Source organism: Mycobacterium spongiae (genome assembly GCF_018278905.1).
GTDB classification, from domain to species: Bacteria; Actinomycetota; Actinomycetes; order Mycobacteriales; family Mycobacteriaceae; genus Mycobacterium; species Mycobacterium spongiae.
Genome location: NZ_CP046600.1, coordinates 2,592,601 through 3,515,346 on the forward strand (window position 1 = coordinate 2,592,601; position 922,746 = coordinate 3,515,346).

General features: G+C 65.8%; 725 protein-coding genes, 2 tRNA genes, 1 other RNA gene, 24 pseudogenes and 3 riboswitches (1 of these 755 only partly in view). Of the genes and pseudogenes, 370 read left to right on the forward strand and 382 right to left on the reverse strand.

The window, feature by feature from the left end; genetic code table 11:
• Positions 1–97: 97 nt before the first annotated feature.
• Positions 98–292 carry a hypothetical protein gene (locus F6B93_RS10555; RefSeq protein ID WP_211699052.1) on the forward strand — a complete coding sequence of 65 codons (195 nt, stop codon included), beginning with the start codon at positions 98–100 and terminating at the stop codon, positions 290–292.
• Positions 293–514: 222 nt separating this feature from the next.
• Here F6B93_RS10555 and F6B93_RS10560 read toward each other — a convergent pair whose 3' ends face one another.
• The 5 genes from F6B93_RS10560 to F6B93_RS23390 all read right to left on the reverse strand — a co-directional run bounded on the left by F6B93_RS10560 (position 515) and on the right by F6B93_RS23390 (position 7,587).
• Positions 515–2,809 (reverse strand): FHA domain-containing protein, encoded by a 2,295-nt coding sequence (locus F6B93_RS10560; protein ID WP_211699053.1) that lies wholly within the window; start codon positions 2,807–2,809, stop codon positions 515–517.
• A gap of 207 nt (positions 2,810–3,016) precedes the next feature.
• Complete coding sequence (locus F6B93_RS10565) at positions 3,017–4,756, reverse strand: sugar phosphorylase (RefSeq protein ID WP_211699054.1); 1,740 nt, start codon at positions 4,754–4,756, stop codon at positions 3,017–3,019.
• A gap of 17 nt (positions 4,757–4,773) precedes the next feature.
• Positions 4,774–5,997 carry a glycosyltransferase family protein gene (locus tag F6B93_RS10570; protein WP_211699055.1) on the reverse strand — a complete coding sequence of 408 codons (1,224 nt, stop codon included), beginning with the start codon at positions 5,995–5,997 and terminating at the stop codon, positions 4,774–4,776.
• On the reverse strand, positions 5,990–6,814 hold the full coding sequence (locus tag F6B93_RS10575) for an HAD-IIB family hydrolase (protein WP_211699056.1): 825 nt from the start codon (positions 6,812–6,814) through the stop codon (positions 5,990–5,992). Before F6B93_RS10575 ends, F6B93_RS10570 begins: the two co-directional genes overlap by 8 nt.
• A 647-nt stretch (positions 6,815–7,461) precedes the next feature.
• Positions 7,462–7,587: a hypothetical protein gene (locus F6B93_RS23390; protein ID WP_281426146.1), complete on the reverse strand. Its 126-nt coding sequence runs from the start codon at positions 7,585–7,587 to the stop codon at positions 7,462–7,464.
• A 103-nt stretch (positions 7,588–7,690) separates the two neighbouring features.
• On the opposite strand from F6B93_RS23390, the gene F6B93_RS10580 reads away from it, so the two are divergent.
• The gene (locus F6B93_RS10580; protein ID WP_211699057.1) at positions 7,691–8,461 is read left to right on the forward strand and encodes an alpha/beta hydrolase; all 771 of its coding nucleotides are present in this window, start codon (positions 7,691–7,693) and stop codon (positions 8,459–8,461) included.
• 729 nt (positions 8,462–9,190) lie between these two features.
• The gene (locus F6B93_RS10585; protein ID WP_211699058.1) at positions 9,191–10,447 is read left to right on the forward strand and encodes an MFS transporter; all 1,257 of its coding nucleotides are present in this window, start codon (positions 9,191–9,193) and stop codon (positions 10,445–10,447) included.
• A 157-nt stretch (positions 10,448–10,604) separates the two neighbouring features.
• On the opposite strand, the gene F6B93_RS10590 is transcribed toward F6B93_RS10585, so the two are convergent.
• Positions 10,605–12,158 (reverse strand): MFS transporter, encoded by a 1,554-nt coding sequence (locus F6B93_RS10590; RefSeq protein ID WP_211699059.1) that lies wholly within the window; start codon positions 12,156–12,158, stop codon positions 10,605–10,607.
• A gap of 354 nt (positions 12,159–12,512) precedes the next feature.
• Here F6B93_RS10590 and F6B93_RS10595 point away from each other — a divergent pair, with 354 nt between their 5' ends.
• Positions 12,513–13,769 (forward strand): FAD-dependent oxidoreductase, encoded by a 1,257-nt coding sequence (locus F6B93_RS10595; RefSeq protein WP_211699060.1) that lies wholly within the window; start codon positions 12,513–12,515, stop codon positions 13,767–13,769.
• A 149-nt stretch (positions 13,770–13,918) separates the two neighbouring features.
• Here F6B93_RS10595 and F6B93_RS10600 read toward each other — a convergent pair.
• Positions 13,919–15,715, reverse strand: a pseudogene (locus tag F6B93_RS10600) (AMP-binding protein); the annotation flags it as partial.
• Between the two features lie 245 nt (positions 15,716–15,960).
• On the opposite strand from F6B93_RS10600, the gene F6B93_RS10605 reads away from it, so the two are divergent.
• Positions 15,961–17,019: a cytochrome P450 gene (locus F6B93_RS10605; protein ID WP_211699062.1), complete on the forward strand. Its 1,059-nt coding sequence runs from the start codon at positions 15,961–15,963 to the stop codon at positions 17,017–17,019.
• Positions 17,020–17,224: 205 nt separating this feature from the next.
• Here the strand turns inward: F6B93_RS10605 and F6B93_RS10610 are convergent, their stop codons facing one another.
• Positions 17,225–18,625: a cytochrome P450 gene (locus F6B93_RS10610; RefSeq protein WP_211699063.1), complete on the reverse strand. Its 1,401-nt coding sequence runs from the start codon at positions 18,623–18,625 to the stop codon at positions 17,225–17,227.
• Between the two features lie 96 nt (positions 18,626–18,721).
• Here F6B93_RS10610 and F6B93_RS10615 point away from each other — a divergent pair, with 96 nt between their 5' ends.
• From F6B93_RS10615 to F6B93_RS10625, 3 genes are all read left to right on the forward strand, one after another.
• Complete coding sequence (locus F6B93_RS10615; RefSeq protein WP_211699400.1) at positions 18,722–19,735, forward strand: helix-turn-helix domain-containing protein; 1,014 nt, start codon at positions 18,722–18,724, stop codon at positions 19,733–19,735.
• Positions 19,736–19,854: 119 nt separating this feature from the next.
• Positions 19,855–22,206 carry a sulfatase-like hydrolase/transferase gene (locus tag F6B93_RS10620; protein WP_211699064.1) on the forward strand — a complete coding sequence of 784 codons (2,352 nt, stop codon included), beginning with the start codon at positions 19,855–19,857 and terminating at the stop codon, positions 22,204–22,206.
• Positions 22,207–22,499: 293 nt separating this feature from the next.
• On the forward strand, positions 22,500–23,966 hold the full coding sequence (locus F6B93_RS10625; RefSeq protein ID WP_211699065.1) for a PE family protein: 1,467 nt from the start codon (positions 22,500–22,502) through the stop codon (positions 23,964–23,966).
• Between the two features lie 57 nt (positions 23,967–24,023).
• On the opposite strand, the gene F6B93_RS10630 is transcribed toward F6B93_RS10625, so the two are convergent.
• Positions 24,024–24,185, reverse strand: coding sequence for a hypothetical protein (locus F6B93_RS10630; protein WP_211699066.1), 162 nt, complete (start codon positions 24,183–24,185; stop codon positions 24,024–24,026).
• A gap of 225 nt (positions 24,186–24,410) precedes the next feature.
• On the opposite strand from F6B93_RS10630, the gene F6B93_RS10635 reads away from it, so the two are divergent.
• Complete coding sequence (locus F6B93_RS10635) at positions 24,411–26,987, forward strand: PE family protein (RefSeq protein ID WP_211699067.1); 2,577 nt, start codon at positions 24,411–24,413, stop codon at positions 26,985–26,987.
• Between the two features lie 49 nt (positions 26,988–27,036).
• Here F6B93_RS10635 and F6B93_RS10640 read toward each other — a convergent pair whose 3' ends face one another.
• From F6B93_RS10640 to F6B93_RS10705, 14 genes are all read right to left on the reverse strand, one after another.
• Positions 27,037–28,470, reverse strand: a complete 1,434-nt coding sequence (locus F6B93_RS10640; RefSeq protein WP_343232731.1) for an MFS transporter — start codon at positions 28,468–28,470, stop codon at positions 27,037–27,039.
• The gene (locus F6B93_RS10645) at positions 28,430–29,128 is read right to left on the reverse strand and encodes an MSMEG_1061 family FMN-dependent PPOX-type flavoprotein (RefSeq protein ID WP_343232732.1); all 699 of its coding nucleotides are present in this window, start codon (positions 29,126–29,128) and stop codon (positions 28,430–28,432) included. Before F6B93_RS10645 ends, F6B93_RS10640 begins: the two co-directional genes overlap by 41 nt.
• 81 nt (positions 29,129–29,209) lie before the next feature.
• A complete protein-coding gene (locus F6B93_RS10650) occupies positions 29,210–29,752 on the reverse strand; it encodes a hypothetical protein (protein WP_211699070.1) in 543 nt (180 codons plus the stop codon).
• A complete protein-coding gene (locus F6B93_RS10655) occupies positions 29,749–31,536 on the reverse strand; it encodes an FAD-dependent monooxygenase (RefSeq protein ID WP_211699071.1) in 1,788 nt (595 codons plus the stop codon). Before F6B93_RS10655 ends, F6B93_RS10650 begins: the two co-directional genes overlap by 4 nt.
• A gap of 101 nt (positions 31,537–31,637) precedes the next feature.
• Positions 31,638–32,726 carry a methyltransferase gene (locus F6B93_RS10660; RefSeq protein WP_211699072.1) on the reverse strand — a complete coding sequence of 363 codons (1,089 nt, stop codon included), beginning with the start codon at positions 32,724–32,726 and terminating at the stop codon, positions 31,638–31,640.
• A gap of 8 nt (positions 32,727–32,734) precedes the next feature.
• Positions 32,735–34,384 (reverse strand): fatty acyl-AMP ligase, encoded by a 1,650-nt coding sequence (locus F6B93_RS10665; protein WP_211699073.1) that lies wholly within the window; start codon positions 34,382–34,384, stop codon positions 32,735–32,737.
• Positions 34,381–35,115 carry a thioesterase II family protein gene (locus tag F6B93_RS10670; RefSeq protein ID WP_211699074.1) on the reverse strand — a complete coding sequence of 245 codons (735 nt, stop codon included), beginning with the start codon at positions 35,113–35,115 and terminating at the stop codon, positions 34,381–34,383. The genes F6B93_RS10665 and F6B93_RS10670 overlap by 4 nt, the downstream gene beginning before the upstream one ends.
• On the reverse strand, positions 35,112–38,057 hold the full coding sequence (locus F6B93_RS10675; protein WP_246541064.1) for a type I polyketide synthase: 2,946 nt from the start codon (positions 38,055–38,057) through the stop codon (positions 35,112–35,114). The genes F6B93_RS10670 and F6B93_RS10675 overlap by 4 nt, the downstream gene beginning before the upstream one ends.
• Positions 38,058–38,068: 11 nt before the next feature.
• Entirely contained in the window at positions 38,069–38,392 is a 324-nt protein-coding gene (locus F6B93_RS10680; protein ID WP_211699076.1) for an acyl carrier protein, read from the reverse strand.
• Positions 38,389–39,345, reverse strand: coding sequence for a hypothetical protein (locus F6B93_RS10685; RefSeq protein ID WP_211699077.1), 957 nt, complete (start codon positions 39,343–39,345; stop codon positions 38,389–38,391). The genes F6B93_RS10680 and F6B93_RS10685 overlap by 4 nt, the downstream gene beginning before the upstream one ends.
• On the reverse strand, positions 39,345–40,496 hold the full coding sequence (locus tag F6B93_RS10690; protein ID WP_246541065.1) for a 3-oxoacyl-ACP synthase: 1,152 nt from the start codon (positions 40,494–40,496) through the stop codon (positions 39,345–39,347). Before F6B93_RS10690 ends, F6B93_RS10685 begins: the two co-directional genes overlap by 1 nt.
• Positions 40,497–40,677: 181 nt before the next feature.
• On the reverse strand, positions 40,678–40,935 hold the full coding sequence (locus F6B93_RS10695; RefSeq protein ID WP_246541066.1) for a DUF6457 domain-containing protein: 258 nt from the start codon (positions 40,933–40,935) through the stop codon (positions 40,678–40,680).
• A gap of 123 nt (positions 40,936–41,058) precedes the next feature.
• Positions 41,059–41,778: a VldE C-terminal domain-containing protein gene (locus tag F6B93_RS10700; protein ID WP_425518540.1), complete on the reverse strand. Its 720-nt coding sequence runs from the start codon at positions 41,776–41,778 to the stop codon at positions 41,059–41,061.
• A gap of 53 nt (positions 41,779–41,831) precedes the next feature.
• The gene (locus F6B93_RS10705) at positions 41,832–42,824 is read right to left on the reverse strand and encodes an Acg family FMN-binding oxidoreductase (RefSeq protein WP_211699078.1); all 993 of its coding nucleotides are present in this window, start codon (positions 42,822–42,824) and stop codon (positions 41,832–41,834) included.
• Positions 42,825–42,987: 163 nt separating this feature from the next.
• On the opposite strand from F6B93_RS10705, the gene F6B93_RS10710 reads away from it, so the two are divergent.
• The 10 genes from F6B93_RS10710 (at position 42,988) to F6B93_RS10755 (ending at position 55,575) form a co-directional block, all read left to right on the forward strand.
• A complete protein-coding gene (locus F6B93_RS10710; RefSeq protein WP_211699079.1) occupies positions 42,988–43,632 on the forward strand; it encodes a class I SAM-dependent methyltransferase in 645 nt (214 codons plus the stop codon).
• Between the two features lie 167 nt (positions 43,633–43,799).
• Positions 43,800–45,356 carry a succinic semialdehyde dehydrogenase gene (locus tag F6B93_RS10715; protein WP_211699404.1) on the forward strand — a complete coding sequence of 519 codons (1,557 nt, stop codon included), beginning with the start codon at positions 43,800–43,802 and terminating at the stop codon, positions 45,354–45,356.
• Between the two features lie 105 nt (positions 45,357–45,461).
• The gene (locus tag F6B93_RS10720; protein ID WP_211699080.1) at positions 45,462–47,402 is read left to right on the forward strand and encodes a multicopper oxidase family protein; all 1,941 of its coding nucleotides are present in this window, start codon (positions 45,462–45,464) and stop codon (positions 47,400–47,402) included.
• Between the two features lie 146 nt (positions 47,403–47,548).
• On the forward strand, positions 47,549–49,084 hold the full coding sequence (locus F6B93_RS10725; RefSeq protein WP_211699081.1) for an aldehyde dehydrogenase family protein: 1,536 nt from the start codon (positions 47,549–47,551) through the stop codon (positions 49,082–49,084).
• Between the two features lie 24 nt (positions 49,085–49,108).
• Positions 49,109–49,747: a DUF4245 domain-containing protein gene (locus tag F6B93_RS10730; RefSeq protein ID WP_211699082.1), complete on the forward strand. Its 639-nt coding sequence runs from the start codon at positions 49,109–49,111 to the stop codon at positions 49,745–49,747.
• A 126-nt stretch (positions 49,748–49,873) separates the two neighbouring features.
• The gene (locus F6B93_RS10735) at positions 49,874–50,290 is read left to right on the forward strand and encodes a hypothetical protein (RefSeq protein WP_211699083.1); all 417 of its coding nucleotides are present in this window, start codon (positions 49,874–49,876) and stop codon (positions 50,288–50,290) included.
• Between the two features lie 111 nt (positions 50,291–50,401).
• Positions 50,402–51,139 carry a hypothetical protein gene (locus F6B93_RS10740; RefSeq protein WP_211699084.1) on the forward strand — a complete coding sequence of 246 codons (738 nt, stop codon included), beginning with the start codon at positions 50,402–50,404 and terminating at the stop codon, positions 51,137–51,139.
• Between the two features lie 161 nt (positions 51,140–51,300).
• Complete coding sequence (locus F6B93_RS10745) at positions 51,301–53,127, forward strand: serine/threonine protein kinase PknE (protein WP_211699085.1); 1,827 nt, start codon at positions 51,301–51,303, stop codon at positions 53,125–53,127.
• Between the two features lie 168 nt (positions 53,128–53,295).
• Positions 53,296–54,159, forward strand: coding sequence for a cyclopropane mycolic acid synthase MmaA2 (gene mmaA2 / locus F6B93_RS10750; protein WP_211699405.1), 864 nt, complete (start codon positions 53,296–53,298; stop codon positions 54,157–54,159).
• An 87-nt stretch (positions 54,160–54,246) separates the two neighbouring features.
• A complete protein-coding gene (locus tag F6B93_RS10755) occupies positions 54,247–55,575 on the forward strand; it encodes an acyltransferase family protein (protein ID WP_211699086.1) in 1,329 nt (442 codons plus the stop codon).
• On the opposite strand, the gene F6B93_RS10760 is transcribed toward F6B93_RS10755, so the two are convergent.
• Entirely contained in the window at positions 55,534–55,989 is a 456-nt protein-coding gene (locus tag F6B93_RS10760) for a hypothetical protein (RefSeq protein WP_246541068.1), read from the reverse strand. The two genes, F6B93_RS10755 and F6B93_RS10760, sit on opposite strands and share 42 nt — an antisense overlap.
• A gap of 116 nt (positions 55,990–56,105) precedes the next feature.
• Positions 56,106–58,916, reverse strand: coding sequence for a PE family protein (locus F6B93_RS10765; RefSeq protein WP_211699087.1), 2,811 nt, complete (start codon positions 58,914–58,916; stop codon positions 56,106–56,108).
• 147 nt (positions 58,917–59,063) lie between these two features.
• Here F6B93_RS10765 and F6B93_RS10770 point away from each other — a divergent pair, with 147 nt between their 5' ends.
• On the forward strand, positions 59,064–59,225 hold the full coding sequence (locus tag F6B93_RS10770) for a hypothetical protein (RefSeq protein WP_211699088.1): 162 nt from the start codon (positions 59,064–59,066) through the stop codon (positions 59,223–59,225).
• 82 nt (positions 59,226–59,307) lie between these two features.
• Here F6B93_RS10770 and F6B93_RS10775 read toward each other — a convergent pair whose 3' ends face one another.
• Positions 59,308–62,070: a PE family protein gene (locus tag F6B93_RS10775; RefSeq protein ID WP_211699089.1), complete on the reverse strand. Its 2,763-nt coding sequence runs from the start codon at positions 62,068–62,070 to the stop codon at positions 59,308–59,310.
• A gap of 112 nt (positions 62,071–62,182) precedes the next feature.
• Positions 62,183–63,679 carry a potassium/proton antiporter gene (locus tag F6B93_RS10780; RefSeq protein ID WP_211699090.1) on the reverse strand — a complete coding sequence of 499 codons (1,497 nt, stop codon included), beginning with the start codon at positions 63,677–63,679 and terminating at the stop codon, positions 62,183–62,185.
• Positions 63,680–63,861: 182 nt separating this feature from the next.
• Here F6B93_RS10780 and F6B93_RS10785 point away from each other — a divergent pair, with 182 nt between their 5' ends.
• Both F6B93_RS10785 and F6B93_RS10790 read left to right on the forward strand, forming a co-directional pair.
• A complete protein-coding gene (locus F6B93_RS10785) occupies positions 63,862–64,554 on the forward strand; it encodes a potassium channel family protein (RefSeq protein WP_211699407.1) in 693 nt (230 codons plus the stop codon).
• 153 nt (positions 64,555–64,707) lie between these two features.
• Positions 64,708–67,332: an FHA domain-containing protein gene (locus F6B93_RS10790; protein WP_211699408.1), complete on the forward strand. Its 2,625-nt coding sequence runs from the start codon at positions 64,708–64,710 to the stop codon at positions 67,330–67,332.
• On the opposite strand, the gene F6B93_RS10795 is transcribed toward F6B93_RS10790, so the two are convergent.
• Positions 67,319–67,852 carry a GNAT family N-acetyltransferase gene (locus F6B93_RS10795; protein WP_211699409.1) on the reverse strand — a complete coding sequence of 178 codons (534 nt, stop codon included), beginning with the start codon at positions 67,850–67,852 and terminating at the stop codon, positions 67,319–67,321. The two genes, F6B93_RS10790 and F6B93_RS10795, sit on opposite strands and share 14 nt — an antisense overlap.
• 218 nt (positions 67,853–68,070) lie before the next feature.
• On the opposite strand from F6B93_RS10795, the gene F6B93_RS10800 reads away from it, so the two are divergent.
• Positions 68,071–69,684: a class I adenylate-forming enzyme family protein gene (locus tag F6B93_RS10800; RefSeq protein ID WP_211699091.1), complete on the forward strand. Its 1,614-nt coding sequence runs from the start codon at positions 68,071–68,073 to the stop codon at positions 69,682–69,684.
• Between the two features lie 58 nt (positions 69,685–69,742).
• Here F6B93_RS10800 and F6B93_RS10805 read toward each other — a convergent pair whose 3' ends face one another.
• On the reverse strand, positions 69,743–70,171 hold the full coding sequence (locus tag F6B93_RS10805; protein ID WP_211699092.1) for a CBS domain-containing protein: 429 nt from the start codon (positions 70,169–70,171) through the stop codon (positions 69,743–69,745).
• Between the two features lie 129 nt (positions 70,172–70,300).
• On the opposite strand from F6B93_RS10805, the gene F6B93_RS10810 reads away from it, so the two are divergent.
• Both F6B93_RS10810 and F6B93_RS10815 read left to right on the forward strand, forming a co-directional pair.
• On the forward strand, positions 70,301–71,098 hold the full coding sequence (locus F6B93_RS10810) for an SDR family NAD(P)-dependent oxidoreductase (RefSeq protein WP_211699093.1): 798 nt from the start codon (positions 70,301–70,303) through the stop codon (positions 71,096–71,098).
• A gap of 43 nt (positions 71,099–71,141) precedes the next feature.
• Positions 71,142–71,813: a hypothetical protein gene (locus F6B93_RS10815; RefSeq protein ID WP_211699094.1), complete on the forward strand. Its 672-nt coding sequence runs from the start codon at positions 71,142–71,144 to the stop codon at positions 71,811–71,813.
• 8 nt (positions 71,814–71,821) lie between these two features.
• On the opposite strand, the gene F6B93_RS10820 is transcribed toward F6B93_RS10815, so the two are convergent.
• Both F6B93_RS10820 and fadD1 read right to left on the reverse strand, forming a co-directional pair.
• Complete coding sequence (locus F6B93_RS10820) at positions 71,822–72,718, reverse strand: NYN domain-containing protein (RefSeq protein WP_211699095.1); 897 nt, start codon at positions 72,716–72,718, stop codon at positions 71,822–71,824.
• A 91-nt stretch (positions 72,719–72,809) separates the two neighbouring features.
• A complete protein-coding gene (fadD1, locus tag F6B93_RS10825) occupies positions 72,810–74,396 on the reverse strand; it encodes a fatty-acid--CoA ligase FadD1 (protein ID WP_211699096.1) in 1,587 nt (528 codons plus the stop codon).
• Between the two features lie 210 nt (positions 74,397–74,606).
• On the opposite strand from fadD1, the gene F6B93_RS10830 reads away from it, so the two are divergent.
• The 6 genes from F6B93_RS10830 to F6B93_RS10855 all read left to right on the forward strand — a co-directional run bounded on the left by F6B93_RS10830 (position 74,607) and on the right by F6B93_RS10855 (position 80,744).
• Positions 74,607–75,839, forward strand: coding sequence for an FAD-dependent oxidoreductase (locus tag F6B93_RS10830; RefSeq protein ID WP_211699097.1), 1,233 nt, complete (start codon positions 74,607–74,609; stop codon positions 75,837–75,839).
• Positions 75,840–75,887: 48 nt separating this feature from the next.
• Positions 75,888–76,886 carry a Gfo/Idh/MocA family protein gene (locus tag F6B93_RS10835; RefSeq protein ID WP_211699098.1) on the forward strand — a complete coding sequence of 333 codons (999 nt, stop codon included), beginning with the start codon at positions 75,888–75,890 and terminating at the stop codon, positions 76,884–76,886.
• A gap of 556 nt (positions 76,887–77,442) precedes the next feature.
• Positions 77,443–77,655, forward strand: a riboswitch (cobalamin riboswitch).
• 243 nt (positions 77,656–77,898) lie between these two features.
• Positions 77,899–79,692 carry a PPE family protein gene (locus F6B93_RS10840; protein WP_246541126.1) on the forward strand — a complete coding sequence of 598 codons (1,794 nt, stop codon included), beginning with the start codon at positions 77,899–77,901 and terminating at the stop codon, positions 79,690–79,692.
• Positions 79,689–79,997, forward strand: a complete 309-nt coding sequence (locus F6B93_RS10845) for a PE family protein (protein WP_211699100.1) — start codon at positions 79,689–79,691, stop codon at positions 79,995–79,997. Before F6B93_RS10840 ends, F6B93_RS10845 begins: the two co-directional genes overlap by 4 nt.
• Before the next feature lie 137 nt (positions 79,998–80,134).
• Positions 80,135–80,428 carry a type VII secretion system protein EsxG gene (gene esxG, locus F6B93_RS10850; protein WP_211699101.1) on the forward strand — a complete coding sequence of 98 codons (294 nt, stop codon included), beginning with the start codon at positions 80,135–80,137 and terminating at the stop codon, positions 80,426–80,428.
• 25 nt (positions 80,429–80,453) lie between these two features.
• Positions 80,454–80,744, forward strand: a complete 291-nt coding sequence (locus F6B93_RS10855; RefSeq protein ID WP_211699102.1) for a WXG100 family type VII secretion target — start codon at positions 80,454–80,456, stop codon at positions 80,742–80,744.
• 222 nt (positions 80,745–80,966) lie between these two features.
• On the opposite strand, the gene F6B93_RS10860 is transcribed toward F6B93_RS10855, so the two are convergent.
• From F6B93_RS10860 to F6B93_RS10870, 3 genes are all read right to left on the reverse strand, one after another.
• Entirely contained in the window at positions 80,967–81,137 is a 171-nt protein-coding gene (locus F6B93_RS10860; protein WP_211699103.1) for a hypothetical protein, read from the reverse strand.
• Between the two features lie 228 nt (positions 81,138–81,365).
• Entirely contained in the window at positions 81,366–82,511 is a 1,146-nt protein-coding gene (locus F6B93_RS10865; RefSeq protein ID WP_211699104.1) for a glycosyltransferase, read from the reverse strand.
• 118 nt (positions 82,512–82,629) lie between these two features.
• A complete protein-coding gene (locus F6B93_RS10870; RefSeq protein WP_211699105.1) occupies positions 82,630–83,574 on the reverse strand; it encodes a LysR family transcriptional regulator in 945 nt (314 codons plus the stop codon).
• Positions 83,575–83,805: 231 nt separating this feature from the next.
• Between F6B93_RS10870 and F6B93_RS10875 the strand changes: the two genes are divergently transcribed.
• On the forward strand, positions 83,806–84,870 hold the full coding sequence (locus F6B93_RS10875; RefSeq protein ID WP_246541127.1) for a sulfite oxidase: 1,065 nt from the start codon (positions 83,806–83,808) through the stop codon (positions 84,868–84,870).
• 260 nt (positions 84,871–85,130) lie between these two features.
• On the forward strand, positions 85,131–88,010 hold the full coding sequence (locus tag F6B93_RS10880; RefSeq protein ID WP_211699106.1) for an MMPL/RND family transporter: 2,880 nt from the start codon (positions 85,131–85,133) through the stop codon (positions 88,008–88,010).
• A gap of 8 nt (positions 88,011–88,018) precedes the next feature.
• On the opposite strand, the gene F6B93_RS10885 is transcribed toward F6B93_RS10880, so the two are convergent.
• Positions 88,019–88,948 carry an antibiotic biosynthesis monooxygenase gene (locus F6B93_RS10885; protein ID WP_211699107.1) on the reverse strand — a complete coding sequence of 310 codons (930 nt, stop codon included), beginning with the start codon at positions 88,946–88,948 and terminating at the stop codon, positions 88,019–88,021.
• A gap of 439 nt (positions 88,949–89,387) precedes the next feature.
• Between F6B93_RS10885 and F6B93_RS10890 the strand changes: the two genes are divergently transcribed.
• On the forward strand, positions 89,388–90,071 hold the full coding sequence (locus F6B93_RS10890) for a cutinase family protein (protein ID WP_425518520.1): 684 nt from the start codon (positions 89,388–89,390) through the stop codon (positions 90,069–90,071).
• 17 nt (positions 90,072–90,088) lie between these two features.
• On the opposite strand, the gene F6B93_RS10895 is transcribed toward F6B93_RS10890, so the two are convergent.
• Together F6B93_RS10895 and F6B93_RS10900 are read right to left on the reverse strand one after the other, a co-directional pair.
• Positions 90,089–90,472, reverse strand: a complete 384-nt coding sequence (locus tag F6B93_RS10895; RefSeq protein WP_211699108.1) for a DUF5073 family protein — start codon at positions 90,470–90,472, stop codon at positions 90,089–90,091.
• Entirely contained in the window at positions 90,472–91,266 is a 795-nt protein-coding gene (locus tag F6B93_RS10900) for a heavy metal-binding domain-containing protein (protein ID WP_211699109.1), read from the reverse strand. Before F6B93_RS10900 ends, F6B93_RS10895 begins: the two co-directional genes overlap by 1 nt.
• 368 nt (positions 91,267–91,634) lie before the next feature.
• Between F6B93_RS10900 and F6B93_RS10905 the strand changes: the two genes are divergently transcribed.
• The 5 genes from F6B93_RS10905 (at position 91,635) to F6B93_RS10925 (ending at position 98,197) form a co-directional block, all read left to right on the forward strand.
• A complete protein-coding gene (locus F6B93_RS10905) occupies positions 91,635–93,149 on the forward strand; it encodes a glycoside hydrolase family 183 protein (protein WP_211699110.1) in 1,515 nt (504 codons plus the stop codon).
• 365 nt (positions 93,150–93,514) lie between these two features.
• On the forward strand, positions 93,515–95,197 hold the full coding sequence (locus F6B93_RS10910; protein ID WP_211699412.1) for a fatty acyl-AMP ligase: 1,683 nt from the start codon (positions 93,515–93,517) through the stop codon (positions 95,195–95,197).
• A 33-nt stretch (positions 95,198–95,230) separates the two neighbouring features.
• The gene (locus F6B93_RS10915) at positions 95,231–97,066 is read left to right on the forward strand and encodes a PPE family protein (protein WP_211699111.1); all 1,836 of its coding nucleotides are present in this window, start codon (positions 95,231–95,233) and stop codon (positions 97,064–97,066) included.
• Entirely contained in the window at positions 97,045–97,494 is a 450-nt protein-coding gene (locus tag F6B93_RS10920) for a YbaB/EbfC family nucleoid-associated protein (RefSeq protein WP_211699112.1), read from the forward strand. Before F6B93_RS10915 ends, F6B93_RS10920 begins: the two co-directional genes overlap by 22 nt.
• A gap of 157 nt (positions 97,495–97,651) precedes the next feature.
• Positions 97,652–98,197: an SAM-dependent methyltransferase gene (locus F6B93_RS10925; protein WP_211699113.1), complete on the forward strand. Its 546-nt coding sequence runs from the start codon at positions 97,652–97,654 to the stop codon at positions 98,195–98,197.
• Positions 98,198–98,262: 65 nt separating this feature from the next.
• On the opposite strand, the gene F6B93_RS10930 is transcribed toward F6B93_RS10925, so the two are convergent.
• Complete coding sequence (locus F6B93_RS10930; protein WP_211699114.1) at positions 98,263–98,634, reverse strand: thioredoxin family protein; 372 nt, start codon at positions 98,632–98,634, stop codon at positions 98,263–98,265.
• Positions 98,635–98,768: 134 nt separating this feature from the next.
• Here F6B93_RS10930 and F6B93_RS10935 point away from each other — a divergent pair, with 134 nt between their 5' ends.
• From F6B93_RS10935 to F6B93_RS22805, 8 genes are all read left to right on the forward strand, one after another.
• The gene (locus F6B93_RS10935; RefSeq protein ID WP_211699115.1) at positions 98,769–99,038 is read left to right on the forward strand and encodes a metal-sensitive transcriptional regulator; all 270 of its coding nucleotides are present in this window, start codon (positions 98,769–98,771) and stop codon (positions 99,036–99,038) included.
• Between the two features lie 59 nt (positions 99,039–99,097).
• Positions 99,098–99,529, forward strand: coding sequence for a DUF302 domain-containing protein (locus tag F6B93_RS10940; protein WP_211699116.1), 432 nt, complete (start codon positions 99,098–99,100; stop codon positions 99,527–99,529).
• 231 nt (positions 99,530–99,760) lie between these two features.
• Entirely contained in the window at positions 99,761–101,644 is a 1,884-nt protein-coding gene (locus F6B93_RS10945) for a PE family protein (protein ID WP_211699117.1), read from the forward strand.
• Between the two features lie 145 nt (positions 101,645–101,789).
• On the forward strand, positions 101,790–103,034 hold the full coding sequence (locus tag F6B93_RS10950; protein WP_211699118.1) for an amino acid deaminase/aldolase: 1,245 nt from the start codon (positions 101,790–101,792) through the stop codon (positions 103,032–103,034).
• A gap of 85 nt (positions 103,035–103,119) precedes the next feature.
• Entirely contained in the window at positions 103,120–104,325 is a 1,206-nt protein-coding gene (locus F6B93_RS10955) for a M28 family peptidase (RefSeq protein ID WP_211699119.1), read from the forward strand.
• Positions 104,322–105,608, forward strand: a complete 1,287-nt coding sequence (locus tag F6B93_RS10960; protein WP_211699120.1) for a D-arabinono-1,4-lactone oxidase — start codon at positions 104,322–104,324, stop codon at positions 105,606–105,608. The genes F6B93_RS10955 and F6B93_RS10960 overlap by 4 nt, the downstream gene beginning before the upstream one ends.
• A 110-nt stretch (positions 105,609–105,718) precedes the next feature.
• Positions 105,719–107,083 (forward strand): wax ester/triacylglycerol synthase domain-containing protein, encoded by a 1,365-nt coding sequence (locus F6B93_RS10965; RefSeq protein WP_211699121.1) that lies wholly within the window; start codon positions 105,719–105,721, stop codon positions 107,081–107,083.
• Between the two features lie 231 nt (positions 107,084–107,314).
• The gene (locus F6B93_RS22805) at positions 107,315–107,608 is read left to right on the forward strand and encodes an ANTAR domain-containing protein (RefSeq protein WP_246541069.1); all 294 of its coding nucleotides are present in this window, start codon (positions 107,315–107,317) and stop codon (positions 107,606–107,608) included.
• Here F6B93_RS22805 and F6B93_RS10970 read toward each other — a convergent pair whose 3' ends face one another.
• From F6B93_RS10970 to F6B93_RS10980, 3 genes are all read right to left on the reverse strand, one after another.
• Positions 107,609–108,973: an aldehyde dehydrogenase family protein gene (locus F6B93_RS10970; protein ID WP_211699413.1), complete on the reverse strand. Its 1,365-nt coding sequence runs from the start codon at positions 108,971–108,973 to the stop codon at positions 107,609–107,611. It lies immediately after the preceding gene.
• Between the two features lie 44 nt (positions 108,974–109,017).
• Positions 109,018–110,103 carry an acyl-CoA synthetase family protein gene (locus tag F6B93_RS10975; protein ID WP_211699122.1) on the reverse strand — a complete coding sequence of 362 codons (1,086 nt, stop codon included), beginning with the start codon at positions 110,101–110,103 and terminating at the stop codon, positions 109,018–109,020.
• Positions 110,104–110,221: 118 nt separating this feature from the next.
• A complete protein-coding gene (locus F6B93_RS10980) occupies positions 110,222–110,776 on the reverse strand; it encodes a TetR/AcrR family transcriptional regulator (protein ID WP_211699123.1) in 555 nt (184 codons plus the stop codon).
• An 808-nt stretch (positions 110,777–111,584) separates the two neighbouring features.
• On the opposite strand from F6B93_RS10980, the gene F6B93_RS10985 reads away from it, so the two are divergent.
• The gene (locus F6B93_RS10985) at positions 111,585–117,083 is read left to right on the forward strand and encodes a PE family protein (protein ID WP_211699124.1); all 5,499 of its coding nucleotides are present in this window, start codon (positions 111,585–111,587) and stop codon (positions 117,081–117,083) included.
• Between the two features lie 212 nt (positions 117,084–117,295).
• On the forward strand, positions 117,296–118,510 hold the full coding sequence (locus F6B93_RS10990) for a cytochrome P450 (protein WP_211699125.1): 1,215 nt from the start codon (positions 117,296–117,298) through the stop codon (positions 118,508–118,510).
• A gap of 89 nt (positions 118,511–118,599) precedes the next feature.
• Here F6B93_RS10990 and F6B93_RS10995 read toward each other — a convergent pair whose 3' ends face one another.
• Both F6B93_RS10995 and F6B93_RS11000 read right to left on the reverse strand, forming a co-directional pair.
• Positions 118,600–119,049 carry a DUF6941 family protein gene (locus tag F6B93_RS10995; protein ID WP_211699126.1) on the reverse strand — a complete coding sequence of 150 codons (450 nt, stop codon included), beginning with the start codon at positions 119,047–119,049 and terminating at the stop codon, positions 118,600–118,602.
• 253 nt (positions 119,050–119,302) lie between these two features.
• On the reverse strand, positions 119,303–121,165 hold the full coding sequence (locus tag F6B93_RS11000) for a DUF4407 domain-containing protein (RefSeq protein WP_211699127.1): 1,863 nt from the start codon (positions 121,163–121,165) through the stop codon (positions 119,303–119,305).
• 231 nt (positions 121,166–121,396) lie between these two features.
• Here F6B93_RS11000 and F6B93_RS11005 point away from each other — a divergent pair, with 231 nt between their 5' ends.
• Complete coding sequence (locus tag F6B93_RS11005; RefSeq protein ID WP_211699414.1) at positions 121,397–121,960, forward strand: hypothetical protein; 564 nt, start codon at positions 121,397–121,399, stop codon at positions 121,958–121,960.
• A 10-nt stretch (positions 121,961–121,970) separates the two neighbouring features.
• Here the strand turns inward: F6B93_RS11005 and malQ are convergent, their stop codons facing one another.
• Complete coding sequence (gene malQ / locus F6B93_RS11010; RefSeq protein WP_211699128.1) at positions 121,971–124,133, reverse strand: 4-alpha-glucanotransferase; 2,163 nt, start codon at positions 124,131–124,133, stop codon at positions 121,971–121,973.
• Positions 124,134–124,509: 376 nt separating this feature from the next.
• On the opposite strand from malQ, the gene eccB reads away from it, so the two are divergent.
• Both eccB and eccCa read left to right on the forward strand, forming a co-directional pair.
• Positions 124,510–126,030 carry a type VII secretion protein EccB gene (gene eccB, locus F6B93_RS11015; RefSeq protein ID WP_211699129.1) on the forward strand — a complete coding sequence of 507 codons (1,521 nt, stop codon included), beginning with the start codon at positions 124,510–124,512 and terminating at the stop codon, positions 126,028–126,030.
• Complete coding sequence (gene eccCa / locus F6B93_RS11020; protein WP_211699130.1) at positions 126,027–130,232, forward strand: type VII secretion protein EccCa; 4,206 nt, start codon at positions 126,027–126,029, stop codon at positions 130,230–130,232. Before eccB ends, eccCa begins: the two co-directional genes overlap by 4 nt.
• A 69-nt stretch (positions 130,233–130,301) precedes the next feature.
• Here eccCa and F6B93_RS11025 read toward each other — a convergent pair whose 3' ends face one another.
• A complete protein-coding gene (locus F6B93_RS11025; protein WP_211699131.1) occupies positions 130,302–131,501 on the reverse strand; it encodes a cytochrome P450 in 1,200 nt (399 codons plus the stop codon).
• A gap of 185 nt (positions 131,502–131,686) precedes the next feature.
• On the opposite strand from F6B93_RS11025, the gene F6B93_RS11030 reads away from it, so the two are divergent.
• The 23 genes from F6B93_RS11030 (at position 131,687) to F6B93_RS11140 (ending at position 156,417) form a co-directional block, all read left to right on the forward strand.
• Positions 131,687–131,881, forward strand: a complete 195-nt coding sequence (locus F6B93_RS11030; RefSeq protein ID WP_211699132.1) for a ferredoxin — start codon at positions 131,687–131,689, stop codon at positions 131,879–131,881.
• A gap of 579 nt (positions 131,882–132,460) precedes the next feature.
• Entirely contained in the window at positions 132,461–133,675 is a 1,215-nt protein-coding gene (locus F6B93_RS11035) for a PPE family protein (RefSeq protein WP_281426163.1), read from the forward strand.
• A gap of 184 nt (positions 133,676–133,859) precedes the next feature.
• Positions 133,860–134,159 carry a PE family protein gene (locus F6B93_RS11040; RefSeq protein ID WP_211699134.1) on the forward strand — a complete coding sequence of 100 codons (300 nt, stop codon included), beginning with the start codon at positions 133,860–133,862 and terminating at the stop codon, positions 134,157–134,159.
• Positions 134,160–134,170: 11 nt separating this feature from the next.
• On the forward strand, positions 134,171–135,394 hold the full coding sequence (locus tag F6B93_RS11045) for a PPE family protein (protein ID WP_281426149.1): 1,224 nt from the start codon (positions 134,171–134,173) through the stop codon (positions 135,392–135,394).
• Between the two features lie 84 nt (positions 135,395–135,478).
• On the forward strand, positions 135,479–135,823 hold the full coding sequence (locus tag F6B93_RS11050) for a DUF732 domain-containing protein (protein WP_211699135.1): 345 nt from the start codon (positions 135,479–135,481) through the stop codon (positions 135,821–135,823).
• Between the two features lie 380 nt (positions 135,824–136,203).
• Positions 136,204–136,503, forward strand: a complete 300-nt coding sequence (locus F6B93_RS11055; protein ID WP_211699136.1) for a type VII secretion system ESX-5 target PE19 — start codon at positions 136,204–136,206, stop codon at positions 136,501–136,503.
• Positions 136,504–136,796: 293 nt separating this feature from the next.
• On the forward strand, positions 136,797–137,093 hold the full coding sequence (locus F6B93_RS11060) for a WXG100 family type VII secretion target (protein WP_211699137.1): 297 nt from the start codon (positions 136,797–136,799) through the stop codon (positions 137,091–137,093).
• A 50-nt stretch (positions 137,094–137,143) separates the two neighbouring features.
• Complete coding sequence (locus F6B93_RS11065) at positions 137,144–137,428, forward strand: WXG100 family type VII secretion target (protein WP_211696241.1); 285 nt, start codon at positions 137,144–137,146, stop codon at positions 137,426–137,428.
• A 121-nt stretch (positions 137,429–137,549) separates the two neighbouring features.
• The gene (locus tag F6B93_RS11070) at positions 137,550–138,452 is read left to right on the forward strand and encodes an ESX secretion-associated protein EspG (protein ID WP_211699138.1); all 903 of its coding nucleotides are present in this window, start codon (positions 137,550–137,552) and stop codon (positions 138,450–138,452) included.
• A 283-nt stretch (positions 138,453–138,735) separates the two neighbouring features.
• On the forward strand, positions 138,736–140,244 hold the full coding sequence (gene eccD / locus F6B93_RS11075; RefSeq protein WP_211699139.1) for a type VII secretion integral membrane protein EccD: 1,509 nt from the start codon (positions 138,736–138,738) through the stop codon (positions 140,242–140,244).
• A complete protein-coding gene (gene mycP / locus F6B93_RS11080; RefSeq protein WP_211699140.1) occupies positions 140,222–141,979 on the forward strand; it encodes a type VII secretion-associated serine protease mycosin in 1,758 nt (585 codons plus the stop codon). The genes eccD and mycP overlap by 23 nt, the downstream gene beginning before the upstream one ends.
• A complete protein-coding gene (gene eccE, locus F6B93_RS11085; protein WP_211699141.1) occupies positions 141,976–143,196 on the forward strand; it encodes a type VII secretion protein EccE in 1,221 nt (406 codons plus the stop codon). Before mycP ends, eccE begins: the two co-directional genes overlap by 4 nt.
• Positions 143,193–145,031 (forward strand): type VII secretion system ESX-5 AAA family ATPase EccA5, encoded by a 1,839-nt coding sequence (eccA5, locus tag F6B93_RS11090; RefSeq protein ID WP_211699142.1) that lies wholly within the window; start codon positions 143,193–143,195, stop codon positions 145,029–145,031. The genes eccE and eccA5 overlap by 4 nt, the downstream gene beginning before the upstream one ends.
• Before the next feature lie 91 nt (positions 145,032–145,122).
• A riboswitch (M-box (ykoK) riboswitch) is annotated at positions 145,123–145,296 on the forward strand.
• A gap of 339 nt (positions 145,297–145,635) precedes the next feature.
• Positions 145,636–146,781 carry a PPE family protein gene (locus tag F6B93_RS11095; protein WP_211699143.1) on the forward strand — a complete coding sequence of 382 codons (1,146 nt, stop codon included), beginning with the start codon at positions 145,636–145,638 and terminating at the stop codon, positions 146,779–146,781.
• 734 nt (positions 146,782–147,515) lie between these two features.
• The gene (locus F6B93_RS11100) at positions 147,516–148,802 is read left to right on the forward strand and encodes a PPE family protein (RefSeq protein ID WP_211699144.1); all 1,287 of its coding nucleotides are present in this window, start codon (positions 147,516–147,518) and stop codon (positions 148,800–148,802) included.
• Positions 148,803–148,884: 82 nt separating this feature from the next.
• Complete coding sequence (locus F6B93_RS11105; RefSeq protein WP_211699145.1) at positions 148,885–150,291, forward strand: PPE family protein; 1,407 nt, start codon at positions 148,885–148,887, stop codon at positions 150,289–150,291.
• Between the two features lie 105 nt (positions 150,292–150,396).
• Positions 150,397–150,717, forward strand: a complete 321-nt coding sequence (locus F6B93_RS11110) for a DUF732 domain-containing protein (protein ID WP_211699146.1) — start codon at positions 150,397–150,399, stop codon at positions 150,715–150,717.
• A gap of 252 nt (positions 150,718–150,969) precedes the next feature.
• Positions 150,970–151,677, forward strand: coding sequence for an MgtC/SapB family protein (locus F6B93_RS11115; protein WP_211699147.1), 708 nt, complete (start codon positions 150,970–150,972; stop codon positions 151,675–151,677).
• A gap of 100 nt (positions 151,678–151,777) precedes the next feature.
• Positions 151,778–152,731: a sterol desaturase family protein gene (locus F6B93_RS11120; protein ID WP_211699148.1), complete on the forward strand. Its 954-nt coding sequence runs from the start codon at positions 151,778–151,780 to the stop codon at positions 152,729–152,731.
• Between the two features lie 162 nt (positions 152,732–152,893).
• Positions 152,894–153,532, forward strand: coding sequence for an Rv1815 family serine proteinase (locus F6B93_RS11125; RefSeq protein ID WP_425518541.1), 639 nt, complete (start codon positions 152,894–152,896; stop codon positions 153,530–153,532).
• Positions 153,533–153,617: 85 nt separating this feature from the next.
• Positions 153,618–154,337, forward strand: coding sequence for a TetR/AcrR family transcriptional regulator (locus F6B93_RS11130; RefSeq protein ID WP_211699150.1), 720 nt, complete (start codon positions 153,618–153,620; stop codon positions 154,335–154,337).
• Positions 154,338–154,447: 110 nt separating this feature from the next.
• Positions 154,448–154,948, forward strand: a complete 501-nt coding sequence (locus F6B93_RS11135; RefSeq protein ID WP_211699151.1) for a VOC family protein — start codon at positions 154,448–154,450, stop codon at positions 154,946–154,948.
• Positions 154,945–156,417 carry an FAD-binding protein gene (locus F6B93_RS11140; protein WP_211699152.1) on the forward strand — a complete coding sequence of 491 codons (1,473 nt, stop codon included), beginning with the start codon at positions 154,945–154,947 and terminating at the stop codon, positions 156,415–156,417. Before F6B93_RS11135 ends, F6B93_RS11140 begins: the two co-directional genes overlap by 4 nt.
• A gap of 55 nt (positions 156,418–156,472) precedes the next feature.
• Here F6B93_RS11140 and bacA read toward each other — a convergent pair whose 3' ends face one another.
• On the reverse strand, positions 156,473–158,392 hold the full coding sequence (bacA, locus tag F6B93_RS11145; protein ID WP_211699153.1) for a vitamin B12 ABC transporter pemease/ATP-binding protein BacA: 1,920 nt from the start codon (positions 158,390–158,392) through the stop codon (positions 156,473–156,475).
• Positions 158,393–158,462: 70 nt separating this feature from the next.
• Between bacA and F6B93_RS11150 the strand changes: the two genes are divergently transcribed.
• The 12 genes from F6B93_RS11150 (at position 158,463) to gcvP (ending at position 172,238) form a co-directional block, all read left to right on the forward strand.
• A complete protein-coding gene (locus tag F6B93_RS11150) occupies positions 158,463–160,106 on the forward strand; it encodes an acetolactate synthase (protein WP_211699154.1) in 1,644 nt (547 codons plus the stop codon).
• A 34-nt stretch (positions 160,107–160,140) separates the two neighbouring features.
• The gene (secA2, locus tag F6B93_RS11155; RefSeq protein WP_211699155.1) at positions 160,141–162,477 is read left to right on the forward strand and encodes an accessory Sec system translocase SecA2; all 2,337 of its coding nucleotides are present in this window, start codon (positions 160,141–160,143) and stop codon (positions 162,475–162,477) included.
• Between the two features lie 262 nt (positions 162,478–162,739).
• Positions 162,740–163,369, forward strand: coding sequence for a CDP-alcohol phosphatidyltransferase family protein (locus tag F6B93_RS11160; RefSeq protein ID WP_211699156.1), 630 nt, complete (start codon positions 162,740–162,742; stop codon positions 163,367–163,369).
• Positions 163,362–164,285 carry a DUF881 domain-containing protein gene (locus F6B93_RS11165; protein ID WP_211699157.1) on the forward strand — a complete coding sequence of 308 codons (924 nt, stop codon included), beginning with the start codon at positions 163,362–163,364 and terminating at the stop codon, positions 164,283–164,285. Before F6B93_RS11160 ends, F6B93_RS11165 begins: the two co-directional genes overlap by 8 nt.
• 139 nt (positions 164,286–164,424) lie before the next feature.
• A complete protein-coding gene (locus tag F6B93_RS11170; protein ID WP_211699158.1) occupies positions 164,425–164,757 on the forward strand; it encodes a small basic family protein in 333 nt (110 codons plus the stop codon).
• 5 nt (positions 164,758–164,762) lie between these two features.
• Positions 164,763–165,587: a DUF881 domain-containing protein gene (locus F6B93_RS11175; RefSeq protein WP_211699159.1), complete on the forward strand. Its 825-nt coding sequence runs from the start codon at positions 164,763–164,765 to the stop codon at positions 165,585–165,587.
• 36 nt (positions 165,588–165,623) lie between these two features.
• Positions 165,624–166,019 (forward strand): glycine cleavage system protein GcvH, encoded by a 396-nt coding sequence (gene gcvH / locus F6B93_RS11180; protein WP_211699160.1) that lies wholly within the window; start codon positions 165,624–165,626, stop codon positions 166,017–166,019.
• A 197-nt stretch (positions 166,020–166,216) separates the two neighbouring features.
• Positions 166,217–166,684, forward strand: coding sequence for a glycogen accumulation regulator GarA (gene garA / locus F6B93_RS11185; RefSeq protein ID WP_425518542.1), 468 nt, complete (start codon positions 166,217–166,219; stop codon positions 166,682–166,684).
• The gene (gene ftsR / locus F6B93_RS11190; RefSeq protein ID WP_211699162.1) at positions 166,681–167,424 is read left to right on the forward strand and encodes a transcriptional regulator FtsR; all 744 of its coding nucleotides are present in this window, start codon (positions 166,681–166,683) and stop codon (positions 167,422–167,424) included. The genes garA and ftsR overlap by 4 nt, the downstream gene beginning before the upstream one ends.
• 126 nt (positions 167,425–167,550) lie before the next feature.
• Positions 167,551–168,045: a bifunctional nuclease family protein gene (locus tag F6B93_RS11195; protein WP_211699416.1), complete on the forward strand. Its 495-nt coding sequence runs from the start codon at positions 167,551–167,553 to the stop codon at positions 168,043–168,045.
• A 294-nt stretch (positions 168,046–168,339) separates the two neighbouring features.
• Positions 168,340–168,972: a MerR family transcriptional regulator gene (locus tag F6B93_RS11200; RefSeq protein WP_211699163.1), complete on the forward strand. Its 633-nt coding sequence runs from the start codon at positions 168,340–168,342 to the stop codon at positions 168,970–168,972.
• A 94-nt stretch (positions 168,973–169,066) separates the two neighbouring features.
• Positions 169,067–169,165: riboswitch (glycine riboswitch) on the forward strand.
• Positions 169,166–169,388: 223 nt separating this feature from the next.
• Positions 169,389–172,238 (forward strand): aminomethyl-transferring glycine dehydrogenase, encoded by a 2,850-nt coding sequence (gene gcvP / locus F6B93_RS11205; protein ID WP_211699417.1) that lies wholly within the window; start codon positions 169,389–169,391, stop codon positions 172,236–172,238.
• A gap of 40 nt (positions 172,239–172,278) precedes the next feature.
• Here gcvP and pstS read toward each other — a convergent pair whose 3' ends face one another.
• Complete coding sequence (gene pstS / locus F6B93_RS11210) at positions 172,279–173,391, reverse strand: phosphate ABC transporter substrate-binding protein PstS (RefSeq protein ID WP_211699164.1); 1,113 nt, start codon at positions 173,389–173,391, stop codon at positions 172,279–172,281.
• A gap of 444 nt (positions 173,392–173,835) precedes the next feature.
• Between pstS and F6B93_RS11215 the strand changes: the two genes are divergently transcribed.
• Positions 173,836–174,141 (forward strand): DUF732 domain-containing protein, encoded by a 306-nt coding sequence (locus F6B93_RS11215; protein ID WP_246541070.1) that lies wholly within the window; start codon positions 173,836–173,838, stop codon positions 174,139–174,141.
• A gap of 56 nt (positions 174,142–174,197) precedes the next feature.
• Here F6B93_RS11215 and F6B93_RS11220 read toward each other — a convergent pair whose 3' ends face one another.
• Complete coding sequence (locus F6B93_RS11220) at positions 174,198–175,076, reverse strand: haloalkane dehalogenase (RefSeq protein WP_211699166.1); 879 nt, start codon at positions 175,074–175,076, stop codon at positions 174,198–174,200.
• A 181-nt stretch (positions 175,077–175,257) separates the two neighbouring features.
• On the opposite strand from F6B93_RS11220, the gene F6B93_RS11225 reads away from it, so the two are divergent.
• Positions 175,258–175,824: a TetR/AcrR family transcriptional regulator gene (locus F6B93_RS11225; protein WP_211699418.1), complete on the forward strand. Its 567-nt coding sequence runs from the start codon at positions 175,258–175,260 to the stop codon at positions 175,822–175,824.
• Positions 175,825–175,862: 38 nt separating this feature from the next.
• Positions 175,863–176,729 (forward strand): alpha/beta fold hydrolase, encoded by an 867-nt coding sequence (locus F6B93_RS11230; RefSeq protein WP_211699167.1) that lies wholly within the window; start codon positions 175,863–175,865, stop codon positions 176,727–176,729.
• A gap of 44 nt (positions 176,730–176,773) precedes the next feature.
• Here the strand turns inward: F6B93_RS11230 and F6B93_RS11235 are convergent, their stop codons facing one another.
• The 11 genes from F6B93_RS11235 to F6B93_RS11285 all read right to left on the reverse strand — a co-directional run bounded on the left by F6B93_RS11235 (position 176,774) and on the right by F6B93_RS11285 (position 195,089).
• Positions 176,774–178,660 (reverse strand): CocE/NonD family hydrolase, encoded by a 1,887-nt coding sequence (locus tag F6B93_RS11235; RefSeq protein WP_211699168.1) that lies wholly within the window; start codon positions 178,658–178,660, stop codon positions 176,774–176,776.
• A gap of 17 nt (positions 178,661–178,677) precedes the next feature.
• Positions 178,678–180,840, reverse strand: a complete 2,163-nt coding sequence (locus F6B93_RS11240; RefSeq protein WP_211699169.1) for a substrate-binding domain-containing protein — start codon at positions 180,838–180,840, stop codon at positions 178,678–178,680.
• Between the two features lie 33 nt (positions 180,841–180,873).
• A complete protein-coding gene (locus tag F6B93_RS11245; protein ID WP_211699170.1) occupies positions 180,874–183,090 on the reverse strand; it encodes a malate synthase G in 2,217 nt (738 codons plus the stop codon).
• A 248-nt stretch (positions 183,091–183,338) separates the two neighbouring features.
• Positions 183,339–186,122 (reverse strand): PE family protein, encoded by a 2,784-nt coding sequence (locus F6B93_RS11250; RefSeq protein WP_211699171.1) that lies wholly within the window; start codon positions 186,120–186,122, stop codon positions 183,339–183,341.
• 173 nt (positions 186,123–186,295) lie between these two features.
• Positions 186,296–187,975: a PE family protein gene (locus F6B93_RS11255; protein ID WP_211699172.1), complete on the reverse strand. Its 1,680-nt coding sequence runs from the start codon at positions 187,973–187,975 to the stop codon at positions 186,296–186,298.
• 180 nt (positions 187,976–188,155) lie between these two features.
• Positions 188,156–189,205, reverse strand: coding sequence for a hemolysin family protein (locus tag F6B93_RS11260; RefSeq protein WP_211699419.1), 1,050 nt, complete (start codon positions 189,203–189,205; stop codon positions 188,156–188,158).
• Entirely contained in the window at positions 189,205–190,584 is a 1,380-nt protein-coding gene (locus tag F6B93_RS11265) for a hemolysin family protein (RefSeq protein ID WP_211699173.1), read from the reverse strand. Before F6B93_RS11265 ends, F6B93_RS11260 begins: the two co-directional genes overlap by 1 nt.
• A gap of 96 nt (positions 190,585–190,680) precedes the next feature.
• Positions 190,681–192,117 carry a GuaB1 family IMP dehydrogenase-related protein gene (locus tag F6B93_RS11270; protein ID WP_211699174.1) on the reverse strand — a complete coding sequence of 479 codons (1,437 nt, stop codon included), beginning with the start codon at positions 192,115–192,117 and terminating at the stop codon, positions 190,681–190,683.
• A 23-nt stretch (positions 192,118–192,140) separates the two neighbouring features.
• Positions 192,141–193,592 carry an NADP-dependent phosphogluconate dehydrogenase gene (gene gndA, locus F6B93_RS11275; RefSeq protein ID WP_211699175.1) on the reverse strand — a complete coding sequence of 484 codons (1,452 nt, stop codon included), beginning with the start codon at positions 193,590–193,592 and terminating at the stop codon, positions 192,141–192,143.
• A 115-nt stretch (positions 193,593–193,707) separates the two neighbouring features.
• Positions 193,708–194,658 carry a M56 family metallopeptidase gene (locus F6B93_RS11280; protein WP_211699176.1) on the reverse strand — a complete coding sequence of 317 codons (951 nt, stop codon included), beginning with the start codon at positions 194,656–194,658 and terminating at the stop codon, positions 193,708–193,710.
• A gap of 14 nt (positions 194,659–194,672) precedes the next feature.
• Positions 194,673–195,089, reverse strand: a complete 417-nt coding sequence (locus F6B93_RS11285) for a BlaI/MecI/CopY family transcriptional regulator (RefSeq protein ID WP_211699177.1) — start codon at positions 195,087–195,089, stop codon at positions 194,673–194,675.
• A gap of 316 nt (positions 195,090–195,405) precedes the next feature.
• On the opposite strand from F6B93_RS11285, the gene F6B93_RS11290 reads away from it, so the two are divergent.
• The 7 genes from F6B93_RS11290 (at position 195,406) to F6B93_RS11320 (ending at position 200,189) form a co-directional block, all read left to right on the forward strand.
• On the forward strand, positions 195,406–195,813 hold the full coding sequence (locus F6B93_RS11290; RefSeq protein WP_211699420.1) for a PaaI family thioesterase: 408 nt from the start codon (positions 195,406–195,408) through the stop codon (positions 195,811–195,813).
• Positions 195,814–195,882: 69 nt separating this feature from the next.
• Positions 195,883–196,185 (forward strand): urease subunit gamma, encoded by a 303-nt coding sequence (locus F6B93_RS11295; RefSeq protein ID WP_211699178.1) that lies wholly within the window; start codon positions 195,883–195,885, stop codon positions 196,183–196,185.
• Positions 196,182–196,493: an urease subunit beta gene (locus F6B93_RS11300; RefSeq protein ID WP_211699179.1), complete on the forward strand. Its 312-nt coding sequence runs from the start codon at positions 196,182–196,184 to the stop codon at positions 196,491–196,493. Before F6B93_RS11295 ends, F6B93_RS11300 begins: the two co-directional genes overlap by 4 nt.
• The gene (locus F6B93_RS11305) at positions 196,493–198,214 is read left to right on the forward strand and encodes an urease subunit alpha (protein ID WP_211699180.1); all 1,722 of its coding nucleotides are present in this window, start codon (positions 196,493–196,495) and stop codon (positions 198,212–198,214) included. Before F6B93_RS11300 ends, F6B93_RS11305 begins: the two co-directional genes overlap by 1 nt.
• Positions 198,214–198,849: an urease accessory protein UreF gene (locus F6B93_RS11310; protein WP_211695086.1), complete on the forward strand. Its 636-nt coding sequence runs from the start codon at positions 198,214–198,216 to the stop codon at positions 198,847–198,849. The genes F6B93_RS11305 and F6B93_RS11310 overlap by 1 nt, the downstream gene beginning before the upstream one ends.
• 10 nt (positions 198,850–198,859) lie before the next feature.
• Positions 198,860–199,537: an urease accessory protein UreG gene (gene ureG, locus F6B93_RS11315; RefSeq protein ID WP_211695089.1), complete on the forward strand. Its 678-nt coding sequence runs from the start codon at positions 198,860–198,862 to the stop codon at positions 199,535–199,537.
• Positions 199,527–200,189 carry an urease accessory protein UreD gene (locus F6B93_RS11320; RefSeq protein ID WP_211695091.1) on the forward strand — a complete coding sequence of 221 codons (663 nt, stop codon included), beginning with the start codon at positions 199,527–199,529 and terminating at the stop codon, positions 200,187–200,189. The genes ureG and F6B93_RS11320 overlap by 11 nt, the downstream gene beginning before the upstream one ends.
• Here F6B93_RS11320 and F6B93_RS11325 read toward each other — a convergent pair.
• From F6B93_RS11325 to F6B93_RS11335, 3 genes are all read right to left on the reverse strand, one after another.
• The gene (locus tag F6B93_RS11325; protein WP_211695093.1) at positions 200,186–201,571 is read right to left on the reverse strand and encodes an NAD(P)/FAD-dependent oxidoreductase; all 1,386 of its coding nucleotides are present in this window, start codon (positions 201,569–201,571) and stop codon (positions 200,186–200,188) included. The two genes, F6B93_RS11320 and F6B93_RS11325, sit on opposite strands and share 4 nt — an antisense overlap.
• 153 nt (positions 201,572–201,724) lie before the next feature.
• A complete protein-coding gene (locus F6B93_RS11330) occupies positions 201,725–202,648 on the reverse strand; it encodes an LLM class F420-dependent oxidoreductase (RefSeq protein WP_211695095.1) in 924 nt (307 codons plus the stop codon).
• Between the two features lie 40 nt (positions 202,649–202,688).
• Entirely contained in the window at positions 202,689–203,366 is a 678-nt protein-coding gene (locus tag F6B93_RS11335) for an SDR family oxidoreductase (RefSeq protein WP_211695102.1), read from the reverse strand.
• Between the two features lie 313 nt (positions 203,367–203,679).
• On the opposite strand from F6B93_RS11335, the gene modA reads away from it, so the two are divergent.
• The 6 genes from modA to F6B93_RS11365 all read left to right on the forward strand — a co-directional run bounded on the left by modA (position 203,680) and on the right by F6B93_RS11365 (position 209,079).
• Complete coding sequence (gene modA / locus F6B93_RS11340; protein ID WP_211695104.1) at positions 203,680–204,459, forward strand: molybdate ABC transporter substrate-binding protein; 780 nt, start codon at positions 203,680–203,682, stop codon at positions 204,457–204,459.
• A gap of 9 nt (positions 204,460–204,468) precedes the next feature.
• Positions 204,469–205,263 (forward strand): ABC transporter permease, encoded by a 795-nt coding sequence (locus tag F6B93_RS11345; protein ID WP_211695106.1) that lies wholly within the window; start codon positions 204,469–204,471, stop codon positions 205,261–205,263.
• A 6-nt stretch (positions 205,264–205,269) separates the two neighbouring features.
• Positions 205,270–206,406: a sulfate/molybdate ABC transporter ATP-binding protein gene (locus F6B93_RS11350; protein ID WP_211695108.1), complete on the forward strand. Its 1,137-nt coding sequence runs from the start codon at positions 205,270–205,272 to the stop codon at positions 206,404–206,406.
• 56 nt (positions 206,407–206,462) lie between these two features.
• On the forward strand, positions 206,463–207,548 hold the full coding sequence (locus F6B93_RS11355) for an alanine and proline-rich secreted protein Apa (RefSeq protein WP_211695110.1): 1,086 nt from the start codon (positions 206,463–206,465) through the stop codon (positions 207,546–207,548).
• A 138-nt stretch (positions 207,549–207,686) separates the two neighbouring features.
• Entirely contained in the window at positions 207,687–207,992 is a 306-nt protein-coding gene (locus tag F6B93_RS11360) for a GlsB/YeaQ/YmgE family stress response membrane protein (RefSeq protein WP_211695112.1), read from the forward strand.
• 58 nt (positions 207,993–208,050) lie between these two features.
• Positions 208,051–209,079, forward strand: coding sequence for a zinc-binding alcohol dehydrogenase family protein (locus F6B93_RS11365; protein ID WP_211695114.1), 1,029 nt, complete (start codon positions 208,051–208,053; stop codon positions 209,077–209,079).
• 6 nt (positions 209,080–209,085) lie between these two features.
• On the opposite strand, the gene F6B93_RS11370 is transcribed toward F6B93_RS11365, so the two are convergent.
• The 3 genes from F6B93_RS11370 to F6B93_RS11380 all read right to left on the reverse strand — a co-directional run bounded on the left by F6B93_RS11370 (position 209,086) and on the right by F6B93_RS11380 (position 211,516).
• Positions 209,086–209,859 carry a CPBP family intramembrane glutamic endopeptidase gene (locus F6B93_RS11370; protein ID WP_211695123.1) on the reverse strand — a complete coding sequence of 258 codons (774 nt, stop codon included), beginning with the start codon at positions 209,857–209,859 and terminating at the stop codon, positions 209,086–209,088.
• A gap of 78 nt (positions 209,860–209,937) precedes the next feature.
• Positions 209,938–210,603 carry an MOSC domain-containing protein gene (locus tag F6B93_RS11375; RefSeq protein ID WP_211699421.1) on the reverse strand — a complete coding sequence of 222 codons (666 nt, stop codon included), beginning with the start codon at positions 210,601–210,603 and terminating at the stop codon, positions 209,938–209,940.
• Between the two features lie 64 nt (positions 210,604–210,667).
• Positions 210,668–211,516, reverse strand: coding sequence for an SDR family oxidoreductase (locus tag F6B93_RS11380; RefSeq protein WP_211695125.1), 849 nt, complete (start codon positions 211,514–211,516; stop codon positions 210,668–210,670).
• Positions 211,517–211,591: 75 nt separating this feature from the next.
• On the opposite strand from F6B93_RS11380, the gene F6B93_RS11385 reads away from it, so the two are divergent.
• Positions 211,592–212,101 (forward strand): GNAT family N-acetyltransferase, encoded by a 510-nt coding sequence (locus F6B93_RS11385; protein WP_211695127.1) that lies wholly within the window; start codon positions 211,592–211,594, stop codon positions 212,099–212,101.
• A gap of 21 nt (positions 212,102–212,122) precedes the next feature.
• On the opposite strand, the gene F6B93_RS11390 is transcribed toward F6B93_RS11385, so the two are convergent.
• Entirely contained in the window at positions 212,123–213,130 is a 1,008-nt protein-coding gene (locus F6B93_RS11390) for a class I SAM-dependent methyltransferase (protein ID WP_211695129.1), read from the reverse strand.
• A gap of 142 nt (positions 213,131–213,272) precedes the next feature.
• Between F6B93_RS11390 and F6B93_RS11395 the strand changes: the two genes are divergently transcribed.
• Complete coding sequence (locus F6B93_RS11395; protein WP_211695131.1) at positions 213,273–214,766, forward strand: acetyl-CoA acetyltransferase; 1,494 nt, start codon at positions 213,273–213,275, stop codon at positions 214,764–214,766.
• A gap of 134 nt (positions 214,767–214,900) precedes the next feature.
• Positions 214,901–217,000, forward strand: a complete 2,100-nt coding sequence (locus F6B93_RS11400) for a Rossmann-fold NAD(P)-binding domain-containing protein (RefSeq protein ID WP_211695133.1) — start codon at positions 214,901–214,903, stop codon at positions 216,998–217,000.
• Positions 217,001–217,011: 11 nt separating this feature from the next.
• Here F6B93_RS11400 and F6B93_RS11405 read toward each other — a convergent pair whose 3' ends face one another.
• Positions 217,012–217,401, reverse strand: a complete 390-nt coding sequence (locus F6B93_RS11405) for a nitroreductase family deazaflavin-dependent oxidoreductase (RefSeq protein WP_211695135.1) — start codon at positions 217,399–217,401, stop codon at positions 217,012–217,014.
• A 67-nt stretch (positions 217,402–217,468) separates the two neighbouring features.
• Here F6B93_RS11405 and F6B93_RS11410 point away from each other — a divergent pair, with 67 nt between their 5' ends.
• On the forward strand, positions 217,469–218,143 hold the full coding sequence (locus F6B93_RS11410; protein WP_211695137.1) for a class I SAM-dependent methyltransferase: 675 nt from the start codon (positions 217,469–217,471) through the stop codon (positions 218,141–218,143).
• Between the two features lie 11 nt (positions 218,144–218,154).
• Here F6B93_RS11410 and lon read toward each other — a convergent pair whose 3' ends face one another.
• Complete coding sequence (gene lon / locus F6B93_RS11415) at positions 218,155–220,497, reverse strand: endopeptidase La (RefSeq protein WP_211695139.1); 2,343 nt, start codon at positions 220,495–220,497, stop codon at positions 218,155–218,157.
• A 120-nt stretch (positions 220,498–220,617) separates the two neighbouring features.
• Positions 220,618–221,862, reverse strand: a complete 1,245-nt coding sequence (locus F6B93_RS11420) for an alpha-hydroxy acid oxidase (RefSeq protein WP_211695141.1) — start codon at positions 221,860–221,862, stop codon at positions 220,618–220,620.
• 33 nt (positions 221,863–221,895) lie between these two features.
• On the opposite strand from F6B93_RS11420, the gene F6B93_RS11425 reads away from it, so the two are divergent.
• From F6B93_RS11425 to F6B93_RS11440, 4 genes are read left to right on the forward strand one after another with little or no spacing between them, the layout of a single operon-like run.
• Positions 221,896–222,333, forward strand: coding sequence for a DUF1810 domain-containing protein (locus F6B93_RS11425; protein ID WP_211695143.1), 438 nt, complete (start codon positions 221,896–221,898; stop codon positions 222,331–222,333).
• 49 nt (positions 222,334–222,382) lie between these two features.
• Positions 222,383–223,084, forward strand: a complete 702-nt coding sequence (locus F6B93_RS11430; protein ID WP_211695145.1) for an EthD domain-containing protein — start codon at positions 222,383–222,385, stop codon at positions 223,082–223,084.
• Between the two features lie 9 nt (positions 223,085–223,093).
• A complete protein-coding gene (locus F6B93_RS11435; protein WP_211695147.1) occupies positions 223,094–223,537 on the forward strand; it encodes a TIGR03618 family F420-dependent PPOX class oxidoreductase in 444 nt (147 codons plus the stop codon).
• A gap of 37 nt (positions 223,538–223,574) precedes the next feature.
• A complete protein-coding gene (locus F6B93_RS11440) occupies positions 223,575–224,348 on the forward strand; it encodes an enoyl-CoA hydratase/isomerase family protein (RefSeq protein WP_211695150.1) in 774 nt (257 codons plus the stop codon).
• A gap of 22 nt (positions 224,349–224,370) precedes the next feature.
• On the opposite strand, the gene F6B93_RS11445 is transcribed toward F6B93_RS11440, so the two are convergent.
• Positions 224,371–224,556, reverse strand: coding sequence for a (2Fe-2S)-binding protein (locus F6B93_RS11445; RefSeq protein ID WP_211699422.1), 186 nt, complete (start codon positions 224,554–224,556; stop codon positions 224,371–224,373).
• Between the two features lie 329 nt (positions 224,557–224,885).
• Between F6B93_RS11445 and bfrA the strand changes: the two genes are divergently transcribed.
• The 6 genes and pseudogenes from bfrA to F6B93_RS22815 all read left to right on the forward strand — a co-directional run bounded on the left by bfrA (position 224,886) and on the right by F6B93_RS22815 (position 229,457).
• Entirely contained in the window at positions 224,886–225,365 is a 480-nt protein-coding gene (gene bfrA / locus F6B93_RS11450; protein ID WP_211695152.1) for a bacterioferritin BfrA, read from the forward strand.
• Between the two features lie 49 nt (positions 225,366–225,414).
• Positions 225,415–225,909: a carboxymuconolactone decarboxylase family protein gene (locus F6B93_RS11455; RefSeq protein ID WP_211695161.1), complete on the forward strand. Its 495-nt coding sequence runs from the start codon at positions 225,415–225,417 to the stop codon at positions 225,907–225,909.
• Between the two features lie 47 nt (positions 225,910–225,956).
• Positions 225,957–227,309, forward strand: a complete 1,353-nt coding sequence (locus tag F6B93_RS11460; protein ID WP_211695163.1) for a type I glutamate--ammonia ligase — start codon at positions 225,957–225,959, stop codon at positions 227,307–227,309.
• A 20-nt stretch (positions 227,310–227,329) separates the two neighbouring features.
• The gene (locus F6B93_RS11465; RefSeq protein WP_211699423.1) at positions 227,330–228,454 is read left to right on the forward strand and encodes an amidohydrolase family protein; all 1,125 of its coding nucleotides are present in this window, start codon (positions 227,330–227,332) and stop codon (positions 228,452–228,454) included.
• A 174-nt stretch (positions 228,455–228,628) separates the two neighbouring features.
• Positions 228,629–228,934 (forward strand): annotated as a pseudogene (locus F6B93_RS22810) (amidase family protein); the annotation flags it as partial.
• Positions 228,935–229,112: 178 nt separating this feature from the next.
• Positions 229,113–229,457 carry an amidase family protein gene (locus F6B93_RS22815; protein WP_246540724.1) on the forward strand — a complete coding sequence of 115 codons (345 nt, stop codon included), beginning with the start codon at positions 229,113–229,115 and terminating at the stop codon, positions 229,455–229,457.
• Between the two features lie 20 nt (positions 229,458–229,477).
• Here F6B93_RS22815 and F6B93_RS11475 read toward each other — a convergent pair whose 3' ends face one another.
• The gene (locus F6B93_RS11475) at positions 229,478–229,939 is read right to left on the reverse strand and encodes a nuclear transport factor 2 family protein (RefSeq protein WP_211695165.1); all 462 of its coding nucleotides are present in this window, start codon (positions 229,937–229,939) and stop codon (positions 229,478–229,480) included.
• Between the two features lie 66 nt (positions 229,940–230,005).
• Positions 230,006–231,322 (reverse strand): cytochrome P450, encoded by a 1,317-nt coding sequence (locus F6B93_RS11480; RefSeq protein WP_211695167.1) that lies wholly within the window; start codon positions 231,320–231,322, stop codon positions 230,006–230,008.
• Positions 231,323–231,443: 121 nt separating this feature from the next.
• On the opposite strand from F6B93_RS11480, the gene F6B93_RS11485 reads away from it, so the two are divergent.
• The gene (locus F6B93_RS11485) at positions 231,444–232,004 is read left to right on the forward strand and encodes a TetR/AcrR family transcriptional regulator (RefSeq protein ID WP_211695169.1); all 561 of its coding nucleotides are present in this window, start codon (positions 231,444–231,446) and stop codon (positions 232,002–232,004) included.
• 13 nt (positions 232,005–232,017) lie between these two features.
• Here F6B93_RS11485 and F6B93_RS11490 read toward each other — a convergent pair whose 3' ends face one another.
• The 7 genes from F6B93_RS11490 to ag85B form a co-directional block, all read right to left on the reverse strand.
• Positions 232,018–232,440, reverse strand: a complete 423-nt coding sequence (locus F6B93_RS11490; protein ID WP_211695172.1) for a lipoprotein LpqH — start codon at positions 232,438–232,440, stop codon at positions 232,018–232,020.
• A gap of 43 nt (positions 232,441–232,483) precedes the next feature.
• Positions 232,484–233,311 carry an SDR family oxidoreductase gene (locus tag F6B93_RS11495; protein WP_211695174.1) on the reverse strand — a complete coding sequence of 276 codons (828 nt, stop codon included), beginning with the start codon at positions 233,309–233,311 and terminating at the stop codon, positions 232,484–232,486.
• Between the two features lie 20 nt (positions 233,312–233,331).
• Positions 233,332–233,790, reverse strand: coding sequence for an SRPBCC family protein (locus tag F6B93_RS11500; protein WP_211695176.1), 459 nt, complete (start codon positions 233,788–233,790; stop codon positions 233,332–233,334).
• A 54-nt stretch (positions 233,791–233,844) separates the two neighbouring features.
• Positions 233,845–234,261: a transglycosylase family protein gene (locus tag F6B93_RS11505; RefSeq protein WP_211695178.1), complete on the reverse strand. Its 417-nt coding sequence runs from the start codon at positions 234,259–234,261 to the stop codon at positions 233,845–233,847.
• A 107-nt stretch (positions 234,262–234,368) separates the two neighbouring features.
• Positions 234,369–235,010 carry a chorismate mutase gene (locus F6B93_RS11510; RefSeq protein WP_211695181.1) on the reverse strand — a complete coding sequence of 214 codons (642 nt, stop codon included), beginning with the start codon at positions 235,008–235,010 and terminating at the stop codon, positions 234,369–234,371.
• 17 nt (positions 235,011–235,027) lie between these two features.
• The gene (locus F6B93_RS11515) at positions 235,028–235,873 is read right to left on the reverse strand and encodes an alpha/beta fold hydrolase (protein ID WP_211695183.1); all 846 of its coding nucleotides are present in this window, start codon (positions 235,871–235,873) and stop codon (positions 235,028–235,030) included.
• A 171-nt stretch (positions 235,874–236,044) separates the two neighbouring features.
• The gene (gene ag85B, locus F6B93_RS11520; RefSeq protein WP_211695185.1) at positions 236,045–237,022 is read right to left on the reverse strand and encodes a diacylglycerol acyltransferase/mycolyltransferase Ag85B; all 978 of its coding nucleotides are present in this window, start codon (positions 237,020–237,022) and stop codon (positions 236,045–236,047) included.
• Positions 237,023–237,436: 414 nt separating this feature from the next.
• On the opposite strand from ag85B, the gene F6B93_RS11525 reads away from it, so the two are divergent.
• Positions 237,437–238,558 (forward strand): DUF7159 family protein, encoded by a 1,122-nt coding sequence (locus F6B93_RS11525; RefSeq protein ID WP_211695187.1) that lies wholly within the window; start codon positions 237,437–237,439, stop codon positions 238,556–238,558.
• A gap of 24 nt (positions 238,559–238,582) precedes the next feature.
• Here F6B93_RS11525 and F6B93_RS11530 read toward each other — a convergent pair whose 3' ends face one another.
• On the reverse strand, positions 238,583–239,122 hold the full coding sequence (locus tag F6B93_RS11530) for a YceI family protein (protein WP_211699424.1): 540 nt from the start codon (positions 239,120–239,122) through the stop codon (positions 238,583–238,585).
• Between the two features lie 26 nt (positions 239,123–239,148).
• Entirely contained in the window at positions 239,149–240,423 is a 1,275-nt protein-coding gene (locus tag F6B93_RS11535; RefSeq protein ID WP_211695190.1) for a cytochrome P450, read from the reverse strand.
• 258 nt (positions 240,424–240,681) lie between these two features.
• Between F6B93_RS11535 and F6B93_RS11540 the strand changes: the two genes are divergently transcribed.
• The 3 genes from F6B93_RS11540 to F6B93_RS11550 all read left to right on the forward strand — a co-directional run bounded on the left by F6B93_RS11540 (position 240,682) and on the right by F6B93_RS11550 (position 241,728).
• Complete coding sequence (locus tag F6B93_RS11540) at positions 240,682–241,089, forward strand: hypothetical protein (RefSeq protein ID WP_211695192.1); 408 nt, start codon at positions 240,682–240,684, stop codon at positions 241,087–241,089.
• 19 nt (positions 241,090–241,108) lie between these two features.
• Complete coding sequence (locus F6B93_RS11545; RefSeq protein ID WP_211695194.1) at positions 241,109–241,408, forward strand: hypothetical protein; 300 nt, start codon at positions 241,109–241,111, stop codon at positions 241,406–241,408.
• Positions 241,409–241,509: 101 nt separating this feature from the next.
• The gene (locus F6B93_RS11550; RefSeq protein ID WP_211695196.1) at positions 241,510–241,728 is read left to right on the forward strand and encodes an Rv1893 family protein; all 219 of its coding nucleotides are present in this window, start codon (positions 241,510–241,512) and stop codon (positions 241,726–241,728) included.
• Positions 241,729–241,767: 39 nt separating this feature from the next.
• Here the strand turns inward: F6B93_RS11550 and F6B93_RS11555 are convergent, their stop codons facing one another.
• Together F6B93_RS11555 and F6B93_RS11560 are read right to left on the reverse strand one after the other, a co-directional pair.
• Entirely contained in the window at positions 241,768–242,898 is a 1,131-nt protein-coding gene (locus tag F6B93_RS11555) for a nitronate monooxygenase (protein ID WP_211695198.1), read from the reverse strand.
• Positions 242,899–243,102: 204 nt separating this feature from the next.
• Positions 243,103–244,632: an HNH endonuclease signature motif containing protein gene (locus F6B93_RS11560; RefSeq protein WP_211695199.1), complete on the reverse strand. Its 1,530-nt coding sequence runs from the start codon at positions 244,630–244,632 to the stop codon at positions 243,103–243,105.
• Positions 244,633–244,795: 163 nt separating this feature from the next.
• On the opposite strand from F6B93_RS11560, the gene F6B93_RS11565 reads away from it, so the two are divergent.
• Both F6B93_RS11565 and F6B93_RS11570 read left to right on the forward strand, forming a co-directional pair.
• A complete protein-coding gene (locus tag F6B93_RS11565; RefSeq protein WP_211695201.1) occupies positions 244,796–246,721 on the forward strand; it encodes a flavin-containing monooxygenase in 1,926 nt (641 codons plus the stop codon).
• Between the two features lie 10 nt (positions 246,722–246,731).
• Positions 246,732–247,757 carry a zinc-binding dehydrogenase gene (locus F6B93_RS11570; RefSeq protein ID WP_211695203.1) on the forward strand — a complete coding sequence of 342 codons (1,026 nt, stop codon included), beginning with the start codon at positions 246,732–246,734 and terminating at the stop codon, positions 247,755–247,757.
• On the opposite strand, the gene F6B93_RS11575 is transcribed toward F6B93_RS11570, so the two are convergent.
• Both F6B93_RS11575 and dtd read right to left on the reverse strand, forming a co-directional pair.
• Positions 247,747–248,658: a class I SAM-dependent methyltransferase gene (locus tag F6B93_RS11575; protein WP_211695205.1), complete on the reverse strand. Its 912-nt coding sequence runs from the start codon at positions 248,656–248,658 to the stop codon at positions 247,747–247,749. The genes F6B93_RS11570 and F6B93_RS11575 overlap by 11 nt on opposite strands.
• A gap of 55 nt (positions 248,659–248,713) precedes the next feature.
• A complete protein-coding gene (dtd, locus tag F6B93_RS11580; RefSeq protein ID WP_211695213.1) occupies positions 248,714–249,145 on the reverse strand; it encodes a D-aminoacyl-tRNA deacylase in 432 nt (143 codons plus the stop codon).
• A 57-nt stretch (positions 249,146–249,202) separates the two neighbouring features.
• Here dtd and F6B93_RS11585 point away from each other — a divergent pair, with 57 nt between their 5' ends.
• Positions 249,203–249,520 carry an MTH1187 family thiamine-binding protein gene (locus tag F6B93_RS11585; RefSeq protein WP_211695215.1) on the forward strand — a complete coding sequence of 106 codons (318 nt, stop codon included), beginning with the start codon at positions 249,203–249,205 and terminating at the stop codon, positions 249,518–249,520.
• Here the strand turns inward: F6B93_RS11585 and F6B93_RS11590 are convergent.
• Positions 249,498–249,992: a macro domain-containing protein gene (locus tag F6B93_RS11590; protein WP_211699425.1), complete on the reverse strand. Its 495-nt coding sequence runs from the start codon at positions 249,990–249,992 to the stop codon at positions 249,498–249,500. The genes F6B93_RS11585 and F6B93_RS11590 overlap by 23 nt on opposite strands.
• A 31-nt stretch (positions 249,993–250,023) precedes the next feature.
• Positions 250,024–251,412, reverse strand: a complete 1,389-nt coding sequence (locus F6B93_RS11595) for an adenylate/guanylate cyclase domain-containing protein (RefSeq protein ID WP_211695217.1) — start codon at positions 251,410–251,412, stop codon at positions 250,024–250,026.
• Between the two features lie 40 nt (positions 251,413–251,452).
• Here F6B93_RS11595 and F6B93_RS11600 point away from each other — a divergent pair, with 40 nt between their 5' ends.
• Entirely contained in the window at positions 251,453–252,733 is a 1,281-nt protein-coding gene (locus F6B93_RS11600; RefSeq protein WP_485020622.1) for a competence/damage-inducible protein A, read from the forward strand.
• A gap of 1 nt (position 252,734) precedes the next feature.
• On the opposite strand, the gene F6B93_RS11605 is transcribed toward F6B93_RS11600, so the two are convergent.
• Entirely contained in the window at positions 252,735–253,997 is a 1,263-nt protein-coding gene (locus tag F6B93_RS11605; RefSeq protein WP_211695222.1) for an MFS transporter, read from the reverse strand.
• A gap of 70 nt (positions 253,998–254,067) precedes the next feature.
• On the opposite strand from F6B93_RS11605, the gene F6B93_RS11610 reads away from it, so the two are divergent.
• From F6B93_RS11610 to F6B93_RS11620, 3 genes are all read left to right on the forward strand, one after another.
• Positions 254,068–255,135 (forward strand): amidohydrolase family protein, encoded by a 1,068-nt coding sequence (locus F6B93_RS11610; RefSeq protein WP_211695224.1) that lies wholly within the window; start codon positions 254,068–254,070, stop codon positions 255,133–255,135.
• Positions 255,136–255,159: 24 nt separating this feature from the next.
• A complete protein-coding gene (locus tag F6B93_RS11615) occupies positions 255,160–255,561 on the forward strand; it encodes a phage holin family protein (RefSeq protein ID WP_211695226.1) in 402 nt (133 codons plus the stop codon).
• Between the two features lie 247 nt (positions 255,562–255,808).
• On the forward strand, positions 255,809–256,231 hold the full coding sequence (locus F6B93_RS11620) for an anti-sigma factor antagonist (RefSeq protein WP_211695228.1): 423 nt from the start codon (positions 255,809–255,811) through the stop codon (positions 256,229–256,231).
• A gap of 17 nt (positions 256,232–256,248) precedes the next feature.
• Here F6B93_RS11620 and F6B93_RS11625 read toward each other — a convergent pair whose 3' ends face one another.
• The 6 genes from F6B93_RS11625 to F6B93_RS11650 all read right to left on the reverse strand — a co-directional run bounded on the left by F6B93_RS11625 (position 256,249) and on the right by F6B93_RS11650 (position 262,581).
• Positions 256,249–257,214 carry an FAD-dependent oxidoreductase gene (locus tag F6B93_RS11625; RefSeq protein WP_211695230.1) on the reverse strand — a complete coding sequence of 322 codons (966 nt, stop codon included), beginning with the start codon at positions 257,212–257,214 and terminating at the stop codon, positions 256,249–256,251.
• Positions 257,215–257,246: 32 nt separating this feature from the next.
• Entirely contained in the window at positions 257,247–257,711 is a 465-nt protein-coding gene (locus tag F6B93_RS11630) for an Rv1352/Rv1906c domain-containing protein (protein ID WP_211695239.1), read from the reverse strand.
• A 166-nt stretch (positions 257,712–257,877) separates the two neighbouring features.
• Positions 257,878–260,031 carry a catalase/peroxidase HPI gene (gene katG / locus F6B93_RS11635; protein WP_211699426.1) on the reverse strand — a complete coding sequence of 718 codons (2,154 nt, stop codon included), beginning with the start codon at positions 260,029–260,031 and terminating at the stop codon, positions 257,878–257,880.
• A 114-nt stretch (positions 260,032–260,145) separates the two neighbouring features.
• Positions 260,146–260,574, reverse strand: coding sequence for a Fur family transcriptional regulator (locus F6B93_RS11640; protein WP_211699427.1), 429 nt, complete (start codon positions 260,572–260,574; stop codon positions 260,146–260,148).
• Between the two features lie 252 nt (positions 260,575–260,826).
• Positions 260,827–261,411, reverse strand: coding sequence for a YbhB/YbcL family Raf kinase inhibitor-like protein (locus F6B93_RS11645; RefSeq protein ID WP_425518444.1), 585 nt, complete (start codon positions 261,409–261,411; stop codon positions 260,827–260,829).
• A 165-nt stretch (positions 261,412–261,576) separates the two neighbouring features.
• On the reverse strand, positions 261,577–262,581 hold the full coding sequence (locus F6B93_RS11650; RefSeq protein ID WP_211695242.1) for a zinc-binding dehydrogenase: 1,005 nt from the start codon (positions 262,579–262,581) through the stop codon (positions 261,577–261,579).
• Positions 262,582–262,664: 83 nt separating this feature from the next.
• Between F6B93_RS11650 and F6B93_RS11655 the strand changes: the two genes are divergently transcribed.
• Complete coding sequence (locus tag F6B93_RS11655) at positions 262,665–263,417, forward strand: MBL fold metallo-hydrolase (RefSeq protein ID WP_211695243.1); 753 nt, start codon at positions 262,665–262,667, stop codon at positions 263,415–263,417.
• Here F6B93_RS11655 and F6B93_RS11660 read toward each other — a convergent pair.
• On the reverse strand, positions 263,403–263,777 hold the full coding sequence (locus tag F6B93_RS11660; RefSeq protein ID WP_211695244.1) for a hypothetical protein: 375 nt from the start codon (positions 263,775–263,777) through the stop codon (positions 263,403–263,405). The two genes, F6B93_RS11655 and F6B93_RS11660, sit on opposite strands and share 15 nt — an antisense overlap.
• A gap of 180 nt (positions 263,778–263,957) precedes the next feature.
• Here F6B93_RS11660 and aceA point away from each other — a divergent pair, with 180 nt between their 5' ends.
• Positions 263,958–266,258 carry an isocitrate lyase ICL2 gene (aceA, locus tag F6B93_RS11665; RefSeq protein ID WP_211695245.1) on the forward strand — a complete coding sequence of 767 codons (2,301 nt, stop codon included), beginning with the start codon at positions 263,958–263,960 and terminating at the stop codon, positions 266,256–266,258.
• A gap of 26 nt (positions 266,259–266,284) precedes the next feature.
• On the opposite strand, the gene F6B93_RS11670 is transcribed toward aceA, so the two are convergent.
• A complete protein-coding gene (locus F6B93_RS11670) occupies positions 266,285–269,215 on the reverse strand; it encodes a PPE family protein (RefSeq protein WP_211695246.1) in 2,931 nt (976 codons plus the stop codon).
• Positions 269,216–269,627: 412 nt separating this feature from the next.
• Here F6B93_RS11670 and F6B93_RS11675 point away from each other — a divergent pair, with 412 nt between their 5' ends.
• A complete protein-coding gene (locus F6B93_RS11675; protein WP_211695247.1) occupies positions 269,628–270,791 on the forward strand; it encodes an LLM class flavin-dependent oxidoreductase in 1,164 nt (387 codons plus the stop codon).
• A gap of 42 nt (positions 270,792–270,833) precedes the next feature.
• Here the strand turns inward: F6B93_RS11675 and F6B93_RS11680 are convergent, their stop codons facing one another.
• The gene (locus tag F6B93_RS11680) at positions 270,834–271,301 is read right to left on the reverse strand and encodes an SRPBCC family protein (protein ID WP_211695248.1); all 468 of its coding nucleotides are present in this window, start codon (positions 271,299–271,301) and stop codon (positions 270,834–270,836) included.
• 107 nt (positions 271,302–271,408) lie between these two features.
• Between F6B93_RS11680 and F6B93_RS11685 the strand changes: the two genes are divergently transcribed.
• Positions 271,409–272,269, forward strand: coding sequence for a lysophospholipid acyltransferase family protein (locus F6B93_RS11685; RefSeq protein WP_211699428.1), 861 nt, complete (start codon positions 271,409–271,411; stop codon positions 272,267–272,269).
• Here the strand turns inward: F6B93_RS11685 and F6B93_RS11690 are convergent.
• A pseudogene (locus F6B93_RS11690) lies at positions 272,266–272,505 on the reverse strand (haloacid dehalogenase-like hydrolase); the annotation flags it as partial. The gene F6B93_RS11685 and the pseudogene F6B93_RS11690 overlap by 4 nt on opposite strands.
• 33 nt (positions 272,506–272,538) lie before the next feature.
• The gene (locus tag F6B93_RS11695; protein WP_211699429.1) at positions 272,539–273,177 is read right to left on the reverse strand and encodes a YoaK family protein; all 639 of its coding nucleotides are present in this window, start codon (positions 273,175–273,177) and stop codon (positions 272,539–272,541) included.
• Between the two features lie 236 nt (positions 273,178–273,413).
• On the opposite strand from F6B93_RS11695, the gene F6B93_RS11700 reads away from it, so the two are divergent.
• The 4 genes from F6B93_RS11700 (at position 273,414) to F6B93_RS11715 (ending at position 278,961) form a co-directional block, all read left to right on the forward strand.
• Complete coding sequence (locus F6B93_RS11700; protein WP_211695249.1) at positions 273,414–273,677, forward strand: hypothetical protein; 264 nt, start codon at positions 273,414–273,416, stop codon at positions 273,675–273,677.
• A 222-nt stretch (positions 273,678–273,899) separates the two neighbouring features.
• Positions 273,900–275,111 (forward strand): IS110 family RNA-guided transposase, encoded by a 1,212-nt coding sequence (locus F6B93_RS11705; RefSeq protein ID WP_211695250.1) that lies wholly within the window; start codon positions 273,900–273,902, stop codon positions 275,109–275,111.
• A 261-nt stretch (positions 275,112–275,372) separates the two neighbouring features.
• Positions 275,373–276,650 carry a lipase LipD gene (gene lipD, locus F6B93_RS11710; RefSeq protein WP_211695251.1) on the forward strand — a complete coding sequence of 426 codons (1,278 nt, stop codon included), beginning with the start codon at positions 275,373–275,375 and terminating at the stop codon, positions 276,648–276,650.
• A gap of 436 nt (positions 276,651–277,086) precedes the next feature.
• Complete coding sequence (locus tag F6B93_RS11715; RefSeq protein WP_211695252.1) at positions 277,087–278,961, forward strand: fatty acyl-AMP ligase; 1,875 nt, start codon at positions 277,087–277,089, stop codon at positions 278,959–278,961.
• Here F6B93_RS11715 and F6B93_RS11720 read toward each other — a convergent pair.
• A complete protein-coding gene (locus tag F6B93_RS11720; RefSeq protein WP_211695253.1) occupies positions 278,958–279,602 on the reverse strand; it encodes a hypothetical protein in 645 nt (214 codons plus the stop codon). The genes F6B93_RS11715 and F6B93_RS11720 overlap by 4 nt on opposite strands.
• Before the next feature lie 127 nt (positions 279,603–279,729).
• Positions 279,730–280,209 (reverse strand): MPT63 family protein, encoded by a 480-nt coding sequence (locus tag F6B93_RS11725; protein ID WP_211695254.1) that lies wholly within the window; start codon positions 280,207–280,209, stop codon positions 279,730–279,732.
• Between the two features lie 459 nt (positions 280,210–280,668).
• On the opposite strand from F6B93_RS11725, the gene F6B93_RS11730 reads away from it, so the two are divergent.
• From F6B93_RS11730 to F6B93_RS11740, 3 genes are all read left to right on the forward strand, one after another.
• Positions 280,669–282,993, forward strand: coding sequence for an arylsulfatase (locus F6B93_RS11730; protein ID WP_211695255.1), 2,325 nt, complete (start codon positions 280,669–280,671; stop codon positions 282,991–282,993).
• A gap of 41 nt (positions 282,994–283,034) precedes the next feature.
• A complete protein-coding gene (locus F6B93_RS11735; RefSeq protein WP_211699430.1) occupies positions 283,035–283,706 on the forward strand; it encodes a GAP family protein in 672 nt (223 codons plus the stop codon).
• A gap of 529 nt (positions 283,707–284,235) precedes the next feature.
• Positions 284,236–288,654: a PPE family protein gene (locus F6B93_RS11740; protein WP_211695256.1), complete on the forward strand. Its 4,419-nt coding sequence runs from the start codon at positions 284,236–284,238 to the stop codon at positions 288,652–288,654.
• A gap of 13 nt (positions 288,655–288,667) precedes the next feature.
• On the opposite strand, the gene F6B93_RS11745 is transcribed toward F6B93_RS11740, so the two are convergent.
• Positions 288,668–288,868: a hypothetical protein gene (locus tag F6B93_RS11745; RefSeq protein WP_211695257.1), complete on the reverse strand. Its 201-nt coding sequence runs from the start codon at positions 288,866–288,868 to the stop codon at positions 288,668–288,670.
• Positions 288,869–289,002: 134 nt separating this feature from the next.
• Here F6B93_RS11745 and F6B93_RS11750 point away from each other — a divergent pair, with 134 nt between their 5' ends.
• Together F6B93_RS11750 and F6B93_RS11755 are read left to right on the forward strand one after the other, a co-directional pair.
• Positions 289,003–290,481, forward strand: coding sequence for an alpha-L-fucosidase (locus tag F6B93_RS11750; RefSeq protein WP_211695258.1), 1,479 nt, complete (start codon positions 289,003–289,005; stop codon positions 290,479–290,481).
• Between the two features lie 39 nt (positions 290,482–290,520).
• A complete protein-coding gene (locus F6B93_RS11755) occupies positions 290,521–291,294 on the forward strand; it encodes a YqjF family protein (protein WP_211695259.1) in 774 nt (257 codons plus the stop codon).
• Positions 291,295–291,321: 27 nt separating this feature from the next.
• On the opposite strand, the gene F6B93_RS11760 is transcribed toward F6B93_RS11755, so the two are convergent.
• From F6B93_RS11760 to F6B93_RS11775, 4 genes are all read right to left on the reverse strand, one after another.
• Positions 291,322–292,089 (reverse strand): SDR family oxidoreductase, encoded by a 768-nt coding sequence (locus tag F6B93_RS11760; protein ID WP_211695260.1) that lies wholly within the window; start codon positions 292,087–292,089, stop codon positions 291,322–291,324.
• Positions 292,086–292,403 carry a hypothetical protein gene (locus F6B93_RS11765; RefSeq protein ID WP_211695261.1) on the reverse strand — a complete coding sequence of 106 codons (318 nt, stop codon included), beginning with the start codon at positions 292,401–292,403 and terminating at the stop codon, positions 292,086–292,088. Before F6B93_RS11765 ends, F6B93_RS11760 begins: the two co-directional genes overlap by 4 nt.
• Positions 292,404–292,655: 252 nt before the next feature.
• Positions 292,656–293,390: a DJ-1/PfpI family protein gene (locus tag F6B93_RS11770; RefSeq protein ID WP_211695262.1), complete on the reverse strand. Its 735-nt coding sequence runs from the start codon at positions 293,388–293,390 to the stop codon at positions 292,656–292,658.
• Between the two features lie 38 nt (positions 293,391–293,428).
• Entirely contained in the window at positions 293,429–294,379 is a 951-nt protein-coding gene (locus tag F6B93_RS11775; RefSeq protein WP_211695263.1) for a GlxA family transcriptional regulator, read from the reverse strand.
• Positions 294,380–294,629: 250 nt separating this feature from the next.
• Between F6B93_RS11775 and F6B93_RS11780 the strand changes: the two genes are divergently transcribed.
• Positions 294,630–296,537: a serine/threonine-protein kinase PknD gene (locus F6B93_RS11780; RefSeq protein WP_281426082.1), complete on the forward strand. Its 1,908-nt coding sequence runs from the start codon at positions 294,630–294,632 to the stop codon at positions 296,535–296,537.
• A gap of 82 nt (positions 296,538–296,619) precedes the next feature.
• Positions 296,620–297,117 (forward strand): thiol peroxidase, encoded by a 498-nt coding sequence (gene tpx, locus F6B93_RS11785; protein WP_211695264.1) that lies wholly within the window; start codon positions 296,620–296,622, stop codon positions 297,115–297,117.
• A 12-nt stretch (positions 297,118–297,129) separates the two neighbouring features.
• Here tpx and F6B93_RS11790 read toward each other — a convergent pair whose 3' ends face one another.
• Positions 297,130–298,317, reverse strand: coding sequence for a LuxR C-terminal-related transcriptional regulator (locus tag F6B93_RS11790; protein WP_211695265.1), 1,188 nt, complete (start codon positions 298,315–298,317; stop codon positions 297,130–297,132).
• A 124-nt stretch (positions 298,318–298,441) separates the two neighbouring features.
• Between F6B93_RS11790 and F6B93_RS11795 the strand changes: the two genes are divergently transcribed.
• From F6B93_RS11795 to F6B93_RS11865, 15 genes are all read left to right on the forward strand, one after another.
• Positions 298,442–299,713 carry a cytochrome P450 gene (locus F6B93_RS11795; RefSeq protein ID WP_211695266.1) on the forward strand — a complete coding sequence of 424 codons (1,272 nt, stop codon included), beginning with the start codon at positions 298,442–298,444 and terminating at the stop codon, positions 299,711–299,713.
• Positions 299,710–300,117, forward strand: coding sequence for a nuclear transport factor 2 family protein (locus tag F6B93_RS11800; RefSeq protein WP_211695267.1), 408 nt, complete (start codon positions 299,710–299,712; stop codon positions 300,115–300,117). Before F6B93_RS11795 ends, F6B93_RS11800 begins: the two co-directional genes overlap by 4 nt.
• A gap of 7 nt (positions 300,118–300,124) precedes the next feature.
• Positions 300,125–300,319, forward strand: a complete 195-nt coding sequence (locus F6B93_RS11805; RefSeq protein WP_211695268.1) for a ferredoxin — start codon at positions 300,125–300,127, stop codon at positions 300,317–300,319.
• Positions 300,320–300,398: 79 nt separating this feature from the next.
• Entirely contained in the window at positions 300,399–301,130 is a 732-nt protein-coding gene (locus F6B93_RS11810) for an MlaE family ABC transporter permease (RefSeq protein WP_246541131.1), read from the forward strand.
• 9 nt (positions 301,131–301,139) lie between these two features.
• Positions 301,140–301,991, forward strand: a complete 852-nt coding sequence (locus F6B93_RS11815) for an ABC transporter permease (RefSeq protein WP_425518445.1) — start codon at positions 301,140–301,142, stop codon at positions 301,989–301,991.
• A 4-nt stretch (positions 301,992–301,995) separates the two neighbouring features.
• Positions 301,996–303,276 (forward strand): MCE family protein, encoded by a 1,281-nt coding sequence (locus tag F6B93_RS11820; protein WP_211695270.1) that lies wholly within the window; start codon positions 301,996–301,998, stop codon positions 303,274–303,276.
• The gene (locus F6B93_RS11825) at positions 303,273–304,289 is read left to right on the forward strand and encodes a virulence factor Mce family protein (protein WP_211695271.1); all 1,017 of its coding nucleotides are present in this window, start codon (positions 303,273–303,275) and stop codon (positions 304,287–304,289) included. Before F6B93_RS11820 ends, F6B93_RS11825 begins: the two co-directional genes overlap by 4 nt.
• Complete coding sequence (locus tag F6B93_RS11830) at positions 304,286–305,539, forward strand: MCE family protein (protein ID WP_211695272.1); 1,254 nt, start codon at positions 304,286–304,288, stop codon at positions 305,537–305,539. The genes F6B93_RS11825 and F6B93_RS11830 overlap by 4 nt, the downstream gene beginning before the upstream one ends.
• A complete protein-coding gene (locus F6B93_RS11835; protein ID WP_211695273.1) occupies positions 305,536–306,798 on the forward strand; it encodes an MCE family protein in 1,263 nt (420 codons plus the stop codon). The genes F6B93_RS11830 and F6B93_RS11835 overlap by 4 nt, the downstream gene beginning before the upstream one ends.
• Positions 306,799–306,848: 50 nt before the next feature.
• Positions 306,849–307,952 (forward strand): virulence factor Mce family protein, encoded by a 1,104-nt coding sequence (locus F6B93_RS11840; RefSeq protein WP_211699433.1) that lies wholly within the window; start codon positions 306,849–306,851, stop codon positions 307,950–307,952.
• On the forward strand, positions 307,953–309,431 hold the full coding sequence (locus tag F6B93_RS11845) for an MCE family protein (protein WP_211695274.1): 1,479 nt from the start codon (positions 307,953–307,955) through the stop codon (positions 309,429–309,431).
• 97 nt (positions 309,432–309,528) lie between these two features.
• Positions 309,529–310,092, forward strand: coding sequence for a mammalian cell entry protein (locus tag F6B93_RS11850; RefSeq protein ID WP_211699434.1), 564 nt, complete (start codon positions 309,529–309,531; stop codon positions 310,090–310,092).
• Positions 310,089–310,574: a hypothetical protein gene (locus tag F6B93_RS11855; protein ID WP_211695275.1), complete on the forward strand. Its 486-nt coding sequence runs from the start codon at positions 310,089–310,091 to the stop codon at positions 310,572–310,574. Before F6B93_RS11850 ends, F6B93_RS11855 begins: the two co-directional genes overlap by 4 nt.
• Before the next feature lie 34 nt (positions 310,575–310,608).
• Positions 310,609–310,956 (forward strand): DUF732 domain-containing protein, encoded by a 348-nt coding sequence (locus F6B93_RS11860; protein ID WP_211699435.1) that lies wholly within the window; start codon positions 310,609–310,611, stop codon positions 310,954–310,956.
• 25 nt (positions 310,957–310,981) lie between these two features.
• Positions 310,982–311,644, forward strand: coding sequence for a CAP domain-containing protein (locus tag F6B93_RS11865; RefSeq protein ID WP_211695276.1), 663 nt, complete (start codon positions 310,982–310,984; stop codon positions 311,642–311,644).
• Positions 311,645–311,663: 19 nt separating this feature from the next.
• On the opposite strand, the gene F6B93_RS11870 is transcribed toward F6B93_RS11865, so the two are convergent.
• The 6 genes from F6B93_RS11870 to F6B93_RS11895 all read right to left on the reverse strand — a co-directional run bounded on the left by F6B93_RS11870 (position 311,664) and on the right by F6B93_RS11895 (position 315,651).
• Positions 311,664–312,059 (reverse strand): NYN domain-containing protein, encoded by a 396-nt coding sequence (locus F6B93_RS11870; RefSeq protein WP_211695277.1) that lies wholly within the window; start codon positions 312,057–312,059, stop codon positions 311,664–311,666.
• Between the two features lie 46 nt (positions 312,060–312,105).
• Positions 312,106–312,390 carry a hypothetical protein gene (locus F6B93_RS11875; RefSeq protein WP_246540727.1) on the reverse strand — a complete coding sequence of 95 codons (285 nt, stop codon included), beginning with the start codon at positions 312,388–312,390 and terminating at the stop codon, positions 312,106–312,108.
• An 87-nt stretch (positions 312,391–312,477) separates the two neighbouring features.
• Positions 312,478–313,131, reverse strand: coding sequence for a PE family protein (locus F6B93_RS23740; RefSeq protein WP_211695278.1), 654 nt, complete (start codon positions 313,129–313,131; stop codon positions 312,478–312,480).
• Between the two features lie 242 nt (positions 313,132–313,373).
• Entirely contained in the window at positions 313,374–314,195 is an 822-nt protein-coding gene (locus F6B93_RS11885; RefSeq protein ID WP_211695279.1) for an alpha/beta fold hydrolase, read from the reverse strand.
• A 54-nt stretch (positions 314,196–314,249) separates the two neighbouring features.
• Positions 314,250–314,993: a class I SAM-dependent methyltransferase gene (locus F6B93_RS11890; RefSeq protein WP_211695280.1), complete on the reverse strand. Its 744-nt coding sequence runs from the start codon at positions 314,991–314,993 to the stop codon at positions 314,250–314,252.
• A 52-nt stretch (positions 314,994–315,045) separates the two neighbouring features.
• Positions 315,046–315,651, reverse strand: coding sequence for a 3'-5' exonuclease family protein (locus F6B93_RS11895; protein ID WP_211695281.1), 606 nt, complete (start codon positions 315,649–315,651; stop codon positions 315,046–315,048).
• A gap of 278 nt (positions 315,652–315,929) precedes the next feature.
• Between F6B93_RS11895 and F6B93_RS11900 the strand changes: the two genes are divergently transcribed.
• A complete protein-coding gene (locus F6B93_RS11900; RefSeq protein ID WP_246540728.1) occupies positions 315,930–316,748 on the forward strand; it encodes a hypothetical protein in 819 nt (272 codons plus the stop codon).
• Positions 316,745–317,497, forward strand: coding sequence for a hypothetical protein (locus F6B93_RS11905; RefSeq protein WP_211695282.1), 753 nt, complete (start codon positions 316,745–316,747; stop codon positions 317,495–317,497). The genes F6B93_RS11900 and F6B93_RS11905 overlap by 4 nt, the downstream gene beginning before the upstream one ends.
• A 25-nt stretch (positions 317,498–317,522) precedes the next feature.
• Here F6B93_RS11905 and F6B93_RS11910 read toward each other — a convergent pair whose 3' ends face one another.
• From F6B93_RS11910 to F6B93_RS11920, 3 genes are all read right to left on the reverse strand, one after another.
• On the reverse strand, positions 317,523–319,007 hold the full coding sequence (locus tag F6B93_RS11910; protein WP_211695283.1) for an amino acid permease: 1,485 nt from the start codon (positions 319,005–319,007) through the stop codon (positions 317,523–317,525).
• Positions 319,008–319,223: 216 nt separating this feature from the next.
• Positions 319,224–319,511, reverse strand: coding sequence for an EF-Tu/IF-2/RF-3 family GTPase (locus F6B93_RS11915; protein WP_211695284.1), 288 nt, complete (start codon positions 319,509–319,511; stop codon positions 319,224–319,226).
• Between the two features lie 33 nt (positions 319,512–319,544).
• Complete coding sequence (locus F6B93_RS11920; protein ID WP_211695285.1) at positions 319,545–320,552, reverse strand: NADP-dependent oxidoreductase; 1,008 nt, start codon at positions 320,550–320,552, stop codon at positions 319,545–319,547.
• Between the two features lie 148 nt (positions 320,553–320,700).
• Here F6B93_RS11920 and F6B93_RS11925 point away from each other — a divergent pair, with 148 nt between their 5' ends.
• Both F6B93_RS11925 and F6B93_RS11930 read left to right on the forward strand, forming a co-directional pair.
• On the forward strand, positions 320,701–321,747 hold the full coding sequence (locus F6B93_RS11925; RefSeq protein WP_211695286.1) for a M48 family metallopeptidase: 1,047 nt from the start codon (positions 320,701–320,703) through the stop codon (positions 321,745–321,747).
• 284 nt (positions 321,748–322,031) lie between these two features.
• On the forward strand, positions 322,032–322,244 hold the full coding sequence (locus tag F6B93_RS11930; protein ID WP_211695287.1) for a hypothetical protein: 213 nt from the start codon (positions 322,032–322,034) through the stop codon (positions 322,242–322,244).
• Positions 322,245–322,715: 471 nt separating this feature from the next.
• Here the strand turns inward: F6B93_RS11930 and F6B93_RS11935 are convergent, their stop codons facing one another.
• Entirely contained in the window at positions 322,716–323,264 is a 549-nt protein-coding gene (locus F6B93_RS11935) for a thioredoxin family protein (protein ID WP_211695288.1), read from the reverse strand.
• 191 nt (positions 323,265–323,455) lie between these two features.
• On the opposite strand from F6B93_RS11935, the gene F6B93_RS11940 reads away from it, so the two are divergent.
• Positions 323,456–325,126: a PecA family PE domain-processing aspartic protease gene (locus F6B93_RS11940; RefSeq protein ID WP_211695289.1), complete on the forward strand. Its 1,671-nt coding sequence runs from the start codon at positions 323,456–323,458 to the stop codon at positions 325,124–325,126.
• Between the two features lie 11 nt (positions 325,127–325,137).
• Here F6B93_RS11940 and F6B93_RS11945 read toward each other — a convergent pair whose 3' ends face one another.
• Positions 325,138–325,905, reverse strand: coding sequence for a fructosamine kinase family protein (locus F6B93_RS11945; RefSeq protein WP_211695290.1), 768 nt, complete (start codon positions 325,903–325,905; stop codon positions 325,138–325,140).
• Positions 325,906–325,951: 46 nt separating this feature from the next.
• On the reverse strand, positions 325,952–326,596 hold the full coding sequence (locus tag F6B93_RS11950) for a cutinase family protein (RefSeq protein WP_211695291.1): 645 nt from the start codon (positions 326,594–326,596) through the stop codon (positions 325,952–325,954).
• 202 nt (positions 326,597–326,798) lie between these two features.
• Here F6B93_RS11950 and F6B93_RS11955 point away from each other — a divergent pair, with 202 nt between their 5' ends.
• Positions 326,799–327,629, forward strand: coding sequence for an oxidoreductase (locus F6B93_RS11955; RefSeq protein ID WP_246540729.1), 831 nt, complete (start codon positions 326,799–326,801; stop codon positions 327,627–327,629).
• A gap of 16 nt (positions 327,630–327,645) precedes the next feature.
• Positions 327,646–328,677, forward strand: a complete 1,032-nt coding sequence (locus F6B93_RS11960; RefSeq protein WP_211695292.1) for a helix-turn-helix domain-containing protein — start codon at positions 327,646–327,648, stop codon at positions 328,675–328,677.
• A 44-nt stretch (positions 328,678–328,721) separates the two neighbouring features.
• On the opposite strand, the gene F6B93_RS11965 is transcribed toward F6B93_RS11960, so the two are convergent.
• Positions 328,722–329,483, reverse strand: a complete 762-nt coding sequence (locus tag F6B93_RS11965; protein WP_211695293.1) for a hypothetical protein — start codon at positions 329,481–329,483, stop codon at positions 328,722–328,724.
• On the reverse strand, positions 329,480–330,163 hold the full coding sequence (locus F6B93_RS11970; RefSeq protein WP_211695294.1) for a TetR/AcrR family transcriptional regulator: 684 nt from the start codon (positions 330,161–330,163) through the stop codon (positions 329,480–329,482). Before F6B93_RS11970 ends, F6B93_RS11965 begins: the two co-directional genes overlap by 4 nt.
• A gap of 106 nt (positions 330,164–330,269) precedes the next feature.
• Between F6B93_RS11970 and F6B93_RS11975 the strand changes: the two genes are divergently transcribed.
• From F6B93_RS11975 to F6B93_RS11985, 3 genes are all read left to right on the forward strand, one after another.
• Positions 330,270–331,433 carry a cytochrome P450 gene (locus F6B93_RS11975; RefSeq protein ID WP_211695295.1) on the forward strand — a complete coding sequence of 388 codons (1,164 nt, stop codon included), beginning with the start codon at positions 330,270–330,272 and terminating at the stop codon, positions 331,431–331,433.
• A gap of 68 nt (positions 331,434–331,501) precedes the next feature.
• Entirely contained in the window at positions 331,502–332,308 is an 807-nt protein-coding gene (locus F6B93_RS11980) for an N-acyl homoserine lactonase family protein (protein WP_211695296.1), read from the forward strand.
• Positions 332,309–332,346: 38 nt separating this feature from the next.
• Positions 332,347–333,096, forward strand: a complete 750-nt coding sequence (locus tag F6B93_RS11985) for a class I SAM-dependent methyltransferase (protein ID WP_211695297.1) — start codon at positions 332,347–332,349, stop codon at positions 333,094–333,096.
• Positions 333,097–333,126: 30 nt separating this feature from the next.
• On the opposite strand, the gene F6B93_RS11990 is transcribed toward F6B93_RS11985, so the two are convergent.
• Positions 333,127–333,906, reverse strand: a complete 780-nt coding sequence (locus tag F6B93_RS11990; RefSeq protein WP_211695298.1) for an enoyl-CoA hydratase/isomerase family protein — start codon at positions 333,904–333,906, stop codon at positions 333,127–333,129.
• A 124-nt stretch (positions 333,907–334,030) separates the two neighbouring features.
• Between F6B93_RS11990 and F6B93_RS11995 the strand changes: the two genes are divergently transcribed.
• From F6B93_RS11995 to F6B93_RS12010, 4 genes are all read left to right on the forward strand, one after another.
• Positions 334,031–335,383, forward strand: coding sequence for a cytochrome P450 (locus tag F6B93_RS11995; RefSeq protein WP_211699439.1), 1,353 nt, complete (start codon positions 334,031–334,033; stop codon positions 335,381–335,383).
• A gap of 75 nt (positions 335,384–335,458) precedes the next feature.
• The gene (locus tag F6B93_RS12000; protein ID WP_211695299.1) at positions 335,459–336,862 is read left to right on the forward strand and encodes a PE family protein; all 1,404 of its coding nucleotides are present in this window, start codon (positions 335,459–335,461) and stop codon (positions 336,860–336,862) included.
• 171 nt (positions 336,863–337,033) lie between these two features.
• A complete protein-coding gene (locus F6B93_RS12005) occupies positions 337,034–337,774 on the forward strand; it encodes an SDR family NAD(P)-dependent oxidoreductase (RefSeq protein WP_211699440.1) in 741 nt (246 codons plus the stop codon).
• 59 nt (positions 337,775–337,833) lie between these two features.
• Positions 337,834–339,774: a serine/threonine-protein kinase gene (locus F6B93_RS12010; protein ID WP_211695300.1), complete on the forward strand. Its 1,941-nt coding sequence runs from the start codon at positions 337,834–337,836 to the stop codon at positions 339,772–339,774.
• Between the two features lie 12 nt (positions 339,775–339,786).
• Here F6B93_RS12010 and F6B93_RS12015 read toward each other — a convergent pair whose 3' ends face one another.
• Together F6B93_RS12015 and F6B93_RS12020 are read right to left on the reverse strand one after the other, a co-directional pair.
• Entirely contained in the window at positions 339,787–341,658 is a 1,872-nt protein-coding gene (locus F6B93_RS12015; protein WP_211695301.1) for a GMC family oxidoreductase N-terminal domain-containing protein, read from the reverse strand.
• Positions 341,655–341,984: a hypothetical protein gene (locus tag F6B93_RS12020; RefSeq protein WP_211695302.1), complete on the reverse strand. Its 330-nt coding sequence runs from the start codon at positions 341,982–341,984 to the stop codon at positions 341,655–341,657. The genes F6B93_RS12015 and F6B93_RS12020 overlap by 4 nt, the downstream gene beginning before the upstream one ends.
• Before the next feature lie 109 nt (positions 341,985–342,093).
• Here F6B93_RS12020 and F6B93_RS12025 point away from each other — a divergent pair, with 109 nt between their 5' ends.
• From F6B93_RS12025 to F6B93_RS12040, 4 genes are read left to right on the forward strand one after another with little or no spacing between them, the layout of a single operon-like run.
• Positions 342,094–343,197 (forward strand): zinc-dependent alcohol dehydrogenase, encoded by a 1,104-nt coding sequence (locus F6B93_RS12025; RefSeq protein WP_211695303.1) that lies wholly within the window; start codon positions 342,094–342,096, stop codon positions 343,195–343,197.
• A gap of 46 nt (positions 343,198–343,243) precedes the next feature.
• Entirely contained in the window at positions 343,244–344,092 is an 849-nt protein-coding gene (locus F6B93_RS12030) for an acyl-CoA thioesterase domain-containing protein (RefSeq protein WP_211695304.1), read from the forward strand.
• On the forward strand, positions 344,089–346,458 hold the full coding sequence (locus tag F6B93_RS12035; RefSeq protein WP_211695305.1) for a CaiB/BaiF CoA transferase family protein: 2,370 nt from the start codon (positions 344,089–344,091) through the stop codon (positions 346,456–346,458). Before F6B93_RS12030 ends, F6B93_RS12035 begins: the two co-directional genes overlap by 4 nt.
• Complete coding sequence (locus F6B93_RS12040) at positions 346,458–347,930, forward strand: acetyl-CoA acetyltransferase (RefSeq protein ID WP_211695306.1); 1,473 nt, start codon at positions 346,458–346,460, stop codon at positions 347,928–347,930. The genes F6B93_RS12035 and F6B93_RS12040 overlap by 1 nt, the downstream gene beginning before the upstream one ends.
• Before the next feature lie 9 nt (positions 347,931–347,939).
• On the opposite strand, the gene F6B93_RS12045 is transcribed toward F6B93_RS12040, so the two are convergent.
• Complete coding sequence (locus tag F6B93_RS12045) at positions 347,940–348,446, reverse strand: hypothetical protein (protein ID WP_211695307.1); 507 nt, start codon at positions 348,444–348,446, stop codon at positions 347,940–347,942.
• A gap of 260 nt (positions 348,447–348,706) precedes the next feature.
• On the opposite strand from F6B93_RS12045, the gene F6B93_RS12050 reads away from it, so the two are divergent.
• The 3 genes from F6B93_RS12050 to F6B93_RS12060 are packed head-to-tail and all read left to right on the forward strand — an operon-like array spanning position 348,707 to position 352,169.
• Positions 348,707–350,218 (forward strand): flavin-containing monooxygenase, encoded by a 1,512-nt coding sequence (locus F6B93_RS12050; RefSeq protein ID WP_281426083.1) that lies wholly within the window; start codon positions 348,707–348,709, stop codon positions 350,216–350,218.
• Entirely contained in the window at positions 350,218–351,126 is a 909-nt protein-coding gene (locus F6B93_RS12055) for a short-chain dehydrogenase/reductase (protein WP_211695308.1), read from the forward strand. Before F6B93_RS12050 ends, F6B93_RS12055 begins: the two co-directional genes overlap by 1 nt.
• Positions 351,123–352,169 (forward strand): alpha/beta hydrolase, encoded by a 1,047-nt coding sequence (locus F6B93_RS12060; RefSeq protein WP_211695309.1) that lies wholly within the window; start codon positions 351,123–351,125, stop codon positions 352,167–352,169. The genes F6B93_RS12055 and F6B93_RS12060 overlap by 4 nt, the downstream gene beginning before the upstream one ends.
• Here the strand turns inward: F6B93_RS12060 and F6B93_RS12065 are convergent.
• Entirely contained in the window at positions 352,121–352,498 is a 378-nt protein-coding gene (locus tag F6B93_RS12065; RefSeq protein ID WP_211695310.1) for a metal-sensitive transcriptional regulator, read from the reverse strand. The two genes, F6B93_RS12060 and F6B93_RS12065, sit on opposite strands and share 49 nt — an antisense overlap.
• 96 nt (positions 352,499–352,594) lie before the next feature.
• On the opposite strand from F6B93_RS12065, the gene F6B93_RS12070 reads away from it, so the two are divergent.
• Positions 352,595–353,368: a DUF2182 domain-containing protein gene (locus tag F6B93_RS12070; protein WP_246540730.1), complete on the forward strand. Its 774-nt coding sequence runs from the start codon at positions 352,595–352,597 to the stop codon at positions 353,366–353,368.
• Between the two features lie 14 nt (positions 353,369–353,382).
• On the opposite strand, the gene F6B93_RS12075 is transcribed toward F6B93_RS12070, so the two are convergent.
• Positions 353,383–354,774: a multicopper oxidase family protein gene (locus tag F6B93_RS12075; RefSeq protein ID WP_211695312.1), complete on the reverse strand. Its 1,392-nt coding sequence runs from the start codon at positions 354,772–354,774 to the stop codon at positions 353,383–353,385.
• A 291-nt stretch (positions 354,775–355,065) separates the two neighbouring features.
• The gene (locus tag F6B93_RS12080; protein WP_211695313.1) at positions 355,066–356,151 is read right to left on the reverse strand and encodes an AraC family transcriptional regulator; all 1,086 of its coding nucleotides are present in this window, start codon (positions 356,149–356,151) and stop codon (positions 355,066–355,068) included.
• Positions 356,152–356,374: 223 nt separating this feature from the next.
• On the opposite strand from F6B93_RS12080, the gene F6B93_RS12085 reads away from it, so the two are divergent.
• Complete coding sequence (locus tag F6B93_RS12085) at positions 356,375–358,324, forward strand: flavin-containing monooxygenase (protein ID WP_246540731.1); 1,950 nt, start codon at positions 356,375–356,377, stop codon at positions 358,322–358,324.
• 4 nt (positions 358,325–358,328) lie between these two features.
• Here F6B93_RS12085 and F6B93_RS12090 read toward each other — a convergent pair whose 3' ends face one another.
• From F6B93_RS12090 to F6B93_RS12165, 16 genes are all read right to left on the reverse strand, one after another.
• Entirely contained in the window at positions 358,329–359,120 is a 792-nt protein-coding gene (locus F6B93_RS12090; protein ID WP_211695314.1) for a mannan-binding lectin, read from the reverse strand.
• Between the two features lie 4 nt (positions 359,121–359,124).
• The gene (locus F6B93_RS12095) at positions 359,125–359,706 is read right to left on the reverse strand and encodes a hypothetical protein (protein ID WP_211695315.1); all 582 of its coding nucleotides are present in this window, start codon (positions 359,704–359,706) and stop codon (positions 359,125–359,127) included.
• A 37-nt stretch (positions 359,707–359,743) separates the two neighbouring features.
• Positions 359,744–360,403: an Mce protein gene (locus F6B93_RS12100; protein WP_211695316.1), complete on the reverse strand. Its 660-nt coding sequence runs from the start codon at positions 360,401–360,403 to the stop codon at positions 359,744–359,746.
• A gap of 28 nt (positions 360,404–360,431) precedes the next feature.
• Entirely contained in the window at positions 360,432–361,694 is a 1,263-nt protein-coding gene (locus tag F6B93_RS12105; RefSeq protein WP_211695317.1) for an MlaD family protein, read from the reverse strand.
• On the reverse strand, positions 361,691–362,806 hold the full coding sequence (locus F6B93_RS12110) for an MCE family protein (protein ID WP_211695318.1): 1,116 nt from the start codon (positions 362,804–362,806) through the stop codon (positions 361,691–361,693). Before F6B93_RS12110 ends, F6B93_RS12105 begins: the two co-directional genes overlap by 4 nt.
• On the reverse strand, positions 362,803–363,915 hold the full coding sequence (locus F6B93_RS12115; protein WP_211695319.1) for an MCE family protein: 1,113 nt from the start codon (positions 363,913–363,915) through the stop codon (positions 362,803–362,805). The genes F6B93_RS12110 and F6B93_RS12115 overlap by 4 nt, the downstream gene beginning before the upstream one ends.
• The gene (locus F6B93_RS12120) at positions 363,912–364,934 is read right to left on the reverse strand and encodes an MCE family protein (protein WP_211695320.1); all 1,023 of its coding nucleotides are present in this window, start codon (positions 364,932–364,934) and stop codon (positions 363,912–363,914) included. Before F6B93_RS12120 ends, F6B93_RS12115 begins: the two co-directional genes overlap by 4 nt.
• A 2-nt stretch (positions 364,935–364,936) precedes the next feature.
• Positions 364,937–365,986 (reverse strand): MlaD family protein, encoded by a 1,050-nt coding sequence (locus F6B93_RS12125; protein WP_211695321.1) that lies wholly within the window; start codon positions 365,984–365,986, stop codon positions 364,937–364,939.
• Positions 365,983–367,458, reverse strand: a complete 1,476-nt coding sequence (locus F6B93_RS12130; protein ID WP_211695322.1) for an MlaD family protein — start codon at positions 367,456–367,458, stop codon at positions 365,983–365,985. Before F6B93_RS12130 ends, F6B93_RS12125 begins: the two co-directional genes overlap by 4 nt.
• Before the next feature lie 2 nt (positions 367,459–367,460).
• On the reverse strand, positions 367,461–368,318 hold the full coding sequence (locus tag F6B93_RS12135; RefSeq protein ID WP_425518446.1) for an MlaE family ABC transporter permease: 858 nt from the start codon (positions 368,316–368,318) through the stop codon (positions 367,461–367,463).
• 2 nt (positions 368,319–368,320) lie between these two features.
• Positions 368,321–369,187 (reverse strand): MlaE family ABC transporter permease, encoded by an 867-nt coding sequence (locus tag F6B93_RS12140; protein WP_211695323.1) that lies wholly within the window; start codon positions 369,185–369,187, stop codon positions 368,321–368,323.
• 301 nt (positions 369,188–369,488) lie between these two features.
• Positions 369,489–370,634, reverse strand: coding sequence for an MBL fold metallo-hydrolase (locus F6B93_RS12145; protein WP_211695324.1), 1,146 nt, complete (start codon positions 370,632–370,634; stop codon positions 369,489–369,491).
• A gap of 138 nt (positions 370,635–370,772) precedes the next feature.
• Positions 370,773–371,768: an SMP-30/gluconolactonase/LRE family protein gene (locus tag F6B93_RS12150; protein WP_211699444.1), complete on the reverse strand. Its 996-nt coding sequence runs from the start codon at positions 371,766–371,768 to the stop codon at positions 370,773–370,775.
• Positions 371,769–371,809: 41 nt separating this feature from the next.
• Positions 371,810–372,505 carry a dTDP-4-amino-4,6-dideoxyglucose formyltransferase gene (locus F6B93_RS12155; protein WP_211695325.1) on the reverse strand — a complete coding sequence of 232 codons (696 nt, stop codon included), beginning with the start codon at positions 372,503–372,505 and terminating at the stop codon, positions 371,810–371,812.
• A 143-nt stretch (positions 372,506–372,648) separates the two neighbouring features.
• On the reverse strand, positions 372,649–373,620 hold the full coding sequence (locus tag F6B93_RS12160) for a hypothetical protein (protein ID WP_211695326.1): 972 nt from the start codon (positions 373,618–373,620) through the stop codon (positions 372,649–372,651).
• Between the two features lie 218 nt (positions 373,621–373,838).
• On the reverse strand, positions 373,839–374,120 hold the full coding sequence (locus F6B93_RS12165) for a hypothetical protein (RefSeq protein ID WP_211695327.1): 282 nt from the start codon (positions 374,118–374,120) through the stop codon (positions 373,839–373,841).
• Here F6B93_RS12165 and F6B93_RS12170 point away from each other — a divergent pair.
• The gene (locus tag F6B93_RS12170) at positions 374,119–375,018 is read left to right on the forward strand and encodes an enoyl-CoA hydratase/isomerase family protein (RefSeq protein ID WP_211695328.1); all 900 of its coding nucleotides are present in this window, start codon (positions 374,119–374,121) and stop codon (positions 375,016–375,018) included. The two genes, F6B93_RS12165 and F6B93_RS12170, sit on opposite strands and share 2 nt — an antisense overlap.
• Entirely contained in the window at positions 375,015–376,472 is a 1,458-nt protein-coding gene (locus tag F6B93_RS12175) for an amidase (protein ID WP_425518543.1), read from the forward strand. The genes F6B93_RS12170 and F6B93_RS12175 overlap by 4 nt, the downstream gene beginning before the upstream one ends.
• Here the strand turns inward: F6B93_RS12175 and F6B93_RS12180 are convergent.
• Both F6B93_RS12180 and F6B93_RS12185 read right to left on the reverse strand, forming a co-directional pair.
• Complete coding sequence (locus F6B93_RS12180) at positions 376,453–377,190, reverse strand: deiodinase-like protein (RefSeq protein ID WP_211695330.1); 738 nt, start codon at positions 377,188–377,190, stop codon at positions 376,453–376,455. The genes F6B93_RS12175 and F6B93_RS12180 overlap by 20 nt on opposite strands.
• Positions 377,191–377,421: 231 nt before the next feature.
• Positions 377,422–378,138, reverse strand: a complete 717-nt coding sequence (locus F6B93_RS12185; RefSeq protein ID WP_211695331.1) for a fasciclin domain-containing protein — start codon at positions 378,136–378,138, stop codon at positions 377,422–377,424.
• A 201-nt stretch (positions 378,139–378,339) separates the two neighbouring features.
• Between F6B93_RS12185 and F6B93_RS12190 the strand changes: the two genes are divergently transcribed.
• Entirely contained in the window at positions 378,340–379,344 is a 1,005-nt protein-coding gene (locus tag F6B93_RS12190) for an NAD-dependent epimerase/dehydratase family protein (RefSeq protein WP_211695332.1), read from the forward strand.
• Between the two features lie 31 nt (positions 379,345–379,375).
• Here the strand turns inward: F6B93_RS12190 and F6B93_RS12195 are convergent, their stop codons facing one another.
• Together F6B93_RS12195 and F6B93_RS12200 are read right to left on the reverse strand one after the other, a co-directional pair.
• The gene (locus tag F6B93_RS12195; protein ID WP_211695333.1) at positions 379,376–380,584 is read right to left on the reverse strand and encodes a serine hydrolase domain-containing protein; all 1,209 of its coding nucleotides are present in this window, start codon (positions 380,582–380,584) and stop codon (positions 379,376–379,378) included.
• Between the two features lie 6 nt (positions 380,585–380,590).
• Positions 380,591–382,075, reverse strand: coding sequence for a biotin carboxylase (locus tag F6B93_RS12200; RefSeq protein WP_211695334.1), 1,485 nt, complete (start codon positions 382,073–382,075; stop codon positions 380,591–380,593).
• A gap of 280 nt (positions 382,076–382,355) precedes the next feature.
• Here F6B93_RS12200 and F6B93_RS12205 point away from each other — a divergent pair, with 280 nt between their 5' ends.
• The 6 genes from F6B93_RS12205 to F6B93_RS12230 all read left to right on the forward strand — a co-directional run bounded on the left by F6B93_RS12205 (position 382,356) and on the right by F6B93_RS12230 (position 389,162).
• A complete protein-coding gene (locus tag F6B93_RS12205; protein ID WP_211695335.1) occupies positions 382,356–383,486 on the forward strand; it encodes an FAD-dependent oxidoreductase in 1,131 nt (376 codons plus the stop codon).
• Between the two features lie 150 nt (positions 383,487–383,636).
• On the forward strand, positions 383,637–384,251 hold the full coding sequence (locus F6B93_RS12210) for a TetR/AcrR family transcriptional regulator (protein WP_211695336.1): 615 nt from the start codon (positions 383,637–383,639) through the stop codon (positions 384,249–384,251).
• Positions 384,248–384,826, forward strand: a complete 579-nt coding sequence (locus F6B93_RS12215; protein ID WP_211695337.1) for a DinB family protein — start codon at positions 384,248–384,250, stop codon at positions 384,824–384,826. The genes F6B93_RS12210 and F6B93_RS12215 overlap by 4 nt, the downstream gene beginning before the upstream one ends.
• Positions 384,823–386,055, forward strand: a complete 1,233-nt coding sequence (locus tag F6B93_RS12220; protein ID WP_246540732.1) for a cytochrome P450 — start codon at positions 384,823–384,825, stop codon at positions 386,053–386,055. Before F6B93_RS12215 ends, F6B93_RS12220 begins: the two co-directional genes overlap by 4 nt.
• 213 nt (positions 386,056–386,268) lie before the next feature.
• Entirely contained in the window at positions 386,269–388,011 is a 1,743-nt protein-coding gene (locus F6B93_RS12225; protein ID WP_211695338.1) for a PE family protein, read from the forward strand.
• A gap of 134 nt (positions 388,012–388,145) precedes the next feature.
• Positions 388,146–389,162: a carbon-nitrogen hydrolase family protein gene (locus F6B93_RS12230; RefSeq protein ID WP_211695339.1), complete on the forward strand. Its 1,017-nt coding sequence runs from the start codon at positions 388,146–388,148 to the stop codon at positions 389,160–389,162.
• A 218-nt stretch (positions 389,163–389,380) separates the two neighbouring features.
• On the opposite strand, the gene F6B93_RS23745 is transcribed toward F6B93_RS12230, so the two are convergent.
• Positions 389,381–399,862, reverse strand: coding sequence for a PPE family protein (locus F6B93_RS23745; protein WP_211695340.1), 10,482 nt, complete (start codon positions 399,860–399,862; stop codon positions 389,381–389,383).
• A 381-nt stretch (positions 399,863–400,243) separates the two neighbouring features.
• Between F6B93_RS23745 and F6B93_RS12240 the strand changes: the two genes are divergently transcribed.
• The 3 genes from F6B93_RS12240 to F6B93_RS12250 are packed head-to-tail and all read left to right on the forward strand — an operon-like array spanning position 400,244 to position 405,265.
• Positions 400,244–401,692: an MmgE/PrpD family protein gene (locus F6B93_RS12240; RefSeq protein ID WP_211695341.1), complete on the forward strand. Its 1,449-nt coding sequence runs from the start codon at positions 400,244–400,246 to the stop codon at positions 401,690–401,692.
• 45 nt (positions 401,693–401,737) lie between these two features.
• Positions 401,738–402,502, forward strand: a complete 765-nt coding sequence (locus tag F6B93_RS12245; protein ID WP_211695342.1) for a hypothetical protein — start codon at positions 401,738–401,740, stop codon at positions 402,500–402,502.
• Between the two features lie 60 nt (positions 402,503–402,562).
• Positions 402,563–405,265: a cation-translocating P-type ATPase gene (locus F6B93_RS12250; protein WP_246540733.1), complete on the forward strand. Its 2,703-nt coding sequence runs from the start codon at positions 402,563–402,565 to the stop codon at positions 405,263–405,265.
• A gap of 15 nt (positions 405,266–405,280) precedes the next feature.
• Here F6B93_RS12250 and F6B93_RS12255 read toward each other — a convergent pair whose 3' ends face one another.
• Positions 405,281–406,252 (reverse strand): NAD(P)-dependent alcohol dehydrogenase, encoded by a 972-nt coding sequence (locus F6B93_RS12255; protein ID WP_211695343.1) that lies wholly within the window; start codon positions 406,250–406,252, stop codon positions 405,281–405,283.
• Between the two features lie 95 nt (positions 406,253–406,347).
• Here F6B93_RS12255 and F6B93_RS12260 point away from each other — a divergent pair, with 95 nt between their 5' ends.
• On the forward strand, positions 406,348–407,022 hold the full coding sequence (locus F6B93_RS12260; protein WP_211695344.1) for a phosphoribosylanthranilate isomerase: 675 nt from the start codon (positions 406,348–406,350) through the stop codon (positions 407,020–407,022).
• A gap of 12 nt (positions 407,023–407,034) precedes the next feature.
• Here F6B93_RS12260 and F6B93_RS12265 read toward each other — a convergent pair whose 3' ends face one another.
• The 3 genes from F6B93_RS12265 to F6B93_RS12275 form a co-directional block, all read right to left on the reverse strand.
• Entirely contained in the window at positions 407,035–407,649 is a 615-nt protein-coding gene (locus tag F6B93_RS12265) for a TetR/AcrR family transcriptional regulator (protein ID WP_211695345.1), read from the reverse strand.
• Positions 407,650–407,830: 181 nt separating this feature from the next.
• Positions 407,831–417,307 (reverse strand): PPE family protein, encoded by a 9,477-nt coding sequence (locus F6B93_RS12270; protein ID WP_211695346.1) that lies wholly within the window; start codon positions 417,305–417,307, stop codon positions 407,831–407,833.
• Between the two features lie 71 nt (positions 417,308–417,378).
• Complete coding sequence (locus F6B93_RS12275) at positions 417,379–419,151, reverse strand: PE family protein (RefSeq protein WP_211695347.1); 1,773 nt, start codon at positions 419,149–419,151, stop codon at positions 417,379–417,381.
• A 452-nt stretch (positions 419,152–419,603) separates the two neighbouring features.
• On the opposite strand from F6B93_RS12275, the gene F6B93_RS12280 reads away from it, so the two are divergent.
• Positions 419,604–422,177, forward strand: a complete 2,574-nt coding sequence (locus tag F6B93_RS12280) for a PE family protein (protein ID WP_211695348.1) — start codon at positions 419,604–419,606, stop codon at positions 422,175–422,177.
• A 16-nt stretch (positions 422,178–422,193) separates the two neighbouring features.
• Here the strand turns inward: F6B93_RS12280 and F6B93_RS12285 are convergent, their stop codons facing one another.
• Positions 422,194–423,219: a methyltransferase gene (locus F6B93_RS12285; protein ID WP_211695349.1), complete on the reverse strand. Its 1,026-nt coding sequence runs from the start codon at positions 423,217–423,219 to the stop codon at positions 422,194–422,196.
• Positions 423,220–423,645: 426 nt separating this feature from the next.
• Between F6B93_RS12285 and F6B93_RS12290 the strand changes: the two genes are divergently transcribed.
• The 4 genes and pseudogenes from F6B93_RS12290 to F6B93_RS12305 form a co-directional block, all read left to right on the forward strand.
• Positions 423,646–425,076, forward strand: coding sequence for a PE family protein (locus tag F6B93_RS12290; RefSeq protein ID WP_211695350.1), 1,431 nt, complete (start codon positions 423,646–423,648; stop codon positions 425,074–425,076).
• A 173-nt stretch (positions 425,077–425,249) separates the two neighbouring features.
• Entirely contained in the window at positions 425,250–425,696 is a 447-nt protein-coding gene (locus tag F6B93_RS12295; RefSeq protein WP_211699447.1) for a cellulose-binding domain-containing protein, read from the forward strand.
• Between the two features lie 411 nt (positions 425,697–426,107).
• Positions 426,108–427,505 (forward strand): wax ester/triacylglycerol synthase domain-containing protein, encoded by a 1,398-nt coding sequence (locus F6B93_RS12300; protein ID WP_211695351.1) that lies wholly within the window; start codon positions 426,108–426,110, stop codon positions 427,503–427,505.
• Positions 427,506–427,546: 41 nt separating this feature from the next.
• Positions 427,547–428,140, forward strand: a pseudogene (locus F6B93_RS12305) (phosphatase PAP2 family protein); the annotation flags it as partial.
• 292 nt (positions 428,141–428,432) lie between these two features.
• Here the strand turns inward: F6B93_RS12305 and F6B93_RS12310 are convergent.
• Both F6B93_RS12310 and ykgO read right to left on the reverse strand, forming a co-directional pair.
• Entirely contained in the window at positions 428,433–429,341 is a 909-nt protein-coding gene (locus F6B93_RS12310; protein ID WP_211695353.1) for an LLM class flavin-dependent oxidoreductase, read from the reverse strand.
• A 1,024-nt stretch (positions 429,342–430,365) separates the two neighbouring features.
• Positions 430,366–430,488, reverse strand: coding sequence for a type B 50S ribosomal protein L36 (gene ykgO, locus F6B93_RS12315; RefSeq protein WP_068914732.1), 123 nt, complete (start codon positions 430,486–430,488; stop codon positions 430,366–430,368).
• Between the two features lie 218 nt (positions 430,489–430,706).
• On the opposite strand from ykgO, the gene F6B93_RS12320 reads away from it, so the two are divergent.
• The 5 genes from F6B93_RS12320 (at position 430,707) to F6B93_RS12340 (ending at position 435,016) form a co-directional block, all read left to right on the forward strand.
• Positions 430,707–431,567, forward strand: coding sequence for a mycofactocin-coupled SDR family oxidoreductase (locus F6B93_RS12320; RefSeq protein WP_211695354.1), 861 nt, complete (start codon positions 430,707–430,709; stop codon positions 431,565–431,567).
• Positions 431,568–431,888: 321 nt separating this feature from the next.
• Positions 431,889–432,806 (forward strand): hypothetical protein, encoded by a 918-nt coding sequence (locus tag F6B93_RS12325; RefSeq protein ID WP_211695355.1) that lies wholly within the window; start codon positions 431,889–431,891, stop codon positions 432,804–432,806.
• Positions 432,807–432,940: 134 nt separating this feature from the next.
• Positions 432,941–433,786, forward strand: coding sequence for a sugar phosphate isomerase/epimerase family protein (locus F6B93_RS12330; RefSeq protein WP_211695356.1), 846 nt, complete (start codon positions 432,941–432,943; stop codon positions 433,784–433,786).
• A gap of 694 nt (positions 433,787–434,480) precedes the next feature.
• Positions 434,481–434,687 (forward strand): antitoxin MazE-like protein, encoded by a 207-nt coding sequence (locus F6B93_RS12335; RefSeq protein WP_211695357.1) that lies wholly within the window; start codon positions 434,481–434,483, stop codon positions 434,685–434,687.
• A complete protein-coding gene (locus F6B93_RS12340; RefSeq protein ID WP_211695358.1) occupies positions 434,684–435,016 on the forward strand; it encodes a type II toxin-antitoxin system PemK/MazF family toxin in 333 nt (110 codons plus the stop codon). The genes F6B93_RS12335 and F6B93_RS12340 overlap by 4 nt, the downstream gene beginning before the upstream one ends.
• A 192-nt stretch (positions 435,017–435,208) precedes the next feature.
• On the opposite strand, the gene F6B93_RS12345 is transcribed toward F6B93_RS12340, so the two are convergent.
• Positions 435,209–436,558: a multidrug effflux MFS transporter gene (locus F6B93_RS12345; protein WP_211695359.1), complete on the reverse strand. Its 1,350-nt coding sequence runs from the start codon at positions 436,556–436,558 to the stop codon at positions 435,209–435,211.
• A 70-nt stretch (positions 436,559–436,628) separates the two neighbouring features.
• Between F6B93_RS12345 and F6B93_RS12350 the strand changes: the two genes are divergently transcribed.
• Positions 436,629–437,087: a MarR family winged helix-turn-helix transcriptional regulator gene (locus tag F6B93_RS12350; protein WP_211695360.1), complete on the forward strand. Its 459-nt coding sequence runs from the start codon at positions 436,629–436,631 to the stop codon at positions 437,085–437,087.
• A 601-nt stretch (positions 437,088–437,688) separates the two neighbouring features.
• On the opposite strand, the gene F6B93_RS12355 is transcribed toward F6B93_RS12350, so the two are convergent.
• The 3 genes from F6B93_RS12355 to F6B93_RS12365 form a co-directional block, all read right to left on the reverse strand.
• The gene (locus F6B93_RS12355) at positions 437,689–437,928 is read right to left on the reverse strand and encodes a hypothetical protein (RefSeq protein WP_211695361.1); all 240 of its coding nucleotides are present in this window, start codon (positions 437,926–437,928) and stop codon (positions 437,689–437,691) included.
• Positions 437,929–438,139: 211 nt separating this feature from the next.
• Positions 438,140–438,439 carry a type II toxin-antitoxin system RelE/ParE family toxin gene (locus F6B93_RS12360; protein ID WP_211695362.1) on the reverse strand — a complete coding sequence of 100 codons (300 nt, stop codon included), beginning with the start codon at positions 438,437–438,439 and terminating at the stop codon, positions 438,140–438,142.
• A complete protein-coding gene (locus F6B93_RS12365; protein WP_211695363.1) occupies positions 438,436–438,687 on the reverse strand; it encodes a type II toxin-antitoxin system ParD family antitoxin in 252 nt (83 codons plus the stop codon). The genes F6B93_RS12360 and F6B93_RS12365 overlap by 4 nt, the downstream gene beginning before the upstream one ends.
• A gap of 778 nt (positions 438,688–439,465) precedes the next feature.
• Between F6B93_RS12365 and F6B93_RS12370 the strand changes: the two genes are divergently transcribed.
• Positions 439,466–441,667: a PE family protein gene (locus tag F6B93_RS12370; RefSeq protein ID WP_211695364.1), complete on the forward strand. Its 2,202-nt coding sequence runs from the start codon at positions 439,466–439,468 to the stop codon at positions 441,665–441,667.
• 588 nt (positions 441,668–442,255) lie between these two features.
• On the opposite strand, the gene F6B93_RS23395 is transcribed toward F6B93_RS12370, so the two are convergent.
• Positions 442,256–444,445 carry a PE family protein gene (locus tag F6B93_RS23395; protein WP_211695365.1) on the reverse strand — a complete coding sequence of 730 codons (2,190 nt, stop codon included), beginning with the start codon at positions 444,443–444,445 and terminating at the stop codon, positions 442,256–442,258.
• 318 nt (positions 444,446–444,763) lie between these two features.
• Here F6B93_RS23395 and F6B93_RS12380 point away from each other — a divergent pair.
• Both F6B93_RS12380 and F6B93_RS12385 read left to right on the forward strand, forming a co-directional pair.
• Positions 444,764–445,220, forward strand: a pseudogene (locus F6B93_RS12380) (MaoC family dehydratase).
• Between the two features lie 106 nt (positions 445,221–445,326).
• Positions 445,327–445,837: pseudogene (locus F6B93_RS12385) on the forward strand (transposase); the annotation flags it as partial.
• Positions 445,838–446,432: 595 nt separating this feature from the next.
• Here F6B93_RS12385 and F6B93_RS12390 read toward each other — a convergent pair.
• Positions 446,433–447,071 (reverse strand): class I SAM-dependent methyltransferase, encoded by a 639-nt coding sequence (locus tag F6B93_RS12390; protein WP_211695366.1) that lies wholly within the window; start codon positions 447,069–447,071, stop codon positions 446,433–446,435.
• Between the two features lie 460 nt (positions 447,072–447,531).
• Here F6B93_RS12390 and F6B93_RS12395 point away from each other — a divergent pair, with 460 nt between their 5' ends.
• From F6B93_RS12395 to F6B93_RS22870, 3 genes and pseudogenes are all read left to right on the forward strand, one after another.
• On the forward strand, positions 447,532–448,197 hold the full coding sequence (locus tag F6B93_RS12395; protein ID WP_211695367.1) for a TetR/AcrR family transcriptional regulator: 666 nt from the start codon (positions 447,532–447,534) through the stop codon (positions 448,195–448,197).
• Between the two features lie 918 nt (positions 448,198–449,115).
• Positions 449,116–451,968: pseudogene (locus F6B93_RS12400) on the forward strand (MMPL/RND family transporter); the annotation flags it as partial.
• Between the two features lie 696 nt (positions 451,969–452,664).
• Positions 452,665–453,198: a glycosyltransferase gene (locus F6B93_RS22870; protein WP_246541137.1), complete on the forward strand. Its 534-nt coding sequence runs from the start codon at positions 452,665–452,667 to the stop codon at positions 453,196–453,198.
• Between the two features lie 367 nt (positions 453,199–453,565).
• Here the strand turns inward: F6B93_RS22870 and F6B93_RS12405 are convergent, their stop codons facing one another.
• The gene (locus F6B93_RS12405) at positions 453,566–454,399 is read right to left on the reverse strand and encodes a mycofactocin-coupled SDR family oxidoreductase (protein WP_211695369.1); all 834 of its coding nucleotides are present in this window, start codon (positions 454,397–454,399) and stop codon (positions 453,566–453,568) included.
• Between the two features lie 71 nt (positions 454,400–454,470).
• Complete coding sequence (locus tag F6B93_RS23400; RefSeq protein ID WP_281426084.1) at positions 454,471–454,593, reverse strand: hypothetical protein; 123 nt, start codon at positions 454,591–454,593, stop codon at positions 454,471–454,473.
• Between the two features lie 180 nt (positions 454,594–454,773).
• Between F6B93_RS23400 and F6B93_RS12410 the strand changes: the two genes are divergently transcribed.
• Entirely contained in the window at positions 454,774–457,515 is a 2,742-nt protein-coding gene (locus tag F6B93_RS12410) for a PE family protein (protein WP_211695370.1), read from the forward strand.
• 116 nt (positions 457,516–457,631) lie between these two features.
• On the opposite strand, the gene F6B93_RS12415 is transcribed toward F6B93_RS12410, so the two are convergent.
• The 8 genes from F6B93_RS12415 to F6B93_RS12450 form a co-directional block, all read right to left on the reverse strand.
• Positions 457,632–457,958 (reverse strand): cupin domain-containing protein, encoded by a 327-nt coding sequence (locus tag F6B93_RS12415; protein WP_211695371.1) that lies wholly within the window; start codon positions 457,956–457,958, stop codon positions 457,632–457,634.
• A gap of 104 nt (positions 457,959–458,062) precedes the next feature.
• Positions 458,063–459,163: an acyl-CoA dehydrogenase family protein gene (locus F6B93_RS12420; RefSeq protein WP_211695372.1), complete on the reverse strand. Its 1,101-nt coding sequence runs from the start codon at positions 459,161–459,163 to the stop codon at positions 458,063–458,065.
• A complete protein-coding gene (locus F6B93_RS12425; protein WP_211695373.1) occupies positions 459,160–460,314 on the reverse strand; it encodes an acyl-CoA dehydrogenase family protein in 1,155 nt (384 codons plus the stop codon). Before F6B93_RS12425 ends, F6B93_RS12420 begins: the two co-directional genes overlap by 4 nt.
• A gap of 5 nt (positions 460,315–460,319) precedes the next feature.
• Positions 460,320–461,348, reverse strand: a complete 1,029-nt coding sequence (locus F6B93_RS12430; RefSeq protein ID WP_211695374.1) for an aromatic ring-hydroxylating dioxygenase subunit alpha — start codon at positions 461,346–461,348, stop codon at positions 460,320–460,322.
• Between the two features lie 22 nt (positions 461,349–461,370).
• A complete protein-coding gene (locus tag F6B93_RS12435) occupies positions 461,371–462,186 on the reverse strand; it encodes a thiamine pyrophosphate-dependent enzyme (protein WP_211695375.1) in 816 nt (271 codons plus the stop codon).
• On the reverse strand, positions 462,183–463,298 hold the full coding sequence (locus F6B93_RS12440; protein ID WP_211695376.1) for a thiamine pyrophosphate-binding protein: 1,116 nt from the start codon (positions 463,296–463,298) through the stop codon (positions 462,183–462,185). Before F6B93_RS12440 ends, F6B93_RS12435 begins: the two co-directional genes overlap by 4 nt.
• The gene (locus F6B93_RS12445; RefSeq protein WP_246540735.1) at positions 463,295–463,576 is read right to left on the reverse strand and encodes a 4Fe-4S dicluster domain-containing protein; all 282 of its coding nucleotides are present in this window, start codon (positions 463,574–463,576) and stop codon (positions 463,295–463,297) included. Before F6B93_RS12445 ends, F6B93_RS12440 begins: the two co-directional genes overlap by 4 nt.
• The gene (locus F6B93_RS12450; RefSeq protein WP_211695377.1) at positions 463,573–464,148 is read right to left on the reverse strand and encodes a 2-oxoacid:ferredoxin oxidoreductase subunit gamma family protein; all 576 of its coding nucleotides are present in this window, start codon (positions 464,146–464,148) and stop codon (positions 463,573–463,575) included. Before F6B93_RS12450 ends, F6B93_RS12445 begins: the two co-directional genes overlap by 4 nt.
• Positions 464,149–464,247: 99 nt before the next feature.
• On the opposite strand from F6B93_RS12450, the gene F6B93_RS12455 reads away from it, so the two are divergent.
• The 5 genes from F6B93_RS12455 (at position 464,248) to F6B93_RS12475 (ending at position 469,031) form a co-directional block, all read left to right on the forward strand.
• The gene (locus F6B93_RS12455; RefSeq protein ID WP_211695378.1) at positions 464,248–464,907 is read left to right on the forward strand and encodes a TetR/AcrR family transcriptional regulator; all 660 of its coding nucleotides are present in this window, start codon (positions 464,248–464,250) and stop codon (positions 464,905–464,907) included.
• Between the two features lie 19 nt (positions 464,908–464,926).
• Positions 464,927–466,381, forward strand: a complete 1,455-nt coding sequence (locus tag F6B93_RS12460; RefSeq protein ID WP_211695379.1) for a class I adenylate-forming enzyme family protein — start codon at positions 464,927–464,929, stop codon at positions 466,379–466,381.
• 6 nt (positions 466,382–466,387) lie between these two features.
• Entirely contained in the window at positions 466,388–467,443 is a 1,056-nt protein-coding gene (locus F6B93_RS12465) for a D-2-hydroxyacid dehydrogenase (RefSeq protein ID WP_211695380.1), read from the forward strand.
• A gap of 73 nt (positions 467,444–467,516) precedes the next feature.
• A complete protein-coding gene (locus F6B93_RS12470) occupies positions 467,517–468,155 on the forward strand; it encodes a TetR/AcrR family transcriptional regulator (protein ID WP_211695381.1) in 639 nt (212 codons plus the stop codon).
• Positions 468,156–468,167: 12 nt separating this feature from the next.
• Positions 468,168–469,031 carry an alpha/beta fold hydrolase gene (locus F6B93_RS12475; RefSeq protein ID WP_211695382.1) on the forward strand — a complete coding sequence of 288 codons (864 nt, stop codon included), beginning with the start codon at positions 468,168–468,170 and terminating at the stop codon, positions 469,029–469,031.
• Between the two features lie 23 nt (positions 469,032–469,054).
• On the opposite strand, the gene F6B93_RS12480 is transcribed toward F6B93_RS12475, so the two are convergent.
• The gene (locus tag F6B93_RS12480) at positions 469,055–469,768 is read right to left on the reverse strand and encodes a TetR/AcrR family transcriptional regulator (protein WP_211695383.1); all 714 of its coding nucleotides are present in this window, start codon (positions 469,766–469,768) and stop codon (positions 469,055–469,057) included.
• Between the two features lie 112 nt (positions 469,769–469,880).
• Here F6B93_RS12480 and F6B93_RS12485 point away from each other — a divergent pair, with 112 nt between their 5' ends.
• A complete protein-coding gene (locus F6B93_RS12485) occupies positions 469,881–470,936 on the forward strand; it encodes a carbon-nitrogen hydrolase family protein (protein WP_211695384.1) in 1,056 nt (351 codons plus the stop codon).
• 19 nt (positions 470,937–470,955) lie between these two features.
• A complete protein-coding gene (locus F6B93_RS12490; protein WP_211695385.1) occupies positions 470,956–472,326 on the forward strand; it encodes an NAD(P)/FAD-dependent oxidoreductase in 1,371 nt (456 codons plus the stop codon).
• A gap of 24 nt (positions 472,327–472,350) precedes the next feature.
• Here the strand turns inward: F6B93_RS12490 and F6B93_RS12495 are convergent, their stop codons facing one another.
• The 4 genes from F6B93_RS12495 to F6B93_RS12510 form a co-directional block, all read right to left on the reverse strand.
• Positions 472,351–473,217 carry a class I SAM-dependent methyltransferase gene (locus tag F6B93_RS12495; RefSeq protein WP_211695386.1) on the reverse strand — a complete coding sequence of 289 codons (867 nt, stop codon included), beginning with the start codon at positions 473,215–473,217 and terminating at the stop codon, positions 472,351–472,353.
• Positions 473,218–473,294: 77 nt separating this feature from the next.
• A complete protein-coding gene (locus F6B93_RS12500; protein WP_211695387.1) occupies positions 473,295–474,002 on the reverse strand; it encodes a VOC family protein in 708 nt (235 codons plus the stop codon).
• A gap of 76 nt (positions 474,003–474,078) precedes the next feature.
• A complete protein-coding gene (locus tag F6B93_RS12505; protein WP_211695388.1) occupies positions 474,079–475,431 on the reverse strand; it encodes a flavin monoamine oxidase family protein in 1,353 nt (450 codons plus the stop codon).
• 89 nt (positions 475,432–475,520) lie between these two features.
• A complete protein-coding gene (locus F6B93_RS12510; RefSeq protein ID WP_211695389.1) occupies positions 475,521–476,078 on the reverse strand; it encodes a 2,4'-dihydroxyacetophenone dioxygenase family protein in 558 nt (185 codons plus the stop codon).
• A 98-nt stretch (positions 476,079–476,176) separates the two neighbouring features.
• Between F6B93_RS12510 and F6B93_RS12515 the strand changes: the two genes are divergently transcribed.
• The 3 genes from F6B93_RS12515 (at position 476,177) to F6B93_RS12525 (ending at position 479,819) form a co-directional block, all read left to right on the forward strand.
• Positions 476,177–477,181, forward strand: a complete 1,005-nt coding sequence (locus tag F6B93_RS12515; RefSeq protein WP_211695390.1) for an AraC family transcriptional regulator — start codon at positions 476,177–476,179, stop codon at positions 477,179–477,181.
• 101 nt (positions 477,182–477,282) lie between these two features.
• Positions 477,283–478,650, forward strand: coding sequence for a flavin monoamine oxidase family protein (locus F6B93_RS12520; RefSeq protein WP_211695391.1), 1,368 nt, complete (start codon positions 477,283–477,285; stop codon positions 478,648–478,650).
• Between the two features lie 149 nt (positions 478,651–478,799).
• A complete protein-coding gene (locus F6B93_RS12525; RefSeq protein ID WP_211695392.1) occupies positions 478,800–479,819 on the forward strand; it encodes a zinc-binding dehydrogenase in 1,020 nt (339 codons plus the stop codon).
• Positions 479,820–479,849: 30 nt separating this feature from the next.
• Here F6B93_RS12525 and F6B93_RS12530 read toward each other — a convergent pair whose 3' ends face one another.
• The gene (locus F6B93_RS12530; protein WP_211695393.1) at positions 479,850–481,136 is read right to left on the reverse strand and encodes a cytochrome P450; all 1,287 of its coding nucleotides are present in this window, start codon (positions 481,134–481,136) and stop codon (positions 479,850–479,852) included.
• A gap of 224 nt (positions 481,137–481,360) precedes the next feature.
• Between F6B93_RS12530 and F6B93_RS12535 the strand changes: the two genes are divergently transcribed.
• The 5 genes from F6B93_RS12535 to F6B93_RS12555 all read left to right on the forward strand — a co-directional run bounded on the left by F6B93_RS12535 (position 481,361) and on the right by F6B93_RS12555 (position 487,603).
• Positions 481,361–483,127, forward strand: coding sequence for an N-acyl-D-amino-acid deacylase family protein (locus F6B93_RS12535; protein ID WP_211695394.1), 1,767 nt, complete (start codon positions 481,361–481,363; stop codon positions 483,125–483,127).
• A 136-nt stretch (positions 483,128–483,263) separates the two neighbouring features.
• A complete protein-coding gene (locus F6B93_RS12540; RefSeq protein ID WP_211695395.1) occupies positions 483,264–483,935 on the forward strand; it encodes a TetR/AcrR family transcriptional regulator in 672 nt (223 codons plus the stop codon).
• Between the two features lie 116 nt (positions 483,936–484,051).
• Positions 484,052–485,281 carry a M23 family metallopeptidase gene (locus tag F6B93_RS12545; RefSeq protein ID WP_211695396.1) on the forward strand — a complete coding sequence of 410 codons (1,230 nt, stop codon included), beginning with the start codon at positions 484,052–484,054 and terminating at the stop codon, positions 485,279–485,281.
• A gap of 113 nt (positions 485,282–485,394) precedes the next feature.
• Positions 485,395–486,300: an LLM class flavin-dependent oxidoreductase gene (locus F6B93_RS12550; protein ID WP_211695397.1), complete on the forward strand. Its 906-nt coding sequence runs from the start codon at positions 485,395–485,397 to the stop codon at positions 486,298–486,300.
• 55 nt (positions 486,301–486,355) lie between these two features.
• Positions 486,356–487,603 carry an HNH endonuclease signature motif containing protein gene (locus F6B93_RS12555; protein ID WP_211695398.1) on the forward strand — a complete coding sequence of 416 codons (1,248 nt, stop codon included), beginning with the start codon at positions 486,356–486,358 and terminating at the stop codon, positions 487,601–487,603.
• On the opposite strand, the gene F6B93_RS12560 is transcribed toward F6B93_RS12555, so the two are convergent.
• The 3 genes from F6B93_RS12560 to cmtR form a co-directional block, all read right to left on the reverse strand.
• Entirely contained in the window at positions 487,600–489,936 is a 2,337-nt protein-coding gene (locus F6B93_RS12560) for a heavy metal translocating P-type ATPase (RefSeq protein ID WP_211695399.1), read from the reverse strand. The two genes, F6B93_RS12555 and F6B93_RS12560, sit on opposite strands and share 4 nt — an antisense overlap.
• Positions 489,920–490,204, reverse strand: a complete 285-nt coding sequence (locus F6B93_RS12565; RefSeq protein ID WP_211695400.1) for a DUF1490 family protein — start codon at positions 490,202–490,204, stop codon at positions 489,920–489,922. Before F6B93_RS12565 ends, F6B93_RS12560 begins: the two co-directional genes overlap by 17 nt.
• A gap of 81 nt (positions 490,205–490,285) precedes the next feature.
• A complete protein-coding gene (gene cmtR, locus F6B93_RS12570) occupies positions 490,286–490,645 on the reverse strand; it encodes a Cd(II)/Pb(II)-sensing metalloregulatory transcriptional regulator CmtR (RefSeq protein ID WP_211695401.1) in 360 nt (119 codons plus the stop codon).
• Positions 490,646–490,822: 177 nt separating this feature from the next.
• On the opposite strand from cmtR, the gene F6B93_RS12575 reads away from it, so the two are divergent.
• The gene (locus F6B93_RS12575) at positions 490,823–493,183 is read left to right on the forward strand and encodes an arylsulfatase (protein ID WP_211695402.1); all 2,361 of its coding nucleotides are present in this window, start codon (positions 490,823–490,825) and stop codon (positions 493,181–493,183) included.
• Between the two features lie 27 nt (positions 493,184–493,210).
• Positions 493,211–493,939, forward strand: a complete 729-nt coding sequence (locus tag F6B93_RS12580; protein ID WP_211695403.1) for a hemerythrin domain-containing protein — start codon at positions 493,211–493,213, stop codon at positions 493,937–493,939.
• Here the strand turns inward: F6B93_RS12580 and F6B93_RS12585 are convergent.
• The 3 genes from F6B93_RS12585 to F6B93_RS12595 all read right to left on the reverse strand — a co-directional run bounded on the left by F6B93_RS12585 (position 493,936) and on the right by F6B93_RS12595 (position 497,249).
• A complete protein-coding gene (locus F6B93_RS12585) occupies positions 493,936–495,507 on the reverse strand; it encodes a PE family protein (protein WP_211695404.1) in 1,572 nt (523 codons plus the stop codon). The two genes, F6B93_RS12580 and F6B93_RS12585, sit on opposite strands and share 4 nt — an antisense overlap.
• A gap of 207 nt (positions 495,508–495,714) precedes the next feature.
• Positions 495,715–496,344 carry a TetR/AcrR family transcriptional regulator gene (locus F6B93_RS12590; RefSeq protein ID WP_211695405.1) on the reverse strand — a complete coding sequence of 210 codons (630 nt, stop codon included), beginning with the start codon at positions 496,342–496,344 and terminating at the stop codon, positions 495,715–495,717.
• Positions 496,344–497,249, reverse strand: a complete 906-nt coding sequence (locus F6B93_RS12595; protein WP_246540736.1) for an oxygenase MpaB family protein — start codon at positions 497,247–497,249, stop codon at positions 496,344–496,346. The genes F6B93_RS12590 and F6B93_RS12595 overlap by 1 nt, the downstream gene beginning before the upstream one ends.
• 304 nt (positions 497,250–497,553) lie before the next feature.
• On the opposite strand from F6B93_RS12595, the gene F6B93_RS12600 reads away from it, so the two are divergent.
• On the forward strand, positions 497,554–498,435 hold the full coding sequence (locus tag F6B93_RS12600; protein WP_211695407.1) for a universal stress protein: 882 nt from the start codon (positions 497,554–497,556) through the stop codon (positions 498,433–498,435).
• Positions 498,436–498,580: 145 nt separating this feature from the next.
• Positions 498,581–501,313 (forward strand): cation-transporting P-type ATPase, encoded by a 2,733-nt coding sequence (locus tag F6B93_RS12605; protein WP_211695408.1) that lies wholly within the window; start codon positions 498,581–498,583, stop codon positions 501,311–501,313.
• A gap of 21 nt (positions 501,314–501,334) precedes the next feature.
• Here F6B93_RS12605 and F6B93_RS12610 read toward each other — a convergent pair whose 3' ends face one another.
• The 4 genes from F6B93_RS12610 to F6B93_RS12625 all read right to left on the reverse strand — a co-directional run bounded on the left by F6B93_RS12610 (position 501,335) and on the right by F6B93_RS12625 (position 504,234).
• Positions 501,335–501,721 carry a hypothetical protein gene (locus F6B93_RS12610; protein ID WP_211695409.1) on the reverse strand — a complete coding sequence of 129 codons (387 nt, stop codon included), beginning with the start codon at positions 501,719–501,721 and terminating at the stop codon, positions 501,335–501,337.
• Complete coding sequence (locus tag F6B93_RS12615) at positions 501,718–502,461, reverse strand: methyltransferase domain-containing protein (protein ID WP_211695410.1); 744 nt, start codon at positions 502,459–502,461, stop codon at positions 501,718–501,720. The genes F6B93_RS12610 and F6B93_RS12615 overlap by 4 nt, the downstream gene beginning before the upstream one ends.
• A gap of 42 nt (positions 502,462–502,503) precedes the next feature.
• Complete coding sequence (locus F6B93_RS12620) at positions 502,504–502,845, reverse strand: ArsR/SmtB family transcription factor (protein ID WP_211695411.1); 342 nt, start codon at positions 502,843–502,845, stop codon at positions 502,504–502,506.
• 123 nt (positions 502,846–502,968) lie between these two features.
• A complete protein-coding gene (locus F6B93_RS12625; protein ID WP_211695412.1) occupies positions 502,969–504,234 on the reverse strand; it encodes an APC family permease in 1,266 nt (421 codons plus the stop codon).
• A 154-nt stretch (positions 504,235–504,388) separates the two neighbouring features.
• Between F6B93_RS12625 and F6B93_RS12630 the strand changes: the two genes are divergently transcribed.
• From F6B93_RS12630 to F6B93_RS12650, 5 genes are all read left to right on the forward strand, one after another.
• Positions 504,389–505,831, forward strand: a complete 1,443-nt coding sequence (locus F6B93_RS12630; RefSeq protein ID WP_211695413.1) for an NAD(P)/FAD-dependent oxidoreductase — start codon at positions 504,389–504,391, stop codon at positions 505,829–505,831.
• A gap of 48 nt (positions 505,832–505,879) precedes the next feature.
• Positions 505,880–506,614: an acyl-[acyl-carrier-protein] thioesterase gene (locus F6B93_RS12635; RefSeq protein WP_425518544.1), complete on the forward strand. Its 735-nt coding sequence runs from the start codon at positions 505,880–505,882 to the stop codon at positions 506,612–506,614.
• Between the two features lie 98 nt (positions 506,615–506,712).
• A complete protein-coding gene (locus tag F6B93_RS12640; protein WP_211695415.1) occupies positions 506,713–507,495 on the forward strand; it encodes a glucose 1-dehydrogenase in 783 nt (260 codons plus the stop codon).
• Positions 507,483–508,808 (forward strand): acyltransferase family protein, encoded by a 1,326-nt coding sequence (locus tag F6B93_RS12645; protein WP_211695416.1) that lies wholly within the window; start codon positions 507,483–507,485, stop codon positions 508,806–508,808. The genes F6B93_RS12640 and F6B93_RS12645 overlap by 13 nt, the downstream gene beginning before the upstream one ends.
• Positions 508,809–509,185: 377 nt before the next feature.
• Positions 509,186–509,815, forward strand: coding sequence for a hypothetical protein (locus tag F6B93_RS12650; RefSeq protein ID WP_211695417.1), 630 nt, complete (start codon positions 509,186–509,188; stop codon positions 509,813–509,815).
• Positions 509,816–509,830: 15 nt separating this feature from the next.
• Here F6B93_RS12650 and F6B93_RS12655 read toward each other — a convergent pair whose 3' ends face one another.
• Together F6B93_RS12655 and F6B93_RS12660 are read right to left on the reverse strand one after the other, a co-directional pair.
• On the reverse strand, positions 509,831–512,605 hold the full coding sequence (locus tag F6B93_RS12655) for a PPE family protein (RefSeq protein WP_211695418.1): 2,775 nt from the start codon (positions 512,603–512,605) through the stop codon (positions 509,831–509,833).
• A 247-nt stretch (positions 512,606–512,852) separates the two neighbouring features.
• Positions 512,853–516,098 carry a LuxR C-terminal-related transcriptional regulator gene (locus tag F6B93_RS12660; RefSeq protein WP_211695419.1) on the reverse strand — a complete coding sequence of 1,082 codons (3,246 nt, stop codon included), beginning with the start codon at positions 516,096–516,098 and terminating at the stop codon, positions 512,853–512,855.
• Positions 516,099–516,373: 275 nt separating this feature from the next.
• On the opposite strand from F6B93_RS12660, the gene F6B93_RS12665 reads away from it, so the two are divergent.
• The 3 genes from F6B93_RS12665 (at position 516,374) to F6B93_RS12675 (ending at position 524,051) form a co-directional block, all read left to right on the forward strand.
• A complete protein-coding gene (locus F6B93_RS12665) occupies positions 516,374–518,398 on the forward strand; it encodes a PE family protein (protein WP_211695420.1) in 2,025 nt (674 codons plus the stop codon).
• Positions 518,399–518,705: 307 nt separating this feature from the next.
• Positions 518,706–520,574, forward strand: coding sequence for a PE family protein (locus F6B93_RS12670; protein ID WP_211695421.1), 1,869 nt, complete (start codon positions 518,706–518,708; stop codon positions 520,572–520,574).
• A gap of 72 nt (positions 520,575–520,646) precedes the next feature.
• The gene (locus F6B93_RS12675) at positions 520,647–524,051 is read left to right on the forward strand and encodes a PPE family protein (RefSeq protein WP_211699449.1); all 3,405 of its coding nucleotides are present in this window, start codon (positions 520,647–520,649) and stop codon (positions 524,049–524,051) included.
• Between the two features lie 36 nt (positions 524,052–524,087).
• Here the strand turns inward: F6B93_RS12675 and ppsA are convergent, their stop codons facing one another.
• Genes ppsA through F6B93_RS12690 form a run of 3 tightly spaced genes read right to left on the reverse strand, consistent with a single transcriptional unit; the run spans position 524,088 to position 528,816 of the window.
• A complete protein-coding gene (ppsA, locus tag F6B93_RS12680) occupies positions 524,088–526,376 on the reverse strand; it encodes a phosphoenolpyruvate synthase (RefSeq protein ID WP_211695422.1) in 2,289 nt (762 codons plus the stop codon).
• 19 nt (positions 526,377–526,395) lie between these two features.
• A complete protein-coding gene (locus tag F6B93_RS12685) occupies positions 526,396–527,868 on the reverse strand; it encodes a bifunctional aminoglycoside phosphotransferase/ATP-binding protein (RefSeq protein WP_211695423.1) in 1,473 nt (490 codons plus the stop codon).
• A gap of 60 nt (positions 527,869–527,928) precedes the next feature.
• A complete protein-coding gene (locus F6B93_RS12690) occupies positions 527,929–528,816 on the reverse strand; it encodes a universal stress protein (protein WP_211695424.1) in 888 nt (295 codons plus the stop codon).
• A 131-nt stretch (positions 528,817–528,947) separates the two neighbouring features.
• Here F6B93_RS12690 and otsB point away from each other — a divergent pair, with 131 nt between their 5' ends.
• On the forward strand, positions 528,948–532,850 hold the full coding sequence (gene otsB, locus F6B93_RS12695; RefSeq protein WP_211699450.1) for a trehalose-phosphatase: 3,903 nt from the start codon (positions 528,948–528,950) through the stop codon (positions 532,848–532,850).
• 31 nt (positions 532,851–532,881) lie between these two features.
• On the opposite strand, the gene fdxA is transcribed toward otsB, so the two are convergent.
• The 4 genes from fdxA to F6B93_RS12715 form a co-directional block, all read right to left on the reverse strand.
• On the reverse strand, positions 532,882–533,226 hold the full coding sequence (gene fdxA, locus F6B93_RS12700; RefSeq protein ID WP_211695425.1) for a ferredoxin: 345 nt from the start codon (positions 533,224–533,226) through the stop codon (positions 532,882–532,884).
• A gap of 79 nt (positions 533,227–533,305) precedes the next feature.
• Positions 533,306–534,202, reverse strand: coding sequence for a universal stress protein (locus tag F6B93_RS12705; RefSeq protein ID WP_211695426.1), 897 nt, complete (start codon positions 534,200–534,202; stop codon positions 533,306–533,308).
• A gap of 175 nt (positions 534,203–534,377) precedes the next feature.
• Entirely contained in the window at positions 534,378–536,054 is a 1,677-nt protein-coding gene (locus F6B93_RS12710; protein ID WP_425518545.1) for a GAF domain-containing sensor histidine kinase, read from the reverse strand.
• A 135-nt stretch (positions 536,055–536,189) separates the two neighbouring features.
• Complete coding sequence (locus F6B93_RS12715) at positions 536,190–536,627, reverse strand: Hsp20/alpha crystallin family protein (protein WP_211695428.1); 438 nt, start codon at positions 536,625–536,627, stop codon at positions 536,190–536,192.
• Positions 536,628–536,792: 165 nt separating this feature from the next.
• Between F6B93_RS12715 and F6B93_RS12720 the strand changes: the two genes are divergently transcribed.
• Positions 536,793–537,305 carry an SRPBCC family protein gene (locus F6B93_RS12720; protein ID WP_211695429.1) on the forward strand — a complete coding sequence of 171 codons (513 nt, stop codon included), beginning with the start codon at positions 536,793–536,795 and terminating at the stop codon, positions 537,303–537,305.
• Positions 537,302–538,105: a helix-turn-helix domain-containing protein gene (locus F6B93_RS12725; protein ID WP_281426085.1), complete on the forward strand. Its 804-nt coding sequence runs from the start codon at positions 537,302–537,304 to the stop codon at positions 538,103–538,105. Before F6B93_RS12720 ends, F6B93_RS12725 begins: the two co-directional genes overlap by 4 nt.
• Positions 538,106–538,179: 74 nt before the next feature.
• Here F6B93_RS12725 and F6B93_RS12730 read toward each other — a convergent pair whose 3' ends face one another.
• The 3 genes and pseudogenes from F6B93_RS12730 to F6B93_RS12740 form a co-directional block, all read right to left on the reverse strand.
• Positions 538,180–538,953, reverse strand: a complete 774-nt coding sequence (locus tag F6B93_RS12730) for an enoyl-CoA hydratase/isomerase family protein (RefSeq protein WP_211695431.1) — start codon at positions 538,951–538,953, stop codon at positions 538,180–538,182.
• A gap of 86 nt (positions 538,954–539,039) precedes the next feature.
• Complete coding sequence (locus tag F6B93_RS12735; protein WP_211695432.1) at positions 539,040–540,065, reverse strand: methyltransferase; 1,026 nt, start codon at positions 540,063–540,065, stop codon at positions 539,040–539,042.
• A 78-nt stretch (positions 540,066–540,143) separates the two neighbouring features.
• A pseudogene (locus tag F6B93_RS12740) lies at positions 540,144–540,376 on the reverse strand (integrase core domain-containing protein); the annotation flags it as partial.
• Positions 540,377–540,834: 458 nt separating this feature from the next.
• Between F6B93_RS12740 and F6B93_RS12745 the strand changes: the two are divergent.
• Positions 540,835–541,200: pseudogene (locus tag F6B93_RS12745) on the forward strand (PE family protein); the annotation flags it as partial.
• A gap of 173 nt (positions 541,201–541,373) precedes the next feature.
• On the opposite strand, the gene F6B93_RS12750 reads toward F6B93_RS12745, so the two are convergent.
• Positions 541,374–547,229, reverse strand: coding sequence for a PE family protein (locus tag F6B93_RS12750; RefSeq protein WP_211695434.1), 5,856 nt, complete (start codon positions 547,227–547,229; stop codon positions 541,374–541,376).
• Between the two features lie 252 nt (positions 547,230–547,481).
• Between F6B93_RS12750 and F6B93_RS12755 the strand changes: the two are divergent.
• Positions 547,482–548,404 (forward strand): annotated as a pseudogene (locus F6B93_RS12755) (transposase); the annotation flags it as partial.
• Positions 548,405–548,757: 353 nt separating this feature from the next.
• Here F6B93_RS12755 and F6B93_RS12760 read toward each other — a convergent pair.
• The 3 genes and pseudogenes from F6B93_RS12760 to F6B93_RS22880 all read right to left on the reverse strand — a co-directional run bounded on the left by F6B93_RS12760 (position 548,758) and on the right by F6B93_RS22880 (position 553,426).
• Positions 548,758–549,492, reverse strand: a pseudogene (locus F6B93_RS12760) (beta-ketoacyl [acyl carrier protein] synthase domain-containing protein).
• 357 nt (positions 549,493–549,849) lie between these two features.
• Positions 549,850–550,794: a hypothetical protein gene (locus F6B93_RS22875; RefSeq protein ID WP_246541186.1), complete on the reverse strand. Its 945-nt coding sequence runs from the start codon at positions 550,792–550,794 to the stop codon at positions 549,850–549,852.
• 523 nt (positions 550,795–551,317) lie between these two features.
• The gene (locus F6B93_RS22880; RefSeq protein WP_425518447.1) at positions 551,318–553,426 is read right to left on the reverse strand and encodes a PPE family protein; all 2,109 of its coding nucleotides are present in this window, start codon (positions 553,424–553,426) and stop codon (positions 551,318–551,320) included.
• Between the two features lie 523 nt (positions 553,427–553,949).
• Between F6B93_RS22880 and F6B93_RS12770 the strand changes: the two genes are divergently transcribed.
• Complete coding sequence (locus F6B93_RS12770) at positions 553,950–554,252, forward strand: PE family protein (RefSeq protein WP_425518448.1); 303 nt, start codon at positions 553,950–553,952, stop codon at positions 554,250–554,252.
• A 25-nt stretch (positions 554,253–554,277) separates the two neighbouring features.
• On the opposite strand, the pseudogene F6B93_RS23405 reads toward F6B93_RS12770, so the two are convergent.
• Positions 554,278–555,635, reverse strand: a pseudogene (locus F6B93_RS23405) (PE family protein); the annotation flags it as partial.
• A gap of 398 nt (positions 555,636–556,033) precedes the next feature.
• Here F6B93_RS23405 and F6B93_RS12795 point away from each other — a divergent pair.
• On the forward strand, positions 556,034–557,647 hold the full coding sequence (locus F6B93_RS12795) for a PE family protein (RefSeq protein ID WP_211695439.1): 1,614 nt from the start codon (positions 556,034–556,036) through the stop codon (positions 557,645–557,647).
• A 460-nt stretch (positions 557,648–558,107) separates the two neighbouring features.
• Here F6B93_RS12795 and F6B93_RS12800 read toward each other — a convergent pair whose 3' ends face one another.
• From F6B93_RS12800 to F6B93_RS12810, 3 genes are all read right to left on the reverse strand, one after another.
• Entirely contained in the window at positions 558,108–561,431 is a 3,324-nt protein-coding gene (locus tag F6B93_RS12800; RefSeq protein ID WP_246540737.1) for a helix-turn-helix transcriptional regulator, read from the reverse strand.
• 323 nt (positions 561,432–561,754) lie between these two features.
• A complete protein-coding gene (locus F6B93_RS12805; RefSeq protein WP_211695440.1) occupies positions 561,755–562,939 on the reverse strand; it encodes an erythromycin esterase family protein in 1,185 nt (394 codons plus the stop codon).
• A 365-nt stretch (positions 562,940–563,304) separates the two neighbouring features.
• A complete protein-coding gene (locus F6B93_RS12810; protein WP_211695441.1) occupies positions 563,305–564,495 on the reverse strand; it encodes a lipase family protein in 1,191 nt (396 codons plus the stop codon).
• Positions 564,496–564,674: 179 nt separating this feature from the next.
• On the opposite strand from F6B93_RS12810, the gene F6B93_RS12815 reads away from it, so the two are divergent.
• Positions 564,675–565,922 carry an HNH endonuclease signature motif containing protein gene (locus F6B93_RS12815; RefSeq protein ID WP_211695442.1) on the forward strand — a complete coding sequence of 416 codons (1,248 nt, stop codon included), beginning with the start codon at positions 564,675–564,677 and terminating at the stop codon, positions 565,920–565,922.
• Between the two features lie 31 nt (positions 565,923–565,953).
• Here F6B93_RS12815 and F6B93_RS12820 read toward each other — a convergent pair whose 3' ends face one another.
• From F6B93_RS12820 to F6B93_RS12855, 8 genes are all read right to left on the reverse strand, one after another.
• The gene (locus tag F6B93_RS12820) at positions 565,954–566,457 is read right to left on the reverse strand and encodes a hydrogenase maturation protease (protein ID WP_211695443.1); all 504 of its coding nucleotides are present in this window, start codon (positions 566,455–566,457) and stop codon (positions 565,954–565,956) included.
• Positions 566,454–567,743, reverse strand: a complete 1,290-nt coding sequence (locus F6B93_RS12825; RefSeq protein ID WP_211695444.1) for a Ni/Fe hydrogenase subunit alpha — start codon at positions 567,741–567,743, stop codon at positions 566,454–566,456. Before F6B93_RS12825 ends, F6B93_RS12820 begins: the two co-directional genes overlap by 4 nt.
• Positions 567,740–568,498 carry an NADH-quinone oxidoreductase subunit B family protein gene (locus F6B93_RS12830; protein WP_211695445.1) on the reverse strand — a complete coding sequence of 253 codons (759 nt, stop codon included), beginning with the start codon at positions 568,496–568,498 and terminating at the stop codon, positions 567,740–567,742. The genes F6B93_RS12825 and F6B93_RS12830 overlap by 4 nt, the downstream gene beginning before the upstream one ends.
• Positions 568,499–569,362: an FAD/NAD(P)-binding protein gene (locus F6B93_RS12835; protein WP_211695446.1), complete on the reverse strand. Its 864-nt coding sequence runs from the start codon at positions 569,360–569,362 to the stop codon at positions 568,499–568,501.
• The gene (locus F6B93_RS12840) at positions 569,355–570,488 is read right to left on the reverse strand and encodes a 4Fe-4S dicluster domain-containing protein (RefSeq protein ID WP_211695447.1); all 1,134 of its coding nucleotides are present in this window, start codon (positions 570,486–570,488) and stop codon (positions 569,355–569,357) included. The genes F6B93_RS12835 and F6B93_RS12840 overlap by 8 nt, the downstream gene beginning before the upstream one ends.
• Before the next feature lie 115 nt (positions 570,489–570,603).
• Positions 570,604–571,035 (reverse strand): DUF4383 domain-containing protein, encoded by a 432-nt coding sequence (locus tag F6B93_RS12845; RefSeq protein WP_281426086.1) that lies wholly within the window; start codon positions 571,033–571,035, stop codon positions 570,604–570,606.
• Between the two features lie 89 nt (positions 571,036–571,124).
• A complete protein-coding gene (locus F6B93_RS12850) occupies positions 571,125–571,403 on the reverse strand; it encodes a zf-HC2 domain-containing protein (protein ID WP_211695449.1) in 279 nt (92 codons plus the stop codon).
• A complete protein-coding gene (locus F6B93_RS12855) occupies positions 571,393–572,046 on the reverse strand; it encodes an RNA polymerase sigma factor (RefSeq protein ID WP_211695450.1) in 654 nt (217 codons plus the stop codon). The genes F6B93_RS12850 and F6B93_RS12855 overlap by 11 nt, the downstream gene beginning before the upstream one ends.
• Before the next feature lie 137 nt (positions 572,047–572,183).
• Here F6B93_RS12855 and F6B93_RS12860 point away from each other — a divergent pair, with 137 nt between their 5' ends.
• The gene (locus F6B93_RS12860; RefSeq protein WP_211695451.1) at positions 572,184–572,720 is read left to right on the forward strand and encodes a carboxymuconolactone decarboxylase family protein; all 537 of its coding nucleotides are present in this window, start codon (positions 572,184–572,186) and stop codon (positions 572,718–572,720) included.
• Between the two features lie 61 nt (positions 572,721–572,781).
• Here F6B93_RS12860 and F6B93_RS12865 read toward each other — a convergent pair whose 3' ends face one another.
• The 10 genes and pseudogenes from F6B93_RS12865 to F6B93_RS12905 all read right to left on the reverse strand — a co-directional run bounded on the left by F6B93_RS12865 (position 572,782) and on the right by F6B93_RS12905 (position 581,258).
• Positions 572,782–573,612 carry an enoyl-CoA hydratase/isomerase family protein gene (locus F6B93_RS12865; RefSeq protein WP_425518449.1) on the reverse strand — a complete coding sequence of 277 codons (831 nt, stop codon included), beginning with the start codon at positions 573,610–573,612 and terminating at the stop codon, positions 572,782–572,784.
• Entirely contained in the window at positions 573,575–574,342 is a 768-nt protein-coding gene (locus F6B93_RS12870) for an SDR family NAD(P)-dependent oxidoreductase (protein ID WP_211695453.1), read from the reverse strand. Before F6B93_RS12870 ends, F6B93_RS12865 begins: the two co-directional genes overlap by 38 nt.
• A 57-nt stretch (positions 574,343–574,399) precedes the next feature.
• Positions 574,400–575,374 (reverse strand): patatin-like phospholipase family protein, encoded by a 975-nt coding sequence (locus F6B93_RS12875; protein WP_211699452.1) that lies wholly within the window; start codon positions 575,372–575,374, stop codon positions 574,400–574,402.
• A gap of 52 nt (positions 575,375–575,426) precedes the next feature.
• A pseudogene (locus tag F6B93_RS12880) lies at positions 575,427–575,751 on the reverse strand (TOBE domain-containing protein); the annotation flags it as partial.
• Between the two features lie 117 nt (positions 575,752–575,868).
• A complete protein-coding gene (locus F6B93_RS12885) occupies positions 575,869–576,660 on the reverse strand; it encodes a ketosteroid isomerase family protein (protein WP_211695454.1) in 792 nt (263 codons plus the stop codon).
• Positions 576,660–577,220 (reverse strand): pyrazinamidase PncA, encoded by a 561-nt coding sequence (gene pncA / locus F6B93_RS12890; RefSeq protein WP_211695455.1) that lies wholly within the window; start codon positions 577,218–577,220, stop codon positions 576,660–576,662. Before pncA ends, F6B93_RS12885 begins: the two co-directional genes overlap by 1 nt.
• 16 nt (positions 577,221–577,236) lie before the next feature.
• Entirely contained in the window at positions 577,237–577,629 is a 393-nt protein-coding gene (locus F6B93_RS12895; RefSeq protein ID WP_211695456.1) for a DUF2784 domain-containing protein, read from the reverse strand.
• A 13-nt stretch (positions 577,630–577,642) separates the two neighbouring features.
• Positions 577,643–577,744: pseudogene (locus tag F6B93_RS22895) on the reverse strand (gluconokinase); the annotation flags it as partial.
• Between the two features lie 6 nt (positions 577,745–577,750).
• Positions 577,751–579,751: a DUF7064 domain-containing protein gene (locus F6B93_RS12900; RefSeq protein WP_211695457.1), complete on the reverse strand. Its 2,001-nt coding sequence runs from the start codon at positions 579,749–579,751 to the stop codon at positions 577,751–577,753.
• 1 nt (position 579,752) lies between these two features.
• The gene (locus F6B93_RS12905; protein ID WP_211695458.1) at positions 579,753–581,258 is read right to left on the reverse strand and encodes a carboxylesterase/lipase family protein; all 1,506 of its coding nucleotides are present in this window, start codon (positions 581,256–581,258) and stop codon (positions 579,753–579,755) included.
• Positions 581,259–581,337: 79 nt separating this feature from the next.
• On the opposite strand from F6B93_RS12905, the gene F6B93_RS12910 reads away from it, so the two are divergent.
• Positions 581,338–582,018, forward strand: a complete 681-nt coding sequence (locus tag F6B93_RS12910; protein ID WP_211695459.1) for a hypothetical protein — start codon at positions 581,338–581,340, stop codon at positions 582,016–582,018.
• A gap of 19 nt (positions 582,019–582,037) precedes the next feature.
• Here F6B93_RS12910 and F6B93_RS12915 read toward each other — a convergent pair whose 3' ends face one another.
• The 5 genes from F6B93_RS12915 to F6B93_RS12935 form a co-directional block, all read right to left on the reverse strand.
• Positions 582,038–583,591, reverse strand: a complete 1,554-nt coding sequence (locus tag F6B93_RS12915; protein ID WP_211695460.1) for a phospholipase C — start codon at positions 583,589–583,591, stop codon at positions 582,038–582,040.
• 379 nt (positions 583,592–583,970) lie between these two features.
• On the reverse strand, positions 583,971–585,332 hold the full coding sequence (locus tag F6B93_RS12920) for an HNH endonuclease signature motif containing protein (protein ID WP_211695461.1): 1,362 nt from the start codon (positions 585,330–585,332) through the stop codon (positions 583,971–583,973).
• Positions 585,333–585,407: 75 nt separating this feature from the next.
• Positions 585,408–588,071 (reverse strand): sugar epimerase family protein, encoded by a 2,664-nt coding sequence (locus F6B93_RS12925; RefSeq protein WP_211695462.1) that lies wholly within the window; start codon positions 588,069–588,071, stop codon positions 585,408–585,410.
• Between the two features lie 24 nt (positions 588,072–588,095).
• On the reverse strand, positions 588,096–600,713 hold the full coding sequence (locus tag F6B93_RS12930) for a type I polyketide synthase (protein ID WP_211695463.1): 12,618 nt from the start codon (positions 600,711–600,713) through the stop codon (positions 588,096–588,098).
• A 356-nt stretch (positions 600,714–601,069) separates the two neighbouring features.
• A complete protein-coding gene (locus tag F6B93_RS12935; RefSeq protein WP_211695464.1) occupies positions 601,070–601,429 on the reverse strand; it encodes a hypothetical protein in 360 nt (119 codons plus the stop codon).
• Positions 601,430–601,610: 181 nt separating this feature from the next.
• On the opposite strand from F6B93_RS12935, the gene rbpA reads away from it, so the two are divergent.
• Entirely contained in the window at positions 601,611–601,946 is a 336-nt protein-coding gene (gene rbpA / locus F6B93_RS12940; RefSeq protein ID WP_211699453.1) for an RNA polymerase-binding protein RbpA, read from the forward strand.
• Position 601,947: 1 nt separating this feature from the next.
• On the opposite strand, the pseudogene F6B93_RS23750 reads toward rbpA, so the two are convergent.
• The 4 genes and pseudogenes from F6B93_RS23750 to F6B93_RS12960 form a co-directional block, all read right to left on the reverse strand.
• Positions 601,948–602,754: pseudogene (locus F6B93_RS23750) on the reverse strand (polyprenol monophosphomannose synthase); the annotation flags it as partial.
• 124 nt (positions 602,755–602,878) lie between these two features.
• Positions 602,879–604,453: pseudogene (gene lnt, locus F6B93_RS23755) on the reverse strand (apolipoprotein N-acyltransferase); the annotation flags it as partial.
• 385 nt (positions 604,454–604,838) lie between these two features.
• Positions 604,839–606,434, reverse strand: a complete 1,596-nt coding sequence (locus tag F6B93_RS12955; protein ID WP_425518547.1) for an amidohydrolase — start codon at positions 606,432–606,434, stop codon at positions 604,839–604,841.
• 43 nt (positions 606,435–606,477) lie between these two features.
• Positions 606,478–606,999: an FxsA family protein gene (locus F6B93_RS12960; protein ID WP_211695467.1), complete on the reverse strand. Its 522-nt coding sequence runs from the start codon at positions 606,997–606,999 to the stop codon at positions 606,478–606,480.
• Positions 607,000–607,071: 72 nt separating this feature from the next.
• Between F6B93_RS12960 and F6B93_RS12965 the strand changes: the two genes are divergently transcribed.
• A complete protein-coding gene (locus F6B93_RS12965) occupies positions 607,072–607,770 on the forward strand; it encodes a dienelactone hydrolase family protein (protein WP_211695468.1) in 699 nt (232 codons plus the stop codon).
• A gap of 7 nt (positions 607,771–607,777) precedes the next feature.
• On the opposite strand, the gene F6B93_RS12970 is transcribed toward F6B93_RS12965, so the two are convergent.
• On the reverse strand, positions 607,778–608,173 hold the full coding sequence (locus tag F6B93_RS12970) for a PPOX class F420-dependent oxidoreductase (RefSeq protein ID WP_211695469.1): 396 nt from the start codon (positions 608,171–608,173) through the stop codon (positions 607,778–607,780).
• Positions 608,174–608,193: 20 nt separating this feature from the next.
• The gene (cobN, locus tag F6B93_RS12975) at positions 608,194–611,790 is read right to left on the reverse strand and encodes a cobaltochelatase subunit CobN (RefSeq protein ID WP_211695470.1); all 3,597 of its coding nucleotides are present in this window, start codon (positions 611,788–611,790) and stop codon (positions 608,194–608,196) included.
• A 195-nt stretch (positions 611,791–611,985) separates the two neighbouring features.
• Here cobN and cobG point away from each other — a divergent pair, with 195 nt between their 5' ends.
• The 3 genes from cobG to F6B93_RS12990 all read left to right on the forward strand — a co-directional run bounded on the left by cobG (position 611,986) and on the right by F6B93_RS12990 (position 615,329).
• Positions 611,986–613,089, forward strand: a complete 1,104-nt coding sequence (gene cobG / locus F6B93_RS12980; protein WP_211695471.1) for a precorrin-3B synthase — start codon at positions 611,986–611,988, stop codon at positions 613,087–613,089.
• A 129-nt stretch (positions 613,090–613,218) separates the two neighbouring features.
• Positions 613,219–613,845 (forward strand): precorrin-8X methylmutase, encoded by a 627-nt coding sequence (locus tag F6B93_RS12985; RefSeq protein WP_211695472.1) that lies wholly within the window; start codon positions 613,219–613,221, stop codon positions 613,843–613,845.
• Positions 613,842–615,329 (forward strand): precorrin-2 C(20)-methyltransferase, encoded by a 1,488-nt coding sequence (locus tag F6B93_RS12990; protein WP_211695473.1) that lies wholly within the window; start codon positions 613,842–613,844, stop codon positions 615,327–615,329. The genes F6B93_RS12985 and F6B93_RS12990 overlap by 4 nt, the downstream gene beginning before the upstream one ends.
• 37 nt (positions 615,330–615,366) lie before the next feature.
• Here the strand turns inward: F6B93_RS12990 and F6B93_RS12995 are convergent, their stop codons facing one another.
• The 5 genes from F6B93_RS12995 to F6B93_RS13015 all read right to left on the reverse strand — a co-directional run bounded on the left by F6B93_RS12995 (position 615,367) and on the right by F6B93_RS13015 (position 624,106).
• Complete coding sequence (locus tag F6B93_RS12995; protein WP_211695474.1) at positions 615,367–618,276, reverse strand: PPE family protein; 2,910 nt, start codon at positions 618,274–618,276, stop codon at positions 615,367–615,369.
• Between the two features lie 323 nt (positions 618,277–618,599).
• Positions 618,600–619,850 carry a class I SAM-dependent methyltransferase gene (locus F6B93_RS13000; RefSeq protein WP_211695475.1) on the reverse strand — a complete coding sequence of 417 codons (1,251 nt, stop codon included), beginning with the start codon at positions 619,848–619,850 and terminating at the stop codon, positions 618,600–618,602.
• 47 nt (positions 619,851–619,897) lie between these two features.
• Positions 619,898–622,804: an MMPL/RND family transporter gene (locus F6B93_RS13005; protein ID WP_211695476.1), complete on the reverse strand. Its 2,907-nt coding sequence runs from the start codon at positions 622,802–622,804 to the stop codon at positions 619,898–619,900.
• Positions 622,801–623,232, reverse strand: a complete 432-nt coding sequence (locus tag F6B93_RS13010) for an MmpS family transport accessory protein (RefSeq protein WP_211699455.1) — start codon at positions 623,230–623,232, stop codon at positions 622,801–622,803. Before F6B93_RS13010 ends, F6B93_RS13005 begins: the two co-directional genes overlap by 4 nt.
• A 205-nt stretch (positions 623,233–623,437) precedes the next feature.
• Complete coding sequence (locus F6B93_RS13015) at positions 623,438–624,106, reverse strand: hypothetical protein (RefSeq protein ID WP_246540738.1); 669 nt, start codon at positions 624,104–624,106, stop codon at positions 623,438–623,440.
• Positions 624,107–624,284: 178 nt separating this feature from the next.
• On the opposite strand from F6B93_RS13015, the gene F6B93_RS13020 reads away from it, so the two are divergent.
• Both F6B93_RS13020 and F6B93_RS13025 read left to right on the forward strand, forming a co-directional pair.
• Positions 624,285–624,617 (forward strand): heme-binding protein, encoded by a 333-nt coding sequence (locus F6B93_RS13020; RefSeq protein ID WP_211699457.1) that lies wholly within the window; start codon positions 624,285–624,287, stop codon positions 624,615–624,617.
• A 67-nt stretch (positions 624,618–624,684) separates the two neighbouring features.
• Positions 624,685–624,966 (forward strand): hypothetical protein, encoded by a 282-nt coding sequence (locus tag F6B93_RS13025; protein WP_211695477.1) that lies wholly within the window; start codon positions 624,685–624,687, stop codon positions 624,964–624,966.
• Positions 624,967–624,976: 10 nt separating this feature from the next.
• Here F6B93_RS13025 and F6B93_RS13030 read toward each other — a convergent pair whose 3' ends face one another.
• Together F6B93_RS13030 and bla are read right to left on the reverse strand one after the other, a co-directional pair.
• Positions 624,977–625,603: a cysteine hydrolase family protein gene (locus F6B93_RS13030; RefSeq protein ID WP_211695478.1), complete on the reverse strand. Its 627-nt coding sequence runs from the start codon at positions 625,601–625,603 to the stop codon at positions 624,977–624,979.
• 74 nt (positions 625,604–625,677) lie between these two features.
• A complete protein-coding gene (gene bla, locus F6B93_RS13035) occupies positions 625,678–626,607 on the reverse strand; it encodes a class A beta-lactamase (RefSeq protein WP_211695479.1) in 930 nt (309 codons plus the stop codon).
• 138 nt (positions 626,608–626,745) lie between these two features.
• On the opposite strand from bla, the pseudogene F6B93_RS22900 reads away from it, so the two are divergent.
• Together F6B93_RS22900 and sigC are read left to right on the forward strand one after the other, a co-directional pair.
• Positions 626,746–627,375 (forward strand): annotated as a pseudogene (locus F6B93_RS22900) (DUF2275 domain-containing protein); the annotation flags it as partial.
• A gap of 180 nt (positions 627,376–627,555) precedes the next feature.
• Complete coding sequence (sigC, locus tag F6B93_RS22905; RefSeq protein ID WP_246541139.1) at positions 627,556–628,110, forward strand: RNA polymerase sigma factor SigC; 555 nt, start codon at positions 627,556–627,558, stop codon at positions 628,108–628,110.
• 5 nt (positions 628,111–628,115) lie between these two features.
• Here sigC and F6B93_RS13045 read toward each other — a convergent pair whose 3' ends face one another.
• From F6B93_RS13045 to dprE2, 4 genes are read right to left on the reverse strand one after another with little or no spacing between them, the layout of a single operon-like run.
• Entirely contained in the window at positions 628,116–628,850 is a 735-nt protein-coding gene (locus F6B93_RS13045; RefSeq protein WP_211695480.1) for a cobalt-precorrin-6A reductase, read from the reverse strand.
• Complete coding sequence (cobM, locus tag F6B93_RS13050) at positions 628,847–629,602, reverse strand: precorrin-4 C(11)-methyltransferase (protein WP_211695481.1); 756 nt, start codon at positions 629,600–629,602, stop codon at positions 628,847–628,849. Before cobM ends, F6B93_RS13045 begins: the two co-directional genes overlap by 4 nt.
• Positions 629,599–630,780, reverse strand: coding sequence for a precorrin-6y C5,15-methyltransferase (decarboxylating) subunit CbiE (cbiE, locus tag F6B93_RS13055; protein ID WP_211695482.1), 1,182 nt, complete (start codon positions 630,778–630,780; stop codon positions 629,599–629,601). Before cbiE ends, cobM begins: the two co-directional genes overlap by 4 nt.
• A 49-nt stretch (positions 630,781–630,829) precedes the next feature.
• Complete coding sequence (gene dprE2 / locus F6B93_RS13060; protein ID WP_211699459.1) at positions 630,830–631,579, reverse strand: decaprenylphospho-beta-D-erythro-pentofuranosid-2-ulose 2-reductase; 750 nt, start codon at positions 631,577–631,579, stop codon at positions 630,830–630,832.
• A 35-nt stretch (positions 631,580–631,614) separates the two neighbouring features.
• Here dprE2 and F6B93_RS13065 point away from each other — a divergent pair, with 35 nt between their 5' ends.
• Together F6B93_RS13065 and F6B93_RS13070 are read left to right on the forward strand one after the other, a co-directional pair.
• The gene (locus F6B93_RS13065) at positions 631,615–632,028 is read left to right on the forward strand and encodes a F420-dependent biliverdin reductase (protein ID WP_211695483.1); all 414 of its coding nucleotides are present in this window, start codon (positions 631,615–631,617) and stop codon (positions 632,026–632,028) included.
• 175 nt (positions 632,029–632,203) lie between these two features.
• Positions 632,204–632,359: a hypothetical protein gene (locus tag F6B93_RS13070; protein WP_211695484.1), complete on the forward strand. Its 156-nt coding sequence runs from the start codon at positions 632,204–632,206 to the stop codon at positions 632,357–632,359.
• Positions 632,360–632,519: 160 nt separating this feature from the next.
• Here F6B93_RS13070 and F6B93_RS13075 read toward each other — a convergent pair whose 3' ends face one another.
• The gene (locus tag F6B93_RS13075; RefSeq protein ID WP_211695485.1) at positions 632,520–633,983 is read right to left on the reverse strand and encodes a hypothetical protein; all 1,464 of its coding nucleotides are present in this window, start codon (positions 633,981–633,983) and stop codon (positions 632,520–632,522) included.
• A gap of 492 nt (positions 633,984–634,475) precedes the next feature.
• Between F6B93_RS13075 and F6B93_RS13080 the strand changes: the two genes are divergently transcribed.
• From F6B93_RS13080 to F6B93_RS13110, 8 genes and pseudogenes are all read left to right on the forward strand, one after another.
• Entirely contained in the window at positions 634,476–634,997 is a 522-nt protein-coding gene (locus F6B93_RS13080) for a hypothetical protein (RefSeq protein ID WP_211695486.1), read from the forward strand.
• Positions 634,987–635,379, forward strand: a pseudogene (locus F6B93_RS13085) (DUF5631 domain-containing protein); the annotation flags it as partial. The gene F6B93_RS13080 and the pseudogene F6B93_RS13085, both read left to right, overlap by 11 nt.
• Before the next feature lie 42 nt (positions 635,380–635,421).
• Entirely contained in the window at positions 635,422–635,982 is a 561-nt protein-coding gene (locus F6B93_RS13090; RefSeq protein WP_211695487.1) for a hypothetical protein, read from the forward strand.
• Positions 635,972–636,217, forward strand: a pseudogene (locus tag F6B93_RS22910) (DUF5631 domain-containing protein); the annotation flags it as partial. The gene F6B93_RS13090 and the pseudogene F6B93_RS22910, both read left to right, overlap by 11 nt.
• 467 nt (positions 636,218–636,684) lie before the next feature.
• Positions 636,685–637,203: a hypothetical protein gene (locus tag F6B93_RS13095; protein ID WP_211695488.1), complete on the forward strand. Its 519-nt coding sequence runs from the start codon at positions 636,685–636,687 to the stop codon at positions 637,201–637,203.
• Positions 637,204–638,206: 1,003 nt separating this feature from the next.
• Positions 638,207–638,494, forward strand: a complete 288-nt coding sequence (locus F6B93_RS22915) for a hypothetical protein (protein ID WP_246540740.1) — start codon at positions 638,207–638,209, stop codon at positions 638,492–638,494.
• Entirely contained in the window at positions 638,484–640,643 is a 2,160-nt protein-coding gene (locus F6B93_RS13105; RefSeq protein WP_211695489.1) for a DUF5631 domain-containing protein, read from the forward strand. Before F6B93_RS22915 ends, F6B93_RS13105 begins: the two co-directional genes overlap by 11 nt.
• Positions 640,640–641,599, forward strand: coding sequence for a hypothetical protein (locus F6B93_RS13110; protein ID WP_211695490.1), 960 nt, complete (start codon positions 640,640–640,642; stop codon positions 641,597–641,599). The genes F6B93_RS13105 and F6B93_RS13110 overlap by 4 nt, the downstream gene beginning before the upstream one ends.
• Positions 641,600–641,733: 134 nt before the next feature.
• On the opposite strand, the gene F6B93_RS13115 is transcribed toward F6B93_RS13110, so the two are convergent.
• A complete protein-coding gene (locus tag F6B93_RS13115; protein ID WP_211695491.1) occupies positions 641,734–642,252 on the reverse strand; it encodes a TNT antitoxin family protein in 519 nt (172 codons plus the stop codon).
• A complete protein-coding gene (locus tag F6B93_RS13120) occupies positions 642,249–644,966 on the reverse strand; it encodes a TNT domain-containing protein (protein ID WP_246540741.1) in 2,718 nt (905 codons plus the stop codon). The genes F6B93_RS13115 and F6B93_RS13120 overlap by 4 nt, the downstream gene beginning before the upstream one ends.
• 183 nt (positions 644,967–645,149) lie before the next feature.
• Between F6B93_RS13120 and F6B93_RS13125 the strand changes: the two genes are divergently transcribed.
• The 3 genes from F6B93_RS13125 to F6B93_RS13135 are packed head-to-tail and all read left to right on the forward strand — an operon-like array spanning position 645,150 to position 649,490.
• Positions 645,150–647,102: a putative alpha/beta hydrolase gene (locus tag F6B93_RS13125; protein WP_211695492.1), complete on the forward strand. Its 1,953-nt coding sequence runs from the start codon at positions 645,150–645,152 to the stop codon at positions 647,100–647,102.
• 28 nt (positions 647,103–647,130) lie between these two features.
• Positions 647,131–647,673 (forward strand): hypothetical protein, encoded by a 543-nt coding sequence (locus F6B93_RS13130; protein WP_246540742.1) that lies wholly within the window; start codon positions 647,131–647,133, stop codon positions 647,671–647,673.
• Between the two features lie 47 nt (positions 647,674–647,720).
• Positions 647,721–649,490: a serine/threonine-protein kinase PknH/PknJ gene (locus F6B93_RS13135; RefSeq protein ID WP_211695493.1), complete on the forward strand. Its 1,770-nt coding sequence runs from the start codon at positions 647,721–647,723 to the stop codon at positions 649,488–649,490.
• A 7-nt stretch (positions 649,491–649,497) separates the two neighbouring features.
• Here F6B93_RS13135 and F6B93_RS13140 read toward each other — a convergent pair whose 3' ends face one another.
• Positions 649,498–650,625 (reverse strand): M24 family metallopeptidase, encoded by a 1,128-nt coding sequence (locus F6B93_RS13140; protein WP_211695494.1) that lies wholly within the window; start codon positions 650,623–650,625, stop codon positions 649,498–649,500.
• Between the two features lie 103 nt (positions 650,626–650,728).
• On the opposite strand from F6B93_RS13140, the gene F6B93_RS13145 reads away from it, so the two are divergent.
• Positions 650,729–651,703, forward strand: a complete 975-nt coding sequence (locus F6B93_RS13145) for a 5'-3' exonuclease (RefSeq protein ID WP_211695495.1) — start codon at positions 650,729–650,731, stop codon at positions 651,701–651,703.
• 11 nt (positions 651,704–651,714) lie between these two features.
• Here F6B93_RS13145 and F6B93_RS13150 read toward each other — a convergent pair whose 3' ends face one another.
• From F6B93_RS13150 to pafA, 7 genes are all read right to left on the reverse strand, one after another.
• Complete coding sequence (locus tag F6B93_RS13150) at positions 651,715–652,464, reverse strand: DUF4333 domain-containing protein (RefSeq protein ID WP_211695496.1); 750 nt, start codon at positions 652,462–652,464, stop codon at positions 651,715–651,717.
• A 59-nt stretch (positions 652,465–652,523) separates the two neighbouring features.
• On the reverse strand, positions 652,524–655,304 hold the full coding sequence (locus tag F6B93_RS13155; protein WP_211695497.1) for a DEAD/DEAH box helicase: 2,781 nt from the start codon (positions 655,302–655,304) through the stop codon (positions 652,524–652,526).
• 24 nt (positions 655,305–655,328) lie between these two features.
• Positions 655,329–656,186 carry a twin-arginine translocase subunit TatC gene (gene tatC, locus F6B93_RS13160; RefSeq protein ID WP_425518450.1) on the reverse strand — a complete coding sequence of 286 codons (858 nt, stop codon included), beginning with the start codon at positions 656,184–656,186 and terminating at the stop codon, positions 655,329–655,331.
• Positions 656,187–656,303: 117 nt separating this feature from the next.
• The gene (gene tatA / locus F6B93_RS13165; protein ID WP_211695499.1) at positions 656,304–656,555 is read right to left on the reverse strand and encodes a Sec-independent protein translocase subunit TatA; all 252 of its coding nucleotides are present in this window, start codon (positions 656,553–656,555) and stop codon (positions 656,304–656,306) included.
• Positions 656,556–656,631: 76 nt separating this feature from the next.
• Complete coding sequence (locus F6B93_RS13170; protein WP_211695500.1) at positions 656,632–657,618, reverse strand: helix-turn-helix transcriptional regulator; 987 nt, start codon at positions 657,616–657,618, stop codon at positions 656,632–656,634.
• A 49-nt stretch (positions 657,619–657,667) separates the two neighbouring features.
• Positions 657,668–658,678 carry a helix-turn-helix transcriptional regulator gene (locus F6B93_RS13175; RefSeq protein ID WP_211695501.1) on the reverse strand — a complete coding sequence of 337 codons (1,011 nt, stop codon included), beginning with the start codon at positions 658,676–658,678 and terminating at the stop codon, positions 657,668–657,670.
• A gap of 17 nt (positions 658,679–658,695) precedes the next feature.
• Positions 658,696–660,054, reverse strand: a complete 1,359-nt coding sequence (gene pafA, locus F6B93_RS13180) for a Pup--protein ligase (protein ID WP_211695502.1) — start codon at positions 660,052–660,054, stop codon at positions 658,696–658,698.
• A 273-nt stretch (positions 660,055–660,327) separates the two neighbouring features.
• Between pafA and F6B93_RS13185 the strand changes: the two genes are divergently transcribed.
• Positions 660,328–660,621, forward strand: a complete 294-nt coding sequence (locus F6B93_RS13185) for a CDGP domain-containing protein (RefSeq protein ID WP_211695503.1) — start codon at positions 660,328–660,330, stop codon at positions 660,619–660,621.
• 154 nt (positions 660,622–660,775) lie between these two features.
• Here F6B93_RS13185 and prcA read toward each other — a convergent pair whose 3' ends face one another.
• From prcA to dop, 4 genes are all read right to left on the reverse strand, one after another.
• On the reverse strand, positions 660,776–661,570 hold the full coding sequence (gene prcA / locus F6B93_RS13190) for a proteasome subunit alpha (protein ID WP_211695504.1): 795 nt from the start codon (positions 661,568–661,570) through the stop codon (positions 660,776–660,778).
• Entirely contained in the window at positions 661,567–662,445 is an 879-nt protein-coding gene (gene prcB / locus F6B93_RS13195; protein WP_211695505.1) for a proteasome subunit beta, read from the reverse strand. The genes prcA and prcB overlap by 4 nt, the downstream gene beginning before the upstream one ends.
• A complete protein-coding gene (locus F6B93_RS13200; protein WP_070351488.1) occupies positions 662,442–662,636 on the reverse strand; it encodes a ubiquitin-like protein Pup in 195 nt (64 codons plus the stop codon). Before F6B93_RS13200 ends, prcB begins: the two co-directional genes overlap by 4 nt.
• 110 nt (positions 662,637–662,746) lie before the next feature.
• Complete coding sequence (gene dop / locus F6B93_RS13205) at positions 662,747–664,243, reverse strand: pup deamidase/depupylase (protein ID WP_211695506.1); 1,497 nt, start codon at positions 664,241–664,243, stop codon at positions 662,747–662,749.
• 251 nt (positions 664,244–664,494) lie between these two features.
• Here dop and F6B93_RS13210 point away from each other — a divergent pair, with 251 nt between their 5' ends.
• Positions 664,495–665,679 (forward strand): hypothetical protein, encoded by a 1,185-nt coding sequence (locus F6B93_RS13210; RefSeq protein ID WP_211695507.1) that lies wholly within the window; start codon positions 664,495–664,497, stop codon positions 665,677–665,679.
• A gap of 10 nt (positions 665,680–665,689) precedes the next feature.
• Positions 665,690–666,313 carry a hypothetical protein gene (locus F6B93_RS13215; RefSeq protein ID WP_211695508.1) on the forward strand — a complete coding sequence of 208 codons (624 nt, stop codon included), beginning with the start codon at positions 665,690–665,692 and terminating at the stop codon, positions 666,311–666,313.
• 18 nt (positions 666,314–666,331) lie between these two features.
• Here the strand turns inward: F6B93_RS13215 and arc are convergent, their stop codons facing one another.
• Positions 666,332–668,161 (reverse strand): proteasome ATPase, encoded by a 1,830-nt coding sequence (arc, locus tag F6B93_RS13220; RefSeq protein ID WP_211695509.1) that lies wholly within the window; start codon positions 668,159–668,161, stop codon positions 666,332–666,334.
• Between the two features lie 246 nt (positions 668,162–668,407).
• Here arc and lppK point away from each other — a divergent pair, with 246 nt between their 5' ends.
• Both lppK and F6B93_RS13230 read left to right on the forward strand, forming a co-directional pair.
• Positions 668,408–668,980, forward strand: coding sequence for a lipoprotein LppK (lppK, locus tag F6B93_RS13225; protein ID WP_211695510.1), 573 nt, complete (start codon positions 668,408–668,410; stop codon positions 668,978–668,980).
• Between the two features lie 6 nt (positions 668,981–668,986).
• Positions 668,987–669,280: a DUF503 domain-containing protein gene (locus F6B93_RS13230; RefSeq protein ID WP_211695511.1), complete on the forward strand. Its 294-nt coding sequence runs from the start codon at positions 668,987–668,989 to the stop codon at positions 669,278–669,280.
• An 18-nt stretch (positions 669,281–669,298) separates the two neighbouring features.
• Here the strand turns inward: F6B93_RS13230 and trmI are convergent, their stop codons facing one another.
• On the reverse strand, positions 669,299–670,162 hold the full coding sequence (gene trmI / locus F6B93_RS13235; RefSeq protein ID WP_211695512.1) for a tRNA (adenine(58)-N(1))-methyltransferase TrmI: 864 nt from the start codon (positions 670,160–670,162) through the stop codon (positions 669,299–669,301).
• A 73-nt stretch (positions 670,163–670,235) separates the two neighbouring features.
• Here trmI and F6B93_RS13240 point away from each other — a divergent pair, with 73 nt between their 5' ends.
• Positions 670,236–671,054 (forward strand): RecB family exonuclease, encoded by an 819-nt coding sequence (locus tag F6B93_RS13240; RefSeq protein ID WP_211695513.1) that lies wholly within the window; start codon positions 670,236–670,238, stop codon positions 671,052–671,054.
• Positions 671,051–671,827, forward strand: coding sequence for a thioesterase family protein (locus F6B93_RS13245; protein ID WP_211695514.1), 777 nt, complete (start codon positions 671,051–671,053; stop codon positions 671,825–671,827). Before F6B93_RS13240 ends, F6B93_RS13245 begins: the two co-directional genes overlap by 4 nt.
• A gap of 161 nt (positions 671,828–671,988) precedes the next feature.
• Here the strand turns inward: F6B93_RS13245 and F6B93_RS13250 are convergent, their stop codons facing one another.
• The 5 genes from F6B93_RS13250 to metH form a co-directional block, all read right to left on the reverse strand.
• On the reverse strand, positions 671,989–673,371 hold the full coding sequence (locus F6B93_RS13250; protein WP_211695515.1) for an FAD-containing oxidoreductase: 1,383 nt from the start codon (positions 673,369–673,371) through the stop codon (positions 671,989–671,991).
• Positions 673,368–673,850 (reverse strand): glycine zipper 2TM domain-containing protein, encoded by a 483-nt coding sequence (locus tag F6B93_RS13255; protein ID WP_211695516.1) that lies wholly within the window; start codon positions 673,848–673,850, stop codon positions 673,368–673,370. Before F6B93_RS13255 ends, F6B93_RS13250 begins: the two co-directional genes overlap by 4 nt.
• A 64-nt stretch (positions 673,851–673,914) precedes the next feature.
• On the reverse strand, positions 673,915–674,772 hold the full coding sequence (gene hisG / locus F6B93_RS13260) for an ATP phosphoribosyltransferase (RefSeq protein WP_211695517.1): 858 nt from the start codon (positions 674,770–674,772) through the stop codon (positions 673,915–673,917).
• A gap of 2 nt (positions 674,773–674,774) precedes the next feature.
• Positions 674,775–675,056, reverse strand: coding sequence for a phosphoribosyl-ATP diphosphatase (locus F6B93_RS13265; protein ID WP_211695518.1), 282 nt, complete (start codon positions 675,054–675,056; stop codon positions 674,775–674,777).
• A gap of 74 nt (positions 675,057–675,130) precedes the next feature.
• Entirely contained in the window at positions 675,131–678,877 is a 3,747-nt protein-coding gene (gene metH / locus F6B93_RS13270; protein ID WP_211695519.1) for a methionine synthase, read from the reverse strand.
• A gap of 342 nt (positions 678,878–679,219) precedes the next feature.
• Between metH and F6B93_RS13275 the strand changes: the two genes are divergently transcribed.
• The gene (locus F6B93_RS13275; RefSeq protein ID WP_211699463.1) at positions 679,220–680,101 is read left to right on the forward strand and encodes a PAC2 family protein; all 882 of its coding nucleotides are present in this window, start codon (positions 679,220–679,222) and stop codon (positions 680,099–680,101) included.
• A gap of 79 nt (positions 680,102–680,180) precedes the next feature.
• Here the strand turns inward: F6B93_RS13275 and F6B93_RS13280 are convergent, their stop codons facing one another.
• From F6B93_RS13280 to F6B93_RS13315, 8 genes are all read right to left on the reverse strand, one after another.
• Positions 680,181–681,062, reverse strand: a complete 882-nt coding sequence (locus F6B93_RS13280) for an SDR family oxidoreductase (protein ID WP_211695520.1) — start codon at positions 681,060–681,062, stop codon at positions 680,181–680,183.
• 24 nt (positions 681,063–681,086) lie between these two features.
• Positions 681,087–682,343 (reverse strand): cysteine--1-D-myo-inosityl 2-amino-2-deoxy-alpha-D-glucopyranoside ligase, encoded by a 1,257-nt coding sequence (gene mshC, locus F6B93_RS13285; protein ID WP_211695521.1) that lies wholly within the window; start codon positions 682,341–682,343, stop codon positions 681,087–681,089.
• A gap of 216 nt (positions 682,344–682,559) precedes the next feature.
• Entirely contained in the window at positions 682,560–683,360 is an 801-nt protein-coding gene (locus tag F6B93_RS13290; protein WP_211695522.1) for a 3'(2'),5'-bisphosphate nucleotidase CysQ, read from the reverse strand.
• Positions 683,361–683,404: 44 nt separating this feature from the next.
• Positions 683,405–684,220 (reverse strand): SCO1664 family protein, encoded by an 816-nt coding sequence (locus F6B93_RS13295; RefSeq protein ID WP_211695523.1) that lies wholly within the window; start codon positions 684,218–684,220, stop codon positions 683,405–683,407.
• Positions 684,204–684,791, reverse strand: coding sequence for a DUF3090 domain-containing protein (locus F6B93_RS13300; protein ID WP_211695524.1), 588 nt, complete (start codon positions 684,789–684,791; stop codon positions 684,204–684,206). The genes F6B93_RS13295 and F6B93_RS13300 overlap by 17 nt, the downstream gene beginning before the upstream one ends.
• Positions 684,792–684,874: 83 nt before the next feature.
• A complete protein-coding gene (locus tag F6B93_RS13305) occupies positions 684,875–685,627 on the reverse strand; it encodes a histidine phosphatase family protein (protein WP_211695525.1) in 753 nt (250 codons plus the stop codon).
• Complete coding sequence (locus F6B93_RS13310) at positions 685,624–686,454, reverse strand: undecaprenyl-diphosphate phosphatase (protein WP_211699464.1); 831 nt, start codon at positions 686,452–686,454, stop codon at positions 685,624–685,626. The genes F6B93_RS13305 and F6B93_RS13310 overlap by 4 nt, the downstream gene beginning before the upstream one ends.
• A gap of 72 nt (positions 686,455–686,526) precedes the next feature.
• On the reverse strand, positions 686,527–686,835 hold the full coding sequence (locus F6B93_RS13315) for a hypothetical protein (RefSeq protein WP_211695526.1): 309 nt from the start codon (positions 686,833–686,835) through the stop codon (positions 686,527–686,529).
• A gap of 182 nt (positions 686,836–687,017) precedes the next feature.
• Between F6B93_RS13315 and F6B93_RS13320 the strand changes: the two genes are divergently transcribed.
• Genes F6B93_RS13320 through F6B93_RS13330 form a run of 3 tightly spaced genes read left to right on the forward strand, consistent with a single transcriptional unit; the run spans position 687,018 to position 689,436 of the window.
• Positions 687,018–688,022, forward strand: coding sequence for a YncE family protein (locus tag F6B93_RS13320; RefSeq protein ID WP_211699465.1), 1,005 nt, complete (start codon positions 687,018–687,020; stop codon positions 688,020–688,022).
• A 53-nt stretch (positions 688,023–688,075) separates the two neighbouring features.
• Positions 688,076–688,294, forward strand: a complete 219-nt coding sequence (locus F6B93_RS13325) for a DUF5703 family protein (RefSeq protein ID WP_211695527.1) — start codon at positions 688,076–688,078, stop codon at positions 688,292–688,294.
• A 44-nt stretch (positions 688,295–688,338) separates the two neighbouring features.
• A complete protein-coding gene (locus tag F6B93_RS13330) occupies positions 688,339–689,436 on the forward strand; it encodes a quinone-dependent dihydroorotate dehydrogenase (protein WP_211699466.1) in 1,098 nt (365 codons plus the stop codon).
• A 22-nt stretch (positions 689,437–689,458) separates the two neighbouring features.
• Here F6B93_RS13330 and F6B93_RS13335 read toward each other — a convergent pair whose 3' ends face one another.
• Both F6B93_RS13335 and F6B93_RS13340 read right to left on the reverse strand, forming a co-directional pair.
• A complete protein-coding gene (locus F6B93_RS13335) occupies positions 689,459–689,989 on the reverse strand; it encodes a YbhB/YbcL family Raf kinase inhibitor-like protein (protein ID WP_211695528.1) in 531 nt (176 codons plus the stop codon).
• Positions 689,990–690,049: 60 nt separating this feature from the next.
• Positions 690,050–691,426 carry a M20/M25/M40 family metallo-hydrolase gene (locus F6B93_RS13340; RefSeq protein ID WP_211695529.1) on the reverse strand — a complete coding sequence of 459 codons (1,377 nt, stop codon included), beginning with the start codon at positions 691,424–691,426 and terminating at the stop codon, positions 690,050–690,052.
• A 139-nt stretch (positions 691,427–691,565) separates the two neighbouring features.
• Here F6B93_RS13340 and F6B93_RS13345 point away from each other — a divergent pair.
• Positions 691,566–691,651 (forward strand) — tRNA-Leu (locus F6B93_RS13345).
• A 334-nt stretch (positions 691,652–691,985) separates the two neighbouring features.
• Here F6B93_RS13345 and F6B93_RS23760 read toward each other — a convergent pair.
• From F6B93_RS23760 to F6B93_RS13355, 3 genes are all read right to left on the reverse strand, one after another.
• Complete coding sequence (locus tag F6B93_RS23760) at positions 691,986–692,099, reverse strand: hypothetical protein (RefSeq protein WP_425518451.1); 114 nt, start codon at positions 692,097–692,099, stop codon at positions 691,986–691,988.
• A 104-nt stretch (positions 692,100–692,203) separates the two neighbouring features.
• Positions 692,204–693,565 carry a PPE family protein gene (locus tag F6B93_RS13350; RefSeq protein ID WP_211695530.1) on the reverse strand — a complete coding sequence of 454 codons (1,362 nt, stop codon included), beginning with the start codon at positions 693,563–693,565 and terminating at the stop codon, positions 692,204–692,206.
• Between the two features lie 50 nt (positions 693,566–693,615).
• Complete coding sequence (locus F6B93_RS13355; protein ID WP_211695531.1) at positions 693,616–695,025, reverse strand: PPE family protein, SVP subgroup; 1,410 nt, start codon at positions 695,023–695,025, stop codon at positions 693,616–693,618.
• Positions 695,026–695,250: 225 nt separating this feature from the next.
• On the opposite strand from F6B93_RS13355, the pseudogene F6B93_RS13360 reads away from it, so the two are divergent.
• Positions 695,251–695,593, forward strand: a pseudogene (locus F6B93_RS13360) (type II toxin-antitoxin system Phd/YefM family antitoxin); the annotation flags it as partial.
• 3 nt (positions 695,594–695,596) lie between these two features.
• Complete coding sequence (locus F6B93_RS13365; protein WP_211695532.1) at positions 695,597–696,031, forward strand: type II toxin-antitoxin system VapC family toxin; 435 nt, start codon at positions 695,597–695,599, stop codon at positions 696,029–696,031.
• A gap of 64 nt (positions 696,032–696,095) precedes the next feature.
• Here F6B93_RS13365 and F6B93_RS13370 read toward each other — a convergent pair whose 3' ends face one another.
• The 21 genes and pseudogenes from F6B93_RS13370 to F6B93_RS13470 all read right to left on the reverse strand — a co-directional run bounded on the left by F6B93_RS13370 (position 696,096) and on the right by F6B93_RS13470 (position 720,895).
• Positions 696,096–697,652, reverse strand: coding sequence for a PPE family protein (locus tag F6B93_RS13370; protein WP_246540744.1), 1,557 nt, complete (start codon positions 697,650–697,652; stop codon positions 696,096–696,098).
• Positions 697,653–698,192: 540 nt separating this feature from the next.
• Positions 698,193–698,609 carry a hypothetical protein gene (locus F6B93_RS13375; RefSeq protein WP_211695533.1) on the reverse strand — a complete coding sequence of 139 codons (417 nt, stop codon included), beginning with the start codon at positions 698,607–698,609 and terminating at the stop codon, positions 698,193–698,195.
• Positions 698,610–698,703: 94 nt separating this feature from the next.
• The gene (wag31, locus tag F6B93_RS13380) at positions 698,704–699,474 is read right to left on the reverse strand and encodes a DivIVA-like cell division protein Wag31 (RefSeq protein WP_211695534.1); all 771 of its coding nucleotides are present in this window, start codon (positions 699,472–699,474) and stop codon (positions 698,704–698,706) included.
• Positions 699,475–699,740: 266 nt separating this feature from the next.
• Complete coding sequence (locus F6B93_RS13385; RefSeq protein WP_211695535.1) at positions 699,741–700,031, reverse strand: YggT family protein; 291 nt, start codon at positions 700,029–700,031, stop codon at positions 699,741–699,743.
• 167 nt (positions 700,032–700,198) lie between these two features.
• On the reverse strand, positions 700,199–700,867 hold the full coding sequence (locus tag F6B93_RS13390; RefSeq protein ID WP_211695536.1) for a cell division protein SepF: 669 nt from the start codon (positions 700,865–700,867) through the stop codon (positions 700,199–700,201).
• A 65-nt stretch (positions 700,868–700,932) separates the two neighbouring features.
• The gene (locus tag F6B93_RS13395; RefSeq protein ID WP_211695537.1) at positions 700,933–701,775 is read right to left on the reverse strand and encodes a YggS family pyridoxal phosphate enzyme; all 843 of its coding nucleotides are present in this window, start codon (positions 701,773–701,775) and stop codon (positions 700,933–700,935) included.
• Positions 701,763–702,470 carry a peptidoglycan editing factor PgeF gene (gene pgeF, locus F6B93_RS13400; RefSeq protein WP_211695538.1) on the reverse strand — a complete coding sequence of 236 codons (708 nt, stop codon included), beginning with the start codon at positions 702,468–702,470 and terminating at the stop codon, positions 701,763–701,765. The genes F6B93_RS13395 and pgeF overlap by 13 nt, the downstream gene beginning before the upstream one ends.
• Positions 702,471–702,505: 35 nt before the next feature.
• Positions 702,506–703,657: a cell division protein FtsZ gene (ftsZ, locus tag F6B93_RS13405; RefSeq protein ID WP_211695539.1), complete on the reverse strand. Its 1,152-nt coding sequence runs from the start codon at positions 703,655–703,657 to the stop codon at positions 702,506–702,508.
• A gap of 190 nt (positions 703,658–703,847) precedes the next feature.
• Positions 703,848–704,726 (reverse strand): cell division protein FtsQ/DivIB, encoded by an 879-nt coding sequence (locus F6B93_RS13410; RefSeq protein WP_211699469.1) that lies wholly within the window; start codon positions 704,724–704,726, stop codon positions 703,848–703,850.
• A gap of 83 nt (positions 704,727–704,809) precedes the next feature.
• Entirely contained in the window at positions 704,810–706,300 is a 1,491-nt protein-coding gene (gene murC, locus F6B93_RS13415) for a UDP-N-acetylmuramate--L-alanine ligase (RefSeq protein ID WP_211695540.1), read from the reverse strand.
• An 18-nt stretch (positions 706,301–706,318) separates the two neighbouring features.
• Positions 706,319–707,505: pseudogene (gene murG, locus F6B93_RS13420) on the reverse strand (undecaprenyldiphospho-muramoylpentapeptide beta-N-acetylglucosaminyltransferase); the annotation flags it as partial.
• Positions 707,502–709,220 (reverse strand): putative lipid II flippase FtsW, encoded by a 1,719-nt coding sequence (gene ftsW / locus F6B93_RS13425; RefSeq protein WP_425518548.1) that lies wholly within the window; start codon positions 709,218–709,220, stop codon positions 707,502–707,504. The pseudogene murG and the gene ftsW, both read right to left, overlap by 4 nt.
• Before the next feature lie 18 nt (positions 709,221–709,238).
• Complete coding sequence (gene murD / locus F6B93_RS13430; protein WP_211695542.1) at positions 709,239–710,699, reverse strand: UDP-N-acetylmuramoyl-L-alanine--D-glutamate ligase; 1,461 nt, start codon at positions 710,697–710,699, stop codon at positions 709,239–709,241.
• A complete protein-coding gene (gene mraY / locus F6B93_RS13435) occupies positions 710,692–711,771 on the reverse strand; it encodes a phospho-N-acetylmuramoyl-pentapeptide-transferase (RefSeq protein WP_211695543.1) in 1,080 nt (359 codons plus the stop codon). Before mraY ends, murD begins: the two co-directional genes overlap by 8 nt.
• Positions 711,768–713,336, reverse strand: a complete 1,569-nt coding sequence (locus F6B93_RS13440; protein ID WP_211695544.1) for a UDP-N-acetylmuramoyl-tripeptide--D-alanyl-D-alanine ligase — start codon at positions 713,334–713,336, stop codon at positions 711,768–711,770. The genes mraY and F6B93_RS13440 overlap by 4 nt, the downstream gene beginning before the upstream one ends.
• Entirely contained in the window at positions 713,333–714,928 is a 1,596-nt protein-coding gene (locus F6B93_RS13445) for a UDP-N-acetylmuramoyl-L-alanyl-D-glutamate--2,6-diaminopimelate ligase (RefSeq protein ID WP_246540746.1), read from the reverse strand. The genes F6B93_RS13440 and F6B93_RS13445 overlap by 4 nt, the downstream gene beginning before the upstream one ends.
• Before the next feature lie 245 nt (positions 714,929–715,173).
• On the reverse strand, positions 715,174–717,246 hold the full coding sequence (locus F6B93_RS13450) for a peptidoglycan D,D-transpeptidase FtsI family protein (protein WP_211695545.1): 2,073 nt from the start codon (positions 717,244–717,246) through the stop codon (positions 715,174–715,176).
• Complete coding sequence (ftsL, locus tag F6B93_RS13455; protein WP_211695546.1) at positions 717,243–718,448, reverse strand: cell division protein FtsL; 1,206 nt, start codon at positions 718,446–718,448, stop codon at positions 717,243–717,245. The genes F6B93_RS13450 and ftsL overlap by 4 nt, the downstream gene beginning before the upstream one ends.
• On the reverse strand, positions 718,445–719,683 hold the full coding sequence (gene rsmH / locus F6B93_RS13460) for a 16S rRNA (cytosine(1402)-N(4))-methyltransferase RsmH (RefSeq protein ID WP_211699473.1): 1,239 nt from the start codon (positions 719,681–719,683) through the stop codon (positions 718,445–718,447). The genes ftsL and rsmH overlap by 4 nt, the downstream gene beginning before the upstream one ends.
• Positions 719,658–720,089: a division/cell wall cluster transcriptional repressor MraZ gene (mraZ, locus tag F6B93_RS13465; RefSeq protein WP_211699472.1), complete on the reverse strand. Its 432-nt coding sequence runs from the start codon at positions 720,087–720,089 to the stop codon at positions 719,658–719,660. Before mraZ ends, rsmH begins: the two co-directional genes overlap by 26 nt.
• A 401-nt stretch (positions 720,090–720,490) precedes the next feature.
• Complete coding sequence (locus F6B93_RS13470; protein WP_211695547.1) at positions 720,491–720,895, reverse strand: DUF3040 domain-containing protein; 405 nt, start codon at positions 720,893–720,895, stop codon at positions 720,491–720,493.
• A 425-nt stretch (positions 720,896–721,320) separates the two neighbouring features.
• On the opposite strand from F6B93_RS13470, the gene F6B93_RS13475 reads away from it, so the two are divergent.
• Positions 721,321–721,941 (forward strand): GNAT family N-acetyltransferase, encoded by a 621-nt coding sequence (locus tag F6B93_RS13475; protein ID WP_211695548.1) that lies wholly within the window; start codon positions 721,321–721,323, stop codon positions 721,939–721,941.
• Positions 721,942–722,088: 147 nt separating this feature from the next.
• Entirely contained in the window at positions 722,089–722,730 is a 642-nt protein-coding gene (lppM, locus tag F6B93_RS13480; RefSeq protein ID WP_211699474.1) for a lipoprotein LppM, read from the forward strand.
• 15 nt (positions 722,731–722,745) lie between these two features.
• Here the strand turns inward: lppM and F6B93_RS13485 are convergent, their stop codons facing one another.
• Positions 722,746–723,642 carry a mycobacterial-type methylenetetrahydrofolate reductase gene (locus F6B93_RS13485; RefSeq protein ID WP_211699475.1) on the reverse strand — a complete coding sequence of 299 codons (897 nt, stop codon included), beginning with the start codon at positions 723,640–723,642 and terminating at the stop codon, positions 722,746–722,748.
• 293 nt (positions 723,643–723,935) lie between these two features.
• Between F6B93_RS13485 and idsA2 the strand changes: the two genes are divergently transcribed.
• Positions 723,936–725,006: a bifunctional (2E,6E)-farnesyl/geranyl diphosphate synthase gene (gene idsA2, locus F6B93_RS13490; RefSeq protein ID WP_211699476.1), complete on the forward strand. Its 1,071-nt coding sequence runs from the start codon at positions 723,936–723,938 to the stop codon at positions 725,004–725,006.
• 4 nt (positions 725,007–725,010) lie between these two features.
• On the forward strand, positions 725,011–726,564 hold the full coding sequence (locus F6B93_RS13495) for an alpha-(1->6)-mannopyranosyltransferase A (protein WP_211695549.1): 1,554 nt from the start codon (positions 725,011–725,013) through the stop codon (positions 726,562–726,564).
• 49 nt (positions 726,565–726,613) lie between these two features.
• Here F6B93_RS13495 and F6B93_RS13500 read toward each other — a convergent pair whose 3' ends face one another.
• Positions 726,614–727,018 (reverse strand): Rv2175c family DNA-binding protein, encoded by a 405-nt coding sequence (locus tag F6B93_RS13500; RefSeq protein WP_211695550.1) that lies wholly within the window; start codon positions 727,016–727,018, stop codon positions 726,614–726,616.
• A 93-nt stretch (positions 727,019–727,111) separates the two neighbouring features.
• On the opposite strand from F6B93_RS13500, the gene F6B93_RS13505 reads away from it, so the two are divergent.
• Positions 727,112–728,359, forward strand: a complete 1,248-nt coding sequence (locus F6B93_RS13505) for a protein kinase domain-containing protein (RefSeq protein WP_211695551.1) — start codon at positions 727,112–727,114, stop codon at positions 728,357–728,359.
• Here the strand turns inward: F6B93_RS13505 and F6B93_RS13510 are convergent.
• Both F6B93_RS13510 and F6B93_RS13515 read right to left on the reverse strand, forming a co-directional pair.
• Positions 728,356–729,753: a class II 3-deoxy-7-phosphoheptulonate synthase gene (locus F6B93_RS13510; protein ID WP_211695552.1), complete on the reverse strand. Its 1,398-nt coding sequence runs from the start codon at positions 729,751–729,753 to the stop codon at positions 728,356–728,358. The genes F6B93_RS13505 and F6B93_RS13510 overlap by 4 nt on opposite strands.
• 35 nt (positions 729,754–729,788) lie before the next feature.
• A complete protein-coding gene (locus F6B93_RS13515; protein ID WP_211695553.1) occupies positions 729,789–730,337 on the reverse strand; it encodes a polyadenylate-specific 3'-exoribonuclease AS in 549 nt (182 codons plus the stop codon).
• 175 nt (positions 730,338–730,512) lie between these two features.
• Here F6B93_RS13515 and F6B93_RS13520 point away from each other — a divergent pair, with 175 nt between their 5' ends.
• The gene (locus F6B93_RS13520) at positions 730,513–731,796 is read left to right on the forward strand and encodes a glycosyltransferase 87 family protein (RefSeq protein WP_211695554.1); all 1,284 of its coding nucleotides are present in this window, start codon (positions 730,513–730,515) and stop codon (positions 731,794–731,796) included.
• Here F6B93_RS13520 and F6B93_RS13525 read toward each other — a convergent pair whose 3' ends face one another.
• From F6B93_RS13525 to F6B93_RS13545, 5 genes are all read right to left on the reverse strand, one after another.
• Complete coding sequence (locus F6B93_RS13525; protein WP_211695555.1) at positions 731,797–732,552, reverse strand: lysophospholipid acyltransferase family protein; 756 nt, start codon at positions 732,550–732,552, stop codon at positions 731,797–731,799. It abuts the gene before it with no gap.
• Between the two features lie 87 nt (positions 732,553–732,639).
• Positions 732,640–733,053 (reverse strand): hypothetical protein, encoded by a 414-nt coding sequence (locus tag F6B93_RS13530; RefSeq protein WP_211695556.1) that lies wholly within the window; start codon positions 733,051–733,053, stop codon positions 732,640–732,642.
• Positions 733,050–734,312 carry an ArsA family ATPase gene (locus F6B93_RS13535; RefSeq protein ID WP_211699477.1) on the reverse strand — a complete coding sequence of 421 codons (1,263 nt, stop codon included), beginning with the start codon at positions 734,310–734,312 and terminating at the stop codon, positions 733,050–733,052. Before F6B93_RS13535 ends, F6B93_RS13530 begins: the two co-directional genes overlap by 4 nt.
• Positions 734,305–734,742, reverse strand: coding sequence for an SRPBCC family protein (locus F6B93_RS13540; protein ID WP_211695557.1), 438 nt, complete (start codon positions 734,740–734,742; stop codon positions 734,305–734,307). Before F6B93_RS13540 ends, F6B93_RS13535 begins: the two co-directional genes overlap by 8 nt.
• A 103-nt stretch (positions 734,743–734,845) precedes the next feature.
• A complete protein-coding gene (locus F6B93_RS13545; RefSeq protein ID WP_211695558.1) occupies positions 734,846–735,235 on the reverse strand; it encodes a polyketide cyclase / dehydrase and lipid transport in 390 nt (129 codons plus the stop codon).
• 134 nt (positions 735,236–735,369) lie between these two features.
• Between F6B93_RS13545 and F6B93_RS13550 the strand changes: the two genes are divergently transcribed.
• Entirely contained in the window at positions 735,370–737,172 is a 1,803-nt protein-coding gene (locus tag F6B93_RS13550; protein WP_211695559.1) for an AMP-dependent synthetase/ligase, read from the forward strand.
• Here the strand turns inward: F6B93_RS13550 and F6B93_RS13555 are convergent.
• From F6B93_RS13555 to F6B93_RS22920, 5 genes are all read right to left on the reverse strand, one after another.
• Entirely contained in the window at positions 737,162–737,392 is a 231-nt protein-coding gene (locus F6B93_RS13555) for a hypothetical protein (RefSeq protein ID WP_211695560.1), read from the reverse strand. The genes F6B93_RS13550 and F6B93_RS13555 overlap by 11 nt on opposite strands.
• The gene (gene pimB / locus F6B93_RS13560; RefSeq protein WP_211695561.1) at positions 737,379–738,536 is read right to left on the reverse strand and encodes a GDP-mannose-dependent alpha-(1-6)-phosphatidylinositol monomannoside mannosyltransferase; all 1,158 of its coding nucleotides are present in this window, start codon (positions 738,534–738,536) and stop codon (positions 737,379–737,381) included. Before pimB ends, F6B93_RS13555 begins: the two co-directional genes overlap by 14 nt.
• Positions 738,537–738,578: 42 nt before the next feature.
• Entirely contained in the window at positions 738,579–739,394 is an 816-nt protein-coding gene (locus F6B93_RS13565) for an eCIS core domain-containing protein (protein WP_211695562.1), read from the reverse strand.
• An 82-nt stretch (positions 739,395–739,476) separates the two neighbouring features.
• Positions 739,477–740,673 carry a peptidoglycan hydrolase RipC gene (gene ripC, locus F6B93_RS13570; RefSeq protein ID WP_211695563.1) on the reverse strand — a complete coding sequence of 399 codons (1,197 nt, stop codon included), beginning with the start codon at positions 740,671–740,673 and terminating at the stop codon, positions 739,477–739,479.
• 193 nt (positions 740,674–740,866) lie between these two features.
• Positions 740,867–741,121 carry a hypothetical protein gene (locus F6B93_RS22920; protein WP_246540747.1) on the reverse strand — a complete coding sequence of 85 codons (255 nt, stop codon included), beginning with the start codon at positions 741,119–741,121 and terminating at the stop codon, positions 740,867–740,869.
• Positions 741,122–741,377: 256 nt separating this feature from the next.
• Between F6B93_RS22920 and F6B93_RS13575 the strand changes: the two are divergent.
• A pseudogene (locus F6B93_RS13575) lies at positions 741,378–743,246 on the forward strand (DEDD exonuclease domain-containing protein); the annotation flags it as partial.
• On the opposite strand, the gene trpD reads toward F6B93_RS13575, so the two are convergent.
• Entirely contained in the window at positions 743,184–744,299 is a 1,116-nt protein-coding gene (gene trpD, locus F6B93_RS22925; protein WP_246540749.1) for an anthranilate phosphoribosyltransferase, read from the reverse strand. The pseudogene F6B93_RS13575 and the gene trpD overlap by 63 nt on opposite strands.
• A gap of 139 nt (positions 744,300–744,438) precedes the next feature.
• On the opposite strand from trpD, the gene ctaE reads away from it, so the two are divergent.
• The 5 genes from ctaE to qcrB (F6B93_RS13600) all read left to right on the forward strand — a co-directional run bounded on the left by ctaE (position 744,439) and on the right by qcrB (F6B93_RS13600) (position 750,647).
• Positions 744,439–745,050 carry an aa3-type cytochrome oxidase subunit III gene (gene ctaE / locus F6B93_RS13580; RefSeq protein WP_211695564.1) on the forward strand — a complete coding sequence of 204 codons (612 nt, stop codon included), beginning with the start codon at positions 744,439–744,441 and terminating at the stop codon, positions 745,048–745,050.
• A gap of 58 nt (positions 745,051–745,108) precedes the next feature.
• Positions 745,109–745,984, forward strand: coding sequence for a cytochrome bc1 complex diheme cytochrome c subunit (qcrC, locus tag F6B93_RS13585; RefSeq protein WP_425518452.1), 876 nt, complete (start codon positions 745,109–745,111; stop codon positions 745,982–745,984).
• On the forward strand, positions 745,981–747,186 hold the full coding sequence (gene qcrA, locus F6B93_RS13590) for a cytochrome bc1 complex Rieske iron-sulfur subunit (protein WP_211695565.1): 1,206 nt from the start codon (positions 745,981–745,983) through the stop codon (positions 747,184–747,186). The genes qcrC and qcrA overlap by 4 nt, the downstream gene beginning before the upstream one ends.
• Entirely contained in the window at positions 747,183–748,826 is a 1,644-nt protein-coding gene (gene qcrB / locus F6B93_RS13595; protein ID WP_211695566.1) for a cytochrome bc1 complex cytochrome b subunit, read from the forward strand. Before qcrA ends, qcrB (F6B93_RS13595) begins: the two co-directional genes overlap by 4 nt.
• Positions 748,827–749,024: 198 nt before the next feature.
• Entirely contained in the window at positions 749,025–750,647 is a 1,623-nt protein-coding gene (gene qcrB, locus F6B93_RS13600) for a cytochrome bc1 complex cytochrome b subunit (RefSeq protein ID WP_425518549.1), read from the forward strand.
• Between the two features lie 147 nt (positions 750,648–750,794).
• Here the strand turns inward: qcrB (F6B93_RS13600) and F6B93_RS13605 are convergent, their stop codons facing one another.
• From F6B93_RS13605 to ctaC, 4 genes are all read right to left on the reverse strand, one after another.
• Positions 750,795–751,433, reverse strand: coding sequence for a DUF2561 family protein (locus F6B93_RS13605; protein WP_211695568.1), 639 nt, complete (start codon positions 751,431–751,433; stop codon positions 750,795–750,797).
• Positions 751,433–752,374, reverse strand: coding sequence for an MmpS family transport accessory protein (locus F6B93_RS13610; RefSeq protein WP_211695569.1), 942 nt, complete (start codon positions 752,372–752,374; stop codon positions 751,433–751,435). Before F6B93_RS13610 ends, F6B93_RS13605 begins: the two co-directional genes overlap by 1 nt.
• A gap of 180 nt (positions 752,375–752,554) precedes the next feature.
• The gene (locus F6B93_RS13615; RefSeq protein ID WP_211695570.1) at positions 752,555–752,974 is read right to left on the reverse strand and encodes a cytochrome c oxidase subunit 4; all 420 of its coding nucleotides are present in this window, start codon (positions 752,972–752,974) and stop codon (positions 752,555–752,557) included.
• 12 nt (positions 752,975–752,986) lie between these two features.
• Positions 752,987–754,093: an aa3-type cytochrome oxidase subunit II gene (gene ctaC / locus F6B93_RS13620; RefSeq protein ID WP_211695571.1), complete on the reverse strand. Its 1,107-nt coding sequence runs from the start codon at positions 754,091–754,093 to the stop codon at positions 752,987–752,989.
• 197 nt (positions 754,094–754,290) lie between these two features.
• Between ctaC and asnB the strand changes: the two genes are divergently transcribed.
• Positions 754,291–756,279: an asparagine synthase (glutamine-hydrolyzing) gene (gene asnB, locus F6B93_RS13625; protein WP_211695572.1), complete on the forward strand. Its 1,989-nt coding sequence runs from the start codon at positions 754,291–754,293 to the stop codon at positions 756,277–756,279.
• A gap of 84 nt (positions 756,280–756,363) precedes the next feature.
• On the opposite strand, the gene F6B93_RS13630 is transcribed toward asnB, so the two are convergent.
• A complete protein-coding gene (locus F6B93_RS13630) occupies positions 756,364–757,338 on the reverse strand; it encodes a carbohydrate kinase family protein (RefSeq protein WP_211695573.1) in 975 nt (324 codons plus the stop codon).
• Between the two features lie 187 nt (positions 757,339–757,525).
• On the opposite strand from F6B93_RS13630, the gene F6B93_RS13635 reads away from it, so the two are divergent.
• Entirely contained in the window at positions 757,526–758,176 is a 651-nt protein-coding gene (locus F6B93_RS13635; protein WP_211695574.1) for an Rv0361 family membrane protein, read from the forward strand.
• Between the two features lie 42 nt (positions 758,177–758,218).
• Here F6B93_RS13635 and F6B93_RS13640 read toward each other — a convergent pair whose 3' ends face one another.
• Together F6B93_RS13640 and F6B93_RS13645 are read right to left on the reverse strand one after the other, a co-directional pair.
• Complete coding sequence (locus F6B93_RS13640) at positions 758,219–758,575, reverse strand: HesB/IscA family protein (protein ID WP_211695575.1); 357 nt, start codon at positions 758,573–758,575, stop codon at positions 758,219–758,221.
• 84 nt (positions 758,576–758,659) lie between these two features.
• Positions 758,660–759,736, reverse strand: coding sequence for a glycerate kinase family protein (locus tag F6B93_RS13645; protein WP_211699480.1), 1,077 nt, complete (start codon positions 759,734–759,736; stop codon positions 758,660–758,662).
• Positions 759,737–759,893: 157 nt separating this feature from the next.
• On the opposite strand from F6B93_RS13645, the gene F6B93_RS13650 reads away from it, so the two are divergent.
• The 4 genes from F6B93_RS13650 to idsB all read left to right on the forward strand — a co-directional run bounded on the left by F6B93_RS13650 (position 759,894) and on the right by idsB (position 763,866).
• Positions 759,894–760,598, forward strand: coding sequence for a DUF3043 domain-containing protein (locus F6B93_RS13650; protein WP_211695576.1), 705 nt, complete (start codon positions 759,894–759,896; stop codon positions 760,596–760,598).
• Between the two features lie 116 nt (positions 760,599–760,714).
• Entirely contained in the window at positions 760,715–761,818 is a 1,104-nt protein-coding gene (cobT, locus tag F6B93_RS13655) for a nicotinate-nucleotide--dimethylbenzimidazole phosphoribosyltransferase (protein ID WP_211695577.1), read from the forward strand.
• Positions 761,815–762,573, forward strand: coding sequence for an adenosylcobinamide-GDP ribazoletransferase (locus F6B93_RS13660; RefSeq protein WP_211695578.1), 759 nt, complete (start codon positions 761,815–761,817; stop codon positions 762,571–762,573). The genes cobT and F6B93_RS13660 overlap by 4 nt, the downstream gene beginning before the upstream one ends.
• Positions 762,574–762,831: 258 nt before the next feature.
• Positions 762,832–763,866 (forward strand): geranylgeranyl diphosphate synthase IdsB, encoded by a 1,035-nt coding sequence (gene idsB / locus F6B93_RS13665; protein ID WP_211695579.1) that lies wholly within the window; start codon positions 762,832–762,834, stop codon positions 763,864–763,866.
• A gap of 58 nt (positions 763,867–763,924) precedes the next feature.
• Here idsB and F6B93_RS13670 read toward each other — a convergent pair whose 3' ends face one another.
• Together F6B93_RS13670 and gcvT are read right to left on the reverse strand one after the other, a co-directional pair.
• The gene (locus tag F6B93_RS13670; RefSeq protein ID WP_211695580.1) at positions 763,925–765,031 is read right to left on the reverse strand and encodes a branched-chain amino acid aminotransferase; all 1,107 of its coding nucleotides are present in this window, start codon (positions 765,029–765,031) and stop codon (positions 763,925–763,927) included.
• A gap of 65 nt (positions 765,032–765,096) precedes the next feature.
• Positions 765,097–766,200 (reverse strand): glycine cleavage system aminomethyltransferase GcvT, encoded by a 1,104-nt coding sequence (gene gcvT, locus F6B93_RS13675; RefSeq protein WP_211695581.1) that lies wholly within the window; start codon positions 766,198–766,200, stop codon positions 765,097–765,099.
• A gap of 44 nt (positions 766,201–766,244) precedes the next feature.
• Here gcvT and F6B93_RS13680 point away from each other — a divergent pair, with 44 nt between their 5' ends.
• Both F6B93_RS13680 and F6B93_RS13685 read left to right on the forward strand, forming a co-directional pair.
• Complete coding sequence (locus tag F6B93_RS13680) at positions 766,245–767,345, forward strand: adenylate/guanylate cyclase domain-containing protein (protein ID WP_211695582.1); 1,101 nt, start codon at positions 766,245–766,247, stop codon at positions 767,343–767,345.
• 41 nt (positions 767,346–767,386) lie between these two features.
• Positions 767,387–768,970 (forward strand): leucyl aminopeptidase, encoded by a 1,584-nt coding sequence (locus tag F6B93_RS13685; protein ID WP_425518453.1) that lies wholly within the window; start codon positions 767,387–767,389, stop codon positions 768,968–768,970.
• 19 nt (positions 768,971–768,989) lie between these two features.
• On the opposite strand, the gene F6B93_RS13690 is transcribed toward F6B93_RS13685, so the two are convergent.
• Positions 768,990–770,774 carry an SDR family oxidoreductase gene (locus tag F6B93_RS13690; RefSeq protein ID WP_211695584.1) on the reverse strand — a complete coding sequence of 595 codons (1,785 nt, stop codon included), beginning with the start codon at positions 770,772–770,774 and terminating at the stop codon, positions 768,990–768,992.
• A gap of 291 nt (positions 770,775–771,065) precedes the next feature.
• Between F6B93_RS13690 and sucB the strand changes: the two genes are divergently transcribed.
• The 5 genes from sucB to F6B93_RS13715 all read left to right on the forward strand — a co-directional run bounded on the left by sucB (position 771,066) and on the right by F6B93_RS13715 (position 776,231).
• The gene (gene sucB / locus F6B93_RS13695) at positions 771,066–772,811 is read left to right on the forward strand and encodes a 2-oxoglutarate dehydrogenase, E2 component, dihydrolipoamide succinyltransferase (protein WP_211695585.1); all 1,746 of its coding nucleotides are present in this window, start codon (positions 771,066–771,068) and stop codon (positions 772,809–772,811) included.
• Positions 772,812–772,815: 4 nt separating this feature from the next.
• A complete protein-coding gene (locus tag F6B93_RS13700; protein ID WP_211699481.1) occupies positions 772,816–773,727 on the forward strand; it encodes a TIGR01777 family oxidoreductase in 912 nt (303 codons plus the stop codon).
• A gap of 70 nt (positions 773,728–773,797) precedes the next feature.
• Complete coding sequence (gene lipB / locus F6B93_RS13705) at positions 773,798–774,496, forward strand: lipoyl(octanoyl) transferase LipB (RefSeq protein ID WP_211695586.1); 699 nt, start codon at positions 773,798–773,800, stop codon at positions 774,494–774,496.
• Entirely contained in the window at positions 774,493–775,452 is a 960-nt protein-coding gene (gene lipA / locus F6B93_RS13710; RefSeq protein WP_211695587.1) for a lipoyl synthase, read from the forward strand. Before lipB ends, lipA begins: the two co-directional genes overlap by 4 nt.
• Before the next feature lie 26 nt (positions 775,453–775,478).
• Positions 775,479–776,231 (forward strand): DUF4191 domain-containing protein, encoded by a 753-nt coding sequence (locus F6B93_RS13715; protein ID WP_211695588.1) that lies wholly within the window; start codon positions 775,479–775,481, stop codon positions 776,229–776,231.
• 8 nt (positions 776,232–776,239) lie between these two features.
• Here the strand turns inward: F6B93_RS13715 and F6B93_RS13720 are convergent, their stop codons facing one another.
• Positions 776,240–776,662 (reverse strand): RDD family protein, encoded by a 423-nt coding sequence (locus tag F6B93_RS13720; protein ID WP_211695589.1) that lies wholly within the window; start codon positions 776,660–776,662, stop codon positions 776,240–776,242.
• A gap of 236 nt (positions 776,663–776,898) precedes the next feature.
• On the opposite strand from F6B93_RS13720, the gene glnA (F6B93_RS13725) reads away from it, so the two are divergent.
• Positions 776,899–778,335, forward strand: coding sequence for a type I glutamate--ammonia ligase (gene glnA / locus F6B93_RS13725; protein WP_211695590.1), 1,437 nt, complete (start codon positions 776,899–776,901; stop codon positions 778,333–778,335).
• Between the two features lie 126 nt (positions 778,336–778,461).
• On the opposite strand, the gene F6B93_RS13730 is transcribed toward glnA (F6B93_RS13725), so the two are convergent.
• From F6B93_RS13730 to glnA (F6B93_RS13745), 4 genes are all read right to left on the reverse strand, one after another.
• The gene (locus tag F6B93_RS13730; RefSeq protein ID WP_211695591.1) at positions 778,462–779,322 is read right to left on the reverse strand and encodes a TIGR03619 family F420-dependent LLM class oxidoreductase; all 861 of its coding nucleotides are present in this window, start codon (positions 779,320–779,322) and stop codon (positions 778,462–778,464) included.
• Positions 779,319–779,945: a PaaI family thioesterase gene (locus F6B93_RS13735; protein ID WP_211695592.1), complete on the reverse strand. Its 627-nt coding sequence runs from the start codon at positions 779,943–779,945 to the stop codon at positions 779,319–779,321. The genes F6B93_RS13730 and F6B93_RS13735 overlap by 4 nt, the downstream gene beginning before the upstream one ends.
• An 18-nt stretch (positions 779,946–779,963) precedes the next feature.
• Positions 779,964–782,885: a bifunctional [glutamine synthetase] adenylyltransferase/[glutamine synthetase]-adenylyl-L-tyrosine phosphorylase gene (locus tag F6B93_RS13740; protein WP_425518550.1), complete on the reverse strand. Its 2,922-nt coding sequence runs from the start codon at positions 782,883–782,885 to the stop codon at positions 779,964–779,966.
• Between the two features lie 123 nt (positions 782,886–783,008).
• Positions 783,009–784,349, reverse strand: a complete 1,341-nt coding sequence (glnA, locus tag F6B93_RS13745; protein ID WP_211695593.1) for a type I glutamate--ammonia ligase — start codon at positions 784,347–784,349, stop codon at positions 783,009–783,011.
• A gap of 333 nt (positions 784,350–784,682) precedes the next feature.
• Between glnA (F6B93_RS13745) and F6B93_RS13750 the strand changes: the two genes are divergently transcribed.
• Positions 784,683–786,440, forward strand: a complete 1,758-nt coding sequence (locus F6B93_RS13750) for a PE family protein (protein ID WP_211695594.1) — start codon at positions 784,683–784,685, stop codon at positions 786,438–786,440.
• Positions 786,441–786,456: 16 nt separating this feature from the next.
• On the opposite strand, the gene F6B93_RS13755 is transcribed toward F6B93_RS13750, so the two are convergent.
• Positions 786,457–788,025: an alpha/beta hydrolase gene (locus F6B93_RS13755; RefSeq protein WP_211699483.1), complete on the reverse strand. Its 1,569-nt coding sequence runs from the start codon at positions 788,023–788,025 to the stop codon at positions 786,457–786,459.
• A gap of 895 nt (positions 788,026–788,920) precedes the next feature.
• The gene (locus F6B93_RS13760; protein ID WP_211695595.1) at positions 788,921–790,483 is read right to left on the reverse strand and encodes an alpha/beta hydrolase; all 1,563 of its coding nucleotides are present in this window, start codon (positions 790,481–790,483) and stop codon (positions 788,921–788,923) included.
• Between the two features lie 199 nt (positions 790,484–790,682).
• Here F6B93_RS13760 and panB point away from each other — a divergent pair, with 199 nt between their 5' ends.
• The 6 genes from panB to F6B93_RS22930 all read left to right on the forward strand — a co-directional run bounded on the left by panB (position 790,683) and on the right by F6B93_RS22930 (position 818,878).
• On the forward strand, positions 790,683–791,531 hold the full coding sequence (gene panB, locus F6B93_RS13765) for a 3-methyl-2-oxobutanoate hydroxymethyltransferase (RefSeq protein ID WP_211695596.1): 849 nt from the start codon (positions 790,683–790,685) through the stop codon (positions 791,529–791,531).
• A gap of 384 nt (positions 791,532–791,915) precedes the next feature.
• A complete protein-coding gene (locus F6B93_RS13770; RefSeq protein ID WP_211695597.1) occupies positions 791,916–797,870 on the forward strand; it encodes a PE family protein in 5,955 nt (1,984 codons plus the stop codon).
• Positions 797,871–798,015: 145 nt separating this feature from the next.
• Positions 798,016–798,990 (forward strand): IS481 family transposase, encoded by a 975-nt coding sequence (locus F6B93_RS13775; protein WP_211695598.1) that lies wholly within the window; start codon positions 798,016–798,018, stop codon positions 798,988–798,990.
• A gap of 354 nt (positions 798,991–799,344) precedes the next feature.
• A complete protein-coding gene (locus F6B93_RS13780) occupies positions 799,345–816,354 on the forward strand; it encodes a PE family protein (RefSeq protein WP_211699673.1) in 17,010 nt (5,669 codons plus the stop codon).
• A gap of 1,116 nt (positions 816,355–817,470) precedes the next feature.
• Positions 817,471–818,430 (forward strand): SAM-dependent methyltransferase, encoded by a 960-nt coding sequence (locus tag F6B93_RS13785; protein WP_211695599.1) that lies wholly within the window; start codon positions 817,471–817,473, stop codon positions 818,428–818,430.
• Between the two features lie 169 nt (positions 818,431–818,599).
• A complete protein-coding gene (locus tag F6B93_RS22930; RefSeq protein ID WP_425518454.1) occupies positions 818,600–818,878 on the forward strand; it encodes a class I SAM-dependent methyltransferase in 279 nt (92 codons plus the stop codon).
• Positions 818,879–819,209: 331 nt separating this feature from the next.
• Here the strand turns inward: F6B93_RS22930 and F6B93_RS23410 are convergent, their stop codons facing one another.
• A complete protein-coding gene (locus F6B93_RS23410; protein WP_211695600.1) occupies positions 819,210–820,730 on the reverse strand; it encodes a PE domain-containing protein in 1,521 nt (506 codons plus the stop codon).
• A gap of 239 nt (positions 820,731–820,969) precedes the next feature.
• On the opposite strand from F6B93_RS23410, the gene F6B93_RS13800 reads away from it, so the two are divergent.
• Together F6B93_RS13800 and F6B93_RS13805 are read left to right on the forward strand one after the other, a co-directional pair.
• Positions 820,970–821,593: a TetR/AcrR family transcriptional regulator gene (locus F6B93_RS13800; protein ID WP_211695601.1), complete on the forward strand. Its 624-nt coding sequence runs from the start codon at positions 820,970–820,972 to the stop codon at positions 821,591–821,593.
• A 204-nt stretch (positions 821,594–821,797) separates the two neighbouring features.
• Positions 821,798–823,354 carry a CYTH and CHAD domain-containing protein gene (locus F6B93_RS13805; RefSeq protein ID WP_211695602.1) on the forward strand — a complete coding sequence of 519 codons (1,557 nt, stop codon included), beginning with the start codon at positions 821,798–821,800 and terminating at the stop codon, positions 823,352–823,354.
• A 15-nt stretch (positions 823,355–823,369) separates the two neighbouring features.
• On the opposite strand, the gene rnpB is transcribed toward F6B93_RS13805, so the two are convergent.
• An RNA gene (rnpB, locus tag F6B93_RS13810) (RNase P RNA component class A) lies at positions 823,370–823,785 on the reverse strand.
• Positions 823,786–823,975: 190 nt separating this feature from the next.
• Between rnpB and F6B93_RS13815 the strand changes: the two genes are divergently transcribed.
• Together F6B93_RS13815 and F6B93_RS13820 are read left to right on the forward strand one after the other, a co-directional pair.
• A complete protein-coding gene (locus tag F6B93_RS13815) occupies positions 823,976–824,686 on the forward strand; it encodes a 2OG-Fe(II) oxygenase (RefSeq protein ID WP_211695603.1) in 711 nt (236 codons plus the stop codon).
• Positions 824,687–824,857: 171 nt separating this feature from the next.
• Positions 824,858–826,453 carry a phospholipase C gene (locus tag F6B93_RS13820; RefSeq protein ID WP_425518455.1) on the forward strand — a complete coding sequence of 532 codons (1,596 nt, stop codon included), beginning with the start codon at positions 824,858–824,860 and terminating at the stop codon, positions 826,451–826,453.
• 22 nt (positions 826,454–826,475) lie between these two features.
• On the opposite strand, the gene F6B93_RS13825 is transcribed toward F6B93_RS13820, so the two are convergent.
• The 5 genes from F6B93_RS13825 to F6B93_RS13845 form a co-directional block, all read right to left on the reverse strand.
• Complete coding sequence (locus F6B93_RS13825; RefSeq protein ID WP_211695604.1) at positions 826,476–827,585, reverse strand: bifunctional RNase H/acid phosphatase; 1,110 nt, start codon at positions 827,583–827,585, stop codon at positions 826,476–826,478.
• A complete protein-coding gene (locus F6B93_RS13830) occupies positions 827,582–828,319 on the reverse strand; it encodes a zinc ribbon domain-containing protein (protein WP_211695605.1) in 738 nt (245 codons plus the stop codon). Before F6B93_RS13830 ends, F6B93_RS13825 begins: the two co-directional genes overlap by 4 nt.
• A complete protein-coding gene (locus F6B93_RS13835; RefSeq protein ID WP_211695606.1) occupies positions 828,309–829,466 on the reverse strand; it encodes a Nif3-like dinuclear metal center hexameric protein in 1,158 nt (385 codons plus the stop codon). The genes F6B93_RS13830 and F6B93_RS13835 overlap by 11 nt, the downstream gene beginning before the upstream one ends.
• The gene (gene cobC, locus F6B93_RS13840) at positions 829,466–830,518 is read right to left on the reverse strand and encodes an Rv2231c family histidinol phosphate aminotransferase CobC (RefSeq protein ID WP_246540755.1); all 1,053 of its coding nucleotides are present in this window, start codon (positions 830,516–830,518) and stop codon (positions 829,466–829,468) included. The genes F6B93_RS13835 and cobC overlap by 1 nt, the downstream gene beginning before the upstream one ends.
• Positions 830,519–830,591: 73 nt before the next feature.
• On the reverse strand, positions 830,592–832,244 hold the full coding sequence (locus F6B93_RS13845) for a PE family protein (RefSeq protein ID WP_246540757.1): 1,653 nt from the start codon (positions 832,242–832,244) through the stop codon (positions 830,592–830,594).
• A 220-nt stretch (positions 832,245–832,464) separates the two neighbouring features.
• On the opposite strand from F6B93_RS13845, the gene F6B93_RS13850 reads away from it, so the two are divergent.
• The 3 genes from F6B93_RS13850 to F6B93_RS13860 are packed head-to-tail and all read left to right on the forward strand — an operon-like array spanning position 832,465 to position 834,444.
• A complete protein-coding gene (locus F6B93_RS13850) occupies positions 832,465–833,097 on the forward strand; it encodes an HAD-IA family hydrolase (RefSeq protein WP_281426164.1) in 633 nt (210 codons plus the stop codon).
• On the forward strand, positions 833,090–833,617 hold the full coding sequence (locus F6B93_RS13855; protein ID WP_211695609.1) for a low molecular weight protein-tyrosine-phosphatase: 528 nt from the start codon (positions 833,090–833,092) through the stop codon (positions 833,615–833,617). Before F6B93_RS13850 ends, F6B93_RS13855 begins: the two co-directional genes overlap by 8 nt.
• A gap of 11 nt (positions 833,618–833,628) precedes the next feature.
• Positions 833,629–834,444, forward strand: a complete 816-nt coding sequence (locus tag F6B93_RS13860) for an SURF1 family cytochrome oxidase biogenesis protein (protein ID WP_211699487.1) — start codon at positions 833,629–833,631, stop codon at positions 834,442–834,444.
• Here the strand turns inward: F6B93_RS13860 and F6B93_RS13865 are convergent.
• The 5 genes from F6B93_RS13865 to F6B93_RS13885 all read right to left on the reverse strand — a co-directional run bounded on the left by F6B93_RS13865 (position 834,432) and on the right by F6B93_RS13885 (position 839,481).
• On the reverse strand, positions 834,432–835,370 hold the full coding sequence (locus tag F6B93_RS13865) for a cobalamin biosynthesis protein (RefSeq protein WP_211699486.1): 939 nt from the start codon (positions 835,368–835,370) through the stop codon (positions 834,432–834,434). The two genes, F6B93_RS13860 and F6B93_RS13865, sit on opposite strands and share 13 nt — an antisense overlap.
• A gap of 95 nt (positions 835,371–835,465) precedes the next feature.
• Positions 835,466–836,962 (reverse strand): PE family protein, encoded by a 1,497-nt coding sequence (locus tag F6B93_RS13870; protein ID WP_211695610.1) that lies wholly within the window; start codon positions 836,960–836,962, stop codon positions 835,466–835,468.
• Positions 836,963–837,116: 154 nt separating this feature from the next.
• Entirely contained in the window at positions 837,117–837,914 is a 798-nt protein-coding gene (locus tag F6B93_RS13875; protein WP_211695611.1) for an ABC transporter permease subunit, read from the reverse strand.
• Entirely contained in the window at positions 837,904–838,836 is a 933-nt protein-coding gene (locus F6B93_RS13880) for an ABC transporter ATP-binding protein (RefSeq protein ID WP_211695612.1), read from the reverse strand. Before F6B93_RS13880 ends, F6B93_RS13875 begins: the two co-directional genes overlap by 11 nt.
• A gap of 6 nt (positions 838,837–838,842) precedes the next feature.
• Complete coding sequence (locus F6B93_RS13885) at positions 838,843–839,481, reverse strand: TetR/AcrR family transcriptional regulator (protein ID WP_211695613.1); 639 nt, start codon at positions 839,479–839,481, stop codon at positions 838,843–838,845.
• 138 nt (positions 839,482–839,619) lie between these two features.
• Between F6B93_RS13885 and F6B93_RS13890 the strand changes: the two genes are divergently transcribed.
• Entirely contained in the window at positions 839,620–840,435 is an 816-nt protein-coding gene (locus tag F6B93_RS13890; RefSeq protein ID WP_211695614.1) for an oxygenase MpaB family protein, read from the forward strand.
• A 4-nt stretch (positions 840,436–840,439) separates the two neighbouring features.
• On the opposite strand, the gene F6B93_RS13895 is transcribed toward F6B93_RS13890, so the two are convergent.
• The gene (locus tag F6B93_RS13895; RefSeq protein WP_211695615.1) at positions 840,440–841,555 is read right to left on the reverse strand and encodes an epoxide hydrolase family protein; all 1,116 of its coding nucleotides are present in this window, start codon (positions 841,553–841,555) and stop codon (positions 840,440–840,442) included.
• A gap of 643 nt (positions 841,556–842,198) precedes the next feature.
• Between F6B93_RS13895 and F6B93_RS13900 the strand changes: the two genes are divergently transcribed.
• On the forward strand, positions 842,199–845,738 hold the full coding sequence (locus tag F6B93_RS13900) for a PE family protein (protein WP_246540758.1): 3,540 nt from the start codon (positions 842,199–842,201) through the stop codon (positions 845,736–845,738).
• Positions 845,739–845,831: 93 nt separating this feature from the next.
• Here the strand turns inward: F6B93_RS13900 and F6B93_RS13905 are convergent.
• The 4 genes from F6B93_RS13905 to F6B93_RS13920 form a co-directional block, all read right to left on the reverse strand.
• Positions 845,832–845,903: transfer RNA gene (locus F6B93_RS13905), tRNA-Val, on the reverse strand.
• Positions 845,904–845,960: 57 nt separating this feature from the next.
• On the reverse strand, positions 845,961–846,422 hold the full coding sequence (locus F6B93_RS13910; RefSeq protein ID WP_211695616.1) for a peroxiredoxin: 462 nt from the start codon (positions 846,420–846,422) through the stop codon (positions 845,961–845,963).
• Positions 846,422–846,844: a DUF3052 domain-containing protein gene (locus F6B93_RS13915; RefSeq protein WP_211695617.1), complete on the reverse strand. Its 423-nt coding sequence runs from the start codon at positions 846,842–846,844 to the stop codon at positions 846,422–846,424. The genes F6B93_RS13910 and F6B93_RS13915 overlap by 1 nt, the downstream gene beginning before the upstream one ends.
• 96 nt (positions 846,845–846,940) lie before the next feature.
• Positions 846,941–847,543, reverse strand: coding sequence for a hypothetical protein (locus F6B93_RS13920; protein WP_211695618.1), 603 nt, complete (start codon positions 847,541–847,543; stop codon positions 846,941–846,943).
• Between the two features lie 187 nt (positions 847,544–847,730).
• Here F6B93_RS13920 and aceE point away from each other — a divergent pair, with 187 nt between their 5' ends.
• The 7 genes from aceE (at position 847,731) to F6B93_RS13955 (ending at position 857,463) form a co-directional block, all read left to right on the forward strand.
• The gene (gene aceE, locus F6B93_RS13925) at positions 847,731–850,520 is read left to right on the forward strand and encodes a pyruvate dehydrogenase (acetyl-transferring), homodimeric type (RefSeq protein ID WP_211695619.1); all 2,790 of its coding nucleotides are present in this window, start codon (positions 847,731–847,733) and stop codon (positions 850,518–850,520) included.
• A gap of 73 nt (positions 850,521–850,593) precedes the next feature.
• A complete protein-coding gene (locus F6B93_RS13930) occupies positions 850,594–851,925 on the forward strand; it encodes a PucR family transcriptional regulator (RefSeq protein ID WP_246540760.1) in 1,332 nt (443 codons plus the stop codon).
• A gap of 157 nt (positions 851,926–852,082) precedes the next feature.
• Positions 852,083–853,003, forward strand: coding sequence for an ACP S-malonyltransferase (locus tag F6B93_RS13935; RefSeq protein ID WP_211695620.1), 921 nt, complete (start codon positions 852,083–852,085; stop codon positions 853,001–853,003).
• A gap of 74 nt (positions 853,004–853,077) precedes the next feature.
• Positions 853,078–853,425, forward strand: coding sequence for a meromycolate extension acyl carrier protein AcpM (gene acpM, locus F6B93_RS13940; RefSeq protein WP_211695621.1), 348 nt, complete (start codon positions 853,078–853,080; stop codon positions 853,423–853,425).
• On the forward strand, positions 853,422–854,672 hold the full coding sequence (gene kasA / locus F6B93_RS13945) for a 3-oxoacyl-ACP synthase KasA (RefSeq protein ID WP_211695622.1): 1,251 nt from the start codon (positions 853,422–853,424) through the stop codon (positions 854,670–854,672). The genes acpM and kasA overlap by 4 nt, the downstream gene beginning before the upstream one ends.
• A gap of 83 nt (positions 854,673–854,755) precedes the next feature.
• Complete coding sequence (kasB, locus tag F6B93_RS13950) at positions 854,756–856,009, forward strand: 3-oxoacyl-ACP synthase KasB (protein ID WP_211695623.1); 1,254 nt, start codon at positions 854,756–854,758, stop codon at positions 856,007–856,009.
• A 32-nt stretch (positions 856,010–856,041) separates the two neighbouring features.
• Positions 856,042–857,463, forward strand: coding sequence for an acyl-CoA carboxylase subunit beta (locus F6B93_RS13955; RefSeq protein ID WP_211695624.1), 1,422 nt, complete (start codon positions 856,042–856,044; stop codon positions 857,461–857,463).
• 19 nt (positions 857,464–857,482) lie between these two features.
• On the opposite strand, the gene F6B93_RS13960 is transcribed toward F6B93_RS13955, so the two are convergent.
• Complete coding sequence (locus F6B93_RS13960) at positions 857,483–859,027, reverse strand: glycerol-3-phosphate dehydrogenase/oxidase (RefSeq protein ID WP_211695625.1); 1,545 nt, start codon at positions 859,025–859,027, stop codon at positions 857,483–857,485.
• The gene (locus F6B93_RS13965) at positions 859,027–859,596 is read right to left on the reverse strand and encodes a TetR/AcrR family transcriptional regulator (RefSeq protein WP_211695626.1); all 570 of its coding nucleotides are present in this window, start codon (positions 859,594–859,596) and stop codon (positions 859,027–859,029) included. The genes F6B93_RS13960 and F6B93_RS13965 overlap by 1 nt, the downstream gene beginning before the upstream one ends.
• A gap of 47 nt (positions 859,597–859,643) precedes the next feature.
• On the opposite strand from F6B93_RS13965, the gene F6B93_RS13970 reads away from it, so the two are divergent.
• From F6B93_RS13970 to F6B93_RS13980, 3 genes are all read left to right on the forward strand, one after another.
• Entirely contained in the window at positions 859,644–861,233 is a 1,590-nt protein-coding gene (locus F6B93_RS13970; protein WP_211699490.1) for an FAD-binding oxidoreductase, read from the forward strand.
• A gap of 17 nt (positions 861,234–861,250) precedes the next feature.
• Positions 861,251–862,195 carry a diacylglycerol kinase gene (locus F6B93_RS13975; RefSeq protein ID WP_211699491.1) on the forward strand — a complete coding sequence of 315 codons (945 nt, stop codon included), beginning with the start codon at positions 861,251–861,253 and terminating at the stop codon, positions 862,193–862,195.
• A 68-nt stretch (positions 862,196–862,263) separates the two neighbouring features.
• Complete coding sequence (locus F6B93_RS13980) at positions 862,264–862,785, forward strand: Rv2253 family sensor-like surface protein (RefSeq protein WP_211695627.1); 522 nt, start codon at positions 862,264–862,266, stop codon at positions 862,783–862,785.
• Between the two features lie 46 nt (positions 862,786–862,831).
• Here the strand turns inward: F6B93_RS13980 and F6B93_RS13985 are convergent, their stop codons facing one another.
• The 3 genes from F6B93_RS13985 to F6B93_RS13995 form a co-directional block, all read right to left on the reverse strand.
• Positions 862,832–863,344 carry a DUF3145 domain-containing protein gene (locus F6B93_RS13985; RefSeq protein ID WP_211695628.1) on the reverse strand — a complete coding sequence of 171 codons (513 nt, stop codon included), beginning with the start codon at positions 863,342–863,344 and terminating at the stop codon, positions 862,832–862,834.
• Positions 863,345–863,481: 137 nt separating this feature from the next.
• Positions 863,482–864,318, reverse strand: a complete 837-nt coding sequence (locus F6B93_RS13990) for a serine hydrolase domain-containing protein (RefSeq protein WP_211695629.1) — start codon at positions 864,316–864,318, stop codon at positions 863,482–863,484.
• 13 nt (positions 864,319–864,331) lie between these two features.
• Positions 864,332–865,414, reverse strand: coding sequence for a class I SAM-dependent methyltransferase (locus F6B93_RS13995; RefSeq protein ID WP_211695630.1), 1,083 nt, complete (start codon positions 865,412–865,414; stop codon positions 864,332–864,334).
• Between the two features lie 115 nt (positions 865,415–865,529).
• Here F6B93_RS13995 and F6B93_RS14000 point away from each other — a divergent pair, with 115 nt between their 5' ends.
• A complete protein-coding gene (locus F6B93_RS14000; protein WP_211695631.1) occupies positions 865,530–866,615 on the forward strand; it encodes an S-(hydroxymethyl)mycothiol dehydrogenase in 1,086 nt (361 codons plus the stop codon).
• Positions 866,616–866,635: 20 nt separating this feature from the next.
• Positions 866,636–867,262: an MBL fold metallo-hydrolase gene (locus tag F6B93_RS14005; RefSeq protein ID WP_211699492.1), complete on the forward strand. Its 627-nt coding sequence runs from the start codon at positions 866,636–866,638 to the stop codon at positions 867,260–867,262.
• A 65-nt stretch (positions 867,263–867,327) separates the two neighbouring features.
• Here the strand turns inward: F6B93_RS14005 and F6B93_RS14010 are convergent, their stop codons facing one another.
• Together F6B93_RS14010 and lnt (F6B93_RS14015) are read right to left on the reverse strand one after the other, a co-directional pair.
• Entirely contained in the window at positions 867,328–867,915 is a 588-nt protein-coding gene (locus F6B93_RS14010) for an SHOCT domain-containing protein (RefSeq protein WP_246540761.1), read from the reverse strand.
• Positions 867,908–869,416 carry an apolipoprotein N-acyltransferase gene (gene lnt, locus F6B93_RS14015; RefSeq protein ID WP_211699493.1) on the reverse strand — a complete coding sequence of 503 codons (1,509 nt, stop codon included), beginning with the start codon at positions 869,414–869,416 and terminating at the stop codon, positions 867,908–867,910. The genes F6B93_RS14010 and lnt (F6B93_RS14015) overlap by 8 nt, the downstream gene beginning before the upstream one ends.
• Before the next feature lie 91 nt (positions 869,417–869,507).
• On the opposite strand from lnt (F6B93_RS14015), the gene F6B93_RS14020 reads away from it, so the two are divergent.
• Together F6B93_RS14020 and F6B93_RS14025 are read left to right on the forward strand one after the other, a co-directional pair.
• Complete coding sequence (locus F6B93_RS14020) at positions 869,508–870,461, forward strand: SDR family oxidoreductase (RefSeq protein ID WP_211695632.1); 954 nt, start codon at positions 869,508–869,510, stop codon at positions 870,459–870,461.
• Positions 870,462–870,499: 38 nt separating this feature from the next.
• The gene (locus F6B93_RS14025; protein WP_211695633.1) at positions 870,500–871,582 is read left to right on the forward strand and encodes a class I SAM-dependent methyltransferase; all 1,083 of its coding nucleotides are present in this window, start codon (positions 870,500–870,502) and stop codon (positions 871,580–871,582) included.
• An 18-nt stretch (positions 871,583–871,600) separates the two neighbouring features.
• Here the strand turns inward: F6B93_RS14025 and F6B93_RS14030 are convergent, their stop codons facing one another.
• Entirely contained in the window at positions 871,601–872,707 is a 1,107-nt protein-coding gene (locus F6B93_RS14030; RefSeq protein WP_211695634.1) for an NAD(P)H-dependent amine dehydrogenase family protein, read from the reverse strand.
• Positions 872,708–872,840: 133 nt separating this feature from the next.
• On the opposite strand from F6B93_RS14030, the gene F6B93_RS14035 reads away from it, so the two are divergent.
• From F6B93_RS14035 to F6B93_RS14045, 3 genes are all read left to right on the forward strand, one after another.
• Positions 872,841–873,299, forward strand: a complete 459-nt coding sequence (locus F6B93_RS14035; protein WP_246540763.1) for an MmpS family transport accessory protein — start codon at positions 872,841–872,843, stop codon at positions 873,297–873,299.
• Positions 873,300–873,395: 96 nt separating this feature from the next.
• Entirely contained in the window at positions 873,396–874,703 is a 1,308-nt protein-coding gene (locus F6B93_RS14040; protein WP_211695635.1) for a cytochrome P450, read from the forward strand.
• 45 nt (positions 874,704–874,748) lie between these two features.
• Positions 874,749–875,144: a hypothetical protein gene (locus F6B93_RS14045; RefSeq protein ID WP_211695636.1), complete on the forward strand. Its 396-nt coding sequence runs from the start codon at positions 874,749–874,751 to the stop codon at positions 875,142–875,144.
• 23 nt (positions 875,145–875,167) lie between these two features.
• Here the strand turns inward: F6B93_RS14045 and F6B93_RS14050 are convergent, their stop codons facing one another.
• Positions 875,168–875,782 (reverse strand): class I SAM-dependent methyltransferase, encoded by a 615-nt coding sequence (locus F6B93_RS14050; protein WP_211695637.1) that lies wholly within the window; start codon positions 875,780–875,782, stop codon positions 875,168–875,170.
• Positions 875,783–876,490: a TetR/AcrR family transcriptional regulator C-terminal domain-containing protein gene (locus F6B93_RS14055; protein ID WP_211695638.1), complete on the reverse strand. Its 708-nt coding sequence runs from the start codon at positions 876,488–876,490 to the stop codon at positions 875,783–875,785.
• Between the two features lie 79 nt (positions 876,491–876,569).
• On the opposite strand from F6B93_RS14055, the gene F6B93_RS14060 reads away from it, so the two are divergent.
• The 5 genes from F6B93_RS14060 (at position 876,570) to F6B93_RS14080 (ending at position 880,936) form a co-directional block, all read left to right on the forward strand.
• Entirely contained in the window at positions 876,570–877,136 is a 567-nt protein-coding gene (locus tag F6B93_RS14060) for an ester cyclase (RefSeq protein ID WP_246540764.1), read from the forward strand.
• Between the two features lie 86 nt (positions 877,137–877,222).
• Entirely contained in the window at positions 877,223–877,744 is a 522-nt protein-coding gene (locus F6B93_RS14065; RefSeq protein ID WP_211695640.1) for a hypothetical protein, read from the forward strand.
• 275 nt (positions 877,745–878,019) lie between these two features.
• A complete protein-coding gene (locus F6B93_RS14070) occupies positions 878,020–879,999 on the forward strand; it encodes a PE domain-containing protein (protein WP_211695641.1) in 1,980 nt (659 codons plus the stop codon).
• A gap of 215 nt (positions 880,000–880,214) precedes the next feature.
• Positions 880,215–880,601: a YidH family protein gene (locus F6B93_RS14075; protein WP_211695642.1), complete on the forward strand. Its 387-nt coding sequence runs from the start codon at positions 880,215–880,217 to the stop codon at positions 880,599–880,601.
• Positions 880,598–880,936 carry a DUF202 domain-containing protein gene (locus F6B93_RS14080; protein ID WP_211695643.1) on the forward strand — a complete coding sequence of 113 codons (339 nt, stop codon included), beginning with the start codon at positions 880,598–880,600 and terminating at the stop codon, positions 880,934–880,936. Before F6B93_RS14075 ends, F6B93_RS14080 begins: the two co-directional genes overlap by 4 nt.
• Positions 880,937–880,999: 63 nt before the next feature.
• Here the strand turns inward: F6B93_RS14080 and F6B93_RS14085 are convergent, their stop codons facing one another.
• Positions 881,000–881,713: a potassium channel family protein gene (locus F6B93_RS14085; RefSeq protein WP_211695644.1), complete on the reverse strand. Its 714-nt coding sequence runs from the start codon at positions 881,711–881,713 to the stop codon at positions 881,000–881,002.
• Between the two features lie 442 nt (positions 881,714–882,155).
• On the opposite strand from F6B93_RS14085, the gene F6B93_RS14090 reads away from it, so the two are divergent.
• Both F6B93_RS14090 and F6B93_RS14095 read left to right on the forward strand, forming a co-directional pair.
• Entirely contained in the window at positions 882,156–882,575 is a 420-nt protein-coding gene (locus F6B93_RS14090) for a nitroreductase family deazaflavin-dependent oxidoreductase (protein ID WP_246540766.1), read from the forward strand.
• Positions 882,576–882,898: 323 nt separating this feature from the next.
• Positions 882,899–884,503 carry a PLL family lectin gene (locus F6B93_RS14095; RefSeq protein ID WP_211695646.1) on the forward strand — a complete coding sequence of 535 codons (1,605 nt, stop codon included), beginning with the start codon at positions 882,899–882,901 and terminating at the stop codon, positions 884,501–884,503.
• A gap of 468 nt (positions 884,504–884,971) precedes the next feature.
• Here F6B93_RS14095 and F6B93_RS14100 read toward each other — a convergent pair whose 3' ends face one another.
• Positions 884,972–886,051, reverse strand: a complete 1,080-nt coding sequence (locus F6B93_RS14100) for a peptidoglycan-binding protein (RefSeq protein WP_211695647.1) — start codon at positions 886,049–886,051, stop codon at positions 884,972–884,974.
• Complete coding sequence (locus F6B93_RS14105) at positions 886,044–887,498, reverse strand: N-acetylmuramoyl-L-alanine amidase (protein ID WP_211695648.1); 1,455 nt, start codon at positions 887,496–887,498, stop codon at positions 886,044–886,046. Before F6B93_RS14105 ends, F6B93_RS14100 begins: the two co-directional genes overlap by 8 nt.
• A 429-nt stretch (positions 887,499–887,927) precedes the next feature.
• On the opposite strand from F6B93_RS14105, the pseudogene F6B93_RS22940 reads away from it, so the two are divergent.
• A pseudogene (locus F6B93_RS22940) lies at positions 887,928–888,079 on the forward strand (PPE domain-containing protein); the annotation flags it as partial.
• Positions 888,080–888,140: 61 nt separating this feature from the next.
• Here F6B93_RS22940 and F6B93_RS23765 read toward each other — a convergent pair.
• The 3 genes and pseudogenes from F6B93_RS23765 to F6B93_RS14115 all read right to left on the reverse strand — a co-directional run bounded on the left by F6B93_RS23765 (position 888,141) and on the right by F6B93_RS14115 (position 891,620).
• Positions 888,141–889,256 (reverse strand): PE family protein, encoded by a 1,116-nt coding sequence (locus tag F6B93_RS23765; protein ID WP_425518551.1) that lies wholly within the window; start codon positions 889,254–889,256, stop codon positions 888,141–888,143.
• A gap of 885 nt (positions 889,257–890,141) precedes the next feature.
• Positions 890,142–890,657 (reverse strand): annotated as a pseudogene (locus F6B93_RS23770) (PE family protein); the annotation flags it as partial.
• 147 nt (positions 890,658–890,804) lie between these two features.
• Entirely contained in the window at positions 890,805–891,620 is an 816-nt protein-coding gene (locus F6B93_RS14115; RefSeq protein ID WP_211695650.1) for an SDR family NAD(P)-dependent oxidoreductase, read from the reverse strand.
• A gap of 279 nt (positions 891,621–891,899) precedes the next feature.
• On the opposite strand from F6B93_RS14115, the gene F6B93_RS23415 reads away from it, so the two are divergent.
• Both F6B93_RS23415 and F6B93_RS14120 read left to right on the forward strand, forming a co-directional pair.
• Complete coding sequence (locus tag F6B93_RS23415) at positions 891,900–892,034, forward strand: hypothetical protein (RefSeq protein WP_281426087.1); 135 nt, start codon at positions 891,900–891,902, stop codon at positions 892,032–892,034.
• A 301-nt stretch (positions 892,035–892,335) separates the two neighbouring features.
• Positions 892,336–893,925, forward strand: coding sequence for a PPE family protein (locus F6B93_RS14120; protein ID WP_211695651.1), 1,590 nt, complete (start codon positions 892,336–892,338; stop codon positions 893,923–893,925).
• A 68-nt stretch (positions 893,926–893,993) separates the two neighbouring features.
• Here the strand turns inward: F6B93_RS14120 and F6B93_RS14125 are convergent, their stop codons facing one another.
• From F6B93_RS14125 to F6B93_RS14145, 5 genes are all read right to left on the reverse strand, one after another.
• Positions 893,994–894,791: an ABC transporter permease gene (locus tag F6B93_RS14125; protein WP_211695652.1), complete on the reverse strand. Its 798-nt coding sequence runs from the start codon at positions 894,789–894,791 to the stop codon at positions 893,994–893,996.
• Positions 894,791–895,675 carry a 2-aminoethylphosphonate ABC transporter permease subunit gene (locus F6B93_RS14130; protein ID WP_211695653.1) on the reverse strand — a complete coding sequence of 295 codons (885 nt, stop codon included), beginning with the start codon at positions 895,673–895,675 and terminating at the stop codon, positions 894,791–894,793. Before F6B93_RS14130 ends, F6B93_RS14125 begins: the two co-directional genes overlap by 1 nt.
• Positions 895,672–896,835: an ABC transporter ATP-binding protein gene (locus F6B93_RS14135; RefSeq protein ID WP_246540768.1), complete on the reverse strand. Its 1,164-nt coding sequence runs from the start codon at positions 896,833–896,835 to the stop codon at positions 895,672–895,674. The genes F6B93_RS14130 and F6B93_RS14135 overlap by 4 nt, the downstream gene beginning before the upstream one ends.
• A complete protein-coding gene (locus tag F6B93_RS14140) occupies positions 896,832–897,857 on the reverse strand; it encodes a 2-aminoethylphosphonate ABC transporter substrate-binding protein (protein WP_211695654.1) in 1,026 nt (341 codons plus the stop codon). The genes F6B93_RS14135 and F6B93_RS14140 overlap by 4 nt, the downstream gene beginning before the upstream one ends.
• A gap of 114 nt (positions 897,858–897,971) precedes the next feature.
• Complete coding sequence (locus tag F6B93_RS14145) at positions 897,972–899,111, reverse strand: TIGR03364 family FAD-dependent oxidoreductase (RefSeq protein ID WP_246540770.1); 1,140 nt, start codon at positions 899,109–899,111, stop codon at positions 897,972–897,974.
• A 61-nt stretch (positions 899,112–899,172) separates the two neighbouring features.
• Here F6B93_RS14145 and F6B93_RS14150 point away from each other — a divergent pair, with 61 nt between their 5' ends.
• Positions 899,173–899,856, forward strand: a complete 684-nt coding sequence (locus F6B93_RS14150; RefSeq protein ID WP_211695656.1) for a phosphonatase-like hydrolase — start codon at positions 899,173–899,175, stop codon at positions 899,854–899,856.
• A gap of 125 nt (positions 899,857–899,981) precedes the next feature.
• Here F6B93_RS14150 and F6B93_RS14155 read toward each other — a convergent pair whose 3' ends face one another.
• The 4 genes from F6B93_RS14155 to F6B93_RS14170 all read right to left on the reverse strand — a co-directional run bounded on the left by F6B93_RS14155 (position 899,982) and on the right by F6B93_RS14170 (position 903,557).
• Positions 899,982–901,517, reverse strand: a complete 1,536-nt coding sequence (locus F6B93_RS14155; protein WP_211695657.1) for a phospholipase C — start codon at positions 901,515–901,517, stop codon at positions 899,982–899,984.
• A 146-nt stretch (positions 901,518–901,663) separates the two neighbouring features.
• Positions 901,664–901,876: a hypothetical protein gene (locus tag F6B93_RS14160; RefSeq protein ID WP_246540772.1), complete on the reverse strand. Its 213-nt coding sequence runs from the start codon at positions 901,874–901,876 to the stop codon at positions 901,664–901,666.
• Positions 901,877–902,276: 400 nt separating this feature from the next.
• Positions 902,277–903,038, reverse strand: a complete 762-nt coding sequence (locus tag F6B93_RS14165; RefSeq protein ID WP_211695658.1) for a hypothetical protein — start codon at positions 903,036–903,038, stop codon at positions 902,277–902,279.
• A 117-nt stretch (positions 903,039–903,155) separates the two neighbouring features.
• Positions 903,156–903,557: a nitroreductase family deazaflavin-dependent oxidoreductase gene (locus tag F6B93_RS14170; protein WP_211695659.1), complete on the reverse strand. Its 402-nt coding sequence runs from the start codon at positions 903,555–903,557 to the stop codon at positions 903,156–903,158.
• Positions 903,558–903,642: 85 nt separating this feature from the next.
• Between F6B93_RS14170 and F6B93_RS14175 the strand changes: the two genes are divergently transcribed.
• Both F6B93_RS14175 and F6B93_RS14180 read left to right on the forward strand, forming a co-directional pair.
• On the forward strand, positions 903,643–904,224 hold the full coding sequence (locus tag F6B93_RS14175; RefSeq protein WP_211695660.1) for a TetR/AcrR family transcriptional regulator: 582 nt from the start codon (positions 903,643–903,645) through the stop codon (positions 904,222–904,224).
• Between the two features lie 126 nt (positions 904,225–904,350).
• The gene (locus F6B93_RS14180; RefSeq protein ID WP_211695661.1) at positions 904,351–905,730 is read left to right on the forward strand and encodes an FAD-binding oxidoreductase; all 1,380 of its coding nucleotides are present in this window, start codon (positions 904,351–904,353) and stop codon (positions 905,728–905,730) included.
• 100 nt (positions 905,731–905,830) lie between these two features.
• Here F6B93_RS14180 and F6B93_RS14185 read toward each other — a convergent pair whose 3' ends face one another.
• Both F6B93_RS14185 and F6B93_RS14190 read right to left on the reverse strand, forming a co-directional pair.
• The gene (locus F6B93_RS14185) at positions 905,831–907,393 is read right to left on the reverse strand and encodes a phospholipase C (protein ID WP_211699496.1); all 1,563 of its coding nucleotides are present in this window, start codon (positions 907,391–907,393) and stop codon (positions 905,831–905,833) included.
• Positions 907,394–907,636: 243 nt separating this feature from the next.
• The gene (locus F6B93_RS14190) at positions 907,637–909,202 is read right to left on the reverse strand and encodes a phospholipase C (RefSeq protein ID WP_211695662.1); all 1,566 of its coding nucleotides are present in this window, start codon (positions 909,200–909,202) and stop codon (positions 907,637–907,639) included.
• A gap of 365 nt (positions 909,203–909,567) precedes the next feature.
• Between F6B93_RS14190 and F6B93_RS14195 the strand changes: the two genes are divergently transcribed.
• The 4 genes from F6B93_RS14195 to F6B93_RS14210 all read left to right on the forward strand — a co-directional run bounded on the left by F6B93_RS14195 (position 909,568) and on the right by F6B93_RS14210 (position 915,365).
• Positions 909,568–911,226: an inorganic phosphate transporter gene (locus F6B93_RS14195; RefSeq protein ID WP_211695663.1), complete on the forward strand. Its 1,659-nt coding sequence runs from the start codon at positions 909,568–909,570 to the stop codon at positions 911,224–911,226.
• Between the two features lie 246 nt (positions 911,227–911,472).
• Positions 911,473–912,690 carry an alpha/beta hydrolase family protein gene (locus tag F6B93_RS14200; RefSeq protein ID WP_425518552.1) on the forward strand — a complete coding sequence of 406 codons (1,218 nt, stop codon included), beginning with the start codon at positions 911,473–911,475 and terminating at the stop codon, positions 912,688–912,690.
• Positions 912,691–912,724: 34 nt separating this feature from the next.
• The gene (locus F6B93_RS14205) at positions 912,725–914,002 is read left to right on the forward strand and encodes an alpha/beta hydrolase (RefSeq protein ID WP_211695665.1); all 1,278 of its coding nucleotides are present in this window, start codon (positions 912,725–912,727) and stop codon (positions 914,000–914,002) included.
• 22 nt (positions 914,003–914,024) lie between these two features.
• Positions 914,025–915,365 carry a WS/DGAT/MGAT family O-acyltransferase gene (locus F6B93_RS14210; protein ID WP_211695666.1) on the forward strand — a complete coding sequence of 447 codons (1,341 nt, stop codon included), beginning with the start codon at positions 914,025–914,027 and terminating at the stop codon, positions 915,363–915,365.
• Between the two features lie 17 nt (positions 915,366–915,382).
• Here F6B93_RS14210 and F6B93_RS14215 read toward each other — a convergent pair whose 3' ends face one another.
• Positions 915,383–915,973: a TetR/AcrR family transcriptional regulator gene (locus tag F6B93_RS14215; protein ID WP_211695667.1), complete on the reverse strand. Its 591-nt coding sequence runs from the start codon at positions 915,971–915,973 to the stop codon at positions 915,383–915,385.
• A gap of 123 nt (positions 915,974–916,096) precedes the next feature.
• On the opposite strand from F6B93_RS14215, the gene F6B93_RS14220 reads away from it, so the two are divergent.
• On the forward strand, positions 916,097–917,254 hold the full coding sequence (locus F6B93_RS14220; protein WP_211695668.1) for an acyl-CoA dehydrogenase family protein: 1,158 nt from the start codon (positions 916,097–916,099) through the stop codon (positions 917,252–917,254).
• A gap of 1 nt (position 917,255) precedes the next feature.
• Here the strand turns inward: F6B93_RS14220 and F6B93_RS14225 are convergent, their stop codons facing one another.
• Positions 917,256–917,948 carry a mycothiol-dependent nitroreductase Rv2466c family protein gene (locus F6B93_RS14225; RefSeq protein ID WP_211695669.1) on the reverse strand — a complete coding sequence of 231 codons (693 nt, stop codon included), beginning with the start codon at positions 917,946–917,948 and terminating at the stop codon, positions 917,256–917,258.
• Between the two features lie 183 nt (positions 917,949–918,131).
• Between F6B93_RS14225 and F6B93_RS14230 the strand changes: the two genes are divergently transcribed.
• The 5 genes from F6B93_RS14230 to F6B93_RS22945 all read left to right on the forward strand — a co-directional run.
• Entirely contained in the window at positions 918,132–919,733 is a 1,602-nt protein-coding gene (locus F6B93_RS14230; RefSeq protein ID WP_211695670.1) for a Na+/H+ antiporter, read from the forward strand.
• A gap of 162 nt (positions 919,734–919,895) precedes the next feature.
• On the forward strand, positions 919,896–920,762 hold the full coding sequence (locus F6B93_RS14235; RefSeq protein WP_211695671.1) for a TIGR03619 family F420-dependent LLM class oxidoreductase: 867 nt from the start codon (positions 919,896–919,898) through the stop codon (positions 920,760–920,762).
• 142 nt (positions 920,763–920,904) lie between these two features.
• Entirely contained in the window at positions 920,905–921,420 is a 516-nt protein-coding gene (locus tag F6B93_RS14240) for a lipoprotein LpqH (protein ID WP_211695672.1), read from the forward strand.
• Positions 921,421–921,458: 38 nt separating this feature from the next.
• A complete protein-coding gene (locus F6B93_RS14245) occupies positions 921,459–922,325 on the forward strand; it encodes a sulfurtransferase (RefSeq protein ID WP_211695673.1) in 867 nt (288 codons plus the stop codon).
• A 193-nt stretch (positions 922,326–922,518) separates the two neighbouring features.
• Positions 922,519–922,746, forward strand: the start of a protein-coding gene (locus tag F6B93_RS22945) for a hypothetical protein (protein WP_246540774.1). Its footprint extends 360 nt past the window's final position; the window shows 228 of its 588 coding nt (coding positions 1–228); the start codon lies at positions 922,519–922,521; its stop codon lies beyond the right edge, outside the window.

Below are 922,746 nucleotides of genomic sequence, written 5' to 3' on the forward strand. Positions count from 1 at the left end.
TCCGCCACCGCAGGTGACGGTGAGGTGGGATCATCCGATAACGTCCGCCTTCGTGTCGATGGCGAACGTGCCTGACGGGTCTACGGTCGGATGCCGGATGTCAGTGGTGCCGATCGCGGGTCTCGCCGCGTCAGTCGGCTACACGCAGCCTGATTTCAATTTCACTTTGGTCGGCTCGCAGGAGGCGGTGCTGCCGGCCGGTAGCAGCCTGGGGCCCGCGACCGGTTCGACCTGGCGCAATACCGTGACGTGCGACAATGGTGCGTCGGTGACCGTGGACGAGGTCTACTGACTGACCGCCTGAACGGTGCTGGACGTCCGAGATGGGCGACCTGTTCTACCCTGATCGCCACCGGTGCCATCCTTCCCTCAAAGGAAGGTGCGCATAAGACCCGCGAGGCTTCTCTGTCTGCGGTCGGTCGATGCACTGAAGGGCCGACCACCACCCTGGCGGCCGACACTGGGCCGCGGACAGCGACTGCGACACGGTCTAACTGGTCGTTGTCCCGCGGCGCTAACCCTTGAGCCGAATCTTCCAGCGTACGAATGCGGCGTAGGCCACACAGATCACCGCGAGCATCGCCATGTCGAACATCCATGCCGACGGTGTGTGCTCCCAGTGCGCGTCTTTCGGCGTCAGCGGACCGGCCAGTTTGATGAGGTCCACTGTCGACGCCGATGCGGCGTAACCCCACCGAGCCGGTGTCGCCCACGACATTTGGTCCAGCAGAGGGCGATCGGTCACCGGGGTCATGCCGCCGGACAACACCAGCTGCGACATGACCGTGACCACCAGCAGCGGCAAGATCTGCTCGTTCGACCGGGCCAGCGCCGAAAGCGCAAGCCCGACCATCGCCGCGGCCACACAAGTGAATGCGATGTCGACGAACAATTCCAGGGCCGGGTTCTTGAGCATTACCGCGCCCTGAGTCGGAGCTCCCTTGCCCCACACCGCGATAGCCGTCACGATCGCCGACTGCAGGACTGCGAACACCGTGAAGACGAAGATCTTGGCCAGAAGATACGCGGTCGTCGAAAGACCCACGGCCTGCTCGCGCAGGAAGATGGCCCGCTCCCCGATCAGGGCCCGAATCGTCAGTGCCGTGCCCATGAAGATCGCGCCGATGTTCAGCATGACCAGAGTCTGTACCGGTTCATTCGGCGCGAGGGAATCCGGGTTGGGGGGGCCGAAGCCGATATCACCGGGCTGGGCCAACGACAGCACTCCCATGATGAATGGCAGCAGCAACAGGAAGATGAAGTAGCCGCGATCGGACACGATCAGCCGCATCTGTCGTCGTGCGATCGTCGAGAACTGCCGCCACAGGCTGGTGTGCACCGGCTTACCCAGCTGCGAGGGTGTCGCGGTCTCGGCGGGCTCCTTGGGCGGGGCGGCGCGTTCGAGGAATCGGCGGTGAACCGCATCCGGATCCGTGCCCACCTTGGTGAAGATGTCCGCCCAGTTGGTGGTGCCCATCGCCGGGCCGATCTGGCCCGGCGGCCCGCAGAACGCGGTCTTGCCACCGGGCGCAAGCAGCAACACCTGGTCGCACACGTCGAGGTATGTCAGTGAGTGCGTCACCACTACCACGACGCGACCGGCATCGGCGAGCTGGCGCAGCATCGTCATGACCTGCCGGTCAAGCGCCGGGTCGAGGCCCGACGTGGGCTCATCGAGGATCAGCAGCGACGGACTGGTCAGTAACTCCATCGCCACCGAGACGCGCTTGCGCTGACCACCCGACAGCTTGTCCACCCGCTTGTCTGCGTGCTGGGTCAACTCGAGTTCCTCGAGCACCCGCGCGATCACCTGGCATCGGTCGTCCTTGCTGGTGTCCGGCGGCAGCCGCAACTCGGCAGCATAACCCAGCGCCTGGTTGACGGTGAGCTGGCTATGCACGACGTCGTCCTGCGGAACCATCCCGATCCGGCTGCGCAGCGACGCATACTCGGCGTGGATGTCGTGACCCTCGAACGCCACCATGCCGGTGTTCGGTTGGGTCGTCCCGACGACCACCTTGGCCAGTGTCGACTTGCCCGCACCTGACGGCCCGATCACCGCCGTGAGCGTTCCCGGCTGGGCGGCCAAAGAAATCTCGTCGAGCAGGGTGGGGCCGTTCTCGACCGACAAGCTGATGTCTCGGACCTCCAAACCGACTGTGCGGGTTGCGGCTTCGGTCTCCGTGCGCAGGATCAGCATGCCAGCCGAGAAGATGAGGTCGACGTTGCCGATCGTCACCACGTCGCCTTCGCTCAGTACTGCCGAGTCGACGCGGGTTCCGTTGACGAATGTCCCGTTGATGCCGCGCGCATCGCGGATCTCCACACCTTGCGGCGTCGGCACCAGCGTGGCGTGGTGACGTGATGCAAGCACGTCGGGGATCACAATGTCGTTGCCGGCGACGCGGCCAATCGTGGTCGACCCCGGCGGGGGCGGCGGAGGTCCGCCACGCAGGATTCGCACCACGCTCGTGGCGATGTTCGATACCTCGCCGCGCGGCCGCTGGCCCACCGCAAAGGTCAGGCGAGGTCCGTCGGGGCCACCGATCGTGATGCGCTGGCCGTCGTGAATGTCGACCATCGACACTCGCCGATCGTCGACGAACATCCCGTTGCGGCTGCCGTTGTCGACGGCGATCCACCCGCCGCGCCTAAACCGCAGGACTACATGCATCCTCGACACCCGTGGATGCGTGATGCGCACGTCGGCGCGCAGATCACGGCCGATGACCACGTCGTGACCCGGCGCGAAGGTGCGGTGTGTCCCGTCCGTGCGAACGGTCAGCGCGGGCGGCGGTGGCTGGTTCATCGGCACCAACCCTATCGAGACTTGCCCTGCCATCCCGGAGTTCCCGCGATGCACGTGACGACGCTGCGGGTGCGGCCGTCGGCGGTGACCCTATAGGCTCCCGCGACGAACACGTCCGCGACATCGGCCAGAACCGGCTGTTCCGCTTCATGTCGAGCATCAACTGAGCGGCTGATGCGGAGGGCCGCTGCGGTTTCCGGGGCGGGCTCAGGCGTTGCTAAGCCAGACTGACTGGTAGGGCTCCAGGCGGAGTTCACGCTGCCCTTTGCGAATTGCCTGTCCCGATATCAGGTCACGCCAGGCGACGGTACTGACCAGATTTACATTGTCGAGCGACACTGTCTGTGGCTCGTCGGATACGTTGCTGATACTGAACACATCCTGTTGGCGATCGATGGATTGCCGCCAGACGCCGAATATTTCGAGACCCAGATGCAACGTGAACTGAACGGCATTCGGATGGAATGCTTTTTGTTTACGCCGCAGTTTGAGCAACTCTGTCAGCCGTGCGAGCACTATCGCAGCTTCGGAATTCTCGTTCGCCAGCAGCGCTTCGATCTCGTCGAAAACCCAAACGCGGCGATTGATGGATCGTTGCTGTCCTGTCTCCGCCACGGCCTCGAGGTCGTTGCGAGTTCCCAGGAGACTATGAATATATAACGCCGGAATGCCTTCGAGTGACAGCATGATTGCATGGGCGCACACAAAGCGGTTCATCTGATGTGAATCGCTGCCATCGATCGTTCCGGCAAGCGCATCGAACAAGCTGATGTTGACCTCGTACGGATGCGCCTCTCCGTCGGGACCGGTGCGCATCGAGAGGCGTCCGCCAAACCCCGTCAGCGCATCGAGCAGCCGCGTCCGTTCATTCAGCGACAGCAAACCGTCCGCTGGTCTTAGCCCGATACCGTCGTGCGATGCGATGAAGTTCAGATACGCCGTTCCGTGACGCGCGGGCGGCATGCTCATCATCCAGGTCTTCAGGTGCCGGCAGTCACCGGTCAGCAGTGTATGGACGAGCAGCGGCGGCAACGAGAAATTGTAGATCGCATGCGCCTCGTTCGCGTTGCCGAAGTAGGTCAGGTTATCCCGATTCGGAACGTTGGTTTCCGTAATGAGAAGCACATCGTGCTCGCAGAATTCTACGAGCGTGCGCAGCAGCTTCACGACCTCATGAGTGCGCTGATCGTGCACGCACGTCGTACCCGGCTCCTTCCAGAGAAATGCCACTGCGTCGAGCCGCAGGACCCGAATTCCGTGATCGATGTAGAACCGAATGATCTCGATGAAGCGCAGCAGGACTTCGGGGTTGCTGAAATCGAAATCGATCTGATCGTGTCCGAAGGTGCACCAGACCCATCGAACGCCGTCAGCCGTTTCGACCCTCTTGCGCAGCGGATTAGAACGTGGCCGCACGACAAGGCTCAGGTCATCGGATGGCGAGGCTTCCTTGAAGTAATCCTTACCAGGGTCCTTTCGCTCGATGAAGTTGTTGAACCAGGTCGACTGGCTCGAACCGTGATTGATGACGAGATCAACCATGAGGCGATAGCGTTCCGCGATGGCACGAACGTCCTTCCACGTGCCGGCCCTGCGGTCGACTTCCTTGTAGTCGATGACGGCGAATCCATCATCGGAACTGTAGGGGAAGAACGGCAGCACGTGGACGCCGTTGATCGACTCGGCAAGATGCCGGTCGAGAAAATCGAGCAACGTCTGCAAACCCGGTCGCTCTGGATCTTCGATGCTGCCTGCGTAGGTAATGACCCAGCAGTCCGTTTCGTCCCAGTAGTTGGTGAACGGTTCTGGCGCACTGACCTTGTCCGCATAGTTCATCGCCTCGAGCACCGGCGTCACGAGACGCCGGGCGCGCGGCACGCCGTAGATTACTTCGAGGTGCTGACGGACGCGCGCACGCAACGCGCGAGTGCCACTACTGCCGGCCATTGATCAGAAGCTCCATGTCAGGCTGATATTTCTGCGCGATCTTCTTCGACCGCCGAGAGCAGGTCGTCCAGCACATTCGGCACGGCGCTGATGACTCGATTCCACGCCGGAATGAACGGTTGGTCCATTGGGTTTTCGAGGAACTGGGCGCCCGCCTTCACGACGTTGCTGGCGAACAGCTCGACTGCCTGCTCTTCGGTGTGTCGATCGTACTTCAGCCCGTTGATCGAGGCATCCGCTGCGAACGCTTCGACGAAATCGAGCGCGACGCGATAGTAGGTCGCCTTGATCGTCCGAATCTTGTCGATCGAAAAACTGTGTCCCTGAATCGCGAGTTTGCGAAACATCGCCTTCGCGATATCCAGACTCATCTTCGATAGTCCGCGGCTTGCGTCGTCCGGACTCAGACCCTGGTGCTTGTGATCGTAGCGATCAGCAATGTCGACCTGGCAAATGCGGTTGTTTGCATAGTTGCGTTGCATCTCGCTCAGAACGCCGATTTCGAGACCCCAGTCAGAGGGGATCCGCAGGTCGTTGATGACGTCACGGCGAATTGCGAATTCCCCGGCCAGCGGATAGCGGAAGCTGTCGAGGAAATCGAGAAACTCGCTGTGCCCGCAGACGATCGACATCGATCGGATGAGAGGCGTGACGAGCAATCGCGCTACACGACCGCCGATATTCGTGTCAGTCACCCGGGCGTAGTAGCCCTTGCAGAATTCAAAACTGAACTTGTTGTTCGCGATCGGATAGATCAGCCGTGCCAGCAGATCGCGCTGATACGTCTTGATGTCGCAGTCGTGCAACGCGATTCCGTCGGCGCGACGCGACGCCAGCGCATACCCGTAGCAGTACCAGACGTTGCGGCCTTTGCCGGGCCGCGACGGTGCAAGTCCTGCTGCAGCCAGCTTCCTGTCGAGCTCGCGCAGGCGAGGCCCATCCTGCCAGAGGATTCGGCAGTGCTGCGGCAAGCGGCTGAAATACTCATGCGCATGGCGAAACTGCTCGCGATCTGCGGCGTCGAGACCGATGATGATCTCGTTCAGATACGGCACTTTGCACAGCTCCTGGACGATCGTCTCGAGCGCCGGCGTCTGCAGTTCGGAATACAGTGACGGCAGCACGAGCCCCAGGGGCCGCTGCCTCGAGAAATCGATCAGTTCCCGTTCGAGCTCGGCGACCGGTCGCTGTGTCAGGTTGTGCAACGTTGTTACGACGCCGTTTTGATGAAAGTCACCCACGCGTTCTCGTCTCCAACAGATCGAAAAGTGCATTTTGCCATCCGGGCGGGCCTTCCTGCTCGGTGCGGATGACATGAGGATGATCGCCGAGGTCGATGCTGTGCCCGTGCCGCGCGCGGACCACGACCGCAATATCGGCGGCGGCCAGCATCGCGGCATCGTTCGGGCCGTCCCCGAGCGCGATGCAGGTCAGCGTCTCATCGGGTGATTCCTTTCGAAAGGCTGCCATCAGGCTCATCATTGCGCTGGCCTTGTCGACCTGACCCATGACGTGAGTGAAGCGTCCGCCGCGCAGGCAACGCAGACCGTGCGCTTCGATCGCTGCGCAAAATGCTTCGTAACGTTGCGGTATATCCCGCCAAAGCACTGGCTCCGTCGCTCGGCGTTCGTTTGCCAGGTGCGCAGCCGCCGGGTCGAGTCCCGTCGCGGCAACGATGCCCGCTTCCCCCATCTCGAAGAAGGCCTCACAGCGATAGTCGCCGCCGCGCCTGACGACGCGGTAGACGCGCTGCAGGACGGCTCGTTCGGCAGGCGTTTGGCGCACCGCCAGTTCCCCGCTGAAGTAGTTGTCAGGCACGTCGATGACCGCGCCATTTTCTGCGATGACCGGATGCTCGAGACCGAGCTCAGCACGCAGCGGCGTCAGTTCGGCAAGCGTCTTGCTGCTGTTCAGGACGACTGGGATTCGCCGACGCTTGAGTTCATCGAGTGCTACGGCTGCGCCCGCCCACGAATAGGTATCGCTATCGAGCAGCGTGCCGTCGAGGTCGGTGAAAATGACAGGATTTGAGATGGCGCCGATCTTAGCGTCGTGCACGCGGTTCCACCGCTCGACAATCCAGGACGAGACGCTGCTGTCACGCAGATGTCACAACATGGGTGCAACGAGACAATAGCCGCGGGAGACGCCGTGAGGCAGATTGCCCAGCCCAGCGCAACATTGGGGCACCAAAGAGACAACCAGCCCATGGCCGACCGGGAGTCGCGTGGTCACAGGTTCAACTCCTGTCAGCCCGACGCAGGTCTTGTCGATTCGGTGCATGAACAACGCCTCATGCTGCAGTCATCCCGGTCTCACTTCGGCCCCTGACTCTGAGACATGACCGCGAGAGACGCGGTTCAACAAACGTATGAGGAGTTCCTGATCAATGATGGTCGACCATGTCAAACCCAGCTTGAAGGTACTGATCGCGAGCCTCGGGATAGTTGGCCTTGGCGTTGTCGCTGCCCCGACCGCGATGGCCGACGACGGCTCGGACGACCGCCTAACTTGTCGTTCTATGTGTAGGTAGCCAGGCCGCGTCTGACGCCAACGACGACGAGCGGTTTCGCGTCATGTCGTTAGCGCAGGCGATGACGGCTCAGATGAGCGGCCTGGCATAACCGTTCCCGATCAACAAGTCGGATAACGACGACGGCCGGTTGTACTCGACCCGGCCGCTCTGCCGTGGCATGTCGGATGGGCTAGCCATCTTCGCTCTTCCGGTGGACTACTCCGAGGTGGGCGTACGGCCAACCGCCGAGTAGGACGCCGGTAGCGGTGACGAGAGTCGTGATCACGGTGGTGTTCTCCTGAGGTTTGGTGTTCATTGAAAAGCCGAGGACCGGCCCGCCGAAGTGGGCCGGCCCAAACCACACGATCGCCGCCGTATGGCTCTTGTGTGGCGATCGGACGGCCGAGTTGAGGTGACTGTTGGATACACCGATTGTCCTGGTTCATGGGACCAATGCCGGCCCGTGGACTATGGCGAACTTGATCGAGCACTTTTCCGATCTCGGCTGGCCATGCCTAGGCCCCGCATATCGGCATCACGACGCATCGCCGTCCGTTGACACCGCGGAACTGCTCACCGGAATCAGCATCGCCGACTATGTCGACGACATCGCCGCGGCCATCGACCCGTTGGACACCAAGCCGATCATCATCGGCCACTCGCTCGGCGGCGTGATCGCCCAGAAGCTCGCGGCCGCTGGTAAGGCACAGGCGATCGTGTTGCTCAATGGCAGCGTCAACTGGGGCATTCTGCCCACAACCGTGGGGGAGCGCGCCCTTGCCAGAGCACTAATGTCCGCCGGTCCGTTCTGGGAGCGCACACTGCTGCCCGACTTCGACACAATGTCCACCTTCGGGCTCAACATGCTCGACCCGGCCGTCCAGCGCGACGTCTTTGACCGCCTCGCACCAGAATCGGGTCGCGCTATCTTCGAGCTTTTCCTGTGGATGTTCGATGACAACGAAACGACCAGAATCGACTATCGGAGCATCACCTGTCCGGTCCTGGTGCTGTCGGGCAGCGAGGATTTGGCCGTCCCACCGTCGACGGCTCGCCTCATCGCCCAGCGGCACGGTAGCTTCGCGACGTTTCACGAGGCCGAAGGCTTCGGACATTATCTGACACTGGAGCCGCGCTGGCGGCAGATCGCCGACGTGTGCGCGCGATGGTTGCAAACCGTGGCCGCATGATCACGGTGATATCGCCGAATCGTGTCCGGGCAGCACTACCGTTCTTGCCCTGGCTGCGGCGATGGGATGAGTTCTGGACGCCTGTGGAATCGGTTATTCCCTCCGATAGCAGTAATTGTTAAAGCGTCGGCCGATTTGTTTCAGGCCACGTCGGTTCCGTTTTGTTGGTGGTTGTTTGGGCATTTTCTGCAATGACCGGATGCGCGAGACCGAGCTCAGCACGCAGCGGCGTCAGTTCGGCGAGCGTGTTGCTGCTGTTCAGGACACTGGGATTCGCCGACGCTTGAGTTCATCGACTGCTACTGCTGCGCCCGCCCACGAATAGGTATCGCTACCGACAGCGTGCCGTCGAGGTCGGTGAAAATGACAGGATTCAAGACAGCGCCGATCTTCATGTCCTGCACGCGGCTGCCCGTCATCGAAGCGCAGACACGCTGTACGAGGTGAGGTCTCGGCGTGGAGCCGCGCTGCGAATGCCCCCAGCAACACTCCAGATCTGGCTGAGCAGAACGCCTAAGAAGATCAGCCTTCCAGTTCGGACATCGATCTCGAGCGCGCAACGCCAAGAATCTCCCCGCGCGAAGGCTCAGTTGAGGCCCACGACCACGTCGGTCACGATGCCGGTGTTCGCCAGCAAGGACAGCTAGGCCGACACGCCGTGACGCCGATGCGGCGCGCAGACGTTGTTCACGGTGGCGGGCTGGCGGGCTTCAGTAGGATGTCTGCCCAATGAGGATGGCTAGGTTCGCTCTGACGTGGGTGGTGCTGGTCGACGTCATGGGCCAAGGGCTGGCGTTTCCCATCTTCAACACCCTGGTGACCGATCCGTCGGCTGGCTTCGTGCAGCAGAACATCACCGCCAGCGCGGCGGGGATGGACTACAGCGTGCTGGTTGCAGCGTTTTTTCTCACCTGGTTCATGGGTGTGGTCATCATCAGCCGGCTGTCCGACTCGGTGGGGCGACGCTGGGGCATTCTCATCTGCCTCGGCGGGGCGTTCACCGGCTATGTCCTGACGATCGTCGCAGTTTTCATCGATAGCTTTGCGCTGTTGCTGATCAGCCGCGCTATCACCGGGTTCACCGCTGGCACCCAGCCGATCGCGCAGGCCGCCATGGTCGACCTGTCGACGAACGAGAACGAGAAGGCGCGCAACATGGGCCTGATCACGCTGGGAATCAGCGGCGGGCTTGTTGCCGGTCCACTGATCGGTGGCGTCTTCTCCGACAAGTCGCTGATCGGTGACATCGCCACGTTGTGGCTCCCGTTCTTGATCGGCGGTGCGCTCAATCTCGTGGCCATGATCTTCGTCTTCGTCTGGTTTCACGACCGCAAGACCTACCACGCTCCATTGCGGGTCAACCCGCTAGACATCTTTCGCTTGCTGTGGGAGGTCAAAGACCACCCGGCGGTGATGCGCGTCTCCGGTGCGTTCTTCTTCTTCCAGCTGTCGCTGCTGGGCGCGTGGATCTTCATCGCGACCTATCTCACCGACACCTTCGGCCTCAAGACCGGCGGAACCAGTCTCGGAATGCTGGTTTTCGGCGTAGGGCTGGGCTTCGCGAGCGTCGTGCTCGTCGGGCCGGTGACTGCCCGGTTCCCGCGTTGGGCGATCGTCGCCGCGGCGCAGGTTGGCATCATCGCCTCGATCGCGTTGTTCATCGGTGCGCAAACGCCGCTCATCGCCTACGTTGCCCTCGTGCCGATGGCGGTCTGCTTCGGGCTGGCGTACCCAGCGATCCTCACGGTCTTTTCGGCAACCGCCGGCGAGGACCGGCAGGGCTGGGTGATGGGCGTGCAGACGGCGCTGGCCACGCTCTCTGCCGGGTCTGTCTCGCTCCTCAGCGGTGAGCTACTCGGGCTCGGTCCGCGCGCGCCCTTCTACGTCGCGATCCTTGGCGGCGTCATCGCGCTCTTGATAATGGCGATGTTCTGGCGGGCGCCAACGATGCGGACCCCGATCGGTTCCGCCTCGGCACAACCGTGATGTGAGAAAGACCCGTCCGCGATGCTCAACAACCAAGACCAAGCCATACCCAGCGCGGCTTTGTCCTAACTTCCACAGGTGTTGGCACGCGGATCGCCGGATTTCTATTGCCCCCACCCAAGCTGTCCTTGAGCCCGCTCGGTTGGGTCGGGGAGGATCAGGGCCGCGAAGCCGGCCCGATAGTGGGAATACTTGTGCCGCCATCACGCTGCCGCGCGGTAGGCATGGGTGGTTCGGCGTCGCCGATCTGCTCCAGGTTCACCCCAGTGGTCTCGATCCGGTAGACGATGGTGACAACCGCGCCGAGCAGAAAGCCGGCGACCAGGATGGCGAGCAGAGTAGCCGTGCCGATCTCGTCGAGCAGAACAGGAAACAAGAACGCGGTCAGCACCGCGCCGACTTTGGCGAAGGATGCGGCAAACCCGGCGCCCTTGCCGCGCAGATGGGTGGGGAAGACCTCGCCCGCCAGCAGGTAGGTCATCGAGTTGGGCCCCAGGTTCGTCATGAAGTAGAACAGCATGAAACCGGCGAAGAGCAGCACCATGTTGTGCCCGCCATCCGGTCTGATGGACAGCGCAGCCAATCCGAGGCCAGCCGCACAGCTGATGAAGCCGAGGGCCTGGAGCTTGATGCGGCCAATCTTGTCCACGAGGAAAATGGCGACAAGGATGCCGATGACGAACAAGACGTTCATGATCGCCGATCCTTCAGCCGCAAGCAGGTCGTTATGGACCGTGTCGGCCAACGTGTGTGACGCGGATTTGGCCCCGATCACAGCCACCAGAATCGTCGGAGTGAAGATGCCGATCCCGTAGGTCCCCAGGTCCTGAAGGAACCACGGAACGGAGGCGAAGATCGTGGCCCGTCGGTGTCTTCGCCCGAATAACGCTGCGTAGCCGCTGTCGTCGGGAGCAGCCGGTCCGCTCTCCGCCGAGCGCTTGAGGGACACCCTCTTGGGGTACGGAGGGTGGCGTCGCAGGAGTCGGCCGGTCGCACGCTCGGCCTCCGCGGTTCGCCCCTGAGAGGCGAGCCAGTGCGGGCTGTCGGTGACGAAGAACCGCCCGATGATGACCAGGATTGCCGGGACGATCGCGGTGGCATACATCCACCTCCAGGCACCCACGTCGGGTTCCTCGTGGAGGACGACGAACCCCACCAGCGTGCCGAAGAGCGCCCCCACTGCCTGAAACGCGAAGGCGCTCAGCACCAAGCGACCGCGCTTCCGCGTCGGGATGCTCTCCGAGATCACCATGTGCGCCGTTGGATAGTCGCATCCCAACGCCAAACCGGCCCCGAACAGGAAGATGACCAGCAAGGTGAAGCTCGGTGTCAGCGTCAGCGCTACCAGGAAAACGGTGAAGATAATCATTTCCACGATGAACATCCGCTTGCGCCCGTAGGCGTCCGCCAACCCACCGAGGGCGGTTGCCCCCACGAGGATGCCGGCCAGGGATGCCGCTGTGACAAGACCCTGGGCGGAAGCCTTGAGGTCGAACTCGATGGCGAGCAGTGGTAGTGCCACGCCGGTCATGAAGACGACCATGCCCTCGAAGAACTTGCCCGCACAGGCCAGCGACCAGATGCGCCACTGCATGGACGTCATTGGCGTGGAGGCCGTGTTGGTGCCGTCTGCCCAAATCGGTCGCTCGTCGATGTATTCCTGGACGGTCCTCGGGGTGGTGGTGGTGGTTGTCGGGTTCTCCTCGGTCATGGCACCTCCGTTTTGGCTTAGCGGAATGCGACCGTGCGCAGCCGTAGTATCGCCGCGGGCATGGGCGCCGAGCTTTCGATGTTCGAGTGTTTACGTGCTCTTAACCTTCCATTCGAAATTTGCGATGCGCCACGTGCACGGTCACCGGCAACACAGCGGGAGGCCCTACGCACCTTCCCGGGACTTGTTGCGAGGGGTGCATTCTGTGTCTGGCCTGCCGATGGCCCCGGAACCTGCGGCAGCTGCGAACGCCGACAATCTGTCCCTGCCCCAAACTAGAATTTCCTGCGGATCGACAGTCGGGTTCCCCGAACCTCTAGTAGGCACGATCGCGTGACGGGAGGCTCAAAGTCTATGCCAAGTGACAAGTTTGACGTGCTGGTGATTGGTGCCGGACTTGCCGGTTTGCGTTGTGCCCGTGTGCTAGCCGCGGCTGGACGCGACGTGCAAGTGTGGGAAGCCGCTGATGAGGTTGGCGGCCGCATTCGCACCCGCGCCATCGATGGATTCCTCTGCGACCGCGGTTTTCAAGTGTTGAATCCGGCCTATCCCGAACTCAAGCGCGCCATCGATATATCCGATCTGCGTTTGCAGCCATTTGGTGCAGGCGTCGCTGTGCGGCGCCAGTCCGGTTCGGCGGTGTGGGTTCATCCGCTGCGGGAACCGGCGCGCGTGCCCAGCATGCTGGCGCACGGGGGAGTGCGGCCAGCGGGAGTGCTTGCGTTGCTGCGGTGGTCCCTGCCGGCGCTGCGACCCAGAGCTCTCAAATCCTCACAGCGTCAAGACCGCAGTTTGCGAGAAGGCCTGGACCGGCAGGGCGTGCGCGGTGAACTGCGCCGCGTGATCGACCAATTCCTGGCCGGTGTCGTCCTCGACGACACCGGCGCTACCTCCAACGCATTCGCGCTATTGCTGGCCCGCGTGTTCCTGCTCGGTGTCCCAGCGCTGCCTTCGGATGGCATGCGCAGCCTGCCCCGCCAACTAGCCGCACCACTCGGCGACCGAATCGTATTGCAACGCAGCGCACTTCACGTCGAGTCTGACGCGGACGGTTGGCAGGTGCACAGTCCTGACGGCGTGGTCCACGCGACCCACGTCGTCGTTGCGACCGACCCGGCTGCTGCTGCGGCGTTAACGGATGTGGCGACGCCGCCTGCGCATGGAGTCGTGACTGATTGGTGGGCCACCGATCAGATGCCGCCGGGGCCCGCCATGCTATGGATCGACAGCCGCACCGATAAACCTGGGCCAGTGATCAATACCGCTGTCATCAGCGCGGCCGCGCCCACCTATGCACCCCGAGGGCACCATTTGATCGCGGCCACAGCGCTGCTGGCGCCGACCGCGACGCCACCGCCGGAAGACGCGACGCGACAACACGCCGCAGACATCTTGGGCGCGGACGGCCGCAGCTGGACCTTGCTGACACGCGACGTCATCCCGGAGGCCTTGCCGGCGCAACTGCCGCCGCTCCGTGTGCGCCAATCGGTACGCCTGGCGGCGGGACTGTGGTGCTGTGGGGATCACCGCGATACGGCCTCGATCCAGGGTGCACTGGTCAGCGGACGCCGCACCGGCGAAGCGATTCTGCGGAGCCCTGCCCGAATCTAGATGGCACTTGGCGCAGCGGTTCTTGCCCGGAGAATAGCTCTGCGTTCGGTGCGTCAAGGATGCTGATTCTGCGTTCTTGGGCCGCTCACGGTGCGGGAGCCCACACGTGTACGTCGATCAGAACCATCCCACAGTTCACGGACGTCGCGGCTCGGCTGGTGGACGGTTGGGCCGGGCTCGGCTGAGTACAGCTCGGCGATGTCGGCAGCGTATTTGTGCGCTACGGGTTTGCGTCTGAGCTTCATGGTGAGCGTGATTTCGTCGCCGCCGGCTTCCCAGAAGACTGGTAGTAGCTTGAACCGCCGGACCTGCTCGGCGCTGGAAAGCTTGGTGTTGCCCCGCCCGAGGCCAGCCGCGACGTGCGCAACGATATCCGGGTCGGCGGCGAGCGCCCTCGGGGATGCGTCGGGGAGGCTTCTACGGGTCGCGTAGGCAGTGGCGCTTTGTGGGTCGAGCACGACAAGAGCGGTGTTATACGGGCGAGCATCACCGACGGCCATGATCACCCCGATCAACGGGCACGCAGCCTTCATGGCCTTCTCGATGGTGCAGGGCGATATTGTCTCGCCGGCCGCATTGACGATCAGTTCTTCCTTGCGGTCGACAATCCAGACATTGCCGTCGTCGTCAACTTTCACGATATCGCCGGTGTGCAGCCAGCCGGAGGCGTCGATGGTTGCGGCCGTCTTCTCCGGCTGCCGGCGGTAACCCTTCATCAGCAGCGGCCCACGGACGAGAAGCTCACCGTCGGCAGCCACCTTGGTTTCCAATCCGGGCAGCGGTTTTCCGACCGAACCCAGCACGGCGTCGCGAGGATGGCACACGGTCGCGATACCCGACAGTTCAGACATACCCCAAACCTCAGTCATCGGAAGGCCCAAGGCGGCGAAGAACGCCAGCGTCTCCTGGGCGATAGGCGCGTCCCCGCAGATCAACCACCGGGCCTGGTCCAGGCCGATCGCGGCTCTGATCTTTGCGAGCACCAACCGATCTGCGACCGCGTACCGCAGGCGCTCGCCTCGACCCGGCTCGGTACCGTCGAGCATCGCACGCGCGCGCGTCCGCACGGTGTCGAGCGCCCACTCACACAGGGTTTTCATGACGAACCCGTGGGCGGCGGCGTCGGCTTCGATTCCTGCCTTGAGGTTTTCCCATATTCGAGGCATCCCGCCCCAGATCGCCGGCCTCACATCCGGCAACGCGCCTACGATGGCCCCGATATCCGCGACGACGGTCACCTGGGTGCCGATTATCTCCTGGAGATACAGCCCAGTCAGCCGGTCGGCGGTGTGCGCGGTCGGCAGAAACGAGGTGACCCGATCCCCGTAGTGCAAGCCGAGCACCTGATCGAGGCCGAACACCTCCCACAACAAGCTGGCGTGCGTGGTCTCAACGCCTTTGGGGGTGCCGGTCGTCCCGGAGGTGTACATCAACGTCGCGACATCCTCGGGCCGCACGGCCTGCCACGTCGGCTCGAATTCGAAATCCGGGGAGCCATGGGCGAGCAGGTCCTGGACCGAGATCGTGCCGTCGTGGGAACCGTCGATGCACACGATGGTGTCGATCGCTGCTCCGCTCGCCTTGATCCGGCCCACGTATTGCTCCTCGCAGAACACCAGCTTGGGGCCGGCATTGGCGAACACGCCGCGCAGTTGTTCGGGCGTCAACGTGTTGTACACGGAGAACGCGGTTGCGCCGACGTGCTGCGCGCCGACCTCCAAGGGATAGAACTCGATCCGGTTCGCCATCATCAGGGCCACCGTGTCGCCGCGACCGACACCGAGCGCGGCCAGCCCGGCGGCCACGTGCCGAACCCGGGCCGCGTATTGGCGCCACGTCAGCGTCTGTGTGCCGCCGACAGTTCGCAGGGCTACCGCATCGGGCGCGACCTGTGCGGTGCGCTGAAAAGCTCCGGGGAGCGTGACCGGACGGCCGGTGACAGCCATCGGGAACTCCTTGGTCGATCGGGGTCAGCCGTGCAGCCAATGGGATTGTTGCATCCCGAAGGACGAACTCTCCGCTACAACCACCGTTTCCGTCAAGGGCAGGCCGTCGGCGCATAGTTCGCGAGCCCCGTCGCCACCCGGACCCACCAACCCGCTCGCTGCTGGGCCGACACGGGGATAGAATTGCCCTCAATCGAACCAATCTTGATGGGGCCGAGGTCATGAAATCCTTTCTGGGACAGTAGATGCGCCAACCCCAGCTCTTCGGTACGGACATGTTGGAGGATCCCTACCCCCGCTATCGCGCGCTGCGTGCCGAGGGACCCATTGACTGGGACCACGACCTGCAGGCCTGGATCGTGTTGGGTCATGAGCGGGTCACCGCGGTGCTCAAGGATCCGCGGTTTTCCGCAGACAAGCCCAGCATCGCCAGGGCGAACTTCCCAGAGCCCGAGCTGCAGCCGCTCTTCGACCTCATCTCGCTGAACATGGCCAACCGCGACGAACCTGGCCACCGCCGCATCCGCAAGCTGGTCTCGCACGCCTTTCAACGCACCGCCGTCGAGCGCTATGAGGTCGACATTAGGAGACGAGTCGATAGCCTGATCGACGCCGGCTTGGCGCGCGGCCGGATGGACTTTGTCACCGACTTCGCCGTTCCCCTGCCGGTGATGGTGATTGGCGACATCGTCGGCATTCCGGAAGCCGATCGGGCGAAACTCAAGAGCTGGTGCGACGACTACAGCTTCGTGGTGAACAATCTCTTTGCCAGCATCACCAAGGAGCGCCTGCTGCAAGGCTTGGACAGCACCCTGACTTTCCGCGAGTATCTGCGCACGCAAGTCGAGCGGCTGAGGAGAGCGCCGGAAGAGAGCTTGTTATCTCATCTGGTCACCACGGAGGACGCGGGCGATCGGTTGAGCCTCGACGAGCTCCTCATGAATAGCTTGCTCCTACTCAACGCCGGCAACGAGACCACCACTTCGCTCCTGTCCAACGGTCTTCTCGCGCTGCTGCACCATCGCGACGAGATGGCGAGATTACGTGACGATCCATCCTTGGTCGCGAGCGCTGTCGAGGAATTTCTCCGCTACGACCCTCCGGTCCAGTTCCTCGGCAGGATCGCCACGGAAGACCTGGAGCTACAAGGGAAGAAAATCGCCAAGGGCGATCTCGTGATTGCCGTCATCGCCGCCGCCGACCGCGACCCCGAGCGCTTTCAGGAGCCGGACCGGCTGGACATCTCACGCTCGGACAATCCTCACTTGGCCTTCGGCCTTTACCCAACTGCTGGAGCGGCTTGAGCTCATCGAGTTGGACTCCGCTGCAGTCGTGCACAAGGACAACTTCAACATGCGGTGTCCGGCTCACTTGCCGATCCGCATCGCTGCCGAGCGCGACGCCTAGACGGAATCTGATTCTGGTCGGGCTGTCTCCGGTGCGCCCCACAGTGCAAGCAATGCCTATACCAACGACCAATGGGTCGGTAGGCGTAGGTGATTGTTACGTTCATGCGACGCGGGCGTTCGCGATGACGGCGATGCCGTGTTTGGGCCGCAGCGTCAGCGTCGCTTCCAATTCCACCGGATGTCCGGGCGTGAGGTCGAAGGCGAAGCGTTGGCTCATGATCGCGGCCATCAACACCATTTCCATCAGGGCGAAGCTTTGTCCGATGCAGATCCTGCGTCCGCCACCGAACGGCAAATACGCTGAGCGGGGTCGCCCCTTGCCGGCACCGGGCAGGAAGCGTCTCGGGTCGAATTCCTCCGGTTTGTCCCACCAGCGTGAGTCGTGGTGGATGTGGTGAATAGGGATGATCACCGTAGTGCCCGCCCGGATCAGGTGTCCGTCGATCACGTCGTCGGCAAGTGCTTCGCGCCCGAGTATCCACGCCGCCGAGTAATAGCGTTGTGCTTCCTGCACGCACGCCGTTGTCCACGACAGCCGCGCCAGATCGTCCACCGTGGGGCGGCGGCTGCCGAGCGTAGTGTCGATCTCGTCGAACATCGCCGCGCGGGCCTCGCCGTGTCGTGCCATGAGATACCAAAACCATGACATCGCATTGGCCGTGGTTTCGTGACCGGCGAGCATAAAGGTGAGTGCCTCGTCACGCAGCCGCTTTCGCGTCCACGAGCCACCGTCGGCGCGTATCAACACGTTGAGGAGATCATCGCCGGTCGTGGGATGTGCCAGGCGCTCCTCGATCACGGCATTGACAGCCTTGTCGAGGGCCAGCGCGATCTTCTGGCTCTCCCGCAGCGGCGGCGGCAACGGCACGCCAGAAAGCGTGCACCACTCGATGGCGTCGTAGACCCGTCGCGGCATGAGCCCCAGCAAGGCCACTCGTTCGAGCTTGGCCGAGCGGCGCAGAGCACGGGTGGCGAGATCGTGCATGCTTCCAACTAGCGGGCCGAAGTCTTGGGAGAATAGCGCATTCGCCACGACCCGTAGCGTCGCCTCGACCATCGTCGCGTGCATGTCGAATTCGACTCGATCGCCCCGCGCCGCCAGCTCGTCGCAGACATCGACGATCGGGTCGATCATCAGGTCGACAATGTTGTTCAGATGGCGTCTGGCAAAGCTGGGGTTGAGTGCGGCCCGGTGTCTGGCCCATGAGTCGCCATCGTCGGTGAGCAAGTTGGTACCGGCGGCGATGCGGATGGGTTCGTACTCGTTGGATTTGATGTAGTTCAGCCGGGCCCGGTGCAACACGTGATCGACGTAGTCCGGGTGACTCAATGACACGAACCTGCGACCGCCGGAGCGGAACTCGGCAATGTCGGCGCCCCGCACCCGGCCAAGAAACCGATCGCCGACGTCGAAACCGACCCGCAGTGCCTCGGTGGTCATGGTCCAGGTGCTCAGCCGCCTGATGGGCTTGGTTTCCTGCAGCGCAGGTGCCTCTGTCATAAAACGAGCCTATGAGACGGCGGTATCACCGGTAATGTCCAAGGAGGACTTTCATTTGCGATTTTAGGACAGCCCGTGACAGCGTGGTCAACCACGATGCGGCACTCGGTGTTCGCAACGCGAATGCTGTGCGACGTGGCCAACGAACGCGGTATCGCTACGCAGGATCTGTTGGCCGGTACGACTATTCGTCCTGTTGACCTGGACGATCCAACGGCCACGATCGGTGCGGCCGACGAGATCGTGGTCGCGCGAACGCTGCTGGATCGGCTGCCCGAAACCGCCGGGGTCGGCGTGGAGGTGGGTGGTCGGTTCACTCTGACGCACGTGGGTCTGCTGGGTTTCGCCGCGATGTCGTGTGCGACGTTGCGCGAGCTGCTGCGCATCGCGGTCCGGTACTTCTCGCTCACCATGCTCCACATCGACATCAAGGTGTTTGAAGGCACCGAGGATTGCTTGCTGCAGTTCGATGTCGACCATCTTCCGGACGACGTGCGGGGATTCTTCCTCGAACGCGACGTGGCCATCATCACCGCCACGGTAAGCGGCTTCGTCTACCCAGTGGTGCAGCGATACGCCGAGAACATGGCTATCGAGGTGGCCGCCGACGAGGAGGCTGTGCGTCCCTTGCTCGATTTGCTACCGATCCCCACAATCGCATTCGGGCGCGCGCACACCCGAGTGCATTTTCCCCGCGCCATGCTCGATGAGCCACTGCCGCAAGCGGATCGGCACACACTGGAGTTATGTCTCGCCCAATGTGACGTCCTGATGCAACGCACCGGGCAACGGCAGGGGACGACCGCGGTGGTGCGCACGATGCTGTTCCGCGATTCGGGTGGCTTCCCGAGTCTGCCCCAAGTCGCTGCGGAACTCGGTCTGCATCCGCGCACGCTGCGGCGCCGCCTGGCCGAGGACAACACCAGCTTTCGCCAGCTGCTCAACGAAGCGCGTGCCGCCCTGGCGATCGACCTCTTGCACAACGTGGGTCTGACGGTGGAGGAAGTGGCGAAGCGGTTGGACTACACCGAGGTGTCGGCGTTCTCGCACGCATTCAAGCGATGGCACGGTGTGGCGCCGAGCAGCTATCGGCCTACGCCTCCCTGCTAGCGAGCGCGATTCCGGCCGATCGCGATTCGCCAGTGTTCGAGGTATCGCGCGACTCAGATCGGGTCCGTAGGGTTGGGCACAACACACCAAGGCACGGTCGGCGAGCGGAGCGAAACACGATGGCTAACGAGTTCCGGGGCAAGATTGAGCTGGATATCCGTGATTCTGAACCGGATTGGGGACCTTTCGCTGCCCCGAGCGCGCCCGATGGCTCGCCCAATGTGCTCTATCTCGTGTGGGATGACGTTGGCATCGCAACTTGGGACTGCTTCGGCGGACTCGTGGAGATGCCGGCCATGCGCCGCATCGTCGAGCGCGGTGTGCGGCTCACCCAGTTCCACACCACGGCGATGTGCTCACCGACGCGGGCTTCGCTGCTGACCGGGCGCAACGCCACCACCGTCGGCATGGCGACCATCGAGGAGTTCACCGATGGTTTCCCGAACTGTAGCGGCCGGATTCCGGCGGACAGCGCGCTGCTCTCCGAGGTGCTCGCCGAGCGCGGGTGGAACACCTACTGCGTCGGCAAGTGGCATCTGACTCCGTTGGAGGAATCCAATATGGCCGCGACCAAACGGCATTGGCCGCTGGCACGCGGGTTCGAACGGTTCTACGGTTTCCTGGGCGCCGAGATCGACCAGTGGTATCCCGACCTCGTCTACGACAACCATCCGGTCGACCCACCGGCCACCCCGGAGGACGGCTACCACCTGTCCAAGGACATCGCCGACAAGATCATCGAATTCATCAGGGATGCCAAGGTGATTGCGCCCGACAAACCCTGGTTTTCCTACGTCGCGCCCGGCGCGGGCCACGCGCCCCACCACGTGTCGAAGCAGTGGGCGGAGAAGTACCGCGGCCGCTTTGACATGGGGTACGAGCGCTACCGCGAGATCGTGTTCGAGAACCAAAAGCGGATGGGCGTTGTTCCGGAGGGCACCGAATTGTCGCCACTGAATCCCTATCTGGACGTCAAGGGTCCCAACGGCGAGCCATGGCCGTGGCAAGACACCGTGCGACCGTGGGATGAGCTCAGCGACGAGGAGAAAAAGCTGTTCTGCCGGATGGCCGAGGTGTTCGCCGGGTTCCTGAGCTACACCGACGCCCAGATCGGGCGGATCCTGGACTACCTGGAGGAGTCCGGCCAGCTTGACAACACCATCATCGTTGTCGTGTCGGACAACGGGGCCAGCGGTGAAGGTGGGCCGAACGGCTCGGTCAACGAGGCCAAGTTCTTCAACGGCTACATCGACACCGTTGAAGAGAGCATGCGCTACTACGACGACCTGGGCGGCCCGCAGACCTACAACCACTATCCAATCGGGTGGGCGATGGCGTTCAACACGCCGTACAAACTCTGCAAGCGCTACGCATCCCATGAGGGCGGCATCGCCGACCCCGCGATCATTTCCTGGCCCAAAGGCATTGCGGCCCAAGGCGAACTGCGGGACAACTACATCAATGTCTGCGACGTCACCCCAACGATCTATGACCTGCTGAACATCGAGGCGGCGGCGACGGTCAAGGGAGTATCCCAGAAGCCGCTTGACGGGGTGAGCTTCAAAGCCGCCTTGAACGATCCGAATGCTGACACCGGAAAGACGACACAGTTCTACACCATGCTGGGCACCCGCGGCATCTGGCACAACGGCTGGTTCGCCAACACCATCCACGCCGCAATGCCTTCGGGCTGGGGCCATTTCGACCAGGACCGCTGGGAGCTGTTCCACATCGAGTCGGATCGCAGCCAAGTACACGACCTCGCCGCCGAGCAGCCCGACAAGCTCGACGAACTGAAGACCCTATGGTTCAGCGAGGCCGCCAAGTACAACGGGTTACCGCTGGGCGATCTGAGCATCCTGGAGAACATGGGCCGGGCCAGACCCTTCCTGGTCGTCAATCGAACATCGTTCACGTATTACCCAGGGATCGCCGGCGTCGGCCTCGGTGCGGCCGCCGAGCTGCTCGGCCAATCCTTCTCGGTGGCTGCCGAGGTCGACATCACCACCACCGAGGCACAGGGCGTGCTATTCAAGCACGGCTCGGCACACGGCGGGCACGTGCTGTTCATCCAGGATGGCCGCCTGCATTACGTGTACAACTTCCTCGGCGAAGAGGAGCAGCAGCTGTCCTCGCCTGCTGCCGTGCCGACGGGTGAACACATCTTCGGCCTGGCCTACGAGCGGACCGGCACCGTGGAAGGGAGCCACACCCCCCTGGGCAACGCCACGCTCTGGGTTGACCACACGCCAGTCGCGACACTGAAGGGCATGAAGATTCAGCCGGGCACGTTCGGGCTATCCGGCGGTGGCATCACCGTTGGGCGGAACACCGGGCAAGGCGTGTCGCGCGCCTACACCGCACCGTTTGCCTTCTCCGGGGGCGCCATCGCGAAGGTGACCGTCAACGTGTCCGGCGCCGCCAACCCCGACCCGGAAAGACAGGTCGCGGCCGCCTTCGCAAAGGACTGACCACCACCGCACATCCCCACCGCGGTCGACAGATTGCGGGGCGACGCCTGCCCGTGGTCCATGTGGCCCAGCGCGTGGTTGGCGCCCTCGGCGAAAGAGAGCGGCTCGGTGGTCAGCCGATCGACACATGCGGCCGGTGCGGGGGGCCGGCGACCGGGTGGGCCTGCCGCGCGGCCGGACTTTGCCGCGTTGGCTAGCGAAGGTCCCGAAAACAGCCCCTTGGTCTCCAACCTAGGTACCATCGTGTAGCTGACCTAATCTGATTGTCAGGCTACGGGGGATGGGAGCCGCCGATGTCGTCGTTCGTGAGCGTGGCACCCGAGGCGTTTGCCGCCGCGACGGGAGACTTGATCGGGATCGGAGAGGCGATCAACAGGGCGGCCGCATCCGCGGCGCCCTCGACCACGGCGATTGTCGCGGCGGCAGGTGATGAGGTATCGGCGGCTATCGCGGGTTTCTTGGGCAGCCACGCCCAAGAGTTTCAGACGCTGAGCGCACGGATGACGTTGCTTCACACCCAGTTCGTGCGTGCGCTGAGCGAGGCTGGAGCCGCGTACGCGGCTGCCGAGGCCGCGAATGTGTCGCCGCTGCAAGCGCTGCTGCGGCAGGCCGAAGGACTGGGGCTGGTGTCCCCTCTGGAACGGCTGGTGGGGCCGCTGTTCGGTAGCGGCGCCGGCGGGGTTGCGGCATCCGAACCGGTTGGCCTTGATGGGTCCGGCGCGCTGCTTGGCGCGGCGGCGACCAATGAGGCGGGCCTCGGCGGCTCGATGAACTATGCCGCCACCGAAGCTCTGAGCGCGCCGGCCACCGGTGAAGTGACTGGGGTCAAGACCGGGTTCTCTTTCCTGAAGATTCCGATTGGCCCGTCCTCTTTCTTCGGAATACCGATCGAGCAGTTCAACTATCCCGCCCCCGCACACTGGTACTTCCCGACGCAGGCAGATGGTTCGGTGAACGCCAACGGCGTCATCTATCTGCAGCACGGCTTCGGGGCCATTGGTTGGTTCTATCAGCCGCTGGCCATGGAGCTGGCGCAGCAGACCAACAGCATTGTCGTCACCCCCACCGTGCCGTCACTTCCGTTGCCGTTCGGCATGTGGATCGGCGGTGCGGAGTTGCAGCAGGGCGTGGGCTCGCTGTTCCTCGGCAGCCAGACGGCGCTGAACATCAGCGCGAACCAGGCCGGCTATCTCGGCCCGCTGCCGGAACACTTCGTCTTGAGTGGACACTCCGCTGGTGGTGGCCTCGCCACGGCCGCCGGCGGCTATTACGTCGCGGGCCTTGGCGGGAACGCAGCTGCCAACAACCTTCTCGGTGTGCTGATGTTCGACGGGGTCTCCTCCAACGCCTCCGTCTTCGCGGCCTCGATAGCCAACCTGCAAACCTTGGATATCCCCGTTTACACAGTGGCCGCGCCGCCGCAGCCGTTCAACGCCTTCGGTGTCACCACGAATCAGTTGGTCAGCCTGTACCCCGGACAGTTCGTTGGGGCCGAGATTGTCAACGGCTCGCATGTGGATTCGATGCTCGGTGGCAATCCTCTTGTCGACTTCGCTGCCCAGCTGCTGACAGGATTCTCTCCGCCCGGGGCCACTGCGGCGGTGTACACCCTGTCCTCGGGCTGGATCAACGACATGTACGCCGGTGGGAGTCCGACCAACCCGATGTTCGGCATCTACGGGCCTAACGGCGGTTACGTGCCGCCCGGCGGCCAGGCGATCATCCTGGGCCCGGCGGCCGCGATCGTATTGCCCACGTAGTCGATAGCGCCCAGAAGACGGGGCGCCGCTCCGGGCAGATGCAGTTCGGTGGAGTGCTCACTGTGGTCGCAGGATGGAATGCGACCAGTCGCGCGTACGCAGGGCACCCCAATACTTGCAGAGCCGCGACGGGCTGACGGTGCGGATCTCGCCGTCGGCGTACTTGAACGTGGAATGTTTGACCGTCGGCTGAAGGTACTCAAGCGGCAGCTCCGTCACGAGTTCAGCAAAGCATGCGAGGCATCACCGCGTAGCTCATGGCGAACGCCTCGGAGACGGTGCGCAGGTGGGTGCGCCAGGTCGATGCCGGCGGGCGAGCGGTGACCGCGAGCGTCAACAGAGACCCAATCTCCCGATTTTTCTGCGTCGACGTTAATTATGTGCAGAATGGGTTCTTGGGAATTGGACGCTAGCTGTGTTCGTGCCCTGTTCGGGAGGTTCCAGATGTCGTTTGTGATTGCGGTGCCTGAGGTGGTTGGGGCAGCGGCAACGGATGTGGCCAGGATCGGCTCGACGCTGAGCGCAGCCAATGCGGCCGCGGCGGGCCAGACGACGGCGGTGCTGGCCGCCGCCGAAGACGAGGTGTCGGCGGCGATTGCGGCGTTGTTCTCCGCCCACGGCCAGGCCTATCAGGCTGCCAGCACGCAGGTGACGGCGTTTGAAGCCCAGTTCGTTCAGGCCCTATCGGCGAGTGCGGGGGCCTACGCCCATGCTGAGGCCGCCAGCGCGGCGTCGGTCGCTGGACCGCTACTCGACGCGGTCAACGCGCCCGTTCTGGCGCTCACCGGACGCCCGTTGATCGGCAATGGCGCTAACGGTGCCCCAGGGACCGGGGCTAACGGGGCAGCTGGCGGGTGGTTGATCGGCAATGGCGGAGCCGGCGGGTCGGGTGCTGCGATGACGGGCCAAAACGGCGGGTCCGGCGGGGCGGCCGGGCTGATCGGCGCCGGTGGGGCGGGTGGGACCGGAGGGAGTTCTGCGGGTGCCGGTGGAGCCGGTGGCGCTGGTGGGTCCGGCGGATGGCTGTTGGGCGTCGGTGGGACCGGCGGAGCCGGCGGGTTCGGCAACACTGCAGGTGGGGTCGGGGGTGCCGGTGGCGCCGGCGGCCTGTTCAGTGCCGGCGGGGCCGGCGGGGCCGGCGGAATCAACTTTGGCGGGGTCGGCGGGGTCGGTGGAGTAGGCGGCGGTGGCGGGGTGCTGGCCGGGCTGGTCGGCGGCGGCGGCGGTGACGGAGGGGTCGGGGGACTCGGCGCTTTGGGCGGGGGTGCCGGAGGGGCCGGCGGCGATACTGGCCTGCTTGGCCGCGGCGGCGCCGGTGGCGCTGGTGGAGTCGGCGCTTTCGGCGCCGGGGGTGACGGCGGCGCGGGCGGCAACGCCGGGCTCCTGGTGGGTAGCGGCGGCGCCGGCGGCATCGGAGGCGCCAGCGATAACGGCGGGGGCGGCGGGGCCGGCGGGGCCGGCGGCAATGCCGGGCTCCTGTTCGGCAGCGGCGGCTCCGGAGGGGCGGGCGGAACCAGCAATATCGAAGGGGGTGCCGGGGGGGCGGGCGGCGACGCCGGCTGGGTTGGCAATGGCGGAATCGGCGGGGACGGCGGATTCAGCCGGTCCGACAACGGCGGCACCGGCGGGACGGGCGGCCGGGCCGGTCTGCTGGTGGGCAACGGCGGCGCCGGCGGCACCGGCGGCGCCGCCGCCGCGGCAAGTGGTGTCGGTGGGGACGGCGGCAACGGCGGCGGCGGTGTGTTGATCGGCAACGGCGGCAACGCTGGCATCGGAGGGGTCGGCCTAGCCACCGGCAGCACCGGCACCGGAGGCACCAGCGGGCTGCTGTTGGGCCTAGACGGATTCAACGCCCCGGCGAGCACCTCGCCACTTCACACCCTGCAACAACAGGCGCTGGCTGCGATCAACGCACCCATCGGGGACCTGACCGGGCGACCACTGATCGGCAACGGCACACCCGGGCAAGCCGGCACCGGCGGGCACGGCACACCCGGCGGCTGGCTACTGGGCGACGGCGGAGCCGGTGGATCCGGCGCGGCAGAATTGGGCCTGCCCGGCGGACGCGGCGGGGCCGCCGGTCTGTGGGGCACCGGCGGCACCGGCGGCACTGGCGGCGACTCGCCCTTCGGCACCGGCGGGGCCGGCGGGGCTGCCGGTGCCGGCGGGTCGCTGTTCGGCGCCGGTGGTAGCGGTGGTGTTGGCGGGTTCGGTGGCGTCGCAGGCGGGGCAGGCGGCGCCGGCGGGGCCGGCGGGCTGGTGAGTAGCGGAGGTCAGGGCGGAGCCGGGGGTGCCGGCGTTAGCACCGGCCCCGCCGGTGGTGGCGCCGGTGGTGCTGGTGGTGCCGGTGGGCTGCTCGGCGGGCTCGTCGGCGCCGGGGGCGGGGCCGGCGGGGCCGGCGGATACAACAACAGCCCTGGCGGTACCGGTGGCGACGGTGGGGCCGGTGGCAACGCCGGCCCGCTCGGCGGGCCCGGGGGCACCGGCGGAACCGGCGGGCCCAACATCAGTGGCTTGGCAGGCGGAACCGGCGGGTCCGGCGGTAATGCCGGGCTCCTGTTCGGCAGCGGCGGCGCCGGCGGCGCTGGTGGAGCCGGCGCTTTCGGCGGCGGGGGTGACGGCGGCGCGGGCGGTAATGCCGGGCTGCTGTTCTCCAGCGCCGGAACCGGGGGTGACGGCGGGGCCGGCGGGACTGACGGCGGGGACGGCGGGGACGGCGGCACCGTTGGCCTGGCTACCGTCGGCGGCGCCGGTGGCGCTGGTGGAGCAGGCACCGGTGGGGGAGGTGACGGCGGAGTTGGTGGTATTGGCGGACAGTTGTTGGGCACCGGCGGCGCCGGCGGTGCGGGTGGGGAAGGCGGCGTCAACGGTGGGGACGGTGGCAACGGCGGCGACGTCGTGACGATCGGCACCGGCGGCAACGGCGGCAACGGCGGCGATGGCACAACCATGGGCAGCCCTGGTACCGGCGGAGAAGGCGGGCTGCTGTTAGGCGAAGACGGGATCGAAGGCCTGCCCTAGTCGCGGCAATCGAGCGAAGGTACCTGTGGGGTCAGGGTTGAGACCCCACTCACGTGCGGGCCGGCACGAGATTTTGTGGGTACTCGTCGGGAACGGTGTGGTGCGCCAGGATGTGTCGCAGCACAGCGGCACCGCCGAGCAGCGCCGCCACCGATCCCACGGCCATCGCGGCGCGAGGCCCGCCGTAGTCGGCGATCGCACCCATGATCGGTCCCCCAATGGGCAGCCCACCGGCGAACACCATTGCATGCAGCGCCATCACCCGGCCACGCATCGTCGGTGCGCAGCGCTGCTGAAGCAGGACCGTCGCCGACGTGACGAACAAGAAGGCGGTGGTCCCGGTAGCGACGCTGGCGGCCAGAGCCATCATCAGATTGGGCGAGATCGCGATCAGGCCGTTCGCCACCCCGAAGGCGATGATGGCCGCGGTGAGCAAGCGCAGGTCGATCTCGCGGCGGCGGGCTGCTGCTACGGCACCGAAGACGGAGCCGACGCTAAGAGCGGTATAGAGCAGCGTGTAGACCACGACGTCGCCCCCGAAATCCTGCTCGACGAGTAGCGGGATGACGACCTGCTGGTTGAACCCGAAGGTGGTGAGGATCGCGGTCAGCAACAGCGCGATGCGAAGCTCGGGGATGCGCCAAACGTAGCGAAGGCCTGCGCGCACGGCTCCGGTTTCCTGTGCCGGCTCAGCGGCGTGCATCGCGTCGCGACGGATCGCATGCAGGGCGCTCAGCGCAACCACATAACTGACGGCGGTAGTGATGAAACACCAGCCGATACCCACCGACGCGATCAACGCGCCGGCGGAAACAGGGCCGAGGATCCGGCCCACGGCGCTGACCACGTGGCTGATGCTCACCGCGCGTGGAAGTTGGTCGTGGTCGACGAGTTCGGCCAGCAGGGCTCGACGGGTGGGGGTTTCGACCGCATAGAGCATTCCGTAGGCCAACGTCAGCCCGAACACCACGGTCATCGTGGTGGTTGCGGTCAGTACCACCGCACCGAGAGCGGCCGCCTGGCCGACGATCAGCAGCTGCATGGTGCGTAGCAGGCGAAGCTTGTCCATGCGGTCGGCTAGCGCGCCGGTCCATGGCCCGAGTATCAACAGCGGTCCGAACGCCGCGACCGCGATCCAGCCCAGGGTGCTGCCGCTGCCCGTCATTTCGGCGGCCATCCACGCCAACGCCACCAACTGGAGCCATTGGCCGAACTGCGATGTGACGTGGCTCGTCATGAAGAGCCGGAAGTTGCCAGACTGTGGGGAGCGCAAAGCGCGTCGACGAGTTGTTCGTGTTTTACCCATAGCAATCGATCGTGCGCAGCCCGGATGGACTAGCGATGAGAGGTAGATGAGCAGCTTCTCATCATCGTGATGGGTTGAGTGCGCCCCTGCGGCTGCGGCTGCGGCTGCGGGTGCGGCGCGGGGCGAGCGTGCCGCCTCAATACAGCTGAGTAAGGCCTGCTCGTTGGGCGTCCTCATACATCTGCTCGGGGGTTTTGTCGAGCTTTCCGTGCGCGATCATCGCCGCGCCGATATCCGCCAGGTCGTCGCTGTCCGGCCACTGCTGTGGCTGCCAGATCCCACTACGGACCATGCATTTCGGACAATGCATGAACGCGTGGACGACGTAGACAACCAAGGCCAGCACCGGGACTTTGCCCTTCACCTGCAGCGATCGCAGCAGCGCGGCATCGCGAACCACGCGCGCTTCCCCGGCGATACGCAGCGTCTCGCCCCTGCCGGGGATGATGAAAATAAGCCCGACACGTGGGTCGCGCATCAGGTTGCGGAACGTGTCGATTCGTCTGTTGCCCGGACGATCGGGGATGACCAGCCGATGCTCATCGAGCACACGCACGAAGCCCGGCGGGTCACCTTTGGGCGAGAGGTCAATTGTGCCCGACGGATCCGACGAAGCGACAACGCAGAATGGCGACTTCGCAATGAATTCGGTACAGATGCTGTCGAGCCGGTCGGTGACTTTTGCGATCACCTGCGGCGTCGGGGTTCCGATGATGCTTCGCAGCTCATCGTCCGAAGTGACGATTCCGTCGATACCCCCGAAACGGTCATCCGGTGCCAACACAGTCGCTTCTTTCGCTCGACATGCCAGAGAACGTCGACTGGCAGACGGCACCCAAGGGTAGCCACGGCCTACCCGGCTCGCAATGCGCAGGCCGTCAGCCTTCTGACCCCGACAGCCGCCCCACCTGCCGACTCACTCTCCGCGAACGAGCCAGAGGCGATGGCGCTCGCGTACAGAGTTGATCCTTCGCCGATCGCGTTGGCCAACGGCGGAGTCGCTGGTCGTGCGGCCAATGTAGGCAAGCACCGCCGCGGGGTCCAACTCCTCGTACAGCGCGTCGGTTGTCGCGGTGTGATCGGCAACAGACGCGGGAAGGTGCAGGGCCACCTCGGTGCCGTTGGGGTCGTGGAACCACAGAGCTGCACACCGGCCTTGGCGGGTGGCTCGGTGCGTGTAGGAATTCAGTCGCGCCAATCGGTTAACCGTGCGGTGGACCTCCCGCAGGTTGGGCAAGGCCAGACTGATGGCGGTAACGCCGCTGGCCTCCGGATGGTAGTCGAGCGCGATCTGGGAACACTCGACCACGACCCGCAGGGAGGCTCCGCCGATGGTCGTCGTCGTGGCGCTCAGTGACCTGGCCGTCGCGTCGAGCAGCGCCGCCCACCACTTCGTCACTTCGGCGGGGCGGTGGGTGAGCAGTCGCAACTCAACTGCCGGTGCGGCGCCATTATTCATGCGGTTGAGCCTTTCTGGACCGGCGACGATGCGCTGATGACCTGTACTGCCTGCCGCAGCAGGTCAGTTCCGTCTCGTCCCGAGCGCAACACCGCCGCGACGTGCCCGTCCGGGCGAACCACGACAGCGTCCGGGTCGGCCCCTGCGGCGCCGGTATGGAAGACGTGATTCGCGTCGGCGGCTACCGGCACGACCGATAGCGGTAGGTCTTGGGCCGCAAGCGACCACGCGGTGCGGCCCGCGGCGCGGACCAGCAGCGTCAGTTCGTCGCGGCTGACCTGATCGAGGGTCGAGACGCGCCGGCCGCCATCGGTCACCCAAGCGTGGGGCAGTCGCCCGCCGGCGCGCACGCATGGGTCATAGAACTCCGGATCGGACCGCGGCGCGGGCAGACCATCTCCGACCATGGCTCCGTGCTCGTAGCGCACCCCGAGGTCGCGTCCCCAACTGCGGTAGTGGGGGCCCTGCCCAGCGACTGCGGCGGCGGCGCGGCGCCGGATCCGCCGACCGATCGCGCCCGGAAGCGCCGCCAGACGGAACCGCTGATATGCCAACGCGGTCAACGTCCGGATAGCGGCGCGCACTGGGCGCCGCGGAAGCCACGATGGCAAGCTGGCGACGATGCGGGGCAACAGATCTATTGCTCGACGTGGCAATCCAAGTGCGGCAACAACTTCGAAAAGACCCTCGAAGTTGGCCACCGAATCGACCGCGGCGGCCACGCCGACCGGGCGGCGTTCGGGGGCGTAGGTGTCAAGCAGATCCGCACGGGCGCGGCCGGTGAGGACCCACGCCAGCTTCCACGCCAGGTTGTGCACATCGGCCACGCCGGTGTTGAGCCCCAGCCCGCCCGTCGGCGGGAATCGGTGCGCGGCATCTCCGGCCAGGAACGTACGACCCACCTGGTAGTCGGTGGCGACTTGGGCATGCATCGCCCACGACTGGATGGACTTGATGTTGATGTGGACGTTGGGGTCACCGATGGCGTTGGCAATGTAGCAACGGCATACCTCGGCGGTGAAGTCGTCGGCGGACTCAAACGGTGGGAAGTAGGGAATTTGGAAAACCAGGTCCTGTGGGGGCCGATGCATGATGAAGACTCCGAGGCCCTTGGGGGCGTGCGTCCACATCACTGGGCCGCGGCGGTTGCGGCGGAATTTTTCCAGATCGGCGGAGAAATGCACGCTGATCACGTGCCGAAGGGCCGAGCCCGCCATGGCGATCCCGAGTTCGCGGCGCACCGTGCTGGCCGCGCCGTCGGCGGCAATGAGGTAGCGCGCCGAGATTGTTCGGCTGGCGCCCGCAGCGTCGGTGATCCTGACAGCAACGTCGTCGGTGCGGTCGACGTGCGAGCGATACCGCCACCCGGTGCGTAGATCGATACGCTTACTGTCCCGCACGTGCTTCCACAGCAGCGGCTCGAGCGCATTCTGGGAGAGGTGCGCGTTGCGGGTGGGGCTTAGCGCTTCGATTGCAGCGAGCCGGGCGCTGGGCAGATCGGTGATCGGCACCCGCCCAAGCTCGGGACCTGCCAACGTGGTGCAGTACGTGATGCACCGCAGCTCGTGCATTGGGGCGCTCAAGCGGCGGATCTCGCGGTCGAGGCCGATTTCACGCCAAATCTCCAGCGACCGCGTCGATAGCACATGCGCGGCCGGGTGAGTTTGTGGCTGGTCGCGGGCCTCTACCACGATGCAGTTGATGCCATAGTCGGCAAGAAGCAATGCCGCTGTTGCGCCGACCGGCCCGGCGCCGATGATGATCACATCACAGGTATCGCTCACGCTTTCTCCACCTCACGCGAAATAGATTGTTGGACAACGTGCCAACTAGGCTGGCATCGCTGAAATCTGAAATCTGAAATCTGAAATCTGAAACTGATCCGCTACACAGCTCTGGCTTCGACAAGACTGAGCGGCGATGCGGTAGCGAGCAGGCGCGTCATCTCGAACCCAGCGTCGCCGAGCAGCGCGCGATGCTCCGCAATAGTGCGCTCGCGGCCCGCCTGCATCAGCAACATCTCCAGATCGGTCCAGTGACCCAAGAATTCGCGACCATGGTCGGGTATCACATATTCGATCAGCAGGATCGTTGTGCCGACTTGCGCCGCGGCGCGAACGTTGCGGAGAATCTCAACGGCCTTGTCGTCGGGCCAATCGTGAATGACGTTCTTGAGCACGTAGATGTCTCCCCCAGCAGGGACCCCGTCAAAGAACGACCCCTCCGTCACCCGCACTCGCTCTGCGACCTGGTGCTGACGCATCAGCTCCGGGGCCTCGGCAACAGCATGGCGGAGGTCATAGAGAACGCCCCGCGAGGTTGGTGTCGCCGCCAAGATGGCGGCCAGGAGTTGGCCGACTCCGCCGCCGACGTCGACCACGGTGGGGTAGGCGTCGAACCGGTAGGCGGCCAACAGGGGGCCTACGGTCATCTCACTGGTTTCGGCCATGGCGCGGTTGAACACCTCGCTGAGCTCGGGCTCTTGATCGAGATAGTCGAAGGGCCGCTCTACGCCGTGCAGGGCCGGAACGACCGCGCGGCCGGTTCTGACCGCATCTGCCAAATGGCTCCAATGCTCGCGGTGTTGGCGCGAGCCCAACAACCGGGCGATACCCGCAACCGATAGCGGCGCATCGGAACGCAGCGGGCCGGCAAGCGAGTTCAGCTCGTAACTACCGTCGGCGCGCTGCCGGAATATGCCGCGGCCGATCAAGGCCCGCAGCAGTCGGCGCACGGCGTCGGGATTCGCGTCGACCCGAGTCGCCAACTCGTCGAGTTGCAGCGGCCCGTCGCGGAGCGCGTCGGGGATCCCGAGTTCGACGGCAGTACTGATCGCCTGCGCGGTCCAGGCGTTGACCATGAACTCCATCATCGCCGCGTAGGGCGGGACTGTTCGTTGATGCAGTTGTGTGAGCCGATGGCGCGTCCGATCGACGAAGTGAGCCATCTTTGGGTGTGGGACTCGTGTTGGCATGATTGCCCTCATTTCTCCAACAGTTTTCGAGCACAGCTTCGGCGCAGCTTGCCGGACGAAGTCTTCGGCAAGGTGCCCGCCGGGAAGAGCCGTACCTCACTCGGAAGATGTCCGACACGGCGGCTCACCCGGGCGGTGATGTCGCGGCTGATCCGCGCTGCCCGGTCGTCGTCGTCGGCGTCGCGCACTTCCGCAAGGACCGCGAAGCCTTCTCGATCGCCGTCGATACGCAATGCGATCACACAGCCGGTTCGCACGCCGTCGACATCCTCGGCCGCACGCTCGATGTCGTGCGGGTAGAGGTTTCTGCCGGCCAGCACGATCAGATCCTTGGTGCGGCCGCACACATAGATTCGTCCCCGCTCATCGACGTAGCCGAGGTCTCCGCTGTCGAACCAGCCATCAGCGGAGGCCAGCGGCATCACGCCGTCGGACGTGATGTAGCTCTTGGCGACCGCCGGTCCGCGCAACTCAATGGCACCGATCTCCCTGGGCGCTTGAGGTATTCCGTCTCGGACGATCCGTACATCCATGCCCATAGCCGGTGAGCCCAGCGACACGAGGTGCCGCACGTCCTCGGGGTCCTCGGGGGCACCGTGCACCGGCTGCGCCCGACGCGCCTCCGACATGGTCCGCCGGGAAACCCGGTCGACGAGCGGTTCCTCGTGCGCCGACGCCAGCGACACCACCAAGGTGGCTTCGGCGAGCCCGTATGCGGGCATCATCGCTGTCGGCCGCAGACCGAAACGTGCACCGACGGCGGCGAAGTCGGCCACGTCGCGATGGTCGATGGGTTCGGCCCCGTTCACCGCGACCCGCAGCGATGACAGGTCGATATCGTTGGGCTCGGCACGTTGCAACACCCGCGCGAGCACGGAATAGGCGAAATTGGGACCCGCGGTGATAGTGGCGCGATGCCGGCTGATCAGCTCCGCCCAGCTGAGCGGTCGGGTCAGAAACTCGTGCGGTGGGACGACGACGGCTTCGATACCTACCTGCATCGGAAGGCAAATGAACCCAATCATCCCCATGTCGTGGGCGAGCGGCAGCCAACTTGCCATCACGTCGGTGTCCGCGTTGAGGTCTAGTCCATCGCGGGCCGCGACCGCGTTCGCGGCGAGGTTACCGTGGCTGATCTCGACGGCTTTCGGTGCACCGGTCGACCCGGATGTCAACTGCCGCAGCGCGATATCGCTCTCATCGGCATCATCGAAGGAGCCGGGTGCGGCCGCCGCGTTGTCGCTGAGCGCCTCGATCGTGCACGCCGCGAGGTCGTGATCTGCTAGGCGATCCACGACCTCCAAGAACGGCTCGCCCACGACAACCAGATCGGCCTTGATAGTCCGGATCGCCCGCACCGTGTCGGCCAGCCAGACGCCAAGGTCGGTGCGCGGCGTCGGTTGCTGCAGCATTGTCAGTGCGGCTCGACGTAGCCAGAGAGCCTGTGCGAGCGGCGCGACATGGGCGGCGTCGGACGCCAAGACCGCGACCGAGCCGTGGTGGCCGACTCCCTGCGCGGCCAGGCCAGTAGCCATCCGCGTGGCTCGCTCGTGAACTTCCTGCCAGCTCAACCGGGTCGGGTCGCTGAACGCGCCGGCGGTCAATTGCTTGGGCGAGGATGCTGCTGCGGCGAGCATGCCGCGCGTTAATTCGCTCATGCGACGACGCTCCTCTCCCGTGCCGCGTCCGCGACAACATGCGCAACCGCTGCCACCAATTCCGGTTCCGGCGAACGGAAGAGGAAGTGACCGCCGTAGTAGAGGCGGACCGGCTGCGGCTGCAGCGAATGAGCGGCCCAGCGGGCCAACGTGGGTGGTGGCACCAGTGGATCCGTCAGACCGCCGAAGATATGCAGCGGGCATGGCAGGGGCTGCCCGCCGGTGTGCCGGTACGACCGGACGATGCGCAGATCGTCACGAACGGTGGGGAGCAACAACGCCAGCCAATCGGGACGGTCGAGAATCTCGGCCGGCAGCCCACCGTAGTTGACGAGCTCCACGGCCAACGCGTGATCGTCGGCCAGTGGCAGATCATGCAGGGGCGTGGGCATGCTGGGGGCTCGGCAGGCCGCGACGATGACGGCCTCCGGTGCCCTCATTCCACGCGAGATCCGCAGTTGGGTGAGCAGATACGCCAGCATTGCGCCCATGCTGTGTCCGAGCAGAACGTGCGGCCGGGCAAGGAGGTCGTCGAGTTCGTCGGCCAGTGCCCGCACGCACGTCCAGGCGTCGACATGGCGGGGTTCGTCGCGGCGCGTCTCCCGTCCCGGGAGGTTCACCGCCGTGAAGGCCACCTCGGAGCCCATGGCCTGCAGCCCGCGGCGCAGCGGATGGAACGACGCCGCACTGCCACCGGCGTGGTGCAGGCACACCAATTCGACTGGCTTCATGCGCTCATCCCATTGTGTTTCCCATTGTGTTCGAGCCGCTGTACGGCGAAATCGACCAGATCGCCGACGTTGTGAATCCGGGGCAGTAGTTCGTCGACGGTGACGTGCCGCAACTGTGGATACTGCTGGCGAAGTCGATCCAGCAGGCGAAGCTGCAGCAACGAGTCGTAGCCCAAGTCGTCGGCCAGGCGCTGCGATCGGGTGAGCGTATCGAGCTGATAGCCACCTACCTCGGCGATCAGCGACATGATCCCGTCCGCTATGCCGCGCCGGGCATACTCGGTCGGCTCATGCCGTGCCGCCGCGGTATTCAACTGCGCCGGGGCAATCGGCACCACCCGGCGATCGGACGCAACCTGGCCGTCTGACCAGTACCGGTTTGAGCTGTCAAAAACATAGGGCGGAAGTCGATGCAGGGGGCCGGCCTCCCCGCCGTAAAGCGTCGAGAGGTCGGGCGAGTACCCGTCACGCATCAGCGTCGCGGCCACGGACAGTAGCTCCGTGCCGTCGGACTCCGGGCCGCGGCACAAGGCCAGCGCGCGGGTGCGTGCGGGTACTTCGCATTGCCTGGCGAGAGTGAGGAGCGCGGTTTTCGGGCCAGCTTCGGCGATGTAGTCCGGACTCGTCGAACGCACCGCGGCCTGCACCGCGTCGGCGAACCGCACCGGCGCACCGACATGGTGTGCCCAGTAATCGGCGGTCAACTCATCGCCGGTGACTTCTCTGCCAAGGACCGTGGAGAACAGCGGAAACTCGGCCGGTCCCGGTGTGAGCCCGGCCAGCTCGTGCCGCAGCGCTGCCACTACCGGCTCCATCAGCGGCGAGTGAAAGGCATGGGACACCGCCAAGTTCACTACCTTGCCCCCGCGACGCCGGATCATGGTTTCAGCTCGTGCCACCGCTTCGGTGGTGCCCGAGATCGTTTGTGACCGTGGCCCGTTGACGGCCGCGATTGAGCATCGCGGCTCGGCCGCGACCAAGGCCTCGGCCTCCTCGACAGTGAGATCGACAGCGATCATGGCCCCATCCCGGGGCAGCGAGCCCATCAGCCGCCCCCTGGCGACGACGACCTTGGCGGCAGTGTCGACGGTGAGCGCACCGGCCAGGCAAGCGGCCGTCACCTCACCCAAACTGTGGCCGATTCCGAATAGCGGGCGGATTCCACTCTCTTGCAGTGTCTTTCCCAACGCGTAGGACACGGCAAATAGTGCCGGTTGTGCGACGCTGGTGTGCTCGAGGCGACCGTCGTCGCCGAAGATCGCGGCACGCGGATCTGAGTGCAGGTGCTGCTCCACGGTGGCCGCCACGGTGTCCAAGTTCTTCCGGTAGATCGCGTGAGTGGCATAGAGCCGCCGCGTCATGCCCGGGTAGTGACTTGCCTGTCCCGTGAACAGCAGTCCGACTCCGGCCGGTTGCTTGTGAGACGGGACCGATGACGTCAGATCGCCACGGGCGCCGCTGGCGAACTGCCGTAGGCCATCGGCCAAGGTATCGCGGGTGCCTTCCACAACAAGGCGATGCGGATGCGACCGCTTGACAACGTTGGTCGACCGGCACCACGATCTGACTTGCGCGGGGTCGAGGGTGCGCAGCGCGGAAGCGATCGATGTGGCGTTGTGCCGCAGGGCCTGTGGCGACGGTGCTGAGATCGTCAACACCCCGTTGCGGCCCAGCCTGCACGGCGTCGCGGCGGGTGCCGACTGCACGATCGCGTGTGCGTTGCTGCCGCCCAAGCCAAACGAACTCACCGCGCCCAGTGCCCCGGTTGCTCGGAGTTCGCGCCGATCATCGGCCAGTTGCAGTCCGTTCTCCTCGAGCCGCAGGCCGGGATCGGCGGCATCGCCGAACACCGTGGGCGGCAACACGCGATGATGCAGCGCTAGGCACGTCTTGATGAACGCCGCGATGCCCGCACTGCCTTCGGTGTGCCCGATGTTCCCTTTCACCGAGCCGAGCAGACATGGTTGGCCGCTTCGGGTCTTGTGGACGTCGCCCAACGCGTTGGCTTCGATTCGGTCGCCGAGCACCGTTCCGGTGCCGTGGGCTTCGACAAAACTGAGCTGTTCGGCGGCGATCTCGGCGAGGCTCAGCGCGCGGCGCATGAGGTCCACCTGCGATCGGCGGCTTGGGGCGGTGATTCCGTTGCTGCGGCCGTCGTGGTTGGCGACCGAACTCTTCACGACCGCATAGATCGGCTGGCCGGCGGCCAGCGCATCGTCGAGTCGGCGCAACACCACGGTGCCGACGCCCTCGCCGCGGCCGATGCCGTCAGCGCGTCGGCCGAACGGTTTACACCGGCCGTCGGGTGCGGACAGACCGGCCTGGGTGTAGAAGATCGAAAGCGCCGGCGTCATAATCAGATTGGTGCCAGCCGCGATCGCGGTGTCGGCCTCACCCGAGCGCAGCGCCGCACAGGCTTGGTGTACGGCGGTCAGCGACGACGAGCATGCCGAATCGATGGCCACGCTCGGTCCGCGCAGGCCGAGGTGGTAGGAGATCCGATTGGCAGTCATGAAGTAGCCGGTGCCGGTGCCGCGCACTGAGGTAAGCCCGGGCAGGTCGAAGATCTGCAGGTTGCTCCACTCGCTGGACATGATCCCGACAAAGACCCCAGTCTGCGTGCCGGCCAGGGACCGCGGATCGATTCCGGCGTCTTCGATTGCGCGCCATGATGACTCCAGGAGCATTCGCTGCTGCGGGTCGAGCGCGGCGGCCTCGACCGGCGCAATGCCAAAGAAGCTGTTGTCGAAGGCGTCCGCGTTGTCGATGAAATGGGCTCGGCGGGTGTTTGTGGTGCCGGGGCCGCCGCCGGCGCTGTAGTAGGCGTCGATGTCCCAGCGCTGCTTCGGCACCTCGGTGTCGGTGACGACGCCATCCATGAGCAGCCGCCAGAACGCGTCCCGGTCGGGCGCGCCCGGGAAGCGGCAGTCGATGCCGGTCACTGCGACGGGTATCACGGGGACGCGTCCGGGTCGGCCAGATGCTCAGCGATGGCATCAATGGTTGCGTAGTCGTACATGATGGTGGTTTCCACGGCGATGCCCTTCTCGTACTCGAGATCGGCGCACAGTTGCAGGCTCGCTGCGGAGTCGAGCCCGTAGTCGGCCAGCGGCGTGTCGAGGCCGATGGCTTCCGGTGCCATGTTGATATGCCGGGCCACTTTTGCGGTGAACCAGTCGGTGAGTTCTTGGTAACCGGGTGGGCAGCCGATGAGCGGACGTGATGTGTCGGCGGTAGCCGGCACCTGCTTCCTGCTGTCGGTGTCGATGACGGTCATGATGTGGCCCCCTCCGATATCGCTGCTTGATCGATCGCTGGTCGACCGAAAGAGATCCGTCGTTGGACGACCCGGCGCAGGTGCCCGGAGAACCGGGCTCCGCCGGCGAGTGCGGCCACTGCGGTCAGTGGCAGACCGAGCACGATCGCGATCCCGAGGCTCAGTGCGAACGTGACCAGGCTCGCGGAGTACGCCACGGTGCCGTACCCGCGCGCGGACCGTACCGTCGCTCCCCAGACCCGGAAAATCTTTCCGGCGATCAAATCCGCCGCGGCCAACGCGGGAACGATCGGCGCCGCGGTCGGTGGGCACGGTTGGAACTCGGCGATGTCGCGACCGACTGCGGCCACCCTGGCCAGCTCGTCGTCGCCCACGCCGGCCCGGCCGAACCAGAGGAACCGCTCGCGGTTGCCGGTCAGTAGCCAGCGAAGAGTGGTCACCAGGGTCGTTGACGACCGTCGAGTGTCGGTGGCTGCGATCACCTCGACGCTGTTCGCGCCGGCGGCCCGCAACAGTGCCGAAGCCTCGGCGGCGGCCGAGTACCACATGTTGCGGCAGGCGATCAGCGAGATGACGCGACGCCCTCGGACGGCCTCGGGATGCCTTTTCAGCAGCGACCGGATGGGTAGCGACGGTGCCAAGTACCAGACCTGGTAGGCGAGGATGACCAGTTCGTTGTCGGCGGATTCGAAGCTCTCCGCCGGCGGGAGGAGCTCCACGACTGCATCCGGATCCACGGCCTGCGGGAACACCCCGAAGAATTGCCTTATCGGCCACGGAAACGGGAACCTCTCGCGCGGCGCCACGTCGACCCATCGAAGATCCCACCCGCGGGCTTGCAGCGGTGCGGTCAAGGCCTCGGCGACCTCGCCCAGCTGGCCGGTCTGGGTGTAGAGGTACACGACCGCCCGAGGGCGCTGCCGCTGCCTCTGGCTGAGCGTCGGCGCTCCCATCAGCCACGCGCCTCCGACGCGGAGGCCGCCGACACGGCGGTCAGGTGCATGAAGGAGATCGCGAACCGGCCCGACTCGGGAACCATGCACAGCAGTGTGTCGCCCTCGGCGATCAGCCCCTGCTGCATCATCTCGTCGAGAATCACGTAGATCGACGCGCAGCCGATGTTTCCGACGCTGGTCAAGTTGCTGTACCAGATTTCGGGGCGGTCCACACCCAGGCCGCGCCGAGAGAACTCTTTGAACACAATGTCTTTCATCCGCTCGCTGGAGTAGTGCGCGGGGATCCAGGTCAATGTCGACGGATCGAACTTGCCTAGCCGGCGCAGCCGCTCGTACTCATCGGCTCCGACGCTCACCAGGTGCGGTAACAGGGTCAGGTCCTGCCGCAGCACGAGCGCCCCGTCTGCCGAGGCCGCCCCCGCGGCCGGGTAGTCAAGCCACGTTGTGCCACACGTGCGGTCGTTGCTGCCGAGGTACATGCACGCCTGCTCGGTATGGGCGTACGACGTGAGCGAAATCCAGTCGATGCGCAGGCTGACGCCGGAGGTGGCGGGCTGGTCTTCGATCACCACTGCGCCGGCCCCGTCGGAGAGCATGTAGCGCAGGAATGCAGCCTCCAGGGGCAGCGAACCATCCTCCGCGGCCGCGCCCATCTCGTCGTACCGGGAGCTCTTGAATAGCCGGGAGGCGAACTCGCTGGCCACGCTGATCGCGTTGCGCTTCTCGCCGATCGCCACCTGTAGGTAAGCGTTCTTCAGCGCCATCATCCCCGAACTGCAGACGCCATGAGCGGTGGAGATTTCCAGCGGTCCGTAGCCCAGCTCGCCATGCACCATGCTGGCGTGTCCGGGCGCCATCACGTCGGGAAGTGTGGTTGCCGCCGACAGCAGTTGGATGTCGTTGGGTCCGAGTCGGGTGCGTTCCACGGCGCTGCGGACAGCGCCGGCGGCCATGGCGGCGCCCGAGATGACCGTTTGCTGGTTCTTGTCGATGGCGTAGTGGCGCGTCTTGATGCCGCAGTTGGCGAGGGTCACGGCCTTCAGGTCGGAGGTCGAGCGCCCGGCCTTTCCGATGTAGTCCTCGATCGCGTCGTTGGGCACCGGGTCGCCGGGAAGGAAGCTGCCCGTCGCTGTGATGTATGCGTTCACGATGTCGCTCCGCTCGTCTGGGCTATACGTGAAGTGACACGGCCGATGCCCAAGAGTCGTTCGGGCGAGAATGCGTAGAGTTCCCTGTGCGCAACCTTGCGGTTAGCGGAGTATGCAGCGAACGCCCAGGCCAGCACGCTGGCTGGACGCTTGCCGGGGGAGTGGCGTCAGGGTGTCAATGTCAGCCGGGTGCGGACTCGTCCGGCAGCTCGGCCCGGAGCCGGTCTACGGTCCTGGGCAGCGTATCGGTTCGACTAGCTCCGGCCGCCAACTCGCGCCCGACTACACAGCCGGCGAGGAAAGTGGTGAGTGGGGTCATCTTGCGCTCGACTCGATGAGCGACGTCGCGCGCCACCTCGAGGAGTCGCGCGGTTTCTGCGGGCGTCAGCGGCTCCTCGCCAAGCGCGCGCGCCACATCGTCGATCCAGTCGGCCATCATTCCTCCCTCATTCCGGCATCATTCCGCCGCGCGGCCGAGGTACCCGTGCTCGGCCCGCGCCAGGGCATGCTGCGACCCTATCCCGCCCCCTACAACGATGGATGCAGCTAACGATCCGATGAGTCAATTCTGCGGCGACGGGCTCATGGACCCGATGTAGTAGTTTTCGTTTCCGGTCGGGTATCCGCCGCCATTGGTGGCGATGTGAACGTGGTCGTAGTGGTTCAACGTCGGTGAGCCGTAGTCTGCCGTCCAACTCGGTGCGCCAATGCCCGGGTAGAACCCGCGCCGCCAGATCACATGAATGACCCCCCAGCGTTTCGCGTTCGCCAAGGCCAACCCAGCGATTTGGTTGCCGAGCTCGATGCCCTGGTCGCTGCCATAGTCCGGGATCATCACGTCAATGGCCAACCCGTTGGGATGCCACTTCAACGGATCGTGTCGGAATCCGCCGATAGTGGTGATCTCGGGGAACAGCACGCTGATGGCCCGGGCCACCCAGATAGTCCTGACCTGCAACCCGTTTTCGGGTGCGACGCCGGCCGGTAACGCGAACTTGTATTCCTGGGCGGCGACGGGCGCGCTGGCCGCCAGCAATTCCGCCTCGGTGGGGCTGGGAACGTGCGCGCCGCCCTCCGGCGCCGACTCCGGTTCAGCCTGGGTTGCTGCCGGAATGTCCATGCAGCAGGGAGGCTCATGGGTTTTCGCGTAGACCATGCCCGCGGAGACGACGAGCGAGACTGCCAACGCCAACAGGCGGCCCCAGCTCTTGGCGGAGCCGTCTCTGCCCAGAAATCTGCCCACGAACAGCACTGTAGTGGCGTCTGCGACGCGTGTGGCGATCTTGGTTGCTTGTGTTGGCGCGAGCTTCGCGGTCTGTCTGCGCCAGGAGCCGGTTACTGCTCTTGGACCCGAACCTGGAATACCTCATCGATCGGGCGCCGTGGCGTTGCCGGTTGCGGATCTTCGGTGTCCGGGACGAGACCAACGCGAACCAACACCTGGGGAGTGGTCGTCTGCTCAATGAGCGTTGCGACAAGATCCCGGCTTGCGTGCAGTTCGGTGATGTGGGTCAGCGTGCATGTGGCAAGCCCGCCCATGGTGGCGTCGAGCAATACCGCGGAAAGCGCCTCGCCACACTGCAGCACGCTGGCGCGTTCGGCATCGTCTGTGGACAGCACCACGATCTTGGAATGGTCGCGACCGTACTGGGGGCGCCGATCGGTGTCGGAGGCGACGGGGAAGGGGCGTCCCACATCGACGCGGTCACTTTCTGCGGTCGAGGCCAACGAACTATTGGGGATACCGTCGGAAACTTCGAAATCCCCTGTCCACCAAGAGAGTTCGTCATGATAGGAAGAATCATACAGACGTAGCGATTCGGTGAGCTGAGATGCCTTGGCCAGTTCGGGACGCAGATCGTCGGCGACGACGTCGACGCGAACGTGGTGGGCGGCTACGGTCCTGCGAAACTGCGACTCCATCGAGTCCCAATCCGGCGGCTCGGCGAACGGCAGCCGGTCGGTACGGCGTCGCCTCATTGCGTCCGCGCGCAACTGGTGGCCCTCGGTGACGAACTCCAACGGGCTGAACTCAATCGACGCCAGATGCAATGGATCGTTCGGGTTGGGAAACCGGTCGACTCTCGTGGTCCAGCCGCCAGCCGCCATCGCCACGCGGAAGTGGTCGAGCACGGCACCGCAACCAAGCAGCGCTTCGCGCCCCGAATGGTCGGTCGAGTACAGCACCCGATCCTTGTCGAGTCGCAGTTCCACCGAATTGTCCACGGATATCCACCGCCACGGTTGGCTGTTGTGCAGCGACGGCGCGCGGCACGCCAACTGCACCGCGTTCTTGATGACTTCGGTATTCACCAGGGTGTCCGGCACGATCATCCTCCGCTATTGGTCGTACCCCAATCGTTGCGGACATCGTCGAAGACCACCAGGGTCAATGGTCACCTAGCCGACTCCGCACCGGAACCAATTCGGCCGGCGTCTCGTGTTACCTGGTGGTGCGACGAATCGCGTCGTGAGTGGAGGCAGGAAAATCATGACAGGCAAACAAGCCAGCGTTGACAATCCCGTCTTCGCGCGAGTGTGGACATTTCTCACGCGCCACGAACCAGCGGCCGTGCGAGCGCTGCGGCAACAGAATCTCGCCGGACTGACGGGACGCGTGCTCGAGGTGGGCGCGGGCACCGGCACCAACTTCATGCTGTACCCCGAATCGGTCGGCGAGGTCGTAGCCCTCGAGCCGGAATCCCGGCTAGCCGACGTCGCGCGGGAGACCGCAGCCGGCGCGCCGGTACCAGTGACGGTGACCGAATGCACCATCGAAGCATTGCCACCCGACGACGAGTTCGACGCGGTGGTGTGCTCATTGGTGCTGTGCTCGGTCGACGACCCGGATACGGTGCTTCGGCAGTTGCTGGCAAGGCTGCGGCCGGGCGGGCAGCTCAGGTACCTCGAGCACGTGGCCAGCCCCGGCCTGCGCGGACGGCTGCAGCGGTTGGCGGACGCCACTGTCTGGCCCCGCATCGCTGGCAACTGCCACACCCACCGCGACACCGAACGGAGGATCGCTGCGGCCGGCTTCACGCCACAAACCGCGCGCCACGAGTTGCTGTTTCCGTCATGGGTGCCTGTGCCGGTGTCGGAAGTCGCCCTGGGAGAGGCGATTCGTCCTGCCGCCTGATGTCCCGGCTGCCACGCCGCGACCCGCCGACGCGACCGCGACGGATGCCGGCCCGACAGCTCAGCTCACGCCCGGCGGATGAGCCGACCAGCTTCGGCCGGGTTCTAGACCCCGGCAGGGCGATAGTCTGGTGCCCTAGACGCCCGCACTCGTCGAGAGGTAAAGCCATGCCTGCACCCTCAGCCGAGGTCTTCGATCGCCTGCGCAATCTGGCAGCGATCAAGGATGCCACTGGACGGGAGACCCGAACGATCGATGAGGTCTTCACCGGCAAGCCCCTGACCACGATCCCCGTTGGCACGGCCGCCGACGTGGATGCGGCATTCGCCGAAGCTCGCGCCGCACAGGTCGACTGGGCGAGGCGTCCGGTCGCCGACCGGGCCGAAGTCGTCCGGCGCTACCGCGACCTGGTTATCGAGAACCGCGAGTTCCTGATGGATCTGCTGCAGGCCGAGGCGGGCAAAGCCCGATGGGCGGCGCAGGAAGAGATCGTCGATCTGATCGCCAACGCGAACTACTATGCCCGCGTCTGCGCGGACCTGTTGAAGCCCCGCACCGTGCAGCCGCTCCTGCCCGGGATCGGCAAGACCACCGTCGTGTATCAGCCCAAGGGCGTGGTCGGGGTGATTTCGCCGTGGAACTATCCGATGACGCTCACGGCGTCCGACTCGGTGCCGGCGCTTCTCGCGGGCAATGCGGTCGTACTCAAGCCGGACAGCCAGACGCCGTATTGCGCGCTCGCCTGCGCGGAGCTGCTGTACCGGGCCGGGCTGCCGCGGCCGCTGTACGCGATCGTGCCGGGTCCGGGCTCGGTGGTTGGCACCGCAATCACCGACAACTGCGACTACCTCATGTTCACCGGGTCGTCGGAAACTGGCAGCCGGCTCGCCGAACACGCCGGCCGTCGGCTCATTGGCTTTTCGGCCGAACTCGGCGGCAAGAACGCAATGATCGTCGCGCGCGGCGCCAACCTCGACAAAGTCGCCAAGGCCGCCACCCGAGCATGCTTCTCCAACGCCGGGCAGCTGTGCATCTCCATTGAGCGCATCTACGTCGAGAAGGACATCGCCGACGAGTTCACCCGCAAGCTCGGCGAAGCCGTGCGAAACATGAAGCTCGGCACCGAATACGACTTCTCGGTTGACATGGGTAGCCTGATATCGGCGAGCCAATTGAAAACTGTTTCGGGACACGTGGACGACGCAACAGCCAAGGGCGCCAGGGTGATTGCGGGAGCCAAGGCTCGGCCCGACATCGGACCCCTGTTCTACGAAGCGACCGTGCTCACCGACGTCACCCACGAAATGGAGTGCGCCGCCAACGAGACGTTCGGCCCGCTCGTTTCGATCTACCCGGTGGCCGATGTCGACGAAGCCGTCGACAAAGCCAACGACACCGAATACGGGCTCAACGCCAGCGTGTGGGCGGGCTCCACCGCTGCGGGGGAGAAGATCGCCGCCAGGTTGCGATCGGGGACAGTGAACGTCGATGAGGGTTACGCCTTCGCCTGGGGCAGCCTCAGCGCCCCGATGGGCGGAATGGGCCTGTCGGGCGTCGGCCGCCGACACGGCGCCGAGGGCCTGCTGAAGTACACCGAGTCACAAACCATCGCGACCGCCCGCGTGTTCAATCTGGACCCACCGTTTGGCATGTCACCGACACTGTGGCAGAAGTCGCTGCTGCCCATCGTGCGCGCCGTGATGAAGCTTCCCGGCAGGAAGTGATCGTCTTCGCCGCCCGTTTGCGAGAGCCAGGCGCCAATGACACACCACTCGAGCCGTGAAACCGCCGACCCCATGGCTTCGCGACGCACCTTCCTGAGAGCATCGGTGTCCACCGGCGCGCTGCTGGGGCTCAATCTTGGCGGTGCTCTGGCCGGGTGCGCCCGCACTGAGCAGCACGCGAGGGCCGTCACCCTGCTGGATCCGGCAAGCCAGGAGAAATTCCGCAATCCACTACCCAGGCCAGCGAGAATCCAACCCGACCCCGATGCCATCCTCACCCTGTCGATGGCAGAGGCGCGCCAGTGGATGGGGCTACGAGCGCCCGATGGTAGCCGGCTCTTGACCACGGTGTACGGCTTTGCGCATGAGGATCAGGTGGCCACGCCGGGCCCCACGATCATCGCCCGGTCACGGGAAACCGTTGCGGTCGAATGGCAGAACCAGCTGCCCACCGACAAACCCCACATTCTGCCCATAGACCTGACCCTGCATATTCCGGACCTTGGCGATTCAGGAGATTCAGGCGATCCAGGCGATTCAGGCGATTCAGGCGATTCAGGGGACCAGTTCATCACCCAGAAGCCACTTGTCATCCACTTGCACGGTGGCCACACGAATCCGGAAAGCGACGGGAGTCCCGAAGCGTGGTATACGCAGGATTACCACACCATCGGGCCAGAGTGGACCACGCGGACCTACCGCTACGACAACACCCAGGAAGCAGCGGGTTTGTGGTACCACGATCACACGGTGGGCATGACGCGACTCAACGTGTACGCGGGCCTGGCCGGCATGTACCTCGTCAAAGACGAGAATGAGGACCGGCTGATCGAGCAAGCGATCCTGCCCGACGATGACCATATGATCGAAATCGTCATCCACGACGCCTTATTTGACGACAGCGGGAACCTGTATCTTCCCGGCCGGCATGGTGAACCGATCGATCCGATCGGCGAGAAAGAGATCGCTGATAATTGGCCGAATCCCACCGTGCTCGATGAGTTTTTCGGCACGCACATTCTGGTCAATGGCATGGCCTGGCCCAAGGTGGATTTACCACCGAACAGGTACCGGCTCCGTCTTCTGAACGGGTCCGTCTCGCGGAGCTATGTTCTGGAGTTCGATAACGGAATGGAATTCTTCCAAGTCGGCTCAGACGGCGGATTCTTGAATTCTCCGGTTAGGCTGACGCAGTTGGTGGTTGCGCCGGCTGAGCGGATGGATATCGTGGTGGACTTCAGCGCGCACGCCGGCGAGAAAATGGTCCTAAGAAACCTTGGCCCAGAATTGCCGTTCCGCGGTTACGTTGACCCCGCCGACCCCGACAACTTCATGAAACTGGTTTACAATGCCGGCGGAGATCTGCAAATCACTAACGGCCTCGGCGGGCTCGCCACCATCGCCGATCCCGAGACAACCGGTTTGATCATGCGCTTCGATATCGGCGACGCAGACACGGCGGGGGATTTGCAGGCTCCCAACTTCGGTCCGGCGGCGATGCTGCGGGAGCCGCGGCAGTTGCTTCCCCGGGACAATCCGCACAAGGTGCGGCAACTAGTGCTGTTCAACCTGCGCGACGACATGGACAGAACGTTGGTGTTGTTGGGTTCGATGGAGTCCGGTTCCCTGTTCTATTCAGATGAAATCACCGAGATCATCGACCAGGGGTCGACGGAGATCTGGGAGATCTACAATACGACGAATTCGGCGCACCCGATTCATCTTCACCAAGTGCAGTTCGAGGTTATTAATCGTCAGCAGTTTGATGGCGATGTCGTTCATCGGACCCAGCAATTCATGCACGATCCGCAGCGGACTTTTCAAGGAGCCAAACTCGAGCTTCACGGTCTGAAAGGGGATCCCGTATTTCCGCAGCCCAATGAGCAGGGCAGAAAAGATACGACGTTGGCCCTGGCCGGTCAGGTTACCCGCCTCATCGCTCATTTCGACCTGGTCGGAACATATGTCTGGCATTGTCACATCATTAGCCACGAGGACTACGACATGATGCGCAAATTTCTGGTCCAGCCGAATCCGTCGGAGTGAGGCGTGGCGAAGGTTGGCCGCATAGGCGACAGCACCATGCCCGGCGAGGCAGAATAACCAAAGCGCATCGAGATCCCGCCGGGCAGCGGACACGCCGAATCCACAACCGACACCACACACCGCGCCGAGTTACCGAGGAGACTGAGATGGACAGCATCGCAACAGAACCGACGGCGAAGCGCGCTGACGGCCAGACGCAGATCGCGGTCGAGAATCCGGCCACGGGAGAAGTCATTGGGCATGTGCCCGACATGACCGCTGGCGAAGTTGCCGAGCTTGCCCGGAGCGGGCGGGCCGCGCAGCCGGGCTGGGAGGCCATGGGCTTCGACGGTCGCGGAATCATTCTGCGGCGGATGCAGCGATGGCTCATCGACAACGCCGACCGAGTGATCGGCACGATTTGTGCGGAAACGGGGAAAGCCTACGAGGATGCCCAGATCGCCGAACTCACCTACGGCGCAGCGGCGTTCGGGTTCTGGGCGGACAAAGCGTCGCAGTACCTCGCCGACGAACGGGTCCGAACGTCGTCGGTGTTCGTCAAGGGCAAACGGCTGGTGTTGCGATACCGGCCCTTGGGCCTCATCGGGGTCATCGGCCCGTGGAACTACCCGCTGACGAACTCATTCGGGGACTGCATCCCCGCACTCGCGGCCGGCAACAGCGTGCTGCTCAAACCTTCGGAGGTCACGCCGTTGACGTCAATCCTTCTCGCGGAGGGGCTGGCCGCCTGCGGCCTGCCCGACGATGTGTTCGCCGTAGCCACCGGTCGCGGCGCGACCGGTGCCGCGGTCATCGACGAGGTCGACATGATCATGTTCACCGGTTCAACGGCCACGGGGCGCAAGGTCGGCGTGCGAGCCGCGGAGCGACTGATACCCGCGTCACTAGAACTCGGCGGCAAGGACCCGATGATCGTGCTCGCCGACGCCAACATCGAGCGCGCGGCGAACCATGCTGCCTACTACGCGATGTTCAACTGCGGCCAAACCTGTATCTCGATCGAACGCTGCTACGTGGAGGCCCCGATCTACGACGAGTTCGTTACGCGCGTCACCGAGAAGGTCAACGCGATCCGCCAAGGGGTGCCCGCCGGACCGGGCAGCATCGACGTCGGATCGCTCACGTTCCCGCCGCAAGTCGAGACGGTGGAGCGCCACGTCGCCGAGGCGCGCGACCGCGGAGCGAAGGTGCTCACCGGGGGACACCGCGGGCGCTCCACCGGGTATTGGTTCGAACCCACGGTCCTCGTCGACGTCGACCATGACATGGCCTGCATGCAGGAAGAGACCTTCGGTCCGACACTGCCGATCATGAAGGTCGACGACGTCGAACAGGCCATTCGGCTGGCCAACGACTCACAGTATGGGCTGGGCGCGGCGGTGTTTTCCCGCGACTTGGCGCGCGCCGAGGCGGTCGCGCGGCGGGTGAACGCCGGCGTGGTCACCGTCAACGACGCGATCATCAACTACACCGCGCTGGAACTGCCGATGGGCGGCGCCAAGCCTGGCTCGGGGGTCGGCTATCGCCACGGTCCAGGCGGAATCCGCAAGTACTGTCGCCAGCAGGCGCTGCTAATCTCCCGCTTCCACCCGCATCGCGACATCCATATGCACCCTTATCGAGCCAGGCGAACCCGCCTCTTGGGCCGGCTGCTTGGCCTGCTGTATCGCGGACGCCGGTGACGGCGGTTGAGCGAGAACGGGGGAATGTCCTCGAAGCAGCGAGATGAAAGACTGCGACTGTTGCGGCGCCGCCGCCGTGTGATCGTGTCGATCGCGCCGCTGGCCCTGGCATGCATCGTCGGGGCGGTATTCAGCGGGTGCTCGGTCCAGCTGGGCCAGCACACCAGTGCGCCGCCGAGTGTTGACGTCGCTGCTGCCCTCCGGGACGATGCCGCCGAGTTGGGCATCCCGCTGCGGCTGCCACAACTGCCCGAAGATTGGCACACCACCGCCGCACGCCGCGAGACCCTCCGCTGGGGCCGCACTATCGGGCCGCCTGGCCGCGGGTTCGAACCAGCTGTCGTATCGATCATTGACTACCTGGCTCCTGGAGAAATGCGCATGAGACTCGCCCAGAGCAATGCCGACGTGAGATCCCTCATCGACTATCTGGACACAGCGGTATCCCTCGAAACAGCGCTCGGCCGGGCTGGCGAGCGGGACGTCGAGGGCGTCACGTGGGAGGTCTATACGGGGGAGGCCCACGAAGAGCCGGTGTGGACCACGCGGCTGGCCGGTCCGAGCGCACCGGTTCAGATTGCGATAACCGGCGCCGGCGACGTTGACGAGTACCGAACGCTGGCGGCCGCAACACAGACGCAGTCGCCGCTGCCCACCCGCTAGGCCACGCGGCCGACGTCAGCATGTGTCGAGCACCTCGCAAGCGCGTGTGTTGTCGGCAAATACCGCGCAGCGACGCCGGTCCCCGCGTCTGCCGTGTGCCTCTTACACAAGGCCTATTCTTTCCCCATGAACAGTGGGTCGCCACCGAACAAGGGGCCTGCGAACGCGCACGACCCAGAAAATCTGGTCGCGTCCGGCCCGCGGCGCACCCGGGTTGGCATCGCGTCGCTTGTCTTGGCGGTCATCGCGGCGGTCGCAACGGGGCTGGGAATCGGCTTGGCGGCCGCGAGAGATCTGACAGCGTCGGAATGCCTTACCCAGGCGAGCCACATCGATGCCCCGGCGGTAGCGGCCGGGATCGGCGTCATCGCGGGAGGTGCTGCCGCCGTGATCGGCTGGATCGGGTTGACCGGGCCTCGTTGGACGTGGGGTCTCGGGCGGATATCGGCAGTTGCCGGGCTGGCGCTGGGTTGCTTGTCGTTGCTGGTTTCTACCGGAATATTCTGGCTCGCCACCTCCCCGTGCCTACCGAGCCCGATCTAGCTTGCATGCCACGTCGCAGCAGCGTCCGTCCGGCCGGGGAATTAGGCACGACGATGGTGTTCAATTGCTTCAGTGAGTACCGACCAGCTTCTGCCCAGGGAGCCCTGAGCCATGAGCACCCTGCTCGACGAGGTGTTAGACGCTCACGGAGGGCTGGCGCAGTGGCGGCGCGCCGATACGATTCACGCGCGGGTGCGCACGGGCGGGCTGCTCCTGCGAACGCGGGTGCCGGGCAACCGCCTCGCCGACTACCGCATCACGGTGCACGTTCGACAGGCCCGCACAGTCCTGGACCCGTTCCCACGTGACGGTCAGCGGGGGGTCTTCGAGAACGGGCAGGTCCGCATCGAGAGTCACGACGGGCCGGTCATCAGCTCTCGGGCAAACCCACGCGCCGCGTTCTTCGGTCGCTCCGGCCTGCGCCGGAACCTCCGATGGGACCCATTGGATTCCGTCTACTTTGCCGGCTATGCCATGTGGAACTACCTCACGACGCCATACCTTCTGACACGCGAGGGTGTCGCGGTCGAAGAGGGACAGACGTGGCGCGAGGGGGAGGAGACGTGGCGGCGCTTGAATGTCAGCTTCCCTTGGGCCCTGGACACCCACTCGCCGCGTCAAAGCTTCTACTTTGACGGCAGTGGTTTCCTGCGCCGCCACGACTACGCACCCGAGGTGGTCGGACGCTGGGCACGGGCCGCGCACTATTGCGTGGACCCGATTTCCGCGGGCGGCTTGGTGTTCCCAACTCGTCGCTGGGTCCACCCGATCGGCCCAGGCAACCGGTCGCTGCCCTTCCCGACGCTGGTGTCGATCCAGCTGACCGACGTGCGGGTCGAGACCGAATAGGATTCGACACCCCGGTCACCGCGCCCGCATTTGTCCCAGCCATTAGCCTTATGCCTGGCACGCCACCGTGGCTGGTCTCCGGTTGCAGGCTTTGGCCGAAGGTGCGAAGGCGCTGCGCGCCGGTTTGCTGCACGCGGTTTGGCGGGGTGAGGAGTCGGGCGATGGGTGAGACCGCGGATTCGCGGGCGGGTTCGCAGTTCGGGCCGTACCGGTTGCGGCGGCTGGTGGGTCGCGGCGGCATGGGCGACGTCTATGAGGCCGAAGACACCGTGCGCGAGCGGGTCGTCGCGCTGAAGCTGATGTCGGAGACACTGTCGCGTGATCCCGTCTTCCGCGCCCGTATGCAGCGCGAGGCCCGCACCGCCGGGCGGCTGCAGGAACCCCACGTCGTTCCCATTCACGACTACGGGGAGATCGACGGGCAACTCTATGTCGACATGCGTCTGATCGACGGCCGGGACCTCGCGACCATGTTGAGCCGGTACGGACCGCTGACCCCGCCGCGCGCGGTAGCCATCTTGCGCCAAATCGGCTCGGCCCTGGACGCCGCGCACGCCGCGGGCGTGACGCATCGCGACGTAAAGCCGGAGAACATCCTGGTCAGCGCGGACGACTTTGCCTATCTCGTCGATTTCGGGATCGCCTGCGCCACCACGGACGAGAAGCTCACTCAGCTCGGCAACACCGTGGGCACGATCAAGTACATGGCCCCGGAGCGGTTCAGCGACTCCGAAGTGACCTATCGTGCCGACATTTACGCGTTGGCGTGCGTGTTGTACGAATCGTTGACCGGCTCCCCGCCGTACCGCGGCGATCAGCTCAGCGTGATGGGTGCTCACGTGAGCCAGCCGATCCCGCGGGCCAGCGCCGCTCGCCAGACAATTCCGGTCGCGTTCGATGGCGTGATCGCGTGTGGCATGGCCAAGGATCCCGCCGACCGCTATCCGACCTGCGGTGACTTGGCAGCGGCGGCCTACGCCGCGTTGGCCACGCCGGATCAGGATCGCGCCACTGACATTTTGGAGCGCAGTCAAGTGGCAAAGCTACCGGCCGCGCCGGCCAGCAAGCCCCCCAACGGCTATGTGCCGGCGCCACCCACGCCCTCGACCCCCGTAGGGGGCCAGCGCGCGGCATGGCCGGCGCCCTCGACAACCGGGCCGCCGATTCCACCGAGCGGACCAACGCCGACGCACGCGCCGTGGGGTGGCGCTACCGGGTGGGGCACTGGCCAGGTGGGCGGCGCCGGCGCGCCGCATTGGGGGCACCCGTCGGCGGCGCCGGTCAGCCGAAAACCTTGGCTGTGGGTGGGTGTTGCCGCTGCCGTCGTGGTGGCACTCGCCGTCACCCTGGGTGTCCTTGTTGCCCGTCCCTGGCAATCGTCGGCGCCGTCTGCGGCGCCCTCGACGTCGGCCGTGCCCGCCGATGCGGTTGAGCTGCGTGTCCTCAACGACGGGGTGTTTGTCGGTAGCTCGGTAGCACCAACAACGATCGACATCTTCAACGAACCCATCTGCCCGCCCTGTGGCAGCTTCATCAGGTCGTATGCCAGCGATATTGACACCGCGGTGGCCGACAAGCGGCTGGCGGTGCGTTACCACCTACTCAGCTTCCTCGACGACCAGTCGCACAGCAAGAACTACTCGACACGCGCGGTAGCGGCCACCTACTGCGTCGCAGCCCAGAACGACCCGAAGGTCTATATGGACTTTTACGCGGCCCTGTTCGCCAGCGACTTTCAGCCTCAAGAGGGGGCGGCGTCCGATCGCACCGATGCCGAGATCGCCCATCTGGCTCAAACCGTGGGTGCCAATTCCACCGCGATCGGCTGCATCAAGTCCGGAAATGACATCAGCACCGCGCAAACGAAGTCGGCAAACGCGGATGCCAAGCTGACCGGGCTCAGTGCCTCCGGCACGCCGTTCGTGTGGGACGGTACCAAGCCGGTGAATTACCAGGACCCCAGCTGGCTCACGGAGCTCATCGGATGACCCTAGGGTGACGGCACCGAACCCCTGTCGTTGAACTCGGCACGTCTTCCCCTGAAGCTCGTGTCCGGGCATCGGATAACATGCGTCGAGCACGCTTAGGGAACGCTCAGTGCCGTTCGTGGAGGTACCTTGGTGGCCGTCTCCGGGCCGGAAAGGCATCACAAACTCATGGCAGACAAGCTCACGCCGCACTTCGACGATGTGCAGGCGCACTACGACCTGTCCGACGACTTCTTCCGGCTGTTCTTGGACCCGACCCAGACCTACAGTTGCGCCTATTTCGAACGTGACGACATGACGCTGGAAGAGGCTCAGATCGCCAAGATCGACCTGGCGTTGGGCAAGCTTGGCTTGCAGGCAGGCATGACGATGCTGGACGTCGGCTGCGGTTGGGGCGCCACCATGCGGCGAGCGATCGAGAAGTACGACGTCAACGTGGTCGGCTTGACGTTGTCGAAAAACCAGGCCGCTCATGTGCAGAGATCGTTCGACGAGATGGATAGCCCGCGGGAACGGCGGGTGTTGCTGCAGGGCTGGGAACAGTTCGACCAGCCCGTCGATCGCATCGTGTCCATCGGTGCGTTCGAACACTTCCGTCACGACCGCTACGACGACTTCTTCGCGCTGGCGCACAAAATCCTGCCCGGCGACGGGGTGATGTTGCTGCACACGATCACCGGCTTGACCAAACAGCAGATGATCGACGCGGGCTTGCCGCTGACCTTGTGGCTGGCCCGCTTCTTCAAGTTCATCATGACCGAGATCTTCCCGGGCGGTCAGCCGCCGACGATCGAGATGGTGGAGGACCACTCAGCGAAAGCGGGCTTCACGCTGACCCGCCGCCAGTCGCTGCAGCCGCACTACGCACGGACCCTCGACGTGTGGGCCGAGACGTTGGAGTCGCACAAGGACGAGGCCATCGCGGTGCAATCCGACGAGGTCTACGAGCGCTACATGAAGTACCTCACCGGCTGCGCCAAGTTGTTCCGAGCCGGCTACATCGACGTGAACCAGTTCACGCTGCAGAAGTAAGCGCGGGCAACCGCGGAATTGCCGCTGCGGGCAAGAACGCGTAGTCCTACTCATTCGCAGCGTTGCCGTAGCCAACATCCTGGATGCATGCCTCGTGCCAAGCCCACGCGCGATCCACACCTAGTTGCTCACGACACGCCCCCTGGGCGTGATCGCGCCGTCGATGTCGCGCGACTGGCCGCCCTCGTCGTCGTGATGTTCGGTCACTGTGCGCTGCTGCTGGCCACCATAGATGCCCATGGTTTGCGCATCGGCAACCTGTTGGGCGCGCTGCCGCTGCTCGCTCCGGTGACCTGGCTCGTGCAGGTCATGCCGTTGTTCTTCCTGGCGGGAGGCGCCGCGGGAGCCTACGGTTGGCATGCCACCGGGCCGTCAGCTAGGTCGTGGGGTAGCTGGCTGTTCACCCGGGCGCAGCGCTTATGCCGGCCGGTGTTCTGGTATCTGGCGGTATGCCTGATCGCCGCGCTGATGGTGCGAGTGATTCTCGGCGAGGATTCATCGGCGGCGTTCGGGCGAGAGTGCGTCGCGCTGCTGTGGTTTCTCGGTGTCTACCTGGTCGTACTCGCCTTTGTGCCGGCATTGACGCGGCTACGGACGGGCCGTGCGGTCGCGGTCACGGCCGCTTGCCTGCTCGGAGCCGCTGCCGCCGCCGACGGAATGCGTCTTGCCCTCGGCACGCCCGTAGCCGGCATCACCAACGTCATCATCGTGTGGCTGATCCCGATGACGATCGGCGTCGCGTATGCCCGTCGACTGATCAATCCACGCCTAGCGCTGGCCGCAGCGGCAACCGCGCTCACCGCGCAGATCCTGCTCGCCATCGCCGGGCCGTACGAGGTCTCTCTCGTCGTCACCGGCGCCGAGCGACTGTCCAATGTGTCGCCGCCGACGCTGCTGCTCGGGCTGCAGTGCACCTGGATGTCGTGCGCATTCGTGGCGGCCGCCGGCGCGATCCGGACATGGGCGGCGCGCCCACGCGTCTGGCGGGTCGTCGCCGTGGGCAACGCGGGAGCGATGACCCTCTACCTGTGGCACATCCCTGCGATCGCGGTTGCCGCGTTCGGGCTGCACGCCCTCGGCTTGGACGCATACCACGTTGATGCGCCGGGGTTTTGGGGGCTGCTTGCGCTGCGGGCACTGGTTTTTGCCGCCGTGATGGCGTTGGTGTTCCGGTTGCTCTTGCCTCTCGAACACCGTCCGCTGCCGTGGTGGGACGCGCCGGTCCCGGCCGCGGGGGCGTGGTCGATCGCTACGGGCGCCCTGGTCTGCGGCGCGGGCGTCGCGCTCGTACTGCTGGCCAAGGATGGGCTGGGCGGGACTGCGGGTTGGGCCGCACTGGGGGGCTTCCTCGTTGCGGCCGCGGCGGCGCGTCGGTCAGTCCACCCGAAGGTTCCGCGCGCCCTTGACGTTTCGTAGCCCCGAACAATTCACGCAGCCGACACACCCCACACAGTCGGTGCAACGCACACACGCGACGCAGGCCACGCACCGGGTACATGCGACGCAGGCCAGACACGCCACGCATTCTTTGACGGCGGCGCACAGCGCCGTCAACACGCACGCGATGACGCCGACCCCGCCCGCGGTCGCTACCGATCCGGCGACGGCGACGCTGCCCGCGGTTGCTGCCGATCCGGCGACGGCGACGCTGCCCGCGGTTGCTGCCGATCCGGCGACGGCGACGCTGCCCGCGGTTGCTGCCGATCCGGCGACGGCGACGCTGCCCGCGGTCGCCACCGATCCCGCGACAGCGACGTTGTTGATACCGGGAATCACATCCACTACCGCTCGGTCATCGACGACTGATGGCAACTTCTGCGCAACTGCCATGCGCTCAATCATGTCACGGCGAGCCGTTTGACCCGTTTTGGCCAGATAGGGATCCGCCGGATCCCCCGGTGCCGCCGGGTCCACCGGAGTCGCCGGGCCCGCCGTTGGCCAGGGTTCTAGGCTCCGTTGGATCCGTTCTGACCGAATAGGGATCCGCCGGTGCCGCCGGTGCCGCCGGGGTCGCCGGGCCCGCCGTTGCCGCCATTGCCGATCCGATTGGCGTTGCCGCCGTTGCCGCCGTTGCCGCCGTTGTTGCCGGCCCCGCCGGCCCCGCCGTCGCCGATCAGCGCGGCGTTGCCGCCGTTGCCGCCGTCGCCGAAGGCGCCGCCGCCTCCGCCGGTGCCGCCGTCGCCGAACAGGCCAATACTGTCACCGCCCCTACCGCCGGTGCCGCCGTCGGCCCCGCCGGTTCCGCCGGCGCCGCCGTCGCCGAACAGGCCAAGACTGTCACCGCCCCTACCGCCGCCACCGCCGCTACCGCCGCCGCTGACGGGGGCCGCACCGGTTCCGCCGTCCCCGCCGTTGCCGAACAGGCCAAGACTGTCACCGCCCCTACCGCCGGTAGCGCCGCCGCCCGACCGCGCTTGCAGGGCGTTGCCGCCGTCACCGCCATTGCCGGACAGCGCCCCGCCGATTCCACCGTCACCGCCGCCGCTGTCGAGAATGCCCCAGCCGCCGGCACCGCCGTCGCCGAAGAACCCGGCGTCGCCGCCCGCACCGCCTTGCCCGCCATCGCTGGCGGCGCCGCCGTCACCACCGCCGCCGAACAGCAACCCGCCGTTGCCGCCATTACCGCCAGGGCTACCTACTGTAAAGCCGCCGTGGCCGCCGCGGCCGATCAGCCGGGCATCACCGCCGTCGCCGCCACCGATGTTGTTGACACCGAAGGAGTTGCCGCCGTCGCCGCCGTTGCCGAACATCCACCCGCCGACACCGCCGTTCCCCCCAGGTCCCGCAAATGTCGAAGTCGCAAGCAAGCCCCCGCCGACCCCGCCGGCCCCGCCGTGACCGAACCAACCCAGCGCGGCCCCGCCATCACCGCCGGCGCCGATCGTAGCGGTGCTGTTGAAACCTAGCCCGCCGATCCCGCCGGTACCGCCGTCACCGAGCAGCCAGCCGCCGGAACCGCCGGCCCCACCGGCACCAGCGAGAGTAAGAGGGCCTGGGCTGAGCCCTCCGATGCCGCCGTTGCCGCCGTTGCCGATCAACCCCGCGGCCCCACCGGCCCCGCCGGGCTGGCCGGGCAGACCGTTACCGCCGTTGCCGCCATCGCCGTAGAGCAACCCGCCGGCGCCACCGGGCTGCCCGGGCGCCCCATCGGCGCCATCGCCGATCAGCGGGCGCCCCAACAGCGCCTGGGTGGGCGCATTCACCACATCAAGGGGATCCCCGAGCAGCGATCCGCCCTGCCCGGTGGCGCCGTTAGGGCCACCGGAGGTGCCGGGTCCACCGGCGCCGCCATCGCCGATCAGCTGGGCGGCGCCGCCGGCACCGCCGCTACCCGCTGTGCCGCTACCGCTGATGCCGGCGGCGCCGCCGGCACCGCCGTTGCCGATCAACGCGGCCGTACCACCGTTACCACCGGTGCCGGGCGTTTGGGAGGTCCCGGTAGACCCGCCGGATCCACCGGCCCCGCCGTTGCCGAATAGCAGAGCGCCGTTGCCGCCATTACCACCATTGCCACCGGGCCCTAAGCCGACACCCATCGCGCCGATGCCGCCGTCGCCACCGTCACCGATCAGCCCGATGGCGTTGCCGCCGTTACCGCCGGTGCCCACGAGGCCAAAGCCACCCGTGCCACGGTTGCCGAAGCTGTTGCCGCCATGGCCACCGTTGCCGATCAACGTGCCGCCGGACCCACCATCGCCACCGTCGCTGCCGATGATGCCCCAACCGCCGTCACCGCCGTTGCCGAACAACCCCGCATTACCGCCGCGACCACCACTCCCCGCTACGCTCGTAAGGCCGGCGCTGGCGTCGCCGCCGTCACCGCCGTGGCCGAACAGCCACCCGCCGTTGCCCCCATTGCCGCCGCTACCGCCGCCTAGAAAGTCGGCACCGAGGGCGCCGCCATTGCCGCCATGGCCGATCAGCCGAGCATCACCACCGGACCCCGCGGCTGCGCCGCCACCCCAATTGGCACCACCGTCACCACCGTTGCCGTACACCAACCCGCCGACACCGCCGACTCCGCCGGCCCCACCGGTCCCGCCCGCAGAAGAGACAAAGCCGGGCCCGCCGGCCCCACCGGTCCCGCCATGGCCGAACAACCCCACAGCGGCACCGCCCGCGCCGCCGACCCCACCGACGCCGCCCCCGCCGGTGCCGAACCCACCCATGCCACCGTGACCCCCGTTGCCGAACAGCCACCCGCCCGCACCGCCGGCACCGCCGGCCGCACCGGTTGTCCCCTGCCCGCCGATCCCCCCGTTACCGCCGTTACCGATCAACCCCGCCGCCCCACCGGCGCCACCGGCCTGACCGAGCCCGCCGTTGCCACCGTTGCCGCCGTTGCCGAACAACAACCCACCGGCACCACCAGCCTGCCCGGGCGCCCCATCGGCGCCATCACCAATCAACGGGCGCCCGAAAATCGCCTGCGTAGGCCCATTGATCACATCCAGGGCGGCCGCCATGGGCGACGCATTGGCCGCCTCGGCGGCGGCATACGCGCTGCTGCCGGTGGTCAAGGCTTGCACAAACTGGGCATGAAACGCCGCCGCCTGCACACTCAGAGACTGATACGCCTCACCATGCGCGGAGAACAGCGCCGCGATGGCCGCCGATACCTCATCGGCACCGGCAGCGAGCACCGCCGACGTCTGTGCCGCCGCGGCCGCGTTGGCCGAACCCAGCGTCGAGCCCAGACCAGCAAGATCGGCGGCCGCCGCTGCCAACATCTCTGGTCCCGCGATGACAAACGACATGACGCACCTCCAGCAACCGGGCAAGAACGGTGGTAATTATGAGACTGATTTAAACCTATAAATACCACATATCCCAGACGCTGGGGTGCGCATTTCGGCAGCTATTCGCGCCCGACGGCGTGCTCAACGATCGGGGGTCAGCACGAGATGGGCGAAGCGGCGAAGCTCGCCCTCGTTACCGACATCCGGATCGGTCGGCGGCATCGCACCACGATCCACGCCGAGGACGCACGGCGGGGACCCGATCTGCTGGACCGCGACTTCAAAGCGCTGATGATCGACTGTTATTCGCGGGCCATCGTCGGCTGACACGTGGTCACCGCTAAGGACACCGCATTGGTCACCACCGCAGTTTTCGCCGACAAGGATCCCACTACCGATGACCCGGGTTTTAGGCTCCGTTGGATCCGTTCTGACCGAACAGGGATCCGCCGGATCCCCCGGTGCCGCCGGGGCCACCGGAGTCGCCCGGCCCGCCGTTGCCGCCGTTGCCGATCCGTTGGGCGTTGCCGCCATTGCCGCCGGTGGCGGGGTCGCCGGTGGTGCTGACGCCGGCGGCGCCGCCGGCGCCGCCGTTGCCGATCAGCGCGGCGTTGCCGCCGGTGCCGCCGGTGCCGCCGGGGCCGACATCGCTGGACCCGCCGGCCCCGCCGGCGCCGCCGGCGCCGAACACGCCGAAACTGTCTCCGCCCGCGCCGCCGGCACCGCCACCACCACCGCCGTCGACCGCACCGGTTCCCCCGGCCCCGCCGTTGCCGAACAGCCCGGCCGAATCGCCGCCGCTGCCGCCGGTGCGGCTGAAGCCGACGCCTCGCGATTGCACGGAGCTGCCGCCGTCACCGCCATCGCCGGACACTGCCCCGCCGGCTCCGCCGTCACCGCCGTCGGTGTCGCGGATGCCCCAGCCGCCGGCACCGCCGTCACCGAAGAACCCGGCGTTGCCGCCGGCACCGCCTTGGCCCCCAAGAGTGGCCGCACCGCCGTTACCGCCGTCCCCGAACAGCAACCCGCCGCTGCCGCCGTTACCGCCATTCACACCTACGCTTCCGTCTCGGCCTTGAAAGCCGCCGTTGCCGCCGTGGCCGATCAGCCGGGCGTCACCGCCGTCGCCGCCGCTGCTTTGGCCCGCAAAGGCGCTGCCCCCGTCCCCGCCGTTGCCAAACAGCAACCCGCCGACACCGCCGGCCCCACCGGGTCCACCGCCAATCAGACTTCGCAGACTGGCCCCGCCGGCCCCGCCGGCCCCGCCGTGGCCGAACCACCCCACCGCGGCCCCGCCGGCCCCGCCAGCGGCCCTACCCGGGAGGTTGTTGTCGAGCCCGCCGATTCCGCCATTACCGCCGTTGCCCAGCAGCCAGCCGCCGGAACCGCCGGCACCGCCGGCGCCAGGGGGATTAGCAGCGTCTGACCCGAGCCCCCCGATGCCACCGTTGCCGCCGTTGCCGATCAACCCCGCGGCCCCACCGGCCCCGCCGGGCTGGCCGAGCAAACCGTTGCCGCCGTGGCCGCCATTGCCGTAGAGCAACCCGCCGGCGCCACCCGGCTGCCCGGGTGCCCCATCGGCGCCGTCGCCGATCAGCGGGCGCCCCAACAGCGCCTGGGTGGGCGCATTCACCACGTCGAGGGGATCCCCGAGCAGCAGTCCGCGCTGCCCGGTGGCGCCGTTGGGACCACCGGACGTACCGAGTCCGCCGGCGCCGCCATCGCCGATCAGCTGGGCGCTGCCGCCGGCACCGCCGGTTGCCGGTATGCCGGCCAAACTGGTGCCGGCGGCGCCGCCGGCACCGCCGTTGCCGATCAGCCCGGCGGTACCGCCGGTACCACCGGCGCCGGCTGCGGCCCCGTTGGACCCGCCGGATCCACCGGCCCCACCGTTGCCGAACAGGAAGGCGCCGTTGCCACCATTGCCACCGTCGCCACTGACGACTGCGAAGTCGACGCCCGCCGCGCCGATGCCGCCGTCGCCACCGTCACCGATCAGCCCAATGGCGTTGCCGCCGTTACCGCCGGTTCCCAGGCCGGTCGCGTTGTTGGCGCTGAAGCTGTTGCCGCCGTGGCCACCGTCGCCGATCAGCGTGCCGCCGGACCCGCCATCGCCACCGTCGCTGTCGTGGATGCCCCAACCGCCGTCACCGCCGTTGCCGAACAACCCCGCGTTGCCGCCCCGACCGCCGCTGCTCGCTACGTCGGTAGTGCCGCCGGTGGCGTCGCCGCCGTCACCGCCGTGGCCGAACAGCCACCCGCCGTTGCCCCCATTGCCGCCGTTACCGCCGCCTTCAATGTCGGCACCCAGCGCTCCGCCGTTGCCACCGTGGCCGATCAGCCGGGCATCACCGCCGGCGCCGGCGTTGGCGCCGCCACCCCAATTGGCACCGCCGTCACCACCGTTGCCATATACCAACCCGCCGACACCACCGACTCCGCCGGCCCCACCGGTCCCGACCACAGAGAGATCGCCGGGCCCACCGGCCCCACCGGTCCCGCCATGGCCGAACCACCCCACAGCGGCCCCACCCGCACCGCCGACCCCACCGACACCGCCCCCGCCGGTGCCGAACCCACCCATGCCACCGCGACCCCCGTTGCCGAACAACCACCCGCCCGCACCGCCGGCACCGCCGGCCGCGCCGGTGGCCCCCGGCCCACCGATGCCCCCGTTGCCGCCGTTGCCGATCAACCCCGCGGCCCCACCGGCACCACCGGCCTGCCCGATCCCGCCGTTGCCCCCGTTGCCGCCGTTGCCGAACAGCAACCCCCCGGCGCCACCGGGCTGTCCGGGTGCCCCGTCGGCGCCATTGCCGATCAGCGGGCGCCCGAAAATCGCCTGTGTCGGCCCATTGATCACATCCAGGGCGGCCGCCATGGGCGATGCATTGGCCGCCTCGGCGGCGGCATACGCGTTGCCACCGGCGGTCAGGGCCTGCACAAACTGGGCATGAAACGCCGCCGCCTGGGCGCTGAGCGCCTGATAGGACTCACCGTGGGCAGAAAACAGCGCCGCGATTGCCGCCGACACTTCATCGGCACCGGCGGCCAACACGGCCGTCGTCTGTGCCGCCGCGGCGGCATTAGCCGAACCCAGCGTCGAGGCCACACCAGAAAGATCGGCAGCCGCGACCCCCACCGCTTCGGGCATTGCGATCACAAACGACATGACGTACCTCCCGGAATGGCCTAGTACTTCGTGGTAATCATGAGACTTCTTGCCACTTACTAGTACCACACGTTATTGACGTGTGGTACTAATTTTGCGGGACCGGGGGACATCAGTCTGCTGCGCCGTACTCGTCGAACCAATACGCGAGTTTGCCCCGCCTACTCACCGCGCGGAGTCTCGACTCGGCCAAGTCGCGGGTCTTGCTGGTGGTCACGATCAGCAATTCGTCGCCGGTCTCAATTCGAGTGTCGGGCATAGGCACGAAGGTGTGGCCGTCGCGGATGATCAGCGTGATCACCGCCGGGTCGGGTAGCCGCAGTTCCAGGATCGTGACGTTGTGCAGTCGGGACGTCGGTTGCACCGTCATGGTCAGCAGTTCCGCGTCGAGCATGTCGAGCGGCGCAGCTTCGACTTGGATCTCGCGGGTTGTTTCACGTGAGATGAGGCCTAGCCGCTGAGCGATCGGGCGGAGGCTGGGGCCCTGCACCAAGGTGAACACGACGACGAGGACGAACACCATGTTGAGCAGTTGAGAACTGCCGGGAACGCCGGCGACGACCGGAAAGGTCGCCAACACGATGGGCACCGCACCGCGCAGCCCCGCCCACGACAGAAAGACCTGATCGCGCCACCGAACGCGAAACCACGACAGCGCCGCAACTACCGACAGTGGCCGGGATACCAGCAGCAAGACGAGGCCGACACCGATCGCAGGGGCCACATCGGCGGCGAGTTCGCTCGGGGTCACCAACAGTCCGAGGAGCACGAACAGTCCGATCTGGGCCAGCCAACCGAGTCCTTCGGCGAACGATCGGGTCGCCGACCGATGCGGCAGGCCGGAGTTGGCCAGCACCACCGCGGCCAGATACGCCGCAATAAATCCGCTGGCACGGGCGCTGCCCGCGGCGCCGAAGGCGACCAGTCCCAGCCCGAAGGTGGCGATCGGGTACAGCCCGGACGCCGGCAAGGCGATCCGCCGCAGGGCGAACGCGCCGAGGTATCCCACGGTCAACCCAATGACGGAGCCGCCGAGAAGTTCATACAGCACATTGGCGATGGCCGCCTGCGGCGTGAATACGAAGGGCACCACGCTGAACATGAGTACGAGAATCACCACCGGCGCATCGTTGAAGCCGGACTCGGCCTCGAGGATTCCCGCGATGCGCCGGGGCAACGGAATCACGCGGAGCACCGAGAACACGGCGGCCGCGTCGGTCGAGGAGACGATGGCGCCGAGCAGCAGGGCGAGTTGCCAGTCGATGCCCAGCAACCAATGCGCGCCGAGCGCGGTCACCAGGGTGCTGGTGAGCACCCCGATCGTGGCCAGCGCGCCCGCTGGTGCCAACGCTTTGCGGATGTCGGCGAACCTGGTCGTCAAACCGCCCTCGATCAGGATCACGGCCAGCGCCGCCGTGCCCAGGTTTCTGCCCAGTTCCACATTGTCGAAGCTCAACCCGAGCCCGTCTTCGCCGACCGCGACGCCGACCAGCAAGAAGAACAGCAGGCTGGGAAATCCGACACCGGTGGCCACCCGAGTACCGACAATGCTGGCCAGCAGCACAAAGCCGCCGATCAGCAGAGTCAGATACAGCTGCTCCAGGCTCACGTCGTTTCCCGTTCGGAGTTGGTCTTGGCTGGGGTCGCTGCTTCGTGCACCGGGTACCCGAAGTCGCCGCATTGGCGTGCTGCCAGTAAATCAGCACGGCCCCGAGTGCTCGACATACAGCGGGAAGTGGCCGCGCACCGGGTACCCGGATAGGACAAGATGACTGGGTGGCTGGGCGACGAATGCGCATCGGGATTGCCGGCGCGGGAAATGTCGGACGCTCCGTCGCGCAGGAGTTGCTGGACTACGGCCACAAGATCTTGTTGATCGAACGACAGCGGAACAACTTTGAGCCGCACACGGTGCCCGAAGCGGACTGGCTCAATGCCGACGCGTGTGAGCTGACCTCGTTGCACGAGGCGGGCGTGGAGACCTGCGACGTCTTGATCGCCGCGACCGGGGACGACAAGGCGAATCTGGTGGTGGGCCTGCTCGCCAAGTCCGAGTTCGGGGTGCCCCGGGTGGTGGCCCGGATCAACGACATTCGCAACGAGTGGCTGTTCACTCAGGCATGGGGGATCGATGTGGCGGTGTCGACGCCCAGCGCGATGGTCGCCGGAATTGAGGGTGCTATCGATGTGGGCCACCTCGTGCGGTTGATGGGGCTTCGAGAGGGCAAGGCGGATCTGACGAAATTGACGCTGCCGGAAGACAATCCACTCGTTGGACAGCAAGTCCGCGAGTTGGATCTACCGGAAAACACCGCTTTGGTCACCGTGCTTCGCGGCGACGATGTGATCGTTCCGCAGCCCGGCGATGTCCTTGAGGCCGGAGACGAGATGCTCTTCGTTGCCGATAGTTCCGTGGAGGGTTCCATCCAGGATGCTTTCCGGGGCGCCAGCGTGGCGCGTGCGCCGACTCACCGCGACGCCTGATCGGGACCGGGCAACAGCGACCGCCAGGGTGTGTGCCGGCGGCCCTGGGTACTGGCTGGCTGGGCTCTCGCGGGATGGGCTCGGCGTTGACCGACATCGGATACGCCGTGCCGCCGGTATCCGTTGTTGTCGGCGCGCGTGCCGTTACAGTTGGTGCCGATGAGCCAAGCAGCCGCCCCGCCCGCGCTGACCGTGCGGTACCAGGGATCGGAGCGCACGTTCGCCGCAGGCCATGATGTCGCCGTTGGACGTGACCTACGGGCGGACGTCCGGGTGGCGCACCCATTGATCTCCCGGGTGCACCTCTTGCTGCGTTTCGACCAGGGCCGCTGGGTCGCCATCGACAACGGCAGCCTCAACGGGCTGTTTGTCAACAACTATCGCGTGCCGTTGGTCGAGATCCACGATGGGCAGCTGGTCAATATCGGTAACCCCGACGGTCCAGCGCTCACCTTCGAGGTGGGTCGTCACCAGGGTTCGGCGGGGCGTCCTCCGCCGACGGCGTCGATTCAGTTGCCCCACATGCCCACCGGGTCGGGGCCGGCCGAAGGCCCGCGGCCGCCTGGACCGCAGCGGCCCGGTCAAGCTCAACAGCCAGTGCCGACGACGCGGATACCTGCGCAACCGCCCAGCGGCCCGCCGGCAACCCACGGATCGGGGCCCCAGCCGCGATTCCCGACCGGCGGGCAACCGGTGCGGCAGTCCGGCGCATTTCAACAGGCGCCGCAGATTTATCGCCCACCGACGGGGGCGGCGCCCGCTGCCACGGGCGTCCCCGCCGCCGGTGAGACCGGAAACATCGCGACGTCGGTGCTGAAGATGTTGCGTCCGAGCAGGTCGGCGGTGGGGGAGTTGCCGCCCGGTGCGTTAAAGATCGGCCGTGCCAGCGACAATGACATCGTTATTCCCGAGGTGCTGGCATCGCGACATCACGCGACTCTGATCCCGACCCCCGCTGGCACCGAAATCCGGGACAACCGGAGCATCAACGGCACCTTCGTCAACGGCGCCCGGATCGACTCGGCGTTGTTGCGCGACGGCGACGTGGTCACCATCGGGAACATCGACCTGGTCTTCGCCGACGGCGCCTTGGCCCGGCGCGAAGAGAACCTGCTGGAAACGCGGGTCGGCGGCTTGGACGTGCGCGGGGTGACCTGGACCATTGACAACGACAAGATCCTGCTGGACAACATCTCGTTGATCGCGCGCCCGGGAATGCTCACCGCCGTCATCGGTCCGTCGGGCGCCGGCAAGTCGACGCTGGCCCGGTTGGTAGCGGGGTATACGCACCCGACGGACGGCACGGTGACGTTCGAGGGCCACAACGTCCACGCCGAATATGCCTCGCTACGTAGCCGGATCGGGATGGTGCCCCAGGACGACGTGGTGCACGGACAGCTCACCGTCAAACAGGCGCTGATGTATGCCGCTGAACTGCGGTTGCCGCCAGACACCACCAGGGAGGACCGCGCCCAAGTGGTTGGCCGGGTGCTCGAGGAATTGGAGATGTCTGACCACATCGAGACGCGGGTCGACAAGCTGTCGGGCGGCCAGCGCAAGCGTGCCTCGGTAGCGTTGGAGTTGCTGACCGGTCCGTCGCTGCTGATTCTCGATGAACCAACCTCTGGTCTGGACCCGGCGCTGGATCGCCAGGTCATGACCATGTTGCGGCAGCTGGCCGACGCCGGTCGGGTGGTGCTCGTGGTCACCCACTCGCTGACCTACCTCGACGTGTGCGATCAGGTCTTGCTGCTGGCACCCGGCGGTAAGACCGCGTTTTGTGGTCCACCCAGCCAGATCGGCCCCGCCATGGGGACCACGAACTGGGCCGACATTTTCAGCACCGTGGCCGAGGACCCGGACGCGGCCAAAGCCCGCTACCTCGCCCATACTGGTCCGCCCCCGCCGGCCCCACCGGTGGAGCGGGCCGCCGAGTTGGGAGATCCATCGCACACCAGCTTGTTCCGGCAGTTCTCCACCATCGCCAGGCGGCAGATCCGGTTGATCGTCTCCGACCGAGGATATTTCGTCTTCCTGGCGATGTTGCCGTTCATCATGGGCGCGTTATCGATGACCGTGCCCGGCGAAGCCGGCTTCGGGTTCCCCAACCCACGGGGCGAGTCACCCAACGAGCCCGGAACGATCCTCGTACTGCTTAACGTCGGCGCAATCTTCATGGGGACCGCGTTGACAATTCGCGACCTCATCGGCGAGCGGGCCATCTTCCGCCGCGAACAGGCGGTCGGGCTGTCCACCACGGCGTATCTCAGTGCGAAGGTCTGCGTCTACACCGTGTTCGCGGTCGTGCAGTCGGCGATCGTGACCGTCATCGTCTTGCTGGGCAAGGGCGGCCCAACTCAGGGCGCAGTCGTGTTGGGCAAGCCTGGTCTGGAGCTGTTCGTCGACGTGGCATTGACCTGCATCGCCTCGGCGATGCTGGGGCTCGCCCTGTCGGCCATCGCCAAGTCCAATGAACAGATCATGCCGCTGCTCGTGGTCGCCGTCATGTCGCAGCTGGTGTTCTCGGGCGGCATGATTCCCGTGACGGGACGTCCCGGACTCGACCAGCTGTCCTGGGTCACGCCGGCACGATGGGGTTTCGCGGCGTCAGCCTCCACAGTCGACCTGACGACATTGGTGCCCGGTCCTGTTACCCCCAAGGATTCACACTGGCGCCACACTCCCAGCGCATGGTGGCTCGACATCGGAATGCTGGTGGCGCTGAGCGTTTTCTACGCCAGCTTCGTGCGCTGGAAGATTCGCCTCAGGGGCGGCTGACCGTTTCGGCCGGTGCCCGACGCAGGGTAAACCCCAACTGGGGTATGCCGATGAGGCCCGGCACCAATGTCCAGGTGAATGACCGCCCGTCGAGCTGGAAGCCCTTTTTCTGATAGAAGCGGCGCGCTCGGAAGTTCCTCTCGGCGCACCACACCACCGCGTCATGGGAGGGCTCCGAGCTGAGCGCATGATCGAGCAGGAGCCCACCAATACCGCGACGCTCACTTCCGGCCGCGACATAGAGCGAGTCGACTTCGAGGTGGTCCGGGTTGTCGATCTCGGGTCCGAAGATGCTCATGCCGATGATTCGGCCCTGCGCCTCGGCGAGCCACATGGCCCAACCGGGTCTGGTGAGCCGTTGCGGGTATTCCTCGTCGATCCACTTTTGCGTATCGAACAGGTCGAGCATTTGCGGAGTCATGATTCCCCGGTAGGACGAGCGCCAACTCGGGTAATGCATCTCCGCGACATTCTCGTAGTCCGCCGGCCCAGCTTGCCGGAGCGAGATACCGTCGGGCATCTCCGTCACGCTTGCTCCAGTACGTCGCTTGAACGAGTGTTTAGAACGGACACAAGTCGCCCTGTTCCCGCTGCACGACTTCGATTATCCGCGAAATCTGCAGTGCCACGGTCCTAGGGAGACTAGCGCAAACCGGCGAAGGGCCGTCGGCATCCCCACCTCCCGCCGGGCATGACGGCGCGGTATGCGACGACGGGCTTTCTCCCTATCATCTGATTATGGGTGCCGCTGAGCTGGATATCGGGGCGTCGCCCGCATTCAGCGCCGAGGACGCGGCCCGGTACCGAGCGGCCGGCTGGTGGTCGGACACCACACTTTCCGATGCGGTGCGACGCAACGCCGAGCGCATTCCCGGCCGCGTCGCCTATATCGACCATCCCAGCGGCGCGCTCACCTGGCATGAATTCGATTGCACGGCAGACGCGCTCGCGCAGCAGCTGGCCGGCCTCGGGGTGGCCCGGGGTGACCGGATCGCGGTGTGGCACGGCGACTCCGCGGCCATCCATGTCTTGTTCGTCGCGGTCGAACGCTGCGGCGCCGTGGTCGTCGGCATCGGCGCGCGTGCCGGCATTCAGGAGGTCACCCAGATCCTGCACAGCGCCCAGCCCACCCTGCTGATCAGCGACCAGCAGCGCAGCAGTTCAGCAGCGGCCGCCACCGCTCAATATCCGGTGACATTGCTGGCACTGAGTGCGGACGGCGGCATCCTGAGCCTGGACGTCACTGCCAAGCCCGGGGTTGTGCGGGAGGAGGCCCAGCTCGGGCCCGACGACGTCTTCCTGATCAACTCCACCTCGGGCACCACGGGCGTGCCCAAGTGTGTCCTGCACACCCAAAACCGTTGGTACTACTTTCACCAGAAGGCCGTCGCCAACGGCGTGCTGCGGTCGGAGGACGTATTCCTCCCCGCGATCCCCGCCCCATTCGGCTTCGGGATATGGACCAGCCATACCACCCCGATCTATCTGGGGGCCACCGCGGTAATTCTGCAGCGCTTCGCCACTGAGGCGGCCTATCAAGCGATAGCCCGTCATCGGGTCTCGGTATTATGCTGTGTCAGTACACAATTGACGATGATGATGGCCGATCCGGGTCGTGCGGGCTACGACCTGAGTTCGCTGCGTGTCGTTTTCACCGGCGGTGAGGCGCTGCCATATCGAACCGCGGCGGAATTCGAGGAACTCACCGGCGCCACGATCCTGCAGTTCTACGGCTCGAACGAGACCGGGCTGTTGAGCGGGACCACGGTGGGTGACTCGCGGCAGCGCAGACTCCGCACCGCCGGCCGGATTGCGCCGGAAATGGCGGTTCGGCTCTTCGACGGAGACCGCGATGTCACCGAAGAGGGGCGAGGCCAACCCGCGTGCCGAGGTCCGGCGACCAGCCTCGGCTACCTGGGCGCTGCCGACCACGACACATTGTTCACCGGGGACGGATGGATGCGCATCGGCGACATTTGCGAGATCGATGCGGATGGATATCTCACCGTCACCGGCCGCACATCGGATTTCATCCTTCGCGGTGGCAAGAACATCAGCGCGCCACAGGTCGAAGCTGCCGCCATGACCCATCCCGCGATCGTGGTGGCCGCGGCGGTCGCGATGCCCGACCAGACGTTCGGCGAGAAGGTATGCCTCTACGCAGAGCTTGCTGACCATCACACCGTCGATCTGGCTGGGCTGGTCGACTACCTGATGGCCCAGGGCGTTTCCAAGGAAATCCTGCCGGAACGACTCATTGCAATCGACGAACTCCCACGATCACCGGGCGGCAAGATCGCCAAAGGCCGGCTTCGCGACGATATTCGTGTGAGGACGCAGACCGGCAGGTGAAGGCGGGCACCGGGCGCGGCCGTTCGGCGGGCTGCATCGGCCGCGCGCGGTTAGGCGGTCAGCCGATCGTGGGCTCCGCGTCGGCGCTGTATACGCCGAGCAGGTCGCGGGCCGAGACGATGCCAACAAGCGCGCCATCGCGCTCCACCAGGATATGGCGGATATAGCGGTCCATCATCCGGGTCGCCACTTCGTCGACGGTGGCGTCAGCGTCACACCACACCAACGTGGTGCTGGCCACGTCGGCGGCTCGGACGGCGGCAACGTCCCTCCCGGCAGCCACGACCCGAACGATGTCGCGCTCGCTGACCAGCGCAGTGGGTGGGTCGTCGTCGCCGACGACGACGGCGCCGATGTTGTCGGCGACCATCGCGTTGGCAATCTCGACGACGGTCGCGCCAGCATCGACACGCACGACAGGGTCGCCGGTGACGGTGTCGATCGGGATGGATCCGGCAGCGGGGAAAGCAGAGGAAGAAGCGGTCACGCGGTCATGCTCACCCAGACCCACACGCGCGCTCTAGTGACTTGGGTCCTCAATTCAGGTGGCCTTTGTTGGTCGACGGCTGACCCCGACGCATGCTGGAACCCCGAACGATCGACTACCGTCGCCGACATGGAGTTGATGGGAAAGACTGTTCTGCTCACGGGTGCAACTGGTGGTCTCGGGCGTGCGATCGCCACCGCGCTGGCTGGCCGCGGGGCGCACCTTATCGTGAGCTCGCGCAAGCCCCAGGAGCTCGACGAGCTGGCCGCCGCGCTGGCTGGCGATGGCCACCGAACGATCGTCAGCGACCTTGCGGAGCCAGATGCGGCCCCTCGGCTGCTTACCGCAGCGGGCCAGATCGACATTCTGGTCGCCAATGCGGCATTGCCCGCCTCCGGCAAGCTGGACAGCTTCACCGCCGGAGAAACCGCGCGCGCACTGCGAGTCAACCTCGAGGCACCGATACAGATGACGCGGGAGCTGATCCCGAGGTTCACCGAGCGCGGATCCGGGCACTTCGTCTACATTTCCTCGCTCTCGGGCAAGACAGCGACGGCACGAGCCTCGCTCTACGCCGCGACAAAATTTGGCATCCGTGGCTTCGCGCTGTGCCTGCGCGATGACCTGCGGCCGGCCGGCGTGGGAGTTTCGGTAGTGAGTCCCGGAGCGATCAGCGGTGCCGGGATGTTCGCCGACTCCGGAGCCGACGCGCCGCCGTTGATCGGCACCGGCACGCCCGAGCAGGTGGGCGCGGCGGTCGTCACCGCGATTGAGCGCAATCGCAGCGAGGTTACCGTGGCGCCGATGCGCCAAAAGGTGTTGGCGCGAGTCGCCGCGAACGCGCCGGAGGTCATGTCGCGTCTTTCCGCCGGCATCGCGGTCAGGTTCGCCGACCAAGTGGCCGCTGGCCAGATCCAGAAGCGGTAGGCGCAAGGATCCTTCGCCTCGGCAATGGTGGCATCCTGGCCTGGTGGGGCTGTTGTTTCGGTTGGCCGAGTTGCTGGTCGTGATCGTGCCGCTGATCGGCGTGCTCTACGCCGGCTTCAAAGCGTTCTCTTCGTACGCTCGACGCGTGGGAGAGGCGCCCGCGAGCCCAGCGCCGGAAAAGACTTCGGAGTTCGACCGTCCCGCCGGCGGAGACGACGCGGCGCGGTGGCGGGCGATTGCGCGCGCGGTCGGCGCCCATGAGGGAACCGACGCACGCTGGCTCGAGTACGAGCTCGACACCGCCAAGCTGTTGGACTTCCCTGTCATGACGGACATGCGGGAACCGCTGACGATGGGCTTCCACAAGGCCAAACTGCGGGCCGAATTTCACAAGCCACCGCGTGCTGAGGATCTGCTCGACGACCCGGAGGCAGCTCGCCAGTATTTGGATGCGGTCGAACACTATGTGACGGCGTTCGATGCCGCCGAAGCCGAGGCGGTGCGCAGGCGCCGAGCCGACTTCTCCCGTGACGAACAGCAGCGGATAGCGCGCGCCCAGAACCTGCTGCGGCTAGCAGCCGATGCCGCGGCGACACCGCAGGAACGTGAGCGGGCCTACGGTTTGGCGCGCCAGGAACTCGAGGGTCTTATCGTCTTGCCGGACAGCACCCGAGCTGCCATCGAGCGTGGAATCGCCGGCGAGATCGACAAGTAACGCAAACTCTAGGAATCCGCGTCGCTCTTCAAGCGCACCAGCCGGGTTGTGCTGCTCTCGTCGAGGTCGACGAGGTCGTTGCGCGAGCGCAGGAAGTCGCTGAATGACTTGAAGCCCAGTGACTTCTCGCTGAAGGACGGGTCCATCCGCTTCATCTGCGCCTTGACCACGGAATTGTGCAGCCAGTCGGCGTCATCCTTTTCCTGGGCCATGCGAAGCGCGCGTTCGAGCAATCCGGTGGCGGCAGCCTGTGGGTCCGGCTGCGCTGGCTCTTCGTCGAGTTCGGCGGCGGTCGCGCGGCGTCGGCGCTTCTTCAGCTGCGGCGCTGTGGGAATCGGCGAGATTCCCGGGAGCGCGTCATAGGTCACAAACTCGTCGCACGCGGCGGCCAGCGACTGGCTGCTGGCGCCAGCTATGCCAATGCCGACAACGTATCGGCCGAGGCGCTTGCAGCGCTGAGCGAGTGCGATGTAGTCGGAATCTCCGCCGACGATGACCGCGTGCGTCAGGTCGGGCAGCCGGAACATGTCCTCGACCGCGTCGACGGCCAAACGAATGTCGGCGCCGTTTTTCCCGTAGACCGTTGCCGGGAACAATTGCACGAGATCGACCGCGCGGGCGACGAGCTGCCCGTGATAGGACGCATTGACGTCGGCGGACCAATCCGCATACGCGCGGGTGAGCACGAGGGTGCCGAACGAGGAGGCGAAGTCCATGATTGCGCTGAGGTCAACCGTCGCTTGCCGCAGCCGTTCTTTGTCCAAACCCTTTGCCTTGTCCCGCTGGAACGTGTTGCGGCCGTGCACCTGGTCGTAGCGGGAGATGACGATATTGTCGAAGTCGAAGTAGACGGCCACCCGGGTGGTACTCGGTTCGGTCCTGGATTCGGTCGTAGAGTCGGTCATAGTCGTCATCGTGCGCCACTGAAGCGTCAATCATCGACGAAACGCCGAGGATAGCCCAAACTCGCATTCCCGGGCGAGACCACTAGCGTTGCTAAGCTGAACCTTCCTGGCGGTAGGCGGTGCCGCGCACGTCGCGCACCCACAATGTTTCGTCCTTGCCCACGACCGTGCCTTGCGCGGCGAGCTCGCGCTTGAGCACCTTGTGTGTCACCGTGCTGGGCAAGTCGCCGGCGATGCGGATGTATCGCGGGCGGGCCTTGGGGGACAGGTCGGGCTGAGCGTCGAGGAATGCGCAAAACGAGTCTGGTTCCAGAGTGCAGCCCGCATTGAGAACGATCGCGGCCATGACCTGATCGCCCACGTGTTCGTCCGGGACGGCGTATACGGCTACACGATTGACAGCATTGTGGCGCAATAAGATTCGCTCGATCGGTGCGGCCGCCATGTTCTCGCCGTCCACCCGCATCCAATCGGCGGTGCGCCCGGCGAGATAGATCCATCCCTCGGCGTCTCGGTACGCCAGGTCCCCGGACCAATACATGCCGTGACGCAGCCGTTCGGCGTTGGCCTCGGGGTCGTTGTAGTAGCCGGTGAAGAAGCCCGATCCGACCGTGTTGACCAGTTCTCCCACGGCGTCGTCGGCGTTGGCCAGCGCCCCGTTGTCGTCAAAACGCGCAACAGCGCACTCGGTGACCGTGTCACTGTTGTACACCGCGACACCGTCGGCGCCCTTGCCGATCGAACCGCGGGGTGTGCCGGGCTCGCGAATCACGATGACCGCATTCTCGGTGGAGCCGAAACCATCCTCGACCTGCACGGCGAACCGGCGCGAGAACTCCTCGATGTCTTTGTCGTTGGCCTCGTTGCCGAATGCGGCTCGCAGCGGGTTATCGGCGTCATCGTGTCGTTCCGGTGTGGCAAGAATGTAGGCGAGAGGTTTGCCGACATAGTTCATGTAGGTGGCGTCGTACCGCCGGATGTCGGCGAGGAAGTTGGTCGCCGAGAACTTGGCCGGCGCGATCGCGGCGCCGGAGACCACGGCGGGCGCCCACCCCGCCACGACCGCGTTGGAATGAAACAGCGGCATCGACACATAGCAGGTGTCCTGTGCGGTGAGGGCGAAGCGTTCGGTCAGCCTGCGGCCGGCGAACACCGCCATCAAGTGCGACACCTGCACCGCCTTGGGATTGCCCGAGGTTCCGGAGGTGAAGATCATCATGAACGGGTCCATCATCTCGACCAGTCGATGCGGAACCAAGGGTCCAGCACCGGCGACGAGTTCCGACCAGTGCGCCGCCGAGGTGTCAATGATCCGAGCGTCCGCGACGTCCACGCCGTCCAACAGCGCCCGGTGGTCGGCATCGGTCACGACGATCTGGCAATCGGCTCGTGTGATGTCGTCGGCCAGCGCCTGGCCTCGGCGCGTGGTGTTCAGACCGCACAGCACGTAGCCGCCCAGCCCGGCCGCGGCGATCTGGGCCACCATTTCGGGGGTATTGCCCAGCAGCGTGCCGATGTGCATCGGGCGGCCCGGATCGGCGGCAGCAATCAGGGTCGCGGCCCGGGCGGTCGACTCCGCCAGATACTGCTGCCAGGTCCAGCGCACATCACGATATTTCACCGCGATCGCGGGATCTGATAGGCGCTGTCGTAAGAGCGCTTGAATCGTGTCCGTCATGAATCCGATCCCCTCCGCGTAGCAGGTCGCGGCCGTGACTTCGGGCCCAGTCTTTTGCGGGCCGCTGCGTGACAACAAGATCACCACAATGGCTTGCCCGCCCGGTGGCCAGGCTCGGCGGCCGACGCGGCCTCAAGGCTCGCCGACGCCGGCCGGACCGATGATGGCGTGTTGGGGAGGCGCGTTGCGGGCCCCTATGCTTGAGCAACCATGAGTGAGACAACCACATGCGCGATCGTTGGTGGCGGCCCGGCTGGGATGGTCCTCGGGCTGTTGCTGGCTCGGGCCGGCGTAGAGGTCACCCTCCTGGAGAAGCATGGTGACTTTCTGCGCGACTTTCGTGGCGACACCGTGCACCCCACCACGATGCGACTCCTCGATCAGCTGGGTCTATGGGAGCGCTTTTCGGCCCTGAACTACAGCGAGGTGCACAAAGGGACGCTGGATTCGAACGGGCGCTCGGTGACCTACATCGACTTCGGCCGTCTGCGACGCCAACCCCATCCCTATATCGCGATGGTGCCGCAATGGGACCTGCTGAACTTGCTCGCCGAAGCTGCCCAAGCCGAGCCGACCTTCACGCTGCGGATGAAGACCGAGGTGACCGGGCTGCTCCACGAGGGCGGCAAGGTTACCGGAGTGCGTTATCAGGGCACCGACGGTCCGGGTGAGTTGCGCGCTGAGTTGACTGTGGCCTGCGACGGTCGGTGGTCGATCGCCCGACACGAAGCCGGCCTCAAGGCGCATGACTATCCCGTGGACTTCGATGTGTGGTGGTTCAAATTGCCGCACGAAGGCGAAGGGCACTTCTCTTTCTTGCCGCGCTATGGCCCCGGCAAAGGGCTCGGCGTAATACCCCGCGAAGGGTACTTCCAGATCGCGTATATCGGGCCGAAGGGCAGTGACGCCGAGCTGCGCGAGCGGGGTATCGAGCAGTTTCGTAACGAAGTTCTTGCGCTGTTGCCCGAAGCGGCCGAGTCGGTGGCCGGTCTCACGTCGATGGATGAGGTCAAGCACCTTAACGTCCAGGTGAATCGATTGCGTCGGTGGCACGTTGATGGGTTGTTGTGCATCGGCGACGCGGCGCACGCGATGTCCCCGGTCGGAGGGGTCGGCATCAACCTGGCCGTGCAAGATGCCGTCGCGGCGGCGACCGTGTTGGCCGATCCGCTGCGCAGGCACCGGGTGACATGTCGCGACCTGGCGGCGGTCCGTCGTCGTCGGGTGGTTCCCACCGCGGTGACCCAAGCGGTGCAACGGATGTTGCACCGCAGGTTGCTCGGCCCGCTGCTGCGTGGTGCGGACCCCACCCCTCCGGCGATGCTGCTTCGCCTGGTCGAGCGGCTGCCGTGGCTCTCGGGGCTACCTGCCTACTTCGTCGGTGTCGGGGTGCGGCCCGAGAACGCCCCGGCGTTCGCCCGTCGCGGCGGCCCTACCAGCTAGCCTGCTCAGGCGGCGGCGACCGGTCCGCTTAGGTGCTAGCGTCTGTGCGTGACTGGACACGGGGCACCGGTGCGGATCGGCATTCTGGGCGCGGCCAACATCGCGCCGGCGGCGGTCATCAAGCCGGCCGCGGGCCACGTCGAGGCCCTTGTCGCCGCGGTGGCAGCACGCGACCCGTCACGGGCGCAGGCCTTTGCCACCAAACACGGGATCGCCCGGGTCCACGACAGCTACGAGGCACTGATCGCCGACCCGGCCCTCGACGCCGTCTACATTCCGCTGCCCAATGGCTTGCACGGCGAATGGACTCGGGCTGCATTGGCGGCCGGTAAGCACGTGCTGTGCGAAAAACCGTTTACCGCCAATGCCGCCGAAGCTGCTGAGATCGCCGAACTGGCCGCCGCCTCGGATCGGGTAGTGATGGAGGCCTTCCATTACCGCTACCATCCGCTGACGTTGCGCATCGAACAGATCATCGGGTCCGGCGAACTGGGCACGCTGCAGCGGGTGGAGACGGCGATGTGCTTCCCGCTGCCAAAGTTCTCCGACATCCGCTACAACTACTCGCTTGCCGGCGGCGCGACGATGGATGCCGGTTGCTACGCGGTTCATATGGCCCGCCTGTTCGGCGGAGAGAGCCCGGAAGTGGTTTCGGCACAGGCGAAGACGCGCGATCAACAGGTGGACCGTGCCATGACGGCCGAGCTGCGTTTTGCTGGTGGGCACACGGGCCAGGTCCGTTGCTCGATGTGGTCGTCGGACCTGCTCAACATCAGCGCCAGGGTGGTTGGCGATCGCGGCGAGCTGAGAGTGCTCAATCCCGTTGTTCCCCAGTTTTTCCACCGGCTGACGGTGCGGGCAGCACGCGGCAAAAGGGTGGAACGTTTTCCACGTCGGCCGTCCTACGCCTATCAACTCGACGCATTTGCCGGCGCTGTGTTGCACGGGCGAGCGGTCACGACGACGCCGGAGGATGCGGTCAAGAACATGACCGTCATCGATGCGATCTACCAAGCCGCCGGGCTCCCACTGCGCAACCCGAGTTAACACCCTGCCCAGTGCGGCTTTGACACCGAGCACGCTCGTGGCAAAGGCGAGTGGCCGGATCGAGAACGACGCTCCTGCAACGCGAGTACCGTGGAAGTCACGCGCGGTCGGTGGCGGTTCGGATTAAACGCCAGTGCGATGTTGGTTGGGCCGCTCGTTAGGGGGATCAGTGATGAATATCAAGAAAATCGGAGGGACGGTCGGACTCGCCGGCCTGCTGGGTGCCGTATCGCTGGGGCTCGGTCCGGGCATCGCGCAGGCCGATCCCGGGCCGCGAATCCCACGACCACCGGGACCGCATGTCGACCATCCGATCAACCCGCGTCCGTTATCGCCGGGGCACATCAAGCAGGTCTGCCCCTGGCACTCACCGCCGGGCCACTGGATTGGGGGGCCGCACGGGATACCCTGCACCTGAACAGATTCGCTGCGAACACCACCGGGAAGGCGCGCCGTGGCTGGCTGAGCGTTCCCTGTGACTCACCTGTGACGGCTGGGCTGAATATGCGGCGTCGACTAGCGTAAAGCCCGCAGCTGGTTTGCTGGCGGCATCTGCGTGTCGTCAGCATCAATCGGCGACCGCTTATTCAGGTTCGCCGTGAGAGGGAACCCGGTGTGAATCCGGGACTGTCCCGCAGCGGTATGCAGGAACGAACGCCGTCATCGGCACTGGCCCACAGCTCTGGGGCCGGGAAGCGACGGCCAGTAGGCGCAGCGTTTTGGCTGCGTGCCTGTGAGTCCGAAGACCTGCCAGTTGCGCCGGGCGAGTGTCGCCCGGCGCGCGTCGCCTCGTGGATCGGGCGGACGGCCATCGCGAAGAGCAGGGTTGCGCTGATTGGAGCGCCGGTGATCAGCTCTCGCGGCTGCAACGTCCCATCGGGCGGCGGGCATCCCGTCGTATCGGAGGACGTTTGATGGTAGGCCGAGCCCCGAGAGGCCATGCAGCGAGCTGCGATGGCCTATGCGGCGTCGACCGGCATCCGGGTGCTGGCGGTGGTCGATGACCGCACCGATGTGGCTGGCGTCGCCGCCGGAGGTGCATTCGGTGCTGCTGAGTAGCGGCCCCGGACCCGGCCCGCTGCTGGCCTCGGCGGCGCAGTGGAGTTCGCTCAGCGTCACCTACACCGACGCAGCTGACGAGTTGGCCATTTTGCTCGGTGATGTGGCGGCCGGCGCCTGGGAGGGGCCGACATCTGGGTCCTATGTGGCGGCCCACGCGCCGTATCTCGCGTGGCTCATGCAGGCCGGCGCCGACAGCGCCGCGATGGCCGCCCAACAACAAGCCACGGCCGTCGCCTACTCCACTGCCTTGGCCGCGATGCCGACGATGGCGGAGCTGGCCGGCAATCACGCCACTCACGCAGTGCTGACGGCCACGAACTTCTTTGGTATCAACACCATCCCAATCGCGCTCAACGAAGCCGACTACGTCCGGATGTGGATTCAGGCCGCCACCGTCATGGGTACCTACCAGGTAGCCTCGACCGCGGCTGTTGCCGCCACACCGCAGACCACACCGGCCCCCCCGATCGTGAAAGTCGACGGGCAGGCGGTCGCAGCCGCCCAAGCAGCAACGTCGCCCGCCGACAATCTCAGTCCGTTCGAACAATGGCTGCTGCGGATCTACACCGAGTTCTACAACGCGGTACTACAACCGTTTGTTGACTGGGTGGCGAACATCCCGTTTCTGCAAGCCATGTTTTCTGGCATCGATCCTTTTCTGCTCATTCTCGGTAATCCGCTGACCTACCTCAGCCCGGCGAACATCGCGTTCGCCCTCGGCTTCCCGATGGATATCGGTACCTACGTGGCTCTGCTGTCGCAAACATTCGCCTTCATCGCTGCGGACCTGGCTGCTGCGTTCGCCACCGGTAACCCGGTCACCATCGGCTTCACCATCCTGTTCACCGGCGTCGAAGCCGTTGGGACGATCATCACCGATACGATCGCGTTGCTGAAGACCCTGCTCGAACAGACCGTTGGGCTGCTCCCGGCGCTGCTGCCGCTGCTGACCTCGCCGTTACTGGCGTCGGGTGCGGTGCTCGCACCGATCGGCGCCAAGGGTGTGGCGGCGCTGGTTGCCGTGCCGCCACCGCCGCCACCGGTCGCGCCCGCCGCACCGCCGCTGGCAGCGCTTGCGCCAAGCGGACCCACGTCGGCGCCAGCCCCGACGCCGGCCCCCGTCGAGGCGACCGCCGCGGCACCGGCGCCGGGCCCGCCACCGCCAGCGGCTACCGCTCCACCCTCGGTGACCGGTGCCGGCGTGGGCGCGCACATGAACGGCCTTGCCTACCTGGTGGGCGACCTGGATTCGGCAGCTAAGCGGGCCGCGGGCACCGCCGCCAGGAGAAAGGCACCGCAACCGGACAGCGCCGAGGTACCCGAGGCCGCGGCGACCCCTCAGGAGCAGCAGCCGCGTCGCCCACCGCGCCGGCGGGCGAAGGCCCAGAAGCTCGGTCGCGGCTACGAGTATGCCGACTTGGAGGACGACGCCGACGTGCCAGCTGCCGCGGCTTGCTCCGCGAACAAAGACCGGTTGGCCGCGGTGGTCGCCTCCGATGACTGCGCCGGAATCCTGGGGTTTGCTGGGGTGGCGCAGAAGAACGGTGCCGGCCCCCCGGCAGGGTTGATCTCACGTGCCGGCGACGCGTTCGATCGTAGGCCTCGCATGCCCATGGTTCCCGGCACCTGGGAAGCCGAGCCAGCGCGGCCCCAGAATGCCTCCGGTGAGTCGGGCAGTCGAGCGGGCCATGAAGAAACTCGTTCGGCTGACGGTTGGCGAAGGCAGCAAAGGAGTGTGTCATGACGTTGCGAGTGGTTCCTGAGGGTTTGGCCGGCGCCAGCGCCGCAGTGGAGGCTTTGACGGCGCGGCTGGCGGCTGCGCAGGCCGCGGCTGCTCCGCTGACTGCCGTGGTGGTGCCGCCAGCGGCGGACCCGGTGTCCGTGGAAACCGCCGCGGGGTTTAGTGCCAGCGGCGAGGAGCACGCCGTGGTTGCTGCCCAGGGTGTTGAAGAGCTTGGGCGCGCGGGTGTCGGGGTCGGCGAATCTGGCGCAAGCTATCTCGCCGGCGATGTGGCCGCAGCCGCGACCTACGGGATCTCTGGCGGCTGACTGGTTCGACGGGTCGCGACACGGCTTTTTACGACAGTCAATGACCGAGTTTTGTATCGAGTGGACCCGAAAGGGTCAAAAGGACCGACAGGACCGAAAGGACCGAAAGGACCGAAAGGACCGAAAGGAAAGGTGCAATGAGTCTTCTCGACGCTCATATTCCGCAATTGGTGGCGTCGCAATCGGCGTTCGCCGCCAAGGCTGGGCTGATGCGACACACCGTTGGCCAGGCCGAGCAGGCGGCGATGTCGGCCCAGGCCTTCCACCAGGGCGAGGCCGCCGCCGCATTTCAGGGTGCCCATGCGCGTTTTGTGGCGGCAGCGGCCAAGGTGAACACCTTGTTGGACGTCGCTCAGGCGAACTTGGGTGAGGCTGCCGGTACCTACGTCGCCGCCGACGCGGCGGCCGCATCCAGCTACACCGGCTTCTGACCACCACAGCCGAAAGGGGTTTCTGATGTCACAGATCATGTACAACTACCCGGCCATGCTGGCTCACGCCGGAGACATGTCGGGCTACGCCGGAACGTTGCAGGGGCTGGGTGCGGACATCGCGGCGGAACAGGCCGCGCTGCAGAACGCCTGGCAGGGCGATACCGGGATTACCTACCAGGCATGGCAAGCCCAGTGGAACCAGGCAATGGAAGACCTGGTGCGGGCCTACCAGGCAATGGCCACCACCCACGAAGCCAACACCATGTCCATGATGGCTCGCGACCAGGCCGAGGCCGCCAAGTGGGGCGGCTAGCCTGCGGCGCACCATCGCTTGCGGCGAACCGCGCTCTTCGGTCGTCGGCGCGGAGCCACGACTCCGTGGCGATAGCCCTGGATAACACTGGGTGGGTGAATTGTTCGCTCGCCCAATCAATTCCAGCGGCTGCGATAGACGCGAACCTGCAGGGTTTGCCCGCGATGCTGCCCGGTTTCCCTCGTCGTAATGAGCGAAAGCGCTTGGCTGGGAACTCTTATGCTAGACGGCACCCTTGTGCGCAACGACGAGGTCGGCGGCGGCGCGCATCCGATCGGACAATTGCAGTAGATCGTGCTCGCACACCCCATTGGGGACGGTGTAGGCGAGTTGCCGCAACTCCACGGCGTAGTGGCGCAGATCCTGGCGGAGTTGTATTTCAGCTGTAGGCATACTTCTCTCCGTCGACAGATGTTAGGTGCCCGACTTGCTGACAGACACACTTCGAATTTAGGTAGTCGGGTGCCGGTCGGCGACGTACACAAGCCGTTTCTACGGACTTTGACAAACTGTTCACAGCCCATCAAGCGTGCTTCTGTGGCACATTGGGCGCGCCTACGAGCGCTCCGGTAGGCGTCTACTGTCGGGTTTGCCGCATGATGCGGCTGCCTTTGTGCAGCGCTACGCAATGTGGTGAGCTTCGGTGCAACCGTGGGTCGGGGTCATTGCGCCCAATGTCGTCAGCATCGCGGCGCCAGCGTGCCGCCACGTGAACATCTCAGCGCGGCGCCGTGCACTGCGGCGGCGCTCGTTCTCGGGTCGGCTGATGATGGTGCGGACCGATTCGGCGATCGCCGGCGCGTGGTTGTCGGCCCACGCGCCGCAGTCGGACGTGATGATCTCGGTCAGGGCCGAGGTGCGTGATACCACCGCCGGGGTGCCGCAGGCCAACGATTCCAAAGCCGCCAGCCCGAAGGTCTCGTGCGGCCCCGGTGCGAGCATCACGTCGGCCGAGGCCAGTAATCCCGCGACTGTGAGCCGATCGGACACGAAGCCGGTGAAATCGACCGGCAGCCCGGTGGCCTGTCGCTGCAACCTTGATCTGAGCGGGCCGTCGCCGACGACGACCAGACGGGCGTCGATGCCGGCGTCGCAGAGCGCGGCGAGCGCGTCGACACTGCGGTCGGCGCGCTTTTCCACCGACAGTCGGCCGCAGTGGACCAGCAGGACTTGCGACGGGGCGGCCCAGCGCGCCCGCACGCGGGTGGATCGGCGTCGTGGGTGGAAGATCTCCAGGTCCACGCCCAACGCAACCGTGACCGTATTCGCAGCGCCGATGCGGTCGAATTCTTCACGCGCGAAGCTAGTGGTGCATACCACGGTGTCGTAGTTCGCGGCCGTGCGCGCGTTGGCGAAGTCTGCGAATCCCCGCGCGGCTCGACGCGGAAGCACATGACCGACAAAGCGATCAAGGCGCTCGTGGGAGATCATCACCGTTCTCACCCCGTGCTGGCGACCCCACCGGCCGAGCGATCTCAGGGTGAGTCGGTCAGAGACCTCCAGAGCGTCGGGCTCGAGTGCTTCCAGCAGTTCCCGCACCGGTGCCGGCATCACGGCGCGATAGCCACCGGTACAGGGAAGTGGCCTGGCGGGCAAAGTGATCCGCGTGACACCGGTTCGCAGGCGGGTTTGTTCGGCGCTGCGACCCGGCACGATCAAGAACACCTCGTGTCCGGCGGCGCAGTATTCCGCCCCGAGGCGGTCCACTGCGGTACGGAGGCCGCCCGATCGTGGTCCGTAGAAGTTGGCGACCTGAACAACACGCATACGGTGAGAACAACGGGCACCGGTGTGCTTTCGACGACATGGCATCGACGGCGCACTGAACAGTCTATGAACTCCTCCTCAGTTGGCGTTCACGTCGCCGATGAACCCACGACAGGCGCTAACCGGTAGTGCGACTGGTGATGTGAGCCAGCAATTCGCGGGCTGCTCCGGCGGGCGGGTTTCGACCACCCATCCAGACGGCGCGTAGGTCGCGGCTCAAGTCCAGTTCAAGCACGGGTACCGCGCGCAGCCGCCCGATTTCCAGGTCGTCGGCGACCGCCAATCGGCTCATGACTGCCGGACCCGCACCGGCTACGACCGCGGCGCGGACCGCTGCGGCAGAAGACAATTCAAGCAACGGTGGCGTCTGCCGCAGCGCGTCTCCCAAGGTTCGCTGTAGAGCCGCGGTCAGTGAATCTCGGGTCCCGGAACCGGGTTCGCGGGTGACCAGGGCCGTTTGGCTCAGTTCCACTGGGGTCACGGGGCGTTGGCGGCGTGCCCACGCGTGGCTGGTGGGCACGACCAGCACCAACTCATCGTTGGCGATCACTCTGCTGCGCAACCCGGTTGGTGCGGAGGGGGTTTCGATGAAACCGAGGTCCGCGGATCCATCGCGCACTGCCGTGATCGCCTGGTCACTGTTGGTGGCGGTCATGATGACGTGGGGACTGGCTACACCGCGTTGACTCGCCGCAACCTGGAGCGAGACCAGCCAACGCGGCATGAGCTGTTCGGCGATGGTCAGGCTCGCTGCCACTCTGACGCGCGTGCGCTGTTCGGATAGCAGCGCGGCCAGTCCGGCGTCCACTGAATAGGCGACATCGAGCAAGCGATCGGCCCACTCGGCGACTACCGCTCCGGAAGGTGTCAGTTGTGAACCTCGTGGCGTCCGGACGATGAGTGCTACGCCTGTCTGGGCCTCAATCGATGCCAAACGCGCCGACACAGCCTGTTGGGTAAGACCGAATTCTCGGCTCGCCGCACCGATACTGCCTGTTCGCGCGATCGCGAGGAAGACTTCGAGCGCAGACAGTTCGGGCATGCGGGCGCTAAGGGTTGCCATGACGAACCTCCGGCGGTAAGCGTACAAGCCAGCCTTGTGGGGTGGTCGGAAGCCACAAGACAGACTTGTGTGTCCACAAAGCGAAGCGCTCTACCCGAGTCCCCCGAAATGGGCAACCATCGACACCATCGCCGCGCAACCGAAGAGAAGAGGGTGACTATCGTGGCCAGCACAGACTCGGAGACAGAACCCGGGACAGATTCCCCAGCGACGTGGGGCAAGCGCGATGACATGATTGTGCGGGCGCGCTCGCCGTATAACGCTGAGCCGCCGGCTGCGGTGCTGGCCAGCAGCGACATCACCCCGGTCGAGGCGTTCTATGCCCGCAATCACGGCGCGATCCCGGATATCGCGGCTCAGCAGTGGCGCCTGCAGGTCAGCGGGTGCGTGGATACGCCGCTCACCCTGACGTACGACCAGTTGAGGCACGAATTCGAGCAACACGAGGTGGTGGCGACGTTGGCGTGCGCCGGTAATCGGCGTGCGGAGATGCTGCGGGTGCAACCGATTCCGGGTAAGGAGCCATGGGAGCACGGCGCGATATCGACCGCGCGGTGGGGAGGCGTGCGTCTCGCTGATTTCCTTCAGGCCGCCGGAACGCAACACTCGGAAGGTCTGCACGTGGCGTTTGAGGCCCCAGACGTCGCTCCTGAGGCCCGGCCCGTGCAAACCTACGGCAGCTCGATCCCGCTCAGTAAGGCCATGTCATCGGAAGTGCTGCTGGCGTGGCAGATGAACTCCGAGCCCCTGCCGCCCGCCCATGGCGGTCCTGTCCGGGTCGTCGTGCCTGGATACGTCGGCGCCCGCAGCGTCAAGTGGATTACCGCGGTCACCGTGCAGCCCGGCCCCTCGGAAAACTATTTCCAGGCCCGCGACTACCGGATCCTGCCTCCGGAGGCCGACCCCGACAGCGTCACGTCGGGGGAGGGGATTGCGCTATCGTCGCTGACGCTGAGCTGTGACATCCTCGATCCCACCGACGGCGATCACGTACCGCCCGGCGCGTTGACCATCCGTGGCTACGGGTTGGCCGGCGATGGCCGCAGCGTGGAGCGCATCGACGTATCCGTCGATGACGGGCTCACCTGGCAGCAGGCGGTCCTGCAGTCCCCGGCCAGTGCATGGTCGTGGCGGCCATGGTCGCTGACGGTTGACGTCGAATCGGGACCTTTGCATATCATCGCGCGCGCCTGGGACGACACGGGCGCGCTGCAACCCGAATCAGTTGCATCCCTGTGGAATCCGCGCGGGTATGGGAATAACGCCTGGGCCCGCGCCGCGTTGTGCGTGCAATGACGGCCGCACCCACCACGGCCCGAGTGCTCTGTCAGGCAGGTGTTCGAGACTGCCTGGTGGCCACCGACATCGTCACTTAGCGCTCCGCGGGTCACGCTGAGTTGGTCTGCTAAATCAGCTGCCGAGCCCGTGGCTGAGATGGTTGAATGAGCCAATTCGGTCGGAGGCTAGAACGCGATGGTGGATGAGACAGAGGCGATGCATGAACGTGGCACTGCCCAGCAGCGTGCTCGCTGACTGGTGCTCCTGAGGCCGATGCAGTGACCACGATCGCACGATTCATCTACCGGTTCGCGCCGCTGGTCATTGGTGCCTGGATCCTCGCTGCGGTCGTGGCCAACCTCGTCGCACCGCGACTTGAGCAGCTCATCACCAGTGGTGACCAACCGTACTTGCCTGCTGGCACCCCCACTGCGCTTGCCGTGCAACGGTCGGCTGAGGCATTCTCGCAGGTCCCCACCGACAACGTCGGCTACCTCGTCCTCCAGCGATACGGCGGTCTCGACGAGCGCGACCGGTCGTTCTACGACCACCTGGTAGTGGCTCTACGCGCTGACTCGCGCCATGTCCACGAGGTCGTGGACTGGTGGGGAGTGCCAACCATCGCCAAGGCGGCCGTGAGCGAAGATCAGCACGTGGCGACGGCCGCGGTGCGGTTTTCCGGCATGGTCGGAACCACGCAAGCAAGCGAGTCGATCACTGCGGCGCGCGCCATCGCGGCGGGACTGGACCCGCCCGACGGTCTGCAGATATTCATCACCGGTCCGGGCGCAACGATCATGGACGAATTCGCGGCCATCGACCGGCAGACGCAGCTCATCACGGCGACGACGTTGGCGGCGCTGTTCATCCTGTTGTTGGTTCTGTACCGATCACTGATCACACCGATGGTGCCCTTGCTGTCAGTAGTTGGGGCGTTCGCACTGGTCAAGCCGGTCGTTTCGGTTCTCATCCAGCAAGGCTTCGTCGGCGTATCACTGTTCTCCCTCTGGCTCAGCGTTGCGGTCGTTGTCGGAGTGGGCACCGGCTTCTCGATCTTTCTCATCGGCCGCTATCACGAGCGGCGCCGACAAGATTTCGCGCCGTCGGAGGCGTTGGCGGACGCGTACCGTGGCGTGGCGCCAGCCATCGTGGGCTCGACCCTCATCGTGGTCACCGCCTTGGGCGCGGTGGGTTGGCTCAGCCTCGCCCGCATCGGCATGTTCGCCACCACGGGTGTCTTGTGTTCTATCGGCGTGCTGGCGGTGGGATTGGCCGTACTCACCCTGACACCGGCCCTCATCGCGCTCGCCAGCCGCGCCGGCCTCGCCAAACCGCCCCATCGCAAACGCACGCTGCGGCGGTTTCGGCGCCTCGGCACCGTTGTGGCCCGCTGGCCGGCGCCGATTCTGGTAGGCAGTGGCGTATTCGTACTCATCTTGTTGATAGCCCTACAGGGAGTGCCAATCGGTTGGGACGAGGCCAAGGCGACCCCACGCTGGGCGGAGTCCAACCGCGGCTACCAGGCGGTTGACGACCACTTCCCACCGAACCAGTTGCTGCCCGATACGGTCACAATCGAGACCGACCACGACATCCGCAACCCCGCCGGTCTGACCGCAATCGAACGAATCACCGCTGCGATCATGGCGATTCGCGGTGTGCGCATGGTCCAATCGGCGAGCCACCCCACCGGACTGGTGTCCAAACAAGCCGCCATGAACCCGTCGGCAGGGAATATCGGTGATCGGTTGGACGAGTTCTCCGACCAGCTCGCATCGCGGTCGGAAACGTTCGACAACCTCGAAACCGCAGCGAATAGCATGTTGAACGCGGTCGATCTGCTCCAGGCTGGCATCCAACAGGGCACCTACGGCGTTGGTCAGGCAAGTCTGGCCGTTCGATTGATGCAGGAAGCGGTGAAAGAGCTTCGGGCCGCGACAGGTGACGTCATCGATATTTTCGACCCGCTGCGGAGATTCACCGGCGCGATACCGGACTGCCCGACAAACGCGGTGTGTTCGGCAGCCGACGAGGTGGTGCAGTGGGCAAACAAGGTCGTTGAGCGGTCGGAGGGCTTGGCCGATTCGGCCAGGCAGCTGGGACAGGGAATCGCCGATGCCGCCTTGGCGCCAGCCAACGGCCCCGGCGTCCCCACCGATCTGCAGGCCGCGTTGGACGGCGCCAGCGCTCAGCTAGATCAGATGCGCGCGTCGGCGGCTGGCTTGAAAGCGATGCTCAACGATGTAGGTGAAGCATCGATACGGGAGCTCCCCGGCTATTTGCACGAACTTGCCGCGGTGTCCCAGAGTGGTCCCGGCGTAGACCTCTACGCTGCCCGGCGGATCCTGAACGATCCGAAAATGCGGCCGGTCCTCAAAGACTTCATCTCGCAGGACGGACGTGCGACGCGCCTGCTCGTTTATGGCGATGGGCAGGAGTGGGGCAGTGATGGCGCCGAACGTGCTCGTGCCATCGTGGCCGCGGTGGCAGCGGCGACCAAGGGTGGCAGCCTGCAACCGACCGCGGTTGAACTAACCGGCGTTGGACCGCTCACCCGGGACTTGCAGGATCTCGTTGGCAGCGATCTGAGCAAACTGGCGATCATCACGTTCGCTGTCATCTTCGTGATATCAGCGCTGTTCCTGAGGAGTCCGGTGGCCGGGCTCATCCTGGTTGGCACCGCTGGCACGTCGTACCTGTGCGCGCTTGGCGCCAGTATGCTGATCTGGCGGCACATACTCGGCCGCGATCTGCATTGGTCGGTGCCTCCCATCGCGTTTGTCCTCGTGGTCGCCGTGGGTTCAACGTGCAACCTGCTCTTGACGCTGCGCATCCGCGAAGAGGTTCCTGCAGGACCGCGCACCGCCATCATCCGGGCATTCGCCACGACCGGGGCATTGGCGACCATCGCTGGAATGGTGGTCGGGCTAGCGGTAGCCGCACTGGCCGCAAGCAGTGTGCTGAGCGTGGCACAGATCGGGGTCGCTGTCGGCGTTGGCTTGGTGTTGGACGCCCTGGTCGTGCGCAACCTCGTCCTACCCGCCCTGCTCGTTGTGTTGGGTCGTTGGTCCTGGTGGCCCGGCAGCCCTGGCTACTCCCTGCAGGACGTCGAAAGCCCGGACAGGTCAAGCGAAGTCGTGGCGACCTCGGCCATGTGATCCTGGGGCTAGCTTGTTGTGAGTGCGAAAAGAAGCACCAGCGCGGCGTAGGCAAGAACGACCATCGCGACGCCGACCAGAGTCACGCGGGCCGTTGCGCCGTCTATCGGGTCGAGCCAACGCCGAAACGGGCGCGACACCGCCGGGACGAGGATCCATTGCAGCAGGGCAACGCTGGTGACGTTGCCCACGAACATGGTCAAGGCCTGGTGGAGACCAAGACGGTTGAGTGCTGGAGACAGTTCCATGGTGATCACCGTCGCGGTCGGGTACAGGCAGAGCAGCACTAGCATGGCAGTCTTCCATGCCGGGGTGATCCTGGTCTGACCGTCGGCAACGCGAACGGTTGATCCGAATGGCGCACTGCTTGAGAGCTCGGCGAAATCCCGGGTCAGTTTGTCCCGCAGTTGCGGCAACGCGTCTCGGCGTTCAGGTGACTGGACCCATGCGGTCAGCTGGCCCGCGGTGCGAAAGCGAATCACCGTCATCCACTGACCGGATGAATCCGCCGGAAAGATCGCTGTGCCTTGGTATCCGAGGAACGCCGACGTAGCGAGCTTCAGATCACCGTGGGCCGCAACGAATTCAGCTTCCTTGCCAGGTGCCACGCTATGCAGGAAGACCGCAACGTTGGCCGGTGGTAGTTCGCCTTCGGCGATGATCAGATCCGGGGCGGATCGCCAGTATCCTTGTGCTTGACCTTCGATCAGTAAGGCTTGTCGTTCGGCGCTGTCGAGCCATGATTCGAGCAGCTCGGCGCTGGCGAAAGAAACCTTGAGAGCCCAATCGAGGTATTCGGTCGCGTGAACTGATTCGAGAGCGCCCACGTATCCATGGGCGCGACGCGCTGCGGCACGGTATTCGGCGACCCACGTGGCGAAGCCCTCGGGATCACTGGGCGGATGAAAAAGCGTGATCGCCGTAGGGTCAAACGCCATGTCAGTTGTATACCATCCTGGTTCGAGCCTGGTTCTCGCCTTGTTCGAGCCTCGTGTGTCGTGTTTCACAGCGATCTTGTTGCTTGCCACCGCCGCTGGGACCGCGGGTTGGACTCGCGGGGACCGGATCGCTTCGGATTGTTGTAGTGGGCGCGGCCCGGACTGACGATGACGGGCTGATTGCCAGGTGCATGTCCTCGCTGGCGGGCTTGTCTGCGCTGGTGGGCGCATTCTCGTCGGTTTGCCTACGCCCACACCGGTGGCGATTCGCCGGGAGGCGCGCTGGTTGGTGCGCCGCTGCGACGGCCTGCGCCCGCCGATGAAACGATATGCAGGGACGCGATATGGGGGATAGTTGCCCGGTCGGCGATGGCCCGACGCCGGGAAATCTGACGCCCGTCAGGGTGTGAAAGTCGGTTACCGCAGGCATCATTGACACGTGAACGTATTGACTATCGGACGATTCGCCGGTGCCGCGCTGGTTGCGGCCTGGGCATTCCTGGCCGTGCCGGCCCCATCTGCAGCTGCCGCCCCATCAGCTGCCGGCGCGTCTTGTCCGGACGTCGAGGTCGTGTTTGCCCGCGGCACCGGCGAGCCTCCCGGAGTGGGTGGGATCGGACAAGACTTCGTGAACGCGCTGCGGTCGAAAGTGGGAGCGAAGTCGGTGAGCGTATACGGGGTCAACTACCCGGCGACCACAGATTTTCCTACGGCCATGGCCGGCATCAATGATGCGGGATCGCATGTCGAACAAACGGCGGCAAACTGTTCCACTACGAGAATGGTGTTGGGCGGTTTCTCCCAGGGAGCGGCCGTGATGGGGTTTGTTACGTCTGCCGCGGTACCTGATGGAGCGCCTTCCGACGCACCCAGGCCCATGCCGCCCCAGGTTGCCGACCACGTCGCGGCGGTGGCCCTCTTCGGGAAGCCGTCCGAACAATTCATGAGCCAGATCGGTGTGCCGCCGGTTGTCATCGGGCCGTTGTATGCGGGCAAGACCATCGATTTGTGTGCGCCTGGCGACCCCGTCTGTTCTAACGGAGGCAATTGGGCCGCGCACAATGGCTACGGTGTCGACGGAATGGTTGACCAGGCGGCGGCCTTCGCTGCGAACCACCTTTAGGCTGACCTGCAGCCGATTCAGGGGCGGTAGCCGGTGCTGGTCCCAAGAACCTCAATCGCCGCGTCGATGGTGGGAACGACCGTTGGGCCATACCTGGTGACTACCTGCCCGAGTGCCCGGGCGACATGTGGACCAACCGCGTCCGCGGCGAGGATGTCCTCGGCGATGACGACGCCATTCACCAAGTGCGCGGCCGAGAGCCGGCCGTCCTGGGCGACCTCGTAGCGCCAGTCGCCGATCTGGATCCGCTCGGGCCGAGATCGGAAAACGCCACGTCGTGCTGGGGTGTGAACCACTCCGGTGAGTCCTGCGAACACTTTGACCACCAATGCGACACCGCCGGGACCGGACAGGGCAGCGCCAATGGTTCGGCTTACCCGCTGAGAATCGAAATCCGACATCAGGTATCCATTGGCAGGACGAACGACGGCGTGATGGTTTCCCCGCTCCCGCTCCCGCTGCGGCGCACGGCGGTTCCGGCCGTATAGAACTCCACGGTGTGTGTTCCCCACCCGTAGTTCGAGATGGCGAAGTGCACACCGACCACACCGGTTGCGCCGTCGCGCTCGGCCTCGCTTTGCATGCGCGACATGGCCAACTCGCGCGCTTGGTAGTTGCCTTGCGTCCACTGGGGCATCTCGATATTTCGGCCAATCTGGCGAAGTGTTTGCATGAACCCCTGCACGGCGATGTGGAACACGCAATTACCCATCACGAAGGCCACCGGCGCAAACCCGGATCGCAGCAGCGTCACCATATCCTGGCCGGACAGGTGGCTGGAGAACGCTTGTCCGTTGGGGCGCCGAAATGTTCCGGGCTTGGCCGTGTAGCGCACCGCGGTACCGACGGCCAGAAACTCGAGGTGGTCGCCGCCCTCGCCGTGGTGACGCCACTCGAGCCGGACGCCGACGATGCCATCCGCTTTGAGTGCGTCGGCTTCGGCCTGCATGCGCGCCATCGCGTTCCAACGCGCCCGGTAGGTCGCCTCGGTGAGAACGCCCAATTCCTGCTGCTGTCGCATACCACTGAATTGGAATCCGACATGGTAGACCGAGACACCCATGACGAGCTCGATGGGTTCGAACCCGGCCCCATGCAGCAGCGCGAATTCGTTGATGGACAGGTCGGAGGTGAACGACTTCTCAGCGTGCGATAGCCGTTCGCTGGCTACGGGATCGAGCGAGCTTGGTTGCATCGTTGAGCGTCCCTTCTGTGGTTTGCGTCAGCGTACGACGCGCATGCTGCGAACGGCAGACCTATTCGCCCGATCCGGCGCTTGTCGTGTACCGCGACGGGTCGCATGCCGGCAAGAGCACATCGGGGGACATCGTGAGATGGCCAATTCCATTGCTTGGGAATCTATCTCAGGGATGCACGGCGCTCGCTTGGTCCGGCGTTGGTCCGTGAGTGCTGCGTCGAGTGTGAGGCCGACAGCCGGGTCGCGACACTGTCACGGATGCATACCCATTGCGAATCGGCGATCCCATCTACCCCATAGATCACTATCGTCACATCAGCGAACTGCGGAGGTCAACCCAGCGCTCCGCCCTCGAAAGGTGTGACATGTCGCCGCTTCCTCGAACAGTGTCCATCGTGATGGCGTCGGCGGCCGTTACCGGACTCAGCGTTGCGATAGGCCTCGCGGCGCCGGCGACGGCCGTGCCATGCACGGGGGACGCCGCGCATGGTCCGCCGCCACCCAACGCGGTGGTGACCGCGCCCGAGTCCACCACGCTCGGCCCGGTACCGTCGCGTCGGCGACCGCTACCCACCGGGCGCAGGCCTCGAGGTGCCAATGAGCGCGCGCCGTTGCCCAAGTTGGGCCCGCTGATATCTGCTCTGATCAACCCTCATGCTCCGCAGTCCGCGCCGCTGCAACATCAGGCGGCGGTACCCCAGCGCCAAGCGGCGGTGCCCCGCCCCAGTCCGCCCGCCCCGGCGCACCAACCTCCGCCGGTTGCTGCTGCGCCCAGTCCGAACGCGGCCCCAGCTCCGGCGCCACCACCGCCCCCGCCGCCGGCAGACCCGCCCCCCCCGATCGGCGGTGCGCCGACATCGCTCGTTGGCTGGGTGAGCGGACCGGAAAGCCCCAACCACACCCTGGAACGTTTCGGTATCTCCGGCACTGACCTCGGGGTTATGTGGGACAACGGCGATCCCGCCAACAAGCAGGTACTCATGGCCTTCGGTGACACAGTCGGCTATTGCAGCGTCGACGGCCACCAGTGGCGTTACAACACGCTGTTCCGAAGCAGAGACCGCGATCTGGAGCACGGAATCACGATCGAGCCCGGACATGCTTCCAACAGGTACTCGGGCTCCCCGCTGCGGCAGCCGGGTTTCTCCAAACAGATCATCAACAGCATCAAGTTCGCACCGAATGAGACGGGAATCATTCCCACCTCGGGGATATCCGTCGGGAAAACCCAGTTCGTCAATTTCATGTCCATCAGGGACTGGCTTCGTGACGGTGAGTGGACGACGAACTATTCGGCGATCGCGGTGTCCCGCGACAACGGCCAGAACTGGGGGGTCTATCCCGGCACCATCCGCACTTCCAGGCCCGACGGCGCCGCGAAAGCCAAATTCGTTCCAGGAAACGAGAACTTCCAGATGGGGGCGTTCGTCAAAGGCACCGACGGCTACCTCTACTCGTTCGGGACGCCGGGCGGACGAGGTGGCCCGGCCCACGTCGCCCGAGTTCCGCAGCGCTTTGTGCCGGACCTGACCAAGTACGAATACTGGAATGGGGAATCCAACTCGTGGGCTCCCAAGAATCCGGGCGCAGCGACGCCCGTCATCCCGGGGCCGGTGGCCGAGATGTCGGTCCAATACAACACCTATCTCAAGCAATACCTGGCGATGTATACCAACGGCGCGAACGACGTCGTGGCAAGGACCGCGCCGGCTCCGCAGGGACCGTGGAGTCCCGAACAACTGCTCGTATCGTCCTTCCAGATACCCGGCGGCATCTACGCGCCGATGATGCACCCATGGTCGACCGGTAAAGACGTGTACTTCAACTTATCGCTGTGGTCGGCATACAACGTGATGTTGATGCACACCGTGCTGCCATAGCAAACCCCGGCTTCTCCGTCTTGCTGACGGGTGTCCCCGATCGCCCAAAAATGAAGGGCGAGTGTATGAAACATCAAGGGCGAGTAAAGCGCACGCCGGGTAGCTGTGAGAAGGCTCCAAGGATGCTGCGTATTGGCGGGGAGTCCGAATGGATCCCGCGAAAACGCACGTCGACGCCATAAACTTCGCGTCAGCTAGTTGCCGTTTCGACGTGATCGCTTTGTCCGCCCAATTGTGTTGGCGGCTTTGGGATTTCAGTCGACGACGGTGTGTTGCGTTGTGCGCTCTGGCGATTCTATGCGGACGCCGCAACGAGTTCCAAACTGGCGGTGATGTCAGTCGGCGCCGAGGCCGAGGAGGTAGTTGTGAGCCGGTTTACCGACACGATGATTCGCAATGCCTGTGAGAGCACCAGGGGCATGGTGACTGGTGAACCACACACCCCGGTCCGGCACACCTGGCGTGAGGTCCACGAGCGTGCTCGTCGGGTGGCGGGAGGGCTGGCCGCCGCCGGTATCGGCCACGACGACACCATCGGTGTCCTGGTCGAGGCGCCAGTGGAGATCGCCCCGATCGCCCAGGGGCTGTGGATACGCGGAGCGGCCGTGTCCATGCTGCACCAGCCCCCACCGCGCACCGACCTGATGGAGTGGGCCGACCACACCAGCGCAGCCATCGAGACGATCAAGTGCAGCACCGTCATTGTCTCCGAGCGGTTCTTCGCGACTGTGTCCATGCTGGAGGAACGCGGAGTCAAGGTGCTTCTGGTCGATCACCTGCTGGCCTCCGATCCGGCCGATCCAAGCGACATCGACGAGGACGATCTTGCGCTGATACAGCTGACCTCCGGGTCTACCGGGCGACCCAAGGCGGTTCTGATCACCCACCGCAACCTGTACTCCAATATCGCCGCGATGTTCGCCGCCGCTGGGTTCGGCGCCGACGTCGACAACGAGGTCATGGTCAGCTGGTTGCCATGCGCCCATGACATGGGGATGATCGGCTTCTTGACACTGCCGATGTGTTTCGGCCTCGAATTGGTCAAGGTCACCCCGATGGATTTCCTACGGGACGCCCTGCTCTGGGCCACGTTGATCGACAAATACCAGGCGACGATGACCGGCGCCCCCAACCGCTTTTATGCGCTGTTCGCGAGACGGCTACGCGAGCAGGCCAAGCCGGGCCAGTTCGACCTGTCGACGTTGCGCTTCGCGCTTTCCGGTTCCGAGCCGGTGGAGCCGGGCGATATCGAGGATCTGATCGACGCGGGCGCGCCGTTCGGGCTTAAGCCACAGGCGATCTTGGCGGCCTACGGGATGGCGGAGGCCACGTTGGCGGTGTCGTTCTCCGAATACGGTGTGGGCCTGGTGGTCGATGAGGTGGACGCCGACCTGCTGTCAGCGTCGCGCCGTGCCGTACCGACCACCGCGGGTAACGTCCGCAGGCTGGCCGCGCTGGGACCGCCATTGCAGGGACTGGAGGTTCGTGTCGTCGACGAGAACGGCACGGTGTTACCCACCCGGGACGTCGGGGTGATTGAGCTGCGTGGCGAATCGCTGACCCCGGGCTATGTCACGACGAAAGGTTTCGTCCGGGCGCGAAATGAGCAGGGCTGGTATGACACCGGCGACCTGGGTTACCGGATGGAGAACGGCCACATCGTGGTGTGCGACCGGGTCGCAGACGTCATCACCACGACAAGTGGTGCCGTCTATCCCACCGCCATCGAGCGGGCCGCAGGCCGAGTAGCCGGCGTCCGCTCGGGCTGCGCGGTGGCTGTGCGGCTCAACGCGGGGCATCTGTGGGAGAGTTTCGCGGTCGCGGTCGAGTCCAACGTCTTCGAGGACCGCAACCAGGCCCATCGCATCGAGCGGCAGGTGGCCGACGAGGTTCTCAGCGAGGTCCACGTACGACCGCGCGACGTCGTCGTCCTCGGTCCTGGAACCATTCCCAAGACGCCGTCAGGCAAATTGCAGCGAACGGCTTCGGCTGCACTCATCCGTAATGATCACCGGCAGGCACCGGTATCAGTACTTGAAAACAGGTAAGTAAAACTAGTAGAAGAGGAGCGGGGTAAGGTAATGGGCGGTCTTCCCGGGGGAAATATTCACTTAGATGTCAACGGTTCGCTCGACGATCTTGTCAAGCTTATCAATGGTGTCTTTCCACAGCTCGTTGACGTCTTTTTTGACCTGGATCTTCCGGGGTTGTTCGCCGGTTTGGGCACCTTGCTCGGCAGCACTGATCAGCTCTTGGATATTCTTGCCGCCGCCGGTCCCGCATTTCAGGAGATTGCCGACAGCGCAGGCTCCCTCGCCACATTGGCGGCCGACGCTGTGGGCAGCTTCGGGCCTGCCGTTATTGGCGTGGGCGACTTTATGTCGTCCCTGGTGAGCAATTCTCTCGTTCCATTGATACCGCTCATCGACGCGGTAGGGCCGCTCATGGATAATGTGATCGGTGGATTCCTTACCTTCTCCAGCACCGTCTCCGATGTTATTATTCCCCTAGAATCGGCGATGTTCGACAACATAATAACTTCGATCGCATCCCTGGATGATTTGTCTATAGGACTCAGCGCTTTCGTGCGGGCACTGGGCATTCGGATGGACCAGACAATGCTTGCGCTCAGCCAAGATCTCGGTTCTTTCTTCCAAAACCTCGCAAACATGATCGCTGGCGAACCCGTTTCCGGCGTCCCGATGATGCCAGCCGCGGCCGCCACCGATTTTGGAGCAGTGCCCCCCGAGATCACGTCGGCCCAGATGCACACGGGTCCGGGGCCCGAGCCGATGATGACCGCCGCGGCGGCCTGGGACGGGGTGGCCGCCGATGCGGACTCCACGGCCGTTTCCATCCAGTCGGTGGTCTCCGAGTTGCCGGATGAGTCGTGGCAGGGGCCGACGGCGGGTGCGATGGCAGCCGCGGCCGAGCCGTTTGTGGCCTGGCTCAATGGTGTGTCCGCGCAAGCTCAACAGGCAGCGGCCCAGGCGCAGGCGGCGGTGAGCGCCTTTGCGTCCGCGTTCGCGGCGATAGTGCCCCCGCCGGCGATCGCGGCCAACCGCGCTCAGCTAGCGGCGCTGGTCGCTACCAACATCTTCGGACAGAACACTGCGGCGATTATGGCCACCGAGGCCGAGTACTCCGAGATGTGGGCACAGGATGCCACCGCGATGTACGGGTATGCCGGCGCCGCTGCTGCCGCGACCGCGCTGAGCCCGTTCACCTCGCCGCCGCCGACCACCACATCGACCGGGCCGCAAGATCAGGCCGACGCGGTCAACCAGGCCATGCAGACCCTCGGCGCTGCCGGCAGCGCCCCAATGATGGGTGCAACCGCGCTCTTCCAGGCGGTACCTCAGGCGTTGCAAGGGCTCGCCCAGCCAGCATCGATGGCACCGCAATCGGTGGGGTCGCTGATGCAGCCCGCAATAGGGCCGGCATCGTCTGCGGCGATGGTCGCTCCTGGTTTGGCGTCGATGGGCGCGTCGAGCCCGGGCATGGGATCGGTGGCGCCGGCCATGGGACCGGTGGCGCCGGCAGCTTCGTCTTTCGTCATGCCACCAGCCGCACCAGCGGGCGCTGGCCTAACTGGCGGGCTCGGCACGTCGGGCTTGGGCTCCGGCGGGGCGGGCGCGATGTCGGCGAGCATGGGTCGAGCGGGATCCATGGGCGGGTTGTCGGTGCCGCCAGCCTGGGCAACCGGCGCATCGACAGCGGGCCCGGCGGCCTCGGTGATGCCGGGCACCGGAATGGCCGGACTGGGCGCCGCCCCGGCGGCTTCAGCCGCTTCGGAGCCTGCGGCGAGCACCGCTGCGGGGGTCCGCATGCCCGGTCTGACGCCCGTACCGGCAAACGCGAAAGTGTCCTGGTCGCAACCATATGAGGGGGCGTTGTGGAATCCAAAGCTGGCCTGAACGGCCTCAGCACCGAGTCGGCTGCTGACGAAGAGCTCACGGAGAAGGTCGAGCTCGCGCGGAGTGTTATCAACAACACGCACCAAAAGCTCCTCGGTGTAAGAGAGCAACTCAGCGCGCGAACCGCCACTATGGACTTCCATTCCAATCTCGAGCTGACCAAGAATCTGCTCGAGAGTCTGAGGACTAGTATTGGCAGCTGGCATAACACGGTTGCTCAATCAGTGTTCACATCCAAGAGCGACGAAGATCTGGTGCAGATCTCCGTAACCGGTGGCGGTGAAGTGCGGTCCGTAAAGCTTGCCCGCGAAATCGTCAATCCAGACGATATTGCTACCCTGGAAGACTTCATAGCCCTCGTTATCGCGGATTTATTTCAGCAAATCCACTATTTTGCGAAAAACCACCTTGAATACCGCGATCTCTAGAGTGCGCGTGCGAGGAATGGATCATTGAGACGCTATCCAGTGTAACGGTGAATGTGTGCCGGGCAGCTAACGTCTGAAACTCAGACTGGGGCGCCCCAGATCGCCACTGCGATGCCCGCCTCAGGTCTCAGCGCGCCATCGTCGTAGGGTGGCGCCCGTGGCCGAGCAGGACGGGCGCCACTGGGACGAGCACTATGCGAATCTGGGACCGGCACCGGTTCGCGGGGTCGTCGCGCCCGGTTTCCTGGCGTCCCACTCGGCCGTAATCCCAATCGCGGGAACGGCTCTCGATCTGGCCTGTGGCCGGGGAATGTCGACGGTCTGGCTGGCACGGCGCGGCCTGGACGTTGTGGGAGTAGATGTCTCGCCAGTGGCCGTTGATCAAGCACGAGATCTGGCGCGGCGCGCTGGTGTCGGCGATCGATGTCGGTTTGCGGTCGCCGACCTCGACGATGGTTTGCCGCCCGGCCCGCAAGTTGACGTTGTCGTGTGTCAAAAATTCCGCGACCCGCGGCTCCACCAGGCGATCATCGACCGGCTGTCGCCTGGCGGGTTGCTCGCCATGGAGGTATTGAGCGAAGTGGGAGCCGCTCCTGGGCCGTTCCGTGCACGGCCCGGTGAGCTCCTCGCCGCGTTCGCGCACCTCGATCTGGTGGCCTCCGGAGAGGGGAGCGGTTGCGCATGGCTGCTGGCGCGCCGTTAGCTCCATGACAGTGCCGCGCCCTCAGAGCACCGCCAACGACCCGAAAGCCGACTGCTCTTCGACGATCAGGCCACGACGCCTCTTCGGGCGGCAATCTTGGCGCGTACCACCCTCATATCCAGCGATTTTATCTGGCTGACGAGGTTATCCAGCACGGCCTGCGTCATCGCACCGGCTTGGCTGTAGACCAGCACTCCATCTCGGAACGCCATGATGGTCGGGATCGAGCGGATGCCCACCATGGCCGCCAGTTCAGGCTCCGCCTGGGTGTCGACCTTGGCGTGCACAACATCCGGGTGGGCGCGCGCCGACGCTTCATAGATGGGCGCAAAGGCCTGGCAGGGTCGACAGTAGGAAGCCCAAAAATCCACCAGTACAAGCGGATTGTTTACGACAGCGGACTCGAACGTCGCAAGCGTCAGATCGGTCGTGGTCATGGTCCGTCCTTTCGATTGGCGCTGTACCTTCCTCAACAGATACCCCATAGGGTATATTCCTCACCGATGTGTGGTGCGCAGAGATACCCCCCTGGGTACTATGGGATGAGGTTGACCAGACGAGAGGATCCACCGTGATTGGTGATCAAGACAGTATCGCCGCCGTACTGAACAGGCTGCGGCGTGCGCAAGGACAGCTTGCCGGGGTGATTTCGATGATCGAGGAGGGCCGCGACTGCAAGGAAGTGGTCACCCAGCTCGCCGCGGTGTCGCGTGCGCTGGACCGGGCCGGCTTCAAGATTGTCGCGACGGGATTGAAGGAATGCGTCGCTGGTTCCGCAGACGGTGGTGCGGCGACGCTCAATGAAGCCGAACTGGAGAAGCTGTTTCTCGCTCTTGCCTGAAAGGCACTGGGGCGACTCGAAACCACCGGAGAGAATCGAAAAGACGGAGGATGACAAGCATGGACATCGCATTGTCGACAACGCTGCACACCACTTTCGAGGACGCGGTCACCCGCACCCGTGAGGCGTTGGCGGAGCAGGGCTTTGGTGTGTTGACCGAGATCGACGTGAAGGCAACCCTGAAGGCCAAACTGGGCGAGGACATCGAGGACTATCTCATCCTCGGCGCGTGTAACCCGCCGTTGGCGCATCGCGCCGTGGACGTGAATCGCCAGATCGGCCTACTGCTGCCCTGCAACGTCGTGGTGCGCGCCGACCCGCAGCGTGCCGACGCGGTGCTCGTCGAGGCAATGAATCCGCAGCTACTGGTGCAGGTGACCGAGGAAGCCAAGCTTGTTCCAATCGCCGAGGAGGTTTCCGCCCGGCTGCGTACCGCGGTCGAGTCTCTGGAAGGCTCCCACACGCCGGCGGTCGAACAGCTGCACGGCTGAGCTACACAGGCCGAGGCTGCACGCACACCGCACTGTGCGAATCCGCCGAACGCAGCCCGGCCTGACGCGCCCGATACCCCCGCCCTGAAACGTTCCGGACCCGCAAGGCGAAACGGATAGTAGGACACGCGGAAATGCGGGGTGTGCTGGCCAGATGGCGATACCCTTTGTCGAGGGTTCGTCGGCGCCCGGGCACCCGCCGGGTTTCCATGAGCTGGTGGGAGGTCCCTGATGTCGTATCTGATCGCTGCGCCGGAACTGTTGGTGGCTGCGGCCGCGGACCTGGCCAGCGTGGGTTCGTCGATCAGCGAGGCAAACGCGGCCGCGGCCGCCCCGACAACGGCCCTGGTCGCTGCCGGTGCCGACGAGGTATCGCTGGCCATTGCGGCGTTGTTCGGCGCGCATGCTCAGACCTATCAGTCGCTGAGCACCCAAGCGGCGTTCTTTCACGAGCAATTCGTGCGCACCCTGACAGCGGGCGCGGGTTCATACGCTGCTGCCGAGGCTGCCAGTGCCGTGCCCCTGCAAGCAGTCCAGCAAGACGTGCTCAACGTCATCAATGCGCCGTTCCTGGCGTTGCTGGGCCGCCCACTGATCGGCAACGGCGCCGACGGCCTGGCAGGGACCGGCCAGAACGGCGGTGACGGCGGGATCTTGTTCGGTAACGGCGGCAACGGCGGTTCCGGTGCGGACAACCAGGGCGGTGGCAATGGCGGCAGTGCCGGGTTGTGGGGCAATGGCGGCGCGGGCGGCGCCGGCGGAAACTCCATTACCGCCGGCGTCAACGGCTTCGCCGGGGGCGTCGGAGGAAGCGGCGGTCTGCTGTGGGGTAACGGCGGCGCCGGCGGGATCGGTGGCAACGGCGGTCCCGCTCCGCTCGTGGGCGGAGTGGGCACCACGGGCGGGGCCGGCGGGAACGGCGGCAGCGCGGGGCTGCTCTACGGGTTCGGCGGCGCTGGCGGGACCGGCGGCATCGGCGGAGCCGCCCCGACCACGGGCCCCTCGCCCGGCATCCTGCCCGCCGGCGGGATCGGCGGGATCGGTGGGGCGGGCGGCTCGAGCGCGCTTCTCGCGGGCATCGGCGGCGTCGGCGGGACCGGCGGTGCCGGCGGGACTACCGATGGGACCGTCCAGGGTGTAGGTGGTTTCGGTGGCCAGGGTGGCAACGGTGGCCAGAGCGGCTTGTTGTTCGGCGACGCGGGAAGCGGCGGGGCCGGTGGTGGCGGCGGTGCCGGACTGGGTGACGACTTAGAGAGCTTCGGCGGCCACGGTGGTTCGGGCGGCGATGGCGGCGCTACCGGGCTAGCCGGAAACGGTGGGGGCGGCGGTAACGGCGGGACCGGCGGGGCCGGGTCGGCCGCCGTTGCTGGCATCGGCGGAAATGGTGGTGTCGGCGGGCTCGGTGGCACGGGCAGCCGCGCGGGTCTGCTGTTCGGCACCGGTGGCGCCGGCGGCAACGGCGGGATGGGCGGAGACGGCGGCACCGGCGGCGCCACCGACGGCTTAGTCGGTTCGGGTGGATTCGGCGGCGCCGGCGGCAATTCCCCGCTGATCGGCACCGGTGGCATGGGCGGCAGCGGCGGTGGCATCGGAACCACCGGCCTGCAGGATCCGACGTTGGTGGGTGGCATCGGTGGCAACGGCGGACGTGCCGGGCTGCTCTTCGGTACCGGCGGCATGGGCGGCAACGGCGGTGCCACGAGTTCCGGGGGCTTGTTCTTCGCCCAGGGCGGCGCCGGCGGAAACGGCGGCGTTGTCTGGGGCAACGGCGGCACCGGGGGTAGTGGCGGCGCCGGCGGGGGCGGAAGTGTCGGTAATGGTGGTGCCGGAGGCAACGCTGCGTTCTTGTTCGGCAACGGCGGCGCCGGCGGGTCCGGTGGTGGGGGCGGTGCCGGCGTGGGAGGTTCCGGCGGTCTCGGTGCCGTCGTGTTCGGCAATGGGGGCGCCGGTGGCAGCGGCGCCCCGGGCGGCACGGGCGTAGGCGGCAATGGCGGCAACGCGCAGCTCATCGGTGATGGCGGCAACGGCGGCAACGGTAGTGGCGGGGCGAGCGGCGGCCTTGGCGGCAGCGGCGGTTTGCTGTTCGGCCAAGACGGTGCCCCGGGGCAGCCCTAGAAACCCGGCCACCACCGGCGGTAGTGGGCAGTCTGCACACTACGTGGTGATTTCGACGTCAAAACGCACACGCTTCGGGCCGCTCGACCCGCCGTGCTACGACAAACCGCCTGTACGGACCAGCGACGTTCAGTAGGGTGACGGCGTGCACGAGGTGGCGGGTCGCGAGCAACGTTCGGACGAGCCGGTGCGGCTGGATGCGCCGGGCCGGTTGAAACGCTATGAAGACGCGTTCGCCGACCATGAAGCGCCGTTCGCGTTCGTAGACCTCGACGCGATGTGGAGCAACGCCGAGCACATGCGCAAGCGTGCGGGCGACAAACCGATCCGCGTTGCCTCGAAATCGCTGCGTTGCCGGCCCCTACTGCGTGAAATCCTCGACGCCAGTGAGCGATTCGAAGGACTGATGACATTCACGCTGCGCGAGACGCTGTGGCTGGCGGGGCACGGCTTTACTAATCTCCTGCTTGCTTACCCGACCACCGACCGCGTCGCGCTGCGCGAGCTAGGCGCGATAACCGCCGAGAATCCAGAAGGGGCACCGGTCGTGATGGTCGACAGCGTCGAGCATCTCGACATCATCGAGAGCGCGACCGACCGGCCGGTGCGCTTGTGTCTCGATCTCGACGCCGGCTACTGGCGAGCCGGCGGGCGGGTGAAAATCGGTCCCAAGCGTTCGCCGCTACACACCCCTGAGCAGGCTCGCGCACTCGCGGTGGAGATCTCGCGGCGGCCCGCGCTGAAGCTGGTTGCGCTGATGTCCTACGAGGGCCATATCGCGGGATTCGGCGATCAGGTTGCCGGAAAGCGTGCGCAGAACGCTGTCGTGGGGTGGATGCAGCGCAAGTCGTTCGCGGAGTTACGTGAGCGCCGCGCCCGCGCTGTCGAACTCGTGCGCGAGGTGGCGGACCTGACGATCGTCAACGCCGGCGGAACCGGTGACTTGCAGCTGGTTGCCCAGGAACCGGCGATCACCGAGGCCACGGCCGGATCCGGCTTCTACGCGCCGACCCTGTTCGATTCGTATTCCACGTTCACGTTGCAGCCGGCCGCGATGTTCGCGCTGCCGATATGTCGCCGGCCCAACGAAAAAACCGTGACCGCGCTCGGCGGTGGCTACCTGGCCAGCGGGGTCGGTGCCAAGGATCGCATGCCGACCCCCTACCTGCCCACCGGGCTGAAACTCGACCCCATAGAAGGCACCGGTGAGGTGCAAACGCCGCTGTCCGGCGACGGGATCCGGCACTTGGCAATCGGTGATCGGGTCTACTTCCGCCACACGAAGGCCGGTGAATTGTGTGAGCGGTTCGACCGCCTGCACCTGGTTCAGGGCGCCACGATCATCGACACCGTCCCGACGTATCGCGGCGAGGGGCAGACCTTTCTGTGATGCCGCCTCGCCGACTAGGATGCCCACGGGGCAGATGCGGCGCCCGCTCAGTGACCCAGTTCAAGGCACCCGAAAAGGAGCCGGCATGACCGCGATAACCCCGCTGCCGACTGAGCTCGCCACCCTGCGCGACGTCGTCGAGACGTTGGCGCCGATCGAACGCGTCGCCGGCGCGCCCGGCGAGCTGGAGGCAGCCAGCTGGATCGTGGAAAGGCTGCGCTCGGCGGGAGCCCACAATGCCCGCATCGAAGAGGAAGAATACTTCGATGGCTACCCGCGCCTGCAGGTCAAGCTGTCGGCGATCGGAGTGGCGGCAGGAATGGCGGGACTGGTCAGCCGGCGCTTGCGCGTCCCGGCTGCGTTGGCGGGCATTGCTGCGGGACTGGCGATCGCCGACGACTGCTCCAACGGGCCGCGCGTCGCACGAAAATGGACCGAGAAGCCCGGGACGACATGGAATGCGGTAGCCGAGGCCGGCGATCTGGCGGGCGACCGGACCGTCGTCGTGTGTGCTCACCACGACGCCGCGCACAGCGGCAAATTCTTCGAGACCCACATAGAGGAAGTTCTCGTTGAGCACATCCCGGGGATAGTCGAACGCGTCGACACCCAGCTGCCCAACTGGTGGGGGCCAATTCTGGCGCCAGCGCTCGCCGGGGTCGGTGCTCTGCGCCGGAGTCGCGGGATGATGTTCGCGGGAACGGTCGGTAGCGCCCTGGCGACCGCATTGTTCGCGGACATCGCACGTAGTCCGGTCGTTCCCGGTGCCAACGACAATCTTTCCGCGGTCGCCGCGCTGGTAGCTCTGGCCGAGCGGCTGCGCGAGCGACCCGTGCAGGGCGTGCGCGTCCTGCTCGTGTCTCTTGGCGCCGAGGAAGTGTTGCAGGGTGGGATCTATGGCTTCATGGCACGCCATACGCCGGAGCTCGACCGCGACCGAACGTACTTTCTGAACTGCGACACGGTCGGCTCACCCGAGCTCATCATGCTCGAGGGTGAGGGCACGACGATCATGGAAGACTACTTCCATCGTCCGTTCCGCGACCTGGTTGCACGCGCCGCCGAGCGCGCTGACGCGCCGCTGCGTCGGGGCATGCGAGCCCGCAATAGCACCGATGCAGTGCTGATGAGCCGTGCCCGCTACCCGACCGCATGCCTGGTATCGATCAACCGCCACAAGTCAATACCGAACTACCATCAAATGTCCGACATACCCGAGTATCTGAGCTACGAGACGGTGGCCCATGCGGTCACCGTCGCTGAATCTGTCATTAAGGAGTTGGCGCGATGAGCCCTGTGTGGACCAATTGGCCCGGTGAGCAGATCTGCTCACCGTCGGCGATCGTTCGGCCAACCACTGAGGACGAACTCGCCGACGTCATCGCCCGGGCCGCGCAGCGAGGTGAACGCGTCCGCGCGGTCGGTAGCGGGCACTCGTTCACCGACTGTGCCTGCACCGACGGAGTGATGATCGACATGACTGGCTTGCAGCGCCTTGTCGACGCCGACTCGGCTAGTTGTCGGGTGACAGTCGAGGGCGGCGCGAAACTGCGGGCGCTGGGACCCCTGCTGGCAGAGCGCGGGCTGGGGCTGGAAAACCAGGGTGACGTCGATCCGCAATCGATCACGGGCGCGACCGCGACCGCCACGCACGGAACGGGCGCACGCTTTCAGAACGTGTCGGCGAATATCGAATCGCTGCGGCTGGTGACCGCGAGCGGGGACATCCTGACGTTGTCGGAGGGCGACGACTATCTGGCAGCTCGGGTGGCCATTGGTTCCCTCGGGGTGATCTCGCAGGTCACTCTGCGGGTGGTGCCGTTGTATACCCTGCATCGCCATGACGAGAAACGCTCGATGGCGGAAACCCTGGACCGCCTTGACGAGTTCGTCGACGGCAACGACCATTTCGAATTCTTTGTATTCCCTTATGCGGATGAGGCTTTGACCCGGATCATGCGCCGCAGCGACGAGGCGCCCAAGCCCACGCCGAAATGGAAGCGCACCATCGGCGAGGACTTCGAAAACGCCGGGTTGAGTCTGATCTGCCAGACCGGCCGGCGCTTCGGAGGAATGGCCCCGCGACTGAACCGCCTCATGACGAGCTTGATGTCGTCGTCGGACGTGCAAGACCGCGCCTACAAAGTCTTTGCGACCCAACGCAAGGTCCGGTTCACCGAGATGGAGTACGCCATCCCGCGCGAGCATGGACGCGAGGCTGTGCAGCGGGTCATCGACCTTGTCCGCCGGCGTGATCTGCCGGTCATGTTCCCGCTCGAGGTGCGGTTCTCGGCTCCCGACGACGCGTTGCTGTCCACCGCCCACGGCCGGGACACCTGCTACATCGCCGTTCACCAGTACACCGGGATGGAGTTCGAGACCTACTTCCGCGCTGTCGAAGAAATCATGGACGAGTACGCGGGGCGGCCGCATTGGGGCAAACGCCATTATCAGACCGCTGCCACGCTCCGCGAGCGCTACCCACACTGGGATCGCTTCGCCGCGGTTCGCGATCGTCTCGATCCAGACCGCGTCTTTCGCAACGACTACACGCGCCGGGTCCTCGGCGACTGACACGGCGGCTCCGCGCCGAAGGGCCCCTTTTCCGGGGACCAAAGTCCTTGGCTGCCAATAAACCTGTGACCTTTGCCGCCGGCGGTCCTAGGTTGGTGGCGGGAGCAAACATGACGGCATTCATGCGCAACAGTGACGCATTCACGTGGGCGATGGAAAGTGACCCACGCCTGAGATCCACCGTGGTCAGCATCGTGCTGCTGGAGCGAGCACCGGACTGGGATGAGGTGCGCGCACGATTCGACCTGATGAGCCGTACGATGCCCATGTTTCGGCAGCGGGTGGTGGCATCGCCGCCGCCGGCCCCGCCGCGCTGGGAGCCCGATGTCGACTTCGACTTGGACTACCACATGCGCCGAGCCGCCGCTCCAGGATCGGGCACGCTTGACGATCTGCTCGAGATGGCCCGGTTGGCCGCGATGCAAGATTTCGATCGGGCGCGGGCGCTCTGGGAGACGACGCTGATCGATGGCCTCGACGATGGCGGCGCCGCCGTGATACTCAAGTTTCACCATGCCCTCACCGACGGCATCGGGGGCGTGCAGATCGCGATGAAACTCTTCGACGTGTCCCCCCGGGTGGATGCACGCGAACCAGGGCCGCCGGAGCCCCGGTCGCCGAGACCATCGTGGTTCAGCGGGTACCGGGATGCCTGGCGGTATGACCGCGGCGTGTTGGGCAGCGCGGTGACGGGAGCGGTCACGGGGGTGCCACGGCTGCTGTATGACGGCGTTCGACGGCCCATCGCGACGCTCCGATCGGCGGCGGCCACCGCCGAATCGGTCTACCGGACTGTCCGTCCGATCAATCGTGCCGGGTCGCCGCTGATTAAGGAGCGTGGCCTGATCCGCCGCCTCGGAGTACACGAGATACCGATGCCGCAGCTGCGCGAGGCGGCGCACCGCCACGGGGGAGCGCTCAACGACGCGTTCGTTGCCGGGGTGGCTGGTGGGCTGCGCCACTACCACGAGAAACATGACGTCACCGTTGGCGACCTGCACTTATCGATGCCGATCAGCCTGCGGACCGAAACCGACGCAATGGGTGGGAATCGGATCACGCTGATGCGGTTCGATGTGCCCGTGGGCGAAGCCGATCCGGCACAACGGATCAGGGCGATCCATGAACGGGTCAGCACCGTCCGCCAGGAGAGGTCGCTGCCCTACACGCAGTTGATTGCCGGCGTTCTCAACCTGGTGCCGCGGTGGTACATCGGTTCGGTGCTGCGCCACGTCGATTTTCTGGCCAGCGACGTGCCGGGGATTCCGGTGCCGGTGTTCCTCGGTGGCGCTGCGGTACGCGGGCAGTACGCTTTTGGCCCAACAATTGGTTCCGCCGTCAACGTCACGCTGCTGACCTACGTCGATACCTGTTTTCTCGGAATCGATGTCGACAGCGCGGCGATACCCGACTACGAGGTGTTCCACGCCTCGCTGGTCGACGGCTTTGACGAGGTGTTGGCCGCCACGATGTGACATGCCCGCTGTGGGCAGGAGATGGTGACGACCAAATGGTGGCGGTGGTGTCTGGTCGATACCGACACGGTCACAGCGGTATACCGATAGCAACAATGCTCTGGCGCCGGAGGCCATAGGCGCAAATCATGGCACGGTACGCCTTCCGGGCCACCGCCGCGAACGGTGCGTGCCGTGGCCGCTACGAGAGCTTGGCGGAATGGCTGGGATTCACAAGGAGGTATCGATAGCGTGACGGCGAATTGGGGGGTCAGTCCGATCTCACGCGGCACGAATTCTGGGCGCATCCTCGACACGGCGCGCGGCATTCTCATTGGTCTTCGACGGTGTCCATCTGAACTCGCGCTTGACGAGCTGCACAGCGCGGCACAACGCCATGGTGTGTCACTCTTCGAAATTTCTTGGGCACTCGTGCATTTAGCGGTCGATAACGGCACGACGTGTCAGAGTTTTCTTGAGGCTCAGGTGGCGGCCCGCCGGGAGTGGGGTGAGCTGCTCGTCGACTCGGCAATGGCGGTGTGTTGATCAGTCGGAGATGAAGCCCTTGCCGCGCATGAGGAAGTCGGCCAGAAACCCATCGTGCGGGATATCAGGTGTCGTGTAGTGGGTTGGGTAGTTGCCGCGGAACACGTTTGCGACGGTCGGCTCGGCCAGCAGGTCATCGATCAGGTCATCGTCGTGGGTAATCGCGTTCACGACGAGGGAATGACGCAGCGGTTTCAGACCATCGTCGCGTGACCATGGAGCCACCCAGACGCACGGAAACGCCAGTTCGACGTTGAGGGTGTCGGCCTCGGGCGTGGCCAACAGGTGTACGGCTGGGCGCAGAGCGGCGGAGCCGTCGCCAAGGTCGGCCACAACCTGATCGGCCTCGAGGACCGGTGTGGTCGTCATTGCCGTGGCCTTCAGATAATTCGCGATCGCTAACGCCTCGTCAATCCTTCGAGTGGGCAGGATCGCCCGCTCGTCTTCGGCGGGCAGCGGCTCGATCGCGGACAACCGGTCGGCTATCGCATGAGCCAGCGGCACGGGATCGCCCTCGAAAAACACCGCCGTGGCGTTGACGCACGCCATCCCGCCAAGGTTGGCGATCGAATCGACGACGATGTCGAGATGGTCGCGCCAATCCCGGTCGGCCGTGATCAGTACCTTCGCGCATCCGGGTCCGTTGACGAATACCGTTGGGCTGTGGCCGTATTTCCTAGCCACGTCCTGGCCGCCATAGACCATGGCCAGATCGGCCGCCCGGATGATCTCGTCGGCTCCGCGATGGTCAGTGGGCAGGTATACCGCGTCTGCAGGGCGAAACCCCCCGTGGCGCAGGGCATGCACCAGTCGGTGTGCGGTCAATGGTTCGCGGCGAGACGGGCGCACAGCGACGCGGTATCCCAGCGCCAACGCCTGCGGCCAGAGGCCATGAACGCCCGGACCGTTGCCCGCGGCGAGCACCGCGAAGACCTGCCCACGCCGGGCCCACACCGCGCCGCCCGTGCCGGTGTGCACGTCGCGCCAGTCGAATGCCGCGCCCACCGGCCGGGCCGGCCGCACCGCGTCGAACGCCGAACCAACGGCGTCGGCCACACCGCGGGCCCCGGCCCGCATCGCCGCGATCGGCAACCCCGACATCCGGCTGGCTAGGCCTACGTAGGTGCCGAAGTCCAACCCGGCGATGTCCGCGGTCGCGAAAACCTGGGCGGCGTGTGCCAGCGCCTGCTGACGGTGTGCCGCCGCCAGCGGACCCGACTTGCGTTGTGCGCTCAGGGTGCGCGAAACATACAGCGGTGGCACGATGCTCAGCTCGGCAAGCGATATCCCGGATGTGTCGGCGATAGTGTCACGGTTGCGGGTCCGGTAGGCGCCGTCAGTGCCCAGCGCTTCGATGGGGGCCAAATCCGCTGTGGGAATTGTTTTCTCGTGCCCCGTGGAGGTCATGGTCAGTAGACGCCTTCGATCACGGTCGTGCCCTCGAAGGTGGCCACAGGTTGCACCTGGCTGATCGAATCGCCCACTTGTCCTTGGAGCCCACGCATCCGGATCGCGCTGTCACGTTCTAGGTTGTTGGGTAGGAACATTGCCTTACTGATGTGGTTCATCACCACCTGGCCACGTTCGCCGATATCCACGGCTTCGCCGCTGTCCGGATCGACCACCCGAAAAACCACGTATGGTGTGCGCGGATCAAAAACGTACGTTTCATCGACACTGCGGGTGGCCGCTTGGGACAGGATCATCGTGCTGCCGAAAACCATGGTGATTGGTGTGTTCGGAAAGATTACGTGCAGCAGATCACGTGTGTCGGCGTCCAGGTGTGCCCCGCTGAGCAGCACGTAGCGGATCTTCTCGTTGACGAGGTCGCAGACGCGCTCGTTGCGGGCCATCGCCTCAAACAGCGGGGGTGTGGTCTGTAGATTCGCGACGTTCTGGGTTTGAAGAATGAATCTGGCTTGCTCGATAACGTGGTCGACGTAGGCCGACGTGTCGGCGTTGCGGGCGGCAATCTTCTTGACCCAGCGGGGATCTAGGTCGATCGGAAAGAACATGGAGCCTAGCCGCAGGGAAACCAACCGAGAGAAGTAACCTACCCCATGCGGGCCGCTCGGCATCAGGCACAGGAAGCCGCGACCAGGCAGGAAGCCGCCCGCGGCAAAGTCCTCGGTTTGCCACCGGAGGACTTGTTCAATCCAATCCGGCATCTGCACGGTTCGTTTGGGAAGCCCGGTGGTGCCGCCGGACTCAAATATCTGGGGCAGCGGCGCCGGCGATCCGTAGCCCCGGGGAATCAGGTCCTCGACGGGTACGCTTCGCAGTTCGTTGAGGAGATTGGGAAACAATCGCAGATCATCGAAGCTGGTCACGTCCGTTAACGGGTTGAAGGTCAGTGTCTTGGCTGCGCGCAACCAGAATGCGGAACCTGTGTCTGCGCCGAAGTGCCAGGCGATCGCGGTACGCAAGTAGGCCTCCGGGTCTGCAACCGGCGCCGATCGTGGCACGTCGAGTACCGAGAAATCGATATCGGTCATGGGACCGATCCTGGCGCGTCGGGGGGCGACCAGACAACAACCGGGACCTGAACATTGCCCCGCCTAGCCCGTCTGACCGCAGAGCTGCTGGTGGGCAAATCGGCGCTGCCGCCGCGGGCTACTCGGCAAAGGCGGGGCCGACGAATCGTTCCACCAGCTGCCGCTCGGCCTTGTCATTGTCGGCCGGCCAAAACATGAGCGACATCACCACGCGAACGATCCATAGTGCAGCTTGGCGATCACCGCCGCCTATTCCGCTGGCATCGCTCGCAAAGTCGGCAAGCAGCCCCGACTCTGCTAGCCAGGCCACTTCGTGGGCGCCGCCGTGGATGGAGGTGATCAAGATCTGGCCCAGCGGATCGGACCGGATTCGCTGCAGGGCCACCAAGATTGCGGTGACGACGCGTTCCCGCCCGCGCAACTGGGCGACCGCCGAACCCACGGCATCGACAATCCGAGCCGCGGCTCGGGCCACCACGACGTTGCGGATCTGAGCTTTGCCACCGACGTAGCGGTAGATGGTCGCTCGTGAGCAGTGGACGCGGGTCGCCAACTTGTCGATGTCGAGCGCGTTCATTCCGTCGCGGGCGATGAGGTCAGTTGCGGCGTCATAGATACGTTCGGCCGCAACTGCGCGGCGATCGCCTCCGACAAGCCAATCGTCACTAGCCACTGTTGAGAAGTCCTTCTTCGCCTGGAACTGGCGCCCGTCCTTGTTGTTGAGACACAGGCTTTAGAGTGTCTCACACAGCACCTGTTGACACCAGAAGCACAGTTTCTTATGAATGAGACAATAGGCCTGTGATGTCGCAGCATCGTTGCTGGTAGTGGCGTCTCGGTGAGAAACGCCAGGGCTGCAGCTGTGCGATGGTGCTATTCAACTTGTTGCAACCCCCTTTGAGCTGCGGATTTTCGGTGTTGAGGGTAGTTAGCGGAGCTAGCCGTAGACAGTCCGCGCGGAGGTGGCGGAGGTCGTTTGTGCCCAGCGTCAACGCCTGCGCCCGGAGGCCATGAACCTCCCCGGCGGGCCAAAGGCACCGAGTGGCGGGACTCCGAGAGCGGGATGGCGGTTACTCGTCGCTCTCGCCCGGCCGCCGACGTGACGGTAGCTGGCTGCTCGGGAACAGTGGGCTTAGCTGGCTAACTTGTGTGCTGAGTCCGTCGCGGGTGATGAGGTCGGCTGCGGCGGCATAGACACGTTCAGCGGCGGTGGTGCGGCAACCGGATCCGACGAGTCAATCGTCGGCACGCACGTCGGGTGTCCCGTCCGGGCAAGAGTGAAGTTATTTCTTCTCTGGGTGAGACGCGAGCACCGAGGTTTTGCCGCATCGGTGCAGGTTGAGATCTCACGTGAGATACCCCGGGAAGCATGGCGGACAACTGCCGTTGTCAACCTGTGCTGATCCGGTTGACCGGCATATTGTCGCAGGTCACGCTTCTTTTTGGAGAGTCTTTTGAGTGCGTTGACTGGAGGCTGCGAGATGTCGTTTGTGAGTGTGGCGCCCGAGCTCCTGGACGCGGCGGCGTCGGATTTGGCCCGGATCGGGTCCGCGATCAGCGCGGCCAACGCCGCCGCGGCGGATTCGACCACAACGGTGCTGGCCGCTGCCGAGGATGAGGTTTCGGCAGCGATCGCGGCGTTGTTCGGGACCCATGCCCGCGAATATCAGGCGATCAGTGTTCAGGTGGCGGAGTTTCACGACCGGCTTGCGCAAACGTTAACTGCCGGTGCGGGCTCCTATTTGTGGACCGAGCTGGCAAACGTTGAGCAGAATGTCCTCAACGCGGTCAATGCACCGACCCTAGCGTTGTTGGGCCGGCCATTAATCGGTGACGGCGCCAGTGGGGCGGCGGGTACCGGGCAGGCCGGCAGGGCCGGCGGGATCCTGTGGGGCAACGGTGGCGACGGCGGATCTGGTGGGGTGGGACAGGCTGGCGGGGCCGGAGGGGCCGCGGGGCTGATCGGCAACGGAGGTGCCGGAGGTGCCGGCGGGACAGCGGGGCTGGGTCAGGCCGCGGGTGCCGGTGGGGCTGGTGGCCGCGCGGGGATTTTGTACGGTCGCGGCGGTGTCGGTGGGGCCGGTGGCGCCGCGGCCGGCGGTCTTGGGGGTGTGGGTGGGGTTGGCGGTCGCGGCGGGTTGATCGGCGACGGCGGTGCCGGCGGTGTCGGCGGGACCGGTGCGCAGGGCGGCGGGGTCGGTGGTGCCGGCGGCAACGCCTGGGTGGTGGGTTCTGGCGGTGTCGGCGGTGTCGGGGGTGCCGGTGCGGGTTCGGGCAACGGCGCGGCCGGCGGGGATGGCGGACTTGGCGGGCAGTGGTTCGGCAACGGTGGTGCTGGTGGTGCTGGCGGCGAGGGTCCGGCGGGCGGTACTGGCGGCAACGGCGGAGACGGCGGTGCGGCTGGGTTGTGGGGCGCCGGCGGGCAGGGCGGTGCCGGCGCGCACGGCGCTGGTGGTGTCGCCGGTGCTGGCGGGGTGTCGGGCGGTGCCGGTGAGGCCGGGGGTGTCGGCGGCGACGCAGGCGATGGCGGTGCAGGCGGCCGCGGTGGGTGGTTGATCGGTGCCGGCGGTGCCGGCGGTGCTGGCGGCGTCGGAGGGGCCGGCGGTGGCGGTGGTGCCGGTGCCAACGGAGTTGCTTTGGGCAGTGTCGGCGGCCAGGGCGGAAACGGTGCCACCGGTGGGGCCGGCGGAGTCGGTGGCGCTGGCGGTCGGGGCGGGCTGATCAGTTTCTTGGGCGGCCAGGGTGCCGGCGGAGACGGTGGCGCGGGTGGGGTCGGCGGGGTTGCCGGTGACGGCGGAGCTGGTGCGCTGGGCACCTTTGATGGTGGTGGCAGTGGTGTCGGCGGGGCCGGTGGGCGCGGCGGTGACCCGGGTATGGGTGGAGCCGGTGGGACCGGCGGCACCGGTGCTACCACGGGTGCGACCGGTGCCGCCGGAGCCGGCCCGACTAGTGGTGGTCACGGCGGTGCGGGGGGCCGCGGCGCTGATGCACCCGGGGGCGGCGTATCGGGTGCGGCCGGCGGGCGCGGCGGTGACGGCGGGTTGGTCGGCAACGGCGGGACCGGCGGTGACGGCGGCAACGGCTACGCCGGCACCGACGCGGGCCTGCTGGGTACGTCCGGCCAGGCTGGCGGGGGTGGCGGTGGCGGTGGGGCGGGCGGCATGGGTGGGGCCAACGCCGGCCACGGCGGCGCCGGGGGTGCAGGTGGTGCGGGCGGCGACGGAGGCGGTGGCGCTGCCGGCAGTCGGGGCGTTGACGGCGATCCGGGCGCCGACCTCAACGGGGGTGACGGTGGAAACGGTGGGGCCGGCGGTAACGGCGGGTCCGGTGGTAACGGCGGGGCCGGCGGCCATGCGCAGGCGACCGGATACGCCGATGGCAGCCACGGTGCGGGTGGGGCCGGCGGCAATGGAGGGGCCGGTGGGATCGCTGGTGACGGCGGCCGGGGCGCCGATGCCGCCGCGGGCTCTGGGGCGGCCGGCGGCAAGGGCGGCCATGGCGGTGACAACGGCCAGGGCGGGACCGGCGGGACCGGGGGCAGCGGTTCCAGCACAGGTGCACAGGGTGCGAACGGGGCCAGCCCCACCAGCGGCGGTAACGGCGGCGATGGCGGCAACGGTGGTAGCGGCGGAACCGGTCAGATCGGCGGGACCGGCGGGGCCGGCGGCAACGGCGGGCTGGTCGGCGACGGCGGCCGCGGTGGAGCCGGTGGCGCTGGCGGGCAGGGCCAAACCGGTAGCTTCCCCAGCTTCCCGGGCAATCCTGGTGGCACCGGCGGTGTCGGCGCGGCCGGCGGGGCCGGCGGGGCCGGCGGCATGGGTGGGGCGGCAGCGGGCACTGGCGGTGACGGTGGCGCTGGTGGTGTCGGCGGGACCGGTGGTGCGGGCGCTATCGGCGGGACCGGCAGCACCGCCGTGGCCGGTGGGCACGGTGGTAGCGGCGGTAATGGCGGGGTCGGGGGGACCGGTGGCCAGGGTGGGGCCGGTGGCCTTGCGCAGGCGATCGGGTACAGCGACGGGGCGGGCGGTGACGGCGGTGCTGGCGGGACCGGTGGGATCGCTGGTGACGGCGGCCGGGGCGCCGATGCCGCCGCGGGCTCTGGGGCGGCCGGCGGCAAGGGCGGCCATGGCGGTGACAACGGCCAGGGCGGGACCGGCGGGACCGGGGGCAGCGGTTCCAGCACAGGTGCACAGGGTGCGAACGGGGCCAGCCCCACCAGCGGCGGTAACGGCGGCGATGGCGGCAACGGTGGTAGCGGCGGAACCGGTCAGATCGGCGGGACCGGCGGGGCCGGCGGCAACGGCGGGCTGGTCGGCGACGGCGGCCGCGGTGGAGCCGGTGGCGCTGGCGGGCAGGGCCAAACCGGTAGCTTCCCCAGCTTCCCGGGCAATCCTGGTGGCACCGGCGGTGTCGGCGCGGCCGGCGGGGCCGGCGGGGCCGGCGGCATGGGTGGGGCGGCAGCGGGCACTGGCGGTGACGGTGGCGCTGGTGGTGTCGGCGGGACCGGTGGTGCGGGCGCTATCGGCGGGACCGGCAGCACCGCCGTGGCCGGTGGGCACGGTGGTAGCGGCGGTAATGGCGGGGTCGGGGGGACCGGTGGCCAGGGTGGGGCCGGTGGCCTTGCGCAGGCGATCGGGTACAGCGACGGCGCGGGCGGTGACGGCGGTGCTGGCGGGACCGGTGGGATCGCTGGTGACGGTGGCCGGGGCGCCGATGCCGCCGCGGGCTCTGGGGCGGCCGGCGGCAACGGCGGCAACGGCGGTAACCCCGGCAACGGGGGAGCCGGGGGAGCGGGAGGCACCGGTGCCACGACGGGTTCCCAGGGCGCTACCGGCAGCATGGGGGGCGGCGGCGATGGCGGCGATGGCGGCACCGGCGGCAGCGGCGATACCGGCCAGGTCGGCGGGACCGGCGGAGACGGTGGCAACGGCGGACTGGTCGGCAACGGCGGCGACGGCGGTTCCGGCGGCGCCGGCGGTCACGGCTCAGCTGGCGACCCCGGCACCCCTCCGGGCGATTTTGGACTCGGCGGCCCCGGTGGTGACGGCGCGACCGGCGCGGCCGGCGGTACCGGCGGCAATGGTGGTATGGGCGGACTGAACGCTGGCAACGGCGGTGCCGGTGGGGCCGGTGGCACCGGCGGCACCGGCGGCAACGGTGGTGACGGCGCCGATGGCGCCGACGCGCAAACCGCAGGGAACAGCACCCTGCTAGGCGGAAGCGGCGGCAGCGGCGGCCACGGCGGAACCGGCGGGTCCGGTGGCGATGGTGGGAGCGGCGGCCTCGCACAGGCGGCCGGGTACGACACCGGCGATGGCGGCGACGGCGGCATCGGCGGCGCCGGCGGGGTTGCTGGTAACGGCGGCAACGGAGGAGACACCGCCGCGGGCACCGGCGCGGCCGGTGGCAGGGGAGGCAACGGCGGTAACAACGGGGCCGGAGGGGCAGGCGGGAACGGCGGGGGCGGCTCCACCCACGGTTTGGACGGCGCGACCGGGGCCACGCCCACCACAGGCGGTAACGGCGGAAACGGCGGCACTGGCGGTAGTGGTGTGACCACGGGCGACGGCAGCCCGGGCGGGGCCGGCGGGGCCGGCGGTCAGGGCGGGCTGTACGGCAACGGCGGCAGCGGCGGCAACGGCGGTAACGGCGCCCAACATCTCAGTGGCGGCACCGGCGGCACGGGCGGGTCCGGCGGGGCCGGCGGCAACGCCGGACTGTACGGCGACGGCGGAGCCGGCGGAAAGGGTGGAAACGGCGGGATCGGCGCCGCAGGTGCCGCGGGCTCGAGCTCGGGTGTTGTTGGAGAGGACGGCAACCCCGGCGGGGCTGGTGGTGTCGGCGGGGCCGGCGGCATGGGCGGCACCGAAGCGGGCAACGGCGGCGCCGGCGGGGACGGTGGAACCGGCGGGCAGGGTGGGGCCGGCGGCAACGGCGCCAATGGCTCCCCCGGCTCGAATCCGGGCGACAACGGCGTTGCGGGTGGGTGGAGCGGTATCGGCGGTGACGGTGGAAACGGCGGTGATGGCGGCCTCGGCGGCGCTGCCGCCAATGGTGACGCCGGCACCCAAGGTGCTGGCGGGGACGGCGGGGCCGGCGGACAGAATGGTGACGGCGGTAACGGCGGAGACGGCGCCGACGGCGCGGATGGCACAGTGTTTGACGTCGCGACCCCTGGCGGTAGTGGCGGTCGAGGCGGCAACAGCTCCCCCTTCATAGCCGCCGGTGGGGCGGGTGGCGCCGGCTCCGACCCGGGTGAAGCCGGTGCCCCCGGCACCCGAGGCGCTGGCGGTGACGGTGGCAGCGGTGGCAACGGCGGCAGCGCTGGCAGCGGACTGTTGGACACCATCCAGGGCGCGGATGGCGGTGACGGCGGAAGCGGCGGCTCTGGCGCCACCGGTGGTGTCGGAGGCGACGGCGGTGACGGCGGTTCTTCCAAGGCAAACGGTTCCAGAGGCGACGGTGGCAACGGCGGCAACGGCGGTTCTGGTTCGAGTGGTGACGGTGGTAGTGGCGGTAGCGGCGGTAACGGCGGCAACGGCGCGGGCGGGCCCGACACTGGAGTTGGCGGCCGCGGCGGTGATGGGGGCGACGGCGTCATCGGCGGCACCGGCGGCGACGGCGGCGACGGCGGCAACGGCCGTGACATCGCCCTCGGGCAATCGCCCACCAACGGCGGCGACGGTGGCGACGGCGGTTTTGGCGGCGACAGCAGCGACGGAACCGGTGGCAACGGCGGTAGCGGTGGCGACGGTGGCGACGGTGGCGACGGTGTCCCTCCGGCGCCGCCATTCGCCGGCGAATCGGGTGGCTTCGGTGGTGACGGCGGTGACGGTGGCCAAGGTGGCCGCGGGAGCGGGATCATCAGCATCATTGGCGCCGGGCAGCCCGGCGACCCCGGCAACGCCCCCACCGGTGTTGGTTTGAGCGACGGCGGCACCGGCGGTGACGGCGGTGACGGCGGCTCCGGCGGCAACTAGTCGAACCCACCCGAATCTTCGGACACCGGAGTTTCAGGGTGAAAGGTGCGCGCATCCTTTCTCGCCATGAGACGCAAGTGACGTCTATTCTGACCGTTCTCGCAGGTCTGTCGTGCGCGGTGAGACGAGCCGACGGCGCATTGCCGCAACGGAGGTCTTGACTTACCGCGCTGTCGTTGACGTGTAGCTGTGGGCCCGATCAGGCTGGAGAAATGCCAGCCGCTAGCGAGACTGTCACGTTTTTTGGTGCGGAATCTATACAGGATCCGTACCCGCTCTACGAGCGCATGCGCGCCGCGGGTCCCGTCCAGCGCATCGCAGACTCGGACTTCTATGCCGCGTGCGGTTGGGATGCGGTCCACGAGGCCGTCAATCGTGCCGAGGACTTTTCGTCGAATCTGACCGCCACGATGACGTACACGGCCGAGGGCAAGGTTGAGCCGTTCGAGATGGACCGACTGGGCGGGTCAACCCACGTGCTGGCCACCGCCGACGATCCGGCCCACGCGGTGCATCGCAAGCTTCTGGTGCGTCACCTGGCCGCCAAGCGGATCCGCGTCATGGAGCGGTTCGCCACCGAGACCGCTGAGCGGCTTTGGGTCGACGGCCTCGAACTTGGGCGCATCGAGTGGATGGGCGCCATGGCCAACCGCCTGCCCATGATGGTGGTTGCTCAACTGATCGGCGTGCCCTCCGCCGACGTCGACCAGTTGGTCAAGTGGGGATACGCGGCCACCCAGCTACTCGAAGGCCTGGTCGATGAGGATCAGCTCGCTGCCGCGGGCGTCGCTGCGCTAGAGCTCAGCGGTTACATCACCGAGCAACTGGGTCGGGCCGCTGCCGATCCCCAGGACAACCTGCTGGGCGAGCTGGCGAGAGCCTGCGCATCGGGGGAGGTAGACGCTCTCACAGCCACCCTGATCATGGTCACCTTGTTCGCCGCAGGGGGTGAGTCCACTGCATCCCTGCTGGGCAGCGCGGCGTGGATTCTGGCAACCCGTCCCGATATCCAGCAACGGGTGCGCAGCGATCCGGAGCTGCTCGGACCATTCATCGAGGAAACTCTGCGCTACGAATCGCCGTTTCGCGGCCACTACCGCCACGTGCGAAATGACACCATCCTCGGTGGCGTCGAGCTGTCCGCGGGCTCGCACCTTTTGTTGTTGTGGGGGGCGGCCAACCGGGATCCCGCACAGTTCGAGACGCCGGAGGAGTTCCGCCTCGACCGCCCCGGAGGCAAGGGCCACATCAGTTTCGGGAAAGGGGCACACTTCTGCGTCGGCGCTGCGCTCGCCCGTTTGGAGGCTCAGATCGTCTTGCGGCTGCTGCTCGATCGCACGTCAGTGATCGAGGTAGCCGAACGGGGACGCTGGCTGCCGAGCATTCTGGTGCGCCGCCTCGCGTCCCTGGAGTTGGCGGTACGGTAGCTGGGCGTTGACCGGAACGATTCCACCCGCAGGACAGCAGATTTCAGGGGTGGAAGTGACCTGAGTGCTGAGGTGGCTCGATTGGTGCGCTATTCGGGTGGTGGGGGCGCGGCGGCCGCGTTCGCCACAACAAACGCCTCGACAGCCGTGGCCATCGCGAAACCTTCCACCTCGACCCGCCACTCGTAAATCCCTGGCTCCAAGGGGATCCCGGCCGGAATGTTGAGTGTGAGAGGCATTCGCACCGACGTGCCATGGATTGCCCCCGGCGCGCGGCCGGCTTCGGCTGCCGCTTCGAAGAGGATCCGCTGTGGCCCCTGTGGTCCAGACACTATTACAGGCTCGCCATCGGTGGTCAGAAGTTGGCATGTCAGCTTGTGCGGTTTGTTGGTCTCGTCCCAGTCGATATCCAGAAACACCACCAAAGCGAAAGGGGGAGTGGGCGTCTGGCATTGCCGCCAACCTAGCCCGAGAGCATGGATCTTGCCCGAATTGCCCTCTGCTTGGGCTGCGTCCGCGAGAAAGATGTTGACCTTCATATCGCCGCCGACGCCGCGATTGACCGTTCGGATGCCACCGCGAGCTTCTGCCCTGGAATTGCTGCTGTCACGAGACCCACAAGATCCTTGTCCTGCTCCCAATCCATGTGCAACTAGTCGAAATGCAACTACTCGAAAGGCCGCTCGGGACCCCACCCCGCCGATTGATTCCCTACCGTCGGCAGATCATACGCGGTGACCGGAAGGAGACCCCGGTGACTCCAACGCACTCTCGTACACGTTGCGGACGCCGCTACGTCGAAGGAGGCAACTCGCGCGGACCCTCGGGTGACCGTAACTCCTGTGGTCCGTCGTGTTTGCTCAGCTCGCGTCGGCTGTCGCGCCCGGCCGACGCCAGCGAAAGGCCCGTCACATCGTTCGCGGTCACCTGCCCTAAGCGCCGTTCCTCACGCGCGTCCAGGCGGCTATGCTCGCCGGTGCTGGCCTGGCCGCGTGATGATTCGATCCGGTTGGAGCGAACAGGGGACTCGACAGCCGGGGATGTCGCTGACGGCTCATCACCGGCGTCGGAGCTCTCAGAATTGACTGTCACCTTGTGGGTTCGCTTCAAGGAAAACGCGATCTCTTCGACCTCCTCGAACACCTGCCGGGCGGAACGGAACGGGGCCGTCGTGTTGTCGATGACCCGCGCGACGAACGGCGGCACCAGTGGACGCATCCAGCGGGCGGCGGCCTTGGTGGCGTCCGGAATCGAAGGAATGGCGAGTGCCCCCCGGTCGGCACGGGGCTCAACCTCGCCCTCGGACTCGATCTGTGCCGGAAGGTTCTCCGCCACGTCGGCACAGGCGTCGTGTGTCCCAGCAGGCAATGCGGCCACTTCCCGGCTGGCTGCCTCCGCTTCGGCGGCGATGGGCAGATACATCTCTTCCTCCACTGGGTCCACGTCTTCCTCCACTGGGTCGACGGCACGCTGCGACACGGCGCGCACGGGGCCTTCGAGCGCTTCCACGACTCGACGGCGTTGCTCTTCGCGGTCGATTTCCACCTGAGCTTCGATGGCGAGGCGGGTCTGGGCGAGTTGGTGCTCGGCCCACATGATTTCGGCGGCGCGGCGCACTTCGGCCCGCTTGACCGCGATCGCCGTGTCGGCCTCTAGCTCCGCCCGTTCGCGCTCCGCACGCGCGGTCGCGTGCCGATCGTGGGTCGTCTCGCCGCGCCAGAGTCGCAGAATCAGCGGCAGTAGGTAGAGCAGTACAAAGAAGGCGATCGTCAGCAGCCGCAACATCAAGGCGCCCGCGCTGCCGGCCTGATCCCCGCCACGACCGGTCGTCAGGTCGTTCATCGCGACCCAGCGTGCGCCCAAGCCGCGACCCGCATTCGCCACCACGGCATCGCGCGCCTCGGCCAGGGCCTGCTCATCGTGGGCTGCTTTGAAGTCCAACGCGGGCACTTCGCGATCACGAGCCGCCATCGCGTTGTCCAGTTCATTGCGTGCATCGGCGAGAAGCTCATTCGCCGTTCGGGTTTCGGGCCCTCGGCCCGGAACGCCGGTGATGCGGGTTTGCGGACAGGCCGGTGTCGGATGGTATTCGCAGCGTGCGACGACGAGGGCTTGGTCCAGGTGCTCGCGGGCTTGGTCGACAGCGTTGTCCAGGGAAGCGCGCACTTCGCGCGTCTGGTCGAGGGCGGCCGACGCCTGCGCGACTGCGGGCGTCGAGTCGGCACTATGCAGGGCTTGCTCGTCGAGACGGCGGTCGATCGAACCGGAAAAGATGACCAGCGAAGCGAACTCGCCGACGATGACACCGACAGCCGCGGCGACCGCAGCACGTCCTGCGAGGCCAAGCCAGCCGCGAGCAGCGCCACTAGCCGTTCCACGGGCTATCGCCCCCACCAGCAAGCCGAAGACGAGGGTCAGCGCGACGATCAACAACATGGGGACCGACGTCGGCCCGTGGGTCGACTCACTCACCGCCAGGCTGGCGACCAGCCAGGCCAGCGCGGCGCCGAGGAGCACAACCGCGCCTGTCACGGCATGAGTGGACCGCTCGTGGCGCTCGCCGAGCTCGCGCCAGTGTCCGCCGCCGAGCCAGGCGAGTACGCCCTCGGCCCGGGATGCGGCCGAGCGCCGCTCAGGAAATTCGTGGGCGCACATGAGACTCCAACACCTCCAATTACCCACAGCCTGGCAGGCTGTCGGCCGACACACCGAATCGAAGCGGCAGCTTGTGGTGTTGTTCACAACTCGGCGCCAGACGGCGCAGATCACAGTGCGCGACGAGACGCGTTCGTCACGCGGTTTCCGATTTCGGATTCGGGGTCAAATTCGGGCGACGCGAGCAGATCAGCAGCCCATTTGGCGGCTGGCATGAGACGGTATAAGCCTATGCAAAATCACGACTACCTCTCTTACGAAGAATTCGGCCGCAGATTCTTCGAGGTGGCCGTCACTCCTGACCGCGTCGGAGCAGCGTTGGCCGACGTCGCCGGCAGTGAGTTTGCGATGGAGCCGATTGCTCAGGGGCCCGGCAAAATCGCCAAGGTCAGCGCAAATGTCAAGATCCGAGAGCCGCGCGTGACGCGAAAACTCGGCGACCTCATTACCTTCACCATTCACATCCCGTTGTCGATCGATCTGCTCCTCGACCTGCGGCTCGACAAACAGCGCTTTGTCGTCGCCGGAGACATTGCGCTACGCGCTACCGCACGCGCGGCAGAGCCGCTGCTGCTTATTGTCGATGTTTCCAAACCCAGGCCCTCCGACATCACCGTCAACGTGTCGTCGAAGTCCATTCGCGGCGAGGTATTGCGCATCATCGCCGGGGTCGACGGCGAGATCCGGCGGTTCATCGCCCAGTACGTCGCCGAAGAGATCGATTCGCCGCACTCGCAAGCCGCCCAGATCATCGACGTGGCCGAGCAATTGGACGCCACGTGGGGCGCCTCCTAGGGTTCTGCGGCTAGGGTTCTGCGGCACAGCCGGACCGGCGTCGGACAGCCGCGGGGGCGGTGTTGACCCGCATTGCCTCGGCCAGGGTGGCCGCTCGGGGATCGGAGAAGATGTCCTCGAGCAGCATCGGCCGGCCATCGGGGCCGGTCAGCGGCACCCGCCAGTTCGGGTACTCATCGGTGGTGCCCGGCTGATTCTGTGTCCGGCGGTCGCCGACCGCGTCGGTAAGTGCCACTGCGAGCAACCGCGACGGCGTGCGACCCAGGTAGCGGTAGAGAGCCAGTACGGTCTCGTCCGCACTGGGCTCGGCACCGGCTGCCAGCAGGCCGACTCGGCGCAGCTCGGCGATCCAGGCTGCCCGCTCGGCCCGGTCGGATTCGAGTTCGGTGTCCACCGGGCGGGTCAACAACCCCAGGGCTTCCCGCAACCGCACATGGTCGCCGGCCAGGTAGCCGGCAGTCGGCGGCAGGTCGTGAGTGGTAACCGACGACAAGCAGTACTCCCGCCAGCGTTCGGCCGCCAGCGGAGCCCCCTGTGCCAACTCAAACCACAGAATCGAGGTGCCCAGCAAGCCGCGCGACATCAGGTAGTCGCGGACCCACGGCTCGACCGTGCCGAGGTCCTCGCCGACCACCACTGCCCCCGCTCGGTGCGCTTCGAGGGCAACGATGCCGATCATCGCTTCGTGGTCGTAGCGCACATATGTACCTTCGGTGGGCGCAACACCATCGGGTATCCACCACAACCGGAACATTCCCATGATGTGGTCGATGCGTACCCCGCCGGCGTGCCGTAGCACCGCCTGGATCAGTGAACGGAAGGGGCGATACTCCTGCTCATCGAGCCGGTCCGGCCGCCACGGCGGTTGTGACCAGTTCTGGCCCAATTGGTTGAACTCGTCGGGCGGGGCGCCGGCGGTCACACCCGACGCCAGCGCGTCCTGCAGAGCCCAGGCATCGGCACCATTAGGGTGCACTCCGACCGCGAGGTCTCCCATGATGCCCAGCGACATCCCCGCGCGCACCGCATGTGACTGTGCCGCAGCGAGCTGCTCGTCGAGCTGCCACTGCAGCCAACGGTGGAAATCGACCGCATCGGCATATTTGTCGACGAACTCACCGACACCCTCGGCATCGGGGTGCCGCAGCGATGTGGGCCACCCGTGCCAGTCGTCGCCGTGTCTCTCGGCTAGGGCGCACCAGGTAGCAAAGTCGTCAAGCGCGCGACCCTCGCGGGCACGGAAGGCCGCATACGCCAGCTCGCGACCTGCCGACCGCGGCACACCATGTATCAGCTTGAGGGCCTCGCGCTTGGCCGCCCACGCGCTATCGCGATCGATGGTGTCAAGGTCCTCGGCCCGCTCTCGTGCTCGCGCGCGCAACCGCCGCACGCGGCCACGCTTGGGTAGATCGGTGAACTCGGGGATTGCCTCGACCCGCAGGTAGAGCGGGTTGACGAAGCGGCGCGACGTGGGCAGGTACGGCGACGGTTCCATGGGTGTTGTGGGCGCCGCCGCGTGCAACGGATTGACCAGCACATAGTCGGCGCCGTGTTGGCTGGCTGACCACAGCGCAAGGTCGGCCAGATCGGTGAGATCGCCGATTCCCCATGACTGTCGCGAACGCACGCTGTAAAGCTGGGTGCTCAGGCCCCAGGCGCGACCGGTTCCCAGGCGTTTCGGCAGCCCGAGCCAATCCGGCGCCACAATGAGGGCACTGCTGGTCTGATAGTCGCCGGAACGTAGATGCACGCGGTGATAGCCGAGCGGCAGGTCATGGGGGAGGACAAAGCTGGCTTCGCCGATCCAGCGTCCGTCAAGATCGAACGGAGGGGTGAAGTTGTCGACCTGCGCCACATCTGTGCGTTCGGTGCCGTCCTCGAGACGCAACCATACTTCGGCGGGTGCTCCGTGAGTGACATGTGCCCAGAAGCTGGTCTGTTCGCCGCGCCCCACAATGGTGGGCGGCAACGGACGCGACCAATAGGCCCTCAGCTGCGCCGCAAGGGCTGCATCGCGTTGCTCTTCGGTCCGCGCGGAAACGCCGAGAGCAGCGAGAACAGCCACCAGCGTGCTCTCGGAGACGCGCACCTGGCGACCGGTCCAATCCGCGTACTCGGTGGCGATACCGAATCGCCGGACCAGTTCGACCAACGATCCAGCGAGCTCAGTCATGTCGCCCATCTTGCGTACCGGAGCCGCTGGGCGCTGACCCGGCCCATCACGGGTCCGGTTTTCGGGGCACCTGTGCGGCCGGCCGGAGGCCGAGCACGCCAAACCGCGGGCGACTTCGCCGGTCGAGGCCGGTGGTTGCTTCACAGCTCACGGCGATATCGGTGAGATAGAGGGGTGAGTTAGCCACTCGGCACGCCCGTGTGGCAAATCGAAGCTACGATGCCCTGTATAGACACGATGAATCCTTGGGGGACCCGGCTCGATCCCGTGTCAGATGGCGGTGTCTGTGCGGGTGCCCTACGGTTTTTGACGTGATTGGCGCTGTGCAAAAAATGCAAGTCAATATTCGGGCATCCTGACCGGAAGGTGATTTAACGTGGCTGAAGAGAGCCGCGGACAGCGGGGGTCTGGCTATGGCCTCGGGTTGTCGACGCGGACCCAGGTAACGGGTTACCAGTTCCTGGCGCGTCGAACCGCAATGGCCTTGACCCGTTGGCGTGTGCGTATGGAGATCGAGCCGGGCCGGCGGCAAACGTTAGCTGTGGTGGCCTCGGTGTCAGCCGCGTTGGTGATTTGCCTGGGGGCGCTGCTGTGGTCGTTCATCAGCCCGTCCGGCCAGATAGATGATTCACCGATAATCGCTGACCGCAGCTCCGGCGCTCTCTACGTCCGGGTGGGTGACAGGTTGTACCCGGCGCTGAATTTGGCCTCGGCCCGCCTGATTACCGGACGGGCCGACAATCCCCACCAGGTTCGGACAAGCCAGATCGATACCTTGCCGCACGGACCGCTGGTAGGCATCCCAGGTGCCCCGTCAGAATTCGCCCCGAAGAGCCCACCTGCGTCGTCGTGGCTGGTGTGCGACACCGTGGCCACCTCCTCGGGTGTCGGAGCACCGCAGGGCGTGACGGTGACGGTTATCGATGGAACCCCGGACCTCACCGGCCATCGCCACCAGTTGATCGGTTCGGACGCGGTGGTGTTGCGCTACGGCGGTGATGCCTGGGTCATCCGGGAGGGGCGCCGCTCGCGCATCGAGCCGACCAACCGCTCGGTGCTGTTGCCGCTGGGTTTGACACCGGAGCAGGTCAGCCAGGCGAAGCCAATGAGCCGGGCGCTCTACGATGCCGTGCCCGTGGGGCCCGAATTGCTGGTACCCCAAGTACCGGATGTGGGAGATCCGGCGACCTTCCCGGGTGCGCCCGGCCCGGTCGGGACGATCCTCGTCACACCGCAAATCAGTGGGCCGCAACAGTATTCGTTGGTGCTGGCCGACGGCGTGCAAACGCTTCCGCCGTTGGTCGCCCAGGTCATGCAGAACGCCGGTGGCCCGGGCAACGCCAAACCGTTGACGGTCGAGCCCTCAGCCCTGGCAAAGATGCCGGTGGTCAATCATCTGGATCTGTCTGCATATCCCGACGAGCCGTTGAACGTGCTCGACATCCGGGAGAATCCGTCGACCTGCTGGTGGTGGGAACGGACCGGCGGGGAGAACCGAGCCCGTGTGAAAGTGGTGTCTGGGCCGACTCTTCCGATCGCACAATCGGAGATGAACAAGATCGTCACGCTGGTGAAGGCCGACACGACCGGCCGCCAGGCCGACCAGGTCTACTTCGGCCCCGACTATGGGAACTTCGTGGCCGTTACCGGCAACCATCCGGGCGCCCAAACAATGGAATCTCTGTGGTGGCTGACCTATGCGGGCGCCCGGTTCGGGGTGGAAGATACAAGAGAGTCACGCGAGGCGCTGGGTCTGACCCTGTCGCCGAGCTTGGCGCCCTGGGTGGCGCTGCGGCTGTTGCCGCAGGGCCCGACGCTTTCGCGAGCAGATGCATTGGTGGAACACGACACGCTACCGATAGACATGACCCCTTCAGAGTTGGTGGTACCAAAGTGAAACGTGGTTTTGCGCGCCCGACACCGCAAAAGGCTCCAGTAGTCAAGCCGGAGAACGTCGTCCTGCCGACGCCGTTGAGCATCCCGCCACCTGAGGGAAAGCCATGGTGGATGATCGTGGTTGGTGTCGTGGTGATCGGCCTGTTGGGTGGCATGATCGCCATGACCTTCGCCAGCGGTTCACGGGTGTTCGGCGGCGTCGGCTCGATCTTCCCCATCTTCATGATGGGCGGGATCATGATGATGATGTTCCGCGGCATGGGCGGTGGCCAGCAGCAAATGAGCCGGCCGAAGCTGGATTCGATGCGCGCCCAGTTCATGCTGATGTTGGACATGCTGCGCGAGACCGCCCAGGAGTCGGCGGACAGCATGGACGACAACTACCGATGGTTCCACCCGGCACCCACCACACTCGCGGCCGCAGTGGGATCGTCGCGCATGTGGGAGCGCAAACCTGACGGCAAAGACCTCAACTTCGGCGTCGTCCGCGTCGGCGTGGGTATGACGCGCCCCGAGGTCACGTGGGGTGAGCCGCAGAACATGCCGACCGACATCGAGCTGGAACCGGTGACGGGCAAGGCACTGCAGGAATTCGGCCGCTACCAAAGCGTCGTCTACAACTTGCCGAAGATGATCTCGCTGCTGGTCGAACCGTGGTATGCGCTCGTCGGGGGGCGCGAGCAAGTTCTGGGACTGATGCGGGCCATCATCTGCCAGTTGGCGTTCTCGCATGGTCCGGACCATGTGCAGATGGTTGTTGTCAGTTCCGATCTGGACGAGTGGGACTGGGTGAAGTGGCTTCCGCATTTCGGTGATTCACGGCGCTATGACGCAGCCGGCAACGCGAGGATGGTCTACAGCTCCGTGCGGGAATTTGCCGCGGAACAGGCCGAGCTCTTCGCCGGCCGTGGTTCGTTCACACCCCGCCACGCCAGTTCGTCGGCACAGACTCCCACACCCCACCACGTGATCATCGCCGACGTCGACGATCCGCAATGGGAGTACGTGATCAGCGCCGAAGGTGTCGACGGGGTGACGTTCTTCGACTTGACCGGCGCCCCGATGTGGACCGAGGTCGGCGAGCGGAAGTTGGAGTTCGACGAAATGGGCATCATCGAGGCGCTGCCCCGCGACCGGGACACCTGGATGGTGATCGATGACAAGGCCTGGTTCTTCGCGCTCACCGACCATTTCAGCGCCGCCGAGGCCGAAGAGTTTGGGCAGAAATTGGCGCAGTGGCGGCTGGCCGAGGCCTACGAAGAGATCGGTCAGCGGGTGGCCCATATCGGTGCCCGAGACATCATGGCCTACTACGGAGTTGACGACCCGGGCAACATCGACTTCGACGCGCTGTGGGGCAGGCGCACCGACACGATGGGTCGGGCGCGATTACGCGTACCGTTTGGAATCCGTTCCGACAACAGCGAATTGCTGTTTTTGGACATGAAGTCGCTCGACGAGGGCGGCGATGGCCCACACGGCGTCATGTCTGGGACAACGGGTTCCGGGAAGTCGACCCTGGTGCGAACCGTGATCGAATCATTGATGCTCGGCCACCCCCCGGAGGAATTGCAGTTCGTTCTGGCTGACCTCAAGGGCGGTTCGGCGGTCAAGCCGTTTGCCGGCGTGCCGCACGTATCGCGAATCATCACCGACCTCGAAGAAGACCAGGCGTTGATGGAGCGCTTCCTCGACGCACTGTGGGGCGAGATCGCACGCCGCAAAGCGGTCTGCGACAGCGCCGGCGTCGACGACGCCAAGGAGTACAACTCGGTGCGCGGCCGCATGCGGGCGCGTGGCCAAGACATGGAACCGTTGCCGATGCTCGTCGTGGTCATCGACGAGTTCTACGAGTGGTTCCGGATCATGCCCACCGCGGTCGACGTCCTCGACTCGATCGGTCGACAGGGCCGCGCCTATTGGATCCACTTGATGATGGCGTCGCAGACGATCGAGAGCCGAGCCGAAAAACTCATGGAGAACATGGGTTATCGCTTGGTGCTCAAAGCCCGTACCGCCGGGGCGGCACAGGCAGCCGGGGTGCCCAATGCCGTGAACCTGCCGGCACAGGCCGGGCTCGGCTACTTCCGGAGGAGTCTGGAAGACATCACCCGGTTCCAAGCCGAGTTCCTGTGGCGGGACTACCATCAACCCGGCGTCAACATCGACGGCGAGGAAGCACCGGTGTTGGCGCACAGCATCGATTACATTCGCCCGCAACTGTTTACCAACTCCTTCACCCCTCTCGAGGTGAGTGTGGGCGGACCGGAGATCGACAAGGTCGTCGCACACGCCAACGGCGAAGTGGTCGAACCCGAGGACTTCGACGCCGAGGAAGACGAGGAAGAAGAAGCCCTGCGGACGCCGAAGGTCGGCACGGTGATCATCGATCAGCTGCGCAACATCAAGTTCGAGCCCTACCGGCTGTGGCAGCCACCGCTGACCCAACCCGTCGCGATCGACGATCTGATCAATCGCTTCCTGGGACACCCATGGCACAAGGACTACGGCTCGGCACGGAATCTGATCTTCCCGATCGGGATCATCGACCGCCCGTTCAAGCATGACCAACCACCGTGGACGGTCGACACTTCCGGACCTGGCGCCAATGTGCTGATTCTGGGTGCTGGCGGTTCGGGCAAGACCACCGCACTGCAGACACTGATCTGTTCGGCGGCACTGACTCACACACCGGAGCAACTCCAGTTCTATTGCCTGGCCTACAGCAGCACCGCGTTGACCACGGTGGCCCGCTTGCCGCACGTGGGCGAGGTCGCGGGTCCGACCGATCCGTACGGTGTACGCCGGACGGTGGCCGAGTTGCTGGCGCTGGTGCGTGAGCGCAAACGCAGCTTCCTCGAATGCGGAATCGCGTCGATGGAAATGTTCCGGCGGCGCAAGTTCGGCGGTGAGTCAGGCCCCGTGCCCAACGACGGGTTCGGCGATGTCTTCTTGGTCGTTGACAACTACCGGGCACTCGCCGAGGAGAACGAGGTGTTGATCGATCAGGTAAACGTGATCATCAACCAGGGCCCGTCGTTTGGGGTGCACGTTGTGGTCACCGCTGATCGCGAATCGGAGCTGCGTCCACCCGTCCGCAGCGGCTTCGGGTCACGTGTCGAGCTGCGGCTCGCCGCGGTCGAGGATGCCAAGCTGGTGCGCTCCCGATTCGCCAAGGACGTTCCGGTCAAGCCGGGACGCGGCATGGTTGCGGTCAACTACGTCCGACTGGACAGCGACCCGCAGGCAGGTCTGCATACCCTGGTGGCTCGGCCGGCTCTGGCCAGCACGCCCGACAACGTCTTCGAGTGCGACAGCGTGGTCGCGGCGGTCAGCCGGCTCACAAGCACCCAGGCCCCCCCAGTTCGCCGGTTGCCGGCGAAATTCGGTGTGGAACAAGTGCGGGAGTTGGCGGCGCGCGACACCCGCCAGGGCGTCGGGGCAGGCGGAATTGCCTGGGCTATATCGGAATTGGACCTGCAGCCCGTCTACCTCAATTTTGCCGAGAACTCCCATCTCATGGTGACCGGTCGACGCGAATGTGGGCGTACGACGGCGCTGGCCACCATCATGTCCGAGATTGGCCGGCTGTACGCCCCGGGCGCGAGCAGCGCACCGCCGACGTCGCAACGGTCGGCGCAGGTTTGGCTGATCGACCCGCGTCGACAATTGCTGACGACGCTGGGCTCGGAGTACATGGAGAAGTTCGCCTACAACCTCGACGGCGTGCAGGCGATGATGGGCGAACTCGCTGCGGCGTTGTCCGGTCGTGAGCCGCCACCCGGGTTGTCCGCCGAGGAGTTGTTGTCTCGGTCGTGGTGGAGCGGTCCGGAGATCTTCTTGCTCGTTGACGACATCCAGCAGCTGCCGCCGGGATTCGATTCGCCCCTTCACAAGGCTGTTGCCTGGGTGAACAGGGCTGCGGATGTCGGCTTGCACGTGATCGTCACGCGCACCTTCGGTGGCTGGTCGTCGGCGGGCAGCGATCCGATGCTGCGAGCTCTGCACCAGGCCAATGCGCCGTTGCTGGTGATGGACGCCGACCCGGATGAGGGCTTCATTCGCGGCAAGATGAAGGGCGGGCCGCTGCCCCGTGGTCGCGGGCTGCTGATGGCCGAAGATACTGGCGTGTTCGTGCAGGTCGCGGCGACCGATATTCGCCGGCAACCCGGTGGTGGGCAAGCGAACGCCCCGACGACGTAGTCGGCCAGCTCATTGGGGCGGTGTCGGTAGCCTGCTGGACCGCCGGAAAGGCGCTCCGCCGACCAGACATCAACTCGGTGCAGCCACTGGGGTAACCGGATACCGCAGAGGCAGCGATTTGAGCGCGAAGGTCTTTGCCGGGAAACCGATTTCGGGAACGTAGTCCGGAGCCAGTTCGAACTCGGGGATCGTCTTCAACCATTCCGCGACGATCACGGTCAGTTCGATCCGCGCCAGATGCGATCCCAGACAGCGGTGGGGTCCGCCGCCAAAGCCCCAGTGCCGGTGCACCTTTCCGTCCATGACCAACTCATCGCCGGACATCGCGTCGCTGCCGTCGCGGTTGATTGCGGCCATGCACAACCGCACCTGCGAGCCCGGCGGTAGCGTCATGCCGCCAACGTTGACGAAATCGGTAGTGATCCGGGGGGCTACCGGCGCTGACGGCTCTAGGCGAACGATCTCCTCGATAAAGACCCTGATCTGCTTGGGATTGTCGCGAAGCTCCGCGCGCAGTTGCGGCCTGCGAGCCAGCTCGAGAAGACAGAACCCGATTGCCGCCGTCACCGTGTCCAGACCTGCGAGGAGCAAGAGGTGGCTCATGCCGAGCAACTCAAGATCGGTGAAGCCGCCCGGGTCGGCGATCACCCGTGACAACATGTCCGTACCTGGGTTTTGCCGCCGGTCTTGAACCGCTTTCATGAGGTATTCGAGCAGTTCGAGCTGCCATTTTCCGATTTCCTCCCCGGTGAGATAGGGCTTGTCACCGACAATCGCGTCCTTCCATGCGATCACCCGGTCGCGATCCTCGAGTGGCAGACCATAGAGGTCGAGGAAGACCTGGAACGGGTACAGCCGCGCGAAGTCGGCCATCGCCTCGCACTGGCCCTGGCTGGCGAGGCCAGCGATCATGTCCGCGGCGTGGTGTTCCAGCACTGGCCGGGATTTGCTCAATGCGTGCGGGCTGAAGTAGGGCTGCAGGATCCTGCGGTAGTGGGTGTGCTCCGGCGGGTCGAAAGCCAAGGGCAGCACAGGAAGCGGATTGCCGGGCGGCTGCAGTATTCGCGATGAGAACACCGTCGGATTGCGCAGCGCCGCAAGGACGTCTTCGCGACGGGTCAAGTAGTAGTGGCCATTCATAAACACCACGGGCCCGGCATCTCGCAATGTCTTCCATCCGACCCCGCGATCGGCACCCAACGGCAACGTCGAATACTCAAGTCGTGGTAGGTAAAACGCGTTGTCCTGGCCTTGGCTCGGGGTACTCATCGGCTCACGTCTTCCATCGGGGGGTTCCCACCACACGGCGGCGGCGATGGTGCGCACGTGCGAACATCGTGGCGGCTGCAGAAACCGGCGAGGGTCTTTTCGGCCTTCATCGCCGAGTTAATCTACCTAGGATCGATCTGTCTGGTCCCAACCGGCTGTGCCACTCGGTCGAGGGAGGAAGTCCGATGAACATTCGACTCGAACGTTCCAAGTGCGTGGGTCATGCCCAGTGCTATGCGGTCGATCCGGACCTGTTCCCGATCGACGCCTCGGGCTACTCGATCCTCGAGGAGCACACGGTGCGGGCCGAGGATGCACAGCTTGCTCGCGACGGGGTGGCCGCTTGTCCCGAGATGGCACTCATCCTCGAGGAGGACTGACGGGGATGGCCGCCCGCGTGGCCGGTGCGCGTTTTTAGGTGCGGGGCCGGCCAGCAATCTCGGCGAGAAGATTAACGGTCGCTTAACGGCGATTTACGCGGAATGAATAGTTGGCGTCGTCTGAGTGCGACCTTGACTCGTGATCTACCGTGTCTGGCAAGCGACGGGGTTGCAACGAGGCAGCCGTCGCGTGCGGGCACCCAGATGCGAGTTGTCGGTGGCTGAAAGCACATTCGCCGATAACCACGTACTTCGACGTGGCTGTTGCGTTACCGGCTGGCGATTTCGATTTTGCCGCGAAGACAAACCGCAGGATGAATTTGCGGTTACCGCAATTGCGCTCTTAGCGGAAGCGGGTCAACCGATTCCGGCCCGCGCACAGCAACTTCGCAGTTACGCTACGTATGGTCCACGAAGCTGGTTGGGGGTCAGGGGTGATGGTTTCCCAGGCGGGGTCGTTTCCTCGCTGATCGCTGCCAGCGGCCAACGCTGTAACCCGGTCGCGAGCGCGATCATGGTCCGCCTAGGAGGGTTGAGTTGGACTTCGGTGTCTTGCCGCCCGAGATCAATTCGAGCCGGATGTACGCCGGTCCTGGCTCAGGGCCGATGATGGCCGCCGCTTCGGCCTGGGACGGGCTAGCGGCCGAATTGAGCACGGCCGCAATGGGCTACAGCTCGGTGATTGCCGAGCTGACGGGCATGCCGTGGCTGGGTCCGGCGTCGCAGTCGATGATGATGGCGGTCGCGCCATATGTGAGCTGGCTCAGCGATGCGGCCGCACAGACGGAGGAGGCCGCCAGCAACGCGCGCGCGGCCGCGGCCGCCTTCGAGGCGGCGTTTGTGATGACGGTGCCACCCCCGGTGGTCGCAGCCAACCGGGTTCTCCTGATGACATTGGTCGCAACGAACTTCTTCGGGCAGAACACCCCGGCGATCGCGGTGACCGAAGCTCACTACATGGAAATGTGGGCACAGGACGCCGCGGCCATGTACGACTATGCCGGCGCTTCGGCGGTCGCCACGAATCTGCCGCGGTTTACGTCACCGCCCAATACCGCGTCGCCCGCCGCGATGGGTAACCAGTCAGCTGCTGTCGCCCAAGCCGTGGCCGCTCCGGCGGGGGACTCCGCGCAGAGCGCCGCGGCGACGATCCCCCAGCTGCTGTCTTCGGCCGCCGCACCGCAGGCGGCGGCCCAGCAACTTGCAGTGTCACCGGCTGCCGCGTCCTCGCCCGGCGTATGGGAGATACTGCAGAACCAGGTTCGGAATTTCATGACGTACGGCTTGCCTACGCCTAACAACAATTACGCCGGGCTTAACCCCGAGATGTACAACACGCTCAGGCAAACGCTGCAGGCGTACTTCGGGGTGGGTTTGGGAAACTTCGGTTGGTCTATTGCGCAGCAGCTGCAAACCGGCCTGGGAACAACGGCCGGTTCGAGCGGTGCCTGGTACCCGACACCGGAATTTGCCGCATTGGGTGCCGGTGGTTGGAATTGGCACCCGTCGGCGAGCTTCGCGTCGTCCACTCAAGTCGGCGGTCTGTCAGTACCGTCGAGCTGGGGCAACCCTTCGACTCTGGTGAGCGCGCCCGGGGCTGCCGAGCAGGCGGCCACCAAGGTAGTGAGCACCAAGTTCGTGACCGCGCCCGGGGAAGCGGCGCCGGCGGGCGGGACGAACCAGATGCTGCACGGATTGCCGGTCGGATCGCGCGGCTCCCAACGTGCCGGCTACCTGGGTGTGCGGTATGGCTTCCGTTACACCGTGCTCACCCGCCCACCGTCGGCAGGGTAAGGCCATGCCTGCAGCGATGGTCCCGTCGATCGAGGTGAAGCAAACGAGGCTAACGAGTGAACAGAAGGTGTCCGATCAAGCGTATTTCGCGGCCACGGTGTGGTGTGCAGCGCAATCGACTTAGTGTTGATAGCAACCAAATCCCCAGGCTCGGCGAGCGGAGGGGTGTTGAAAAGGAGATCACATGTCCTATGTGACGGCGCAGCCAGAGGCACTGGCTGCCGCGGCCGCCACCTTGCAGGGGATCGGCTCGGCGATGAGTTCCCAGAACGCCGCCGCGGCCGCGCCTACGACAGGCGTCGTGCCGGCGGCAGCCGATGAGGTGTCTGCTCTGACCGCGGCACAGTTCGCCGCGCACGCCCAGATGTATCAGGCGGTCAGTGCGCAAGCTGCGGCAGTTCATGAATTGTTCGTCAACACCTTGGGCGTCAGCTCGGGTTCGTACGCAGCGACCGAGGCGGCCAACGCGGCCTCAGCCGGCTAGGAGGTCAGGACATGCCGATCGATTTTGGTGCGTTACCGCCCGAGGTCACCTCGGGCATGATGTACGCCGGTCCGGGTTCAGCCTCCATGGTGGCTGCCGCGTCGGCCTGGAGCGCGCTGGCCGCCGAACTCGGGTCGGCAGCACAGGGCTACGCCAACGTTGTCGCTGCGCTAGCCAGCGAAGAATGGATCGGGCCGGCTTCGGCGGAGATGGCCCAGGCCATTGAGCCCTATGTGGCCTGGATGGCGACGACCGCCGTCCAAGCCGAGCGTGCGGGCGTCCAGGCCCGGTCGGCCGCGGCAGCATTCGATGCGGCGTTCGCCGGGGTCGTGCCCCCACCACTGATCGCGGCCAATCGCGCGGAGCTGGCCCAAGCGCTACAGACCAACATGTTGGGTCTGAACAATGGTGTGATCGCGCAGCTGGAAGCGCAGTACGCGGAAATGTGGGCGCAAGACGCCGCGACCATGTATAGCTATGCCGGGTCGTCGGCGACGGCAACGCAGGTCGACCCGTTTACTGCGGCTCCGCAGGTAGCCAACCCGGCGGGGACGACCACTCAGGCGGCCGCAGTCGCTGCGGCTCAGGCCGCTCCGGCGGCCTCGGCGCAGAGCACGCTGCAGGGTTTCCTCTCCCAGATCACCAACCAGCTCGGACAGCTCGCGTCGCCGAGCGGGCTATCGCAACTTACGTCCGGCAATCCGATTTTGACCGAGATCTGGTTCCTGTTGACCGGGCAGACCTCGCTGCCGAGCAACATGGGCACACTCATCGACGGCTACGCTCCGTACGCGGGCCTGTTCTATAACTCCGAGGGACTGCCGTACTTCAGCGTTGGTATGGGCAACTTTGGTGTTCAGATGGCCAAAACGGCGGGGTTGCTCGATGGCCCGGCGGCGGCGGCCGCAGCGGCGCTCCCGGCAGCTCCTCCGATCGGCGGAGCGCTCGGTGCCGTTGGCGCCGGCAGCCAAGTGGCGGCCGGTCTGGGTGCCGGAGCCCACGTCGGACAACTCGCGGTGCCGGCGTCGTGGCCAGGAACCTTAACCGCGCAGACAGTGCGCCCAGCAGTACAGGCCGTTAGTGAGCCCATCACCGCGGCGGCCGAGTCCGGAGGAGGCTCCAACGTGCTGGGCGGTATGCCCGTGGGCGGCGCGGGTACCGGGCGCGGGCTCGGCGCCGGTCCTCGCTACGGGATCAAGCCCACCATCATGGCCCGTCCGCTTCCGGCGGGCTGACCGCTGCGACCCACATGGCGCGACCGTCGCGTAGCTTAGTGATCGAAGGGCCGCCACGGAGGCACAGTTAGGGGGAGTACCGACATGTTTGTCCGCCTGCGAGTCGTGCTGGTCGCGTTGCTGAGCTTGCTTGGAGGTGCGGTTGGAGCTGCGTCGACGGCCGCTGCCGACCCTGTTGACGACAACTTCTTGGCGGAATTGCAGGCCCAGGGAGTCCACTACCACGTAACTCCTGAACAGGCGATCGAGGGCGCCCACCTCGTCTGCCAGAAGCTCGACAACGGCATGACGCCTACCCAGGTGGCCTACGATGTGCTGGAGACCAGCACGATGCCTGGCTATCGGTCGGGCTATTTCGTTGGTGCGGCCATTCACGCATATTGCCCGCAGCACCGGCCTGAAGAGGCGGAGCTTGGCCTTGGCGATTGACCTCTGGGATGACCTCTGGAATGACCTCCGGAAGTGGGACCGGTAGCCGATCGAGCAACTGTCTCATTACTGCTGGACTAGTCTTGCGCCGTTCTTGTGGTAGCGCACCACATGCGCTGGCCGGTCGCTGAAAGTAGCCGGCCCACCGAGCCTTTGAAGTCTATGGTGGGCGCTCTCAGCATTTACACAGCCACTACTCTCCCGACTGACCCACCAACCGACGAAAACGCTGTTACTGTGGCGTTACCACAGGTGAATTCGCAGCTCCGGTAGGTGAACACTTGTGAACAGGTGACGTCGAACGCTACTTGGCGCGAGACAGTCATCTAATCTCTCTGCAGAGAGTCGTTGCTGGGGATACCACTAGGGAGGAGAACACCATGTCGTTCGTGACCACACAGCCAGAGGCGCTGGCTGCTGCGGCCGCAAACTTGCAAGGCATCGGCACGACAATGAACGCTCAGAACGCGGCTGCTGCCGCCCCGACGACCGGGGTCGTGCCCGCAGCCGCTGATGAAGTGTCAGCGCTGACCGCAGCTCAGTTCGCTGCGCATGCGCAGATGTACCAGGCCGTCAGTGCCCAAGCCGCGGCTATCCACGAAATGTTCGTCAACACGCTCGCGACAAGTTCCGGCTCGTACGCGGCCACCGAGGCGGCCAACGCGTCCTCTGCGGGCTGACCGGATTGGCGGTCTTAGGCGCGTTCGGGTTCATGACGGACGGGCGCTGCACAGCATCGGCGGGCACACGCTTATTTCGAGGTCTGTTTCTTTAGCGCGGCTCGGTTTCGACGTCTACGCGATGTTTGGCACCCGGTACACGCCGGTTTGCGGAAGGGGGATCATCCGTAGTTTTTCGGTCGGCGGTTGCGCTGGCGCGTAGCCGATGCGGCCACCGCCAACACACGAAACTGAGTGATGTAGGCATTCAGTGATTTTCCGATTTAGGCATTCGTAGCAAGGAGACAGCCAACATGGCAACGCGTTTTATGACGGACCCGCATGCGATGCGGGATATGGCGGGCCGCTTTGAGGTGCACGCCCAGACAGTGGAGGACGAGGCCCGCCGGATGTGGGCATCCGCGCAGAATATCTCGGGTGCGGGATGGCGCGGTCTGGCCGAGGCGACGTCGATGGACACCATGACGCAGATGAACACCGCCTTCCGCAACATCGTGAACATGCTCCACGGCGTGCGCGACGGTCTGGTTCGCGACGCGAACCACTACGAGCAGCAAGAGCAGTCGTCCCAGCAAATCCTCGGCAGCTAGCGCCCAACCGCACAGCTGCGTACGCTTTCTAACGTTAGGAGCACACCGACATGACGATTAATTATCAGTTCGGGGATGTTGACGCCCACGGCGCCCTCATCCGCGCGCAGGCCGCATCGTTGGAAGCCGAGCACCAGGCCATCGTTCGCGATGTGCTGGCTGCTGGTGACTTTTGGGGCGGCGCTGGTTCAGTGGCTTGCCAGGAGTTCATCGCCCAGTTGGGTCGTAACTTCGCGGTGATCTACCAGCAGGCCAACGCCCACGGCCAGAAGGTGCAAGCCGCCGGCAACAACATGGCGAGCACCGACAGTGCCGTAGGCTCCAGCTGGGCCTAAAACCGAACTTCAGGCGCGGCAGCACACCAAGGAGTGGGTGTGCTGCCGTCTCCTGCAGTCAACAAATGCTCGAAAATAATCGAAAAATACTCGAAACAACCGAGGACCTCTGGGGATAGGGATGGATCAGCAGAGCACCCGCACTGACATCACCGTCAACGTCGATGGCTTCTGGATGCTTCAGGCGCTGCTAGACATTCGGCACGTTGCGCCTGAGCTCCGCTGCCGGCCGTATGTGTCCACTGACAACAACGACTGGCTCAATGAGCACCCCGGGATGGCGGTGATGCGCGAGCAGGGCATTGTCGTTGACGACGAGGTCAATGAACAGGTCGCCGCTCGGATGCGAGTGCTCGCCGCGCCTGATCTGGAAGTCGTCTCGCTGCTATCGCGCGGCAAACTGCTTTATGGAGTTGTCGAGGACGACGACCAGCCCCCGGGCTCGCGGGATATCCCGGACAATGAGTTCAGGGTGGTGCTAGCCCGCCGAAATCAGCACTGGGTATCAGCGGTTCGGGTTGGCAACGACATCACTGTCGACGACGTGGCCGTCACGGATTCCTCCTCGATCGCCGCACTGGTCATGGACGGCCTGGAATCGATTCACCACGCCGACGCGGCCGCGATCAACGCGGTCAACGTGCCGCTGGAGGAGATGCTGGAAGCCACGAAGGAGTGGCAGGAATCCGGCTTTAACGTCTTCTCGGGTGGCGACCTGCGGCGAATGGGCATCAGCGCCGCGACCGTGGCCGCGCTCGGACAGGCGTTGTCGGATCCCGCGGCTGAGGTCGCGGTGTACGCGCGCCAGTACCGAGACGACGCTAAAGGCCCGAGCGCCTCGGTGTTGTCGCTCAAGGACGGCTCGGGTGGGCGAATCGCGCTGTACCAGCAGGCTCGAACGGCGGGCTCCGGCGAGGCTTGGTTGGCCATCTGTCCGGCGACCCCGCAGTTGGTGCAAGTGGGCGTGAAGACTGTGTTGGACACTCTGCCTTATGGCGAGTGGAAAACTCACAGCAGGGTGTGAACGTGCCCGACGAAACACGAAGTGCGACAACATATTTGCGTAGATAATACGTCCGAGATGCGAAGCCGGCATATTGCTCTAAAATCGGCAGCAAAACTAAAAAGCAATGTCCACCACAACTAATTAGTCGCGAGGCGAGGCAAATGAGATCCGAGTCAGTGCAGCCGGAGCTTCCAGGGAGCTGCGGCGCATCGGGGGGTATAACAACGGAGCCTCTCGCGCCGTTGGCCCCACGGGGTGAGACCGATAAGACCTACGCCGCCATGGCAGGGGGTGGGAGACGATGACGGCGGTCGCTGACGCGCCACAGGCCGATATTGAGGGTGTCGCTACACCCCAGGCCGTCGTGGTGGGCATCATGGCCGAGGGTGTGCAGATCGGCGTCCTGCTGGACGCCAATGCCCCGGTTTCGGTGATGACCGATCCATTGTTGAAAGTCGTGAACAGCCGACTGAGGGAACTGGGCGAGACGGCCCTGGAACCTACGGGGCGCGGCCGATGGGCGTTGTGCCTGGTTGACGGCACGCCGTTGCGCGTCGCCCAGTCGTTGACCGAACAAGACGTCTATGACGGCGATCGGCTCTGGATTCGGTTCATCCCCGACACCGAACATCGATCGCAGGTCATCGAGCACATCTCCACCGCGGTCTCGTCGAATCTCAGCAAACGGTTCGCCTCGATCGACCCGATCGTGGCGGTGCAGGTCGGCGCGTCCATGGTGGCCACTGGAGTGCTCATTGCCACCGGGGTGCTGGGTTGGTGGCGCTGGCATCACAGCACATGGTTGACGACGATCTATGCAGCGATAATCGGCGTTTTGATGCTCACGGTAGCCATGCTGCTGTTGATGCGAGCCAAGACTGACGCGGATCGACGGGTCGCCGACATCATGCTGCTGAGCGGGATAGTGCCCGTGACGATAGCGGCCGCAGCCGCACCGCCGGGGCCCGTGGGCTCTCCCCAGGCTGTGCTGGGCTTCGGGGTTCTCGGCGTCGCCACCACGCTGGCCCTGCGCTTTACGGGCCGGCGGTTGGGGATCTACACCGCGATCATCACCGTTAGCGGGCTGACCACGCTGGCTGCGCTGTGGCGGATGGTCTCGGCGAGCAGTGCGGTGACGCTGCTGTCGTGCGTGGTGCTTACCTGCGTGATTCTCTACCACGCCGCCCCGGCGCTGTCGCGTCGGTTTTCCGGTATCCGGCTGCCGGTATTTCCATCGGCCACCAGCCGATGGGTTTTCGAGGCGCGGCCCGACCTGCCGACGACCGTGGCCCGCACCCCCGGCTCCTCTCCCGTTTTGGAAGGTCCGGCGTCGGTGCGTGATGTACTGCTGCAGGCTGAACGCGCTCGGTCTTTCTTGAGCGGATTGTTGGTGGGGCTTGGTGTGCTGATGGTGGTGTGCTTGACCTCGTTGAGCAATCCACACACCAGTGAGCGTTGGCTGCCGCTGATACTCACCGGTTTCGTGTCCGGTTTTCTCCTGTTGCGCGGTCGGTCGTACGTCGACCGCTGGCAGTCGATCACCTTGGCCAGCACTGCCGTGATCATCGTCGCCGCTGTGGTCGTTCGGTACGCGGTGGAATTGTCCTCACCCTGGTCGGTGTCGATCGGCGCGGCGATCTTGGTGCTGCTGCCGGCAGCGGGCATGACAGCGGCGGCTGTGGTGCCCAACACCATCTACAGTCCGTTGTTCCGCAAGTTTGTGGAGTGGATTGAATACCTGTGCCTGATGCCGATCTTCCCGCTGGCATTGTGGCTAATGAACGTCTATGCAGCGATTCGGTACCGGTAGCAGCAGGTTGTGGCGTGGTCGCACGGTTAGGGCGACCATCGCCGCAATCCTGCTCGCCTCAGGTGCGTTAGCCGGCCTGCCGCCGGCCTATGCGATTTCGCCTCCGACGATCGATCCGGACGCGTTGCCACCTGATGACGAACCGGGCCCGGTGGCGCCAATGAAGCAGAACTCGTACTGCACCGAGGTAGGGGTGCTACCCGGCAGCGACTTTCGGCTGAAGCCACGCTACATGGACATGCTGAACCTGAACGAGGCATGGCAATTCGCTCGCGGCGACGGGGTGACGGTCGCGGTCATCGACACCGGCGTCACGCCACATCCGCGGTTGCCACGCCTCATCGCCGGCGGCGACTACGTGATGTCGGGTGATGGCCTCCAGGATTGCGACGCGCACGGCACCATCGTGGCGTCGGTGATCGCTGCGGTCCCTGCGGACGGGGCAGTGCCGCTTCCCTCGGTACCGCGTCGGCCGGTCACGATTCCTACGACCGAAAAGCCGCCGCCGCCCAAGACGGTGACCGTTTCACCGTTACCCCAGACCGTCACCGTGGTTCCAGGCCCGCCCCCCGAGGAAGGACTTCCGCCGGGTGCGCCGTTGCCAGAACCGCCGCCGCCACCGCCACCGCCATTCCCTGCCCCTCCTGCACCTGCGGGCAACCACGGTGGCGGGACGGTCACCATACCCAGCTACTCCGGCGGTGGGCAGGTAGTCGCCATCGACAACCCGCTCAACCCGGGTAGCCCGCTTCCGAGTGCGCCGCCGCCGCTGCCCGACGCGTTCAGCGGTATCGCCCCGGGCGTCGAGGTGATCGCGATCCGCCAGTCGAGCGAGGCCTTCGGGCTCAAGGATCCGTATACCGGTGACGAAGATCCGCAGACGCAACAAAAGATCGACAACATCGAGACCATGGCCCGAGCGATCGTCCATGCGGCCAACATGGGGGCCTCGGTGATCAACATCTCCGACGTCATGTGCATGAGTGCCCGCAATGTGATCGATCAGCGCGCTCTAGGGGCCGCAGTCCACTACGCAGCGGTCGACAAGAACGTGGTCATCGTTGCAGCGGCCGGCGACAGCAGCAAGAAAGACTGCAAGCAAAACCCGATATTCGATCCCCTGGAGCCCGATGACCCGCGCGATTGGAACGCCGTCACCACGGTGGTGACCCCTTCCTGGTTCCATGACTATGTCCTGACGGTCGGGGCGGTGGACTCCAACGGCCAACCGATGACCAAAATGACCATCCCGGGGCCGTGGGTGTCGATCTCGGCGCCGGGAACCGATGTCGTCGGACTTTCGCCCCGCGACGACGGACTGATCAATGCGATTGATGGCCCGGACAATCAATTGTTGGTTCCCGCCGGCACCAGCTTTTCGGCTGCCATCGTCTCCGGTGTAGCTGCGCTCGTGCGCTCCAAATTCCCCGACTTAACGGCGTTCCAGGTGATCAACCGGTTGATTCACACGGCCCGGCCACCCGCTCGCGGCGTAGACAACCAGGTCGGCTACGGTGTGGTTGACCCGGTGGCTGCATTGACATGGGACGTGCCCAGGGGCCCGGCTGAGCCGCCGAAACAGCTATCAGCGCCGCTGGTTCTCCCGGAACCGCCCGCTGAACGCAATATGGTGCCAGTGTGGGTGGCCGCCGGGGGATTGACCGGAGCACTATTGATAGGCGGCGCGGTGTTCGGTACGGCAACATTGATGCGGCGATCACGGAAGCAGCGATGAAGGCTCAGCGACGGTTGGGTCTGGCGTTGTCGTGGCCGCGCTTGACTGCAGTGTTTTTGGTCGACGTGGTGGTCTTGGTGGTGGCCAGCCACGCCCCAGCGTCGTGGCAGGGCGAGAATCGGGTGGCGTGGTGGGTCGGTGTCGGCCTCGCGGCGTTGGTGACGTTGTTGTCGCTGGTCAGCTATCGTGGCCTCACCCTCATGTCGGGCGTTGCTGCGTGGGTGTGGGACTGGTCAGCCGATCCGGGTACGTCGTTGGGGGCCGGCTGCACACCCGCCACCGATCACGAGCGTCGTCTGGGCCGCGACCCGGTGGGGGTGCGCGAGTATCGGGGCCAGTTGGTCTCGGTGATTGGCGTCGACGGTGGCGAGGAGGATGCGTCGGGGCGTCATCGACACCGGATGGCGACTTCGGCGGTGGTCCCGGTGGCCGCCGTCGCTGAAGGGCTGCGACAGTTCGATATTCGCCTGGACGGCATCGACATCGTGTCGGTGGTGGTACGTGGTGCATCCGATGCCGCCAGAGCCTCGGCTTCCCTGGACGAGTGGGGGCCTGAGGGATGGCGTTCTGAGGAGCCCGGAGGCGCTCCGCTAGCCACCGATCGGCGTCGCACCTGGATGGTTTTGCGGATGAATCCGCAGCGCAACGTGGCCGCCGTGGCGTGTCGTGATTCGGTGGCGTCGACATTGGCGGTGGCTACCGAGCGGCTTGCCCAGGATTTGGATGGGCAAAGCTGTGTTGCCAAACCGCTCACTGCCGAGGAGCTGGCCGACGTCGATACCGCGGTACTGGCTGATCTGGAGCCAACGTGGAGTCGCCCGGGCTGGCGTCGCCTCAAGCACTTCAACGGGTACGTGACCAGCTTCTGGGTGACGCCGTCGGATATCACGTCGGAGACGCTGCATCAGCTATTGCTGGCCGACATCCCCGAAGTTGGGACGGCTGTGGTCGCACTGCGGCTGACCACCCGAGATGGGCGTCCCGCAGTGTCGGCATGGGTGCGCTATCACAGTGACGCCCCGCTGCCGAAGGAGGCCACGACCGGGCTCAACCGGCTCACCGGCCGCCAGTTGGATGCGGTGCGAGCCAGCTTGCCGGCACCCGTGGCTCGTCCCCTGCTGGTGATACCGAGCCGGGAACTGCGTGAGCAGGACGAGCTGGTGCTTCCAGTGACCCAGGACCTGGAGCACGCGACAAGTTCGTCCCCGGGGCAATGACACGCCCGCAAGCAGCCGGTGAAGACGCCCGCAATGCCATGGTTGCCGGCCTGTTGGCATCGGGGATTTCAGTCAATGGACTACAGCCCAGCCACAATCCCCAGGTGGCGGCTCAGATGTTCACCACCGCCACCACACTGGATCCTGGGATGTGCGATGCCTGGCTGGCACGCATATTGGCGGGTGACCAAAGCATCGAAGTACTCGCCGGCGCGTGGGCAGCAGTAAGAACCTTCGGTTGGGAGACCCGTCGTCTCGGAGTCACCGATCTACAGTTCCGGCCCGAAGTTTCCGATGGCTTGTTTCTGCGACTCGCGGTGACCAGCGTGGAATCCCTAGCCTGCGCGTATGCCGCGGTTCTCGCAGAGGCCAAACGCTATCAGGAGGCAGCGGAACTGCTCGATGCCACCGAACCGCGCCATCCCTTCGATTCCGAGTTGGTCAGCTATGTGCGTGGGGTGCTGTACTTCCGCACAAAACGCTGGCCGGACGTACTGTCCCAGTTTCCCGAAGCAACAACGTGGCGCCATCCCGAGCTGAAGGCCGCCGGCGCGGCAATGGCCACCACGGCGTTGGCCTCGCTCGGAGTGTTCGAGGAGGCCTTCCGGCGGGCACAGGAGGCCATCGAGGGTGACCGGGTGCCCGGCGCCGCGAACATCGCCTTGTACACCCAAGGCATGTGTCTACGGCACGTCGGGCGCGAGGAGGAAGGCGTTGAGCTCCTGCGCCGTGTGTACTCACGCGACGCGAAGTTCACCCCAGCCCGTGAGGCGTTGGACAATCCCAATTTCCGGCTGGTGTTGACCGATCCGGAAACTATTGAGGCGCGCAAAGATCCATGGGACCCGGACAGTGCCCCGACGCGCGCCCAGACCGAGGCTGCGCGGCACGCCGAGATGGCCGCGAAGTACTTGGCGGAAGGCGATGCCGAACTCAACGCAATGCTCGGCATGGAACAAGCCAAGCGGGAAATCAAACTCATCAAGTCGACGACCAAGGTGAATCTGGCGCGCGAAAAGATGGGTCTCCCGGTACCGGTGACGTCGCGGCATACCTTGCTGCTGGGGCCGCCGGGCACCGGCAAGACGTCGGTGGCGCGTGCATTCACCAAGCAACTGTGTGGGTTGACCGTGTTGCGCAAGCCACTGGTGGTGGAGACGAGCCGTACCAAGCTATTGGGCCGGTATATGGCGGATGCGGAGAAGAACACCGAGGAGATGCTCGACGGCGCGTTGGGTGGCGCTGTCTTCTTCGACGAGATGCACACTCTGCACGAGAAGGGCTACTCTCAGGGCGACCCGTACGGCAACGCCATCATCAACACGTTGCTGTTGTACATGGAGAATCATCGGGACGAGTTGGTGGTGTTCGGCGCCGGCTACGCCAAAGCGATGGAAAAGATGCTCGAGGTGAATCAGGGTCTGCGACGGCGGTTTTCGACGGTGATCGAGTTCTTCAGCTACACCCCGGAAGAGCTCATCGCACTGACCCGGCTCATGGGGCGGGAGAATGAGGACGTCATCACCGACGAACAGGCTCAGGTGTTGTTGCCGTCCTACACAAAGTTCTACAACGATCAGAACTACTCCGAGGATGGCGATCTGATCCGGGGTATTGATCTGCTGGGCAACGCCGGCTTTGTGCGGAACGTGGTAGAGAAGGCTCGTGACCACCGTAGCTTTCGACTCGACGATTCGGACCTCGATGCGGTCCTGTCTGGCGACCTGACCGAGTTCAGCGAAGTTCAACTCCGCCGGTTCAGGGAATTGACGAGCGAAGACCTCGCCGAAGGGCTCCGCGCCGCGGTGGCGGAGAAGAAACCGTCTTCTGCATAGCGGGTCACCTGCGGCGAGTACCTCGCCGCCGTCGTGCGATTGCCGCCAGTTGAGTTGACTCACAACGGTTTGGGTGCCACCATGGCCTCTGCAAGCACCTCGCTAGGTGAGGCGTCTGCACGGATACAGGCCACTGACCTCGAACGTCGAAAGACGCCCAGGGTCAGGACAGCTCTTCCCGGCTTAAGGGTTGAGCCCAAGTGGCTTCCGGCCTTGCGGCCGGATACGCCGTGTGGTGCCAAAGCTCAGACGAGAGGGGTGCCGCGCTCGGTGGTTCGCCGGGCTCTCATCCCAGCGTGCAGTGTGTCGGCATCCCCGCATGCCCCGGCCGCGAGGAGGTGAGAGCGAAGTGAGTCCCAGCGATAGACCGCATGCGAGATCGACGACCATTCCGCCTCGATCCGCGCCCGGCAGCATTCCTGCCGTCTGAATCGGCTTACCCCAAAAACCTTTTCGCAACGCACCGCGGGTTCGCGGACGCGTGCGATTGATTCTGGGCGGTCAACGTTTGCAGTGACCGGTCCAGTGGCGCTGGCCCGCGCCGGCTCCCACCGGGTCATCGAGGCCGCCTACGCGCCGACAACCAGCTAGCGAGGAACCAATCATGACCACCGCACTTAATTTCGCTACGTTTCCGCCCGAAATCAATTCCGCACGTATGCATTCCGGACCGGGCGCGGCGCCAATGCTGGCCGCCGCATCAGCCTGGAGCGGATTGGCCGCAGAATTGCGCGCCACCGCGCTGTCGTATGGCTCGATTCTTTCGTCGCTGTCCAGCGAGGAATGGCACGGACCCGCATCGGCATCGATGGCGGCGTCCGCCGCACCCTACGTGGCTTGGATGAGTAGCACCGCCGCTGCGGCCGAGCAGACCGCCGCACAGGCCATGGCTGCCGCCGGAGCCTACGAAAGCGCATTCGCCGCAACAGTTCCGCCGGCGGTCATCGCAGCAAACCGTGCCCAGCTGATGACTCTGATCGCCACCAACATCTGTGGCCAGAACACCGCCGCGATCGCGGCGAACGAGGCCCAGTACGCCGACATGTGGGCACAGGACGCGATGGCGATGTTTGGCTACGCGGGTGCTTCGGCCAGCACGACCCGGTTGCGCCGGTTCTGCGAGCCGCGGCAGATGACCAACCTCGCGGGGGTGGCCGCCCAGTCCACCGCGGTTGCGCAATCCCGCGGCGGGTCGGCTGCCAGCGGGCACACATCGCTATCCCAGTTGCTCTCCGCGGTACCCACCACGCTGGAACAGCTCGCGTCGGGGTCTTCGTGGCTGGACAAGTTGTGGGCGGAATGGGGGCCCAACGCCAACATCTGGAACACGGTCGCTTCGTCTGGACTCTACTTGCCGAGCAACACCATTGCGCCGTTCCTCGGTATGCTCGCCGCCGATGCCGCCGAGGACGCGACTGCGGCGGGCGCGCTAGGTGCGGCCAGCGGTGCGCTGACAAGCCCCCTCGGGTCTACACTCGGGCTCGGCGGCGCTGGCAGCGCCGTGGCTGCCGGATTGGGTAAGGCCGCAGCGGTGGGCACTCTCTCGGTGCCGCCTACCTGGACCGCCACGGCGCCATCGGCTAGCCCGCTGGCCGCGTCTCTGGGAGGCACGCCGATGGTTGCTCCCCCGGGTGCAGCCGGAATGCCCGGCATGCCTCTGGGCGCCTTCGGCAAACAAAGTTTCGGGCGCGCTGTGCCCCAGTACGGGTTCCGCCCGCGCTTCGTTGCTCACCCGCCAGCCGCCGGCTGACAAGCTGCTCGAGCCATCATCCGACCCCGGGCCGTAGGTCGGGTCGCTGTGCCTGCATGTATAGCCGAGTGCCCAAATTCCGGCACCGGGTTACGGCGATTTGCGCGGTGACGACGATGGATCTCGATTAGGATGTTCGGTGCGCGCAGTAGCAGGCGCTGCGCCACAATCACCTTCGTTGCGGATATTTGGGACCGAGAATGTTGTAACAATGGCGTAAAAAGAATGTACAAGCGCCGGTAAAGCCGCAGAAAAGATTATCGAACTCACCTTCTCGGCACTGAGAAATACGAATGGTCGGCCAACAATTCAAGCCGGTTTTCACAAAATTGCCACAGCCGCAAAACCGCGACATCATCTGCAGGTTTACCTGAATTTTACGTTAGCTGAGCGGAGTTCTCACAGTATGTCTGGGAGGGGCGAGACGTATATTTTACGTCGCTATTACCTGGGTGGAACGCTGCACAAATAATTGCTTCGCAGGATGCGAGCTACATCCGAAACGGGGAACCGCACGAGACAGAGTCGTCGAAGCTGCAACAAATCTTATCGGTGGGTATTTGATGGTTTTTCATAGAGGGGGCGTAAGGTCAATTGTATTGGGCATGGGGATCCGATAGGGGGTACGCATTGGGATATCTGGTGAAGTTCATAAGAGCTGGACTGGTTCACCCGCGGAACTACGAGGGTGTGATTACCATGGCGGCCATCGAGGGGACCACGAGGTAACTGATATGGATTATGGGCTACTCCCGCCGGAGATTAACTCGGGACGCATGTATGTCGGTGCGGGTTCCGGACCGATGCTGGCCGCGGCGGCGGCCTGGGACGCGTTGGCTATGGAGTTGCTGTCCACCGCGGCCTCCTATAGCTCAATTGTTGATGGGCTGACCGTCGGTCAATGGATCGGTCCGTCGGCCATCGCGATGGCGGCCGCGGCCGCACCGTTTGTCACCTGGCTCAACGCCACCGGCGCTCAGGCAGAGCAGGCGGCGACCCAGGCCAAGCTCGCCGCGGGTGCCTATGAGGCGGCCTTCGCCGCCACAGTGCCGCCGCCGGTGATCGAGGCCAACCGCGCATTGTTGATGTCGCTGATTGCCACCAACATTTTTGGCCAGAACACCCCGGCGATCGCGGCCACCGAAGCCCATTACATGGAAATGTGGGCCCAAGATGCTGCGGCGATGTACGCCTACGCCGGGTCTTCGGCAACCGCGTCGGAGTTGACGCCGTTCGCCGAGCCGCCTCAGACCACCAACTCCGCGGCGATGGCGACTCAGTCGGCGGCAGTGGCCGAGGCCACCGGCGCCGCCGCCAGCACGGAGGTCGCCAACCAACTGGCCCAAGTGATGGCAGCCGTGCCGACGACGTTGCAAAACCTGGCGACAACCCTCACGTCGGGGTCCGCGTCCCTCTTGCCGCAAGCGACATTGCCAACCTCAATCGCGAACGACATCGAAAACTGGACCACAATCTGGAGCACCCTGTCGGGGCCGTTCTCCATCCAAGGGCTCAGCTCCATACCCGGTGGCCCCTTCCTGGCGTTCGGGCAGCTCTACGCCTTCACCAACAACATGGTTGGCGCCAACGCATTCTTCGCCCCGCCGAAGCTGATTACCGGGGGATTAGCGCCGCTGGCGGGTGAGGCAAATCTGGGCTCCGCCGGCTTGTTCAGTGCAACATCGGAACTTGGTGGCGCGCCGGTGTCCGGCGCCATGGGCAGGGCGGCGCTGGTGGGAAGTATGTCGGTACCGCAGGGCTGGACGGAGGCCGCCCCGGCACTTCGATCGCTCGCCTCAGTGCTACCTGCCAACGTCGCAGCCGCGCCAACGGCGACGGCCCCGCTAGCCGCCGAAGGCAACGTGTTCGGCCAGATGGCAGCGGCCAGCATGGCCGGGCGTGCCCTCGCCGCAACCACCGTCCGCTCAGGCAGTGCCGGATCGGGCTCCCTCGGCGGCGTCGTTGCCGAGGCCGACCCCGCCGCGGCCACCATCATCGTGATCCCGGCGATCGAGGAGTGACTCCGATGACCGCCGCATCGACCAACACCACTCGAGTGCAGATCACCCAGGCGCTAACCACCCAGATAGAAGGGCAATAACGATGTTGTATGCAGCCTTTCCCCCTGAGATCAACTCCGGCAGGATCTACATGGGCCCAGGCGCAGCGCCGATGCTGGCTGCCGCGACCGCCTGGGAAGCACTGGCCGCCGAACTGCAGGCCACGGCGGCCGGGTATTCGTCGATCGTCGCGACACTGACCAGCGGTCCGTGGGTGGGCCCCTCGTCGCTGGCCATGGCCGCCGCGGTTGCCCCGTATCTGACGTGGATGAACGCCACCGCCGAGCAAGCCGCTGAGGCTGGGGCACAGGCCGCCGCCGCGGCAACCGCCTATGAAGCGGCCTTCGCCGCCCACGTGCCCCCGGCCGAGGTCGCAGCCAACCGCGCCGAAGAGGCGCTGCTGGTGGCGACCAATATTTTCGGGCAGAACACGCCGGCGATCGCGGCTGCCGAAGCCCAATACGCCGAAATGTGGGTTCAAGATGCCATCGCGATGGACACCTACACCGGGGCCTCGGCTGCCGCCAGCCGGGTGACACCCTTCACCGAGCCCCCGCAGGTCGCCAACGGGGCCGGGCTGGTCGGTCAAGCCGCCGCGGCCGGCGTCGCCGCCGCCGCCCCGGCCGCCAGCCTAGAATCGCTGCTGACAGTCGGCCCAATCTCGACACTCCTGCAGTTGGGTGCGGACATCGCCACGGGCTACACCGATGCCGTGACCTTCATCCTGGACTCCCTGATCGGGACCGGCGCAACCGATGCCTATCTGGCCCTATACGGCGCCCTGAAGGCCCCTTCGAGCGTTCTGGCGGCGTTCAACGACGAGGGGCTGCTGGTCAACTTCCCGATATCTCACGTCCTCAAGTACGCCCCGCACCCACACGGACTTGGTGCAATTCCCCGAGACGCGTTGGGCGGTGGCCTTGGCGTTTCGCCACGCTTTGGCCTAAGTAGCCTGTTCAACGCGGTATCGCCCGGTGACGTTGCGGCGGATTATGGCCGCGGCATGTTGGTCGGAAAGATGTCGGTTCCGCCAAGCTGGGCCGCGGCCACCCCGGATATCCGGACCGTGGCCGCTGCCTTGTCGGCCACCGGGCCCGATGCCGTGTCGGCGGCCGCGCTGGGCGAGGGAAGCCTGTTGAGTTCGGCGTCCATGGCGGGTATGGCCGGAGCCGCCTTCGGCTCCGCGGCTCCGACCGCCCTGGCCGGTGCGGGTGCGAAAGGCCGCCGCACCTCCATGAAAGACCTCAAGGACGGCCACTCGCCTGAGCAGCTCAAACGTCTGGTCGCCCAGATCTCGGAGAAGCCCGAAAGCGTGCAGCATCACAGCGTCGATCAGGAAGGGCTTGACAGCTTGCTCGAACAGTTGTCGAAGAAGCCCGGGATCCACGCGGTGCACCTGTCCAAACGTGACAAGGTCAAGGTGGTGCCGTCCGATGCGCAGTTGGGATAGCGCCATCGAGGACCGGCACTCACTGCTGAATGCCTTGGGACCACGGGGCTTTGGACAACATACGACTCCTGCAAGAATTGTCGCGACATGGAAGAATGGTGAGTTATGAAGGCTCTGCTCGCAGTGCTGAGCGTTGCAACCATGGTTGGCCTCGCCGCGCCGGCGTATGGCCATCCGGGCGACGGCACGGGCGACGACGCAGGCTTCCTCGCTGCTCTGGACGGAGCCGGAATAACCTACGGTGACCCAGCTCGAGCCATTGGGTCCGCCCAGGCAGTATGCACGTGTTTGAACAACGGTGAATCAGGCCTAGAGCTGGTCCACGACGTGAAGGTTCGCAATCCGGGACTCGATATGGAGGCCGCGTCACAGTTCGCGGTGCTCTCGGCGACGTACTACTGCCCCCATCACCTCACCGAAGCCTAGGTCGATGATCATGCGGCGGTAGCCGTTGGGCGCGCTCTAGACGTCGCTGTGGTGCGGGCGCACACCGTTTCACCGGGGCGCGGTTCGGGAGGCGATGGCCGGAAACTCGCTCGGTTCGGCCCGGCGCCATCTGTTGTTTACCTCATCGTGGTTAGCTGCCGGCCGACCGGGGCCGCCGCGTGGCGACTATCCCGGTCGTCCTGAATCGGTGGCTGATAGCTTGGCCCGCGATCGGGAAAGGAGGGCGCCGCCATGCAGACGCTGAGCGTCGCAGATTTCGCGCTCCGGCTGGCCGTGGGGGTCGGTTGCGGCGCCCTTATCGGGCTCGAGCGGCAGTGGCGTGCCCGCATGGCCGGCCTACGCACCAACGCGCTGGTGGCCACTGGTGCGACGCTATTCGTGCTGTATGCGGAAACCGCGAATGACAGCAGCCCCACGCGGGTGGCGTCGTACGTGGTTTCCGGCATCGGGTTTCTCGGCGGAGGGGTAATCCTGCGCGAGGGATTCAACGTGCGCGGGCTCAACACCGCAGCCACCCTGTGGTGTTCGGCCGCGGTCGGGGTGCTGGCCGCTTCGGGGCACCTGGTGTTCACCATCATCGCCACCGGCACTGTCGTCGGTATCCACTTCCTGGGGCGCCCGTTGGGCCGGCTGATCGACCACGACAACACCGTCGAAGAGGACGAGGGGCTGGCCCCTTACCAAGTGCAGGTGATCTGTCGCCGGAAATCTGCAAAATACGCACGCGCCCAAATCGTGCAACACACCAGCAACAACGACATGATTCTCCGGGGTATCCACAGCAGCGAGGCGGGCGACGACAAGGTTACGTTGACCGCGCACCTGCTGATGGGAGGCCATACACCGGCCCGGCTCGAGCGGATGGTGGCCGAACTATCCCTGCAACCAGGGATGCACGCGGTCCACTGGTATGCGGGCGAGCCCGCACCAGCGGACTGATTACCCGCGCACTCTGTTCCGGCGCTTCACTCGGCAATGTTGGGCCAAGCGCCCGGTGCGCAGCTCGCCGGCCGGGCACGGCGGCCGTACTCTGTCTGATGTGAGTGCCGTGACGGGTTTCTTTTCCGCGCTACCCGCGGAAATGCAGGATCCCGTGCTGTTTGCCATCCCGTTTTTCCTGTTATTGCTGATCCTCGAATGGACGGCAGCGCGCAAACTGGAACGAATCGAAGCGGCCCACGAAAGCAGCGCTGCCCGACGGTCCCGGCCGGTATCCGGCGCCTACCTCACTCGCGACTCGGTGGCTAGCATCTCGATGGGTCTGGTGTCGATAGCCACGACCGCCGCGTGGAAGGCGCTAGCGCTACTGGGGTATTCGGCAATTTATGCCTATGTTGCGCCCTGGCACCTTTCCGCACACCGGTGGTACACCTGGATCATCGCGATTCTGGGCGTGGACCTGACGTACTACGCCTATCACCGCATGGCCCATCGGGTCCGGCTGATCTGGGCCACCCACCAGGCACACCACTCCAGCGTGTACTTCAATTTCGCCACCGCGCTCCGCCAAAAATGGAACAACAGTGGCGAGATTCTCATGTGGGTCCCCTTGCCGCTCCTCGGACTACCGCCGTGGATGGTGTTCTTCAGCTGGTCGCTGAACTTGATCTACCAGTTCTGGGTGCACACCGAGCGGATCGACAAGCTGCCTAGGCCTATCGAGTTTCTGTTCAATACCCCGTCGCACCACCGCGTGCATCACGGGATGGACCAGGTGTATCTGGACAAGAACTACGGCGGCATCCTCATCATCTGGGACAGGTTGTTCGGCAGCTTCCAGCCGGAGCTGTTCCGGCCGCACTACGGTCTCACCAAGCCGGTCGACACGTTCAACATCTGGAAGCTGCAGACACGTGAATACGTCGCGATCGCCCGGGATTGGCAGGCAGCACAGCGGCTGCGGGATCGGCTGGGCTACGTGTTCGGACCCCCGGGCTGGGAACCGCGCCCAGCCGCCAACGCCAGCGGCTCCGTCGGGCTGGCGAGATCGTAAGTAACACCGCGAGCGTCTAAACCGAAAAGGTCAACGTCGGGCGGGTTAACCCCTAACCCCAAGCTCCGGTCGACACCGTTACCTTTTCGGTGACCTTTCGGTGTCGGCCCCGACCGATCGGAGGCCATGGTGCGCCGTCTGGCAACGCGCGTAGCGACCGCAATGGGCATGCTCGCCCTCGCTCTCAGCTTGCCGCCGGCGCCGGCCGGCGCCGATCCGACCTTGGTCTTCCCCGGAATGGAAATCCGCCAGGACAACCATGTCTGCACACTGGGCTATGTCGACCCAGGCCTGCGGATCGCCTTCACCGCGGGGCACTGCCGGGGCGGGGGAGCGGTGACCGATGCGAACTTCAACCTCATCGGCCACCTGGCGACGTTCCGGGACAACACCCCCAGTGGTTCGACGGTGGCGACCGACCAGTTGATCGCCGACTACGAGGCGATTGTTCTGGTCGACTCGGTGACTCCCAGCAACATCCTGCCCGGTGGCCGTCCGCTGGAGTCCATACCGGGCGTGGCGGTTGCGCCCGGACAGGCCGTGTGCCATTTCGGCGTGATCACTGGCGAAACGTGCGGAACCGTCGAAGGTGTCAACAATGGATGGTTCACCATGTCCCATGGTGTTCTCAGCAAGCAAGGCGATTCTGGTGGACCGGTGTACCTGGCGCCCAATAATGGGGGTCCCGCTCAACTCGTCGGGATCTTCAACAGCGTCTGGGGAGACTTTCCCGCCGCGGTGTCGTGGCGGTCCGCGTCCGACCAGGTCCTCGAGGATCTCGGCGTGACCATCCTCAGCTAACAACCGCCCCGTCTCTCTCAGATCGAGTGGGCGCCAGCCTCGAGAAAACAAGAGCGGTGATCTCGGTTTGTGCCAGACTGGCCGCGTGGGCAAGCGCCGGGACTCGCTGGAGCACCGAGAGCGCATTGAGGCGAAGATTATCGAATTGGGTCGACGCCAGCTGGTAGACCGGGGTGCGGCCGGAGTATCGCTCCGCGCGATAGCTCGCGAACTCGGGATGGTGTCGTCGGCCGTCTATCGCTATGTGTCCGGCCGCGATCAGCTGCTGGCATTGCTCCTGGTCGACGCCGACTCAGACCTAGCAGACGCCGTCGACCGTGCTCGTGACGGAGTCGTCGCCGACTCCTGGAGCGACGACGTCATCGCCATTGCTCATGTGGCTCGCCGCTGGGCAATCGCCCACCCGGAGCGATGGGCCTTGCTGTACGGCAGCCCGATTCCCGACCACCACTCACAATCCGACCGCCCTGCCGGGGTCGGCACCCGGGTCGTCGGGGCCCTCTTCGACGCGATCGATGCAGGTATCGCCATCGGAGATATCCGGCTGACCAATGACGTTGCACCACAACCGATGTCATCGGATTTCGAGCGAATTCGCCATGAATTCGGGTTCCCGGGCGATGACCACGTCATCGCCAAGTGCTTTCTGTTGTGGGCAGGCCTGGTGGGGGCGATCAGCCTGGAGGTGTTCGGGCAATACGGGACCGACACAGTGTCTGATCCCGAGGGATTGTTCGAGACTCAGGTTCGCCTCCTGACAGACATCCTGGCCCAGCATTCATGGGGATCTGGCGAACAGAATTAGAACGTGTTCAGCCGGCCCTTCGGGCCCAGTCCGTGCCGACCACGGCAAAGCTTTCCTCGTCATGCCGAGCCCTTTCTGGCGCCCAGCGGGCTGGGCTATCCTGCGAGACGATGCACCTCCCCGTTCAGTCACCGACACAGATCGCGTGGGTAACCCCGGACCTAGACGCCACCGAAATGGCCCTCACCGGGCTGTTAGGCGTCCGTAAGTGGGTGCGGATACCCGACGTGCACTTCGCTCCGGACACCTGCAGCTATCAGGGCGAGCCCGCCGACTTCGTCGCAAGCATCTCACTGAGCTATCTCGGCGATATGCAGTTGGAGCTGATCTGCCCGGTCCGCGGCGAGAATATCTATAGTGACTTCCTGCGCCGCTGCGGGCCTGGTCTACATCACATCTGTATGGAAGCTGACAGCCCGGAGGGATTCGAGGCCGCACTTGCGGAGGCGGCTGACCACGGCGCCGCGGTGGTACAGCGGGGTGTGATGCCCGGTGGAATTCAGTTCGGCTATGTGGCAGCGCCACAGGCTGGCGTGCCGTTCGTGGAGATTGCCTATTTCTCACCCGAGATCAAGGCGTTCTACGACTACATCAAACAGGAGCAGCGGTGAACGCCGACATACCCGCGACGGTCGAGGCGCAAACGGTGACAGCCTGGTCGGACGAGGTCGACGTGGTGGTGATCGGGTTCGGCATTGCCGGCGGCTGTGCCGCGGTGACCGCAGCGGCAGCCGGCGCGCGAGTCCTCGTGCTGGAGCGCGCAGCCGCGGCAGGCGGCACCACTTCGCTTGCGGGAGGGCACTTTTACCTGGGCGGCGGTACCGCGGTCCAGGAGGCGACCGGGCATCCCGACTCTCCCGAGGAGATGTACAAGTACCTGGTGGCGGTGTCGCGGCAGCCGGATCACACGAAGATTCGCGCCTATTGTGACGGCAGCGTGGAGCATTTCAATTGGCTGGAAGACCTCGGTTTCCAGTTCGAGCGCAGTTACTTCCCGGGCAAAGCGGTGATCCAGCCCAACACCGAGGGTCTGATGTTCACCGGCAACGAGAAGGTCTGGCCGTTTCTCCAGGAGGCGGTGCCGGCGCCGCGCGGCCACAAGGTGCCGGTCCCTGGTGACACCGGTGGCGCCAGCATGGTGATCGACCTGCTCCTGAAACGAGCCGCGCTTCTCGGGGTGCAGATCCGCTACGAGACGGGCGCCACGGGGCTCATCGTCGAGGGGTCGGGCGCGAATACCCGCGTGGCCGGAGTGCGATGGAAGAAGTTCTCCGAAACCGGTGCCATCAAATCGGACGCGGTGATCATCGCTGCCGGAGGATTTGTGATGAACCCCGACATGGTCGCGAGGTACACACCGAAGCTGGCCGAGAAGCCGTTCGTGCTCGGCAACACCTACGACGACGGCTTGGGTATCCGGATGGGTGTCTCGGCCGGCGGCGCCACCGAGCACATGGATCAGATCTTCGTTACCGCTCCGCCGTATCCGCCGCCAGTCTTGCTGACCGGGATCATCGTCAACAAGCTCGGACAGCGCTTCGTCGCGGAGGACTCTTACCATTCGCGAACCGCCGGGTTCATCATGGATCAGCCAGACAGTGCGGCGTACCTGATCGTCGACGAGAGCCATTTGGAGCACCCGACAATGCCGCTGGTCCCGTTCATCGACGGTTGGGAAACCGTGGCCGAAATGGAAGCCGGGCTGTCAATCGCGCACGGCAACCTCAGCGCGACGCTGGATCGCTACAACGCCCATGCCGCCCGCGGCGCGGATCCTGACTTCCACAAACAACCGGAATTCCTTGCCCCGCAGGACAAAGGGCCGTGGGGGGCATTCGACATGTCGCTGGGCAAGGCAATGTACGCCGGGTTCACCCTGGGCGGGCTGACCACGTCGGTGGACGGGCAGGTGTTGCGGGCCGACGGTACGGCGGTGGCGGGTTTGTACGCAGCTGGGGCGTGCGCGTCGAACATCGCGCAGGATGGCAAGGGGTACGCCAGCGGGACCCAGCTGGGTGAGGGGTCGTTTTTCGGTCGGCGTGCCGGGGCGCACGCCGCGGCGGGGGCGCATCCGCGATAGGGGTCCAGCGGCGGTGCCTCGGGGTCGCGGGCGCTGCGGCCGTGTTCGGAGGAAATTAAACGCTGGCCGGTGCGGCCCCAGCCCGCATCAGCCGCCACTGGCCCTCGCCGAGCAGTTCGAGTTGGTGTTCGTGGTGCTGCTCGACGGTGGACCGATGGCTAACGCTGACCACCACACAGTCTGGCAATTCGGCGCGCACCAGCTGATAGAGGGCGAATTCGAGCCCTTCGTCGAGGGCCGCGGTGGATTCGTCAAGAAAAACCGCCTTGGGTTTGGTGAGCAGTATGCGGGCGAACGCGACGCGCTGCTGCTCACCGGGCGAGAGCACCTTGGCCCAATCCTGTTCCTCATCAAGGCGATTGACCAGCGGGGCCAGTGCCACTTTGGTCAGCGCGTCACGCAGTTCCTCGTCGGAGAGCACTCCCGACGATTGCGGGTAGGAGACCACCGTGCGGAGATCGCCCAGCGGAACATAGGGCAGCTGGGACAAGAACATCGTGTCGTTGTCGCCCCCAGGCCGTCGCAGGGTGCCCGTCGCGTACGGCCACAGTTGCGCCAGGCTGCGCAGCAGCGTGGTCTTGCCAGCACCCGAGCGGCCAGTGATCACCAGCGAGTCGCCGCTGCCCAACTGCAGGTCAAGCGGGTCGATCAGCCGGTCACCGGTCGGCGTGCGTACCTCGACATTCTCGATATGAACCGACCCGTCATCGGTCGGCTCAGCCGCAACGGCCGGCAACGCGCGACCCTTTTCGTTCGCGTCGACCAGTCCGTGCAACCGGATGATGGCCGCGCGGAAGGAGGCGAACGCGTCGTAGTTGTTCCGGAAGAACGACAGCGAGTCGAAGATGTTTCCAAACGCCATCGCCGTCTGTGTGACGTCACCGAAGTGGATTTGATCGGCAAACAGTCGGGGTGCCTGGATCACCCACGGTAGCGGGACGATGGTCTGGCTCACCGACAGATTCCATCCGTTGAACCCGATGCTGCGGCGCACATAGCGGCGATAGTTGGCGATGACCGGGTTGAACCGGCGCGACAGCTGAGCGCGCTCCACGCGCTCGCCGCGATAGAAGCCCACCGCCTCGGCCGCATCCCGCAGGCGCACCAAGGCATAGCGGAAAGCCGCGTTGAGCTTCTCGTTGCGGAAGCTGAGCCAGATAAGTGGGCGCCCGATGATGAACGAGATGATCGTGGCCACGAATACGTAGATCAGCACCGTCCAGAACATTGCCCGGGGGAAGGTGAAACCGAGGATGTTCAGCGGGCCCGAGAGATTCCACAGGATCGCCGTAAAGGAAATGACCGAAATGATCGATTGCACGGCCCCGAATAACAGCGTGGTACCTGTGCCGTTGGAGGGTGCGTTCGGGGTGCCACCGGCACCGGCGGTGAAGATGTCGACGTCTTGTTGGATGCGCTGGTCCGGGTTGTCGATGGTTTCGTCGATGAACAGGTCCCGGTAGTAGGCCCTGCCGTGGAGCCAGTCCTCGGTGAGGTGGTCGGTCAGCCAGACGCGCCAAGCGATGATGAAGCGCTGCGTGAGGTAGATGTCGGCCATGACCCGCGCTACGTGCAGCACCGCCATCACGCTGAATACCCCGATCGACATCCAAAATCCATGCACACCTGAGCGTTTGACCGCGTCGTCGTCGGCGGCGATACCCTCGAAGGCCTTCTGCAAGGCCGTGTACATGTCGTTGCCCTGGTAGCTGAACAAGACGTTCAGGCGCACGGCCAGCACGACCGAGAACAACAGCACACCGAGCATCAGCCACACTCGAACGCTGTCGGGGCCTACAAAGTACTCGCGGGTGATGCGCCAAAACTGCTTGCCCCACGGTGTCAGGTATCTGAACAAAGCCAGCGCGACGAGCACGCTGATGGCGCTGATCGTCCAGGCTTTACCGATCCAATACAGAGAATCCAGGGGTGCCCCGGACCAGTCGATGGATGGCGTAAAAGGTGTCGGGCCCAAGGTCGATATCTCCTCACACAACGGAAATCCTTCGGCGAAGGTACCCGACGATTGTCGCTAGGCTGCCGATATGAGCATCGACGCCGTACCCACCGAGACCATGCATGCGGGCCGACTCATCGCGCGCCGGCTTAAGGCCAGCGGCATCGACACGCTATTCACCCTGTCGGGTGGCCACTTGTTCTCCATCTACGACGGCTGTCGCGACGAGGGCATCCGGCTGATCGATACCCGCCACGAGCAGACCGCCGCCTTCGCCGCAGAGGGCTGGTCGAAGGTGACCCGGGTGCCCGGAGTCGCCGCGCTCACCGCGGGACCGGGCGTCACGAACGGGATGAGTGCGATGGCCGCCGCACAGCAGAACCAGTCACCACTGGTGGTGCTCGGCGGTCGCGCGCCGGCGGCGCGCTGGGGGATGGGCTCACTACAAGAGATCGACCACGTGCCGTTTGTCGCGCCGTTGTGCCGCTTGGCAGCGACCGCGCAGTCAGCCGACGACGCGGGTCGGCTCATAGACCACGCGTTGCAGGCCGCCGTCGCGGCCCCCTCCGGTGTGGCGTTCGTCGACTTCCCGATTGACCACGTGTTTTCCCTGTCGACTGATGACGGGCGCCCCGGCGCGCTGGCGGACCTGCCGGCGGCGGCAGGTGCCGATCACCAAGCGCTCGATCGGGCAGCTGACCTGCTATCGGCGGCGCGCCGGCCAGTGATCATGGCCGGCACCAATGTCTGGTGGGGCCACGGGGAGCAGGCTTTGCTGCGTCTCGCGGAGGCGATGCGGATTCCGGTGCTCATGAATGGGATGGCTCGTGGTGTGGTGCCCGCCGACCACGAGTTGGCGTTTTCGCGGGCGCGGGCAAAAGCGTTGGGGGAGGCCGACGTTGCCGTGGTGGTTGGAGTCCCGATGGACTTCCGACTGGGCTTCGGCAAGGTGTTCGGAGAGCATACTCAGCTTGTTGTGGCTGACCGCGCCGAACCGCAGCGCCAACCTCCGCGGCCCATCGCCGCGGGGCTCTACGGCGACCTGACGGCGATCCTGTCGGCGCTGGCCGAACCGGGCGGCACCAACCATGAGGACTGGATTGACGAGTTGCGGACGACGGAGACCGCGGCCAGAGACCAGGAGCGCTCCGAGCTCGCCGATGACCGGTCTCCACTGCATCCGCTGCGCGTTTACGCCGAGCTGGCGCCGCTGCTGGACCGTGACGCCGTGGTTGTGATCGATGCTGGCGATTTCGGCTCCTACGCCGGGCGGGTCATCGACAGCTATCTGCCCGGTTGCTGGTTGGATAGTGGCCCGTTTGGCTGCCTTGGGTCGGGTCCTGGATATGCCTTGGCCGCCAAACTGGCGCAACCGCAGCGACAGGTTGTGCTGCTGCAGGGCGACGGCGCCTTCGGTTTCAGTGGCATGGAATGGGACACCCTGGCCCGGCACCACGTGCCGGTCGTGTCGGTGGTGGGCAACAACGGCATCTGGGGGTTGGAAAAGCATCCGATGGAGGCGCTGTACGGCTATTCGGTGGTAGCCGAACTACGTCCGGAAACCCGCTACGACGAGGTGGTGCGTGCTCTCGGTGGGCACGGCGAGCTGGTGTCGGCGCCCGGCGAACTTCGCCCGGCGCTAGAACGTGCCTTCGCCAGCGGTCTTCCCGCAGTCGTCAACGTGCTCACCGAGCCAAGCATCGCCTACCCGCGCCGATCGAATCTCGCCTGACGGGCCTCGCCGGAAGGTCGCGTACCGTTGGGCTGTGCCCAAGACCAGCCATACCCAACCGGGCCGCCTGAGCAGCCGATTCTGGCGGCTTCTCGGCGCAAGTACGGAAAAGACCCGAAGTCGTTCCATGGCGGAGGTATCCGCGTCGGCCGAGTACGACAAGGAAGCTGCCGATCTGGACGACGAGAAGCTAGTCAAAGCAGCCCGGCTGCTCAACCTCGACCAGCTCGCCCAGTCCCCCGACGTCCCCCAGTTCCTCGCGATTGCCCGCGAGGCCGCCGAGCGGACGACCGGGTTGCGTCCGTTTGAAGTGCAGCTACTGGGCGCACTGCGCATGCTCGATGGCGACGTGATCGAGATGGCGACCGGTGAGGGCAAGACCCTCGCCGGTGCGATCGCCGCCGCCGGCTACGCCCTGGCTGGTCGGCACGTGCACGTCGTGACCATCAATGACTATTTGGCCCACCGCGACGCGGAGTGGATGGGCCCGCTGCTCGAGGCGATGGGCCTGACGGTCGGGTGGATCACTGCAGAATCGACGCGGGCGGATCGCAGTGCCGCTTATGACTGTGATGTCACCTACGCCTCGATCAACGAAATTGGCTTTGACGTACTGCGCGACCAGCTGGTGACCAACGTCGACGATCTGGTATCCCCGAACCCGGATGTAGCTCTCATCGACGAAGCCGATTCCGTCCTGGTCGACGAGGCGCTGGTGCCGCTGGTGCTGGCGGGAACTACCCACCGGGAGACACCGCGGCTAGAGATCATTCAGCTGGTCGGTCAGCTCGTTGGGGCCTCCGACACCGACGAATACTTTGCCACCGACGCCGATAGCCGCAACGTCCACTTGACCGATGCCGGGGCGCGGAAAGTGGAAAAAGCCCTCGGTGGCATCGACTTGTACTCCGAGGAACATGTTGGCACCACGCTGACCGAGGTGAACGTCGCGCTGCACGCCCATGTGCTGTTGCAACGCGACGTGCACTACATCGTCCGGGACGACGCGGTGCACCTGATCAACGCCTCGCGGGGCCGCATCGCGCAACTGCAGCGCTGGCCCGATGGCCTGCAAGCAGCGGTCGAAGCCAAGGAAGGCATCGAGACCACCGAAACGGGCGAGGTCCTCGACACCATCACGGTGCAGGCATTGGTCAACCGGTACGCGACCGTGTGCGGGATGACCGGGACCGCGCTGGCCGCCGGCGAGCAGCTGCGCCAGTTCTACAAGTTAAGCGTTTCACCGATACCGCCCAATACCCCGAACATTCGCGAAGACGAATCCGATCGGGTGTACATCACCGCTGCGGCCAAGAACGACGCGATCGTCGAACACATCGCCGAGGTGCATGAAACGGGGCAGCCAGTCCTCGTCGGCACGCGCGACGTTGCCGAATCCGAGGAGCTGCACGAGAGGCTGCAGCATCGCGGCGTGTCCGCCGCGGTGCTCAACGCAAAGAACGATGCCGAGGAGGCCCGGGTGATCGCCGAGGCCGGCAAATTCGGCACGGTCACGGTGTCCACCCAGATGGCTGGGCGTGGCACCGATATTCGGCTGGGTGGATCAGACGAGGCCGACCATGACCGCGTCGCCGAACTGGGCGGACTCCATGTGGTTGGCACTGGCCGGCATCACACCGAGCGGCTGGACAACCAGCTGCGCGGCCGGGCCGGGCGCCAGGGCGACCCAGGGTCATCGGTGTTCTTCTCGAGTTGGGAGGACGATGTCGCCGAGGCGAACCTCGATAGCAACAAGTTGCCTGCGGAAACCGACGAAGACGGCCGGATTGTCAGCTCGAAGGCAAGTAGTCTGCTCGACCACGCCCAGCGCGTCGCCGAAGGTCGGCTCCTGGACGTGCACGCCAACACGTGGCGGTACAACCAACTCATAGCTCAGCAGCGCGCCATCATCGTGGACCGGCGTAACACGTTGCTACGCACCGCAACCGCGCTCGAGGAGCTCACCGAACTGGCGCCGGAGCGGTACCAGGAGCTGTCTGACGAGGTGTCCGACGAGCGCCTCGAAGAGATCTGCCGGTTGATCATGCTGTATCACCTCGACCGTGGCTGGGCAGATCACCTCGCCTACCTGGCTGATATTCGGGAAAGTATCCATTTGCGGGCGCTGGGCCGGCAGAATCCGCTCGACGAGTTCCACCGGCTTGCGGTCGACGCGTTCGCGTCCCTGGCCGCTGATGCGATCGAGGCAGCCCAACAGACCTTCGAGACCGCCAATGTCCTTGAAGACGAGGCGGGACTTGATCTATCCAAGCTGGCCCGGCCGACATCGACATGGACGTACATGGTCAACGACAACCCGCTGTCCGACGACACCTTGTCGACCCTGAGCCTGCCCGGGGTGTTCCGCTGAGACCACCTCCGTCGGCCCGCGCGCGGACCGCATCGTCACCGGGCTGGGCTGGATTGCCCGGCTCGCCCCCTCGCCGCGATGCGGCTGGGGGTGCCCCCACCTCGGTCCGCGCGCGGACCGCATCGTCACCGGGCTGGGCTGGATTGCCCGGCTCCTCCTCGGTCCGCGCGCGGACCGCATCGTCACCGGGTCTGGCTCAATTGCCCGGGTCCCTCTCAGTCCGCGCGCGGGCCGTAACGTCGCCGAGCTAGGGTCACAGCTCATGGAGCCGGTGCCCGCACAGAATCGTGTGTTGACGGTGCCCAACGCGCTGAGCATCGTCCGCCTGGCCCTGATTCCGGTGTTGGTTTACGCGATGCTTTTTGCCCACGCAAACGGCTGGGCTGTGGCGATTCTGATGTTCAGTGGTGTCTCCGATTGGGCGGACGGCAAGATCGCACGGCTGCTCAATCAGTCGTCGCGGTTGGGCGTGCTCCTCGACCCCGCCGTCGATCGCCTCTACATGGTCACGATCCCGATCGTTTTTGGGCTGAGCGGGATTCTGCCGTGGTGGATTGTTGTCACGCTGCTGGCGCGCGACGTGGCTCTGGCAGCGACCCTGCCGCTCTTGTTGAGCCGCGGAATCTCGGCACTACCGGTGACCTACGTTGGCAAGGCCGCGACCTTCGCCCTCATGGTGGCCTTTCCCATCATCCTGCTTGGACAATGGGACGCACTGTGGAGTCGCGTGGTGGGGGCCTTTGGTTGGGCATTCTTGATCTGGGGTATGTACATGTACCTCTGGGCATTTGTGCTGTATGCGGTGCAGATGACCCTGGTGGTGCGGCGCATGCCCAGGGTCCACGACCGGACTCGTCGGCAGGTCGCGCGAAACGCAGGTGAACATGGTTGAACCTGATCGGCGCCTCGGCGGGTACGACCCCAATGCGGGTTACCGCGCCCACGCCGCTCGCCCGCAGCGCATCGCGGTGCCGTCCTTACTGCGTGCTTTGCTGTCAGAGCATTTGGATCCCGGCTATGCCGCCGCAGCAGCCGACCGGGCTCGCTCCGGCACCCCTCGGGGTGGGCGCGCCCGTGCTATCGGCTGGATGTGGCAGGCATTGGCGGCGACTCTGGTCGCCACGGTATTTGCTGCTGCGGTAGCCCAAGCACGTACGGTGGCCCCCGGCGTGCATGCCGCCCAACAGGTGCTGGCAAAAAACGTGCGTTCGACGCAGGCCGCCGCGACCGAATTGACTCAACGCCGGCGCGCCTTGTCGGCGGAAGTCGACGACATGCGACGGCGCACACTCGCCGACGACGCCACTGGACAACGGCTGTTGAACCGGCTGGACGCGCTCAGTTTGGCGGCCGCGAGTACCGCGGTGATCGGCCCTGGCGTGACGGTGACGGTGACGGATCCAGGTGCCGGTCCGAACCTTTCCGATATGTCCAAGCAGCGGGTGACCGGTAGCCAGCAGATCATCCTGGATCGCGATTTGCAGCTCGTTGTCAACTCGTTGTGGGCGAGCGGTGCTGAGGCCATATCGGTCGATGGGGTCCGGATCGGGCCGAACGTCACGATCCGGCAGGCTGGCGGAGCGATCCTGGTCGACAACAACCCCACCACGAGCCCGTATACAGTCCGTGCGATCGGTCCGCCGCATCTGATGCGCGATGCTTTTGACCGCAGTCCTGGTCTACACCGACTGCGGCTCCTGGAGATCTCCTATGGTGTGGGGGTCAGCGTCGACATTGGTGACGGGCTGGCATTGCCGGCCGGATCGATCCGGGATATCAAGTTCGCCAAAGAGATTGGGCCGCCCTAGTGAGAGAGATCCTGCCCTCGTGAGAGAGATCCTGCCCTCGTGATAGAGATCCTGCCCTCGTGAGAGAGATCCTGGTGGTGCAGATACGGTTCGAAGGAGCGCGTCAAATGCTGGACATGCGGACGGGGATGCGGAGCACATGATCGGTATCGCGGCTCTGGCCGTTGGTATTGTGCTCGGCCTGGTGTTTCATCCCAGCGTGCCTGACGCGATCGAGCCTTACTTGCCGATCGCGGTGGTCGCCGCCCTCGACGCGGTGTTCGGTGGGCTGCGCGCCTACCTCGAGGGGATCTTTGACCCGAAGGTCTTCGTCGTCTCGTTCGTATTCAACGTCTTGGTCGCAGCACTGATCGTCTATGTTGGCGACCAGTTGGGCGTTGGCACGCAATTGTCCACCGCCATCATCGTCGTCCTGGGCATCCGCATCTTTGGCAACACCGCCGCGCTGCGGCGGCGGTTATTCGGAGCATGACGGCAATGAGTCAGATTCCTCAGGACCCCGCATCAGATGCTCCGACGGCCGCGCAGCATGGTCGTCACGAACTCGTGGGGGACCAGTCTCGCAGCGAGATCGGGCGCCAGACAAGGCTCTCCGCGATGCTGCGGGGTGGTCGCTCACGACTGGTGTTTGGGATGTTGGCGATCGCATTGTGCGTGCTGCTCGGGGCTGCATTAGCTACCCAGGTCCGCCAGACCGAGTCCGGTGACTCGCTGGACACGGCGCGCCCGGCCGACCTGCTCGTGCTGTTGGATTCGCTGCGGCGGCGGGAGGCCACCCTGAATAGCGAAGTGACCGAGTTGCAGAACACCCTGAACTCGCTTCAGGCCTCCGGGGACAACGACCAGGCGGCCATAGAAAACGCCCAGGCCAGATTGGCCGCGCTGTCCATCCTGGTCGGCGCCGTGGGCGCCACCGGTCCGGGCGTCATGGTCACGATCGACGATCCCGGGCCAGGCGTTGCACCCGAAGTCATGCTCGATGTGATCAATGAGTTGCGGGCCGCCGGTGCCGAGGCGATCCAGATCAACGATGCTCATAGTGCCGTGCGGGTCGGAGTCGATACGTGGGTAGCGGGTAGTCCCGGTGAGCTGACCATCGACGGCAAGGGTCTGTCCCCGCCGTATTCAATTCTGGCGATTGGTGATCCACCGACCCTGGCCGCGGCGATGAAGATTCCCGGCGGAGCGGTTGACAGCGTCAAACGTGTCGGCGGACGGATGTCCGTGGAACAGGCCGACCGGCTAGACGTGACCAGCTTGCGACAACCAAAACCACACCAATACGCTCAGCCCGTCAAATGAACGAATCCGACCGAAACCAACCAGAATAGGATCAACGTGACCGATATCCCAGCCGATCTGCAGTACACCTCCGACCACGAGTGGATTCGCCGGAGCGCGGCGGACACGGTGCGGGTCGGGATCACCGACTTTGCCCAGTCGGCACTCGGCGACGTCGTCTTCGTTCAGCTGCCGACGGTGGGCGACGATGTCACCGCCGGCGAATCCTTTGGCGAAGTGGAATCGACGAAATCGGTGTCAGACCTTTATGCGCCTCTGTCGGGCACTGTGTCTGCGGTCAACGCGGATCTGGAAGGCAACCCACAACTAGTGAACTCCGACCCCTACGGAGCGGGCTGGCTGCTTGAGATCCAGGTCGACGGCTCGGGTCTGGAGTCCGCCCTCAAGGACTTCCTCGACGCCGAGGCCTACCGCGGCACGCTTACCGAGTGACTGTTGCTAAGGTCCCAGCCAGCATCGTGTGCGACGATGCGGGGCTGCAACTGACCTGCGCACCCGTGCGCGGTACGGTCGAGAAACTAGGACCGAAGGCAGTTGGGCAATAATAGGCAGCAAATCGTAGGAGAATCCGGCGAGCGGCGCGGTCAGACAACGCCACAGCGGTCAGTGAGGAGCAGCGGGTGACGGATATGGAGAAGGACCAGACCTCGAACGAAGTCACCGTGGAGACGACCTCCGTCTTCCGCGCGGACTTCCTCAGCGAGCTGGACGCCCCTGCACAGGCGGGCTCGGAAAGCGCAGTCTCCGGTGTGGAAGGGCTCCCAGCGGGTTCGGCGTTGCTGGTCGTCAAACGCGGGCCCAACGCCGGATCTCGCTTCCTGCTCGACCAGGCGATCACGTCAGCTGGCCGCCATCCCGACAGCGATATTTTTCTCGACGACGTTACGGTGAGCCGTCGCCACGCCGAATTCAGATTGGAGAATAACGAATTCAGCGTGGTCGACGTCGGGAGCCTCAATGGCACCTACGTCAACCGTGAGCCCGTGGATTCGGCGGTGCTGGCCAACGGCGACGAAGTCCAGATCGGCAAGTTCCGCTTGGTGTTCTTGACCGGTCCCAAGCAGGGCGGCGACGACGGGGGCACCGGAAGCCAGTGAGCGCACCCGATGGCCCCGCGCTGGCCGGGATGTCGATCGGGGCGGTCTTGGACTTGCTACGACCGGATTTTCCGGATGTCACCATCTCCAAGATTCGTTTCCTGGAGGCCGAGGGGTTGGTGACGCCACAGCGGGCCGCATCGGGATACCGCAGATTCGCCGCGTACGACTGCGCACGGCTGCGCTTCATCCTCACCGCCCAGCGCGATCACTATCTGCCACTGAAGGTGATTCGAGCACAGCTGGACGCCCAGCCGGACGGGGAACTGCCGCCGTTCGGTTCGTCCTACGGCATGCCGCGATTGGTGTCGGTGGGCGACACCGAGGCCGATGACACCAGATCCGACACTGCGGCGGTGTCGCCCACCAGCGTCCGGCTCAGTCGAGAGGATCTGCTGGAACGCTCCGGAGTGGACGACGACCTGCTTACGGCCTTGCTCAAGGCCGGGGTGATCACTACCGGACCAGGGGGGTTCTTCGACGAACATGCCGTGGTGATTCTGCAATGTGCACGGGCACTGGCTGACTACGGTGTAGAACCACGACATCTACGGGCTTTCCGCTCCGCGGCGGACCGCCAGTCCGACCTGATCGCCCAGATTGCGGGCCCGTTGGTCAAAGCGGGCAAGGCCGGCGCCCGTGACCGTGCTGACGACTTGGCACGGGAGGTGGCCGCGCTTGCCATCACTTTGCACACCTCGTTGATCAAGGCCGCCGTTCGCGACGTTCTGCATCGCTGAGGACTAGACTTTCCTCGACAGCTTGGTGTTCGACAACGTGAGCAAACGCATGGTGTTCACCGCGTCGTCGTGCCGAGTGGGAGTGGGACACGGTGGCATGTGCGCATGTGCGGAGGGCAGACGCAGATGAGTGAAGTTCGTGTTGTCGGCATTCGCGTCGAGCAACCGCAGAACCAGCCGGTGCTGTTACTGCGCGAAGCCAACGGTGACCGGTACCTGCCGATCTGGATAGGCCAGTCGGAGGCGGCCGCGATTGCCCTGGAGCAGCAGGGCGTCGAACCGCCACGTCCGTTGACCCATGATCTCATTCGGGATCTCATTGCGGCACTGGGGCATTCGCTTAAAGAGGTGCGCATTGTCGATCTGCAGGAAGGCACGTTCTATGCGGATCTGATCTTTGATCGCGATGTCAAGGTGTCCGCGCGGCCGTCGGACTCGGTGGCGATCGCGCTGCGGGTCGGTGTGCCGATCTATGTCGAGGAGGCTGTGCTTGCCCAAGCCGGCCTGTTGATCCCGGACGAGGGCGACGAGGAATCCAACAGCGCCGTTCGCGAGGACGAGGTGGAGAAATTCAAGGAGTTCCTCGACAGCGTGTCGCCCGACGATTTCAAGGCCACCTAACGGCGGGCGGTGCAGTTGCGGGGCGGCCCACGTCGGTGCCACCGCGCCTTTTGCGAGCGTCGCCTGGGCTTTTTGCGGTAGGCCAGCAACGTCACGGATACGTCTCATCTCAGACTGCGATGTCGACACGCCTGCCGCTTAGCGCCGCCCGATCCCAGCGACCGCCATACTTTGATCACGACGTGATGGTTAACCGGCAGCATCGAACAGCGTATGCTTCTAGCACTCGGGCCCGAGCAAACATGGCAGTCGGGGCAGCCAGTGACAAGCGCGCGATCGGCGAGAGGAAGCAACGTGAGCGAGCAGCCACGCCAAGACCAGCTGGACCTTGCTGACCACCCCGATTCCGCTGCCACCGGCCCCCACGGCGTCACCCCATCGAGCCAGCCGATGCAGCCGGGACTCTTCCCTGACGACTCCGTTCCCGATGAGCTGGTCGGCTACCGCGGACCGAGCGCGTGCCAGATCGCCGGAATCACCTACCGCCAGCTGGACTACTGGGCACGCACATCGCTGGTGGTCCCGTCGATCCGCAGTGCCGCAGGCTCCGGCAGTCAGCGGCTCTACTCCTTCAAGGACATCCTGGTTCTCAAGATCGTCAAACGATTGCTCGATACCGGTATCTCGCTGCACAACATCCGGGTCGCCGTCGATCACCTGCGTCAGCGCGGCGTCGAGGATCTGGCCAACATCACTTTGTTCTCCGACGGCACAACCGTCTACGAGTGCACGTCGGCCGAGGAAGTTGTCGACCTGCTGCAGGGTGGACAGGGAGTCTTCGGCATCGCTGTGTCCGGCGCGATGCGTGAGCTGACCGGCGTTATCGCCGACTTCCGCGGGGAGCGCGCTGACGGCGGCGAGTCGATCGCGACACCGGAAGACGAACTCGCTTCCCGACGCAAGAATCGCGACCGCAAGATCGGCTAGCGGCGTGCCGCGTACGGTCACCGTGCCGGCCGGACGGACTCGCCCACCTCGATTAGTCTCCGCCCAGGTAATCCGGGTAAACTCGGATGCGCATCGCCCACGTGCGGGAGAGTTCCGTGACCGCCAGTTACGGACGCCGAAGGAGCAACACCTCTCCGTCAACCTCTCAGGCACCCCGGACCGCGCGGGCCCCGATGCCTCTGGAAAGCGGTGAGCCGATCCGTCGGTTCACCCGCCCATGGGGAAAGGCAGCCGTATTCCGTTGCGGTGAACCGGTTGTCGAATCTCTCAGGCGCCCGACTCGGGTGGACGACAGAGGGAGAGGACCACAACGTCAAACTCGGCGACACGGCGGGCCGCCCGAATCCCGAGGACGTTGCGGCTCCACCCAACCTCAGGAGTCCGGAGTGCCCGAACTGAACACGACCCCCAGCCAGCCGAGCTTCCAAGACCGCCACATCGGCCTTGACAGCCGGGCCATCGCAACCATGCTCGCGGTCATCGGCGTCGACTCGCTTGATGACCTGGCAGCCAAGGCAGTCCCGGCGGGCATCCTCGATACCCTCACCGCCACCGGCGCCGCCCCGGGGCTCGACGGGCTCCCGCCGGCCGCTAGCGAAGCCGAAGCCTTGGCCGAGCTGCGGGAGCTGGCCGACGCCAACACCGTTGCGGCGTCGATGATCGGGCAGGGCTACTACGACACGATTACCCCCGCCGTGCTGGTGCGCAACGTGTTGGAGAACCCGGGCTGGTACACGGCCTACACCCCCTATCAACCCGAGATCAGTCAAGGTCGGTTGGAAGCGCTGCTGAATTTCCAAACCATGGTCAGTGATCTCACCGGCTTCGAGATCGCAAACGCATCGATGCTCGACGAGGGCACCGCGGCCGCCGAAGCCATGACATTGATGCACCGCGCGGCTCGGGGCTCGGCGAACCGGCTGGCGGTCGACGCCGACCTGTTCACCCAGACGGCGGCAGTGTTGGCTACTCGCGCCCAGCCGCTGGGCATCGAGATCGTCACGGCCGACCTGCGCGAGGGTCTGCCCGCCGGCGAGTTTTTCGGTGTCATCACGCAGCTACCCGGCGCCAGCGGCCGCATCACGGACTGGTCGGCGCTGGTGGAGCAGGCCCACGACCGCGGCGCACTGGTTGCCATCGGGGCGGACTTGTTGGCGCTGACCTTGCTGACGCCGCCCGGCGAGATCGGCGCCGATGTCGCGTTCGGCACCACGCAACGGTTCGGTGTCCCAATGGGATTCGGCGGCCCGCACGCTGGATATTTGGCGGTGCACGACAAGCATGCCCGCCAGCTTCCCGGCCGCCTGGTCGGTATATCCGTCGACAGCGACGGCACGAGCGCGTACCGCTTGGCGCTGCAGACTCGCGAGCAGCACATCCGCCGCGACAAGGCCACCAGCAACATCTGTACCGCGCAGGCGCTGCTGGCGGTGATGGCCGCGATGTACGCCAGCTACCACGGCGCCGACGGTCTGACTGCTATCGCGCGGCAGGTGCATTCCCACGCACGTAACGTGGCGGCCGGTCTGGCCAGCGCCGGCGTCGAGGTGGTGCACTCGGCGTTTTTCGACACCGTACTCGCCAGGGTGCCCGGCCGGGCACTGCACGTTCAGGCCGCCGCCAAAGAACGCGGCATCAATGTGTGGCGCGTCGATGACGACCACATTGGCGTCGCCTGCGACGAAACGACCACCGACGACCACGTTGCGGCCGTCCTGTCGGCATTTGCGGCGACACCGGCTCCCGACAGCTTCGAGGGCCCGGATATCGCAACGCGCACATCGGAGTTCCTGACGCACCCCGCGTTTACGCAATACCGCACCGAGACGTCGATGATGCGCTACCTTCGTGCGCTCGCAGACAAAGATATTGCGTTGGACCGCAGCATGATTCCGCTTGGCTCGTGCACGATGAAGCTGAACGCCGCCGCGGAGATGGAGTCGATTACGTGGCCGGAATTCGCGAGTCAGCATCCTTTCGCGCCGGCAGCTGACACTCCGGGACTGCGCAAGCTCATTGCTGATCTGGAGAGCTGGTTGGTTCTGCTCACTGGGTACGACGCGGTTTCGGTGCAACCCAACGCCGGATCGCAGGGCGAGTACGCCGGCTTGTTGGCGATCCACGAGTATCACGCCAGCCGGGGCGAACCGCACCGGGATGTTTGCCTGATCCCGTCGAGCGCCCATGGCACCAACGCGGCTTCGGCGGCGTTGGCTGGGATGCGGGTGGTCGTGGTGGGCTGCCATGACAACGGCGATGTCGATCTCGACGAGCTGCGCGCCAAAGTCGACCAACACCGCGACCGGCTTTCTGCCTTGATGATCACCTACCCGTCCACTCACGGGGTATACGAGCACGACATCGCCGACATCTGCGCCGCGGTGCACGACGCCGGCGGCCAGGTATACGTCGATGGTGCCAACCTCAACGCGTTGGTCGGACTGGCCCGGCCGGGCAAGTTCGGCGGCGACGTCAGCCACCTGAACCTGCACAAGACGTTCTGCATTCCGCACGGTGGTGGCGGGCCCGGCGTCGGACCGATCGGGGTGCGCTCGCATTTGGCCCCGTTCCTGCCGGGGCACCCGTTTGCTCCGGAACTGCCGCACGGTCATCCGGTGGCTTCGGCACCGTATGGGTCGGCGTCAATTCTGCCGATCACCTGGGCCTACCTGCGGATGATGGGCGCTGAAGGGCTGCGGAAGGCATCGTTGACCGCGATTACGTCGGCGAACTACATCGCGCGTCGCCTCGACGAGTACTTCCCGGTGCTCTACACGGGCGAGAATGGCATGGTCGCCCACGAATGCATCCTGGATCTGCGCGGTATCACGAAGTCGACCGGTGTGACCGTCGACGACGTCGCGAAACGTCTAGCGGATTACGGATTTCATGCTCCAACCATGAGCTTCCCGGTTGCCGGCACGCTGATGGTCGAGCCCACCGAGAGCGAAAGCCTGGCCGAGGTGGACGCCTTCTGCGATGCCATGATCGGCATCCGTGCCGAGATCGATCGAGTCGGCTCGGGGCAATGGCCCGCAGACGACAATCCGCTGCGCGGTGCTCCGCACACCGCCGAATGCCTGGTGGTCTCCGACTGGAATCACGCCTACACCCGTGAGGAGGCCGCTTACCCGCTCGGCGCAGCGTTTCGGCCCAAGGTCTGGCCCGCTGTGCGTCGCATCGACGGCGCCCACGGCGATCGCAACCTGATTTGCTCGTGCCCGCCGTTGGAGGCTTTCGCCTGAGTTATCGCCTGGCCCAGGGACCTACCACGCCGGAGGTTGATCACGAGATTGCGTTCACCGCGGTCGACAAACGCGAATTGAACGACTCCGGAATAGGCACATACCCGTGCTCCGCCAAACCATCCTGGCCTGCGCCGATGGTGCTTTGCAGGAAGGCCTTTACCGCCGCGCCGACCTCGGGATCTGGATACTTCGAGCACACAATCTCATAGACCGCGAGCACGATCGGGTAGGAGCCGGACTCGCTTGGCCGGTAGAACGAGATGGTGTCGAGGACGAGGTCGTTGCCTTTGTTGATGATCCCCGCCGAGGCAATCGTCTTCGCCACCGACTCGGTGCTGATCGTCACCGGATCCGGACCCGCTGACGTGATGATCTTGGCCATGTCCAGCTGTTCTTGCTGGGCGAAGGACCATTCGGTGTAGCTGATCGATCCCGGGGTGCCTTTGACAGCCGAGGCGGCGCCGGCGTTGCCCAAGGCGCCGGAGCCGACACCGCCGCTGAACGTCTTTCCGGCGCCCTTACCCCACGCACCGTCGCCAGCGGTGTCGAGGTATCGCTGGAAGTTATCCGTGGTCCCGGACAGATCGCTACGGAACACGACACGAATGGGATCAGCGGGCAAGGTGACACCGGAATTCAACGCCTGGATCGCAGGATCGTTCCAGGTGGTAATGCCACCGTTGAAGATCTTCGCGGCCGTGCGACCGTCGAGGGTCAATGCGGTCACGCCGTCGACGTTGTAGGTAATGGCGACCGGTCCGAACACCACCGGCAGGTTCCACGCCGGCGAACCGCAGCGCTGCTGGGCAGCGGCGTACTCCTCCGGGATCAACGGCGAGTCCGAGCCACCAAAATCGGTCGTGTTGCCCGTGAAGTCGGCGATGCCGGCGCCCGACCCGTTGGCCGTGTAATTCAGCCTATGCCCCGCACAAGCGTGCTCGAAGGCTTCGACGAACCGAACCATCGCGTTGGCCTGGGCCGTCGACCCGCTGGCGGTGAGCGTCTTCGTTCCGCCGCAACTCACACTCGCCGACAAAGCGCCCGTCGACACACTTGGTTCGCTTGCCTTGTTGTCGCTGTTGCAGGCCGACAGCACCAGCGCAGCCGTAACCAGACAACCTGGCAGGGCGCTAAATCGGTTGATCTTCAATGGAGTTCCTTTGAACTAGTTCCCCTGATCGAAAGCGGAACTAGGACCGCCGTCAGCAGGGTGCAACACTACTGCAGCATAGGCGCACCGGACCTTAATGGCCGGTGACATCGCGGCGTCCTGATAGTGAACTGGAACCAATCACGGCCGCCGCAGCGCCAACCGGTACTCCGTGCGGTCCGGGGCCGCCCGAGGGGCCTTCGCCGCGCGGCCGGCACCGGGATTGTTTACCATAATCCGTGCCGGCTCCCAGTTGGCTGGCATGTGAACAAAACATGTACAACTACCGACCAACCTGGAACCGCAGGCATGGTGCCCGCCAAAATTGGACTAGTAGCCGAACCGCCAGCGTCGGCGGCGTATTGGCGTCCACACGACATCGCCCTTCGGCACGACATCTCACTTCAGCTTCAGGGGGCACCCCACATGGTTAACCGCCTTTTTATGGCTATGGCGGTCGCATGGATTGGCCTTCTCATACCACTGGCAACAGCACAGGCCGACACCATCGACGACAATTTTCTGGCAACGCTGCGGTCGGAGGGCATTACCGACCACATCTCTACCTCACACGCTATCCAGGCTGGTCATGTTGTCTGCGTGAAACTGGACAACGGCCTGAGCCCAGGAGATGTGGTGCGTGACGTGTTGCTGAGCAGCAGCATGCCCGCGTATCACTCCGGCTTCTTCGTCGGCGCGAGCATCGACGCGTACTGCCCACGGCACAAGGCCGAGATTCCCACCGGCTAGGCCCCCGGGAGAGCGGCGTGCCGCCGCAGCGATCTGGTTAGGGTTGCCGTGGCCGGCTAGACGGTGCCGAACCGATCGACGATTGCCGTGGCGATCCGGTCGGGGGCATCTTCCTGGATGAAGTGCTTGGCGTCGGGCAGTTCGACCAGGACATGATCGGGGAATGTCGCGCGCATCCGCGGGATCATGGGTCCGGGTTTGAATGCGAAGTCCTTCATTCCCCAAATCAGCAGGGTGCGTTTGGCGCCCAGCGTCGCTGGTACCTCCCGGGCCAGCCGCTGAAGGAGGGGTCTGGCGGCCAGTATCTGTTTCGGCATTTCGGCTACGCCCACTCGGGCTGCAGGGTTGGGCTGCACCGCTCGGTAGTGCTCCATGACTGCCGAGCTGAGTTGGTGTTGGGTTCCGACCGGTATCAGTCGCTCCACGAAGAAGTTGCGCTGCAGAATCGCGTACTGCAAAGGCGGGCTGGACATCACCTTGCTGAACGCCTTCATGGTCAGCGCGTCCGTGGGCCAGAACCACGTGTTGCCCAACACGACGCCGCGCACTCGATCGGCGCGCTCCACCGCGACCGCCATGCTGACCGGTCCACCCCAGTCCTGGCCCATCGTCAGGTAGCCGTCGAGGCCAAGGTGATCGACAAACTCGCCGACAACCCGCGCGTGCTCTTCGATCGTGTATCCGAATCCCGAGGGCCGCTCCGAAAGCCCAAAACCGAGATAATCGGGCGCGATACAGCGGAAGCGGTCCCGCAACGCCGCGATGATGTCCCGGTACAGGAAGCTCCAGGTCGGGTTGCCGTGGCAGAACAGGATCGGCGGGCCTGTGGCGCTCGTGGGGCCCTCGTCGATGAAGTGGATCCGGCCGCGTGAGCTGTCGAACCAGCGCGACTCGAACGGGTACAGCAGGGGATCCGGGGTGAATTCGAGGCTCATGGCACTCCTTATGATCGCGCTCCCGATGCTAGCCGCCATGGTCGCGATCGGCGGCCGCGGGCCTGACACGCACGTATAGCGGTCAAACACGCTCAAACCTTGGACTAGCATCCCTGGGGTGACAGCTGCGGACGCGGACCGGCGACGCTCCAATCGGCGCGGCCTCGCGACGCGTGAAAGTATGCTGGAGGCCGCACTCCAGTCGTTGGCATCCGGCGATCCAGGGGCAGCGTCAGCAAATCGTATCGCCAAGGAAATCGGCGCCACGTGGGGAGTGGTCAAGTACCAATTCGGCGGCGTTGACGGATTCTGGGCCGCGGTATTGCACCGTACCGCGGTGCGCTGCCAAGCGTTACCGTCGCCCGCGGTCTCGGCGGGTCAGTTGCATGAGCGAGTTTCGGTGATCATCGACATCTTGTACGAAGGCCTGACGTCCACCGATTCCCGTGCCATCGAGACCTTGCGCAAAGCGCTACCGAACGATCGCGTCGAACTTGAGCAGCATTACCCAAAGACCGCAGTCGCACTGTCGAAATGGCAGCATGGCTGGGCGCGCGCCTGTCAGGAGGCATTTGCGGGTCTACACGTCGACCCCAACCGCGTTCGTGAAGTCGCAGCGTTCATCCCAGGAGCGATGCGGGGAATTACCTCCGAGAAGCAGCTGGGCACCTACACCGACCTGGACCAGGCCCGCCGCGGACTCACCAACGCGATCGTCGCCTATTTGGAGAATTCGGATTCGAGCTAGTACTCGCCGTCGCGCGCTCGCGATGGTATGCCCGAAGTGTGAGATCAGCGAGTGTCCGGCAGTGGTGCGACGGTGGACGATGGGTGCAGACAGATCTGGGCAAGGTCTTCGTTCGGTCGGGACCGGGCGAATCGCCGACGGTCCTTCTGCTGCACGGCTATCCCTCGAGTTGCTACGACTTCCGCCAGGTGGTCGAGCACCTGGGCGGCCGAGCCTGGGTGACGATGGACTTTCTCGGCTTCGGTTTGTCGGACAAACCCCGCCCGCACCGCTACAGCTTGCTGGAGCAGGCCGACCTGGTGCAGACCGTGATCGCCGCAGCCACGATCGGCCCAGTTGTGCTGCTCGCCCACGACATGGGCACGTCGGTGACCACCGAGTTGCTCGCGCGCGATCTGCAGGGTCGCCTGCCATTCGAGCTGCGCCGCGTCGTGTTGAGCAACGGCAGCGTGATCTTGGAGCGGGCTAGCCTGCGGCCGATCCAGAAGGTCCTGCGCAGCCCGCTGGGTCCGGTTGCTGCGCGGTTGATCAGCCGTGGCGGCTTCAACCGGGGGTTCGGCAAGCTGTTCTCGGCCGAGCACCCACTGGCGCTGGAGGAAGCACAGGCCCAGTGGGAGTTGTTGTGCTACAACGACGGCAACCGCATACCCCACCTGCTGATCAGCTACCTCGAAGAGCGGGTGCAATACGCGCAGCGCTGGCACGGGGCGGTGCGCGACTGGCCCAAACCGCTCGGGTTCGTCTGGGGACTCGCCGATCCTGTGGCGACGACGAACGTGCTGGCTGGATTGCGGGAGCTGCGCCCGAGTGCTGACGTCGTGGAGCTGCCGGGGTTGGGGCACTACCCGCAGATCGAGGATCCCAAGGCGTACGCTGACGCCGCGCTGGCGCTGCTCGTCGAATGACGATCAGCTCATAGCGGTGAGAGCCGAGGGGCCGGCTGCCCCGGCTAGCGCCGCACGACCGGTAGATCGACCCGGGAAGCGCGTAGCCGGCTGCGGTGGACGTGCAGCACCGGTGGTCCGCCGGGCAGGATCGCGAAGTGGCTGGCGTCGGCGCCGGCGATGGCGACACGGATCTGGTGCCCCGGTTGGAACAGGTACGAGGTGGGCAGCAGGTCGAACGTCAGCTCCGCGATCTCGCCCGCGACAAGAGCCTGCGCGTCGCTGCGCTTGAACGTTCTGTAGGGGACCGGCTGGCGGTACCGTGGCGGCGCTTCGCTGAGCCGACGGTTGATGGCGCGCAACTGACCCTCGGTGATGTAGACGACGTGGCCACGCTCATCGACGTCCTCGAGATAGACAAAAAACGTGCCGTCGCTGGTGGTCGAGGTGACAAACAGGGTGACGACAGGATGGCCGGTGACTTCGACGGGATGACGAAGCGGCGCGGACGTATAGGTCAACAGCTTGGCGTCCTGGATGTTGCGGTCCGGGTAGCGAACGTGTCCACCGATGCCGACTTGCGCGCGCCAGCGGGAGTGCTCACCGGTTCCGGCCGTCCGGTCCACGACATAGTCGTCGGCGCCGGCATCGGAATCGGGCGCATCCAGACTCAGCTGTCGCGCTGGGGCGAAGTAGTAGCTTTGCATGGTGGCGGGCGGCGGCCAGGAATCGGCCGATTTCCAACGGTCTTCCACCATGGTGAAGTAGTGCACCGGCGGTTCCGAACCGATGCCGGTGTCACGGCCCCTGAGGTGATAGTCGCAGAACCGCAGTAACTCGCCGTCGTGATCAAAACCTGGCTTGCTCAGCCCGCGGAGGGGATCGACGTGCCAGCCGCCAGTATGGTTCCACGGTCCCAGCGTCAGCCGGCTGCCCGAGTTGGAGAGGGTAAGAAAGCGCTTGACCGCGGAATGGGCATACCCGCCGTCGAACCAGCCGCTATAGCTGTAGACAGCGGCTCCCGACGCCTCGATGTCGTGCCAATAGTTGTGCGGACTGATCAGATTGATGCTGCCCGACTCATCGATGGGCGCCCCGATAGGCTCGAAGCCGCTGCCGAGTTGGCGATGGTAGGGATCCGATGGGGCTATGTCGTCACGAAACGTCAACGACAACGCTTGCTCATGGACGTCGTAGTTGTCGCGATGCGCGGCGATAGCCTCCGCCCGCAGCGAGCGGTCACGGTCGCCTTGCACCGGCGCAACGCCAGTGAGCGGGAGCTTCGCCCACCACCCGACGACCTCATGCAGCGCGTTGCGGTCGAGGGCTTCGTTGTAGCGCCCCCATGTTTCGGTGAACCAGGTGGCGTGAATGCCGCCGGGGAAGGCGATATCGGTGAAGGCGTCGAACAGCGCGAAACACGGCGCGATCACCTCCACCGCTGGGTGCTGGTTCACCAGCAGGAGCTCAGCCGCCGTGCCGTCGTACGAGTTTCCCAGCGCGGCAACCTTTCCGTTGCACCACGGCTGGCGCACGATCCAGTCGACAATGTGGGCGCCGTCACGGATCTCGTCCGGTGACCACTCACAGACGCGGGCACCATAGGACGCACCCGACCCGCGTACGTCCACGTCGACCCACGCATAGCCGCCGGCAACGAAGCGTCGTCGGCGCCGTTTGTCTCCGGCGATGTGCTGAAAAGGCAAGCCTGCGAAGACCATCCGCAGAGGCCAGCGTAGTTGCATCGACCGGTAGTAGCGGGTCTGGTGCAGGATCGCCGGTACCCGGACGCCGTTGGTGAGGCCCGCGGGAAGATAGAGGTCGATGGCGATCCGCACGCCGTCACGCATCGTCACATAGCAAGAGGAATAACGCATTCCCCGATACTTTGGGCGCCTGGGTTCTGGTGGTTGTGGGGGGTACCAGGCCGCATCCGAGCCGCTGTACGCCATCAGGGGTAGCCCGGCGATCAGCCCAACAGGATGGTGACTGCGGTAGCGAGGTCGGGGGAGGCCGACGTGCTCAAGTTTTGGTAGGTGCCCCCACTGAGCTGCGCGACGGCTTCCCAGGTTGCCCGGTCTGGGTCGTCGCCAAAGTCAATGATGTTGACCGCGATCGGTTTTGCCGGGTCGGCGCTCGTCCGGATGAAATCTTGTAGCCCCGGCCCATCGAGGGTTTGATCGGTGTGCGGCCCCGCTGTAATGACGAGAATTGAATTAGCTTGGCCGTCATGGTAATTGGCCAGCATGTCCTGATAGATCAACCGCAAGGTGGTGAACGACACCGCGCCGCCGTTAGAGGAATACTGTTTGTTCAGCGCCGCTGTCAGGGCCTCTGAGCGGGGCTGCCCGTCGACGGGGTCGGCCAACGGCCCGGCCGGCACCTCGGTTCGTCCCTCCTGACCGTCGAATGTCCACAAGCCGACGACCGCACTGGGCGGCATTCCGCGAATCCGGTTCTCCAGCGCCGCAATGACATTGTCGAGCCGGGACTTGCCGCCTTCGTCCTGGGGCATCGACTGGTCGAGCATGATGGTGGCGGCCACGCCGTTCGATGGTGCGCCCATACTGTCGGCCAGCGTGGCGCGGGTGGCCTCGTCACCGACCGACAGTGTCGAAGACAACGCCGGAAAGCTGGTCACGGGGCTGGCGGGCGGTTCCACATCGTTAACGCGGAAACCCGCCTCGGCGAGCTTCGCGAGTTGCTCTGGCTTATGCATATACCGGGAAAACGCACTGGCCGCAGTGGTCTGCTCTTGCGACAGCCACGAACCGCCAAGCAACACCGTCGGATAGTCGGCGACCGCAACTGGCCCGGGCGGTAGCCAGAAGCTCAACGTGTTCTTGGCGTCCGACAGCGACTGGCCGCGCTCGAACAGCGCTTGCTCCGTGGTCACCACTGCATGCACCGGTGCCGCCGCCGAATCACCCGGTTTGAGTAGCGCGTTCATCGCTTCCGTGAGGGAGTCATCGGCGAGCTTGGGTTGCGCGCTCATCAGGGTGCGAACTGCACCTATGCCGGCCGTCGGCGACGCACCCGCCGGGGCGGACGCGGCCGCTATTGCTTCGCCGGCCAGCAACGACGCGTCTGCATTGCCGGCGATCGGCAGTGCCAGGCGCAGCGAGCCCCACGTTGGCAGGTCCAGGGCGGCCAGCGAGTCGGGGGTGGACTGCAGGCCGGGTAGTGCCGCCCAGTCCTGATTGGCCAGTGCCGGCTGCAATTCCGGCCGAACGGCCACGAGCACCGGCGATGTCACCAGTGGGCGGCTGTCGCTAATCGTTTGCGGACCTGCCGCAGCGGACAGCCGCGCGGCGGAGATCGAGCTGGCGGGGATCCACAATCCCGGTCGGCTGCCAAGGTCGCTCGGCCATTCGCCGATGAATCCGCCGACGACGGCGTCGGAGCCCGCAGGTTTCACGGCCACTGCGACGCAGCGGTCACCGATCGGACCGGCCGACGCGTTGTAGCTGTCGGCAAAGTCCTTGACGTAGCCGGCAATCGACGCGTCAGCGATGACCGCGACGGTGTCGTTGCCTCCGACGCAGCTCGCCGCGGCCGTGTGCGAACGGTTGGACAACGCGTCACCGAAGAAACTCCACAGGATCACCCCTGCGACCACCACGATGACGGTCACAAAGGCCACGATTACGCCGATGCTGACGCCACGTCGTCCGCCGACACCGCGGTGACCGCCCTGAGATTCACCGAGTCCCCGATGGCCGGCGCGCAACGGCGGCGGCGCGATCGCTGACGGATCCGGACCCGCTGGTTCCGAGCCTGCCGGGGGCGATGAAAAATCGGGGTACTCGCCCGCGCCCGCGGGCGCGTAGGCGCCAGCGGCAGGGTAGTGGCCCGCGTCGGTGGGGTGGGTCGCATCCGGGTACGACCCGTAACCGCTCTGCTGCGGGGACGTCGGGGGCTCGTCGCCGGCCCGGACGTTGTTGTCGGTCAGGGGGTCGGTCAGCTGGTCGGTCGCGGTTGGTTCAGCAGCCGCCTCGTCGAACCCGCTGCCGGCCTGGAGGTCAGCACCGTGATCGTCTAGCTGGTAGCCCCGGTCGTGTTGTTCTGCGGGATCTTCGTCAGAAGGTTCATCGGCGGAATCCTCAGGGTCGGGCTTGCTGTGCCTACCCATACCAGTCTCTGCGTCCTCTCCGTCCCAGATTGCCTAGCGGCCGTCACCGTCGCCGGCCTGGGCCTTAAACTCGCGCCGTCGGCGATGCAGGATCGGTTCGGTGTAGCCGTTGGGCTGCTGCCCCCCGGACAGGATCAGCTCTTCGGCGGCCAGGAAGGCGATGCTGTCATCGAAGTTCGGCGCCATCGGTCGATACGCCGAGTCTGCAGCGTTTTGCTGATCCACCAGCGGCGCCATTCGCTCCAGGCTGGCGCGAACGTCCTCACTGGTAATCACCCCATGGCGCAACCAGTTGGCCAGGAGCTGGCTGGCGATGCGCAACGTCGCGCGGTCCTCCATCAGCGCCACGTCGTGGATGTCGGGCACCTTCGAGCATCCGACGCCCTGGTCGATCCAGCGGACCACATAGCCCAGGATGGACTGGCAGTTGTTGTCGACTTCCTCACGGATCTCGTCCGGAGCCCACGCCAGTTCCTTCGCCAGCGGGATCGTCAACAGCTGTTCGATGGTGGCGCGTTTTTTGCCGGCCAGCTCCTGTTGCACCGCGACCACGCTGACCTGGTGGTAGTGCATCGCGTGCAGAGTGGCCGCCGTGGGCGAGGGGACCCACGCGGTGCTGGCGCCGGCGCGGGGTTGGGCGATCTTGGTGTCGACCATGTCGGCCATGAGCTCGGTCATCGTCCACATGCCCTTGCCGATCTGGGCGCGGCCGCTGAATCCGGCAGCCAGGCCGGCATCGACGTTGTTGTCCTCGTAGGCCAGGATCCACGGCTGGCTCTTCATAATGCCTTTGCGCACCATGGGGCCGGCCTCCATCGAGGTGTGGATTTCGTCGCCGGTGCGATCCAGGAATCCCGTGTTGATGAACACGACGCGGTCGGCGGCGGCCTTGATGCACGACCGCAGGTTAAGAGTCGTGCGTCGCTCCTCATCCATAATGCCGATCTTCAGGGTGCCCTGGGGCAACCCCAGAACGTCCTCTACCCGGCTGAACAGCTCACACGTGAATGTCACTTCGGCCGGACCGTGCATCTTCGGCTTGACGATGTAGATCGAGCCGGTGCGGCTATTCACCAGCGGACCGTTGCCCTTGCTGGCTTTCAGCCCGTGAATCGCGGCCAGGCCAGTGAACAGCGCATCCATGATGCCCTCAAACACCTCGTTGCCGTCGGCCCCACCGTTGTCCACGAGGATCGCGTCATTAGTCATTAGGTGACCCACGTTGCGGACGAACATCAGGCTGCGTCCGGGCAACGTGAACTGGCTCCCGTCGGGCGCGATGTAGTCGCGATCCTGGTTGAGCACCCGGGTGAACGCCGAGCCATCTTTGTCGACTCCGGTGGACAGATCGCCCTTGTTGAGTCCGAGCCAGTTGCGGTACCCCAGGACCTTGTCCGCAGCGTCGACGGCGGATACCGAGTCTTCGAAGTCCATGATCGTGGTGATCGCAGATTCCAGGATCACGTCCTTGACACCGGCGCGGTCGGTAGCGCCGATCGGTGACTCGCGATCGATCTGGATCTCGATGTGCAGGCCATGGTTGACCAATAGCACCGACGTCGGCGACTGAGCATCGCCGGTATAGCCCACGAATTGGCCAGGGTCGGCCAACAGTCCGGTGGATAGCTCGTCACCGGGCAAATAGACCAGCAGCTGGCCGTCATCGACGCGGAAACCGGTGGCGTCGGCGTAGGAACCTGACGACAGCGGCACGGAGTTGTCGAGAAATTGGCGAGCGTAGGCGATCACTTTGTCGCCGCGAACCGTGTTGTAGCTCGTGCCCTTGTCGGCACCGTCGCTTTCGCTGATGACGTCGGTGCCGTAGAGGGCGTCGTACAGAGAGCCCCAGCGCGCGTTGGCCGCGTTCAGCGCAAACCGCGCGTTGAGCACCGGGACCACCAGCTGCGGGCCGGCGGTTGTGGTGATCTCCGCGTCAACACCCGACGTGGTGATGGTGAAGTCGTCGGGTTCCGGGAGCAGATAGCCGATCTCGGTGAGGAATTGGCGGTACGCATCCACGTCGATGGGCTCGATCACCCGATGCCGGTGCCACTTATCGATCTGCGCCTGCAGCTCATCGCGGGCGGCGAGCAGAGTCTGGTTCAGCGGGGTCAAGTCGGCGACAACCTTGTCGACGCCGGCCCAAAAGCTGTCGCGGTCGATATCGGTGCCAGGCAGGGCCTCCTTGTTCACGAAGTCGTAGAGCACCCGGGCGACGCGCAAGTTGCCCACCGACACGCGGTTTTTCATTACTTCCTCCCTTACTGGCAATTCGCATAGCGTACCGGCCGACAGCGCGACTACCGCATCGGGCGACCCACAACAGCAGGTCACGCCGCCGAGCGACGCCGACAGCAGTACCGCGACGCGCTGCGCGCTTGCTCGCTGGCAACAAAGGCCCGGTGTCGGCAGCTATCCGGAGGTCACCGTAGCCGCTGCGATCATACGGGCCGGTGCTGATGGCCGCCTTCGGGGCGGTCCAGGTTGGGCGGCTCGGACTACGCCCCGTTCGATCCGTTCTGGCCCAGCAGCGTTCCGCCGGTACCGCCGGTGCCACCGAACCCACCGGTATCGCCGTTGCCGCCGTTGCCGCCGTTGCCGATCAACTGCGCATCGCCACCGTTACCGCCGGCTCCGCTCGGGAGTACGCCGCCGCCGGCAGTGCCGCCGGGGCCGCCGTCACCGATCAATGCGCCCATGCCGCCGTTGCCGCCGCCCCCGCCCGAGCCGAGCGTGCTGGCTCCGCCGGCTCCGCCGGATCCGCCGTGACCGAACCACCCGGCACCGTTGCCGCCGTCGCCGCCGACGCCGCCTCCGGCCGCGCTGGGGCCCCCGGAGCCACCCGACCCGCCGTGACCGAACCACTGGCCGCCGTGGCCGCCGTTACCGCCGGTGCCACCGGCAGTAATGCCAAAGGCCGCGGCGCCGGTGCCGCCGGCTCCGCCGCCGCCGATCAGCCCGACGGCGTTGCCGCCATGACCGCCGGTGCCGGCGGTGCCGTTGGTCGCACTGCTGTCGCCACCCCTGCCGCCGTCGCCGGCCAGGGTTCCACCAGTACCGCCGTCACCACCATCGCCGTTGTTGAAGCTAAAGCCACCGTGACCGCCGTGACCGAACAGCCCGGCGTTGCCGCCGTCACCACCGTCGGCCATCGAGTCGAAAGTGCCGCCACCGTGGCCACCCTGGCCCAACAGCCACCCGCCGGCGCCACCAGTACCGCCGTTACCGCCACCGACGCCGTTGAGCCCGCCCGCGAAGCCGCCGGTGCCGCCATGGCCGATCAGCCGAGCAGCCCCGCCCGCGCCGCCGCTGGCGCCGCCCAACGGCACCGAACCACCATCGCCGCCGCTGCCGTACAACAGCCCGCCGGTGCCGCCGGTCCCGCCTCCGGCACCGATGAACACATCGCTGGCCCCGCTGGCCCCGCCGGCTCCGCCGTTGCCGAACAGCCCGACGGCATTGCCGCCGGACCCACCGACTCCCGCGGGACCCGCGGTGCCGAGGCCGCCGACGCCGCCGGCGCCGCCATCGCCGAAGAACCATCCACCCGACCCACCGGCGCCGCCGGCAAGTCCGGTTGCGCCCGGCCCGCCGACTCCTCCCGCGCCGCCGTTGCCGATCAATCCCGCAGCCCCGCCGGCACTGCCAGGCTGGCCGGCCAGACCGTTTCCACCGTTGCCGCCATTGCCGTACAACAACCCGCCGGCGCCACCAGGTTGCCCGGGTGCCCCGTCGACACCGTCGCCGATCAACGGGCGCCCCAACAGCGCCTGGGTGGGTGCGTTCACCAGGTCAAGTGGATCCCCAAAGAGAGCCCCGCCCGCGCCGTTGGTGCCGGCAGGGCCTAGGGAATCCCCAGGTCCACCAGTGCCGCCGTCGCCAATCAGCCGGGCGTTGCCGCCGTTGCCGCCGGTGCTGGCGGCGGTGCCGACGCCGGCCGCTCCGCCATTCCCGCCATTGCCGAACAGTGCGGCGTTGCCACCGTTTCCGCCTGTGCCGCCCGCTCCGGCACTGGATCCGCCGGCCCCGCCGGCCCCGCCGTTGCCGAAGAATTGGGCGCCACTTCCGCCGTTGCCACCCGTGCCGCCGGCGAAGCCGCCCACGCCGACTCCGCCGGTTCCGCCAACCCCACCGTCGCCGATCAGCCCGACCGCGGCGCCGCCGTTGCCGCCGGCACCATTGGCACTGCTGTTGCCGCCGTCACCGCCGTTGCCGAACAGCGTTCCGCCAGTGCCGCCGTCACCTCCGTTACCACCCCGGACCGCGAGCCCGCCGTCGCCGCCGTTGCCGAACAGCCCGGCATTGCCGCCAGTGCCGGCGCTGTCGCCAGCGCTGAAGGCGGAGCCACCGCTACCACCGTCGCCGTACAGCCAGCCACCGGTGCCGCCGTGGCCACCCTCGCCCCCACCTGGGCCGGCGATGCCGACAAAGCCGCCGTGGCCGCCGTGGCCGATCAGGCGTGCATCCCCACCGGCCCCGCCGGCGGTTCCGCCCCAGGGAACGTAGCCGCCGTCGCCGCCGTTGCCATACAGCAGCCCGCCGGTGCCGCCGGCCCCGCCCGCACCACCGGCAATGAAGCTCGTGTTGGACCCTCCGGCCCCGCCGGTCCCGCCGTTCCCGAACAGCCCGACGGCGTGGCCACCTGCCCCACCGGACCCGCCTGGGCTGCCCGCGCCAGTGCCGAGGCCGCCAATGCCGCCATTGCCACCATTGCCGAACAGCCACCCGCCGGCTCCACCGGACCCGCCGGCAAGGCCGGTTGCGCCCGCTCCACCGATGCCACCATTGCCGCCGTTGCCGAACAATCCGGCATCCCCACCAGCACCACCGGGCAGGCCGACACCGCCATTGCCCCCGTTGCCGCCGTTACCGAACAACAACCCCCCTGGCCCGCCCGGCTGTCCCGGCCCGCCATCGGCGCCATCGCCGATCAACGGGCGCCCCAACAGGGCTTGCACCGGCGCGTTCACCACATCGAGTGCGGCCGCCATCGGTGACGCGTTGGCCGCCTCCGCGCTGGCGTAGGCCCCAGCACCTGCGGTCATTGCCTGCACAAAGTGTTCGTGAAACACCGCGGCCTGCGCGCTGAGCGCTTGATAGGCCTGGGCGTGTGCGCCGAACAGCCCGGCAATCGCAGCCGACACCTCATCGGCCCCGGCAGCCAGGACGCCCGTCGTGGGAATCGCTGCCGCGTGATTTGCGACGGTGATCATGGATCCGATGCTGGCCAAGTCGGCGGCCGCCGCTACCACCATCTCCGGGGCCGCCACCACGAACGCCATCATGGGCTCCTCTCGGGTCAGTAGCCGACTGTGCCTGGGCAGCGCTGTCGCGACGAAACCCGCCACGAACATCCAACCATGCATTTAGCTGCGATTGTGTCTCTTTGTTATCCGGAGCGAGATCACCGCCCCCGCAATCACTCGAACCGGCGTCCAGCCGCCAAGCTGGGCGGCTACCCCCCGTTGGATCCGTTCTGACCGAGAAGCGTTCCGCCGGCGCCGCCGTCGCCGCCGGGCCCACCGGAATCGCCGGGCCCGCCATCTCCGCCGTCGCCGATCAGCTGGGCATTGCCGCCGTCGCCGCCGGTACCCGGGGTGTTGCTGAGGCTCGCTCCGGCGGCGCCCCCGTCGCCGCCGTTCCCGATCAAGGCGGCGTTGCCACCGTGGCCCCCGTTGCCACCGGCACCGGTGCCGCCGGCACCGCCGACCCCACCGGATCCGCCCGCCCCACCGTCGCCGAACAGGAGGGCGCCGTGGCCGCCGTTGCCCCCGTTGCCCCCGGCGCTGGTTGAAAAGCCGGTCCCGCCCGTCCCGCCGACGCCGCCGCTGCCAATCAACCCGATGGCATTTCCGCCGTGACCACCAGTGCCGACACCACCGATGGCACGGGCGGTACTGCCACCGTTTCCGCCATTGCCGATCAGCATCCCACCGGTGCCGCCGATGCCACCGACTCCCTCGGACCCGTTCCAGCCGCCGTTACCCCCGTTACCGAACAGCCCGGCGTTGCCGCCTGCGCCGCCCGCGCTGTTCGGACCGCCGAAGGCAACGGAGCCGCCGTGGCCGCCATGACCGAACAGCAGCCCGCCGTTGCCGCCAGCCCCGCCCACGCCATCAATGTGCTCCAGGCCGCCATGACCCCCGTTGCCGATGAGCCCGGCGTTGCCGCCGGCGCCAGCAGCGCTGCCGACTCCGCCCCCGTCGGCGCCGCCGCGACCGCCGTTCCCGTACAGCCAGCCGCCATTGCCGCCGCGGCCACCGCTGCCGTCCGGGCCGCCTGCCTCCACACCGCCGATGCCGCCGTCGCCGATGAGCCGCGCGTGGCCGCCGTCTCCACCCTGGGCGCCGCCCCCGATGTCGAAGCCGCCGGCACCCCCGTTGCCGTACAACAACCCGCCGGTGCCGCCATTGCCGCCGGCGCCGCCGCTGCCGGAATTGCTCAAGCCGCCCGCTCCGCCGTCTCCGCCGTGGCCGAACAGGCCCACCGCGGTGCCTCCGACACCGCCTGGACCCGCGGCGCCGCTGCCCGTAGCGGCTCCGCCGCCTCCGCCGTTGCCGCCATGGCCGAACAGCCATCCGCCAGCCCCGCCGGCCCCGCCGGCAAAGCCGGTCGCCCCGGGCCCGCCGATCCCACCGTTGCCACCGTTGCCGAACAACCCCGCATCACCGCCGGCACCGCCGGGCTGACCGGCCACCCCGTTGCCCCCGTTACCGCCATTGCCATACACCAACCCGCCGTCGCCGCCGGCCTGGCCCGGCGCCCCGTCTGGGCCGTCACCGATCAACGGCCGTCCCAGCAACGCCTGCGTATGCCCGTTGACCGTGTCGAGTGCAGCCTGCAGCGGTGACACGTTGGCGGCTTCAGCACTCGCGTAAGCACCCGCACCGACGGTCATGGTCTGGACAAAGTGGGCGTGAAATGCTGCGGCCTGCGCGCTGAGGGCCTGATACGCCTGACCGTGAGCGTCGAACAATGCCGCGATCGCCGCCGACACCTCGTCCGCTCCGGCGGCCAACGCCCCCGTTGTCGGAACCGCCACGGCCGCGTTGGCCATGCTGATCGTCGACCCGATACTGGCTAGATCCGACGCCGCGGCCGCTACCGCGTCCGGGGCCGCCAGCACGAACGACATTAGGGGCTCCTCTCGCCGCTGCCGAAAACCCAGTAGACCGACGACCGGCTACCGTGCGATCCCCGCCCCGCGGATGCACGAGTGCGGTCCAGACCACAATGTATCGGCACCTATCCACGTCGGTGGGAGGTTCGACTCGTCGAGTCGCGTTGGCTCCTGTGGGTCCCGGACCCGACCCGCCTAGGGACGCGTCTCGTCTCGAATGGTGCCCACGAGGTCCTCCACCAGGTCTTCCAACGCCACCATCGCCACGACCGACCCGTCGTCGGCAGTCACCAATGCCAGGTGGCTATTGCTGCGCCGCATCAGGGACAGCGCGTCGGCAAGTGGCAAAGTCTGCGGAATCTGGCGCAGCGGGCGCACCACAGCCAGCTCGATCACGGTGTCCGGATCGTCGTCCAGCGTCAGCACGTCCTTGATATGCAGATATCCAATGAACCGTCCACCACCATCCACGACCGGAAACCGCGAGTAGCCCGTCTTCTCGAGTGCTTGTTCCACCGCACCGATCGTGGGCCCTGAGCCCATCGCGGCCACCGGCACCGCCCGGATATCGGGCAGCGGCACCGCGACGTCGGCGACCACCCGGGTGCGAATTCGCAATGCCCGCGTCAACCTGGTGTGCTCCTCGCGATCCAGCAGGCCTTTAGATCCCGATTCGGCGATCATCTCGGACAGCTCTGCCATCGAGACTGTGCTGTCGAGCTCGTCTTTGGGCTCGACCCCAATTGCGCGCAGGATCGCGTTTGCGCACATGTTGTAAAACACGATGAACGGGCGGGCAAGGCGCACGTAGACCAGATACGGGGGGACTAGGAGCATCGCCGTGCGCTCCGGGCCCGCCAGTGCGATGTTCTTGGGCACCATCTCGCCGAGCAGCACATGCAGGATCACCACAATCGCCAGCGCCACCGCGAAAGACACGGTGTGTCGTAGCGCCGGCGGTATGCCGGTGAGCTCAAACGGGGTCTCCAACAGCGCGGCCACCGCCGGTTCACCGATGCGGCCGAGCAGGATCGAGGAGACGGTGACGCCCAGCTGTGCGCCTGCCAGCATCGCGGGGAGCCGTTCGCCAGCCCGGATGACCGTGATCGCCCTAGCCTTGCCCTGCTCGGCGAGTGCTTCGAGACGATCACGGCGGGCCGAGATCAGCGCGAATTCCGATCCGACGAAGAACGCGTTGGCAGCGATCAGCACCAGCGCCAGGAGCACCGCCGGCAGCGAGTCCATCACGATGCCCGCTCCGACCCGGACTCAGCACCGGACTCACCGGCGGGGCCTTGCTCGACCAACTCCAGCAGGTCGATACGGCGACCATCCATCTGAACCACTGTGGCTCGCCAGCGGGCCGAGGAGGCCGCGAGTCCGTCCTTATTGGACGCTGGCAGCTCAACGGTTTCGCCCGCCGCCGGTATGTGACCCAGTGCACGCAGTACCAGACCACCGATTGTCTCGTAGGGCCCCTCGGGTGCCCGGTAGCCGGTCGCGTTGGCCACCTCATCGATCCGGAGCAAGCCCGAGACCCGCCAGCCACTGCCCGCCACCATCACGTGGGGGGTGGCATCATCGTGCTCGTCGCGGACATCGCCGACGATCTCCTCGATCAAATCCTCAAAGGTGACCATCCCCGCGGTACCGCCGTACTCGTCGACCACCATCGCGGCATGCAAGGTATTGGCGCGGATTTGCGCCATCACGGCATCGCCGTCAAGCGTGGAGGGCACCACCGTAACCGGCTTGGCGACGGTGGTCAGCAGCGTGTGAGCGCGCTCGCACCGCGAAACCTCGAACGCCTGTTTCACGTGCACCATGCCGATGGTCTGATCGAGGTCGCCCTCGACGATGGGGAACCGAGAGAACCCCGACGTGGCGGCTGCCGCGGCCAGATCGGCGACGGTGTCATCGGTTTGCAACGCCACGATCTTCGACCGCGGCGTCATGAGCTCTTCGGCGGTAAGGGCGCCGAACTGCAGCGAGCGTCGCATCAGCCACGCGGTGGCGTCGTCCAGGGAGCCGCTGCGCGCGGAGCTGCGCACCAACGACACCAGCTCTTGCGGGGTGCGCGCCGAGCGCAGCTCTTCGGCCGGCTCGATGCCTAACCGGCGCACGATCCAGTTCGCCGCACCGTTGGTCAGGCGGATGGCCGGAGTGAACAGCGCCGAAAATGCGACCTGGGGGATCACGACCGCACGTGCGGTCCCCAGCGGACGCGCGACGCCGACATACTTGGGGACCAGCTCCCCGAACACCATCGACACCGACGTCACGGCCGCCAGGGCCAGGAAGGCCGTGAGGCCGTCGGCCACCCGTTCCGACATACCGATGGCGCCCAGTCCCGGATGGGGCAACTCGGATACCAGGGGTTCGGTCAGGTAGCCGATCGCCAGCGTGGTCACCGAGATACCCAACTGAGCTCCGGAGAGCTGAAACGACAGCCGGCGATGGGCGCGCCGGATGAAACGGTCCCGGGTGGTGCCGCGGCGGGCGTTGGCTTCGACCGTGCTGCGGTCCAGCGCGGTCAACGAAAATTCGGCCGCGACGAACACGGCGGTGCCGGCGGTGAGCGCCAAGATCGCTAGCCAGCTGGCGAGGGTGCCGGTGAGGTTCATGGGCGAATCGGTTGTGGCACTATGTCGCAGCGCGGTGCTGCGGGTTGGAAGTTCACATGGTAGCGGGGTGTGTGCCGGGCACCCTCACCAACCGGGTCACCAGCCGTACGGCAGCGGATGGCCCTCGGCGAAGCCCGCTGCGGACTGCACGCCCACGACGGCTCGCTCGTGTAGTTCGGCCAGGTTGGAGGCGCCGACATACGTGCAGGTGCTGCGCACCCCGGAGGTGATGTGGTCGACGAGGTCTTCGACGCCGCCGCGGTCTGGGTCAAGACCCATTCGCGAGGTCGAGATGCCTTCCTCGAACAATGCCTTGCGGGCACGCTCGAAGGGGCTGTCGGCGGCCGTCCGGGCGACCACTGCCCGCTTGGAGGCCATGCCGTAGCTCTCCTTGTACGGCTGATCGTCGCTGTCGCGCATGAGGTCTCCGGGGGACTCGTAGGTACCGGCGAACCAGGACCCGATCATCACGTTGGATGCGCCGGCCGCCAGCGCCAGTGCCACGTCTCGCGGATGGCGGATTCCGCCGTCCGCCCACACGTGTCCGCCGAGCTGCTTTGCAGCGGCGGCGCAGTCGAGCACCGCAGAGAATTGTGGGCGGCCGACCGCGGTCATCATCCGGGTGGTGCACATGGCCCCGGGGCCGACACCGACTTTGACGATGTTCGCTCCGGCCTCCAGCAGGTCACGGGTGCCCACCGCGGACACCACGTTGCCGGCGACCAGTGGCAGACCCAAGTCCAGCGCAGAGATGGCCTTGATCGCGTCGAGAATCTTGACCTGGTGTCCGTGTGCGGTATCGATGACCAGCACGTCGATGCCGGTCTCGACAAGGGCGCGGGCCTTGGCGGCTACGTCGCCGGTGATGCCGACAGCCGCGCCGACGCGCAACCGGCCCGCGGAGTCGGTGGCCGGGGTGTAGATGCCCGCGCGGATCGCTCCGGTGCGCGTCAACACGCCCGCCAACGCGCCGTCGGGCGTCGTCAAGACCGCGACGTCGATCGGCGCATGCTCAAGGAGGTCGAAGATCGTGCGCAGGTCAGTGCCGACCGGGGCAGTCACGTAATCGGTGGAGACAGTGTCGAGCACTCGAGTGAAGCGATCCACGCCGGTGCAGGACGCTTCCCGCACCAAACCGATTGGGCGGCCGTCGGAGACCACCACCGCGGCGCCGTGAGCGCGCTTGTGGATCAGGGCGGTCGCGTCGGACACCGAATCGTCGGGCGCCAGCATCACCGGGGTATCGAGCACCAGGTCCCGGCTCTTGACGAACCCGACCGTCTGTTGCACCGCCGCGATGGGCAGGTCCTGCGGCAAGATCACCATTCCGCCGCGGCGGGCGACGGTCTCGGCCATCCGGCGTCCGGCCACCGCGGTCATGTTGGCGACCACCACGGGAATGGTCGTGCCTGAGCCGTCGGTGGTGGACAAATCGACATCGAACCGCGACGCCACGTCGGAACGGTTCGGGACGATGAAAACGTCGTTGTACGTCAGGTCGTAGCTGGGCCGGTGCCCGTCGAGAAATCTCATCGCTGCCCCTTGCGGTTACCCGGCTAGACCGGTACTTCGCTGCGGTCGCCACTCCACAGCGTGTGGAATTTCCCCGGCTCGTCGATGCGTCCGTAGGTGTGTGCACCGAAAAAGTCGCGCTGTGCCTGGGTCAGCGCCGCGGGCAGGCGTTCGGTGCGCAGGGCGTCGTAGTAGGACAGCGCCGAGGAGAATCCGGGAGTGGGGATCCCCAACTGCGCGGCGGTGCACACGACGCGTCGCCAGCTGTCGATCGCTGCTTCAACAGCGCTGCGAAAATAGGGCGCAACGATCAGAGTGGCCAGATCCGGTTCGGCGGCGTAAGCCTCCTTGATGTGGTTGAGGAACTTTGCCCTGATGATGCAGCCGCCGCGCCAGATGGTCGCCAGATCGCCCGGCGTGATGCCCCAACCGAATTCGGCGCTGCCGGCCTGGATCTGATTGAAACCCTGCGCGTAGGCCACAATCTTCGAGGCGTACAGCGCCTGTCGGACGTCTTCGGTGAACGTATCGCGGTCGGCGGGCTTGTCGCCGAGCTTGCCACCGGCCAGCCCTTGGGCGGCCTTGCGCTGCGCGACGGAACCTGACAGTGCGCGGGCGAAGACGGCCTCGGCGATCCCCGTGACCGGCACACCGAGATCGAGCGCCGACTTGACTGTCCAGCGACCGGTGCCCTTTTGTTCGGCCTCATCGAGGATGATGTCCACCAGCGGTTTCCCGGTCTTGGCGTCGGTCTGGCGCAAGACTTCGGCGGTGATCTCCACGAGATAGCTGTCCAGGTCGCCCTTGTTCCACTCGGTGAACACCGCCGCGATCTGGGGTGAGGTCATACCTAGCCCGTCACGCAGCAGCTGGTAGGCCTCGCCGATGAGCTGCATGTCCGAGTACTCGATCCCGTTGTGGACCATCTTGACGAAATGGCCGGAGCCGTCCGGGCCAATATGTGTGCAGCATGGAACGCCGTCGACATGCGCAGAGATCTCCTCGAGCAGCGGGCCCAGCGATTCGTAGGATGCCGCCGGGCCGCCCGGCATGATCGAGGGGCCGAGGAGGGCGCCCTCCTCGCCGCCGGAAATCCCGGCGCCGACAAAATGTAATGCGCGCTCGCGCATCGCTTTCTCGCGGCGCATCGTGTCGGTGTACAAGGCATTGCCGCCATCGATGATGATGTCACCGGGTTCCATCGCGTCGGCGAGTTCGTTGATGACGGCATCGGTCGGCTCGCCGGCTTTCACCATGATCAGCACTCGCCGCGGGGTCTGCAGCGAGGCGAGAAACTCGGCGATCGTTTCGCTGCGGACGAATTTTCCCTCGGAACCGTGCTCCGCCAGCAGCGCATCGGTCTTGGCGATGGACCGATTGTGCAGCGCAACGGTGTAGCCGTGCCGGGCGAAGTTCCGGGCGATGTTCGAACCCATCACGGCCAGGCCGGTAACTCCGATCTGCGCGGTGGCCGACTGCGATTCCGACGAACTCATGTTCTGCCTCTCGGTTGGGCCTCGTAGGTTGGGGAACTGCTGTGGCCTGGGGAACTGCTAGAACCACGTCTTTTCGAAAGGTATCTGACCCCCGGGTGCTTGTCTCCGCACCGGGCTAGGCGGCGACCAACCGCTGCAGCTCCGTGAGCCACGGCACGGCCAGCGCCACAGTCGGGACCACGAATACCGCGGCGGCGGCCAAGTAGGCGGCCGTCGACAGCAACAGGCTGTTGCCACCGCCGGAGAGCCGTCGTACCCGCACCACCGTGCTGGGACCGCCCGCCGCGAGTGCCCCCGAGGGCGCAGGTCCGGATGCGCAGGCAACCAGCGCCCGGGCCAGCGGAGTGCGCCCCGCCGCACGCACCGCGGCGTCATCGGCGAGCAGCTCGACCAGCAAGTGAACGGCACGCAGGACGTTGACACGGCGCACCAGCCGCGGAAAGGCGGCGTGCACGGCGGTGAACGCCTCGAGCACCAGATCGTGGCGAGCCCGAAGATGCGCCCGCTCGTGGGTCAAGATGGCCGCCAGCTCTGTCTCGGTCAGCGCCGTGAGCGTGCCTTCGCTGACCACGACCCGGCTCCGCACCCCGGGCAGGCAGTAGGCAAGCGGCTCGGCCACATCCAGCACGCGCAGAGCCCGCGTGCTGGCGCACGGTTGGGCCAGGGCACCGTCGTGTCCAACCCCCACCAGATCCACCACCATCCGGTGGTGAGCCCGCCGCCGCCGAGTGGCGATCGCCCCCCTCACCACCGCGACCGCCAGTCGGGCACCCACGAGAACCGTCAGCGCGAAGACGGCGACGTATGCCGCCCATAGCGGCCAACCTAGGCGTCCAACGGCGCCAAGGATGCTTGCGGTGGGACGGCCGTCGGGGCCGGGCATGAGGAGTCGGCTGGCGATGGCGATGCCGGCGCTGAATGCTGACAGCACCGCAGCCAGGGCGATGGCCTGCCAGAGCACCAGCGCGGCACGCGGGGCGCGTAGCGGCCACCGCGCTCGAGCCAACAGGGCCGGGGCCGGGCCAGCCAAGACCACCGCGAGGAGGGTGAAGGCCAGCGCGGACACGTGGCTAGTCTTCCCTAGTCGTCCGCACCAGCGCCAGCCGACGGCGGATTCCGATGGCTCGCTTCCATCTCGGCCAGCGCGCGCCGCAATGCATCCGCCTCGTCAGCACCGACGCGCTCCACGAAATGGACCAGCGCTGCCTGTCTGCCCCCGGAATCCTCGGCCTGAGCGAGCGCGTCGACCATCAGCCCGGCTACCAGCTCGTCGCGGCCATGCACGGGCGCATAGCGGTGGGCACGGTCATCGCGAATCTGGGAGACGAGGTTCTTCTTCGCCAACCGCTGCAAGACGGTCATCACTGTCGTGTAGGCAAGGTCGCGTCGTACCGACAATGCGTCATGGACCTGGCGTACCGTCTGGGGTTCTGGGACGGACCACAAGTGGTCCATGACGGCGCGTTCGAGATCCCCCAGCCGCGTCAGCTTGGCCATAGTTCGTTCATCTCCTGCGGGTTGAAACCAGTTTACTCCGGCTTACTACCGACCGTCGTACCCCACGACACGCGCCAAGACCTTGCGATGTTAGGGCAGCCTTGCCTACTATAGGCCCGATCGAGCTGCAACGGCCGCGGAAGTGTCCTGAGGGCTGCAGAGACCCCCGGTCTACTCGATCGGCGAACCCCGTGCCACGTGCACGGGGTTCGCCCGTTTCCGGACCGGGCGACGCCAGGTGATTCTGCCCACACCGAGCGGTGGGATTCGCCGATGGTGTAGACACAAGGACGTGCAACCGCCGCCGGGCGCCGCCATGCCGCCGCTTTCTACCGCGCCGTTCGACAGCGAGTTGGGTCTGCAATTCACCGAGTTGACCCCGGACAAGGCCCGAGCACAACTTGAGGTCACGCCCAACCTGCTACAGCCTATGGGCCTCGTGCATGGAGGTGTCTATTGCTCGATGATCGAGAGTTTGGCGAGCGTGGCAGCGTTTACCTGGCTGTGTGCGCGCGGCAACGGCGGCCATGTTGTGGGCGTCAACAACAACACCGATTTCCTGCGTTCCATCAGCTCGGGGATGGTGTACGGCACTGCCGAACCGCTGCACCGTGGTCGACGCCAGCAGCTGTGGTTGGTCACGATCACCGATGAGGGAGACCGAGTGGTCGCGCGGGGTCAGGTGCGGCTGCAGAACCTGGAAAGCCAAAACAGCAGCGGCTAAGCGCATTCGCCCCCGTTCGCCGCTTTTGCACCGAGCCGGAATCGCCCTGGCGTGGCAGGATCGCACACCATGCGCTTGACGCCGCACGAACAGGAGCGATTGCTGCTGTCCTACGCCGCCGATTTGGCACGCCGTCGCCGCGCCCGCGGCTTACGGCTCAATCACCCGGAGGCCGTGGCCCTCATCACCGACCACATCCTTGAGGGCGCACGCGACGGCCGCACCGTAGCGGAGCTCATGGCCAGCGGGTGCGAGGTGCTCTGCCGCGACGACGTGATGGAAGGAGTGCCCGAGATGCTCGACGATGTGCAGGTGGAGGCGACGTTCCCGGACGGCACCAAGTTGGTCACCGTCCATCACCCGATTCCATGATTCCCGGCGAAATCCGCTACGGCAGCGGCGATATCGAGATCAACGAGGGTGCGGAGCGGCTGGAGATGCAGATCGTCAACACCGGCGATCGTCCCGTGCAGGTCGGCAGTCATGTCCACCTTGTCCAGGCCAACGCGGCGCTGTCGTTCGATCGCGACGTGGCCCGGGGTTACCGCCTGGATATCCCGGCGGCCACCGCTGTTCGCTTCGAACCGGGAGTGCCTCGGACCGTCGCCTTGGTCCCGTTGCGGGGACGGCGCGAGGTACCCGGCCTGACCCTCAATCCGCCTGGGCAGCTGGACGTCTGATGACGAGACTATCCAGGGCCGGCTACGCGCAGCTGTTCGGCCCCACGACTGGCGACCGGGTCAGACTGGCCGACACCGACCTGCTGGTGGAGATCACCGAGGACCGCAGCGGGGGACCGGGCCTGGCCGGCGACGAGGCGGTATTCGGCGGTGGCAAGGTGCTGCGCGAGTCGATGGGCCAAGGGCGGGCCACCCGGGCGCAGGGCGCGCCCGACACGGTGATCACCGGGGCGGTGATCATCGACTATTGGGGAATCATCAAGGCAGATATCGGGATTCGCGATGGCCGTATCGTGGCGATCGGCAAGGCCGGTAACCCCGACATCATGGCGGGGGTGGATCCAGGCCTGGTGGTCGGCCCGTCCACCGAGATCATCGGCGGTAACGGGCGAATCGTCACCGCGGGCGCTATCGATTGTCACGTGCACCTGATCTGTCCGCAGGTCATTGCCGAAGCCCTGGGCGCGGGGACCACGACAATGGTCGGCGGTGGCACCGGTCCCGCGGAGGGCACCAAGGCCACCACCGTCACTCCAGGCGAATGGCACCTGGCCCGAATGTTGGAGTCGCTGGATTCCTGGCCGGTGAATTTCGCGCTCCTGGGCAAGGGAAACACTGTGAGCGCCGACGCGTTGTGGGAGCAATTACGCGGCGGTGCAGCGGGTTTCAAGCTGCATGAGGACTGGGGCTGCACGCCCGCGGCCATCGACGCGTGTTTGACGGTCGCCGAGGCCGCCGGAGTGCAGGTGGCCCTGCATTCCGACACCCTCAACGAGATGGGGTTCGTCGAGGACACGATTGGCGCCATCGGTGGGCGCTCGATTCACGCCTACCACACCGAGGGCGCCGGCGGCGGCCATGCACCCGACATCATCACCGTTGCGTCCCACCCGAATGTGCTACCCAGCTCGACCAACCCGACCCTCCCGCATACGGTGAACACCCTCGACGAGCACCTGGACATGTTGATGGTCTGTCACCACCTCAACCCGCGGATACCGGAGGACTTGGCGTTCGCCGAAAGCCGGATCCGCCCGTCGACCATGGCGGCCGAGGACCTCCTGCACGACATGGGCGCGATCTCGATGATCGGCAGCGACTCGCAGGCCATGGGCCGCGTCGGCGAGGTAGTGCTGCGCACCTGGCAGACCGCGCACGTGATGAAAGCGCTCCGCGGGTCGCTGGCGGGCGACGGCGCGGCCGACAACAACAGGGTGCGCCGCTACATCGCGAAATACACCATCTGCCCGGCGGTGGCACATGGCCTGGACGGTGAGGTCGGGTCGGTGGAAGTAGGCAAGCTTGCTGACCTGGTGCTGTGGGAGCCCGCGTTTTTCGGCGTCCGCCCGCACGCCGTTCTCAAGGGCGGGGTGATCGCTTGGGGGGCGATGGGTGACGCCAACGCGTCGATACCGACGCCTCAGCCGGTGCTGCCGAGACCGATGTTCGGCGCAGCTCCCACCGCGACCGCTGCTACGTCCGTGCACTTCGTGGCGCCCCAGGCCATCGATGCCGGCCTGGCAGACCGGATCGCGGTCAACCGGCGGCTGCTTGCGGTCACCGACGTGCGCTCCATCGGCAAGGCCGATCTGCCACTCAACGATGCGGTTCCGCGGATCGAGGTCGAGCCCGACACCTTCACCGTGCGCGTCGAGGGACAGGTGTGGCCAGACCGGCCTGCCGCCGAACTGCCCATGGCGCAGCGATATTTCCTGTTCTGATGTCGTCCCTCGCGGTGCTTCTCACGCTGGCCGACTCGCGGCTGCCCACCGGTTCCTACGTGCACTCCGGTGGTATGGAGGAAGCCGTCAGCACCGGCTTGGTCACGAACCTCGCCACGGTCGAGGCATTCCTGCGGCGGCGAATCCGCACCCACGGTCTGGTCACGGCCTCGATCGGGGTTGCAGTGCACCGGGGTGAGCTGACCGTCGAGGACGCCGACCAGGAAACCGACGCGCGAACACCGGCTCCGGCAGCGAGACACGCCTCGCGTCGTCAGGGCCGGGGGCTGACCCGGCTGGCACGGCTGGTCTGGCCAGGCGCCGGCTGGGACCAACTAGGGGCGCGGCCGCATCTGGCGGTGGCCGCTGGACGCATCGGGGCGATCAGCGGAATCGACCCCGAGCACAGCGCGTTGCACCTCGTCTACACCACGATGACCGCCTCGGCTACCGCCGCACAGCGGCTGTTGGCGCTGGATCCCGCTGACATCGCTGTACTGACTTTCCGGCTAGCCGGGCTCTGCGAAGACATCGCGGCCGAAGCGGCCGCCGGACTGGCAGACTTGTCCGACCCGTTGCTCGACACGCTGGCACAATGGCACGCCGAGCGCGAACGTCCCCTATTCGCCTCCTGAGAGGTATTCCGTGACAACACATTCCCACGATCACCCGCACTCGCATACCGATCGCCCGCGACGGGTCCGCGCACCAGGCGAGCCGTTGCGCATCGGCGTCGGTGGTCCGGTCGGCTCCGGCAAAACCGCGCTGGTCGCAGCGCTGTGCCGGCAATTGCGCGACGACCTGTCTGTGGCGGTGCTGACCAACGATATCTACACCACCGAAGACGCCGACTTCTTGCGCAAGCATGCGGTTCTACCTGATGACCGCATCGCGGCCGTGCAGACGGGCGGGTGCCCGCACACCGCGATCCGCGACGACATCACTGCGAACTTGGATGCGATAGATGACCTGATCGCGGCGCACGACGGGCTGAAGCTGATATTGGTCGAATCCGGTGGGGACAACCTGACCGCCACTTTTTCGCTGGGCTTGGTGGACGCACAAGTCTTCGTCATCGACGTCGCCGGCGGCGACAAGGTGCCGCGCAAGGGTGGGCCCGGCGTGACCTACTCGGACTTGTTGGTTGTCAACAAGACGGATCTGGCGCCGCTGGTGGGGGCCGATCTTCAGGTAATGGCACGTGACGCGGCCTTGGTGCGCGACGGGCGTCCGACGGTGTTGCAATCGCTGACCGAGGACCCCGCCGCCACTGAGGTGCTGGGATGGGTTCGTAGCCAACTGGCCGAAGCAGATGCTGTCTGAGGTACTGCTAGTGGCCGCACCCAGCCGGCTGCCGCGCATCGACTGCCGCGGCGGCATCCAGGCACGGTGCACCGCACCCGATACCGTCCATCTCGTGTCTGCGGCCGCCACCCCGCTCGGCGGCGACACTATCGAGATCCGGGTGGTCGTTGAACGCGGGGCTCGCCTGCGGCTGCGCAGCGCGGCCGCCACCCTGGCCCTGCCAGGCGCTCGCACCCCGACGTCGGATACGAGTTGGCAGGTTGACGTGGCCGGGGCGCTGGACGTAGATCTGCAGCCCACCGTCGTCGCCGGCGCCGCCCGGCACCTGTCGACCGTGGCCATGAACGTGCACGCCGAGGGCAGGGTCCGTTTCTGCGAGCGGGTGCAAATCGGTCGATCCGGCGAACGTGCGGGATTCTGGTCCGGAACGCTGCACGTCGACCAGCGGGAACGCCCCTTGCTGCGCCATCGCGTCGAGCTGGGTGCCGGATCCCTGGCGGACGACGACCTCGGAGCGCCGCGGGCAACTGTCAGCGAATTACGCTATCCAACAACCGCTTTCGCGATCGACAGCAGCTTCGCGATCGACAGCAGCCAACGGCCGACGGTGCTGGCGTTGGCCGGTGGGGGAGCGCTGCGCACGTGGCAGGGCGAGCGGCTGACCGGCTAACTCGCTCTCTTGCCGGCCGGACGGTGCGCCTCGGCCGCCAGTACCTCGAGCTGCTCGAGGCGGGTCCGGGCGAAGGCCTGCTGCTCGGTGATGGTCAGCTGCCCACGTCGGGTGCTGAGGAAGGTCACTGTCCACGACAACAAGGTGCTGAGCTTGGTTTTGAACCCAACCAGATAAACCAGGTGCAACACCAGCCAGGCCAGCCAAGCAATGAAGCCGCTGAACTCCAGCGGACCGATCTTGGCTACCGCGGAGAACCGCGACACCGTCGCCATCGAGCCTTTGTCGAAGTACTGGAATGGCTCGCGTGCCGTCGGATCGGCGCCGGCGAGTTCGGTCTTGATCGTGTTCGCGACGTACTTGGCGCCTTGGATAGCGCCCTGCGCCACGCCCGGCACGCCCTCGACGGCAGCCATGTCACCAATCACGAAGACGTTTGGGTGGCCCGGGACCGACAGGTCAGGCAATACCTTGACCCTGCCAGCCCGGTCGAGCTCGACCGACGACTGCTCAGCAAGGACTGCTCCCAGTGAGCTGGCCGAGACCCCTGCGGACCAGACCTTGCACGCTGATTCGATGCGCCGGATCGTGCCGTCGGACTCCTTGACCGTGACGCCGTTGCGATCGACATCGGTAACCATCGCGCCAAGCTCGATCTGGACGCCCATCTTCTCCAGCCGCGTCGCGGCCCGCCGGCCCAGCTCTTGACCCATGGGCGGCAGCACCGTGGGTGCGGCGTCGAGCAGGATTACTCGCGCTCTCGTGGAATCGATTTTGCGAAAGGCGCCCTTTAACGTGTAGTCGGCCAGTTCGGCGATCTGTCCGGCCATCTCCACGCCGGTGGGGCCGGCGCCAATCACCGTGAAGGTCAGCAGCTTCGCCCGTCGTTCGGGATCGCCGGATCGCTCCGCCTGTTCGAAGGCGCTCAGAATCCGCCCACGCAGTTCCAATGCGTCATCGATCGATTTCATGCCCGGCGCAAACTCTGCGAAATGGTCATTGCCGAAGTACGACTGGCCGGCGCCGGCGGCAACGATCAGGCTGTCGTAGGGAGTTTCGTAGGTGTGGCCGAGCAAGTCCGACACGACGAATCCACCTGCCAGATCGATATGCGTCACGTCGCCGAGCAGCACCTGAACATTGCGCTGTCTGCGCAAGACGACCCGGGTGGTCGGGGCGATGTCGCCTTCCGAGACGATGCCGGTCGCCACCTGGTACAACAGCGGCTGAAAAAGGTGATGGGTGGTGCGCGCGATCAGCTTGATGTCGACGTCGGCCCGCTTGAGCTTCTTTGCCGCGTTGAGCCCGCCGAACCCCGAACCGATAATCACGACCCGGTGCCGGCGCCGCGGCTCAGCTGTGGGTTCTTGCTGGGTGTTCATGTGTAGTTGTTCCTGACAGAGTCCGTGTGACGGGCGAGCGTAGTTAGCTGCGACCCATTTTCAGAGTAGTCAACCCGACGTCGGTAATCCCAGCCGCGAGCCTGTGTCATCAGCCACACCGTCGGATCCACGCAGCTCCGCGGGCGCACTCGGCTACAGAGCGAGTAGCGGCCGTAGCGCCTCGGCCGCGGTCGTGATGATTCCGGGGGTGTAGCCGTGGGCGGCCAGGTTGATGATCAACCCGTCAATGCCGGCGTCGAGCACTTTGGCCTGGACTTGCTCGGCGATCTGCGCCGGGCTGCCGACCACGGCGCGCGTGCTCACGTCCGGCGGAAGTTGATCCAGGGCGAGGTCCTCGTTGACGATCACGGTCAGCATGAGACTGGTCTCCAGTGTCGAGGGGTCTCGGCCGGCTTCTTCGCACCGAGCGGCGACCGCGTCCATTTTGCGCGGTAGTTCGTCGAGCCCGGCGATCACGTTGAGGTGGTCGGCGCAGCGAGCGGCGATCGCGAAGGTCTTCTTTTCGCCGCCGCCGCCGATCATGATCGGGACGCGGTCGCGGTAGCGGGGCTCGGCCATCGCGGATTCGGTCGTGTACCAGCTGCCGGAGAAGGTTGGCCGTTCACCTTTGATCATGGGTTCGAGGATTTGGAGGGCTTCCTCGAGCCGCTTGAACCGTTCGGTGAAAGTGCCGAACTCGAAGCCGAGCTGGCGGTGTTCGAGCTCGAACCATCCGGCACCGATGCCGAGGATCGCCCTGCCGGCGCTGACGACATCCAGCGTGGTGATGATTTTTGCCAGCAAGGTCGGGTTGCGATAGGTGTTGCCGGTGACCAACGTGCCCAATTGCACACGTTCGGTGGCGGTCGCCAACGCACCCAGGGCCGTGTAGGCCTCCAGCATCGGCTGGTCGGGCGTTCCTAGCGCGGGCAGTTGATAGAAGTGGTCCATCACGAAGACCGAGTCGTAACCAGCTGCCTCGGCCTCGCGTGCCTGAGCGATGACCGACGGGAAAAGTTCCGCCACGCCAGTTCCGTAGGAGAAATTGGGAATCTGCAGACCAAACCGAATAGCCACGGCCTCTACCGTAGCCGGCTGCGGGGAAAGCGAAAGGGGCTCAGCCGAAGTGAGCTAAGGCGCCGTGACTGACGTGCAGCGTCTGGCCGGTGATGTGCCGGGCCGCGGCGGTGGTGAGGAACAACGCCAGCCGCGCGATCTCCGCCGCGACGGGTGCCGGTGTGCGGGAGAGCCCTTCGTAACCGGCCTGCACGCTGCGCCCGCAGGCGACGGCATTGATGGTGATTCCACGCGTTCCGAAAACGTCCGCCTGTCCCGCGATCCAATTCGAGAGGGCGGCCTTGATCGCCGCGTCAGCGCTACCGGCGGGCGGGTTTTCGGCCACCACGCCGATGATGGAACCACCGGAGCGCAGATGGTCACCCACCGATTGCACGATCAACACAGCCGAGAGCACCGTGGCATCGAGCGTGTTGCGCCATGCGTTGGACGTGTCCGACACCGAGTAGGTGCGTGGGTCCCCGGCGTCCCACGTCGGTGCCGGCACATTGACAATGGTGTCCAAGTGATGGGGAAACAGCCCGCGAGCTTCCTTGAGGCTGGTGGGGTCGGTGGTGTCGCACACAATGGCATCTACGTCGAGTTCCTTGGCGACGACTTCGAGGTCGCCGCGGCGCGCGCCCACCAGGGTCACGCTGTGCCCGTCGTCGCGAAAGCCTTCGGCTACTGTGCGCCCCAGCTCGGTGTCCCCGCCGGTGACCAGCACCTCCACTGCCATGACCTCCTCGTGTTCAACGTTGAACCCAGACCCTGGCAGTTCACCAGTGCTTATGCTTCCGCTCGGCGCGTCAAACACCGCTACGATGGTCGCACACCATAGGACCGTTGCCTGGGATCTCCGCGTGTTATGGCATTAGTCGCCGTAGATGTTACTGGACAGTAGCTATCTGGCGAAACTCTGGGCCGGCACGACACAACGATGATTTGCATAACATTTTCGCTGTGGCTCTGCGCCAGGTCGTCACCGATGCGGCGGATAGGCCTCGATGGAGCGGGGCAACGACGTGATCGGCGACCGGTACGTTTGACGAATGCGTCGCGTCGGGGTGCTGGCCGTTCTTGTCTCGACGCTCGCGGTCGCGGGACTGGTGGCCTGCGCGTCGAATCCGCTATCACCGTCGGGTACGGTGCGCGGAGCCCGGCCGATCGTCGTTTTCGCGGCGGCCTCGCTGCAGCGGCCGTTCACCGAAATCAGTGAGCAGTTCCACCGGAATAACCCCGGAGTCGATGTCGACTTCGATTTCGCGGGTTCGTCCGAATTGGCGACCCGACTGACCCAAGGGGCGAGCGCTGACATTTTCGCGTCCGCGGACGTCGCGCAAATGGATGCGGTCGCCCGCGCTGGGTTGCTCGCGGGAAATCCTACGAACTTCGCTGCCAACACGCTGGTCATCGTCACCGGCGCGGGAAACCCGAAGAAGATTCGATCTTTCCCGGATCTGACTCGGCCCGGGGTCGACGTCGTGGTGTGTCAGCAGCCGGTGCCCTGCGGATCAGCGACACGGCGGCTCGAAGACACCACGGGCATTCATCTCGACCCGGTCAGTGAGGAGCTGAGCGTGACCGATGTCCTCAACAAGGTCACCACCGGACAAGCCGATGCCGGAATCGTCTACATCACCGATGCGCTCAGCGCCGGGAACACCGTGGCAACAGTCACGTTCCCCGCCAGCGAGGGCGTGGTCAATGTGTATCCCATCGCAGTCCTGAAGGAGGCGTCGGAACCGACATTGGCGCAGAAATTCGTGGCCGCCGTTACGGCTGAATCAGGTCAGCAGATCCTGGATCAGTCGGGCTTCGCCAGGCCCTGACAGCCGCCCGTGGACCGGCCTACGGATCTGCCGCGCTGGGTGTACCTGCCCGCGGCCGCCGGGATAGTCTTCGTGGCACTGCCGCTGGCCGCGATCGCGATCAAGGTGGATTGGCCGCGTTTTTGGTTGCTGATCACCAGCCCGTCTTCCCAAACTGCGCTGCTGCTGAGCCTGCGGACCGCCGGTCTGAGCACACTGCTGTGTGTGCTGTTCGGAGTCCCGATGGCGTTGGTCCTGGCTCGCAGCCGCGCGCGGCTGGTGCGATTGCTCCGAGGGCTCATCCTGCTGCCGCTGGTGCTGCCGCCGGTGGTCGGTGGCATTGCGCTGCTCTACGCGTTCGGTCGGTTCGGGTTGATCGGGCGCTATGTGGAGGCCTGGAATATCCGCATCGCGTTCACCACGACCGCCGTAGTGCTGGCACAAACCTTCGTCTCGTTGCCGTTTCTGGTGATCTCCCTGGAGGGAGCTGCCCGCACCGCGGGAGCCGATTTCGAGATGGTCGCGGCGACGCTGGGGGCGCGGCCCAGCACCGTCTGGTGGCGCGTCACCCTGCCGCTACTGATTCCAGGCATGGTGTCCGGGACCGTGCTGGCATTCGCCCGCTCACTCGGGGAATTCGGGGCGACATTGACCTTTGCCGGTTCCCGGCAAGGGGTCACGCGCACACTTCCCTTAGAGATTTACTTGCAGCGGGTCACTGACCCGCAGGCGGCGGTGGCGCTATCGGTCCTGCTTGTCGCGGTGGCTGCGGTGGTGGTGCTGGGCCTCGGAGCTCGCAGGCTGAGCAGCACCGAGGCGAGGTAGCCAGCCATGAGCGAGCTGCAGCTGCGCGCGGTCGTCGCAGCACGCCGCCTGGATGTTGAGTTCGTCGTGCCCGCAGGCGAGGTACTTGCGATCCTCGGGCCCAACGGCGCGGGCAAGTCCACCGTTCTTCATGTCATCGCGGGGTTGGTCCGCCCCGACACGGGTCTGGTGCGGCTGGGGGATCGGGTGCTGACCGACACCGAAACCGGTGTCAGGGTGGCCGCCCACGACCGGCGAGTCGGGCTGCTCCTCCAGGAGCCGTTGCTTTTTCCACACTTGAGCGTGGCCGCCAACGTGGCCTTCGGACCTCATTGCCGGCACACGATGTCGCGCATCCTGCAGCGCTCCCGCCACCGTGAAACGGCGCTGCGCTGGCTACGCGAGGTCGACGCCGAGCAGTGTGCCGATCGCAAGCCGCGTCAGTTGTCAGGTGGCCAGGCCCAGCGGGTCGCCATCGCCCGAGCTTTGGCGGCGCAACCGGACGTGCTGTTGCTTGATGAGCCGCTCACTGGACTCGACGTCGCCGCGGCCGCGGCAGTCCGCTCGGTGCTGCAGACGGTCGTGACCCATAGCGGCTGCTCGGTCATCCTGATCACTCACGATCTGTTGGACGTGGTCACCCTCGCCGACCGGGTCGTGGTGCTCGAGTCCGGACGGATTTCCGAGGTCGGCTCGGTTTCCGAGGTGCTCACCGCTCCGCGCAGTCAATTCGGTGCCCGCGTCGCGGGCGTCAACCTGGTCAAGGGAACCATCGGCCCAGACGGCTCATTGCGCACCCGGTCCGGCGGGCGATGGTACGGTAGCCCCGCCCAGACACTGGGCGCTGGGCAGGATGCCGTCGCAGTGTTCCCACCGACAGCGGTGGCCGTGTATGGCGAACCGCCACATGGGAGCCCCCGCAACATGGTCGCGCTGTCGGTGTCGGGACTGGAGACCCGTGGACCCGCCGTCCTGGTGCGCGGCCACGATCAACAAGAAGGGGCGCCAGGTTTGGCGGCAAGCATCACCGCCGATGCGGCCGCGGAGCTCCGGCTGACCCCAGGCGCGCGGGTGTGGTTCGGCGTCAAGGCCCACGAAGTGGCGCTACATCCGGCACGACACCCGGGCGCCGCAGTTGGTCCGGCGACAAGCGCGAAACCGTAGCGCATCATCAGCACGCCATCCTTGCGTCACGGCCGTAACACGGTAGGTTCGTCGCCATGCATCAGGTGGACCCGAACTCAACACGCCGCCAAGGCCTGTGGGCGGCGCTGGCGGTCGCCGCGGTGACCAGCGCCATTGTCGTCACCATTGCGGCACCGGCAACCTCGAGCGCTGACCCGGAGCCCGCCCCTGCGCCTACGACGGCGGCGGCGCCACCACCGGTCGATCCGAACGCACCGCCACCGCCGGCTGACCCGAACGCACCACCACCACCGGCTGACCCGAACGCACCTCCTCCGCCGGCTGACCCGAACGCACCACCACCACCACCGATCGACCCGAACGCGCCACCACCACCGGTCGACCCGAACGCGCCACCACCACCGGTCGACCCGAACGCGCCACCTCCGCCGGGCGTCGACCCGAACCTTCCCGAGCCCGGCCGGGTCGACAACGCTGTCGGTGGATTCAGCTTTGTGCTGCCCCCCGGATGGGTCGAGTCTGACGCATCCCACCTCGACTACGGTTCAGCTTTGCTCAGCAGGACGATCGGCCCGCCGCCCTTCCCCGGACAGCCGCCACCGGTCGCCAACGACACCCGCATCGTCCTCGGCCGGCTCGACCAAAAGCTCTACGCCAGCGCCGAAGCCACCAACCCCAAGGCAGCGATCCGCCTGGGCTCCGATATGGGCGAGTTCTTCATGCCCTATCCGGGCACCCGGATCAACCAGGAAACCACTCCTCTGGACGCCAATGGGATTTCCGGAAGCGCCTCGTACTACGAAGTCAAGTTCAGCGATCCGAGCAAACCCAGCGGCCAGATCTGGACGGGTGTCGTTGGGTCACCCGCGGCAAATGCGCCCGACGCCGGCCCTCCCCAACGCTGGTTTGTGGTGTGGCTCGGTACGGCGAACAACCCGGTGGACAAGATTGCAGCCAAGGTGCTGGCCGAGTCGATCCGACCCTGGACTCCGCCACCAGCACCCCCGGCGGAGCTGGCGCCGGGGATGCCGCCACCCGCTCCTTTCCCCTTCCCAGCACCAGCCCCGCCCCCGGCGCCCGCACCACCTCCGGCCCCTGCCCCCGCTGGTGAAGTCACTCCGCCGCCACTGCCGGTACCACAGCCGATCGTCCCGGCCTGACAACGCGACAGGTGCGGTACTTGGCTCGGTCAGCCAAATACCGCCAACCGAGGGTCAAATCGTTACTTAGACGCGGTATACCCATATGACGGCCCAGTAGTTGCGCAGGGCACGGCCAGGGAATGCAAGGAGATCCGCATGGACGTCATCGCAGCAGCCGACTATCTTGCCCTCAACCTCGACGGCAAGACGGGCATAGGTTGGCTTGGCTACATCATCATCGGCGGCATTGCCGGCTACTTCGCTAGCAAGATCGTCAAAGGTAGCGGTTCAGGCATCATGATGAACATCGTGATCGGCGTCGCCGGCGCATTCGGCGCTGGCGTGGCGCTCAACGCCCTGGGAGTCGACGTCAACGATGGCGGCTACTGGTTCACCTTCTTCGTCGCGCTGGGCGGGGCCGTCGTGCTGCTGTGGCTCGTCAGCATGGTCCGGAAAACCTAGCGGGTCAGCTGTCGCGGCCGTTGGAGCTTGGGCGGCCGACAACAGGCATGATGGAGTGATGGTCTCCGGGACGACCACCACGACCATGAGTGCGTGGCAGGTGCGACGGCCCGGACCGGTCGAGGATGGCCCGCTCGAGCGCGTGACCACCGAGGTGCCCCGCCCTGGGCCGTCCGAGCTCTTGGTGGGTGTGCATGCCTGCGGCGTGTGTCGCACCGACCTGCATGTGACCGAAGGCGACCTTCCTGTGCACCGCGATCGGGTCATTCCCGGCCACGAGGTGGTGGGGGAGGTCGTGCAGGCGGGCTCGGCTGCCGGTCGCGAGTTCGATGTGGGAGACCGGGTCGGCATCGCGTGGCTGCGCCACACCTGCGGGATGTGCACGTACTGCCGGCGCGGGGCCGAAAACCTGTGTCCGGAGTCGCGCTACACCGGGTGGGACCATGACGGTGGATACGCCGAATTCGCCACGGTTCCTGCGGCTTTCGCCCATCACTTGCCGACCGGCTACAGTGCCAGCGAACTGGCACCTCTGCTGTGCGCGGGCATCATCGGATACCGGTCGCTGCTACGTGCCGAACTACCCCCAGGCGGTCGGTTGGGTCTGTACGGCTTTGGCGGCAGCGCACACATCACCGCCCAGGTCGCGTTGGCACAAGGCGCGGAGGTGCACGTGATGACCCGCGGATCCGAAGCACGTGAGCTGGCGCTGGAATTGGGCGCCGCGTCGGCTCAGGGTGCTGCCGATCCGCCGCCGGTGCCGCTCGATGCCGCGATTCTGTTCGCCCCGGTCGGCGATCTGGTCTTGCCCGCGCTTGAGGCGCTTGATCGGGGCGGCACCTTGGCGATTGCCGGGATCCACCTCACCGATATCCCAGCACTGAACTATCAACGCCACGTCTTCCAGGAGCGTCAGATCCGGTCGGTGACCTCCAACACCCGCGCCGATGCGCGTGCGTTTCTTGACTTCGCCGGCCAGCACCACATCAAAGTCACCACGCCGGAGTACCCGCTGGCGCAGGCCGATCGCGCGCTGGGCGACCTCAGCGCGGGCCGAATCGCTGGCGCCGCCGTGCTGTTGGTGTGAGCCGGGTCAGGTCGACAAGTGCCAGACCAAGGCGGCAGCCAGGGCACCCAAACCATTCAGTGACCAATGCAGGGCAATCGGTGCGATCAGGCTGCCGCTGCGCCGACGCAGCCAGCTGAATACGAACCCAGCGGCCCCGGTGGCCAACACCGCCAGCGTGACACCGGCCACCATACCGATGATCCCGCCGCCGAACAGCCGGGTGAAACCGACGTTGTTGCTGGTCAGTCCTAGCGACGTCGCGACATGCCACAGGCCGAACAGCAACGAACCGGCCAGCGCGACACCCCGGAATCCCCACGCTCGATTCAGCGCCCCCTGCAGCACACCCCGAAAGGCCAGTTCCTCGGGAATGACGGTTTGCAGCGGGATAATGACCATCGAGGCGATCACGGCCCCGGAGATCGTCGCATAGTGGTGGTTGAGGAACATCGGCCGCGTGACCGGCAGCAGGACGCCTACCGAGATCACCGCGACGACCAGGGCAACCGCGCCCAGCGCGTATACCAGCCCGGACTTCCAATGTTCGCGGCCGAGTCCCAGTTCGGCCCAGCCGAGGCCGCGACTGCGCACCAGGATCAGCAGCCCGGCCGCGGCCACCGGAACGGTGGCGATGCTGGCCCATGGCGTGGTGAAGTGCGCAATGAGGTTCGTCGCTACCAACACCACGACGACGACGGCGACATCGACATGGATCCGCAGCCGGTGCAATGCCGACAGCCGCGCCGCCAGCGGATCGAGGTGTAACGCGGCGGTGGCCGTCATCGGATGGTCACGCATGCTGAGGGAGTCTACCTGCGTGACGCGGTCCAACTCGCCGATCGCGGCCCCGGGGACACCGATTCGGTCGGCTCAGCCTTAGCCTGCGTCCGAGCCAAGCCTGCGGCGCACTTCGGCCTGGATTTCGGCCGCGAGCGCGTCGGCCGCCAACAATTGGGGAAGCAACTCCGGTTCAGACATCCGGGCGCGAAACACCAGCCCGACGGTCACGTCATGATCGGGACGGTATTCGACGGTGATGGCGTCTCCGCGGCGCACCGACCCGGAAGAAATGACCCGCAGGTAGGCGCCGGGTTTGCGGGCTTCGGTGAAGGTCTTTATCCACTGTCTGATATCCAAGAACGCCGCGAACGTCCGACAGGGCATCCGGGGCGCCGAGACTTCCAACAGCAAGCCATCGCTGCCAATCCGCCAGCGTTCACCAATCCGCGCCTGTGTGAGATCGATGCCTGAGGTGGTCAGATTCTCGCCGAAAACTCCGTTGCGGAGCGTGCGCTGAAGTTGGGTCTCCCACGCGTCGAGGTCTTCTCGCGCGTACGCATACACGGCCTGGTCGTCACCGCCGTGAACGTGCTGATCACCGATGGTGTCGCCGACAAGTCCGCTGCCAAGACCCTCAAGCATCGGCCCGGGAGCGCGCACTGTGACAGCCTCGGCTGTCGCGACTTTATCGATGCCGGTCAACTTCGACCGCGCACGCGGATCAGGGTTCGCTCGGACACGGGCCACGTTGACCGACAGCACATCCGCCACCTGAGAATGCTAACGCCGCGGCTGGCGCTCATTCATGCAGGTTTTTGGTCGGAGCTCACTGCTCCCCGCGCGCTCGAGCTTCGTATTGACGGCGTTTCTCGACGTCTACGTCATCGGTGAAGACCTGGTCGCCGCCGAGGAGCCGGTTTAGGCCTTCGGAAACCCGGCGCGGGATAAACCTTTGGGCCACCACCATCGCGCCGGCCGCTCTGGTCACCCGCACCCGCGGCTTGGGATGAGCGATGAGACCGACGATCGCGTCGGCGATGTCGGCCGGCTCGGCATTCTTGAAGCCTTTGATCCCGGCGGTGCCGGCGATGAGTTCGGTGTTCACAAACGACGGCGACACCATCGAGAACATCACCCCGGTCGAGCGGTGCTCGAGCCTGGCCGAATCGGTGAAGGCAACGACCGCGTGTTTGCTGGCGCAGTAGGTGGCCAAACCGGCGGCGTAGACCTCCCCGGCAAGCGAGGCGACGTTGATGACGTGTCCTCGGCGGCGGGGGACCATGCGCTGTGCTGCCAGTTTGCTGCCGGTGATCACGCCGTAGACGTTGATGTCCAGGATGCGCCGAGTAACGACGTCGGGCTCGTCCACAATCCGTCCCACCGGCATGATGCCGGCGTTGTTGATCAGCACGTCGATCGGACCAAGCTGGCGCTCAACCCTGTCCAGGAATTCCGAAAACGAGTCCCGGTCGGTGACATCAAGTTTGCCGTAGACATCGAGGCCAAGGTCGGCGCCCGACTCTTTGGCCTTCGCCTCGTCGATGTCGCCAATAGCGACCTTGGCACCCAATCTGTGTAGTGCGGTGGCGGTTGCCAGGCCGATACCGCGTGCCCCGCCGGTGATCACCACGACCTTGCCCGCAACCTTGACGCCGACCGCGGTTTTGTCTGCCATAGTTGCACCTTCGGGGTCGGAAGCGGCCACTGCCGAACCAGTGTAGGCCGCACGACGATGGTCGATACTGCAACGATGCCAGAAGTGCGGGCGGCGGTCCCCGATGATGCTGTCGCGGTGGCCAGAGTGCACGTTCGATCCTGGCAGGCGGCATTTCGCGGACTCATCGCCCAGGACTACCTCGATAACCTCGACCCTGAACTTTGGGCGGCCGGGTACACGTTTGGACGCATGGGACTTCGGCTGCCGTCCACGATCGTCGCCGTGGACGGTTCACAGATCTGTGGCCTTGCTACTACGGGTCTGTGCCGAGACAAAGATTTAGCCAATTTCGGTGAACTGATGGCCATTTACGTCGATCCAGAGTATCTGCATACCGGTGTCGGTCGTTTGCTGATTGCGACCGCACGGCAGCGCCTGGGTCAGCTCGGTGTCCGTGGCGCCGTGCTGTGGGTCCTGGACGGGAATGTCCGCGCTCGGCAGTTCTACGAACGCGACGCGTGGAGGTGCGACGGGACCCGCCGCGCGAGGGTCATCGGCCCGACGCCGGTCGCAGAAGTGCGCTATCGGCGCACGCCCGTGTAGGCGCCTCTCGCTCGTGGTTCGTCACCCACCGTTGCGGCGCACCCGAGTGACCCACTGCGGAGCCGACACGCTCCACATGCCGATGCGTGGCCCGTCCGTCTCGATGCGAAGGCCGATCTCTTCGGATCGGTCGCGCAGTGTCTTGGCGGCAATCTCGAAGTTGAGTGGGCTTGCGACGTCGGCGAGGTTGAGTTTGGCCAACGCCAGCAGGTCGGCGAGTGTGTGACCGTAGTGGCGACTGGGCTGGCGCACGGCGCTGACTGCCACATCGATGCCCGCGGCGCGAAGCGCCGGAGCGAGGCCGCCGCCGCCCTCCTCCTGCGGAGCCAACAGGCGTCGGCGCTCATCGAGGATCGCGAGCTGTCGTTCGCCGTCTCTGGGGTCGCCACCGGCTTTGATGAATTCCCGCTGCACTACTCCGGCGAAACCCGTCAATTCGTCGGTGATGACGTTGAAGAAGACTCCACCGGTGGCGACCAACCGCAGGATGCCTTCGAGGCTGACCTGCGGGTCTGCGGCGAAGTAGAGCATGTGCAGACCCAGTGCCAGATCCACAGTCTGTTCCGCGGGAGGTTCGGTGGCGCTGTCGGTCGCCCCGTGGTCCAGGTGCTCCACGCCCCCTTGGAGGGCGACGCCGAGGTGCAGATGCGGCTGCCTTTCGAGAAACGACACGTAGTCGGCCAGGTAGCCAGGGTTGGGCTCGGCTATCGACACGGTGGTGCCCTGCGGCACGGCGTCTGCCACGAACGCAAAGGTCTGCCCGTCCCCGGCGCCGATATCGAAGATATGGCCGCCGACCGGAACATGCTCGACGATTGTTTGCCGCAGCAGTGGTATGAAGAGATCACGCTGATCGGTGCCCATCATCATGACGCGGTCGAGCGGGTCGGGCTTCAGCACTCGCGAGAAGGCGTTGCGATACTGCTGATGCGTGTCGAGCCCCGCAAATTCATTGCAGACAATCTCCAGCGCCTCGTCGATTCGAGGTGATAGCTCGTGGGCACGATTGCGGTCGATCTGGTGTGGCATCCGTCTCGCTTCCTGACCTCAGTGTGTGTTCCGGGTCTTGCGGGTTCGACCCAATCGCATTTCGTGGTCTGGATCAACGTGCTCGGTCGGTGCCGCCCGCCTCGCCGCTAGTCGAAAATCCTCGGCGCGCTAGGTTCGACCCATGCCCGTCGATCCCCGGACACCGGTGCTGGTCGGGTATGGCCAGGTCAACCATCGCGACGAGATTGATCCTGACAAGCGGTCGGTCGAACCGGTCGACCTGATGGTTACGGCGGCTCGGCACGCTGCAGATCCCCGGGTGCTTGAGGTCGTGGACTCGATCCGCGTGGTCCACATCCTGTCGGCGCGCTATCGGAATCCGGGGCTGCTGCTCGGTAAACGCATTGGTGTTCCCGATGCCGAGACCTGCTACAGCACCGTCGGTGGAAACATGCCCCAGTCGCTGGTCAACCAGGCGTGTCTGGATATCCAGCGGGGGCGGGCCGATGTGGTGTTGGTCGCCGGCGCCGAGACCTGGCGCTCCAGGACCGGGCTGCGGGCCAAGGGCAGCAGACTGGCGTGGACGGTCCAGGATGAATCCGTTCCGCTGCCCAGGGTCGCCGGCGAAGACGTCGCGATGTTCGGTGAGGCTCAGGCGAGAATCCAGCTGGACCGGCCGACCCACGTCTACCCGATGTTCGAGCAGGCGCTGCGGATCGCCAACGGAGAGTCGGTTGCCGACAACCGCAGACGAGTCGGCGAGCTGTGGGCCCGATTCAATGCGGTCGCGGTTGACAATCCGCACGCGTGGATCCGCGCACCGATATCCGCCGAAGAGATCTGGGCGCCGGGCGCACAGAACCGGATGATCAGCTTTCCCTACACGAAGTTGATGAACGCCAACAACATGGTCGACCAGGGCGCCGCGCTGGTCCTCACGTCGGTCGAGCGGGCCACCGCTCTGCGAATCCCCACCGAGCGCTGGGTCTATCCGCAGGCCGGCACCGACGCCCACGACACACTAGCCGTCGTCGAGCGCGCGGAGCTGCATCGATCTCCAGCGATCCGCATCGCGGGGGCACGCGTGCAACAGCTTGCCGACGTGGGGCTCGATGACATCGATTTTGTCGATCTCTATTCGTGCTTTCCCTCCGCGGTTCAGGTCGCAGGGATCGAACTCGGACTGGGTATCGAGGACCCCGGGCGCCCGCTGACCGTCACGGGCGGCCTCACCTTCGCCGGGGGCCCGTGGAGCAACTACGTCACTCATTCGATCGCCACCATGGCCGAACTGCTGGCAGCCAATCCGGGGCGGCGAGGACTGATCAGCGCGAACGGTGGCTATCTGACCAAACACAGCTTCGGGGTCTACGGCACCGAACCGCCCGCGGCATTCCGCTGGGAGAACCTGCAGTCTGCGGTGGACCGCGAGCCCACCACCCGCGGATTGGTCCAGTGGGAAGGAATTGGCACTGTGGAAGCCTGGACAACGCCGTTCACCAGGGACGCACAGCCGGAGAAGGCGTTTCTGGCGGTTCGCACGCCCGACGGGTCGCGCAGCTTGGCGGTGATCCTCGACCCCGCTTCGGTCGAAGCGACGGTGCGGGAAGACGGAGAGGACCTTGCCGGCGCGAAGGTTGCCGTCGCTGCCGACGGCAGCGCAACTCTGAAGTAACCGGCGGGCAGGCCGCTGCGCTGGCCGGGTCCCCGATTCAGGGTCACGTTCAAGCACCATCAAGACTCAACTGTCGCGCAAGTCAGGCGAGATGCCTATTGTCATGGGGGAGACGTTGGGGGAGGTGAGCCCAGGTGCAGGTCCTGGTTACCGACGCCACGAGTGCGATCGGGCGGTTGGTTGCGCGACAACTCATCGCTGCCGGGCACAGCGTCAGCGGCATCGCCAAGCACCCGCACGACTATCTGGATGACGGCGTTGATTTTGTTTGCGCGTCGTTGCGCGACCCGGTGCTCCATGAGTTAGCCGCAGATGCCGACACCGTGATCCATCTAGCCCCGATCGAAGCCGGCGCGCCGGGGAGCGTCGGCATCAAGGGCCTCGCGCATGTGGCCAATGTGGCCACCCGCGCGGGTGCCCGATTACTGTTCGTGTCCCAGGCCGCAGGACCACCCGACCTGTATCAGCAGGCCGAGACGTTGGTGTCGACCAGTTGGGCGCCGAGCTTGGTCGTCCGGATAGCGCCACCCGTCGGCCGCCAACTCGATTGGATGGTGTGCCGGACCGTCGCCACACTGCTGCACCACAAGGTCTCGGCCCGGCCGATGCGAGTACTCCATCTCGATGATCTGGTCCGCTTCTTGGTAGTAGCGGTCGACACCGACCGCAACGGTGCTGTGGACTTGGCTACCCCGGATACCACCAACTTGGTCACCGCCTGGCGACTGCTGCGATCGGCTGACCCACGTTTGCGACGGCACCGGGTTCCTACGTGGGTGGACCTCGTTCCCAAGGTGGATATTGCTGCTGCACAGGAAGATTGGGATTTCGAATGCGGTTGGCGGGCAACCGAGGCGATGGTCGACACCGGCCGTGGACTGCTCGGCCGCAGACTTGCGCCGGCCGGAGCCGTTGGTGGGTTGGGTCAGCTGGCGCTGCCAGTCGAGCCACAACCACGCTTGGAGCCCTCGGACGGCGCCCCGCTGCGCTGCGCAGCGCCAGACGGGCTGGAAGGTGAGTTCGACGATCGGATCGACGAGCGGTTCCCCGTGTTCGCCGCCGGCAGGCTCGACGAAGCGCTGCCGGGACCGCTCACCCCGATGACACTGGATGTCCAGTTGAGTGGACTGCGCGCCGCCGGCCGCACGATGGGTCGGGTGCTTGCACTAGGTGGGGTGGTTTCCAACGAGTGGGCGAGCAGGGCCATCGCCGTGTTCGGGCATCGCCCATACGAGGGGGTGTCGGCCAACGTGGTGGTCGCCGCTGCGCTGCCCGGCTGGGACGCTCACGCGGTAACCCAGCGCACATTGGGCGAGCTGTCGCCAATCACCGACCTGTTGCCGTTCGGTCAACCTCAGCTGACAGCCGGACCGCTCGGCTCGGTCACCAAGGCGGTCGTCGCGGCGCGATCACTAGCCATGCTGCGCCACCTCCGAGCCGACACCCGAACCTACGTTGCGGCCGCAGCCGCCGAGCATCTCGATGCCGGGCAGCTCAGTTTGCTTCCGGAGGCCAGTCTGGAGGTGCGGATCGGGCTGTTGCGGGATCGGATTCACCAGGGGTGGATGATCACGGCGCTGTGGTTGATCGATGCGGGAGTCACCGCGGCGAGCCTGGCGCACACTCGCGCGGCGGGCCGTGTGTCGGGGATCGGCGCGATCGTGGAAAGTGACCGGATCGCGGTAGAGACCGCTTCGCTCGCTGCACTGTTGCGTGCTGATCAGCCGCTGTGCGCGTTGGCCCGCGAAGGCAACGTCGATAGTCTGCGCGCTTTGTCACCGGAGGCCGCTGGCGCTGTCGATGGCGCTGTTGCCCAGCTTGGGTACCGGGGTCCGGGTGAGGCCGAGCTGGCCAGCCTGACCTTCGGCGACGATCCGGCCATCCTGCTGAAGGCCGCTGCCCAAGCCGCTGCAGCACCCGCGCCGGTGACGCCGCCGCAGCGGCTGGCCGATCGGTTGGCCGCCAGCGCGCGTGGTTCTCGGGAATTGGCCTATGACACGACCATCCGCTTCACGCATCAACTGCGGATGACACTGCGTGAACTCGGATCTCGTCGGGTCGCAGCGGATCTGATGGATAGCGCCGACGATGTGTATTACCTCACGTGCGACGAGCTTGTGACCATGCCAGCCGATGCCCGGCTCCGGATCAAGCGTCGCCGAACCGAGCGAGAACGGTTGCAGGTTCAGCGTCCGCCCGAGGTTGTCGCCCAAGCCTGGAATCCCGCGGACTAGCCGCCAATCCCTCAGTCGAGATCCACCCGGATGGTCAGCAGGTCGGTGCCCATAGCCCGCACGGCCGCGCTGTTGAGCCGGGGTAGGTTGCGCAGCCGCTGCTTCGGGTCGTCGTCGGGCAGCAGATGTGCGGTTCCGTTGCGCCATTGACCGCCGATGCGAACCCGCACCGCGGGGTCGGCCTTGATGTTGCGGACATAGTCCGAATGTTCGCCGTGCTCGGAAACCATCCAGAACTGGTTCTTGACGATGCGTCCGCCCACTGCGGTGCGGCGGGGCTGTCCGGTCTTGCGCCCGATGGTTTCGAGCATGGTCACCGGCAGCTGCCGGCCGACCGGATTGACCACGAGCCGTTGCGCTCGGTGGACTACCTGCCGCTTGAGATCCCAAAAATCGGCCATACGGCCGATTCTCCACGATCTTTCCAGGATCCTGGGAGGACTTGCTCCGGCAACGCAAAATATCGATATGGCAGGAGAAGTCGATAGGGCGGAAGAACGGCTGGAGCGGCAACGGCGGCACTGGGACGCCACCTACGTGGCGCACCCGGTCATGTACGGCGATGGTCCCTCGGACCCAGCCATCTATGCTGCCGAGGCATTCAGAAGCGCGGCCGCGCACGATGTGGTTGAGCTTGGGGCCGGTCACGGCCGCGATGCGCTGTTTTTCGCGCGCGAGGGTTTCACGGTCCGTGCGCTGGATTTCAGCTCCACCGCGTTGCAGCAGCTCAGTGCGGCCGCGCAGGCTTCGGCAGTGGGTGAACGTGTCATCACAGCCGTCCATGACGTTCGCGCACCGCTGCCCCTGCCGGACATGTCGGCCGATGCAGTCTTCGCGCACATGCTGCTGTGTATGGCGCTGTCCACAGACCAGATCTGCGCGGCGGTCGGTGAAGTCCACCGGGTGCTTCGACCCGGTGGGGTGTTCGTCTACACCGTGCGGCACACCGGCGACGCACACTACGGTGCCGGTACCTCACACGGTGACGACATCTACGAACACGGAGGCTTCGCGGTGCACTTCTTCACTCGCGACCTGGTGACCGCTTTGGCCGACGGCTGGACGTTGGCCGAGGTCCACAGCTTCTCCGAAGGAGAACTGCCGCGCCAGCTGTGGCGAGTCACCCAAGTGGCAACCCCCTAGCTGCTGCCACCTCAGGCGGCCGCCTGCGTTGACTCGGCTGCGGGCTGCAGCGCTTGCGAGACGATGTCGGCGACGTCGGCGATCGGTGTCACGGAGAGCGCCTCGAGCACTTCGGCGGGGACGTCGTCGAGATCCGGCTCGTTTCGCGATGGGATGAAAACCGTTGACAAGCCAGCACGTTGGGCGGCTAGCAATTTCTGCTTGACGCCACCGATCGGCAAAACCCGGCCGTTGAGGGTGACTTCGCCGGTCATGCCGACATCGGAGCGGACCTGACGCCCGGTGGCCATCGAGACCAGCGCAGTCACCATGGTGACCCCCGCAGATGGGCCGTCCTTGGGCACCGCGCCCGCTGGCACGTGAACGTGGATGCGCCCGTTGAGCGCCTTCGAGTCGATGCCAAGCTCCTCGGCGTGCGAGCGCACGTACGACAGGGCGATCTGGGCTGACTCCTTCATCACATCGCCCAGCTGCCCGGTCAATTGCAAGGACCCATCGCCTGGCCCGTCTGATCCAGCTGAACCGACTTCGATGTAGAGCACATCGCCCCCCAGCCCGGTCACGGCAAGACCAGTGGCAACGCCGGGCACCGCCGTACGTTCGGCCGACTCAGCCGTGAACCGAGGGCGACCAAGATAACCAACCAGATCGGTCTCATCAATGATCGTGGGAGTCGTCGGCACTGGATCCTCGGCGAGCTTGGTGGTCACCTTGCGCAGCGCCTTGGCCAACAACCTTTCGAACTGCCGCACACCCGGCTCCCGGGTGTAATCCGCAGCGATCTTGCGTAGGGCCGCGTCGGTGACGGTGACCTCGTCGTCGCTTAGCGCCGCCCGCTGCCGTTGCCGGGGCAGTAGGTAGTCGCGTGCGATGGCGACCTTGTCGTCTTCGGTGTAGCCATCAAGCTGCACCAGCTCCATCCGGTCCAGTAACGCCGAGGGAATGTTCTCGATGACGTTGGCGGTAGCCAGAAACACCACATCGGAGAGGTCTAGGTCCAAATCCAGGTAGTGGTCGCGGAACGTGTGGTTCTGTGCGGGGTCAAGCACCTCCAGCAGCGCCGCGCTCGGGTCGCCGCGATAGTCGGACCCGACCTTGTCGATTTCGTCAAGCAGTACAACGGGATTCATTGCACCTGCTTCGCCGATCGCGCGCACGATCCGGCCCGGCAATGCGCCGACGTAGGTGCGCCGGTGTCCCCGGATCTCGGCTTCGTCGCGTACACCGCCAAGTGAAACCCGCACGAAGGTGCGTCCCAGCGCCCGAGCCACACTCTCGCCCAACGAGGTCTTGCCCACCCCGGGGGGACCAGCCAGGGCCATCACGGCACCCGAGCCGCGACCGCCAACGACCTGTAGCCCGCGCCGCGCACGCCTGGTGCGCACCGCCAGGTATTCAACGATGCGGTCCTTGACATCGTCGAGTCCGTGGTGGTCGGCGTCCAGGATCGCCCGCGCTGCAACCAGATCCGTAGAATCCTCGGTCCGTACGTTCCAGGGCAGGTCGAGCACGGTGTCCAGCCAAGTCCGGATCCAGCCGCTCTCCGGGCTTTGATCGCTGGCCCGTTCCAGCTTGCCGACCTCGCGCAGCGCCGCCTCCTGGACCTTCTCGGGCAGGTCGGCGGATTCGACGCGAGCGCGGTAGTCATCAGAGCCGTCGGGTTCGCCCTCGCCCAACTCCTTGCGGATGGCCGCCAGCTGTTGGCGGAGCAGAAATTCCTTCTGCGTCTTCTCCATGCCGTCTCGCACGTCCTCGGCGATCTTGTCGGTGACCTCAACCTCGGCCAAATGCTCGCCGGTCCAGTCGATGAGCACGCGCAGCCGCTCACCGACATCCGTGGTCTCCAGCAGCTGTCGCTTCTGCTGATCGGTGAGGTAGGACGCGTACCCCGAGGTATCGGCCAGCGCCGAGGGATCGGTCAAGCTATTGACATAGTCGACGATCTGCCAGGCCTCGCGCCGTTGCAGCATGGCCAGCAGCAGCTTCTTGTATTCGCTTGCCAGCGCCTTGACCTCGACGGTCACCTCCGCGGGAGGCACCTCGGTCACCTCCACCCACAAGGCTGCGCCCGGCCCGTTGGCTCCCACTCCGATCTGCGCCCTGCGCTCACCGCGCACGACGGCCGCGGTACCGCCGCCGGCAATGCGCCCGATCTGCAGGATCTTCGCCACCACACCGTGGGACGGATAGCGGTCCTCCAGGCGAGGGGCAATCAGCAGCTGTCCGGAGTCGCTCGCCTGCGCGGCGTCGATCGCCGCCCGCGCGGCCTCGTCCAGAGCGATCGGCACCACCATTCCGGGCAGAACGATGTTGTCGGTGACAAACAGCACTGGCAGTGAGGTGGATTCAGCCATCAGCCCTCCTACAGCTAAGTTCGCTGGACTCAACCGAACTCGCGGCTGGTTTGTTCCGGGCGCGGTTTCGCCGCGAGCGTAACGTCGCAGTCCCACAGGACGGCGAGCCTGACGCTGTCGTCACGCTGGCGGCTGAATGGGTCCCAGCCGTCGCAATTGCGTCACGTGAGTGGGTGAAAGCTCCTCGAGGCACGTCACGCCGAGCAGCCGCATGGTCCGGATCACCCCCGCCTTCAAGATGTCGATCGCGCGCCGTACGCCGGCCTCACCGCCGGCCATCAGCCCGTACAGATATGCGCGACCCACCAGCGTGCACCGCGCTCCCAGAGCGATCGCCGCCACGATATCGGCGCCCGACATGATGCCGGTGTCCACCAGAACCTCAGCGTCCTTGCCGAGTTCGCGCGCCACCGTGGGCAGCAGGTGGAAGGGAACGGGGGCGCGATCGAGTTGGCGGCCTCCGTGATTGGACAACACGATGCCATCGACGCCGCGATCGACGACGGCGCATGCGTCGTCGAGTGTCTGGATCCCCTTGACGACGAGCTTGCCGGGCCACTGGTCCTTGATCCACCCAAGGTCATCGAAGGTGACGCTCGGGTCGAACATGCTGTTCAGGTACTCGCCGACAGTGCCCGACCAACGATCCAGTGACGCGAATGCCAGCGGCTCGGTCGTCAGGAGATCAAACCACCAGTGTGGGTGGCTCGCTGCGTCAAGCACGGTCCGTAGCGTCAAGGCTGGCGGGATGGTCATCCCATTGCGCACATCGCGCCACCGCGCACCGGCAACGGGAACATCGACGGTGACCAGCATGGTGTCGAACCCGGCCTGGGCAGCTCGTTGCACCAGCGCCATCGAGCGGTCCCGGTCGCGCCACATGTATAGCTGAAACCATTTGCGGCCCTGTGGAACTGCCGCAACCACATCTTCGATGGAGCAGGTCGCCAAGGTGGACAGCGAGAACGGGATCCCGGCCGCTGCCGCCGCTCGTGCGCCGGCCATCTCACCCTCGGTGTGCATCAACCGGGTGAATCCAGTCGGCGCGATCCCGAATGGCAGCGCAACCGGGTGCCCCAACAGATTCCGGCTGGTGCCCACGGTGGTGACGTCACGCAGGATCGTCGGGTGAAACTCGATATCGCGGAAAGCTTGTCGGGCACGCTGGATGGACAGCTCGTCTTCGGCGGCGCCGTCTGTGTAGTCGAACGCGGCCTTAGGCGTGCGTCGCTTGGCGATGCGCCGCAGATCATCAATGGTCATCGCGGCGTCGAGGCGGCGTCTGGTGCGGTCAAGCTGGGGCCTGGTGAACTGAATGAGCGGCGCCAGGTCACGCACTCTGGGCACCCGACGTTTGATGGCCATCAATTCATCTAACCAGTGTGCAACGGTGGTGCGATGCGATCGAGCGGCGATCCCTTCGACCTCAACCGCTTCGCCGCGGCGCAAGCCCCGGTCTATGCCAGCGTGGTGCAAGAGCTGCGGGGCGGGCGTAAGCGCGGTCATTGGATGTGGTTTGTCTTTCCGCAGCTGCGCGGACTCGGCAGCAGCCTCATGGCGGCCCGCTTCGGCATCTCGTCCCTGGACGAGGCGCGCGCGTACTTGTCCCATGAGCTGCTCGGGCCGCGCCTGCACGAGTGCACCCAGTTGGTCAATCAGGTCAGTGGCAGGTCAGTAAGGGAGATATTCGGCACGCCCGACGACCTCAAGCTGTGTTCGTCGATGACCCTCTTCGCCCATGCCATCAACGAGAACCAGGACTTCGTCGCGCTGCTGGACAAGTATTACGGCGGCCAGCAGGATCGCTTGACCCTCGCGCGGCTCGATGTCCCATAGCCCGCCCGCCACCTCGGCTGTCTGCCGCGCCGGATGTATGTTCGGCCTTGTGGAGAAGGTAATCGCCGTGCTGATGCGACCCGAACCCGATGACGAGTGGTGTGCGCTGCAACGGGGTGAAATCGCCGACGCTTTGGCCGGGCTGGGCATTGCGGGGTTGTCGGTGAACGTCCGAGACAGCGCGGTTCGCGACTCGCTGATGACGTTGACAACACTGGACCCGCCCGTCGCGGCGGTGGTGAGCCTATGGACCCAGCAATGTTACGGCGAGCAAACCACCTCGGCTCTTGATCTGCTCAGCCGGCAATGCGATCGGCTCGGTGCGTACGTGGTCACGGAATCGGTCCCGCTCAGTGGGCCAGTTGTCGCACCAGCGGCACGCACACCGGGTCTGGCCAATATCGCGCTGCTGCGCCGGCCTGCCAACCTGGACCAGGCGGCCTGGCTGAATCGGTGGCAGCTCAACCACACGCCGGTGGCCATCGAGACGCAGGCGACATTCGGCTATACCCAGAACTGGGTGGTGCGAACCCTCACCCCAGACTTGCCGGGAATCTCGGGCATCGTCGAGGAGTTGTTCCCGATGGAGGCGATTTCCGATCTGAAAGCCTTCTTCGGGGCCGCCGACGACAGCGACCTACAGGACCGGATAAGCCGGATGGTCGCCAGCACAACTGCATTCGGCGCCAACGAAAACATCGATACGGTGCCGACCAGCCGATACGTGTTCAGCACGCCATTCAAGGATTGAGGGCCGAGCATGACAACACTCCACCACGCCGTGGCGCTCGCAGCGGCCGAACACGGCCTGGCGGTGGTCTCAACCGTCCGTGCCGACCACACCGTGCAGGCTTCGCTGGTCAATGTCGGGTTGTTGCGGCATCCGGCTGGCGGCGAACACGTCCTGGGTTTCACCACGTATGGCAAGGTCAAACTCGCCAACCTGCGGGCTCGCCCGCAGCTGGCTGTCACCTTCCGCAACGGCTGGCAGTGGGCAACTGTCGAAGGCCGGGCAATCCTGGTGGGCCCTGACGACCCGCAGCCATGGCTGGCCGACTCCGACCAGGTGCGCCTGCTGCTTCGAGAGGTCTTCACAGCGGCCGGCGGCAGCCACGATGACTGGGACGAATACGACCGGGTCATGGCCAAAGAGCGACGTGCCGTTGTGTTGATCGCGCCCACTCGCGTCTACAGCAACGGATGAGCACAAACCCGTCGTAGGACCGGGCTAGGCTGCAGCCGTGACGCTCAAGATCAACGATGAAAACCGGGTGCGTACCCTCACGCTGAACCGGCCGGAAGCGCTCAACGCCTTCAACGAAGCGCTGTACGACGCTACTGCGCAGGCACTATTCGATGCCGCCGACGATCCCGAAGTGGCCGTCGTCGTGCTGACCGGTGCCGGACGAGGTTTTAGCGCCGGCACGGATCTCGCCGAGATGCAGGCAAGCATCACCGATCCCGACTTCACACGTGGACGCTACGGGTTCCCGGGCCTGATCAAGGCGCTCAGCGCGTTTACCAAACCGCTGATCTGCGCTGTAAACGGTGTAGGTGTCGGCATCGGCACCACAATCCTCGGTTACGCCGACCTGGCGTTCATGTCCTCAACGGCGCGCCTGAAGTGTCCATTCACCAGCCTGGGCGTAGCCCCGGAAGCGGCGTCGTCGTATCTGCTGCCGCAGCTGGTCGGTCGCCAGAACGCCGCCTGGTTGTTGATGTCCTCGGAGTGGATTGGTGCCGAGGAGGCCTTGCGGATGGGGCTGGTCTGGCGCGTGTGCGATCCGGAACTGTTGATGCCCGAAGCCCGCCGACACGCTGAGATCCTCGCGGCCCGTCCCCTCGCCAGCCTCATGGCGGTCAAGCACGCGATGGTTGAACCGATTCGTCCAGAGATCGCGGCCGCTACTGCCCGCGAAAACGCCCACTTCGCTGAACTCATGGGGGGGCAGGCCAACGCCGCCGCGTTGGCGGATTTCACCGAGCGACGGCGGACGTCACCAGCCGATGCATGAGCGGTGCCGCGCGCCGGCGCAGTCAGTGAGACGGGGCAGTGTCGCGTCGGGATGCGGCGGCGATAATGGCCCTTAGAGTTCGCCGACAACGTCCACAGTCACGCCCGGCCCCGCACGCTGCCGCAACTTCTCTAGAGGTCGATGCGCCGCGCGCAACGGCCTCGCACACGGTCTGATTCGTAGCCCCGGTACACAGGCATACGTACATCAGCAAACCCCCGACACGTGCGCGCTCAGCATGCCGCGCGGCGTTGGACATCCTTGGCGAGAGTTCAAACGACCGCGTCGCATATTAGCGGAGTCTAACCTAAGTTTCTTAGCGGAGTCTAACCTAACTCGCGGAGATTCTGCTTTATCGCCACCTCTACGTGACGCGCCGACCATGCAACAGACCGAGCCGACGCCGAGCGGCTGCACTAGATTGAGATTGGCATTCACGATGCCGCCATCAGCCCAGGTCCGAGCCCGCGCGGGTGCGCTTCAGCCCAGCCATCCGTCACGGTTCGACATAGCAGCCCTGACACCGTAGGAGTGGCCATGCAAGGGGATCCGGATGTTTTGCGCCTCCTCAACGAGCAGTTGACCAGCGAACTCACAGCTATCAACCAATATTTTCTGCACTCCAAAATGCAGGACAACTGGGGTTTTACCGAGCTGGCCGAGCACACCCGCGCGGAATCTTTCGACGAGATGCGCCACGCCGAGGCGATCACCGATCGCATTTTGTTGCTGGATGGACTGCCGAACTACCAGCGCATCGGGTCACTGCGGGTCGGCCAGACGCTGCGCGAGCAATTCGAAGCCGATCTCGCGATCGAATACGACGTGCTGAACCGCCTGAAGCCGGGAATCATCATGTGCCGCGAGAAGCAGGACAGCACCAGCGCGATACTCCTCGAGAAGATCGTGGCCGACGAGGAAGAACACGTGGACTACCTGGAGACCCAACTGGAGCTGATGGACAAGCTAGGGGAGGAACTGTACTCAGCGCAGTGTGTCTCCCGGCCGCCGAGCTAACGCCGGCGCCGACCCCGCCCGGGCGCACTGCGGGCGTACCATCACGCTCATGAGCCGAATCGGAACATTCGCCGACGACGACGTGGCTGGCTGGGTCCTGAAATCCCCAGAACTCGGGGGCGCGCTCGCCGCCTTTAGCCGGGCGGTGTACACCACCAACCGGTTGCCGATGCGCACGCGAGAACTCGCGAGGGCGGTGATCGCGCATAACAACGAATGCACAGTCTGCGTCAACACCCGCGACGCCGACGGGCCGGCAGCCGGGGTCGATGAGGAGCTGTACGCCCACGCACCTCAATGGCGCACCTGGCCGGGATACAGCGACCAGGAGCGGCTTGCGGCCGAATTCGCTCACCGGTTTGCCACCGAACACACCCTGTTACGCGAGGACGAAGACTTTTGGAACCGGTGCGCGGATCACTTTTCGGAAGAATTGCTCGCCGATCTGGCACTGTCCTGCGCGTTGTGGGTTGGCATGGGTCGGGTGCTGCGCACCCTGGACATCGGCCAGGCTTGCAAGCTCACGTTGCCTAGCCGGGCCTAGCAGGGCGGCGGCGGTCTCGGGGTGGACTCGCGCTGCACAATGGCGCCATGACAGCAACACCCCTCGCCGCCGCGGCGATTGCGCAACTGGAAGCAGAGGGCGTCGACACCGTAATCGGCACCGTGGTGAATCCCGCCGGTCTCACGCACGCCAAGACCGTGCCGATACGCCGGACCAACACGTTCGCCGATCCCGGCCTGGGTGCTAGCCCGTTGTGGCACGGCTTCGCTATCGACCAGACCGGCATCGCCTTCACCGAAGCGGTCGGCTCGGTCGGCGACCAACGCCTTCGCATCGACCTATCAGCGTTGCGCATCATCGGCGACGGGTTGGCGTGGGCGCCCGCCGCGTTCTTCGACCAGGACGGCACGCCGGTTCTCGCATGCAGCCGGGGAACGCTGGGCCGGGTTGAGGCGAAGCTCGCTGACGCTGGTATCGACGCGGCAGTCGGCCATGAGATCGAATTCGTTGTGGTCGACGCGGAAGGTGGTCGGCTGCCCTCGGCGCTATGGGCGCAATACGGCCTGGCCGGTGTGCTCGAGCACGAAGAGTTCGTCCGGGATGTCAATGCCGCGGCCGCAGCGGCCGGTGTTGCGATCGAGCAGTTCCATCCTGAATACGCGGCCAACCAATTCGAGATCTCGTTGGCGCCGCAATCTCCGGTGGCGGCTGCCGACCAGCTGGTGCTCATCCGCCTCATCATGGCCCGGGCTGCGCGCCGGCACGGGCTGCGCATCAGCCTGTCTCCAACCCCGTTCGCAGGCAGCGCCGGATCCGGCGCCCATCAACATTTTTCACTGACCACGCCGGACGGAACCCTGTTTTCCGACGGTCCCGGCCCGGCCGGTATGCGCCCGTCAGGAGAGGCCGCGGTGGCCGGGGTGCTGCACGGACTGCCTGAGGCCCAGGGCATTCTGTGCGGATCGATCGTGTCCGGCCTGCGGCTGCGCCCCGGCAATTGGGCGGGGGTATACGCCTGCTGGGGGACCGAAAACCGGGAGGCCGCAGTTCGATTCGTGAAAGGCGGCCACGGCAGTCCCCATGGCGGCAACGTCGAAGTCAAAGTCGTGGATCCGTCGGCCAACCCGTACCTCGCGTCAGCCGCGATCCTGGGGTTAGCACTCTATGGAATCGAGCACAAAGTGCAGTTGCCGCCCGAAGTAACGATAGATCCGGCGACGCTTTCCGCTTCGGACCGCGACGCCGCCGGCATCCTACGCCTTACCGGGGTACAGGCTGAAGCGATTGCTGCACTGGATAACTCACAGCTACTGCGAGGGATCTTGGGCGATCCGGCAGTGGACATGGTGGTTGCGGTCCGGAGCCTAGAACGTGAACGATATGGGGAACTTGACCCCGAGCAGTTGGCCGACAAATTCCGGATGGCCTGGAGCGTATGACCGAGCCGATGAGCAAGCCGATGCCGGCCAGGTCGGCCCTGGCGCAGCACATCGACGAAGTCGGATTGATCGATCAGCACGTGCACGGTTTCTGGTTGACCACAGGGGACCGGCGGCGGTTCGAGAACGCGCTCAACGAGGCCAACACCGAGCCACTTGCGAAGTTCGACTCGGGGTTCGACTCACAGCTGGGCTTCGCGGTGCGCAACCACTGCAGTCCGCTGCTCGGACTACCCAGACATAGTGATCCGCAAGCATATTGGGAATATCGAAGCCAATTGAGTGAGGCCGAGTTGGCCGGCTTGTTTCTGCCGGCTGCGGGCGTGACCGATTGGTTGGTGGATACCGGGATCAACGGTGTCGCCGACGTTGCCGAGCTGAGTCGACTCTCTGGCGGGCGCGCCTACGAGGTGGTCCGCCTCGAGCAGGTCGCCGAGCAAGCCGCGAACTCGCCCGGCGACTACGCGTCGGCATTCGAGGACATCCTGCGCCGGCGCGGGTCCGCGGCCGTCGGCACCAAGTCGATCCTCGCCTACCGGGGCGGATTCGAGGGAGATCTCACCGAGCCGGCGCCGACCGAGGTGGCCCTGGCGGCTGAACGGTGGCGCGAGGAGGGCGGCACCCGATTGCGCGATCGGACTCTGCTGCGCTTCGGGCTGCACCAGGCACTGCGCCTCGGCAAGCCACTGCAGTTCCACGTCGGCTTCGGCGATCGTGACTGTGATCTCCACAAGACCAATCCGCTGTATTTGCTGGACTTCCTGCGGCAGACAGGAGATACCCCGATCGTGTTGCTGCACTGCTATCCGTACGAGCGCGAGGCCGGCTATCTTGCGCAGGCCTTCAACAACGTCTACGTCGACGCCGGATTGAGTGTGAACCATCTTGGAGCCCGGTCGGCTGATTTCATCGCCCGCCTCTTGGAGCTGGCACCTTTTCGCAAGATCCTCTACTCATCGGACGGATTCGGCCCAGTGGAACTGCATTTTCTCGGTGCACGCCTGTGGCGCAACGGTATTCATCGAGTATTGTGCGATGCTGTCGACCGGGACGACTGGAGCGAGTCCGACGCAATCCGGGTGGTCGACCTGATCGCCCGCGACAATGCGGCCCGCATCTACCAGCTTGGAGATGTGCCCGGCTAGGGGTGACCACTGTGACCGACTTGTGCCACCTGCCCGCCCATGAACTAGTCCGGTCGATGAGGACCGGATCCGTCTCGTGCCCGGAGGTCATGCAAGAGCACCTAACCCGGATTGACGCCGTCAATCCCATGCTCAATGCGCTCGTCGAAGCGACCGGTCGCGAGCGAGGACGTGATGCGGGTGGCGGGCCTGGTGGGCTCCGGTGGCAGCCCCGCGCTACGGACGGTCGCAGACGTCGACGCGACGGTGGTGTCCAGGCTTCGGGCGCAAGCGGCCATTGTCCTCGGGCTGACGAACGTCCCCGAGATGGGTCGAGGCGGCGAATCCAACAACAGCCTTTGTGGCCGCACCAACAACCCGTACGACTTGTCCCGGACACCTGGGGGCAGTAGCGGTGGTTCTGCGGCGCTGATAGACGCCGGTGGTGCGGCATTCAGTGTCGGCTCCGACGGCGGTGGCAGTATCCGCCAGCCGTGTCACAACACCGGCATCGCTGGGCTCAAGCCCACGCACGGCCGCATCCCGCGCACCGGCAGCGTTTTTGGCGACGCGCTGGGCCTATTCGGGCCCCGCTGGGCAGTCCCGATGACGTCGACCTTGCCGCGCTTCGCATCGCCACCTACCTCGATGACGGCATTTCGCCACCCTCGGACGAGCGATGGGAACCACACGCCCCTCCGAAGAACTCGCCGAGTTCCTCACGCAGGCGCGCGACACCGAATTCTCGGTGACCGAGGCACGAAACCGCTTGGTCGACATCGACGCCTACCGCATGGAAATGCTCGCGTTCATGGCCGACTACGACATCATCGTCGGCCCGGCCATGCCCGGTCCGGCCAAGGCGCACCATCACGGTCTGGTGGAGATCAGCGACTTCTCACATCTGATGGTGCACAACCTGACTGGGTGGCCTGCCGCCGTCGTTCGCTGCGGAACCTCGCGCAATGGGCTGCCCATCGGAGTGCGGATCGCGGCCCGGCCGTGGCACGACGCCGCGCGCTAAGGGCAGCCCTTGAGGCAACGTCAGATTCGGCCAGTTGCGTCGAAGATCCACGACGTGTCGGCCGCGGCCAGGTCATCCATCCAGGTGGGCGGAGCCTGGTTCACCAAGGAACCCATGTCCCAGTAGTCTTTCCACAGCGTCACTTTGCCATCGATCGCGCGGTGCACCGAAACAAACTGCAGCACAGCGGTTTCGCCGCTATCCCACCGCCAGGTTTCGGAGTGCTCGTACATGACGTCGGAGCCGTTGGCCACCAGCAGACCGTCGTGGTTCTGATAGCCGGCCAGCGGCTCGAGCCCGACCTTGAGTCGCTTCACGATGTCGTCGGGACCGCGGGCTGCCGCCGTCGCACCCACGGGCATGTCGACATAGATACAGTCCGCCGACAAGAAGGTCTTGACCGCATCCCAATCCCGCTTGGAGAGGGCCGCCCAGAGCCCGAGTACGGTATCGCGGGCGCCGGCGGTCGAATCGTCTGCCATAGCCGCCATGACACCCGGTCGCGACACCGGTGTCAACCTGCCCGCCGACTTCGCGGAGTAAGCCGGCTACGAGGTGGCCATCGACCGTGCTCGCCCCAGGTTCACCGGCAACGTTGACCAACCACGAAGCACCCGGGTGTCCCTCCTAGTTCCGAGACCCGCGGCCCGCACCTCGGGGAATCGCTCGAAGAACGTGCGTAGCCCCACTTCGCCTTCGGCGCGAGCAAGAGCGGCCCCCAAACAGAAGTGGCGACCGGTGGAGAACGCGAGATGTTTTCCCGCATTGGCGCGCTGAATGTCGAAGCGGTGCGGATCGACAAAAACGGACGGATCCCGGTTGGCAGCGGCCAGATAGATCACGACTACTGCGCCGCTGGTGAGTCTGGTACCCGCTACCTCAACATCGTTGCGTGCCACGCGGGCGGTGAGCTGAACCGGCGAATCCAACCGCAGGATTTCTTCGACCGCGTTTGTCCATAGCTCGGGCTGCCGGCTCAGCAGTTCCAGCTGCTCGGGGTTATCCAATAACAGTCGAATCCCGTTGCCCAACAAGTTCACTGTAGTTTCGAATCCGGCGACCAACACCAAACCCGCAACCGCCCGAAGTTCGTCATCATCGAGGTATGTCTGGGCGTCACCGCTTTGCGTTGTGCGGATCAACTGACTCATCAGATCGTCGCCGGGCGCCCGCCGTAGCTGCTCAAGATGCGCGACCAGCCAGGCGTTGAACCCCACTATTCCCCGCTGAACGCGGGCGTACTGTTGCCATGGCAGCCCCATATCCAAACTGGGCGCGGCCAACTCACCGAACTCCAACACGCGCCGCCGGTCATGGTCCGGGACTCCCAACATATCGCTGATGACGGCGATCGGGAGTTGCGAGCAGTATCGCCCTACAACATCGACGACGCCCGACTGCTCGGCGAGCCGGTCCAAGATGCTGATCGCGGTTTGTTCAACGCGATCGCGCAGCGCGGTGACCGCCCTGGAGGTGAATACTGCCGACACCGTTTTTCGATACCGCGTGTGGTCGGGCGGCTCAACGGCGAGCAGTGACGGTGCCAGCAGCGGGTGGAGCTGATGGTCGCGGGTATGTCGCTCCAGCCAGGCCAGCGGTGCGGGCAGCCTCTCGCCATACGAGATCACGCGGAAGTCATCGGATCGCAACAGTTCATGGGCGAGCTGGTGGTCTGCGGTCATGTAGGTGACGCGGTTGCGAACTAGCGGGCCGCGGGAGCGGACTTCCTCATAGAACGGCACTGGGTTGGCCGCGACGGCCGGGTCGGCGATCAGACGGGCGTGCATGTCGCCCCGCCGCTTACCGATCGTGGCTCCACAGCGGATAACACCGTGCATAGCGAACCAGTGCAGTCTGTCTTTCACCGTTCCTCCGCGGGTCGAGTGCCGATTCCTCAACACTAGGCCCAGTCAGTGGTGCCTGTCGGCAACGTATGTCAACCATCGGCGACTCAAAAGTCTCCAGGCGATGACTTAAGCTGGCGAGGTGGCCGCTCAACGACCCCGCAACGCCGCCGGAACCCGCGCCGACATCCTTCGTGCCGCGCGTCTGCGCTTCGGTGCCGATGGCTACGAACGCACCACCCTGAGGGCTGTTGCGGCGGACGTTGGCGTCGATGCGGCCCTGGTAATCCGCTATTTCGGCAGTAAGCAAGATCTCTTCGCCGCGGCCGCCGACTTCACCGTCGGGCTACCCGACCTGGCCGACACCGACCCCGCTGACGTCGCGGCTGCGCTGCTGCCGAAGTTCTTCGCAGTATGGGAGAACGACACAACCTTCGTCGCCCTGCTGCGCGCGGCCATGACCAGCCCCATCGCCGCAGACAAGATGCGACAAGTCTTCGCCGAGCAGATCGCGCCCAAGCTCGCCACGATCACCCCCGACCACCCGGCTCAACGCGCGGGTCTGCTGAGTGCTCTCATCATCGGCCTGGCGACGACCCGCTATGTCCTGGCCACCCCCGCGGTCGCCGACCTGACCCACGAGGAAATCACCGCATGGATCAGCCCGGTGATCCGGCAGCTTCTCGTCGGCCCGGCGCCCTAGGCAACAATGGCCCTCAGCACTCCGCCATGATCGCGAAGTTGGTCGTCACGACCTTGTTGGGATTGCTGCTGTTGATGCCGTACGCACTGCCGCTGATTGTGTACTTGCGCCCGCTACGTTCGACGGTGGCCTCGCCCACCCCGCCTGACCAGTAGCTGCCGGTGAAACCGTCGACGTTGCGGATCTTCACCCACTGGGGGATGGCCCTCTCGCCGGTGATGAGCACGACGGCTTGGACGTGGCCGTCGCGGTCGCGGATATCGATGGTCCGGTAGGACTGCTCTTGGCTGCAGGCCGGTGGAGGCATCGTTTGAGGATCGCCGTCAATGGTCAGCTGTGCTGCTTTGCGCGGCACGCTCTTGGCCGTCGAGCACCCCGCGAGCGCGACACCAATGACGATTGCGAACCCTGCCACCGCGATCAACCGGTTCGACACCAGCCACCTCCACTTCGGGCTCCACGCGCTGTGCTTCGAAACTCTACTGTTTCGGCTCCAACCTCGGCAGAGACTTAATGATGCGACTTCGGACAAATTCTGGACTGATGGCCTTGAGCCGGTCGATCCAGCGGATGCTTCGAGGCACGTACCAATGCAGCCGCGTTGGATGATGGTAGGCCTGCCACGCCGCTGCTGCCACGCTGTCCGCCGGCATCAGCCGAAACATGCCTCTCTTGGGTGCGGCGGCGCGGATGTCTTCGGCAGACATCGTAGGCGCGGCCTGCTCGGAATGGTTGGGCGTCTGCGTCAGGATCGCGGTGTCGATCAACCCGGGCAGGACGTCGGCAACTCGGACACCGTGGCGTTGCCACTCCACACTCAGCGCCTCGGTCAAGCCCTTGACCGCGTGCTTAGTCGCCGAGTAAACGGCCAGGCGCGGCATGCCGTAGGTCCCCGATGACGACGACGTGGAGAACATCAAGCTCCCCGGTGCCTTCTTCAGGTAAGGCAGTGCCCCATACGCGCCGGTGAGCACGGCTTTGAGGTTCACGTCGATGACACGCATCGCGGCGTCGTACGGCACGTCCTCGAACCAGCCGCTCTCGCCGATGCCCGCGTTGTTCCACATCATGTCGAGCCCGCCGGCTTCGTTGTCCGCACAGAAATCGGCGAGCGCGCCGTCAAGTGCTGCCTTGTCGGTTACGTCGACCACGCGGGTCCATAGCCGGACGCCAAGCTCTGCCCTTAGCGACTCCAGACCGTCCTCGTTGTGATCTACGGCGCCGACTCGCCAACCCTTGGCGTGAAACAGCGTCGCGCCTTCACGGCCCATCCCGCTGGCAGCGCCAGTGATGAAAATCGCTTTCATCGATCTGATCGAGCCGCCCCTCAGCCTGCTTCGACCACATCTTTGATGCGCTGCAGCGTCTTCGTCATGTCACGGATGTTGTTGCGCTGGCGTCGCCAGCCGCCGAAGACCCAGTAATACACCGTGGTGAGCATCGACGGCGCAAGCCGAAATGACTCGGTGACGTCGGTGCCGTCGCCGGCCGGCGCCAATCGGTAGTGCCAGTTGTTCACTGGCTTGTCACCGACCAGCACAGCAAATCCGAACTCACGTCCAGGTTCGCATGCGGTCACCTCACATTCCGACCAGTAGACGGGTCCGATGCCGTTGCGCCGGACGTGCCCGCGGAAGCGGGCTCCGAGCTCGGGGCCGGTCGCTCCGCCGAGCCACTCGGCCTCGAATGTTTCCGGTGAGAACCGTCCGGTATTTCGAATGTCTGCGATTAATTCCCAAATCTTGTCCGCTGGCGCCGCCATATGGACCGTTGCTGAACCCTCCATAGGAGGATCCAAACACGTTCCCTGTAACGAAACCAGCGGAACCGACGATATTCCCTACTTGGGCGTAAACATCGAGACGATGTCCTTGACGGTCCGCTCCAGCTGACGCACCGGCTTCGGCAACGAGACGTGCACGGGCGCCATACCGCCGGCACTGCTGCATTTCGGCCATGCACCCGGCCCCTGGTTGGCCAAGACCCGGTTGGCTACAGCGATTTGTTGCTGCTTAGAGGCGTGCGCGGGGTTTCCGACACCCCCGTGCTCTTCCCACGTGGTCTGCTTGAACTGCAACCCGCCGAAGTGCCCGTTGCCGGTGTCGGCGGTCCAGTCTCCGCCTGACTCGCACTGCGCGACGGCCTCCCAGTTCATGTCAGCGTGGGCATGTGCGACACCGGTGGATAGCGACATAGAGGCTGCGATGAAACCTGCGGCGACTGCGGACTTGATGAGGGGCTTTGTGATGTTCGTCATGTCCGGGATTTCGCCGGCCGTAGTCGAAGCGTTACCGATTGGAAAAAGTTGTGAGATCGGTTATCTATCGCATCGAGATTGGCGCAAACGGCGCTGCGACGGGTGAATCAAGCGGGCGCTGGAACCTCGCAGTACGACCGAGTCGCGGCTTCCAGGGCACGTTGATACAGGTTGTCGAAGCCGCGAGTCCGGACCGTCTCGGCGCGGGCCCGCTCGAGTTGGCTGGCGCACGCCGGAGATCCCAGCAAACTCCAGTCGACCGTAATCTGAGACAAAATCTTATGGTTGAGGGCATCGATCTTCAACCGCGACGCCGCCAGATTCTGGGGTGCGGCGGGCGCCTGGGCGGGGTCGAGCTTCCAATCCGAGAACCGCTGGTACTGGATTGCCTCACTGGCAGTGATCTGGTCACGGAAGACCCTGACTATGTAGTCGGGGTAGTCGGGGTAGTCGGGGTAGTCCGGGTAGTCGGGGTCGAGCTGTTTTCTGCGCGCCTCGTCGGCCAATTCCGCGAGTTGTTGCTCCACACGATCTGGGTCCTCGATAGCACGGTGAGCACCCCACTTGAAGGCGGCCACCGACTCGGCGACCTCGAGCCGTTGTGCGGTCGCGTCAACCAACTCGGCCAACGAACCGCTGCTGTCGGCTCCCGCCCGCACCGAGCCCGCGATCAGAGCCACAACCAGCGTCACCAGCCCACCAACGAACACCAGTGACGCGAGCCAGGGTCGGTAAGCCGGACGGCACATGCGGGTGTGGCCGGGGTTCAGCCGCTGTGGGCCCCGACGGTCGCGATCGCGTCAATCACCATCGACGGATTATCCAGAGCGACGAACGTCTTGGCTCCGGGCACCTCGATCATTGTCGAGTTTGCGAAGAGCGCCGCCAAACGTCGGGCCAAGGCGGGGGTAAAGCATCGGTCGCCCGTGCCCCAGACCAGCGTGACCGGTTTAATGAATCGTGGGAAACGCGTTGACACGTCGGTCAGATCGGTTTCCGCGACGTGACGCAGCAGCGTCGCGAGATCGCGGCGGATTCTCTTGTCTTTGGCGCAGGGTTCGAGCCAGGACGCCGTGAGTGCCGGATCCGGGTCACCGACCAGCAGGCCATAACCGAGCGGCGAGTGCCGCAGCGGGGTCCACCGCATGGTCGTAAGCAATGCCTTGATGGACATCGGCCCCCGAAGCAGCGCGAAGACCACGGTGAACGGGAACGGGGGGAAGCTGTCGAACGCGTCGCAGTTGGTGAGCAGCAGGCGCCCGACCCGATCCGGGTGGGCGTCGATCACAAGCTGGCAGAGACCACCTCCGGTGTCGTTGCCAACCAGAGTCACCTCGGTGAGGTCGAGGGCGGCCATGAACTCGTCGATCATCGTGGCAATCCCCGCTGGGGACAGGTCAGCGCCGTCGTTGGCGGGGATCAGGTGCGAGCCCAGCGGCCAGGTCGGCAAGATGCACCGAAACCCCTTGCGAGCAAGCCCTTCTGCGACTCGATCCCACAGGCGTTCGTCGACAAGGATGCCATGGACGAACAGCACCGGAGGGTGCAGCGAGTCTCGGGGCCCGACCTCGCGATACTCGATTGTTGCCTGTTCTAGCGTTACCTGGGCCATCCCAGCACCCTTCCGCCGTAACTTACAAACTCTCAGTACGGAAGTTACGTGCAGCTTGTACGAAAGTCAATGCCCCGTGATCAGCGATAGTGTCCGCAAAAAACACTACTGGGCTTGACGGGCACGTATATGGCTCGTCAAGCCCAGTAGTGGGCGCCTAGTGCGGTCCTGTCAGGCAGCGCCCAGAGCGCCCTGCAGGTCACCCTTCATGGCGTTGAGCTGAGCGCCCCAGTACTCCCAGCTATGCGTTCCGTTGGCGTTGAAATTGAACACGGCGTTGTGGCCGCCTGCGGCGTTGTAGGCCTCCTCGAACTTGAGGTTGCTGCTCCGCACGAAGTTCTCTAGGAACTCGGCGGGCAGGTTCGCACCGCCCAACTCGGACGGGGTGCCATTACCGCAGTAGACCCAAAGGCGAGTGTTGTTGGCAACCAGCTTGGGGATCTGCAGCGTCGGGTCGTTGCGCTGCCACGCTGGGTCGCTGGACGGCCCCCACATGTCCTCGGCCTTGTAACCGCCGGCGTCGCCCATCGCGAGGCCGATCAGCGTGGGCCCCATCTCCTGCGAGGGGTCCATCAATGCGGACAGCGAGCCCGCGTAGACGAATTGCTGCGGGTGGTAGGCCGCCAGGATCAACGCTGACGAGCCAGCCATCGAGATGCCGACAGCGGCGCTTCCGTTGGGCTTCACGCTCCGGTTGGCAGAGAGCCACTGCGGCAGCTCACTGGTCACGAAGGTTTCCCACTTATAGGTAGTGCAGCCATTGTTGCCGCAGGCAGGTCGGTACCAGTCGCTGTAGAAGCTCGACTGTCCGCCGACCGGCATAACAATCGACAGGCCCGACTGGTAGTACCACTCGAACGCGGCCGTGTTGATGTCCCAGCCGTTGTAGTCCTCCTGCGCGCGCAGGCCGTCGAGCAGGTACACCGCAGGCGAATTGTCCCCGCCGCTTTGGAACTGCACTTTGATGTCGCGGCCCATCGACGGCGACGGCACCTGCAGGTACTCCACCGGCAGACCCGGCCGGGAGAACGCTCCCGCGGTTGCCGCTCCGCCGGCGAGTCCGACCAGGCCAGGCAGCATTACTGCTGCGGCCGCGCCGACGATAAGTCGGCGGCCCCAGGCCCGTATCTTCCCGCTCACGTCTTTCATTCCTGTGCCCCTTGTTGTTCGTGAAGTCAACGTGCTCCGGCAGAACATACCGTGCGAATAGACCAAATGTCGATCTGGACGCGAAGTCATTTCAGTTCTGTATCGGTTTCCGCTACCGATACAGCAACTGTGCTAAAGGACCCGCGACGGCAGCATACCTGCAGGAACCGGGGGAGTAACCAGGGGAGTATGGAAACTGCCGACGAGATACAAAGACTAGCTAACGGAGGCCGATCCCACACCAGGGGAGGCCGAATTTGCGTCGAACGCGTAGGCTCGCTCCAAGCAAGCCGACGGAGACCACGCTATCCCGGTCCGTTCCGGCGCTCACGCACCACCGCACTAGGGCTTCCCTGTAGGCGATGGTGCTGGTCAAGGGCATCGGAGGTCTGGGAACGATTGAGGTGCGAGATTTTGGACACGGTACTGGGGCTATCTGTAACACCAACGACCGTTGGGTGGGTGCTCGCGGAAGGCCATAGTGCCGACGGCGCAATCCTGGACCACAACGAGTCGCATCTCAGCGGCGGCCGTGGCATCAGTGCCGTGCATGCCGCAGAGCAGACAGCAGCCGAAGTACTGCGCGCCATCGAGGGGGCAACCGCGGGCGATGATCGGCTTCGGGTAATCGGATTGACCTGGAACGACGAAGCTTCCGCGCAGGCCGCCGTGGTGTTGGAGTCATTGGCCCGCGCCGGCCTAGACAACGTGGTGCCGGTTCGGCAGCTCGATGCGGTCGAGACGCTGGCGCGAGCCATCGCTCCCGTCATTGGCTACGAGCGAACTGCGGTGTGCCTTCTCGATCGGGAGTGGGCGACGGTCGTCATGGTCAACACCCACGATGGCGAAACACAAAGCGCCGTCAAGCATGTGCGTGGCGGCTACGAGGGATTGACGTCATGGCTGACAGGAATGTTCGACCGCAATGCCTGGCGTCCCGCCGGGGTGGTTGTGGTTGGCTCTGACAGCAACATCAACAGATTCTCGGTGCAGCTGGAGAAGGTCCTGCCAGTACCGGTCTTCGCACAAACGATGGCGCAGGTCACGGTCGCGCGGGGCGCGGCGCTCGCGGCAGCTCAACGCACCGAGTTCACCGACACGCAGCTGTTGGCGAGTACCAGCGAGCCGACTGTCGCACCCAAGCGGTCCCGGCACTACGCCGGTGCCGCGGCCGTGCTGGCCGCGGCTTCGGTGACCTTCGTGGGTTCGCTGTCTCTCGCCCTTGGCCTGCAGCTAGTTCCCGAGAAGGATCCGGCAACGCCGAGGCGCGCGGTGCACGGTTCGACGCCACGGGTCGCCGAGGCGGTGACACCCGCCATGCCGTCATCCGTCAGCGCCACGCCGCCGGCAGCGCCGCAACCTGCACCCCAGCGCGAGCCCGTCCAGCCCGCGTCCGATAGTGACCAGATCGCGCCAGACGACAAACCGAACTCCATGTTCCAACAGGACTCCACCGACCGCGCGCCCCTGCTGACCCGGGTGCTTCAGCACATACCGGGCGACTATCGCGACCCGGCGTCGCCCCCGCCCGAATAGCCGCCGAGCGGGACGCCGGCGCGATCAAACGTCTTTGGCTCGAACGGCGGCGAAGGACACCGACACTTCATCGGCCACCTGCAGCGAGCCCATCAGCAGCGAGTAGGGCTTGACGCCATAGTCGGACTGCCGCAGCCTCGATTCGGCAGACATACGCCATGAATCACCGAGATCCTCTGTGCCTAAATCGATTACATGATCTCGCGACTTTCCGCGGATATTCAGGGTCCCGGCCAGCCGGTACCCGTCACCGGTCTTGTCGACGGTGTCGGAGGTGAAACGGATCTCGGGGTAACGGCCGGCGTTCAGAGATCTCAGCGCGTTGGACCGCACCAAGGCCTTCTCCGTCGCGGACAACCCCTTGACGCCACCCTCGCCGCGCAGTACCTCGAAGGAATCCACTTCGACAGAAAGCTCCGCGGCAACAGGCGCAGTGCCGGCCCACGTCACCGTGGCCCGCCATCGCGTCATCGCAATAGTCAGACGATGGCCCATGCGCGCGGCCCGTCCCCGGACTCCAGTGCGAACGGTCAAATCGCCGTCGGATTCGTCAAGGGTCCACATCTCGGTCACAGACCCGCCCACCCGACCTAGTGCGCGACAGGGCATTTCGCTGCCCCGCCGCTGTGGTAGTCAACCTGCCAATGCTTGATCCCATTCAGCCAGCCAGACCGTAGCCGCTCCGGCTTGCCGACCGGTTCCAGATCCGGTGTGGTGTCGGCGATCGCATCGAACATCAGGTCGATCGTCATGCGTGCCAGGTTCGCTCCGATGCAATAGTGCGCTCCGGTGCCACCGAATCCCACGTGTGGGTTCGGACTACGAAGGATGTTGAAAGTGAACGGGTCGTCGAATACGTCTTCGTCGAAGTTGGCCGAGCGGTAGATCATCACCACTCGTTGACCTTTCTTGATCCGTACCCCGGACAACTCATAGTCCTGAAGCGCCGTGCGCTGGAACGACGTGACCGGGGTGGCCCACCGGACGATCTCATCAGCGGTGGTGTCGGGGCGCTCCCTCTTGTACAACTCCCACTGATCGGGGAATTCGGTGAAGGCCATCATGCCCTGGGTGATGGAGTTGCGAGTGGTCTCGTTCCCGGCGACCGCCAACAGAAGGACAAAGAATCCGAACTCGTCTTCGGAGAGCTTGTGACCGTCGATGTCGGCTTCGACCAGCTTCGTCACGATGTCGTGCCCAGGATTCTTAGCGCGGTCGGCCGCCATTTGCATCGCATACATGATCAGTTCGACCGACGCCGTGATGGCGTCGTTGGTGGCAAACTCTGGATCCTCGTCGCCAACCATCTGGTTAGACCAGTGGAACAGTTTCATCCGGTCCTGCTGGGGTACGCCCAGTAGCCCGGCGATCGCCTGCAGCGGAAGTTCGCAGGACACCTGCTCGACGAAGTCGCCGGAACCCTCCACTGCCGCAGCTTCGACAATGCGCCGGGCACGCTCATGAAGGTCCGCGCGCAGACGCTCGATGGCCCGAGGAGTAAAGCCACGCGAAACGATGTTCCGCAGCCGGGTGTGCTGCGGATCATCCATGTTCAGCAGGACGAACTTGCCTCGCTCGATCTGCTCCTGAACGGTGCCCTCCTTGTAACGCGGTAGCGCGCTCTTCTGCAGGCTGGAGAAGACATCGCTACGCAGCGATATCTCCTTGACGTCCTTGTGTTTGGACACGACCCAGAAGCCACCGTCATCGAAACCGCCCGTCCCGGCAGGCTGCTCGTTCCACCAGATCGGTGCCGTTTGTCGCAGTTCGCCCAGTTCTTCCACCGGCAACCGCTCCGCGTAGATATCCGGGTCGGTGAAATCGAACCTGGGTGGGAGATTGGGGATCGGCTTCGCGGTCGGCATGAGCCCACTCCTCGATACGAAATCCTCTAGTGGTCGTCTGTTCCCATAATCCATTGCCACACCTCAGTTGGGAAGCACCAACGCACGATTCCAAGCCCGAATTAGAACGTGTTCGGCTGACCCAGGTGAACGCCCGCCACCAGGGGGGGTTTGTGGCCCATGCCACAATCGTTATGCTTTGGTGCAGGTCACCAGCCCAGCAACGGGGCCTTGGTGGAGCAACGTTGGACGACGTGACCGTAACGCGAAGGGTGGAGCATGATTCGCGAGCTATTCACTGCCGTTGCAATCGCAGGTGCAGCCATCGGCGCGGCGCCCAGCGCGGTCGCCGACAACGGGCACTATGACAGCGACGTGCCGGGCATGAACTATGAAGCATCGCTAGGGGCGCCGTGCTTTAGCTGGGAGCGCTTCATCTTTGGACGTGGCCCCAGCGGCCAAGCGGAAGCCTGCCATTTCCCGCCTCCGAACCAATTTCCGCCGGCCGAAACCGGATATTGGGTTATCTCCTACCCGCTTCACGGGGTCCAAGAGGTGGGTGCGCCATGTCCAGGTCCACAAGCGGCGGCACAAGCCCCGGACGGACTCCCGATGCTCTGCCGGGGGGCCGAAGGCTGGCAAACCGGATGGTTTACCGGGGCTGGGTTCTTTCCACCGACACCCTGATTGACCACCGGAGGCCATCATGGGGGGCGTGGACCCGACTGAATCGCCTACATCCCCGATCCCGCGGTGGTTGCGGTTCGTGTTGATGTCTGACCGCGCCGGCTCAGCATGGTACATCGGCACGGGCTTCTTCTTCGCACCAGTCCTTGCGATGCTCTCACCCTGGCCAACCGCCACCGCAGTGCTCTGGTGGCTCATCGGGCTGGCTGGCTTGTGGCTCGGCCTCCTCGGAATCGCGATGGCCACCGGTCTGGCCCGGGTGCTGCATTCCGGCGCTGAGATACCGGAGAAGTACTGGCGCTCGCTCGTCGACTACTGACGAGGACCCTAACTAGGACCTCGTACGGCGAATCTGCGGGGTCTACAGTCGTATCAACCGTCCCCCATGAAATACCGTCCACCATGAATTAGGAGACTCCGATGAGCTTCAATCCCAAAGATGCGCTCGACGCGGTGCGGGACATCGCCACCAATGCCGTCGAGAAGGCCTCGGACATCGTCGAAAACGCCGCCGACATCATCCGCGGCGACATCAAGGGCGGCACCAGCGCCATCGTCGCGAACTCGATCGACATCGCTACCCACGCCGTCGACAGAACAAAAGAGGTCTTCACCGGCGAAGACGACGACGAGGACTAGAACGCGCCGAAGAGTTAGGGATCAGCGACCGCTCGGCTATTACACGCCGGCGGCGGCGTTGAGTTCGTCCAGCCTGGTCGTCGCCTCGAGGTATTCCTGCACCCACCGCTCGATGACCGAAGAAGTTCTCTCCACCTTGGTGAATTGACCGACCACCTGGCCGACGGGATTGAACGCGACATCGACGGTCTCGTTCGGGTACCTATTCGTCGCCCGCACAGCCATACCGGAGACCATGTACTGCAAGGGCATTCCGAGCGGTTTCGGGTTGTCCGGCTCCTCCCAGGCCTCGGTCCAATCGTTGCGCAGCATCCGAGCAGGCTTGCCAGTGAACGAACGGCTGCGGACGGTGTCCCGGCTCGTCGCCTTGGCATATGCTGCCTGCTGAACCGGGGTGTTCTGCGCTTCCTCGACCATCAGCCACTGTGAGCCAGTCCATGCACCTTGAGCTCCCAATGCCAATGCCGCAGCGATCTGCTCGCCGCTGCCGATGCCGCCGGCGGCCAGCACCGGAACGGGGGCAACCTCCTTAATGACCTGCGGCCACAACACGATTGAGCCCACTTCGCCGCAGTGACCGCCGGCCTCGCCGCCCTGGGCGATGATGATGTCGACGCCCGCGTCGGCATGTTTGCGCGCCTGGGAGGGCGAGCCACAGAGTGCGGCTACCTTCCGGCCGGCGGCGTGCACATGCGTGATCATGTCCGCCGGCGGCGTGCCAAGCGCGTTGGCGATCATGCCGACCTTGGGATGCCGCAGTGCGACCTCGACCTGGGGGGTTGCCGTCGCCTCGGTCCATCCGAGGAGCTGCAGGCTGTCCCCGTCGGCGTCCTCGATCGGGACACCATGATCGGCGAGGATCTTGCGCGCGAAATCCAGGTGCTCCTGCGGGACCATCGATCGCAACGAGCTCGCAAGCTCCTCGGCCGAGAGATGCGAATCCATGCCCTCGTACTTGTTCGGGATCACAATGTCGACCCCGTAGGGGTGGTCACCGATGTGCTGATCGATCCAGTCGAGTTCGATCTCAAGCTGCTCGGGGCTGAACCCGACCGCCCCGAGAACGCCAAACCCTCCGGCCTTGCTGACCGCGGCGACCACATCGCGGCAGTGGGTGAAAGCGAAGATCGGAAACTCGATACCTAGCTCATCGCAAATGGCAGTGTGCATGCCTGCTCCCGGAAAGCTCACGGACACTAACGGAATTGAAACGTGTTCTAGTTTAATACGCATCGTGGCGGCGCGGCCAGCGGCCCAGGTTCCGGCTGGATTTCGGCCGGCAAGCCCACGCGTCACTGTGCGGCGAGGGCTTCGAACGGCTACGACGTGTCGTGAGCGACCCACGGGACTTGGATCAGAACATGCCGCTTTGCGTCAGAACGGTGGGGGGTCGTTGTTGTTGGGTGGGGCCGGGCCGGTGGAGGTGGCGGATTCGACGAGGTGGGCGGTGCGGGTGTTGCGGGTGCGGGTGTTGCGATTGTGGCGGCGCTCGGTCGCGATGCGGTGGGCGCGGTCGTCGGCGCGGGTGCGGCGGCGGCGGGGCATCCTCGCGGTGCGGCCGGCAGGGTCGTCGGGCGGTGGGTCGGCCTCGGGTGCTGGTAGCGCACCGGTGGCCCGGCACAGGCTGGGAAACAATAATGCGCTGGCGGGGGTGGTGACATAGGTCCGTCCCGCCGGTGACGTCACGATCACGGTCCCGTCGGACAACGGCTGATCACGCCAACCCCAAAAAGTCTTGACGAGGTGATGGGTGCGGCAATAACACTTCAGGTTGGCGGCGTGGGTGGGCCCGCCGTCGGCATACGGGATCGTGTGGTCGAGATCACAATCAGCTGCGGGCTGGTCGCAGCCGGGCCAGCGGCAGGTCATATCCCGACAACGCACAAAATCGGCCAGCGCCGTCGACGGCACATACCCCGGCTCGGGCGGGGCATCGGCCGGATGAACCAGCGGCACCATCTTGGCTGATGCGGCCAGTTCGGCCACCAGGTCGGCGGTGATGAGCCCGTCGGCGCCGATCTCGGAAGCCGGTGCGCTGCCGGTGCCGTTGATCGTGGCCTGCTCGGCAATCACGTGGATCACCACCGGAGTGGCCGAGGGTCGCTGTCCGGCGGAGCAGGCGGCTCGCCCGCAGCGACAGCCCAGCCGGTCGGCTCCGGCCGCCAGGGCGCCGAGCGCATCCGCGCGGCGCTGCTCCCGGCTGCGGGGATCGCGCTCGCACACCGTGGCTGCCAAGGCGGTCAACCGCTTGTCAAGGGCATTGGCGTCGGGGGTGAACAAACTGCCGTGGATTTCCGAGGTGCCACCCTCATTCGCCCCGATCCAGATCTCCCGGTCGGTCTGATTCTTCTTGTGTCGCCGCACCGCATCCGCGTCGGCGCGGGCCACGATCTTGTCGATTTGCCCGCCCAGCCGACTGCGGGTCATCGACGGCCAGCGGGTCACCTTGGCGGCCAACTCGGCGTCCACGGCGGCCAGCACGTCGCGGTCGGTGATCAGATCGGTGCGATACACGATCGTCTGAAACATCCGATAGTCGATCTCACCGGTGTTGAAGACCTCGCCCACCCGCGGCAGCCGCTCGCGCATCGCCCGGGCATACCGCAGCCGGCTGCTGGCCAGTCCCTGACTGATCCGCAGGGCTGCGGCCACCTCCGCGCTCACCGCCGCCATGGTGTCGATCGCCCAGTCTTCGGTGTCCGAACAGCGTGTCAGCCGATAGGCGAACAACTCGCCAATCGCCACCAGCTGCGCGGCCGCGCCCCGATTCTCCGCGCGCGCCGCCGCGCAGATCGCATCCACCAACACCCCCGACCGCACGGTCGACGAGGGATAGCACCGCTCGACCAACTCATCACACCGAGACTGCACCTCGTCACACCCGGACAGCACCTCATCGAACATACTTGCGATGATTTCACAGGGGTCCGACGCGTTGACTCGTCAGAAATGCGCGCGCAGCGGTAGCCAACCGCCCTTGATCCGCTCCCGCGCCGCAGGTAGCGTGGTGCCCCTAATTACGAAACGGCACGTAGCGTAATTGGGTGCAGTGAAAGGAATGCCCGCAATGCGCAGTCCCTATTCCGGCCTGCCGTTTACGACGTCTACACCCGCGATTGCCGCCGCTCTGCAGGACGTGAGTATCCCGACCTTGCTGCTGTCGCTGGTGCACATCACCGGCGATCCTCGTTTCATCCGCGACTTCAAGCCCATGGGCATCTTCCTCAACGAGGTCCAGGGCTTCATGTCCGACGAAGACAAGGCTCGCGCCCGCGAGGCGGCGCTACCAGTGATTGCCGACTATCGAGACCGCGGCTGCCCTGATCCGAAACCGCTGAGCGGCGAGCTGATCCGAGAAATGTTGGACTGGTTGGCCTGCGAACATGTTCCCGACGACTATCTGCCGTTGATCTCCGAAGAGCTGGACCTCGACGGCGTCGACCCACGGCGACCCGCGGCGCTCGAGGCAGCGAACGGGTTTCCGGTCGTCGTGATCGGCTGCGGCGAATCGGGCATCTTGGCCGGAATCCGGCTCAAACAGGCGAACATCCCGTTCACCATCGTGGAGAAGAACGCGGGGCCCGGCGGAACGTGGTGGGAGAACAGCTATCCCGGCGCCCGGGTGGACGTGGCGAACCACTTCTATTGTTACAGCTTCGAGCCCAATAACGACTGGACCCACTTCTTCGCCGAACAACACGAATTACAAGGCTATTTCACCCAGGTCATGAACAAGCACGAGCTGGCTGACCGGGTGCGATGGAACACCGAGGTGCTCTCGGCCGAGTGGAACGACGACGAGGGTGTCTGGGGCGTCTCGGTACGTTCGGTTGATGGCCAGAGGAGCACGCTGTACGCACGAGCGGTCATCACCGCCGTGGGACAGCTAAATCGGCCTAATATTCCCGAATTCGACGGAATCGACACGTTCGAAGGGCCATCGTTTCACTCGGCAACGTGGGATCACCGCGTTGATCTGACCGGCAAGCGCGTCGCCCTGGTCGGGGCTGGCGCCAGCGGATTTCAGATCGCGCCGGCCATCGCGCCGGACGTCGGGCACCTCACCGTGTTCCAGCGCACCGCCCAATGGATGTTTCCCAACGCGATGTATCACGACCGGGTTGGTGACGGTGTGCGTTGGGCGATGCGGCATCTGCCGTTCTACGGCCGGTGGTATCGCTTCCTGCTGCTCTGGCCAGGTGCCGACAAGGGCCTCGAGGCGGCTCGGAGCGACCCGAGTTATGCCGACCAGGACTATGCCGTCAGTGACCTCAACGCAGCCGCGCGAATGATGTTCACCCAATGGATCAGCAGCCAAGTCGGCGACGGCACCGATCTGTTGGCCAAGGTGATGCCGGACTATCCCGCCACGGGCAAACGCACGCTGCAGGACAATGGCAGCTGGCTGCAGACCCTACAGCGGGACAACGTCGAGTTGGTACGGACACCGATCCAGCGGATCGCGCCGCGCGGCGTCGTCACAGCAGATGGGGCAGCTCACGACGTTGACATCATCATCTACGCCACCGGGTTCCGGCACACGGACGTGTTGTGGCCGTTGACAATCACCGGTCGCAACGGGATCGACCTGCGCGACATGTGGGGAACTCGCCCCTATGCGTACCTGGGCATCACGATCCCGGCATTCCCCAACCTGTTTCTCCTCTACGGGCCTGGAACTCACCTTGCCCACGGCGGGAGCCTGATCTTCCAGTCCGAACTGCAGATGCGCTATATCAACCTGTGTTTGCAGCGGCTGGCACAGCCCGATGCGCTTTCCCTGGAACCCACTTCACGCGCGGCAACCGAATGGCATCAACGCTCGCAAGCCGAAATCAAGAAGATGGTGTGGTCACACCCCGCCGTCGAACACTCCTACTTCAAGAACGCCGACGGGGAGATTCACACCGTCAGCCCGTGGCGTCTCAACGAATACTGGGCCGCGGTCCGCGAGCCCGACTTCTCCCAATTTGTTCTGCGCCAACGAAAGTGAGCCCGCCAGCATGCGCACGGTAGTCATCGACGCGCCCGGCAGTGTCCGGGTCGATACCCAGCCGGATCCCGCTCTTCCCGGGGACGACGCAGTGATCGTCGCGGTCACGGCCGCCGGGATCTGCGGCTCCGATCTGCATTTCTATGAGGGTGAATACCCGTTGGCGCAGCCGGTGGCTCTCGGCCACGAGGCGGTCGGCACCGTCGTCGAAGCCGGGAGACAGGTGCGCACCGTTGGGGTGGGCGATCTGGTCCTGGTGTCGTCGGTCGCCGGCTGCGGCAGCTGCCCGGGGTGTGCAACCCGCGACCCGGTGAGGTGCTTCTCCGGGCCGCGGGTTTTCGGCTCCGGTGCGCTGGGTGGCGCCCAGGCGGACCTGCTCGCCGTGCCGGCCGCCGACTTCCAGGTGCTGAAGATCCCCGACGGCATCACCACCGAGCAGGCGCTGCTTCTCACCGACAACCTGGCCACCGGCTGGGCAGCAGCACAGCGCGCCGACATATCCTTCGGCGACACTGCGGCCGTGATCGGCCTGGGTGCGGTCGGGCTGTGCGCACTGCGTAGCGCGTTTGTCCACGGTGCTGCAACGGTTTTCGGCGTCGACCGGGTTGACGGGCGCTTGCAACGCGCGGCCACCTGGGGTGGTACCCCGGTCGTGCCGCCGGCGGCCGAGGCCATCCTCGCCGCAACGGGCGGGCGCGGGGCCGACGCGGTGATCGACGCCGTCGGCACCGACGCCTCGATGACCGACGCGCTCAACATGGTGCGGCCTGGCGGCACCGTCTCCGTTGTCGGTGTGCATGACCTGCAACCGTTTCCGTTTCCGGCCCTCAGTTGTCTGTTGCGCAGCGTGACGCTGCGCATGACGACCGCCCCCGTGCAACGCACCTGGGCGCAATTGATTCCGCTGCTTCAGGCTGGCCGGCTCGACGTCGACGGCATCTTCACCACCACGCTGCCGTTGGACGAAGCGGCCAGAGGGTATGCCACCGCGGAGTCCCGGTCGGGCGATCAGGTGAAGATCTTGCTCACTCCTTAACCGCGGTGATGTATTGGGAGTGCATGAAACTGTCGATAGCTACGTCGACATCCGGCGGTGTCCTGCCGTAGCTGGTCTGCAACTCCAGTGTGCTGCGGACGGGTTCCACCGCCCATCCGCGCTCGGCCAACCACTGGTCCGGGTTGGTTTTGTCGTCGTAGGTCAGAGCTGAGAAGTCCACGCCACCGGACATATCGACTCCGGGATGGGCCGATTCCAGGGCGGTAAGCCGCTCGTGGTCCAGACGCGACCCCAGAGCACCAACGGCAACTCGACTGGTCGGCGTCGAAAGCCCATCGATGCGCGCGAAGAGCTGATGTTGGGCATCGCCGGTGAGGTAGGGCAGCACGCCCTCGACCGACCATGCGCTGGGCCGCTGCGGATCGAAACCCGCCTTCGTCAGGGGCACCGCCCAGTCCGTGCGCAGATCTGCTGCCACCGCAACCCTGTGGGCTTTCGGCATGGCACCGCGCTCGCCAAGCACCCGAGTCTTGAAATCCAGGACTTTCGGCAGATCGACCTCGTAAACCGTTGTTCCGGCTGGCCATTCAAGACGGTAGGCGCGGGAGTCCAAACCTGCGGCGACGATCACTGCTTGGCGTATGCCAGCCTGGGTCGCGGAGGCGAAGAAGTCGTCGAAGAAGCGGGTCTGCACTCCGTAGAGCCGCGGAAAGGCGGTTTCATCTTCGGAGGTTCCTGGGCCGCCAAGCAGCCCGGTGAGGTAGGGGTCGGCGGACGCGTGGATGAAGTACTCGGCGTATTCGTCCCTGGCCACCGGCTCAGGGTCCGCGGCGTGCAGCGCACGCCAACCCGCAACCAGCAAGGCGGTGTACCCGACGCTGCTGACGATGTCCCAGTGGTCGTCGTCGGACCGCAGCGATCCATAGTCAGGTGGACTCATCGATACCCCTTCCAGGTCCCTTCCAGCCAGCCGCCAACCTACCCGCGGCGACGCGTCAGAGTTGCAGCATGACGGTTACCGGACCGTCATTGATCAGTTCCACCTGCATGTGGGCACCGAACAAACCGGTCTCTACGTGGGCACCGAAGCCTCGCAATGCTTCGGCAAACTCCGCGACCAGGGGCTGGGCCACCGAACCCGGTGCCGCCGCGTTCCACGAGGGACGTCGACCCTTCGCGGTGTCGGCATAGAGGGTGAATTGGCTGATCACCAGGATTGGTGCGTTGACCTCGGCAGCGGATTTCTCATCGGCGAGAATTCGCAAGTTCCACAGCTTGTCGGCGAGACGCCGCGCGGTGTCGCGATCGTCGCCATGGGTCACACCGACGAACGCGAGCAAGCCCTGCCCGTCGGATCGGATCGCGCCGACCACGTTGCCATCGACGGCTACCGACGCTGATGAGACCCGTTGCACCAGAACTCGCATGAGGCTCGATGCTGCCAGGCCGGCCGGGCAAGCTCCTGGGCTGGGTAGGCTCGTTGCGTGTCTGTGCTGGTTGCGTTTTCCGTGACCCCGTTGGGGGTGGGGGAGGGCGTTGGCGAAATCGTCGCCGACGCGATTCGCGTGGTCCGCGATTCCGGGCTACCCAATAAGACGGATTCCATGTTCACCACGATCGAAGGCGATAGCTGGGAAGAAGTGATGGCAGTCGTGCAACGCGCGGTGGAGGCCGTGGCCGCTCGGGCACCCCGCGTCAGCACCGTGATCAAAGCTGACGTGCGTCCCGGCGTTACCGACGCGATGACCCAGAAAGTCGCTGCCGTCGAGCGCTATCTTGTCAAGGCTGAACAGCAGCCTTAAAGGCCCGCGCGGCAGCATCCCCATGGACGGCAAACACCACGCGCTCCAGCGAAGCGGGCTGGTGCCGGCGCACAGCCCCGACCATCAGTCGCGCAGCCTCCTCGATTGGGAAGCCGCCGACGCCGGTACCAAACGCCACCAGCGCCAGCGAGCGGCAACCAAGGTCATCGGCCTTGCGCAAGGCCGAGTCGGTAGCACGCGCGATGATCTCGGGTGAGGTCTCACCACCCAGCTCCATCGTTGCCGCGTGGATCACGTAGCGAGCCGGCATGTTGCCGGCGGTGGTCTCGACAGCCTCCCCAAGCCCAATCGGCGCTTTGGCGCTGGATTCACGCTGCACCTCGGGCCCCCCGGCGCGGGCTATCGCCGCGGCGACTCCGCCAGCATGCCGGAGTTGGGTATTGGCCGCGTTGGCAATCGCGTCGAGCTCGAGCTCGGTCACGTCAGCTTGGAGTACCTCCACCGCGATCACCGACACATTCTCTCGCACGCTCGAATAGACCTCAGGACCGCGTGGCGGCCGTATGCTCGCGCACCAGCGCGTAGATCCGCCAGCGGCCCGGGACTCCCGGGAGTTCGCGCTCACCGCGGTCGGCGAACTTTCGCCGCGATCCGGTGACGATGTCGCGAACCGTCGAGGACACCAGCACCTCGCTGGGTGCAGCCAAGGCCGCCACCCGCGCACCGATGTGCACAGCCATGCCGACGACATCCCGACTCACCGCGCCACGCGCCTCGATCTCGCCAGCGTGAATACCTACGCGCACCGCAATGCCGAGCACACCGACCGCATCGACGATCGAGTCGGCACACTCGATGGCGGCACTGGGGCTGGTGAACGTGGCCATGAAACCGTCACCGGCGGTGTTGACTTCGCGACCGCGAAACCGATCGAGTTCGTGACGCACGACGTTGTCGTGGTTATCCAAAAGATCTCGCCAGTGATCATCGCCAAGGGCGGCCGCGTGCTCGGTGGAGCCAACGATGTCGGTGAACACCATGGTGGCCAGCTCACGCTCGATCATGCCGCCGCGCACCCCGGTGATGAATTCCTCGATCTCGTCGAGCATGGGCCCGGTGTCGCCAACCCAGTACAGGGCATCGCTGCCCGGAAGTTCTACGTATTCGGCCCCGGCGATGTGATCAGCCAGGTAGCGGCCATGCGCGACCGGGATGAATGACGAGCTATCCCGATGCAGGATCAGCGTCGGAGCCACAACGCGTGCCAGCGTGTCGCGCGCGTCCGCCGCTGTGACGACTTTGCTCACCGCGCGGGCCATGGAGGGTGATGCTGCGCGGTTCCCGGCCAGGTCCCACCACGAGCGGAATGCGTCATCGTCGGCAACACTGGGCGCAACGACGCGCAAGACGTCAAAGCCCTGTTCGACCGCATCCGGTTCCAGCGCGACCGTCATAAACGGATCGGCGTTGCTCTCGGGGACTCCCAACGGATAGTCCGGCGCCCAGAAGACCCGTGCCGTGCCGTTGACGATGACCAGACTTCGCACCCGCTCGGGATAGTCGGATGCCAGCACCAACCCGATCGCCGCGTTGTAGACCGGTGCAAGGATCGACGCCCGTGTGCACCCGACCGCATCCATGACCGCGATCGCGTCCTGCGCCCAGATCGCGGGCCCGATCGCGTCGGGCGAGGCAACACGAGACGACAGACCCATCCCACGCAAATCGAATCGGATCACGCGGCTGAAGGACGCCAAGCGCCGATGGAAACGATACATCGACGGTTCGGCGTCAATGGTATCGATCGGGATGGATGCGCCCGGCAGCACGAGCAGGTCGATGGGGCCAACGCCGAGGACCTGATACGCAATGTCCAGGGTGTGATCTGAGTCGCCGCACTTGGCGTAGCGAGTCCGCGGAGCCTGCGCCACAGCCACAGGCTAGTTCAGCCGGGTGCGTAGGCTCATGTCGGTGAGCGCACGCGCGGGCATCGTGGTCACCGGAACCGAGGTTCTCACCGGGCGGATCCAGGACCGCAACGGTCCCTGGATCGCCGATCGTCTCCTGGAGCTGGGCGTCGATCTTGCACACATCACGATCTGCCGTGACCGCCCAGCGGATATCGAGGCTCAGCTGCGTTTCCTCGCGGACCAACGCGTGGACCTGATCGTGACGACCGGCGGCCTGGGGCCCACTGCCGACGATATGACCGTCGAGGTCGTGGCCCGCTTCTTCGGGCGCGAGCTGATCCTGGATGTCGAGCTCGAAGACAGGATCGCGGCCATCCTCAAGTCCCTGATGAGGCGCAACCCGGTTTTTGATCTCGGCAACTTCGATTCGATACGCGCCGCCAACCGCAAGCAGGCGATGATCCCGGCCGGATCACAGGTGATCGATCCCGTGGGCACCGCACCCGGCCTCGTCGTAGCGGGAACGCCAGTGGTGATGGTGCTTCCGGGGCCACCACGCGAGCTTCAGCCGATGTGGCACAAAGCCATTCAGACGTCCGCGGCCCAAGAGGCGATCGCAGGCCGAACGACATACCGGCAAGAAACCATCCGGATGTTCGGGTTACCCGAGTCCGGATTGGCCGAGACGCTACGCGCCGCAGAGCAAGCCATCCCAGGATTCGACGCGCTCGAGATCACCACGTGCCTGCGCCGCGGCGAAATCGAGATGGTCACCCGCTACGAGCCGGACGCCGCCGAGGTGTACACCCAGCTGACCCGGCAGCTCCGTGACCGCCACGGCCGGCAGGTCTTCTCCGAAGACGGTTCACGCGTGGATGACCTGGTGGCACAGTTGCTCGGCGGCCGTCGCATAGCGACCGCGGAATCCTGCACCGCGGGGATGTTGGCGGCGCGGCTCACCGATCGGCCCGGTTCATCGGACTACATGGCCGGCGGTGTCGTGGCCTATTCCAACGAGGCGAAGGCACACTTGCTCGGCGTTGATGAGGCACTGATCGAAACGCACGGGGCGGTGTCCGAGCCCGTCGCGGACGCGATGGCGGCCGGAGCTCTGCGGCGCTTCGATGCCGACACGGCGGTCGCGATCACCGGGATCGCCGGTCCGGGCGGGGGAACGGCGGACAAGCCGGTGGGAACGGTGTGCTTCACGGTGCTGCTCTCCGGTAACGCGCCTGCCAGCCAGAGCCTGCGGCTTCCCGGCAACCGCTCTGACATTCGGGAACGCTCCACGACCGTGGCGATGCATCTGCTGCGGCGCGCCCTCAGCGACAGCCCGGCCTAGATCAGGTCGAATTGCCGCTCAGGAAAGCGGTTTCGGCTGTTCCAAACCGGATACCAGTGGCGTCCTTGCCAATCAGGGACAGGATGGTGATCAAGACCAGCACTGGCACGATCGTTGCCGCCAACGCGAAAGGATAGCCGTGAGATTCGGCCAAGCGTTCCTGAATCGGCAAATTGAACGCCGCCAGCAGGTTACCGAGCTGGTAAGTCACGCCCGGGTACAAGCCGCGTATCGCATCCGGCGACATCTCGGTCAGATGCGCTGGGACGACACCCCACGCGCCCTGAACACACACTTGCATCAAGAACGAACCCAGGCACAACATCGCCGCGGTGCGCGAGTAAGCGAAGATCGGCACCAGCGGCAGGCCCAACAGCGCACAGAGCACGATGGTGTGACGTCGGCCGACCCGCTGCGAGAGCGTGCCGAAGGAGAGCCCCCCAATGATGGCTCCGACGTTGTAAGCCACCACGATCCACCGTGCCGTCACGCTGGACAGGCCAGCGCCCTGATTCGTGGTCGCGGTCAGGAACGTCGGATACACATCCTGCGTGCCATGGCTCATCCAGTTGAAGAGGGTCATCAGCAACACCAGGTAGAAAAACCGGCGGACGATCGCACCGTCGCGCAGCACATCGCGGACTCTGGTCTTGGTGAGCCGCATTCGGTCCTGTACGGCTTCCCATACCTCCGATTCCTCCACCCGATATCGGACAATCAGGCTGATAAACGCCGGGACGATGCTCAGGCCGAATAGCCAGCGCCACGACAACCCCAGCCAATTCATCACCACCAGTGATGCCAAGCTGGCCAACAGATAACCGAACGCGTAGCCCTCCTGGAGCAATCCGGAGAAGAAGCCGCGCCGGTTCGGCGGAATCTTCTCCATTGCCAGTGCTGCGCCCAGCCCCCATTCACCGCCCATGCCGATGCCGTAGAGCAGTCTCAAGACCACCAGCACGGTGAAGTTGGGCGCGAACGCACACAGGAATCCGACGACCGAATAGAACATGACGTCGACCATCAACGGTACCCGCCGGCCGACCCGATCGGCCCACATTCCGAACAGCAACGCACCGACTGGGCGCATCGCCAGGGTGGCCGTCGTAACGAAGGCGACTTCGGTCTTGCTGCGCCCGAAAGTCATTGCGATGTCGGAATAGACCAGCACCACGAGGAAGTAGTCGAACGCATCCATCGTCCAGCCCAGGAAGGCCGCGATCACTGCGTTGCGCTGGTCACCCGTCAACCGCTCTGTTTGCACGTGTGCATCGTGGCGCACCAGTCCCAGAACCGCGAACTCGGGGGCAGGCGCGCGAGTACATTTGGCGAACATGCACATCATCGATGCCGATGGGCATGTCGCCGAGAACCCATCACTGGTGATCGAAGCACTCGAACGTTGGCCGGACCTTGTTCGGCGCAGCTCCGACGGGCGGCCCGGGCTCACGATAGAAGGCCGCCGCTATCCCGAGGACCAGGGACCTGGAGCGGGGTGTCCGCCCGAGCATGGGATTTCGGCGGCACCCGGCATCAACTGCCGTTCGGCAGCAGGAGTGATGCGCGACGCCGACCGCGATCACATCGACACCATGGTCTTGTATCCCAGCCTGGGGTTGTGCGTACCCAGCTTGCAGGAACCCGAGTTGGCCGCCGGATTCGCGCGACTGTACAACCAGTGGATCGCGGACTATTGCTCGCAGAGCAACGGCCGGTTGCGCGGCGTCGGTGTGACCCCCGTGGAACACGGGGAGGTGGCCATCGACATCATGGCCGAAGCCAAGAATCTAAGTCTGGTCGCGACCTTGGTTCCTCCGGCGCTCACGACGCGCAACCTCGACCATCCCGACCTGGATCCGTTCTATGCCGCCGCCGTGGAGCTTGGGATGCCACTGGGCATCCATGGTGCGCCAGGCATCCATCTGCCGCAGATTGGCGTGGACCGGTTCACCAACTACATCCAGGTGCACTGCATCAGCTTCCCGTTCGACCAGATGACCGCGATGACGGCGCTCGTGTCCGGCGGCGTCTTCGAACGGCATCCACAGTTGCAGGTCGCGTTCCTCGAGGCAGGCGTGGGCTGGGTCCCGTTCTTCATCGATCGCCTCCACGAGCACTATGAAAAGCGGGGCGATTGGATCGAATGCGGATGGCGGCGCGATCCTCACGACTACCTTCGGGCCGGAAACATCTGGGTGACGTGTGAACCCGAGGAGCCCATCCTTCCCGGAGTGATCGATGTGCTTGGCGACGACTTCATCATGTTCGCCAGCGACTACCCGCACTGGGACGGCGAGTGGCCGCAAAGCACCAAGCATCTGCGCACCCGCACTGACATCTCCGACGAAACACGCGAAAAAATTGGCGGGTCGAATGCGCAGCGCTTCTACAGCCTGAACTGAAAGGCGCATGGCAGGATTCGACCAATGGGGCCTTTTCTCGTGCGCGCAGCCTTGACCGGGTTCGCCTTGTGGGTGGTCACGCTTCTCGTTCCCGGCCTGCGCTTTGTCGGCGGCGCCACCACGTTGGCGAAGATCGCCATCATCTTCGTCGTCGCAGTGATTTTCGGCCTGGTGAACGCGTTCATAAAACCCATCGTGCAGATCCTGTCGATCCCGCTCTACATTGTGACGCTGGGCTTGTTCCATGTGGTCATCAACGCATTCATGCTGTGGATTACCGCGCAGATCACCAAGAACACCACCCACTGGGGATTGCAGATCGACCACTTCTGGTGGACTGCGATCTGGGCCGCGATCGTGCTGTCGATCGTGAGCTGGATCCTGTCGCTCTTGACCCGAGACTTCCGCCGGGTTACCCGCGCCTAGCGGAGCTGAACCGGCCCGCCGCCTGGTCCGGGTGGCAAGTGCCGAACCAACGAATTTGGCACCACACCCTTTATTGTCTGGACCTCTTGCACTTATGCTTAGCACCACTGCTCACCAACACCGTCACAGACAGGACCTTTCTTCACCCATCACGACGACACGCCCCTGCCTTCCGCTCGCCAGGAAGGCTTTCCCTAACCGCCCGCCAACCCCCCCAACCGCCAACGACGACGGGACATTGCCAAAGATGAACACAGTCGCGGTCAGATCCTTTCCCGGTCCTTCGAACGCGCGGCTGAGTTCGCAACCCAATGACACCCATAGCGGTCTACGGGCGGTCACGGAATGCACCGGCTCGGCAGTGGTCGTTCACGTCGGCGGCGATATTGACGCCAGCAACGAAGCCGCATGGCAGCGCTTGGTGAATAGGAGCGCCGCCATCGCCATCGCGCCCGGCCCATTCGTCATCGACATTCGTGACCTGGAGTTTATGGGGTCTTGCGCCTACGCGGTATTGGCTCAAGAGTCGGTGCGCTGTCGTCGTCGCGGGGTAAGCCTGCGGCTGGTCACCAGCCAGCCGATCGTGGCCCGCACCATCGCCGCGTGCGGATTGCGCCGCCTGGTGCCGATGTACCCAACGGTCGAGACAGCGCTGGCACCGCCGGCCTGAGGGCTGTCCAGCCGGCGCTATTGCGGGGCACCGACCAGCTGCGCCACCTCCCACGCGCAACCCCACGACAGGGTGACGCCATTGCTGCTGTGGCCATAGTTGTGGATGCACCGCCCTGAACCGAGCCGTTCTTCCGTCAGCCGCACCGATGGACGGTCCGGGCGCAGCCCGGTGATCGTCTCGATGACCTCTGCCTGGCCGAGGAGCGGCTCGATCTGGCGGCAGCGTTGCATGATCCGCTCAGACACCTCGGGGTCTGGGGTGGTGTCCCAACGGTCGGCGATACTGATGCCGCCGCACACCACGCGCTGCGGATGCGGAAAGTAGCAGACCCACTCCGAGGAGCTGCGGAGTTCGAGGAATATCTGCTGTAGGCCGGGATTCGTGAGGACCACATGCTGACCAAACAGCGGGCGCAGGGTGGTGTCGCCGGCCAACTCTCGGGCTCCCAGACCGGCACAGTTGACCACGATCGGTGCGACGTCGACCGCCTCGGTCAGCGACCGCACGGAACGAATCTCGATCTCGCAGCCGGCGGCAGCGAGGCGCTGTGTCAGATAGTCGAGGTATTGCGGCATATCGATCATCGGCATGGTGGCGCGAGACCCGGTTGCAAAGCCCGCGGGCAGGTCAGCGGGGTCGGCCGGTCGCAATTCCGGGATTAGCTGGACCTGGGGCGGCAGGTTGTCGGCAGCGGTTGGGTCACCGACAGTGATCGCCGGCGCCATCCGGACCCCCGTGGCGGGGTCCTTGGCAAGTTCGCGGAACTCCCGCAACGAGCGCTTCATCCAGGCGAGCGTGCGGGCAACCGGCTCGGTGAACACCGGCCCCCAGACGGCTCCCGCGACGACTGAGGTCGTCTCGTGCGGTGGCGCGGCAGCCCATACCCGAACCGGCCACCCTGCTTCGGCCAGGCACAGGGCGGACGTCAATCCGCTCACGCCGGCACCGATCACAACGATGTGTTGCATGCTGTTGGCCACAGCAGGCACGGTAGCCCGAAATCCGGCCTTCGTCAGGGCTGGGGTAGTTGCTGACCGTTCGCACCCAGCAGCCCGTTGAGGATGCCGAGGTTGATATGCAGCTGGGCGCCCGCGATTGGTCCCGGAACCTCAGCCGGGGCTCCGTCGCCATCCGTCAGCTGCCACGGCTGACACCCATCGGTCTTGAAAGCTTTGTCGGTCGGCTCGATCCGCACGACTTGGGGCTTCTTGGTCATGGCGTTGTCGAGGAGAGCGCCGTCGGGGTTGCCCATGCGCTTCCAGTAGCAGGTGTGGCCTTCGGCCGGCCCCGCGGAGCTGTATGTACCTGGAACGATGTCGGTCCCCACGGCATAGGTGCCGTCCTGGTCGATGGTGGTCTTGGGCTCGGGCGGCGGCTCTGGATCCGCACTGGCAGTACCTGACGATGCTGCCCAACCCGTCAGAATCAGGCTCGCGGCGACCAGTCTCGCCGCGATAGGTGCTGACATCGTCGCCATACGACAGCAGCGTACCGGCGCGATCAACCGATTTCGATATGTCCATACCCGAATCAGGGCGCGCAGTACGCACAGTGCCCTGCGAGCTGTCGTTACTCGCAGGGCACTGTGGCAGGTTGTCGCGGTCAGATCCGGCCGGGCCGACTACACCGCAGCGGGTTTTCGATCAGGACAAATCGAAACGGTCGAGGTTCATCACCTTGTTCCACGCGGCGACGAAGTCCTCCGCGAACTTCTGCTTCGCGTCATCAGCGCCGTAGACCTCGGCGAGAGCACGCAACTCCGAGTTCGACCCGAAGACCAGGTCGACGCGGCTGCCGGTCCACTTCACCGCGCCCGTAGCGTCTTTGCCCTCGTAGGTCCCGTCGTCCGCGGCCGACGGCTCCCAGGTGATCCCCATGTCGAGCAAGTTCACGAAGAAGTCGTTGGTCAGCGAGGGTGACGCTCCGGATGCCCCGGTGAAGACACCCAACGATGACCCCTTGTAGTTCGCACCCAAGGCGCGCAAGCCACCGACCAGCACCGTCATCTCCGGAGCACTCAGTGTTAGCAGGTTTGCCTTGTCGAGCAGCATGAACTCGGCTGGCAACGGGTTGCCCTTTCCGACGTAGTTGCGGAATCCGTCTGCCTTGGGCTCGAGGACGGCGAACGACTCGACATCGGTCTGTTCCTGCGCCGCATCCGTGCGTCCCGGAGAGAACGGCACCGTGATGTCGTGGCCGGCAGCCTTCGCCGCCTGTTCGACGGCGGCACAACCCCCGAGAACCACGAGATCGGCGAACGACACCTTGGTGTTCCCCGATGCCGAGGAGTTGAAGGACTCTTGGATCCCCTCCAGCGTGCGCACCACCTGGGCCAGCTCGTCGGGCTCGTTGACTTCCCACCCGGCTTGCGGTTGCAGTCGGATGCGACCGCCGTTGGCTCCGCCTCGTTTGTCGCTGCCGCGGAACGACGACGCCGCCGCCCAGGCCGCGGAAACCAGCTGCGAGACAGTCAAACCCGACGCCAGGATCTGGCTCTTGAGCGCTGCGATATCAGCTGCAGCGATCAGGTCGTGGGAGACCGCGGGGACCGGGTCCTGCCACAGCAGGGTCTCGGCGGGGACCAGCGGCCCGAGGTAGCGGGATTTGGGACCCATATCGCGGTGGATCAGCTTGTACCAGGCCTTGGCGAACTCCTCGGCCAATTCCTGCGGGTGATCCAACCAGCGGCGAGTTATCCGCTCGTAGATAGGGTCCATCCGCATCGAGAGGTCGGTGGTCAGCATCGAAGGATGGGTCTTGCCGGTGCCGAAGGCTTCCGGCACTGAATTCGCCCAGCCATCGTCCTTCGGCTTCCACTGATGGGCGCCCGCAGGGCTCTTGGTGAGCTCCCATTCGTTGCTGTAGAGAATCTCCAGGAAGCTGTTGTCCCACTTGGTCGGCGTGTGCGTCCACACGACCTCGAGGCCGCTGGTAATTGCGTCCTTGCCCACGCCGGTGCCAAACGAGCTCTTCCAGCCCAGACCCATCTGCTCCAATGGAGCGGCCTCGGGCTCGGGGCCGACCAGATCGGCGTCGCCGGCGCCATGGGTCTTACCGAACGTGTGACCGCCGACGATCAGTGCCGCGGTTTCGACATCGTTCATCGCCATGCGGGCGAATGTCTCGCGGATGTCCACGGCCGCGGCAATCGGGTCCGGGTTGGCGTTGGGGCCCTCCGGGTTGACGTAGATCAGCCCCATCTGCACTGCGGCCAGCGGGTTTTCGAGATCACGCTTGCCGCTGTAGCGCTCGTCGCCGAGCCAGGTGGTCTCCTTGCCCCAGTAGACCTCGTCGGGCTCCCACTCGTCGACCCGGCCGAACCCGAAACCGAATGTCTTCAAGCCCATCGATTCCAGCGCATAGTCACCGGCGAAGACGATCAAATCGGCCCACGACAGCTTCTTGCCGTACTTTTTCTTGATCGGCCACAGCAGCCGACGAGCCTTGTCCAGACTGGCGTTGTCGGGCCAGCTGTTGAGCGGCGCGAACCGCTGCATACCTGCGCCCGCACCACCGCGGCCGTCATTGATCCGGTAGGTGCCGGCGGCGTGCCATGCCATCCGGATGAACAGGGGCCCATAGTGGCCGTAGTCCGCTGGCCACCAGGGCTGCGAGGTTGTCATGACTTCCTCGACATCGCGCTTCAAGGCGTCGACGTCGAGGGTCTTGACCTCGGCGGCGTAGTCATACGCTGCACCCATCGGGTCGGCGACCGCGGGGTTCTGATGCAGCATCTTCAGGTTGAGCTGGTTCGGCCACCAGTCCCGGTTCCCGCCCCCCTCGACGGGATACTTCATGACCGGGCAACCGCTTGGCGCGGCTTCGGTGTTGGCTTCAGCGGTGGGGGATTGTTCTTCGGGCACGGCATTCCTTCCAGGAGTGGGTGAATCGGGCTGTGATCACGGGTGTGATCAGGTATCTGTTGTCGAGCAATCGGGGCACCGGCCCCAATAGATGACCTCCGCTTCGTCGAGCAGGAAACCGTTGTTGTCTGCGGCGGTCAGACAGGGTGCCTCGCCGACCGCGCAGTCGACGTCCGCGATCACCCCGCACGACCTGCAGACGATGTGATGGTGGTTGTCACCAACCCGGGACTCGTAGCGAGCAACCGACCCCGAAGGCTGGATCTTTCGCACCAGGCCGGCAGCGGTCAGCGCATGCAGGACGTCGTAGACGGCCTGCCGGGACACATCGTCCAGGATGTCGCGAACGGCCCCGAAAATCGTCTCTGTGTCGGCATGCGGATGCGCGTCCACTGCCTCGAGAACCGCCATGCGCGGACGGGTCACGCGGAGTTCCACCGTACGCAGCTGCTCGGCGTAGTCCGGCATCTCCGGCATCTCCGGAATCGAGGACACACCTACAATATGCCTCGCTTTTCTGGAATCAGTCAAGACTTTGTGCCGACACGCCGTGATACGCCGCATTGCGGCTACGCCGAGGCGCGGTTCAGGACGCACCTGCAGGCAAATTCTGCCACGGGCTGCCGCACCTGAGCACGAAGGGCCTAAATCGTCCTGTTCTCAAGGGATTTCTCCACTTCTGTGCCGCCGCGTGCACATCGGCGGCAGGGCCGGGCCGTCGTGGCTGCGTCAGCCTTTGAGGGTGGCGATCAGCTGGGCTTGTGCATTAGCGGCCTGCACGATCGCGTTGGCTGCCCGCGCCCCGGCCAATCCCGCGAGCGGCGGCGCGCTCGGAAGGTGATACAGGGTGAACCGGTAGTGGTGCGTACCCGTGCCCGCCGGCGGACAGGGTCCGGCGTATCCGAGCTGGCCGCTCGAATTCGGCAAGCTAATTCCTCCGTCGGGAGTCTCGCCCTCGGCGGTGCTACCCGCGCCGGGGGCGATCCCGATCACGATCCAGTGGATGTACGGTCCGCGAGGAGCGTCTGGATCGTCGACAACCAAGGCGGCGCCCAACGGCGCCGACCATGTCAGCGGAGGCGCGATATTGGCCCCTTTGCAGGTGTACTGCACGGGCATCGGTGCACCGTCGGCGAACGCGGGACTGCTGATTTCTAAGGGCCCGCCGGCGGGAGCGGCCTGATAAGCACCAGCAGTCAGCGTCAACGCCACCGGCGACGTTCGAACCGCCGCGTTGCCGCCGTGGCCGGCCACCGCCAGCACCAGGGCCGGCGCGGCAATGGCCATGGTGATTCGCTGAAGTGTGCTTGCCATAGTGAATTCCATAGCGAGACGGTCGCGCCGGTTGTTCGGTAAAATGCCATTATATAGACAAAACAGCGACTCATCGGCCGGACGCACGGTCATGGCGTCGGGCTCCGCTTTGCACTCAGCCGGGTTTGCTGGATGACCCAACCCTGCCTACTCTCGGCTCAACGGTCAAGGCACCAGCACGACCTTGCCAACGTTCTCCCGCGCCGCGAGGATGCGGTGCGCCTCCGGCGCCTGCGCGAAGGGCACCGCCGCGTGAACGATCGGCGTGATCGTCTTGTCGTGCAGCGCCTCTTCCAACGGTGTGATCCATGACTCGAGCGTGCCGCGATCGTCCCACAGCCGCAGCATGTTCAAGCCGATCACCGCTTTGGACTCCTGGAGCTGGTCAAGCAGGTTGAACCCCCGCAGCATCGACGCCGCGTGCGGAGCCGCGCGACGCAGCGATCGCTTCTCACCGTGCTGCATATTCGAAATTCCGTAGCCGACAAGCCTTCCGCCGGGCCGTAGCAGATCGTAGGACCGCCGCAACGATGTGCCGCCGAGCGCGTCCAGCACGATGTCGTAGGGACCCAGGCCCTTCCACCAGCCGTCGCGGCGGTAGTCGATCGCACGGTCGACCCCGAACTCGGCAAGCTTCTCGTGTTTTGCCTGCGACGCCGTACCGTGCACTTCCGCCCCGGCTGCCTTGGCGAACTGAACGGCCGCGATGCCCACGCCGCCCGCTGCTGCGTGCACCAGCACCCGCTCGCCCGCTCGCAGGGACCCGTAGCCGTGCAGCGCGGCCCAGGCGGTTGCATAGTTCACCGGGACCGCCGCGCCCTGTTCGAAGCTCAGCGCGTCGGGGAGCACTACCGCGTCAGTCGCTGTCACGTTGACGACTTCGGCGTACCCACCGAAACGCGTGCCGGCCAGGACTCGTTGGCCGACACGGGTCGAATCCACGCCTTCGCCCACGGCCTCAACAACCCCGGCAACCTCGTAACCAACCACGGCTGGCAGTTTCGGCGCATCGGGGTACAAGCCAACACGGGCAAGGTGATCAGCGAAGTTCACACCCGCGGCAGCGACGGCGACCCGCAGCTGGCCGGGGCCGGGCGGCGGGGGGTCGGGCCGCTGCTGCAGTTGCAGGACCGATGGGTCGCCGTGCTTGGTGATGACGACTGTCCGCATAGTTTCCTCCTCGTAAGGACTGGTGAGCACTCGTGAGCTACTCGGGCACTCGTTGACCTGCCTGCGGGCGGTACCTTGCGATTGTGCACTTCGACTGGGAACGGCTGACCGACAGTGTGCATCGGTGCCGGCTGCCGTTCTGCGACGTCACGGTCGGGCTGGTGAGCGGCCGTGGCGGAGCGCTGCTGATCGACGCCGGGACCACCCTCGTCGAAGCGGCCGCGATCGGCGACGATGTCCACCGGATCGCGGGTTGCCGGGTGACGCATGTGGTATTGACGCACAAGCACTTCGACCACGTCCTGGGTGCCTCCGCGTTTGCCGACGCGGTCGTGCTGTGCACACCCGAAGTCGTCGACTACCTGTCGTCGGCCACCGACCAGATTCGCGATCAGGCCCTGAGCTACGGCGCCGACGCCGACCAGATAGACCGTGCCATCGACGCCCTGAAACCGCCCGCGCAGGGGATCTCGCACACCGCGCTCCATCTCGGCGATCGCACCGTAACGGTCCTGCACCCGGGCCGCGGTCACACCACCGCAGACCTCATCGTCGTCGCGCCAGCCGCCGGTGACGGAGATGACCCAGTCGTGGTCTTCACTGGCGACCTCGTGGAGGAATCCGCCGACCCGAGCATCGACGCCGATTCCGATGTGGCAGCGTGGCCCGCCACGCTTGATCGGGTGCTTGCCATCGGCGGACCCGACGCCGTCTACGTACCCGGCCACGGCAACGTCGTCGACGCGGAGTTCGTCCGCCGCCAACGCGATTGGTTGCTCGCGAGCGCGGACCACCGACCCGCTAGCAAGCCCAGGAGCAAGCTAGGTTGTCGTTGACATGCACGCGGCGACGAACGCGTCCGGGTCCGTCACGCTAAGCCGCAAGTGGCGCACCGTCAACGACTTCTTCCACATCGTGGCTTGCGCGGGTGGATCGATCGTCAGGTCCACTAGCCCCTTACGCGATCCGTTGACCAACCAGTGGCCGAATCCAAAGTGTACGCCGGCCGCGTAGACCCGGGCGTTGGTCGCCTCGGCCTTGGTGATCGACGTCAAGGGGATGTCGGCGGCAAAAGCCCATCCCATTTTGACGTGCAGGTGACCAGACTCGAAGCGCAGATCGCTGTTGTTGGGACCGAGTCCGAGCGGCACCGCCAGGGGAAGAAACCAACGGTCATAGCGGATTCCTGGTGCCATGCCGGCTACCTTACCCAGTGTGCGGTCGCACCATTGGCCATGGCCGGCCCCGCGATGGCCCCGAGATGGCCCCAGCCCCGACGGGAAAGGCCCGCGCCGGCTGCCCATGCGGTAGCCGCCGGGCCCGGGGATAGACTCTGTTCGTCAAGCGAATCGGGGCTGCAGAGGAGCGTGAAGCCGATGGCCATCGCCGAAACGGACACTGAGGTCCACACACCGTTCGAGCACGACGTCCACAAGGACGCCTCCGCCACCCAGCGATACTTTGACAGCGCACGCTTCTCCGGGATTACCCGGCTCTACACCGCGCGCCAAGTGGTGGCCCAGCGCGGCACCATCCCCAACGACTACACCGTTGCGCGAGAGGCCGCGGCCGCGTTCTACGACCGCCTCCGCGAGCTCTTCGCTGCACGCAAAAGCATCACCACGTTTGGGCCCTACTCGCCCGGTCAGGCCGTGAGCATGAAGAGGATGGGCATCGAGGCGATCTACCTCGGTGGTTGGGCAACCTCAGCCAAGGGCTCCACCACTGAAGATCCCGGACCCGACCTCGCCAGCTACCCGCTGAGCCAGGTGCCCGACGACGCCGCTGTCTTGGTACGCGCCCTGCTCACCGCCGACCGCAATCAGGAATACCTGCGACTGCACATGAGCGAGTCGCAGCGTGCCGCAGCCCCGGCTTATGACTTCCGGCCCTTCATCATCGCCGACGCCGACACCGGCCACGGCGGTGATCCGCACGTACGCAACCTGATTCGCCGCTTCGTTGAGGTCGGCGTGCCCGGATACCACATCGAGGACCAGCGCCCTGGCACGAAGAAGTGCGGCCACCAGGGCGGCAAGGTCCTGGTGCCGTCCGACGAACAGATCAAACGCCTGAACGCCGCCCGCTTCCAACTCGACGTCATGCGGGTTCCCGGGATCATCGTGGCCCGCACCGACGCCGAGGCCGCCAACCTCCTGGACAGCCGCGCCGACGAGCGCGACCAGCCGTTCCTGCTTGGCGCCACCAAACTCGACATTCCCTCCTACAAGTCGTGCTTCTTGGCCATGGTGCGGCGCTTCCACGAGCTGGGCGTCAAGGAACTCAATGGCCATCTTCTCTACGCCCTCAGCGACGGCGAGTACGCGGCGGCCAGCGCTTGGCTTGAGCGCCAAGGCATCATGGGCCTCGTCGCCGACGCTGTCACTGCCTGGCGGGAGAACGGGCAACAATCGATCGATGACCTCTTCGACCAGGTCGAGTCACGGTTCGTTGCCGCCTGGGAGGACGACGCCGGGCTGATGACCTACGGCGAGGCGGTGGCCGAAGTGCTCGCCTTCAACGAGAGCGAGGGCCAACCGATCGACATGAGCCCGCAGGAGTGGCGGCAGTTCGCCGGGCGCACGTCGCTGTTCGCCGCCCGGGCAAAGGCGAAGGAGCTGGGCGTCGACCCCGGATGGGACTGTGAGCTGGCCAAGACGCCGGAAGGCTACTACCAGATTCGCGGCGGAATACCGTACGCCATCGCCAAGTCGCTGGCTGCGGCACCCTTCGCCGACATCCTCTGGATGGAAACCAAGACCGCGGACCTCGCCGATGCCCGGCAGTTCGCCGAGGCGATACACGCCGAATTTCCGGACCAAATGCTGGCCTACAACCTTTCGCCGTCGTTCAACTGGGACACCACCGGCATGACCGACGAGGAGATGAAGCGCTTCCCCGAGGAGCTCGCCCAGATGGGTTTCGTCTTCAACTTCATCACCTACGGTGGACATCAGATCGACGGGGTCGCCGCCGAGGAATTCGCCACCGCGCTGCGGCAGGACGGCATGCTGGCGCTGGCTCGGCTACAACGCAAGATGCGGCTGGTCGAGTCGCCGTATCGCACTCCGCAGACCCTGGTCGGCGGGCCACGCAGCGACGCGGCGTTGCAGGCCTCCTCGGGTCGCACAGCGACGACCAAGGCGATGGGCAAGGGCTCCACGCAGCACCAGCATCTGGTGCAGACCGAAGTGCCGAAGAAGCTGTTGGAGGAGTGGCTCGCGCTGTGGAGCGACCACTACCAGCTCGGCGAAAAGCTCCATGTGCAGCTGCGGCCACGCCGCCCCGGTTCGGATGTGCTCGAGCTTGGGATCTATGGCGATGGCGACGAGCAACTGGCCAACGTCGTCGTCGATCCCATCAAGGATCGGCACGGCCGCAGCATCCTCCAAGTCCGCGATCAGAACACCTTCGCCGAGAAGCTGCGGCAGAAGCGGCTGATGACCCTCATCCATCTCTGGTTGGTACATCGATTCAAGGCCCAAGCGGTCTACTACGTCACCCCGACCGAGGACAACCAGTATCAGACGTCCAAGATGAAGTCCCACGGCATTTTCAGCGAGGTCTATCAAGAGGTGGGCGAGATCATCGTCGCCGAGGTGAACCACCCGCGCATCGCCGAACTGCTGACACCGGACCGCGTCGCCCTGCGGAAGTTGATCACCAAGGAAGCGTAGAAGTTTCCTTCGCTGTGTGGCGGCCGCTACCGCGTGGTGCTCTGGAAGAAGAAGCCGGACAGGTTCTTGCCGATGTTGGCGATGCCCGAGACCACATTGGCCGCGCTAAACGGCAGCATGCCGGTGTTCGCTATGCCGGAAACGCCGCTGCCCAAGTTCAGGAAACCGGAGGATAGGCCGCCGAAGTTCTGATAGCCGGAGCCGCCTAGCAGGCCCGCGGGATTCGTGTTGGACCATCCCGATAGACCCGAGCCATTGTTGCCGAACCCCGAATTGCCGCCCCCGCCGGTGTTGAAGAAGCCTGACGAGGGCGCGGCGCTGGAGTTGAAGTAGCCAGGCCCCCCCGGGACACCGAATCCGCCGATGGTTGTGGTGGGCAGGTGAATGCTGGGGATGCTGAGCGGGGGCGTCGTGAAGGCGGCCAGGGCGACCGGCGGGATGGTGAATTCCGGCGTGGTGAATTCCGGGGTGTTGATCTGCGGGAGAGTAAATCCTTCGACGGCGATCGGGTCGATTCTCAGCGGTGCAGTGGTGATCTCCGGGAGCCCGATCTGCGGAAGGGTGAAGCCACCCAGGCTAATCGGATCGATGGTCAACGGTGGCGTCGTGATCTCCGGCGTGGCGACCTGCAGAAGGGTGAAGCCACCCAGCCCAATCGGATCAATCGCGAACGGCGGCGTCGCAATCTCCGGAGTCGAGACCTGCGGAAGAGTAAAGCCACCCAGGCCAATCGGATCAATAGTCAACGGCGGCGTGGTGATCGCCGGGGTAAGGATTCCGGGAAGGATGAAGCTATCGACGGCGATCGGCGCGATGTTCAGGCCCGGAATGGTGAAGTTGGGGAGGGTGAACCCCGGCACCGTGATCGGGGTGGTCAAGGTATAGGGCCGAATTGAGATGGTGGCTAGGGTGAACGGATCAATGTTGACACCAATTATCGTAAAGTCAGCTGTAGTATCAAGAGGATTAGAAATATCAAAACCTTGAAGAGCAAGAACATTGGTGGTCCACGATAAGGATATTCGACCGAGTGATACACCGCCAACATCTATAGTGGGCGCGGTTATGGGTTGTGACCAACCGATACCGGGCAAGGTAAACCCTCCCGTGGTAATACCGTCGACGAATATCGGTGGAGTTTGCATCCCGGGTAAGCTAAAGCTACCAACAAAAGTACCAGCGGATATCACGGCAGGGGGAATGCTTATCGACGGAATAGTCAACGCCAGATCAAACCCACCCACCGTGATATTTGCCGGCGTCGTCGCCGCCGGAATCGTCAGCGAGGGCAACGTCAACGCCGGCAGATCAAATCCACCCACCGTGATATTTGCCGGCGTCGTCGCCGCCGGAATCGTCAGCGAGGGCAACGTCAACGCCGGCAGATCAAAAGCGCCGACCGTGATGTTCGCCGGCGTGGCCGCAGGCGGGATCGTCAGCGAGGGCAACGTCAACGCCGGCAGATCAAAAGCGCCGACAGTCACGTTGGGGGGTGTCGACGCGGCGGGAATCGTCAGCGAGGGCAGAGTTATTGCAGGCAAACTGAGCGCCGGAACAGATACGCCGGGTATGTCGAGGGGTGGAAGGGTCAGATCGGGCGAGGTAATCGCGAACTGGAGGCTGCCCTGGCCCTCGCCTCGGAAGAGGATGCCATTGTTCATGTCGCCGGTGTTGTACAGGCCGTTGTTCATGTCGCCGATGTTGAAGGCCCCGGTGTTGATGCTGCCGGTGTTGATCCAGCCAGTATTTGCGTCGCCGGTGTTGAAGGCACCCGTATTGGATGGGCCCGGGTTGAAATCGCCCATGTTGTAACTGCCGGTGTTGAAGCTGCCGGTATTCGCATTTCCGACGTTGAATATCCCGGTGTTGAACGATCCAACGTTAAAGATGCCGGTGCTTGCTTGTCCAGCATTAAAAAGTCCGGTGCTGTGGTCGCCCGAGTTTCCGATGCCAAAGTTTCCGGTGCCGGAGTTGAAGAACCCCACATTTCCGACGCCGGAGTTGAACAACCCGAAGTTACCACCCCCGGAGTTCAATCCGCCGATGCCTATTTGGTTGTTGCCGGTGAGCCCGAAGCCAATATTGTTGTTACCGGTGTTCGCAAATCCGACGTTGCCAATGCCCGCATTGGCGAGCCCGGTATTGAGATTGCCGAGATTTCCCATTCCGACGTTGTTGTTGCCAGCGTTTCCGATGCCGATGTTGTTGCTGCCCAGGTTTGCGGAGCCGAGATTGAAACTCCCTAGATTCCCGGAGCCAATATTGTTGCCACCCAGGTTGGCGCTGCCCAGGTTTCCGGAACCGCTATTTGAGTTACCGACGTTGCCGCCGCCGGCGTTGGCCAAACCGACGTTGAGAGTGGTCGCCCGGCCCGGAAGCGCCGGGCCGCCGACGGCGGTCGTGATCGTGGTGGCCGCCGCCGCAAGGCCCGCCGGATTAGGTAGCGGCAGGCCAAAGGGCGGTAGCGCCATGGCGGCCGCGGACGCGCCGCGGTGGTATCCGGCCATCGCCGACACATCCGCCGCCCACATCTGCTCATAGGCGGCTTCTACAGCAGCGATCGCCGGCGCGTTCTGACCAAACAGGTTCGACATCACCAGCGCCACTAGGCGAGAACGGTTGGCCGCGACGAACACCGGCTGCACCATCGCCGACGTGACCGCCTCAAACTCGGCCACTAGCACCCCGGCTTGAGCGGCTGTCTGCTGGGCCTGAGCCGCCGCGGCGGCAAGCCACGCCACATACGGGGCCACGGCGGTCGCCATCGCCACCGACGACGGTCCCTGCCACGAGCCGCTAACCAGCTCCGACGTAGCTGAGCCGAAACAGATTGCAGCCGAGTCTAATTCATCGGCCAGATCGCTCCAGGCCGCCTCGGCGGCCAGCATCGGACCGGCTCCGGCGCCTGCGAATATCAGATCCGAGTTTATTTCCGGTGGCAACACTGAAAAACCCATTGCCCCAACCTTTCTCGAATAGCCACACCGCAGACGGCTCACAGATCGGTTGTTGCCGAGAGGGTCGTACAAGAAAAGTACGCATTGGTCGTCGACATCGGCGCGATATGGTTGAATCTCGCCGCTATTCAAAGATATTGTAAATCGCCTTTACACCAAGCGTTTTCGAGCTATTCTATGCCGGCAACGTCAAGTTTGTTTGCAGTAATGTCGGCCCAACATTGGTCGAATTACCATTCTCGATGCGCGATTGCCTTTGTGCTGGACCGGCCTCGCGGCTGGCGAACGGCCGTTGAAATTGTGAGCAGGTGAGGCCAAGCTGAAGCTAGCCCCATCGGTGTCGCCGATGTCGACCATGCGCTGACCGCGGGGGACTAAGGTTCGATCCAGTCGATCGCGAGGGAGCCTCACCATGGCCAAGCTCAGGTTCGGATATTTCATTGCCCCCTTCCACCGCGCAGGCACCAATCCGACGCTCGCGTTGCAACGGGATCTGGAGTTCATCGAACACCTGGATGCCCTCGGGTTCGATGAAGTGTGGTTGGGCGAGCATCACTCGGCAGGCAGCGAGATCATCAGCTCGCCGGAGATTTTCATCGCAGCAGCCGCGCAACGGGCGAAGCGGATCCGGCTTGGCACCGGGGTCATCTCGCTGGCGTACCACAACCCGTTGTGGGTTGCCGACCGGTTGATGCTGTTGGACCACCTCACCCATGGTCGCGTAATCGGTGGGGTTGGACCGGGCTCGCTACCCACCGATTCGTCGATGATTGGGCTCACCCCGACCGATACCCGGGAACTGCTGGAGACCAACCTCGATATCGTCGTCCGCCTGCTGGCGGGGGAGACGGTGACTGCCAAGACAGCCACGCATCAATTGTTCGACGCCCGGTTACAGCTGGCGCCGTACTCGGAGGGAGGCATCCCGCTAGCGGTTGCCGCCGTCGCTTCGCCGACTGGAGCGCGGCTGGCAGGCAAGCACGGCATCGGCCTGCTGTCCATCGGGGCGACGCTAACGGTTGAAGGCTTCGACGCGCTCGCCTACCACTGGGGCATCGTCGAAGAGCGCGCTGCGGCCTTCGGGGCGGACGTTGACCGCCGGAACTGGAGTCTGGTTGGACCTTTCCATATCGCAGAGACTGACGAACAGGCTCGCGCCGACGTGAAGTTCGGCATCGAGCCGTGGTTTCGGTACTTCCAAAAGGTGGCCGCATTCCCGCAGATGACCATGCCCGGGGAGCAGCTGGACGAGATGATCGACATCATCAACGAGAACGGGGCAGGCGTCATCGGCACGCCGGAGCGGGCGCGGGCGCAGGTGCAGCGACTCTGGGAGCAGTCCGGTGGATTCGGCTGCCTCCTGCAAATGGGCCATGAGTGGGCGAATCCGGCAGCCAGCAGACGGTCTGCCGAACTCTTCGCGGCCGAAGTGATGCCACACTTTCAGGGGCAAGCCCAACCGACCCTCGACGCGGCGGCGCGCGCCGCGGAACGACGCGAGGGTCTGGCGCAAACCCAGCTGCATGCCATCGAGCACATGACCAAGAAATATCAAAGCGAGGTCGGCTCGGCCTAGCTCATCAGGTTGCGCGAAAGGTCTTGCGTCCCAAGACCGACGCTAGTGTGCGGTGCCTGCCTCGCGCTCGGCCGCCCGGACGAGCCGACCGGCAAAAAACTTGACCGCTCCGCCCAATGCGGCCCGCATCGCTCGGCCCGTACCGCGGGCTCCCTCGGTAAACGAGCCCGCCCAGCGAATGTCGGTACCGCCCGCCGGGTTCGGCGTGAGGGTCACCTCGCCGAAGTAGTCCTTGACGGGCGTTCTCGCGCCAACCAGCTTGTAGACGTGGCGGCGATCCTGTTCGTACTCGACGGTCTCCTCCTGCACGAACACCGGCCACATTCCTAGCTTGCGGACCGCCCCGACACCGCCCGGGGCTGGATCACCCTGGCGCGCCCAGCTCGATTGCAGAACGATGGGCTTGGCCCATTCCGACCAGCGGCCGCCGTCGGACACAAGCCGAAAGACAGTCGCCGGGGGCGCACTAGCGGTCTTGGTGACCTCGAACGTGAACTTTCGATCCGACATGCCCGACTCCCGACGCAACAACCGAACGGCCTGAAATGGTGCTGTCGGGTACCCTACCGCCGGACCCGTACGCGACCCGACGTGGGCACGATGTCGGCGAGCACTGCATGCCGCGGCGGCATCGATGCGGGCATACTCACGATGTGCCCGATGCTGATGCCGCTACGGTTCCCGCCGCACCAACCGAGTCGGATGTCGCCGCCGCGCTACGCCTGATAAAACCGCTGCGCAGGGTAATCAAGCCCAAGGTGTACGGAATCGACAATGTGCCGACCGATCACGCGTTGCTGGTAGGCAATCACAATTTGCTCGGTTTGGTCGACGCGCCATTGCTGGCCACCGAACTCTGGGAGCGGGGGAGAATGGTCCGATCCCTTGGCGATCACGCCCACTTCAAGATCCCGGGATGGCGCGACGCCTTGACGCGCATGGGCGTCGTGGAGGGCACCAGGGAGATCGCATCAGAATTGATGCGGCGCGGCGAGCTCGTGATGGTATTTCCTGGCGGCGGTCGTGAGGTCGCCAAGCGCAAGAACGAACGCTACAAGCTGGTATGGAAGAACCGACTCGGGTTCGCGCGCTTGGCAATTCAACACGGGTATCCGATCGTGCCATTCGCGTCCGTAGGAGCCGAGCACGGTATCGACATCCTGCTCGACATCGATTCGCCGCTCATGGCGCCAGTACAGTTCCTCGCCGAAAAGCTGCTCGGCACGCCCGACGCCCCGCCACTGGTCCGCGGGGTGGGCCTGACCCCGGTGCCACGCCCCGAACGGCAGTACTACTGGTTCGGCCCAGCGATCGACACCGCCGAGTTCACCGGGCAAGAAGCCAACGACCGGGCCGCACGCAAAGTGCGCGAGCGTGCCGCGGCCGCGATCGAGGAGGGCATCGAGCTGATGCTCGCCGAGCGCGAAGCCGACCCGAATCGGTCGGTGGTCGGGCGACTGTTGCGAACGGATGGCTAGCGCAGTACCGGCCCAGTCGATCCGTCGGCGTTGACGAATGCCTCTCCACATGGGTACGGAGGGTGCTGGGGCAGCGGGTCGATAAACATCGGGTTGATCGCACAGCTACCGCCACCGGTGAAGAGGCCGTCGTAGGCGCGGCACATGAGTTCGGCCTTGTTGCGGTTGATCACCAGCGACACCGCGGTGGCGTCACCGACGAAGGTGCTGTCGGTGGTCGAATCGCCCGCCGCGAGGAACGACTGGCAAATTCGAGATCGACGGGGGGCTCAGACCGAGTTCGACTTCCTGCGTTCGTCGAAGATGATCAGCGCGAGCGTGATCGCGAGGAACCCGGCGGACAGCCAGATCGCGTGCACGCACCACGCGCGGGTGGCTAAGGCACCTATCAGCACGCCAGTGGCGAAGCACAGAATCAGAACCGCGTACGTTGTGAACACGCCTCGTGACGCTTCTGTCTTGTTCACGAACCTGTCGTACCCGAACTCGACCATGCGCATCATGTTGCCCGTCGTGGCGGCCGGGAAGTAGGACAAGTCGCCAACGTTGCGGAACAGTCCGATCTGTATGGCAGTAACGAACGAGATCGGTACCGTGACGAAGTTGTGCGGCACCGTCGCGGGGACAAAGCCGATGGCGGCCAGCACGATCGCCTGCAGCAGCATCGCCCACCGCAGCGGATGGGTCAGGTATCTGTGTACGCGCCCCGACTTCAGGTACGACGCCACGGCGATACCGACGAGGAACGCCAGGATCGGCCACGCATGATCGAGTGCGTCGTGCAGCTTGCCCTGGCTCATGTTGAGCCCGAAAAAGATGACGTTACCGGTCTGAACGTTGGCGAACACACCGCCGCGGGCGATGTAGGTATACGAATCGAGCGAGGCGTTGGCTGCGGTAAGCAGCATCGCGAACGGCAGAGTCGTCCAAGTGTGCGTCAGTGAACCTTCACCCACAGTCACGACCACCAATCCTGCCCTACCCCTTGCCCTGCCGGCGGTGTGCACGTTGCGGGCCCGCTGCACGTCCTTGCGTTCGTTGCTACCACCGCAAACGTCGCTGGGGACTGTATCGCCCAAACCGACCACTCATTAGGTCGTTAGTGTATGGTCTACCGACAGTGTCGTCTGCCGGGAGGTGCGATGTGTCGACTGTGATTGCGGTGCCGGATCCAGGAGGGTCGTTGCTGGGCAATGGAATCGCCTATGGCTCCGGTATGCCGGGGATGGCCGGTCCCACCTTCGGCGACGCCGGCACCGGCGAAAGCTTTGGGGTAGTGCTGGGATTAGCTGGCCGCGATCCCACGGTCGGCACCTCGCCGCCGCATGACCCGCAGCAGCAGGCACTAGCCCCGATCAACGCCGACGGCAGCCTAATGGGAATGGATCGGCGGGGCTTCCATCGGTAAGGGTTCGGTTGGGAGAGGCTGGTCTGAGAGCCACCGGCCGGTGAGCACTTCTGCAGCCTGAAGCGAGTGTGGACTTCTACGACTAGATCGTGCCCCGGTCGGATGGTGGGGTTGCCCGTAGCGCTGATGGGATGTCGTGCCGGTGTGGAGCACTGATCCATTAGGTTGCCGCCCGGGCGCCCTCGGCTCATCTCACAACCGGAAATCGGAGGAGGACATCGGGTGATTTTCATCGGAGACGACTGGGCCGAAGACCATCACGACGTGCATGTGATGGACCAGGCCGGTACGCGGTTGGCGTCACGGCGGCTCTCTGAAGGCTTGACCGGCGTTCGCCAGCTCCACGAGCTGATCGCGGCGCACGCCGAGGAGCCGGGTCAGGTGGTGATCGGCATCGAAACCGACCGGGGCTTGTGGGTGGGCGCCCTGGCGGCGGCCGGCTATCAGGTGTTTGCGATCAATCCCCTGGCGGTGGCCCGCTACCGCGATCGCCACCACGTCTCGGGAGCCAAATCCGATGCCAGCGATGCCAAACTGCTGGCTGACTTGGTGCGCACTGATCGACACAACCATCGCTCGCTCGCCGGCGACAGCTCCACCGCTGAAGCCATCAAAGTTCTGGCCCGCGCACATCAGAACCTGATTTGGGCACGCACCCGCCACACCAACGCGCTGCGCAGCACGTTGCGGGAGTACTACCCGAGCGCACTGGCGGCTTTCGAGGACCTCGCCCACGGCGACACCCTGGAGGTGCTCAGGCGCGCCCCTACCCCAGAACAGGCCACCCGGCTGAGCCTGCCAGCGATCCAGTCTGCGCTCAAACGCGGCGGGCGCCAGCGCTATATCGCCGCCCGCGCCCGCGAAATCCTCGCCGCGCTGCGCACCGAGCAGCTATCGGCACCCGCAGCGGTCAGCGCCGCGTTCGCGGCCAGCACCCGCGCCGCGGTCAGCATCATCGCAGAGCTCAACCGCCAGATTAACGAGCTCGAGGCCAGCCTCGCCGACCATTTTGAGACACACCCGGACGCCGACATCTACCTCTCCCTGCCAGGACTCGGTGCTGTACTCGGCGCCCGGGTGCTCGGTGAGTTCGGGGACGACCCGAATCGCTACACCGATGCCAAGTCTCGCAAAAACTACGCCGGAACCTCACCTTTGACTGTTGCGTCGGGCAAGAAACGCGCCGTGCTGGCCCGCCACGCACGCAACCGCCGTCTCTACGACGCCATCGACCAATGGGCCTTCTGCGCCCTGGTGGCCAGCCCCGGCGCCCGCGCGTTCTACGACCAACACCGCGGCGCCGGCGACACCCACCACCAAGCCTTACGCGCCCTAGCCAACCGTCTCGTCGCCATCCTGCACGGCTGCCTACGACACCACAACCGATACGACGAACACACCGCCTGGGCACACCGCACCCCAACTGCCGCTTGACACCTTAAAACCCTGGGATGTCTAGGCGGGTGGCTACTCGCCGAGCGCGGGACCGGCGGATTCGGACGCTTTGGCGGGATCGACGGCCACGCCGGGCCGCTCTTCGCCGGCACCGGCGGGCTCCTGCTCAGCAGAAACGGGCTCAACCGGCTGCCCTAGCACAGCTGAGCGGCTCGCTGCCTACCGGCAGTCGGATCCAACGGCCAGAAAAACGTGCAACCCGAGCGTCGCAGCATACGTGCGCCTGCGATCATTCACAGTATGGCGCAACCGTCCGTACTTACTACCGATAGTGGCCTACCGTCCGGCGTGCAGGGTGCCTGCGATTCACGTTTCGCCGGAGTCATCCGAGCATTCGCCGGGCTCTATCCCGGGCGAATGTTTGGGGGCGGGGCGCTGTCGGTGTACATCGGCGGCCGCCAGGTCGTGGACGTGTGGACCGGGTATTCCGATCGGCGCGGCGAGGTGCCGTGGACGTCCGATACCGGCGCGATGGTGTTCTCCGCGACCAAGGGGTTAGCGGCGACGGTGATTCATCGCCTGGTCGACCGCGGCCTCCTGGACTACGAGGTACCGGTCGCAGAGTATTGGCCGGAGTTCGGCGCCAAAGGCAAGTCCGAGATCACGGTCAGCGATGTGCTACGGCATCGATCGGGCCTTTCACATCTCAAGGGTGTGGGCAAGAAAGACGTGCTCGATCACCTCTTGATGGAGGACAAACTGGCCGCCGCGCCGCTCGACCGCACGCACGGAAAGATGGCCTATCACGCCGTGACGTACGGATGGCTGCTGTCTGGTCTAGCCCGGGCCGTGACCGGAAAAGGAATGCGTCAACTATTCCGCGAAGAGCTCGCCCGACCGCTCGACACCGACGGACTTCATCTGGGCCGCCCGCCGGCTGAAGCGGCTACCACAGCCGCACAGACACTGTTGCCGCAGTCCAAGATACCCACGCCGCTGCTCGACTTCATTGCGCCGAAGGTTGCGGGACTATCGTTCTCCGGGCTGCTTGGAGCGGTCTACTTCCCGGGCATCCTCTCGATGCTGCAAGACGATATGCCGTTCCTCGACGGTGAGGTGCCGGCAGTCAACGGTGTGGTGACCGCGCGGGCGCTAGCCAAGGTCTACGGCGCCCTGGCCAATGGCGGTGCCATCGAGGGAACGCAACTGTTGTCATCCGAATCGGTGCAGGGGCTCACCGGACAGGCCGAACTATGGCCGGACCTGAACCTTGGCCTTCCCTTTACCTACCACCAGGGTTACCAATCTTCGCCGGTCCCAGGGCTCTTGGAAGGATATGGCCACATTGGTCTCGGTGGCACCATCGGATGGGCCGATCCGGAAACCGGCAGTTCGTTCGGCTACGTGCACAACCGCCTCTTGACACTCCTGTTGTTCGACATTGGCTCGTTCGCAGGGCTGGCTCCGCTGCTGAGCGGAGCCGTCGCGGCCGCACGCGAAGACGATCCGCTGGAGGTGCCTCATTTCGGTGCGCCCTACTACGAACCGAGTGCCCAGGAAAAGGCGTCAGGTACCTAGGCTGCTCAGGGCTCGGCCAGGCTCCTTGGGCGGTCTCTGCGATCCCTCGGGCCGCCCACCAAACACAGCAGCCGCGGAGGGTGTTACCGGGGTAGAATTCGCCACATGGCGAGGCAAAACTGGCCACGGATGTTCCCACGTATGTTCATTGCGGCGGCCGCGCTCACCTATGCCGTCGCCGCGCCCGCTCCGGTGACGCAGACGGCGATGAACCAGCCGAGCACGGCCGCGACCAAAACGGTGAGCACGCCGTCGAGCACACCCAAAGCGCAGCGCTACTTGGCCGATCAAGCATCGGCTACCGGTCCGCGCACCTGCAGTGGCGGCCGTGGCGTGTGGTGGCGGTGCGGGAAACGTTGAGCCCGGTCGCCACCTTCGGGGCCGACATCGCCGTCGGTTCCACGAGGCCGCACCGCCGGTTGCTTAGACTGCGGCTATGGAAGTCGGTTCCCCACAGGAATCCGCGGCGCCTCCTGGCCTGCTCAAGATCGAGGACTGCCTAGGTGCCAATGGCAGCGTTGCACTGCCGCCTGGGACCACACTGATTTCCCTCATAGACCGCAACATCGCGAATGTCGCCGACGCTGTCGCGTATCGCTACCTGGACCACACCCGCTCTGCTCATGGGCACGCCGTCGAGGTGAACTGGGCTCAATTCGGTCGCCGATTGGAGGCCATCGGCGCGCGCGTACAGCAGTTCGCCGGTACCGGCGATCGGGTTGCGATCCTTGCGCCCCAAGGTATCGACTACGTCGCCGGGTTTTATGCAGCGATCAAGGCCGGGACCATCGCGGTTCCGCTGTTCGCACCCGAACTGCCTGGCCATGCCGAACGCCTCGATACCGCACTTCGCGATTCGGAGCCGACGGCCGTGCTGACCACTGCGGCGGCGAAGGGGGCGGTTGAGGATTTTCTGGCCAGCCGCCCGCAGCTGAGGAAGCCGCACGTCATCGTGATCGACCAGATACCCGACTCCGCGGGGGAGCTGTTCACCGCAGTCGACCTCGACAGCGACGCGGTTTCGCACTTGCAGTACACCTCGGGCTCGACACGCCCACCGGTCGGGGTGGAAATCACCCACCGCGCGGTGGGTACCAATCTGGTGCAGATGATCTTGTCGATCGACCTGCTGGACCGGAACACCCACGGGGTCAGCTGGTTACCGCTCTACCACGACATGGGCTTGTCGATGATCGGCTTTCCGGCGGTCTACGGCGGACACTCCACCCTGATGTCACCGACGGCGTTCGTCCGTAGGCCGCAGCGGTGGATCCAGGCATTGGCGGACGGCTCACGGCAGGGCAACGTGGTCACGGCGGCGCCCAACTTCGCGTATGAGTGGACCGCGCAGCGCGGACTCCCCGCACAAAGCGACAATGTCGACCTCAGCAATGTCGTCCTGATCATCGGTTCCGAGCCGGTCAGCATCGACGCGATTACCACGTTCAACAAGGCCTTCGCTCCCTACGGGTTGCCGCGCACGGCGTTCAAACCCTCCTACGGGATTGCCGAGGCGACGCTGTTCGTCGCGACCATTGACCACGGGGCCGAAGCGAGTGTCGTGTATCTCGACCGGGAGCAACTGGGTAGCGGTCGCGCGGTTCGGGTCGCCCCCGGCTCGCCCAACGCCGTCGCTCAAGTGTCATGCGGTCGGACAGCTCGCAGCTTGTGGGCCGTCATCGTCGACCCCGATTCCGGAACCGAACTGCCCGACGGTGACGTCGGCGAGGTCTGGTTGCACGGCGACAACGTGGGCCGCGGCTACTGGGGGCGACCTGAGGAAACGCGGCTGACGTTCGGTGGCGCGCTGCGCTCGCGGCTGGAGCGCGATAGCCACGCCGACGGCTCGGCCACGAACGACGCCTGGCTACGGACCGGGGATCTGGGTGTGTATCTCGACGGTGATCTCTATATCACCGGCCGAATAGCGGATCTGGTGCTCATCGACGGGCGTAGTCACTATCCGCAGGACATCGAGGCCACCGTCGCGGAGGCATCGCCCATCGTTCGGAGGGGATATGCCGCCGCGTTTTCCGCCCCGGCCGAGGGATCCTCGGGTTTGGACGACTCGAGTGAGGGAGAGTCCGATCAGCGCTTGGTGATCGTCGCCGAACGTGCGGCGGGCACCAGCCGCGCCGACCCCGTGCCGGCCATCGAGGCAATCCGCGAGGCGGTGTCGCGCCGTCACGGTCTATCGGTCGCCGACGTTGTGTTCCTTTCGGCCGGCTCGATCCCGCGTACCACGAGCGGCAAACTGGCGCGGCGCGCCTGCCGTGCCCAATATCTCAGTGGAACGCTCGGCGTTCATTAGTTCGGCGCAGCGTCCTCGGCGTCAGGCACCGCGTCTTCCGGTACGTCGGTGTACTGCAGCGTGTAGCCGTCACGCGAGAACGTGAAGCCCCGGGTGGTCGTTTCGCTGCCGCAGGACACGCCGACCGATTCCTGAAAGTTGCACCGGAACCCGGCCGCATTGAGGACCTTGTCGAACGGCAGTACCTTCGGCGGACCGGAATCCGGGGAGAATTCCCCGTCCCGCAGCGCCGCGAAGTGCGCATCGCCGGTCTCGCCAACCACAATCGCGTTCGGGAGGGCAGTTGAGCCGTCCGGGCCGGCGACGGTGTCCGGCTCGCCTTCGATGCCCATCGTGGAGCCGCTCGCCGACTGACACCCAGCCTTCGAATGGGGCACGATCGCGCAGTGCCAACGACCGCTCGGTGACGCGAAGTAGTAGCCCGCGTGATCGTCCGCATTGCCAAAGTAGTCAGCCGCGTTTGCTAGACGCAGGTTGTTGGCCGGGGTTGCCAGTGTGGGGGGAGCCGCACTGGTGCGGCTCGGCGGCGGAGCTTCTCCGGTGGTAATTCCGATCCCCGGCCCGCAGGCGGTGGTCGCCGCCGCCACGAGGATCGTCGCGGACCGGCGCGCGCCGATGCTACGCAATGTCTGCAATGTCATAGCGCTATGGTGACACCGCCATGACGCGACCGGCAGCTACGGCACACACCCACGCCGGTTCGGCCGCTGAGGCGTGGGCCGGCGATTCCTCAAGACAGCGTGACCGTCCCCCAGTGCGGTCGCCGCTCTAGGGCGTCCACACCATGAGGTCTTCCATCCCGTTGTTCATTGTCACTGTGGTCGGCTCCGGACCGGTGACATCGAAGTAGATTTTTCCGGTCGATTGTGTGCCTTGCAGGATCGTGGCTCCGCTGATCCCGTTCGCCGTTGCCGCTTGCCACAGAACCCGGTAGCAGACCGCGTTGGCCGGGCAGGCATTGAACTGCGAGATAGCCGGAGTCAGGGTGCCGCGGATCGCGTTGGCGGTCGCCGTGGCTTCCCAGAGCTGGCCGGCCACGGGATAGCCGGGGATGGTGTCAGCACTGGACTTGAGATCGCCGACTGTCCAGCCGTACTCCACTTGGCCAACGGAGTCTGTCGTCGTTAACTCGCTGCCGAGTTGTCCGGTGATGGGATATGTGGCCAACGCGATCGGTGCGGTGATGGTAGCGGTCGCTGCCATGACCGCGGCCGCCACCGCCGTCTTCATCATCGTGGTGAGCTTCATTGGTCCTCCACTTCGTTAGGGCGATTACTCCTTCGAACCGGCCGACATAACTACTCTAATCCGCAAACGACGCGTTGCTTCTAGGAATTTGCCAGGAGGAGCCGCTCTACAGCGTTGTCCCAGGAACCGGAGCATGCGTCGTCCTGATCGGACGAATTCATCGCGAAGCGTCCGCTCAGCCTCAGCGGACAGCCGTTCGCCCTCACAGCTCGTGGACTATATGGACCGGTGTATTCGGTCAGGGCGACACCGATTGGGTGCCTCACCTCAGGTCCGGAGCAATTCTGGATCAATTCCGGGGCATGAGACTCCCACAGGCGATGGTCCGGACCGCAGGGATCACAGGTGTGCCCGCGCCCGGAGCGTGCCACTCTGGGCGTAACACCGTCGATAGTATCGCCACGGACGACAATCCGCTGCGCTCAGAATTACTCAGAATCACACAGGAGGCATAGAGAGATGGTCGATCTACCACACGGGGAGCAGCCGTTCGCCGGGGTCATGAACCCTTCGGTGGCCGACTCCACCCCCGTAAAGCCGTCGATCGTCTCTCCGCCCCCGGGCGCCCCGAACGTTGTGGTCGTCTTGCTCGACGACGTTGGTTTCGGCGCCCCGTCGACGTTCGGCGGGCCGGTGCCAACACCGGCGCTGGATCGGATTGCCGGCGCGGGCTTGCGCTACAACCAGTTCCACACCACCGCGCTGTGTTCGCCCACGCGTGCCGCGTTGCTGACCGGGCGCAATCACCACAGCGCGCATATGGGCACCATTTGCGAGGTCGCCTATGGATTTCCCGGTTACGACAGTGTGATACCACGGAGCACGGCGACTATCGCTGAGGTGCTGCGCATGAACGGCTATAGCACCGGCCTGTTCGGCAAGGCGCACTTCACTCCGACCTGGGAGACTGGCCCCGCCGGACCGTTCGACCATTGGCCCACCGGACTTGGCTTCGAGCGGTTCTACGGCTTCCTGGGCGGCGACACCTCACAGTATGAACCGGCGCTCTATGACCAGACCACACCGGTGCAGCCGCACCTCGGCCGCGATGACTACCACCTCACCGAGGATCTCGCGGACCAGGCGATCGGGTGGATTCGCCGGCAGAAGACGGCGGCGCCCGAGAAGCCCTTCTTCATGTACTTCGCGCCGGGCGCAACACATAGCCCCCACCAAGTGTGGTCGGAATGGTCGGACATGTTCGCGGGCCAATTCGACGACGGCTGGGACGCGCTGCGCGAGCGGATCTATGCCAAGCAGATCGAGATGGGCATCATTCCCAGCGATGCCCGGTTGACGCCGCGTCCCGACCAAGTACCAGCTTGGGCCGACTATGACGAGCGGTACCGGCCGGTGGCCCGCCGGTTGATGGAGGTCTACGCAGGCTTCCTGGCCCACACCGATGCTCAGATAGGACGGGTCGTCGACGCTATCGAGCAGTTGGGGCAGTGGGACAACACGCTATTCATCTATGTGACCGGCGACAACGGGGCCTCAGCCGAAGGAACGGTGCATGGGGCGTGGAGTTCGCCAGCGTTTCAGAACGGTCTGCCCGAGGACCCCGAGTTGCTCCTCGAGCACATTGACGACTTCGGCACTGAGCGCTGCGAGAACCACTACAACGTCGGCTGGGCGTGGGCGCTCGACTCGCCATTCCAGTGGATGAAGCAGGTAGCGTCCCACTTCGGCGGCACCCGCAACGGCATGGCCCTATCGTGGCCGCGGGGGATCACCACGGCGGGGGAGCAGCGCAGTCAGTTCCACCACGTCATCGACATCGTCCCTACGATCCTGGATGCCACCGGAATCGAGATGCCCGAGCGAGTTAACGGCTTCGAGCAGAAGCCGATCGAAGGTGTCAGCATGCAGTACTCGTTTGACGATGCCGACGCCGACGAGCGCCACACCACCCAGTATTTCGAGATCTTTGGCAATCGCGCCGTTTACCATGAGGGTTGGGTTGCGGCGTGTTTCCACGGGCGAGTGCCCTGGATCCGCACAGGTAGTAACCCGTTCGGCGACAACGAACGCTGGGAGCTCTACCACATCAAGGACGATTTCAGTCAAGGTGTCGACCTCGCCGCACAATACCCGGAGAAACTTGCCGAGTTGCAGGCCGTTTTCGATGCCGAAGCGCGCAAGTACAACGTTTATCCGCTCAGCGATGCAACGTTCGCCCGGGCGCTGCCGGCGAACCGGCCGAGTCTCTTCGGTGATCGCACCACCGCCACCTTCTACGCCGATCATGTGCGCATCCCCGAGACGTCGACAGTGTCCTTTACCAGCACTTCCTTCGAGCTACGGGCGCAGTTGCAGATACCGGCGGGTGGCGCGCAAGGCGTGGTCATCTGTCTGGGCGGCAAGATGGCGGGATGGAGCCTGTACTTGTTGGACGGCGTGCCAACGTTTACCTACAACTACCTGGGTCATGAGATTACGACGGTAGCGGCAGACCGGAAGTTGACGGAAGGTCAAGTAAATCTTGGTGTTTCGTTTGACTACGACGGCGGTGGCCTCGGCATGGGGGGAATGCTGTCACTGTCGGTCAATGATGCAGTGGTAGCCAGCGGTCGCATCGAGCGGACAGTTCCGTTCCGGTTCTCGATGTCCGGCGAGACCCTGGACGTCGGCGTGGACACCGGTTCGCTGGTCGTGCCCTACGGGCATGAGTTCCGCTTCACAGGTCGCATCGACAAAATCGACGCCACCGTGAGCCCTCGACCCGCTGATCTCGTCGCGGCGCTGGCCCAGAGTGAAGTCCGGGCCGCACTCGCTTCGCAATAGCACGCGCTGGCACTAGTCGATATCTTCAGCCTGTGCTCTCTATGTGGAGCGGTCTTATACCGCTAATTCTCGGTAGCGTGCTGGAACCGATTGCGCTCGTGATCACGATCATGTTGCTAGGCACCTCTTCTGGTCTGCGGTCCTCGAGCGCCTGGGTCGGCGGCCACATCGTCACGAATCTGATTCAAGGCGTCGTTTTCGGCTTGATCCTGCATTGGGGAAAGCGCACTGCTGACCCTGATCAAGGCCACCACTGGATCGTGTCGACCGTGCTGCTGGTGGTAGCCGTGGTGTTTCTGGTCACGGCTGCGCGGGAGTTCCTGAGCGACGACGATCCCGATGCGCCGCCGCCGAAGTGGATGTCGTTGTTGATGGCTGCAACGCCTACCAAGTCGTTCTTGATCGGCGCGGGCGTCGCGACCGTTTCGGTGAAGACGTGGGTGTTCACATTGGCCGCGATCAGTGTGATTGGCACCGCCGGTTTGGGGCGAGTTATCAGCATCGTCACCTTCGTCAGTTTCGTGCTACTGACGTTGAGCGCGAACCTGCTCGTCGTCGGTATCGCTGCGATATTCCCGGAGCAGTCGCGCTCCCTGTTGGACCGCATCCTGCGCTGGCTACAGGACAACAACCGACCAATCGTCGTTGTTGCCGGCGTCGTGTTCGGGGTGTGGTTCGGCACCAAAGCGTTGCATGGCTTGGGGGTTTTCTAGTCGGCCGCGCCCACACGAATATTGCCCGATGGCTAGAGCGATGAGCTCGGCCGGCCGCCGCGCCCGGACCGAACCGCGACACGTTACTCGTGCGCGGCGGGACGGGCGGTACCGGCTGCGCATCTTAGAGCCGCTGCGTGTCTTGCACTAGGGCCGTTCTGCCAAGGCGCCCCGTGGTGGGCGCACGCCTCGTTGCCGCCGATGGCAGGCGCATCGCTTGAGACCGCTGCATTCTGTGGTTATGTCTTCTCGGTAGGCATCCATCGCCCCCTCCGAGGCGTCTTTGCCCGGGTTGCATGGGATACCACGCAGCTGTTGTGAAAAAACAAATCATCGGATGCACGTTGTTAGAACATTCTCCCATGTCCCGGACACAACCCCCGCTCGATCGACGACTCGTGCCTGCCGCGCAATGTGACGAAACACTGAACATCCGCGTTGTCATAGTCGTAACATTTGCGGCAGCTCACGATTCAGATCGGCACCGCGCGTTGAGAACGGTGCATCACACTGGCTAGGAGTTCGGCCCATGGCGAATTTCGCGATGCTGCCACCGGAGATCAATTCATTGCTGATGTTCACGGGTGCGGGATCGGCACCCATGCTGGACGCGGCTACGGCCTGGGGCGGATTGGCGTCGGAGGTGGGGACCGCGGCGGCGTCGTTTTCATCGCTGACGTCGGGGTTGGCGGGTCAGGCGTGGCAGGGTGCGGCCTCGGCGGCGATGTTGGCCGCGGCCGCGCCCTATGCGAGGTTTCTGAATGCGGCCTCGGCCAACGCCGCGCAGGCGGCCGGGCAGGCGCGTGCGGCGGTGAGTGTGTTTGAGGCTGCGCGTGCGGCGACGATTGATCCGTTGGCGGTGGTGGCGAATCGGAACTCGTTGGTGCAGTTGGTGGTGTCGAACGTCTTTGGGCAGAACGCGCCGGCGATCGCCGCGGTTGAGGGCATTTATGAGGAGATGTGGGCGGCCGACGTGGCGGCCATGGCCGGGTATCACGCCGGGGCGTCGGCGGCGGTGGCTTCGCTTCCCGGGTTGGCTTTGCCGCCGGGTTTGCAGCAGTTCTTGGCGGGCCTGCCGAATCTGGGTAACGGGAATTTGGGTAACGCCAATATCGGCAACGGCAATATCGGGTTCGGCAACCTGGGGTTTGGCAACAGTGGTGAGTTCAACAGTGGGCTCACCCCGGGGTTGCCGGGTAACAACAACATTGGTGGGGGCAACAACGGCAACAGCAATGTGGGTGGCGGCAACATCGGTGATTTCAACTTCGGGTTCGGTAACCATGGTGTCGGTAATGTCGGGTTCGGCAACGCCGGCCCGGTGGATCTGTCCAGTGGGAGTCTGTTTGGTTTTTCGGTGGCGCCGGGCGATAACAACATGGGTATCGGTAACACCGGCAACAACAACGTCGGGTTGGGCAACCTCGGGGATGGCAACTTCGGTGGCGGTAACACCGGCAACGCCAACATCGGTGCCGGTAACACCGGCAACAACAACTTCGGGTTCGGCAACACCGGCAGCAACAACATCGGGATCGGGCTGTCCGGTGACAATCAGGTGGGGATCAACCTGGCCGGGTTGTTGAATTCGGGCAGCGGCAACATCGGTTTCGGCAACTCGGGCACCAACAACATCGGGTTCTTCAACTCTGGTGACGGCAATATCGGTGCCTTCAGCGCGGGTACGAATACGGTGTTCCCGGGTCAGATCAATAGTTTCGGGTTCGGCAACTCCGGTGTCGGCAATCTGGGCTTCGGCAACGCCGGTGCCGGCAACTTCGGGTTCGGGAACTCGGGGTTGTTGGATACCGGTTTCGGTAATGCGGGTTCGCTGAATACCGGCGGGTTCAATGGCAATAACGTCAACACCGGGTTTTTCAACTCCGGTGGGGCCAACACCGGGTTCGGTAACGGTGGTCATGTCAACACCGGGATCGGCAACGCGGGCAATGTGAACACCGGTTTCGGGTTCACCACCAGTGCCGGTGCGGTCGGTATTGGTGCCACCGCCAGTTCGGGGTTCTTCAACACCGGGGGCGGGATGTCGGGAGTGGGTAACTCCGGGGCGACCGCCCACAGTATCTCCGGGTTTTTCAACTCCGCCGCCGGTGCGTTGGATAACGGAGTGACCTCAGGCTTGTTCAACACCGGGGTGACCGCGGCGATCGGGGCCTTCCCCAGCGGTGCCCTCAGCGGGTTTAACACCGGCTTGTTCAACACCGGCACCGGCAACTCGGGCCTGTTCAGCCTCGGCCAACTCGTCATCCAATCCGGCACCGCCGCAGCCGCCGCCCACCTACCCGCCCTGCCCGCCCTGGCTTTGCCCCCGGGCCTGCAACAGGTCCTGGCCGACCTGCCGAATCTGGGTAACGGGAATTTGGGTAACGCCAATATCGGCAACGGCAATATCGGGTTCGGCAACCTGGGGTTCGGCAACAGTGGTGAGTTCAACAGTGGGCTCACCCCGGGGCTGCCGGGTAACAACAACATTGGTGGGGGCAACAACGGCAACAGCAATGTGGGTGGCGGCAACATCGGTGATTTCAACTTCGGGTTCGGTAACCATGGTGTCGGTAATGTCGGGTTCGGCAACGCCGGCCCGGTGGATCTGTCCAGTGGGAGTCTGTTTGGTTTTTCGGTGGCGCCGGGCGATAACAACATGGGTATCGGTAATACCGGCAACAACAACGTCGGGTTGGGCAACCTCGGGGATGGCAACTTCGGTGGCGGTAACACCGGCAACGCCAACATCGGTGCCGGCAACACCGGCAACAACAACTTCGGGTTCGGCAACACCGGCAGCAACAACATCGGGATCGGGCTGACCGGTGACAATCAGGTGGGGATCAACCTGGCCGGGTTGTTGAATTCGGGCAGCGGCAACATCGGTTTCGGCAACTCCGGCACCAACAACATCGGGTTCTTCAACTCTGGTGACGGCAATATCGGTGCCTTCAGCGCGGGGACGAATACGGTGTTCCCGGGCCAGATCAACAGTTTCGGGTTCGGCAACTCCGGTGTCGGCAATCTGGGCTTCGGCAACGCCGGTGCCGGCAACTTCGGGTTCGGGAACTCGGGGTTGTTGGATACCGGTTTCGGTAATGCGGGTTCGCTGAATACCGGCGGGTTCAATGGCAATAACGTCAACACCGGGTTTTTCAACTCCGGTGGGGCCAACACCGGGTTCGGTAACGGTGGTCATGTCAACACCGGGATCGGCAACGCGGGCAATGTGAACACCGGTTTCGGGTTCACCACCAGTGCCGGTGCGGTCGGTATTGGTGCCACGGCCAGTTCGGGGTTCTTCAACACCGGGGGCGGGATGTCGGGAGTGGGTAACTCCGGGGCGACCGCCCACAGTATCTCCGGGTTTTTCAACTCCGCCGCCGGTGCGTTGGATAACGGAGTGACCTCAGGCTTGTTCAACACCGGGGTGACCGCGGCGATCGGGGCCTTCCCCAGCGGTGAACTCAGCGGGTTTAACACCGGCTTGTTCAACACCGGCACCGGCAACTCGGGCCTGTTCAGCCTCGGCCAACTCATCATCCAATCCGGCACCGCCGCAGCCGCCGCCCACCTACCCGCCCTGCCCGCCCTGGCTTTGCCCCCGGGCCTGCAACAGGTCCTGGCCGACCTGCCGAATCTGGGTAACGGGAATTTGGGTAACGCCAATATCGGCAACGGCAATATCGGGTTCGGCAACCTGGGGTTCGGCAACAGCGGCGAGGACAGCAGTGTTCTCCTGCCTACGCAGCCGGGCAACAACAATGTTGGCGGCGGCAACAACGGCAACAACAACTTCGGCGCCGGCAACCACGGCGACTTCAACATCGGCTTCGGCAACAACGGTGTCGGCAACATCGGCTTCGGCAACGGTGGCCCGACCGACCTATCGAACCCGAACTTGTTCACCTTTACCACCACGCCGGGCGACAACAACATGGGTATCGGTAACACCGGCAACAACAACGTCGGGTTGGGCAACCTCGGGGATGGCAACTTCGGTGGCGGTAACACCGGCAACGCCAACATCGGTGCCGGCAACACCGGCAACAACAACTTCGGGTTCGGCAACACCGGCAGCAACAACATCGGGATCGGGCTCACCGGCGACAATCAGGTGGGGATCAACCTGGCCGGGTTGTTGAATTCGGGCAGCGGCAACATCGGTTTCGGCAACTCCGGCACCAACAACATCGGGTTCTTCAACTCTGGTGACGGCAACATCGGCGCCTTCAGCGCGGGCACCAACACCGTGTTCCCCGGCCAAATCAACAGCCTGGGCTTCGGGAACTCCGGCACCGGCAACTTCGGCTTCGGCAACTCCGGTGCCGGCAACTTCGGGTTCGGCAACGCAGGCCTGCTGGATACCGGTTTCGGCAACGCGGGCTCACTCAACACCGGCGGGTTCAATGGCAACAGTCTCAACACCGGGTTCTTCAACTCCGGTGAGACCAACACCGGGTTTGGTAACGGCGGCCATGTCAACACCGGCTTTGGGAATGCGGGCAATGTGAACACCGGCTTCGGTTTCGCCACCAACGCCGGCCAAGTCGGCCTCGTTGACCCGGACAACTCCGGGTTCTTCAACAGCGGTGGCGGAGTCTCGGGCTTTTTCAACACGCCCAGCGGCGGTGTTGTGGGTGGCAATATCTCCGGTTTTGGCAACACGGCCAGCGGGGGAGCCTTGAACTCCGGGGCTAGCTCGGGCTTTTTCAACACCGGTGTCACGGCCGCCATTGGCGCCTTCCCCAGCGGTGAGCTCAGCGGGTTTAACACCGGCTTTTTCAACACCGGCACCGGCAACTCGGGTCTGTTCAGCCTCGGCCAGCTCATCATCCAATCCGGGGCCGCCGCAGCTGCCGCCCACCTACCCGCCCTGAGCCTGCCGCCAGGCCTACAACAGATCCTGGCCGACCTGTCCAAGGCGGCCAGCGCATCGGCGTAGGCAACGCGTCAACTCATTGGCAACCAAGGTCGTGCGGGTCATCGTCGGCAACCTCCCTGCAGGTACCGCGCCGCGGTGCCCGAACCGACGCCACGACGTTGTCGCCGTCCTCGCCGTGACCCACCGGAAACGATCGGCCGTGCTCCGGGCCTTGGTCACACGCCGGCACCTGCTGATGGGCAGCCCAGGCTGGGCGAACGCTAGTAGTGGTCATCGTCGCGGTCCCTTCGTGCGTGGCAGTTCTATAACAAATACCCATGGGGGTATATTCCTGCAGGGGTCGGCCCGGGGCGACGGCAACCGGGATCGAACCCGCCGTGACGCCGCCCGTCCTAGTAGGGTTCGAGAGTGCCTGAATACGAACCGACGAAAGATTCGGTCGCCGCGCATCCCGTACCTGAGTGGTTTGAGAACTCCAAATTCGGCATCTTCATCCACTGGGGGTTGTACTCGGTGCCCGGCTGGGCGCCGCTTGAGGCAGATACCCAGGAGCTGATGGCGACGAAGGGCCCCGCGTATTGGCTCAAACACAACCCCTACGCCGAGTGGTACCAGAACACGATCCAGATCCCGGGCAGCCCGTCACAGGTCCATCATCGCGAAACTTACGGCCCCGATTTCACTTACGACGATTTCAAGCCGTTGTTCAATAAGGCGCTGAAACAGTTCGATCCGGACTCTTGGGCCGATTTCTTCAAGCAAGCGAACGCACGCTACGTCGTGCTCACCACCAAACACCACGACGGTTTCACGATGTGGCCCAGCCGTCATGCCAACCCGCACAAGGACTCCTGGCATGCCAGCCGCGACGTGGTCGGCGACCTCACGGCCGCTGTCCGCGACCGAGGCATCAAGATGGGCCTGTACTACTCGGGTGGATACGATTGGACGTTTAACCCCGTGGTGGTCAATGACCTTCCGGGACTTGCGAGCTCGCTCGTACAGACCGACGAGTACGCGCAATACGCCGACAATCACATCCGTGAGCTCATCAACCGCTACCAGCCATCGGTGCTCTGGAACGACATCGGCTACCCACCCCAGTCCAACCTCGCCGAGTTGTTTGCGCACTACTACAACCAGGTACCCGATGGGGTCATCAACGACCGCTGGGCACAACTCCAGCTGCCCAAGGTCCCCGGCGTCGAACCTCTGGTGATGGGCGGTCTAGGCCTGGCCAGCGCACTGTGGAAGTTCCTGCCCGACCGAGTGCGGGTCCTCGACTTCCCAACCGGCTTCCACTACGACTTCCGCACGCCCGAGTACGCGCAGTACGACGACACCAAACCGTACAAATGGGAATCGACCCGCGGCGTGGGCCACTCGTTCGGGAACAACCGTCAGGAAGGGCCCGACGAGATGCTATCCCTGACCGATCTGGCCCGCGGCTTCGCCGACCTGGTCAGCAAGAACGGCAATCTGTTGCTGGGCATTGGCCCGTATCCCGACGGCACCATCCCGGACCTGCAAGCAAAACTGCTCGCTGACTTCGGCGCATGGCTTGACGTAACCGGTGAGGCGTATTTCGATACCGGGCCCTGGACCGTCACGACGTCAATCGCGCCGACCGCCACCGACGGCACCGAGCTCCGCTTCACCCAGAATGCCGACGCCCTGTATGTGACGTTCCTGCGCGCACCGGGCGAGCGCCGGGTGGGGCTGCGCGGACTCGTGGGGACCTCAGATACGAAGGTTCAGTTGCTCGGTGGTGGCACCCTGGAACACGAGTGCACCGACGACCGGATCACCATCACATTTCCCGACGCGCTGGACGTCTGGCCGGCCTACGCCGTTAAGATCACGCCGAAACCCGAGCCCTCGACGTAACGCCCGGCAACAGGTCCCACCGCATGTCACGATACTGGGGTGACCGCCATACCCGATCCGCCTGACACCGAATCCGGTGCGACCGCCGCGCTCGCGGGGTACCCGGTCACCCCGCCGCCCCTGCGCTTGCCGGTGACCTTCGACCAGCGTTGGGCTGAAGTCAGTTTCGTCCATTGGCCGGTACGGCCCGAGAGCCTTGACGGGATGTTCCCGCCGGGGACACGCCCGGACATCTTCGCCGACGGGATGACCTATGTGGGGTTGGTCCCGTTTCGCATGAGCAAGACCAAACTGACCACCGCGGTACCGATCCCATACTTCGGAGCCTTCCTCGAGACCAACGTCCGGCTCTACTCGATTGACGAGGCGGGCCGTCATGGGGTCCTCTTCCGGTCACTGGAGACAGCTCGCATGGCAGTGGTGCCGCTCACGCGGCTAGTCCTCGGCATCCCGTACAGCTGGGCGAGGATGCGGATGACCAGCTCTGCCGAGCGCATTACGTATCACAGCGTGCGGCGCTGGCCCCGGCGTGGCCTGCGCAGCCAGCTGACAATCACCATCGGCGACCTGGTCGAGCCGACTCCGTTGGAGACCTGGCTTACCGCCCGCTGGGGCGCGCACACTCGCAAGGCTGGCCGGACGTGGTGGGTACCCAATGAGCATGAACCATGGCCGCTGCGTGCCGCGACGATCATCGACCTCGATGACGAGCTGATCGAGGCAAGCGGAGTGCGACCGGCTGGCGATCGCCTGCGCGCCCTGTTTTCACCCGGCGTGCGAACCCGTTTCGGACGCCCCTGTCTGGTTCGGTAAGAGATACTGGATCCGTCCGGAATCGACTCAGGGACAGGTGTATCCACCATCGATGACGATGTCTGAACCGGTCATGTAGCTGGAGGCCTCGCTCGCCAAATAAAGATAGAGACCGGTGAGTTCTTCGGGCCGGCCCATCCGCCCCATGGGTATCTTGGGCTCCCACAACCGGTGGTACTCGGCGAGCGGTTCGACGAGTTCGGTCAGGATATAGCCCGGACTGACACTATTGACCCGGATCCCGTGCGGCGCGAACTCTACCGCCATGGCCTTGGTCAAGTGGATCACCGCCGCCTTGGACGTACAGTAATGACCCACGTGTTGTGGCACGTTGATGATGTGCCCCGACATCGATGCGGTGTTGATAATGGCCCCGCCGTGGCCCTGTTTGACCATTGCCCTCGCCGCGGCTTGGGCAGTGAGGAACACCCCGGTCACGTTGGTCGCCTGGATCCGCTCGAACTCATCACGACTCATGTCCAGCAACGGGGTGACCGCGATGATGCCGGCATTGCACACCGCGATATCGATCCCACCCATGTCTGTGATCACCTGGTCGACCATCCGGGCCACCTGATCGGGTTGCGTGACATCGCAACATATGGGCAAGGCCGTACCGCCTGCGGCAACAATCTCGTCTACCGCCTCTGCCACAGCATCGGTGTGCCTCGCAGCAATGGCCACGCGCGCCCCGGCTTGGGCGTAGGCTAACGCCACCTTCTTGCCGATGCCGCTGGACGCGCCAGTTACCAGGGCTGTCTTACCGCGCAAATCGAACAGGTCCAACACAGTCATGCTTGATCCATTATGTCCCACTCGCCAGAGCCAAGGCCGGCGTCCAGGACGCGCCGGCGGATGGCCGGAAGATCGATCGTGTTGTCGGTCAGGCGCGCCCAGCTGTGCCAGCCGGCCAGAGCGGCCACGACGTCATGGAAGTTCACTCCTGGTCGGCTGATGGCCCTGGTCAACCCCTTGTCCGGTCTGGACTTTGCGATGACGGCGATCAGCTGGCCGGAGTCGACGAGGTCGGCATCCCGGCGGAATCGAAGTTGGTAGGGTCGTCCGTCGCTGTCGACGAAATCGAAGGCCAGCGCATAGTCGATGTCCACGATGCGCTCCTTTCGCCGACAGCCCGACGTGGGCAGGTGGGAACGACACGCTTTGGTGTCGTTCTTTTCTTGGGGGGGGGGTGGGGTTAGCGTGAAGCCGCCGCGTCCACCGCAGGACGCGGACCAAACCGTACTTGTCGTGAATGGAATATTAACAGACGGTTTATTAACCTAAGCGAATATTAATTGCTTGTGCGCGACGATCCGCGACCGCCGGTGCAGGCCCCCCTCCCGCCGGGGGGCACGCGGCCGCTATCCGGCCAGGCGCCGATTGCGTCGTCGCGACCGGACTGCGGCAAGCGCGCGGTCCCACGCGAGCAACGTCGCGGCCTTGAGGTTGGCTGGCTGGGCACTGTCTTTCGAAAGCAGCTTGGTCGCGGCGGCTTTCGTGGTAGCCGAGGCCTTGGACATATGCCCGGAGTCGAACGGCGGCTGCGGGTCATACTCGATCGCTAGTTGAATCGCTCGCGCACAGCCCTCGCCGCCGATCTCCCCGGCAAGTCGCAGTCCGAGGTCGAGGCCCGCGGAAACGCCCGCGCTGGTGATGATGTTGTCCTGGTGCACAATCCGCTCGTCGGCAACGGGAATCGCACCGAACGCCTTCAGTGCCGGAAGTGTCAGCCAATGCGACGTCGCACGCCGCCCCTGGAGCAGACCGGCCGCGGCCAGGATCACCGATCCCGAACACACCGACGTCGTCCAGCTGGCCACCTGGTGGGTCTGCTTCAACCACTCGAGAAGTTTCTCGTCGCGGGCATGGACCGGAGTCGACGGGCCACCCGGAACAAGAACCACGTCCGGCGACGGCGTTTCCGCCAGCGAGTGCGTCGCACCGATCACGAGCACACCGGAATCCGCGGTGATCGGTCCGGATTCGTGCCAGACAAACCGCACCTCGGCCTGCGGGAGATTGCGCAGCACCTCGTACGGGCCAATCATGTCCAGCGCGGTGAAACCCGGGTAGGCCACGAACGCGATTTGGGTCATCGCTGTCCTCCTTGCCAGTCGATACGCGAAGCCAGTTCCTAGGCGAAAGCCTTGCGGTATTGATCCGGTGGGATACCGACCCGCCGGATGAAGTTGCGGCGCATAGTTTCGGCGGTACCGAAGCCGCAACGGCCGGCTATGACCACGACGGTGTCGTTGGTCTCTTCCAACTGCCTGCGGGCGGCTTCGGTGCGGATGCGTTCGACGTACTGCCCGGGCGCCTCACCCACCTCGTCGGTGAACACCCGCGTAAAGTGGCGCGGGCTCATCGCAGCCCGCTGGGCCAGGTCATCGATGGTGTGCGAGCCACCCGGTTCAGCCTCGATCGCTTCCTGCACCATCCGGATGGGGGTCCGGCTGGCCCGTGGCATCCACACCGGTGCCGCGAACTGCGTCTGGCCGCCCGGGCGGCGCAAGTACAGCACGAGCCAGCGAGCGACCTTCTGCGCAACCTCGGTGCTGTGGTCACTCTCGACCAGCGTCAGCGCAAGATCGATGCCCGCCGTCACGCCCGCGGCCGTCCAGACCGTCTGGGAGCTGCGGATGAAGATTGGGTCGGGATCGACCTCGACAGTGGGGAATTCGCGGGCCAACCGGTTGGCAAAAGCCCAATGTGTCGTGACCCGGTGACCATCGAGGAGCCCAGCCTCGGCCGCCAGAAAGGCACCGGTGCAGACGGTGACGACGCGACGGGCATTCCGGGCGACGGCCCTGATCCAGTCGATCAGCTGGGCGTTGGAACGGGCTGCGTTGACCCCACCGCCGCCCGGCACCAACACCGTGTCCACCGGCTGATCCGGATCCGGCAACGGCGTGGTCATCAAAGCCAGGCCGGTTCCGGTGGTCACCGGTTGGTGGTCGACTGAAGCCAGCGCGACCTCGTATGCGCCGCCGGTCAGTCGCGACGCGACGGCGAATACCTCAAATGGCCCCACCACGTCGAGCGCTTGGACGCCGGGGAAGCCTGCGATAACCACTCTTCGAACCATGGCCTCAAGTGTTGGTGAGACGACCGCGTGTCGTCTATGACATGTACCCCACATATTAGGACATGGACCGTGGGGTTGTCGCTCCCCACAGCAAGTCCTGCAGCACCGAAGCCGACACACGCCGGCGAGGGATTAGGGGCTAATACATCCGGCGGGGACGATGTGGTTTACCGTGATTCTGACGGTTTTTAACACCGCGCCGCTGAGTAGGTGATGGATCCACTGAGTAGGCGATGGATCCCCTGGGTAGGTGGTGAACGTAGTGGAGGAGTCGACGACCGACCGCCCGGCGGCGGGTTTCGGTGCGGGTTCCCAGTTTGGGCACTACCAGCTGCTGCGCTTGCTCGGAACCGGCGGGTACGGCGAAGTGTATGAGGCCGAAGACACGCGCATGCACCGCACGGTCGCGCTGAAGCTGATCGCGGCTCCCTACGCAGGAAACCCAGTGTTTCGGGAGCGGTTGTATCGGGAGGCACGCACCGCGGGGCGGTTGAATGAGCCGCATGTTGTGCCCATCCACCAGTGCGGGGAGATAGACGGGCAGCTCTACATCGACATGCGCCTCATCGAAGGCACGGATCTACTGAACGAGCTCAAGCGGCATGGGCACCTGAACCCGGCACGAGCCGTAGCGATCGTGCGCCAGGTCGCGGCGGCGCTGGATGCGGCCCACGACGGTCAGGTGACCCACCGCGATGTCAAACCAGCCAACATCTTGCTGACCGGCGACGACTTCGCTTGCCTGGTCGACTTCGGCCTGGCCAACGCCGCCGCCGACGCGAAGCTGACCAGCACCGGGATCACCATCGGGACGTTCGCCTACATGGCGCCCGAGCGGCTGCGAAATGCCGATGTCGGCCCCGGCGCCGACGTGTATGCGCTGGCCTGCGTGCTGTACGAATGCCTGACCGGATCCCAGCCCTACACCGACAGCGACTTGCCCGCGCTGATCACCTCGCATTTGACCGCTCCCATCCCACGCCCCACCCAGCAACGGCCAGAGATCCCCGCCGGGTTTGACGACGTGATCGCCCGCGGGATGGCGAAGAACCCGCTGGATCGCTATCCGAGCGCCGGAGCGCTGGCCGACGCGGCCCAACGCGTGCTGACCACAGCGGACCAAGTCGCGGCCGACACGGTGGTCGCGGTAACCCCGGCGCCCGGCCCGCCCCCCGATCTCTCCGAAACCGTAGCGATCCGGACTCAGCGCTATCGGACCACCACACCCGCCGGCATCGAGCCGCCTGCTCCCAAGGTGCCCTTCCTGCGCAGGCACCGTCGGGTGGCAATCGCGCTGGCTTCAGTCGCTGCGCTGGTGCTCGTCGCCGCCCTGACGACCGTCGTGGTCGGGCGCCAGTCACGGCAGCAACCAGAGTCGGGTGCCGACGAGGCCCGGCCGCCGCAAGTCGAGTTGCCGTTCGGCGAACTCACCATTCCCGACGGTATAGCTGTCGACAAGGCCGGCAACGTCTATGTCACCGACGATGGCACAAACCGCGTGCTCAGACTGGCGGCGCGGGCGAACGCGCCGACCGAACTGCCGTTCACCGGCGTGACCGATCCCGACGGCCTGACGGTGGACGACAACGACAACGTCTACCTCGCTGACGGCGGCCTCGACGGTTCACCCAAAGTGCTCAAACTATTGGCCGGGTCGAACACCCAGGTCAAGGTGCCGCTAACCGGTCTGACCAATCCGTGGGATGTCGCGGTGGACACCAAGGACAACGTCTACGTCAGTGACGGCGTCAATCGGGTACTCATGCTGGAGGCGGGGTCCAACAACCAGGTCAAGGTGCCGTTCACCGGGCTGAACGGTCCCTATGGAGTGACAGTGGACAACATCGGCAGCGTGTACGTCACCGACGGCGGCAACGACCGAGTGCTCAAACTCGCGGCGGGGTCCAACAACCAAGTCGAGCTGCCGTTCACCGACCTTGACGTGCCCAAGGGCGTAGCGGTGGACACCAACGGCAACGTCTACATCACCGACAGCCGCAACAACCGGGTGCTCAAACTGCCGGTGGGCTCCAGCACCCAGATCGAGCTGCCGTTTACCGGCTTGAACGGCCCAGAAGCGGTGGCAGTGGACACCAACGGCAACGTCTATGTTGCCGACATCGACAACCACCGGGTGCTCAAACTACCGGCGGATTAAACCAAGCCGCACCAGGACAACACGGGCTCGCGTGGGTGGCCCCGGCCAGAAGCCGGCTCAACGGCCTTGGCAGACTGTGCGCATGGCACAAATAACCTTGCGCGGAAATGCAATCAACACCGTGGGCGAGCTGCCGGCCGTCGGGTCTCCCGCTCCCAGCTTTTCCTTGACCGGTAGCGATTTGGGAGTGGTCAGCAATGAACAGTTCCGCGGTAAGGCGCTCGTGCTGAACATCTTTCCGTCTATCGACACACCGGTGTGCGCGACGAGCGTGCGCTCCTTCGACACCCGAGCTGCGGCAACCGGTGCAACAGTGCTGTGCGTGTCCAAGGACCTCCCGTTCGCCCAGCAGCGATTCTGCGGTGCCGAGGGCATCGAGAATGTCGTCTCGGCCTCGGCGTTTCGGGACAGCTTCGGTGAGGACTACGGGGTCATCATCACCGACGGTCCGATGGCTGGGCTTCTGGCCCGTGCCATCGTGGTCGTCGGCGCCGACGGCAACGTGGCATACACCGAACTGGTTCCCGAAATCGCCCAAGAGCCCAATTACGACGCCGCGCTGGCCGCTCTGGGCGCCTAGAGCTACCTCTCGCTAGCCCAGATCGGGGACGCTGGCAAGGCGCACGTACGCCGAGGCCGCCTCCGCCCGGTTGGTCGCGTGCAGCTTCCGCAGCACCCTCTTGACATGCGACTTCACCGTGCCAGCCGAGATCACCAGCTCGTCGGCGATCTGTTGATTGGTGCGACCGGCTGCCATCAGCCTCAGCACCTCGACCTCGCGCCGCGTCAGCATCGCCATCACCCGCGTCTGCACCTCGGCCAACGACCGCGCGGCAGGACTACGTTCGACCGGCTCGATCTTGCGCAGATCCAGATCGGCGTCCTGAAGGGCGCGAGCGGCGTCGTCCGCGGAAGCCAGCGCGCGCCGGACTTCCACGTGTTGGCGGCGCATTCGTTCGAGGAGAACCGTGCGCTCGTAGGCATATCCGAAGCCTTCGGCGAACGCCCACACCGTGTCCCGGTCGATCTCGTCAACCGTGCGACCCGAATAGAGCCGGTCGGCATGCAGGAATCCGATCACCTTGCCGGTCGGCATCACCGGGGCGGCCACATAGGACCGCGTCAGCGAGAAGTCGACGATCGGCCGGTTGACTCGCGGATCGTTGCGGGCGTCGCGCACGATCGCGGGCGTACGACGCCGGATCATCTGCGCTTCGATCAGCATGTGATCCAACAACGGGGCCACCGACTGGGCGAAAGCGACCATCTTCTCCGCACCCTCGCGATCGTCGCCAAAATAGGCTGATTCCATCACCATCCGGCCTTCGTGCACACGAAAGAGGACGGCGCGATCGAATCCGCACGACTCGACCAGTTCTCGCGGCGCTCGGTCGACAATCATCGCGACGTCGTCGACGGCGCGCAGCTTGCTCAAGGCTTCCTGCACATGCAGCAGCGCCAGGGTCCGGCGCGCCGCACCGTCTTCGATCAATTCCCGCTCGAGCGCGGACAAGTCCTGCAGCGATTCGAGCGCGTCGAGTGCGTGGGCGTCGCCGAGCGCCTGCAAAGCGTCATGCACGACGCTGGCTCTGGTATCGATGGCCTCGGCCACGACCGCCAAGGGGTCGTCGGTGGGATCGACTCCGCAGTCACCGAATGCTTCCCGGTAGCGGCGCGCGGCGGCGCTCTCCCGGGCCGCTCGCGATGCCCAGCCGGGATGGTTACCGTCGGCCAGCGTGCCCAGCGGGGTGGGATCGGGCGTATCGCGGGCAACCGTCACGACCTTTACTGTCCTCTGCGCCGCCGGGCGATGTGGCGAAAAAGACAAATTCCCCTCCTCCGGGGGTAGGAGTCCTCCCCAACGGGGGATCGATTTGCTGACGTGGCTGCCACAGGCTGGTCACATGCCCTCAACGACTTTCGCAGAGGCCGATCCGGAAACCCTCTCCGCTCTCGAACTTCTGACCACACCAGGTGGCATCGCCAATCCCTATCCGCTGTATGACCAGCTGAGAAAGCACTCACCCGTTGCCGGGTACCAGGACTGGCCACCCGGAACGGTTCCGGGCGCTGACGAGCCAGTCACCGCGTGGGCGCTGTTCCGCTACGACCAGATCTTTGCCGCCGCCCGAGATGCCGCGACGTTCTCGTCGCGCGACCCGCTCCAAGAGGCATCATCGGCGCCCAGCCTCATGCTGGTCAACACCGATCCGCCCAAGCACGAGGTGGAACGAAAGCTGGTCAGCCAGGCCTTTTCCCCGCGCCGCGTCAAGCGGCTGGAAGGCTGGCTCAACAACCTCGTTCCGCACCTGCTCGAAGATCTCGACCGAGACGCCAACGACGGCGAGGTCGAGGTCATGAAGTTTGCCGCCGAGATTCCTACCCGCGCCATGGTGCGACTGCTGGGATTGCCTGACGGCGACCACGTCCGCTTCCGGCGATGGGCGAACGCGTTCATGCTGTCATCGTCGCTGACCCCGGAAGAACGCATCGCGAGCAACCAAGAAATGGTCGCCACCTTCGCCAGTCGGCTCGCCGAACACACCGCCCGGTTGGCGGAGCGTGCTGGCAGCGACGACGTCGAGGATGCGGAGGACCTGATTTCCGCGTTGTTGCGAGCGGAGGTAGACGGACAGCGGCTTACGCCGGAAGAGATTGTCCGTTTCTGTGTGACGCTGGTGGTCGCCGGCAGCGAGACCACCACCTTCCTCATCGGCAACCTGCTGCACGCGCTAGCGCGAGAGCCTGAGATCACGGCACGGATTCGAGCGGACCGAACGCTGCTGAACATCTTTGTCGAGGAGTCGATGCGCGTAGACGGACCGCCGCAGCGGCTGTTTCGCATCGCCACCCGCGACGTCGAGGTCGGGGGCAAGATGATCCGCAAAGGGGAGTGGGTGGCGTTGTTCTTCGGCTCGGCCAATCGAGACCCCGCCGTGTTCCCCGACCCGGGGCGACTCGACATCGACCGGAGCAACATTCGCCAGCAGCTCTCGATGGGACACGGCCTGCACTTCTGCCTCGGCGCCGCGCTCGCGCGGCTGGAAGTCATGGCGGTGCTCAACGCGGCGCTCGACCGGTATCAGTCGATTGCCCTTACCGACGACCCCGGCACCAAGCAGACCGCCAGCCTGCTGACCCACGCGTTTGTCCGCCTGCCCCTGCGCCTGTCATGACCACGATCGAGTCCCGCAACATCGACGCGACAAGAGCGATCTACACCGCGGTGCCAGCCGGGGACCTTGACGCTGCGCTGGAGCATCTCGATCCCGACGTGCGCATCACCTACTACGGAACCGAACAGATCCCCTACGCCGGCGACTACCGAGGCATCGAGGCGGCAATATCGTTTTTTACCAAGGTTGGGCAATCGATCCGGATCGTCGAGATCCAGCCGTGGAAGTACATCGCCAACGGCGACGACCTGGCCACCTGGGGCCACCAGCGGTTCCGGCGATTGGCCACCGGAGACGAGTGGGAATCGGAGTTCGCGCACATCATCACGCTGCGCGATGGTCGCTGGTTGCACTTTCGGGACTTCGCAAATACCGCCCTCGCAGCGCAAGTGTTTAGCCGATGAACGTCCCATGAAAGTCAGGGCCGACCGCGACGTCTGCATGGCCACCGGGGTGTGCGTGATGACCGCCGATGGATTCTTCGACCAGGATGCCGATGGCCTCGTCGTGCTCGCCGTCGATGAGGTGCCCGCCGGCGAAGAGGGCAGGGTGCGCAACGCGGTGCGGCTCTGCCCGTCCGGAGCGCTTGGGCTGGTCTCCGATTGAGATGCCCGGCAGCGTGATTCACGTCAGCGAGGTCACCCACACTCCGGCCGCCGCGGTCGCTGCCAGGCCAGTCCGCGCGATGGGTGACTTCTTCGCCATGACACTGGACACTTTCGTGTGCATGTTCAAACCGCCGTTCGCGTGGCGCGAATACCTCTACCAATGCTGGTTTGTTGCGCGGGTGTCGACCCTGCCGGGGGTGTTGATGACGATCCCGTGGGCGGTGATTTCGGGCTTCCTCTTCAATGTCCTGCTCACCGATATCGGTGCCGCGGACTTCTCGGGCACGGGCTGCGCGATCTTCACCGTGAACCAGAGCGCACCCATCGTGACGGTCTTGGTGGTCGCGGGTGCGGGCGCCACTGCCATGTGTGCCGATCTGGGTGCGCGAACCATCCGCGAGGAACTCGACGCGCTGCGGGTCATGGGAATCAACCCGACCCAAGCGCTGGCGGTTCCGCGCGTGCTGGCTGCGACCACAGTCTCGTTGGCGCTGAGCTCGGTGGTGATGGCGACAGGCCTTATCGGCGCGTTCTTTTGCTCGGTATTTCTCATGCACGTCTCGGCTGGCGCATGGGTGACCGGTCTGACCACCCTCACCCACACGATCGACGTCGTTATTTCGCTGATCAAGGCCACCCTATTCGGGTTGATGGCGGGGCTCATCGCCTGCTACAAGGGCATGTCCGTCGGCGGTGGCCCGGCCGGCGTCGGGCGGGCGGTCAACGAAACGGTCGTGTTCGCCTTCATCGTCTTGTTCGTGATCAACATCATTGTCACCGCCGTCGGTATCCGATTCACGGTGTCGTGAGGTGCAGCCATGAGCCTTAGTGTCGCCAGCAGCCCATGCAGAGTGCTTCGAGTAGCGAAACACCTTGCAGGCGCATGGAATCAGATGGGATCGCAAATGCGGTTCTACGTCACCGCCCTGGCCGGAATTCCCGATGCCGTTATGCACTATCGTAGCGAGCTGCTGCGGGTGATCGCCCAAATGGGTTTGGGTGCCGGAACTCTCGCGGTGATCGGCGGAACGGTGGTCATCGTCGGGTTCTTGGCGATGACCACCGGCGCGATCGTGGCGGTGCAGGGCTACAACCAGTTCGCCTCGGTGGGCGTGGAGGCTCTCACCGGATTCGCGTCGGCTTTCTTCAATACCCGCGAGATTCAGCCGGGAACCGTGATGGTCGCCTTGGCAGCCACCGTCGGCGCCGGCGCCACTGCCCAACTCGGTGCCATGCGGATCAACGAAGAGATCGACGCACTCGAGGTGATCGGCATCCACAGCGTCAGCTACCTGGCAAGCACCCGAGTGCTTGCCGGCGTCGTCGTGGCAATCCCACTGTTCTGTGTGGGACTCATGACGGCCTATCTAGCCGCCCGCATCGGTACTACCGCCATCTATGGCCAGGGCTCCGGTGTGTACGACCACTACTTCAACACGTTCCTACGGCCAACCGACGTACTCTGGGCCTCTTTCGAAGTCGTCGTCGTCGCTCTGACGATCATGCTGGTGTGTACCTATTACGGGTACACCGCACGCGGCGGGCCGGCCGGCGTCGGCGAGGCCGTGGGCCGCGCCGTGCGCGCCTCGATGGTCGTCGCGTCGATCGCGATCGTCATCATGACGCTGGCCATCTACGGGCAGTCCCCAAACTTCCACCTGGCGAGCTGAGAGCATGAGTCGCGAGCGCGGTAGACACCGTCTGCACGACAGGTGGTGGACGCTGATCCTCTTCGCGGTCATCGGTGTGGTCGCCCTCGTGACGACTGTGGCCTTCAAGGGCACCTTACGGTCCTACGTGCCGGTGAGGCTGACTTCGGATCGCTCCGGACTGGTCATGGACACCGGCGCCAAGGTCATGATGCGCGGCGTACAGGTCGGCCGGGTTGGTCAGATCGGCGGCGACGCCAGCGGGGCCAACCTCAAACTGGAGATCGCCCCTGACCAGATCCGCTATATCCCGGCCAACGTGGAGGCACGAATCAGTGCGACGACCGCGTTCGGCGCAAAGTTCGTCGAGCTGGTGATGCCTCAGAACCCTAGTAATGCAAGGCTATCCGCAGAGACGGTATTGCGTTCGAAGAACGTCAGCACCGAGATCAACACGGTCTTCGAAAGCGTGGTCGACCTGCTCGACGTGGTCGACCCGGTCAAACTGAACGCGGTGCTGACAGCAGTCGCCGACGCGGTGCGCGGGCAAGGTGACCGCATCGGCCGCGCCACCACCGACCTCAACGAGGTGTTGGAGGCACTCAACGCGCGCAACTCTACCATCCGCCAAAACTGGCAATCGGTAAAGAAATTCACCGATACGTATGACGCCGCGGCGCAGGACATCCTGACGATCCTCGACGCCGCGAGCACGACCAGCACAACCATTGTGGACCACTCGAAAGAGCTGGATGCGTTGCTGCTCAACGTTATTGGTCTGTCGAATGCCGGAACCAACCTGCTCGGCCAGAGCAGGGACAACCTCATCGCGTCGGTCAACGTCCTCGAGCCGACCACCAACCTGCTACTCAAGTACGCACCCGAATACACCTGCTTCCTACAAGGAACCAAGTGGTATCTGGACAACGGCGGCTATGCGGCGTGGGGTGGCGCCGATGGCCGAACGCTGCAACTCGATGTCGCGCTCTTGTTGGGCAACGACCCGTACATTTATCCGGACAACCTGCCGCGTGTCGCGGCCAAGGGCGGCCCCGGTGGCCGCCCGGGGTGCGGGTCACTGCCGGATGTCACCAAGAACTTCCCAGTACGCGAGTTGGTCACCAACACCGGCTGGGGAACTGGGCTTGACATCCGGCCCAATCCCGGTCTCGGGCACCCATGCTGGGCGGACTACCTGCCCGTGACCCGCGCCGTACCCGAGCCGCCGTCGGTGCGGGCATGTATCCCGGGGCCAGCCATTGGGCCTAACCCGGGAGGCCCGCCGTACGGGGCGGGTCCACCATGACAGGCGTCGTTGTGCGCTTGGGCATCTTCCTGACGGTGTGCCTGCTGACCGCGTTCTCGTTGATCGCCGTCTTCGGGGAGGTCCGCTTCGGTGCCGGCAAGACCTACTACGCCGAGTTCACCAACGTGTCCAATCTGCGCAAGGGCAAGCTGGTGCGCATCGCAGGAGTCGAGGTCGGCAAGGTCACGAAGATCTCCATCAACCCGGACGCCAGGGTGCTGGTCGAGTTCACCGCCGACGATTCGGTCACCCTCACCGAGGGAAACCGGGCGGTGATCCGCTACGACAACCTCTTCGGCGACCGCTACCTGGCGCTCGAGGAGGGCGCCGGTGGTCTGAAGATCCTGACTCCCGGTCAAACGATCCCCGTGGAGCGCACCCAGCCCGCGCTGGACCTCGATGCCCTGATCGGCGGATTCAAGCCGCTGTTTCGCGCGTTGGACCCCGACCAGGTCAACGCCCTGAGCGAACAGTTGCTGCAAGCATTTCAGGGCCAGGGACCCACGATCGGGTCATTTCTGGAGCAGGCGGCGGTCGTGACCAACACATTGGCCGACCGCGACCAGCTCATCGGGGAGGTGGTCAACAACCTCAACGTCGTGCTCGGAGCGTTGGGCGGCCAGAGCGACCGGTTGGACAAGGCGGTCACCTCGCTATCGCAGTTGGTTCACGGTCTCGCCGAACGAAAGACCGATGTCTCCAACGCGGTGGCTTACACCAATGCCGCGGCCGGTTCGGTGGCCGATCTGCTCTCGCAGGCCCGCGCGCCGTTGTCGAAGGTGGTTCACGAGACCGATCGAGTCGCAAGCATCGCGGCCGCTGATCACGACTACCTCGACAATCTGCTCAACACCCTCCCGGACAAGTACCAGGCGCTGGTCCGCCAGGGCATGTACGGCGACTTCTTCGCCTTCTATCTGTGCGACGTCGTGCTCAAGGTCAATGGCAAGGGTGGCCAGCCGGTGTACGTCAAACTGGCCGGCCAAGACACCGGACGGTGTGCTCCGAAATGAGATCATTCGCCGAACGCAACCTGCTCGTCACTGGCGCTGTGGGCATCGCGGCCGTTACCGCTGTCGTGCTGGCGGCTCTGCAATACCAGCATCTGCCCTTCTTCAACCGCGGCGCAACCATCTCCGCCTACTTCGCCGACGTGGGCGGGCTGCAGACCGGCAACACCGTCGAGGTCTCCGGCTATCCCGTCGGAAAAGTATCCAGCATCGAGCTCGACGAACCTGGCGCGCTCGTCACGTTCACGGTGGACAACAACATTCGGTTCGGAAACCGCACGGAGGCGGCGATCAAGACCAAGGGCTTGCTGGGCAGCAAATTCCTCGAAGTCACACCCCGTGGCGAGGGTCAGCTCGACGGGCCCATCCCGATCGAACGAACAATGTCGCCCTACCAGCTGCCAGCGGCACTCGGTGACCTGGCCAGCACGATCAGCGGATTGAACACCAAAGCGCTGTCCGAGTCGCTGGCCACGCTGGCACAGACCTTCGCTGATACCCCGGCGGATTTCCAGAGCGCGATAAAGGGAATCGCCCGAATTGCGCACACACTTGATCGGCGCGACGCCCAATTGCGCAGCCTGCTCGACAACGCGGCCAAGGCGACCGGGGTGCTCGCCAAGCGCACCGACCAGATTGTCAGCCTGGTGCGTGACACCAATGCGGTGTTGGCGCAGTTGCGAACACAAAGCGCCGCGCTCGATCACATCTGGGCGAATATCTCGGCGGTGTCGCAGCAACTACAGAGATTCATCGCTGAGAACCGAGGGCAACTGCAGCCTGCAGTGGACAAGCTCAACGAGGTACTCGCCATCGTCGAAAACCGCAAAGAGCGTGTGCAGCAGGCTATCCCGCTGATCAACACCTACGTCATGTCGCTCGGTGAGTCACTGTCGTCAGGTCCCTTCTTCAAGGCCTACGTGGTGAATCTGCTGCCAGGGCAGTTCGTGCAACCGTTCATCAGCGCGGCGTTCTCCGACCTGGGGCTGGATCCGGCCACCTTGCTCCCGTCACAGCTGACGGACCCGCCAACGGGCCAACCCGGAACTCCAGCGCTACCGATGCCGTACCCCCGGACGGGTCAGGGGGGCCAGCCGCGGCTGACGCTACCCGATGCGATCACCGGCAATCCCGACGATCCACGCTATCCCCTGCGGCCCGAGCCACCGGCCCCGGCACCTGGCGGTCCACCACCCGGTCCGCCAGCGCCCGCGCCACCGGGGTTGGAATCCCAACCCGGGGGTCCACCATGACGGTAAGGCTGCGCCGTGCCCGCTCGGTGTTGGCGACCACCCTTGTCCTGGTGTTCGTCGCGGGCGTGATTGTCGCCATGCGAACGGGCGGTGCCGCGGCCCGAACCATCGTGATCGCCTACTTCGACAACAGCAACGGCGTGTTCGCCGGTGACGACGTCCGCATCCGAGGGGTGCCGGTGGGCAAGATCCTCACGATCGAACCTCAACCGCTTCGTACCAAGATTTCGTTCTGGTTCAGTCGCAAGTACAAAGTCCCGGCGCATGCCAAAGCGGCGATCCTGTCGCCGCAACTAGTGACGGGACGAGCGATCCAGCTCACGCCGCCGTACCTCTCCGGACCGACCATGGCCAACGGCGCGGTCATCGGCCAGGACCGCACCGCCGTCCCAGTCGAGTGGGACGACCTGCGCGTGCAACTTCAACGACTCACCGAATTGCTCCAGCCCACCCAGCAGGGCGGCGTCAGCGCGTTGGGTGCGCTCATCAATACCGCAGCCGACAACGTGCGCGGGCAAGGCGCGACCATCCGCGACACCATCATCAAACTCTCGGCGGCGGTGTCCGCACTCGGCGACCACAGCACCGACATATTCTCCACCGTCAGGAACCTCTCGACGCTGGTGACGGCGCTGCACGACAGCGCAGATCTGCTCGAGCGGCTCAACCTCAACCTGGCCGCGGTGTCGTCGCTGCTGACCGACAACCCGAACAAGGTCGGTCGGGCGGTCGAGGACCTCAACGCCGCCGTAGCCGATGTAGGAGACTTCGCCGCCGAGAACCGCGACGCGATCGGTACAGCATCGGAAACACTCACGTCGATCACCACCACGTTGGTCGACAGCCTCGACGACATCAAGCAGACCCTGCACATCAGCCCGACGGTGTTGCAGAACTTCAACAACATTTTCGAACCGGCCAACGGTGCGCTGACCGGCGCACTGGCCGGCACCAACATGGCCAACCCGATCGCGTTCCTGTGCGGAGCAATCCAGGCCGCCTCCCGCCTGGGGGGCGAGCAAGCCGCGAAACTCTGCGTGCAGTACTTGGCGCCGATCGTGAAGAACCGCCAGTACAACTTCCCACCGCTGGGGGAGAACCTCTTCGTCGGAACGCAGGCCAGGCCGAACGAGGTCACCTACAGCGAAGACTGGATGAGGCCGGATTACATTCCGCCAGAAGCGAACTCGCCCACGGTGACCACCGACGCCGCGGCCGGCCTCCGCGGCATGATGATGCCGCCCGGAGGTGGCGGATGAGAATCAGCCGCTGGCGGCCTGCGACGACGTGCTTGGTCTTGATCCTGGCGATGGCCCCGATATCGGGCTGTGGCTGGCGGGGGCTGAATTCGCTGCCGCTGCCGGGCACCCGGGGCAACGGGCCCGGCTCCTTCGCGATCCAGGCACAGATGCCGGATGTCAACAACATCCAGCCGAACTCGCGGGTGCGCGTCGCCGACGTGACGGTCGGCCATGTGAGCAAGATCGAGCGCCAAGGCTGGCACGCATTGGTCACCATGCGGCTAGACGGCGGCGTGGACCTGCCGGCCAACGCGACGGCCAAGATCGGCACCACCAGCTTGCTGGGCTCCTATCACATTGAGCTGGGGGGACCGAAAGACGAAGCACCGCAAGGCAAGCTGCGTGGCGGCTCGCTCATTCCGCTGTCGCACGGCGGCGCCTACCCGAGCACCGAACAGACTTTGGCGGCGCTGTCGCTGGTGCTCAACGGCGGCGGACTGGGCCAGGTGCAGGACATCACCGAGGCGCTGAGCACCGCGTTCCGGGGACGAGAGCGCGATCTGCGCGGCCTGATCCGCCAGCTCGACAGGTTCACCGCTCACCTCAACGAACAGTCCGGTGACATCATCGCGGCCACCGAGAGCCTCAACCGCCTGGTTGGCAAGTTCGCTGGGCAAGAGCGCGTGCTGGATCGAGCCCTGGCGACCCTCCCCGACGCGCTCGCGGTGCTCAGCGACGAGCGGGACAACCTCGTTGCAGCCGCCGACCAGCTGAGCAAATTCGGCGCCCTGACCGTTGACTCGGTCAGAAAGACCAAGGCGAACCTGGTCAAGGAACTACGCCAGGTCGGACCGATCCTGGAATCGCTGGCCAACGCCGGCCCTGCCCTCACGCGATCGCTGTCCCTGCTGGCCACCTTCCCATTCCCGAACGAGACGTTTGAAAATTTCCAGCGCGGCGACTACGCCAACCTGACGGCGATCGTCGATCTCACCCTCAGTCGGATCGATCAAGGCCTGCTCACCGGCACCCGGTGGGAGTGTCATCTGACCGAGCTTGAGCTGCAGTGGGGTCGCACCATCGGCCAGTTCCCCAGCCCGTGCACCGCAGGCTACCGGAGCACCCCCGGCAATCCGCTGACCATTGCCTACCACTGGGACCAGGGGCCCTAAATGCATCTACAACGACGGTTCATCATCCAGCTGGCCATCTTTGCCGTGGTCGCGTTCACTGCGGTGGCCGTCACGTTTCTGCATTTCGTCAAACTGCCGGCCATGCTGTTCGGCGTCGGCCGCTACACGGTGACGATGGAGCTGGCCGACAGCGGGGGGCTGTACACCAGCGCCAACGTCACCTATCGCGGCTTCGAGGTGGGCCGCGTCGAAACCGTGCGGTTGACCGACACCGGCGTCGAGGCGGTGCTGTCGCTGAAATCGGGCATCGCTATCCCGTCCGATCTCACGGCCGAGGTACATAGCCAGACCGCGATCGGCGAAACGTATGTCGAGTTGTTGCCCCGCAACGGCACCTCGGCGCCGCTGCGGGACGGCGATGCGATTCCGCTGGCCGACACGTCGGTGCCGCCGGACATCAACGCCCTCCTCAGCGCCACCAACACGGCTTTGGCGGCAATTCCGCACGACAACCTGCAGACCATCATCAACGAGTCGTACACCGCGGTGGGCGGTCTTGGTCCGGAGCTTTCCCGCCTGATCATCGGATCGTCGGACCTGGCGATCGAGGCTCGCGCAAACCTCGACCCGCTGCTCGCGCTCATCGACCACGCGCCGCCAGTGCTCGACTCGCAGACACACACCTCCGAGGCCATTGCCGGCTGGGCGTCGCACCTGGCCGCAGTCACCACGGCATTGCGAACGCACGATGAGGCCGTCGCCGCGACCATCGACCAGGCCGGCGCTGCCCTCGGCGAGGCAACCACACTGATCGAGCGGCTCCAACCAACCCTGCCCATCCTGCTGGCCAACCTCGTCAGCGTCGGCCAGGTCGCGCTGACCTACCACAACGACATCGAACAACTGCTGGTGGTGTTCCCGATGAGCATCAATGCCGAACAGGCCGGCATCGTGGCCAACCTGAACACCAAGCAGGCATACCGCGGTCAGTATCTGAGCTTCAACCTCAACCTCAACCTGCCCCCGCCATGCACCACCGGGTTCTTGCCGGCCCAGCAGCAACGGGTCCCGTCATTCGAGGACTACCCGGACCGCCCAGCCGGCGACCTGTACTGCCGGGTACCACAGGACGCGCCGCTCAACGTGCGCGGCGCCCGCAACATCCCCTGTGAAACCGTGCCGGGCAAGCGTGCGCCCACCGTGAAGTTGTGCGAGAGCAACGAACACTACCTACCGCTCAACGACGGCTACAACTGGAAGGGCGACCCCAACGCCACCGTCCCCGGTCTAGGTTCCGGCCAGGACATCCCACAGTTGCCACCCGGATCAACGCCGCCGCCAGCGGCTCTAGGTCCACCCGGGCCGGCGCCGCCGGCGCCCATTGCCGCCGCCGAATACGACCCCGCCACCGGCACCTATATCGGACCGGATGGACATCAATACACCCGTTCCGACTTGGCTCAGAGCGCACCGCACAACAAAACGTGGCAGACGATGCTGCTGCCACCGGGCGCCTGATGGCGGCGACACACAGCTGCAGGAATGGAGGACCACAGTGCCGGTAGCGACGGATTCCGAACCGACCGCAGATGCCCGGGAGACCCAGCACGGCGACGTGGGTCAGAGCACTCCCGAGGACTGTGGTGCGCCACCCGACGACGCCGACAGCGCCCCGCGCGCCCCGGCGAAGAAGACCGACACGGCGCCGCGGGGTGCGATAGTGTTCGGCCTGGCATTTGTCGCCGTACTGGTGATGTTGCTGTGCTGGTTGGTCTTTCAGCTCCATCAGGCGCAGCAGCAACAGGACCAGCGACGTCAATTCCTGCAGGCGGCCAGGCAAGGCGCGCTGAATCTGACGACCATCGACTGGCGCCACGCCGAAGCGGATGTGCGGCGCATTCTCGACAGCGCGACGGGCGAGTTCTATGACGACTTCGCCAAGCGCTCGCAGCCGTTCATCGAAGTACTTCGCCAAGCCAAGGCGACCACGGTCGGCATGATTACCGAGGCCGGGTTGGAGTCGGAGACCGCGGAATCCGCCGAGGCGCTGGTCGCGGTATCCGTACAGACCTCGAATGCCGGTGAACCAGAACCTGTTCCGCGGGCATGGCGAATGCGCATCACGGTCGAGAAGGTCGGCGCTGCGGTAAAGGTCGCTAGTGTCGGATTCGTGCCATGAGGGTGGTCAAGCTGCTGATCGCCTACGGGTTGCTGCCCGGCATCGCGCTGCTACTGGCCGGTGGGGCGGGCTTCGTGAAATGGCACGAGGCCACCGCCCGCGGCGCTGCGAGTGCCCGCGCCGAATCGGTACAGGCCGCCACCGAAGGAACCATCGCGCTGCTGTCGTACCGGCCCGACACCGTGGAGAACGACCTCGAGTCCGCGCGGGGCTGGCTGACCGGCACGTTCCTGAACGCCTACACACAGCTCATCCACGACATGGTGATCCCCGGCTCGAAGCAGCAGCAGATCTCGGCCGCGGCCACCGTCCCGGCGGCCGCATCGGTGTCAACGTCGGCCGACCACGCCGTCGTCCTGCTGTTCGTGAACCAAACCATCATGGTCGGCCACGACGCGCCAACCAACACCGCATCCAGCGTTCGGGTGGCCCTCGACAAGATCGACGGACGTTGGCTAATAGCGCGATTCGACCCGGTCTGAACCAACGGCGATGGCACTCCGGTTGTTTCACCACATGCCTGCCAGGCTACGACTGGCTGTGGCCCTCGCGGGTGCGCTCGCGTTAGGTGTTGTGACATCGGTCCAGACTGCCAGCGCACACGCCGATGTGGTGGCCTACCTCGTCAACGTAACGGTCCGTCCCGGCTACAACTTCGCCGACGCCGAAGCCGCCGTGCACTACGGACAGGGACTCTGCGGCAAGCTATCTCGGGGCCACACCTATGCGCAGCTCATCAGCGGCATCGAGGCCGACTTCGCCACCGCAGACGAATACCACGCCGCGTATCTGCTCAACCAGGCCGTCAACGAACTGTGCCCCGCACTGATCTGGCAGTTGCGCCACTCTGCAGCCCACTACTAGGAATACGACTGGAAACGAGACCGAGATGCCGCAACCCGTCCTGACGCTGTTGGCTTCTGTGGCGGTGGCTGCCGGCGCGGGGTTCGCGACACCCGCCGCTGCGGCCGACAACAAGCGACTCAACGACGGTGTGGTCGCCAACGTCTACACCGTTCAACATCAAGCCGGTTGCACCAACGACGTCACGATCAACCCGCAACTGCAGTTGGCCGCCCAATGGCACACGCTTGATGTGCTGAACAACCGAGACCTCGGCGGAGATATCGGTTCCGACGGGTCCACGCCACAAGACCGCGCGAATGCCGCTGGTTTTTCCGGAAAGGTTGCCGAGACCGTAGCGATCAATCCTGCCCTGGCGATCAGCGGCGTCGAATTGATGAATCAGTGGTATTACAACCCTGCGTATTTCGCGATCATGTCCGATTGCACCAACAGCCAGATCGGGGTGTGGTCAGAGAACACCCTCGATCGCAGCGTCGTGGTGGCTGTGTACGGGCAAGCGGATTCGCCTGCGCAGCCGGCTGGGGGAGCGCCGACCGGGCCGCCGGCCGTGGTGTCCCTGCCCGAGAACGTTCCGATCGATCCCAGCCCCGACTACGACGCCAGCGACGAGATCGAGTTCGGCATCAACTGGCTGCCGTGGATCCTGCGCGGCGTCTACCCGCCGCCCCCGATGCCGCCGCAGTAAGCGCGCGGTTCCTGACGGGTCACTGGGGATCAATGAGGTCGCGAAAACCTTCCGCACGACAGACGGATGCGCCCAGGCCTCGGACCCGGTCGATCAGCGTCTTGTCCGATGTCACGACACGAATCTCCTCGGGTGGGGCTTCTTGGGATTGCACCAGCACCTGCACCCGCCGAACAATCTCGTCGTCTGCGGAGTTGGCGGCCGCCTTGGGCGCATGCGCTATCTCGACGAGCGACGAGGGAATCGCGGGCGCGGGCGGCCGCTCGAACACCACGGTCACGTAGTCGCCCGGAGCCGCATCGGATGTCCAGCGTTCGAGCCTTTCCACCAACGCCACCATCGCGCGGTGACGGTTCTTCCACCACCCGTCGGGACGACTTCCGATCACGTTCATGCCGTCGACGATCCAGCGCACACCTCACGCTACGACGGCGTCACCGCGCGGTATGACTCGGCGCCCGCTAGGCGCCAAACCAGCGGCGCCGTTTGGGCTTGTTCAGCTCCTGCTGGAACTTCTGGTAGTGCTCCAGCGCAAATCGCTCTTCGAGCGCTCCGAGAGCGTTGATCACTTCCAAGTGCGATAGCAAGAGCAGCCCATTGAGCTGGAGCAGTTGTTCTTGACCGCGCGGCATTTGTTGACCGTCGTCGGTGTTGGCAAGCAGGAAGTCCCGCAGCGCCCGACTGCTGGTCATCCGCTCGGGGACCTTCATGCTCCGCAACACCGTGGCGATGTCGGGGTTGGTCACAACGCCTCTCCTTCGCTGTCGAGTACAAGCGCAAGCGTAGGAGACCGCGGGAAAAACCGCGGAACGGGTCGGCACACGGGGATTCTGCTACACCAAACGCTCGCTGGCGAGGTGCTCGCCGCGGCCCTCCCGGTCCTCGTCGTCATCGGCGGGCTCGGCAGCCGATGCCAGCCCGGCTTTGGAACTGCCGCCCGCCGATGCACCCGCGCCTGGGGCCATCCCGCTACCCAATGGCGCAGCACCACTCATCGCCGACGTGCCAGCGTTGGCGGCAGCCTGAGCCATCGGCGACGATGCGGCGTTGGTGACCTGGGACACCAACGGTGTAACACGCGCCGCCGCGGAGGCGTCGCCGGCCATAGCACCCGCCCGCAGCAGCCCCGCGCCGACGCGCGCACCCGAACCACCGGCCAATGGGTGGTTGGAAATCGCGGCGGCACCGACCGCCAACGATCCGGCGGCGCCGTCGTCGGTCTCTCCGTACATCCGGGCGATGTCCGTTAACGCCGTGCCCGCCCGCATCAGCTCTTCCTGCGCGGCCGTGTTGGACGCCAACATCGTGGCAGCCTCCTGCGCAAAAGCCATGACAGCCTGCGCGGAGACCTCTTCAGCCCCTGCTGGGATCAGCCCGCTCAAGATCGACGTCGCCGCGGTCGTACCTGCGCTGACGCCCTGGGTACCGACGTCCACCAACTGTGAACCGATATCGCTAGCGGAAGGGTCGTGTGACATGGAATCCATTACGTGCAGCTCCTCGCATCTGCAGGGACACGGCCGCCAGTGTCCCCAGGTAGCAAACCCAACAATCAGCCGGCCCGGCACGACCGGCGCCACAGCTCGCCGACCAGCTGTGTTGGATCAATCCCTAATTCTAAACCCGCTGACGGTGCGCCGATGCAGAAATTCAGCCGGAGCCGTGCGCACCCCCAGGGTGGCGACTCGCGGCACCTCGTTCACTGGCAGGTTCACGTTCGCCGGCAGGTTCAGAGGTAGCCCATGAGCCGTTCGGCGAACGCCTGCGGGTGCTCGCGGTGCATGAAGTGCCCCCCGCGGACTTCCTCAACAATGTACTGGCCGTCGAACATCCTGGCGGCGCCACGATAGTCCGCGGGCTCGACGATCGGATCATCCAAGCCCGCAAAGACAACCGTCGGCACGGTAATCCGCGCCGTCAGCGACGCGGACGGCCTGCGCGACAGCTGTCGGTAATAGCCGAACGCCGCGTTCAAGCTCGCGGGGTTTGAGAAGCTGGCGCGGACGGCATCGAACTCGCGCGGATCCGGGCTCCACGCGGGGGCCCAGCGCCGATATATGGCCGGAAGCGCCGCGAAGTCGTTGCGCGCGAAGCGGTTCGGAGCACCGGGCAGCTTGTATGTCGCGAAATGCCTTACGCCCCAAAGTTTCTTCAGCGACGGTTTGAGCGCGGCCGGATGTGGAACACCGATAGCAAACAGCTTCGTCACTTGATCCGGGCCGAGCGCGGCCGCGCCATAAGCGGCCGAGGCGCCCCAGTCGTGTCCGATGACGATGGCGCTGCCGGCACCCAAAGCGTCAATCAGCGCCAGCGGATCGCGGGCCAGAGTCTCCTGGTCCGGGTCGCGATCCGGGATCGCGCTGGGGTGGTACCCCCGCATGAATGGGCTCACCGCCCGGTAACCCTTGGCGGCGATGCGCGGCCGCAGATCGTCCCAGGAATGCGCCGTATCCGGGAACCCGTGCAGCAAGAGGACCAACGGCCCGGAGCCCTCCTCGAGGTAGGCGAATTCCAGCCCGTTCGCTTCGACAAAGCGGATCGCATCAGCCATGGCTTGGGGACACTACGCCAATCCCGGCGCAGTGACCAGCTACCGGGCCGAACCTCAGGTCTTGGTGGCGTCGAGGAGCACGAAAAACGGGTGCGTGAGGAGATACTCCCAATGCTCGGTGTCGTCAGTCCCATCGGGAGCCGGCGCAAGCTGGGGGTGATGAACTGCGACATCGACGAGGCCCGCGGCCCCCAATGCCGACGTGTAGGCCTCTAGCGGCAGGTAGTAATTCCTGACTACCAATTCGGTGTTGTCCAGCAGCACCGTGATATCGATCGGAGCACCGTCGAAGGCCTGGGCGGCCAGCTCGAGGACGAAACCGTATTTTCGGTAGTCCGGACGGAAGTCGTAAACGCCGGGGTTGGTCGTGAGCGCCACGAACCGCCCGCCCTTTCTGAGACGGCTGACCGGCCCGCGGCATAAGCGCGCCAGTTCCTCGCGGTTGCTGGCATGCACCAGCAACCAGGCCGACACCACGACGTCGAACTCGGCCCGCGGAGCCACCGTACGGGCGTCTTGGACGGCGTAGTCAATACCCAGGGGCACGTCGACTTCTTGCTGGCGCGCCACCTCGATCATGCGCTCGGAGACATCGAATCCGACCACGCGGGCCGCGCCGGCGCTACGCAGCATCCGACTGAAATGTCCTTCGCCGCAACCGACGTCGAGCACCGCCTTTCCAGTGACGTCGCCGATCAGATTCAGGAATGAATAATCCTCGATTCGCGCGCGCCACGGCTGGGTCTTGGCGAGTTTGTACTGGGCTGCAACCTCGCCGTGGTCGTAGTCGGTGGTCATGCATCCTCAGTCTTCTGGCGTGACCGCGGGCGAGCAACTATCGCTGCCACGCCTACGCGCAGGCTGCGGCCCCAACGGGTTCGGAACAGGAGGCGTGGAGCACGGGGCTCAGCGACTCGGCGAAGTGCATGCGGTCATAAACGTCCTCGATGAATGCGACGTCGCCAAGCGCGGTGTGGCGCGGATACCGGCCGGGATCGACGCCTAGATACTGGCCCACCTTGTCGATCTGGACCGGAAATTCGACCGACTTGCCGTGCGCGCGTAGGTAGCCCGCGGCGAGTGCGCATACGTCGACGACCGTGTACAGCCAGCAGGGCAGATGCATCCGGCGACGGCTGAACAGCATCGCAAGGCGCTGACTGTCGAAGGCCGCGACGGCGCCGATCACGACCGCGTCGTCTCCGACGAATTCCGAAATCCTCCTGGCGGCGATGCTCGGTGGCACGAGCTCACCCGCATCGATCGGACAGCGAGCGGCGTAGTCACTACGGAACGGCTCCGGCAGGCGAACCGCCTTCGAGCCATCGTGGGCGAGAAACATATGCAGAGCGGATCGTGATCCGTCGGCGTAGCGACGGACCGCCCCGAATTCCCAGATGTCTGCTTCCAGATCCAGTCCGGTGCATTCGGTATCGAGAAATACAAGCTCTCGCATGTCGGGCGCCTCCTTTGAGCCGCACGAATTTCGCCGTCGAAACCACGGTGCCGGACTGAACTGAACCGGGGCAGAAAGGAGGCTGGGTGTTCACTGTGCGCACCGGGACAGCGAGTGCGCACCCGGGGTGATTCCGACACGGCCGCAGCGTTCGTGCGAAGTGAAAGGCTGCCGTTGTGTCGGGGCCGGGGTTTCGGCGCAAACCGATAAGGTGTACGCCGACGACCGCGGTGCCAATGCGGACGCCGCGCTGGCGGGCACCGCCGGGAGGAGGACGAATGCCTGGCCAGCGGGTCGGCAGCCGGCCCTGGCCCCAGGTGGTGGGCGTTGTGGCACTCATTGTGCTCGGTGGGTGCGCAGTGGTCGTGGTGGCAAACCCCGACCGCTTAACCGAGACCACCGGCACCTCGGCGAGCTTGGCATCACGATCCAACTGGGATCTCGCCACCGCGTTGCCCACGAGCGCGGACTTCCCCGCCGAATGGGGCTATTCGTTGGCGGGGCGGTTGCAACGGGCCAAACCCCTGAAGTCCGTTGCGTCGAGCGAGCGGCCAAATTCGGGTCCAGCAGCAACCTACGCACCGGCCCCGTGCGCCAGCGTGCCGAGACTCCTCGACCATTCCGGCGGCGCCTTGGCCGCCTACGCCCAGGTAGACCGGTACGCCCAGGTGGTGGTGCGCGACGCTGTCCCCATTGATGCGGCGGCCACGGGCGAAGGCCGCGAGCACGGACCCAACGCGCGGTTCGCGATCTGGGCCGTTCCGGACGGTCCGGCTCGCATTGCGAATTACCTGAAGTGGCTGGATCAATGCAGCTCCTACCGCGTCACCAATTACTTTCGTGACGGCCAGGTCAAAGACGAACGCACGGTCACCACTGTCGTGGAAACGCGTTCGGCGGCCGGCGCCGACGCCGCTGCCGCGGTGACCAGGACGTTTACCAACGAGACCGGCCCGGAGCCGACGCCCCGCTACCACGTCGCGTACTACGCGGTGCGCGGCATCGTGCTGGAGTGCACGGTCTACATGGAGGGGGCCGACCTCGATCTGGTGACGCGGCTCGGCACGGCCACGCTCCACAAGCTCGGCGCGTTATGAGCACACCGTCACCAACCCGCACGTCACGCCGCCCGCGGGTCGCCGCGGCACTGTGTGTGCTCGCCACAGCCGCCGTGCTGATCACCGCGCCGGTATTGTTTGCTGCAGTCCGATCCGACCGAGCAGGGGGGCCGAGACCCGATCCGCTGGCCCCGGGCCTTGCCGCACTGAGCGACCACGAACTGGCCGACCTGCTGCCCAAGCCGCGGGACTTCCCAGGGTCATGGACGGTCGACCAGGTCACCGAACTCTCGGACACATTCGGCTACTTCCGCTACCACGTGTACGACGAAGGCCTGGGCTTTCGTCCCGCCGAATGCTTCGGCGTGGTGGGAGTGGCCTCTACGGGCGCCCTCGGCGCGGTCCGCGTTTTCGGACACGATCCAGCCGATCCGCCAGAGGTAGCTCACCGCAAGGACATTCGCTTGATGGTCGCTCGCGAATTCGACTCGTCAGGGTTCGACGCGTTGGTGGACCTGGTGTCGCGCTGCTTGGGATTCAGCAACGCCGCGGCCGCCTCCTACACCGTCCGCATTCTTGAAGACTCCCGACCGGACGCCGGGGCACAGCGCTTCCGATACGCACTCACCACCACGGTTGGCGGCGAACCCACAGAAGCGACGCGCACCGACTACTACGCGTACGCGCGCCAATCAGGCCTGATCCTGAGCGGTTCGGCCAGCGCTGGTCACCAAGACGCATTCAATGACCTCTTCGAGGCCACGCTGCGCCGCATCGCCGGCACCTGAGCGAGTCGCTGCGATAACGAGCCCGTCAGTGACTTCCGGCGCTCTCGTCGATCGGCCGGTTCATCTCGGCCTGGAACAGGCGGTACTGCTCGGCGCGGCCAGGGCGGCGCCGGACGACGAACCATCCGGCGGTGAGCACGACGAACCATAGCGGGAACCACGCCAGCGCGAGTTCGGTTTCCGTTTCGGTGGTCAGCGTCCAGATCACGAACCCGAAGAAGGCCAAGACGGCCCAGCAAATCGGCACGCCACCGGGCAGCTTGTAGGTCGAATCGGCGTGGCGCTGCGCGTGCCGGCGACGATACGCGAGGTAGCAGATGACGATGAGCGTCCACACGAACATGAACAGCAGTGACGCGACGGTCGTCACGATAGTGAAGGCACGGATGATTGAACCGCCAGCGTAGAGCAGGGGGATGGCAGTCAGCAGCAGTGCAGCCGTCAGAAGCAGAGCGCGTGCGGGCACATGGTTGCGGTTGAGGCGACGGAAGGCGCCGGGGGCGCTTCCCTCACTGGCGAGACCGTACAGCATCCGCGCGGTGGAGAAGACCCCGGAATTCGATGAGGAAGTGGCCGCGGTCATGACGACAAAGTTGACGAACGACGCGGCGGCGGCGAGGCCGGCCAGGGAGAACATCGTCACAAACGGAGACCTGTCACTCGCGATGTCGCGCCACGGAACAACGGCGAGAATCGCCACGAGCGCGCCGACGTAGAAGACCACCACGCGCACGGGGACCGCATTAATGGCGCGCGGCAGGGTGCGCTCCGGGTTTGCTGTCTCGGCCGCGGCGGTCCCGACGAGTTCGACACCGACGAATGCGAACACCGCGATTTGGAAACCACCGACCACTCCCATGAACCCGGTGGCGAAGAATCCGCCATCGTTCCAGAGGTTTGCGATCGTCGCTTCGGCACCGGCAGGAGAAACGAAGTGGGTCGACACCAAGATCGCGCCAAGGACGATGAGACTAAAGATGGCAAGCACCTTGACCAGGGCGAACCAGAATTCGATCTCCCCGAAATTGCGGACGCTGAACATGTTGAAGGCGAGGATGAGGCTGACGGTGAGCACGGCCGGTATAAATGCGGGCAAGTCGGGCCACCAGTACCTCGAATAGCCGGTAATCGCAACGATATCCGCGATTCCGGTGACGATCCACGCGAACCAGTACGACCACCCCAGATAGAAACCCGCCGCGGGCCCCAACAGGTCGGACGCGAAGTCCACGAAAGACTTGTAGTTCAGGTTCGACAGCAGCAACTCTCCCATTGCGCGCAGGACGAAGAACAGGAAGAACCCGATGATCGCGTACACCAACAGAATCGCCGGACCGGCAAGGGAGATAGTGCGCCCGGATCCCATGAATAGGCCGGTGCCGATCGCGCCTCCGATCGCGATCAATTGAATGTGGCGGTTGGCAAGACCCCGTTGCAGGTGCCCAAGGTCCTCGCCGGCACCGTCGCCCGCATCGTCATTCGCGCTGCGCGACGTCTTCGCCAGACTCATCAGGGTTGACGCACCGACGAGGGAGCAAGACTAGCGCCGATCATGCGGCCACCCGGGCGCCGCTTCACCGGCCGCTCTACCGTTGCTGTCTTTCCCATTGCCGTCTTTCGCATTGATGTCTTTCCCATTGCTTTCCTGTCCATTCCTTTCTTTTCCAATGCTTTCCCTTGCCCGGCACGCGCATCCCCCCTGTGCAATCGCCGTACCGGCCTGCCGCTAAGCCAGAAACGCACCCGACGCGGTGATAACGTCTCCTGGTGCCAGATCGCTCTTGGCAAGCCGCGAAAACACCACGCCCACGTTGTCGCCGGCTTTCGCCGTGCTCAATTTCTTCCGGAAAGCCTCGATCGCGTCGACCCGGACGCTGGACGCATTATCGGTTCGGATTTCGTCGTTGATTCGCACTTGGTCGCCAACGCTTAACTCTCCGTACTCGACGCGACCAGTGGCCACCAATCCGCGGTGGCGGATGCAAAACACGTCCTGGACCGTCATGCGAAACATCTACGTCACCCCTACCCGACACCTGCCCGACGACTACGAGGACATCTTGACCACGAGCTTGCCGACGTTCTTGCCGTCGAACAGCATGTTGATCGCCGTCGGCAGCTGCTCGAATCCTTCGACGACCGTCTCGAGCGGCGTGAGCTTGCCCGCGGCGATCAAGCCGGCTATCTCCGCGACTGCCTCGGGCGCACGGCCGAAGTGGTCGAGAACAATGAAGCCCTCCACCGTCGCTCGCTGGATAAGAAGATTGCCGAAAGCCCGTGGTCCCGGCGGCGGGTCAGCCGAGTTGTAGCCGGAGATCAGGCCGCACAGCGCAACCCGCGCGCGGATGTTCAGGCGCGTAAAGATCGCGTCCATGATGTCGCCGCCCACGTTCTCGAAGTCGACGTCGATGCCATCGGGTGTCGCCGCGGCGAGCTGTGCGGCCCAATCAGGGGAGCGGTGGTCGACCGCCGCATCGAAGCCGAGCCGGTCGGTCAGCAGCGCACACTTCTCGGGGCCGCCCGCAATCCCCACCACCCGGGCACCATCGGACTTGGCCAGCTGGCCAGCGACCGAGCCAACCGCACCCGCTGCGGCCGAGACGACGACGGTCTCGCCGGGTTGTGGCTTGCCAATGTCGCGGATACCGACCCACGCGGTAAGCCCTGTCATCCCCAGTGCGCCCAGGTAGGCGCTTGGCGAGACGCCCTCGGACACCTCGACCGGGAGCAACGGCATCGCATCGGAGGCCACAGCGAACTCCTGCCAGCCGACCAGACCCTGCACGGTCTGGCCAATCGCGTAGTTCGGATTTCTCGATGCGACAACCTGCCCCAGCCCGAGCCCGCGCATGACCTCACCAATACCCACTGGCGGAAGGTAGGTAGGCGTGTCATTGATCCACGCGCGGTTCGTCGGGTCCAGCGAAATCCAATCAATGCGAACCAGCGCCTCGCCGTCGGCGATCTCCGGGACCGTCTGTTCGCTGAGTTCGAAGGTATCCGGGCCAATTCGTCCGGTTGGCCGTTGGCGAAGGAGAAAGCGACGGTTTCGCATGATGCGCACCGTACCCGACGCTAATCGGTTACGGCGTGCGCTTATGAGAGCCAGACCACACCGTGTACGGCGCCGTTCATCGACGACGTCGGGGCAGCGTTCACCCGGCCGTATCCTGAAAGACCGGACCATCGAGGGGACCAGCGCAATGTCTCAGACACCCGCCCCGACCCGCTCTACGTTTCCGGGGATAAGTTCGCGAGCCTGGGAGCATCCCGCCGACCGGACCGCCCTTTCGGCCCTGCGCCGGCTCAGAGGCTTCGATCAAATCCTGAAGCTGATGTCGGGAATGCTGCGCGAGCGCCAGCACCGGCTGCTGTATCTGGCCAGTGCGGCACGGGTCGGGCCGCGGCAATTCGCCGACCTGAACGCATTGCTGCAAGAGTGCGCCGAGATCCTGGACGCGCCGGTAAAACCCGAGCTCTACGTCGTTCAATCGCCAACCGCCGATGCCTACACGATCGGGATGGATACGCCGTTCATCGTGATCACGTCGGGGCTCTACCAGCTGATGACGCACCCCGAAATGCGGTTCGTGGTCGGGCATGAACTGGGGCATGCGCTGTCCGGCCACGCCGTGTACCGCACCATGATGATGCATCTGATCCGCCTGGCGCGGTCGTTCGGCGTCATGCCGGTCGGCGGCTGGGCGTTGCGCGCGATCGTTGCAGCACTGCTGGAGTGGCAACGAAAATCCGAGTTGTCCGGGGACCGTGCCGGGCTGCTCTGCAGCCAGGATTTGGACACCGGGATGCGCGTGCAGATGAAGCTCGCCGGCGGCAACCAGCTCGACAAACTGGATTCGGAGGCCTTTTTGGCCCAGTCCACCGAATATGAGAGGGCCGGAGACATGCGCGACGGCGTCCTCAAACTGCTCAACCTGGAGCTGCAGACTCATCCATTTTCGGTGTTGCGCGCCGCAGCGTTGACCCAATGGGTCGACACGGGCGGCTACGCCAAGGTTCTGGCCGGCGATTACCCGCTCCGCGATGATGACGATAAGGCCACGTTCGCCACCGACCTCGGCGGGGCGGCCCGGCACTACAAGAACGGCTTCGACCAGTCCGACGACCCGTTGATCAAAGGCATCCGCGATGGCCTGGGCGGCATTGTTGACGGTGTCGGACGCGCTGCGACGAGCGCGGCTGACTCATTGGGCCGGCGGATCACCGGGTGGCGACACAGCTCGAAATGACGCCTGACCTGGGCAAATCGGCAAACTTGGCTGCATCGGTAGGGATAATCCCTGATTGCGGCGTTTGCTGTGACAATCGCGCGGCGAAGGCCGATGGTTCTCACCGGTAAACGCCCCCGGCGCAGTTCGGGCTACGCCGGCGGCCAAATTACTACGAGTTCACGGCAAATTCTCAACTTACATAACAGATTGGCCACAGGTTGGGGAGGCAACCTAGGCATCAGAGCTCAGAGTCGCCTCCGGATGGCGAACGCAGTTGTAGGGCCTGAGAGGAGTTGACGATCGTGGCTAGCACGTCAGGCGCGTCGGTGATTTACCTCCATTCACACCCGACCTGGACTGCGGCTCAGGAGCATGAGCGGCTGCGCCGCGAAGCGATGCGCCGCCATCCGGCGTTTCTGGCACGGCAACGCATGGCCTCGCGGGGTGACCATGCGGCTCCGGTGGTGCGCAACTTGCGGTTGTGCGCCGATGCCCACACGCCAGCTGTGACGTAGGCGATCGACATCACCACAGAATCACCGGAGGGCCGCAATGGAGTGCGTCACCGGTTGCGGCGACATTCAACGGAAGCGCACGAGTGGCAAACTTTTGCGCGGAAGTTGAAGTGAATCAACGAATTTCAGTCCCCAGCCGCCAGGTGTTCGGGGACGCCTGGACAGCAACCTCCGCTGTATGTGGCGGGCAATCACTAAAGCGACCACCCCGATAGCGAGTCTGCTCAGCGCCGTCGGGCGGCTTTTTCTCTTCCGCCGTGAATGGGTGGAGCCAGTGCGGCGGCCACAGTAGTAGCCGACACACACTGCCAACGCCAACGCGGCGATGATCGCGGGCGCTGCCATGAAGAAGAGCGTCCTCGGACGCTGTCGCGATACGGTGACAGCCCAGACACACCTTGTCGACAACTGAGTCGCATCGGCGCTAATTCAGGGCACGGAAACCGGAACGGCCTCGGCGGTGGGTGCGTCTTAGCGCCACTTGATGCCGCAGCCGATTGACGGCCGCTGGTCGGGATTGACCGGCCGACCGGCCAGTACGGCATCGACCGCTGCCCGCACGTCAGAGCCGGTCACCGGCACGTCGTTCCCGGGGCGGGAGTCGTCGAGCTGACCACGGTAGACGAGGCGACGCTCGCCGTCGAAGACGAACGAGTCGGGAGTGCAGGCCGCCGAAAATGCGCGGGCGACGTCTTGAGTCTCGTCGTAGAGATACGGAAACGTCCAGCCGTGGCGTTGGGCCTCGGCCGCCATCTGATCGGGTCCGTCCTGCGGATAGTTGACGACATCATTGCTGGAGATGCCGACCAGCGGGACTCCCTGATCGCCCAGGTCCCGCCCCAGTGCGGCGAGTCCAGCGGCGACGTGCTGAACATAAGGGCAGTGATTACAGATGAAGGTGACCACCAGCGCGGGACCAGTGAGCTCAGCGAGACTGACCGTAGCGCCGGTGGCCGGGTCGGGCAGGGTGAACGGCGGCGCAGCGGTGCCAAGGGCGAGCATCGTGGATTCAATGGCCATGCCTAATAGAGTAGGGCCCTGACACGAGTACCCAACCAATCAGTTGGCGATCAAGTCGTGTCGGCGCGCGAAGCGGCGTATGACCGGTACGTTAAAACCAACATGCGGACGATCCGACCTGGATAGGCTGTACAGGTCCGTGGATCTAGGCACGGGCCTCGTAAAGCCTTGACTGCCCCGAAAGGAGCGGCGTGTCGCTGGTTGTCGTGGCGCCCGAGTTGTTGACGGCGGCGGTAGCGGATTTGGAGAGCATCGGTTCTGCGCTGAGCGCGGCGAATGCGGCTGCCGCTGTTCCGACTACTGGGCTCGCGGCCGCGGCCGCTGATGAGGTGTCGGCGGCAGTGGCGACGCTCTTTGGGGGGATGGGCCAGGAATACCAGGCCATCAGCGCCCAGCTCAGCACGTTTCATCAGCAGTTTGCGCAGGCACTGAGCGCGGGGGCGGGGTCGTACGCGGCCGCGGAGGCGCTGAGCGTCGCGCCGCTTCAGGCGGTCGAGCTCAATCTGCTGGCCGCCGTGAATGGCCCCACCCAGGCGCTGTTGGGTCGTCCCTTGATCGGCGATGGAGCGCACGGAACGGCCGCAAGTCCCAACGGCGGAGCTGGCGGGCTGCTGTATGGCAATGGCGGCAACGGCTATTCCTCGACGATGGACGGCGTCGGCGGCGGGGCCGGTGGTTGGGCCGGGTTGATCGGCAACGGCGGCGCCGGCGGCGCCGGTGGATCTGATGCGCCCGGCGGAGCCGGTGGTCACGGCGGCTGGCTGTTCGGCAACGGCGGGGCCGGTGGCGTTGGGGGCGACTCGGTCATTGCCGACGGGATCGGCGGCGCCGGCGGCGCCGCTGGTTCCGCGGGTCTGTTCGGCGCGGGCGGCAATGGCGGCGCTGGGGGCCTCAACAATGACGGGATGGCCCGCGGCCTCGGCGGCGCGGGGGGCAGCGGCGGCTACTTGTTGGGCAACTACGGATTCAGTGGGGCCGGCTGGGACGGCAGAACCGTCCCGTTGGAGACGCTCTTGGTCACACAGCCGGTGTCCTACCTCAACATCAACGGTGAGCCGGGCACGCCCGTCGTCGTTGACACCGGATCCACGGGTCTTGTCGTCACTCCACAGGATGTCGGCGGACTGCCGGGAATCCTGCGGATGGGCTTTCCCACCGAGCTCAGTGCCGGCGCCTACAGCGGCGGGTTGACCTACATCTTCGCCACCTTCCCCACGACGGTGGATTTCGGAAATGGCATCGTCACCGCGCCCACCGGCGTCAACGTCGTCCTTTTCTCCTTCCCGACGTCCCCCTTCGCCTTGGGGGCCTACGTCCGCGGATTCTTGACCAATCCGTTCATTACCCCGTTCGAGGCATACTTCGATCTCGCCGGGGTGGACGGTGTCCTGGGCATTGGAGAAAATGCGGTGGGCCCGGGGCCCAGCGTTCCGAACCAGGCGTTGCCGGGCGACATGAGTCAGGGTGTGCTCATGAACATGCAGAGCGGTGAGATGCAGTTCGGTCCCAACCCGCTCCTTCCGCGAGTCGTGGTTGACGGAAACCCGGCCGCCACGCTGTACGTGTCGGTCGGGGGCGCAGCCCCCGTCGCCGTTCCCTCCATCATCGACTCCGGTGGAGTAAACGGAACCATCCCGTCATCTTTGGTCGGACCGGTTCTGCCGGCAAACACCAACATCGAGGTGTTCGCCGATGCTGACGGCACTGAGTCCCTCTACAACTTCAACACCAACGATTACCAACCGACGGTCATCTCATCAGGCCTGATGAATACCGGGTCCTTGCCCTTCAGGCTGCAACCGGTGTACGTCAACTACACCCCCGCCGGAGTGGGAACGACGATCTTTAACAACGCGCCCTGAGGCGCCGCCGCTCAAGCAGCGAGTGCGGATCGGGCGGCTGCATGAGTCTGCCCTGAATACCCACCGCCGAACAACACCACATGCGCCAGCAGCGGAAAGAGCTGGTGTAGCCCGACGCGGTGACGCCAACCGGGCTGCAACCGGCGCACATCCTGATAGCCGGCCAGGATCGAGTCGAAATGCGGGCATCCGAACAGCGCCAGCATCGCCAAGTCGGCCTCGCGGTGACCGGCGTGCGCGGCAGGGTCGATCAGCACCACTGCCTCCGATGTCCACATCACGTTGCCGCTCCACAAATCGCCATGCAGCCGAGCCGGCCGATCATCGTCGTCGAAGTCGCCCGCACGGCAACGCTCCGCTACCGCCTCGATCATGGCTCGGGTAGCGCCATCCAGCTGCGGCGCCGCGAGCGTGGCCATGGGGATCAGCCGCTCCTCGGCGTAGAAATCGCCCCAGCGCCGGTGCCGCCGCAGCGACATCGGCAATGGCTGCGACAGCGGACCGAAGAATCCCGGCCCGTCCCATCCCTCGGGCCCGGCGCCGAACGCTGGCGCACTGGCGTCATGGGTGACCGCCAGGCGACTACCGAATACGTGCGCCGCCTCGGGGCTGGCACCAACCGAGTTGAGCCGACCCAGGGTCAGGCTGGTTGCGTCACACGAAACGACCTGCGCGCAGGGGACACCGCCGTCAACACCCGAAAGCCATTGCAGCCCTGCGGCTTCCCAAGCGAAGAAGCCGGCGGGCGCCCCCACGCGGTGCTTGACGAATTCGGTCACCAGGTGCCCGATGATGATCCACCGGGCCGCTCACCGCGGTGCCACCTCAAGCGAGCTTGTCAGCCGCGAATGTCGCTGCCTGGCTGGTCATACCCGACTGGATGTAGGAGACGTGCGCCATGATGTTCCCGCCGCCCGTGCAGATCGGATCGTCGTCCGCACACAGGTTGATGGTCTTGGCGCTGTAGAGCGGGCCGATTGTCGGCAGGGGCTGCCCTCCCCACAACATGGTCGAGAATTCACTGGATGGCTCGCCGAACAGGGCAACCGCGGCGACATGATCGGCGACCGCGGGTGGCATCGCCGAGGTAGACAGGTCGATCACGGTGGCGCCCTGCGAATACCCGCCAAGCACGATCGAGGTGTCCGGGCAGCTCGCCACGGTGTTCTGGATGTGCGCACTGGCATCATCGGCGCCGCTGTTAGCGCTCATGTGGTAGTCGTCGTTAGCGGGGTAATTCACCGCGTAGACCCCGACGGAACGCCCATTGACCTGCGAGCTCAGCGAGTCGACAAATGCCTGGCCGACGTCACCGAGGCCGGGGTCCTGATGGGTCCCGCGAGCGAAAACCACCGCAATGTCGGAGCAGGGATCGGCTGACGCGGCAGGACCGTTGATGGGCGCAATGAACAGCGCCGACGTCGTCACAACCGCGACGCCAACGAATCGGGCAAGGTTGCGTGCACTCATATCCAAATCCTGACTTACGGCCGGCGACGGCGGTGCCGGCGGCGGGCTTTGCGGCAACGACGGTACCGGGAGTCGTGGCGACTGGTCCAATCGACGGGGTCCGGGTGGTGGCGCAATCCGGCATGTGAATGGCGCAATCAGACAACGTGATGAGGCGCATCCCGGCTTACCGTAGGACTCGACACCAACCAAGGAGTTCGATATGACTGGCATGTCCTCCCGCCCCACCGCCCTGGTCACCGGAGGCTCTTCCGGCATCGGCGAGGCCACCGCCATGCTGCTGGCCGCCAACGGTTTCACCGTTTACGCCGCCGCTCGCCGCGTGGACCGCATGCGCCACCTCGAGCAAGCGGGGATCCACGTGATCGCACTCGACGTCACCGATGACGAGTCAACGCGGCAGTGCGTGCAGACCATCGTCGCGGCCGAAGGCGCCATCGATGTGCTGGTCAACAACGCCGGCTACGGCTCCTACGGCGCCATCGAGGACGTCTCGATCGAGGAGGCACGCCGCCAATTCGAGGTCAACATGTTCGGGCTGGCGCGGATCACCCAATTGGTGCTGCCCGGCATGCGCGATCGGCGCTCGGGCACCATCATCAATATCTCCTCGATGGGCGGAAAGATCTACACGCCGTTCGGCGGCTGGTACCACGCCACCAAGCATGCGCTCGAGGGCTGGTCGGACTGCCTGCGGCTGGAGGTCAAGCCGTTCGGCATCGACGTCGCCGTTATCGAGCCGGGCGGCATCAAGACCGAGTGGGGCACCATCGCCGCCGATAACCTGGCCCAGGTCTCGGCCGCCGGCGCCTACGCCGGGGAGGCCAGTGAAACAGCGAGCTCCATGCACAAGCGCTACCAGGGCGACTCGCTGTCGTCGCCCAATGTCGTCGCGAAAGCCGTGCTGCGCGCGGCCACCGCCAAGCGACCGCGCACCCGCTACGCGGTCGGCTACATGGCCAAGCCGTCGATCCTGATGCGGCGGTTCCTCAGCGACCGGGCCTTCGACTTCATCATCGCCCGCGCAGCTTGAGTTTCACCTCGTCGACATGCAGACCTACTCGGTCGACCCCGGATGGCGCGTCGTCCTGCGCGACCTCCGAGTCGAAGTCGCCGCAGTCCTGCGACGTGCAGGCCTGCCTCCGGATCTGTTCGGCCGCGGCGACGCGCGGCTGACCGCAGAACAGTTCTACACCCTGTGGGCCGCGTTGGAGCAGGAGTACCAGGACGACACGGCGCGCGACGTCGCCCTGGCCGTTGCTCGGACCGTCACCGCCGAGGCGTTCGCGCCACCGATCTTCGCCGGTCTGTGCAGTCCCACGTTGACGGTGGCCGCACATCGGATCGCGACGTACAAGCGGCTGCTGTACCCCGTCACCCTCGCCGTCGCGGGCGCGCCCGAACTCAGGATCGCGATCGGGTCACGCGCCCCCTTCGAGCCGCCGCCGGTGCTGGTCCGCTTCGAGCTGCTGTTCTGGGTGGCTTTCGCCCGCTTGGGCACTCGAGAAGACGTGCGGCCGATGCGCTTGGTGCTGCCGGAGGCGCCGCCCGACCCCGACGGGCTCGCAGCCTTCATCGGGGACGGTCGCTGGGTTGTTGGGCCACGGCCCGAGATCGAGTTCACCGCTCTGGACGCCCGCCGTCCCTTCGTGACTGCGAACGACGCGATGTGGCAAGTCTTCGAGCCAGAGTTGCGCCGGCGCCTCACCGCCCTTGACGTCGACGCCTCGTGGGCGGACCGGGTGCATGCAGCCCTGCTGACCGCGTTGCCGGCCGGTCGCCGCTCGCTCGGTGACGTCGCCGATGACCTGCACGTCAGCCGGCGGTCGCTGCAGCGCTGGCTTGCCGCTGAGGGGTACTCCTTCTCCGATGTCCTTGACCGAACCCGCGAACGCCTGGCCCGTCACTACCTCACCTCGACCGGGCTTTCCGACACCGAGATTGCCTTCCTCATTGGCTACGAAGAGCTGACATCGTTTCATCGCGCGTTCCGGTCCTGGACCGGGCACACCCCGGGCGTGGTGCGGTCCGGGCATGCCGCGATCGGCGACCAGCCCGAGGACGAAGTGCTGCCAGCGTGAACCGCGTCCGGGGATCACAGCTTCGGACACGCGGCGAAACGCGGTCAGCCGAGCGGGGTGGAGCGACTCATCGAGAAATTCAGCGTGCCGTTCGACACCGCGATCACCGGACGCTTGGGCAGACCCAGACTGCGTAGCTCTTCTGCTGCTGGGTGCCCCGTGCCGATCGCCACCTGCACGCCATGGCGGTGGTAGCCAACGTTGCCGTAGCTCTGGGTCAGCCGCCCCACGTGCGCAACCCCGTCGAGCATCGAATAGACCGGTGGGCTGATCTCCCGGACTGTCCGCCTGCCGCGGGTGGGGACGGTGAACCGCAGCACCTCGCGGCTGTCGTCGCCCCATGCCATCGTGGCAGAGCCATCGCGCTCGGCGTACACCAAATCCTCGACAGTCTTGGGAAACCCCCAGATCTGCTTTCCGGCGTCTCGGGACAGGGTCGTGGTCACGGCCAAGCGCCATGCGAAGGAACCGATCTTTGCGGTCGCCAGATCGCGCAGGGTGGCGAAGTACGGGACTCTCCCCGGTGGGCGGTCGTGACGGAGGATGAACGCGCTGAACGCGATCTCTTCATACGCCCCACAGTCGGTGTCGACGTAGTGGACACAGTTGAGCCCCATCAATGTCCGGCCGGGCGCGATTTCCGCGGGCACGAATCCGGTGCCGGCCAGGCGGGATCGCATCCGCGTCGTGGGCACGACAAAGATCCCGGTCATCGAGGAGCCCGCCCGAAACTGTGCCGGCAACACGAGCCGCCGCCCCTCGATGGTGAACGAGCTCGACCTGGCGGATGATCCGGATTCGGTCATGCGCCGACCTCGCTGGCCGCGCCCGACCCGATAGCTCGCAGCGTCGCCGCCGCGGCCGGGGCAGTCATCGAACCATGCAGCATGTCGACCAGGTTCGTTGAGAAGATGTCGATCCTGGTCAGCGGCCGCCGGCCGGCGCCGACCAGTTGCTGGCGGGCGCGAGCGCCGATGCTGGCGATCACCTGGCTGATCCCCACAAGCACGCGCTCGGCGGCGAGCTCGCTGGGCAGCGCAATTTGGGCCAGCATCAAGTCGACCAGGCCGAGGATGAGCGGGTCTTTGAATCGAGCCGCCAAGTCGTCGAGTTGCTCATGGGGGTCCTCCATGACCGACTGCGCCACCGCGAGGTAGGCCCACTGACTCGGCCCGTCAGCCAAGAAACTTGCGTAGGGCTCCACGACGACTCGGCTTAGCCGAAACAGGTCGGTGGTCGCCCGGTCCACGGTGAGTTCCGCGAAGGCCAGTGCTCTCCTGACCTCAAGCACCTCGCCATGGTCGGCAAGAATGGCGTCCACCAGGCCGCGCCGGGACCCGAAGTGGTAGCGGATTGCCGATTTATTGCCCACGTTCGCGGCGGCGATAATCTCGCGATCCGATGGCCCGGCGACACCCCCGACGGCGATCAGTTGCTCGGCAACACGCAACAGCGCCGTCCGGGTGGAAGTGAGCTTTTCAGTCATATGCCTTAATATCCTAACATTGCAGTCGTCCATTGCGGCCAATCTCAGCAAGAGCTTCAGGCAAGTGCCTCAGAGCTTGGTTGCACCCGTCGACAGGGGATAGTTCATGCATACAACCGAGCGCTTCGACATCAGCGACCTGAGGCTGGACCTGGCCGAGCGCAACGATCAACAAGCCGCGCTCCGGGCTACCGAGGGCCTCGTGCACGATGAGAAGAACGATCTCTACTACGTGGCCAGGCATACCGACATCAAGACGGTGACGCACGCAACGGACGTGTTCTCCTCAGCCGGCGGCGTCACCTACTTCGACTCTGTCCCACTGTCCTTCGTCACCATGGACGACCCCGAACATGGCCGGTTGCGCCGCACGGTGTCCCGGCAGTTCACGGCACGCTATGTGTCCGGCCTGCGTGAGCGCACGCGCCGCTACGTCGAGCAGGCCCTCGACGCGATCCGGCCAGGAGAGCCCGTTGATGTGGTCGACGCCCTCACCGCGCCGATCCCGCTGCGAATCATCTCCGAGATGCTCGGCTTGCCGGATTCCGATGTCGACATGATCCGCGGCTGGACCGACACGATGATGGACGCCGGCGGACGCCTCGACGAACCCGGCGTCCTCGAGTCTGCGATAGGAAGCTTCGCCTTCTGGGGCGAGTACGTGGACTCCCAAGTCGCCGATAGGATCGCCAAACCGGGCTCAGACCTGCTGTCCGCGCTGGCCAACTCCGGCGATGAGGCACTGGATCGCGACGAGTTGGCGATGTTCGCGACCGCGTTGATGGTCGCCGGCAACGAGACCACCCGGCATAGCGCCAGCAGAGCGATCCTCACCCTGGCCACACACCCCGACCAATTGGCTCGCCTGGTCGACGAATCGGTGCCCGTGCCGACCGCGGTGGAGGAGATCCTTCGCTGGACCAGCGTGGCCAGAGTGATGATGCGCACCGCCACCGCGGACACCGCCGTGGCCGGGACATCGCTGGCTTGCGGTGATCGCGTGGCGCTGCTGTATCCGTCGGGCAATCGCGACGAGCGCGTCTTCGCCGACGCCGACCGGTTCCTCGTCGACCGCAGCCCCAACCCACATCTCGCCTTTGGCGTGGGGGCGCATTTCTGCCTGGGCGCCAGCCTCGCCCGAATGGAGCTGGACGAGATCCTCAGCGGCCTGCTGCGGCGATACCCTCGCCTTGAGCTCGACGCCGAACCGGTATACCGCTCCAACGGACTCGTCGACGGCGTGGCCTCGCTTCGTGTCCGACTGAGGTAAGAGCTTCCGCGATGGGTGGCTGATCGGCGCCGCTGGCCGCCGCGGTGCCCGCGGGGTGTAATCGGCACATGACCAACGATGTCTTCGAGGTCTGCATCGTCAAGTACGGCGCGCGGTCAACGACCAAGAGCGACGTGTACCTGAACTTCCATATCTACGGGATGCCGGACGACCCCATCGACATGGCGTATTACTTCTGGGTGCTGCGCAACGACGCGGCTACCGTCGTCGTGGACACGGGATTCTCCGAACACGACGCTCGGGTGCGCGAGCGTACCGTCCTCGTCGATCCCCGACGTGCGTTCGAACTGTTGAGCGTCGACCCTCGCGCTGGACCGCCGGTGGTCGTCACTCACGCCCACTACGACCACATCGGCAATCTCGACTTCTTCGGCCAGTCTCGAATCACGCTGTCGCGCAACGAGTTGGAATTCTGTCTCGGCCCGTTGCGCGAGCGCCGGCAATACCAGCACTTGGTGGGGACCACCGAGTTAGCGACCCTCGCCGCCGCGCACGCCGAAGGCCGGGTGGAGCTATTCGACGGCCGCCACCTCCTGATGCCCGGCATCGAGGTGCTCGAGGTCGGCGGCCACACGCCCGGGCAGGCCATGGTCAAGGTGAACACCGCGGATGGCGTGGTACTACTCACCTCCGACGCGGTGCACTACTACGAGGAGTACGAGCAGGACATGCCGTTCATTTACGTCAGCGACCTGCGCGCGATGTACCAGACGTTCGACCGCATCCATTCGATGGTGACCACGGGCGAAGTGGCACACATTGTTTCCGGACATGACCCGCTGACGATGAATAAATTCACCATGGTGACCGACGGCCATCTCGCGGGACTGATGGCGACCATCGGGGCGAGGTGAGGGCCCCCGCGCGAGCGATTCGGCGTACGGTAATAAGTATGACTAACAAAGTTGACGGACCGGATTTCGATCAGCTGTATCGCGACGAGCGGTTGGTAGGGGGCTTGCCCGCATCGACGCCGTGGGACATTGGCGGGCCGCAGCCGGTCGTGCAGCAGTTGGTGGCGTTCGGCGCGTTGCGCAGTGAGGTGCTCGACCCGGGGACCGGCCCCGGGCACAACGCCATCTACTACGCGTCACAGGGCTACACGGTGACCGGAATCGACCTTTCGCCGGCCGGGATCGCACGCGCCCAACAGAATGCGCAGCACGCGGGCGTGAGCGTGGACTTTCAGGTCGCCGACGCGACGAAGCTGACTGGCCTGGAGAATCGCTTCGACACTGTCGTCGACAGCGCGTTCTATCACGTGTTCCTCGACGATGAGGAGATCCAGCTGCAATACCTGCGGGCACTGCATCGCGCGACCAAGCCAGGGGCGCGGCTGTTCATGTTCGAGTTCGGACGTCACAATGTCAACGGCATGACGTTCGACGGGCTCCCCGCGGATAACTTCGAGCGGCTACTGCCGGCGGCCGGCTGGCATCTCGACTACCTGGGAACGACGACCTATCAGGCCAATTACAGCCCGGAGACGTTCGAGGCCATGTCGGCTCAGATGAATGAGCAGCCCGCGATGGCCGCGCGGATGAGGCCACTGCAGGATCGCCTGGGCGTCTTGGGACCGCTGTTGGAGAATCACCGGGTTCACATGCCGTTCTGGTCGGTCGCCGCCACCCGCGGCGACTGATCGGGGCGACTCCGGGCGACGACCGAACTACTAGCTGAACGTGGGCGCCCGCTTGGCAAGGAAGGCGTCGACGCCCTCGCGGCCGTCGGCGCCTTCGGCGCACGCGGCAATGGACCGGCCCTCGATCTCCATCTGCTCTTCCAGACCGGTGTTCAGCGAGGACAGCAGGAGCTGCTTCACCGCGGCGTGGGAGGTCCTTGGCCCCGCGGCGATTCTGTCGGCGATCTCGGCGACGGCCGTGGGCAGCTCGGTGTCGGCGACCACCGCGGTGATCAATCCCCACTCGGCCGCCTCGGCAGCCGACAGTGTGCGATTCGTCAGCATCAACTCCTGCGCCCGGCGCACACCGATGAGCCGCGGGAGGTAGTACGTCGAGCTGCCATCGGGACTCAACCCCACTTTGGTGTAGGCCATGGTGAATGACGCGGATTCGGCCGCGAGCACCAGATCACCGGCGATGGCGAGGCTGAATCCGGCTCCGGCGGCCGCGCCGTTGACGGCGGTGACCAGCACCGCGTCCATCCGCGCGAACGTTGAAATCGCGCGGTGCATGTTGTCGGCCAGGCCCTTGATGTAGTCGCCGCGGCCGGGGGCTGACGCGAACGCTTTCAAATCACCTCCGGCACAAAAGAAGCGTCCCGAACCGGTGAGGACCACGACCTTCGTGGCGTCGTTGTCGCACTGGCGAGCCGCGTCGGCGAGTTCGGCCACCATCACGTGGTTGATGCCGTTCGCGGCGTCCGGCCGGTTGAGCGTGATGCGCGCGACGGCGCCGGAGCGCTCGACGATGATGTTCTGGTAGTCAGTCACGCCGGCAGTGTAGCGAGTGACACCAGGCGGTACCACAGGTATCCGATTCTTTCGGTATCCGATACCGGTGGTATTGACTACTAGGATCGCCACCTCTAGCCTTTGCCCTATGGAGCAAGCGCGGATGGCAGAGGCGGGCAACGATGGGCTGCCAAGGGAAGCGATCACCGCCGGAGTCCGCGTTCGCTGGTTGGCCATGCACGGTTTCATTCGCGGCCTTGCGTGGTTGGGAGCTCGCCGTGGCGACGCCCAGGCACGCCTGATCGCCGACGCGCAAGCCCGCGCACACCCGGCCGCCTTCATCGAAGAGCTGCGCGGCCAGGGTCGGCTGATCAGCGGCCAGGGGGCGCACATCACTGTCGACCACGAGATCGCTCACCAGGTGTTGCGCTCCGACGACTTCCGCGTCGCACCGAGCGGCGAAGGGTTGCCGAAGAGGTTGCGCAGGGTGGCTGAGCGCACCGATAGCGGGCTGTTGCACCCCTTGCAGGCACCATCGCTGTTGTCGGTGGAGCCACCGCAGCACACCCGCTACCGCAAGATGGTCTCTTCGGTGTTTACCACTCGCGCCGTGGCCAAGCTGCGTAACCGCGTCGAGGCGACCGCCGCCGAGCTGCTCGACGAACTCCCGGATCAAACCGGTGTCGTTGACATCGTCGAGCGGTACTGCTCGCAGCTGCCGGTCACGGTCATCGGGGACATCCTCGGTGTGCCGGACGACGACCGGGAGATGATCCTGCACTTCGCCGAACTCGGCGCGCCCAGCCTGGACTTTGGACTCACCTGGCGCCAGTACCTTCAGGTGCGTCGCGGCCTCGTCGGGATCAACTTGTGGCTGGTCGACCACCTACAGCAGCTACGGCGCAACCCGGGCGATGACCTGATGAGCCAGCTCACCCAGGTCGCGGATCAAGACGGGCGCCTCGACGACCGAGAACTGCAGGCGACCGCCGGCCTGGTGCTGGCGGCCGGGTTCGAAACCACGGTCAATCTGCTTGGCAACGGGATCCGCATGCTTCTCGACGCGCCGCAGCACCTCGCCACGCTGCGGGCGCGACCCGAGCTGTGGCCCAACGCCGTGGAGGAAATCCTCCGACTGGACTCGCCGGTGCAGATGACCGCGCGCGTCGCGCGACGCGACATCGACCTGGCCGGTCAACGCGTCAGGCGCGGACAACTCGTGGTCGTCTACTTGGCCGGAGCCAACCGCGACCCCGCCGTCTTCGACAATCCCCATCAGTTCGACATCGAACGGCCCAACGCCAACAAGCATCTGTCGTTTTCCAGCGGACGACATTTCTGCCTCGGCGCCGCCCTCGCCCGCAGCGAAGGCGAGGTTGGGCTGCGCGCGTTCTTTGAACGCTACCCCGACGCACAACTGGCTGGCGGCGGCAGCCGCCGTCCAACCCGGGTTCTGCGCGGCTGGTCTTCGTTACCGGTCACCTTGGGCTCGGTGCGTTCCCCCGTCGGATCGTAAGGCAGTCGTTGGGGCGGCCCGACCAATCGGTCGGGTTTCAGCGATGGGCGATGACGCCCAGGTGGGAGAGTCGCAATGGCGCACGTGGTGGCAGCTCCAGACGCAGTGTCGGCCGCGGCAACGGACTTGGCGAACATCGGCTCTGCACTGCGCGCAGCCAACGCGGCCGCGGCGGCACCCACCACAGGAGTGATCGCCCCGGGTGCCGATGAGGTGTCAGCGGCAATCGCCGCGCTGTTCTCCGACCACGCGACGGCCTATCAGGCCCTGAGTACGCGCATCGCGGGGTTTCACAGCCAGTTTGCCCAGGCCCTCAACGGTGCGTCGGAGGCGTATGCGGCGGCCGAAGCGGCCAACACCGCACTGCTGCAGCAGGCCCTCAATCTGATCAACGCTCCTACTGCGGCGCTGCTGGGACGTCCGTTGATCGGCGACGGCGCCCACGGGACGGCGCCGGGGCAGGCCGGTGGGGCCGGTGGGCTGTTGTGGGGCAATGGTGGCAACGGTGCTGCCGGACGCAACCCCGGGATCCCCGGGGGTGCTGGCGGTGCTGCCGGGCTCATCGGTAACGGCGGGGCCGGCGGGATCGGCGGTGCCGGTGCCGCCGGTGGACCGGGAGGTCATGGTGGATGGTTGTTCGGCAACGGCGGCATGGGCGGACCGGGCGGGTCCACCGTCGCCGGCGGCAACGGGGGGCTGGGAGGTGCCGGCGGTGCGGCCGGGTTGTTCGGCTTCGGCGGCGCCGGCGGGCTCGGCGGACACGCCATTAGCGATGTCGCCGAAGGCTCCGGTGGCGGTGGGGGAGTCGGGGGACGGGGCGGCTGGTTGTTCGGAGGCGGCGGCACCGGCGGCGCCGGTGGGTTCGCCGCGACCGCCGGCGGCGACGGGGGCCTCGGGGGTACCGGCGGTGCCGCGGGGCTGATCGGGCACGGCGGGACGGGCGGGATCGGCGGATTCGGCGGCACCATCGGAACCGAGGGCTTCTTCGGCGGCAACGGCGGCACCGGCGGGCACGGCGGGCTGCTGGTGGGCGACGGTGGCGACGGCGGTGCCGGGGGCGTGAGCGGGTTCGGCGGGTTGGGCGCCGCGTTTGCCGCCGGTGGAATCGGTGGTACCGGAGGTGACGCCGGGCTGTTTGGGGCCGGTGGGGCCGGCGGGCGCGGTGGGCACGGCCTTGGTGTCGTTGGGGAAGCCGGCGGTCATGGCGGGGCCGGCGGCAACGGCGGGTGGCTGTACGGCGGCGGCGGGGAGGGCGGACGCGGTGGCAATGGCGGCAATCATGAGTTCCAGGGGCCCGCCGGTGTGGGTGGTGACGGCGGCGCGGGCGGTTCGGCCCGGCTGATCGGCGACGGCGGCGCTGGTGGAGCCGGTGGGAGCGGCGGGATCGGCATTCCCAACGCGGCCGGTGGTGCCGGCGGTAGCGGCGGTACCGGCGGATCCCTGTCGGGCAGCGCCGGCACGGCTGGCCCAGACGGCTGATCCGGGTAGAGCCGAGTCGCGCGCACCAGTCAACTGCACATCACCGGCACCTGAGGCGGGCCGGGCTAGGCTTGCGGCCATGTGGCTGCTTTCGACCATGTGGTTGCTTTCGACCTTGTGGTTGCTTTCGACCATGTGGTTCCGCGACCGTTACAGCCGCGGCGGTCGACAGTGACGACGCTGCACGGCAAGGTCGCCCTGATCACTGGCGCCTCCTCAGGCTTGGGGGCGGCGGCGGTCACGCTCTTCGCGGAACGCGGCGCGACCGTATTCGGTGTCGCGCGCGACGAGAACAAGCTTGCCGAGGTATTCGCACCGATAACCTCAGGTGCGTATTCACAGGTCGATATCACGACTCCGGGTGCTTGCGCTGCCGCCGTCGAATCGTGCGTCGACGCGTTCGGGCGGTTGGATGTGCTGGTGAACGTGGCCGGTTCGCACACCATGCGCCACACCGCGTGGGTGACCGACGAAGACTGGGACCGCGATCTCGCCGTGAACCTGAACGGGCCCTTCTATCTCATCCGCGCCTCGCTGCCATTCCTGCTCGATGCCGGCGGCAGCATTATCAACGTGTCGTCGGTGGCCGGAACCCACGGGCAGGCCTACTCGGCGGGGTACTGCGCGGCTAAACATGGGTTGGTCGGGCTTACTCGCGCACTGGCCGTGGAATTCACCGCTGACAAGATTCGCATCAACGCCGTATGTCCCGGTGGAATGCTCACGCCGCAGGTCACCAACTTTTCGTTACCCGATGGCGCCGATCCCAGCTTGGTGATGCGAACGGCGTCCCCGCGCGGACTCCTGGAACCCGACGTCGCCGCAGAAATGATCGCGTTCCTGGCCAGCGATGCCGCGGCGGCTATTCATGGCGCCGTCATCGCGGTCGACAATGGCCGCAGCGCTGACTAGCCACCGACTAGCACCGCCGACATTCGGGCCGTGGGTCTCACCCAGTTAGGCTTTCGGCTATGCCGTTCAGCCACGGTGACATCTTCGCCGGTTACACCATTCAGCACCTGCTCGGCGCTGGTGGCATGGGGGAGGTCTACCTCGCACAGCACCCTCGCTTGCCCCGCCTGGACGCGCTCAAGATCCTCTCCCTGGATGCCACGGGTGATGAGGAGTTCCGAGCAAGATTCAATCGCGAAGCCGAATTGGCGTCGACGCTGTGGAATCCGCACATCGTGGGGGTGCACGACCGTGGCGAGTTCGACGGCCGGTTATGGATCTCGATGGACTACGTGGAAGGTACCGACGCCCGCCACCTCGTGGAGCAGCGCTACCCATCGGGCATGCCTCACGACGATGTCGTAGAAATCGTGACGGCCGTCGCTGAAGCCCTGGACTTCGCCCATGAACGTCGACTGCTGCATCGCGACGTCAAACCGGCGAACATCCTCGTCACCGCCCCGCCGGAGGGCGCGCGGCGCCGAGTTCTCTTGACCGACTTCGGCATTGCCCGCGAGACCGACGACATGACCGGTCTGACCGAGGCCAAGATGGCCATCGGTACCGTCGCCTACGCGGCACCCGAGCAGCTCACCGGCAAGTCGCTGGATGGCCGCGTCGACCAATACGCGCTGGCCGGCACGGCGTTTCACCTGCTCACCGGCGCACCGCCCTTCGATGACTCCAACCGCGCCGTCGTCGTCGGCCATCACCTCAACACGCCTGCGCCGCGGCTGTCGCAACGCCGCCCCGATCTTGCTCACCTCGACCCCGTGTTCGCCAAGGCGTTGGCCAAAGACCCCAACGATCGGTACCCCCACTGCCTCGACTTCGCCCAGGCGCTGGCAACGCCGCCGGACGCCGCAGCCCGCCCCGGGTTCGCACCCGACCCGGCGGCCAACGGTGCGCCTGATGGCCCAGGCGTGGCCTCGGCCAGATCCTCGGCAACGCCGCAGCCCTCCCCGCCGAGCGCGGCGCCCGAAGCTCGGCCGCGGCACGCTGCCAGCGTGCACACCGCTCCCCTCGGCGCTGCCGACGATCGCGGCTCAACGGCGCCGCACACCAAACGTCTTGACCCCATGACCGAGCACGGCACAGCAGTTTCGGTGCGGAAGCGACCAGCCGGACCCGGGAACGACGACGAAGTGTGGTCGTTTGGCCTCAAACGATACGAGCCGAGCGGAGAACCGCGGACCGAGATACCGGTCGAATTGCACGGCAGCTCCATCACCGGACCACTCGCCGACGGCGACCTGGTCGGGGTCAGCGGAATCTGGGACGGCAGCACCCTGTTCGCCGATACGGTCGTCAACCATTCCGCCGAACCTGGCGGCCGACGTCGGCCACCCTCGGTTCCGAAGACGAACCCGAAGAAGATCACCACCGCCTCCGATTCGAAATCCGGTAAAGGGCGAATCGTCGCGATCGTGGGGCTTGTCGCCGCCGCGGCCGTGGCGGCAGTGGCCATCGTCGTCACCCACGGGTTCGGGCTGTGGTCGGACAAGACGCCCGGTCCACTCGTGAAACCCGAACAGGCCACGGTGTTCTCTCCGGGTGGCGCGCCCGACCATCCCGGGCAGGCCAATCTGGCCATAGACGGGGATCCGAATACGTCGTGGCCAACGGACACCTACGTCGACGCCACGCCGTTTCCCACCTTCAAGGAGGGCGTGGGCCTGATGTTGCAGTTGTCGGCACCGACCGCGCTGAGCGCGGTGGGTATCGACGTGCCCAGCACCGGAACCGAAGTGCAGATCCGCGCTGCCAACAGCGCGAATCCGGCGAGTCTGTCCGATACCACCGAGCTGACCCGGAGCGTGCCGCTGAAGCCGGGGCACAACCGCGTCCGGGTGAACAGCCAGAAGAAGACGTCCCATGTGCTGGTGTGGATCACGAAGTTGGGCACAACGGACGGGGAGAGCCGTACGGCCATCTCCGAGATCACGCTGCACGCGCGGTGAACTGGCGCAACGTCAGCGCACGGCGGCGACCACCTCGTCGGCGACCGCCAGCGCCAGCGCCATGATCGACACCTGCGGGTTCACCTCCGGGCAGCTCGGCAGGATCGACGCGTCGGCTACCCACACGCCTGCGACCCCACGTAGCCGACCGCTGGCGTCCACCGGGCACAGCTGCTCGTCGCTGCCCGCTGCGGCCGTACCCGTCGGATGAAAAGCCGCTAGGTGCAAGCTCCTCGGGCTTGTCCGGCGCAGCACATCCTGCAGCTGGCCGAAGGAGGTGACGGTGCCGGCCGCGGGAAGACCGGTAAGAACCTCAACGGCGCCGGCGGCAAAGAGTAACCGGCCCATGGCCTCGACCGCCGTCATCAGCCGCGCCGCGTCGGCGCGGGTGATGTCGTAGCGCAGCACCGCGTCGCCCCGTCTCAGGTTCACCACGCGGCCGCTGCCTTCGTCGGCGACCATGGCGCCGAGCGTCACGACGCGGTGCGCTCGATCGAGCCAGCCAAGCAGCTCCCGGCCGTATCCCGGAAACACCATCGACCCCATGCCAGGAGGCGTGGCGGTCGCCTCGATCAGGATTCCCTGCGACTCGTGTAGTTCGTCGACGGCCGAGCTCTGCAGCACGCCGCGCCAGGCGTAGATGTCGCGCTCGAAAGATCCGGCCAGCGCGGCGGCGGGGTGCAATGCGAGGTTTCGGCCCAGCCGGCGATGGCCTCCGAGCCCGCTGCGCCACAGCAGGCCCGGGGTTTCCGTCGCGCCGGCGGCTACGACGATGGTCGGCGCCCGCACGTCGAACAACGTGCCGTCTTGCCGGCGCGCCCGCACGCCCTGCGCGTGTCCGCCGGAGTGCAGCACCCGCACCACCCGCGCGTCCGACACGATCCGCGCACCGGCCGCGCAGGCCTGCGGTAGCGCGTTGAGGTGCACCCCAAACTTCGCGTTCATCGGGCAACCGATGGCGCACTGGCAGCAACCGTCACATCCGGGCGCATTGCGCGGGATCGGCGCCGCCCGCCAGCCCAGGGCCTCCGCACCGGCCAGTAGCGTGCGCCCGTTGCGTCCCATGACGTCCATCGGCACGGGACTGACTTCGAGCGTGCGTTCCACCTCGTCGAGATAGCCCTCGTAACGCGCCGGGTCGGCGAGCGGGAGCCCGAAATCGTCGCGCCAGCGGCGCACAACGGCGTCCGGCGTTCGATAACACGTGCCGGAGTTGACCACGGTGCTACCGCCCACCGCCCGCCCAATTGGCAGTACGACGGCTGGCCGGCCAAGTGCCGCGGTGGCCCCGCCGCCGCGGTAGAGGCTGGCGTAGCGATCCAGGGGGTGGGTGGCGCGGAATTCGTCGACGGTCCAGCGCCGGCCCTCCTCGAGCACGATGGTGTCAAATCCGTTGCGTGCCAGTGTCCGAGCGGCCATCGCACCACCAGCGCCGGAGCCGACGACCACGGCGTCGGCAGTGACGACGGACCGGCATTCGGGCGACGGTATGACGGTCAGGTCAGCATCGGGGCGGGCTACCTCGTGGCGCTGAGCGCGGTCCAGCAGCTCGGCGGCATACACATCGGCACCGTTGGCGAGCAACAACAGCGCCTTGAGCCCCTCGATCGCGGCAGCGGCCTCGGGTCCTAATGAAGCCACTCGCTGCAGCACCGCAACGCGGCCGTCGGGCGTCAGTCGCCCCAGGGACCGGCCGGCCGTGAGATACCCGGCGGCGGTCATCGAGAGCAGCCCGGCCCGCATCGCGATCCGGACCGTCGCCGGGAGGTGAGCGATGTAGCGGTCAACACGCTCGACGAGTACGGCCGGTGGCGGACCACCATGCTCTTCAGGCAACAGCGCGGCACCGAACGACGCCGTCGCGCGGTCGGCCAGCCGCGTCATCGCCGACGGCCCAGCCGGCGGCCGAGCTTGATGAAGCACGGGTACGTCCCGAAGATGCCGCCGGCAGCGGCATGCATGGGCCAGCTCAGCTCCGTTGTATCGATGGCGAGAACTCCGCTGTTCCACATGAAGTCGCGACCGTCGCGCGAGCGGAACGGACGCCACAGCAGACCCAGACCGGGCACATTGTGGTAGAGCCCGAACGACACGCTCAAGAAGGTGCCGAGAGTGGCTGCCTCGGCCGCGTCGCGCTGTTCGGCCGGCAGCCTCCGCTCGATGAGCACCCCGGCGGCAATCAGCATCGGAAGGTCAAGCAGAAAGCTCATGTGCGACTCCTTTCGTTGACCGGTGCCTCGTCGTCCCTGCCACCACCGGAATCATCGCTCATCACACACTAGATTGACACATCAATCAATAGCTGCCTAGGGTGCGGATATGTCCCCGGGGGCGGTCGCGCGAGCACTGGTATTGGAGGCACCGCGGCGCTTGGTCGCCCACAAAATGCCGGTGCCGGAGGTCGCTGATGACGCGGGGCTGGTGCGCGTCATCGCCTGCGGCCTGTGCGGCACCGACCACGAGCAATACACCGGAGAGCTGTCCGGCGGTTTCGCGTTCGTCCCGGGCCATGAAACCGTCGGTGTCCTAGAAGCGGTCGGACCGCGGGCTGCGGAGCGCTGGGACGTGTCGGCCGGCGATCTCGTCGCGGTCGAGGTGTTCCAGTCGTGCCGCGACTGTCCACCGTGCCGCACGGGGGAGTACCGCCGCTGCGAACGGCACGGGCTCACCGACATGTACGGTTTCATCCCTGTCGAGCGGCCGCCCGGCCTGTGGGGCGGCTACGCCGAATACCAGTACCTGGCGCCGGATTCGATGCTGCTACGCCTGCCGGCCGACCTCGATCCGGTGGTGGCCACGTTGTTCAACCCGCTCGGCGCCGGAATCAGATGGGGGACAACCGTACCCGGCACGGGGCCAGGCGATGTCGTCGCGGTCCTGGGGCCCGGCGTCCGCGGCCTCTGCGCCGCGGCGGCGGCAAAGGAGGCCGGGGCGGCATTCGTGATGGTGACCGGCCTGGGGCCCCGCGACGGCGACAGGCTGCGGTTAGCAGAGCAGTTCGGCGCGGACCTGGCCGTCGACGTCGGCACCGACGATCCCGTCGCCGCGCTGCGAAAGGCCACCGGTGGGCTCGCCGATGTCGTCGTCGACGTCACCGCCAAGGCACCCGCTGCGTTCGCGCAGGCGATCGCGCTGGCGCGCCCCGCCGGTACTGTGGTCGTCGCCGGTACGCGGGGATGGGGCAGCGGCGCGCCGGGTTTCACCCCCGACGCCGTGGTGTTCAAGGAGCTGCGCGTCCTCGGCGCCCTGGGCGTGGACGTCGCCGCCTATCGGGCCGCGCTGGATCTGTTGGCCACCCGTCGCTACCCGTTCGAGCAGTTGCCGCGGCGCTGCGTCGGGCTCGACGATGCCGACGATCTGCTCGCTGTCATGGCAGGTGAGCGCGCTGGTGCCGCGCCCGTGCACGGGGTGCTGGTGCCGTGACGCGCAGAGCCGCTATGAGTTCCCGGCTCATCGTCGAGTACCCACTGTGACCGTTCCCGCGGCGACCGTCGACACCCTGCTGGGCTGCCGACCGGACGATGACGGCCTGCGCTTCGAGTTTGGGCGGCATCTGCACGGCGCCTTCGGGGGTGCATTCGGGGGCGGGGTCGCGGCCGCGGCGATCCGCGCCGCCCGGACCGTGGCCCCCGATCGCCTCCCGGCGTCCCTCGACGTTCGGTTCTTGCGCGGGCTGGGTGCGGGCAGCGCGCATGCCCGGCCCACCGTGCTGCGTGCCGGCCGGTCGCTCACGACGGTCAGCGTGGACATCGCTGACGCCGCCGGCCGGCCGGCGGCGCGGGCCACCGTCGGGCTAACTGACGCCGCCGCGCTGTACACCCTCGACCGGCCCACCGCCACGGACATGCCGCCGTTGGTCGGCTACGACGCCGGCACCGATTGGCGCGCCCCGGGCGACGTCGAGATCCCGATCTTGGCAACGCTACATCCACGGACCGTGGGCTCGGGCCCATCGTGGATCGCCACCGGATTGGCGTTGCCATGGAACGGAGCTGAGGCGAGCGCCGAAGCGATCTGCCTCGCGGCCGATATGTGCGTCGGGCCGCCGGTGGCAGCCGCGTGCGCGGACCGATGGATACCGCATCCCAACCCGGACCTGTCCCTGCGGTTCGTCGGCGAGGTCACCGGCTGCGAGCTGGCCGCAGTTGGCAGGCTGGAACGCATCTGCGGTGGGCTCGCGGTGGTGGGCATCGCCGTATGGGCAGCGGATGAGATCGTGGGAGTGGGTGTTTCGTCGTCGATGCTCCAGGCACGGTCGGCGCACCTTCCCACCGGGTCGACCGAGACCGATCCGAACAGACGAACGGGTGATCGATGACCGCGGTGACCACACATGACGAGCTCCCCCTCACTGACGTGCGGGTACTCGATCTTGCGACCGGCGAGGCCGAGGCGATCGGTCGCCTCCTTGCCGACCTCGGCGCGGACGTCCTGAAGATCGAGACTGACGGCGGCAGCCCTGGCCGGGGCCGGCTGCCCGCGGTAGCCGGCTGCAGCATCCCCTTCGCGTTGCGCAACGCGAACAAACGCAGCACGGTGCTCAACCCCGAGACCGAGGCGGACCGACACCGGTTCCTCGAGCTGGTGGGCAGCGCCGACATCCTCATCGACAGCGGAATCCCCGGTATGGCAACGATATTCGGAATGTCTTGCGCCAGGCTCGCTGACCACTTCGAGCGACTGGTCGCACTGCACGTCAGTGATTTCGGTACCGACGGCCCCCGCGCAGGGTGGCAAGCAACCGATCCGGTGCTGTACGCACTGTCGACGGCGCTGTCGCAGTCGGGACCACCGACCGGCACACCGGTGCTACCGCCGGATGGCATCGCATCGGCTACCGCGGCGGTGCAGGCGACCTGGGCGGTGCTGGTCGCCTACTACCATCGGCTGCGCTACAGCATCGGCGAGTACATCGACTTCTCCAAGTTCGAGGCCGTCGCCCAGGCACTTGATCCGCCGTACGGCGCGATGGGCCAGGGTGCGCTGGCGCAGCGGAGCTCCGGAGGCTGGCGCGGCCGACCGCGGCATCAGGATGTGTACCCGATATTCGCCTGCAAAGACGGCTACGTGCGGCTTTGCGTGATGTCGCCGCGGCAGTGGCATGGCATGCGGGCCTGGCTCGGGGAACCATCGCAATTCCAGGACCCCATGTACGACGCCGTGGGCGCCCGGTTCAAGGCGGCCCGGGAGATCGGCGCACTCACCGCGGCGCTGTTCTCCGACCACACGATGGACGACCTGGTCGCAGCCGGAAAATCCCACGGCGTCCCGATCGCCCCGGTATTGACCTCGTCCGAAGCGCTCGCGTCGGATCATTTCCGCGAGGTCGGAGCCCTGTGCGACGTGGAGTTTGCCCCCGGCATCAACGTCAGCGTCCCCGCGGGTCCGTTCATCATCGATGGCCAGCGAGCGGGTTTGCGCCATCGTGCACCGGCGCCTGGCCAGCACGGCCCCGATTGGCAGCGTACGGATACGGGGTTACCAGCCAGCGACGAGGCCGCCGTGCGACGACCGTTCGAGGGGATCCGCATCGTGGATCTCGGCATCATCGTGGCCGGCGGCGAGCTCGGCCGGCTGTTCGCCGACATGGGAGCGGAGGTCATCAAGGTAGAGAGCCCCCAGTTTCCGGACGGATTGCGGCAGACCCGCACCGGTCAAGCGATGAGCGAAGCCGTTGCCTGGACAAACCGCAACAAGGTCGGTCTCGGCCTGGACCTGCGGCAGCCCGCGGGCACCGAGACTTTCGCTCGTCTGGTGGCCACCGCCGACATTGTGTCCGCCAACTTCAAGCCGGGAACGCTTGCCAGTCTAGGGTTTTCGTACCCTACGTTGCGCTCGCTCAATCCGGGCATTGTCCTAGCCGAAAGCAGCGCATTCGGCGACCGCGGCTCATGGAGCGTCCAGCCGGGGTATGGCCCGTTGGTGCGCGCGGCCACCGGGATCACCAGGCTATGGACGTCGGACACCATCGACGACGCTCGGCCCCCATTCTTGGACGCGGTCACCGTGTTCCCCGACCACGTGGCGGCGCGGGTCACCGCGATCGCCGCGCTGGCGGCGTTGATTCGCCGACACCGCACCGGACACGGCGCGCATGTGCACATCTCGCAGGCCGAAGTGGCGGTAAACCAGCTCGATACGACCTACGCGACCGAAGCCGCCCGCGCGGCCGGCCTACAGGTGTGCGACGACCCGAGCTACCACGGTGTGTATCCCTGCGCCGGGGACGACGAATGGTGTGTTATCTCCCTCCGTGACGAAGACGACCGGCGGGCGCTCGCGGCGGCCATGGGTCGTTCCCCGGTGGATCGCGACCGTGGCGACATCGTCGACGAGATTGCATGCTGGACAAGCACTCTCGATAAAGAGACGGTGGCCAACCTACTTCAGCGGGCGGGTGTGCCGGCTGCTCCGATGAACCGAGCAACCGATGTGCTTGTTGATCCCCAGGTTCGACATCGAAAGTTGCTGTCCGACATGGTGCATCCGCTTTTCGACGCGCCGCTGCCCGCGGAGGCGGGGCCAGCGCCGTTTCGCAACATCCCGGCCGTTGAGCTGCGCCCTGCGCCGATGCTCGGCGAGCACACCCGCGAGGTGTGCCGCCGGCTGCTCGGCCTCGACGACGACGAAGTTGACCGCCTGATCAACGTCGGCGCGCTGTATGCGCAAGGGCAGGTGAGCTGATGCCGGTCGTTCCCAGGACTCCCGTGCTCATCGGCGCCGGGCAAGTCAACCAACACGACGGCGACCTTGATCCGGTGGGGTTGATGGCAGCGGCCGCGCGGCGGGCTTGCGATGCTCGCGTGCTGGAATCGGTCGACTCGATCCGCGTGGTGAATCTGCTGTCCTGGCGGTATCGCGACCCTGGGCTGTTGCTCGGCCGGCAGATCGGCGCCACGAACTTCTCGACCTCCTACAGCGGCGTGGGTGGCAATGTTCCGCACGCGCTGATGAATCGGGCCTACCTGGATATCCAGCAGGGGCGGGCCGACGTCGTGCTGATCGCCGGCGGCGAGTGTTGGCGGACCAAGACGCGGTTGCGTGCTGACCAGAAGAAGCCGCAGTGGCCGCAGCAGGATGACTCGGTGCCGATGGCCGAGGGAGATGGTGACGATGTCCCGATGGCGGGTCCCGCCGAACTGCGCATTGAACTGATCCAGCCCGCGCATGTCTACCCCATGTTCGAGCAGGCGTTGCGGATCGCCGCCGGCGAGTCATCGGATGAGCATCGGCGCCGGATCGGCGAGCTGTGGTCACAGTTCAGCGTGGTCGCGGCAGGCAACCCGAATGCCTGGAGCCCGAGAGCCGTCCCGGCAGAAGATATTTGGCAGCCCGGTCCGGACAACCGGATGATCAGCTGGCCCTATACCAAGTTGATGAACTCCAACAACATGGTCGATCAGGGCGCGGTCGTGGTTCTGGCTTCTGCGCAAGCCGCCGAGCGGCTGCACGTTTCGTCGGATCGGTGGGTCTTTCCCTATGCCGGAACAGAGTCGCATGACACGTATACGCTCGGCGAGCGACTTGACTTCCACCGGTCGGCGGCAATCAGGATCGCGGGTCGGCGCGTCCTCGAGCTCGCGGGGGGCCTCGGAGTTGACGACATCGAGTTCGTCGACCTTTACTCGTGTTTTCCGTCCGCGGTCCAAGTCGCCGCCAACGAACTGGGTCTGCCGATCGGTGATTCGGGCCGTCCGCTGACGGTGACCGGCGGGATGCCGTTTGCCGGGGGGCCATGGAACAACTACGTGACCCACTCGGTGGGCACGATGGCCGGGCTGCTGTTAGCGAACCCGGGTAGTTTCGGGCTGGTCACCGCCAATGGCGGATACCTCACCAAGCACAGCATCGGCGTTTACGGCACGGAGCCACCTAGCGCCGAATTCCGTTGGGAAGATGTGCAATCAGCAGTCGACCAGGAGCCGACCCGCACGGCCTACGACCAATGGGAGGGCATCGGCACCATCGAATCATGGACCGCGCCGTTCGACCGCGATGGGCGTCCCCAGAAGGCGTTCGTGTCCGTGCGGACGCCCGAGGATGCGCGGACCCTGGCCGTGCTCACTGCTCAGGGCGATGTGCAGGCAAGCGTGGATGACGACATAGCGGGTGTCCAGGTCGCGGTGCACGGCGACGGCACAGCTGCGCTGGTATAGGGGCTGGTACTAGCCGTGAGTAGCGGTAGCGGTCTGGACCCAGGTATTGAGAATGGCCGCAGTCTCCGGGACTTCGCGAATACCGAAGGTGAGGTTTGCCCCAATCCAGCCCAGCAGGGTCCCCTGCTGAAAGCCTTGCCGATACGTCAATACGCATTCGTCGTTGTCGGCGTCGATACGAAAGTCGATGTCAGCGAAGTTCTTGTTGACCGCGATCCTGACGTAGCGTCCGGGCTGCACCGCAATGACAGTCAGCCGCATCGGAACACCGATCACGGCCAAGACTTTCGCCCGGGTTCGTAGCTGTGCACCCACGCCGAGGAGGCTTCCACCTGTGCCGGTTCGGAGCACCTCAATCGGCCTGTTCGAGATCGTAGGCACCCGGCGCAGGGTATCGGTGAGCAAGCGCTCTAGGGCTGCCCACGCATTCTTGGGGGTGATGGCAACGGCGTCGGCCGCATGCGCCCAGTAGAACCCGTCTTGTTTATAGCGTCCGACGTGCTCGGCGGTGACCACGGCTGATGCTCTTTCGCAACTAACTGACCTTCTGTGCGTGTTGGAGGGGGTGACGTCGGCCCTCCTTGACCCTGTTGAGCACGGTGAAACCATCGTAGTCATATGAGCGGGTCGCCGGGTCGCGGCTGAGCTGACACCGGAAGTGAGCTGATCGATTTGGTCACGTTGTTGGCTGCGGCGGTCATGGAACCACCCGGGCCACGATTCGTACCGTCGAACCGCGCCTTTTCGTGCCAAGCGAAAGCGAGAAAGGGGAGGTCGTGGCTATAGCCTCAACGGCGGATACCGGCGGTGTCCGCCACAGGAATCCCAGGATCGTCGTCGTGGGTGCCGGGATGTCGGGTATTTGCTTGGCCGCCAAGCTCAAGCATGCCGGAGTACCGACCTTCACGGTGCTCGAGAAGGCCACCGATGTTGGTGGCACCTGGCGAGATAATCGCTACCCCGGGTTGCGCTGCGATGTGCCCTCGGCCTTCTACCAATACTCGTTTCACCCCAACCCGGACTGGTCGCACTGGTTGTCGTCGGGCGCGCAGATCCACAACTACATCCGCACCGTGGTCGACGACCATGGTCTGCGCGAGCACATCCAACTTGGCGTCGAAGTGACCTGCGCGGAATTCGTGAACGGCGTTTGGCGAGTGCAGGATTCGACCGGGACGGTGCGAGAGGCTGACTTCTTGATCACCGCTACAGGCGTGCTGCATCATCCCGTCCTCCCGGATATTCCGGGTCTGGACGACTTCGCGGGGACAAAGTTTCACTCCGCCCGTTGGAACGACACGGTGTCCTTGGCGGACAAGCGGGTAGCCGTGATTGGTACTGGGTCGACCGGCGCACAGCTCGTCACAGCGCTTGCAGGCAGGGTGGCGCACCTCGACCTGTTCCAGCGCACGCCGCAATGGATTCTGCCGCTGCCGAATTGGCCGACGGACCCGCTCACCAAGCGGCTGCGTGCACGGATGCCATGGCTGATGGCCGCCGAATATGCGTTGATCAAGCGGGCTTTCGCGTTGTTCTCTACGGCACTGATCAGTCCGGGCTGGCAGCGGTGGCTCGTCGAGTCGCTGTGTCGAGCCCACCTGTATGCCGTGCGCAACCGCGAACTGCGCCGCACATTGACCCCCGACTACCAACCCGGGTGCAAGCGTCTGGTGATGTCCGGCGGGTTTTACCGCGCGGTGCAACGCCGCAACGTCGATGTGGTCACCACCGCTATCGCCCACGTCGAACCGCGCGGAATCGTGACCGCCGACGGCCGACTCCACGAGGCTGACGTCCTGGTATTCGCCACCGGGTTCGACGCGCACGCCTACCTGCGCCCCATGGAGCTGATCGGCCCCGATGGCACCACGCTGGCCGAGGTGTGGCGCGACGGGCCGCGCGCGTATCGCACGATCGCGTTGCCGGGATTCCCCAACTTCTTCATGCTCATGGGCCCGCACAGCCCGATCGGCAACTTCTCGCTGGTGGCAATCGCCGAGGCCCAGTCCGACCACATCATGAAGTGGATCAGCGCCTGGCGGCAGGGGTGGTTTTCGACCGCCGCACCTACCGCGGAGTCGACCGCGAAGTACAACACGGAGCTTCGCCGCGCGTTGCCCGGCACGGTCTGGGCATCCGGTTGCGCCAGCTGGTATTTGGGAACCGACGGGTCGCCCGAGGTGTGGCCGTGGACTCCGCAAGCCCATGCCCGCATGCTGGCGGACCGCCACGTCGAGGACTTTCACGTCGACACCGAACCGTCCGCGGTGAAGGTGGCGACCGAGTGATGGACCTGACAGGGAAGCGGGTGCTGATCACCGGCGGCGGCCGGGGCATCGGCGCGGTCACCGCCCGTAAGCTTGCCGAGGCCGGTTCTCGGGTGGCGCTGCTGGACATCGAGCAAGACCGCGTCGCGCAAACGGCCGCCGAGCTCGGACCCGGCCACCTCGGCCTCGCCGCGGACGTGACCGACAGCGCGTCGCTGGATACGGCCGTACAGGCAGCGGTGCAGGCGTTCGGCGGGCTCGATGTCGTCGTCGCCAACGCCGGCGTCGCGAGCTGGCAGACGGTGCCCGCCACCGACGTCGACGCTTGGGCGCGCACCGTGGAGGTGAACCTGACCGGTGTGTTCCGCACCGTGCGCGCGACGATCCCACACGTGATCGCGAGTAAGGGATACGTGCTGGTGGTGTCGTCGCTGGCCTCCATCGTGCCGATGCCGGGCGGAAGTGCCTACGGCGCCAGCAAGTCCGGCGTGGAGGGATTCGCCAACGCGCTGCGCCTGGAGATGCACCCCCACGAGGTGGCCGTCGGCTCGGCTCACCCGACCGTGATCACCACCGACCTGGTCGGGGACCTCACCACGAGCTCGTCGGCGTTGAAGACGCTGGTACGTGTGATCCGTCGCGCGGGCGGAGCCCGGACGGCCGACGAGTGCGCGGCCCTGTTCGTGCGTGGCATCCGCATGCGCGCCCGCCGCGTGTATGTGCCTCGGTGGGCCGTGCTTCTGCAGTGGCTACGTCCGCTGCTGTACTCCACAGCGTGTGATCGGCTCATCGCCACGACCGGCAGATCCCGGCTGCGCCGGGGGATGGCGATCATTGACGGGCTGCCCGCGTCGGCGCCCGAGCGGGTGCTCGCCCAGACGACGCCGAGGGCCGTGCCGCCGACAGCGTGGCCGAAGCCCGCACGGTGAGCGGCCCAGACGAGATCGCCACAGCGGCGTTCGAGCCGCCGGAGCCCGGCCGATCGGCGGCGGTACTGGCGGCGGTGGTGCGCCGGTCGCTTCGGCCGGTCCTGAGTGGTGTCCGGCCGGGACGGCGTGCCGCCGGGATCCGGCGCATCGTGGTCGCTGTGGAGCGGCTGGCCACCCGCCTGCGCGTCCCACTCGGCACCCCGGTGGCGGGCGCGTCGATGCACCGGATCGACCTCGGCGGATGCGGCGCCGAATGGATCGCCGCGCCACGGGCTCACGTTTCGAAGCCGGCGATCTTGTACTTCCACGGCGGCGGCTTCATCGTCGGCGGCCCACAAACGCACCGTCGGCTCGTTTCGCGGCTGTCGGCGGTGTGTGGCGGCGCGCCAGTGCTCAGCGTCGAATATCGGCAGCTGCCACATGTGTCGGTGCAGGCCTCGGTAGCCGACTGTGTCGCGGCATACCGGTATCTGTTGCGTCGACATCCGCCATCGGAGATCGTGGTGGCCGGTGACTCGGCCGGCGGGCATCTGGCGCTGGCAGTCGCCGCCGCGGCGCGCACCCTCGATCTTCCGCAACCGGCAGGGATCGCCGTCATCTCGCCGTGGGTCGACCTCACCGCGGACCGACCGCGACACCGCAACGTACGACGAGATCCCTATGTCACCCCCAGCGTGCTTGCCTGGATTGGTCATCTGCACCACGTCCGGTTCGGCCCGCTTCGTACCGATCTGTGCGACCCCGACCACGACATGTCCGGACTGGCGCCGACCCTGATCCAAGTCGGCGGCCTGGAGATTCTCGTCGCCGACGCGGAAGCGCTCGCGGCACGGCTCGCTGCCGTTGCCGTGCCCTGCCAGCTGCAGATCTACCCCGGCCAGATGCACGTGTTTCAGCTGTTCGCCGACATCCTGCCGGAAGCGCGACGCGCGCTGCGGGAATTCGCTGCATTCGTCGACGAACGCACCCGATCACCAGCGTCAGAATCAGCGTCTCATGACGGTCCGGACAACCCGGATGCGCCCGCGGCCGCAGAACCGTGATTGTCACCAGGTTCCCCGACCGCAGCACCACCTAACTGGGCCTGTGGGCCGGTCAGCGCCGGTGTGAACTTGACGGCGTCAATGAGCTCGTCGATGGCCGCTTGTCCGCGACCATCGAGCACTTCCGAGGAAAAACAGGTCTCCAAGTGGTTGTGCAACATCACCCGGTTGGCTCGCTCCAGGGAGGACTGTGCCGCTGAGATCTGCTTCATGACGTCCACGCAGTAAGCGTCGGATTCCAGCATGCGAATGATTCCGTCGAGGTGGCCCCGAACCGTCTTGAGCCGATTAAGCGCCGCATGCTTCTTTGCGGTCAAGTGTTCGCCCATCACTACCTCACAACTCGGATCGACCGTCGAACAAGCCTAGGATATCCCACCCCACTGGGGGTGGGGTGTACCCTGGCGATCGCACATGTGTTCCCGGTGTCACCTGAAAGCGCGGCGAACGTGGACAACAGCCAAGGACGTAGCAGGGCGCCGACCGATATTTGGTTGTCGGCATCGCTGCTGGGTTTGGCGGGCTTGGGCTGGTGGTGGTCTGTCGTCGGCGCCGCCGGCATGGGCGGCGACGAAATGTCGAAGCACGCCGAATCCACGATGTCGTTGGCCGCGTTCCTCCTCGCGTGGGTGGCCATGATGGCCGCGATGATGCTTCCCGCGGTCTCACCGGTTGTCGGCCACTATGTTCGTGCCGCCGCCGGCAACGCCCTTACGGCGGTGCTCTTCGTCGTCGGCTACCTGGCGGTGTGGACCGTGGTGGGCATCCCGGCTTTTGTCGCGTCGACCCACCTAGACCCGATGGTGCATGGCTCTGCCTGGATTGGCCGCGTCGCCGGCGCCGTGGCGCTCGTCGCCGGACTGCATCAGCTCAGCCCGCTCAAGGCGACGTGTCTGCGGCACTGCCACTGGCCGATGTCCGTGTCCGGTGGGTCACGAACAGCGAGCCGGGCGGGGACATTCGTTGCCGGCGGCCGCTATGGCATCTCTTGTCTCGGTTCTTGCTGGCTGCTGATGTTGCTGTTAATCACTGTTGGCACCATGCAATTGGCGTGGATGCTAGCGCTCACGGTGGTGATCTGGCTGGAAAAGGTGGCCCCGTTTAGCGATCAACTTCGCCGAGTCACCGCCGCGATACTCGTCGTTCTTGGCGTTGCGCTGCTCGTACACCCCACGTTTGTCACCCGCCTCATCGTGTAAAGAGGGGCCGGCCCTTAGAGCAGTTCGACCTTTTGCATCATGCCTTTGTCCTCGTGCTTGAGGCGGTGGCAGTGCACGACAAAGACACCCGGGAAGTCTTCGAAGCGGCCCTCGCAGACAACCTCGCCGCCGGCGGGGACCATCGCGGTGTCGCGCCATAGCGGTCGGGCGAGGGGTTTGCCGTTGACGGACATAACCCGGAACGGGGTTTGGTGGATGTGGAAATTGTGGCTGCCGTTGGCGGCGGTGAGGATCCAACGTTCGCTGACGTCGAGGTGGAACACCTCGTCGGTGCGGTCGACGTCAAAAAGCTTTCCGTTGATCTGGTAGCCACTATCTGTCTTTTCGAAATGGAAGCGGCGGTCCCTGGCGATGGCGGACCCCTCGATCGCGGGCAGGCCGCTCGGTGGCGGAAGGGATGACGGGAGCGGCATCGGACGTTGTTCGTCGACCACCTCGACGGTGGCCAGGAGGATCCCTTCGCGGATTTCCGTTGATTGGTTATCGGCCAATGGTGGCGGCGCGCCATTGAATTCGAACTCGTGCCGGATGTCGTACGGCGCGGTGCGCAGCTCATAACGGCCCGGGGTGTCGTTTGCCTGGACCAGCACATCTGCGCGCCCCCCGGGCGAGATTGCCAACACGTCGAGCGGGCGCACCGCGGGCATGGTGATCCCGTCGGCGGCGATCTGGTGTAGCGCATGATCGTGCAATCGGATACCCATCGCGAGCTCGAAGTGCGCCTGGATGATGCGCCAGCGCTGAACTTCTCCGCGGCGCATCTGAATCGTCGGTGCGTGCTTTCCGTTGACCGTGATTGCGCGGTCCTCCTTGCTGGCAAGCTGCTCCTCGAAGTCTTCGACGACGCCAACCCCGTTGTCGAGCACAAACGGGATCTCTTGGAGAACCAGAATGCGCTCGGCGACGTTGCGCAACTCGTCGGGGACCCGATTGTCGTCGGGCTCCTCGATGATCAGCGCGCCCGCCATCCCGCTGGCCACCTGCATGGCGGTCGCGCCGTGCCGATGCGGGTGATACCAGAAGGTGCCGCTGGGGTGGTCGTCGGGAAGCTGGAACGTGAAGTCGAAGCGACCCACGTACGCATCGGGGTCATCGTGGGGGAGTGCGGTCCCCTGTGGCAGGACTTCCAAGAGCACGTAGTCCGCCGGCTTCTGCGGGGAAACGTGGAGCCCGTGGGTGTGCAGATTCGTCGTATTGAAGTTGTGCGGGATGTTCATGTTGGCCGGCATGGGATCGGGATTCACCGGTAGGGCGTTCACCAGCGCGATCTGTAGGGTGTCACCCGGCTTCGCTCGCAAGGTGGGCCCCACTACGGCGCCGTTGAAACTGCGCAGCCGCATGGGGTGACCCAGCAACTCGACGGCGTTCGGGTCGGTGTATTTCACCCGCAGTTCCGTGCGGAGCACGCCGGCTTGCGAATGCTGCGACGCTGGCTCGTACCACCCCGCTGACAGCGGTGCTGGGCCGGGTCGACGGCCCGCACAACCGACGGGCGCAAGAAGCATCGAGGCCGCCGTCCCCGCACCCACCTGGAGCAACGTGCGACGGCGGATCACTGGAAAACCCCCAACCCTGGTGCCCGGCTTTCTGGGGAAACGCTACCCTCCGCCGGCGGGACTACGGCGACCATGGCCACGCACGCCCAATAACGTCACCGCAGAGACAACCGCAGTTCGCTATTGCTCCGAGTTGCAGCTGTTCCCGGCAGGGCGAGGGCGCGCCCGTTGAGGATCGCTCGGGCTGTGTTCGCCCGATTGTGCGGCGCCCCGCGGCAGGTAAGAACCGGGGCTGCGGCCGGTCCATCGCCGAAACGCCCGGCTAAAGGCGCTGGGCTCGGAGAAACCCAGCCGTCGCGAGAGTGCGGTAAGGGTTTCATCGCCGCGAACCAGGCTGGCGATCGCGGCATCGAGCAGTATGGACTCACGGATCTGTCGAATGGACGTGTGTTCATCGCGAAGTCTTCGGCGCAGCGTTTGCGGGCTCATCGCCAGACCGGCAGCGATCTCGTCAGCTGTCGCGCGTTGCCCCGTGGCACCTCTTTCGGCGAGTATCCGACGAACGCGATCGACCATCGAGGAGCCGTGGTCGCGCCGTAGCAGAAGTCCGGCGGGAGCACGACGCAGAAACTCATCCAACTCGACTTCGGTACGAATACACGGCGAGGCGAGCATCTCCGTGGCGAAGACCACGGCTGCCGTGGGCGCCGAAAAGACCACCGGCGCACCGAAAACGACGTCGTAGTCGTCGATCTCGTCAGGCTGGGGGTAGGGCACCTCAACGCGCCGAAGGGGTAGTTGTCTGCCGATCGCCCAACTGGCGAACCGGTGCCCGGCCGCCAACAACGCATCCACGATGACCTCGTCGGCCTGCTCGATCCTGGCCAGCTCGGTCGACACACGAACTTCCTTGGGACCCACCGCGACGACGATTGGCGGGAAGCCGGGAACGGCTTTGGCAAGTTCGACGTAGCGCTGCAGAACCGAGCCCAGATCCGGGGTCCCGAGCAGAGCGTAGGACATGAGCCGCATCGTCCCCCGCGGCACCGGCGCCGATCCCAGCCCCATGAGTTCGTCGTCGGTGGTGCGCCAGAGATTTCGTATCAAGGCGGCGAACTGCTCCATCGAAACGCGAGATCGACCCTCGGTTACGAGCACTGGCGAGATTCCCGCTTCCTCCAGAGCCGTGCCGATGTCCCATCCCTGGCGAGCAGCCAGCGCGATGCAGGCTTGTGCTCGACCGATGGGAATCGTGTACTCAGTCACGGGAACCTAGCTCCTCGGGCGCTACTCGAAAATTACCGTAACCGCGTGAGCAATTCGGTCAAGCGATCGAAACGTTCGGTCAGCGGAAACTCGCGTCTGGGCTTCTAACGTCAAGGCCGTTGAGCACGACACGCGAGGAGGGACGCCGACGTTGCCCGGCCACATAGTGTGGATGCCACATGGTCAGTAAAGAAGCAGGAGCGCGGATCTGGACGCGCAGCACGTGAGCGGCTTCGCGTCCGGGTGCGGCGGGACTCCGGTGGGCCATCGCCGACCGGTCGATCGATCTCGCCTGATCGCGGCCGCGTCGGCCGGCAATATGCCGACGTTCATCATGGTGCTCCACCTGCTGACCGGGGACGATCGATGGTTGCGCCCGCCGTACGTGCCGACCCGCAACTACGGGCTGGGACCGAACGACAGCGGCGGGCTGCCCGGCGGGGTGCGCGCCGACATCGTCGAGGCCGTCGCCGAGGCCGTCACCTCGTGGGCCAACGAGGGCCCGGCAGCCGTCACCGATCCGTCGGCCGAGACTTTGGCCCAGATGTTGAGCCTGTCGATGGGCGAGCAGGTCCCGATCGAGTACGGCAGATTGGCTGCCGCCGAACTCGCTGCCCCGGAGCTGAGCCCGCGTCCGCGGCCGACGCGTGGCGCCGGGCCGTTGGTGGTCATCGTCGGTGCGGGGGTCTCGGGGTTGACGCTGGCGGTTTTCCTGCGGGAAGCGGGGATTGCGCATGTCATCGTTGAACGCAATGACGACGTCGGGGGCACCTGGCTGCGCAACAACTACCCGGGCTGCGGGGTGGATATCCCGAGCCACCTGTACTCGTTGTCGTTTTTTCCGCGCACGTGGTCGGCGTATTTCGCCAAGCGCGACGAGCTGGTGGGCTACCTGGGCGACCTGGCCGACCACTTCGGCCTTCGCGACAGCATCCAGTTCGGGACCGAAGCCGTGCGCGCCGACTACGACGAACGCACCCGGCGCTGGACCGTGCGGCTGCGCACCCGCGACGGTGCCGAGTCCGACATCGCGGGTGACGTGCTGGTCACCGCGGTCGGGTTGTTTGGTGAGCGGACGGCCGATATCCCGGGTCGGGAGGTGTTCGGCGGCGACGCGGTGCATTCGGCGTCCTGGCCGGCAGACCTGGATCTGAGCAACCGGCGGGTCGCGGTGGTCGGCAGCGGAGCCAGCGCCATGCAGATCGTGCCCGCGGTCGTCGATCGAGTCGCCGCGTTGACGGTGTTCCAGCGATCTCCGGGCTGGGTCGCCCCGGCCGAGAACTACTTCGAACCAATGACTGACGAGGCTCGCTGGTTGTTCGACCATGTGCCGTACTATCGCCGGTGTTACCGGCTGCGGCTGGCGTGGACGTGGAACGACCGGGTGCACGAAGCGCTGCGGGTCGACCCTGGGTGGCCGCACCCCGACCGCGCGGTGAACGCGGTCAGCGACGCGCATCGGGCGCTGTTCACGTCCTATATTCACTCCGAGCTGGCCGGACGTCCTGATCTGGAACGTGTCCTGGTGCCGGCGTATCCGCCGTATGGGAAGCGAATCCTGCTGGACAACGGCTGGTATCGCGCCCTGAGGCGGCCGCACGTCGACGTGGTGTCCGAGCCTGTCGCCGAATTCACCCGCACCGGTGTGCGCACCGCTTCGGGCGCCGAGTACCCGGCCGAGGTCGTCGTGTCCTGCACCGGGTTCGCGGTGCGCCGATACTTGGCCCCGATGCAGATCAGTGGCCGGGCGGGCGCGGAGTTACATGACCGCTGGGGGGCCGACGACGCCACCGCATACCTGGGCATCAGCGTCCCAGACTTCCCCAATCTGTTCCTGATGTACGGCCCCAACGTCAATCCCGGTGGCGGCAGCTACATGTTCGTCGCCGAATGCCAGGCCCGCTACATCACCGATGCCGTAGTGGCGATGCGTGATCGCGGACTTGGTGTGCTGGAATGCCGCGCCGACGTGCATGACGACTATGTGCGTCGCGTCGACGAAGCCCACAACCGCATGGTCTGGACACATCCGGGGATGTCGAACTACTTCCGCAACGCCGCCGGCCGGGTCGTGACCAACTCGCCCTGGCGGATCGTGGACTATTGGGCCATGACCGATGGCGTCAATCTCGCCGATTTCCATACCGAGCCGGCACCAGCCACGGCGTCGTGAATCCCTAGTTCCCACCGTATTCCGGCCGAAGCGACCCGGCCAACGCGGCCAGCGGCACTTCGATGCGGATCGTGCCGCCGTCCATAGACCAGACGAGTCGATCACGGGGACTTGGGTTCTCGCGGAGCATCGGCTCGTCGGGCATGTACAAGATCAGGTGGTCTGGCGACAACCCGAACGTGTGATAGCTGCTGGTGTAGCCCGGTCCGTTGGGGCCGGGCACCCACTCTTCGACGGTGAAGGGATAGGTGTTGGGCGCGTGTGGGGGAGGAGCGGCGTCCAGTGCCGGCGGCAGGACCGGTTCGGTGGCCGGTGGGATCACCGTCATGGGATCCACGCCGGGCCGAAAGATGTCGGCGATGCGGAGCCGGCGCCCTTGGGCCATATCGAAGACGAACGACCGGAAGGCGTTGTTGGCCTGAATCCCGAACGGCTCGAACGTCTCGTGGACGATCAGCGTCTGGACAGCGCCCGGCCCCGGATAGATCTCGTAGCCGGTGTAGGCGCTGCTGTCTCGGGGCGTCTGTGAGCCGGTCTTGCGCCACCCGTCGATCAACTTGTGAAAGTAGCCGCGCACGGTCGGTCCGGAGGTGGGGTTGTCGAGCATGGGCGCCGGCAGGTCCAACGAGATGAACATCTCCGCGTCGCGCGGCGAGGTGACCAAAGTCGTGCAGCGCGTCCCGTCCCAGGTCGCGGCGAGCTCACCGCAGAATTGCTCCGCGGATGCGTGTGCGACCGGCGCGGTCATCACCGACGCCGCCGTCGCGACCACAGCCAGGGCTGCCGCGAACTTCATGGCCTCAGCCCGCCCCGCCGGGAAGTTCGACCGTGCTGGCTAGCCAGCGGCCGTCGACCTGCTCCATGGTGATGGTGACCGCGGTGAAGTCGGTCCGCGGCTGCGGCGCCGTGGAGTTGGTCACCGACTGTTTGACGAACAACAGAACCTCGACCTTGTTGCCGGTGGCAGACTTGACTGCCGAAGCGACGACCTCGCCGCGGGTGGTCACCTTGTTGTCGATGAGCACCTTGCGCAGCTGCGCGCTGGCGCCGGTGTACTTGTCTTTGAAGTCTCCGGTGGCGCCGTCGAGGATGTTGGCGAAGTCTTGGTCCACGGTGGCGGCGTCGGCGCTGGTGAGGGTGACCGCAAAATCCCGCGCCGCGTTGAGCGCTTGACTAGCCGCGACGTCGCGTTGGTGCTGCCGCAGCAACATCCAGCCCTCGAAGCCTGCAACCGCCAGCACGGCGACGAACACCACCGCGCCGGCCCACCGCAGTAGCGGCCGGATCCAATTGTTGTCGCCCTTGGCTTTTGGGGCTTCGGGTGCGACCGACTCCCCATCGTCCCCGTCCGAGTCGACGTCATCGTCGCGAATGTCAGTCACTACGTCATCTCCCGGCTATCTCCTGGCTGTCGCCTGGCTAGATGATTTCGACTTTGCTTGCCAGCCAACGATTGTCGACGAGTTCCATCGTCATTCGCACCCGGTTGCGATCGATCCGGGGGCTGGGATTGAGGGTGTTCGTTACCGACTGGTCGACGAACAACAGCACGTCGACCTTGGTCTTGGTCGCCGACTTCACCGCCGCGTCGACGACCACGCCCGTACCCGATGCGTTGTTGTCGATCAGGATCTGGCGAAGCTGGGAAGACCCCTGGCTGTACTCGTTCTTGAATTCCCCGGTGGCACCGTCGAGTGCCTGCTGAAAGTTCTTGTCGATGTCGGTCGTGTCGAGAGTGGTCAATACGATGGCATAGTTGCGCGCCGCGTCGAGGGCAGCCCGCCCCGCCGCGCCGGTGTCGTCCGCCTGCTTGAGACGCCACCCCAACAAGCCGGCCGAGGCCAGCGCCGTGACCACGACAAGGCCAACCGCGGCCGCTCCGATCCGTCGGCGGGGCTTGCCGGAGGGCCGGTCGTCGGCGGCTTCGTCAGTGCCCGCCTCGGTTGCGCCGGCAGTTTCGCTGACGCTTTCGTCGACGGTCTCAGAACGCGAATCCTGTTCAGCGGGCGCGGACTCGTCGGTAGCGTCGGTCTCGGCGACCTTGTCGAAGACATTCTCGGATGCGGTTCGTTTGGACATGGCGGCTCCTCGAGGCAGCGATCGGCGTCTAGTTCGGTACCCACGCCGGAATCGGCGGTCCCGCATAGGTGGTCGGCAAGGTGTACGGCGGATATACCGGGGTGGCGTCGGTTTGCTCCAGCGGGTCGAAGCCGGGCGGCGGGCCCGCGGTGTCGTCGCCGGGTGGGCGCGGCGCGTTGCGCGCGCCGCGGATCAACACCGACGGGTCCGGGTTGTCGCAGTAGGTATAGCGATACGGCTCGGGGAAGTCCGCCTGCGAAAATGCCCGCCGCGGCACGTTGTAGTCGCATCGGTACTTTGGGTAGAACTCGCCGATTCCCCAGACGCCGCCATCGCGGAAAGCGGTGGCGAGGCGGTCGATCAGCGGCCCGTGGTCGGGCCGCCACAGATTCTGCAGCGCCGGTATCCGCATGTATAGCAGCTGCGAGAGGGTCGTCAGATTCCCCAACAGTTGGACCATGTTCTCCCGGTTGTCGGCGATCAGATTGTCGAACGTGGCCAGCTGACCGCTGCCCCGGTCCAGCAGCGTGCGAAACCCACCGTCCATGGCGTTCACGCCGCTGAGAACTTCTCCCAGGTTGATCGAGGTCTGGCGCAGACCGGGCGCGACGTCGGCGACGACGGTGAACGCGACCCGCGTGTTGCGCAGCAGGCTCACGGTCTGCGGCAACACCGAGTCCAGGGTGGATGTCAGGAAGATGGTGCCGTCGAGGATGGCCGCGAGTTTTTGCGGCCCGTCACGTCCCACGCGGAGCTCGTTGACGATAGCCGACAGCTTCGTCTCGTCGAGTTGCGCCAGAGCGCCGTGACTGTCATCAATGATGCGCGCCAACGACACCGGGACCGTGGCCTGTCGTTGGCCGATCACCGTGCCGTCGGTCACAAACGGCCCGTGGGTGGTGGTGGGTCGGAAGTCCAGATATTGCTCGCCGGCCGGCGATAGCGGAGCCACTCGCACAGGGCTGTCCAGCGGGATCCGGGCGCTCGCGTCGATGGTCGCGACCGCCTCCACCCCGTTGTGGGTGAGGTTCACTGACGTGACGCGGCCGATCGGTATTCCGCGCACGGTGACGTCTTGATTGGCCAACAGCCCGCCGGACTCGGGCAGGAGTACCCGAACCGACATCATCGTGCGCAACGGGTTGATCCCGAGGCCGCCGATCGCGACGTAGCCGAACGCGACGACCAGTGTGGCCACGAGGCCGACGCACGACACCAGGATGCGGTGGCGGGCCAGCGCCCGGATGAGCCCGACGACTCCCCGGGCGGGCCATTCCAGCGGGTTCGTCATCGGTCTGCCCCATAGATCTTGTCCAGCAACAGGTTCCACTCGTATCGGATGCCGCCAATCATCTGATGCCAATCGGTGCCGTCTGGCCAGTGGAAGCCGGGATCGCCTGGATAGTTCTTGTCCGGCCATGGGACGAGCGAGAGCTGCGCGACGTTCAGGATCCCATGTCCCGCCGTCGAGTTGGTGGCTTTCATCAAGAGCCCGATGAGCCGATTGAACGAGTACAACGACAAGGTGGGGTCGACGGAGATGTCGTTGAATACCTCCGAGAGCCGGTTGATGTCGGCCATCACGCTGCGAGTGTCGGTGCCCCGGATGGAGGGGAACCGGGACAGCTGGCGGGTGATGCGGGCGACACCGTCCGCCAGATCGGCGAGCCGGTCGGCATTGTCCGCGATCACGGCGATCGCCGGCGCACCGACGGCCAGCGAATCGTTGATGGTGTCTTCACGTGCGGCCATCGTTGCCGTCAGCTCAGAGGTCTGTCGCAGCGCGTCATTCAGCTGGGCTGACCGTGCGGTCATCTTCGCGAGCAATGCCTTGGTCTGGTCTAGCAGAGTGGCGAGCTTCTCGCCGCGTCCGCCCACGGCCTCGCCGGCGCCGTTCACCATCGACACGAGGTAGCGGATGGCTCCGCCGTTGATGAGCATCGCCATCGAGTTGAGCAGTTCCTCAACGGTCGGAGCTTCGGCGGTGTCGGCAAGCGGGATCATGTCGCCGTCGTGCAGCAACGCCACGTTGGCGGCTTGGCGAGAGGCTGGACGCTTGATTGCGACGAAGACGTCACCCAGTGGGGTGGCTGCGCGTAGCTCGGCGGTGCTGCCGACGGGCAGGGTGACATCGGCCCTGATGCGCATTGTCACGTGCGCGGCGTTGTTGTGTGCCCAGATCGCCTCGACTTCGCCGATATCGGCACCATAGAGCTTTACCTTGGCCATTTCCGGCAGGTTGAGTGCGTTCGCGAAGACGGCGGTCAGCGCGTAGCTTTTGCCGGCCGCCACGGGCGCCGGAAGCGGTAGCGTATCCAGGCTGACACCACAGCCGGCCAGCAGCGCGCTCAAACCTACCGCGATCAGACCGCGTATGCCCCGGCGAATTCGGTGGTTCCTCATGGGTTATCGATCCCGTTGCCCATGAGGTCGAGCATCATGCCCAGGCCGAAATCCGTGGTGTAGTCCTGCACCGTTCCGGTGGCACACCCTAGCTGTTTGAGTCCAAGGAGGTTGCAAGCCTCCTTGATGAAATGCGCATTCAATTCGATCTTGGCGAGCAACAGATGCACGCGAATGCTGCCGGCGTGCTCGTCGATGGTGTTGTAGACGTTGTCGATCGCCATCGGGCCGACGTCGAGGATCTCCGCGAGTTCCCGGCGGTAGTCGGTGAGCGTCGCGATGGTCGTTCCGGTGTCGGCGAACGTGGTGTGCAACGCCTCGCGATTGTCTTCCAGCAGCGAGGCCGCCTGCGCGAGGATCTGGTTCAGCTTCGCGCCCGTGGTTCCCGTACCGAGATCTTCGTCGGCAAGGATTGCACTAAGTTGCCTGATGTTGGAACCAAATTCACGGATAGCGACCTCGTTGGCGGCGGTGGCCTCGGTCAGTTCCGCGAGGCTGGTGACGATCGCCTGGATGTTCTTCTTGCTCTGGGCGCCCCGGTCGGAACCAACTCGCAGCGCCTGGGACAGTTTGTCGAGCGCCGCCTTGATGTCCGGGCCATTGGCGGTAGCTATCTGGGCACCCAGGCTCACCAGATCGCCCAGCGGTCCCTGGTTGTTGCCGTCGCCGCGCAGGGCCTTGCCCAGCTTGTGGATCATCGCCAAGGTCCGGTCGAACTCAACCGGCGTGCGGGTGCGCCCCAGCCCTACTACGTCGCCGTTCTTCAGTTTCGGCCCACCGCGGTACGGCGGAGTGAGCTCGACGTGACGGTCGGTGAGAATCGAGTTCGACACCGTGACGGCTTGGACGTCGGCGGGGATATCGATGCCCTCGTCGATGGCCAGTTCCACTGCCACATAGGTGTCTTTGGACTCGATGTGGGTGACCTTGCCGACGGCCATTCCCAGCACGGCAACCGCGTTGCCCACGTAGAGTCCGACGGCGTCCTCGAACTGCGCGGTCACCGTGAGCCCTCGCGGCGACACGCGATGAACGATCGCGAATGCCGCGGTGGCCACGATCACGGCCGCGGCGGCGAGCGCCACGATGACTTTGACCCGTCGGCTCATGCGCAGTCCTTGTAGTACTCAACGATGTGGAGCTGCTTGGCCCGGCCGCTGATCGCGCACATCCATGAATCGACGAAAATGCCAGCGGTCAGCAGGTCCACCGCGTTGCCGCTGCCGGTGGCGTTGGCGAAGTTGCGCAGCGCGATCGGCGTGATTTGCAGGGTGTTCTGCAGCAACGCGTCATGATCGGCCAACAATCGGCTGAAATCTCGCATGTTGGTGAGGAATTCGTCGATCGCCGGCTCGTCGTCCAGGATGGTCTTCGTCCTGTCCACCAGGGTGGTGGCGCTGTCGAAGAGCCGCTGGACCGCGTGGCGGCGGGTCGTGATCTCGCGCAACAGGTCGCGGCCCTGCAGCACGAGCACCCCGAGGTCGGCCTTCTGGTCGCGCAGCATCGTGGTCAGTGTGTCCGCGTTGGCCAGCAGCGTGCCGAGTTGAGCGCGCCGATCCGCGACGATCGTGGCCAGCGACTGCAGGTTGTCGAGCGCCTGCGGCAGCTCGTCGGGAAGTCCACGAAGGTTGCGGTTCAGGATCGTCACGGATTCGACGATGCGGTTGGCGTCGACCGGTTCGAAGGTGCTCGTCGCGCCGGCGAGGGTCTGCTGCAGATCGTAGGGAACCTCGGTGTTGGCCAGCGGAATCCGCCGGTGGTCCAGATCGCCGGTACCGGCCGGAGACAGCTCGAGATAGCGAGACCCGAAGATCGTGGTCAGTTTGATCGCGGCTCGGGTGGCGCTGCCCAGGTGGACGTCGTCGCGGACGTTGAACGCGACGACGACGCGGTCGCCGGCGAGTTTCACGCCGTCGACGGTGCCGACCTGGATGCCAGCGACCGTAACCTGGTTGCCCGTCGTGATCTGGGCGGCCTGCGCGAACTCGGCCTGGTAGTTCGTCTTTCCCAGGTGCAGGCCGCCGGCCAGGACCGCGGTGGCCACCACCACGGCGACCACGGCCAGCGCGATCGTTCCGAGCCATAGCTTGTTATACGTCTCGAGGGGGCGCTTGAAGCGGTCGAACATGGTTACCTACACATCCGGGTGTGCCAGAGTTCGTGGCCGTTGCCCGGAGTGGCCCAGGCGACGAACGCGCGGAACCAGTAGAACAGGCCGCGCCAAAAACTGAAGTCGAAGTCGCACGCGTAGCCGTTGAAGTAGCTGCCGTCCTGGGAGATCCGAGCCAACCCTTTGAGCAAGAACGGAAGGTTTGCGGCCATGTAGGCAAACCGGGGCCGCCCTTCGTGGAGGCCGTAGTTGAGGAAACCGGGTTGGCGCCCGATGAACTCCTGCATGTCGCCAGTGATGCTGTCGACGATCGACGCGAGCCGCCCCACCGTCGAGTTGATCGATCCCACCGAGGCAACCAGTGTGTCTCGGCGCTGGTTCAGTTCGGCGATCACCGCCCGGGATTGGCTCAACATCGTCGCGACGTTGCTGCTCTGCGCTGCGAGCGTGGTCATCAGCTCGTTCATGTTGCCGATGAGGTCGCCCAGCACTTGGTCGGGTCCGGCCAGCGTTTGGGCAAGTGCCGACGCCTGGGTCGTCAGCGTCAGGATGGATCCCGAGTCCCCTTGAAACGCTTGCACGATCGCGGTGGTGACATTGTCCACCTGATCCGGATCCAACTGGGTGAACAGTGGTTCGAATCCGTTGAGCAGGTAGGAGATGTCGAACGACGGGTTGGTGCGCTCTTTACCGATTTCGGCGTGGTTGGGCAACCGGTTCGGGTCGCCGGCCGGTTCTTGGGAAAGCCCGAGGTAGCGCTGTCCGATGACGTTCTGGTAGGTCACCGAGGCGACGGTGTTGGTGTAGAGCGCCTGGCTGCGTTGTACGCGGAAGGTGACCTTGGCCAGCGTCTCGACGAGTTCGATCTTGTCGACGCGTCCGACGCGGACTCCGGCGATCCGGACGTCGTCGCCCGCCGCCAAGCCGGACACGTCAGTGAATATCGCCGAGTAGGTGTTCGTCGGCCCGGATACGCCGCGCTGCAAGGTGGCGAACACCATCCATGTGACGGTGACCGCGAACACCATGAACAAGGCCAGCCCGATCAACGACCCGCGGGATGTCCTCATCGGTCACCTGCCGGATCCTGCGTGAAGCGAACGGTCGTTCCGCGCACCAACGGCCCCAGCAGCAGTTGCGTCGCCGCACTGACCGGCCCGCGCACGATGCGGCGCAGGTGGTCGGCCTCGTGGCTGCTCCCGACGGGGCCCACATTTCCGCCGAAAGCCGGTCCGAAGGCCGGCGGTGGTGGCTGCACTTCGGCTGGCTCGGACTCGGACTGGGGCGGCGGCTGGTCGGGCGGCGCGGGTGCAACGGGCGGTGGTGGTTGGTCGGGGACCCCTCGAACCGAGTCGCGCGGCGGCGCAAAGTTGGGGCGATTCTCGTTGACGCCGGGCGTCGGCGGGAATCCCATCGACTCCAGCGCCGGCATTAGATCGGGGGCCGTCGGAACCTCCGGCGCCGTATGACAACTGGGGCCTTCCAGAGCACCGTAGCGGGGGCAGTCGGCGCGCACGTACGTCCGAGATGGGGTAAGCGCGACGACTGCCTTGAGGGTGAATAGCTTGGTTTCCGGGTCGTACGCCTCGTCGTAGAACTTGTTCGCCAGCGTCTCCATCCGGCTAGAGATGCCGTGAAATTCGCCGGCGTGGTCGGCGAGCACGCCGAGCACAGGAGTGAACTGCGTGCTGATGACGATCAACCGGTCGGTCTGATGGTCGAACGCATCACCCAACGTCGCGACCGTCGCGAGCCCGCCGGACAGAAAATCAGCCAGTTCCCATCGCTTTTCGGCGAAAGTCCGCATCGGCTGGATCGCCGTGGCGAGCGTGTCGAAGAGCTGGGGTGAGACGTCGCGCAGGCCGTCGGCGGCGGCGGTCAACGCTGAGAGCGTCGATGGCCCGGTGTCGTCTGGGCTGACGACCGTGTTCAGCTGTGTCAGGATTTCGTTCAGGTCGTGCCCGGCTTGGCTGAGTTGGCGCCCACGTCCCTGGGTCGCCTGCCCCAACGTTGTCAGCAGTCCAACGGTGGTGTCATCGGGCTTGCGCGCGACGGCGGCGAGCAGCCCACGCAACTTGGCCAGCACGTCCTGGAACAGGACGGTCGGCAGGCTCTTGTCCTCGGCGATCACCGCCCCGGGCCGCAGCGGACCCGAACCGGGACCGTTTTCTACGAGTTGCACCGACGACACCGCAAAGACATTGGAGGGAACCACCCGTGCGGTAACGGTATTGGGGATGCCGGAGGCGTACTCGGGCTTGAGTGCGACGTGGACGACGTTCGGGCGCCCGGACCGGGACGGGGATACGTCCGACACTGACCCCACCAGGACGCCGCGGAACTTCACATCGGAGCGGGCGGGCAGTCCATCGCCGATGTTGACCAACTCGATGTCGACCCGTACGAGATTGTTCAGTCTGCCTTGGGATTTAGCGACCATCAGTGCGGCGGTGACGGCCGCGACCACGATGAAGCACAGACCGGCGGCGAAGAGCCACCGGTTTGATGGGCTGCGCGGATCGACGTCGAACGAGTTTGGCATCGCTAGCCGCCGAACCTCGCGCCGGCCTCGACGCCCCACAGCGCCATGGTGAGCAGCATGTTGACGACCATGACGACGGTCACGCTCGCCCGCATCGCCCGCCCGGCGGCAACTCCGACTCCGGCCGGACCGCCCCTGGCGAAAAACCCGTAGTAGCACTGGATCGTCGAGGAGATGAAGACGAACACCGCGGCTTTGATCGTCGCGAACACGACGTCGCGGCCGCTGATGAACAACGAGAAGTAGTGCATATAGGACCCGGAAGACTGTCCGGCCAGCACGCTGAAGACTTGGGTGGCCAGATACGCCACCGCGAGGGCGGCCAAGAACAGCGGGACGACGGCGATCACCGAGGCCACCACGCGGGTGGTCACCAAATAGGGAATGGGGTTGATCGCCATCGAGTCCATCGCATCGATTTCGTCGTTGATCCGCATCGCACCCAACTGAGCGGTGAAACGACACCCCGCCTGCGCGATGAACGCCATGGCGATCATGATCGGTGCGAGTTCGCGCGTGGTCGCGAACGAGGAGATCAATCCCGTGGCCGGACCCAGCCCCAGCAGGTTCAGCGCATGGTATCCCTCCACCGCAACCAGGGCACCTGCGGTGATCCCGAGCACCAACGCCACGTTGAGCGTGCCACCGCCGACCACGATCGACCCGTTGCCCCAGGTGATATCGGACAGATGCCGCAGCATTTCTCGCCGGTAGAGCCGCACCATGGCCGGGATCGACACCGCCGTCCGACCGAAGAAGTGCAGCAGGTGGCCGGCTCTGGCCACCGTCTGACTCGCCGCACCGGCAGCCTGGACAACCGGGCCGACGCCCACCATCCGATGCTGTGCCGGGGCCGCCATGGCTACAGCGTCTGCCGGGGGAAGATCAGCACATACAGTTCGCTCAACACGACGTTGACGATCATCATCAACAACACCGCCTCGACGACCGCCGCATTCACGGAGTTCGCCACACCAGCCGGACCGCCGCGCGTGTCCAGGCCCTTGTAGCAGCTGATGATGGCGACAATCACCGCAAAGATCACTGCCTTGACGAGCGCCAGCACCAGATCCCCGACGGTCGCGAAGGACGAGAATGTGGCGATGAACGAACCCGGGGTCCCATTCTGTACATACACGTTGAACAGGTAGCTGCCGATGTACCCGACGAAGCTGGTCACCCCGGTAAGCGCGATTCCGATCATGATCAGCGCCGCAAGGCGTGGAACCACCAGGCGCCGGATGGGGGACACCCCCATGACCTCCATCGCGGCGATTTCTTCCCGCATCGTTCGCGACCCCAGGTCGGCGCAGACCGCCGAACCCACCGCTGCCGCTAGCAACAGCGACGCCACGAGCGGAGCCCCCTGGCGGATCACCACCAAGCCGGTCGCCGCGCCCGCCAGTGAGGTAGCACCGACTTGCCCGGCGAGCAAGCTGAACTGGATGGACAGCGCCACGCTGATCGGGATCGTCACCAGCACAGTGGGCAGGAACGCTGTTCCAGCCATGAACGCGGCCTGACTGAGGAACTCGCTGACCACAAACCGCCCGGTGACGAGGTCGACGACGAGATATTGAACGGACCGGACACCGAGTACCACTTGCCCGCCGAATGTGCCCAGTGACGTAGCGGGATGATTGTGCAGGTACCGGCGAAACCAACTGCCGATTTCCCCGAGCGCCGACCGGTCGTCAGCTTGCCGCCGCGGCCCATCGACGACTGTCACCAAATCCTCCTAGCGTCGAGGCATGTGCGGAGCGGGCCGTTGCCGGGCGGCGGCGCGGCTGATGTCGTGGCTCGCTCCTATCGTTCGACGCCCGAAGCCGGGGCGTGGTGGTCGACACGGCTGGCCCGGTCGTGGTCGTCGGAGCGTAGGGCGTCGTCGTGCCTTATTGATTGATATGTCAGTCGCGTTACCCGGGAGATTGAACCACAATGTGTGGTCTGTGTCACGCAGTTCGCGACCAATGCGTCGCAGCGCACGGTGGTGCTCGATCGGCTGTCGACGGCTGGTAACCGGCTGAACTTCACCGGCCGCCCATGTCGGCCAGCTGTTGTTTGAAGGCCTCGATCTCGGTTACCGGGATGGTGGTGTTCTCGAGCCAGTCGGGCAGGCCGGTCATCAGCGATGGATCAGTGCGCACGCCGCCCATCCGCTGCACGTACTCGGCGTCAGTGACGATGAAGTCCCAGGGCACAATGTCGGTTGCCCTCGTGACGATCTGTTCGGGGGTGATGTTGACGACCGTGTAGTCCTGAGCCAGGGCAAACGGGCCATCGTATCCGGTGCGGACTCCGTCCAGGAGGGACTGGGGCGTGCCCGGGGCGACGATGGCGTGGTATCCCATGGCCAGACCGGGCTTGGTGGCGGCGAACACCTTCGCGGCGGCCTCCGGAGAGGTGTGCTTGGTCCAGGCGACGATTTTGGCCTGCAACTCGGTCCACCCCATGAAGTCGACGTAAGTCTGTGGTGGATTGAACATTTCGTGGATGAGCAGATCCACGTCCTGGGCCTGCTCGACGGTGAGGGTGGATGGCTCGCAGTCACCGGCGTAGACGATCGACAACCCGGCGTAGTCGAGTCGATAGCCGACGGCCCCGTAGATGCCGTGCGGCACCGGGAATGAGGTGATGGTGACCCCGCCTTCGTTGTAGATGAGCTGCGGCGCGTCGGCGGTGAAGCGGTGCGGCTCGATATCGAAGCCCCGGGGATCGAGGTTGCCCAGCTTGGAATGGTCATGCCACCTGGCGAATTGCTTGAGGGCAGCCACCACGGACTCGATGTTCTCGTCTTCGGTCAGGCCATCGGGCCCGAAGACGCGCATGGGCTCGAGCCGGCCGTTGGACTGTCCGAAGTCGTAGTAGGCGGGCAGGTCGCCGATGTGGTCGAGATGGTAGTGGGTGATGAAGAATTTCGGCTTCCAGTAGGGCACGCGCAGCGTGTTGAACGCGGCGTTGGTACCGGCTCCGGCGTCGAAGATGAACGCGTCGCCATTGCCCACTTCGACCAGGAATCCCGCGCAGCCTTGAGCGCGTCGCGCCGGATACCCAGTGCCTAAGGCAATCACGCGCAGCTCGGCCCGATCGAGGGTTTCCGCACCGGCGACATATCTCGACGGGTAGGTCTTCGCCTGTGCTGAGTTACTTTTGACGATCACCGGGTGCGTTGTCATCGGAACACCGCTGTATGGCTGGGGAAATTGCATCGACCTCTCCCTCCTCCGGATCTCACGCTAGTCCGAAATCGGATGCTTGCGACCAACGTTCACGAAGTTATCCGCCACCGTGTCGTAGACCGCAGCGATCTTGGCCTACAAGTCGATACAGCCCACAGCGGGGGCTCCGATGCAGCCCAACCACAGCCGTCCCTGGGCTTCCGCCACGCCGGTAACCAGGCCGAACGCCGGGTGTACGGTGTGCAACTGAGCCAAGACGCGTCCGTCGTCCGGGTCAAACGCGATAGCCCACACGGTGGATTTCGGGTCCGGCATCCAGCGGTAGGGCAGCCGCCACAGCAGCTTGCGCAAAGTCGGGGCGCGCGGACTAAGCCATTCGCTGAGCCGATTGCGCTCCGACACCAGTGCGGCCCAAACCCGGCCGTCACTGCCCAACGCAATGTTGTCGGGGTAGCCGGGGAGCTCGGTGACCAGCTCAGTGATGGAGCCGGCGCGATCGCCAGTAAGCCAGTACTTGGACAATCGGGCGCTCATTGATTCTGCGAACACGACCGCCGACTCGTCGTCGGTGAGCATGACGCCGTTGGCAAAGTTCAGACCGGATGCCAGGACATCAACTGTGCCGTCGGTATCGCGGCGAAACAGCGAGCCTCCGCCGCGGGCTTCAAGCACAGCGCCCTTGTAGTTCTCGTAGCCGAATCGATCCGTGGACTCGGTGAAATAGATTGTGCCATCGGTGGATTCAATGACGTTTGAGCACAGCATCAGGGGCCGACCAGCCACGTCGCTGACCAACGTCTCCAGCTTCCCAGTCTTGGGATCGCATCGCAGAAGTCCACGGTGGCTGTCGCAGACCAGAATCCGCCCGTCGTGGCCCACCGCGAGGCCCAGTGGGCGCCCCCCGGTGTCAGCGACCACCTGAACCTCAGCGCCGTCGCCAGCGATCCGAAGAAGACGTCCGTCGTCGACGCCGGTCCACACGTTGCCGCCGCCGTCGACGACGACATCCTCCGGGGCGTAGCCCGGTACTCCTACCACCGTCACGGCGTGCTGCAGATCCGGTTGGGGCAGCGGCTTCGACGGCGGTGGCTGCCAGCGAACGGGTCGAAGGGGAGGTTTGGCCGGGCGTATTTTGTGCGTGCCGCGGACCGCTTTGCGCGACACCGAGCGCTTCACGCCTTCTCCGGTTCGAGAAGCAGACGGACAAACACCTTGCGGCCCGACGCATCGACGAACCAGGCATTCTGAAAATCGTCGTGCGTCAACGCGCGTAGGCGATTCAGGAACTCCCCAAAGGTGGCTTGTTCATTGAGATCCAGCTGTCGGAGCCGTTCGAAATCCTGTTTCAGATTGAGGTTGCCTTCGATGGCGGGCGGCTCCGCGTGGTAGCTCCCGCCGCGGATGGCGGGGAAATACTCGAGCACCAATTCGCGCTCGATGTCCATCAGCCTCGCGTAGACACTGCCTGAGGAGTCCCACGACTCGATCGGGCATTCCTTCTGGGCGATGATCGGGCCGTGGTCCAGTTCCTCGTCGATCTCGTGGATCGTCACGCCAGCTTTTAGCCCGTTGATGATCGAGAAGACCTGCGGATACCAGCCGCGGTTGTAGGGATTGAGGCCGGGATGGACGTTCACACACCTGACCCGATCGATCAGGCGGGCGGGAAACCGCTGTTTGCAGTGGAGAGAAAAGACGAGGTCATACTGCTCGATGATGTCGGCGATCCGCTCCATGACATTCAGTCGCGGGACCTCGGGCAGCTCGCCGTGTTGGGACTGATAGACGTCGATCGCGTCGTGGCTGGCCTGCAGTTCCAGTGCTACGGCGTGAGCATGCACGTTGTCCGTCAGGATCAGTGTTGCCATGTCGCGGGTCCTCCGGGCGGGCGGATTCCCAGCGCTTCGTCGGTGCGGGACACGAGCTGCGAACGTACCCCAAGCCGGCCCACGCGCTTACCCTACCGCCGACGCGGGGCCTGCCCATGTGCCGGCGGCCATCGTTGATCCGGCTACGCGAGCGCGATATTGATAGCGGCAATACCAGCCAGCAGCGCGGCCGCCATGACGGCGTGAATCACCGTGAAGAAGTGTGCCCAGAGCGGTCTGGTCGCGCTGTACTCGTTGACCCACACCGGCAGGGGGAGCCGGCTGCCGACACGCCCCTTGCGGTACAACACCTGGTTGACGAAGATCGCGAGCACAAGACAGACTCCGATCCACACCGGGAACGCCAGCACGGCCGCGCCGACACGCCCGGCCGCGTACGCGATCGGTGCGCCGATCAATACCGTGCCGAAACCGGCGAGTACGCCAAGGTTTTTCCATTGCTCGAAAACCTGAACGTAGTACCGGGAGCACTGGGCCAGGCGGGCCCGCGAGGTGGTACCGGGCCACACGTCCTGGAACAGATCAATTCCGATCACCCCGAGTGACAGCCAGAAACCCCCGAGCAAAACAGCGAGACCAAACGTCGCCCGATCCCCGGCAAGCGCAACGCCGGCGAAGATCCCGCAACACGCGAGCAGCACGCCGCCGAGGACCCAGACGGCGAAATCGAGCGCCAGGACGGGACCGTCTTCGGGGCTTCGGCGTCGGGCCACGAGTGTCCCGTCGTCGCTGACTGTCGTCACCGGGCCCGCGCGCAGCGTCGCCTCCACCAACGCCGCGAGCGCCCTGTGCAACGGTCCGCTCTGCCACATGTGGACGCCCACCAGCCCCAGCGCCGCGACCGCGACCGCGGCGGTCCAGGCCGGTGGCTGGCCCCGCACGATGGCCGCACCGATCCAGCCGACGGCGACGATCAGCCACATTCGTTCGAAAACTCTTGTGCGTCGCAGATACTCGTGCAGGGCGACCACCGTGTAAGGGCTCGGTGCTCGGGCCAAGCACAGAACGGTGGAGAATCCCATCGTGGCGGGCACCAGCAACATGGCGCTCGCATCGATGAGCGACGTGAGGGCGCCGCCGGCGACCGAAGTCACGATTCGACAGTACTCGACCACGCCCACGGTCGACGAGCGTTGCCGCGCGGCGACGCCTCCCTCACCAGTGCCCACACCGTTGCGCTGCCTTCTGCCGAACGGTAAGAGGCAGCTGGCCGTCGGCTGGTAGCTTGCTGGGAATGCTTCGCCACCGGATGTGCGCCACGACTGGTTGGCGCACAATCATTGTTGCGCGTTGTTTTTCGAAGATCGACTTTTCACCTGGCGCCGCCGGGCCAGAGGGCGTGGAGGGCACTCTGGCCCGGCTTCCAGGTCTCACCGTCGATGAGCGCGATGAGTCGCTGAGCATGTTTCGTGTTCGCGGGCAATCGCCCGCCGGCAGCCAGCAGTGCCACCCCGGAATATCCCCGATCGGAATCGTGGCGCGGCAGCGACCGCGACAGGTTCGGCCCGCAGAGATCCGCACCAAAGTTGCCCGCCACGAGGTTTGATGTAGAGAACGTAGTGATGAGGCAGTGATAGGGGATGAGTGCGGCCATGGGCAAAAGCACCTGCGACAATGGCGATCTGGAAGGCGATCTGGAAGACGATCTGGAACGTGAGATCGGTGCGTTGCTGGTCAGTCCACCGGATCCCCGGGAGATCCTCGATCGCGTTGCGCTGCAACGAAGCCGAGAAGTCGCGGTAGTCACCCTTAGTCATCCCCAGGCGCAGAATGCGCTGAACTTGGCAAGCTGGCGACGTCTCAGGCAGCTGTTCGAGGACCTGGCGGGCGAGCCGAAGCTCAAGGCAGTCATACTCCGCGGCGCCGGGGACAAGGCGTTCGCTGCGGGCGCCGACATCAAGGAGTTTCCCCATACTCGAATGACAGCGGCGGACGCGACCGACTATAACGAGAGCCTCGCGGCATGCCTGCGCGCAGTCGCCGCGGCGCCGATTCCGGTCATCGCAGCGGTCCGTGGCCTCGCCGTGGGCGGCGGGTGCGAACTCGTCACGGCCTGCGATGTCGCCATCGCGGCCGATGACGCACGCTTTGGGATCCCTCTGGGCAAGCTCGGGGTCATCCTTGGCTTCCCCGAAGCCGAGGCCGTCGCGCGCCGCATCGGTCCGGCAGCCCTGAAGTACTTGTTGTTCAGTGGGGAACTCGTCGGCGCCGACGACGCCTTACGCTGGGGGATGGTGCAAAAAGTAGTCTCCGCTGGCGAATTGGCGGATGCGACGGCCCGGCTCGTTGGTCAGATCTGCCGGCAGTCGGCGGTAACGATGCGCGCGGCGAAAATGATCGCCGGCATGCACGGTCGCACGCTGACCGGCGCTGACACCGATGCCCTGATCCGCTTGGCCATCGCTGCCTACGACGGAGACGACTTACGCGAAGGTGTGGCCGCCTTCACTGAGGGACGTCCGCCCCGGTTCGACGGCGGCAGTGCGATCTGAGATCGCAGGACAGCGCACTCGTGAGTGACACGTCGCAACACCACGACGAGATCTGGCAGCGTGACCTGACCGAAATCGCCGAGTTGATTCGCACCCGGCAACTTACGTCGGAGGACGTCACCGAGTCGACCCTGCGGCGGATCGAAAAGTTCGATCCACACCTGAAGAGCTACGCGTGGGTCACGCCCGACTCTGCGCTAGAAACCGCACGTGCCGCCGACGCTGAGATAGCTCGGGGCCACTACCGCGGCGTGCTTCATGGCATACCGATCGGCGTAAAGGATCTGTGCTACACGGTAGACGCCCCGACCGCGGCGGGCACCAGGATCCTTCAGGGTTTTCGGCCACCCTACGATGCCACCGTCGTCGCGAGACTGCGCGCTGCCGGTGCCGTGATCACCGGCAAATTGGCCATGACCGAAGGCGGCTACGTCGGCTATCACCCGCGACTTCCGGTGCCCGTCAACCCTTGGGATGCAGCTACGTGGGCGGGAGTGTCGTCGAGTGGTTGTGGAGTGGCCACCGCGGCGGGATTGTGCTTTGGCTCAGTCGGATCCGACACCGGGGGATCGATCCGATTTCCGACGAGCATGTGCGGCGTCACCGGGATCAAGCCGACATGGGGACGGGTCAGCCGCTACGGGATCGTTGAGCTTGCAGCCAGTTTCGACCACGTCGGACCCATCGCTCGAAGCGCCCGCGACGCCGGAGCTCTACTGACCGCCATGGCCGGATCCGACGTCAACGACCCGACGTCATCGGCGGAACCCGTCCCGGACTATGCCGATGACCTCGTCTTGGCGCGGATACCCAATATCGGCGTGGACCGGCACCAGATGGCGGTCTTCGACGACGACACCAACGCGATCATGATCGACGTCATGAGGATGCTCGACGACATTGGCTGGCCTGTCGTTGACGTGCGGTTGCCGCCACTGGCTCCGATCGTCGAAGTCTGCGGAAAGCTGCGCTCGGTGGAGACGGCCATCGCCCATGCCGAAACCTATCCGGCTCGCGCCAGCCAATACGGGCCGACCCTGCGTGGGCTCATTGAAACCGGACGAAGACTGGGCGCCATGGAGTACCAGGAGCTGATCAACCAGCGGCGGGAATTCACCGCGTCGCTGTACCGCGTGTTTCGCGATGTGGACATCGTGTTGATGCCCAGCTGCGGTCTGGCAGCACCAACGCTGGAGACTATGCGGACCCTGGGCGAGGACCCAAAGTTGCTCGCCACCTTGGCCGCACCCACCGCGCCTTTCAACCTCAGCGGCAATCCCGCGATCTGCCTGCCCGCGGGAACGACACCGCGAGGAACCCCCTTCGGGATCCAGTTCATCGGCCGAACATTCGCCGAGCATTTCCTCGTCCAACTCGGTCACGCATTCCAGCAGGCGACAACGTTTCATCGCCGCCGCCCGCCGGAGGAGTTCGCTAGCGGTCGAGGCGCGTAAGCCGGGTCCGCCCCGGAAGGCTCTCTCGCAGGTGCCCGACAGCTAGCTGGGGGAAGGCGAGGGCAAAATCCCACACAGCTCGCCAACCCGCCCGGCGCAGCACCCGCAACAACGTGGTAGGGGGGGCCGGAGAGAACGCCGTCCGCACCGCTGCCGGATCGCCACCGGATGACAGACTGCGCAACGCGGCCTCGACGCCGGCTGGGTCGTTCCACAACGCGCGGAATACGACCGTCCCTTTCGCGTCGATGACATGCACGGTATTGGGCATGCAGCCGTAGTCGTGATGCGCCGAGCCCTCGACATCATCGACCAAGATGACACGGCCCTCACGCTCCTCGCTTACCGCAATGCGCGCCGCAGCGTTCTTGTCATCGGCGGTGCGGTGAGCGCTGATGTGCCCACCGGGGTGCGCCTCGCGCACGTAGAGGACGAGAAACACCACATCGGGGAATCGATAGGCCAACGCGTTCATCTGGGTGACGCGCGAAACGTACTGTGGACAGCTCACACTGCCGGTCTCCAGAACCACGGGCCTGCCGCGAAAGTCCGAAAGCCTGACCTCGGTGCCGTCGAGCCGCCGAGCGGCGAAGTCCGGTGCGGGATCGCCGACCTCAACGCCTCCGAGGGCTTCGAGCTGCTCTGGGTGGACGTGGAAGTGGGGATAGTTGTAGCTCTGCAGGTCCTGACCCCGCGTCGCCGAAGCCGCGTTCTTCATGGGTTCCTCCTATCACAAATCAACGTCTGATGAATTAAACCTACCCCAAGCCGGCTCGCTATGTCAACAGCAGGTGACTTAGCTTGTCAGTTGTCGAGTGCCGCACACCAGAAAGCCACTACGGCTTGGCGCTTGTCGCAGTGCTCAGCGCGTGGATGTGACCGTAACGGGCGGCTCTTGGGTGAGATCCACTGCCGTAGAGGCTGGGAGAGAACCGGCCCGTGCTTCCCGCTAAGGCGAGGGCGCTTCCTCGGAGGTCACCGGCGCCTCCGGCGAGGTCTCCGTCGCGCCCGGCGAGGCGGTCGGCGGCAAGCTCGGCGCGACCGGGATCGGTTCGGGGGCCTGCGCCATGTTCAAGACCTGGTTGATGATGTAGATCCGCGCCATGCGTGCGTGGATGCCTCCGCACACCACCTTGGCGGTGCCGTTGATCGTTATGTCACCACCTTTTCCGGTGACCATCACCTGAGAACCCTGCTGGGTATTCCATTGCCCACTGACATCGTCGGGACCCAGCAAGCTCAAAAAGACGTGGTAGTACACGAGGTCGAGAAGCGCACTCGAGTCGGACTTGAGCGCATCAAGTTGCTCGGGTGGCAACTGGGCGAACGCGTCGTTGTCTGGCGCGAACACCACGTACGGCCCGTTGTTCAGCACGTCGACGACGTTGACCTCAGGATTGAGTTGACCTGTTACCGCAGAGTTGAAGGTGCTGATCTCTGGGATGCTGGCGAGCGCGGTGCCCAGCGGCTCAGTAGCCAGCGTCTTGTAGTTCGGCACGGCCTCCTTGAACGCATCGCAGCCGGGTCCTTGCGGATCGGGGAGATTGACCTCCGGCTTCGGCTCATCGGGCGGATCGGCGTAAGCGGTGACCGGCAGCGCCAGCGATATCCCGATGGCGGAGATCGCGGCCGCGGCTGCCCGTGCCCATGGGGTACGCGTGTTCACACTCACTCCTCAGGTCATGAATCCATTGCTCATGGCGGGTCGATTCATCGATACCGTACCAAGAACGCCGGCGGTAGCTGACCAGCCTCGGGGCTGCCATCATCATCACCACACGCAGCAGGAACACCTCGCGCAATGCCGGGCTAGGGTGACTGATTGGGACCCGAGAGGATGCGCGGGAGGGCTGATGCGGGAGGGCCAATGAAGGTTCTTATTACTGGGGGCACCGGGTTTGTGGGGGCCTGGACGGCGAAGGCTGTCGCCGACGCTGGGCACCAGGTGCGGTTTCTGGTCCGCGACCCGGCGCGGTTGACCACCAGCGCGGCGCAAATCGGTCTGGATACGTCCGATTACGTTGTTGGAGATATCGGCGACCCGGGCTCGACAGGCGCCGCGCTGGACGGCTGTGACGCGGTGATTCACAGCGCTGCAATGGTTTCCGTTGTCAAGGCCGCCGAGGCGGCCGCGGCGATGCTCCGCATCAACCTGGAAGGCGGGCGCAACGTGCTCGGCGCCGCCGCGGAGCGAGGTCTGGATCCGATCGTGCATGTGTCGAGCTTCACCGCACTGTTCCGACCTGGCCTCCCCATGGTGAGCGCAGACCTGCCGGTAGTGGGCGGAAGCGACGGCTATGGCCAGTCCAAGTCGGCGGTCGAGAACTACGCACGCCGTCTGCAAGCCGACGGTGCGCCGGTCGCTATCACCTATCCCGGCATGGTTCTTGGGCCGCCCGCGGGAAATCAGTTCGGCGAGGCGGCCGAAGGCATCATCGCGGCCGTTGAGCTGCGCGGCTTACCGGGTGGACGTGGCGCCGCCTGGACCGTCGTGGATGTGCGCGACGTCGCCGCCTTGCATGCCGCCCTGCTCACTGAGGGCAAGGGTCCGCGCCGATACATGGCGGGCGGCCAGCGCATTCCCGTTGCGGACCTGGCGGTCATGCTCCGAGAGGCGACCGGGCTGCCGATACGCAGGTACCCGCTGCCGGATCGCTTCCTGCGCGGCGTCGGAAGAGTCGTCGACACGCTGGGCCATCGCCTGCCCTTCGACACACCGATCACGGGGTCAGCGACGCAGTACTACACGCAGATGCCGCCGACGGATGACACCCCGAGCGAGGTCGAACTCGGCATCAACTATCGCGAGCCGCGCGAGACCTTCGCCGACACCGTGGCGGGCCTGCGGCGCGTCGGCCGATTGCGCCGGTGAGCCCCGCATCAGCGGTCGGCGAAACCGGCGGCTAACCGGGGAATCCGGCCAGTTGATGTGCAACCGCATCGAATGCGCGCAGCGTGTTCGCCTGTGACTGCGGGTCGTCATGAGAGACCGGACGGCTGGACAACTTGGCGGCGACCACGTCGGCGGCGCGGTTGACGTAGATCATCTGACCACACATCCCCACACACAACGTGACGTTGCTGCCCGGGTAGGGAAACCAGAATTGGTTGCGGTACATGCCGCCGGGCATGTGGGTGTCGTCGGGGCTGGCGGCGAACGCCTGACGCGAGTCGGGACCACCGTCGACGGTGTCGGCGACCCACGCTGCCGGTACCACGTGTTGGCCAGAAAGCGAGACACCGTCGCGCAGGAACAGCGACCCGAACCGAATCATGTCGGTCAGGCAGGCGCTAATGCCGCCGTCGAATATTCCGGTGCCTGCGGTATCGGCCGTGTCTAGGGCGATCGTGGCATCGCACTGGGCGCCGATGCGGCTCCACAAAAGTTCCGACATCAGTTCGGGCATCCGCTGGCCGCCCGCCACCTCGCAGATCCAGCCGAGTACGTCGGTCTCACACGACCGATATTCGAACGGGCCGCCGTGAGAGACGTTCTGCCGCAGGGTCAGGAGGTAGTCACGCAGCGTGGCGGGGAGGTCCGCGTTGCTCTTCGTCCGCCACCCAATCACCTGCTCGCGGACGTGTATCTCCGCCGCTGGGTCGTCGTAATTTTCCGAGAAGGCGATACCCGATCTCATGTCCAGCAGGTGGCGCACCGTCGCGCCGGCGTAGCCGCAGTTCGCCATGGCGGGTATATATCGCGTCACCGGTGCGTGAAGCTCGATCGCACCGGCCCCGTGCAGCGCGCCGACCACGGCCGCGACCAGCGACTTGCTCACCGAGAACAGCAGGTGCCGTGTCAGGGGCTGCAACCCGTCGAGATATTCCTCGGCCACCATCGAACCGCGGTGGGCAACCGCCCAGCCGTCTGTGGCGGTGGCGGACATCACGGCGCCGACGGTGGTGTCGTCCCCGTCCGTCCTGGTCAACCTGATCTCGGCGATCGGGGCAGTGGCTGCCGGCAATGCCGCAGCCGGTCCGGAGCCGCGTGGGATCACCGCCGTGGGCATGAAGTCTTCGATGTGCTGGAATGCCCAATGCGAATAGGGTGACGACAGCCAGTTGTCCAGTGTCATACCGGCTGGGGCGCGATCAGGTTCGCCGCCGATCATCGGCGCTCAGGCTCGTGCGACGAGCCGCGAGATGATCGGCGCGGCCGGCGTTAGGGGTGCCGAGGCGAACTGCGCCTTGATGCCCTTGACCCAATGCTGGCAGCGCTCGGTGAGCTGATAGTCGTCGGTCTGCAGGTGTCCGCGGGTGAAGAGCACACCAAGTTGGGCGCCTTCGCAGCGTAGGTCGCCGGGCGCCACGACACGCATGTAGAAGGCCTCGGACTCGTCGAGCAGCGTGTCCCAGTCGTTGGCGGAGCGCGCAAAGGCGACGCGCCCGTCGTCCTCAAGACGCCAGACACCGGTGCGTGGCGTCTCGGTGAAGAGCTCGAGATCCGGCGAGGTCTCCGAGATGACTACCTGACCCCAGACTTCGTCTTCGCCGTAGCCCCGTTCCCAGCGCGCATTGATCTCGTCGATGTCGAGTTCGTAGTCCACGTCCATGTATTCGAGCAGGTGGAAGAGGAACAGCGGTATGTCCGCGTAAGCCTCTGTGGTCAGATTCGTCATCGGGCTGGCGCCGCTCAGGCGGGGGTTCACCTCGCCGAGGTAAAGCTCGTCGGAGTCCAGGTCATGTAGGAGATCGACCTCGAAGTAGCCGCGGTACCCCTCGCGGCTCATGACGTCGCCGAGCTTTCGCGCCATTTCTCGCGCGGCGTGCGTCTGGGCAGGCGGCAGCACCTCGCGCCAGATGTCATTGCCGCACCAGGCCCCCTTGTGCGGAGTCAGCTCGGGATACCCAACCAGACTGGTCATCGGCGGGCCGATCACCGTCCCGTGGCGGGTCACGGTGCCCTCAACGCATACCTCGACGTTGCGGATACGCTTCATGACTTTCACTTCTTGCTGTGCGGCTAGCTCAGCGGCGCACTGGTCCCAGTCGCGCTCGCCGCGCACAAAGAACGTCCCGCTGCCGGCATCGCCGTAGGCATCCTGAACGACCAGGTCATCGCCCAATCCGGCGGTTTGCGCCAGCACCAGCAGCTCGTCGTATGAACCGACATGCCCGATCACATAAGGCACGCTCGGGACGCCCGCTTCATCGGCGAGGCGCGTCATGACGGTCTTGGAGTCCAATCGATGCAGCAGCTCCACCGGGGGGTGAATGACGTCGAGCCCCGCCCGCTCCGCGAGAGCCTGGGTCTCCTCGTCATGCATCACAAAGCAGGCCTTGCCACCTGGCCCCCGGCGCGCGATGAACTCGAGTGTCTCGGGATCACCCAGGAGGTGGTTGCACACGTCTCCCATCGAGTCGAAAGCCCTACGGTCGCGCCGCCGGGGTACGAATACCCGAGGGTGTGCGCCCTCGAAGGAATCAAAGTAGTTCAGGTAGAAGAAGTTCCGTACCCAGCGGTCGATGCCGAGCAGGTTGAACGGGGTGGGCGAGATGAAGTACAGCGGTGCGGCGTTCGTATGAAAGAAGGCGCGTACGTCCGAAAGGCCGCGCAGTGGGCGGCGGGGCTCGGGTCCAGGCCTGCCAGCGGGCGGGTTCACGCGGGCAGGGGCGCTACGGTCAGCGCAACGGCCGCAATGGTCATGACACGACATATCAACATTGCACAAGTGTGCACCCCGCAGAACCGCAACCAGGGCGCGGGTACCGCCAGAAGGGGCGTTGAGTTATCCGGTGAAACGACGGATCGCACTGGTAAACCACCGTATTCGACCTCGCCGCAGTCGTCGCTCAGGCGCGGGCGTGGGCTAGCCGCACCTCAGGCACGGTGAAGGTGGTTGTCTAAAGATCATCAGGTCATCGGGGAGGGGAGGTGTGGGCGTGACTGGCAAACGAGTCATCATCGCCGGGCTCGGCGACACCGGCGTCCTGACTGCCATCCATCTTTCCGGTCACGCCGACGTCGTCGGAATCTCGGTCAAGCCCGCTTTGGTGAGTGGACAGGAGTTGGGGATGCGGCTGTCCCGCCCCGACGCCTGGGCACGCGACTACTGGATTTCCTTCGACCGGTTCCGCGGCCTCGATCGGGTGCGGACGATCCAGGCTGCCCTGTCCGGGGTCGACCTCGCCGACCGTGCAGTATTCGCTCGGCATGCGGACGGTTCAGTGGAGATCGAGCACTACGACGCACTCGTTATCGCCACTGGGGTCACCAACGGCTTTTGGCGCCGCCCGGACCTGCAGTCGGCCGACCAGATCGGTGCCGAATTGCAGGCCGCCCACGATCGGCTAGCCGCCGCGCGTTCGGTGGTCGTCGTCGGCGGTGGCGCCGCCGCGGTCAGCAGCGCGGCCAATATCGCGACCGTCTGGCCGAACAAGTGGATCGGCCTGTATTACCCGGGCGAGCGCCCCTTGGCTGACCACCACCCGCGGGTCTGGCGTCGGGTACGGCGCCGATTGAGCGACGCGGGTGTGGTCCTTCGACCAGGGCACCGAGCGGCCATTCCCAACGGCTTTGGGTACGAACGGATCACCAGCGAACCGGTCGCATGGCGCAGTGGTCAGGCACCCACATCGGCCGATGCCGTGCTGTGGGCGATCGGACAGGTGCGACCGAACACCGACTGGTTGCCCCCGGAGCTGCTCGACGACGAGGGCTTTGTCCGGGTGACGCCGCAGTTGCGTGTCCCGGATCATCACGGAGTGTTCGCGGTAGGCGATGTGGCTGCGACCGATCGGCTCCGCAGTTCAGCCCGCAACCGAGCCGATCGACTTGTCGCTCATAACGTTCGCGCCGAGTTCGCGGGTCGATCACTACGCAGCTACCGAGCGCCGAACCGCCGCTGGGGCTCGGTGCTCGGCGTGCAGGCGGACGGCCTTGAAGTTTTTGCCCCCAGCGGGCTCCGGTTTCGTTTCCCAGCATGGTCGATCGACCGGGTGCTGCAGCCGTGGATCGTCAGACGGGGGATCTACCACGGCATCCGGCGACCACGAACCGACGAAGTGGGCTGAATACCGGCCGACACGGTCTGGCCGCTTACGGCGCCTGAGTCATGGCCGAATGGCTGGCGTGTCATGGATACACCGCACCGACCGTGCTACTATTAGGGCAGTCGTACAGGTCAATTGCACAGGGCGATCGCTCTACTAGGGAGGTACTGGGTGACCTCACCATCAATGGAACGCGGGAACGAGGTGCGGCAACGGCTAACGTCTGCCGCGGTCGAACTCATCCCCGAGAGAGGCTGGACGGCGGTAAGCACGCGGATACTGGCCGAACGCGCGGGTGTCACGCCAAGTGTGGTGCACTACCACTATTCGTCGCTGCAGGCGCTGCTGCGTGAGGCTGTCATCGGCGCCATGCGGCAGCGGGTGAACGACATCAACACGCTGGTCGAGATCGCCGCCACCGCGACCGACCTGATCGATGTGCTGCTGAAGTCGTCGGATCGCCATAGCGGTGACGACCCGACGGCACGGTTATTCGTTGAGGCCTATCTGGCGGCCAGCCGCGACGCTCAGCTTCGCCACGAGATGGCGTGCGAACTCGCCGATCTCCGTGAGGCTTTCGCCCGGCGGTTGCTCGAATGCGGTGTGCCTGCCCACGGCGACACTGCCGCCATTCTGCTGGCCGCCCTCGACGGCGCGCTGCTGCACCGCGGGTTGGGCATCGGCCCGGACGCCAAACCTGCTGCGGCCATACTCCATCGGCTAGTAGCACCCGACGACACTCTGTCAACCGCAGGCCACGAAGGGACACGAAGGGAAATGTCATGAGTGAAACGATCCACCCACGGCGGACAACCACATCAGCCGCGCTCGAGCGACACTTTGCCACCCTCGCCGAACAGCGCAGACACCATCTGCCGGAGCTGGTGCGGCTTGCGCCATCCCTCGCGTGGCGCCGTCCCGCCGATGGGCAATGGTCAGCTGGCGAATGGCTAGAGCACATCTGGCGGACGATCCGGGTCCAGCGCATTCTGACCCAGATGTATGTCCCGGTGGCTTCTAAGTTTGCAGCTCTGTTTCGCAACCGACCTTACGAAACTGACGTCCCCGATCTCTTTGAGGCACAGCCAGACTCTATCCCCGGTCCGTTGTTGCCGTTCTTGAAGCCCAAGCACGGACCATCCAACCCGCTTCCGCTGCATATCCTTGCGGACCGACTCGAGGCAGAGGCGAGCATCTTGCGTGCGACGCTTGATATCGACGAGAGGACTGCCGGGCACATCGTCTATTGGGACGGCCCCTTCGGCCGGCTGAACGTGCTTCAGTCGATCCAAGTGATCGGCTTTCACGAAGCCAACGACTTCAAGCACATCTCCGAAGTCCTACGCACGGTGGCGCGGTGAGCCAACGCTCCGGGTGCATCCCACCCAGCGGCGCACTAGTTCCACGTCCTGGCACCGAGCGGTTTCCACTCGGGCGCTGGGCGACATTGGCCCAGCTGGAACAAGACCCGCACCCGCTGCTGGCCCGGCTGCGGGCGACCGAGCCGGTCTCATGGCTTGACGCGCTGGGCGGGTGGATCGTTACCCGCTACGACCTCGCCGCGACAGTGATGCGCGATCCCATCACCTTCACCGTCGACGATCCCCGATTCTCCACGTCCCAGGTGCTTGGACCCAGCATGCTTTCCCTCGACGGCGCCGCGCACGACCGGCACCGCAAGCCCTTCACACACCAATTCCGACCCGCGCAGGTGCGGGAACGGTTTGTCGCCTTCATCGGAACAGAGACCGATCGGTTGATCTCTGCGATACGACCCGCCGGCAAGGCGGAGCTCCGGCGTCAGTTCGCCGGGCCGCTTGCAGTCGCGGTAGCGACCGAGGCGCTTGGGCTCTGCGACATTAGCGCCGATGCGGTGTTGGCCTGGTACGCATCGATTGTGGCAGCGGTGTCGGAGGTGACGCGGGGGCGACCCGTACCCACCGCCGGAACGCAGGCGTTCGGTCAGTTGCGAGACGCATTGGTGCACAACATCGCTCACGGCGATGTGTCGTCTCTGGTGGCGCACGCGATGCGCGCACCAGAAGGGCTGCGTCACGACGAGGTCGTGTCGAATGCCGCGGTGCTGCTGTTCGGTGGTATCGACACCACCGAGGGCATGATCCTCAACGCGATCCGCCACCTGCTCGTGTTCGGCGACCGCGATACGCTCGCGGCCGTTCGCGACGACGCGGATCTGCGGTCGAACGCGATCGAGGAATCGATTCGATTGGAGCCAGCCGCCGCGGCCGTCGACCGCTACGCCACGCGCCCTGTCGAGTTGGGCGGCGCACGGATCCAGCGAGGGGACCTGGTCACGGTCTCGATCGCCGGGGCCAACCGGGACCCCGCGGTGTTCAACGACCCCGATCGCTACGAGATCAGCCGCGCCAACGCCGCCTCGAACCTCGCCTTCGCCCAAGGCCCGCACGCCTGCCTCGGCGCACACCTCGCCAGGGCGCAAACCACTATCGCGATCGGCCGCCTGCTCGACCGCCTGGCCGGGCTGCGACTCAACCCCGACCACCCACACTCACCACGGGGCTTGGTGTTCCGCAAGCCGCCAAACTTGCACGTTCTCTGGTCGCCGTAGCTGGAGGCGGGCGAGACCGACGACGCCAGCACCGCCTCACGACAGGCCCGAATCACGCCGCCCATGGGTCGCACATAGGGTGGACCAAATGCAGGGGATCTGCCACCAACGCCGGACGAACGTCCGAAATCTCCTTTTACTGGGACGGGGGCCACGTCACGGGTGGGACTCCATTGACCGGAAGCGCCCTTGTCGTTCGGAGGTAGAGAAACTGTGACATATGTCGTCGCTGAGCCCGAGATGATGGCGTCGGTTGCCATGGACCTAGAGCGGATTGGTTCGACAATCAGCGCGGCCAATGCCGCTGCGGCGGGACGGATTTCTGGTCTGGCGGCGGCGGCCGGCGATGAAGTGTCGGCGGCAATAGCCAACGTGCTTGCCGCACACGGCCAGGAATACCAGGCCGTCGCCACACATGTCGCGGCGTTTCATAGCGAATTCCATCAGGCTCTTGCGGCGGCCGGACGCGCCTACGCCCAAGCCGAGACTGCCGGCGTCGCGGCGCTACAGGGCGCGCTGGTCGCGCCCGCCCAGGGCGCGTCGGCCGCGCCGGCCGCTGCCATGATTCCGCCGTTCATGGCGAACGAAGTATCGTTGTTCTTGGGTGGCACCGGCGATCCCATACCATCACAGAATTACGTCGAGCGGGCGAATGCTCTCTACGTTCGTTCGACAGAAACGCTCCAAAGGCTCTTCACTCCGGAAGAGTTGTACCCAGCCACCGGTGTCAGGAGCCTGACCCTGAACAGGTCGGTGAACGAGGGCATAGCCATTCTGGATAACACCCTCTACGAGAAGATCAATGACGCCGGACAGTCGGTCACCGTCTTCGGGTACTCCCAAAGTTCTGTCATCGCCTCGCTGGAGATGAGAAACCTCGCCGCAGGCGCGTCCGCGTTTGGTGCAACACCTCCGGACCCAAGCCAACTCAACTTCGTGTTGACCGGCAACGTGATGAACCCGAACGGGGGCATGCTCGCGCGGTTCCCGGATCTGTCCATCCCGAGCCTGGGGTTGACCTTCTACGGCGGAACCCCATCCGACACACCGTACGAAACGGCCATTTACACGCTCGAATACGACGGCTTTGCCGACTTCCCAAGGTACCCACTCAATTTCATCTCCACCCTCAATGCAGTGATGGGCATCGGCACCGTGCACCCCACATACATGGGGCTTACGCAGGCACAGGTCGATAGCGCCATTCAATTGCCGACGTCTCCCGGCTACAGCGGCAACACCACCTATTACATGATTGAGACGGAGAATCTGCCGCTGTTGGCGCCGCTGCGTGCCATTCCCGTCATTGGAAGCCCGCTAGCCAACCTGTTTCAACCGAGCCTGGAAGTGATCGTCAATCTGGGCTACGGAGACCCCGAATTCGGCTACTCGACGAGTCCTGCGGACGTGACAACGCCGTTCGGCTTGTTCCCAGATGTCAGCCCGCTCCGCGTTCTTGATGCCTTAAATGCAGGCGCACAGGAAGGAATCCACGACTTCACCGCTGACATGCATGCTTTGCAGGCGCAACCACCGGCGCCCCTATCCCTCACCTTGCCGCAACCGGTGGACTTCGTGAGCGCCCTGAATGCTATCCAGGCGCAGCCACCGGCGCCCCTATCCCTTGCCTTGCCGCAACCGGTGGACTTCGTGAACGCGGTGACTGCCGCCCCGACACCAATCGAGATTGTGAACGGGCTTACCACGATTGCCTCCGACGACTATGCCCTCCTACTTCCAACCGCCGATATCGGAGTTGCCCTTCTGGTGACTTTGCCCATGTATAACGCGGGCCTCTTCGTGAGCGAACTCGCGCAGGGAGACCTCATCGACGCGATCGGATTGCCGATCGCGGCCACAGTGGGACTGACCACCATCGCCGGCGCGGTAGAACTGGCAACCATTGGGTTAGCGCTCTATGGCAACGTTCAAACCCTCCAGGGCCTGGCCGCCTAGCGCACTACATCCGAGCCCACACCGGGGAACAGCCCCAAGATCTAGGCTACCTCGGCCACCCGCATAGAGTACGACTCATTCCCGAGTCCACCGACAAGGAGGGCGGCATGGGTGACACTTATCAAACCCTCCGCTTGGCCGCTGCCCAGTCATCTCCCGTTTTCCTGGACCGCGAAGGGTCGACCAATAAGGCTGTGAAGCTCATCGCCACCGCCGCGAAAGAGGGTGCGCAGTTGGTCGCCTTCGGCGAGGCCTGGCTGCCGGGTTATCCATGGTGGATCTACCTGGGCTCACCAGTGTATGGCGCCCCGTTCGCACAGCAGCTGTATGCGAACGCGGTAGAAATCCCAAGCGCGACTACAGAACAACTGTGTGCCGCTGCCCGACAACAACGCATCTATGTCGTCATGGGCCTCACCGAACGCCACGGCGGCAGCCTTTATCTGGCGCAGATCACGATCGACACCCAAGGCAATCTCGTCGGCCACCGGCGCAAGCTGAAACCGACACATGCCGAGCGCACAATCTGGGGGGAGGGCGATGGCAGCGACCTATTTGTTGTCGAAACCGAATTGGGGCGGGTCGGTTCGCTCAACTGCTGGGAACATCTGCAGCCCTTGACTCGCTTTGCCATGAACTCGTTCAACGAGCAGATCCACGTCTCAGCCTGGCCCGCCTTCTGCCTGTACACGGGGACGCTGCATTCATTCAGTGCCGAGGCCAACATCGCGGCCTCCCGCAGTTATGCCCTGGAGACGCAGACGTTTGTTATCCACGTGGGAGGGCTTTGCGATCAGTCAACCTTTGAGCTTCTCGGGGATGACGATCAGAAGCGGGCTTTGCTGCGGGTTGGCGGCGGCGCCTCGCAGATTATCGACCCCACGGGTATGACTATCGCTGGTCCGTTGGGGGACGATGAGGAAGCCGTGCTGGTCGCGGATTGTGACATGGCCAAGATCCCGGCCGCAAAGTTGGCCAACGACCCCGCCGGGCACTATTCACGGGGCGACGTAACTCAATTGTTGCTCAATAGGAGTCCGCGGCGCCCGGTCGTTTACCGGGACCCTGCGCCCGGGCCGGTAACACTTCCGGAAGAACGCGGTGACAGTGCCTCAGAACGAGGTGGTTCTGCGTCAGACTCGGCGACTTGAGTGGGGCTTCCGCGGTCTAGCAGTCATCCCACCAGATCACAGCGAAATTGGTTATAGCTCATCAAGTTTGATTTGTTCATCTCTGTGATGTACAGAAAAAACGCACTGCCAACACCCTGGGGGACATCTGCTGTCCACAGGCGTTCACCCCCAGTCAGTTCGCCCTAAAACTGTCCGCGCCGACGGCGACGGCGCGGTTCAGATTCACGTCTCTATGGTCAGTTACTCGCGTTGAAGAAGCCGGAGAGTCGGGAGCCGAAGTTCCCGACGCCGGAGACAAGAGCCTCCGTCATGAGGTCCAGCATGCTGGTGTTGTAGATGCCTGAGATGGAGTTGCCCAGGTTCAACCAGCCCGACTCCAGTGTGCCGAAGTTTTGGAAGCCCGAGTTCCCCGGGCCGCCGGCGTTGAAGACGCCCGACGTTTGGGTGAAGACGTTTCCGAGGCCGGAGACGGCGCCGGCGGCGTCGTTGAGGAAGCCCGATGCGCCACCGCTTCCGGAGTTGAAGAAGCCCGACGACGGGGCAGTGCTCGTGTTCAAGAATCCGGGGCTTCCCTGCCATCCGAACCCGAAACTGAACGGGCCGATCGTCCCGTCGTCAAACAGGTCCATGGGCTGGCCGAAGCCAAACTGGATCTGCGTCTCGGGGTTGAGCGCAAGCGGGCCGAGGGTGAAGGGCCCGAGTTCCACAGTGGTGATGGGTATTCCCGGGAAGTTGATGGGTAGAACGCATCCGACGAAGGGGATCCACAACAGACAGATCGAAAATTGCAACCTGATGGGGATATCGATCTGGTCGATGGTGATCAGGTCTTGGGTGATGGCGTTGATGGTGCCGTTGATCGGGATGTCGATGTCGGTGGCGATGTCGTAGCGCCAGGGGATCTCGGGAATGGTGGTCTGGTATTCGAACCCGCCGAGGCCTTGGTAGTCGCCGCGCCAGAAGATGCCGTTGCTGTAGTTGCCGGAGATGAAGAACCCGGTGTTGACGTTGCCGGAGTTCCCGATACCCGTGTTGGAGTTGCCGGTGTTGAAGTAGCCGGTGTTGTAGTTGCCGGTGTTGAAGTCGCCGCTGTTGTAGCTGCCCGGGTTGAAGCTGCCGGTGTTGGTGTTGCCCGCGTTGTACAGGCCGGTGTTGAAGTCGCCGGCGTTGGCGATGCCGGTGTTGACCATGCCGCTGTTGAAGAAGCCCGTGTTCGTGCTGCCGGTGTTGCCGATGCCGGTGTTGTACTCCCCGGAGTTGCCGATGCCCCAGTTGCCGGTGCCGGAGTTGAAGAACCCGACGTTGCCTGTACCCGAGTTGAACAGCCCGATGTTGCCCGAACCGGTGTTCAGGCTGCCGAACCCGGTCAAGGCGTTGCCGCTCAGGCCGATACCGATGTTGCCGTCGCCGGTGTTGCCAAAGCCGATGTTGTTGTCGCCGGTGTTGCCGAAGCCGATGTTGAAGCTGCCGGTGTTGCCGAACCCGACGTTTTGGATCGCCGCGGTCAACGACGGACCCACGTTGCCGAAGCCGAAGTTTCCGGTGCCGATGTTGCCGCCGCCGAAGTTGAAGCTGCCGATGTTGCCACTGCCGACATTCGAGCTGCCGATGTTGCCGTTGCCGAAGTTGCCCAGGCCGATGTTGCCGCTGCCGACGTTGTTGGCGCCGATGTTGGCGCTGCCCAGGTTCCAGAACCCATCGTTGGCGACGCCGACGCTGAAGGTCGTCGCATCGGGGCCGTTCTGGAACCATCCGGCCAGGTTCGTACCGATGTTGAGCAGCCCGGAAATCGTGGCCGGGGATGCGGTGCCGGTGTTGAACAGACCCGAGATGGTGTTGCCGAGGTTCGCCATCCCGGATTGCAGCGAGCCGAAGTTCTGGAAGCCGGAGTTTCCAATCGTCGCGGTGGCGACGTTGAAGAAGCCCGAATTGTTCCCGAAGTTCTGCAGGCCCGAGGCGTTGCCGATACCCCAGTTGAGGAAGCCCGACGACGGGCCGGTCGTGGCGTTGAAGAAGCCCGGTTGCGGCACCACATCGATGAGCGGAACCAACGCGGGTCCGCCGAAAGCCCCACCCACAACGTTGATGGCCGTGTTCGGGCCACCGATAACAATATCCACCGCCGGCTGCGTACCGAAACTGATAGTGATGGGCGTGATTGAGGGGGCGGAGCTGTCGCCACCGTGGATCGTAATGGGGTCGACGGTGACCAGTGCCCGGGCACTGAGGAGGTTGATGACCGGGAAGAACCGGTTGATGAACGGTGCACTCAGGGTCGCCCTGGCGTCGATTGCCGGAATGGTGAAGGCGTCAATCGAAATGTCGGTGATAGTGGCGGTGATGGGAATGTTGATGGGGACGTCGACGGTCAGGAAGGCCGGGACTGGCTGGGCCTGGATAGTGTAGTTGGCCCAGATCAGGCCCTGGCGGTCGGCGCGCCAGAAGAAGCCGTTGTTCTGGCTGCCGGTGATGTAGCCGCCGGTGCCGAAGTCGCCGGCGTTGGCGATACCGGTGTTGTAGTGACCGGTGTTGTAGTGACCGGTGTTGTAGTCACCCAGATTGGCCATACCGGTGTTGAAGTCGCCGATGTTGAACATCCCGGTGTTGTAATCGCCGGGGTTGGCGAAGCCGGTGTTGAAGTCGCCGGCGTTGAACAAGCCCGAGTTCCAGGTGCCGGTATTGCCGATGCCGGTATTGCCGGTGCCGGAGTTGCCGATACCCCAGTTGCCGGTGCCGGAGTTGCCGATACCGACGTTGCCGGTGCCCGAGTTGAACAAGCCGATATTGAAACTGCCCGAGTTGGTGCCGCCGATGCCGATCTGGTTGTCGCCGGACAACGCGATACCGAGCCCGCCGGTGGCCATGTTGCCGATACCGATGTTGCCGGTGCCGGAGTTGAAAATGCCGGTGTTGCCGGTGCCGGAGTTGAAGAAGCCGGTGTTGCCGGTGCCGGAGTTGAACAAACCGATGTTGCCCGCCCCCGAGCTCAGTGACCCGAACCCGGACTGGCCGTCGCCGGTGAGCCCGATACCGACATTGTTGTCGCCGGTGTTGAACAATCCGATGTTGTTGTTGCCGGTGTTGGCGAAGCCCTGGTTGAAGTTGCCGGCATTCGACAGGCCAATGTTGTTGTCGCCCAAGTTGAACAGGCCCGTGTTACCGATACCGAAGTTCAACGGGCCGATACCGATCTGGTTGTCGCCGGTGATCGCGATCCCGATGTTGTTGCTGCCGGTGTTACCGAAGCCGATGTTGTAATCGCCGGTATTGCCGAAGCCAACGTTGTAGTCGCCGACGTTGCCGATCCCGATGTTGTTGATGGCCGCCGTCAGCCCCGGACCCGCGTTACCGAAGCCGAAGTTGAAGTCGCCGACGTTGCCGCTGCCGACGTTGCTGTTACCGATGTTGCCGAAGCCGACGTTGCCGCTACCGATGTTGGCGCTGCCGATGTTGACGTCGCCGATGTTCGCACCGCCGATGTTCAACTGGCCGACATCGGCAAGACCGATGTTGAAGATGGTCCCGGTCTCGCCGTGGAACAGCCCGGCCAGGTCGGTGCCGATGTTGAACAGACCCGACAGGTTGCCCGCCGTCGCCAGTCCCGCCGTGCTGGTGTTGTAGAACCCCGACACCGTGTTGCCCAGGTTGGCAAACCCCGATTGCAGCGAACCGAAGTTCTGCATGCCCGAGTTCCCGACCGCCGACAACGTGGAATTCCAAAAGCCTGAATTGCCACCGAAATTGCCGAACCCGGACGCCGTACCCGTCCCGGAATTGAAGAAACCCGACGACGGGGTGCTGGTCGTGTTCCCGAACCCGGGCGCCGCCGGGATGTCGAGGAACACCACATTGATGGGTCCCAGACCGCTGCGGATAGAGATCGGGATCGTCGTCGAACCATCGCGGGCGCCGATGTTGGCATCTATCACCGGCAGCGTGCCGGTGAGCGCCGGAATCGTGATCGGCCCGATTCTGGCGTTGGTAATAAGCAGGGAACTGAAGGAGATTTGCGGGATAGTGAAGCCGTTGAGGACGAGGGTGCCCAGGTCGGCGCTGATCGGGATATTGACCGGGATTTCGATGTCGAAGTTCACCACCGGGAAGTCCGGGATGTTGAGGGCCACGTGCGTGCCCCACAAACCCTGGTAGTCGCCCCGCCAGAACATGCCGTTGCTGTAATTGCCCGCGTTGAACGCGCCGGTGTTGACCGTGCCGGAGTTGCCCAGGCCGGTGTTGTAGTCACCGGTGTTGAACCAGCCCGTGTTGTACTCGCCGGCGTTGAAGTCACCCGTGTTGGTGCTGCCCGTGTTGAAACTGCCGGTGTTGGCGACACCGGGGTTGGCCATACCGGTATTGGCCATACCGGTGTTGTAAGCGCCCGTGTTGTAACTGCCCACATTGGCCCAGCCCGTGTTGCCGGTGCCCGGGTTCCACAACCCCACATTGTCAATGCCCGAGTTCGCGATGCCCCAGTTGCCGGTACCGGAGTTGCCGATGCCGATATTTCCGGTGCCCGAGTTGAACAAGCCGACGTTGCCGGTGCCCGAGTTGAACAGGCCCATGTTGCCGGTACCGGTGTTCAACGCGCCGAACCCGACCTGCCCGGTGCCGGACAGCCCAATGCCGATGTTGTTGGTGCCGGTATTGGCAAACCCGATGTTGTTGCTGCCGTCGTTCCCAAAGCCCTGGTTGAAGTCGCCCAGGTTTGCGAAACCGACGTTGTAGTCGCCCAGGTTGCTGGGGCCGAAGTTGTAGATGCCCTGGTTTCCGGAGAAGACGTTGAAGCTGCCGATGTTGCCGCTGCCGATGTTGGAGTTGCCAACGTTGCCGGAGCCGATGTTGAAGTCGCCGAGGTTGCCACCGCCGATGTTTCCGACGCCGAGGTTCGCGATACCCGGGTTGAAGATCGGGTTGTTGTTGAGCAACCCGGCAATGTTGTCGCCGATGTTGCCGAAGCCCGAGATATCGGCCGGAGTGGTCAGGCCCGTATTGAGGAAGCCGGAGATGTTCTCGCCGAGGTTGGAAACTCCCGATAGCAAGTCGCCGACGTTCTGGTAGCCCGACACTCCCAAGCTGCCGGAGGCAAAGTTGAAGAAGCCCGAAATATTGCCGCCCGCGTTTCCAAAGCCCGATACGGTACCTGCACCTGAGTTGAAGAACCCCGATGACGGAGTTGTTGTCGAGTTCCCGAACCCCGGGGCCGGCGGTATGTCGACGATCGGGATCTGGATCGGGAGAAGTCCGCCGGTCCCGGCGATATCCGTCAGCGGGCCCGGGCCGCTCCCGATGTTGAGGCTTATCGCAGGAAGGTTCAACGAGAGCTGCGGAAAAACAATGGAACTGACACTGACGGGTATGAAGCCGAACAAGGTGACGTTGGTTGATGGCAGCGTCCAGGCGAGGACGGCAAAGGTGCCCAGTGTGCCGTTGATGGGGATATCGAGAAAGATCGGTACAGCGAAGTCGACCGGAATGGCGGTGTCGGGGATGGATTCACTCACGCTGAACCCCCACAGGCCCTGGAAATCACCCCGCCACAGCAGGCCGTTGCTGAAGTTGCCAGCAATGAAGGCACCGGTGTTGACATCGCCGGAGTTCGCGAAACCGGTGTTGTAATTGCCGGTGTTCACGTAGCCCGTGTTGTAGTCACCCAGGTTGACGTCGCCGGTGTTGAAGCTGCCCGGGTTGAAGCTGCCAGAGTTGTAGTCGCCCGGGTTGGCGATGCCGGTGTTGCCGATGCCAGCATTGAAGAAACCGGTATTGATGTCGCCGGAGTTAAAAATGCCCGTGTTGAGGGCACCGGTGTTGCCGATGCCCCAGTTTCCGGTTCCCGAGTTGAACACGCCGACATTCCCGGTTCCCGAGTTGAACAAGCCGATGTTGTCGGTTCCCGAGTTGAACAAGCCGGTGTTGCCGATGCCCGAATTCAGGGCGCCGATCCCGACCTGACCGTCGCCGGTGAGCCCGATGCCAATGTTGTAATTGCCGGTGTTCGCCAGTCCCTGGTTGTAATTGCCGGAGTTGCCGAAGCCGAAATTGTAGTCGCCGGCATTACCGACGCCGAAATTGTAGGCGCCGAGGTTTGCCAGACCGGTGTTGTAGTCGCCGGAGTTTCCCGGGCCCACGTTGAATGCACCCTGGTTCCCCGAGAACACATTGAAGCTGCCGATGTTGCCGGCGCCAAAGTTCGAGTTGCCGAGATTTCCGACGCCGATGTTGTGGTCGCCGATGTTCGCGAAGCCCAGGTTGAACTGGCCAATGTTTGCCAAGCCCACATTGAAGGTCGTTGTCCCGGTCACGCTGTCGGCGAAGACTCCCGCCATGTCGGCGCCGTAGTTGAAAGCGCCCGAGAGATTGGCCGGTATTGCGGTGCCCGTGTTGAAGAAGCCCGAGACGGTGTCGCCGAGGTTCGCCACGCCCGATAGCAGGTCGCCCAAGTTCTTGAAGCCCGAGGTTCCCGAGCTCGCGACGTTCTGGAAGCCCGAAATGTTGGCGCCGACATTGGAGATGCCCGACACGATGGTGCCGTCGTTGAAGAAGCCCGACGATCCGGTGGTGGTATTGAAAAAGCCTGTCTGCGCCGGGACGTCGAAGAGCGTCCAGTCGACGGGGCCGACGCGAGCGGCCGCCAGGATTGAGATCGCAGTGGTACCGCCTGGGTCACCGATGTTGAACGAAATCGCCGGACCGACAGCCGTGATTTGCGGGATTTCGAGTTTGCCGAAGTGGGCCGGACCGGCGGTGAGGTCCGTGATGGTGACGCCGGTGAAGACGGTGTTGGTGAAGCTGACGGTGATAGGGATATTGATCGGAATATCCACCCTCAGAGCCGCGGGAATTTCGGGAACGGTGATCGCGTAGCCGCCGCCCCAGAGGCCTTCTTCGCCGCCGCGCCAGGTGACGCCGTTGCTCATGTCGCCGGTGATGAAGAATCCGGTGGCGATATCGCCCTGGTTGGCGAAGCCGGTGCTGTAGTTGCCGGTGTTGTACCAGCCGGTGCTGTAGTCACCGCGGTTGGCGTGGCCGGTGTTGGTGGTGCCGCTGTTGTAGTTGCCGGTATTGAAGCTGCCCGTGTTGGCCATGCCGGTGTTGTACGAGCCGCTATTGAACAAGCCGGTGTTGGTGGTTCCGGTGTTGCCGATGCCGGTGTTGAGGGTTCCGGAGTTGCCGATGCCCCAGTTGCCGTCGCCGGAGTTGAAGAAACCGACATTGTTGGTGCCGGAGTTGAACATGCCGATGTTGCCGCTGCCCGAGTTGAACCCGCCAGCGAAATTGATGCCGACTTGGTTGTTGCCGGTCAGTCCGATGCCGATGTTGTTGTTGCCGGTGTTGGCGAACCCGATGTTGAAGTCGCCGTCGTTGCCGAAGCCCTGGTTGTAGCTGCCCAGGTTCCCCGAGCCGAGGTTGTAGCTGCCCAGGTTGCCGAAGCCCTGGTTGAAGTCGCCGACGTTTCCGGGGCCGATGTTGTAGCTGCCCTGGTTGCCGGACAAGACGTTGAAGTCGCCGAGGTTTCCGCTGCCGAGGTTGAAGCTGCCGACGTTGCCGCTGCCGACGTTCAGTTGGCCGAGGTTGGCCAGACCAGCGTTGAAGATCGTTCCGCTCGGGCTGTTGAATACGCCCGCTACGTCGGTGCCGATGTTGTAGAGGCCTGAGACATTGGCCGCCGTGCCGAGTCCGGCTGTGCCGGTGTTGTAGAAGCCGGAGATAGTGTTGCCGAAGTTCGACACGCCGGTAAGCATCGAGCCGAAGTTCTGGAAACCGGAGTTTCCAGTCGCCCCCGTGAGACCGCTGTTCCACGTGCCCGAGCTCAGGGCGCCGACGTTCTGCAAGCCTGAGCTGCCGCCGGTGCCCGACTGTAAGAACCCCGACGAGGGCTTGGTGGTGGTATTGCCGAAGCCGGGGGCCGCGTCGATCTTGAGGAAGGTGATCGTGCGGCTCTCCAGGGCACCTTGAACAGTGATGGGCACGGTAGTCGCCGACCCGCCGATGGTGAGTGTCACCAGCGGTAGTTGGATAGAGGATGCGCTGAAATTCCCACCAGGTTCGGTGATCTGCAATACCTGGCCGCCAAAGGGCATCATCTGGTCGACCGGGATGACTATCGATTGGTGGATGGGAATGTAGGGAGTCGTGATAGAGAGGTCGATCGAAATCTGGCCCTGGTTATCGCCGGAGACGAGGAAACCATTGTTGTTGTCACCGATGTTGAAGGCGCCGGTGTTGATGTTTCCAGGGTTGAAGTAGCCGGTGTTGGTGTCACCGGTGTTGAAGTCGCCGGAGTTGACGTTGCCCACGTTGTGGCTGCCGGTGTTGGTACTGCCCACATTGAAGGCGCCGCTGTTGTGGCTGCCGACGTTATAGAAGCCCGTGTTGAATGTTCCGGCATTACCGAAGCCGGTGTTGTACGTGCCCACGTTGTGGACGCCTGTGTTCGCCGTGCCCGGGTTCTCGAAACCCCAGTTTCCGGTGCCCGCATTGCCGATGCCGACGTTGCCTGTGCCTGAGTTGAACAAGCCGACGTTTCCGGTGCCCGAGTTGAACAAACCAAGGTTTTCAGTGCCCGAATTGAAGAGGCCGCTGTTGCCGATGCCGGAGTTCAGGGCGCCGAAACCGACTTGGCCATCGCCAGTCAGGCCGATGCCGAAATTGCCGTTGCCGGTATTCCCAAAACCGATATTGTTGAGACCGGTATTCGCAAATCCCTGGTTGTAATCGCCGGCGTTACCGAAGCCGACGTTGTAGTCGCCGGCGTTTCCGGAACCGTTGTTGTAGATACCCAGATTCCCGGAACCGAAGTTGAAGTCGCCCAGGTTTCCGGTACCGAAGTTGTACGTTCCGAGGTTGCCGAGCCCGAGATTCTGGACGCCGAAGTTGCCCCAGCCGTAGTTGACGTCGCCGAAGTTCCCACTGCCAAAGTTACCGAGGCCGGAGTTACCAAGGCCGAAGTTTTGCATGCCGAAGTTGCCGAGGCCGACGTTCCCGTCGCCATCGTTTCCGCTGCCCACGTTGTTGATACCCACGTTGGCCAAGCCGAAGTTACTGGTACTTGGAGGGCCGCCAAAGAAGCCGGCGATATTGCTGCCGTTGTTGAAACCACCCGACATCAGCGCCGGCGCTGTAACGGCCAGGAAGCTCGTATTGAACACGCCCGAAACGGTGTTGCCGGAGTTGGCCAGACCGGATTGCAGCACGCCGCTGTTGCCGGTGCCCGAGTTGCCGATGAGCCCTTTGGACGTGTTGAAGAAGCCGGAATTGTTGGTACCGGAGTTGAAGAAGCCCGATTCACTGCCGTCGCCGCTGTTGAAGAAGCCCGAGGACGGGGCGGTAGTCGAGTTGAAGAAGCCGGGGCTGTCGCTGAAGAACAGGCCCTGGAAATCGCCCCTCCACAAAAAGCCGTTGCTGAAGTTGCCGCCGATGAAAGCGCCGGTGTTGACATTGCCGTAGTTTGCCAACCCGGTGTTGTAGTTGCCGCTATTGAAATAGCCGCTGTTGAAGTCCCCCAGGTTGAAGCCGCCGGTGTTGCCGCTGCCCGGGTTCCAGCTGCCCGTGTTGAAGTTGCCCGCGTTGGCGAAGCCCGAGTTGGCGATACCGGTGTTGAAGAAGCCGGTGTTGGCTTCGCCGGAGTTGCCGATGCCGGTGTTGTAGCTGTTGCCCGAGTTGAAGAGGCCCCAGTTGCCGGTTCCCGAGTTGCCGATCCCGACGTTGTCGGTGCCGGAGTTGAACAAGCCAACGTTCCCGGTGCCGGAGTTCAGTCCGCCGAACCCCGACAGACCGGCACCGGTGAGTCCGATCCCGATGTTGTTGTCGCCGGTATTGCCGAACCCGATGTTGCCACTGCCGGTGTTACCGAACCCGATGTTGCCGCTGCCGGTGTTGCCGAAGCCGATGTTGTTCAAGGCCGCCGTCAACCCTGGGCCCGTGTTTCCGAACCCGAAGTTACTGCTGCCGATATTGCCGCTGCCGATGTTGCCGCTGCCGATATTCCCATGGCCGACATTGAGATTCCCGACGTTGCCACTACCGACGTTGCCGCCACCCAGGTTTGCCCAGCCCAGATTGCGGAAGGCGTCAACGGCTACCGCTGGTGCGGCCGCGATGGCCGCACTCACTTCGGCTGTGGCTCTGCCGGCAAGGCTCGCCGCCGCGGCGCCAACCGCATGGGCAAGGCCGCCTGCCTGACCCGCCAGGGCAGCCGGACCCTGCAGCACTTGGCTAAACGGCGTCAACCCCGAAGCGGCCGCCGAAGCCCCAGCGCGGTAGCCGAACATCGCCGCCACATCCTGCGCCCACATCTGCTCATAGGCAGCCTCCGTCGCTGCGATCGTCGGGGCGTTCTGCCCCAGAGTGTTCGACAACACCAGCGAGACAAGTTGATTGCGGTTGGCAGCGATGATCCCCGGATGCACCGTCGAGGCGCGCGCCGCTTCGAACGCGGCAGCCACCAACCGGGTTTGGGTGGCCGCCTGCTCGGCCTGCGCCGCCGCCGACGTCAGCCACCGAACGTAGGGTGCCGCCGCACCCGCCATCGCCTCCGCCGCCGGACCCTGCCACGGCGAAGCGGCCAGTCCCGCGATCACCGATCCAAACGATGACGCGGCCGATCCCAGCTCGATGGCTAGCCCGTCCCACACTTGCGCCGCCGTCAACATGGGCCCCGGACCAGCCCCGACATACATTCGCGCGGAATTGATCTCCGGTGGTAGCACCGCAAAGTTCATGTTGTCCATAACTGGAATCGGTGACCTCCCCCTGGACGGCGGCCCATGCGATCAGTCCCGACCCGGCCGCGTCTGCCGTAGCCTAGGAATGTATGGAGGTGGTCAGTCCTGCGATCCTCGTGATCCGTCGGACTGACCCCGGTTGGTTAGTCCAGGCCGTACAAGGCTCTTGAATTTTGCAGGGGTGTTTGGTATCCGGCCTTGAAGACCGTCGTTGTGGCCAGTCCCGTGCTTGAAGCCGATCACATCCCGGCTCAACTGAGCCGTGTCTACCCGCCGGCTTCTGGCGCCGGCAGCGGGCAAGCCTCACGTGCCCATGCGCGCGTCACGGATGCGATCACGGGCTTCGGCGCTGATGGTCATCCGTGATAGCAAGGCGTGGTGACAACGCTCATTGAACGGCTTGCCGGCTGGGCCACCGACCTGGACCTCGGCGACATCCCCGATGACGTCCAGGAGCTGTGCGATGCCCAGCGACAATCGGTCCGGGCGGGGATCGCGGCATCGTCGGGCGATGCCGCCTATCGGAAGATCGCGTCGGCGATCGACGACTCACTCTATCGAGACGCGTGTGCGAGCATGGCCCTCGACTTCGACGACTACCTCTGCTTCGGGCATACCGGCCATTCGGCGGTGCTCGTCACACAGCACATCGGGGACGAGGCCGGCGCCAACGATCACGAGCGCCTCACCGCGCAAACCGTTGCGAACGAGATCGGCGCGCGCCTCGGCGGAGCCTGCCTGGTCGGGCCGCTCAACGGCCAGCTCTGGTCGTTCATCCATGCGGTAGGCGCTGCAGCCGCGGCCGCCAGGCTGCTCGGCTTGGACGCATCACGGGCGGCCCACGCACTGGCCATATCACTCACGAACGCGCCACGCCCCACAGTGCCCGGATTCATGGCGCCCGACACGAAGCTGCTCACAGCTGCCGAGCCGATCCAGGCCGGCGTCCGCGCGGCACGGCTCGCCGCCGCCGGAGTCACAGGCCCGCTCGATGTGCTCGACCATCCCCAGGGATTCCTGGAAGGGTTCGCCTACGTGCCACTGCGATCGATGCTCGGCGGGCTCGGCACCGGGTGGGCGACAAAGACACTGTGCATCAAGCCGTACCCCGGCTGCGCATACCTCGACACGACGCTGGACGCCCTGGCCGACATCGGTCCGCTGGACGCCACGGCAATCAAACGGGTCATCGTCCATGGCGGGGCACTGACTTGCGGCATGGACGAACTCTCCGCCAACTACGCCCACGACGACCCGTCGCCGGTAACCGTCACGTTCTCGATTCCGTGGAATGTGGCGATCATGCTCACCGCCGGACGCCTCACCGCGGCGGAGGTGAACCAGACCTGGCTCGCCACCCATCGCAGCGAACTCGAATCGCTCCGGCACCGTGTCGAGCTGCGTCACGACTGGGACGCCACGCTGCGTACGGCACGCGCGTTCGCGCCACTGCTGCACCTCGCCGCGCTCGCTCGGGAAGCGGGCCCGAGAACGTGGCTGGGGGGCCTGCGCCGCGTCAGGCGCGAGCACCGAAGCGTGTCCCTCGACGTGGCTGGAGTCGCCAAGGTCGCGAAGCTGATCGCGACCGGCCGGGTTCCGATCGACCGTGGTCCATCACGACCCTGGGATCCGGAGGCACTCGAGAGCTTCAGGATGACGTTCCCCGCCCGAGTGGAAATCATCTTCGCGGACGGCCGGCGCGAGGAAGCCACCGCCGATATTCCCCAGGGCGCCGCCGGACATCCTCGAATCGGGCCGGCAGAAATTGCTGCCCAGAAGGCTCCCCAGAAGGCGAAAGGACCAGGACAAGATGCCCCCAACACCTGACCACGACTCCCGATCGCGTGTCTATCGGCGCCCAGCGTCCGATTCGTGGACGAAAAGCGCGCCATGGAACTGAAACTCGATCCTGAATGGCTTCACCACTGCCTGAAGCTGCTGGGGATCGGAGGATCGATTCTCATTCTGTGGAACGGGGTATGCGACCTGATCTACGGCTATTCCCCGACGCTGAGCGGAACGGAGTACTTCTCACGTTCCGTCATTACTGTGGTCCTCACCGCAGGCGGGCATCCGCATTGGATGGTGATGCTCGCCCAAACAGCGGGATGGCTCTATCCGCTGTTCGCGCTCACCTATTTTCACTGGTGGATCGGTATGCGCCGCGCGGGATTCTGGCTGGCTACGCTGCCCATTCTCCTCTTGGTCTACGCGGTGGTGATGATCGGCGGTATCCAGCATGCCGGATTTGCTTTCCTGAGCGTTTTGGAACAAGCCAAGGCCGTTGTGGGGAGTGGCGACCCCACATTCTTTGCGCTAGCGAACCGCTACATCATTGAGCATTTCTTCATGGGCGATCTGACAGCCATTGTGGCCTTGAGCGCCGGCGCTTTCCTGCTCGCGGTCGGCATTATGAGCGGCAGGACGATCTATCCGCGCTGGTTCGTGATCGTGTCGCCGTTGGGCACCATGATCGTCACGATGATGGTGGCCGCTGCGCTGCCCGCACCCTATGCGGGCTACGTGCTCGCGCCCTTCGGTACGTGGATCATGCTCGTTCCGAACATCGCCGGCACCATCTGGTTGTGGAACCACCTGGATTCCCTAGCGGCGGATCTCGTCAGCGCGTCCGACTAGAGCCACGCCGGCACGGATCGCCAGTTTGCGAACGCCATAGTTGCGCAGCATGATCGGGGAGTGCAGCACGACGGCGGCTTCGATCGCGCGGCGCTGTCGAAGGCGGTCCATGCGCACGGCCGATCCGAGATCTTGGCCGCCCTGAGAACCTCCGCCGACGGGCTGGGTTCCGTGACCGCGGACGCCCGCCTGGCCGAAGTCGGGCCAAACCGACTATCCGAACCGACGCGCAAACCGGCGATTTTGCGGTTCCTGTCGCACTTCAACAACGTGCTGATCTACATCCTCGTCGGCGCCGGTGTGTTGAAGGCAATCCTCAACGAGTGGGTGGACTTCGCGGTCATCGTCGCGGTGGCCGTGGTCAACGGCGTCGTTGGCTACCTGCAGGAGGGCAAGGCCGAGGAAGCGCTCGACTCGATTCGCAACATGCTGTCGCTCGAAGCGCAGGTGCGCCGCGACGGTCATTGGGTCACGGTGGATGCGGAAACGCTGGTCCCTGGGGACGTGGTCCGCATCAGCTCGGGCGACCGCATCCCAGCCGATATGCGACTGCTGGATGCGAGCAACCTGCGCGTCGAGGAATCGGCGTTGACTGGGGAATCGGTACCGGCCGCCAAGAGCACCCTGCGTGTCCACCCCGATGCTGGCCTCGGCGATCGAACGTCGATGGTCTATTCGGGAACCATCGTGGCCGCCGGCACCGGCATTGGCGTCGTGACGGCGACCGGGACCGATACCGAGATCGGTCGCATCCAGTCGATGATGTCCGAGATCGAGGGCATCGACACCCCGCTCACGCGCAAGCTCGCCGAGTTTGGCCAGCAGCTCGCCGTCGCGATCCTCGGTGTGGCTGCCGTTCTGCTGGTCATCGGACGGTTGATTCACCGGTTCACGGTGGACGAACTGATTTCGGCAGCAATCGGTTTCGCTGTGGCCGCCATCCCGGAAGGATTGCCGGCGGTGGTGACGGTGACGCTGGCGCTGGGCGTGCAGCAGATGGCACGACGACACGCGATTACTCGCAAGCTCCCCGCGGTCGAGGCCCTCGGATCGGTCAACGTCATCTGCTCCGACAAGACCGGAACACTGACCCAGAACGAGATGACCGTGCGCACGGTAGCGACATCGGCCCGGGTGTTCACGGTCACCGGGATCGGCTACCGCCCCGAAGGCGAAATCGAACTCGACGGCGATGCTGTGTCGATCGAGGACCATCCGGACGTGACGGCGCTCGTTGCCACGCTGGCCCTGTGCAACAACGCGCGACTCACCGAAGCCGATGGTCAGTGGCGGATCGTCGGCGAGCCGACTGAGGGGGCACTGCGAGCTCTGGCCGAGAAAGCCGACGCCGTGCCCGCCTCGCGACGGCTCGCGGAGTTGCCGTTCGAGTCGGAGAACAAATTCATGGCCACGCTCAACGAGGACGCCGAGGGGCACCGGCTGCTCCACCTCAAGGGCGCCCCGGACCGCCTGCTGGACCGCTCCGCCACGCAGCTTCGCGACGGAGTCGCCGAACCGCTGGACCGAGCGTTCTGGGAATCGCGCATCGACGAACTCAGCGACCGTGGGCTGCGGGTGCTGGCGGCCGCGCGGCTGGACGCGGCCGGGGTGGACGGGCCTGTCGACGTCAGCGATGTCGACAGCGGTCTGCAGTTTCTGGGTGTCGTGGGAATCGTCGATCCACCCCGCCCGGAGGCTGTCGCCGCGATCGCAAAATGTCATACCGCAGGTATCCGGGTGAAGATGATCACCGGTGACCACGCCGGTACCGCTCGTGCGATCGCTCGCGAAATGGGGCTCACCGCAACTCCTACGCCGCCGGTACTGACCGGGTCCGACCTGCAGGCGATGAGCCAACCGCGGCTGCGCGAGGTCGCCGGCGACGTCGACATCTACGCCCGCACCAGTCCCGAGGACAAGCTGCGCATTGTCAGCGCGCTGCAGGCCGACGGCAAAGTGGTCGCGATGACCGGCGACGGGGTCAATGACGCACCGGCGTTGACCCGCGCGGACATCGGTGTCGCGATGGGAATCAAGGGCACTGAAGCCACGAAGGAAGCCGCCGGCATCGTCCTCGCCGACGACAATTTCGCGACCATCGAGAGGGCCGTCGAAGAGGGCCGGCGGATCTACGACAACATCCGCAAGTCGGTGCTTTTTCTGTTGCCGACGAATGGCGCTCAGTCACTGGTGATTCTGGTTGCGGTGCTGTTCGGTTTCGCGTTGCCGCTGGACCCGGTGCAGATCCTGTGGGTGAACATGGTCACGGGGGTGACCTTGTCGTTGGCTTTGGTGTTCGAGAAGGCCGAGGACCACATCATGGCCCGACCACCACGGCCGGCTGACCGCTCCCTGGTGGCGCCAGCGGATCTGGCGATGATCACCGTGGTGTCGATTCTGTTGGCCGGTGCCGCGCTGGCGGCGTACTTCCTCACCCGGGCGGCCGGCTATCAGTTGCCGACGGCGCAAACCGCCGCGGTCAACATGCTGGCCCTGGGCCAGCTCGCCTATCTGCTGAATTGCAGGTTCCTGAGCTCGTCGAGTCTGCGCCCAGCCGTGCTGCGCGGCAACCCGTGGATATGGCGAATGGCGGGTGCGCTGATCGCGCTGCAGCTGGTGTTCATCTATGCGCCGTTTATGCATACGTGGTTCCATTCGGCGCCGATCACGGTGCGCGGTTGGTCGATCGCGCTGGCGCTTGCCATCGTGGCTTTCCTGATCATCGAGCTTGCCAAGGCGCTGGGGCGCCGGCTCGGCTACTAGTGCCGACAGCTGATGTCAGGGCTCGAGAATCAGTTTCCCCGTCATGCGGCTGGTCTGGCTGAGACTGTGGGCTTCCTCGGCGCTGGTGAGCGGTAGCTTCTGGGCGATGGACACGTGTAGCTCGCCGGCAGCCACGGCGGCCACCAGGGGTTCGAGCCGCGCACCGGTGGGCCTACCCAGAATGGCCTTGGACTTGAATGGCGGCACCAGCACTTGCGCAGCGGCGCTGGGCTTATCCCCGGCCACCATGATGTGGCGACCGCGGGAAGCCAGGAGAGCACGACAGCCGGCGCCTGAGTAGCTGCCGACGCAGTCGATGACGACGTGAAAAGGAGCGTGCGCCTTGGCCTGGGCGAGTGCATCGCCGTGGTTGTAATCGATGACCACGTCCGCCCCCAACCCCGCGACGATCTCCGCGTTTTTCGTCGAGCAAACACCGGCCACGAAGGCGCCTTCCATCTTGCTGATCTGCACTGCCAGCTGGCCCACGCCACCCGAGGCACCCAGCACCAGCACTCGCCGGTCGGCGGGCTGCGCGTCGCGGATGCGGCCCAAATCTACGACTGCCATCCAGGCGGTGACGGCCCCGACGGGCAAGGCTGCCGCCACCGCGATGTCCACCGTGTCCGGGACGCGGCACAGCTGGTCCTCGCGAACCAGGACGGTGTCGGCGTAAGAACCCCGCTGGCCGCGGGAGAAGTTGGTGCCACCCACTACCCGGTCACCCGGGGCGGCGCGTGTCACCTCGGCGCCCACCGCCTCGACCACGCCGGCGAAGTCCACCCCCACGACAACCGGCGGCTTTGGCCCAACCAGCCGTGCCGCCAGCCGCAGCGGCCCGGAGCTGCGCATTTTCCAATCGACCGGGTTGACCCCGATCGCCTGAACCTTCACCCGGACCTCGCCCTTCTTCGGTTCCGGCGTGGGTAGCTCGAGGAGTTCGAGTGGGTCTGCGGGATTCCAGGTTCGCTGAGCCATGGCCTTCATGGCCCCGAGGCTAGTGACACGGCAACGCACCGGGATAGCCAAGGCGTCACAAGATGTACGACAACGTCGTCCGATGCAGGTGACAGGATGTTCTGGTGGGCAGGGTTCGAACGAAAATCTGCGGAATCGGCACCGCTGAGGATCTCGTTGCGGCCGTCGACGCAGGCGCCGATGCTGTCGGGCTGATTGTGGGTACGACCCACCACAGCGACGACGAAATCCCCGTCGATCAGGCCCGCGTACTCGCCGCCTCGGTGCCTGCATTCATCACCATCGTGCTGGTCACCCATCTCGTCGACGGCACTGCGATTCTTGACCTGGCGGAGGCTATCGGTGTCGATACCGTCCAGGTGCACGGCGAGGTGGATCCCCAGACATTGCGCGATATCTGGGTTCGGCGACGCTCACTGCGAATCATCCGAACGATCCACGTCACTGGCGAGAGTGCGATCGCCGCGGCGCACGAGGCCCACCGGTGCTGTCATGCGGTGCTCTTGGACACGCGTACCCCATCGCGGCTCGGTGGAACCGGACTAACCCATGATTGGGCGATCAGCCGGCGCATCGCTGAAGCCCTCCGAAAGGAAGGGCGCGGGGTAATTCTTGCTGGCGGCCTCGACGCCACCAATGTCGCATCAGCCATCAGCGCCGTGCAGCCCCATGGAGTCGACGCGAACAGCCGGTTGAAGAACACGAATGGACGAAAAGATCCGGCTTCCTGCCGAGCGTTCGTGTGCGCTGCCACGAACGCTGCGACCAGCGCCCGCTGACCACCCTGCACGCTACGGCAAACGCAATTCCCGATCGACTTGCTCCAAGAGATGTTTGAGCGCAACATCGTTGGGTAGGTCGCGGTAGAGGAAATTTCGCAACATCGGCTTGCCGTGAAAATTGATCAGGACACTGGCCGTCCACATCAGGAAAAATTTGGGTTCCACGGGGCGGACCTTTTTTGCCTCAATGGCGGTGATCAAAAATACCTCGATAGCCTTCGCTGATTCAAGACAGGACTCAAAGTAGTCTCTGGCATTTTCTTCGTGAGCGATGGCCTCGCGAGCAAGCAATTTAGCGATGTCGGGGTGTCGCTCAAAGAACCGCCAAAGCTGCTCGGCGCTTTGTAGGATCACTTCAACCGGACGGTCAGGGTCGTCTATCTTTCCGATAGCCAGGTCGCCAAGTGCATCCGCCACTATAGTCATCACTGCGGCATAAAGTTCCATCTTGCCGCCAGGAAAGTGATTATAGACCGCTGCTGGAGTGATTTCTGAATCCAATGCGATTTGTCGCAGAGATGCGCCATCGAGGCCAAACTCAGCGAAGTGCTGCGCCGCGCTATCGATGAGACGATCACGCGTGCGCAGGTTATTGCGCGTGACGTTGACCAAGTTGACTTCCACAATGCTGCTCCGCCCCAGTTGTCGACCCATACACCAGCGGTTTAACCAGCGCTGAGTCGGCGTTCACACAACCCACCCAAATGCTAGCCGAGTTGCTCCGCCTCGCGCGGAGCCGGTGGCGAGCAACCAGGCCGCTGGCACCGAGACACGGCAACCCACGGACCCACTAGCCGGTGCCGCGCTACTCCCGAAGGAAGCCTGAAACGAACGCCGGCGTCGCGAGGCCCAGCGCACCAGCGTTCAACCATCCCGAAATGGTGTTGCCCACGTTCGCCGCGCCCGAGACCAGCGCGCCGACGTTGAGCAGGCCCGAGAGGTTGGCACCGGAGTTGAAGAAACCCGATGCGCCGCCGTCGCCGACGTTGAAAAAGCCCGATGAGGGGCCGCCGGTGAAATTGAAGAAGCCTGGGGCTACCGGAATGCCCAACAGCGGCAGGCCGATGAGGCCCTGGCCATCGCTGCTCGAGAAGAAGCCGTTGGTGAAGCTGCCGGAGATGAATGCTCCGGTATCGAAGTCGCCGGTATTGGCCACACCGGTGTTGAAGTTGCCCGCGTTGAAATAGCCGGTGTTGGTGCTGCCAGCGTTGAGGCTGCCCGTGTTGAAGTTGCCAACGTTGAGACTGCCCGTATTGACATTGCCAGGGTTGAAGAAGCCCGTGTTCGCGATGCCGGCGTTCCCGATGCCGAAGTTGCCGGTACCGGAGTTGAAAAAGCCGATGTTGCCGCTGCCGGAGTTGAAGAAGCCGATGTTGCCGCTGCCCGAGTTGAACAAGCCGAGGTTATTGCTACCGGAGTTCAGCGAGCCGAACCCGATCTGGCCGTTGCCGGTGAGCCCGAAGCCGATGTTGTTGTCGCCAGTGTTGCCGAAGCCGAAGTTGTTGGTGCCGGTGTTGGCGAAACCGATGTTGTAGCTGCCCGCGTTGGCAAAACCGATGTTGTCGCTGCCTGCGTTGGCGAAACCGATGTTGTAGCTATCCAGGTTCGCGAAGCCGATGTTGAAGATTCCGTTGTTGGCGACGCCGATGTTGTTGCCGCCGACGTTCACGCCGCCGATGTTGAGGCTGCCGATGTTTCCGAGGCCGAGGTTGAAGTCGCCGATGTTCGCGCCACCCAGGTTGAAGCCGCCGAGGTTTGCGCTGCCGAAGTTGAGGCTGCCCTGGTTCGCCAACCCGAAGTTGAGGGTCACGTTGCCCACGGTGTCGAGGAACAAGCCGGCGATGTTGGTGCCGATGTTTCCGATGCCTGCGTTGAAGGCCGGCGTCGCAAGGTCCAGCGTGCTCGCGTTGGAGAAGCCCGAGATGGTGTTGCCCACGTTCGCCAGACCGGACTGCAGCGCGCCGACGTTGAGAAGTCCCGAGATCCCCGAGCCCCCGGCGTTGAGGAAGCCCGAAATCCCGGCACCGACGTTGCCGAAGCCAGAGCTGCCGGCACCGAAGTTTCCGAAACCCGACGCCGCGCCACTGCCGGTGTTGAAGAATCCCGACGACGGGCCGCTGGTCGAGTTTCCGAATCCCGGGGTTCCCCCGATATCGAATCCGATGGTGACCGGGCCGAATCCGCCCGTGCCCGCCATCGCAATGTTTTGCGCGACAAGTATGTCGATGGGCGTGACTTGATTGATGTCAATCGTGATGGGGCCGACGTTTTCATCGACAATAGGTGTCAGGAAGAATTTGATTTTCACCTGGAATGCGGGAATGGTGAAACTATCCGGCGTGCTGAGGGCCACGATGCCGGTGATGGGTATGTTTATCGGGATGCTCAGGTCGTACTCATAGGGGATCGTTGGAATCGTCGCCGAGTACGAGAAGCCGACGAGGCCCTGGTTGTCGCCCCTCCAGAAGAACCCGTTACTCATGTTGCCGGAGATGAAGGCTCCCGTGTTGATATCGCCGGTGTTGGCCACCCCGGTGTTGTAGTCCCCGGTGTTGAGGTAGCCGGTGTTGGAGCTGCCGGTGTTGAGGCTGCCGGTATTGGAGCTGCCGGTGTTGAAGTTGCCTGTGTTGAAGCTGCCCGGGTTGAAGCTGCCGGTGTTGAAGCTGCCCGCGTTGCCGACGCCGGTGTTGAGGTCGCCGGGGTTGAACAAGCCCGTGTTGAAGCTGCCCGAGTTTCCAAAGCCCCAGTTGCCGGTGCCCGAGTTGGCGATGCCGAAGTTGCCGGTGCCGGAGTTGAAAAAGCCGATGTTGCCGCTGCCGGAGTTGAACAAGCCGATGTTATTGCTGCCCGAATTCAGGCCCAGGTCGATCCCCACCTGGCCGCTGCCGGTGAGCCCGAACCCGATGTTGTTGTTACCGGTGTTGGCAAAGCCGATGTTGTTGCTGCCGGTGTTGGCGAAGCCGATGTTGTAGTCGCCCGCATTTCCGAAACCCAAATTATCGCTGCCCAGATTCCCGAACCCGACGTTGTAGCTACCCAGGTTGCCCAAGCCGATATCGAAGATTCCGACGTTCCCGCCGCCAAGATTGTTGCTGCCCAGGTTCGCCAGGCCAACGTTCAGGGTCGAGGTGGCCGCGCCGCGTAGCAAGCCGGTGATGTTGGTGCCGATGTTGGCAATACCGGAGCTCAACGCTGGTGTGGCGAGGTCGGCTGTGCTGGTGCCGTAGAAACCTGAGATGGTGTTGCCCACATTGGCCAGGCCCGATCCCAGCGCTCCGACGTTGAGGAAGCCCGAAATTCCTGCCGCTCCGGAAGCGATATTCCACAAGCCCGAAGCGCCGCCGCCGAAGTTGCCGAAACCCGAGGCGCTACCTGGACCGGTGTTGAAGAATCCCGACGACGGGCCGCTGGTCGAATTTCCGAAACCCGGCACCCCCGGAATGTCGATGAACGGGATCCTGATCGGGCCGAGTCCGGCCTGGGCGCTGACATCGATGGCCGTCGTTGGCCCGCCGATAGTGATGTCGAGCGTGGGAACGCTCAGCACGAAGGACGGAACAATGATGGGACCGACAGGTGGATCGGTATGGACAAAGAAGCCGAACGCGTCCAGCGTGAAATCGATTGCAGGAATGGTGAATTCGTCTACCACGAGGTCGGTGACGCTGCCGGTGATCGGTATGTCGATGGGGATAGTGACGTCCAACCGCGCGGGAACCTCCGGAATGGTGATCCCGATGTCGACGCCGATCAGGCCTTGGTTGTCGCCCCGCCAGAAGAAGCCGCTACTCGTGTTGCCGGAGATGAACGCGCCAGTGTTGATACTGCCGGTGTTGGCCAGGCCGGTGTTGTAGTGGCCGGCGTTGAAATAGCCGGTGTTGTAGCTGCCCGAGTTGAGGCCGCCGGTGTTGAAGTCGCCGGTGTTGAAACTTCCGGTGTTGCCGACACCGATATTGCCGACGCCGGTGTTGAGGTCGCCGGGGTTGAACAAGCCCGTGTTGGCGCTGCCGGCGTTCCCGATGCCGAAGTTGCCGAAACCGGAGTTTGCGAAGCCCCAGTTGCCGGTGCCCGAGTTGCCGATGCCGACGTTGCCGATGCCCGAGTTGAAGAACCCGATGTTGCCGCTGCCCGAATTGAACAAACCGAGGTTGTCGATACCCGTATTCAGGGCGAGGTCGAATCCGACCTGACCGTTGCCGGTGAGCCCGAACCCGATGTTGTTGTCGCCGGTGTTGCCAAACCCGATGTTGTTGCTACCTGTGTTGGCAAAGCCGATGTTGTAGTCGCCCGCATTCCCGAAGCCCCAGTTGTCGCTGCCCAGATTCCCGAACCCGATGTTGTAGCCACCCAGGTTCCCCAGGCCGATATCGAAGGACCCGATGTTTGCGCCGCCGATGTTGTTGCTGCCCAGGTTCGCCAGACCTACGTTCAGGGTTGAGGTAATCGCGCCGCGGAGCAGTCCGGTGATATTGGTGCCGACGTTGGCGACACCGGAGTTCAAGGCTGGCGTGGCGAGGTCGGCGGTGCTGGTGCCGAAAAGGCCCGAGATGGTGTTGCCCACGTTGGCCACGCCCGATCCGAGCGCGCCGACGTTGAGCAGGCCCGAAACGCCGGAGGTTCCAGCGGCGAGGTTCCACATGCCCGAGCTGCCGCCGCCGAAGTTGCCGAAGCCCGAAGCGCTGCCGGGGCCGGTGTTGAAAAAGCCCGACGACGGACCGCTCGTCGAATTCCCGAAACCCGGGGCCGCCGGGATCTCGAGGAGCGGGATCCTGATGGGGCCGAGCCCGGCGTTAACGGTGATGTTGATCGCCGTCGTCGGTCCGCCCACGGTGATTGCCGCCGTGGGCAGGGTGATATTGATGTCCGGAATGATGATGGGGGTGAACCTGACCTCGGTGTCGGGCGGAGTGGTGATCCGAAAGCCCTCGAGACTGATATCCCCGCCGGCCAGGTTGATCGGTATGTGTATCGGGATGTCCACGCCGAAGCTCAGGTCGATTTCGGGAACCGTGAGCGCCACATCCAGGCCAAACAGGCCCTGGTAGTCACCCTGCCACAGGAAACCGTTGCTGTAGTTGCCGGAGATGAGGGCGCCGGTGTTGATATTGCCCGCGTTGGCCACGCCGGTGTTGTAGTCGCCCACGTTGAGGTAGCCGGTATTGAAGGTGCCGGCGTTCAAACTGCCCGTGTTGAAACTGCCGATATTGAAACTGCCGGTGTTGAAGCTGCCCGGGTTGAAGCTGCCGGTGTTGAGGTCGCCGGCGTTGAACAGGCCCGTGTTGGTGCTGCCGGAGTTGGCGATGCCGAAGTTGCCGGTGCCGGAGTTGAAGAAGCCGACGTTGCCGCTGCCCGAGTTGAACAAGCCGATGTTGTTGCTGCCGGAGTTCAGGCTGCCGAACCCGACCTGGCCGTTGCCGGTGAGCCCGATGCCGATGTTGTTGTCGCCGGTGTTGGCAAAGCCGATGTTGAAGTTGCCCGCGTTGGCGAAGCCCAGGTTGTCGCCGCCGGAGTTGGCAAAGCCGGTGTTGTAGTCGCCCAGGTTTGAGAATCCGATGTTGTCGCTACCGAAGTTTCCGAAGCCGATGTTGTAGCTGCCGAGGTTTGAATAACCAAGATTGAAGATTCCGCTGTTTGCGGCGCCGAAGTTGTTGGCGCCAACGTTTCCGATGCCCACGTTGAGATCGCCGACGTTGCCCAAGCCGAGGTTGACGGCGGTGGCAGCCGTACTGTCACGCAGCCAACCGGCGATGTCGGTGCCGATGTTTCCGACGCCCGAGATGACGGCAGGCGTGCCGAGGTTTGCCGTGCTCACATTGAGGACACCCGAGACGATGGTGCCCAGGTTTGCCAGGCCCGAGATTGCCGAGCTTTGCAGGGCGACGTTCAACAAGCCGGAGCTGTTGGCGCCGAAGTTGCCGAAGCCGGAGGTGCTGCCGATACCCGTGTTGAAGAAGCCCGAAGAGGGGTTGGCGGTGAAGTTCCCAAATCCCGGGGCCGCCGGGATGCCGATCAGTGGGATCCTGATGGAACCCCCGGCAGTGATATCGATCGCGGTATCCGCCCCCCCAATTGCGACCGTCGCCGTGGGACCGAGAATCGTGATCGCCGGGACGGAAATGGGGCCGAGGTGAGCGCGCAGGAGGCCGAACGTCAAGAGGATATCGTCGGTTTCCGGAATCGTGAAGGGCACGAGGGCGATGCTGCCGGTTGTAAGGGTGATTGGAATGTCGAGGGGAACATTCACGTTCAGGCTCACCGGAAGGGGTATGTCGATCGCGGCATCCAGGCCGATCAGGCCCTGGTAGTCACCGGTCGAAAAGATGCCGTTGCTATAGCTGCCGGAGATGAAAGCGCCGGTGCCAACGTCACCGGTATTTGCCAAGCCGGTGTTGTAGTTACCCGGGTTGAAGTAGCCCGTGTTGAAGCTGCCCGGGTTCAAGCCGCCCGTGTTGGTGTTGCCGGTGTTCAGGCTGCCGGTGTTGGTGTTGCCCGGGTTGAGGCTGCCCGTGTTGAGGTCGCCGGGGTTGAACAAACCCGTATTGATGTTGCCGGCGTTTCCGATGCCGAAGTTGCCCGTGCCGGAGTTTCCGATGCCGAAATTCCCGGTGCCCGAGTTGAAGAAGCCGACGTTGCCGCTGCCGGAGTTGAACAAGCCGATGTTGTTGCTGCCGGAGTTGAAGCTGCCGAACCCGACCTGGCCGTCGCCGGTGAGGCCAATGCCAATATTGCCGCTCCCGGTATTGGCGAAACCAAGATTGCTGTTGCCGGCGTTGGCAAAGCCGATATTGATGCTACCCGCGTTGCTGAAGCCCAGGTTGTCGCCGCCCAAGTTGCCGAATCCGACGTTGTAGTCGCCCAGGTTTCCGAATCCGATGTTGTCGCTGCCGAGATTTCCGAATCCGATGTTGTAGCTGCCCAGGTTTGACAAGCCAATATTGAAGATTCCGGTGTTTGTGCCGCCGATGTTGTTGCTGCCGACGTTTGCAATGCCGAAGTTGACGCTGCCGAGGTTTGCGTGGCCCACGTTGTAGTCGCCGAGGTTTGTGTTGCCGATGTTGAAGCTGCCGAGGTTTGCCAAACCCAGGTTGAACAGTGAGTTGCGCGCACTGCCGGTGAGCACCGCGGTGATGCTGGTGCCGACGTTGCCGATACCGGCGTTGAAGGCCGGTGTGGTGAAGTCTGACGTACTCGCGTTGAGGAAGCCCGAGACGCTGTTGCCCACGTTGGCCAGGCCTGATCCCAAAGCAGCGACGTTGAGTAACCCCGAAACGCCCGAGGTTGCTGGCGCGATGTTCCACCAGCCCGAACTGCCGCCGCCGACGTTGCCGAATCCCGAGGCGCTGCCAGGGCCGGCGTTGAAGAAACCTGATGACGGGCCGTTGGTCGAGTTCCAAAATCCTGGGGTGCCCGGGATATCGATAATGGGGATGCTGATGGGGCCGAAGGCGGCGGTGGTGGCGATAGTGATCGCGGTGGTTGGTCCGCCCACACTGATTGCTGGCGTGGGAAGATTAACGCGTATGGCCGGGATGTTGATGTTTTCGGCCGTCAACAACAGGTTGTTGGGGGGTATAAACACCTCGACTTGGGTGTCCGGCACAGCCAGCCCACTGTAAATGATGTCGGTGAAGCTGATGGTGATTGGTATGTCGATCGGGATATTCACGTCGATCTGCGCGATGGGGATTTCGGGAATCGTGACCCCGATCGCCACGTCGATCAGGCCTTGGTTGTCGCCTCTCCAGAAGATGCCGTTACTGGTGTTGCCGGAGATGAAGGCGCCCGTGTTGATATTGCCGGTGTTGGCTATGCCGGTGTTGTGGTCGCCGGCGTTGAGATAGCCGGTGTTGTAGCCACCCGAGTTAAAGCTGCCGGTGTTGACGTTGCCGGTGTTGAAGTTGCCGGTGTTGCCGACGCCGATGTTGCCGACGCCGGTGTTGAGGTCGCCGGGGTTGAACAATCCGGTGTTGGTACTGCCGGCATTCCCGATGCCGAAGTTGCCGGCACCGGAGTTTCCGAAGCCCCAGTTCCGCTCGCCGGAGTTGGCGATGCCGAAGTTTCCGGAGCCGGAGTTGAAGAAACCGACGTTGCCGCTGCCGGAGTTGAACAAGCCGATGTTGTTGCTGCCCGTATTCAGGGCGAGGTCGAACCCGACCTGACCGTTGCCGGTGAGCCCGAACCCGATGTTGTTGGCGCCGGTGTTGGCAAAGCCGATGTTGTTGCTGCCGGTGTTGGCAAAGCCAGTGTTGTAGTCGCCGGCATTCCCGAAGCCCCAATTGTCGCTGCCCAGATTCCCGAAGCCGATGTTGTAGCTGCCCAGGTTCCCCAAGCCGATATCGAAGATTCCGACGTTGCCGAAGCCGACGTTGTTACTTCCGACGTTGGCCAGGCCCAGGTCCAGGGTTGTCGGCACGCTGCCGCGCAACAAGCCGGTGATGTTGGTGCCGACGTTCGCGACACCGGAGGTCAGCGCCGGCGTGGCAAGGTCGGCGGTGCTCGTACTGAGGAACCCGGAGATGGTGTTGCCCACGTTGGCCACACCCGATCCCAGCGCCCCGACGTTGAGCAAGCCCGAGATTCCCGCGCCACCCGGGGCAATATTCCAGAATCCCGAACTGCCGCCACCGAAGTTGCCGAAACCCGACGCGCTGCCCGGGCCGCTGTTGAAGAAGCCCGACGACGGGCCGGTGGTCGAATTTCCGAAACCCGGGGCAGGCGCAATTTCGATGATGGGGATCCTGACGCCCCCCACCATGCCGGTGGCAGTGATATCGATGGCGGTAGTTGGCCCACCCACGTTGATGGTCACCGTCGGAAGAGTGAGCGTGGCCGCTGGGATGATGACAGGACCAACGAGCACAATGAAACCGACGAGATCGAAGTAAACAAAGCCCGGAATGGTCATCACGCTTCCGGGCATGACCATTACTTCATTGATCGGCATGCTGAGCAATTGAGCGTCTATAGGGATAGCGGGAATATTGATCGCGATATCGGCGCCGATGAGGCCCTGGCTGTCGCCCACCCAGAACAAACCGTTGCTCATGTTGCCGGAGATGAAAGCGCCGGTGTTGATATTGCCCGTGTTGGCCACGCCGGTGTTGTAATCACCCGCGTTGAGATAGCCGGTGTTGGTGTCGCCGGTATTGAAGCTACCGGTGTTGAAGCTGCCCGCGTTGAAGTTGCCGGTGTTGTAACTGCCCGGGTTGAAGCTGCCGGTGTTGAGGTCGCCGGTGTTGAACAAGCCGGTGTTGGTGCTACCCGTGTTTCCGATGCCGAAGTTACCGGTGCCGGAGTTTCCGATGCCGAAGTTGCCGGTGCCCGAGTTGAAGAAGCCGACGTTGCCGCTGCCCGAGTTGAACAAGCCGATGTTGTTGCTGCCGGAGTTGAAGCTGCCGAACCCGACCTGGCCGTCGCCGGTCAGCCCGATGCCGATATTGTTGCTGCCGGTGTTGGCGAAGCCGATATTGTTACTGCCGACGTTCGCAAATCCGAGGTTGAAATTGCCCGCGTTGGCGAAGCCGGTGTTCTCGTTGCCGAGGTTTCCGGGGCCAATGTTGTAGCTGCCCAAGTTTCCCAAGCCGACGTTGAAGAATCCGGTGTTTCCGCTTCCGACGTTGTTGCCGCCGACGTTTCCGTTGCCCACGTTCAAGCTGCCAACGTTGCCGAACCCCAGGTTGAAGCCGGCTGCGCCCAGCGTGCCGATGATCGTCGCTTGCACGCTGGGAGAACCCGCCGCGCTGGGTACCGGGCCTGGTAGGCCCGGCAGCCCCCGGGTGAACGGCGTCAAGGCCGAGGCGACCGCCGATGCTCCGGCGAGATAGCCCGCCATCGCGGCCACATCCTGGGCCCACATTTCCTCGTAGCTGCCCTCCGTAGCAGCGATCGCTGGAGCATTGAGGCCCAGCAGATTCGTGGTCACCAACGCCACCAGCCGGGCGCGGTTGGCCGCTACCACCGCCGGCGGTACCGTCGCCGACCGCGCCGCCTCGAACGCGGCCGCCGCTACCCGCGCCTGGCTCGCCGCTTGCTCAGCCTGGGTTGCTGTTGCACCCAACCAACCCAGATAGGGCGCGGCCGCACGCGCCATCGCCACCGCTGCCCGGCCCTGCCAGAACCCATCGACGAGCCGGGCGGTCACCGACGAAAACGCTGCCGCCGCCAAACCCAACTCGGTGGCCAACCCGTCCCAGGCTGTCGCGGCCGCGAACATCGGCCCGGAGCCCGCGCCGAGAAACATCCGCGCAGAATTGACTTCCGGCGCCAACACGGCGAAATTCATCCGTCATTCCCGTCCGTGAGCTGACCGGCCTCCCGATCGGCACAGCTCGCGCATCACTCCTGTCACCGCGTCTAGTTGCCATCCACACCGGCGGCGCCGGTGTCTCCCTTGGCGCCGGTAGCACCGGTGGCGCCGTCGGCGCCGTTGACGCCCCCGCTACCGCCGGCCCCGCCGGCCCCGCCGGCGCCGCCGTCGCCGCCCTCGCCGCCGTCGGCGCCCTGGCCAACCGATCCGCCTCCGCCGGCACCGGCGTTTCCGCCGTTGCCGCCAGCTCCGCCGGTGCCGCCGGCCCCGCCTTCACCGCCGGCCCCGCCGGCGCCGCCGGCCCCGAACTGGCCGATCCGGCCGCGTCCGCCGCCATCGCCGCCGGCGCCGCCGGCCCCGGCTGCGGCGCCGTCCCCACCGCGGGCACCAACCCGGCCGTCGCCGCCGTCGCCGGCGTCAGCGTTGGCGTTGGAGCCGGTACCGCCGTTGCCGCCGGTGCCGCCCGCGCCGCCGGTCGCGCCCGCACCGCCGGTGCCGCCGACCCCGCCGGCACCGCCGTCACCGCCGTTGCCGATCCACAGCCCACCGTGACCCCCGTCACCACCGCGACCGCCGGTGCCGGCCGTGCCGGTGGCGCTGACGCCGGCACCGCCGTCGCCGCCGCGGCCGCCGTCGCCGCCGTCAACGGTGCCGAGGAGGGCGCCGTCACCACCGTGACCGCCGGGACCGCCGGCCGCGCCAACACCTCCGCGGCCGCCCCTGTTGCCGTCACCGGCTGCGCCGGTCGGACCCTGTGCGTCGCCACCGTTGCCGCCCGCGCCGCCGGGCGCGCCAGCACCGCCGTTGCCGCCAGTACCGCCCCTGCCGCCGTTGGCTTCGCCGGACTGGGAGATGGCGGAGCCGCCATCGCCGCCGTTACCGCCGGGCGCGCCCGTTCCCCCATTGCCACCGCCGCCGCCATCGCCGCCGTTGCCGTCTTGGGCGATGCCGGCGGCGGAACCGCGGCCGCCGTCGCCGCCCGTGCCGCCGGCCTGCCCGGCGGCCGAGCCGTTGTCGCCCCCACCGCCAGAGCTGCCGTTGGCGCCGCCATCGGAACCGTTGCCGCCGCGGTCCGCCGGGGGCACCGGGGTGGCCGGGGTCGGGTTAACGGCGTCCGTACCAGCCGCCCCGGTACCGCCGGCCCCGCCGTTGCCGCCGTCGCCGAACCATCCCGCGTTGCCGCCGTGGCCGCCGTCGCCGGCGAGACCGCCGTTGATGCCGGCTACGCCGACGCCGCCGGCGCCGCCGTTGCCGCCGAAGCCGAACAACCAGCCGGCGGTACCGCCGGCGCCGCCGTGGCCGCCGGCCCCGCCGTCACCGCCGTTGCCGCCGTTACCGAAGAGCCCGCCGGCCCCGCCGTTCCCGCCGTTCTGGCCGAACCCGCCGGATCCGCCGTTGCCGCCGTTACCGAATATCAGCCCGCCATCGCCGCCGTTTTGGCCGGTGCCGGCCAGTCCGTTGGCGCCGTTGCCGATCAGCGGACGCCCGAACAACGCTTGGGCGGGTGCATTGACCGCGGCCAGCATGTCCGATCCGGCGTTGGTGGCTTCTGCGGCACTATAAGCGCCTGCATTGCCGGTCAACGTCTGCACGAATTGGTCGTGAAACTGCGTCACTTGGGCGCTGAGCGCCTGATACTCCTGGGCGTACCCGGAAAACAGTCCGGCGAGCGCTACCGACACCTCGTCGGCGGCCGCCGCCATCACCCCACTGGTCGGAAGCGCAGCTGCGGCGTTCGCCGACCTAATGAGAGCACCGATGTTGGCCAAATCACCGGCCGCTGCCACCACCATCTGCGGTTGTGTAATCACGTACGACATAGCCGACCTCCCGGCGACAGAATTATTCAGAGACACCAGCCGCAGGACGACCGCGGCACGCCGTAATGGCGATGTAACGGGGAAGCATACGGTATATTGGACGCGTGTACAATAGCTGAATCAGTCGGACAACGCGGCGGTTTAAATGCGGTGAGACACGAAAGTGCCTGTGCCGCAATAACACTAGCGGACCACTCAGGGAATTGGTATGGCTAGAGAAACTCCACAGATGATCGGCATCGCGGCAATCAGGCGGCCGCAGCGATGCCGGACCGGGATGCAACGGCGTGGACATGGGAACCGAAATCACTTCCACGCCAACCAATTACGCCAACTCGCCCAACTGTTAACGAACATTTTGCCTAAAGATTTACTGGTGTTGGCTCGATGGATCACGCCGCCATCACCAGAGGGGATCGATCGGAAAGCCGGGGGCCTAGTGGAGGTGCGAAATGACAATGTTGGGTGTGGCGCCGGAGGCCTTGGCGGCAGCGGCTAACGAGTTGGCGAGTCTGGGCTCGTCCGTAGGTACGGCGAATGCGGCAGCGGCCGCATCAACGACCGAAATCCTGGCGGCGGCCCAAGATGAGGTGTCAGCGGCGATCGCGGCATTGTTTTCCGCGCATGGTCAGGCCTATCAGCAACTCGGTGGGCAGGTGGGGTTGTTTCATGACCAGTTTGTGCGGGCACTGAGCGCCGCCGGCGGAGCGTACGCGAGTGCGGAAGCGACCAACACGGGACCGTTGCAACAGCTCCTGAGTGCGGTGAATGCGCAAAGCGTGGCGTTGACCGGGCGTCCCTTGATCGGAAACGGTGCAAACGCGGCACCCGGCAGCGGGGCCAATGGCGGTGATGGTGGCTGGCTGCTTGGCAATGGCGGGGCCGGCGGGTCGGGGGCGGCCGGACTCAATGGTGGCAACGGCGGGGCGGCGGGGTTGTTCGGGACCGGTGGTGCTGGCGGAGCGGGGGGCAACGTGGCTGCCGGCAACGCTGGGGCCGGCGGGGCCGGCGGGGCCGGGGGCTGGTTGTGGGGTGACGCCGGGGCAGGTGGTGCCGGCGGAAACTCGGGCAATGGTGATGGTGGGGCTGGTGGCCTCGGTGGGGCCGGGGGTTGGTTCGGTGGCGGCGGATTCGGCGGAGGCGGGGGAGCTTCAATCATGGGCGGTACCGGTGGCGCTGGTGGGAGCGGTGGAGCTGGGGGGCTGATGTCCGGGCTGGTCGGTGCTGGCGGTGGCGACGGCGGAACAGGTGGCGTGGGAATCGACAACGGCAACGGTGGTGCCGGTGGCGCTGGGGGTAATGCCGGGCTATTCGGCGGCCGGGGTGGGGCCGGCGGCGACGGCGGAACCGGCGCTGTCGACGGGGGAGCCGGTGGTGCTGGCGGTAACGCCAGCGGGCTGTTCGGTGCCGGCGGGGCCGGCGGTAGCGGCGGCAACGGCACGACTGCAGGTGACGGCGGCGCCGGGGGTAACGCCGGGCTTCTGTTTGCCGATGGCGGGGTTGGCGGCGAAGGGGGCAGAGGCGCGGCCGGCGGGACTGGCGGGACCGGCGGAGACGGCGGTAATGGCGGGCTAGCGTTCTCCAACGGCGGCGTCGGGGGACGTGGTGGATTCGCCGATGGCGGCGGGGACGGTGGCGTCGGAGGGACTGGCGGCACCGCCGGCCTGCTGCTGGGCAATGGCGGTGCGGGCGGCGCTGGCGGCGAAGGCCTCGCATCAACCGGTGGCGCCGGCGGTACCGGCGGCAACGCGGTGTGGATTGGCAACGGCGGCAATGCCGGCGTAGGCGGGGTCGGCGCCACGACAGGGACCACGGGCCTTGGGGGGATCAGCGGACTGTTGCTGGGGCTGGACGGTTTCAATGCACCGGCGAGCACCTCACTGCTGCACACCCTCCAACAACAAGCGCTGGGTGCCATTAACGCGCCGATCGAGGCCGTTACTGGGCGCCCGCTCATCGGCAATGGCTTACCCGGAGCCGCCGGCAGCGGCGCAGACGGCGCTCCCGGCGGCTGGCTGTTCGGCGATGGCGGGGCCGGCGGCGCCGGCGCGGCGGGCACCGGTACCAACGCCGGAGCCGGCGGCGCGGCCGGGTTGTGGGGCACCGGTGGGACCGGCGGGGCCGGTGGGAGCTCAATAGTTGCCGACGGCGGAGCCGGCGGGGCCGGTGGGGCCGGTGGCTGGCTGTTCGGTACCGGCGGGATGGGCGGCACCGGCGGGCTGACAGACACGCCAGGCGGAGTTGCTGGTGCCGGCGGGGCCGGGGGCGCTGGCGGGCTGCTGGGTGCGGGCGGACACGGCGGATTCGGGGGCACGCTACTGGGTGGTGGCATCGGTGGGAACGGTGGTGCCGGTGGTGCCGGCGGTTTGCTCGGCGGGCTGGTCGGCGCTGGTGGCGGTGACGGCGGTAGCGGCGGCAGCGGTGCCTTTGCTGGCGACGGTGGAGCCGGTGGTAGCGGCGGGCTGCTCGGCGGCTCGGGCGGGACCGGCGGGACCGGCGGAGTGGGCAACAACTCGGGTGCCGGCGGAGCCGGCGGCAGCGCCGGAACGCTATTCGGCAACGGCGGGGCCGGCGGGGGCGGCGGGTTCGGCAATGTCACGGGGGCCGGTGGAGCCGGAGGTAGCGCCGGACTGCTGTTCGGCGGCGGCGGAGCCGGCGGCCCCGGCGGCACCGGCGGTTCTAACCCCGGCGCCGGCGGGGCCGGCGGGGCCGCAGGCTGGCTCGGCTTCGGCGGCGCCGGCGGAGTCGGCGGGTCAACGAGCCCCGGGTTTAACGGGTCCGGTGGGGCCGGCGGCACCGGTGGCGCCGGCGGACAGCTGTGGGGTAGCGGCGGTGCTGGCGGCGCCGGCGGCGAGGGCGAAACTGCCGGCGGGGACGGCGGCAACGGCGGCGGCGCCGTGCTGATCGGCACTGGTGGCAACGGCGGCAACGGCGGCATCGGCGCCCCGAACGGCAACCCCGGCACCGGCGGCACCGGCGGGCTGCTACTCGGCCAAGACGGGCTCAATGGGCTGACTAACCCCTAACCACCCGAGCGCCGCTTCAGGCACGTACGCCTTCGACGATGGAGAGGTGTGTCGACGTAGGAATCACATCGGTCAGTCTGAGTCCCGCAGCCGCAAAGAGCTTCTCGAACTGCGCTCTCGTCCGCTCGCGCCCACCGGGGACGAGCAGCATTTCGATGTCGAGGTACTTGCCGATATGAGGCTCGTTTCCCTCCGGAAGAACGCAGTCGACCACGAGCACCTTGCCGTCCGGCCGCATTGACTCTGCGCAGTTGCGCAGAATCGTCGTCGCCTTCTCGTCGTCCCAGTCGTGGATGATGTATTTCATCATGTAGCCATCGGCGTGCACCGGAACCGCATCGAAGAAGCTGCCGCCGTGCACGCTGACTCGATCTCGCACACCAGCTTCCTCGAACGTGGCCTCGGCACCTGCGACAACTTCGGGAAGATCCAGGAGAACACCGCGGATACGGGGAACATTCTTGAGGACTTCGGAGAGCAACAGCCCGCGACCACCGCCCAGGTCGGCGAGGGTCCCAAACCCGGAGAACGGGTACGCCGCGACGATCGCGCGAGCCTCGCGACGAGAGGCCGCCGTCATAGCGTTGTTGACCACAGGGAAGAAGTCGGCGTCGGTCGTGAAGTAGTCGAAGAGCTCAGCACCGTGGGCATGTTTGAAGGCACTCTGTCCAGTACGCACGCTGTGCATGATGTCCGCGTAGGCACCGTTGTGAACCGGATGCCCAAAGAAGATCGCGAAGTCCCGGAGCGAGTTCGACGAGGCCGCCGCCAACGGCTCTGCCAGCGCAGTCAACCCGAACCACCCGGGCTTCGACTCCGCGAACACTCCACAACTCGCCAAAGTGCGCAACACCCGGTACAGGGAGCTCTCGTCGACGTTGAGCTCGCCGGCCAGTGCCGGCACCGGGCGCTCACCGTCCTTGAGGCGGTCCGCAATCCCGAGTTGGGCGGCTACCCCCAGGCACTGGGTGATCACCTTCGACAGGATCAGGCCAAAGAGCTCTTGTGCCCCATCGGATTCGCTTGGATTCTCGTTCTTCATGATTCCTCCGTTGCGGCAGGGATTATGCGGGCACTGAGAGGGTTGCTACCTCTAGGCACGTCGATAGTTTGGTACGCATCGCTCCCGCTGCATAGGCCCGGTTGAGAGGGAGTGGCCGGCTAGGGACCGCGCTGTCGTATCTCATCACCGCTCCGGGCCTGCTGACCACGATCCCGACTACGAGATGATCCGCACGCAGTGCGGGCGACAAACCGAGCCCTTGTTTCGACATGATTCGACCAGCTAATAACTGCGTGCTCCGTTGGTGCACAAGCCTTCTCCAATTCCGGGCCAAATTCCGTTGCACACGCAGGCAGCGACTTGCCTGCGCTCCAAATTTCGAATCGCCAACCAGCTCGGGTCAAATCTGGCTACCATTTCGTCGCAACACTTGGCTTGTCGTCCTACCCGGAGATGAGAACGGCCATGTCGTCATACGTCATCGCAGCATCTGACGCCCTCGCCGCGGCGGCGCGGGACTTGACCGGGATTGCGGAGGCGATCAAACGGGCCGCCGCCGCGGCGGCGCCCTCGACGACGGCGATCGTCGCGGCGGCAGGCGATGAGGTATCGGCGGCCATCGCGAATCTTATGGGCAACTACGCCCAAGAGTTTCAGACGCTCACCGCGCAGACGACGCTGTTTCATACCGAGTTCGCCCGCGCGCTGAGCACGGCCGGGGCCGCCTATGCGGCCGCCGAGGCTGCGAATGCCTCGCCACTGCGGACGCTCTTGCAACACGTGGAGAGCCTCGGGGTTTTGGCTCCCATCGAGCGACTGATCAGGCGGCCGTTGTTCGGTAGCGGTGCCACCGGCCCGACTCAGCTGAGCACGCTACTCGGCACAGCTACCAACGAAGCGGGCCTGGGCGGGGCGATGAACTACGGCGCCACCGAGGCGCTGGCCGCCGCGCCCACCAACGAAGTGACCAGTGTCCGGGCTGGGCTGTCATTCCTGCGCATTCCGATTGGTCCAACCTCTTTCTTCGGACTTCCGGTTGGTTTCGAGATTCCCGCACCCGCACTGTGGTACTTCCCGACCCTGGCTGACGGTTCGGTGAACGCTACCGGCACCATCTATCTGCAACACGGCTTCGGGTCGATAGGTTGGTTCTACGAACCGCTCGCTGTCGAACTGGCACAGCAGACCAATAGCGTGGTTGTCGTTCCCACCGTTCCGTCGGTTCCGTTGCCATTCGGGGCCTGGATACGCGGCTTGGAAATGCAGCAGGGCGTGGGCTCGCTGTTTTTGGGAGACCAGACGGCGCTCAACGTCAGCGCGCACCATGCCGGTTATCAGGGCACGCTGCCCACCGATTTTGTCTTGGCTGGACACTCCGCCGGCGGTGGCCTGGCCACGATTGCCGGAGGACATTACCTAGCGAATCTCGGGGCGAGCACCAACCACCTCCAGGGCGTGGTCATGTTCGACGGGGTCGCAAGGAATTCCGCGGCTTTTGCGGCTGCGGTAGCCAACCTGCAGGCGGCCAGCACCCCGCTCTACGCGGTCGTCGCCCCGCCCCAGCAGTTCAACATGTTCGGGGCCACCACCAATCAACTGGTCAGTCTGTATCCGGGGCAGTTCGTCGGGGTTGAGATTGTCGGGGGCTCGCACGTCGACGCGATGCTGAGCGACAATCGCCTCGTCGGCTTTGCCGCGCAGCTGTTGACCGGGTTCTCCCCACCCGGCGCCACCGAGGCCGTGTACACCCTAGCCTCGGGCTGGATCAATGACATGTACGCCGGAGCAGGCCCGGCCAACCCGATCTTCGGCGTCTATGGGCCAACCGGCGGCTACCTGCCTCCCGGCGGCCAGCTGATCACTTTGGGTCAGGCCACCGGGATCATCCTCCCGTAGTCGATCAACGCGGCGGCACTGCCGACTATTCGCAAGCAGTGGTGGCCGAGACCGCTCGTTGGGCCGTGTTCGATCGAGGCCAAATTTCACAACGGTCTCGGTTGAGCAAAGTTACTGCAGCTTAGCCGCGAGGGGACGGCGAAATCTTCTGTTTGGCTTTAGTGTTGGCTACCATGGCCGGACTAAAAAATCGCGTGGAGCGTTGGCGCACTGCGCTTCACGTCACCGTGCCGGCATCGATAGTTGCCATGATGGTTACCATCCTCGGACTTACCATCACGCCCGTAGCTCATGCGGCGGCGGCTAGGGCGACGTTATCGGTCTCATCGACGTGGCAGACCGGTTTCATCGCGCACTTCACCGTCACCAACTCGAGCGCGGTGCCGCTCAGTGATTGGAAGCTCGAATTCGACATGCCGGTGGGACAATCCATCTCGCACGCGTGGAGCAGCACCCTTACCCGATCTGGCACCCACTATGTTCTCACCGGCGCGAACTGGAACCGTGTCATTGCACCCTTCGGTTCAACCACAGCTGGTTTCAGAGGCGTACTGAGCGGTACCTACACGCCACCGTCGAATTGTGTTCTCAACGGGCGGTATCCGTGCACCGTCGCCTAGAGCCGGCTGGGCGCTGAAGCTCGACTCTGGGCCGAGGCTAGTCCTCAGACGGCCGATAGATTGACCCCACCTGGGACACCACGCCGCCTGCGGGGCCGGGGTTAGGGCGATCGTGTCGCCACACAAGCATTTGAACCTCGCTGGTGTGACGACTCGAATCAGCGAGCGTCAATCAGGCTCCACCGTCCACACCACTCCTGCACTGCGGAGCAACCGTGCCAACTCCTCGACGTGAGCCGCGGCAACGTCGGAGACCCCCACAACGACTGGACCACAACGACGGGACCATCTCACGGGCTAGTTGCCGAGCGGCAGTCGTCGGCCTACCGTATCGCTGGCCATTGCCGCCTAAAACTTTTAGCTGACCACCGGGGCAACGGATGCTTCTGAATCGTCAGAAAGGAGCATAGTTTGCCTGCGAGTAGCGACACTTTCGACTATCTCAGCCCGAAAGACACTTATTTCGTGCGGAATGGCGGGACCACTGGAAATCAGATTCTTGCTGTCTGCCTCTTCGAGCCGCCCGGTGATGCTGGCGGCTCGACGGTTGACCGCGTCCGAGAGCGTGTCCAGCAGCGCGTTTCCAGAATTCCTCGCCTTCTGCAGCGCGTAGTCATCACTCCGTTCCGCTTGGCTCCGCCGGCTTGGTTCGATACAGAGACGTTTGATATGGATTACCACGTAGAGGGGACACGTGTCTGCGGTGGTGAGCTACCAGAGCTGTTGAACGTAGCTATGGAGGCGCTGAAACCCCTCGATCTGGCGCAACCGCCGTGGAAGGTCTACGTCGTCGAAGGTCTCGATAACGGCATGTGGGGCTGCGTTATTCAGGCCCATCACGCTTTGGGTGACGGGAACGCATGTCTCGTGCTCTTGAGCGCCGCACTATTCGACCTCGACTTCGAAACTCCGCTAGAAATCTCCGAGCCCAAGACTTTCGTGCCGTCGCAGCTCACGCTCATCCGGCGAGGTCTGAGATGGCAAGGTCGAAACATCATGAGTAAGTGCACCAACGCGTTCGAGGTGGTGAGCTCGTCTGAGCGCCGGAACTCATCGTCGAACGACCTGCGACGCCTAGCGAAGCTCGCGTGGAGTGAAGTCCGGAATCCCTACAGGCCGGCGGCAATCAACGACTGCCCGGGTGGAGGGCGGGTTTGCCGAGCGGTATTGCGGCCGCTTGACGAACTCCGAACAATCGCGCGAGACGTTCCCGGAGCGACGGTGAACACCGTGTTCCTGTCGGCCGTGGCCCAGTGCCTAGAACGGGCACTGGCGGCAGAAGGGATGCCGCTGGAGTCTCCACTCAGGATGGGGGTGCCCAAGCGCCTACGGAGCGACACTGAAGGAGTACTCGTCGAATCCGCCACGCGAACCGGAGATTTGGTGATACGCCCGCCACTGGCGAAGACTAATTCCTACGAGCTTATCGGCATCGTCACGGAGAATCTGCGTAGTGCGCTAGAACACGATGAACCTGCGGCCCGTGCGATGCTCGGCAAGGGAGGCGCCGGCGCGATCGGTCCGATGAGGTGGAATCTCACCGCAACCTTGGTTTATGGTCCGCCAGCGAACCTGTATGGCTTGGGTGGGCGAGTAAAACGCATCTTGAGTTCGGCACTCCCCGGCGGTGAGAAAGCCTTGGCGGTGGCAGCCTTTGTATACGACGGCACCGTATCAATTCTGGTCGTTGCAGATCAGACGCTGGCCGGAATTGTGGACCATATGTGCGCTGGCATGGATTCGTGGTTCGGCGAGCTCGCGAACGCTGCCCGCTGCGCACACGCAGCGGAATCCGGGCGGTCCACATAACCGGCGTTAGCAATTCATGTAGTCCGCTTGGAGCTTAGCGAATGAATCGGCGCCGATGGCGGTCTGCGCACGACGTTAACCAGATTATGGTGCGCCTGAGCGCTATTGATCGCGAAGTGTTCGAGGCAATCGCCGCGACCACCACGCCGCTGTTCGACACGGTCATGCCGCCGCTGACTCGAGCAGCTGACCATTCCAAGCTGTGGTTCGCCATCGCTGCCGCCTTGCTCACTTCGAGAAATCGGAATGCGCAACGCGGGGCGATACGCGGCCTCGTGACGCTCGGGGCCGCAAGCTTGTTCACCGACCAGGTCGCCAAGCGGATTCGTCGGCGGTCACGTCCGCCCAACCATATGGTCCCCATGACCAGACGTGTCCCTCACCCCACCTCCAATTCACTACCGTCTGGACATTCCGCCAATGCTGCCGCATTCGCCGCCGGTGTGGGATTGGAAAATCCGGCGCTAGGCTTTCTACTGGGGCTGCTGGCCAGCCTGGTGGGAGTCTCGCGCGTGGTCACCGGTGTGCACTACCCCAGCGATGTTCTTGCCGGATTCGGTACCGGAGCGGTAATCGGCTTGTTGTGCGGTCGACTCGCCTGGCCTATTGTCGATGGCCCGTCTGCCGAAAGCGAGACTTCGCCGAATCAAGACATTCGAAAGGCGCCATAGGCATGACCCCCCGTTTGGTGGACGCAGGTTCAGGCGGCTTGTGCGGTGTGATTGAACCGGACTGTCGCCCAGCAGGATCCGACCGCAGCGCTGCCCCCGCACTAGCCGTTGTCAGACCGTTTGGTCGGCATGATTCGTCTCCTGCATATTGTCAACGATTGGGCGACTAGGCGGGACAGCTCGCCCTTCGTGTGCGCAATTTCTACAACAACGGGGGAAAAGAAGTACGTCTAGTTCTCGACTCCCGTGAGGTCGCTCAGACCAGCGGAGCCAGTGCTTCAGCTAGTGCGTCGAAGGCATCGCGGCGCTGATCGCTCGGTATGGCGCGGTCGGGGAAAATCACCTCGTCAACACCCTCGTCGCGCCAGACCGCGACCGCGTCGGCGATGCGGTCTGGGCTTCCGTGCAGTACCGGCCGCCACGGCTCCCGATCGGCCCGCGCCACGGCGCGCGCTTCCTGTTCGGGGGTCGTGGTGACGATGGTCAGCGCCTGGGTGGATCGCGCGACGGTCTCCGGATCGCGGCCCACCTGGTCGCACGCCGCGTCCAGCTTCTCCGTCATGGCCCGGAAACTGCCTGGGGACGACCAGTTGTTCCATTGCGAGGCGTGCCGGGCTACTAGACGCAGCATGCGCGGCCCGGAGCCCCCAATCAGCAGCGGGAGCGGCGACTGTACAGGCTTGGGGTCGCACGGTGCATCGTCGAGCCGGTAGTGGCGTCCGTGCATAGTCGTCCGTGACCTGGCCAGCAGGGCGGTGATGACATCGAGGCCCTCGGAGAAGCGGTCCACCCGCTGTCGAGGTGTGCCGAACTCAAGCCCATAGTGTTCGTGCTCGTTGACCTGTGCTCCGGTGCCAAGGCCCAGCGTCAGGCGGCCGTTGCTGGCGTGGTCGACGGTGGCAGCCCAGTTGGCCAGAACTGCAGGATGACGATACGTCATTGCCAACACCAGGGTCCCTAACCGGACCCTTGAGGTGGCACCCGCGAGCGCCGCCACCGTGGCGGTGGCCTCCAGCATCCCGGTCTCACCGCCGAGGTAGTCGGCGCTGGCCACGAAATGGTCTGCTACGTAGACGCAGTGCCAGAAACCCGCGTCGGCTTGCTGAGCCTGGTTGAGCAGTCCTGACCACGGTTGGCCGGTGTCCAGCCAGACTGAAAAGCGCATGGTCGAAAGATGGTAGCGCGGTATGGCCACTCGGCAACTAGGCACAGGAGATGATCCCGTCGTGGTGGTCCAGTCGCTATGGGGCTCTGCGGGACACGCTCCCGGACGCGGACGACCACCGAGCCGCGAGCGGTGGATGCAGGCCCAGGCGGCTTGTGCCGTCTCGGCGAGTCCGTCTTCGTAGTCGACCAGGCCGATCATGCCAATAGTTGGTTTCGTCGTCGGACTCGACTTCGACTGTTGCTTAAAAGGATTCGATCGCCGCGGTGCCCCCCCTTGCGTACAAGCCTCTATGAGACCGCCGGCCGTGTCTGATCTGGTTGTTGTTCCCGAACTGGTTGTTTGCCAGTATTATTCGGATCCCCTGGGCCGAACTATCCTGACCAAGAAGACACTTCGTACAGTTTGTGAGGGCCGTCCAGAGCCCAGCGACACCTGATCAACAAGTTCCTCGGACAACTCCACCACTGCGTCGAAACCCCCGCTAGCTATGACGACACCTGTGCGTTTCATGCAGGGTCTTCACGGGCACCGATGGAGCCGCCTTATGTCCGGTTGCGTTCGTCAATCTGAATGTCGCCCTGCGCAGCGACCGCGATGGCGGGCTTTCAGCGCGGCTCGCCCTGTCGCGCATCTACGGCATGATCTGGCCAGCGGGACGCGGTTGGCGGCGCAACTCCACCATATCCACCGGTCTCAGGTGTCTGCTGCGTGTACACCCGTGCCTCGCGCCCCCATGATCACTCCCATCAGTTCGGCGGTCTCGGGTCCAGTGGGCCAGGGTTATTAGCGGCCCATTGCCGCGTGCTAGACGCCGACTACACCAGCGGGCGCCTGGTCCGCATCCGCCGGTCCAGGTCCCAAAGCATCAGATTGAATGGGAAACCTCTGGGTGCACTTGTCGCGTCACTAGCCGACCAAGGACTATGCGCAGCGTCAACTACTCAAGGGACACACCACGATGGAAATTCTGCGCAAGCTCAAACGCGCCATCGCCCGCCTGGCAGAGTGAAGCAGCGTTGAGTCAGCCCTGGCGACCTTTGAAACGCGGGTTGAGTTTGTTGATGACGTAGACCCTGCCCTTACGCTTTACCACCTGTGACCCAGGTTGGTTCTTCAGAGACTTGAGCGACGCTCTGACCTTCATCCCGGCTACCTCCTTATTGACAATGATTATCATTATCATGTTACCGAGCGCGCAGAGCCGCAACAAAGCGGCGAGGGGAGGACGGCGCCGGTGGATGCCGTGGACATGGTCGCAGTGGTCGGGGAGCGCTTGACCGACTGCGACCAGGCATTTTGCTGGACGATACAGTTTTCCGCAGGTGCTATGGCAAATCGTTTTCAGTGGGGAAGGAGCAGAACATGGGTCGGATGACGGGAAAGGTCGCGTTCGTCACTGGAGCTGGGCGCGGGCAGGGACGCAGCCACGCTGTGCATCTGGCCGACGAGGGCGCCGATCTCGTCATCGTCGACATCTGTGAGGACATCGCGACGAACTCCTACCCATTGGCAACTGCTGCGGATCTCGAGGAAACAACACGGCTTGTCGAGAAGTCGGGCAGACGTGTCATCGCCGACCAGGTCGACGTCCGGGATCGAGTGGGGCTGAAGAAGACGCTCGATGCTGCTGTTTCTGAGTTAGGCGGTCTCCACGTTGTCGTCGCCAATGCCGCGATCTGCCCACTGGGCAATGACGTTCCCGTGCAAGGCTTCGCCGACGCTTTCGACGTCGATTTCGTGGGTGTCGTGAACACTGTGCATGCCGCGTTGCCACACCTGAATGCCGGCGGGTCCGTCATCATTACCGGGTCCGTCGCCGGGCTGGTGCCGCAAGCGACCGGTTTCAACGGCCAGGGGGGTTTGCAGGGGCCCGGTGGGGATGGATACGGGTTGGCCAAGAAATTGCTTCGTGACTACACCCGCTCGCTTGCCTTGACTCTCGGGCCGGAGCGGATCAGGGTAAATGCCATCCACCCGACCAACGTCGACACCGACATGCTGCAGAATCCCGCGATGTACCAGACCTTTCGGCCTGACCTGGCGCAGCCGTCGCGGGAGGACGCGGAAGTGACATTTCCGCTGTTGCAGGCGATGCCGATCCCTTACATCGAAGCATCCGACATCTCGCACGCGGTGGTCTATCTAGCCTCCGAAGAATCCCGATATGTCACCGGGCAACAGCTCTTCGTCGACGCGGGGGCTTCCCTCAACATGGGCCTCTGAAGCCGCAGCCGCTCGATCGGCGCCCCGGTGCAGAATCTCGCCTACAACGGCGGGTCAACGGACCGACGGGCGCGGCTGCCCCGGGCAACTGTTGCTGATCGGTGTGGCGTCGCGAAACCATGGCACCGTGTGCGGCAGCCAGCACGGTTGAGAATCCCCGGAAGAGAGAATGCCGGACGTGGGACATGTGCGGAACGGATCAATGAGATGTTAGCTCAATTCCGTTGGTTTACAGTGAAACCGACGAAAGATGCCCCCGCTCGCCCCGCTCCCGGCCCCAGGGGTGGTCGCCGAGTTTGGGCCTTCCTGACGGCACTCTGCATGTCCTCGCCGGCTTTGGCTGCAGTCGCCGCCGCGGACAACAACAGCTCAGCCGGAGCGGCTGCTCACCTGAACGTGCTCTACTCAGGACCCGGTGTGGTTCTGCGTAGTCCGGAAAACTGCGTCGGGGACAGGGCGGACCCGTGGTCCGATCAGGCGATTGTCGACTTCTGCGCGATAAAGGACGTTGTGGGAGCGCTCGGTGGACCGTCTTCGGGTGCTTCTCCAGCAGATTTCATCGAGGCGCCCAACAGGTTCGAGTTCAATCAGCCGATTGACTGCGGCGACGTCGGAGCCGTGGCCGACGGCAAGCACGACGGTTGCGCGGTGATCACCGGGGCAGCCACGTTCCTGCGTGCAGGTCTTCCGGTGCGGTTGTACGGGGTTTGTGCGAAACCGATTCCGCAAGAATGCGCCGTGCTCGGCACCATCACCGATCCAACCTGGAAGCCCAACGACGTGTATCTGCTGATGGATCCCGCGCGTGTTGACGTCCACTGCCAGTATGCGCAGGATGCCTTGCGCAACGGCTGCAACAAGAACGCCGCACATACGGCGGGGGAGCAACGCCCACCGTGCTCGGCCGAGCCGAAGGATCCTCGGTGTGAGTTCGGCCCCGACGAACAGGCGCAGATGTTGGCGGCCTACGCCGACCACTGCTCCACCGACCCCACGAACTGCACGATGAATCATCTCGAAGCTCAATGGGACGTGGGGTCGATCGTGGCCGTCGGGTATGTCAACCGCAGCGACCAGCCCAACGACTGTGCGGCGGCACGAAAGAGAGCGGCTGCCTTCACCCAAGCCGTCAACACACGATGGTCGGCGGACCTTCCCATTGTGCAGCTGAATATCGACATTGCCGAGAACCGGATGGCTTTCGCCGATGCCATCGCGAACTGCGAGCCGAGTGCCTAGCACTACGAATTACGCTGTTATCTGCAGACTCCAGTGAATGACGACGGTGGGGGATCGGGCGGGCGATACGTGCCGAAAACCCCTCGTGCTGTTCGGCACCATGAGGACGCTTCGACTGTGAAGGTGTTGATCGAATGACGCAGAACGTTGCACTGTCGGCAGCGTGTTGGACGACCGCCGGCTCAGCAGGCCCGATGATTGGCCACGACCTCAGCGAGTTCTCCCTGATCGATCGAATCACAGCGGCCGCAGAGGCCGGCTACACCGGTTTTGGGCTGCTGGGAGATGACTTAAAGGTTGCAGAGAAGACCGTCGGCTGGACCCAGGTTCGTGATCACCTCCGCATCACCGGCATGGAGCACGTCCACATCGAAGTGCTCTGGCTGCCCACGGGCCCGCCACGCCAGAAGTTCGACGAGGACTGCAAGTACTTGGTGCGTGCGGCTCATTTTTTCCGTCCAAGCTTCGTGAAGATCGCGGGCAGCCTCGAGGAAGAGCCCCTTGACGTTGATCTCTACGGCGAGGTCCTGGCTTCGGTGTGCGACGCCTTCGCCGTGGCGGGTTGTGCGGTGGGAATTGAGATCATGCCCTTTACGATCGTGAACTCGATCGAGAAGGCTGTCGCCATTGTCGACCGTGCCGGCTCGCCTAACGCGGGACTAATGCTGGATTTGTGGCACATCGCTCGGGGTCCGGACAATTTCGAGGAGATCGCCGCGCTGCCTGGCCACTACGTCATTGGAGTGGAGCTCGATGATGGCCCCGCCGAGCCCGTCGGCGATAACCTACTCCATGAAGCAGTGCACGATCGCAAGCTCACCGGCGAGGGTGAAATGGACGTTGCCGGATTCGTGGCCGCGGTAAGAGCCAGCGGTTTCAAAGGTCCGTGGGGCGTCGAAATCATGTCCGACGAACACCGCGCGCGCAGCCTTCACGACCAGGCCCATGAGTCATACCGCGCCGCCAGGAAGTTCCTCTGACCAACCTGCCAGCCAACCGCACGCCCATGCCCCACTCCGCGTGGCGGGTTGTTGGTTGTACGTTCGCTCTACTGCGGTGAGCGGCTCGCCTGAAACACCCCAATCCACAAGGCTCGACAATTACCTTCCGGCCCGACGCGGAGGCCTCTCTGGCGCTTGCAGTCTTGACCTGTGACGAGACACCGATATCCAAGACATCGCGGTCTCGGCCACGAGCAGTCGGGCTCGCGATATGCCGCCGTGGTTCAATCCGACGACCTGCCACGCAGCCTTGCGACTTGTGCTGTGCCCATAGCGAAGCCGACGGTCGGTACATCATAAACCTGTTGGGGCACAAGTCAATCGTAGGTATTCTAGGGGCAGCAAAGCTGCAGATGGAGCTGCCCTTTACTGCCCCGCCTCAGCCAGGCATCAATGAATGTTGGTGGCCGACAGGTTCATGCTCGGGAGGTGGTGATTCGTCCAATAAGAACGGACTTGACTGTAACCCTGCATATTCGATCTCGTCGTATTCCACCCTGGTCGCAAGTCGTGTGCCAACATCGGAATAGCCCCAGGTGCTCGTGCGATGACCAGCTTCAGGCAGCCCGGGCGAACCCGTCGATCGCGACCGGTAGGTGGGTGTCTGTTTGCTGGTCCCAGATAATCCGACTCTCCGACCGCTAAGATCCCCTGTTACATGTAACATAGCCGCATGGCAGTAAGAGAGAGGGTCGCCGAGTACCGACGGCGGATGCGGGAGCGGGGCCTGCGCCCGCTACAGGTCTGGGTGCCTGACGTGCGGACTGAGAGTTTTGCCGCCGAGGCGCATCGCCAGGCCTCGTTGGTCGCACGAGCGGACGAAAGTAGCGATCACCAGGACTTCATTAAGGCCGTCTCGACGCCATGGGACGAGGAGTGAACCGAGGGGAGATCTGGACCGTCGCGGGGGATGTCTACGCGATGAAACCGCGTCCGGCGGTCATCGTTCAGGATGACCTCTTTGATGTCACGAAATCGGTGACGGTTGCGCCGATCACCAGCACGCTGTTGGACGCACCGCTAATGCGCATTCGGATCACCGGTGGAGACGGTCGGCTATCCGGGCTCGATCACGATAGTGATGTCATGATCGACAAGCTGACCACCGTCAGAAGATCGAACGTCCAAGACCGAGTCGGCCGACTGACAGCGGAACAAGTAGTAGAGGTCGACCGGGCGATGATGGCATTCCTTGGCCTTGCTCGATAGGCGAGACCCGTTGGGCAGCGCCGAAATACGGCGTTCATTACGGGTAACACTGCATATTCGAATGCTGCACTTTCTCGGGATTTAGGTCGACGGCACTGCCCGATCTAACGCGGGTGGCCGCTGGCGCCACTCCGCGGGGCCAAGAAATACGAGGCCGAGATGGGTCTCCCAGCGCCCCCAACCGGACTGGTGTCACGACAGTACGCCTGCCGGATTCAGACCACCAACGACACCCATGGAGCACAATTCGCTAGTTTCGCATCGGCGCTCACCGTATCTCCCCTCAGCTCGCGGAAGGGCCGGGGGCGCAGAGGGTTGCCGCGAGGCGGAGGGCCGGCCGGCGGCTACGAAGCCGGCGCAGGCGATGCTCGCTGCGCATAGCATCACGATGCCCAGCGGCGTGGCGGTATGCGCGCCGCCCAGCCCGACGAGGGGGGAGGCGGCCGCCGCGAGTAGGAACTGCGCGGTCCCTAGAGCGGCCGAGGCCGCGCCTGACGCGCGCGGAGCCGCGGCTTGTGCCAGCGCCGTCGTGTTGCCGTAGACCAGGCCCATGCCGCAGGCGGCGGCCAGCAGCGACACAGCAAGCCAGCCCGCAGGCACGCGGGCGACCGTCAGCGCCAGCACAGTGCCGCTGGCGCCGAGGATGATTGCGAGCCCGACGGCCGCAATCCGGCGCGGTTCGTGGCGCGCCGAGAGCCGCGCGCTGAGCCCGCTGCTCAGCAGAAGCCCCAGAGCGTTGATGCCGAACGCCGCGCCGTACTGGGCCGACGAGAGTCCCATCATGTTCTGGTAAATGAAAGGCGACGCCGAGATATAGGCCATCATCATCGCGAAGGAGAAGCCGAACGCGATCAGCTGTCCGACGAAGGCGCGGCCGGTGAGGTCGCGCAGCGGTGATCCAGCGACGGCCTTCTGTTGATGCAGTTGTGCGCGGCGCTGTGCAGTGTGCGATTCGCGCACCACGACCAGCACCGCCACCAGCATCGCGACCGATAGCCCCAGGACGACGGCCAGCGCTCCTCGCCAGCCCAGCGGTTCGACGATGAAGCCGCCGGCCAGGGGCGCGGCGACGGGAGCAAGCCCACCGACGAGCATCAACAGGCTGAACGCGCGGGCGGCGGCACGGCCGGTAGCCAGGTCGGCGATGATTGCCCGGCCGATCACCATGCCGGCTGCCCCAGCGAATCCCTGCGCGAAGCGGGCCGCAATCAGCACCTGGATGCTCGGTGCCAGCGCGGCGGCCAGGCTGGCCAGCACGCAGATCGCGGCGCCGGCCAGCAGGGGTCGAAGCCGACCGATGCGATCCGACAGCGGACCGAAGGCTAGCGGGCCGATGGCCAGCCCGAGCAGGCATGCGGTCAGCGTGAGCTGCACGTTGGTCGGGGAGGTGCAAAGGTCGGCCGCCATCTGGGGGAAAGCGGGCAAGTAAAGGTCGGTGGAGAATGGGGCGACGGCGGACAACAGGGCGAGGGTGGCCAGCAGTCCTAGCGGGATGCGGGGTGCTGCGTCACGGTGCGGCGACGGATCGACGGCTGTGGTCACGGAACGCTCCGAACAAGAGGACTTATCGTTTGATAATTATCAATCCATAATTATCATGTAGGGTAGATTCATGCAACCGTCACACCAGCAGCACGATCGGTATGACGCGCGGCTGGCCGACCTCGCAGACCTCGTGCTCACCCTGGGCCGCGCGGTGCGCACCCAAGCCGCCGGTGACTCGTCGTTGGTTGAGCTATCGCTGACCGAGGTGACGGTGATGCACTACATCGATCACCACGCCGGCGTCAGCCCAAGTGCCGTCGCGGCGGCTACCGGGCTGCAGCGCACTAACCTGAGCAGGGCGCTGCGCGGACTCGAGGCCAAGGGCATGGTCGAGCGGACCGCCGACCCGACCGACAACCGCCAGGCGCTGCTGACGGGCACCCCGAAAGCCGCCGAGAACCTCACCCGGGTGCGGGCGGCCTGGGCGCGCCTGCTCGGAAACGCGCTCGAAGCGTCCGGCCAAGAGCACGACATCGCGTCCGCTCTGGGACTCCTCCGCGCACTTGAACGCGGCCTTTACCGGTGACATGGGTCAGGGCCAAACCCTCACAGTCACCGCGGAGGACACCGGCACCCGCCAGCATTGGCTAGCGGGACCGATCACTGTCACGCCGTCTCGGATCACCGCCACCGCGCGGCGCACGTGGCCCCGCCCAATCAACTGTTCGCACGTCATGATCAGCCGCATGACTGTCGTGGTGGACAGTGGTGCAAGCCTGGATCCGAAGGCGGGGGACGTACTCGCGCGTCTCGGAGTTAGCGTATGCAGCAGACCACGCGGCCAGCCTGCTGCATCGACGGCGGAGCAGTCGCATGGGGACCGATTGTGGTGCCTGGGACGGTCAGGCGGTTTCGTCGAGGGAAAGCCCTAAGGCGCCTGACGTACGAACCGAGACTTTCGCCGCCAAGGCTCTTGGCCTTGCTCGCTAGAGGGGTGACAAGTACTGGGCAACCGTGTAATCCGGCCTAGTTGACTGGTGACCCAGCCATATTCGATTCCGTCGTATTCCCTTGGAAAGCCTCCGAACGTCCGTGATTCATCAGATGAAAACGGCGGAGTCTACTGGTAACCCTGCATATTCGACTCCTGCATATTCCTCCACTGCCGGGAGATGACAGGCAGCGGCCTAACGGCCAACCCAGATCATTCCGCTATGTCGCGGATCATCAACCACGAATCCTTCACCGGATAGCTCAACACCAAACCGCGTATCAGCGGCGTGAGCCTCAGACACCAGTCTTTTCCACTTGTCAACGGCGCTGAATCCCAAACCGATGAGGACATCCAGCGGCACGGGATGCGGCACCGCGGGGTCGGCACCGAGATCGGAACGCCCCGGGTCTGCAGCCGTCATTACAGCCGACACAGGTCCGCACCACAGGGACGGCGGGCGGAAAGTCTTGCAACGCGGCTGAAAACGATGGGAGGAGCAGTGGCCAACTGTCCGGTCCTAGCTGGGCTGGCGGTCACTTCCAGGGCAGCGCCAGGAACGTTGAGATTCGGAAACGCTGTTGCGTATCAGTAAAGTTGGCGGTTCCGAGCGAACGTCCGACTGCTCGGACCGCGGCGGGTGCACGTCAGTCGAGATGCCGGTCGACATCCATGTGCTTGTGGAGGATGCGCACCACCTCGACCAGATCCCCGCCGGCGCCAACACGGTAATAAAGCGTGTGTGATCCCGCAGTATGCCGCCGGTAGCCGGCACGAACCTCGTCGCAAGACCTCCCAATGAGCGGGTTGTCAGCCACAAGCTCAACGGCACGCTGAATCACGCGCACGTACGCTTCGGCCTGATCGTCATTCCACCGTTCACTGGTGAAGTCCCAAATCTGCTCCAGATCGGCCTGGGCGGCGGGGGACAGCACATATTGGCTCACCGCCCGTGAGGTGCTCTGGCGCGCTTCCGCGACACGAAAGCGTCGAACTCGAACGGCGTTGGGGCTCCGCTATTTTCACCAGCTATCAGTGCCTCCCGGAGGGCATCTAAACGTGTTTCGCGTTCTTCGAGCAGCCGCAGTGCGGCGCGTACGACGTCGCTCGCCGACCTATATCGTCCTGAGGCGACCTCGTCCTCGATAAACGCGTTGAAGTGCTCATCCAGGCTGAACGAGGTGTTCCTACCCATGCGAAAAGTATACCAATTATTGGTATTAGTTGCTTGCTCAGAACGCATGCTCTATGCCGGGAGGTCCGGACCGCCGTCATCTGTAACGAGACAGGACACGGGGGTTTGTGTCCGTTCTCAACCTAGCTAGCGGCCAGCAGCAAGGCACCGCCAGTTGGAATGAAACTCCTGGGGTGACCGCCAACCCGAACGTCGTCACTGCCAGAGCTGCGCTCATCACCGCTGCGAGACGAATGTGGTCCTCGCGCTACCGGGTCTTTGTGTGGTCGCACTGACCGCCGCCACGCGTTGGGCTGTGTTTTCCGTCGGTTCCGTGTCGTGGCTCATACGGACGACCGTAGAACTTCAACTGCGCTTGAAGTCAAGCGTCTTCTCTGGCACATCGGATCGTGGGATTGGCGCCACGGTCGATCCGCGTCGTTGTGGAATCGTGAGCTTTCAGCGCAGCGTTTTGGGCAGATAGACCGCGCCGGGGCCGGCGTGGGCGGCGGTGTCGGCGGGGTTGGTGATGGCGCAGCGTTTCAGTGAGAGGCAGCCGCATCCGATGCAGGAGTCGAGGTGGTCGCGTAGGACTTCCAATGCGGCGATCTGATCGTTGAGGCGGTCGCGCCAGGTTTTCGATGGGACTCTCAGTTGGGTTGGACTCATTCAGTGGGACCACGCCACGGTGTCCGGTGGAAGCGCCTTGGTGTCTTCGGGGATCGCTATACGTTGAGCCCGCGGTGGTTGATCGGGCGCCGTCTGATCAGTGTTGATGTGCTCTAGCAGGAGGACGGCGATGGCCTATGTGATGGCGGCCCCGCAGGAGCTGGTGGCGGCGGTAGCAGATCTTGAGGGTATCGGCTCAGCGCTTAGCGCAGCCACTGTGGCTGCGGCGGCCCCGACCACGGCGCTGTTGGCCGCCGGTGGTGATGAGGTGTCGGCGGCTATCGCGGCGCTGTTGTCTGGGCACGCCCGCGACTATCAGGTGCTCAGCGCCGAGATGGCGGGCTTTTATCAGCAGTTCGTGCAGACCTTGAATGACGCTGGGGGCGCCTATGCCGGTGCCGAGGCCGCCAACGCTTCCCCGCTGCAAAACCTTGAGCACGACGTGCTCGCGGCGATCAACGCGCCCACTCAGGCGTTGTTGGGGCGCCCGCTGATCGGCAACGGCGCCAACGGGACCGCGCCGGGGCAGGCCGGTGGGGCCGGCGGGTTGTTGTACGGCAACGGCGGGGACGGCGGACCCAGCGGTGCCGGCGGTAATGCCGGCCTGATCGGCAACGGCGGTGCCGGCGGGAACGCGGTGACCCCCGGCGCGTTTGGCGGCCACGGCGGCAACGGCGGGCTGTGGTTCGGCAACGGCGGGGACGGCGGGGAAGCCGCAACCGGCGCCAACGGCGGCAACGGCGGCCACGCCGGGGCGCTGTCGCTATTCGGTCGTGGCGGTGATGGCGGAGCCGGCGGGGCCGGCGGGAGCGCGGTGACCCCCGGCGCGTTTGGCGGCCACGGCGGCAACGGCGGGCTGTGGTTCGGCAACGGCGGGGACGGCGGGGAAGCCGGAACCGGCGCCAACGGCGGCAACGGCGGCCACGCCGGGGCGCTGTCGCTATTCGGTAGTGGCGGTGATGGCGGAGCCGGCGGTGTCGGCGGGACTGGCGGTGTCGGCGGGACCGGCGGGACCGGCGGTAACGCCGCGCTGCTGATCGGTGCCGGCGGGAACGGCGGCGACGGCGGGACCGGCGGGACCGGGGCCGCTGGTGATCTTGCTGTCAACAGCGGTGCCCCCGGTGATGGCGGTGATGGCGGGACCGGCGGGACTGGCGGACGGGGAGCAATCCTGTCCGGGGGCAGTGGGAACGGCGGTCGCGGCGGTGACGGTGGCGCCGGCGGTGCCGGGGCTACCGGGGCGACCGGTGTCAGCGGTGTCAATGATGGTGCCGGCGGTGCCGGTCCTGACGGCGGCCGCGGCGGGACCGGTGGCAACGGTGGAGACGCCGGAGCCGGTGGTGAGGGCTTTTTTGGTGTGGGACGGGACGGTAGCCAAGGCGCCGGCGGTGACGGAGGCGACGGCGGTGCCGGCGGGATCCCCGGTGACGGCGGTCACGGCGCTGACGGCGTGTGGGGTGTGAACGCCGGCGCTGGTGGTGACGGTGGAGACGGCGGGAGCCCCGGTGCCGGCGGGAACGCCGGGACCGGTGGACAGGGCTCCACCCCCGGTGCGACCGGACAGAACGGCGCCACCGCCACCAGCGGCGGGAACGGCGGGAACGGCGGGAACGGCGCAAATGCCACAGCGGGCAGCGTCGGCGGACGTGGTGGCGACGGCGGCGACAGCATCAACGGAACCGGCGGTGCCGGCGGGACCGGCGGGACCGGCGGGAACGGCGCCACAGCGGGCAGCGTCGGCGGACGTGGTGGCGACGGCGGCGACAGCATCAACGGAACCGGCGGTGCCGGCGGGACCGGCGGGACCGGCGGCGCCGGCGGCATCAGCGGTGGCCCCGACATTTACGGCGGTGGCGGCGGTGACGGCGGTGACGGCGGTACTAGCACCAACGGGACCGGCGGCGCCGGCGGGACCGGCGGGACGGGCAGCAACGGCCCCGACACCACAGAATCAAGTCAATACAGTTTCGGCGGGCACGGCGGTCACGGCGGGGCCGGCGGTAATAGCACCAACGGAAAGGGCGGTGTCGGCGGGATCGGCGGCGTCGGCGGTGACGGCGGTAGCGGCGGCGCACAGAGTTGGGGCGGTTACGGCGGTGCCGGCGGTAACGGCGGTGAGAGCACCAACGGAGCCGGCGGTGACGGCGGCACCGGCGGTCACGGTGGTGCCGAAGAGCGCGCCACCCTGCCCGCTAACGGCGGTGCCGGCGGTAGCGGCGGTAACGGCGGTGACGGCGCCGGCGGGATCGGCGGTGCCGGCGGTGCCGGCGGTGCCGCCGTTCCCGCTGGTGGCGCCGGCGGTCATGCTGGTCAAGGCGGTCCCGCCGCCTAGGCTAGGGGCGTGTCTTCCAATGTCGAGTCGTTGTGTAGGCACTGATGATTGAGGCGACCAGAAGAACGCTGCCGAGGCACTCTGCCTACCCGGGCGACCCGGCTTGCGCGCCAACGCGGCCAAGGCGCCGTCCTTCACGGCGGCAGGCCGGCGGAGATTGCCGCTGGTGCAAGGCAGTGAAGTACGCGGCAGTGGAATAGATGCTCTGACAAAGATTTACGAGGAGAGGCGCAGAAACCTACGCGACCGCCCAACACTCACGTACAGCCACTGTCGCGCTACGCTCGCCACCTGCGTGGAGAGCCTCATCTTCTGCCCCGCCCCTTGGGTGCGAGATAGCGAACGCAGTCGCTCGTCTAATGCCGAAGGCTGCGGCCAGTTCTCGGACCAATTCCCGGTAGCGGCGAGCCGACGTAGTTGGTCCGGGCCGGGCTTTCACCAGCAATGGTGTTGCGACGCTATGACACCGCCGGCTGGTGTTGGAGGTAGTCGCTCTGGGAGAACGGATTCCGTGAGCCTGCGGGCTACAGCGCGCATAACGGATCAGCTGCCCCGGCCAAATCGTTACCCAGTCCGGTCGTCGACTGGCTAGGCGGCGGGACCCCCGGCGCCACCGGCTCCGCCGGCGCCACCGGCCGTGTCTTCGAAGCCGGGCGTATCGCCGGCTTTGCCGTCACCACCGGAACCGCCGCTGCCGTTACCGCCGTTGCCGCCGTTACCGCCGCTACCGGCCGCACCGCCACCGGTCATATCACCGCCGACACCGCCGTTACCACCGTCACCACCGGCTCCGTGGGTGCTGGCACCGCCGTTACCGCCGTCACCGCCAAGGCCGCCGAAACTGCCTTCATTGGCGTTGCCGCCGAAACCGCCCGCGCCGCCGATACCGCCGACGCCGCCGACACCGTTGGTGCTCGCGCCGCCGATACCGCCGGTACCGCCGGTACCGCCGTATGTGTTGTCAACGTTGTTCTGGGGGGCCCCGCCGGCCCCGCCGGTCCCGCCGGCGCCGCCGGTCCCGTTAGTGCTAGTACCGCCGATACCGCCGTTACCGCCGTTACCGCCCATACTCTCCTGGAGGTCGCTGCCTGGAGAGCCGATACCGCCGGTCCCGCCGGTCCCGCCGGCCCCTCCGGTTCCGTTGGTGCTAGCGCCGCCGGCGCCGCCGGTCCCGCCGGTACCGCCGGCCCCGTTGCCACTGCCGGTAGCGCCGTTGCCGCCGGCGCCGCCGGTCCCGCCGTCACCGACCTGCCCGCTGTCACCGCCGGTCCCCCCGTCCCCACCCGCTTCTCCCGCGCCGGTGGCATCAGCGCCGTTCCCGCCCTTCCCGCCGTTCCCGCCGCTGGTGGCGGTGGCGCCGTTCTGTCCATTCGAACCGGGGGTGGAGCCCTGTCCACCGGTCCCGAAGGCCCCGCCGGCACCGGGGTCGCCGTCTCCGCCGTCTCCGCCGTCACCGCCGCGACCATCGTTCACACCCCACACGCCGTCAGCGCCGTGACCGCCGTCACCGGGGCTCCCGCCGGCACCGCCGTCGCCTCCGTCACCGCCGGCGCCTTGGTTACCGTCCCGTCCCTCACTGAAAAAGCCCTCACCACCGGCTCCGGCGTCTCCACCGTTGCCGCCGGTCCCGCCGCGGCCGCCGTCAGTGCCGTCACCGCCGTCACCGCCGGCACCATCATTGACACCGCTGACACCGGTCGCTCCGGTAGCCCCGGTCGCGCCGGCACCGCCGTCACCGCCGTGACCGCCGGAACCGCCGTTCCCGCCGTTCCCACTGCCCCCGGACAGGATTGCTCCCCGTCCGCCAGTCCCGCCGGTCCCGCCGTCACCGGCGGCACCGCCGTCACCGGCGGCACCGCTGTTGACAGCAAGATCGCCAGCGGCCCCGGTAGCCCCGTTGCCGCCGGTCCCGCCGTCGCCGCCGTTCCCGCCGGCACCGATCAGCAGCGCGGCGTTACCGCCGGTCCCGCCGGTCCCGCCGGTCCCGCCGACAACGCCAGTCCCGCCGACACCGCCGGCTCCGCCATTACCGCCACTACCGAACAGCGACAGCGCCCCGGCGTGGCCGCCGTGGCCGCCGTTCCCGCCGACACTGCCAGTCCCGCCGGCCCCGCCGGCTCCGCCATCACCGCCACGACCGAATAGCGACAGCGCCCCGGCGTGGCCGCCGTTGCCGCCGTTGGCGCCGGTTGCGGCTTCCCCGCCGTCCCCGCCGTTGCCGAACCACAGCCCGCCGTTGCCGCCGTGGCCACCGAACAAGCCGGGGGTCACCGCGTTCCCGCCGGCACCGCCGTTGCCGATCAGGCCGGCATTACCGCCGGCACCGCTGGGTCCGCCGTCCCCGCCGTTGCCGTACAACAACCCGCCGGCCCCACCGGCCTGCCCCGGCGCGGTCCCGTTGGCGCCGTTGCCGATCAGCGGGCGCCCCAACAACGCCTGAGTGGGCGCGTTGATCGCCGCGAGCACGTCGTGCTCAAGGTTTTGCAGCGGGGAAGCGTTGGCGGCCTCGGCGCCGGCATAGGCGCCCCCAGCGTCATTCAAGGTCTGCACGAACTGCTGATAAAAGCCCGCCATCTCGGCGCTGAGCACCTGATAGTCGCGGGCGTGCCCAGACAACAGCGCCGCGATAGCCGCCGACACCTCATCACCACCGGCGGCCAACAGCGCCGTGGTCGGGGCCGCCGCAGCCACAGTGGCTGCGCTAAGCGCTGAGCCGATACCCTCAAGATCTGCTACCGCCGCCACCAGCTCCTGCGGGGCCGCCATCACATAGGCCATCGCCGTCCTCCTGCTAGAGCACATCAACACTGATCAGACGGCGCCCGATCAACCACCGCGGGCTCAACGTATAGCGATCCCCGAAGACACCAAGGCGCTTCCACCGGACACCGTGGCGTGGTCCCACTGAATGAGTCCAACCCAACTGAGAGTCCCGTGCCCCGATGTCGGGCCAGGAGTGACGATGAACAGATGGCAAGCCGCATAGCTGCTGGACCACCAAACGGTTCCCCCTCAACCCCGCCCGCCCGTCTTGCATTCGAAGGTCCTTAGCAGCAGGGTGGCATTAGCCCAGCGCCCCAATCAGAAGAGAGACTCATGCGCACTTTCGAGTCGGTCGCTGACCTCGCGGCCGCAGCGGGCGAGACCATCGGGCACAGCGACTGGGTGACCATCACTCAAGACGAGGTCAACCTGTTTGCTGATGCGACGGGCGATCACCAGTGGATCCATGTCGACCCGGAACGCGCGGCGGCGGGCCCGTTCGGCGGCACTATCGCGCACGCTTCATGACACTGGCGCTACTGCCGCGGCTGCAGCATCAGATCTACACTGTCAACCGAATCAAGCTCGCAATCAACTACGGCCTCAACAAAGTCCGCTTTCCCGCACCGGTATTGGTGGGCTCCAGAGTGCGGGCGAGCAGTTCGCTGGTCGGTGTCGAAGACCTCGCCAAAGGCGCCGCGCAGGCCACTTTGTCAACCACAGTCGAGATCGACGTTCCAGCAAGCCGGCGTGTGTCGCCGAGAGCATCGTGCGCTGTATCTCGGAGTGACGGGCTAGGGCGCGTCTCTCGAATGGAAAGGCGTTGACGAGCGAGGATTGACCGCGTGATTCTCCGAGGGACCGTCCAAAGTCACTCGAGCAAAGGAATCGACGCGATGACCACTGCCCACGATATCGATCTGCCGACTGCGTTGGCCCAACGACTCACGGCCACCCATCCCGACGTGTTGCGCGAGTTGATCGCGACGTTCATCCACACCCTGTTGGATGCTGAGGCCGATGCGGTGTGCGGGGGCGGGATATGGCGAACGCAGTGAAGCGCGGACTAATCAGCGCAACGGGTATCGGCGTCGCCAGTTCGATACGAGGGCCGGCACATTGGACTTGGCGATCCCCAAGCTGCGGCACGGGTCGTATTTCCCGGACTGGCCGCTGGAACGCCGCAAACGCGCCGAGCGTGCCCTGACCACGGTGGTGGCCACCTGTTATCTACTCGGGGTATCGACGCGGCGGATGGACAAGCTCGTCGAAACCCTCGGGATCACCAGCCTGTCTAAGTCGCAGGTCTCGGTGATGGCCAAGGATCTCGACACCGCCGTAGAGGCGTTTCGAACCCGACCGCTCGACGCCGGCCCGTACACATTCGTCGCAGCCCGACGTCTGATGCAATATGCAGTGGCTAACCTGACATAATGTCGCTTATCGGTAGACACCCAACGCGGGGTTGCACAAAGTTGCATTAGGCGCAAGGACTCTCTGCGCGGATGGCGACGTTGGCGCAAGCTGACAGGCATGACCACCTTCCCGTCCATCCCATCGGCCGTCGTCCGTTAACGTGGCAGCTTGAAGTAGGTTTCAATCACTTGATGAATGACCTTGTTCTTAGGTGACGAGGTGCTGATGCGGCCCTTATCCTCCCGGCCCGCCGGAGCCCCCAAAACGTCACAGTGACGAATATCCATGTCCCAGCCTGGCGTATTGACTATTCAGCGATGCCCCGCTGAGGAGCTTCCAGGCTTCGTTCCTCGCGTTCTGCGTACCGATGTTCTGCGTGCAGACGAGACTGTCTTCGATGCAATCGCTTGGGTTGACTTGCCGGTTTACCGGTGTCGACTCGAAGACTGGCGCCACGACTACAACAAACCAACAGGCCCCACTCTGCCCACGGCGAACTCACCAGCCGAATTCGCCCAACGATGGTCTACGACCCGCTAACCCGACGCTGCATAGCAACCGGATCGCCGAAACTGGATGGAGCGGATTACCCCCGCTTTGCTACCACAAAATAGCTAGACGCTCCTTTATATATTTTATCAGTGTCAATAATCTGAAAATTCCCATTTTCAATTAAATCGTCCAGCTCGGAGCTTTCTAGCCTTCTTATAGGGATGGGGATTACTCCAATTTTGCTCAATATCCGGAACGCCTGTATTTGGATACCAACTGAAAGTGACAGCTTATCTCGCAAGCAGGGTGTCACCGAAATAACCAGCCCCCCAGGCTTCAGCAGCCCATGTATTCTTTGCAGAACCTTCTTGGGATTAGGCACTGTGTGCAACACATTGAAAGCTAGAATCGCATCGAATGTTTCTTCCGGGTACCTCTCATCGAAGATATCGGCTTGTACAAAACTCACATTCTCGACGCCACGAGCAGCTGCTTTCGCTTTCGCTAATCCAATCATCTTAGATGAGATATCGATGGAATGGATCTCCGCAACCTCACTGGCAAGCTCACAAGATGTGGTGCCTGTTCCGCATCCATAATCCAAAATAATGTCGCTAACTTTGAGGTGCTTTCTGGCGTTCTCCCTGCTTTTGCTATGAATATACTCGAATCGTTCCTCGGTTTTATCGTACTTCTTTGCGGAGTTATCCCAGAACTCTTCCGATTTATCCATTTTCCTAGTTCCCTCTCGCAATTGTTAGAGCGCCCATCAATCGTATGGTTGTGGGCCTTGTCCTGGTGTTGTGGACGTGGGCCTTGTGGTTATGCCGCTTTCGGCTGCGTTGCGGGTATGTGGTTGTCCTTGCGTCATTGGCGGGGCCGGCTCGATGCCGTGGGGTCGATCTCTGCGCGACGTCAGCCCCGCGACAGCTACGAGCGGGTTTATGGCCAGCAGAATCCACACACGGTTAAGCACGTTCATCGACAGCCGCCCCCGCCGAACCGTGAAGCGAGTTCGACGCTCAGCAGCGCTGTCCGGTCGGCGCTCCGCGCTCTGGGGTCGGCTATCCCAATGTGGTCTGTCCTTCCACTCAGGGTTCGCCTCGGGCCAATCGTCGGACCGGATGCAGAGCAAACCTAAGACACTAAGTGGATAGAGTCAATCCACTTAGCTCGCTCACTACACTGCGGATGTGGATTCTGAGCGAGCTGCGGTACGACCGCTACGCAGAGATGCCGCGCACAACCGGCAGCGCATCGTCGACGCGGCACGCGATCTTTTTGCCATGCGTGGGCTCGAGGCCAGCCACAATGAAGTGGCCCATCACGCCGGTGTCGGTGTAGGCACTGTCTACCGGCGTTTTCCGACCAAGGAATCTCTTGTAGACGCCACCTTCGAGGATGGGATCGACGAGATCACCGCGCTTGGTCATTGCGCCTTGAACAAGCCCGACTCGTGGCTGGGATTGGCGTACTTCGTCGAAGAGATGTGCCAACTCACGGCACGGGATCAAGGACTTCGCGAAGCCGTGTTCAGTCGCGAATACGGCGGGGATCGGGTCGAGGCGGCGCGCGTACGGCTGTACCCCATGGTCGCCGAAGTCGTGGAGAGAGCTCGGGCCGACGGCTATCTGCGCGCGGACATCAATGACAGCGACCTGGCACTGATGTCGATCATCGCCGGCGCGGTCAACGAGTTCGCGGGCGATATCCGCCCCGATTTGTGGCGGCGCTACGTGACGATCTTCCTGGACGGGATGCGCGCAGATGGCGATCAGGCCCTACTGCCGGTTGAGGCCCTCAGCGCCGATCAACACGACGCCGCGATGCGGAGTTGGAATCCCCGCGCACACAGTTGACTGCCTGGCTCGCCCAAGTGCCCCACTCATCCCACATGCACGCCGCAAGCAAGCATTCCTACACATGGGACGTGAGTTGTGGCTTGCTTCTGGAGTGTCGGATCGGCACCCGAGCGCCCGACACCGCGCCGAGTAGCGTCCCCCTCTAACACTCAGCTCAGCGGCAATCTGGGTGATCGTCGCACCGTCGGTGTCCCGGAACTGCGCGACCGCATCACGCTTGACTTACCGGGAAATATCTCCTTGCCTTCGCGTTGGATCAACTCGCTTTCCCCGGGAAACTCCCAGGATTGAAGGCGTCCAACGCACGGGGTTAACCTCCCCGTGACCACCCTCAGCTGACGGAATCAACACACTAATGATCCCCCTGCTCGGGCAATTCTGTTAGCGGCCGCACCGCTACTCCCAAGGCGGCGTTGGCCTACAGTAGGCTGCGACCCACCAAACCAGCCGCACACCCCTTGGACCACAAAACGGGTCCCCCTCATATGCACGACGCCAATAGGTGATCGCCTCCGTTTGCCCACCTCGCCGCGCGCGCAGTGACTCGCACCTCCCAAGCACGCACCGTTAGCAGTTACCGGAACGCAAGGTGCAATGAGACTCGGGCGCAATGAGACTCGTGTCCTTACTCTGTCAATCTGACGCAGGTCGAGTTCGTGGCCGGACGCGAGGAGCTTGTTGCCCTCGGCGAGTTTGCGCATGATCTGGTCCGGCGTATGCCGCCTGCGTTTGTTGGATGCCATGTCGTCAGCTGATTCTTCCTGCCGAACGCCGGGCAACAGCGCCGCATAGCTAGTGGACCACTAAGACGGGCTCACCGCAGTGGGACAGCAAACTATGTGCGGGCAACGAGGGCGGTGGATCAGACTTCCATGCGTGAGGATCGATGAACACCTACGGCCTCGTTGAGCCCACGTGAGTAAGGCTGGGCTCGATACTCACACCGGGCAGCCGCTCATTGCCAGAACGCTTCGTAGAATTTCGGTGCCGATAATCCTCGGGTGGCTCGTGCTCGCCGGCATGCTCAACTTGGCGATCCCCTCGTTGGAACAGGTCGGGCAAGAACATTCAGTGCCGATGACCGCTGAGGGTGCACCATCGATACTGGCCATCAAACGCATGGGCGAGGTCTTCGCAGAGTCCGGTTCAGACAACGTCGCGATGATCGTCTTGGAGGGTGACCAGCCGTTAGGCGACGATGCCCACAACTACTACGACGATCTGATTCGGAACCTGAACGACGACAGCTTGCATGTGCAGCGTGTGCAGGACTTCTGGGGCGATCCACTCACCGCTGCGGCCGCACAAAGTTCCGACGGCAAGGCCGCCTATGTTCAACTGAATCTCGCCGGAAATCAGGGCGAGTCACTGGCGACCGAATCTGTCGAAGCGCTACGCGACATCGTGGCTAAAACGCTGCCCCCCAACGGGGTACATGTCCATGTCACCGGCCCTTCGGCGCTCATTGCCGACATGCATGACATCGGCGACAACTCCGTTATCAAAATCACCGCGACCAGCGTCGCGGTGATCGTAATCATGTTGCTCCTGGTCTACCGCTCGGCGATCACAGTGCTCATTCTGCTCTTTACCGTCGCGGTCGAGTTGGCTTCGGCCAGGGGATTCGTTGCGCTCCTCGGACATCTCGGGCTCTTTGGACTTTCGACGTTCGCTGTCAACCTGATTACTACGCTGGCGATCGCGGCCGGAACCGACTACGGGATATTCCTTGTCGGCAGGTACCACGAGGCCCGTCAGTCCGGTGCGGATCGAGAAACCGCTTACTACACCACCTACCGTGGGGTTTCGCACGTCATCTTGGGCTCGGGTCTGACCATCGCCGGTGCCATGTTCTGTCTTAGTTTTACGCGCCTGCCCTATTTCCAATCGCTCGGCTTGCCCTGCGCTGCGGGAATGCTCATCGGTATCGCGGTCGCGCTCACTCTGGGGCCGGCCGTTCTCACCGTTGGTAGCCGTTTCGGTTTGTTGGACCCGAAACGGAAAATCAACACTCGGGGCTGGCGACTCGTTGGCACCGCCGTTGTCCGCTGGCCCGCCCCCATCCTCGTTGCAACGGGCACAGTCGCGCTCGTCGGCCTGCTCGCGCTGCCGGGATACCGGACTAACTACAACGATCAATTGTATGCGCCCAAGAACATCCCGGCGATTGAGGGATATTCCGCCGCCGATCGCCATTTTTCGCAATCTCGAATGAACCCCGAGATCCTCTTGGTCGAAGCGAATCACGATATGCGCAATTCTGCGGACTTTTTGATTCTGGACAGGCTGGCGAAAGGCGTGTTCCGGGTGCCGGGCATCTCTCGAGTGCAGGCAATAACCAGGCCCGAGGGCAGCCCAATCCAGCACACTACAATTCCCTACCTAATTAGCGCGCAAAACGCCGGACAATTGCAGAGCCTGACGTATGTCAAAGACCGGATAAACGATCTGCTGACGCAGGCCGACGAGATGGCGAAGACTATAGCGATCACCAAACGGATGTATAACCTGAGTTTGCAGCTGGCTGACAATACTCATCAGGCGGCCACCGATACTCAGAAAATGGCAGAAATCACAGCCGAACTGCGCGATCATATCGCAGATTTTGATGATTTTGGGCGACCGATCCGTAGCTACTTTTACTGGGAGAAACACTGCTACGATATCCCGAGCTGCTGGTCGCTGAGGTCCATTTTCGACGCACTCGACAGCGCGGATCGGGTTAGCGAAAAAGTAAGATTCTTGCTACAGGATATCAAGAATCTGGACCGCCTCACCCCGCAAATGGCTGCTCAATTTCTGCCGATGGCAGACGCGATGGAATCGATGCGGACCATGATTCTGAGCATGCACAGCACGATGTCCGGAATCTATGGACAAATGGACGAATTGAGCGATGATCCCATGGCTATGGGGAAAGCTTTCGACGCCGCCAAGAACGACGATTCGTTCTATCTTCCGCCGGAGGTGTTCGACAATCCGGAATTTAAGCGGGTAATAGATATGTTTCTGTCGTCAGACGGCAAGGCGGCCCGCTTGTTTATTTCTCACAGAGGAAATCCGGCTACCCCCGAAGGCATCGGTCGTGTGGACCCATTGATAACGGCGGCTGAAGAAGCCCTCAAGGGTACTCCCCTGGAGGATGCCAGAATCTATCTAGGCGGCACCGCAGCGATCTTTAAAGACATCTCCGAAGGGGCTAGATATGATCTGCTGATAGCTGGGATTTCTTCACTTTGCTTGATTTTCATCATCATGCTGCTGATCACGCGCAGTTTAGTTGCCGCGTTGGTAATTGTGGGAACCGTAGCGCTGTCGCTAGGCACATCGTTTGGGCTCGCGGTGCTTTTGTGGCAGCATATTTTGGGAGTCGAATTGCATTGGCTTGTTATGGCTATGTCCATCATCGTTCTGCTGGCCGTAGGATCTGACTACAACTTACTATTGGTGGCGCGCTTCAAAGAGGAAATTGGCGCCGGACTCAAGACCGGGATTATTCGGGCAATGGGTGGTACCGGAAAAGTCGTGACTTCCGCGGGTCTCGTGTTCGCCTTCACTATGGCGTCGATGGCGGTCAGCGATCTGCGGGTCATTGGTCAGGTGGGCACCACCATCGGCCTGGGGCTGCTGTTCGACACCTTGATCGTGCGCTCCTTCATGACACCGTCCATCGCAGCCCTGTTGGGACGCTGGTTCTGGTGGCCGTCCTGGAGGTGGCTCGGTTCAGCCGGCGGATTTCGCTCCAGGCGCGTCGCTTCGCGGCCGATTCGGCACGAGCGCGGCACGTCCGCGATGGTGGCCCCAAAAACCCTGATCTTCGTTACCGACTCCGGGTTCGGCCACCGAGCTACCGCAGAGAGCCTGCTCGCATACCTTCCTGCCGAGGCACGACCGGGAGCACGCGTCGTCAATCCCTATTCGGAGGTCATCGAGCCGAATACCCGCATGATGGACCGCCTTGTGGCGGGCGTTGGCGATGACGCCTACAACAAGCTCCTCAGCCGGTTCCGCAGCCCGGGCTATATGTGTCGTCTCTTCTACACATTCATGATCCTCTACATGATGGCGCGCCGCGTCGGGATCGACCGCCTGATCGGCGACTTCTTGGATCAGGAGCAACCGGACCTGGTCGTGGTTGCCATGCCACTGATTGTGAACAACGTTGTCCGCCAAGCGAACCGGCGTGAGATGCGCACGCTGGTATTGATGACGGACAAGGATGAGAGCCTTCAAGGCACATGGATCCCACGGAACGCCCCCTATTTCGCCGCGTTCAGCGAGCACGCGGTGGCGCAGGCTCGCCGGCGAGGTGCCGGGCAGGCGTGGCTTCTCGGTGGCCCGGTTCTGCGGCCTGGATTCTTCCAGCGGGACAGCGATTTCGCCAGGCGGCTAGCCGTGCAGTTTGGTTTTGACCCGGACCGCCCGTGCATCTTGGTCTCTTCGGGCCGCAACGTCTCGTCGAAGATGGTGTCGATTGCCAAGGCCTTGGACAAAGTGGAGCAGCCGATCCAAGTCATTTTCCTGTGCGGAGAGAACGCCCAGGTGCGCGAAGCGATCGACCAATTGCCAACGTCGTACCCAAAGCGCACCTTCGGTTTCGTCCGGCGGGTCGACCATCTCATGGAGATGGCAGACGTGATGATTGGGAAACCAGGACCGGGAACCACCTTCGAAGCTTTGGCCAAAGGGCTGCCGGTTCTGCTGGAACGCAACGGCGGTACCCTTCCGCAGGAAATCGCCGTAGCCAATTATGTCGTCGAGCAAGGATTCGGGCGAACCTATCGAAACCACCGCGAACTGCTGCGCGGTGTTGAGGCTGTGCTTGCCGACTGGTCTGGGCTCCCCGCCTCTCGGCCCGCGCCGTTTCGCAGCGACAACGAGATCAGGGCGATCCTTGATTTCCTCTATCCGGCCCAGAAATGCGTAGATCAAGCGCGAAACGGTCCCTCAGTTGGAGCTCGCCAGCTAAGGGCGATTCGGGCTGTTCGGGAGTCGTGACGATTGTCCCCTACCGGCGGGCGCTCGCCGTGGCCCGAAGTTCCAAGTGAGGTGAGCCAGATCTCTCTAGCTGCGCCATCTAAAATGATCCCAACCGCAGAACTCCGCTCAATGTTGTTGGCGCACTGCACAGGCCACAGCCAGGGCGAGAGTCTGACCACACACTGGTACGCAACCACCACTCCTAATCGGCCCCGATGACCCGGCCTTGGCCCTCTCCCCCCCCGCGCGGCCTTTGCCCCAAGAAACGTCACTGTGACAGAATTCCTTGTCGCAGAAGGGGACTCGCTCGCGCCCCCGACCATCCCGTAACCGAGAAGTGCGCGCGGCCCGGAGCCTCACCGTCCCTTCCCGCAGGGACACAGAATCACACCGTGCCCGCGGCGTCCACCGCCATGGCAACGCCGGAGACGCAGCGGCCCGACTCGCCGCAGAGATAGATCATCGCTGCAGTGATGTCGCCAGGCTGGGTGGACACCGGTAGGCGATTCTGCAACCAGCCCTGGTGCTCGGGGAAGGCTTCCAGGAACTGCTCGGCCTGGTCGTTCTGGAGAATCGGAGTTTCCGTCGCGCCCGGATGCACTACGTTCACGCGGATGTTCTTTGGCGCCAAGGCAGTCGCGTAGTAGTGCATCAGACCGACGATGCCGTGTTTGGCCGCAGTGTATCCGGCAGCGCCAGGACTTTGAGTTCTAAACGACGAGATGATGGACCTTGTACCACCGCCCGAACCGGTGATCACGATGACGCCTCCGTCGCCATGGTCCAGCAGCGCCGGCAGTGCCGCCTCGATCGTGAAGTACACCCCGTTGAGGCACACCTCAACGGTCTCCAAATAGGCGTCGACCTCCATAGGTGGCGTGGGCGATAGAAACGGAGCGATCCCGGCGTTCGCCAGGACGAAATCGACACGTCCGAATTCGGTTACCCCCTTGGCCACCAAGGCCTTTAGGCGCTCGAAGTCACGGACATCGGCGTGTTCGGCGACGATGCGGCGGCCCGTTTTCTTGACCAGTTCGACCGTCTCGTCGAGATCCTCGGGCGTGGCCATTGGGTATGCGACGGTGTCCATCTGTTCGCACAGATCGACCGCGATGATGTCGGCGCCCTCCTCGGCAAAGCGGACCGCGTGGGAGCGTCCCTGACCTCGAGCCGCCCCCGTAATGAATGCGACTTTCCCATTGAATTGTGCGTCCCTCATGACGCCTTCCCGTGGCCGCGGTGTCTCGAGAGTAGTGAAAACGACGCCGGGGCCTCTTGCGTTACATTACGTCACCGTGACGCAATGACCAGCCGCTCGCCTAGCTCGTTGCCGGCGTTCACTGCCGCCTCCACGCCGCCCTTCTCCGAGTACAGGACTTTGCTGGGCGCGACCTCGGCCTGCCCGCCACCCACACCCTGTTCCGGGTTCCGCCGCGGGGCGTTCTCCGCATCCAGAAATTGATTTACGAATAATGATTCGTGAAACGCTTGCGGACAGGCCTAGTTGTCATTTATTGTCACGATTAGGGTAACGATCTTGTTAACCCACGTAATCATCTTGTAAACCCCCCAATTGGGCGATGGGAGTCTGATATGGCGTTTGTGATCGCAGCACCGGAGCTGGTGGCAGCGGCGGCCGGGGATCTCGAAGGTATTGCTTCGACGATCAGCGCCGCCAACTCTGCGGCAGCGATCCAGACGACAGGAATGGCGGCAGCGGCCGCAGATGAGGTGTCCGCAGCCATCGCGGCTTTGTTTTCTGGGCATGGCGAGGCCTATCAAGCGGTGAGCGCCCAGGCAGCGGCGTTTCATCAGCAGTTCGTGCACGCCTTGAGCGGCGGCGCGTTCTCCTATGCGAGTGCCGAGGCCGCCAACGTCCAGCAGAATCTGCTGAACGCAGTGAACGCCCCAACCCTGACGCTGCTGGGGCGCCCGCTGATCGGTAACGGCGCCGATGGGGCGCCGGGCACCGGGACCGGCGCCGGCGGGAACGGCGCGCCCGGCGGACTGTTATTCGGCAACGGCGGCAACGGCGGTGCCGGCGGGTCCAGCGGCGGGGCCGGCGGTAATGGTGGGGCCGCTGGGTTGATCGGCAACGGCGGTGCCGGCGGGCTCGGCGGCGGGAACGCGGCGGGTGCTGGCGGGGCGGGCGGTATCGGTGGGGCCGGCGGGTGGCTGTATGGCAACGGCGGTGTTGGCGGTGCCGGCGGGATCGGCACTACATCTGTCGGCGCCGGCGGGGCCGGTGGCAGCGCGGTGCTGTTCGGCAACGGCGGTCACGGCGGGAGTGGGCCTTCTGGCGGCAGCGCCGGCCAGGCTGGGTTGGTGGTCGGTGACGGTGGCAATGCAGGGGCTGGGTCTGGGCTGCGCGGCGCGGACGCCGGGCTGTTCGGAAACGCAGGTGCCGGTGGGTCCAGCGATTCGGGCGCCGGCGGCAGGGGCGGCAATGCCATGATCGGCAACGGCGGAAACGGCGGGTCGAGCAGCAACGGTGCCGGCGGCGACGGCGGGAATACCATGTTCGGCAACGGTGGTGCCGGCGGCTCGGCCGGTGGTACCACCGGCTTCGACGGTGGTGCCGGCGGCAGCGTTGGGCTCGTGGGCTTCGGCGGCGACGGGGGGGCCGGCGGTGCCGGCGATTCGGCTGCGTTCTCCTTTGTCAGGACAGGCGGTGCCGGTGGTGCCGGCGGCGACGCCGGGCTGCTGTTCGGCGACGGCGGTACCGGTGGGGCCGGAGGCAGCGGTGGTGAGGGTGGAACTGCGTCCGCCGGCGGTATTGGCGGTGCCGGCGGGGCTGGCGGCAACGCCAGCTTGATCGGCAACGGTGGGGCCGGTGGTGCGGGCGGCACCGGCGGCAATAACGCGGCCATCCTAGAAGGCGGTGGGGCCGGCGGGGCCGGCGGTGCTGGCGGCACCTCGGGGCTGCTGTTCGGTAACGGCGGGGCCGGCGGCAACGGTGGGAACGGTGGGGCTACCAGCGACGACGCAGTTGTCGCTGCCGAGGGCGGTGCCGGCGGCGCCGGCGGCAACGGCTTCTTGATCGGACACGGTGGGGCCGGCGGTTCCGGCGGCACCGGCGGGGAGCACGTCGGTGCCAACGGTGGCGGCGGTAAAGGTGGGGCCGCCGGGGACGGCGGCAACGGCGGATTGTTGTACGGCGACGGCGCGACCGGCGGCAACGGTGGGGACGGCGGGGACGGTGGGGACGGTCCGGGTGGGGACGGTGCTGACGGTGGTAAGGGAGGCAACGCCGCTCTCATCGGTAACGGTGGCAACGGTGGAGCCGGTGGGTCCGGTGGGTTCGGCTCTCCGACCGGAACCGACGGAACGGGCGGTGCCGCGGGCACCGGCGGGCTGTTCGGTCAAGGTGGGATGCCCGGTGCAGCTGCCGCAAGCGCCCTAGCCCTCCCGAGCCTCGGCGCTATCCCCGGCCTTGAGGCTGTCCCCGGCCTCAGCGGCCTTGGCTCTGTCTTCGGGCCCTACGAGAATCTCGTCACCAACACAGTCGCCAACCTGGACAGCATCGGCGCTGACTGGGCGGCCAACCCAGCGCCCTTCCTGCAACAGCTCGCTAGCAACCAATTCGGCATCGCCGAGCTGATCGGAACGTCGCTCGCGAATGCGTCCAGAGACTTCGCTATCGGGCTGGCCGGCGTGCCGCCGGCCCTCCAGGCGGCCTTCCAAGCCCTCGTGGCGGGCAACATCACCGGCGCGGTGGGCGAACTGGGCGACGCGCTGATCAGTATCTTCTTCACTGGTCTGGACGCAACTGACTTGTCGAACATTCAGCTGCAGGGTGTCGTGGGAGACTTGCTGCCCATCGTGGGCGTTCCCGCAGAATTTGGACAGAACGCGATCAATGTGCTCGCCGCACTCACCGACACGAACATTTCGTTCGATATCGGAACTTTGTCGATGGAGTTCGGGCTTCCCCTGGCGATGGGTCTCAACGCGATAGGTTCGCCGATCACGACAGCTTTCGCGGTTGCCGACAGCGCGGCAGCATTTGCCGGCGCCGTAGAGGCCGGAAATCTGGAGGCGGCAGTCGCCGCACTGGTCGGGGCTCCCGCCAACATCGCGAACGGCTTCCTCAATGGCGAAGCCACATTGGAGTTGCCGCTACCGCCGTCGCTGGCGCCGATCCCCGGAGCAGATTCGATTACGGCCAACATTCCCGTGGGAGGTATTCTCACCCCGCTCAAGAACTTCTCGGCTACGGTCGTGTTCGGGGGTGCCCCGCTTACCCTTCCCCTCACTGGCACGACCGCTGGTGGCATCATTCCCGCACTGGTGAACTACTTGCCCGAACAGCTCGCCATTGCGATCGGCAAGTAGTCGCGGAGTCGCGTGGGTAGGGCCGGCGTCTCGCCGGCGTCGTGGAAGTGAGCGCGGCGCCCGTATCAGTCAGAGCGCACCCGGCGAGCGCCTTGAGGTGACAGCTCTAGCGGCACTCAGTCCTTGAGCTCCACGATGATCTCGTAGAACTCTTCGCTGCCGGTGTTCACTGCCGCCTCGACGCCGCCCTTCTCCGAGTACAGGACCTTGCCGGGCGTGACCTCGGCTTCGAGCCGTTGGCCAGCGTATTCGGCCCAGGCGCCCTTGCACTCCGGTTCGAAGTCCGCCGCGACGCGGTCGCCACGGATCTGGATCGTCAGGTAGTCACGTTTGTGTTCATGGATCGGCTCCTTTTGTCCGGGAGCAAGTCTCATATCCCACACCGCCACCCGCTCGTTTTCGAACAGCAAATTGCTACCGACATTGCCACGAGCCTTCGCCACGGGTCCTCCTCAGTGGCAGGAAAACAGTAGTTTTGATCTTATGATCATCGTTTTTTCTAGACAAGACATAGTTGTAGATGGTCCTAGCAGCGGATACGGCTCAGTTACGCGATCACCTCTCGACCGTTGGTCAGGTCGGACACGACAACCCGGGCATGCTCGAGTCCGCTTCCGAGGGTGAACTGCCACCGTTTGGCGGCCCGTGTGAAGAGGTGCACGTCGGCCTCGAGCATGAAGCCGATGCCGGCATGGACCTCATGAGCGCAATGGACCATGATCTGGGCGGTCTTCGCGGCTTGCATCCGCATCAACGCCACGGGCCCCGCGGCCGACTCGCCGCTGTCCAGGCCGGCGGCGGCGGCGCGGGCGAAGGCAGACGTCACGTGGATATTCACCGCGATATCGGTACACAGGTATTGCACCGCCTGGAAGCGGCCAATCGGGCCGCCGAACTGCTCGCGATCCGTGGCGAATCGAACCGTCTTGTCCAGCAAGGCACAACCCGCCCCGTACATCTCGGCGACCTGCAGCACCGCGGCCCGCTGCAGCACCAGCTCGCAGATCCGGTCAGCGCGAGGCCCTGCGGCCAGCTCGCGAAACCCGGTCGTATCGACACCGTCGAAGCACACGGCACCCTGCGGGTAGCCCGCGATATTGGGCAGCGGTTCGACGCGCAGCCCCGGCGTGGTGGCCGGCACTGCCAGGATCCGTTGTGCCCCATCCCCACACACGCCCACCAGAAATTCGTCGGCGCGGTCGGCATACGGAACGAACATTGCTGTGCCCGCCAAGCGGGAGCCGCGAGCACGGATCGGCGCAGTGCGCGAAGCCAGCAGGGAATCGAACAGAACCGGAATCGACAGGTGACCCGGGCTGTCGTCGCGGGCGGACCGGGGCTGGCGGCTCAACGTACGAAGCTCATGTGCGCTCAGAGCCGGCAGCAGCGGCGTAACGGCAAGGGCGCGGCCCAATTCCACGAAAAGCCCCGCGATGCTGGCCAACGTTGCTGCCTCCGGGTCGCTGGCCGCGGGATCAGTGGCCGTGGCCCATCCCAGGGTTGCCAATTGCTGCCACAGTTCCGGACGATCACACGGGCCAGCTTCGCTCGATGCGGCCTCGGTTGATCCCTCGCAGAGGCGCCGGGTGGTCTCGGCGAAGACGTCGAAGTCGGCTCCCCAGGTCAGCTCCATCGCAGGCGCCGTCATCGTGGCAATCCCAAGCCCCGAGTCGCCAGCACCATGCGCTTCACTTGGGGCGTTCCCCCAGCGTGGTTGGCGAAGGACTGCCGGTACCACGCCTCCGGGGCTCCATCCAGGGGCGCGCGCCCGCTGTCGCGAGTCAGCTGACTGGTCGGCCCCAGCACCTCGTCAAAGATTTGGGCGAACAACGGTTCCCACTCTTTGGCAACTACGGGAAGCACTCCCCCGTCGTACGGCGACCTCCGACCAGCCTGGGTGTTGCCGATCTGCTCATAGGCGAGCAAGCGTTGTCCCTGCACCATGCGCGCGAGCTCGGCGAGCCTGACGATGACGTCCGGCTGCTCGATCAGTGGCCCGTCCGCGCCGTGGGTGACCGTGCAGTAGTCGATCAACCTCTTCAGCCGCGCTTCCTGGACCGCATAGATCGGCTCCACGCCGCCCGAGGCGTAGAACGCGTTCATGATGTAGCCCCAGCCGCGACCGACCTCACCGATCAGAGCGTTCGCCCCAACCCTGACGTGGTCGAGGTAGGTCGTTGACTGAACTCCGCCACCGAAGTTGCGCATCGGGTGCAACGTCACTCCTGGCGCTCGCAGGTCGACGCAGAAGATACTGATCGCCTTGCTCGGAGACGACTCCGGTGAGGTCCGTGCCGCCACATAGAGCATGTCCGACATGGGTCCCCAGGAGGTGTAGGCCTTCTGTCCGGTGATCACCCAGTCGGTGCCCGCACGCACGGCCGTGGTGCGCAGCGAGCTGAGATCCGATCCGGCGTCCGGTTCAGTGAGCCCTTCGGCCCACAGGGTTTTCATCGACGCGATGTCGGGCAGCAGGCGGCGCTTCTGCTCCTCGGTGCCGCCCACCAGCAGGGTGCCGGCAACCAGGAACGTCCCGACGCTGTTCACCATCGGGGCATCGGCCGCGGCGAGTTCTTCGAGTAACACCAGCTGGTCTTGGAGGCTTCGTCCCGCCCCGCCGTATTCGGTTGGCCAGGTCAGTCCTATCCATCCCTGTGCCGCGACCTTGCGGGAGAACGCGACCGCGATATCCCATTGCTCTGGTGAGTCGTCGAACTCGGTGTTGAAGGCGTGCTCTGGCGGGAGTTCGGCAGCCAGGAAGTCTCTGACTTCCTGCCGCCACGCGTCCGTGTCGGTCACTGGGCTCACCGCATCTCGCGCCCTGCGCCGGCGAGTTCGGCAGACCGGTCGTCGCTGGGCGGGTAGAAACCACGCGCCCATTGGCGGATGTCCTTGAACCCGGACGCCTCCGCAGTCGCCAGCACGGGTGGGTCCGTATACCGTTGGTGCTCCCAGATGTTGAGGTCCGCCTGGACCTGAGCAATGGCGCTGCGCTGGCGGCGGCTCAGCAGAACACGCTGCGGGTCGTCGGCGGTGTCAACCCAAGCGGTGAAGCGAAGCTCTGCCACGTTGTCGTCGATCGGCGTTGGAGCGGTAAGGCTGCACACGCTGCCGGTGCCCCACGCGTGTGCGTAGGACAGTCCGAGCCCGACGAGGTGGGCTTGCAGGCCGCCCTCGACCCGACGGGCTTGTTGGGTGTCTGGGTCTTGGACGGCGAATTCCATGGACATGGTGGTCTGGAAGGTCCAGTCGTCGAACGAACGGCGACGGATCGTGGGGGCGTTGTCGGCCCTATGCACGAATGTGAAGTGGGCGACGTCGACGCCGTTCTCGACGACGAACTGTGGGTGCAGGGTCAGGTCCCTGCGGTGCAGTGTGCCCTCCGGGTAGGGGTCCTGATACATCGCGGGGTCGCCAGCACTCTCGAAGAGCTGGAAGAGATCTGGCACCTCACACAGGGGCGGGCGACCCTCGGTGTCGTGCCAGGCGTAGATCACGCCGTTGCGCTCGGCCACTGGCCAGACCTTGACCCGCCGCTTGGTGACCCGATTCTGGTAGGGGATGCAGACATTGCGGCCGTCCGGGCCCCACTGCCAGCCGTGGAACGGGCATTGGATGTCCTCGCCGCGCACCTGACCGCCATAGCCGAGATGAGCGCCGAGGTGTGGACAATGACCGTCGAGCAGGGTGAAGGTCCCTGACTCGCTGCGGTAGCCGACGAGTTCCTGGCCGAAGTACTTCAGGGGCCGGATGTCGCCGGGTTGGTACTCGGCCGACCAGCCGATCTGGAACCAGCCGGTCGGCTTCATAGAGAGGGTGATCGCGTCGCTCACGGTCGGTCTCCGATCTGGGGGATCAGTTCTGTCGCGAACCGGCCGTGCGCCGGTCGCGCACCACCCCGAACCTGTGCGTAGGCTCGATGTTGTCGTTGAGGTACTCGGGGGCTTCGAGGGTGTCGACGAACCACCCGGTCGGGCACATCGTCAGGATCTCTACGAACGAGCCACCAAGACCGGCCATCTGGACCGAGAGGGCCTCCTTGACCATCTTCTTGGTGCGGGCAACGTTGGTGTGGGTGTTCACCGCACCCCGTGCCACGTAAGCGGCGCCGTCCAGCCGCGCAATCAGGTCACCGATCACAATCGGGTAGCCGTGCTCGCCGGCGTCGCGGCCTTCCAAGGTGTTCTTGGTTCGCTGACCGAGGACCGTTGCGGCAGTCATGTGCCCACCCGTCTCACCGAAGACTCCGTTGTTGAGCATGAAGCACGTCACCGACTCCCCACGGGCCATGGTGTGCAGGACCTCCTGGAGGCCCTCGTTGACCATGTCCCCGTCGCCTTGCACGGTGACGACCAACGACTCGGGCAGCGCTCGCTTGACACCCGTCGCCACCGATGGCGCACGACCGTGCAAGGCTTGCAGGACTTCGACGTCCAGGTTATTGGAATACGCTGTATAGCAACCGATTCCGAATACAGCGATGCTCCGCTGGGCTAATCCGAGCTCATCGATAGCCTCCATGACCAGACGCATCGCGATCGGTTCCCCGCACCCGGGACACAGATGGTGTGCCCCTTGGTTAATGAGCCTGGGCGTGAAGTCGTCCACCAGCCTGGCCGGACGCGTTGGGGCGGTGGTCGAGTCGACGATGGGTAGCGATCGGCCGGTCACGTGATCTCCTCCAGGCAGGCACGGATACGAGCTCGCACGGAGCTGACATCCAGATCGGGGGCGATGCCGAATCCTGAAGAGTCAACGCTGAGTCCACCGATGAATCGCACATCCGCGCGTTCGAGCACGGCCAGCCTGACATCTTCGATCATCTGGCCCCGGTTGTTCTCGTATACCGCGAAGGCCCGGGGGCCCCGCGCGGCATCGCGAAGAATCTGAGTGGGGAACGGGTACAGCGTGATTGGACGGATAAACCCGACGCGGGCTCCGTCAGCCCGAAGAGCGGCGACGGCCTCCCGCACATACTGTGCGACGGTTCCGTAGGCGACGACCACCAGGTCCGCGTCCTCGACGAAGCCGCACTCCGCGCGCGGGGCGACCTCACGGCCCATCCGGTCCAGCTCGGCGCCGCGACGGCCGTAGAACTCGGCAAGGTCGTAGCCGACGTCGTCGCCCCGCTTGGTGTCGGCCAGCGGAGAGATGAGTTTAGCTCGTCCGGTCCCGCCAGTGGATCCGTCCAGTCTCCAGCTGCGGTCCGGCTCGGGGCCGAAGTCGAGGCGCTGCACCGACACCGACTGCCAGGTGTGCGCGATGTAGTAGTCGCCCATGACCAGCACCGGATTGCGCCACAGCGCCGCCAGATGGAAAGCCTCTTGCACCAACTCGACGGCTTCTGCGACGTCGCTGGGCGCCAGCACGATATGGCGATAGTCTCCGTGTCCACCGCCCCGAGTTGCCTGGAAGTAGTCACCCTGGGCACGCGCCATGTTCAATACGACAAGCGGCAATCGGGCGTAGGTGATCTCGGCAAGAGATTCCTGCATGAGGGAAAGGCCTTGCCCGGTCGACCCGGTGGCGGCTGGCACCCCGGTGGCCGCCGCGCCCCAGGCCATACCCACGGCTTCTAGCTCGCTCTCGGCGTTGATGCACGTACCACCCACGGCGGGAAGGTGTTTGGCCATCCCCTCGAGCACCTCGGTGAACGGAGTCATCGGATATCCAGCGAAGAACCGGCACCCGGCCACAATCATGGCTTTGGCGATCGCTTCCGACCCCTCCAGGAATTCCAGCTCACCGGTCGCCACGCCGCCATGCTGGTCGACGGTGCTCACGGTGAGCCTTCCGGGTGGGACGTGTCGACCTCGTACTCGACGGGCTCGTCATAGCGGTACACCTGGAAGACGAAGTCGGGGCAGATTTGTGAACAGGCCTTGCATCCAATGCATCCCGCGAGCAACTTCGGATACCGGTATCCCCGGACGTTGACCTCATCGGTCGACATCACCAGCACATCGACCGGGCAGGCGGCCACACAAAGATCGCATCCCTTGCATGCGTCCACGTCGATGACGACCGTGCCGGTCGCTTGGATGGTGGCTGGTTCGGTCACATCGCCGCCATCTCGGTATCGCTAGCGACACACTGTCGCCCGGCCGCGAAACCCGCGTCGAGCGCCTCCTGGTTCGGCCCGCCGAGCTTCTCCCGGTAGGACGGCAGGGCCTCGGGCACTGCGGCTTTGACGGCGTCCAGATCCACGAGACCGGTGACTGCCAGGTATGCGCCGAGCAGCACCATGGAGGCGATTTGCTTGCGCCCCAGATCAATCGCGATGGCGGTGGCTGGTATCTGCGTCACCGATTCCAGCTCCGCGGGCAGCGGGCCCTCGAAGACTGTGGAGTCGACGAGCACGAGCGACTCGGGCGTCAGCCGCGCCAACGTGGGCTGGGAGTAGTCATGGTGCATCACGAACCCCGACCACGCCTTGTCAATGGTCGGCGGTGCGGTCACTGGCGCGTCCGAGACGATCAAGGACGCCTCGGTGTTACCACCGCGCATCATCCCGCCGTAGCTACCGAAGAGCTGCACGTGCAGTCCCGCGCGGAGCGCTCCCCGGGCGAGCACCTGGGCGCACAGCTGTATTCCCTGCCCGCCGATGCCCGTCATGACGACCTCGCGTCGCATCTCGAACCGCCTCTACTGACTCCCAGCGTAAAAACACAGTGTAACTGATACTAAAATCAGTGTTTTTATTTAGCAAATCGAGCGGGTAGGATCACGGCCATGACGAAGCGAGAGCGAGCTGCTGAATCGCGGCTACCGCGGAAAGCGGAAGATTGGCTCACTGGGCGCCGGGCGCGCTACACCGACGAGGTGGCCAATATCGTCGAAGCCGCCTACAAGGTGATCGAAGCCACCGGCTCCACTGACCCGTCCTTGCGGGCGATTCTTGCCGAGGCCGGTGTGTCGACTCCGGTGTTCTACCGCCACTTTGACTCCAAGGACGAACTGTTGGTGCTGCTGCTCGATGACGGCCGTCGGCAGCTCGCCGGATACCTCAAGACGCGGCTGGACAAGGTTGACGATCCCGAGGGAAAAATCCGGGCTTGGGTGGACGGCATGATGGCCCAGGTGACGGCACCGGCGGCGGCGCAGCGCACCCGTCCGTTCTTCGTCGACCAAGGGCTGCTGGACCGCAACTACGCGGCACAACAGCAGGAGTCGATCCAACGTCTCGTCGATCTGCTCCACGAGCCGGTGGCGGCGTTGTCGCTGCGACCTTCCGACTCGACGCTCAAAGAGCGGCACGCCGCGGCAATCTACTGCCTGGTCACCGGCGCCATGCGCCACCACTTGACCTATCAGACCACTCCATCCAAGGCGGAGTGTCGGCATCTCGCTGACTTCTGCCTCGCCGGCATCCGAAACGTGGGTTCCAGTTAGCGCGGGGGCATACAGGGATATGGAACTTCTGGTCAGTGACATCTTCCGCAACGCCGCGAGAACCGTCCCCGACCGTCCAGCGTTGGCGATCGGCGAACGAAGTTGGACCTTCGGCGAGCTAGACCTGATCTCCGAACACGTCGCGCGGTGCCTAGCAAACCGCGGGATCGGGGTCGGCGATCATATCTCCAATCGCGCCGACATCAGCATCGCGACCGTGGCGCTGTTCATTGCCGCGTCGAAACTGGGCGCGGTGTTCGTGCCGATAGATCCAGCCTTGTCCGAGAGAGAAGCAGGCGAGCTGGAGCGCTTGGTCGACCCAGGGCTGGCGCTAGGCCCAAGCCAGGCAACCGACCTGTTGGAGGAGGCGGAACACCTTCCGTGCGAACCAACGCTTCCCGACATGGAACTCCATGAGGATGCCCCCCACGTGTCGTTCTTCACCAGTGGCAGCACGGGCGAGCCCAAGCCCATCGCGCTGAGCAATCGGGTGTCGGTGCTACGGAGTCACCCCGGAGCGCAACCCGAACACCGGGGCGCGGCGATGTGCCCGTTCCCACTTTTCCACGTCGCAGCCTGGATGATCGCCCTGCAGCAGTGGCAGAACCGAGCACTGGTGATCCTCCCACTCGACTTCACCGCCGCGACCATCTGTCGCGGGATCGCTGCCCACCGCGCGGAGCGCATCTACTGCATCCCGGCGATTTGGCGTCGGATCTTCGACTACGTCGAGCAGGCCGAGACCCCCGACCTGTCCTCGATCCGCATTGCCGACACGGGCACATCGGCCACCCCTCCGAGTCTGATCGAGTCCCTGAAGGCTCTGCTTCCCCAAGCCCACATTCGGGTGTTCTACGGTTCGACCGAAGCCGGGCCGGTCACCGTGCTCGAGGGTGCCGCGCTCACCGGGCGGGCGGGCTCCTGCGGACTGCCCATGCAGGGGGTTCAACTGCGCATGAGCCACGACGGAGAACTGCAGCTGCGGGGTCCGTGCGTGTTCGATCCACCCGCACAGGGCCATGACCCCTCTCGTGGTTCGAACAGCTTCACTGCGGACGGCTGGCTGCACACCGGTGATCTCGCCGAGATCGACGACGACGGATATGTCTACATCACCGGTCGCGCCAAGGACATCATCCGGTCAGCCGGTCACTCGATCTCCCCCGCCGAGGTGGAGGCGGTCGTCGCGGGCCTGCCGGGCATCCAGGATGTCGCGGTAATTGGCATACCCGACCCAGACTGGGGCGAAATCGTCTGCGCAGCAATGGTTGTCGAACCCGGCCAGCGTGCTCCGACGTTGGAGTTCGTTCGCAAGCGCTACGCGGATCGACTCGCTTCGTTCAAACACCCGCGCCGAATCGTCGTCGTCGACGAGATTCCGCGCACCGCGTCCACGCAACAAGTCATGAGGCGGCTCTTGATCGACCGGATTACCGGCGCGGCATCTGGCGGGCAGCCAGGCGAGAGGGGTTGATCAGCAGTGCCTGACGAACCTGTGGTGGTGGCGATCATGTTCCCCGCGGCATGGGACCACAGACCGGCGACCGCGCTGGCGGCCGATATCGCGCGACTGAAGTCGATCAGCCCACGCATCCAGGTCATCGACGAGCGCTACACCGATTCCGATGCAGTGCGGCTGCGGCGCGGCCAGGATCCTTCGGCGGACCTGCGCGATCAGCAGGCACCGTTGACCGATCGACAACGAGAAGTGTTGGCACAAGCCGAAGTAATCCTCGCCCAAGACCTCCCCTTCGACGTCGCGGACCTGGCGCCCCGGCTGCGGTGGGTCCAAGGCGTCGGTGCTGGGGTGAGCCAGTTGCAGTCCGCCGGAGTGCCCAACGGGTCCGTCCGCCTCACCACGGCGGCCGGCGCCAACTCGGTGGCAATCGCCGAGTTCGTGTTCGCCCGAATACTTCAGATCGTCAAACGGCTCCCCGAGATCGATACACTCGCTCGGGAACACGTTTGGCGGCCCACCTATGGAAGCCAACTCGCCGGGCGATCGCTCACCGTCGTAGGGTTAGGGTCGATCGGTCGCCGCGTGGCCATTCTGGCCCGAGCCTTCGGTATGCACGTCAAAGCAGTCCGGCAAAGCGCACAGACCGGTGCAACCGACCGCGACGTCGACGAGGTGTTCGGAGCTGCCGATCTGGTCAGCGCGGTCACCGGGAGCGCCGTCGTGGTCGCCGCAGTTCCCGAAACGCCAGACACCCGTGACCTGTTCAACGCCAAGATCTTTGGCGCTATGTCTGGCGGCAGCGTGTTCATCAATGTCGGACGCGGCAGCGCGGTCGACGAGGACGACCTGGTCAAAGCGCTGTCGGACGGTCACCTCGCCGCCGCCGCTCTCGACGTCGTCAAGAACGAGCCACTGCCTGCGGCGGCCGAACTCTGGGCGGCGCCCAACCTGTACCTCTCCCCACACAGCGCTGCCACGGCCGACGAGCATTGGCGCAACGTCTTCGCCCTTTTCGGCGCGAATCTCGAGAACTACCTCAACGGCGAGCCGCTGGTAAACCAGGTACCCAGCGTGTGAGGCACGGCGGCACCTTCCGCGGGATTCAAGCATTGTTTGACTCAGTGATTCAAACACTGTTAGATTCGCCTGCATGGACGCGCCAGCCACCCGCGATCGACTGCTAGCCGCCGCCGAACGGCTCTTCGCCAAGGGAGGTGAGGAGGCAACGTCGCTGCGGGCGGTGACCCGTGAGGCGGAGGCCAACGTCGCCGCCGTGCACTACCACTTCGGTGGCCGCGACGGACTCCTCCGCGAAGTGCTCAACCGCCACATCGCACCGATCAACACCCGACGTCGCGAGCTCGTGGCGGCCGCACAGGCACGGGTGGCCGCGCCGGCGCTGGCCGACATCGTCGACGCCTTCGTCCGTCCGGACCTGGAAACCCTGGCCGAACTCCGGCAAACAGAACCCCAGATGGCGCGATTCATCGGAAGGGCATACAGCCAGCCCAGTACGGCGGTTGCGGCCGCGGCCGCAGAGCAATTCGCCGCGACGGCCCACACGTTCACCCCGCTGCTTGCCGACCAACTGCCTCATCTCGCCGACGACGAGTTGCGAACCCGTCTCGACCTGGTCGTGGGGATCATCACCGGCCTGTTCGCCCGCGCAAACCCGACAGGCCAGGCGCCCCCGCTGGATACCGAAGACCTCGATGAGCAGGCCCGCCGCCTGACCGCGTTCATCGTTGGCGCCCTGTCCGCGCCCGCCACCCGCGATGACCTGAGATGAGAGGAATCCCCGATGACCCTCGCACCGATCGACCGGCCCGCCTGGCTTCCGGCGTCCGCCTGGCCATGGCCCACCACGGGGCTGATGGTGGGACCCGACCGGGTAGCGATCACCGATATCGGGCAGGGCCACACGCTGTTGTTTGTCCACGTCGGAACGTGGAGCTTCGTGTGGCGGGATGTTCTGGCGCACCTGCACACCCGCTTCCGCTGCGTGGCGATCGACCCGGTCGGCAGCGGCCTGAGCGATCGGATCGACCGGCGCCCAACGCTTGATCAGGCCGCCGCAACGATCACCAGTGTCATCGATGCGCTGGATCTACGCGACGTCACCCTCGTTGCCCACGACCTCGGCGGCCCAGCGGCTTTCGCCGCCGCCTCGCGACGACCCGACCGCATTGCGTCCCTGGCAGCCGTCAACTGCTTCGCCTGGCGTCCGACGGGTGTGCTGTTTCGCGGCATGCTCTCGGTGATGGGAAGCGCCCCAGCCAGAGAGTCCGACGCCCTACTGGCATGGCTCCCGGCCATGACGTCCACCCGGCTCGGCGTGGGCCGACACTGGAAGCGCACCGATCGCAAGATATTTCGCGCCGGCCTCGACACCAGCGCTCGCCGCGCCTGGCACGCCTACTTCCGCGATGCACGACGCGCCGAGGACCTCTACCGCGAGATCCACACGGGATTGACCGGACCACTCGCGGGCAAGCCGCTGTTGAGCGTGTTCGGCGAACACAACGATCCGCTCGGGTTCCAACCGCAGTGGAAGGCACTGTTCCCCGACGCCCGACAACTCAAAGTCCTTTCGGGAAACCACTTTCCCATGTGTGACGACCCCCAGTTCGTCGGGAGCGCACTCGGCGCGTTGACAGCTGCCTAACGCGCTAACGCGCTGAATCACAATCAGTGGTTCGGCGTTTCCGACGGCGACGTGATCCGCACCAACCGAGCGGTCGTGTGCCCATCGGCAGCGCGCCGACCGGGCGTGGAGAGGCCTTCGAGGACGAGCCGGCGGGCACGCTCGAGGCATGCGCTGATCTCGTCTTCACTGAGCGCGAGGCGGTCGGTGCGCAGCCCTAGGGCGACCGTGCCGTTCCAGGCTCCCCACAAGAACCGAGAGGCCAGCTTGGCGTCGACACGATCGTCTATCTCGCCGGCGTCGATGGCCTCTTGGATCTTGGCTTGGAACGCGTCCAGCGTAGCGGCAATGCGATCGCCGACGCGGTCACGGGCGGCCGGATCCACTGCGGGCAAACGGCTCTCGACGCCGTCGAAGGCCAGGAACCGGAAGGCGCCGGGGTGCTCGATGTGGAACCTGAGGTATGCGTCGCCAGCTGCCCCGACTTGTTCGAGAGGTGACCATTCCGGTTGGTAGGCCCGGTCGAGGTAGGTGGCGAACAGCTCCGTCGCCCGCTCGACGACCCCCAGGTATAGCCCGTCCTTGTTGCCGAAGTGGGTGTAGAGCGACCCGACGGACACGTCGGCAGCCTCGGCGATGTCTTCGATGCGAGCGCCCCGGTAGCCATGGAGCGTGAACGCATGCTCGGCGGCGTCGAGGATGGCCGCACGGTTGCGGATCTTCCGCCGGTCCGTCCTGGTATATTGAACTACGTTCATGATTGAACTACTTTACAAAAAGTCTGTGACGTGGGAAAGTGTTATCCCAGGCCGGCGTGTTCAACGCCCGCACGACAAGGTCTAGGCCCACCGACACAGAGGACGCCGAGTCATGACCGCCACCGTCACCATCTCCGCGGTCCAGCCCGCCTTGCAGCTCGGCGCGGTCGAGGCCAACCTGCGCCGGGTCGAAGACCTCATCCGAGACGCCCACCGCGAACACCATGCGGAGGTGATCATCGTTCCCGAAGCCAGCACCTCCCCCAACGTGTACTCCCGAACATTGCGCCACGTGGCCCGTTCCGTCGATGGTGCGCCGTTTGAGCTTTACACCCGGCTGGCACGTGAGCTGGGCTGCGTGATCGGCGGGGGCTTCCTGGCGCGCCGCGGCGGCGACGTTTACGGAACCTATGTCTTGGCCGAGCCCGATGGTCGGGTCCACTTGCACGACAAGGACATCCCCACCATGTGGGAACAGAATTACTACCGAGGCGGCGACGACGATGGAGTCACCTACTGTCGCGCGCTGGATGCCCCGGTGGGTCTGGCATCTGGTTGGGAATGGGCTCGCTACCGCACCGCCCGCCGCCTCGCGGGGCGCATCCAGCTCCTGCTCGGGGGCATGTGCTGGCCGTCTTACCCGCTGAACTGGTGGCCGCTGAAGCCGTGGATCCGGCGTGAGCATGGTCTGCAGCGCCAATTCGCCCGAGAATTACCCCGCCAGGTGGCCCGGCTCATCGGCGCACCCGTCGCGATCGCCTCGCACGTCGGCGACATCGCTTTCGAGACCCCCCTCGGGCCCGGGATCCCCTGGAACACCGTCATGGTCGGCGAAACCCAGATCTGCGAGCGCGACGGGACCATGCTCGCCCGCCTCGCCTACGAAGACGGCGAAGGCCACGTCGCCGCGCCCGTCACCCTCAACCGCCCCGAACCCGTGGACCCCATCGACGACCGGTTCTGGATCCCCAACCAGACCGTCTCCCTGCGGATCCTCTGGCACGCGATGAACGGCCACGGCGCCGCCAAGTATCGCGCCATGCGCACACTGCGCCGTCATACCTGGCAACGCCTCCCCGCTGGCGACCTGCCCGACGAGATCTCGCCGCCGACGCCGGACCAGACACCGCCTGCCACGACAGCCGCCGATCGCGGCAGCGTCAGTTAGGGCCAGTTAGGAGACTTCAATGAGCCCGACAGCGACCGAGCACCGCGACGCCGACTACCTGATCCTGGGCGCCGGCGCGATGGGCATGGCGTTCGCCGACGTCATTCTCGCCGAGGACCGCGCCGCGCGGATCGTCATGGTAGACCGGCACGCCAACGCCGGCGGACACTGGAACGACGCCTACCCGTTCGTTCGGCTGCACCAGCCCGCAGCGTTCTACGGCATCAACTCGACCCACCTTGGGCAGGGCGGCGCAGACCTGACCTCCGGTCCCGAGATTGTTGCCTACTACAAGAACGCGATGGATCGCTTCTTGGCCACCGGTCGGGTGGTCTTTCTGCCGATGAGCGAGTACGGCCAGGACGGGCGGATCGTCTCCACCGTCGACCGCGATCGGATCACCCAGGTCACTGCGCATCGCAGGGTAGTCGATGGCACCTACATGCAGGTGAGAGTGCCGTCGGTGTGCCCACCGGGCTACCGCGTCGACTCCGACGTCACCGTGATTGCACCCAACGGGCTAGCCCAGGTCCGGCAGCCAGCGCAACGTTATGTCGTCATCGGCGCCGGCAAGACCGGAATCGACTCGATCCTGTTCCTGCTGGACCAGGGTGTTGCACCCCATCGAATTCAATGGATCGTTCCCAACGACGCCTGGCTATGGGACCGCGCCACCGTGCAGCCCGGTCTTGCCATGGCAACGATCGTGGCGCTGGTGCAAAGCGTCGCCGGCGCCAGCACTGTTGACGATGTCTTCCTGCACCTCGAGCGGCAGGGAATCGTCTGCCGAGTCGATACCACGAGCCTGCCGACGAAGTGGCGCTGTGCCACGATCGACCGCACCGAGCTGGGCGGCCTGCGCCGCATCGAGGATGTCGTTCGAATGGGCCGGGTGCAGCGCATCAGCAACGAGGCGATCCACCTTGACCGAGGCACCGTCGCCGTGGCCGAGGACAGCCTTTTCATCGATTGCTCGGCCAACGGGCTGGCCCGAATTGAGCGCCAGCCGCTGTTTTCGCCGGGCCACATCACGCTGCAGTCGGTGTTCATGTGCCAACAAACGCTCAGCGCCGCGCTCATCGCCCGCCTCGAGTTGCTCGACGTCACCGACGACCGGCGCAACCGGATCCTCACGGCCGTTCCGCACCCGGAACTCAAGCAGGACCTGCCCACCTGCCTGGTCACCAGCGCCCAGAACATGATCAATTACAGCCGGCAGCTTCCCCTTTGGCTCCGCCGCTGCCGGCTGTACTTTGCCCACCATGAACCGCTACGCCGCTACGTTCTGGGCTCGGCCAAGCTGGCCGTGGTTCAGCACCGGGCTGTCGCGTCGATGAACAAGATGCTGCCGGCCGCCAGCAAGCTTCATGTCGAGCGTCGCACGGCCTGAGGCCCTACCCGAAGCGGCATTGCGTTAGTCCGCTGCTAGGCCGCTGGGGTTGGTTGCGGTGACAAGCCAGGTACGGCCGACGAACTTGAGCACACCGTCGACGAGGTTGCGGCGCAGTTCGACGCGCACCTCGTCGATGAGCGCTGCCCAACCCCGCGAACCCAGCCGGGGTTCGAGTTCCGCTCGGGCCTGCTGTCCGGTTGTGGTCGCCAAGATCATGGCCAGGCGGGCCTGGACGCCGTCGCTGCCATCGACTCCGTGGTCGCAGATGCCGTCTAGGGGGTCCATGGTGACCTCGCCCCAGCCAGCATCGGTCAGGATCGTCTGTACTCGATCGCGGTCACCGAAGGCGCGCGGCCCAGGTGTGTGGGGATCCGTTTCAGTGGGCACCGGGTCGAGTTGATCGGTGAGAATGCTGGTGCCGAGCGTGAAGATCGGATTCTCTGCGTCGCGCCAGCACACGAATGTCAACGTGGCGCCGGGCGCGGCCGCGTGCCGCATGTTGGCGAACGCCGCCGCCGGGTCATCGAAGAACATGACACCGAATCGCGACACAACCCGGTCAAAGGGGCAACCCGCCGCCGCGCCGTTCAGGTCGGCGGTCTGGGCGTCGGCGTGGAGCACCGTGGCTTGCGGTACCCGGCGGCGAGCTGCCTGCACCATCGCCTCGGAGATATCCACGCCCACCGGAATCGCTCCACGTTTCACAGCTAGCTGCAGTAGTGTTCCTGCACCACAACCGATGTCGAGCACCCGATCGCCAGGCCCGATATCGGCCGCGTGCACCAGCGCGTCGGTGAACGATGCCAGGACATGATCGAACACGTGCGCGTTGTCGACCCATCCGGCACCGCAGCCCGCCCAGTACTCTCGCGCCGACTCGTTGACCACTACGGCCCCGGTGCTATGGGTGCAGCCACGCCCGCTGTCATAGAATTAGGGTAGCGCCGGCGGCGCTATCAGGGCCGCTAAGGCTTAGGCGTGGATTCGATGATCAGTGTCGGCACAATCACGCTGGTGTCCTTCACGGTGAAAACCCGAGTGCCCGGCTTGCGACCGGCCCGGATCTCTGACACCTCCATGCCAGCTTCCGTCAGCCGCGCGTGGGTACGCTCAAGATCGCTGCTGCGCCACGCGATTCCCCACAGCGCGTCATCCGCGCCGGGGTCCTCGCCCGCAATCAGCAGCTCAAGAAATCCGTCGCCGCACCGAAAAAACAGCTGCCGCATTCCCTTGATTTGGGTGCGGTCCAGGCGTAGATCCAGGCCCAGTCGGGCACCGAGGGTGGCGACCGCGCGGTCGAGGTTGGCCGATACGTATACGACATGGTCGATACCGGTCAGATCGCCGGACGGAGTGGTACGAGGTTTTGGTGGCGCAATGCCCAGTCCGATGCCGTGGAGGGTCGCGGTTGCTTGGTCGCCCTGCGCGGTCAGGTCGATTCCGCGACGACCTAGCAGCTTCGTTGTCGCGGCAACGCCCTCGACGCAGAAGGTGAGCGCGACCGCAGCCGCAGCCGAGCCCTCGACGATAGTGATTGCGCCGGCGGTGGACTCGTGATCGGCCGAGCTGCCGAAGAGTCGTTGATAGGCGCGGGCGGCCGCCGCGACGTCTGGAGTAGACAGGGTGACGCTATGGAAGTCCAGAATCTCCGATTCGCCCGCGTGCATCGTCATGATGCAATCACACCGGCGGGCGCCCAGTGAGACGCGCCTATCCTGCGGCCCGCACGTTGTGTGACTGGCGGGTGTCCTAGCCGGACAGCTTGGCGGCGATCTCTGCTGCGGCGCGCCGGCCGGAGCGTACCGCGCCGTCGAGGAAACCGGTCCATTCGTCGGCGGTTTCGGTTCCGGCCCAATGGATGGGGCCGATGGGCTTGCGCAACCATGGACCGTAACGGGTCCATGATCCCGGTGGTACGGCGGCGGTAGGCCCGCCGGGAGCGAACGACTCGGTCGCCCATGTTTGGTCGATGTAGTCGATGGGGTGCCACGCCTCGGGGCCGAAGACGCAGCCGAGACTAGCCAGCACCTGTTCCTGGCGTTGCTGTGGTGATAACGGGTCGAAGCTGCGGGACTTGGTGAAGCCCAGCATGATTCCCGGGCCGCCAACGTTCGGGCCGTAGTCGAACGTGCTGAAGACAGGCCCTTCATCGGCTAGCGACGCGCCCGATAACCCGTCGCGGCGCCAAAACGGGGTTTCATAGGCGACGAAGAATTTGCCCAGGCTCCCTTGCGGCCAGCGCTGCATGAGCTCGGAACACCCGCTGGGCAGGGCGGGCTGAAAGTCGATTGCGGCTCGGTGAGCCGGGGCGATTGCCATGATGACCAACCGCGCGCGCACGGTCATGTGATCGGCGGTCACCGTAACGCCGCTGTCGTCCCAATTCACGGCGCGTACCGGTGCGTTGACGATGACTCGGTCACCGAGCTCCTCGGCCATTTGCAGAGCGATCTGTTGGGTGCCCTCTAGAGTTCGGTCCTGTTGTGCACCACCTTTGACATTGAGCAAGCGATCCAGTCCGCCGGCGGCCTTGATGTAGCGCGCGGCGTGCAGCATCGACACTGCAGCTGGCTCACAGCCCCACGTCACCAGGCTCATCATCGCCATCAAGTCGTGGGTGGACTCGGTTGCCCGGATCGACCATAGCCAGTCCTGCAGCGTCATGGTGTCGAGGGTGGCAGCGTTCGGGCTCGTCCAGGGGTCGCGCAGCCGAACTCGGCGCTGCAGTCGATTCAACTGCCATCGGACTCGACCCAAGTCGATCAACTCGACTGGGGACAGCTGCGGGAACGTACCGTGATACTTGCGCACGCGACCGCGCCAGCGGATCAGGCTCGTGCCCTCGGCGTGCATCGGCATGGTCTTGATGCCGAGTTCGGCCACGAGTTTGAGGACTGCGTCTTGGGTCGGGCCGACGAACGTCGCGCCGAGGTCCACCGGTACCCCGGCAATCGTTGCGGTCCAGGTACGTCCACCGACTCGGTTCCGGCCCTCGAGCACGATGGTGTCGTGACCGCGCTGGGTAAGTTCGCGTGCGGCCGATAGCCCAGCGAAACCGGCGCCAACGACGACCACATCGGCGGATATGTCAGGCGTTGTCATGGCGTGATTCGCTTCCGTATTGTCGTCCAGTTGGGGTGTTCGGCCTTACCGGCAATGGTCACTGTCGATGGTTGCCGCGCCGGCCAACGTCACTGGTTGACGGTAAATCCGGCTGCGCCGCCGCCGATGTAGTTGAGCGGTCCGAGATCTTGCTGCTCGGCGAGTGCCCCGGCCAGGTGGCGGATCATCGTCGCGTCGAGGACTGAGTGAAACCGGCCGTCCTCGGTGAAGTTGATGTTGGCCCCCTCGACGCGCACAAATATGACGGTGTCTTCGGTGTTGGTCTCCGGGCAGACGAAGGTGTGCGCCGAGCCGCCGGGCTCATACAGATAGGAACCGGCGACCTGCGGCTGATCCGGGTACTCCAGGTAGTGCCAGCTACCCGAGAGGGTGTACACCTCAGCGATGCCAGTGTGATAGTGCAACGGCACCTGCGTGCCCGGCTCGAACTTCGCCAGCACCACCCAGCAGCCGGCCTCCAGGTCGAGCCGCAGGGGCTGAACGTGAATACCGGGACCCAATGTGTCTTTCACGAGTGGGATGTCGGCTTCGTTCACGGTCAGAAGTTCCCCCTGTGGCAGAGCGACCACGGGTAGTGGTGCGCCACTGCTCGTCGAAACAGGTGCGGGAGCGGCGGTAAGGGTCATCGCGGGGCCTTTCGGTGTTGTGTCCGACAAGTTCAAGCATGGCGATCGCAGCGGTAGGATTCTTGACTTTGTGCGACAAGTTTTTGATTCTTGACGACATGTCCCTGATTCGAGGAACGGCCTTGACGGGCTATCCGGAGTTGGTAACCGAGCTTGGTGCTGACCCGGATTCACTGTTGCACGCCGCGGGCATTCCTCGTGAGGGTGTCGGCGATCCCGAGGCCTACGTCGGCTACCGGAACGTGATCGCCGCCGTGGAGTCGGCCGCGCGCGCCACCGGGGCGCGAGACTTCGGACGCCAACTCGCGAAGTGTCAGGGAATCGAGATTCTCGGCCCTGTCGGAGCGGCCGCGCGCACGGCACGCTCTGTGGCCGAGGCCTTCTCCGCGATCAGCCACTACTTGGCCGTGTACAGCCCAGCCATCGCGACGAGAATCGAGCCGACGCCCGACCCGAAATATGCGCGTGCGGAGTTCCGCATCGTGCTCGGCGACCTCCCTGACCACCGTCAAACCACGGAGCTGTCGCTGGGCGTCACGCTGAGAATCTTCCGGCTGCTCATCGGCATCGATTTCGCGCCGGTGGTGGTGCATCTCCCGCATGAGCCGCTGGCGGCCCGGGCCGACTACGTGCACTATTTCGGGGGTGCCCCCAGATTCGCTGAGCCGTTCTCCGGCTTCACGATACGAACCGTGGACCTCGGCCGACCGGTATCTTCGGCCACCGGAGTCCACGAAGTAGTGCGGGCATATCTCGATTCCATTACCCCTCCGGGTGCGCCCGACACCGTGGCGCTGGTGCGGGCGCTCATTCGGCATCTTCTGCCTACCCGAGGTCTGCAGTTGACGTTGGTTGCCCGCCAGCTATCCATGCACCCACGAACACTGCAGCGCCACTTGATGGATAGATCAACGACGTTCGACGAGATGGTCGATGGCATCCGCCAAGAACGGGCTCGTGAACTGCTCCGCGACACCAACATGCCGATGAACCAGTTAGCCGGAGCACTCGGCTACAGCGAGCAGAGTGTCCTCACCCGCGCATGTCGACGTTGGTTTGGCCGTCCACCTTTGCGAGAACGCAAGCATCTGCGCGCGTTCTGATTCCCCGCTTCGAGCCGTCGCGGGTTGGTCGAGACTGGCGTGCGTGCAACTTCGGTTGCACGCTGGACCTAGTCGGTGAATCGAGCCTGGAGGTTGTCGTGGTGGAAAGCGCACGTACGGCCGAGGTCATCGTGGTCGGCGCGGGCCTGTCCGGGCTCTGCGCGGCACGTGAGCTCGTCCGGCAGGGCAAAGACACGTTGGTGGTGGAGGCGCGGGATCGCGTCGGCGGGCGCATGGTTCGCAAGTCGGTGACTAGCGGCGGTTGGATCGATCTTGGGGGTCAATGGATCGGCCCCACCCACAACGGTATTCGCGACCTCGCCGAGTCACTCGGTGTCACGCGCTTCGATTCCTACACGGCTGGGGATACCGTCCTGTGTTACAACGGTGCGCTGTCGCTGATCGCCGATGAGTTTCCCCCGGTCGGCCCCGTAGCCGGCGTTTCGTCAGCCGAGGTCGAAGAAGCGATCAGGGTTTGGCAGCAGTTCCTCGCCCTGGCCGCCACGGTCGACGTCGAGCGTCCCTGGCTCACTCCGGATGCGCAGGCTCTCGACGCCCAAACGGTCGCCAGCTGGCTCGCCGGCGTCACCACATCCCCGTTTGCCCGTTTCTTTGCCGAGTGCTGGGTGCTGGCTGAATTCGGCGGCGATCCTGGCGCCGCATCGATGCTGGCCACGGTTGCCGGCTATGCCGCCGGACCCGACGAGGAAGAACCGGAATTATGGCTGTTGCACGGTGGGGCCGGTCAGATTCCCGAACTGCTGGCCGACGAGCTCGGGGGCCGGGTCCTTCTGGGCCAGCCGGTTTTCCGAATTGCTCAGGACACCGATGGCGTCACGGTCACGACGGGTGATAGCACCTACCGTGCGCGCTTTGTGATCGTGGCGATTCCCGTGCATTTGGCCGGCGCGATTGACTACAGCCCGCCGCTGCCAGCCGGTCGCATCCAACTCACCCAACGCGCACCGATGGGCTCGGTCATCAAGTACACCGCGGTGTACCCGACCGCGTGGTGGCGCAACCACGGGCTTAGCGGGATCGTGGTGAGCGAACGCACCGTCGTGGCGGTCGCGGACAGCTCGACCCCCGATGGGGTGCCGGGGGTTTTGACCGGCTTCGTCAGCGGGCCGGCCGCCGTCGGCTTGCTCGAGGAGTCCGAGGACTCGCGTCGTCGCGGAGTACTTTCCGACTTGGTCGCCTACTTCGGCGACGAAGCGGGGCGACCCGAGCAATTCATTGAAATGAATTGGCCTGGTGAGAAATGGACCGGCGGTGCCTACAACGCGGTACTGGCGCCAAACACTCTCACTAGCTTTGGGCCCGCGATTGCCCGGCCTGTCGGGCGCATCCACTGGGCCGGCACCGAAGCGTCACCCCGGTGGCCGGGCTTCTTCGAAGGCGCGGTACGCGCCGGGTACGCGGCCGCACACGCCATCGCATCTCGATCGGCGGTCACCAGCGGTCACTAGCTCACCCGGAAGCCGCTACAACCCGGCCTGGTCATACGTAATCTAGAACATGTATGCTCAGCACGGAAGGTACCGGCTACCTCGGCTAGTTCAAGCCCCGTGCGAGCCGGCAACTCCGCCCACCATTGCTCACTGGGAGATCGATCTGGATGCGCGCCTCGGTTCTACGCAACGGCAACATGGTGCTGTCGACCGAAGTCCCGCAACCCGCGCCGGGTCCGGGACAAGTCCTCGTCGCCGTACGAGCCTGTGGAATCTGCGGCTCCGATGTTCATTTCGCTCAGCACGGCCATGAAGTGGTCAGTCTCGGCGCGGAGATGGCGGGTCTGCCGCCAGGCCAGTTCGACGTCGATCTCAGCCGAGATGTGTTCATGGGCCACGAGTTCTGCGCGGAAGTGCTCGAAGCGGGTCCTGATACCGATGCGCCCGCGCCCGGAACGCTGGTCACGTCCATTCCCGCGCTGATCTCAGCCGACAGCGTAACACCCATCTTTTACACCAATCACATCGTCGGCGGCTATGCCGACCAAATGCTGTTGTCGGCGCCGCTATTGGTACCCGTGCCGCACGGTGTCGAGGCACGCCATGCAGCCTTCACCGAACCGGTCGCAGTGGCCGTACACGCCGTCAACAGGTCAGCGATCAAACCCGGTGAAACCGCAATCGTCCTGGGGTGCGGCCCGATCGGGCTCGCCATCATCGCTGTTCTTCGACTTCGCGGCATCGACCCTATTGTGGCCGCGAACCGATCGACGTTCCGGCGTCAGCTCGCCGAAAGGATGGGCGCACACGTCACCGTCGATCCCCGAGAGCAGTCACCGTTCGACAATGTGTTGTCCCAAGCGGTGGTCTTCGAGGCAGTCGGCGCTCCAGGGATGCTCGACGAGGTGTTGCGTCAGGCTCCGTTCGGCACACGGGTGATCGTCGCGGGCGTGTGCATGGAACGCGACACCATTCGCCCGTTCTTCGGTATCGCTAAACAGATCGACCTTTCCTTCGTATTCGCCTACGAGCCACACGAATTCGCGGACGCACTACGCGCAATCGCCGACGGTTCCATCGACGTGGAGAGCCTGATCACCGGTGAGGTGGGGCTGGATCGGGTCGACGAGGCTTTCACGACGCTTACCGATCCGCACGATCACGCCAAGATCCTGGTGATTCCCTGACCTCGCGGTCTCCCCCGCTCGGTATGGGCGTTAGCCGCAGTAGGAGACGCTAAGTTCCTTCACACCGTTGAGCCAGCCCGATCGCAGCCGCCGCGGCTCGGACAGTTTTGCGATATCGGGGATGATATCGGCGATAGCATCGAACATCAGCTTGATCTCCAGCCGCGCGAGATTTGCGCCGATGCAGTAGTGCGCGCCGGATCCACCAAAGGCCAAGTGCGGGTTGGGGTTGCGCAAGATATCGAAGTCAAACGGGCGGTCGAAGACCGTCTCGTCGTAGTTGGCGGAACTGTAGAAAAGCCCCACCCGCTGCCCTTTGCGGACCGTCACGCCGCCCACTTCCACGTCGGCCGCTGCGGTGCGCTGCATGCAGTGAATCGGCGTCGCCCAGCGAATGATTTCATCGACCGCCGAGGCGGGCCGCTCTCGCTTGAACAGCTCCCACTGATCGGGGCGGTCCAAGAACGCGTTCATCCCGTGGGTCATCGCGTTTCGGGTGGTCTCGTTGCCGGCAACCGCCAGCAGGATCACAAAGAACGCGAACTCGGTTTCATCAAGGACGTCCCCGTCGGCGTCCGGCTGGACAAGCCGGGTGACGATATCGTCGGCGGGGCATCGTCGGCGCCGCTCGGCCATGGCGTGGGCATAGCCCATCAGCTCCGCGTTGGCCCTCATCGGATCGCCATCGAAGTCCGGATCCTCAGTGTTCATCAGTGTATTGGTCCAGTCGTAAAGCTGAGCCCGATCATCCTCGGGAACGCCAATCAGGTCGGCAATCGCCAGCAACGGAAGGCTCATTGCGATGTCGTCGACGAAGTTGCCGGTTCCTTTTTCGGCGGCGCGGCCAACGATACGATGTGCGGCTTGACCTAACTTGTGCTCCATCTCGGCGACGGCCCGCGGCGTGAACAGCCGGCTGATGAGCTTGCGCAGCCGAGTGTGCTCGGGTGCGTCGTGGTTGATGATGAGCACCTTGATCAACTCCAGCTGCTCGGGCGTTGTCCCCTCGGGCAGCCTCATGATCACGCCCTTGGCGTTGTTCGACCACAGATCGCTGTTGCGCGAAATGGCCTTGATGTCGCGGTGTCTGCTGATCACCCAGTACCCATCGTCACCGAAGACCGTTCCGCCGCTTTCCGCTCCCCCGCCGCCAGAGTCGTTCTGATCGGCCGCCCGTTCGGTCCACCACACCGGCGCGGTCTTGCGCAGTTCGGCGAACAGTCGAATCGGGATGCCGTCGACCAGAACGTCCGGATCGGTCAGGTCTACCTGAGGCCGGAACGGGCAAATTGCGCCACCAGAAGTCCCAGAAGTCATAATCAACGCCTCCTTGGTCCAGTGAGGGCTGGTGATGTATTGACAATACGTTTATCTTAAAGTGTATGTCGATAGGTTTCGGCGATCCTCGTGGTCGAAGCCGACGGCCCGAACGCATGCTGACCATACAAATCTGAAATATTGTAATGTCTTGGTTAGGGGTGGGATCCTGGTGACTTGGCCCCGAGCCTCGGTCCACCTGCACGCCGGCAAAGGAGCTGATCATGCCCTATGACACCGTAATCACGGGTGGACGCTGGTTCGACGGGATGGGTACTCAATCGGCGATCCGCGACATCGGTTTGCGGGATGGGCGTGTCGCCACGATCAGTGCCGCGCCGCTGGACCGCACCAACGCAGAACTGATCGATGCGACCGGGCAATGGGTCATTCCAGGGATGATCGATATCCACACCCACTATGACGTCGAGTCGCTCTGCGCGCCCGAACTGGCCGAGTCGCTGCGCCACGGCGTCACGACCGTTTTCGTGGGGTCGTGTTCTCTGTCGACCGTCTACATCGACAACGTCGACGCCGGCGACATTTTTGGCCGCGTCGAAGCGATTCCCCGCCGGCATGTCATCGAAACCCTAGACCGCGCCCGGTGTTGGTCCAATCCGTCCGAGTATGTTGCGGCGCTGCACACCCACAACCTGGGGCCGAACATCGCCGCGTTCATCGGGCATTCCGATATGCGCGCCGCAACAATGGGTTTGGACCGCGCCACCAGGAGAGATGTCCACCCCCGCGCCGGCGAGTTGGCACGGATGAAGTCGATGCTGCACGAGGCCCTCGACGAAGGTTTCGTCGGCATGTCGTCGCAGCAGCTGCTGTTCGACAAACTCGACGGCGAGGTCTGCCGGTCGCGGACACTGCCGTCGACGTATGCCACCGCCAAGGAGTTGCGCTGCTTGAACGCAATCCTGCGCAACCGGGGTCGGGTCCTGCAATCCGGCCCCAATATCAACAATCCACTGTCGGTCGCCTCCCAACTGGCGGCGTCTCTCGGCGTCGGACGGCCGCGGCTGAAGACCAGCCTGCTTGCGGCCGCCGATACCAAGGCCAATCCGGGAATGGTCCAGGTCATGGACCACCTGGCCCGCATCGTCAACGCCCTTGGCGGCGACTTCCGCTGGCAGCACCTGCCGGTACCGTTTGAGGTGTATGCCGACGGCATCTCCCTCGTGGTGTTCGAGGAGTTCGGTTCTGGTGCTGCGGCGTTGCACCTGCAAAGCGAGATCGAACGCAATCGCTTGATGGGCGAGGAGAACTATCGGCGTCAGTTCCGCAAGGAGTACGACAAGAAGTTCGGGCCACGCGTGTGGCACCGCGACTTCTTCGATGCGGAAATTGTCGGATGCCCGGATCGATCGGTGATCGGCAAGTCATTCGGGCAAGTGGGGATCGACCGCGGCGGGTTGCACCCTGTTGACGCGTTCCTCGACCTGGTCGTCGAGCATGGCGAGCAGCTGCGGTGGCGTACCACCATCTCCAATCATCGCCCTGCGCTCCTCAAGAAACTCGCCCGGAGCACGCAAGTCCAGATAGGGTTCTCCGATGCGGGCGCACACCTGCGAAACATGGCCTTCTACAACTGCGGATTACGGCTGCTGCGGCACGTCCAGGAAGCGAACCGGCAGGGCATCGGGTTCATGAGCGCCGAGCGGGCCGTGCACCGGCTCACCGGCGAACTCGCAGCATGGTATGACATCGACGCGGGCACGCTGTGCCAGGGAGACCGCGCCGATCTGGCCATCATCAACCCCGACCGGCTCGACGACTCGCTGGAACGCTACGCCGAACACCCGATCGAGGCATTCGGTGGCCTGTCCCGCATGGTCAACCGCAACGACCGGACGGTGACCACCGTCATGGTCAATGGCGAAACGGTGTTTACGAACGGCCGGCCGGCGGCCGCCCTGGGGCACCGACGATTTGGCCAATTCCTGCGTGCGGGTCGAGCCACGACGAAGCTTACGACCGCCGCCTAGGCGAGATTGGACAACGCCATTCGCTGCCAGACGTTTGCTCAGCGAATCGAACTGGGTGGCGTTTCTGCAGCGCCTCAGCGGGGATTGTGTCGATATGATCCCGGTATGGCACACGGCAAGCCCGGCACTGCGAGCCATGCGTAGCCACGGGTGGTCGGGAAACACACCGAACTCCGACGAAGAGGCGATCGACAGGATCCTCGACGCAGCCGACCACATCATCGCCCAGCGTGGATCATCGACGCGGATCGCCGATGTGGCACAGACTCTGGGGGTAACTCGGCAAACGGTCTATCGCTACTTTCCGGGGACCGAAGCCCTGCTCGTGGCCGCCGCGATGCGCTCGGCCGACGGGTTTCTCGACCAGCTCGCCGAGCACATCAAGGGAGAGACCGATCCCGTCGCCGCGATGGTCGAAGGCGTCGCGTTCGTGATCGAGACTCTGGCCGAAGACCGGCACTTTCAGCTCTTGATCACCCAACGGCGCCGCGGTGGGCGAACTGTCTCGATCACCTCGGAAACGGCCTTGACGTTCGGGCGCGCGATGCTGCATCGACTTGACATCAATTGGGAACAACACGGTTTCGACGAGGCTGCACTCGCCGAGTTGTCGGAATTCAGCATCCGGATTGTCTCCTCCTACGTTGCCGATCCGGGACAACCACCCCGCGAGGGCATCGAGTTGCGCCGCTTCCTGACTCGATGGTTCGGGCCCGCGGTGCTGTATCCACGGCTAGCCAAGGCGATGGACACGCTGAAACTCCCGGTACCGGGACCAAAGCGCCGCAGATCCTCGGCGGTATCGTAGTATCGCGGCGGCTCGAACGAACACACGCGTCGCAGCCCCCAAAGAGATCCAGCTAAGGCGATGTTCACAGGGATGTTCACGAAGATGATTGTCAAGATGATTATCGGTGTGACCGAATGACTTTCGCGGTGACCCGCACCATCGCGGTCGTGAGCTTCCTGGCGTTGCTGAGCGTCGGTTGTGGCGCTTCAACAGATTCGCCCGCGGCGTCCACGACCGCGGCCGGTCGCGGGGATGTGACGTCATCCGTGGTGGACGCGCTCACGCCGTTGATCGGATCGGTGCCGTTCGCGCCTATTCCGTTTGCCGGTTCTGACGGCAAGACCCACCTCGTCTATGAGTTGTGGGTCACGAACTTCACCAGCGCCGACCTCGTTGTCAACAACGTCAAGGTGCTCGACGCCGGATCGGACCGTATCGTCGGCGACTTTGCCGGCGAAGCAGTGCGCCAACGGTTACAGCCGGCTGGGAGCCGCGAGGGCGTCGATCATCTCGAGCCGGGCCAATCCGCCATGGTGTTCATCCATCTGGACCTCACCGAGGATGCCGTGCCCGCTAGCCTCGTCCACCAGGTCGAGGTGACCGGCGAGGCGATACCTCCAAAGAAGAACCCGCTGACCGAGCGGATCGGCGCCGCCACTGTGGACCAGCGGACGCTGCAGGTCTTGTCGGCTCCGGTGTTAGGGCAGCGCTACATTGCGGTCGACGGCTGCTGCGACGCTCAGTGGCACACCCGCGCGGTGTTGCCGATCAACGGTCAGGCCTCCATCGCTCAGCGCTATGCAATCGACTACGAGCAGGCCGATGAACAAGGCAGGGTGTTCGCCGGCGATCCCGCGGACCCGGCCAACTACGCCATCTACGGCAACGAGGTGCTGGCGGTTGCCGATGGCACTGTCGTCGACACGCGCAACGATCTGCCAGAGCAGACTCCGGGCAGTTTCCCGACCGGGATTCCACTTGCCGAGGCCGACGGGAACTTCGTTGTCTTGGACATCGGCGATGGGTTCTACGTCAACTACGCACACATGCAGCCGGGCAGCGTCCGGCCCGCGGCTGGCGAAAAGGTGACGCGCGGTGATGTCATCGGGCTGGTGGGCAATACCGGCAACACCTTGGTCCCGCACTTGCATATCCATGTGATGGATGGGCCGTCGCCGCTGGCGGCGCAGGGCCTGCCCTACCTGGTTGATCGCTTCTCGATCACTGGCCAGGTCGTGGACAAAGCGGCGTTCGAACACTCGGAGGTGCTGGGCGCTCCGCTGGCCACGCAGCCGGGTGTGACGCCCACCGACCATACCGACCAGCTGGTGCTGGATCTCAACATCGTCACCTTCGCACCGTGAGCGTCGGCGGCCATTACCCCGGCGCCAGCGTGCGCGGCCTGAGCAGCGGCGCCCAGTCACCCGCAGTCGACGGCGATCTCGGAGGTCAGACCGGGACTTCGTAGACTCGCGCCATGCGCTTTTCCGTGTGGCCCGGAGCTGGCCAACCCTGGTGCGCCATGCTCGATCTGGCCCGGCAGGCAGACGCCGGCTTCTGGCACTGCGTCTACGTCGCCGACCACTTCATGGCCAACTCAGACCGCCCAGACGGTGAGACTGGGATGCTCGAAGCCACCGGCGCGATCGCGGCGCTGGCCGGCGCTACTACACGGGTCCGGCTGGCGCCCCTGGTGTTGTCGATGACCTATCGCCATCCCGCGGTGCTGGCCAACTGGGCCGCCACCGTCGACCACGCCAGCAACGGGCGGCTGACGTTGGGCATTGGCACCGGCTGGCAGGTCAACGAGCACGACCACTATGGGCTCGAATTGGGCACACCCCGCGAGCTGGTAGACCGCTTCGCCGAGGGACTCGATGTCATCACCGGACTGCTGACCACATCACGGACCACGCTGACCGGGCGCTACTACCGGCTCGAGGATGCACCCTGTGACCCCAAGCCGGTCCAGTCACCTCTCCCCCTGCTGATCGGCGGCACCGGGCCGCGCATGCTGAGGCTGACCGCCCGCCACGCCGCCGAGTGGAATCATTGGTCATCCCCCGGCAGTTTCCGGGCCACGGCGGAGCGGCTTGACGCCGCCTGCGAACGGGTGGGCCGGGATCCGGCAACAATTCTCCGGTCCACGCAGGCGCTCACCATCGTCACCAGCTGCCCCGACGACGAGGCACGCGCCGCGGCGAGGGCCGCTCGTGACCGGCTGCCTGTGCTCTACGGAAGCCCGGCGCGCATCGCCGAGGAAGTTGCGGTCTGGCGCGACGAAGGTGTTGACGAAGTGATCTTCCCGGATCGCGCCATGGCGACCGATCGACGCCGTGACGCCTTCGACGCGCTCGCGGAGGCGTTGGCTCCGTTAGCGTGAGTGTCTGCTGTCACGGTTACCCAGACTTGTCGTAGCCGACTGCTTTGATGCAGTTATGTCCTCGACCGCATCCACCAGCGCCGTTGGGGTGCGTCCTGATGAGCGCCTTGAGGTGTTGTTCGAGGAGTTGGCGGAGTTGACCGGCCAGCGCAACGCCATTGATGGGCGCATCGTGGAGATCGTCGCCGAGCTGGAACGCGACGAACTGTGCGGCGCCACGGGTGCGCGGTCGATCCCGGCGCTGGTGGCCTGGAAGACCGGCTCGTCATCAGGCAACGCCCACACGATCGCCACCGTCGCGCGCCGGCTGCAGGAGTTTCCGCGCTGCGCGGCGGGCATCCGGGAGGGCCGCCTGTCGCTGGATCAGGTCGGGGTCATCGCGGCGCGGGCCAGCCAGGGATCCGATGAGCATTATGCGGAGCTGGCCGGGGTCGCAACCGTCAACCAGCTGCGCACCGCCCTCAAGCTCGAACCACGACCCGAACCCGAACCCCGGCCCGAACCGCAGCGCTCGGTCATCAAGGTCACCGACGAGGAGTTCAGCTGTTGGCGGATCACACTTCCCCGCCTGGATGCGGCGAAGTTCGACGCGGCATTGCAGTCTCATCTGGATGCGCTGATCGCCCAGTGGCGCCGCGATCACGACAACCGCGATCGCCCGTCCGATCAGGCGCCCCCGGTGCCGAGCGTCGCCGAGGCGTTTATGCGCCTGGTCGAGGCAGGATGGGACGCCGAAGCCACCCGCCGCCCCCACGGGCAACACACCACCGTGGTGATGCACCTCGACGTGCACCAACGCGCCGCAGCACTGCACCTCGGCCCGCTGCTGTCACAGGCCGAACGCCGCTACCTGATGTGTGATGCCACCTATGAAGTCTGGTTCGAACGCGACGGTGAGGTCATCGGCGCCGGGCGAGCGACCCGCCAGATCAACCGCCGGCTTCGCCGCGCCCTCGAACACCGCGACCGGACGTGCGCGGTACCCGGCTGCGGGGCCAGTCGCGGTCTGCACGCCCACCACATCCGGCACTGGGAAGACGGCGGACCCACCGAGCTGGCCAACCTCGTGCTGGTCTGCCCCTATCACCACCGGCTCCACCACCGCGGCATCATCACCATCACCGGACCCGCAGCCCATCCCACCGTCACCGACGGCGCCGGCCAACCCCTGAGCCCAGGATCGCTCGCGCGCCCACCGATGAAACCCCCGCCGGCGGTCCCACCGTGCCCCGGACCCACCGGCGAACGCGCCAACTGGTGGTGGTACCAACCCTTCCAACCCCACCCACCACCAACAAACTAGCCTGCACGGGTCCGTCCGGATGGCCCCGGCAATTGTTTGATTCGTCCGGCGCGCACGCCATTGGCGATCACGACGACCTCGGTGAACTCGTGCACGAGCACCACCGCAGCCAGACCTAAGGTCCCGAACATCGCCAACGGCACCAACACCCCGATGATCGCCAGGGACAATCCGACGTTTTGCATCATGATCTGACGCGAGCGACGGGCGTGGCGCAGCACTCGGGGCAGGTGCCGCAGGTCCTGTCCCATCAGGGCGACGTCGGCCGTCTCGATGGCGACATCGGTTCCCATGGCGCCCATGGCGATTCCCAGGTCCGCGGCGGCCAACGCCGGGGCGTCGTTGACGCCGTCGCCAACCATCGCGGTGGGTCGCATTCCGGTGCACAAGAGGCATATCTTCGCAGCACTTAGCCGGCCGATGAGGTGAGCCTTGTCCTCGGGGCGCAATTCGGCGTGTACGTGCTCGATTCCTGCTTGGGAGGCCAAAGCGCCAGCGGTGGCATGGTTGTCGCCGGTCAGCATCGTCACCTGGTAGTCGTCGGCGCTGAGGGTGGCGACGACCTCGGCGGCTTCAGCCCGCAGTTCATCGCGAACGGCGATGGCACCAAGCAACCGCTCGTCGCGTTCGACGAGAACCGCTGTGGCCCCGGCTTGCTGCATGCCCGCTACCCGATCGGCGAGCTCGGCGGGGTCCAGCCAGCCGGGCCGTCCCACTCGGACGACATGTCCGTCGAGGTGACCGGTCAGCCCGGCCCCCGGGGTGGCTTGCAGGTCACTGGCGGCGATGGCCGGCGTCGGCGTTGCGGCAAGAACGGCCGCCGCCAACGGATGTTCGCTATGGGCCTCCAGCGCCGCTGCGACTGCCAACACCTCGTCGCGGGTGGCACCGTTGGTGGTGGCGACGTCGATGACGACCGGCCGGTTGGCAGTCAACGTCCCGGTCTTGTCCAAGGCGATGCCGCGAATCGTGCCCAAGACTTCCAGAGCCGCGCCGCCCTTGATGAGCACCCCGAGTTTGGACGCGGCGCCGATGGCGGCCACCACAGACACCGGAACGGCGATGGCTAGCGCACATGGAGAGGCCGCGACCAGCACCACCAGAGCGCGTTCGATCCAGACCGCCGGGTTACCAAAGATGCTGCCAGTCGCGGCAATCAGCGCGGAAGCAATCATGATGCTCGGCACCAGCGGCTGGGCGATGCGATCGGCCAGCCGCTGACTGGCGCCCTTGCGGGCCTGTTCAGCTTCCACGATGTGCACGATCCGCACCAGCGAGTTGTCCGCCGCGGTCGCCGTGACCGCGACCCGCAGCACACCGGAACCGTTGATCGACCCGGCGAACACTTCGTCACCGGGCCCGGCCTCCACCGGCACCGATTCGCCGGTGATTGCCGAGACATCCAGGGCAGTGCGACCGGCACTAATGACGCCGTCAGTAGCCAGACGCTCCCCGGGTTTGACGATCATCTCGTCGCCAATGCGCAGTTCGCTCGGGTCGACGACAGTTTCTGTACCGTCGCGCAGCACGGTCGCCCGATCCGGCACCAGCGACAACAGGGCGCGCAGACCTCGGCGGGTCCGCGCCACGGCGTACTCTTCCAGTCCCTCGCTGATGGAGAACAGAAACGCCAGCGCGGCGGCCTCGCCCACGTTGCCGAGTGCGACGGCACCGACCGCGGCGATGGTCATCAGAGCACCGACACCGACACGGCCCTGCGTCAGTCGTTTGAGGCTCGAGGGAACGAACGTCGAGGCACCCACGGCCAGCGCACCGGCTTTCAGTCCCAGAACGACGACCGGCCCGGCCGGGCCTGCCCACGCAGCAATCATCGAAGCGCCGAGTAGCGCCCCGGACACCGCGGCCCGTCGCAGCTTGGAGACTTGCCAAAGCCGTTCAGGCTCAGGGTCATCGGAGTCGTCGTCGCCACAACAGACATCGCCCGTGGGCGCCGACCGCCCAGCGGCGGCTGGGCGCACGCCGGTCACGGTTCGCGTGCTCCAGTCGACTATTTTCTGGAACACGCCGGGCTTGCGGTGGTCCGTGGAACGCGGAGCACGTGCGGGCAGCGCGTCCGCGGGAATGTGCTGGGCGTCGGCGATGGCCTCCAGGATGGCGGCGGTGTCGCAGTCAGCAGGCGAATACCAGATCACCACCGATGCCGTTCGGGGATGGACGTGCACCGCACGAACCCCTGCCACGGTGCCAACCGTTTCCTCGATTGCGACAGCGCGAACCGCGTCGACACGAAGCCCCTTGGCCTGTACCCGCATCCGCCCGGCAGCATCGGATGCGACGGTCAGCGGGACGCCGGTGTCAGCAGTTGTCGTCATCGTCGGCCTTGACGAAAGTCGGCACAAAGGCCTCTTCACCGATCCGTTCGCGCGCCTCGGCAACGACGTCGGCGACCTTCAGCCGGGCCGATTCGGCGACCCCTTCGGCATGCCGGGTTCCGCGCAAACTCCACTCCGTCGCGGTCACCGCCGCCCGGCGAACGGGAGCCGCACCCACCGCTTTGCGCAGCGCTTCGTAGGCGCTCACGCCGACGAATCCGGTAACCACCGCGCCGGCGGCCTTGACCAATAGTTGTTGGGTAATCACTGCTAAACCTCCTTGAATGCCGTCCTATCAACACAATTCAGCGACACCGGTGTGAATGGCACCGGGTCGTGCGTAGTCAATTCATCGACCAGTAGAAACCTCGGCGGCCTCTCCGAACGGGACGTGCTCGGCTGGGCACGGCTCGTCGGTGTCCACCGCGAGAACGACCTGGACCAACTCCCCCAACGCGCGGGCCAGGTGCGTGTCGGAGAGCGCATACCGAACCTGCCGGCCCTCATAGGTTGCGACGACGAGCCCACAACCCCGCAAACAGGACAGATGGTTGGAGACGTTCGATCGGGTCAGCCCGAGGTGTTCAGCCAGCTGGCCTGGGTAGCACACGCCATCGAGCAACGCCACGAGAATGCGGCACCGGGTCGGGTCCGCCAAGGCTCGCCCAAGGCGAGCCAGCGCTGATTCGCGGGTCTGTGATGTCAGCATGTGATTGATAGTACAGCTTTTACTGTTATAACAGCAAGCACTGAATTATTCGCAGTGATCTGTCGCGCGGGTACCTAGAGGACGTAAGGTTTTGCTGTCACCCCCAGCCAGGTCAGCGTCCCTCCGGTCGGTCCGTGTTGAGGGGCGGGCCGGCGCGCCTGCTACGTGAGGACAGCCATGACATCGCGGTTGCATTTGCCGATTCCCAGTACCCCACGAACGGGTTTGATCACCTATGACGCGAAGGACCCGGACACGTCCTATCCGCCCATCGAGCAGGTCCGTCCGCCCGAGGGCGCGCCCAACATCGTGCTCATCTTGCTCGATGACGTCGGGTTCGGGGCGGCAAGCGCGTTCGGCGGCCCGTGCCATACCCCGACCGCTGAGCGGTTAGCGGCGGATGGGTTGAGATACAACCGGTTTCACACAACCGCGTTGTGTTCGCCGACTCGCCAGGCGTTGCTGACCGGACGCAACCATCATTCTGCGGGTATGGGCGGGATCACCGAAATCGCCACAGGATCGCCGGGATACAGCTCGGTGCTCCCCAACACGATGTCACCGATCGCCCGCACCCTCCGCCTCAACGGCTACAACACCGCCCAGTTCGGCAAATGCCACGAAGTGCCCGTATGGCAGACCAGCCCCGCCGGGCCGTTCGACGCCTGGCCGACCGGCGGCGGGGGTTTCGAATACTTCTACGGCTTCATCGGCGGCGAGGCGAACCAGTGGTACCCGACCCTGTTCGAGGGCACCAACCCGGTCGAAGTGACCCGCACGCCCGAGGACGGGTACCACTTTATGGAAGACATGACCGACAAGGCGATCGCATGGATCGGCCAGCAGAAGGCCCTCGCGCCCGACAAGCCGTTCCTCATGTACTTCGCGCCGGGCGCGACACACGCCCCGCATCACGTGCCTCAGGAGTGGGCCGACAAGTACCAGGGCGCATTCGACGACGGCTGGGATGTGTTGCGTGAACAGACATTCGCACGCCAGAAACAACTCGGGGTGATTCCGCCCGAGGCGGTCCTCACCGCCCGGCATGCCGAGATCCCCGCATGGGACGACATGCCCGAGGATCTCAAGCCCGTGTTGCGCCGCCAGATGGAGATCTACGCCGGCTTCCTGGAGTACACCGACCACCAGGTGGGCCGGCTCATCGACGCCGTGGGGCGGCTCGGCCAGCTCGACAACACCCTGGTGTACTACATCATCGGCGACAACGGCGCCTCCGCCGAAGGCACCCTGCACGGCACGTTCAACGAGATGCTGAACTTCAATGGAATGGCCGCGATCGAAACTCCGGAATTCCTGCAGCGCCACATCGACGAGTTCGGCGGGCCGCAGTCCTACAACCACTACGCGGTGGGGTGGGCGCATGCCTTGGACACCCCATACCAGTGGACCAAGCAGGTCGCTTCCCACTGGGGCGGCACCCGCAACGGAACGATCGTGCACTGGCCCCGCGGCATCACCGCCAAAGGCGAGATGCGTTGGCAGTTCCACCATGTCATCGACGTCGCCCCAACCCTGCTGGAGGCCGCCGGCCTCCCCGAGCCGCTGTTTGTCAACGGCGTGCAGCAGCACCCCATCGAGGGGGTCAGCATGCTCTACACATTCGACGACGCTGCGGCACCCGACCGCCATGAAACCCAGTACTTCGAGATGCTGGGCAACCGCGGCATCTACCACAAGGGATGGACGGCGGTGACAAAGCACGGGACACCATGGCACATGATGGGCGGCGAAAGACCTGCGTTCGATGACGATGTATGGGAACTGTATGACACGACTGTCGACTGGACCCAAGCCAACGACCTCTCCCAGCAGATGCCTGACAAGCTGCACGAACTACAGCGGTTGTGGCTCATCGAAGCCACCCGCTACAACGTGCTACCCCTTGACGACAACATCGCCGGTCGGATCAACCCCGATCTCGCTGGCCGCCCGGTGCTCATCAAGGGGCACACCCAACTTCTGTTCGCCGGAATGGGACACCTCTCGGAAAACTGCGTCCTGAACCTCAAGAATAAGTCGCACTCGGTGACCGCCGAGATCGACGTGCCCGCCAGCGGCGCCGACGGCGTGATCATCGCCCAAGGCGGAAACATCGGCGGCTGGAGCCTCTACGCCAAGGACGGCAAGCTCAAGTACTGCTACAACCTTGGCGGCATCACACGCTTCTACGCCGAGGCGGGAACGCCGCTGACCCCCGGTGCCCATCAGGTGCGGATGGAGTTCGATTACGCCGGCGACGGGCTGGGCAAGGGCGGCACCGTGACCCTCTACACCGACGGGCAGCAAGTCGGCCAGGGAACCGTCGAAGCCACACTGCCCAACGTCTACTCCGCCGATGACGGCTGCGATGTCGGCATGGACTCCGGAGCGCCCGTCTCACCCGACTACCCCGCCGCCAACAACGCTTTCAACGGCCGCGTCCGCGGGGTGCAGCTCGCGATCGCTGACGCCGCGCAGGCCGAGGGCCACCTGGTCTCCCCCGAGGACGCACTGCGGATCGCGATGGCCCGGCAATAGTGCCCGACAACAGTGGAGGTGTGGACCGTGACAGAGCAGGCTCCCGCGGCCGTAGGCCGTCGTCGTCTTCTGGAGATCTCCGTGTCGGCGGCCGGTGCGGTTGCCCTATCAGCCTGCAGCAGCTCCGAACCCAGCTCCGGCCCCGACGATCCCGCTCCAGTCTCAGCCGAAGAAGTGGAAGTCACACCCCCCGAGGACTTGATGCGCGAACACGGAGTGCTCAAGCGCGTCCTGCTGATCTATCGAGAGGGGATCCGTCGCCTGCAGGCCGGTGAGCCGATTCCAGCTCAAGCCCTCAATGCGAGTGCCGGGGTCATTCGAAGCTTCATCGAGGACTATCACGAACCCTTGGAAGAACAGTACGTCTTCCCCAGGCTCGAAGAGGCGGACAAATTCACCGACCTCACGACCGTTTTGCGCACCCAACACGAGCGTGGCAGGGCGCTCACGGACCGAGTGCTCGCCGCCACAACGGGAACCGGTGGCTCCGATCAGCCCGCGCGCGATGCTTTGGTGGCGGACATGTCGGCGTTCATCGTGATGTACGAGCCGCATGAGGCGCGCGAAGACACCGTCGTTTTCCCCGGATTACGGGATGTGGTATCCCCGGCCGAGTTTCGCGACATGGCCGAAATCTTCGAAGACGAGGAACACCAGCGATTCGGCCAAACCGGCTTCCAGGGCGTGGTCGATAGTGTCGCCGATATCGAAAAGAGCCTCGGCATTTACGACTTGAGCCAGTTCACCCCGCGCTAGCCCGCAGTTCCGGGAGCGCCGAACAGCAGCCCGCCAGCGCCGCCGGCCCCGCCGGTTCCGTTGGTCACCCCGGTGCCACCGGCCCCGCCGTTGCCACCGTTGCCGATCAGCACGGCGTTGCCGCCGTTGCCGCCATCGCCGCCCTCGCCGTCGAGGTTGCCGTTGCCGCTGCCGCCATCGCCGCCTTGCCCGCCGATGCCGCCGTCGCCGAACAGCAGTCCGCCACCCCCGCCGCTAGCACCGTTGCCGCCGTTGCCGCCGTCACCGGGAGTGCCGATGGCCAATGCGCCGTCGCCGCCGTTCCCACCGGCCCCGCCGGCCCCACCGGCCCCGAACAGCAACGCCGCGGCCCCGCCGACCGCACCGGAGCCTCCGGCGCCGCCGTTGCCTTCGTTAGCAGAACTCAGGCCGCCGGTGCCGCCCTGTCCGCCGACGCCGCCGGCCCCACCGTTGCCGAACAGCCACCCCCCGGATCCCCCGACAGCGCCGCTGCCCCCTTCGCCGCCGGTGCCGCCGTCCTCCGCCAGGCCGCCGCCACCCGTGCCGCCCTCCCCGCCGGCGCCGCCGGCGCCACCGTCGCCAAATAGCCACCCCCCGGACCCGCCGACAGCGCCGGTACCGCCGGACCCGCCGACGCCGCCTTCGACGCCGACACCGCCTTCGCCGCCGATGCCGCCTTGCCCGCCGGCGCCGCCGGCGCCGAACAGACCGCTGGCACCGCCAATCCCACCGGTACCACCGGTACCTCCAGTCGAACCGAAGAGGCCGCCGGCAGCATCGGCGCTGCCGCCGGCGCCGCCAATGCCGCCGGCACCACCGTCGCCCTGCAGCCACCCGCCGTTCCCACCGGCACCCCCGGCACCCCCGGTGTTCCCAGTCAGGGCGGCGGCCTCGGAGCCGGCCCCGCCCGCCCCGCCGATGCCGATCATCCCGGCACTGCCTCCGTTGCCGCCGGGCAAGCCAATCCCGGTAGCCCCGGTACCGCCGGCCCCGCCAGCCCCACCGTTGCCAAACAACAGCCCGCCGCTGCCGCCGTGACCGCCGAACAAGCCCAGGGCCGCACCGCTGCCGCCGGCGCCGCCATTGCCAATCAGCCCGGCATCGCCGCCGGCCCCGCCGGGCCCGCCGGCCCCGCCGTTGCCGAACAACAGCCCGCCATCCCCGCCGGCCTCCCCTGGTGCCGTCCCGTTGGCGCCGTCGCCGATCAGCGGGCGACCCAACAGCGCCTGGGTCGGCGCGTTGATGAACCCAAGCACGTCTTGCTCGACGCTTTGCAGGGTCGCATTGGCGGTGGCCTCCGCCGCGGCATACGAGCCCTGGCTTGCTGTCAGGGCCTGCACGAACTGCTGATGAAATACCGTCGCCTGGGCACTCATCGTCTGATAGGCCTGGCCGTAGGCAGAAAACACCGAAGCAACCGCCGCCGATACCTCATCCTCGGCGGAGGCCAAGATCCCCGTCGTCTGCGCCGCCGCGGCCGCATTGGCCGCGCCCAGCGTCGAACCCAGACCAGCCAGGTCGGCAGCCGCCGCCCCCATCACCTCTGGCATCGCGATCAGAAACGACATGACGCACCTCCACGGAACCGGCCTAGCACCCGGTCGCCATCACGAGACGGTTAGCCCATTCACATGTACCACGCTGAAGCCTGACGGGAGCGTGAATTAGCGCATTATTAGGCAACCATGGCGTCGAGTGTTCGATAACGCCCTACGACATACGCACTAGCCCGAGGTTCCAGCTGCCAACCGGGGCCGGAGCCTTAATTCGCCTAACTACTCGCGTCCGACGGCGTGCTCGGCGATCGGGGTCAGGACGAGATGGGCGAACTGGCGCAGCTCGGCCTCGTCACCGAAGTCGGGATCGGTCGGCGGCATCGAGATGTAGGTCAAGAACAGCCGCGCGAACACGTCCGCCGCCCAACGCTGGTGCTGCGATGGTTCGCCGGGCTCGTCGCCGTGCAAGTAGTTGGCGAGGAACATCGACCCGAGCGCAAGGATCTTGGCGTTCTCGGCCGGAGGCAACGCCTCGTCGGTGTGTGCAGCACGGCGCATCATCGGGTGTGCCCGGGCGAAGGTGACTGCCGCAATGAACGCCTCCGCGACGCCCTCGCGGGGATCTTCCGCGTGCTCGATGCCGTTGGCTACAGCCGCGAGGAAACGCTGGGTCTCGCGCAGCGCCAGGGCCGCGACGATGTCGTCGCGGCGCGGGTAGCGCCGGTAGACGGTCATGCGGGCGACGCCGGCGCGGCGCACTACGTCCTCGACGGTGAACCGATTCATGCCGACGCTGGCCGCCTCTTGCAGTGCGGCATCGATGATGCGCTGGCTGGTGCGATCGGCAGCCTCGTCGACACTGCCGGCGGTCGAGGCGGAGCTGACCAGCTCGATGAGAGAGTCGGCCATCACGGGACCGCCACCGGTTCGCAGATGGCCGCCGCCCGTTGCCGAGCCAGGTCGACGTAGGCCGGTTTGTCGAACGCCCACCGCAGGGTCTGCACGTTGAGCCGCAAAAAGGGGCCGATAAGGCTGCGGGTCATCACCGACGGCCGGTCGAAGCCGGTCAACTCCCGCGCCCAGCGCGGTGCGTAGCTCATTCCGGCATAGACGGCGAGCACATGCAGGGCGCGGTCTGCCGCGGCCGGCAGCGTGGGCAAGAAGGGAGCGGTCAGCAGGAAGTCGATGAACTCACGGGTCTGCGCGGTGACGCCGAGCTTCGGCCGCATAGCAGCGACGAAGTCGTTCAGCTCAGCGACCGAGGCGGGCACGTGCTCGGCTCCCCCCATTCGGCCGATGACGGCCTGCTCGGCGAGGTATCGGTCTTTCTCGCGTTCGGTCAGAGGCCGGTTGGTCCGCTCGAACGTGTGCATGATCATCCAAGGGATGCAGGTGTGCACCCAGGCGATCAGTTCTGGGTCCAGGGCGCGGTAGCCGACGCCGTCGGGGCGCACGCCGGTGACGAAGGAGTGGATGTGCTTGACCCGCTCGATGGTCGCCGTCGCGGCAGCGGTGTTGCCGAACGTGGTGGCCAGGACGTAGCCGAGGGTGGCCCGTGCCCGTCCGAACGGGTCCTGGCGGTAGCTCGACATGTCCTGCACGCCGGCGATGACCGATGGGTGCAGGATCTCGAGAACGATGGTTGCCAGGCCAGCCTGCGACACCGCCGCCAGATCGGCGTGGAGCTCCCAGGAAACGCTGTTGGGACCGATCAGGCCAGGGTCCCCGGGTGGTCCGCCGTAAATCTGCGGGTCGTCGTGCCGGCCGTTGGCCGTCTCGAAATCGGCGACGATGCGCCGTCGAAGGGCCTCCATCGCATCCTCCTCGTGGGCGGTATTCATGATATGACCGACAACTTATTAATACCACAACACGCTGAGATTGACCTGGATGCCACGGCGCGATGATGGACACTCGATCCGCCCGAAGAGCATCACTTGGCGAGCCTGCTACGGCGGTCCCCTAGCGTCAGGGGTACCCGAAACGAATTCGCCCTCGCTGCCTGCCTCGCCAATGCGGTAGAGATGAACTAGTGGATGTTACGACCCAGCGAGTTCGACCCGGGTCGGCGCCACACATGAGCCGGTGAGGCCGGCACAGTTTATGAGGAGGTATGCCTTGCCAGTGGGTGCGATCGTGGGCTACGACGGCTCGCCGAGCGCGAACGCCGCGATCGATGCCGGCACGTTGCTGTTTCCGGGGGCACACGGGTGGATCACCTACCTGTGGGTCCCCCCATTCGCCAGCGATGCGGTGCGTCATCGAGTGCGAAGCATCACGCGCGATACCCGCGAGGCGACCGAGATGGTCGAGCGGGAGGGGCAGCGCCAAGCCCAACGGCTGGTGGAAATGGGAGTGACGCTGGCTGGCGCTGCGGGATGGGACGCCGAGCCGTTGCTGAAACGTACCTGGGGCGCCGAAGGACTGCGCTTCGCTCAGACCGCAGAAGAAGTCCACGCCGAGCTGGTGCTCGTCGGCTCTCGCGGGCACGGTGGCACCCAAGCGGTACTCGGCAGCGTTGCAGACATGGTCGTGCGGTCCTGTGCGCGACCCGTCGTCGTCGTCCCGTATCCGATGTTGACGGCCGAATGGGCTGGGCTGCCGGAAGGGCCGGTGCTCGTGGGTTGGGACGGCTCGCCCGGTGCCGAAACGGCTATCACGTCAGCCAGAAAGCTGTTCACTCAGCGGGATGTGGTGCTGGTCGCGGTCGACGAAGACCACAACGTCACGCCGCCGCCGGCCGATCCGGCCGTGACTGGAGGCGGCGACATCGTCCGGCTCAGTGTCGATCGCAAGCATGGCTCCCACGCGCGGGCCGTCTCGGACGCTCTCATCGCGGCCGCCGAGGACCGCGGTGCGGCCGCCGTGGTCGTCGGATCACAGGGGCATTCCGCCGCACGAGACATCCTGCTCGGCAGCGTGGCCATGGGAACCTTGCACCACTCGCACCGACCGGTCATGGTGGTGCCGAGCGGGCGCGCGGTCCCGACGCAATCGTAGTCGGCCTCATCCGGCCGCTGAACCACAGACCGGCTGAACCGCAGGCCTTTTCACCAGGTGGTGACCTTCGGCTCTCATCGGCCAACCGCCCCGTTTGGCAGGCTCGAACGAATCAGCGGTTGACATTCCTTGTGAGGTGAGGCGAGTGTCGATATCCGTGTCCACCACGGCGGCCCATCACGGGTTGCCCGCGCACGAAGTGGTGCTGCTGCTCGAGACAGATCCGCACCGCGGACTGTCCGGCGACGAAGCAGCCGAGCGCCTAGAGCGCTTCGGGCTCAACAGGTTGCCGCCGGCGGCAACCGCAGGATTGCTAGTACGCATCCTGCGCCAGTTTCATCACCCGCTGATCTATGTCCTGCTCGCGGCCGGGATGATCACCGCCGGCCTGAAAGAATTCGTTGACTCTGCGGTGATCTTCGGTGTGGTCATCGTCAACGCGATCGTCGGTTTCATTCAGGAATCGAAAGCCGAGTCAGCGCTGGAGGGCCTGCGGTCCATGGTGCGCACGCGGGCCAAGGTGGTGCGCGACGGCCGCGAGCGCATCGTCGCCTCCGACGAGTTGGTTCCCGGCGATCTTGTTGTCCTCGAAGCCGGTGACAAGGTTCCCGCCGATCTGCGGCTCGTACGGGAAAGCGAATTGTTCGTGAACGAGTCGGCGCTGACGGGCGAGTCGGCACCGGTGTCAAAAGACGAGGTCGTGCTGCCGGAAACTACCCCGGTCGCTGATCGGCGCAATATTGCCTATTCCGGCACCCTGGTAACCGCCGGCGATGGCGCCGGCATCGTCGTGGCGACCGGTGCCGAGACCGAACTCGGTGAAATTCATCGCCTCGTCGGTGCCGCCGAGATTGTCCAGACACCGCTGACGGCAAAGCTGGCGTGGTTCAGCAAGATTCTGACTATCGCCATCCTGGGCCTGGCAGCGGTCACGTTCGGCGTGGGATTGCTGCGTTCCCAGGATGCCGTCGAAACGTTCACCGCAGCAATCGCCCTGGCGGTCGGGGCAATTCCCGAGGGTCTCCCGGCCGCCGTCACCATCACGTTGGCCATCGGCATGGCCCGAATGGCAACGCGCCGCGCCGTCATCCGCCGCTTGCCGGCGGTCGAGACGCTGGGCAGCACCACGGTCATCTGCGCCGATAAGACCGGAACGCTGACCGAGAACGAAATGACCGTTCAGTCGATCTGGACACCCCACGGCCTGATTCAGGTGACCGGAACCGGATACGCACCGACCGGCGCGCTGTGCGACGCGAACGGTGCGCCGGCTGATGTCGACGCCAATGCGGCACTTCGCTGGTCACTGTTGGCCGGTGCCTGCACCAACGACGCCGCACTTGCTCACGAGGGCACGCAGTGGCAGATCGTCGGCGATCCCACCGAGGGCGCAATGCTCGTCGTCGCCGCCAAGGCGGGATTCCACCCGGAGCAGCTCGCCGCGACCATGCCACGGGTGGCTGCGATCACGTTTAGTTCCGAACGCCAATACATGGCCACCCTGCATCGCGGCGAGTCAAACCATGTCGTGTTGGCCAAGGGTGCGGTGGAACGGATGCTGGATCTGTGCAACGCCCAGATGGGCGCCGACGGCGCACTGCAGCCGCTGAATCGCGCCAAGGTGCTCAGCGCCGCGGCGATGCTGACCTCTCGTGGGTTGCGGGTGCTGGCTACCGCCGTCCGGGCCGACGCCGACCCCTCCGACGACTTCGACGAGGCGTCGTTGCCGGGCTCGCTGACGTTGACCGGCCTTCAGGCGATGAGCGATCCGCCGCGAGCCGCCGCCGCGTCCGCCGTCGCCGCCTGCCACAGCGCCGGTATCGGGGTCAAGATGATCACCGGTGACCACGCCGGTACCGCCACGGCGGTCGCGACCGAAGTCGGGTTGCTCGACGGCGACGGGGCGACCACCCCCGGCTCAATCCTTACCGGCACCGACCTGACCGCGCTGAGCGCCGAGGAGTGCCCAGACGCGGTGGATCGGGCCAGTGTGTTCGCCCGGGTCTCACCGGAGCAAAAATTGCGGTTGGTCCAAGCGCTGCAATCCAAGGGGCACGTCGTCGCCATGACCGGTGACGGCGTCAATGACGCCCCGGCACTGCGCCAGGCCAGCATTGGTGTCGCGATGGGTCGCGGCGGCACCGAGGTCGCCAAAGACGCGGCCGATATGGTGCTGACTGACGATGACTTCGCCACCATTGAGGCCGCGGTTGAAGAAGGCCGCGCAGTGTTCGACAACCTGACGAAATTCATCGCGTGGACACTGCCCACGAACATCGGTGAAGGACTAGTGATCCTGGCCGCCATCGCATTTGGCGCTGCCCTGCCGATCCTGCCCACCCAGATTCTGTGGATCAACATGACCACCGCGGTCGCGCTCGGCCTCATGCTTGCTTTCGAGCCCAAGGAAGCCGGGATCATGACACGTCCACCACGCGACCCCGGCCAGCCGCTGCTGACCCGTCGGCTCGTTACCCGGATTCTTCTGGTTTCCACGCTGCTGGTGGCGAGCGCGTGGTGGCTGTTCGAATGGGAGCTTGGCAATGGCGCCGGGCTGGACGAAGCACGCACGACGGCGCTCAACCTGTTCGTCGTTGTCGAAGCGTTTTATCTGTTCAGCTGCCGGTCCCTGACTCGATCGGCCTGGCGGATCGGTGTGTTCTCGAACCGTTGGATAATTCTCGGCGTCACCGCGCAGGCCATCGCTCAGTTCTGCATCACGTATCTGCCGGCGATGAATATGGTGTTCGGCACCGCACCGATCGGTGCCGACGTCTGGATACGCATCGTCGCGGTCGCGGCGGTTGTCACCATCGTGGTGGCCCTGGACAAGCTGCGGCACGCTGCTGCGCCGGCCATGTCTCTGTCCAGCCCATAGCGGGTCGCGAAGAGCGCCGATTCAGAGGCCGCTGCGTTGCAGGGCGTCGGTGACTATTCGCTTGAGCTGGTCGAGATCGTCGGCGGCGTTGATCTCCTCCGAGGTGAGCACTTGGGTCAGTTCGTTGCCGGTCGTTTCCAGAAAGGCGGCCGGACAGTCGACGACGTCGTTGGGGTGCGCCGCATGAAATGTCGATCGGAACTGGAAGTCGACGTCGATAGCCAAGTTGGCGACGAAACGTCGCCACCCCTTGTCCTTGATGAGCCCGGAGTAGGTGATGTCGCACAAATGACAGTCGGTGGTCCCGGTCTTGATCGCCGAGTAGACGTCACGCAGCATACTCAGCGGTGTGGCATCGACGTTGTAGACGAACACCAAACGGGCCGGGGTCGAGGACTCGAGCGTCATGGGCGTCGAGCCCGCACAATGGCGCCGTGGAAACCGGGACCGGTGTCGTGCGTGTACTGGATGCTCGGTTCCGCCAACCCAGCCTCGGTCAGGAGCCGCAGGTACGCACTGTGTTGCAGCGCGCCGGCGCCGCAGTCGGCCCATTGAGCACGATCCGTCGCGGGGTCAGCGACCTTGTCGGGGTCGTCATCGGCGACCACGTCGGAGATCGCGACTCTGCCACCGGGGCGCAGCACCCGAGCGATTTCGGCGAATACCGGCGCCTTGTCCGGCGCAAGGTTGATCACACAGTTCGAGATGACGACATCGACCGAGGCGTCCGGCAGCGGGATGCTCTCAATCATTCCGGGCAGGAACTCGACGTTGGTGATCCCGGCCTCGGCCGCGTTGGCGCGGGCGATGTCGAGCATCTCGTCGAGAAAGTCGATCCCGAATGCCTTGCCAGTTGGCCCAACTCGTTTGGCCGACACAATCACGTCAAGGCCGCCACCGGAGCCGAGATCGAGCACGGTTTCGCCCGGCTTCAGGTCGACCATCTCGTGCGGGTTGCCGCAACCCATCGACAGGTCGGCGGCGGCCGATGGGACCTGCGCGAGCGTGTCGCCGTCGTATCGGCTTGCGCCCCAGCGCTCATCGCCCGCCAGCTCCGCGGCCCCGGTTCGAGCCGCCTGGCGATAGAAGTCGCGGACGTCATCATGGACGGCACCGTGTTCGGCACTGTGGATATCGCTGCTGGTCATTGGTGCGCTCCGATTCTCTTGGCGAGCTTGGACTTCAGGACGTCACTGCTGAACTTGGGTTTCATTGATGAACTCGGCCGGTATGCGACCCATGACGACATCGACCGCAGACGGGAAACACGCCAGGCACTTGGTGTTGATCCGCCACAGGCTTGACGTTCCTTGCTGATCAGCAAGAACGAACCGCACATCAGCCAACTTCGCAAGGTGATGCGAAATCGTCGACTGGCCCACGTCGAGGCGCTCGGTGAGCTCGCCAACGGTCATGGGGGCCTTGGCATTCGCCAATAGGTGCAGGATGAGCACCCGCGTTGGATCGCCGAGGGCACGAAACCATGACGCCCACTCGTCGGCTGTCGTCCGGTCAAGTATTGTCGCATTCATCGATAATCGACGATAATCGATTAATGCGGCTCGGTCAAGATCGCCCCCTCACCGGGGCCGGACCCGTCAACCAGATCCGGACGGATGACCGCTTGGGCGGCTATCAGATTCATCCCGGCGCGCTCAACGACCCAGGATGCGGCGCGCACCATAGGCGGCTCCGCCGACGAGGATCACGGCCGCCCCGGAGATCACCGAGGACAGCGGCAACGCGAACGCGACGACGACGCAACCGATCAGTCCGACGACCGGGATCACGCGCCGCGGCCGACCCTCATCGAGCCCGAGGGTAAACGCCGCGGCATTGGCGATCGCGTAGTACACCAGGACGCCGAAGGACGAAAAGCCGATCGCACCACGAATGTCCGCGGTGGCCGCCAAGACCGCAACGATTGCGCCGACAACCAGTTCGGCGCGATGGGGCACCTTGAACCGAGGGTGCACGGCGGCTAGGGAGTGCGGCAGGTGCCGATCGCGCGCCATCGCCAAGGTGGTGCGTGAGACACCGAGAATCAAGGCCAGCAGCGCGCCGAGCGCGGCCACCGCGGCGCCTACCTGAACCACGGGGACCAGCCAATTCACCCCCGCCACCTGCACGGCCTCGGACAACGGCGCGGGCGCATCGGCCAGTCGCTGCGGACCCAACACGGTGATCGTGGCCACCGCGACGACGGCGTACACCACCAAGGTGATGCCCAGTGCCACCGGAATGGCACGCGGGATGGTGCGGGCGGGATCCCGCACCTCCTCCCCCAGGGTGGCGATGCGGGCATACCCGGCAAAGGCGAAAAACAAGAGACCTGCAGCCCGAAGTATCCCCCACGCCGGCGCGTCTGGACCGATCTCGAGTCGCCCCGCATCCGCGACACCCGAGGTGAACGCGGCAACCACGACCGCGGCCAACACCGCCAGAACCACCACGACGATCGACCGAGTGAGCCAGGCCGACTTGTGTATCCCGGCATAGTTCACCGCGGTCAGCGCCACCACCGAGGCGACGGCCACCGCATGTGCCTGCGCCGGCCACGCATAGAAGCCGACCGTGAGCGCCATCGCCGCGCAGGATGCGGTTTTGCCGACCACAAACGCCCACCCCGCCAGATATCCCCAGAAGTCACCCAGCCGCATCCGGCCATAGACGTAGGCGCCTCCCGAAGCCGGATAGCGGGCGGCCAGCCGCGCCGACGAGCTTGCGCTGCAGTAGGCCACCACGGCGGCTACCGCCAAACCGACCAACAGCCCGGAACCGGCCGCGCGCGCTGCGGGCGCGAGGGCGGCGAAGATTCCGGCGCCGATCATCGACCCCAGCCCGATCACTACCGCATCAAAGAGCCCCAGTCGCCGGCGCAGCTCATCCGGGACTACGGGTGGGCTCGGCAAATCACTCATGTCTGAACTCCCACGTACACGCCAACCGATATTACGGCCCTCGATATCGGCTATTGATATTAGTAGCCGAACACGGCCAGGCCTGCGTTGCCCCGGCCGATCGTTAGTCGGATCCAATCGCGGGCTTAGACTCCAACTGCCGCGAAGGAGGGTTATGACAGAGCCTGCGCACGGGCTTGCGCACGGGCCAGCGAAATCCCTGGAGACCGACTACCTCGTGGCAGGTGCGGGGGCAATGGGCATGGCGTTCACCGACACGGTCGTCACCGAGTCGGAGGCGCACGTCGTCATCGTGGACCGCGCATGTCAACCTGGTGGACATTGGACCACCGCCTACCCCTTCGTTCGCCTGCACCAGCCCTCGGCGTACTACGGGGTGAATTCACGAGCCCTGGGCCACAACACCATTGACCGCGTCGGATGGAACCAAGGACTCAACGAGCTCGCACCGGTGGGTGAGGTGTGCGCCTACTTCGACGCGGTGATGCAACAACAGTTTCTTCCGACGCAGCGCGTCTCGTACTTCCCGATGAGTGAGTATCTGGGCGACGGACGGTTCCGGACACTGGCAGGCGCCGAATATCACGTCACCGTCAAGAAGCGGGTTGTCGATGCCACCTACCTGCGCGCCATCGTGCCGTCCATGCGGCCCGCACCGTATTCGGTGGCACCCGGCACCGATTGCATCGCCCCCAACGAACTACCCAAGTTCACCACGCGCGACCGGTACGTCATCGTCGGCGCCGGCAAGACCGGCATAGATGTCTGCCTGTGGCTGCTTCGACATGACGTCAGCCCCGACAAACTGACCTGGATCATGCCGCGCGATTCCTGGCTGATCGACCGGGCCACGCTACAGCCCGGCCCGACGTTCATCGACCAGTTCCGGTCCAGCTATGGGGCCACGCTCGAGGCGATCGGGGAAGCATCCTCAGCGGAGGACTTGTTCGAGCGGCTGGAGTCGGCCGGAACCTTGCTGCGCCTCGACCCCTCGGTGCGTCCCCGCATGTATCGCTGCTCGACGGTGTCGCATCGTGAACTCGAGCAATTGCGCCGCGTCCGCGACATCGTCCGAAAGGGCCACGTCCACAGCATCGAGCCCACCACGATCGTGCTCGACGACGGATCGATTCCCGCGCTGCCCTCGGCGCTGTATATCGACTGCACCGCTGACGGGGCGCCGCAACGTGAAGCCAAGCCCGTCTTCGACGGCGACGCCATCACCCTGCAAGCGGTGCGCGGCTGCCAACAGGTGTTTAGCGCCGCGTTCATCGCGCACGTCGAATTCGCCTACGACGGTGACCAGCTGAAAAACGACCTCTGCATGCCGATTCCCCACCCGGACTGCGATTCGGACTGGATGCGGCTCACACAATCCGATCTCCGCAATTTTCACCGATGGCTGGACGACCCCGAGCTCACCGACTGGCTTAGCTCAGCACGGTTGAACCTGCTGTCTGACCTGCTTCCGCCGCTGTCGCACAAACCGCGGGTGCGCGCGCGCGTCGTGTCGATGTTCCAAAAAAGGTTGAACACCGCCATCGCGCAGCTGGAGACGTTGCGCAGCGCGGCCCCGGCAGCGGCTGAACAACGCTAGCGGACGCCACAGGACGCCAGAGGAGAAGCCTTGCCCCACAACGCTGAGATGGACCTGCCGCTCGTGGCGCGGCCCAGCTCGGGGTACGTCTACCAAACGGGCTGGCGGCTGGCCACCACCGATATCGACGAGCACCAACGGCTGCGCCTCGACGGGGTCGCGCGGTACATCCAAGAAGTGGGCGCCGAGCATCTTGCCGATGCCCAGCTGGCGGAAGTCCATCCACACTGGATCGTGTTGCGCACGGTGATCGACGTCATCGATCCGATTGAGCTACCCAGTGACATCACGTTTCGCCGCTGGTGCGCAGCGCTATCCACCAGGTGGTGCGACATGCGCGTCCAGCTTGAGGGTTCCACCGGCGGGCGCATCGAAACGACAGGTTTCTGGATTTGCGTGAACAAGGACACTCTGACGCCGTCACGGCTCACCGATGACTGCATCGCGCGATTCGGCACTACCACCGAAAACCACCGGCTCAGGTGGCGCCCCTGGCTCACCGAGCCGATCACCAACGGTACCGACGCCCCATTTCCGTTGCGTCGCACGGATATCGACCCATTCGAGCACGTCAACAACACGATCTATTGGCACGGTGTGCATGAAGTCCTCCACCAAGTCTCCACCCTGGCGGCCCCCTACCGGGCGGTGCTCGAATACCGCAGCCCCATCAAATTCGGAGAGGCCGTGACCATCCGGTCCAAACGCCGCGACGACAGCGTACGCATGCACTTCACCGTCGGGGATAGCGTGCGTGCGGCGGCCATCCTGCACAAGCTCTAAGCCGCTTACCTTCGCGAATGTCGGCGTGTGGACGAACCCGGCGAGTGCCCGCCACTATGAACTAGGGGACTCACTACCGAGAAGCGTCAGGAGAATCTATGTCGGGACGGTTGGCTGGAAAAGTCGCGCTGGTGAGCGGCGGCGCGCGCGGAATGGGCGCCTCCCATGTTCGGGCAATGGTCGCCGAGGGCGCGCGTGTCGTCCTCGGTGACATCCTTGACGACGAGGGCAACGCCGTGGCCGCCGCACTGGGCGAAGCTGCGCGGTATGTCCACCTCGACGTCACCCAACCGGAGCAGTGGACGGCCGCGGTGGACACCGCGGTCACCACGTTCGGTGGACTCGACGTCCTGGTCAACAACGCGGGGATTCTCAACATCGGCACCGTCGAGGACTACGACCTGGCCGAATGGCAACGAATCCTCGACATCAACGTCACCGGTGTCTTCCTGGGTATCCGCGCCGCGGTCACGCCTATGAAGGAGGCTGGCCGTGGCTCCATCATCAACATCTCATCGATCGAAGGGCTGGCCGGCACGATTGCCAGCCACGGCTACACCGCCAGCAAATTCGCCGTGCGTGGCTTGACGAAGTCAACTGCGCTCGAGCTGGGACCCAGCGGGATTCGGGTGAACTCGATTCACCCCGGACTGGTCAAGACACCGATGACCGACTGGATCCCCGAGGATCTCTTCCAGAGCGCACTGGGCCGTGCCGCCGAGCCGGCGGAGGTGTCCAACCTCGTGGTCTACCTCGCCAGCGACGAGTCGAGTTATTCCACCGGTTCGGAATTCGTGGTCGATGGCGGGACGGTGGCCGGTTTGGCGCACAAGGATTTCAGTGCGGTCGAAGTGTCGGCGCAGCCGGAATGGGTGACGTAATCGGCAAAGGCCCGGTCCGCGACCTTGCGGTGGATTTCTACCGCGTCTCGGGTGTCGTCCTGGTCGTGTTGGGACATTGGCTGGCCGCGGCGGTGACCTACCACGATGGGCATTTCGGTCGGGAAAACCCGCTCGCCGACCTGCCGTGGACCCAATACCTGACCTGGGTTTTCCAGGCGGTTCCCACGTTCTTCTTGGCGGCCGGCTACGCGGGGGCACTGTCCTGGGAGCATCGGCGCAACAGGGAGGGTTTCGCACACCACACCTGGCTTCGGCATCGACTGGCGCGAGTTCTGGGACCATGCGGTGTCTACCTGGCGCTGGTGTCGGCAGTGGTGGTGGCCCTCGAGGTATCCGGCGTGACCGGCTCGGCGTTGCAATACGCGGGTTGGGCGCTGGCGATGCACTTGTGGTTTCTCGCCATCTACCTGGTGGTGGTGACGATGACACCCATTGCGGTTGCCGCACATCAGCGTTGGGGACTTCGAGCGCCAGCGGTACTGGCGTTGGGCGCCGTCGCGATCGACGTCGCCGCGGTCGGCTGCCGGGTGCCCTATATCGGCTGGCTGAACTACGTGCTGTGCTGGGGGACGCTCTACCAGCTCGGAATTGCCTGGCGCGGCGGCCTGCTGGGTGGGCGCAAACCGTTGCTGATGACTGCGGTGTCAGCAATCGCGCTGGCGGTGCTGGTCCGGGTGGGTCCCTATCCGGTCAGCATGATCCGTGTTGCCGGCCACACGGTGCACAACACGACACCGCCGACCGTGGCACTGCTGGCGTTCGCCTGCGCGCAGACCGGTCTTGCGATGACGCTCGCACCGGCAGTCAGGCGTGCGCTGCGCTCGGCCCGCGCGCAGCGGGTGGTTTCCGTGGCCAACGACAACGTGATGGCCCTGTACCTCTGGCACTTGGTGCCGCTGGTCATCGTGGCCGTCGTGGGCTACCCGGCCGGGTTGTTCCCGCAACCGGCTGAGGGTTCAGCAGCGTGGTGGTTGTTCCGGCTGGTGTGGTTGATCATCCTCAGCATGGTGACGGCAGTGCAGATGACGTTGCTCTGGTGGGGGCGGCGCGTTTTCGCGGCCCCGCTGCCGACGGTCGACCTACCGTGGGCGGATCGGTGGGCGGAACCCGTCTTGCTGGTGGGCGCCGCGATGGCGACGTACGGATTGGCATACCTGGCCGCTGAGGGCTTCGCCCCGCACGGACATTTCGCCTGGATCAGCGTGCTCGCCTTCGCTGGTGGGGCGGTTCTGATCGGGTTTCGCCCCACCAGGGTCGGCTCGCCGGTGCATTCCACTCCTCGGGCCGGGTAACTTTGCGCGTCTATTTTGGATAGCCTATCCTAACTTGACCGAGGAAAGGCTGGTTACCGTCGATGCTGCCGATTGATCCACACGCCGACGCCTCCCGGCGCGCCTGGCTCCCCTGCCCACACTGCACATGGGGCCGGACTGCCTGCTCCGAGTGCCGTAGTAGCCGCAACTGCGGCACCCATTGGCAGTACCTCCTGGGCAATCAGGCGACACAGCTGCACCTGCAGTGCCCCAGCTGCGCCACCATGTGGTCAACGAACACCCGAACTGGCGAGGACGTGCTCGTGTTTGGCCGCGCCTGACGCCGCGCGACCGATGGGGCGATCGTCGATGTGCAATTATCCCCTCGACTGTCCCATCGAGCGTAAGAGGCGCCCGTGACCGACTCCGCGAGGGATGCGCTAGAACATCTACGCGACATCAGCCAATTCCAGTGGTACGTCGTACCGCTGTTTGTGCTGGTGATCTACGTCTACAGCGTTGAACTCGAGCGGCGGAACTGGAATGTGTTCTTTGCCGGGCTGGCCTTTTGGGGCATGGATTGGTTCAACGAGATATGGAATGCGCTGGTGTTCCACGGGACGGGTCGAGCACCGGTCTGGGGCGCACGAGGTTCTTCGGCCTACCAGATCCTCATCGGGCTCAATGTCGAAATCTGGTTGATGTTCGCTGTGTTGGGCGTGGCCGCGGCGAAGATGTTGCCTCCCGATCCGCGAGTCCGGATCCTGGGCATCCCGAATCGATGGTTGTTGGCCGTGGTCTTCGCATGGCTCTGTGTCGCCGTCGAGATCGGCCTCAACGTGGCGGGAATATTGACCTGGGACTATTGGTGGTGGCAGGCCTCGATGCCAGTGCTGATCTTCCTGCTCGGATATCTGCCGTTCTTCGCGGTGTCGTTTTGGGTACACGACATGCGGCGGGTGCGTTCGAAGGCCATCGTGACCGGCGTCATCTTCGGTGTTGATGTGATGGCGTTGATCGTTTTCGATTGCCTGGGATGGATCTAGGCCGCACTGCCCCCGTTACGGAGTGGTGCCCCCGAAGAGGAACCCACCGAGCCGGAAACCAATGTTTCCGAAGCCAGTCACCAGGCTGTCATCAGCGAACGGCAGGATCCCCAGATTACCGAGACCGGAGACGGCGCTGCCGAGGTTAGAGAATCCCGACGAGAGCGCGCCGAAGTTTTGGTAGCCGGAACCGAAGGCGAACCCGGCCGGACTCATGTTGAACAGACCCGACAGGCCCGAGCCATTGTTGCCGAATCCGGAGTTGCCGCCCGTGCCGGTATTGAAGAAGCCCGACGATGGCGTGCCACTGGAGTTGAACAGGCCCGGCGGCGGCGGGACGACCAAACTCCCAAGGTTGGTAGCGGGCAGGGTGATGCTCGGGATGGTGATCCCAGGCGTGGTGAAGCCGCCGATGCCGACGGGGGGAATTGTAAACGGTTGGGTGGTGGTGGCCGGGATGGTGATTTGCGGCAACTCGAAACCCCCGACCCCAATCGACGGGATGGTAAACGGCTGAGTCGTCATCGCCGGCACGCCAATCTGCGGCAACTCGAAGCCGCCAACCCCCACCGACGGGAGGGTAAACGGCTGAGTCGTCATCGCCGGCACGCCAATCTGCGGCAACTGGAAACCCCCGACCTCCACCGACGGGATGGTGAACGGCTGGGTGGTAACCGCCGGGATGCTAACCGGCGGCAAAGAGAAACTATCGATGGCGATAGGGAGGGTGAAAGAGTCTTGGCTAATAATCTGGGGGAACTGGAACTGACCCACCTCTATACCAGGAATGAAAATTCCGTTGATAAATCCGTTCGCCAAGTCCCCCCCACTCTCAAACGGATCTCCGATCAAAGTTTGCCCAAAGTTAAATGGGTCTAGGAATATTTTGGAGCCAATAAAGGCGCTGTCGATCGTGACAATCTGAGAGGGATTTCCTTGGCTGTTACCGGGGAATAGAAGCGTAGGCAACGCGATGCCAGGAAAATCGATACGGGGTATCGTTATCGGAGGTGTGGTAAACCCCGTAAACAAAATATCAGGGGTCTCGAAGTTACCAATAGTCACGTCGAACCTGATCGGGTCTGTGGTGATCGCTGGCGTTGTGAATTCTGGAGTGGATATCGAAGGTATCGTTACCTCCGGCAGACTAAAACTGCCCAGCGAAATGCCCGGTGATAGCAATTCCGGGATAGCAATCGGAGGTACCGTCACTTCCGGCAGACTAAACCCACCCAGCGAAATATCGGGTGACATCAACTCGGGAATCGAAATTTCAGGCAAGGTTACTTCCGGCAGGACAAAACCACTGACCGAAACATCTGGGGTCGTCAATTCCGGAATAGACATCGAAGGTATTGTTATCGGCGGCAAGTCGAAAGCAGGAACGCTGATACCAGGGATATCTATCGGCGGAAGCGTTATTTCGGGTGAAGTGATTCCGAACGTGAGGCCGCCCTCGCCATTACCGGTCCAAAAGAGGCCATTATTCATGTTGCCGACGTTGAAGGCGCCCGTGTTGATATCGCCCGAGTTCAGAAAGCCGGTGTTTGTGTCGCCTACGTTGTAGCTGCCGGTATTCGAGTTGCCTGGGTTGCCATCGCCTGTATTGTAGCTACCCGTGTTCGCGCTTCCCGTGTTTGAGTCGCCGACATTGAAACTGCCTGTGTTGAAAGATCCCGCATTGAAGGAACCCGTGTTCGCCAGCCCAGCGTTCCCTAGACCGGTGTTGTAGTTACCCGAATTACCGATGCCAAAGTTTCCGGTGCCGGAGTTAAAGAAACCGATGTTTCCGCTGCCCGAGTTGAACAAACCAAGGTTATTGCCGCCCGAATTCAGGCCGCCAAAACCAATCTGGTTGTCGCCAATGAGACCGATACCGATGTTACCTCTGCCGTTGTTGGCGAAGCCGATGTTCCCGCTGCCGATATTCGCAAAGCCGGTATTGTTACTACCCACGTTCCCGAAACCGAAGTTAGCGTCGCCAAGGTTTCCGGGGCCGATGTTGACGCTGCCCGAGTTACCGAATCCGAAATTGTTGCCGCCGAGATTGCCGCTGCCAAAGTTGAGGAAGCCGACGTTGCCGTTGCCAACATTTCCGCCGCCGAGGTTGCCGAGGCCGAGACTAACAAGAAGCGCCCGGGCCGGTGCAGCCGCAGCCGCCGGGGCCGCCGCAACCGCGGCCTCCATCGGCACCGGGGTCGCGGCCGGCCTGCCCGCGGGCGCGCCGGTCACGAGCGCACCAGCCAATTGGCCCGGCAGGCCCGCCAGGGTGTTCAGCGGCTGAGTAAACTGCGTCAACGCCGAAGTGACCGCCGAAGCCCCGGAATGATAGCCGGCCATCGCGGCCACATCCTGCGCCCACATCTGCTCATAGGTTGCCTCTACAGCTGCGATCGCGGGGGCGTTTTGCCCAAAAAGATTTGACATCACCAGCGATACCAGTTGAGAGCGGTTGGTTGCGACGATCTCGGGATTGACCGTCGCGGCCCGCACCGACTCGAACGCGTCCGAGATGATGCGCGCCTGCAGGGCCGTTTGCTCGGCCTGGGCTGCTGTCGCAACCAGCCATCCGCTATATGGGGCGGCCACCGCCGCCATCAACGCCGACGCTGAACCCTTCCATGCCTCCCCCACCAACCCGGCGGTCAGTGACGCGAAGGAACTCGCCGCCGAAGCCAATTCGGCAGCCACCCCTTCCCAGCCCGCCGCTGCCGCCAACATCGGCCCGGTGCCCGCACCGGAGAATATCCGCGCGGAGTTGATCTCTGGTGGCAGTACCGAAAAATTCAACGCCCCATACCCCTTTCGCGTCCTAGTCGCGCGGCCCATGCAAGGGCGCCCTTGCGCGCAGGACTCGACCTCGTCCGAATCTGCTACAACTTCTCGCCGCTATTGATTCGTACGGTTCTGATCGCCAATGCGGTATAGGGTTTCGGTCGTATTTTGGCGAGATACGTTGTCGTAGCGTGCCGGTGCGTACCTCGATGCGGCGCTCAGTTTGGGTGGCCGCACCAGCAACATCGCGGTGCGCCGACGATCAGACGCGGCGTGCGGCTTCCTGCGCGAGCTGAAGGCGAGACGAAAGCTCGAGTTTCGCGTAAACGTGCGTGAGGTGTGTCTGAACGGTCCGGTATGACATGAAGAGCCGGGCAGCGATGTCCCTGTTGGACAACTCTTCCCCGACCAGCCGCACGACCTGCAGTTCGGTGGGAGTCAGCGCCGCCCACCCCGTCTTCGGACGGTCGCGGTCGGCGCGACCGCGCTGGGCATAGATGATCGCTTCATCGATCGACAAGGCCGCACCCTCAGCTCTCGCGACGCTGAAGTTGTGTTTTCCCAAGGCGTCATGGACCGCACGCACCGTGGCCTCATGGCGTTCGTCGAGGAGCGCGAACCGCACTGCGCCCATGCTCTGCCGGGCAGTTTCGGCCGCGCCGCACAGCCTCGCCGCCTGGCGGTGGCTGCCCGCCTCGCACGCTAGAGCCGCGAGACATTCGAGAACGTCTGGAACGACGAGGGTACTGTCGTTGCTGGATGCGATCGCAAGTGCATCAAAGGCGTCGCGTTCGGCTTGTTTCACGTCCCACTGCGCGATTGCAATGCGCGAACGTGTCGACAGCGCCGCCGCCAGATACGAGCCCTCGGTCGCCTGCACCACTTCGTCGGCCCAGCGACGGGCCGCATGCAAGTCACCACAACCCAACGGCCCCAGGGCCGCCCACACGTACAGCCCGTTTGCCGGTGGCGCCATGCCGGTGCGCTCTCGAGCTGTTTCCATAGCCCTCCACGCCGCCGCGGCATCCCCGGCGGCCAGGAGTGCAACCGCAAGACCCGCGTAGCCTGCGCCCTTGTGGAACCCTAGAAGCCCGGCGCAGCCTGCTAAGGCCGACTCCGCGGAGGCCCTGGCACCAACCGCGTCACCCTGAAAAGCTCGCACGCAGGCCTGGATCGCCAGACCGTAGACCTGAAAAAACGCGTCATGTGCCGCGGTCGCTTCGTCGATGACCTCGCCGAGCAGCGCTGATGCCGCCGCCAACTCACCTTGCATAGCTGCCGCGATTCCTTCGAGAAAGCGGCAATGCCGAACAGCGAATTGGTCACCTGTTGCCTCCGCGGCGTCGAGCACTCTCGCTGCGCCCTTAACCGTCGCGGCCAAGTCGCTGGCGTTGAGCGCCGGGGTGATCTGCCGGACGAGGGCTTGGCTCGCTAGCCACGAATCGCCCAGTTCCCGTGCAAGTTTCGCCGCCTCGGCGAAGAATGGCTCTGCGGCCTCGGTGTCGTGGAGGGAGGCGCAGCCCCGGGCCGTGAGCGCCCGGACCAGTAAGACCCGGTCATCGAGCGAACGTGCAATCGTCAGAGCCTCTTCGGTTTCCTCGATGTCCGCCGCTTTGCCGACCCAGGCGAGCAGCGTGGCCCGGCTCGCGAATGCGTGCACACGGATTTCAGACGCCACGTTGTGCGCATCGACGCAGGCGAGCCCAGTTTCTAGCCAGGCCAGCCCTTCCCGGATCCCGCCACGCGACTGCCAGACCGGCTCCAGCGACGACGCGAGCTCCAACGCCCTTCCTACCTCACCAATTTCGAGGCTCCAGTCAAATGCGCTTCTGAAGTTGTCCATCTCGTCACACGCACGCGCCAGACGTTGTTCGTAGTCACCGGGTGCGGGGGCGAGCAGCGAACCCGCCAGTGACGTGTAGTGATCGCGGTGGCTGTTTCGGACGTCGGCGGCTTCGCCGGACTCGCCCAGCTTCTCCAGCGCGTAGTGACGAACAGTCTCCAGTAGGCGGTAGCGCGTCGGGCCGCCGGTAATCTCGGCGACAACGAGTGACTTGTCGACGAGCAGCATGAGATCCTCAATGCGGCTTTCGCGTTCGACTTGGGCGCCGCAAATGACGGCTCGGGCCGCGGCCAGATCAAACCCACCGAGAAACGCCGCCAGCCGACGCAGTGCGGTGCGTTCGCACTCGGTCAGCAACGCATACGACCAGTCGATGGAGGAGCGCAACGTCTGCTGCCGGGGCAGCGCGGTACGCGCCCCGCCGGTCAGGAGTCGGAAACGGTCATCGAGACCATCGGCAATCTCATCGAGCGACAGCGCCCGCACCCGCGCTGCCGCAAGTTCGATGGCGAGCGGAATGCCATCGAGCCGCCGGCAGATCTCACTCACAGCGACCGCGACGTCCCCGGTCATCGCGAAATCTGGCCGAACCCGGCGCGCCCGATCGGCGAACAAGTCGACGGCCTCGTCAGCCAGAGATAGCGATGGCACCAAGAACGTCACTTCACCGGATACACCAACGGGCTCACGGCTCGTGGTCAGTAGCGTCAACCCAGGGCAGGCACCCAGAAGATCGACCGCCAGAGATGCCGCTGCGGCGGCTAGGTGTTCACAATTGTCCAGCACCAGCAGCATTCGGCGATCACCAACGAACTGCACCAGCGCTTCCAGCGTCGCGACCCCCGGCGTATCGGAAAGACCCAGAGCGCTCGCGACCGCAGCCGAAACGAGCGCGGGAGAGGTGATCCGCGCTAGGTCGACATACCAGGCACCGTCAAAGAATTCGGATGCAATGCGAGCGGCCAGCTCGACACCTAGACGCGTCTTGCCGACACCACCGGCACCGATCAGAGTGACGAGCCGGTTGTTTAACAGCAGCTCACGCAACTCGACTAGCTGCATATCGCGGCCCACGAACCTGGTCAGGTGCACCGGAAAATTTTGCTTATCAACACTTTTCGCGGATTGCAAGGGCGGGAATTTGTTGTCCAGGCTGGGATGACAAAGCTGCGTCAATCGTTCGGGCCGGGGCAGCTCGGGCACGTGATGGGTGCCAAGTTCGCTCAGCCACGAATCCGCCGGCAGCCAGTCGACGACCAGCTGCTGCGTAGCACCCGACACTAGGGTCTGGCCGCCATGGGCCAGATCACGCAGACGCGCGGTCCAGTCGATAGTGGAACCACCGTAGTTGGCGTCGGCACGGGCGCGCACGTGGCCGGTATGCACCGCGATGCGCAACCGGATCGGGGCCAACGGCGCCTGCTGCAACTGCAACGCGCAAGCCACTGCGTCACCGGCACCGGTGAACACCGCCGCGAAGCCCTCGTCATCGCCGTGACCGACCAGCCGAACCCCCCCATGCGCCTCAAGGAGGTCGGCCACCAATTGTTCTAAACCCGCACTCGCGGCCGCCATCTCGTTGGGCTGGGTGCGCCAGAGGCGAATCGAGCAATCGACGTCCGCGAGAAGAAACGTCACCGTTCCGGTCGGCACCGACTTAGTCACGCGCTATCGCTCCAATGCACCAGCAGCACGCCTGCACCCAGGAACAATACCCGTGCTGAGTCGGCAGGAAGCCACAACGAGCGATCGAGCCAGCGGTTATCAGCGCCCCTGGGCTCGCAGCGCAATACCTACGACCCCATCGTGCATATCTCTACGACCCCGTATCGCGCAGATATACATGCAGCGACCGATGGAGGACTCCCACCGAAGCCAAACACAATAAAAGCGGGTCGTCGTGGCCCAGGGTTTGATCGTGACTCATGGGGAGTTATCCGGTGTCGTTTGTGATCGCCGCGCCGGAGTCGATTTCCGCAGTAGCCGCGGATTTGGCCGGCATTGGGTCTTCTCTGCGCGCGGCGAATTCGGCGGCGGCAGTCCCAACCACGGGGGTGCTGGCCGCCGCTGCCGACGAGGTGTCCGCGGCTATCGCGTTGGTGTTCAGCGAACACGCCCAGACCTATCAGGCGTTCAGCGTCCAGGCGGCGCGGTTCCATGACCAATTTGTGGCAGCCTTGACTCGCGCTCAGGGCGCGTATGCGGCCGCCGAGGCCGCCAACGCCTCATTGCAACAGATCGAGCGCGACGTGCTCGCCGTGATCAACGCGCCCACCCAGGCGCTGTTGGGGCGCCCGCTGATCGGCGACGGTGCCGCCGGCGCGCCCGGGCAAGACGGCAGCCCGGGCGGGTTGTTGTACGGCAACGGCGGCGCGGGCGGGGCCGGCGATGCTGCCAATCCCGGTGGCGGTAACGGTGGAGACGCCGGGCTGATCGGCAACGGCGGGGTCGGTGGGGCCGGCTTCAGCGCGGCCGCCGGGACCGGAGCGCCCGGCGGCGTCGGCGGTGCCGGTGGGCACGGCGGGTGGCTCTACGGCAACGGCGGCGCCGGTGGTATCGGCGGTAGCGGCGGCAGCGGCGCGGGCGGTGCTGGTGTCGGCGGTATCGGCGGTAGCGGCGGTAGCGGCGGTGTCGGTGGCGCGACCGGGCTGTGGGGCACCGGCGGGGCCGGCGGCGACGGCGGGCATGGCGGCACCGGCGGTAGCGGCGGCGACGACGGCGGTGCCGGCGGCAACGCGGGCCACGGCGCTGCCGGCGGAGCCGGCGGATGGCTGTTCGGAGACGGCGGCGCGGGCGGGGCCGGCGGACACGGCGGCACAGGCGGCACCGGCTTCGGCAACAACGACGCCGGCGGCGCCGGCGGTGCCGGGGGCGCCGGCGGCGGTGGCGGGGTTGGCGGGTCGCTGGTCGGCAACGGCGGGGCCGGCGGGCAAGGCGGCACTGGCGGCAACGGCGGCAACAGCGGCAACGGCGGCGTGAACAGCGACGGGGGCGCCGGCGGCGCGGGGGGCGACGGTGCGGTCGGCGGTGCGGGCGGTTTGCTGTTCGGCGACGGCGGGACAGGCGGGGCCGGCGGGCAAGGCGGGAACGGCGGGGACGGCATTATCGACCGTAGCGACGGCGGCGCCGGCGGCACCGGCGGCGACGGCGCAGTCGGCGGCGCGGGCGGTTTGCTGTTCGGCGACGGCGGGGCCGGCGGGCCCGGCGGGCAAGGCGGCAGCGCCGGCGACAGCACTGACAATTCCAGCACCAGCGGCGCTGGGGGAAACGGCGGCGACGGGGCAGTCGGCGGCGCGGGCGGTTTGCTGTTCGGCGACGGCGGGACCGGCGGGGCCGGCGGTCGAGGCGGCACTGGAGGCGACACCACCAGCAAGCTGAGCGGCTTCGGCGGCGTCGGCGGAAACGGCGGCGCCGGTGCGGCCGGCGGCACGGGCGGGTGGCTGGTCGGCAACGGCGGGGCCGGCGGGGCCGGCGGGCAAGGCGGCACCGGCGGCGACGTCACCGGCGGATTCCGCGGCGGTGTCGGTGGCGACGGCGGCGCCGGGGCGGCCGGCGGCGCGGGCGGGTGGTTCGTCGGCGACGGAGGGGCTGCAGGGGCCGGCGGAAGAGGCGGCACCGGCGGCGACGGCACCGTCGGCGGCTTCGGTGGTGACGGCGGCAGCGGCGGCGCCGGTGCGGTCGGCGGCGCGGGCGGGTGGCTGTTCGGCGACGGCGGCAACGGTGGGTCCGGGGCGACCGGCGGGCGCGGCGGGGCCGGCGATATCCCCGATGACGGGGGTCGCGGCGGAGCGGGCGGCAACGGCGGCAACGGCGGCAACGCCCAGCTGATCGGCAACGGCGGCAACGGCGGCATCGGCGGCCCGGGCGGCACCGACGGTGACGGCCGCACCCGGGGGCCCGCCGGGACCGGCGGGAGCGGCGGCACCGGTGGGCAGCTCTTCGGTGCACCCGGAACGCCCGGCTAGCCTCCCAAGCCCGTGGGCCCCGCGGTCACAGCACCAGCACCGAGCCGTTCGACTCCGTGCCCACTAGTGCCGACGACCACCCGTCCCATAGGCGATCCACACCGGCGGTCATCACCGCCCCGGTTCGAGCCCAAGATCTACAACCCCAGCGTGCATACATCTACGGCCCCACGTGCAGCGAATCTACGAGCCGCATGGCGCATATATACACGCGCCGACCGATGGCTTTCGCTCACCCAAGACACACACGATGACGGCGGGTCGTCTTGACCCGGGGGTTTGGTCGCGACCGATACGGAGGTAACCAATGTCATTCGTGATCGCTGCGCCGGAGGCGCTGGCTGCGGTAGCCGCTGATTTGGCCAGTGTTGGGTCGGCTCTGCGCACGGCGAATTCGGCGGCGGCGTCGACGACTGCGGGAGTACTGGCCGCCGGTGCTGACGAGGTGTCGGCGGCTATCGCGTTGGTGTTCAGTGAACACGCCCAGACCTATCAGGCTTTCAGCGCCCACGCGGCGCGGTCCCATGACCAGTTCGTGGCGGCCTTGACTCGCGCTCAGGGTGCCTATGCGGCCGCCGAGGCCGCCAACGCCTCGTTGCAACAGATCGAGCACGACGTGCTAGCCGTGATTAACACGCCCACCCAAGCGTTATTCGGGCGTCCGCTGATCGGCGACGGTACCGCCGGTGGGCCCGGGCAAGACGGCGGGGCCGGCGGTTTGTTGTACGGCAACGGCGGGGCGGGCGGGGCCGGCGATGCAGCCAATCCCGGTGGCGGTAACGGTGGGGATGCCGGGCTGATCGGCAACGGCGGGGCCGGTGGGGCCGGCTTCAGCGCTGCTGCCGGGACCGGGGCACCCGGCGGTGTCGGCGGTGCCGGTGGGCACGGCGGGTGGCTCTACGGCAGCGGCGGCGCCGGTGGTCTCGGCGGCAGCGGCGGCAGCGGCGCCGTCAGTGCGGGTGTCGGCGGGAGCGGCGGCAACGGCGGCAACGGCGGTGTCGGCGGCGCTTCCGGACTGTGGGGCGGCGGCGGGCCTGGCGGCGAGGGCGGGCACGGCGGCACCGGCGGCCGGGGCGGCGACGGCGGCGGTGCGGGCGGCAATGCGGGCCACGGCGCTGCCGGCGGGGCCGGCGGATGGCTGTTCGGAGACGGCGGCGCAGGCGGGGTGGGCGGGCACGGCGGCACCGGCGGCGACAGCGCAGGCTTTAACCACGCCGGCGGCGCTGGTGGCGACGGGGGCGCCGGCGGCATTGGCGGGGTTGGAGGGTCGCTGGTCGGAGCGGGCGGGGCCGGCGGCGCCGGCGGGCACGGCGGCACCGGCGGCACCGGCGCCGGCGGCGCGAATAGCGACGGGGGCGACGGCGGCGCGGGGGGCGACGGCGCTGCCGGCGGGGCCGGCGGTTTGCTGTTCGGCGATGGCGGGGCCGGCGGGGCGGGCGGACAAGGCGGCAACGCCGGCGACGGCGACATCCGTAGCAGCGCCGGGGGCAACGGCGGCACCGGTGGCGCCGGGGCGGTCGGCGGCACTGGCGGCCGGCTGGTCGGCAACGGCGGGGCCGGCGGCGCCGGCGGGCAAGGCGGCACCGGCGGCGATGTCACCGACGCGTTCGGCGGCGACGGTGGCTTCGGCGGCGACGGAGCAGTCGGCGGCGCTGGCGGGTGGTTGATCGGCAGCGGCGGGGCCGGTGGCGTCGGCGGGCAAGGCGGCACCGGCGGCGACGGCGGCGACGACAGCAGCTTCAACGGCTTGGGCGGCAACGGCGGCAACGGCGGCAACGGCGCCGGCGGCGGCACCGGCGGGTGGCTGATCGGCAACGGCGGGGCCGGCGGCGCCGGCGGGCAAGGCGGCAACGGCGGCGACGACAACAGCAACCTCAACGGCACCGGCGGCAACGGCGGCACCGGCGGCAACGGCGCCAGCGGCGGCACCGGTGGGTGGCTGATCGGTAGTGGCGGTAACGGCGGAGTGGGCGGGGCCGGGGGGCAAGGCGGGGCCAGCAACAGTCCGGGCAGAGGGGGTCCCGGCGGCGACGGCGGTAACGGCGGCAACGCCCAGCTGATCGGCAACGGCGGCAACGGCGGCAACGCCGGCATTGGTGACAACTCCGGGCTAGCAGGGAGCGGCGGCGCCGGCGGACTCCTGTTCGGCCCCAACGGCACGAACGGGTTGCCCTAATTCTATTGGCCTGCGGCCCACCACGGGCGCCCGCAAGGCCGCCCATGACCGGTGAGAGGGATATGGATGAGCATGACGAATTTTGCGGTGCTGCCGCCCGAGATCAATTCGGAGCGGATGTTTGCCGGTGCCGGGTCGGGGCCGTGGTTAGCGGCCGCGGCAGCCTGGGATGGACTGGCTGCAGCGTTAGATTCGGCGGCGGCCTCGTTTTCGTCGGTGGCCTTGGGATTGGCGGCCGAGTGGTGGCAGGGTCCGGCGTCGATGGCGATGGCGGCCGCGGCGGCGCCATACCGGAGCTGGCTTGCCGCAGCGGCTGCGCAAGCCGGGGGTGCGGCGATGCAGGCTAAGACGGCGGCCGCGGTCTACGACGCTGCACGCGCGGCCACGGCGCATCCGGCGTTGGTGGCCGCCAATCGCACGCGGCTGGTGTCACTGGTGGCCTCAAACTTGTTGGGCCAAAACACTCCGGCGATCGCGGCGACCGAGGCCGCATATGAACAGCTGTGGGCCCAGGACGTGGCGGCGATGGTGGGATATCACAGTGGGGCCTCGGCCGTAGTGTCGCAGCTGACGCCCTGGCAGCAGGTACTGCACGCGCTACCCAGCCCGGCGGCGTTCGGCCTGCCGGCCCTTGTGAGTATCGCCAACGCCGGAATGGGGAACTTGGGCATCGGCAATATCGGTGACTACAACCTGGGCAGCGGAAACACCGGCTGGCTCAACCTGGGCAACGGGAATACCGGCAACGCTAACCTCGGCAGCGGGAATAGTCTCGGCAACACCAACCTGGGCAGCGGCAACCGAGGCTTCTTCAACCTCGGCAGCGGAAACATCGGCGATACGAACTTCGGCCTCGGCAATATCGGCAATCTCAACGTCGGCAGTGGCAACACCGGCGACGCCAACGTCGGCTTCGGAAACAACGGCGACGCAAACGTGGGCAGCGGCAACCAAGGCTTCTTCAACCTCGGTAGCGGAAACCAGGGCCGCGCGAACTTCGGCGGCGGAAACGGCGGTTCTTTCAACGTGGGTAGTGGAAACGACGGCTCGTTCAACGTGGGCAGCGGAAACGACGGCTTCTTCAACGTGGGCTTCGGGAATTTCGGCAACAACAACCTGGGATTTGGAAACAACGGCAACAACAATATCGGTTTCGGGCTTTCCGGTGACAATATGATCGGCATCGGCGCCCTGAATTCGGGCATCGGCAACTTCGGCCTCGGGAACTCCGGTGACAACAACATCGGTTTCTTCAACTCCGGCAGCAACAACATCGGCTTCTTCAACTCCGGGGACGGCAACTTTGGCTTCGCGAACTCCGGGGACACGAACACCGGCTTCGCCAACGCGGGCCCCACCAACACCGGCTTCGGCAACGCGGGCAGCAGCAACTTCGGCGTGGCGAACTCGGGCAATCTGAACATGGGCGCCGGGAATGCCGGCGGGCAGAACATGGGTTTCGGAAACTCGGGCAACATCAACGCCGGCAGCTTCAACTCGGGTTCGGCGAACGCTGGCGACGTCAATTCGGGCGAGGCCAACACGGGGTGGGGTAACTCCGGTGCTCACAACACGGGGCTGTTCAACTCCGGGGATACCAACACCGGGCTGTTCAACTCGGGGGGCACCAATACCGGCCTGTTCAACTCGGGCGGCCTGAATACTGGCATCGGTAGCTCGGTGACGCAGCCTGGTTCCAATTCGGGCTTCGGCAACACGGGCACCGGCAACTCGGGCTTCAACAACTCGGGTGACAACAATTCCGGCTTCGGCAACACCAACACCGGCGGCTTCTTGGGCAACTCCGGCTTCCAGAACACAGCCACCTTTGGCTCCGGCTTCCAGAACACAGGCGACTCCAACTCGGGCCTGTTCAACTCGGGTAGCGGCAACGTTGGTGTCAACAACTCGGGCCGGAGCAACGCCGGCCTGTTCAACACCGGAGAAGTCACCTCAGGCATCGCAAACTCAGCTGTCAATCTCGGCTTCCCCTTCACCTCGGGCATCGCCAACTCGGGCATGAACAGCTCGGGGGTTTTCAACACCGGTGATGACCAGTCGGGCTTCTTCGGCGGCACCGGTCTCGCGTTTTCGATTGCGGCCCAGGTGCCCAGCCTGCCGGTGCTTGGCGCCCCCGCGACTAACAGCGCCGTCGGAAACTTGGGTATCGGCAATATCGGTGACTACAACTTGGGCAACGGCAATATCGGCAACGCCAACCTGGGCAGCGGGAATAGTCTCGGCAACGCCAACCTCGGCAGCGGCAACCAAGGCTTCTTCAACCTCGGCAGCGGAAACGACGGCGCCACCAACGTGGGCCTCGGCAATATCGGCAATCTCAACGTCGGCAGTGGCAACACTGGCGACGCCAACGTCGGCTTCGGAAACAACGGCGACGCGAACGTGGGCAGCGGCAACCAAGGCTTCTTCAACCTCGGTAGCGGAAACCGCGGCCGCACGAACTTCGGCAACGGAAACGACGGCATGGTCAACTTCGGCAGCGGAAACGACGGCTCGTTCAACGTGGGCAGCGGAAACACCGGCCTCTCCAACGTCGGCTTCGGGAATTTCGGCAACAACAACCTGGGATTTGGAAACAACGGCAACAACAATATCGGCTTCGGGCTTTCCGGTGACAATATGATCGGCATCGGCGCCCTGAATTCCGGCATCGGGAACTTCGGCCTCGGTAACTCCGGTGACAACAACATCGGTTTCTTCAACTCCGGCAGCAACAACATCGGCTTCTTCAACTCCGGGGACGGCAACTTCGGCTTCGCGAACTCCGGGGACACCAACACCGGCTTCGCCAACGCAGGCCCCACCAACACCGGCTTCGCCAACACGGGCAACAGCAACTTCGGATTCGCGAACTCGGGCAACCTCAACATGGGCGCGGGCAACTCGGGCAACGTGAATATGGGTTTCGCGAACTCGGGCTTCCTCAACACCGGCAGTGTCAACTCAGGCGACTTCAATACCGGCGACGTCAACTCCGGCGAGGCCAACACGGGATGGTTTAACTCAGGCGATCGCAACACCGGCCTGTTCAACTCCGGCGACACCAATACCGGGCTGTTCAACTCGGGCGACCTCAACACCGGCTTCGGTAGCTCAGTGGCTCAGCTTGGTTCAAACTCGGGCTTCGGCAACACCGGCACCGGCAATTCGGGCTTCAACAATGCGGGCGATGGCAACTCCGGCTTCCAGAACGTGGGCGCCGCTAGCTCCGGCGTCCAGAACGCATTCGGAAGCGGCAACTCCGGCTTGCTCAACTCGGGTAGCAAGAACGTGGGCATCCATAACTCAGGCGAGTTCAACACCGGCCTGTTCAACACCGGCGAACGCACCGCAGGCCTTGCCAACTCGGCCGCCAACGTCGGCTTCCCTTTCACCTCCGGCTTGTTCAACTCGGGCATGAACACTTCCGGGGGTTTCAACACCGCCGACAACCAGTCTGGTTTCTTCGACGTGTGAACCTGCCTCCGGCGACCCCGGGGCGGGTCTCCTCGGCTAGGCGCCGCCGCGTGCTGATTCCAGCAATAGTCGACGCTCGGCGGCAGCGACCGATCGCCGGGTGGCGCCGATCGCGTCCGGATTGACCGATACCGACGTGATTCCCATGCGGACCAGGTGCTCGGCGAAACTCGTGTTGGTGGACGGCGCTTGACCGCACAACGACGATGTGATGCCAAGCTTGCGCGCTGTCGCGACGATCCGGCCGATGGCATCGAGTACGGCGCCGTCTGATTCGTCGAACAACTCGGCACAAACGTCGGAGTCGCGATCCACGCCGAGCACCAACTGCGTGAGGTCGTTGCTTCCGATGGAAACGCCGTCAATGCCGAGGCCGACGTACTCGGGCAGCCAATAGATCACCGAGGGCACCTCCGCCATTACCCAGCGATGCAGGCCACGCTGCGCGCCCAGCGGGCTCCTATCGATCAGCGACAGGCACTCCTCCAGCTCCCATCGCGTGCGCACGAACGGAATCATCAGATGCACGTTGGGATTACGTTCGCGCACCCGGGCCAGGGCCTCGAGTTCCAGCGCGAACAAGTCGGGCTCCTTGACATAGCGGTAACACCCGCGATAGCCGATCATCGGGTTGTTCTCGACGGGTTCGTAGGCTTCGCCGCCGTGTAATCCGCGAAACTCATTGCTGCGAAAATCGGTGGCGCGGTAAACGACCGGGCGACTCCCAAAGGGCGCCGCGATGCGGCCAATGGAGGTCGCCAGGGCGCCTACCAGACCGTCCTGCTCACCATGGGCGATCAAGTCCCGCGGGTGGCGCCCGGAAAGTGCTTGGGTGAGTAGAAATTCAGCCCGAAGCAGCCCAACGCCATCGACGTCCTGTGCGGCGACGGCCTCGGCCGAATCGGGCATCGCCAGGTTGACGTAGATCTTGGTGCCGGTCGTCTCCGAGGCGGGCGCGGCCCCACCCGCTTCGACGGTCGATACGCGCACCTTCGGCGCCACTCGTCCAGGTTTGACGTTGCCGCGAGTGCCATCGACAGTGACCGTCTGGCCGTCTCGCAGAGTGGTGGTGGCGCCGCGGGCGCCGACGACGCAGGGAACCGCGAGCTCGCGCGCCACGATCGCCGCGTGACAGGTCATCCCGCCAGTCTCGGTCACCAGCGCCGCGGCGCGACGGATGGCCGGCAGCCAGTCCGGGTTGGTGATTGGCGCCACCAGGATCTCGTTGTCGCGCAACTTCGGACCCTCTTGGGGCGTGTGGAGCACACGCACCTGCCCAGAAGCCGAGCCCGGTGCCGCGGGCAGGCCGCGGAGCAGAACATCGGCGGTCTCCGAATCGACGGTTACCTTGCTGGGCAGTGTCGTTATGGGTCGGGCTTGCACCAGCCACGTCGTGCCCGCAGCTATCGCCCATTCCAGATCCTGGGGGCAGCCGTAGTGGGATTCGGTGGCCATTGCCAGCTCGGCGATCCGCTGTAGCGTGCTGTCATCGAGGACCCGCGCTTCCGCCTGCGCCTGGTCCAACTCGATGACGACATCGCTTCCGTCGGGGCCGCGTTCGATCTTGAAGGCTTGATACCCGATCCGAGCGTCGAGCACCGTGCGGGTCTGCTTATCGACGATGTAGGTGTCCGGTTGGACCTTGCCGGACACCACGACCTCGCCTTGCCCGAGGGCGGCCTCAATGACGATATGGTCCGCCTCCCCGGTGCTCGGGTCATTGGTGAACGCGACGCCCGACTGTTCAGAGGCGATCATCTGCTGGACCACCACGGCCATAGCAGGGTCGGCGGCGAATCCGCGGCTGGCTCGGTAGGTCACCACCCGAGGACTGAACAACGAAGCCCAGCATTCCCGAACGGCATCGACGAGCGCCTCGTCGCCTGTGACGTTGGTCAATGTCTGATTCATCCCAGCAAACGAAGCATCCCGGCCATCCTCACCCGTGGCCGAAGACCGCACCGCCACAACGCAGTCGGACCCAAGGCCGCGATAAGCATCGAGCAGCTGTGCCCGTACGCCTTCGGTGACTCCGGCCTTGTTGACCAGTATCTGCATGCGTTGGCACAACTCGTCGAGCCGGGCGCTGTCGCCGACCTGCGCGAGCGCCTCGCGATGCAAAGCGGCCAGTTCGGAATCAACCCCACCCGCTTTCATCGATGTCAGGTAGCCCTCGCGCAGCACGACGAATCCGGGCGGGACCGGAAGGCCCGCGGCGACCAGTTCACCCAGATTGGCGCCCTTGCCTCCGGCTTCCTCAGCATCGCGAAGACGCAGTGCCGAGAAGTCCGAGATGTAATTGCTGACAACGGTGTTCGTTGACATTCGCATTATCCTTTCGACGTCACAGAGTTCTATGCCAGATGTCGTAGGCTCGTCCCGCGGACTCGTCGAGGGGCGCAGACGTGTCAACCAGGTACGCGGTGTCCCAGCCTCCCTGCCGGGCGGCGAGCGCTGTCGCTATCTCAGGGGTCGCATCGGAGTTGCCCGCGGCTCGGGTGCTGATCCTGTCGGCCGTCATGTCGGCAGTCGCCGAACACCTGAGTTCGACGATCGGCGAATGGGTTTCCTTCGCCAGCCTATGGGCCTGAGCGCGATCCCGCGGATCGCCCCAGGTGGCGTCGAGGATCACCGATTGTCCGGCGCCGAGCAACCGGTGGGCCTGGCGCAGGGCAGCGTCATAGACAGCTCGAACGTTGTCGCGGCTGTACAAACCCGAATCCAGCACGCCGGGTTGACCCTGGATGACCCCGGATTCTGTGAGCTCGCGCCGCACGTCGTCGGTCGAGATGACTCGTGCGCCCACGCGTTGCGCGAGCGCGCGCGCGACGGTCGACTTTCCGGTGCCGGGGCTTCCGCCGACCAGCGCCAGCCGCACCGCGCCGTTGCAAAGATGCTCGGTCGCGATCGTGAGATGGCGCCCCGCGTCGGCACCGGCTTCGGTCTTGCCCTGCGCCATTCGCACACACTCGACTTTCGCCCGCACCACGGCGCGATACGCCAGGTAAAAGTCGCGCAGCGACGCGGGAGCGGTATCTCCCGAGTGCGCGGCGTAGCGGTCCAGGAAATACCCACCAAGATCTTTGCGGCCCAGGAACTCCAGGTCCATCGCCAGGAACGCGGCGTCGTCGATGCGGTCCACGTAGCGGAGTTCGTCGTCGAACTCCAGGCAATCGAGCAGGGCCGGCTCGCCATCCAGCAGAAATATGTCGTCGGCGAGCAGGTCTGCGTGGCCGTCAACAATGCAGCCTTCGTCAACCCGGCGCGTGAACAAAACATCGCGCCCACGGATGAATTCGTTCACCAGCTCCCCGATCCGGTCGACCACCTCCCCCGGAAACGCGCTACCGGCATAGCGGTCGAGCTCGGTGAGGTTGTCGTGCCAGCGCTTGGCTACCGCATCGACCTCGCCCTGGGCGCTGATGAGGCGGTTGCGCCCGGCGCGCTGGTGAAATCGGGACAAGACCGCGGCGACCGCGTCGAGGGCGTCTTCGACGGGTACCCCGCGGGTCACCATCGACGCCAGCCGTTGTGTGTCGTCATAGCGGCGCATGACGACAATAGGTTCGGGGTTCGCTCCGCCGGGGTCGCTGAGGTGGGCGATGCCGAGGTAACTTTGCGCGGCGAGCCGGCGGTTCAACTCGACTTCACGGATGCATGCGCGCTCGCGCTGCTCCGTGGTGCGGAAGTCGCAAAAGTCGGTCACAACGGGCTTTTTCGCCTTGAACACCCGGTCGCCGACCAATACCACCACCGCCGTGTGGGTTTCGCGCACATCCGCATACGGGGCACCCGGCGCCAGATCAGGCGCAGGCATGTCGGCAGCTATCGCGGCGTGGATCCGATCGCCGGGGTTCACGCGCCTCGAGCCCGACGCTCACTTCGGGCGCGCCACGATCACCGGCGTCCGAATGGCATGCAGGACAGCATTACTCACCGAACCGAGCAGCATGCCGGCAAAACCGCCACGACCGTGACTGCCGACCACAACCAGCTGGGCCGCTGCCGAACGCTCGACGAGCTGCCGTGCTGGGCGATCGCATACCACGACCCGGCGGACCACCACGTCGGGATAGCGCTCTTGCCAGCCCGCCAAGCGTTCGGCGAGGCTGAGCTCCGCTTCGGCCTGCACCGTCGACCAGTTCAGCCCCGGAAGTTCGACCACCTCGACGTCGCTCCACGCGTGTAGCGCGATCAGCTCGACGCCGCGGCGCGACGCCTCGTCAAACGCGACTGCCAAGGCTTGCTCCGAGACCGGCGAACCGTCGATCCCCACCAACACCGGGGCGGGCTCCGCATCGGGCATTGGTGAGTCTTCGTCGCGGATGACGGCGACCGGGCAATTCGCACGCCGCACCAAACTCGAACTCACCGAGCCGAGCAAACCCCGGGCCAACGCCCCGTGGCCGGAGGAACCCACCACCACCATCTCTGCCTCAGCGGAAAGCTCCACCATCGTCGGGATCGGCGCCGAAAACACGAGCTCGCTCGTGATGGTGAGCTTGCGATCAGCCGTGCTGGCTTCTTCGGCGATCTTGTGTGCTGCCGCAACGACCCGGCGCCCCTCGTCTTCCTGCCAGGTCCCCCACGTGTCCGGGTACGGAATCGGCGGCCACGTCGCGACGTCAGCGTTGACCACATGGAGCAGGTGCAGCGGGAGGTTTCTCATCCCCGCTTCGCGCGCAGCCCAACCGACTGCGGCGTTCGAAGCCGCCGAGCCGTCGACCCCCACAACGATGCCGAAACGTTCCACGGGTACTGACATTTCGTTCTCCCTCCATCACCAGCAACGCTATGAAATGCCACCGTGACCGGTCGTGAGGCTTTAGTCCCCAATCTCATGGCCATGTGACCTTGATTGGTTGCGTAGCCGACGAATGAGGCCCGCGTTGTGGCATCGTCACCAGCGTGACCGAACAGCCCGCCACCATCGACCGGCGCTACCACGACGCGGTCATCGTCAACCTCGACGACTTGGTCACCACAATCACACCGCTCTACGCCGCCACCTTCAAGCAGCTACTCGATGAACATCTGCCCCACCGACAGTACGAGGGCAAAGCGCACGCCACGTTCACCGCTGACCCCGCCGTTCCCGAACCGCCGCCCGGTCTCACCGACGGCGCGCCACCGGTATTGACCCAACACGGGCGTCGCAGATTCCTCAGCCTGCTCGATAGTGCCGTACCCGAACTGGGTTCGACCGTCGCGCTCGCACGCCGGCTACAAGTCGCCGGTATCGGCGCCGGCGCCTACTCATCGAACCCGCACTGCCACCACATTCTCGATGCCACCAACCTGGGTGCGCTGTTCGCCGTGTGCGACGGAGGCGCGGCCACCGCTGAACCAGGGCAACCCGCCATGACCGATCCGGCCGCGTTGATCGACATGGCACGACGTCTGGCGGCCACCCCTGGCCGCTGTGTCGTCATCGCCAGCGGTGCGGCCGGTGTGCGCGCTGCCAGGACCGGCGGATTCGGCCTGGTTATCGGAGTCGACCGCAACGGCTACGCCGACACGTTGCTGTCCTGCGGCGCCGACGCCGTGGTCGCCGATCTCGCCGCGGTGACCGTGCGAGCCCATCACGCGGCCATGTCGACGCTCCCGGACGCGTTGGTGATCAACAGACAACTGAAACGATTGCTGACCGGCCGCCAGCTCGCGGTGTTCCTCGACTTCGACGGCACGCTGTCCGAGATCGTCGAACACCCTGAGGCGGCAACATTGATCGACGGCGCTGCACAAGCATTGCGCATGCTGGCGCTCCGGTGCCCGGTCGCGATCGTCAGCGGCCGCGATCTTGACGACGTCCGTCAGAGAGTCGCCATCGACGGCTTGTGGCTCGCGGGCAGTCACGGCTTCGAGGTGATGGCGCCCGACGGGAGCCACCATCAGAATCCGGCTGCCACAGCCGTTGACAGCCTGGCCGGAGCAGCAACGCGGTTGGCCGACGCCCTCGACGACGTCGCAGGCGCCCAGGTGGAGCACAAGCGGTTCGCAGTCGCCGTGCATTATCGCAACGTCGCGGACGACAAGGTCGACGCCGTCATTGCCGCAGTGCGCAACCTCGGACATGCGGAGGGCTTTCGCGTCACCACCGGCCGCAAGGTCATCGAGCTCCGGCCGGACGTGGCGTGGGACAAAGGGAAAACGGTCGACTGGATCATCGAGCAGCTCGCCGCAGCCGACCCCGACAGTGGCACCGACGACATGTTGCCGATCTACATCGGCGACGACCTTACCGATGAAGACGCCTTCGACGCCGTGCGTTTCACCGGAGTGGGTATCGTCGTGCGCCACAACGAACACGGGGACCGTCCATCGGCAGCGACCGCTAGTCTCGAATCTCCGCACGCGGTCTGCGAACTCGTGTCGTGGCTGGCCCGGCATCCGCAGACGGTCCCACCGCAGCCAGACGATGCATGGACACTGGTGTTCGAGGGCTACGACCCGCAGCAGGAGCGGCTGCGCGAATCACTCTGCGCCGTGGGCAACGGCTACCTGGGCTCACGAGGCTGCGCGCCCGAATCGTCGGCAAGCCAATCCCATTACCCGGGTACCTATGTGGCCGGGGTGTACAACGAGCTCACCGACGAAATGGCTGGCCGCACCATCGACAACGAGAGTTTGGTGAACCTTCCCAACTGGTTGCCGCTGACCTTCCGCATCGACCACGGAGCCTGGTTCGACGTCGATGAGGCCGAGCTGTTGTCCTACCGCCAGATTGTGGATGTGCGCCGCGCGACGTTGACTCGCAGCCTGCGATTCCGCGACGCGGGCGGCCGGGTGACCACGATGGTCCAGGAGCGGTTCGCGTCCATGCACCGGCCCAACATCGTGGCCATGCGGACGGCGATAACAGCCGAAAACTGGTCGGGCACCGTTGAGTTCAGATCATTGGTGGACGCGGGCGTGCGCAATGCCCTGGTGGAGCGCTATCAGCAATTGTCGAGCGAGCACCTCACCGCACCCGAAATCGAGGCGGTGCCGCCCGACACGGTGCTATTGCGAACCCGGACATCGCAATCAGGTATCGCCATCGCGGTCGCGGCCCGCAACACGCTGTGGTGCGGCGACCAGCTGCCCGACGCGCACTATCGGGTCGTCATTGACGACCACCACGGCGGCCACGATATCCAGGTGAGGCTGTCCGCAGGTCGTTCGGTCACCCTCGAAAAGGTCGCGACGATCGTCACCGGCCGCGACGCCGCGATCTCGACGCCGGGGACAAGCGCGCAGCGCTGCCTCGACGAAGCTCCTCGATATGCCGAGCTCCGCGACCAGCACGTGCGGGCGTGGGCACGCCTGTGGGAGCGGTGCGGCATCGAGCTCGACGACAACGCGGACCAGTTGCGCGTCGTGCGATTGCATTTGATGCATGTGCTGGCGACCATTTCGCCACACACCGGCGAGCTGGACGCCGGGGTGCCGGCGCGGGGATTAAACGGCGAGGCTTACCGCGGACACGTCTTCTGGGACGAGTTGTTCGTCTCCCCCGTCCTGTGCCTGCGCATGCCCACTGTGGTGCGGTCGCTGCTCGGCTACCGATACCGGCGACTGCCCGAGGCCCGCCGGGCGGCACGCCACGCGGGCCACCTGGGCGCAATGTATCCCTGGCAATCCGGAAGCGAAGGCTCCGAAGTGAGTCAACAGCTACACCTCAATCCACGGTCCGGCCGCTGGAATCCGGATCCCAGCGCCCGCGCTCATCACGTCGGACTAGCTGTTGCGTACAACGCATGGCACTACTACCAGGTCACCGGCGACCGCCAGTATCTCGTGGACTACGGAGCGGAGTTGTTGGTTGAGATCGCGCGCTTTTGGGTCGGTCTGGCCACGTTGGATGACAGCCGGGGCCGCTACACGATCCGGGGAGTGATCGGCCCTGACGAATTCCATTCTGGCTATCCCGGCAAGGAATACGACGGGATCGACAACAACGCGTACACCAACGTGATGGCGGTGTGGGTGATCCTGCGAGCAATGCAGGCACTGGACCTGCTCACGCTCACCGATCGCCTGCATCTGGTCGAGAAACTCGGGCTGACAAGCCACGAGCGCGAGCGGTGGGAGGATGTGAGCCTGCGCATGTTCGTTCCCTTCCACGACGGCGTGATCAGCCAGTTCGAAGGCTATTCCGAGCTGGCAGAACTGGATTGGGATTCCTATCGGGACCGATACGGAAACATCCAACGGCTCGACCGGATACTGGAAGCCGAAGGCGACAGCGTGAACAACTACAAGGCGTCCAAGCAGGCCGACGCTCTCATGCTGCTGTACCTGCTGTCCTCGGACGAGTTGATCGGGCTATTCGGCCGGCTCGGTTACCGTTTTGCGCCCGGCCAAATCCCGAAGACCGTCGACTACTACCTTGCGCGTACCTCGGGTGGTTCGACGCTGAGCGCTGTCGTGCATTCGTGGGTGCTGGCCCGTGCCAACCGGGGCAATGCCATGGAGTACTTCGAGCACGTGCTGCTCTCCGATATCGCCGACGTCCAGGGTGGCACGACCTCGGAAGGAATTCACCTGGCAGCGATGGCCGGTAGCATCGACCTGCTGCAGCGGTGCTTCACCGGACTGGAGGCGCGCGACGACCGCTTGGTGCTCGCCCCGCTATGGCCGGAAGCGATCGGCCCACTGGAATTTCCGTTCGTCTATCGGGGTCACCGGTTGCACCTGCGGGTCAGCGGGCGAAGCGCCGTATTGACCGCGGAAAGCGGAGACGCGGAGCCGATCGAGGTCGAATGCCGTGGCCGCGCGCAATTCCTGCGGCCCGGCCAAACTATCGAAGTGGGGTGACCGGGCACAGACTGTCGAGCCGGTCCCCCAGTCAGGTTCCCGCCGGCGGGATTGCCGCGACCAAGGGGGTGTCCGCACCGATGCGGCCCACCGCGTCGGCCCCTCCCGGCGAGCCGAGCGGTGCCTCGCGGCCCGGCAGGGCTAGCCGGAAGAAGTCCGCGTTGTCCTTGAGGTGGCGTTGCTGCTCGTCGGGCAAGTCGCCTTCCCAGTAGATCGCCCCGAGCCGACACGTCGGTTTGCACGCCCCACAATCCACGCACTCATCCGGGTTGATGTACATCGATCGGGCACCCTCGTAGATGCAGTCGACCGGGCACTCTTGCACGCAGGACTTGTCCACGACGTCGACGCATTCGCTACCGATCACATAGGTCACGGCCAGCACAGTACTGTCCTGGGCCGACGGTCGCGCCTGCAGAAAGGCCCTCTCTGGAAAGGACCAAAGACCTCTTCCGCTACCGGTGATTGGCGGCCGGGCGAACCACAATGACCGGGATCTGCACCGAACGGGCCACCGCCGAACTCACCGAACCCAGGAGCATGCCAGAGAACCCGCCGCGGCCATGGCTACCGATGACCACCAGTTGGGCCTCTTCGGAGTGCTCGATCAGCCATCGGGCTGGCTTGTCGCAGACCAAGGCTCGGCGCACGCGGACATCGGGGTACCGCTCTTCGCAACTGGCCAGCTGTTTCGAGAGGATCTCTTCACCGTGGCTCGCGCGGTCCCGCCAGTCCATTCCGACGATGTGGAACACCCCGACGTCGCTCCAGGCATGCAGGGCCACCAGCTCAACCCCACGCCGAGAGGCTTCGTCGAAGGCCAGGGCTGCCGCCGCCTGCGATACCGGCGACCCGTCGATGCCCACCAGCACCGGTGCCTGGGAGTCGGGAGCCGCGCCATTCGGGGAATGAATCACCGCCACCGGGCAATGGGAATGCTGCAGCAGCGCCGAGCTGACCGACCCCAACAGCATTCGGCCGAGTGCGCCCATCCCGTGACTGCCGACGACGACCATCCATGCATCCTCAGACGCGTCGATGAGTGTCGCGGCGACGTCGGAATAGACCATCCGGCTCTGCATCTCGGGCGGTTCCGATCCCCCGAGGCTGTCGGTGAACACCTGGCCCGCCCGCTCAATGATCTCCCGTGCGTTGTCCTTCTGCCATTCCGGCATGTCCGAATATATTTGGCCGACGGGCCAACCGACGACCACCCGGGGAACGACGTGCATCATGGTCAGCGGCAGCTGCCGCATGACCGCCTCACGCGTTGCCCAGGCCAGTGCCGTCTCCGATTGCGGTGACCCATCGATAGCGACGAGTATTCCGTATTTTGTTGTTGTCTCAGACATTTCACGCTCCTCGTTGGAACCTATGCGCGGCTTGTCGGAATGGATCTCCGGCAGATTCTCAGGGTCATCGGGCTGCACTCAACGCTATGCGACGTCCGTGGGACGCAGCAGGGACATTAGACCTCACTCGGTTTGCCATCGGTCCTGCACCGCTGTCACCTGTCCTCGACTCCCCTCACCGTAGCGGCGCCGACCAGCGCAGCAGCGTCCCACCGCCGGGCATATTCTTGAGCACGATGTAGCCGCCCATAGCCTCGGCACGCTGGCGGAGGTTTCTCAGACCACTCTCGGTGATGTCGCCGGAGATCCCGACACCGTTGTCAACTACCTCGATCCGCAGGTCGTCCTCGACGCTGATCTTGATCGATAGGTTGGTTGCGTTCGCATGCCGGACTGCGTTGCTGACGGCCTCGCGCAAGACCGCTTCCGCGTGGGTGGCCAGCGCCGAATCGACAACCGACAGCGGGCCCGTGTACTGGACCGTTGTGCGCAATCCGGGACTGGAGAATTGTTCGATCGCCTCGTCCAGCCTTTGCCGCAGCCCCGTCGAGCCCGAGTTGGCGCCGTGCAGATCGAAGATGGCGGTGCGGATCTCCTGAATTGTTTCCTGAAGGTCATCCACACAGCCGGCGAGCCGTTCTTGAATCTCACCCGAACGTGTCCGCGGAATCGTTCCCTGTAGCGCCAGCCCGACCGCGAACAGCCGTTGAATGACATGGTCGTGCAGGTCGCGAGCGATCCGGTCACGGTCGCTCAGCACGTCGAGTTCGCGCATCCGCCGCTGGGAGGTAGCGAGCTGCCAAGCGAGCGCGGCCTGATCGGCAAAGGCGGCCATCATGTCAAGTTCGCGATCGCTGAAAAACTGTTCGCCGGGGCCCCGCAGCGCCACCAGAACACCCGCGGCCGTCCCAGTGACACGCAGGGGCAGCACCATGGCGGGACCGGGCGCTCCCAAGCTGACAACCCCGAGGTCAAGGCGGTCCAGGCGCCGCGGCGTGAGGTCGCGAAATACCTCTCCAATCACCGTTCCGGTGACAGGCACGGTGGCGGTCTTGACCGACGGGGAGACCGCCCCGGCCACCTCCAGGACCAACAGGTCTTCAACCTTGGACGACGGGCATTCGCTGTCGCCGGGAACGGCCACCAGCGTCGCCGCCGCGTCCATCAACGTGAGCGCTTCGTCGGCGATGAGCCGGAATACCGCCGCCGGATCAGCACCGGCGAGCATCTGTGTCCCGATATCCCGCGTAGCCTCGATCCACGCTTCGCGCGCCCGCGACCGCTCAAACAAGCGCGCGTTCTCCACCGCGATACCCGCCGCAGCTGCCAGGGCCTGCACCAGCACCTCGTCGTCATCGCTGAACGCCTGGCCGTCTGCCTTCTCGGTGAGATAGAGATTGCCGAAGACCTCGTCACGGATGCGCACCGGAACTCCGAGGAAGGTGCGCATCGGCGGGTGGTTCGGGGGAAATCCCACCGACGCGGGGTGCTGGGAGATGTCATCCAGACGCATGGGCTTCGGGTCGTCGATCAACAACCCGAGAACGCCGCGGCCCTCCGGAAGGCGGCCGATGAGCTGGCGTGTCTCAGCGTCGACGCCCTCGGAAACGAACTCGACCAATTCGTGGTCACTGCCGCGTACCCCCAGGGCGCCATACCGCGCGTCCACCAGTTCGATCGCGGTATGCACGATGGCCCGCAGCGTATCGTCCAGCTTCAGCCCCGATGTGACGGACAAGATCGCCTCGATGAGGCCATCCAGGCGATCGCGGGCCACGACGATTTGCTCGATCCGGTCCTGGACCTCCAGCAGCAGCTCTCGTAGGCGCAGCTGCGACAGCGTTTCGCGCATCATCGGCGTACCGGAATCCGCGTTCGAGCTACCGTCGTGAGTCACCTAGCTATCGTGGCACCACGGCATGCGCTCAGCCAGCGAGGCCTGCCCCCGAGCACCCTGAACGTCTCGACGAACGAGCGCTTGACGTTGTCAGTCGGCGTTGCCGGCCTTGACACGGATGCGCCTTTCAACCGGCTTCGCTTCCGAAATCCCCACCGAAACGGTGAGAATGCCTTGGTCGTAGCTGGCTTCGATGTCGTCTTCGCGGGCGCCGACCGGAAGGGACACGGTGCGGACGAACGAGCCGTACGTGAACTCCGATCGCCCGTCGAAGTCTTTTTCTTCGCTGCGCTCAGCTTTGATGGTCAGCTGTCCGTCGTTCACCGTGAGGTCGACGTCCTCTTCGGGGTCGACACCGGGAAGTTCGGCACGGACGAGATAGCGGCCGTCTTTCATCTCATCCTCTAGCCGCATCACCCGGGTGTCGAACGCAGGACGCAGACCCGCGAACGAGGGGAATGCGTGGAACAACTCAGAGAACTCGGGAAACAGTGACACCGGCGAACGCCGAGTCGGAAGGGTGCTCATGAGGTCTCCTTGGATCTCTCGATGTGCGTTACTACCACTATCGATCTGACCATTCGACCGCAATCGGCGGTAGGGACCGAAGTCACGCGTTCGCGGGCCGTTGGTCGCGCCCTGCTTCCCTGTTAGGGAATGGCCTCGCACCCGCTGGCTGCGTACGGTCGCCGTATGGAGCTACACACGGAAATTGCAATCAACGCCCCAGCAAGCACGGCCTGGGAAGTACTTGGCACACAATTCGGGGAGATCGCTGACTGGACCGCGACCATCGGATCATCAACGCTCGAGGGCCAGCTTGGTGTCGGCGCTGTCCGCAGCTGCCAGAGCAATGGCTTCGGGCCTCTGCCCGTCGGTGCGGTAACCGAGGAGATCACTCACTTCGATAGCGAAGCAATGGAATTAGCCTACGTGGCGACTTCTGGCCTACCGCCTTTCTTGCGGGAAGCGCGCAATAGCTGGACGATCGTTCCCAACGGCGCGAGCCGGTGCGTGGCTACCAGCCACGCGAGGCTCGTCTTAGCGCCGTGGGCGCGACCGCTCGGGGCCATCGCGAGGCTGCAAGTGCGCCGACTCCTGCGGCAGGTTGGCGAAGAGCTTGCGTTCCGGGTCGAGCGCGGCGAGCCCCACCCACGAGTCGCCGCCCGCCAACAGGCGCCGGTTCCCGGTCGCTCCGGGCGGTGACAACCCAGACAAGTCCCTTCGGAACACTGCTGCGGCAGCGGCGTCGCAGCAGGGGCATGAGTCAACTGATGCTCGCGGCAGAGGCACAGACGACCCCGCGCCATATCTCCTTCCTCGAAACTGGCCGGTCACGGCCGACAGGCGCCATGGTGATCCGCCTGTGCGATGCCCTCGGGGTTCAGCTGAGAGAGCGAAACCAGCTGTTGCTCGGCGCAGGCCTTTCCCCGCACTATCCCGAGGAGCCCTTCGACGCCCCTCGCTACCGACCGGCGCGAGCAGCTATCAACCGCCTTTTGAGCGCTCACGAACCGTATGCGGCCGTCGTGCTGTCCCGAGACTGGTTGGTGATCGAAGCAAATCGGGGGGCTGAGCGGCTGTTCGGGGCCGACCTCACTGGGGTCAACATGATGACCTGGCTGTACGACCGCGGCGACCCTCACGAGACCATCGCCAACTGGCCAGAAGTGGCCAGAGCGACCGTGGCGCGCCTGCGGGCTGAAGTTGCGCAGTTCCCGCTCGACAAGAGCCTCAGCACCGCGCTGGCCGCGGTGCAGAGCTCGGTGGGAGAACTCGACTCGGCAGAAGCGACCGCGGACCTGGTGGTGTGCCCATGGTTCCGAACGCCGGACGGCATCGTGCGGACCATGGTTCTGGCCGCCCGATTCGACAACGCCGTCGACATCACACTTGCCGACCTGCGGGTAGAACTCATCTATCCGCTGGACGACGAGGCCGACGCCTTCTTCCGTGCCACCAAGAATCGACCGCCCCCGACGTCCGAGCCACTCGGCGGGCCGTGAGGATATCTGCCGGCCGCGTGACGATGGGGGTTCGCCAACGTCTGCGAGAGATGGCTAGGAGCAGTTGATTTCGGTCAGCGACCCTGCCAGTGAGGCTTGCGCTTCTCCTGCCGAGCCTGAAGACCCTCGACCACGTCCGCAGTCGCTCCGGCCACCTTGCGCATGGTCTCGCCGAACCGGACCGACTCGATCCAGCCCATATCCGCGGTTCGCCAGGCCACCTCCTTGGTGGCCCGCTGCGCCAGGGGCGCGGCCTCGGTGAGGGTCGTTGCCCAGGCGCGGGCCTCCGCCTGCAAGTCCTGGGGCTCGACCAGCTTCCACACCAGACCGATCTCGAGTGCTCGCTCGGCGCTGATTGGCTTCCCGGTGAGCAGCAACTCCATGGCGTGTGCCCAGCGCACCCGCTGGGGCAGCCGGATCGCCCCGACGATGGTCGGGATGCCGATCAACACCTCGCGAAACGAAAATGTTGCCTCGGTGCTGGCAATCACGAAGTCGCAGAACAACACCCCGGTCAATCCGTAACCAACGCACGGGCCCTGGACCGCGGCGATGGTGGGCTTGAACAACTCCATCCCACTCTCGAAGGAGTTGATCGTCGGTTTCTCCCAGAAGGTGCCGCCGAAGGTGCCGACTGCCCCTTCGCCGTCGTTGAAGTCGACTCCGGCGCAGTAGACGTTGCCGTTGGCCGTCAGGATCCCGACCCAGGCGTCCTCCTCGTCGCGGAACCGATCCCAGGCCGCGTTGAGTTCACCTCGGAGTGCCCCGTTGATGGCGTTGCGCGCCTCGGGGCGGTTCAGGGTGATGGTGGCAATGTGATCTTCCAGCTCATAGGTGACCAGGCTCATGGCTGCACCCTAGTTGGCGACCCGCGAGCCGGCGATCAGCCGTCGGCGGCTGGCCCGTGATCAGTGCTGCGGGGCTGTGCAAGTAGTCAGGCGGTCGTCGGCTTGCCAACAAGGATCTCGATCGTCTCGCTGACTCGTGCATGCGGGACGGTGGCGCTGATCACTCGATCGAGTCGAAGTCCCGCTCCGTCAAAGAGCTCACGGTACTGCTCTTCGGTCCGTTCCCAGCCGCCCGTCACGATCATCATGACCGCATCGAGCCACTTGGCAGGATGCGGCCGATCATCCTCGGGGACAACCATTTCGACAACCAGAACCTGGCCGTCGGGACCAACCGAATCGCGGCAATGGCGAAGGATTGTCTGGCTATCGTCCCAGTCCCAGTCGTGAATGACGTGTCGAAGCATGATCGTATCGGCTCGATGCTCGATGGGGGCAAAGAAGTCACCCGTCTGGAACTCGATGCGATCGAAGACCGGAGACTCTGCCAGTGCTTCCTTAGCACGTTCGACAACATGGTCCTGATCGAACAGCACTCCTTGCAGATGGTCATACTGCTGCAGAATCGGTACCAGCGTCGAACCATTGCCACCGCCAACATCCATCAATCGCTCGACGTCACCAAAGTTGAATCCGTGGACAATCCCATCGGTTTCGGCGGAATACAACGCTGTCATCGCCCGATCAAAGTTCGCAGCAAGCTTCTCGTTGTCCGCCAGATGCTCGAAGAGTTCCTGGCCAAACTCCAGCTGGTAGCCAGTCCGGCCGGTGCGCACCGAATCCGCAACCTTCCACCAGCCCTGGTCACGGGTCCAGGCGAACTGCAACGCAATGGGCAAGAGGGTCTGGGGATGATCGCTACGAAGTCGTTCGGTCTTCTCGCTGTTGCAATACTCACCGGCTTGATTGCGCGAAAAGAACCCTTCGCCAATGAGGGGCCGCAGTAGCCGCATTACCCGCTGCGCAGGGCAATCACATCGAGCGGCAAGCTCGTCGAGGGACAATGGCCCGCTGGCCAAGTGGTCGGCGATCGACAGCTCCGCCGCAGCAACCAAGCATTTGCTCCGCCAGAGGTCGAAGGTAATTGATTCGTAAACAGGATCACGGTCCATCGGCAACTCTCCGTTTCTCACTCGGATCGTTCACGGGTGTTTGTGGGTCTGACGGGGACCCGTTTGGTGGTCGAGTCGCTATGCCAATTGGGGTTGGTGGGTCGTGGTCGACTGTAGAGCGAACTGGGTGGGGGGTGAGCTCGACTTGGGCGGTGTTGCGGTCTGTTGGCGTTGTAGTCACCGCGCCAGTCCTCGATCATTACGCGGGCTTCCAGGAGCGAGTCGGACTGCCACGCGTTGAGCAGTTCATCGCGGAGCCGACCGTTGAACGACTCGACCCAGGCGTTCTGCCATGGCGACCTCGGGTGCAGCGATCACAAACGACATCACGGTCCTCCTTGGCAATTTCGGCACCCACCGTGTTGTCGCACCGGCAGTTGCCACAACATTCCCGATGTGTCGAATTCGCGTCGACACCCACCGAGGCCCCACCTCAACTTGAGCGACACGAATCCACCATCGGGACATCCCCGAGCCTTAGGTGCACTTGCGATTCACGTACCAGCCGCCAAACGCCGCGAAGAGGCTATGCGCTGCACCGTTGGACGCACCACAGAAGATAGGACAAAGCGCTTATTGGCAATTGCGAATCGCAACGTGCGACGTGGGCAAGATATGAAGAAATGCTTATTGCTCACCACGAATCGACAATCTATCAATTGATGACAACGAGCTGGATTACAGCGGGTTCGGTCATTGTCGACCCCGCTGTTTTGCGGCGGGTGTGTGCGGGCGGTGGCTGGATTGTGTGATCTGCGAGGAGATGGTGATGTCGTTTGTGGTGGCAACACCGGAGCTGGTGGCGGCTGCGGCGACGGAGTTGGCGGGTATTGAGTCAATGATCGGGGCGGCCAATGCGGCGGCGATGGCTCCGACGACGTCGGTGATGGCCGCGGCTGCTGATGAGGTGTCGATGGCGATCGCGGCATTGTTTGGTGCCCATGGTGAGGCTTATCAGGCGGTCAGCGCTCAGGGGGCGGCGTTTCATGCCCAGTTCGTGGCGGGCCTCGATCGTGCGGGCAGTGCTTATGCGGGCGCTGAAGCGCTCAACGCTTCGGCGCAGAGTATCGAGCAAGACGTGCTCGCGGTGATCAACGCGCCCACTGGGCTGCTGTTGGGCGCTTTGGTGACCGGCGCCGCTCCGCATTCGGTGGCGGCCTGTTCGGCGTTGTTGACGCGATCGAGGATCGGGCCGACTTCGGCGAGCAGTTGAAGGCCAAATCCGGAATGGTCCCGGCAGCCACCACCTGGGTGAGTGAGGCCCCAACGCGCCACACTCAGCTCAGCGCCGACGGTCCCCCATACGGTCTAGGCAGCGGGTCCGCCGGCACCGCCAGCACCGCCGTCGCCACCCACGCTGCCGACCGCGGGGTCGCCGTCGATGCCCGGGTCGCCGAGTCCGCCGCTACCGTCACCGCCATCACCGCCGGCACCGCCGCCACTGCCGTTACTGAAGGCGGAGTTGGCGCCGCCGTTACCGCCGTTGCCGCCCGTCGCGCCGTTGGCGCCAGCCCCGGTGGTGCTGGCGCCGCCGTTACCGCCGTTACCGCCGAGACCACCCCGACTGATGAAGCCGGCGTTGTCGCCGCCGTTGCCGCCGGCGGTGGCCGCGCCGGCGGCCCCGGCGACCCCGTCGCTGTCGCCGCCGTTACCGCCGTCACCGCCGTCACCGCCGACACTGTTTTTGTTGATGTTGTCGTCGCGGCCGTCAGCGGCTAGACCGCCGTCACCGCCGTCGCCGCCGGCGGTGGCCCCGAATCCACCATCACCACCATCACCGCCGCCACCGCCGAAACTGCTGGTGGAGTTGACGCCGGCGGTGCCGCCGTTGCCGCCGTTGGCGCCGTTGGCGCCGGCCCCGGTGGTGCTGGCGCCGCCGTCACCGCCGTCACCGCCGCGACCACCGATACTGGCTGTGCCGGCGTTGACGCCACCGTTACCGCCGTCGGTGGCCGCACCGGCGGCCCCGCCGACCCCGTCGCTGTCGCCGCCGTTACCGCCGTCACCACCGTCCCCGCCGCGACTGGCGCCGGTGGTGTTGTCGTCGCGGCCGTCAGCGGCCAGACCGCCGTCACCGCCGTCACCGCCGGCGGTGGCCCCGGATCCCCCGTCACCACCAGACCCGCCATCACCACCGTGACTGGTGGTGGAGTTGGCGCCGGCGGTGCCGCCCTTGCCGCCGTCGGCGCCGGCGGCGCCGGCCCCGGTGGTGCTGGCGCCGCCGTCACCGCCGTCACCGCCGCGACCACCCAGACTGAAGCCAGCGTTGGCGCCGCCGCTACCGCCATCGGCGGCCGCACCGGCGGCACCGGCCGTCCCGTCGCTGTCGCCGCCGTTACCGCCGTCACCGCCGCGACCACCGGCACTGGAGCTGTTGGTGTTGTCGTCGAGGCCGTCAGCGGCTAGACCGCCGGCCCCGCCGTTACCGCCGGCGGTGGCTCCAGATCCACCATCACCACCAGAACCACCGTCACCACCACGACTGGCGACGGAATTGGCGCCGGCGGCGCCGCCGTTGCCGCCCGCCGCCCCGTCGGCGCCGGCCCCGGTGGTACTGGCACCGCCGTCACCGCCGTCACCACCGCGACCACCTTGACTGGTGAGTCCGGCGTTGACACCGCCGTTGCCGCCGTCGCCGGCCGCGCCCGCGGCCCCGGCGACCTGGCCGCTGTCGCCGCCGTTACCGCCGTCACCGCCGCGACCACCGAAACTGTTGCCGGCGGTGTTGTCGTCGGGGCCATCAGCGCCCAGACCGCCGGCCCCGCCGTCACCGCCGGCGGTGGCCCCGGATCCCCCGTCACCACCAGAACCACCGTCACCACCGCGACTGGTGGTGGAGTTGGCGCTGGTGGCGCCGCCGTCACCGCCGGCACCGCCGCTACCACCGATACTGTCTGTGCTGGCGTTGACGCCGCCGCTGCCGCCGTGGCCGCCGCGACCGCCGCGACCGCCGTCGCCGCCGTCGCCGCCGTTACCGCCGGCACCGCCGCGACCACCGAAACTGCTGCCGTTGATGTTGTCGTCGCGGCCGTCAGCGCCCAGACCGCCGTCACCGCCGTCACCGCCGGCGGTGGCCCCGGATCCCCCGTCACCACCAGAACCACCGCCACCACCGGCACTGCCCAAGGAGCCGAAGCCGGCGGTGCCGCCCTTGCCGCCCGTCGCGCCGTCGGCGCCGGCCCCGGTGGTGCTGGCGCCGCCGTCACCGCCGTCACCGCCGCGACCACCCAGACTGAAGTCGGCGTTGGCGCCGCCGCTGCCGCCGTCGGCGGCCGCACCGGCGGCCCCGGCCGTCACGTGGCTGTCGCCGCCGTTACCGCCGTCACCCCCGTCACCACCGAAACTGTTGCCGGTGGTGTTGTCGTCGAGGCCGTCAGCGGCTAGACCGCCGGCCCCGCCGTCACCGCCGACGGTGGCCCCGAATCCACCATCACCACCAGAACCACCGCCACCACCGACACTGGCGACGGAATTGGCGCCGGCGGCGCCGCCCTTGCCGCCCGCCGCCCCGTCGGCGCCGGCCCCGGTGGTACTGGCACCGCCGTCACCGCCGTCACCACCGCGACCACCTTGACTGGTGAGTCCGGCGTTGACACCGCCGTTGCCGCCGTCGCCGGCCGCGCCCGCGGCCCCGGCGACCTGGCCGCTGTCGCCGCCGTTACCGCCGTCACCGCCGCGACCACCGAAACTGTTGCCGGCGGTGTTGTCGTCGGGGCCATCAGCGCCCAGACCGCCGGCCCCGCCGTCACCGCCGACGGTGGCCCCGAATCCACCATCACCACCAAAACCACCATCACCACCGCGACTGGTGGTGGAGTTGGCGCTGGTGGCGCCGCCGTCACCGCCGGCACCGCCGCGACCACCGATACTGTCTGTGCCGGCGTTGACACCGCCGCTGCCGCCGTGGCCGCCGCTACCGCCGCGACCGCCATCACCACCATCACCACCGTTACCGCCGGCACCGCCGGCACCGCCGCGACTGTCGCCGGTGGTGTTGTCGTCGCGGCCGTCAGCGCCCAGACCGCCGTCACCGCCGTCACCGCCGTCGGTGGCCCCGAATCCACCATCACCACCAGCACCACCGTCACCGCCGGCACTGTTGGTGGAGTTGACGCCGGCGGTGCCGCCCTTGCCGCCCGTCGCCCCGTTGCCGCCGGCCCCGGTGGTGCTGACGCCGCCATCACCGCCGTCACCGCCGCCACCGCCGATACTGAAGGCGGAGTTGGCGCCGCCGTTGCCGCCGTCGCCGCCCGTCGCGCCGTTGGCGCCGGCCCCGGTGGTGCTGACGCCGCCGTTACCGCCGTTACCGCCGAGACCGCCCCGACTGATGGCGCCGGCGTTGGCGCCGCCGTTGCCGCCGGCGGTGGCCGCGCCGGCGGCGCCGGCGACCCCGGCGCTTGTGCCGCCGTTACCGCCGTCACCACCGTCACCACCGACACTGTTGTTGGCGTTGTTGTCGCTGCCGTCCGCGGCTAGACCGCCGTCACCGCCGTCGCCGCCGGCGGTGAGCCCGAATCCACCATCACCACCATCACCGCCGCTACCGCCGAAACTGCTGACGGAGTTGACGCCGGCGCTGCCGCCCTTGCCGCCCGTCGCGCCGTTGGCGCCGGCCCCGTTGATGCCGGCGCCGCCGTCACCGCCGTCACCGCCGCGACCACCGATACTGGCTGTGCCGGCGTTGGCGCCGCCGTTGCCGCCGTCGGCGGCCGCACCGGCGGCCCCGGCGACCCCGCCGTTACCGCCGTTGCCGCCGTCACCGCCGTCACCGCCGCGACTGGCGCCGGTGGTGTTGTCGTCGCGGCCGTCAGCGCCCAGACCGCCGGCCCCGCCGTCACCGCCGGCGGTGGCTCCGAATCCGCCGTCACCGCCAGAACCGCCGTCACCACCGCGACTGGTGGTGGAGTTGGTGCCGGCGGTGCCGCCCTTGCCGCCGTCGGCGCCGTCGGCGCCGACGGCGGCCCCGGTGCCGTCGCCGCCGTCACCGCCGTCACCGCCGCGACCACCCGCACTGAAGCCGGCGTTGTCGCCGCCGCTACCGCCGTCGGCGGCCGCACCGGCGGCCCCGGCGACCCCGCCGCTGTCACCGCCGTGACCGCCGTCACCGCCGCGACCACCGACACTAGAGCCGGTGGTGTTGTCGTCAAGGCCATCAGCGGCTAGACCGCCGGCCCCACCGTCACCGCCAGCGGTGGCCCCGAATCCACCGTCACCACCAGAACCACCATCACCACCGATACTGGTGAAGGAATTGGCGCCGGCGCTGCCGCCGGTGCCGCCGCGACCGCCGATACCGCCGACTCCGGTGCTGCTGGCACCGCCACCACCGCCGTCACCGCCACGACCACCGACACTTTCGGATCCCGCGTTGTCGCCGCCGGCGCCACCATGGCCGCCGCGACCGCCGATACCGCCGTCACCGCTGACAGCACCACCATCACCGCCGACCCCGCCGCCTCCGCCGCGACCACCGACACTGGAGCCAGCGGCGCTATCAAGGCCGTTGGCGGCGGCGCCCCCGTTGCCGCCGGCCCCACCGTCGCCGACGAGCCCGCCGTCACCACCGTCGCCGCCGACACCGCCGTCGGCGCCGTTGGCGCCGATGGCATCGGCACCATTGCCGCCGGTGCCGCCGTTACCCCCGCTGGTGGGCGTCTGTCCAACTGCGCCGTCCGCACCGCCAACGCCACCGCCACTCCCACCGGCCCCGCCAGCCCCGGGGTTTCCACCATTGCCGCCGTCACCGCCGCGACCAGAGTTGATGACAAAGGTGCTGTCGCCGTCGGCCCCGTTACCGCCGCGACCACCGACGCCACCCGAACCACCCGCGCCACCAGTACCGGACGACTCCCGCCCACCGTTACCGCCAGCCCCACCGGCCCCACCGTCGCCCCCGTCGGTGCCAGCCGCCCCCGGCGTAGCGCCGTCACTGCCGGCAGCACCGGCACCACCGTTGCCCCCGGCCCCACCGTCGCCGACGAGCCCGCCGTCACCACCGTCGCCGCCGGCACCTGCAATGGCGCCGGCGAGGCCATCGGCACCGTTGCCGCCGGTGCCGCCGTTACCGCCGGCTATGGGAGTCTGTCCACCTGGTCCGTCCGCACCGCCAAAGGCACCGCCACGCCCACCGGCCCCGCCCGCCCCCGGGTCTCCACCATTGCCGCCGTCGCCGCCGCGACCAGCATTGATGGTCATGTCGCCGGCGGCGCCGCTACCGCCGTTACCACCGACACCACCCGAACCACCCGCGCCACCATCACCGAACAACCGCCCACCGTAACCGCCGGCCCCACCGGCCCCACCGTTGCTCCCGTCAGTGCCGGCCGCCCCCAGCGTAGCGCCGCTAATGCCCGCGGCGCCGGCACCGCCGGCCCCACCCACTCCGCCGTTGCCGATCAACATCGCGCTACCACCGCTACCACCGCTACCACCGCTACCCGCAAAGGCACCGGTACCTCCAGCGCCGCCGGCCCCGCCATCGCCATAGAACAACCCGCCGCGGCCACCAACACCACCGGCACCACCCACCCCACCTCCGGCCCCACCGACCCCGCCATGGCCGAACAACCCCACCGCTGCCCCACCAGCCCCACCAGCCCCACCAGCGCTACCAGCGCCACCAATGGTGCCCGAACCGCCGGCCCCACCACGACCACCATTGCCCATCAGCCACCCACCAGCCCCACCAGCCCCACCAGCCTGCCCAGGCGCCCCGGAACCACCAGCCCCGCCATTACCCCACAAAATCCCACCGTCCCCGCCGTTAGCACCCGTACCCGGGGCACCATTGGCACCGTTGCCAATCAACGGGCGCCCCAACAGCAGGCCAGTGGGCGCGTTGATCACCGCGAGCACGTCTTGCTCCACGCTTTGCGCCGACGCGTTGAGCGCTTCAGCGCCCGCATAAGCACTGCCCGCACGATCGAGGCCCGCCACGAACTGGGCATGAAACGCCGCCGCCTGAGCGCTGACCGCCTGATAAGCCTCACCATGGGCACCAAACAATGCCGCGATCGCCGCCGACACCTCATCAGCAGCCGCGGCCACCACCGTCGTCGTCGGAGCCATCACCGCCGCATTGGCCGCCCCGATCATCGATTCAATACCCGCCAACTCCGTCGCCGCAGCCGCCACCAGCTCCGGTGTTGCCACCACAAACGACATCACCATCTCCTCGCAGATCACACAATTCAGCGACCGCCCGCACACCCGCCGCAAAACAGCGGGGTCGACAGCGACCGAACCAGCTGTAATCCAGCTCGTTGTCATCAATTGGTACATTGTCGATTCGTGGTGAGCTATCAGCGTTTCGTCATATCTTGCTCACGTCGCGCGTTGCGATTCGCAATCGTCAATAAGCGCTTTGTTCTATCTTTTGTGGTGCGTCCCGCGGTGCAACGCATGGCGGTGGCTTAGGAAGCCGGGCCGACCGGTTCCGTTGTGTATCGGGCGTTGACCGATGCAGGGGTTCGATGTGAGGTCGTCGCACCATCGACAGTGCACAAGCCGTCCGGTGATCGAGTGAAGACCGATTCCGGGATGGGCTGCATCTTTGCCGGCTGTTGTGGCTTGATGAGATCACCTCGGTGGCGATCCCAAGCGTGGATCAGCAAGCGGCCCCTGACCCGGTGCGGTGCAACCGCGAGGATGCCCGAGGCGGACTTGATGAGAGCGCGGCATCGACTCTGCACGGTGCTACTGCGCCACGACATCGTCTACTACGGTGGGGCAGCGTGGACCGGCACTCACCATCGGTGGCTGCGTAGCGACGCGGCAACGCAGTTGACGTCATTGGCAACACGGATGGCCTTCGATGCCGACGACGACCACGGGCTGACGATGCAGGCCCGGCGTGGGCGCCTGGACTCAGCGATCGAGGACATGGCCGATAGTAAGTTCACCTCGATCATGCGCACAGTGTGCTGCCTACGGGGTGTGAGCACGTTGACCGGATTCGCGTTGGCGTCGAGATCGGCGACTGGAATCGTTTCACCGGCAACACGATTGGTTTGTTTGTGGGGTTGGTGCCCTCCGAATACTCATCAGGTTCCTCGCGGGCGCAAGGGACGATCACCAAGACCTGCAACACTCATGTCCACCGGCTGCTCGTCGAGGCGGCCTGCGATCACCGCCCCCGGCTATCACGTGGGCGCGGTGATGCGTGCGCGATGGAACCAGGCCGCCGCGGTGCCCGCGCCCGCGGCGATGACCGCAACCGTCGCCTGCACCGCGGGTGGGTGGGTTTCCTCGAACGCCGCAAGCGGCCGACAGTGGCTAACGTTGCGATCGCCCGCGAGCGTGCCGGCTGGTGCTGGTCGCTGGCGGTCATGGAGGACTGATCGCCCACCTGATCTGCTTCCTCCTCAAATCTCCTGGTGGCAGCGCGTGGATCGAGTCGCGACACACCTATGAGCAGACCCCCGGCGGTTGCCACTCGACCCTAGACAAGCGGGGACGATCCAGCCGAAACCCCTTCTTGCGGTAGCCAACCCGCGTATATCAGCCAGACCGCGCTTCGCCAACCGACACGCTCACCAACGCAGACTCGCCGAGGAAGTCTGAAGCGGCTCAGGCCCCATAAATGTCTTGTTCAAGCCTCTCGTCAACCAACGCACTGTTCAGAAGCTCGACAACCTCCGCTGTCGGAGTCCACTGACGTTTGCAATCCATGACTCCATCGTCGGTCATGCTTTCACCTCTCCGCGGACGCACCGAAAGTCTTGCACCGCCGGTCGGGAGCCAGCATGTGCGCCCGAGAAAAGCCGATCATGGTCCCCAGGCTGATCATGACGTTCGCGCCGCCGGCCAGCACAAGGGCGCACTCGCCAAAACGCAGCGCTTCTCAAGCCTGATGGACCGCCACCGACGACGAGCTGCACGCCGTATCGACCGTGACCGCCGGACGCAACAGCCCCAACCGGTGACTGATCCGGCCCGCTCCCGCGGCAGCCGACGTCCCAATAGCCATGTACGAATCGATCTCGGCGCAACTCAGCTCATCCGACATAATGCCGAGGTAGTCATGTGTCGTCAGACCCAGGTGCACACCGGTCTGGGTGTTCGCCAAAGCCATTGGCGCGGTGCCCAAATGCGCCAACGCCTGCCACGCCGTCGCGAGCAGTGGTCGATGCTGCGGGTCCATCGACATAACCTCGTGCGTCGGCAGCCCGAAGAACGGCGCGTCGAATCCCGTTACGTCCTCGATGAAGCCTGCCCGCCGGGTCGCAATCTTCCCCAGCACCTCCGGATCCGGGTCGAAGAATTCCTGGACATCCCACCCCCTGCTGCGGTATTCGAAATACCGCATTCCCCTTTAGCGCAACACATCCCAGAATTCGTCCGCATCGGCGGCACCCGGGAAGCGCACTGTGGAGCCGACTATCGCAACATCCGATGCCCGCTCCATCGGATCTTCGGCGGTTGCCATGCGGTTGCCCTCGCCAGCTCCCTAGCCACGGCCGGCGCAGATTCGATCCAGCGCGCCGGCCTTTCGGCGCCGGGGCCATGATGGCTCCGAACCAAGTCTTGGGCCGCACACTGCACACAACGGACCAGACCTAAGGGCACTCTGCTGGCGCTGCTGCGGCGACGGGCACCCCATCGGGTGGTGTGGTGGCAACCGCCACACCTGCGCTGTCGTTGGCCGAGCCGCGTTGTCCTGCCGCGCCGGCCAGCACCGGGTCGGGCGCCACCCGCCCGACCCGGCAACACCGACGCCGCGGTGGCGATCTGGACGCCCCGCCGTGCCCCAGCAGCACATGGCGGTCTGCCACGATCTGACCTGCTATGGCGTGGTGCCGTGGAACAACAACCCTGCGAGCCTGTGACCGACGTTTCTAAAGCCAGAGACCAGGCTGGTATCGGCGAACGGGAGGGTGCCCAGGTTACTGAAGCCCGAGACGGCGCTGCCGAGGTTCGAGAACCCTGAGGAGGCTGCGCCGGAGTTTTGATAGCCCGAGCCGAACGAGAACCCGGTGGGATTCGAGTTGAACATGCCCGACAGGCCCGAGCCGTTGTTGCCGAAGCCCGAACTGCTGCCGGTGCCGGTATTGAAGAAGCCCGACGACGGAGTGCTACTCGAGTTGAAGAAGCCCGGCGTCGGCGGGACGACCAAGCTCGCGATGGTGGTGGCGGGCAAGGAAATGGCGGGAGTGGTGAACCCGGGGATGGTCAACGCACCGACACCGAGGCCGGGGATGGTCAACGATGGCGTCGTAATCTCCGGAACCCCGACTTGCGGCAACGTGAACTCACCGACACCGATACCCGGGATAGTCAACGACGGCGTCGTAATCTCCGGAACCCCGACTTGCGGCAACGTGAACTCACCGACACCGATACCCGGGATGGCCAACGACGGCGTCGTAATCTCCGGAACCCCGACTTGCGGCAACGTGAACTCACCGACACCGATACCCGGGATGGCCAACGACGGCGTCGTAATCTCCGGAACCCCGACTTGCGGCAACGTGAACTCACCGACACCGATACCCGGGATGGCCAACGACGGCGTCGTAATCTCCGGAACCCCGACTTGCGGCAACGTGAACTCACCGACACCGATACCCGGGATGGCCAACGACGGCGTCGTAATCTCCGGAACCCCGACTTGCGGCAACGTGAACTCACCGACACCGATACCCGGGATGGCCAACGACGGCGTCGTAATCTCCGGAACCCCGACTTGCGGCAACGTGAACTCACCGACACCGATACCCGGGATGGCCACCGAGGGAATCCTAACGAAACTTAATTCCCATCCGGGCGTGTTAAAGGTGCTGATAGAGATGGGTGAAATGGTCACCGGTGGGAATAGAAGATCTGGGACGACTACGTCTACGTCCGGGAAAGAGAACTCGCCGACCGTTATGGAGGGAATACTAAACCCGGGGATTGTGCCGCCGGGCAGCCCGATTTCACTGATGGTGAGTCTGGGGAAAGTGAACGAGCCCAAGTGGCCCCCTGCAATGGAAGGTCCCGAGACATTAACAAATGGCTGGAGGGAGACATTCATCACGAAGGATTGACCAGCAAGGCCACCGTGCAAAAGAACTATGGGCAACGGGAGCAAACCACCCGGCCCCAAAAAAGTAATATTTCCCGTTACTATTTCGGGAAACGCAAAACCCGAAAACTCTACCTTAGGTGTAGTGAAGTTGTTGAGATTGATGTCGGGAAAAGATATGTTGGGCACAGTAAGACCGGGCAACTTAAACGATTGCACTCCTCCCTCGAAGCTGAGCGTAAACGATTCAACGCCAAACCCACCCGTAGTGATTTCGGGCGTGGTAAATGCACCCACAATTCCCTCGCCTATTTCCAACCCCGGTGGAATTGATATTGCGGGAGTCACTATTTCGGGCAAGCTGAACCCGCCGATGCGGATATCCGCCGGCGTCGTCGCCGCCGGAAGCGTCAGCGACGGCAGCGTGATCTCCGGCAAGCCGAACCCGCCGATGCGGATATCCGCCGGCGTCGTCGCCGCCGGAAGCGTCAGCGACGGCAGCGTGATCTCCGGCAAGCCGAACCCGCCGATGCGGATATCCGCCGGCGTCGTCGCCGCCGGAAGCGTCAGCGACGGCAGCGTGATCTCCGGCAAGCCGAACCCGCCGATGCGGATATCCGCCGGCGTCGTCGCCGCCGGAAGCGTCAGCGACGGCAGCGTGATCTCCGCAAGCCAACCGCCGATGCGGATATCCGCCGGCGTCGCGCCGCCCGGAAGTAGCGACCGGCAGCGTGATCTCCGGCAAGCCGAACCCGCCGATGCGGATATCCGCCGGCGTCGTCGCCGCCGGAAGCGTCAGCGACGGCAGCGTGATCTCCGGCAAGCCGAACCCGCCGATGCGGATATCCGCCGGCGTCGTCGCCGCCGGAAGCGTCAGCGACGGTAGCGTGATTGCAGGCAGATCGAAGCCAGGGATGCTGATGTCAGCTATCACCATCGAGGGTAGGGTGATATCGGGTGTTCTGATCGCGAACGTGAGGCCGCCCTCGCCAGTGCCCGTCCAGAATAACCCGTTATTCATGTCGCCCGCGTTGAAGGCACCGGTGTTGATATTGCCTGAATTCAACAGCCCGGTGTTGGTGTCACCGATGTTGAGGTGACCCGTGTTAGACGAGCCCGGGTTTACATCGCCCGTGTTGTAGCTACCGGTGTTCATGCTTCCCGTGTTCGCGTCGCCCACGTTAAGACTGCCGGTGTTGAACGAGCCCGCATTCAAGAAGCCGGTGTTCGCCTCTCCGGTGTTCCACCAGCCCGTGTTGTAGCTGCCCGAGTTCCCGATACCAAAGTTTCCGTTGCCGGAGTTGAAGAAGCCGATATTCCCGCTGCCCGAATTAAACAACCCGATATTGTTGGCGCCAGAATTCAGGCCGCCGATGCCGACTTGATTGTTACCGGTCAACCCAATACCAATATTGTTGCTGCCGATGTTCGCCAAGCCGACGTTCCCGCTCCCGATGTTCGCAAAGCCGAGGTTCCCGCTCCCGGTGTTCGCAAATCCCAGGTTGGAAATGCCAAGGTTACCCGGACCCAAGTTGAAGCTCCCCAAGTTTCCGGAACCGACATTGCTGCCGCCGAAGTTACCGAAACCGACATTGTTACTGCCAAGGCTGCCGTTGCCGAAGTTGAGGAAGCCGACGTTTCCGCTGCCCACATTGCCGAAGCCCACGTTGGCCAGGCCCAGGGTAACGGCAAGGGTCCTGGTCGGGGCGGCCGCCGCCGCGACCGCCGCCGCCGGATCCGCGATGGAGCTGGCCGCAGCCGCGCTTCTCACGGCCGCGCCGGCCACGGGCGCGCTGGCAACCACGCTGGCTAGCTGGCCCGGCAGGCCCGCCAGGTGCTGCAGCGGCTGTGCAAACGGCGCCAGCTGCGAGACGACCGCCGAAGCCTCCACATGGTAGCCAGACATCGCGGCCACATCCTGCGCCCACATCTGCTCGTAGACGGCCTCAGCAGCTGCGATAGCCGGGGCGTTTTGCCCAAACAGATTTGACAGGACCAGCGACACCAGCTGGGAACGGTTGGCCGCGATCATCGCCGGATTCACCATTGCCACCAGCACCGTTTCAAACGCACCCGTCATCGTGCGGGCCTGCAGGGCCGTTCGCTCGGCCTGGGACGCCGCTGCATTGAGCCATCCCTCGTACGGGGCCGCCGCCGCCGCCATCGCCGCCGCTGCTGAACCCTGCCACACCTCCCCCGCCAGCCCAAAGGTTAGCGACCTAAAGGAACTCGCCGCCGACGCCAATTCGGCAGCCACCCCATACCAGGCCGCCGCCGCCGCCAGCATCGGTCCGGTGCCTGCACCCGCCAAGATCCTGGCTGAGTTGATCTCGGGTGGCAATACCGAAAAATTCAACGTCCCATCCCCTTCTCCCCTTCTCGTCACGCGGTCTTTGCCGCGCGGCTGTCCGCCTGCACGCGCAGCAAGACTGCGGGGTCGACAGCGACCGAACCAGCTGCAATCCAGCTCGTTGTTATCAACAAGTACAGTGTCGATTCGTGGTGCGCTATAAGCGTTTCGTCATATCTTGCCCACGTCGCACGTTGCGATTCGCAATTGTCAATAAGCGTTTTGTCCTACCCTTTTTTGTGCGTCCCGCGGTGCAGCGCATGGCCTCTTCGCGGCGTTTACCTTTCGATCGATTACGTGGACCGAAACCTCGCGGGCCGGGTGCGGCTAATACTAAATTCGCCCACACGTCGGGAATATCGGAACTATTGTGGCAACTGCCAGTGCGATAACACGGCGGATTGACAAGGAGGATTGTGATGTCATTTGTGATTGCTGCACCCGAGACAGTGGCGCAGGCCGCTGCGGAATTGTCGGGCATTGCGTCGGCGCGCCGACCACCGCGGTGTTAGCGGCCGGGGCAGATGCGGTGTCAGCGGCGATTGCAGCGCTGTTCGGCGCCCACGGTCAGGCCTATCAGACGATGAGTGCGCAGGCCGCGGAGTTTCATCCCCAGTTTGCGCAGGCCATGACCGCCGGTGCGGATGCGCTTGCCGAGGCGGCGAATGCGTCGCCGATGGCCGCCGCCCTGGATGTGGTCAACGGGCTCATCCAGGGAGTTGTTGGGGCATCCGCTGATCGGCGATGGCGCCGCTGGGACCGCACCGGGCCAGGCCGGCGGGGCCGGCGGATTGCTATAACGGCAACGGCGGCAACGGCGTGGCTGCGGTGAACCCGGGGGTGGCCAGGAGTGCGGGTCCGCCGTGGCCGCCGCGACCGCCGATGCCGCCGTTACCGCTGATCGTACCGCCATCACCGCCGACCCCGCCGTTGCCGCCGCGACCACCGAGACTTCGGGAGGTGGCGTCAGGGCCGTGGGCGCCGGCCCCGCCGGCCCCGCCGTCGCCCACTTTCCCGCCAGCACCGCCGTGTCGCCATCGGCACCGTTGCCGCCGTTGCCGCCGTTACCCCCGCTGGTGGGAGTCTGTCCAACTGGACCGTCCGCACCGCCAAAGGCACCGCCACTCCCACCGGCCCCGCCCGCACCGGGGTCTCCACCGCTGCCGCCGACACCGCCGCGACCAGCATTGATCGTCATGTCGCCGCCGGCACCGTTACCGCCGTCACCACCGGCCCCACCGGAACCACCCGCGCCACCCGCGCCGAACAACTGCCCACCGTTACCGCCAGCCCCACCAGCGCCACCGGTGGCGCCGTCGGTGCCAGCCGCCCCCGGCGTTGCGCCGTCACTGCCGACGGCGCCCGTCGCGCCAGCCCCACCAACCCCGCCGTTGCCGATCAACATCGCGCTACCACCGCTACCACCGGCGCCCGCAGCAGCACCCATCCCTCCAGCACCGCCGGCCCCCGCCATCGCCATAGAACACCCCGCCGCGGCCACCAACACCACCGACCCCACCGACCGCGCCATGGCCGAACAACCCCACCGCCGCCCCGCCGGCCCCACCAACCCCACCAGCACCGCTGGTGCCCACCCCGCCGAGCCCACCAGCACCACCATTGCCCACCAGCCACCCACCAGCCCCACCAACCCCACCAGCACTACCAATGGCACCCCAGCCGCCGGCCCCACCACGACCACCATTGCCGATCAACCCCGCAGCCCCACCAGCCCCACCAGCCCCACCAGCCTGCCCAGGCGCCCCGGAACCACCAGCCCACCACTACCCCACAAAAACCCACCATCCCCGCCGCTAGCACCCGTACCCGGGGCACCATCGGCACCGTTACCAATCAACGGACGCCCCAACAGCAGCCCAGTGGGCGCGTTGATCACCGCGAGCACGTCTTGCTCGATACTCTGCGCCGAAGCGTTGAGCGCTTCAGCGCCCGCATAAGCACTGCCCGCACGATCGAGGCCCGCCACGAACTGGGCATGAAACGCCGCCGCCTGAGCGCTGACCGCCTGATAAGCCTCACCATGGGCACCAAACAATGCCGCGATCGCCATCGACACCTCATCAGCAGCCGCGGCCATCACCGACGTCGTCGGAGCCATCGCCGCCGCATTGGCCGCCCCGATCATTGACTCAATACCCGCCAACTCCGTCGCCGCAGCCGCCACCAGCTCCGGTGTTGCCACCACAAACGACATCACCATCTCCTCGCAGATCACACAATCCAGCCACCGCCCGCACACACCCGCCGCAAAACAGCGGGGTCGACAATGACCGAACCCGCTGTAATCCAGCTCGTTGCTATCAATTGATAGATTGTCGATTCGTGGTGAGCAATAAGCATTTCTTCATATCTTGCCCACGTCGCACGTTGCGATTCGCAATTGCCAATAAGCGCTTTGTCCTATCTTCTGTGGTGCGTCCCGCGGTGCAGCGCATAGCCTCTTCGCGGCGTTCACCTTTCGGTCGATTACGTGGACAAAAACCTTGCGGGCCGGGTGCGGTTAATACTAAATTCGCCCACACGTCGGGAATATCGGAAATGTTGTGGCAACTGCTGGTGCGATAACACGGCGGATTAGCAAGGAGGATTGTGATGTCGTTTGTGGTGGCAACACCCGAGGTGGTGGCGCAGGCGGCTGCGGAGTTGTCGGGCATTGGTATGACGCTGGGTGAGGTGAACGCGGCGGCGTGGGCGCCGACCATCGCGGTGCCGGCGGCCGGGGCTGATGAGGTGTCAGCGGCGATTGCAGCGCTGTTCGGCGCCCACGGTCAGGCCTATCAGACCATGAGTGCGCAGGCCGCGGAGTTTCATGCCCAGTTTGTGCAGGCCATGACCGCCGGTGCGGGATCGTATGCGTTTGCCGAGGCGGCGAATGCATCGCCGATGGCCGCCGCCCTGGACGTGGTCAACGGACCCATCCAGGGGTTGTTGGGTCGTCCGCTGATCGGCGATGGCGCCGCTGGGACCGCACCGGGCCAGGCCGGCGGGGCCGGCGGGTTGTTGTGGGGCAATGGTGGGGCTGGTGGGCCTGGTGGTGCCGGTGGTGATGCCGGGTTGATCGGTAATGGTGGGGCCGGCGGCAGCGGGGTGGGGTTTGGGTTGGCCGGTGGGGCTGGCGGGGCCGGGGGCTGGCTGTATGGCAACGGTGGGGCTGGTGGGGCCGGCGGCGCCCTGGCTAGTGGGGCTGCTTTGCCTGGTGGGGCCGGGGGTCGCGCTTGGTTGTTCGGGAATGGTGGTGTCGGCGGGGCCGGTGCGTCCGTTTTGCCCGGTGCGGGCGGGGTCGGTGGGGCTGGTGGGGCTGGTGGGGCCGGTGGGTTGCTGCAGGGCAACGGTGGGGCCGGCGGTGACGGCGGGATCAGCGGAAACAACTTTCTGGAGGCCGGTAGTGCCGGTGGTGTCGGTGGCGTCGGTGGTGCTGGTGGGCTAATCGGGGATGGTGGGGCCGGTGGGGCGGGCGGCGGCGGCCTTGGGGTCCGGGGCGAAGCGGGCGGCGTCGGCGGCGACGGTGGTGCCGGCGGGGTGCTGTACGGCAACGGTGGGTCCGGTGGGGACGGCGGGTTGGGCGGGGCCGGCTTCGGCGTTGCCGGTGGTGACGGCGGGGCCGGCGGGGCCGGTGGGGCCGCCGGGCTGATCGGCACCGGCGGGTCCGGCGGGGACGGCGGGTGGGGCGGGGACGACACCGTCCGTGGAGGCGCTGCCGTTGGTGGGCTCGGCGGGACCGGGGGCAGGGGCGGCGCGCTGTACGGCGCCGGCGGGACCGGCGGCGACGGCGGCCGGGGCGGCGACGCAAGTGTCGGGAATGGTGACGGTGGTGACGGTGGTGGCGGTGGTGACGGTGGGGCCGCCGGGCTGATCGGCCACGGCGGGGCCGCCGGGTCAGGTGGGCAGGGCGGGATCGGTGGGGGCCTCGCGGGCGAGGTCAGCGGCGATGGTGGGCTTGGTGGGACCGGGGGCAGGGGCGGATCGCTGTACGGCATCGGCGGGGCCGGTGGGACCGGCGGCGCCGGCGGCGACGGCTTCGAGGGCGGTGGTGCCGGTGGCGGCGGCGGCGGCGGTGGTGACGCCGGGCTGATCGGTCACGGCGGTGACGGCGGTGGCGGCGGCCGTGGCAGCTCCAACAATCCAGGGGCTGGTGGGGCCGGCGGTACCGGTGGCACCGGCGGATCCCTGTTTGGCAGCCCGGGTGTGAACGGCTCAGAAGGCTGATCCGGGTTGGTTGCTGCTAACCAGTGCGTTGGGTCTGCATCTTCCTATTCGACGAGCAGTGCCCATTTTGCTGGGTCGGTCACCGCATTCTCGTCGGCGAGCTTGCCATCCGGAATGCAAAGATACGACAGGTCGACGCACACGCAGCCCTAGACCTCGGTGTCTTCCAGCTCCATCTGCAGCAGCCGGATGTAGCACAGCGTTTTGATCCCCTTACGGCCAGGCCTAGCTCAGTGCCCAGGTCGCCGCGCGGGTGGTGGCGGTGTCCTTGAAGAACTGTGTCAGCGAAAGGACATGATCCACAGGGAAAGTTGCGTTTGAGGCCGTACGGGCGTCGATGATTCATCCGCTGGCGGTCGCGCCAATCCGAATGCGTCTGTGCAGTTGCTGCTGTCGAGTGTGTTTGGGCAGAACGCGCCGGCGACTGCGGCTGATGCGGGCAGCTACCAGGAGATATGAGCTACAGATGCGGCCGCGTTGGTGAGTTATGACGGTGGGGCGGCGCAGCCTCATCTTGCACCGGCAAGCAGGCGTGACGCGCTGCCTCTTGGGCGAGCTGCACGCGCGAAGTCAGCCGCAGCTTCGCGTATGTGTGCGTGAGGTGCACCTGGATGGTCCGGGGTGAAACGAAAAGCCGTCTGGCGATCTCCTTGTTGGCCAGCCCTTCACTAACGAGCCGCACGATCTGGAGTTCGGTCGGAGTCAGCGACGCCCAACCCTCCGACGGACGGTTACGTTCGCGTTCGCGTTCGCCGCGACCGCGCTGGACGTAGGCGATCGCTTCCTCGGCCGACATGGCCGCACCCTGCGCCCACGCTTTGTCAAAGTCGTTGTTACCTAGTGCCTCACGCAGCGCCACGACCGTGGCCGCAGAGCTTTCGTCAAGTATCTTGAACCGCACAGCACCCGTGTGCTGGCGAGCGGTGTTGGCCGCGCCGCACAGCCTCGCCGCATCGCGGTGATTACCGGCCTCCCGCGCCAGATCGGCCAGACATTCGAAAACGTCAGGAACGACAAGGTGGCTGCCGCTGTGGGATGCGATGGCGAGTGCTTCATAGGCGTCGCGTTCGGCTTGGTCTAGATGCTGCTGGGCGATCGCGACCCGCGAACGCGTCGACAGCGCCGACCCCAGAGGCATACCCTTTGTCGCCAGCACCACATCGTCAGCCCAGCGACGGGCCGCGGCGAGGTCGCCACAACCCAGCGGCCCCAGGGCAGCCCATAGGTAAAGTCCGATCGTCACTGGCTCCAGGCCGATGCGCTGTCGAGCTTCTTCGCTGGCCCGCCATGCCGCATCGGCATCCCCGGCGGCCAGGCACGCAGCCGCCACACCCGCGTACGCCCTGCCCTTGTGAAACCCAGGTAGTTCAGCGCAGCCTTCCATGGCCGCGTCGGCACAAGCCCGAGCACCGACCGCGTCGCCTTGAAACGCCCGCGCCATGCTCTCCATTGCCAGGGCGTAAACCCGAAACATCGCATCATGTGCGGCGGTCGCTTCGTCGATCACCTCGCCGAGGTTCGCCGACGCCGCCACCAAATCGCCTTGCAGGAACATCGCAATTCCCTTGAGCAAGCGGCAGTGCCGCGCGGCAAATCGGTCACCGGTGGCCTCCGCGGCTTCGAGCGCCTTGCCCGCGGCCGTAATCGTTGTGGCCGAGTCCCCGGCGAATATCGCTGGCATGGTCTGCCGCAGCAAAGCTTGGCTCAGCAGCCACGAATCGCCGATTTCCCGGGCAAGTTTGACCGCCTCCTCGAAGTAGGGCCCGGCCGCCTCGGCGTCATACAGGGAGGCACAGCCGCGGGCCATCAGCGCCCGCACCAACGAGACCCTGTCATCGAGGGTCCGGGCGATGGTCAGGGCCTCTTCGGTTTCCTCAACGCTTGCCGCTACGCCGTCCAAGGACAGCAGTGTGGCCCGGCTAGCGACCGCCTGCACGCGGAATTCAGGTGCCCCGCTAGGCCCATCGGTCTCGGCGAGCCCAGTCTCTAGCCAGCCCAGCCCCTCCTGGATCCAGCCGTGCGCCTGCCAGAGCGGCTCCAGCGAGGACGCAAGCTCCAACGCCCGGCCAATCGCGCCAGTTTCGAGGCTCCACCCGAATGCGCCTCGGAAATTGTCCATCTCATCCCATGCGCGCGCCAGGCGTTGTTCGTGGTCACTGCGTGCTGGAGCGAGCAGGAGCACCGCCAGTGACGTGTAGTAATCACGGTGCCGGTCGCGGACGTCGTGGGCTTCACCGGCCCCGCCCAGTTTCTCCAACGCGTATTGACGCACCGTCTCCAGGAACCGATAGCGGGTCGAGCCGCCGGTGCTCTCGGCAACGACCAGAGACTTGTCGATGAGTTGGACAAGGTGGTCGAGAACTTGATAACCCTGGACCTGGGTGTCGCCGGCGACGGCCTGGGCCGCGTCCAGACTGAACCCACCCACGAACACTGCCAGCCGGCGCAACACGATGCGTTCGTCCTCGGTCAGCAACGCATCCGACCACTCGACCGAGGCGCGCAACGTCTGCTGGCGTCGCAGCGCGGTGCGCGCACCGCCGGTCAGAAGGCGGAACCGGTCATCCAGACCCGCGGCAATCTCCTCGAGCGACAACGCCCGCACCCGCGCTGCCGCCAGTTCGATGGCCAGCGGCATGCCGTCGAGGCGCCGACAGATCTCCGCCACAGCAGCCCCGTTGTCCTCGGTCACCGCAAAATCCGGCCGAACCCGACGAACCCGATCGGCGAACAATTCCCCGGCCTCGTCGGCCAGCGACAGCGAGGGCACCACAAACATCGCTTCCCCGGACACCCCCAGCGGCTCACGACTGGTTGCCAGCACCGTCAACCCAGCACAGGAGCCCAGAAGTTCCACCGCCAGCGACGCAACTGCGACCAACAGATGTTCGCAATTATCCAGCACTATCAACATCTGACGCTCGCCCACAAACTGAACCAACGCCTCCATCGTGGTCATGCCGGGCCGATCCGGAAGGCCCACAACACGGGCCACCGCAACAGCAACAACTGCGGGATCGCTGATCGGCGCGAGGTCGACATACCAAACACCGTCGCAGAACTCCGAAGCAATGCGCACAGCCACCTCGGCGCCCAGACGCGTCTTGCCGATACCACCGGCACCAGTCAACGTCACCAACCGGTTGTCGACCAACAGGTTGCGCACCTGGGTCATTTGCGCGCCGCGGCCCACAAAACTGGTCAAATGCACCGGAACATTGTGCGTACCAACACTGTTATCGGTCCGCAAAGGTGGAAACTCGTTGCCCACGCTGGGATGGCACAGCTGCACCAATCGTTCCGGCCGGGGCAAATCATCCAATTGATACGCGCCCAGATCGGTCAGCCACGCATCCACCGGTAACCAATCGACCACGAGCAGCTCAGTAGCACCCGACAATAATGTCTGGCCACCATGGGCCAGATCCCTCACACACCCGGTCTTGTTGATCGTCGGACCACCATAGGTGGCATCGTCGCCCAGCCCCACTTGGCCGGTATGCACCGCAATGCGCAACCGGATCGGCGTCAACGGCGCCTGCTGCAACCGCAGCGCACACCCCACCGCGTCACTGGCACGGGCGAACGCCGCCACGAAGCTATCACCCTCACCCTTTTCGACCAGCAGCACTCCCCCATGATCAACAACTAGCTCAGCCACCGCATCACCGAGACAAGCGCTAGCCACCGCCATCTCGTCGGGCTGGGTGTCCCACAGTCGTGTGGAGCAGTCAACATCGCCGACCAGAAACGTCACCGTTCCGGTCGGCGGCAATTCAGTCACCGCACTAACTCCAGTTCACCAGCAATACCTCCGTACCCGAGCACAATAGTCCGAAGGTTTGGCGTGCATATGCACGGAAGTGCCCGCACCAGCGCGGGACTCCTGGGGTTTTGAGGTCTCAAGGTTCTTGAGCTGGAAGACAGCTCGGAGGTGAAGCCTACTTTCGACCACAGCGGCATGTCCAGAGACTCCATTTCATGGAAAGGATGGAATCATGTCAGGTGGTTCATCGAGTGAGTAACCACCGGAGCGTTTCTTGCCTTGGGAGAGATTTCGACTCATGGGGCGTGCGAGCAGCGGCGCGCTGGTCAGGGCCGGCCCCCTCATTGGTCCGCCATACCGCAGAGGAGGGCTTGCTGTACGTCGTCGGGTGCGTAGCCGTACGCCCGTAGGTCGGGATCTGCCAACTCGACATGAGGGACATGGACGACGACGTCGAAGGCATCTAATGGGCTTGTGTCGCAGTACAGCGGGCCCTGACGCTGTTGTGAGACAGCCTCAATGATTCTGGCATCAGCCGGCGAGAGTCGCCGTAGATCGACTGCAATGGGGCCGTGGTGGCTGGCGTCCATGACCGCATCCAGACTCCCCACCCGGGGCGCCTCCAACTCTGTGAACCGCTTGCCAGTATCGATTTCGGCTTCTATGGTCGGAACCCGACCTGTACCGAAGGTGGTACCGATCACCCGATAGTCGTCGCCCAGCTGATCAGCCAGATGCATGCCCATCGGAGTCCATGCCGCCACACCCGAAACGCTCACGGGCCATCGCTGCACATGGCCGTTGTGAGCGGCCACGACAATGCGGTTGTGTCGGTCCAGTATCCACCTGACGCTCTGCGCCATAGCGCCATCACGGATTCGCGTTACGTCTTGCGGATCCCGCGCGAACTCGCGGACAGCTGCATCCAGGCTGACCGTGACCCGAAGTGAGTGCAGTGCGCGCTCGTAGGCATCGATGGTGGTTTGTTGGCAGTAGTCAAGCCGGCGGGAGGCCATGCGCGCCGCAAGCTCAGCAAGGCTGGCCGTCAGCGCGTTTCTGCTCGCCGCTGGTAGGTCCTTGTAAGCGGCAAAGCACGCCGGCGCGTGCGCCGAGGTCCCCGCCCAGGCCGTCTCCCGCATCGACGCATCAGCTTCGAAAGAGGGGTCGGCCTGCTTTAGGTAGGCGATCACCGCATCGATGCCCGGGATCAAGGACACGCATGAACCTGGCAGATCGATTCCATAGAAGCTGACCTTGTGTGCAGCGTTGCGATTGCATTCGTGCATCCATTCGAGATGGGCGCGCATCTGAACACATAACCCCATCAAGAAAGTGATGCCGGTCGCCAGCACCTGGCTTAGCTCGTCGTGGCTGCCATGGATCCAGTCATTGACCCGCCAACCTTCGACGAAGCCTGATTCCAACGCGTACGCGCCGAACCCCAACTGCTCGACGAGGTAACGCAGCATGCGGTGGCGAAGCTGATAAAACTCCCGATTACCATGGGCACTTTCGCCGATCGCCACCACCCGTGCGTCACCGATCGCCTCGTCTAGCCATGTCAGGTCATCCAGCGTCACTGATGGATCCAACGTTCGTAGTGGCATCACCGCTGTTCCGGTGAGCTTGCCCGGCATCATCGAATCAATAATCCATCTACGAAGCGCTCTTGAGGGCGAAATGGAGGGGCTTGCCCGCGCCTGCGGCGTTCTGCACTGTTGGCCGCAAGGTTGGCTGGGTCACTGCCGACCAGCTTCCAACGGAGCCGGACTTCGACCTTTTCGCCGCTGACGCCGAAGTACTGGAGTTGATTCAACCGCTCCTCGACGCTTACCAACGACTCGGCGAGCGAATCTCCTCAGTTGCGCTAGAAACGCAGAGCGAGGGCACTTTAGCTTCCGCCCACATGCGCCAGCGAGGCCGCAATACTTGATTGAAGATTCGCCGCGCGCTGGATGAGCATATCCATTTGCTCGACCGTCTCGCGCGCGCCGACCGCGCCGTACCAAAAGAAGTGATTGCCCGGCACCCTGGCATTGAGTGCACCGGAGGTGGCGTAGCTCATCTGATCCATCAGGTTCTGCCAATCTTCCGGAGCGATATCCTCTGATTTGGACAGAACTGGGAGAACCATGTTCCGGTAAAGATGTTGAATCTGGTAAATGCCCCAGTTGCCGCGGTCGGTCAGCGCGTGGTCATTATCCAGAACCTTGTTGCCAGAGATCGTGACGACAAACGGAAAGTCCGCAACCTTCAAAGCGCCGGTATCGGCCATGGACCACTCCAGATCCTCCACAAATTTACCGTCTTCGTATCGGGAGGCGATCATGATCGCGTTCAGCGCCACTGGGATATCCCCGAGAATATCGCTTTCGAAGGTCTTCCATGGGATGATCTGGTGACCGTTTAATTCATCCTGTGCAACGACATATCGCTTGAAGAGCTCGTAAAATTGTGGAGCTTTGGAAAGGCCGCTTTCCGCTTTAGAAATAGCACCGGGTGCCGCGACGAGCAACGGGACCGGTGGAGTTGACGCGAGGGAGACGTACAAGCTCATGTCGAGACCCGCATCTTTGCTCGCCTCGTAAACAGACTGAGCAATCTGTCCGCCGGCGCTCCAGCCTAGAACAATGACTTTGCCGGACAGCCCGCGCTCATCGACGTAGTGCTTGGCGGTCGCGGCGACTTGCTTGCCCCAATCTCGGATCGAAAAAGCTGGGTAGGCTTTCGAATACACTTTGTTGCCCGTTGGATAGGACGCGCCAAGGAAGGAGTAGCCCCTTTGCGCAAGCCAGTAGGCGAGAAAATCGGTCTCATTGCCTCCCGGATATCCGTAGGCAACCCGCGCGAGGTGAAACCCGCCGGGAACGAAGATTACCAACGGCTTGTCGGGTTGGCCTTCTTTGAAATAGGTGAGCGTTTCAAATCCATTGGTTTCGAGCATCTCCTCGCCGGGGTACAGCCCGTTCCGGTTGGACACCGTTTCTACCGACTGGCGAGTATCGGCATGGGCGCACGAAGACATAAGTATCAGAAATAAAGGCAAGAACGGCGTCCAGATTAGCGCGTTTATCCTTGTCATTTACTGCCACCATCCCGACTGTAGTTGGCACCCCAGAACTCCCATCGGCGACACCAATGGACCGCCACCGCACCTCGCACCAACAAATAGTACGACCCCGAACACCACCTGCGCGCATCGGTAGCCAAGGCTCTTGGTGGCCGAGATTTAATGTCGTACCCGGGTGCTTTGATGAACTCATGTCGTTGACCGCATCATCGGGTGCCGCTGTCGTGTGTGCTGAGCAGCGCCTGGAGGCGTTGTTCGAGGAGTTGGCGGAGTTGAGTGGTCAGCGCAATGCGATCGATGGTCGCATTGTGGAGATCGCTGCCGAGTTGGATCGTGACCAGCTGTGGGGTGCGACGGGTGCACGGTCGGTCGCGGGGTTGGTGGCCTGGAAGACAGGCTGCTCACCCGGCAACGCCCAAACGATCGCCACCGTCGCGGGACGGCTGGAGGAGTTTCCCCGCTGCGCCCAAGGCATGCGGGAGGGTCAACTGTCGCTGGATCAGGTCGGCGTCATCGCCCACCGCGCGCCCGAGGGGTCCGATGAGCATTTTGCGGAGCTGGCCCGCTGCGCCACCGTGAACCAGCTACGCACCGCGATCAAACTGGAACCGCGACCCGAACCCGATCCCCGTCCCGAGCCACAGCGCTCGATCACCAAGACCACCGACGAGGAGTTCAGCTACTGGCGGATCACCCTTCCCCACCTTGACGCGGCAACCTTCGACGCGGCACTGCAATCTCACCTCGATGCTCTGATCGCGCAGTGGCGCCACGATCACGACAACGGCGACCATCCCCTTGATCATGCGCCCCCGTTTCCAAGCACCGCCGATGCGTTCATGCGCTTGATCGAGGCCGGATGGGATGCCGAGGCCACCCGCCGCCCGCACGGGCAGCGCACCACCGTGGTGATGCACCTCGACGTGAACCAGCGCGCCGCGGCGCTGCACCTGGGTCCGCTGCTCTCGCGGGCCGAACGTCGCTACCTGATGTGTGATGCCACCTATGAAGCCTGGTTCGAACGCGACGGTGAGGTCATCGGTTCCGGGCGAGCGACCCGCCAGATCAGCCGCCGGATTCGCCGCGCGCTCGAACACCGCCACCGGATGTGCGCGGTACCCGGCTGCGGGGCAACCCGCGGTCTACACGCCCACCACCTGCGGCACTGGGAGGACGGCGGCGCCACCGAACTGGCCAACCTGGTACTGGTCTGCCCCTATCACCACCGGCTGCACCATCGCGGCGTCATCACCATCGCCGGACCCGCACCCAACCCCACTGTTACCGATAGCTCCAACCGGCCGCTGAACCCAGGTTCGCTCGCGCGCACACCGACGAGACCCCCGCCCGCCGTCCCACCGTGCCCCGGACCGACCGGCGAACGCGCCCAGTGGTGGTGGTACCAGCCTTTCCAACCCCAACCACCACCAACCAACTAGGCCGACGACCCGAGCCGGTCACCACCAGCCTTCACGTATCCGCCTCGGTAGCCATGGCTCGGTTGATCTCGGTCCGTGTCCTGCGCACCGCTGCCGGGACGGCGGCCGCCACGTCCGCGGTCAGACCCGTCCCGTGGCCGGCATCGGCCGCTTCGATGGTGACGAGCACCAGCGCTTTGGGTATTCGACCGAGCTGCTGACCGAGCGCGTAGGCGCCAGCGACGTCCACGCGGTGCGAGCTCAACATCGCCGGGGCGTCCGCTAGGTCAGCTATCGCGCAACGACGCACCCGGCCGGGCGTCGGCTGGGATTCTCCTCCCGCACTGTCGGCTACCGAAGCGTCGATCAGCACGACGAATTCGGCACCGGACCACGCGTCCAGCAGACCCATCGGCTCCGCAACGTCGGTGACCACAGCGACGTCCGGGAGCGCGAGATCGGCCAGGGCTTCCGCGACGATCACGCCCACGCCGTCGTCGCGCCGGTAGCGGTTGCCGAGCCCGACCACCACGACCCGTGCGCTGCCGTCGCTCACGTGCGGTGCACCGTCAACGTCAGGAAGTGCGCCGAGCACGAGATGCAGGGGTCGTAGCTGCGAATCAGCTGCTCGCACAACACAGTCAGGGCCGAGTCGTCGAGGGCGAGATTTGCCGACACGAGGCGGGCCAGGTCGGCTTCGATGGCGGCCTGGTTTTGGGAGGTGGGCGGGACGATCGTCGCCGCCGACACCAGTCCGGATGCGTCGATCTGGTATCGGTGATACAGCAGGCCTCGGGGAGCCTCACTGACGCCATGCCCAATACTCGCTGATGCCCCAACATCAACGAACGAGCGGGACGGACGCTGGTACTCATCGATGATCCGCAGGGCCTCCTCGAGCGCATAGACGACCTCGACAGCACGAACAATGATGCTGCGGAATGGATTTCGGCATTCAGTTGATAGTCCGGCAGCCGTTGCAGCCTGGGCTGCGATAGGCGACAGGGTCGAGGCGTTCAGCGAAAACCGGGCCAGCGGACCGGTCAAGTGGCAACCACCATCGAGTGTCGCGTGCAGGGCCGTGGAGTGTGGCACCTGCGACTCGTGCACATGCTCGGTGAAGTCGGCCACCGGAAACGACGGACCGGCGCTGCGCGCGATGGTGCCGTTTTCAATCGGATACCTGCCGGACTGGTGTAAGGCGAGCATTTCGTAGTCCAGCTCAAGGTCAGGGAATTCGAACCCGGACACCCATTCGACGGTGCACAGGGCCTCGTCCAGGGCTCGGCGCAGCAGCTCGGCAAGCGGCTGCAACTCTGCGCGGGTCGGCGTCGAGTAGAAGCCGCCCAGCCGCACGTTGACGGGGTGGATGGCCCGGCCGCCGATGAACTCCATCAACCGGTTGCCGGCCTTCTTTAACCGCAAGCCGCGTTCGACGACCTCCGGATGGTCGCGGCTCATGGCGATGATGTCGGGGTAACCCATGAAGTCCGGGGCATGCAGGAGGTAGATATGCAGGACATGGCTGTGGATCCATTCCCCGCAGTACAGCAGCCTGCGTAGTTCGATGATGTCCGGGTCGATCTCCGCGCCGCAGGCGTCTTCGATCGCGTTGCACGCACTCACTTGGTAGGCGACCGGACATATTCCGCAGATCCGTGCGGTCAGGTCCGGAGGTTCTGTATAGGCGCGCCCCCGGAGGAATGCTTCGAAAAACCGCGGCGGCTCATAGATGTTGAGTTCCACACGTTCGAGCTGGTTGTTCTTCAGCGTGATGTGCAGTGCGCCTTCGCCTTCCACCCGTGTCAGGGTGCCGACACTGATTGTGCGGTTCTCGGTCACTGCGTGCTCCGCTCGGCGGTGAAGCTCGTCACGTTAAACGTCGAAAACACCCGGTCGACGTCATCGCCCGACATGCCATCGCGGCGCAGCAGCGGGATCAACGTGGCCGTTTGCGGCGCCGCGGACGGACCGAAACAGCCGTAGCATCCGCGGCGATGCCGTGGGCAAAGCGCCCCGCATCCGGCGTGGGTGACCGGGCCCAGGCACGGGGTTGCGTCGGCGACGAGCACGCACGTCACCCCCCGCAGCTTGCATTCGGTGCACACCGTCTTGGCGGGCAGCCGGGGCTTGCGGCCGATCAGTAGCGCCGACAGGGTATCGAGCAGCTGGCCCCGGTCGATCGGACAACCATGCAGCTGGTAGTCGACGTGGACGTGCGCGGACGCCGGCGTCGACGTTGCCAATGTGTCGATGTATTCCGGCTTTGCGTAGACGACCGAGGTGAATTCGGTGATGTCGGCGAAGTTGCGCAGCGCTTGCACTCCCCCGGCCGTCGCGCACGCGCCGATGGTCACCAGCACCGTTGACTGTTCCCGGATCTCGCGGATGCGCTGCTCGTCGTGGTGGGTGGTGATCGAGCCTTCCACCAGGGAGACGTCGTACGGCCCGCCAACCATGGCGCTGGACGCTTCCGCGAAGGTCGCGATCTGGACCTGGTTAGCGAGGGTGAGCAGCTCGTCCTCGCAGTCGAGTAGCGTCAGCTGGCAGCCGTCGCAGGAGGCAAATTTCCAGACGGCCAGCGTGGGTGGACTCATCTACAGCTCCTTGACTTTCAGCAGCGGACCCGCGACGTCGTAGCCGACGACGGGCCCGTCGCGGCAGACCAGCAGCGGGCCCAGCTGGCAGTGACCGCACCAGCCGATCCCGCATTGCATGTTCCGTTCCAGTGAAACCCGAATGTCCTGGGCTGCTAGCCCTTTAGCCACGAGCGCATCGGCCGCCGAGCGCAGCATCGGTTCTGGACCGCATAGGAAGGCGGTGGTGCGGCCAGGCTCAAGCGACAAGCGGTGCAACGGCTCGGTGACCAGACCAACTTCGCCGCGCCAGCCTTGGACCGGGACGTCGACGGTGAGGTGCAGTTCGAGCTGCGGGTCGGCTGCCCACTTTTGCAGTTCAGCGGCGAACAAGAAGTCCGGTCGTGACCGTGCACCCGCGATGACCATGAGCTTGCCGTAGCGCTCCCGCTGCGCCAGCGCGCCAAGTATTGCCGGACGCAACGGGCACAACCCCACGCCCCCGGCCACCATGATCAGATCTCGTCCGATTGCCTCGTCCAGCCCCCAGGTGGTGCCAAAGGGGCCGCGCATCCCGAGAATCGTGCCGGGTACCGAGTCGTGCAGCGCGCGGCTGACGGCGCCAACCGCGCGGATGGTGTGGGTGATCGACCCGTCGGTGACGCTGGGATCGCCGCTGATTGAAATCGCCGCTTCGCCCACGCCGAATGCGTAGAGCATCATGAATTCTCCCGGTTGTGGCGGCCGCAGCTTCTCGCCGACCGGCTCCAGGCACAATGTCGCCGAGTCCGGGCTCTCGACGACACGACTGCGCACCCGGTACGGAACTGGCGCCATATGCGAATGCGTCGACACCGCCGTCTCGGCACCGCTCGCATCAGTCATCGTCGGCCTGCCGGGCCATCGTGGTCATCTCCTCGGTGATGTCAATGCCGGTCGGACACCAGGCGATGCAGCGCCCGCAGCCCACGCAGCCCGACATCCCGAACTGGTCGTGCCACGTCCCCAGCTTGTGGGTCAACCAGTGCCGGTAGCGTGACGAGCCGGATCGCCGAACGCTGCCGCCGCCATGGACGTAGGTGAAGTCGAACTCGAAGCACGATGCCCAGTGCTGCCAACGCTCCGCGTGTTCTCCGGCGAGGTCGGTGATGTCTTCGGTGCTGGTGCAGAAGCAGGTCGGACACACCATCGTGCAGTTGCCGCAGGTCAGGCAGCGGCTGGACACCTCCTCCCACTGCGGCGACTCCCGCGACCGGATCAGCAGGTTGCGTAGGTCCGTGTCCGGCATCTGGCGGCCCATCTTGCCCGCGGCCGCCTCGACGTCTGCTTGGGCACAGCCGATTTCACTGTCGTCGGCCGCACGATGTGGCACGGCAGCCAGCACCTCCGCGCCCCGGTCCGTGCCGACCTCGACCACGTAGGTCGGCGCCCCGCCGCCCGCGCGCTCGGTCAGGGCAAGGTCGTAGCCGGGCCCTACCGAGGGTCCGGTGCCCATCGACGCGCAAAAGCACAGCCCACCCGGCTCGGTGCAATTCACCGCCACGACAAAGGTCCGGCGCCGCCGGGCGGCGAACGAATTGTCGGGATACCGAGAATCGTCCAGCACCCCGCCGAGGGTTGCGATGGCGGCCAGATCGCAGCCCCGCACGCCGAGGAATGCATACGGGCGGGCTTCGTCAACGGGTTCGGATGTCACACCGCCGTCCCGGGTCGCTGACCACAATCGGCGCCGGGGTGGATGGAGGAACTGCTTCCACGACTGTGGCCCGGCCGAGTGCCCAAACGCGGCGTCGTCGTCGCGACGGCGCACGCGATAGTGTCCTGGGCCCACGTCGACCCCCCAGCCGCGCGGCAGCTCGGCGGCCGATTCCAGTTCGGCTAGCACAATCGCGTTGTCGCGCAACGTCGGACCGACGACGCGATAGCCCTTGTCGACCAGCACGTCGACCAGCCGGTGTAGGGCCGCGGCATCGAACAGCGCAACGGTGGAGTCTTGGCGTGGACCGCTCATCGTCTCATCCTCTGCCAAACTGAACCCCACTGAATAGGGGCCTTTGGCCTCCGATGGCGGCGGGCACCGCAAGCAGCCGCCCGCGGTGCCCACCAGCGCACTGACGTAGCAGGTTTCACCGCGACGATGAGGTGAGACTACGACGTTGCGGACGTTGCGCACTGGATTCCTGCACGTCCGCAAGCTTCCAGCCGACGAAGATGCTCACGAGTCCGTAGACCAGGTGCAGGTAGTTGTCGGGCTCGCCCACCGAGTGGATGTTGATGAAGCCCGCGAGGCCGCTGACGCCCAGCGCGAACGCGCCCACCAGCCCGATGCCCAGAACAACGTTCGTTTTCCGAGTGATCGACGGCACGAGGGCTGCTGCCAGCCATGCCAGTCCCAGTGCCAAGTGCACGACGTTGTGCAGCGGATTGACCGCGAGGAAAACGATCTTGGTGTGCTGGTGGCCGGTGAAGTCCGCGAACCCTGTCACGGCGAAGCCGATGATTCCGGCGGCGAGGTAGATCACCGAAGAGGCGTAAGCGAAGATTTGGTTGCGAGTCATGCTGATGCCTTTCGAGCGGCCCGCTGGTTGCGGGCGTGCACCAGTACTGACTCGCGCACGTCGCGTTGCGTTACGCCCTCATTCCGAAGTCATTCTGGACCGAGTTGGCGGAACTCGGCCATCAGCGCATCGAAGTTGGCCGGCCGTATCTCCACCGACTCGTCTCGAGACGTCGCTGCGATTCGGATGGTGCGCCGGATCTGGTCGACATACACTCGGCAGGCTTCGCAGCCGCCGGTGTGCTGCTCGAAGCGATCCAGGTCTGATTCGGTCAGCGCGTCCTCGAGATAGTCGGTAACCAGTGCCACCGCGTCCGAGCAGGTGATGCGCAATTCATTGGCCATGAAGGCGTCGTCGTTAGTCGTCATGGAAGTACTCCTCCAGTGTGGCGCGCAGGACGGTGCGGCCACGGTGTAACAGCACTCGCTGGTTCACCGCTGAAATGCCCAGTGCCTCGCAGGTTTCCTCACTCGTCCAGCCTTCGAGGTCGCGCATCGAAACCACCTCACGTTGAGCACCGGGCAGCTTCTGTAACGCGTCGACTACCACGGAACGAACTTCTGCCGACATCAGCCGTTGCTCGGGCAGCAACTCCCAGCGAGCGGGGACGTCGTGCCAGTGGTGTGCACCGAGTTCTGGATGGGTAAGCCGCTGCGGATCGACGGATTGCCGCGGTTCGGCTTCCGGTCCAGCGGTCGCGTGGGGCACCGTGTTCGCCTCCTTGCGGGCCAGCGTGCGCACGCGGTTGAGCACGACTCGAAATACCCATGTTCGAACGCTGGCGCGGCCCTCGAACTTCCCGATGGATCGCACCACCGATACCCACGCGTCCTGCACGGCGTCCTCGGCGGTTGCCCGCGACACGTAGACACTGGCCATCCTCACCAACGGCGCGTGCAGGGTTTCTACTAAGGCGCGAAAAGCCGCACGGTCGCCGGCCTTCAGAGCCGCGATCAGATCGCCTTCGGTCGCCCACCGATCATCGGCGACGGTTCGAACAGGAGCAGCCACTGTGTATCGAGTCCTCAACTGCGCCGGCGACTGAGTCGCTTGCGGTGTAACGCGGCGGTAGGCCGCGGTGTCCAAATATTACCCGCCGCGCTCCCTGCGACGAGGTTCCAACAAATCAGCACCATCGAGGAGGAACAATGAACACCTTGCCCCCCGTCACCGAAGCAGCTGCCACCCCCGACCAGGCGGCGGCGTTGTCGGCGGTGAAACAAGCCTTAGGGTCGGTTCCCAACCTGACCCGGGCGATGGCGAACAGCCCGGCGCTGCTGCGTGGGTATCTCGGTTTCGCGAACAGTCTCGACGCCGGCACCCTGCCCAGAGCCACCCGCGAACGCCTGGCCATCGCCATCGCCCAGTCCAACACGTGCTCGTATTGCCTATCGGCGCACACCCACGCCGGGCAGCGGGTGGCCGGTCTGAGCGCCGAGCAAGTGGCGGCGGCGCGCAAGGGCGATGCCGACGACCCCAAGACCGCGGCTATCCTCACGTTCGCTGTGGCGGTGAACGAGCAACGCGGACAGATCGACGAGTCCGAGCTTGAAGCCGTTCGCCGTGCCGGTGTCAGCGACACCGAGATCGCCGAGGTGATTGGCCATGTCGCACTCAACGTGCTGACCAACTACTTCAACAACGTCGCGCACACGGAGATCGACTTTCCGCTCGTTTCAGCGTAATCACTCTGCTTTGGCGGAAGCCGGTCCACAGTGCCGGCTTCCGCGAAGCGCGCCGTTGCGGTCACAAAGTCTCTTCATCGCGCAATCGCGGGCCGACGGGACCCGCCAGGAATCGGTCGAAGACCGCGTCGTGCTCCACGGCGAACGCTTGCTCGAAGGTCGCGCCAGCGTTGCCGACCAGATAGCCCTTGGTCATTTCGATCGTGGCAGCCGGTGCCTCAATGATGTTGCGCGCTAAGGCCAGTGCGTCATCGAGCACACGCTCGGGCTCGCTGACACTGGTGACAAGGCCCAAGCGCAGGGCCTCATGGGCGTCGATCCGACGTCCGCTCAGGCATAGCTCGCGCGCCACGCCGTGGCCGACGATCCATTGCAGCGGCGTGAACATCGGCGGAGCGCCGAACTTGATCTCAGGATGTCCGAATACCGCTGTGGTCGAAGCGATTCGGCAGTCGCAAAGGGCGCACAAGTCGAAGCCGCCGCCCATCGCCGGGCCGTTGACCGCGGCGATCAGCGGCTTGGGGAAATGCCATACCGCGAGGTGGTAACGACGTGAGCTGTGCCGGATCTGCTCGGCGCGATCCGCTTGCCCAAACTCGTCAAGATCAAACCCCGCACAAAAGGTCGATCCCTCTCCGTGGAGAACGACCGCCCGAACAGCCGGATCCTTCGCCCAGCCGTCAAGCGCCAGCGTGATCTCGTCGCGAACCTTGATCGATAGCGCGTTGCGTCGCGCTGGTCGAGCCAGCCTGAGCGTGGCAACCCCATCGTCTGCCACCACTGTTGCGATGTCTCGGCTCATCGAACCTCCAACGTCGATCGGGCATCGAGCCCCGCAGCGAAAGGCGGCGTGGTCACGTCGACCCGCCTGCCCGGAGCATCCACCCGCCATCGACGATAATGTCCGTGCCGGTGGTATAGCTGGCGTGTTCCGACGCCAAATAGACGATAGCGCCGGCAACCTCGTTCGGTTGGCCCCTCCTGCGCAGCGGCAATGCTTTTGCCAGGGCGGGGCCCCGTGCCGGATCATTCCAGGCGTGCCGACTCATGTCGGTCTCTATGCCGCCCGGAGTGACGCTATTGACTCGAATGCCGTAGGGACCCAAGGTATAGGCCATATTCTTGGTCGCAATCAATAGGCCCGCCTTGGCCGCGCAGTAGGATGCCGTACCGCTGCTTGCCGAATAGGCGGCGGTCGAACACACGTTGATGATTGAGCCGCCGATCTCCCTGTCGATCATGTCCTTCGCGACGCGTTGGGCCAGGTGAACGGGACCCGTGAGGTTGTTGCGAATGGTGGCCTCAAAGTCTTCTTCCGTTTCTTTCAAGAAGCCCTTTTTGCCGGCAATTCCCGCATTGTTGACCAACACACCAATGTGGCCCCACTCTTCGAGGATCGTGTCCACCATGGACTCGCGGTCGGAGGGGATGCTGACGTCGGCCTGCACGGCCATAACGCAGTCGCGATCGCCGCTCTCCTGCAAGGCGTCGAGCGCGCGTTTCGCCTGGTCCGAATCCCGACGGTAGTTGATGACCACCCTGTCGCCTTCGCGCAGAAAGGCTTTTGCGGTTGCCAAACCGATTCCCCGGCTGCCGCCCGTGATCAGGACGACTCGACTCATTCTCTTTCCTTTCCAGGGCAGCTACCGAGCGCCGAACATGCTCAAGACGGCCGTGCGTTAGGGCTGCGGTCTGACCGGGCTTCCGCACTCGGCCAGGTAGTCGGCGTAGTTCCAGGTCGTGAGGAACTTGTGGCCGGCGTGCAACCCGCGTTGGTAGAGGGCTTCGCGTTGTTCTTCGGTGATGTCGAAGTCAATCGGACTGACGTCTTGGGCCGGCACGAAGATGGTGCGCCGCACCGTGCAGGGATCGTCGATGTAGGCATTGTCCTGATTGCTGAGCAGCGTCTCAATCGCGGCAATTCCCAACGACACTGGCCCGTGCACCGGGCGGGTCGGCGGAATCCCGGGACGGGCGGACAACCTGATCCCGAAGGTGGGCCACCGCGGCTTGCCGTCGATCCGGTCGAACAACGCCACCGGAAAGTTCGACAGGAGCCCGCCGTCGACCCACGTGGCACCGCGCACCCGGACGGGCTCGAACACGAACGGAATGGCTGCCGAGGCGTGCACCGCGCGGGCTACTGAGAAGTCATCCGGGTCGATGCCATAGGCGTCCAGGTCCCATGGGATGCGAACCAGCCGGCGCCGCGAGAGATCACTCGCGGCAACGACCAGCGACCAGGCGAACTGCTCCGGCTCTTCCCCGGTTCGCAGGTCGCCGAAGGTGCGCACGCCGAGGTCAGCAAGCAAGCCAGTGAGCAGCCGTTCGAGATAGGCACCCCGGTAGACGCCGTCTGCCAGGAACAATGACAGCGCCCCGCCGATGAACGGCACGTGCCCGATCAAGTTTCGGTCGAGGAACTTCCGATAGTCGATGTCGCGCATGATCTCCGCCAGCCGCGACAGCGGTTCACCAGCGGTCTGCAGGGCGGCCACCATCGACGCGACGATCGCACCCGCGCTGCTGCCCGCGACCCGGGGAAACTCGTAGCCGGCGTCTGCCAGCGCTTCCACGGCGCCGACCAGTCCGATGCCCCGGACCCCGCCGCCTTCGCACACCAAATCGACACGCGCTGTACTCACGGGCGCCAGGCTAGCCCGATGGTGCTGGTTGGCCGGTGCACGCCGCGCCGATCACCGTAACTCACGCGATCCGTCGGCCCGCGCCACTGAAGAAGTGCACGTGACCCGGTCGCGGACGCAACCGCACCCGGCTGCATCGCTCGAGCGCGGCCGTCAACCCGGGCCACGATGGGCTGGTCGAGGGCAATGCCGGCCACAGAGATTCGACCGTACAGGTAGGCGTCGGCTCCGAGTTCTTCGACCATGTCGATCTCCATCTCGACGCCAACGTGGCCCAACTCGAGGTGTTCAGGGCGCACCCCGACGATGACCTCGGCCGACAAGTCGCTGATCGTACGCGGCACGTCGATCCGCCAATCCCCCAGCGACACCGCGGAATCTGCAATCGGGAAACCGCGCCAGCGCCGCGCAACAGGTTTCGCCGGCCGAACGGCCTGTCGAACATCGCGCTCCCGATTCTGGCCCCGCTCCGGCTGGGAATGGCGTCGGAACCCGCTAGACCGTTAGCCCGGAAAGTATTGGATCCGGTTGATCTGCTTGCCACGCCAGGCCACGTCGGCAAACATGATGGCGCGGCCGTGATCCGAGGCAACTGACACCGTGACGGTGGGTCCCGCGCCGTTCACCTTGACCGAGCTGGCCCCGTGGAGCCGCTCGACCAGTTCAGCCGCGTCCAGCACGTGGCTGTCGCCTAAAGTTGTTGTGGCAGTAGGCGCTAAAGCTCGGTACGCGGCGAACTTGTCGCCGCGGGCGGCGGCGCGGAGGAACGATTCCACCAGAGTCTTGTGGCGGGTACCCGCGCGGCGAAAGCCTGTCATGAACCCGGCGGTGCCACCCAGCCCCTGATTGCCGAGCAGCCCTCGCGACAGTTGCAACGCCGGCGCCAGCGCGCGTGATCCCGTTCGCAGGAACTGCGCCATCATCGCCGGCAGCTCCCAGTAGGCCCGAAGCACCGCGATCTGCCACTCGCCGTTGACCTCTCGTAAGTCATAGCGCAAGAAGGCGGGGATGAACATGGTCACGGCCGGACCCATCGCCACCTCGAGTTCGAGATCGCGCAGCACGACTGAGTCGGAGACGATATCGAGATCACGATGGAATGTGATGTCTCGCGGACCGATGAAGGTGTCGTAGAAACGGGCGATCTCCTCGCGCCCCACATGCGGTCGCGAGCCGACCGGATCTTCGACCCTGGCGTCGCCGGTGAAGAGTCCGACCCAGGCGGCGCGGTCGTGCGCGCCGGCTGCCCGTGGCGATCGCTCCACCGCCGCCAACAGGTCATCCCGCACTGCCATCAGGAACTTCCGATCAAAGCAATGCCCGCGGTGCGCATTTCGGCGAGCGCCTCCGCGGTCGTATCGGCAGACACGCCGGCGGTCAGGTCCAGCAACACGCGCGTGGTCAGCCCGCTGCGTGCAGCATCTTCGGCGGTGCGACGAACGCAGTGATCGGTGGCGATGCCGACCACGTCGACCTCGTCGACGCCGCGTTGGCGCAGCCAATCCAGCAGCGGTGTGCCGTTCTCGTCGACGCCCTCGAAACCGCTGTAGGCGGCGGCGTCGGCACCCTTGCGGAACACCGCCTCGATCTCGGCGGTATCAAGATCGGGATGGAAGTCTGCACCCGGGCTACCGCCGACGCAGTGCGGTGGCCATGATGACCTGTTGTCCGGTTGGGCGGAGAAGTGGTCCCCGGGGTCGAGGTGGAAGTCCTTGGTAGCCACCACGTGATGGTATCCGGGCTGGCCGGCGAGGTGGTCGCCGATGGCGCGGGCCACCGCGGCGCCACCGGTGACCGCCAAGGATCCGCCCTCGCAGAAGTCGTTTTGCACGTCGACGATGATCAACGCCCTCACTTGGCCCACGATACGGTCATGTCGGTGAGCTGTCGCGCGGCTGGCGCCTGGAGTGATCGTGCCGGATATACAGCGTCCAGGACACCGCGACGGTCGCGAACGTGACCAGCTCGACCCCGACACCCCACCCGGCCGGGTAGAACACCCCGGTGATGTAGTGGGCGATGAACCCGTCGGACGGTAGCGGCGCCATGCCGGCCCGGGCGCGGGCCACACGCTCCATCCAGGTCAAGGGGCAATCAAGCTGGTGGGTCGCAATGCCGACGCCCCAGATCACCGCAGGCAAATGCAGCCATATCGTGCGTCGCCACCGGAGCGCAATGAAGCCGCCGACCGGGACATAGGCGATAAACGCGAAGTGCAGCGCGACAACGAGCGCGACAACGAGGGCAGCAACGAATTCGTACATCCCTGGCAGCGCTACCTGGCCGCACCACTATGCCCGCCTCGTCGGCGCCGAGCGGCTCGAGGGTCTCGAATTGCGATCGCAGCAACGTGGCCGGCATGAAGTGACCGGATTTGGCGCGCGGTCATTGTGGTGTGGGCTGATTGCGGTTCCATTCCAGCCAGCCGACGCCGGTGCGGCCGTCGGTGGTGCGGAAGCGGGCCCAGGCCCGCGGGAACTGGCTCACCCGACCGTCGGCCGCGGTGAGCAGCAGCGGCGCGTGCCCCCTTACGTCGGCTGCGGCGGTGATGTCTACAGGCTGCAAAGTCAGTATCGCTTCTGTCGGTAACCCGTTGGGGCCAAAGGTTTCCTGCACGGAAACCGTGTTCAGCTCCGAAACGTTGCCGGTGCGGTCCTGGCCGTAGCCGACGCTGACGCCGGGGATACCCGGGAGTTGAATGTTCACCCCATGCAGGTGGGTGCCGTCGTCGAGGTGTAGCGCACTCCAGAGCCAATCCATGCTCCACCAATCGCGAACCCCCCAGGAGTGGTCGCGCTGCCCGGGAACCGCGTCGATGCGCGAGCACCTGCCGTCGATGGTCACGGAGCCCGATACGGTGCAGGGGATCTCGTAGCGGGTCGTCATGCGATACCGATACGGCGTGCCGTCGGTCGCCCAGGCCAAGTCGATTGCGACGTCGACCGGCGTTCCCGGCTCGGAACGCAGCAACGCCGACGGGTCCGTGTATGCCTGGCCTTGTGCGTGCACGGTCACCCGGTAGCTCTGCAGCGGTTCCTCGGCCCAGTGGTCTGCCTCGATGGCGCTGGTGCGCACCGCCCAGGGGTCGGCGGGCAGCGGGACGTCGAAGTCGACGACGGCGACAGTCGGCAGCTCGGGACCGCAGAGCAGGACATGGAACCAGGCGGTGTCCTCGTTCGGCATCAAGCCGATCCGTATCCAGCCACCCAATCCCTGTGCCGTATCAATGAAGTCCGCGTACCAGCTCTCGCTCCACAGCGGCTCGGCGGTCGCCGTGTGGGCGAGTTCGTCGTGCTGCGACGGGGTCAGCGGCTGCGGTGACGTGGCAGCGGGCAACGTCGCCAACGCGTCGGTATCCAGCACGTGATCGCAGTGGCGTTGCAGCATGGTCAGAAACATCCGATCGCCACGCTCGGTGCGCTCCACCAGCATCGACGACACGATGGCCATCATCACTCCGAAAAAGCTCTGCCTGCGTACGCCGTCGGTGATGTCGTCGATATCGAGTGGCGCCCCGGGGCCTAGTGCATCGTGATAGCTGCGCAGCAAGGCGTGGTATAGCTCACGACGATGCTGCGTCGGCAGCGCGCAGCCGACAAAATAGGCCAGGTCGGTCAGAGCCGGACCCCACGATACGGTCTGCCAGTCAACGACGGTCAAGGCCCGATCGGCGGCTGCCGTGCCGAAAAGCAGGTTGTCCAGTCGATAGTCGCCGTGCACCAGGCCCCGGATTCTGTCGTCGGCATTCTCCTGGGCCACGTAGCCGTCAAACGCGGCCACCAGGCGCTCGCACACCATTCGATACTGGGGCGCGATCTGGTCGCCGTAGCGGTCGACGAAGCCGGCATATAGCGGGGCGATCATAGCCTGATCCAAGGGGGCTGCCCGATGCAGCCAAGGGGCGTTGGCCAGCACCGGGTCGTCGAGCAGCGGGCCATGCAGCCGCCCCAATTCGGCGACGGCGAGGCTGGCTTGTTCGGCGGTGGCGCCGTCGATTTCATCGCCGACCACTGCCGGTCCGGCATCGCCGAGAACGAGGTCGAAAATTCCCGACGAGGTATCGACGGCCGCGTGATAGCACGGCGCTAGCGGCCCGCCGAGTCGCGGCGCGATGTCGCGGTAGAAGCGAACTTCGCGTTCATAGAGGCCCAGCGCCACCCCGGTCTGCCGGCTGACCGGGTCGGTGGCCGCCACCTTCATGATCACCGACTGGGGAGTCCCAGGTTCTGCGGACGTCAACTCAACGCGGTAGCACTCGCTCATCTGTCCGGTGCCGATGCGCTCGACGGTGAAATCGGCAATGGCGCCGCCCGGGATCACCGCCGTCAACCACGCGGCGGTGAGGTCAGCAGGTCTTTCGATGGCTGGCTGGGATTCGGAGGCCATGTCACTTCGCCAAAGAGAATCCGTCCCAAGCCATCCGGCGGTGCGGATGGGGATCGAACTCGATGCGGGACTTGCGATCGAAGACCATCACGGCGCGATCGGCGAGCGTATACGCTGGCCAGTCGCCGCCCGGAATGCCGCTGTGGCTGAACGACTGCCAGCGGCGTTGCACGTCATTGCTGACCCGCAGCGCGGGTCTACGGTCTGCGGCTGCGGTCAGCAAGGCGCCGAACCTGGTGCGATAGATGTCGAAAACGGCGAACAGCTCGGTGGCGTGCGTTGCTCCGAAGCCCGACCAGCGCAGTGTCCGCGGCGCGTAGTCGTAGCGGTACAAGTAGGTGGGCGCGTAGGACCCGTGCGCTTCGGCGATCTGCCACACCGCAGAGCTGAACGCGAAATCGCCACCGAGTTGGACGCACGCCGACGACGCAGGGTAGTTCGGGTAGGCGGCGGTGATTCGGTCGCGATCGGCCGGCGTCAAGTCGGCCAGCAACGCTTCGACCATCGGCTCGTTGGTCGGCAGCATTCCCAGGAAGCGGGTGAACAATCGGCCCTCGTCGGCGTTGGTGCCGACAATCAGGGGCACCGGATGCGCCAGACCGGATCGCATCGCTGCAACCGGATCCGCAGGTAGGCAGTCGTCGCCGCAGACCGGACCGACCGGGAAGGCGCCCAGCCTGCTCTGCATTCCCTGGTCGATCAGACGATGTTGGGCTTGCACCAGTTGGGCCGGCGACGCGTGCATGAGCGCATGGGCGGCATCCCGGGGGCGCGCACCAAGGAGCTGGGCGAAGCGGGAGGCGAACTCGGCGGCGACCTCCTGCGGGCGCACCATGCCCGCTGCCGGGCTTTCCGCGATCGCACCGGTGAACAAGCCTTCGGCGGCGGGCACGGCCAGCAGGGTGGCGGTGATATGTGCGCCCGCGCTTTCGCCGAAAATGGTGACGCGGTTCGGGTCACCCCCGAATCCGGCGATGTTGTCGCGCACCCAGCGCAACGCCAACACCAGATCCCGCAGGTACAGGTTGCTGTCGATGGTGACGTCCTGGGTGGACAACGACGAGAGATCCAGACAGCCCAGCGCGCCCAAGCGGTAGTTGACCGATACGTAGACGCAACCACGGCGTGCCAGCGCGGCGCCGTCGTACAGCGGGGTCGCCGAGCTGCCGAGGATGTAGCCACCACCGTGAATGAACACCATCACCGGTAGCGCGTCGGCGGCCGGATACTCCGGGGCGACGACGTTGAGGGTGAGGCAGTCCTCGTTTCTGGGCTGGTACTTGCCCACACCCAGCATCGTGTAGCGGCGCTGCTGGGGCGCACAGCTGCCGAACCCATGACAGTGGCGCACCCCGGACCAGGGCTGCGCGGGCTGCGGAGCGCGGAATCGCAATGATCCGACCGGGGGCCTGGCGTACGGAATGGAGCGCCAGCGATGGACACCGTCGCGGGTGAAGCCTTCGACGATGCCGGTGGCGGTGCGGGCGCGGATGATGCGCTCGTGCATAGCCCCGACGGTAGCGGACGTGGCGGGCGCGCGGCGTGCGTAGCGCCTTTCTCTAATGCCTAGCGGCTAGCCTGGCGTGATGCGGATCGCTGGGTTGCTCGCCGTGTCGCTGTTGCTCGCGGGGTGCTCGAGCTCAGGCGGGGGCGACTCGGAGCAATCGCCGGCCAGTACGCCCAGTTCCTCGGCATCGGCCGGCGCCCCGTCGCAGAGCCGCCGGCCAGCGCCGTCGTCGGCACCGGAGGCTGGGACGGCGATCGCTGACGTTATTTCCTGGATCGAGGCAGGTCGACCCGCGGATCCCGCACAGTATCGGACGGTCACCCGCGATGGCGTTGCCACGGAGCTCGGCGATGACATCGCGTTCAGCACCCAGGACGGCGCGGTGGCGTGCACGACGGACGTTGAACGCACCGGCGACGAGCTGGCCTGCCTGGTCCAGTTGAAGAACCCCCCGCCCCGCCCCGAAACGGCCTATGGCGAATGGAAGGGCGGCTGGGTCGACTTCGACGGCACCAAGCTCGAAGTCGGGTCCGCCCGCGCCGACCCAGGCCCGTTCGTGCACGGCAACGGGCCGGCGCTGGCAAACGGGGACACGCTGTCGATCGATGATTACCGCTGCCGCGCCGATCAAGCGGGCCTATTCTGTGTGAACTACGCCCATCAGTCGGCGGTCCGCTTCAGCAGCGCCGGCATCGAGCCGTTCGGCTGCCTGAAATCGGTGCCCCCGCCCGACGCCGTCGGCGAGGCGTTCAGCTGCTAAAGCGATCGCGCCTGTGGAACTAGCACATCCCGCTCGGAATCCCGCGGGTAGGCGTGGTTTCCTGCGTCGGCAGCGATTGCGGGAAGGGCACCCGGTAGGGACGAGCAAAGCCTTCGTACCCCAGCGCAACACTGCCAGCACATTGCGGCAGTTTCGGGATGGCGTCGAGCCGAGGCGGGATCAAGCTGGGTGGCGACGGGTTGGGCGGGACAGCGAAATTGAATGTCGACGTCATATCGCCCGTCACGCTTCTGCGCCAGGCCGTCAGATTGGGAACCGGCACGCCGAACCGCGTTTCCAGCAACCGCAACTGAGAGGTGTGGTCGAACGTGTCATGGACCACGAGCGGCCCGCGACTGTACGGCGAAATGACGATGCACGGCACCCGGAAGCCCAGACCGTTCGGCCCTCGTATACCGCCAGATCCGGGCACCGAATTGATGTCGGGCACAGTGACGAATTCGCCGGGCGTTCCAGGAGGCGCTGTAGGCGGTATGACGTGATCGAAGAACCCACCGTTTTCGTCATAGCTGACGATCAGCGCGGTTTTTTCCCACACCGCAGGATTGGACAACAAAATCCTTAACGCATCCACTATCGCGACGGCGCCGGAAGCCGCTGGGAATGCCGGATGTTCAGACCGCAAGAAGTTCGGAACGAGCCACGACACCTGCGGTAGTTTGTTGGCCATGACGTCGGCGATGAAGTTGCCAGGATATGTCGGCGCAACGCCGCGGCGTGCCAACTCCGACCTCGGGTCCCCCGCCTGCTGGAAGTCAGAGATAATCGCGCCGTAGCCCGCGAGCGAGTCGATGAGCGGCCCGAGAAATTTTGACTCGTACAATTTCCAACTGACGCCGCCGGCGCTCAGATTCTCCGCCATCGTGGTCCATCGGAACCGCTGAATCCGAGGGATGTCAGGGTTGATTAGTTGCGGCCCACCTTGAGTGCCTTCGGGGTCGTTGGTGGCACTCACCCAATACAGCCGATTGGGAAGCGTGCCCGCGAGCAGCGAACAGTGATAGCTATCGCAGATTGTGAACGTGTCGGCCAGCATGTGGTGGACGGGGAGATCTCGCCGCTGATAAAAGCCCATGACGATGGGAACGTTGGCGTCTGGAAGGGTTCCCACGCGCGCTGGCAGCCAGTTGTCGTTGGCGCCGTTGTTCCACGAGTTGTGTTGCGCGATCCAGGAGTGCTCGGGGTCGTTGATGCAGTTGCCGTTGACGAGAGGCCCTCGGGTGGTGTCCAGGCGGTAAGGCAGAGTAATGCCGCTGGGATCCACGGACTGCGTCTCCGGATTCCAGCCTGCTTGCGCGAATAGCGGTGACCCGGAATCAAAGCCATCGACATCGGAAAGCGTGCCGAAGTAGTGATCGAAGGAACGGTTCTCTTGCATCAAGAGCACGAAGTGCTCAATGTCGGTCAAATGGCCCCCACACGGACCAGCCGCGTAGGCCTTCTCGATCACCGGCCCGGCCCACGACAATTGAGAAGCGGCACCGCAGGCGGCGGCCTTGGCCAGAAACTGGCGGCGCGACATCCCATCAACCGAGTATTTTCTCACCGCCATTCCTTGCTGCTAGCCGGGGAACTACCACAAGGAGCGCTAGGAATTGGTGGGGCGTCGACATCAAACGCCGCACTCATATAGACCGGTTCGCCCGCTCAACAATCAATCACAACATTCCTCGTCTGGTGCCCAGGGCAATTGTGCGTGCAGGGCACACTGTATCTGCGCGCTGACGATCGACGGCGACGCGCGCACGGCGCGTCGCAGGTCGTTTGGTTTTGCGTCGCCGTAGCTATCGGGTATGGGCCTGACCCGGAAAACGGCCGGTGGTCACAGCCGAGCGGTGAGTAAGGCAAGGGAAATGCGGGGCCGGCGGATTGATCCTCGGCGCAAACGGGCTGAATGGGTTGCCCTAGCATCGAATCCCGAGCAGAGTGTCCTACGGTCCGGCACGTTCGTCGCTCGCGAGTAGCCTCTCTGGATGGTGGTAGCCATTGGTGCGGGGTTGGCCGTGATCCAGGTGCGGGGGTGGGATCCACTCGGTGTCGCCGTTGGCACGTTTTCGCGTGTTCCAGCCCCTTTCGGCCAGCGGGTGGTCCTGGCCGCAGGCGAACGTCAGGTCGTTGACGTCGGTGATTCCGCAGGTCGCGTAGGGCGTGAGGTGGTGCACCTCGCATTGGTACCCGGACACATCACACCCGGGACGGGTACAACCACGGTCTTTGGCGTACAGCACGATTCGCTGCCCGGGTGACGCCAGGCGCTTCGCGTGGTACAGCCCGATAGCTTTGCCCTGGTCGAAGATGGCGAGGTAGTGGTGAGCATGGCGGGACAGGCGGATTACGTCGGACATCGGCAGCAGGCTGCCCCCACCGGTAAGCGCCTTACCCGCGCCCGATTCCAGGTCCTCCAATGTGGTGGACACGATGATGGTCGCGGGTAGCCCATTGTGCTTGCCCAATTCTCCGCTGGCCAGCACCGCGCGTAGCGCAGCCTTGAGCCCGTCGTGCTGGCGTTGGGCACTGCTGCGGGTGTCATGCTGGATCGCCTGCTCACCGGCCGCGCCGTCGACCACCGGCGCGTCGTCCTCGGGATCACACATCCCCGGTGTGGCCAGTTTGGCCAGGACCGCTTCCAGGGTGGCGCGGGTTTCCGGTGTCAGCCAGCCGGTCAGCTTCGACATCCCGTCGATGTCTTGTTTGCCCAACGTCAGCCCGCGCCGGCGGGCCCGATCTTCGTCGCTGTAGTAGCCATCGGGGTGGAGGTAGTCCATCAGCCGCTGGGCCAGCTTGGCCACCTCGTCGGGGCGAAACTGGGTGGCCAGCTCGGCCAGATGGGCTTCGGCGTGCTCCCGGGTCTCCATATCCACGCTGACCGGCAGCCGTCGCAGGAACTCCCGGATAACCCGAACGTGGCCATCACCGAGACGCCCGTCGCGCTGGGCTTGGGCGGTCGCGGTCAACACCGGCGGCAGTGGTTGGCCGGTCAGGGCGCGCCGCTGTCCGAGCTCGGCTGCCGCGGCCACCCGCCGACCAGCCTCGCCGCGGGTGATGTGCAGCCGATCGGCCAATACCCTGGGCAGCCTGCCGCCGAGCTCCGTCTCGCCCGCCTGCTCCCCGATCTGATTGATCAACCCATGCTCGATGGCCGGCAGTCGGCGGCGAACAGTCTCCACGCGTTCCAACAACGCCAACCGTTCTGAACTAGTCAGCGCATCAAACGACAACGCGGATGCGCGATCCAGGTCGGCATAGAGCGCATCAAAGACCTCGATTATCTCCTCACGACTACTCGAAAGCATGTTCGAATGCTATCGCACCCCGCAGACAGGAATCGGTCCCGCGAGGCGGCTGAAACCACAGTGGCACAAGTGATTTCAGTGACTGTGATCGCTCGCGCCAAGCCGTGGCGAATCGTCGTTACGAAGTTCGAGCACCTGAATCACCCCGGTAGTCCCGTCAACCTCCACCAGAGATCCCTGCCGCAGAAACCGGGTAGCTCCTTGGACGTCCACCACACACGGGAATCCGAACTCCCGGGCAACCACGGCGGCATGGGACATCGGCCCACCGAGCTCGGTCACGACGGCGGCTGCGTAGCAGAAGGCGGCGGTATAGCCGACATCGGTGACCTCGGCGACCAGGATCTCGCCGGGCTGCAAGTCATCGATGGTCTCGGGACGCACGATCCGCACCCGGCCACGGACGCGTGCACCGCACACGCCGACGCCGCGCAGGGTGTCCCCGGCGGCCAGCGCCGCCGACGACGCGGTGGACGGCTCCCACCTCCCGCTGAATACCGCAGGCGGAACGACAGCCGCCAACCGGAGCTGTTCGGCTCGGCGCCGAGCCACCAGCACCGAAACGTCGGCCGGCAGTGCATCAAGCTCGTCGACCAAGAGATAGAACACGTCATCGGGGCGATCGAAGACTCCGGACTCGGTCAGCCGGCGCCCGTACTCCCGCAGCAATCGACGCAGCACCCAGATGGCGCGCACCATCTTGTCGCGGCGCACCTCACGGTCGCGGAGCTGGCGCTTCGCCAGCCGTGCAACGGGCTTGGCCCGCAACGGAATCACGGGCGGCTGCGGTTCGGGCGTAGGAGGGGCGCTCAGCGTCTTGGCAACCATCCGAACCAGTAGCTCGGGGGCGTCGGCATAGCTGGTCGATGCCATCTCTACCTCCGCCGGACCACGGTGCCCGATCAGGTTCAGCTCGGCCAGTACCGCGGAATGAAACTCCGGTGCCTCGACAGCAAGCTTGTCGAGGTGCTCCCCGGGCTCCGCCAGCAGACGAATCACCGCGGGGTCGCGCCGTGCGGCGGCGACCAGCCGCTGGATCGCCTCGACCGATCGCGCGCTCACTAGCTCCGGTCCAGCCGCCGGCGCGGTGTCCCGCCCGCACAATCCACGCAACAACACGTTGAACGCGGCGCACAGCATGAATGACGCCGACGCCAGTACCCAGCCGTGCACGACATGATCGCGCGCCAGCAGAATCAGACTGAGGAGCCGACGATCGCTCAAGTGCGTGGCATCGTCGCCCGCAAGATGTTCCAAGCGATCAACATCGGCAATGAAGTCACCGGTGTCGCGGCCCAAGCCGGCGCTGCCGCCCACGAGGTTGACTCCGTTGATCCCGATGTTGCGAAGGATGCGCAGCGGCCTCGTGAAACGTCCGGACACGGGCGGGGGACGCTGGTCACCGAAGATCGGCAAGGAACCCATACTGGGGCCGAAGAATCCGCTGTTGCTGACTATCGTCGACGGTTTGGCGAACGGAACCGTCTCGGCCATGAAGTGCGCGGCCGTAACGGCCCCATACAAGCGGTGCCCGAACACGGCGACGGTTCGCAGCGCAATCTCGCGCTGAATCAACCCGCCCGGTCGTAGCCGGTCGGCGATGATCACCCCGCCCGCACGCAGCCCGCGCACCGTCACCGACGCTGACGACGGCGAAAACGGTCCCGGCAACGCCTCCGACAAATTGGTGGCGAGAAATGTCGGAAAGCGAGCGTCGATCGGGGTGTCGAACTCGCCGTTGGCATCCGGTGGACCGGCCAGGCTGGGAATCACTCCGTCCGGGGCCGGGGTATCGACGGCGGGAATGTCCGCAACATTGGCCAGCCGCCAGGGCAGCAACGTCAAGCGCTTACCGACAGCGACGCGGCCCCGCACCGCCAGGGCGAAGTCGTCAAGACACTCGTCGGCATTCCAGGCGGGGATGAATCCCCACTCGCTTCGCAGCCGCGAGGTATCCATCATTGGCGCGCTCGACAACACCTGCAGTTCGACCCCTAGCCGTCGGGCGATCAACCCCCGGCGCATCGGCACAACCGGTCGCCCTAGTGCTGCGGCAACTTCACGCAAAGTCAGCTCGCCCGGAGCTGCGAGATTGACCGGGCCGCCGATGCCGGTGTCATGGATCGCCCGGGTGAATACCCGAAGGGCGTCGTCGCTATGGACCACCTGCAAAGGGCGATCGGCAGACCCACCGATACTCGGAAACGCGGGGGAAGCCAGAACTCTGCGCACCCAGTTGTCGACGCCGCGGCCGATCACGAGCGCGCAACGGATCGCGACCCATTCGACCCCAGATGCGGCGAGCATTTCCTCAACGCGGGCACTGTGGCGGCCGTGCCCGGACGTCGCAGTCATCTCGTCGCGCTCGGTCACCGGTGGTCCGCCGGCCGGCTGGTGCCCGTAACGGTGTGGTGATGAGGCGAACACGATGCGCCGGCACCCGGTTGCTGCCATCGCCTCGAGGACGTTCGCGGTGCCGCCGACGTTGACCTCGTCGAGGGTGTGGTCGTCAGCGCCTGGGTTTGTGGCCCAAGCGAAGTGCGCGACAACATCGGCGCCGGTGACCGCACGGCGAACGGCGGCGACATCGCGGATGTCGCCCGTGACGAAATCAGCTGCACTCAGCCAGCTTTCAGGCCGGTGTTGGGCCAGGCCGACCACGTCGTGGCCCTGGCTGAGCAACCTGCTGACGATGCCGCGACCGAGCATTCCGCTGGCTCCGGTGACAGCGATCTTCACGAAGGACCCTCGGACCGCGTGCGGTTACTCATCGTTGTTCGTCAAGGCAGCGTTGACCAAGTCGTCCAGATCCATTCCCGCGATAGCGTCTTCGGTGGTCTCGTTCGATGTTGCCGATTCGCCCGTGCCCTCGGCGCCATTGGCCAGGGTGAGCAACAGATCCAACACTCCCGCTTGCCGAAGACGCTTTACCGGTATCGACGCCACGACGCGCTGGATTTCCGCCTCGCCCGGAGCGGCCGCCGGCGTGTCGTCCTGAGTGGTCCCCACGAGTTCTCGGCACATGTAACCGGCCAGCGCAGCGGAGTTCGGGTAGTCGAAGATGAGGGTGGGCGAAAGTGATAGTCCGGTAGCGGCTTTCAGTCGGTTACGCATTTCGACGGCGGTCAGCGAATCAAAGCCCAACTCCTGAAACGCCTTGTCGGGGTCGATGGCCTCCGGGGTGGTGTTGCCCAGCACGGTCGCGATGTGCGAGCGCACCAAGTCCAGCACGACGCCATGCTGCTCGTCCTCGGAAAGCCCTTCGAGACGCTGCAGCAGCGCCGATTTCGACTTTTCAGCGGCTAGGGAATCGGCGACTTGGCGCCGGGTGCGCGCGTTGATCAGCTCAACGAACATCGGCGGCAACGTGCCCCCGTCGAATTTGGCCCGTAGAGCATTCAGGTCAATGCGGGCGGGCAGCATGAACGGGTCGTCGACAATCAGCGCGGTGTCGAACAACTCCAAGGCCTCATCCGAGGACATCGCCACGACACCGTCGCGACCGAACCGTGCCCGATGCGCGGCCGCTAGTGCGCCCGTCATCGCGCTGGCCTGATCCCAGAGGCCCCAACCTAGCGAGATCGCCGGCAACCCGTGCGCACGCCGATGCGCCGCCAGCCCATCCAAAAACGAGTTGGCCGCAGCATAATTCGCCTGACCCGAAGCCCCCACCAACCCGGCCATCGACGAAAACATCACAAAAGCCGACACATCCAGATCCGCAGTCAGCTCATGCAAATTCCACGCCGCATCCACCTTGGCCCGCAACACCGCATCCACCCGCTCCGGCGTCAACGACGTCACCACCGCATCATCAAGCACCCCCGCGGCATGAATCACCCCCGACAACGGCTGCTGCACACCAATATCCGCAATCACCTTCGCCAACGCGCCCCTATCAGCCGCATCACACGCCACCACCTGCACCTCGGCACCAGCAGCGGTCAACTCCGCCACCAACTCCTGCGCACCGGGCGCCTCCACCCCGCGCCGACTCACCAACACCAGATGACGCACCCCATGACTGCCCACCACATGACGCGCCAACGCCGAACCAGCCATCCCGGTCCCGCCGGTGATCAACACCGTGCCCGCCGCCCACACATCGGGCATCATCATCACGACCTTGCCGACATGGCGCGCCTGACTCAAATACCGCAACGCCGCCGGCGCCCGCCGCACATCAAACGTCGTCACCGGCAAGGGGCGCAACAACTTTCCGCCGAACATCGCGGCCAACTCGGCCAGAATCTGCTGAATACGTTCTGGTCCCGCCTCGAAGAGGTCGAAGGCTCGGTAGCGGACTTGCGCGTGCTCTTCGGCGACCTCGCCGGGGTCTCGGATGTCGGTCTTGCCCATCTCCAAGAACACCCCGCCCGGCGCGACCAGCCGCAGCGAGGCGTCGACGAAATCACCCGACAGCGAGTCCAACACCACATCCACGCCACGGCCACCAGTGACCGCCCGGAACTTGTCCTCGAAATCCAAGCTACGGGAATCGCCGATGTGATCATCGTCAAAACCCATGGCCCGCAACGTGCCCCACTTACCCCGGCTGGCGGTGGCGAACACCTCCAACCCCCAATAACGGGCCAGCTGCACCGCCGCCATGCCCACCCCACCCGTGGCGGCATGCACCAGCACCCGCTGACCCGGCCGCACCTCAGCCAACTGCGACAACGCGTAATACGCGGTGGCAAAACCCACTGACGTCGTGGCGGCTGCGGCGGGCGACCATCCCGCTGGCACCGTGACCAGCAATCGCTCGTCGGTGATCGCGATCGTTCCGGTGCCTTCGGGGAACAGGCCCATCACCCGATCACCCACCGAGAAACGCCGCTCCCCCGCGGAACCTGCGCTGGCCGTTTCGATGACAACACCGGACGCCTCCACGCCCATGACGGCACCGGGGTCAGGGTAGAGACCCAGCGCAATCATGACGTCGCGGAAGTTGGCGGCAATCGCCGATAATGCAACCCGAACTTGCCCTGGCCCCAGTGGCGCGTCAGCGTCGGGAATGGTCTCGAGCCTCAAGTTCTCAAACGTGCCGGGGCTGCTCATGCCCAACCGCCACGGACCGTCGCCCGGCGGTGCCAAGAGGCCCGCAACCGAGCGGCTGCCGTGAACGCGCGCGGTGTACACCTGCCCGCCCCGCCACAACACCTGGGGCTCGCCGGCGGCCAGGACCGCCGCTACGGCCGCATCATCAAGAGCCGCATCGGAATCGACCAGCACGATCCTGTCGGGATGCTCGTTCTGCGCCGACCGGACCAACCCCCACACCGCCGCGCCGGCCAGATCAGTGACGTCCTCCCCGGGCAGCGCGACCGCGCCCCGGGTCGCCACGACCAACACCCCTGCCTTGTCGCCGCCGAGCCACGACTGCAGGACCTCCAGCACTGAGCGCGTGGCCGCATAGACCCCGGTCAGCAGGTCACCGGGCACCAGGTCACCGGGCGCGGATTCGAACAAGACAGTCGAGGCAGCGGCCTCATTGGCATCATTGACGTCCACCTCGGCCGTCCCCCAACCGTGCACAGGCACCGGATCCACGTCTGCGGCCGGCTGCGCTGACCAGGCGACCTCGAAAAGCCGGTCTGGACCCGCGCCGGACACCGCCGCTCGCAACTGCTGATCGGTCACCGGCCGTGCGAGCATCGATGCAATCGACAGCACCGGTAGCCCCAGACCGTCGGCCAGCTCGACCGACACGGCCGACGGACCCGCTGGGGCGATCCGTGCCCGTACCGCCGACGCCCCGGCGGCGTGCAACGACACGCCCTGCCAGGAAAACGGAACCAGCACCGAGCCTTCGGCCACGTCGACGCCGCCCATGGTGTCAGGGCCATCTACGGCCAAGATCACCGCGTGCAAGGCCGCATCCAGCAGGACCGGATGAACCCCGAAGCCGTCGACCGATACGCCCGCGTCTGCCGGCAGCGCTACCTCGGCGAACAGCTCATCACCGCGGCGCCACATCGCGTTCAGGCCCCGAAACGCCGGCCCGTAACCGTATCCGCGCTCGGCCAACTGGTCATACCCGTCGGCGACCGGCACCGCTACCGCACCGACGGGCGGCCAGACCGACAAGTCCGTGGCCGACTCAGCCGGCCCTGTGCGCAGCGCTCCCTCAGCGTGCAGCACCCAACCGGAGCCGGCCTCGCTTCGCGAATACACCGACACCGCGCGGGCGCCCGATTCGTCGGGGGCGCTGACGACAACCTGCACCCCGACCGAGCCCTCCGCCGGCAACACCAACGGTGCTGCCAACGTCAATTCATCGACCACGGGGCAACCGACTTCGTCGCCAGCACGAATGGCCAACTCGACGAAGCCAGCGCCCGGGAAGATCACCACGCCGCCCACGGCGTGATCGGTCAACCACCGCTGCACACTCGGCACCAACCGACCCGTCAGCACCACCCCGCCCGTGGCCGGTAGCTCCACCACCGCGCCCAGCAACGCGTGCTCGCTGGCTCGAAGGCCCAACCCGGCGGCATCGGCCGTAACACCATCACCGGACAGCCAGAACCGCCGACGCTGGAAGGCATACGTGGGCAGGTCGACAAAGCTCGCATGCCCGACCACCGCACGCCAATCCACGTTCGCACCCGCAACGAAGGCCTGCGCTACTCCGTTCACCAGGGCTGCGGGCTGCGGACGGTCCTGACGCAGCAGAGATATCGTGACGACGTCGCCGTCCGGGATCGTCTCGTCGATTGATCCAGTCAGACCGCTACTGGGCCCAACCTCAATGAAGCGGGTTGCACCGGCCGACTCCGCCGCAACGATGCTGTCGGCAAACCGCACGGGCTCTCGGACGTGGCGCTTCCAGTAGGCCGCGGAGCCGAAATCGTCCTCAGCCAGCTGCCCGGTCACGTTGGAGATGATTCCGATGGTCGGCGCACCGAAGGCGAGTCCCGAAGCGACCGCCGCGAAGTCCTCGATCATCGGATCCATCAGCGGGGAATGGAATGCGTGCGAGACAGCCAGTTGATGGACGCGACGTCCTTGGGCGCGGAGCTGATCTGCGATGGTGGTCACCGCGTGCTCGGCACCCGAAATCACCACCGCGCCAGGAGCGTTGACCGCCGCCACATCGACGTCGGCGACTAGCAAGGGCCGGATTTCGGCTTCGGTGGCCTGCAGTGCGATCATCGCCCCGCCCGCCGGCAGGGCCTGCATGAATCGGCCGCGGGCGGCCACCAGGACTGCAGCGTCTTCCAGCGACAGGACTCCGGCAACGTGTGCCGCCGACAATTCGCCTACCGAGTGCCCCATCACGAAATCGGGTCGCACTCCCCAGGATTCCAACAAGCGGAACAGCGCCACCTCCACGGCGAACAGCGCCGGCTGAGCGAATTCGGTGGTGTTCAAGAGATTTTCATCATGGCCCCACATGACGTCGCGCAGCGGACGCAGCAGATGGCGGTCCAACTCGCCCACGACCGTGTCGAAGGCCTCGGCGAATGCTGGGTATCCGGTGTGTAATTCGATCCCCATGCCGAGCCATTGGGAACCTTGACCGGGAAAGACGAATACCGTCTTACCGGCAGGCCCAGCAACGCCCCGGACCGTTGCCGAACCCAGATCGTCATCGGCCAACCCCACCAGCCCGGCAAGCAACTGCTCCCGATCGCCACCAACCACCACCGCCCGATGCTCAAACACCGAACGCCCCGCCAACGACCACCCCACATCAGAAACCGCAAGCTGCCCACGCTCACCCACAAACTCAGCCAACCGCGAAGCTTGAGCCACCAAACCCAACGCCGACTTCGCCGAAACCACCCACGGCACCACCGGCGCCACCGACGCAACCGCCTCGGCCACCCCCACCGGCGGAGCCTCCTCAACAATCACATGCGCATTGGTGCCACTAATCCCAAACGACGACACCCCCGCCCGCCGCAACCGACCGGGCACCCGACCCCGCACCGGCCACTGCCGCGCCTCGGTCAACAACTCCACCGAACCGGCCGCCCAATCCACATGCGGACTGGGCACATCCACATGCAACGTCGCCGGCAACACCTCATGGCGCAACGCCAACACCATCTTCATCACCCCCGCCACCCCCGCAGCGGCCTGGGTATGACCCATATTCGACTTGATCGAACCCAACCACAAAGGCTCTCCGGGCTCCGCCCGATCTTGCCCGTAGGTCGCCAACAACGCCTGCGCCTCAATCGGATCGCCCAACGTAGTCCCGGTCCCGTGACCTTCGACCACATCCACATCACCGGCCGTCAACCCCGCATTGGCCAACGCCGCCCGCACCACCCGCTGCTGAGACGGACCATTGGGCGCGGTCAACCCATTCGAGGCACCGTCTTGATTGACCGCCGTACCACGCACCACCGCCAACACCGGATGACCCAACCGCTGCGCATCCGAAAGCCGCTCCAGCACCACCATTCCGCCACCCTCGGAGAATCCAGTGCCGTCGGCGACCCCGGCGAACGCCTTGCACCGGCCGTCGGGCGACAGCCCGCGGTGCCGGCTGAACTCCACAAAGATATCCGGGGTGGCGTTGACGGTGACACCGCCGGCCAGGGCCAGATCGCACTCGCCCGAGCGCAGCGACTGCACCGCCATGTGCACGGTCACCAACGACGACGAACACGCGGTATCCACCGACACCGCCGGGCCCTCCAAACCCAGCACATAGGCCACCCGGCCCGAAGCCACACTCGATAGCTGGCCGGTCAACCGGAAGCCTTCCACCGGCTCGGCGGCGAGCATGCCGTAGGCCTGCGTCATGATGCCGGCGAACACCCCGGTGGCACTGCCGCGCAACCCGGTCGGGTCAATCCCGACCCGCTCCAACGCCTCCCACGACAGTTCCAGGAACATCCGTTGTTGGGGATCCATGGCCAGTGCCTCAGACGGGCCCACCCCGAAGAATGCCGGGTCGAAGTCCGCGACATCGTCGACGAAGCCGCCGGTGCGCGTGTAGCACGCACCGGGCACGTCAGGGTCGGGGTTGAACAACGCGGCGAGGTCCCAGCCGCGATCGCCCGGGAATTCGGTTAGCACATCGCGGCCGTGCACCACCATGTCCCAAAGGTCTTCTGGGGAATTCACGCCACCCGGATAGCGGCACGCCATCCCGACGATCGCGATCGGATCGTCGCCTGTGGCCCGCACTGCCGGCACGTGCTTGATTTCCTCTGGGATACCCGCAAGTTCGCTACGAATGTATTTGGCGAGACCATTGGGCGTTGGATAGTCGAAGATGAGGGTGGGTGAAAGCGTCAGTCCGGTAGCGGCTTTCAGTCGATTACGCATTTCGACGGCGGTCAGCGAATCAAAGCCCAAATCCTGAAACGCCTTGTCGGGGTCGATGGCCTCCGGGGTGGTGTTGCCCAGCACCGTCGCGATGTGCGAGCGCACCAAGTCCAGCAGGACCGTGTGCTGCTCTTGCTCCGGTAGGCCATGTATGCGTTGTGCGAGAGCAGATTTCGATTTTGCCGCCGCCAGCGAGTTCTCGACTTGACGCCGGGTCGGAGCGCTGATGAGTTCGGCGAACATCGGCGGCACGACCGCAGCGTTGGCTCGTAGGGCGTTGGTGTCGATGCGCGCCGGCAGGAGGAACGGCTTGTCGACAATCAGTGCGGTGTCGAACAACTCCAAGGCCTCATCCGAGGACATCGCGGCGACACCAATGCGGCCGAGCCGTTCCCGGCCGGCGGCGTCGAGTCCGCCGGTCATCGCGCTGGCCTGATCCCAGAGGCCCCAACCCAGCGAGATCGCCGGCAACCCGTGCGCACGCCGATGCGCCGCCAGCCCATCCAAAAACGAGTTGGCCGCAGCATAATTCGCCTGACCCGAAGCCCCCACCAACCCGGCCATCGACGAAAACATCACAAAAGCCGACACATCCAGATCCGCAGTCAGCTCATGCAAATTCCACGCCGCATCCACCTTGGCCCGCAACACCGCATCCACCCGCTCCGGCGTCAACGACGTCACCACCGCATCATCAAGCACCCCCGCGGCATGAATCACCCCCGACAACGGCTGCTGCACACCAATATCCGCAATCACCTTCGCCAACGCGCCCCGATCAGCCGCATCACACGCCACCACCTGCACCTGGGCACCAGCAGCGGTCAACTCCGCCACCAACTCCTGCGCACCGGGCGCCTCCACCCCGCGCCGACTCACCAACACCAGATGACGCACCCCATGACTGCCCACCACATGACGCGCCAACGCCGAACCAGCCATCCCGGTCCCGCCGGTGATCAACACCGTGCCCGCCGCCCACACATCGGGCATCATCATCACGACCTTGCCGACATGGCGCGCCTGACTCAAATACCGCAACGCCGCCGGCGCCCGCCGCACATCAAACGTCGTCACCGGCAACGGCCGCAATACGCCGGCGTCAATCAGCTCCGCCAGTTCGAGCATGAACTGGCGCATCCGTGGACGACCCGGCTCGAAGATGTCGAAGGCGCGGTAGCGGATATTCGGGTGCTGCTCGGCGACCGCTTCGGGATCGCGGATGTCGGTCTTGCCCATCTCCAAGAACACCCCACCGGGTGCGACCAGCCGCAGCGAGGCGTCGACGAAATCACCGGCCAGCGAGTCCAACACCACATCCACGCCACGGCCACCGGTGACCGCCCGGAACTTGTCCTCGAAATCCAAGCTACGGGAATCGCCGATGTGATCATCGTCAAAACCCATGGCCCGCAACGTGCCCCACTTACCCCGGCTGGCGGTGGCGAACACCTCCAACCCCCAATAACGGGCCAGCTGCACCGCCGCCATGCCCACCCCACCCGTGGCGGCATGCACCAGTACCCGCTGACCGGGCTGCACCTCGGCCAACTTCGCCAACGCGTAATACGCGGTGGTGAAAACGGCCGATACACCGGCGGCTTCGGCATATGACCAGTCGTCGGGTTTCGGAAGCAGCAGCTGTGTGTCGGCGGCGACCAACGAGCCGCTGCTATCGGGCAGATATCCCATCACTGGATCGCCGACCGCGAATTCGGTAACACCGGGGCCGACTTCGACCACGACTCCGGCGCCTTCGCCGCCGATGATGGCGTCATAGCTGATCATGCCCAGGGTGATCATCACGTCGCGGAAGTTGGCGCCGATAGCGGCCACCGCAACGCGAACCTGACCGGGCGCTAGTGGGGCGTCCGCGTTGGGAATGGGCTCCAACCGCAGATTCTCAAAGGTGCCAGCGGTGCTCAAACCCAACCGCCAGGGAACATCGCAGGGAGGCACCAACACCCCGTCGACCGCGCGGCTGCCTTGCACCCGCGCGGTATGCACCACCTCGCCGCGCACGACCACTTGGGGCTCGCCGGCTGCCAGGATCGCGGCTACCGCTGCGTCATCGACCGGCCGATCCAGGTCGGCCAGCACAATTCGGCCCGGGTGCTCGGTTTGCGCCGAACGCGCCAACCCCCACACCGCCGCCCCCGCCAAATCGGTGACGTCTTCTCCCTCGAGGCCCACAGCACCACGGGTTGCTACCACCAACACGCCCGAGTCACGTTCGGTCAACCAGGACTGCACCGCGGCCAACACTTTGAGTGTGCAGTCATAGGCCCCTGCCACGGGATCCCCTGCAGCCGGTGCGGATTCGAACACCTCATATGACGGCGCGACCTCGTCACCCTCGGCCTCGCGGTCCACCGGCGATGCCGCGGCCGCCGCCGACCACACCACTTCGAACAGCCGGTCAGGCTTCGTTCCCGATACCGCCGCCATCAACTGCTGCTCAGTCACGGGACGAGCCACCATCGCGCCCACCGACAACACCGGCAAGCCCAACCCGTCGGCCAGTTCGATCGATACCCCCGATGGACCCGACGGCGCGATCCGCGCTCGCACCGCGGCCGCCCCCGCGGCATGCAGGGACACCCCTTGCCACGAGAAGGGCAGTGACACTTCGGAAACTTCGGACATCTCGGCGGCGGCCCGGCCTTCGTCGGCCACAACTGCTGCATGCAGTGATGCGTCCAGCAGCACCGGATGCACGCCGAACCCGCTGGTGCCTCCGGCGGCTTCGGGCAGCGCCACCTCGGCGAACAGCTCATCGCCCCGGCGCCACAGCGCGGTCAGCCCCTGAAACGCTGGGCCATAGCCGTACCCGCGCGCCGCCAACCGCTCATAACCATCAGCCACGTCCACCGCGACCGCACCGACTGGTGGCCACACCGACAGATCCGCACTCGGCTCAACCGATCCGGACCTCACCAGCCCCTCGGCGTGGCACACCCATGCCGAATCCGCGGTCGCCCGGGAAAACACCGAGACACTGCGAGACCCGTCCTCATCGGCGGCACCCACCACCACCTGCACCGCAACCGAACCCGAGGACGGCAACATCAGTGGGGTTCGCAGTGTCAATTCGTCCAGCACCGAACAGCCAACTTCATCCCCAGCGCGAATGGCCAGCTCCACGAACCCCGCACCCGGAAACACCAGCACCCCGCCGACCGCATGGTCAGCCAACCAGGCTTGCGTCACAGGCGACAGTCGACCCGTCAACACCACCCCGCCCGAAGCCGGCAGCTCGACCACCGCCCCCAACATCGCATGTTCGCTGGTGCCCAAACCCAAACCCGCAGCATCTGCCCCCGCACCATCGCCCGAGAGCCAAAAGCGTCGCCGCTGGAAGGCGTACGTCGGCAGCTCGACAGCACGACCACCGGGCACCGCACCACGCCAATCCACGCCCACGCCGGCAACAAACGCCTGTGCGGCTGACATGAGGAAGCGCCCCAACCCGCCATCTTCGCGGCCAAGGGTGGGAATGACGATCGCCTCGACCCCACTGTCGACGCCGTCTACACCGTGGCCGCAGTCGTTATAGATGTCCTCGATCCCCGCGATCAACGCGGGATGCGGACTGGATTCGATGAACGTCTTGTACCCCTGCTCGCACGCGCTGCGCGTCGCCTGATCGAACTGCACGGTCTGGCGAATGTTGCGGTACCAGTAGTCGGCATCCAAATCGGCTGTGTCCAATCGGCTTCCGGTCACCGTGGAGAAAAACGCCGTGCGCGACGAACGTGGCTCGATGTCGGACAGAACGTCGATCAGTCGCTCGCGTATCGCGGCAACCTCGACCGAGTGCGACGCATAGTCGACCTCGATCCGGCGGGTGCGCAGATCCTGGTCGGCGCAGCGACCAACCAATTCCTCCAACGCGGCGACGTCACCGGATACCACTACGGCGGATGGACCGTTGACTGCGGCAATGCCGATCCGATCTCCGAAGGGCGCCAACAACTCTCGTACTTGCTTGGCACCGCACGCGATGGAGACCATGCCGCCGGGCCCGGCCAGCGCCGTGAGCAACTTGCTTCGCAGGGTGACCACCCGGGCGGCATCACGCAGCGAGAGAGCACCCGCGACATAGGCCGCCGCGATTTCGCCCTGGGAATGGCCGATCACGGCATCTGGCCGCACCCCGACCGACTGCCACAACTTCGCCAGCGCCACCATCACCGCAAACAGCGCCGGCTGAACCACGTCCACACGGTCCAGGCTCGGTGCTCCCGGCGCACCCCGCAGCACGTCGGTCAGCGACCAGTCCACGAACTCGGCGAAAGCCTCCGCGCATTCGCTGATTTCCTTCGCGAAGACCGGCGCGGTGTCGAGCAATTCGACTCCCATGCCGAGCCATTGGGACCCTTGACCGGGAAAGACGAATACCGTCTTACCGGCAGGCCCAGCAACGCCCCGGACCGTTGCCGAACCCAGATCGTCATCGGCCAACCCCGCCAGCCCGGCAAGCAACTGCTCCCGATCGCCACCAACCACCACCGCCCGATGCTCAAACACTGAACGCCCTGCCAACGACCACCCCACATCAGAAACCGCAAGCTGCCCACGCTCACCCACAAACTCAGCCAACCGCGAAGCTTGAGCCACCAAACCCAACGCCGACTTCGCCGAAACCACCCACGGCACCACCGGCGCCACCGACGCAACCGCCTCGGCCACCCCCACCGGCGGAGCCTCCTCAACAATCACATGCGCATTGGTGCCACTAATCCCAAACGACGACACCCCCGCCCGGCGCAACCGACCGGGCACCCGACCCCGCACCGGCCACTGCCGCGCCTCGGTCAACAACTCCACCGAGCCGGCCGCCCAATCCACATGCGGACTGGGCGCATCCACATGCAACGTCGCCGGCAACACCTCATGGCGCAACGCCAACACCATCTTCATCACCCCCGCCACCCCCGCAGCGGCCTGGGTATGACCCATATTCGACTTGATCGAACCCAACCACAAAGGCTCTCCGGGCTCGGCCCGATCTTGCCCGTAGGTCGCCAACAACGCCTGCGCCTCAATCGGATCGCCCAACGTAGTCCCGGTCCCGTGACCTTCGACCACATCCACATCACCGGCCGTCAACCCCGCATTGGCCAACGCCGCCCGCACCACCCGCTGCTGGGACGGACCATTGGGCGCGGTCAACCCATTCGAGGCACCGTCTTGATTGACCGCCGTACCACGCACCACCGCCAACACCGGATGACCCAACCGCTGCGCATCCGAAAGCCGCTCCAGCACCACCATTCCGCCACCCTCGGACCAGCCGACCCCGTCGGCGGCCCCGGCGAACGGCTTGCACCGGCCGTCGGGCGACAGCCCGCGGTGCCGGCTGAACTCCACGAAGATCGTCGGCGTCACGTTGATCGTCGCTCCGCCGGCCAGGGCCAGATCGCACTCGCCCGAGCGCAGCGACTGCACCGCCATGTGCACCGTCACCAACGACGACGAACACGCGGTATCCACCGACACCGCCGGGCCCTCCAAACCCAGCACGTAGGCCACCCGGCCGGTCGCGACACTCGAGGTCATACCGGTCAACCGATAGCCCTCGATCTCCTCGGCGAGCATGCCGTAGCCCTGCGTCATGATGCCGGCGAACACCCCGGTGGCACTGCCGCGCAACCCGGTCGGGTCAATCCCGGCCCGCTCCAACGCCTCCCACGACATCTCCAGCAACATCCGGTGCTGCGGATCAGTCGCCAGTGCTTCGGCGGGCGACACTCCGAAGAACCCGGCGTCGAAACCCGCGACGTCGTCGACGAATCCCCCATGCCGCACATAGGACTTGTGGGACGCGTCCGGATCCGAGTCGAACAGCCCCGCAAGGTCCCAACCGCGATCGGCGGGAAACTCTGACATCACGTCGCGCCCGTCGGCCACCATTTGCCACAGGCTTTCCGGGGAATCCACGCCACCCGGAAACCGGCACGCCATACCGACGATCGCGACCGGTTCACTCGACCGCTCCAGCAACACACGGTTCTTCCGCTTGAGCCGTTCGACCTGGACCAGCGCTGTACGCAGCGCCTCGGTCGCATGCTGGAGTTGATCAACCATGCCGCTGCCCTTCACCTGCCATTGGTCGTTGATTGCCGACTGCGGCGGTCACCGCGTCACGGAAGTTGCTCCCCGAAACGCCGACGTTGTCCCTGCTCTCCGACCCAAGAATGCCGCTGGAAAGTATGGCCAACTCCGGCGGAATTTCACAACATCCGATACTCACGGCTGTTACCCGCCAAACTGCCGGACGCCAGGAACGAAATTCTCGGTGTGCACGGGTCCCCCGTCCACCTCGATCCACCTGGCCCGCCGCCCATGGCGCGACTGTACCTGGCTACCCATCTGTGCCGGATAGGCGCATGTCAAAGTAGCTAGCGATGGCCAGCGGGCTAGCGGCGGGCCAATCGCGGCGGCTAGGCGCCCACGCGGCGCCAGCCGTCGGCGGCCCTGGCGGCGCGGATCAGCTGGTCACACAGTTCACGCAGTTCGGTGGCCCCGGCTCCCTCGTCAAGCGCCGTCGCGACGTCCTCGGCCGCACACCGTACCTGATAGACGCGATCGGACAGATCGGCAGCGTCATCGGCAGACAGCACCACGGCATCAGCGGGCACCGCCGAAACGGCCCCAACCTCGGTGCGGGTCATCATGGCGCGCTGCTCGTAGGCCCGTTGGCGACACGACTGCCGGCAGTACTGCCGACGACGACCCATCCCGGCGTCGGCCACGTCTCGACCACACCATCGGCACGGTTGAGGCCTCCCACGGCGCGTCACGCCTGCTGACTTTAGTCCGCCATGGCCTACGATCCCGGTATCATGAGTGGTCGCAGATGGTCGCGTCGCGCGCAACCGGGCGTGGCCCGGGAACTCCGCGGCGGGCGATAACGTTTGCCAAAGCGAAGGAAATCGGTAGCAGCGAGCCTAGGGGCTCACAGGATCCAAAGGAGTGGCGATTATGGCTGATCGAGTCCTGAGGGGTAGTCGCCTCGGAGCGGTGAGCTATGAGACCGATCGCAACCACGACCTGGCCCCGCGTCAGATCGCACGGTATCGCACCGAGAATGGCGAAGAGTTCGAGGTACCGTTCGCCGACGACGCCGATATCCCCGGCACCTGGCTGTGCCGCAACGGCATGGAAGGCACCTTGATCGAGGGCGACCTGCCCGAGCCGAAGAAGCTCAAGCCACCGCGCACACATTGGGACATGCTGCTCGAGCGCCGCTCGGTCGAAGAGCTCGAAGAGCTGCTCAAGGAGCGCCTGGACCTGATCAGGTCGCGCCGCCGCGGGTGATCTAGCGGGCGCGTCCGCCGTGAAGCCTGCCCTGAAGGCCCCAGCGGGTGACTTTGAACAGCGCCTCGCGGATATTCGATCCACTCATTTTTGATACGCCGATCTCACGCTCGGTGAAGGTAATCGGCACTTCGACCACGATGAACCCCGCGTTGATCGTGCGCCAGGTCATCTCGATCTGGAAGCAGTAGCCCTTGGAGTCGACGCTGCCAAGATCGATTTTTTCGAGGGCTTCGCGGCGGTAGGCGCGATAGCCAGCAGTGATGTCATGGACGCCAACACCGAGTGCCAAGCGCGAATAGGTGTTGGCTGTCTTGGACAACGCCAGCCGCCGCCACGGCCAGTTGCGCACGGTCCCCCCCGGCACGTAGCGCGAGCCGATAGCCAGATCGGCCCCGGCTTCGACGGCTTCCAGCAGACCGTGTAGCTGTTCCGGAGCGTGGCTGCCGTCCGCATCCATTTCGACAAACACCGAGTACTCGCGACTCAAGCCCCACGCGAAACCTTCCAGATATGCCGCGCCGAGGCCGTTCTTGGCTGTCCGGTGCAACACGTGGGTTCGCGCAGGATCGGCCGTCGCCAGCTCATCAGCGAGTTGGCCGGTGCCGTCCGGGCTGTTGTCATCGACCACCAGCACGTGCACATCCGGACACGCGTCCGTCACGCGTCGGTAGATCAGCGGCAGGTTCTCCCGCTCGTTATATGTAGGAATGATCACCAGGACGCGGTGGCCCCGACGATCGCCCGGGACCTCGGGTGCAGGCTGGCCGGTGGTCATGTAGCTCCTCTGTGTCGCACCGAAGTCACTGTCTTGCACAACGTTGCACTCGATATCAATCTGTGGCGCCCCCGTCGGACGGAGCGTCTTGCGCACCCTGCAAGTCGCCCTCGGGCGCGCTCTGCGGCACCTGACTCGCGTCGTTGGACCGCCGGCGAATCGGACGCGCGAACCACCCATTCTGCCGCACCGCGACGAGCACGACCGCCCCAGCCGCCAGCACCAGGATCCACTGCAGAATCGGACCCCAACGCGTCGCCGGAGTCAGCCCTGTCTTGAGGCGCACCTGGCTATCGAGGTATCCGGGCACAAAAAAGTCGGTTCGGACGAGTTCCCGGCCGTCCGGCGCGATCACCGCGCTGACACCGGTGGTTCCGGCGACCACGACGTATCGATCGTGCTCGACGGCCCGCACCTTGCCGAAAGCCAGCTGCTGCTCACTCATGGTCTGGTTAAAGGTGGCGTTGTTGCTGGGCACGGCAAGTAGCTGCGCGCCGTTGAGGACGGCCTTGCGCGGCGAACGGTCGAAAATCACTTCCCAGCACGTGGACACCCCGACCGGCACACCGGCGATACGCACGACACCCGTGCCGTGGCGCGGCACGAAGTGGCCCGCGCGGTCGGCATAACCCGACAGATGCTTGAACAGCCAGGGCATCGGTAAGTACTCACCGAAAGGCTGAACGATTTCCTTGTCGTGGCGTTCGGCCGGCCCGGTGCCGGGATTCCAGACGATCACAGTATTGGTGTATTCCGGAACCTCGCGGAGCCGACCTGGAACGTCCAACACCGTGCCTACCAGGATTGGAGCGCCGATCGCATCGGCCGCTGCGGCGATCTGTTGCCCCGCGTCGGGGTTGACGAAGGGGTCGATGTCCGATGAGTCCTCCGGCCAAATGACGAATTGGGGCTGCGGAGCAAGGCCCGAATGAACGTCCTCGGCCAGGCGGATCGTCTCCCGAACGTGGTTGTCCAGAACCACGCGCCGTTGCGCATTGAATTCCAAACCGAGCCTCGGCACATTGCCCTGAACAGCCGCGACCGTGACAGTGGGTTCGCTGCCCGATCCCGCGCCCGCGTGCCGCACCTGGGGCCACACGATGACCGCGGCAAAGAGCACCACGCATATGCACACACCCGGCAGCACCACCGCCGGCGGCGTGGCAGCGCTGCTGTCCGCCTGGCCGCCGGTTCGCCACCAACTCGCGATTTCCATCGCGATCGCCGTGAGGCTAAAGCCGATCAGCACGATCCCCGTTGACAACAGGGCAACGCCACCAAGCTGGACTAACGGCAGTAGTGGGCCTTCGGCCTGGCCGAAGGCCACCGTACCCCAGGGAAATCCCCCAAACGGGATGATCGACTTCAACCACTCCTGGGCAGCCCACACCAGCGCGAACCAAATCGGCCATCCGGGCAGTCCCCGCACCACGACGGCTAACAAGCCGAACAGAGCGGGGAAGCAAGCCGACGTCCCTGCCAAGGCCAACCAGGGCACGGGGCCCACCAAGTTGCCGATCCACGGCAACAGCGGAAGATAGAAGGCCAGCCCGAACACGAAGCCGTAGCCCAGGCCACCTGCCGGCGTCGTGTCGTCGTGGATCAGCACCCACGCCAGCAGCGCAACAGCAACAATTGCCGCCCACCACCAATTGCGCGGTGGAAAGCTGGTGTACAGCAGAAAACCGCCCGCCACGGAGACCGCCAGGCGGGGCAGCCGCGGCTGCATCGCTGCTCTCGCGGCGGGCAGCCGCGCAACTACCGCAGCGCGTGCCGCCGCCAGTCCCTGGCCTGCGGCGCCAGCCAGCCGCGCGGCCACGCTCGCAATAACGGACTCTTCGTGAGGTTTCGGCGAGTGCGCGCCATCCTCGACGGTGTCCTCGGTGTCACTGATGTCATCGGTGGCCTCGGTGTCACTGGTGTCACTGGTGTCATCGGTGTCATCGGTGTCACTGGTGTCACCGGTGTCCGCGTTGTCTTGTTCGGCGGAGACACTGGCCGCGGGTTCCCCCTCGTCTTTGGCATCGAGGCCGGTCTCATCTGGGTCGGGATCGTCGGCGTCCGGGTTGATCTGGTCGACCTCGGCGCGCCGCATCCAACGGCCGAGCCACTGGCTAGCCATAGAGGACCACACCTCGGTGGACGGTTTGGCGGCAGCGCGGCAAGGGATCGGTCGGGGCCAACCGTGGGAGGGCAGGCACCCGGGAGCTCGGATCGGTGGACCACCGCTGGACCGCATCGCGCGGGGCATGGACCGCAAGAGCTCCGGTGTCCCACACAGCGTAGGAAGCAGGCGCGCCGGGTACCAAGGTGCCGGTCTTGCCGTCGCGGACACCCCCGGCCCGCCAGCCGCCCCGGGTTGCGGCCGCAAACGCCGCCCGGGCCGACACGGAGCTGCGAGGAGTGCGGTGGTCCATTGCCGCACGTACGCCCAGCCACGGGTCGATAGCCGTTACCGGGGCGTCGGAACCGAACGCGAGGGGCACGCCTTGGGATGCTAACAGTGCCAGCGGGTTGAGTTCGCTGCCTCGCTGGACACCGAGGCGACGGGCGTACATGCCGTTGCCGCCGCCCCAAAGCGCATCGAAATTGGGCTGCACGCTGGCGATGACACCCCACGACCCCAGCTTCGCGGCCTGATCCGCGGTGATCATCTCCACGTGCTCAAGCCGGTGCCCGCAGCGGGCGACGGCAACCGAACCCACGTCTTCGACGACCCGTTCGAAGGCGCTGACCACCGCGGAGGCAGCCGCGTCACCGATGACGTGGAAACCGGCTGTCACCTCAGCCTCGGTACAGGCCCGCACATGGGCCACGATCGCGTCGGGGTCCAGGTAGCAGGTGCCGCAGCAGTCCGGCGCGTCGGCATAGGGCTGGTGCAGCCAGGCAGTGTGCGATCCGAGGGCTCCGTCGACAAACAGGTCACCCGCCAGCCCACGGGCGCCTGTCTCGTCCACCAGCGCACGAGCCTGCGTGGGCGTCGTCACCGCTTCCCCCCAATATCCGATCACCTCGACGCCACGATCGAGAGCACGCAGCTGCAGCCAATCGTCGAGCCCGCCGATGTCGGGGCCGGCGCACTCGTGCACGGCGACGATGCCGGCCGCCGCGACCGCCTGCAGCGCCGCGGATCGGGCTTCGGCTAGCTGTGCGTCGGTGAGCAGGTCGCGAGCGGTCGCCCGAGCCTGATGGTGCGCGTCGGCGACCAGCGGTGGCTGCGCCGTCGCGCCCGTTGCCGCCGCTGACTCGGAAGCCAGCCGGCGCAGCGCCGACGAGGCCAGCGCGGAGTGCACATCGACTCGGGCCAAGTAGGCGGGCCGGTCACCGAGCACCGCGTCGATATCCGCGGTGCTGGGTGGGGTGCTATCGGGCCACGCCGACTCATCCCAACCGTGCCCCCACACCGGCTGGCCGGGGTGGGCGGCTGCGTAGTCGGCAACCATCCGGATGCACTGCTCCCGCGACTTCGCGGGCCGCAGATCCAGCCCGCTGATGGTCAGGCCCGTCGCGCTCAGGTGAATGTGGCTGTCCACAAACCCCGGCGCCACGAAGGCGCCGTCGAGATCCTCCACCTGGGCGTCCGGGAACTGACTGCGGCCCACATCGTCGCTACCCAGCCAGGCGACTACGGGACCGCGCACTGCCATGGCGGTGGCATCCGGGTGGGTGGGGCTGTGCACCCGGCCATTGACCAGCAGCTTGGTGGACATCTGCGTCACACCGCAAAACTACGTGGGCGACCCTTCGCCGCCCTCAGCCCGGCTGCGATGCGCGCCACGGCGGCTGGTCAACGACAACCGCACGTTGTGGCAGCGTCAGTGGCTCGATATCGATGACGTCATCGATCACATCGATAACCTCGCCATCAACAAAGTTCGGGTCGGCGGCCCGCGCATCGGCCGTGACCGGTACCCCCCGCAGCAAACCACGCATGGCAACCGAGGTCAGTCGGGGTCTCGCGACGGCCCGTAGGGGTGGCACCAGCAGCAACGCACCCAACGCCGTACTCACCAGGCCGGGAACCAGGACCAGGCCCGTAGCCAGGGCGACCAGTGCGCCGTCGCTAAGCGCACTACCGGGTTCCCGCAGGCCCGATCGCAGCCGCACGAGTTGACGACCGAGCTGCCATCCGCCCATGGGCGCCCCGATGACGATTCCGATGAGGAAGGTGACCACCAGCGCCAGGGCAGTCCAGCCCAGTCCGATCGTCGCCGCCAGCCCGATAAGCACCATGAGCTCGACGACGGCATAGATGAGAAACAGCCGCCCTATCATGTCAGGCCAACGTGCGCGGCACATGCCCGAGTTCCTCGCACACGGCTCTTCAGGCTGCAGTTAGATGACGCTATGACAACGATTGATATCGACACGCCCGCCGGACCTATTGATGCGCTGGTCAGCGTTCCCCAGGGTGAAGGGCCATGGCCGGGCATCGTGGTGGTGCACGACGCACTGGGGTACGCCCAGGACAACACGTTGATATCCACCCGCATCGCCGCGGCGGGGTACGTGGCGCTGACACCAAATATGTACGCCCGCGGGGGCCGCGCCCGCTGCGTCATGCGAGTCATGCGCGAGCTGCTCACCAAGCGGGGCCGTGCCCTCGACGACATCATGGCCGCTCGGGACCACCTGCTGGCCATGCCCGAATGCTCTGGCCAGGTGGGGATTGCGGGCTTCTGTATGGGCGGCGGGTTCGCCCTGGTCATGTCACCGAAGGGTTTCGGTGCTTCCGCGCCGTTCTATGGCACCCCGCTCCCCCGCAAGCTCAGCAAGACACTGGACGGGGCGTGTCCGATCGTGGCGAGCTTCGGCAACCGTGATCCCCTGGGGATCGGCGCACCCAAACAATTGCGCGAAGTGACCGCGGCGAAGAACATCACCACCGATATCAAGACCTACCCCGGCGTCGGGCACAGCTTCGCGAACAAACTTCCCGGCCAGCCGCTGCTTCGCATCACGGGATTCGGCTACAACGACGCTGCGACCGAGGACGCGTGGCGCCGCGTCTTCGCGTTCTTCGGCCAGCACTTGGGGCCTAGTTAGCGTGCGGTTAGCTTCCGGCCACCTTGAGCTCTAGGCCAATATTGTTCTCCAGGCCGCCACGTAGCCTGGAAAAGAGCCTGAAGACCTTGCCGAGAATGCCGTACCGCCGGGCGATCGCGTCGTAGACGGCGCCCGTTTCCGAGTCGTCGAGGATGGCCGCAGTGCCCTCGACGGCTTCGCTTTTCGGGCGACCACGCATGTCGCAGATCGCCATCGTGACGCGGGGGGTGTTGCGGATCCGCTTAACCTTCCACGACTTCTTCTCGGTGATGACGAGCAGCCGGTCGCCGCCGTCACTATCCAAGGCGGCCCAGATGGGCACCGGCTTGGGCCGGCCGTCTTTGGTGAAGGTGGTCAGCAAGATGTATTGCGCCTTGGCGAGGTCGGCGAAAGTGGGTGTCACGAGTGTCAACCTACCTGGCGCTAGCCCTCGAGATCGCCCTCGGTTTCCAGCAGCACCTGGCGCAGCCCGTCGAGGGTGGCGGGTTGCGGCTGGGCCCACATGCCGCGACCGGCGGCCTCCAGGAGGCGTTCGGCCATACCGTGCAGCGCCCAGGGGTTGGACTCCGTCATGAATTTGCGGTTCTCGCGATCCAGGACATAGCGCTCGGTCAGTTGTTCGTACATCCAGTCAGCCATGACCCCGGCCGTCGCGTCGTAGCCGAACAAGTAGTCGACCGTCGCCGCCATCTCGAACGCGCCCTTGTAGCCGTGCCGGCGCATCGCCGTCATCCACCGCGGGTTGACGACGCGAGCACGAAACACCCGGGTGGTCTCCTCCGACAGCGTGCGGGTGCGGATCGCGTCGGGTCTGGTGTTATCGCCGATATAGGCGGCCGGCGCTTGGCCGGTCAACGCGCGCACAGTGGCGACCATGCCGCCGTGATATTGGAAGTAGTCGTCGGAATCGGCGATGTCATGTTCACGGGTGTCAGTGTTCTTGGCAGCCACTGCGATCCGCCGGTACTGGCGGTTCATGTCGTCGATCGCCTCGCGGCCATCGAGATCACGCCCGTAGGCGAACCCACCCCATGCCGTGTACACCTGCGCCAAGTCCGCGTCGTCGCGCCAGTTGCGGCTATCGATCAGTTGCAGCAATCCCGCCCCATAGGTGCCCGGCTTGGAGCCGAAAATTCTTGTGGTGGAGCGTCGTTGATCGCCGTGCTGGGACAGGTCGGCCTGCGCGTGTGCGCGCACGTAGTTGTGGTCTGCGGGTTCGTCGAGGTCGGCGACCAAACGCACGGCGTCGTCAAGCATGGAGACGACATGCGGGAAGGCGTCCCGGAAAAAGCCGGAGATCCGCACCGTCACGTCAATGCGCGGGCGTCCCAGCTCAGCCAGCGCAATCGGCGCCACGTCGACGACCCGTCGCGACGCGTCGTCCCAGATCGGCCGAACGCCCAGCAGGGCAAGCACTTCAGCGATGTCGTCGCCGGCGGTGCGCATCGCCGAGGTGCCCCACACCGACAAGCCGACCGATTGCGGCCATTGGCCATGGTCGTCGCGGTAACGCGCAAGCAATGAATCTGCCAGTGCCACACCGGCTTCCCAGGCGAGCCGCGATGGCACTGCCTTGGGGTCGACGGAGTAGAAGTTGCGTCCGGTGGGCAGTACGTTGACGAGGCCGCGCAGCGGCGATCCCGACGGTCCGGCCGGGACGAAACGTCCGTCCAGCGCCCTGAGCACCTGGTCGATCTCGGAACGGGTGCCGGCCATCCTGGGTACCACTTCGGCGGCCGCGAATCGCAGGACCGCAGCCACTTCCGGGTTGTCGGTGAGCTGGTCGACGGCGGCTGCGTCCCAGCCGGTGGCTTGTAGTGCGGCCACGAGCTCGCGGGCCGCGGCCTCGGCCTCATCGACCGATGACCGTTCGTCGGTGCCGTCCTCCGCCAGGCCCAGCGCCTGTCGCAGCCCCGGGATCGCCTGCTGGCCGCCGAACAGCTGGCGGGCCCGCAAGATCGCCAGCACCAGGTCGAGTTCGGGCTCCCCGGTTGGTTCTTGTCCGAGAATGTGCAGGCCGTCGCGGATCTGGACGTCCTTGATCTCACACAGCCACCCGTCAACGTGCAGCAGCATGTCGTCGAACGAGTCGTCAGCAGGGCGTTCGGTCCATCCCAGGTCGTGGTCCATCTTGGCCGCGCGGATCAGCGTCCAGATCTGCTGGCGGATGGCGGGGAGCTTTGCGGGATCCAGGGCAGCGACCGAGGCGTGCTCGTCGAGCAACTGCTCGAGGCGCGCGATATCACCGTAGGTTTCGGCGCGGGCCATGGGAGGAATCAAGTGGTCGACGAGCACCGCGTGCGCTCGCCTTTTAGCCTGAGTCCCCTCGCCGGGGTCGTTGACGAGGAACGGGTAGATCAACGGCAGGTCGCCCAGTGCGGCATCGGGGGCGCAGGTCGCCGACATCCCGAGCGTCTTTCCCGGTAACCACTCGAGGTTGCCGTGTTTGCCCAGGTGCACGACCGCGTGGGCTCCGAAGCCCCCGGGAAAGTCGCTATCCAGCCACCGGTAAGCGGCCAGATAGTGGTGGCTGGGCGGCAGGTCGGGGTCATGGTAGATGGCGACGGGGTTGTCCCCGAAACCGCGCGGCGGCTGCACCATCAGGACCAGGTTGCCTGCTCGCATTGCGGCGATGACGATTTCGCCGTCGGGGTCGTTGCTGCGATCCACGAACAGCTCACCCGGAGGCGGCCCCCAATGCGCGGTGACGGCGTCGGCCAGTTCGGCGGGCAAGGTGGCAAACCAGTCCCGATAGTCCTTGGCGGACACCCGGATCGGGTTGCCAGCGAGTTGTCCGTCGGTGAGCCAGTCGGGGTCCTGGCCGCCGCGTTCGATCAACGCGTGAATGAGAGCGTCGCCGTCACCCGCCTCGACGCCGGGCACATCGCCCACCTGATAACCGCGCTCACACATGGCCCGCAGCAAGACGACCGCGCTGGCCGGCGTATCCAAGCCGACGGCGTTACCGATGCGGGCGTGCTTGGTCGGATATGCGGAGAACACCAGGGCGACCCGCTTCTCGGCGGGCGCGATGTGCCGCAGTTGCGCGTGCCGGACCGCCAGACCGGCGACGCGCGCGCAGCGCTCGGGGTCGGCGGCATACGAGATCAGCCCGTCGTCGTCAATCTCCTTGAACGAGAACGGAACGGTGATGATGCGGCCGTCGAATTCCGGCACGGCGACCTGTGTAGCCACATCCAGTGGCGACAGGCCGTCGTCGTTGGCGCACCACTGCTCCCGAGGACTGGTCAAACACAATCCCTGCAAGATCGGGATGTCCAGGGCCGCAAGGTGTTCGACATTCCAGCTGTCGTCATGACCACCGGCCGCCGCGTCGGCTGGCTTGGCCCCGCCCGCGGCCAACACGGTGACCACCATCGCGTCGGCGTCCCCAAGCCGGTCCAGCAGCTCCGGTTCGGCGGTGCGCAGCGATGCGCAGTAGACCGGCAGCGCCTGCCCACCGGCATCGTCGATCGCGCGGCACAACGCCTCCACGTAGCCGGTATTGCCCGCAAGGTGCTGCGCACGGTAGTAGAGCACCGCAATCGTTGGGCCGGTCCGACCCGCATCCGGGCGTTCCAGCAGCCCCCACGTCGGGGTAATGACCGGTGGAGTGAACCCGTAGCCGGTCATCAGCACGGTGTCACACAGGAAGGCGTGTAACTGACGCACGTTGTCGACTCCGCCGTGTGCCAGGTAAATGTGCGTTTGGACGGCGACGCCGGCTGCAACGGTGGATAGTCCGGTCAACTCGGCGTCGGCCGCCTGCTCACCGCTGACCAGCACCGTCGGCAAGCCACTGGCGATCACCGCGTCGATGCCGCTCTCCCAGGCTCGGTAGCCACCCAGTATCCGCACCACCACCAGCGATGAGTCGGCCAGCAGATCCGCCAGTTCGGTGTCGATTTCGGGCTCCGCCAGCCGCGCCGGATTGGCCCACCGAAAGTTTTTGCCGCTGGATCGGGCAGTGATCAGGTCGGTATCGGATGTCGACAACAGCAGGATGGTCGGCTCGGACACTCACCATTCCTACCGCAGCGGGGCTTGCTCGTCATCTGCGGCCGGGGCACGCGGATCCATTGTCAGCCCGTGCGAACGTCGAAGTCGGCGACCTTCGGCACAGCGCATAGTCGGTTCGCTACGCCGATTGGGCTGGGCAGTCGGCGGATTCGCAGGCAGGACCGCCCGTCCGCGTGGCTCCCGTACGGTGGACAGGTGGAACGGACCCGCGACACCGACGCTTGCCCGGGCGCGCTGCAGGTTCACCATGCCGCCGATGGCGCGCTGGTCCGGGTTCGGTTGCCGGGCGGGATGATCACCGCCGCGCAACTCGCGACGCTGTCGGGTGTCTCGAGCGGCTTCGGCTCGGGAACGCTGGAGCTGACCTCGCGCGGCAACGTCCAACTGCGTGGGATTTCCGACGTGCGCGCGGTTGCCGAGGCGATTGCCCCCCGGCTCATCGATGCCGGGCTGGTGCCGTCGGCGTCGCATGAGCGAGTCCGCAACATCGTCGCGTCGCCGCTGTCGGGCCGTGTCGGCGGGAACATGGACGTACGGCCATGGGTGGGCGAGCTGGACGCGGCAATCTGCGGTGCACCCCAGCTCGCAGAGTTGGGCGGGCGATTCTGGTTCAGTCTCGATGACGGCCGCGCTGACGTCGCCGGCCTGGGCGCCGACGTCGGTGTCCAGGCGCTAGGCGAAGAAATTGCGTTGGTGATGGCCGGCAGCGACACCGGCATCCGGCTGGCCGTGCACGAGGTGGTGACGACGCTCATCGACCTGGCCTGCAGGTTTATCGAGATTCGCGGAACGGCCTGGCGCATCAAGGAATTGGCCGATCCCACCGTCCTGGTGCCCGGCAGGGAACTGGGTGCGCAGTGTGCCCCCGTCATCACTCCGCCGGTCGGCTGGATACCCCAGGACGACGGCCGAATTGCGCTGGGCGCCGCGGTGCCGCTGGGGGTGCTGCCCGCCCGCGTCGCGGAGTATATCGCCGCAATCGACGCCCCGATGGTGGTCACGCCGTGGCGATCGGTTTTGGTATGCGATCTCGAAGAGCCAGTCGCTGACGCCGCATTGCGGGTGCTGGCGCCGCTCGGTTTGGTCTTCGATGAGAATTCTCCCTGGCTGCGGGTGAGCGCCTGTACCGGTAGCCCGGGCTGTAAGTACTCGGCCGCCGATGTGCGCGCGGACGCGGCGCAGTCGCTCGATGCCGGCGAGGCGGTGCACCGGCACTTCGTCGGTTGCGAACGCGCATGCGGGCGCCCGCCCGCCGGCGAGGTGCTGGTAGCCACCGGCGATGGATACCGGCCGCTCTGAAACACAAGAGATCTCGTCGGGCGGGTATCCAGGGCGGCGACACGCCGAAAGGCTCTGCCACCTACACACACTGGAAGCCACGTGAGCACACTCGATGAACTTCTAGGCCAGACGTCTTAGGGTGAGCGAGTGCTCGACTACATCCGCGACGCGGCCGAGATCTACCGGCAGTCATTCGCGGTGATCCGCGCGGAAGCGAACCTGTCGCGGTTCCCCGATGACGTCGAGCGGGTCGTGGTGCGGCTGATCCACACCTGCGGGCAGATTGATGTTGCCGAGCACGTGGCCTACTCCGACGATGTCGTTGTGCGGGCTCGGGATGCCCTCGACAAGGGTTCCCCGGTGCTGTGCGATTCGTCGATGGTGGCGGCCGGGATCACCACGGCGCGGCTGCCCGCCGACAACCAGGTGGTATCGCTGGTTGCCGACCCGCGTGCGGCCAAATTGGCTGCCCGCCGGGGAACTACTCGCTCGGCGGCCGGTATGGAGCTCTGGGCCGAGCGGCTGGCCGGTGCGGTGGTGGCCATCGGCAACGCTCCCACAGCGCTGTTCCGGCTGCTCGAATTGATCGACGAGGGGATATCGGCGCCGGCCGCGGTCCTCGGTGGGCCCGTTGGTTTCGTCGGCTCGGCGCAGTCCAAGGAAGAACTCATCCAGCGCCCGCGCGGAATGTCCTACCTCGTGGTACGTGGCCGGCGCGGCGGCAGCGCCATGTCCGCCGCTGCCGTCAACGCGATCGCGACCGACATCGAATGACGGCCCGAGGCACGCTATGGGGAGTCGGGCTGGGACCCGGTGACCCGGAATTGGTGACGGTCAAGGCCGCTCGGGTGATCGGCGAGGCCGATGTGGTCGCGTACCACAGTGCCCGCCATGGCCGCAGCATCGCCCGCGGTATCGCTGAAGGGTATCTGCGGCCCGGTCAGATCGAGGAGCACCTGATCTACCCGGTGACCACCGAAGTGACCGATCATCCCGGCGGCTACGCCGGCGCCCTCGAAGACTTCTACACCGACGCCACGCGACGGATCGCCGCGCATCTCGACGCTGGACGCAATGTGGCCTTGCTGGCCGAGGGAGACCCGCTCTTCTACAGCTCCTATATGCATTTGCACACCCGACTGACGAAACGGTTCAACGCCGTCATCGTGCCCGGGGTGACGTCGGTGAGCGCCGCGTCGGCCGCGGTTGCCACACCGCTGGTGGCCGGCGATGAGGTGCTGTCGGTGCTTCCGGGAACCCTGCCGGTCGCCGAGCTGACCCGTCGGCTGACCGATGCCGACGCGGCCGTCGTGCTCAAACTCGGGCGCTCGTATCACAATGTCCGGGAAGCGCTTTCGGCGTCAAGCCAACTCGACGACGCCTTCTACGTGGAGCGGGCCAGCACCCCCGAGCAGCGGGTATTGCCCGCCGCAGACGTTGACGAAACCAGCGTGCCGTACTTCTCGCTGGCCATGCTGCCGGGAGGCCGGCGGCTGGACCGGCCATCGACCGTCGGCGGCGTCGCCGTGGTAGGCCTGGGACCCGGCGACACCGACTGGATGACGCCGCAGAGTCGCCGCGAGCTGGCCGCCGCGAGCGACCTCATCGGCTATGGCCGCTACCTGGACCGCGTTCCGGACCGTGACGGCCAGCGGCGCCATTCCAGCGACAACACCGACGAGCCCGCCCGAGCCCGGCTGGCCTGCGCGCTGGCCGAGCAGGGGCACGCGGTGGCGGTGGTCTCGTCCGGCGATCCGGGAGTCTTCGCCATGGCCACGGCCGTGCTCGAGGAAGCCAAACAATGGCCTGGGGTGCGCATCCGGGTGATTCCGGCAATGACGGCCGCCCAGGCCGTCGCGAGCCGGGTCGGCGCCCCACTCGGCCACGACTACGCGGTGATCTCGTTGTCGGACCGCCTCAAACCGTGGGACGTGATCGCTGCGCGCCTCGCCGCCGCGGCCGCCGCCGATCTGGTTCTGGCGATCTATAACCCGGCGTCGGCGTCACGGACGTGGCAGGTCGCCGCGATGCGCAAATTGTTGCTGACCCACCGCGACCCCGGGACGCCGGTCGTGATCGGGCGCGCGGTATCCGGCCCTGTCGCGGGGCCGGACGAGGAGGTTCGCGTGGTGCGGTTGGCCGATCTCAATCCCGCAGACATTGACATGCGCTGCCTGCTGATCATCGGATCCTCACAGACCCAGTGGTATTCGGCGGACACACACGATCAGGTGTTTACCCCGCGTCGCTATCCCTAGCTAGCCGCGCCCGCCTTCGGGGCTACCGTGTTGCGGACTACGGCGTCGTGCCCTGGAGGAACCACCCCGCGAGCCGTTGACCAATGCTTCCAATCCCAGAAACGAGGCTGTTATCAGCCAAGGGGAGGATGCCCAAGTTGCCCAGCCCCGAAACGCCGGTGCCGAAGTTCGAGAAGCCCGAGGAGACGGCACCGAAATTGTTGTAGCCTGAAGCGAACGCGAGCCCCGCGGGACTCTCGGTAAACAGGCCCGACAGGCCGGCGCCGTTATTGCCAAATCCCGAGTTGCCACCAGTACCAGTATTGAAAAAGCCCGACGACGGTGTGGTGCTCGAGTTGAACAATCCCGGCGCCGGCGGAACGACGAACTTCGCGACGACGGTGCCGGGGAGAGTGACGTTCGGGATGGTCAGCCCGGGTGTGGTGAATCCGCCGAGGCCGACACCGGGGATCGCGAGCGCAGGAGTGGTAACCGCGGGGATGCTGATTTCCGGCAGGGTCAGCTCACCGACACCGAAGCCGGGAATGGTAAACGGATCGGTGGTCGCCGAAGGGATGCTGATCTGCGGCAACGCGAACCCGGCGACCTCAATCGGGGGGATGCCAAACGCAGCGGTGGTCACCGAAGGGATGCTGATTTGCGGCAACGCGAACCCGCCCACGTCAATGGGGGGGATGCCAACCGATGGGATGGCAACCTCAGGGAATGTGATTCCCGGCAACGCGAAGGGGTTCACCCCACCGCCAGAAATTACAAGCGGTGGGATGGTAAATGCAGGGGTGCCGATCGACGGCAAAAGGAAACCGCCGACCACAATGGGCGGAATGCCAAACGATTGGATTGTGACGTTGGGCAGCACGAAGGCACCGATTTCAACGACCGGAAACACTAGGTCACCTATTCCGCCGCCTCTTAGCGTAGTTGGGGTAATGGTAAACGGCGTCAAATTGATGCTACCACCAATAGCGGCATTGTCGGTTATTGTAATTATACGAACAGGATTTCCCGCATTACCCGGGAAACCGATCGTGGGAAAATCGACGTTGGGAAAATTGAAGCCGTTTATCGTTACGACAGGTGCGGTGATCGAGTTGATCGTAATAATGGGCGTAGTTATTTCGGGTATGCCTAGCGCAGGCGTGTTAAACCCTCCCACAAATGCCGAGCCAGTGGCTATGACTGTCTGCGGAACCGAGATCTGAGGCGTAACGATTTCGGGGAATAAAAACCCGCCCACAACTCCGCCCGATGTCGTTACCGGCGGAATTGATATGCTCGGAGTAGTTATTTCCGGCAAGGAAAACCCGTCAACAACTATCGACGGTATGTCGACATTCGGAGTTTCCATCCCGGGAATCGTTATTCCGGGCAACCCGAAACCCTCTACAACAATCGGCGGTATGTCGACTTCGGGAGTCGATATCGAAGGTACAGCTATGTCGGGCAAGCCAAACCCGCCTACCACGATATCGGCCGGCGTCGTTACCGCCGGAATAGATATCGACGGTAGCGTTATCGCGGGCAAGTCGAAGGCGGGAACGTCGATCCCAGGTATCTCGACTGGGGGCAGGCTTATATCGGGTGTGGTGATTGCGAACGTAAGGCCACCCTGTCCATTGCCCCGCCAGAAGAATCCATTATTCATGTTGCCCGTGTTGAACGCGCCGGTGTTGATGTTGCCCGAGTTCACAAAGCCGGTGTTGGTGTCACCGGTGTTGAAGCTACCCGTGTTAGACGAGCCCGGGTTCACGTCGCCCGTGTTGTAGCTACCCGTGTTCCCGCTCCCCGTGTTTGCATCGCCCACGTCAAAGCTGCCCGTGTTGAAAGAACCCGCGTTGAAGAAGCCGGTGTTCGCGTCTCCGGTGTTCCACCAACCTGTGTTGTAGCTGCCCGAGTTCCCGATGCCAAAGTTTCCGTGGCCCGAGTTAAAGAAACCGATATTTCCGTTGCCCGAGTTAAACAACCCGATATTGTTGGTGCCCGAGTTCAGGCCACCAATACCAACCTGGTTGCTACCGGTCAACCCAATACCAATATTGTTGTTTCCGGTGTTCGCAAAGCCGATGTTCCCGCTGCCGATGTTCGCAAATCCCAGGTTTGAATTACCCAGGTTTGCCGGACCGATGTTGAGGCTGCCTAAGTTGCCGAATCCGACATTGTTGCCGCCAAAGTTTCCAGAACCGACATTGTTGCTGCCAAGGTTTCCGCTGCCGAAGTTGAGGAAACCCACGTTGCCGCTACCCACGTTGGCGAGGCCGAGGTTGGCCAAACCCAGGTTAAAAGCGACCGTCCTCATCGGGGCCGCTGCCTCGGCGAGCGCCGTCGGGGCCGCGACGGGGCTGGCCGTGGTCGCGCTACTCATGGCCTGGCTGGCCGCCGGCGCGCTGGCAATCGCGCTGGCTAACTGGGTGGGCAGACCTGCCAGGTTCTTCAGAGGCTGACTAACCTGCGGCAATGCCGACAGAACGGACGAAGCCGCGGCACGATAGCCAGACATCGCAGCCACATCCTGTGCCCACATCTGCTCATAGGCGCCCTCGGCGGCCGCGATCGCCGGGGCGTTTTGCCCAAGAAGATTCGACATCACCAACGACACCAACTGAGCACGGTTGGCCACAACGACCGCCGGATTCACCGCCGCAGCCCGCACCGCCTCAAACGCAGCCGTAATCGTGCGGGCCTGCAGGGCCGTTTGCTCGGCCTGGGCCGCCGCCGCACCCAACCATCCCGCATACGGCGCTGCCGCCGCCGCCATCGCCGCCGCGGCCGGACCCCGCCACGCCTCCCCCGCCAAACCGGAAGTCACAGAGCTAAAGGAACTCGCCGCCAAAGCCAACTCGACAGCTAACCCATCCCAAGCCAGCGCCGCCGACAACATCGGTCCCGTGCCCGCACCAGAAAAGATCCTCATCGAGTTGATCTCGGGTGGCAGTACCGCGAAGCTCATCAAAACCCACCTCACTCATAAGCCCCGGTAACTGACCACCCCGCACGAACATCCTCAGCCTGAACGACGGAAATCTGCAGGTCAACGGCGTATTAGCAGGTTGATACCGGCCACCCGGCGACCCCGCCGGCGGTCGTCTCACACTGAGATTCTGACCTGCGCCATCGATGAGAATTGGTCCCGTTTGCGTCTCAGCGTGAGAAATTTTCTGTCCGCATCTCGCACCTGACCTTCGTCGCTGTCGATGGGCCAGCGAAACCGTTGGGCTGCGACCTGTTGGTCGTTTGGTAGCTGGTGGAGATTGATGCGCTGCCGGCCGGCCCCTAGCTGGCCGCGCCCGCGTCCTTGGCGACCGCCACGAAATCAAGGCGCCACAGCGAGCGAAACAGCTGGCGGCCGAACTCCTCCAGGTCCGCCGGGCCGACGGAAGGCGACTCGGCTCCGTGGGCCACCCGCTCGGCGATCTCGCGGATGGTGCGCCGGCCATCGACGTTCTGCAGAAAGGCCAACTGGACGGGGCTGGGTGCCATGCGAAAACCCGGCCAGTAAATATCCGTGTCGGCGACACCGCACCGAGTCCGCATCACCGGAACGTAGTCGAGCGCGTCAGCCGTTGTGAAATCGATGGTGTAGCAATCCTTGGGCCGGTCGGGATGGCACGCCATGAAGAGATGGGCGCCGTTCAATGTCTCCAGACGTTCCATCACGGACCAGATCGTCATCTCGGGCAACGCGTTCAACATTGCATAGAACTCGCTATGCGGAACGAAGAAGTCGTGCGGGTAATAGGGTGTCTTGTGAAACCAGCCCTGAAACGCCAGTCCGGCGGCGGTCACCAGATCGACACACTGCTCGACGGTGTAGCTTCGTTGTCGGGCGTGCAGGAAAGTGTCGACCATGGCCGCATCGTCCTGCAAGTCAAGGGCTTTCGTGAGATAGCTGCGCACAGGGTGGTGCGCCGGCAGCAGCGAGATCGCTTCCTTGGCGAGCTTGATCGATGCATCGTCCTGTCCGAATCCGAGATCGCGAAAGACCGATTCCACGAGTTCGACGCCGATGCGCCCGTACCTGGCGTAGAGCATCGTCGCGATGACGCCGTCAGGCCGCAGACAGCTGCCCAGCGCTTTCATGCCGGCCAGCGGATCGGCCATGTGATGTATCACGCCGGTGGAGACAACGAGGTCAAAGGCGAGTCCTAGCGTCGCCACCTCTTCGATCGGTAGCAGATGCAGCTCGAGGTTGGCCAGATCGTACTTGTCCTTCAAGTACTGGTGGTGCTGCAGGGAAGGCTGACTGATATCGATCGCCACTATTCTCGCCGCACGGTTCGTGAAGGCGAAAATTGCCGCCTGGTTGGTGCCGCAGCCCGCGATCAGAATGTCCAGATCGGGCTGGTATTCCCGGTCGGGCCAGAGGATCCGGTGGGAGTACAACGGGTCGAACCACTCCCAGTTCGCGGTGGTCCATGCCTTGAGATCCTCGATCGGGGGCGGGTACTTCCAGCGCTGATACTGAGTAGAGACCCCGTCGGCGCGTGGGTCGGCGCCGAGGTCGGCTCGCGGCTCGTCCTTCACTTCTGCGGTGGCTCCTTCGGTGACCGGCTAGCGCCGGAACAGCAACCCTAACCAGCGGGCTGTTTCGTCGCCACATCTGATTCCTCACCGAGGAGGAGAGACCGAACCAGCCGACGCGGCCCAAAAGGCCGCAGCATGTGGCTGGCTGGGCGCGGGCGCACTCGTTGCGGCCACCAGAACCAGCGCCCCAGCAACGCGGCGATCGATGGCGTCATCAGCGAGCGCACGATCAGCGTGTCAAAGAGCAATCCGATGCCAATCGTGCTGCCGGCCTGGCCGATCGAGCGCAGGTCGCTGGCCACCATGGATAACATCGTGAAGGCAAAAACCAGACCCGCCGCGGTCACGACACCGCCCGTTTCGCCCATGGACCGGATGATGCCGGTCTTGAGTCCCGCGCCGATCTCCTCCTGGAACCGCGAGACCAGCAATAGGTTGTAGTCGGATCCCACCGCCAACAGGATGATCACGCCGAACACCGGCGCGATCCAATTCAGCTCCAGGCCCAGCAGATGCTGCCAGACCAGCACTGACAGCCCGAATGCCGCGCCCAACGACAACAGCACCGTGCCGACGATCACCAGGGACGCGACCAGCGCCCGGGTTATGATCACCATGACGGCGAATATCAGTGTCAGGGCGGCGATTCCGACGATCATGATGTCGTATTTCGAACCGGTTTGGATGTCGTTGTACACCGCAGCCGTTCCGGTGAGATAGAACGCGGCATCCGACAGTGGTGTGCCCTTGACGGCAGCGCGCGCGGCCTGCAGCGCCGGCTTGACGGCCGAGATTCCCTTCGGGGTTGCCGGATCCGCGTCGTGGGTGATGATGAAGCGCGCGGCTTTACCGTCGGGCGACAGGAAGAGCTTCAAACCCCGTTGGAAGTCTGGATTGTCGAACGCCTCCGGTGGCAGATAGAAGTAGTCGTCGGCCTTCGAGGAGTCAAACGCCTGGCCCATGGCGCTGGCCGTGTCGGTCATCCGAGACATCTGGGTGACCATCCCCGAGAAGCTACTGTGCAGCCTGAGCAGCGTCTGTTGCATGGACTTCGAGACCGCGATGATCGGCGGAAATTCCACCAGCATTTGGGGCAAGAGCGCATCAAAGCTATTCATGTCGCCGAGCAGCGTGTCCATGTTTTCGCTGAATTTGTCAACGCCGTCGATCGCCTCGAAGACCGATTTCGCCGCCCAGCAGACGGGGATGTTGAAACAGTGCTGCTCCCAGTACAAGTATCCGCGGACCGGACGTGCGAAATCATCGAAATCAGCGAGATGATCCCGCATCTCATCCAACGTGGCCTTGATGTCGTCCATGTCGCTGACCATCCGATGGGTGGTATTGCTCATGCGGTTGAGCACACCCTGCATACGTTGCATGGACGCGATCAGGGCACCGAGATCGTCGCTCATTGTCAGCAGATCGGCCATACGGTCATCCACAAATTGCAGGTTCTCTTGTACGGTGACCGCGGACATGCTGACCTGAAACGGGATCGACGTGTGTTCGATCGGGCTTCCCAACGGCCTGGTGATGCTTTGCACACGCTCGATTCCGGGTGTGCGGAAAACGTCTTTGGCGATTCTGTCCAGCAAGATCATGTCCGCGGGATTGCGCATATCATGGTCACCCTCGATCATGAGGATGTCGGGATTCAATCTGGCGGCACTGAAATGGCGTTCCGCCGCGGTGTATCCGACGTTCGACGGCAGCTTCTGCGGTATATAGAACCGGTCGTTGTAGCTGATCTTCATGCCCGGCACGACCAGTATGCCGACGAGGACGATCATCAGCGACGCCACGAAAACCGGCCCGGGCCAGCGGACGGTCGCGGTGCCGATCCGCCGCCATCCGCGGACCTTGATGGTCCGTTTGGGATCGAGCAGCCCGAACCGGCTCGCCACGGCGACGATGGCCGGCGCTGCGGTCAACGCACCGGCGACGACGACCAGCAGTCCGACTGCGGATGGAATGCCCAGCGCCTTGAAATAGGACAGCCGCGCCAGGTGGAGGCACAGCACCGCACCGGCGATCGTGAGCCCCGAGCCCAAGATAACGTGATAGGTGCCGCGAAACATGGTGTAGTAGGCCGTTTCCGGGTCTTGACCGGCCTGACGGGCTTCCTGATAGCGGCCGATGAGGAAGATCGCGTAGTCGGTTCCCGCTGCAATGGCCAGCGACGACAACATGGCGACAACGAACGTCGAGAATCCCAGCAGATGGTGGTGCCCGAGAATGGCGACAATCCCCCTGGCCGTACCCATTTCGAACCCGACCATCGCGAGAACCAGTAGGACGGTGGCAACCGAACGATAGACGATGGCGAGCATGGTCATGATGACCACGCCGGTCACTCCCATCATCGTGAACATGCTCTTGTCCGCGGCCTCGTTCATGTCTGTGGTGAGCGCGGCGGGGCCGGTGACGTAGACCTCGAGCCCGTCAGGCGGCGGCGAACGGTCCACGATCGTGCGCACTGCATCGACGGACTCGTTCCCCAAGGTGCTGCCCTGGTTGCCCGCTACGTTGAGTTGGACGTAGGCGGCCTTGCCGTCCGAGCTTTGAACGCCAGCGGCGGTGATTCGGTCTGCCCACAAGTTGTGAACGTGCTGCACATGGGTGGGGTCGGCCGCCAGCCTTGTCACCAAGCCGTCGTAGTAACGGTGCGCTTCGTGGCCGAGCTTCTCTTCGCTTTCCAGGACAACCATCACGATGCTGTCGGAATCGGACTCGCGAAACGTCTTGCCGATGCGTTTAGCGGCGATCATGGCTGGCGCATCTTGCGGCGACATCGTGACCGCGTTCGCCCGTGCGACAAACTCGATTTGCGGTACGAGAACGTTCACCGCGATCGTCAAGACGAGCCATCCCAGGATGATCGGCACGGCGAACGCCCGGACCATCCGTGCGTAGAGCGGACGGATATCCCCTTCGACGTAGTTGTCGCTCATGCGGCCTTCACCAGGCAGAAGGTCTGGGCGTGGTGTGCGACGGCGATGTGCTCGTCCTTGACATCCCCGTTCACGACGATGCGACAGCCAATGCGGCCGCTATCACCCTGGGCCACGACATTGGCGATCACGGACGGGATCGTGGTCGTCATCGTGAACGTCCACGGCAGGCTGGTGAAGTCCGCCTGCGCGGGTTCGGCCGTCCTGGTCAAATAGCTGACGCTGCCCGTGGTGGCGGCAGGCCCGAAGACCTCGTAGGTCACCGTCTTGGGATTGAACGGCACGATTGTCTCCGCCGCGGTGCCTGTCGACGAAAAGATTTCGTCGGATCCGAATACACCACGGAGCCGGTTGACCGCCAGGGCGCCCATGGCAACCGCTACCACCACAACGAGCGGCACCCACGTCCGCTTGAGCAAGGCGAAAATCGGAGTCTCCCTCCGCTCTTTGGCCGCGTCATGGGTGCGGCTGGCCGTCAGTCTATACCATACCCCCTATAGTATTTTGGTTTGTGTGCCAACTCATGTTCGGACAGTGAACTCACGCAATCGCCCAGGCAATACTGGGTCGATCGTTACGCGACGAGTGCAGTGACGGATTCACATACCGTGTGCGGTTGGCACTCGATACCGCTCACGCGGTGATCGAGTCGCGGTTCGAGTTGAATATTCCCGCTCGAAACAGGATCAGGCCGCTGACCACGAGCACCCAGACCGGAAAAGCCATAGCCACCCACATGCTGACGTCGCTGGCGGCCAAGAGCCCCAGGGCCACAAGGTAACTCACCGCGACCAACCACCGCGGCATGAGCCCGGTCTTCCGCCACATCGTCGCCAGCGACATCATGAACACCGCCGCCATCCTGACCCCGTAGGTCTGGCTCGCAACCACAAGGATATTTCTGCCGAGTTTGGCGACTTCGGCATGAGCGGACGCGTCCGTCACACCCTCGTTGCTGGCTACGAGCGCAGCCGCCACCGCCGTCGCCACGAAGAGCATGGCCACGAACAACACGCCGCTGCCCAAGAACACGGTGGCGAAAAAGCGGTCCTCGTAGCGCCCGAAGCTGTCGCGAACGGCACCGACGAACCACAGGAAGCTGATCCCCGCGAACGGCATCAGCACCGTCGCGGTAACGATGGCGCCGCGCTCTTCGCTCAACCAATCCGCCAACTCGGCCACGTCGCCGGGCATTCCCGTTCGAATGAGAAGCAAGGTTGCGCCGAACAGCACGGCGAACACCACGCCGGACAGCGCCGCCGCGCGCGGCGTGGTCAACTGGTGCACGCCAGCTTGCGCCACGCTGCGATGGTCTCACGATCCCCACAACCCAAACCAGTTCCCCGATGCCAGCCGGCCTGGCAATCTGACGGTCAGCGTTAATTAACACCCTAGAAAATTGCTGCTCGACTCCACTAGGCTCGTGCTCGCCGATCCGCATCGGTTTTTACCTGGTAATCACCTCAACGAGGAGGCCGCCATGTCGTTCTCAGCCCCCGCTGTGCGTCGCGTGATCGCGACCTGTGTCTTCAGCGGCGCCATGCTATGCGCTAGCGGTGCGATCGCGGCGGCCGATCCGCCCAACTGCACCGCCGCCGACCTGGCCCGTGTTTCATCCGGTGTTTCGAATGCGACGTCCGACTACCTTTTCAGCCACCCCGATGTCAACAACTTCTTCACGGGCCTCAGGGGCCAGAACCGCGATGAGATGCGCAACAACGCGCAGAGCTACCTCAGCGCCAACCCGGCGATCAAGGCCGACCTGGAGAACATTCGCCGCCCCTTGAACGAGTTCAAGAGTCGCTGCCAATAGACCTATGCGTGCCGCGCAAGATCCGTCAGTCTGTGATCGAGCGCGGCCCTTCGAAAGGACAACCGCCATGCAACTCAAGCGGATCTACCTCACCGCGATTCTCGCCGGCATTCCCGCCGCGGCAGCCGCGATGCTAGCCGGATTCATCGCGAGTCCACCACATGTCCAACTCAGCTCCGCCCCTCTTCAGCACGCCCCCCGTGACATCGTCGACGTCGACGTCGACGTCGACATACCAAAAATCAACGGGATTCCCGACGTCATCCCCGACATCCCCGTGCCGAACATCAACCTGCCCAGCGTCAAGATCAACCCGGGGCACGTCGGCGCGCCGGGACGGGGACGATAGGACACCTCGCCTACCGCGCTTCCTTGCTGGAGCCAGTCGATGCGGCCATCGCCGCCACGACGCCGTCGGTTGTCATGATTCGACATCCGAGAAAGCGCAGGTTGTCGACCGACGCTCGGTGCATCGCGTCGTTGCGCGTCCCGTTGGCGTCATCGACGAAGATCACGTCGAAGTCGCGGGTAAAGGCACTGCGCGACGTGGTTTCGCAGCACAGATTGGTCATGGCTCCGGTCACAATGAGCGTGGTGATTCCGCGCTCACGTAGGTGGCGTTCGAGACTCGTGCGCATGAACGCGTCGTACGTGTGTTTGTCCTGAATCAGCAGATCGTCCGTCCCGACCGGAACCTGGGGCAGCAGCCGCCAGTCGTCGGAACCGTGGACGATGTCATCACGCCAAAAGCGCGACAGCACGCTATCGGGGTCAACGTCGCTGTGCTGCGTCAGAACGACGGGCATCTTGGCCGCGTGCGCGGCATGAATGAGCCTGATGACGTTCTCCAGTTTCCCGCCGACGAGGTACGGACCGAACCGCCCCTGGCAGTCGATGGCGACCAGTGCGGTGGCGACGGGATCGATCGGCCCGGCGGACCGATCGCACACTGGGCTCCGCTCGTCTCGCTCTGGCGGCATGTCCATCGCTTGCAAACCTAGCGGCAAAACGTTCGGTGCGTCCGCGCACCGACCACACCTCGTTGACGGCCTGCACGCGCCTAAGACAGCACCCCGGCAACGCACGTCGCTGCGGCCGCAACAAGATCGTCACTCCACTTTGCGTCATACCCGCCGTCGGCGCGATCGGACATGATTGCCACGACGTGCGGCACACCACTCGGCGACCAGACAACGGCGACATCGTTGGCGCGTCCGTAGTCACCCGAGCCGGTCTTGTCGACGACCTTCCAATCGGCGGGAAACCCCGCCCGGATCCGCTTGGCGCCGGTGGTGCTGCGTGCCAGCCAATCGATCAGCAGTGCACGTTTGTCGGGGGCCAGCGCATCGCCGAGAACCAGCTGTCGGAACACGAGGGCGATCGCACGCGGAGTCGTGGTGTCTCTCTGGTCCCCGGGCGGATTCCGGTTCAGCTCCGGCTCCTCTTGGTCCAACCGGCTCACCGTGTCGCCCAGGCTGCGCAGGTAGCCGGTGAATGCGGCGGGCCCGCTCGTTGTTCCCGCAAGCTCGTTGAGCAAGAGATTGGCGGCGGTGCCGTCGCTGTAGCGGATCGCCGCGTCGCAGAGCTGGCCGATGGTCATTCCGGTCTCGACGTGTTGTTGCGTCACCGGCGAGGCCGACCGGATGTCGTCAGTGGTGTAGGCGATCACGGTGTCCAGTTGAGCGAGCGAGTTCTTGTGCAACACCGCAGCGGCGAGTGGCGCCTTGAATGTGGAGCAGAACGCGAACCGCTCATCGGCGCGGTAGGCGATTGTGGCGGTTGCGTCGGCAGCCACGACGTCGACCCCGAGTCTGGCCTCGAATTCGCGTTCGAGATCGGCAAAGCGATCGGCTAGCTTCGGCCGCGCCAAAGCCGTGGTCGACACGGGGGCATCGCTTCTCGCCGGGCGTGTACACGCTGCCAACGAAACCACCAGGGAGGCCGCCAGCAACTCCCGCCGGCCGAATCCGTTGAGCCCCGGAGTGCGCATGCCGCAGTATCACATGCCGCCGTCGGCGGGCCGGGAGCAGACAAAGAACGGCTACCACCAAGCGTGTCAGAGTTCCGCCTTCCGCGAGCCGAGAACCACACCTTTGCGCACAGATGAGCGATGCGCAACGATGCAGGGATGCGGTGTGAAACGGCGCGTGAAGCTTTGTCGGCGCGACTCGACGGCGAGCGCCCGCAAATACTGGCGCAGCAGGTCGACGCCCACCTGGATTCGTGTCGCCGTTGCCGCACCTGGCTGATCGGCGCGGCCACCCAGACTCGCCAGTTGACCACCTTCGAGGCTGGCCGCGGCCCGGATCTGACCGACCGGATCATGGCGAAGGCGGGCTTGGACGCAGCTTCGCACCATCGCCGGTGGCTGCGTGCGGTGGGCTCGCGCTACCGGCGAGCGGGACTCATCGGCGTGGGTGTCTTCCAGGTCGTGATCGCGGCCGCCCAGATCGGCGGTGTCGACTTCGGCATGGTGTCTTCCGCCGGGCACGGAGCCATGTCCGGTGAGCATTTGATGCACGAATCCACCGCCTGGCTGCTTGCGTTGGGTTTGGCCATGATCGTCGCCGGAATCTGGACCGTCATGGCGGTGGGCGTGGCGGCGATCGTCGGTGTCTACTCGGTGGCGCTGGCGAGCTACGTGGTGGTGGACGCCTTTGGCGGCGACGTGACCACGGCCCGCATCGCCAGTCACCTGCCACTGCTGGTCGGCGCGGTTTTCGCGCTCTTGGTTGCGCGGGAAAGGACCGGGGAAGGGCGGTCGTGGCCCGGCGATGCCCCGGCGGGCTTCGGCGAGGCGTTGCTTCCCGCGCCGGTTCCCAGCGGCCGCCGTCGCGGGCACTTACGGCCGATCAACCGGTCGGCGGCCGGCGTTATACCTGCGGCTACGACGGCCGGTCGTATACCCGCTGACCTTCCGGGGCTAAGGTCTATGCCCATGACCGCGTCCAACGACGACGAGTCCGTAACTGAACTCGCCTTGTCGGCCGCCAAGGGGAACACGCGAGCACTCGAGGCTTTTATCAAAGCCACCCAACAGGACGTGTGGCGATTTGTCGCCTATTTGTCGGACGTCAGCAGCGCCGACGATCTCACCCAAGAGACCTTCCTCCGAGCGATCGGTGCCATCCAGCGGTTCTGTGGACGCTCCAGTGCTCGAACTTGGCTGCTGGCCATCGCGCGCCATGTCGTCGCCGATCACATTCGCCGCGCCCAGTCGCGGCCCCGGACCGCCCACGGGGCCGATCCCGAGCACATGCACGACGGCGACCGCCACACTCGCGGATTCGAAGACCTCGTGGAAGTGACCACGATGATCGCCGATCTCACCACCGAGCAGCGGGAGGCTCTGCTGCTGACGCAGCTACTCGGATTGTCTTATGCCGATGCCGCGGCGGTGTGTGGGTGCCCGGTGGGCACTATCCGTTCCCGGGTCGCCCGCGCGCGCGACGCGTTGCTCGCCGACGGCGAGCGCGATGACCTGACCGGGTAGCGAAGTCACCGGGGTCCCAGGCAGGCGACCCAGTCGGCGGCATCCGCTACGGAGGGCACGGCGCGCACCCCATGCGGCAATTGCGGGCGCGACACCATCACCACCGAAATATCAAGCGCTGCTGCGGCATCGAGCTTCGCGCGGGTCATGTCGCCGCCGCTGTTCTTGGTGACAAGCGCGTCGATGCGGTGCTCTCGCAGCAGCGCGAGTTCATCCTCGACGCGGTACGGCCCACGGGACAACACCAGCTGGTGACGACGCGGCAATGTGGGTTCATCGGGTGCGGTGACGGCGCGGATCAAGAACCACGCGTTGCTGTCGACAAACGCTGCCGTCGCGCTTCGGCCGGTGGTGAGGAATACCCGCGAAAACCCTTGTTGTTGAACGATTTCTGCCGCCTCGATATCCGAGGTCGCGACAATGGCGGCACCGGGGTCCCACGCAGGGCGCGACAGCACCAGATGGGGTATGCCCAAGTCGGCGCACACCTGCGCGGCGTGCGCGGTGATCGTTGCCGCGAACGGATGCGTGGCGTCGATGACGGCGCCAATCCGCTCATCATGCAGCCAGCGGCGCAGCCCCTCGACGCCGCCGAACCCGCCGATGCGCACCGGGCCGAGCGGAAGGGCCGGGTCCGGTACCCGGCCGGCCAGCGAGCTGACAATGGGGACACCCGGGTGCAGCAACTTGGCCAAGGCGCGCGCCTCCGCGGTGCCTCCAAGCAGCAGCACCCTGGTCAATGCGCGCCCCTGGTGCGTCGCGCCACCGAATACAAATAGCTGTCGGTGAACCCCGTGGCGGCCAGCACATCACCGACAACGATGACGGCAGTCTTGGTGATGTTGGCGTCGTGCATCTGCGCTCCGATGTCAGCCAGGGTGCCGCGCAGCACCGTCTGCTCTGGCCAGCTCGCGAAAGCTACTACCGCTGCGGGAGTTTCGGGTCGATACCCACCCGCCAGCAGCTCCGGAACGATCGCATCGATCTGCGCTGCGGCGAGATGCAGGACTACGGTGGCTCCGGCCTGGGCAAGAGTAGTCAAGTCCTCGCCGGGCGGCATGGGGGTCGATAGCGTCGAAACCCGGGTGAGCGTGACCGTCTGCGCCACCCCCGGCACGGTGAGCTCGCGCCCCAGCGCGGCAGCGGCCGCGGCGAAAGCCGGCACGCCCGGCACGATTTCGTAGTCGATGCCCAGCCCGTCAAGCCGGCGGCACTGTTCGGCGAGCGCACTGTACAGCGACGGATCACCCGAGTGCAGCCGGGCGACATCGAGCCCCGCCGCGTGCGCCCCGGCGAGTTTGTTGATGATCGCATCGAGCGTCAGCGGGCCGGTGTCGATGATCGTGGCGTCGGGCGGACAGTGCGCCAGCAGGTCGTCAGGCATGATCGAACCCGCATACAGGCATACCTGGCAGCGATTGAGCAACCGTTGGCCCCGAACAGTAATCAGGTCGGCCGCGCCCGGGCCGGCACCGATGAAATAGACCGTCACGGCTTGGTCGCCGTCCACTGGGTGACTGGCATCTGTGGGCGCCAGCCGGTGAAGCTGCCCAACGGTTCGCCATGATAGTGGCAGAACCGGTGCAGTTCTCCCCCGAACCGTGAATATGCTTGTGCCAATGCGGCTTCAGTTTCCACGGTGACCGCGTTTGCGACCACCCGTCCGCCGGTAAGCAGGTTTTCGAAACAGGCCTCGAGGACACCGGGTTGGGTGAGACCGCCGCCGACGAAGATCGCCTCGGGGCACGGCGCTCCATCGAACGCTTCGGGTGCGTCGCCGCGCACATCGATACTGACGCCGAACGCCGCGGCATTGAATCCTACGTTGAGGCGGCGCCGCTCGTCACGTTCGAACGCCACCGCCGTGCAGCCGCGCCAACTGCGGCACCACTCGACGGCAATGCTGCCCGAGCCTGAGCCGACGTCCCACAATCGCTGCCCTGGCCGCGGCGCCAGAGCCGCCAGGGTCACTGCCCGGATGGCGTGTTTGGTCATCTGCCCGTCGGACACAAACGCTGAGTCGGGGACAGATGACGTCCGCTCGTCGGGCAGATACCGCACGGCGATCACGTTGAGATCGTCAATGTCGCTAATGTCGGAGTGGGTGTTGGTGGCCCAGTCCTGCGCGGTGCCGTTGCGGCGGCATTCGGCAGGGCCGCCGAGTTGTTCGAGCACGGCGAGTTCGGAGTCGCCGCGACCGTGGGCGTTGAGCACCACCGCCAGCGCCTTCGGCGTGGACCCATCGCTGGCGAGCACAATCGCCTGGCCACCCCGGCGCACCGCGGTGCTCGTCGCCGCGGTGACCAAGCTGATCACCTCGGTGTCGTGGACATTCCAGCCCATCCGGGCACACGCTAGCGTCACCGCTGACACGTGTGGCAATACGGTCACTTTGTCAGCGCCGAAAAGCCGGATCAGGGTGCCGCCGATGCCATGCAACAGCGGGTCACCACTGGCCACCACATGGACGTCGGCGCCGTCCGGCGACAGGCCCCCGACGGCGGGCAGCATCGGTGACGGCCACTCGTGACGTGCGGCGGTGACCGTGTCATCCAATAGGTCGAGTTGTCGGCGTGACCCGTGAATCACGGTGGCCCTGTGTAATTCGGATCTGGATCGTTCGGCAAGGCCCGCCATGCCGTCAGCGCCGATACCGACAATGATGATCATGAGCGCCGATCCTCCTCATCGCTTCGCTCTGCGTCGTCGATGGCGCGGATCATCGGGGCATCCGGCGCCAGAGGAACTGCGGCAGTAGCCGCATCGCGAAGAACATGGGCCGCAGTGCCCACGGGATCCAGACGGTGCGGCGTCCCTTGGCCAACGCCCGCGCGGTCGCCGCGGCCACCTGCTCCGGGGTGCTCGACAGCGGCGCAGGCTTCATGCCCTCGGTCATGCGTCCGATGACGAATCCCGGGCGCGCGATCAGCAACCGGACCCCGGTGCCATGCAACGCATCGGCCAATCCGCTGGCGAAGCCGTCCAGGCCGGCTTTGGCCGAGCCGTAGACGTAATTCGCGCGGCGTACTCGCACCCCGGCCACTGAGGAGAACACCACCAGAGCTCCTCGGCCAGCCGTGCGCATCGCCGCTGCCAAATGCGTGAGCAGGCTGACTTGGGCGACGTAGTCGGTGTGGACGATCGCCACCGCATGCTCGGCGTCCGTTTCGGCGCGAGCCTGATCACCGAGGATCCCGAACGCGAGCACCGCAGTACCGACCGTGCCGTGCTCGGCGATGATCGCGGCGACGAGCGGGCCGTGGGAAGCCACATCGTCGGCGTCGAACTCCTTGGTGTGCACCTCGGTCGCGCCGGCGGCGTGCAGTGCTGCCACCTGATCGTGGAGCTGATCGGCTTTGCGTGCGGCCAGCACCACCGCCGCCCCCGGGGCCAATCGCCGCGCGAGTTCGATGCCGATTTCGCTGCGCCCGCCGAAAATTACCAGCGGACCCGCACCCGTGTCGTCCACGGCTGCGATTATCACCTGCGCTAGCGTGAACCGTGATGCCGAACACCACTACGCGGCTCACCGACGATGCGTTGGCGTTTCTCTCCGAGCGCCACCTGGCGATGCTGACCACCTTGCGTGCTGACAATTCGCCGCATGTGGTGGCCGTGGGTTTCACCTTCGATCCCAAGACACACATTGCTCGGGTCATCACCACCGGCGGGTCGCAGAAGGCAGTCAATGCCGACCGCGGGGGCCTGGCGGTGCTTAGCCAGGTCGACGGTGCCCGGTGGCTGTCGCTGGAGGGAAAAGCCGTGGTGAACAGCGAGATTGACGCCGTTCGCGACGCCGAGTTGCGCTACGCCCAGCGCTACCGAAACCCGCGTCCCAACCCGCGCCGAGTAGTCATCGAGGTCCAAGTGGAGCGGGTGCTCGGGTCGTCGAGCCTGCTAGACCGCAGCGAGGGATAAAGCCGCCCGCACTTGGGTCTCGTGGTTCCTCAATGGAGATCTCGAAGACCTCGATCCCGTTTCGCCTCGATCGAGCCTGGTGAGCTCCATCGTTTTTGACATTGAAAATCATTTTCAATAAGCTCCCGACTCGCTCCACCTATCTTCCACCTCCACTGAAAGGAACGATTGATCGATGGGCACCAAAACCAACAGAGTCGCGCTGACCGCCCGAGCAGTTGCCGCGGTGGCGGCCGCCGTGTTCGCAGCTTCGACACTGTCGGGATGCGACGTGCTGTTTCCCCAGCTGCACCAAGTCATTCCGGGAGACCACAGCGGTCATAACCACTAAGTTCCTGCCGAGACACACCGACGGCAAGAGCTGAGCCGTCGGCACCACGCACTCCCATCCGATCGCGGTGAGGCCGCTGTGGATGGGAGTGCGTGGTCTATCTACCGACCGAGTTGCGGTGTTGTCCATGCTCTCGAGGCGCGGCCCGGCGCTACGGTGTTCACTGCGTAACGGTGTAGTGCACCCATGCACCACCCGCGGCTCCAGCCGCGGCATGCAGCTGGGAATTCTGGTCCCCTGTTCTGGGTAAGCCGAACTCCGAGCCGGCAGCCCCGCAGGCCATCGGCGCACCGGCGAACATCACCGGACTGGCCGTCACCGTCCATCTGCCTGCCGAGTCCAGGCAGGCGGCAGGATGCAAATCTCCGCACGGCGCAGCGACCCACCGACCGTCTGCGCGCTGCAGGGTGCAGGTTCCGGCACCCACGCGCGGTTCGTCCGGTGCCCAGCTCCACAGCGACGCCTGAATCCGCCCGTCCTCCGGAAGCAGCTGGTCAAAGCCAAACAGATTGACACCGCAGTCGGTCATCGCACGCGCCTTTGCCGGTGTGAGCGCATCCGGATCGGCCGGCGGCCGAGTCGGGTTGACGATCGCCGAAACCAAGGTGGAGTCCTCGAAGTAGCGGACCAGCCGCGACGCGTAGGTGCCGCTGCCATACCTGGCGTCACACGTCGGGAAAGGCCGGTACCGAGAGGTCGGGCCGTTCTGCACCCGCGCGCCACTCCAGTCGAAGACATCGGCGGCAAAACCGGACGCACACGAGCTGACAAGCACGACCTGCGCACCAGATGTACGGACGTCATCGCGCGACATGCCAGGCGGTAACGGTACGCAGCCGTTCGCGGCGCGCTGACTGGGGTCGGGGCGGTAGATGAGGCTTTGCCCATCGGGCCGCCGCAGCACACTCTCCAACGCCCGGACCGCCAGCCCGTATGCGGACGGATTCTTCAACTCGTCCTGCAGGAGCACCAAGATGACCTCGTCCGCGTGGCCGGGCGCGTTCAGCCAGGTCGCAATTGGTGCCAACACCGCGTCCAAGAGCGGTTCGGTGGTGCAGCCGAGGTTCCCTTCTTCCGGCCCCAGCCCGTGGCACACGGTGACGCCGCGCCGCCCAAGCAGGTCGAGCCGCCGGATATAGTGCAAGTCCAGTTCGATGCTGCGGACATCAATGTCGAGCTGCTGGGCCAACGACAGCTGCTGATTTGAGTCGGCGTGCGACACGGTGAACGAGTCGCTGAGGCTATTAAACGAGTTGTGGGTGCCCAGCCATTGGGCTTCCCGCAGCGGTAGCGGATCACCGAGCGCATATTGAAATTGCGCCGTGCGGTGCACCCAGGACTGCAGATAGGCGTCGCGTGCCGCTTGGGTCACCCGATGCGCGAGCGGAAGCACGCAGTGCTTATCGGGAACGCCGACGCGGCGACACTCGGCGGCGACCGCGTCGGCGGTCTTGCCGAGGCCCACGCACGGAATAGCGATCGGGCTGATCGCGTCGCACGGTGCCGTGGGCGAGGGTGGGTACGGCCCGGTCGGTGGGTCGGCCGACACCGGTGCGGCCGTCGTCAACGTCGCCGCAAACACGCTTGCCACGACTGCGCCCTTCATCCACCGGGTGCTGGGCATGCGCGCTACCTTGGCACGGCGTCACCCGTTCAACTAGGGATGTTGTCGAAGCGTTGCCATGACGCAGTAAATCTGCGAAGTATCGGCGGTAGAGGTCCCAGGGCCAGCGTGCATTCTCTGTAGCCTTTCGACGGAATCGATCAGCGTTAGGTGAGCCGGTGCCATCGCGCATTCGGCGGGACATTTGGGCGGAGCAGATCAGTCCTAGGTAAGACCTTGCTCCCGTGCCATCGAGCGCTGCCCGCTGGTAGCGACGTATCACAACGGCCACGGACCACGAATCAAGGTGATTTGCCCAAGCCCGTTGCCTACTCCACCATGGCGCATAGGACTGCGCCATTCACAAGGAGCCCACGCTATGAGGGAAGACTTGGCTGCGGGAGCATTCGCAGTCGCGATCATTGGCGCATCTTGTCGCGGTCGTCGTCACCGCGATGAGCTGCGACCGCGCGCCAAGTGTTCATTGCCGCCATCAGGAATAGCGTTACAAGGATGACGAACCTCCCGCCCCCTCCGGGTCAATGGACACCGCCGCAGCCCACTCACCCAACGGCGCGCGCGGGCATCTGGTCCGCAGCGGGCATAGTCACCGCCATCGTCCTCGGCGCCGCATCGCTCGTCGTCGCACTCACACGCCCCACAGATAGCAGCCAAGCCCCGGCAACAACTGCGCCGCCGACGTACTCGGCTACGCAGACCACTGCTGCCCACCAGACATTGTGCGAGGTGTACAAGCTGGCGGCGCGTCAAGTTCAGATACAAACTAATGGCGACAACCAGGCACTCGCAGTTGCCGCCCTGGTCAACGGCGCAGTCATGCTAATACAAGCCACGGACGCGGCACCGGCACTCCCAGCCGAGGATCGTGCGGCTGCTATTGCGTTGGCCGAGGCGTTCACCAACGCGAACGCAGTAGGCAGCTTCGCGAATAGCGACGACCCAGAATCAAAGGCAGCTATAGATGATGCCAACGAGAAGGGCGCGCGCATGAAGGCCCTGTGCAGTGGCGATTGACCTGCCACCTGGCAAGTGGTCAGCGTGGCTGGTCGGAGCCTGGTGGCCCGCCAGGCCGGACGCGCCAACCGCCGGGGTTACTTACTGGCGGCAAATGGGCCAGCTCAAGCGCAACGAGGCAACCGACCTACGGGACGAGCGATCTAGGCTGGCAGCAAATCGAGGCCGGACCGCCGACGACCTGATGGAGCGGTACTTGCGCGGTGAGCAGCGCTTGGCGACGATCGCCGAGCAATGCGAAGTCAAAAGCGAGCAAAGCGATCGTGTCGCCGATGCTGTGAATCATCTACGTGATCAGCTGACCGACATCGCAAGGTCTGGCAACGAAGACATTGACCGGATCCTCGGCGATAGCGGCCAAATGGCGGCCAAAATGGAGGCGCGGGTCGGCATCTCAAGCAGCGGTATGTGAGGAGGACACCCAGTGGGGAACTTACCTTCGGATCGTGGGGGATCGACTATCCGTCCGCCCAGACCAAAGCGGGCGCCAACGCAGCCTCCCGGGGCGGTACTACGCCCAACCGCCAGGCCAACAATCGCCCTCGGAGCCATCGCCTTGGCCGCGATCGCCACGGCATTAGCGGTCGTGGCGCTCGTATTAGCCCTCGACAGACCGACTGCGTCGAGCTTGCCAGCAACGACTGGAAAGCCCGCCTACACGGCCGCCGAGACGGCTGCGGCACAACGTCAACTATGCACCACTTACAGACTCGCGGCGCAAGCGGTAAAGGTCGAAACGAACGGCGATGATCGGGCGCTGGCCCGCATCGCACTTACAAACGCTGCCGTAATGCTGGATAAGTCAGCGAGTAATCCCGCCCTCGACGCAGAACACCGCAACGCCGCGGTGGCGCTTGCGACATCATATCGAAGCACCACCGCAAAGGGCAGCGTCGCTACCGAAGCGGAATACCAGGCCGCCCTAAACAACATCATCACCAAGGACGCTGCAATGAGACAGGTATGTGCAAATGTTGGCGGGTGACCTTCCGCCTGGCAAATGGTCAGTTTGGCTAGTCGACACGTAGTGGCCGGCAAGGCCAGAGCCGCCAACTGCCCGGGCTACCCATTGGCGTCAAACGGGGCAGCTCAAGCTCAACGAGGTAGCCGACCTGCGAGACGAGCGATCACGTGCGGCAATAAACCGAGGCCGGACCTCCGACGACCTGATGGAGCGGTACTTGCGCCGTGAGCAGCGGTTGGCCACGATCGCCGAACAGCGCTGGAGTCTCACACACACCAACCGCCAGCCATATTCGCCCACTCCTAGGTCGGCGGTCTAAGAACTCACTCGAAACGGCGCGCGTTGCACGCAACGCAATTGAACGGGCCACCGCTCCGGCCAGCTCCAAGCCCTTGAACCAGCCTTGGCTAGCTGTGAATTTGGTGACCAAGCGCCTTGCTGGTGATCAGCCATCCCGCAAGCGATATCGGCGGTTCGATATCGACGGCCGCCGCAGGAACCAAGTGATTAGCCCCTTTGGCAGTGCTTCAACGGTGAATTGGGCAAGCTGGCTGGCCCTCCAGGATCTGAGATGTCTGGGCGACGCTTGCGGACCCCTCAGCGTTTACAACGACCTGCCAGCGTCAGGGAATTTGGCCGCCGCCATCCAGACATATTGGCCGTCATTGGCGTCCAGGAGAGATCACATGTGCACAGACATCAGCACCGAATAGCCTTGGTGAGGTGACCACCAACTACCCGCCTGCCCCTCAGTGGACGCCAGCCCCCCTTGAGCAGGCACGACGCTCCAACACCTGGCCAGCGGTAGCGCTAGCAGGCATCGCCACGCTGCTGGGAGCGGCGGCGTTGGTCGTGGCACTCACACGCGCAAACAACAGCACTTCTGCCGCAACACCGGCAACTGCGCCTAGGTATACCGCCGCGGAAACCGCTGCCGCCCATGAGAAGCTGTGCGAAATCTACAAGCTGGCGGCGCGGTCAGTGCAGATAGACACCAACAGCGACAACCCCGCTTTTGCGCGCGTTGGCGGACTTAATGGTGCAGTCATGCTAGGTCAAGCAGTCAATGGGGCGCCGGCGTTGCCACCCGGTGAGCGCAGCGCGGCCGTTGCGCTGGCTGAGGCATATACCAATGCGAACGCCGTCGCTAGCTTTGCGACGGGACGTGATGATCCCGCGTGGCGGGCAGCGGCCGATGATGTCATCGCCAAGGATGCGCAAATGAAGTCGTTTTGCGGCTGAGGCTGAGCTGCTGCTGGCAAGTTTCAGCGATTGTCGGTTCGCGCGGCTTGGCCCGCACTCCCAAAACCAGCGATGGCGTCATCCATTGGGCGGCAAGCAGGGGGCTCAAGCGACACAAGGCAAGCGACTTCCGGATTGAAGACCGCAGACTCCAGCAAACAAGGGGCACCATTCCGACGATTCAACAGAGCGCTGTTGAAGTAGCGATTGGTGCTTATCAGCATCTCAAGTCAAGATAGCCGGATCAATCAAGCTTCCAATGCAATAGCCAATCAGCGCGAAGGACGAGGCCGCTTGCTAATCGGAATCGACCGACGCCTCGTCCAAGTGACCGTGGGCAGCAAAGCAATAGCGGAGACGCGGCAATCTGGTGAGCGAACGTGAGATCTTCGGCTAGCCGCCGTCATCGCCTTTTCGCCCGTCTAGCCAAGTAGCCGCACCCGAATCAGACCGCACCTGACGATGCGATCGGACGCAGCCTCGAGGGTAGCCAGATAGTCCCGATGGCAATACCGGCAGTCTGCTGGGCAACGGCGTGACTTGCCGACGCCACGCATCTCATCCACTATTGCGAATAGGCCAGCGCAAGACTTCAGGAGGCGCCCGATCCGACCGACGACTTGCCGGCGGGCATGCTCACACCCCTCGCCATCAACGTATCGAGGTTGCGGCCATCGTCACCGCGATGCGTTAGCGACTCCTCAGGAGATGCTCAACGGCAAAAACAGGAATGAAGCTACTCCACCAGCAGGACGACGCTACTAAAATGACAACCGCCTCGCCCTCCGCAGGTCGCTGTACACCGCTCGGGAGCTCGGCCGCACACCGACGCGTCTGGCTAGTGACGGCCGTAATGATTGCCATAGTGCTCAGCACGGCAGCCCTCATCGTGGCATTTGCAGCACTTACACCCGAGTCGACCACCAACCCAGCCTCGACGACCCCCGCCCCACCCACGTATTCGACAGCGGAGACTGCTGAGGCACACAAGAAACTGTGCGACGTGTACGAGCTGGTGGCGCGTGAAGTGCAAATAGAAACAAACGGCGATGACCCAGCGCTCACGTCCGCCGCCGGTGTGAACGCGGCAGTGATGTTGGAACAAGCGGTAAGGGGGATTCCGGCTCTCGCTGACAGGGATCGCGTCGGTGCACTCACGCTGCCTGAGGCGTACGCCAGCACCAACGCTATGGGTAGCTACTTGACTCTCCAAGATCCGGCACTCAAAGTGGCGATTGACGATTTCATTGCAAAAGACGCGCGCATGAAAGCCATCTGCGGTGCCGGTTGACCTGCCGCCCGGCAAGTGGTCAGCGTGGTTGGTGGGCGCATGGTGGCCCGCAAGGCCCGACGCGCCAACGTCCGGGGTTGGCTATTGGCGCCAAATGAGCCAGCTCAAGCGCAACGAAGCGGCCAACCTGCGAGACGAGCGATCACGATTGGCAGTAAACCAAGGCCGCACCGCCGAAGACCTGATGGAGCGGTACTTGCGCGGTGAACAGCGGTTGGCCACGATCGCTGAGCAATGCGAAGTCAAGAGTGAACAAAGCGACCGGGTCGCCGACGCGGTGAACCACTTGCGCGATCAACTGACTGATATCGCTAGGTCGGGCAATGAAGACATTGACCGGATCCTTGATGGCAGTGGTCCAACGACAGCCAAATTGGCCGCAGTCAACCTGGTGATCCAGCAGGCAAACGCCAGAGCCACCAATGCGGGGGCCGCCGCGATGTCCAATATTGTCGATGCGACACAACGGGTGCTGGACGCGACCGTGGGTGGAGACGCCCGGTCGTGGCTGCTTGATCACGGTGTTAGCTTCGACGCTCCCCCTCCGCCACCCCCACTTTCCGCCGCCGACTTGGATGCCCCACCTGCGCCGTCGTCGCCAACAGCGTCGGCCTACGGTGAAGGAGCAACCGCAGTGCACTCTGAAACCGCGCCGGACGTTGTGGCGCAGTCGGCACCATTGGTCCCGACCTATGGTGATGGAGCACCTACGACGCCGCCTGCTAGCCCGACTGCAGCCGCAAGTGGTGCCCCCGTGTATGGCGATGGCGCTCCAACGATTCCAGCTGCGCCTCCGCCGGGCACAAACCCGCCGCCATTGGCACCCGGTACGCCTGCAGCAGGTGTCAGCGCTCCTTCGGGGGCAGGCATTTCGGCTCCTGCCGCATCGACCCCTGCGCTGCAGTCACTGAGTGAATCGTTCACGACCGGGATGGCAACCGGTGCGCCGGCGGCCGCTGGCGCACACTCGGTATCCGCCGGGACTGTCGCCGCGGCGTCCGAGCACCCGCCGCCGACGGTGCCGCCGGCGACAGCTCCACTAACGCCCGCATCGACAGTCGGGAGCGTCACGGCTGGTGTACCGCCCATATCGGACGCGGGCATTCCAGAAACGGCCTCAGAGCAGGGTCAGATCACCCCACCAACGAGCTACACCACGGGCGGAGTCACGGCAGTAGCGCCCGTGGTCACAGGTGGCACCGCGACTGGATCGGTCGCCCCGGTCGTTGGTGGTGGCCCAGCCGGGCCGTTGCCGGCGTACGGTTCTGATCTCCGACCGCCGGTCGTTGCGCCCCCTGCCCCGCCGTCACCGCCCGCGGGGCCGGTGTCGGGTGCTGCGGTCGCCTCACCGGCATCGTCGTCTCCCTCAGCCGGCGGCTCAGTACTATCGCCCGCAACGAAATCCACCGGCCAGGAGTCAGCCCAGGCTCAAGCGACCAGCGGGTCATCGATGGCCGCCGCATCCGCGACTGCAATGACGGGAGCCGCGGCGGGCGATCGAGCGCGGCGATCAGCGGAGCAGCAGCGCCTGCAGCGCATCGTCGAGGCGGTGGCCCGCCAAGAACCAGGGCTGTCCTGGGCGGCCGGGCTCCGCGACGACGGACGGACAACACTGCTGGTCACCGACCTGGCCGGCGGCTGGATTCCGCCGCATATTCGGCTTCCCGCGCACGTCACGCTGTTGGAGCCAACTTTGCGGCGCCGCGATGCTCGTGTGGTCGACCTGCTGGGTACGGTCACAATGCTGGCGGTACACCAGCCCCACGGTTACATCGGCGATCCCGACAAGGATGCGCCCAAACTGACCGGGGACCGCACCGCGCGTGCCGCGCCCCCGATGGATGAGCTTGGACCGACGCTGGCCGAATACGTCCGCCGCCGCGATGGGTTGCCGCGGGTCGCACAGGCGGTTGCTGTCGCCGCCGCGCGGAACTACGGCGTGCCCGACAACGAAGCTGACGTTCTCAGCGAAAAAGCAACCGAGATTCGTAGGTCTGTTCTGGCCGCATACCCGAGTCATGACTTTGACGCGGCAATCGACTGGATGCTGCTGGCGGCAATCAATACCCTGGTCGAAGGCGACCATTCGGGGGCGAACTACCACCTCGCCTGGGCAATCGCCGCGACCTCAACCAGGAGATCCTTATGACAATCTCATCGGATCCCGGAAGCTATGGTTCAGCGGCCGACAAACCACCGCCGGTACCGGTGGCACCGGGACCCGTTCAACCGGCTGGAACGTCCACTGTTGGCGTCGGGATGCACGCGTTCACCACATCTACGAACGCCGATCTGGGACTTACAAACGCTGAGATCGCGGAGGACGACGCCGATCGACGAGCTCATGCGGCAGACGCCGCGGCGAAGTTTCCTGAGAACGAGGCCGATGCCGCACGCCAGTTCGAAGGTATGGACGCCCAAGGAATGGCCCAGATGATCCCGCAGATGGCTTCCGGTATAGGAGGGGCAATCAGCGGTGCTGCTGGCGGCATGCTCGGACCGCTCACCCAGATCCCGCAACAAGCGATGCAGGCCGGACAAGGCGCCATACAACCCCTGATGGGCGCGCTCCAGCAGGCCGGCGGTGCCGAAGGCCTGGACGCTCTGGACGACGCGGCACTCGTCGGCGACTTGGATGCCGAACCCGGTCTTGGCGCCGGCGGTGGTGCTGGTGGCATCGGCGCCGGAGGACTCGGCGGCGGCACGACCCCGACGGGCTATCTGGGTCCGCCCCCGGTGCCGACATCGTCACCGCCGACGACCCCCGCTGGCGCCGCCGCCAAGTCCGCGGCTATTTCGCCCGGCGCCGGCACGCCACCGGCCTCGACGTCGATGGGTCCAACCGGTATGCCGATGGTTCCACCAGGCGCGATGGGTGCCCGCGGCGAAGGTGGCGGCAGCAAAGACAAGCCAACAGAGAAGCGCGTGACAGTTCCTGGCGTCCCACACGGACAGCCCGTCAAGGGCCGTTTGACTGTGCCCCCGAGCAAGCCGGTCACGAAGTCTGCGGAAGCCAAGCCCACCGTCAGTAGACGCATCCTTCTACCCGACCACAAGGAATCCGGGCGCACGATTCAAGACGAGAAGGCAGACACAAGCGAGTGACCACCCATCGTGCCGCCCACCCACTTTGAAGAGTTTGTCGACGTCTTAGCTATCACCGCGTCCAAAAGCCCAATTCGCCGGAGCGTATTACTGCTTTGGATGCCAACGATAGCTGCCCGCTAATTTCTCCGAGGTCAGTAAGGTTGGGCAAACAATGGCCGGCCTTCAGGGTCGAGGAACGAATCTTTTATGGTATCAATAGTAACATCAATGTAGTGCGATAGCTCGACCAGTCTGTCAACTGCAGCAATTGCCAGGACACTTCCAGTCGATTCCATAAGAGCGTCTTCCTCACGCCCGGAAAAATTGATTGCACCAAGATGATAAGTCGACTTTAGTTCATCGCGATAAAATGGCTTACGTACACGCTGCAGGCCGCAGCTCTTTCGCACCGACCCACCGAAATGCCCAACAAGATAGCGTTCAAGAATCGCCGTGGAGACGGCAGCCAAATGAAGGTTCTCTGCCCCCATACGATGAGACGATGTTAGGACGAAGTACCCATCTGTGACACCGACAAAATAGCGAATCTCTCCGCCCTTGTTCCAGATAATTGGCCGACCATCATCGGTTTGCGACCCCTGGGTCACTGACAACCCGGCGAGTCGAATCCAGTCCTGTACCTCATTTGAGAGTTCCACACTAGTTTTCATGGTAGCAACACTCCCGGCGCGAGCAGATCCTCCACACTTCTCGCCTCACCCCGGGCGTCAAAGATCCGCGCCTGGAGCGATCCGCCCGGTTGACCCAGACCAGGCGCTACTTCCGAAACTTCTACTGTCCATCCCTCTGGTAGGCGACCGAGGGTATAAGCGTTATAGGGCTCGCTGAGCGAATCGACATGAAGGGCGCGCGTTTCCCACGATGCAGCACGTCCGTTTTCCATTACGCCTAGATATGCGCCGCCGTCATCACCGATCCGATCGAGACGTGCGCCATAATCCTGTACAAACTGTTTGGGATCAGTGTAGACGACCCGGGTCCCTGGTATTGCGCCATCATTTCCAGGAAAATTATACCAACGCTCACCTCCTGGCCCTAATTTATTGAAACGTTCTTCATATTCCCCTTGGGTATATGCATGCCCATGCGCGTCCCTACCGAATGGCGCGTCAGAGTCATCGATTAGATTCCTAACATCCGAATCTATGCGACTCAGATCTGTCGGATCGTGCGGGTAATTCCAATGATCCGGCAACGGCTCGCCATAGTGCGGATCGGTCGGCGTATCGGCAGCCCGATGCCATCCGGCACCCGAAGCCTCCTGGGCATGCACAGGATCCTGCGGTCCGGCGTGACTTCCATGGCTAAACCCAGACGAGCCATTACCGTCCGGCTGCACCTCCGGAGGATGACCATGTGGGGGCACACCATTGCCGGCTCCGTGCGGGCCACCGCCATCGACGTGTTGTCCAGGTGGGTGACCGCCCGGTGGGCCACTATCGCCGGCGCCGTGCGGGGTGGTGCCGTGTGATGGTGCGAGTTCGGCTGGCCGCGCGCTCGACGGTGCGACCGGCGGCGGTGGTGACGGGTGCGGCGCCGCTGGCGCAGTAGGAGCCGCCGGCGACGAGGCGTGCGCAGCCGCCGGCGCCGGTACACCCCCAGACCCGCCTGGTGCGACCCCGGCCGGCCCCGGCTCGGGCTGCCCAATCGGCGCAGCCGGCACCGCGTGCTCGCCAGGCGGGCCCATAGCCGGGTGCCCACCACCGCCCGGCACCGGCTGCGCCCGACCGCCCGGCACCTCCGTGCGCCCCGCGGCCCCCGACCCAGGCACAGTCTCAGTGACCGGCTTGCCCGCCGGCACCGACTCCACTGGCCGCGGCACCGGCTCCACCGGCGCACCCGGCAGCTTCTCCGGGGCCATCCCCACCGGACGCCCACCCACACCCGGCGCGTCAAACTTGGGCACCTCGGTACCCAGGTTCTCCAAGTTGCGGGTCAAACCACGACCCGAAGCCCCGATATCCCCCAACACACCGCCAGTACCAGCAACCTCTCCAACCACCCGGCCACCACGACCCGCCACACCAGCAGCATCCGCACCCGCCGCACCGGCACGCGCAACCCCGGCAGCTCCGCGCGCCCCCGCACCAGCGCCTCCAGCCCCCGGAAAAAACGACGTCGCCACATCAAAAAGGTTGCCGCCAAACCCCAAACCCGGCCGATCGGCACGCCAGTCCTCCAAATGCAACAACCCCGACACCATCTCCTTATCCGCCTCCAGCGCCTCCTGCGGATTCAGAACATGATTGACCAACCCCGTCTTGGTCATGTCTTTCCACGCCTGCGCCGCCCCCTGAGGATCAGTCACAAACCGCCCCGGATTGAGCTGCTGCAGACCCTGTAGCGTCCCCATCCCCGCCTTCAGGAAGCCCTCCTGCGAATTGGTGTACGTATCGAACACCGTCGCCACCGGATTACCGACATCCTCACCCAAGAACCGCGTCAGCTGACCGCGCACCGAACGCTGCATCCCCACTACCGCATCGTCGACTAACTGCATCACCACCTGCATCTGCTGCTCGTGCGCGCGCGCCTGACGCCCCATGTTGTGCAGCACCGCTCGAACATCAGCAGCGATCTCTTCGATCTCCTCCAACAGATCACCCTCGAAAAACGACACCACCTGATCCCACAACCCCGACACCGACGCCACCCGATCCAACAGATCCCGGATCGCGTTTTGGGTTCGCCCCACCTCACTGGCGAAGGCATCCAGCGCAGCGGCCAGCTTCTGACACTGCTCACCCACCTGCGCCACATCGGCGCCAATCTCGAACAACACCTGCAGCATCAACGCACCCTCGGGAATGTCTTGGCCCGCGATCACCGCCTTGGAGCCACCCAACTCATCAACCACCCCACCAAGCACCCCAGCAAACCCGCGCCACTGCCCCGCCGCAGCATGCAGCCCCGCCACATCCGCATTCGGCCACAAATCACCCACCAACGACTGCACCACCGCCCACAACAGCGGAGCAGCCACCCCCGGACCCAACGTCCCCGGCGGACCCGGCGCACTAAACGGCTGCGGCGGCACCGGAGTCGGCAACACCGCCCCACCACCACCGAGCGTCGAGGCCGCCTCGGCAGCCGAATAATTCGCCGCCGACGCCGCAATCTTGGCCCCGCTCAACCGCAACGCATCCACCCCGGCCGCCGCCGCAGTCAACAACGACTGCGCCGCATCCTGATACGACAAGCCAAACACCTCACCGGCAGCATCCTGGCCCGTATTCACCGAAAACCCCGCCACCAAGGACCCCACCGCCGCAGCCACCACATCACCAACACCAACCACAGCACGGCCAGCACCCGACAACACCTCAGGATCGACCGCCAACGGAGCCACGCCCGGGATTCTCACCCAAACCACCCGTCAGCGGTATTCACCCGCACCCGGACTGCAGGGTGAATTGACCGCCACGTTGCGGGTAGTAACCTGGCGACCAGCTCGGCAAGGGGGTACCGATGGTCATCACCGGGGAACCGCCACACGGGTGGGCGACTCCCCCGGTTGAGACACCCGCGACTCCGCGAGGCCTGTGCGATGGAACTCCGGTACATCAGCGTCCCGCTGCTAATCGCTGAAGCAGGCGGTGATCCCTGGCAGGTCAATGCCTCGTTACAGCGTGGTCGGCCAGCCGATGTTTCCGCTCTGGCGCAAGCATTTCGTGACGCGGGCCGATCCACGAATGAGGCCGACGCCGCCTTCGGTCAGGCCCGCAACCGCTTTGAGGCGTCGTGGAATAGGCGAAACGGCAAGCACCCCATCAACGACTCCGCCGTGGTGCGTCAAGCAACGCGCACGCTGCGATTCCAAAAGGCGCAACTGCCGAGGATCGCAGGAGATTTGGACAACATCGCAGCCACCCTGGCCCAAGCGCAAGGGTCGGCACGTCGATGCATCGCGACGTTGCAGACCCGGCTGCAAGCCCTCGACAGCGAGATCGGCGACTTAGTCGAGCTCGAAGCCAACACCTCACTAACCTCCCGGGAAAAGGCCCTACTGGATCAGTACATCTCCGACCTTGAACAGGAAGCCATCAACGACACCTCGGATCGCCTGCACCAGCTAGAGCGTATCCGCGACGACTACTCCGCCCTCCTGCTGAACTCGCGAACCAACCTACGAACCGACGGACTCGACCCGCAGTCCGTTCGATCGGTGGACGCACCGCTGTCCCCGCCGAAATTGGACGAGATGGTCGAAATTCCTTCCCCGGAAACCGATCCCGGACAGGTAAAGCGTTGGTGGGACTCGCTCAGCCAGCAGCAAAAACAACAATTGATCGAGCTGCACCCGCCGGAGCTGGGCAATCTCAATGGCATTAACGCCATCGTCCGCGACACGGTCAACCAGGCTGTGATGACCGACGACATCAGCCGGGTGGAAGACATCGCCGAGCGGCACGCGGTATCGGCCACCGACGTCCTGAATAATCCCGCGCTATTCGGACTTTCGGCCACCGACGTCACGCGGTACCAGAACGCGGTGCGGACGCGCGACGGTCTCGATTACAACAGAGGACCGGAAGGCCCCAACCAAAGGCCGGTCATGTTGTGGGCCTACGATCCGGTGGCCTTCGATGGTCAAGGCAAGGCCGCGATCGCGATCGGCAATCCCGACTATGCGCGCAACACGGCCGTCATCGTGCCTGGCACGGGGACCAGCGTGGCTCAGGGGTGGATGAGCGGGCACGACGATGCGATCAATCTCTACGACCAGTCTCTGGCTGCGGATCCCCAGCACCACTACACCTCGGTGATCGCCTGGATGGGCTATGACGCTCCCGATGGATTCTCCGATGTCCGGGTCAGCGAACCCGGACTCGCGAGGCAAGGCGGCGACTTGTTGGCCGCCGATGTCAACGGACTGTGGGTCACCCACGACAGCCTGACACCCCAGCACGTCACGGTGATTGGGCATTCCTACGGTTCGACCACCGTTGCAGACGCATTCGCCGGCAGTGGCATGCACGCCAACGATGCCGTATTGATCGGCAGCCCCGGAACAGATCTGGCGCAGAACGCCGCCGACTTCAACCTGGACGGCGGGCACGTCTACGTCGGTGCGGCATCCACCGACCCGGTCAGCTGGATCGGCCAGTCCGACGGCATCCCAGGCGAGTTGCTCAAAGGTAAACTCCGCGAGTACGGCATGCCGATCCCTCTGGACGCGGGATTGGGCCGCGATCCGGCCGGCGACGGTTTCGGATCGATCCGATTCCAGGCCGAAGTACCCGGCTCTGGATCTCTCGACCGGCACGACCATTCGCACTACTACGTGATGGGCAGCGAATCACTGCGGAGTATGACCGAAATAGCTGTCGGCCAGCCCGACCGCCTGGCCGCCGACGGTCTGATCGCCGACGGCAGGAGACAACCGCACATCGGCCCGTTCCGAATACCCGGCATTCCTGGTTACATCGATCCCGAAAGCGACCGCCCACGAGAAACCATCCATGACGATCACCACTACCCCGCCTACCCACGTCCATGACGAACGATCGAGGCCGTCACGGCCGGCGATGGTCGGCGTGCTGGTCCTGGCGCTGTCGATGTTCCTAGGAGGGTGCTCGCCGATGTCTCGACACCGTGATGACACCGATGACCCGGCGCAGCCGCTGTCCGACGACCAAGCGCGAACGCAAGTTGTCTCGGCTGCCAAACAGATCACCGCACTGGTGAATCTGCCCGATATGTACGCGAGCTTCGCGTTCAGGTCATGCAACGACCAGGCCGATCCGCCCTACCGGGGAGTTGTCGAAATGAGCTTCACGCTGCCCCTCGATGACAGCAGCGGTGTCTCCGCGGCGGTCAATCCCGATTCTTACTTTGATCAGATCGCCGCAAGAATGCTCTCCCACGGCTGGAGCAGCGGCCCCCCTCCCGGCTTGCACCCCTATGGCCACGTCATCAACCAAGACGGCGTGATGGCGATCATGACGGCCGGCCCGAACACCGGCTGGGCTCGCATCCAGATCTACGGTGAGTGCCGCAACATGACAGACCACCGCAACGACGGCACGACCAACTGGGTCAAAATCACTGACCAGTTGCGCACGGGATAGCGGCCACGCATGTGCCACCTCCGAGCGCCGGGTGAATTCGATGGCTGGTGGCTGCCGTGCTGAGTGTGGGTTCGGTTTTCGCCGGCTACCGGGTTGAGCAGGCGTTGGGTGCCGGGGGGATGGGCACCGTTTATCGGGTGCGCAATCCGGATTTGCCGCGTAGCGAAGCTTTGAAGGTGCTCGACGCCGAGTTGTCACGGGATCCCGATTTTCGGGCACGGTTTGTCCGCGAGGCCGATGTAGCCGCGGGCCTGGACCATCCCAACATCGTGTCGGTCTATCAGCGCGGCCAATTCGACGGCAAACTGTGGATTGCGATGCAGTTCATCGATGGCTGCAACGCTGACGATGCGCTGCGGGCGGCGATGATGCCCGCAACGCGGGCGGTGTACGTGGTCGGAGAGGTCGCCAAGGCGCTCGACTATGCGCACCAGCGCGGCGTGGTACATCGCGATATCAAGCCGGCCAATTTCTTGTTGTCGGGGTCAGCTGCCGGCGATGAGCGGGTGCTGCTCAGTGATTTCGGGATCGCGCGTGCGCTCGGCGACACTGGGCTGACCTCGACCGGTTCGGTGCTGGCGACGTTGGCGTATGCCGCGCCGGAAGTTCTTGCGGGGCAAGGTTCTGACGGTCGCGCTGATCTGTATTCATTGGGGTGCTCACTCTTTCGGCTGCTCACCGGAGAGGCACCGTATTCCGTGGGCGGTGGCGCGGCGGCGGTGATCGCGGCTCATCTGCACCAGCCGCCGCCGACCGTCAGCGATCGCGTGCCAGGGCTGCCTCCTGCGATGGATGCGGTGATCGCCACGGCGATGGCCAAGGACCCGGCGCGCCGGTTTGCCTCCGCGCGCGAGCTCGCACATGCCGCTGCGGTGGCTCTGCATGAGGGACGCATCGTCAGCCCGGCAGCGCCGGGCCCCGGTCCGCACGGTATCCCCGCGAGCGCGACGCCGAGCTTGCCGCGGTGGCAGCATCCGGTCGGACCGGAGACCGCGATGGCCCCGCCGCCCGCCCATGCCTGGCCGCCAGGTCTCCCGTCCCCGGCGAGGCGGCCGCGTCACCTCAGAGGGGTCATCGCCGCGGTGGCGGTCACGGTGGTACTAATCTCCGCAGCCATCACTTCGTTGATCACGACATCGCACTCGCCACGTACCACGACAAAGACCGGCACGACAGCCCCTTCCCCTACCGCCTCGACAACGCCGCGCCGGCCGCCGATAGTGACACAGTCGCGCCTACCCGGTTTGTTGCCCTCCCTTGATGAGGTGAAGAACTTCTTGGGCAACCAGAACCTGATAGCCCAACAGCCATCCTTCCAACCCATCGCCGCCGAAGTCGCCGCCGACCCCACAGAGTGCTTGCCGACCATAGCGGGCGGCGATCCCAGCGAATACGAAATGCAGACCACTATCGGTTACTACGGGTCAGCGATCGGCGAGCCCCAGGGTGAAGCCATGGTGCCGCAAGTGAGCCAGGTGGTCCTGGCTTTCCGCGACGCTGCGGCCGCTCAACGACAACTTGCGAATTCGTTGTCGGTTTGGCGTAAATGCGGCGGCTCGACCATGACACTGCTCGGAGAACCCAGCAAACCTAGGCACATCGGGTTGTCGATCAGCGTTCCTGAGGATGCCGAGAACGGCATCACCACGCTAATACTGATAGCACAAGGGAATCTAGCCACGATACGCAGTGACCGCGCCATCGCCGCCAAAGACAATGTGCTTGTCGACATCGCCGTCCAAATGAAGAACACCGATCGCGGCCAGCAAGCCGTCCTCGGCATCACGAACTACATCCTCAGCAAGATTCCTGGCTGAGCAGACCTTAGGACACCGGCACCACGATCAGGTCGTGCGGACGGTTGTTGACTGCCCGCGCGCCACTGTCGGTCACGATCACAATGTCCTCGATGCGAGCCCCCCACCGGCCCGGGAAGTAGATGCCCGGCTCGATCGAAAATGCCATGCCGGCAGCCAGGGGCAAATCGTTGCCCGCGACAATGTAGGGCTCCTCGTGCACCGACAGCCCGATACCGTGCCCGGTGCGGTGCACGAAATACTCGGCGAGGCCCGCGGCGTCCAACACGCCGCGGGCGACAGCGTCGACCTTGGCAGCGGTCACACCTGGCCTGACCATATCGAAGGCCGCACGCTGCGCCTGTTGCAGCGTTGAATAGTGCTGTGCCACATCGTCGTTAGGCTCACCGATGCTGTACGTGCGAGTCGAGTCGGAGTGGTATCCGGGCTCGTAGGTGCCGCCGATGTCGACGACGACGATGTCACCCGCCTGCAGGGTGCGATCCGAGTATCCGTGGTGCGGGTCCGCACCGTGCGGGCCAGAACCCACAATGACAAACGCTACCTCCGAATGTCCTTCGGCCACAATTGCTTCGGAGATATCAGCGGCGACGTCGGCTTCCGTCCGGCCGGGAACCAGCAGACCCGGTACCTGGGCATGTACCCGGTCGATGGCCGCACCCGCCTGCACCAGCGCGTCAATCTCGCACTCCTCCTTGATCATCCGCAGTTCGCGCAGCACACCGCTGGCCAGCACCGGCAGCACGCCAAGCATGACGGCCAGCGGCAACAGATGCAGTGCCGGCGTCGAATCGGTGACCGCGGTCGCGGCAGAGGTGCCGCCCAGAGCGGCAGTCACCAACTGGTATGGGTCTTCGCCGTCGACCCAGTCACGCACCGGAATGCCCAATTCGCCAACGGCAGAACCCTTGAGCGAGGCCAGCTCCAGTCGTGGCACGACCAGGCTCGGCTCACCGCCGGCCGGCAGAATCAGCGCGGTGAGTCGCTCGAACGTGTGCGCGCGTGAGCCCAGCAGGTAGCGAAGGTCTTCGCCCGGGGTGATCACCAGGCCGTCGAGGCCGCTGTCGGCGGTCGCAGCCATTGCCGCGGCCAGCCGGCGGGCGTACACCGCGGTGTCGAATCGGCGAGCATCCATGCCAGCCAGGCTAGCGTCCATCCTCGAACGTCGACTTGGTGTGCCGATTTTCCCGAATGGTCGACATCAAGTCGACGTTGGGCGACGTGAGACGATAGCCCGCGTGTCCGCACCCCTGCTATTGCTCGACGGCGCCAGTATGTGGTTCCGCTCATACTTCGGGGTGCCGTCGTCGATCACCGCTCCGGATGGCCGACCAGTCAACGCCGTTCGTGGATTCATCGACTCGGTGGCGGTCGTGGTCACACAACAGCGACCCGGACGGTTGGTGGTGTGCCTCGATCTGGATTGGCGGCCGCAGTTCCGGGTGGACCTCATCCCCTCGTACAAGGCCCATCGCGTCGCGGAGGCGGAACCGCCCAGCCAGCCCGACGAGCAGGAAGTCCCCGACGAGGAGGAAGTCCCCGACGACCTGACCCCGCAGGTTGACATGATCATGGAACTTCTGGACGCTTTCGGGATCCCGACGGCGGGCGCACCGGGTTTCGAGGCCGACGACGTGCTGGGCACGCTGGCGGCACGGGAAAGTTGCGACCCGGTCGTTGTGGTGAGCGGCGACCGCGACCTGCTGCAGGTGGTAGCTGACGATCCGGTCCCCGTGCGGGTGCTCTACCTGGGCCGTGGGCTATCCAAAGCGACCCTGTTCGGGCCTGCGGAAGTGGCCGACCGCTATGGCGTACCCGTGGATCGGGCCGGGCCGGCCTATGCGGAACTCGCGCTATTGCGCGGCGATCCATCCGACGGCCTGCCCGGTGTGCCCGGAGTCGGCGAGAAAACGGCAGCCGGATTGCTGGCTCAACATGGCTCGCTGGAGCGGATCATGGCTGCGGCCCACGAGACGGCATCACCGATGGCCAAAGGACTGCGGGCCAAGCTGCTGGCCGCGTCGGCCTATGTCGAGGCCGCGGGTCCGGTCGTGCGGGTAGCCACCGATGCGCCGGTCACACTGTCCACACCCAGCGACGCGCTACCGCGGGTCGCCGCCGACCCAGCGCGCACCGCGGAGCTGGCTACTCAGCTTGGCGTGGGGTCATCGATCACGCGACTGCAGAAAGCCCTCGACACGCTGCCCGCGTGACACGTTGCGAATTACTGGGGCCGACCGACCTCGTAGGTGCCCTTGTCGTCCTGGAAGGTCACCGTGACGCGCTTGGTAGCCCCATCGATGGAGACACTGCAGTCGAATGTCGCGCCCTTCTTGACCGTCGGATTCGCACCGTCATTGCACTGCACATCTTTGACGTTCTTGGCGCCGTAGCCGTTCGTCTCGTCGGTGAGAACTTGCTGCACGCCGGCCTGTGCCCGATTGACGTCCAATTTGGTGGTAACGAAGAAGCCGGGCACCCAGAACCCGAGCACCAGAATCACGACGATGAACAGCAAGGCGATCCCACCGATCACGCCGCCGATCACCGCGTTCGAACGCTTTGCACCGGTACTCGGCTGGTCGTAGGTCGGGAACTGTTGTTGCGGGTACTGGCCAGGCTGACCGTATTGACCAGGCTGACCGTACTGGCCCGGCTGGCCATATTGGCCGGGCTGCTGGTATCCATACTGACCGGGCTGCCCGTACTGACCGGGCGTGGCGTACTGAGTGGGCTGCGAACCGAGGTCGGACTGCCCATAGCCGGGCGCGGATGGCGGGTACTGCTGCGGATAGGCCGGGTCAACCGGCTGCTGGTATTGGGGCGTATACGCCGGAGGTTGCCACCCCGCGTCCTGGTTCGGCTGCTGCTGCCAGGGAGACCCTGCCACCACGGTCGGGTCAGAGGACCGATCGGCACCCTCGCCGGGCGGCTGCCACGGCTGCATCGGGTCTGATCCCTGCGGTCCGCTCATCGTCTCTCCTCGTCCTGTGCTGCTCGCGTTAGGTGGTGTAACCGTAGCTGCGGCCCAGCCTACCCGGCGTCAACTGCGACGACGCCGCGCCGAACGTCATTGATGGCCCGTTTGGCGGTTGCCCGCAGCTCCGCATTCGGCGCGGCATTGCGAACCTGATCCAACAGGTCCAGCACCTGCCGGCACCACCGCACGAAATCCCCCGCTGACAAGGCCGTTTGGGAAGAACCGGCGTCGGCAGCGGCCAATGCCGAGGCCAGATCCCCGGTCCGTGCCCAGCGGTAGATCACCTTCACGAAGCCATCGTCAGGTTCGCGAGTCGGGGTGATCCGGTGCGTCTGCTCATCGGCCCGCAGCTTCGTGGACAGCCTCGAAGTCTGGTTGAGCGCCTTCCGTAATCCCGGTGTGGGCACCTCCGTGCCGAATGGGGCTCCGGGACCATCACCACCGCGCGTCTCGTAGAGCACCACCGAGACCACGGCCGCCAACTCTGCCGGCTTCAAACCTCCCCACGCGCCGGTGCGCAAGCATTCGGCGACCAAGAGATCGCTTTCGCTGTAAATCCGGGCCAATAGCCGTCCGTCGTCACTGACTTTCGGATCTGTAGCCGGACCCTGGATGAACTCGCGCTCGATGAGCAGCCCGACAATACGGTCGAAGGTTCGCGCCAACGAGTTGGTAGCAGCGGCCACTTTCTTCTCCAGCTGCGCATTGTCGCGTTCGATGCGCAGGTAGCGCTCGGCCTGGCGGATCTGGGCTTCGAGGCCGGGCGAATTGTGCGCCGGATGGCGGCGTAGTTGTTCGCGCAGCGAAGCCAGTTCCGGATCGTGCATGGCGCCATCCCGGTCCTTGGGGGCGCGGTGTCCTGTGGGGACGTCCAGTCCGGCGGCCGCCGATCGCAGCGCCGAGGCCAGATCACGGCGGACGCGCGGCTGGCGGTGCTCAACCCGCTTGGGCAAGGACATCGACCCCACGGGCGGCGAGGCGCCCGAGTAGTCGGCCGACGAAATCCGGCCCGCCCAGCGGTGTTCGGTCAGTACCAACGGCCGCGGATCGGAGCTGTCGCGCGCCGATTCCAGGACCACCGCAAGCCCACCGCGACGGCGGTGGGTGATGGTGATGATGTCGCCGCGGCGCAGCGCAGCCAGAGCATCGCTGGCCGCCTGGCGACGCTCCAGGCGGGATGCGCGGGCCTGCGCCCGCTCCACGTCGGAGATCTGCGCGCGCAGCCGCGCGTAATCGAGAATGGGCGCGTCGTGGCCGCCCAGCTCGGTGGCGATCTCACCGAGCATTCGCTGTCCGCGTTCGATCCCGCTGACCAGTCCGACGACGGATCGGTCTGCTTGATACTGGGCGAACGACTGCTCCAACAGGCGGTGGGCCTCTTCGGGCCCCATCCGATGCACCAGGTTGATCGTCATGTTGTACGACGGTGCGAACGAGCTACGCAGCGGAAAGGTACGGGTAGACGCCAGGCCGGCTACCTCGGAGGGTTCGACGTCCGGGTGCCAGATGACCACGGCATGACCTTCGATGTCGATGCCGCGCCGGCCGGCTCGTCCGGTCAACTGCGTGTACTCCCCCGGAGTCAACGCCGCGTGCTGCTCCCCGTTGAATTTCACCAACTTCTCGAGCACCACCGTGCGGGCCGGCATGTTGATGCCGAGCGCCAGAGTTTCGGTGGCAAACACCGCCTTGACCAGGCCGGCGGTAAACAGCTCCTCAACCGTGTGCCGGAACGCCGGCAGCATCCCGGCGTGGTGGGCCGCCAGCCCGCGCAGCAGGCCCTCGCGCCACTCGTAGTAGCCGAGTACCTCCAAGTCGGAATCGGGAAGGTCACCGCAGCGGTGTTCAATCACCTCCGCGATCTGGGCGCGTTCCTCCTCGCTGGTCAGCCGCAGCGGCGACCGTAGGCACTGACTGACCGCCCCGTCGCAACCGGCGCGGGAGAACACGAAGGTAATCGCTGGCAGCAGCCCTTCGCGGTCCAAGGTGGCGATCACGTCAGGGCGCGCGGGTGGCCTATAGAAACGGGGCCGACCGGGCCCGCCACCACGTCCCCTGCCCGCCCGACGTGAGCCACGCACCTCCGACATCCGCTCTGCTTCGCGCCGATGCGCGATATGGCGCCGCAGCTCCTCATTGACCTGCGAGTTGGGTTTGGCTCCGCGTACGTCGGGGCCACCATCTGGGTTGTGATTGGCCCCGTAGTCGAACAGGTCAAACAGGCGCTTGCCGACCAAGACGTGTTGCCATAGGGGTACCGGCCGGTGCTCGTCCACGACCACCGTGGTGTCGCCGCGCACGGTTTGGATCCAGCCGCCGAACTCCTCGGCGTTGCTCACCGTCGCCGACAAGCTGACGACCTTCACATCGTCGGGCAGATGCAGGATGACCTCCTCCCAGACCGGACCTCGCATCCGGTCGGCCAGGAAGTGCACCTCGTCCATGACTACGTAGGCAAGTCCTTGCAGCGCAGGCGAATCGGCGTAGAGCATGTTGCGCAGTACCTCGGTGGTCATCACCACCACCGATGCGTCGCCGTTGACCGACAGATCACCGGTCAGCAGCCCGATCTCGTCGGGGCCGTAGCGTTCGGTGAGATCGGTGTGCTTCTGGTTGCTCAAAGCCTTCAGCGGAGTGGTGTAGAAGCACTTGCCGCCCGAGCGCAGGGCCAGATGAACCGCAAACTCGCCGACCACTGTCTTGCCGGCGCCAGTCGGGGCGCACACCAGCACGCCGTGGCCGCGTTCCAGTGCAGCGCAGGCCTCCTGCTGAAATCCATCGAGGGAGAAGGGCAATTCGGCGGTGAACCGGGCCAGCTCCGCGAGTTCGGTCACGCCGCAGCCTTGATGCGCCGGCGGTTACGTGACGTCGTCATGAGATCCGCCGATGACCGACGGTTCGGGCGCTGGCGACGGCGGGTCGATGACCGATGCCTCGTCGTCGGGAATCGAGGCGTCGCGCTTGGCTTTCCGCTTGTCGTGTATCCGGGCAATCTGAATGGCCAACTCAAGCAGGACAGTCAGCGCCAGGCCGAGCGCCGTCATCGAAAACGGGTCGGATCCAGGCGTGAAAATCGCCGCGAACACGAACATCGCAAAGATCAACCCGCGCCGCCAGGACTTCAGCCGTTCGTAGGGCAGCAACCCCGCCATGTTGAGCATCACGATCAGCAACGGGAACTCGAAGCTGACACCGAACACGACCAGCAGGTTCAGCAGGAAGCCGAAATACCGGTCGCCGGACAGCGCGGTCACCTGCACGTCGCTACCCACGGTCAGCAAGAAACCCAGCGCCTTGGACAACACCAGGTAGGCCAGCATCGCGCCCGCGACGAACAGCACGGCAGCTGGGATCACGAACGCCACCGCAAAGCGGCGCTCCTTCTTGTACAGGCCCGGCGTGATGAACACCCAGAGCTGGTAGAACCACACCGGGCAGGCCAGCACGACCCCGGCTGCCAACCCCACCTTGAGACGCAGCATGAACTGGTCGAACGGGGCGGTGGCAAGCAGCCGGCATTGTCCGTCCGCGCTGATATCGGCGCGGGCCGACTCGGGCAGGGCACAGTAGGGATGCCGCAGCCACTCGCCGAGGCTATCCAGCCCAAAAAACGACTGGGAATACCAGATGAACCCGAAGATCGTCGTGACAACGATCGCGCCCAAGGCGATCAGAAGTCGGGTGCGCAGCTCAGTCAGGTGGTCGACCAGCGACATCGTCGCGTCGGGATTGACGCGGCTACGCCGATTGCGTGGGTTGAGTCGCCTGAGAAGACCGAAAGCGCGCGCGGAAACCCGGGAACCGTTCACTACATGCGATCAGCGACGCCTTGGCTAAGCCGGGCGTGCTTCGTTGTGGTCTTGGCCAGTAGCTGGCGGCGGGTCGACCCGCTGGGACTGTACTGGCGTGGGAGTCTCGATGGACGCTTCGGCTTTGTTCTCGTTCTGCAGTTCACGCACCTCGGACTTAAAGATTCGCAACGACTTGCCCAACGAGCGTGCCGCATCGGGGAGCTTCTTGGCACCGAACAACACGATCACTACGACAGCGAGGATCGCCCAGTGCCACGGACTCAGACTGCCCACTTTGATTACCTCCAGACGTCTCCCCGATGCTACCTCAGCAGGGGCAACCCACCGGAGTGCCCGCGCCGCGGCGTGGTCACGCCTCGTGGGCCTCGTGGGCCTCGTAGGACTCATAGGACGTGAGCGCCGCTGCCGCGGTGGCCTGTACTCGCTGGCCGAGCGACTCCGGCGCCAGCACTTGCACGGCCGACCCGAAGCCCAGCAACAGCCGGGTCATCCAGTCGGCGGAGGCGTAGGTCATGGCGACCTCGCACGAGCCATCGGGCAGTTCGCGCACGTCGCGCACCGGGTAGTACTCCAGCATCCATAGCGCCGACGGCGCCACCCGCAGCGTTGCCGCCGGCAATGCCGGGTCCGCGTCGAACAGCGAGGTATCGGGCGGTGCTTGCAACGTCAGTGCCGGCGGCGCGGCCGGCTCATCCAACTCGGTTGCCTCGACGATCCGGTCGAAGCGGAACAGCCGAACACCCTCGGCCTCGCGCGACCAGGCCTCCAGGTAGCTGTTCCCGCCGATCAGCAACACGCGGATGGGGTCGACGGTCCGGGTGGTCACCGTGTCGTGCGACGCGGCGTAATAGTCGATGGTGAGTGCGCGCTTATCCCGCACCGCGGCCCGCACCGCACCCGCGGCCCGACTCTCCGCCGGGGCGTCCTGGTTGTTCACCGCGGCCAGCGTGTCATCGTGGCCGACAGTTCCGGCGGCGGCCGCGATCTTGGCGATCGCGCTGCGCGCCGCCTGCGGGTCGACCACACCCGGAATGTCGGCGAGCGCCCGCAGCGCCACCAATAGTCCCGTGGCTTCGGGCGAGGTCAGTTTGAGCGCACGGTCGATACCCGCCGAGAAGGTCACCTCCACCGTGTCGCCCGAGAACTGGAAGTCGATCAGATCACCAGGGCCGTAGCCGGGAAGCCCGCACATCCACAGCTGGTTGAGGTCCTCCTCGAGTTGTTTGGTCGAGACGCCTAGGTCGACGGCCGCCTCCGTCCTGGTGATCCGTGGATTGGCTTGAAAGTACGGCACCATATTGAGCAGCCGGACCAGCCGCGACGAGACTGACGTCATTTGCGCCGCTCCTCCTCATCGCTCCGCTCTGCATCGTCGCCGACGCGGGTCACTGGCGCCGCTCCTCCCCGATCGCAGCATGTGCCCGCAACCGCGCCAGCACATCCTCACGCAGAGACGATGGCTGCAACACGATCGCGTCCGCCCCATAGCCGGTGATCTCGCGTGCCAAGCGGTCGCTGGATCCGATATCCAGCTCGACCACCTGACCGCTGCGACCGCCAAGTTGACGGGGCCCCAGGAGTCTTCCGGCGCGTCGCAACCCGGTAGCACGCCCGTCGGCCACCCATACCGTCGCCCGCAGACCGATCGGTGCCTCACTGACCACCTGGCTCACAATCGCGCGCAGGTCAACGCCCTCGGGCACGGCAACCGCGCCGGTCGGCCCAATCGGGGTCACCTCCGCCCCGATCCGCGACAGCCGGAAGGTGCGAGTGGCGCCCCGGTCGCGGTCATGGCCGACGAGATACCAGCGGCCCTTGTCGGTGACCACACCCCACGGCTCGACGGTCCGGGTTGCGTAGGGCTCGGCTCGCGACGAGCGGTGCGGGAACTGCACCGCTTGCCGGGAATCGATGGCCGACAAGAGGACTCCAAGGACGTCTTCAGACCCACGCAAACCCGGCATGCCGGCCGTCGACGCGATGGCCACCGGTGTCCCGATGTCTACGGGCTCAACGTCCACTCCGGCTGCCCGCAGCTTGAGTAACGCGCCCTGGGTCGCTGTGATCAACTCCGGTGACTCCCACAGCCGGGTGGCGACGGCCACCGCGGCCGCCTCGTCGGCGGTCAGCTCGACCGGCGGCAACGCATAGGCATCGCGGTTAATGCGGTACCCCTCGGAGGGATTCAGCGCCGAGGCCTTACCGACCTCGAGCGGAATGCCAAGGTCGCGCAGCTCGTTCTTGTCGCGTTCGAACATCCGGGAGAACGCTTCGGCATTGGGGCTGTCCGAATAGCCCGCCACGCTGGACCTGATCTTCTCCGCGGTGATGTAGCCGCGGGTGGACAGCAAGGCGATGACAAGATTCACCAGCCGTTCGACTTTCGAGATGGCCATCTGGTTCAGGTTAGGGGCTACATGCTCGCGATCAGCCGTTTGACCCGCTCGTCGACCGCCCGGAACGGGTCTTTGCACAGTACGGTGCGCTGCGCTTGGTCGTTGAGCTTGAGATGCACCCAGTCGACGGTGAAGTCGCGTCCGGCTTCCTGCGCGGCACTGATGAACTCGCCGCGCAGCCTGGCGCGAGTGGTCTGGGGCGGGCGGTCGACGGCATCCGCGATCTCTTCGTCGGTGGTGATACGCGCCGCCAGACCCTTACGCTGCAGCAGATCGAACACCCCGCGCCCACGTTTGATGTCGTGATAGGCCAGGTCAAGCTGCGCGATCTTCGCGTCGGACAGGTCCAAGTCGTAGCGGTCCTGGTAGCGCTGGAACAGTTTGCGCTTGATCACCCAGTCGATTTCGGTGTCGACCTTGGCGAAGTCCTGGCTTTCGACGGCGTCGAGCTGACGACCCCACAGGTCGACAACCTGCTCGATTTGCGCGTTGGGCTCCCGGGTCTGCAGATGCTCGACGGCGCGGGTGTAGTACTCCCGTTGGATATCCAATGCGCTGGCCTGACGGCCGCCGGCCAGGCGCACCGGGCGGCGACCAGTGATGTCGTGGCTGACCTCGCGGATCGCGCGGATCGGATTGTCCAGAGAGAAGTCGCGAAACGGCACCCCAGCCTCGATCATCTCCAGCACCAACGCCACGGTGCCGACCTTGAGCATGGTGGTGGTCTCGCACATGTTCGAGTCGCCGACGATGACGTGCAGGCGCCGGTATTTTTCGGCGTCCGCGTGCGGTTCATCGCGGGTGTTGATGATCGGACGGCTGCGGGTGGTGGCCGAGGAGACACCCTCCCAAATGTGCTCGGCGCGCTGGGAAAGACAGAACGTCGCAGCCTTGGGGGTCTGCAGCACCTTGCCGGCCCCGCAGATCAACTGGCGGGTGACCAGGAAGGGCAGCAGCACGTCAGAGATCCGGGAAAACTCGCCGGCCCGCACGATCAGGTAATTCTCGTGGCAGCCGTAGGAGTTACCCGCCGAATCGGTGTTGTTCTTGAACAGGTAGATGTCGCCGCCGATGCCCTCGTCGGCGAGTCGCTGTTCGGCGTCGATGAGCAGATCCTCGAGCACCCATTCACCAGCCCGGTCGTGGGTGACCAGCTGCACCAAGCTGTCGCATTCGGCCGTGGCGTACTCGGGATGGCTGCCCACGTCCAGATACAGCCGTGCGCCGTTGCGCAGAAAAACGTTAGAACTACGTCCCCAGGAAACCACTCGGCGGAAGAGGTACCGGGCCACTTCGTCCGGGCTCAGCCTGCGGTGACCATGGAACGTGCAGGTGACACCGAACTCCGTCTCGATGCCCATGATTCGGCGCTGCACCTCATTGAGGGTACTTGTTGGCTCACCGTCGCGGAGCGCAAGCCGCGCTAGTTGGACCATATTCGCTAGGTCACCGCCGGACCTCGGTGCGCCCGCGGCGCAATCAAGGCACTGTTCGGTCCCACGCGTTGCGCCTCCGACCACGGGCTCAAAGGCCGCCAAAACCTGTGACATCGGCGGTAGCGTTAGTGGTTACCGGCCGCGTTGCCGACGGTATATGCCGCCCCAAGTGCTCGGGCAACGCACCAGCGGGCGATGTGATGGGAGATCACAATGAAGCACTGCATCGTCGGAGGATTGGCTGTCGTGCTGATGACCGGAGGGCTGATCGACGCGGCGCCGCCGGCCAACGCCGGATGCCGGTATGGAGGACCCGGCGTGATCAACAAGTGCGATGGACCCATCCAGCCTGACGGCACCTGGCAACGTTGCGTGACATTTGCCAACTGGGTGCCTCACGGCGCCAGTTCTCACCTAGTGCCCGTCAAGCAATGCGATGTGCTGGGTCCGAACCATCCCCCTAGGGATATCGCCTTCGCTGACCCGCCGATGCGCATCGACGACTGAGCCGCGAACCCCTCGCGAACGGCGAGGTCGCCGACCGCAGTAAGCGCTCAATGCGACCGAGACACAATCGCACCATCGACGAGGGGCGCTGCGTGCTGAGGGGACGGATTCCCTAGCGCCGCCGTCGGTGCTGTCGCCACCTGACGACGCATCGTCAGCTGTCCGATGCTTTGCCGTCGGATTTCGAGCCCTTGGATCCGTTGGAATCCTTCGAATCCTTGGAACCTTTCGAACCCTGGGAACCAACCTTTTTCAGCAGCGTCTCCAACGCGGCGCCACTGATTCGGCGAAATGCCCGCCGCGGTCGTTTGGCGTCGAGAATGGCAACCTCCAAATTGGAGACACCAAGTGCGGGCTGGTCGCTGCCGTTGGCGCTGCCGGCGCGCAACGCCTCCATCGCGATCCGAACAGCGTCGGTGAGGTCGGCGTTCTCGGCGTAGGAATCCTTGAGGGCGGTGGCGATCGGCTCGGTGGTGCCGCCCATCACGACGAAATGCGGCTCGTCGGCGATTGACCCGTCGTAGGTAATGCGGTACAGCTCAGGCGGTTTCGTCTCGCCGTAGTGCGCGACCTCGGCGACGCACAATTCGACCTCGTATGGCTTGGCTTGCTCAGTGAAGATGGTGCCGAGGGTCTGCGCGTAGACGTTGGCGAGCTGCCGGCCGGTGACGTCGCGGCGGTCGTAGGCGTAGCCGCGCGTGTCGGCGAACTGGATCCCGCCGCGCCGCAGATTGTCGAACTCGTTGAACTTGCCCGCGGCCGCAAATCCCACGCGATCGTAGAGCTCACTGATCTTTTGCAGCGACCGCGATGGGTTCTCGGCGACAAACAACACACCACCGGCATAGGCCAGCGCAACCACGCTCTTGCCCCGCGCGATTCCTTTGCGCGCGAGCTCGCTGCGCTCGCGCATCGCCTGTTCGGGCGAGATAAAATACGGGAAGCTCACTTCTCACCGCCGTCTGAGCCCAAAGCGTCTGCGCCGGAACGGCTTTCGATGATATTGCGGGCCAGTTCGGCGATGCGGCTCTCCGGCACGTCGGCCGCGCCTTCCGCGTCGATAGTGACCGCCGTGGGGAAGATACCGCGGACTAGGTCCGGCCCGCCGGTGGCAGAGTCGTCGTCAGCGGCGTCGTAGAGCGCCTCCACCGCCACCCGCAGCGCCGTCTCGCCATCGGTAACCTGCGAGTACAACTTCTTCATCGATGACTTCGCGAAGATCGAACCCGACCCCACCGCCTGGTAACCCTCTTCCTCGATGTTCCAGCCGCCGGCGGCGTCGAAGGAGACGATGCGACCGGCCGTCTCCGGGTCGGAGGCGCCGAGATCGTAACCTGCTAGCAGCGGCAGCGCCACGAGACCCTGCATTGCGGCCGCCAGATTGCCGCGCACCATGATCGCAAGCCGGTTGACCTTGCCGGCGAAGGTAAGCGGTACCCCCTCCAGCTTCTCGTAGTGCTCCAACTCGACCGCATAAAGGCGCGCGAACTCGACTGCGACGGCGGCAGTGCCCGCGATGCCGGTCGCGGTGTAGTCGTCGGTGACATACACCTTGCGGACGTCACGCCCGGCGATCATGTTGCCCTGTGTCGATCGCCGGTCTCCGGCGATCACAACCCCACCGGGGAACTTCACCGCGACGATCGTGGTGCCGTGCGGCAGATGCCCGCCAGCATCGTGAGGGTGTGCCCTATCGCCGAGGTTGGCCGGCAACAGCTCCGGCGCCTGGCGGCGCAGGAAATCGGCGAACGATGAGAGGTCTACAGCCGGGGCTGAAGACAATGACGGGTTAGTGGGCAGGCGGTCGGGTAACGGCCAGATCACTGTCCGCCCTTTTGGACGTACGCGCGGACAAAGTCCTCAGCGTTCTCCTCAAGGACGTCGTCAATCTCGTCGAGCAGATCGTCGGTCTCCTCAGTCAGCTTTTCGCGACGCTCCTGGCCAGCGGCGGTGCTGCCGGTGACGTCGTCATCATCGCCGCCGCCACCGCCGCGCTTGGTCTGCTCCTGAGCCATCGCAGCCTCCTGCTTCGTCATTGGCCCCGTTTAACGGCCGCGCGTCTACACGCCCGCCGGTCTACATCCACCCTACCGGTCACCTCCGGCGGCTCCCTGCTTAAGGGTGATCAGCTGGTCAGTTGCTCGACCAGCTCGACGGCACTGTCCACCGAGTCCAGCAGTGCCCCGACATGCGCTTTACTACCACGCAGCGGTTCCAATGTGGGGATGCGGACCAGCGAGTCACCACCCAAGTCGAAGATCACTGAATCCCAGCTAGCTGCGGCGATATCGGCCCCGAACCGACGCAAGCATTCACCACGGAAGTAAGCGCGGGTGTCCGCCGGGGGGTTGTCCACCGCGCTGAGCACCTGGTGTTCATTGACCAGACGCTTCATCGAACCACGGGCAACCAGCCGGTTGTAGAGGCCTTTATCCAGTCGCACATCCGAATACTGCAGGTCAACGAGGTGCAGCCGGGGCGCCGACCAGCTGAGGTTCTCCCGCTGCCGGAAGCCCTCCAGCAATCGCAGTTTGGCCGGCCAATCCAGCAGCTCGGCGCAGTCCATCGGGTCGCGCTCAAGCTGGTCGAGCACATGCGCCCAGGTCTCGACGATGTGGGCGGCTCGGGGGTCTGGGTCGCGGCTGTCCACCAACTTGGCCACTCTGTCGAGGTAAATCCGCTGCAGCGCAAGGCCAGTCAGTTCGCGACCGTCGACCAGAGCCACGGTTGCTCGCAGCGTTGGATCGCGGCTGATCGCGTGGACCGCGTGCACGGGGCGCGCCAACGCCAGGTCGGTGAGATCGATTCCTTCTTCGATCAGGTCGAGTACCAGTGCCGTGGCGCCCAGCTTCAGGTAGGTCGACGTCTCGGCAAGGTTGGCATCCCCGATGATGACGTGCAGCCTGCGATACCTGTCGGCGTCGGCATGCGGTTCGTCGCGGGTGTTGATGATGCCCCGCTTCAGCGTGGTCTCCAGCCCAACCTCGACCTCGATGTAGTCGGAGCGTTGCGATAGCTGGAAGCCGGGCTCGTCACCAGCCGGCCCGATGCCGACCCGGCCGGAGCCCGTGACCACCTGCCGAGACACCAAGAAGGAGGTCAGCCCCGCAATGATGGCCGAAAACGGCGTCTGCCGGGACATGAGGTAGTTCTCGTGCGACCCGTAGGAGGCGCCTTTGCCATCGACGTTGTTCTTGTAAAGCTGCAGCTTGACCGCTCCGGGCACGCTGGAGACATGTCGGGCGGCGGCCTCCATCACCCGCTCTCCGGCCTTGTCCCAGATCACCGCGTCGAGGGGATCGGTGCACTCGGGCGCGGAGTACTCCGGGTGCGCATGATCGACATAGAGCCGCGCCCCGTTGGTCAAGATCATGTTGGCTGCGCCGACCTCGTCGGCATCCACTACCGGCGGCGGGCCGGCCGAGCGGCTCAGATCGAATCCCCGGGCATCCCGCAGCGGCGATTCGACCTCGTAGTCCCAGCGAGTGCGTTTGGCGCGCTGAATGCCGGCGGCCGCGGCGTAGGCCAGCACCGCCTGCGTCGAAGTGAGGATCGGGTTGGCGGTCGGGTCCGACGGCGACGAAATGCCGTACTCGACCTCCGTTCCGATAATCCGTTGCATGCCCCAAAGCCTAGGCCCGGCGACGATGCGGACCACTTGGGGTCCGCTGAGAAGCCGGGCAATCAGGCCCCGCCCGGCGACGATGCGGACCACTTGGGGTCCGCTGAGAAGCGGGCACAACAACCCAAGCCCGGCGACGATGCGGACCACTTGGGGTCCGCTGAGGAGCGGGCCCAACAACCCAAGCCCGGCGACCCCCCCAACCTTCCGGCCGGGCTCCTCAGCGCGGCCGCTATTAGGGTTGAGCTGGCATGAATCCTTCCGCCCGCCGCGCGCTGGCACGCCGAGAAACATCGGGTGCCGGGGCAGAAACGTGGTTCCTCCAGCAGGGCCTGCCCGCGGTGCTGTCCAGGCGCGCCCGGTGGCGACGGGTGTGGCCACGTTCGGCGCCGGTACTGGCGGCATATGCGGCGCTGCACTGCTGGGCACTGCCGATTCCGCTGATCACCGGCGGCGACGAGATCGTCATCGACGGACAACCCACACCACGCGAGTGGGTCCTACTCACCCTCATCGCGCTGGCCCCGGTGCTGATCGCGTTGGTCGGCTGGATAGTGTCCCGAATCTCCGACAACCGGAAACGGTCGATTGCGGCAACCGTCGCGGTCAGCGTTGTGGCGGTCATCTTGATTGTCGACACGTCAGTGACCCATGTGCCAGATGCGGCAGCCGCCGCAGTGTTGGTACTGCTGCTGACCGGAACCGGTGTCGGGTCGATCGTCGGCTGGTCGATGCGCATGACCCTGTCGCATCTGGCGACAATTGGCGCTCTAGCGATTCGGGCGTTGCCGGTTGTTCTGCTGACCACCTTGGTGTTCTTCAACAGCAACATCTGGCTGATGGCCTCGACGATCAGCGCGGCACGGTTGGGCTTGGCCATTACTTTTTTGGTGGGCATCGCGGGCGCATTCGTCGTCTCGGCCACCATCGAGCGGGTCAGGCCGATGCTGCGGGAGCCCACTGCGCCGCCCTCGGATTGCCAGCAGCTGGCCGATACCCCGTTCGCCGCCATGCCGGATTCGCCGAGCAGCCCGCCACTGACCAAAGCCGAGCGGGCCAACGTCGTCTTCGTGCTCGCGGCCCACCAAATTGCGCAAATCCTGGTGGTGGCGGCGCTGACCGCGACGATTTACATCATCCTCGGGCTCATCGTGCTGAGTCCAGAGCTGCTGGGCGAATGGAGCCACAACACCTCCGGCAACACCACTGTGCTGGCCCTGACCGTTCCCGTACCGGACTCGCTAGTACATCTGTGCCTTTTCCTCGGCGCATTGACGTTCATGTACATCAGCGCCCGCGCGCTTGGCGACGCCGAATACCGCGAAACATTTGTCGATCCACTGATCGACGACCTGCGCGTCACCCTGATCGCGCGCAACCGCTATCGCACCAGCATCGCGAGCAGCGGTGTTGACGCGGATCACACGAGTGATTAATTTCACCCTGGTGTCCGCTCCCGAACAGGTAACCGGCTTGTCCGGGAAGCGTTATGGCGAAGTGCTCCTGGTAACTCCCGGCGAGGCGGGACCCCAGGCGACGGTCTACAACAGCTTCCCGCTCAACGAATGCCCCGACGAGTTGTGGTCGGCGCTCGATCCGCAGGCGCTGGCCACCGAACATGGTGCGGCCGCGGCCCTACTTAACGGTCCGCGGTACTGGCTGATGAACGGCATCGCCAAGGCGGCGCCGGGACCGTCGGTGACCAAGAACTTCGGCGGTATCGAGATGCAGCAACAGGCCACTGTCCTGCTGTCGTCGATGGATCCCGCGCCGTACACCGTCAACCAGGTCAGCCGCAACGCCGTCTTCATCTTCGACGCCGGGGAGGAGATCTACGAACTCCAGGATCCCAAGGGAAAGCGCTGGGTGATGCAGACCTGGAGTCAGATCGTGGATCCCAACCTGTCACGAGCCGACCTTCCGAAGCTGGCCGACCGGCTCGACCTGCCTGCGGGGTGGTCCTACCACACGCGAGTGCTCACCAGCGAGCTACGCGTGGACACCACGAGCCGCGCCGCCAAGGTGTTGCAAGACGACCTCACCAACAGCTATTCGCAGGCGACCGACTGACTGGGCGGTAGTGGCCGCTTAGAGGTATTGGCCGAGGTTGGACTCGGTGTCGATAGCCCGGCTGGCACTCGAACTCTTGCCAGTGACCAGCGTGCGGATGTACACGATCCGCTCGCCCTTCTTGCCCGAGATCCGCGCCCAGTCGTCGGGGTTGGTGGTGTTCGGAAGGTCCTCGTTCTCGGCGAACTCGTCCACGATCGAGTCGAGCAGATGCTGAATACGCAGGCCCGGTTGCCCGGTCTCCAGCACCGACTTGATGGCGTTTTTCTTCGCCCGGTCGACGACGTTTTGGATCATCGCCCCCGAGTTGAAGTCCTTGAAGTACATGACTTCCTTGTCACCGTTGGCGTAGGTGACCTCTAGGAACCGGTTGTCGTCGATCTCGGCGTACATCCGGTCGACAACCTTCTCAATCATTGCCTTGATGCAGGCCGTACGGTCACCGTCGAACTCAGCAAGGTCGTCGGCATGCACCGGCAGGGACTCCGTCAGGTACTTGGAGTAAATGTCCTGCGCAGCTTCGGCGTCCGGCCGCTCGATCTTGATCTTCACGTCGAGGCGACCCGGCCGCAGAATCGCCGGATCGATCATGTCCTCACGGTTGGAGGCACCGATCACGATGACGTTCTCGAGCCCCTCCACCCCATCGATCTCGCTAAGCAGCTGAGGAACGACAGTCGTTTCGACGTCCGAGGAGACTCCGGTACCGCGGGTGCGGAAGATCGAGTCCATCTCGTCGAAGAAGACGATCACGGGCGTGCCTTCGGAGGCCTTCTCCCGAGCTCGCTGGAAGATGAGCCGGATGTGGCGCTCGGTCTCGCCGACGAACTTGTTCAGCAACTCGGGGCCCTTGATGTTGAGGAAGTACGACTTCGCCTCACGGGCGTCGTCACCGCGAACCTCGGCCATCTTCTTGGCCAGCGAATTGGCCACCGCTTTGGCGATCAGCGTCTTGCCGCAGCCGGGTGGCCCGTAGAGCAGCACACCCTTGGGCGGTCGCAGCGCGTACTCCCGGTACAACTCCTTGTGCAGGAACGGCAGCTCGACGGCGTCGCGAATCTGCTCGATCTGGCGCGTCAGACCGCCGATGTCCTGGTAGCTGACATCAGGCACCTCTTCGAGAACAAGGTCCTCGACCTCAGCCTTGGGGATCCGCTCGAAGGCATAGCCAGCTTTGGTGTCGACCAGCAAGGAGTCGCCGGGGCGAAGCTTGCGCGGCTTGGAGTCGTCGTTGAGGGCGTCGGGGACGCCCTCGGGCAAGTCCTCGGCGACCAGCGGCTCGGCCAGCCAAACGATGCGTTCTTCGTCGGCGTGGCCGACGACCAGCGCCCGATGGCCGTCAGCCAGGATCTCGCGCAAGGTGGATATCTCACCAACCGACTCGAAGGTGCCGGCCTCGACGACAGTGAGGGCCTCGTTAAGCCGGACCGTTTGCCCTTTCCTGAGCGACCCGATGTCGATGTTGGGCGAGCACGTCAGTCGCATCTTGCGACCTGAGGTGAACACATCGACCGTTTCGTCATCGTGGGTGGACAGCAGCACCCCATAGCCGCTCGGCGGCTGGCCCAGCCGGTCGACCTCCTCACGCAGTGCCAGTAGTTGTTGCCGGGCTTCTTTAAGAGTTTCCATTAATTTGGAATTGCGGGCGGCAAGGGAGTCGATGCGGGCTTCGAGTTGATGGACGTCGCGAGCGGAGCGTGCCGAGCCATGTTGCGCGACGGCGTTGTCGAGCTGCTCGCGCAGGACCGCAGCTTCGCGGCGCAGCTGTTCGAGTTCGGTGGCATCGTCGCTGGACAGGGGGTTGTGACGGGGGGCACCGAATGCTTCAGAACGCTCCGACTCACCCATGCTGCGCTCCTTTCCTACGCCGACAACGGCGCGGCGGATATATCAACGCTACCGGCGATTGGCGCTTGATGTGTGGAGTCAAATGCCCTCGAAGGGCTCTAAAAAGTTACAAGTTGTGTCGCGCTGGTAACCTCACGTGACAGCCGGGCCGATCGACTGGGCCTCGAAAGGACCACGTGACCACACAATCCCCCGCCGCCGGCGTAGCAGCGCCGCAGCCGCTCGCGTAGTCCAGATTACCGCTGGATGCATCGTCACATCTCGACAACCCTGGGTGCCGGCGCCATCGTGGCCACGCTAGGACTCGTGGGGTGCTCGCATGACGAGTCCGGCACTACGTCGTCAGCAGCATCATCATCATCGTCGTCGCCGGCTGTCCAGGCAGTACCGCCGCCCACCGCAACCACGCGTGCGGAGCCACCCGCCACTGCGCTACCCCCGCCCGAAGCACTCACCGGCGTACTCTCCCGGCTCGCCGATCCGGCCGTGCCGGGCACCGACAAGGTGCGCCTCATCGAAGGCGCAACTCCGGAGAACGCAACCGCGCTGGACGAGTTCGCCATCGCGCTGCGGGACAACGGCGACCTGCCGATCACGGTCACCGCGAACGACGTCGCTTGGGCGGACCGGAAGCCATCCAACGTGATGGCCACCGTCACCATTGCCACCGCCGCCCCGGACAGCCGCGACTTCACCTTCCCGATGGAGTTCACCCCCTTCCAAGGGGGCTGGCAGCTATCCCGGGAAACCGCGGACATGCTGCTCGCCCTCGGCAACTCACCCGAAGACTCCAGCCCGTCTCCAGAACCGCCCGGCTGATTGCGGATGTGGATCGGTTGGCTCGAATTCGATGTGCTGCTAGGCGACGTGCGATCACTCAAACAAAAGCGGTCGGTGATCCGGCCCCTGGTCGCGGAATTGCGGCGCAAGTTCAGCGTCTCGGCCGCTGAGACGGGCTCACTCGATCTGTACCGACGTGCGGGTATCGGTGTGGCGGTCGTGTCCGGTGACCGCACGCACGCGGTAGACGTTCTCGACTCAGCAGAACGCCTGGTCGCCGCGCACCCGGAATTCGAGTTGCTGTCAGTGGGCCGCGGACTGCGCCGCAGCGACGACTGACGGCTCCCAGATGTGCGCCTAGCCGTCGCGGCCCACGCGTTTACGACCCAACGGCGCGGGTGCGATCGCGCCTGGCGCCAACCGCCGGGTAGCTACCAAGAAGGCGGTGTGCCCGCGCATCGAATGCTGCGGCCGAACAGCGAGGCCCGCGACGTGCCAACCACGCTGAAGGGTCTCCCACGTCCGCGGTTCGGTCCAGCACTGTTGAGCACGCAATGCCTCCACGACCCGCGACAGCTGGGTCACAGTTGCCACGTACACCATCAGCACTCCGCCGGCGATCACGAGCCTCGACACCGCCTCCAACACCTCCCACGGCGCGAGCATGTCCAACACCGCCCGGTCAACAGCGCCATCGGGCAACTCGGAGTCCGCGACGTCGGCGACGACGAGCTGCCAATTGTCAGGCACGTCCTCATCGACCCCATTGAAGTCGCCATAGAAGTTGGCCACATTGCGACGAGCGTGTTCGGCGTGATCGGCGCGCTTCTCGTAGGAGATCACCTTCCCCCGCGGGCCGACCGCGCGCAGCAGCGAGCACGTCAACGCACCCGACCCGGCGCCGGCCTCCAATACCCGGGCACCAGGAAAGACGTCGCCCTCATGCACGATCTGGGCGGCGTCCTTGGGGTAAATCACCTGGGGCCCGCGGGCCATCGACATCACGTAGTCAACCAGCAACGGTCGTAGGACCAGGAATTGCGCGCCGTTGCTGGACTTGACCACGCTGCCTTGCTCCAACCCGATCACCGCGTCGTGCGCGATCGAACCACGATGGGTGTGGAACTCCCCGCCCGTCGCGAGCGACATCGTGTAGCGCCGGCCCTTGGCGTCGGTGAGCTGGACGCGTTCACCAACGCAGAACGGACCCGTTGCCGACACGCCGTCTAGGGTGCCAGCCGACTCGCCGTAGCCGGTGTCCGGGGTTGTCGGCGCCCCGTCCTAGGCTGCGGTAATGACACAGCCGGCGCTATCACCGTCGCGGGCGGCCGACTTCAAGCAGTGCCCGCTGCTGTACCGGTTCCGCGCGATCGACCGGTTGCCGGAAGCTCCGTCGACAGCCCAACTTCGCGGCTCGGTGGTGCATACCGCGTTGGAACGCCTCTACGGGCTACCCGCGGAAGAGCGGGGCCCCGACACCGCGAGGTCGCTCGTGGAGCCCGCGTGGGACCACCTGGTCACCGAGGCGCCGGAGTTGGCGGGCCAGCTGGACGACGGCCAGCGATCCCAATTGCTCGCGGACGCCCGCAATTTGCTGTCCGGCTACTACCGGCTCGAAGACCCGAGGCGGTTCGACCCGCAAAGCTGCGAGCACCGCGTCGAGGTCGAATTGGCCGACGGCACCCTGTTGCGCGGCTATATCGACCGGATCGACCTCGCCGCCACCGGCGAGCTGCGAGTGGTTGACTACAAGACCGGCAAGGCACCACCCGCCGCCCGAGCACTGGCCGAACTGAAGGCCATGTTCCAAATGAAGTTCTATGCGGTGGCGGTGTTTCGCTCACGCAATGTGCTGCCCGCCCGGTTGCGGCTGATCTACTTGGCCGACGGGCAGGTGCTGGACTATTCGCCGGACCGCGATGAGCTACTGCGCTTCGAGAAGACGCTGATGGCGATCTGGCGCGCCATCCTATCCGCCGGTCAGACGGGCGATTTCCGAGCCAGCCCGTCACGGTTGTGCGAGTGGTGCCCGCACCAACAGCACTGTCCAGTCTTCGGCGGCACGCCGCCGCCATACCCGGGCTGGCCAGGCCAGGCCGAGCCTGCGGCATGACCGGTTGCTACTACCGCCGCCTCCCAGCTGATGGCGGCGATCCGGCTTTCGGTCCCACCGACTACACCCGCAGCAACTGGGATCTGGAAATTCAGCACGGCTCGCCACCGTTGGCTCTGCTGACCAAGCTGATCGAGGAACTGTCGGCGGGGTCGGGCCTTCGCATCGGCAGACTCAGTCTCGACATCCTCGGCGCGATACCGGTGGCACCGGTGCGTGCCCGGGCCTGGGTGCAGCGCCCAGGTTCGCGGGTCGCCATGATGGCCGCCGAGATGGTCGCCGACCGCGCGGTGGCGCGGGTGACCGCCTGGCTAGTGGCGGTCAGCGACACCACCGACATCGCATCGGATCGATACCGTCCGCTCGTGGAAGGACCGGCCGCACCGATCCCGGCAGCCTTTGCCGACGTCAGCGGCTACTTCGACGCAGTCAGCTGGCGCCCCCAGGACCCGGAGGGACACTCCGCCGCGGTGTCGTGGTTTCGCCCGATGGCGCACATCGTTGACACCGATCCGACGACACCGCTGCAAAGACTGGCAGCCGTAGTGGACTGTGCCAACGGCGTCGGCGCGATCCTGGACCCGAATCGGTTCTTCTTCATGAACACCGACACCGTCGTTCATCTACACCGACTTCCGACCGGCAGTGATTTCGCCCTACGGGCTCGCGCCTCCGTCGGGCCGGATGGTGTGGGGGTAACCACCGCTGAAGTATTCGACAAGACTGGGTTTGTGGGGACGGCGGCCCAGACGCTACTGGTCCGGCGCCGCTAGTTCGATGGCGGCGACCCGCCGCGCCCGGCTACGCCGCGCTTGCGATCGCCGCTAGTTCGATGGCGGCGACCCGCCGCGCCCGGCTACGCCGCGCTTGCGATCGCCGCTAGTTCGATGGCGGCGACCCGCCGCGCCCGGCTACGCCGCGCTTGCGATCGCCGCTAGACCAGTGGCGACATCTCTTGCAGCATCGTGGGAACGAGCTCGCTGACGGTGGGATGGATATGCATGGTGCGCGCCAGCGTGCGCCACGGCGCCTTGGCCGACATGACGTCGAGGATGGCGTGAATGGCCTCGTCGCCGCCGACACCGAAGATCGCCGCTCCCAGTATCTCGTCGGTGTCGGCATCGACCACGACCTTCATAAAGCCTTGCGTTTCACCCTTTTCCACGGCCCTGCCGACCCTCGTCATTGGCCGCTTACCGACCAAAGCCCGCCGACCCGACGCTCGAACCTGGTCGACGGTCATGCCCGCTCGACCTAGCGGCGGATCGATATAGAGGGCGTAGGTGGTGATACGGTCGCTGACCCGGCGTGGGTCGTCATCGAGCAGGTTCGCGGCGACAATCTCGTAATCGTTGTACGACGTGTGGGTGAAAGCTCCCTTTCCGTTGCAGTCACCCATCGCCCAAATGTGGTCAACAGTGGTCTTGAGCTGATCGTCGACGACGATGTAGCCGCGCGCGTCGGTGGCCACGCCGGCGGCATCCAGACCCAGGTCGTCGGTATTGGGTCGACGCCCCACCGCCAGCAGCAGATGGCTGCCCTCGATGGGCTGCGCACCAGCACGGGGCGTCAGCTCGAAGCCTCTAGAACTGCTGCTGCGCTTCGTGATTCGGATGTCGTCGGCGCCGAGAATGATGTCGACGCCTTCAGCGGCCAGAATATCGTTGATGGTCGCCGAGACATCCTCGTCTTCGCGGGACGCCAACCGCGGTCCCCGCTCCAAGACCGTTACCTGGGCACCGAAACGACGGTACATTTGGGCGAACTCCAGCGCGATGTAGCCGCCGCCGACGACGACGAGATGTTCTGGCAGAGTATCGAGTTCGAGGATCGACACGTTGGTGAGAAAATCGATCTCAGAGAGCCCCGGGATGTTGGGCACCACCGCGCGGCCACCGACGTTGAGGTAGATCCGGTCGGCGTGCAGCACGTCATCATCATCGATCCGGAGCGTGTGCGGATCGGTGAATCGGGCATGTCCCCGAAAGACCGTGCAGCCATCCATGCCGTCCAACCAGGCTTCGACCCCGTTGCGGTCGGCCAGCATGATCGCGTCCTTGCGTGCCTTGACTTTCGCCATGTCTACGCCGACAGAACCGGTCCCGACACCGTATTCCGCACCACGCCTGGCGACGTGCGCGGCGTGCGCGCTGGCCACCAATGTCTTGGTGGGGATGCATCCCGTGTTGACACAGGTGCCGCCGAAAAGCTTGCGCTCCACCATCGCAACCCGCTGCCCCGCGGCGGTCAGGCGACCTGCCAGCGAGGGCCCGGCCTGGCCGGCACCGACGATGATGGCGTCAAAATGCTGTGTCATAGCGCACCCGCCGCCCCGACGATGGCGAAGCCACCCAGGACCGCCACGGAGTCCTCCAGCAGCGCGATCGGCAAGTCCTGGCCGCCGCGGGCCGCTACCAGCCGGCGACGCAACTGATAGCCAACCATGGTGCCGAGCACCGCTCCGACAACACCGGCTCCCAGCGCACCCCAGCGGTAGCCCCAGGCGATACCGATCACCGCGCCGGCGAACCCACCCATCAGGATCCGAACAGCGAACGCGGGCGCCGCTGTGCGAGGTGGCGTCTGCGGGAGTTTGTCATTGATGAGTTCGGTCGCCGCCAGCACGCTGAGGATGCCGACCGTCACGATGTTGCCGACCCAGTTCGCCCATGTTCCATGCAGATTGATCCAGCCCAGAGTGCCAGCCCAGGACACCGCGGCCGGAGCCGTCAGGGAACGCAATCCGGCAACCACACCGATGAGTAAAGCCAACAGCAGCACGAGCAAATACGTCACTGCGATCCCTCCTTGAGGCGGATGACTAGCCGGACGCTAACACAGCAAAGAGTGCAGCGGATCCTCAGAATCGGCAGAATCTGATGTCGGAAGCCAGAATCGCCTTGGCCCCGACGGCGGCGAGCTCGTCCATGATCCCGTTGACGTCTCGACGCGGCGCCAAGGCACGCACAGCGACCCACCCCGGATCGGCCAACGGCGCAATGGTCGGTGACTCCAATCCCGGCGTGATCGCCGCGGCCTTGTCCAATGCCGTACGTGGACAGTCGTAGTCGAGCATCAGGTACTGCTGACCGAACACCACGCCCTGTACCCTGGCCACGAGTTGATCGCGCGCGGTGCTGACCTCGCTCTGGTCGGCCTTGCCGTCCCCCTCGATCAGCACCGCCTCCGAGTCGCACAACGGCTCGCCGAAGGCCACCAGATCATGCAGGCTCAGGGTGCGACCGGACCCCACCACGTCGGCGATGGCGTCGGCGACGCCAAGTTGTATGGAGATCTCTACAGCGCCGTCGAGTCTGATGACCGTCGCTTGGATACCCCTGGCAGTCAAGTCCTTATGAACCAAAGTCGGGTACGAGGTGGCAATCCGTTTGCCGGCCAGGTCGGATGTCGTCCACTCGCGCCCGGCCGGACCGGCGTAACGAAAGCTCGACGACCCGAATCCCAGCGCTAGCCGTTCCCGCACCGGCGCATCGGAATCACGCACCAGGTCACGTCCGGTGATCCCGAAGTCAAGCTCCCCGGAACCGACGTAGATCGCAATATCCTTGGGCCGCAAGAAGAAGAACTCGACGTTATTGACGGGATCCATGACCGTCAGATCTTTGGAGTCGGTGCGGCTCCGGTACCCGGCCTCCGCCAGGATCTCGGCCGCGGGCGCGCTCAGCGCACCTTTGTTGGGAACCGCCACCCGTAGCATGGTCATAGTTTCCGGTAGATGTCGTCGAGGGACAGTCCGCGGGAAATCATCAGGACCTGTGTCCAGTAGAGCAATTGACTGATCTCCTCGGCCAGCGCGTCATCGGGTTCGTGCTCGGCGGCCAGCCACACCTCGCCGGCCTCCTCCAGGATCTTCTTGCCCAGCGCGTGTACCCCGGCGTCGAGCGCAGCCACGGTGGTGCTGCCGGCCGGCCGGGTGCGGGCGCGTTCGCCGAGTTCGGCGAACAGATCCTCGAAGGTCTTCACGGCCAGCGATTGTGTCACGTGCCGCCGAGCAAAGTCACGGCGGTTTCGGCAGCCCGGCAAGCGGGGTGCGACGGCCCCAGTGGGGTGTGGGCTCAGTCCTCCGGGTTGTAGCCGAGGTTGGGGCCGAGCCAGCGCTCGGCTTCGGCCAGGGTCCAGCCCTTGCGAGTCGCGTAGTCAGCGACCTGATCCTGAGCCATCCGGCCGACCACGAAGTACTGTGACTGCGGGTGCGAGAAGTACCAGCCGCTGACGGCGGCACCCGGCCACATCGCCATCGACTCGGTCAACTCGATGCCGGTCCGCTTCCGGACGTCCATCAACTTCCAGAGCGTTACCTTCTCGGTGTGCTCAGGGCAGGCTGGATAGCCGGGGGCCGGGCGGATTCCCACGTACTTTTCACCGATGAGCGACTCGTTGTCCAAGCGCTCATCAGGCTGGTAACCCCAGAATTCCTCTCGAACCCGTTGGTGCATCCGTTCGGCGAACGCCTCCGCTAGCCGGTCGGCGATCGACTCCAGCAGGATCGCGCTGTAGTCGTCATGGGCTGCCTTGAACTCCGTGATTTTGTCTCCGATCCCGATCCCCGAGGTGACGGCGAAGGCGCCGATGTAGTCAGCCAGACCGGTGTCCTTGGGCGCGATGTAGTCGCCCAGTGACCGGTTCGGAATGCCTTCCCGGTGCTCGCCCTGCTGGCGCAGGTTGTGCAACGTGGTCAGCACCTCGGTACGGGTCTCATCGGTGTAGACCTCAATGTCTTCACCCGAGCCGACCGCGTTGGCCGGGAAGAACCCGATCACCCCGTTCGCCGTCAGCCACTTCTCCTTGATCAGCGTGTCGAGCATCTCCTGGGCGTCGTCGTACAGCTTGCGGGCAGCCTCGCCAGTGGCTGGGTTGTTGAGGATGTCGGGAAACTTGCCCTTCATCTCCCAGGCGTTGAAGAACGGCTGCCAATCGATGTACTCGCGTAACTCGGCGAGGTCGTACTCATGAAACTCCCGTACCCCCGTCCCCTGGGCGGGCACCGGCGGCGTGTAGCCGTCCCAGTCGATCGGTGTCCGGTTCGCGCGGGCCTTCTCCAGCGTCAGCATCGGCCGCTCGTTCTTCTGGGCGTGCCGTTCACGTAGGGCGGCATAGTCGGTCTCGGTGGCTTCCAGCAGCGCGGGACGCTGCTTGTCGTCGAGCAGCGCTGCAGCGACCGGCACCGAACGGGAAGCGTCTTTGACCCAGACCACCGGACCGCTACGCCGCGGCGACACCTTCACGGCCGTATGGGCGCGCGAAGTGGTCGCGCCACCGATCAGCAGCGGGATCTCGAGCCCCTCACGTTCCATCTCGACGGCGAAGTTGACCATCTCGTCCAAGGACGGGGTGATCAGGCCGGACAGCCCGATGATGTCGGCGTTGTGCTCTTTCGCCGCGTCCAGGATCTTCTGGGCGGGCACCATCACACCGAGGTCGATCACGGAATAGTTGTTGCACTGCAGCACCACTCCGACGATGTTCTTGCCGATGTCGTGGACGTCGCCCTTCACGGTCGCCATCACGATCGTGCCGTTGCTGTCATCACCTGCAGAGCCGCCGGATTGTTCTTTCTCCGCCTCGATGTAGGGCAGCAGGTAGGCAACGGCCTTCTTCATCACCCTGGCCGATTTCACGACCTGGGGCAGAAACATCTTGCCCGAGCCGAACAGGTCACCGACGACGTTCATGCCGTCCATCAGTGGGCCCTCGATCACCTCGATCGGGCGACCACCGGCGGCGGCGATCTCGGCCCGCAGCTCCTCGGTGTCGGCATCGACGTGCGCGTCGATGCCCTTGACCAGGGCGTGCGTGATCCGCTCACGGACCGGCAGGTTGCGCCATTCGGCTGCCGCCGCATCCTCCTTCCCGGACTGGTCCTTGCTGTTGAACCGTTCAGCGATCTCCAGGAGCCGCTCGGCGGCATCCTCGCGACGGTTCAGGACGACGTCCTCGATGCGGTCCCGCAGCTCCGGGTCGATCGAGTCGTAGGGCACCAACGCACCGGCGTTGACGATGCCCATGTCCAGGCCCGCCTTGATGGCGTGGAACAAGAACACCGCGTGGATCGCCTCGCGGACCGGGTTGTTGCCCCGGAAGGAGAACGACACGTTCGAGATACCGCCGGAGATATGCACCCCGGGAAGGTTCGCCTTGATCCAGGCGCAGGCCTCGATGAAGTCGATCCCATAGGTCGCGTGCTCCTCGATACCGGTCGCCAGCGCGAAGCAGTTGGGGTCGAAGATGATGTCCTCGGCCGGGAAGCCGACCTCTTCGGTCAGGATCCGGTAGGCGCGCCCACAGATCTCCTTGCGGCGCTCCAGGTTGTCGGCCTGCCCCTGCTCGTCGAAAGCCATCACGACGACGGCGGCGCCGTATTTGCGGCACAGGCGTGCCTCGCGGATGAACTTCTCCTCTCCTTCTTTCATGGAGATCGAGTTGACGATCGGCTTGCCCTGCACGTTCTTCAGGCCCGCCTCGATGACCTCCCACTTGGAGGAGTCGATCATCACCGGAACGCGGCTGATGTCCGGCTCGGCCGCGGTCAGCTTGGTGAATCGGTCCATCGCGGCGATGCCGTCGATCATGCCCTCGTCCATGTTGATGTCGATGACCTGCGCACCGACCTCGACCTGCTGCAGGGCGACCGACAGGGCGGTGTCGTAGTCTTCGGCTTTGATCAGGTTGCGGAACCGGGCGGATCCGGTGATGTTGGTGCGTTCACCGATGTTCACGAACAGGGAGCCTTCGGTGATGTTGAGCGGCTCCAAGCCCGAGAGCCGGGTGGCCACTTCGATGTCCGGGAGCTCGCGCGGCGGCTTGCTCTCCACGACCTTGGCGATCTCAGCGATGTGCGGTGGCGCCGTTCCGCAGCAACCACCGACCAGGTTGACTAGGCCGGCCTCGGCGAACTCGGCGATGTAGCTGGCCTGACGCTCCGGGGACTCGTCGTACTCGCCGAAAGCGTTGGGCAGGCCGGCGTTCGGGTAGCAGGAGACGAAGGTGTCCGCGATCCGGGACATCTCGGCGATGTAGGGTCGCATCTCCGGCGCGCCGAGGGCGCAGTTGAGGCCCACCGCGAGCGGCTTCGCGTGTCTGATCGCGTTCCAGAATGCTTCGGTGACCTGACCGGACAACGTCCGCCCGGAAGCGTCGGTGATGGTGCCCGAGATGATCAACGGCCAGCGGCGTCCGCGGTCCTCGAACAGCGTCTCGACGGCGAACACCGCCGCCTTGGCGTTTAGCGAGTCGAAGATCGTCTCGATGATGAGCAGGTCGGCACCACCGTCGACCAGGCCGTTGGCGCTCTCGAGGTAGGCGGCGACCAGCTGGTCGTAGGACACGTTGCGGGCCCCGGGGTCATTGACGTCCGGCGAGATCGACGCGGTCCGCGTCGTGGGGCCCAGCGCTCCGGCCACGTAGCGGGGCTTATGCAGGGTGCTGAACTTGTCGGCGGCTTTGCGGGCTAAGGCAGCACCGGCGTAGTTCAGTTCGTAGCTCAGCTCGACCATGTCGTAGTCGGAGAGCGAGACCGCGTTAGCGTTGAATGTGTTGGTCTCCAGGATCTCGGCACCCGCCTCGAGGTACTCCCGGTGGATCCCCTCGATGATCTGCGGCTGCGTCAGAGACAGTAGGTCGTTGTTGCCGACGAGATCGGTCGGCCAGTCCTTGAACCGCTCGCCGCGGTAGCCGGCCTCGTCCGGTCGGTCTCGCTGGATCGCCGTGCCCATCGCGCCGTCGATCACCAAGATCCGCTGGCCGAGCGCGGTCGTCAGCTCGTCGGTGCAGTCGGGGCGGACATTCGGTTCAAAGGCGTTCACGCAGGCTCCTTCCGTAGCGGAAGGCGTCCTTTGGTTCTGCCGAGCGTGGCGGATACCGGTGGACCGGGACCCGTTGCAACGCCTCTCGACCAGGCAATTGTACGTGGCTTACCTGACCGGCGCCTGGGACGCCCCACTCGTCGCCGCGATCGACACCGACCCGCTCGGCGACCGCGGATCCCTGGGCGACAGCTCGCGGATCTTGTCGGCAATGACGTCGTCGCTCAGGTCGGATAGATCGTACCCGAACATTTTTCTTCCAAGCCCCACGCGCTCTGGTGTTGACAGCCTTCTGCCAGGTCCCGGCCGCCATTTCAACCGCCGTACGCTGAATCTGTGACTTTGCCGGATAGTGGGTCGAATTGCAGCGCGCAGCTGCCCGAACTGCATAACACCGTTGTCGTTGCCGCATTTGAGGGCTGGAACGACGCCGGTGACGCGGCCAGCGATGCGGTAGAGCACCTGGCTACGACCTGGGAGGCGCTCCCGATCATGGAGATCGATGACGAGGCCTACTACGACTACCAGGTGAATCGCCCGGTGATCCGCCAAGTCGACGGGGTTACCCGCGAGCTCGCCTGGCCGGCCATGCGGATCTCGCACTGCCGTCCCACCGGCGACCGCGACGTCGTCTTGATGTACGGGGTGGAACCGAACATGCGCTGGCGCACCTTCTGCGCTGAGCTGCTGGCAATCATCGAGAAACTCAACGTCGACACCGTGGTAGTTCTCGGGGCGCTGCTGGCCGACACACCGCATACTCGGCCGGTACCCGTCTCGGGTGCCGCGTACTCTCCGGAGTCGACGCGACTGTTTGGTCTGGAGGAAACCCGCTACGAGGGTCCGACGGGAATCACCGGAGTGTTCCAACATGCGTGCGTTCAGGCCGGTATCCCGGCGGTGACATTCTGGGCCGCGGTGCCCCACTACGTGTCGCACCCGCCCAACCCGAAGGCGACGGTGGCGCTGCTGCACCGCGTCGAGGATGTGCTCGATGTCGAGGTGCCGCTGGGCGACCTGCCCGCGCTTGCCGAAGCGTGGGAGCAGGAGATCACCGAGCTGACCGCCGAGGATGAGGAGCTGGCCGAATATGTGCAGTCATTGGAGCAGCATGGCGACACTGCCGTCGAGATGAACGACGCTCTCGGCAAGGTCGACGGCGATGCGCTGGCCGCGGAGTTCGAACGTTATCTGCGGCGACGCCGCCCGGGGTTCGGGCGCTGACCCCACGCGTAGCGCCGAACGTCGACTTGTCGGGCGGAAATGCGTCGAAAATGCCCAACAACTCGACTCTCGGCAGAACCTACGGCTTCGCCAAGCCCTCGTTGTAGGCGCTACTTGACCGGCCGAGGGCCTCGACCTGTTCATCCACGCGAGGCACGAGCTCAGCGAAGGCTTTGCGAGTGGGCAGTTCGCCAAGTCGGGTGGACAGCACCGGTTTGAGCCACCGAAACAAGCCCACCCAGCCCGGGCAGTACACGTGATCTTTGCGGCCCTCGATGCCTTTGACAAAGGTTGCCGCGCACCTCGTTACCGATGTGGTTTTCTTCAACGGCCCGGGCAGGCTCGCGATCAGCTCGTCGAATGCGGGCAGGTCGGCCTTGGCATCGCGAACCAGCGGGGTGTCAATCCAGCACATGTGCGCTGAGCCGACTCCGACGTCGTGGTGGGCAACTTCCGATCGAAGCGCGTTGGCGAAGTGTTCGACTCCGGCCTTCGACGCGTCGTAGGCCGCCAAACTCGGCGACGCCGCGAACGCGGCCAGCGACGAGACAATCAGCACATAACCTCGGCTGTTGATCACCGCCGGCAAGGTGGCACGTACCGTGTAGAACACACCGAGCAGGTTCACGTCGAGCACCCGCTTGAACGCCTCGGGATCGACCTGCAGCACGGAGCCGTAGCTGGCGATGCCGGCGTTGGCCATCACGACATCGATGCCACCGAACCGCTCGACGGCCTGGTCGGCGGCGGCCTGCATGGCGGGCAGGTCGCGCACGTCGGCAACCACAGTGAGTACGCGATCGTCGTGGCCGAGTTCGGCGGCAACCGTGGCCAGATCCGCCTCGGACAGATCGGTCAGCACGAGTTTGGCGCCCTTGTTGTGCAGGCGGCGAGCGACCTCGGCCCCGATTCCCCGGGCACCTCCAGTGATGAAGACGACTTTGCCCTGCATCGATGTCATGGCCGAAACGTACCGCGGCGCCGACTACAGGTCTACCCCGAACAACGCGTCGACGGCCGTTGCCACCTGGTTCGGCGCCTCGGTGTCATGGCCACCGTATTCCAGGGCGTCGCCCACCCAGCCGTCCAGTGCCGCAATCGCTTTGGGCGTATCGAGGTCGTCCGCCAGGTACTGGCGCACTCGGGCGACAACGTCGGCGGCGTCGGGAGCGGCCGGCAGCGCCGTCGCGCTGCGCCAGCGGTGCAGCCTAGCGGTTGCCTCGTCGAGCAATTGCGGACTCCAAAAACGGTCCGCCCGATAGTGTCCGGCCAGCAGACCCAGCCGCACCGCCGACGGATCAACGCCTTGGGCGCGCAGCTGCGACACCAAAACCAGATTGCCACGGCTCTTGGACATCTTCTCCCCGTCCCAGCCGATCATCCCGGCATGGACGTAGTGCCGCGCGAATCGCCGTTTGTTGCTGACACATTCGGCGTGCGCAGCGGTGAACTCGTGATGCGGAAAGACCAGATCGCTCCCGCCGCCCTGAATGTCGAGGCCGTTGTCGATCCGGCTGAGCGCGATCGCCGCGCACTCGACGTGCCATCCCGGCCGGCCAGGTCCGAACGGCGAGGGCCAACTGGGTTCGGAAGGCCGCGCGGCCCGCCACAGCAGAGCGTCCAATTCGTCAGTCTTGCCCGGCCTATCCGGGTCGCCGCCGCGCTGCTGGTACAGGCGCAGCATGGTGTCGCGGTCATAGCCCGACTCGTAGCCGAACTGCTGCGTCGCGTCCGCGCGGAAGTAGACGTCCGGGTGCTCCTGCGCTCCCGGGTCGACGACGTACGCGGCCCCGGACGCCAGCAGTTTCTCGATGACCTCGACCATTTCGGCGACCGCCTCGGTGGCCCCGACGAAGTCACTGGGCGGCAGTACCCGCAACGCCACCATGTCCTCACGAAACCGCGCGACCTCGCGATCGGCGAGGTCGCGCCAGTCGACGCTGTCGCGGTCGGCGCGTTCGAACAACGGATCATCCACGTCAGTGACGTTCTGCACGTAGTGCACGTCGTGGCCGAGGTCCAGCCACAGCCGATAGATCAGGTCAAAGGCCAGATAGGTGGCGGCGTGCCCCAAGTGCGTGGCGTCGTAGGGCGTGATCCCGCAGACGTACATGGTGGCCTTGGAGAAGGGTTGAGTGGCAGCCGCGACGGGCCGCACCTGCCGATCGGCGGTGTCATACAACCGCAGCTCCGGGCCACGCCCCGGCAACGTTGGAACGGGTGCGGGCGACCACGACTGCATGCCCTCGACTCTAGGCCCGGCGACGATGCAGACCGCGCAGCGGTGTGAGGAGAAGCCGGGCCATCCAACACCAGCCCGGCGACGATGCAGACCGCGCAGCGGTGTGAGGAGAAGCCGGGCCATCCAACACCAGCCCGGCGACGATGCAGACCGCGCAGCGGTGTGAGGAGGAGCCGGGCCATCCAACACCAGCGGATCAGAAAACAGCCGGATCGGTCAGCGCCACCACCGCGCGATAGCGTCGAGCAGCACGGGCGCCACTTCGGCGCGGCACATCAGCAGGTCCGGCAGGTATGGGTCCAGCTGGTTGTACCGCAGCGGGGAGCCATCGAGGCGCGACGCATGCATGCCGGCGGCCAGCAGTACACCGGCCGGGGCCGCGGAATCCCATTCCCACTGACCGCCGGCGTGCAGGTAGGCGTCAACATGCCCATCGATCACGGCCATCGCCTTGGCTCCCGCAGAGCCGATCGCCACGGCCTCGATGTCCAGCGTCTGCTGGATGAAATGCAGGATTGCCGGCGGCCGGGTGGCGCTGACCGCGACTCGAAGGGTCTGCGGAATCCCGACCGGCGCCGCGTCGGCGGTGACGGTATCGGTGCGGTAGACGATGTTCCCGCGCGCTGGCAGCGACACCGCGGCGTCGGTGATTTCCGGCTGGCCGTTGGTGACGCGTCGCCACAGCGCGACATGGACCGCCCAATCATCGCGCCCCGGCATCGAGAACTCTCGGGTTCCGTCCAACGGGTCGATGATCCACACTCGGTCGGACTTCAGGCGCGCCAAATCGTCGTGGGCTTCTTCACTGAGCACGGCATCGCCCGGACGCTCGGCCCGCAGCCGCCGCAGTAGCAGCGAGTTCGCCTCGAAGTCACCAGCCCCGCCCAGCGCCCCTGGATAGTCGAATCCGACCTCCTCGCGCACCGCCAGCAGCAACTTCCCTGCATCCGCGGCGAGGTCGGCGGCCAGCGCGGCGTCTGTCGGGTCGTCCGTCAAGCCGTGCGTCGCGGAGTTCACCGCTTCAGTATCGCCCGTATCTGAAGAAGGCGGGCGGCCCGGCACTAGAACGCAGGCCACGGAATCGGCCGATGCCGGTTTGGTTCGGGCATCACCGGCCGATCGAGCAGCGATTGCGTTCGCTGGCGCAGCGCGCTGATCTCGGCAGGGGTGATCTGGTCGGTCAACGCCGCGGCGAGCGGACCGTCAAGGGCATCGGCGAGGCCATCGACCGCCTGAAGGGTTTGATCGTCGATGGGCCTGCCGGCCCAACCCCAAAGCACGGTGCGCAGCTTGTCCTCGACGTGCAAGCACAGCCCGTGGTCGACCCCGTAGACGCGGCCATCGAGGCCACAGAGGATGTGACCACCCTTTCGATCGGCGTTGTTGATGAGCACGTCGAACACGGCCATCCGCAGCAACTGTTTGTCGTCTGCATGCATCAGGATGACCTCGTCACCGGCGTAGTCGTATGCGCGCAGCACCGGCAGATAACCCGGCTGCAATGCGCTGGCGGGAAACAGATCGACAGGATCGGGACCCGGACGCGGATCCGCGTCGGCGGCATCACCGGGTTGCTGCACCCACAACTGCAACATCCCGCGCCCGGCAGGCCCGTCCCGAATAATGGTGTACGGCACCAAGTTCCAGCCCAATTCTGCCGATATCAGATAGGCGCCGAGTTCGCGCCCGGCCAGCGTCCCGTCGGGGAAGTCCCACAACGGCTCCTCGCCAGAGACGGGCTTGTACACGCAGTGCACGCTGCGTTCAGCCAGTATTGATTCGCAGAGGAACGTCGCGTTGCTTGCCGAACGAATGCGTCCGAGGACCGTCAGCGCACCGTCGCGCAAAACCTCACGATCGTCATCCGGCGGTGTCATCACCAGGCCCGAGCAGCGCTTCGCGCCGGTAACCGTTGGCACGAGCGCAGATGTGTCCCTCAGGGTCCAGCGGTTCGTCGCACAACGGGCATGGCGGGCGTCCCGCCGAGATCACCCGGACCGACCGGGTAGCGAACTGGCGCGCCGACTCAGGCGTCAGAAACACCCGCACCGCGTCGGGGCCCTCCTCGGTGTCGTCGAGCACCACGGAGGCGTCGAACTCGGCGTCGGTGACAGCCAGCAATTCAACGACGACGGTCTGCGCCTCCGAATCCCAGCCCAACCCCATCGTCCCGACGCGAAACTCGGCATCCACCGGCATGATCAGCGGACTGAGGTCATCGATCTCGGTGGGCTCCGGTGGCACCGGAGTGCCGAACCGACGATTCACCTCGAGAAGCAGCGCGCCGATGCGTTCGGCGAGCACCGCGACCTGCTGCTTCTCCAGAACCACCGAAACCACCCGCGAGTCATGGACCGCCTGGATGTAGAACGTTCGATTTCCGGGCTGGCCAACGGTCCCGGCCACGAAGCGGTCGGGCGTGCGGAAGACGTGGATTGCGCGGGCCATGGCATCTCCAAAATACCGGCAGTTGACCCCGCGATGCGATTCCTTCGGTGCATGCGCTTGCCCCGATGGGCGCGCGATCGCGACTAGCCGGTGGACCCCCCGACTGTCGCGTCGGACGACGGCACCGCACCTTTCGGCTCCCCGTGCGAATCTTTGTGGGGCTCGGTCGCCGTCGGAGCCGCTGCCCGCAAACCGGCCGACAACCGCGCACCGGTGTGGTTGAGGTGAAGGACGAACGGCCGCAGCGGGGTATAGCGGACCACGCTGATCGACCCGGGATCGGCGGTGATTCGCTGGAAGCTGTCGAGATGCATGCCGAGCGCGTCAGCGATAACCGCCTTGATGACATCGCCGTGAGTGCAGGCCACCCACAACACGTCGCTGCCCTGCTCTCCCCCATCTTCGCCACCGTATTCATGGGCCAGCTGCCGGTCGCGATCGCGGACGGCAGCCACGGCACGGGCCTGCACCTGCGCAAGACCCTCACCGCCGGGAAACACCGCCGCGCTGGGATGGGCCTGAACCACGCGCCACAGCGGTTCGTTGACCAGATCGCCGATTTTTTGTCCCGTCCAGTCGCCATAGTCGACTTCGGCGAGCCGCTCGTCGATCAGCGGTTCCAGACACAGCGCCGCTGCCAGCGGTTCGACCGTGCGCCGACACCGCAGCATCGGCGAGCAGGCCACCGCTCGGATCGGCAGGTCGCCGACTCGATCGATCAGCCCATCGGCTTGCTCACGTCCCTTGTCGTCGAGGTCGACTCCCTCGGAACGCCCAGCCAACACCCCTGCGGTGTTGGAGGTGGAGCGACCGTGGCGTAACAGGATGACGGTCATGTCGCCGCCACCGTCCCGGTCGCTAGCAGGACCAGAACACAAACGCCGGCAAGCACCCGGTAGCCGACGAACCAGTACATGCTGTGCCGCACCAGAAACCGCAACAGCCAGGCCACTGCGGTCAGACCGATGACGAACGCGATCGCGGTGGCGACCAACAATTGCGGACCGGTGGCGCTCATCCCCTCGGTTACCGGGTGGAAGGCGTCGGGCAACGAGAACAAGCCGGAGGCGAACACCGCTGGTATGGCCAGCAGGAATCCGAATCGAGCCGCCAATGCCCGGTCGAGTCCGAGGAACAGCCCGGCGCTGATGGTCGACCCGGACCGAGACACCCCCGGGATCAAGGCCAGCGTTTGTGCGACACCGACCACCACGGCATCCCGCCAACTCAGCGATTCCATATGACGACTTTGGCGACCCAGGTATTCGGCGAGGGCAATCACCGCGGAAAACGCGACCAGCGCGATCGCCACCACCCACAGATTGCGTACATCGGACCGGATTTCGTCTTTGAAGAATAGGCCCAGGACACAGATCGGGATGGTCCCGATGATCACGTACCAGCCGAGCCGATAGTCGGTGTTCCGATGTGACTTCACCAGCAGTCCGTTCACCCAGGCCCGCAGGATGCGGACTATGTCGCGGGAAAAGTAGACCAAGACGGCAGCCTCGGTGCCCAATTGACTGACCGCGGTGAACGACGCGCCGGCGTCGTCACTAAAGAAGATCCGTGATGTGATCGCCAGGTGACCCGAGGACGACACCGGCAGGAACTCGGTCAACCCCTGCACCACGGCCAAGACGATGACCTGCCACCACGACATCGCCGAAACCGCAGACACGACGACGACCGTACCTGGTATGCGGGGCCGCTCCCGCCAACGACCGGGCGACGACTAGTGCAAGACCGAGTCTGCGCTAGCGACCGAGTCGCGCACTGCCGCAGCGAGGCTGCGCTGGTCGGTCACGTCGATGTCAACCAGGCTGCGGACAGTCCGCGCGACGACATCCTCAGCCTGCGGAACCGGGCCGGCCAGGCGGGGCCGGTAAATCTCGACGACGAGCGACCGATGCTCAATGTGGAAGGCGAAACTCCGCCCATCACCGACTTGTCCGTATCCGCTGGCGCATATTCCCGTCGACATGTCTTCAACAGCAAACTGGTGATCCGTGCCTTCGGTATGCCTGTCAGCGATGACGGTCATGTCCAGACAATACCTCTTCCGACACAGTTTCCGTGGGCAACATGACGAGATTGAGACACGCCGTTGTCATTTTCGTCTTCCTTAGAATGCGAGCTGCATGGTCCGCGTCCGAGAGGTGGCTGTTGCTGTCACTGCATGAACGATCAGTTCGCTGTTGTTTTTTGCATCTGCTGGCTTTGCTGATGCTCGCGACCGCGTGTTCGTCCAACCCGCTGTCGGCCCTCTCTCGTGAGAAACCGCCAACGATCGAGCCCGCGCGGCCAGCCCTGTCACCTCCGGTGTCGCAGGATCCGGCCGGCACGATACGCCCCCTCGACGGGCAACCGCGGGCAGCGCAATTTGACGCCACCACTCGGCAGTTAGTGGTGCTGACCTGGGCAGCAGCTCCAGAAGCGCCCGCCACCGTGACGTTGTTCGGTGCTGACCGCGTTCCGCCGCGTGTCATCGCGGTGCCCGGACCCGCGTCAGCGTTGACATGCGACGGCCGCGGCGCGGCCTTCCTCGCCGGCCGAGGTGGCTACTTCGCGATCGACTTGTCCACCGGCCGAATCGAACGAGTCACCGTCGACGACTCGTCGCAGACCGACTTCACCGCGATCGCCATCCGCGCCGACGGCAAGCTGGTGCTCGGGAGTGCCGATGGCGCCGTCTTCATTCTCACCCGAGACCCGGCCGCCGCAACGGCCACCGTGACCAACTGGAGCGACATCTTCGCGCACGTCGATGCCGTTGCCACACAGGGAAATACGATCGTCGTCCTGGATCGCGGCCAAACGTCGGTGACCGCGCTGGCCGCCGACGGGCATGTCATGCAGGCCCTGCGCGCCGGCGAAGGCGCGACCACCATGGCCGCCGATCCGGCGGGCCGAGTCTTGGTCGCCGACACCCGGGGTGGCCAATTGCTCGTCTACGGCGTCGACCCCCTGATCTTGCGCCAGGCCTACCCGGTACGACAGGCCCCGTATGGGCTGGCCGGATCCCGTGAACTCGCCTGGGTGTCCCAAACTGCGTCGAATACTGTCATTGGTTACGATCTGACCACCGGAATACCCGTGGAGAAGGTGCGCTACCCAACCGTGCAGCAACCAAACTCGCTGGCCTTCGACGAAGAGTCGGACACCCTGTACGTGGTGTCAGGATCCGGGGGTGGGGTCCAGGCTATCGAGGGTGCGGCGGGCACCCGTTGAGCAACCGACCGACACCGCCGCGAAGCCGCCTACCCGCCGGCTGGGACGCCGACATGTCCGACGAGTACGAATGGGCACCCTTGCGTCTACCTCCGGAAGTGACCCGGCTCAGCGCGTCCACGCGTCTATCAATCGAAGCGGAGTACCGTGGCTGGGAACTGACACGGGTTCGGCTCTACACCGATGGAAGTAGGCGGGTGTTGTTGCGCCGCAAGAAATCTCGCTTCGAAAATCCAGACGTGCGCCGGCGCCCAGACCAGCCGGAACTTTGACACCAGCAACAGCGGCGAACGCTCGCCTCGACGACCACCATCGCATGTACGGCCGGCTGCGCCGGTTGCTGTTCCTGGTTCCCGCCGAGCGGGCGCATACGTTAGCGTTCGCGGTGCTGACCCGCGCCACGGCCATCGCGCCGATGCGCCGGTTGCTGCACCGGCTCTTGGGCCCCACGGATCCGGCCCTGGCGAGCACGGTGTTCGGGGTGCGCTTTCCGGCGCCGCTGGGCCTAGCAGCGGGGTTCGACAAGGACGGCGCCGGACTTTCCACGTGGGGCGCGCTGGGTTTCGGCTACGCCGAGATCGGCACCGTCACCGCGCACCGGCAACCTGGAAATCCACCCCCGCGCTTGTTCCGGCTCGCCGCGGATCGCGCCTTGCTGAACCGGATGGGGTTCAACAACAGCGGCGCCGGCGCGCTGGCAGTCCGGCTCGCCCGGCACCGTCCGGAGATACCCATCGGGGTAAACATCGGCAAGACCAAGAAGACGCTGGCCGCCGATGCGGTCGCCGATTACCGGGCAAGCGCTCGACTGGTGGGCCCGCTGGCGTCGTACCTGGTTGTCAATGTCAGCTCCCCGAACACACCAGGACTGCGCGATCTGCAAGCCGTGAACTTGCTGCGGCCAATCCTTTCGGCTGTCCTCGCGGAAACCTCGGAAACAGCGGCCGCCACCCCGGTGCTGGTGAAAATCTCGCCGGATACTTCCGATAGCGACATCGACGACATTGCGGACCTGGCCGTCGAGCTCGGGCTGGCCGGCATCGTGGCCACCAACACCACCGTGTCGCGCGCTGGCCTGGCCACGCCCGGGGTCGATGAGTTGGGTGCTGGGGGCATCTCCGGGCCACCGCTGGCGCCGCGCGCCATCGAGGTGCTACGCCGCCTGTACGACCGGGTCGGTGATCGATTGGCGTTGATCAGCGTGGGCGGCATCGAGACCGCAGAGGATGCCTGGGAACGCATCACAGCGGGCGCCTCGCTGCTGCAGGGCTACACCGGCTTCATCTACGGCGGGGGTCTGTGGGCCACTGACATTCACCGGGGCATTGCCCGCCGACTGCATGATGGCGGGTTCGCCTCGCTGAGCGAAGCGGTCGGGTCGGCAGTTCCCCGAGGGGAGAAACCAGGGGAATAGCGCGTCTTCGCGGGTCAGTCAGCTATGGCTGTTGATAGGTCCCGTGGATGACAGCCCGCGCGAGGGCGTGTTGGAAGAGATTGAACCCGAGAAATGCCGGACTGGCATCCTCACTCAGGTCGAGCCGGTCGACGTCGACCGCGTGAACCGCGACGTAGTACCGGTGGACGCCGTGGCCGGGCGGCGGCGCCGCCCCGATGTAGCGGCGCATACCGGCGTCGTTGACGAGGGTCAGCGCGCCACCGGGGAGCTCGCGTCCGTCCCCGACGCCGGCTGGCAGTTCGGTGACGTCGGCGGGCAGGTTGGCCACCGCCCAGTGCCAGAAACCGGAGAGGGTCGGGGCATCGGGATCGTAGACGGTGACCGCGAAGCTGCGGGTCCCGTCGGGGAATCCCGACCAGCTCAGTTGCGGGCTGACATCCTGACCGCCGGCGCCCATGATCCCGCTGACTTGCGGGGTAGCCAGGGGCTGCCCGGCGGTGATCGACGTGGAAGCCAGGCCGAACGATGGCAGCTGGGGCAGCGCGTCATACGGGTTGGACGGCGATGTCATCCGGAGAGTCCTCTCATGGTCTGTCGTGGTCCTGTCTTGGTCCTGTTGTGTCGTTACCGACTAGCAGTGGGTAAGAAAGTGGGTCAGCACCTCGGTGCCGAACTTGAGCGCATCGATGGGTACCCGCTCATCGACGCCGTGGAACAACGATGCAAAATCCAGTTCCGGCGGCAGCCGCAGGGGGCTGAAGCCAAAACAGCGAATGCCCAAGCGCGCAAAGGCCTTCGCGTCAGTGCCACCGGAAAGCATATAGGGGACCGTGCGGCCATCGGGGTCGACCGCCAACACCGCAGCGTTCATCGCATCGACCAGATCGCCATCGAAGCTCGTCTCATACGGGGATAGTTCGCTGATCCACTCTCGGCTCACGTCGGGGCCGATCAGCTCGTCAATTTCGGCCTCGAATGCCGCCTGGCGACCGGGGAGCACGCGGCAGTCCACCACGGCTTCCGCCGTGGCCGGAACGACGTTCGCTTTGTACCCGGCCTTGAGCATGGTGGGATTGGCGGTATCGCGCAGCACCGCGTTGAGCATGCGGGCCATCGGTCCCAACTTGGCGATGACGCCCTCCAAGTCGGATGAGTCAGTGTCGAACGTGAACCCGGTCTCTTCGCCTACCGCCGCCAAGAACTCGGCAACGGTGTCGGTGATCACGATCGGGAATTGGTGACGGCCCAGGCGCGCAACGGCCTCGGCGACGGCGGTGACCGCGTTGTGGTCGTGCACCATCGAGCCATGTCCTGCGCGTCCCCGCGCGGTCAAGCGCATCCAGAGGATTCCCTTTTCCGCGGTCTCGATCAGGTAGAGCCGGCGGTCGCCTCCGTCGCGGCGCGGAACGGTCAGCGAAAAGCCGCCGACTTCTCCGATAGCCTCAGTCACGCCTTCGAACAGATCCGGCCGATTGGCGACCAGCCAGTGCGAACCCAAGTGGCCACCGTTCTCCTCGTCGGCGAGGAACGCGAACACCAAGTCGCGCGGGGGGACGACTCCTGATCGTCGCAGCTGCCGGGCAACCACGATCATCATGCCCACCATGTCCTTCATGTCGACCGCGCCGCGACCCCAGACGTAACCGTCTTCGATCGCGCCGGAAAACGGGTGCACGCTCCATTCCGCCGGTTCCGCCGGCACCACGTCGAGATGACCGTGAATGAGCAGTGCTCCGCGGGCATGCGTCTGCCCTTTCGGCCCCGCCAGCCGAGCGAATACATTGCCCCGCCCCGGCGCACCGGACTCGACATATTCGGTCTCGTAGCCGACTTCCGCGAGTTGTCCGGCGACCCACCGCGCACACTCAGCCTCGCCTTTGGTGGTTTCCGGTTCACCGGTATTGGTGGTATCGAACCGGATCAACCTGGAGACAACCTCGGCCACATCATCGCTCTGGTCGTCGCTGGGGCCGCTTGAAGGCTGAGTCGCCCCGCTCTCTTGGGTCACAGTCACCTTTCCTACCACTTTCGATGGAGGCCATGCTGCATTGCTCCGACTCGCTGGGCCGGTCTGGATGGTCGCCGAGCCCCGTTGGGCCAGCGCGGGCTAATCCGATAGCCTTAGCTGCCCACCCTTGTGGTGAATTGTCCGAGTGGCGGAATGGCAGACGCGCTAGCTTGAGGTGCTAGTGCCCTACTAATGGGCGTGGGGGTTCAAGTCCCCCCTCGGACACATCCGCGACACGACTCAAGTCGGCCGTCGCCGGTCGCAGATGGGGATCGTAGTCACGGCGCAGACCCCGGCTTGCGTACACCTCTGCGCGTTCCGCCGCGGTTGCCCGACCAAGCGCGGCTAGTAGCCCGCCCAACTCCTCGACCAATCCGCTGACCTGCGTGGCAGACATTGGGGCAGCAACCTTGGCATTCGCCTCGCTGAGCTGGCGTTGCAGGGCGGCGTACCCAGTTCCTGCTGCCGGGTCCGCGTCCTGCCCACGTGGGAGGTCATCCGGATCGGCCAGGGTGGCGATCCATTCGTCGAGTCGCGATGTCACCTCGTCTTCACGGAGCTAGACGGTGCGCGGGTGATCGCTGAGGTCTGCAGGTACAGAACGCGACTTACCCAGCTCACAGCGGTAGAGGATGCGGGTCGTTCGCTTCCCGACGCGGGCGGCGCCCTGCATCCGCCGTCCACATGCGGCGCAGAACAGCAGCCCCCGCAGCGCATACGGCGACGTCGATTCTCTGCTGCAGACGAGACCAGGACCCCGCCGCGCGACCGACTGATCTACTGGCCGAACGAGATGTCGAGCAGGCTCTTCTTCTGCTCGGTGTATTCCTGTTCGCTCAGCAGTCCAGCGGCGCGCTGTGCCGCGATGTCGCGGATCGCGGCTGCGACGCCGGTCATAACGGTCCGCGGCGCGGGCACTACCTCGACGCCGTCGGCCGGTGCGTCCTCGGTGCGACCGGCCAGCCGCGCCGCCCCGGCGTTCTGCGCAGCGTTCGCGGCAGCCGGCGGGTCGGCCATCGCCTGTCCGGCCATCCCGCCAATTCCCATCTGGTTCAAAGTGTTTGCCACACCGAATGCTGCTGCCGGCCGCGCTGCCGCGTTCGCGTTCGACAGCGGTGTGGTCAGTGCGGTTGGGCGTACTTCGGTTGCGGCAGCTTCGGTTTGAGTCCAACTCGGCGGCACCGTCAATCCCCCGATCATGTTCGCGCGCGCGAACGCCGCTGACATCGCCGGCGCAGCAACCCCGCCAGGGGGAAACCCCGCAAGGGGCGCCACAAACGGCTGCACGGGCGCCGGTCCGGTACCTGGCCAAGGCTCTACCCCGTCCCAGCCGCTGAAGGTCTCATCGTCGTCGACACCCGAAACAGCGGTGAGCCCGGCGAAGGGAAAATCCCCGAATGTAGCAGTCACGTCTGCCGGTAAGACCCCGAAAAGGGCCACTACCTCGGTTGGTCCAGTGAATAGGAGCGCGACCAGGATGGCTAGGAGTTCGAACTGGGCCGGTACCGCCAACGCGGACAACACCTGCGGCACAACCGATATGGCTTCTTGCACGGCGCCGGCGAGGGTGCCGATTTGGCTGATCGCGGCGGCTTGGCTGGCCGTCCCGCTCGGGTCGGTGTTCTGGTGGGGAGAGGTAAACGGAGTCAGTACGACCGCGGCTGCTGAAGAAGCTGCGTAGTTGTACATCGCCAGACTGTCCTGCACCCACATCTCGGCGTAGAGCGTCTCGGTGGCCGCGATCGCCGGTGTGTTCTGCCCGAAGAAGTTGGTCGCCACCAGGACCGCCAGCAGGCTGCGGTTGGCGGCGATCTCCGGTGGCGGCACCGTTGATGCGAACGCCGCCTCGTAAGCGGAGGCCGCCGTCCATGCCTGGGCGGCAGTTTCCTCCGCTTGCGCGGCAGTGGCGCTCAGCCATTCCACGTAGGACCCGGCCGCTGCGCTCATCGCCGCGGACGACGGACCCGACCAAACCCCTTCGGTGAGTTCGGACACCGCCGACTGATATCCGCTGGCCGTCCTGTACAGCTCGTCGGCCATGCTGTCCCAGGCCTGCGCAGCGGCCAGCATCGGCCCCACTCCCGGACCGGCATACATTCGAGAGGAGTTAATCTCCGGCGGATAGATCCCGAAATCCATTGCTGCGCACACCCCCTCTCGACGAATGCCGCTGTCGGCAGACAGGCGGTTCAGCGACCGAGCAGGCGGTTCTTCTGCTCGGTGTATTCCTCGTCGGTCAAAATCCCCTCGTCGCGGAGCTTGGTGAATTCACGTAGCTCGGCCGCGACCCCGGTGACCACAGCCCGAGGCCGGTCGTCGGGCACCTCGCCGCTATGGCCGGGTGCCGCATTGTCAGCGTCGGTCGCTGCAGTTCTGGCGCGAGCGGGCGCATCTGCGTTCTTGGCCCCCTTGCCGCCGCCCCGGCCCCCGCCGGTACCAACGGTTCCAGCCATGGCTCGTCCGGCCATTCCCGCCATTGCCATCTGGGCGAGCATCGTGCCCGTGCCGGTTCCCGCCGCCGGTGCGGCGGTGGCCTTCACTGCGGTTTCACTCAGCGCCGGCAGCGTGTACGCGACGGGGCGCACAGCCGGGGTGGCAACGGTCCACGCCGGCGGCACGGATAACGCGCCGACGGTGTTCGCCTCACCCAGACCGGCGGACACCGTCGGCGGCGGCACCGTGCCGGCCCGCAAGTTGAGCAGCGGCGCCGGGAACGGCTTCACCGGCGCCGGTCCAGTGCCCGGATAGGGTTCTATGCCCTCCCAGCCGCTGAGGATCTCGTCGGAGTGAATACCCACCAGGGTGCTGTAGACGGCCACCGGAAGATTCACCACCCCGATCACACCCGCAGGCACGCCGAGACCAAGGGTAGCGATGGCCGCTGATACACCGAGGGTAAGGGCGGACACATCGCCCAGCGCGGCCAGCAGGAGCAATGGGTCCACCACGGCCGCCGCCGGGGCCGCCGCGGTCTGCAGCATGCTGGGCACCGCGGAGAAAACTTGCCCGACCCTGCTCTCCGCGATACCGGCAGCCTCGCCGACGACAGCTGCTTGGTTGGCCAACCCACCCGGATCAGTGGTCTGCGGGGGCGGGTTGAACGGCGTCAGCGACGTCGCCGAGGCCGACGAGGCTGCGTAGCCATACATCGTCGCCGCGTCCTGTGCCCACATCTCTGCGTACTGCGCTTCGGTGGCCGCGATCGCCGGGGCGTTTATTCCGAACACATCGGTCGCGACCAGGGTCATCAGCTGGCTGCGGTTGGCCGCCACCATTGGCGGCGGAACCGTCGCGGAAAACGCGGTCTGGTAGGCAGCGGCCGCGGCCTTGGCCTGCGCGGCGGTTTCTTCGGCCTGCGCGGCGGTGACTCGCAACCACGCCGCATACGACGCGGCCGCAGCGCTCATCGACGCCGACGACGGCCCTAACCAAGGACCAGCGGTCAATGCCGATACCACCGCTTGGTAGGAATTCGCCGCGGAAAGCAGTTCGGCAGCGAGCACACCCCACACCTCGGCCGCGGCCGACAACGATCCCGCCCCGGCGCCGGTATACATGCGGGTCGAGTTGACCTCCGGCGGATAGCTCCCGAATTCCATGGCTCGTTGCTCCTCGACGCACCGTGCGCGGGGTCTCATCGCCGCTCGTGGTTGCTGGCCCCCGACGGCGAAATCACCGACGAGCACACGGTACATCGCGCGAGCTACATCCCGCCCGCCAACGCGGTCAGGTCATAGCCCATACACACATTTGCCTGTACACGCAGTCAGGGCGGCGTCGGGTGCATGGGCATCCGCGGCGACACCGCCAACAATTCAGAGAAGCAGGTCAATCTCTCAGGTCGTCGTTGCCACGCTCAGTAGCGAAATGTACAAATCATGGTTCAGTGAGTGTACAGTTCACCGTGTGGATGTATCCGTGACCGAGTTGCGCGCGCACCTCAGCGAATGGCTCGATCGGGCGCGGGCGGGTAGTGAGGTCGTCATCACCGACCGCGGCATTCCGGTCGCGCGACTCACTGCTCTGGACAGCGCAGACACCGTGGAGCGTCTCACGGCCCAAGGGGTGATTAGCAAGGCCACCGCACAGCGGCCCGTCGCTGCGGGACGGTCCGGGCCGCGACCGCGGCGGCCGGTGTCTGACCGGGTCAGCGACCAGCGGCGCTGACCGGTGCCGCTCGTCTACTTCGACGCCAGCGCCTTCGTCAAACTTCTCACCACCGAGACCGGGAGCTCGCTGGCGTCGGCGCTATGGGACGGCTGCGACGCCGCATTGTCCAGCCGCCTGGCCTACCCCGAAGTCCGCGCCGCACTCGCCGCAGCAGCTCGCAATCACGACCTCACCGAATCCGAGCTCGCCGAAACCGAGCGTGACTGGGAGGACTTCTGGGCCGCCACCCGCCCAGTCGAACTCACCACGACGGTTGAACAGCACGCTGGCCACCTCGCGCGAGCCCATGCCCTACGCGGTGTCGACGCGGTCCATCTGGCCAGCGCGTTGGCAGTCGGCGACCCCGGCCTCATCGTCGCCGTTTGGGACCGGCGCCTACACAACGGAGCCCAAGCCGCCGGGTGCCGAGTCGCACCCGCCCAACTCGACCCCTAGCCTCCCAACCCGTGTCGTAGGTGGCCAAGTCCCCTCGGACACCGAACAGGCCGGGCGTAGCGCATCACCCCAGGCGCTCAAGAGGCTGAACTCCCACGGTATTGCCGGGGCTCTCCTGGTGGTCGGGATCCTGGTCCCAGGTACCCGGCACCATCGGCACCGTGGGGCTGCCGCCGAACTCATCGTCGGACAGCGTGGTCAACCCGGACGCGTGCACCGCGTTGTCGTGGTGTGTCCCGGCAAAGCCCAGCGTCCCAAGGCCGCGGTCCGACGCCGCCACGGTGTCCTGCGGACCGTAGTCGGGCAGGACGCTGATGCCGGAATCCATATCCATGAATTCGTTGCCGTAATCGCGCAGTGCGGCCCGCCGGCGCGCCCGCGCCCGCGCCGGCGCACGGCTCGTCGCGCGCTCGCCGCCCGCCGGAACGGTTGCTGCCGGGGCACTGGCCCGGCCGTGGCCGGCGACCGGCGGCCCGAAGCCGGTTTCGGGGCCGTCGCCGCCGCCCACCAGGTAGCTAAGACTTGCGGTGGTTGTTGGTGGGGCGGGCGCCGGAGGGGCTCCGGCACCGGGGGTGCCCGTAGACACCGGGGCTCCGGCGGGAGTCGCCAGTGTGGGGGTCATGTCGGCCGCAGGCAACGCCAACGGCGCTGCCGACGCAGAGGCGAGTGGCGCTGCTTCGGCCACTGGCACCGCAACGGGCGCGAGCACGCCAAGCCGCACCGTCACGGCACCAAGACCCAGGCTCAGACCGACCGACAGCGCCGACAGGACGGGTCCCAAGGCCGCAAGGGGCGAAAGCCCTACGGAAGAGCCAGCCAACAACAGCGCGGTCGTAATTGGATGGGCGACCAAGAGCGCAAGAGGACCAAGCGAAGGATCAAGAGGAGTCGTGAAATACGAGATGATGGCGCCAAGCAGTGTTCCGATCGGATTGCGCAGGAACGATGAGAAGTCGAACGAGAAGATTTCGTCAAAGAGGTTGTTGAAGAATTGTAGAAGGGCTCGCAGCAGTGTTGCGGGCAGCGAACCGGGGTCGATCGGGGCCACGGTCCCCGGGGGGTCGCTTGCGACACCAGCACCGGGATTCGCGATGAAGGGCGGCGCCGTAGCACGCGGGAGGGATGCCACGGCCGCACCCGCGACAGCCTGATACGCGCCCATGGTGGTGGCAGCCTGCACCCACATCCGCACGTAGTCGGCTTCATTGAGCGCAATCGGAATCGTGTTGATTCCAAAGAAGTTCGTCGCTACCAGCACCCCGTGAACGACGTGGTTGGCCGCCAGTTCGGCCAGCGTCGGCATCGCCGCCAAGGCGGCGGTGTATGCCGCCGCAGCAACCTCGAGCTGAGCCGCGTGGCTGGCGCTATCCGCACTGGCCTGCTGCAACCACCCCAAATACGGCACGTGAGCAGCCGCATAGCGCTCCGCGCTCGAACCGTGCCACGCCCCGGCCGCGACCGCCCCCAAGATCCCGCTGAGTTCGGCTGCGACCGAAGCGTATTCGCTACTCAGCGAGGACCACCCACCCGCGGCCGCCAGCAACGACCCTGGCCCCGGACCAGCGCTCAGCATCGCCGAATGCACTTCCGGCGGCTGTGCCATCCACATTGGCGCCGTCACCGAGAGTCACCCACAACCTGGTGCGGATCTATCCCTACCGACGGCGCGGCACAAACATGTCCGACGCCCGCCCACCGGCTGGGCGCGACCACCGCCGTCCTGGTCGCTGCCGAACCCTCAGGAACACCTCGCAGCGTCATGCGGATGCTCCTTTCCCAGGAACTCCTGGGGTGCTTACCCCTACATCGGCTTCTGCCTAGACGACGCCACCCTTCGATGTGTCCTAGCTCCCGGGCGAATTTGTTAGCCCAACTAGCCTAGGTATCAGTCTGCGCTGAATCGCCGCGTCACGGTGGGCACTGCGAGATAGCTTGACGCGATCTTGATCGTCAACGGCCCTTTCCGCCCCACGCTGAGAGGCTGTGGGACGTGCTCCGAGGGCGGCGTCGAGCCGACTACCGGTTCTCTCCGCGGTCGCAAGGACAGCGGGCGGCGACTGGCCGGACCACGTCACCCCACGATCGTGATTGCGGCGGGACCCCACCCGTGGAGCCCGTTTGCGGCGCCCTCACGGGCCGCTAGCGGTACGCCTACCGGCCACTAAGCCGTGGTGTCCTCGCCACGGGGGTCGGCCGATACCGCCGACTCCTCGGTCGCTTCGTCGGCGGCGTCCTCGGTCGGCCCGGTGGCGGTGTCATCGGCGGCCTGACCGGTCTCCACGTCCGGGTCATCCGCGGCGGCGTCATCTGGGTAGTCGATCGCGGTGTCGTCCTCGGCGTCCAGGTCCGCCCCGCCTACCCCACTTGGCTCATCTGCCGTCTCGTCCCCGGCCAGCTCTTCGGGGGCGTCGACCACGTCCCGCCGGCGGCGTTCGCGCATCGCATCGACGATCAACAGCACCACGCCCAGCACGCTGGCGCCGATGCAAACCCAGGCCACCAGCTCGTTACTGGTCACCACGGCGAACACCAACGCGACGAGCCCAATGAGCGCCAACACGAGCGCAACGATCAGCATCGGTAATCCTCCAGCCGGCTAGCGCGACTGCCAAACCTACCAGGGTCCTTGCTGCCGACCTTGCTAACCCGGCGCGTAGACCGCCGCGAATCGGCTAGTTGTTGCCGCGATTGAATTGGTCGAATCCACCACCATCCGCGCTGGAATCGACCGGGGCCGCCGATCCGCGCTGGCCGAGCTCTTCAAGCTGGGATTCCAGGTAGGTCTTGAGCCGGGTGCGGTATTCGCGTTCGAACGTACGCAGCTGCTCAAGGCGGCCTTCCAGCACTGTGCGCTGCTGGTTGATGGTTCCCATGATCTCGGAATGCTTGCGTTCGGCATCCGCTTGGAGGGCGTCGGCCTTTTCCTGGGCCTGGCGCAACTGGCTCTCGGACCGAGTTTGCGCATCCGAAAGCATCGCGTCGGCGCGCTGTCGAGCCTCGGTCACCGTCGCCTCGGCGGTGTGTCGGGCCTCACTGACAATCTGCTCGGCGTTGGCGCGTGCGTCGGCCAACATCTTGTCCGACTCTGCTTTGGCGGTGCCGGTCAGCCGGTCAGCGGTGTCTTGAGCGAGGGTCAACACCCGAGCTGCCTTCATGGCCTGCTCCTCGGTGGTTCCCCCAGCGGCCGGCTTGGCGGGTTCGGGTTCGTAGACCGGTATCGCCTGGGTGGGCTGAGCAGCCACCGGCACACCAGCGGCCCCGCCAAACTCTTGGTCCAGCTCGGCGATCCGCTGACGCAGATCAGAATTTTCTTCGATCAGGCGCGTCAGCTCGTTCTCCACCAGGTCGAGGAAGGCGTCGACCTCATCCTCGTTGTACCCGCGCTTGCCGATAGGCGGCTTACTGAACGCCACATTGTGGACATCGGCAGGTGTAAGCGGCATTGTTTGTCCCCTCGAGTTCATGGACGGTCGAACGATCTGGAAAGTGTAGAACGGAGCGGCAGCAGTCGCGCAACTGCCGTCCATCCTGTCACACCAGACTCGGCGGTTGCCGATTGGACTATATAAGTAAGGACCAATTTCAAACTTTTCAAACTCTAAGGCCAATAAATCACAATTCTTAGATTTGAAAAATCACGTGCGCCAAACTTGTCGCCAAATCGTGGCCGAACCGTCTCCGAAGACCACTCACGGGGCAGTAATACGGGTCAAGCGGCGGCACCGAAGGCAAGTTGCATGCCGATGAACGCAACCAGCAACAGCACCATGATCGACAGGTCGAAGCGGACCGCTCCGATGGTGAGTTGCGGGATCAGCCGTCGCAACAGCTTCACGGGCGGATCCGTCACCGACATGATGATCTCCAGGATCACCACGGTGACACCGGTGGGACGCCAGTCGCGGCTGAACGACCGGATGAACTCGACGACGACCCGAGCGATGAGCAGCAGCCAGAAAATGAACAGCGCAAACCCAAGGATCTGAAAGAACAGCACCAACGAGAGTCCCGACCTTACTGAAGAGGATGGCGAAAATCAGTCGTCGCCCGCAGGGGCGGCCAACGCCAGCCTACCGATTCGGCCTGAGGGACCAACACGCATCCCATGCGCAGCATGCGGGACGGCCAGCCCGAGGTCGTGCGCGGGCAACCACTACGCAGGAACGCCTATTGGTAAGCGTAGAAACCGGTTTCGGCGATCCGGCGCCGCTCCTCCGGAGACACATCGACGTCAGCGGGCGACAGCAGGAACACCTTGGTCGCGACCTTGTCGAAGGAGCCGCGAAGGGCGAAGGCCAGTCCAGCTGCGAAGTCGACCAGCCGTTTGGCGTCGGCGTTGTCCATCGACACCAGATCCATGATCACGGGGGTGCCATCACGGAACCGCTCGCCGATCGTGCGGGCCTCGCTGTAGTCCTTGGGCCGCAGCGTGGTGATCTTCGACAGAGGATGGCCCTCCTCGAACATCATCGCCATCCGGCGCGGGTCCATCGCCAGCGCCCCCCGAGTTGAGTTGCGCAACCAGGACCCGAACCGCGGCCGGGTCATCTCACCGCGGTCGAACTCGCGGGAACGGAAGCGTGGTTCGTCGGCGTATCCGCCTCGGTATCCAGGCGGCGGATACTCGCTGGGGTCCCCGCGCAAGTCGCCGCGAGGATCACTACGCGGATCGCTGCGCGGGTCGTCGTATTCACGCCCTTCAAATCGCCCGTAATCGTCCTCGAAACGAGGCCGTGAATAGCCACGAGAGGGAGCACGGTCGTCGTAGTACTCGTCGTCGTAGTCCTCCATCGGAGCCATACCGAAGTAGGCCTTGACCTTGTGGAGTGTGCTCATTGCGTAACCCCTTCTAACCCTGGGAGATCTGGTGTCTGTGATGAAGGTGTGACTACAGTGAATATTCACGGTGACCGTAACCGGCGATGACCCATTAGCGCGGTACCGACACGCACACATGTCGAGCCATGTTTGACGGCGGTTTCAAAGTCGTGGGACATCCCGGCGGATATCCCCTGCGCGGCGGGGAACGACCGGACCACCCGGCTGTGCGCCGATTTCAGCAGCTCAAACGCCCTATCCGGGTCCCAGTCCAGCGGCGGAACACCCATCAATCCGACCAACTCAAGGCCGTGTGACCCCGAAACGTGCTCACACACCCGATCAACCGAGTCCGGCGACGAAACGTCAATGCCGCCGCGCGACGCGTCGCCGTCGAGGCTGACTTGAACGTAGACCCGCAACCGATTGCCACGATGGCCGTCGGCCAACGCCGATCCGACAGCCCGATCCAGCGCAGTCACTAGCGGCCCGCTGTCGACCGAGTGAATCGTGTGTGCCCACCGGGCCAGCGACCGGGCCTTGTTTCGCTGGAGCCGGCCCACCATGTGCCAGCGCAGGTCCTGCGAGCCTGCGAGCGACGGGTTCGCCGCTGCCAGCCGTGTGAGTTCGGCCACCTTGGCCGAAGCCTCTTGATCCCGCGATTCCCCAACCGACCTACAGCCCAATCGAGACAAAATCGCCACATCGGTCGCCGGGAACAATTTGGTGATTGGTAGCAGCTCAATTTCGTCGAGAGTGCGGCCCGCCGCGACCGCGGCCGCCGCGAGCCGTGATCGCACCGCGGCCAGGGCGTGAGTCAATTCCGATTCGCGATCGCCCGGGTTGCCCGGGTTGCCGTGGTCTCCCTGGTTGGCCCGGTTTCCGGAGTTCTGTTTCGCTACCACTGTCGCGGTCAATCCATCCATACCAACGACGCCAGACGCCCGGTCGGTGAACCGCGGCGGTGGCTGAACAATGTGGGATCGGCAACCGTGCAGCGGGGATCGACGTCGATGGACTCAACCCCCAAATCGCGCAATTGGCGCGCAATTCCAGCCCGAAGGTCCAGGCCCGGAGTGTCGGTGTGGGTTGTGGTCCGGCTGCCGGGTAACGCCGCCTCGACCTCATCGGCCATCGCGGCAGGCACTTCGTAGTTGCGACCGCTGACAGCGGGGCCCAGCAGCGCCGAAATGTCGGGGGCAACCGCGCCTAGGCCTAGCATCGCGTCCACCGCGCGAACCACCACGCCCCGTTGCGCGCCGACACGACCGGCGTGCACCGCAGCGACCACACCGGCCCGGGCGTCAGCCAGCAACACAGGCACACAGTCGGCGGTCACGACTACCAGGGCGAGCCGGGGAACGGTGGTCACCAAGCCGTCAGTGTCGTCGACCGCAACACCACGCGGCTCGCTAACTACCTCGACCCGATCTCCGTGGACCTGGTTCATCCACACCATCGCGTCGCTGGGCAGCCCGATGGACGCGGCGAGCCGGGCTCGGTTGGCCGCCACCGACGCAGGCTCGTCACCGACATGGTCGGCGAGGTTGAAGGTGTCGAATGGCGGCGCCGACACGCCGCCCTTCCGGGTGGTGATCACCCGGCGGATGCGAACACTCACATCTTCAGTATCCGGAATCCCTTGCCAGCCAGCCGTCAGCGACGCATAAACGGTGGTACATCGACGTCGTCGTCGTCGCCACCGATGCTCAGTGTGGAGCCGTTGGTGTGTATTGGCACGCTCACGGCGTCAACCGGCTCGAACAACGTCGAGGTCAGTTTGCCGGCTTTCGCCGACTCGATCCTGTGTGCGCCGCCGGTCTCCGAACCAGTCTCGGAAGTGACAGGCTTGCGGCCGGGTCCGGTGGCGTCGAAACCAGCCGCAATGACGGTGACCCGCACCTCGTCGCCGAGCGAATCGTCGATGACGGTGCCGAAGATGATGTTGGCGTCCTGATGCGCGGCGTCCTGCACCAGCGAAGCTGCCTCATTGATTTCGAACAGGCCCAGGTCACTGCCGCCAGCAATGGACATCAGCACACCCTGCGCGCCCTCCATGGAGGCCTCCAGCAGCGGCGAGTTGATGGCGATCTCGGCGGCCTTGAGGGATCGGCCGTCACCACGGGCTGAGCCGATACCCATCAGCGCGGTACCGGCGCCGGACATGATGCCCTTGACGTCGGCGAAGTCGACGTTGATCAGCCCCGGCGTGGTGATCAGGTCGGTAATGCCTTGCACGCCGTTGAGCAGCACCTCGTCGGCACTGCGGAACGCGTCCATGAGGGATACCGCCGCATCCCCCATCTGCAGCAGCCGGTCGTTGGGAATCACGATCAGGGTGTCGCAACTCTCCCGCAGCGAGGCGATGCCGTTTTCGGCCTGGTTGCTGCGCCGCTTGCCCTCGAACGAAAACGGCCGAGTGACGACACCGACGGTGAGGGCACCTAGTTTGCGGGCGATGCTGGCGACGACGGGCGCCCCACCGGTACCGGTTCCACCGCCCTCACCGGCGGTGACGAAAACCATGTCGGCGCCGCGCAACAGCTCTTCGATCTCGTCCTTGGCGTCCTCGGCCGCTCGGCGTCCGACCTCCGGGTCGGCGCCGGCGCCGAGCCCGCGAGTGGAATCGCGGCCGACGTCGAGCTTGACGTCGGCATCGCTCATCAACAACGCCTGCGCGTCGGTGTTGATCGCGATGAACTCCACGCCTTTGAGGCCCTGCTCGATCATCCGGTTGACGGCGTTAACACCGCCGCCACCGATACCCACAACCTTGATGACGGCCAGGTAGTTGTGCGGGGGGGTCATCATTCCTCTTCCTCCCTGGTGGGGTCTCCCTGGTGGCGCTGACGGTGTGTCTGCTTGCAAAACCCTCAACCTCAACCATAGGCTTAGAGTTATGTCAAGTAGTTCCGCGTAATCAGCACCGTATGGGTACGACGCGGGCTAACCGGGCAGGCGCGCCGAGGCGTAGGCGGCCAATTTTGGTGACCGGTCGCTATTTCACGGTCGGTAGGTCCGGACTGGACACGTCGTAGGTATGTCCAGGCTGGGTCAACAACGCCGCCAGCTTCTCAGCCTTTTCCTCGATGCGGTCGGCGGTCCCCCAGATCACCACCCGCCCGTCGGTCAACGTAAGGGTTATGGACGACACCGACGGCGCTGCGACGCGGCCGACCTGGGCCGCAACCTCGGGACGCAGCGCGACCAATACCGCCAGGGCGGCCTTGGTCGTTGGGTCGTTCGGGCCCGGATTCTCGACATCCAGATAAGGCAATAACGGCGGCGGCGGGGCGGTAGCAAAGTCGACACCGTCGCGATCAAACAGATGCGGGCCGTCGGGAAAGTCCTGCACCGCCACCGCCACCCGCTCGACGATGGTGATACGCAGCACCGACGGGTATTGACGTTGCACTCGCGCGCTCGCCACCCGCCGGATCGTGGCCACCCGGTCAGCGACGTCCGCAGTGTTGATCTGCAGTAGCGGCGTTCCGGGCAGCACCTTCGCCGTCTGAAGGACCTGTTCGCGGGTCACCGCCCCGGTCCCGACGACGACGATATCGCGGGCCGACATCGCCGGCGTGAAGTAGAGAATCAGCGCCAGTCCGACCCCAATGACGGCCAGCAGTACCGAGGCGAACAGCATCTTCAACCCTCGGACAACGCCTCGTGCCACAGGCTTGGCGTCGGTGACGGCGCGCCCGCGGGCTCGTTTCTTGGCCGCACGACGCGCCTCCTCGATCGCGGTGGCGCGGGCCGAAGCGGCGCGGCGCTCGGCGCGTTCGCGGCGGGCGCGCCGGCGCGGTCCTTCGAATTCGGCTTGAGCCGCCGGCGTTTCGCCGTCCTGCGCCGCTGTAGCAGGTGGTTCGGTCGCCAGCGCACCGCCGCCGGATGCATCAGCCGACTGAGGCGCCTCCGATTCGGCCGCCGGTTCGGTGTGTGGGCCGTTATCCGGCTCGCTCACCGCAACACTCCCGGATGGCCGGGCGCGCTGTGGTTGGCTCGCACCCGCAAGGCGCTTACGATTTCCGGCCCGAGCAAGGTGACGTCCCCGGCGCCCATCGTGAGGATGACATCGCCCGGGCCAGCGGCCGCTGCGACCTCCGCAGCGACCGCTGAAAAATCTCTGAGGTAGTGCACTGGCACCCTGACATGCTCGGCAATACTTGCCCCGCTGATCCCGGCGAGCGGCTGTTCGCGCGCCCCGTAGACGTCGAGCACGAAGACCTCGTCGGCCGCGCTGAGGGCGCGACCGAAGTCGGCGGCGAAAGCCTTTGTCCGCGAATATAAGTGGGGTTGAAACACGACCAAGGAGCGGCCGCCGGCGCCCTGATCGAGAATCGTCCTGACCGCCGCCAGCGTCGCGCCGACCTCCGTCGGGTGGTGCGCATAGTCGTCGAACACGCGCACCGACGCCTGTCCAACTCCCGAGGCTCCCACCAACTCGAACCGGCGACGCACCCCCTCGAAACTGGCGAGCCCGTCGAGCACGTCCTCGGCCGCGGCACCGATCTCGATCGCCGCCAGCAGCGCGCCCAAAGCATTGAGCGCCATGTGTCGCCCCGGCACCGACAGCCGCATCGCCCGTTGGTGAGGTGGTGGAGTCAGTTCGGGAGCCAACTGAATGTGGGCGACCGCCTCGGTGCCATGTTGTTCCCATGACAACAGGGCGCCCGCCAAGGTCTCTCCGGGCACCTCAGCAGACCCGTAGCGCAGCACCCTAATTCCCAAATCGGCCGTGCGCTGGGCCAATGCGGCCGCACCCGGGTCGTCGGTACACACGACCAGCGCACCCCCGGGAGCAAGACGTTCGACAAAAGAGTCGAAGACCCCGACGTACGCCTCGGCGCTGCCGTAGAAGTCCAGATGGTCCGACTCGATGTTGGTGACAACCACAACGTCGGGCGAGTACTCGAGCAGCGAGCCGTCGCTTTCGTCGGCTTCAGCCACGAAGCAGTCACCGCTGCCGTGATGTGCGTTGGTGCCGGCCTCCCCGAGCTCACCGCCGACTGCGAACGATGGGTCCCGCCGGCAGTGCTGCAACGCAACGATGAGCATCGACGTCGTCGTCGTCTTGCCATGGGTCCCGGTGACCATCACGGCGGTGCGATCAACCATGAGCTTGGAAAGGACCAGCGGCCTCAGAATCACCGGGATACCGCGCCGCCGGGCTTCCACAAGCTCGGGGTTTGTCTTGGGAATAGCGGCACGGGTCGTGATCACCGCGGTGACGCCCCCGTGAAGCAAGTCCAGCGACGACGCATCGTGTCCGATCCGGATCTTGGCGCCCCGCGCGCGGAGCGCATGGACACCACGCGACTCCTTCGCGTCTGATCCCGATACCAGCCCGCCCCGATCCAACAGGATGCGCGCGATGCCCGACATGCCTGCTCCCCCGATGCCGACCATGTGCACCCGGCGCAACTCTGGCGGCAACTGCGCGGCGTTCACGGTCCCCCTCCGCCTGACCGTCCGCCGACGGCCGGACGCGCCTGTCTGGCGACGGCCACGGCTGCCTGGGCCACCTGGCGCGCCGCATCACGGTGTCCCACTCGGGCGGCGGCAGCGGTCATCGCCGCCAGCCGAGCAGCGTCAGTGAGCAGCGCTACCACCTCTTGGCCCACCAGATCCGGGGACAGGGCGCCGTCGTCGACCACTATGCCGCCGCCGGCATTGACCACCGGAAGCGCGTTCAGCCGCTGCTCACCGTTGCCGATCGGCAACGGTACATAGATGGCCGGCAGACCGACGGCCGATACCTCGGCGACCGTCATCGCCCCGGAGCGGCAGATCACCATGTCCGCGGCGGCGTACGCCAAATCCATCCGGTCCAGATAGGGAACGGCGACATACGGCGGATCCTGGGTGCCCTGATGGTCGGCACCCGGCAGGTCGAGAACGTTCTTGGGTCCGTGGGCGTGCAGCACCGAAATGCCCGCCCCGGCCAGGGCGGCGGCCGCCCCGGCAACCGCGCGATTCAGCGAGACAGCACCCTGCGAACCACCGAACACCAACAGCACCCGGGCGTCGTCAGTGAAACCGAAGTGGGCTCGAGCTTGGGCGCGCAGGGCCGCGCGATCCAGCGCCGTGATCGCCGCGCGGACCGGTACACCGACCACCTCGGCGTGTCGCAGCCCGGAATCCGGCACCGCCGACAGCACCCGGGCGGCGGTCCGGACGCCGACCCGATTGGCCAGCCCGGCCCTGGCGTTGGCTTCGTGGATCACCACCGGGATCCGGCGGCGAAACCCGGGGATACCGCGAGCGGCGAGGTAGGCGGGCAGGGCAACATAGCCCCCGAAGCCGATGACGACGTCGGCGTCGACGCCGTCGAGCACCGCCCGAGCTTCCCGGACCGCGCGCCATACCCGCGGTGGCAATCGGGCAAGGTCGCCAGTGGGTTTGCGCGGCAGCGGTACCGGCGTGATCAGCTCGAGGCGGTAGCCGCGTTCGGGCACCAGCTTGGTCTCCAGCCCCCGGCTGGTGCCCAGCGCGGTGATCCGGATCTGCGGATCCAGACGGGTCAAGGCGTCGGCAACCGCCATTGCCGGTTCGACGTGACCCGCCGTACCACCGCCGGCAAGCACAACCGACAACGAAAAGCCGCGGCTGGTGGTCCCCAGCCCGCCGGCCGGCTGCCTGACCGAGTCGTTCACCCGTAACGCTGACCTTCCAATACGCGAGCGCGTCGTGTAGGACGCTGGCCGCCGTGGCGCTGACCAGCTCTATGATGCTCCCCTGCACGGGGTTGGTGCGCCCACCCCGGCGATGCGGCGGCTCCCCCAGATCGGCGGGTTCGCCGACCAGCGGTCGAGGGTAAGGCAGGTCGCTGACGCCTGTCCACCTGCGCCGTCCGGTGGGCAACCTTGTCCCTCGAGGCCTTCCTGGGAGGAGGTTGCTTGGGTTGTTTGGGTTGTTTGGCTTGCTTGGATTGCTTGGCCCGTGGCGGGCGGGCGCGCTGACGATCTCGAAGCGCCTCGGATCGAGGCGGCAGATACGGCTCGGGCAGGGGCAGCCGCAGTAGCCGATTCACCCTGTCGTCGCGGCCGGCCCGAAGCGCGGCCACCGCCTCCGGTTCGTGGCGTGCCGCATTGGCCATCATGCCTATCAGCGACAGTGTTGCAGCCGACGAGGTTCCCCCAGCAGAGATCAGCGGCAGCTGCAGCCCGGTGACCGGCAGCAGCCCGATCACATAGCCGATGTTGATGAATGCCTGGCCGAGCACCCACAGGGTCGTGGTGGCGGTCAGCAGCCGCAGGAACGGATCGGCAGACCGACGTGCGATGCGCATGCCGGTATAGGCAAACAACCCGAACAGCCCGAGCAGCCCGAACGCCCCGATAAGCCCCAGCTCCTCGCCAATGATCGCGAAGATGAAGTCGTTGTGGGCGTTGGGCAGATAGTTCCACTTAGCCGATCCCTGGCCGAGGCCGTCGCCGAAGATGCCTCCCTGGGCCAACGCGAACTTTGCCTGGCGAGCCTGGTACCCCGCGTCCTGGGGATCATTTTCCGGATTCAGCCAGGACCGCACGCGCGCGGATCGATACCCCGCGGACACGGCAAGAATTGCGGCCGAAACCACGACCGCAGCCAGCGAGCTCATGAAAACGCGTAGCGGCAGTCCGGCGTACCACAGCAAGCCCAGCAGGATGATGCCCATCGACACCGTCTGTCCGAGGTCGGGCTGTGCCACGATCAATGCGAGTGCGATCACTGCGGCCGGCACGAGCGGAATCAGCATCTCGCGCAGCGACGCCCGCTCCATCCGCCGAGCGGCCAGCAGATGTGCACCCCAGACCGCGAACGCGATCTTGGTCAGCTCAGAAGGCTGCATCGACAAGCCGGCCACGACGAACCACCCGCGAGAACCGTTGGCTTCGTTGCCGATGCCAGGAACAAGAACCAGCACCAACAACACGATGGTCACCGCGAAGCCGAAGAACGCGATACGCCGCATGAAGCGCACTGACATCCGCAACGAAACATAGCCAGCGACAAGACCCACGATCGTCCACAGCACCTGCTTGCCGAAAATCAACCACGCCGATCCGTCGTCGCCATAGGACTGCACCCCCGAGGCCGACAGGACCATGATCAGACCCAGCGTCGTCAGTAATGCGCCGACGGCGATGACGAGGTGAAACGAGGTCATCGGCCGCCCTAGCCAGGCACCGAACCTGGTGCGCGCACCCGCATCCTGGGCTTTCGCAGCACGAGGCTGAGCAGTTCCGCCCGCGGGGGCGGTATCCGGCGACCCGGCCGCTTCCCCCGTCGCGGCATGCTCGGTCCCCGCCAGAGTCGCGTCGGCGCCCTCGGAGGTCTTGTCTTTGCCGCCTTTGCCGCCTTTGCCCCGGCGCAGCAACCGGGCCATCGCGTTACCCACGCTCGCCTACCGGACCGTGGCGCGCACGGCAGCCGCAAACGCGTCGCCTCGGTCGGCGTAGCCGCTGAACTGGTCGAATGACGCGCCCGCCGGCGCCAGCAGCACGGTGTCACCGGGTTTGGCCAGGCCGTTGGCCGCGGCGACCGCGGCCGTCATCACGCGAGTACCCACGTTCTCGTCGGCACTATCAACTTTTGTCACAGAAGCAACAGAAACATCAGCCGTCGCACACATATCAGCATCCTCGCCTGTCACAACCTGGACGACGGGTACATCAGGCGCGTGTCGTGATAACGCCTCGGCAACCTGTGCTCGATCGCGGCCGATCAGCACCGCACCTACCAACCGGGATGCGATTCGGGCGACCTCTGCGTCCACAGATGCGCCTTTGAGCAGGCCGCCGGCCACCCAGACCACCCGCGGATACGCCAGCACGGAAGCCTGGGCAGCATGCGGGTTTGTCGCCTTGGAGTCGTCCACGTACCGAATGCCGTCCGCGACGGCAACCACCTCGGCACGATGCCGACCCAACTGGAATGATGTAACGGCATCCGCGATCGCCGCGGCGGGCACCCCAACGGAGCGAGCCAAGGCCGATGCGCCCAAAGTATTAAGCACCCCCACGGGTCCCGGCACTGGAATCGCCGCAACCGGCAGCAGCATCAAGTCGGGGGCAAACGCGCGGTCAATCAGGTGGCCGTCGCGCACACCCAGCTCCCCCACTGCCGGCTCGCCGAGCCGGAATCCCACCCGCACCTGGGCCGGCGCGCTGCCGAGCAGCCCGGCCGCCAGGGCATTGTCCAGCCCAACCACAGCCACCCGCCCGGTCAACACCTGGGCCTTGGCCGCCGCGTATGCGGCCATCGTCGAATGCCAGTCCAAATGGTCTTCGGCGATGTTGAGTACCACGCCGGCTTCAGGCCGCAACGACGGCGCCCAATACAGCTGAAAACTGGACAACTCGACGGCGAGCACATCGGCAGGCTCGTCCAGCGCCTCCAGCACCGGGCTGCCGATGTTGCCACACAAGACGCTGCGCCGGCCCCCGGAGGTCAGCATGGCGTGCAGCATCGACGTCGTCGTGGTCTTGCCGTTGGTGCCGGTGACAGCCAGCCAGCGACGCGGCGGCCCGTAGCAGCCCGCGGCGTCGAGCCGCCAGGCCAGTTCCACGTCTCCCCAGATCGGCACCCCCGCCGCCGCGGCTGCGGCCAGCACCGGCGTCGTAGGTTGGAAACCGGGACTGGTGACCACCAGTGCATACCTGGCTATCTGTTGCACCGCCTGGCGCGGACTCATGGTCTCCAGGCCGCTTTCGGCGTGCGGGCGCAGCATGTCCGGGTCGTCGTCACACACCGTTGCCGTCGCGCCGAACCGGGCCAGGGCCGCGGCAACCGCGCGTCCAGTCACCCGGCCGCCGGCAACCAGGACGGGTGCGCCGGGCACCAGGGGATCAAGAACGTCAGGCACCGACTGCGGCCAGCCACTCGCTGTAGAACAGGGCCACACCCAGGCCACAGGTGATCGCGGTGAGAAGCCAGAACCGGATGATCACCGTGGTTTCGGCCCAGCCGAGCAACTCGAAGTGATGGTGGAACGGGGCCATGCGAAATACCCGGCGACCGGTGGTACGAAAGGCGAGGATCTGCAGCACGACCGAGGTGATTTCGGCGACAAACAACGCACCCAGCACTACGGCAAGTATCTCGGTGCGGCTGGTCACCGACAACCCCGCGATAATGCCGCCCAGCGCCAGTGACCCGGTATCACCCATGAAGATCTTGGCTGGTGCCGCATTCCACCACAAGAAGCCGATGCAAGCGCCGGCAGTCGCGGCCGCGACGAGCGCAAGGTCGAGCGGATCGCGCACGTTATAGCAGCCCAGCCCAGGCGCGGACACGCAGGCGTTGCGGTACTGCCAGAAGGTAATCAGGACGTACGCACCGGTGACCATAGCCATGCAACCCGCCGCGAGGCCGTCCAGACCGTCGGTGAAGTTGACCGCGTTCGACCACGCGCTGACCACGACCGTGCAGAACAGCACGAACAGCGCCGGCGCCAACGTGACGGTGGCGATCCCCCGCACATAGGACAAGTCCGCGGTACCGGGTGTCAGGCCCGCGGCATTGCGGAACTGCAGCACCAGCACTGCGAACAAGACCGCGGAGGTGATCTGTCCGAGGGTCTTAGCCGTCTTGTTCAAACCGAGATTGCGCGACCTGCGGATCTTGATCAGATCATCGAAAAATCCGACCACCCCCAACGCGGTGGCCAGTCCCAGCACCAACAGCCCCGATGCGGATATGCCTTCGCCGTCGAAGGCCAACCCGGCTAGATGGGTACCCAGATAACCCGCCCAGATACCCGCCAGAATCGCCACCCCGCCCATCGACGGTGTGCCGCGTTTGGTCTGGTGGCTGGGCGGGCCGTCTTCGCGGATCTGGTGGCCGAATCCCTGCTTGGTGAAGGCCCGGATCAGCGCCGGAGTCAGCAGGATCGACACCATTACCGCGACGGCAACAGCGATGAGAATCTGCCTCATGGGCGCGTACTCCCACCCGCGGATACCAGTGCGTCGGCCACCGCGCCCAGCCCCGCCGAGTTCGATGCCTTCACCAAGATCACATCCCCGGGCTGCACCTCCGCTCGCAGCAGTGCCAGAGCGGCATCACCATCGGCCACGTCGACAACCCCCCGGTCAACTGGGCCAGCCCACCCAGATTGAATGTCGGTTCCGGTCCCCCAGGAACCCTCCATCACGGCTCCGTGGTGCATGGCGCTGATCGACCTCCCGCTTCCCACGACAACCAGTCGAGACACATCTAAGCGCACCGCGAGCCGACCGATGCGGTCATGCTCGGCAATCGCGTCGTCGCCGAGCTCGGCCATCTCGCCGAGCACCGCCCAGCTACGACGATTCTTGGCGGGACCAGCCCCGCCCCGGGCTATCCAGGCCAGGGCCTGCAGTCCGGCCCGCATCGAATCGGGATTGGCGTTGTAGGCATCATCGATCACCGTCACCCCATCGTCGCGGGTGGTCACCTGCATCCGGTGCCGCGACACGGGCCCCGTTCCGCCAAGCGCGACTGCCGCCTGCGCGAGGCTGGCCCCGCATTCGAGCGCTACCGCTGCCGCGCACAACGCGTTGGCGACCTGGTGATCGCCGTAGACCCCGAGTCGCACCTCCGCGGCGTTCTCACCGGCGTGCATCGTGAACCGGGGCCTGGCCAGCTCATCCAGGGTCACCGGACCGGCCCACACGTCGGGAACCTCGGAGGAACTGGATTCGGCTCGGCTTGCTCGACTGACCCGAACCACGTTGGCCGCGGTTGCCTCGGCCATCGCCGCGACCACCGGATCATCGACGTTGAGTATGACCGCCCCGGATTCCGGAACAGACTGCGGCAGTTCGGCTTTGGTTTGCGCGATAGCCTCGCGAGAGCCGAACTCACCCAGATGGGCGGTGCCGACATTGAGGACCACTCCTACCGCCGGGGGTGCAATCTCGGCCAACGCGGCGATATTTCCGAGGTGGCGTGCCGACATCTCCAGAATCAGGTAGTCGGTGCGCCGTGTCGCGCGTAACACCGTCCAGGGATGACCGAGCTCGTTGTTGAAGGATCCGGGCGGGGCCACCACCTCGCCCAACGGAGCCAGCACCGCGGCCACCAGATCCTTGGTCGACGTCTTACCCGACGAACCGGTGATTCCCACGATGGTCAGCCCAGCTGCCACGAGCTCGGCTGCCACCGCCTTCGCCAGTTTGCCCAGGGCGGCCAGCACCGCGACGCCCGAACCGTCGTGGTCATGCTCGAGGACCGCGGCACGACCGTCGCGCGCGGCCAACGGTGGGACCACGATGGCCGGGACACCGACTGGCCGGGCTGCCAGCACCGCCACCGCGCCGGCAGCCATCGCCGCCTTCGCGTAGTCGTGACCGTCGGCGCGGGCACCGGGAAGCGCAAGAAACAGCCCACCCGGGCCGATGGACCGCGAGTCGAATTCGACCGTCCCCGTGACGCGGAGCTGGGCGGCGTCCTCCGGACCGATATCGGCCAGCTGGCCGCCGACGATGTCGGCAATCTGGGCCACGGTGAGATCGATCATGCCCGGGCCTGCCCCGGTGCCTGGGGCCGTTGGGCCTCGAGCGCCGCCAACGCCTCAGCCAGCTCCACCCGGTCGTCGAACGGACGGACATGTCCGCCACTGCGCTGACCTGTTTCATGGCCCTTTCCGGCGATCAGCACCACATCGCCAGGGCGCGCCCAGGCCACCGCGTGCCGGATGGCGGCCCCCCGGTCAGCGATCTCGACCACCTGGGCCGTCGCGCTAGCCTCAGCAGCGCCGCCGAGGATCTCGCCGCGAATCGCCGCGGGATCCTCGCTACGCGGGTTGTCGTCGGTGATGACGACCAGGTCGGCCAGTTCGGCAGCGATCTTGCCCATCGGCCCCCGCTTTCCCGGGTCCCGATCTCCGCCGGCCCCGAAGACCACCGCGAGCCGGCGGTCACGGTGTCGCAGGGTGGTCAGCACCGCGCGCAATGCCCCGGGCTTGTGGGCATAGTCGACCAGCGCCAGAAAATCCTGTCCGCGATCGATCTGCTCCAGTCGGCCGGGCACCCGGATTTCAGCCAGGCCCGGCGCTGCCTGCTCCGGCGAGACCCCGACCGCGTCGAGAATAGCCAGTGCAACAACGCAATTGGCGATGTTGTAGCTGCCGGGTAGCCGAATGACGACCGGGTGCCGCGCACCCGCGGGATCGATCACGGTGAATTGCTGGCCGCCGGCGCCCATCGGGGCCACGTCCACGGCGCGCCACTGCGCGGGTTGATCTGTGGCGCTGACGGTGATCGCGTCGCCGGCCAGGGCAGCCATCGCCCGCCCGGCCTCGTCGTCGACACACACCACGACCGTTGAGGCCCGCAGCGGCGAATCAGGATCGAAGAGCAATGCCTTCGCGGCGAAATAGTCGGCCATGCTGGGGTGAAAATCGAGGTGGTCGCGCGACAGGTTGGTGAATCCGCCGACCGCGAACCGGGTACCGTCCACCCGGCCCAGTGTCAGGGCGTGACTGGACACCTCCATGACCACGGTGTCCACGCCACGCTGGACCATCCCCGCGAGCATTGCTTGCAGCGCAGGCGCCTCCGGGGTGGTGAGGGCACTGGGAGTGTCAGCGCCATCGGTGCGGATCCCGATGGTGCCGATGAGCCCGGCGCGACGCCCGCCAGCCCGTAGACCGGCTTCGACCAGGTACGTCGTGGTGGTCTTGCCCGATGTTCCGGTGATCCCGACAACCGTCAGCTGGTCTGACGGATGACCATAGACGGTGTCCGCCAGGCTACCGAGCACCTCGCGGGGTGCTGGATGCACGAGAATCGGCACCCCGTGATGCGCAGGGGCAGCCATCTCGGTGACCCCAGAGGCGTCGGTCAGCACCGCGACGGCGCCACGTTCGATGGCGTCACCGACATATCGTGCACCGTGGGTCGTCGAACCGGACAGGGCCGCAAACAGGTCACCGGGCCGCACGTCCTGAGAACGCAACGTCACGCCGGTGACCAACACGTCGGGGACGGTGGCCGGGTGGTGGGGAACCTCGGCCAGGATTGCGCCGACCTGAGCCGCAAGGGCGGGCAGGCGTTCGCCCACGCCAATGCTGGGACTCGGACCGGGACACGAATTGGGGTTGAACCCCATTGGCGCTGACTCCACCTCTTTCACCACCTCCGCCCGACGCTGTGTGCTGCCAAAGATCAGCGATGATCGGCCATGACACCCTACCTAGACACACCGAGTCCCGGAGCGCTCCGGCTCCCTACACGGCGAAGCAAGACCCCGCTGGCTAGGTTGGCCGGCAGGAGTGACCAAACCGGGGACTAGGCCGGTGACCAGGCCTCGCTGCGACGAGCAGATCGACGCGACTGCTACCGGAAACCACCCATTCAGGTGGCTTGCAGGATGAGCGGCGGCCCGGGATCGGGCGACAACGGGATATTCGCGCGCTGCATCAGCCAGCCAGCGATGTTGTGGAACAGCGGAGCCGCGGAATGACCTTGCGTGCCGTCGGAGTTGCGCTCCGGGTTGTCCATCATCAGCCCGATCACGTAACGGGGATTGTCGGCCGTGGCCATCCCGGCAAACGTGATCCAGTACACGTTGTCGAAGTAGCAGCCACACGCGGGATTGATCTGCTGGGCGGTCCCGGTCTTACCGGCGATCTGGTAACCCGGAACTGCCGCCGAAGTCCCGGTGCCCTGCTGGAAGCCCATCGGGTCGCGTTGGACGACGCCACGCAGCATCTGTCGCACGGTCTGTGCGGTCTGCGCGGACACGACCTGCACACCCTCCGGACGTGGTTCTTCGGTTCGGGTGCCGTCAGGGGCGACGGTGGCCTTGATGATCCGTGGCGGTATCCGCACCCCGTCGTTGGCGATGGCCTGGTACATCCCGGCCATCTGCAACAACGTGATCGAAAGACCCTGGCCGATAGGTAAGTTCGAGAACGAGCTGCCCGACCACTGATCGATCGGCGGCACCAGCCCCGCACTTTCACCCGGAAGACCGACACCAGTGCGCTGCCCCAGGCCAAAATTGCGGAGCATGTCGTAATAACGCTTCGGCCCCACCCGCTGCGCCAGCATCAGGGTGCCGACATTGGACGACTTCCCGAACACCCCGGTTGTGGTGTACGGCATCACCCCGTGCTGCCAGGCGTCGTGGACGGTAACGCCGCCCATATCGATCATGCCGGGTACCTGCAGCACCTCGTCGGGGTTGCTCAGCCCATACTCGATGACCGAGGCCGCGGTGATGATCTTGTTCACCGAGCCGGGTTCGAACGGCGATGACACCGCCGGGTTGCCCAGCTCCTTGTTGCCTTGGCGCCCGATGTCCTGCGACGGGTCGAAGGTGTTGTCGTTAGCCATCGCCAGGACCTCACCGGTCTTGGCGTCAAGCACAACAGCGGAGACGTTGCGAGCCGCGGACAGGTTCTTCGCCTGCTGAACCTGCTGCTGCACGTAGAACTGGATATCGTTGTCGAGGGTGAGCTGGACCGTCGAACCATGGACCGCTTTGTGCCGATCGCGGTAGCTACCGGGAATGACCACGCCGTCCGAGCCACGGTCGTAGGTCACCGAACCGTCAGTTCCGGCCAGCACGGCGTCGAGGGCATCCTCGAGACCCAGCAGCCCGTGACCATCCCAGTCAATGCCCCCGACAACGTTGGCCGCTAGCGAACCGCCGGGGTACTGGCGCAGATCTTGGCGTTCCGAACCCACCTCGGGATACTTCTCGGTGATCGCGCCGGCTATGGCCGGGTCGACGGCGCGCGCCAGATAGACAAAGGGCTCGTCGCTTCGCAGCTTCTTCAACAAAGTCGCTCGATCGGGCTTGTTGTTCAGCCGGCTCGCGACCTCCTTGGCGATATCCCGCAGCCGTTGTTGCGGGTCGGGGGCGCCCGCACTGTTCTTCTTGGCCTCTGCCAACTGCTTTCGGATCCGCTTCGGCTGAAACGTCAACGCGCGCGCCTCGATTGTGAACGCAAGTCGGTTGTTGTCGCGGTCGACGATGCTGCCGCGGACGGCCTCTTGGATGTCAGTGACCTTGAGCTGACCAGCCGCCTGGGCGCGCAGGTCTGCCGCCTTGGACACCTGCAGGATAAACAGCTGGGTGGCGGCGACCAGCATGAGCGCGACGATAACCACGTTGCCCGTTCGGTGCCGAAAGACGAACGATGCGCCGCGTGACCCCACCTCGACAACCCGCCGAGTTCGCCGCTCGCGTGTCGAACGCCCGGTAGGCGGTTCGGACCGCACGGCGTCGGAACGCACGACCGGGCGGGATTTCTTGGGTTTCTTGGCGTCTTTGGCCTTTGTGGCGTCTTTGGCCTTTGTGGCGTCTTTGGCCTTTTTGGCGTCTTTGGCCTTGCGGTCGGCTTGCAGTTTCTTGGGCCGCTTCCGTTGGGGCCCGGTCGACCCCGCCCGCTGGGCTATCCGGGAGTCGCCGCGGCTCACCCTCCGACCCCTGGCGCGCTAGGCGTCACGGGGCCGAATTGTTCTCCACCGGGCCGCACGGGAACCGGGGCCGTGGCGGTTGGCCGCGGCGCGAGCGCGGCACCCGCTCGTGGGACCGCCGCAGAAGGGGGACCCGGGCGTACGAGCGGGGGTGTTGCTCCCACTGGTCCCGGCCCCGGCACTCCGGCTGGTGTCGGCACCTGCGCGCCGCCCAATGGAGCTGGCACCTGGCCCGGAACCACCGGCACCTGACCGGGCAGCATCGGCACCGGCGCGTGCGGCATCGGTACCTGAGCGGGCAGCCCCGGCACCGGGCCCGGCGACTGCGGACCGGCTTGCCGCGGTAGGTGCGTGCCGCCGCCCAATGTCGCAGTGCCGTCCGGGGTACGCAGCAGCACCTGGGGGCCGGACCCGGCTGGCGCCGCAGGTTCCTCGGGACCTGGCGTTACCCGGACTGGGACCTCAAGGGGAACCGCGTCCGGCTTCGGGGGTGGTGGCGGACCCTCGTCGGGCAGTTTGCTGTTCAACGGCGGCGGCGGCACGCCGTCGGCCGGCTTGGGTTCGCCGACTACCATCCAGTTCCCTTCGGGACCCTGGACCAGGTGAGCGGTATCCCGGGTGGGGATCATGCCCTGCTCACGGGCCGCTTCGGCCAGCGCCGGCGCGGATCGCGCCTCGCGCACCCGGCGTTCAAGCGCCTCTTTCTCCTGCTGCAGCAGCCGGGTCCGTGCGCGAGCGTGGCTCAGCTCGTAGGAACGTTCGGCAGCGTCAGTGGACAACCACAGCGTCAAGCCCAGCCCGACCCCCAACGCACCGATGATCAGCACAACAAACGGAACCTTGCTCGCCAACCTCTGTGGCCGCAGGTCGATCGATGCCAGCCGACTAGCCAACCGCTCGATGAGCTTGGGCTGAACAGCCTTAGGAGCCTTTGCTTTCCGAGCCTTGGCTCGTGCCTTGGCCTGAGTCGAGCTCTTCGGCCGCGCCGGCCGATCGTCAGGCCGTGGCATCGGACTCGTCTGCGGTCCAGATTTTGGCACCCGCGCGTCCCGGTTGGGCGTCGACGTTGTGCGCGACCGCTCTCGTCGAGTGGGGCGCGCCCGTGCAGAGTCCGCCGTCACGCGACCGCGCGTTCGAGCCGACGCGTCACGCCCATTGCCGCGATCGCCGCGTCGCTGTGGCTCCCGTCGCTTCGCCTTCATGAGTGGCCCTTCCCGGTTGCGTGATTGTGCGGATCTCCCTTGTGCTCAACTCGTTGCAAGGCCCGTAACCGCACTGCGGCGCTGCGTCGGTTGTGTTCCATCTCGGCGTCGTCCGCTCGTTCGGCTCCGTGCGTCAACGACCGGAATCGCGGGCCATGGCCGGGAAGTTCAACGGGCAGACCGGCTGGTGTTCCCGATGCGACCGCGTCGGCGAACATCCGTTTGACGATCCGGTCCTCGAGTGATTGATAGGCGAGCACCACGATGCGCCCACCGACGACGAGCGCATCCAACGCCGCGGGCAGCGCGCTGCGCAGCGAGCCCAGCTCGTCATTGACCGCGATCCGCAGCGCCTGAAAGGTCCGTTTAGCCGGATGCCCACCGGTACGCCGCGCTGGGGCCGGAATCGCCCGGTACAGCAAGTCCACCAGCTGAGCAGTCGACGTGAACGGGGTTTCGGCACGCTGGCGAACGATGTGCGCGGCAATTCGGCGTGCGAACCGCTCCTCGCCGTAGCGGCGCAGGATATCCACCAGCGCGGCCTCGTCGTAGGTGTTGACAATGTCAGCCGCGGTCACCGGAGATGCCGGGTCCATCCGCATGTCCAACGGCGCGTCGTGCGCATAGGCAAAGCCGCGCTCGACGCGGTCGAGCTGCATCGAGGACACGCCGAGATCGAACAGCACCGCATCGACTGACTCCACTGGGGCGTAGCCGAGTTCGGCTAGCGCTACAGCGATCGCGTCATACCGAGTGTGGATCAGCGTGACCCGGTCGGCGAACCGGGCCAACCGAGTCCGGGCGATGTCCAGCGCACTTGGGTCGCGGTCGAGCCCGATCAATCGAAGGCCCGGCAGCTCGTCGAGAAATCGTTCCGCGTGACCGCCTGCGCCAATGGTCGCGTCGAGCAGGACCGCCTTCGTTCCGTCCGGGTGGTGGCGGGTCAAGGCGGGAGTCAGCAACTCCACGCACCGACTCCGCAGGACCGGCACGTGCCCGAAATCACTCTGGCCGAAAGCGTCACGCCCCAAACAGGAATCGTCGGCCACCGCAACCCCTCCGCCAGTCCCGTCAGATGCGGCGGCCGCCGGGGTCACCGTTAGCCCTACCGTCCCTGCACCCTGGTCCCTGTCCGAATGCGCGAACCTGGCGTTGGGGAAGTACGCCAGGGTCGGTTCGGGCAGAGACCACGATGCACGGACATACTCCTTAGAAAATGTCGCCGAGCGCTTCATCGGTAGCCGCGGAGAAGTTCTCTTCATGGACTTGCTGGTAGTCCTGCCACGCCTGTGAGTCCCAGATCTCGAGGTAGTCGACCGCACCGATCACCACACAATCCTTGGAAAGACTCGCGTAGCGGCGGTGGTCGGCCGAGAGCGTGATTCGGCCTTGACCGTCGGGATGCTGTTCGTCGGTGCCGGCAGCGAGGTTGCGCAGAAACGCTCGTGCTTCCGGGTTGCTGCGCGGCGCCTTGCTCGCTCGGCGGGCCAGCTGCTCAAACTCCGCTCGCGGGTAGACCGCGAGGCTGTGATCCTGGCTCTTGGTGACCATCAACCCCCCTGCCAACGCGTCACGAAACTTGGCGGGCAATGTCAGCCGCCCTTTGTCGTCGAGCTTGGGCGTGTAGGTGCCGAGAAACACAGGGCCACCTCCCACCCAGAGTTGCTTCGCTCACCCACCACGCTCCAAGACACTTCGGCCACCATACCCCACAACCCCCCACTTTTCCCCATACCTCACCCGTGCGCGACGGCGTTTCCCCCCTTATCCCCCAACTCGGGGGCATCCACTGCATCCGCTGCGGCATCGCGCAACAAAACCCACACCGACGCGAAGCCACATATCAAGAGGCCAGGGCAGAAAACTGCCGTCGTGACGCCTCGATGGGCGTCACGACGGCACAGTGGGGCAAAGTGGGGCACAGATTGGCCACAACTGCGGCTCAGGACCGCATACCCGTCATCAGCACCCCGAGGCCGAGCCGGCCTAAGAAAATAAAGGGGCAGCCATCGGCTGCCCCTTTGTGACCAATCGGATTCGGCCTATTCGTCGAAGCGACGCCGGAACCGGTCCTCCATACGGCTGGTGAACGAACCCCCACCCTTGGCCCGACGCTGACGCGTGGATCCCGACGCCGATCCCCCAGACGACGCCTTCTTCCCCGACAGCCGCGGACCGGTGATGGCGAACACCACACCACCAAACATCACGACAAAGCCGAAGACGCTGAGAATCGGGAAGCTGCCGATCATCGTCGCCTTGAACGCCACGCCGGATACCAGCATCGCCAGACCGACGACGAACAACGCGGCACCTTGCAGCCATCGCCGTGCGGAGGGTGCACGGAAGCCACCCCCGCGGACGCTCGACGCGAATTTGGGGTCTTCGGCGTAGAGCGCGCTCTCGATCTGGTCAAGCATCCGCTGCTCATGATCGGAGAGTGGCATTCGTCCCTCCTTGCCGACAAACCGTCACATACCTACCGGTAGCACACCGATGCCCGGGTGCGCGGGCAACTAACTCAGATGATACGAGGTCAATCTGCGCCGTACCACTAGTTCGCGAGCGATTCTATCCCGGCGGTGTCGCCGCGAGGCGACAGGCCGCAACCGCCGCGCGTTGCCAACCCGCAGACTGACCCTGCGACGTCGCTTCCTGGTCGATGGTCCTCTCGTAGTCGATGGTCTTCTCCTAGTCGATGGTCTTCTCCTAGTCGATGGTCTTCTCCTAGTCGATGGTCTTCTCCTAGTCGATGGTCTTCTCCTAGTCGATGGTCTTCTCCTAGTCGATGGTCGTCTGCTATCCGATACTGGTGCCGATACTGGTAGGCAAGGACCGCACCCAGGTCGTCACATGAGGAGGGCACCGCGAGTTGGCGATATTCCTCATCGATCTGCTGCCTCACGACATGAAACGCCGCCTCGGCGACGCGCTGACCGTGTACGTCGACGCGATGCACTATCCCAAGGGTGCGGAGAAGCAGCGCGCCGCAATGTGGCTGGAGCACATCGGGCGACGCGGTTGGCAAGCCGTCGCGGCAGTGGAAGTGGAGGCGAGCACGTCGAATGGCCCCGGCGACACCCAACAGGAGCCGTCAGCGGCTGAACTGAGCAACGCCCCGATCCTCGGAGTGGCCTACGGGTACCCAGGGGCACCCGGTCAGTGGTGGCAACAGCAGGTAGTGCTCGGGTTACAACGCAGCGGTTTTCCCGCGCTGGCGATCACGCGGCTGATGAGCAGCTATTTCGAGTTGACCGAGTTGCACATCCATCCCCGCGCTCAGGGTCACGGCCTAGGTGAGGCGTTGGCCCGCCGACTCCTCGCCGGTCGCGACGAGGACTACGTCTTGCTCTCCACACCAGAGACCGATGGTGAGGCCAACCGTGCATGGAAGTTGTACCGCCGTTTGGGCTTCACCGACATCATCCGCCGCTACCACTTTGCCGGCGATCCGCGAGCTTTCGCGATCCTCGGCCGTACGCTCCCCTTGTAACCAGGGGCAACCCGCGGCCGGAGGTTGCGTGCAAAACCGCGATACCAGGTCTGGCACGATGACCTGGTGCACGCCAGCTCTACCCCACTCCCAGCCCGAGGATCGCGAGCAGTCCGGCCCAGGCGGCGGCGCGTGCTGGCCATCGCGATGCTGCTGATGCTGGTGCCCCTGGCAACAGGCTGCCTGCGGGTCCGGGCGTCGATCACCATCTCGCCCGATGACCTGGTATCCGGTGAGATCATTGCCGCGGCCAAACCGAGAAACAGTAAAGACCTAGGCCCGCAGCTCGACAGCGACGTGCCGTTCAGCCAGAAAGTTGCGGTCTCGACCTACGACAGCGACGGCTATGTCGGGTCGCAAGCGGTGTTTTCCGACCTGACCTTCGCTGAGCTGCCGCAGCTGGCCACGATGAACCCCGATGCCGCCGGCGTGAACCTGTCCCTGCGCCGAAACGGCAATCTGGTGATCCTGGAAGGTCGCGCGGACCTCACCTCGCTGACCGACCCCGAGGCCGACGTCGAACTGACAGTCGCGTTCCCCGGGGTAGTGACGTCCACCAACGGTGACCGCATCGAGCCCGAGGTGGTGCTGTGGAAGCTCAAGCCGGGCGTGGTGAGCACGATGAACGCGCAGGCTCGCTACACCGATCCCAATACGCGCTCGTTCACCGCGGCGGGCATCTGGCTTGGCATCGTCTCGTTCGCCGCCGCCGCTGTGGTCGCGTCGCTGGCGTGGATCAACCGGGACCGCTCGCCCCGGTTCACCGCACCAGGTGACCAGCCCGAATAGTCCCGAGCGCGCGGATCACCCCGATTGCGCCGGCGACCAGTAAGCAAGCATCTCCGCGAACGTGTCGAATGCCGCCCCGGAAACGCCGTAGGTGGCTTCGAAATGGATACTCAGCGGAAAACCCAGGTCGGCGACGCCGTCGAGCACGCGCTTGTACACGTCAACCATCAATCGGCGTCGCTGCGCCGGCTCGCTCGCGGCCACCCTCTTCACGAACTCCTGCTCGCGGGCCACCACGGCATTCCCGGGGTCCTGGATGAGCCAGTTGATCAAGCCGACCCGCGCCTCGACCTTGGGGATGAACCCAAATGACAGCAGGATCTCCGGGCGGTGATCAGTGCTGTCGGCGAACTCGGTGAGGAAATCCACGATCGCGTCGGAATACAACAGCTGGGTCATGCCGTAGGTCGCGCCCTGCTCGCACTTGAAACGGAGCCGGCCCTGTTCACCCTCACGCGTCGGGATCACTATCACGCCGCGGTTGGCCACCAACTCCCGATAAATCGACAAAGCGTCGGTGGGCGCGACACCAGAGCCCTCGCCGTCATTCATCGTGCGCGGTACACCGACGAAGACCACGCCCTCCATTCCAGCATCGGACAGATCGACAAGCCGTCGACGCAGTGATGGTTCGTCCATGAACGCGGTCACCTGCGTGCACAGGCCGTTGATCCCTGGCAACTCCGGCTTGATCACCGACCAGAAGTCGAGCACATCCAGTTTCGGCTGCATCGGGACAGGCCTGTCGGCGTCCTCGGGGATCATCCCGGGGACCATCACGTGCCGGAGACGGCCGTCCAGCCCGGACTCCGCCGAGTACCGCAGTACCTTGCGGGCATCTTCCAATGCCCGCTCTTTGCCACCCTCGACATTCGGTGGTACCAGCTCAAGAGCAATCGTGTTGAGGCTCACAAGGCTCCTCTTCGTCAGACGAGTAGTTTTCTGGCCGCTTCCGGGCCGCGCCTCATCGCGCAAACCTGTCCCGCTGGGCCTTTACGCTGGGCTTTCGTGCCCGGCAAATCAGGTCACTACTGACAGCATAGGTGCGAGATCGTCAGTTAGTCGAAGCAACTTCTGCCGCGACCGGCGCCGGGGAAGCCGCCTCCGACCGTCGGAGTGCCGGTCGGAATACACTGTCGGGCCAGAGACACGCCAATTGCGAAAGGGGCGCCGCGCTGGCCGTCGAAGCTGCGGCAACGGTCGAATTGGCCGGCGCCATTACCAATCAACTGCGGCAGTACTTGCATGACCGTCGCAGCGAAGCTACCCATATTGATTTCCCCGGGAGTGGCGACTATGGCGCCCTGATCGCCGACCTCGAGGACTTTGTGCTCGGCGGAGGCAAGCGGCTGCGACCGGTCTTCGCCTACTGGGGCTGGCATGCCGTAGCAGCCCAAGAACCCGGTCCTGACGTGTTGTTGCTGTTTTCTGCTTTGGAGTTGCTGCACGCCTGGGCGCTGGTGCACGACGACGTCATCGACCGTTCCGCAACCCGGCGCGGTAGGCCGGCGGCCCATATGCGCTTCGCGGCGCTGCACCGCGACCGGAACTGGCTGGGCACTGCGGATCAGTTCGGGGTGTCCGCGGCGGTCCTCCTCGGTGATCTGGCCCACAGCTGGGCCGACGACATCGTCGCCCGGGTCTGCGAAACCAGCCTGCCGCCGGACGCGCAGCGGCGAGTCCATCGCGTGTGGGCCGATATCCGCACCGAGGTGGTGGGCGGGCAATACCTCGACATCGTCGCCGAGGCCAGCGCCGCCGAGTCGATCGCGTCAGCGATGAAGGTCGCCACCTTCAAGACCGCCTGCTACACGGTGTCGCGACCGCTACAACTCGGGACGGCTGCCGCCGCCGCCAGGCCGGACGTTATGGCCGTGTTCGAGCAGTTCGGGATGGACCTGGGCGTGGCTTTCCAGCTGCGCGACGACGTGCTCGGCGTGTTCGGGGACCCAGCGGTGACGGGCAAGCCCTCTGGCGACGACCTGCGGTCGGGGAAACGCACCGTGCTGATGGCCGAGGCCATGGAACTAGCGGACAAGACAGACCCCCGCGCCGCCGACCTGCTACGGAAATCGATCGGCACCCCGCTGACTGACGCGCAGGTAGCCGAACTGCGCGACGCCGTCGAGGCAGTGGGTGCGCTGGCCGCTGCCGAGAGCCGCATCGCGACGCTCACCGAGCGGGCACTGACCGCGCTGGCGGCCGCACCCATCAACGCGATAGCCAAGAAGGGGTTGTCCGACCTGGCCAGGATGGCCACCAACCGGTCCGCGTGAACTGATGACCAATCCGACGAAAGCCCCGACAGCCGACTCCGCGACGACGAGAAGTTCCCTCAGCCAACGCCTGTCGCGGCTTCGCACCTTCGCCACCGCGCAGGAAGGCGGACCGGCACGGCTCGGTCTCGTCGGAGCCCTGCTCATTACGGCGGGTGGTCTCGGGGCCGGCAGCATCCGCCAGCATGACCCCTTGCTGGAGTCGATTCATATGGCCTGGCTGCGCTTCGGCCACGGGCTGGTGCTGTCATCGATACTGTTGTGGGCCGGGGTGGCTTTGCTGCTCGTCGCGTGGCTTACCCTAGGCCGGCGCGTCCTCGGCGGCGCGGCCACCGAGTTCACCATGCGTGCCACCACCGCATTCTGGTTGGCACCGTTGCTGGTGTCGGTGCCGGTGTTTAGCCGGGACACCTACTCATATCTGGCGCAGGGCGCATTGCTGCGCGACGGCCTGGATCCGTACGCCGTCGGTCCGGTGGGCAACCCGAACGCGTTCCTCGACGACGTCAGCCCGATCTGGACGATCACTACCGCGCCTTATGGCCCCGCATTCATTCTCGTTGCGAAGCTCGTCACGATCGCCGTCGGCAACAACGTCGTCGCCGGGACCATGCTGTTGCGCTTGTGCATGCTTCCCGGACTGGCGCTGCTGGTCTGGGCAACGCCCCGCCTGGCCCATCATCTCCACGCCGATGGCCCAACCGCGCTGTGGATTTGTGTCCTCAATCCGCTGGTACTCATCCATCTCATGGGCGGGGTCCACAACGAGATGTTGATGGTGGGCCTGATGACCGCCGCTATCGCCCTGACCTTTCAGCGCCACCACATCGCGGGTATCACCTTGCTCACGGTCGCAATCGCGGTCAAAGCCACCGCGGGACTCGCACTGCCATTTCTGTTCTGGGTGTGGATGCGACATCTTCACGAACGCCGCGGCTACCGGCCCATCCAGGCGTTCGTGGCAGCCGCCGCGTTATCTCTCGTAATTTTCGTGGCGGTGTTCGCCGTGTTGTCCGCGGTGGCCGGTGTCGGCTTGGGGTGGCTCACCGCGCTCGCTGGCTCGGTGAAGATCATCAACTGGCTGACGGTGCCAACAGGGGCGGCAAACCTGATCCACGCTCTGGCCGCCGGATATTTCTCAGTCGATTTCTACAACCTGCTGCGGGTCACGCGTCTTGTCGGAATCGCGATCATCGCCGTGTCGCTGCCGCTGCTGTGGTGGCGGTTTCGGCGCGACGACCAAGCGGCACTCACCGGCATCGCGTGGTCGATGCTGATCGTGGTGCTCTTCGTCCCCGCCGCGCTGCCGTGGTATTACTCGTGGCCGCTGGCCGTGGCGGCACCGCTAGCGCAGTCACAACGGGCGATGGCCATCATTGCCGCGTTCTCGACCTGGATCATGGTGATCTTCAAACCCGATGGGTCGCACGGCATGTACTCGTGGCTGCACTTTTCGATCGCCACCACCTGCGCGTTGATCGCTGCGTACGCGCTGTACCGGGCACCGGATCGGCGGGCCGACGCGGCCGAAGCCCAGGACGGTATGCCCAGTCAGTAAGCCCTTTAGTAGGCCCCGAATGAGCCTCTGACAAGCCACAAATAAGCCCCTAATAAGCCATAGCCTGCGCGCGACGCACGATTTCGCGAGCCTGGTGGGCATGGAGCGCGTCGACGGGGCGGGCGTTACTGACCGCATCACGCGAGCCGTCTCGCGTGATGGTCAGCGACGGGTCCGGGGTAAACAGCCAGCGCACAATCTCGGTGTCGCGATATCCACCGTCGTGCAGGATCGTGAGCAGCCCCGGCAGACTCTTGACAACATGCCCGGAGCTGGTGAAGAACACCTGCGGCACCACCACGCCACCGCCACGGCGCACCGCGACCAGGTGGCCTTCCCGTAGCTGCTGAGCCACCTTGCTGACCGGCACGCCGAGCAGTTGGGCAACGCGGGCCAGGTCGTAGGTTGGCTCGTCGGGGTCCAAAACGTCGTCGCCAGCGGGAATACTGCCCACTGGATCAGTCTAGATCCTGGCATCCGGGCAAGTCGCCGTGTTGGGCGAACGTAGGTCTTACCGCTGGATCGCAGCGCCACCTACGATGGCCCCGTGGTTGGAGGTGCGACCGGGGGCGCGATAGACAGCGCACTGCTGGATGGCCGGTACTTGGTTCAGGCCAAGATCGCCAGCGGTGGTACCTCGACGGTCTACCGTGGCCTCGACGTGCGACTGGACCGCCCGGTCGCGCTGAAGGTGATGGACACTCGCTACTCGGACGACGAGCAGTTCCTGACTCGGTTCCAGCTCGAGGCGCGCACGGTCGCCCGGCTCAAGAACCCGGGGCTGGTCGCGGTCTACGACCAGGGCATCGATGGAAACCACCCGTTCCTGGTGATGGAACTCATCGAGGGCGGCACGCTGCGCGAGCTCTTGGCGGAACGCGGTCCGATGCCACCCCATGCCGTGGCGGCGGTGCTGCGCCCAGTGCTCGGCGGGCTGGCCGCTGCGCACCGGTCCGGCCTGGTACATCGTGACGTGAAGCCCGAGAATGTCCTCATCTCCGACGACGGCGAGGTCAAGATCGCCGATTTCGGGTTGGTCCGCGCGGTCGCCGCCGCCGGAATCACCTCCACCAGCGTCATCCTCGGCACGGCTGCCTATCTGTCACCCGAGCAGGTCAAGGACGGAAACGCCAGTCCGCGCAGCGACGTCTATTCCACCGGTATTCTCGCCTATGAGCTGCTGACCGGGCGCACACCGTTCACCGGGGACTCAGCCTTGTCGATCGCCTACCAACGGCTTGATACCGATGTGCCGGCTGCCAGTGCAGGGATCGATGGCGTACCGGCGCAATTCGACGACTTGGTGGCGTGCGCTACTGCCCGCGACCCCGCCGATAGATACGCAGACGCGGTCGAGATGGGCGCCGATCTGGAGGCGATCGCCGAGGAGTTGGTGCTACCGACATTCCGGGTACCGGCGCCGCGCAATTCCGCCCAGCACCGATCAGCGGCGTTGCCTCACAGCCGGATCCACCAGCGGCCATCACCTGCCGCCACAACAGCGGTGCGCAACCCCACCCGCCAGTTGACGCGCGGTCCCGAAGACTGGCCTGATCCGGTTCGACCGGTGCCGACCGGGTCTGGACTCGAATATGGGGCGGAGCCCGGACCCGGCGAATCCCAACAGGGACCGGTCTCAGGCCACTTCGCCGGCATCGCGATGGAGGAATTCGCCTGGGCACGATCCCACGCCCGCCGCACGGTGCTCATTTCGGTGGCCATCGTGCTCGCGGTTACGGGACTAGTGGCGACCGCCGCATGGACGATCGGCAGCAATCTGAGCGGATTGCTCTAGTCGCGCAGCATCTCCGCGACCAGAAACGCCAACTCCAGCGATTGCTGGGTGTTCAGCCGCGGATCACACGCCGTCTCGTAGCGGCCACCCAAGTCCGAGTCGGAAATGGCTTGCGCGCCGCCGAGACACTCAGTGACGTTCTCGCCGGTGAGCTCGACATGGATACCGCCGGGGTGGGTTCCCAACCCTCGATGCACCTCGAAGAATCCCTGCACCTCATCGACAATGCGGTCGAAATGCCGAGTCTTGAACCCCGTGGAGGACTCGTGGGTGTTGCCGTGCATGGGGTCGCACTGCCAGATCACCTGATGACCGCTGGCCTGGACCTTCTCAACGATAGGCGGAAGCAGGTCGCGGATCTTGTTGTTGCCCATCCTGCTCACCAGCGTCAGCCGGCCTGGCTTGTTGTGCGGGTCAAGCCGCTCCACATACTCGACGATCGATTCCGGGGTCATGGTAGGGCCCATCTTGACCCCGACTGGGTTGCCAATGATCTCGGCGAACGCAATGTGTGCACCGTCGAGTTGCCGAGTCCGCTCGCCGATCCACACCGTGTGCGCCGAGAGGTCATACAGTTGCGGCTGCCGGCCTTCTCCATCGGGGATATCCGACAGCCTCAACATGGCTCGCTCATAGTCGAGCACCAAAGCCTCGTGGCTGGCATATATTTCAGCAGTTTGCAGATTGCGGTCAGCCACCCCGCAAGCGCTCATGAAGCGCAGTCCACGATCGATCTCGGCGGCCAGCGCCTCGTAGCGCGCGCCGGCCGGCGAGGTTCGGACGAATTCCCGGTTCCAGTCGTGAACCAGATGCAGCGAAGCCAGACCCGACGAGGTCAGCGCCCGGACCAAATTCATTGCCGCGCTGGCGTTGGCGTAGGCCCGCACCAGCCGCGACGGATCGTGCTCGCGCGCCGCCGGGTCCGGGACGAAGCCGTTGATCATGTCGCCGCGGTATGACTTCAGGCCCAGCGCGTCGATGTCGGCTGACCGGGGCTTGGCGTACTGACCGGCGATCCGGGCGACCTTCACGACCGGCAAACTCGCTCCGTAGGTCAGCACCACGGCCATTTGCAACAAGGTGCGGATATTGCCCCGGATGTGGGGTTCGGTGTTATCGGTGAAGGTCTCCGCGCAGTCGCCGCCTTGTAGGAGGAACGCCTCACCCTTGGCGACCAGGGCCAGCTGCTCCTGCAGCCGGACGATCTCGGACGGCACGGTCACCGGAGGCACGCTCTCCAAGACGGTGCGCATCGCGACGGCCTGTTCTTCGGGCCAGCTGGGTTGCTGGGCTGCCGGCTTGGCAAGCGCGGCGTCCAGCCGAGACCGCAAGTCCGGCGGTAACGGCGGAAGGGGCGGAAGCTGGTCGATCGGTATGTCGACGGTCCAGTTCATCGGTCCATCGTAGCCGGGCACTGCGAGGCTGCTCGTCAGATCGAACGTCGCTGGAGATCGTGCTCGCCGGCGGAATCCGGCGGTCCCCCTCGGGTGATGAGCCGGAATCGGCGCAGCTGGTCGCGCGCATCAACCAACGCATCATGGGCGCTGCGGGACCGCGGCGGCATTCGGGGACGTCCCCGGTCCTCCCACAACTGCCGCAGTTCCCGGGTGAACCGGGGCATGGCCCGCGGCAGGGCTGGCATAGGCCCCCACAACTGACACAGCGCAACATGGTCGTAGGCGCCCACCCACGCCCACAACTCGATCGGTTCCATCGGGTCCGCTATCGAGTCATCGCCCTCGATGCCGAAGAACTCTTCCAGGTCACGGCGGATTTGGCGGCGTGAGCGCCACAAGTGAGAGGCCGGCGGCGGCAGCTTGGGCAGAACATGGGAACGCACCCAGGCACCCGCCCGCTCTGGATCGAATTCCGTAGACACCGCGTAGTATTCGCGGTCATCCTCGGCAACCACCCCGATGGAGATCAAGTCGATGGTGCGGCCGTCCTCGATGAATTCCGTGTCGTAGAAATACCGCACCGCCGCAGCCTAATGGGAATGGATCGGCGGAGCCGGACCACCACACCGGCGTCGCGGTGGTACCCGCCCGCCGGCACCCTCGGTGGCGCCCGCAGCGCGCACTTCCGGACGCAACCGTGCCATGAGGCGCTTCTGTGAGGTTGGGCTGTCTTGCGACATTAGGCTGTTGTGCGACATGAGTACATTTCAGGCGCCCGACGTGGGCAGTCGACTCCGGCGGGGGTGGTTATGGTTCCCGTTGTGGCTGGTAGCGGCCTTGGCACTGAGCTACGTCGGCTGGCGGTTGTTTGGGCACACCCCGTATCGCATCGATATTGACGTCTACCAGATGGGCGGACAGGCGTGGCTGGATGGGGGTCCGCTGTACAGCGGCGGTGTGTTGTTCCACACACCCATCGGACTGAACCTTCCGTTCACCTATCCGCCGTTGGCGGCCGTGGTGTTCAGTCCATTCGCGTGGTTGCACATGCCGGCCGCCAGCGTTGCGATCACCGTGCTCACCCTCGTGCTGCTGATCGTATCGACGCTGCTGGTGTTGAACCGCCTCGACGTGTGGACCTCCTCCCGCGCTCTTCCCGGGCCGGCTTGGCTGCGTCAGTTGTGGTTGGCGGTGGTCATAGTGGCGCCAGCGACAATCTGGCTAGAACCGATCAGTTCGAACTTCGCGTTCGGTCAGATCAATGTGGTGCTGATGACGCTCGTGATCGCTGACTGCTTCCCGCGCCAAACGCCGTGGCCGCGTGGGCTGCTGCTGGGTCTAGGAATAGCCCTGAAACTGACACCAGCGGTGTTCCTGCTCTATTTCCTGCTCCGTAGGGACAATCGCGCGGCGTGCATGGCCCTGGCGTCGTTCGCCGCAGCCACGGTCGTGGGTTTCCTATTGACCTGGCGCGATTCCTGGGAGTACTGGACGCACACGATCCGCCATACGGATCGGATCGGCGCGGCAGCGTTGAACACCGACCAGAACATTGCCGGCGCACTGGCACGACTGGCGCTCGGTGAGAGCGAACGCTTCGTGCTGTGGGTCGTCGGGTCGTTGCTCGTGCTGGCAGCCACCGTATGGGCGATGCGACGAGTCCTGCGGGCCGGCGAGCCCACCCTGGCCGTGATGTGCGTGGCTCTTTTTGGGTTGGTGGTTTCGCCGGTTTCCTGGTCCCACCACTGGGTATGGATGTTGCCGACGGTATTGGTCACCGGACTACTGGGCTGGCGTCGTCGCAACGTCGCTCTGGGTTTGGTCAGCGCGGCCGGGGTGGCGCTGATGAGGTGGACACCCATCGATCTGCTTCCCCAACATCAGGAAACAACAGCGGCGTGGTGGCGCCAGCTCGCGGGAATGTCTTATGTGTGGTGGGCGCTCGCGGTCATCGTCGTTTCCGGATTCGCCGTCACCACGCGGATGGCGCTGCCGCCTTCTCCCGTCGAGGAAATGCCCCGTATTCCGGCGGTCAGCTGACTAGCCGGCTGCCGTCTCCGGGATCCGCGCGGCGTCCTCAGGATCGGCACCATCGCCCCGATTAGTACCGTCGCTCCCGTCCTTGACCCCGTCCTTGACACTGGCGGCGTAGATGTCGACGTATTCCTGCCCCGACAACCCCATCAGCTCGTACATCACCTCGTCGGTGACTGCTCGCTCGATGAAATGGTTGTCAGCCAATCCCTCGAACCGTGAGAAGTCCATCGGCTTGCCGAAACGGACGGTGACCCGCCCGAACCGCAGCATCTTCGAACCCGGCGGGTTGACGACGTCGGTGCCGATCATCGCGACCGGAATAACCGGGACCCCCGTGTGCAAGGCCAGCCTCGCCAGGCCAGTCTTGCCTTTGTACAACCGACCGTCGGGCGACCGGGTGCCTTCGGGGTACATGCCCAGCAGCCTTCCCTGGCCGAGCAGCACTTGGGCAGCCTGCAACGCCGCCTGCGCGGAGTCGGCGTTGGTACGGTCAATCGGCACCTGGCCGGAAACGCTATAGAACCAGCGGTTTATCCACCCTCGTAGCCCAGTGCCGGTGAAGTATTCCGCTTTCGCCAGAAACCAGATCCGACGGTGCACCACCAACGGAAGGTAGAAGCTGTCCGCGACGGCGAGGTGGTTGCTGGCGATGATAGCCGGGCCGGAGCTCGGGATATGTTCTAGGCCTTCAACTTTGGGCCGGCCGAGCAGTGTGAATAACGGGCCCATGAAGATGTACTTGAACAGGTAGTACCACATGGCCCTCCCTCTCGCCCGTAACGGATGATGTCCTGCGCCAACTGTACCCATCCAAGGGGGCGCCGACCACCTCCACAGAACGTCGGCTCACTCCTGGACGGACACCGGGATCGGCTGGTAGCGGGTTGTCGCAGAAGCATCTCCCGCGCCATTCGGAGCGGCCGTATCGGTCTTGGCGCCCCCATCAGGCGAGCCATCGGGCGGTGGTTGCGCCGACCGGTCGATGTCGTCGACTATGGCGCGAATCACCTCCAGCAGCGCGACACTGTGGTCGGCGATCACCGTCAACAACGGATGCTGCTCGCCGGTTGCCAACGCGGCAAGAGCACAAACCGGACACCACACTTGCTGGCACTTGCCGGTCCCGACACCGTCGCCGGCAGCCCCCGAAACCCCCGAAAACATTGTGGCCGCTGCGCGCACCCCAGGGTCGATCCCGTCCAAGATCGCCTGCGCCAGCCGCCGCAACTCGGGACCAACATCGGCGTGGAGCCCGCTCATATTGGCCACACCTCCGGATTTGGTCGGAAACGAACTGTCAGCTCACCACCCCGCAGCTGCGCGTCCAGCACCGTACACCTGCGCAGGACCGACGCCAACTTCACCCGGCGCCGCATCCCGCCAGCGCTGATGACCAGATCATCGTCCGCCCGGCCCAGCGTTAGCGTCTCGGGATCGAGTTGGGGCAACGATAGCCGCAAGCGGTACACCGACCCAAGCCCGGACCCGGATTCCAAGTCCACGATCGGGCGCAGCGGACCGGGCGGCGCGGCTCCGCGACGACGACGAGCACTATCGAGCAGACCGGCCAGCGCCTTCGGACCGATCGGCTCACCGGCTAGGTGCGGAATCAGCACCAGAGCTACGTCGCCGATGGTGCCGTCGAGTTCGGTCAGAACGGCCCGTTGCTCGGAGATCCGTTCGGCGTACCAATAGAACGCCGGGTGGTCGGGCAGACTGCGGTACTCATAGGACTCGTCACGCACCAAGACCTGATTGACGAGCAACTCTTCGACACGGACTCCCATGAGGGCCAACGACCCCAACGTCCGCGCCGCCTCCGCAGCGACTACCCGCTCGGGCGTCAGCACCAGATGCGCACCGACCTGAGCACCGTCGGTCAACAATGCGCTCAACTGCTCCACGCTGGCGCTGGTGCGCTCCAGCAGCTCCACCACCGCGGCCGAGCGGCCGTCCTCGGCCGCGACGCCGAGCCGGCGATGGCGCGGCCATGCACGTTCGACGTAGAGACCGAAGGCAGCGGGCAGGGTCAGCATGCGCAGCGCATCGGCGGTCGAGGCGCAGTCGACCACAATACGATCCCATCGTCCGGCTGCCGCAAGTTCGCCAACGGCGTGCAGCCCCAGCACTTCCTGGATCCCGGGCAGCGCTGCGAGCTCTTCGGACGCGATAGTGGCTAACTCGGAGCCGGCAAATCTCTGATCCAGGGCATCGACCACGTCGCGCCACCGCTCCTCGAGCAGTGCGAGGGTATCCAGGGCCAGTGCATCGAGAAAGCCGCCCCCGGCCTCGGGGTCGTCGGCGAGCACGCGAACGGGGTCACCCCGCCCAGTCGGTGGGACAGCGATGCCCAACACGTCACCCAGCGAATGCGCCTGGTCGGTCGATACCACCAGGACTCGCTGACCGGCGCTCGCGTCACAAACCGCGGTAGCGGACGCCAGCGTCGATTTTCCTACCCCGCCTTTGCCGACAAAGAGACTGATCCGGGCCGGGGTCGGCGTAGCGGACTCACTCAGCCTCGACTCGTTTCTTCAGATCCTTCAACGCCCCATCGGTCAACCTGCGTTCGGCCTTGCGTTTGAGCATTCCGATCATCGGGACCGCAAGGTCGACCGAGAGTTCGTAGATAACCTCAGTTCCAGAATCTTTGGGCGCCAGGTGATATGTCCCCTCGAGGGACTTGAGCAGCGAGCTGGATTCGAGCGTCCAGCTGACCCGCTTGCGGTCAGCCGGCCACTCGTAGGCCATGATCAGGGTGTCTTTGAAGACGGCCGCGTCCATCAGCATCCGAGCCTTCAGCGGGTAACCGTTGTCGTCAGCCTCCAGGACTTCAACTTCCTTATACTCGCCAATCCATTCCGGGTAGGCCTCGATGTTGGCGATCACCTTCAGCACCTCGCCTGGATCCGCATCGATGTAGATCGTTTGCGTTGTCTTGTCCGCCACCTGGCTGCTTCCCTTTCCCCGCAAGCGGGTCGACCCCGGTCATCGGCGGGAGCTCCCGTTCTCCCGGCAGAAACGGTACTCCTCTGCGCCTCACTTGATTCGGCTAAGTTACCGGAGAAACCCCGATGGGGCGCGAGTTCTCCAGGGTCATCTTCATCTCAAACGCCATTTCCTTGCCTGCCACCCGGCGGCGGTGCGTCATTTTAGCCAGGTTCATTCGAGCAAGCTGGTGCGCCGATACGCCGGTAGGTTCGGCGTGCAGGAAGTAGTGCAACACCACCCCGTCCAACGACGGTTCCAGCCAAACCTCCATGGTCCCGGTGAGGGCGCCGCTCACCGCCCACCTTATTCCCTTGTCGGCACGGTCCTCGGTGACCTGCAGCCGCAGATCAGGCCACCACCGCCGCCAGCTCGACCGATCGGTCAACGCGGCGGAAACCTCGGCGCCATCGGCGGCCACGTAGGTCTCGTCCGCGATCTGGATGCTGTTCATCGCCCCAGCTTCACATACACAACTTCATCCTGCGCAAATGTTCGACGTAGGCTATGCGACTGGTCGAAGTAGGCTAAGCCACAGCAAGCCGGCCACCGGAGTTATCACACTAGGTCAAGCGAGGTCCGAGAAGAGTGCGTGAGTTGAGCGTCCCCGCGGGGTTCACCGTCGGCGAGCACGATAGTGTCGCGGCCGCAGTTTTCGAGCACGAACGCGACGACCCGGAACACGTCATCTACCAGCGCCTCGTCGACGGTGTCTGGACCGATGTCACGTGTGCCGACGCCGCGAACCAGATTCGTTCAGCCGCGCTGGGCTTGATCTCGCTAGGGGTTGAAGCCGGTGACCGGGTGTCCATATTCTCGGCAACCCGCTACGAATGGGCGATCATCGATCTCGCGATCCTGTCGGTCGGTGCCGTCACCGTGCCGATCTATGAGACCTCGTCGGCCGAGCAGGTGCAGTGGGTGCTACACAATTCGGAAGCGGTGGTGGCATTCCCGGAGACCGACGCACACGCCGCCACGGTCACCGAACTCAGCGACGAACTGCCCGCCCTGCGCCACGTGCTGCCGATCAACGGCTCGGGTCCCAACGCACTCGACCGGCTCGCCGAGGCGGGCGCCTCCGTGGATCCGGCCGAACTGAACGCCCGGCTCAAGGCGTTGCGTTCGAAGGACCCAGCGACGCTCATCTACACCTCGGGCACCACAGGACGGCCGAAGGGCTGCCAGCTCACCCATTCCAACCTGCTCTACGCGATTAGGGGCGCCAAGGAACTCCACCCGACGCTGCTGACCAAGGGCGAGCGGCTGCTGGTTTTCCTGCCGCTGGCTCATGTGCTGGCCCGCGCGATCACTTTGGCTGCTTTCCACAACAAAGTCACCGTAGGATTCACCAGCGACATCAAGAATCTGCTGCCGATGTTGGCAGTGTTCAAGCCGACGCTGGTGGTGTCCGTGCCGAGGGTGTTCGAAAAGGTCTACAACACCGCGGAGCAGAACGCCATAGACGCCGGCAAAGGCCGGATCTTCGCGATCGCCGCACAGACCGCTGTCGACTGGAGCCAGGCCCACGACGGTGGAAAGCCGGGGCTGCTGCTGCGCACCAAACACGCGCTGTTCGACCGGCTGGTCTACAACAAGCTGCGTGCGGCACTCGGTGGCGCGTGTCGCGCGGCCGTGTCGGGCGGCGCGCCGTTGGGTGCGCGGCTCGGCCACTTCTATCGCGGTGCGGGCCTCACCATCTACGAAGGCTACGGCCTCACCGAGACCAGCGGCGGCGTCGCCATCAGCCCATCCAACGACGTCAAGATCGGAACTGTCGGAAGGCCGGTGCCCGGCAACGCGTTACGCATCGCCGACGACGGAGAACTGTTGGCCCGAGGCGGCGTCGTGTTCAGCGGCTACTGGCGCAACGAGGCAGCGACGGCCGACACATTCGCCAACGGGTGGTTCAAGACCGGCGATCTGGGGGCGATCGACGAAGACGGCTTCGTCAGCATCACCGGTCGCAAGAAGGAGATCATCGTCACCGCCGGCGGCAAGAATGTCGCCCCTGCGGTGCTCGAGGACAAACTGCGGGCGCACCCGCTGATCAGCCAGGCGATGGCCGTTGGGGACGCCAAGCCCTTCATCGGCGCGCTGATCACCATCGATCCGGAGGCATTCGCCGGCTGGAAGCAACGCAACGACAAAGGCGCCACTGCGTCGGTCGGCGATCTGGCCGGCGACCCAGACCTGGTCGCAGAGGTGGAGACGGCCGTCAAACAAGCCAACCTTGCGGTGTCAAATGCCGAGTCGATCCGCAAATTCCGTATTCTGCCCGTCGACTTCACCGAGGACACTGGTGAGCTGACACCGACGATGAAGGTCAAGCGCAACGTGGTGGCCCAAAAGTTCGCTTCCGAGATCGAGGCGCTCTACCTCAAGAACTAGCCACGCGGCCGCCTCCCCGGGCCACCTCACCGGCCCGCATCGTCGCCGTGCCCAAACCCCATCGCCCGGCTCCTCCCCGGGCCACCTCACCGGCCCGCATCGTCGCCGTGCCCAGACCCCATCGCCCGGCTCCTCCCCGGGCCACCTCACCGGCCCGCATCGTCGCCGTGCCCAGACCCCATCGCCCGGCTCCTCCCCGGGCCACCTCACCGGCCCGCATCGTCGCCGTGCAGAAGCACGGCGAGGCGGTCCACCAGGATGTCCCAACGCCAACGATCGATCACCCATTCTCGACCGGCGGCGCCCATCGCCGCCGCCCGGTCGCGATCGGTCAGCAACTCGATGACGGCCTCGCCGACCCTGTCGACCGAGTTGCCATCGACCACTAGCCCAGTTTTGTTGTGCTGCACAGTTTCCGGCGCCCCGCCCGATTCTCCGGCGATTACTGGCACACCGGTGGCTGAGGCCTCGAGAAACACGATCCCCAGGCCCTCGACGTCCATTCCAGCGCCGCGGGTACGGCACGGCATCGCGAACACATCGGCCAACGCATGGTGCGCGGGCAGTTCCGCGGCTGCCACCCCGCCGGTGAACGTCACGTCGTCGTCCACACCCTGTTCCTTGGCTAGCTTGCGCAGGGCCTCAAGGTAAGGACCGCCCCCGACGACCACCAACGCAGCGCCATCGACCCGACTCCGAACCGACCGCCAGGCCTTGACCAGCGTGTCCTGGCCCTTGCGCGGGACAAGCCGCGAAAGGCACACCACCGTGGGCCGCTCGCCCAACCCGTAGCGCGCACGCAACTCAGCGCGGGCGGCGGGATCCGGACGGAACCGGTCGGTGTCCACGCCGGGCGGTAGGTACTCGAGCGACGCCGCGGGTCCGAAAGCACGCGCGAACCGGGACCGCGTGTACCGGCTCACGAAGGTCACGATGTCGGTGCCATCGCCGATGCGCCGCAGCACCGACCGAGCGACCGGAAGCATCGACCAGCCCACTTCGTGACCGTGGGTGCTCGCCAGGACTCGGTTGGCTCCTGCCTGCCTGGCCCGCTGCGCCAGCAGAGCAAGCGGTGCGGCCGCACCGAACCAGACGGTGTCGATATCGTTCTCCGCGATCAGCCGACGCATCCTGCGGTCCACCGCGGGAACCGGCAGCATTAGCGTGCCCGGATGCCGGACTACCCGATAGCCGCCAGCTCGGGCCGCCTCGTCAAAGGTTTCCGACCCCTTCCACGACGGTGCGTACACCGTCACGTTATGCGATCCGGCCTGTGCCAACCTGCCGACGAACTCGCCGAGGTAGGACTGAATGCCGCCGCGCCGCGGCGGAAAGTCGTTGGTTACCAGCAGGACCCGGCTCATCCGCGTCAATCTAGCGGTTCGGGGTTGCGCAACCAGACTCTGCTACCGGGTCAGCCATTGCCGCCAGTGTGCCAGCAGACCGGCAGCGTCGGTGTCGAGCACCTCGCGGATAGCGACGGACAGCTCGGAGCGTCCCACACCACACGCCGCCAGGTAGAACTGGCGCAGTTTCGCCGGTCCGTACGTGTCGGCGACGAACCTGGCGAACCACCACGCGCGGTCATAGGCCGACGAGCGTTGCGGCCCGGGAGCATCCAGATCGGCGTCCGACGGCAGCCGCAGGGCCGCAGGCACCGCAACGGCGCCCGTTCGGATGTTGGCCGGGTACGGTCGGGCCACGAAATCGGCCACCCCCTCGGTCAACCAGCGAGGTGCGTCTAGGGCGGTGTCGACACGCGCCGCGTAGTGAAAGACTTCGTGCGCCAACACCATTCGTAGTGCGGTTGAGCTCATGCGCACCGCACCGGGCGCGAACACGATTCGCTGGCCGATCGCGACCCGCCGGACAGGATCGACATGCTGGGCAACCGTCACCGCGGCGATATCGTCCCATTGCGACGCCGGGCCGCCGCCAGCGGCAACACGAAACTCCTGCTCGGTGCCGGCAGCCACCACCGAGATGTCCCGGGACCAATCGACCCCCCAAAAGGCCACCACCGCGCCGATCGCCGCGCCGATATTGGTCGCCACGCGTGACAACAGGCGGTCGGTGGCGGGCGGCCCGAGACCGCGCATATGGACGATCCGATCACCGACGACCAACGAGGTTGCCGGAGCGCTAGCAGCCGCGACGACCACCTGTGCGGATTCTGCTGGTCGATCACGCACCGGCCGCAGCGACACCAGAGCAGCCGCCATCAGCTCGGCAACAAGAAGAACGAGGAGTAGCCGAGGCCAGCGACGCTGCCCCGAAAACACCCGCAGCCCCGCCGAAGGAGCGTCAGTAGCGACGCGCGTCGTAGATCGGGCCGGATGCGGTCATTGGCACCACCCGCACCGGCACGCCGTAGGTAGACGAGTGGACCATGAGACCGTCCCCGATATAGATGCCGGCATGAGACGCGTCAGAGTAGAAGGTCAGCACGTCGCCAGGCTGCAAATCCGACAGCGACACAGGCTGACCACCATGGGCGAGCGCCTGACTGGAGTGCGGCAGGGCAATACCAGCCTGCTGGAAAGCCCACATCACCAACCCCGAGCAGTCGAACCCGCCGGGTGCGGCGCCTCCCCACGCGTACGGCGTTCCAACCTGGGTCAGCGCAGCCTGCACGACATTCTGGCGATTGCTGCCACCCGGCGGCGTGAAGAACGGCAATCCAGGCATGAGGCCCGACGGGGGAACCCCACCCCCAGGCGCCGGCTCACCCGCAGGCAGACCACCGGGCGGCACGGCCTCGGGCGCCGGTGCGCCCGGCGGCGGCGCACCGGGCGCCAACCCTTCGGGTGCGGGCGCCGCCGGACCTGCCGCGGGCACCTGGCCGGGATCTGCCAGCGCGGTGCGCTGGTCCGGTGTCAACGCGAGGTATTGCGACTTGACGACGGCGATTTGCACCTGCAGCTGGCTCTGCTTGTTTTGCAAGCTCGCCCGCACCATCGCCGCCCGTTCCGCAGCAGACTTGGCATCGGCCGCCGACTTGGCTGATGCCTTCTCAGCCTTGGCCGCCCGCTCGCCAGCGGCCCGGAAACTGGCCATCTGCGTAGCCATTTGACGCCCCATCACCCGCTGCACGGTGAGCCGGTCGATCAGCAACTGCGGCGACGGCGCCGTCAGCATGGCGTGCATGCCGTCGGTGCGACCGCCCATGTACGTGGCGGCCGCGAGCTTGTCGACCGCTGCCTGGAAGGTGACCAGGCGAGCGTTCGCGGCGTCCAGAGCGGCCTGGTCGTCGGCGAGCTTCTTGTCCGCTGCCTGCTGGGCGGCGAGCTTCTCGTTCAAGTCGAGTTGCGCGCTGTGCATCGCCTCAGTGGTCTGCTCGGCTTGCCGGGAGAGTTCGTTGAGCTTCGTCAGAGCGTCCTCGGCGGGATCAGCCTGCACACTCGCAGCCAAAAAGCCGGACAACACGGTGAAACTTGCTAACGTACTGATAGCGGATCGCTTGATCACGCGCGCGATCAGATGCCTACAGTCGAACCTCAAGATTTGCTTCCTTAAACTGCCATCGGCGTATGCCGTCGCGCCGGTTTAGGTCTCAAACAGGTTACGAAACGATATCGGTCTTTGTCCAAAGGGGGGAATTAAGAAAATGTCAAGATTTCTGTCATTCCCTTGAGAGCCCGTAAGAGGACGCAGGACACCGACACGGCGTAGGAGCTTAGCTCGCGCGGCGCCACTATGCGATATCCGACGCGCGGTCGCGGCGGATAGGCACGAGACGCAACCTCGGGACCAATCCCACGTCGGCGAGTGCCTCCAGTGCGGCTCGTTCGTCACCCAACAACGTTTCCGGCACCCCGAGTAGAACGCTGACCACGCAATCGCGGCATCCGCGGCCCCGCAGCGCGCAGTCGTCACAATCGATAACGATGGAGTCCCCCGCCTCAGGCGAAGGGCGGCTCCTGCCATCAGTTCCGGTGGTCTCGGCCATGGGGTCAATCCTCCTCAATCAGATCGGTCAAAGCGCTTCCAACGCTCCTCGGCCACGCCCGGCTACGCCTGGGAGCGCGCGTGGGGCACGCTCGGCGAGGAACGCTGTGGGTCGTACCGAACCGTAGCCACCGGCACCGACATCGGACTCCCCCGGAACTCGCCCGCGAATACCCGTGCCGACAGATGCGCACCTGACAGCCGCTCTACCCACCCGGCGTGGGACACCGACGGTGTCGGTGATCATCCCTAACGTCATGGCCGTGCACTCGGCCAATGGGACTCAGCTGAGTTTCGCCGAACTCCAGCCGGCCTGGTTCGCGGCCGCAGGCCCCGAGCCCGATACCGACCCGGAAGTGTCGTTGCGTGAGACCACCTTCGTGGTAGTCGATCTCGAGACCACGGGCGGACGCACGAAGGGCACTGGGGACGCACTTCCCGACGCCATCACCGAGATCGGGGCGGTCAAGGTGCGCGGCGGCGTCGTTCTCGGTGAATTCGCGACTCTGGTAGACCCCCAGCGCAGCATTCCGACCCAGATCGTCGCGCTGACCGGCATTACCACAGCCATGGTGTGCAACGCCCCAACCATCGAGGTCGTCTTGCCGATGTTTCTCGAATTCGCCGGCACATCGGTACTGGTCGCCCACAACGCGGGGTTCGACATCGGGTTCCTGCGTGCCGCCGCGCGACACTGCGGCATCACCTGGCCGCGACCGCGGGTCCTGTGCACGGTCCAGTTGGCGCGGCGGGTGCTAAGCCGCGAGGAAGCACCCAGTGTGCGGCTGGCCGCACTGGCGCGGCTATTCGCCGTCACCACCCAGCCCACCCACCGAGCCCTCGACGATGCTCGCGCCACCGTCGACGTGTTGCACGGGCTCATCGAACGAGTGGGCAACCAGGGCGTGAATACATACTCCGAGCTGCGCTCTTATCTGCCCGACGTACCCCCCGCACAGCGGCGCAAGCGAGCGCTCGCCGACGGCCTGCCACACCGTCCGGGGGTCTACCTGTTCCGGGGACCATCGGGCGAAGTGCTTTATGTCGGTACTGCGGTCGATCTCTGGCGGCGGGTGGGCCAGTACTTCAACGGGACCGATACCCGGGCTCGAATGAAGGAGATGGTCGCCCTGGCCACCAGGGTCGACCACGTCGAATGCGCGCATGCGCTCGAAGCCGGAGTACGAGAGCTGCGGATGCTGGCCGCGCATGCCCCGCCATACAACCGTCGATCGAGGTTTCCGCACCGCTGGTGGTGGGTGACCTTGACCGACGAACCGTTTCCGCGCCTGTCGGTGGTCCGTGCTCCGCGACACGACCGCGTCGTCGGCCCATTTCGGTCGCGCGCAGACGCGACCCAGACGGCAACCCTGTTCGCGCGGTTCTCCGGAGTCCGAACGTGCACCACCCGGCTGGCGCGTTCCGCCCGGCACGGACCAGCCTGCCCCGAGCTCGAGGTCTCACCCTGCCCGGCCACACGCGATGTGACGGCCACCCAATACGCGGCGGCGGTGCAGCGCGCCGCGGCATTGATCGACGGGCTGGACAACACCGCGCTGGCCGCCGCCGTCGATCATGTCGCGGCGCTCGCCGAACGCTGTCGATACGAGAGCGCTGCCCGGCTGCGTGACCACATCGCCACTGCTGTCGAGGTGCTGTGGCGCGGCCAACGATTGCGCGCGCTGGCCAAGCTGCCCGAGCTGATCGCAGCGCTGCCGGACGGTCCCCCTGGACAAGGGGGCTACCAGCTCGCCGTCATCCGGCACGGCCAACTTGCGGCAGCCGGTACCGCCCGCCGCGGGGTGCCACCGATGCCTGTGGTCGATGCAATCCACGCCAGCGCTCAGACGATCGTGCCCGCGTCGGCCCCTCTGGGCGGTGCGCTGGTCGAGGAGACCGGACTCATCGCTCGCTGGCTGGCTGGACCAGGAGTGCGCATCGTCCGGGTCGCCGACCATGCCACGGGGTGGACCTCACCGTTGCGGTCGGCCGGCCCCTGGACTGCCTGGGCGGCTGCGGCGCGGTCGGCACGATTGGCTGCCGAGCAGATCGACGGTGCGGCCTCAGAGCTGCTGACTGAACCGAATCCAGCGCGCGAGCAGTTGTTCGGCGGCACCGGTGTCAATCGCCGCGCTGGCTCGCCGCAGCCCGTCCTTCCACGCCGGGCGCCATTCAGCGCGGCCGGATAACCCCGAGTGCGCCACGATCGCACCGGCGGCGTTCAGCAACACCGCGTCGCGAACCGGGCCTCTGGCACCACCCAGCACGTCCCGCGCAACGGCCGCGTTGGCTTGGGCGTCACCTCCCCGCAGTTCGTTGAGGTTCGCGCGGCCAAAACCGAATTCGGCGGGATCAAACGTCAATTTGTCCACGGTGCCCGCCACGACGCGCCAGACCGTGCTCGGGGCGGTCGTGGCCAGCTCGTCGAGCCCGTCGTCACCGTGCACCACCAACACGCTGGACCCGCGCGCCGAAAACACTCCGGCCAGCACCTCGGCCAGGTTGGCGAACGAACAGCCGATCAAACCGGCCGGCGGGCGAGCCGGATTAGTCAGCGGCCCAAGAAGATTGAACACGGTGGGCACCCCGATCTCGCGGCGCACCGCCGATGTGTGCCGATAGGACGGATGAAACTGTGGCGCAAAACAGAAACCGATCCCGACGTCAGCGAGGCTGCGCGCCACCTGGTCAGATCCCAGGTCGATGCGCACGCCCAGCGCCTCGAGCGTGTCGGCACCGCCGGCCAACGACGACGACGCCCGGTTGCCGTGTTTGACCACCGGCACCCCCGCCGCCGCGACCACGATCGCGGCCATCGTGGACAGGTTCACCGTGTTGAGCCCATCGCCGCCAGTACCGACGACGTCGACACTGTCATCACGGATCGCATCGAGGGGTAGCGGTCGTGCGTGTCGGAGCATGACATCGGCCAGCTCACCGACCTCGTCCGCGGTCGGCATCTTCATCGTCATCGTCACGGCAAACGCGGCGATCTGCGCCGGCTTCGCGGCACCGGACATGATCTGGTCCATCGCCCAGGCACCCTGGCCAGGTGCCAGGTCGCGCCCGTCCATCAACCGACCCACGATCTGCTTCCAGGAAGACGCCGCCTCAGCCGGGGCCTCCGAAACCCCGCCAGAATCCCCCCGAGGAGCAGAAGCCTCGGACGACAGACCCACGCGCCGATAGTCCCACGAGGGCGAACCGCACCCCAACAGCACCCGGATAGCGGCGTCGATCGGGCGCCAAGGCGACGCGCCGAACAGAATTTGCGCCCCGGGTAGAGTTCGACAACTACAAAGCGTCATACTTGCGGATGTGACGAGCGCTGTAGGGACCTCGGGCACTGCGATCACGTCGCGCGTGCACTCACTGAATCGGCCCAACATGGTCAGTGTTGGCACCATCGTCTGGCTCTCCAGCGAGCTGATGTTCTTTGCTGGCCTGTTCGCGATGTATTTCACGGCGCGAGCGCAGGCCGGCGGGAACTGGCCGCCGCCGCCAACAGAGCTGAATCTCTACCAGGCGGTGCCGGTGACGCTGGTTCTGATCGCGTCCTCGTTCACCTGCCAGATGGGCGTGTTCGCCGCCGAGCGCGGCGACGTGTTCGGGCTACGCCGCTGGTATGTGGTCACCTTCCTGATGGGGCTGTTCTTCATCCTCGGTCAGGCCTACGAGTACTTCAATCTGACCAGTCACGGAACAACGATCCCCGCAAGCGCATACGGCACAGTGTTCTATCTGGCCACCGGCTTCCATGGACTGCACGTCACCGGCGGCCTTATCGCCTTCATCGTGCTGCTGATCCGCACCGGAATGAGCAAGTTCACGCCCGCGCAAGCCACCGCCACCATCGTTGTCTCGTACTACTGGCATTTCGTCGACATCGTGTGGATCGCGTTGTTCGCCGTGATCTATTTCATCCGATGAGCCGACTCCCCCGAACCAGCCCGAACAGGACCCAACAGGAATCGACAGGAGTGCTCGGTTGAAGAAACTGGGGTTTGCTCGATCAGGTGGCGGTACCACGCCCGGTGGCGATCAGAAACAACGCCGACTGGGAGCTCGCGCCAAACGCCGCCTTCGGCGTCGCCTGTCGGGGGGGCTACTGCTGCTGATAGCGCTCACCATCGCCGGCGGGCTTGCAGCAGTTCTCACCCCGACGCCGCAGGTCGCGGTCGCCGACGAATCTGGCTCGGCGATGCTGCGCACTGGCAAGCAGCTGTTCGACACCTCCTGCGTGTCCTGCCACGGCGCCAACTTGCAGGGCGTACCCGACCACGGACCCAGCCTGATCGGCGTCGGTGAGGCTGCCGTCTACTTCCAAGTGTCGACCGGCCGCATGCCCGCCATGCGTGGCGAGGCTCAGGCGCCGCGCAAAGACCCAATCTTCGACGAGGCGCAGACCGACGCGCTCGGGGCCTACGTGCAGGCCAATGGCGGCGGCCCGGCGGTGGTGCGCAACCCCGACGGCAGCATTGCGATGGAATCGCTACGCGGCGACGACCTCGGCCGCGGCGGCGACTTGTTCCGGCTCAACTGCTCGTCGTGCCACAACTTCACCGGCAAGGGTGGGGCCTTGTCGTCGGGCAAGTACGCGCCCGACCTCAGGCCGGCCAATGAGCAGCAAATCCTCGCCGCGATGTTGACCGGCCCACAGAACATGCCGAGGTTCTCCGACCGCCAGCTCTCGTTCGAGGCCAAGAAAGACATCATCGCCTACGTGCGCACCATTACCGAACCGCGACAGCCAGGGGGTTACGGCCTCGGCGGATTCGGGCCTGCGCCTGAGGGCATGGTTGCGTGGATTATCGGGATGGTTGCCGCCATCGGGCTGGCTCTGTGGATTGGGGCGCGATCATGAGCGACGGATCTACTCCGGCGGATGGGGCTCAGGACGGGGCTGGAGCCGTCCCACAAGAACCCGACGAAGCGGCACTGGCCGCGATGTCGAACGAGGAACTCGTCGCGCTGGGCGGTCGGATGGACGGTGTCGACACCGTCTACAAGGAGCCTCGCTGGCCTGTCGAGAACACCAAGGCCGAAAAGCGCGCCGCGCGCGGTGTTGCGATCTGGCTGATGCTCGGTGGCGTGTTCGGGCTGGCGTTGTTGGTGGTCTTCTTGTTCTGGCCATGGGAGTTCGAGCCGGCCAACAGTGACGGCAACTTCGTGTACTCGCTGACCACCCCGCTCTACGGCCTGACCTTCGGGCTCTCCGTCCTGTCGATCGCAATCGGCGCGGTGCTGTTCCAGAAACGGTTTATCCCAGAAGAGATTTCGATCCAAGAGCGCCATGACGGCGCTTCTCGCGAGGTCGACCGCAAGACCGTGGTGGCGAACCTGACAGACGCCTTCGAGGGCTCGACGATCGGACGCCGCAAGTTGATCGGGCTGTCCTTCGGCATGGGCATGGGCGCCTTCGGCCTCGGTACCTTGGTCGCGTTCATCGGTGGCTTCATCAAGAACCCGTGGAAGCCAGTCGTCCCCACGGCCGAGGGGAAAAAGGCCGTGCTCTGGACCTCCGGCTGGACCCCCCGCTTCCACGGCGAGACCATCTATCTAGCACGCGCCACGGGCTTGGAGGGCGGACCGCCGTTCATCAAGATGCGCCCGCAGGACCTCGACGCCGGCGGGATGGAGACCGTCTTTCCGTGGCGGGAGTCCGACGGTGACGGCACCACCGTCGAATCGCACGAAAAGCTACAGACCATTGCCATGGGCATCCGCAACCCCGTGATGCTCATCCGGATCAAACCTGCCGACATGGGCCGCGTGGTCAAGCGCAAGGGCCAGGAGAGCTTCAACTTCGGCGAGTTGTTCGCCTATACAAAGGTCTGCTCGCACTTGGGTTGCCCGTCGTCGCTCTACGAACAGCAGTCCTATCGGATCCTGTGCCCGTGCCATCAATCCCAGTTCGACGCATTGCATTTCGCCAAGCCGATATTCGGCCCGGCAGCGCGCGCACTGGCCCAACTGCCCATCACGATCGACACTGACGGCTATCTGGTCGCCAATGGCGACTTTGTCGAGCCCGTAGGACCGGCATTCTGGGAGCGCACCTCATGAGTCCGAAGACCCCGAAAATCGGCGATGTCCTCGCGCGCCAAGGCGAGGACATCGATACCCGCTATCACCCGGCGGCGGCCCTGCGTCGCCAGCTCAACAAGGTGTTCCCGACCCACTGGTCGTTTTTGCTGGGCGAGATCGCGCTCTACAGCTTCGTCATACTGCTGATCACCGGCGTGTACCTGACGCTGTTCTTCGACCCGTCGATGCTCGAAGTCACCTACAACGGCGTCTACCAACCCCTGCGTGGAGTGGAAATGTCGCGCGCCTACGAATCGGCGCTGGACATTTCCTTCGAGGTCCGCGGCGGCCTGTTCGTCCGCCAGATCCACCACTGGGCCGCCTTGTTGTTCGCCGCGTCGATCATGGTGCACCTGGCGCGCATCTTCTTCACCGGAGCATTCCGGCGACCCCGCGAAGCCAATTGGGTCATCGGTTCGCTGCTGCTGATCCTGGCCATGTTCGAGGGCTACTTCGGCTACTCACTGCCCGACGACCTCCTGTCGGGCATCGGTCTGCGGGCGGCCCTGTCGTCGATCACGCTGGGCATGCCGGTCATCGGGACCTGGCTGCACTGGGCACTGTTCGACGGCGACTTCCCGGGTACGATTTTGATCCCCCGGCTCTACGCGCTGCACATTCTGCTGCTGCCGGGACTCATCCTGGCCCTCATCGGGCTGCATCTGGCATTGGTGTGGTTCCAGAAGCACACCCAATTCCCCGGCCCGGGACGCACCGAACGCAACGTCGTCGGTGTGCGCGTGATGCCGGTGTTCGCATTCAAGTCCGGCGCGTTTTTTGCGTCCATCGTCGGTGTGCTGGGTCTGATGGGTGGGCTGCTACAGATCAACCCGATCTGGAATCTGGGTCCCTACAAGCCATCCCATGTCTCGGCCGGCTCGCAGCCGGACTTCTATATGATGTGGACCGAAGGCCTGGCCCGCATCTGGCCGCCCTGGGAGTTCTACTTCTGGCACCACACCATTCCTGCTGCCGTCTGGGTGGCGGTAATCATGGGCCTGATTTTCGTGCTGCTACCGGCCTACCCGTTCCTGGAGAAGCGGTTCACCGGCGACCGCGCCCACCACAACCTGCTGCAACGCCCGCGCGACGTTCCGGTGCGCACCGCTATCGGCGCCATGGCGATCTCGTTCTACATGTTGCTCACACTGGCGGCGATGAACGACATCATCGCGTTGAAGTTCCATATCTCGTTGAACGCGACGACCTGGATCGGACGCATCGGGATGGTGATCCTTCCCCCGCTGGTCTACTTCATCGCCTACCGGTGGTGCATCGGGCTGCAGCGCAGCGACCGAGCGGTGCTCGAACACGGCATCGAGACCGGCATCATCAAGCGGCTGCCACACGGCGCCTACATCGAGCTGCATCAGCCGCTTGGCCCCGTCGACGACCACGGCCACCCGATCCCGCTGGAATACCAGGGCGCCGCACTGCCCAAACGCATGAACAAGCTGGGCTCGGCCGGATCACCCGGCCGGGGCAGCTTCCTGACCGCCGATCCGGCAGCAGAGGACGCAGCACTACGCGAAGCGGACCACGCCGCCGAACAACGCGTCCTGACCGCATTGCGCGAACACCAGGAGGACATCTCCGGCTCACCCAACGGCGAGCACTAGCGCGGGTTCGACACAACCCGTGCCCGTCGACCGCGCGACGGTGGCGGCCGGTCGCAGCTATCGCGCGTTGGCCCAGCAGCCCACTGCTAAGCCCAGTAGTATCTACTGTGACGGTTGGTTGGTCGCCCACGGCGGCTGTGTCACGCCGGTAGGACCGGCATTCTAGGAGCGCACCTCGTGAGTCCGAGGACCCCAAAGATGGGCGATGTCCTCGCGCGCCAAGGCGAGGACATCGATACCCGCTATCACCCGTCAGCCGCGTTACGCCGTCAGCTCAACAAGGTGTTCCCGACCCACTGGTCGTTCTTGCTGGGCGAGATCGCGCTCTACAGCTTCGTCGTGCTGCTGATCACCGGCGTGTACCTGACGCTGTTCTTCGACCCGTCGATGCTCGAAGTGAGCTACAACGGCGTCTACCAGCCCTTGCGTGGAGTGGAGATGTCGCGCGCCTACGAATCGGCGCTGGACATTTCCTTCGAGGTCCGCGGGGGCCTGTTCGTCCGCCAGGTCCACCACTGGGCCGCCTTGTTGTTCGCCGCGTCGATCATGGTGCACCTGGCGCGCATCTTCTTCACCGGAGCATTCCGGCGGCCCCGCGAAGCCAATTGGGTCATCGGTTCGCTGTTGCTCATCCTGGCCATGTTTGAGGGCTACTTCGGCTACTCACTCCCCGACGACCTGCTGTCGGGCATCGGTCTCCGCGCAGCGTTCTCGTCGATCACATTGGGCATGCCGGTCATCGGGACCTGGCTGCACTGGGTGCTGTTCGCGGGCGATTTCCCCGGTGACATCATCATTCCCCGGCTCTACGCGCTGCACATTCTGCTGCTGCCGGGAATCATGCTGGCGTTGATCGGGCTGCATCTGGCATTGGTGTGGTTCCAGAAGCACACCCAATTCCCCGGCCCGGGACGCACCGAACGCAACGTCGTCGGTGTGCGCGTGATGCCGGTGTTCGCATTCAAGTCCGGCGCGTTTTTCGCGTCCATCGTCGGTGTGCTGGGTCTGATGGGTGGGCTGCTACAGATCAACCCGATCTGGAATCTGGGTCCCTACAAGCCATCCCATGTCTCGGCCGGCTCGCAGCCGGACTTTTACATGATGTGGCCCGACGGATTGGCCAGGCTATGGCCGCCGTGGGAGTTCTATTTCTGGCATCACACCGTTCCCGCCTCGGTCTGGGTGGCGGTGATCATGGGCCTGGTTTTCGTCCTGCTACCGGCCTACCCGTTCCTGGAGAAGCGGTTCACCGGCGACCGCGCCCACCACAACCTGCTGCAACGCCCGCGCGACGTTCCGGTGCGCACCGCTATCGGCGCCATGGCGATCTCGTTCTACATGCTGCTCACACTGGCATCCATTAACGATCTCATCGCGTTGAAGTTCCACATCTCGTTGAACGCGACGACCTGGATCGGACGCATCGGGATGGTGATCCTTCCCCCGCTGGTCTACTTCATCACCTACCGGTGGTGCATCGGGCTGCAGCGCAGCGACCGAGCGGTGCTCGAACACGGCATCGAGACCGGCATCATCAAGCGGCTGCCACACGGCGCCTACATCGAGCTGCACCAGCCGCTTGGCCCCGTCGACGACCACGGCCACCCGATCCCGCTGGAATACCAGGGGGCTCCGCTACCCAAGCGCATGAACAAGCTGGGCTCGGCCGGATCACCCGGCCGGGGCAGCTTCCTCGTCGCGGATCCCCCAGCAGAGGACGCAGCACTACGCGAAGCGGACCACGCCGCCGAACAGCGTGCGCTCACCGCGTTGCGCGACCATCAGGAGGACATCTCCGGCTCACCCAACGGCGAGCACTAGCCCGCGCGGCCCAGCCGAGCGTTGCACCCTGGAGGCACCCGCGGCGTAGCACCGCTCAGTACTGGACGCTGTGGGACCACAAGCCGTCGCGGAACCGGACTAGGCCACCTCAATCCGAGCCTGCCAACCCGCCGTGGCCTGCCGCCCCTACTGTTCGGCGATCACGCGGCGCAATTGCCGAACATGTAACCACTCTATTGCCGGCATTGCCGCAGTGACGACCCCCGCCAGCGCGTAGACCACCCAGGACGCGCCCTCATGGCCGACGGCCATGAGGTAGGTGGCAGTCGCTACCGCGATCAGCGCGATGCCGATCGTGCCCGCCAACGCGACCGTTCCACGCAGCCAAGCCCGGTCGACCGCCTCCCCGGTGAACTCGACGGGCTCGTCGACTGCCTTGACCTTCGGTGCCTGTGGGGTCGACGCGGGGGTACGTTTCGCCGAATACCCGGGCCTGATGGGTCGTCCGCTCCGTGCCGATGGACCTACCGGCCGCCCACCCGGTTCGGCCCGGGCCAGTTGGCGAGCCCGCATCAGCACCGGGATCGCCCCGGCAATGATCAGTGCCGATACCACGATGATTGCGTACAGCACCCACGTGGTGTGCGGGTTCCTCGCCATCTGATGAAAGCCCCGGCCCAGGTCCACCAAAGCGACCACCGCGGCAACGCTGACACCCACGAGCACCAACCAGACCGCGGCGCATGCCCCGATCAGAATGCGATCGATGATCTCCGGCGAGACGGCGTTCGTCCCACGCCGGTATGCGGAATATCGGGAGACCATCAGCAGCTCGTCTGTGGTCCGTCGTTGCTGTTCGATGACAGCACGGTTCCGTCGCTCGTCGTGATGGAACAGTTGAGCTTGCTGACCCGGAAGAGGCTGGAGGCCTCGACCGAGCCCACGTCAGTTTGCGAGATCGGTGTGACCGTGATCGACCACGGGATGTACACATTGTGTTGCGTCCGTCGTCGGCCGGCGGCGTCGACGTAGGTCACCGAAATGATGTCTCCTGGGGCCTTGGTGCCGGTCACCGAGTAGGTAACTTGCCGGGGACCGACCAGAGTGGTGGTCGTGGCGGGTGGTGGCGCCGCCTCCGTATTGGTCTCTGGAGGCGCCGCGGTGGTCTCCGGAGGTGGAGGTGGGGGCGGCGGAGGAGGCGGCGGCGTCACTGTCACTGTCTGGGTCTCCGTCGCGGTTGGGATCTCGGTGGGGGGCGGTGGTGGCGGCGGTGGGAGTGGCGAACTGGTGGTTGTGGTTGTGATTTCGTCTTGCACCGGTGTCGAGGAAGTCGTGGCGGGGGTAGCGATTTCGGTGGTTCGCCTGCGCGCGACAAGCAGCGACACCGAAGCCACCAGGGCGATGGCAGCCGCAATGGCGACCACACCAACCACCCAGGGCCAGCGCGGGGCAGTCGGTTCGTCATCAGGCCCCGACTCCTCATATCCGTCGTAGTCATAGAGCCTGAGATCGGCCGGCACATAAGGCCCGCTGGTGAACTGCTCGGACTCGGGAGCCGAGTACGCCCGTGAGTACGCGTCGGTCGCCCCGGTATGGTCCGCAGGCACGATGTCGCCGCCATCGAGGATGTGCCCCAAAGCTTCGTCGGAATCCAGGCCGGAATCGGGCTCTTCGCCGTTGTCGCCTACCCGCTCCGATTCGGCGCTAGGTTCGCCGGCGGACTCGGGTTCTTCAGGTCCCTGTCCGGGGGGATTCGGCCCGCTCATTCCCGCCTACCCTGTCCAACTGCGTCACCAGCGCGCGCGGCTTGGCAGCTACATCCTGGCACGCATGTTTGATGACTTCTCATGGTGCTCCGGAAACCCTACCCAACGCGGCGGGCGACGTTGCCTGGGCAATCGGGCCACTGAGCAACTGATGCCCTGATTGTGACTTTTCTCGCTCGATCAGTGCTTCTCGGGGCCGATGTAGTACTCGAAGACCAGTCCGGCTGCCGACCCGAGGATGAATACCACACCGGCAGCGATCAACCATGGCAACCACATCGCGATACCGACCGCCGCCACCGATCCGGACAGCGCGATCATGATGGGCCACCAGCTGTGCGGGCTATAGAACCCCAACTCCCCCGCTCCGTCACTGATCTCAGCGCCTTCGTAGTCTTCGGGTCGGGTGTCTAGCCGGCGGGCCACGAAACGGAAGAAGGTGGCCACGATCATCGCCATGCCGCCGGTCAGCGCCAACGCGGTGGTGCCGGCCCACTCGACGCCGCCGGTGGCGAACATCGAAGTCAGCACTCCGTACAGCACCGCCGTCGCTATGAAGAACGCAGCGATAAATTCGAACAGCCTCGCTTCGATATTCATGGGTGTCCTTACCTACTGTTCCGGTGCCAATTCACCGCGCCGGGTGTCGAACGGGTGGGTCGTTACCGCGAGCGGGGGCTGATCGATCGCCTGCAGGGCCTGGGCATTGGTCTTCCCGGCAATACGCTCCTGCAGGTAAGCCTTGAAGTCGTTGGGCGACACAACCCGGACCTCAAAGTTCATCATCGAGTGATAGGTGCCGCACATTTCTGCGCAGTGGCCGACGAACGCACCCACCTTGTTGATCTCGGCGATCTGGAAAACGTTGACGGAATGATTCGCCTCCGGGTTAGGCATCACGTCACGCTTGAACAAGAACTCCGGCACCCAGAAGGCGTGAATCACATCGGCCGAAGCCATTTGGAATTCAATGCGCTTGCCGGTTGGCAGAACCAACACCGGAATCTCGGTGCTGGTCCCCAGGGTCTCGACCTTGTCGAAGTGCAGGTAGGTCCGGTCCTCGGTGTTTAGCCCGCGAATAGGCCCGACCAGTTCCTCGCCATACTTATCCGTGCCCTCCGGTTTGGACTCCATGGCACGCTGGCGTTCCTCGTCGACACCATCGTAGGTCAATGTGCCGTCGGCAAAATCGACCCGCTGGTAGCCGAACTTCCAGTTCCACTGAAAGGACGTGATGTCAATCACGACCTCAGGGTCCTTCGCCAGGTAGAGCATCTTTTCCTGCACCACAACGGTGAAATAGAACAGCACCGAGATGATCAGGAACGGTATGACGGTAAGCACCAGTTCCAGCGGCATGTTGTAGCCGAACTGGCGAGGCAATTCCGTGTCGGTTTTCTTCTTACGGTGAAAAGCCGACGACCAGAAGATGAGACCCCACACAATGGCGCCCACGACCAGGGAGGCGATCACTGACCCGATCCACAAGTCCCGGTTGACATGGGCCTCAGGGGTAATGCCCTCGGGCCAGCCCAGCGCCAAAGCCTCCGTCCAGCTACATCCGCTCAGGGTGACGGCAAGCCCACCCAGCGTCATAGCCAACAGCGGTAGTCGCAGGCGACGGGAAACACGCCGCACGTCTGGTTCGCGACCGCCGGAACGGCGCTGAGAACTACACTGCGACAGCCTTTGCGAACGACCTGGCCCGCGAGATGTCACCTTGGCGCCTCCTGTATCACAAGCTGTGCCGATTGGAACTACCCCGGCAGTGGCGGGAACCGTCGGCTAACTCGGATGTCGAATACTACGCAGCGTAGACCACGGCGCCCACCCGGGCGACGATGCGGGCCGAAACAACCCGCCAAGCAGTGGTGTGAACCCGACAAGCGGGGCCGAGTGCGGCATACTGAGGCGCCGTGTGTGGACTGCTGGCCTTCGTCGCGGCCCCGGCCGGCGCTGCCGAGACCGAACACCGCAACGCGGCCGTGCGCAGCGCCGCCGAGACCGCCGCTGCGATCGCCCGAGCATCGCATTTGATGCGCCACCGCGGACCCGATGAGCCAGGTACCTGGTACGACACCCACGCCGATGAAGCCACCGGAGGCGCGGTGTTCGGGTTCAACCGGCTCTCGATCATCGACATCGAGCATTCCCACCAACCCCTGCGGTGGGGACCGCCGGAGGAGCCAGGGCGCTACGTGCTGGTGTTCAACGGAGAGATCTACAACTACCTGGAACTGCGAGAGCAGCTGCACGCCCAGCACGGAGCTGCTTTCGCCACCGACGGCGACGGGGAAGCGATCGTCGCCGGCTACCACTACTGGGGCACCGACGTACTCAACAGGCTGCGGGGCATGTTCGCGTTCGCTCTGTGGGACACCGTGACCAGCGAATTGTTCTGTGCCCGCGACCCGTTCGGCATCAAGCCACTGTTCATGGCGACCGGCACCGGCGGAACCGCAGTTGCCAGTGAGAAGAAATGCCTGCTGGATCTGGCCGAGTTAGTGGGATTCGACCCATCCATCGACGACCGGGCGCTGCAGCACTACACGGTCCTGCAGTACGTGCCGGAGCCCGAGACGTTGCACCGGGGAGTACGACGGCTCGAATCGGGCTGCTACGCCCGGATCAGGCCCGGCCAACTGGAACCGGCGGTCACCCGCTTCTTCGTGCCGCAATTCGCTGCCACGCCGATCTCCGGCGGCGCCGAGCAGGCACGCTATGACGAGATCACGGCGGTGCTGGAGGATTCGGTAGCCAAACACATGCGCGCTGACGTCACCGTGGGTGCGTTTTTGTCCGGGGGTATCGACTCCACCGCCATCGCGGCGCTGGCCATTCGGCACAACCCCCGGCTGATGACTTTCACCACTGGTTTCGAGCGTGAGGGATTCTCCGAGATCGACGTCGCGGTGGCCTCGGCGGAAGCGATCGGCGCCCGCCACATCGCCAAAGTTGTCAGCGCAGATGAGTTTGTCGCGGCGTTACCAGAGATCGTCTGGTACCTGGATGAGCCGGTTGCCGATCCCGCACTGGTGCCCCTGTTTTTCGTCGCCAGGGAGGCCCGAAGGCACGTCAAAGTGGTGTTGTCGGGCGAGGGCGCCGACGAACTGTTCGGCGGCTACACCATCTACCGGGAGCCGCTGTCGTTGAAGCCCTTCGACTACCTCCCCCGGCCGGTGCGCCGCTCTATGGGAAAGGTGTCCAAACCGCTACCGGAGGGTATGCGCGGCAAGAGTCTGCTGCACCGCGGGTCGCTGACGCTCGAAGAGCGCTACTACGGCAATGCCCGCAGTTTTTCCGACGCCCAGCTGCGTGATGTACTGCCCGGGTTCCGCGCGGACTGGACCCACACGGACGTGACGGCACCCATATATGCCAAGTCCGAGGGTTGGGATCCGGTGGCGCGGATGCAGCACATCGACCTATTCACCTGGCTGCGCGGCGACATCTTGGTCAAGGCCGACAAGATGACGATGGCCAACTCGCTGGAGCTGCGGGTGCCATTCTTGGATCCGGAGGTGTTCGCGGTGGCCTCCCGGCTGCCGCTGCAAGCCAAGATCACCCGCACCACGACCAAGTACGCGCTGCGGCGCGCGCTAGCCCCGGTTGTGCCCGCGCATGTCCTGGACCGGCCCAAACTCGGGTTTCCGGTGCCCATCCGGCATTGGCTTCGAGCTGGCGAACTACTGGAGTGGGCCTACGAGATGGTGGGTTCGTCGCAGGCCGATCACTTGGTCGACATGGTCGCCGTACGCCGGATGCTCGACGAGCACCGAAGCGGTGCCAGCGATCACAGCCGCAGACTGTGGACCGTGCTGATTTTCATGTTGTGGCACGCAATCTTCGTCGAGAACACGGTCGCCCCGCAGATCAGCGAGCCGCAGTACCCGGTTCAGCTGTAGCCGGCCCCACCCTGGCAGGCGCAGAATCGCATCGGAGGGGCCTTCAGTGGCTCGCGCGGTGCGATTCTGCGTCTGCTCGGCAAACTAGGCCAGCACGGCCGCGATTTCCGCGGCGGCGGCGTCGCCGTAAGCGTCGGCCAACCGCCGTTCGGCGACCTTGTTGTCCCAGGCCCACTCCTGCGTGCCGGTCGACTCCAATACCAGCACCGCGACCAGCGATCCCAGTTGCGCGGAGCGCTCCAGACTCAAACCGGCGCTGCGTCCACTCAGGAATCCAGCCCGGAATGCGTCGCCGACGCCGGTGGGGTCGACCTGGCTGGTCTCGGGCACCACGCCGACATGGATGGTGGTGCCGTCGCGGTCCACCAGGTCCACACCCTCGGGACCCAGGGTGGTCACCCGCAGGTTGACCTGGGCCATCACGTCGGCCTCTGACCAGCCGGTCTTCGACAGCAGCAGGTCCCATTCGTAGTCATTGGTGAACAAGTAGGCGGCGCCGTCGATGAGCTTGGCGATCTCCTCGCCGGACAGCCGGGCGAGCTGCTGCGACGGGTCGGCGGCGAACGCCAGCCCGAGTTTGCGGCATTCCTCGGTGTGCACATACATGGCGGCGGGATCGTTGGCGCCGACGATCACCAAGTCTGGTGTGCCAATGGCCGACACCGTGTCAGCGAGCGCGATGTCCCGTGCCTCCGACATCGCGCCGGGGTAGAACGACGCGATTTGGGCCATGTCCACGTCCGTGGTGCAGACGAAGCGGGCAGTATGCGCCGTCTTTGATATGTGCACATGGTCACAGTTGACACCGTGGGACTGCAGCCAGGCGCGGTAGTCAGCGAAGTCGGCGCCTGCGGCGCCGACCAGCGCGACGTCGCCGCCCAGCACGCCGATCGCATAGGCCATGTTGCCGGCCACGCCGCCGCGGTGCACCACCAGATCGTCGACCAGGAAACTCAGTGACACTTTGTGCAGGTGATCGGGCAGCAGCTGCTCGGAAAATCGACCTGGAAAGCGCATCAGATGGTCAGTCGCTATGGAACCGGTTACCACAATCGTCAAAATCTCAACCCTACGTTTCGTAAGGTCGTCTAGCCTCTCATGAATGCGCGGCGGTCGTCGCCGCACGTCCTGTCCAGGGCCCGTCGGCCGCGGTTGCGCTAGCCTGCAGGAAGCTCGCATCGTTGCGGAGCTCTCAATCGGAGCGGCAACCGCCTTTCCTTCCGTCCACCACCGTAGGAGAACCACGATGGCCGGTCCGCACTCGCCGTACCCTGGTGTCGGCACTGACGGACCCACGCCCTACCCGGACCAGGGCCTCCACCAACCCGCAGCGCTGGAGTATCCGCAGGACCCGGCACTGGGAGCACCCACGTATCCCGGTCCGATGCCACCACAGGTGGCAGACCCAAACAGACGTCGCAGGCGCGTCATCGTCAGTGCGTTGGTCATCCTTGCGCTAGTGGCCGCGCTAACGGTGGCGATCGCCTACGGGGTGCGCAGCAACAGGGCCGATACCGCCGGCCCGTTCTCGAAGGGATCGGCTAGGACGGCGATACAGGAGTACCTCAACGCGCTAGAGCACCGCGACGTGGACGCCATCGTCCGCAACGCCTTGTGCGGTATCTACGACGGCGTCCGGGACAAGCGCTCCGACCAGGCGCTGGCCAAGTTGAGCAGCGACGCGTTCCGCAAGCAGTTCTCCAAGGCGGAAGTGACCTCGGTCGACCAAGTTGTGTACTGGTCGCAGTATCAGGCCCAGGTGTTGTTCACCATGCAAGTGACTCCCGCCGTCGGTGGCCCGCCCAAGGGGCAGGTGCAAGGCATCGCACAGCTGCTCTACCAGCGCGGACGAATCATGGTCTGCTCATACGTGCTGCGCACGGCAGGTCACTACTGACCGGGTCGAGGCGCACTACCGGCCGGCAGGCTATCGGGTGGGCTAGTTGAATGAATCCCCGCAGGCGCAGGAGCCGGTGGCGTTGGGGTTGTCGATCGTGAAGCCCTGCTTTTCGATGGTGTCGACGAAATCGATCGAGGCGCCTTCCACATACGGCGCACTCATCCGGTCGACGGTCAGGGTCACACCACCGAACTCCACGTTGAGGTCGCCATCGAGCGTACGGTCGTCAAAGAACAGGTTGTAGCGCAGTCCGGCGCATCCACCCGGTTGGACCGCAATCCGTAGCGTCAGATCGTCGCGTCCCTCCTGGTCCAGCAGGGACTTAGCCTTGGTGGCGGCAGCCTCGGTCAGGATCACGCCGTGGGTTTTGGCGCTCGACTCGTTCTGCACCGTCATTGCTTCTCCTACATGGTTCATCGTTCGGCGAGCCCGTCTCGCGGGAATCCGGTCTGGAATCTGGGTCGGTAAAACCCATGCTTTTCAACGGTACCCTGCGGACGGGCTATTCCCGAGCCTTGCGGCCACCTGTGATGACAATCCCATGAGTTGGTTGGCCGCGTCGGCCAGGGCCAACCGTACCGAGCCGGTGTATTCGGCGATGGACAGCGCTGACATGATGCCCGCGAGGCGCGACGCCGATTTATCCAGCGACACCTGCCCCGCCAGCACTATCACTGGAATGCCCAACGGGCGCGCCGCAGCCGCAAGCTCGCCAACAACCTTTCCGTGCAGGGACTGCTCGTCGAACCGGCCCTCACCAGTGACGATCAGGTCTGCTTCGGCCAGATGGTCTGCCAGATGAGTGTGCTCGGCGATGATTGCCGCTCCAGACTCGCAGCGGCCGCCCAGCGCAAGCAGCCCAGCCCCGATGCCACCGGCAGCACCCGCGCCCGGCTCGGCGCTCACGGCACGCCCGGCGGCCGCGTCCAGCTCGCGCGCCCACGCCTCGAGTCGGCTTTCCAGCTCCGCGAGCGTGGCGGCGTCGGCGCCTTTCTGCGGGCCGAACACCCTGGCCGCGCCCCATGGCCCCAGTAGTGGGTAGTCGGAGTCTGACGCGGCGATCAGCTCGACGTCTGCCAGCTTGTGACGGGCGGCGTCAAGGCCCCCCAGCTCGGCGATCAGGCCGTTCCCGCCGTCCGTGCAGGCGCTGCCACCGAGCCCCACGACGATGCGCGCCGCGCCGGACTGCAGCGCGGCGCCGATGAGCTGGCCAACTCCCCTGCTGTGCGCGGCGAGCGCGGTCTCCGGCGTCGGCGGACCGCCCAATAGGGTCAGGCCACACGCCTGAGCACACTCGAGGTATGCGGTTGCCGAGCGCGCATCGAACACCCATTCCGCTTTGACGGGGGCGTCCAGGGGACCCAACACCTGCAGCTGCCGAGACTCCCCCAGCCGACCGCGGAGCACGTCGACGAAACCTGGGCCGCCGTCGGACTGCGGAGCGATGATGAACGAATCGCCCGGTCGTGACCGGGTCCAGCCCGTCGCGATAGCCGCGGCCGCATCTACCGCCGACAGGCTGCCCCCGTAGCAGTCTGGCGCCACGAGCACCCGCATCGCGGGTAGCTGGAGCCGACCGGGCGCGAGACCGTCGGCAGCACTACCCGAGGCGAGCGAGCCGTCCATCAGAATCAGGGTAGGGCCCCGACTCGTCGACGTGTCGCCAACCCACGCAAATTACGGCCCGGGCGGGTCGCGAAGTAACCTGGCGACTGTGAAGCTGCTGGGCCGCAAGAGGGACCGCGACGAGGGTGTTGGTGCATCTGCGGAGGCCGGTTCCGGGCCGGGCTCTCCGATAGGGTCGCCGGACGGCGCCCGGCCAGACGCGCCACGTGGGTCACATACGACCGATCCCAAGGGACGGCCGACGCCCAAGCGCAGCGATGCCGCTCGGCGGCGCAAGGGCCCCGTCGCGCCGGCACCCATGACTGCCGCCGAGGCGCGCGCCAGGCGCAAATTGCTGGCCCGGCCCAAACTCAGCAGGCAGGAACGCCGGGCCGACCGAGCCGCAAGCCGTGCCCGCATGGCGGACCGCCGCGATCGCATGATGGCTGGCGAGGAGGCCTACCTGCTACCTCGCGACCGGGGACCGATCCGCCGCTACGTCCGTGACCTGGTGGATTCCCGGCGCAATGTGCTCGGCTTGTTCATGCCGTCGGCGCTGGCCCTGCTGTTCGTCATGTTCGCGGTTCCCCAAGTTCAGCTATACATGTCTCCTGCGATGCTGTTGCTCATGGCGCTGATGGCGATCGACGCGATCCTTCTGGGTCGCAAGGTCGGCCGGCTTGTCGACGCGAAGTTCCCGTCCAACACCGAAAGCCATTGGAAGTTAGGGCTTTACGCTGCCGGCAGGGCGTCCCAGATGCGCCGGATGCGGGCACCCCGCCCCCAAGTCAAGCGCGGTAGCAGTGTTGCGTAGCAGCAGCCGGAAAGCCGCAGGGCGCCCGTCATGACTCCGCGGGGCACCCTGGTCGTCATGCCGACGACAACGTCCGGGCCTCGGTCTCCCGCACTCGCGATCACGCGGTCGTGACGATGATCGGATTCGCCCCGGTGCCGGCACCCGATGCAGACGCCGAAGCGGCGGCCCGCGCTCGCCAGGATGCCCTGACGAAGCCGCGGGGTGCACTGGGCCGCCTCGAAGACCTGTCGGTCTGGGTCGCGGCATGTCAGGGACATTGCCCGCCACGGGCGTTCGAACGCGCGCGGGTGGTGGTGTTCGCCGGTGACCACGGGGTGGCCCAGTCCGGGGTATCGGCCTACCCATCCGAAGTCACCGCGCAGATGGTGGCCACCATCGACGATGGCGGAGCGGCGATCAACGCGCTGGCCGCAGTCACCGGCGCCACGGTGCGTGTTGCCGACATCGCGGTCGACGCGGACGCACGCTCAGAGCAGATCGGCGCCCACAAGATCCGGCGCAGCAGCGGCGATATCGCCGCTGGGGACGCGCTGACCGACGAGGAAACCGCCGCCGCCGTCGCGGCCGGCCAGCGGATCGCCGACGAGGAGGTCGACGCCGGGGCCGACCTGCTGATCGCCGGCGATATGGGAATCGGAAACACGACCCCGGCCGCGGTTCTGGTGGCCGCGCTGACCGACGCCGAGCCGGTCGCGGTAGTCGGTTCTGGCACCGGTATCGACGACGCCGGCTGGGCACGCAAGACCACCGCGATTCGCGACGCCCTCTTTCGAGCGCGACCGTTGTCGGGCGACCCCGTCGGGTTGCTGCGCTGCTGCGGGGGCGCTGACCTCGCGGCAATCGCCGGCTTTTGCGCCCAGGCGGCGATCCGGCGCACCCCACTGCTGCTCGACGGCATGGCGGTCACTGCCGCGGCACTGATCGCCGAGCGCTTGGCCCCCGGTGCCCACCGGTGGTGGCAAGCCGGTCACCGGTCCATCGAACCGGGTCATGAGCTGGCCCTGGCGACTCTCAGGCTGGAGCCGATCGTGGACCTGCGGATGCGCCTGGGCGAGGGCACCGGAGCAGTGGTGGCGCTGGCGGTGTTGCGCGCAGCGGTCGCGGCGCTGTCATCGATGGCGACCTTCCCCGAAGCTGGGGTGGCCGGGGTAGCCGGGGTGAACACGGCCGTTGGTGACAGCGCCGATACGCCCGCTCCCCCAGCAGCCTCACCATGATGCGTTCGCTGGCAGCGGCATTCGCGTTCGAAACGGTGCTGCCGGTCCCCCGCGCGGTCGCCGCGCCGATCGGCCGCGGAGCCATGACCGCGCTGCCGGTCGTCGGCGCCGTGCTCGGTGGGTTGACCGCGGCCATCACGTGGGCAGGCACGCTGGCATTCGGCTCGTCTGGTTCGCTGCCCGGATTGCTCGCGGTGGCGGTCCTGCTGGTTTCCACACGCGGCCTGCACATCGATGGCGTCGCCGATACCGCCGACGGGCTGGGCTGCTACGGGCCGCCGCAGCGTGCACTTGCGGTGATGCGCGACGGGTCGACCGGACCGTTCGGTGTGGCCGCGGTTGTGTTGGCAATCACGTCGCAGGCACTGGCGTTTTCGGCGCTTGGCTCCGCCGGGATCCGCTGGGTCCCGGGGATTGTGGTGGCGATCGTCGCCGGCCGGGTCACCGCGGTCCTGGCCTGTCGGCCGTCCCTGCCGGCGGCGCAGGGCAGCACCCTGGGCGCCCGGGTCGCCGGTACGCAGCCCACAGCCGTGGCAACTGCCTGGCTCGTCGTCCTCGTCGTCGTGTCGCTGATGGCCAGTCCGCGGCTATGGCAAGGACCGGTGGCGGTGCTGTTGGCGGTGTTTGGCGGCACGGCCCTGGTCGTGCACTGCGCACGCCGGTTCGGCGGCATCACCGGTGACGTGCTGGGCGCGGCAATCGAACTGACGACGACGATAAGCGCCGTAGCGCTTGCCGGCATGGTCCGGCTCTAGCTGCTTATCGGCATTCGGGTCACGAACCCGCCGCGCAATCGTCGCGACGCCGGCCAACCTGGCGCACCGCGCGAAACCCGGCTCGGTTCAATGGGTCACGCATCGACGACGTCAATAACTACGCGCTTACACGTAGCCTGGCGAAATCCTGTTGCTTTCATCCGTCTCCTCCGATATTACGAAAGTGCTTGCGTACCCGCCTTTCGGATAGATGAAAGGTGGTTCCCTGCGACAAGCAGTGGAGCGAAAGGATGCGCGATGACGTTACGCGCTGTCCACAACTTCTCGACCGACCTTGGGCAAGCGCTCTTGCGACGCGCGCGAAGTGATTGTGATCCCTTCTTGCGCAGGGCCATTGGATCCATACGGGAGCCGCTGGCGACCATGGCCGGATACCACCGCGGCTGGTGGAACGCCCATGGATCTATGTCAGAAGGCTCCTCGGGCAAGGCGCTTCGCGCTGCCCTTGTGCTGGCGGCGGCAGGAGCCTGCGACGGCGATACCAGCGCGGCCACCCCTGTTGCGGCCGCCGTTGAGCTGGTGCACGATTTCACGTTGTTGCACGACGATGTGATGGATCGTGACTCGACCCGTAGGGGAAGACCAACGGTATGGAGTGTGTGGGGCATCGACAGCGCAATCCTGCTGGGCGACGCGCTGCATGCGGCAGCGATCCGGGCATTGACCCAACTACGCGATCCCTCCGTCGCAGTCGAAGCGATCATGCGCTTGGAGACCGCGTGCCGGGACATGTGCATTGGCCAATTCGAGGACTGCAGGTCTGAAGGCCGCCCGGACGTGACGATCGATGACTACCTCCGCATAGCAGCGGGAAAGACTGCTGCCCTGACCGCGTGCTGTTGCGCGTTAGGGGCTCTGAGTGCGAATGCGGACCGCGCGACTCTGGCCGCGTTGGAACAGTTTGGCTACGAACTGGGGCTCGCGTTTCAAGTCGTGGACGATCTGATTGGCATCTGGGGCGACCCGGCCGTGACGGGAAAGCCGGTCGGCAATGATCTTGGCCGGCGCAAGTCGTCGCTGCCGGTTGTTGCCGCGCTCAATTCACGAACCGGAGCTGCCGTCGAATTGGGGGCGCTCTACCAAACAACAGTCGCAATGACGCAAAGCGATATCGATCGGGCTGCGGCGCTTGTCGAGGTCGCCGGGGGCCGCCAGGCGGCACAACAATACGCCGATACACGAATCCAGAACGCTATTGGAGCGCTTCCCGACGGGGTGCGATCGGAAGATCTCGTCGCCTTGGCACAACTGGCTTGCCGCCGGGAGCACTGAAGCACCCTCGTGGCACCCTCATGGGAGAACCGAGACCTCAGCCGGACCTGCGGGCGACCTAACCCAGGCGCGCCATCCAGCCGTGGGTGTCGGCGAACGTCCCGCGTTGGATCCCGGTCAATGTGTCGCGCAGAGCCATGGTCACTTCGCCCGGCTGACCGTCGGCGATCGTGAATTCAGCGTCACCGTATTTCACCCGAGCAACCGGAGTGATGACCGCGGCGGTGCCGCAGGCGAAAACCTCGGTGATCTCGCCGGCGGCGGCCTTCTTCTGCCACTCGTCGATATCGATCTTGCGTTCTTCGACAGCGAATCCAGCATCGGTAGCTAACTGCAGCAACGAATCCCGCGTGATGCCCGCCAGCAGTGAGCCCGACAGTTCCGGGGTGACCAGGCGCGCTGACCCGCCGCTGCCCAGCACGAAGAAGATGTTCATCCCGCCCATTTCTTCGATGAAGCGCCGCTCGACTGCGTCCAGCCACACCACCTGATCGCAACCGTTCTCCGCGGCTTCAGCCTGCGCCAGCAGCGAGGCGGCGTAGTTTCCGCCGAACTTGGCCGCACCGGTACCGCCCGGACTGGCCCGCACGTACTCCGTCGATACCCACACGCTGACCGGGTTGATGCCGCCCTTGAAGTACGCGCCGGCGGGCGATGCGACCAGCAGGTACCGATATTCCTTGGCTGGCCTCACCCCAAGCCCTGGCTCGGTGGCGAAGATGAACGGCCGCAAGTACAGCGCCTCTTCGCCGCCGGCCGGGGGCACCCAGGCGGCGTCGACCGCGATCAGCTGACGCAGGCACTCGGTGAACAGTTCGCCGGGCAATTCCGGAATAGCGATCCGGCGCGCCGAGGAGCGCAACCTGGCGGCATTGGCGTCGGGACGAAAGCACACGATCGACCCGTCCGCCCAGCGGTAGGCCTTGAGCCCTTCGAATACTTCCTGTGCGTAATGCAACACAATCGCGGAGGGATCGAGCTCAATTGGGCCGTAAGGGATTACGCGCGGGTTGTGCCAACCCCGGCTGTCGGTGTAATCGATGGACACCATGTGGTCGGTGTGGTACTTACCGAACCCCGGATCCGCCAGGATCGATTCACGCTCCGCGCCAGTAGCCGGTGTGGCCGCGCGCGAAACCGTGAACTCAAATGGTCCGCTGGTCATGGCGCCGATTCTAGTCCGCGCGCCATTGAGCGTTGGCTGCTCACGTGAGACCTCGCGAGGCCCGGTCAGCGCGTCTTGACGGCAACGAACGGGGGACGCACCACGTCGCACTCAACACCCCGGCCGCGCACATCGACGCTGACCTGCTGCCCGTCCTCAACGCCGGCATCGGTGTCGATGAGCGCCAGCGCGATCCCAGCCTGCAGCGTTGGCGAAAACGTTCCCGACGTGGTGACACCCACTGCGCGATCCCCGCAATTGACCGTGAGCCCGGGGCGCAACACGCCGCGGCCGACCGCGCGCAGCCCGCGAAGGAGCCGCCGGGGACCCGCCGCTTTCTCGGCCACCAATGCGTCACGACCGAAGAAGGCGTCCTTCTTCCAGCCAATCGCCCAGCCGCAGCGCGCCTGCAGCGGCGATATATCGAGCGAAAGTTCGTGCCCGTGCAGCGGGTAGCCCATTTCGGTGCGCAGCGTGTCGCGCGCGCCCAGACCAGCCAGCTGACCGCCCGCGTCGGCGACCGCGGCCACCAGCGCGTCGAATACCACGCCGGCGGAGTCCCACGACGGAAGCAGTTCATAGCCATGCTCGCCGGTGTATCCGGTGCGGCAGACGCGCACCGCCGCGCCGGAATACGAGGAATCGGCGTAGCCCATGTAGTCCATGTCGGTAGGCAGCCCTAATGCGGTGAGCACCTCGGTGGACCGCGGCCCCTGCACCGCCAGCACCGCATAGGAGCGATGCAGGTCGGTGATGGTCAAGGCGCCGGGTGCGGCCGCCTGTAGTGCCGCGACCACCCCGGCCGTGTTGGCGGCGTTGGGCACCAGGAAAATTTCGTCGTCGTCGACGTAGTAAGCAATCAAGTCATCGACGACGCCGCCGGAATCGTTGCAGCACAACGTGTATTGCGCTTTCCCCGGTCGGATGCGCCCCAGGTCGTTGGTCAGCGCCGAGTTGACGAACTCGGCCGCACCCGGCCCGGAAACCAGCGCTTTGCCGAGGTGGCTGACGTCGAACAAGCCGACGGCCTCGCGCGTGGCTTTGTGCTCACCTACGGTCCCGGCATACGACACCGGCATCTGCCAGCCGCCGAACTCGGCGAAAGTAGCGCCCAAGGCGCGGTGGCGGTCTTCTAGCGGTCCCTGAAGTAACTCCGGTGCATCACTCACGACGTGCCACCCTAATCGGCGCCGCTACTGGCACACTTGGGTAGGTGTCCGATTCGCTCGACTTTGAGGCGCTGGAAGCCGCCGGCATCGCCAACCCGCGCGAGCGGGCCGACCTGATCAAGTACCTCGACGACCTGGGCTTCACGATCGACGAGATGGCCGAAGCGGAACGTCGCGACCGGCTGTTCGGGCTCGCGGGCGATGTCCTGCAATGGTCGGGTCCCCCGATCTACACCGTGGCGACCGCAGCCGAGGAACTCGGATTGTCCGCCGACGACGTCGCCAACGCCTGGGCCTTGCTCGGCCTGACCATTTCCGGTGCCGACGTTCCCGCGCTGAGCCAGGCCGATGTCGACGCACTGCGGACCTGGGTCGCGTTGAAGGCCGTCGTGGGCGAGGACGGTGCGTTCGGCCTGCTGCGCGTGCTCGGCGCCGCGATGGCCCGGCTCGCGGAAGCCGAGTCGACCATGATCCGCGCCGGCATGCCCGACATCCAGATGACGCACACCCAGGACGAACTCGCCACGGCGCAGGCCTACCGGTCCATCGCCGAGTTCGTTCCCCGGATGGGGACCCTGATCGACGTCGTTCACCGCCACCATCTGACCAGCGCACGAACCTACTTCGAGGGTGTCATTCAAGACACTTCGGCGACCGTGACGTGCGGCGTCGGTTTTGCCGATCTATCCAGCTTCACGGTGTTGACCCAGTCGCTGGAACCCGCGCAGCTGCAGGACTTGCTCAACGAGTTCGGCGCCACCGTCGCCGACGTGGTGCATGCCGACGGCGGTAGGGTGGTCAAGTTCATCGGCGATGCTGTGATGTGGGTGAGTCCGACAGCCGAGCGACTGGTGCAGGCGGCGATCGATCTTGTCGACCATCCCAAGGCACGCGAGGCCGCGCTCCAGGTCCGCGCGGGTCTGGCGTACGGCACGGTGTTGGCCATCAGCGGTGACTATTTCGGCAATCCGGTCAACCTCGCGGCGCGACTCGTTGCGGCCGCTGCCCCGGGCCAGATCCTGGCCGCACCGGCGCTGCACGACAAATTGCCTGACTGGCCCGCGATCGCTCACGGTCCGCTGACGCTCAAGGGATTCCAGGCCCCGGTGACCGCGTTCGAACTGCGGGGCGATCCCAGCGGGTGATCTGCTGCCGCCCTGCTCGGAGCCCGCAGTGACTAGGGTGGTTGCCCGTGAGCACACAACCCGGCCCCAAAGGCACCCCCGCTTCTCCGTCCGTCCAGGTCGCTGCGTCACTGCCGAAACGCGGTGTGGGTTCCTCGGTGTTGATCGTGCCGGTCGTCTCGACCGAGGACCAGACCAGCCGAAAGTCCGGAGACCGACCGGGCGCAGCGCTGATTGGCCCCGAGCCGTTCTTGCCCGCGGATGCGGTCGCCGAGATCGAGGCCGGCTTGCGAGCCCTGAATGCCACGGGCGCCACTGAACAGGTGCACCGGCTGGTCGTCTCGTCGCTGCCGGTAGCCAGTGTTCTCACGGTCGGCCTGAGCCAGCCGCACCAGGAGTGGCCAGCGGAGACGGTCCGTCGCGCCGCTGGTGCGGCAGCACGCGCGCTGGGCAGCTCGGATGCGGTGATCACGACGCTGGCCGATCTACCTGGCGAAGGAGTCTGTTCGGCCGTGGTTGAGGGACTGATTCTCGGGAGCTACCGGTTCAGCACCTTCCGCAGCGCCAAGACAGCGCCGAAAGACGCTGGGCTAGGCAAGATCACCGTGCTGTCTCGGGCATCGGACGCCAAGAAGCGCAGCGCGCATGGTGCGGCCGTGGCGAGGGCGGTCGCTGTGGCCCGCGATTTTGTCAACACACCGCCGAGCCACCTGTTTCCTGCCGAATTCGCGCAGCGCGCAAAGACGTTGGGCGAATCTGTCGGACTCAAAGTCGAGTTGCTCGACGACAAGGCACTGAAAAAAGCTGGCTACGGCGGGGTGACCGGTGTGGGCCAGGGCTCGTCGCGACCGCCGCGGCTGGTGCGGTTGGTCCATCGAGGATCACAGTTGGCCAAGAAGCCGCGGCAGGCTCGGACGGTGGCCCTGGTCGGCAAGGGCGTCACCTTCGATACCGGCGGCATCTCGATCAAGCCGGCAGCGTCCATGCACTACATGACCTCCGATATGGGCGGAGCAGCGGCGGTCGTTGCGACCGTCACGCTGGCCGCGCAGCTGGGACTGCCGATTGATGTGATCGCCACGGTGCCGATGGCAGAAAACATGCCGTCGGCGACGGCGCAGCGTCCGGGCGACGTGCTCACCCAGTACGGTGGCACGACGGTCGAGGTGCTCAACACCGACGCCGAGGGCCGGCTTATCTTGGCCGACGCCATCGTTCGAGCATGCGAGGACAACCCGGACTACCTGATCGAGACGTCCACGCTGACCGGTGCGCAGACAGTTGCGCTCGGCACCCGGATACCCGGGGTGATGGGCAGCGCCGAATTCCGCGATCGGGTCGCCGCCATTTCGCAGCAGGTGGGCGAGAACGGCTGGCCCATGCCGCTACCCGACGAGCTCAAAGACGACTTGAAGTCAACGGTTGCCGACCTGGCCAACGTGAGCGGCCAACGCTTTGCCGGCATGCTGGTGGCCGGGGTGTTCCTGCGGGAATTCGTGGCCGATTCGGTGGATTGGGTCCATATCGACGTCGCCGGACCCGCGTACAACACCGGTAGCGCATGGGGCTACACGCCCAAGGGCGGCACCGGCGTGCCGACCCGCACCATGTTCGCGGTCCTCGAGGACATCGCACAAAACGGATAGCCCACCGGTTCAGATCGGCTCAGATCACCCGCAGGCGCGCGGTACTGCGCAGCGCCTGCGGTAGCACGCGGGAAAGGCCGTAGAGCGCATAGGCTTCCGGCGCGACGGGCCGGATCGGCTTGTTCTTCTTGACCGCAGACACGATCGCCTCGGCAACCTTGTCCGGCCCGTAATGCCGCATCCCGAACATCTTGTCGATCTGCCCACGACGGTCCGAGACCTGTTCGTCGTCCTTTCCCGGCGGCGCGTCGAAGCGGGTGGTGTTGACGATGTTGGTGTCGATAACACCGGGGCAGATCGTGGTCAGCCCGATGCCGGCAGCGTCGAGTTCGGCCCGCAGGCAGTCGGAAAACATGTACGTCGCCGCCTTGGAGGTGCAGTAGGCGCTCATCGATTGCAAGGGCGCGTACGCGGCCATCGACGACACGTTGACGATGTGCCCGCCGGTACCGCGCTCGACCAACCGCCGGCTAAACGCGCGACATCCGTTGACGACGCCGCCTAGATTGACGTCCAGCACCCGGTTGAACTCTTCGGCCGGCGTGTCCAGGAACCGTCCCGCCTGCCCGATCCCGGCGTTGTTGACAACGATGTCGGGAACCCCGTGCTCGGCACTGACTCGCCCGGCGAACGCCTCGACCGCGTCGGCGTCGGACACGTCGAGGACATAGGGGTGGGCGACTCCGCCCCGAACCGCGATTTCGGCCGCTGTCTCCTTGACGGTGGCCTCATCGATATCGCTGACGACGACCTCGGCACCCTCGCGGGCGAAGGCCATCGCGGTCTCGCGACCGATCCCACTGCCCGCACCGGTGACCGCCACCAACGTGTCACCGAAGCAACCACGAGGCCGTCCGACCTGGGCACGGAGCAGCGCACGTGTTGGCTGCTTGCCGTCGACGAGATCGGCGATCTCATTAACGGCGGCCGCCATCACCTGCGGGTGCGACATGGGCGAAAAGTGACCCGCGTTGATATCACGCCGCCACAGCCGTGGCACCCAGCGTGCGGTCTCGTCATAACCGTGGGGGCGCACGTACGGGTCCCTGACATTGACGATGAGCTGCACCGGTACGTCGACGATCCGGATGCCTTGCCTGCGTCGCTCGGCGGAGAACGATCGAAAGTAGTTCGCGGGGTACGTCTTCACCGAGTGAGCGGCGTCGCTGGCCAGGGTGTCGGAGTGGTGGACCTGGCCCTCGGGGATGTTGTCGACCATGTTGCGCCGCACCGCCGCACTCGACAAGGAAACCCGCACCAACAGCGGCGCCAACACCGGTATCGAGAACAATGCCATGTAGCTCAACCGCAGGGCTTGACCAGTCGCACGGGCGAAGGCTCGCGGACGCCAGGGCCGTCGCAAACCGCTGATCAGGTAGTTGACCAGGTGGTCTTGACTCGGGCCGGACACCGAGGTGAACGACGCGACCCGGTCACCGGCGACCGCCCGGCTCAGGTACTCCCACACGCCCACCGAACCCCAGTCATGGCCCAATACATGCACGGGCACGCCGGGACTGAGCTCGCCGATGACGGCAGCGAAGTCGTCGGCGAAATGGTCCATCGTGTACGCCGAAACCGGCTTCGGCACCGACGACAGGCCAACACCGCGGTTGTCGTAGCGGATGATCCGGAAGCGATCGGCCAGCAAGGGAACGACCCCATCCCACAAGATATGAGAGTCCGGAAAGCCATGCACCAGTGCGACGGTCGGGCCCGCCGGATTGCCTTCTTCGTAGACCGCGATGCGGACCCCGTCTGGGCTGTCCACAAACTGCTGGGGTACCCGGTGTGGTGCCGGCATCGGACCTCCGCCTATCTGCGACGCGACTCTTGTAACCAGTCGCCCACACCGTAGCAAGGGCCTTTGGCGCCGCCCGGTGGGTTTGTCCGGCGCGCGACGGTTGCCGGGCTGGACATCCCCCGCACTCCCCCGGATAGTTCCCAGCCCTTCGCGCCCTGGATGAGTGTCGCCTGGAGCGCAGTGACAGGATAGGTTTCGACATCCAATTGAGTTCGCCACCCGGTCCACGACCGTGTGATAAGCCAGAGGTCGACGTGTGCCGACCAACGACCGATCGAGGAGTCAACAGAGATGGCCTTCTCCGTCCAGATGCCGGCACTCGGTGAGAGCGTCACCGAGGGGACGGTCACCCGCTGGCTCAAGCAAGAAGGCGACACCGTTGAACTCGACGAGCCTTTGGTCGAGGTGTCAACAGACAAGGTCGACACCGAAATCCCGTCACCGGTAGCCGGTGTGCTGACCAAGATCATCGCTCAGGAGGACGACACGGTCGAAGTCGGCGGTGACCTAGCGGTCATCGGCGACGCTGGGGACGGGGATGCAAGCGCTGCAGACTCGGCTCCCGCGCCCCAGAAGGAACCTGCGCCGGCAGCTGAGAGGGAACCCGAGCCGGCGCCGGAAGCACCGCCGGCCGCAGCAGCGCCTGCACCGCCCGCGGCGCCCGCCGGCGGCGCCGAGAAGCCGGTGCTGATGCCCGAGCTCGGCGAGTCGGTCACCGAGGGCACGGTGACCCGATGGTTGAAGAAGGTCGGGGATTCGGTGAACGTGGACGAGCCCCTGGTAGAGGTGTCCACCGACAAAGTGGACACCGAGATCCCGTCGCCCGTAGCGGGCGTTCTGGTCAGTATCACCGCCGAGGAAGACACCACTGTTCAAGTTGGCGGCGAGCTGGCGCGGATCGGCGCCGCGGGCGCGGCCGGCGCCACACCCGCCCCCACCCCCGAACCGAAACCGGAGCCGCAACCAGTCTCCGAGGCCAAGCCGGCTCCCGAGCCAGTATCCCCGGCCAAGCCGGCCACCGCCCCCGCCGCGCAACCCGCACCGGCAGCACCGGCCGCCAAGGCCGATGGTGCTGTCAAGAGTGCACCGTACGCGACACCGCTGGTACGAAAGCTGGCCTCCGAAAACAACATTGACCTCGCCGAGGTAACCGGTACCGGCGTGGGCGGTCGGATTCGCAAACAGGACGTGCTGGCCGCCGCCGAACGGCGGGACCGGCAGAAACACGACGCTGCCAAGGCGCCGACTTCGGCCGCGGCCCCGCCAGCGGCGGCCTCCAAGGCTCCCCCGACTCCAGCGCCGGCGCTGGCGCATGTGCGCGGGACCACCCAGAAGGCCAGTCGGATCCGCCAGATCACCGCCAACAAGACACGCGAATCTCTGCAGGCTACGGCTCAACTCACCCAAACCCACGAGGTCGACATGACCAGGATCGTGGCGTTGCGGGCGAAGGCGAAGGCCGAATTTGCCAAGCGCGAGGGGGTGAACCTGACATTCCTGCCGTTCTTTGCTCGTGCTGCGATCGACGCACTCAAGATCCATCCCAATATCAACGCCAGCTACAACGAGGGCACCAAAGAGATCACGTATTACGACGCCGAGCACCTCGGGTTCGCCGTGGATACCGAGCAGGGCCTCCTGTCCCCGGTCGTTCACAACGCCGGCGACTTGTCGCTGGCTGGGCTGGCCCGCGCGATTGCCGACATCGCCAACCGCGCCCGCTCGGGCAACCTGAAACCCGACGAGTTGTCCGGCGGCACGTTCACCATCACCAATATCGGCAGCCAAGGCGCCTTGTTCGACACGCCGATCCTGGTTCCGCCGCAGGCGGCCATGTTGGGCACCGGAGCCATTGTCAAGCGCCCGCGGGTGGTCCTCGACGACAGCGGCAACGAGTCGATCGGTATCCGCTCGGTCTGCTATCTGCCGTTGACCTACGACCACCGACTCATCGACGGTGCCGACGCCGGACGGTTCCTCACCACAATCAAGCACCGCCTCGAGGAGGGAGCGTTCGAGGCCGACTTGGGGCTGTGAGAGCGTGGCCAAAGCCGTTATCGCGATAGCGGGTTCGTCTGGCCTGATCGGCTCGGCCCTCACCGCGGCGCTGCGCGCCGCCGACCACACGGTGAAGCATATTGTGCGCCGGACACCGACGAATTCCGAAGAACTGCACTGGAATCCCGAAAGCGGCGAACTCGATCCCGACGCGCTCACCGATCTCGACGCCGTGGTCAACCTGTGCGGCGTCAACATCGGTCGGCGGCGGTGGTCGGGAGCGTTCAAACAGAGCCTGCGAGACAGCCGGATCACCCCTACCGAAGTGCTTTCGGCCGCGGTCGTCGACGCCGGCGTAGCCACCTTGGTCAATGCGAGCGCGGTGGGGTACTACGGAAACACCAAAGACCGAGTGGTGGATGAAAACGATCCGGCGGGAGCAGGTTTCCTGGCTCAGCTGTGCGTCGATTGGGAGGCCGCCACGCTGCCGGCTCAATACGGCGGAACCCGCGTGGTGCTGGCCCGGACCGGTCTCGTGCTGGCCCCGGCGGGCGGCGCGTTGCGCCGCATGCGGCCGCTGTTCTCGCTGGGCTTGGGTGCGCGGCTGGGCAGCGGCCGCCAGTACATGTCCTGGATCAGCCTCGAGGACGAGGTACGCGCGCTGCTGTTCGCGATCTCGAACCCGGAACTGAGCGGCCCGGTGAATATGACCGGTCCCGCACCCGTCACCAACGCCGAGTTCACCTCGGCATTCGGGCGCGCGGTCAACCGCCCGACCCCCCTGGCGCTTCCCGGTTTCGCGGTGCGCGCCGGGCTCGGCGAGTTCGCTGACGAGGGGCTACTCATCGGTCAGCGCGCCATCCCCTCCGTGCTGGAGAAGGCGGGATTCCAGTTCCGCCACAACACCATCGGCGAAGCGCTCGGCTACGTCACCACCCGTCCGGACCACTACTAGACTCGATCGGCGGCGGCGGCGGTCCGCGACCGCCCGACCGCGTCCGCTGTGTTCGGGTAGCGTCGCACCTGTGACCGGGTCCATCCGCTCCAGCTCGGCCGCGATCGACGTCCGTCAGCTGGGAAGCATCGAGTACCAGGCCGCCTGGGAGCTGCAGCGAGACCTGGCGGATGCTCGAGTCGCCGGCGGCACCGACACGCTGCTGCTGCTGGAACACCCCGCGGTCTACACGGCCGGAAGGCGCACCGAACCGCACGAACGACCTGTCGATGGCACTCCTGTGGTCGACACCGACCGCGGCGGCCGGATCACGTGGCACGGTCCCGGACAGTTGGTCGGCTATCCGATCATCGGGCTTGCGCAACCCCTCGATGTGATCAACTACGTTCGGCGACTTGAGGAGTCATTGATCAAAGTATGTCGCGATTTCGGTCTCGGCGTCGGCCGGGTCCAGGGCCGTTCTGGGGTATGGCTGCCGGGCAGCGCCGAGGCGCCCGCGCGTAAGGTCGCCGCTATCGGCGTCCGAGTATCGCGAGCCACGACGCTGCACGGGTTTGCACTCAACTGCGACTGCGATCTGAGCGCGTTTACCCCGATCGTGCCGTGTGGGATCGCCGACGCGGGTGTGACGTCGTTGTCGGCCGAACTCGGGCGCCCGGTGGCCGTCGACGAGGTCCGGGGGGCCGTCGCCGACGCCGTCTGCGACGCCCTCGATGGCGTGCTGCCGCTCAGTGGCCCCGCGGCTGCCCGCGTAACATCGGCGATGTGACCGTCACCCCAGAGCCTGATGTCGCCGGCCCTGCAGCTCCGTCGGGCCGTAAGTTGCTGCGGCTGGAAGTTCGCAACGCGGCAACCCCGATCGAGCGCAAGCCGCCGTGGATCAAGACGCGCGCCAAGATGGGACCGGAGTACACCGCGCTGAAGAGCCTGGTGCGGCGCGAGGGCCTACATACAGTGTGTGAGGAGGCTGGCTGCCCGAATATCTTCGAGTGTTGGGAGGATCGGGAGGCCACCTTTCTGATCGGCGGCGACCAGTGCACCCGGCGGTGCGACTTCTGCCAGATCGATACTGGCAAGCCCGCCGAGCTGGACCGCGACGAACCACGACGGGTCGCCGAGAGCGTGCACACGATGGGACTGCGCTATGCCACCGTCACCGGGGTCGCGCGCGACGACCTGCCGGACGGCGGCGCCTGGCTCTATGCCGCGACCGTGCGCGCGATCAAGGAGCTCAACCCGGCGACCGGCGTCGAACTGCTGATCCCCGACTTCAACGGAGAGCAGGCCCGGCTTGCGGAGGTCTTCGAGTCCCGCCCGGAAGTCTTGGCACACAACGTCGAAACGGTGCCCCGCGTCTTCAAGCGGATCCGGCCGGCCTTCACCTACGAGCGCAGCCTGGGTGTGCTCACCGAGGCGCGCGCTGCGGGACTGGTCACTAAGAGCAACCTCATCCTCGGGCTCGGTGAAACCCCCGCCGAGGTGCGCACCGCGCTGGCCGACCTGCATTCGGCCGGCTGCGACATCGTGACCGTCACCCAGTACCTGCGGCCGTCGCCGCGCCACCACCCGGTCGAGCGTTGGGTCAGGCCCGAGGAGTTCGTCGACTACGCCGATTACGCGACGGGACTGGGCTTCGCCGGTGTACTGGCCGGACCCCTGGTGCGGTCGTCGTATCGAGCGCGTCGCCTCTACGAACAGGCCCGCGCTACCTCGGCACCGCGTTAACCGGGCATTACGTATCCTTAGTGACTATGGCGAAACCCCGAAAAGCCGCACAAAACAAGGCCGCCCGGGCAGAGGCAAAAGCCGCCCGCAAGGCGGCCGCCCGGCAGCGCCGCAGCCAGCTATGGCAGGCCTTCAACCTGCAACGTAAGGAAGACAAGCGGCTGCTGCCCTACATGATCGGGGCTTTTCTGCTGATCGTGGGTGTGTCCGTGGGCGTCGGGGTGTGGGGCGGCGGTTTCACGATGATCACTCTGATCCCCCTCGGTGTGGTCCTGGGTGGGCTCGTGGCCTTCATCATCTTCGGGCGCCGAGCCCAGCGCGCCGTCTATCGCAAGGCCGAGGGCCAAACCGGGGCGGCCGCGTGGGCGCTGGACAACTTGCGAGGCAAGTGGCGAGTAACCGCGGGTGTGGCCGCCACCGGCCACTTCGACGCTGTCCATCGGGTGATCGGCCGACCCGGGGTCATCTTCGTCGCCGAGGGGTCGGCGGCCCGAGTCAAACCGCTGCTGGCTCAGGAGAAGAAACGCACCGCGCGGCTGGTCGGCGACGTACCGATCTATGACATCGTCGTCGGCAACGGAGACGGCGAGATCCCGCTGGCCAAGCTGGAGCGCCACCTCACTCGGCTGCCGGCCAACATCACCGTCAAACAGATGGACGCCCTGGAGTCGCGGCTGGCCGCGCTGAGTTCGCGCGCCGGCGCAGGAGTCATGCCGAAGGGTCCGATGCCCACCACCGCAAAGATGCGGGGCGTCCAGCGCACGGTGCGCCGCAAGTAGGCAGGCTGTTAGCGTCGCACCACCGCGGTGCCGGTCAGCCGATCCTGCAGCCCGCGCCCGTCCAGGTCGGTGAACAGCGCCGGTACCACGAGTCCAATGAGCACGCCCCGCGCCGCCAGGCGGCCAATTCCCACACCCACGCGATCGTCGAGCGTCACCACGCGTAGGCCGAGCACCAGCTGGCCCGGTGTGAATCCGAACAAGCGCACCGACACCACGCCGAGGACCAGCCAGATGACCAGGACCGCTGTCGACAGCGTCGCCTGTGACACGACGCCGAATTCCAGGCCCAGCAATGCGAGCCCGTAGGCGATGAGCCAGTCGATGACCAGCGCGGCCAGCCGACGGATCATCGGAGCGATCGAGCCCGGCCCGGTTTGCGGCAAGCCCAACGTCTCACCGGGATATCCCGCGGGTGATTCCGCCGTCATCGGCCCGGCCGGCGGGCCGGGTTGCGCTCACCGCAGTGCTTTCTCGGGGACGGCCCGTATCGCCGCAAGGGCACACCAGTTACGATCTTGCCGGCCATGGATCCACAATAGGGCCGGGTGACCCGGATCCCGTTGCCGGCGCCGTGGTCAGTAACGTCTGCGCAACACGGGGTTGACTGCCGGGCAATATCGGCTCCATAGCGTCGGCCGCGAATGACCAAGTAAAGGAGCACTCTGTGACGGATATGTCGCCCGACGATGTCTTCAAGCTCGCCAAGGACGAAGGCGTCGAGTTTGTCGACGTCCGGTTCTGTGACTTGCCCGGCATCATGCAGCACTTCACGATTCCGGTTTCGTTCTTCGACAACAGCGTCTTCGAAGACGGTCTGGCCTTTGACGGCTCGTCGATTCGCGGCTTCCAGTCGATCCACGAATCGGACATGCTGCTGCTGCCGGACCCGGCGACCGCACGAATCGATCCGTTCCGGGCGGCCAAGACGCTGAACCTCAACTTCTTCGTGCACGACCCGTTCACCCTCGAGCCGTACTCCCGCGACCCGCGCAACATCGCCCGCAAGGCCGAGAACTACCTGATCAGCACCGGCATCGCCGACACCGCCTACTTCGGCGCGGAGGCCGAGTTCTACATCTTCGACTCGGTGAGCTTCGACTCGACCGCCAACGGCGCGTTCTACGAGGTGGATTCCGCCGAGGGATGGTGGAACACCGGCGCGGCGACCGAGGCTGACGGCAGCCCCAACCGCGGCTACAAGACCCGCCACAAGGGCGGCTACTTCCCGGTCGCCCCCAACGACCAGTACGTCGACCTGCGCGACAGCATGCTCACCAACCTGATCAACAACGGCTTCAGCCTGGAGAAGGGCCACCACGAGGTGGGCTCCGGCGGGCAGGCCGAGATCAACTACAAGTTCAACACGCTGCTGCACGCGGCCGACGACATGCAGTTGTACAAGTACATCGTCAAGAACACCGCATGGCAGGCCGGCAAGACCGTCACGTTCATGCCCAAGCCGCTCTTCGGCGACAACGGCTCCGGTATGCACACCCACCAGTCGTTGTGGAAAGACGGCAGCCCGTTGATGTACGACGAGACGGGGTATGCCGGTCTGTCGGATACGGCCCGCCACTACATCGGCGGCCTGCTCCACCACGCACCGTCGCTGCTGGCGTTCACCAACCCGACGGTGAACTCCTACAAGCGGCTGGTTCCCGGCTACGAAGCCCCGATCAACCTGGTCTACAGCCAGCGCAACCGGTCGGCATGCGTGCGCATTCCGATCACCGGTAGCAACCCGAAGGCCAAGCGCCTGGAATTCCGGTGCCCCGACGCGTCGGGCAACCCGTACTTGGCGTTCTCCGCCATGCTGATGGCGGGCCTGGACGGCATCAAGAACAAGATCGAGCCGCAGGCACCGGTCGACAAGGACCTCTACGAGTTGCCTCCGGAGGAGGCCGCGAACATCCCGCAGGCCCCGACCCAGCTGGCCGCGGTGATCGACCGTCTCGAGGCCGACCACGAATACCTCACCGAGGGAGGCGTGTTCACCCCCGACCTGATCGAGACCTGGATCAGCTACAAGCGGGACAACGAGATCGAGCCGGTCAACATCCGGCCGCATCCGTACGAGTTCGCGCTCTACTTCGACGTATAAAGACGTCGAAGGCCTGTTAGTCCTAGGCGCCAAACTGGTCCTAGGCGCCGAAACTTACGCCAGGGCGTGCCGCGTCGGCGTGTCGCCGCCGCTGGTTAAGTGTCGCGGACATCGTCGCGACTGCGTCTAGCCGTCGAGTGCGAGATCCTTGCGGAAGCGCCGCATGCCGTCGATCTTGCCGGCCAAGGTGGCACCCGGGCCGGCGTAGAACATCCACGGCATGGTGAGGATGCCGGTGACGCCGGCGTCCTCGGCGCGCCGATAGTCGGCGATGGTGAAGGCGTCGGTGAGTGGCGCCAGGATGGTGAAGTCATCCAGCGACATGCCGTTCTCGATCCGCAGCGATCTGAGCCGGCCCGCCACGGCTATCGCCCGATCGGTCTTGATCAAGTCCCCGATCCAGCCGTCGTTGCGGGCAGCACGGCGCAATGCGGTCTCGCTGAGCCCGCCGACAAAGATCGGTATCGGCGGTGGAGTCGGTTGCATCTCCAGGCGAGGTGTCCGGTAGAAGTCGCCGTCGAATTCGGTCCAGCCCGGTTCCCACAGCGCGCGCATCAAGTCGAGCATCTCGTCGGTGCGCTTGCCGCGGGCCGCGAATTGCTCACCCATCAAGTCGAATTCCTCACGGCACCAACCGACTCCGATGCCCAGCTCCACCCGCCCCGAGGCCAAAAGAGCGGCGGTACCAATGGCCTTGGCCGCCGAGTAGGGATCGCGCATCGCCGGAATGTAGACCGTGGTCACGAACTTCAGCCGGGTGGTGACCTGGGCGAGTGCGCCGACGAGAACCCAGGGATCGGGCCAGTCGGTGAACGGCGGCCACCGCCGTTGCCCATTCTTGGTGTACGGGTACGGGGTGTCCAGTGTCTCCAGGTTGACCACGTGGTCGGGGATGCCGATGCCGTCATAGCCCAGGTCGTCTGCAGCTTTGGCGATCTCGATGACCTCGGCGGTATTCAGAAAGGCGCTGCTGATGTAGAACTTCATTCGGCGTCGCGCGCCCAGGCTGGTTTGACGAAGACCCCGTCGGCCTCCACCGTGATGCCGCTAGCACCCGAAATGAAGCCACGGGCAAAGGCTTTGACGCCCTCGGTATGGTCCACGAAGGCTTCGGCGCGAAGCGGTCCCAGTGGAGTGCCGCGCAGGTACTTGCATGAAATGGTTCCGGTGAACAGCGGCTTGGTCAGCCCCTGACTGGCCGCCTCGCCGAGCATGTGGTCCAGCACCAGGGCGCAGACGCCGCCATGCACCAGGCCGGGCGGGCCCTCGTAGGCGGAGCCCAACACGAACTCGCTCCAGCACTTCCCGCCGCCCTCGTGGTTGACGACCAGCGGCGGGGCTATCGGATTGCACGGACCGATCGCGGCGTTAGCCAACGGCAACGGGCGGCCGTCGACCACATAGCTCACGCCAGAAGGCCGGATCCGCTGGCTGCGCAACGATCGGGTCACCGCCTCGATCGCGGTCCGCGCCTGCTCGATGAGCGCGTCGTCAGCCTGAGTCCGGATGGTGGCATCGATGAGGTCCCGAACGGCTTCGGTCAGCGGGGCGTACGTCGCATTCACCCGAGCAAGCTCCGCTTCGCTGATCACCTCGAAAGTGGCCTCCACCGGCACCGTCCTCCAGAGCTAGCTGCCGAATACCTTGCGTACGATCGCTTTTGCGCGTCGTGTCACTCGCAAGTAGTTGTCCAAGAACTCGCCGCCGTCGTCGTTTCGCCAGCCCGCGGCGACCGCGACCGCGTTGAGTTGACGTCCTGGCCCTGGCAGCTGGTCGGTGGACTTGCCGCGCACCAATACCAGGGCGTTGCGGGCCCGAGTAGCGGTCAGCCACGCTTGCCGGAGCAGATCCACCTCCGCCGCGGGGACCAGGCCGGCAGCCGCAATCGCATCCAGAGATCGCAACGTCGAGGTGTTATGCAGGGCTTTGATCTCGTGGGCGTGTCGCAGCTGCAGCAATTGCACGGCCCACTCGATGTCGGCCAGTCCCCCGCGGCCGAGTTTGGTGTTGGTGTTGGGGTCGGCGCCGCGCGGCAAGCGCTCGGACTCGATACGAGCCTTGATGCGACGAATCTCGCGCACCGCGTCGGCGGACACCCCATCCGGCGGGTAGCGCGTCTTGTCGGCCATCAACAGGAACCGCTGGCCTAGCTCCGCATCTCCGGCCACCGCGTGCGCCCGCAACAGGGCCTGGATTTCCCACGGCTGCGCCCACTGCTCGTAGTACGCGGCATAGGACCCCAGGGTGCGCACCAGCGGACCGCTGCGACCTTCGGGGCGCAGATTCGCGTCGACTTCCAGCGGCGGGTCGACGCTGGGCGTCCCCAGTTGCCGCCGCACCTGCTCGGCGACCGAGGTCGACCATTTCACCGCCAGCGAATCATCGACACCACTGGCCGGCTCACAGACAAACATCACGTCCGCGTCGGAACCGTAACCCAACTCAGCACCGCCCAGCCGGCCCATACCGATGACCGCGATGGCCGCCGGCGCACGTCCGTCGTCGGGAAGGTGCGCCCGGATCATCGCCTCCAGCGCGGCCTGCAGCACGGCCACCCACACCGACGTGAGGGCGTGGCACACTTCGGTGGTCTCCACCATGCCCAGCAGGTCAGCCGAGCCGATCCGAGCCAGCTCTCCGCGGCGCAACGTGCGAGCTCCGGCGATCGCCCGCGCCGGGTCCAAGTGGCGGGCCGCCGACGCAATCAAGGCCCGCGCCACCGCCGCCGGCTCGGTCTCGAGCAGCTTGGGGCCCGACGCCCCGTCCCCGTAATTCTGAATGACGTCTGGAGCGCGCATCAGCAGCGACGGCACGTACGCGGAGGTGCCGAGCACGTGCACCAGACGCTTGGCCACCGGCGGCTTATCCCGCAATGTCGCCAGGTACCAGCTTTGCGGCGCCAGCGCCTCGCTCAGTCGCCGGTAGGCCAACAAGCCGCCATCCGGATCGGGGGCGTCCGACATCCAGTCCAAAAGCCTGGGTAGCAGCACCGCCTGCACCGTTCCGCGCCGGCCACTCTGGTTGACCAATGCCGACATGTGCTTCAACGCGGTTTGCGGCCCTTCGTAGCCCAGTGCAGCCAGCCTGCGTTCGGCGGCCTCGGCAGTCATTCCGTGGGCAATCTCCAACCCGGTCGGGCCGATCGATTCCAGCAGCGGCTGATAGAAGAGCTTGGCGTGCAGGCGCGACACCCGGATGTTCTGCTTCTTGAGCTCATCATGCAGCACCCCGGCGGCGTCCCGACGCCCGTCGGGCCGGATGTGGGCGGCACGCGCCAACCAGCGCACGGCCTCGTCATCGCCGGGTGCGGGCAGCAGATGGGTGCGCTTGAGTCGCTGCAATTGCAGTCGGTGCTCCAGCAGCCGGAGAAACTCATAGGAGGCGGTCATGTTTGCCGCATCCTCGCGCCCGACGTAGCCCCCTTGTCCTAGGGCCGCCAACGCGTCCACCGTGGACGCCACCTGCAGCGACTTGTCGCTGCGTCCGTGGACCAACTGCAACAGCTGCACCGCGAACTCCACGTCTCGCAATCCGCCGCTGCCCAACTTGAGTTCGCGGCCACGGACGTCTGCGGGTACGAGTTGCTCGACGCGCCGGCGCATCGCCTGAACCTCCACGACGAAGTCGTCGCGCTCGCACGCGATCCACACCATTGGCATCAACGCGTTCAGGTAGCGCTCGGCCAATTCAGCGTCTCCCACGGCGGCGCGGGCCTTCAGCAGCGCCTGAAACTCCCACGTCTTGGCCCAACGCTCGTAGTAGGCGACATGCGATTCGACCGTGCGGACCAGCTCACCGCTGCGGCCCTCGGGTCGCAGCCCGGCATCCACCTCGAAGAACGCCGACGAGGCCACCCGCATCATCTCGCTGGCAACACGGGTAGTAAGGGTGTCGGCGCTCTCGGCGACGAAGATGACGTCGACGTCGCTGACATAGTTCAGCTCACGGGCACCGCACTTACCCATCGCGATGACCGCCAGGCGCGGCGGCGCGCGGTCGCCGCACACAGTCGCCTCGGCCACCCGAAGCGCCCCAGCCATGGCAGCATCCGCCAAGTCCGCCAGCTGCGCGGCCACCACGGCGAACGGCAACACCGGTTCGTCCTCGACCGTCGCGGCCAGATCCAGGGCGGCCAGCACCAGCATCTGGTCGCGATACACGACGCGCAGTCGGTGCACGATCGAGCCGGAATCTGCCGGTGATGCCTCGATGCACTCGGTGAATGACTTCCGCCGCTGGTCCGGTGAGGGCAATGAGACCGTTCCGCGCAGCAGTTTCCACGACTGCGGATGGGCAACCAGGTGATCCCCCAACGCCACCGACGAGCCCAGCACGGCGAACAGCCGGCCCCGCAGGCTGCGCTCGCGCAGCAGGGCCGCATTGAGCTCGTCCCATCCAGTTTCAGGATTCTCCGACAGCCGAACCAACGCACGTAGTGCCGCGTCGGCGTCCGGTGCGCGCGACAGCGACCACAACAGATCGATGTGTGCCTGGTCGTCGTGCTCCGTCCAACCCAGCTGAGCCAGGCGCTCGCCTGCCGGAGGGTCCATCAATCCGAGCCGGCCAACGCTGGGCAACCTCGGTCGCTGCGTTGCGGGTTTGGTCACGACAACGACGTTAGCGCAGAAAGACTCTCGGCCACCCCCGACGACGATGAGCCGCTCGGGCGCGAACTACAGCGACAGGTAGGCGCGCAGCTCGTACGGGGTGACGTGACTGCGGTAGTTAGCCCACTCTCTGCGCTTGTTGCGCAAGAAGAAGTCAAAAACATGCTCGCCCAAAGCCTCCGCCACGAGCTCGGAGGCCTCCATGGCGCTAAGCGCACTGTCCAGACTTGACGGCAGCTCCCGGTACCCCATCGTGCGGCGTTCCTCAGGGGTGAGATCCCAAACGTTGTCCTCGGCCTGCGGGCCCAGCACGTAGCCCTTCTCCACCCCGCGCAGTCCGGCGGCAAGCAGCACCGCGAACGTCAAGTACGGGTTGCACGCCGAGTCTGGGCTGCGTACCTCGACGCGTCGTGACGACGTCTTGTGCGGGGTGTACATCGGCACCCGGACCAGCGCCGAGCGGTTGGCAGCGCCCCACGACGCCGCCGTCGGCGCCTCGCCGCCGTGCACGAGCCGCTTGTAGGAATTGACCCACTGATTGGTGACCGCACTGATCTCCGAGGCATGCTCAAGGATCCCGGCGATGAACGACTTGCCCACGTCCGACAGCTGCAGCGGATCGTCTGCGTTGTGGAAGGCGTTGACGTCGCCCTCAAACAGGCTCATATGAGTGTGCATCGCCGATCCCGGATGCTGCCCGAACGGCTTGGGCATGAAGCTCGCCCGCACGCCTTCCTGAAGTGCGACTTCTTTTATGACATAGCGGAAGGTCATCACGTTGTCGGCCATCGACAAGGCGTCGGCGAAGCGCAGGTCGATCTCCTGCTGGCCCGGTGCGCCTTCGTGGTGGCTGAACTCCACCGAGATACCCATGAACTCCAGGGCCTCGACCGCGTTCCAGCGAAATTGGGAGGCGGATCCGTGCACCGCCTGGTCGAAATAGCCGGCGTTGTCGATCGGGATGGGCTCTGACCCATCGTGGGGGCCGGCCTCCAACAGGAAGAACTCGACTTCGGGATGCACGTAGCACGAGAAACCAAGTTCGTTGGCCTTCGTCAGCTGCCGGCGCAGCACGTGCCGCGGATCCGCCCACGACGGTGAGCCGTCCGGCATCGTGATGTCGCAGAAAATTCGCGCTGAGTGGTGGTGACCGGCGCTGGTGATCCAGGGCAGCACCTGGAAGGTGGACGGATCGGGGTGCGCCACCGTGTCGGATTCCGAAACCCTCGCGAAGCCCTCGATCGACGATCCGTCGAAGCCGATGCCTTCCTCGAAGGCGCCCTCGAGTTCAGCGGGAGCGATGGCGACCGACTTGAGGAAACCGAGCACATCTGTGAACCAAAGCCGGACAAAGCGGATGTCGCGCTCTTCCAGCGTGCGGAGGACGAATTCCTTCTGCCGATCCATGACTCGACATTATGCAGGTCCTGTTAATTCCGTGTTACCGGTGCCAGGCCCGTGCCGTTGCGAACCGCGGATATGGCCAGCTCTGCGCCCGGATCGGGCGTGGCCCGCAGCAGTCATACGCCCGCGGGTCACGTCGGGTCTGGATGATCTCGCACCGCGAGAAGACACCTGGCCGCCACACCGAATCGGTGCGTTTCGGTCGGTGGCGCGATCACACCATGTGGATCCCAGATCACGATAGGATCAGCTTCCCTGCCGAGGCGATCGAAGCGACGGCTGCCGGGGCGATAGCCGCGTCTTAGCAGCTTGTTGAGACCAATTTGGAGGCAACGGATGTCGTTTGTGATCGCAGCGCCGGAAATGGTCGCCGCAGCAGCCACCAATCTGGCCAGTATCGGTTCCACGCTCAGCGCCGCCAATTCAGCCGCCGCCCTCCCGACGACCGGGGTGTTGGCGGCCGGTGCCGACGAGGTATCGGCGGCCATCGCGGAGTTGTTCGGGGCGCACGCCCAGGCCTATCAAGCCCTCAGCGACGAAGCGACGACTTTCCATGACCAATTCGTGCGGACCCTCAACAGCGGTGCGGGCACCTATGTGAGCGCCGAGGCCGACAACGCCCGGCAGAATCTGCTCAGCGCGATCAACGCCCCCACCCGTGAGCTGCTGGGGCGCCCGTTGATCGGCAACGGCGCCGACGGACTCACCATCGACGGGGTGGGGCAACCCGGCGAGCCGGGCGGGTTGCTCTACGGCAACGGCGGCAACGGCGGCAACAGCACCAATCCGGGGGTGACCGGAGGCGCCGGCGGGGCCGGCGGACTGATCGGCAACGGCGGAGCCGGCGGACACGGCGGGCCCGGCAGCTCCGGTGCAGTAGGCGCTACCGCCGGTGCCGGCGGGGCCGGCGGCAGTGGCGGGGCCGGCGGGTGGCTGTACGGGGCCGGCGGGGCCGGCGGGAACGGCGGTATCGGCGGTAGCGCCGGGCAAGCCGGTACCGGCGGCCTTGGCGGGGCGGGCGGCAGTGGCGGGGCCGGCGGGTGGCTGTACGGGGCCGGCGGGGCCGGCGGTGACGGCGGGCAAGGCGGCACTGGCGGGCCCGGCGACACCGGCGGCAACGGCGGCAACGGTGGCAACGGCGGCGCCGGCGGGGCCGCCGGCCTGTTCGGCCACGGCGGCGTCGCCGGAGAAGGCGGTGGCGGCGGCCGCGGCGGCAACGGTGGCGGCTTCGGCGGCTTCGGCGGTACCGGCGGCGACGGCGGTAACGGCGGCGCCGGAGGATGGATTCACGGCAACGGAGGTGCCGCGGGCGACGGCGGCAATGGCGCCTTCGGCGGCGACGGCGGCGACACCGGCGCTGACGTCGGCGGCAACGGCGGCGGCGGCGGCTTCGGCGGCAACGGCGGCGGCGGCGGCCGCGGCGGGTGGCTGTCCGGCGACGGCGGGGCCGCCGGGAACGGCGGCAACGGCGGCGGCGGCGGCAAGGGCGAGAACGGCGTCGGCACCGCAGACGGCGGTTCCGGGGGCCTCGGCGGTGACGGGGGTGTCGGCGGTTCCGGTGCGCTGGGTGGGTGGTTCTACGGCAGCGGCGGTGCCGGCGGGACCGGCGGCGAGGGCGGCGGGGGCGGAAACGGCGGCGAGGCCGAAGGGACCGGCACGGGCGGAGGCGGCGGCTTCGGTGGTTCCGGCGGCGACGGCGGCAATGGGGCACGTGGCTGGCTCGTCGGCAACGGCGGAGCAGGTGGATTCGGCGGCAACGGCGGCAATGGCGGCAACGGCGGCATCGGCGCCCCCGGCGGTGCTGGCGGCGGCGGCGGCGACGGCGCCGCCGCCGGTTCGGGCGGCTCCGGTGGGTGGGTGTACGGGAACGGCGGGGCCGGCGGGAACGGCGGCAACGGCGGCGGTGGCGGCGACGGTGTCGGCGGATTCGCGAGCGGTGGTAACGGCGGCAACGGCGGCGACGGCGGTGATGCCGTCCTGATCGGCAGCGGCGGTAACGGTGGGGCCGGCGGCAGCGGCGCCGCCGACGGCCTCAGCGGAGCCGGGGGCAGTGGCGGGCTCCTGTTCGGCCAGCCTGGGGCTCCGGCGGGCTAGCGAACACCACCGAAACCTAGGGGCGGCAGTGCACATTCGCCGGCGGCACGACCCCCTCGACGAAGTAGCGCACCACGGCGGTATCCACGCATTGGTTGCCGTCGAACACGGCGGTGTGCTGGGCGCCGTCGAACGTGATCAGCGGGCCGCCCAGCTGACGGGCCAAGTCGACTCCCGCTTGGTAGGGAGTGGCCGGATCGTGGGTCGTGGATACCACGACGACCTTGCCCGGCGCCGCCGGCGACGCCGGGTGCGGTGTGGACGTGGCCGGCACTGGCCACACGGCGCACAGATCACGGGGGGCGGAGCCGGTGAAGCTCCCGTAGCTGAGGAACGGAGCGGCCTGGCGCAGCCGCTGGTCGGCGGAGACCCAGGCCGCCGGATCCGTGGGTGTTGGCGCGTCCACGCACCGGATTGCGTTGAAGGCGTCCTGGTTGTTGCTGTAGTGCCCATTGGGGTCGCGGCCGTCGTAGTCGTCGGCGAGCAACAACAGGTCGCCGGCGTCCGTGCCACGCTGCAGCCCAAGGAGACCACTGGTCAGGAATTTCCAGTGCTGCGGGGTGTAGAGCGCGTTGACGGTGCCGGTCGTCGCGTCTGCGTAGCTCAGGCCGCGGGGATCCGACGTCCGGCCGGGCGTTTCGACCAAGGGGTCGACCAGGGCGTGGTAGCGGTTGACCCATTGAGCGGGGTCGGTGCCCAGCGGGCAGGCGGTCGAGCGGGCGCAGTTCGCGGCGTAGTCGTTGAAAACGGTCTGAAAGCCCGCCATCTGGTTGATGTTTTCTTCGATGGGGTCGACAGTTGGGTCGATGGCGCCGTCGAGCACCATCGCCCGCACGTGATCACCGAACCGTTCGACGTAGGCGGTACCCAACTCGGTGCCGTAGCTGTATCCGAGGTAGTTGATCTGCTCATCGCCTAGCGCCTGGCGGACCAGGTCCATATCGCGCGCGGTGGACGCGGTGCCGATGTTCGCCAAGAAGCTAACGCCCATCCGGTCAATACAGCCCTGAGCAATCCGCTGGTGGACCTGCTCGATGTGCGCTACCCCAGCCGGGCTGTAGTCGACCATCGGATCGCGCCGGTAGGCGTCGAACTCGGCATCGGTGCGGCAACGCAACGCCGGGGTCGAGTGGCCGACTCCCCTCGGATCAAAGCCCACTAGGTCGAAATGACGGCTAATTGCGGTGCCACTGATCGCGGGCGCCATCGCGGCGACCATGTCGACTGCTGATGCCCCCGGCCCTCCTGGATTGAGGAACAGCGCTCCCATCCGCTGGCCGCTGGCGGGAACACGGATCACCGCCAGATTCGCGTGTGCCCCGCCAGGCCTGTCGTAGTCGACCGGAACCGACACTGTGGCGCATTGTGCGGTGGGGAGGTGACCTATGTGGCCGATGAAGCCGTTGCAAGCACCCCAGCCCTGTTGACGCGCCGCGGTCGGCGCGCTCGGACTCGGGGTCGGTCCAGGATCGAGTTCCGGGGTCGCGCCAGCCACCGGAAGTGGTGCTCCTGCCGGCATGCCCAGCAGCAGCCCAAGCGACAACAGCGCCGAGCTCAACGGTCTCAGACGCAGCATGGGCGCCATCGTCTCACCGCCGAATACCCGCGACAGCGCGAAATGGTCACGCCTTGATTTCGTATCCCCTCGATCGCATATCCCCGTCACGTCATATCCGCACGTGGAGCCGACGGCTTTGCAGATGCCCAGGTCTGGCTTTCGCACGATCGGTGGGGTATGGCTTCGACATCGCCTAGCATCACCTGCGCAGCGCGGCCCAACCTGGCTCCCACCACGTCACGTCAAGCGTGCGCCCGAGAAGCGAAGCGGCAGGTAGCAAGCGTCTTGTAGGACTGTCTTTGGCGGGAAGGATCGAGCATGTCGAGATGAGTACGTCGCAGAATTGGCCATCAGAAAATAGGCCGGAAAACGCGAAGGCGTACTTCAGGGACGACATCAGAAATCGCAGCTCCGAGCAGTACGGTTTGGTCGTGGCTCTCCCGGCCCGGACTGTATCCGTACTGGTACGAAGGATGGCCCAAGGTGCAATTTGCTGAAAAGACAGACGCTCAGCTAAAGCTGGGAGATACGTTTGTTCCATACGTGAAAGGCATCGTGAGCCCGACCGAGGTGATCGATGTCAAAGTTGACGACACCATAGCGCGGACTGGAAAAAGATATGGCGTTCGCGGGGTGCACAGCTGGAGATTGAGCAGCGATGGTGACCCGACTCCGGTTGTCACCGAAGAGACACTTCGGGGCGTTCTTCCGAGCATGCTTCCCAGCCCGTTCGTCAGCGCTGGTCACAAGATGCATCAGCATTGGCTTGAACAACCAAAAAGATCTCTGAGATTACGGCGTACGATCCATCTCTCTCGACCGCCGATACTTGTCGGATCTCCTGCGCGTCGACGTAGCTCGCCGATATGAGTCGGTCAGCGCGGGACGACTCGCTGGTTGCCCGTGTCCGTCACAGCTGGCGCTAGCACTTGGCGCCGCTTGGCGGCGTAGTGCCACCGATCAAGTACGCCGTCACGTAGTCGTCGATACAGCTTTCACCCTGGAAAACCACGGTGTGCTGGGTTCCTTTGAAGGTGAGCAACGAGCCGCGCAGCTGGTTGGCCAGGTCGACGCCAGCCTTGTACGGCGTGGCCGGATCGTGAGTCGTCGATACCACCACCGTCGGCGCGAGACCGGGCGCCGAGACCGTGTGCGGCGTGCTGGTCGGCGGCACCGGCCAAAACGCGCAGGTGCCCAGGGGCGCGTACCCGGTGAACTTCCCGTAGCTCATGAACGGTGCGATCTCGCGGGAGCGGCGGTCTTCGTCAACGATCTTGGCGCGATCGGTGATCGGCGGCTGGTCAACACAATTGATCGCCACCCGCGCGTCGGTGGAATTGTTGTAGTGCCCACGCGCGTCGCGACGCATGTACATGTCGGCCAGGGCGAGCATGGTGTCTCCGCGATGGTCAGCCAGCTCCGCGAGACCATCGGTCAGGTGCTGCCACAAATTGGGTGAGTACAGCGCCATGATGGTCCCCACGATGGCGTCGCTGTAGCTCAGCCCGCGCTTGTCCTTGGTGCGCGCCGGCCTACTGACTCTCGGGTCGTCGGGGTCGACCAGGGCGTCCACCAGGCTGTGGTACACGTCGACAGCCTTGGCCGGGTCAGTGCCCAGCGGGCAACTCGAATCCTGGGAGCAGTCGGCGGCGTAGTCGTTGAACGCGTCCTGGAACCCCTTGGCCTGACGCAGGTTGGCCTCTATGGGATCGGCATTGGGGTCGACAGCGCCGTCAAGGATCATCGCCCGCACTCGCTGTGGGTAGGCCTCGGCGTAAGCCGAACCGATCCGCGTTCCGTACGAGTAGCCGAGATAGGTGAGTTTGTCGTCACCGAGCGCGACGCGAATGGCCTCCAAGTCCCTGGCGACGTTGACCGTCCCGACATTCGCCAAGAAATTCTTGCCCATCTTCGCCACGCAGCGGCCAACGAATTGCTTGGTTTGGTCCTCCAAGTACTCGACGCCCGCCTGGCTGTAATCAACTTGCGGCTCGGCGCGCAGCTGGTCATTGTCGGCGTCCGAATTGCACCAAATGGCCGGCCGCGACGAACCCACCCCGCGCGGGTCGAACCCCACCAGGTCGAAACGCTGATGGACTCGCCTCGGCAGGGTCTGGAAAACACCCAGCGCCGCCTCGATGCCGGATTCGCCGGGGCCACCGGGATTGATAACCAATGAACCGATTTTGTCGCCCGTCGCGGGAAATCGAATCAACGCCAACGAGGCCACATCGCCGTCGAGGTTGTCGTAGTCGACGGGCACGGCAAGCCTGCCGCACAGGGCGCCACCCGGGATCTTCACCTCGGGGTTGGAGGAGCGACACGGCGACCACCGCACCGGGTCGCCCAGCTTCGGCTCGGCCATGTGCGCACGCCCGCCGACCACGCGAATGCAGCCCGCGAGCACCACCGCCACGACGGCCAGCGCGGTCCCGATCAGCAAAATGCGCGCCTTCTTGTCGCGGCGAGTCAGCCCCATGCCCACATATGCTGCCAGAGGTGGTCGAAGATGCTGGTGAGCGGCCATCGGCGGGTGGCCCCGAAAAGAAGCTGCTGTGATTTAGCGCCAAGTTAGCCGTCACACGGTGCATCGATAAGACGGAAATGGCAGACTGTCATGGTCAGACGAACCCGGGGACCCGCTTGGGCCACGAGGATCGACCCGACCACCACGAGGGACAATGATGTCTGAGCAGAATGTCTATGGGGCTGACCGCTCCACAAACTCCTCGAGACCACGGGCCCAGATCCGTACCCACCACCTGCAGAAAATGAAGGCCGAAGGCCACAAGTGGGCCATGTTGACGGCCTATGACTACTCCACTGCCAGGATCTTCGACGAAGCCGGCATCCCGGTGCTGCTAGTCGGCGATTCGGCGGCGAACGTCGTGTACGGCTACGACACGACGGTGCCTGTGTGTATCGATGAGCTGATTCCGCTGGTTCGCGGCGTGGTCAGGGGCGCCCAGCACGCCCTGGTCGTCGCCGACCTGCCATTCGGCAGCTACGAGGCGGGACCCGCTGCGGCGCTGGCGAGCGCCACCCGGTTCATGAAGGAAGCTGGGGCGCACGCCGTCAAGCTCGAAGGCGGCGAGCGGGTGGCGGACCAGATCGCTTGCCTCACCTCCGCGGGAATCCCGGTCATGGCGCACATCGGTTTCACCCCGCAAAGCGTGAACACCCTCGGCGGCTTCCGGGTGCAAGGCCGTGGCGACGCGGCCGAACAGACCGTGGCCGATGCCATCGCAGTGGCAGAAGCCGGAGCCTTTTCTGTCGTCATGGAGATGGTGCCGGCCGAATTGGCTACGCAGCTCACCGGCAAGCTCACCATTCCGACCATCGGTATCGGAGCCGGTCCAAACTGCGATGCCCAGGTCCTGGTCTGGCAGGACATGGCCGGGATGAGCGGCGGCAAGAGCCCCCGCTTCGTCAAGCGATACGCCGACGTCGGCACCGAATTGCGCCGTGCCGCGACGCAGTACGCGGAAGAGGTTGCCGGCGGGGCGTTCCCTGCCGACGAGCATTGCTTTTAGGCCGGCCGATCCGGCCACCGAGGGCCGTTGATGCGGCGCGCCATTTGCAGCAGAAGCCGAGCGGAGCTGCCGTGAGGTCGCACGCCGCGTTTGTAACGCTAACAGCGGTATTGACCATGCACGGAACCCGAAAAAGCGGACGTGCGACACCGCCATTGGTGGGGTGCGGCTAAGAAGTTTGACAAATTCTCGGCCGAGTTAATCAGGGTCAGGCCGCCAGCCCGGCTATATACCTCTCAGACAACTTGGCTCACGTAATCGGGGTCGAACCACCTCGCTTTCTAAATCAGCGACATCGGCCGGAGACAACGCTTGACTCACCAAAATCTCTGAACTGTCGCTTGATACGGGACAGCTGTTTTTTGGCTGTAGCGAGGAGTTTTCATGTCCTTTCTGTCCATATCGCCCGAACTTGTCGCCACCGCCGCGGGTGATCTCACCAACATCGGTTCCACACTTGAGGCCGCCAACGCGGCTGCCTCGGCGGCCACCACCGAGCTGCTGGCCGCCGGCGCCGACGAGGTGTCAACTCGAATCGCGGCATTGTTCGGCACGTACGGCCAGGAGTATCAGGCGATCAGCGCACAGGTCGCGGTGTACCAGCAAGAGTTCGTCCAAACACTGCAAGGCGCCACCAGTGCCTACAAGTGGGCCGAGGCCGCCAACGCCGAGCAGACCCTGCTAGGCCTGATTAATCCTGCCACTCAAGCCCTGCTTGGGCGCCCGTTGATCGGCGACGGCGCGAACGCGACAACCCCGGGTGGGGCCGGCGGAGACGGTGGCCTGCTCTACGGCAGCGGCGGCAACGGCGCTGCCGGCGCGCCAGGCCAAACGGGTGGCGCAGGCGGGTCGGCGGGGTTGTTGGGCAACGGCGGCAACGGCGGAGCGGGCGGAACGGGCGGTGCCGCGGGTGGGGCCGGCGGCTCCGGCGGCTGGCTGTACGGCAACGGCGGCAACGGCGGCGCTGGAAGTATGGGCTCTGCCGGCGGGGCTGGCGGTGCCGGTGGCGCGGGCGGTAACCCTGGCTGGCTGTACGGGACTGGTGGCACCGGCGGGGCCGGAGGCGCCGGCGGTAGTGCGATAACGCCGGGTGCTGCCGGTGGCGCCGGTGGTGACGGCGGCGCCGGCGGGCGCGGCGGGCTGTTTATGCGCGGTGGTGACGGCGGGCGCGGCGGTGCCGGCGGAACCGGTGCTGACGGCAGCCCTGCCGTTGGTGACGGTGATCCCGGCGGTGTCGGCGGAGCTGGTGGTGTGGGTGGTGCTGGCGGCGCCGGCGGCAGTGCCCCGGTGTACTTCGGCTCCGGTGGGGCCGGCGGACTTGGTGGTGACGGTGGTGGCGGCGGGGCGGGCGGCGCGGGCGCCGCTAGCGCCACCGGGATCGGTGGTGACGGCGGTACGGGTGGCACCGGTGGCGCCGCCGGTGCGGGCGGCGCCGGTGGCGCCGCCAATAGCTTCAGCCAAGCCGCCCTTGCGGGCCGGCTTGGTGGCGTCGCCAATAGCTTCAACCAAGCCGCCGGCGCGGATGCCGGTGGCACCCAAGGCGCCGGCGGCGCTGGTGGTGACGGCGGCACCGGCGGCACCGGTGGCATCGGCGGTGCGGGCACCGATAACAGCGCCACCATCGGTATCGCCGGCGGCCAAGGCGGCGCCGGCGGCATAGGCGGGATGGGCGGCGACGCCGGCGCCGGCGGCACCGGCTCGGTCACCGGCACAGGCGGCTCCGCCGGGAACGGCGGCACCGGCGGCCAGGGCGGCCTCGGCGGTGACGGCGGCACCGGCACGGTCGGCGCGGCCGACGGCGGCACCGGCGGGACCGGCGCCGCGGGCGGCGCCGGCGGCGCCGGGGGTACCGGTGGTGTTGCCGGCGTGGGCCTCGGTGGCCACATGGGCGCCGGTGGCGCTGGTGGTGACGGCGGCACCGGCGGCACCGGTGGCATCGGCGGTGCGGGCACCGACAACAGCGCCACCATCGGCATCGCCGGCGGTGCCGGCGGCCACGGCGGCACCGGCGGGATCGGCGGCGACGCCGGCACCGGCGGCACCGGCTCGGTGATGGGCGCGAACGGGTCATCCGGGCATGGCGGCACCGGCGGCACGGGTGGCCTCGGCGGTGACGGCGGCACCGGCACCGCCGGCGCGGCCAACGGCGGCACCGGCGGCCAGGGTGTCGCCGGCGGCCAGGGCGGCGCCGGGGGTGCCGGCGGCGCGGCCGGCGCGGGTGCCGGCGGGCTCCAAGGCGCCGGCGGCGCCGGCGGTGACGGCGGCACCGGCGGCACCGGCGGCACCGGCGGTGCGGGCACCGACAACAGCGCCACCATCGGCGTCGCCGGCGGTGCCGGCGGCCACGGCGGCACCGGCGGGATCGGCGGCGACGCCGGCGCCGGCGGCACCGGCTCGGTCACCGGTACCGACGGCTCTGCCGGGAACGGCGGCACCGGCGGCCAGGGCGGCCTCGGCGGCGGCGGCGGCACCGGCACCGCGGGCGCGGCCAACGGCGGCACCGGCGGGACCGGCGCCGCGGGCGGCGCCGGCGGCACCGGGGGTACCGGTGGTGCGGCCGGCGTGGGCCTCGGCGGCACCCAGGGCGCTGGTGGCGCTGGTGGTGACGGCGGTACCGGCGGCACCGGTGGCATCGGCGGTGCGGGCACTGATAACGGCGCCACCATCGGCGTCGCCGGCGGTGCCGGCGGCCACGGCGGCACCGGCGGGATCGGCGGCGACGCCGGCACCGGCGGCATCGGCTCGGTCACCGGCACCCACGGCTCCGCCGGGAACGGCGGCACCGGCGGCCAGGGCGGCCTCGGCGGCGGCGGTGGCACCGGCACGGTCGGCGCGGCCAGCGGCGGCACCGGCGGGAGCGGCGCCGCGGGCGGCGCCGGCGGCGCAGGGGGCACCGGTGGTGCGGCCGGCGCGGGCCTCGGCGGCCACATGGGCGCCGGTGGCGCTGGCGGTGACGGCGGCACCGGCGGCACCGGCGGCACCGGCGGTGCCGGCACCGACAACAGCGCCACCATCGGCATCGCCGGCGGTGCCGGCGGCCACGGCGGCACCGGCGGGATCGGCGGCGACGCCGGCACCGGCGGCATCGGCTCGATCACCGGCACCCACGGCTCCGCCGGGAACGGCGGCACCGGCGGCACCGGCGGGACCGGCGGCGACGGCGGCACCGGCACCGCGGGCGCGGCCAACGGCGGCACCGGCGGGACCGGCGCCGCGGGCGGCGCCGGCGGCACCGGGGGTACCGGTGGTGCGGCCGGCGTGGGCCTCGGCGGCCAGATGGGCGCCGGTGGCGCTGGTGGTGACGGCGGCACCGGCGGCACCGGCGGCACCGGCGGTGCCGGCACCGACAACAGCGCCACCCTCCACACAGCCGGCGGCCAAGGCGGCCACGGCGGCACCGGCGGGACCGGCGGGGCGGCCGGCGCCGGCGGCACCGGCTCGGTCACCGGTACCGACGGCTCCGCCGGGAACGGCGGCACCGGCGGCCAGGGCGGCCTCGGCGGTGACGGTGGCACCGGCACGGTCGGCGCGGCCAACGGCGGCACCGGCGGGACCGGCGCCGCGGGCGGCGCCGGCGGCGCCGGGGGTACCGGTGGTGCGGCCGGCGTGGGCCTCGGCGGCACCCAGGGCGCTGGTGGCGCTGGTGGTGACGGCGGCACCGGCGGCACCGGTGGCATCGGCGGTGCGGGCACTGACAACAGCGCCACCATCGGCGTCGCCGGCGGTGCCGGCGGCCACGGCGGCACCGGCGGGATCGGCGGCGACGCCGGCACCGGCGGCATCGGCTCGATCACCGGCACCCACGGCTCCGCCGGGAACGGCGGCACCGGCGGCACCGGCGGCCTCGGCGGCGACGGCGGCACCGGCACCGCGGGCGCGGCCAACGGCGGCACCGGCGGGACCGGCGCCGCGGGCGGCGCCGGCGGCACCGGGGGTACCGGTGGTGCGGCCGGCGTGGGCCTCGGTGGCCACATGGGCGCCGGTGGCGCTGGTGGTGACGGCGGCACCGGCGGCACCGGCGGCACCGGCGGTGCCGGCACCGACAACAGCGCCACCATCGGCATCGCCGGCGGCGCCGGCGGCCACGGCGGCACCGGCGGGATCGGCGGCGACGCCGGCACCGGCGGCATCGGCTCGATCACCGGCACCCACGGCTCCGCCGGGAACGGCGGCACCGGCGGCCAGGGCGGCCTCGGCGGCGGCGGCGGCACCGGCACGGTCGGCGCGGCCAACGGCGGCACCGGCGGCCAGGGCGCCGCCGGCGGCCAGGGCGGCGCCGGGGGTGCCGGCGGCGCGGCCGGCGCCGGTACCGGCGGGATCCAAGGCGCCGGCGGCGCCGGCGGCCACGGCGGCACCGGCGGCACCGGCGGGACCGGCGGTGCGGGCACTGACAACAGCGCCACCCTCGACATCGCCGGCGGCGCCGGCGGCCACGGCGGCACCGGCGGGATCGGCGGCGACGCCGGCACCGGCGGCACCGGCTCGATCACCGGCACCCACGGCTCCGCCGGGAACGGCGGCACCGGCGGCACCGGCGGCCTCGGTGGCGGCGGCGGCACCGGCACGGTCGGCGCGACCGACGGCGGCACCGGCGGGACCGGCGCCGCGGGCGGCGCCGGCGGCACCGGGGGTACCGGTGGTACGGCCGGCGTGGGCCTCGGTGGCCAGATGGGCGCCGGTGGCGCTGGTGGTGACGGCGGCACCGGCGGCACCGGCGGCACCGGCGGTGCGGGCACCGACAACAGCGCCACCCTCGGCATCGCCGGCGGCCAAGGCGGCACCGGCGGCACCGGCGGCACCGGCGGCGACGCCGGCACCGGCGGCATCGGCTCGATCACCGGCGCCACCGGCAACGCCGGCGACGGCGGCACCGGCGGGATCGGCGGTACGGGCGGCGCCGGAGGCAACGGAACCAACGGCGCCAACGGTGTTGGTAGCGGCGCTGACGGTGGCGCCGGCAGCACCGGCGGCGACGGCGGCGCGGGCGGAGCGGGAGGTAAAGGCGGTGCCGCCGGCACCGGCACCGGCGGCACCCAGGGAGCCGGCGGCACCGGCGGCGACGGCGGAGCAGGCGGTGACGGCGGCAACGGCGGTCAAGGCACCGACGGCACCGGTCTTGAAGCAATGGCTGGCGGCGCGGGCGGCGCCGGCGGCACCGGCGGCACCGGCGGTGACGCCGGCACCGGCGGCACCGGGTCAGCCACAGGTGCAAGCGGCACCGGCGGCACCGGCGGTGACGGCGGCACCGGCGGCAAAGCCGGCGCCGGCGGCCACGGTTTCGACGGCCCTGGGGGCGGCGGCCCCGGTGGCATCGGCGGCACCGGCGGTGACGGCGGCACCGGCGGCACCGGCGGTGCCGGCAACGGCGACACCGGCGGCGGCACCGGCGGCACCGGCGGCCAAGCCGGCGCCGGCGGCACCGGCGGCCCAGGCGGCGAGCAGGGCGGCGACGGTGGGGCCGGCGGAGCCGCCGGTACCGGCGGCGACGGCGGGAACGGCGGCACCGGCGGCGGACAGGGCGGCACCGGCGGCAAGGGCGGTACCGGCGGCACCGGCGGCACCGGGGACAACCGAGCCGATGCCACCGCACCAAATCGACCAGGAGGCGACGGCGGAACCGGCGGAACCGGCGGAGCCGGCGGCGCGGGCGGTGCCGCAGGCGCCGGAGGCGACGGCAACGGTGGCGACGGCGGCGCTGCCGGCAACGGCGGCCAAGGAGGCACCGGAGGATTCGCCAAGGTTCTTGAAAGCGGCACCGGCGGCGCCGGCGGCACCGGCGGCCAAGGTGGAACCGGTGGCACCGGTGGAGCCGGCGCCGGCACCGGCGACGGCGGCACCGGAGGCGCTGCCGGCAACGGCGGCACCGGCGGCACCGGAGCCGCCGGCGGAACCGGCGGCAGCGACGCCGGCGCCGGCGGCGCCGGCGGCACCGGAGGCACAGCCGGCACCGCCGGCGACGGCGGCGACGGCGGGACCAACAACGGCACCGGCGGCGACGGCGGCGCCGGCGGCGACGGTGGTGCCGGCGGCACCGGCGGCACCGGCGGCACCGGCACCAGCACCAGCGCATCCGGCGGTATCGGCGGGTCTGGCGCCGATGGCACAGCCGGTGGAAAGGGCGGCAACGGAAACGGTAGCGGCAGCGGCGGCACCGGTGGAACCGGTGGTGACGGCGGCGATGGCGGCACCGGCGGCGCCGGTGACGGCGGAACCAACCCCGGAGGCGCCGGCAGCACCGGCGGCACCGGAAGTCCCGGCAACGCTCCCAGCGGCACAACCGGAGGGACCGGCGGCACCGCCGGAACCGGCGGCACCGGAGGTCCCGCCGGCACCCCCTGAACACGCCCGCCCGCTCCCAGGCGGCTCGGGATAAACCGCCCCAAGGACCTGCCATCCGCGCACGACATATGCTCGCCGGACGCCGACCTAGCTGTAAAACTGACTGAGGTTGTTGACAGTCTGGGCTCCTGAGGAAGGGAGCCACATGGCTGATCGTGTTTGGAGTGAGAAGGAACTGCTCAGGCGGGCCAACCGTCGCCTGGCCGTGCTGAAGCACGCCGAGGAAGTCAGCGGAAACGTGGCGGCTACCTGCCGCTACTACGGCATCAGCCGCAACGTGTTCTACCGGTGGAAGCGGCGCTACGAAGACGAGGGCCTCGACGGCCTCAAAGACCGCTCCAGCGCCCCGCTGCACTGCCCGACGATCACCGAGCCAGAGGTGGTGGACAAGATCATTCACCTGCGGCAGCACTACCACTTCGGGCCATCGAGGATCACCATGTACCTCAAGCGCTACCACGACGTCACGATCAGCGCGTCAGGGGTGTGGCGAATCCTCAAGCGGCTCGGGATGAACCGTCTGCCCGCCTCACAACGCTACAAGCGCCATTCGGGCCGCTGGAAACGCTACGAAAAGCAACGGCCCGGCCATCACGTGCAAATCGATGTGAAGTTCATCGAGCCGATCACCACCGGATCGGGCCGCCGCAAGCGCTACTACCAGTACACCGCGATCGACGACTGCACCCGACTACGCGTGCTACGGGCCTACCCCCGCTCCGATCAAAAGACCGCGATCCAGTTCCTCGACTACGTGATCTCACGTATGCCATTCCAGGTCGAGAAGATCCAGACCGACAACGGCGCGGAATTCCAATCCAGCTTCCATTGGCACGCGACCGACCAGGGTATCGGCCACGCCTATATCCGCCCGGCTACACCCAGGCTCAACGGGAAAGTGGAACGCTCGCACCGCATCGATGCCGAAGAGTTCTACCGGCTGCTCGACGGTGTCGTCGAAGACGACGCCGGCCTGTTCAACCAGAAGCTCAAGGAATGGGAGGACTACTACAACTACCACCGACCCCACGGCGGGCTCGGCGGCCAAACCCCATACGAAAGGCTGCTACAAAAGACCAAAGCCCAGCCTGTCACCGGCCCCCGTCAGTCACACAACTAGATGCGGCGCTCCATATGCAGCAGAAGCCGAGCGGAGCTGCCGTGAGGTCGCACGCCGCGTTTGTAACGCTAACAGCGGTATTGACCATGCACGGAACCCGAAAAAGCGGACGTGCGACACCACCATTGGTGGGGCGCGGCGGAATAGCTTGACAAATTCTCGGCCGAGTTAATCAGGGTCAGGCCGCCAGCCCGGCTATATACCTCTCAGACAACTTGGCTCACGTAATCGGGGTCGAACCACCTCGCTTTCTAAATCAGCGACATCGGCCGGAGACAACGCTTGACTCACCAAAATCTCTGAACTGTCGCTTGATACGGGACAGCTGTTTTTTGGCTGTAGCGAGGAGTTTTCATGTCCTTTCTGTCCATATCGCCCGAACTTGTCGCCACCGCCGCGGGTGATCTCACCAACATCGGTTCCACACTTGAGGCCGCCAACGCGGCTGCCTCGGCGGCCACCACCGAGCTGCTGGCCGCCGGCGCCGACGAGGTGTCAACTCGAATCGCGGCATTGTTCGGCACGTACGGCCAGGAGTATCAGGCGATCAGCGCACAGGTCGCGGTGTACCAGCAAGAGTTCGTCCAAACACTGCAAGGCGCCACCAGTGCCTACAAGTGGGCCGAGGCCGCCAACGCCGAGCAGACCCTGCTAGGCCTGATTAATCCTGCCACTCAAGCCCTGCTTGGGCGCCCGTTGATCGGCGACGGCGCGAACGCGACAACCCCGGGTGGGGCCGGCGGCGACGGTGGCCTGCTCTACGGCAGCGGCGGCAACGGCGCTGCCGGCGCGCCAGGCCAAACGGGTGGCGCAGGCGGGTCGGCGGGGTTGTTGGGCAACGGCGGCAACGGCGGAGCGGGCGGAACGGGCGGTGCCGCGGGTGGGGCCGGCGGCTCCGGCGGCTGGCTGTACGGCAATGGCGGCACCGGCGGCGCTGGCGGGATCGGCGGTGGCGCGGGCGGTGCCGGTGGCCGGGCTTGGCTGGTGGGCCATGCAGGTATGGGTGGGGCCGGGGGCACGGGCGGCGTTCCCGGTGCCCTCGCTGGCGGCTCCGGCGGCGCCGGCGGCAGCGGTGGGTTGCTTTACGGCGACGGCGGCAACGGCGGCAACGGCAGTGCTGGGGCCGACAATGCCGCCGGCGATGGCGGTGCGGGCGGCGCCGGCGGCGATGGCGGCAGCGCTGGGCTGTTCGGGCATGGGGGCGTTGGCGGTGTGGGCGCTGATGGAGGCAGCGGCGGGCCGACTGTCGGCGGGGCTGACGGCGGGGCTGGCGGGGCCGGCGGTGACGGCGGTCGCGGCGGGTGGCTTTACGGCAATGGCGGCGCCAGTGGTGTCGGCGGCAACGGCGGCACCGGGCCCGGCAACGGCGGGGCTGGCGGTGCCGGCGGCAATGGCGGTGCCACTGGGCTGTTCGGACATGGTGGCACCGGAAGCGCCGGCGGCACCGGCGGGGCCGGCGGTGGTTTCAGCGGCGACGGCGGTGACGGCGGCACCGGCGGCCGGGGCGGATGGATTTACGGTGACGGCGCCAGCGGCGGCGCGGGCGGGCACGGCGCCAATACCGGTGCTGGTGGTGCTGGTGGTGACGGCGGTGCTGGTGGGGCCGGCGGACTGATCGGGGCCGGCGGGGCCGGCGGGGCTGGTGGGGCCGGACAGGGCGGCTCGTCCGGTGGAGCTGGCGGGGCCGGCGGCCATGGCGGCCATGGCGGTTGGCTGACCGGTGGCGGCGGCAACGGCGGGCACGGCGGGCAAGGCGGTAACGGTGTCACCGGCGGAGGGCCCGGCGGTGACGGCGGCAGCGGCGGCAACGCCGGTTGGCTCGCCGGTAGCGGCGGTAACGCCGGCAACGGCGGCAACGCCGGCAACGGCCCCACCAACGGCGGCCGCGGCGGCGCCGGCGGCAGCGCCGGGCTCGTCGGCCGCGGTGGCAACGGTGGGGCCGGCGGCAACGGCGCTGGCGGCGGCTTAGCCGGGCCGGACGGTGGGGCCGGCGGCGCCGGTGGGGCCGGCGGCAACGGTGGTGGACTGATCGGCGACGCTGGCCATGGCGGTAGCGGCGGTAATGGGGGTATCGCCACCAACGGAGGCGACGGTGGCGCCGGTGGCGCCGGCGGGTCGGCGGGGCTGTTCGGTAACGGCGGTAACGGCGGCATCGGCGGTGCCGGCGCCACCAGCACTTCCGATGGCAGCGACGGCGCTGGCGGTAACGGCGCGGCCGCCGGCCATGGTGGCTGGCTGTACGGCAGCGGCGGTAACGGTGGGGCCGGCGGCATCGGCGGCGGTGCCGGTGGGGCCGGCGGTAACGGCGGCTTCTTCGTTGGCAATGGCGGTAATGGCGGCGCTGGGAGTATGGGCTCTGCCGGCGGGGCTGGCGGTGCCGGTGGCACGGGCGGTAATCCTGGCTGGCTGTTCGGGGCTGGCGGCACGGGCGGGGCCGGAGGCGCCGGCGCGAATGCGATAACGCCGGGTGCTGCCGGTGGCGCCGGTGGTGACGGCGGTGCCGCCGGGCGCGGCGGGCTGTTTATGCGCGGTGGTGACGGCGGGCGCGGCGGCGCCGGCGGAACCGGTGCTGACGGCAGCCCTGCCGTTGGTGACGGTGATCCCGGCGGTGTCGGCGGCGCTGGTGGTGTGGGTGGTGCTGGCGGCGCCGGCGGCAGGGCCCCGCTGGTCTTCGGCAACGGTGGGGCCGGCGGACTTGGTGGAGACGGTGGTGGCGGCGGCGCGGGCGCCGCGGGCGCCGCTAGCGCCACCGGGATCGGTGGTGACGGCGGTAGGGGTGGCGCCGGTGGCGCCGCCGGCGCGGGCGGGCTTGGTGGCGCTGCCCAGATCTTCAGCCAAGCCGGCAGCACCGGCATCAGCGGCGATGGAGGTGACGGCGGGACCGGTGGTGCGGGTGGCGCCGGCGGTGACGGCACCGACGCCACCGCGGGCAGCGGCGCGACCGGCGGTACCGGATTCGCGGGTGGGACCGGCGGTGTGGGTGGGGCCGGCGGTGACTCCGGCGCCGGCGGCACCAACGGCTCCGGCGGTGTCGGCGGTATAGGCGGTATAGGCGGCACCGGCGGCGCTGGCGGCAGCGGCGCCGACGGTGGAGCTGGGGTCGCCGGCGCCGATGGCGGCCAAGGCGGTACTGGCGGCATCGGCGGATCAGCAGGTGCCGGTGGCGTGGCCGGCGCCGGCGGCACCGGCGGCACCGCAGGCGCCGACGGGTCATCCGGCGACGGCGGCACCGGTGGTGCGGGCGGCCTCGGCGGTGACGGCGGCACCGGCACCGCCGGCGCGGCCAACGGCGGCACCGGCGGCCAGGGCGCCGCCGGCGGCCAAGGCGGAACCGGCGGCGCCGGTGGTGTGGCCGGCGCCGGTACCGGCGGCATCCAAGGCGACGGCGGGGCCGGCGGTAACGGCGGCACCGGCGGTGACGGCGGCACCGGCGGGGCCGGCACCGACAACAGCGCCACCCTCGACATCGCCGGCGGCGCCGGCGGTGACGGCGGCGCCGGTGGGACCGGCGGGGCGGCCGGCGCCGGCGGTGACGGCACCACGATGGGCGCCGCCGGGTCATCCGGCGACGGCGGCACCGGTGGTGCGGGCGGCCTCGGCGGTGACGGCGGCACCGGCACCGCCGGCGCGGCCAACGGCGGCACCGGCGGCCAGGGCGCCGCCGGCGGCCAAGGCGGAACCGGCGGCGCCGGTGGTGTGGCCGGCGCCGGTACCGGCGGCATCCAAGGCGACGGCGGGGCCGGCGGTAACGGCGGCACCGGCGGTGACGGCGGCACCGGCGGGGCCGGCACCGACAACAGCGCCACCCTCGACATCGCCGGCGGCGCCGGCGGTGACGGCGGCGCCGGTGGGACCGGCGGGGCGGCCGGCGCCGGCGGTGACGGCACCACGATGGGCGCCGCCGGGTCATCCGGCGACGGCGGCACCGGTGGTGCGGGCGGCCTCGGCGGTGACGGCGGCACCGGCACCGCCGGCGCGGCCAACGGCGGCACCGGCGGCCAGGGCGCCGCCGGCGGCCAAGGCGGAACCGGCGGCGCCGGTGGTGTGGCCGGCGCCGGTACCGGCGGCATCCAAGGCGACGGCGGGGCCGGCGGTAACGGCGGCACCGGCGGTGACGGCGGCACCGGCGGGGCCGGCACCGACAACAGCGCCACCCTCGACATCGCCGGCGGCGCCGGCGGTGACGGCGGCGCCGGTGGGACCGGCGGGGCGGCCGGCGCCGGCGGTGACGGCACCACGATGGGCGCCGCCGGGTCATCCGGCGACGGCGGCACCGGTGGTGCGGGCGGCCTCGGCGGTGACGGCGGCACCGGCACCGCCGGCGCGGCCAACGGCGGCACCGGCGGCCAGGGCGCCGCCGGCGGCCAAGGCGGAACCGGCGGCGCCGGTGGTGTGGCCGGCGCCGGTACCGGCGGCATCCAAGGCGACGGCGGGGCCGGCGGTAACGGCGGCACCGGCGGTGACGGCGGCACCGGCGGGGCCGGCACCGACAACAGCGCCACCCTCGACATCGCCGGCGGCGCCGGCGGTGACGGCGGCGCCGGTGGGACCGGCGGGGCGGCCGGCGCCGGCGGTGACGGCACCACGATGGGCGCCGCCGGGTCATCCGGCGACGGCGGCACCGGTGGTGCGGGCGGCCTCGGCGGTGACGGCGGCACCGGCACCGCCGGCGCGGCCAACGGCGGCACCGGCGGCCAGGGCGCCGCCGGCGGCCAAGGCGGAACCGGCGGCGCCGGTGGTGTGGCCGGCGCCGGTACCGGCGGCATCCAAGGCGACGGCGGGGCCGGCGGTAACGGCGGCACCGGCGGTGACGGCGGCACCGGCGGGGCCGGCACCGACAACAGCGCCACCCTCGACATCGCCGGCGGCGCCGGCGGTGACGGCGGCGCCGGTGGGACCGGCGGGGCGGCCGGCGCCGGCGGTGACGGCACCACGATGGGCGCCGCCGGGTCATCCGGCGACGGCGGCACCGGTGGTGCGGGCGGCCTCGGCGGTGACGGCGGCACCGGCACCGCCGGCGCGGCCAACGGCGGCACCGGCGGCCAGGGCGCCGCCGGCGGCCAAGGCGGAACCGGCGGCGCCGGTGGTGTGGCCGGCGCCGGTACCGGCGGCATCCAAGGCGACGGCGGGGCCGGCGGTAACGGCGGCACCGGCGGTGACGGCGGCACCGGCGGGGCCGGCACCGACAACAGCGCCACCCTCGACATCGCCGGCGGCGCCGGCGGTGACGGCGGCGCCGGTGGGACCGGCGGGGCGGCCGGCGCCGGCGGTGACGGCACCACGATGGGCGCCGCCGGGTCATCCGGCGACGGCGGCACCGGTGGTGCGGGCGGCCTCGGCGGTGACGGCGGCACCGGCACCGCCGGCGCGGCCAACGGCGGCACCGGCGGCCAGGGCGCCGCCGGCGGCCAAGGCGGAACCGGCGGCGCCGGTGGTGTGGCCGGCGCCGGTACCGGCGGCATCCAAGGCGACGGCGGGGCCGGCGGTAACGGCGGCACCGGCGGTGACGGCGGCACCGGCGGGGCCGGCACCGACAACAGCGCCACCCTCGACATCGCCGGCGGCGCCGGCGGTGACGGCGGCGCCGGTGGGACCGGCGGGGCGGCCGGCGCCGGCGGTGACGGCACCACGATGGGCGCCGCCGGGTCATCCGGCGACGGCGGCACCGGTGGTGCGGGCGGCCTCGGCGGTGACGGCGGCACCGGCACCGCCGGCGCGGCCAACGGCGGCACCGGCGGCCAGGGCGCCGCCGGCGGCCAAGGCGGAACCGGCGGCGCCGGTGGTGTGGCCGGCGCCGGTACCGGCGGCATCCAAGGCGACGGCGGGGCCGGCGGTAACGGCGGCACCGGCGGTGACGGCGGCACCGGCGGGGCCGGCACCGACAACAGCGCCACCCTCGACATCGCCGGCGGCGCCGGCGGTGACGGCGGCGCCGGTGGGACCGGCGGGGCGGCCGGCGCCGGCGGTGACGGCACCACGATGGGCGCCGCCGGGTCATCCGGCGACGGCGGCACCGGCGGTGCGGGCGGCCTCGGCGGTGACGGCGGCACCGGCACCGCCGGCGCGGCCAACGGCGGCACCGGCGGCCAGGGCGCCGCCGGCGGCCAAGGCGGAACCGGCGGCGCCGGTGGTGTGGCCGGCGCCGGTACCGGCGGCATCCAAGGCGACGGCGGGGCCGGCGGTAACGGCGGCACCGGCGGTGACGGCGGCACCGGCGGGGCCGGCACCGACAACAGCGCCACCCTCGACATCGCCGGCGGCGCCGGCGGTGACGGCGGCGCCGGTGGGACCGGCGGGGCGGCCGGCGCCGGCGGTGACGGCACCACGATGGGCGCCGCCGGGTCATCCGGCGACGGCGGCACCGGTGGTGCGGGCGGCCTCGGCGGTGACGGCGGCACCGGCACCGCCGGCGCGGCCAACGGCGGCACCGGCGGCCAGGGCGCCGCCGGCGGCCAAGGCGGAACCGGCGGCGCCGGTGGTGTGGCCGGCGCCGGTACCGGCGGCATCCAAGGCGACGGCGGGGCCGGCGGTAACGGCGGCACCGGCGGTGACGGCGGCACCGGCGGGGCCGGCACCGACAACAGCGCCACCCTCGACATCGCCGGCGGCGCCGGCGGTGACGGCGGCGCCGGTGGGACCGGCGGGGCGGCCGGCGCCGGCGGTGACGGCACCACGATGGGCGCCGCCGGGTCATCCGGCGACGGCGGCACCGGTGGTGCGGGCGGCCTCGGCGGTGACGGCGGCACCGGCACCGCCGGCGCGGCCAACGGCGGCACCGGCGGCCAGGGCGCCGCCGGCGGCCAAGGCGGAACCGGCGGCGCCGGTGGTGTGGCCGGCGCCGGTACCGGCGGCATCCAAGGCGACGGCGGGGCCGGCGGTAACGGCGGCACCGGCGGTGACGGCGGCACCGGCGGGGCCGGCACCGACAACAGCGCCACCCTCGACATCGCCGGCGGCGCCGGCGGTGACGGCGGCGCCGGTGGGACCGGCGGGGCGGCCGGCGCCGGCGGTGACGGCACCACGATGGGCGCCGCCGGGTCATCCGGCGACGGCGGCACCGGTGGTGCGGGCGGCCTCGGCGGTGACGGCGGCACCGGCACCGCCGGCGCGGCCAACGGCGGCACCGGCGGCCAGGGCGCCGCCGGCGGCCAAGGCGGAACCGGCGGCGCCGGTGGTGTGGCCGGCGCCGGTACCGGCGGCATCCAAGGCGACGGCGGGGCCGGCGGTAACGGCGGCACCGGCGGTGACGGCGGCACCGGCGGGGCCGGCACCGACAACAGCGCCACCCTCGACATCGCCGGCGGCGCCGGCGGTGACGGCGGCGCCGGTGGGACCGGCGGGGCGGCCGGCGCCGGCGGTGACGGCACCACGATGGGCGCCGCCGGGTCATCCGGCGACGGCGGCACCGGCGGTGCGGGCGGCCTCGGCGGTGACGGCGGCACCGGCACCGCCGGCGCGGCCAACGGCGGCACCGGCGGCCAGGGCGCCGCCGGCGGCCAAGGCGGAACCGGCGGCGCCGGTGGTGTGGCCGGCGCCGGTACCGGCGGCATCCAAGGCGACGGCGGGGCCGGCGGTAACGGCGGCACCGGCGGTGACGGCGGCACCGGCGGGGCCGGCACCGACAACAGCGCCACCCTCGACATCGCCGGCGGCGCCGGCGGTGACGGCGGCGCCGGTGGGACCGGCGGGGCGGCCGGCGCCGGCGGTGACGGCACCACGATGGGCGCCGCCGGGTCATCCGGCGACGGCGGCACCGGTGGTGCGGGCGGCCTCGGCGGTGACGGCGGCACCGGCACCGCCGGCGCGGCCAACGGCGGCACCGGCGGCCAGGGCGCCGCCGGCGGCCAAGGCGGAACCGGCGGCGCCGGTGGTGTGGCCGGCGCCGGTACCGGCGGCATCCAAGGCGACGGCGGGGCCGGCGGTAACGGCGGCACCGGCGGTGACGGCGGCACCGGCGGGGCCGGCACCGACAACAGCGCCACCCTCGACATCGCCGGCGGCGCCGGCGGTGACGGCGGCGCCGGTGGGACCGGCGGGGCGGCCGGCGCCGGCGGTGACGGCACCACGATGGGCGCCGCCGGGTCATCCGGCGACGGCGGCACCGGTGGTGCGGGCGGCCTCGGCGGTGACGGCGGCACCGGCACCGCCGGCGCGGCCAACGGCGGCACCGGCGGCCAGGGCGCCGCCGGCGGCCAAGGCGGAACCGGCGGCGCCGGTGGTGTGGCCGGCGCCGGTACCGGCGGCATCCAAGGCGACGGCGGGGCCGGCGGTAACGGCGGCACCGGCGGTGACGGCGGCACCGGCGGGGCCGGCACCGACAACAGCGCCACCCTCGACATCGCCGGCGGCGCCGGCGGTGACGGCGGCGCCGGTGGGACCGGCGGGGCGGCCGGCGCCGGCGGTGACGGCACCACGATGGGCGCCGCCGGGTCATCCGGCGACGGCGGCACCGGTGGTGCGGGCGGCCTCGGCGGTGACGGCGGCACCGGCACCGCCGGCGCGGCCAACGGCGGCACCGGCGGCCAGGGCGCCGCCGGCGGCCAAGGCGGAACCGGCGGCGCCGGTGGTGTGGCCGGCGCCGGTACCGGCGGCATCCAAGGCGACGGCGGGGCCGGCGGTAACGGCGGCACCGGCGGTGACGGCGGCACCGGCGGGGCCGGCACCGACAACAGCGCCACCCTCGACATCGCCGGCGGCGCCGGCGGTGACGGCGGCGCCGGTGGGACCGGCGGGGCGGCCGGCGCCGGCGGTGACGGCACCACGATGGGCGCCGCCGGGTCATCCGGCGACGGCGGCACCGGTGGTGCGGGCGGCCTCGGCGGTGACGGCGGCACCGGCACCGCCGGCGCGGCCAACGGCGGCACCGGCGGCCAGGGCGCCGCCGGCGGCCAAGGCGGAACCGGCGGCGCCGGTGGTGTGGCCGGCGCCGGTACCGGCGGCATCCAAGGCGACGGCGGGGCCGGCGGTAACGGCGGCACCGGCGGTGACGGCGGCACCGGCGGGGCCGGCACCGACAACAGCGCCACCCTCGACATCGCCGGCGGCGCCGGCGGTGACGGCGGCGCCGGTGGGACCGGCGGGGCGGCCGGCGCCGGCGGTGACGGCACCACGATGGGCGCCGCCGGGTCATCCGGCGACGGCGGCACCGGTGGTGCGGGCGGCCTCGGCGGTGACGGCGGCACCGGCACCGCCGGCGCGGCCAACGGCGGCACCGGCGGCCAGGGCGCCGCCGGCGGCCAAGGCGGAACCGGCGGCGCCGGTGGTGTGGCCGGCGCCGGTACCGGCGGCATCCAAGGCGACGGCGGGGCCGGCGGTAACGGCGGCACCGGCGGTGACGGCGGCACCGGCGGGGCCGGCACCGACAACAGCGCCACCCTCGACATCGCCGGCGGCGCCGGCGGTGACGGCGGCGCCGGTGGGACCGGCGGGGCGGCCGGCGCCGGCGGTGACGGCACCACGATGGGCGCCGCCGGGTCATCCGGCGACGGCGGCACCGGTGGTGCGGGCGGCCTCGGCGGTGACGGCGGCACCGGCACCGCCGGCGCGGCCAACGGCGGCACCGGCGGCCAGGGCGCCGCCGGCGGCCAAGGCGGAACCGGCGGCGCCGGTGGTGTGGCCGGCGCCGGTACCGGCGGCATCCAAGGCGACGGCGGGGCCGGCGGTAACGGCGGCACCGGCGGTGACGGCGGCACCGGCGGGGCCGGCACCGACAACAGCGCCACCCTCGACATCGCCGGCGGCGCCGGCGGTGACGGCGGCGCCGGTGGGACCGGCGGGGCGGCCGGCGCCGGCGGTGACGGCACCACGATGGGCGCCGCCGGGTCATCCGGCGACGGCGGCACCGGTGGTGCGGGCGGCCTCGGCGGTGACGGCGGCACCGGCACCGCCGGCGCGGCCAACGGCGGCACCGGCGGCCAGGGCGCCGCCGGCGGCCAAGGCGGAACCGGCGGCGCCGGTGGTGTGGCCGGCGCCGGTACCGGCGGCATCCAAGGCGACGGCGGGGCCGGCGGTAACGGCGGCACCGGCGGTGACGGCGGCACCGGCGGGGCCGGCACCGACAACAGCGCCACCCTCGACATCGCCGGCGGCGCCGGCGGTGACGGCGGCGCCGGTGGGACCGGCGGGGCGGCCGGCGCCGGCGGTGACGGCACCACGATGGGCGCCGCCGGGTCATCCGGCGACGGCGGCACCGGTGGTGCGGGCGGCCTCGGCGGTGACGGCGGCACCGGCACCGCCGGCGCGGCCAACGGCGGCACCGGCGGCCAGGGCGCCGCCGGCGGCCAAGGCGGAACCGGCGGCGCCGGTGGTGTGGCCGGCGCCGGTACCGGCGGCATCCAAGGCGACGGCGGGGCCGGCGGTAACGGCGGCACCGGCGGTGACGGCGGCACCGGCGGGGCCGGCACCGACAACAGCGCCACCCTCGACATCGCCGGCGGCGCCGGCGGTGACGGCGGCGCCGGTGGGACCGGCGGGGCGGCCGGCGCCGGCGGTGACGGCACCACGATGGGCGCCGCCGGGTCATCCGGCGACGGCGGCACCGGTGGTGCGGGCGGCCTCGGCGGTGACGGCGGCACCGGCACCGCCGGCGCGGCCAACGGCGGCACCGGCGGCCAGGGCGCCGCCGGCGGCCAAGGCGGAACCGGCGGCGCCGGTGGTGTGGCCGGCGCCGGTACCGGCGGCATCCAAGGCGACGGCGGGGCCGGCGGTAACGGCGGCACCGGCGGTGACGGCGGCACCGGCGGGGCCGGCACCGACAACAGCGCCACCCTCGACATCGCCGGCGGCGCCGGCGGTGACGGCGGCGCCGGTGGGACCGGCGGGGCGGCCGGCGCCGGCGGTGACGGCACCACGATGGGCGCCGCCGGGTCATCCGGCGACGGCGGCACCGGTGGTGCGGGCGGCCTCGGCGGTGACGGCGGCACCGGCACCGCCGGCGCGGCCAACGGCGGCACCGGCGGCCAGGGCGCCGCCGGCGGCCAAGGCGGAACCGGCGGCGCCGGTGGTGTGGCCGGCGCCGGTACCGGCGGCATCCAAGGCGACGGCGGGGCCGGCGGTAACGGCGGCACCGGCGGTGACGGCGGCACCGGCGGGGCCGGCACCGACAACAGCGCCACCCTCGACATCGCCGGCGGCGCCGGCGGTGACGGCGGCGCCGGTGGGACCGGCGGGGCGGCCGGCGCCGGCGGTGACGGCACCACGATGGGCGCCGCCGGGTCATCCGGCGACGGCGGCACCGGCGGTGCGGGCGGCCTCGGCGGTGACGGCGGCACCGGCACCGCCGGCGCGGCCAACGGCGGCACCGGCGGCCAGGGCGCCGCCGGCGGCCAAGGCGGAACCGGCGGCGCCGGTGGTGTGGCCGGCGCCGGTACCGGCGGCATCCAAGGCGACGGCGGGGCCGGCGGTAACGGCGGCACCGGCGGTGACGGCGGCACCGGCGGGGCCGGCACCGACAACAGCGCCACCCTCGACATCGCCGGCGGCGCCGGCGGTGACGGCGGCGCCGGTGGGACCGGCGGGGCGGCCGGCGCCGGCGGTGACGGCACCACGATGGGCGCCGCCGGGTCATCCGGCGACGGCGGCACCGGTGGTGCGGGCGGCCTCGGCGGTGACGGCGGCACCGGCACCGCCGGCGCGGCCAACGGCGGCACCGGCGGCCAGGGCGCCGCCGGCGGCCAAGGCGGAACCGGCGGCGCCGGTGGTGTGGCCGGCGCCGGTACCGGCGGCATCCAAGGCGACGGCGGGGCCGGCGGTAACGGCGGCACCGGCGGTGACGGCGGCACCGGCGGGGCCGGCACCGACAACAGCGCCACCCTCGACATCGCCGGCGGCGCCGGCGGTGACGGCGGCGCCGGTGGGACCGGCGGGGCGGCCGGCGCCGGCGGTGACGGCACCACGATGGGCGCCGCCGGGTCATCCGGCGACGGCGGCACCGGTGGTGCGGGCGGCCTCGGCGGTGACGGCGGCACCGGCACCGCCGGCGCGGCCAACGGCGGCACCGGCGGCCAGGGCGCCGCCGGCGGCCAAGGCGGAACCGGCGGCGCCGGTGGTGTGGCCGGCGCCGGTACCGGCGGCATCCAAGGCGACGGCGGGGCCGGCGGTAACGGCGGCACCGGCGGTGACGGCGGCACCGGCGGGGCCGGCACCGACAACAGCGCCACCCTCGACATCGCCGGCGGCGCCGGCGGTGACGGCGGCGCCGGTGGGACCGGCGGGGCGGCCGGCGCCGGCGGTGACGGCACCACGATGGGCGCCGCCGGGTCATCCGGCGACGGCGGCACCGGTGGTGCGGGCGGCCTCGGCGGTGACGGCGGCACCGGCACCGCCGGCGCGGCCAACGGCGGCACCGGCGGCCAGGGCGCCGCCGGCGGCCAAGGCGGAACCGGCGGCGCCGGTGGTGTGGCCGGCGCCGGTACCGGCGGCATCCAAGGCGACGGCGGGGCCGGCGGTAACGGCGGCACCGGCGGTGACGGCGGCACCGGCGGGGCCGGCACCGACAACAGCGCCACCCTCGACATCGCCGGCGGCGCCGGCGGTGACGGCGGCGCCGGTGGGACCGGCGGGGCGGCCGGCGCCGGCGGTGACGGCACCACGATGGGCGCCGCCGGGTCATCCGGCGACGGCGGCACCGGTGGTGCGGGCGGCCTCGGCGGTGACGGCGGCACCGGCACCGCCGGCGCGGCCAACGGCGGCACCGGCGGCCAGGGCGCCGCCGGCGGCCAAGGCGGAACCGGCGGCGCCGGTGGTGTGGCCGGCGCCGGTACCGGCGGCATCCAAGGCGACGGCGGGGCCGGCGGTAACGGCGGCACCGGCGGTGACGGCGGCACCGGCGGGGCCGGCACCGACAACAGCGCCACCCTCGACATCGCCGGCGGCGCCGGCGGTGACGGCGGCGCCGGTGGGACCGGCGGGGCGGCCGGCGCCGGCGGTGACGGCACCACGATGGGCGCCGCCGGGTCATCCGGCGACGGCGGCACCGGCGGTGCGGGCGGCCTCGGCGGTGACGGCGGCACCGGCACCGCCGGCGCGGCCAACGGCGGCACCGGCGGCCAGGGCGCCGCCGGCGGCCAAGGCGGAACCGGCGGCGCCGGTGGTGTGGCCGGCGCCGGTACCGGCGGCATCCAAGGCGACGGCGGGGCCGGCGGTAACGGCGGCACCGGCGGTGACGGCGGCACCGGCGGGGCCGGCACCGACAACAGCGCCACCCTCGACATCGCCGGCGGCGCCGGCGGTGACGGCGGCGCCGGTGGGACCGGCGGGGCGGCCGGCGCCGGCGGTGACGGCACCACGATGGGCGCCGCCGGGTCATCCGGCGACGGCGGCACCGGTGGTGCGGGCGGCCTCGGCGGTGACGGCGGCACCGGCACCGCCGGCGCGGCCAACGGCGGCACCGGCGGCCAGGGCGCCGCCGGCGGCCAAGGCGGAACCGGCGGCGCCGGTGGTGTGGCCGGCGCCGGTACCGGCGGCATCCAAGGCGACGGCGGGGCCGGCGGTAACGGCGGCACCGGCGGTGACGGCGGCACCGGCGGGGCCGGCACCGACAACAGCGCCACCCTCGACATCGCCGGCGGCGCCGGCGGTGACGGCGGCGCCGGTGGGACCGGCGGGGCGGCCGGCGCCGGCGGTGACGGCACCACGATGGGCGCCGCCGGGTCATCCGGCGACGGCGGCACCGGTGGTGCGGGCGGCCTCGGCGGTGACGGCGGCACCGGCACCGCCGGCGCGGCCAACGGCGGCACCGGCGGCCAGGGCGCCGCCGGCGGCCAAGGCGGAACCGGCGGCGCCGGTGGTGTGGCCGGCGCCGGTACCGGCGGCATCCAAGGCGACGGCGGGGCCGGCGGTAACGGCGGCACCGGCGGTGACGGCGGCACCGGCGGGGCCGGCAGCACCGGCCAAAACGGCGGCAGCGGCGGAACCGGCGGAACCGGCGGGGCGGGTGGTGCCGCCGGCGCCGGCAGCGCTAACGGCATCGGAGGCGACGGCGGAACCGGCGGCGACGGCGGCCAAGGCGGCGATGGCGGAAACGGCACCAACAACCAAGACGGCGGCAGCGGCGGAACCGGCGGCGACGGCGGTGCGGGTGGTGCCGCCGGCGCCGGCAGCGTTAACGGCACCGGTGGAACAGGCGGCACCGGCGGCACCGGCGGCACCGGAGCAGACGGCGGAGCTGTAACCGGAGCGAGCACACCCGGAACAGACGGTGGAGCTGGCGGCGACGGCGGGGCCGGCGGTGCCGGCGGCGACGGCATTGGAGGGACCGGTGGGGGAACCGGTGGAACAGGCGGCGCTGCCGGCGATGGCGGCGACGGCAGTCCACCCGCGCTGATGTCGTCGCCCGGCGTACCAGCCGGCACTGGCGGCATCGGCGGAACCGGCGGCGACGGCGGTACCGGCGGTGCTGGCGCCGGCACCGGTGGAACCGGAGGTAGCGGCGGCGAAGGTGGTACCGGCGGCCACGGTCCCGACGACGAGTTCAGCGGCGACGGCCCCGGCGGAACAGGCGGCGCCGGCGGCGACGGCGGGATCGGCGGGACCGGCGGCACCGACGGCGGGACCGGCGGGACCGGCGGCGCCGGCGGCACCGGCGGCACCGGCGGCGAGGGCGGCGAGTTCGGCGGCGCCGGCGGGATAGGCGGTGCGGCCGGCACCGGTGGCGACGGCGGGACCGGCGGAAGCGGGGGCGGCGACGGGGGCGCTGGCGGCACCGGCGGCACCGGCGGCACCGGTGGCCAAGGCGACGGTCGAGCCGGCCAAGCCGTACCCAGCGACCCCGGCGGTGCCGGCGGCGCCGGCGGCGCGGCCGGCGCCGGAGGCAACGGTGGCGATGCTGGCGCCGGCGGCAACGGCGACGGCGGCAAGGGCGGCGACGCCGGCACCGGCGGCGCTGGCGGCGATGGTGGCGACGCCGAGCAAGGTGAGACTGGCGTTGGCAGCGGTAAGGGCGGCGACGGCGGCACCGGCGGCACCGGCGGCACCGGCGGCACCGGCGGCATCGGCACCGGTACCGGCAGCGGCGGTGCGGGCGGCGATGCCGGTACCGGCGGCCAAGGCGGCGACGGCGGCACCGGCAGCTCCAGCCTCACACTCAACGTGCAGGGCGGAGTGGGCGGCACCGGCGGAGCCGGCGGCGACGGCGGCACGGCCGGTTCGGGCGGGTTCGGGTCGACTCTAGGCGCCGACGGCAGCTCCGGTGACGGCGGCCAGGGCGGCCAGGGCGGCACCGGCGGAGCCGGCTCAACCGGTACGACCGGTGCCGCCGATGGCGGCACCGGCGGCCAGGGCGCGGCCGGTGGGGCCGGCGGTGATGGCGGTGCCGGTGGCGCAGCCGGCGCCGGTGCCGGCGGGATCCAAGGCGACGGCGGTGCCGGCGGCGACGGCGGGACCGGCGGCACCGGCGGGATCGGCGGGACCGGCACCGATAACAGCGCCACCGTCGGTATCGCCGGCGGCGCCGGCGGCGACGGCGGGACCGGCGGCACCGGCGGGGCGGCCGGCACCGGCGGCACCGGCACCACCGCGGGCACCGACGGGTCTTCCGGCGACGGCGGCACCGGCGGCGCGGGCGGCGCCGGCGGCGACGGCGGCACCGGCACCGCCGGCGCGGCCAACGGCGGCACCGGCGGCCAGGGCGCCGCCGGCGGCCAAGGCGGAACCGGCGGCGCCGGTGGCGCCGCCGGCGCCGGTACCGGCGGCCTCCAAGGCGACGGCGGCACCGGCGGTGACGGCGGCACCGGCGGTGACGGCGGCACCGGCGGGACCGGCACCGACAACAGCGCCACCCTCGGCATCGCCGGCGGCCAAGGCGGCGCCGGCGGGACCGGCGGCACCGGCGGGGCGGCCGGCGCCGGCGGCACCGGCACCACCGCGGGCACCGACGGGTCTTCCGGGGATGGCGGCACCGGCGGGATCGGCGGTACGGGCGGCGGCGGAGGCAACGGAACCAACGGCGCCAACGGTGTTGGTAGCGGCGCTGACGGTGGCGCCGGCAGCACCGGCGGCGACGGCGGCGCGGGCGGAGCGGGAGGTAAAGGCGGTGCCGCCGGCACCGGCACCGGCGGCACCCAGGGAGCCGGCGGCACCGGCGGCGACGGCGGAGCAGGCGGTGACGGCGGCAACGGCGGTCAAGGCACCGACGGCACCGGTCTTGAAGCAATGGCTGGCGGCGCGGGCGGCGCCGGCGGCACCGGCGGCACCGGCGGTGCCGCCGGCACCGGCGGCACCGGGTCAGCCACAGGTGCAAGCGGCACCGGCGGCACCGGCGGTGACGGCGGCACCGGCGGCAAAGCCGGCGCCGGCGGCCACGGTTTCGACGGCCCTGGGGGCGGCGGCCCCGGTGGCATCGGCGGCACCGGCGGTGACGGCGGCACCGGCGGCACCGGCGGTGCCGGCAACGGCGACACCGGCGGCGGCACCGGCGGCACCGGCGGCCAAGCCGGCGCCGGCGGCACCGGCGGCCCAGGCGGCGAGCAGGGCGGCGACGGTGGGGCCGGCGGAGCCGCCGGTACCGGCGGCGACGGCGGGAACGGCGGCACCGGCGGCGGACAGGGCGGCACCGGCGGCAAGGGCGGTACCGGCGGCACCGGCGGCACCGGGGACAACCGAGCCGATGCCACCGCACCAAATCGACCAGGAGGCGACGGCGGAACCGGCGGAACCGGCGGAGCCGGCGGCGCGGGCGGTGCCGCAGGCGCCGGAGGCGACGGCAACGGTGGCGACGGCGGCGCTGCCGGCAACGGCGGCCAAGGAGGCACCGGAGGATTCGCCAAGGTTCTTGAAAGCGGCACCGGCGGCGCCGGCGGCACCGGAGGCCAAGGTGGAACCGGTGGCACCGGTGGAGCCGGCGCCGGCACCGGCGACGGCGGCACCGGAGGCGCTGCCGGCAACGGCGGCACCGGCGGCACCGGAGCCGCCGGCGGAACCGGCGGCAGCGACGCCGGCGCCGGCGGCGCCGGCGGCACCGGAGGCACAGCCGGCACCGCCGGCGACGGCGGCGACGGCGGGACCAACAACGGCACCGGCGGCGACGGCGGCGCCGGCGGCGACGGTGGTGCCGGCGGCACCGGCGGCACCGGCGGCACCGGCACCAGCACCAGCGCATCCGGCGGTATCGGCGGGTCTGGCGCCGATGGCACAGCCGGTGGAAAGGGCGGCAACGGAAACGGTAGCGGCAGCGGCGGCACCGGTGGAACCGGTGGTGACGGCGGCGATGGCGGCACCGGCGGCGCCGGTGACGGCGGAACCAACCCCGGAGGCGCCGGCGGTGACGGCGGCACCGGAAGTCCCGGCAACGCTCCCAGCGGCACAACCGGAGGGACCGGCGGCACCGCCGGAACCGGCGGCACCGGAGGTCCCGCCGGCGCCCCCTGAACACGCCCGCCCGCTCCCAGGCGGCTCGGGATAAACCGCCCCAAGGACCTGCCCGCGGGTTTGGGTCTCTCGTGTTGGTTTGGGCTGGTGGTTTGAGGGTCAGGAGAATCCGGTTCGGTTGGCGATCACCGCACCAAACCGACCGCGAGCACACTGTAAGGACTTCCGCGAGCAACGGTTACATAACTCTCACACCGCCCGGCTCACCTAATCGGGGTCAAACCACTATCCACCAACAGTCTGGCACGCGCTTTTGAAGTTTGTGGCAGTGAAACTAACCCGGAATACCAGCAGAAACGCTTCAAAAACCGACACTTCGGCAGATGACGATCCGTTCACAGCCAACCCGCAGCGGGCCATTAGCCATGCTCCAGAAATGGGTGCGTAGTATCTGCCCTGCAGTTCGATAACAGGCAGATTTCGGCAATGTAATAACCCGAGGAGGTGAATTACGTGATTATCACCTTCTGAGCGTCGCATGCTCACGCCGGTCGAAATTGTTGAGGCAGTGACGAACCCTTGAATCCCACTACGAAATGCGGCGACCCCGTCTCGAATGCGAGTAATTCAGCAATGAGAATGAGGTCACATCGGAAATAGGGTGACACGGAAGAAGAACAATCGGCCAAGGAAGCAAGATCCCCTCTGGCGGCGCGCGACCGGCCACAAGAGGATGTGGTCATCTTCACTGATACCAGCCACGACGAGCAGTTCGGGGTCGCGCCCACCTGCACTCCTGCGATAGGCAGGAGTGCAGGTGGCCCCGAACACCTTAAAGATACGAACAGCGCACCTACCTGGTCGGGTGGCGGTCCAGTTCAACATCACTGGACAGAAGCCGCGACGCACCCCAACCTAGCCCAACGCAGTTGTGGGACGACAATTGCTGCATCCAAGCGGCCCCGCAAACGGGCTCGGCAAAGTGTGCCCCCGCATATAGCGCCGAGCCGCAGACCGCGCCAACCGTGACATCCCCCGCAATCGAGCGCGCAGCACACGTACGCGGCATACATCGCGGCATCCGCATCGGGGCCGCCAGCATCGCCTATCACCAAAGCCTCCCGTAACCAACGGGTGCGCACGACCAAACGCAACCAGGAGAAGAAGAGGTAGATCGTGGCCAGAACCGACAACCACACCTGGACAAGCACCAAAGACGTGGCAGCCACAGCGCTCGGCGTGGCCGCCGTCCGGGCCGCGGAAACCCGCAACGAGGATCCACTGATCCGCGACCCCCTCGCGAAACTGTTCGTCGAAGCGGCCGGTCAGAACGTCTGGAGCATGGTGACCAGCGGCGCAGCCTACGATGAACTCAGGAGTGCTGATCCGGAGTTGGCGGCCAGCATGCAAGCCTCGCTGGATCACATTGCGACGCGTACAAAGTTTTTTGACGAATTTGTGCTTGCGGCCGCTGACGCCGGCATCCGCCAAGTGGTCATCCTGGCAGCCGGCCTCGACACCCGGGCGTGGCGGCTGCCGTGGCCGGACGCAATCACGGTGTATGAACTCGACCAGCCCGAGGTACTCGAGTTCAAGCTGGCGACCTTGCGTGAGGGCGAGGCCCTGCCAGCAGCGACACACGTCGAGGTCCCGGTGGATCTTCGCGACGACTGGCCGCAGGCATTGCTCCGGGCGGGATTTGACGTTACCGCGCCAGCTGCCTGGTTAGTCGAAGGCCTCCTTCCGTTCCTCTCCGTGGCGTCCCAGGATCTGCTCTTCGAGCGCGTGCATGAGCTCAGCGCGCCCAATAGCCGGGTTGCCGCCGAGGCGCTGGACGGCGAGTTCCTCAAACCAGGGAGCGTGGCGCGCCACCGCGCGCGCCTGCAGCGGATGCGCACCGCCGCAGCCACACTTGCCGAGCTTTCCGACGTCACCGAACTGTGGGACCTCTCCGAGGACCGAGCCGACGTTGCCGATTGGCTGCGCGAGCGCGGTTGGCACGGTTCTGTGTTGACCGCCGCGCAGCTCCTGGCCCGCCATGACCGCAGCGCACCCGCCGGGCTTGCGGATGCAACCCCGCCGAGCCTGCTGGTAACCGCTCGGCTTGACACAGGAGACGACCGTCAGTCTGGCTAGCAACGCCGCCGCCTCACTCGCCGACCATCCACGGGCTGCTGTCAGCCCAGTGAAGGATGACGGCAGCCTGGTCGAGGTCTACCGTCGACTGCCGTCGCTGAGTGAAGCTGAGCACATCGATTCGCTACTAGCGCCCAAAATAGTTCCGTGACTAGCGCCCAAGAGTTCCGTGTTGGATCTCAGCGCCGGGACGGGGCGTGTCTCCAACGCGCTAGCCGCGCAAGGGCATACAGTCACCGCGGTCGATGACTCGCCCGCCATGCCGGAGCATGTTCCCTGCGCGCGAACAGTTCAGGCACGAATCGAGCATGTTCGACTGGCCGAGAGATTTGACGCGGTGCTGCTGACATCCAACCTGATCAATTACCCAGGCACCCCGCTGCTCAGATCGATATTGGCCACGGCCAGCCATCACGTCGCACCCGCAGCGCAGGTCATCATCGAGTAGGAACCGCCGTGTTATTTCGCTCAGCGGCCGACGGGCTGGACCAGTACTCAGACGCACGGACCCGTGACGATGAGCCTGGCCATCGAGTCCAACAGCCGCGGGGTCATCGTCGCTGGGTTCGTCCTCGCCAGAGACGCCCAACGTTGGCACCAGCGGGAGCCCTTGCGACGACTTAGCACGGTCCCACAGCGACCCGATGGCTACAGGCAACCGCGGCCCGCTAGTCACAACAACCGGCTTGTCTCCGGTCACCGGACCCCGCCGACATTTTCGTTTGCCGCTTGGGTGTAACGGGCTTGGGCGCAATAGGTTCGCCGCGTAGGTACGCCACCTACGACGGGGTTATGGCGTTCGCAAGTTGGGTGCGCGCGTCGAGCAGCCCAGGAATGAGACCACCGAACTGCGTGCCCCCAAGAGTGGTGGTGGTCGGCGGCCCGACAAGGAATGTTGTTGTCGCTTCGACGGGCTGGAGCGGAACGAGGATTCCGCCGACATGAATGGTGGAAGTCAACGACCTCGTCCCCGGTAGCGGCGACAACGATGTCGGTAGCTCCAGATTGAGCGTCGCCTCGCCGTTCAGGAAGCCGTCGGCGATGACCGCGGGTGCATCGATAATCGCACCCAATGCCCCGAGGGCATCCCCGGTCTGCACGGCATTGACAAATGTGGTGCCGCTGAGCAGGGCCGCTTCTGCGGTGACGAGCGGTGCACCGAGGAGGTCGAGACCGAGCGCCAAGGGTAGGCCCATCGTGAACGATGGATCGACCAGGGCTATTACAGAATTGATCGACGTGTCGGTGACCGTCTGGACGAGATTGGCCATGTTCTGCCAAATCTCGCCCGGGATAGTGGTGATGGGGAGCAGGTCTCCCAAAGTCCCTGTCACAGTGATGCTCCCGTCCACGGGAGTCTGGCTGAAGTCGAGGCCCGTAAAGAGCAGATTCCCGTACGCCAGCCCAAGAGTCTCCACCCCGCCGGTGATGTCGCCCGCCGCGAACGCGTCGAAAGCTGACACGTAGGCCTCCGGCAAGGCCGCTAGACCGGCCCCGAAGTCCTGGCCCGCGCTGAACAGTGACGCCCCGACGATGTCGGCGTAGCTCTGCTGGTTGGCGATGAACTGGCTCAAGAACGGCGCCGGTTCGGCAAATAGGGTGTTGCCGATGCCTTGTAGGTTGGCGCTCGTATTGTTGAGGAGATCTCCGTAGGCACCGCCGACAGCGAATGGGCCCGCTGCAGCGGCAGGCGCTCCGAGTGCTGCGGCAATGGCGCCCTCCCCGCTTGCGAGGCTGCTCAGACCGCTGACAACGGGACCGCCCGCCTGGCCCAAGAGTCCGGCCACACCGCCGCCGGTCAAGTCGACTCGCTTACCCCCAAGAATGCCATTGCCGCCAAGGCCGGTCAGTAGTCCACCGCGGCCGACGATGTCGGCGTTTCCGGAGAACAACCCGCGGGGCGTTTTGCCCCCGCCCACAGTCGTCGCGCTGGCACTAGCACCGAGAAGCGGACTCCCCAACAGCGTCTGGGTCGCCGTATTCACCGTATTCACGGCATTGCGCGCAGTCTGCTGAACGTTAGCGGCCTCGGTGCTCACATACGAGCCCACGCCGAAGTTCAGCGCCTCCACGAACTGCCGATGAAACAGTTCTGCCTGCGCACTCAGCGTCTGATACGCCTCCCCATGCGTGCCGAACAGGGCCGCGATGGCCACCGACACCTCGTCGGCAGCCGGGGCCACCACCTCCGTCGTTTGAGCCGCCACCGCCGCGTTGGCCGCCGTGATCGTCGAACCGATACCCTCCAAATTCGCCGCTGCCGCCGCCACCATCTCCGGTGCCACGTTCACAAACGACATATACGGTCTCCCCTCACCTCGCACGGCAATCACCCGGAGATCACCGGGGGCTCCGAACGTACTGCGAGGCGATCGAGATGCGCCGGCAAACGCAACCGGACCCCCGGAAGTCGTCCACAGCAAACGACACTCGTTCGCGATCCAGCTATCCCCGCGGTCTCCAGCCGCGGTTGATCTACCATCAGGAATAGCTACTGGCCAGGAAGCCGGAGGAAACCCAGCAAGTCGAAGGGAACGCGATGATGTCCGACAACGGCGACGCCCCGCGAGTGGATGGCCGCCGACTGCGGTATCAGAACAGGCGCGGCGAAATCCTCACCGCGGTGATGGCTCATGTGTTGGAGCACGGCATCAACCAGTTGTCGTTTCGCAAGCTCGCGGCGGCAGTGGGCGTGTCGCATGTCACGCTGCGCCATCACTTCGGCACCAAAGACGATCTGTTGGTCGAAATCCTTGGCTCGATCGGCTCCCGAACACCGATCCCGGAGAACCTGGGCGATGCTGACATCGAGGCCGTCATTCAGGGGCTGTGGCAGCGATGGATGCAGCCAGCGACTGACCAGCGTTCTCGACTGCTATTCGAGGCCTACGGGCTAGCTGTGCGCAACCCGGACGAGTATCGGGCATTCCTTGACCGAGTGACCACCGGGTGGATCAATATGCTTCGTCACCATGCGCTGCGGGCTGGCTGCCCCAGCGACGAGGTCGATGACTTCGCAACACTGTTGCTTGCACAAGTGCGGGGTCTACAATTCGACCTCCTTGCCACCGATGACCGCGCACGCCTCGGTTCGGCGATCGACAGCGTCATCGACGGGATACGGCAGCAACGCGCTCGATGGGCCGAGCTGGCAAACCGCTGATACCTCAGCAGCGTTGCACGCACGCCGCGACCCACAACGCGCCCTCCGGCGTGAGCGACTTCGCTGGGAAGCTGCCAGCCTTGATGTGGCACTCTGTGGATGCTGTTCACGACATGGACGGTGTTCACGACATGGATGCTGTTCACGACATGGATGCTGTGAGCGACGATCCACCCCCACGACGCGTTCCTATCGGAGGTGACAATGCCCGAAAAGGCCCCCAAGGCGGGACGCCATCTCGAAGTCGAGCGCAAGTTCGACGTCGGCGAGTCGACGGTGTCGCCATCCTTCGAGGGCATCGCCGCGGTGACGCGCGCCGAGAGGTCACCGACCCAGACGTTGGACGCACTGTATTTCGACACTGCGTCGCAGGACCTCGCACGTAACCGAATCACGCTACGGCGCCGCACCGGTGGCGCTGACGCCGGCTGGCACCTCAAGTTGCCAGCCGGACCCGATTCCCGCACCGAGATCCGGGCACCGCTCGGCGCGTCCACTTCGGCAAGCGGAGACGCCGTACCCAGCGAGTTGCGCGACGTGGTGCTGGCGATCGTCCGCGATCGCCCGGTAGAACCGGTCGCGCGAATCACCACCCAGCGTGAAACGCAGATCCTGTACGGGGCCGATGGCGTCGCGCTAGCGGAGTTTTGCAATGACCACGTGACAGCCTGGTCGGCTGGAACCGCCGATGCCCCGGATGGGCTTCCCGCGGAGCAAGAGTGGCGCGAATGGGAACTGGAGCTCGTGACCGCGCAGGGGGCCGTTGATACCGACCTACTGAACCGGCTAGCAAATCGGCTCCTCGACGCCGGTGCCGCCCCCGCCAGCCATGGCTCAAAGCTAGCCAAGGCGCTTGGCTCGACCTGCGCTCCTGGTGCGTCACCCAACAACACGAAGCCTCCCACTGACCCGGTCCACCGCGCCGTGGCCGAGCAGGTCGACAAGCTGCTGCTATGGGATCGAGCGGTGCGCGCCGATTCCTACGATGCCGTGCACCAGATGCGAGTGACCATCCGCAAGATCCGCAGCCTGCTCAAAGACGCCCAGGCGTCGTTCGGTGTGGATGAATGCACGTGGATCATCGAGGAACTGCGTGAACTCGCCAGCATCCTGGGCATCGCACGCGACGCCGAAGTGCTCGGTGAGCGCTACGAGCGCGAGCTGGACCGGCTGGCACCGGAGTTGGTGCGCGGGCCGGTGCATGAGCGGTTGGTCGGCGGAGCACGGCGGCGATACCAGACGGGGCTGCGACGGTCGCTGATCGCGATGCGCTCGCAGCGGTACTTCCGGTTGCTCGACGCCCTCGACGTGCTGGTCTCCGAACGTCCCGAGGCCGCCGCCGACCAACGACCGACGCAGGTCGGCATTGATGCTGCCTACAAACGCGTCCGCAAGGCAGCGAAGGCCGCAGCGACTGTCCCCGCCGAGGGCGAGCATGCAGCCGACCACGACCGCAACGAGGCGCTGCATGTCATTCGCAAACGGGCCAAGCGACTGCGCTATACCGCGGCGGCGACTGGAGCGGACCGAGCTGCACGAGAAGCCAAGACGATCCAGGCGTTGCTCGGCGACCACCAAGACAGCGTGGTGAGCCGCGAGCACCTGATTGCACAGGCCAAAGCCGCGCACGCGGCCGGCGAGGACACCTTCACCTACGGCCTGCTCTACCAACAGGAAGCCGACCTGGCCGAGCGTTGCCATGCCCAGCTCGACGGCGCGCTGCGCAACCTCAAGAAGGCGGTACGCAAAGCACGGCAGTGACGGCGCTCCACGGGGCGGGCGAGTTGGCCTGTAAGCCGGATTCTGTTCCGCGCCGCCGAGGTTTAGCCAACGACGGCGCGGCAGCGACCATCCATCTGGGCGCATCGTTGCCGAGTGCCTCAAGCGGCCTACCCGCAGGCTCGGGCGAGCAACCCTCGAACGCCTGCGCGGCCGCACTTTCGCGCGGCCTTCTTGGCCTTGCTTCGGGTGGGGTTTGCCTAGCCATCCCGGTCACCCGGGATGCTGGTGCGCTCTTACCGCACCGTTTCACCCTTACCACCGCGGGGGTGGCGGTTTGTTTTCTGTGGCACTTTCCCGCGAGTCACCTCGGATTGCTGTTAGCAATCACCCCGCTCTGTGAAGTCCGGACTTTCCTCGACTCGACGCCGGTCCGTGGGACCCGCCCGAGCCGCGGCCGCCCAGCCAACTCGTCCGCGACGAACACGGTACCCGCTGCCGAATGCGGTTTCCAGGGGTTTGCCGGGTCGTCGCGCCTGGGTGCCCGGCCTGTCCGCGGAGGGGTCTCTATCGTGGACAAAGGGACCAGAATCGTCACGGGAGGACACGGAAGGACACGGAAGGACACGCAATGACGTCTGAGCCGGCCGCTGGGTCCCGCTGATGAACCGGTGGGAAAAGCGCGTGGCCTCCGGCGATTGGGACGCCATCACCACCACGGTCAACGAGTATGGCGGGGCGCTGCTACCGAGACTGATCACCCGCGCCGAGGCGGTGCGGCTGCGCGGGCTCTACGCATACGACCGGCTTTTCCGCTCGACCATCAATATGGGGCCGAAGCGCTACGGCGCCGGGCAGTATCGCTATTTCCACGCGCCGTATCCCGAGCCGATCGAACAGCTCAAACAGGCTCTCTATCCCCGGCTGAGGCCGATCGCGCGCGACTGGTGGAGCAAGCTCAGGCGAGACGCGCCGTGGCCCGATAGCCTCGACGATTGGCTGGCGATCTGCCACGCGGCAGGTCAGACCAGGTCGACGGCCCTGATGTTGAAGTACGGCGCGAACGACTGGAATGCCCTACACCAGGACCTCTACGGCGAGCTGGTGTTCCCGCTTCAGGTCGTGATCAACCTCAGCGATCCCACCACCGATTACACCGGCGGCGAATTCCTGCTCGTCGAGCAACGCCCACGCGCGCAATCCAGAGGCACCGCAATGCAACTGCCGCAGGGGCACGGGTACGTGTTCACGACTCGCGATCGGCCGGCACGCTCGGCGCGCGGTTGGTCAGCAGCAGCCGTGCGCCATGGTCTGTCAACCATCACCTCGGGCGAACGGTATGCACTCGGGCTGATCTTTCACGACGCGTCGTAGTCAGGCCGGCCGGCCGCGATCGGGCAGTGGCACCCAGGAAAACTGCAGGTGAACACCCCGTGTCTTTTTGGGAAGCGCTAAAGAGACGGTCGACACGCCGACTGGTATGACGACGTCAATCGTCGCGGCACGCTTAGCGTGGGCCGAGCGGTCAACCAGGAAGGCATAGTGGTGAGCAAGCGACCGATCGCCGGAATGTCGCGTCGAAGATTTTTGACGAAGACGGCAGCCGGCGGTACGGGTGCCCTCCTGTCTTTTGCTGGCCCGATCATCGAAAAGGCCTATGGAGCGGGGCCCTGCGGCGGTCATCTGACCGACATCGAGCACATTGTTTTGTTCTTGATGGAGAACCGATCATTTGACCACTATTTCGGAACGCTCTCCGACACCGATGGCTTCGACACCGCCTCGCCGTTGTTCTCGCAAGCGGGCTGGAACCCGGAGACGCAGGCCCTCGACCCCGCAGGCATCACGATGCCTTACCGTTTCGACACCACCCGGGGCCCCTTCATTGACGGGGAATGCCTCAGCGACCCCGACCATTCCTGGGAGGCGATGCACGACTCCTGGAACGGCGGCGCCAACGACAATTGGCTCCCGGCGCAGGTAGGCCACAGCCCGGTGGTGCCCCCCAACGGCAACGTCCCGGTGACGATGGGCTATCTGACACGCAAAGACATCCCGATCCACTACCTGTTGGCAGACACGTTCACGGTCTGCGATCGCTACTTCTCCTCGGTCTTGGGTCCCACCCTGCCGAACCGGTTGTACTGGTTGAGCGCCAACCTCGGCTTTGACGGCACCCAGGGCGGACCGCAGCTGACGAGCCCCCCCACCAACCCGATTGGTCAGTTCAGCTGGACCACAATGCCGGAGAACCTCAGCGCCGCCGGCGTCAGCTGGAAGCTGTATCGCAACAAGTCGCTCGGACCCATCGTCAATCAGTACCTCAATTACACCTACGACGACATCATGTCGTACTTCCAACAGGCCCGGAACCCGCGCTCAGATTTGGCTCGCTTCGGCCTTTCACCGACCTATCCTTTCCAGTTCGCTGCCGACGTCAAAGCCAATAGGTTGCCGCAGGTTTCCTGGGTGGTTCCGAACACCCCCCAGTCCGAACATCCCGCATTCCCGCCAGCTATCGGCGCGGTCAGCATCGTGAACTTGCTAAGAATCCTGCTTTCCAATCCGGCGGTATGGGAAAAGACCGCGCTGATCGTCGCCTACGACGAGAATGGCGGCTTCTTCGACCACGTCGTACCCCCCACGGCACCACCGGGAACCCCCGGCGAATATCTGACAGTGCCCGATATCAACGCCGTATCGGGGTCCGGCGGCATTCGCGGACCCATAGGCTTGGGCTTTCGCGTCCCCGGCATCATCATCTCGCCGTTCAGCCGTGGCGGTCTGATGGTCCACGACGTGTTCGACCACACGTCACAGCTGAAATTGATCAGCGCCCGTTTCGGAGTGCCGGTTCCCAACTTGACGGCCTGGCGCGACAGCACCGTAGGCGACCTGACATCGACGTTCAACTTCGCCTCCCCGCCCAACCCATCGCGACCCAACTTGGGCCGCCCAGCCCTCGACGGGATACAACGACTGCCGCAGTGCGTCCCCAATATGTGGCTGGGAACGGTGGGATTGGACCCGAATCCGTATACCGGGTCCCCACAGGGAATCCCGTATCGAGTGCCGTTCCCGCAGGTCATGCCGACCCAGGAAACCACGCCTACCCGCGGGACTCCCAGCGGCCCCTGCTGACCGCACGAAACTGCAAGCCCCGCTACAGATATCCGGTCTGATTGACCAGCCGTACCGACGACCCGCCATCCGGATAAAACTCGGCGATGCTCAACGACGCCAGATCAAGATGCAATCGGTACAGGATCCCCGCTCCCGCATTCAACGCCAGCCGCAGCACGATCTTGATCGGCGTGACGTGGGAAACCACCAGCACCGTCGAACCCGAGTTTCCGGCGACGATCCCATCTAATCCCCGGCGAACCCGGACGAGGACATCGTCAAAGCTCTCCCCACCCGGCGGCGAGATACTGGTGTCACGCAACCAGCGACTGTGCAGCTCGGGATCGCGTTCGGCGGCCTCGGCGAACGTCAAGCCCTCCCAGGCGCCGAAGTCCGTCTCGATGAAGGCATCGTCCACAGTCACGTCCATGCCCAATGCCCCGGCCGCCGCCGCCGCAGTTTCGTACGCCCGTCGCAGTGGCGAGGAGACCACGGCGCCGATCCCGCCTCGCTGCGCGAGATACCGCGCCGCCGCCTGCGCCTGCCGTTGCCCTACCTGGTTGAGCCCCGGGTTGCCGCGCCCGGAATACCGCCGCTGCGCCGATAGGTCAGTCTGCCCGTGTCGCAACAGAAGCAGCCGGGTGGGCGTACCGCGCGCACCCGACCAGCCGGGAGCCCGCGGCGTCTCAGCTGCAGCGCTGTGGGCAGGTTCGCGGTCCGGCACCTTCGCCGGGTCGCCGCCATCGGTTTGCGCGGCGTCCATCGCCTCATTGGCCAGCCGATCGGCATGCGAATTTCTCGCGCGGGGAACCCACGAGTAGCTGATCGCATGAAACTGCGACGCCAGGACCTGAGCCTGCGCGTGCAGCTCGATGAGGTCGGGGTGCTTGACCTTCCACCGCCCGCACATCTGCTCCACGACCAGCTTGGAATCCAACAGCACGGCCACCTCGGTGGCGCCCAATTTGCGCGCATCGTCCAAACCGGCTATCAAGCCGCGGTATTCGGCAACGTTGTTCGTCGCCCGGCCGATCGCCTGCTTCGTCTCCGCCAGCACGGTCGAATGGTCCGCGGTCCAGACCACCGCCCCATAACCCGCCAGGCCCGGGTTACCTCGCGATCCGCCATCAGCCTCGATGACGACTTTCACTGCTGAGAACCTTTGACCCGCAACAAGATCGCCCCGCACTCCGGGCAGCGCACCACCTCGTCCTCGGGGGCGGCCGTGATGCGGGCCAGCTCACCGCGGCCGATTTCGATGCGGCATGCGCCACACCGGTGGCCCTGGAGCTGCCCTGCGCCCGCCCCTCCCCTGGATCGCTGTCGCTCGTAGAGCGCCGTGAGTTCGGAATCCATTGTTGCGGTCAGAATGTCGCGTCGCGCAGACTTCTGATCCCGGGCCGCGTCGATCTCGGCCAGCGCGGCATCCAAGGCCTGCTGGGCGCCTGCCAGGTCTGCCTGCAACGCCTCGATCGCGCCCAACTCACCTGCGTGCTGGGCCTGCAGTTCCTCGCGGCGCTCCATCACCTCGAGCAGGGAATCTTCCAGACTGACCTGCCGACGTTGCAACGTCTCCAGTTCGTGTTGCAAATCCGACAACTGCTTCACGTCCGTGGCTCCCGATGAAAGCAGTGACCGGTCGCGGTCTTCGCGCTTTCGGACCGCATCGATCTCCGATTCGAAGCGCGACACCTGACCATCGAGGTCCTCCAACGCGATTCGGAGCGCGGAAACCCGGTCACTAGCGGCGTTGTGCTCAGTCTGGGCGCGTTCATAGGTTTCGCGCTGCGGCAGGTGCGTGGCCCGATGCGCGATCCGGGAGAGCTCGGCATCCAACGTCGACAATTCCAGAAGCGCCTGTTGAGCTTCCACGTCAGCCTTCATGACTGATCTCTCCCGTCCGATGCTCAGGACCCGATTCCAGGTTCCACGGGTCGGTGCGAACCGTAGCCACCCGCACCGGCAGCGACCCTCGGAAGCGAGACCGCAGCACCTCGGCGGCCTGGCCGCACCACGGGAACTCGCTAGCCCAATGCGCGACATCAATCAGGGCCACCTCCGAAGCCCGACGATGCTCGTCGGCCGGATGGTGGCGCAGATCGGCAGTCAGATATGCCTGCACATCAGCCGCGGCCACGGTGCCCAGCAGCGAGTCCCCGGAACCGCCACAGACCGCCACCCGCGACACCGGCAAGTCCGGATCCCCCGCCGCGCGCACCCCTGCGGACGTTTCCGGCAACGCGGCGCGCACGCGGGCGACAAAAGCGCTCAGCGGTTCGGGTCGAGGCAGCCGACCTATTCGGCCCAATCCGGTGCCCGCCGGCGGCGGCACCAGCGCGAAGATGTCGAAGGCGGGCTCCTCGTAAGGATGAGCGGAGCGCATCGCGGCCAACACCGCCGTACGGGCTCGCACGGGCGCGACCACCTCGACCCGGTCTTCGGCCACCCGCTCGACGGTACCGACGCTGCCGATCGCCGGTGACGCCCCGTCCTGGGGCAGGAACTGTCCGGTACCGGCGACACTCCAGCTGCAGTGCGAATAGTCACCGATGTGTCCGGCTCCGGCCGCAAAAACCGCTGCCTGCACTGCTTCCGAGTTCTCGCGCGGCACATAGATCACCCATTTGTCGAGCACAGTCACCCCAGCATGTGGGTCGAGCACAGCTTCCACCGTCAGGCCTAGGGCGCCTGCCAATGCGTCAGACACCCCCGGTGTCGCCGAGTCAGCATTGGTGTGCGCGGTAAACAAGGAACGCCCCGTACGGATCAGACCGTGCACGAGGGCACCCTTGGGCGTGCTGGCAGCAACCGTGTCGACCCCGCGCAACAGCAAGGGATGATGGGCGAGCAACAGACTTGCTTCCGGAACTTCGTCAACGACCGCCGGGGTTGCGTCGATCGCGACCGTCACCGAGTCCACGACGTCGGCGGGATCACCGCACACCAACCCGACCGAATCCCACGACTGGGCCAGCCCCGGCGGGTATGCCTCGTCCAGCACGCCGATCACCTCGGCCAACCGCACGCCCATCAACACCTCCGGTTCTTCGGGTGGGTCATCGCGCCGGCGATTTCTGCGACCAACAACGGCCACTCCGGGCGCACCGCCACCCGCAAGTACCGCTCGTCCAGGCCGACAAACGTGTCACCGCGGCGGATCGCGATGCCCTTGTCATGCAACCGATTCCGGATCACCTCAGCGTCCGGCATGCGGAACAAGACAAACGGGGCCTGCCCATCGATCACGACGGCACCAATCGACGCCAGACCGGCCACCAACTCCGCACGCATAGCGGCCAACCGTGCCGCGTCGGCAGCGGCGTCGGCCACGGAATGCGCCGTGCAACAGGCCTCGATCGCCGTCAGCTGCAGGATACCCATCGGCCAGTGCGCCCGCTGTGCGGTCAACCGGGCCAGCAGATCGGGCGCGCCAATGGCGTAGCCGACCCGCAATCCAGCCAGTGACCAGGTTTTGGTCAGGCTGCGCAGCACCAGCACGTCGGGCAGTGGGTCACCAGCCAGCGACCCCGGCTCGCCGGGGATCGAGTCGGCGAACGCCTCGTCGACGACCAGGATCCGCCCCGGGCGGCGCAGCGCAAGCACCTGTTCGCGGGGATGCAACACCGAGGTGGGGTTGGTGGGATTGCCCACCACGACGAGGTCGACGTCGTCGGGTACGTGCGCGCCGTCCAGATTGAACGGCGGCTCTAGCACTACGTGGTGCACCGGGATTCCGGCCGCGCTGAGCGTGGCGGCGGGTTCGGTGAACGACGGCGCGATAATCGCCGCCCGCGCCGGGCGGAGGTTGGGTAGCAACGCAAAGCCTTCGGCGGCGCCGGCCAGCGGCACCACCTCATCGCAGCCGCGGCCGTGCCGGTGGGCTGCCGCCTCTTGGGCTCGTTGCACATCGGTGCGACTTGGATAGCGGGCCAGGTCAGGAAGCCGGTCGGCCAACCGCTGCACCAGCCAGGCCGGCGGTTGACCGTGACGGACGTTGACGGCGAAATCGAGCATGCCCGGGGCGGCGGCCTGATCACCGTGATAACGCGCCCCCGCAAGCGGGCTCGTGTCCAGACTCGCCACAGCGTCAAAGACTAGTGCGCCAGCGCATGAGCCCGGCATCCTGCCCGGGACGTGCCGAGATCACCCGTGGGTGTCAGGAGAAGAGACCCTGGATGTCGCTGATATTCGACGCCAACGCTCGAACGACGGTGACCGCACCCAGTCCTCCGGCCAGCGGTAGCAAGGCCACGTTTGCCGTGATCGGATAGCCGATGGCGTTGAGGAGGCTGCCTTCCTCGAGCCCACGCACGATCAAGGTGGCGTCATATGCGGGCAGACTGACAAAGACGGACATAGCGATGTCGGCTGCCGGAAGCAGGAGCGCGTAGTCCGTCGAGATGATTGAAGTGGCCGCATTCGCCACTTCAATGGGCGTCGGAAGGACCATCGCCGTGGGTGGTGCCATCGGCGGCCCCACCAACGACGGCGGGGAGATCGGCGTGGTGGACATCGCGTGGAGATCAGCCGCGAAATCCGCGATGCCCTCGTGCGTGCCCGCCGTCAAAGCCTCGATGACGGTGTGCAGGCTGACCGGCGGAAACAGTCCAAACGGCGTGGGCACATTCGCCGGACCCGTCGAGTAGCCATAGGCTGGGTCGCCGTAACCCAAGTTGACGATGACTTTCAGGTTGGGTTGCACCAGGCTAGCCAGCGGTTCTCCCACAACGGGGATCGCGCGAACCGGCTCCAGCAGCGGTAAGTCCTCGGTCCGAATCATCTTGTATGTGGTCATCGTCGGCCCCTCCGTCGGGAGGGTGACAGCGGAATCGATTTGATCGGGCGTGAGCGTGTCATATCCGAAGTGCACGAAACCGATACCTGCGAGGGCATTGAGGACGGAAACGAAATTCAGCGGGTACTGGGGGAAGCTGGCGAAACCATCGTATTCGCGCGTATAGATCGTCGTCGGGTACAGATTGTCTGGGGTGGACCCGTAGAAATCCAGACCCAAAGCCGGGAATGTCAGACCGGCGAACCGCTGAAATAAGCCTCCGTTGGGATTCATCAGGTTGGCGATCAGCGCGAAGTGGAGGTCTGTCGTGCTCGGAGCGGAAGAGCCCATGTTGGCAAGTTCGCTCATTGCCAACGAGGCGATTACCGCACTTTGCGAGTTGCCGAACACCGTGACCTGATTTCCGGCAGCGACTTCCCGCATGATCGCGTTGTTGAGAATGTCGACGCCTTCGGACACCGAGGACTCGAACGGCAGGTTCCTGACGCCGGTGACGGGGTACAACTCAGCCGGTGTGTACAGGGCTTCCGGAATCGCACCAGGCGCAATGGGTTGGATGAACAGCGAGTTGAGGGTGTCGACGTAGAATTGAGACGGCAGCGGGTTTCCTGTACCGCCCATCATCAGGGCGACCTTCTCCGGCGCGAGCAGCATCGCCTCCGTCGACGCACTCGACACTGCGACCGTGTTGGCGATCTCGGCTGTCGAGTAGGCGTGCGCCGCGGCCGTCAATGCCTGGGCGAATTCACGATGGAATGCCGCCACCTGCCCGAACACCATTTGGTACTCGCGGCCGAAGGCGCTGGCAAACTCCGCAATCGCCGCCGACACCTCATCGGCGGCAGCCGCGACAACCGCTGTCGTCGGGGCGGCCGCAGCAGCGCTGGCTTCACTGACCACCGCACCGATGCCCGCCACGTCCGCGGCAGCGGCCGCCATCAGCTGCGGCTGCGTGCTGAGATACATCAGCGGTGAGCCCCTCTCTGACGGCCGGATATCCCGCGGCGTTGGCATCACGCCATGTCGACCTTGGTGATGAAGAAAATACTGCGTCTCAGCCGCACATCCCCCGAAATCCGCAGCAATCGAGCGCGGCCATTCGGTCGCACCCATGCCTCGGTGTTCGTACCACCACCGCGTCAACGACAATGGCATCGTGGGCAGCGTGGGCACTGTGACCGAGACCAGCGGGAGCCGGACCCAGTACGCCGCGCCTGAGGCCGCTCCGCAACTGGTGATCTTCGACCTCGATGGCACCCTCACCGACTCGGCCCACGGCATCGTGGCCAGCTTCCGGCATGCGCTGCAGCGCATCGATGCGGTGGTACCGGAGGGCGACCTCGCCGCCCACATCGTCGGCCCACCGATGGACGACACCTTGGCGGCTATGGGCCTCGGGGAACGCACCGAGGAGGCAATCGCGGTATTCCGGGCCGAGTACGCCGCCCGGGGCTGGGCGATGAACAGCCTCTTCGACGGGATCGAGGCGCTGGTGCACGATCTGCGAGCTGCCGGTGTCCGGCTGGCTGTTGCCACGTCGAAGCTGGAACCGACGGCGCGGCGAATCCTCGCCCATTTCGGACTCGAACAGCAATTCGAGGTCATCGCCGGAGCGAGTCCCGACGGCTCTCGGCGCAGCAAGACCGAGGTGTTGGCGCACGCGCTCGCACAGCTACATCCGCTACCCGAGCGCATGCTCATGGTCGGTGACCGCAGCCATGACGTGGACGGGGCCGCCGCGCACGGCATCGACACCGTCGTCGTGGGCTGGGGCTATGGACACACCGACTTCCCCGACGGCGTCGCCGGCACGACCGTGCGGCACGCCGCGACAATCGCCGAGCTGCGGGAGGCGCTGGATGTCTGATCCGCTGGCCCGTACGAAACGTCACGACGGTGAGAAAGCACTGCATGTCACTTTCGTGTGCACCGGCAACATCTGCCGTTCGCCGATGGCCGAGAAGATGTTCGCCCAGCAGCTTCGCCAGCGCGGCCTGGGCGACGCGGTGCACGTGACCAGCGCGGGCACCGGCAACTGGCATGTCGGCGATCGCGCCGACAAGCGGGCAAGCCGGGTGCTGCAGTCTCACGGCTACCCGAGTGCCCATCGGGCCGCGCAGGTTGGCACCACACACCTGACGGCGGACCTGGTGGTGGCGTTGGGGCGCAACCACGTTCAGCTCTTGCGCCAACTCGGAGTCGACGAGGAGCGGATACGGATGCTGCGTTCGTTCGACCCCCGCTCAGGTGCCATTGCCCCGGACGTCGCCGACCCCTACTACGGTGGCCACGCCGACTTCGAGGAGGTTTTTGCCGTCATCGAGGCCGCGTTGCCAGGTCTGCACGACTGGGTCGACGAGCGACTCGCGCGGATCGGATCCGGGTGATGCGCCGCTTCCTGCCACGGCTTGCGTTCCTGCTGCGGCCGGGATGGCTAGTACTGGCACTTGTGGTGATCGCGTTCACGTACTTGTGCTTCATGGTGCTCGCACCGTGGCAGTTGGGAAAGAACACCCAAACGTCGCGAGCGAATCAGCAAATCGAGGACTCCCTCAATACCCCGCCGGTACCGTTGCGCACCTTGCTGCCGCAACAGGATTCGTCGGCTTCGAGTGCGCAATGGCGCCGCGTGACGGCAACCGGGCAGTATCTGCCGGATGTGCAGGTGCTGGCCCGGCTTCGGGTGGTCGAGGGCAGCCCGATGTTCGAGGTACTCACCCCGTTCGTCGTGGACGGCGGACCGACCGTCCTGGTCGACCGGGGATACGTGCGGCCCGAGCCCGGCTCGCACGTGCCGCCCATCCCCCGAGCGCCGGCGCAGACGGTGACCATCACCGCGCGGCTGCGCGACTCCGAGCCGATGGTGCCGGACAAGGACCCGTTCTCCAGAGACGGATTCGACCAGGTGTATTCGATCCACATCCCCCAAATCGCCTCGTTGGCGGGGGTGCCGCTGGCCGGGTCGTACCTGCAACTGGTCGAGAACCAGCCTGGCGGGTTGGGCGTGGTCGGTGTTCCGCATCTGGATGCGGGGCCGTTTCTTTCCTACGGTATTCAGTGGATCTTGTTCGGGATCCTGGCGCCGATTGGGCTGAGCTACTTTGCCTACTCCGAGATCCGGGCACGTCGTGACGAGAAGCAACCGGCGCGGCCGGCCGAAGCGCCAATGACCGTGGAGGAAAAGCTTGCTGACCGCTACGGTCAGCGGCGGTAGCCGAACATCCCGCAGAGCGCCGCTGCCGCTGCCTGCACCACCCGCGACAGCACCACCGCACGACGCAGGTCGACCACCGTCGGTTGCCCACCGTCACCCAGTGTGGGCCGGATCTGCAGCTCGTAGTGGTAGTGGATCGGGCCGCCGAGCCGCACACCGAGGACACCGGCAAAGGCCGCCTCGACGACACCGGCGTTGGGGCTGGGATGGCGGGCGGCGTCACGACGCCAGGCTCGCACGGCGCCACGCGAGGATCCGCCGACGACCGGTGCACACAGCACTACCAGTGCGGCTGTCGCGCGCGCGCCGACATAGTTCGCGAGGTCATCCAATCGTGCTGCGGCCCAACCGAATCGAAGATAGCGCGGCGAGCGGTGACCGATCATCGAGTCCAGAGTGTTGATCGCGCGGTACACCAGCACAGCGGGCGCGCCGCCCGCTGTGGCCCACAACAGCGGCGCCACCGCGGCATCGGAGGTGTTCTCGGCCACCGATTCCAGCGCGGCACAGGCAAGGCCCGGCCCGTCCAGCCTGGCCGGGTCACGCCCACACAGCGACGGCAACAGCCGTCGCGCCGCGTCGACATCGTCGTTCTCCAGCAACGCGGCCATCTGTAAGCCGGTGCGCGCCAGAGAGTTTCCGCCCAGCGATATCCAGCTGGCGGTCGCGGTGGCGGCGATGGACCAGGGTCGGCATCGGCCACGGCCCGCCAGGCCGGCACCCAAGAGGCCCACAGCACCGACGAGCAGGCCCACGTGCACAGCACCGGCGACCCTAGTGTCGCGGTAGGTGACCTGCTCGACCTTCGCTGCTGCCCGGCCGAACAACGCCACGGGATGCCCGCGTTGCGGATCGCTCAGTGCGACGTCGGCCACGTAGCCGGTCACCACGCCGATGCTCCGGGTCCGCCAAGTCGGGCACAACAACCCTGCAAACACCCCGGCAGCGTCTCACACGTCGCCGGCACGCTCCCATGAGGCAAGAACCGCGACGAAGTGGCGCGCGGTCTGTCCACAGCCGGCTACGGCAATCCGTTCCTACCCGGCTGGCCCAACAGCGCTCCCGGTGTGCCGCCGGCGCCCGGCGAGCCCGCGGTGGCCCCGTGACCGGCATTGCCGCCGTTCCCCCCGCTACCGATCAGCACCGTGTTGCCGCCGCTGCCGCCGTTGCCGCCGGTACCCCCGGAGGCGTTCCCACCGGAGCCGCCATTGCCGCCGGTACCGATCCACCCAGCGATGCCGCCAGCCCCGCCGTTGCCACCGATGTTGGACGACGCTTGTCCACCTTGGCCGCCGGACCCACCGTTGCCGAACAGCGCCCCGCCGCTGCCGCCGGCGCCACCGTTACCCCCGCTATCGGCGCCGGCCCCGCCGCCTTGACCACCGGCCCCGCCGTTGCCCAACAGGGGGCCGCCGCTGCCACCGGCCCCACCGCTGCCGCCGGCGTCGGCGCCGGCCCCACCGCCTTGACCACCGCCGCCACCGCCACCGAATAGCAATCCGCCGTTGCCGCCGGCCCCCCCGTTGCCCCCAACATTGCCGCCGGCCGCCCCACCACTACCGCCGGGCGCGCCGCTACCGAACAGCACGCTGGCGCTGCCGCCGGCCCCGCCCTCACCCCCACCATCACCACCGGCAGCACCGCCTTGACCACCCGCCCCGCCGCTGCCCAACAGCAAGCCGGAGCTGCCGCCGGCCCCACCGTTACCCCCACCGTCGCCACCGGCGCCCCCGCCTTGACCGCCGACCCCGCCGTTTCCGAAGAAGACCGCGCTATTACCACCGACTCCGCCGCTTCCCGCACCGTCCAAGCCAGCCCCGCCGCCAGCGCCGCCGGCCCCGCCGTTGCCGAACAGCACTCCACCGTTACCCCCAGCGCCACCACTACCGCCAATCTCGACCAGCGACCCGCCACCTTGACCGCCGCCTCCCCCGCCGCCGAACAGCAAGCCGCCGTTGCCGCCGATCCCGCCTGCGCCCCCTGGGCCGAGGCCGTTGTCCCCGCCGGCCCCGCCCGCCCCGCCGTTGCCGATCAATCCCGCAGACCCGCCGTTGCCACCCGGCATCCCGGCCGCCCCCGAGCCCCCGGAGCCACCGTTGCCGATCAAGATCCCACCGGCCTCGCCGTTCTGCCCGGTGCCTGGCGCCCCGTTTGCGCCGTTACCGATGAGCGGACGCCCCACTAAGGCCTCGGTGGGCGCATTGATCACGTTGAGCACAAACTGCAACGGCGACACACTGGCGGCTTCGGCGCTGGCATACAGGCCCGCGCCTGAGCTCAAACTCTGTACGAACTGCTCATGAAAGGCCGCCGCCTGCCCGCTCAGCGCCTGGTATGCCTGGCCATGCTGGGAAAACACCGTAGCGATTGCGGCCGACACCTCGTCGGCACCCGCGGCCAGCACCCCGGTGGTGTGGGCCGCCGCTGCCGCGTTGGCCGCGCCGATCGTCGAACCCAGGTTCGCCAAGTCCGCCGTAGCTACCATCAGCGCTTCGGGCACTACGGTCACATACGACATGGGCGACGTTCCCTTCCACGGCAAAAAGGGTCAGAACCGCAGGATATCGGCACGTCGGGCGGCGCGCGCGGCGGATCGCGAAACCCGCACTGCTGTCGATCATTTGCCCTGCCCCGGGTCGCCACGCTGCGGCGTAGGTGGAGCTAGACCATAGCTAGACCATGAGGTCGCGGCGCTCGAACCGTCGCAGCCCAATGGCCGTAGACACGATCGGGATCAGCGCAAGCAGCACCAGGCCGGGCAGGTCGAACCCGTTGGCCAGGGGTTCGCTGTCCAGGTACCACGAGAACGGTGAGATTGCCGTCATCCAACCGGCCCCGACCACGGGACCGAGAGCGTCGAAGACGTAGGCCAGCACCGCCAGCGCCGCGGCGACACCGAGCGCGACCGCTCGGCGCCCGGTGACCGCGCCCACGGCCAACGCGACCGTTCCCATGCCAGTCACCAGCAAGAACAGTCCTATTGACGCGGCGACGATATTGCCGAGGCTGACATTCATGGCCAGCGCGAGCACGAGACCATAGCTGACCAGCATGATCACGACGACCAGCAGCAACGTCGTCAGCCACAGCGCGAGCAGCCGCTGCACGAAGATCTCGCGGCGCGTCACCGCAGAGGTAGCTTCCAACTCGAGAACGCCGCTCTCTTCGGCGCCGGCGATGAGCCGGCTCCCGGCGGCGATCGCAAAGACCAGTAGTAGTACCGGTCCGACCAGGCCGTAGACCGTCGAGGTCAACCAGCCCGCGGCCGTCCCGAGCCGGTCGTAGCCCAGCGCGGTGGTCAATTGCTCGGGCATGTTCTCGATGAGGGCGTCGACACCGCTGCCGCTCATCGACGGGTAGAAGCTGATGTACATGGCGCTCAACACGGCCAGCGCCACACACCACAGAACGACCTGGCGACGCTGCTCCCGCAGCACCCCGGTGAGCACGGGTGTCGTCTCAGTGGCCATGTGCGGGTACCTCCTCGTTGGTAGCAGTGGTGGTGGGCAATTGGTAGAAATACAAGAACAGTTCGTCCAGCTCGCGGAACTGCGCGCTCCAACCCACGACGTGGTGCGCGGCAGCCCGTTTCAGCAATGAATCCGGTTCGCCGTGGAGCACGCACGTCAGTGTCGTGCCGTTGACGACGGCGTCCTGCACGCCGGGCAGATCGCCGAAGTCGGCGACGTCGATCCGATCGGCGAATCTCAGTTCCACCGTCTGGCCGGCGTGATGACGCAAGGTATCGACGTTGTCGACGTCAACCATGCGGCCCGCGCTGATGATGCCGACCCGGTCCGCGATGTCCTCGACCTCACTCAAGATGTGCGAGGACATGAGTACCGATGCGCCGCCCTCGCGCGCCTCGAGCACGAGATCGAGGAACTCGCGCTGCAGGAGCGGATCCAGACCACTGGTCGGCTCGTCGAGTACCAGCAGCTCTGGTTCGTGCATGAACGCCTGCACGACCCCGACCTTTTGCTTGTTGCCCTTGGATAGGGCGCGGACCGGCCGGTCGAGGGCAAGCGCGAACCGTTCGGCTAGCGGCGCGATCCGCTCGGCACCCGCTCCCCCGCGCAAGGCGGCAAGATGGTGCAGCAGCTCGCCCGCGGTTCGCCGACCCTGCAGGGCGAGTTCACCAGGCAGATAACCGATGCGGCCACGCAGCGCGGCGCCGCCGTCGACCGGTGCGATCCCCAGGACTTCGACTCGTCCTGTCGTCGGGCGCAACAGATCGAGCAAGATTCGGATCGTGGTGGACTTACCCGCACCGTTGGGGCCTAGGAATCCGAAGATCTCGCCCTGTTCGACGGCAAGGTCGAGTCCGTCGAGGGCGCGGACGTCTCCGTAGTTCTTGACCAGGCCGTCGGTTCGAATCACTAGCTCAGTCATGGTTGATCACTCTTTCCCGTCGGTCGTCAGTGTTGGTTCGTCGACGAAGGCTGCCTTCATCCGTGCGGCGACGTCGGGGTCGACGATCCCGTCGGTCAATATCTCCAGCACCGGCCCTACGTAGGCAGACCCCGCGGTAGGGCTCTCCGGGGTGTTGACGATGTCGACCCCGATCAGTCGCTCGAGGTGTTCGTGGAGCACCAAGGCGCCCAGCGACCAGATGGTCAGCACCACGGCCCGCGTGTACGGGTAGTTGGTCGGCCGCATCATCCCCGACTCGACACCGTCGGCCAGGTACGCCGCCGCGTCGGCGACCATGTCGTCCACGAGTGCCGCCACCTGTGGCGACCGGTCGGCCAACCGCACGGCCAGATAACGCAGCACCGGCGGCCCCTCGCGGGCCTCGCGCAGCGCGGCAACCGGATCAAAACCCGGACCTGAGCGCATGCCGGAGCGCTTGCGCTCACGGATGATCTCCGCCACGTGACGGTCGCACTCGACCACCAAGGCATCCTTCGATCCGTAGTGGTGCACCACAGAGGCCGCCGAGACACCGGCCTTGGCAGCGATCGCGCGCATGTTCGTCCCCTTGAACCCGTTGTCGGCGAAGAGCGCTATTGCCGCGTCACGAATCCGAGTCTTCATGATCCGATCCAGTCATGACAGCCAGATTGAACATACGTTTCACTATATCGAACAGTTGTTTAGAGTTCCAGCGGGGTCCGCGGCGGCGCACACGTGGTGTACTACTTCCTATGGGGTTCCCATGGGGCAAGGCCTGCGATGAAGCGCTCGGCAACCCGGGTCGCTGACCTGGTGAACCCGGCAGGGCTGTTGCTGCCGGCCGCGAACGTCATCATGCAGCTGTCGCTGCCGGGTGTCGGCTATGGCGTGCTGGAAAGTCCGGTGGATAGCGGCAACGTCTACAAGCATCCGTTCAAGCGGGCTCGTACCACCGGCACCTACCTGGCCGTTGCGACCATCGGGACCGAGGCCGACCGCGACCTGATGCGCAACGCGATCGACGGCGTACACCGGCAGGTGCAATCAACCTCGTCAAGCCCGGTGCCCTACAACGCATTCGATCCCACATTGCAGTTGTGGGTGGCCGCGTGTTTGTACCGGTACTTCGTTGAACAGCACGAATTCCTCCATGGTCCGCTCGATGACGACACCGCCGATACGGTCTACCGCGACGCGAAACGGCTGGGAACCACATTGCAGGTGCCAGACCGCATGTGGCCACCGGACCGGGTCGCGTTCGACGACTACTGGAAACGCTCGCTGGACGAGCTGCAGATCGACCCACCGGTGCGTGAGCATCTGCGCGGAGTAGCCTCGATGGCCTTCTTACCCTGGCCGTTGCGGGCGCTGGCTGGACCGTTCAATCTGTTTGCGACGACCGGGTTCTTGGCCCCGCAGTTCCGGGCGATGATGGCGCTGGATTGGTCACAGGCTCAGCAGCGGCGTTTCGAGTGGTTGCTGGCCGCGCTGCGGCTGGCCGACCGGCTGATTCCCCGCCGGACCTGGATCGTGGTGAATCAGCTCTACCTCTGGGACATGCGTTTTCGCGCGCGACGGGGCTGGCGGATCGTCTAGGACATCAGCGCACGGCGGCAAAGAACGTCCGGACGTCTTCGACGAACAGTTCCGGCTGTTCGAATGCCGCGAAATGCCCGCCGCGCGGCATCGTCGTCCAGTGGGTGATGTTGTAGCTCGGTTCGCACCACCGCCGGGAGGCCCGAAAGATCTCCTTGGGGAATGACGCCACGCCAGTTGGCAATTCGACACGGCCGGTCGGCTTGAAGGACTTCATGCTTTCCCAGTACAACCGGGCCGAGGACGCGGCGGTGCCGGTCACCCAATACATCATGACGTTATCGAGCAGCTCGTCGCGGCTGAGTACATTTTCGGGGTTCCCGTTGCAGTCCATCCACGCCCAGAACTTCTCGACGATCCAGGCCAGTTGTCCGACCGGCGAATCGGCCAGGCCATAACCCAGTGTCTGCGGACGGGTGGACTGTTGCTTTGAGTAGCCGGTGCCCCACTCGCGGTGGTGGACCGCGTCCTGGAGGGCTTGCTGCTCTTCCTCTGTGGGGTCGTCGGGCGTGGGCCAGGCGATGGGCATATTGAGGTGGATTGCCGCGCACCGTCCCCCGTTGCGACCGATCTGGGTGGTGATCGCCGCACCCCAATCGCCGCCCTGGGCGCCGTAGCGCTCATAGCCCAGGTCCGCGATGAGTGTCTCCCAGGCCTGCGCGATCTTTTCTACCCCCCAGCCCGTATGGGTGGGCTTGCCGGAGAATCCATATCCGGGAAGGGACGGGCAGACGACATGAAAGGCGTCTTGCGCGCGTCCACCATGGGCCGTGGGGTTGGTCAGTGGCTCGATCACCTTATGAAACTCCACGACCGAACCCGGCCAGCCGTGGGTGATCAGCAGTGGGAACGCATCATCGTGTCGCGACCGCTGGTGGATGAAATGCACGTCCAGCCCATCGATTTCGGTGACGAACTGGTCGAATCGGTTCAGCGCGGCCTCGCGCGATCGCCAGTCGTAGTCGTTGGCCCAGTACGCAGCCAGGTCGCGGGTATAGGCCAGCGGGATGCCCTGGCTCCAGTCGTCCACGCACTCGGCCTCCGGCCATCGGGTACGGGTCAACCGCGCCCGCAAGTCTTCGAGGACGTCGTCGCTGACGTTGATGCGAAACGGCCTCATGCGGCTGGCCCATCGGCAAGTCTCACGTCAATCCCGATCGCTAATCCCGATCGCTCGTGCACGCCCACGACCTTGCCATACGAGTCCAACACCGACCTTGCGGGCCGTTGATTCCGTTTGGCCGATCAACAAGTGCCGCCCTGACCGGCGCTGCCGCCGACCAGGCCGGTAAGGAGCCCCCCGGCTCCTCCGGCCCCGCCGGCGCCACCGCCTCTCTCGCAGAGCTACCCTGCAATCCCTCGGAGTCCATTCTGCTACGAATTTGACGCATACGTAGAATAATTGCCAAATCAAGCGTACCGAGGGCGGCCAACGGCCCGATGTCGACAGCCACGTTCATCCGTAGCCGGATCGACGGCGCGCAGGATCCAGAATGCCGCCGGGGTGGATTGCTCGTGGCATCGAAGAACACATCGAGTACACCAATGGCGCCAGCGGTCAACAACGCCTCGGTGCCCGATAACTATCGGTGCAGTTGTCCCACCGACGAATCGATCAGCCTGTAGCCCAGCGTTTTCGGTCCGGGTGATCGTATCCGCCCGAAATCGACCATGCAGTCAAAACCTGATGTATGGTCTGCTCTGACGGCGTCGTGCGCCCGGGGCTCGCTGGGACGCCGGCACGTGGGTATGGGAGGTGTGCCGTGTCGTTCGTGATTGCGATGCCCGAAGTAATGGGGGCAGCGGCGGCGGACTTGACGGGGCTTGGCCTGACGCTGAGCACGGCCAATGCGGCCGCGGCGGCCCAGACAACGGCGATCGTGGCCGCCGCCGAGGACGAGGTGTCGGCGGGCATCGCAGCGCTGTTTTCCGGCCACGGCCAGGCCTACCAGGAGCTCACCGTCCAGATCGCGGGGTTCCACGAACAGTTCGTGCAGCGTTTGAGTTCGGCTGCGGCCCGCTATTCCGGCGCCGAAGCCGCCAGTGTCTCACCCTTGCAGGCGGTGCTCTCCCTGATCAACGGGCCGACCGAGGCCTTAGTGGGGCGCCCGCTGATCGGCAACGGCGCCGATGGGGCGCCCGGAACCGGAGCCAACGGCGGGGCCGGCGGGATCTTGTTCGGTAACGGCGGCAGTGGCGGATCCGGGGCACCCGGGCAGGCCGGCGGGGCTGGCGGGGCTGCGGGGTTGATCGGCAACGGCGGTCGTGGCGGGGCCGGCGGTTCCGGCGTCACCGGCCTGGCCGGCGGTGCCGGTGGGGCTGGCGGGTGGCTGCTAGGCAACGGCGGCGTCGGCGGGCTCGGGGGCGTGGGCACCGGCGGCGCGGGCGGTGTCGGTGGGGCCGGCGGCGCGGCGGTGGGGTTGTTCGGCCATGGCGGGGGCGGTGGAGTCGGCGGGGCCGGTGGTGTCTCCATCGGCGGGGGCGGTGGGGTCGGTGGTAGCGGCGGGTTGGTGTACGGCAATGGCGGCGCCGGCGGCATCGGCGGTGTGGGTGTGCTTGCGGGCACCGGCGGCACCGGCGGCACTGCCATCGGGCTGATCGGTGACGGTGGGCCTGGCGGGGCCGGCGCGACCGGCGCCGCCGGCGATCACGGCGCCACCCCCGGGGCAGCTGGCACTGACGGCAGGGCAGGTGGGGTCGGTGGGGCCGGCGGCAACGGTGGGTGGTTGTTCGGCGCCGGCGGTGCCGGTGGTTCCGGTGGCGTCGGCGGCAACGGCGGCAACGGCGCCGACGGCGACATCACCATCAATGCGGGTCGCGGCGGCGACGGCGGCCACGGCGGAGTCCCCGGGCCTGGCGGCGCTGCCGGCAAGGGCAGCGCTGTTGTCGGCGCCGACGGGCTAGCTGGACAAACTCCCACCTCCGGGGGTAACGGCGGCAACGGCGGCAACGGTGCCGATAGCCTTGTCACCGGCACCATCGGCGGTGACGGCGGCAACGGCGGCAACGGCGGACTTTTCGGCGACGGTGGGGCCGGCGGCGCCGGCGGCGCGGGCGCCCCCGGCCCAGACAACACCCCATCGAGCAGTCTCGCCAGTCGCGGCGGCGACGGTGGCAACGGCGGTGACGGCGGTGCCATCAGCGGTGACGGCGGCATCGGCGGTCGCGGCGGTAACGGCGGCAACGGCGGCGACAACTCCGGCAGCTTCAGTACCGGCGGTCGTGGCGGTGACGGTGGTGACGGCGGCGCCAGCACTACCGGGACCGGCGGCAATGGCGCGCCGGGCGGCAACGGCGGCACCGCCGGCGCGAACTCCGTCAGCAGTCGGGGCGGCAGCGGCGGTGACGGCGGTGACGGGGGCGCCAGCATCACCAGGGCCGGCGGACACGGCGGAGACGGTGGCCTCGCCGCTGATGGCCGCGACGGCAACGCCGGCGACAGTATCGGCGGTGACGGGGGTGACGGTGGTGGCGGCGGCGCCAGCACCACCGGGGCCGCCGGGGCCGCGGGCGCCGCTCGTGACGGCGGCAGCGGCGGCGACAACGCCGGCAACCGCAGTGTCGGCGGTGACGGGGGTAACGGCGGTGACGGCGGCGCCAGCACCATCGGGGCAGGCGCCAACGGCGCGCCGGGCGGCAACGGCGGCACCGCCGGCGCCAACGCCCGCAGCAGCATCGGCGGTGACGGCGGTGACGGCGGCAACGGCGGATTCGGTGGCACCGCAGGCGGACACGGCGGCAACGGCGGCCTCGCCGCTGACGGCCGCGACGACAACACCAATGGCAACAGTGTCGGCGGCGACGGCGGTAACGGCGGCAACGGCGGCGACAGCGACGGGACGAGCGGGGCCGCCGGCACCGCCCGTGACGGCGGCAACGGCGGCAACAACGCCGGCAGCAGTTTCGGCGGTCGCGGCGGGGACGGCGGTAACGGCGGCGCCAGCACCACCGGGACCGGCGCCAACGGCGCGCCGGGCGGCAACGGCGGCACCGCCGGCGCCAACGCCGGCAACAGTGAAGGCGGTAGCGGTGGTGACGGCGGTGACGGCGGATTCGGTGGCACCGCAGGCGGACACGGCGGCGACGGCGGCCTCGCCGCTCATGGCCGCGACGACAACACCAGCGGCGCCAGCGTCGGCGGAGACGGCGGTAACGGCGGCAACGGCGGCGACAGCGACGGGACGGCCGGGGTGGCCGGCACCGCCAGTGACGGCGGCAACGGCGGCGACAACGCCGGCTCCTCCAGCGTAGGTGGTCACGGCGGGGACGGCGGCAACGGCGGCGCCAGCACCACCGGGACCGGCGCCAACGGCGCGAAGGGCGGCGCCGGCGGTACCGCCGGCGCCAACGCCCGCAGCAGCATCGGCGGTGACGGCGGTTCTGGCGGTGACGGCGGATTCGGCGGCACCGCCGGCGGCGACGGCGGCGACGGCGGCCTCGCCGCTGATGGCCGCGACGACAACACCAACGGCGACAGTCGCGGCGGTCGCGGCGGCAACGGCGGCAACGGCGGCGACAGCGACGGGACAGGCGGGGCCGCCGGCACCGCCAGTGACGGCGGCAAGGGCGGCGACAACGCCGCCTTCTCCAGCGAGGGTGGTCACGGCGGGGACGGCGGCAACGGCGGCGCCAGCACCACCGGGACCGGCGCCAACGGCGCGAAGGGCGGCAACGGTGGTACCGCCGGCGCCAACGCCGGCAGCAGTTTCGGCGGTAGCGGCGGTGACGGCGGCGACGGCGGATTCGGCGGAACCGCCGGCGGCGACGGCGGCGATGGCGGCCTCGCCGCTGATGGCCGCGACAACACCGCCAGCGACAGTATCGGCGGAGACGGCGGTAACGGCGGTAACGGCGGCGACAGCGACGGGACGAGCGGGGCCGCCGGCACCGCCAGTGACGGCGGCAACGGCGGCGACAACGCAGGCAGCTTCAGTCGCGGCGGTCGCGGCGGGGACGGCGGTGACGGCGGCGCCAGCACCACCGGGACCGGCGCCAACGGCGCGGCAGGCGGCAACGGCGGTACCGCCGGCGACAACGCCGGCAGCTTCAGTCAAGGCGGTCGCGGCGGTGACGGTGGTGACGGCGGCGCCAGCACCACCGGGGCAGGCGGGAACGGCGCGAAGGGCGGCAACGGCGGTGACGGCGGCGCCAGCAATCTCAGTATCGGCGGTTTCGGCGGGCGCGGCGGTGGCGGCGGTGCGGGCAGTGGCGGCCCCGGTGACCCGGGCATGTCCGGTGGCGGCAGCCCCGGCGGCATGGGTGGCCCCGGCGGTGCAGGTGGTGGCGGCGGACCCGCCGCCTAAACCTCGACGCCATGCATCGGCGCTACATCCGTTGACCTGTCGGCGACTAAGGGGTTCCAGACCACTAGCCGAAAGGCCTTAGCCAAACATCGGTGGGCGCGGACGGGATCGAACCGCCGACCGCTGGTGTGTAAAACCAGAGCTCTACCACTGAGCTACGCGCCCTATGCCCGCCGCAGGCTACACGCCCCGAGGCCGAGCACTCAAAACGTTCACACGTGCTCAGGCCCGCAGGGCCGTCAACGCATCTGCCCACAGTCGCTGGTCGCGGGCTTCACCGGGCTGCTTCATTTCGGCGAACTGAATGATTCCCGACCGGTCGACTACGAAGGTCCCGCGATTGGGGTAGCCGGCTTTGTCGTTGAACACGCCGTAGGCCTGGGCCACCGCGCCGTGCGGCCAGAAGTCCGACAGCACCGGAAACAGGAATCCGCTCTCGGTCGCCCAGATCTTGTGCGTAGGCGGTGGACCCACTGAAATGGCCAGAACCGCGCTGTCGTCGTTGTCGAACTCCGGCAAGTGGTCCCGCACCTGATCCAGCTCACCTTGACAGATCCCGGTGAACGCGAGCGGGAAGAACACCAGCAGCACATTCTTGGCGCCACGGTAGCCAGCCAGCGCCACCGGTTGCTGATTCTGGTCGCGCAGCGTGAAGTCAGGGGCGACGTCTCCGACGCTGCGCATCAGCGCTTCGAAGCCCGCGACTTCGGCTGGACCAATCGGCTGGCACTCCAATTGCCAAGGTTCACCGACGAGGTGGGCATCAGACCGGCGGTAGGAGCCGCCTCCGCGATCTCCGCCGGCAACACGTGACCAGGCCGCCCGGTCTTGGGCGTCAGCACCCAGATCACTCCGTCCTCGGCGAGCGGACCGATCGCGTCCATCAAGGTATCCACCAGATCTCCGTCGCCGTCGCGCCACCACAGTAGGGCGATGTCGATAACCTCGTCGGTGTCCTCGTAGAGCAGCTCACTCCCGCAGGCTTCCTCGACGGCTGAGCGGATGGCGTCGTCGGTGTCTTCGTCCCAGCCCCATTCCTGCACAAATTGGTCTCGCTGGATGCCCAGTTTGCGGGCGTAGTTCGGGGCGCGATCCGCCGCGACCACAATCGAACCTCCTTACGGCACCGATAGGCTGTCCGGCATACCGTTGCGATGGCCACTATCGTCCCACAACCCCAGAATGCCGCTCACACGCCCGCCTTAGAAGGCGGCCAGGCACAGTTTCAATGCCTTTGTCTTGGTGTCGTTGAGCTGATCAACGCGCCGATTGAACTCCGCGATCGGCGCATTGGCGCCGATCGCATTGGCCACCGCCCGGGCCGCGTCAATATAGGCGTTCAGCGCGTCGCGCATGTCCGACGACAACGCCCCGGACAGGCTGCTCTCGACGGCCGAGGCGCTGTCGTTGAGCGCAGAGATGGCGGGGCCTTCGGTCGGACCGGTGCTGCGGCCCGCATTGAACGCCGCGACAAAGGCGTTCACCTCGTCGATTGCGGTTGTGCTGGTCGTCGCAAGCGAGTCGCAGGAGCCCTTGATCGCCCTGGTAGTCAGCGACTGTTGCCGCTGCGACTCCCGGATACGCGACGTCGCCGACGAAGCCGACGCGGATGCGGACACCGAGGACCGGTAGGCCGGGGCGACCAGGGTATCGGGTGTCGCCGTGCCGTCGGTGACGCTGGTGCACCCCGCCACCAGGTAGATCAACCCCATCAGCAGTACCGAAATACAGCCGAGCGCCAGGGCGCCTCGCCTGGGGAACTTCCCCACGAACCTGCGAGAGGCGGCGCACCATCCGATGAGCACGACATGTGACGTTACCGGGTCGCGGTCCACACCGCCCCGGACACACCAAGTTCGTGGCGGTAGGGTCTGCCGCGCGATGGTGACCGCACGGCGGCTGTCGGGCGGGTATGCCAGTGCGGCACCATAGGGAGACCAACTGCGTGCGCAGCAGCCCACGAAGAAGCCCCACCGACTGAGGAGTAGTGCGTTGACCACCGAGTTCGCGCGCCACGATCTGGCCAAAACCCCAAGCAACGCAAGCGAACCCGACCGCGTTCGGGTGATCCGTGAAGGTGTGGCGTCCTATCTGCCCGACATCGATCCCGAGGAGACTTCGGAGTGGCTGGAGTCCTTTGACGCCTTGCTGGACCGGTCGGGGCCGTCACGGGCCCGCTACCTGATGCTGCGGCTGCTGGAGCGGGCCGGCGAGCAGCGGGTGGCCATCCCTGCCTTGACGTCGACCGACTACGTGAACACCATCCCGACGGAGTCGGAACCGTGGTTTCCCGGCGACGAGGACGTCGAGCGTCGCTATCGGGCGTGGATCAGATGGAACGCCGCCATCATGGTGCATCGGGCGCAACGACCGGGCGTGGGCGTCGGTGGGCATATCTCGACCTACGCCTCGTCGGCGGCCCTCTACGAGATCGGTTTCAACCACTTCTTCCGCGGCAAGTCACATCCCGGCGGTGGCGACCAGGTGTTCATCCAAGGCCACGCGTCCCCGGGAATCTATGCACGGGCCTTCCTCGAAGGTCGCCTCAGCGCGGAGCAGCTTGATGGCTTCCGCCAGGAACATAGTCATCCGGGTGGTGGGTTGCCGTCGTACCCGCACCCACGCCTGATGCCCGACTTCTGGGAATTCCCCACCGTGTCGATGGGCCTCGGGCCGCTCAACGCGATCTACCAAGCGCGGTTCAACCACTATCTACATGACCGGGGCATCAAAGACACCTCCGACCAGCACGTGTGGTGTTTCTTGGGCGACGGCGAAATGGACGAGCCCGAGAGTCGCGGGCTGGCACACATCGGCGCTCTGGAAGACCTGGACAACCTGACCTTCGTCATCAACTGCAACCTGCAGCGCCTCGACGGCCCCGTTCGTGGCAACGGCAAGATCATTCAGGAGCTGGAGTCGTTCTTCCGCGGCGCCGGCTGGAACGTCATCAAGGTCGTGTGGGGACGCGAATGGGACGCCCTGCTGCACGCCGACCGCGATGGCGCGCTGGTAAACCTCATGAACAGCACCCCCGACGGGGACTACCAGACCTACAAGGCCAACAACGGCGGGTACGTGCGCGACCACTTCTTCGGCCGCGATCCACGCACGAAGGCGCTGGTGGAGCACATGAGTGACCAGGAAATCTGGAACCTCAAGCGTGGCGGCCACGACTACCGCAAGGTTTACGCGGCTTACCACGCCGCGATGAACCACAAAGGACAACCGACGGTGATCTTGGCCAAGACCATCAAGGGCTACGCGCTGGGCAAGCACTTCGAGGGCCGCAACGCCACACACCAGATGAAAAAGCTCACGCTGGAAGACCTTAAAGAATTTCGTGATACGCAGCGGATTCCCGTCTCGGACGAACAACTCGAGGAAAACCCTTACCTGCCACCGTATTACCATCCAGGCGCCGATGCCCCGGAGATTCGCTACCTGCTCGACCGGCGGCGCGCGCTGGGTGGCTTCGTCCCCGAACGTCGAACCAAGTCCAAGGCGCTGACACTGCCCGCCCACGACATCTACTCCCCGCTGAAGAAGGGATCGGGAAACCAGGAGGTCGCCACCACCATGGCGGTGGTGCGCACATTCAAGGAACTGCTGCGGGACAAAGAAATTGGGAAGCGGATAGTTCCGATCATTCCCGACGAGGCGCGTACCTTCGGGATGGACTCCTGGTTCCCGTCGTTGAAGATCTACAACCGCGATGGGCAGCTGTACACGGCCGTGGACGCCCAGCTGATGCTGGCCTACAAGGAAAGCACGGTTGGTCAGATCCTGCACGAGGGCATCAACGAGGCCGGGTCGGTGGGCTCCTTTGTCGCCGCCGGCACGTCGTATGCGACCCACCATGAGCCGATGATCCCGATCTACATCTTTTATTCGATGTTCGGGTTCCAGCGCACCGGTGACAGCTTTTGGGCCGCGGCCGACCAGATGGCACGCGGGTTCGCGCTCGGGGCCACGGCCGGCCGCACCACGCTGACCGGCGAAGGCCTCCAGCACGCCGATGGCCACTCGTTGTTGCTAGCCAGCACCAACCCGGCCGTGGTCGCCTACGATCCCGCGTTTGCCTACGAGATCGCCTACATCGTCGAAAGCGGGCTGGCCCGGATGTTCGGCGAGAACCCGGAGAACATCTTCTTCTACATCACCGTCTACAACGAGCCGTACGTACAGCCGCCCGAGCCGGCAAACCTGGATCCCGAAGGCGTGCTGCGGGGCATCTACCGCTACCACACCGCCACGGAGCAACGCACCCACAGTGCCCAGATTCTGGCGTCCGGCGTGTCCATGCCCGCGGCGCTGGCGGCAGCGGAAATGTTGGCGGCCGACTGGGATGTTGCCGCCGACGTGTGGTCGGTGACCAGCTGGGGCGAGCTGAACCGCGACGGAGTGTCCGTCGAAACCCAGAAGCTGCGCCACCCCGAGCGGCCGGCCGGCGTCCCGTACGTCACGAAGGCCCTGGAAGGGGTGGCCGGCCCGGTGATCGCCGTCTCGGACTGGATGCGCGCGGTTCCCGAGCAGATCCGACAGTGGGTACCGGCCACCTACCTCACGCTGGGCACCGACGGATTCGGCTTTTCCGATACCCGACCCGCCGCGCGGCGTTACTTCAACACCGACGCCGAATCGCAGGTAGTGGCGGTGCTGGAGGCCTTGGCGGGCGAGGGCGCGATCGAGAGGTCGGTGCCGGTGGCGGCCGCCCGTCAGTATCAGATCGACGACGTACTCGCCGCCCCCGAGCAGACCTCGGATCCCGGCAACGCCTGACACCTGAGCGACACTCGGAAAAACCGACGCCGCTTTGGCGGAATCTGCCAGAAATCTGGCGTACGTTTTAGGGGTGAACGACAACCAGCTTGGTCCGCTTACCCGGCCAAAGTCGCCGCTCGAAATGCTGGACACCGTGCCCGAGTCACTGCTGCGGCGGTTGAAGCAGTACTCCGGCCGGCTGGCCACCCAGGCCGTCTCCGCCATGCAGGAACGGTTGCCCTTCTTCGCCGACTTGGAAGCGTCCCAACGCGCTAGCGTCGCGCTGGTGGTGCAGACGGCGGTGGTGAATTTCGTCGAGTGGATGCACGACCCGCACAGTGACGTCAGCTACACAGCGCAGGCTTTCGAACTGGTGCCCCAGGACTTGACGCGACGAATCGCGCTGCGTCAAACAGTGGACATGGTGCGGGTCACGATGGAGTTCTTCGAAGAGTTTGTCCCCCTGCTGGCGCGGTCCGACGAGCAGTTGACCGCCCTGACAGTGGGCATCCTGAAGTACAGCCGCGACCTGGCTTTTACCGCTGCGACGGCCTACGCCGACGCGGCCGAGGCGCGCGGCACGTGGGACAGCCGGATGGAGGCCAGCGTGGTCGACGCGGTGGTGCGCGGCGACACCGGCCCCGAGCTGCTGTCCCGGGCGGCTGCGCTGAACTGGGACACCACCGCGCCAGCGACGGTGGTGGTGGGCACTCCGGGGCCCGGCCGCAACGGATCCAACGGCGACGGCGACGCCGACAGCGAGCGAGCCAGTCAGGACGTTCGCGATAGCGCGGCTCGCCACGGCCGCGCGGCGCTTACCGACGTGCACGGCACCTGGTTGGTGGCAATCGTGTCCGGCCAACTGTCACCGACCGACAAGTTCCTCAAGGACCTGCTCGATGCGTTCGCCGACGGCCCAGTGGTCATCGGGCCGACGGCGCCCATGCTGACCGCAGCCTACCACAGCGCGAGCGAGGCGATCTCGGGGATGAACGCGGTCGCCGGGTGGCGCGCGGCGCCGCGGCCGGTGTTGGCCAGGGAACTCCTGCCGGAACGCGCCCTCATGGGTGACGCGTCGGCGATCGTGGCATTGCACACCGATGTCATGCAGCCGCTAGCCGATGCCGGACCAACGCTCATCGAGACACTGGACGCTTACCTGGATTGTGGCGGTGCGATTGAGGCGTGTGCCAGAAAGTTGTTCGTTCATCCAAACACAGTGCGCTACCGGCTCAAGCGGATCACCGACTTCACCGGCCGCGATCCAACCCAGCCGCGCGATGCCTACGTGCTTCGGGTGGCGGCGACCGTGGGCCAACTGAACTATCCCCCGCCCGCTTCCATCGCCGGAAACACCTCGATGTCCCAGCTTGCCCCGCCGGTCAGGGCGCCGGTCGGAGGGGCTCCGCAAGGCCCCTCGTAGCGCCATCCGCAGGATAGTGATTTAGATGACAGGTCGCGGGACGGTCTCAAACACGTAGCTTACGGACGTGTTTTGTGGAGTGTGTACAAAAACCTAAGACGAGGTTCATAATCTGTTACACCCCGCAAAACCGGCTTCACAGTGTTCTCTTAGACACGTGATTGCGTTGCTAGCACCCGGACAGGGTTCTCAGACCGAGGGAATGCTGTCGCCATGGCTGGAGTTGCCAGGCGCAGCGGACCGGATTACGTCGTGGTCGAAGGCCAGCGGCCTGGATCTTGCCCGACTGGGCACCACCGCGTCGACCGACGAGATCACCGACACGGCGATCGCCCAACCACTGATCGTCGCGGCGACTCTGCTGGCCCACCAGGAAATGACCCGGCGCGGCCTGCTCAGTGGGCCGGAATTCGACCAGAAGACCATCGTGGCGGGCCACTCCGTCGGCGAAATCGCTGCCTATGCGATCGCCGGTGTGCTGGCCGCCGACGACGCCGTCGCGCTGGCCGCTACCCGCGGTGCCGAGATGGCCAAGGCGTGCGCGACCGAGCCGACCGGCATGTCCGCCGTACTCGGCGGCGAGGAGGCCGAGGTGCTGGCGCGCCTCGACCAGCTCGACTTGGTCCCCGCGAATCGCAACGCCGCCGGCCAGATTGTCGCCGCCGGCCGGCTGACCGCGTTGGAGAAGCTCGCCGAAGACCCTCCGACCAAGGCGAGGGTGCGTGCGCTCGGCGTCGCCGGAGCGTTCCACACCGAGTTCATGGCTCCGGCCCTCGAGGGCTACGCCGCAGCAGCGGCCCGCGTCGCGACCGCCGAGCCCACCACGATGCTGTTGTCCAATAGTGACGGAAAGCCGGTGGCTTCCGCGGCCGCCGCGATGGACGCTCTGGTCTGTCAGCTCACCCAACCGGTGCGCTGGGACCTGTGCAACGCGACGCTGCGTGAGCACGCCGTGACGGCGATCGTGGAGTTCCCGCCGGCGGGCGCACTCAGCGGTATCGCCAAACGTGAACTTCGGGGAATTCCGGCTCGCGCCGTTAAGTCACCCGCAGATCTGGACGAGTTGGCCAGCTTGTAACGCCGGTTCGTCCAGGACCAACAAAAGTACGTCAGTTCGATTTATACACAACACATTACGAAGGGAAGCAAGCTGTGGCCGTCAGTCAGGAAGAAATCATCGCCGGTATCGCCGAGATCATCGAAGAGGTAACCGGTATCGAGCCGTCCGAGGTTACCCCGGAGAAGTCGTTCGTCGACGACCTCGACATCGACTCGTTGTCGATGGTGGAGATCGCGGTGCAGACCGAGGACAAGTACGGCGTCAAGATCCCCGACGAGGACCTCGCTGGTCTGCGTACCGTCGGTGACGTCGTCGCCTACATCCAGAAGCTCGAGGAAGAGAACCCCGAAGCTGCCGAGGCGCTGCGCGCCAAGCTGGAGGCGGAGAACCCCGAGGCCGCTGCCAACGTCAAGGCGAGGATGGAAGCAGAGAGCAAGTGAGGCAGCCTTCCACAGCTAATGGCGGTTACCCCAGCGTTGTGGTAACCGCCGTCACAGCGACGACGTCGATCTCGCCGGACATCGAGAGCACGTGGAAGGGTCTGTTGGCTGGCGAGAGCGGCATCCACGTCCTTGAAGACGAATACGTCAGCAGGTTTGACCTGGCAGTAAGGATCGGCGGTCACCTCAAAGAGTCAATCGACATCCACATGGGCAGACTGGACATGCGGCGCATGTCGTATGTCCAGCGGATGGGCAAATTGCTGGGTGGACAGCTATGGGAGTCTGCCGGCAGCCCCGAAGTGGATCCGGACCGGTTCACCGTCGTGGTCGGTACCGGCCTCGGTGGTGCCGAGCGGATCGTCGAGAGCTGGGACCTGATGAACGAGGGCGGCCCCCGCAAAGTGTCCCCGCTCGCCGTTCAGATGATCATGCCCAACGGCGCCGCCGCGGTGATCGGTCTGCAGCTCGGTGCCCGCGCCGGAGTCATTACCCCGGTGTCGGCCTGTTCGTCCGGCTCGGAGGCGATCGCCCACGCGTGGCGTCAGATCGTCATGGGCGACGCCGATATCGCCGTGTGCGGCGGTGTCGAGGGACCTATCGAAGCGTTGCCCATCGCGGCGTTCTCCATGATGCGGGCAATGTCGACTCGCAACGACGAGCCAGAGCGCGCGTCGCGCCCGTTCGACAAGGACCGCGACGGCTTCGTGTTCGGCGAGGCCGGGGCGCTCATGATCATCGAGACCGAAGAGCACGCCAAAGCCAGGGGCGCAAAGCCGTTGGCACGGCTGATGGGTGCGGGTATCACCTCGGATGCCTTCCACATGGTGGCACCCGCCGCGGACGGCGTTCGAGCCGGTCAAGCGATGACGCGCGCGCTGGAGCTAGCCGGACTGTCGCCCAAGGACATTGACCACGTCAACGCCCACGGGACCGCGACCCCGATCGGTGACGCGGCCGAGGCCAACGCCCTGCGGGTCTCGGGGTGTGACCACGCCGCGGTGTACGCGCCGAAGTCGGCACTGGGGCACTCGATTGGCGCCGTCGGCGCACTCGAATCGGCACTCACGGTGTTGACCTTGCGCGACGGCGTCGTGCCGCCAACCCTGAACTACGAAACCCCGGACCCCGAGATCGACCTCGACGTGGTCGCCGGCGAACCCCGCTACGCGGATTTCCGTTATGCAATTAACAACTCGTTTGGGTTCGGCGGCCACAACGTGGCACTCGCTTTCGGGCGGTACTAAAGCAGGAAGGTGGTGACCCGCCTCGTCCGGCACTGCCGGGCTTGCGATCACCACGGAGCACGGAAGGAACGTTCGCTACAGCCATGACACAACTGGTTACGGGGAAAGCTTTCCCGCATGTCGTCGTCACCGGCATAGCCATGACCACCGCACTGGCGACTGATGCGGAAACCACGTGGAAGTTGTTGCTGGACGGCCAAAGTGGAATTCGGACACTCGATGACCCTTTCGTCGAGGAGTTCAACCTGCCGGTCCACATCGGTGGGCATCTGTTGGAGCAATTCGACCACGAGCTGACGCGTGTGGAGCTGCGCAGGATGAGCTACCTGCAACGGATGTCCACTGTTGTCAGCCGGCGCCTGTGGGAGAACGCGGGCTCGCCCGAGGTCGACAACAACCGATTGATGGTGTCCATTGGCACCGGTCTGGGCTCGGCCGAGGAACTGGTCTTCAGCTACGACGACATGCGCGCTCGCGGGATGAAGGCGGTCTCTCCGCTGACCGTGCAGAAGTACATGCCCAACGGCGCCGCCGCAGCTGTCGGGCTTGAACGACACGCCAGAGCCGGGGTGATGACGCCCATATCGGCGTGTGCATCCGCTTCGGAGGCCATTGCCCATGCGTGGCAGCAGATCGTGCTTGGTGAGGCCGACGCCGCCATCTGCGGTGGCGTGGAAACACGGATCGAGGCGGTGCCGATCGCCGGATTCGCGCAGATGCGCATCGTGATGTCCACCAACAACGACGACCCGCCAGGTGCCTGCCGCCCCTTCGACAAAGACCGCGACGGCTTCGTGTTCGGCGAGGGCGCGGCCATGCTGTTGATCGAGACCGAGGAGCACGCCAAAGCTCGTGGCGCCAACATCTTGGCCCGGATCATGGGAGCCAGCATCACCTCAGACGGCTTCCACATGGTCGCACCCGACCCCAACGGGGAACGCGCAGGGCATGCCATGATGCGAGCCATTGAGCTCGCGGATCTCAGCCCCAGTGATATCGATCACGTCAACGCCCACGCCACCGGGACCCAGGTCGGTGACCTTGCCGAGGGCGTAGCCATCAACAAGGCACTGGCCGGCCACAAACCGGCGGTGTACGCGCCCAAGTCCGCCCTCGGCCACTCGGTCGGTGCGGTAGGTGCGGTGGAGTCGATCCTGACCGTGCTCGCGTTGCGGGATCAGGTGATCCCGCCGACACTGAACCTGGTAAACCTCGATCCAGAGATCGACCTGGACGTGGTAGCGGGTAAACCGCGACCTGGCAATTACCAGTATGCGGTCAACAACTCGTTCGGATTTGGCGGCCACAACGTAGCGATCGCCTTTGGGCGGTACTGAGCCCCGATCATCACCGGAACAGGAGACCTGCGATGACAATCATGGCCCCCGCGGCGGTTGGCGAATCGCTCGACCCCCGCGATCCGCTCTTGCGGCTGTGTACGTTCTTTGACGACGACAGCGTGGAATTGCTGCATGAGCGCGACCGCTCAGGAGTGCTGGCCGCATCCGGCACCGTGAACGGCCTACGCACGATCGCCTTTTGCACCGACGGCACCGTCATGGGCGGCGCCATGGGTGTCGAGGGCTGCGCACACATCGTCAATGCCTACGACACGGCCATCGAAGAGCAGAGCCCGATCGTGGGCATCTGGCACTCCGGTGGTGCCCGGCTAGCTGAAGGGGTCCGGGCGCTGCACGCGGTCGGTCAAGTTTTCGAGGCCATGATTCGCGCGTCGGGCTATGTTCCACAGATTTCGGTCGTGGTCGGCTTCGCCGCCGGCGGTGCCGCCTACGGACCGGCGCTGACCGACGTCGTCGTCATGGCACCGGAAAGCCGGGTGTTCGTCACCGGGCCGGACGTGGTGCGCAGCGTCACCGGCGAGGACGTCGACATGGCCTCGCTCGGCGGACCGGAGACCCACCACAAGAAGTCCGGGGTGTGCCACATCGTGGCCGACGACGAGCTCGACGCCTACGACCGCGGCCGCCGCTTGGTCGGATTGTTCTGCCAACAAGGGCATTTCGACCGCAGTAAGGCCGAGGCCGGTGACACCGACATTCATGCGCTGCTACCGGAGTCTGCGCGACGCGCCTACGACGTGCATCCCATCGTGACCGCGATCCTCGATCAGGACGCGCCGTTCGACGAGTTCCAAGCCAATTGGGCGCCCTCGATGGTGGTCGGTCTAGGGCGGCTGTCCGGCCGGACGGTCGGCGTGCTGGCCAATAACCCGCTACGCCTGGGCGGCTGCTTGAACTCCGAAAGCGCGGAGAAGGCAGCGCGTTTCGTGCGGCTCTGCGATGCCTTCGGGATCCCGCTGGTTGTGGTGGTCGACGTTCCCGGCTACCTGCCCGGTGTCGACCAGGAGTGGGGCGGCGTGGTACGCCGGGGAGCCAAACTGCTGCATGCCTTCGGCGAGTGCACCGTTCCGCGCGTCACGCTCGTCACCCGTAAGACCTACGGCGGCGCCTACATTGCGATGAACTCGCGCTCGTTGAACGCGACCAAAGTCTTCGCGTGGCCGGACGCCGAGGTGGCGGTGATGGGCGCGAAGGCGGCCGTCGGCATCCTGCACAAGAAGAAGCTCGCCGCTGCGCCGGAGCATGAACGCGAAGCGCTGCACGACGAATTGGCTGCAGAACACGAGCGGATTGCCGGCGGTGTGGACAGCGCCATCGACATCGAAGTGGTCGACGAGAAGATCGACCCGGCGCATACCCGCAGCAAGCTCACCGAAGCTCTGGCACAAGCACCGGCACGCCGCGGCCGTCACAAGAACATCCCGCTGTAACCCTTACCGCGAGCGGGGGTTAGCCGGCTCCGGCGAGGAACTCCCCGGCCACACCGACGACCCGTTCGCGATCGCGAGGCACCAGACCGATCCGGGTCCGCCGATCGAGGATGTCATCGACATCCTGCGCACCCTCATGGGTCGCCGCGTATTCGAATTCCGCTCGGATCACGTCGACACCCTCAGCGACCGGCTCGGTCGGCCGCTCACACGTGGCGGCGGCGACGACGTTGGCCGCCTCGGCCCCGTAACGTGCCACCAGTGACGCCGGCAAGCCACTGGCCTGCGCATTCTGAGCAGCCGGGCCGGGATTGCCCGGCGCTCCCACGAGCGGCAGGTTGCGGGTCCGGCACTTTTCGGCGGGCAACCGCCGCAGAGTCACCGCGCGATCCAAGACGTCCTCTGCCATATACCGGTATTCGGTCAGCTTCCCCCCGACCACGCTGATCACACCGGATGCCGACTCGATCACGGCGTGATCGCGCGACACATCCGCGGTACGACCTTCACCGGTATCGATCAGCGGCCGCAGCCCCGCAAACGCACCAAGGACATCGCTGGGTTGTAGCGCCGTGTCCAATGCGGTGTTCACCGTGTCCAGCAGGAACGTGATCTCTTCCGAGGAAGGTTCTGGGACATCGGGAATCGGACCGGGAGCGTCTTCGTCGGTCAAACCCAGATAGACTCGGCCCAGCTGCTCGGGCATGGCAAACACGAAGCGGTTGAGCTCCCCCGGAATCGGAACAGTCAGCGCCGCAGTGGGATTCGCGAACGCCGCAGCATCGAATACCAGATGGGTCCCGCGACTGGGCCGCAATTTCAGCGACGGGTCGATGTCGCCGCCCCACACTCCCGCGGCGTTGATCACCGCGCCCGCCGACACATCCACCGACTCCCCAGTGCGTTGGTCGGTCAATCGCACTGAGGCGCCGGTCGCCCGAGATGCCGCCACGCGGGTCAGGATCCGGGCACCGTGCTGCGCCGCCGTGCGCGCGATCGCAGTCACCAATCTGGCGTCGTCGATCAATTGCCCGTCGTAGGCGAGGAGACCGCCATCAAGCCCGTCCTGCGAAACCGCGGGAGCCATCTCCACGGCCCGTCGAGCCGAAACTCTGCGCGATCGCGGCAGCGTTGACGACGACGTGCCAGCCAGCATGCGCAAGGCATCGCCGGCGAGAAATCCGGTACGAACCAACGTGCGCTTCCCACGTCGCATCGACGGCAGCAGGGGCACCAGCTGCGGCATGGCGTGAACGAGATGGGGGGCGTTGCGCGTCATCAGGATTCCGCGTTCGATGGCGCTGCGCCGGGCAATGCCTAAGTTGCCGGTCGCGAGGTAGCGCAGACCGCCATGCACCAGTTTGGAGCTCCACCGGCTGGTACCGAATGCCAGATCGTGCTTCTCGACGAGCGCGACCCGCAGACCGCGCGACGCGGCGTCCAGGGCGATGCCCACACCGGTGACGCCTCCGCCGATCACGAGGACGTCGAGTGGCTCGCCGTCCGCGATGGCAGTCAGGTCGGCAGCGCGGCGAGCGGCGTTGAGAGCGGTCGAGTGAGGCATCAGCTCAGGTATCCGTTCAATGAGTGGGTCAGTTCGGCGGCCAGGGCTTGGGTGTCGAGGATCGGATTGACGATATCCACGGACTGAATGGTCGACTGTGCGATCAGCAACACCATCGTCGCGAGTTGGCGAGGGTTGCCGGAACGGACGCTGCCGTTGCGCTGTGCCACTTCCAGCCGGCTTGCCAGCCCCTCAATCAGGAACAGCTGGCTGGTACCCAACCGCTCGGTGAGGTACACCCGGGCCAGCTCGGAATGCATCACCGACATGATCAGATCGTCGCGCCGCAGCCGATCGGCTACCGCAACAACCTGTCTTACCAGCGCCTCGCGATCGTCACCATCGAGTGGCACTTCGTTCAGCACGTCCTTGATGTGGTTGGTCAACAGTGCCGACATGATCGACCGAGTGTCCGGCCAGCGGCGATATACGGTCGGACGGCTCACGCCCGCGCGCCGGGCAATCTCAGCGAGGGTCACCCGATCGACGCCGAAGTCGACGACGCAGCTCGCCGCTGCCCGCAGTATCCGCTCCCCGGTATCCGTGGGAACGTTACTCATTGACAGCATGTGTAATACTGTAACGCGTGACGCACCCTGAGGAACTCCTGCCCCCAATGAAATGGAACGCATGGGGAGATCCCGCTGCGGCCAAGCCCCTGTCGGACGGCATCCGATCATTGCTGAAGCAGGTTGTGGGCCTAGGGGATTCGGACCAGGCCGAACTCGACCCCAACCAGGTGAAGCTGCGCCCGTCAGCCCTGTCCCAGGCAGATCAGAATGCACTGGCCCAGATTGTCGGTGCGGACTACGTCCGCACCACCGACCGCGATCGGCTGCTGCGCGCCGGCGGCAAGTCCACCCCAGACATGCTGCGCCGCAAAGACACAGGCATCCAGGACGCCCCCGATGCCGTGTTGCTACCCGGCGGTCCGGACGGTGAGAAGGCCATCGCCGCAATCCTGCGCTATTGCTCCGAACACCGCATTGCCATCGTCCCGTTCGGGGGCGGCACGAGCGTCGTAGGCGGGCTTGACCCGGTTCGCGGTGAGTTCGGCGCGGTGGTCTCACTCGATTTGCGGCGCTTCAACCAGCTTCTCTCCCTCGACGAGGTGTCCGGCGTCGCCGAGTTGGGCGCCGGTGTCACCGGTCCCGATGCCGAGCGGCTGCTCGGCGAACACGGCTTCTCTCTTGGGCACTTTCCCCAGAGCTTCGAGTTCGCGACCATCGGCGGTTTCGCGGCGACCCGGTCGTCCGGCCAGGACTCGGCCGGCTACGGCCGCTTCAACGACATGATTCTTGGGCTGCGCATGATCACTCCGGTGGGTGGGCTGGATGTCGGCCGGGTAGCGGCGTCAGCGGCGGGCCCCGACCTGCGCCAGCTGGCAATCGGCTCGGAAGGCGTGCTTGGAGTCATCACCACGGTTCGGCTGCGCGTACACCGGATCCCAGAGACAACCCGCTACGAGGCATGGTCCTTCCCCGACTTCGCGACTGGAGTTGCGGCGCTGCGAGCGATCACCCAAACGGGCACGGGCGCCACTGTCGTTCGGCTTTCGGACGAAGCCGAGACCGGAGTCAACCTCGCCACCACCGAGGCGATCGGGGAAAACCAGGTCACGGGTGGCTGCTTGGGCCTCACCGTGTTCGAGGGCAGCAAAGAACACACCGAGAACCGGCACGATGAGACGCGCGCGCTCTTGGAGGCCCACGGTGGCACCTCGCTTGGCGCCGGGCCAGCACAGGCATGGGAACGTGGCCGGTTCGCCGCGCCCTATTTGCGCGACTCCCTGCTGGCGGCGGGCGCGCTCTGTGAGACCCTCGAGACCGCCACGGATTGGTCCAACATTGCCGCCCTGAAAGCCGCGGTCACCGAGGCACTCACAACCTCACTGGCCGAATCGGGCACGCCGGCCCTGGTGATGTGCCACGTGTCGCACGTCTACCCCACCGGAGCATCGTTGTACTTCACCGTCGTCGCAGGGCAGCGGGGCAATCCCCTCGAGCAATGGCTGGCCGCCAAGAAGGCTGCGTCGGACGCCATGATGGCCACCGGGGGAACCATCACTCATCACCATGCCGTTGGCGTGGACCACCGCCCGTGGATGCGCGAGGAAGTAGGTGACCTGGGTGTGCAGCTGTTGCGCGCCGTCAAGTCGACCCTGGACCCAGCCGGAATCCTCAATCCCGGCAAGCTCATTCCGTGACCAACCCGGAGAACCCCGTGAATCCCACAACTGGTCAGCTGCGCCAGCGCGAGATCAGCAAGGTGACGGCGCTGACCAATCCCCTGTCGGGGCATGGCGCCGCGGTCGCTGCCGCGCAGGTCGCGATCGCCCGGCTGAAGCATCGCGGCGTGGAGGTCATCGAAATCGTCGGCGAGGACGCCGAAGACGCTCGCCATCTGGTCGCGGCCGCACTCGAACGGGGAACCGACGCAGTCGTGGCGATCGGTGGCGACGGCGTCATCTCCAACGCGCTCCAGGTCCTGGCAAGCAACGACGTTCCGCTGGGAATCATCCCAGCAGGCACGGGAAATGATCACGCGCGCGAATTCGGAATTCCCACAAAGGATCCCGAGGCCGCCGCAGACATCGTCGTGGATGGCTGGACGGAAACCATTGATTTGGGCCGGATTCAGCGCGGCGACGGTCGCACGAAGTGTGACAAGTGGTTCGGCACGGTAGCCGCATCCGGATTCGACTCCCTGGTGACCGATCGCGCCAACCGGATGTCCTGGCCCCACGGGCGGCTGCGGTACTACATCGCGATGATGGCCGAACTCTCGCAGCTGCGACGGTTGCCCTACCGCATGGTGCTCGACGGAACCCGCGAAATGGAGCTCGACCTCACGTTGGCGGCCTTCGGGAATACCCGAAGCTATGGCGGTGGGATGCTGATCTGCGCCAATGCCGATCGTGCCGACGGGCTACTCGACATCACCATGGTGCACTCCGGTTCCCGCACCAAGTTCGTTCGCCTGTTCCCCACCGTGGTCAAAGGCACCCACATCGAACTCGACGAGGTGACCACCACCCGGGCCACGACGATCGCCGTCGAGTGCCCCGACATCAACGTCTACGCCGACGGCGACTTCGCCTGCCCGCTGCCCGCCGAGATCTCCGCCGTTTCGGCCGCGCTGCAGATCCTGCGCCCCAACCGCAGATAAGCCAGGCGTGTAACGACCGCATAGTCGAACACGACATCCCTTCCGGACCCCCATTCCCGGGAGGAGAGATGTCCGGATACCGCAAGACCGTGGCGACCGCCCTGGCGACCGCCTCGCTGGTCGGCTCGCTGTTCTCGGTACCGAAGGCCTCAGCGGTTGAGGTTCCGACCTGGAACGGGCAGTACATCATGACGTTCTCCGCCAACGCGAAGTCCGGCACCAGCATGGCAGCCAGTGGGCCGGAATACGCTCACCGGGCCAAGTACACATTCAGCTCGAGCTGCTCAGCCAGCGGATGCATCGCTCGGGTGATCGATGCTCCGCCGCCCAAGAACGAGTTCATCCCGCGGCCGATCGAATACACCTGGAATGGGTCTCAGTGGATACGAGAGACGAGTTGGAAATGGGATTGCCTGTTACCTGACGGCACGGTCGTGTATGACCCGGCGGAATCCATATCGGTGTACACGCCGGGTCCGTATGGCATCTTGACCGGCGTCTTTCATACCGACATCGCCAGCGGACCGTGCAAGGGCAACGTCGACATGCCGGTTTCCGCGAAACCGGTGTTTGTGCCCGGGGTCGTCTAGTGGCGCAGACCCGCCGCGCCCGACGGCGCCCCGGCTAGCCGCCCGCTCAACCGACTCCCCGGCTCAGCCAGGTCACTTCACCGACCTCGCTGCCGTCGCGATAGGCCTCGAGAGCCTCATCCCACGCCGTTCCCAGCACCGAATCCAGTTCGGCAGCCAGGGTGTCGGCACCGTGGGCCATCATGGCTCGCAAGCGCATCTCCCCGACCATGATGTCGCCATTGGCGCTCATCGAGCCGCTCCACAAACCCAGCTGGGGGGTGTGGCTGAACCGCTGGCCGTCGACTCCGGGACTGGGATCCTCGGTGACCTCGAACCGCAGTACCGACCAGGAGCGCAACGCGCTGGCCAACCGGGCGCCCGTGCCCACCGGCCCGACCCAGTTGGTGACCGAGCGCAACTGCGGCGGCATCGCCGGTTGCGGCGTCCACACCAGGTTCGCCTTGGCCTGCAGGGTCGACGACAGCGCCCACTCGACATGTGGGCATACCGCCGCTGGCGAGGCGTGGACATACACCACACCGGTCGTCACGTCGGCAAATTGATTCGACGCACGCATCTGTTGCTCCTTCGGTTCCACGAGGGACGTCTTCCCCAACGACCTGGTGAACCCGAATCGGCACGATGCCTGACGCGAATCCTCTGAAATTTTGTGTGCCTTGCGTGTCTATTGTGCCTCGTGAGACCCCTGTTGCGCTAGTGTTCGATCCGGATTGTTGCGTACTTCGCTAGCACGGCATCCGAAATCGCTGGCCAGAGATCTAGCGCCCACTCGCCGAAATCGCGATCCGTGAGGATCACCAGTCCGATGTCCGCATCGGGGTCCACCCAGACGAATCCACCTGCTTGCCCGAAATGGCCATATGTCCGTGCCGAATTACGCCCGCCTGTCCAGTGCGGTGATTTCGAACCCTTGATCTCGAAACCCAGTCCCCAGTCGTTGGGCCGCTGCACCCCGTATCCGGGTAAGACACCGTCCAAGCCGGGAAACTGCACGGCGATCGCGTCGGCGTGCATCTGTGTCGAGACGGTTGCTGGAGACAGCAGATCACCGACGAAGGTGGCCAGGTCCGCGACCGTTGAGGTCGCACCGTAGCCGGCGGTCGCGGGGCCACCGTTCAGCTGGGTCGCCGCCATTCCTAACGGCTGGAAGACAGCTTCGGTGAGGTAGTGGGTGAACTCGATCCCCGACTCCCGCTGCACCGTCTCGGCCAGCACGGTAAAGCCGTAGTTGGAATACATTCGGCGGGTGCCCGGCCGCGACAGCGTCGTATCGGAGTGCATCGCCAGACCGGACGTGTGCGCGAGCAGGTGCCGGAGTGTGGAGCCCGGCGGGCCCGCTTCAGCGTCAAGTTCGACGGCGCCTTCCTCCACCGCAATCTGAGCGGCCCGGGCCACCAGCGGCTTGGTGACCGATGCCAGGGGGAACACCTGCGCCAGGTCACCGTAGGTAGCAAGGATCCCGGCGGGTCCGACTACCGCCGCGGCGGCGGCCGGGACCGGCCAGTCGTCAAGGGCTTCGAGAATGGTCATCAGATCCGGCGCGTCACTTCCCGGCGACCTTGCGGGCGATGTAGTAATTGTTCAAGACGTCCGACTCGATCTCGGCCACCGCCACATCGCCAAAGCCGGCATCAGCCAGCATCGACGTGGCCACCTGCCGGCCCCACACCGTCCCCAATCCGACGCCGTCCAACGCGAGCGAAACCGTCATGCAATGCATGGTCGAGACCATGTAGAGGTAGGTGCTCATCGGGACGCCGACATTGTCTTCGAGCCGGCTCGACGCCTTGACATCGACCATGAGAAACACCCCAGCGGGTCGCAGGGCGCGATAGATGTTCTCCAGCACGCGCGCGGGTTGCGCCTGATCATGAATCGCGTCGAACGTGGTGATGACGTCATAGACCTCGACCTTGTCGAGCTGCGTCAGGTCGGCCCGCTCGAACGTCGCGTTTCCGAGGCCCAGGCGCGCGGCCTCCGCGGCGGCTGCCCCAACAGCCTCCTCCGAGAAGTCGATTCCGGTGAAGCGGCTCGCCGGAAACGCCTGCGCCATCAGGTTGACCGCATGACCACTACCGCAACCGAAGTCGGCGACCTCGACACCGGACTCCAAGCGCTGGGGAAGGCCGTCGACCAGGGGCAGCACCACGTCAATGAGCGCGGCATCGAATACCTCACCGCTCACTTCGGCCATGAGGTTGTGAAAGCCCGGGTATTCGCTGTAGGGCACCCCACCGCCGTCGCGAAAGCATCGGATGACCTGTTGTTCGACCTGGCTGAGCAGCGGAATGAACTGGGCGACCACGGCCAGGTTGTTGGGCCCCGCTTTGCGGGTCAGCACGCCGGCGCGATGAGCCGGCAACGTGTAGGTAGCGGTCTGCGCGTCGTAGTCCACGATCTCTCCGGTGGTCATGCCGCCCAGCCACTCCCGCACATAGCGCTCATTGAGGCCCGCCGCGTCCGCGATTTGCGCGCTGGTAGCCGGTGGCAGTCCCGCCATCGTGTCCAGCAGTCCCGTCTGGTGCCCGACGCTGAGCAACATCGCCAACCCGGCGCCGTCGATGGCCCCAACAATCCGGTTGCCGAATTCTTCCGTTGTCTCGGGTGCAGTCTCGGGTGCGGTCATGGAGATCGACGCTACACCGGCTCGGCCGGGACTCAGTCTGCGTTCGAGAGGCTCCGAGAGTGCCTAGCGCTACGGGGCTGCGGCGACGCTGGCCGCGAACGTTAGGTTGTAGGCCATGGGTCAGACAGTGCGCGGTGTGATTTCCCGACGAAAGCGCGAACCCGTTGAGCTGGTGGACATCGTCGTGCCAGACCCGGGCCGCGGTGAAGCCGTTGTCGACATCACCGCGTGCGGGGTATGCCATACCGACCTGACCTACCGCGAAGGCGGCATCAACGACGAATACCCGTTCCTGCTCGGCCACGAGGCAGCCGGGCTGGTCGAAGCGGTGGGTCCTGGGGTCACTGCGGTCGAGCCGGGCGATTTTGTGATCCTGAACTGGCGCGCCGTGTGCGGACAGTGCCGGGCCTGCAAGCGTGGCCGCCCCCGCTACTGCTTTGACACGTTCAACGCTGAGCAGAAGATGACGCTCACCGACGGCACCGAACTCACCCCGGCATTAGGTATCGGGGCGTTTGCCGACAAGACGCTGGTGCACGCTGGCCAATGCACCAAGGTCGATCCCGCGGCCGATCCCGCGGTCGCAGGGCTGCTGGGGTGTGGGGTGATGGCCGGTCTAGGGGCAGCCGTCAATACCGGTGGCGTGACCAGGGATGACACGGTGGCGGTGATCGGCTGTGGCGGCGTAGGCGATGCCGCCATCGCCGGGGCTGCGCTGGTCGGAGCCAGAAAGATCATCGCGGTCGACACCGACAACACGAAGTTGGAGTGGGCACGCAAGTTCGGTGCCACGCACACCGTCAACGCCCGCGAATTCGATGTCGTGAAAACCATCGCAGACCTCACCGGCGGGTTCGGCGCCGACGTGGTGATCGATGCCGTTGGCCGGCCCGAAACCTACGAGCAGGCGTTCTATGCCCGCGACCTTGCCGGAACCGTAGTGCTCGTTGGTGTGCCGACTCCCGAGATGCGCCTCGACATGCCGCTTGTGGACTTCTTCTCGCACGGCGGTGCACTGAAGTCGTCGTGGTACGGCGACTGCCTGCCCGAACGCGACTTCCCCACCCTGATCGACCTGTACCTGCAGGGCCGACTTCCCCTGGACAAGTTCGTTTCCGAACGCATCGGCCTGGGCAGTGTCGAGGAAGCTTTCGACAAGATGCACAGCGGCGAGGTGCTGCGCTCGGTGGTGGTGATGTAGTGGCCGAGACCGATCGCCACATCCAGCACGTGGTTACTCACGGAACTTTCGAACTCGATGGCGGCAGTTGGGAAGTCGACAACAACATCTGGCTGGTGGGCGACGACTCCGATGTCGTCGTTTTCGATGCCGCCCACGACGCGACGCCAATCATCGAGGCCGTCGATGGCCGCAATGTGGTTGCGGTGGTGTGTACGCATGGCCACAACGATCACGTGACAGTGGCGCCCGAGCTTGGCCACGCCCTCGATGCGCCGGTGCTGCTGCACCGCGGTGACGCTGTTCTATGGCGAATGACGCACCCGGACAAAGATTTTCGAGCCGTTGCCGACGGGGACACCGTGCGCGTAGCCGGAACGGAGTTGCGTGCGCTGCACACCCCGGGGCACTCACCGGGATCGGTGTGCTGGTATGCCCGCGAGATCGGCCCAGGACCAGGTGTCGTGTTCAGCGGCGACACACTGTTCTCCGGCGGGCCGGGCGCGACCGGTCGCTCATTCTCCGATTTCCCGACCATTCTGCAGTCCATATCCGAACGCCTCGGTACGTTGCCCGCTGACACCGTGGTGCACACCGGCCACGGCGACAGCACCACCGTCGGCGACGAGATCGTCAACTTCGAACAATGGGTCGCCCGCGGCCACTGAGGCGCAGCGAGATTGCCCTCCGGGCCGCGACTGCCGTCCCAACCACAACCATGGCGGCAATGTCACTAGCGTCGGTCGGCTCGTGGGGCAAGGTAGCGCTGCGCCGCCACTGTCCTGCGAGCCCGCGCCATCCACAGCACCGACAATGCGACATCGATCAGACCGACGACAGACATCGCGACGAACACCCATACCAGATGCCCGGATGAGCTCCGGTAGCCGAACGCCAGTCGCGGATTGATGAACCCGTCGACTTGCCCGTCAGTCGTGATCTCGTAGGTCGCGTCGGCGGGCACCTGAACCATCCATACTCGTACGTGCGCTTCGTTGTTGATCGTCGTTGTGCTGCCGGTGCTTTCCGTGACCACCGGCTGGGTCACCCCGTCGGGCGGATTGATCCAAATCCCGAGCGGCGGCACCGGCAGACCGACACCGTGAGTGCCGCCGATGACCGTGGTGTGCAGGCTGACAGCGACAGCACCAGCGGGCAGATCCAGGCTGGCCGTCCCGGGGACCGGCACCTCTCCGTAGGCCTTGTATCTGTCCAGCACGAAGATGTTGAGTACCAAGGTGATGACGAAGCCGGTCAGCGACACGACCAACACCACGATGGCGACAGCCAGCGAGATCTTGGCGAGCCGTCTGCTACCCATCCACGCAGTCTGTCACGCGGGCGGATCGGTGGCGCAAAAACATCGCGAAGGCGCCGCCAACGACGACAAACGCCGTGACTGGCACCCAGTCACCCAACCGCTGGTACACCGTGGTGTTCGACTCCAGCGGCACGTCGACGACCGCGACTCCGGTGACGTCCGATGGACACCACGCTAGCCGCCGGCCCCGGGCATCGAACGCCGAGCTGACGCCGGACAACCCGACATGCACCGCCGGGCGACCCACCTCGACCGCCCGAACCGCCGGCTGGGCAGCCAGCTGCGGCTGCGCCCAACTATCCTGAAACGTCGAGGTAGAACTCTGGTACACCAGCAACTGGGCACCCAGCTGCGCGTCGCGGCGCGCCAGGTCGGGAAAGCTGGTCTCGTAGCTGATCAACGGTCCGATCTCCACAGGCCTCGCCGACAACACCACCGGCCCGGTCCCCCGCTGCCGGTCCTGCGCGGCGGCTTTGCTGTAGCGGGTGACCCAGCCGAAAAGCGGCCTCAGGGGCACGTATTCACCGAACGGCACCAACCGGATCTTCGCGTAGCCGCCCAGCGGGCCCTCCGCACCGACGAGCACCGCCGACTTGTAGATTCCCCCGCTCGGTGCGAGCGCGTCGACGTTGACCAGCACGTCGGCGCCCACCAGCCGGGAAAGCTCCACGACGCGGTCCAGCACCTCGGGGTGGGCGGTGAAGTCTTGTCCGACGCTGCTTTCTCCCCAGACCACCAGGTCTAGGCGCTCGCCCGCGACGGCTGCGGTCAACGCGACGCTCGCCGCCATTCGGGCTGTCGAGTCGGCGATGTTGCCCGGCTGCACCAACGCCACACGTACCGTCGAACCGCCCGTCGGTGATGGACCTATCAGATAGGCAACCGGGGCCACCCCCGCAAAGACAACCAGGGCACCCAGCGCGACCAGTCGGCCGACCGCCCGGTGGCACACGATCACCCCGGCTATCGCCGTATTAGCCGCCGCCAACAGAAAGCTCGTCAGCCACACTCCGCCTACCGAAGCCGACGCCAGCATGACCGGCTGGTTCCATTGCGACGCACCCAGCAACGCCCACGGGCCCCCCAGCGACGGCCAGGATCGCACTACTTCGGCCGCGACCCACGCGCTGGGGACCACAATGAGGGCAGCGGCCGTGCGGCCGGGGGTTGCCGGCGCCGACAACAGCCGCTGCGCCCACCACCCCCACGGCAGCCACAACGCGCCCATCCCGATCGCGAACGCCACCAGCAGCGGACCAATGCTGGTCACCAGCCAACATTGCGTCATCAGCACAAACCCGCACATTCCCCACCACGCCCGTACGGCTCCCTCCCGGGAGGTCGACGCGGCCCGCACGACCAAGAGCAGGGGAACCACGCCGAACCAAGCCAGCCACCACCAGGAAGGTGCCGGCAGCGCGAGCGCGGGTAGCGCGCCAAGGATCAACGCCGCCCCGTAGCCGGGCAGACGCTGTCGGCAGGCTCGCCAGCGGTGGACCATGCCCATCAGAATGCCGCCCGGATTCCGCAACTGCGAACGGAAGAGCAGACTAGGAGCGACGACCCAGGGCACGTCGGAAGGAGTGCGACCCATGGCCGACGATCTCGTCGCGACGGTGCCCGATTTGTCGGGCAAGCTGGCGATCATCACCGGAGCCAACAGCGGTCTGGGGTTCGGGCTGGCTCGGCGGCTGTCGTCGGCCGGTGCTGACGTTGTCATGGCGATCCGCAACCGCGCCAAGGGTGAGACGGCGATCGAGAAGATCCGCGCGACCGTGCCCGATGCCAAGCTAACGATCAAGGCCCTCGATCTATCCTCGCTGGCGTCCGTCGCCGCCCTGGCCGAACAACTCAATGCCGACGGGCGCCCGATCGACATCCTGGTCAACAACGCCGGTGTGATGACCCCGCCGCAACGCGACACAACCACCGACGGTTTCGAATTGCAGTTCGGTAGCAACCATCTGGGGCACTTCGCACTGACCGCACGGCTGTTGCCGCTCTTGCGCGCCGCCGAGCGTGCCCGGGTCGTGTCGCTGAGCAGCCTGGCAGCCCGACGCGGGCGCATACACTTCGACGACCTGCAGTTCGAGAAATCCTATGCCCCGATGACGGCGTACGGTCAGTCAAAGCTGGCCGTGTTGATGTTTGCACGCGAGCTAGACCGGCGCAGCCGGGCGCGCGACTGGGGCATCGTGTCCATCGCTGCGCATCCGGGCCTCACCAAAACCAATCTGCAGATCAGCGGGCCGTCGCACGGCCGCCAAAGGCCGGCGCTGATGGAACGTCTCTACAAGGCCTCGTGGCGGTTCACTCCGTTCCTGTGGCAAGAGATCGAAGACGGGATCTTGCCGGCGCTCTACGCGGCCGCCACACCGCATGCCCGCAGCGGTGCGTTCTACGGACCGCGCGGCTTCTACGAGGCCATCGGCGGAGGCGTCGCCGACGCCACAGTGCCCGCCCGCGCCCGCAACGACGACGACAACCAACGTCTGTGGGAGGCTTCTGAGCGGCTTACCGGCGTCAGCTACCCGGAGCGTGACTGACATGGAGAGACGTGACTGACATGGACAGAAGGGTGCGCATGCCCGAGTCAAGCGTCGTGGTCCGGCCGGAACCGATGGAAAGCGCCACCTATACCCAGTCGTCACGATTGCAGGCCGCCGGTCTGGAGCCGGCCATCGCTCTGTTGGAGCGGGCCGCGGCCGAAGTGCCTCTGCCGGCCCCACCGCAACCGATCGCCATTGCTGACTATGGCGCGGCCACCGGGCACAATTCGCTGAAACCGATCTCGGCCGCGATCGACGTGCTGCGAGGGCGAACTCGCCACGATCACGCAATCCTGGTCGCACACACCGATGTACCGGACAACGATTTCACAGCACTGTTTCAGACCCTGGGCGAGGACCCGGACAGCTACGTGCACAGGGACACCGCGAGTTTCGCTTCGGCCATCGGCCGGTCTTTCTATCTCCAGCTGCTGCCATCGAAGACCATCAACCTCGGGTGGACGTCGTGGGCGGTCCAGTGGCTCAGCCGGGCTCCCGTCGAGATTCACGACCACGTTCAAGTCGCCTATAGCGATGACGCCAAGGCCCGCGCGGCCTACGCCCAACAGGCCGCCGCCGACTGGCAGGACTTTCTCGCGTTTCGTGGGCGCGAGCTGTGCCCCGGTGGGCGGCTGGTGGTGCTGACGATGGCCATCGGCGACGATGGCGAATTCGGTTATCGCCCATTGAACGACGCGTTGATGGCCGGGCTGGGAACGCTGGTGCGCGAGGGCCTCGTGCATCGAGATGAGTTGCTTCGCATGGCGATTCCCGCCGTCGCCCGCAGCGAGAAGGATTTCCGCGCACCGTTTGCGCCCCGGGGGCAGTTCGAAGGCCTGACCATCGATCATCTTGACGTGTTCAACGCCGAGGACAGGTTCTGGCACCGATACCAGTCAGACGGCGATGCCGACGCTTTCGGTGCGCAATGGGCGGCATTCGCACGTGCCGCCCTCTTCCCGACGCTAGCGGCGGCGCTGGACGGCGGGCCGGGCGACCCACGATCGGCCGAGTTCATTGAGCAACTCGAGGCTGCCATCGCCGAGCAGCTGTCCACTGCGCCCGAGCCGATGCAGATTCCGCTCGCGTCGCTCGTGGTGGCCAAGCAAGAATCGTGAACCGCGGCCCGCACGCGGTCAGCGAATCGTGCCCGCGCCGGGTATCAGCGGAAGATCCAGGGCGGTAACCCAACCGGGCGGCAACTCGTTGACCGGAGGGACAGCGTTGAGCGCCCGCATCCCGGTAGCCAGGCACCCCGCCGTGGCGGGGTCGCGGCCCGAACCGTCAGTGAACCGGAACGCGGTCTCGGATGAGATGCTCGGGGTCCCCTCGACGTCGACTCGGTAGACGTCATCGTCGTGGCCGGATGGCCATTCGGGTGCGGCATCGTGGCCAATGCGATTGACATGTTCGAGTTGGATGCGTGTCTGGCCCTGGTAGACGCCGTTGATGGTGAATCGGACGGCGGCGACGCGGCCCGGCTCGATAACGCCCTTGGCGGTGTGGCGCTCGGTGGGAGTCACCCACTTGTCCCAGGTGGTGGTGATCTCGTCGAGGGTGATGCCGGCCGCATGGGCGATCATCGGGACGGTGGCGCCCCACGCGAAGATCAGCACGTCGCGGTTCTCGAGGAGCGGGGTGAATTCGGGCTCGCGGCCGATCCCCATCTCTATTTCGTAGTCGCCTTCGTAGTTGGTGTAGTCCAGCAATTCCGACGCGCGCACTCGCCGCACCTCCGAACACAGGCCCATCAACGTCATGGGAAACAGGTCGTTGGCGAATCCCGGGTCGATGCCGGTGGTGAAGCACGACGACTCCCCTAGCTCGCAGGCCGAGGTGATGGGCTCGATCCACTGTGGCGGATTGAGCGACATCGTCGGCCAGACCCACGGCGTCATCGCCGTCGAGCACACGTCGATGCCTGCGCGCAAGAAGCGCGTCATCAGCTCGATGTTGTCCTGGGCGTGCTTGGCCGTCGGGCCATAATGCACCAAAGCATCCGGTGTGTCCGCGATGAGCGCCGCGACGTCGTCGGTAGCGACGATGCCCAGCGGTTCGGCCAACCCGCAGATATCGCCAACGTCGCGGCCGACCTTGTCGGGGTTACTGACGCCCACGCCCACCAACTCGAAGAGTGGATGTTTGACGATCTCGGGAATCACCATCCGGCCCACGAAGCCGGTGCCCCACACGATGACTTTCTTGGGGGCTGGGTTCGGGGGCTTCGCGCTATCCTGCGACATCATTTTCTCCAAAGCCATCTCGCTCCGGGTACCGGCTTCACCCTATGTGCGGCCAGGGGCAGACATCCAGCACCTGACCAATGGTAGGCATTTTGTTCATCCGACTCCCCATTCCGAACTCCCAGGTGACACGATGAACACCATGACCAATCCAGTGACAACCGAGCCAACCCCGATCAACCGCCTCCGCGGACCCTCGGTCCTGGCAGCCATCGGCCTCGGGTTCGTGGCCAGCTGCGGTCTGGTTGTCGGTGGCCTGGCACACGCGGCGCCCGCACCGACGCAGGTTCGGTACGAAGTTACTGGTAGCGGCGGCACAGCCGACTATCTGTCGTACCAGACCCGAAGTGGGCAGCGGCGAGAGGCGAACGTACCACTGCCCTGGTCGACGGAGTTCGATGGCTATTTGGGTCAGGTGCTCGTACTCAGCGCACAGGGCCCGGGCACGATCGCCTGCAGAATTCTCGTCAATGGCGACGAGGTGAAGTCGGCGAGTGCGGCGGGGCAGCCGGCGAGAACCGTCTGTTCGGTCACGGCTGCCGGGATTACGAAAACGCCGACAACCACGCCCGAGGCGCCGCCGACCGGGTGATCGACGACCCGCGCCGCAACCCGCCAGCCACGGGCGGTCAGCGGCTAGGCTCGCAGTTGTACCCCTTCAAGGGTGAAGGGGATTGGGAGGATCACGATGGACCTCAAGACGAGCCCCAAACCGGCCGTTGCTACGCGAGTGAACGGGGCGGCACCGCCTGAGGTTCCGCTGGCCGATATCAAGCTCGGCTCACTGGATTTCTGGAAACTCGACGATGACATTCGCGACGGCGCGTTTGCCACGTTGCGACGTGAGGCGCCGGTTTCGTTCTGGCCAGCGATCGAGCTACCCGGATTCGACGGGGGCGAAGGACATTGGGCGCTGACCAAGCACCACGATGTCTTCTACGCCAGCCGTCATCCGGACATCTTCAGTTCCAGTCCCAACATCGTTATCAACGACCAGACACCTGAGGTCGCCGAGTACTTCGGATCGATGATCGTGCTCGACGATCCGCGACACCAGCGGCTGCGCTCGATCGTCAGCCGGGCATTCACGCCGAAGGTGGTGGCCCGCATCGAGGCCTCGGTGCGGGATCGCGCCCACCGCCTGGTTGCGTCGATGATCGCCAATCATCCCGACGGGCAGGCCGACCTGGTCACCGAGCTCGCCGGACCGCTGCCGTTGCAGATCATCTGCGACATGATGGGTATTCCCGAGGAAGACCATCAGCGGATTTTCCATTGGACCAATGTGATTCTGGGGTTCGGGGACCCCGACCTCGCCACCGACTTCGAGGAGTTCATGCAGGTATCGATGGACATCGGCGCCTACGCCGCGGCGCTGGCCGAGGACCGCCGGGTCAATCACCACGACGATCTGACCAGCAGCCTGGTGGAGGCCGAGGTCGACGGCGAGCGCCTGTCATCGAAGGAGATCGCCTCGTTCTTCATTCTGTTGGTGGTGGCCGGCAACGAGACTACGCGTAATGCGATCAGCCACGGTGTGCTGGCACTGTCCCGCTATCCCGACCAGCGTGAGCGGTGGTGGTCGGACTTCGAGGGCCTGGCGCCTACGGCGGTCGAGGAGGTCGTTCGGTGGGCCTCGCCGGTGGTCTACATGCGCCGCACCCTGACCCAGGACACCGAGCTGAGCGGCACCACGATGGCCAAAGGCGACAAGGTCACTCTGTGGTACGCCTCGGCCAACCGGGACGAGTCAAAGTTCTTCGATCCGTGGACATTCGACGTGGCACGCAACCCCAATCCGCATGTCGGATTCGGTGGCGGTGGCGCTCATTTCTGCCTCGGAGCCAACCTGGCGCGTCGCGAGATCAGGGTCGCCTTCGACGAGCTACGCCGCGAAATGCCCGATATCGTGGCGACAGCGGAACCCGCACGACTGTTGTCGCAATTTATCCACGGCATCAAACACTTGCCGGTCGCCTGGACTCCCCGAGACTGACCGCCGGGCTCCGTGAAGAAGCTGGCAATATCCGGTGCACTGGCGATGGCCACAATCGTCCTAGCGCCCGCTGCGCACGCGGACATGCTGGTGGGCAACTACTCGCTAGTCACAAACAGAGATCCTGGCCACCAATGGATTTGGACGATTCGCGCGTGCAACCCCAATGCTGCGGGATGCCGGCACATTCAGGCGATACCGCAACCCAACGGACAAGCCGCACCCTACGGGGGCGTTGCGCAGCTGTCGAACGGCCGCTACACATTTGCCGTCGACATCCCGGATGGAGTGCGCTGCGTCGTCTACTTCCTGCCCTCCCACGACGTCTATTCGTGGGATGCGACGACTCTCGCCGGATCGGTGGACTCCACTTTCGATGCGGGCTGTGGCGGCGCGCCCGGAGCGACAACGACCCATCCATTCTCGCTCGTGCGGCGCTAGGCCGTCGGGTTCCCGCAACGCTGTTACGCACCAATCTGGTACACGAACAAGACCCTCGGGTACACGGTAAACCATTCGGGTGGCTGGGGAATTCGTGCAACGCAGGAACCGTTGTCGCCCAGCCACTGCAACGCGGCGCGGTACGCGCCGATGGGCGCCGGCCGAAAAGGGTAGCGGTGCCAACGCGCGAACGACCGCACATGGACGTCAAGGATTAGTTTGCCGAGGAGCCCGTCTGGCATGTCTTCAAACACGATGATGCTGCGGCGTGCGACTCGGTGACATTCTTTGATCAGCGCCAGCGGGTCATGACTGTGATGCAGCACTTCACTGAGCACGACGTGGTCGAACGCTTTGTCCGGCTGCGAAATTGATGTGCCGTCGAAGTGCTCGAACGCGATCTTGACCTGCCGAGAGTCCTTGACATCCACACCGCTCGACTCAACGCCATACATGTCCTGCAAATATGCCGACAGGTGTCCGGTCCCACACCCGACGTCGAGCAGGCTATCGCCACGAGCGAGATAGTCCGCTAATCCTTCGGCTTGATCGCGTAGTCGCACGACCGGGCGCAGCACGTGCCGCGTTTCGGAGACGCGTTGGGCGATCTTCCGAGTAAACCGTTGTGCGGCAGTCATTTACCTTCCATTCGAACACGCGTGCACGGACCCACCATGCCGGACCTGCTCCAGCCCGGAAATCAACAGTGACAACCCGAAGTCGAATTCGGCGATGTGGTCGATGACTGCCAGCTGTGGCGCCGCGGCCGCCACACACGGCATGCCGGCAGATTCTAGCTCGTCTCGGCGATGGGCAAGGTGGCCGAGATTGTGACCGCTGAACGTCGGCCATGCCGACACCTCGCGCAACACAGCCCCGCCCAGGAAAGCGAACACAGTCCGCAATGCGTGCACCGCCTGTTCGGCGTCGAGGCCGCCCTCGATCAGGATCGCCAACGCGGCTTCGGCAGGAGCCAGACCGCCTGCGAACGAGCTGAGCTCACGCGTCAACAACAGGCTGACCGAATTCGGCCGCCGTAGCGCCGCCGCGCGGAAGGCGTTGGCCAGCGCGGTCAGGTCGGTGCGCAGGTCGCCGATGCGTTGTGGGATCTCGATCGACAACACGAGCCGCTCGGCGATACCGTCGAGCAGCGCGCCTTTGTTGGCAACGTGGTTGTACAAGCTCATCGAATCGACGCCGAGTTCCGCGGCAAGCTTTCGCATCGTCAGGCCGTCGACGCCGACCTGCTCGATAAGTCGCACCGCCACATCCAGCACGCGCTTGCGCGACAGCAGCGGGTCGGTGCTGCGGGGACGACCGCGCCGGTTCGGTCGTGCGCTGCCCATGCTCCGGCCTTCCTCGGTTCTTGCAATAACCTACATCGTAGGTTTAGTGTCAAGCCAACGACCATCCCGAGGACCCATCGTGACCACTCCCACGTTTCCCTCCCCTCCCTCCCCCAACGTGCTGGCCGCCCGGCAGAAACTCGTTCTTGACCACTTCCACGACGAGGTCCGCCAGGACTGGGACGACGTGTTGTCGACCTTCCCGCACCCGCGCTACGAGCTCATCCCGCAGATGGCCGTGCACGACGGTGAGCGATCCGTGCGTGGCTACTACCACTACACCCGGACCGCCTTTCCCGACCAGGACCACGAGATCATCGCAGTGCGCCACAGCGCCGACGCGGTGATCGTCGAGTTCTGGCTGATGGGTACGCACCGGGGCTACCTCGGCACGGTTCCGCCCACCGGCAGCCGGTTTCGCGTTCGGATGACCGCCTACTTCGTCTTCGACGAGACGGAAACCCTGGTCTGCGAACGGGTTTACTTCGACCGCTTGACCATGATCAAGCAACTGCTGGGTGGCCTGCAGCTGAGGAAGCCGGCTAACTGGCTGCTCGCCGCGCGTTGCCTACGTGGCTTGTTGACGATGGGGTCTGAGGAGCCCGACCCAGCGCTGACCAACACCGTGCCACCGGAGCTGGCGTGAATGCGCTTCGGATGGGTGTTCGGATGCTTAGACTCCTCGCTGACTCTCTCGCTGACTCCCTCGGGAGCCGACGACAAGGAGGCTGCATGCGGGTCCACCACCTGGTGTTATGCAGCCTGCCGGTACTCGCGGCGCTGGCTGGCTGTGGCACCGACGGCGTCGCCGCCGATGCCACCACGGCCACGGTAACGACGGGGACGGCCGCGACGGGAGCGAACGCGACCGTTGCACCGCTGCCTCCGACGTCAGGCCCGCGGACGCGAAAGTGGATTGACCTCCAAGTCGGCGAATGCGTTAGCGACCTTCCCCCGGCCGACCTGAGCCGTATCGACGTCACCGTGGTCGATTGCGGGACACCACATTTGGCCGAGGTGTATCGGCTGGCACCGGTCGCGGTCGATTCCGCCATCGCCACCGTGGCCAATCAACAATGCGTCGCCGGTGTTGCCCCGTACACCGGACAACCGGCCGACGGTAGCCCCTATTCGGTGACCTGGCTTATCGATTCACGCCAAGACAGAACTGGGGCCGATCCCACCCCCAGCACCGTTATCTGCCTGCTGCAAGCGGCCAACGGCCAACTGCTGACGGGATCCGCCCGTCGCTGACGTCGGCATGGCAGCCGTCGGCGGACACACATGTAGCGTCCCGCGGTCGGGTCGCATTCGAGTCGCGCTGCCGATTTTTCCCATGGCACCACGCTTTTCGACGGCTCAGCGGTGACTCGTGTGCAAGGCGGGGCTGGGGTGACGCGTGACGCGAGGCTCGCGTGCGGTGCCTGCCAGCAGCCTCGCTACACCCCTCGATTATGCATTCAAGCCGTGCAATTATGGACATCTCACATCTTCCGATGGTCAGGAAGTGGCCGGCCAGGGGGCTCACAATGTCGTATCTCATCACCGCGCCGGATCTGTTAGCGACAGCTGCCGAAGATGTCGCGGGGATCGGCTCCTCGATCAGGGCGGCGAACCTGGCAGCGTTGGCTCCGACCAGCACGCTGATGGCTGCAGCCGGTGACGAAGTCTCGGCGGCGATTGCATCGCTGTTTTCCGGCCAGGCCCAGGAATACCAGACGCTCAGCGCGCAAGTGGCGGGGTTTCATGCGCAGTTCGTCCACGCGTTGAGTCGCGCTGGAGGGGCGTATGCGGTCGCGGAGGCGGCCAATGCCAGCGTGCTGCCGGCTGTCGCCGAGGACGTTCTGGCGGTGATCAATGCGCCGGCGAGGCTGCTGTTGGGGCGTCCGTTGATCGGTGACGGGGCCAACGGCTTGCCCGGCACCGGGCAAGCCGGGGAGGCCGGCGGGATCTTGTGGGGCAACGGCGGCATGGGTGGCTCGGGTGCGCCGGGTCAGGTGGGCGGACCCGGCGGGGCTGCCGGGTTGATCGGCAACGGCGGTATCGGCGGCGCCGGCGGTATCGGCGGCGGAACCGGTGGCATCGGTGGCACCGGCGGGTGGTTGTGGGGCAATGGCGGAGCCGGCGGTGCCGGCGGCGCCGGCGCTGGCGGTATTGACCCCGGGACCGGTGGGCTCGGCGGCAGGGCGCTGTCGGTGTTCGGCACCGCGGGCGCCACTGGCCCCGTCGGGCAGGACAACGCGGTGCTTGTGACCTCTCAGCAACAGGCGCTGGCGCTGCTCGCAGCCGCCCCGGATGCGAATTTCCTGTTGATCGGCACCGATGGCACGAATCTGAGCAAGATCCTGGCCGACCCGCTGGGCACCCCGAACTTCCACGCGCTGATGGAGCAAAGCATCACCTCCGCGTCGACGATCATCGGGCACACCACCGTCTCCAACCCGTCGTGGACGGCTATGCAGACCGGTGTGTGGAGCGAGACGGCGGGTGTGACCAACAACGTCTTCACGCCCTGGACGTATGACACCTGGCCGACCGTCTACAACTACCTCGAGATGACCCATGGCGACAACGTCAACACCACGGTCATCGGCAACTGGGAGGTCATCACCGACATCGCCGGCGCCGGTTCGCACCCCGCCGACAACATCAGATACGTCGCGCAGCTCCCGGGCGACACGGACTGGATCGCGACACAGAACCGGGTCGGCACCCTGTCCCAGGACGCGATTCTGGCCGCCGATCCCAGCAAGGGCAATCTGATCTTCTCGTACTTCGTCGGTGTCGACGAAAACGGCCATATGTACGGCGGCGATTCGCCGCAGTACGCACGGGCCATTCGCAACATGGACTTCAATCTCGGTTCCCAAACCGAGAACGGTGGCGGCCTGCTGGGAGCGGTATACGACTGGGAGCTGGCCAACCCCGGCGAGGAGTTTTCCACGCTCGTGGTCACCGACCATGGTCACACCGCGGGCGACCCGTTTGGCTTCGGTCACGGATTCCAATCACCGCGGGAGACCGCGACATTCCTCATCTTCGATCAGGCCGGTGCCGATGCGACCGACGGGTTCATCAACAATTCATGGCAGATCGTCAGTACGACGCCAACCATTTTGGAGCAATTCGACATTGCGACGCTGCCGTATATGCAGGGTGCGCCCCTGACGGACCCCAGCTTCGCCGGCACGTTGATTGATCCCAGCACCGCGACGGGCACGAACCTGTTCAGTGTGCTCAGCGCCTCGTTCGCCGCACAGGGTTACCCCGATATTGCGACCCAACTGATTCTGGGGTCACGCACGATCGCGGCCTCGATTCCCTTCGCGGTATTCGAGCCGATAAGCGATATCGTCGCTGCGACGCCCGTCTTCTTACAAGAACCGGTCTCCTGGATCGGCGCCGGCATCTACCAGTCGCTGAATATCCCGGCACAGATCTGGGTCCGGCTCACCGGCGTGACCGGCAACCAAATCATCCCGCCGGTGTTGAACCCATTCCTCACCTAGGAATCGGCTGACTTAGCCGTCCATTGTTGGTCGTGTCTGGCTGCTGTTCGCCCTGTCGCGGGTGACGACGTTGTGGTGCAAGGGGTTACGCAGCTCGACCGGGCGTTGGCGAATGTGGGCCGTACTTCCGGCCCCGCCATGCTTGCTTGCTCTGTGCCCTCCTAGACTCGATCGACGTCAAGACACCGTCCCCGATACGCCTGCGAGGTTGCCGCGTGGCCGATGAACCATCCGCCGCAGAATCTGCTGCTGACAGCGCAGCCGAAATCGAACCCGACTACCGGTTCACTTTGGCCAACGAACGGACCTTCCTGGCCTGGCAGCGAACCTCGCTGGGGCTGCTCGCCGCTGCGGTCGCCCTCGTGCAACTCGTCCCGGAGCTGCCGATCCCGGGCGCGCGCCGGCTGCTCGGTGTGGCACTTGGCGCGCTGGCAATCCTCACCAGCGGGATGGGGCTGCTGCGGTGGCACCAGACAGATCGCGCCATGCGCCGCGATCAGCCGCTTCCGCGACACCCCACACCGGCATACCTCGCCGTGGGTCTGGCCGTGGTCGGCTTCATTGCGCTCGGCCTGGTGATCGCCAAGGCGGTCACCGGTTGAGCGACTCCACAGGACCGGGCAACGCATCACCAGACCGGGGGCTACAAGCGGAACGGACCACGCTGGCCTGGACCCGGACATCGTTTGCATTGCTCGTCAACGGCGTGTTGCTGACGATCAAAGATATGCATAGCGCAACGTGGTCGTTGCGCCTGATCCCGGCCGGCCTCGCTGCCGCCGCGGCATCCTGCAGCTACCTGATCGCGCTCCACCGCCAGCGAACATTGAGCCAACGCCCGATACCGACCCGCATCACCCCCCGTCGCCAGGTAAATATCGTGGGGATTGCGGTGCTGGTGCTCGGGATCGTCACGGCGTTCGCCCAGCTGCTCTAGACGAGCTGTCAACCAGGCCGGTGCATCGAGCCAACTCGGCCAGAACCCCACTGCGCCAGAACCCTACTGCCGAAGTCTCTCGGTCAAGGTTCGAACTTCGGTCCGCAGCTCATCGATCTGCGCCGCCGTGGCGGCGCGATTCTCGGAATCGGTCTCGGCGACCCGTTGCACTATCCACGAAGCCAGTGAGGCGGTGACAACGCCGATGAGACTGATCCCGCCGATCATCAACAACACGGCGATGATCCGGCCGATAACGGTGACCGGATACAGGTCTCCGTAACCGACAGTGGTCACCGTGGTGATGGCCCACCATACGGCGTTTCCGAAGGAGGTGATGGTCGCGCCCGGGCGGCCTCGCTCCTGGTCGAGGATGGCTAGCGACGTGACGTAGATCAGCAGCGAAACACCTGACAGCGTGTACACGAGGATTCGGCCGCGAACGGCGTTGCCGACGGCCTTCTGTAGCGCCCCGACCAGGACCACCAACCGCAACAGCCGCAGCGGTCTCATCATCGGCAGAGCAACGATGAGCAAGTCCAATAGGTGGCGAAAGAACCATTGCCGGCGGTCGGATGCCAGTGTCAAGCGCACGATGTAGTCGACACCGAAAAGGCTCCAGGCGATCCAGCTCGCCATCCACAACAGGCGCGCCTGCTCATCGTTGGGTTGCGAGAGCACCTGTACCGAGTACATCGATAGAAAGAGGATCGCGACCACGGCTAGCGGCCACTCGGTGCGCTGCTCCCAGAGCTCTTCCCAATTTTTCTCGCTCATGCGACTGGGCCCCTCCGACTCGATCATGGCGCTGTCCGCCCCGCTGTCGTGCTGCCGCTACAGGGTAGCGGGGCCCTGGCACCAGCCTGCCAGCGCCGCAAGTGTGGCTCAATTGCGTTGCCGTGAAATCGCTTTCGGGCAGTCGGCTACACGGCGGCGCTCGACGGCAGCGGCGACCAGTAGGCCAGCAGCCGCAGCATTACGCTGCACCACAGGCGATGCGATGCTTCCGCCGATCAACAGCGTCTCTCGACGCCGCTACTAACCTGGGCAAATGGTCCCGAAGACCGCGGACAACCGCATAGGCAGACGACGGTGCGCAGCGGTGATTCTCGTCCTCATCCTGGCGGCTAGCATTGCTCCGGCGTCATTGGTGGTGTTGCTGCGGAGCTTCGGAAGAAACCGTGGCCAGCTGCTCAGGTGTGGCTCGTTCAGGAGCCTGTTGCAGCGCTACAACGGCATCACCCGTGCGATCTCGGGAACCCCTCGGTCCTCCTTGGGGCTGCTCACCCATGAGGGGCGCCGCAGCGGGCGCACCTACCAGACATCGCTGGGCGCAAGGCCCTTCGGCGACGGTTTCCTGTTGCCATTGACGTATGGCCAGCGCACGGACTGGTACCGGAATCTGCTGGCCAGCGGTGCGGGCACGCTGGCCTGGAAAGGAAGCACCTACCACCTGGAACGTCCCAAGGTCATTTCCGGAGCCGAGCCGATGCAAGCGTGGCCGATCGCAGCCCGACTCCTGCTCCACTTAGCTGGCGTTCACGATTTCGTGCAGCTGCACGAAGTTCGGTCATCTCCGGCGGATCCATTGAGCTCCAGCTGTGCTGATCCGCGAGCGAGCTTCCGCCCGAGGGGATGAGATCGGCAGCGTTAGATGACATTCACACTCACAATTCTTATCGCGTCTTATTGCGTTCTCGTACGGAATTCGGCTATCGCATTGGCTTCGAGAGCAAAACTAAAGAACAAGAGCGGCGCTCTTGGGTTCGGGTGTTGCTCCACACCTGGCCTCAAGTCTGAAGCCGGCGATCGGGCCGTCACGGCATTCGCCCAGCCTATGGCAGCGCCGGCAGGCATATGCGGGGATTGGGATCGGGTCACCGCGCTTCGGTGTTTCTCCCTCGATGCATATCCTTGCTCGTTTCTCGACAACACCGGATAGACCTTCGGTATGCTCAGCGTGTGGCCGCGGGACACGCGAAAGACGACGAAGAGAGGCCGGCTGCGGGCGAAGAGCAAAGTGGTCGGTCATCGGTCTTGACGCAGTTCCTCCGAGAGCATGGCGGAGTTGCGCCACTGGTCGGCCTTGTGGGAATTACGACGATCATCGTCGGACTGACAACCGCATTTGGCGCGATTCGCAGCGATCACAGTTTCTGGATCGTGGTCTTCGGGGGATTATCGATTCTTTTTCTTTGGGCATCTTGGCCATTGAGCTACCTCAAGATCGCACCGAAACTGATGTCGATAAGTTCCCTCGGAGTCGCCGTTATTTCTATTGTCGCCTTACTCACGGTGATCGCAATCGCCGCGCGCCACGGGTCAGATGACACGCCCGTAGAGACTAGTGAAGAGAACGGCGTTCTAGAATCTCCCATAGAGGGCTGGGCACAGTGGAACACGCTACGGAATCGCGGGCCATCGTTCGGAACCCGCCTGCTCACAGCTGTGGCACGACCGCAAGGTGAGATCAACGTATTCGTGGTCGGCGACGATGGCCAGGTATGGAACCCTTGGACAGACAATTTGGACGACAATCGATTTTGGCATGAGGATACACTTCCTGAGAATGACTTTCTTAGGGGAACTCGTCAAGTAACGGCCGTGACAGTAAATAAGCGTGGGCACTCCACACAGGACGTGCTATTTGTTTTCGCTATCGGCAATGATGGGCAGATTTGGTGGACCGAGCTCGAGGGCCGCGACTGGAAAAACTGGGAAGCACTTCCTGCCGAGGTGAAGTTTTCCCACGCAACGCAGGCCGTGGCCGCAGTGTCGCGGATCGACGGCGTAATCGACCTGTTTGCGATGGGTATCGACGGCCAGGTCTGGTCCATCGGTTGGGAAGAGCATACAAAATGGAAGAAGTGGTTTCAGGTCTTTCCATCGAGCACATTCAACGGAAATCAAAGTGTGAGTGTCGCTGCCCGCTCCAAGTACAACGTTGATCTTTTCGTTGTTGGCCAGAAGACTGTGTGGAGCAATTACTGGTACGAGACCGAAGATGAATGGCATCCTTGGGTGCCGCTAGCGGAGCTCGCAACCAAAGAACGAGGAAAACAACACCCGCTCTTCCCGGACAGTCAAATTATCACCGCGATATCGAAGCCACCAGATCACGACGAACAGAGCGGCGGGGAATACAGCACAAGGGTCCCGGACCACACAAGCATTGACCTGTTCGGGGTCGGCGCCGACGGTAGGGTCTGGAGCAACTGGTTTGAGGCGGGCCGCCTAGAGGACGACCCGTGGTATGGGTGGTTCGAAATCGGGCGAACAAGAGTCGCGAAGAATCAGCAGCTGGCTGCGATCCGTCGAGGCGCTTACAACATCGAGGTCTTCGGCGTTGGCGCCGACGGGAAATTGCTGATGACTTTGTGGAAGGACAAGGAGCGCAATCGCCTGGACGGACGCTGGAGCGATTGGGTGCAGCCTGACGGTGTCGGCGACGAGTCGTTTTCTGAGGTTGCCGTGGTATCCACCTCCCCAGACACCCTCAACTTGTTCGCAATCGGGCACGACGGCTACCTGCGAGAAACGTCCTGGCGGGCCAGCGACTCTGGGTGAGCCGTGCCGACGAGTGCGGAGTCCTCCCGCGCACCAAGCACCCGACCATTGCCACACCCGAACGGCAGCGGTACCCGGGCTGTGTGGCCACCGCGCTCACGTCGGTCTAGTTGGCCGGCGGTCTCTGGCTTATCGCTCACGACCGCCTGAGGCGCCACGTCGTCAACGGGCCTAGCGAACTCAGCAGGGGTTGGATTTGCGCGGTGCCGCGAACACGACGGCGGCCAATGTCGCCGCCGCGCCAAATACCTCCACCACGTGATCCATGGCACTGGTACTACTGCGGTGAAATCACCATTGGCGGCCAGTATCGCTGCGGCGCCACCCGGCGCGACAATGAACGCAACGGGCAGCTTCGGGATTTCCTCAATACGGAATAGGATCCGATATTTGCTTTCGCGGTACCGCCATAGCAATAATTTCGCACCTTTCCGAGGCAGAATTAAATAGCGTCGCGTTCAGGGCAACTTAAGTATTGACCAGCCGCTCGCGCATCCACGCGATTCCGCCCTCGATCTCAAACGGTGCGTAATGGGGGTCTCTATCGGCCAAGAACGTTATGCCGCTGATGATGGCCTGAACAATGCCGACGACCTGGGAGGCTGGGGTTTCGAACAGGTCGCCGACTTGCGCCGCCAGAGCGTGCGGGTGCGAGAAGAAGTCGCGGCGTGCTACCGCCTGATACACCGAGGCTTTGATCTGGCTGGACCTGTCATCTTTGCTTTCGGCGAAGATGTCACCGGTGCGCCACACGTCGACCCAGTTGGGGGGCGTGGCGGGGAATCCGGGCAGGCCGAACCGCCGCGCTGGGTCGAGGCCGTGGGTATCTTCGGCGCCTATCACCCATGGCCGCGCCCAGTCCGCGACACTGCCCGTTTCGCGGCACGGAAGTGCGTATGTGAGGACACCGACGAGATCGGCTAGGCGCCAGTGCAGCGGTTTGCCGGGGAGCAAGTAGTCGACGTAGAAGTCGAAACCGACGATGGCGCCCTGCGAATAGAATCCCAGCGCCCAGGGTGTACCAGCTGGGAACGGCACGCCGTTGTCCATGGCGTAGGACCCGACGAGGCGGGCCAGCTCGCGCACCCCGTCGTCGTTGTCGAAGGGCAGAGCTCCGTTGTTGTAGCCGATGGGTTGATGGCGGCACAGGCCGTCGGCCTCCAGCCGCGTGGCAGTGTCGGCGACCGGCCCCCGAAACATGTCCGACAAGTGGCCTTCGACGGTGAACATGATCGGGAGGTTTGGCGCCGGCGGTGGGTAGCTGCCCAGCCGTGAGCGAACCTTGAGGTAGGTGACAGCGAAGCCCTGCGCGTCGCGGATCACCGGAAGACTTACGCGGTAGCAGAACTCTTCGACAATTGTCGCCGTGGCCTCGGTGTAGGCCGGCCCGGCGATGAAGCCCGTGTCGCGCACCCATTGGAACTTGTCGTGAAGCTTCTGGCTCAGCAGCTCGATCGCGCGCCAATTGGGCGCGTTGCGAGGCGTGTCTGGGTTGTCGACGTCGCCGACACCGAGACCGATCCAATTCCCGGCCGCGTCCCTAGCCACGGGCCGCGGCTTTCTCGGCCGAGGCTTTCTTGGCTCGGACTTTCCTAGCTCGTGCCTTCTTGGCTGGGGCTTTCTCAGCTGGGGCTTTCCTAGCTGAGGCTTTCGTAGCTGAGGCATTAGTGCCCGGAGTCTTCCTGGCTGCGAGTACCGCCGCGGGCGTTTGCGGCCTACCGCCAAGGGTGAACCCTGGCTTGCCCGCATCGCTGCTGCCGATCGTCGCGTCACGGATCTCTGCTAGTGACTCGACGATTGTTTGCCAGCCCAGCATTTCCCAGCGGCCAGACATCTGCAGGAACATCTGTTGGGTGAAATCGGGAGGGATGCCGGTAGGGCTCGGCTCGGGCACCTCGACGCGCGGCTGATCGGCGGGCTTCGGGTCGAATTCGCCGCGCAGATCCTTGGCGACCTGAAGACGGAACCAGTCCATACTCAGGTTGCCGGGATCCCATTTCACGTTGGGAGCCCGGGTCGCGTATTCCTTGTGGCCGATGACGCGGTCGGATCCATAGCCAAGCCTTCTGACCACCGCGGTGGCGGCGTCGCGCATGGTGTGGATTTGGGCGTCAGGCCAGGGTTGGCCGCGGTTGTAACTGCCGTCCGGGTTCACCGTCGGCCAGGCGCATTCGAAGCCGATCAGGCGAATGTTGCCGGTGTTGGTGCCCACGCCCGGGTAATAGCCTTGACCGGCGTGGTTGCATGGACCAACCGCGACTAGATGGCACCTGCCGTCGGGTTTGATGAGGCATTGCGCCAGGGGCCCGGCCAGGAAGCCGCCTGGCTGCTCGACACCGTCACGGATCGCCGCGACCGTCTCTCGGTCGTTGCCGGTGTGGTGGATCATCACGCCCCAAATGTCGTCCATCTGGCGATTCGGGCCGGCGCCGTTGCCGCGTCCTTGCCATCCGGCTTCGACGACCAGCCGGTCGCCGAGCGCTTCGCGCAAGACGTCTGCCAGCCACACGGGGTCGCCTTGCCAACCCGCGAGAGGCTCCGGACTCTCATCCGGCCGAGCGCTCGTTGTGCCCAGGATGCGGTTGTAGAGCGCTTGCGCCGCGCTCATGCGGGGGTCATAGCGGTCGGGGAAGGCCGACCGTTGAACCTGCTGTGCATACCAGCCCGGCGAGTTGGCATCGCTGTTGTAGTCCAGTCGCGCGAGGCGTTGGAAGAACAACCGCGCGGATTTGTGGGGATCCATACAGGTGGCGGCGTCGCCCCACCACCACGCGCCGTTGCCCCACACCACCTGTTGCTGGAATAGACCCACCGAGCGGCCGTCCGAGCCGACACGTTCGTGCGGAAGATTCAGCGACTCGGGCACTTTGTGGTTCGCGTACATGATCCAGTCGGACTCGACGTAGACCGTGGCGAATGCGATCACGATCCCGCGGGGTGTGATGCCGAGCTCGCGGCCCGCGTGCAGGATGGCGCGGGCATAGTCGTCTTTCATCGGTGCCCTTTCTCGTAGTAGCGATGTCGCATATCAACATTTTCGAGAACGTTAATAATGGTGGCTGTGGCGAGCGTGCACCAGCATTTCCGGGAACGTCAATAACGGCGGCTGTGCCGAGCGCGAAGCTCCGGTAGAAAAATCGCATCGCGGGCCAATGCTCATCGCCGCGCAATCATACAAATTCGGCGCACCCAGTCGCGCAACGCCGAAAACAGGATTAGCATATGGTAGCTGCCGAGTCAGCGGCACCATATTATGAATTTTACGGCCAGTAGAGGTCGATTTGAAGTGCCAAATGAAGAATTATTACTGGCATTTCCGTACCGTGCTAAAAGCCGGCCGCGCTGGCAAACGGGTGCACCCGGGCACGACCAGCCGTTGCGCTCTGTCAACAGTGAACCCGCCGCTCCCGGGTCGGGCACAGACATGACGGCCCCGGTGTGGATGGCGTCGCCGCCCGAGGTGCACTCGGCGATGCTGAGCAGCGGCCCCGGCCCGGCCCGTTGCTGGCTGCCGCGGCCGCGTGGTCGTCGCCGAGCGTCGAATACACCGACGTGGCCGACGAACTGACCGCGCTCCCGAGCAGTCTAGCGACCCGGCCCCGCCGGTCGCGCGGACTCTCCGGGAGTTCGCGGCGGGCTATGCCAATCCGTTGAGCCCGTTCTCGCCGACCAGGATTCCGCCGGTGCCGCCTGCGCCGGGCGTGCCCCCGGGCGTGCCGCCGTTACCGCCGTTGCCGCCGTTCCCGATGAGCACGCCGTTGCCGCCGGCGCCACCGTCCCCGGCGACACCGGCGTTGCGGTCCCCGCCGGCGCCGCCGTTGCCGCCGCTGCCGATCACCCCAGCCGCGCCGCCATCGCCGCCGGTCCCGCCGGTGCCCGTCCCGAATTCGGCCCCGCCGGCCCCGCCGGCCCCGCCGGAGCCGAAGAGGAATCCTGAGGCACCGCCGTCACCGCCGTCCCCACCGGTTGCGCCCCCTATTCCGATCCCGCCGGCGCCGCCCTGACCCCCATCTCCGAACAGCAGGCCCCCGCTCCCGCCGTTGCCGCCGGCACCGGCGGGATTACCCAGGGCGCCGCTTTGGCCGCCGCTGCCGCCAGCGCCGCCGGAGGCGCCGGCGGCCAGCAAGCCTGCAGCACCGCCGGCCCCGCCGTTGCCACCGGCATCACCGGCCCCGCCGGCTCCACCCGTGCCGCCGGCGCCGAACAACCCGCCACTGCCGCCGGACCCGCCGTTCCCGCCGTCGCTGCCGAAGGCCCCGCCGCGCCCGCCGCTGCCGCCATCGCCGAACAGCGCGCCGCTGCCGCCGGCTCCGCCAGCCCCGCCATCCGAGCCGGCCCCGCCGGTCCCCGCGGCGCCGACGAAGAAACCAGCATTGCCGCCCACGCCGCCGTTGCCGCCGCTACCACCGGATCCCCCGGTACCGCCGCTGCCGAACAGGAGCCCGCCGGCCCCGCCGCTGCCACCTGCGCCCCCGCCAGCGCCACCGGCGCCGCCGTTACCGAAGAGGACCCCGCCGGCACCGCCGGCCCCACCGGTGGTGGCACCACTCGCGCCGTTTCCGCCGTTGCCAAAGAACCATCCACCGGCCCCGCCGTCGACCCCGGACCCCGGAGTTCCGTTGGCGCCATTGCCGATCAACGGGCGCCCGGTCAGTGCCTCGGTGGGTCCGTTGATCGCGGCTAGCGCCTGCTGCTGCAGGGCGTGAATTGGGTTGGTGCTGGCCGGTGCGTTGGAACCGTCTGCGCCCAACAAGAGCCCCCCGACGCCGCCGGTCCCGGTCGCTCCCAACGTCGCGCCAGTCCCGCCGCTACCGCCGTTGCCGCCGTTACCGGTCAGCACGCCGTTGCCGCCGGGCCCGCCGTTACCGCCGGCCGCTACGCCGCTGCCGCCGCTGCCCCCGTTACCGCCGTTGCCGATCAATCCGGGTGCGCCGCCGGCCCCGCCAGCCCCGCCAGTGCTCCCACCGTTGATGCTGCCGCCGCCGGCACCGCCGGAGCCGCCGGAACCGAATAGCTGGCCGGCGTTACCGCCGGCTCCCCCTTGGCCGCCGCCCGCGGCACCGCTGCCGCCGACGCCGCCGGACCCGCCATCGCCGAAGAGTAAGCCCCCACTGCCACCGGACCCGCCGTTCGCGCCATCAGCGCTCGCGGCGCCTTCCCCGCCGGCACCGCCGGCGCCACCGGGGGCGCCGAGGCTGAGCGTGCCCGCGTCGCCGCCGGCTCCGCCTACCCCTCCTACGTTGCCACCACCTGTGCCCGAACCGCCGGCCCCGCCGGTGCCGCCCGCGCCGAACAATCCGCCGGACCCGCCGGCCCCACCAGCCCCGCCGTCGGTGTTGAGAATGCCGGCGCCGCCGGCGCCGCCGGACCCGCCGCTGGTGAACAGCCCGCCGGCCCCGCCGGCCCCACCCGCGCCGCCTGCAATGGCGTTGACACTGGCGGCCCCGCCGGCCCCACCCACGCCAGCCGCACCGAACAGCAAGCCGGCGTTCCCCCCGGCCCCGCCGGTCCCCCCGGTCGCGCCTGGCGCGACGCCGGTCCCGCCGGCTCCGCCGGCCCCGCCCGCGCCGAACAGCAACGCCGATCCGCCGGCCCCGCCGACCCCGCCGGTGAAGCCGTTCGCGCCGGCCCCGCCAGCACCGCCGGCTCCACCGCTGCCGATCAAACCAGCGGCTCCGCCGTTACCGCCGGCGCCGCCATCAGCACCAACTCCGAGGGCCCCGGATCCGCCGCTACCGCCGTTGCCGATCAACCAACCGCCGGCCCCGCCGGGAGCGCCGGTGCCTGGGGCGCCGTTGGCGCCGTTGCCGATCAGCGGGCGCCCGGTAAGCGCTAGGACTTGCGCGTTGATGGGATCCAGCAGCGGCGACACCGCCGCGGCATCGGCGGCCGCATAGGCGCTGCCGCCGGCGGACAAGGCTTGGACGAATTGGGTGTGAAAGGCGGCGGCCTGCGCACTCAGGGTCTGATAGGCCTGCCCGTGTGCACCGAACAGCGCCGCGATGGCCGCCGACACCTCATCGGCGCCGGCGGCCAGCACACCGGTAGTCTCTGCCGCCGCAGCCGCGTTGGCCGCGTTGAGCGTCAAACTGAGACTGGTCAAATCCGTTGCCGCCGAGGCGATAAGCTCTGGCGCCGCGATCACAAACGACATCCGAAACCTCCCAACGGGGCCATGACTGCGCCGTCATGCCGACCTGGGGACCGCGGGTCTCCAGGAATTATCCGTGGCGTCAGACTATCGCCAGTCCGTCGGGCGCACAACGGACTCGGATCATTGCTCCTGTATCAGCGTTCGAACTCAATGACCGTGGAACTCGTCCATGGAGTTGTAGACGCCGACGCGCCGCAGGTATACGTCGCGCAGCCCGACAGGCAGCACAGCGCTGAGTACCTTATTCATCTTCGACGTCCACGGCATCACGACGAACGGCCTGCCCGCTAGCATCGCCGCCCATGTCTTGTCGACAACGTCCTCCTGCTTGAGCATGGGGGTGAACAGAATTCCCTTGGCCCCGTCGAACATGCCAGTGTTGATGTAGGTCGGGCACACGGTGGTGACCTTGACCCGCTCATGGCCGGCCTGTTCCAGCTCCAGCCGCACAGAATCGGAAAAACCGACGGCCGCCCACTTGGAGGCGGCGTACGCGGCCATGCGGGGGATGGCGTTGAGGCCGGCCGACGATGCGATGTTGACCAGGCGACACTGCGAGCCGGACTCGACCATCGCTGGCAGGAACTCCCGGGCCACCAGCATGGGGCCAATGGAATTGACTTCCATGGTGAGCATGAAGTCGCGCGGCTGGTTCTCCCAGAAGTAGCCGTTGCCACGCACGATGCCCGCGTTGTTGAACAGCACCTGAATCGTGCCGACGTTGGCACGGACCCGCTCGGCGGCATCGGCCACCCGGTCCTGCGACGTCACGTCGACGGTTTCGTAATAGACCGTGCCTCCGGCTGCTTCCAACTCGGCTGCAGTCTCCTTCAGCGCGGCCTCGTTGGCGTCCCAAAGGACCACGGCAGCAGCGCCCTCCTTGACGGCCTGGGTGGCGAACAGCTTGCCAAGGCCCATGGCGGCTCCGGTAACTAGGACGTTGATCCCCTTGACCGATTGCATAGCTGGACTCCTCAAGGCGCCTACGGCGAAGCGATCTGGCGGCACCTACCGTTCTACCGCATCAGGCGCAAGCCCGGGCCTCGATTCGGTGCCCAACATCGCGGGGAGGGAAAAAGGGGACCGCATCCCAGATCAGCCTGGAGCTAACCGCGTTCGGCGCCTAGGACCCACCGTTTCGTTAGACGGCCGCTGTCACTTCGCCTCGCGAAAGCGCCGACTGGCGAAGACATTTCGTGACACAAGGAAGTCAAGAGCTAGATAGACAGGAGGCGGGCACACGTGGGTTTCGTCGTCGATGGTGCCGGTGTTGAGGCAGTGGTCACGTTGGCACTGGATCGCGAACCAGATCGCCTGCGCGCCCGGCCACGTACCCACGACCAGCTGACCGCCAAAATCGCTTTGGCCGCGCCCTAGCCGCGTTGCCGAGCAGTCACAGCTATCAGAGTGCAGGTACCAGTCATACAATCACCATGGCGCGCCGCCCCTGCGAGGAGTTGCCGAACTATCGCACCAGATGCTCGTGTCCCCCCACCGAGAACCCTCCACTCCGGAAACCGGAATCGATACCCTCGCTGGCCCTGTCCACCCGCGCATAGCGTCGCGATCGGCCTAGTCACGATCCGTGCGCATCTTTCCCGCGTTACCACGCGCATCGATGGTCTATCATTTTGATAATGAAAATCATGTTCATCAGACGGTCGGGGCGGGCACGGACATGACGGCCCCGGTGTGGATGGCGTCGCCGCCCGAGGTGCACTCGGCGATGCTGAGCAGCGGCCCCGGTCCCGGCCCGTTGCTGGCTGCCGCGGCCGCGTGGTCGTCGCTGAGCGTCGAATACACCGACGTGGCCGACGAACTGACCGCCTTGCTCGCCACGGTTGGGGCCGGCGCCTGGCAGGGACCGAGCGCGGTTCAGTATGCGGCTGCCCACCTGCCCTATCTCGCCTGGTTGAGACAGGCCAGCGCCACCAGCGCGGGCGCCGCCGCTCAGCATGAAACCATGGCAGCCGCATATACGACCGCGTTGGCGGCCATGCCAACGTTGCCCGAGCTGGCGACCAACCATGTCGTCCATGGCGTGTTGCTGGCGACGAACTTCTTCGGGATCAACACCATTCCGATTGCTCTCAACGAGGCCGACTACGTCCGGATGTGGATTCAGGCTGCCGCCACGATGACGAGCTACCAGGCAATCTCCGACGTGGCACTGGCATCGACCCCACCCACCACCCCGGCCCCGCCGATCCTGAACGCCACCGCAGCCGCCGCGACTGAGGAGGACTGCGACGAGTGTGCTCCGGCCCCCTTCGTCCCGTTGGACAACCTCATCGCCGACATCTTGCGGTTCATCACCAACGGCTACATCAATTGGGATCCTGCCGCCGGCACCCTCAACGGACTACCGTTCGACGCATACACCGACGCAACCCAACCGCTGTGGTGGGTTGCCCGGACGCTGGAGTTCACTACCGATTTTCAAAACTTCCTGGTCCTGTTGCCGCAGAATCCGCTGGAGGCCTTCCAGTTCGTCTTTGACATCCTGTTGTTCGATCTGCCGACCCACATAGCCCAGCTCGCCACGGCGATAGCCCAGTCCCCGCAGCTGCTGCTTGCCGCGGCACTCCCCGGCGTGGGGGCGCTGGCCGGATTCAGCGGGCTAGCCGGCCTGAGCGGCGTTTCGCCAGCGGCGACCGTGCCCGCGCTGGCCCCTGCTGCGCCCAGCATGTTGCCGCCCGTCGCCATCGCCCCGTCTCCCGTAGCTCCGGGAGTCGGAGTTGCATCAGCGAGCGCTCCCGCGCCCGCGCCTACCGCGACCACCGTCGCCGGCGCCGCTCCGACGACCCCGCCGGCCTCCAGTGGTTGGGGACTGTTCGACCCCTATCTGGTCCCTCCGCCTGGAATTGGGTTCGGCTCGGGAGCGAGCGCCACGGCCATCGCCGGCGCGAAGAAGAAGGCACCGGAGCCCGATAGCGCCGCCGCGGCGGCAGCCGCACGCGAACAGCGGCGAGCGCGGCGACGCAAGCGCGTTATCCAGCGCGGGTACGGAGACGAATTTTTGGATATGAACGCTGAAGTGGATCCGGACTGGGGCACGCCGCCGGATGAGGAGCCGATCGCGTCGACGGCGGCCTCGGATCTGGGTGCCGGCGATCTGGGATTTGCCGGGACCGCGCGCAAGGAAGCGGCTGCCGAGGCCGCGGGCCTGACCACGATGGCCAGCGATGAGTTCGGCGACGGACCGAGAATTCCGATGCTTCCCGAAACCTGGCATCCGGATGCCGTCGGCGAGGAGACCGACGACTAGCTGCCCGCAGGTGCCCTATCGCCCGTACCGAAGCAGAGACATGTAGCCAGTGTCGGTTCGACGACGTCTCAGCGGAGAGCCGCGTTGCCGCGCACCCGGGACAACACCGCGAGCGCGGCGATCGTGACCGCGAGCAGAACGAGTGTGCAGGCGGCCGCCAACAGCGTGTCACCGTGCTCGGCTAACCCGTAGATCGTTGCCGGCAGCGTCCGCCATGTCGGCGGATACACCATGGCTGTGGCTCCGAGCTCACCCATCGACAGCGACAACGACAACCCCGCGGCACCGCCGATCGCGGGAACGAGGAGCGGGAGTGTGACCCTGAAAAAGATCCTCAGCGGCGATGCACCAAGAGATTCGGCAGCGCGGTACAGCCCCGGATCGATGTGCTGCAATGCGGCGTCGACGGAACCGTAGGCGAACGCAAGCACCAACACTGTATGGGCGGCTACCACGATGCCAGCACGACCGCCCAGGATGAGTGGCGGTTCGTTGAAGGCGATCAGGATGCCGAGGCCGATCGCCACCGACGGCACCGCCACCGGGATATGAAAGACACCGGCGGTGAGCGTCGCAAGCCATGTCGGCGCACTGCGGGACAGGATCGCCGCCGTCACTCCCAGCGCCACCGAGATCACGCTGGCAATGATGGCGGTCTGGATGCTCACCGACAGGCTGGCGAGGTTCTCGCCGGACAGGGCCTCCCGCACGTGGTCTGCCGTCCACCCGGAGGGCACCAGCTCGGTCCAACTGGTGGCGAACGCCGCAACGGCGATAGCGAGCACCGGCAGGGCGAAGACCATGATGCCAATGACAATGAACAAGGCCCGGGCGATTCCGCGGGAGGTCGGGCTCCACCACAACATCAGACCCGCCCCCCGCGCCGACCAGCCAGCCGCCGGGCAAGCAATCGTAAACCCCCGAACAGTACGAGTGACAAGATGATCTGCACACACGCGTAGACGGCCGCGGCCGGAACGTCCGCCGTGACAATGCCAGTGGTATAGATCTGCGTCGGGATCGTCCGGACACCCTTGGCACCGGTGAACGCGACGATGCCAAATTCGTTGAGCGTCAACAGCACTGTCAATCCGCCGCTAGCGGCCAACGCCGGCACGATCTCAGGGAAAAGCACGATCGCGAACACCCGCAACGGCGAAGCACCAAGACTTGCGGCGACATTCAGCTGCGCCGGTGGAAGCTGGCTATAGGCGGCGAGCAGCGGCCGGATGACAAACGGAGTGAAAAAGGTGACCTCGGCCGCCACGACGCCGACGGGCGAGGAAAGAAAGGTTGAAAAGTCCACCGAGTCACCGAGGATCGCGTGTGCCGCTCCCGATCTGCCGTAGAGAAAGACGAACGCGAGGACGACGAGGAACGACGGCATCGCAACGATGACGTCGATGAGCTTGGACGCCAGTCCCGAGCCGCGGAAAGGGGCGAAGGCGATCAACGTCGCGACGAGTGTTCCGAGCAGCAGGCATCCGACGGTGGCCGCCACGGTGATCGTCACCGTGTTGCGCAAGGCTTCACGGAACGAACTCGAGACGAGGGTCGTCGTGATCGTCTCGGTTCCCCAGCTTCCGGTAGAAGTTCGCGTTGCCTGAGCGAGGACCCGCACCAGCGGATAGCCCGCGAAGAACACGACAATCGCCAGCGGGATCGTGACCAGGTACCGCGATATGTCGAAACGGGTTTGCGGCGCCACTGGCGCGGCCGGCGCTTCCCCGCGTTCGAGAGTGGCCGTCATGGTGCGCCGTCGACCGCGATAGCGACCCCGGAAGGCGTCTGGAAGCGAATACCCACGGCATGGTCGGCCGCCCATTCGCAGCGCCCGAGAATGTCGACATCGAGCAAGGAGTCGGGAACGTCGCTCAGTGCCACGGTTACCCGCGTCGATGTCCCCCGCCACATCGCGGTGGTGACCCGTGCGGCGTGTGTGTCGGTGTCGCCCAGATCGTGGATCGTGGCCGCGTGCGGCCTTACGGCGAGGTCGACGATCGAACCGACCCCGACCGCTGGGGTCGCGACCGCCTGTAGGGTCACCGACGGGGCGACTTCCACCTCTGCGACATCCGATTCGAGGTGTTTAACGATGCCGCGCAACAAGTTCGCACCGCCGAGGAACTGGGCGGTGAACTGTGTTTCCGGCGTGGCCCACAGTTCCTCCGGGGTACCCAGGGCATGCAATTGGGCGTCGCGGAGCAACACGATCCGATCGGCGAGCGCGAGCGCCTCGGTTTGATCATGGGTGACGTAGACCATGGTGGTGTCGGGTAGGCGGTGCTTGAGTGCGGCGAGTTCGACGAGCATCGCGGCGCGAAGTTGCGCGTCGAGCGCGGACAGCGGCTCGTCGAGCAAGAGGACCTTCGGGGCGATGGCGAGGGCGCGGGCGATCGCGGCACGTTGTTGCTGGCCGCCGGATAGTTCCCGTGGCAGGCGTTTCGCGTATGCGCTCATCCCCACCAGCTCAAGGCACTCCGCGACTCGTTCGGCGGTCTCGGTCCGCGGTGTGCGCCGGGCGCGCAGCCCGAAGGCAACGTTGTCCTCGATCTTCATGTGCGGAAACAGCGCATACGCCTGTGGGACGACGCCGATCCCACGACGAGCCGGCGGCAGGTTGGTGATATCTCGTTCGAAAAGTTGAATCCTGCCCGAGGAAGGCCGGACGAACCCCGCGAGTGCAGACAGCGCGGTCGACTTTCCCGAGCCGGACGGGCCGAGCATCGCGATTGTCTCGCCCGGCTGCACCCGGAGGCTGAAATCCCGCAATGCGGTTGTCTTGCCGTAGGTTACCGAGACGCGGGAAAAGGAGATCGCCGGTTCGGTCGTTGCCAACGACACCGATCCGGTCGGCGCCTTGATTTGCGGCGCCGCCGTGTTCTGTTGTGCCTTAATGGGATTGGTCACCGGTGCACCGCCTGATCGTAGGCTGCCATATCTGCCCGAAATGTCTGCGCGACGGAGGTCCAGTCGACCGATACGACGTCGATGCCCGCCATGACTCGACGCTGCTCGTCGTCAACGGAGTCCTGGGCGGCCGGCAGCGTCGGGAATCCAACCGCGACCGGTCCGATGGTGCGCTGCGACTCGGGCGACAGCAGGAAGCTCAGCAGCCGGCGCGCTCGGTCCGGATGCGGGGCTCCCTTGACCATTCCAGCCGCGTACGGGACGGCCACCGTCCGCCGTTGACCGTCGTCATCGGCCGGCATGAACAGCGTGAAGTTTCCTTGGCCACTACGCAGGGTGCGAAGATTCATCTGAACATCGCCGTTGGCCACGAGGATGTCTCCCCGCGACGTCTTCTCCTGAAGTGAGCCAGTCGACTTGCTCGGCCCGACGTTGTTGGCCTGCAACTGCCGCAGATAATCCAGCGCGCGATCTTTGCCCCACATCGTGGTGAGCAGAACCAGAACCGCGGTGCCGTCACCAGCTTGGCCCGGTGTGGAGTATTGCAGCTTTCCTTTGAACCGCGGCGCGAGCAGATCGGACCAGGTGCGCGGCTTGACGGCGACCTCGTTGTTGACGATGAAGGTCAGGTAGTTGTTCACGATGTTGACATAGCGTCCCTGTGCATCACGGGCACTGTCGGGAATGTCGGCGACGTCGGCACCGTGGCTCACGAGCAGGCCGCGCATCGCAATGTCCTGGATGAACGGAGGCAGGGTGATGACGACATCGGCTTGAGTGTTGTGCCGCTCGTTGGTAATCCGCGCCACGGCCTCCGAGGATCCGGTTTCGACGAGGTTTACCGGGATGCCGGTTTGACGAGTGAAAGCGACGAACCGGTCTTTGTACCAGGCAGCCAAGCCGTCAGCGGAATAGACGGTGATGGTTCCGGCCCCGGTGTGACCTGTCCCGCCGCACGCGGTGAGGAGAAGAACGGCCGCGACAATCGTCGACGCGATGGCCCTAGCTGCCCTGAACGGCAATTCGCGGCGCCTCCCTTCACGGTCCGTCACGCGTCCCTGACATGAGAGTCCACGTGATTACCGCGAGAATGGCGACAGTCAATGCCGTCTGTTCACACAGAGTAACGACGATGTTCACGCACCGGCGCCGGGGAAATGCCGCTGAGCCAAACCGAAGGCGATGGTCATACCCACCCCCGCGGTGACCACCCGTACCGACACGCGATCGCCGAGCTCGGCGACAAGGTAGTCGCCACGTGGGCTGGACGCGTACACGCCTTGCCAGCGTTCGTGAACGTTCAATTGATCGACACCGAGGACCTCGCAGATCGCACGATGCAGTGTGTCGCTGGTGTGCTCACTCAAGAAGACGTCCGTGGTCGGTTCGGTGTGGTGCGAGTCGCCAATGATCAGCGTGCCATCGGGGCGCTGGGTCAACATCACGTTGGCCTCGATATCGAGCAGATCGGGACGCGCAGCGGCCACCCGAGCGCGCAGCGCTTGTGCGGCGTCGGTCCCGGCAAACGCGGAATAGCGCAGCAGCGACGTGGCGGTCAATACGGCCGGGTCGATGACGACGCCGCCGGGAGCCTGCACCCGGGCCATCTGCAATGCGCAGCGCGCAACATCGTGTGTCTCAGCCAGTTCGGGGTACAGGTAGTCCAGATCGTGACCAACACAGACGATCACTCGTTGGCAGCGTGCGCCGCCACGTGACGTGTGCACGGTGTCGCCATCGAATCCCAGGTAGTTGGTGCGGAAAAGGACGTCAACCCCGGGCTGGTCGGCCAGCCAGGCGGCCAGCCGGTGCGCGGCAACGCGGGGGTCCACGCGCAGGTCACAGCCCAGTTCGGCGCCGCCGACGATGTCGTCGGCCCCGCATCCGCCCAGTCTCTGGCGGACCTGGGCCGCAGTGAGCAGGCCCAGCCCTTCGTGGCCGCGCCCGGACAGCTCTTCGAGTACGGCCAATTCGTCGGAGCCGCGGGCAACCACCACACCACCGGTTTCTCGGACGGCAAGGCCGGCACGGCGCCCGAGGTCAAGCCATCGCTGGCGAGCAATCGTGGCAAGTTCGCGTAACTCGCCGGCCTGGCCGGTGACACAGACGTGACCGAAGTTTCGCACCGAGGCCCCGACCGCACGTTGGTCGCGTTCGAGGAGTAGCACCCGCAAGCCAGCATCCAAGGCCCACGCGGCGTGGGCGAGCCCAACTATCCCAGCGCCGACGACCGCGACATCGTAGGACTCAGTGGACGGAATTCGGATCCAAGTCACGCACCAAGATTGAGCGGTATCCCGATCGAGTTCAAGTGCAGCACGCGGTAGCCTGCACCCCATGATCGCTCTCGTTGCCCTCGACATGGCCGGCACCACCATCGACGATGGTGGTGCCGTCTACCGCGCCCTGCAACACAGCGTGGAAGAGGCAGGGGCTACCGTTGCCGCCGACGACCTGCAGAGATGGATGGGTACCGACAAGGTTGAGGCGATCACCAACCTGCTGCGGCTGGGTGGGGTGGATCCAGCCGGCGATCTGGTCGCGAGCACCTTCGACGCGTTCCGCGCCCACTTGCGCCAGGCATACCATGACGAGCCACCGGTGGCCCTGCCCGGCGTGGCGGACGCAATCGCCGATCTGCGCGCCCGCGGCATCAAAGTGGCTCTGACGACGGGGTTTTCCGACGACGTTGCCGAACCGCTGCTCGATTCGCTGGGCTGGACCGCCGGTGACGGGCCCGATCACACGGTCGATGCCGTCATCACCACGTCCGACGTCCCCGCCGGACGCCCGGCGCCCTACATGATTTTCCGGGCAATGGAGGCCTGCGGCGCGCACGACGTCCGTTCGGTACTCGTGGCCGGCGATACCGTGGTCGATGTTCAGTCGGGTCGCAACGCCGGCGCTGTCGCAGTCGGCGTGCTCACCGGCAAGGTCGACCGCGCCACGCTGGCGGCCGAGGATCACGACTACATCCTCGATAGCGTCGCCGACATCCCCACCGTGCTCACACAACGCTGAGTTTCTGCGGCTAATCGCGGTGTCTGCGACCGGCTGCAGCGCCGTGGGAACGGTTTCATAGACTCTGAAATCCCTTGGTGTGCTAGCGATCCAGTGACGACTGCACAAAGTCTCTGCAAGAGCCATCAGCACGGGCCGCTGGGAATCCCCCGGGCGGGCGCCGTTTCCTGAGTTGGTATCGATTGCGGGAATGGCACTCGATAGGGGATTGATGCCTTCACCACAGTTCCCGCCACCACATTGGGAACGCACTGCGGCAGCTTCGGAATCGCTCGAAGCCCTGGGTAATCCACGTGGGGTTTGGACGAGTTCGGTGGGACAGCGAAGTTGAACGCCGACGTCATATCGCCGACGGTCGCGTCCCGCCACGCGCTGATGTTGGGAACCGGGACGCCGAACCGCGCGCTGATCAATTTCAGTGTTGACGTGTGGTCGAAAGTGTCGTGAACCATCAGCGGGCCACGGCTGTAGGGCGAAATGACGATGCAGGGCACTCGAAATCCCAGACCGATCGGCCCACGTATGCCGTTGGATCCCGGCACTGAGTCGATGTCGGGCACCGTGATGTATTCACCCGGAGTGCCCGGCGGCGGGGTTGGCGGGACCACGTGATCAAAGAAACCACCGTTTTCGTCATAGTTGACGATCAGCGCGGTCTTTTCCCACACTGCGGGATTGGACAGCAAGATCCGCAGCACGTCCACGATCGCAACTGCGCCAACAGAAACCGGAAATGCGGGATGTTCCGACAACAGGAAACCTGGTTGGACCCAGGAAACCTTGGGAAGCCGGTTGGCAATGACGTCGGCGGCAAAGTCCAAGGGGTAAGTCGGTGCGATTCCACGGCGGGCCAAGTTCGATCTCGGATCCCCAGCCTGTTTGAAGAGATTGACCATCCCGTTGTAGCCGACGGCGGTATTGTTCAGTGCCCCAAGGAACTTGTTCTGGTAGACCTTCCAACTGATAGCGGCATCTTCGAGGTTCTCCGGCATGATGCGCCAGCTATACCGGTACACCGGGTGAATAAGGTCCTGTATCACCACGGGGCCACCACTGGTGCCCTCCGGGTCGATCCAGGCGCTCATCGAATAGAGCCGGTTGGGGGCCGTCCCGCCCAGCAGCGAAGAAAAGTAATGATCGCAGACCGTGAACGTATCTGCAAGCAAGTAATGGATCGGGATGTCTTCGCGCCGATAGTATCCCATCGTCATCGGAACAAAGGGCCCCAACCGGGTGTTCGCCTGTGCTGGCAACCAGTTGTCGTTGGCTCCCCCGTTCCATGACTCGTGCATGGCGGTCCAGTCGTGGGCCGGGTCGTTGACGCATTCGCCATTGACCAACGGCCCGCGAGTGGTGTCGAGGCGGAACGGGAAATTGGTACCGGCCGGATCGACCGCCTGCGTCGCGGGGTTCCAGCCCGCTTGCTCGAAGACCAGCGGCGCGGTGGGGTCGTCGAACCCGCGGACAGCAGAAAGCGCGCCAAAATAGTGATCGAATGACCGATTCTCCTGCATCAAAATGACGATGTGCTCGATATCGGTCAAATGACCCGCGCACGGTCCCGCCCCATAGGCATGCTCAATGATGGGACCCGCCAGGGACATAACTGCCCCGCCGGTGGCGGCCGCAGCCGCCTTGGCAAAAAATTGTCGACGCGTCATTCCGTCGACGGGATGTTCACGCCCCACGCGCCTCCTTCGCGTCCTCTTCGGCAAGTGCTGATCACCGTATATTGGCGCGCGCGATTCGATACCACGTTGCGACCGGCATGTCGCTATTGGACCCGGCGTGTCGTTCTCCGGTCACATCAATCCGGCAGAGTGCGAAACACTTGACTTGTGGTCGCGTCTTTCGCGTCGGCGCCGAGCTCTTCGCGGAGAAAGTGCCTGACTTTATCGGCGACGGTATCGTCGTCGCGGCTCCGCAGATCACTGTCGATCGCCGCCAGGTGCCCAACTAGATCAAGGAACATCTCTAGTTGACGGCTCGCCACCTCAAGGGCGGTATCGAGCTTGGCCATGGGAACACGCTGTCTACGCCCGGGGACACACGCTTGCGGCTGACCTGGATTATGTTGCCGCACAGGCGACTACGCGCCTCGTTGGCCGCTAGCACCGGAGTCGAGCATGCCAGCGACATAGCCATGTACCTGCTGGCCGGGGCGAACATTGTGCAATCCGCCTCTGCGTTGCCGCGGCCCCCAAGTTCGCGAGGGTCCTGCTAACAGGATTGACCGATTGGCTGAACCGCAAGGGATTTTGAAACCTCAGCTAGGTGCGCGGGCTGCTGGCGGTCCCGGATGACAAAGACCCCGCGGCTCAAGAACGTGCCGACTATGTCTGGGCGTCGCGCAAAGCTAACAGCGGGATTTACGACAAACTTTGACGCAATAGCTGCACGGGGGACCTGCGGGCCAGTGCTCAGGCTGTAAGCGCGAACTGCCGTTTGAGCATTTGGTATCCCCAGGCGAATACTAGCCAGGGCGCGATGAGCCAGGGCGCGTTGAGCAGGATGAACTTCACCCCGAGGTCGAAGAAACTCGAGGTGTTCACCGACGGTAGGCCAGCGATGATTTCGCTGCCGTAGTAGTGCCAGGTCAACACCGTGTGAGTGACGGCGGTGGACATCACCAGCAAGGTGCCGCGGAAGTCGGTGAACCGCGATCGTTTGAGCAGGATCAGACCGGTGACGCCGACACAGGCGTTGACGACCGAGAGCACCTCGATCATCAGGAAGTGCGGATCCGGATTGAGGTAGCGCAGGTCTCCACCGTCGATGTAGGCCCACCACGGGTAGGCCCAGGCGCTGTCGCGGGCGCCGGCGATGGGCCTGTGCAGGATCAGCCACCACAGCTCCCATGTCAAATGAGTTGTGTAGGAACAGATCACGAACGGCAGGACAACACCTTGCAGGCGTTCGAACCTGCTCCACCGCCGCAGCGACGGGATCGGCATGAACGCCGCAAAGATACCCGCGAAGTAGGCGAGGGTAGCTTGAACGGCGAGCAGATTGGCCATGAGCCCGCGGTCCAGGTGGCTACCGAACACCAGGTATGTGTAGAGCGGAAAGCCCAGCACCAACGAGCCGAATGCCGCGATCCACATGACCCGCAAACCCCGCGACGGCGGCAGCGCACTGACGACGGGTTGCGAGGTAGCCGGCGTGACGGCGGTGGCGGTCATCGGCGCTCCTTGTTGATGTCGCCGATCAAGGATCGCATATGCGGTGCTTCCCGAGGGTAAACGCCGACTGTGGGTGACATGGTCACCGGCGGCCATCGCGCCACGACCGTCGCCTTTTCAGCCGGCGGGCGTCACGTCGCGAACCACGTCGAGATTGAGGAACTCCGGCGCCTTGATCACCCGGCGGAGCATGAACCGGATGAGCGGCGGCATGCCGGTGGCGTTTTCGTCCCGGACGATCGTCGGCGCCTCGAGCTGATAGCGGCGCCGCCTCGTCTGCAGCTCGCAGCCGTCCGCGGCAAGCACGTTCTTCACCCAGTCCGAGCCGGACCCGTACGTCAGCGCGATCACGAACCCGTCGTGGCGACGAAAGGCCCACAGCGGGGTACGGAAGGTGCGGCCCGACTTGCGCCCGCGATGGATGACGACCGCCCATCCCGGCGCCCACGGGGCGATGAACTTGGTGAGGCGATTGAGGCCGAGCCTGTTGGCCTGGGCGACCCAGCGCGGTGCGGGCATCTCCGAAACTCCTCATTCGTGGAATTTATGTCATCAGGCTAACGTTGGCCACCAAAGAAGTCAACGACTGTAGAATTTAGCGATCATGCGCCCGATCGGACGACGTCCGGGCAACCCGGACACTCGCAACGACATCATCAAGAGCGCTCGGCGGCTATTCGCCGACTCCGGGTACGAGCAGACATCGGTGCGCGATATCGCCGCGGCAGCCGGCGTTGACCCGGCGCTGATCCGACATTATTTCGGCAGCAAGGCCGAACTGTTCCGATCCGCCGTGGGTTGGCCCTTCGAGCCAGACGCGATCAGCGAGCGCATCATCGAGGGTGATAGCCGCCAGATCGGTACCCGGCTGACGCGGGTTTTCCTCGAAGCGTGGGAGCGGCCAGACTCGCGCGCACCGCTGCTGGCGATCCTGCGCGGCGCGGCCACCCATGAGGAGTCCACCGCCCTGGTGCGTCAGTTCTTTCAGGGCCAGATGTACCCGCAGCTCGCCACGCAATTGGCCGGACCCGATAGCGAACTGAGGGTCGACCTGGCCATGGCCCAACTACTGGGCATCGCCTATTTACGGCACGTCCTACGGGTGGAGCCGCTGGCGTCCACCCCAGCCGACGAACTCATTGCGCGTGTCACACCGGCCATCGTCGCCCACCTCACGCCCGCCTGATGCGGCCTGTAAGTACAGTCAGGCTGGTGATTTGCCCCGGCACACCGGCCCCATAGGCCCTACCGATGCGCAGAACAACCCCGATAAAGTGAAACGCTGTCCGCCACGACAAGCGTGAGGCCTTTGATGAGCGACATGACAGCAGTGTTTTCAGACATCGTCGGGGACAACAACCTGCTGTCCGGCGACGCGATCCCCGAAGACTATGCCCACGATGAGGAGCTAACCGCGCCGCCGCAGAAGCCCGCCTACCTCGCCAAGCCAGCGCGCGCCGAAGAAGTCGCGCAGCTGCTGGTGGCCGCGTCCGACCACGGAGTGCCAGTGACAGCGCGCGGATCCGGGTGCGGGTTGTCGGGCGCGGCGCGGCCACAGCCGAACGGACTGCTGGTCTCGTTCGATCGGATGAACGCCGTCCTGGAGGTCGACACAGCCAACCAAGTCGCCGTCGTTCAGCCTGGCGTGACGCTGACCGAGCTGGACGCCGCGACAGTTGATTACGGGTTGGGCTACATGGTTCACCCCGGTGAGGCGTCCTCCAGCGTCGGGGGGAACGTCGGAACCAACGCCGGCGGAATGCGCGCGGTCAAGTACGGAATAGCCCGCCACAATGTCCTCGGGTTGCAGGCCGTGCTGCCCACCGGCGAGATCATCCGAACTGGGGGCAAGATCGCGAAGGTGTCTACTGGCTACGACCTGACCCAGCTGATCGTCGGCTCGGAAGGCACATTGGCTTTGGCCACCGAGGTCGTCGTCAAATTGCATCCGCGACTCGAGCACAACGCCAGCGTGCTGGCCCCGTTCGTCGACTTCGACCAAGTCATGGCGGCGGTGCCCAAGATCCTCGCCAGCGGGCTTACGCCATACATCTTGGAGTACATCGACAACATGACGATGGCCGCGCTCATCTCCACGCAGGACCTGGAGCTGGGTATTCCGGACAAAATCCGCGACAGCTGTGCGGCGTATCTCCTCGTGGCGCTGGAGAGCCGAACTACAGACCGATTGTTCGAAGACGTCGAGACTGCCGGCGAGATGCTCTCCGAATTGGGCGCGGTCGACGCCTACGTGCTCGAAGGAAGCGCGGCACGCAAGCTGATCGAGGGGCGCGAAAGGGCCTTCTGGGCGGCGAAGGCACTCGGTGCCGACGACATCATCGACACCGTCGTCCCGCGCGCATCAATGCCGAAATTCCTGTCCACCGCGCGTGGCCTGGCAGCGGCCGCAGGCGGTGGCGCGGTCGGCTGCGGGCACGCCGGTGACGGCAACGTGCACATGGCCATCGTGTGCAAGGACCCGGACAAGAAGAAGCAGCTTATGTCCGACATCTTCGCTCTTGCAATGGAATTAGGGGGAGCGATCTCCGGTGAGCACGGTGTTGGCCGCGCCAAGACCCCATACTTCCTCGAGCTGGAAGATCCCGCCAAGATCGCCCTCATGCGCCGGATCAAGCAGAGCTTCGACCCGGCGAACATCCTCAACCCTGGCGTCGTCTTCGGCGACGCGTGAGCGCGACCGCGCCGGGGCGTCATCCGTATCGACCGAATTTGCCGATGCCGCTGGGAGTCCCAGGAGTCGGCCCAAAGGTGCGGGACCGCTAACTCCCGAATTAGCAAGGTCCGCTGGAAATCCCGCGAGTGGGCGCTGTCTCTTGGGTCGGCATCGACTGCGGAAACGGGACTCGATACGGAATCGCGGTCTTCGTAATCGTGCCGAGGACGGCGTTGGGAACGCATTGGGGTGCCTTCTGAACCGCCCGCACCACGGGGTAGTCCAGATGCGGGCGCGACGAATTCGGCGGCACAGCAAAATTGAATGCCGACGTCATATCCCCGACCACACCGTCGCGCCACGCGCTCAGATTGGGAACCGGAACCCCAAACCGCGCGCCGATCAGCTTCAGCTGCGATGTGTGATCGAACGTGTCATGGACCATCAACGGCCCACGGCTGTACGGCGAAATGACAAGGCACGGAACCCGAAAGCCCAAACCAATGGGCCCCCGAATGCCGCCCGAACCGGTTACCGCGTCGATGTCGGGCACGGTGACAAACTCACCGGGCGTCCCCAGCGGCGCCGTCGGGGGCACCACATGGTCGAAGAAACCCCCGTTTTCGTCATAGCTGACGATCAGCGCGGTCTTTTCCCACACCGCCGGATTCGACAGCAGGATCCGCAGCACGCTCACGATCGCAATCGCGCCCGTCGACACCGGGAATGCGGGGTGCTCGGACAGCAGGAACCCCGGAAGCACCCAGGACACCTTGGGCAGCCTGTTTTTCCGGACATCCGACGCAAAATCCCTCGGGTAGCTTGGGGCGACACCAAAGCGCGCAAGGTTCGACCGCGGATCTCCGGCCTGCCTGAAATCATTCAACATCCCGTCGTAGCCGACGACCGTGTTATTGAGGGCGCCCAAGAACTTGTTCTGGTAAATCTTCCAGCTCACGCCTGCATCCTCGAGATTCTCCGGCATGGTACGCCAGCTGAATCGTTGCTGCGGTTGAAGAATGGGATTTGCCACCAATGGTCCCCCATCGGCGCCGTCAGGGTCGATAGTGGCACTGATCCAGTACAGTCGGTTGGGTCCGGTCCCCCCCATGAGGGAACAAAAGTAGCCATCGCACACGGTGAACGTGTCTGCCAGCAGGTAATGGATCGGGAGGTCTTGACGGGTGTAGTAGCCCATGGCTGCCGGGGTATTGCCCTGAAGCGGACTGACTGCGGCCTGCGCCGGCAACCAGTTGTCGTTGGCGCCGTTGTTCCACGCATCGTGCATCACGATCCAGTCGTGCCCCGGATCGTTGGTACATTCGCCGGCGACCGCGGGCCCTCGGGTGGTGTCGAATCGGTACGGCACTGTGGTCGCGGCGGGGTCGTTTGCTTGCGTCATTGGGTTCCAGCCCGTTTGGGCGAACAACGGCGACCCGCTATCAAATCCATTGACGCCCGACAGCGCACCGAAGTAATGGTCGAACGACCGGTTCTCCTGCATGAGCAAGACGATGTGTTCGATGTCGCTCAACTGCCCCCCACAAGGCCCCGCGCCGTAGGCTTTCTCAATCACCGGGCCAGCCAGGGACATCAGAGCGCCCGTGCTGCCGGCGCCCGCGGCCTTGGCCATAAATTCGCGACGCGACAGTGCATCGACTGAATTCTTGGCCACCGCCATACCTCCCACGCACACGTTTGAGGGCTACGGTATATACACCACGCCCTCAGACCGGACACATCGCGCGGCGTGTCTTGTCGAGGGCGGAAATTCAGTGCGCCCAAGCGTCAACGCACCGTTGTGGACATGGCCGATTTCTCTTCCTCGCCGAGACAACTTGGCGATGTTCATGCTCGCCGGAAACCATTGGCGCGCCCGCGCTTTCACGCGGCAACGGGATCTTTGGGGAGCGCGACCGGTGAATCAGCAAGGCCCGCTGGGAGTCCCACGCGCGGGCGTGGTTTCCTGAGTGGGCATTATCTGAGGAAAGGGCACCCGGTAAGGAGGATTTGCCTTCGCGAGCAGCGTCACCGTGTCAGGTACGCATTGCACCTGTTGCGGCACCGCCTTCAGTATCGGGTGGTTGAGAAACGGTACCGACGGGTTCGGCGGGGAGGCGAAGTTGAAGGCCGACGTCATATCGCCGGTCACACTTCGTCTCCAAGCGGTCAGGTTGGGAACTGGCACACCGAAGCGTGTCTCGAGCAACCGCAGCTGCGAGGTGTGATCGAAAGTGTCACTGACCACCAACGGACCACGGCTGTACGGCGAGATGATGAAGCACGGGACGCGGTAGCCCAGACCAATCGGCCCACGGATGCCGCCGGAACCCTCGACGGCGTCAATGTCGGGCACCGTGACGAACTCGCCCGGAGTTCCCGGCGGCGCGGTCGGCGGTATGACGTGGTCAAAGAAACCCCCGTTTTCGTCGAAGCTGACGATCAGCGCGGTCTTTTCCCACACCGCGGGATTGGACAGCAGAATGCGGAGAACGCCGACGATTGCGGCGCCGCCGAATGCCGGTGCTATCGGTAATCCGGGATGCTCGGACCACTGAAACCCGGGCAGCACCCACGAAACCTGGGGCAACTTGTTGGCGAGGACATCGGCGGCGAAGTTCAAGGGATAGCCCGGGGCGATACCCCGGCGGGCCAGGTTCGACCTCGGGTTCTGGGCCTGCTGGAAAAGGTTCAGCTCGCCGTTGTAGCCGAGCGTCGTGTTGTTGAGCGCCCCCAGAGTCTTGTTTTGGTAGATCTTCCAGCTGATGCCGCCATCGTCGAGGTTTTCCGGCATGGTGCGCCAGCTGTAGCGGCCCAGCGGCTGGATGAACGGATCGACCACCAGTGGCCCCCCGTTGGCGCCGTCGGGGTCGATGGTGCCGCTCATCCAGTACAGCCGATTCGGCGAAGTTCCGCCGAGCAGCGAACAGTGATAGGCGTCGCAGATGGTGAAGGCATCGGCCAGCAGATAGTGGACCGGTTGGTCTTGGCGGGTGTAAAAGCCCATCGTCACCGGGACGTTGCCCTGCAGCGACTGTTGTACGGTCTGTGCGGGCAACCAATTGTCGTTCGCGCCATTGTTGAATGCCGCCTGGATCGTGATCCATTGGTGGGCGGGGTCGTTGGCGCATGCGCCGTTGAGGGTAGGCCCCCTGGTGGTGTCGAGCCGAAACGGCAGTGTGGTGCCCGCGGGGTCGACCGCCTGGGTCTCGGGGTTCCAGCCCATTTGGGCGAAGAGTGGCGACCCACTGTCAAATCCGTTGACCCCCGACAGCGAGCCGAAGTAGTGGTCGAACGAGCGGTTCTCCTGCATAAGTAGGACGAAGTGTTCGATGTCGCTCAAGTGCCCCCCACAGGGCCCCGCGCCGTAGGCTTTTTCGATCACCGGACCGGCCAACGACATCGCGGCGCCCGCAGTGCTGGCAGCCGCAATCTTGGCCATGAATTCGCGACGCGACATCGCGTCGACTGAATTTTTGCTCACCGCCATGCCTCTCGGAAAAACATTTGAAAGCCACGCTATAGTCACGGCGCCACCCAGCCCGGAAACGTCATCCGGCGTGTCGAGCGTGTGATTTGTTTCGGCCTGCCGACAATGCGCCGAATATGACACGAAGCGAGTTCTGCTTCCTATGGGTTTCCCGAGTTATCCGGACAGGATTCGACCGGCAAACCCGAAGTGCGGACGCATTATTGGCGCCACGGCACCGCTTGTGCTAGCCATCGCGCCCGGGCTAAGTCACCAATCACGACGCACCGAACAACCCCCACGATGCATTTTGTTCACCCGGCGTTTACCCATCGCTAGTCGCTATGCCGTAGCCTTCTGACGCTCGATTGCCAACAGCCGGCGGCATGAGTCGCAACAGAAAAGACCACAGGGACGGGTATTTCGTGGCCAGCGGACTTCAGAATCCAACAACGCCGACACCGCAATACGAGGGCTTCCTAGGACCGGACCGACGGTGGCATCTCTCATTCGGTTTCCTGCTTGCAGGGTCGTTCGTCCTGTTTTCGATGTGGGCATTCGACTATGTCGGGTCAGGCGCGAATAAGATGATTTTGCTGCTCGCCACGGTGGTCGGTCTGTTCATGGCCTTCAACGTCGGCGGCAATGATGTCGCCAACTCCTTCGGCACCAGCGTGGGCGCAGGCACGCTGACGATGAAACAGGCGCTGCTGGTCGCGGCCATCTTCGAGGTCAGCGGCGCGGTGGTCGCCGGTGGGGACGTCACCGAGACCATCCGCAGTGGCATCGTTGACCTATCGGGAGTGTCGGTCAATCCGAGCGCCTTCATGAACATCATGATGTCGGCGTTGCTGGCCGCAGCACTGTGGCTGCTATTCGCCAACCGCATGGGATACCCGGTGTCGACCACGCACTCGATCGTCGGTGGCATTGTCGGGGCCGCGATCACGCTCGGGATCGTGAATGGCCACGGCAGCAGTGCCCTCAACATGGTCCAGTGGGATCAGATCGGCCAGATCGCGGTGTCCTGGGTGCTCTCCCCCGTGCTGGGCGGACTGGTGTCCTACATCCTGTACGGCGCCGTCAAGCGACATATCCTGCTGTACAACGAACAGGCCGAGCAACGACTGCTGGAAATCAAGAAAGAGCGCCTTGCTCATCGCCAGCGGCACAAGGCGGCGTTCGAACGACTCAACGAAATACAACAAATCGCCTACACCGGCGCCCTGGCGCGCGATGCCGTGGCGGCCAACCGCAGGGACTTCGACCCCGAGGAACTGGAGTCCGAGTACTACCGCGAGCTCCACGAAATCGACAACAAGAAATCGTCGGTGGACGCGTTTCGAGCCTTGCAAAACTGGGTGCCGTTGGTGGCCGCCGGGGGGTCGATGATTATCGCCGCGATGCTGTTGTTCAAGGGGTTCAAGCACATGCACTTGGGCCTGACCACCATGAACAACTACTTCATCATGGCGATGGTCGGCGCCGCGGTGTGGATGGCCACGTTCATCCTCGCCAAAACACTCCGGAGCGAATCACTGTCGAGGTCGACGTTCTTGATGTTCAGCTGGATGCAGGTCTTCACCGCCTCGGGGTTTGCGTTCAGTCACGGCAGCAACGACATCGCCAACGCCATCGGCCCCTTCGCGGCCATCCTGGATGTCCTGCGCACCGGCGCCGTTGAAGGCCATGCGGCCGTGCCCGCCGCCGCCATGATCACGTTCGGAGTAGCGTTGTGCGCCGGGTTGTGGTTCATCGGACGCAGGGTGATCGCCACCGTGGGGCACAATCTCACCACGATGCACCCAGCATCCGGGTTCGCTGCCGAACTCTCGGCAGCCGCGGTGGTCATGGGCGCCACCGTCCTGGGCCTGCCGGTCTCGAGCACCCACATTCTCATCGGGGCGGTGCTCGGCGTGGGCATGGTGAACCGGGCCACCAACTGGGGGCTAATGAAGCCGATCGCCCTGGCATGGATCATTACGCTGCCTTCGGCGGCGATCCTCGGCTCGGTCGGTCTCGTTACGCTGGATGCGATCTTCTGACCGGGAACGGTATCAAAGTCCAAAAGCATTGTGCTACAACGTGATTAGTCGGGTTATTTGTAGAGCTATTCGTAGGCGCTACCAGACCGGATGAGCGTCGGTCAGGGTGTGCTGAGCGACGGGGCCGCAAATCCGCCCCCTTTCGCGGTGGCGCCGGGTCACCAACACTAAACTGATCACGACACGAACTCGTGCACTATCCGCATCGAACGAAGTACGGGCTAGATGCCAGACGTCGAGCACACAATGGCCGCGGACGGCCGCGGTAGCAGCAATCCCCTGCGGCAGATCCTGGAACCGCTCACGCGCACCGGGGGCTTCTACGCTCGGACTTGGGGCAATTACCTGGATCGCGAACCCAGCGAGCTTCCGGTGGCACGCCCCACCCTGGCACTGGCTACGCAGGCGTTCCGCGACGAAATCGTGCTCGCCGGGTTTCGTCTGCTGCGCCCCGCCCCTGACATCGCGACACTCGACGGAATCGACCGCGAAGTGCTCGCGGCACATGAGTTGTACGAGCAGAACGGCTGGCTCAATAACCCCGAGGGGTTCTTCGCACCGCCGCCCCCGCTCGCCGACGTCACGGTCAAGCCCGTCACCAGCATGGGGCGCTCCTACCAGCGCATCGCGTTCGACAGTGGTTACGAGCCCCATGACGGCGAACCGGGCGGGAAGCGCTGGCTGAGCTACCAGGGAAACAACCGCGAGTACGCGCTGGTGCTGCGGCACCGAAAGCCGCGCCCCTGGCTGGTATGCATACACGGCGCGGAGATGGGACGCGCGGGGCTGGACCTCACGTTGTTCCGCGCCTGGCATCTGTACGCGGAGCTCGGCCTGAACGTCGTGCTACCCGTCCTTCCGCTGCACGGACCCCGCGCTCGGGGTCGACCGAAAGGCGTCGCGTTCCCGAGTGAGAACGTCCTCGACGGAGTCCACGGTGTCGCCCACGCGGTATGGGACATTCGGCGCTTGCTGTCCTGGATCCGCTCACAGGAACCCGACTCCCCGATCGGAGTGAACGGCATTTCCCTCGGCGGCCTGCTCAGTTCACTAGTTGCCAGCCTCGACGACGGGCTTGGCTGTGCGATTCTCGGAGTTCCGGCCGTGGATCTGGTCGAGCTGGTCGGCCGCCATGCCGGCCTCAGCCACCACAGCAGGCTACGCCAGACAATGAAGTCGGCCAGGTCGGTCAGCCGGATGATCTCACCGCTGTCACTGACCCCGCTCGTCCCGATGGCCGGCCGATTCATCTACGCAGGCCTTGCCGACCGCCTGGTACATCCGCGCGACCAGGTCACCCGGCTCTGGGAGCATTGGGGCAAGCCCCGGATCCATTGGTACCAAGGCGGCCACACCGGATGCTTCCGTGCCCGGCCGGTGCACCGATTCGTCGACGAGGCACTGGTACAGGCCGGATTCGTCGACCCCGCGCGGCTGCAGCGCACGCGCGAGCAGCCAGCTTGACGGGTCACGCGACATCGCTTCGTAGAGTGGCGGCATGGGGACAGCGCGAATCATCCATATCGTTCGGCAACTCGGGTCGTTGGCGGTCACGGCAGTCACAGCCGCGTCCACCGTGAACGCATATCGGCCTCTGGCACGTAGCGGATACTTTTCCCTGTTGTCCTGGGCATACGGTCTCGTCGTCACAGAGTTTCCCCTGCAGACGCTGGCGAGTCAGCTCGGCGGGCTGGCACTGACAGCCCGCCGACTTACCCGGCCGGTGCGGATGCTCGCGTGGGTAGTGGCGGGCTGCTCGGCGGTGGGCTTGCTGAACTTCAGTCGCGCCGGCCGCAGCGCCGACGCCCCGCTCAACGAGGCCTTGGACATCGGCCTGGGGCGTGATCGCCGCCCTGATTCGACGGGACTGTGGCGCCGCCCAGCCGGCGGCGGCACCGCCAGGACCCCCGGACCGCTGCGCATGCTGCGGATCTACCGCGACTATGCCCACGACGGCGACATCAGCTACGGCGAATACGGTGGCGCCAATCGCCTGGATATCTGGCGACGACCAGATCTTGACCCGACCGGGAAGGCGCCGGTGCTCTTCCAGATCCCCGGCGGCGCCTGGACGACGGGAAACAAACGCGGACAGGCCCATCCGCTGATGAGCCACCTCGCCGAACTGGGTTGGATCTGTGTGGCGATCAACTACCGACACAGCCCGCGCAACACCTGGCCCGATCACATCGTCGACGTCAAGCGCGCGCTAGCGTGGGTCAAGACGCATATCAGCGAGTACGGCGGCGATCCCGACTTTATCGCGCTGACCGGTGGTTCGGCCGGCGGCCACTTGTCGTCGTTGGCCGCGCTGACGCCAAATGATCCGCAGTTCCAACCGGGATTCGAGGCGGCAGACACGCGGGTGCAAGCGGCCGTGCCGTTCTACGGCATCTATGACTTCACCCGCTTCAAGGACGCCATGCATCCGAAGATGCTCCCGCTGCTCGAGCAAATGGTGGTCAAACGACCGCGCGCGGCAAACATGCAGTCCTACATTGCGGCCTCGCCGGTCACCCACGTTTCGTCCGACGCTCCCCCGTTCTTCGTGCTGCATGGCCGCAACGACTCGCTGGTCCCCGTCGAGCAGGCACGTTCCTTCGTCGAGCGGCTACGGCACGTGAGCAGTGCACCCGTCGTGTACGCCGAATTACCGCTTGCTCAGCACGCGTTCGACATCCTCGGATCGGCCCGCGCGGCACATGCGGCGATCGCCGTCGAGCAATTTCTCGCCGAGATCTACGCGACCCGACACTGCCGGAACCAATCCGGCTAACGAAGTCGCTAGGGTTAGCCTGGTGAAGCTTCTCAGCCTGCTGGACCAGATGTTCGCGCGGATGGAGACGCCGCGCACGCCGATGCACATCGGTGCGTTCGCGGTCTTCGACCTGCCCGAGGGGGCACCACGAAGCTTCACTCGCGACCTCTACGAGGCGATCTCGCAACTGGCGTTTCTGCCCTTCCCGTTCGACAGTGTGATCGCCGGCGGCCCCTCGATGGTGTACTGGAAGCAGGTACAGCCCGATCCGAGCTATCACGTCCGCTTCTCCGCTTTGCCGCATCCCGGGAGCGCCCGCGATCTCGGTGCCTTGGTCGAGAGACTCCATTCGACCCCGCTCGACATGACCAAGCCGCTGTGGGAGTTGCACCTCATCGAAGGTCTGGCCGACAACCAGTTCGCCATCTATTTCAAGGCGCACCATTGCGCGGTAGACGGCATGGGCGCGGTGAACCTGATCAAGAGCTGGCTAACCACCGACCCGGAGGCGCCCCCCGGCTCGGGCAAGCCAGAGCCGTTCGGCGACGACTACGACTTGGCCAGCGTGTTTGCGGCCACCACCACGAAACGCACGGTCGAGGGCTTTTCCGCGGTGAACGAACTCCTCGGCAGGCTGGTCAGCATGGCGCGCGGCGCCAACAGCTCGGTGCGCGCGGCACTCACCACCCCCCGCACGCCGTTCAATAGTCGGATCAACCGGCATCGACGGCTTGCGGTGAAGGTGCTGACGCTGCCGCGGCTCAAGGCGGTGGCCAAAGCCACCGGCACCACCGTCAACGACGTCGTCTTGGCGTCGGTCGGCGGCGCATGCCGGCACTACCTGCAGAGCCTCGATGCGCTGCCGAAAGACACCCTGACCGCCTCCGTGCCGGTGGGCTACGAACGCGACGCCGACACGGTCAACGCGGCGTCGGGTTTCGTTGCACCGCTCGGCACCTCGATCGGAGATCCGGCGCAGCGGCTGACCAGGATCTCGGCATCAACCAGCCGCGGCAAAGCCGAACTGCTGGCCATGTCGCCGAACGCTCTACAGCACTATTCCGTCTTCGGCCTGCTGCCGATCGCAGTCGGGCAATGGAGCGGAGCGCTTGGGGCGGTCCCTCCCCTGTTCAACTTCACCGTCTCCAACGTCGTGCTGTCCAAGGAACCGCTGTACCTTTCCGGCGCCAAGCTGGATGTGATAGTCCCGGTGTCGTTCCTGTGCGACGGCTACGGTCTCAACGTCACGCTGGTCGGCTACACCGACAAGGTCGTTCTTGGATTCGTCGGCTGCCGCGACACGGTGCCGCATTTACAACGACTGGCGCAGTACACCGGCGACGCATTCTGCGAGCTGGAGGCCGCCACCATCTCGGCGTAGGCCCTCGTCGATCGCCGTCAAGGCCGCAGCAAGAAGTCCAGTAGCCAATTGCGTTGCGGTTCCAACTGTTTTCTTAGTGACGGGCCGTACATGCTCTTCAGCTCGGACAGCGGCATGTGCAGCAGGCCGATCCCCGCAGCAAAGGCTGTGGTGGCGCGCTTTTCGGCCTCGGCGGCGTCAAACCCATAGTCACTGAACGCCTGTCGGGTGGCCTTGAGAATCCGGCGGTCGGCCGACAGCACGGCAGACGCGACGGAATCGTCGGAGCGCGCCCATTCCCGCATGGCTCTTTCCAGCTTGTAGAGTCGCGGCCTGACCAACAATGCCATCATTTGCGCGAGCCGCTCGCGCGGCGGAAGATCGCGCATCCCGTCGATTTGGTCACGATCTTCGTCGCGAAATTGCGACCAGGACTCGACAACCGCCCGGCGATAGCCGTCCACGTCCTCGAAATGCCAGTAGAAGCTGCCCTTGGTAACGCCGAGACGCGCGCAGAGCTGGTCGAGTTTGAGGCCGGTGAGACCCTCGTCGGCCAGAATCTCGAAGCCTGCCTGCACCCAATCATCAGCCGTCAGACGAACGTTTCCCGACTTGTGACGCGCCGCCATGACGCTGAGCCTACGTGAGATGCTACGCGAGGCGCGTGGAGCGACACAGCCATCGGAGCTGCGCGATCGAGGTCTACGGCCAGTCCGGGATGCGAATACCCAACTAAAAGGTACGGTGTATGCATGACTACCTTCACCGTCGGCATCACCGAGGCGCTGATCGAGCGGCTGGCGGATCGCGCGCAGGAGGCCGAGGACCTGCGCCGACTGCCTGCGGCCACCGTCGCTGACCTGACCGAATCGGGCTTCACTGAGCTGCTGAAACCGGCGCGATATGGCGGCCAGCAGGCCGACTTCACCGCAATCTTGAATCCCGCGCGCCGAATGGCGCATGGCTGCGCCTCGACAGCCTGGACCGCGGCGTTCTACACCCTGCACACCTGGATGCTGGCCCTATTCGACGACCAGGCCCAAAGCGAAGGGTTCGCGTCGCGGCCGTTCCTCGCATCGGCGCCGTTGGCACCTACCGGTCGCGGCATCACCGTCCAAGGCGGTATTCGACTGACCGGGCGATGGTCCTGGGCCACAGGTGTGATGGACGGCAACTGGGCCATCGTCGGCGCGGTCTGCGGCCCCGATGACGCCATCTACCCCGCACTGGCGCTGGTGCCCGCCGAAGACATCGGCATCGTCGATGTCTGGCAGACAGACGGGATGCGGGCCACCGGTTCCAACGACATCGTCATCGAGGACGTCTTCGTTCCCGCCCATCGGCTGGTCAAGGTCAGTGACATCTACGCCGGTACAACACCGGGAGCGCAGCTGTACGGCGCGGCGTGCTACCGCTGGCCGATGGTGCCCGCGCTCGCGCTGGTTGCTGCGATGCCCGCCTTGGGTGCGGCCGAGCAGGTCGAACGCATCTTCACCGAGCGGCTCTCAGAGCGCGTCCTCGCCTACGAGGGCAGCAAGCAAAAGGACAAACCGGCCGCTCAAGCACGCCTGGGCGAAGCCCGCGTCCGCCTGCGGGCACTACACGGGCTGCTCGCCGACACCACTGGGCGCATCGAGGAGCTGCTAGCGGCTGGGAGCCGCGTCCCGCGCCCGGTACGTGCCGATGCCCGCTTGGCGGCCGCGCACATCGTGCGGGAATCACGCGCGGTCATCGGCATCCTGCTCGAGGCGTCGGGCGCCAGCGCGCATTTCCTGAGCAGCCCGCTGCAACGGGCCAAACGCGACGTCGACGTGATGAGCGGACACGTGGTCTTCGACTACGACGTCAGTCGAGAATTGGCCGGCGCATTGGCGATCGGTCTCAAAGTATCGCCGATCGCCATGCTGTGAGCTAACGCCGGCCCGCCAGCCCGTCGATGTCGATGACTTCGCCGCGGTTGATGCTGACCCAATCACGCCCGTCGAGATACGGGCGCAGGCTCCGGGCGATGAGGTCGGCGTCGGCCGGTGACTTCGGCCGTTGCAATTCGTAGACATGCGGTAACTCGGCCATTCCGGTAATGACACCCCACAGCTTCAGGGCGTCAGGCCCCGTCGGCGGATCCACCAGTACCGGCCCAAACAGGCATTGTCCGTCCATAAAGAGCGTGGGTACACCGTATCCGCCCGCGTCGACGACCCGCTGGTGTTCAGCACGGACGTCATCGTGGGTGGTCGAGTCCGCTAGCGCCGCGTCGAGGATGGAAGCCTCAAGGCCCAGGTCACACAGCAGGCGTCGCGCGACCTCGGGGTCATGCGGTTTGCCGCCGACGGTGTGCAGTTCCTGACCAATCGCGGCGTACCACCGATCGAGCAACGACATGTCCGTTCGGCGCAGCAGCGCCCCGATTCGCATCAAGGACCACCCGTAGGACCAATCCCGCTCCCACGGGTGTTTCTTCCCGTCCTCGCGGTTGATCTCCTCCAAGCTGAAGAACCGCCAATTGACGGTGATTCCCAACTGCGCACGCACGTCACGGATCCACAGCGAGGTCTGGTAGGCGAATGGGCACATCGGGTCGAAATGGAAATCCACGGTGGTCATCGGACCTGGTTCCTCCGTCCAGAGATCCGCGATCTTCGACTGCGACGACCGACGGCTCATCGAATTGGTACCGCCTCCAGCTTAGAACGAGCGGATATGCAGGCCCCGGGGCTGCCGCCCGGGCCCCGATGACCATCGCCACCGTCGGATCCCACCGAACCCACGTTGCGGGAGGATGGGCTGGTGTTCGGACTTGTGGTCATCGTTGCGCTGGTTGCCACCGTGGTTGTCGGAACGATCCTGGGCCACCGCTATCGCGTAGGTCCTCCGGTGTTGCTGATCTCGCTCGGCGCTCTGCTGGGGCTCATCCCCCGTTTCGGGGCCGTCGAGATCGATGGCGAGATCGTGCTGCTGTTGTTCCTGCCGGCAATCCTCTACTGGGAGAGCCTGAACACCAGCTTTCGCGAGATCCGCTGGAACCTGCGTGTCATCGTCATGTTCAGCGTCGGTCTGGTGATTGCCACCGCCGTGTCGGTGTCGTGGACGGCGCGAGCCCTGGGTATGGAACCGCACGCGGCGGCAGTCCTTGGCGCGGTGCTCTCCCCCACCGACGCGGCCGCCGTGGCTGGACTGGCCAAACGCTTGCCGCGGCGAGCCCTCACTGTGCTGCGCGGTGAGAGCCTGGTCAACGACGGCACCGCTCTGGTCCTTTTCGCGGTAACCGCGTCCGTCGCGGTCGGCGGCGCCGAGGTAGGCCCGATCGAATTGGTCGGCCAGTTTGTTGGCTCCTACCTGGGCGGCGTCGTCGCTGGGTTGGTGGTCGGCGGACTGGTGACGTTGCTGCGCCGCACCATCGACGCGCCGCTCGAGGAGGGAGCCCTGAGCCTGTTGACGCCGTTCGCCGCGTTCCTGCTCGCCGATACCTTCGGATGCAGCGGGGTCGTCGCGGTCCTGGTGTCAGCCCTTGTCCTCACCTATGTCGGACCCAAGGTGATCCGCGCCCGCTCCCGCTTGCAGGCCTACGCATTCTGGGACATCACGACGTTTCTCATCAACGGGTCGCTCTGGGTCTTCGTCGGGGTCCAGATCCCAGGCGCGGTGGACCACATCTCCGGCGGCGAAGGTGGACTTCGCCACGCTGCGTTGCTGGGCCTGGCCGTCACTGGCGTCGTCGTCGCCACCCGGATCGTGTGGGTGGAACTCACCAACGTGCTGGGTCGCATCGTGGATCGGTGCATGAACAGGCCCACCCGTCACGTCGGCTTCCGCGCGCGGTGCGTGACCAGCTGGGCCGGATTCCGCGGCGCCGTATCACTGGCCGCCGCGCTCGCGGTTCCCATGACCACCCACGATGGTGCTCCGTTTCCCGACCGCAACCTGATCATCTTCGTCGTGTCCATGGTCATTCTGGTGACCGTCCTGATCCAAGGGAGTTCGCTGCCCGCTGTCGTGCGGTGGGCTCGACTTCCCGACGACATTGCGCACGCCGACGAAGTGCACTTGGCGCGCCGCCGCGCCGCGGAAGCGGCCCTTGACGCCCTGCCTATGGTCGCCAGCGAATTCGACGTGGCACCTGAGCTGCTGATTCGGCTGACGAAGGAATACGAAGAGCACGCTGAGCTCGTCCTTGCCGACGCGGACGCGTCGGCGCCGAACGTTCTCGCCGAGCGCAACGAGCTGCTACGGCGGGTGCGGCTGCGGGTACTCGAGCACCAGCGCCAAGCAGTGACCGCGTTGCGCAACGACAATCGCATCGACGACATCGTGCTGCGCGAACTGCAGATGGAGATGGACCTCGAAGAGGTGCGACTACTCGACCCCATGGAGACCAGAGACACCGCCTAGCAACAACTATTCGGTGCGGCCGATCTTGTTCGTAAATACCGTTGCTGCACAAGGATTCTCGCGGAGGAGCACCGTGCCAGCCGATACGCTTGGATCCTTGCCCGCAATAATTCGACCATTGCCGGACTCACATCGTCGGACGACTGAAGGACAGGTACCCCGATGGGCGCTGCGATTGCCAAACTGTCGGTAGCCACACCAGTAGTCACCATGGTGCCGGCAATCAGTGCCGACTGGGAGAAAAGCGCGGCGGTCGAAGACCTAGCCCAGATCGCCGAAACCGCGGACCGACTCGGCTACCACCATCTGACCTGCAGCGAACACATCGCACTGCCGGCAGCCGAACAACAGCGCCGCGGCACACGCTACTGGGATCCGCTGGCAACGTTGGGCTACCTTGCCGCGCGCACCAGGCACATCCGATTGGCCACCAACGTGGTGGTGCTTGGGTACCACCACCCACTGGAGATTGCCAAACGCTACGGCACGCTGGACGTCGTCAGCAACGGTCGGCTCATCCTCGGGGTAGGCGTCGGCTCCCTCAAGGAAGAGTTCGACCTCGTTGGCGCCGCATTCGACGACCGTGGTCCGCGCGCAGACGATGCGCTGCGGGCGCTGCGCGCCGCACTGTCGGTGCGCCAACCCGCCTACCACGGCGAGTTCTATTCCTTTAGCGGCATGGTTGTCGACCCGTGTGCCGTGCAGGATCACGTGCCGATCTGGGTGGGTGGACGCACGATGCGATCGCTGCGGCGAGCGGCAACCTTGGCCGATGGGTGGGCGCCATTCAACGTGACACTTCGGCAGGCGCGGAGCTGGCTGGGCCAATGGGATCTTCGGCCCGGATTCGAGGTCGTTCTCGCAGCACCATCACCGTTGGATCCGATCAACGAACCTCAGCGGGCGCGCGACCTTCTCGCAGAGACAGCCGCCCACGGCGCCAGCATCATCAGCACTACCTTCACTCACACCTCGCTACAGCACTATCTCGAGAACTTGGCGGCGCTGACCGAGTTGAACACCGCGTGACCCTCCCCGCCAGGCGGCTGAGCCGTTGCAGACCTCTGACCTTGACCGTAACCCAATCGGGGCGAATCGCGCCCAGTCCATGGCTCGCTTCGCAGGCCAATCCGGCCTATATTTCTCCTGGCTATGAGCAGGAGGAGCAGGGATGACGAATCCGCGCCACGGCGAGAGAACCGCTATCGGCGTCGCCGTGCTGGGCGTGTTGGTGCTAGCAGCCGCCACACCGGCCTGCTCCAGACAGGCCGAGCCAGCCGCTACCGAGAGCCCGAGTGAGGCTCCGGTGTCAGCAACCATCATGATGGACGGGCACACGCACACGATTTCCGGAGCCGTCGAGTGCCGCACCCGGCGGGCGCAACCGACCGCCACGCCTGTGGAATACGGGAATCAGACCACGGAAGTCAGCGCTCAAGACGATTCGGCGTCATTGTCGTTTTCTTTCTCCGACGCCACGCCACCCGACGTCAATGGTTTCGCCGTTTCCCTCAAAGTGGACGGCGGCAGCTACGAGATGCCCTATCAACCCGTCCGGTCTCCTACCCAACTCGAGGCGAGCAGGCAGGGCAAGAGTTACACGGTGACCGGGACCGGCCAAGCGCTAGCGCCCGGCCAAAGCGTCGCCCGCGAGTTACCGTTCGGGGTTCACGTAACCTGTCCATGATCAATCATGTTGTGTGACAAGGAAGTTAGCCGTTGCCGGTGAAACACACGGACTCAGCACGTGAGCAGGTCTTGATCACCACCACCGACCTCGCACACCTCATCCAGGCGGGTTCTCCCATCGCACTCCTGGATGTGCGCTGGCGACTCGATGAACCTGACGGACATGCCACCTACCTGCAGGGACACCTGCCCGGCGCGGTTTACGTGTCACTCGAAGACGAACTCAGCGATCACCACATCGCCGGCCGCGGCCGCCACCCACTACCGTCCGGACACAGCGTGCAGGCCGCCGCGCGTCGTTGGGGAATCGGCAACGATACGCCGGTCGTAGTCTACGACGATTGGAACAGGGCCGGCTCTGCCCGAGCATGGTGGGTGCTGACCGCGGCCGGGCTGGCGGATGTACGCATACTCGACGGCGGCCTGGCTGCCTGGCGCTCGGCCGGAGGCAGCATCGAGACGGGCCCGGTGAATCCGCTGCCCGGGAATGTGACTGTGCGGCACGATGATTTGTACACGGGTGCCCGGCCCACCTTGACCGCGCAACAGTCATCCGCCGGTGGTGTCGTGCTACTCGATGCCCGGGCGCCGGAACGCTTCCGCGGCGAGGTCGAGCCCGTCGACGCCGTTGCCGGTCACATACCCGGTGCCAAGAACGTTCCCACCGCCGCCGTCCTGGCCAGTGACGGTACCTTTCTTGGCAGCAGCCAGCTGCGCCAACTGTTTTCCGGAAAAGGCATCGACCACGACAGTGGCGTCGGCGTCTACTGCGGCTCCGGCATCACCGCCAGTGTGACTGTCGCGGCGCTCACCGCGACAGGCCATGAGGCCGCAATGTTTCCCGGGTCGTGGTCCGAGTGGAGTTCGGATCCGGCCCGCGCGGTGAGCCGAGGCCCTGAGTAGGTTACCTTGGGACCGCCGTTCCCGGACCAACCTTTGCCAGCAACTTCTCCGACGCACGCCCCGGGTACCCAACGGTGAAACACGGTCGGACAAACGAAGGGAACCGGTGGCGACGTCGAAAGCTCGCTGGGTTAGCCAGCGCACACGGGAGTGCAACGGTCGAGGCCGGACCCCCGTTGGGTTCGGTTACCCCGTGGCTGCCATCGGGCTGGTGCTCAGCCTGGCCGCCTGCACATCGGCCTCGCGGGATGCAGCAGCCCCGGCCCACCGCGACGCGCGTCCGGATGCGGCGGTGCCCGACGCATTTACCCCCCTCGTTGTCGAGCCGATCAGCCGGCCGACGTTCCCTTTCCCGGGCACGGACAACAAGTATCACGTGGCTTTCGACGTGCAGATCACCAACGCCACCGGGGTGCCAGCC

Coding starts and splice junctions, on each gene's coding strand:
- F6B93_RS10955 (WP_211699119.1), top strand. CDS start 103,120: ATGACCGCGATAACCCCGCTGCCGACTGAGCTCGCCACCCTGCGCGAC.
- F6B93_RS13835 (WP_211695606.1), bottom strand. CDS start 829,466: ATGGGCGTGCGGTTGGCCGAGGTGATCGGCGTGCTGGACGAGGCATAC.
- F6B93_RS10605 (WP_211699062.1), top strand. CDS start 15,961: ATGCGCCAACCCCAGCTCTTCGGTACGGACATGTTGGAGGATCCCTAC.
- ag85B (WP_211695185.1), bottom strand. CDS start 237,022: ATGAAAGACGTGAGCGGGAAGATACGGGCCTGGGGCCGCCGACTTATC.
- F6B93_RS10985 (WP_211699124.1), top strand. CDS start 111,585: ATGTCGTTTGTGAGTGTGGCGCCCGAGCTCCTGGACGCGGCGGCGTCG.
- F6B93_RS11285 (WP_211699177.1), bottom strand. CDS start 195,089: ATGGCCAAGCTGACGCGGCTGGGGGATCTCGAACGCGCCGTCATGGAC.
- F6B93_RS11560 (WP_211695199.1), bottom strand. CDS start 244,632: ATGTTCGATGAGGTGCTGTCCGGGTGTGACGAGGTGCAGTCTCGGTGT.
- F6B93_RS10740 (WP_211699084.1), top strand. CDS start 50,402: ATGAGCACCCTGCTCGACGAGGTGTTAGACGCTCACGGAGGGCTGGCG.
- F6B93_RS12310 (WP_211695353.1), bottom strand. CDS start 429,341: ATGCGCTTTTCAGTCTGGCTGGACACCGGCCAACCGTGGTCAGGACTG.
- F6B93_RS12670 (WP_211695421.1), top strand. CDS start 518,706: ATGTCATTCGTGATCGCTGCGCCGGAGGCGCTGGCTGCGGTAGCCGCT.
- F6B93_RS10725 (WP_211699081.1), top strand. CDS start 47,549: ATGGACAGCATCGCAACAGAACCGACGGCGAAGCGCGCTGACGGCCAG.
- ppsA (WP_211695422.1), bottom strand. CDS start 526,376: ATGTCAACGAACACCGTTGTCAGCAATTACATCTCGGACTTCTCGGCA.
- F6B93_RS12165 (WP_211695327.1), bottom strand. CDS start 374,120: ATGGCCGCACTCATCCCCTATCACTGCCTCATCACTACGTTCTCTACA.
- qcrB (WP_211695566.1), top strand. CDS start 747,183: ATGAGTCCGAAGACCCCGAAAATCGGCGATGTCCTCGCGCGCCAAGGC.
- F6B93_RS14085 (WP_211695644.1), bottom strand. CDS start 881,713: ATGAGCGAGAAAAATTGGGAAGAGCTCTGGGAGCAGCGCACCGAGTGG.
- F6B93_RS11795 (WP_211695266.1), top strand. CDS start 298,442: ATGCCCTCAACGACTTTCGCAGAGGCCGATCCGGAAACCCTCTCCGCT.
- F6B93_RS12910 (WP_211695459.1), top strand. CDS start 581,338: ATGCGGATCGCTGGGTTGCTCGCCGTGTCGCTGTTGCTCGCGGGGTGC.
- F6B93_RS10870 (WP_211699105.1), bottom strand. CDS start 83,574: ATGGCAACCCTTAGCGCCCGCATGCCCGAACTGTCTGCGCTCGAAGTC.
- qcrA (WP_211695565.1), top strand. CDS start 745,981: ATGAGCGACGGATCTACTCCGGCGGATGGGGCTCAGGACGGGGCTGGA.
- F6B93_RS14160 (WP_246540772.1), bottom strand. CDS start 901,876: ATGGCCAAGCTCGATACCGCCCTTGAGGTGGCGAGCCGTCAACTAGAG.
- F6B93_RS14025 (WP_211695633.1), top strand. CDS start 870,500: ATGCCCGAGTCAAGCGTCGTGGTCCGGCCGGAACCGATGGAAAGCGCC.
- F6B93_RS11575 (WP_211695205.1), bottom strand. CDS start 248,658: ATGAGTCCACCTGACTATGGATCGCTGCGGTCCGACGACGACCACTGG.
- F6B93_RS11040 (WP_211699134.1), top strand. CDS start 133,860: ATGTCCTATGTGACGGCGCAGCCAGAGGCACTGGCTGCCGCGGCCGCC.
- F6B93_RS13955 (WP_211695624.1), top strand. CDS start 856,042: ATGACAATCATGGCCCCCGCGGCGGTTGGCGAATCGCTCGACCCCCGC.
- F6B93_RS10565 (WP_211699054.1), bottom strand. CDS start 4,756: ATGGCCGGCAGTAGTGGCACTCGCGCGTTGCGTGCGCGCGTCCGTCAG.
- F6B93_RS10755 (WP_211699086.1), top strand. CDS start 54,247: ATGCCTCGTGCCAAGCCCACGCGCGATCCACACCTAGTTGCTCACGAC.
- F6B93_RS13210 (WP_211695507.1), top strand. CDS start 664,495: ATGAATCCTTCCGCCCGCCGCGCGCTGGCACGCCGAGAAACATCGGGT.
- F6B93_RS10875 (WP_246541127.1), top strand. CDS start 83,806: ATGATTGTGCGGGCGCGCTCGCCGTATAACGCTGAGCCGCCGGCTGCG.
- F6B93_RS11385 (WP_211695127.1), top strand. CDS start 211,592: ATGCCAGAAGTGCGGGCGGCGGTCCCCGATGATGCTGTCGCGGTGGCC.
- cbiE (WP_211695482.1), bottom strand. CDS start 630,780: ATGATCATCATTGTCGGTATCGGCGCTGACGGCATGGCGGGCCTTGCC.
- F6B93_RS12035 (WP_211695305.1), top strand. CDS start 344,089: ATGACCGCGGTGACCACACATGACGAGCTCCCCCTCACTGACGTGCGG.
- F6B93_RS14120 (WP_211695651.1), top strand. CDS start 892,336: ATGACGGCCCCGGTGTGGATGGCGTCGCCGCCCGAGGTGCACTCGGCG.
- F6B93_RS14175 (WP_211695660.1), top strand. CDS start 903,643: ATGCGCCCGATCGGACGACGTCCGGGCAACCCGGACACTCGCAACGAC.
- F6B93_RS11325 (WP_211695093.1), bottom strand. CDS start 201,571: ATGAACACCCAGCAAGAACCCACAGCTGAGCCGCGGCGCCGGCACCGG.
- F6B93_RS23410 (WP_211695600.1), bottom strand. CDS start 820,730: ATGTCGTTTGTGAACGTGGCACCGGAGATGGTGGCGGCGGCAGCGGCG.
- F6B93_RS12505 (WP_211695388.1), bottom strand. CDS start 475,431: ATGACAACGCCTGACATATCCGCCGATGTGGTCGTCGTTGGCGCCGGT.
- F6B93_RS13995 (WP_211695630.1), bottom strand. CDS start 865,414: ATGACCGCACCCGAGACTGCACCCGAGACAACGGAAGAATTCGGCAAC.
- F6B93_RS13895 (WP_211695615.1), bottom strand. CDS start 841,555: ATGAGGCCGTTTCGCATCAACGTCAGCGACGACGTCCTCGAAGACTTG.
- F6B93_RS11775 (WP_211695263.1), bottom strand. CDS start 294,379: ATGGTTCGAAGAGTGGTTATCGCAGGCTTCCCCGGCGTCCAAGCGCTC.
- F6B93_RS13440 (WP_211695544.1), bottom strand. CDS start 713,336: ATGATCGATCTCACCGTGGCCCAGATTGCCGACATCGTCGGCGGCCAG.
- F6B93_RS13245 (WP_211695514.1), top strand. CDS start 671,051: ATGACCGGTTGCTACTACCGCCGCCTCCCAGCTGATGGCGGCGATCCG.
- F6B93_RS12040 (WP_211695306.1), top strand. CDS start 346,458: ATGCCGGTCGTTCCCAGGACTCCCGTGCTCATCGGCGCCGGGCAAGTC.
- F6B93_RS10855 (WP_211699102.1), top strand. CDS start 80,454: ATGTCACAGATCATGTACAACTACCCGGCCATGCTGGCTCACGCCGGA.
- F6B93_RS11365 (WP_211695114.1), top strand. CDS start 208,051: ATGGTCTCCGGGACGACCACCACGACCATGAGTGCGTGGCAGGTGCGA.
- F6B93_RS13755 (WP_211699483.1), bottom strand. CDS start 788,025: ATGGCGCCCATGCTGCGTCTGAGACCGTTGAGCTCGGCGCTGTTGTCG.
- F6B93_RS10560 (WP_211699053.1), bottom strand. CDS start 2,809: ATGAACCAGCCACCGCCGCCCGCGCTGACCGTTCGCACGGACGGGACA.
- panB (WP_211695596.1), top strand. CDS start 790,683: ATGTCTGAGCAGAATGTCTATGGGGCTGACCGCTCCACAAACTCCTCG.
- F6B93_RS11305 (WP_211699180.1), top strand. CDS start 196,493: ATGACGAGACTATCCAGGGCCGGCTACGCGCAGCTGTTCGGCCCCACG.
- F6B93_RS11270 (WP_211699174.1), bottom strand. CDS start 192,117: ATGAGATTTCTCGACGGGCACCGGCCCAGCTACGACCTGACGTACAAC.
- F6B93_RS14045 (WP_211695636.1), top strand. CDS start 874,749: ATGGCCACAATCGTCCTAGCGCCCGCTGCGCACGCGGACATGCTGGTG.
- F6B93_RS12390 (WP_211695366.1), bottom strand. CDS start 447,071: ATGGATAAATCGGAAGAGTTCTGGGATAACTCCGCAAAGAAGTACGAT.
- F6B93_RS12450 (WP_211695377.1), bottom strand. CDS start 464,148: ATGCGACGCGAGGTCGTCATGACGGGCATCGGCGGGCAGGGAATACAG.
- F6B93_RS13070 (WP_211695484.1), top strand. CDS start 632,204: ATGGGCACCAAAACCAACAGAGTCGCGCTGACCGCCCGAGCAGTTGCC.
- F6B93_RS13025 (WP_211695477.1), top strand. CDS start 624,685: ATGCAACTCAAGCGGATCTACCTCACCGCGATTCTCGCCGGCATTCCC.
- F6B93_RS13815 (WP_211695603.1), top strand. CDS start 823,976: ATGAACCGGTGGGAAAAGCGCGTGGCCTCCGGCGATTGGGACGCCATC.
- F6B93_RS12685 (WP_211695423.1), bottom strand. CDS start 527,868: ATGCCTGCGCCTGATCTGGCGCCGGGTGCCCCGTATGCGGATGTGCGC.
- F6B93_RS13970 (WP_211699490.1), top strand. CDS start 859,644: ATGAAATGGAACGCATGGGGAGATCCCGCTGCGGCCAAGCCCCTGTCG.
- F6B93_RS13985 (WP_211695628.1), bottom strand. CDS start 863,344: ATGCGTGCGTCGAATCAATTTGCCGACGTGACGACCGGTGTGGTGTAT.
- F6B93_RS13730 (WP_211695591.1), bottom strand. CDS start 779,322: ATGAAGTTCTACATCAGCAGCGCCTTTCTGAATACCGCCGAGGTCATC.
- F6B93_RS10735 (WP_211699083.1), top strand. CDS start 49,874: ATGAACAGTGGGTCGCCACCGAACAAGGGGCCTGCGAACGCGCACGAC.
- F6B93_RS13495 (WP_211695549.1), top strand. CDS start 725,011: ATGACCAATCCGACGAAAGCCCCGACAGCCGACTCCGCGACGACGAGA.
- F6B93_RS11165 (WP_211699157.1), top strand. CDS start 163,362: ATGGTTGAACCTGATCGGCGCCTCGGCGGGTACGACCCCAATGCGGGT.
- F6B93_RS11860 (WP_211699435.1), top strand. CDS start 310,609: ATGCCTGCCAGGCTACGACTGGCTGTGGCCCTCGCGGGTGCGCTCGCG.
- F6B93_RS11695 (WP_211699429.1), bottom strand. CDS start 273,177: ATGCTGCTTACCGCAGCCAACGCCTCGCTCGATTCGTATACCTACATC.
- F6B93_RS11770 (WP_211695262.1), bottom strand. CDS start 293,390: ATGACCCAAATCGCGTTCGTGGCCTACCCGGGTTTCACCGCGCTGGAC.
- F6B93_RS11460 (WP_211695163.1), top strand. CDS start 225,957: ATGACAGCAACACCCCTCGCCGCCGCGGCGATTGCGCAACTGGAAGCA.
- F6B93_RS12325 (WP_211695355.1), top strand. CDS start 431,889: ATGTCCTCGCCGGCTTTGGCTGCAGTCGCCGCCGCGGACAACAACAGC.
- F6B93_RS14115 (WP_211695650.1), bottom strand. CDS start 891,620: ATGCAATCGGTCAAGGGGATCAACGTCCTAGTTACCGGAGCCGCCATG.
- F6B93_RS10775 (WP_211699089.1), bottom strand. CDS start 62,070: ATGTCGTTTGTGATCGCAATGCCCGAAGCGGTGGGGGTCGCGGCTGCC.
- F6B93_RS12705 (WP_211695426.1), bottom strand. CDS start 534,202: ATGTCTGAGACAACAACAAAATACGGAATACTCGTCGCTATCGATGGG.
- F6B93_RS14035 (WP_246540763.1), top strand. CDS start 872,841: ATGAACACCATGACCAATCCAGTGACAACCGAGCCAACCCCGATCAAC.
- F6B93_RS12840 (WP_211695447.1), bottom strand. CDS start 570,488: ATGAGCGGTCCACGCCAAGACTCCACCGTTGCGCTGTTCGATGCCGCG.
- F6B93_RS12525 (WP_211695392.1), top strand. CDS start 478,800: ATGCGCGCCTCGGTTCTACGCAACGGCAACATGGTGCTGTCGACCGAA.
- F6B93_RS13315 (WP_211695526.1), bottom strand. CDS start 686,835: ATGACCGTCATCGCTGACAGGCATACCGAAGGCACGGATCACCAGTTT.
- sucB (WP_211695585.1), top strand. CDS start 771,066: ATGGCCTTCTCCGTCCAGATGCCGGCACTCGGTGAGAGCGTCACCGAG.
- F6B93_RS10765 (WP_211699087.1), bottom strand. CDS start 58,916: ATGTCGTTTGTCATCGCGGGACCAGAGATGTTGGCAGCGGCGGCCGCC.
- F6B93_RS14195 (WP_211695663.1), top strand. CDS start 909,568: ATGAGTCGCAACAGAAAAGACCACAGGGACGGGTATTTCGTGGCCAGC.
- F6B93_RS11540 (WP_211695192.1), top strand. CDS start 240,682: ATGATTCGCGAGCTATTCACTGCCGTTGCAATCGCAGGTGCAGCCATC.
- F6B93_RS11685 (WP_211699428.1), top strand. CDS start 271,409: ATGCCGCGGCGGCATCGATGCGGGCATACTCACGATGTGCCCGATGCT.
- F6B93_RS14125 (WP_211695652.1), bottom strand. CDS start 894,791: ATGTTGTGGTGGAGCCCGACCTCCCGCGGAATCGCCCGGGCCTTGTTC.
- F6B93_RS11830 (WP_211695272.1), top strand. CDS start 304,286: ATGAGATCATTCGCCGAACGCAACCTGCTCGTCACTGGCGCTGTGGGC.
- F6B93_RS12835 (WP_211695446.1), bottom strand. CDS start 569,362: ATGACTGATGCGAGCGGTGCCGAGACGGCGGTGTCGACGCATTCGCAT.
- sigC (WP_246541139.1), top strand. CDS start 627,556: ATGACCGCGTCCAACGACGACGAGTCCGTAACTGAACTCGCCTTGTCG.
- F6B93_RS12535 (WP_211695394.1), top strand. CDS start 481,361: ATGCCCTATGACACCGTAATCACGGGTGGACGCTGGTTCGACGGGATG.
- F6B93_RS12795 (WP_211695439.1), top strand. CDS start 556,034: ATGTCGTTTGTGGTGGCAACACCCGAGGTGGTGGCGCAGGCGGCTGCG.
- F6B93_RS11955 (WP_246540729.1), top strand. CDS start 326,799: ATGACTGGCATGTCCTCCCGCCCCACCGCCCTGGTCACCGGAGGCTCT.
- aceA (WP_211695245.1), top strand. CDS start 263,958: ATGGCCATCGCCGAAACGGACACTGAGGTCCACACACCGTTCGAGCAC.
- F6B93_RS12640 (WP_211695415.1), top strand. CDS start 506,713: ATGTCGGGACGGTTGGCTGGAAAAGTCGCGCTGGTGAGCGGCGGCGCG.
- F6B93_RS12455 (WP_211695378.1), top strand. CDS start 464,248: ATGACGAAGCGAGAGCGAGCTGCTGAATCGCGGCTACCGCGGAAAGCG.
- F6B93_RS11175 (WP_211699159.1), top strand. CDS start 164,763: ATGAGTCAGATTCCTCAGGACCCCGCATCAGATGCTCCGACGGCCGCG.
- F6B93_RS11425 (WP_211695143.1), top strand. CDS start 221,896: ATGCGATCGAGCGGCGATCCCTTCGACCTCAACCGCTTCGCCGCGGCG.
- F6B93_RS10945 (WP_211699117.1), top strand. CDS start 99,761: ATGTCGTATCTGATCGCTGCGCCGGAACTGTTGGTGGCTGCGGCCGCG.
- F6B93_RS13295 (WP_211695523.1), bottom strand. CDS start 684,220: ATGACACCGCCGGATGACGATCGTGAGGTTTTGCGCGACGGTGCGCTG.
- F6B93_RS13470 (WP_211695547.1), bottom strand. CDS start 720,895: ATGCCACTCTCCGATCATGAGCAGCGGATGCTTGACCAGATCGAGAGC.
- F6B93_RS11320 (WP_211695091.1), top strand. CDS start 199,527: ATGCTGTCTGAGGTACTGCTAGTGGCCGCACCCAGCCGGCTGCCGCGC.
- F6B93_RS11660 (WP_211695244.1), bottom strand. CDS start 263,777: ATGGCACCAGGAATCCGCTATGACCGTTGGTTTCTTCCCCTGGCGGTG.
- F6B93_RS12145 (WP_211695324.1), bottom strand. CDS start 370,634: ATGACAACGCACCCGGTGATCGTCAAAAGTAACTCAGCACAGGCGAAG.
- F6B93_RS11255 (WP_211699172.1), bottom strand. CDS start 187,975: ATGTCGTTCGTGCTGGCGGCCCCGGACGCGGTAGCGGCCGCGGCGTCG.
- dtd (WP_211695213.1), bottom strand. CDS start 249,145: ATGCGAGTTCTGGTGCAACGGGTCTCATCAGCGTCGGTAGCCGTCGAT.
- katG (WP_211699426.1), bottom strand. CDS start 260,031: ATGAAGTATCCCGTCGAGGGGGGCGGGAACCGGGACTGGTGGCCGAAC.
- F6B93_RS13080 (WP_211695486.1), top strand. CDS start 634,476: ATGACGAACCTCCCGCCCCCTCCGGGTCAATGGACACCGCCGCAGCCC.
- F6B93_RS10990 (WP_211699125.1), top strand. CDS start 117,296: ATGCCAGCCGCTAGCGAGACTGTCACGTTTTTTGGTGCGGAATCTATA.
- F6B93_RS11390 (WP_211695129.1), bottom strand. CDS start 213,130: ATGCCACACCAGATCGACCGCAATCGTGCCCACGAGCTATCACCTCGA.
- F6B93_RS11985 (WP_211695297.1), top strand. CDS start 332,347: ATGACTAACAAAGTTGACGGACCGGATTTCGATCAGCTGTATCGCGAC.
- F6B93_RS12545 (WP_211695396.1), top strand. CDS start 484,052: ATGACTTTCGCGGTGACCCGCACCATCGCGGTCGTGAGCTTCCTGGCG.
- F6B93_RS12090 (WP_211695314.1), bottom strand. CDS start 359,120: ATGAAGTTCGCGGCAGCCCTGGCTGTGGTCGCGACGGCGGCGTCGGTG.
- F6B93_RS10820 (WP_211699095.1), bottom strand. CDS start 72,718: ATGACCGACTCTACGACCGAATCCAGGACCGAACCGAGTACCACCCGG.
- F6B93_RS13780 (WP_211699673.1), top strand. CDS start 799,345: ATGTCCTTTCTGTCCATATCGCCCGAACTTGTCGCCACCGCCGCGGGT.
- F6B93_RS10840 (WP_246541126.1), top strand. CDS start 77,899: ATGTGGCTGGCGTCGCCGCCGGAGGTGCATTCGGTGCTGCTGAGTAGC.
- F6B93_RS11745 (WP_211695257.1), bottom strand. CDS start 288,868: ATGACCACTACTAGCGTTCGCCCAGCCTGGGCTGCCCATCAGCAGGTG.
- F6B93_RS11465 (WP_211699423.1), top strand. CDS start 227,330: ATGCCGGCCAGGTCGGCCCTGGCGCAGCACATCGACGAAGTCGGATTG.
- F6B93_RS12620 (WP_211695411.1), bottom strand. CDS start 502,845: ATGAATGCGACAATACTTGACCGGACGACAGCCGACGAGTGGGCGTCA.
- F6B93_RS10685 (WP_211699077.1), bottom strand. CDS start 39,345: ATGGGAGCGCCGACGCTCAGCCAGAGGCAGCGGCAGCGCCCTCGGGCG.
- F6B93_RS11630 (WP_211695239.1), bottom strand. CDS start 257,711: ATGGCGACGATGTCAGCACCTATCGCGGCGAGACTGGTCGCCGCGAGC.
- F6B93_RS14165 (WP_211695658.1), bottom strand. CDS start 903,038: ATGACCGCCACCGCCGTCACGCCGGCTACCTCGCAACCCGTCGTCAGT.
- F6B93_RS13355 (WP_211695531.1), bottom strand. CDS start 695,025: ATGGAATTCGGGAGCTATCCGCCGGAGGTCAACTCGACCCGCATGTAT.
- F6B93_RS10665 (WP_211699073.1), bottom strand. CDS start 34,384: ATGAGCGAATTAACGCGCGGCATGCTCGCCGCAGCAGCATCCTCGCCC.
- F6B93_RS13170 (WP_211695500.1), bottom strand. CDS start 657,618: ATGACGTCAGTCTCGTCGCGGCTGGTCCGGCTGCTCAATATGGTGCCG.
- F6B93_RS10810 (WP_211699093.1), top strand. CDS start 70,301: ATGGAGTTGATGGGAAAGACTGTTCTGCTCACGGGTGCAACTGGTGGT.
- F6B93_RS11680 (WP_211695248.1), bottom strand. CDS start 271,301: ATGTCGGATCGAAAGTTCACGTTCGAGGTCACCAAGACCGCTAGTGCG.
- F6B93_RS11335 (WP_211695102.1), bottom strand. CDS start 203,366: ATGGCAGTGGAGGTGCTGGTCACCGGCGGGGACACCGAGCTGGGGCGC.
- F6B93_RS12815 (WP_211695442.1), top strand. CDS start 564,675: ATGTCGTTGACCGCATCATCGGGTGCCGCTGTCGTGTGTGCTGAGCAG.
- F6B93_RS11405 (WP_211695135.1), bottom strand. CDS start 217,401: ATGGCCGATTTTTGGGATCTCAAGCGGCAGGTAGTCCACCGAGCGCAA.
- wag31 (WP_211695534.1), bottom strand. CDS start 699,474: ATGCCGCTTACACCTGCCGATGTCCACAATGTGGCGTTCAGTAAGCCG.
- F6B93_RS14020 (WP_211695632.1), top strand. CDS start 869,508: ATGGCCGACGATCTCGTCGCGACGGTGCCCGATTTGTCGGGCAAGCTG.
- F6B93_RS12320 (WP_211695354.1), top strand. CDS start 430,707: ATGGGTCGGATGACGGGAAAGGTCGCGTTCGTCACTGGAGCTGGGCGC.
- F6B93_RS11825 (WP_211695271.1), top strand. CDS start 303,273: ATGACAGGCGTCGTTGTGCGCTTGGGCATCTTCCTGACGGTGTGCCTG.
- F6B93_RS12065 (WP_211695310.1), bottom strand. CDS start 352,498: ATGGGCGAACACTTGACCGCAAAGAAGCATGCGGCGCTTAATCGGCTC.
- F6B93_RS11810 (WP_246541131.1), top strand. CDS start 300,399: ATGGGTGACTTCTTCGCCATGACACTGGACACTTTCGTGTGCATGTTC.
- F6B93_RS11410 (WP_211695137.1), top strand. CDS start 217,469: ATGGCAGGAGAAGTCGATAGGGCGGAAGAACGGCTGGAGCGGCAACGG.
- F6B93_RS13240 (WP_211695513.1), top strand. CDS start 670,236: ATGACACAGCCGGCGCTATCACCGTCGCGGGCGGCCGACTTCAAGCAG.
- F6B93_RS13075 (WP_211695485.1), bottom strand. CDS start 633,983: ATGCCCAGCACCCGGTGGATGAAGGGCGCAGTCGTGGCAAGCGTGTTT.
- F6B93_RS13200 (WP_070351488.1), bottom strand. CDS start 662,636: ATGGCTCAGGAGCAGACCAAGCGCGGCGGTGGCGGCGGCGATGATGAC.
- F6B93_RS13605 (WP_211695568.1), bottom strand. CDS start 751,433: ATGGTCTCCCGATATTCCGCATACCGGCGTGGGACGAACGCCGTCTCG.
- F6B93_RS11855 (WP_211695275.1), top strand. CDS start 310,089: ATGAGGGTGGTCAAGCTGCTGATCGCCTACGGGTTGCTGCCCGGCATC.
- F6B93_RS12900 (WP_211695457.1), bottom strand. CDS start 579,751: ATGGCCTCCGAATCCCAGCCAGCCATCGAAAGACCTGCTGACCTCACC.
- F6B93_RS13335 (WP_211695528.1), bottom strand. CDS start 689,989: ATGACATCGCCGTCCAACCCGTATGACGCGCTGCCCCAGCTGCCATCG.
- F6B93_RS10845 (WP_211699100.1), top strand. CDS start 79,689: ATGACGTTGCGAGTGGTTCCTGAGGGTTTGGCCGGCGCCAGCGCCGCA.
- fadD1 (WP_211699096.1), bottom strand. CDS start 74,396: ATGACGGACACGATTCAAGCGCTCTTACGACAGCGCCTATCAGATCCC.
- F6B93_RS12350 (WP_211695360.1), top strand. CDS start 436,629: ATGCAACCGTCACACCAGCAGCACGATCGGTATGACGCGCGGCTGGCC.
- F6B93_RS13645 (WP_211699480.1), bottom strand. CDS start 759,736: ATGCGGGTGCTCGTGGCGCCAGACTGCTACGGGGGCAGCCTGTCGGCG.
- F6B93_RS11475 (WP_211695165.1), bottom strand. CDS start 229,939: ATGGCAGACGATTCGACCGCCGGCGCCCGCGATACCGTACTCGGGCTC.
- F6B93_RS10905 (WP_211699110.1), top strand. CDS start 91,635: ATGTCGCCGCTTCCTCGAACAGTGTCCATCGTGATGGCGTCGGCGGCC.
- F6B93_RS11620 (WP_211695228.1), top strand. CDS start 255,809: ATGAACACAGTCGCGGTCAGATCCTTTCCCGGTCCTTCGAACGCGCGG.
- F6B93_RS13030 (WP_211695478.1), bottom strand. CDS start 625,603: ATGGACATGCCGCCAGAGCGAGACGAGCGGAGCCCAGTGTGCGATCGG.
- F6B93_RS12930 (WP_211695463.1), bottom strand. CDS start 600,713: ATGGTTGATCAACTCCAGCATGCGACCGAGGCGCTGCGTACAGCGCTG.
- F6B93_RS12120 (WP_211695320.1), bottom strand. CDS start 364,934: ATGTTCGACCGCTTCAAGCGCCCCCTCGAGACGTATAACAAGCTATGG.
- F6B93_RS11070 (WP_211699138.1), top strand. CDS start 137,550: ATGGATCAGCAGAGCACCCGCACTGACATCACCGTCAACGTCGATGGC.
- F6B93_RS13175 (WP_211695501.1), bottom strand. CDS start 658,678: ATGGCCATCTCGAAAGTCGAACGGCTGGTGAATCTTGTCATCGCCTTG.
- F6B93_RS12735 (WP_211695432.1), bottom strand. CDS start 540,065: ATGGACCGTGATCCTGTTTACGAATCAATTACCTTCGACCTCTGGCGG.
- F6B93_RS13250 (WP_211695515.1), bottom strand. CDS start 673,371: ATGACACAGCATTTTGACGCCATCATCGTCGGTGCCGGCCAGGCCGGG.
- F6B93_RS12555 (WP_211695398.1), top strand. CDS start 486,356: ATGTCCTCGACCGCATCCACCAGCGCCGTTGGGGTGCGTCCTGATGAG.
- F6B93_RS13320 (WP_211699465.1), top strand. CDS start 687,018: ATGCTCGCGACCGCGTGTTCGTCCAACCCGCTGTCGGCCCTCTCTCGT.
- F6B93_RS22920 (WP_246540747.1), bottom strand. CDS start 741,121: ATGGCCGAGACCACCGGAACTGATGGCAGGAGCCGCCCTTCGCCTGAG.
- F6B93_RS13845 (WP_246540757.1), bottom strand. CDS start 832,244: ATGCCAACGCCGCGGGATATCCGGCCGTCAGAGAGGGGCTCACCGCTG.
- F6B93_RS13775 (WP_211695598.1), top strand. CDS start 798,016: ATGGCTGATCGTGTTTGGAGTGAGAAGGAACTGCTCAGGCGGGCCAAC.
- F6B93_RS12645 (WP_211695416.1), top strand. CDS start 507,483: ATGGGTGACGTAATCGGCAAAGGCCCGGTCCGCGACCTTGCGGTGGAT.
- F6B93_RS11720 (WP_211695253.1), bottom strand. CDS start 279,602: ATGACATTGCAGACATTGCGTAGCATCGGCGCGCGCCGGTCCGCGACG.
- F6B93_RS14240 (WP_211695672.1), top strand. CDS start 920,905: ATGACGAATCCGCGCCACGGCGAGAGAACCGCTATCGGCGTCGCCGTG.
- F6B93_RS13980 (WP_211695627.1), top strand. CDS start 862,264: ATGTCCGGATACCGCAAGACCGTGGCGACCGCCCTGGCGACCGCCTCG.
- F6B93_RS10770 (WP_211699088.1), top strand. CDS start 59,064: ATGGGCGAAGCGGCGAAGCTCGCCCTCGTTACCGACATCCGGATCGGT.
- F6B93_RS10555 (WP_211699052.1), top strand. CDS start 98: ATGTCAGTGGTGCCGATCGCGGGTCTCGCCGCGTCAGTCGGCTACACG.
- F6B93_RS13635 (WP_211695574.1), top strand. CDS start 757,526: ATGGCCGGTCCGCACTCGCCGTACCCTGGTGTCGGCACTGACGGACCC.
- eccA5 (WP_211699142.1), top strand. CDS start 143,193: ATGACACGCCCGCAAGCAGCCGGTGAAGACGCCCGCAATGCCATGGTT.
- F6B93_RS11980 (WP_211695296.1), top strand. CDS start 331,502: ATGACCAACGATGTCTTCGAGGTCTGCATCGTCAAGTACGGCGCGCGG.
- F6B93_RS13525 (WP_211695555.1), bottom strand. CDS start 732,552: ATGTGGTACTACCTGTTCAAGTACATCTTCATGGGCCCGTTATTCACA.
- F6B93_RS13520 (WP_211695554.1), top strand. CDS start 730,513: ATGAGTACATTTCAGGCGCCCGACGTGGGCAGTCGACTCCGGCGGGGG.
- F6B93_RS10995 (WP_211699126.1), bottom strand. CDS start 119,049: ATGAAGGTCAACATCTTTCTCGCGGACGCAGCCCAAGCAGAGGGCAAT.
- F6B93_RS13140 (WP_211695494.1), bottom strand. CDS start 650,625: ATGGATGCTCGCCGATTCGACACCGCGGTGTACGCCCGCCGGCTGGCC.
- tatC (WP_425518450.1), bottom strand. CDS start 656,186: ATGTCGCTGGTCGACCACCTGACTGAGCTGCGCACCCGACTTCTGATC.
- rbpA (WP_211699453.1), top strand. CDS start 601,611: ATGGCTGATCGAGTCCTGAGGGGTAGTCGCCTCGGAGCGGTGAGCTAT.
- F6B93_RS12885 (WP_211695454.1), bottom strand. CDS start 576,660: ATGGCAGTGCGGGATGACCTGTTGGCGGCGGTGGAGCGATCGCCACGG.
- F6B93_RS11135 (WP_211699151.1), top strand. CDS start 154,448: ATGCACCTCCCCGTTCAGTCACCGACACAGATCGCGTGGGTAACCCCG.
- F6B93_RS11355 (WP_211695110.1), top strand. CDS start 206,463: ATGCATCAGGTGGACCCGAACTCAACACGCCGCCAAGGCCTGTGGGCG.
- F6B93_RS14180 (WP_211695661.1), top strand. CDS start 904,351: ATGAGCGACATGACAGCAGTGTTTTCAGACATCGTCGGGGACAACAAC.
- F6B93_RS12615 (WP_211695410.1), bottom strand. CDS start 502,461: ATGACCAGCAGCGATATCCACAGTGCCGAACACGGTGCCGTCCATGAT.
- F6B93_RS12135 (WP_425518446.1), bottom strand. CDS start 368,318: ATGGCGGCCCCGGCACAGCATCGGATGGTGGGCGTCGGCCCGGTTGTC.
- mshC (WP_211695521.1), bottom strand. CDS start 682,343: ATGCAGTCGTGGTCGCCCGCACCCGTTCCAACGTTGCCGGGGCGTGGC.
- F6B93_RS14215 (WP_211695667.1), bottom strand. CDS start 915,973: ATGGCGGCGCGTCACAAGTCGGGAAACGTTCGTCTGACGGCTGATGAT.
- lppK (WP_211695510.1), top strand. CDS start 668,408: ATGCATCGTCACATCTCGACAACCCTGGGTGCCGGCGCCATCGTGGCC.
- F6B93_RS11640 (WP_211699427.1), bottom strand. CDS start 260,574: ATGCCGGAGATGCCGGACTACGCCGAGCAGCTGCGTACGGTGGAACTC.
- F6B93_RS11910 (WP_211695283.1), bottom strand. CDS start 319,007: ATGAGTCTGGCGAAGACGTCGCGCAGCGCGAATGACGATGCGGGCGAC.
- F6B93_RS12675 (WP_211699449.1), top strand. CDS start 520,647: ATGACGAATTTTGCGGTGCTGCCGCCCGAGATCAATTCGGAGCGGATG.
- F6B93_RS12915 (WP_211695460.1), bottom strand. CDS start 583,591: ATGGCGGTGAGAAAATACTCGGTTGATGGGATGTCGCGCCGCCAGTTT.
- F6B93_RS11005 (WP_211699414.1), top strand. CDS start 121,397: ATGCAAAATCACGACTACCTCTCTTACGAAGAATTCGGCCGCAGATTC.
- F6B93_RS13910 (WP_211695616.1), bottom strand. CDS start 846,422: ATGCGCAGCGTCGGAGACGTCGCCCCTGACTTCACGCTGCGCGACCAG.
- F6B93_RS12530 (WP_211695393.1), bottom strand. CDS start 481,136: ATGACTTCTGGGACTTCTGGTGGCGCAATTTGCCCGTTCCGGCCTCAG.
- F6B93_RS11925 (WP_211695286.1), top strand. CDS start 320,701: ATGTCTCAGACACCCGCCCCGACCCGCTCTACGTTTCCGGGGATAAGT.
- F6B93_RS12995 (WP_211695474.1), bottom strand. CDS start 618,276: ATGAGCTTCGCGGTACTGCCACCCGAGATCAACTCGATGAGGATCTTT.
- F6B93_RS12955 (WP_425518547.1), bottom strand. CDS start 606,434: ATGTCCACCAAGCTGCTGGTCAATGGCCGGGTGCACAGCCCCACCCAC.
- F6B93_RS11435 (WP_211695147.1), top strand. CDS start 223,094: ATGACAACACTCCACCACGCCGTGGCGCTCGCAGCGGCCGAACACGGC.
- F6B93_RS14070 (WP_211695641.1), top strand. CDS start 878,020: ATGTCGTATCTCATCACCGCGCCGGATCTGTTAGCGACAGCTGCCGAA.
- F6B93_RS11645 (WP_425518444.1), bottom strand. CDS start 261,411: ATGGCAAGCACACTTCAGCGAATCACCATGGCCATTGCCGCGCCGGCC.
- F6B93_RS10695 (WP_246541066.1), bottom strand. CDS start 40,935: ATGATGGCCGACTGGATCGACGATGTGGCGCGCGCGCTTGGCGAGGAG.
- F6B93_RS11805 (WP_211695268.1), top strand. CDS start 300,125: ATGAAAGTCAGGGCCGACCGCGACGTCTGCATGGCCACCGGGGTGTGC.
- malQ (WP_211699128.1), bottom strand. CDS start 124,133: ATGACTGAGCTCGCTGGATCGTTGGTCGAACTGGTCCGGCGATTCGGT.
- F6B93_RS10885 (WP_211699107.1), bottom strand. CDS start 88,948: ATGGCGTTTGACCCTACGGCGATCACGCTTTTTCATCCGCCCAGTGAT.
- F6B93_RS14065 (WP_211695640.1), top strand. CDS start 877,223: ATGCGGGTCCACCACCTGGTGTTATGCAGCCTGCCGGTACTCGCGGCG.
- F6B93_RS12055 (WP_211695308.1), top strand. CDS start 350,218: ATGGACCTGACAGGGAAGCGGGTGCTGATCACCGGCGGCGGCCGGGGC.
- F6B93_RS14155 (WP_211695657.1), bottom strand. CDS start 901,517: ATGACGCGTCGACAATTTTTTGCCAAGGCGGCTGCGGCCGCCACCGGC.
- mycP (WP_211699140.1), top strand. CDS start 140,222: ATGCAGCGATTCGGTACCGGTAGCAGCAGGTTGTGGCGTGGTCGCACG.
- F6B93_RS11125 (WP_425518541.1), top strand. CDS start 152,894: ATGGGCATGCTCGCCCTCGCTCTCAGCTTGCCGCCGGCGCCGGCCGGC.
- F6B93_RS13325 (WP_211695527.1), top strand. CDS start 688,076: ATGTCCGACGAGTACGAATGGGCACCCTTGCGTCTACCTCCGGAAGTG.
- gndA (WP_211699175.1), bottom strand. CDS start 193,592: ATGAGTTCGTCGGAATCGCAGTCGGCCACCGCGCAGATCGGAGTTACC.
- F6B93_RS13960 (WP_211695625.1), bottom strand. CDS start 859,027: ATGCCTCACTCGACCGCTCTCAACGCCGCTCGCCGCGCTGCCGACCTG.
- dop (WP_211695506.1), bottom strand. CDS start 664,243: ATGCAACGGATTATCGGAACGGAGGTCGAGTACGGCATTTCGTCGCCG.
- F6B93_RS12295 (WP_211699447.1), top strand. CDS start 425,250: ATGGCCGGACTAAAAAATCGCGTGGAGCGTTGGCGCACTGCGCTTCAC.
- F6B93_RS13660 (WP_211695578.1), top strand. CDS start 761,815: ATGATGCGTTCGCTGGCAGCGGCATTCGCGTTCGAAACGGTGCTGCCG.
- F6B93_RS11865 (WP_211695276.1), top strand. CDS start 310,982: ATGCCGCAACCCGTCCTGACGCTGTTGGCTTCTGTGGCGGTGGCTGCC.
- F6B93_RS11800 (WP_211695267.1), top strand. CDS start 299,710: ATGACCACGATCGAGTCCCGCAACATCGACGCGACAAGAGCGATCTAC.
- F6B93_RS11760 (WP_211695260.1), bottom strand. CDS start 292,089: ATGACTGTGTTGGACCTGTTCGATTTGCGCGGTAAGACAGCCCTGGTA.
- F6B93_RS11515 (WP_211695183.1), bottom strand. CDS start 235,873: ATGGCCCAGGTAACGCTAGAACAGGCAACAATCGAGTATCGCGAGGTC.
- F6B93_RS11000 (WP_211699127.1), bottom strand. CDS start 121,165: ATGTGCGCCCACGAATTTCCTGAGCGGCGCTCGGCCGCATCCCGGGCC.
- F6B93_RS11510 (WP_211695181.1), bottom strand. CDS start 235,010: ATGTGCCGTCCGGCTTACCGACCCTGGCTCGCGTCACTGGTGTTCGTT.
- F6B93_RS13870 (WP_211695610.1), bottom strand. CDS start 836,962: ATGTCGTATGTGACCGTAGTGCCCGAAGCGCTGATGGTAGCTACGGCG.
- F6B93_RS13305 (WP_211695525.1), bottom strand. CDS start 685,627: ATGACCGTCATCCTGTTACGCCACGGTCGCTCCACCTCCAACACCGCA.
- F6B93_RS11160 (WP_211699156.1), top strand. CDS start 162,740: ATGGAGCCGGTGCCCGCACAGAATCGTGTGTTGACGGTGCCCAACGCG.
- F6B93_RS13020 (WP_211699457.1), top strand. CDS start 624,285: ATGTCGTTCTCAGCCCCCGCTGTGCGTCGCGTGATCGCGACCTGTGTC.
- F6B93_RS13875 (WP_211695611.1), bottom strand. CDS start 837,914: ATGGCCACTGAGACGACACCCGTGCTCACCGGGGTGCTGCGGGAGCAG.
- F6B93_RS11455 (WP_211695161.1), top strand. CDS start 225,415: ATGAGCCGAATCGGAACATTCGCCGACGACGACGTGGCTGGCTGGGTC.
- F6B93_RS10585 (WP_211699058.1), top strand. CDS start 9,191: ATGAGGATGGCTAGGTTCGCTCTGACGTGGGTGGTGCTGGTCGACGTC.
- F6B93_RS12990 (WP_211695473.1), top strand. CDS start 613,842: ATGACGGCCCGAGGCACGCTATGGGGAGTCGGGCTGGGACCCGGTGAC.
- F6B93_RS10960 (WP_211699120.1), top strand. CDS start 104,322: ATGAGCCCTGTGTGGACCAATTGGCCCGGTGAGCAGATCTGCTCACCG.
- F6B93_RS13445 (WP_246540746.1), bottom strand. CDS start 714,928: ATGGGGTTCAACCCCAATTCGTGTCCCGGTCCGAGTCCCAGCATTGGC.
- F6B93_RS11220 (WP_211699166.1), bottom strand. CDS start 175,076: ATGAGCCTCGAATTCACCCCGGATCCCCTGCTGTACCCGTTCGAGTCG.
- eccD (WP_211699139.1), top strand. CDS start 138,736: ATGACGGCGGTCGCTGACGCGCCACAGGCCGATATTGAGGGTGTCGCT.
- cmtR (WP_211695401.1), bottom strand. CDS start 490,645: ATGCTGACATCACAGACCCGCGAATCAGCGCTGGCTCGCCTTGGGCGA.
- F6B93_RS11895 (WP_211695281.1), bottom strand. CDS start 315,651: ATGCGAGAGCTTGTATTTCTCGATACCGAATGCACCGGACTGGATCTG.
- modA (WP_211695104.1), top strand. CDS start 203,680: ATGCGTCGCGTCGGGGTGCTGGCCGTTCTTGTCTCGACGCTCGCGGTC.
- F6B93_RS13565 (WP_211695562.1), bottom strand. CDS start 739,394: ATGGCGGCTGCTCTGGTGTCGCTGCGGCCGGTGCGTGATCGACCAGCA.
- F6B93_RS11845 (WP_211695274.1), top strand. CDS start 307,953: ATGCATCTACAACGACGGTTCATCATCCAGCTGGCCATCTTTGCCGTG.
- F6B93_RS13510 (WP_211695552.1), bottom strand. CDS start 729,753: ATGAACTGGACCGTCGACATACCGATCGACCAGCTTCCGCCCCTTCCG.
- F6B93_RS11995 (WP_211699439.1), top strand. CDS start 334,031: ATGGCAGAGGCGGGCAACGATGGGCTGCCAAGGGAAGCGATCACCGCC.
- F6B93_RS23740 (WP_211695278.1), bottom strand. CDS start 313,131: ATGGATTCCATGTCACACGACCCTTCCGCTAGCGATATCGGTTCACAG.
- F6B93_RS12100 (WP_211695316.1), bottom strand. CDS start 360,403: ATGTCCAAACGAACCGCATCCGAGAATGTCTTCGACAAGGTCGCCGAG.
- F6B93_RS12810 (WP_211695441.1), bottom strand. CDS start 564,495: ATGACAAGGATAAACGCGCTAATCTGGACGCCGTTCTTGCCTTTATTT.
- F6B93_RS11835 (WP_211695273.1), top strand. CDS start 305,536: ATGACGGTAAGGCTGCGCCGTGCCCGCTCGGTGTTGGCGACCACCCTT.
- esxG (WP_211699101.1), top strand. CDS start 80,135: ATGAGTCTTCTCGACGCTCATATTCCGCAATTGGTGGCGTCGCAATCG.
- F6B93_RS22870 (WP_246541137.1), top strand. CDS start 452,665: ATGGTGTCGATTGCCAAGGCCTTGGACAAAGTGGAGCAGCCGATCCAA.
- F6B93_RS13330 (WP_211699466.1), top strand. CDS start 688,339: ATGTACGGCCGGCTGCGCCGGTTGCTGTTCCTGGTTCCCGCCGAGCGG.
- F6B93_RS13805 (WP_211695602.1), top strand. CDS start 821,798: ATGCCCGAAAAGGCCCCCAAGGCGGGACGCCATCTCGAAGTCGAGCGC.
- glnA (WP_211695593.1), bottom strand. CDS start 784,349: ATGGATCGGCAGAAGGAATTCGTCCTCCGCACGCTGGAAGAGCGCGAC.
- F6B93_RS12730 (WP_211695431.1), bottom strand. CDS start 538,953: ATGAGCCTGGTCACCTATGAGCTGGAAGATCACATTGCCACCATCACC.
- F6B93_RS12510 (WP_211695389.1), bottom strand. CDS start 476,078: ATGACCCTTACCGCCGCTCCCGCACCTGTTTCGACGAGCAGTGGCGCA.
- F6B93_RS23390 (WP_281426146.1), bottom strand. CDS start 7,587: ATGAACACCAAACCTCAGGAGAACACCACCGTGATCACGACTCTCGTC.
- F6B93_RS14185 (WP_211699496.1), bottom strand. CDS start 907,393: ATGGCGGTGGCCAAGAATTCAGTCGATGCACTGTCGCGTCGCGAATTT.
- F6B93_RS11885 (WP_211695279.1), bottom strand. CDS start 314,195: ATGGCTGATGCGATCCGCTTTGTCGAAGCGAACGGGCTGGAATTCGCC.
- F6B93_RS11535 (WP_211695190.1), bottom strand. CDS start 240,423: ATGCCGACCGCGAAGCCGATCCCCAATCTCCCACCCAGGTTCGATTTC.
- F6B93_RS10650 (WP_211699070.1), bottom strand. CDS start 29,752: ATGAATAATGGCGCCGCACCGGCAGTTGAGTTGCGACTGCTCACCCAC.
- F6B93_RS12870 (WP_211695453.1), bottom strand. CDS start 574,342: ATGAGTCGAGTCGTCCTGATCACGGGCGGCAGCCGGGGAATCGGTTTG.
- F6B93_RS12550 (WP_211695397.1), top strand. CDS start 485,395: ATGCGCTTTTCCGTGTGGCCCGGAGCTGGCCAACCCTGGTGCGCCATG.
- F6B93_RS14150 (WP_211695656.1), top strand. CDS start 899,173: ATGATCGCTCTCGTTGCCCTCGACATGGCCGGCACCACCATCGACGAT.
- F6B93_RS12590 (WP_211695405.1), bottom strand. CDS start 496,344: ATGGCCGACTCTCTCATCGAGCTGGTCAGCTCCGCCTCGACCGCCGGC.
- F6B93_RS10895 (WP_211699108.1), bottom strand. CDS start 90,472: ATGTCGGATTTCGATTCTCAGCGGGTAAGCCGAACCATTGGCGCTGCC.
- F6B93_RS12130 (WP_211695322.1), bottom strand. CDS start 367,458: ATGCCAAACTCGTTCGACGTCGATCCGCGCAGCCCATCAAACCGGTGG.
- F6B93_RS13750 (WP_211695594.1), top strand. CDS start 784,683: ATGTCGTTTGTGATCGCAGCGCCGGAAATGGTCGCCGCAGCAGCCACC.
- F6B93_RS11920 (WP_211695285.1), bottom strand. CDS start 320,552: ATGCGAAACCGTCGCTTTCTCCTTCGCCAACGGCCAACCGGACGAATT.
- F6B93_RS11250 (WP_211699171.1), bottom strand. CDS start 186,122: ATGGCGTTCGTGGTGGCGGCCCCGGAGATGGTGGTAGCGGCGGCCGCC.
- F6B93_RS13880 (WP_211695612.1), bottom strand. CDS start 838,836: ATGACTGAGCTAGTGATTCGAACCGACGGCCTGGTCAAGAACTACGGA.
- F6B93_RS23745 (WP_211695340.1), bottom strand. CDS start 399,862: ATGAACTTTGCGGTGCTACCACCGGAGATCAATTCCGCGCGAATGTAT.
- F6B93_RS12470 (WP_211695381.1), top strand. CDS start 467,517: ATGGACGCGCCAGCCACCCGCGATCGACTGCTAGCCGCCGCCGAACGG.
- F6B93_RS11555 (WP_211695198.1), bottom strand. CDS start 242,898: ATGCACACTGCCATTTGCGATGAGCTAGGTATCGAGTTTCCGATCTTC.
- F6B93_RS14200 (WP_425518552.1), top strand. CDS start 911,473: ATGGCCGCGGACGGCCGCGGTAGCAGCAATCCCCTGCGGCAGATCCTG.
- F6B93_RS11195 (WP_211699416.1), top strand. CDS start 167,551: ATGAGTGAAGTTCGTGTTGTCGGCATTCGCGTCGAGCAACCGCAGAAC.
- F6B93_RS13890 (WP_211695614.1), top strand. CDS start 839,620: ATGAAGCGCTCGGCAACCCGGGTCGCTGACCTGGTGAACCCGGCAGGG.
- F6B93_RS13740 (WP_425518550.1), bottom strand. CDS start 782,885: ATGGACCCTCCGGCAGGCGAGCGCCTGGCTCAGCTGGGTTGGACGGAG.
- F6B93_RS11150 (WP_211699154.1), top strand. CDS start 158,463: ATGAGCATCGACGCCGTACCCACCGAGACCATGCATGCGGGCCGACTC.
- F6B93_RS11650 (WP_211695242.1), bottom strand. CDS start 262,581: ATGCGGACAGTCGTCATCACCAAGCACGGCGACCCATCGGTCCTGCAA.
- F6B93_RS11215 (WP_246541070.1), top strand. CDS start 173,836: ATGGCTATGGCGGTCGCATGGATTGGCCTTCTCATACCACTGGCAACA.
- F6B93_RS11530 (WP_211699424.1), bottom strand. CDS start 239,122: ATGTGGACCCTTGACGAATCCGACGGCGATTTGACCGTTCGCACTGGA.
- F6B93_RS12490 (WP_211695385.1), top strand. CDS start 470,956: ATGAGCCCGACAGCGACCGAGCACCGCGACGCCGACTACCTGATCCTG.
- F6B93_RS11900 (WP_246540728.1), top strand. CDS start 315,930: ATGCCTGGCCAGCGGGTCGGCAGCCGGCCCTGGCCCCAGGTGGTGGGC.
- F6B93_RS12610 (WP_211695409.1), bottom strand. CDS start 501,721: ATGACGCTCGAGTCCTCGACCCCGGCCCGTTTGGTGTTCGTCTACAAC.
- lon (WP_211695139.1), bottom strand. CDS start 220,497: ATGGCTGAATCCACCTCACTGCCAGTGCTGTTTGTCACCGACAACATC.
- F6B93_RS12710 (WP_425518545.1), bottom strand. CDS start 536,054: ATGCGCGAAACGCTGTCGCAGCTGCGCCTACGAGAGCTGCTGCTGGAG.
- F6B93_RS12905 (WP_211695458.1), bottom strand. CDS start 581,258: ATGCACGAGCGCATCATCCGCGCCCGCACCGCCACCGGCATCGTCGAA.
- F6B93_RS11420 (WP_211695141.1), bottom strand. CDS start 221,862: ATGGCCATCAAACGTCGGGTGCCCAGAGTGCGTGACCTGGCGCCGCTC.
- F6B93_RS12575 (WP_211695402.1), top strand. CDS start 490,823: ATGACATCGCGGTTGCATTTGCCGATTCCCAGTACCCCACGAACGGGT.
- F6B93_RS13390 (WP_211695536.1), bottom strand. CDS start 700,867: ATGAGCACACTCCACAAGGTCAAGGCCTACTTCGGTATGGCTCCGATG.
- F6B93_RS10930 (WP_211699114.1), bottom strand. CDS start 98,634: ATGACCACGACCGATCTGACGCTTGCGACGTTCGAGTCCGCTGTCGTA.
- F6B93_RS11225 (WP_211699418.1), top strand. CDS start 175,258: ATGCTGGAGGCCGCACTCCAGTCGTTGGCATCCGGCGATCCAGGGGCA.
- F6B93_RS11240 (WP_211699169.1), bottom strand. CDS start 180,840: ATGGGTAGGCACAGCAAGCCCGACCCTGAGGATTCCGCCGATGAACCT.
- mmaA2 (WP_211699405.1), top strand. CDS start 53,296: ATGGCAGACAAGCTCACGCCGCACTTCGACGATGTGCAGGCGCACTAC.
- F6B93_RS12155 (WP_211695325.1), bottom strand. CDS start 372,505: ATGGCAACACTGATCCTGACGGACAACGTGCATGCTCACGCCGTAGCA.
- F6B93_RS11740 (WP_211695256.1), top strand. CDS start 284,236: ATGGCGAATTTCGCGATGCTGCCACCGGAGATCAATTCATTGCTGATG.
- F6B93_RS13110 (WP_211695490.1), top strand. CDS start 640,640: ATGACAATCTCATCGGATCCCGGAAGCTATGGTTCAGCGGCCGACAAA.
- bfrA (WP_211695152.1), top strand. CDS start 224,886: ATGCAAGGGGATCCGGATGTTTTGCGCCTCCTCAACGAGCAGTTGACC.
- F6B93_RS11290 (WP_211699420.1), top strand. CDS start 195,406: ATGCCGCCGCTTTCTACCGCGCCGTTCGACAGCGAGTTGGGTCTGCAA.
- F6B93_RS10830 (WP_211699097.1), top strand. CDS start 74,607: ATGAGTGAGACAACCACATGCGCGATCGTTGGTGGCGGCCCGGCTGGG.
- F6B93_RS11310 (WP_211695086.1), top strand. CDS start 198,214: ATGTCGTCCCTCGCGGTGCTTCTCACGCTGGCCGACTCGCGGCTGCCC.
- F6B93_RS13670 (WP_211695580.1), bottom strand. CDS start 765,031: ATGACCAGCGGACCATTTGAGTTCACGGTTTCGCGCGCGGCCACACCG.
- F6B93_RS11380 (WP_211695125.1), bottom strand. CDS start 211,516: ATGGCAGACAAAACCGCGGTCGGCGTCAAGGTTGCGGGCAAGGTCGTG.
- F6B93_RS11905 (WP_211695282.1), top strand. CDS start 316,745: ATGAGCACACCGTCACCAACCCGCACGTCACGCCGCCCGCGGGTCGCC.
- F6B93_RS12110 (WP_211695318.1), bottom strand. CDS start 362,806: ATGAGGAACCACCGAATTCGCCGGGGCATACGCGGTCTGATCGCGGTA.
- F6B93_RS13965 (WP_211695626.1), bottom strand. CDS start 859,596: ATGCTGTCAATGAGTAACGTTCCCACGGATACCGGGGAGCGGATACTG.
- F6B93_RS13310 (WP_211699464.1), bottom strand. CDS start 686,454: ATGTCGTGGTGGCAGGTCATCGTCTTGGCCGTGGTGCAGGGGTTGACC.
- F6B93_RS13115 (WP_211695491.1), bottom strand. CDS start 642,252: ATGAAAACTAGTGTGGAACTCTCAAATGAGGTACAGGACTGGATTCGA.
- F6B93_RS12275 (WP_211695347.1), bottom strand. CDS start 419,151: ATGTCGTACGTGATTACACAACCGCAGATGGTGGTGGCAGCGGCCGGT.
- F6B93_RS11550 (WP_211695196.1), top strand. CDS start 241,510: ATGAGCTTCAATCCCAAAGATGCGCTCGACGCGGTGCGGGACATCGCC.
- garA (WP_425518542.1), top strand. CDS start 166,217: ATGGAGAAGGACCAGACCTCGAACGAAGTCACCGTGGAGACGACCTCC.
- F6B93_RS11265 (WP_211699173.1), bottom strand. CDS start 190,584: ATGAACCTCACCGGCACCCTCGCCAGCTGGCTAGCGATCTTGGCGCTC.
- F6B93_RS10620 (WP_211699064.1), top strand. CDS start 19,855: ATGGCTAACGAGTTCCGGGGCAAGATTGAGCTGGATATCCGTGATTCT.
- F6B93_RS13065 (WP_211695483.1), top strand. CDS start 631,615: ATGCCGAACACCACTACGCGGCTCACCGACGATGCGTTGGCGTTTCTC.
- mraY (WP_211695543.1), bottom strand. CDS start 711,771: ATGAGGCAGATTCTCATCGCTGTTGCCGTCGCGGTAATGGTGTCGATC.
- F6B93_RS14235 (WP_211695671.1), top strand. CDS start 919,896: ATGGGCGCTGCGATTGCCAAACTGTCGGTAGCCACACCAGTAGTCACC.
- F6B93_RS11100 (WP_211699144.1), top strand. CDS start 147,516: ATGGATTATGGGCTACTCCCGCCGGAGATTAACTCGGGACGCATGTAT.
- F6B93_RS11730 (WP_211695255.1), top strand. CDS start 280,669: ATGGTCGATCTACCACACGGGGAGCAGCCGTTCGCCGGGGTCATGAAC.
- ykgO (WP_068914732.1), bottom strand. CDS start 430,488: ATGAAGGTCAGAGCGTCGCTCAAGTCTCTGAAGAACCAACCTGGGTCA.
- ftsL (WP_211695546.1), bottom strand. CDS start 718,448: ATGAAGGCGAAGCGACGGGAGCCACAGCGACGCGGCGATCGCGGCAAT.
- F6B93_RS11360 (WP_211695112.1), top strand. CDS start 207,687: ATGGACGTCATCGCAGCAGCCGACTATCTTGCCCTCAACCTCGACGGC.
- F6B93_RS12000 (WP_211695299.1), top strand. CDS start 335,459: ATGGCGCACGTGGTGGCAGCTCCAGACGCAGTGTCGGCCGCGGCAACG.
- F6B93_RS14040 (WP_211695635.1), top strand. CDS start 873,396: ATGGACCTCAAGACGAGCCCCAAACCGGCCGTTGCTACGCGAGTGAAC.
- F6B93_RS11670 (WP_211695246.1), bottom strand. CDS start 269,215: ATGGGTTTTTCAGTGTTGCCACCGGAAATAAACTCGGATCTGATATTC.
- F6B93_RS12475 (WP_211695382.1), top strand. CDS start 468,168: ATGACCCTCGCACCGATCGACCGGCCCGCCTGGCTTCCGGCGTCCGCC.
- F6B93_RS10680 (WP_211699076.1), bottom strand. CDS start 38,392: ATGACCGTCATCGACACCGACAGCAGGAAGCAGGTGCCGGCTACCGCC.
- F6B93_RS11105 (WP_211699145.1), top strand. CDS start 148,885: ATGTTGTATGCAGCCTTTCCCCCTGAGATCAACTCCGGCAGGATCTAC.
- F6B93_RS10710 (WP_211699079.1), top strand. CDS start 42,988: ATGACAGGCAAACAAGCCAGCGTTGACAATCCCGTCTTCGCGCGAGTG.
- F6B93_RS10865 (WP_211699104.1), bottom strand. CDS start 82,511: ATGCGTGTTGTTCAGGTCGCCAACTTCTACGGACCACGATCGGGCGGC.
- F6B93_RS13185 (WP_211695503.1), top strand. CDS start 660,328: ATGAAGCACTGCATCGTCGGAGGATTGGCTGTCGTGCTGATGACCGGA.
- F6B93_RS12480 (WP_211695383.1), bottom strand. CDS start 469,768: ATGAACGTAGTTCAATATACCAGGACGGACCGGCGGAAGATCCGCAAC.
- F6B93_RS11675 (WP_211695247.1), top strand. CDS start 269,628: ATGGCCAAGCTCAGGTTCGGATATTTCATTGCCCCCTTCCACCGCGCA.
- F6B93_RS11045 (WP_281426149.1), top strand. CDS start 134,171: ATGCCGATCGATTTTGGTGCGTTACCGCCCGAGGTCACCTCGGGCATG.
- F6B93_RS14010 (WP_246540761.1), bottom strand. CDS start 867,915: ATGGGTAGCAGACGGCTCGCCAAGATCTCGCTGGCTGTCGCCATCGTG.
- F6B93_RS11975 (WP_211695295.1), top strand. CDS start 330,270: ATGCATACAACCGAGCGCTTCGACATCAGCGACCTGAGGCTGGACCTG.
- F6B93_RS12115 (WP_211695319.1), bottom strand. CDS start 363,915: ATGAGCCGACGGGTCAAAGTCATCGTGGCGCTCGCCGCCGCGGCCGTG.
- F6B93_RS12215 (WP_211695337.1), top strand. CDS start 384,248: ATGAGTGAAACGATCCACCCACGGCGGACAACCACATCAGCCGCGCTC.
- F6B93_RS12280 (WP_211695348.1), top strand. CDS start 419,604: ATGACAATGTTGGGTGTGGCGCCGGAGGCCTTGGCGGCAGCGGCTAAC.
- F6B93_RS13280 (WP_211695520.1), bottom strand. CDS start 681,062: ATGACATCGATGCAGGGCAAAGTCGTCTTCATCACTGGAGGTGCCCGG.
- F6B93_RS11735 (WP_211699430.1), top strand. CDS start 283,035: ATGTGGAGCGGTCTTATACCGCTAATTCTCGGTAGCGTGCTGGAACCG.
- F6B93_RS12195 (WP_211695333.1), bottom strand. CDS start 380,584: ATGATCGGCGGCGAACCTGATCGCGCCCCAGCCGGTATGACACTGGAC.
- F6B93_RS11060 (WP_211699137.1), top strand. CDS start 136,797: ATGGCAACGCGTTTTATGACGGACCCGCATGCGATGCGGGATATGGCG.
- F6B93_RS12125 (WP_211695321.1), bottom strand. CDS start 365,986: ATGAGGACATCCCGCGGGTCGTTGATCGGGCTGGCCTTGTTCATGGTG.
- F6B93_RS13885 (WP_211695613.1), bottom strand. CDS start 839,481: ATGAAGACTCGGATTCGTGACGCGGCAATAGCGCTCTTCGCCGACAAC.
- F6B93_RS12860 (WP_211695451.1), top strand. CDS start 572,184: ATGAACACCTTGCCCCCCGTCACCGAAGCAGCTGCCACCCCCGACCAG.
- idsB (WP_211695579.1), top strand. CDS start 762,832: ATGACGTTACGCGCTGTCCACAACTTCTCGACCGACCTTGGGCAAGCG.
- F6B93_RS13610 (WP_211695569.1), bottom strand. CDS start 752,374: ATGAGCGGGCCGAATCCCCCCGGACAGGGACCTGAAGAACCCGAGTCC.
- F6B93_RS14205 (WP_211695665.1), top strand. CDS start 912,725: ATGGGGACAGCGCGAATCATCCATATCGTTCGGCAACTCGGGTCGTTG.
- F6B93_RS12330 (WP_211695356.1), top strand. CDS start 432,941: ATGACGCAGAACGTTGCACTGTCGGCAGCGTGTTGGACGACCGCCGGC.
- F6B93_RS14105 (WP_211695648.1), bottom strand. CDS start 887,498: ATGAAAGACGACTATGCCCGCGCCATCCTGCACGCGGGCCGCGAGCTC.
- F6B93_RS11235 (WP_211699168.1), bottom strand. CDS start 178,660: ATGGCGTACAGCGGCTCGGATGCGGCCTGGTACCCCCCACAACCACCA.
- F6B93_RS23395 (WP_211695365.1), bottom strand. CDS start 444,445: ATGGCCTATGTGATGGCGGCCCCGCAGGAGCTGGTGGCGGCGGTAGCA.
- F6B93_RS12255 (WP_211695343.1), bottom strand. CDS start 406,252: ATGAAGGCCATGGCTCAGCGAACCTGGAATCCCGCAGACCCACTCGAA.
- F6B93_RS12965 (WP_211695468.1), top strand. CDS start 607,072: ATGACAACGATTGATATCGACACGCCCGCCGGACCTATTGATGCGCTG.
- F6B93_RS10900 (WP_211699109.1), bottom strand. CDS start 91,266: ATGCAACCAAGCTCGCTCGATCCCGTAGCCAGCGAACGGCTATCGCAC.
- F6B93_RS10660 (WP_211699072.1), bottom strand. CDS start 32,726: ATGCCAACACGAGTCCCACACCCAAAGATGGCTCACTTCGTCGATCGG.
- F6B93_RS12850 (WP_211695449.1), bottom strand. CDS start 571,403: ATGACGACTAACGACGACGCCTTCATGGCCAATGAATTGCGCATCACC.
- F6B93_RS13830 (WP_211695605.1), bottom strand. CDS start 828,319: ATGAAGGCTGACGTGGAAGCTCAACAGGCGCTTCTGGAATTGTCGACG.
- F6B93_RS13005 (WP_211695476.1), bottom strand. CDS start 622,804: ATGAGCGACAACTACGTCGAAGGGGATATCCGTCCGCTCTACGCACGG.
- F6B93_RS11245 (WP_211699170.1), bottom strand. CDS start 183,090: ATGAAAAACCGCGTGTCGGTGGGCAACTTGCGCGTCGCCCGGGTGCTC.
- F6B93_RS10915 (WP_211699111.1), top strand. CDS start 95,231: ATGGGCGGTCTTCCCGGGGGAAATATTCACTTAGATGTCAACGGTTCG.
- F6B93_RS12960 (WP_211695467.1), bottom strand. CDS start 606,999: ATGATAGGGCGGCTGTTTCTCATCTATGCCGTCGTCGAGCTCATGGTG.
- F6B93_RS13555 (WP_211695560.1), bottom strand. CDS start 737,392: ATGCGGGCCGGTGAGGTGGCCCGGGGAGGAGCCGGGCGATGGGGTCTG.
- F6B93_RS11890 (WP_211695280.1), bottom strand. CDS start 314,993: ATGACCACCGACTACGACCACGGCGAGGTTGCAGCCCAGTACAAACTC.
- F6B93_RS14055 (WP_211695638.1), bottom strand. CDS start 876,490: ATGGGCAGCGCACGACCGAACCGGCGCGGTCGTCCCCGCAGCACCGAC.
- F6B93_RS11025 (WP_211699131.1), bottom strand. CDS start 131,501: ATGAGTACCCCGAGCCAAGGCCAGGACAACGCGTTTTACCTACCACGA.
- F6B93_RS13800 (WP_211695601.1), top strand. CDS start 820,970: ATGATGTCCGACAACGGCGACGCCCCGCGAGTGGATGGCCGCCGACTG.
- F6B93_RS12290 (WP_211695350.1), top strand. CDS start 423,646: ATGTCGTCATACGTCATCGCAGCATCTGACGCCCTCGCCGCGGCGGCG.
- F6B93_RS13855 (WP_211695609.1), top strand. CDS start 833,090: ATGTCTGATCCGCTGGCCCGTACGAAACGTCACGACGGTGAGAAAGCA.
- F6B93_RS11570 (WP_211695203.1), top strand. CDS start 246,732: ATGCGCACGGTAGTCATCGACGCGCCCGGCAGTGTCCGGGTCGATACC.
- F6B93_RS11350 (WP_211695108.1), top strand. CDS start 205,270: ATGAGCGAGCTGCAGCTGCGCGCGGTCGTCGCAGCACGCCGCCTGGAT.
- F6B93_RS13300 (WP_211695524.1), bottom strand. CDS start 684,791: ATGGCCCGCGCAATCCACGTCTTCCGCACGCCCGACCGCTTCGTGGCC.
- F6B93_RS12270 (WP_211695346.1), bottom strand. CDS start 417,307: ATGAATTTCGCCGTGTTGGCGCCGGAAGTCAATTCTGCGCGGATGTTT.
- F6B93_RS11820 (WP_211695270.1), top strand. CDS start 301,996: ATGAGTCGCGAGCGCGGTAGACACCGTCTGCACGACAGGTGGTGGACG.
- F6B93_RS12485 (WP_211695384.1), top strand. CDS start 469,881: ATGACCGCCACCGTCACCATCTCCGCGGTCCAGCCCGCCTTGCAGCTC.
- F6B93_RS11500 (WP_211695176.1), bottom strand. CDS start 233,790: ATGGAGGGTTCAGCAACGGTCCATATGGCGGCGCCAGCGGACAAGATT.
- F6B93_RS13230 (WP_211695511.1), top strand. CDS start 668,987: ATGTGGATCGGTTGGCTCGAATTCGATGTGCTGCTAGGCGACGTGCGA.
- F6B93_RS13350 (WP_211695530.1), bottom strand. CDS start 693,565: ATGGATTTCGGGATCTATCCGCCGGAGATTAACTCCTCTCGAATGTAT.
- F6B93_RS11260 (WP_211699419.1), bottom strand. CDS start 189,205: ATGGACTCGCTGCCGGCGGTGCTCCTGGCGCTGGTGCTGATCGCTGCC.
- F6B93_RS12405 (WP_211695369.1), bottom strand. CDS start 454,399: ATGAGGGACGCACAATTCAATGGGAAAGTCGCATTCATTACGGGGGCG.
- F6B93_RS11055 (WP_211699136.1), top strand. CDS start 136,204: ATGTCGTTCGTGACCACACAGCCAGAGGCGCTGGCTGCTGCGGCCGCA.
- F6B93_RS12420 (WP_211695372.1), bottom strand. CDS start 459,163: ATGACGGCGCCTGCGATGGAGCTGACCTGGGGAGCCGACTTCGACGTC.
- F6B93_RS10670 (WP_211699074.1), bottom strand. CDS start 35,115: ATGAAGCCAGTCGAATTGGTGTGCCTGCACCACGCCGGTGGCAGTGCG.
- F6B93_RS11565 (WP_211695201.1), top strand. CDS start 244,796: ATGCGCAGTCCCTATTCCGGCCTGCCGTTTACGACGTCTACACCCGCG.
- lppM (WP_211699474.1), top strand. CDS start 722,089: ATGCTGCTGATGCTGGTGCCCCTGGCAACAGGCTGCCTGCGGGTCCGG.
- F6B93_RS10860 (WP_211699103.1), bottom strand. CDS start 81,137: ATGCCTACAGCTGAAATACAACTCCGCCAGGATCTGCGCCACTACGCC.
- F6B93_RS12865 (WP_425518449.1), bottom strand. CDS start 573,612: ATGGCGGGTGGATGCTCCGGGCAGGCGGGTCGACGTGACCACGCCGCC.
- F6B93_RS10590 (WP_211699059.1), bottom strand. CDS start 12,158: ATGACCGAGGAGAACCCGACAACCACCACCACCACCCCGAGGACCGTC.
- F6B93_RS13690 (WP_211695584.1), bottom strand. CDS start 770,774: ATGCCGGCACCACACCGGGTACCCCAGCAGTTTGTGGACAGCCCAGAC.
- F6B93_RS11505 (WP_211695178.1), bottom strand. CDS start 234,261: ATGACGAACATCACAAAGCCCCTCATCAAGTCCGCAGTCGCCGCAGGT.
- F6B93_RS10615 (WP_211699400.1), top strand. CDS start 18,722: ATGCGGCACTCGGTGTTCGCAACGCGAATGCTGTGCGACGTGGCCAAC.
- F6B93_RS12830 (WP_211695445.1), bottom strand. CDS start 568,498: ATGAGTCCACCCACGCTGGCCGTCTGGAAATTTGCCTCCTGCGACGGC.
- F6B93_RS11840 (WP_211699433.1), top strand. CDS start 306,849: ATGGCCCCGATATCGGGCTGTGGCTGGCGGGGGCTGAATTCGCTGCCG.
- F6B93_RS11035 (WP_281426163.1), top strand. CDS start 132,461: ATGTACGCCGGTCCTGGCTCAGGGCCGATGATGGCCGCCGCTTCGGCC.
- pimB (WP_211695561.1), bottom strand. CDS start 738,536: ATGAGCCGGGTCCTGCTGGTAACCAACGACTTTCCGCCGCGGCGCGGC.
- F6B93_RS11960 (WP_211695292.1), top strand. CDS start 327,646: ATGCAGACCTACTCGGTCGACCCCGGATGGCGCGTCGTCCTGCGCGAC.
- F6B93_RS12895 (WP_211695456.1), bottom strand. CDS start 577,629: ATGTACGAATTCGTTGCTGCCCTCGTTGTCGCGCTCGTTGTCGCGCTG.
- F6B93_RS11300 (WP_211699179.1), top strand. CDS start 196,182: ATGATTCCCGGCGAAATCCGCTACGGCAGCGGCGATATCGAGATCAAC.
- F6B93_RS11295 (WP_211699178.1), top strand. CDS start 195,883: ATGCGCTTGACGCCGCACGAACAGGAGCGATTGCTGCTGTCCTACGCC.
- qcrB (WP_425518549.1), top strand. CDS start 749,025: ATGGGCGATGTCCTCGCGCGCCAAGGCGAGGACATCGATACCCGCTAT.
- F6B93_RS12370 (WP_211695364.1), top strand. CDS start 439,466: ATGGCCTATGTGATGGCGGCCCCGCAGGAGCTGGTGGCGGCGGTAGCA.
- F6B93_RS11030 (WP_211699132.1), top strand. CDS start 131,687: ATGAACATTCGACTCGAACGTTCCAAGTGCGTGGGTCATGCCCAGTGC.
- F6B93_RS11050 (WP_211699135.1), top strand. CDS start 135,479: ATGTTTGTCCGCCTGCGAGTCGTGCTGGTCGCGTTGCTGAGCTTGCTT.
- F6B93_RS11065 (WP_211696241.1), top strand. CDS start 137,144: ATGACGATTAATTATCAGTTCGGGGATGTTGACGCCCACGGCGCCCTC.
- F6B93_RS13615 (WP_211695570.1), bottom strand. CDS start 752,974: ATGAATATCGAAGCGAGGCTGTTCGAATTTATCGCTGCGTTCTTCATA.
- F6B93_RS13150 (WP_211695496.1), bottom strand. CDS start 652,464: ATGAGCGGACCGCAGGGATCAGACCCGATGCAGCCGTGGCAGCCGCCC.
- F6B93_RS12170 (WP_211695328.1), top strand. CDS start 374,119: ATGGGCAAAAGCACCTGCGACAATGGCGATCTGGAAGGCGATCTGGAA.
- F6B93_RS10730 (WP_211699082.1), top strand. CDS start 49,109: ATGTCCTCGAAGCAGCGAGATGAAAGACTGCGACTGTTGCGGCGCCGC.
- lnt (WP_211699493.1), bottom strand. CDS start 869,416: ATGGTCCACCGCTGGCGAGCCTGCCGACAGCGTCTGCCCGGCTACGGG.
- F6B93_RS12410 (WP_211695370.1), top strand. CDS start 454,774: ATGGCGTTTGTGATCGCAGCACCGGAGCTGGTGGCAGCGGCGGCCGGG.
- F6B93_RS10745 (WP_211699085.1), top strand. CDS start 51,301: ATGGGTGAGACCGCGGATTCGCGGGCGGGTTCGCAGTTCGGGCCGTAC.
- F6B93_RS12515 (WP_211695390.1), top strand. CDS start 476,177: ATGTCCCTGATTCGAGGAACGGCCTTGACGGGCTATCCGGAGTTGGTA.
- F6B93_RS12690 (WP_211695424.1), bottom strand. CDS start 528,816: ATGTCAGTACCCGTGGAACGTTTCGGCATCGTTGTGGGGGTCGACGGC.
- F6B93_RS10760 (WP_246541068.1), bottom strand. CDS start 55,989: ATGGCAGTTGCGCAGAAGTTGCCATCAGTCGTCGATGACCGAGCGGTA.
- F6B93_RS12365 (WP_211695363.1), bottom strand. CDS start 438,687: ATGGGTAGGAACACCTCGTTCAGCCTGGATGAGCACTTCAACGCGTTT.
- eccE (WP_211699141.1), top strand. CDS start 141,976: ATGAAGGCTCAGCGACGGTTGGGTCTGGCGTTGTCGTGGCCGCGCTTG.
- F6B93_RS11935 (WP_211695288.1), bottom strand. CDS start 323,264: ATGGCCATTGAATCCACGATGCTCGCCCTTGGCACCGCTGCGCCGCCG.
- rsmH (WP_211699473.1), bottom strand. CDS start 719,683: ATGAAGCGCTCGGCGACATTTTCTAAGGAGTATGTCCGTGCATCGTGG.
- F6B93_RS12630 (WP_211695413.1), top strand. CDS start 504,389: ATGACAGAGCCTGCGCACGGGCTTGCGCACGGGCCAGCGAAATCCCTG.
- F6B93_RS13770 (WP_211695597.1), top strand. CDS start 791,916: ATGTCCTTTCTGTCCATATCGCCCGAACTTGTCGCCACCGCCGCGGGT.
- F6B93_RS12845 (WP_281426086.1), bottom strand. CDS start 571,035: ATGACTCGCAACCAAATCTTCGCTTACGCCTCTTCGGTGATCTACCTC.
- F6B93_RS12560 (WP_211695399.1), bottom strand. CDS start 489,936: ATGACGACAACTGCTGACACCGGCGTCCCGCTGACCGTCGCATCCGAT.
- F6B93_RS12010 (WP_211695300.1), top strand. CDS start 337,834: ATGCCGTTCAGCCACGGTGACATCTTCGCCGGTTACACCATTCAGCAC.
- F6B93_RS11445 (WP_211699422.1), bottom strand. CDS start 224,556: ATGTACGTATGCCTGTGTACCGGGGCTACGAATCAGACCGTGTGCGAG.
- F6B93_RS12715 (WP_211695428.1), bottom strand. CDS start 536,627: ATGAGCACCCTTCCGACTCGGCGTTCGCCGGTGTCACTGTTTCCCGAG.
- F6B93_RS12015 (WP_211695301.1), bottom strand. CDS start 341,658: ATGACGCGGCTGGCCGACCGCGCGACGGCGTCGTTCGGTGCCGCGCTG.
- F6B93_RS11725 (WP_211695254.1), bottom strand. CDS start 280,209: ATGAAGCTCACCACGATGATGAAGACGGCGGTGGCGGCCGCGGTCATG.
- F6B93_RS12335 (WP_211695357.1), top strand. CDS start 434,481: ATGGCAGTAAGAGAGAGGGTCGCCGAGTACCGACGGCGGATGCGGGAG.
- F6B93_RS13990 (WP_211695629.1), bottom strand. CDS start 864,318: ATGACCATTCTCGAAGCCCTTGACGACTGGCCGGTCCCGGCCGCCGCC.
- F6B93_RS11095 (WP_211699143.1), top strand. CDS start 145,636: ATGACCACCGCACTTAATTTCGCTACGTTTCCGCCCGAAATCAATTCC.
- F6B93_RS22815 (WP_246540724.1), top strand. CDS start 229,113: ATGGGAACCACACGCCCCTCCGAAGAACTCGCCGAGTTCCTCACGCAG.
- F6B93_RS12500 (WP_211695387.1), bottom strand. CDS start 474,002: ATGACGATGCACGCGGGCGAATCGGAGATTCTGGACTTCCATAGCGTC.
- F6B93_RS11970 (WP_211695294.1), bottom strand. CDS start 330,163: ATGACTGAAAAGCTCACTTCCACCCGGACGGCGCTGTTGCGTGTTGCC.
- F6B93_RS11815 (WP_425518445.1), top strand. CDS start 301,140: ATGAGCCTTAGTGTCGCCAGCAGCCCATGCAGAGTGCTTCGAGTAGCG.
- F6B93_RS10800 (WP_211699091.1), top strand. CDS start 68,071: ATGGGTGCCGCTGAGCTGGATATCGGGGCGTCGCCCGCATTCAGCGCC.
- F6B93_RS14000 (WP_211695631.1), top strand. CDS start 865,530: ATGGGTCAGACAGTGCGCGGTGTGATTTCCCGACGAAAGCGCGAACCC.
- F6B93_RS13640 (WP_211695575.1), bottom strand. CDS start 758,575: ATGACGGTGCAGAACGAGTCGAGCGCCAAAACCCACGGCGTGATCCTG.
- F6B93_RS12105 (WP_211695317.1), bottom strand. CDS start 361,694: ATGACGAACCCGCTGGAATGGCCCGCCCGGGGAGTCGTCGGGCTCATC.
- tpx (WP_211695264.1), top strand. CDS start 296,620: ATGGCACAAATAACCTTGCGCGGAAATGCAATCAACACCGTGGGCGAG.
- F6B93_RS11950 (WP_211695291.1), bottom strand. CDS start 326,596: ATGAGTGCACGCAACCTTGCCCGATTCGTTGGCGTCGCGGTTGTGACG.
- F6B93_RS10975 (WP_211699122.1), bottom strand. CDS start 110,103: ATGACCGATATCGATTTCTCGGTACTCGACGTGCCACGATCGGCGCCG.
- ftsW (WP_425518548.1), bottom strand. CDS start 709,220: ATGGCCCGGTTGCTGCGCCGGGGCAAAGGCGGCAAAGGCGGCAAAGAC.
- F6B93_RS12720 (WP_211695429.1), top strand. CDS start 536,793: ATGGAGCTACACACGGAAATTGCAATCAACGCCCCAGCAAGCACGGCC.
- F6B93_RS11495 (WP_211695174.1), bottom strand. CDS start 233,311: ATGAAAGCGATTTTCATCACTGGCGCTGCCAGCGGGATGGGCCGTGAA.
- F6B93_RS11170 (WP_211699158.1), top strand. CDS start 164,425: ATGATCGGTATCGCGGCTCTGGCCGTTGGTATTGTGCTCGGCCTGGTG.
- cobT (WP_211695577.1), top strand. CDS start 760,715: ATGATCGGATTCGCCCCGGTGCCGGCACCCGATGCAGACGCCGAAGCG.
- bla (WP_211695479.1), bottom strand. CDS start 626,607: ATGCGCACTCCGGGGCTCAACGGATTCGGCCGGCGGGAGTTGCTGGCG.
- F6B93_RS10785 (WP_211699407.1), top strand. CDS start 63,862: ATGCGCATCGGGATTGCCGGCGCGGGAAATGTCGGACGCTCCGTCGCG.
- F6B93_RS14130 (WP_211695653.1), bottom strand. CDS start 895,675: ATGACGGCCACTCTCGAACGCGGGGAAGCGCCGGCCGCGCCAGTGGCG.
- F6B93_RS13125 (WP_211695492.1), top strand. CDS start 645,150: ATGGAACTCCGGTACATCAGCGTCCCGCTGCTAATCGCTGAAGCAGGC.
- F6B93_RS13545 (WP_211695558.1), bottom strand. CDS start 735,235: ATGAACAGCATCCAGATCGCGGACGAGACCTACGTGGCCGCCGATGGC.
- F6B93_RS13530 (WP_211695556.1), bottom strand. CDS start 733,053: ATGAGCGGGCTCCACGCCGATGTTGGTCCCGAGTTGCGGCGGCTGGCG.
- F6B93_RS13720 (WP_211695589.1), bottom strand. CDS start 776,662: ATGACGGCGGAATCACCCGCGGGATATCCCGGTGAGACGTTGGGCTTG.
- F6B93_RS13375 (WP_211695533.1), bottom strand. CDS start 698,609: ATGCTGATCGTTGCGCTCGTGTTGGCGCTCATTGGGCTCGTCGCGTTG.
- F6B93_RS14190 (WP_211695662.1), bottom strand. CDS start 909,202: ATGGCGGTGAGCAAAAATTCAGTCGACGCGATGTCGCGTCGCGAATTC.
- F6B93_RS12285 (WP_211695349.1), bottom strand. CDS start 423,219: ATGAAGAACGAGAATCCAAGCGAATCCGATGGGGCACAAGAGCTCTTT.
- F6B93_RS11610 (WP_211695224.1), top strand. CDS start 254,068: ATGCACATCATCGATGCCGATGGGCATGTCGCCGAGAACCCATCACTG.
- F6B93_RS14170 (WP_211695659.1), bottom strand. CDS start 903,557: ATGCCCGCACCGCGCTGGGTCGCCCAGGCCAACAGGCTCGGCCTCAAT.
- F6B93_RS12025 (WP_211695303.1), top strand. CDS start 342,094: ATGTCCCCGGGGGCGGTCGCGCGAGCACTGGTATTGGAGGCACCGCGG.
- F6B93_RS10795 (WP_211699409.1), bottom strand. CDS start 67,852: ATGCCCGACGGTATCTCGCTCCGGCAAGCTGGGCCGGCGGACTACGAG.
- ftsZ (WP_211695539.1), bottom strand. CDS start 703,657: ATGACCCCCCCGCACAACTACCTGGCCGTCATCAAGGTTGTGGGTATC.
- arc (WP_211695509.1), bottom strand. CDS start 668,161: ATGGGTGAGTCGGAGCGTTCTGAAGCATTCGGTGCCCCCCGTCACAAC.
- F6B93_RS10595 (WP_211699060.1), top strand. CDS start 12,513: ATGCCAAGTGACAAGTTTGACGTGCTGGTGATTGGTGCCGGACTTGCC.
- F6B93_RS12625 (WP_211695412.1), bottom strand. CDS start 504,234: ATGAGTGATTTGCCGAGCCCACCCGTAGTCCCGGATGAGCTGCGCCGG.
- F6B93_RS13130 (WP_246540742.1), top strand. CDS start 647,131: ATGGTCGGCGTGCTGGTCCTGGCGCTGTCGATGTTCCTAGGAGGGTGC.
- F6B93_RS12020 (WP_211695302.1), bottom strand. CDS start 341,984: ATGAGCTTTCTGCTTGACCTTCCGATGCTGATTGCCGCCGGGGTGCTC.
- F6B93_RS10640 (WP_343232731.1), bottom strand. CDS start 28,470: ATGAGGACGCCCAACGAGCAGGCCTTACTCAGCTGTATTGAGGCGGCA.
- F6B93_RS12635 (WP_425518544.1), top strand. CDS start 505,880: ATGGACCTGCCGCTCGTGGCGCGGCCCAGCTCGGGGTACGTCTACCAA.
- F6B93_RS14220 (WP_211695668.1), top strand. CDS start 916,097: ATGACTACCTTCACCGTCGGCATCACCGAGGCGCTGATCGAGCGGCTG.
- F6B93_RS11915 (WP_211695284.1), bottom strand. CDS start 319,511: ATGTTTCGCATGACGGTCCAGGACGTGTTTTGCATCCGCCACCGCGGA.
- F6B93_RS11615 (WP_211695226.1), top strand. CDS start 255,160: ATGGGGCCTTTTCTCGTGCGCGCAGCCTTGACCGGGTTCGCCTTGTGG.
- F6B93_RS12920 (WP_211695461.1), bottom strand. CDS start 585,332: ATGCTTTCGAGTAGTCGTGAGGAGATAATCGAGGTCTTTGATGCGCTC.
- F6B93_RS14050 (WP_211695637.1), bottom strand. CDS start 875,782: ATGACTGCCGCACAACGGTTTACTCGGAAGATCGCCCAACGCGTCTCC.
- F6B93_RS11115 (WP_211699147.1), top strand. CDS start 150,970: ATGCAGACGCTGAGCGTCGCAGATTTCGCGCTCCGGCTGGCCGTGGGG.
- F6B93_RS10715 (WP_211699404.1), top strand. CDS start 43,800: ATGCCTGCACCCTCAGCCGAGGTCTTCGATCGCCTGCGCAATCTGGCA.
- F6B93_RS10625 (WP_211699065.1), top strand. CDS start 22,500: ATGTCGTCGTTCGTGAGCGTGGCACCCGAGGCGTTTGCCGCCGCGACG.
- F6B93_RS12190 (WP_211695332.1), top strand. CDS start 378,340: ATGAAGGTTCTTATTACTGGGGGCACCGGGTTTGTGGGGGCCTGGACG.
- F6B93_RS14225 (WP_211695669.1), bottom strand. CDS start 917,948: ATGACCACCGTGGATTTCCATTTCGACCCGATGTGCCCATTCGCCTAC.
- F6B93_RS12585 (WP_211695404.1), bottom strand. CDS start 495,507: ATGTCGTTTCTGATCGCGATGCCAGAGGTGATGGGGGCGGCGGCTGCC.
- F6B93_RS12750 (WP_211695434.1), bottom strand. CDS start 547,229: ATGTCGTTTGTGGTGGCAACACCGGAGCTGGTGGCGGCTGCGGCGACG.
- F6B93_RS11545 (WP_211695194.1), top strand. CDS start 241,109: ATGGGGGGCGTGGACCCGACTGAATCGCCTACATCCCCGATCCCGCGG.
- F6B93_RS11370 (WP_211695123.1), bottom strand. CDS start 209,859: ATGCGTGACCATCCGATGACGGCCACCGCCGCGTTACACCTCGATCCG.
- F6B93_RS12540 (WP_211695395.1), top strand. CDS start 483,264: ATGCGTAGCCACGGGTGGTCGGGAAACACACCGAACTCCGACGAAGAG.
- F6B93_RS11110 (WP_211699146.1), top strand. CDS start 150,397: ATGAAGGCTCTGCTCGCAGTGCTGAGCGTTGCAACCATGGTTGGCCTC.
- hisG (WP_211695517.1), bottom strand. CDS start 674,772: ATGCTACGGGTGGCGGTTCCCAACAAAGGTGCGCTGAGCGCGCCCGCG.
- kasB (WP_211695623.1), top strand. CDS start 854,756: ATGACACAACTGGTTACGGGGAAAGCTTTCCCGCATGTCGTCGTCACC.
- F6B93_RS23760 (WP_425518451.1), bottom strand. CDS start 692,099: ATGCAGGGCGCCGCCCGCGTCGGGAAGCGAACGACCCGCATCCTCTAC.
- F6B93_RS10965 (WP_211699121.1), top strand. CDS start 105,719: ATGACGGCATTCATGCGCAACAGTGACGCATTCACGTGGGCGATGGAA.
- F6B93_RS12180 (WP_211695330.1), bottom strand. CDS start 377,190: ATGAAGAACGCGGCTTCGGCGACGCGGGGTCAGGACCTGCAGAGCTAC.
- F6B93_RS10610 (WP_211699063.1), bottom strand. CDS start 18,625: ATGACAGAGGCACCTGCGCTGCAGGAAACCAAGCCCATCAGGCGGCTG.
- F6B93_RS12595 (WP_246540736.1), bottom strand. CDS start 497,249: ATGGAGGCCCTTCGACGGCGCATCGTCGCCGATTTCGAGACGGCCAAC.
- F6B93_RS11395 (WP_211695131.1), top strand. CDS start 213,273: ATGCCCGTCGATCCCCGGACACCGGTGCTGGTCGGGTATGGCCAGGTC.
- lipD (WP_211695251.1), top strand. CDS start 275,373: ATGGCGCAACCGTCCGTACTTACTACCGATAGTGGCCTACCGTCCGGC.
- F6B93_RS10635 (WP_211699067.1), top strand. CDS start 24,411: ATGTCGTTTGTGATTGCGGTGCCTGAGGTGGTTGGGGCAGCGGCAACG.
- F6B93_RS13715 (WP_211695588.1), top strand. CDS start 775,479: ATGGCGAAACCCCGAAAAGCCGCACAAAACAAGGCCGCCCGGGCAGAG.
- F6B93_RS11715 (WP_211695252.1), top strand. CDS start 277,087: ATGGAAGTCGGTTCCCCACAGGAATCCGCGGCGCCTCCTGGCCTGCTC.
- F6B93_RS14030 (WP_211695634.1), bottom strand. CDS start 872,707: ATGTCGCAGGATAGCGCGAAGCCCCCGAACCCAGCCCCCAAGAAAGTC.
- F6B93_RS13395 (WP_211695537.1), bottom strand. CDS start 701,775: ATGGATGGATTGACCGCGACAGTGGTAGCGAAACAGAACTCCGGAAAC.
- F6B93_RS10940 (WP_211699116.1), top strand. CDS start 99,098: ATGGACATCGCATTGTCGACAACGCTGCACACCACTTTCGAGGACGCG.
- F6B93_RS11965 (WP_211695293.1), bottom strand. CDS start 329,483: ATGACCGAATCCGGATCATCCGCCAGGTCGAGCTCGTTCACCATCGAG.
- F6B93_RS12460 (WP_211695379.1), top strand. CDS start 464,927: ATGGAACTTCTGGTCAGTGACATCTTCCGCAACGCCGCGAGAACCGTC.